This window comes from Streptomyces sp. NBC_01116 (genome assembly GCF_041435495.1).
Classification (GTDB): domain Bacteria; phylum Actinomycetota; class Actinomycetes; order Streptomycetales; family Streptomycetaceae; genus Streptomyces.
This window is the reverse complement of sequence record NZ_CP108644.1, coordinates 3376224-4298969: the sequence shown is the minus strand read 5'-3', so window position 1 is coordinate 4298969 and position 922746 is coordinate 3376224. Positions and strand designations below refer to the sequence as shown.

Sequence of the window (922746 nt, the reverse complement as noted above, 5' to 3'; positions counted from 1 at the left end):
CGGAGGACCTTGGTCCGGAGGACCGACTCGTTCAGGTTCATCTGGCGGTCGAGCTCCTTGACGACCGCAGGCTCGGCCTGCAGGTCGATGACCGAGTAGATGCCCTCGGGCTTCTTCTTGATCTCGTAGGCGAGCCGACGACGGCCCCAGGTGTCGACCTTCTCCACCTTTCCATCGCCCTCACGGACGACGGAGAGGAAGTTCTCGATCAGCGGGGAGACTGCTCGCTCCTCGAGATCGGGGTCGAGGATGACCATCACCTCGTAGTGACGCATGTGGAACCCACCTCCTTTGGACTCAGCGGCCACGGTCGTTCCGTGGCAGGAGGGTCGTGATGCGTGTTGCAACGGCGTTACCGAGGAGAACACCCAGCACTGACAACCAGCTCCCGAACGATCCCGGATACGGGGGTTCGGGGGAGGCTCGCCGTGCTGGCCTGGGCAGACACCGGTGCAGACCGTACAGACTACCCGTAGACCGGCTTCCGGTTGAAATCAGGAGCTCAGAGGGCACAATCGAGACAGATGCGGTGTGAGAGGCGCTACACCCGCCGTAGTGCGGGGCGGTGGATCCACCGCCCGTCCGTCCGGCCAGGAGGTACTCCATGGCACAGACCATCCGACCCGCCGGCTCCCGGTCCCCGACCGGCCGCCGCGCCACCGGTTCCCTCTTCGCGACGGACGGCAGGCCGCACCCCGTCCAGGACGTCCTGATGGTGGTGACCGGGGTACTGGGCATCCTCGCGTTCGTCACGGCGATGTTCCACCATCTGCACCTGATCAGCTCCTGGGCGGGGCTCATCGGGATCCTGACCGGCGCCTACGGCCAGTACATCTCGAAGACCACCTGGGAGCGGTTCGGCCTGATCATGGGCCTCGGCGCCTCCGCGGTCGGCTTCTACCTCGGCATGGCCCACGGCGGCCTCTTCGGCGGCGTGATCACCTGACCGGAGCATCGGCCGGAGCACCGGCCGGAGAACGGGCCGACGCGGGTGCCCAGGCGCCCGCGTCGGCCCGCCGTGCGTTCCGGGCCCCCGGGGCCAGGCCGGGCCCCCCTCGGTCACAGTAGGCTTCGGCGCGAGAGCCGGAGCCCCTGACCGATGGGGACACACCTGCCGAGGAGCGCCCCGCATGAGCCTGACCCTGAGGACCATCAGCCGAGAGCAGCATCTGGCGTACATCCAGAGCCTGCCCTCGGCCAGTCACTGCCAGGTCCCGGCGTGGGCTGACGTGAAGACCGAATGGCGCTCGGAGAACCTGGGCTGGTTCGACAAGAACGGCGAGATCGTCGGCGCCGGCCTCGTCCTGTACCGCCAGCTGCCCAAGATCAAGCGCTACCTGGCGTACCTCCCCGAGGGCCCGGTCATCAACTGGCACGCACCGAATCTGGACGACTGGCTCCGGCCGATGCTCACGCACCTCAAGCAGCAGGGCGCCTTCTCCGTGAAGATGGGCCCGCCGGTGGTCATCCGCCGCTGGGACTCGGCCGCCATCAAGTCCGGCATCCAGGACCCGGACGTGAAGCGCCTGCGCGACGTCGAGGCCACGCACATCGAGCCGCGCGCCTTCGAGGTCGCGGACCGGCTGCGCAAGATGGGCTGGCAGCAGGCCGAGGACGGCGGCGCCGGATTCGGTGACGTCCAGCCCCGCTACGTCTTCCAGGTGCCGCTGGCCAACCGCTCGCTCGAGGACGTCCTCAAGGGCTTCAACCAGCTGTGGCGCCGCAACATCAAGAAGGCCGACAAGGCCGGCGTCGAGGTCGTCCAGGGCGGCTACGAGGACCTGGCCGAGTGGCAGCGGCTCTACGAGATCACCGCCGAACGCGACCGCTTCCGGCCGCGCCCGCTCTCGTACTTCCAGCGCATGTGGACCGTCCTCAACTCCGAGGACCCCAACCGGATGCGTCTCTACTTCGCCCGCCACAACGGCGTGAACCTCTCCGCGGCCACGATGCTCGTCGTCGGCGGACACGTCTGGTACTCCTACGGCGCCTCCGACAACATCGGACGCGAGGTCCGGCCGTCGAACGCGATGCAGTGGCGCATGCTGCGCGACAGCTACGCGATGGGCGCGACCGTCTACGACCTGCGCGGGATCAGCGACTCGCTCGACGAGACCGACCATCTCTTCGGCCTGATCCAGTTCAAGGTCGGCACCGGCGGCGAGGCCGTCGAGTACGTCGGCGAGTGGGACTTCCCGCTCAACAAGCTGCTCCACAAGGCGCTCGACATGTATATGTCCCGCCGCTGATCCGCTTCACCGCACATCCGCGCACCACCCCGTTCGTTCCTGATTCACCGCAGCCACCAGAAAGGTTCCGGGCCGGCCATGGCGCTCTCCCTCTACGTCGACACCGCGCGCTGGCGGGCGCACCAGAAGTCCGTGATCGACCAGTTCCCCGGTCTCGTACCCGTCTGCAAGGGCAACGGCTACGGCTTTGGCCACGAGCGCCTCGCCGACGAGACGATCCGCTTCGGATCCGACACCCTCGCCGTCGGGACGACCTACGAGGCGGCCCGGATCAAGGACTGGTTCAGCGGCGACCTGCTGGTCCTGACCCCGTTCCGGCGCGGTGAGGAGCCCGTACCGCTCCCGGACCGCGTCATCCGGTCCGTCTCCTCCGTCGACGGGGTGCACGCGCTGGTGGGCGCCCGCGTCGTCATCGAGTGCATGAGCTCCATGAAGCGCCACGGCGTCAAGGAGGAGGAGCTCGGGCAGCTGCACGCGGCGATCGAGGACGTACGGCTCGAAGGCTTCGCCCTGCACCTGCCACTGGACCGCACCGACGGCTCCGACGCCGTCGAGGAGGTCATCGGCTGGATGGACCGGCTGCGCGCGGCCCGGCTGCCGCTGCACACCATGTTCGTCAGCCATCTGCGCGCCGAGGAGCTGGCCCGGCTCCAGCAGCAGTTCCCGCAGACCCGCTTCCGTGCCCGTATCGGCACCCGGCTCTGGCTCGGCGACCACGAGGCCACCGAGTACCGGGGGGCCGTCCTGGACGTCACCCCCGTGGTCAAGGGCGACCGGTTCGGCTACCGCCAGCAGAAGGCCGCCTCCGACGGCTGGCTGGTCGTCGTGGCCGGCGGTACGTCCCACGGGGTCGGCCTGGAGGCGCCCAAGGCGCTGCACGGCGTGATGCCGCGGGCCAAGGGCGTCGCCCGCGCGGGCCTGGCCACGGTCAACCGCAACCTGTCGCCGTTCGTCTGGGCGGGCAAGCAGCGGTGGTTCGCCGAACCGCCGCACATGCAGGTGTCGATCCTGTTCGTGCCCTCGGACGCCCAGGAGCCGCGGGTCGGCGACGAGCTGGTCGCCCACCTGCGCCACACCACCACGCAGTACGACCGGCTCGTCGACCGCTGAGCCGCCCCGGCGCGGCCGTGAACGGCCGCGCCGGGCCCCGGGTCAGCCGTCCCGGGTGGGCGTCCCCGTGGGCGTCCCGCCCCACTCGACCCGAGGCCCTGTGACCGTCAGGGCCTGATGCCCCGACGGCCGGGCCTCGGGCCCCAGCACGAACGCGTCCGGAGCCCCGTCGAGAACACCGCCCGACGGGTCGTCCGACCCGTCCCCGCGCACCGGGTCCTTCTCCGGCTGGAGGATGTCCCGGACGATCAGCGCGCACAGGTACAGCGTGCCCAGCAGGTGCAGGGCGATCGCGACCTGGTAGCCCTCCTGCGGCAGCCCCTGGTGCTTGTCGCCGCCGCTGGTGTACGCGAGGTAGGACCAGATCCCGAGGAAGTACATGACCTCGCAGGCCTGCCAGATGAGGAAGTCGCGCCAGGCCGGCCGGGCCAGGACCGCCAGCGGAATCAGCCAGAGCACGTACTGCGGTGAGTAGACCTTGTTCGTCAGGACGAACGCGGCCACCACCAGGAACGCCAGCTGGGCGAAGCGCGGCCGGCGGGCCGCGGAGAGCGCCAGGCCCGCGATGCCCGCGCAGAACACGACCATCAGGACGACCGATGCGGTGTTGACCGTCTCCACGTCGATGGGCTTGCCGGTGCGCTGGGTGATGATCAGCCAGAACGAACCGAAGTCGATGGGCCGCTCCTGGCTGAAGGTGTAGAACTTCCGCCACCCCTCGGGGGCGAAGACCATCACCGGCAGGTTCACCACGAGCCAGGCCGCCCCCGCGCCCAGCAGGGCCGTCCCGAACTCGCGGATCCTGCCCGCCCGCCAGCAGAGCACCAGGAGCGGGCCGAGCAGCAGAGCGGGATAGAGCTTGGCGGCCGTCGCCAGGCCGATGAGGACGCCGAACGCGAGCACCCGGCCCCGGGACCACATGAGCATCGCCGCGGCCGTCAGGGCGACGGCCAGCAGGTCCCAGTTGATCGTCGCCGTGAGGACGAACGCGGGGGCCAGCGCGACCAGGAGGCCGTCCCAGGGGCGGCGGCGGTGCGTGCGGACGGTGCACACGGCGATGACCACCGCGCAGATCATCAGCATGCCCGCGTTGACCATCCAGTACATCTGCTCGCGCTGCTGGATGGGATCGCTGTCGGGCGTCAGCGTCAGCCAGGCCGCCACCTGCATGAACACCCCGGTCAGCACGGGGTACTCCAGGTACTGCATGTCGCCGCTCAGCCGGTCGAAGTACGGCACGAGGCCGTCGGCGAAGCCGCGCCCCATGAAGAGGTGCGGAATGTCGGAGTAACAGGCGTGGGTGTACTGCGAGGTGGCCCCGCGGAACCAGGCCCATTCGTAGCAGGGGATCTTCTGCACCATGCCGAGGGCGAACATCCCGATCATGACCAGCGCGACGACGCGCACGGGCGTGAGCGGGCCGTCGCCGAGCCGAGCCCAGCGTCCCACCCGGCCGCCGAACAGCTCGCTGCCGGCCGCCGCGACCTCGTCCTGATCGGTGGGCCGCACGACGGGCCGCTCCTGGTGCACGCTCGTGTCTTCTGCGCTGGGGCTTGGCATGCCGCACATCCTGCCGTACGGGGCTGTGCCCGGGGCAAGGACCGCCCGGGGGACACGGGCACGGATCCGGGCTGCCGCGGGCCGCCGCCGGAAACGCGGCGAGGGCCGCCGTACCGGGTGGGTACGGCGGCCCTCGCCGCTGTGCCGATCGGGCCCGTGAGGGCCCGGCCGGGGCGTCCTGCTATCCGGAGTTGCCCCAGATCGAACCGGTTCCGCCCGGGTTGCCGCTGGCTCCCTCGGCTCCGCCGTTGTCGGCGCCACCGTCGGCTCCGCCGTTGTCGGCGCCACCGTCGGCTCCACCGTTGTCGGCGCCACCGTCGGCTCCGCCGTTGTCGGCGCCACCGTCGGCTCCGCCGTTCGCCCCGCCGTTGGCCTCCTGGCAGTTCGGGTCGAAGATGCCGCAGGTCTTGGTCGGCGTCGGCGTCGGCGGAGTCGGAGTGGTCTGCGTCGGCGTCGGCGTCGGCTTCGTCTCCTCCTCGGAGGGTGTCGGCGACGGGGTGGGACTGGGCGTCGGGCTGGGGCTGACCGCGCCACCGCCCCACACGACGTCGCCCAGGTCCTTCGGCTCCGGGAAGGAGATGGCCTTCTTGCCCTTCATCGCACTGGTCATGTAGTCGTGCCAGATGGAGGCCGGGAACGAGTTTCCGTGGATCTTCTCCTCACCCCCGGTGCCGAACATCTTCAGGAACTCGCGCTTCTGGTTCGTCTCGTCGTCGTCGTACCGGAACATGCTGATGGCGGTCGAGATCTGCGGGGTGTACCCGACGAACCAGGCGGACCGGTTGCCGTCCGTCGTACCGGTCTTGCCCGCGGCTTCACGGCCCTCAAGGCGGGCGGGCTCACCCGTTCCGTTCTCCACGACGTTCTTCAGCACGTCCGTCACGTTGTCGGCGATGACCGGGCTGAAGGCGCGCTTCGGCTTCTTCTCGTGCTTGAAGACGGTCACGCCCCCTTCCTTGACCTCGGTGACCGAATACGTGTCGTTCTGCTGGCCACTCGTGGCGAAGGTGGCGTAGGAGCCGGCCATGCGGATGGCGCTGGGCGAGGAGGTGCCGATGGAGAACGAGGGAACGGTGGAGTTCGCCATGAAGGTGTCGTCCTTCAGACCGGAGGCGACGGCGACGTCCTTGACCTTGTCCGTGCCGACGTCCATGCCGAGCTGTACGAACGGGGAGTTGGCCGACTTCTCCATGGCCGTCCGCAGGTCGATCTCGCCATAGTCATAGTTGCCGTCGTTGGTCTGGCGCCATTCCTTGTCGTCCTCGTTCAACCAGATCTTGCCGGTGTAGTCCCTGATCCGCAGGCCGTCATCGCCGTTGTAGATGCTCTCGGGCGAGATCTGGGTGCGCTCGGTGTTGCTCTGCTCCGGCCCGCCGGACGGGTCGCGCACGCCGTACTGCATGGCGGCGGCCAGCACGAACGGCTTCCACGTCGAACCGACCTGGGCGCCGGTGGCGTCGGCGTTGTTCGTGTAGTGCGTGGTGGCGTCCTGGCCGCCGTACGTGGCGATGATCGCGCCGGTCCTCGCGTCCACGGACGCACCGCCGAACTCGACGTGCGTGTCCGTCTTGGGGCGGTCCTTGGGCCGGATCTTGGCGTCATAGACCTTCTTCACCGCTGCCTGGAGCTCCTCCACCCTCTTCCTCTGGAAGGTGGTGTGGATCTCGAAGCCGCCCAGTTCGAGCTTCTTGGCGTCGATGTCGCGATCGTTGTTGGCGAGGAAGTACTTCTTGGCGAGCTCCACCAGGTAGCCGGTCTGACCGCCCAGCTTGGCGTCCTGCCTCTTCGGCCGCGGCATGGGGAACTTCGTGTACTTGGCGCGCTCCTCCGCCGTCATGCGCCCGTCCTTGACCTGCTCGTCAAGGATCCACTTCCAACGCTCCTTGGCCCGCTTGGTGTTCTTCTCCGCGGTTGCGTTGTTCTTGTCGATGTCGGGGGCGCCTGCGGGGTCGTAGTAGCTCGCGCCCTTGAGCAGGGTGGCCAGGAAGGCGCACTCGCTCGCGTCCAGTTCGTCGGCGTCCTTGTTGTAGTAGGTGCGGGCCGCCGCCTGCAGCCCCGAAGCCCCACGTCCGTAGTACGAGACGTTGAGGTAGCCGGCCATCACGTCTTCCTTCGACACGTCGCCGGCGACCTTGAGCGTGATGAAGAGCTCCTGGAACTTCCGCTTGAGCGTCTGGTCCTGGGTGAGCATGGAGTTCTTCACGTACTGCTGGGTGATGGTCGAGCCGCCCTGGGTCTCACCGCCCGTGGCCATGTTCAACAGCGCACGGCCGATGCCCACCGGGTCGATGCCCTTGTCCGTGTCGAAGCTCTTGTTCTCGGCCGAGATGACGGCGTTGCGCATCTCCTCCGGGATCTGCTCGTACTTGAGCTCCTGGCGGTTGACCTCACCGCCGGTCGCCACCATCTGCGTGCCGTCGGCCCAGTAGTAGACGTTGTTCTGCGCCTTGGCCGTCTCGTTGGGCTTCGGTGGGACCACCAACGCATAGGCGATGCCGCCGATGCCCATCAGCACGCCGAGGAACCCCAGGCAGAGCCCCGACATCAGCTTCCACGAGGGCACCCAGCGGCGGAACCCGTACCTGTCGTGGCGCGGGTAGTCGATGAAGCGCTTCTTGCCGGGGTCACCGTGGTCGCGCCCCCGGCCCCCCGGGCCGTCGGAGCCGCCACCACCACCGCGGCGTCGGCCACCGCCGCCCGCGCCGTGGCCCCCGCCGTCGGCGCCCCGGCGTCGGCCGCCTCGCTGGGCCGCGCGGCGGGCCTCAGCACGGCTGCCGTACGGGCGATCATCGCCGTGCGACTCGGACGGCGATTCGGAAGGTGATGCCTGCGTGGCTCTGCGTGACGGGACTGCTCGGCGTCCGGTCGACTGCTGGGCGGCTCGTCTGGCCGCGGCACGCCCGCCGCCTTGTGGCTGAGGCGTTTTGCGACGGTGCTCGCTCATGGAACGACTACTCCTCGGGCAGGCGAGAGCGCCTGGAAGCGGCAGTTGAGATCCGGTCCCCCCGAATTACGGACAAGCCACTGCGGAGGACTCATCCGCAGTACATCCGGCAGTCCGCGATGACTGACGCGCGAAAGCGCCTCGCGGTTCCCGGTGGTCTGCATGCCGCACAGACTACGCACGGTCAAAACCCGCCTAGGGCCGAACTTCACCCCAAACAACGCAAGTCGAACCCTGGGAATTACTGATGTGACGCCGTTCACGAAGGTCACCCTTGTCGAACCGCTCGGAGCGATCTATCGTGCTGATGTATCGAGTCGATACATCAGCACGGCATAAGTACACCCGCTGGTCCGGGTTGACCGTGCCGACGGAAGCAGCGGAAGAAGGAGGAGGCACCGGTGAGCAGACGCTCCGGCATCCTCGAGTTCGCTGTTCTCGGCCTGCTCCGCGAATCGCCGATGCACGGCTATGAGCTGCGCAAACGCCTCAACACCTCGCTGGGAATCTTCCGTGCGTTCAGCTACGGAACGCTCTATCCCTGCCTCAAGACGCTGGTGGCCAGCGGCTGGTTGATCGAGGAGCCCGCCGGTGATCCGGCGGACGCCGCGCCGGCCGCCGGACGCTCGGCCGCTTCCTCGTCCTCGCTGACGGGGCGCCGGGCGAAGATCGTCTACCGCTTGACGGCAGAAGGTAAGGAGCACTTCGAGGAGCTGCTCTCGCACACCGGTCCGGACGCCTGGGAGGACGAGCACTTCGCAGCACGCTTCGCCTTCTTCGGCCAGACCGAACGCGAAGTGCGGATGCGGGTGCTCGAAGGCCGGCGCAGTCGGCTGGAGGAGCGCCTGGAGAAGATGCGCGCCTCTCTCGCCCGCACCCGTGAACGACTCGACGACTACACACTTGAGCTGCAGCGGCACGGCATGGAGTCCGTGGAGCGCGAAGTGCGCTGGCTGAACGAGCTCATCGAGAGCGAGCGGTCGGGACGGGATCGGCGACGATCCTCGCCCGAGGGCTCTGCTCAGCAGGACACACCTGGAGAGACGGGCGGCCTGCCCCGGCACCGGGACAACACCCGGCCGGATCCGTCCGACGACACCGCCAAGTGAAGTCATCGCACTCCGCGGCGACTTCATCGGAAACACCGATTACACAGGGAGCAACCGGAATGGGTTCGGTTCGCGTAGCCATCGTAGGCGTGGGCAACTGCGCCGCCTCGCTGGTGCAGGGCGTCGAGTACTACAAGGACGCCGATCCGGCCGGCAAGGTGCCCGGCCTGATGCACGTCCAGTTCGGCGAGTACCACGTCAGCGACGTCGAGTTCGTCGCCGCCTTCGACGTCGACGCGAAGAAGGTCGGCCTCGACCTCGCGGACGCCATCGGAGCCAGCGAGAACAACACCATCAAGATCGCGGACGTGCCGAACACGGGCGTGACCGTCCAGCGCGGCCACACCCACGACGGCCTGGGCAAGTACTACCGCGAGACGATCGAGGAGTCCGCGGACGCCCCGGTCGACGTCGTCCAGATCCTCAAGGACAAGCAGGTCGACGTTCTCGTCTGCTACCTCCCCGTCGGTTCCGAGGTCGCTGCGAAGTTCTACGCGCAGTGCGCCATCGACGCCAAGGTCGCGTTCGTCAACGCTCTCCCGGTCTTCATCGCCGGCACCAAGGAGTGGGCGGACAAGTTCACCGAGGCCGGTGTCCCGATCGTCGGCGACGACATCAAGTCCCAGGTGGGCGCCACCATCACGCACCGCGTGATGGCGAAGCTCTTCGAGGACCGCGGTGTCATCCTGGACCGCACGATGCAGCTGAACGTCGGCGGCAACATGGACTTCAAGAACATGCTCGAGCGTGAGCGCCTGGAGTCCAAGAAGATCTCCAAGACGCAGGCCGTCACTTCGCAGATCCGTGACCGTGAGCTGGGTGCGGACAACGTCCACATCGGCCCCTCGGACTACGTGGCCTGGCTGGACGACCGCAAGTGGGCATACGTGCGCCTCGAGGGCCGCGCGTTCGGCGACGTTCCGCTGAACCTGGAGTACAAGCTCGAGGTGTGGGACTCCCCGAACTCGGCCGGTGTCATCATCGACGCCGTCCGCGCGGCGAAGATCGCCAAGGACCGCGGCATCGGTGGCCCGATCCTGTCGGCTTCGAGCTACTTCATGAAGAGCCCGCCGGTGCAGTACTTCGACGACGAGGCCCGCGAGAACGTCGAGAAGTTCATCAACGGCGACACCGAGAGCTGAACCGGCCTTCTCGGCCGACGTTCTCACCCGAGCGCTGAGCGGAGACGCTCACCTCATTCCTGCCGCACGTCGGGGGTCCCGGGCAATCCGCCCGCGGACCCCCGACGTGTGTGACGCTTACTGCCATGTCTGTCGCGCGTGATCTGCGCACCCTGCTGCGCCTGCGGAACTTCCGCCGCCTGCTGACCGTGCGGCTGCTGTCCCAGTCCGCCGACGGCGTCTACCAGGTCGCCCTCGCCGCGTACGTCGTCTTCTCCCCCGAGAAGCAGACGTCGGCCGCCGCCATCGCTTCCGCGATGGCGGTGCTCCTCCTGCCCTACTCCCTGATCGGGCCCTTCGCCGGGGTTCTGCTGGACCGCTGGCCCCGACGGCAGGTCTTCCTCTACGGGAACCTCCTGCGGGCCGCCCTGGCCTGCTCCACGGCCCTGCTGATTCTCGCCTCGGTGCCCGACTGGCTCTTCTACGCCTCGGCCCTCTGCGTCACCGCTGTCAACCGTTTCGTGCTGGCCGGTCTCTCCGCCGCCCTGCCCCGGGTGGTCGACGCCGATCGCCTCGTCGTCGCGAACTCCCTGTCCCCCACCGCCGGCACCCTGGCGGCCACCGCGGGAGGCGGCCTCGCCTTCGTCGTACGGCTGGTCGCCGACGATTCCGAAGCGGCCGTCGTGCTGCTCGGGTCGATGCTCTACCTGCTCTCCGCGCTGGCGTCCCTGAGCCTGCCCCGCACTCTGCTGGGGCCGGACGACGACGGGAGCCCTCTGAGGCTGCGGGCCGCTCTGGCCGTCACCACGCGCGGGCTCGTCGCCGGGCTGCGCCATCTGGCGCAGCGGAGGCACGCGGCCTGGGCGCTGGCCGCGATGACCGTGATCCGCTTCTGTTACGGCGCGCTCACGGTGCTGCTGCTCATGCTGTGCCGCTACGCGTGGTCCGACACCGAGTCGGACGGTCTGGCCCTTCTCGGCCTGGCGGTCGGGGCGTCCGGTGCGGGGTTCTTCGTCGCCGCCGTCCTCACCCCGTGGGCAGTGGGGCGGCTCGGCCGGTACGGATGGATCGTGGGCTGCGCCGGGGCGGCGGCGGTCCTGGTCCCCGCCCTGGGCCTCTCCTTCGCGCCCGCTCCGATGCTGATCGCCGCGTTCGTGCTCGGCCTCGTGACCCAGGGGTCGAAGATCGCGACCGACACGGTCGTACAGACCTCGGTCGACGATTCGTTCCGCGGCCGGGTCTTCTCGCTCTACGACGTGCTCTTCAACGTCGCGTTCGTCAGCGCCGCAGGGGTGGCGGCCCTGATGCTCCCGCCGGACGGCAGATCGGTCGCCGTCGTGGCGGTCGTGTCGGTGCTGTACGCGGTGGTCGCGGTGACGATGTACCGCCGACGACGCACCGACGCCTGCCGGTAACCGGACATGGGACGTGCCGAGGGGCGTTGTTTCACGTGAAACAACGCCCCTCGGCACGTCCAGCGGCTGACGTTTCACGTGAAACATCGCCCCACCTGGCTCAGTCCTGCCGCGCCCACCACTCCTTGAGCGCCGCCACGGCCGCGTCCCGCTCCATGGGCCCGTGCTCCAGGCGCAGCTCCAGCAGGAAGCCGTACGCCTTGCCGATCACCGGCCCGGGGCCGACATCGAGGATCCGCATGATCTCGTTGCCGTCCAGATCGGGGCGGATCGAGTCGAGCTCCTCCTGCTCCTGCAGCAGGGCGATGCGCTCCTCCAGCCCGTCGTAGGTACGGGAGAGCGCGTTCGCCTTGCGCTTGTTCCGAGTCGTGCAGTCCGACCGGGTCAGCTTGTGGAGGCGTTCGAGCAGCGGGCCGGCGTCGCGCACATACCGGCGCACCGCGGAGTCGGTCCACTCACCGTCGCCGTATCCGTGGAAGCGCAGGTGCAGCTCCACCAGTTTGGACACGTCCTTGACCAGCTCGTTGGAGTACTTGAGCTCGGTCATGCGCTTCTTCGTCATCTTCGCGCCCACCACCTCGTGGTGGTGGAAGGAGACTCTGCCGTCCTTCTCGAAGCGACGGGTCCTCGGCTTACCGATGTCGTGGAGCAGCGCGGCCAGACGCAGCACGAGGTCGGGCCCGTCCTCCTCCAGACCGATGGCCTGCTCCAGGACGGTCAACGAGTGCTCGTAGACGTCCTTGTGACGGTGATGCTCGTCACTCTCCAGACGCAGCGCGGGAAGCTCGGGCAGCACCTGCTCGGCCAGTCCGGTGTCGACCAGGAGCCCCAGGCCCTTGCGCGGGTGCTGGGAGAGCAGCAGCTTGTTGAGCTCGTCGCGGACCCGCTCGGCGGAGACGATGCCGATCCGCGGGGCCATCTCCGTCATGGCGGTGACCACGTCGGGGGCGACCTCGAAATCGAGCTGCGCGGCGAAGCGGGCCGCGCGCAGCATGCGCAGCGGGTCGTCGGAGAAGGACGCCTCGGGCGTGCCCGGAGTGCGCAGCACCCGCTCGGCGAGGTCCTTGAGGCCTCCGTGGGGATCGACGAACTCCTTCTGCGGCAGAGCCACGGCCATCGCGTTGACCGTGAAGTCGCGGCGCACGAGGTCGTCCTCGATGGAGTCGCCGTAGGAGACCTCCGGCTTGCGCGAGGTCCGGTCGTAGGCCTCGGACCGGTAGGTCGTGACCTCGATCTGGTAGCCGTCCTTCTGGGAGCCGACGGTGCCGAAGGCGATCCCGACCTCCCACACCGAGTCGGCCCAGGGTCGGACGATCTTGAGCACGTCCTCGGGGCGGGCATCGGTGGTGAAGTCCAGGTCGTTCCCGAGCCTGCCCAGCAGTGCGTCGCGGACCGATCCGCCGACCAGCGCCAGGCCGAATCCGGCCTCCTGGAATCGACGGGCGAGGTCGTCGGCGACCGGGGACACCCGCAGCAGCTCACTCACCGCGCGGTGCTGCACCTGGCTCAGTGCACTGGGGTTCTCTTCGTTGGCGTTCGGCACAACAGAAAAGGGTACGTGCACGGACCGGCCGCGGCGTCATCGTTTACGGGGACCCTGCGGGATGCCCGCGATCATGTGCGATGGACCCCAGCACTTCGGCCCGCCGCACCTCGTTACCATGCGTGGACGCAGGACCGAACGATCGACAGCATCTGATGACGACGAGGGACGGGTAGACGCGTGGCCGAGGCGGCAGACTTCCAGGGGACTCGTCCCTCTCCTGCCCGCCGGTGGCTCCGGCGCACGGCCTCGGCGGTGCTCGGAGCGCCGCTGCTGGCCGGTCTCCTGGCCGTTCCGGCCGCCGGTGCCGCCCCGGCCGTCGAACCCGCCAAGGCCCCCACCGGTTCCCGTACGGTCGATGTGTCCCTCAACACGCTCTCCCCGAGCGTTCCCGCGGAGGACGACACCCTGACCGTCTCCGGAACGCTCACCAACAAGGGCAAGGAGACGATCAGCAGCGCCGAGGTCGATCTCCGGGTCGGTCCCCGGCTCTCCGGCCGCGGAGAGGTCGACGACGCCGCGAAGCGCTCCGCATACCTTCCCGGCGTCGACCCGGCCACCGCCGGGGACAAGTACACGGTGAAGTTCCCCAAGCTCGCCAGGGGGATCAGCCAGGACTTCACGCTCACCATGCCCGTCGACAAGCTCGGCCTGGACGACCCGGGCGTCTACCAGCTCGGCGTCTCGGTCTCCGGCCGCACCACGACCACCCCCTACGAGCAGGTGCTGGGCATCGAACGCTCGTACCTGCCCTGGCAGCCCGAGACGAGCGACAGCAGGACGAAGCTCACCTTCCTCTGGCCGCTGATCGCATCCCCGCACGTCACGGCGGAGACCCGCTCGGACGAACAGCAGACCCCCGTGTTCACCGACGACGACCTGGCCGAGGAGCTGGCGCCCGGCGGCCGGCTGGAGCAGCTGGTGTCCCTGGGCAGTCGGCTCCCCGTGACCTGGGTCGTCGACCCGGACCTCCTGGCGAGCGTCGCCGCGATGGCCGGGAAGTACGAGGTCGAGTCGGGTGACACGACCGTCCCGGGCAAGAACCAGGCTGTCGCCAAGCAGTGGCTCACCGCGCTGGAGAAGGTGGTGGAGGACGGCAAGGTGGTCGCGCTGCCCTTCGCCGACCCCGATCTGGCCTCCATCGCACACCGCGGCAAGAACGTCTCCGGAACGCTCAGCCATCTACAGAACGCCTCCGCCGTGGCCGCGACCACGGTGGAGACCATCCTCCATGTGAAGCCGTCCACCGACTTCGCCTGGCCCGTGAACGGCGCCGTGGACTCCTCCATCGTCGATGTGGCGACCTCGGCGGGAGCCCACAACGTGATCGCCCGCAGCGACAGTTTCCGGGAGACCACGGAGCTTCCCTACACTCCGACCGCGTCGCGGCCGATCGGCGGAGGCACCACTGCGGTCGTCGCGGACGCCCGGCTGTCGACCTTGTTCGACGGCGACATGTCGAGGGCGGGCGCCTCCACCCGCGCGGTCCAGAGGTTCCTCGCCCAGACTCTCGCGCTGACCGAGCAGACGCCGGACAACGAGCGCAGCATCGTCGTGACCCCGCCGCGGATGCCCACCGCCGCACAGGCCCAGACGATGGCCCGCGCGCTGGAGGGCCTGGCGGGCAACCGCTGGACGCAGCCCCTCGACCTCGTCGCCGCCGCCGAGGTGAAGCCCGACCCGAGGGCCACCACCAAGGTTCCCCGGGCCTCCGCGTACCCGAAGAAGCTCCGAGCCCAGGAACTGCCCACGCAGGCGTTCCAGGACATCCGCACCACCCAGGGCTCGCTGGACAGCTTCGAGACGATCCTGACGCAGCCCGAGCGCGTGGTGACCCCCTTCGGCAACGCCGTCAACCGCTCGATGTCGACGTCCTGGCGCGGCCGGTCCCTGGAAGCGCAGCAGTACCGGGACTCGGTCCGCGACTATCTGCAGAGCCTCACCTCCGAGGTGCAGCTCATCGAGAAGTCCGACGTCACCCTCTCCGGGCGCAGCGCGACGATCCCGGTCACCGTGCAGAACAAGCTGGTGCAGGGCGTGGACCGGCTGGTTCTCCAACTGTCCTCGGACAACATCCGGCTCAAGTTCAACGACGACGGGAGCATGGCCGAACTGCCGGTCAGGATCGCGGGCGGCCACAGCCAGTCGGTGAAGTTCGACACGGCGACCAGCGCCAACGGCCGCGCCCAGGTGACCGCCCGGCTCTACACGGAGGACGGCACCCAGTACGGCGAGGAGATGACCTTCACCGTGAAGGTCTCCGAGGTGACGCCCACCGTGCTGCTCGTCATCGCCGGCGGCCTGCTCCTCCTGGTACTGGCGGGCATCAGGATGTACAGCCACCGCAAGCGCGCCGTGGCAGGCGACACGGCGAACGGCAACGGCGACGGACCCGAGCAGCCGAGTGACCCGACTCCGGACACCGGTCCGGAAAGCGGGGCCCCGTCGGGAACGGGTGAGAAAGTGGACCGTTGAGCGATGTCTGTCGTGGCCGGTCGGCCGGGGACGATGAGGTAGGGGTTTCGATGAACGCGCCGTACGACGGTGACCGCGGGCAGGGCGCGGGCGGAGCAGCGTCTCCGGGCGGGCCTCCGGTTCCTCCTGACGCGGGCCGGGACGGCTCCGTGCCGCCGGACCCGTACCTCCAGCACGCCTACGAGGACGACCCGTACCGGGCGCAGGACCTGGCCGCCCAGGATCCGGTGGGCGAGGCGCTCTACGACCGCGCCGCGCACCCGCCGCCGCCCCCAGGCACCTACCAGGAGCCGGGGCCGCTCTACCAGCAGCCGCCCGCCGCTCCGTACGCCCCCGACCCGCGCGTCTGGGCCCAGACTCCGCCCCCCGAGCCGGCGGGGCCCTCGCGGCACCTGCCGTACGGGGACCGCCCGGCGACCACGCAGTTCGTCGGCGTCGACGCGCTCGTCACCCAGGCGTCGGACGACCGGCAGGAGCCGGACGCCTTCGCCCACCTCTTCCGGGACCAGGAGGGATCGGGGAAGCCCCCGGTACCGCCCCAGCCCGAACCGGCTCCCGCGGCCGCGCCCGCCAAGGGCGGCGGCGGCAAGGTCTCCGGGCTCCTCAAGTCCAGCGCGGTCATGGCCGCCGGCACGCTCGTCTCCCGGCTCACGGGGTTCGTGCGCTCCCTGGTGATCACCGCCGCGCTCGGCGCCGCACTGCTCGGCGACAGCTTCACCATCGCGTACACGCTGCCGACGATGATCTACATCCTCACCGTCGGCGGCGGCCTGAACTCGGTCTTCGTCCCGCAGCTCGTCCGTGCCATGAAGGACGACGCGGACGGTGGCGAGGCCTTCGCCAACCGGCTCCTGACCCTGGTGATGGTCGCGCTCGGCGCGATCGTCGCCATCGCGGTGTTCGCCGCGCCGACGCTGATCCACATGCTGTCCCCCACGATCGCGAACAACGTCGCCGCGAACAGCGTCGCCGTCACCTTCGCCCGCTACTGCCTGCCGACCATCTTCTTCATGGGCGTGCACGTGGTGATGGGTCAGATCCTGAACGCTCGTGGCAAGTTCGGCGCGATGATGTGGACCCCGGTCCTGAACAACATCGTCATGATCATCACGTTCGGGCTGTTCATCTGGGTCTACGGCACCTCCGCCGAGTCGCAGATGGGCGTCGACACCATCCCGCCGGAGGGCGTCCGACTGCTCGGCATCGGCACCCTGCTCGGCCTCGTCGTCCAGTCCCTGGCGATGATCCCCTACCTGCGTGAGACGGGCTTCCGCTTCCGCCCCCGGTTCGACTGGAAGGGCCACGGGCTCGGCAAGACCATCAAGCTGGCCAAGTGGACCGTGCTCTTCGTGCTCGCCAACCAGGCCGGTGTGCTGGTGGTCACCCAGCTGTCCACGGCGGCCGGCGCGGCTTCGGGCCACGACGGCACCGGATTCCTGGCGTACTCCAACGCCCAGCTGATCTGGGGCATGCCGCAGGCCATCATCACCGTCTCGGTCATGGCCGCGCTGCTGCCCCGCATCTCCCGGGCCGCCCATGACAACGACCCCGGTGCGGTCCGCGACGACATCTCGCAGGGGCTGCGCAACTCGGCCGTCGCCATCGTGCCGGTGGCCTTCGCCTTCCTCGCGCTCGGCCTGCCGATGGCCACCCTGCTGTACGCCTCCAGCGGCATCGAGGCCGCCCGCTCCATGGGCTTCATCCTCATGGCCTTCGCGCTCGGCCTGATCCCGTACTCCGTGCAGTACGTCGTCCTCCGCGGGTTCTACGCCTACGAGGACACCCGCACCCCCTTCTACAACACGGTCATCGTGGCCGCCGTCAACGCCGCCGCCTCCGCACTCTGCTACATCGTCCTGCCGGCCCGCTGGGCCGTCGTCGGCATGGCCTTCTCCTACGGTCTGGCCTACGCGGTCGGCGTCGGCGTCGCCTGGCGGCGGCTGCGCAACCGGCTGGGCGGCGACCTGGACGGCGCGCACATCGTGCGTACCTATGCCCGCCTCTGCATGGCAGCGGTGCCCGCCGCCATGGTCGGCGGCGCCGCCGGATTCGGGATCCTGGAACTCGTCGGCACCGGCGCTCTCGGCTCGCTGGCCGCGTTGATCTGCGGTGGCTTCCTCCTCCTGGGCATCTTCTTCGTCGCGGCGAAGAAGATGCGCATCGAAGAGGTCAACGGCCTGGTGGGCATGGTCCGTGGACGGCTCGGACGCTGAATGAGCGCTCGTCCGCACAACCATCGCCGCACTCCGCGTGTCGTGCATAGCGCCGGAGTGTGGGCACAATTGGCGTGACTGTGCAGAGCTGGCTGGCATCGCGCAACGGATGGGGAGGCAGGAACGACGGTGGCGGAACGTAGCACGGCTGCCGTCGACGTGGCTGACAACAGCGGCGACGAGCCGCTGACCGCCAAGGCGGACGAAGCCACGACCGACGGGACGGCGCAAGCCGAGGAGACCGAGGGCGCGAGCCCCAAGGACACCGAGAAGACGGACGGTGGGCGGAAGCGTTCCGAGGCCGTTCCGGCGTCGCCCGATCTGCACAGCGGTCACAAACTCGCCGGGCGCTACCGCCTGGAGGAGTGCGTCACCCGACTGGACGGGTTCAGCAGCTGGCGTGCTGTCGACGAGAAGCTCCGCCGGGCGGTGGGGGTGCACCTGCTGCCCGCGAACCACCCGCGAGCCCGCTCGGTGCTGGCCGCGGCCCGCTCCTCGGCCCTGCTCGGCGACCCCCGCTTCGTCCAGGTCCTGGACGCCGTCGAGGAGAACGACCTCGTCTACGTGGTCCACGAATGGCTGCCGGACGCCACCGAGCTCACCGCTCTGCTGGCCACCGGGCCGATGGAGGCGCACGACGCCTACCAGCTCGTCAGCCAGCTCTCCCAGGCGATGGCCGCCGCCCACCGCGAGGGCCTCTCCCATCTGCGCCTCACCCCCGGCGCGGTCCTGCGCAGCTCCACCGGGCAGTACCGCATCCGCGGCCTCGCCGTGAACGCCGCCCTGCGCGGCATCACCGCGGAGCGGCCCCTCCGGGCGGACACCGAGGCCATCGGCGCCCTCCTGTACGCCGCACTGACCCACCGCTGGCCGTACGGGGACGACGCCCATGGGCTCGTCGGGCTCCCCAAGGGCATGGGACTCATCGCCCCGGACCAGGTACGGGCCGGCGTCCACCGCGGCCTCTCCGAGCTCGCCATGCGGGCACTCGCCAACGACGGCGCCACCGCCTCCCGGCAGGAACCGCCCTGCACGACCCCGGACGAGCTGGCCAAGGCCGTCGCGGCCATGCCGCGCGTCCTTCCTCCGGAACCCACGTTCACCGCGCCGCCCGCGTACCAGCGCACGACCTATCAGCAGGGCACGTACGGCCGCCCGTCCTCCCATCCGTCCGCCGCCACCCAGCCCGTGATGCCCGTCCCCCCGGCCCCCCTGCAGAGCCGTGCCGGCCGCGCGCTCAAGTGGACGGTCTCGGCGCTCCTCATCGCCGCACTCGGCCTCGGCAGCTGGCAGCTGGCGGAGGCGTTGCTCGACCGCACCAAGGGTTCCGACGACACCGGCGTCACCGCACCGAACGAGGACGACAAGAACCAGGACGACAAGCCCGCCCCGTCCGCCGAACCCCTGGACATCGCGGGGGCCACGGAGTTCATGCCCGACGGCTCCGGCATCCAGGAGCAGGACGTACCGAACACCGTCGACGGCGATTCCGGAACCCACTGGATCACCCCGCGCTACCAGGGCTTCGCCAACTTCGGCAACCTCCCCCAGCGCAAGCAGGGCAGTGGAATCATCGTCGACCTCGGCAAGGTGCGGGACGTCTCCGGCATCGACGTGTCCATGTACCGGCAGGGGCAGACGACGGCCGTGCGCGCTGCTTCCCCGGGCACGTCCTTCCCGTCCACGACGGCCGACTTCGACCAGCAGATCGTCAAGCGGACGGTCGCGGGAAAGACGCTCAAGGAGAAGCTCGACGAGCCCGTCCGGACGCGTTACGTCCTGATCCACATCACGGAACTCCCCTCGGACGGCACGGGCGGCTACCGCGGCGGCATCACCGACATCTCCGTCCTCGGCTGACGCACGGGCCGGTGCGGGCCCCCCGTGCCGGCCCATGATCGCCGGTTCCGCTCGCCCGTTACTGTGGGGCGGACCGCCCGCACCACCGAGCGACCGCGGCGACAAGGGTTGCGGCCGTCACACCCGTGACGGCAGGCTTCTCCCCGTCGCACCGCTTCACCGGGGTGCGACCCGCATGTGACATCGGATCCGGTTCGGAGGGGGAGCACGGTGGATTCCGTTCCACCAGAGGCACCGAGCGACTCGGACCTGCTCGCCCAGCACGTGGCGGGCGACCCCGACGCCTTCGGTGAACTCGTACGCCGCCATCGCGACCGGCTCTGGGCCGTGGCGCTGCGCACCCTGGGGGACAGGGAGGAAGCGGCCGACGCGGTCCAGGACGCCCTCGTCAAAGCCTTCCGCGCAGCCCACACCTTCCGCGGCCAGTCCGCGGTCACCACCTGGCTGCACCGGATCACCGTCAATGCCTGCCTCGACCGGGTCCGCAAGGCCGCCTCCCGCAGGACGTCCCCCGTGGACGACGCCGAACGACTCGACCAGCTCCTGGAGCCCCACGAATCGGCCGAGGCCCCCGCCGTGCGGCAGGACCTCCACCGTCAGCTCCAGAGGGCCCTGGCCACGCTGCCCGCCGAGCAGCGGGCGGCCCTCGTCCTCGTGGACATGCAGGGCTACCCCGTCGCGGAGGCGGCCAGCATCCTTGAGGTGCCGACCGGCACCGTGAAAAGCCGATGTGCCCGGGGCCGGGCGAGACTGGCCCCCCTGGTCCGACATCTGCGCGCGGAGATCGGGGGCCAGGCCCTCGACGGGGGGAGCGGTGCGGACGGAAGGAACCGGACTCCCGGAGCATCCGTCCCATCTGCGTCAGGCCCCAGAGACGCAGGATCCAGCGACCCTGCCGCTACGAAGGGAGGAGGTGGGCGCCCGTGACATCCACGGCCGACACGGCTCAGCACCCGGAGGTCTCCGAGATCTCCGATCTCACCGAGGGGCTGCTCTCCCCTTCCCGCACCGAGGAAGTCCGGCAGCACGTGACCGGGTGCGCCCTCTGCACAGAGGTCCAGGACTCCCTGGAAGAGATCCGGGAGCTGCTCGGAACGATGCCGGCACCCGAGCCGATGCCCGAGGACATCGCCGCCCGCATCGACGCGGCACTCGCGGCGGAGGCACGCCCCACCGCTCCCGCTGCGGACGAGCCCGTCGTGGTTTCACGTGAAACAACGACCGCCGAAGACGAGACCACCGAAGACACGACACCCGACCGAGCCACGAGCGAGCCCGCCCCCAGGAGTATCGGCACCTCCGCCCCGGACCGTCCTGCGGGCCGTTCCTCCGCCGCTACCGGACCGGGCCGCCGCAGCAGCCGGCGGCGGCGCGCGGTGGTCCTCGGCACCGCGTTCGGCGCCGCGGTCATCGGAATGAGCGTCTTCTTCCTCCAGTCCCTCGCCCCGTCCGGTGACTCCTCCAAGACCGCGGCCGACAGCGGAGTCAGCGCCGCGGACAGCGGCGCGCACGCCTACGCCGACGGAACGCTGGAATCGCAGGTGCAGGACCTCCTCGGCGGTGGAGCCGACCAGGAGAGCCCCGGCGCCAAGAAGGTGCCTCCGGGCGCGGACACCAAGTCGACGAGCGAGGCCATCACCCCCGACGCCGAGACCCCCAGGAGCCCTCTGAAGGCCCCTGCCGTCACCGTTCCCCCCTGTGTCCAGCAGGCCACCGGCCGCACCACGCCGGCCCTCGCCCTCGATGAGGGGACGTACCAAGGGACGGACACCTATCTCGTCGTCCTTCCGCACCCGGACGACCCCGCACGCGTACAGGCCTATCTCGTGGCCGCCTCCTGCGTGGAGACCGCCCCGGAGTCCACCGGGCAGCTGCTGCTCACCCGCGCCTACGACCGCCCCTGAACCGTCCGCGACCGCCGCGGCACGTTCGGGAATGCATCAGCCGTAGGATCCGTTGGGTGGGGTGTGAGTCGTAGAACCGACCCCGTAGGCAGTTAGGCAGTCTGCAGAAACGAGGAAGAGACCCGTGAGCGACGTCCGTAATGTGATCATCATCGGCTCCGGACCGGCTGGGTACACCGCCGCGCTGTACACCGCCCGCGCCTCGCTGAATCCGTTGGTCTTCGAGGGCGCCGTCACGGCCGGCGGTGCGTTGATGAACACCACCGACGTGGAGAACTTCCCCGGCTTCCAGGACGGCATCATGGGCCCCGAGCTCATGGACAACATGCGGGCCCAGGCCGAGCGCTTCGGTGCCGAGCTGATCCCCGACGACGTGGTCGCAGTCGACCTCACCGGTGACGTCAAGACCGTCACCGACACCGCGGGCACCGTCCACCGCGCCAAGGCCGTCATCGTCACGACCGGCTCCCAGCACCGCAAGCTCGGACTGCCCAACGAGGACGCCCTCTCCGGACGCGGCGTCTCCTGGTGCGCCACCTGCGACGGCTTCTTCTTCAAGGACCACGACATCGCCGTGATCGGCGGCGGCGACACCGCGATGGAGGAGGCGACCTTCCTCTCCCGCTTCGCCAAGTCCGTCACCATCGTCCACCGCCGTGACACCCTGCGTGCCTCCAAGGCCATGCAGGACCGCGCCTTCGCCGACCCGAAGATCAAGTTCGCCTGGGACAGCGAGGTCGCCGAGGTCAAGGGCGACCAGAAGCTCTCCGGTCTGACCCTGCGCAACACCAAGACCGGTGAGACCTCCGAGCTCCCCGTGACCGGACTGTTCATCGCCGTCGGCCACGACCCGCGCACCGAGCTCTTCAAGGGCCAGCTGGAGCTCGACGACGAGGGCTACCTGAAGGTCGAGGCACCCTCCACCCGCACCAACCTCACCGGTGTCTTCGGCGCCGGAGACGTGGTCGACCACACCTACCGTCAGGCCATCACGGCAGCGGGCACCGGCTGCTCCGCCGCCCTGGACGCCGAGCGCTTCCTCGCGGCCCTGGCCGACGCGGAGCCCGCCGAGCCGGAGAAGACCCCGGCCGTCTGAACGTCCGCACCGCATCACCACCCCGAGAGACTAAGGAGGCCGCCGTGGCCGGCGACCTGAAGCACGTTACGGATGACACTTTCGACGAGGTCGTTCTCAAGAGCGACAAGCCCGTTCTGGTGGACTTCTGGGCCGCCTGGTGCGGCCCGTGCCGCCAGATCGCGCCGTCGCTGGAGGCGATCGCGGCCGAGCACGGCGACCAGATCGAGATCGTCAAGCTCAACATCGACGAGAACCCGGCCACCGCTGCCAAGTACGGCGTGATGTCCATCCCGACCCTGAACGTGTACCAGGGCGGCGAGGTCGCCAAGACCATCGTCGGCGCCAAGCCGAAGGCCGCGATCCTCCGCGACCTCGAAGGCTTCATCAGCGCCTGATCGCGCCAGCGCAATGTTTCACGTGAAACGGGCCCACCCCTTCCAGGGGTGGGCCCGTTCCGTCTGGTGGTCGGCAGCAACGGCCCGGCCTCACAACGGCCGCAGCGCCGGTTCCTTCTGAACCGCCCCCAGAAGCCGGTCGATCGCCATCTCCACGTCTTCCTTCCAGGAGAGCGTCGTCCGCAGCTCCAGCCGCAGCCGTGGATACACGGGATGCGGCCTCACGGTCTTGAAGCCCACGGCCAGCAGATGGTCCGCGGGGAGTACGCAGGTGGCCTGCTCGGACCGCGCGTCTCCGAACGCCTCGATCGCCTTGAAACCACGGCGCAGAACGTCCTTCGCCACCGTCTGCACCATGACACGGCCCAGCCCCTGCCCCTGGTACTCGGGAATGATCAGCCCGGTGATGAGCTGAACGGCGTCGGGGGAGACGGGGCTGGTCGGGAAAGCCGTCGAGCGGGGGACGTACGCGGGCGGGGCGTAGAGCACGAAGCCCGCCGGCACGTCGTCCACATAGACCACCCGGCCGCAGGACCCCCACTCCAGGAGGACCGCGGAGATCCAGGCTTCCTTCTCCAGCTCCGGCTTGCCCGTCTTTACCGCGGCTTCCCCACTGACCGGGTCAAGCTCCCAGAAGACGCACGAGCGGCAACGCTCGGGGAGATCCGGAAGGTTGTCCAGGGTGAGTGGTGCGAGCCGACGTCCCATGACGGCGATCCCTCACTTCCTTCGCCCACCGCACCACGTGCGGCTGCCAGTGTGCTCCGTTCATGGAACAGACTGCCGACGAATCCCCCGACGGCGCCCAGACCCAGTCCGACCGTGACGAGCCGACTGCGGCTCACTCTTCGCAAGGCCTCCGCCCTCCTCTGAGGTCGATCACCGTGGATGCGCCGTCCCAGATCGCATCGTATCCACCCAGAGGTGATGCGGATACCGAGAGAGGGCAAAGGGCGGGCCGTGTTCCGGTATCCACCCGGAGCACGGCCCGCCCTTCCTCGGGTCCCGCTGCTCAGCCCTCGTCGTCCTCCTCGGACGTCTCGGCGAGCCGGCTCTCCAGCACACGGCCCTCGCCCGGGGCGAGACTGCCGAGGATCCGGTCCAGGTCCTCCATCGAGGCGAACTCGACGACGATCTTGCCCTTCTTCTGCCCCAGGTCGACCTTCACCCGAGTCTCGAAGCGGTCGGACAGACGGGTCGCCAGGTCGGTCAGAGCGGGGGACAGACGGCCACCGGCCCTCGGTCCCTTGGGCTTCGCAGAGCTCGTGGGGCGAGAGCCCATGAGCGTCACGATCTCCTCGACCGCACGCACCGAAAGCCCTTCGGCGACGATGCGGTGGGCCAGCCGGTCCTGCTCCTCGGAGTCGTCCACGGACAGCAGCGCACGGGCGTGGCCGGCCGAGAGAACGCCTGCGGCGACGCGGCGCTGCACCGGCGGCGAGAGCCGCAGAAGCCTCAGCGTGTTCGTCACCTGCGGCCGCGAACGGCCGATCCGGTCGGCCAGCTGGTCATGGGTGCACTTGAAGTCCTTGAGCAGCTGGTCGTACGCGGCAGCCTCCTCCAGCGGGTTCAGCTGGGCCCGGTGGAGGTTCTCCAGCAGCGCGTCCAACAGCAGCTTCTCGTCGTCCGTGGCGCGGACGATGGTGGGAATCCGCTCCAGGCCCGCCTCACGGCAGGCCCTCCACCGACGCTCGCCCATGATGAGCTCGTAGCTGTCCGGGCCCACCTTCCGGACGACGACCGGCTGGAGCAGGCCGACTTCCTTGATGGAGACGACCAGCTCGGCCAGCGCGTCCTCGTCGAAGACCTCACGGGGCTGGCGAGGGTTCGGGGTGATCGTCCCGATCGGCAGCTCGGCGAAGTACGCGCCGGAGGTCCCGGCATCCTGCTCGGACCGGCCCTCCGGGGTGGACGCCGGCTCCGGCACCACCGGGGCGGAAGGCAGTCCGGTCACCTTCGCAGCGGCCACTCCGCGCTCCGCCGTCAGAACCGGACCCACGCCGGACGACGCCGCACCGCCTCCGGGGGCCGACACCTGCTTCTCCTGGGGAGCGGCGGGGATCAGCGCACCGAGCCCACGCCCCAGTCCTCTACGACGCTCACTCACTGAATGCCCTCCGAAACGTTCTGCTGGCTGTTCTGACTGCTCGTGCGGGCGTGCTGAGCCTCGTAGTGGACGCCGACGCCCCGCAGGGCGATCTCCCGGGCCGCCTCAAGGTACGAGAGCGAACCGCTGGACCCCGGGTCGTAGGTCAGCACGGTCTGCCCGTAGCTCGGCGCCTCCGAGATGCGCACCGACCGCGGGATGCTCGTCCGCAGCACTTCCTTGCCGAAGTGGGTACGGACCTCCTCGGCGACCTGCGAGGCGAGCCTCGTCCGGCCGTCGTACATCGTCAACAGGATCGTCGAGACGTGCAGGTCCGGATTGAGGTGGCCCCGCACCAGGTCGACGTTCCTCAGGAGCTGACCCAGGCCTTCCAGCGCGTAGTACTCGCACTGGATGGGAATCAGCACCTCGGCCCCGGCCACCATCGCGTTCACCGTCAACAGACCCAGCGAGGGCGGGCAGTCGATGAGGATGTAGTCCAGCGGCTGCTCGTACGCCTGGATGGCCCGCTGGAGCCTGCTCTCCCGTGCCACCAGCGAGACCAGCTCGATCTCCGCACCGGCGAGATCGATGGTGGCGGGGGCACAGAAGAGACCTTCGACGTCCGGCACGGGCTGGACCACCTCGGAGAGCGGGCGGCTCTCCACCAGGACGTCGTAGATCGAGGGAACTTCGGCGTGGTGATCGATGCCCAGAGCCGTGGAGGCGTTGCCCTGCGGGTCCAGGTCGACCACCAGAACGCGGGCACCGTGCAGGGCGAGGGAAGCGGCAAGGTTGACCGTCGTGGTCGTCTTCCCGACCCCGCCCTTCTGGTTGGCCACCACCATGACGCGGGTGCGGTCAGGGCGGGGGAGCCCTTCGCCGGCGCGGCCGAGGGCCTCGACCGCCAGTTGAGCGGCTCGGCCGATGGGTGTGTCGTCCATCGGCGGCGGTGTTTCACGTGAAACACCCTCACCCACGGACTCGGTTCGGGGACCGGGGACCGGGTCGGTCATCGGTCCCGCGATGTTGGCGTCGGACCGCAAGGATTCACTCTCCTCGACTTCAGGCTCGCAATGAACAGAGCCTGCCATGCTTTCGGGGTCGTGAACCAGCGAGGCCCGCTGTTCTGTGGATGAATCCGTGCGTGTGGACAACTCGGCAACCCGTCCGGGCTTGCGGTCGCGCGGCGTGGCAGCCGCACGACCGCGGCCGATGATTCCCTGCAGCAGAGAGCGACGTTTCACGTGAAACACGATGCCCCTGCGAAGCAACTACCAGGCCACGACACTCCGCACGGAGTGCGTATCGCTACTTTCCGGTAGAACCACCGCCAAGCGGCTCAAGAACCAAGAAAACCCGCATAACGCCCGACCGGACAACGCTCCCGTCCAGTCCGCGCCGCCGCCCGGCAGGGCCTCCTCAGCGGCGCCTGCGCGTCCGCTCCGTCCGAGCGGCCTTGGCCCTCTTTGCGGCGAACCTCACACCTCCAGGGCTCTCTCCCACCACGACACGGACCACGGTGGAGAGCGGGTCGACCAGGCCTTCACCGACGTGGAGCACCTCGGTCTCCAGGACACCCAGCTTGCTGAGCGCGGCCCTGGCGCCGTTGAGCTCCTCCTCGGCGGTGTCGCCCTTGAGCGCGAGCATCTCCCCGTAGGGCTTCAGCAGGGGCACACCCCAGCCCGCCAGCCGGTCCAGCGGCGCCACCGCACGGGCGGTCACCACATGAACGGGCTGAAGCGTCCCGAGGACCTCCTCGGCCCGGCCGCGCACGACCGTCACATGGTCCAGGCCGAGCAGCTCGACGACTTCCTGGAGGAAGTTCGTCCGCCGCAGCAACGGCTCCAGCAGGGTGATCTTGAGATCGGGGCGCACCAGAGCCAGCGGGATGCCGGGCAGACCGGCGCCGGAGCCCACATCGCAGACGGTGACGCCTTCGGGCACCACCTCGGAGAGCACCGCGCAGTTCAGCAGGTGCCGCTCCCACAGCCGAGGGACCTCACGCGGCCCGATCAGACCCCGCTTGACCCCGGCATCCGCCAGAAGCTCCGCGTACCGGACAGCCTCCGGGAAGAGCTCTCCGAACACCGCCTGCGCCTCCGCAGGTGCCTGGGGGAGCTCTGCTTCCTCCGTCACGGGGACCGTCCTTCCATACCGCACTAGCGCACTGTGGGTGGCTGACTATCAGGCTGACAAAGATCGGCCCCGCCTGCGAACAGACGGGGCCGACAGTACAAGGATCCGGTCAGGCCGGGAGAACGACGACGAAGCGCTGCGGCTCCTCGCCCTCCGACTCGCTCCGGAGACCGGCCGCGGCGATCGCGTCGTGCACGACCTTGCGCTCGAACGGCGTCATCGGGTCCAGCTTCACCGGCTCGCCCGAGCTCTTGACCTCGTCCGCGGCCTTGGCACCCAGCGCCGCGAGGATCTCGCGCTTCTTGGCCCGGAAGCCACCGATGTCCAGCATCAGCCGGCTGCGGTCGCCCGTCTCCCGGTGGACGGCGAGCCGCGTCAGCTCCTGGAGCGCCTCCAGGACCTCACCGTCACGGCCCACGAGCTTCTGGAGGTCACGCGCCGATTCGCTGATGATCGACACCGCGGCCCGGTCCGCCTCGACGTCCATATCGATGTCGCCGTCGAGGTCGGCGATGTCGAGCAGCCCTTCGAGGTAGTCGGCCGCGATCTCGCCCTCCTGCTCCAGGCGGGTCAGCGTGTCGCTGCCGGCCTCAGCGGCGGCCGTGGAGGTGGTGCCTTCCGTCACGGATGGACTCCTTCTACTTCTTGGACGGGTGCTTGGGCCGCTGCGGGCCCTTGCGCTGTCCGGACTTGGCTTGGCGTGAGGAGCCGGAGGCGGGCTTGTCCGCCGACTTCGGCTTGTCGTCCTGCTTCTCGAGCGAGGTCTTGGAACCGGCTTCCGAGGACTCCGTGTCCTTGGCTCCACCGGCCGTGGCACCGGCCGTCTGGCGCTTCGCCTTGGTCTGGCGCTTGGGCTGCTGGCGCTTGTGCGCCTGGCTGCCCTCGGCGTCGGCCGCGGCGGTCTCGCTCTTCTGCACCGTGCCGTCCTCCTGGGCCGCGAGACCCAGCTTGCCGAGGCCGGTGATGAACTTGCGCTCGATGTCGTTGCGGTCGGGACCCTTGGCGACGATGGCCTTGACGGTGTTGCGCCGGGTGCGGCCGCGGACCTGCTCGTGGGCGGACACGCTCTTGAGGACCCGCTGGAGGTAGGCGTCCTGCGCCTTGCTGCCCGGCGTCGGGTTCTGGTTGATCACGTACATCTGCTGACCCATGGTCCAGACGTTCGTGGTCAGCCAGTAGACGAGGACACCGACGGGGAAGTTGATGCCCATCACGGCGAAGATGACCGGGAAGATGTACATCAGCATCTTCTGCTGCTGCATGTACGGGGTCTTCACCGTCAGGTCGACGTTCTTCGTCATCAGCTGGCGCTGGGTGAAGAACTGCGAAGCCGACATCAGCACGATCATGATCGCGGTGACGATCCGGACGTCCATCAGGGAAGCGTCGAGCGAGGTGACCTTCTCGACGCTGTCCGTGAACTTCGCGGCCAGCGGGGCGCCGAAGATGTGCGCCTGGCGCGCGCTGTCCAGCAGGTCCTGGTTGATCGCCCCGATCTTCTTGCCCGAGGCGATGGACGACAGCACGTGATACAGGGCGAAGAAGAACGGGGACTGCGCCAGGATGGGAAGGCACGAGGAGAGCGGGTTGGTGCCCGTCTCCTTGTACAGCTTCATCATCTCTTCGGACTGACGCTGCTTGTCGTTCTTGTAGCGCTCCTGGATCGCCTTCATCTTCGGCTGGAGCACCTGCATGTTGCGGGTCGACTTGATCTGCTTCACGAAGAGCGGGATCAGGCAGATCCGGATCAGCACCACCAGGGACACGATCGACAGGCCCCAGGCCCAGCCGGAGTCGTCGCCGAAGAGCGCCCCGTAGACCTTGTGGAACTGAACGATGACCCATGAGACGGGTGTGGTGATAAAGCTGAACAGACTGGCAATCGTGTCCACTAATCAGGCTCCTTGAGCATTGGGCGAGGTCTCTGCGGCCGGGCTCGGAGGTTCGGAGACCGACCCCCCGGACGGCACATCAGCGGCGGACTCCCCGCCCTTTTCGCCGCGCAGGGCATTGCGCAGCAGCTCGTGCCACCGCGGACGCTTGCGTGGCGGAACATGATCCACACCGCCGGGTGACCACGGATTGCACCGCAGGATGCGCCAGGCCGTCAGCGCTGTTCCCTTGATGGCACCGTGCCTGTCGATCGACGTATATCCATAGTGGGAACACGACGGGTAATAACGGCAGACAGGCCCGAGGAGTGGACTGATCGTCCACTGGTACAGCTTGATGAGAGCAAGCAGCGGGTACTTCATCGCGCGCCCCCTCCCAGCAGCCGCTGAAGGGCGGCGTCCAGGTCTCGGGCCAGCTGTGCATGGTCGGCGTCGCCCGAACCGGGCAGCGCCCGTACGACAACAAGGCTACCGGGGGGCAGCTGAGCCAGCCGGTCGCGGACCAGGTGGCGAAGCTTCCGCTTCACCGCGGTACGGACGACTGCGCCCCCCACGGCCTTGCTGACAACGAAACCCGCACGCGGCGGGGGAACAGTCTCCCCCGTCACGTGCGGGTCCGTGTCACCGCTGCATAGATGGACGACGAGCAGTGGACGTCCGGCTCGACGTCCTCGTCGTACCGCGGTCGCGAAGTCCTCGCGCCGCCTCAGCCGATTCTCGGTAGGCAGCACGTCATGGACCTGTTAGCGATCAGGCGGACAGGCTGCTGCGGCCCTTGCCACGGCGGTTCGCGAGAATCGCACGGCCGGCACGGGTACGCATGCGCAGCCGGAAGCCATGGGTCTTGGCGCGACGACGGTTGTTCGGCTGGAAGGTGCGCTTGCTCACTCGGGGGCTCCAGAAATGATTCGTGTGTTGGCGGGACATCGCCTGGCTGTCACCGTGCGCCCACGAGGAACTCGCGTAAACGCCTTAGTGCACCGCTTCACAATCACAGATCGTGATCTTTGCCCATCGGAGGCAGGCGGCAGCAGCCATCGACAACTCGACCTGGTCACGGTACGCGCGGCTACGCCATCCGGTCAAACCGGCTTCGCGTGACCCCTCATTGTGCACAGCCTGTGGACAACAACTTGAACCACGCGGCTCCGCCTGACTACCGTGGCTGAACTCCGGTTCTTTTCCTTCCCGACTGCCGGGCCTCACCCGACCCGACCCATCCCGTCCCGAGAACCACACATTCGTGGGACATGCGAGAGAGCGTGCCTTGTGGCTGACGTACCTGCCGATCTTGCCGCAGTGTGGCCGCGAGTGCTGGAACAACTCCTCGGGGAGGGCCAGCAGGGCATCGAGCCGAAGGACAAGCAGTGGATCGAGCGCTGCCAGCCCCTGGCACTCGTCGCCGACACCGCGCTGCTGGCCGTCCCCAATGAATGGGGCAAGCGCGTCCTGGAGGGCCGGCTCGCGCCGCTCATCAGCGAGACGCTGACCCGCGAGTGCGGCCGCCCCATCCGGATCGCGATCACCGTCGACGACTCCGCGGGCGAACCGCCCTCCCCGCCGATGCACCCGTCGCACCAGAGCCAGCAGGGCCACCGCTACCCGGCGCAGCCGCGCGACGACGGGTACGACGGATACGGCCACCGGCCCTCCGACGACGGGATGCCGACGGCCCGGCCGGCCTACCCCGACTACCAGCAGCAGCGCCCGGAGCCCGGCGCCTGGCCGCGTACCCAGGAGGACCTCTCCTGGCAGCAGCCGCGGCACGGCGGGTACCAGGACCGCGAGCAGCCCTCCGGCGAGCCGTACCGCGAGAGCGACGCGTACCGGGAGCGTGAGAACGAGCAGTACCGGGAGCAGCACGCGGAGCAGTGGCGCGAGCCGTACGGCACCGGGCGCCCCCAGCAGCCGCAGCACGACTACCGGTCGCAGCCGCCCGAGCACCAGGGGTACGAGCAGCGCCCCGACCGGCAGGACCAGCAGCAGCCGGGGCCCCGCCAGGGCGGCCACGGCCCCGGACGGACCGGCGGCTCGGTCCCCGGTCCGATGGGCGCCCAGCCGGCTCCCGCGCCGGGACCCGGCGAACCGCACGCCCGGCTGAACCCGAAGTACCTCTTCGACACCTTCGTCATCGGGGCGTCCAACAGGTTCGCGCACGCCGCGGCCGTCGCCGTCGCCGAGGCGCCCGCGAAGGCGTACAACCCCCTCTTCATCTACGGGGAGTCGGGGCTCGGCAAGACCCACCTGCTGCACGCCATCGGGCACTACGCGCGGAGCCTCTACCCGGGGACCCGGGTGCGGTACGTGAGCTCGGAGGAGTTCACCAACGAGTTCATCAACTCGATCCGCGACGGCAAGGGCGACACCTTCCGCAAGCGTTACCGCGACGTGGACATCCTGCTGGTCGACGACATCCAGTTCCTGGCGAGCAAGGAGTCGACGCAGGAGGAGTTCTTCCACACCTTCAATACGCTGCACAACGCGAACAAGCAGATCGTGCTCTCCTCGGACCGGCCGCCCAAGCAGCTGGTGACGCTGGAGGACCGGCTGCGCAACCGCTTCGAGTGGGGTCTGACGACCGACGTCCAGCCGCCCGAGCTGGAGACCCGGATCGCGATCCTCCGCAAGAAGGCGGTGCAGGAGCAGCTCAACGCCCCTCCGGAGGTCCTGGAGTTCATCGCCTCGCGGATCTCGCGCAACATCCGTGAGCTGGAGGGCGCCCTGATCCGGGTGACCGCCTTCGCCTCGCTCAACCGGCAGCCGGTGGACCTCGGGCTGACCGAGATCGTCCTGAAGGACCTGATCCCGGGCGGTGAGGAATCGGCGCCGGAGATCACCGCGCCGGCCATCATGGCGGCGACCGCGGACTACTTCGGCCTCACCGTGGACGACCTCTGCGGATCCTCGCGCAGCCGGGTCCTGGTGACGGCGCGCCAGATCGCCATGTATCTGTGCCGCGAGCTGACCGACCTCTCGCTGCCGAAGATCGGTGCGCAGTTCGGCGGCCGCGACCATACGACGGTGATGCACGCGGACCGGAAGATCCGGGCCCTGATGGCGGAGCGCCGCTCCATCTACAACCAGGTCACCGAGCTGACCAACCGCATCAAGAACGGCTGACGCCGGCTTCCCGGGCTTCTCCCGAAGCGTTTCTCAGGGGCGCCTGGCGCGGACCACCACGGTCCGCGCCAGGCGCTTTTCGCGTTCCCGGGGCCGCGCGGCGGGCTGTCCAGAGCCTCCATCGGGCTGTTCGAGGCCCGCGTCGAGCGCTCCGTCGAGCCCGCGCTGTTCGAATACGGGCTGCTCAGAGGCTCTTCTCCACAGATGGGGGAGAAATCTTCCGTCCACAGCCTGGGGACTGGGAAGTTGTCCATATTGCGTCCACAGGGCTCGCTGCCGATACTCCATCAGGCCAGGTCACCCGGCTGGGGATTTGTGGTCAACCGTCATCCACAGCCTGTGGACAGAGTTTTCGTCCACAGAGAGGTGTCGCGGTTGTCCACCGGCGACCCACAGGCTGAGCCTTGTTGTCCCCAGCTTCTTCCCGCTTCTCCACACCCCTGTCCACTGTTCGGCAACGCAACACACGCTCTCACCGCCCGGAGTGAAAGGCGTCACACCAAGGTGGCCGGTTGGGCTGTGGGGAACGTGGGTAAAGCTGGGGACAGGCCTGGGGAGAAGTGACCCCCTCCTGTGCATCGGGTGTGCAGAACTTTCGCCCGTCCACAGAAAGCCCTGGTTTTCCACGGGCGCCACCCACAGGACCGGTGGACAAAAAACAGTCGCTGACCTGCGCAAACGACGTTATCCACGGTATCCACAAGGCCTACTACTACTACCACCCAGAGTTAGCCAGGAATCAGCTTCGAAGTGGGGCCTGTGTACAACTCGACCGTCGACCGCCGCGAAGCTCTCGGCCCGACTTGACCCCGAGCAGCAACGACTGTCGGTGCCGTACGTCAGACTGGACCCCGGAGCCTCCCCAGCCCTCGGCAGGGAGCTCCGGTCCAGACGACGAAGGCCAGCAGGGCGAGCGAGCAACAGCAGGAGGCGGTTCCGGTGAAGATCCGGGTGGAGCGCGATGTACTCGCGGAGGCGGTGGCCTGGGTGGCCCGCAGCCTCCCGGCCCGTCCGCCGGCGCCCGTTCTCGCGGGCCTTCTGCTGAAGGCCGAGGACGGGGCTCTCAGCTTCTCCAGCTTCGACTACGAGGTCTCCGCCAGGGTCTCCGTGGACGCGGAGATCGACGAGGACGGCACGGTGCTCGTCTCCGGCCGGCTGCTCGCCGACATCTGCCGCGCCCTGCCCAACCGCCCGGTGGAGATCTCCACCGACGGTGTGCGGGCCACGGTCGTCTGCGGCTCCTCCCGCTTCACCCTCCACACACTGCCTGTGGAGGAGTACCCCGCGCTGCCGCAGATGCCGACCGCCACGGGCACCGTCCCCGGTGAGGTCTTCGCCTCGGCCGCCGCCCAGGTCGCCATCGCCGCCGGCCGCGACGACACCCTGCCGGTGCTCACCGGTGTGCGGATCGAGATCGAGGGCGACACGGTCACCCTCGCCTCCACCGACCGCTACCGCTTCGCGGTCCGCGAGTTCCTGTGGAAGCCGGAGAACGCCGACGCGTCCGCGGTCGCCCTGGTGCCCGCCAAGACCCTCCTGGACACCGCCAAGGCGCTCACGAGCGGCGACACGGTCACCCTGGCGCTCTCCGGCTCCGGCGCGGGCGAGGGCCTGATCGGCTTCGAGGGCGCCGGCCGCCGGACGACCACGCGGCTGCTCGAAGGCGACCTGCCGAAGTACCGCACGCTCTTCCCGACCGAGTTCAACTCCGTCGCGGTGATCGAGACGGCCCCCTTCGTCGAGGCCGTCAAGCGTGTGGCCCTGGTCGCCGAGCGCAACACCCCCGTACGGCTCAGCTTCGAGCAGGGCGTCCTCATCCTGGAAGCCGGTTCCAGTGACGACGCACAGGCTGTGGAGCGCGTCGACGCTGTGCTGGAGGGCGACGACATCTCGATCGCCTTCAACCCGACGTTCCTGCTGGACGGCCTGAGCGCGATCGACTCCCCGGTCGCCCAGCTCTCGTTCACCACGTCCACCAAGCCCGCCCTGCTCAGTGGCCGCCCGGCCCTCGACGCCGAGGCGGACGACGCGTACAAGTACCTGATCATGCCGGTCCGCCTCTCCGGCTGATCCCGGCCGGTCCTGGCCTCCCCCGGCCGACCGGGGGACGTATCCGCGGCAGTTTCCGGCGGGCCCGCTCGGCGCGGAGCGGGCCCGCCGTGCTGTCCCCCGCCGGGCGTAGGCTCGGTCCTGGGCGCACACGCCCCGACGCTTATCGCCTCGACGCTTAAGGAATCTCTGATGGAGCTCGGTCTCGTCGGCCTCGGCAAGATGGGCGGCAACATGCGCGAGCGCATCCGCCGCGCAGGTCACACCGTCATCGGTTACGACCGCAACCCGGATGTCGCCGATGTCCACAGTCTCGGAGAGCTTGTGGGCAAGCTGAAGGGCCCGCGGGTCGTCTGGGTCATGGTCCCGGCCGGTGCCGCGACCCAGTCCACGATCGACGAGCTCGCCGATCTGCTCTCGCCCGGCGACGTCGTCGTCGACGGCGGCAACTCGCGGTGGACCGACGACGAGAAGCACGCCGTCGAGCTGGGCATCAAGGACATCGGCTTCGTCGACTGCGGCGTCTCCGGCGGCGTCTGGGGCCTGGAGAACGGCTACGCCCTGATGTACGGCGGCACCGAGGAGAACGTGGCGAAGGTCCAGCCGGTCTTCGACGCGCTGAAGCCCGAGGGCGACTTCGGCTCCGTGCACGCGGGCAAGGTCGGCGCCGGCCACTTCGCGAAGATGGTCCACAACGGCATCGAGTACGCCATGATGCAGGCCTACGCCGAGGGCTGGGAGCTGCTGGAGAAGGTCGACTCCGTCACCGACGTGCGCGAGGTCTTCCGCTCCTGGCAGGAGGGCACGGTCATCCGTTCCTGGCTGCTCGACCTCGCGGTCAACGCGCTCGACGACGACGAGCACCTGGACAAGCTCCGGGGCTTCGCCGCCGACTCGGGCGAGGGCCGCTGGACGGTGGAGGCCGCGATCGACAACGCGGTGCCGCTGCCCGCGATCACGGCGTCGCTGTTCGCGCGGTTCGCCTCGCGTCAGGACGACTCGCCGCAGATGAAGATGATCGCCGCGCTGCGCAACCAGTTCGGCGGCCACGCGGTCGAGTCCAAGAACGAGAACTGATCGCGCCGCCGGCCACGCGCCGGCGCCGCGACCACCTGGAAGCACTGTCGGGAGAGGTCGGCCACCATGCACGTCACCCATCTCTCGCTGGCCGACTTCCGCTCGTACGCCCGGGTCGAGGTCCCTCTCGACCCGGGCGTCACCGCGTTCGTGGGGCCCAACGGGCAGGGCAAGACCAACCTCGTCGAGGCCGTCGGCTATCTCGCCACCCTCGGCAGCCACCGGGTCTCCTCGGACGCCCCGCTGGTGCGGATGGGCGCGGAGCGGGCGGTGATCCGTGCGGCGGTCACCCAGGGCGAGCGCTCCCAGCTGGTCGAGCTGGAGCTGAATCCGGGCCGCGCCAACCGCGCCCGTATCAACCGGTCCTCGCAGGTCAGACCGCGTGACGTGCTCGGGATCGTACGGACCGTGCTGTTCGCGCCGGAGGATCTGGCCCTGGTCAAGGGCGACCCCGGGGAGCGGCGGCGGTTCCTGGACGAGCTGATCACGGCGCGTTCGCCCCGGATGGCCGGGGTCCGCTCCGACTACGAGCGGGTGCTCAAGCAGCGCAACACCCTGCTGAAGTCCGCGGCGATGGCCCGGCGGCACGGCGGCCGCTCGATGGACCTGTCGACGCTCGACGTCTGGGACCAGCACCTGGGCCGGGTGGGCGCCGAACTGCTCGCGCAGCGCCTCGATCTGATCGCCACGCTCCAGCCGCTGGCCGACAAGGCGTACGGGGACGTCGCGCCGGGCGGCGGTCCGGTGGCGCTGGAGTACCGCAGCTCGGTCGGTGAGGACGTGGGCCCCGAGCACACCCGCGACGAGCTGTACGAGCAGCTGATCGCGGCGCTCGAAGGGGTCCGCAAGCAGGAGATCGAGCGGGGCGTGACCCTCGTCGGCCCGCACCGAGACGACCTGCTGCTCGGTCTGCGGGAGATGCCGGCGAAGGGGTACGCGAGTCACGGCGAGTCCTGGAGCTACGCGCTGGCGCTGCGGCTGGCCAGTTACGAGCTGCTGCGCTCCGAGGGCAACGAGCCGGTGCTGGTGCTGGACGACGTCTTCGCCGAGCTGGACGCCCGCCGCCGGGAGCGGCTGGCGGAGCTGGTGGCTCCGGGCGAGCAGGTGCTCGTGACGGCCGCGGTGGCGGAGGACGTCCCGGGCGTGCTGGCGGGGGCGCGGTACGCGGTGACCGCGGGCGAGGTGGAGCGCGTATGACCGGCCGGGGCGAGAGCGGTGCGGGCGCACGGGGACCGGCCTCCCGCGCGGGCGGTGCGGGAGCGGCTCGCGCGAAGGGCAAGGGCGCGGGCGCGGGCCGGGGCGGTGGGCCGGGAGACGCGTTGCCGGATCCGGCCGCTTCCGGGACGGCCGCCGGGACTTCGTCCGGGGCGTCCGAAGGAGTGCCTGAAGGAGCGCCGAAGCCGCCCGAGGTGACCGGCGTCGATCTCGCCCGGGTCGCGTTGCGGGCGGCGAAGGAGCAGGCCAGGGCGCGGGGCGCGGCGGCGCAGCAGAAGAAGCAGGCCAGGCGGGGCGGCGGGCTGCGCTCGGGCGCCCGGTCGGACGGCCGGGATCCGCAGCCGCTGGGCTCCGCGATCAACCGGCTCATCACCGAGCGGGGCTGGGAGACGCCCGCGGCGGTCGGCGGGGTGATGGGGCGGTGGCCGCAGATCGTCGGCGACGATCTGGCGAACCACTGTGTGCCCCTGCGGTACGACGACGATCCGGACGCCCGGGTGCTGACCGTGAGCTGCGACTCGACGGCGTGGGCGACGCAGCTGCGGCTGCTGGCTCCGCAGCTGGTGGCCCGGCTGAACGCGGATCTGGGGCAGGGCACCGTACGCATGATCAAGGTGGTCGGGCCGGGGGGCCCGGAGCGCCGGTTCGGTCGGCTGCGGGCGCCCGGCAGCAAGGGTCCGGGCGACACCTACGGGTGAGGGCGGGACCGCCGGGCGGAGGCGGTCCGGCCCGCGTGGGCCCGCGGTCAGGTTCTCCGCTCTCCTCGCCGCTTGGGTCCGGATCACCTCGCACCGCGCTGAGCTGCACTTTCGGCGTAAAATTGTCGTGTACCGGGCGGGCGTATGGGTGGATTCGTCGCGGTTCGCGCGAGAGGAAACCGGGCGGTACGGCCGGAGCGTCCCTCACCGTAGCGAGAGGTTGACAGGCCGAAGCGCTCAAAGCCCGTCAGGGCCTCTTGGAGCCCCTTCCTGAATATGGGGAGTCGTCAGCCGCTCATTCAGGGCGGCACATGCGTACTCAGGTACCGGCAAACCCCCATTCATGTCAGTGCTACCGGTAGACTGGTGAGTAATCCCGCCGCTGAGGCGGGAGTCGTCGATACAAGCCGAACGACGCAGCCGCTCCCGCCTGTCCGGAGAACGGCCTGTGCTGTGCCAGAAAGGGCGCTTCGTGGCCGATTCCGGCAACCCCAACGAGAACATTCCGTCCACAGCGGGCGAGAACGGCGAGGTCGCCGCCTCGTACGACGCCAGCGCGATCACCGTGCTGGAAGGGCTGGACGCGGTCCGCAAGCGGCCTGGCATGTACATCGGCTCGACCGGTGAGCGCGGCCTGCACCACCTCGTGCAGGAAGTCGTCGACAACTCGGTCGACGAGGCGATGGCGGGCCACGCGGACACCATCGACGTCACGATCCTCGCCGACGGCGGGGTGCGTGTGATCGACAACGGCCGGGGCATCCCGGTCGGCATCGTGCCGTCCGAAGGGAAGCCGGCCGTCGAGGTCGTGCTGACCGTGCTGCACGCGGGCGGCAAGTTCGGCGGCGGCGGCTACGCCGTCTCCGGCGGTCTGCACGGCGTCGGCGTCTCCGTCGTCAACGCCCTGTCCACCCGGGTCGCCGTCGAGGTCAAGACCGACGGCCACCGCTGGACCCAGGACTACAAGCTCGGTGTCCCGACCGCCCCGCTGGCCCAGCACGAGGCCACCGAGGAGACCGGTACGACGGTCACCTTCTGGGCCGACGGGGACATCTTCGAGACCACCGAGTACAGCTTCGAGACCCTCTCGCGCCGCTTCCAGGAGATGGCGTTCCTCAACAAGGGCCTCACCCTCAAGCTCACCGACGAGCGGGAGTCGGCGAAGGCGACGGCGGGCGCGGACAGCGCGGACGCGGTCGAGCCCGCCGAGGAGGAGACCGCCCGCACGGTCACGTACCACTACGAAAACGGCATCGTCGATTTCGTGAAGTACCTCAACTCCCGCAAGGGCGACGTCATTCACCAGTCGGTGATCGACATCGAGGCCGAGGACAAGGACCGCCTCCTCTCGGCCGAGATCGCCATGCAGTGGAACACGCAGTACACCGAGGGCGTCTACTCCTTCGCGAACGCGATCCACACGCACGAGGGCGGCACGCACGAGGAGGGCTTCCGCGCGGCGCTGACCTCGCTGGTCAACCGGTACGCGCGCGACAAGAAGCTGCTCCGCGAGAAGGACGACAACCTCACCGGCGAGGACGTCCGCGAGGGCCTCACCGCGATCATCTCGGTGAAGCTGGGCGAGCCGCAGTTCGAGGGCCAGACGAAGACCAAGCTGGGCAACACGGAGGCCAAGACCTTCGTGCAGAAGGTCGTCCACGAGCAGCTCACGGACTGGTTCGACCGGAACCCCAACGAGGCCGCCGACATCATCCGCAAGGGCATCGCCGCCTCGACCGCCCGGGTGGCGGCCCGCAAGGCGCGTGACCTGACCCGGCGCAAGGGGCTCCTGGAGAGCGCCTCGCTGCCGGGCAAGCTCAGCGACTGCCAGTCGAACGACCCCACCAAGTGCGAGATCTTCATCGTCGAGGGTGATTCCGCCGGCGGTTCGGCGAAGTCCGGCCGCAACCCGATGTACCAGGCGATCCTGCCCATCCGCGGCAAGATCCTGAACGTCGAGAAGGCCCGGATCGACAAGATCCTCCAGAACACCGAGGTCCAGGCGCTGATCTCGGCGTTCGGCACCGGGGTCCACGAGGACTTCGACATCGAGAAGCTCCGTTATCACAAGATCATTCTGATGGCGGACGCCGACGTCGACGGTCAGCACATCAACACCCTGCTGCTCACCTTCCTCTTCCGCTTCATGAGGCCGCTGGTGGAGGCCGGGCACGTCTACCTCTCGCGCCCGCCGCTCTACAAGATCAAGTGGGGCCGGGACGACTTCGAGTACGCGTACTCGGACCGGGAGCGCGACGCCCTGGTGGCGCTCGGCAAGCAGAACGGCAAGCGGATCAAGGAAGACTCGATCCAGCGCTTCAAGGGCCTCGGCGAGATGAACGCCGAAGAGCTGCGCGTCACGACCATGGACGTCGACCACCGGGTCCTCGGCCAGGTCACGCTGGACGACGCGGCGCAGGCCGACGACCTGTTCTCGGTGCTCATGGGTGAGGACGTCGAGGCACGGCGCTCGTTCATCCAGCGCAATGCCAAGGACGTCCGCTTCCTCGACATCTGAGTCGGCCGTACCAGCGACGCCGCAGCTCGAAAGGACTTTGACCAGCAATGGCCGACGAGAACACCCCTGTGACACCTGAACCCGTGACGCCCGAGGCGGAGATCGTGCCCGGTGTGGGCATGCGTGTCGAGCCCGTCGGGCTCGAGACGGAGATGCAGCGCTCCTACCTCGACTACGCGATGTCCGTCATCGTCTCGCGTGCGCTGCCCGACGTACGGGACGGACTCAAGCCCGTCCACCGCCGGGTGCTGTACGCGATGTACGACGGCGGGTACCGCCCCGAGAAGGGCTTCTACAAGTGCGCCCGCGTCGTCGGCGACGTCATGGGCACGTACCACCCGCACGGCGACTCCTCCATCTACGACGCCCTGGTGCGCCTCGCGCAGCACTGGTCGATGCGCATGCCGCTGGTGGACTCCAACGGCAACTTCGGTTCCCCGGGCAACGACCCGGCCGCCGCCATGCGGTACACCGAGTGCAAGATGATGCCGCTGTCCATGGAGATGGTCCGGGACATCGACGAGGAGACCGTCGACTTCCAGGACAACTACGACGGCCGCAACCAGGAGCCGACGGTCCTGCCGGCGCGCTTCCCGAACCTGCTGGTCAACGGCTCCGCGGGCATCGCGGTCGGCATGGCGACCAACATCCCGCCGCACAACCTGCGCGAGGTCGCCTCCGGCGCCCAGTGGTATCTGGAGCACCCCGAGGCCTCGCACGAGGAACTGCTGGACGCGCTGATCGAGCGCATCAAGGGCCCCGACTTCCCCACCGGCGCGCTGGTCGTGGGCCGCAAGGGCATCGAGGAGGCGTACCGCACCGGGCGCGGCTCCATCACGATGCGCGCGGTCGTCGCGGTCGAGGAGATCCAGGGCCGCCAGTGCCTGGTCGTCACGGAGCTTCCGTACCAGACCAACCCCGACAACCTCGCGCAGAAGATCGCCGACCTGGTCAAGGACGGCAAGGTCGGCGGGATCGCCGACGTCCGCGACGAGACCTCCTCGCGCACGGGCCAGCGCCTGGTCGTCGTCCTCAAGCGGGACGCGGTCGCCAAGGTCGTCCTGAACAACCTGTACAAGCACACCGACCTCCAGACGAACTTCGGCGCGAACATGCTGGCGCTCGTCGACGGGGTGCCGCGCACGCTGTCGATCGACGCGTTCATCCGCCACTGGGTGACGCACCAGATCGAGGTCATCGTCCGGCGGACGAAGTTCCGGCTGCGCAAGGCGGAGGAGCGGGCGCACATCCTGCGCGGCCTCCTGAAGGCCCTGAACGCCATCGACGAGGTCATCGCCCTCATCCGGCGCTCCAACACGGTGGAGATCGCGCGCGAGGGCCTGATGGGCCTGCTGGAGATCGACGAGCTCCAGGCCAACGCGATCCTGGAGATGCAGCTGCGCCGGCTGGCCGCGCTGGAGCACCAGAAGATCACCGCCGAGCACGACGAGCTCCAGGCGAAGATCAACGAGTACAACGGGATCCTGGCCTCGCCCGCCAAGCAGCGCACCATCGTCAGCGAGGAACTGGCGGCGATCGTCGACAAGTTCGGCGACGACCGGCGCTCCGCGCTGGTGCCCTTCGACGGTGACATGTCCATCGAGGACCTGATCGCCGAGGAGGACATCGTCGTCACGATCTCCCGCAGCGGCTATGTGAAGCGCACGAAGACGGACGACTACCGTTCGCAGAAGCGCGGCGGCAAGGGCGTGCGCGGGACGAAGCTGCGGGAAGACGACATCGTCGACCACTTCTTCGTCTCGACGACCCACCACTGGCTGCTGTTCTTCACGAACAAGGGCCGGGTCTACCGGGCCAAGGCGTACGAGCTCCCGGACGCCGGCCGGGACGCGCGCGGCCAGCACGTCGCCAACCTGCTGGCCTTCCAGCCGGACGAGAAGATCGCCCAGATCCTCGCGATCCGCGACTACGAGGCCGTGCCGTACCTGATCCTGGCGACGAAGGGCGGTCTGGTGAAGAAGACCGCGCTCAAGGACTACGACTCACCCCGCTCGGGCGGTGTCATCGCGATCAACCTGCGCGAGATGCCGGACGGCGGCGACGACGAGCTGATCGGCGCCGAGCTGGTGTCGGCCGAGGACGATCTGCTGCTCATCAGCAAGAAGGCCCAGTCGATCCGGTTCACCGCGACGGACGACGCGCTGCGCCCGATGGGCCGTGCCACCTCGGGCGTCAAGGGGATGAGTTTCCGCGAGGGCGACGAACTGCTCTCGATGAATGTCGTCCGGCCCGGTACGTTCGTCTTCACCGCTACCGACGGCGGGTACGCGAAGCGGACCCCCGTCGACGAGTACCGCGTCCAGGGCCGCGGCGGCCTCGGCATCAAGGCCGCCAAGATCGTGGAGGACCGCGGATCGCTCGTCGGTGCGCTGGTGGTCGAGGAGACCGACGAGATTCTCGCCATCACGCTCGGCGGTGGTGTGATTCGTACGCGAGTCAATGAAGTCAGGGAGACGGGCCGTGACACCATGGGCGTCCAACTGATCAATCTGGGCAAGCGCGACGCCGTCGTCGGCATCGCGCGCAATGCCGAGGCCGGTCGTGAGGCGGAAGAGGTCGATGGGGCCGATGACGTCGAGGGCGGGCCGGCCGGGGTTCACGCCGAGGGCGTGGACGAGGGCACTGTCGGGGGCACGGAGCCTTCGACCGGGGAGCACGAGGAGTAGAGCGTGAGTGGAGCCACGGGCGCCGGTTCGGCCGCTTCCGGAGCTGGAGCGAACGGTGCCCGTGGCCCTGCCACGGACTCCCAAGGGGGCACTGTGACGGACACACGAGGGCCTCAGCCCCAGTACGAGGGTTACGCGACCGGGCCCCTGCCCGGCGAGCGTGAGCCCGCACCGGGGCCGTCGGGGCCGTACCACCCGCCCCAGGCGTACCAGGCGCCCGGCGGCGGCACCCAGGGCGGCCAGCAGCGCCCCGGACAGCCGGGGGGCGACACGCTGGGCGGCGCGCAGGGCGTGGGCGGCGCCCAGGCGACGCGCAAGCCGCGCACGGGGGCGCGGACCACTCCGCGTACCCGCAAGGCACGTCTGCGGGTGGCCAAGGCCGACCCGTGGTCGGTGATGAAGGTCAGCTTCCTGCTGTCGATCGCGCTGGGCATCTGCACGGTGGTGGCGTCGGCGGTGCTGTGGATGGTCATGGACGCGATGGGCGTCTTCGAGACCGTCGGCGGCACGATCAGCGAGGCCACCGGCTCGAACGAGAGCAACGGCTTCGATCTGCAGTCGTTCCTGTCGCTGCCGCGCGTGCTCATCTTCACCTCGGTCATCGCCGTGATCGACGTGGTGCTGGCCACCGCGCTGGCGACGCTGGGCGCCTTCATCTACAACCTGTCGGCGGGCTTCGTGGGCGGCGTCGAGCTCACGCTGGCCGAGGACGAGTAGCGCGCCGGGTATCGATTTTGGGACTGGCCCCGACGTGCGCTAATCTTCAGAAGTCAGCGCAGCAGCGCGGCGGGGCTATAGCTCAGTTGGTTAGAGCGCATCCCTGATAAGGATGAGGCCACAGGTTCAAATCCTGTTAGCCCCACCAGCACGAAGGCCCCTCACCGGTAACGGTGGGGGGCCTTTGGCATCCACGGCTGACATCAGCCGATCCGGCTAGTCCTGAATCAGCAGGTCCGGATGTGTGAACACAAAGATCATGTAAGCCACCGCAGCTGCTGCCCCTACGGTCGAGAGCGCCAGTCCAAGCCGAGGCTGAGCACGGCTGGTGTCGTGACGTGAGGCAGCGCGGTATTCGATGACACCCCGGACGATGCCTGTCAGTCCCAGCGGCAGGGCCAGTAGCCAGACAAGCATCCAGAACGGACAGCAGAACCAGAGGGCGACGGAGGCCCCGCCGAAAGCGACGGCGAGACTCGTTTGTTCTGGTCTGTCGCCGGTCGAGTCATCGGTACGGGCCATGCGCTGATCAAAGCAGCATCGGAACGGGCGTTCGGTACCGCCCCTGGACAGGTCCGTCCCCTCACGTGCTCGATCCAGGGACGAACGCGGGCGGTCGACGCCGGACCGCGACGGGCGACACGGAAAGGGCCCCCGGCCGGTGTGAACCGGACCAGGGGCCCCGGAGTGCGGTGGGCGCCGGGATCAGGGGGGTGGCGCCGGGGAGTCGCCTTCCGGGGCTGTGGAGTGGGGGCCGGCCGGGCCGGTCGTGCGTGCGGTCTCCGCGGGGTCGAGCGACAGGTGACGCGTGGCCGGGGAGGAGCCGTGGGCCTCGGCGCGGATGCGCTGCTTCATCGTGGGCGGAAGCGCCCGGTCACGCGGAAGGGTCCATCGGACCGAGGGAGCGATCGGAGTTGCCGCGGTGGGGGCCGTGTGCTCCTGGGTCGTGGTGCTCGGCTGCGCCGCGGCGTTCGTGGCGTTCGCTGCGCCCGCCGTGGCGGTGGCGAGGCCCAGCGACGCCAGGAGGGCGAAGAAGGCGGTGATGAAGGCGGTCCAGAGGTTCTTGGGCTGGAAGGTGCTCATGGCCCCTCGCTTTCGTACAGTCCGGTTGCTGACTTCTCCGATCATGTGGATCCGGGCCGTGATTCCGAGGAGCGACGCCCGCTCTGCGCAGATCTTCGGATGAACACCACTCGTATGGTGCAACCGGTGTGGACAGGCCCTCGCGGGCGGTCGGAAGAGGGTGCCGGGAGGTCGTTCCGGATGCCGAAGAGGGGGCGGAGCGGGGCCCCGGGGAGGTCACCGATCGGTATCGGCCGGTGTGTATAGTCGGCGACAGAAGGCCCTTACGCCAAGGAAAGACGAGGTCGCGCGGTGAAGAAGCTTCTCCTGGTCGCACTGGCCGCCATCGGCGGGCTCCTCGTGTACCGCCAGATCCAGGCGGATCGCGCCGAGCAGGATCTGTGGACGGAGGCGACCGACTCCGTGCCCGCAGGTTCGGGTGTGTGAGACGGCACAGTCTGTTACGGGCCCCGGTCGCTGAGCGGCCGGGGCTTCGTGCTGTTCGGGGCCCGTCGCTCGGCGTGCGGACCCTTCGCCGTGCCCGTGTCCTTCGCCGGGTGCGTGTGACGCCCGTACCTCGTGGTCTTCGGCCCTCGTGAGTTCACTTGAGCACATGAGTGCATTGCTCCAGTGAACTTCGGTGAGCCTCATCCGACTCCGGTGAGGTGTCGGCGAGGGCGGCAACGCGGACAAGAAGGGGCAATGCGGCTGTGGCCGGAGACAGCGGCGGTGCGGGCGGGGCAGGATGGACCGGCATCGCGGCCGGGCGGTCGACGGCACCGGCGTGTGGGGACGACGAGGGGAAGCGCGTGAAGAGGCAGCGCAACAGGGGCCGGGTGGTGGCCGCGGTACTCGCGGCGATGTGCGCGGCGGCGGCCCTGCCGGGGCAGGCGCACGCGGCGGGCCCCGGGGTGTACGCGTTCGACCCCGACGCGAAGAACGTGCAGGGCGCGGCGACCAACGTCGAGGCGTCCACGCTGGACGAGGGCGTCCCGTACCGCAGCCTGATCGAGCCGGGCGAGAAGCTCTACTACCGGGTCACGCTGGACGACGCCTCCGCCGCCTACGTCTCGGCGGTCGCGGTGCCCGGCGACAGCGGCGAGGTCGCCTACGGCGACGGCATCAGCGTCAGCCTCCGCGAGACCGACGACACCCGGTGCAGCTCGGAGCGGGCGTACTTCGGCTCGGGTGAGTACGCGCGCCCCATCGCCGCGTACGTCTCCCGGACCATCGAGGAGGGCAGCTCCACCTGCCAGGAGAGCGGCCAGTACGACGTCCTCGTCGAGCGCGAGAGCAAGGAGACGTCCAACTCCGACGCCTGGGACCTGGAGTTGCGCTTCCTCCAGGAGCCGCGGTTGAGGAGCGGGACGTCCATGCCGACCGACGGGCCCGACAGTTGGCCCTCGGCCTCGGCGCAGCCGCTGACCGGGAAGCAGCAGAAGCGGTCCGGCGGGGCCGGGTACTCCGAGGCCACCGGCCTGGAGGCCGGCCGCTGGCAGGACACGGTCGCCCCGGGGCAGACCCGCTTCTACCGGGTGCCGGTGGACTGGGGCCAGCAGATCCACGCCACCGCCGGTCTCTCCAACAGCACGAGTGCCGCTGACGATTTCGTGGGCAACGCGCTCACCCTGTCGCTGGACAACCCCGCCCAGGGGCATGTCTCCGACGCCACGCTGTCGTACTCCGGAGGGCCCGCCTCCGCGTCCCTGAGCCCGCTGCCGCCGGTGGCCTACCGCAATCGGTTCGACTCGTCGTCCCAGGTCAGCGCCATGCGCTTCGCGGGCTGGTACTACCTGTCGGTGTCCCTCAGCCCGAAGCTCAAGGAATTCTACGGGGAGAAGCCGATCCCGTTCGAGCTGGCGGTCCAGGTGAAGAACGACGCCGAGACGTCTCCGTACGAGGGTGACGCGGGGGTCTTCGGCGTCACCGACCAGGACCGGGACGTGGCCCGGAAGGGGAAGAACGCCCGGGAGGCCGCGCAGAGCGGGCCGATGAAGGTGGTCGCCGCGGCCGGTATCGGCACGGGTTCCGTGCTGGTGCTCGGGCTGGGCGTCTGGACGCTGCTGGCCCGCCGCCGTGCCGCCGGGTCCCCTGCCTCCGGTCGGCCGGCTTCGGGTCGGCCGGCCTAGGGTCGGTCGGCCGACGGGGGCCACCGGCCGCCGCGGGGCCGGTAGCCGGTCCGGCGGCGGGACCGTCAGATCTGGGTCAGGGCCCAGATTCCGACCGCGAAGCAGATCAGCGCCACCACCAGCACCCCGGCCGCCACCTTCGGAGGCGGCCCCGGACGCGTTCCCCGTACGGGCGCGTGGGGCGCGGCGTGCTGCACCGGCGGGGACGGCACCGGTGGTTGCTGATGCTGGGCGGTGTACGTGCGGGTCGCGGCGGGATCGCGCGGTACGCCGGAGGTCGGCGCCTGGGAGAGGTCCGGCGCGCCGACGGCGTACGGGGGCGGCGCGTCCGCCGTGAGTGGTGCGGCCTGCTGCTGCTCGAACCCTGGCCGGGCGTACGGCTGTTGCTGTGCGGGCGAGGCTCCGGGCGGGGGCGCGAGGTGGAAGCTGCCCGTCTCGGACATCGAGGTCGGGGGCGGTGCGTGGGTCTGCCGGCCGGGCCCGGGAACGGTCGGCCGCGCAGGGGCGGGTGCGGCCTCCTCGGGCTGCCGGGGGGCGGTGACGGGCCCGTCGGGGCCGAACCCGGCCGGCAGGGGCCCGATCTGGTCGAACACCTCCACCGGCTCGTCGTCCGGGCCGGGTTCGGGCAGCATCTCGACCGCCGCGGTCAGGGCCTTGCGCGCGCCCGTCGCGGTCCGGAACCGGGCGTGCGGGTCCGGCTGGAGCAGACCGGCGAGAACCTGCCACAGCGGCTCGGGAATGCCGTTGGGGGCGCTCGGTGTGCCGTGCTCGGCGAAGTGCTCCACCAGGGCCTGGGAGTCGGGCTTCTGGCCCTGGATGAGGTAGAGCGCGACCAGGCCGACCGCGAAGAGGTCCGCGGGGAAGTCGGGCTCGGCGCCCATCATCTGCTCGGGCGCGAAGTAACCGGGCGTGCCGACGACGTAGTTGGTCTCGGTAAGCCGTGGTTCGCCCTTGCGCATCGAGATGCCGAAGTCGGAGAGACGCAGATGCGGGCGGCCCGTTCCGGTCGCCTCCATCAGGATGTTGGCGGGCTTGATGTCGCGGTGCACCACTCCTTCGGCGTGCACCGTGGAGAGACCGGAGAGCAGCTGGTCCAGCAGCAGACAGACGAAGCGCGGGGGCAACGGGCCGTAGTCGCCGATGACATGGGCGAGCGAGCCGCCGCTCACCAGGTCCATGGTGAACAGGACCTTGTCGTCGTCGGCGGCCCAGCTGGCCGGGGCCAGCACGTGCGGGTGCTCGATGCGCAGGGCCTGCTCGCGGACGAAGCGCAGCAGTGTGTGCGCGTCGCTCTGCTGGAGCACCTTGGCAGCGACGTACCTGCGGCGGCGGTGGTCCCAGGCGCGCCAGACGGCGCCGACCCCGCCCCGTCCGATCGGATCGATCAGCTCGTACCGACCAGCGAAGACCTCACCCATTGTGCTGTGCCCGCTCCCCGTTCCCGTGGTGCCGCGGCGTCCGCCGCGGCCCGTGTTCCGGCCCCCGTGTCCCTGCCGGCACCAGGGCGTCGCGCGGTGCGCGCGTGCCCCGGCTCCGTCGTCCGTCGTGGTCCGGAGTCGCTAGCTCTGGTGTCCCTCGTAGTGCGCGACCGCCTCCGCGGTGCGCCCCGCTCCGTACACCCTGAGGAACTCTGCCAGCTCCGGGTGGGTCGGGGCGAGGGCGTCCGCGGCTTCGATGATGTCGCCGGCCGCCGAGACCGACCGCAGCAGGGACTGGATCTCGCGCACCACACGGCGGACCGTGGGAGCGCCGCCGGTGGAGGTGGTCTGGCCGGTGGCGGTCAGGACCGATCCGCCCTGCGACTTCTTGATCTCCTCCATGCGGTCGGTCGCCTCGCCCGCGCTGACGCTGCCGTCGGCGACCTGGCTCGCCAGCTCCTGGAGGGCCTGGACGCGCTGGACCACCGCGGGGTTCCCGATCTTGGCCCGCTGGCCGCTCATCAGCTGGGAGAGCATCGGGGCGGAGAGTCCGAGGACAGCGGCCAACCGGGCCTGGTTCAGGCCGAGATCATCGATCAGCCGACGGAAGAGCGCCCCCAACGGCTCCCCGTACCAACTGCGTTGAAGCTCTCTGGCTCTTGCCGTCGCCTCTTGTTGCGCTGCGTCCATGGCGTCTCCCCATCGCTGCGGCTTCGCTGCTGCGAACCTGCGAGCATCTTACGGAGCGTGGTCGCCCGCGGGGAGTCCCTATCCTTTTGCAGGATTACGGGGGTCACCCGGTACTCTGGTCCACGACGGTAGCCCTGGCACGGACGTGCTGGGTGTTGCCCTCGTTCGTTGTGACCAGGGGCCTTAGCTCAGTTGGTAGAGCGCTGCCTTTGCAAGGCAGATGTCAGGAGTTCGAATCTCCTAGGCTCCACTCTGGTAAACCCCTCTGACCTGCGGAAACGCGGCCAGAGGGGTTTCTTTGTGTCGGCCTTCGGTGCTGACGCAGCCGGGCGGTGAGGAGGGCCCGGGGCGACCTCGGTCCCGCAGGGCGGTGGTTCCCGGGGGCGCACAGGCGCGTCGTCCTGTCGGCCTCCGGGCGCCGGTCTCGTACGATCCGGAACTGTCCCGCTGCCTCCCGAGGGCCGATCGCCGGGGACACCAGGCACACTTCCTACGTAAACAGTCGAGCCACAAAAGGACTCAGGCATGATCACGTTGACGAAGGAAGACGGCCCGGCCGACCTGGGCGGGGTGACCCATCTGTCCATCGGGGCCTCCTGGGACCCCACCGTCGGGAGCAGCGGCGGTCTGATGGGGAAGCTCCGGCAGAAGGCCGGCACGGACCTCGACCTGATCGCCATCGCGTTGCAGGGCGGGGACCCGGTGCGGTTGGCCGGTCTGGACTCCCTGGACCCGCTGGGCAACGGATCGCTGGTGCACAGCGGCGACAACCAGACCGGGCACGGAGACGGTGACGACGAGACGGTGACCGTCGAGTTCGCCAAGATTCCTTCGAACATCACGTCGATCGTCTTCATCGCCGCCGCGTACAAGAAGCGCAGCGCGTTCAGCAACGCGCGCAACATCAGCTTCAAGGTGTACGACGCGACGGGCGGCAGCACGCAGCAGGTCGCCGACATCTGGCCGAGCATGCTCACCCAGGACAACGGCGTCGCCGTGGCCAAGGCGATCCGCGAGGGCGCCGGCTGGAAGCTCCAGGTGATCAACGAGACCGGGAAGATCAAGCAGGGTGACGAGCAGGCCCTGATGCGCTTCGCCGTGAGCCGGTAGTCGCCGGTGGGCGTGGCTCCGCCGCCGTCTCGGGGCGGAGCGGGGCGGGAAGAACGGAAGCGGCTGCGGTAACCGCCAGGGCGGTTACCGCAGCCGCTTCCGTTCTGTCAGGGGGTACGCGCGGGGCGCCCCGCGCCGGCCCGGGTCAGGGACGGTCGTCGAGACCGGGGGTGTCCCCCTCGACCGACTCGGCCTCGGCCTGCTTGGCCCTGACCTCCGGGTCGAGGTCGGCCCGGTCGGTGCCGTCGGCCGAGCTGAGCGGCGAACGCTCGTCGCCCACCTCGGTGGCGACGGGCGGCTCGACCAGCCAGTCCGGGTTGGCCTGCTTGTCCCACCAGCGCCAGGCGGCGTAGGCGCCGCCTGCCAGGACGCCCAGTACCAGGAACCCCTTCGCGGCGCGGCCGGCCTTGGCCCGTCGCTGGTGCTTCCTGGCGAGCTTCTGGATCTCCTTGGCCGTCACCTGGGTGCGCAGCGCCGCCAGGGCGGCCGCGCTGCGGGCGGAAGCCTGCTCGGCGACGGGCAGGGCGACCGACCGGGCGTGCTCGATGCGGGGGGCGGTGTAGTCGGCGGCGCTCCGTGCCGCCTTGCGGGTGGAGACGGCGGCGCGGTGCGCGGCCTCGTCGACCTTGGGCGGCACATGCGTCCGGGCCTGTTCGAGGCGTGGTGCGAGATGGGACGCGTACTGGACACGGGCCTGCTTGGCGGCCTTCGTCACCTTCGGCGCGAGTTGCGTACGAGCCTCGTGCGCGTAGTGGGCGGCCTGCTTCTTGGCTGTGTCGGCGTAGGGCGCCACCACTTCCGCGGCGTGCTGCGCGCTGTCCTTCGCCGAGTCGGTTGCGGCGCGCACGCTGTCGATGCGGGTCACGAGATCCTCCTCCTTGGTGGCGGGTAGGTACTCCGCCTGTCCGCCCAGTTCGAAATCATGCCTGTTGCGTTGATGCCTGGCATGCGGGACGGGCATCCGGGTCATGACCGTGATGTGCGGTCAAAACGGTTCATGGGTGAAGTGTGCCGACGACAATGCCATGGTTCGGTGGCGAACGCGCCGTTTCGTCCGGCATCCGGCCGCACATTTACCGGTCCGTGGGAGGATCGGCGGACGTCAGCGATGGATGTGGCGTCAGGTGAAGGACGAAGGAAGGCAGACCGTGGCCGAGCAGCTCTACGCCACCTTGAAGACCAACCGGGGCGACATCGAGATTCGGCTGCTGCCGAACCACGCCCCCAAGACGGTCCGTAACTTCGTCGAGCTGGCCACCGGGCAGCGCGAGTGGGTCAACCCGGAGACCGGCGAGAAGTCCACGGACCGGCTGTACGACGGCACCGTCTTCCATCGCGTCATCAGCGGTTTCATGATCCAGGGCGGCGATCCGCTGGGCAACGGCACCGGCGGCCCCGGCTACAAGTTCGCCGACGAGTTCCACCCGGAGCTGGGCTTCACCCAGCCCTATCTGCTGGCCATGGCGAACGCGGGCCCGGGGACGAACGGCTCGCAGTTCTTCCTGACCGTGTCCCCCACCGCCTGGCTGACCGGCAAGCACACCATCTTCGGCGAGGTGTCCGGTGAGGCGGGACGCAAGGTCGTCGACGCCATCGCGGCCGCCCCGACCAATCCGCGCACCGACCGTCCGCTCCAGGACGTGGTGATCGAGTCCGTGGTGGTCGAGACCCGCTGACGTCCGCTTCCCGGGAAGTCCCGCCGCGGGACCGCGGGACTGCCGGGCCGCGGGAACCAACCGCCCCGCCCGTCCGTACTGATACATAGCGGACCGGCGGGGCGGCCTTCTTCGCGCCGCCGGGCGACGAGGACCGAGAGGCAGGCCAGGACCGATGGACCAGCAGCCGCCGGGGGACCGTGCCGCCGCGGGAAGCGGTGCGCCGACACCGACCTGCTACCGCCACCCCGACCGTGAGACCGGCATCAGCTGTACGCGCTGCGGGCGGCCCATCTGCCCCGAGTGCATGGTCAGCGCCTCGGTCGGCTTCCAGTGCCCCGACTGCGTGCGCCAGGGCTCGGGCACCGGGCACCACCCGTCCGCCGCCCGGCCGCGCACGCTGGCCGGTGGCACGGTGGCCGCCGACCCCCGCCTGGTCACCAAGATCCTGCTCGGCATCAATCTCGCCCTCTTCCTCCTGGTCAGCATCCGTCCCGCGCTGGTGAGCGATCTGACGCTGGTCGGGCTGGCGTGGGACCCGAGCCCGCCGCCGGGATCCGTCGCAGGCGTCGCCGATGGCCAGTGGTACCGCCTGGTGACCTCGATGTTCCTGCACCAGGAAGTGGTGCACATCGGGTTCAACATGCTGGGCCTGTGGTGGCTCGGCGGGCAGCTGGAGGCCGCGCTCGGCCGGAGCCGCTACCTCGCGCTCTATCTGCTGTCCGGTCTTGCGGGCGGCGCCCTGACCTATCTGCTCGCCGTGCCCGGCCAGCAGTCGCTCGGGGCGTCCGGCGCGGTCTACGGCCTGTTCGGCGCCATCGCCGTCCTGATGCGCCGGATGAACTACGACCTGCGTCCGGTGCTGGTGCTGCTGGCGCTGAACCTGGCCTTCACCTACTTCAACCGGGACGGCATCGCCTGGCAGGCGCACGTCGGCGGTCTGATCGCGGGCGTGGTCATCGCCGTCGGCATGGTCCACGCCCCGCGCGAGCGGCGTACGGCGGTGCAGGTCGGCGCCTGCGCGCTCGTCCTGCTGGCGAGCGTCGGGATCATCGTCGCCCGCACGATGTCCCTCACGTGAGCCCGATTCCGAGCGGAACGGGCCCCTCCACCCTCAGGGTGACCGAAGTTGTCCACAGTGTGCGCAGAATCTTGTGCATGGCAAGAGGAACACCCGTTCCCCTTGTCGCTGATCTGGGTTTTTCCGTCAGGACAACGGGATGCAGCCCCCCTCGTCGAGGGGGGCTGCAGTCACACCGGCGTCAACTTGAGTGGGGGTTATCCACAGATCGTCTGACCTTTTCCCCCAGCTGTGGATAACTCTGTGGGTAACTCAGGGCAAGGCTTGCGCGGAGGTGTGCCGAGCGGATACGGCAGGGGCACGGCACGAGCGGCACGGGGCGAGCGGGCACGCCACGAGAGCCGTTCGCCGCCGACGCGGCGGCGGAGGAGCGTCGGCGGAGGCGGAGCGTCAGCGGCGGAGGAGCGTCACTTCCACTGCGTCGACACGGCGAAACCGCCGGCGATGAAGCCGAAGCCGACCACGATGTTCCAGTTGCCCAGGGCGTCGACCGGCAGATCGCCCTCGGTCAGGTAGAACACCACGATCCAGGCCAGCCCGATGAGGAACAGGGCCAGCATCACCGGAGCGACCCAACTGCGGTTGGTCAGCTTGATGGTCGTTGCCTGCTTCGCCGGGGGCGGCGTGAAGTCGGCCTTCTTGCGGATACGTGACTTCGGCACGAGGGACTCTCCTGTCGATGCGCTGCGTGACCGCGCAGGGATCTGTGGCGGGCGCCGGGGGCGGGGTGCCAGGGGGCATGCTGCCTCCCCCGAGCGTCCGTTAGCGTAGTGCTTCTCTGGCGCCTGATGAGATAAGGGTACGTTGAGCAATTCCGCCGACTCCCCAGAAGGCCCGGCCCGGCGCACTTCCGTGTGGGCGGTCCGGGGGCTCACCGCTGCGGTCTTCGCCCTGGCCGGACTGATCTTCGTCACCAGTGCCAACACCGCCAAGGGCACCAATCTGCGCAGCGACTCCTCCCTGTTGAAGCTCTCCGACCTGATCAGGGAGCGCAGCGAGAACAACGGCGAGCTGAACGACGCGGTCGCCGGCGCCCGTGCGGACGTCGACGCCCTCGCCCAGCGCGACGACGGCTCCACCAAGGCCGAGGACGCCCGGCTGAAGGCCCTGGAGAAGGCGGCCGGCACCACGAAGATCAGCGGTGACTCCGTCAGTGTGACGCTCGATGACGCGCCCCCCGACGCCACCGCCAACCCCGGCTACCCCGAGCCCCAGCCCAACGACCTGGTCATCCACCAGCAGGACCTTCAGGCCGTGGTGAACGCGCTGTGGCAGGGCGGGGCGCGGGGAATCCAGGTGATGGACCAGCGGCTGATCTCCACCAGCGCCGTCCGCTGCGTGGGCAACACGCTCATCCTCCAGGGCCGCGTCTACTCCCCGCCGTACAAGGTCACCGCGGTCGGCGACCCGGGCAAGCTCAAGCAGGCGCTCAACGACTCGACCGCGATCCAGAACTACCTGCTGTACGTGAAGGCGTACGGGCTGGGCTGGAAAGTCGACGAGAACGAGGCGGTGACTCTTCCCGGGTACTCGGGCACAGTGGATCTCCACTACGCACAGCCTGTGGAGTGAGCCCGAGCTGAGCCCCGGGGAGGCCGTCCGGTGTCGGTGCGAGTCGTCGTCAGAACCTTCAGCGAACTCTGCATCACCGTGGGTGCGCTGATCATCCTCTTCGTCGTCTACTTCCTGTTCTGGACCGGTGTGAAGGCGGCCGACGCGGCCGAGGGCGAGATCGACACCCTCCAGAGCCAGTGGGCCCGGGAGCCCGTGGCGCCGGCCCCGCCGCCCGCCTCCGCCAGGACGTCCCCGGCCGAGGAACCGGTCCCGTCCCCCGACCAGGACCAGGACCAGGACCAGGACCCGGTCCCGTACCGCGCCGGAAAGCCCTTCGCGATGATGCACATCCCGCGCTTCGGCGCCGACTGGGAGTGGCCCGTCCTGGAGAACACCGCGGTCGGAACCCTGAAGAAGGGGCTCGGGCACTACAGCGGAACGGCCCGCCCCGGCGACACGGGCAACTTCGCGGTGGCCGGGCACCGGCGGACGTACGGCGATCCCTTCAAGGACTTCCCGGAGCTGCGGCCCGGGGACGCGGTCGTCGTCAACGACGGCACGACCTGGTTCACCTACCGCGTCGCGAAGAAGCCGTACCGGACCGTGCCCACCGACACCGCCGTCGTCGACCCGGTGCCCCGCGGCTCCGGATTCGAGGACGCCGGACGCTATCTGACGCTCACCACGTGCGAGCCGGAATGGGGCAGCAGCCACCGGCTGATCGCCTGGGCGCATCTGGACGCGACACGGCCGGTGAGCGAGGGAAGGCCTCCGGAGCTCTCCGGCTGATCCGGGGCTTTTCCCCAGCTGACCCCCTCCTCGGCCGCGGCCCTCTAGTCTGGTGCGGGTACCGAATGGAGGGGTCAGCATGTACGGCTGGATCTGGCGGCATCTGCCGGGCAACGCATGGGTGCGGGGCGTCATCTCGCTCGTGCTGGTTCTGGCGGTCGTCTACGCGCTGTTCCAGTACGTGTTCCCCTGGGCCGAGCCGCTGCTGCCGTTCGGTGACGTGACCGTCGACGGCGAGAGCGCCGGTGGAGCAGGAGCCGGCCAGTGAGCGCACGCGTCCTCGTCGTGGACAACTACGACAGCTTCGTCTTCAACCTCGTCCAGTACCTCTACCAGCTCGGCGCCGAGTGCGAGGTGCTGCGCAACGACGAGGTGACCCCCGCCCACGCGCAGGACGGCTTCGACGGCGTCCTGCTCTCGCCGGGTCCCGGCACGCCCGAGCAGGCCGGCGTCTGCGTGGAGATGGTGCGCCACTGCGCGGACACCGGCGTGCCGGTCTTCGGCGTCTGCCTGGGGATGCAGTCGATGGCGGTCGCGTACGGCGGCGTCGTCGACCGGGCCCCCGAGCTGCTGCACGGCAAGACCTCGCCCGTGACCCACGAGGGCCAGGGCGTCTTCGCCGGACTGCCGTCCCCCTTCACCGCCACGCGCTACCACTCGCTCGCCGCCGAACCCGGCGCGCTGCCCCCGGAGCTGGAGGTCACCGCCCGCACGGCGGACGGCATCATCATGGGGCTGCGCCACCGGGACCGGGCCGTGGAGGGCGTGCAGTTCCACCCCGAGTCGGTGCTCACCGAGCACGGCCACCTGATGCTCGCCAACTGGCTGGAACAGTGCGGAGACCGGGGGGCCGTCGCGCGGTCGGCGGGGCTCGCGCCTGTGGTGGGCAAGGCCGCCGCGTGACCGCGGGCCGCCGCGGGCCCGACGCCGGACCGGGGGGCCCTGACGCGCGACGGGCGTACGGGGCCGACGGCGCGTTCGTGGCGGCGGTGGACGGCCTCGCGGATCCGCTCAACGATCCGCTGCCCGGCGGGCACGCCTCGCCGTGGTTCCGGACGGACAACATCCCGGGCGGACCGGGAGCGGACGGGACCGGAGCGGACGGACCCGGAGCGCTTCCCGGTCCGGGGCCCGGACCGGACCCCGGAACACGGGAATCCGTACCGGAGCCCGCGCTCGGACGCGTACCGGAGCCTCGGCCCGGCCACGCACCCCACCAAGGGCCTCAGCAGCCCCAGGGAGCCCCGAACGAGTGGTACGACCCCGCCGGGTACCAACGCGACTGGTACGGGCCCCAGGAGCCGTCCGCGCGAAGAGCGCCGGCCGAGGAGCGGGTCCAGGTCCCGGCCCAGGACCTCCCCGCCGAACCGCGCACCGAAGTCCTCACCGCCGTCGTCCCGGGGCCCCCAGAGCCCCCCACCGAGGTCATCAGCCGCGTTCCGGCCGAGCCGGAGCCCGGGCCCGACCCCGCCGCCCGCCCCGGCCCGCCTCCCACCGGCGGGCGGGCCGAGCGGCGGCGGGCGGCCAAGGGGCGCGGCCGGCGGCGTCCGGAACCCGTCGTGGAGCGGGCCGCCCCGGCCGCCCCGATGTCCCGGATGGAGGCCCGGCGCGCGGCGAAGGCGGCGAAGGACAGCCCGGCGGTCGTCGCCAGCCGGGTGGTCGGCGAGGTGTTCATCTCGCTGGGCGTCCTGATGCTGCTGTTCGTCACCTACCAGCTCTGGTGGACCAACATCCGGGCCGAGCAGATCGCCGGCAAGGAGACGAACCGGATCCAGGACGAGTGGGCCAACGGCGACCGCACGCCCGGGGTGTTCGCACCCGGACAGGGCTTCGCGATCATGCACATCCCCAAGCTGGACGTCGTCGCCCCGATCGCCGAGGGCATCGACAAGGAGAAGGTGCTCGACCGGGGGATGATCGGCCACTACGGCGAGGGCAGGCTCAAGACGGCGATGCCCTCCGACAAGCAGGGCAACTTCTCGGTGGCCGGTCACCGCAACACCCACGGCGAGCCGTTCCGCTACATCAACAAGCTGAACCCGGGCGACCCGATAGTGGTCGAGACGCAGGACGCGTACTACACGTACGAGATGGCCAGCATCCTCCCGCAGACCTCGCCGTCCAACATCTCGGTGATCGAGCCCGTACCGGCGGGATCGGGGTTCGAGGGCCCGGGCCGGTACCTCACGCTGACGACCTGCACCCCGGAATTCACGAGTACCTACCGGATGATCGTCTGGGGCAAGATGGTCGACGAACGGCCGCGCAGCCAGGGAAAGCCCGACGCGCTCGTCGGCTGAACATCCTCACGACAGGGACGGTGCGGTGGCAGCGAGGACCGAGCACGACGAGCGGGCCGACACGTCCACCTCCCCGCCCCCTGCACGCCGGGGAGGCCGCCACCCCGTCGCGACGGCCGTGAGCGTCTTCGGCGAACTGCTCATCACCGCCGGCCTGGTGCTCGCGCTGTTCGTCGCGTACTCCCTGTGGTGGACCAACGTGCTCGCCGACCGCGAGGCCGACAAGCAGGGCGACACGGTCCGCAGCCGGTGGGCGGACGGGCCGGGCGCCCTGGACACCAAGGACGGCATCGGCTTCCTGCACGTGCCCGCCATGAAGAACGGCGAGGTGCTGGTCAAGAAGGGCACCGACCCCGAGACCCTGAACAACGGCATCGCGGGCTACTACACGGACCCGGTCGAGTCGGCCCTCCCCTGGGACGACGAGGGCAACTTCACGCTGGCCGCCCACCGCGACGGGCACGGCGCGAAGTTCCACAACATCCACAAGCTGAAGAACGGCGATCCGGTCGTCTTCGAGACCAAGGACACCTGGTACGTCTACAAGGTCTACAAGACGCTCCCCGAGACGTCGAAGTTCAACGTCGACGTGATCCAGCCGGTCCCGGAGGAGTCGGGTGTCGAGGAGCCGGGCCGCTACATCACGCTGACGACCTGCACCCCGGTCTACACCTCGAAGTACCGGTACATCGTGTGGGGCGAGCTGGAGCGTACGGAGAAGGTCGACAAGGACCGCACGAAGCCGGTCGAACTGCGCTGAGCCGCCGGGGGACAGCCGCTCGCGCCCGGGTAGACGGGAAGGGCCCCGGTCACCATCGTGGTGACCGGGGCCCTTCCCTTGCCGTTCCGGGTGCGCGGTGGGTCAGTCGTCGCCCAGGCCTCCGATGAAGCCTCCGCCGTTGCCGCCGTTCCCGCCGTTGCCGCCGCCCTCGATGGTCACGAGGGTGACGGTGCTGCCCTTGTCCGCCTGGGTGGTCGGCGCCGGGCTGCTGGTGATCACCGTGGCGTTCGGCTTGTCGACCGAATTCGGGGCGAGCGCGACCACGAAGCCGAGCCCTTCGAGCTGGGACTTCACGTCCTGGTACGGCCTGTTGCCGATGTCACCGGGGATCGCGACCTGCTCCGGCTTCGCCGGCCCCTTGGAGACCTTCAGGACGATCTGTGCGTCCTTGGCCTGCTTGCTCGGTCCCGCGGGGGTCTGCTCGATCACCTCTCCGGCCGGCTTCTCCGAGTCCACGTCGGCCCGTGAGACGTTGGTGAACCCGAGCTGGTTGAGCTGGGCCACGGCGGCGTCGTACTGACGGGTCCGCACGTCGGGCATCGGGTCGGTCGTCTGCACGGCCACGGTGATGGTGATCTCGGCCCCGTCCTCGGCCTTCTCGCCGCCCTTGGGGTCCTGCTCGATCACGGTGCCCTCGGTCTTCTCGGACTCCTCCGTGGTGACGTTGACCGTGAAGCCCTTCTCCTCCAGGACCTCGCGGGCGCCGTCCTCGGACTTCTCCAGGACGTTGGGGACCTCGGTCTTCGGCGCTCCGGTGGAGACGACGACCGTGACGGTGCCGTCCTTGTCCATCAGCGACTCGGCCGACGGATCCTGGGAGCAGATCTCGCCCTTCTCCTGGTCCTCGCACGGCTCCTCGGCGCCGACCTTCACGGTGACGTCGGTCCTGGCCGCGAGTTTCTCCGCGTCCTGCACCGTGGTGCCCACCAGGTTCGGGGCCTTGATCTGGCCGTCGTCGCTGGTCGGCGTGAAGATCACCCGGCCGATCAGGATCGCGCCGATCAGCACCAGGATGCCCGCGACGACCAGCAGGATCGTCGAGGTGTTGCTCTTCTTCTGCTGGCGCCGGCGGCCCGAGCGGTCGTCGTAGCCGTAGCCGCCGTCGTCCGGGTTGACCGGCGGGAGCATCGAGGTCTGCGCGTTGTTCGGGTCGGTCGGGCGCAGGGCGGTGGTGGGCTGGTCGGGGTTGTAGCCGTCGTAGCCGCCGTACCCGGCCGCGCCCATCGCCGCCGTGGCCGCGACCGGCTGGCCGTCGAGGCAGGCCTCGATGTCGGCGCGCATCTCGTCGGCGGACTGGTAGCGGTAGTCCGGGTCCTTGGTGAGAGCCTTCAACACGATCGCGTCCATCTCGGGCGTGATCTCGGGGTCGAAGTTGCTCGGCGGCTGCGGCTCCTCCCGGACGTGCTGGTAGGCCACCGCGACGGGCGAGTCCCCCACGAACGGGGGCCGGACCGCGAGCAGCTCGTACAGCAGGCAGCCGGTGGAGTAGAGGTCGGAGCGCGCGTCGACCTGCTCGCCCTTGGCCTGCTCCGGGGAGAGGTACTGGGCGGTGCCGATGACCGCGGCGGTCTGCGTCATCGTCATCCCGGAGTCGCCCATGGCACGGGCGATGCCGAAGTCCATGACCTTGACCTGGCCGGTGCGCGTCAGCATGACGTTCGCCGGTTTGATGTCGCGGTGGACGATCTGGGCGCGGTGCGAGTACTCCAGGGCCTGGAGGATGCCGACCGTCATCTCCAGCGTGCGCTCGGGGAGCAGCCTGCGACCGGAGTGCAGGAGCTCTCTCAGCGTCGACCCGTCGACGTACTCCATCACGATGTACGGGATGGAGACCCCGTCGACGTAGTCCTCGCCGGTGTCGTACACGGCGACGATCGCGGGGTGGTTGAGCGAGGCGGCCGACTGGGCCTCACGGCGGAACCGGGCCTGGAACGACGGGTCACGGGCCAGATCGGCCCGGAGCGTCTTCACAGCTACGGTGCGGCCGAGCCGGGTGTCGTGCGCGAGGTAGACCTCGGCCATGCCACCACGGCCGAGCACCGAGCCCAGCTCGTACCGGCCGCCGAGGCGACGCGGCTCTTCCATAACTGTTCCAGCCCTCTCCGTCAGTCCCGACCGCACCCGTGTGTGGTCCGCGGCGGTGCGCTGTTCGCGCATACGCTACCGGGCACGGGTGACGTGATCAGCCCGCACCCGTCAGCCGATATCCGACCGGTATCCGATGTCCGGTATGACGGGCGGCCGCCGTGACAGGTCTCACTTCTTGCTGTCGATGACCGCTTTCATCACATCGCGCGCGATGGGGGCGGCCAGCCCGCCGCCGGAGATGTCGTCCCGGTTGGCGTTGCCGTCCTCGACCACGACGGCGACGGCGACCGGAGAGCCGCTGTCGGTCTTCGCGTACGAGATGAACCAGGCGTACGGCTTCTCGCTGTTGTTCAGACCGTGCTGTGCCGTACCGGTCTTGCCACCCACGGTGACGCCGGGGATCCGCGCGTTGGTTCCCGTACCGTCCTTGACGACGGTCTCCATCATCTGCTGGACCTTCTGGGCGTTCTCACCGGAGAGCGCGCGGCTGAGCTCCTCGGGCTCGTGGGTGTAGACCGGGTCCAGGTTGGGCGCCTGCCGCTCGGCGACCATGTACGGCCGCATCAGCTTGCCGTCGTTGGCGATCGCGGAGGCCACCATGGCCATCTGGAGCGGGGTGGTCCGGTTGGACGCCTGGCCGATGCCGGCCATCGCGTTCTGCGGCCTGTTGTCCTCGGGATAGATGCTCGCGTCGGCGCGGACGGGCGTGAAGACTTCCTTGTTGAAGCCGAACTTGTCCGTCTGCTCGATCATCTTCTTGTTGCCGAGGTCGTCGCTCATCTTCCCGAAGACGGTGTTGCACGACACCCGCAGGGCCTCGCGCAGCGTGGCGTTCTCGCAGGGGATGTCGCCCTCGTTCTGGAGAGGCGTGGTGGACTGCGGCAGCGTCCAGGGCAGCGGCGACTCCGTCTTCGCGTCGATGTCGTCGTAGAGCCCGTTCTCCAGGGCGGCGGCGGCGGTGACGACCTTGAAGGTGGAGCCCGGGGGGTAGGTTTCGCGCAAGGCCCGGTTGAGCATCGGCTTGTCCTTGTCCTTCAGGAGCTTCTGCCGGTTTTCCGAGTCCTTGAGGGAGTTGCCGGCGAAGACCGAGGGGTCGTAGGACGGGGTGCTGGCGAGGGCGAGGATGGCGCCGCTCTTCGGGTCGAGGGCGACCACCGCGCCCTTCTTCTCGCCGAGCCCCTTGAAGGCGGCCCTCTGGGCGTCGCCGTTCAGCGTGGTGACGATGTTGCCGCCGCGCTTCTTCTCGCCGGTGAACATCGACAGCGTCCGGTCGAAGAACAGCTGGTCGTCGTTGCCGGTGAGGATGCCGTCCTCCAGGTTCTCCAGCTGCGAGGAGTCGAAGGCCTGTGAGGAGTAGCCGGTCACGGGGGCCCACAGGGGGCCGTTCTTCCAGACCCGCTTGTACGTGAAGTCGCTGTCCTCGGTCTCGGCGGAGCCGGTGACCGCCTTGCCGTCGACGATGATGTCGCCGCGCTCGTGGGCGTACCGCTCGATCTCGACGCGGCGGTTGTACTTGTGGCTGGTCAGCTCGTCGGCGCGGACGTACTGGAGCCAGTTGTCCCGGATGAGGAGCGAGAGGACGAGGATGCCGCAGAAGATCGCGACGCGGCGCAGCGGCTTGTTCACGGTCGGACCACCTGCGTCATCTCGGCGTCGGTGGAGGGCGCGGGAGCCGGCGCGGGACGGCGGGCGGTGTCGCTGATGCGGATCAGGATGCCGATCAGGGCCCAGTTGGCGATGACCGAGGACCCGCCGGCCGCGAGGAACGGCATCGTCATACCGGTGAGCGGGATGAGGCCCATGACACCGCCGGCGACGACGAAGACCTGGATGGCGAAGGCGCCGGAGAGCCCGATGGCCAGCAGCTTGCCGAACGGGTCGCGGGCGGCCAGCGCGGTGCGCACACCGCGCTCGACGATCAGCCCGTACAGCAGGAGGAACGCCATCACACCGGCGAGCCCGAGCTCCTCGCCCACGGTGGCGAGGATGAAGTCGGTGTTGGCGGCGAAGAGGATGAGGTCGGAGTTGCCCTGACCGAGCCCGGTCCCGAGCGTGCCGCCGGAGCCGAAGGCCATCAGCACCTGCGCCATCTGCTCACTGGCGGCATGCGTGCCCCAGCCGGCGAAGGGGTCGAGCCAGGCGGTCACACGGTCCTGCACGTGCGGCTCGAAGGAGGCCACGCCGACCGCGCCCACGGCCGACATGGTCAGACCGAAGACGATCCAGCTGGTGCGCTCGGTCGCCACGTAGAGCATGACGACGAACATGCCGAAGAAGAGGAGCGAGGTGCCGAGGTCGGTCTCGAAGACGAGGATCAGGATCGACATCGCCCAGATGGCCAGGATCGGACCGAGGTCGCGACCGCGGGGCAGGTACATGCCCATGAAGCGGCGGCTGGCCAGGGCCAGGGCGTCGCGCTTCACCATCAGATAGCCGGAGAAGAAGATCGCGATGACGATCTTCGCGAACTCACCGGGCTGGATGGAGCCGATACCGGGGATGGTGATCCAGATCTTCGCGCCGAACTGGGCCGGGAAGAACATCGGCAGGATCAGCAGGATGAGCGCCACCACCATGGAGATGTAGGTGTAGCGCTGGAGGATGCGGTGGTCCTTGAGGAGGAGCAGCACACCGATGAACAGGGCCACGCCCATCGCCGAGAAGAGCAGCTGCTTGGAGGCGGCGGGCGCGAAGCTGGGGAGCCGCGCCAGCCGCTCCGACTGGTCCAGGCGCCAGATCAGCGCGAGGCCCAGGCCGTTCAGCAGGGTGGCCAGCGGCAGCAGCAGCGGATCGGCGTACTTGGCGAATCTGCGCACCACGAGGTGGGCGACGCCGCCGAGCAGGGCGAGGCCCGCCCCGTAGCCGAGCATGCCCGCGGGCAGTTCGCCGTTGAGGGCGAGGCCCACGTTGGCGTAGGCGAACACCGAGATGGCGACGGCGAAGACGACGAGCGCCAGCTCGGTGTTACGGCGGCTCGGTGCGTCGATCGCGCCGATGGTGGTCGTGTTGGTGACAACGCTCATGGTGCTGAAGGCCCCCTACGGCTTACTGCTTACCGCACTGCGGGACCAGCTTCTTCTCTTCCTCCGAGAGGCTGGGGCCGGGAGTGGGAGCGGTGGTCGGCTTGGTCCCCTTGGCGGAGGACGTGGCGGAAGTCCTGGTGGCGGGGGCTCCGGCGGTGCCGCCGGCCTCGCCCTCGCCCGTACGGGCCCGGTTCTCGGCGTCGGCCGCGCGGCGTTGCGCGTCCTTCTTGCAGGCGGAGGCCTGGGCGGCGAGCTCGGCGACCTTCTCGCGGGCGTCGGTGATGTTGCCCTCGGCGATCGTCGCCTCGACCTGCTTGCGCTGGTACGGCGGCAGGTACTTGAGCTCGATCTCGGGGTGGTTCTTCTCGACCGTCGAGAGCGAGATCCAGGCGAGGTCCTGGCTGATGCCCTGGAAGAGCGCGACGTTCTCGTCCTGCGCGCCGACGTAGTACTGCGTCTGGGTCCAGCGGTAGCCGCCGTACAGACCGCCGCCGATCACGGCCAGCGCGAGCACGATGAAGACGGAACGCTTCAGCCAGGTGCGGCCGCCGCCCGGTTTGACGAAGTCCTCGTCCGTGTAGGCGTCGTAGGAGCCGTCCGGCATGCCCCCGTAGCCGACGTCGCCGCTGCCGGGCGGGCCGAAGCCGCCGGCGGGCGGGGGCACGGGGCGGCCGAGGCCGGCCGCGCGCCCGGCGGGCGTCTGCATGGCCCCGCCGTCGCCCAGTTGGGCCTGGTTCTCCGCGACCGCGCCGACGACGACCGGGGTGTCGTTGAGCTGCGCGGCCAGGGTGTCGTTGTTGTCGACGTCCAGGACGTCGGCCACGATGCAGGTGATGTTGTCCGGGCCGCCACCGCGCAGAGCGAGCTGGATCAGCTCCTGGATGGTCTCCTGCGGGCCCTGGTAGCTGGCGAGGGTCTCTTCCATCGTCTGGTGGGAGACAACGCCGGAGAGGCCGTCCGAGCAGATCAGATAGCGGTCGCCGGCACGGACCTCACGGATGGAGAGGTCCGGTTCGACATGGTCGCCGCTGCCCAGCGCCCGCATCAGCAGGGAGCGCTGCGGGTGGGTGGTGGCCTCTTCCTCGGTGATCCTGCCCTCGTCGACGAGGCGCTGCACCCAGGTGTGGTCCTGGGTGATCTGCGTCAGGACGCCGTCCCGCAGCAGGTACGCGCGGGAGTCGCCGACGTGCACCAGGCCGAGGCGCTGACCGGTCCAGAGCAGGGCGGTGAGCGTGGTGCCCATGCCCTCCAGCTGGGGGTCCTCCTCGACCATGACGCGCAGCTGGTCGTTGGCCTGCTGAACGGCCGTGCCGAGCGAGGTCAGGAGATCGGATCCCGGTACGTCGTCGTCGAGCGGGACGAGAGTGGAGATCACCTCGGAGCTGGCGACCTCTCCGGCCGCCTGACCGCCCATGCCGTCGGCGATGGCGAGAAGCCGGGGACCGGCATAGCCGGAGTCCTCGTTGCCCTCCCGGATCATGCCCTTGTGCGACCCGGCGGCGAAGCGCAGCGACAGACTCATGCGCACCTGCCCCGTCGAGTCCGCCTCGGGGTACAGCCTGTCTCGAGCCACACTGCCCACCCTCCGGTCGGGAACCGGGCAGCGTCCGCCGTCGGGACCGCCGCGGCTCGCTCGCTCCGCTCGCTCATTGTCGTACTACTTCCGCAGCTCGATGACGGTCTTGCCGATACGGATCGGCGCGCCCAGCGGAACTGGTGTCGGGGTGGTGAGCCGGGTCCGTTCCAGATACGTGCCGTTGGTGGACCCGAGATCCTCGACGATCCACTGGCCGTCACGGTCCGGGTAGATCCTGGCATGCCTGCTGGACGCGTAGTCGTCGTCCAGCACGATCGTTGAATCGTGGGCCCGGCCCAGGGTGATGGTCTGGCCCTGGAGCGCGACCGTCGTGCCCGTGAGCGTGCCTTCGGACACGACCAGCTTCGTGGGTGCCCCGCGGCGCTGCCGCCCGGGCTGCTGGCGCTGCTGGGGCGGCGCCGCTTGTTGTTGTTGGCGGCCCTGTTGGGGGCGCGCGTCGGCGGCAGTGCGGCGTGAGCCGCGCTGCGTGACGCGCGTTCCGAACAGGTCGCTGCGGATGACCTGAACGGCCACGATGACGAACAGCCACAGAACAGCCAGGAAACCTAGCCGCATGACCGTCAGGGTCAGCTCTGACATTGCCCCCGCTTCACCCTTCGGCTTGCCGGTAAACGATGGTGGTGCTGCCCACGACGATCCGCGAGCCGTCGCGGAGCGTAGCGCGGGTGGTGTGCTGCCCGTCTACCACGATGCCGTTGGTAGACCCGAGATCCTGGATCGTCGAGGGCGTTCCGGTCCGGATCTCACAGTGCCGGCGCGATACGCCGGGATCGTCGATCCGCACGTCGGCGTCGGTGGATCGTCCCATCACCAACGTCGGGCGGGAGATCTGATGGCGGGTGCCGTTGATCTCGATCCAGCGCCGTGTCCGGGCGTCCGGCAGGGGGCCGGGCGCGGCCGGCGGGCGCCGGTCGTTCGTGGGGGCCGAGGGCCGTCCGGCGCCGGGCGGCGGGGCCGCGGGCATCGGCGGAGCGGCGCTCGGGGGGTAGCCGTAGCCGCCGGGAGCCTGCGGGGCGGCGGGCCGCCCGGCCGCGGGCTGCTGGGGCTGGGCCGACGGGTCCTGCTGTGACGAACTCGATGCCAGCGTGCGGCTGCGGACCCGGTAGAGCCCGGTGTCGAGGTCGTCGGCCTTCTCCAGGTGGACCTTGATCGGCCCCATGAAGGTGTAGCGCTGCTGCTTGGCGTAGTCGCGCACCAGGCCGGAGAGCTCGTCGCCCAGTTGTCCGGAGTACGGGCTGAGCCGCTCGTAGTCGGGTGTGCTGAGCTCGACGATGAAGTCGTTGGGGACGACGGTCCGCTCGCGGTTCCAGATCGTCGCGTTGTTGTCGCACTCGCGCTGGAGGGCGCCGGCGATCTCGACGGGCTGCACCTCGGACTTGAAGACCTTGGCGAAGGTGCCGTTGACCAGCCCCTCGAGGCGCTGCTCGAAACGCTTCATGACCCCCATGGGGCACCTCCTCCGTTGTCATCGTCCCTGTACTGCTTACTGATCGTATCCACGCGTCGGGAAATCGGCTGGTTCCCCTTGTCTGGCCTGTGGATGAGTGTCACCCCTCACACGGATCGTAGAGGTGGCCTCCTCACAGTGTCCCGCACCCGGGAGGCACTCCGGAGGAGTGGGGGCGATGGTTCGGGGTTCCCGCTTCCCCTGCCGGAGCGGACGAAACAACGGATGTGATTCCACCCTGTTCATCGTGCTAATCTTCCGGATGTCGCCAGGCGCTCGCACCACACGGTGAGAGAGTCTGGAAACACCACTCTTGCGCGAGTGGCGGAACGGCAGACGCGCTGGCTTCAGGTGCCAGTGTCCTTAGGGACGTGGGGGTTCAAATCCCCCCTCGCGCACGACGGACATCGAAGTGGGTGTCCTGGTAGCACTGACGAAATGGTCGGCATCGTGATTACGATGTCGGCCATTTCGCTTTCCCCGCGCCGGCCCGGTTGTCCGGCTCGGTTGTCCGGCTCGGTTGTCCGACCCGGTAGGGGATCGACAGGACGGCTCGCCGGTGTCAGGGCATCGACAGGCCGGATCGGCGGTGTTGTGATGGCGCGGAATCCGGCGGGCGTCCGGACCACCGCCGGCCGTTCCCGTACCGCTGGGCTTCTCCACGTTCTCGGCGGTCCGTGTTTTCGGCGGGTGGGCGGGGTACGGACAGGCGGGGTGAGGAGGAGCGGCAGCAGGTGTCCGCGGGCGGTGATCCACCGGGTGTGGGCATGGTTTCCGGACAGACCGATGGCCGGTGCAACGGCGCACTTGCATACGCTGGCCGCAGAGGTTGGATCGACGGCGACTCGGCGGTGAAGGGCTGAGCGCACAGAACGTCCCGGAGGCAGGAAATGGCGAAGCAGGCTCGCGCAGTCCAGACGTGGCGGTCGATCGTGGATGCCGCGGCGAGTGTCTTCGACGACTACGGCTACGAGCGTGCGGCCATCTCGGAGATTCTCCGCCGCGCCAAGGTCACCAAGGGGGCCTTGTACTTCCATTTCGCCTCCAAGGAGGCCATCGCGCAGGCGATCATGGACGAGCAGACCTCCACGGTCGAGTTCGAGCAGGACGGCTCGCCGCTCCAGTCCCTGGTGGACGGTGGCCAGCAGTTCGCTTTCGCCCTGCGCCACAACTCGATGGCCCGGGCCGGTACCAGGCTCTCCATCGAGGGCGTCTTCCTCGGCGGGCCGCATCCGTGGGGCGACTGGATCGACGCGACGGCCCGGATGCTGGAGCTGGGCCAGGAGCGCGGCGAGGTGTTCCCTCAGATCGACCCGATGGTGTCAGCCAAAATCATCGTCGCTTCGTTCACCGGTATCCAGCTGGTCTCGGAGGCCGACTCGGGCCGGGCAGACCTGCGCGAGCAGGTGGCGGAGATGTGGCGCCACATCCTGCCGTCGATCGCTCATCCCGGTGTCATCGCCCACATCAAGCCGGAGGGCCGGGTGGATCTGGCGGCCCAGGCGCGCGAGAAGGCGGAGCGTGAGGAGCAGGAGGCCAGGATCGCCGCGGAGGGCAAGGGAGCGGGCGCCGATCCCGTTGTCGACGCGGGCTCCCGGTCGGGCGGGTCAGGTCTGCGGGGCGGTGGATCCGGCCGTGGTCCGCGGGCCGGCGGGGCCGGCGACGAGGGCGACGAGGAACCCGCAGGCGCGGGCGTCGCGGCCGGGGGCGTCGTCGTCTGATCCGCTCGGGGCACGCTGTCTTTCCCGGGGCGTGCTGTGTTTCACGTGAAACGTCCGATTGCTCATGATCATCATAGGGCAGGGTCGCGGTGCTCCTGGAGTCTCCGCGGCCCTGTCGGCGTTCACCGCGCGGCTACTCACTCTTAGTGAGCGGCCAACCGTGTCCCAGTAGTCTGAGGGCATGGCGGATCACGGCGAGCAGCCCTGTCGGCGGGTCGATGGGGGCATCAGTCGCGTCTTCGCGTTGTTCGGCAAGCGCTGGACCGGTCAGATCGTCTCGGTGCTGCTCCAGCGGCCGGTGCACTTCGCCGAGTTGAGACGGGCGATTCCCGGAATCAGCGAGCGCATGCTCTCGGACCGGCTGACCGAACTCGGCGCCGCGGGCCTGGTGATCCGCGAGGTCGACGAGGGACCGCCGCTGCGCGTCGCGTACCGGCTCACCGAGGCGGGCGCCGCGATGGAGCCCGCGCTCAAGGAGCTGGGCCGGTGGGCGGACACCTATCTGACGCGGGACGACACGGCCGGTTCCGGGAGGGGCTGCTGACCTCGTCCGGTCGGCCCGGGGCGCACCGCAGTCGTCCGCGGGGCCCGTTCCGGCGGCTGCCCACAGGGCCCGGCGGGTGCCGGACATCGGCGGTACCGTCGTGCTCGGTCGCTGGCGGACAGGGCCGCTGACCGGTTCGAGGGCCGGGCAGCCGGAAGCGGTACGAGGGTGGGGGAGGCGACGCTCCATGAGCGGAACCGAGGCGACGACGCCTGAGCGGCGGCCTGCGGGAACGACGGCGACGACGGGAACCGATGCGGCTGCGGGAGCTGCGGCGACCGGGGGCGAGGATCCGCGCATTCCGGTCGTGCCCGGGTTCGCCCGGCGTGGTGCCGCGAGTTCACCCAAGGCGGCGGGCAAGGCGCTCCGCGACCGGGTGCCGCGGGCCTCGCACGCCTCGCTGGTCCTGCCGCCGGGACGGCCGGACGCCGTGCGGGCGGTCGAGGAGTCGAACCGGGGCCGCGTGCCGGGACTGACGCCGATACGGGTGGGCCGGATGGCGGCGACGCCGTTCGCCTTCCTGCGGGGCGCGGCCGGGCTGATGGCCCATGACCTCACCGGCACCCCGGTCACCGGGGTGGGCGCCCAGCTCTGCGGTGACGCGCACGCGGCCAACTTCGGCCTCTACGGCGATGCCCGGGGCAGCCTGGTCATCGATCTGAACGACTTCGACGAGACCGTCTTCGGGCCGTGGGAGTGGGACCTCAAGCGGCTCGCCACCTCACTGGTGCTGGCGGGCCGGGCCGCCGGGGCCGACGAGGACACCTGCCGCCGGGGCGCGCACGACACCGTCGGCGCCTACCGGCGCACGATGCGGCTGCTGGCCCGGCTGCCCGCCCTCGACGCCTGGAACGCGATCGCGGACGAGGAGCTCGTCTCGCACACGGACGCGCGTGACCTGGTCGGCACCCTGGAGCGGGTCTCGGAGAAGGCCCGCAACAACACCAGCGCCCGTTTCGCCGCCCGCTCCACCGAGGAGTGCCCCGACGGCGGCCGGCGCTTCGTCGACGCCCGGCCGGTGCTGCGCCGGGTGCCGGACGCCGAGGCCGCGGTCGTGGCCGCCGGGCTGGCCGGCTACCTCTCCACCGTCTCCGAGGACCGGGTGCCGCTGCTGGCCCGGTACACGATCCACGACGTGGCGTTCCGGGTGGTCGGCACCGGCAGTGTGGGGACCCGGTCGTACGTGGTGCTGCTGCTCGACCACCGCGGCGAGCCGCTGGTCCTCCAGGTGAAGGAGGCGCGCCCTTCGGTGCTCGCCCCCTATCTGCCCGCGGTCGGTTTCGATGTGCCGGAGGTGGCGCACGAGGGCCGCCGGGTGGTGTTCGGGCAGAAGCGGATGCAGGTCGTCAGCGACATCCTGCTCGGCTGGGCGGACGTCGACGGCAGGCAGTTCCAGGTCCGGCAGTTCCGGAACCGCAAGGGCAGCGTGGACCCCGCCGCGCTCGCCGCCGACCAGGTGGACGACTACGGGCGGATGACCGGCGCGCTGCTCGCGCGGGCGCACGCGCACAGCGCCGACCCCCGCCTGCTGGCGGGCTACTGCGGCAAGAACGACGAGCTCGACGAGGCGGTGGCCGCCTTCGCGGTGACGTACGCCGACCGTACGGAAGCGGATCATGCCGAGCTGGTGCGGGCGGTCAAGGCGGGCAGGCTGGCCGCCGAGTTCGGCGTATGACGGGTCCCTGAGGCGGTGGGCCCGGTCGGCGAGGCGACCGGGCCCTGCTGGTGCAAGGCGCTGGGGCCCTGATCGGGACGGGGCGGGCCCCGGGCCGGGGCCACCGTGTGTGCCGCGCCGCCGGGCCGTGGCCATACGCTGGACGGGTGACCCACGAAGCCGCCGGGGTGCCGACCACCCGGAACGATGAAGACCGGCAGGACAACGACCGGCCGGACACGCCCCGATCCGTCCCCGAAGCGGGGGACGCCCCAGGGACGCAGGACGCTCCGGGGGCGCCGGGCGCACCCGGCCCCGCGGACGCCGCTGCCGGGGAGGCCACCGGCCCCGAGGAGGCCGCGCCGCGCCCCGAGGCACGGCTGGCCAGGGCGGTGCAGGTCGCCGAACAGGCGTTGATCGAGTTCGAGATCGCGGTGGAGACCTTCCGGGTGGAGGTCGAGAACTTCTCCCGGCTGCACCACCAGCGGCTCGGCCCGATGTACACCCGCCTCGACGAGCTGGACGCGCTGATCGCGGAGGCGCGGGCCGCCCGGACCGGGGACCCGGAGGACGAGCGCAAGGCGCGGGAGGCGCGGGCGGTCGTCATGCCGATGCCCGGGGTCGACGAGCTGTTCCACGACTGGATGGACACCGACGGGCTGTCCCCCGAGGCCGCGGCGATGCTCACCGAACAGCCGGTCCGGCCGCCGAAGCGGGTCAGGCCGAGCGAGGAGGCCCGCAAGCTCTACCGGGAGCTGGCCCGCAAGGCGCACCCGGACCTCGCCCAGGACGAGCCGGAACGGCAGCGCCGGGACGAGTTCATCGCCCGGGTGAACGCCGCCTACGGGCGCGGCGACGTGGAGCTCCTCAAGGAGCTCGTGGCGGAGTGGGCGGCCGGCCCGGTGAAGCCCCTGACTCCGCTGAGCGAGAGCGAGGAGCTCTACGCCCGGCTGGAGTGGCTCAGCCGGCGCAAGGAACTGCTGACGGTGCTGGCCAAGGAGCTGGAGGACGGTGCGATCGGCTCGATGCTCCGGATGGCCCCGGACGACCCGGACCAGCTGCTGGAGGACATCGCGGAGCAACTGCTGGGCGAGGTGTCCCGGCGCGAGGCCGAGCTCGCGCAGATGGTGCAGTAGCGTTCCTGGTGACTCCGCCGCGTAGGTGTGAGGCCTCTGTGCACGAGGCCCCCTGTACGAGGCCCGCGACCGCACGAGAGAAGGCATGACCCATGAACTTCGCCCCGCTGCCCTCGGTTGACGCCGCGGCGGTGCCGTCGGACGGCTTCGTCCTGGACGTCCGTGAGAACGACGAGTGGGCGGCCGGTCATGTCGAGGGTGCGCTGCACATCCCGATGAGCGACTTCGTGGGCCGGTTCGGCGAGCTGACCGAGTCCGCCGAGGACGGTCGGCGCGTGCATGTGATGTGCCGGGTCGGCGGCCGGTCGGCCCAGGTCACCCAGTACCTGGTCCAGCAGGGCATCGACGCGGTGAACATCGACGGCGGCATGCAGGCCTGGGACGGCGCCGGGCGCCCGATGGTCACGGACAACGGGACGCCCGCCTTCGTCCTCTGAGCCTCCGGCGCCACCGGGCGGGCCGGGTTCGGCACCGTCTGCAACCGCCTGTGCCGCCTGCACGGCCTGCACCGGAGGTACCGGCGGTCGGCTGTTGGTCAGCTGAGCGGGTGGGCGGCCAGCAGGTCGCCCAAGGCCTCCTCATGGGCCGCCGCCGGGCCGAGGGAGAGCTCGATCTGCTTCGCCCAGGCGTGGAAGCGGTGCAGCGGGTAGTCGGTGTCCGCGCCGAAGCCGCCGTGCAGGTGCTGCGCGGTCTGCACGACGCGGCGGACGCCGTCGGAGGCCCAGATCTTCGCCACGGCGACATCGCCCGCCGTGGGCAGCGGCCCCCCGGCGTCGGACGAGATCCGCCAGGCGGCCTGCCAGAGAGTCGCCTCCATCGCCCGCAGATCGATGTACCGGTCGGCCGCCTGGACGGCCACCGCCTGGAACGTGGCGACCGGGAACCCGAACTGCTCACGCTTGCCGGTGTATTCGGCGGTCATCGCCAGCACCCGCTCGCCCAGCCCGAGCGCGAGCGCGCAGGTTCCCGTGGTGAGCAGGGACCGCAGCCACTCCCAGCAGCCCGGCGCGTCGATCAGCTCGTGGGCCGTCACCCGCACGCCGTCCAGCCGGACCTCGGCCAGGCGTTCGCCACTGGTGGAGACCTGGTCCGCCAGGGTGACGCCGTCGCGGGCACGGGGGACGAGGGCCAGGACCGGCCGGTCCTCGGCGGTGTGTGCGGGGACGGCGATCCAGTCGGCCGCCTGGGCCCAGGGAACCGCGGACTGCACCCCGTCGAGCACCCAGCCGGAGCCCCCTGCCGACGCGCCGCTCCCCCCGCCCTCCCCGCTCTCCCCGTTCTCCTCGTACGGCACTGCGGCGACGGCGAGTTCGGCGGGATCGTGGCCGCTGCGTCCGTTGGCGCCGACGGTCAGGATCAGCTCGCCCCGGCCGGCCAGGGGAAGCAGCTCCGCCGCGAGGGCGCTCCCGCCGTACCGCTGTACCGCCATCGCGACCGCACAGCTCTCCAGCAACGGGACTCTGGCCAGCACCTTCGCCGACTCCCGCAGGACCAGGCAGAGCGCGATCGGGTCGAGGCCCGCGCCTCCGTGGTCCGGCGACAGCGTGAGACCGAGCAGGTCCGTGCGCGCCAGCTCGCTCCACAGCCGCCGGTCGATGTCCTCGGCCACGGCGCCCGGGGTCAGGGCGGGGCTGGGCGCGCTGTCGGGTGCGACGTCCGAGAAGACCGCCCTGGCCGCCTCGACGGCTGCCCGCTGTTCCTCGCTGAAGGTGAAGTCCACTGTCCCGGCCTCCCGCTAACCGCTAACCGTTCCCGTCCTGACGGGTCGTCAAGATAGAACAGGTTCTACAGGAAGGGAACAGCGCGGAGGCGCGGGGCCTGTGCCAGCACCCTTGGCTCGTTCGCGGCTGCGGCCGCCTCGGTGGCTTCGATGGCTTCGGTGGCTGCGGCGGTCTCAGCGGTCGAAGTCCAGCTCCACCTCCGGCGTGAGCGGATGCGACTGGCAGGCCAGCACGAAGCCCGCGCCGGTCTCCTCCGGTTCCAGCGCGAAGTTGCGGTCCATCCGGACCTCGCCCGAGACGAGGAACGCCCGGCAGGTCCCGCACACCCCTCCCTTGCAGGCGTACGGAGCGTCCGAGCGGCTTCGCAGCACCGTCTCCAGCAGGGATTCGGTGTCCTGCACGGGCCAGCGGCCCGAGCGGCCGTGGAGGGTGGCCGTCAGCACGGCGTCGGACGGAGCGGCGACCTTGATCACCGTCGCGTCGGTGGGGCCCTCCTCGACGTGGAAGATCTCCTGGTGAACCCGGGAGCGGTCGACGCCGAGCGTTTTCAGGGCCTTCTCCGTGCCGCGCACGAGGCCGAGCGGCCCGCACAGGAACCAGCCGTCCACATCGGCCACCGGAAGCACGGCGGGCAGCAGGCCGGTGAGCCGTTCGGCGTCCAGGCGCCCGGAGGGGAGCCCGGCCGACTGCTCCTCCCGGGAGAGCGCGGTGACCAGGTGGAAGCGGTCCGGATAACGGTCCTTGAGGTCGGCCACCTCGTCGAGGAACATCGTCGAGGCCGCCGTGCGGTCGCTGCGGATCAGGCAGAACCGGGCCGTCGGCTCCCGGTCGAGCAGGGTGGCCGCCATGGAGAGCACCGGGGTGATGCCGCTGCCGCCGACCACCGCCGCGAACAGACCGGGACGCGGCTTCAGGACGAAGCGGCCCATCGGAGGCATGGCCTCCACCAGGTCCCCGACGGCCAGCTCCTTCAGGGCGTACGTGGAGAACGCCCCGCCGTCGACCATGCGGATGCCCACCCGCAGGACCGGCTCGCCGGGCTGTTCGGTGGCCGGTGCGCAGATCGAGTACGAACGGCGGATCTCCTGGCCGTCCACGGTGTAGCGCACGTTCAGATGCTGGCCGGGGGTGTGGCGGAAGGTCTCGCGCAGCTCGGCCGGCACGGCGAGCGTCACGGCCACCGCGTCGTCCGTGATCCGTTCGATCGCGCTGACCCGGAGCGGATGGAACATCTACAACTCCTTGAAGTGGTCGAACGGTTCGCGGCAGGCGACGCAGCGGCGCAGGGCCTTGCACGCCGTGGAGGAGAACCGGCTGAGCAGCTCCGTGTCGGTGGAGCCGCAGTGCGGGCAGCGCACCGAGAGCGTCAGCGGCACGGGGCCGCCGTCGGCGCTGTGGGCGCGCGGCGGGGCGATGCCGAACTCGGCGAGCTTGCGGCGGCCTTCGGCGCTGATGTCGTCCGTCGACCAGGCCGGCGCCAGGACCGTGACCACGGAGACCTCCGGGATGCCGTGGTCGTGCAGCACCCGCTCGATGTCGGCGGACATCGCCTCGATCGCCGGGCAGCCGGTGTAGGTCGGAGTGAGCCGCACGGTCACCCGGCCCGGCCCGTCCACCCGCACGTCCCGCAGGACGCCGAGCTCCGCCAGGGACAGCACCGGCAGTTCGGGGTCGGGCACGGAGCCGGCGAGGTCGCGCAGCTCCGCCTCCAGCCGGGTGTCGGTCACCATGACGCCCCCGGGTGGCTGCGGTGCAGGTGCTGCATCTCGGCGATCATGCGGCCGAACGGCTCGGTGTGCAGGCCCTGCCGGCCTGCGCCGGCCGCCCAGCCCCCGGCCCGCGGGCCTGTCGGAAGGGTCAGCCCTGCCCGCTCGACGACGTCGGTGACGGCGGTGAGCCAACCGGCTTCCAGGGCCTGCCAGTCGACACCGGAGTCCGGGGAGTCGAGCCCTTCGACCGGCTGGAACATCTCCCCGGTGAACCGCCACAGCGCGTCCAGGCCGCTCCGCATCCGGTCGTGGCTCTCCTCGGTGCCGTCGCCGAGCCGCAGGACCCACTGCTCGGCGTGGTCGCGGTGGTAGGCCACTTCCTTGACGGCCTTCGCCGCGAGACCGGTGAACTCGCTCTCCCCGGCGGCCAGTCGCTCGTACAGCAGGTGCTGGTAGGCCGAGAAGTAGAGCTGGCGGGCGATGGTGTGGGCGAAGTCCCCGTTCGGCTGCTCGACCAGCTGGAGGTTGCGGAAGGCCCGCTCCTCGCGGAGGTAGGCGAGCTCGTCCTCGTCGCCGACGATCGAGAGCAGCACCCGGGCCTGTCCCAGCAGGTCCAGGGCGATGTTGGCGAGGGCCACCTCCTCCTCCAGGACGGGGGCGTGGCCGGCCCACTCCCCCAGCCGGTGCGAGAGCACCAGCGCGTCGTCGCCGAGGGCGAGTGCGGCGGTCACAGGTGCTTCACCCCGTCCGGGATCTCGTAGAAGGTCGGGTGGCGGTAGGGCTTGTCGCCGGCCGGCTCGAAGAAGGAGTCCTTCTCGTCGGGGGAGGAGGCGGTGATCACGGTGGACGGGACCACCCAGATCGAGACGCCCTCCGAGCGGCGGGTGTAGAGATCGCGGGCGTTGCGCAGGGCCATCTCGGCGTCCGGCGCGTGCAGGCTGCCCGCATGGGTGTGGGACAGTCCGCGGCGCGAGCGCACGAACACCTCCCACAGAGGCCAGTCGGTCGAGCTGCTCATGCCGTCTCCTCCACGTGGTGCGCGGGCGCGCTGTGCTGTGCCGGTGCCGGTGCCGGTGCCGATGCCGGTGCCGATGTCCTGGGTGATGGCTGCGCCGGGGTGTGCTTGACGGCGTACGCGGCTGCCGCGTCCCGGACCCAGGCGCCCTCCTCGTGCGCCCTGCGGCGCTGGGTGATCCGCTGCTCGTTGCAGGGGCCGTCGCCCTGGAGGACCGCCTGGAACTCCGCCCAGTCGATCGCGCCGAAGTCGTGCCGGCCGAGCTCCTCGTTCCACCGGATGTCGGGGTCGGGGAGATCCAGGCCCAGCGCTTCGGCCTGGGGCACGCAGATGTCCACGAAGCGCCGGCGCAGCTCGTCGTTGGAGTGCCGCTTGATCTTCCAGGCCATCGACTGCTCGGAGTGCGACGAGGCGTCGTCGGGCGGGCCGAACATCATCAAGGAGGGCCACCACCAGCGATTCACCGCGTCCTGGGCCATGGCGTGCTGTGCCTCGGTGCCGCGGCTGAGGGCGAGCAGCAGCTCGTACCCCTGGCGCTGGTGGAAGGACTCCTCCTTGCAGATGCGGACCATGGCACGGGCGTAGGGGCCGTAGGAGCAGCGGCAGAGCGGCACCTGGTTGGTGATCGCGGCCCCGTCCACCAGCCAGCCGATCGCGCCGACGTCGGCCCAGGTCAGCGTGGGGTAGTTGAAGATCGACGAATAGCGCTGACGACCCGCGTGGAGCTTGTCGAGCAGCTCCTCGCGGCTGGTGCCCAGGGTCTCGGCGGCGCTGTAGAGATACAGGCCGTGGCCCGCCTCGTCCTGCACCTTGGCCATGAGGATCGCCTTGCGGCGCAGCGAGGGCGCCCGGGTGATCCAGTTGGCCTCGGGCTGCATGCCGATGATCTCCGAGTGGGCGTGCTGGGCCATCTGGCGGACCAGCGTCGCCCGGTAGGCGTCGGGCATCCAGTCGCGCGGCTCGATCCGCTCGTCAGCCGCCACGGCCGCGTCGAAAGCCGCGATGCGGCCCGCGTCCGCCTCGTCCGCGGCATTCTCCGCGCCGAGCCTCTTCTGCGTCGTCTGGTCCGCAGTCACTGCCGCCATCCCGGGCTCCCTACCGACCGATCGTTCGGTTCCTTGACTTCAATGGTGAGTCGGAGGCCCGTAGGGTGTCAACCCTGTGGATAACTGAGTGGTGATCGACGGTGAGCGGGGCGGGATGGATTCGGACCACGACAGGAGCTCTGCGGGCGGGGGGAAAGGCGCCTGGCCGCAGGCGTCGAACCGGCCGGCGGAAGCGCGGGGGACCTCCGAAGCCATAGCGCCGACGCCCTCGGCGCCGGTACCGGCTCCTGTGCCGGACCCCTCGGTCACCGGCCGGGGCATAGCCGGTCTCTCTCTCCCCTACCAGGTGGTCGCGGCTCTGGCACTGTCCCTGATCGGGCTGCTCGCCTGCACACAGGTGGCCATGGTGTTCCTGCACGTCGCCCCGTCCAACACGCTGTCCAAGCAGCACGACAAGACGATCGACCGCTGGATCCTCCCGGAGTTCGAGCAGAACTGGAAGCTCTTCGCGCCCAACCCGCTCCAGCAGAACGTCGCCGTCCATGTGCGGGCCGAGGTGGTGGGAACCGACGGCCGCCGGACGACCAGGTGGATGAACCTGACGTACGAGGACACCGAAGGGATACGCGGCAACTTCTTCCCCAGCCATGTCGACCAGAACGAGCTGCGCCGGGGCTGGGACTTCTACGTCAATTCCCACGACAGCGAGAACCGCCCCATCGGTCCGCGCGGGGACCTCTCCGAGCGCTACGTGCGGCGCATCGCGATGCTGCGGCTGAGCGAGCGCGACTACGGCGGCACGATCGAGCGCATCCAGCTCCGCTCCGCCACCAGCTCCATCGCCCCGCCCCCGTGGAGCAACGAGAAGATCAGCACCCAGCCCGTCCACCGCGTACTCCCCTGGTGGACCGTGACCCCTGACGATCTTCCCGAGCGTGCCGCGGAACAGGACCGGGACACGGCGCACGGCGTGGAGGAGAACCAGTGACCATCCCCTCGCCCACCGGCCCACAGAACGCCGCCTCACAGAACGCCGCCTCACAGAACGCGGGCACGCCGCCCTCGGCACCTCGCCCGACCGCGCCCCGTCCCGGCGATTCCGGTGGTCCCGGCAGCGGCCCGGCCCGTGCCCTCCAGCGCGTCACGGCCTCGGCCCTCGGCCCGTACCAGAGCGCCGTCGTCCGCATCGGTTTCGCCGCCACCTACCTCCTCTTCCTGCTGCGCGAGCTCCCGAACCGCCATGAGCTGTACGGCCCGGACAGCCCGTGGCACTGGGACCTGGCCCGCCTGCTCACGGACGGCAACGAGGCCTTCTCCGTGCTGATGTGGACGGACAGCACGGTCTGGTTCGAGGCCGTGTACGCCCTCACGCTGCTGTCCGCCGCGGCCCTGATGCTCGGGTGGCGGACCCGGACCATGTCCGTCCTCTTCATGGTCGGCGTGCTCTCGGTGCAGAACCGCAGCATCTTCATGGGGGACGGCGGGGACAACGTCGTCCACCTCATGGCGATCTACCTGGTGCTGACGCGCTGCGCCCAGGTCTGGTCGCTCGACGCCCGGCGCGCGGCGCGGGCCGCACAGCGAGCCGCGGCGGGCCTGCCGCCCTCGCGGGACATCGTGGGCCCGGTGCTCTGGGTGGTCCTCGGCTGGGTCCTCGCGGCGGCCTTCCTGATGGGCGGGCTCGGCGGCACCTGGTGGCTGCCGACGCTGCTCTGGATCCTCTGGCTCTCCGCCGCCGCCTGGTGGGCCGTGACCCGCTACCTGCCGCACAGTGAGTCCCGCACCCTGTTCGACGTGCTGGCCAATCTCACGCACAACGCCGCGCTCGCCGTGATCATGGTCGAGGTCTGCCTGATCTACGCGACCGCCGGCTGGTACAAGATCCAGGGGTCGCGCTGGCAGGACGGCACCGCGCTCTACTACCCCCTCAATCTCGACTACTTCACCCCGTGGCCCGCCCTGTCGGACATCCTGGGCGCCAGCGGGCTGATGGTGATGGTGCTGACGTACGGCACGGTGATCGTGCAGGTCGCCTTCCCGTTCACGCTGTTCAACCGGCGGGTCAAGAACGTCCTGCTGGTCGTGATGATCTGCGAGCACGCGGGGATCGCCCTGCTGCTGGGGCTGCCGTTCTTCTCCATGGCGATGATCGCGGCCGACGCGGTGTTCCTGCCGACGGCCTTCCTGATGTGGCTGGGAGCCCGCGCCACGATCGGCAGGCGGCGGCTGCTCTCCGGGCTGCCCGGCCGGTTCCGTACACTGGGGAAGCCCGGAACGCCCGACGCCGCGCACGACCCGGCGGAGGCCAGGCCGGTGACGGACGGCCGGGGCGGTACGGAGGAGCCCCGGCTCCAGGGCGGCGGCGGGGGCCATACGCTCGTCGGGTGAGCAGTGAGACCGGCAGAACCCAGCAGACCCCGGCGGCGGACCGGCCCTCGGACCCCGCCCGGCCGACCGCCGACCCGGAGGGGCCCGTTCCGGCGGAGCCCCACCCGGCGGAGCCCCTCCAGTACGACGACGGCTACGGCCAGCCGATCGGTGTCGGGCCGCACCCGCTGCCCTGGCCCGAGGGCGAGCGCTACGACCCCGAGCTGCTGGCCCAGGGCGACCGGCGCAACGTCGGTGACGCGTACCGCTACTGGACGCGGGAGGCGATCGTCGCCGATCTCGACCTGCGGCGGCACGACTTCCACGTGGCCGTGGAGAACTGGGGCCACGACTTCAACATCGGCTCGGTGGTGCGGACCGCCAACGCCTTCCTGGCCAAGGAGATCCACATCGTGGGCCGGCGGCGCTGGAACCGGCGCGGGGCCATGGTCACCGACCGCTACCAGCATGTGCGCCACCACCCCGACACGGCGGACCTGACCGCGTGGGCGGCGGCCGAGGGGCTGCCGATCATCGGGATCGACAACCTCCCCGGAGCCGTACCGCTGGAGCGCACCGAGCTGCCGCGCCGGTGCGTCCTGCTGTTCGGGCAGGAAGGGCCGGGCCTGACCAAAGAAGCGCGCGAGCACGCCTCCATGGTGTGCTCGATCGCGCAGTTCGGCTCGACCCGGTCCATCAACGCAGGCGCCGCCGCCGCCATCGCGATGCACGCGTGGGTGCAGCGGCACGCCGACGTCCCGGACCCGCGGGAGACCCTCTAGGGCGTTTTTCGAAAGTAGCGCCGTCCGCCCGGAGTGTCGCCGAGCAGGCGGGACTTTCGGAACACGCCCTGGTCACGCCTGGCGGCGCACCTCCACCACGCGGAAGCGGTTGGCGACGAAGGCTCCGTCGCAGAGCGCCGCGTTGGCGGCGGGGTTGCCTCCGGAGCCGTGGAAGTCGGAGAAGGCCGCGGTCTGGTTGACGTAGACCCCACCGGTCAGGTTCAGCGAGAGCTGGGCCGACTCGTCCAGGCAGACGTCCTCGATGGCGCGCTCCACCTCGGGGGACGTGGTGTAGGCGCCGACCGTCATCGCCCCCTTGTCGCGGATCGTCCGGCGGAGCAGGTCCACGGCGGCGGTCGTCGAATCGACGGCGACGGCGAAGGACACCGGCCCGAAGCACTCCGAGAGGTAGGCGGCGCCGTCGTCGGTCTTGGCGCCGTCGAGCTTCACGACGACCGGCGTACGGACGACGGCGTCGGGGAATTCGGCGTTCGTGACCGTACGCGAGGGAAGGGCCACCTCGCCGAGCTCCCCGGCCGCTTCCACCCGGGCCCTGACGTCCGGGTTGACCAGCGCGCCGAGCAGGGCGGACGCGCGGGCGTCGTCGCCGAGCAGTCCGGTGACGGCGGCCGCGATGTCGGTGACCACGTCGTCGTAGGACTTGGCGCCGTCGTCGGTGGCGATGCCGTCCCGGGGAATCAGCAGGTTCTGCGGGGTGGTGCACATCTGGCCGCTGTACAGCGAGAGGGAGAACGCCAGGTTGGCGAGCATGCCCCGGTAGTCGTCGGTGGAGTCGACGACGATCGTGTTGACGCCGGCCTTCTCCGTGTAGACCTGGGCCTGGCGGGCGTTCTCCTCCAGCCAGTCGCCGAAGGCGGTGGAGCCGGTGTAGTCGATGATCCGGATCTCGGGGCGGACCGCGAGGGTCTTGGCGATGCCCTCGCCGGGCCGCTCCGCGGTCAGCGCGACCAGATTCGGGTCGAAGCCCGCCTCGCCCAGCACCTCGCGGGCGACGGACACCGTGAGGGCCAGCGGAAGCACGGCGCGCGGGTGCGGCTTGACCAGCACCGGGTTGCCGGTGGCGAGGGAGGCGAAGAGGCCGGGATAGCTGTTCCACGTGGGGAACGTGTTGCAGCCGATGAGCAGGGCGATGCCGCGACCCGACGTGATGAACGACTTGTGCAGCTTCAGCGGATCGCGCTTGCCCTGCGGCTTGGACCAGTCGGCGGTGTGCGGGGTGCGGACCTGCTCCCGGTAGGCGTACGCGACGGCCTCCAGGCCGCGGTCCTGGGCGTGCGGGCCGCCCGCCTGGAACGCCATCATGAAGGCCTGGCCGCTCGTGTGCATCACGGCGTGGGCCAGCTCGTGGGTGCGGGCGCTGATCCGCGACAGGATCTCCAGACAGACCAGGGCCCGGACCTCCGGTCCCGCCGCCCGCCACGCGCCCGTGCCGGCCTTCATCGCCGGAAGCAGGACGTCCGGGTCGGCGTGCGGATACTCGACGCCGAGCTCCGGGCCGTACGGCGAGACCTCGCCGCCGGTCCAGCCGTCGGTGCCGGGCTGCCCCAGGTCGAGACGGGTGTTCAGGACGGCGTCGAAAGCGGCCTTGCCCTCGGCCGCGCCGAGACTGCCCGGGGCGCCGCCCTCCCCGTAGGCCTTCGGGTGCTCGGGGTGCGGCGACCAGTACGCGCGGGTACTGATCACGTCGAGGGCCTGGTCGAGCGTGGGCCGGTGGGTCTCGGACAGCTGCTGGGGGGTGAGCGCGGCGGCCATGGCGGACCAACTCCTCATCGAGCCGGGCGGGGACGTACGGACGGAGTTAGAGTAACCGAACGATCGGTCGGGACAAGAGGCCCCGAGGAACCTGTGGACAACTTCGACGGTCCCCGCCTGTGCGGGGCCGATCCCTCATGGGGGAGGATCGCGGACATGACCACGGCCAAGCGGGACACGTACACACCGGAGACCCTGCTCACCGTCGCCGTCCGTGTCTTCAACGAGCGCGGCTACGACGGCACCTCCATGGAGCACCTCTCCCGGGCGGCGGGCATCTCGAAATCCTCCATCTACCACCATGTGGCGGGCAAGGAGGAGCTGCTGCGCCGGGCCGTGAGCCGGGCGCTCGACGGGCTCTTCGCCATCCTCGACGAGCCGGGGGCGCTGCGCGGGCGCGCGGTCGAGCGGGTCGAGTACGTCACGCGCCGGACCGTCGACGTGCTGATGGCCGAGGTCCCCTACGTCACCCTGCTGCTGCGCGTGCGCGGCAACACGAAGACGGAGCGCTGGGCGCTGGAGCGGCGGCGCGAGTTCGACCAGCGGGTGTCGGAACTGCTCCAGGCGGCGGTCGCCGAGGGCGACCTCCGGGCGGACGTGGACATACGCCTGGCGACCCGGCTGCTGTTCGGCATGGTGAACTCGCTGGTCGAGTGGTACCGCCCGCAGCCGGGCGGCTTCCCGGGGGAGGAGCAGCTCGCGGACACGATCGTCCGGCTGGCCTTCGAGGGCATGCGGGCGAACGGCCGCTGAGCCGGCCCGCCGCGGTCAGGCGAGCTCGGCCGGCCGGTCCGGACACGGGCCGAGGTCCGTCTCCTCGAACACCAGCAGGGTGCGTGTCGAGAGCACCTCGGGGATGGACTGGATCCGGGTGAGGACCAGCTCCCGCAGCGCCCGGTTGTCCGGCGTGTGCACCAGGAGCAGTACGTCGAAGTCACCGCTGACCAGGGCGATGTGCGTGGCCCCGGGCAGCGCCTGGAGCTGCTCGCGCACCGTGCGCCAGGAGTTCTGCACGATCTTGAGCGTGATGTACGCGGACGCCCCCTGGCCCGCCCGCTCGTGGTCGACCCGGGCGCCGAAGCCGCGGATCACGCCGTCCTCGACCAGCCGGTTGATCCGGGCGTAGGCGTTGGCGCGCGAGACGTGGACCCGTTCGGCCACGGACCGTATCGAGGCGCGCCCGTCCGTCTGGAGGATGCGGAGGATGTCGCGGTCGATGGCGTCCAGCGGCCGTGCGGACGGAATTGGAGGCTCCGCCGCCTGGACCGGGCCCGTCCCCGGGCCCGGGGACGCGGTCGACGGCGCGGACGCCGGTGCGGTCGGCGATGTGACGGCGGGCGCGGTCGGCGGTGCGGCCGCGGGTGCGGCCCGGCGCGACTCCTCGCCCCTGTCGGCCATTTGTTCAGCTGCCATCTGCCCGCGCCTCCCTGTTGTGGACGACCTGTTCCCATCCCAGGCTGTGGAGAACCGTTTGTCCACAGGCTGGCGGCACCTGTAGCCAAAATGCCCCCGCGACCGAACAATCGGTAGGTGAGGCACGCCACATCCGTGCCCCGCCCACCGCTCGACCTCTCGCTCCCTGTCGACACCCCCGATCGACCACCCCTCGATCCCCTCGATGCCAGGAGGTGCTTCCCATGACGGTCCAAGAGCTGCCCGGCGCGGCCGCCTACCGGCCCACGCCGCCCCCGGCCTGGAAGCCGATCACCGACCCCGCCCCGCTGCTCCCGGACCCGGAGCCCTACCGGGTGCTCGGTACGGACGCGGTCGCCGACGTCGACCCCGAGCTGTTGCTCCGGCTCCACGCCGAGCTGGTCCGCGGGCGCCGCTACAACGCCCAGGCGACCGCGCTGACGAAGCAGGGCCGGCTGGCGGTCTACCCGTCGAGCACCGGCCAGGAGGCGTGCGAGATTGCCGCGGCGCTGGTCCTGGAGGAGCGCGACTGGCTGTTCCCCAGCTACCGCGACACGCTGGCCGCCGTCGCGCGCGGCCTGGACCCGGTGGAGGCCCTGACCCTGCTGCGCGGTGACCGGCACACCGGCTACGACCCGCGCGAGCACCGCATCGCCCCGCTGTGCACCCCCCTGGCCACCCAGCTCCCGCACGCCGTGGGGCTGGCGCACGCCGCCCGGCTCAAGGGCGACGACGTGGTGGCGCTCGCCATGGTCGGCGACGGCGGCACCAGCGAGGGCGACTTCCACGAGGCGCTGAATTTCGCGGCCGTCTGGAAGGCCCCGGTCGTCTTCTTCGTCCAGAACAACGGCTTCGCGATCTCCGTGCCGCTCGCCAAGCAGACCGCCGCCCCGTCCCTCGCCCACAAGGCCGTCGGATACGGGATGCCGGGCCGCCTCGTCGACGGCAACGACGCCGCCGCGGTGCACCAGGTGCTGAGCGAGGCCGTGGCCCGGGCCCGGCGCGGCGAGGGCCCGACCCTGGTCGAGGCGGTCACCTACCGCATGGAAGCCCACACGAACGCCGACGACGCCACCCGCTACCGGGTCGACAGCGAGGTCGAGGCATGGAAGGCCCATGACCCGGTGCGGCTGCTGGAGCGTGAGCTGACGGGGCGCGGTCTGTTGGACGACGAGGGCCTCGAGCAGGCGAAGGAGGCCGCGGAACGCATGGCCGCCGCCCTGCGCGACCGGATGAACGCCGATCCGGAGCTGGCCCCGATGGACCTGTTCACCCATGTCTACGCCGAGCAGACCAGCCAGCTCCGGGAGCAGGCGGCCGCGCTGCGCGCCGAGCTGGACGCCGAGCAGGACCACGACGAGCAGGATGCGGAGGCGGGACGATGACGACCGCGGCAGTGACGGCCGACGGACGTCGGACGAAGGCGAAACCGGCCACGATGGCGCAGGCCCTCGGGCGCGCGCTCCGCGACTCGATGGCCGAGGACCCCACCGTGCACGTGCTCGGTGAGGACGTGGGCACGCTCGGCGGGGTCTTCCGGATCACCGACGGGCTGGCGAAGGAGTTCGGCGACGACCGCTGCACCGACACCCCGCTGGCCGAGGCGGGCATTCTCGGCGCGGCCGTCGGCATGGCGATGTACGGGCTGCGGCCCGTGGTGGAGATGCAGTTCGACGCGTTCGCCTACCCGGCGTTCGAGCAGCTGATGAGCCATGTCGCCAAGATGCGCAACCGCACCGGCGGGGCCATGCCGCTGCCGATCACCGTGCGGGTGCCGTACGGCGGCGGCATCGGCGGGGTCGAGCACCACAGCGACTCCTCCGAGGCGTACTACATGGCCACCCCCGGCCTGCACGTCGTGACGCCGGCCACGGTCGACGACGCCTACGGGCTGCTGCGGGAGTCGATCGCCTCGGACGACCCGGTGATCTTCCTGGAGCCCAAGCGGCTCTACTGGTCCAAGGCCGACTGGTCGCCCGAGGCCCCCGCCCCGGTCGAGCCGATCGGCAGGGCGGTGGTGCGCCGTTCCGGACGCAGCGCCACGCTCATCACGTACGGGCCCTCCCTGCCGGTCTGCCTGGAGGCCGCCGAGGCGGCGGTCGCCGAGGGCTGGGAACTCGAAGTGGTGGACCTGCGCTCGCTGGTGCCGTTCGACGACGAGACGGTGGTCGCCTCGGTGCGGCGCACCGGGCGGGCGGTCGTCGTCCACGAATCCCCCGGATTCGGCGGGCCCGGCGGTGAGATCGCGGCCCGGATCACCGAGCGGTGCTTCCACCATCTGGAGGCTCCGGTGCTGCGGGTGGCCGGGTTCGACATCCCCTACCCGCCGCCCATGCTGGAGCGGCACCATCTGCCGGGAGTGGACCGCGTGCTCGACGCGGTGGCCCGGTTGCAGTGGGAGGCGGACAGCTGATGCCCCGGGTGCTCGAATTCAAGCTGCCGGACCTCGGTGAGGGACTGACCGAGGCGGAGATCGTCCGCTGGCTGGTGGAGGTCGGCGAGGTCGTCGCCATCGACCAGCCCGTCGTCGAGGTCGAGACGGCCAAGGCCATGGTGGAGGTGCCCTGCCCCTACGGGGGCGTGGTGACCGCGCGGTTCGGCGAGGAGGGCACGGAACTTCCCGTCGGCGCACCGCTGCTGACGGTCGCCGTCGGGGCGCCGGAGGGGCTGGATCTCTCCGGAGCGTCCCCGTCGTCCACCGAATCCCTCACTTCCGACACCTCCGCCTCCGCTACCGCCACGGAGTCCTCGGGCGGCTCGGGGAACGTGCTCGTGGGGTACGGGACGGGCGCACCCGCCGCGCGGCGTCGTCGCATCCGGCCGGACCGGCTCGACCGGACGCTCGTCCGGACCTCGGTGCCCGACGGCCCGGCGGCGTCCGGCACGGCCCCCGCCACCGCTGCCACCTATGCCGCTCCCGCCGCTCCCGCCACCCCGGTGGCCGTGGGTGTGGTGAACGGGCAGGGGCCCGTGCCGGTGGTCTCGCCGCTGGTACGCCGGCTGGCCCGGCAGCACGACATCGACCTGCGGCGGCTCGCGGGTTCGGGGCCGGACGGGCTGATCCTTCGCGCCGACGTCGACGGCGCGATCCGGCAGGCGGAGGAGACCGCGGCGGCGAAGACGCGTACGGCCCTGGCGCCCGCCGCCCCGACCGGAGCCACCCCGGCTTCCGCTGTCGAGGCTCCCGCCGCCCCGGCTGCTCCGGCCGCCGAGCGGATTCCGCTGCGCGGGGTGCGCGGAGCGGTCGCCGACAAGCTGTCACGCAGCCGGACCGAGATCCCGGACGCCACCTGCTGGGTCGACGCCGACGCCACCGAGCTGATGGCGGTCAGGGCCGCGATGAACGCTGCCACGGGCCCGTCCGCCGGGCCCAAGGTGTCGGTCCTGGCCCTGCTGGCGAGGATCTGCACGGCGGCGCTGGCCCGGTTCCCCGAGCTCAACTCCACCGTGGACACGGAGGCCCGGGAGATCGTCCGGCTGCCCGGCGTGCACCTCGGGTTCGCGGCCCAGACCGAGCGGGGCCTCGTCGTTCCGGTCGTCCGGGACGCGCACACCCGTAACGCCGAGTCGATCGGGGCCGAGATCGCCCGGCTGACCGAGCTGGCGCGGACCGGGAAGCTGAGCCCGGCCCAGCTGACCGGGGGCACGTTCACGTTGAACAACTACGGGGTGTTCGGGGTCGACGGTTCGACGCCGATCATCAACCACCCGGAAGCGGCGATGCTCGGCGTCGGCCGGATCATGCCCAAGCCGTGGGTTCACCAGGGCGAACTGGCCGTACGTCAGGTCGTCCAGCTGTCCCTCACCTTCGACCACCGGGTGTGCGACGGCGGAACCGCGGGCGGCTTCCTCCGGTATGTGGCGGACTGCGTCGAACAGCCGGCGGTGCTGCTGCGCACCCTGTAGCCGAGGAGTCGGCGCCCTGCCGGACGCGCCCCTCCGGGACCTGGCCTTCCGGCCACCCCGGCGGGGGCGTCGCTCCGGGCCGCCGCCCATACTCGACGTATGACCGCCTACGACGTGATCGTCCTTGCCGGCGGGGCCGCGAAGCGGCTCGGCGGCGCCGACAAGCCAGGGGTCCGGGTGGGTGGCCGGGCGCTGCTCGACCGGGTGCTCGCGGCGTGCGACGGCGCGGTGCTCACCGTCGTGGTGGGCGGTCGTCGCGCCACCGTCAGGCCGGTGCTCTGGACCCGGGAAGTGCCGGAGGGCGGAGGCCCGTTGGCGGCCCTGGGGGCGGGGCTGCGGCTCACGACGGCGGAGCGTGTTCTCGTCCTCTCCGCCGACCTTCCGTTCCTCGGCCCGGGGACGGTCGACGCGCTGCTCGCCGCCGCCGGACAGCACGGCCGGGACGGGGCCCTGTGCACGGACCCGGACGGGCGTGACCAGCCGTTGGTGGCCGCCTACCGCGCCGAGCCGCTCCGCCGGGAGCTGGCCCTGATCGCCACCGAGTACGGGAGCCTCGCCGGGCTGCCGCTCCGGCTCCTGACGGCGGAGCTCGATCTCACCCGGATCGACGCGGGCCCCGACGCCGCGTTCGACTGCGACACTTGGGACGACATCGCCGCCGCCAGAGCCCGGATCAGGGAGCATGGGGCCGTGCTGGACGAATGGATCACCTCGGTCAAGAACGAACTGGGAATCGAACTCGACGTCGACACCGGTGTCCTGCTCGATCTCGCCCGTGACGCCGCGCACGGAGTCGCCCGCCCAGCCGCACCGCTCACGACCTTCCTGGTCGGGTACGCGGCGGCCAGGGCGAGCGCGGGCGCGGGTCCCGACGAGGCCGCGGCAGCGGTCGCGGAGGCCGCTCGCAAGGCCACCGCCCTGGCTCTGCGCTGGCAAGCGGAAGCGAACGCGGAGACGAACGCGGGGGCGAGCTCGGAGACGGACGCGGAGACGAAGCCCGACCCGGGGCGCGAAGGGACCGGGGCACCATGACCGGCCCCGACCCCGCCGGCCCCGGTCGCTCCCGCCGTGACCCGGACGACCTCGCACGTGCGGAGGTGGAGCGGGCCGTCGAGCAGGCGCTCGCCCTGGTCGGCGGGGCGCGATCCGGCCCGGTCCGGGGCCCCGACCGCAGGGAGGACGCCTCCGCGGCCCACCCGCGCGGTGACGCGAACGACGCCCCCACCGGAAGCCCCCACGCCATCCTGAACAGCGCCAGCAGCGCCAGAGCCAGCAGCGCCGCCCCGGATGGCGGCACCCCGACCGGTGCCTCGCACCCGTACCCGTCCTCGCCCGCGCCCCCGCCCCTCTCCTGGGACCGGGCGCGGGCGGTCGCGGCGCGGGCCGGGCGGGCCGGTCCGCCCGCGATGATCCGGTTGCCGCTCGACCGGGCGCTGGGCCATGTGCTGGCCGAGGCGCTCGGCGCGCTCACCGATCTGCCGTCCTTCGACACCTCGGCCATGGACGGCTGGGCGGTCGCCGGTCCGGGGCCCTGGGCGTTCGGGGCCGGGGCGGGCCTCCTCGCCGGACGCGGCCCGGCCACCGCACTGCCCGACGGCTCCGCCGTACGGATCGCCACCGGAGCCCGCGTCCCGCCCGACACCACGGCGGTCATCCGCAGTGAGCACGCACACGCCGACGAGGCCACGGGGCTGCTGCACGCCCGGCGGCCCGTGGTCGCCGGGCAGGACATCAGACCCCGGGGCCAGGAGTGCCGTTCGGGCGAGCAGCTCGTCCCCGCCGGGACGGTCGTGACCCCGGCCGTGCTCGGTCTCGCCGCGGCCGCCGGGTACGACGCGCTGCCCGCCGTGCCCCGTCCACGCGTCGACGTCCTCGTCCTCGGCGACGAACTGCTCGCCTCCGGCCTGCCGCACGACGGGCTCATCCGGGACGCCCTCGGCCCCATGCTCGGCCCGTGGCTGCGGGCCCTGGGCGCCGAGGTCTCCGGGCCCCGCCACCTCGGGGACGACGCGGAAGCGCTGCGCGACGCCCTCACCGGCTCCGACGCCGACCTGATCGTCACCACCGGCGGCACCGCCTCCGGCCCGGTCGACCATGTGCACCCGGTCCTCGACGCTCTCGGGGCCGAACTCCTGGTGGACGGGGTCGCCGTCCGCCCCGGCCACCCCATGCTGCTGGCCCGCCTGCCGGCTTCAGGACAGCCGCAGCGGCAGCCACAGCGGCATCCGGAGGGACATTCGGAGGGACAGCCGGAGGGGCAGTCGCAGGGACGGCCGTCGGGCCCGCCGGACGGGCCGTATCTGGTCGGGCTTCCCGGCAATCCGCTCGCGGCCGTATCGGGGCTGTTGACGCTCGCGGAGCCGCTGCTCGCGGGGATCGCGGGCCGGCCCGCCCAGGACGCGTACCGGGCTCTCGTCCACGCCGAGGTGCACGGGCATCCGCACGACACCCGCCTCGTCCCCGTGGTCCACCGCGCGGGCCGTGCGGGCGCCCGGGACCATGTCGCACCGCTGCGCTACAACGGTCCCGCGATGCTGCGAGGTATCGCCGCGGCGGACGGGCTGGCCGTAGTGCCGCCGGGCGGGGTACGGTCCGGCACCGAGGTGGAGATTCTGGATCTCCCATGGGCCCCGGCGACGCCGTGGACGGAAGGGTGTTTCACGTGAAACTTCCCGGCCACGATGCGATGGCCAGGCGAGCCGAAGAAGTGGTCGTGCCGACCCGGGTGATGCTGCCCCGCCGGGTCGTCGACGGCCCGGCCCGTCAGGTCGGCAAGCGCCTGCTGATGGCGCTGCTCGTGCTGGCCGCGACCGTGCTGATCGTCTGGCTCGACCGCGGCGGCTACAACGACAACGCCGACGGCAAGGTCGATCTGCTCGACGCGGTCTACTACGCGACGGTCACCCTCTCCACCACCGGGTACGGGGACATCACCCCGTACAGCGACGGGGCCAGGCTGATCAACGTGGTGCTCGTGACACCGCTGCGCGTGCTCTTCCTGATCATCCTGGTCGGCACCACTCTCGAAGTCCTCACGGAACGGACCCGCGAGGACTTCCGGCTGAAGCGTTGGAGATCCAACTTGCGTGACCACACCGTCGTCGTCGGCTTCGGTACGAAGGGCCGCTCGGCGATTCTCACCCTCTGCACCACCGGTCTGCGGAAGGACCAGATCGTCGTCGTCGATCCGGCGTCCAAGGTGATCGAGGCGGCCAACGCCGAGGGCTTCACCGGCGTGCTCGGCGACGCCACCCGCAGCGATGTCCTGCTGCGCGCCGAGCTCCAGAAGGCGCGTCAGATCATCATCGCCACCCAGCGCGACGACACCGCCGTCCTGGTGGCCCTGACCGCGCGTCAGCTCAACCGCGGGGCGAAGATCGTGGCGGCGGTGCGCGAGGAGGAGAACGCGCCCCTGCTGCGGCAGTCCGGCGCCGACGCCGTCATCACCAGCGCCAGTGCCGCCGGGCGGCTGCTCGGTCTCTCCGTCCTCAGCCCCAGCGCGGGCACGGTGATGGAGGACCTGATCCAGCAGGGCAGCGGCCTCGACCTGGTGGAACGGCCGGTCATAAAGGCCGAGGTGGGCAAGAACGTACGGGAGACGGACGACCTCGTCGTCAGCGTCCTGCGCGGGCACCGGCTGCTCGGCTACGACGACCCGGCGGCCAGCCCCCTCCAACTGACGGACCGGGTCATCACCATCGTGCGCAAGAGCCCCAGCTCCACCCCCCTGCAGAACAACTCGATGCCGCCGCGCCCCTGAACGAGGGCCGCGCCGGAGTAGCCTCGCGGCCATGCATGCGATCACGATTCCCGAACCCGGCGGCCCCGAGGCGCTCGTGTGGGCCGAGGTGCCCGATCCCGTACCCGGCGACGGCGAGGTCCTCGTCGAGGTCGTCGCCAGCGCTGTGAACCGTGCGGACGTGCTCCAGCGGCAGGGCTTCTACAACCCGCCGCCCGGCGCGTCCCCCTACCCCGGCCTGGAGTGCGCGGGCCGTATCCTCGCCCTCGGTCCCGGGGTGACCGGCTGGGCGGTCGGCGACGCCGTGTGCGCGCTGCTGTCGGGCGGCGGTTACGCGGAGAAGGTCGCCGTGCCGGCGGGGCAGCTCCTCCCCGTACCGGAGGGCGTGGACCTGGTGGAGGCCGCGGCGCTCCCCGAGGTCACCGCGACGGTGTGGTCCAACGTCTTCATGGTGTCCCACCTCCGCCCCGGTGAGACCTTCCTGGTGCACGGCGGCTCCAGCGGCATCGGCACGATGGCGATCCAGCTGGCGAAGGCGGTCGGCGCCCGGGTCGCGGTCACGGCGGGCAGCCCGGAGAAGCTGGCCCGGTGCGCCGAGCTGGGGGCGGAGATCCTCATCAACTACCGCGAGCAGGACTTCGTCGAGGAGCTGCGGGAGAACACCGCGGGCTCGGGGGCCGACGTCATCCTGGACCTCATCGGCGCCAAGTACCTGGACCGGAATGTCCAGGCGCTCGCCGTCAACGGCCGCCTCGCGATCATCGGACTCCAGGGCGGCGCGAAGGGCGAGCTGAACCTCGGCGCCCTGCTGACCAAGCGGGCCGCCGTCACCGCGACCTCCCTGCGGGGCCGCCCGCTCCACGAGAAGGCCGCCATCGTCGCCGCCGTACGCGAGCACGTGTGGCCGCTGATCGAGGGCGGGGTGGTCCGGCCGGTGGTGGACCGGGCGCTGCCGATGGCGGACGCCGCCGAGGCGCACCGGCTGCTGGAGTCCAGCGCGCACATCGGCAAGGTGCTGCTGGTCGCGCCGTCGGCCGGTGCCTGACCCGTACCCGGCACGCGGACGAGGCTCCGGCCGGTAGAGGGCCACGGCCCGTGGACGACGCCTGACCGGCACACGGCCACGCGGACGATGAGGGGCCCGGCACACACCGTGGTGTGTGCCGGGCCCCTGTCGATCGGTCCTCGGACTTCAGGAGGCGGATACAGGCGGTCGGACGGTCAGGCGGGCAGTCAAACAGGGGCGACAGGGGGAACAGAGGGGTTACAGATACGGGCCCGAGCGGATCGGGCCGTGCGGGTCCGCGCCGCCTTCCTCGTCCTCGTGTCCCGTGCCGGGCGGCAGGGCGCGGCGCATCTGCTCCAGCTGGGCGCGGGCCGCCATCTGCTGCGCGAACAGCGCCGTCTGGATGCCGTGGAAGAGGCCCTCCAGCCAGCCCACGAGCTGTGCCTGGGCGATCCGCAGCTCGGCCTCGGAGGGCACCGACTCCTCGGTGAACGGCAGCGAGAGCCGCTCCAGCTCCTCGACCAGCTCGGGCGCCAGACCGTCCTCCAGCTCCTTCACGGAGCTGGCGTGGATCTCCTTGAGCCTGACCCGGCTCGCCTCGTCGAGAGGAGCCGCCCTGACCTCCTCCAGAAGCTGCTTGATCATGCTGCCGATGCGCATGACCTTGGCGGGCTGTTCCACCATTTCCGTCACCGGGACCTCGCGCGACTCGTCGTCACTGGCACCGTCGCCGATAGCCATTCCGTCCTGGCCCACGACAAGGACCTGCGGGTGCTCCTGCGACCGGTCATTCCTCGGCATTTCCATGCCGCCATTGTCTCGCACACGTGCCGTACCCCATGGTGGTGCCCCCGGAAGCGGAAGATCCACCGCTTTCGGGGGCACCGGAAGCCTTCCGGGAGCGCCGGAAGGCCCCGTCATCCCGCGCGCCGGGCCAGGGTCAGCCGGGAGCTGGTGAGGCCGGCGGCCAGCAGTCCGGCGAGGACCGGGACGACCAGGGCCAGCAGCCCGATGGTCTCCCACGGCATCACGATCGGCGTGTAGGCCGACTGCATCGGGTCCTCCCGCATGTCCGCTAGCGCCGCGCGCAGGTCGGTCAGCCGCAGCGCGACCGCGGGCACGAGCCCCGCCGCCGTCCCCAGGAGCACCCCGGTCAGGGCGACGACCAGGCACTGGAACCCGGACAGCGAACGCCGTACGCCCGGGGGCGCGCCGACCGCGCTGAGCGTGGTGAGATCGGCCTCCGCGTCGGCCTTGGACAGGCCGGTCGTGATGGCCGCCGCGCCCAGGGTCACCACTCCGGCGAAGAGGGCGAGGATCAGCAGGATCGTGTCGTCGTCCGTCCGCGGCATCTCGTTCTCGGTCATCAGGTACGCGCGGTTCCCGGCCTGCTCCAGCGCCGCATGGGCCGCCTGGTTCTCGGCGTCCGTGGGATCGCGGTGGAGCGTGTAGAAGCTGCCGTAGTCCTCGACGTGCAGGCCGAGCCGCTCCGCGGTGCTCTTCGGCATGACCATCCGGATGCCGGGCGTCGCCGCGTAGCGGTCCGGTGCGACGTACACCTTCAGCTGTTCCGTGGTGGTGCGCGCCTTTCCGGGGTGCAGGGCCCGCATCTTCTTGTCGCGGTCGTTGTAGACGTGCGCGGCCTTGAGGGTGACCTCGCCGTTCTTCGCGTATGCCGGGTTCAGCAGGACCGGAACGCCCTCCGCCAGGGCCTTCGCCGCCGCCGGGTCGTCCAGCTTCACGTACGAGGCGAGCATGTCCGCGCCCCCGACGACGATCTTGTCGCTGCCGGTGCCGAACGCGGTCATGGTGTAGTTCTCGTCCATGCAGGCCGGGGAGTTCATCAGCCGCTTGTGCTCGTCCGCCGAGATCCGCAGGGCGAGCTCCTTGGCGCCCTTGCCCTTCAGCGGGCAGGAGTGTCCCTCGCCGGTGGGCTTGACGAGTTCGAGGGTGCCGCAGCCGTTTTCCTCCTCGTAGTAGACCGAGCAGTCGCTGCCGGCCCATACCCGTCCGATGTCGGCGCGGGCGCCGCTGACCGGGAGGTTCTGCTCGACTGCTGACCGCGAACGGGGCAGTTCGGCGTCGTCGCCGAGCTCGGCGGCCATCAGGGCGGCGGTGCCCGGCGTCATGTTGGGCACATGGTCGTACGCCTGCTCGGCGGCGTAGCTGCTGGTGTACGTGGCGATGGCGACGCTGCCCGCGACGGCCGCCATCACGGCGGCGACGGCGGGTGCGGTACGGCCCCGGTTGCGGGCCGCGTCGCGCAGGGCGATACGGGGCGTCAGGGGGAGCCTCCGGCCGAGCCGGCCGAGGAAGCCGACGATCACCGGGATGCAGCCGAGGACGCCCAGTTCGGCGAGGACGGATCCGCCGGCGACGAGGTTGGTGCTGCCGTTGACACCGCCGTACACCGCGACGGCGACACCGGCCGCGAGCGCGACGGCACCGACGACGGGCAGCACGCGTGAGCCGCGACGGGTGCCGCGCCGGCCGGTGAGCGACTCCAGGACGGACTGGCGGCCCGCGACGATCGCCGGGGCGAGCGCGGCGAGGACGCCGGTGACCAGGCCGAGCACGGCGATGCCGAGGATCTCCCAGGGCTGCACGGTGAGCTCGCCGAAGCGGCGGCCCGTGAAGTCCTCGATCATCGGCCGGAACAGGGCGGTCAGACCGAACCCGGTGCCGACGCCGGCCACCGCGCCGACCCCGCCGAGCACCGCGCCGCCCGCGAGCACCACGGCCCGCACCTGTCCCCGGCTGCCGCCGCACGAGCCGACCAGGCCCAGCTGGCGCCGCGAACGGCGGGCGCCCACGGCGAACGCCGGACCGGCCAGCAGCACGATCTCCAGGACGGCCATGGCGGCCACCGTGAGGGCTGCCGCGGTCAGCTCCGCGTCCCCGTCGTACGTGTTGCCCATCATGGCCGCCATCGGGACCTCGGAGTCCGGCGGCGGGTTCAGGGCGACCTGGCGCGACGTGACCACCACGCCCTTCTCGTTGGCGGCGAGGACGTCCTGCCAGGTCACACCTGCGGGCGGGCCCTCGACCAGCCAGTCCGGGTCGGTCGCCTGGGGCGGCAGGATGTCCTTGTCGCGGTCGGCGGTCTTCTGCCAGGGGGCGATGACCGCTCCGGGGAGCGCGTACAGGGCGTCGGCCCGCAGTTCGGCGGGCAGTTCGACCGTGCCGGTGAGGGTGTAGGACTGGTCGGGGCCGCGCACGGTGACGCGGTCGCCGATGGACAGCCCGGACGCCTCGACGAATTCCTCGGTCGCCGCGATCTCGTTCTCGGCCCGAGGGTAGGCCCCGTCGGTCAGCTCGATCCGGCCGCGCAGCATCGGGTCGGCGATGCGCAGTTCCGTGATCTGGGTGTCGGCGATGCCGTGGCGGGTGGTCACCGAGGCGGGCACGGTCCGCTCGGTGAGATACCGCGAGCCCTCGGGGAAGGTCGCGGTCACGTCGACCGGCTTCGCCTGCTGCTCGGGGGTCGGGTCCGGGGCGCCCTCGGGGGTGCCCCAGTTGACGCCGTCGGGCATCTGCTGCAGCTTCATCGGGCCCAGGCCCGTGGCCGAGAACCGGGCGTCGGCCGACCCCAGGTCCCCCGTCAGCTCCTCGGCCTTGGTGGGCAGCGCGCTGCGGTAGGCGAGGTCGGCGGCGGTCACGCCGAGGACCGGCAGGGCGATCATCGCGACGACCAGGGCGCTGCGGCCCTTGGCCCGTACGGCGTCGCGCCGGGCTATGCGGAAGGCGGCGCGCCAGCCGGGGAGCGGGTTCACGTGGCGGCCTCGGCGGTTCCGGCGGAGAGCAGGGAGTCGGCCCCGGTGGTCAGGGTCTGGTCGACGATCGAGCCGTCCCGGAGGAACACGACCCGGTCGGCCCAGGCCGCGTACCGGGGCTCATGGGTCACCATCACGCCGGCCGCGCCCTGGTCGCAGCGGGTGCGCAGCAGGGCGAGGACGGCCTCGCCGGTCTCGGAGTCGAGCGCTCCGGTCGGCTCGTCGGCGAGGACGAGGCGCCGGTCGCCGACGAGGGCGCGGGCGATGGCGACGCGCTGCTGCTGGCCGCCGGACATCTCGTCGGGGAAGCGGTCGGCGATCTCCTCCAGCTTCAGCTCGGCCAGCGCGGCGAGGGCCTCCTTGCGGGCCTTGCGCACGGAGACGCCGTCGAGTTCGCGGGGCAGCGCGATGTTCTCGGCGGCGGTCAGGGCGGGGATGAGGTTGTAGTCCTGGAAGACGTAGCCGACGCTGCGGCGGCGCAGGGCGGCCATGCCCTTGGGGCCGAGGGCGGCGATGTCCTGGCCCTCGATGACGACCTGGCCGCTGGTGGCGGTGTCGAGCCCGCCGGCCAGGGTCAGCAGGGTGGACTTCCCGGAGCCGGAGGGGCCCATCACGGCGACCAGTTCGCCCGGGTGCACGGCGAGGTGGATCCCGCGCAGGGCGTGCACCTCGGCGATGCCGGAGCCGTGGGTACGGGTCAGCGCCCGCAGTTCGAGTACGGGGCCGCCGCCGGGCGTCCCGGAGGACGGCGGGTGCGGGGGTGTGGCGTACGAGGGCATGGTGGGTGGTTCCCCCCTGGGAACGACGTGGGTCGGGTAGGGGCGGCGGAGCCGGCGGAGCCGGCGGGGATGCGGGCGGCGGTGCCGGGACGGGTGCCCGCCGGTGCGGCGGGCGTCGGCGTCAGCGCTTGGACCGGGTGCGGCCGGCCAGTGAGCGGGCCGGGCCGCGTGTGGCCGCGGGGCCGGGTTCGGCGGAGGGTTCGGTCGCGGCGGCCTCGGCGAGGCGGACGAGCCGGGACTCGCAGTGGTCGAGCCAGCGGGCCTCGGCCTCCGCCTGGAAGATCAGCTGCTCCACGACGAGCAGCCAGGCGACCTCGTCGCGGTTGGCCGGGACGTCGGCCAGGGCCTGGGCCTTGAGCCGGGTGTAGTCCTGCATCGCCTTGAGCGTGTGGTGCCGCTGGGACTGGATGACGTCGCGGATGTCGACGCCCGGCGCCCCGACGGCCATGGCGAGCTTGATGGCCAGTTCGTCGCGCGGCGGACTGGTGCGGTCCACCGGCGTCTCGAACCAGGTGCGCAGCTCCGTGCGGCCCTCGTCGGTGATCGCGTAGAGGTCGTGCCCGGCGTCGTCCGAGCCCTCCTGGACGATCATGCCGTCGCGCTCCAGGCGGCTGAGCGTCGTGTAGACCTGCCCGACGTTCAGGGGCCAGGTGGAGCCGGTGCGCGACTCGAACTCGGTGCGGAGCCGGGACCCGTAACGGGGACCCTGCTCCAGTAGGGCCAGCAGGCCGTGGCGAATGGACATACTGAGTATGTATACCGAGTATGTTCGTCCTGGCAAGTCTCGCCGGCGTCCCGTCGGCGCGGTTCGGGACAGCGTGACCGGGAGTCGCGACGTTCAGTTCGCCCGGCGCATACGGAACGCGAGGAAGCCGAGCCCCAGCCCGACCAGCGCGATGCCCGTCCCGAGCGAGACCTGCTGCACCCGGCGGACGGACGCGGCGTCCAGGGCCTGTCCGGACCGGGTCCCCGGATCGGTGAAGGCGCTGGGCGGCGGGGTGGAAACGGGCAGGTCAACCGGTTCTGCGAGGTCCGCGTCGGGCTCGTCCTCCGGCACCGGCTCCTCGGCCCGGGCCAGCTCCAGCGGCGTCAGCGAACGCCCGGGACGCGCCTTGCCCGCCCCGGCCTCGCGCCCGGCCAACGGGGCGGTCGAGCCCGATACGTCGGGGGAAGCGGAAGGAGAGGAGGTGGAGTCCGGCGCGTCGGCCCCGGGTCCGGCGGGGGCCTGCGCGCCGTGCCCGGTCGCTGACGGGGAGGACGGGGCCGGGCCGGTTCCCGGCGCCCCGGAGACCGGGACGCCGGACGGCTGCGGCCGGGCGGAGGGGAGCGCCGACAGGGACGCCGGGCCCGACCGTACGGGGCGTGGCGCGGTCGGGCGGGAGGGGGCCGCGGAGGTGGTGGCGGCGGGGCTCGACGTCCCGGGGGCGGGGGACGCGGCGGTGCGGGACGGGCCGTCGGGCGCCGGTGCGCCGTGGGCGGAGCCGCCCAGCGGCCCCAGCGCCGCTCCGGCCACCGCCATCAGACAGACCGCACACCTCGACGACCATGCGGCCGGAAGTCCTGGAGCCATGAGATCAGCGTCACATGGGCCCCTTCATCCGGCATCCCGGACGCGGGATCCGGAAGTACGGGCCCTGATAGTGCTCTGACAGCGGTCAGGGACGGAGATCCGTGGACCGGCAACGGTCACCTTCGGACAGCGCCCGGCCGGGCGCTGCCGACGGATGACCGGCGCATGACCGGCCGGACGACGGGGTGGATCAGGAGGGCCTGCCCGTGGACACCTGAAGCTCGAAGTGGGCGCCGCGCTCGGGGATCGCCGCGCCGGAGGACGGGAACTGCCCCACGACCTGGCCGTCGGCGTAGGTGTTGCCCTTCTCCTCGATCTCCTTGATCGTCCACCCCGCGGCGGCCGCGCACGCCTTCGCGGACCGGATGTCCTTGTAGACGAAGTTCGGCGCCTGGACCTTCGCCGGGTCGTTGGAGTCCTCGGAGGCGCTCGTGCACTCCGTGTCCTTCATCGTCCGGTTGCGCTCGGGCGGGCGGTAGCCCTCCACCTCGCTGGTGCCCGGGTCGCCGCCCTTGCCCGCCTCGTCGTCCTTGCCGCCCTGGAGGGCGATCGCGGTGATCAGGCCGCCGACGGCCAGCAGCGCGACGACGATCGACCCGACGACGACCGGCATGTTCCGCTTGGAGCCGCCGCCGGTGGTGCCCACGGCCGTCGAGTGCTGCGGCCCGACCGCGTACGGCGGCGGGGTCTGGTGGGCCAGCGGGCCCGGGGCCTGATAGCCCTGGCCCGCCTGCGGGTAGCCGTAGCTCGGCGTGGGCGCCGGGGTCGGCTGGCCGTACGGGCCCGGCTGGTGCTGGTGCTGGTGCGCCTGGGGCTGGTACGGCGTCTGGACGCTCTGGGGCGCCGGGGCGCTCTGGTCGACCGGCGGGAACACCGCCGAGCCGACGCCGGAGCCGCTGTTGGCGGGCCCGTTGCCGGCCACGATCATCGGGGAGCCGGTCTGGCCGCCGGAGGCGTTCAGCACGCGGGCGATCTCGTCGCGCATCGCGGCGGCGCTGGGGAAGCGCTCGTTCGGGTTCTTCTTGAGCGCGCGGGCGACGAGGGCGTCCATCGCCGGGGTGACCGACCGGTTGATGCTGGACGGCGCGACCGGCTCCTCCTGCACATGCGCGTACGCGATGGCCAGCGGGGAGTCGGCGTCGAACGGGATCCGGCCGGTGAGCAGCTGGAAGAGCATGATCCCGACCGAGTACAGGTCGGACCGGGCGTCGACGCCGCGGCCGAGGGCCTGCTCGGGGGAGAGGTACTGCGGGGTGCCGACGACCATGCCGGTCTGCGTCATCGAGGTGACACCGGACTGCATGGCACGGGCGATGCCGAAGTCCATGACCTTGACGGTGCCGCGCTTGGTCATCATCACGTTGCCGGGCTTGATGTCCCGGTGGACCAGGCCCATCTCGTGGCTGGTCTCCAGCGCGGCGAGCACGTCCGCCGTCACCTTGAGGGCCTTGTCGGCCGGCATCGCGCCGTGGGCGCGGATGTCGGCGGCCAGCACCGAGCCGAGCGGCTGCCCCTCGACGTACTCCATGACGATGTACGGCATCAGCGCACCGCCGAGCTCGTCCTCGCCGGTGTCGAAGACGGAGACGATGTTGGTGTGCTGGAGCTTGGCGACGGCCTGCGCCTCGCGCCGGAAGCGCTCGCGGAAGGACTGCTCGCGGCCGAGCTCGGTGTGCAGGGTCTTGATCGCGACCTGGCGGTCCAGGGCGGAGTCGTAGGCCAGGTACACGGACGCCATCCCGCCCTCGCCGAGCAGGTCGCGCAGCTGGTAGCGGCCGCCCGCGACCGCCCCGCCCGCATAGCGGCCCTGTGCGCCGTCCTGGCTCATGACTTGCATCCCCCTCGGCGGCGCGCGGTCGCACGCGGTGTATCTGTCCGACGTCGTCGTATCTGACGTCGTCGTATCTGTCCGACGTCGTTTCTGTCTGACGTGGTTGCGTGCGACGCGGTTCCGTACAACGCGATTACGCGCCAAGTCTGCCCCAGGGGTCCGACACGTCAAGCCGGGTGCCCGTTCCGTGACCCTACGCACAGGAAGCGTCTCGGAAGCGTTACAGGAAACGCATCGAATTCATGTGGAGGACGCGCCGGGCGGTCCGATGATCCTGCCTCGGCGGAACCGTGGTGTCCGGCGGAGGCTGTAGCGTGACGTGGCAATGCAGCAAGGCACCGTGAGAACCCGCGGACGCGCGGACAGATACGACGGCGAGGACTGATGGCACCCGATTCCGAAGCAAACGGCGGCGGAGTTTCGGATGGCACCGACTCCTGGGGCGTCGGCGGCGTCGTCGGTGACGGACGTTACCGGATGACCTACCGGCTCGGCCGGGGCGGCATGGCAGAGGTCTACGCGGCGGAGGACGTCCGGCTCGGACGTACGGTCGCGGTGAAGCTGCTCCGTTCCGACCTGGCCGAGGATCCGGTCTCCAAGGCGCGCTTCACCCGCGAGGCACAGTCCGTCGCGGGCCTCAACCACCACGCGATCGTCGCCGTGTACGACTCCGGCGAGGACGTCGTGGGCGGCCAGACCGTTCCGTACATCGTGATGGAGCTGGTCGAGGGCCGCACCATCCGCGATCTGCTCCTGACCGCGGAGGCCCCGCCTCCCGAGCAGGCGCTGATCATCGTCTCGGGGGTGCTCGAAGCCCTCGCGTACTCGCACCAGCACGGGATCGTGCACCGCGACATCAAGCCCGCCAACGTGATCATCACGGAGTCGGGTGCGGTGAAGGTGATGGACTTCGGCATCGCCCGCGCGCTGCACGGCGCGCAGTCGACGATGACCCAGACCGGCATGGTCATGGGCACCCCGCAGTACCTCTCCCCCGAGCAGGCGCTCGGCAAGGCCGTCGACCACCGGTCCGACCTGTACGCCACCGGCTGCCTGCTCTACGAACTGCTGGCCCTGCGGCCCCCGTTCACCGGTGAGACCCCGCTCTCGGTGGTCTACCAGCACGTCCAGGACATCCCGGTGCCGCCGTCCGAGGTCTCGGACGTGGTGCCGCCGGAGCTGGACGGGATGGCGATGCGCGCGCTGGCGAAGGACCCGGACGACCGGTTCCAGAGCGCCGAGGAGATGCGCGGGCTCGTCCAGTACAGCCTCCAGATGCTCCAGGTGCAGGGAGGCCACACGGGCACGTGGAACACCGGCCCGGTCGCGCTGCACGAGGGGGGCCAGACCCCGCCGCACGGGATGTCCGGCTCCACCCGCGCGATGGGCCACCCCATGCACGGGGACACCTCGCAGGGCCCGATCCTGCCGCCGTACAACCCGGACGACGGGGGCTACGACGGCGGCGGCCGGCGCTCCGGCGGGCGCGGCAAGATGTGGCTCTTCGTCCTGCTCGCGCTGATCGCGATCGGCGCGGGGGTCGCCTTCGCCCTCAGCGCGGCGAAGGACGACGGCGGGAAGAAGGACCCGGTCACGCCGTCCACCTCGGTCAGCCAGTCCGAGGAGGAGGAGCCCTCGGAGGAGCCGTCCGAGGAGGAGAGCGACGAGCCGGAGGACCCGGGCACCTCCTCCACCGGCGGCCAGACGCAGCCGAACCCGCCGCCGTACAACCCGGACCCGACCCCGAGCGAGCCCTCGTTCACCCCGTCCCCGACCCCGACCGGCTCGGACCCCGGGACCTCGGACGGCAACACCAACGAGGGCAGCACCGGCGAGCCCACCGGTGAGCCCACCGACCCCGCCACCGACCCCGGTACCCCGGGCGGCGCCGGCGACGACGGCGGGGCCGGCGACGACGGCGGTACGGGCACGACGCCCGGCGAGACGGCACTCGGCGCCACGACGGGATAACGCACCACCGCACCAGCCCTGAGCCCGGCGTGCGCCCTCGTGGCGCGCGCCGGGCTCACGCGGTGGTGCACCGGTTCACTCCGTGAAGGCCGTGCACACCGCCTCGTACTCCCGCGTCCACCACACCGCCAGGGCCGACACCGCGGGGAACTGCGGGTCGGCCCTGCGGTCGTCGAGGCGGTAGCGCCAGCGGAGTATCCAGAAGTCGTTGAGCCGCTCCCACCACACCCGGTGCACGGCGGCCGCCAGCTCGGCGGCGCCCGCCCCGGCGGCCCGCCGGTACGCGCGGGCGTACGCCCGTACCTTCGCGAGGTCCAGTTGCCCGGCCGGGCGGACGAAGAAGATCGCCGCCGCCCGGACCGCCTCCTCGGCGCGCGGCTGTACGTCCAGCCGGTCCCAGTCCACGATCGCGACCGGGTCGGTGCCCCGGTAGAGCAGGTTCAGCGGGTGGAAGTCCCCGTGCACCCAGCCGGTGGCGGGCCCGTCCGGGGCGGGCGGGCGGCGGTGGGCGTGCTGTTCGAGCAGGGCGCGGCGCTCCACGAGCCGGTGCACGGCGAGTTCGTCGAAGGCGTCGCGGGGGGCGTCCCGGCCGCCCTGCCCGCGCGCGGCGGCCAGCAGGTCGTCGATCAGCGCGAAGGTGTCGGCGGCGTCCGGGCTGCGGTGCCCCGGCCGGGCGGGCGGGCTCGCCGGATGCGGGCCGTCACGCGGCGCCATCACCTGTTCCAGGCCGGTGTGCACGGTCCCCAGGAGCGCGCCGAGCCGACGCGACTGGCAGAGGGTCAGCTGGGAGCCGACCCGGTGGAGGCCGTCGACCCAGGGGTGCAGGGCGTAGCACCGTTCGCCGATCACGGTGACGGTGTCGCCCCGGGTGTCCGTCAGGGGCGGGACGACGGGCACGCCGAGCGACTGCAGGCGCTGGGTGGCGCGGTGCTGGCGCACGATCGCGGCGCGTTCGCCGCTGGGGTCGCCCAGGTGCTTCTTGTCGAGATGGTGCTTGAGGAAGTAGGACCCGCTCGTGGTCGAGACGCGGTATCCGTGGTTCAGCAGGCCTTTGGTGATCGGCTCGCAGGCGAGCGGCTCGCCCACGTTCGGGTAACGGCGCAGCACCTCGCCGACCGGGGGAACAGGTGGACGGGTGACATATGAGCGCGGCACTTACCAGATGTTAGATCACTCTGCGTGTCCGCTCGGCGGAGTTGCGGTCACGCCAGGAGGTGCGCTAAGGGCGCCGTCCGACGCCTTCCGGAAGGACTGGATACCTCAGAAGTTCAGCGTGTGTTCCGTGACGAAGTGCGGATCGATCCGGAGATAGGCCGGCGCGAAGGGCCGCCCGTCGACCGAGACGGGCGCGGTCCCGAACAGCCGCTCCTGCTCGGGGCAGGGGTGCACGATCTCGGCGGGCCCGGTGAACTGCACCGACCACAGGTCGCCGCCGACGCCGGAGACCGCGTCGGCGTAGTCGCCCGCGTTGTCCGCGTTGTTCGCGTTGTAGTTGTCCGCGCCGTACGCGACGACGCTCCCGTCGCACGCCTCGTGGTGCCCGAAACCGCTGTGCATCCGCAGCAGGATGCGGCCGTCGCACACGATGTGCCGGGCCACCGTCAGGAACGGCAGGGCCCGCATGCTCGTCGCGAGGCGGCCGTACGGGACGCGGCGGAGCAGCTCGATGGGCTCGGCCCGCCCGGTCCGCCCGGCCCTCTCGATCGTGCCGGTCGGGGCCCGCCGGATCGTCCCGGTCGCGGGGAGTTCGTCGAAGGACATGGATTCCACTGTCCCCCGGCCGTAGGGGCCGCGTAAGAGTCGCCTGCCCCGGGTGGCACGGGACCAAAGTCCCCTGCGGCGGGCGGCGGCTCAGCGGCGCTCGGCCTGGAGCCGCGCGACGTACGCGGCCGCCTGCGAGCGGCGCTCCATGCCCAGTTTGGACAGCAGGCTGGAGACGTAGTTCTTGATGGTCTTCTCGGCGAGGTGCAGACGCTCGCCGATGACCCGGTTGGTCAGCCCCTCGCCGATCAGGTCCAGGATCTTGCGCTCCTGTTCGGTGAGGCCGGCGAGCTTGTCGTCCTTGCCGCCGCCGCCGTCCCGCAGCCGCTCCAGCACCCGGGCGGTGGCCACCGGGTCCAGCAGGGATTTTCCGGCCGCCACGTCCCGTACGGCATTCAGCAGTTCATTCCCGCGGATCGCCTTCAGCACATATCCCGAGGCGCCCGCCATGATCGCGTCGAAAAGCGCCTCGTCATCGGCGTACGAGGTGAGCATCAGGCATTTGATGTTCTCGTCCTGCGAACGGACCTCCCGACACACCTCCACCCCGCTGCCGTCCGGCAGCCGCACGTCGAGCACCGCCACATCGGGACGCGTCGCCGGGATCCGCACCAGGGCGTCCGCGGCCGTACCGGCTTCGCCGACCACCTCGATGTCCGCCTCGACGGAGAGCAGCTCATGGACGCCACGCCGGACGACCTCGTGATCATCGAGCAGAAATACCGTGATTTTTCCTTCTTCGCGCACGATCGCAGTCTCACACACTCGCCTCCGCTCCGCTCTTCCCTGGCGCTGATCCGCGGGATAACGTGCCGTTGTTCCGGCGGCCTGCAAGGCTGTTTCCAGTGCCCTGACCAGCAGAGCTTCGCGATTTTTTCGATTTACTTGGAAATCCAAGCAAAATCGCAGGTCAGATAGGGTTTCGCAGTTCTGCGACGCACTGGGTAACGTGCCTATGACAGGGCGCTCGCCGGGGCACCTGTCACGCCTGACTCCGGCCGACCGGCACCCACCCCGTGCACGGCTCCGGATCCAGGCGAGCCGCACTGGTTCCCGGCAGACCCCGGGAGCCGGACCGACGGAGGAGCACGCACGTGACCGTGGAGAGCACTGCCGCCGCGCGTAAACCGCGACGCGCCAGTAAGCGGACCAGCGCCGCGAAGAAGCCGCAGAGTTCCGAGCCCCAGCTCGTACAGCTGCTGACGCCCGAGGGCGAGCGCGTCGAGCACCCGGACTACAGCATCGACCTGAGCGCCGACGAGCTGCGCGGCCTGTACCGGGACATGGTCCTCACCCGCCGCTTCGACGCCGAGGCGACCGCCCTCCAGCGCCAGGGCGAGCTGGGCCTGTGGGCCTCGCTGCTCGGCCAGGAGGCCGCCCAGATCGGCAGCGGCCGGGCCCTGCGCGACGACGACTACGTCTTCCCGACCTACCGGGAGCACGGGGTCGCCTGGTGTCGCGGCGTCGACCCGACCAACCTGCTCGGCATGTTCCGCGGAGTGAACCACGGCGGCTGGGACCCGAACAGCAACAACTTCCACCTGTACACGATCGTCATCGGTTCGCAGACGCTGCACGCCACCGGCTACGCCATGGGCGTCGCCAAGGACGGCGCGGACTCGGCCGTGATCGCGTACTTCGGTGACGGGGCCTCCAGCCAGGGCGACGTCGCCGAGTCGTTCACCTTCTCCGCGGTCTACAACGCTCCGGTCGTCTTCTTCTGCCAGAACAACCAGTGGGCCATCTCCGAGCCCACCGAGCGCCAGACCCGCGTGCCGCTCTACCAGCGCGCCCAGGGCTACGGCTTCCCCGGCGTCCGCGTCGACGGCAACGACGTCCTCGCCTGCCTCGCCGTCACCCGCTCCGCGCTGGAGCGCGCGCGCCGGGGCGAGGGCCCGACCCTCGTCGAGGCGTTCACCTACCGGATGGGCGCCCACACCACCTCCGACGACCCGACGAAGTACCGGGCGGACGAGGAGCGGGCCGCGTGGGAGGCCAAGGACCCGATCCTGCGGCTGCGCGCCTACCTGGAGAAGGAGAAGCTCGCGGACGAGGCCTTCTTCACCGCCCTGGACGAGGAGAGCGAGACCCTCGGCAAGCGGGTACGGGAGGCGGTGCGCGCGATGCCCGACCCGGACCCGATGGCCCTGTTCGAGCACGGCTACGCCGACGGCAACTCCCTCGTGGACGAGGAACGCGCCCAGTTCGCCGCCTACCAGGCATCGTTCGCCGACTCTGCCGAGGAGGGCAAGTAGCCATGGCCGTGGAAAAGATGTCCATCGCGAAAGCGCTCAACGAGTCGCTCCGCCTCGCCCTCGACAACGACCCCAAGGTCCTCATCATGGGTGAGGACGTCGGCAAGCTCGGCGGCGTCTTCCGCATCACCGACGGACTCCAGAAGGACTTCGGCGAGGACCGGGTGATCGACACCCCGCTCGCCGAGTCCGGCATCGTCGGCACGGCGATCGGCCTGGCCCTGCGCGGCTACCGCCCGATCGTCGAGATCCAGTTCGACGGCTTCGTCTTCCCCGCGTACGACCAGATCGTCACGCAGCTCGCCAAGATGCACGCCCGCGCGCTCGGCAAGATCAAGCTGCCGGTCGTCGTCCGTATCCCGTACGGCGGTGGCATCGGCGCGGTCGAGCACCACAGCGAGTCCCCCGAGGCGCTCTTCGCGCACGTCGCGGGATTGAAGGTGGTCTCGCCGTCCAACGCGAGCGACGCCTACTGGATGATGCAGCAGGCCGTCCAGAGCGACGACCCGATCATCTTCTTCGAGCCCAAGCGGCGTTACTGGGACAAGGGCGAGGTCGACACCGAGTCCATCCCCGGCCCGCTGCACAAGGCCGTGACCGTCCGCGAGGGCGGCGACCTCACGCTCGTCGCGTACGGGCCGATGGTGAAGGTCTGCCTGGAGGCGGCCGCCGCCGCCCAGGAGGAGGGCAAGTCGATCGAGGTCCTGGACCTGCGCTCGATGTCCCCGATCGACTTCGACGCCATCCAGACGTCGGCACAGAAGACCGGCCGGGTCGTGGTCGTCCACGAGGCGCCCGTCTTCTACGGCTCGGGCGCGGAGATCGCCGCCCGGATCACCGAGCGCTGCTTCTACCACCTCGAAGCGCCCGTGCTGCGGGTCGGCGGCTACCACGTCCCCTACCCGCCGGCCCGGCTGGAGGACGAGTATCTGCCCGGCCTGGACCGGGTGCTCGACGCCGTCGACCGCTCGCTGGCGTTCTGAGGAGAGGGTTCGTGACGACGATGACCGAAACGTCTGCTCGTTTCCGTGAGTTCAAGATGCCCGACGTGGGCGAGGGACTGACCGAGGCCGAGATCCTCAAGTGGTTCGTCCAGCCCGGCGACACCGTCACCGACGGCCAGGTCGTGTGCGAGGTCGAGACCGCGAAGGCGGCCGTCGAGCTGCCGATCCCGTTCGACGGGGTGGTGCACGAGCTGCGCTTCCCCGAGGGCACGACCGTCGACGTCGGCCAGGTGATCATCGCGATCGACGTGGCCCCGGGCAGCGGCGACGCGCCCGCCCCGGCCACCGCTCCGGCCCAGGAGCCGGTGGAGTCCGCCGATGCGGGCGACGGCGACGCGCCGAAGGGCCGTACGCCGGTCCTGGTGGGCTACGGGGTCGCCGAGACTTCCACCAAGCGCCGCCCGCGCAAGGGGGCGGCAGCCGCTCCGGAGGCCGCCGCCGTCGCGGCGGCGGTGCAGGCCGAGCTGAACGGGCACACGGCACCCGCCGCCGCCCCCGCTCCGGCTTCTGCTCCCGCGCCTGCGGTGCCGGCTCAGGCCGGTGCGCCGGACGGAGGCCGTCCGCTCGCCAAGCCGCCGGTCCGCAAGCTCGCCAAGGACCTGGGCATCGACCTGGCGACGGTGGTGCCGACCGGCAGGGACGGCGTCATCACCCGCGAGGACGTCCACGCGGCGGCGACGCCGGCGGTCACGGCTCCGGTGGCCGCCCCGGCCCCCTCGCCGGCGGCTTCCGAGGCTCCGGCAGCCGCCGTGGCCTCCGACTCCGCCCGCGAGACCCGCATCCCGGTCAAGGGCGTCCGCAAGGCCATCGCGCAGGCGATGGTGGGCAGCGCGTTCACCGCGCCGCACGTCACCGAGTTCGTCACGGTCGACGTGACACGCACGATGAAGCTCGTGGCCGAGCTCAAGGAGGACAAGGACATGGCGGGGGTGCGGGTCAACCCGCTCCTGATCATCGCCAAGGCCCTCCTCGTCGCGATCAAGCGGAACCCCGAGGTCAACGCCGCCTGGGACGAGGCCAACCAGGAGATCGTGCAGAAGCACTACGTCAACCTGGGCATCGCGGCGGCCACCCCGCGCGGGCTGATCGTGCCGAACATCAAGGACGCGCACGACCAGACGCTGCCGCAGCTCGCGGCGTCCCTGGGCGAGCTGGTCGCCACGGCCCGGGACGGCAAGACCTCCCCGGCGGCGATGGCGGGCGGCACGGTGACCATCACCAACGTCGGCGTCTTCGGCGTCGACACCGGTACGCCGATCCTCAACCCGGGCGAGTCCGCGATCCTGGCGGTCGGCGCGATCAAGCTCCAGCCGTGGGTCCACAAGGGCAAGGTGAAGCCGCGTCAGGTCACGACGCTGGCCCTGTCGTTCGACCACCGCCTGGTCGACGGCGAGCTGGGCTCCAAGGTGCTGGCCGACGTGGCGGCGATCCTGGAGCAGCCGAAGCGCCTGATCACCTGGGCGTGACGGACGAACGGAAGAAGGGTGCGGCCACCGAGGTGGCCGCACCCTTCTTCCGCGTCCAGCCGTTGTGTTCAGCCGTTGGTGTCCGTTGCCGGATCAGTCGCGCTGTGCACCCTGGGGCAGCGTGCGCAGCTGCATGGTCGACGCGGTGGCGGAACCGAATCCGTAGTCCAGCAGCTTGGCCGCGTCGTTGTAGCGGTCGGTGCCGTTCAGGATGACGCCGACGTACGTCTTGTCGCCCCGGGTGGCGGCGAAGATGAGGCAGGGACCTGCAGCGGTGCCGGTGCCGGTCTTGATGCCGACGGCGCCGCTGTAGGAGCCGAGCAGCTGGTTGGTGTTGTACCAGGTGTACGTACGCACCGCGCCGGTGCTGGTCGGCACGGGGGCCACGTACTTGGTGGTGCTCATGATGCCGCGCAGCGTCGAGCCCCGCATCGCGTAGCTGGCGAGCTGCGCAAGATCGCGCGGGGTCGAGTAGTTGTCACCGGCCGCCGAGATGCCGTCGAACGAGTCGAACTTGGTGCTGGCCATCCCGAGCGACGCGGCCTTGTCGTTCATCTGGCCGATGAACTGCTTGGTCCGAGCAGCCCGGGTGGAACCCACGCCGAACGTGTCGGCGAGCGCGTACGCAGCGTCGCATCCGGACGGAAGCATCAGGGCGTGGAGCAGCTGACGGACCGTGGCCTTGTCACCCGTCCTCAGATCCGCCGTGCTGGCGCCCTGGGCTGTGACGTAGTCGCGGTAGGTCTGCGAAATGGTCACCTTGCGGGACAGATCGACGCCGGGGGTGTTGAGGACCACGGCGGCGGTCATCACCTTGGTGGTGCTGGCCATCTGCCGCTTGATGTCGGCGGCCTTGCCGTACTTCTTGGCGCCGGTCGTCCTGTCCTGCAGGAACGCGCCCTTGGCGCTGAGCGTCGGCAAGGCGGCAGCGGCATGGGCAGGCGACGTGAGGGGTGTGACCGCAAGCATCACGCCACCGGATACGACGGCTGCGACGACAGAGTTGCGCAGGCGCTTGCCGCGGGCCTGGTGACCGGCCTTGGGGCGGGCCTTGTGGCTCGATATCAATGAACGCTCCGAGTTCGCGAATGCATTGAGGGGCCGGGACAGGGAAGGGCCCCGATACGAGACTCATGAGCGGTCCGCAAGGATGTACACGGGCACGGCAAAGAATCCATCCGTGAGCCCGTGATGCCAGGGCCCGCGCGGCGACCGCGCGGGCCCACTGGACTTTTCGCCTGTCCGGGGACAGAAGCCCTACTTCTTGAAGCCGTAGTCCATCAGCTTCTTCGCGTCGGCGGTGCGGTTCGCCTCGGAGGACGACGTGAGCACCGTGCCGATGACCGTCTTGCCCTTGCGGGTCGCGGCGAAGACCAGGCAGTACTTGGCGGTCGGGCCGGAGCCGGTCTTGACGCCGACGGCGCCGCTGTAGCTGCTGAGCAGCTTGTTGGTGTTGCTCCACGACATGTAGCGGTAGCCACCGCTCTTCGTGGTCACCTTCTGCTTCGTCGACTTGGTCTTGACGATCGAGCGGAACGTGGAGTTCTTCATCGCCTTGCTGGCGATCTTCGTCAGGTCACGCGGGGTCGAGTAGTTGTTGCCGCCCCCTATGCCGTCGAACGAGTCGAAACGGGTGTTCTTCAGCTTGAGGCTCTTCGCCGTGGCGTTCATCTTGCCGATGAACGACTTCACGCGGGCCGCACGGGTCTTGCCGGAGCCGAACTTGTCGGCCAGGGCGTACGCGGCGTCGCAGCCGGAGGGAAGCATCAGGCCGTAGAGGAGCTGGCCCACGGTGGGCTTGTCGCCGACGATGAGCCGGGCGGACGAGGCGTTCTTCTTGACGATGTAGTCGCTGTACGCCTTCTGGACCGTGACCTTGGATTTCAGGTTCACGTTCTTCTGCGACAGGACCACCAGCGCCGTCATGATCTTGGTGGTGGAGCCCGTGGCGCGACGGGTGTCGGCGGACTTGGTGAAGAGGGTCTTTCCGGTGCCGTCGTTCATCACGAAGCCGCCCTTGGCGACGATCTTCGGAGTCGGCGGCGCGGCGGCGTGCGCCGTGGAGGCGAAGGCACTGCCCGCGAGCACCGCACCGGCGGTGAGCGTCACGGTGGCCGTGACGGTGACGCGATTGATGCGCTTGATGCCGATATTCAACTGAACGCTCCAAATGCCCCTGATATGCGGCCACATAAGGGTGCCGCTCGGAGGTGAGACTCCTGAGGAGCGGCAATGGATGTGTTACCGATCGGGTGAATTTGCGCAGGCTTGACCTTGGGCCGTCGGTGCGCAGCAACCCTTGCCCCGCCAGGCCTCGCGCCCCTCCCTGATCGCGATGACGGCGATGACGAGGGCGGCGACCGGGTCGGCCCAGGACCAGCCGAACGTCGCGTTGAGGACCAGCCCGACCAGCAGTACGGCGGAGAGGTACGTGCACAGGAGGGTCTGCCTGGAGTCCGCGACGGCGGAGGCGGACCCGATCTCCCGTCCCGCGCGCCGCTGGGCGGCCGACAGGAACGGCATGATCGCCAGCGAGAGCGCGGCGATGACGATGCCGAGGAGGGAGGGTTCGGCCTCGCCGGTCCCGGTCAGCGCGCGGACCGCGTCGACGGCGACGTACGCGGCGAGCGCGAAGAACGACACCGCGATGATCCGCAGGGCCGTTCTCTCCCGGCTCTCGCGCACCGCGTGCTCGCGGGCGGAGAACTGCCAGGCGACGGCGGCGGCGGAGGAGACCTCGATGACGGAGTCCAGGCCGAAGCCGATCAGGGCACTTGAGGAGGCGATCGTTCCGGCGGTGAGGGCGACCACCGCCTCGATGACGTTGTAGGCGATGGTGACCGCGACCAGCAGCCGTATCCGGCGGGCGAGCGCGTCCCGGCGGGCCGGGGAGGGGCCGAGGGAGAGCGTGGCCATCAGCAGCAGCCCTTCGTCGCCGCGTCCGGGCAGGTGCGGTCGGTCTCGACGGCCACCACCGCGGAGCGCAGGTCGCCCAGGGCGCTGCCGAGACGTTCGTCGGCCAGTTCGTAGCGTGTCCGCCGGCCGTTCGGCACGGTGACGACCAGTCCGCAGTCGCGCAGGCAGGCCAGGTGGTTGGAGAGCCGGGTGCGCGAGACGCCCAGGGCCTCGGCGAGGTCGGAGGGGTAGGCCGGGGCCTCGCGGAGCGCGAGCAGCAGGCGGCAGCGGATCGGGTCGGCGAGCGCGCGGCCGAACCGCGCGAGGACCTCGATGTCGGAAGCGACGGTCAGCATGGGAAGGATAGTACAGAGAACTCTGAATTCAGGGAATCCTGAACTGTTGGTTTCTTCGGTGCCCTTCCTTCGGTGGCCTTCTCGGTGGCCTTCCTTCGGTCGCCCTGTCGGAGGTCCAGAATCCGGACGGGGGCCGACATGCGTGCATGTTGTATCTATGCTGTGCGCATGCCTGCCGCACCCTCCGCCCCCGTACAGCCGCCGACCTCCTCCCTCAAGCGCCCGCCCGCCGCCGAGCGCGTCTACACGCACATCAAGGAAGCGGTCCTGGACCGCCGCTACGAGGGCGGGACCCTGCTCACCGAAGGGGACCTCGCGGACGCGGTCGGAGTCTCCCGGACGCCGGTGCGCGAGGCGCTGCTGCGGCTGGAGGTCGAGGGGCTGATCAAGCTCTACCCGAAGAAGGGCGCCCTCGTCCTCGCCGTCTCCGCGCAGGAGATCAAGGACGTGGTGGAGACCCGGCTGCTGGTCGAGGAGTTCGCCGCGCGCAAGGCGGTGCCCGCCTCCCCGCAGTTGATCGCGCGACTGGAGCAGCTCCTCGACGAGCAGCGGCAGTTGGCGGAGGACGGCGATCTGGCGGAGGTGGCCGTCAAGGACCGCTGCTTCCACGCCGAGATCGTGAAGAACGCCGGCAACGAGATCCTCTCGCGCCTCTACGACCAGCTGCGCGACCGTCAGCTGCGGATGGGCGTCGCGGTGATGGAGGCCCACCCGGGCAGGATCGAGGCCAACATCACCGAGCACGGCGAGCTGCTGGAGGCGATCCGGGCCGGCGACGCCGATGGGGCCGCCCTGGTCGTGCGCCGCCATGTCGGCCGGGTGCGGGTGCTGGTGCGGGGTGAGGACCGGTGAGCTCGGCGGCCGCGCCCACCCTCTCGCTGCCCGGTGACCCGCCCGGCGGCCGGCGTGCCGCCTGGGTCTGGGGCATCGGTGTCGCCGTCTACTTCGTCGCGATCATCTTCCGTACGAGCCTGGGCGTCGCCGGACTCGACGCCGCCGACCGGTTCGACGTCAACGCCTCGGCGCTGTCCACGTTCTCGATCCTCCAGCTGCTCGTCTACGCGGGCATGCAGATACCCGTCGGCCTGATGGTCGACCGCCTCGGCACCAAGAAGGTCCTCACCATCGGGGCCGTCCTGTTCACCGTCGGGCAGCTCGGCTTCGCGCTCTCCCCGTCGTACGGCATGGCGCTGGCGGCCCGCGCGCTGCTCGGCTGCGGCGACGCGATGACGTTCATCAGCGTGCTGCGGCTCGGCAGCCGCTGGTTCCCGGCCCGGCGAGGACCGCTGATCGGCCAGGTCGCGGCGTTGTTCGGGATGGCGGGCAACCTCGTCTCGACGCTGTTCATCGCCCGGGCGCTGCACAGCTACGGCTGGACCGCGACGTTCGTCGGCAGCTCGCTGGCCGGTGTCGTGGTGCTGGTGCCGCTCCTGCTGTTCCTCAAGGACCACCCCGAGGGTCATGCCCCGCCGCCCGCCGAGCACGCCGGGGCCGCGTACGTCCGTCGGCAGATCGCCGCCGCCTGGCAGGAGCCGGGGACCCGGCTCGGGATGTGGGTGCACTTCACCACCCAGTTCCCGGCGATGGTGTTCCTGCTGCTGTGGGGGATGCCGTTCCTGGTCGAGGCGCAGGGGCTGAGCCGGGCCACGGCGGGCACGCTGCTCACCCTGGTGGTGCTGTCCAACATGGTGGTGGGGCTCGTCTACGGGCAGATCATCGCCCGCCACCACGAGGCGCGGATCCCGATCGCGCTGGGCACGGTGGCCACGACGGCCCTGCTCTGGGCGTCCGCGATCCTCTACCCGGCCGACCACACGCCGATGTGGCTGCTGGTCGTCCTGTGCGTGGTGCTCGGCACCTGCGGACCGGCCTCGATGGTCGGCTTCGACTTCGCCCGGCCGGCCAATCCGCCCGAGCGTCAGGGCACCGCGTCCGGAATCGTCAACATGGGCGGGTTCATCGCCTCGATGACCACCCTGTTCGCGGTCGGGGTCCTGCTGGACGCCTCGGGCGACAGCTACCGCATCGCGTTCGCCTCGGTCTTCGTCCTGGAGGCGCTCGGCGTCACCCAGATCCTGCGGCTGCGCCGCCGGGCCGCGCTCAGGGAACGGGAGCACCACGTGGTGAGCCGCGTCGAGGCCGTGCACGTGCCGGCGTAGCCGTCTCCTCCGCGCTCGGCGGCGCGCGCCCGTCGCCCATGGTCCGGGACGGGCGCCGCCGGGGCGCTGGAGCGGTGTCAGGCGGTCAAGGAGGTCACTGGGTCAAGAGGGTCACGGGGTCACGGCGAAGTTGTCCAGGATCGCGGTGGCCAGCTCCTGGTCGCCCTCGACCTTGATCCGGTCGGCGACGGCCGTGTGACGGACCCGGCCGCAGGCGAGCCGGACGTACGTCTCCCAGTCCAGCGACAGCGTCACCGCGGGGCCGAGCGAGGGCGCGCCGTCCACCGAACCGCGGCCCTCCGCGTCGACCCGTACCGTCCGCAGGAACTCCACCGGCCCGTGCACGTCGAAGACGACCGCCGAGTTCGCGGGGGCGCCGGCCTTCTTGGCGACCACCTTCGGCAGCCCGGCGAGCAGCATGTCACGGGTGATCAGGGCGCCGGGGGAGTCCAGGTTGCCGGGCTGTCCGAGCGTGGCGCGCAGGTCCTGCTCGTGCACCCAGAGGTCGAAGGCCCGCAGGTTCAGCGCTGTTTCGAGGGTCTGCTCGGTGCCCAGCGGCGCGCGGACCTTGGCCTCGGGGCTGCGCGACTCGTTGCGGATCTGGCGGGCCCGGCGGATGAGGACGTACTCCAGCTCGGCGGTGATCTCCGGGGAGGTGTGGTGCCGCCGGACGTCGACCTGCATCTCCATGTAGCGGGCGAAGTCGCTCTGTACGTGGTAGAGGTCGCGCGGCAGGGTGTGGATCGGCCGGGGATCGCCGAGCATCTCGCACTCCATGCCGATGACGTGCGACACGATGTCGCGCACCGACCATCCCGGGCAGGGCGTTCTGCGGTTCCACTCGCCCTCGGCGAGGGGCTTCACCAGCTCGGCTATCGCCTCGATGGAGTGGGTCGCGGCGTCGGTGTAGGGCTGGAGGCTGGGATGGACGGTCACGGGACCCCTCGTGCGGTTCTGCGGTGCATGGGCTGGAGAGAGCAGGGAGTGCTGGCGGGTGGGCTGGCACTGACGGCGCTGTCGGCGAGCTGCGTGGGAGGTTCGACCGCCGGACCCACCGGCGGTGGGTCCAAGTTACGCTGCGAGCAGGCACCCCGGCAGTGCTTTGGTGTGACGATCGTAGGCCCGTGTTGACGGCTTGAATGCCAGGACGGTGGTAGTGTGCGCGCCTCTCTCATCCAGATCGCAGTTGACCCGGACGAATCCGTCGATGCCCGCAGGGCGCGGGCGGCTTCGCTGGTGGTCGCCCAGCGGGGCGCTGACCTGGTGGTTCTTCCAGAGCTGTGGCCGGTCGGGGCGTTCGCCTACACCGCCTTCGAGGCGGAGGCCGAGCCGCTGGAAGGACCCACGCACGAGGTGATGGCGAAGGCCGCGGCCGAGGCCGGGACCTGGCTGCACGCCGGCTCCTTCGTCGAACGGGCGGACGACGGCACCCTCTACAACACCAGCCTGGTCTTCTCACCCCGGGGTGAGCGCACGGCCGTCTACCGCAAGATCCACCGCTTCGGCTTCGACAAGGGCGAGGCGGTGATGATGGGCGCGGGCGAGGAGTTGGTGACCGTCGCCCTGCCGGACACGACCCTGGGCCTCGCCACCTGTTACGACCTGCGCTTCCCCGAGCAGTTCCGGGGACTCGTCGACGCGGGTGCCGAGACGCTGGTCGTCGCGGCGGGCTGGCCCGAGCGCCGGCGCTCCCACTGGACGCTCCTCGCGCAGGCCCGTGCCGTGGAGAACCAGGCGTACGTCCTGGCGGTCGGGACGGCGGGCACCCATGGCGACATCCAGCAGGCCGGGCACAGCATCGTCGTCGACCCGTGGGGCGAGGTGCTGGCCCAGGCGGGCGCGGACGAGGAAGTCCTGACCGTCGAGCTGGATCCGGCGAAGGTGCGGGAGACCCGGGAGCAGTTCCCGGCGCTGAAGGACCGTCGGCTGGGGCTCGCGCCGCCGCGCCTCTGAGGCTCTGGAGGCGTCTCGTCGTTTCACGTGAAACAACGAGACGCCCGCGCGCGGTGGGCCGCTCAGTCCTCGTCGTCCTTGTCCGCCAGCACGATCACGCACATCGCCACCGCGATGAGCAGCGCGGTGTCGGCGTCGTCCCGGACGACGTCGATGCCGTACGTGTCCCGGAGGGTCAGCCAGCGGCGCGAGATCTGGGCCAGCAGTTCGCCGTCGTACTCGATGGCGAACTCGCGGTCCAGGATCTTGCCGCTGACGTCCAGCTCCGTGCCGTCCACCAGCGTCACCCGGTAGTGGTTGCGGAGCATCGACAGCCGCTTGCGCTTGACCTTGGCCAGCTCCTCGCCGCCCCGCTCGATGAGCATCGTGTCGCGCAGGCTGATCAGCTTCTGCCGCAGTTCGATCACGACCCGGCCGTCGGCGTCCTTCAGCTCGAAGGTGTCGCGCAGCCGCATCGCCTTGCCGTCGACGAGGAAGACCTTGCGGCCCCCATCGTCCTCGATCCAATAGTCGTCGCCGATGGAGAACAGCCGCTCACGTACGAGAAGTCTCATGGGTCACAGGTTCCCCCGGGGTCCGGCGGAATGCGTGCAGCCGGTGACGGTGTTGACTGGTGGCATGGCATCACGTGCACGCGTCCGCGCCCCCGAACTCATCGGCAAGGGCGGCTGGCTCAATACAGGCGACCAGCAGTACACCCTCGCCGACCTGCGAGGGCGCATCGTCATCCTCGACTTCTGGACGTTCTGCTGTGTGAACTGCCTGCACGTCCTGGACGAGCTGCGCGAGCTGGAGGAGAAGCACCGCGACACCGTGGTGATCATCGGCGTCCACTCGCCGAAGTTCGTCCACGAGGCCGAGCACCAGGCCGTCGTCGACGCCGTCGAGCGGTACGAGGTCCACCACCCCGTCCTCGACGACCCCGAGCTGGCCACCTGGAAGCAGTACGCCGTACGCGCCTGGCCGACGCTCGTCGTGATCGACCCCGAGGGCTACGTCGTCGCCCAGCACGCGGGCGAGGGCCACGCGCACGCCATCGAGAGGCTCGTCGAGGAGCTGGAGGCCGAGCACGGGGCCAAGGGCACGCTCCGCCGCGGCGACGGCCCCTACGTGGCGCCCGAGCCCGTCGCCACGCATCTCCGCTTCCCCGGCAAGGCGCTGCACCTGCCGGACGGCGGCTTCCTGGTCTCCGACACCACCCGGCACCGCCTCGTCGAGCTGGACGCCGACGGCGAGACCGTGCGCCGCCACTTCGGCACGGGGGTACGCGGGTTGGGCGACGGTGGCCCGGACGAGGCCCGGTTCAGCGAACCGCAGGGGCTCGCCGTGCTCCCGGACGGCCGGATCGCCGTCGCGGACACCGTCAACCACGCCCTCCGCGCCCTGGACCTCACGACCGGCGTGACCAGCACCCTCGCCGGGACCGGCCGCCAGTGGTGGCAGGGGACCCCGACCAGCGGCCCGGCGCGCGAGGTGGACCTCTCCTCGCCGTGGGACATCGCCTGGTTCGGCGACCGGCTGTGGATCGCCATGGCGGGCGTGCACCAGCTGTGGACGTACGACCCGGAGAGCGCGACCGTACGCGTCGCCGCCGGGACCACCAACGAGGGCCTGGTCGACGGGCCGGGCGCCGAGGCCTGGTTCGCCCAGCCGTCCGGGCTCGCCGTCTCCGCCGACGGGGAGCGGCTCTGGGTCGCCGACTCGGAGACCTCCGCGCTGCGCTGGATCGACCGCGACGAGCACGTCCGCACCGCCGTCGGCACCGGCCTCTTCGACTTCGGCCACCGCGACGGGGCCGCAGGCCAGGCACTCCTCCAGCATCCGCTCGGCGTGACCGCGCTGCCCGACGGGTCCGTCGCGATCAGCGACACGTACAACCACGCCCTGCGCCGGTACGACCCGGACTCCGGCGAGGTCACCACCCTGGCCACCGACGTCCGCGAGCCCAGCGACGCGGTGCTGGTCGACGGCGATCTGGTCGTCGTCGAGTCGGCCCGCCACCGGCTGACCCGGCTCCGGCTGCCGGAGGAGGCGGTCCGGGTCGCCGACCGGGCGCACCGCACCCGGCGGGCCGCGACCGAGATCGCCCCGGGCACCCTCCGCCTCGACGTGGTCTTCCAGGCGCCCGCGGGCCAGAAGCTCGACACCCGCTACGGCCCCTCGACCCGGCTGCTGGTCTCCGCGACCCCGCCCGAACTGCTGGCGGACGGCTCCGGCGCGGGGACGGACCTCGGGCGCGACCTGGTCCTCGCGGACGGGGTCACGGAGGGCGTGCTGCACGTCTCCGCGATGGCGGCGTCCTGCGACGACGACCCGGCCAACGAGTACCCGGCCTGCCATGTGCACCAGCAGGACTGGGGCGTCCCCGTCCGCGTGACCGCGGAGGGAACGCCCCGGCTGCCGCTGGTGCTGGCAGGCATGGACGAGCAGGGCTGAGGAGGCCGGGGGCCGGAGGGGGCCGGCGGGCGGCCCACACGCCCTAGAAGTCGTCGGCGCCGTTGCGCAGCTCGGTGGTCCAGTAGCCGGTGGCCCACTTCTGCGGGTTGACGGAGAGGCCCTCGGGGGCGGGGGACCGCACGACCGCCATGCCGCCGCCGTTGGCCTTCAGCGTGACCGTGAACTCCTTCACCGTCTCGGTGCTCTCCTTCCGGCCGCCCTCGGACATGCGCACCGCTGCGTAGGCGGACTGGCCGGGCTCCAGGACCACCTGGGCCTGCGGCTTGCTCCTGGCGACGGGCGGGACGACGCCCCGGGCGTTGTCCAGGAAGTGGATGTGCGGGTACTCCTTCATCTCGCAGCCGGCACCGGAGGTGTTCTTCGCGCTCAGCGTGAGGTGGGTGTAGGGCGGGCCGTCCGGCCGCTCGGCGGTGATCGTCAGCCCCTTCGCCGTGCACAGCGGGGCGGAGGCCTTGGCGGACGTGTCGCCGGAGGTGGTGGAGCCGCCGGAGCTCTTGGTGGTGCCCGCTGCCTTCGCGGTGCCGGTGCCACTGCCGGTGGAGCCCGTGGTGCCGGTCTCCGCCGCGTCGTCGGCGGCCTGCGGGGACTCGGCGGCGACGGTCGCGGAGTCGGTCGCCGCCGGGCCCTCCGACCGGGTGCCGGTGCCGTCGTCACCGCAGGCGGTGAGTGTGAGGGCGAGGGCGGCCGTGGTCGCGGCGGCCAGGACGGTGGTGCGGTCGCGGAAGGTGCGCATGGAGATTCCCCCGAGGTGACGGTGAGGCGGACGTCCGGTCGAGACGCTCGCCCTTGAGCGGCTGACGGGAACGACTCTGCCCGCCGCCGCTCACGTATCGCTGCCGTCCCGCTGCCGTCCCGCTGACGCCGGTCTCCCCGGGGCCCTAGCTCTCCTCGGCGAGCCGTCGCAGCGCCTCGTCGTGCCGCCGCCGGAACTCCGTCCGCGCGGACACCCGCAGCAGCGCCGCCAGGGCCCGTACGGCGCCCACGTCGTAGCCGGCCCGCTCCGCCTCCTGTGCGGCCCGGTCCAGCAGCTGTACGCCGTCCTCCTCGTCGCCCAGGGCCAGCCGGGCCTCGCCGCAGACGGCCAGCAGCAGGGAGCGGCGCGCCGCCTCCTCGTGCTCGGGTCCCAGATCGAGCCCGGCCCGTGCGCAGGCGAGGGCCTCCTCGGGGCGGCGTGCGGTCAGGTGCATCCGGGCGAGGTGCTGGAGCGCGAGCATCTCCGTGTGCCGGTCGCCCTCCCGGCGCGCCAGCGTGACGGCGCGTGCGCAGTTCTCCAGACCCGTGGGGAGCGCGCCCAGCTCGGCCTGGACGATCGCCAGGTTGATCAGCGCGGTCGCCTCGCCCAGCGGATCGCCGGCCTCCCGGGCGAGCGCGGGCGAGCGCTCCAGCAGGGCGACGGCCTCGGTGGTGCGGCCCTCCTCCGTCAGCACCCAGCCCAGCAGCGCGAGCACCCGCGACTCCGCGTACGCGTCCTTCCCGGCGCGCGCCGACTCCAGGGCCAGCTCCAGCAGCGGGGACCAGCTGTCCCGGGCCCGCCACACCATCTGCGGCCACTGGAGCAGGATGATCCGCCAGGCCCGGTCGTCGAGCCCCGCCTCCCGGGCCGCGAGGGCGGCCAGCGCCAGGTCCTCGCGCTCGGTGGCCAGCCAGCGCATCGCCTCCGCGCGGTCGGCGAAGTCCTGCACGGCGCTGGGCCTGCGGTAGTCCTCCGGGAGCACGAAGCAGGGTTCGCCGCCGGGCTCCGCCGTGTCGGCGGCGGCCAGGGCGGTGGCGATGCAGTGGTCGAGCACCCCGATCAGGGCCTCGCGCGCGGACGCCGGGTCCAGGCTCCGGGCGTAGAGGCGCACCAGGTCGTGCAGGACCCAGCGCCCGGGTGCGGTCTCGGTGACGAGGTGGGCGGCGGCCAGTCGCTCCAGCGCCGCCCTGGCGGTGACCGGATCCGTTCCCGCGAGGGCGGCCGCGGCGTACGGGTCGTAGTGGCCGCCCGGATGGTGGCCGAGCCGCGCGAGCTGGTGGACGGCCCCGGGCGGCAGCTGCTGCACGGTGAGCCGCAGCGCGGCGGCGACCCCGGTGTCGTCCACGTCGAGATACGCCAGACGGCCGCGCTCGTCGGCCAGCTCCCCGGCCAGCGCGGCCAGCGTCCAGTGGGGCCGTCCGGCGAGGCGGGCGGCGGTGACGCGCAGGGCGAGGGGCAGTCCGCCGCACAGCTCGGAGAGCCGGCGGGCCGCCACCGGTTCGGCGAGGACCCGCTCCTCCCCCAGCACTCCGGTGAGCAGTGCCGTGCCGTCGTCGGTCTCCAGGGTGTCGAGCGGGACCGGCCGGGCGGCGTCCGAGGCGATGAGCCCCTCCAGCCGGTGGCGGCTGGTGACCAGGGTGACGCAGTCGGCGCCGCCCGGCAGCAGGGTCCTGACGGTGGCGGAGTCGCGGGCGTTGTCCAGGACCACCAGCAGCCCGCGCCGGGCGGTCAGCGAGCGGAACAGCGCGGCGGCGGCGGGCACGGACTCCGGGACGCGGCGCGGGGAGACGCCGAGTGCGAGCAGGAATTCCCGCAGGACGTCGATGGGCGCGGGCTCCCCGGCCGCGCTGAACCCGCGCAGATCGGCGAAGAGCCGCCCGTCCGGGAAGAGCGCGGGGTTGCGGTGCGCCCACTGGAGGGCCAGCGCGGTCTTGCCGACCCCGGCCGGACCGGTGACCAGACAGACCGGCGCCTCACCCGCCGCCGACCGGCTGAGCGCGGCCAGTTCGGCGGCGCGCCCGTGGAAGCCGCGGGGTGCGCGGGGCAGCAGGTCGACGGGGTGCGGTTGGCCGGTGTGCGACGGCGGAACGGCCGGGAGGGGCGGCCGCGGCGGGGCGGGGGCGTCTGCTTCCGGACCGTCCGCTCCCGGACCGTCTCCGGTGACACGCACCGGCGCCCCGGCACCGGGCGGCCCGGCGGCAGGTGGAGGCGGCGCGGCCTCCGGCGGGGCGGTGCCCGGGAGGGGCCCCGAGGCCCCGCGCAGGATCAGCGCGTACGCGTCGGCCAGCTCGTGCCCCGGGTCGATGCCCAACTCGTCGGCGAGGAGCCGCCGCGTACGGTGGAAGCGGTCCAGCGCCTCCGACTGACGACCCGCCCGGAACAGCGCCAGCATCAGCTCCGCGGCCAGCGACTCGCGCAGCGGATGCGCCGCCGTCTCCGCGGTCAACAGGGCGGCGGCCCGGTGGTGTTCCCCGAGCGCCCCGTAGGCGCGGGACAGCAGCTCGACCGTCGCCAGCCGTGATTCCTCCAGGGAGTGCGCGGCCACCCGGAGCGGCGGACCGGCGAACGCGCCGCTGAGCGCGGGGCCCTGCCACAGGGACAGGGCCTCCTTCAGCATCAGCACGGCATCGGCGGGGCCGCGCTGCTCGCGGGCCAGCATCAGCAGTTCCTCGAACCGCTGCGAGTCCAGCAGCGTCTCCGGGACCCGCAGCACGTACGCGTCGCCGAGGGTGGCCAGCTCCACTCCGTACGCCTCCGCGTCCGCGCCCGCCAGCAGGGCGCGCAGCCGGGAGACGTGCCCCTGGATGACGCCTCGGGCCTGGGACGGCGGCTCGTCGTCCCACAGGCATTCCGTCAACCGCCCGATGGAGACCGGCGTGTTGGCGGACAGCAGCAGAGCGGCGAGCAGACTGCGCCGCTTGGCCGGCCCCAGGGGCAGGGGCCCGGTGAGCGTTTCGACGGAGACCGTGCCGAGCAGCCGGAACTCCACGGGCGGCTCCCCTTCCGGGCCGGACGCGCCCACGGTGGGGGCGCGGGATCCGACACCAGAATATCGGGGATTCCGCAGGTCCCGCGCAGAGCCGACCGACCCGTGACGGCTTTCGGCCGTCCCCGCCGACCGGTCTTCGCGCGCCCGCTCAGCGGGAGCGAGGACCGGTCTTCGTACGGGCCGTCAGCGGTGGTGCGGGCCGGTCGTGGTGCGGGCCGTCAGTGGTAGCGGCGCTCGTCGTCCGAGACGACGGTGGTGGTGGGCGGCACGACCATACGGCGGCGCCGCGCGATGCTCATGTAGACGAAGACCCCCACGAGGCCGACGAGCATCATGATCCAGCCGACCACGTCGACATTGACGGTGTCCATCTTCCAGTCCGTGGCGAACGCCAGGATCGCGCCCCCACCGATCAGGAGAATGCATCCTCCGAGTCCCATGAATCCCGCCTCCTCGACCGCCCGGTGAGTCCGGGTCGGTGTACGAGTCGCGTACCCGGCCCGGCAACAACCATGTGTGAGAAGACGGTTGGGGTGACGGGTCAGCCCGCGAGGAACGCGGCGAGCGCGTTCGCCAGCAGGTACGGGTCGTCGGCGCCGCACAGCTCACGCGCGCTGTGCATCGAGAGGATCGCCACGCCGATGTCCACGGTCTGGATGCCGTGCCGGGCCGCGGTGATCGGTCCGATCGTGGTGCCGCAGGGCATCGCGTTGTTGGACACGAAGCTCTGCCACGGCACGCCCGCCTTCTCGCAGGCCGCGGCGAACACCGCACGGCCGCTGCCGTCGGTGGCGTACCGCATGTTGACGTTGACCTTGAGGATCGGCCCGCCGTTGGCGACCGGGTGGTGCGTCGGGTCGTGCCGCTCCGCGTAGTTGGGGTGTACGGCGTGGCCGGTGTCGGAGGAGAGGCAGACCGTGCCGGCGAAGGCGCGGGCGCGGTCCTCGTACGTGCCGCCGCGCGCGAACACCGAGCGCTCCAGCACCGAGCCCAGCAGCGGCCCGTCGGCCCCGGTGTCGGACTGGGAGCCGTTCTCCTCGTGGTCGAAGGCCGCGAGCACCGGGATGTACGGGATGTCGGCGTCGTCCTGCCCGGCGACGGCGGCCAGGGCGGCGGTCGCGGCGTGCACCGAGAGGAGGTTGTCCATCCGGGGGCCGGCCACCAGCTCCCGGTCCCGGCCCAGGTACGAGGGCGGCTCGATGGCGTGCGGCATCAGGTCCCAGCCGGTGACGTCCTCCGCGTCCACGCCCGCCTCCTCGGCGACGAAGCGGATCAGGTCGCCCTCCTCGACGTCGCCGAGCCCCCAGATCGGCTGCATGTGCTTCTGCCGGTCGAGCTTGAGCCCCTCGGTGTTGGCCGACCGGTCCAGGTGCACGGCCAGCTGCGGCACGCGCAGCAGCGCCCGGTCGATGTTGACCAGCCGGTGGGTGCCGTCCCGCAGCGAGATCCGCCCGGCCAGGCCCAGGTCCCGGTCGAGCCAGGTGTTCAGCAGGGTGCCGCCGTAGACCTCGACGGCGATCTGGCGCCAGCCGTGCGCCCCGGTGTCGGGGAGCGGCTTCACCCGCAGGTTCGGGGAGTCGGTGTGCGCCCCGGCGATCCGGAACGGGGTGTGCGCCCCGGCGCCCTCCGGGACGTACCAGGCGACGATCGCCCCGCCGCGCAGCACGTACTTCCCACCGGCCGACGCGTCCCAGGCGGCGGTCTCCTCGACCTGCCGGAAGCCGGCCTCCTCCAGGCGCGCGGCGGCGTTCGCCACGGCGTGGTACGGGGACGGGCTGGCCGCCAGGAAGGACATCAGGTCGTCGGTGTGCGCGCGGTCGAACCGGAGAGGGGAACTCATGTTCTTCACTGTAACGAGGACTCGGGGTCCGGTATCCGGTGACCGGGGAGATCGGTGCCCCTACAGCTCGTCGACCGAGGTCAGGTCGATGTCGATGTCGTACGGGGCGGAGAGCTCGAGCCGGTCGTGGTGGACGCCGGTGGAGACGTACGTCTCCACCGGGAATCGCGGGACAGCCATCACCCAGCTGATACGGCAGCGCCGCCACCCGAACGAACTCCGGGCGGCGGCGCGTGTTGACGGAACAGGCGAGCGATTCCTTAGAACGCGGCCTCGTCCAGCTCCATCAGGGAGTTGTCGATCGACTCGGCGAGCGCGCGCTCGGTCGAGACGCCCGGCAGGACGTTCGCGGCGAAGAACTTCGCGGCGGCGATCTTGCCCTGGTAGAAGGGGACGTCCTTCGCGGAGGCGGTCGGCAGCTTCTCGGCCGCCACGGCCGCGCCCTTGAGCAGCAGGTAGCCGACGACGACATCGCCGGACGCCATCAGCAGGCGGGTCGTGTTGAGGCCGACCTTGTAGATGTTCTTGACGTCCTCACCGGTCGCGGTGAGGTCGGTGATCATCGTGCCGACGATCGCCTCCAGGTCCACGGCGGCCTTGGCGAGCGAGTCCAGCGCCGGGGCCAGGTCCTCGTTGCCGTGGGCGCCCGCGAGGAACTTCTTGATCTCCTCGGAGAGCGTGTTGAGCGAGGCGCCCTGGTCGCGGACGATCTTCCGGAAGAAGAAGTCCTGGCCCTGGATCGCCGTGGTGCCCTCGTAGAGGGTGTCGATCTTGGCGTCCCGGATGTACTGCTCGACCGGGTACTCCTGGAGGTAGCCGGAGCCGCCGAACGTCTGGAGCGACTGTGCGAGCTGCTCGTAGGACTTCTCGGAGCCGTAGCCCTTCACGATCGGCAGCAGCAGGTCGTTGAGGCCGTTGAGCGCCTTGGCGTCCTCGCCCGCGGCCTCCTGCTCCTGGATCGCGTCCTGGACGGAGGCGGTGTACAGCACGAGGGAGCGCATGCCCTCGGCGTACGCCTTCTGCGTCATGAGCGAGCGGCGCACGTCGGGGTGGTGCGTGATGGTGACCTTGGGCGCCGTCTTGTCCATGAAGTTCGCCAGGTCGGGACCCTGGACGCGCTCCTTGGCGTACTCCAGGGCGTTCAGGTAGCCCGCGGAGAGGGCGGCGATGGCCTTCGTGCCGACCATCATGCGGGCGAACTCGATGATGCGGAACATCTGGCGGATGCCGTCGTGCTTGTCGCCGATCAGCCAGCCCTTGGCGGGGTGCTGGTCGCCGAAGGTCATCTCGCAGGTGTTGGAGGCCTTGAGGCCCATCTTGTGCTCGACGTTCGTCGCGTACACGCCGTTGCGCTCGCCCAGCTCGCCGGTGGTCCAGTCGAAGTGGAACTTCGGGACCATGAAGAGCGAGAGGCCCTTGGTGCCGGAGCCGGCGCCCTCGGGGCGGGCCAGCACGTAGTGGATGATGTTCTCGGACATGTCGTGCTCGCCCGAGGTGATGAAGCGCTTCACACCCTCGATGTGCCAGGAGCCGTCCTCCTGCCGCACGGCCTTCGTCCGGCCGGCGCCGACGTCGGAGCCGGCGTCCGGCTCGGTCAGCACCATCGTCGAGCCCCACTGCTTCTCGACGGCGATCTCCGCGATCTTCTTCTGCTCGTCGTTGCCCTCGTCGAAGAGGATGCCGGCGAACGCCGGGCCGGAGGAGTACATCCACACGGCCGGGTTCGCGCCGAGCAGCAGCTCCGCGTAGCCCCAGATCAGGGAGCGGGGCGACGTGGTGCCGCCGATCTCCTCGGGGAGGCCCAGGCGCCAGTACTCGGAGTCCATGAAGGCCTGGTACGACTTCTTGAAGCTCGCCGGGACCGGAGCGGTCCTGGTCTCCGGGTCGAAGACCGGCGGGTTGCGGTCGGCGTCCGCGTAGGACTCGGCGAGCTCGTTCTCCGCGAGGCGCGCGATCTCGTCCAGGATGCTCTTCGCGGTGTCGACGTCCATCTCACCGAACGGACCGGTGCCGTACACCTTGTCGCGCCCGAGGACCTCGAAGAGGTTGAACTCGATGTCGCGGAGATTCGACTTGTAGTGCCCCATGGGAAGGCTCCGTAATCAATAGCAGTGGCGCACAGCGCCCCGGGGAGTGATGCGGGTCGGGCGACAGGCAGGCGTAGGTCGATCAGCTGACCTCTACGATGATGCTACCCGTCAGTAATAAGGCGCAACCCCTCAAGCCGTAGATGTGTCCGATTACTCTTTGCAGCATGTACGGCTACGACCAGAACCCTGGTGCTCAGCAGCAGATGGGCCAGATGGGTCAGATGGGTCAGATGGGCGGCGGCTACGGGGAGCAGCCGCTGTATCCCGAACCGTCGCCGCCCTCCCTGGCCGACGCGGTACGGGCCTTCACCACCGGCTCCTTCTCCGCCGAGGACTTCCAGCAGATCTTCGCCACGTCGAAGGTCTACTGCCCGCGCGGCGACAATCCGGGCTTCCTTGCGCTGCACAACACGCAGCAGCCGGTGATCCCGATGTTCACCACGCTCAAGGAGCTGCGGCTGTACGCGGGCAAGGAGTCCAAATACTTCGTGATCACCGGGGCCGAGGTGATCGACCTGCTGCCGACGGGCTACGGCTTCGTCCTGGACATGGAGGGTGATCACCGGATGGTCTTCGACGCCAAGGCGGTCGAGCAGATGGTCGACTTCGCGATGCGTCGTATGTACGGGTAGGTGTGACGCCCCGGTGGGTCCCTGACCTGCTGGTGCGTAGTCCGGACTCGGGTCCGTGCCAGGAGTGGCGCGGGCCCTTTTCGCTGTCGGGAGCACGGGCGGTCCCATCGGTGCGGCCGCCCGGGAATGCGCGACGCCTTGCGGGATGTTCACCATTCAACTAAATTGAACGCAGAACACTCGCCCGGAGGTGGCTTCCATGCCCGCAGTGACCGTCGACAACCCGCTGACCCTGCCCAAGGTGACCGCTTCGGGTGACGCCGCGGCCCGTCCCGTGCTCGCCGTCACGACCGCGCCGAGCGGCTTCGAGGGCGAGGGCTTCCCCGTCCGCCGCGCGTTCGCGGGGATCAACTACCGGCACCTCGACCCGTTCATCATGATGGACCAGATGGGTGAGGTGGAGTACGCCGCGGGCGAGCCGAAGGGCACGCCCTGGCACCCGCACCGCGGCTTCGAGACGGTCACGTACCTCATCGACGGGACCTTCATCCACCAGGACTCCAACGGTGGCGGCGGCACCATCGAGAACGGCGACACCCAGTGGATGACCGCCGGATCCGGCCTGCTGCACATCGAGGCCCCGCCGGAGTCGCTCGTCATGTCCGGCGGGCTCTTCCACGGCCTCCAGCTCTGGGTGAACCTGCCCAAGGCCGACAAGATGATGGCCCCGCGCTACCAGGACATCCGCGGCGGCGAGGTCCAGCTGCTCGCCTCGCCCGACGGCGGTGCGCTGCTCCGGGTCATCGCCGGTGAGCTCGACGGCCACGAGGGCCCCGGCATCACCCACACCCCGATCACGATGATCCACGCCACCGTCCGGCCCGGCGCCGAGGTGACCCTGCCGTGGCGCGAGGACTTCAACGGTCTCGCCTACGTCCTGGCCGGGCGCGGCACGGCGGGCGCGGAGCGCCGCCCCGTCGCGATGGGCCAGACCGCGGTGTTCGGGACCGGCGGCTCGCTGACCGTCCGCGCGGACGAGCGCCAGGACGGCAACACCCCGGACCTGGAGGTCGTCCTCCTCGGCGGCCGCCCGATCCGGGAGCCGATGGCGCACTACGGACCGTTCGTGATGAACAGTCAGGCCGAGCTGAAGCAGGCCTTCGAGGACTTCCAGGCCGGTCGCCTGGGCACGGTCCCCGCGGTCCACGGCATGTGACGCCTCCCGCCGGCGCCTCCCGCCCTTCGCCCCTTCCCGTCAGGTGACTTCCCGTCACCCGTACGGGGGCGGTGGGCGGGCCGGCCACCACGCCCCGTGATCGGGTGGGAGGGTGCCCGCACCCCAGCCCCTCCTCCCCGAGAGCGCCCGCCGCGCGGCCGCCTGGTGCGGTGTCGTGCTGCTCGTCGTGGGCGTCGCCGCCGTCGCGATCTGGCTGGTCGTCGTCCTCAAGACCGCGGTCACCCCGGTGCTGCTCGCCCTGCTCGGCACCGCTCTGCTCGGACCCGTCCACCGGTGGCTCATCGCCCGCAGGCTCAACCGGTCGCTGGCCGCGGGGCTGACCTGCGCGGCCCTCGTCGCGGTGGTCGGGGGCGCCGGATACATCGTCGTCACCGCCCTCGTCGACTCCGGCGACCAGATCGTCGACTCGCTGAAGGACGCCGGCCAGTGGGTCGTGGACCATCTGGACATCGCGGGGGCCACGGACGTCGACGATCTGGCCGACAACGCGAAGAACCTGGTCGAGAAGTTCGGTGCGAGCGCGGCGGGCGGTCTGCTCAGCGGCATCAGCCTGGTCGGTTCGCTGGTGGCGACCAGTGTGCTGGCCCTGCTGCTGACCTTCTTCTTCCTGCGCGACTCGGACCGGGCGGTGAGCCTGGCCCACTCGGTGGCCCCGCGCGGCACGGGGGACCTGGTGGAGGCCATGGGGCGCCGGGCGTTCGAGGCCGTCGAGGGCTTCATGCGCGGCACCACGTTCATCGCCCTGATCGACGCCGTGTGCATCACGGTGGGCCTGCTGATCCTGGGCGTTCCCGGCGCGGTGGGGCTCGGCGCGCTGGTGTTCGTCGGCGCGTACATCCCTTACCTCGGGGCGTTCCTCTCCGGCGCGGTGGCGGTGCTGGTCGCGCTGGCCGACCGGGGGCTGGTGATCGCCCTGTGGGTCCTGGGGGTGGTGCTCGCGGTCCAGGTGCTGGAGGGCCATGTGCTCCAGCCGATGATCCAGAGCCGTACGGTCCAGATGCACCCCGCCATGATCATGATCGCGCTGACGGCCGGGGCGAGCGTGGCGGGCCTGCTCGGCATGCTGCTGGCCGTGCCCCTGTGCGCGGCGGCCTTCGGGGTCCTGGGCGAACTGCGCAAGGGGTACGGGGCCCGACCCGGTCCGGCCCCGGGCGGTTCCGGCCCGTCCGGCGGCGACCCGGGGCCGTTCGGCGGCGACCCCGGCCCTTCGGGCAGCCACCCCAGCCCGTCCGGCGCTTGAGGACGGAACCGGTACGGGGGTGTGCCCGAGCGCTCCGGACGCCAGGGCCGGGGGCCTGCGGGCCGGCCTCAGGAGGCCGCGGCCTCCGCCGACACCCCCGGCCCGTCCGACTCGTACAGCTCGAACCAGATCGACTTCCCCTCCCCGCGCGGGTCCACCCCCCACGCGTCCGCCAGCATCTCCATCAGCACCAGCCCCCGCCCGCTGGACGCCATCTCGCCCGGCCGCCTCTTGTGCGGCAGCTCGTCGCTGGCGTCGGCGACCTCGACGCGCAGCCGCCGCTCCCCCCGCTCGCCGGAGATCTCCGCCACCATCAGCGCGTCCCCGTCGGTGTGGACGAGCACGTTGGTGGCCATCTCGGAGACCATCAGGACCGCCGAGTCGACCTGGTCGGGATCGCTCCAGTCGTGGAGCAGTTCGCGCACGAGCTGCCGGCCGACCGAGACCCGTTCGGGCTCGGCCTGCGCGATGGTCAGGACGCTGCGGCGCGGCGGCGTCTCCCGGGCGGAGCTGCTCTCCCGCCGCAGCACCAGGACCGCGATGTCGTCCTCCCGCCGGTCCGCGAGCGGCCCCGTCGTGTAGTGCGAGGCCGGCCCGTGCACGGCCTGGACCAGGGCGTCGGCCAGCTGTTCCAGGTCCTCGACGGGCTCCTCCAGGACCGGGCGCAGCCGGTCCCAGCCGGTGGCCATGTCGTGCCCGCCCGTCTCGATGAGACCGTCCGTGCAGAGCATGATCGTCTCGCCGGGCTCCAGGACCACCCGGGTGGTGGGGTAGTCGGAGTCCGTCTCGATCCCGAGCGGCAGCCCGCCGGCCGTCTGCCGGATCACCGCGGTCCCGTCGGTGCTGACCACCACCGGGTCGGGGTGGCCGGCGCGGGCGATGTCCAGGGTCCCGGCCTCCGGGTCCACCTCCGCGTACAGACAGGTCGCGAAGCGCGGCGTCGCGGGCTCCTCGTCGCCCTCGACGCTCTCGTACGCGTCGGTGAGCCCGGACAGGAAGCGCGAGGCCCGGGAGAGCACGGCGTCCGGGCGGTGCCCCTCGGAGGCGTAGGCGCGCAGGGCGATGCGGAGCTGGCCCATCAGCCCGGCGGCCCGCACGTCATGGCCCTGGACGTCGCCGATGACCAGGGCGATGCGGCCGGTGGGCAGCGGGATCATGTCGTACCAGTCGCCGCCCACCTGGAGCCCGCCGCCGGTCGGCACGTACCGCGCGGCCACGGTCATGCCGGGGATCTGCGGGCCCAGGGTCGGCATCATCGAGCGCTGGAGCCCGAGCGACAGCTCGCGTTCCGTCTCGGCCACCCCGGCGCGGGCCAGGGCCTGGGCGAGCATGCGGGCGACCGTGGAGAGCACCGCGCGCTCGTCCGGGGAGAACGCCACCGGATGCCGGAACCCCGCCATCCAGGCGCCCATCGTGCGGCCGGAGGACACCAGGGGCAGAAAGGCCCAGGACTGCCGTTTGAAGCGCCGGGCGAGCGGCCAGGTGGCCGGGTAGCGGCGGCGGTACTCCTCGGGTGAGGGGAGGTAGATCGCCCGGCCGGTGCGGACGACCTCGGCGGCCGGGTAGTCCGTCTCCAGGGGCATGTCGGTGAAGGGCTCCTCGTCCTCCGAGTTGTGCCCGTGGTGCCCGATGATCGTCAGCCGCTCCCCGGCGGAGCCGAAGACCGCCAGGCCGTCCGGGGAGAAGCCGGGCATGGAGAGCGAACCGGCGACCCGCAGCACCTCCGCGGTGGAACGGGCCTCGGCCAGCGCCCGCCCGGCGTCCAGCAGGAACGCCTCCCGGGACCGGCGCCAGTCCCCGGTGATCGGCGTGTGGGCGGCGTCGGTGGAGCCGGGCTGCGGCTCGGCGACCTCCTGGAGCGTGCCGAAGAGAACGTAGTTCCCGGTGTCCTGGTCCGGCGGGACGACCGGCTTGGACCGGCTGCGTACGGTACGGAGGACCCGGCCGCGCTCGTCCACGATCCGCAGCCGTGCCTCGGCGAGGGTGCCCTCGGTGACCGCGAGGTTCACCACCCCGTAGATCTCGTTCCAGTCGACCGGGTGGAAACGGGAGCGCACCGCGGACTCCCGGTAGCTGCCCGGCTCGGCGGGCAGGCCGAGCAGCCGGGCCGCCTCCGCGTCGAGCGTGACCGTGCCGGCTGCGTTGTCCCAGCGCCACAGGCCCGTCGCGATCGCGGCCAGGACTTCCTCGGTGCGCATTGCCCCACTTTAGGAAGATGTGCTCGGCGGACGCCACCGAGGGGCCGCCACCTGCTGCGGGGGCGGCGGGTGCGGCGACGTAAAGGGAAATGAACCGTCCCCTCCCCGGGCGGTAGCCTGGGGAGGCTCCGACCACCCCCAAACGCGAAGACTGGATGAACGACGATGCATCGGTACAGGTCCCACACCTGCGGCGAGCTCCGCGCCTCTGACGTCGGCACCGACGTCCGGCTGAGCGGCTGGCTGCACAATCGCCGAGACCTGGGTGGCATCCTCTTCATCGATCTGCGCGACCACTACGGTCTGGTGCAGCTCGTCGCCCGCCCCGGCACCCCCGGCAACGAGGCCCTGGCGAAGCTCACCAAGGAGACCGTCGTCCGGATCGACGGCAAGGTCTCCGCGCGCGGAGCCGACAACGTCAACCCGGAGCTGCCGACCGGCGAGATCGAGATCGAGGTCACCGAGGTCGAGGTGCTCGGCGAGGCCGGCCCGCTGCCCTTCACGATCAACACCGAGGACGGCGTCAACGAGGAGCGGCGCCTGGAGTACCGCTTCCTCGACCTGCGCCGCGAGCGCATGCACCGCAACATCATGCTGCGCTCGGCCGTGATCGCCTCCATCCGCTCCAAGATGGTGGCCCTCGGCTTCAACGAGATGGCGACTCCGATCCTCACCGCGACCTCCCCCGAGGGCGCCCGTGACTTCGTCGTCCCGTCCCGGCTGAACCCCGGCAAGTTCTACGCGCTGCCGCAGGCCCCGCAGCAGTTCAAGCAGCTGCTGATGATCTCGGGCTTCGACCGCTACTTCCAGATCGCGCCCTGCTTCCGCGACGAGGACGCCCGCGCGGACCGCTCCCCGGGCGAGTTCTACCAGCTCGACGTCGAGATGTCCTTCGTCGAGCAGGAGGACGTCTTCCAGCCGATCGAGAAGCTGATGACCGAGCTCTTCACCGAGTTCGGCAACGGCCGCGAGGTCACCTCGCCGTTCCCGCGCATCCCGTTCCGCGAGTCGATGCTGAAGTACGGCAACGACAAGCCGGACCTGCGCGCCAAGCTGGAGCTCGTCGACATCTCGGACGTCTTCGCCGACTCCGGGTTCAAGGCGTTCGCCGGCAAGCACGTCCGCGCGCTGCCGGTGCCGGACACCGCGGGCCAGTCCCGCAAGTTCTTCGACGGCCTCGGTGAGTACGCCGTCGAGCACGGCGCCAAGGGCCTGGCCTGGGTGCGCGTGGGCGAGGACGGCACGCTGGCCGGACCGATCGCCAAGTTCCTCACCGAGACCGACGTCAAGACGCTCACCGAGCGCCTCTCGCTGGTCCCGGGCCACGCCGTCTTCTTCGGCGCGGGCGAGTTCGACGAGGTCTCCAAGATCATGTCGGCCGTCCGGGTCGAGGCCGCCAAGCGCGCCGGCCACTTCGAGGAGGGCGTGTTCCGGTTCTGCTGGATCGTCGACTTCCCGATGTACGAGAAGGACGAGGAGACCGGCAAGATCGACTTCTCGCACAACCCCTTCTCGATGCCCCAGGGCGGCCTCGCCGACCTGGAGGAGAAGGACCCGCTCGACATCCTCGCCTGGCAGTACGACATCGTCTGCAACGGCATCGAGCTGTCCTCGGGCGCCATCCGTAACCACGAGCCCGAGCTGATGCTCAAGGCCTTCGAGATCGCCGGTTACGACCGCGAGACCGTCGAGCACGAGTTCGCGGGCATGCTCCGCGCGTTCCGCCTCGGCGCCCCGCCGCACGGTGGCATCGCCCCGGGCGTCGACCGCATCGTGATGCTGCTCGCCGACGAGCCGAACATCCGCGAGACCATCGCCTTCCCGCTCAACGGCAACGCCCAGGACCTGATGATGGGCGCCCCGACCGAGCTGGACGAGACCCGTCTGCGCGAGCTGAACATCCAGCTGCGCAAGCCGGTCGCCGCGAAGGGCGCGGGCGCGTCGGAGAAGTCCGCGGAGAAGCCCGCGGAGAAGTAGTTCCGGAAGGGCAGCCCTCGGCCGCTCCTCCCGCTCCGCGGATGTTTCACGTGAAACAGCCCCCGATCACCCGATCGGGGGCTGCTTCGTTGCACGCGGCGGAAAACCGATGACAGCTGGGCTACGCGGTCAGGGCGACGCGGTACAGCCGGATGGCCCCGGTTCGGGTTCGGCCGGGCCGGGCCCGGCAAGGACTGGCACCGAGACACCCCTCTCACCCCCCTTGCCGCGCCGCGCCGTCCGCCGCCACCCGAGGAGCCCGCCACCGTGTCCGTCCCACGCCGCCCGCCCGCCCTGCTCGCCGCGCCACTCCTCGTCCTGGCCCTGCTGCTCACCGGCTGCTCCTCCGGCGCCGCTCCCACGGAGACTCCCGTGGGAGCTCCGGGGCTGGGCGCCGCGGGTCCGGAGTCCGACGCCGCCTCCGTACGCCGGGCATCACCCGGCCCGGAGCCCGCGCCGAGCCCCGCCGGGATCCCGGGCCTGGGACCGGAGACCCTGGCCCAGGTCCCCGCCGAGGCCCGGCAGGTGTTCGTCGTGACCGGCGAGGAGGCCGACTCCCACCAGTCCGGTGCCGTTCTGTACAGCCGCGAGGACGCGGCGAAGAGCTGGCAGCCGGTCCTGGGGCCCTGGCCGGCGCACAACGGGATGGAGGGCTGGACGGACCACCATGTGGCAGGCGACCTGAGGTCCCCCAGGGGCGTCTACCCCCTCACCGACGCGGGCGGCCGGCTCCCCGACCCGGGAGCGCTGCTGCCGTACGACGAGCACCCACGGTTCGCGGTGGACGGCGAGGGCTTCTACGGAGAGCCGCTGGAGGGCTCCTTCGACTACGTCGTCGCGATCAACTACAACCGCACGGCGGGCGTCAGCCCCCTGAACCGCACCCGCCCGCTCGGCCTCGAACGCGGCGGCGGCATCTGGATCCACGTCGACCACGGCGGCCCCACCCAGGGCTGCGTCTCCGTGCCCGAGGAACACATGGAGGAGCTCCTGCGCACCCTGGACCCGGCCATGAACCCGGTGATCGTGATGGGGGACGCGGCGACCCTCGGGCGGTGATCGGGCGGTGATCGGGCGTACGGGCGGGGGCCCTTGCCCGTACGCTGAGGATGTTCCCCGGTACAAGTGACCCGGTGGCCCGGTGCAGGAGGAGGTCGTTGTGAGCGTGGTCGAGGACCGCGTCCTGACGCAGGACGTCTTCGAAGAGCTGGCCCGTACCGCCATACGTGCGGAGGAGGCACTGCGGCTGGAGTTCGTGAACGGGAAACTGGGGGTCAAGGCTGTGCCGGACGGGGACCACGGGCGGATCATCGAGTGGCTGACGCGACTGTGCATGCAGGCGGATCCGAATCGATGGCTCTACTCCGAGCAGGGGCTGCGCGTCGAGACGTATCGCAAGGGCAATGCCCGCCCCGACGGGGCCTTCGCCCGCAGCGGTGCCTTCGTCGGCCAGGGCGAATGGGCCAGCCCCGACGACGTCCTCATGGTCGTCGAGGTCACCTCGTACGACGAGGACACCGACCGCCGCGACCGCGTCGAGAAGCCGCGCGCGTACGCCGAGACCGGTATCCCCGTCTATCTGCTGATCGACCGGGACAGCTGTGAGGTGAAGGTCCACTCGGGGCCCGACGGCGTCCGCTACGAGCAGGTCGTCACCGTGCCGTACGGCAAGACCGTCACCCTCCCCGATCCGGTCGGGATCGAGCTGGACACCGAACCGCTCACGAGCTGGGTGCGCTGACCCGAAGCCGGAACGCGATGAGCCCGGGACCGCTGTTCACGGTCCCGGGCTCATCGTGCGTACGGAGGCGTTACGCCGGCTTCTCCTCCAGGCGCGGGAACAGCACCGCGCCCTTCGTCACCGTCGCGCCCACGGGCAGTACGCCCCAGGCGCCCGCGTCCTGGACCTTCTGGTCGGCCAGTGCGCCCAGGGACTCCTCGGCGCCCAGGGACTCCCAGAGCTTCTGCGAGGTCTCCGGCATCACCGGGTTGAGCAGGACCGCGACCCCGCGCAGCGACTCGGCGGCCGTGTACAGGACGGTCGCCAGGCGGGCCTGGCCCTCCGGGCTGGTGTCCTTGGCCACCTTCCACGGCTCCTGCTCCGTGATGTAGCCGTTGACCTGCTTCACGAAGTCGAAGACCGCCAGGATGCCGGACTGGAAGTCCAGCTCCTCGCCGATCTTCCGGTCGGCGGTCGCCACGGCCTTCGCCAGGCCCTCCCGCACGGCCCGCTCGGCGTCACCGGCGGCCGTCGCCTCCGGCAGTGCGCCGCCGAAGTACTTGCCGACCATCGCCGCGACCCGCGAGGCGAGGTTGCCGTAGTCGTTGGCCAGCTCGGAGGTGTAGCGGGCGGTGAAGTCCTCCCACGAGAACGACCCGTCGCTGCCGTACGCGATGGCCCGCAGGAAGTACCAGCGGTACGCGTCCACGCCGAAGTGCGAGGTCAGGTCCTGCGGCTTGATGCCGGTCAGGTTGGACTTGGACATCTTCTCGCCGCCGACCATCAGCCAGCCGTTGGCGACGACCTTGCCCGGCAGCGGCAGACCCTGTGCCATCAGCATCGCGGGCCAGATCACCGAGTGGAAGCGGAGGATGTCCTTGCCGATCAGGTGCACGTCCGCCGGGAACGTACCGTCGAACTTCTCCTGGTTCGCGCCGTAGCCCACGGCCGTCGCGTAGTTGAGCAGCGCGTCGACCCACACGTAGATGACGTGCTTGTCGTCCCACGGCACCGGGACGCCCCAGTCGAACGTCGAGCGCGAGATCGACAGGTCCTGGAGACCCTGCTCGACGAAGTTCACGACCTCGTTGCGCGCCGACTCGGGTTGGATGAAGCCGGGGTTCGCCGCGTAGAACTCCAGCAGCTTCGGGCCGTACTCGCTCAGCTTGAAGAAGTAGTTCTCCTCCTTGAGGAGCTCCACCGGCTTCTTGTGGATCGGGCAGAGCTTCTGCCCGGCGAACTCGCCCTCGCCGTCGATCAGATCGCCGGGGAGCTTGTACTCCTCGCACCCCACGCAGTACGGGCCCTCGTACCCGCCCTTGTAGATCTCGCCCTTGTCGTACAGGTCCTGCACGAACTCCTGCACACGATCGGTGTGCCGCTTCTCCGTCGTCCGGATGAAGTCGTCGTTGGCGATGTTCAGGTGCTCCCAGAGGGGCTTCCACGCCTCCTCGACGAGCTTGTCGCACCAGGCCTGCGGCGTGACGTTGTTCGCCTCGGCCGTGCGCATGATCTTCTGACCGTGCTCGTCCGTGCCGGTGAGGTACCACACCTTCTCGCCGCGCTGGCGGTGCCAGCGCGTGAGCACGTCGCCTGCGACGGTCGTGTAGGCGTGGCCCAGGTGAGGAGCGTCGTTGACGTAGTAGATGGGGGTCGAGACGTAGTACGCCTTCGCCCCCTGCTTCTCGGATCCAGTGGCCGCCATGGTCGAAATCCTAACGGCCAGATCAAGATCCACTCACATCGATAAACCGAGGCCCCCGCGCGGGCGGAGCGGTGGCCTCCGGTGGAGAGCTTTGCGAAACATCCGTTCCCGTAATGGTTCCCGTAGGAAAGTCGCATCCTGGGAGGGAGCGGACAAGCGTGCACGAGGCAGGGGACATCACCATGCGGGTACTGGTCGCCGAGGACGAGGAGATCCTCGCGGAGCTGGTCGCCACCGGACTGCGCCGGGCCGGCTTCGCGGTCGACACGGTGTACAGCGGGGACGCGGCCCTCGCCTACCTCGGCCTGCACGACTACGACGTCGTCGTGCTCGACCGCGACCTCCCCCGGGTGCACGGCGACGACGTGGCCCGCCGCCTGGTCGCCTCCGGCTCCCGCACCCGGATCCTGATGCTCACCGCCTCCGGCACCATGGAGGACCGGGTCGCCGGGCTCGATCTGGGGGCCGACGACTACGTGGCCAAGCCGTTCGAATTCCCCGAGCTGGTCTCCCGGGTGCGCGCCCTGCGCCGGCGCAGCGCCCGGCCCGTGCCGCCCCAGCTGGAGCGGCACGGCATCCGGCTCGACACCGTACGGCGCTCCGCGCTCCGCGACGGCCGGGACCTGGACCTCTCGCCGAAGGAGTTCACCGTGCTGCAACTGCTCCTGGAGGCCGACGGCGGCACGGTCAGCGCGGAAGAGCTGCTGGAGCGGGCCTGGGACGCCAACGCCGACCCGTTCACGGGTGCCGTGCGCGTCTGTATGAGCAAGCTCCGCGCCAAACTCGGCGAGCCCGCGCTGATCCGCACCGTGCAGGGCGTCGGGTACGCCCTGTGAGGCGGCCGTCCCCGCTGCGGCGGCTGGTGGACGCCTCGAAGCTGCCGCACTCGACGATCCGGACCCGGATCGCCCTCGTGTACGGCGGTGTCTTCCTGGTGCTCGGCACCGCCCTGCTGGCCACCGTCAACCTGGCCTCCCGCGCCGGCACGGAGACCGAGGCGCGCTCCATCGCCTCGTCCGCCGCGGTCGCCCAGCCCGGCTACGCGGTGAACGGTCCGCTGATCTCCCGTCGGCACCTGGGGCCGCCCACCGTCTACGACCTCACCGACAACGTCAGCAACGCGGCGGGGCAACAGCTCCTGTACTGGTCGATCGCCGCCCTGCTCGTGATGACGGGCTGCGCGGTCGCGGTCGGCTGGTGGACCGCCGGGCGGGTGCTGCGCCCCATCCACGACATGACCGAGAAGGCCCGCCGGCTCTCCGCGCACACCCTCCACGAGCGGATGGCGCCCACCGGGCCCGACGACGAGCTGAAGGAACTGGGGGAGACGCTGGACGCGCTGCTGGCCCGGCTGGAGAAGGCGTTCGACAGCCAGCAGAGATTCATCGCCAACGCCTCGCACGAGCTGAGAACCCCGCTGGCCACCCAGCGCGCCGCGATCCAGATCGGCCTGGACGACCCGTCTCCCGAGGACCTCGTGCGCACCCGGCAGACCCTGCTGGACAACAACCGGCGCAGCGAGCGGCTCATCGAGGGGCTGCTCGTGCTGGCCCGCAGCGAACGGGGACTGGCCTCGGACGAGCGCGAGGCGGTCCGTCTTGACCACGTCGTCCGGGAGGAGGCGGCCCGCCGTCCGGCCGCACGCGGCGCGAGCGGCGGTCCGGAGGGCCGGGGGCCGGGCGGCGGACCGGCCGTGAACGTCGTGGTGGCCGCCTGTTCCGTGCGCGGCAACCGGCTGCTGCTCGCCCAGCTGGTGGCGAACCTGCTGGCCAACGCGGTCACGTACAACGTGCCGGGCGGCTCGGTGGAGGTCTCGCTGACCGGGGAGGGGGCCCTGCGGGTGCGCAACACCGGACCGGAGGTCTCGGAGGGCGATATCGCGGGGTTCTTCGAGCCGTTCCGGCGGGGCGAGGGCCGGGACCGGATGGGCCCGGGGTCGGGCCTCGGCCTGTCGATCGTCCGGTCGATCGCGGTGGCCCACGGCGGTACGGTCACGGCGATACCGGGCCCGGAGGGCGGCGGTCTCGCCGTGACCGTACGGCTGCCGGTCGATCAGGCCCCGGAGCCGGCCGCGCGCTCGGCGGCCCAGGCCGGCAGCCCGGCGAGGATCTCGCGGTAGAGCTCGGCGTCCGTGATCTCGCGGGGCGCCGGTCCGGCGTGGAAGAAGCCAATGTTCGGGACGTCGAGCTTCCGCAGGAAGTCGAAGCCCTTCGCGTCCTGCTCGCCGAAGGCGACGAACTGGAAGTACAGCGGCAGCCGTGCCGCCTCCGTGAGGGCCTGCCGGGCGGCCTGCTTGGCGTCCGGCGGGCCGTCCGTCTGGAAGATCACGAGAGCCGGACCGGTGGCACCCGACTTCTCGTAGTGCGCGACGATCTCCTCGACCGCACGGTGGTAGTGCGTCCGGCCCAGCCGGCCGAGGCCCGCGTGCAGCTCGTCGACGCGGCCCTCGTGTCCGGAGAGCTCGATGGCGCCGGTGCCGTCGATGTCCGTCGAGAAGAAGACGACCGGCACGGTGGCGTCCTCGTCCAGGTGCGCGGCGAGCGCGAGCGTCCGGTCGCCCAGGTGCTGGGCGCTGCCGTCCTTGTAGAACGGCCGCATCGAGCCGGAGCGGTCGAGCACCAGGTAGACCCGGGCGCGGAGCCCGGTCAGCCCGTGCGCCTTGAGCGCGGTCTGCGCCGCCTTGTACGGGGCGACGAGCTGCGGAGCGCGCGACTTGACCCGCGCGAGCGTGGTGGCGGGCTTGCCGGGGGCGGATTCCGGGGCGACGGGCTTGAGGGTGGCGGGCTCCGGTGCCGTGATGACCGGCTCGGGGGTGGCGGTGACCGGCTCCGGGGCGGTGACGACGGGCTCCGGGGCCGTGACGACGGGCGCCGGGGCGACCGGCTCGGGGGCGGCCGTGACCTGCTCCGGAGCGGCCGGGGTCTCTGCGACGGCCGACGTCTCCAGGGTCTCCGGCGCCTCTGCGGCTGCCGGTGCCACTGATGCCTTGGGTGCTTCGGGCGCTTCGCGTGCCTCGGGCGCTTCGGGTGCCTCGGCGGCGGCGGAGGCGGCCTGAGGTACCTCGGCTTCCGCTGTTTCGGGGGTGGTCTCCGTTGCCGTCTCCGTTGCCTCTTCGGTCGCCGCTTCCGGCTCGGCCTTCGGCTCCGGTGCGGGCTCCGGGGCCTCGTCGACGTCGAAGTCGATCGTGATCGGCTCAGGAACCGGCGTCGGCACGGGGTTCTCGGCCTTGACGGGCTCCTCGGCGGCCTCGACGGCCAGCGGTTCCTCGGCCTTGACGGTTTCCTCTACGGTCACCGGCTCCTCGGCGGTCACCGGCTTCTCTACGGTCACCGGCTCCTCGGCGGTCACCGGCTTCTCTACGGTCACCGGCTCCTCGGCGGTCACCGGCTTCTCCGCCGCGGGCTTCTCCGCCTGCGGAGCGTCTTCCGGGGCCGACTTCTGCGCGGGGACGGTCGGCGACGTCGGCGCCGCGGCCGCCTTGTCGAAGGCCTCCGCCACCAGGTCGGCGGCCAGCGAGCCGTCACGCTCCGTGGAGGACGTGGAGGACGTGGAGGACGCGGTGGAGGGGGACGAGGGCGAGGCCGGGGCCGGGATCGACACCTTCGGCTCCGTCGCGGGCTCGGCCGCCGAAGTGGTCTCCGGCTCCGTCTCCTTGGGCTGAACGCGCTCGGCCTGGGGCGGGACGGTGGCCGTGGTCGGCTCGTCCTGCTCCGTGCGGCCGAACACCTTACGCAGCAAGCTCCGAATGCCCATGGGCGAGGCCTTTCGCATGAGTTGGGTGCGGTGAATGTCCGACCTGGGTTCATTCATCCCTGGCCAGGACGGATACGTAAGGTTAGCGGCCGGATCCGGCCGTTCGCCGGTGCGGCCCACCCCTGCGTCAACCGAGCCGAAACCGTTCCCGGACCGAGTCCGCGACGGCGTCCGCCACCGGCCCGCAAGGAAACAGCGGTGGCCCGGACTTCACCCGCCGTTCACCGGGAGTCCCTCGGACCGCGTGGAGGCACACATACCGTCACGCACGACACCAGACGGAAGGAATCCACGTGCGCAATCTGCTGCCGTTCATCAGCTCGCATCCGGGTGGGCGTTCCGCGCTGACCTGCCGCTTCCGCTGTGGGGACGCCTGCTTCAAGGAGACGCCCAACAACAGCGACAACGAGTACGCCGGCGACATCATCGCCGGTGCCGTGTCGCGCCGTTCGATGATGCGCGCCGCCGCCGTGGTCACCGTCGCCACCGCCGCCGGCACCGTGGCCCTGACCGGCCCGAGCGCCCCGCAGGCCGAGGCCGCCGCGCTCGCCGGGCACGGCCACAAACCGGGCCACCCCCACAAACCGACCGCGTCCGGTGCGCGTGGCCTGCGGTTCTCGCCGGTCGCGCCCAACAAGGACGACAAGGTCACCATCCCCGACGGGTACGCCCAGAACGTGGTGATCCGTTGGGGCGAGCCGATCCTGCGCGGAGCGCCCTCCTTCGACCCGGACAAGCAGACGGCGAAGGCCCAGGCCGGCCAGTTCGGCTACAACAACGACTTCCTCTCCCTGCTCCCGCTGCGCGGCGAGCGCGGTCGGCAGGTCATGGTCGCGAACCATGAGTACACGGACGAGATCCTCATGTTCCGCGGCTACGATCCGGCCAACCCGACCCGTGAGCAGGTGGAGATCGCCTGGGCGGCGCACGGACTCTCCGTGGTCGTCGTCCAGGAGGAGCACCGCACCGGCAGGCTGGGACCGGTCAACCGGCACCCGCTGAACCGCCGTCTGACCGCGACCAGCGAGTTCCGTATGACGGGTCCGGCCGCGGGCAGCGCCCTGCTGCGCACCTCCGCCGACCGGTCCGGCCGCAAGGTGCTCGGCACCCTCAACAACTGTGCGGGCGGCACCACTCCGTGGGGCACCACGCTGCACGGCGAGGAGAACTTCAACCAGTACTTCGCCAACGGCACCACCGACATGCACAAGCGGTACGGGATCGGCACGAGTGCCACCGAGCGCAAGTGGGAGCGTTTCGACCGGCGGTTCGACCTGGCGAAGGAGCCCAACGAGGCCAACCGCTTCGGCTGGGTCGTCGAACTCGACCCGTACGACCCGGACTCCACCCCGCGCAAGCGGACCGCGCTGGGCCGGTTCAAGCACGAGGCCGCACAGCCCCGGCTCACCTCCGACGGCCGCCCGGTCGTCTACATGGGCGACGACGAGAAGTTCGACTACCTCTACAAGTTCGTCTCCAGCAAGCGGATGAAGAAGGGGAACTCGCGGGCTGCCCGCGAGCACAACCTGACGCTGCTGGACGAGGGCACGCTGTACGTCGCCAAGCTGAGCGGCGACTCGCCGGTCGCCGAGATCGACGGCACCGGAAAGCTGCCGTCCGACGGGGAGTTCGACGGCAGCGGCGTCTGGATCCCGCTGGCCACCGGCACCACCTCGCACGTGCCCGGCATGACCGCCGACGAGGTGTACGTCTACACGCGGCTCGCCGGTGACAAGGTCGGCGCGACCAAGATGGACCGCCCCGAGGACGTCGAGCCCTCGCCGCGCACCGGCCGCGTCTATGTCGCGCTCACCAACAACTCGGACCGCGGCAAGGCGGGCAAGCCCGGCGCGGACGAGGCGAACCCGCGCAACAGCAACAAGCACGGGCAGATCCTTGAGCTCGCGGAGAACTGGGACGACCCGGCGGGCGACGGCTTCGCCTGGCGGCTGTTCCTCGTGGCGGGCGACCCGGACGACCCGGCGACGTACTTCTCCGGCTTCCCCAAGGAGAACGTCAGCCCCATCTCCTGCCCGGACAACGTGGCGTTCGACGCCCACGGCAACCTGTGGATCTCCACGGACGGCAACCAGCTCGGCTCGCACGACGGGCTGTTCGGCGTGGCGACCCACGGTGACCGGCGCGGCGAGCTGAAGCAGTTCCTCACCGTTCCGGCCGGGGCCGAGACCTGCGGCCCGGTCATCCAGGACCGCCGGGTCCTGGTCGCGGTCCAGCACCCGGGCGAGATCGACGGGGCTTCCGTCGAGAAGCCGGCGAGCGTCTGGCCCGACGGTCCGGGCAAGATCGTCCGCCCCTCGGTCGTCGCCGTCTGGCGCAGGGACGGGCGCGACATCGGCGTGTGAGGTCCGGCGGGCGGGCGGCTTATTGCCGCTCGCCCACCGCCCGGTCCGCATTACAGTCGGACCCATGGTTTCCGGTGACGCGCCGCAGGCGGAGGGAAGCGTCCGGGTCGACGTGTGGATCTGGTCGGTCCGGCTGACGAAGACCCGTGCCCAGGCGGCCGCCGCCTGCCGGGCGGGACATGTGAAGGTCGGCGGCGAGCGGGCCAAGCCCGCACAGGCCGTACGCGTCGGTGACGAGGTGCGGCTCCGGCACGCGGGGCGGGACCGGGTGGTCGTCGTCTCGAAGGTCGTGAAGAAGCGGGTCGGTCCGCCGGTGGCCGTGGAGTGCTTCGTCGACAACAGTCCGCCCCCGCCGCCCCGCGAGGTCGCGATCCAGGTGCCCGTACGGGACCGGGGCACGGGCCGTCCGACCAAGCGCGACCGCAGGGAGATGGAACGTCTTCAGGGGCGCCCGCCGGAGAGCTGAGGCCGGCAGCCGGTCGGGTGTTTCACGTGAAACACCCGACCGGCTGCCCGGGCGCACTCGGGGACAGGGTCCCGGGCGCCCCTCGGGGCCCTGGTCAGCTCTGGTACCCCTCCACCTCGTCGGCGGGGCGGACCTTCGCCGTCGAGGGGTCCTCGCCGTACTCGCTGAGCGCCCGTCGTCGGCGCAGCAGGTCCCAGCACTGGTCGAGCTGGACCTCCACCGCCCGCAGCCGGGCCTTCTCGTCCGTGGACAGGCCCATCCTCGCCACGGAGCGGTCGCGCAGGTCGCGCTCCTCGGAGACCAGGTCGTCGATGTTCTCGAAGATGTCGCGGTCGGCCATGACGCCTCTCTCAGGTCGCTCGGTGGCGGTCACGGATCCCACTCTCGCCCCGGCGCAGCCTCATCGCACGTCGGCCGGGGCCCGCCTGTTCCGGTTCCGCAGGAGCACCCGGGCCACCACCGCACCCACCAGCAGGGCCGCGCCGACTGCCAGCACCACCCACACCGTGGTCCGCAGCGAGGCGGTCAGGGCGTCGACCACGGCGGCGGTCGCGTCCCGGTCGTTGTCCGGCACCTCGTCCAGCACCCGGCCGCGGCCGAGCGTGACCAGGACGTGGAGCGCGATCGCACCGAGCAGGAACCCGGCGCCCACGGTCGCGGTGGCCCACAGCCCGGCCCGCAGCCCGCGCCGTACGGTGGCGATGCCCACCACCAGGACGAGGAACACCAGCGTGGCGACGGCCGGCCAGATGCTGCAGTAGCGGAGCCAGCGGAACGAGCTCCTCAGATCGTCGGCCTGATCGGGGCCGAGCACGGTGATCTCCGTCCGCTCGACCGGGATCTGGTCGGCGAACGGCACGCCGTCACGTACCAGGTCCTGTTTGACCTGGTCGATCACCGGGGCCAGATCGATCGTCACGGCCTCCCCGCTGTCGCCGTCCAGGGCGGCCGCCACCGCTTCGTGGGCGGCCCGGTTCGCGGTGTCCCAGGCGTTCCGGAAGGGCTCGGTGGTGGTGAACGACCGGACGGTCTCGTGCAGGAACTCCCGGACCGTGTCCTGGAGCGGACCGAGGTCGATCTGCCGCATCGCCTCCTCGGTGACCAGATCCGCGACGGTGCTCTGCACCGCCGGGTCGGAGGAGAGCGGCGACACGGCGGCGACGTACCGGTCGGTGTCGTCGATCTCCAGGTCGACCCAGGCGGAGAGCGCGCTCAACGGCACGAGGACGGTGAGGAGGACGAGCAGGACCGCCGAGAAGGCCACGGTGGTCGGGGTGGTGGCGGTGGTCGCCGAGGTCGCCGAGTGGGGGGTCCGCACTCCTCCAGGGAATCCCGTACGGGGCCGGGCCGCTGCGGGGCGTACGCCATTCGAGTTGCCGGGCGGCGCGGTCGGGTGTGCTCTGGAGGGACGGGGGCGACGGAAGGAGCTGTCCGCGATGGCCACACACGCAGCCATGCCCGGCCGAAGTGGTTCCCGCGCGCATGCGCGGACCCGCCACCACACCCCGCTCGCCTGGGCGCTGCCCCTGGTACTCGGCGTGGCCTACGGGTTCTACGCGGCGTTCATCCGCCGCGACGGCGGCCCGAGCACCGGCGGGCAGGTCCTGCTCGGGCTCGTCTCCGGTGCCGCTCTGGCGGTCCTCTGCTTCGCGGTGGGCCGTATCCAGCGCTCGCTGCCGCGCGAGCTGCGGGCAGCCGTGTACGGCGCGCTGACCGCGTGCGCCATCGGCTTCCTGGTCAGCCTCACCGACACCAGCGTGCTGAGGTCGACCGCCCTGGGTCTGGCGGTCGGGGCGGGCGTCCTCGTCGTCTCGTTCTACGTCTTCTACACGCGGGAGACCTGAATCCCGTCCGCTGTCCGGGACCGGGCTCCGGGCTTCACCGACCGTGTGCGCGGCCGCCAGATTCGATCTGGCGGCCGCGCCCCCGCGTCTGGCGCCCAAGAGGTGAGGGAGCGGAACGGGCCGGGCCGGACGGGAGGCCCAGGAGATCCGGGAGGCCCGGTGGGCCCGGTGGGCGGCGGAGGTCACGGGAGGAGGAGCGCGCGATGACGGCGGACGGGAGCGACGGCGGGAGCGCGGACGAGAGCGACGGCGAGGACCGGGACGCGGGAGGCGGCCTTGCGCTGCGGGTAGCGGTGATCATCGGCAGTACCCGCGAGGGCCGCGTCGGCGATGCGGTCGGCCGCTGGTTCATGGAGCGGGCCGAGGACCGGAGCGAGCTGGACCTCGCCGTGCTGGATCTCGCCGACTACGACTTCCCCGTGCACTATCCGGTGCGGGCGACCGGGCAGATGACGGAGTTCACCGAGGAGATCGCCAGGGCCGAGGCCTTCGTCGTGGTCACCCCGGAGTACAACCGCTCGTTCCCCGCCTCCCTGAAACAGGCCATCGACTTCGCCTACGAGGAGTGGCAGACCAAGCCGGTCGCTTTCGTGAGCTACGGACACGGTTCCGCCGGGCTGTACGCGGTGGAGCAGCTGCGTTCGGTCTTCACCGAGCTGCACACGGTGACCCTGAGGAACGGGGTCGCGCTCGACCTGCTCCGGCAGCCGCTGGACGGGCACCCCGGCGACACCGGCCGGGACCGGTCCGTGGGGCTGATGCTCGACCAGCTCGGCTGGTGGGGCCGGGCCCTGCGCGAGGCGCGCGCCGTCCGCCCGTACGTCTCATGAGCTCCCGGAACCGGGCACGGATCACCGACCTCCTCCGACGACCCACACGACGACCCACACGACGACCGGCACGACGACCCACAAGGAATGGATCATGAGCACTGAACTGGCCATCGAGACCACGGGGCTGGTGAAGGTCTTCGGCGACAACCGTGCGGTGGACGGCATCGACCTCGCCGTCCCCACCGGCACCGTCTACGGCGTCCTCGGACCCAACGGCGCCGGGAAGACCACCGCCGTCCGCATGCTCGCGACCCTGCTGCGCCCCGACGGCGGCACGGCCCGGGTGTTCGGCAAGGACGTCGTGAAGGAAGCCGACGCGGTCCGCAGCCGGGTCAGCCTGACCGGGCAGTACGCCTCGGTGGACGAGGACCTGACCGGGTCGGAGAACCTCGTCCTGCTCGCCCGGCTGCTCGGCCACTCCAAGCCGGCGGCCCGCGACCGGGCGGCCCAGCTGCTCGAAGGGTTCGGGCTGAGCGAAGCGGCGGGCAAGCAGGTGAAGAACTACTCGGGAGGCATGCGGCGGCGCATCGACATCGCCGCGTCCATCCTGAACACCCCGGACGTGCTGTTCCTGGACGAGCCGACCACCGGACTCGACCCCCGCAGCCGCAACCAGGTGTGGGACATCGTGCGGGCGGTCGTCGCCCACGGCACCACGGTCCTGCTGACCACCCAGTATCTGGACGAGGCCGACCAGTTGGCGTCCCGTATCGCGGTGATCGACCACGGCAAGGTCATCGCCGAGGGAACCAAGGGCGAGCTCAAGGCCTCCGTCGGCTCCGGGACCGTCCATCTGCGGCTGCGGGACGGCGGTCAGCGGGCCGAGGCACAGCAGGTGCTGGCGCTCGCGCTGGACACGGAGGTCCAGCTGGACGCGGACCCGGTGGCGCTGACCGCGCGGGTCGACGGGCAGAGCACCGAGCAGGGGGCCGCGGAGCAGGCCGGGCGTGCCCTGGCCGAGCTGGCCCGCTGCGGCATCACGGTCGACAACTTCTCGCTGGGACAGCCCAGCCTCGACGAGGTCTTCCTCGCACTCACGGACAAGAAGGGAGTGGCGGCATGAGCACCGCGACCGCCAAGACGGAACTGGAGGGCGTCGAGCTCGCCGCGCCGGACCAGGAGCGGCTCTCGGCGCTCCTGGTGGGCCAGGAGCGCCCGCCGAGGCCCAGTGCCCTGTCGGCATCGATGACCTTCGGCTGGCGCGCCATGCTGAAGATCAAGCATGTGCCGGAACAGCTCTTCGATGTGACGGCTTTCCCGATCATGCTGGTCCTGATGTACACGTACCTCTTCGGAGGGGCGCTGGCCGGCTCCACGGAGGAGTACATCCAGTTCCTGCTGCCCGGCATCATGGTGATGAGCGTCGTGATGATCACGATGTACACGGGCATCGCGGTGAACACGGACATCGCCAAGGGCGTCTTCGACCGGTTCCGCACGCTGCCGATCTGGCGGCCCGCCCCGATGGTCGGCTATCTGCTCGGCGATGTCCTGCGCTATCTGCTGGCGTCGGTGGTGATGCTCGCCATCGGCATGATCATCGGGTTCCGCCCGGACGGCGGTGTGCTCGGTGTGCTGGCCGGTGTCGCGCTGCTGGTCGTGTTCTCGTTCGCGTTCTCCTGGATCTGGACGATGTTCGGGCTGCTGCTGCGCTCCGAGAAGTCGGTGATGGGCGTCAGCATGATGGTGATCTTCCCGCTGACGTTCCTCAGCAATGTCTTCGTCGACCCGAAGACGATGCCGGGCTGGCTCCAGGCCTTCGTGAACAACAGCCCGGTCACCCACCTGGCCACGGCGGTGCGTGAGCTGATGGAGGGCAACTGGCCGGCCTCCGACATCGCGTGGACGCTGGGCTGGGCCGGGGTGCTCCTGGTGGTCTTCGGCGCGGTGACGATGCGGCTCTACAACCGGAAGTGACCACCTGAAGTGACCGCCGGCGGCAGGGGCCGCCGGCGCGTCACGGACGTGTCCGCCGTGCATCCTTGACCTTCCCCGCGGGGGAAGCCCCAGCATCGGTGGGGCCGGGCGGAAGGCGCCCGGTACGAGGAGGTACGGGGTGGAACGCGAAGGCCGCGTGGTGGGCGCCGCGGGCGGAGAGCTGGTGACGATCGGGGAGTTCGCCCGGCTGTCCCGGCTCTCCGCCAAGGCGCTCCGGCGCTACGACGAGCTGGGGCTGCTCCGGCCCGCCCTGGTCGACCCGGTGAACGGCTACCGGTACTACGACCCGGCGCAGGCGGAGGGGGCCCGGCTCGTGGCGTGGCTGCGCAGGATCGGCATGCCCCTGAGCCGGATCGGCCGTGTCGTGGCGCTCGACGCGGGCGCCGCGGCCGTGGAGATCCGGACCTACTGGGCGCGGGTGGAGGCCGAGACGGCGGCCCGGCGCGATCTGGCGATGTACCTCGTCGACCATCTGTCAGCGGAGGGCAGGGCCATGGCACGGATACCGGGCGACACAGGCGGTTCGGGGAACACGGGCAGCACGGCCGGCACGGGCAGCACAGGGAACACGGCAGGAGCGGTCGGCGCGGCCAGTACGGGGGAGGCGGGTGGCGCGGCGTTCGAGGGGGGCCTGGGCGGGTGCGGGAGTTCGGGTCCGGGAGCGTCGGGCGGGCCGGGGGCGGTCCCGCTCGCGATCCGGTGGGCCGCGCTGACCGATGCCGGGGCGGTGCGTACGACGAACCAGGACGCGGCGTTCGCGGGGCCCGGGCTGCTGGCGGTCGCCGACGGCTTCGGGGAGGGCGGGGCCGAGGCGAGCGCCGCCGCGATCGAGGCGCTCAAGCCCTCCGCGTGGGACGCCCGGGACGGTGCGCTGTCCGCGGCGGATCTGCTGAACGCTCTGGAGGACACGGCGGATTCCGCTTCGCGGGCGGTCCGGGAGGCGGTCGCGCCCTGCGCGGCCCCGGACGGTTCGGGGACCACGCTCACCGCGGTGCTGTGGACCGGGTCGCGGCTCGGGCTCGTGCACATCGGGGACTCGCGGGCCTATCTGCTGCGGGGCGGGGAGCTGTTCCGGATCACGCATGACCACAGCCTGGTCCAGTCGATGATCGACGACGGTTCGCTGAGCCGGGAGGAGGCCGCTTCCCACCCGGGGCCCGCGCTGCTGCTGAAGGCGCTGGTCGGGGAGGCGCGGTCCGCCCCGGTGGCCGTGGCGTGCCGCCCCGACGTCCGCCTGCGGGAGGCGGTGGCCGGGGACCGCTATCTGCTCTGCTCGGACGGGCTGTCCGCGGTGGTGGACGAGGCGGAGCTGAGGGCGGCGGTCATCGCGGCGGAGGACCCGGAGGAGGCCGTACGCCGGTTGGCCGGACTGGCCCGCGCGGCGGGCGGGCCCGACAACGTGGCGTGTGTCGTCGCCGACGTCGGCGTCTCCGCCGAGGCGTAGCGGCACGGGTGGGTGCGGGGGCGGGGCCCGCCGGTCGGGCAGGCCCGGTGGTCCGGTAGGCGTGGCCGGGTCCCGGGGGCTCCGGGAGGCCGGCGGCGCGGGTCAGAGCCGCCAGTCGGGGGTGTGTTCGGGGCGGTAGGCGCAGGTGGTCCCGGTCGTGACGGAGGCCTTCAGATAGGCCGCCAGCGCGGGGTGCAGGGTGTCCAGCTTGCGCAGGGTGTCGCGGATGCGGGCGGTGACCGTCTTGCGGGCCCGCTCGGTCTGGTCGCCCAGCCGACGCGTCCGGCCGCCGAGCCCGGCCGCGGTGCGGAGCTGGTCGAGGAGGGCCTGCCGCTCCCGGTCGTACGTCTCGACCCCCCGGACGTCGTCCCGGGCGGCGGCCCGGTCTATCTCGGCGTCCAGCCGGGCCAGGTGTTCCTTGTAGCGGCGCTTGGCCTCCTCGTCGAGCACCGGATCGCCGCCGAGCCGCCCGGCGGCGACGACGAGGTCCCCGCCCTCGGGCGCGAGGAGCCGGACGGCCGGGACGTCGGCGCCGGGCAGTCCCAGCAGGCTGTGCAGGTCCCGCAGGCCCTTGGCGTCCGGTACGTGCACGGTCACCCCGTCCCAACGCAGCTGCCACACCGGTCCGTTCCGCCGGAACTCGGCGGACGGCACGGCCCGGTCCCCGGCCGATGACGACCCGGCCGCTGCCCCGGCTGCCGCTGCCTCTGCCGATGATCCGGCCGCTGCCCCGGCCGTGCTCCGGACCGGAGCCGCGGCCGGGCCCTGGGCCCACGGGACGGCGGGACCGGAGGTGGTGGGGCGAGAGGTGGTGGAGGCGTCGATCGGCGGTGCGGTAGGGGCAGTTGTGGCGGGCGGGGCCGTACGGAGGGCGGCGGCTTCGGCCACCATGTGGGCCAAGGCCAACTCGCCGGCCTCCCGCTCCACTTCGCCGAGCAGCCGACGGGCCTGCCCGGCGTCACCGGCATCAGCGCCGGCCGGCCCGGCACCGGCGGCGTCCGCAACTGCCGCCCCGGCACCGGCCGTGCCGGCGCGGGTGAGCAGGGAGCGGGCCAGGCACAGCCGGGCGCGTACGGCCCAGGGGCGGGCGCCGAGGCGGTCCGAGGAGGCGGCGGCCTCGGTGAGCGCCGCCACCGCCGCGTCCTGGTCGTCGCGCGCGGCGGCGAGCATGCCGAGCCAGAGGTCGACGGGGCCGCCGATGTCGCACCCGTACAGCGAGACGATCCACTGGCCCGTGTAGGGCGTCAGCTCGTCCTCCGCGCGGGTGATGAGCCGTGGGTCGCCCGTGATCGCGGCCGTCTGGGCCAGCAGCCGGAGCCACAGCGGCATGAACGCCCGCGGATAGGGGGCGTCGGGGTCCGCGTGTTCGGCGATCAGGCGCAGCGCGGGCGTGGCGTCGCCCTGCTCCACCGCGGTGACCGCCTCCAGCAGCCCGGGGTAGGGATACCCGGAGCCCGGGAGCTCGCCGAGGGTCTCCTCGGCCTCGGCGAAGTGCCCCCGGAGCAGATGCAGCGCCCAGTGCAGGTGATGCCCCATGAAGCCGAAGGCCGCGTGGTCGTTGTGCTCGGGGTCGAGCGCGTCGTCCTCCAGCGCGGTGGTGGCCTCGGCGAACCTCCCCTGGAGGGCGGCGATCAGGCTGGTGTCCACGGCGATTCCCAGGGCGAACCGGGGCAGCTCGGTCAGCTCGGCGAGCCGGACGAACGCCCGGAACCGGTCGAGGAAGGCGGGGTCGCCCAGCTCCAGCAGTGCCACCCAGCTCATGGACGTCGCGTGCAGCTCCATGTCCTGGTGCTGGGTGCGCCGGCCGACGACGGCCATCTCGTCGGTGAGCTCCAGCCGCTCCATCGCCGAGCCGAGGCCCCACACGGAGTCGTGGCGTGCCCAGAGCGAGAAGGCGAGCGCCTCGTCGTCCGAGCCGCTCCGGGCCAGCGCCATGATGTGGATGGCCAGCTCCTGCGCGAGCCGGTCGTCGGAGAGGCTCTCCTGGCCCTCCTTGCCGGTGATCCCGCGGTGGGCCTCGGCGAGCAGTCCCATCGTGGGCACGCCGCGGCCGCCCAGGGAACCGTCGCGGTGGAGGGTGATCGCCACCCGGGCCAGCAGCTCCGGTTCGTCCAGCTCCCGGGCCAGGGCGACCGACCGGTCCAGCAGCCGCTGCGCCTCGGCCGTCTCTCCCGCGTGCCGGAGCTGTCCGGCGAGGTCGAGACCGATCAGTGCGGCACGCCGGAGGTCCGGACCCTGACCCTCCGCGTCCGCCGTGCCCGTACCGCCCGCGGTGCCCGTCCCGCCTGCCGCGCCCGTACCGCCTGCCGCGCCCGTACCGCCTGCCGCGCCCGGCCCGCACGCCGCTGGTCCCGCTGGTCCCGCTCGGCCCTCCGGTCCCGCCGGGGCTTCTGGTTCACCCGAATCCCGCGCCTCACCGGAGGCCACCGCGAGGGCGCGCCGGTAGTGGCCGACGGCTTCCTCGTCGGCCAGGCGTCCCGAGGCGTCCCGGGCGGCCGCCAGCAGCAGTTCGATCCGGCGGTCGCGGTCCAGCGCACCGCCGGCGAGGTGGGCGTGCCGGGCGAGGGCGCCGGGCCGCACCGCGTCGCCGAGGCCGCCGTGCGCGTCCAGGGACCGTACGGCGGCGGCATGGCGTTCACGGGCCTCGGCGTCGTCCAGCGAGGCGTACAGCGTCTCGCGCAGCAGGTCGTGGGCGAAGGCGTACTGGCCGGACGGGCGGGGGACGACGACACGGGCGACGACGGCGGACTCCAGCAGCCGGTCCACGTGGGGGACCGGCGAGCCGTGCACCACGGCCAGGACCTGCCGGCGGAACTCCCGGCCGAGCAGGGCGGCGCTGGTCAGCAGGGAGACGACCGGCTCGGGCAGCAGGGCGAGCCGTCGGCGGACCGCTTCCCGCACGCCGGGCGGAATGGTGGAGACCGGGCTCCCGCTGTGCCAGAGCCTGGCGGTCTGCTCGACGAAGAAGGGGTTGCCGCCGGTGCGCCGGTGGACCTCGTCGACCAGCTGCGGGCCGGGCTCGCGGCCCGTCGTCACCGTCATCAGCGCGCCCACCTCGTCCCGGCCGAGGCCGGTCAGGGTGAGGGTCGCGGCGGCACGCGAGACCAGGGGCAGGATCAGCTGCTGGAGCGGGTGCCCGGGGGCCTCCACCTCGACGTCCCGGTAGGTGCCGATCAGCAGCAGCCGCTCGAACCAGGCGTGCTGGGCGGCGAATTCGAGCAGGCGCAGCGAGGCCGCGTCGGAGCTGTGCAGATCGTCGAGGACGACCACCAGCGGCCGGCTCTGGGAGACCGTGACGAGGGCCGTGGTCACCGCGTCGAAGAGCCCGAAGGCCTCGGCCCCCTCCGGCGAACCGCCACCCGGAAGGCGGCTCGTGCCCGCTTCCGTGCCGGACTCGCCGCGCGCCCCGCCGGAAGCCGTGCCCCCGGTGGCCCCCGGAGCCGGAAGCGTGGTGGGCCCGGGGCCGTCCGTACCGCCCATGGCGACCCTGACCGGGTCGCCCAGGAGCACGGCGAGCCGGCCGTCCGACGCCTCCTGGGCCGCTGACCACTCGGCCGCCGTGGCGGACCGGCGCAGGCCGCGCAGGATCTGGACCCAGGGCCAGTAGCCAGGGGTGTTGTCCGAGTCCCAGCAGGAACCTCCGACCACCAGCGCCCCGCGCCGCCGTGCCTCGTGCGCGGCGTCGGTGACGAGCGTGCTCTTGCCGATCCCGGCCTCGCCGGTGACCAGCACGAGACCGCCGTGGCTGTCCGTGGCCCGGGCGATCTCCGAGCGGAGGACGCCTGCGGGATGGTCGCGCCCGAAGAGAGCAGGGGTCATGACCACACGATAGGAGCACCCACTGACAACGGCCCCTCCGTCGTTGCCCACCGCGGACACGGCTCACCCGCGTGCGACGGCTGCGGCGGCTCAGTCGCGTGCGACCGCGGAGACGGCTCAGTCGCGTGTGATCGCGGAGACGGCTCAGTCGCAGACCACCGGGGGACGGCTCGGTCGCCTGCGACCGCTGGGCGTGCTCAGCCGGGTACGACGGCTGCGGCGGCTCAGTCGCGTACGACCGTCACCGGGCACGGCGCGTGCTGGGTGACGTGGAGGCTGACCGAGCCGAGCAGGGTGGCCTTCAGGCCGGTGTGGCCACGGGCTCCCACGACGAGCAGGTCGGCGCCCTGGGCGCGGTCGAGCAGGGCCTGGGCCGGATTGCCGATGACCACGACCTTGCTGACCGCGGCGGCCCCCTCGGCACCGAGGGCCTCCTCCAGGGCCTCGGTGAGGGAGACGGTGGCCAGGGCCTGCGGGTCGAAGTCCTCCGGCATGCCCGGCATCATCGACGCCCAGCTGGTGGCGGGGTACTCCCAGCTGTTCACGGCCTCCACCGTGGCGCCGGTCAGCTCGGCCTGGCGCACGGCCCAGTGCAGCGCCTTGATCGAGGAGTCGGAGCCGTCGACGCCCACAACGATCCTGCCCATATCTGCCTCCAGCTCGGTACAGCCCGATACGTCCGTACAGCGCGGTCCTGTTCTGTCCCGCTTGTACAGCGTTTGATCTCACTGTAGTCACATCGGACAAGAGGGGGCGGGGCGGTGGGAACCGCCCCCTCGGCATCAGTCCAGCCGCAGGTCCGCGAGCTGCTGCTCGAACGGGACGATCGCGTCCTCCCCGTCGTCCAGACCCGGGGTCCGGGAGGCCCCGGAGACCGTACGGCCCAGGACCGCGGAGGCCAGCTCGCCGCCGGCGCGCCGGATCCGGGACGGCAGGCCCTCGGTGTACTCGTCGCCCGAGGAGCCCCAGTCCTCCGAGGCCGCGTAGACGGAGGTGGGCACGGTGACGGCCCGCAGGTAGGCGAAGAGCGGACGCAGCGCGTGCTCCAGGACCAGCGAGTGCCGGGCCGTCCCGCCCGTCGCGGCGATCACGACGGGCTTGCCGGTCAGCGCGGTGTTGTCGACCAGGTCGAAGAACGACTTGAACAGACCGCTGTACGAGGCGGTGAAGACCGGCGTCACGGCGATCAGCCCGTCGGCCTCCGTCACCGCGTCGAGCGCTTCCCGCAGCGCGGCCGAGGGGAAGCCGCTGAGCAGGTGGTGGGCGATGTCCACGGCGAGGTCGCGGACCTCGATGACCTGGACCTCGACGTTCCGGTCCTGCTCGGCCGCGAGGCGCTCGCGGGTGGCGGCGGCCAGCCGGTCGGCCAGCAGCCGGGTGGAGGACGGCTGGCTGAGCCCGGCCGAGACGGCGACGACGCGCAGCGGGGTGGTGGCGAACATCGAGGTCAGGCCTCCTTCTGCTCGGTGGTGTCGGTGGTGTTGGCAGTGCCATTGGTGGTGCTGGTGCTGGTGCTGGTGCTGGTGCTGGTGGCGCGGGCCGCGGCGACCGCCGGGTGGACGGGAGCGGACTCCGGCACTCCGGCGGGCCGCAGGTTGGCGAACTCCTTGCGCAGCACCGGCACGACTTCCTCGCCGAGGATGTCGAGCTGCTCCAGGACCGTCTTCAGCGGGAGCCCCGCGTGGTCCATCAGGAACAGCTGGCGCTGGTAGTCGCCGACCGCGTCCCGGAAGGACAGCGTCCGCTCGATGACCTCCTGCGGGGAGCCCACGGTCAGCGGGGTCTCGCGGGTGAAGTCCTCCAGGGACGGGCCGTGGCCGTAGACCGGCGCGTTGTCGAAGTACGGGCGGAACTCCCGTACCGCGTCCTGCGAGTTCCTGCGCATGAACACCTGGCCGCCGAGTCCGACGATGGCCTGGTCGGCGGTGCCGTGCCCGTAGTGGGCGTAGCGGCGCCGGTAGAGGTCGACCATCTTCCTCGTGTGCTCCATGGGCCAGAAGATGTTGTTGTGGAAGAAGCCGTCGCCGTAGTACGCGGCCTGCTCGGCGATCTCGGGGGAGCGGATGGAGCCGTGCCAGACGAACGGCGGGACGCCGTCCAGCGGGCGCGGGGTGGCGGTGAAGGACTGGAGCGGCGTCCGGAACTTGCCCTCCCAGTCCACGACGTCCTCGCGCCACAGCTTGTGCAGCAGGGCGTAGTTCTCGATGGCCATCGGGATGCCCTGGCGGATGTCCTTGCCGAACCAGGGGTAGACCGGTCCGGTGTTGCCCCGGCCCATCATCAGGTCGACGCGGCCGTCCGCGAGGTGCTGGAGGGTGGCGAAGTCCTCGGCGATCTTCACCGGGTCGTTGGTGGTGATCAGCGTGGTGGAGGTGGAGAGGATGAGGTTCTCGGTGCGGGCGGCGATGTAACCGAGGGTCGTCGTCGGGGAGGACGGGACGAACGGCGGGTTGTGGTGCTCGCCGGTCGCGAAGACGTCCAGGCCGACCTCTTCGGCCTTCTGCGCGATGGCCAGGGTCGCCTTGATCCGCTCGTTCTCGGTGGGGGTCCGGCCGGTGGTCGGGTCGGTCGTGACGTCCCCGACGGTGAAGATCCCGAACTGCATGGCGTCCGCCTTCCTGAGTCCCGGCCGTGGGTCCGAAGCTCTGGTCCGGAGCCCCTGGCCGATTTGGTTGAACGTTGAACTACACCCTACAACGGGACCCCCCTCCTGCCTATTCCACGTCCGCTTCGGGCGCTGCCCGCCGCAGGCGGGGCCGCTACACTCGGCCCATGACCTCCGTCCTGTGCCGAAACTGGTGGCGCTCCTCCTAGGAGCGGCCACCGCATCTGCACGGAACCAGGGCCGTTCGACATGGACGGCCCTTTTCGCTGCCCTCGTACGGCGCGAACGCGGAAGACGGAGCGCGGCAGCGGCGCTCACCGGCGGGGCCGTCCCTCACGTATCACTCACGCGAGGAGAGACACCCACCATGACCACGACCGCGACCACGACCACCGCCGAGCCCCACAGCCCCGAGCCCCACAGCACCGGGCTGGAGAGCCGCATCGCCCAGGACCCCGGCAGCTTCCGGGTCCTCACCGGGGACCGCCCCACCGGCCCCCTCCACCTCGGCCACTACTTCGGCTCCCTGCTCAACCGGGTCCGCCTCCAGAACCTCGGCGTGGACGTCGTCGTCCTCATCCCCGACTACCAGGTGATCACCGACCGGGACACCGCGGAGCGGCTGGGGGAGTACACCGACGGGCTGCTCCTGGACTATCTGGCTCTCGGTATCGACCCCGCCCGGTCCACCGTCTTCTGCCACAGCGCCGTCCCCGCGCTCAACCAGCTCATGCTGCCCTTCCTCAGCCTCGTCTCCGTCGCGGAGCTGAACCGCAACCCCACGGTCAAGGACGAGATCGCGCACTCCCGGCAGTCCACGGTCAGCGGGCTGATGCTCACCTATCCGGTCCACCAGGCCGCCGACATCCTGTCCTGCAAGGGAAACCTGGTTCCGGTCGGCCGGGACCAGGCGCCCCACCTGGAGGTCACCCGGACGATCGCCCGCCGCTTCAACGAGCGGTACGGCGACGTCTTTCAGGAACCGGACATCATGCTCTCCGCCGCGCCCCTGCTGCTCGGCACGGACGGCACGAAGATGAGCAAGAGCCGGGCCAACTCCGTGCCGCTCGGCGCCACCGCCGACGAGACGGCCCGTCTCATCAAGGGTGCGACCACGGACGCCGACCGGCACATCACCTACGACCCCGACGCCCGCCCCAACGTCTCGTCGCTGGTCCTGCTGGCCGCCCTCTCCCTGGAGCGGGACCCGCACGAGGTCGCGGCGGAGATCGGCGACGGCGGAGCCGCCGCTCTCAAGCGGACGGTGACCGACGCGGTCAACGGCCACCTGGCCCCCTTCCGGGCCCGGCGGGCGGAGTACGCGAAGGACCTGACGTACGTGCGTTCGGTGCTCCGTGCGGGCAACGAGCGGGCGAACGCGCTTGCGGAGGCCACGCTGGACGAGGTGCGGCAGGCGATGGGAGCGTTCCGGTAGCCGGTAGCCGAGCGCGGCAACCCGGCAATCCGGTTGCCGGGTGTCGGCGGGCCGCTGCCGGCCCGGCGCCCCTACCGCCTCGGCACCACCGACCGCTGCCGTCGCAGCAGCTCCGCGAGGCCCCGGCGGGTGGCGGCGATCACCACCCGGTCCTGGGCGCGCAGGACGTAGCCGGGGTGCAGGTCCCAGACCAGGCCGGAGGGCGGCGGTGCAGCGTCGCCCTCCGGGGCGAACGGGGGCAGGGCCGCCAGATCCGGGTTGCGGTCGGCGGGCGGGGTGGTGTCGATGGCCAGGACCCGCCAGGCGCCCGCCCGGAACGCCTGCTCGACCGTGTGGCCCTCCAACTGCGGGTGTCCCGCGACCTCCAGGGCCGCGAACAGCATGACCTTGCGCTCGACCGGGACCGCGCCGAGGATCTGGCGCCCCATCATGGCGACCGCGAAGGAGGGCGCGGCCAGATGGGAGACCGAGCGGGAGCGGGTCAGGGCCCCGGGGTGCGCGGTGCGCAGGGTGCGGTAGACGGCGGTGGCGAACTCGTCGTCGTACAGCCGCAGCGCGACCCTGAGGTCCGGCTTCACCGACCGGGCGTACAGCGCCGCTTCGAGGTTCGTCGTGTCGATGCTGGTGAGTGCGAGGAGGGCGCGGGCGCGGTAGATCTTGGCCGCTTCGAGGACGCCCTCCTGGGTGACGTCGCCGATGACGGTCGGCACATGCAGGGAGCGGGCCAGAGGAATGCCGCGCGCCTCCGGGTCCTCCTCGACGACGACCACGGGGATGTCGAGTTCCCGCAGGCGTACGAGGACGCGCGTACCGATCTTGCCGAGCCCCAGCAGCACCACGTGCCCCCCGAGGCCGCGGGGCGGGCGGCGCAGCGAGGACGCGGTGCGCAGGGTGCCGAACGCCTCCAGGACGGCGGCGATCAGCAGCGGCAGCAGGAGCAGACCGGCGATGCCGGAGAGGATCTGGATGATCTGCCGGGCCGGTGGCGCGCCCTCCGCCGGGTCGTTCATGCCCAGCAGGTCGAGGACGGTGAGATAGGCGGAGTGGAGAGCGGTGTCCTTGGTGGTCAGCAGCGAGGCGATCACCAGCGCGGCCGCGGCGAGCACGAAGCCGAGGGCCGACCAGCGCAGCCGGCGCGAGAAGATCTGGGCGAGCGGTGCGCCCCTGCCGCCCATCCGGGTCGCGGGCCGGGCCGGGTCGGCGCGGCTGATCGCTTCGAGGACCACCGTGCCCCGGCCGGTCGCGTCGGCGACGGCGCGTTCGTCGGGCAGGAGCTGCGGGGCCTCGTCGCCACTGCTGTCCGAACCCTCGGCGCCCGCCGGGTCGTTGGTGGTGGAGGAGAGCAGGGCGAGGGTGCACAGGCCGGGTTCGGCGCGCTCGCCGGGGCGCGGCGGCGGACGCTCGGCGGCGCGCAGGAGCAGCCCCTCGGCCTGGATGATCTTGCTGCTGCCGGTCAGGGCGGTGGCGGCGAGGGACGGGGCCGCGGTGTCGGCGTCGGACAGCACCGTGGTGGAGGCGTCCAGTAACGCCGGGTCGATGCCGGGCATGGCGACGGCCGCCGCCTGGTCGAGCAGCTCCTCCAGATGCTGGCCGAGCTTGCGGTTGTAGAGCCGGATCACCAGCCGGAGACGGGGGTTGAGGCGACGGGCGGTCAGGGCGGCCCGGATGTTGCGCTCGTCGTCGTCGTAGACGAGCGCGAGGGCGGCGGCCCGGTCGATGCCCGCCTCCTCCAGGACGTCGTCGGAGGGCTCGGGCGCCTCCATGATGCGGACGGCCTCGACCCCGGCGTTGGTGTCGCCGCTGCCCCCGGCCCCGCTGACGCTGCTGCCGCCGGTGGCCCCGTTGCCGTTGCCCGCGCGGTTCATCGCCGCCGACATCCGGCCGAACAGGGCTGCTGCCCGGCCCCGTTGGGTCAGCGGGGTCTCGGGGTTGTTCGCGTCCCGGCCGGGCGGCAGGAGCAGCGTGACCCGTTCGCCGTAGATGAAGCGCAACTCCACGGCGAGCCGGCGCGCCAGGGCGTCGTCACCGCAGACGATCATGTGGCCGGAGGACGGCGGCCGTCCCGGCTGCTGAGGAAGTGGAGGCACGAAACCCGGCATGCCGTGATCCTTCCGGCTCGGTCTTCCCGATCAGGGTCGATCGGGCCCGATCAGGCCCGATCAGTGTGGAGCGTTTGTGATCTTCGCATGACGGCCGGGGGCGGGCCGGTCGTTGACCGTTCCGCCGTTCACGCTTCCCTGGGTGCCCGTCGGCGGGTGCCGGGGGTCGGCCGCCCGCCGGATCGCCGTCTCGACCGCAGCCATCCGGTCCGCGAGCAGACCGAGCGCGGCCACCGCCCGGGTCATGGGGTCGCCGTCCGGGCCGCCGAGCGCCTGCGTGCGGACGTAGGACGCGGTGATCGCCGCCCACCGCTCGGCCTGTTCGGCGGTGAGCGTGCCGCGCAGGGCGGCCAGCTTGAGGAGGTTCGCCTCGGCCCCCGTGGTGAGCGTCTGGGCCTCGCCCGCGTAGTGGTCGTCGACGACGGCGGACAGTTCGTCGTCGTTCATGACGGGCACGATCCGCTCGGCGATCTTGTTCATGTTGCGGTAGGAGCCCTGGAGCCGGAACGGCGGCTCGGTGCGTGTGGCGTCCGTCCGCGCGGCCGAGGCGATGTACGCCGCGTTCACCGCGAGCACGGTGTCCCGGGCCGTGAGCAGATGGCGCAGCACCGCCAGCACGCGGTCCAACTCGGCTGCGCTGTAAGGGTGTTCCAGGTGCACCGCCCGCGCTGCCGGGTCGCTGCCGCCCGCCAGCCGCACCAGCAGCGCCAGGTCGTCCCGGGACCGGGCGGCCAGCGGAGCGAGGACCGGATTGGCGGTCAGGGCGTTCTCCACGAAGCTCAGCGCGAAGACGTCGTCCCGGCCGCTGAGGACTTCGCCGAGGTTCCAGACGTCGGCCCGGTTGGCGAGCATGTCGGGGATGCGGAACTGCTCGCCGGACTCGGTGTACGGGTTGCCCGCCATGCAGACCGCGAACCGCTTGCCGCGCAGGTCGTAGCTGCGCGGCTCGCCGTCCCGCACGCCTTCGATCCGGCGCGTGGCGTCGCACAACGGGATGAACTTCTGGAGCAGTTCGGGCGAGGTGTGCTGGATGTCGTCGAGGTGGAGGAGCGTGTTGTTGCCCGCCTCCAGCGCGAAGTTGATCTTCTCGACCTCCTGCCGGGCGGTGGCGCTCGGGGCCCGGTCCGGGTCGAGGGAGGTCACGTCGTGGCCCAGGTTCGGCCCGCTGATCTTGACGAGCACCATGCCGAGCCGGTCCGCGACGTACTCCATCAGCGTCGTCTTGCCGTAGCCGGGCGGTGAGACGAGCAGCAGCAGCCCCTGCGAGTCGGTGCGCCGGTCGGCGTCGGCGGTGCCGAGCTGCTTGGCGAGGCTGTCGCCGATCAGCGGCAGGTACACCTCGTCGAGCAGCCGGTTGCGGACGAACGCCGACATCACGCGCGGCCGGTGGTCGTCCAGCCGCAGCCGTCCGCGTTCGGCGGTCACCAGGGAGGTGCGCAGGCGCTGGTAGGCGCGGAAGCCGGGCACGGTGCGGGCGCGGAACCCGGCCGTGCGGGGGAGGAGTTCGTCGATCCGTACGGTGAGGGCTCCGCCGCCCGCGATGCGCGGGTGGCCCCCGAGGAGGCCCTCCAGGCGCTCCGTGAGCGGCGCGTCGCACGCGTACCGCTCCAGCTCCGGGCAGAGCTCCACCGCCACGGCCTCCGCCAGGTCGCCGCCGCTGAGGCCGGCCCCGGTGGCTCCGGAGATCCCCGTGGTTACGTCGGTCCCGTCGGTCCCGTCGGTCCCGTCGGTCCCGTCGGTCCCGTCGGTTCCGGTGGTCCCGGTGGTCGCGTCGGTCCCGGTGGTCCCGGCGTACGCGGCGAGCCAGCCCTCCACGAGCTGTCGACGGGCGGCCAGGTCGTCGCCGAGCGCCGCGAGGTCCTCGGCGTACGCGTCGGGGCCGGCCGCCCGGCGGAAGGCTTCCAGGAAGGCGCGGACCGGGGCGCCCACGACGAACCCGGCGGGCCCGGTGGTCAGCTCCTCGAAGAGGTACGCGGCGACGGCGTGACCCGGCGCGGACGGGGACGGGGAGCCGATCGCCGCCGCCCACTCCTCCTGGAGCACCGCGATCGCCGGGGCCAGTCCGAAGGTGTCGCGGGCGCGCGCCAGGGAGACCGCGCGCCTGGTCCAGGACGTACGCAGCGGCTCGTCGGCGCCGTACGCCCAGAAGAGCTGGGCCGCCGCGCGGACGGCGGGCTCGTGCCGCAGCAGCCCCGCGTCCGCGTGGAGGCGCAGCAGGGCGGCCAGGATCGCGGTGGCGTCCTCGTCGTGGACGCCGCGCGTGTACCCCTCGTCGTACGCCTCGGCGGCCGACTCCCTTACGAGTGCGGTCAGTTCGGTCTCTGTGAGTGACATGAGGCGCCCGGCCCCGTGCTCGTCGAGGAGGCGGGCGGCGAGGTGCTCGGCGCGGTAGACGGCGGCGTTCTCGGAGGGGAGCAGCTGCTCCCAGTACGGCCGGGTCGCCGCGAACGCGGGGTCGGTGACCGGGGCCCGGTAGTCCGTCCCGGTCAGCGCGAACGCGAGGCCCTCCCCGGCGGGCACGAGCGTCAGGTCGAACGGCTGGGTGTTCACGGCGAACCGGTGGCGGCCCAGCCTGATCACGGACCCGCCGTCCGCGTACAGCTCGGTGCGGTCGCGCAGGGCGCGGCCCGCCTCCTGGCGGGCCGCCTTCAGCAGCCCGTCCAGCTCCTCCGCCCGTACGGGATCGCCCAGTTCGCGCAGCTCGTCGGCGGTCCGGCGGATCTTGGCGACCATCGGGTCGGAGGCGAAGTAGGTGTGGACGGCGTCGAGATCCTCCAGCGAGGCGACCCGCCGGGCGACGGTCTCCAGCACCCGGCCCGCCGACCCGGCCAGCCGCTCCGCGCGCCGCGCCCGCTCGTCCTGGAGGGTCTGCTTGCGGGCCGAGAACGCCTCGTACACCTCCGTGCGCCGCTCGGACAGCTCGGCGAGGAAGTCGTCGAACTCCGCGAACCGCGACTCCAGGTTCTCCAACTGGAGCAGCACCCGTGCCAGTTGGCCGTCGCATGTCTCCGGGGTGTCGGCGGCGGCCAGGGCGCCCGTCACCGCCTGCCCGAGCAGCGCGAACTCGGCGGCGAACTCGGCCCGCCCCTCCTTCGACAGCAGCTCCCGGCGGCGCGCGTCGAGCGTGGCGCGGGCCCGGTTCGCCCCGCCCAGCACCTCCGCGATCCGCTCCAGGATCGACGTGCGCACGGTGGCGTCGCCGATGTCGAGCCCGGCGACGACATCCGTGACCGTGGCCAGCCCCTCCGTCATCGCGGACAGCCGGTCGGTCACGGCGGACGCGTCCCGGACGGTCTCCAGCGCACCCGCGTCGGCCACGAGCCCCGCGATGTCCTCGTGATACCCGTCGAACGCGTCCTCGCGCGCCAGGAACGACACGGCCCGCTGCGCGGCGGACGCGATGTCGTGCTCCGTCCGGGCCGACAGCTCCGCGACGCGCTCGGCGTCGGCGTACCGCATGTCGCCGACCGTCGCCAAGTGGCCGTGTGCCCTGCGGAGTTCGGTCAGCCGCTCGACCCAGGCGGACGCCGACCCGGGAACCTCGCCGCGCACCCGGCGGACCAGCGCGGTGATGCGGGCGGCGGTCTCCTCCAGCGCGTCGGCGGCCCGCCGGGTCAGCTCCTGCACGGCGGTGAACTCGGCCAGCACCTGCTGCGCGGTGGCCCGCAGCTCACCCAACGGCTCGTCCAGCGCACCCAGGTCCGGATCGGACAGCCAGTGGTAGCGGTCCTGGGCGCGGGCGCAGTCGGCGGCGAGCCGCCCGTAGACGGCGGTCGTCGGCGTCATGTCCCGTACGCCGTGGGCGAGGGCGAGGCAGTCGGAGATCCCGCGCACCAGGTCGGCGTTGCCGGTCCGGGCGAGCGGGCCGGTCCCGGCGGGGCGGGCGGCGGCGTAGGTGTCGGAGACGTACGGGGTCGCCCAGCGCTGCAAGGGGTGCACGCGGGCGGGACCGTCCGGGGTGTCCCGGAGCAGGACCAGCGTCCCGTCGTCCAGCAGCGCGTGCCCGCGCCCGGTGAGCGGGGTGGCGACCTCCTGACGGATCAGGTTGTAGGGGAGCAGGAGGCTGCGCAGGCCGTCGCGGGACCGGAAGGCGTAGAGCACGTCCTCCCCGTTCGGCGAGCGGACCGCGCCCTCGAAGACCGGCTCGGTCAGCTCCTCGGCGGTGTCGAAGGTCTTCGCGGTGCCGGTGGTGAGGTAGTAGCCGCCGGGGAAGATGATCCCCTGGTCCTCGGGGAGCCGGTGGCAGGACGGGCCGATGGCGTCGAGCCGCTGGACGGTGGCGAGCAGCGAGTTGAAGACGAGGTGCCGCCAGCTCTCCTCCTTGTACGGGCGCACGCGCAGCAGCACCAGCGGCCCGACCTCCGCGTACTCGACGTCGGCGTCGGCCAGCGACTGCAACGGCTCGTCGACGGGCTCCTCGTAGATCCCGTCCGGGGACTCGGTGTCGTCGGTGACCTTGACGGTGAGGCTGCCGCCGACCGTGTCCACGAAGAGCCCGCCGCCCGTGCCGACGGCGATGTGCGGATGGCGTCCGGGGACGTGGGCCTCGCGCCCGGCGACGGTCCACGCGAAGTCGTGGGAGGGCGGGAAGGCGTGGTCGCGCTCGCCCTGCGCGTCGAGGAACGCCCCCGGCGACCCGTCCGGCCCCAGCGCCCACCGCAGCACCCGGATGTCCTCGGCCCTCTCGCCGGTCCGGAAGACGGCGAGGAGTCTGCCGTCGACGCGGCGCAGCCGCAGCAGGCGGGCGTCGCGGAAGTAGCGGTGGAGGGAGGAGAACGCGCGCCGGAAGCCGTCGTCGTCGAGGAGCGTGGCCTCCGCCGCCGGGGCGTCGTCCGCCGGGGCGTCGGACTCCGGGGCGTCGGACTCCGGCGCGGAGTCCCGTACGAGGAGTACGTCCTCGACCCCGGCCTCGCCGTGCGCGCCCGGTCCCCGCTCGAAGCCGAACAGCAACTGCCCGCCCACCGCTACGAGGTCGCGCGGCACGGAGGCCCGCTCGGTGCGCACCTGCTCGGTGGCGAGCAGCCGCAGCCCGGTCGAGCCGAACTCCTCGGTCCGCCGGGCGTTGAGCGCCTCGGCCCGCCGCACCAGCTCCCCGGCCTGCGCCGAGAGCCGCCGCCGCAGCACCTCGTAGGCGCCGGCGTCCACGTCGCCCCGCCCCGGCCGGGGCTCGGTGACGGTGGCGGTGATGTCGCTGTCCATGCGTACGGCTCCCTACGTGTCTTCGTCTCTTCCGGCCCGGGCGCCCACCCTCGTGGGCGTACACCCGGACCTTCCGCCCCCCGGGCCAACGGTTCCGGCCGAGGGACCCGGCCCGAGGCGGCGGCCCCGAGCGGCGGGCGGTCGTGGTGGTGCGGGCGGGCCTACCCCTTCGCCCCGGACCCGTTCAGCGACACCGGGGCGGGAGCGGCCTTCGTACCGGCCACCGACCCCACCGGCAGATCCGCGAGCCCCAGCTCCTTCGCCGCCGCCAGCAACTGCTCCACCTGGCCCGACGCCGCACCCGGCGACCCCATCAGCCGCATCAGCAGCGCCGACACCGTCAGGTTCTGCACATCACCCGTGGAGAACGACCCCAGCACCCGGCCGAGGTCGTCCGTGAAGGACGACGAACCGTCCAGCCACGGCCCCGCCAGCGCCTGCGCGGTCCGCGAGTTGTCGACGAACCCGTCCACCGCCTTGCCGAGCGAGACCGACGAGACGAGCCGGTCGAAGAAGACCGAGTCGCCGCCGACGATGTCGATGTCGGCGTTCTCCAGGCCCGTCGCCAGGATCGTCGCCTGCGCCTCGGCGACCTGCCGCTGTACGTCGAGACCGGCCAGCCGGATCTCCTTCTCCGCGTCGAGCCGCAGCCGGTACTCCTCGTGCCCGCGCGACGCCTCGTCCAGCGCCGCCATCGCGGCCGCCTTCTCCGTGAGCCCCGCGGCCTCCGCCTTCAGCTTCTCGCCGATGACCGCCGCGTCGGCGGTCGCCTGGGCCGCGGTGCCCTCCGCCGTGGCGAGCGCCTTGAGCCGCGAACCCTCCGCCTCGGCCTTGAGCCGGGCCGCCGTCGCCTCGGCCTCCGCGAGACCGGCCTTCTCGGTGACGTCCGCCTCCGCTTCCCGCACCTGTACGGCGGCGAGCCCCGGAGCGGCCGTCTCGGCCTGGATGCCCTCGGCGAGCCGCAGCTTGGCCTGGGCGTCGAGGTCCGCGGTCTTGAGCCGGGCCTCGGCGAGCGTGAGCTGCTCCGCCGCCAGGTGCGTGGACGCCGCCTCCGCCGCCTCGGCCGCCTTGATGTCCTTGACCAGCTTCTCCTGGGCCTCCGCCTCGGCCGCGATGATGACCGCCCTGCGGGACCGCTCGGCGTCCTCGACGGCGCGCAGGGTGAGGATCGACTCCTCCTGCTCCGCGACCGTGCGGTCCACCGCGATCCGCTCCCGGATGACGTCGGCGACCTCGCGGCGCTCGGCCTCGACCTCCTTCGTGGCGGCGATCCGGTTCAGCTCGGTCTCGCGCTCGCGACCGATGACCTCCAGCATCCGGTCCTTCTCGATGCGCTCGCTCTCGACGGCGATGACGCGCTCGCGGTTCTTCTGCGCGACGGCGATCTCCCGCGCCTGGTTCTCGCGCTGGATGCCGAGCTGCTCCTCGGTCCTGATGAACGCGGTCTGCGAACCGAGCCGCTCCTCCTCCTGCACCCGGGCGGTGGCCGCCTCCTCACGGGCCCGCAGCGTCTCGACCTCGCGGCGCTGCTTGATCTCCGCCTCGGCCTGCCGGCGCTCCAGCTCCAGGATGGTCTCGCGGGCGTCGACGTTCTGGCGGGTGATCTCCTTCTGCTCGGTGCGCTGGAACTCGTTGGTGCGCACGTGCTCGATCGCCGTCAGCTCGGTGATCTTCCGGATGCCCTGGGCGTCCAGGATGTTGGCCCCGTCGAGCTGGGCCATCGGGGTCTGCTCAAGGAAGTCGATCGCGGCGTCGTCGAGGTGGTAGCCGTTCAGGTCGGTGCCGATGACCTGGATGATCCGGTCCCGGAACTCCTCGCGCTTCGTGTACAGGTCGACGAAGTCGAGCTGCTTGCCGACGGTCTTGAGCGCCTCGGAGAACTTCGCGGCGAAGAACTCCTGGATGGCGGCCTTGTCGCTGGCCCGTGCCGTTCCGATGGACTGGGCGACCTTGATGACGTCCTCGACGGTCTTGTTGACCCGGACGAAGAACGTGATCTGGATGTCGGCGCGGATGTTGTCCTGGCAGATCAGCCCCTCGCGTCCGGCGCGGTGGATCTCGATCTTCTTCACCGAGATGTCCATCGTCTCGGCCTTGTGGAGCACGGGCAGGACGACGGCTCCGGTGAAGGTGACGTCGACCTTCTTGGTCTTGGAGATGATCAGCGCCTTGCCCTGCTCGACCTTGCGGAACAGCCGGGTGATGACGAAGGCGATGGCGATGACGATGAGCAGGACAACGGCGATGAGCACGCCGATGCCCAAGGAGATGGCATCCATTGAAGAGTCCTTGGCGGCTTGTCGGTACGGAAGGGCGCAAGCGAAGTAGGGGTGGCCGGCCGGCCCTCACGGAGACGGCCGGCCCTCACGGAGACGGGCGGCCATGACGGAGACGGGCGACCGGTGGGCGGCGGCGACGGCGGTACCCGGAGCCCTGAAATCCGGGTGCCGGGTCCCGGTGTCCCGGTGTCCCGGCCGGGTCGGCCGGTCGGGACAAGTCGGCCGGGACACCCGGATCGGCCGGGTCAGCCGGTCGCCCCGCCCGGCAGTTCGTGCGGCCGGGCGTTCGGACCTGGGTCGAGCGCCGCGTCGTAGGGCGAGACCCAGAAGAACTCGCCGTCCTCGTCGTACGCGTAGAGAAGTCCGGAACCGCCCATGACGAGCGGCGCTTCCTCCGCGGCGGGCCCGGAGTGCCGGGAGGGGGTCGGGAACGGCTCGGCCGTCCGGACCTGCACGATGGCCGTCGATCCGTCGTGGGACACGACCTCGGCCTGGCCGAACGTCGCGGTGACGGAGCCGGTGCGGATCGTGCAGACGCTCCCGACGAAGTCCAGCCGCGATGGCGGAGGTTCCGCCGGGAAGTACCGGCGGAAGCGGTGGACGAGGAGGCGGACGGCCGCCCAGGCGAGCAACAGCGACCCGGCGAGAACGGCGACGGCGAGCACGGCGCGGGTGGTGCTGCCGGTCTCGCTCCGACGCAGCAGGACCGTGCCGGTCGTGCTGCCGAACCAGGCGAAGACGACCAGCAGGGAGACCGAGACGGAGACCGGGACACCGCCGAGACCGGCCGGACCGGTGTCCAGGTCCGCGTCGAAGGAGTCGTGGCCGGCGGCCCCGGCGAGCACCAGCAGCCAGAAGCAGACGACGACCACCAGAGCGGCGCCGAAGATGACGGCGGGGAATCCGAGTGCCGCGCTCAGGAATTCGTTCATCGGTCCCACCCCCTGCGGTTCTGCGCACGGGCCTTGGGGCGGTGCGCTTCCGTGTGATCCGGTACGGGGGTGGCGCGCGGCCGGTTCGGCCGGTGGCCGGCGTGCGGCGGGCGGCTGAAGGCCCCGGCGCTGCGGCGTTGTCCGAATCTGCCGCGTCGGCCGGGTCGTTCCCCCCCCCCCTGAGACTCCGCCCGCCGGGTCCAGGACCCCGGACCGTCCCTGTCCCGGACCGTCCCGGTTCCGTTCCCGGACCGTCCCGATCCCCCGTGGACGGTCCGGGAACGGTCCGAGAGAGGATTCCGCCCCCCGTTCCCCGTACTCCCCCGTGCTTCCCCCGTGTGCTTCCCCCGTGTTGTTGCTGACCTGATCGTGTCATCCGGGGCCCGTGCAGCGCATTGCCGGAACCCGGCAATCTTTACGCCTTGCTAATGCCGGGCACCGGCACCACTCCGTGTGCGTTGGGGAAATGACAGGACTGTTGCAAGGCTGAAGGAGAGCGCGTGGCCGAGCCGAGGATTCCCGAGGAAGTACTGGGAAATTATGCCCACATTCTGGGTGAAGTCGCCCTCACCGGCCGCCGCCTGACACGTAACGAACTGGAGGCCCGCCGTGCGCTGGGCCGTGCGGCGGCGGACGCGGGTCACCAGCTGCGCGCTCTGGTGACGATGCATCTGGCACAGACCCGTGAGGCCTGGCCGCGCGCCGCTGCCGGAAACTCCCCTGCCGTGACCGACGCCGTCCTCGCCGCGGTGGAGCAGGCGGTCGACGCGTTCGCCGAGGGGTTCGAGCGTGCCCAGCGGCTCACCGTACGGCGGGAGGAGGCGGCGCGCCGGGAGTTCATCGACGACCTGCTCTACGGGCGCAGCGATCTGGTGCGGCTCGCGGAGCGGGCGACCCGCTTCGGCCTGCGGCTTTCCCGGGCGCACGCGGTGGCGGTGGCATCGGGCCCGGAGGCGTACACGGAGACGGACGCGGTGCCGCGCAGTGTGGAGGCGGCGCTGCTGACGCGGTTCAGCGGCCGCAAGATCCTGCTGACGACGAAGGACGGCCGGATCGTCTGCATCGCGCCGGGCAGTCAGCCCGACGTCCTGCGCTACTTCGCCAAGCAGGCGCACGCGGCGACGGACGGCGGCCAGGTCGCGGTCGGCCGCCCGCACAAGGGCCCCGGCGGGGTGGTCCACTCGTACGACGAGGCGCTCGAAGCCCTCGACCTGGCGGACCGGATGGGGATGGACGAGCCGGTGCTGTACGCCTCGGACCTCATGGTCTACCCGGTGCTGACCCGGGACCGCCAGGCGATGGCCGATCTGGTGCGCAGCGAGCTGGGCCCGCTCCAGAAGGCGAGAGGCGGCGCCGAACCGCTGCTGAACACGCTGGCGGTCTACTTCGACGCGGGCTGTGTCGCTGCCGAGACCGCCCGCCGACTGGCTCTGAGCGTACGGGCCTTGACGTATCGCCTGGAGCGTATCCACCAGTTGACCGGGTCGGACCCTTCGGATCCGATGCACCGCTACAGCCTCCAGACGGCGGTCATCGGGGCCCGGCTGCTGGACTGGCCGGCCAAGGAGCTGTGACGGACGGCGTGCGGCTGCGTACCGGTGGGCGGAAGGTGTGGCCGGGGGCGCTCAGAGGGGTGACGCGCCCCCGGCCTGCCGGTGGGGACGGGGGCGCGGGCCGGTGGTCGGCAGGCCCGCGCGACCGCACCGGCGGTCCGGCGGGTCCTACAGGTCGAATTCGTGCGGCGGCAGGTCGAGCGCGAAGCACGCCTCCCGCACGACGGCCTGCTCGGACGGGTCGAAGTCGCCGTCGGCGCCGCCGATGACGATGCCGATCTGGACCACGGCACGGGCCTCGGTGGGCTTCTTCTTCGCCTTGGCGATCTCCTGGAGCACGCTGACCTTGCCGAACGCGAAGTCGGCGGTGAGCTGGTCGACGTAGGCGTTGAAGCGGCGCTGCAGGTCGTCGGCGGGGAAGTTCCGCAGGACGTCGTTGGTCGAGATGAGCGTCGCGACGCGCTGGCGCTCCGACGGGTCGATGGAGCCGTCGGCGGCGGCGACGAGAGCGCACATGGCCATGCTCGCGTCCCGGAACGACCCCGACTTCAGGTCGTTCTTCTTCGCCTCCAGCTGCGTCTGCATCGATGACGCGGATTCCTTGATGCGGTCCCACAGAGCCATGACGTCTCCCTACGTTGCGGTGCGAATCCGGACCGGAAACCGGTGTAACTCTACAGTGGTGTAGAGGTGGGCGGCGGGTGTCCCCATCCCACGACGAAGCGAAGCCCCCGGACGCGCTGAAGGCGTCCGGGGGCTTCGTCGTGGGATGGGGGCGGAGGAGGCGGCTAGTCGCGCGTCTCGCCCGCCGGTTCGGGTGTGAGGTCGTCGTGCGAGGCAAGCCGGCGCTCGGGAGCGGACTTCGCGACGGGCTCGTTGTCGGCGCCACCCGTGCCCGTACCCGTACCCGTACCCGTACCCGTGTCCGTGTCCGTACCCTTGCCCGTCCCCTTTCCGTCCCCGCCGCCGCGCCGGGCCTCGATCTTCGCCGCGAGGGGCTGCGTCCACCGGGCGGTGAGCGGGCCGACGATGACGAGGATCAGGACGTACGCGGTGGCGATGGGGCCGATGCGCGGCTCGGTGGCCACGGCCAGACCGGCGATGACGATGGAGAACTCACCGCGCGCCACGAGGGTGCCGCCCGCCCGCCAGCGGCCGCGCGAGCCGACTCCGGCGCGCCGGGCCGCGTAGTAGCCGGTGGCGATCTTGGTGAAGGTGGTGATGATGGCCAGCAGGGCCGCGGGCAGCAGTACCGGCGGGATGTCGGCCGGGTTGGTGGAGAGCCCGAAGAAGACGAAGAACACGGCGGCGAACAGGTCCCGCAGCGGGGTGAGCAGCTTGCGCGCGCCCTCGGCCACCTCGCCGGAGAGCGCGATGCCGACGAGGAACGCGCCGACGGCCGCGGACACCTGGAGCTGCTGGGCGACGCCGGCCACCAGGACGGTGAGGCCGAGGACGACCAGGAGCAGCATCTCCGGGTTGTCGGAGGAGACCGCGCGGCTGATCAGGCGGCCGTGGCGGAGCGCCAGGTAGAGGACGAGTCCGACGGCCCCGAGCGCGATCACGAGCGCGAGGCTGCCGCCGGCCAGACTGACCCCGGCGAGCATGGCCGTGAGCAGCGGCAGGTAGATCGCCATCGCCAGGTCCTCCATGACGAGGACGCCGAGGATGACCGGGGTTTCGCGGTTGCCGAGCCGGCCGAGATCGGTCATGACCTTGGCGATCACGCCGGACGACGAGATCCAGGTGACTCCGGCGAGCGCGACCGCGCCGACGGGGCCCCAGCCGAGCATCAGGGCCGCGACCGCGCCGGGCGTCGCGTTGAGCACGAAGTCCACGGCGCCGGAGGGGTATTGCGTCTTGAGGCTGTGGACCAGCTCGGACGCGCTGTACTCGAGCCCCAGCAGGAGCAGCAGCAGGATGACGCCGATCTCGGCGCCCACCATCGTGAACTCTTCGCTGGCCTTGAGCGGAATCAGCCCTCCGTGCCCGAACGCCAGCCCGGCGAGGAGGTAGAGCGGGATCGGGGAGAGGCCTATCCGCCCGGCGAACCGCCCCACGAGCCCCAGCCCGAGGATGACGGCTCCCAGCTCCACCAGCAACGCAGTCGTGTCATGCACGGTCAGCCCTCCGCAATGATCTCGGAGAGCGCGTCGACGCCCTCACGCGTACCGACGGCGACGAGCGTGTCCCCGATGGCCAGTCGAAAATCCGGTTCCGGCGACGGGTGCGCGCTGTGGGTGCGCAGCACCGCCACGATGGACGCCCCGGTCCGTGTCCGTGCCCGCGTCTCCCCCAGCAGCCGCCCGCCGTACGGGGAGCGGGACCCGAGCGGGATGTGCTCGGTGACGAGGTCGATGCCATCGGTCCGTACGGCGTCGATGGGCGCCGGATCGATGAGGTGCGCGAGCGCGGTGGCCTCGGTCGTCGTCAGAGGGACGGAGAGTTGGCACGAATCAGGATCGTCCTGTTCGTAGAACCCGATGAACCGGCGACCGTCGTGGTGGACGACGACCGAAATGTGCTGGCCCGTCTCGGTGGTGAAGTCGTACTGAGCGCCCACTCCGGGCAGTGACGTGCGGCGGGTTCCCATGGCTTCCTCCCGAGATGCGCGGCGGCGCGCGCGCACTTGGCGATCTCTTTATTCGGCCATTACCTTATCGGGCAGCGAAATTTCGTCGACGGGACGCAGCCGTGGGCCGTGCAGGGGCGGTGTTGACGGGCCCACTGACTGGCCCGCGCGGACCGGCCCACTGACTGGGCCCGCGGACCGGCGCGCCGGCCGTCCACTCTGACGCCCCCCTGCCGTGGTCGGTCTCGCCGCCTCGCCGCCCTGGCCGGAAATCGCCCCCTCGACGTCCGCGCACGGGGGCGGCGGTGCTACGCGCCGACCGAGCCCGCCGCGCGCCGAGAGGCGTCCACCAGGTCCTGGAGCGCCGCGAGGTGCCGGGCCAACGCCTGTCGCCCGGCAGGAGTGAGGGACAGCCAGGTCCGGGGCCGCTTGCCGACGTGCCCCTTGCGTACGTGGAGGTAGCCCGCGGCCTCCAGTGCGGAGGCGTTCTTGCTGAGGGCCGAGTCGGAGACCTGGCACCCGTCGCGCACGGCGGCGAACTCGGCCTCGTCGCAGGCGGAGAGGAAGGCGACGAGGGCCAGCCGGGTCGGATGGTGGATGACGCCGTCCAGTGCGGGGGGCTCGTCCTGCGCGGGTCTGTCGCTCCGGCCGGCTCTGCCGCTCACGCGAGATCCCGCAGAGCACGCCGGATGGCCGCGTTACGAAGGAGGCAAGCGCCCCAGACGCCGAGCCCCCATACTCCGAACACGCCGATCTGGGTGGCGGCTTGGCTCGCCCCGGCCGCCCAGCAGGTGATTCCCGCGATTGCCCCGGCCGCGAGGACGACGGGCAGGACAACCCGGCTCCGCCGCAGTCGCGAGGACCAGGACCGCGCCACCAGGACCCCGGCCCCCCGCCGGGCGGCCCGCGCGAGCGCGACGACGACGCCGAGCCCGAGCACCGACACGAGCAGCGCGATCACCGTCGCGGCTCCACCCCGGCCGTCGCTCCAGGCCCGCACCACGCTCGGCCCCACCAGGGCGACCGCGGCGGCCGGCCCGTACCAGGCAGGCGTCATGCCCGCCCGGAGCCCGGCCCGCTGCTGCGCCAGCCGTACGTCGCTCAGCGCGCCGGCCGCGTACTCCGCCGAGGCGTCGGGGCGGCCGGTCTCGTTCTCCCGCGACGGCGAGGGGAGCGGCGAAGAGGGCATGGGCATGCGGGGGCCTTCCGGGGCGCGGGTGAGCTGCTGACTCGTCATGATGGCATGTACTTTCCCTGGAGGAAAGTACTTTCCTCCAGGGTGCAGCGCTCTCGCCGGACCCCGGCCGCAGGCGTTCAGGTCCCCGCGGAGAGTCCGGGCGCGAGCAGCTCCAGGGCGTCCTCCCACGGAAAGGGCGCCGCTGCACCGGACTTGGGTGTGTGCGGTGTACGGGTGCTGACGAGGACGCCCATGCCGCGCAGCCTCCGCAGGCTCTCGACGTACGCGGGGTGCGCGGCGAGGGCGGAGTTCACCGCCGGGAGGACGGCGGTGGGGACGCCGAGCCCGTACGCCTCGCAGAGGATGCCGAGGGCCAGGGTGTCCGAGATCCCGGCCGCCCACTTGTTGATGGTGTTGAACGTGGCGGGCGCGACGGCGATGGCATCCGGGTCGGGCAGCGGGCGCGGGTCGCCGGGGGAGCGCCAGGCGGAGCGGACCGGGTATCCGGTCCGGGCCTCGACGGCCGCCGGGTCGAGGAACCCGAGCCCCTGCGGTGTGGCGACGACGCCCACCTCCCAGCCGGCGTCCTGGGCGGCGGTGAACAGCAGGTCGACGTCGCGGGCGACCCCGGCCGCGCAGACCACGACGTACAGGAACGGCTTACGGGCCGGGCGGCCGGACTGATCGCTCACGAGGACTCCCATGGATCGCTGAGGCGCGTGCGGTGTGGTGAGGTGAGGAAGAGGAGGGGAACGGAGGGGCGGAGAGAGGTGATCTCTGCCCTCGACCGATGAGTTTTCCCTCCCCGGGGAGTCTCACCACCGTCGTTGACCGCACAGAAGCAGGAGAAGCCCGTGCCCCAGCTGCTGAGAGTCCAGAACTTCACGGTGTCGAGCGACGGTATCGCCGCCGGCGAGGAGCAGTCGCTGGAGCGGCCGTTCGGTCACGTCGACCCCGAGCGGCTCTTCTCCTGGGCCGGGGCGACGGCGAGCTGGCCGAACCGCACGGAACCGGGTGGGACCCGGGGCCTGGACGACTACCTCACGCGGGACTTCGCCCACAACATCGGCGCCGAGATCATGGGGCGCAACAAGTTCGGCCCGCAGCGCGGCCCGTGGGAGAACCACGAGTGGCAGGGCTGGTGGGGAGAGGAACCCCCCTTCCACACCCCGGTGTTCGTGATGACCCACCACAAGCGCCCGACGCTCACCCTGTCGGACACCACGTTCCACTTCGTCGACGGCGACCCGGCGACCGTCCTCGACCAGGCGCGGGAAGCGGCGGACGGCAAGGACGTGCGGCTCGGCGGCGGAGTCACCACGGTCCGTGAGTTCCTCGACGCCGGACTGGTCGACACCCTGCACGTGGCGGTCGCGCCGGTGGAGCTGGGCACGGGCCTGCGCCTGTGGGAGTCGCCCGACGAGCTGCTCGACCGGTACCACCTGGAGGTCGTTCCGAGCCCGAGCGGCATGACGCACCACCTGTTCTGGCGGAGGTGACGGCGGGGGCGGCCGAATCCTCCTGCTGCTTCTGCCTCTTCTGCGCGGGGGTCGTGGCCGGACGAGGCGGTTGATCGGGCCGCATCAACCCGCGCGGAAGACGACCGCCGTGCCGAGCGCCACCTTCGCCGGTACGAAGAAGTCGCCGGTCGGTGTTTCCCGCACCGGGATGTCGTTGCGGTGGAGCAGGTCCCGGGCCAGGGGCAGGTCGCGCACCGTCACGGTGTACGCCACCAGAGCCGGGAGCTCGGGCAGTTCCTCGCCTGGCAGGGTCGTCGGCAGGGCCGACTTCGGGATGATCTTCAGCGCCGCCCCGTCGAGATCGAAGATCAGGGCCTCGCGCTCCTGACGAGGGTGGCGTCCCAGGTAGGTCGCGTACCGGTGACGCGTGGCGGCCAGATCCTCGTCCGCCACGCACAGCGTCGCCTCGGCCAGGCCCGTCGCCCCGTTGGGATGGTCCAGGTGGCGTGCGGACTGGATGCCCGGGTCGAGATCGGCGACGATGCCCACCCTGCCCTCCGGGACGGTTCCGGCACCCGGGCCCGTGCCCGGCTCCCGCACGTCGTCGATCTCCAGGTAGCGGATGGTCTCGACCGGGGAGTCGGCTCCCGAAGGCGCCGCCCGCCGTACGGTGTTGACCCCACCGTGCCGTACGCCCACGGCCGTCAGACGCGCGGCCGCCTCGTCGATGGCGGGCGACGAGAACATGAGGATGTGCAGGCCCTGGAAACGATCGAGGTAGGCGGCCAGATGGGCGCTCGTCTCCCCGATCCGCTCCACCAGCTGCTCCAGCACCTCCGCCGGGGCCTCCAGGGGGACGAGGCGCGTATCGGCGGGCAGACGTCCGGGGCCGTCCACGCAGGTCGCGAGTTCGAGGAAGGAGTCCGGGAAGTCGGCGTGCGTATTGGCCGCCCCGAAGGGCTCGGGCGCCGCGCCTTCGCTCCGCGGCATCGTCGGACAGCTCGGCGGCGGCACGACGAAGCCGAGCCGCCCGTACAGGGCGCTCGCCTCGGCCAAGTCCCGGACGATGTGGCCCACGTGGTGGAGACGCGTCGTGTCGTGTGACATGAGGTTTACCGTAACTGGTGTGGTGACAAGCGGTGTTGTGGTGACGCGCGTCGTCGCCGATGCCCCGCTCTCACCAGCTCAGCAGCGTTCTCACCGTCTCCTCCGTCAGCCCCTGCGCCGGGTCCGTGGCGACCAGCAGCGTCGGTGCCGTACGGAGTTCGGCCCATTCCCGGGCTTCCGGGGTGTGCGCGTCGTCCACCCAGGCGGTCGGGCGGTCCCCCGCGAAGGCCGCGATCGGCGGCACCTTCTCCGCCGGAGCGAAAGGGACCGGAGGGAAGCGGACCACCGGCAGGCGGGGGAGGCCGAGGAACGGGGCCAGGTAGGTGTTCGCCTCGTCCTCCCAGCCGGTGGCCCAGGCCAGGTCGAAGCGGCCCGCGAGGAGCGCGAGCCACGGGGCGTGCGCGTCGTTCAGGCGGACCGGGGGGTCGTCGTCGGGGAAGAGGCCGTGCTCGCGGTAGCCGGGTGGGCAGGTCGGGGCGGCGAAGGGGTTCAGTACGCCGTCCACGTCCAGGAGGAGCAGGGGACGCGGGGGATACGGATGCGTCCCGGGTGTGTGGTCGTCCTCGCGCATGCGACCACGGAATCAGTAAGTCACCTGGTCGAGTGGGGTGTTCCGCATTCTGGTCCGCGCGCCTTCCCGGCTGCGGTACGGTGATCGCGTCATCACGCTCTGTGTGTACCCGCGCATGGGGCGGCCCCCGGTGGTGTATCGAGCACCGAGCCGAGGGCCTTCACCCAACTAGTGGAAACGCGAGTCCCACCGGGATGCTTTGGCATGCTATCGCGCCCTCTCGGCGCTACACGAAGGCTTCGCACGACGTCGTGCGTCATCCGCGTCTGTGCAGTGACGCGAAGGTTCTGATTCTCTACGTTCAGGGGTTGCCGGACGGCTGTACGGATCTGGCGTTGTCCGAGCATGCCAGGAAGCTGGGCATCAGGGGGCGGGCGTTCCAGCGGGCCAAGGAGCAGTTGGTCCTGTGCGGGTTCGTGCATGAGCGCCGGGTCTGCGGGGAGCGTGGGCGCTGGGCCACGCAGCAGTTGTTCGCCAACGTGCCGTTGGCCGAGGCCGAGGTCGTCGCCGTGTGGTGCGACGCGGGTGTCGGCGTGGGTGTCGCCTCGTCTCCGAGTGCGCGGTTTCCGACCGTCGGCCGGCCGGGGTCCCGGACCGTCGGTCATCAACTACCGGTAGACGAAGAACGGGCGAAGAACACTTCCCACCCACCCACCGAACCCCCGGACATCGAAGCGGTCACGGAAGCGGTCACGGAGGCAGTCGCCGACGCGGCATCGGTGTTGGGGCCGTTGACGGCTGAAGAAGCCTACGCGGAGCAGGTGTTGCTGTCGCTGCGGCACGCGAGTCACGGACTCCGCCTCGGTGTCGCCGAGGCTCGTTCGCTGGTCGCGCAGGCGGTGGAGTGGCTGCGGCGCGGAGTCTCCGGAGGTGAGCTGCGGCGGGTGCTGAGCAGCAATCTTCCGCAGGACGGGGTCCGGTGTGCCGTGGGGTTCCTGCGGCACCGGCTGGAGCAGAAGATGCCCGAAGCCGCCGCCCCCGTACTCGCTGTCGAGCCGGTGCGCCCGCCCTCGGAACCGACGCCCCCGCCCCCGCCTGCCGTTCCCCGATACGTCGCGCCCCTCGTCACCTGCGCGGGGCCCGGGACCGAGCACGTCTTCCGGGCCATGGGCGAGGAGACCGAGTGCCCGGACTGCCAGCAGGCCGCCGCCTGGGCCCGCTGGGCCGAGCGCCGGGCCGCGGACCTCGGCGTCGACCTCGCTGACGACGCGGCGGCCGCCGTGGAGGCCGGACGCGATCCGGACGGGTGGCGGGGGCGGCTGGCTGCCGCGGCGGCTGCGGGGCTGCCCGGGGAAGCCGGGGCTTCGTAGCGGGCTGCCCCGCGACCGGCAGGAACTCGTGGGCCGATCATGCGTTCGGGCCGAGTGCGGTCTTCCGAGCCCCGCGATCAACTGGTGTGTGAGGCCATCTCCTGTGTCCATGCGTAGCCGAGGGCCTGGCCCGGCGGTACGCGTGCGAGAAGGCCCAATGAGGGGCAGGCGGCCGAGCGGTCCCGGTTCAGGGGCGAGGTCAGCGGCCTGGTGGGCGGGGAACCTTCCAGTCGCGGATGTCCGCGATGAAATCCTGGTAGGAACGATTCGACCCCTTGGGCTCGGTGAGCAGCCCCTTCGCCAGAGCCGCCGATACGATCTCCGGGCCGTCGCTCTCCCTGAAGCGTGGGCTCGTGAGGAGACCTTCGAGATCTTCCTTGGGGTTCTGGCGACGCCCGCTGTCCTTGCCTTTCCACGTCGCTGGAATCTTCCAGGATGCCCGGTGGAGCGTGAACGCCTCGGGAAAGAGAAGGAGCCACGCTTCGGACTCGGCGGCGGCCAGCGCGTATACGGATGAGGAGTCGCCGGACGCCTTGCCCAGCGCGGCCGAGACAGACTTTCGCGCGGTGTCGTAAGCAGGGCCGGGGCAGGCATCCATGTCCTCGTGCACGGCGATCCCGACGAACTCGCCGGCTTTCAGACGGGCTTTCCCGCGTGCCTTGCTGACCAGGCTGTTGGCTGCCGTGACCAGTTCAGCGCCCGACTTCTTCCGAAGGCGTACCGGATCGGTGATCTCGGTGAGGGTGACGGCGGCAGCAAGGGCCGGGTGGGCGGCCTTGATGAACGCGGCCAGCATGCGACGGTCGTTCGCGCTTTCGCCCGCGAGCACGACGATGCCCCGGCCGGACGGCTTCGATATCCGCCTGCGATTCACAGCTCGTCCTCTGTCAGGTCGCCCCCCAGCACTCCGGAGAACCACAGTTCGCCGAGTGGCTGGTCGCCTGTCTCCGCAACGATCGTCTGGATCTCGGCCGTTGTCAGGGCGGGAATGATCGAGGCCCCGTCCTCGTCCCGGTCGCACACGATGAATTCGTGAGGCTCCAGTCTGTCGACGAGTGCGGGAGAGTGGGTCGCCACGATGAACTGCGTTCGCGCCGAGGCTTCCCTCATCCGTTCCACGATGAGCTCGAGAGCTTGAGGGTGCAGGCCGTGGTCGATCTCTTCGACGCACGTCAGGGCCGGGGGCTGAGGGTCGTAGAGCATGGCCAGGAGACCCAGAAGCCGTACGGTCCCGAACGAGGCGTCGGCCAGCGGCGTGGGTCGGCGCAGGCCGCGTTCGCGAAGCACCACCGCCAGGCGATCGGCGAAGCCCCCGACCTGTTCGAACTCGATGGCATCCAGCTGCGGAAGAATGCGGCGGGCATCGTGCGTCAGATGTTCCCAGCGTTCTTCGTCGGTGCTGAGCTGGATCAGGAATGCTGCGAGGTTCTTCGCGTGCGGCTCCAGTCGGCCGGCTTTGATCGAGTGCGTGCGTGTCGGCTGTCGAGCAGCCGTGACGTCCACGTCGAAGACCCTGAAGGATGACAAGCGCTCGGCGACCCTCGCCACTTCCTCCCCACCGTCCGACCGTCCCAGCCGAGGCAGGGTGGACAGGCCACTGCTCAGCCGTTGGATACCGAACTTGCCTCCGTCGGACTCACGGCCCGCCCGCTCGTTCACTACTCGGGCCTCATCGCCGGAAATCTTGATCCGGCGGCCCCGGCCCTGAGTGCGCTTGAACTGAAAGCTCTCTTGGCGTGACAAGGTGTAGGAATCGCTGCGGCCAGGCAGGGAGCGCCTGCGAATGGTCAGCGAGTACTCGTCAGGGGCTTTCGCGCTCGCATGCGTGGTCCAGTCCGCTGTGAGGCGAATCGCCAGGGACGTGGGCGGTTTCTCGCCCCCCCAGAAGGCCACTTCGTCGAATCCGCCGCACTCGTCGAGCGCCGGCTGCAGGTCAGTCCGGATGATCGCGGCAAGGAAGTCGAACACCTTGAGTACGTTCGACTTGCCCACCCCGTTGGGGCCTACCAGGACGGTGAGCGGTCCGAGAGGGATCGTCACATCACGAAGGCTGCGGAAGTTTTCGACGTGTAGTTCCAGAAGACGGCCGGACATGGGATGAACCTATCGGGTAGCAGATCGCCGGGCGGCGTAAGTGCCCTGAGGGAACAGCGTCCAGTCTGATGCGCCCAGGTCGCAACGGCTTGTGTGCAGCGTAGACCGTGCGGCTGACACACCTTCGATCGTGCGGAGCGTCGGAGCCCGTCGCTCCGCCGCCCTACCCCCGCCCCACCACCACCCCCGCCCGGTCGATGCAGATCACGTCGACCGCGACCGGCGCGCCCCGCAGCACGGCGAGGGCTTCGTCGCGGGCCCGTGACGCCACCAGGTCGCCCAGCGGGACGCCCGCCGCCTCGCACAGGCGCAGGGCCTCCAGGCCCGTGTTGGCGGTGGCGATCCGGGAAGCCAGGTCCTCGTCCGCCCCGCCCGTCCGGGCCAGGCCGGCCAGGAAGGGCTTGTCGACCTGGGAGCGGGCCGAGTGGAGGTCGAGGTGGCCCGCGGCCAGTTTGGAGAGCTTCGCGAAGCCGCCGCAGATCGTGAGGCGGGCGACGGGGTGGCGGCGTACGTATTTCAGGACCGCGCCCGCGAAGTCGCCCATGTCCAGCAGCGCGATGTCCGGCAGGCCGTACTCCGACACCACCGTCCTCTCCGACGTCGAGCCCGTGCAGCCCGCCACATGGGTCAGGCCCGCCGCCCGCGCCACGTCCACGCCCCGGCGGATCGAGTCGATCCACGCCGAGCAGGAGTACGGGACCACCACCCCCGTGGTGCCCAGGATCGACAGGCCGCCCAGGATGCCGAGCCGGCCGTTCCACGTCGAGCGGGCGATCTCCTCGCCGTGGTCGACCGAGACCGTGATCTCCACGTCCCCCGTCCCGCCGTGCTCCGCCGCCACCCGCTCCACGTGCTCGCGCATCAGCCGGCGCGGGACCGGGTTCACCGCGGGCTCGCCGACGTCCAGCGGCAGGCCGGGGAGGGTGACCGTGCCCACGCCCGGGCCCGCCCGGAACACCACACCGGAACCGGGAGGCAGTCTCCGTACGGTCGACCGGACCAGTGCCCCGTGCGTCACGTCCGGGTCGTCGCCCGCGTCCTTCACCACTCCGGCGGTCGCCACTTTCTCGTCCGGCCCGGCCGTCAGCTCCTCCACCGCCAGCGCGAACGCCGGTGTCTGGCCCTTCGGCAGGGTGATGGTCACCGGGTCCGGGAAGTCGCCGGTCAGCAGGGCCGTGTACGCGGCGGTCGTCGCCGCCGTCGCACAGGAGCCGGTCGTCCAGCCGGGGCGCAGGCCGGTGTGTTTGAGTTGGGCACTGCGACCGCCCCGCGCCTCAGCGTTCATGAGAGAGTCCGTTCCGATGCTGCCTGTTCTGCCCGTGCATGTTCTCGTTCTGGGGGGTACGACCGAGGCGCGGCGGCTGGCCGAGCACCTGGTCGCCCATCACCCGGGGGTCCGGGTCACCACCTCGCTCGCCGGGCGCGTCGCCTCGCCGAAGCTGCCGCCGGGTGACGTGCGCGTCGGCGGGTTCGGAGGGGCCGAGGGGCTCGCCGCCTGGGTCCGCGAGCACGGTGTGGACGCCGTCGTCGATGCCACCCACCCCTTCGCCGCGACCATGAGCCGGAACGCGGCCGAGGCCGCCGCACAGGCCCATGTTCCCCTCCTCGCCCTCCGCCGGCCCGGCTGGGTCGCCCTCGACGGCGACCGCTGGCACACCGCCGGAACGCTCGCCGAGGCCGCCGGACTGCTGCCCGCGCTGGGTGAGCGGGTCTTCCTCACCACCGGGCGGATGGGGCTCGCCGCCTTCGCCGGTGCGGGACTCGACGCGTTGTGGTTCCTCGTGCGGTCCGTAGACGCGCCGGAGCCGCCCTGTCCGGCCCGGATGGAGGTGCTGCTCGACCGGGGGCCGTTCGATCTCCCCGGGGAGCGCGAGCTCATCCGCCGCCATCGGATCGATGTGCTCGTCACCAAGGACAGCGGTGGGGACGCCACCGCCCCCAAGCTCACCGCCGCCCGCGAGGCCGGGATTCCCGTCGTCGTGGTCCGGCGGCCACCGGTACCGGAAGGGGTGCCGGTGGCCCGTACGCCCGATGAGGCCGCTCGGTGGGTACGCCGGCTCTAGGGTGTGTTTCGAAAGCAGCGCCGTCCGCCCGGAGGGTCGCCGAGCAGGCGGGACTTTCGAAACACGCCCTACGCCTCCGGGTAGCGGCGCGGCGTCCACACGACGGACCGGCCGGCGCCGGAACCGCCCCGCTCCACCCACCGGGTCTGCGACGAGCCCACGATCAGCAGCGTCCGCATGTCCACCTCCGCCGGGTCGACGTCGGCCAGCCGCACCGTCCGCACGCTCTCCGCCGGGCCGCCCACATCGCGCGCCAGCACCACCGGGGTGTCCGGCGACCGGTGCTCCAGGAGCAGGTCGCGGGCCTTGCCGACCTGCCACGTACGGGACCGGGAGCCCGGGTTGTACAGGGCCAGCACCAGGTCCGCCGAGGCCGCCGCGCGCAGGCGCTCCGCGATGACCTCCCACGGCTTGAGCCGGTCCGAGAGGGAGATCGTGGCGTAGTCGTGGCCCAGCGGCGCACCCGCGCGGGCCGCCGCCGCGTTGGCCGCGGTGACGCCGGGGAGGACCCGTACGGGGATGTCCGCGTACGCGTCCTGCGAGGCCACCTCCAGGACCGCCGTCGCCATCGCGAAGACCCCGGGGTCACCGCCCGAGACCACCGCGACCCGGTGACCCCGCCGCGCCAGGTCCAGCGCGAACTCGGCGCGCTCCGACTCCACCTTGTTGTCCGAGCCGTGCCGCGCCTGGCCCGGACGGACCGGCACCCGGTCCAGATAGGTCGTGTAGCCGACCACGGCGTCGGCCGAGGCGAGGGCTCCGCGGGTCTCCGGCGTCAGCCACAGCGGGCCCGCCGGGCCGGTGCCCACGACCACGACCTCGCCGTCGGCCCTTCCGGAGGGGCGCGGCGCGTCGACCCGGCTCGGCAGCACCGCGACCGAGAAGTACGGGACGGACGCCGGGTCGATGTCCGCCAGGTCGCCCGTGCGCTCCCCGGCCATCGTCGCCCGCTCCACGTACCGCGCCTCCGCGAGCCGCCCCGACGCCTCGAACGCCCCGCGCACCGCCGGGAACGTCCGCCCCAGCTTCATCACCACCGCCGTGTCCGTGGCGGCGAGACGGGCCGTCAGCTCCTCCTCCGGGAGGGTGCCGGGGAGGATCGTCAGGATCTCCTCGCCCTCGACCAGCGGGGTGCCGAGGCGGGCCGCCGCCGCGCTGACGGACGTCACGCCCGGGATGACCTCGGTGGTGTAGCGGTCGGCCAGGCGCTTGTGCATGTGCATGTACGAGCCGTAGAACATCGGGTCGCCCTCGGCGAGCACCGCGACCGTCAGGCCCGCGTCCAGATGCGCCGCGAGACGGGCCGCGGCCTTCTCGTAGAACTCCTCCAGCGCGCCCCGGTAACCGCCCGGGTGGTCCGTGGTCTCCGTCGTGACGGGGTAGACCAGGGCCTCCTCGATGTGGTCGGGCCGCAGGTGCGCCGCCGCGATGGACCGGGCGATCGAGCGGCCGTGCCGGGCGCTGTGGTAGGCGACGACGTCGGCCTCGCCGATGGCCTGGACGGCCCGCAGCGTCATCAGGTCCGGGTCGCCGGGGCCGAGCCCGACACCGTAGAGCCTGCCGGCGCCGGTGCCGCCGCCACGCGTGATCCCGCTCTTGATCCCGTTCACTGGAGTGGTCACTACTCTTCCTCGCTCGCGATGGCGTTGAGCGCCGCCGCCGCTATCGCGCTGCCGCCGCGCCGGCCCCGGACGATCAGGTGCTCCAGGCCCGACGGGTGCGCGGCCAGGGCCTCCTTGGACTCCATCGCGCCGACGAAGCCGACCGGGACGCCGATGACGGCGGCCGGGCGCGGGGCGCCCTCCTCGATCATCTCCAGCAGCCGGAACAGGGCGGTCGGGGCGTTGCCGACCGCGACCACCGCCCCCTCCATCCGGTCCCGCCACAGCTCCAGGGCCGCCGCGCTGCGCGTGGTCCCCATCTTCGCGGCCAGCTCCGGCACGGACGGGTCGGACAGCGTGCACACCACGTCGTTGTCGGCGGGCAGCCGCTTGCGGGTGACCCCGCTGGCCACCATCGCCACGTCGCAGAGGATCGGCGCACCGGACCGCAGGGCCGCGCGGGCGTCGGCCACGGCGTTCGGCGAGAAGGCGAGGTCCGATACGAGGTCGACCATGCCGCAGGCGTGGATCATCCGGACGGCGACCTGGCTCACGTCGGCGGGCAGCCCGGCCAGATCCGCCTCCGCGCGGATGGTGGCGAAGGACTGGCGGTAGATCGCCGGTCCGTCCTTCTCGTACTGGTGCACAGTGCTGTCGCTTTCTTCTGCCGGTGTAGCCGGTATGGGGGAGGGGGAAGTGTGCTCAGGCGCGGGCCGCGGCCACCGCCGCGGCGAGTGCCGCCGGGTCGTTCCGGACCGCCGCCCGGGGGGCACGGTGTTCGCCCCGCACGTGCGAGATCCGGTGTCCGTCGGGCGTGACGACCACGTCGATCCACTCCCCGTGGGGGTGGCCGCAGCGGCGTTCGCACCCGGACCAGTACACAGGGAGCCGCCCGACCGGCCCGACAGCGGCCCCCGCTTCGGCCCGGACGTCGGACAGCGACTTCGCGCAGCCGGGGTGGCCGATGCAGGCTCCGACGCCGGTCCACGGGGAGACCGGGCCGGTGATCAGCCCGGCCGCCGCCAGCGTGTCCAGCGCCTCGGCCGCGGGCCCGGACCGCCCGGAGGAGCCGGACTGGCCGAAGGGGCCGGGGACGATGATCCCGCGCCACGGGGTGAGCCGCAGCTCGTTCCCGTACCGCCGGGCCGTCCCGGTGAGCAGCCGCCACTGGGCGGGGGCGAGCCGGCCCAGCGGCACACCGACGCTGATCGCGGTCACGGTCGCGGTCACTGGTGCTGCTGCCGCTGCCGGGGACGTGGTCGCTGTCGCTGTCGTGGGCGTGCTGGTGCCCGGTGCGGTGACCGGGCCCGGGGCCGGGCCCCTCGCCGTACGCGGACGGGGGCGGTGGGCCGTCGGGCCCGCCGTCGCCCCGACGGTGCGGACCAGCGCGGCGCGTACGTCCTCGGGCAGGTCCTTCACGCGCCACGCGCCGGAGTCCCGGGCGGCGCGGAGGAACGCCTCGGCGGCCAGGAGCGCGGCGCGCGGCCCGTCCGCCGACGGCAGCCGGAACACCTCGTCGGCGGCCCCGACCCGCAGGAGGCAGTCGTCGTCCTCCACGATCAGCGTCACGTCCGCGCCCAGCGCGTCCACGTCGCCGCGGCCGGAGTCCAGGGCGAAGAGGAAACGGCCGGAGAGCGCGGCGGCGGCGGGCGACCCGCACACCAGGCCGTCCAGCTCGGACAGCCAGCCGCCGACCGAGGGCGATCCGTCGAGTCCGGCGAGCGGCGAGGCCACGATGTTGCGGGCCCGTTCGTGCGCGGCCGACGGCAGCAGCCCGGCGGCGCCGAGCAGTTCGGCCGGACCGCCGCCGCACTCCGCGTCGAGGCCGCGCAGCTGGACGTTGCCCCGCGAGGTGAGATGCAGCTCACCGTCCCCGAAGCGGCCGGCCGCCGTGAGCAGCGCGTCCGCCCGGTCCGGGCTCAGCACCCCGCCGGGGACGCGTACCCGGGCCAGCGCACCGTCGTCGGCCCGGTGCAGCCGCAGTGTCCCCGGGCAGGCGTCGCCGCCGTCGCGGGGGGATGTGCCGCCCACGGAAAGGGGCGAGGGGGCGGAATCGGGCATGGCGGCGAGCATACCGACCGGGCCGGTCCCGTCGGTGGGCTCGCTCCTGTGACCTGCGGGACAGCGGGCGGGGCCGGCCTCCGGGGCACGGGTTGCCGGCCTGCGGACACGGACACGGTGGAGCCGGCCCTCGGGGCAGGGACGGAGCCAGGCCCTCGGGACAGGGCAGGGCAGGACCTCGGGACAGGGGACAGGGCAGGCCCCCGGGACGCGGACCGGGCAGGCCCGCTGGTCAGCGGGGTGAGGGTGAGCCGTCGCGCTCCGGCCCCGTGATCATCACCGCACCCCCGCCCCCTGCCCCCGTCGCCCTCCGCCGCTTAGGATGCAGGCGGTGGTCCGTTCAGGCCGCCATCGCCAGACGGCGACAGGGGAGGAAGCCCGGTGAGATTCCGGCGCGGTCCCGCCACTGTGAGCACGGCCGCCACCACCGGCCGGGCGAGTCAGGAACTCCCTTCCCCGAGCGCCCGGTTTCCGGACCGGACGCGACGCCCGGCCCCCGAGCCGGACGTGGGGAGACCCTCCGACACCGCCCGGGGCGTGGACACCCCGAGGAAGGCCTGACGCAGCATGATCCTGCTCCTGTCGACGTCCGACACCGACCTCCTGAGCGCCCGCGCTTCCGAGGGACCCGTCAGCTACCGGTACGCCAACCCCTCCCGCGTCCCCCTCGACGGGCTGCCGGACCTCCTGGACGGCGTCGACCTCGTCGTCGTACGCCTCCTCGGCGGGGTACGGGCCTGGCAGGAGGGGCTGGACGCGGTGCTGGTCACCGGCCGCCCGGTCGTCGTGCTGACCGGTGAGCAGGCCCCCGACGCCCAGTTGATGGCCGCCTCCACCGTGCCGATCGGCATCGCCGCCGAGGCGCACGCCTACCTCGCGCACGGCGGGCCCGCCAACCTGGAGCAGCTGGCCCGGTTCCTCTCCGACACCGTGCTGCTGACCGGCCACGGCTTCGAGCCGCCCGCCCCGGCCCCCGCGTGGGGAGCGCTGGAGCGGGAGGCCCGTGAGGTGGCCGAGGGCGCGCCGACGGTCGCCGTCCTCTACTACCGCGCCCACCACATGAGCGGGAACACCGCGTTCATCGACGCGCTGTGCACCGCCGTGGAGGACGCCGGAGCCCGGCCGCTCCCGCTGTACGTCGCCTCCCTCCGTACGCCGGAGACCGAGCTGATCGACGCGCTCCGCGCCGCCGACGCCATCGTGACCACCGTCCTCGCGGCGGGTGGCACCAAGCCCGCCGAGGCGTCGGCCGGCGGCGACGACGAGTCGTGGGACGCGGGCGCGCTCACCGGGCTCGACGTACCGATCCTCCAGGCGCTCTGCCTCACCAGCCCGCGCAGCGCCTGGGAGGAGAACGACGAGGGCGTCTCCCCGCTCGACGCGGCCACCCAGATCGCGGTGCCGGAGTTCGACGGCCGGCTGATCACCGTCCCCTTCTCCTTCAAGGAGATCGACGAGGACGGGCTCCCGGCGTACGTCGCCGACGCCGAGCGCGCGGCCCGGGTCGCCGGGATCGCCGTGCGGCACGCGAAGCTGCGGAACATCCCGAACGCGGAGAAGCGCATCGCGCTCGTGCTCTCCGCCTACCCGACCAAGCACTCCCGGATCGGCAACGCGGTCGGCCTCGACACGCCCGCCAGCGCTGTGGCGCTGCTGCGGCGGCTGCGCGCCGAAGGGTACGACTTCGGCCCCGAGGCCGACATCCCGGGGCTGGTCTCCGGCGACGGCGACGAGCTGATCTACGCGCTGATCGAGGCGGGCGGCCACGACCAGGAGTGGCTGACCGACGAGCAGTTGGCGAAGAACCCGGTCCGTATCCCGGCCGCCGACTACCGCCGCTGGTTCGCCACGCTCCCCGAGGAACTGCGCACCTCCGTGGAGGAGCACTGGGGCCCGGCACCCGGCGAGATGTTCGTCGACCGGTCGGCCAACCCGGAGGGCGACATCGTCCTCGCGGCCCTGCGGCGCGGCAACCTCCTCATCCTCATCCAGCCGCCGCGCGGCTTCGGCGAGAACCCGATCGCGATCTACCACGACCCCGATCTGCCGCCCTCGCACCACTACCTGGCCGCCTACCGCTGGATCGCCGCCCGCGCCGACGACAACGGCTTCGGCGCCGACGCCATGATCCACCTGGGCAAGCACGGGAACCTGGAGTGGCTGCCCGGCAAGAACGCGGGCCTCTCCGCCGCCTGCGGCCCCGACGCCGCCCTCGGCGATCTCCCGCTGGTCTACCCGTTCCTGGTCAACGACCCGGGCGAGGGCACGCAGGCCAAGCGGCGCGTCCACGCCACGCTGATCGACCACCTGGTGCCGCCGATGGCCCGCGCCGACAGCTACGGCGACATCGCCCGGCTGGAGCAACTGCTCGACGAGCACGCCCAGATCGCCGCGATGGACCCGGCGAAGCTGCCCGCGATCCGCGCGCAGATCTGGACGCTGATCCAGGCCGCGAAGCTCGACCACGACCTCGGCCTGGAGGACCGGCCGGAGGACGAGGGCTTCGACGACTTCATCATGCATCTCGACGGCTGGCTCTGCGAGATCAAGGACGTCCAGATCCGCGACGGGCTCCATGTGCTGGGCAACCCGCCCGCCGGGAACGACCGGGTCAACCTCGTCCTCGCCGTCCTCCGCGCCCGCCAGATCTGGGGCGGCACGGCCTCGCTGCCGGGGCTGCGCGAGGCGCTCGGGCTCGACGAGTCGGCCGCCACCCGCACCGCTGCCGACGAGATCGAGGAGCAGGCCCGCGCGCTCGTCCAGGCGATGGACGACGCCGGCTGGGACCCGGCCGCCGTCGCCGGGGTCGCCGCGGGTCTGCCGGACGCGGTGGCCGACATCCTCACCTTCGCGGCCACCGAGGTCGTCCCGCGCATGGCGGCCACGACCGACGAACTCACACACGCCGTACACGCGTTGAACGGCGGCTTCGTGCCGGCGGGCCCCTCCGGCTCCCCGCTCCGCGGCCTGGTCAACGTGCTGCCCACGGGCCGCAACTTCTACTCGGTGGACCCGAAGGCGGTCCCCTCGAAGCTGGCGTGGGAGACGGGCCAGGCCCTGGCCGACTCCCTCCTCACCCGCTACCGCACCGACAACGGCGACTGGCCCACCTCGGTCGGCCTCTCCCTCTGGGGCACGAGCGCGATGCGCACGGCCGGCGACGACATCGCCGAAGCCTTCGCGCTGCTCGGCATCCGCCCCGTCTGGGACGACGCCTCGCGCCGTGTGACGGGCCTGGAGCCCATCCCGTACGAGGAGCTGGGCCGTCCCCGGATCGACGTGACGCTGCGCATCTCGGGCTTCTTCCGCGACGCGTTCCCGCACACGGTCGGGCTGCTCGACGACGCCGTGCGGCTGGCCGCCTCGCTGGACGAGCCCGCCGAGCGGAACTACGTACGGGCGCACACCCAGGCCGACCTCGCCGAGCACGGCGACGAACGCCGGGCCACCACCCGCATCTTCGGCTCCCGCCCCGGCACCTACGGCGCGGGCCTCCTCCAGCTCATCGACTCCCGCGACTGGCGCACCGACGCCGACCTCGCGGAGGTCTACACGGTCTGGGGCGGCTACGCCTACGGCCGCGAGCTGGACGGCCGCCCGGCCCGCGAGGAGATGGAGAGCGCCTACAAGCGCATCGAGGTCGCGGCGAAGAACACCGACACTCGCGAGCACGACATCGCGGACTCCGACGACTACTTCCAGTACCACGGCGGCATGGTGGCCACCGTGCGCGCGCTCAAGGGCAAGGCCCCGGAGGCGTACATCGGGGACTCCACCCGGCCCGAGACCGTCCGCACGCGAACGCTCGTCGAGGAGACGTCCCGCGTCTTCCGCGCCCGGGTCGTCAACCCGAAGTGGATCGAGGCGATGCGCCGCCACGGCTACAAGGGCGCGTTCGAGCTGGCGGCCACCGTCGACTACCTCTTCGGGTACGACGCCACGACCGGCGTCGTCGCCGACTGGATGTACGACAAGCTCACCGAGACGTACGTCCTGGACCCGGAGAACCGGCAGTTCCTCCAGGAAGCCAACCCCTGGGCGCTGCACGGCATCGCGGAGCGCCTCCTGGAGGCCGAGTCGCGCGGCATGTGGGCCAAGCCCGACCCGGCGGTGCTGGACGCGCTGCGCCAGGTGTACCTGGAGACGGAAGGGAACCTGGAGGGCGAGGACTGACCTCGTCGTATTTCTTCCGCCTTCTTCCGCCGAACCCTGCCCCTGAGGGCCCCCGACCGGCACCATCGTGGTCATGGGGACAACGGGGCAGGGACCGGTCGGGCAGCAGGGCACCACTGAGGTCAACAGGCAGGCCGTGCAAGGGCGTTCGGCCCTACGCGGGCTCCTCGCCGGGCTACGCCTGACGGTCACCTCGGGAGCGGCCGGGGCGGCGGTCGCGGCCGTCGTGGTCGGCGTCATCCTGGAACGGGTCCCGGTCCTCCTCTCCGGCGGCGGCGTCCTGCTCCTCCTCGTCCTGATCGGTGTCGTCGCCGGGCGGCGGTCCCCGGGCCCCGGCGAGCCGCCGGTCACCCGGACCGCCCTCGCCCGGATCGAGGACCTGCGGGCGACGAGCGGCGAAACGGCCGACGTACCGGTGACGTTCCGGCTGACCGTGGCGCCGGAACCGGAGGACGGCCGGCCGGCGTACCGCGTGAAGTTCAGCCAGCACATCAACCTGGTCGACCTCCCCGTCTACCGGCCGCGCTCCATCGCCGTCGTGGAGTACCGCCCGGACGAGCCCTGGGACGTGCGGATCGTCACCCGCCCGGCCCCGGAGTGGAGCCGCCGGGCCGAGGAGGCGGAGATCGACTCCGCGCCCGAGTCCACGCTGGTGGTGAACCCCGGGCCGAGCGAGGGCTCCTGGTGCGTGCTGGTGCTCGTCACGTTCCTGGCGGGCGCGGCGCTGCTGGTGCTCCTCTTCCGGGGCGAGCTGTTCACGTCCGACGACGACACGGGGCACGCGTCGAAGCAGCCCTCCGCCACGTCGTCCGCCTCCTCCTCCCGGACGTTCACCTCGTCCACCACCGTCTCCGGGCCCTCCTCCTCGCTGCTGGTCCTCGGGCGGATGCGGGAGACGGCCACGGAGCTGGGGGCCCGCGTGGGGACCTCGGAGGTCACCGCGATCATCATCGAGGAGCGCCGCATGGAGATCCGCGGCGACTCCACCCGCCCGCCCGGCGAGACGGTGCACCTCCAGACGCTCCCGTACGAACTGTTCCCCGCTCTGGTCCACGAGGCCCGCACGACCCTGGGCGTACGCGACCCGAGGAGCTGGCGCATCGACGTGACGCCGCACGCGGGCACGGGAGTGGGCCCCCGGGTCCGGGTCACCGTGACCGGCGAGGAGGGCACCGCCCGCCTGGACGCGGACGCGACGGCCCGGATCCTGGAGCGGCGGCCGGTGGGGGAGACGGCGAAAGGCCGCTGACTCCGGGCGGTCCGGCTCTCCACAGGTCGTGCGCATCCACTTGATACGTTGCCCACCCGGTGGCTGCCGAACAAGGGGGAAACGCTCGTGGCATGGGACGAATGGGAGCGCCTGAAGGAGGACGCCTCCCAGCGCCAGGACGTCGGGACGCGGCTCAACCAGCACCCGGCGGGTGACGGGCCGGGCCCGGCGACGAGCGGCGTCACCGGCGGGGTGAAGTCCACCAAGAAGGCGTGGAACGACGCCGGCGCGGGCGTCGGGTCGCTCCGGGAGGGCATCGACCAGGCCGTGGGCAGGCTGTCGGACGGGCAGAAGGGCCTCGGCGCGGGCGAGGGCTGCCTGACCGCGGGGGCGCAGACCTCCGTGCACGCCTCGTGGGACCGCTACGTCAAGGCGCTCGGCAAGCGGTGCGACAGCGTCAAGAGCGTCCTGGAGAAGACCGGGCACGACCTGCTGCTGACCGACGAGGCCGTGCAGGCGGAGCTGGACAGCATCAGGACCGCGCACGCCGACACCCCCGCCGTCGGCGGCCGGAACGCGGGGAGGTGACGGTTCGGTGAACCTCCAGACGCTCAAGGAGCTCAAGCCGTCCGAGTGGGAGGAGGCGGCCGACGGATACCGCTCCACCGGTGACATGGCGGCCAAGTCCAAGGACCACCTGGAGAACGTCGTCACCGCCGGGATCCGTAAGTCCCTGCGGGGCGAGGCCGCCGACGCCGCCATCGCGGAGCTGAAGCGGGTCGCGGCCAACTTCCACTACACCCAGGTCCAGTGCGGCCTGCTCAGCGCCGCCCTGAACGGGTTCGCGCACGACATGGACGCGGCCCGCAAGAAGCTCCTGTCGGCGCTCGACGACGCGGGGGCCCGGAAGTTCCCGGTCGGCCCCGACGGAAGCGTCAGCTACCCGGAGGCCCAGCCGAAGAACGGCGTCGAGCTGCCGCCCAAGGGCGGTTCCACGAACGGGGCGACCGACCCCACCGCGCAGGCGGTCGGCCGTCAGGCGGCGAACCTCAACCCCAACCCGCACGCCGCCGCCGCCCAGGAGATCGCCGACCGGATCGCCGGGGCGCTCAAGGAGGCCACGGAGGCGGACGCGACATGGGCGCCCAAGGTCCGCGCGCTGACGGCGGACGACGACCTCACCGTCTCGGACGCCGACTGGAAGGACACCCGGTCGGACATGGAGGGCGTGCGGGACGCGGGCAAGGCGTACCTGGACGCGATCGGCGGGCCGCCGAAGGACGGCACCCCGAAGGCGAACGCCGCGTGGTGGGCGGGCCTCACCCCACAGGAGCGGGAGTCCTACCTGTCGCTCGACCCGGCCCTGGTGGGCAGGCTCGACGGCCTGCCCTCCGACATCAGGGACGAGGCGAACCGGGTCGTGCTCGACGAGACGCAGGCCGTGGCGCAGCTCCAGCTGAACAGCATTCCGAAGCCCCCGGCCAACGAGTGGACCTGGATCACCGCGGGCCGCTACCCGGTGAAGGTCCACACCGACGAGTGGATGGCCTGGGACCGGAAGCACGGGGACCAGTACCGGCAGCTGGAGACCTCGCTCAAGGGGATGAACTCCCTGCGGACCCGGTTCGACCAGACCGGCGAACGGGGGCTGCCGGAGGCGTATCTGCTCGGGTTCAGCGCCGAGGGCAACGGCCGGGCCATCGTGGCCACCGGCAATCCGGACACGGCCGAGCACCAGGCGGTGTACGTCCCCGGCACGACGGCGAACCTCGGCAAGGTCGAGGGCGACATCGACCGGATGACGCAGCTCTGGCGCCAGACCCAGGAGGCGGCGCCGGGAGCGAACGTCTCCACGATCACCTGGCTCGGCTACGACGCACCGCAGGACGTCGTGAAGGACGCCCCCTTCGAGCACTACGCCTACGACGGGGCGCCCGCGTACCGGCAGTTCATGGACGGCCTGGAAGCCTCGCACAGCGGCCCGGGCGAACCGCACCGCACGGCCGTCGGGCACTCGTACGGCACCACCCTGATCGGGGCGGCGGCGGAGAAGGGCGACCTCAACGCCGACGACGTGATCTTCGCGGGCAGTCCGGGCGTCAAGGTCGGGTCCGCCGAGGAGATGGACGTCCCGGAGGGACACGTGTGGAACCAGGAGGCGGACGGCGACGCGGTCCCCGACATCGGCCGCTGGGGCCACGGCGGCAGCCAGTGGTCCCTGGGCGGCGGCGTCTTCCTCATCCCCAGCGACGAGCCCTTCGGCGCCAACCAGATGAACACCGACGCCGAGGGCGGCGAGGGGCCGGGCGGCACCAAGGGGGTGGAAGGGCACAGCGGCTACTGGGACGAGTCCTCCACGGCGCTGAAGAACCAGGCGCTCGTCGTCGTCGGTGAATACGGTGACGTCACGAAGCCCGAGTGACCCGAGTGACCGCTCACCGCTCCCCCCACAGCCACCGCGCACGCGTGGGCGTGCCCGCACCCGACCGAGGACCTGTGTTGTTCCGACCTCCGCGCACCACCGGACGCGCCGCCACCGGGCGCCGCGCCCCCGCGCACCGCTCCCTCCGGGGCCGTGTTCCCACCGCCCTCGTCCTGACCGCTCTTCTCCTCAGTGGATGTGGCATGAACGACTCCAGCAGCCCCAGCTCGCCCGGCGAGGGATCCGCCGGCTCCGACGACGCCTCCTCCGGCGTGCCGTACGCCGGTATCGCCACGACCGACGAGGCGGCGGACGCCCTCGAAGCCGTCTCCAGCGAGATCTACCAGTACGCCGGAGTGCCCGGTAAGGCGTCCGAGCCGGGGCCCGGGGTCAGGGAGTGCGAGGGGAAGGACCCGGAGCGGTTCTTCCGCGTGTTCCACCCGTGGAACTTCCAGCCCGGCTCCGCCGCCGACACCGACGTGGCGATGGAGAACCTCAAGAAGAAGCTGAACACCGGTGGCTGGGCGCTGAAGAGGGAGTACCGGGACAACAGCAAGAACGAGAACCTCAACCTGGTCGCGGACAACGCGGCCAAGAAGGTCAGCGTCTGGATCGTCCAGTACCGCGACCGGGCGAAGCCCAGCCTGGGGATCACGACGACGTCCGGGTGCTACGAGGTGCCCGAGGGCGCGAAGGTGGAGAAGTTCTGAAGCGGCGGCAGCGGCAGAGCTGCTGCCCGCCCTGCGGGGGGCCGTCACGGCCAAGGACCCCCCGGCGCGCGAACGGCACCTCTGCGACGCGTACGAGGCCGTGGCCGCGGTGCGGAACCGCTCGGGTCTCGCCGAGGAGGTGCACCCCGGGCGGCGGCCGCACCACGGCTGCCGGTCAGTTGAGAAGGATCAACAGGAGGAGGCCGATGACGGCCGCTCCGACGATCCCGGCGACGGTGCCCACGAACCAGTTCTGGTAGAGGAATCCCTGCTGCTGGGAGTCCCCGCCCTGCTCCGTCGACGCCGGATGTGCCGGCCGCGGCGTCTTCGGCGGGGGGACGACCGGCCGCGCCGTCGGCATCGGCGCCGGTCGCGGCGGCGGTGCGGTGGACGACGCCGGCGCGTACGACGACGGGAGGGGCACGGGCGGCGTGGCGGGAGCGGGGGTGAGGGCCGGGGACGGGGCGGCGACGGGCGGCAGGGGGGACTGCGTCCGCGCCGGCGCGGGCGCGGACGCGGGAACGGGTGCGGGCGCGGGGTGGGCGAGCAGCTCCGTCACGATCTGCTGCCACAACTGCGGTGGCAGGTCGGGGGCCCGGCCGTCCGGGGGCGTGACCAGGATGAGCCGCAGCCACTCCATGCCGGTGCCGCGACCGTCCTTGAGGACGATGTTGAACAGCGTCCGGAGATCGGGGGCCAGGAGAGGGTCCCGCACGAGCGGGGCGACGGCCCAGGAGAAGAGCTCGGCCGCACGCTCCCGCATCTCCGGGACGGACGGGCTGTCCGCCTCGGACCGGCCGGGCCGGAAGTACAGGTTGTGATCCAACACTTCGCTGCACAGTTCGTGTGCGGTCGCTTCGTCGCGGGACCGCTGCCGGTCCGCGCGGGCCAGTTCGCCCAGGACGAGATCGCGGGAGGCCCACGGCAGTCCCTCGTCGCGCAGGAGGATCAGCAGCGCGCTGTCCCGCAGGTCCCGGAGCCGGGCGGCCAGCCGGGCGGACTGGGCGGCGTCGACGCGCTGGTGGACCAGCAACTCCTCCTTTAGACGGCGGTGTTCCTGCTCGTGGCGCGACTCCGCCACGTGGTGCCCCTCCGCTGTGTGCCGCTCTTCCGGGACGCGGCGCTCTTCCCGTACGTGGCGCTCTTCCCGTACGTGGCGCTCCTCCGGGACGGGTCGTGTCTCCGGGACGGGTCGTGTCTCCGGGAGGGTGCGCGACTCGTGCTCGTACCACTCCTCCTGCTCGTACCGCTCAGGCTGCCCGTACCACTCCTCCTGCTCGTACGGCTCAGGCTGCCCGTACCGCTCCTCCTGTGCGTACCGCTCCTCCTGTACGTATCTGTCCTCCCGTTCCCGCTCCCGGCGCGGTGCCGGGGCCTTCCGGGCGTTCAGCATCCGCCGGAGCGCTTCGCGCCGCTCCGGCCGGGACATGGTGGCCCCGGACCGGAGCTCCCCGGCCAGGTGGGGCACGCCCGGAGCCGCCCCCGGGTTGCCGAGCAGGTGATCGACCATCGCGACCGCCGCGGACATCTCGACGTCCTTCTCGGCGGGCAGCCGCAGCCGGATGCGGGCCAGCGACCGGGCGTTCGCCGCCTGGGACGTCCACCCGGGCACACAGGTCAGGCGCAACGCGTGGGTGTCGGCCGTGTCGTACGTGGCGTAGCTCCACTCCGTGCCGAACCAGTCGCCGAACACCGACAGCAGCCCCAGGTAGAGCAGGGGCGCCCGGTTGAGGCGGGGCCAGTCGGGCAGGTCGTTCTCCTCGGCGAGCAGGGACAGCCGCCGGGACGGGTCGCGCAGCCATTCGGCGACCACCACCGCGAGCGCCTTCTGCACCGTCGGGAGTTCCCCCGTCATGTCGCGCAGCCGCTCGGCCGCCGTCGCCCGCAGCCGGTCCCCGTCCAGCGGCTTCAGGCCCCCGGTGGCGGTCTCGGCGACGGCCCGGCGGCTCCAGGCGTTGCCGCCGAGCCCCAGGCAGCGCAGCGGCGTCAGGGTGTCCGCGTCGCCGAACACCGCGTGGCAGGCCGTGCTGGGCCGGCCGCCCCGGTCCAGGGTGGGCCACCGCTGGAGGAGCACGGTCCCGACGGCCCGGGACGAGACCCGGACGCTGCTCGGGCGGGGCGCCGGACCGGGACCCGACACCCAGAGCAGCGGGCCCAGTTCGCGGCGGAGGGACTCCGCGCGCTCGACGGAGCAGGAGTGCGCCACGGCCGCCATCCCCGCATGGGAGCGGCCCTGGTTCCCGTCCCACCGGAACACCACCTGGTCGAGCCGGCCGCCCGGCCCGCTCTCCTCGCGCCGATCGAGGGCGTCGTTCACTGGGCTTCCCTTCCCACGCCGAATGATGCGGCGCCCCCGGGCGCCTCGATGATCCCGTGCATCGCCAGCAGCGACACCAGGGGTTCCAGCACCCGCCGGGGCCCCGCGCCCGCCGGGTAGCGGCCCTGACTCTCCTGGCCTCCGGTCGCGGACGCGATGTGCAGCGTGCAGCGGCGGAACGCGTCGAAGGGCCTCAGCCAGGCCTGTCCGGCGTGCTGCCGCAGCAGCGCGTAGACGTCCCCGCTCTCCTCCCGGAACTGGTCCGGGCCGATCGCGGCGGGCGGCGGCTCGCCCAGCCAGCGGTCGACCGGCGGCTGGAACCGGAGCAGGTCGGACTTGCCGAGCACCATCGCCGCCGGGGTCTCCAGATAGGGGCCCCGGCGCGGCAGCCGGTCGAGGACGGTGCCGAACGCGGCGTCGCCGTCCCGGTCCACCTCGGTGCCGAAGCGCTCGCGCACCCCGTCGAGCTGCGGCAGCGGCAGCGCGAGCGCCGGGTCGACGACGAAGACCAGGGCGTCGATGCCGAGCAGGAAGCGCAGCGCCCCGTCGGTGCGGACGAGGTCCTCGCCGCCGAGGTCGAAGAAGGCGACCGGGCGCACCCGCCCGCGCGCGTCGGTGAGCAGCAGCGACTCGATGAACTGGGCGAAGCCGTCCAGGCCGAACGCCCCCGTGTGGTCGAGCACCTTGCCGCTGCGCAGCGGCTGCACCCGCTCCCGGACGAAGCGGGCGTGCTGTTCCGGGTTGACGGACTGCCAGCCCACCCCGTACCGCTCCAGGCCGCCGTCGGTGATCTCGGCGATCATCTGGGTCAGCAGATGGCTCTTCCCGGTGCTGGACTGGCCGATCATGGCGACCGTCAGCGGGCGGCCGTGGGTGAGGTAGGGCACCGGGATGTGGTGCTCCGGGAAGTCCGGGTCGGCCGTGCACTGCTGGACCGCGCCCCGCATCACGTCCTCGCGCCGCACCGGGTTGCCGATACGGGAGAGGTCCAGGGGGCGGTACTGCATCTGGTCGTCCGTCACGAACAGCCTGCCCAGGTCGAGCTGGATGCCCTCCAGGCAGTACGGGCAGAGCACCTCCCCGTGGGCCCGGTCCTCGGGCGCCCCGTCCGCGTCCTCGGCGGGAGCGGGCGTCCGCCGCTTCGCGTCCAGGGCCCGGTCGAACGCCTCCTGGTGCGGGCGCGAGCCGTCCGCCTCGGTCGAGGGCCCCGGACGCCGTGCCTCCTCGGGGGCCAGCAGCTCCAACAGCGCCCGGGGGGTGGGGCGTCCGGCCGCCGCCGGGGCGAACGCGCGGGGCAGCGTCCCGGCGAGCACCCGGTGCTGGGCGAGGTCGGCGGGGGCCCGGTCGGCGGGGCCGGGGCGGCCGGTCACGAGCTGGTAGAGCAGCTGGGCTGCGCTCCACACCGCGTCCCGGGAGTCGACGAGTCCCTCGCCCCGGTGCTGTTCGGGCGAGGCGAACGGGGCCCGGCCCCACGGCGTCCGGGGCCGTCCGGCGCGGGCGGCGCTCTCCAGGCCCCAGAACTGCACCGACGTACCGTCCCAGAACACGGTCGCGGGGGAGATCCCGCGCGCCACGAGACCCTGGTCGTCCAGCAGGCAGAGGGCCAGCGTCAGATCCCGGGCGAACACCCGCTGGTCGGAGGCGGACATCACATGGGTGCGTCCGACGGGAATGCCGCGCGGCGCGGCGTACAGCAGGAACGGCTCGGCCGCGTCGAGCTCGTAGCCGATGACGGTGGGGAACAGGTAGGCGTACGGGGAGTTCTCCAGGGTCCGGTCGAGGCGCAGGGCGGTGCCCGCCTCGGTGTCCAGCAGGGCGCGGGCCGCCGGGTGGGCGGCGTCGGACGCCGACAGGAACACCTGGACGCACTGCTGGGACCGGTCGTCGAGCAGCCCGTTGCGGATGCGCTGGGGCAGCGCCGGGTCCCGCCGCGAGGCCGGGCCGAAGCGGGCCGGGGCGGTGCGCCGCCGCCCGGTGGGGTCGGCGAAGACGAGGTGGGGGCGCGGGGCCCCCGGTGACTCGGGCCGGCCCAGCGGTGTGGTGCTCACCACCGGTCGTCCTCCCTGAACTCGGCGGGGGCGGAGGGTTCGGCGTGGCCGGCGCCGGTCCGGGGGCCGTCGCCGGTGCTCTGCCGGGGCAGGACCGTGTCGACCACGCCCATCCGCAGTGGAGTGAGCCGGATCAGCCCCGCGTACCGTCCGGAGGAGGTCCACAGCGCCTCCTCGGCCGGCGGCGAACCGCTCTTGCGCCAGGCGGCCTCGATCTCGCCCTGGAGGGTGCCCGGGGCGAACCGGATCCACAGGGCCGCCTCCGGGTCGCGGCTGAGGAGGGCCCCCTGTTCCGGCGAGGACAGCTGGACGACGGACCCCCGGTCCGCCTCCCGGCCCACCAGTTCGGCGACCCGCAGCGAATCGGTGCCCAGCAGCCCGGCGGCCGTGGTGCGGGCCCGGTGGTCGGCCGGGTACGGCGGCGGGGCCAGCACCCCGTAGCGCCACAGGTGGTGGCGGGCGGCGGACAGCAGCTCGCGGACCCGCTCCTCGGTGCGCGAGAGTGCGAGCGCCCCGGCCTGACCGCGTTCGACGGCGCCCCAGTAGGGGGCCATGGCGGCCATCGCGGTGTTGCGGAGGTCTCCGGCGAGGGTGGCGACCAGATCCGGTCCGCCCTCGCCGATCTCCCGGTCGAGCCAGCGCGGAGCGCGGTCGCCCTCGCCGCTCCCCCGCGGGGCGTCGTCAGGACCGGCGGGGTACGCGGCCGGGGACGGCGTGCCGTACGGTCCGGGGCCCCCGCCGTCCGGTTCGCCGTACGGGTCGCTGCCCCGGTCGCCGTACGGATCGCCGTACGGGTCGCTGTTCCTGTCGCCCTCGTGATCGCCGTGCCGGTCCTGGCTGTCGTCCCAGGCGTAGGCGGCGGCCCAGTCGCCGTCGTCCGCGCCCCCGTCGGCCGCACCGGACTCCGTGGTCTCCAGCGCGGAGGGCGCGGAGAGCCAGTCGTCGTCCTCGTACGGACCGGAACCGCCCGGCCCGGCCGGGGCGAGGGGCTCCGGCGCCGCCTGGGCATCGGCGGCGGCCGCGGTCGCCCGCAGCATCCCGGCGACCGAACGCGCGGCGTCCGCGCAGTACAGCCGCTCCTCCGCCGCCCAGTGCTCGCGGACCAGCTCCGCCAGCAGGGCGTCGAGCCCCACGAGCGCGGTGCGCAGCGCCGTCGTGCCGCGCCCGGCGGCCCAGGAGTCGGCGGCGTCCCGCCAGAGCCTGCGGACCGCCTCGGCGGTGAGCCCGAGACCGACCAGCAGCCCGGTCCCGCCGAGCCAGAGCGGCGGCTCGGCGGCGTACGCGACCGCCGCTCCGGCCACCGCACCGGCGACGGCGGCGACCCGGGGGCCCATCGGCCACCGGGCGGCGCGCCGGCCCGTGCGCAGCCGGTTCGCGCCCAGCAGCGCGACGGCCACGAACAGCACCGGCACCAGCAGCGCCGCCAGGACGGCGGGCCACTGCCACAGGCCGCCCAGCAGCCCCGCCGCGCCCGCCATGAACAGGGCCGCGCCCGGGGTGCGGGGCGGCGCCGCGTACTCGGTGGCGGAACCGCGGGTCACCGACTCCTCGGAGTGGTCGGCGAGCCGGTGCAGCAGCGCGGTGCCCGGCACCGGCTCGACCCGGCCGGCCAGCGCGGTGAAGTGCTGGGCCACCGAACGCAGCGCGAGCCCGTCGCCCAGCAGCGTGCCCGCCAGTTCGCGGAGCCCCTCGCCGACGCGTTCCCCCGCGCTGTCGGCCGTCGGCACCCGCAGTCCGAGCGCGCCGAGCCGGGCGGTGGCCTCGGCGGTGGGCGCCGCCGCGCCGCCGCCGCCCTGGAGGGCCCGTTCCACCAGGGCGCGGAACCCGCCCAGATCCTCGCGGGCCTGGTGCAGGTCCGCCTCCAGGGCGTCGCGCCGGGCCGGGTGCAGCAGGCCGGGGAAGGACCGCAGCGCGACGAGGTCCTCGTCCGCGCGGTCCAGGGACTCCGCGCACGTGCGGTGCGCGAGGTTCACCGGACCGTCCGGCCGCCGATGGCCGTGGCCCCGGCCGTCCCGCCCCGTCACGAGTGCGCGCAGCGGTTCGGGCAGCTGGGCGTCCGGGACGACGTCGACCGGGTGGCCCGCCCCGGTGTCCTCGCCCGCGAACCGGGTCAGCGCGTCCCGCCAGGCCCGGTCCCTGACCTCCGTCGGCAGGTCCTGTTCCAGCAGCCTGACCCCGGGGGCGGCGACGGAGTCGGGCAGCTTCCGCAGGCCCTCCAGGACCCGGACGAAGACGTCCGGCACCGACAGGAGGTCCACCAGGACGGCCAGCGCCGCCGGGTCGTCCGGCTCCGGCCGGTCCAGGGCGGTACGGGCGGAACGCAGGTCACCGGCCCACACCAGGCCGGTCGTGGAGGTCCGCAGGGTCGTGGGCCGCACCAGCCGGCGGTCGGGGAGGTACGCCTCCTCCCCGCCGGCGTACGAACCGGGGGAGCTGCCCACCAGCAGCACCACGATCCGGGTCTCGCCCACCGCCCGGTAGCCGGAGAGCAGTTCGTACTGGAGCTGGTGGTCGGTCAGCCCGGCCGGAGTGTCGGTGACCAGGAACAACGGGTAGTCCGGTTCCGGCAGTCCGGCCCGGCCCAGCTGCTCGGCCACCCGGTCGCGCACGGCCTGCGAGGTGGCCAGGGCCGCGGCCCCGGCCCGCAGGTCGAGCCGGACCACGGCGGTGGTGTCCTCGGAAGTCGTCACCGCGGGCCCCCGTCCCGGAAGGAGGAGCGCCCGGCGCCGTCCTCGTCGTCCGTGCCCCAGCCGTCGCCGTCCCAGCGGCCGGAGTCCCGGGTCCCGGGGTCCCGGACCTCGGAGTCCCTGACCTCGGAGTTCCGGACCTCGGAGTCCCTGACCTCGGAGTCCCGGGCCTCGGAGTCCCGGGCCCCGACGGGCTCGTTCCCGCCGAACCGGTCGTCGTTGGTCCGGGAGTCGGTGAACCGGTCGTCGCCGGGCCGTGCGTCCGTGAACCGGTCGTCACCGGCCCGTGCGTCCGTGTACGAGTCGGCGAACCGGTCGTCCCGGGGCGGCTCGTCCACGTGTTGCCGGTTCCGGGGCCGCTCGTCGTGGGGCGGCTCGTCCGCGTACCGCTGGTTCCGGGGCTGTTCGTCCCGGGGGGCCTCGTCCGCGTACCGCCGGCTCCGGGACCGGTCGTCCCTGGGCCTCTCGTCCGCGTACCGCTCCTCACGGCGTCCTTCGGCCCGGGGCGGCCGGTCGTCGCGCGAGGAGCCCGTCCCGTACCGCTCCTCCCCGTACCAGGAGTCCGTGTGGCGAGCGCCCGCGTGCCGGGCGTCCGCGTGCCGGTCATCGTCGGCGTACCGCTCCTCGCCGGCGTACCGCTCCTCCGCGTCGTACGAGGCGGAGCGGGGCGCCGAGCGCGGAGCGGGCAGGGTGTCGTCGCGGAGCCGTTCGTCGGGGCTCGGGGCCGACGTGCCCCAGTCCTCGTCGTCCGCCACGGCGCGCCGGCGCTCCGGCGCGGGCCGGGAGGCGGGCGGCTTCGGGGCGCCTCCGCGTGCGTGTTCCAGCAGCGTGCGCAACGTGGGCTGGATCGCCTGCTTGTCGCCGAACTCCATGTCCAGCGCGGCGGGCAGCGTCTCCGCCCAGAACTCCGACAGCGGCCGGATCCAGCCGTCCACGCGTCGGCCGCCCTGCTCCCGGCGCTCCTCCAGGAGTTCCAGCTGGCGCGGGGCGATGCGCTCGACGAGCTCGACGAACAGCGGGTGCGGTGCGCTGCCGGCCCGGGCCAGCCCGAGCGGCTGGGCCCCCATCAGCTTGCGGCAGTAGTCCTCCACGGTCCGTTCGTCGTCCAGCACCGTCCAGCGTTCGTAGGAGCGCAGCAGCTCCGACCAGCTGGAGATGCCGCCGGGGAAGTCGCCGAGCCGCAGCCGTACGCCGGGGACGTTCGCCCCCTTCTCCGGGAACAGCCGCAGCCGCACCCGCGAGGGCGAGGCGGACTCACCGTCCAGGACGTCGACCTGGCCGTTCCACAGGCAGCACAGCAGGCGGTGCAGGATCGTGCGCCGGTCCTCCTCGCTGCTGACCATCCAGTCGTCCTCGAAGCCGAGGCGCTGGCGCCAGCGCAGTACGTCGTGGGCCTGCTCGTCGTCCTTGGCCCTGGCCCACTGGCGGAGCACCTTGCGGGCCTCGGGCACCTGGGTGAGGCTCATCTCGCTGCGGAAGAGGACCACGGTGATCGAGTCGCTCTCCACGCCCCGGTACTCCACGGAGTTCTTCGCGTCGGACGGCAGCCGCAGCGCCTTGGCGAGGAACTCCTGCACCTCGTCCGCCGCCTGGGTCCGCGGGTGGGTGACCAGGACCCGCAGCCGTCCGGTGCCCTCCGGGGTGAAACCGACCGGCAGCAGACCGGCGAGCTTGCGGCTGAACAGGTCGAGCGCTTCCTTGCTGACCTGGTCCGTGGACTCGGCGTCACCGGCGGCGGCCGCCAGCAGGGTGCTCATCGAGGGCAGCAGCGGCCGCTCCTCCAACTGCGCCCCGCTCTCGGCGAAGAGCCGGGTGATCCGCCCCTCCAGCCGGGTCTTGACGATGCCGACCGCCCCGTCGGGGTCGCGGCGGCTCCGCCCGTGCACCTCCTGCCAGGTGCCCCCTTCGACGAGCTTCAGCAGCAGCGACGCCTCGTCGTCGCCCTCGCGCAGATCCTCCCGACGGATCAGCCGGGCCACGACGTCCTCGTAGAAGTGGTTGAGGCTGCGCTGCGGCGGCAGGAGGTAGGAGATGCCGGTGCGCTCCGCGTACAGCTCCAGGCCCTTCTGCTCGGCCGACTTGCGCTCCTGGTCGGAGTGCTTGCGGAAGGCGTTGACCAGCCGTGTCAGGTCGCTGCCCGCGGTGTCCGCCTGCGACTGCCAGCGCTGCTGCTGCTCCCGCCAGGCCTCGTGCCAGACGGCCCGGCAGCGCCAGCGGTACCAGGTGTCCTGGGCCTGGAGGGCGGCCCGTACGTCGTCGTCGCCCCACCGGGCCGGGGACATCCCGGCGATACGGCCCTTGATCCGGGGGGTCTTCGGCGGCTGGTCGGTGACGCCCGCGGGCCGCTTCGGGGAGCGGGAGCGGGCGGTGAGCATGCCGAGGAACCCGAGCCGGGTGATCTCGTTCTCGCTGTCCGGAACGCCCCTGACGAGGCGTTCGGCGAGGAACGGGTCGACGCTCTGGAGGAGCTTCTCGATCGCCGGGCGCGGGCTGAACCGGGCCGCCATCGCGGCGGCCTGGCGGTCGGCGATGGAGTGGAGCCCGGACAGCAGGCGCTGCATGTCCCCGATCCGCTGGTTGAGCGCCTCCTCGATCGCCTTGCCGCCGCGCGGCAGCGGCTGCGGGTCCTCCACGGGCAACTGCTTGCGCTCCCACAGCTCTTCGAGCTGGGAGTCGGCGAACAGCTGCCGGACCAGCGGCACCGTGTCGTCCTTCGCCGGGTTGCGCGGCCGCTCCACCAGTTCGGTGACCGCGACCCGCAGCAGCCGCCCGGCGACCAGGTCGGCCAGCTGGTCCATGGGCGCGGTCATCGAGGCGACCAGGCTGGTGGAGACCCCCTGCCGGCCGATGCCGGTGGGGGAGAGGGCGCTGCGCTGCACGCCCCGGTTGATGAAGCTGGCGGCGAACGTCTGGAAGTCGTCGTCTCCGGCCATCGACCGGCCCTGGGAGCGGCCGTCGCCCAGCTCGGTGCCGATCAGCGACATCACCAGCGAGACGATGGAGCGGCGCAGGTCGTCCTGGCGGATGCCCGCGGTCGGGCTGAAGAGGAACGCGGTCGGCAGGATGCCGGTGCGCAGCCGGACCGGGGTGATGCCGGGGTAGCGGATGCCGAGGCCGGTCTCCTGGTCGAGGTCGCCGATCTCCGCCCCGGCGGTCGGCGCGTTCTGCCCGTCGACCAGCCGGAACAGGTCGACGAGCGAGCGGGCGGCGTTCAGTTCCGCCTCGCGCCCGCCGCCGGTGGAGGCGGGGAACGAGGACGGCATGACGACCAGCGGGTAGATCTTCACGCCGTTGAAGCGGCGCATCTTGAACGCCTGGTTGATCAGGTGCAGATAGTCCAGGAAGATCCCGGCCCCGGTGCCGCCGGCCACCGAGAAGGCGACGAAGACGTCGCAGCCGGTGACCCGGCCGCCGCCCAGCTCGCTCAGCTCGCCCGCCGACTTGGCGATGGCGTCGATGGCCTGGAGGAGGGGCTCCAGGACCGGCTGGAGGGAGTGCCGCAGCGTGGCGAAGAGCGCGGCGCGGCCCACCGTGGGGAGCTGGCCCGCGCCGTTGTGCAGCGGGGTGACGCGCGGTTCGCCCTCGCGCGGGGGCAGCCAGCCCGAGACCTCCTCGCGCAGGCTCGCCCGCAGCATCTGCGTCACCTCCGGCGAACTGTCGAAGTTCGGCAGGAGGTTGTGGGTGGCCCGCGAGGTGCGGGCGTACGCCGCGCGCAGCGAGGAGTCCACGTTGAACTGGGGCAGCCGCTGGAGGTCGGGCTCGCTGAAGTCCGCGTACACGAACTGCAGGCAGTCGGGCAGTTGGTAGGGGGCGAGGCCGCCGATGTGCTGGAGGGCGGTGCCGTCGGGGCCGCACAGGTCCACGCGCAGCTTGCGTTCCAGTTCGGCGCCGACGAGGCCGCCGGTCCCGCCCAGGCCGACGAAGAGCATCGGCTGGAAGATCTTCATGGGGTTCCTCCCGCTTCCGGCCGGGGTGGGGCCGGTTCGTCCATGGGCAGGACCGCACGGGCGAGAGTCCTCGCGGCCGTGCGGCCCGCCGGGGCCTGCGGCGCCGCCCGCCGGGTGGCGGGCGGCGCGCGCCTCACAGGTAGTCGTCGCTCCCGCCGGTCGTGCCCACCGGGTCGTGCGGCGAGGTGGCGGCGGTGGTGCGTACGGAGTCCTCGCCCAGGGCGAGGCTCAGCCGGTCGGTGAGATCGACCCGGCCGGTCGCCGTGAGCCGCTCCCGGGTGCGGCCGCCGTGTCTGCGGAGCACCGCGCCGCCCTCGGGGCTGCGCTGCACGGCGTACCGGCCGTTGGTGCGCCGTTCGACGCGCGGGTTGCTGTGCTCCTCGGCGATGTCGAACGCGTACCACTGCTTCTGGCCGTGTCCGGCCGTGTGGACGCCGAGCACGTCGCCGTTCTCGGAGAGCAGGTGGAGCGTCAGCCCGTGCGGGTCGCGGCGGCCCCGCCGCTGCCGGAGCCAGGCCAGCACCACCAGGACGCCGACGACGATCAGCGCGACGGCGCCGACCAGCACCCACCAGTACCGGTCCAGCACGCTGGGTTCGGGGGTGACCTGGACGGACAGCGGGGTGCGCACCAGGGTGCGGTCGCCGTCGCTCGCGTCCTGGACGGTGACGGTGCCGCCGATGCCGAGCGGGCCGTCGTCGAGCCGCCCTTCGAAGGACTTCTCCGGTCCGATCCCGATCTTGACCTCGTGCGTGGAGGACGCGCCGGGCTTCACCACGATCTCGCCGGGGCTCACGGTGAGGAGCCCGGCCCGGACGTCCGCGAGGGACAGCTTGAGGGTGTGCGGGGCGTCCGTGGTGTTGGTGACGGAGAGGTTCGCGGTGACCGTGTCCCCGGGGTGGCCGTCGCCGCGGACCGGGCCGAGCGCCGTGGTGACGGGCAGGGCCCCGGGGGCGACCTGGCCGCCCTCGCTGCGGGTGTCGGCGCTGAGCCCGGAGGCGGTGAGGGTGCCGCTGACCTTCAGGGCGCCGTCGGCGCTCTTCGGGACGGTGACCGTACCGCTGAAGGAGCCGTCGCTCTTCTTGGGGTCGGGGCCCTTGCCGTCGTCGGCGAGCCGCAGGGGCAGCGGGGTGAAGCCGTCGCCGGTGAGTTCGCTGCTGACCTTCAGACCGGCGTAGTCGGCCGGGTCCTTGATCTCGTAGCCCTCGCGGGTCTGGAGCCGCATGGTGACGGTCGCCTTCTCCCCGGCCTGCGGGGAGGGCGGGTCCATCGTGATGGAGCCGCGCAGCTCCCCCTGCCACAGCACGCTGACGCCGACGGGCAGCGAACGGTGGCCCTCGGGGGCCTTCACGTCGACCTTCCACCGGCCGGGCACCGGGTCGACGATCTTCAGCGCCTCCACCGTGCCGCCGCCGCCCGCGAGTTCGAAGGTGGAGTCCCGGTACGAGCCCGTGGTGGGCACCTTGTTGCCGAGCGGGTCGGTGTAGGTGACGGTCACCTCGGGGGAGCCCTTGTCGACGACGATGCTGCCCACGGTCGCCAGCGGCGAGATGGTGATGGGCAGGGTGGCGGGCGGGCGCTTGCTCGGCCCCGCCTGGTAGCGCAGGCAGTGCGCGGCGGCGAAGATCTTCTCCAGCACCGGCCCGACGTCCTTGGCCCCGGAGACCTTGCGGGCGGTGGGGCGGGCGGACGGCAGGTCCACGCAGCCCTCCTGGAAGCCGCCGGCGGCGATCCTGTCGAGCTGCGCCTTGTCCGGGTCGGGCCCGAAGCCGAGCGGCCAGATCTGTACGTTCTTGGCGGCGGCGTTCTTCAGCTCCCGCTCCAGCTGCCGCTTCCCCTCGGCCTCGCGGTGCGCCGGGTCGCCGTACTGGGGGCTGCCGGTGACGTCCATCTCCCCGTCGGTGAGCAGGAACAGCACCCGGGGGACCGACGGGTCGGTGCCCGAGCTCAGTTCGTGCACGCCCTGGCGTATCGCGCTCGGGAAGTCCGTCCCCGTGCCCTCGCTCTTCTTGCGGCTGCGCAGCTTCTCCACGCAGCCTCCGACCGACTCCCGCCCCGCGGCGTCCAGTCGGGTACGGGGGCACACGGGGTCCACCGCCCGCTGGTCGGCCGACTCGGCGGCGGCGAAGCCGAACACGCTGATGTGGGAGGTCGCCGAGACGTCGCCGAGAGCGATCCGGGCGGCGGCGGCCTTCTCCGCCTTGATGTCGGCGGGCGCGAGGCTCGCGGACTGGTCCACGGCCACCGCGTAGTTGACGGAGGCGAAGGCGGGCGCGGCGGCCGAGGCCGGCTCCGGATCGGCGGCGGCCGGTGCCGTCAGGGAGGTGAGCAGGGCCGCACCGGCCAGGACGGCGAGTGCCGCCCGCCCGGCCCGGCCGGTGCAGGCCGGGCCTCTTCTTCGGTCATTTCGCACGACCGTCCCCTTTTACTGTCGTTGCCGTGTCTGCGTGTCTGCGTGTCTGCGTGGCTGGCTGGCTGGCTGGCTGGCTGGTCTGTCTGGTCTGTCGGCGCGGCTGCTGTGGTCTCTGTGGTCTCTGCGGCCCTGTCGCCGCTGTGTCCGCGCGCCCGGTGGTGCCGTGGAGCGCCTGTCCGATGGCTCTGTGCGGTTGTCGGTGGTGCGCCCTGGACGCGGCACACCCGTGCGGGGGCGGTCAGCGCGCGGCCAGGCTCCAGGCGAGAGCCAGCGCGGCCGCCGGGGCGAGGGTGGCGACCGCCCAGCGGATCGCCCGGTACTTCGCGGAGAGGATGGCGCTGACGTCCACGGCCTGGACGAGCAGCCAGCCGACCGGGTCGCGGCCCGCCTCGTTGACGCGGGCGGTCAGCACGTCGTGGTCGAACGGGGCCAGCAGGTCCCCGAAGTAGGTCACCCCCTCCCGGTCGCGGACGGTGCCCGTACGCGGCAGGAGCGCACGGACCAGGGCGGCCACCGCGACCACCCACAGCACGCCCGCGGCGACCAGCGCCAGGTCGCCGGCGCCCCGCCAGTCGGGCGAGCCGTGCCGCCCGATGAGGAAGGCGGGCAGGGCGAGCGCCCCCGAGAGCAGCACGGCGGCCTTGGAGTCGGCCCTGCCGAGGTCCTCCCGGACGGTGACCAGGAGTCGTTCCGCGATGCGTTCCCCCGCCCTGTCCGGCCCGTGCTGACCCCCGTCCGGCACCGGCGCGGTCGGGGCGGGGGAAGTCCGTGTTGTTCCGTCGGCGCTCATCCGTCGCCCTCCGCCCAGCCCCAGCCGTCGTCGCGGTTGCGGTCGCGCGGGGCGGGCTCGGCGTCCCGGACGGGCGGGCGGGGCTGCCGTACGGGAGGCTCGTCCGCCACCCAGTCGGGGGTGAACGGCTCCTCGCGGGCGGGCGGCAGCACCGGCTGGGAGCGGCGCGCGGGCCGGGTTCCGATCGCGCCCTGGATGCCGAGGTGCTGCCTGCTGAGGTCGTCGAGCACCCGGGTCTCGATCTCGTCGGAATGGATCTGGCCGTCGGCGATCATGGAGAACAGCCGGTCGACCCGCTCCTTCTCGTCCTGCCGGCCCTCCTGGCGGATCTTCTCCAGGAAGCTGTTGGCCGCCTCGGGGTCCGCGGCCAGCATGTGGCTGAGCTGCTCCAGATCACCGCCTTGCAGCATCCGGAGGTAGTTCTCCTGCCGCATCCGCGCCAGCACGGCTTCGCTCTCGTGGCTCCGGACCTTCTCCGTGTGGCCGATCGTCCGGTCGTCCACCCGCAGCCGTACGAACAGCCGCACCCGGAGTCCGAGGGTGGTGCCGAGGTCGTTCCACCGACCGGAGACGCACGTCCGGGTGATGTCGGCGTTGGCCTGCTCCGCCTGGTGCACCGGGTACTGGGCGGAGATCTCCCGCAGCCGCTCCAGGGTCGGCGCGGTGAGGCTCTGGGCGATGTCGGTGACCACCTGCACCGCCACGAGGTGCGGGTCCTCGACGGTCCACTGGATGTCCACCTCCGCCTTGAAGAACGTCGTGCCGCCGGAGGCGGGCAGCTCCATCCGCAGGGTGGTGACGAAGGTGCCGGTGGCGATCTCGCAGATGGTGTGCGGCCGCCAGGCCAGCGGCGGCTTGTCGTAGTGCTCGATGCCGGAGATACCGGCCACGCTGTAGCCCCGCCGGTAGAACAGCACCGACGTGGTGCGGGCGCCGCCCTGCCGGAACGGGCCTGTCGGCGTGTACTCCCGGAGGAACGGGCCGACGGGCCGCGAGGGGTCCACCGCGCCGTTCTCCGCCACGCGGTTCTCCTCAACCATGACTTTCCTCCTCTTCGGACCGCCGCCGCGGCGCGGGCACGGCGAGCCTCCACAGGGCGCGCGCCCGTTCCGCCGCGAGCGGACGGTCCTGATCCCTCATCATTCGGCGCAGCAGCCAGTCCAGCCGCCGCTGGTCCGGCTCCTTGGCGATCAGGACGGGCAGCAGCGCGGCCAGTCCCTCCCGCGTCCACTCACGACCGTCCTTGCGCGCGGCGGAGCGCAACAGGGTCTCCAGGGCGTCGAGCGCCACGTCCCGGGAGCGTGCGGTGTTGAGCGCCGTCCAGAACAGGTCGGCGAGCCTCCCGGTCAGTTCGGGCCGGGTCGCGGTCAGCGCGAGCAGCAGCGGCCAGTCGCCCCGGTCGCCCAGCGGGGTGCCGGGCTCGTCGTCGAGGACCTCGTCCACATCGGTCAGCGCCAGCCGGACGATGCTCACCAGGGCGAGGTCCTGGTACTCCTCGCCGCGGTGCGCGGTCCAGTCGGCCAGCCGCCGCAGCACGGTGGCGCACTCCGGGAGCGTCAGCAGCCGTACGACGTTCAGCGAGGCCACGGCCAGCTGTTCCCCGTCGTCGCGGACCCCGATGTCGGCCAGCGTGTCCAGGGTGTCGTCCATCGAGTCGGCGGACCGGCCGTAGCCGAGCGCCATGGCCGCCGTCCAGCGCAGGGCCGGTGTGCCGTGCCGCGACCAGTTGTCGACCACCTTGCGCACCGCCCGGCGGTGCGAGGCGTGGCCGGCGGCCTGGTCCAGCGCGGTGGCGGCGAAGACCCTGCGGCGGGGCGTGGGCGCCTCGGCGAGCGGCCGGATCAGCTCCGCGTACCCGTGCTCGAAGTCGCGTACGGACAGCTCCCCGGCGGCCACCGCGGCGCGCATGGTGACCTGGGGCCTGGGGTCGTCGGCGAGCAGCCGGAGCCAGCGGACGACCGGGGCGCGGACGGGGAAGTGCCGGTCCCAGAGCTCGGCGAGCACGGCGGCGGGCAGTGCGCTCCCCCGGTAGAAGATCAGCCGCCCCGTCACCTCGCTGCCCGCCACGTCGACGATCCCGTCGGCCGGACGGGCGCGGGACAGCGCCAGGTCGGATTCCGGGTCGTCGCAGAACAGGGGGCGGGCGGGGGTGCTGTCCGGATCGCTCTGTACGGACAGTTCCCAGGTCAGCAGGTGGGCGGCGGCGGACACCGCGCTGTGCGAGGCGCCGCCGAGGACCGCGAGCGCGATCCGGAACGCCACCGGGTGGAACAGGGCGGCGGTTCCGGAGCGCACGGGGGGCGTCCGGCCGTCGCCGGGCGGCGGGGCGGCCAGGGCCCGGTCCACCCCGGCGAACCACTCGTACGCCTGGACGGCCGCGAGACCGCGGCAGCCGGACAGCAGCTCCTCACGGCTCACGGAGCCCAGGAGATGCCCGGCGAGCAGCGAGGCGAACAGCTCGGCCTCGGCGGGCCGGAGGTCGTCGAGCCCCACGGCCTCGGTGACCTCGGGATCCTCACGGAGCTCCGCCGCACGCGCCAGCAGCCGGGAGAGCGCCCCGTCGCCGTCCGGGCCGCGCCCCGGGTGCCGGCCGCTATCCCGGCTCCGGTCCCGGTCCCGGTCCCGATTTCTGTCCCGGTCCCTGCTGTCGCCGTCCGGTCCCCCGTCCCCGTTCCGGTCCCTGCTGGCGTCGGTCCGGCCTCGGTCTTCGTCCCGGTCCCGGGTGTCGCCGTCCGGGCCCCCTCCTCCATCCCCGTCGCGGTCCTGGCCCCCGGCCCGGCTGCCGCCCGCGCCTCCGCGCCCGCGCTCGTCCCGGCTGCCGCCCGGGCCTCCCTGCCCGCCCCCGTTCCGTAACAGGTCGCCGTGTTCCTCCTCCAGCCGCTCGCGCAGCCGGACGGCGACCAGTTCACGGGTGGGGGCGGGCGGGCAGATCGCCCCGTACCGCCCGGCCAGCAGCGGGTTGGCCGCCGAGCCGACGCTCACCACGACCACCGCGTACGAGCCCCGCTCGGCCAGCGCCGAGGCCAGCTGGTCCAGGTCCATCCCGTCGGGCGGCAGGGTGCCCGGCCGGTCCAGGGCGGGCTCCAGCAGATACCCGGTGCCGCGCAGGTGGCCGCCCTCCCCGGCGGCCACCTGCGCGGCCAGCTCGCGGACCCCGCGCTCCGGATCCGCGCGGCGCACCCGCTCGCTGTTCCGCGCGCCCTCGCGGGTGACCTCCTCCAGGAGCGCCAGCGCCGTACTGACCCGGCCGGTGCCGGGGGCCCCGCCGAGCACCAGCAGCCGGCGGGCCACCAGCGCCCGGCGCAGCCGTACGTACCCCTCCGGCTCGATGTGGGTCCGGCGGATCCGCAGCAACTCCTCCTCCGGGACCGGGCCGTCGCGCATGGAGAGCCCGGAACGCAGGGCGTCGAGGCGGATGTTGATGTCGCCGATGTGGAGCTGGCCGACGTCGGAGCGGTCCAGACCGATGAAGTCCCGTCCGCTGGCGAGGAGTTTCTGTCCGGACCGCCGGGCGCGGGTGGCGGCGGCGGCGTCGGTCGGCTCCTCCTCCCCCTGCTCCTCGGTGAGCGGGTCGCGGGTCCGGTCCTTGAAGCGGTCCGCGGCGCGTTCGCGCTCCTTCTCCCGCTCGGCGGCGTCGTCGGCGGAGGAGCCGGAGTCGGAGGCGTCACCGGAGCCGGGCGCGTTCGCGCCGTCCGGGGCGTCCTTGGCCTTGTCGTCCCCCCGCGCCCCACCGCGCGGCGGGGCTTCGGGGGAGCGGGCGTCCTTCGCCTTCGGGGCGGCCGGCTCGGCGGGACGCTCGGCCACTGCTTCGTCGGCCATCCTCAGTCCTTCCGGGGGCTGTCGCCGGTGACGCGGCCGATGTGCACGGGCTGCTGGTAGACGTTGTGCTGGTGGAGGGACAGGTCGCCCTGCGCGGTGTACCGGGCAGGCGCGTCCTCGTCGTCCCCGTCGTCCCGCTCGTCCCGTGCGCGTACCGGAGCGGTGGCGGCCGAAACGGTGTCCGGCCCACCGCCGGGCCCACCGCCGGGCCCGGCGCCCGGACCAGCGCCCGGACCGCCCGGCTTCTCCGGGGTGGTCGGCCCGATGCCCGGCGCGGGCCGTCCCGGCAGGTGGAACCAGGCGGTGACCTCGCCCTCCTTCAGGGCGAGCCGCGCCGGCGAGAAGCGCTTGGGCTCGATGAACTTGCCCCCGGCGGAGACCACGTCGACGTAGAGGGAATCGGAGACGACGAGCACCAGATCGGCCTGTTCACGGTCCAGCAGCTGCCGGGCGACGGACGAGTCGGCGAGCCGGCAGGTCAGGTCGACCGCACGCCCGCTGATGCCCCGGCTGTCGTGGCGTACGGGACCGACGTGCATGGCCACCCGCAGCCCGAGCGGCACGAGGAGGGAGGGGTTCACCTCGCGCAGGTTCTCGTGGACCTCCACCATCCACAGGCCGAGCAGCCGCGTCACCGCGATCCGGCCCGGGACCGACACCAGCACGCCGTCCCCGCGGTCCTCCATGTGGACGGTGTCCCGGCCCACCCCGGCCTGGGCGAACGCGTTCTCCAGGACCTGGTAGATCCGCTCCCGCATCCGCGGCTTCTCCGCGTCGCCGTACTGCCCGGAACGTCTGGCGTCCACGCTGATGACCAGCTCGTAGCGTGCCTCACCGGCATCCAACGCGTCGTGCTCCACCGCGTGCCCCCGCTCTCTTGGCGCTTGCCGTCCCGTACAGCTTCCGGCCCGGGACGAAGGCCGTCTGTAGCCGTTTACACACGGCGGGGCGTTCAGTCCCGGTGGCCCTCCGCGAGGAGGGCGAGCAGCGCGGGGTCGAGGATCTCCACCATGCGCGTACCGGTGCGCACGATCTTCTGGGTGCGCAGCAGCCGCAGCGCCTTGGCGACCGCTTCGCGGGTCGCCCCGACGGTGGCGGCCAGTTCGTCCTGGGCGAGGTGGACGACGGCGCCGGTGGACCCGGTACCGGCCCCGGAGGTGGGCGCGGACGGTGCGTACGGGCCGGTGGGGGCGGTCCGGGAGAGCTCGGTGAGCCGGCTCGCCAGGCGCTGGAGGACGGTCAGGGAGGCGAGGGCGGAGCGCTCCTGGTCGGCGCTGCGCAGCCGGAAGGTCAGCTGCCGGATCACCAGTCCGCTGACCCGGGGATGCGTGGCGAGGAACCGGCGGAACGCGTCGCCGCCGATGACGGTCGCCTCGACGGTGCCGAGGGCCCGTACGGTGGCGCTGCGCGGGTGGTTGTCCAACGCGGCCATTTCTCCAAGGAGTTCGCCGGGCCCCCGTAGCCCGAGTATGAGCCGGGTGGCGCCGCGGTCGGTGATGTGGGAGACGGTCACCCAGCCGCGCAGCACGATGACCACGTGGCCGGTCCGGTCGCCCTCGGTCAGGAGCGGGGTGTCGGGCGCGTACTCCTTGCGGTGTCCCAGGGCCATGACGCTCTCGTACTCCGGGGCGGTCAGAGCCCGCCCGAACGCCAGCTCATCGCCGAGCAGCCCCATGGCCACTCCCCCCGCGGCGGTATGTATGGCCCGATCTCGTTGGCGTAGATGTTTCCAGAACCACCCCTAGAGGGGAGTGAATTGCGCCACACATGCGCTACGCATGAGTAACCAGTGCGTTGCCTGGTGGGCGATGGTGTCCGCCGGGTGCGCCTTCGCCGCACCCGGGTGGCGGCGGGGAGTCGTGCGTGGCGGGCCGGGCGCCGTGTGTGCGCCTGGGCGCGTCCCTGACCGGCGGAGTCGTGGCGGCGCTGTGGGCGGGAGGGCGGAGCCGCGAGAGGGCGGGGCCGGGGTTACGGGTGCACGGGCGAGTTGGCGAGAACTCGGGTTTGGGCCCCGACACGCCACCGGCCCCGGGATTCTTCCCGGGGCCGGCGGAACATACGAAAGGAAACGCCTCAACGAACCTTCACAACAGGCTAGTTGGCGTTCACCAGGTCATGGGCGGGGACCTTCACGGTGCGGGCGCCCTTCTTGCCTCCGAGGACGACCTTGCGCAGCGCGCTGTTGTTCTTGTGGTTGGTCTCCTTGAGCCGGTTCTCCGGGTTGGCGAGGACCTGGATGTAGTAGGTGCCGTTCGGCAGGTTCGTGATGTCGAAGGACTGGCCGGGCAGGTCCTGGGTGTAGGTGTCACCGGAGCCGACGTCGAGCACCTCGCGGACGGAGATCGAGTTCTCCTGGCCGCACGCGGTGGACAGGTCGGTGTTGTCCGGGTGCCAGTTGGCGTTCTTCACCGTGTAGTCGACGGCGTCGGTGTTGGCCAGGCAGAACGCCTCCTTGCCGCTGCGCACCGACTCCTTCTGGTCGGCCTTCAGCAGCCGGTAGCTGGCGAAGTCCGTGAAGTGCCAGTGCTCGTGGCCGGGACGCGGGTCCCACTCCATGGTGCCGGTCGGGGTGTAGCCGACCTGCTTGCCGTTGGCGTCGTAGAAGTACTGGTAGGCGTCCATCAGCTCCTTGCCCGGGGAGCGGAAGCCGTCCACGACGAGCTTGGCCGGGCCCGCGTTCCACACGTTGGCGCTGAAGGCGAGGTAGTCCTTGCCGGGCACCTCCTCGTAGCCGTCGCTGACGGTGATGCCGTACGCGGGCAGCGAGCGCAGGTCCGGCTTCGGCACGTCGGGCACGACCGCCTTGCCGGTGGGCCGCTTGGCGTTGGGCTTGGCTCCCGGCGCCTGCCGCGACCCGTCGGTCTGCCCGGCACGGTCGCCGACCTTGGCCGCGGAGAAGGACTCCCGCTGGAGCGACTCCCTCTTCAGCGCCCAGGGCAGGGCGGCCGGGGCCGGCGGGTAGGGCCCGTGGCCGACGTTGAACGTGGGCGCGGCGCCGGTCGTCCGGGCGGCGGGGGCCTCGGCGCGGGCCGGGGCGCCGTGCGCGGCGTGGCCGGAGGGCGCGGCGGCCTTCCCGTGCCCTTCATGCCCTCCGCTCGCTCCGTGCCCTCCATGCCCTCCGTGCGCGGAGGCGGCGCTGCGGCTGCCGGCGGGAACCGGGGTCGGCTCCTCCCAACTGCGCTCGCGCACGGTGACCTTGACGGTGCGGGTCTGGTTGGCGATGCCGAAGAGGTCGCGGTACTTCTTGGTCACGCTGATCTTGGCCGTGTACGTACCCGCGGCCAGCTGGACCGGCTTGGAGTAGTAGCCGGCGTAGGTGTTGGACGCCCACCCGTTCTCCACGCCCCACACCGAGCCGAGGGTGAAGGGGTTCACCGGACAGCTCTGCGGATACTTCGAGTTGGCGGGCGCGTCGGGCCGGACCCGCCCGGAGGCGTTGTTGGGGCAGAACGCCTCGGTCTGGGTCAGCACCGTCTTGCCCGCCGCGTCGGTGAGCTTGATCTGCGCGAAGTCCGGCAGCCCGGAGAAGTCCTTCACGAGCCCGGCGGGAAGCGCCTTGGTCGTGGTCTTCTTCCCGTTCCGGAAGACCTGCGAGGCGACGACCGGGTCCTTGTAGGACTTCCGGGTCACCTTGAGCTCGAAGGCGCCGTTCTCGGAGGTGAGATACGTACCGAGATCCAGATAGACGCCGGGATCCTCCTTCCACGAGTCGAGCGTCACCGACGTGGATGCGGCGATCAGGCTGAGCTTCGGCGTCGGCTCCGCCGTCTTGGCACCGGGAGCGGCGGCGACGACGCCCGCCGTCACGGCGACGGCGGCGGCGATGGCGATGGAGGGTCGGGTCAGGCGGTTCGTGCTGCTCTGCGGGGATCTGGTCATCATTCCTCGTACTTCCGGCTTCCGGGTGCGTGACGGAACGTGGACGAGCAGCACGGCCCAACTCACCTGTGGCGACGCTGTGTCCGACCTGTGAGAAGCGGAGCGGGCCCCGCAGGTTGTCTGCACTCACCCGGACGGCCCACAGTTGTCCGAAAAGTACTGTCCGGATCTCCGTAACGGACCAGGGCGGGAAGCCTCGGCGCCACTCCTGCGCAGCACTCCTGGTCAGCGACTCCGCCAACCGGTGCCGACCGGCGCCGACGCGCGATTTTCGGCCAGGAGCGTCGGCGACGGACGGCTCGCTCCGTGCGACGCCGGTCCGTGGGCGTGAACGCGAGGGGAGGTTCGGTCACGGGACGGCCGAGGGGGCGGCGTCCGGGCCGCGGGGCCCGGAGCCGCCCCCAGGGCTCACTGCCCGTACGCGACCAGCAGGTTGGTGGCCGGGACCACCACGAGCCCGCCGCCGGCCCCGAGACCGGTCAGCGGCTGGGAGACGTTGTGCTCGTCGGGCTCGTTGATCGGCGCGCCGACATCGGTGGACCAGACGGACCGGCCCGTGGCCCCGTCGAGCGCCCACAGCTGACCGCTCAGGGAGCCGACATAGACGTAGCCGTTGACGACGATCGGCGCCGTGCTGATCCGGCCGTCTCCCTGGAACGTCCAGCGAGTGGCGAGGGTGCGGCTGTGCCGCTCCCGCAGCACGCCGTCATCGACGAAGTAGCCCTGACGTCCGTCGAAGGCGGGCGCCGGCGACCTGTCGTTGGCCGGGTAGGTGCCGCGGACCTTCCCGTCGGCGACGTTGAGCACCGAGGGCGCGCCGCCGCTGCCGTCGCGGGTCCAGACACCGCCGTCGGCGACGACCGGAGTGCGGCCGCCACCGCCGGAGCAGTCGGTCCGGCGATCCCAGACCGGACCGCCCGACGCCGGTTCGAAGGCGTAGGTCCGACTGCATGCGTACGAGACGTAGACCCCGTTCGCCGTGACGGCGGGCGAGCTCTGGTCCCCGTTCTGGACGGGACGCGTCCACCGCACCGTCCCGTCGGCGGCGTTCACCGCGTACAGGGTGCCGCCCGAACCGGCCCCTCCGGTGTACACGACACCGCCGGAGAAGGTGGGCGCGGAGGTGAAGGACCACTGGTCCGGCAGCGCGACGGTCCAGAGCACCGCCCCGGTGGCCGGATGGAAGGCCGTCAGCACACCGTCGGGGTTCTGGGCGTAGAGCCGCCCGCCCCCGTAGGCGAGCGCGGACCACCAGTAGGTGCCCCCGAGGCCGACCGGCTTCCAGGCGTTCTCACCGGTGTCCGCGTCCAGGGCGTGCAGGACGGTGCCGTACCCGTCCGGCGAGGCGACGGTCACGAAGACGCGGCCTCCGGCCACGATGGGGTAGGAGACGCTCCCGCCCAGGTCACGGGACCACTTCCGGCTGAGCGGCGGAGCACCCACGGCGGAATCGACCAGGCTTCCGTCGTGCCGTGCGTTGATCTGGTAGGCGGTCGAGGAGCCGGTCTGCGCCGACTGCGCGCCGACCGGCGTCACGAAGGCGACCACCGCCAGCACCGCACCGAACAGCACGGCAACGGTTCTTCGAGGCTTCACTCGGATGTCCCCCATCGTCCGGCACCGCCACGGGCGATGCTCACAGGGCGGGCCGGCCCCGGATCCGCCGACCCGTCTCCGGTCCCATGGTCCACGAGTGCGGAGGCAACCGCCGCTGGTTTAAGGCCAGTTGATCGCTCACGGCTCGTCCGGTCGACCGGCCGGCCGGCGACCGTCGGACCGGCGGTCACGCAGGACGGGGGTCGCCGTGGAAGACCTGGCCGGTGTGCCAGGAGCGATGGTCGGCGGCGACGGGGCGGACGCCGGGCTGAGGGCCGATCACCGGACGGCCCGCGAGCGCGACGACGTGCTCGCGGGCGGCGGCGCTGCGGCCGACGAAGCTCTGTGAGACCAGGATGCGGTGACCCTCGCCGAGGCCGAGGACACCCTTGTCGAACAGCTTGTGGTGCAGCGAGCAGAGGCACAGGCCGTTCTCGACGTCGTCCGGCCCGTCAAACGCCCACCAGCGCACATGGGCGGCCTCCAGCCCGACCGGCACCGCTCCGATCCTCCCGTCGTACCCGCAGAAGGCGCACTGGTACTCGTAGGCCGTCAGGACCAGGTCCCGCATCCGCCGGTCCCGCCGCCTGCGCGCGGCCGGGACCGTCCCGGTCTCGGCCTCCTCCAGAGCCAGGCCGACGGCTTCGCACAGTTCGCCGTGGAGGGAGGGCGGGAAATGGAGGTCGAGCAGCACCCGCGCCATGCGGCCGAGCAGGGACGGCTCCCGCCGCAGCGCCGCACGCAACTCCGGCGCGAGCCGGCCGGCGGCACCGCTCGCGCGCAGTTCCCCGACCCTGCTCCCGGGACTCCCCGGGCCGCGCTCGGTGCGCACCTCCCACACGCCGTCGCTCACCAGGTGATGAAAGGGGTAGGCGGGCGTGGTCCGATTACGCGGCCCGTACTCGGCGAGCAGCAGCCCCAGGTCCTCCTCCACCGCGCTGTACAGCAGCGCGCCGTCGGAGTCCTGCTGGAACCGGCTGAGCGCGTACAGGAGCAGCAAAGGCTTGTGCGGAGCCCGCACCCCGCTCCGTGTCCACTGCCTCAACCGCGCGGTGCGTTCGACCCAGTCCATGATCGGCGAGCGTAGCGGCGGCTCGTCGCAGCGCTTGGCCGTGGGTCATCGCGGCTGGCCGGCCGAACACCGAGCCACGATGCGGATCCCGGCTACCCGGGCATGACGCCGTGGATGCGGGAGAGGGTGAAGACCCGTTCGTCGTCCCGCAGGTGGCACCACGCGTGCAAGTAGGGCGGGTCGAGCACGAGCTCGCTGAGGGTACGTACGGTCCGGTTGCCCGAGGCGGCGACGTACTCGACCGTGACGGCTGTGCCGGCGTCGATGACATGGGCGAGCTGGCGGACATCGCTGTACGCCAGGTTCTTCGCGCATCCGGCGAGGATCTCCTCGGTGTCCGTGCCGTAGGGGACCCCGGTGCCGAACGGGTCGGGTGCCGGAAGTGTCGGCGGGGCGGCCCGCAGCCTGGCGGCCAGCGTGCTCAGGCCGACTGTCACCGGAGTCACCGTCGGCACGGACCGTCGCCGCTGGCCTGGGAGTGGGGGCGGGGGCGGGACCGGTGCGTCGGCGCGTCGGCGCCGGGTCTTTTCGACGCGTACGGTTCCGTCGGCCCTCTCGGCAACGGGGGCGTAGCCGGCGGCCCGGAGCGTGGCGAGGGTCTTGTCGAGTGGGGTCCGGCTGACCAGCACGGTCGGTGCCAGCAAGCGCAGGCCGAGGGCGGCGAGCCTTCTGTGCGTGACGAGTTCGGCGAGGAGAGCGGGTTCTTCGCCGTGGATCACACAGGCAGCGGGGGTGATGCGCACACGGCCGTGAGTGCGTGCGGAGTCGTTGATCAGGTACGACAGCGACTGGGGGAGGGCGCCGACCGCGACGGCGCTCAGGTCTGCCGTGATGGCATTCGCCGTGCGGCCCGTGTCCAGGGCACGACGAACGGTTGTGGGGCTGAACCGCCACACCGATGCCGTGCCACCGACTTCCTTGTCAGCGACGGTGTCCAGCAGTGCGGCGAGGCGGGCGGACGGTGTGCCGGTGACGACGGCGGTGAGGTCCGCGCCGAAACGGGCTGCCCTGGTGGCCGTCGGCAGCAGCCGCTCACAGGCGGCGGCCAGCGCTTCGGCGTCGTCGGTCCGCAGAGCGGCACCGATAGGGGACAGGGCGCCGCGGGCGACGACCCCGAGCAGTTCCGCTTCCCGGATCGCGGTGGCGAAAGGCATGGTGTCCTGGGGGAGCTGCTCGGCGAGCGGGCGGTGCCAGGCGATCAGCGGCCCCAGTTCCGCGGGGCTGTGCACTCCCCGGTCCGCCGGGAGCTGTGCCGCGGCGGCTAGGAGCCCCTCCCGGGCCTGTGCACAGCCGCCGCAGGGCGGTGTTCCGGCGAGCGCGGGCAGTGCCTTGCCGTCCTCGCCGCGCGCCTGGGTCGGAGTCAGCGGAAGCGTCCGCCAGGCGTGGAGAAGCGCGGCGAGCTGCTCCGCCGGTTCTCGTTCCGCCCAGGTGTCGTATCCGTCCGTGGCCGCGACCTGGTCGCCGTCCCGGGCCAGCAGCCCGGCGTCGTACGCCGTCTCCAGAACAAGGCGTACGACGATGTCGTCGCACTGTGCCGCCTTGCTGATCCGGGACAACTCACGTGCTCCGACCCCGCCGGACTTCAGCAGGACCGGCGGAGCCGCGGAGCACGTCGCCAGAACCGACGCGGCATGTGCGGCGAACGCCGTGGCGGCGGCCGCCGCCTCCCGGTCCACTTCCGCCGAGGTGACGGACACCGTCCGCACGACGGGCGGGACGGGCTTGAAGGGGGCGCGCCAGCCGGCTCCGCGCAGTGCGAGCGCCACCTCGGCGGGCATGCGTGTGGATCCGTACCCGGAGTACCGGTCCTGGACCAGCAGTCCCCGCTCCAGGGCCCAGCGCGCACCCGGCTCGGAGCCGGCCGACGGAGCCCTGAACGTGATCAACCGCGCCGGTGATTGAGCCTGTTCACCCTGGTGGGACGCTCGCCGCTCAAGCAGCTTCCGGGTGGACGCAGGTGCCGAAGTGATCACCGCGGCCACCCGCTCCGGATTGCTGTGGTGTTCCAGCAGGGCGGTCAGCCGATTCTTCTTGGTGGTGCCGGGCGACGGGATGCCCAGGGCCACCAGCATGCGGCGCAGTTCCTCGGAGGTCGTGTCCGCCAGGAGCCGGGTGAGCGGAGCGTCCAGCCCCAGCGGCGAGTTCCACGCCTGCCGCAACGGCGCCGCCATGCGCAGCAGCCCTTCGCCGTCCGGCCAGACGAGTGCGCGGTCGGCCAGCGCCTCCAAGGCCGCGCCCAGCCCGTGAGCGCTCTCCGTTCCGGTCACATCCACCAGATCGGCCAGGGCGGCACGTGGAACGGGCCCCAATGCTGCCAGTGTCTCGGCCAGCTGCAGGTGTGGCAGCGCAAGTCCGGTCAACACCGGGGCCACCGACGCCGGGCGCTGAAGGCGGTCCGCGAGTTCGCCGAACGATCGTGGTTCCGGCGGGGACACGGCATCCGGGCGAGCTGCCAGGACCCGCTCAAGCCGGTCGACGTCCAGACCACTCAGCCACGCGGCCAGAGTTGATTCACTGGGCTTGCCGATGGGGACACCTCACAAAGACGAGTACCGGTGGTCTCCGACCGGAATCGGTCCTGCACAGACCCAGAATGGCGGATCGCGGGGGACGCTTGCGTCCTGAGTCGGCAGAAACCCGCTTCTGAGTGAAGGCGATGTCCTGTGACTCGACCCGGTGGTGGCAAGTCGGCGCAATGAAATCTCTCTTATGTCGGAAATGAATGAGACCAGAACTGAGACCACCGACGCCGAAGGGCCCCACCGCAAGCGGTGGGGCCCTTCAACGTATAGCCCGGTGAGAGCGATGGCGGAGGATACGAGATTCGAACTCGTGAGGGGCTGCCCCCAACACGCTTTCCAAGTCTTCGGCCGGCCGTTCGGCAACAGGCGCGGGCGTCTGGACCTGTGGCGGAGCCGGCGGCTACAGGCTCGGTGAACTGGGGTGAACACCTGCGAATGAGACCGGAACCGAGACCAGGCGCTCGTTCATCTACCGGACACCGGGCCGTACCACTGCATGGCTTGACGGAGCAACGCAGGCGGGCTCGACCTCGGGGGAAGGCCCTGAGCGCGATCGGCCTCGCCTGGGTCAATGCGTTCCAGACGAGCTTCGTCACTGTGAGAGGGGCGGTTCGGGGCCTGGGTTGCCTGGTCCGATCCGAGCCGATCCGAGTTTTCCGGAATGCGACTGAGGGCTGCTCCGGAGGACGGTGGCCGCATGCCGTCGGGAGTGCGGGGAAGCCCGTCCGCCTCCGGGATGCGCTGGCGTCAATGGCCGAGACTCGACTGTTCATGGCCTGATCAACCGGCTGACGCATTGATTGCTTGCGAAGAGCTGGAGCCGCGTCTAGCCTCAGTTTTGGTCCAGACCAACGGGGAGTCGGCGTCCCAGCCGGGCAGGGCCGATCGGCGGGAACGCCGGTCGCACAGCATGAACCGGGGGGTAACACATGTTGGCTGGGCTTGTTCACCGTGGCACGCAGGGCGTGATCGTCCTGGATTTCGACGGCGTGCTCCTGGACACGGAGCACATCGCTGCAAGTGTGTGGCGGCGGTTGCTGCGGTCCGAGGCACCGGAGCCGCTCGACCTCCCGGTGCGTCCCGACGGAACACTCGATCGCACTGAGCTGCTGGTCGCGCTGAACGCCTCGGTGGGGCCCGATCGGGCCCGTACGCTCTGGGAGACGTTCGAGCGGCAGAACCTGGCGCACTCCTCACGGGCGGACCTGATGCCCGGGGTGCTCTCCTTTCTCCGCCACTGCCGCTCACGCGGCCACCGGACGGCCATCGCCTCGGGCAACTCCCGTGACTGGGTCGAGAGTCACCTGCGCCGACTCGGCATCCTCGACTGGTTCACCCATGTCAGCTGCGCCGACGCCGGGACGAAGGCCAAGCCCGCTCCGGATACCTATCTGCACGCGGTGAGGCACGCGGTGAGACACAGTGGCGGTTCCCCCTTCTGGAGTCTCGCCGTCGAGGACTCCTACGTCGGGCTCACCGCCGCCCATGCCGCCGGCCTGCCGGTGGTGTGGGCCACCGGAGCCGACCATGCGGCAACCCCGCCGGTCCCCGTCGCCCGACGGGTCCGGACGCTGGACGAACTGATTCCCGTGCTCTGAGGCCACCGGGGTTCCCCCGTCCTCTACCGACCGACGCCTCGCACTCCCGCCGCCGCACCCGCCGTCGGGGCACTGTGGCACGCCATCGAAGGCGATCGAGCCCGGTACCGACGAGTGAGGCGAACACGACACGCGCTCAACACGACCAGGAGGTCGCGTCCCTTGAGTCTTGCCATGCACATGCGCACCCTGGACCAGCACGTGGCCGCGCTGGATCCACTCGGCACCGCTCCCGACATCTTCCGCCTGCCCATGCTGAACCGGGGGGCAGCGACGGACGAGATCGCTCGTCTCGGCCGCCTCTGGCTGAGCAGAGTCGGCGAGGCGGTACACGACATTCCCACGGCCAGTGCGGCCCTGCGCGACCTCGGTTTCGCTCTGGCCTCGCTGGAGCGGCACGGCGTCGACTACCGGACGTTGGAAGGCGCGGAGGAGACCCTGCTCAAACTGGGCGGGATCGCTGACGAGGTCCCCCGGGACAGCGTCTACACCTACGCCCTTCGCAACCCGGAGCAGGGCACCCGGTCCTTCTCCGAGATCCCCGAGGAGGCGCTCTTCATCCGTGAGGTGCGCCGTGCGGGGATCGCGCTGCGCCCCGCGATCGACGCGCTGGTCGAGGCACTGCCGCTCGCCGCGGACGACCCGGAACTGCCTGCCCTGCTGGACACCGCCACCGAAGGCTTCGAGACCTTCGCGCATGCCCTGCTTCAGGTCAAGCGCGAAGTCACACCGGAATGCTTCTCCTACGAGCTGCGCCCCTACTTTCCCCCGATGACCGTCGGGGGCGAGGTGCTCTTCGCTCCAGGAGGCGCCCAGATGACACCGATGCTGGTCGACATCATCCTGCTCCGCCCGGAACCGGGCGAACCTCTGGAGGAGTGGTACGAGGGCTATCTCGCCGAGAACATCGGCTATCTCCCGGCGTCCTACCGAGCCATCGGTTCCGCCGCCGGCCGCCACCGTCCGTTGCTGCCCCGCCTCGTCGAGGACGCGGGGCGCGCAGGTGGCGCGGACACCCGGGTGATGAACGCCATCCGGGCACTGCGCGGGCTGATGCACGAGGTGCTGCGCTTCCGGCTGCCCCACCTGCGTCTGGCCAAGGCCAACATGAACATCCGCCCGCCCGGCTCGCTGGGCAGTGGCGGCTACACCACCGACTCCCTCGATCACCTGGCGGATCTCACCGTCAGCCGCCAGCGGCTCCTGGCCGCGGTGCCCGACGTCTCCGCACGGACCACTGCCTAGGGAGCAGCATGTTCGAACCGTTCATCCCCGGCACCGTCCATCATCCGCTGGCCGCCTCTCCCGGCGGGGCCGAGCCCCGGGACGAGACCGCCATCCGCTACCCGACCCGGCTCAACGCCATGGCGTTGCAGCCGGGGGCGATAGCCGGCGACCGCAACCTCCTCTACGACGCCGGTGAACTCGTCCTTTCCGTCGCCCGGTTCCATCACGTCCACGTCCGTCGCCTGGAGCCCGGAACCGGACTTGTCGTCGACCCGGCGGTCCGCAGACCCGAACTCGTGGAGCACGCCGCCCGCATCATGTGCTCCGCGCTGGGTGTCGACTGCGACCTGTCGATCCGGGCCGAAAGCGATCCGCTGCCCGTGCACGCCGGGTTCGGGTCGAGCAGCAGTCTGATCGCCGCTGTGGCCACGGCCGTCAACCACCTCTACGGCAACCCCGTGGACCGCGCCGACCTCCTGCCCTACCTCACCTCCAACCACGGAGAGGAACACGGCACACTCCCCGGCCTGTTGATTCCCGTGCAGTGCATCGGAGGCTCGGCCGCCTCGGGGCTGTACGACGGAGGCATCCAGATTGTCGCGGGCCGCAGCACCGTCGTCCTCACCGTGCCCGTGCCCGAGCGGCTCTCCCTGGTCATCGGCGTCCCCTCGGACTGGGACCGGCGTCCGACCGACGAGCTGATGGCCGCCGAGGCCGAGAAGTTCGACCAGTTCCGCGCGACGGGCGAGCGGTGGGCGCCCACCATCGCCTTCCGCATGCTTCACGAGGCCATGCCCGCCGCACGCCGGGGGGACCTCGGGCCCCTCGGCTCGCTCGTCTTCGACTACCGGTTCCGGATGGGCAGCATCGAGAACTGTTCCTTCACCCACCCCGGACTCACCGATCTGGCCAAGGACCTGGAACCGCTGTGGCACGAGGGAGCCGCGACCATGCTGTCCCTGTCCTCCGTCGGCCCCGCCTTCTTCGTCCTCACCGACCGCCCGGACCACTGCGCGGAGCGCTTCGCGGACCTGGGCATGGACGTCACGCACGCCCGTCCGCACAACGGCACCTACGAGGAGACGGAGCTCCCCCGATGACCCGTACCGAGGCATCTTCCGAGCTGGCCGCGGACTACTGGAACTCCCCGGAGACGGTCGCCGGGTTCAGCGCGCTCGACGCCCAGCCCTACCTGATCGAGCTGTTGCGGCAGACCCCCGTCGAAGGGGTCGCGCTCGACCTCGGCTGCGGAGGCGGCCGCAACACTCTGGCCCTCCTGCACCGGGGCTTCACCACGGTCGCCCTGGACCTGCACTCCGGCATGGTCGAGGCCACCCGCACCCGCACCGGCGAGTACGGGGAACAGGTGGCCGTCCGACAGGGAGCGGCCCACGCCATCGACGCGCCGGACGCGTCCTTCGCGCTGGTCGTCTGCTACGGAGTGCTGCACAACGCCGTGGACCACGCGCAGTGGAGCGCCGCGGTGAGCGAGATCGCCCGGGTGCTGCGTCCGGACGGACTGCTCGCGCTGAACTGCTTCACCTCGCGGGTCCTCGACCCTCAACTGCGCCAGGACGGCGCCGAGGGCCGGTATCTGCTCCCCGACGGGGTGCCGATGACGCTGCTTCCCCCGGACCGCGTACTCCGGGCGTTCGCCGACGCGGGACTGACCCCCGAGGGCGCGGTGCACGACTACGTGCGACAGCTGGACGTCGGGCCACGTGCCGTGCTCCGCTGCACGTTGCGCCGGGAGGGACACTGATGCCCGATCTTGAGGACGGGTCGACGGAGACCGACCCCTTCCCCTCCCTGCCGCTCGACGCGGGGGCCCTCCGCGACATCCTGGATGCCCGGCTGGCGGAGATTCCCGACTGGCACGGCGACGACGAACCGGTACGCCTGGGCTTCGCCATGACCGCCCCGCACCCGCTGGCCCTGCTCGGCCATGAGCAGTTCGTGGCCCGCAACGCGAACAACGTCGGTGTGCACACCCGTTTCGGCGACGGGGTCCGCGGCACGCGCCGCCTGGAGCGCGAGGCGGTGCTGGCGCTCGGCGGGCTGCTGCACGCCGACTCCGTCGACGGGTATCTGACCGGCGGTGCCAACGAGGGGACCCTCGCCGGGCTGCGCATCGGCCGGAACGCCCTCCGCGCGGGTGGAGCCACCCGGGTCGTCGTCCTCACCTCGGATCTGGCCCACCATTCGGTGGCCAAGGCGGCGGAGATCCTCGATCTGAGGATCGTGACCTGTCCCGTGGGGCCCTCCTGGGTGTGGGACGCGGAATCCGTTGCGAGCGCCCTCGACGAACTGGCCGCCCAGGACACGGCGGCGGGGGACGGGAACCACCGGACCGGCGTGATCGTGGTGACCACGGCCGGCTACTACAACACCGGTCTTGTCGACCCGATCGACGAGATCGCCGCTCTGCTCGGCCGCCGGGTCGCCGACGGGACGGGGCCGGCGTCCTTCCACCACGTGGACGCCGCCCACGGCGGCATGATCCTGCCGTTCACCGCGCCCGCGACGCCCTTCGACTTCCGCAACCCTCACGTCCACTCCGTGGTGCTCGACCCGCACAAATCCGGCCTGATGCCCTACAGCTGCGGCGTCTTCCTGTGCCGGAAAGGTCTGCTCGGCCACGGTGCCGTGGCGGCGCCGATGTCCGGATTCATCGACGAGACCATCACCGGGTCCCGCTCCGGAGCCATGGCCGCGGCGCTCTGGTCGCTGGTCTTCGGCGTCGCCGCCGAGGGTTACCGGAAGACGTTCCGCCGCTGCCTGGAGCTGCGCGACGAGCTTGCCGAGGCCATCCGCGCGGTGGACCCCGACGCACTGACGAAGCCGTCGCCGGGCAACACCGTTCTCGTCGTCGGGTTCTCCGCTGACGACGGGAAACTGCCCAGGGAGCTCACCGAGCGCTACCGCCTCGTCGGCAACAGGCTTCCCTGGCGGGCCGAGGACGGGCGGGTCGTCGACCGGCTCTTTCACCACTTCTACGCGATGCCGCACATGACGTCGGCCCACATCGAGGGGTTCGCCGGGCACCTGGCAACGACGCTGAGCCGACCCATCCCGGCGGCCCCCGCCGTCCAGCCGCGGCGCGCGACGGACGAAGAGCCGCCCCGGCCGGTCGGTGAACCCGGCGCGGCCCCGGCGGAGCTGCGCTCCCTGCGCTCCTCCAGCGCCTGCCTGCGCCACCTCGTCGTGCACCCCCCGCAGCGCCGCGACCCCGACGACTACCCGCACGCGTACTCCTTCCACACCTTCCAGTCCAGGGCCGAACTCGGCGAGCAGGTGCAGAGCCGGCCCTGGGGCGATGACGGCGCCGGGAACGACCTGCACATCTACGCTCCCGACCTCGACCGCCCCTTCGCCAACGAGCTGTTCGGAGTGGTCAGTCCCGAACAGTGGTCCCTGGAAGTGCTCGACCGCCACCAGCAGAAGCTCTCCCTGGTCGGGGCCGCCCACTTCGCCCACTTCGGCCCGGCCCGTACGCCCGACGTCCCCGTGGTCCTGGCGAACTTCCACGCCGACGGCTCGTTCCGGTCCGCCGAGTACAAGTACGGTGACCGCTGGCACAACGACGAGATCCAGGTGTTCGCCACCGGCACGGTCGTCAAGATCGGCAAGGACGCGCGCAGTGTGCGGCGGCAGGGGGACGACTACTCCTTCTCCCTGGACACCTCGCTCGAACTGCGCATCACCCTGAGAGACGACGCCGAACCGCCCCGGATCGTACGGATCGCACGGCACGCCGATCCCGCCCTGCCCCGCCGCCGCCACCTGCTGCGCGGTCAGTACCGCAGGTTCCCCAACAGGTTCTTCGACACGGTCGTCGAGCTGAGCGTCGGCGTGCACCACCGCTCCGCCGTCCCGGCGAAGCTCCTGCTGGAGAACACCGGACCGCTCCTGGCCCGCTCGGCGGAGCTCGGCCTGGTCCGCGTGGACCCGTCACTGGCCGACGGCGTCCTGCGGGTGGACCTCGTGGAGGTGGGCGGGGCGCGGACGCTCACCACCGAGATCCCACTGGCCCTGGGTGCGCGGCTGGGTGTTCTGCTGCGCGGCATTCCGGTCGGTGAGCCGGAACGCCTGGTGCCCGCCGACGTCGTGGCCTGGGCCGAGCGCCTCGGCCCACTGGTGGCGAGGCTGCGTGAGGCCGGCGCCACCCGCGACGGCCTGCGGCTCCTGACGGCCGGTGACCCCGTGGTGGGGCCCACGTGACGACGATCGCTCTGACCGTCCTGTGGGCGGTTCTCCTGTGGGGGGCTCTGCTCACCGCCCGCGCCGCGGGGACGGCGCGGGCCCTCGACCGCCGACGCCGGGCCGTACGCCCGCCGGAGGACGGCCCGGCGCCCCATGTCGTGCTCCTGGTGCCCGCCCTGCGTGAGCAGGACCTGCTGGAGGAGGTCGTGCGTGGCGCGCTCGGCCTCGACTACCCACGGCATCTGCTGCACATCGTGGTGGTCACCACCGAACGCGAGGAACGCGAAAGGGACGCCGCCCTCCGCCGTCTGCCCGCCCTGGCCACGGCCCTGGCCGAGGACGGCGCCCGAGCGGCGGCGCGGCTGAGCGGACTCGTCCCCTCCTCCAGGGCCGCGGGGGTCGCCGCGCGCGTGCGCGCGGCGGCGGACCCCGCCGCCGCCCTCCGCTCGGAGGTCGGCGCAGTCCCCACCACACGCGAGATCGCCCGGAACCTACTGCCCCTGCTGGCAGCGGAGCACCCCGGAGCGAGCCTGCACCACCTGCACCACACCGCCGAGGGAGCCAAGAGCAGCCAGCTGGTGCACGCCGTCGAACAGCTCCCGGCCCTGCTGCCCCCGGACGCCGTGCCCGCCATGACCTACGTCGGTCTGTACGACGCCGACTCCCAGCCGGACAGCACCACCCTCTGGCATGTGGCGCAGGCCGCCCGGGTGCCTTCGGGACACCCGCCGGAACTGATCCAGCAACTGCCGCTCCAGCTCCGCCGCCCGCACGCCGCCCGACGGGGGCGCCAGGACGTACTGCTGCGCGCCCATGCCCTCGCCGATCTGCGCCGCCGCGCCGGTGTCGAGGCCCACCGCATCCGGGCGTGCGCCCGGATCGCCGGGTCCGGGCTTCCCTCCGGCCTCGCGGCCGTCGCCGAACCGGTGGTGTACGGCGTGGGTGCCGGCCTCTTCGTGCGTCATGACACGCTCGTGGCGATCGGGATGTACGAGGAGCCCGTGGACGACCTCCTCATCGGCTACAAGCTCTCCTCCGCGAGGGCCGGCATGGTGGTGCTCCCGGTCTTCAATCTCGTCGACCGGTACCCGAGCGTCCGTTCCCTCGGCAGCGCCTACGCGATCGTGGCGAAGGGGAGTCTGGCGGGGCTGCGACGGCTGTTGACCGACCCCGTCCTGCGGACCCACCAACCACGGAACTCAGCGGTGTTCGTGAAGGAGCTCCTCGACACCCTCTGGTGGTTCGTCGGCCCGGTGGTGGTCCTCGCCGCGGTCACCGTCCTCGCTCGGGCCCAGGCGCACGCGCAGCTGATCGTCTGGGCCGCGGCCGCCCTCGGCTACACCGTGGTGCACACCCTGTGGTGTGTGCGCCGGGCGGAGTTCTGGCTGGCGGCCCATCAAGGCGCCCGGGAGCGGGCCGAGCTCCCGTCCCCCGGCGGACTGCGGCTGGTGCCCGCGTTCCTGGCCCAGCCCGTCCTGCACTGGCTCGGGCCCCTGCGGTACGCGACAGGACTCCTCGGCGGGCGCTCCGCGGAGTCCGGGAAGACCGAGCGGTGATACCCGCCCGCGGCCCCCCGGCCCCCCGCCCCCCGAACCGCTACCGTCCCCCGCCCCCTGTCAGACCGGAACCCCTGACCTATGACTGCCGCACCCCGCCCGATCAGCCTCTCCACCGTGATCATGGCTCACCCACGCCGCCAGGCAGCCGCAGAGCGGTTGTCCGCAGCCCACCCCGAACTGGCGGCCGTGGTCGTCACCGACCCCGAACCGGACGGCCCGTCGTCCGCCCTGCGCACAGCCCGTCTCGCCTGGCAGACGGTGGCGCCCTCGGCCACTCATCACCTGGTGATCCAGGACGACGCGATTCTCGCTCCCGGGTTCGCCGAACGGGTGGGGGCCCTCGTCGCGGCGAGGCCGGACGCCGCCATCAGCCTGTTCGCGGAGTGGGGATCACGCACCGCCAACGCCGTCCGCGCCGCGGCCCTGTTGGGCCACGACTGGGCTCCGGTGGTCGACGACTACCTGCCTTCCGTGGCGCTCGTACTGCCCGCTTCCCGGGCACGGTCCTTCGCGGAGTACGCCGCGGCGAACACCGTGGCCGACGCCACGGACGACGTCACCCTTCTCGATCACCTGACCGATATCGAGAAGCTCACCCCGGTCGTACAGCCGGTGGATCACGCCAACCCCCCCAGCCTGGTCGGCAACGACGTCATGGGGCCGCGCAACTCCGCCAACTACGGCCCCCTCGGTGCGGGGGCCTCGGTCGGGTCCGGCTCCAGCACTCTGCCGACGCCGAGCGCCGTGCCCTACTTCTGCTGGTGGGAGCAGCTGGCCGTGGTCTACACCCGCGACGACTCCGCGCCGGACGGCTGGCGCCGCGGTCCCGCCGAGGAGACCCTGCTGGAACGGGGCATCGGGAGGGAGGAGACCGTCGGACCTCTGCGCGAGGCGCTGGACGTTCTGCCCCACCGCTCCCTGGTCCACGACCGGGTCAGCGACGTCCTGCTCGCCGAGGTGTGGACCACGGCCTTCACGCTCGGAGCCGTGCTGCACGACCTGGGCGGGGCGGTGGACCCGGGCCGTCCCCCGGCGCGTTCCGCACTGGCCACCCTCGCACCGGGGGCGCTGCGCCGGGTCGTCCCCGTCCAGTGGCTCCCCGCGGTGGGCGAGCTGCTCGCGCCGCTGGTGGCCACCGCCGTGCTCAGGGGCTCCGAGGCCGCGGGCAAGGCCGCCTCATGACCGGCGTGGAGCCGGTGATCGACGTCGCCGGGGCGGGAAAGACCTTCCGGTCCTTCGACGCGGGTGACCGATGGAGTGTCCGACGGCCCCTGCGGCGGCGGAAGGCGCGACGCTCCGTCGCCCTGGCCGATGTGGATCTCCGTGTCGGCCAGGGGGAGTTCGTGGGGCTGCTCGGCCAGAACGGGGCAGGCAAGTCGACGCTCATCAAGCTGATGACGGGCCTGCTGCTGCCCGAGACCGGAACGGTCCGGGTCAGGGGCCTGGACCCGTACGCCGACCGCGAGCGCAACGCGCGCACCATGGGAGTCACCTTCGGGCAGCGCACCCAGCTCTGGTGGGACCTTCCGGCGCGGGTGTCCTTCGACATCCTGCGGGACATCCACGGACTGGCCGAGCCCGTCTACCGTTCCGCCCTGGCCGAACTCGACGGTGTCCTCTCGCTGTCGCCGTTCTGGGACACCCCGGTCCGCTTCCTCTCCCTCGGCCAACGCGTCAGGTGCGACCTGGCGGCGGCCCTGCTGCACCAGCCGCAGGTGATCTTTCTGGACGAGCCGACGGTCGGCCTCGACGTCCTGGTCAAGGACCAGGTACGGGCCCTGCTGGCCAGGCTGGCGGCCACCGGGGACCACGCGATCATTCTCACCACGCACGACATGGGGGAGGTCGAGGCGCTCTGCGAGCGGATCGTGGTCATCGACCGCGGCCGGGTGGTCCATGACGGGTCACGGGAGGGGCTCGCCGCCGTATCCGGTGACCAGCACACCTTCGTGGTGGAGTTCGAGGCGCCGCCGCCCACGCTGCGGCTGCTGACCGCCGAGGTCGTCTCCGCCGACGGGCCCACCGTGCGCGTCCGCCCGCTGCCCGGGTCCGACCGCATCGAGGTGACCGCGGAGCTGCTCGCCGCCCACCCCGTGCGTTCGGTGGTGTACGAGGGCACCAGAGTCGAGGACATGCTGCGCACGCTCTACGGCCGTTCCCACGAGGAAGCGCCGACGGCGACGGGACGGGCCGGGTGATGACGCTGCCCTCCCCGGCCCGCCCCGTGGGCCCGAGTACGGCAGCCGGCCGTCCACGCGCCTTTCGGCTCGCGTTCCTTGTCCCGCGCACCGAATGGGCCTACAAGCCGCGCATCGTCGCCACGACGTTCGTCATCGTCACCCAGGTCTTCCTGTACGTGCTGCTCTGGCGCGCGCTGTACGGGGAGGGCAGTCAGACCGTGGTCGGTCTCGACGCCTCTCAAGCCATTACCTACTCGGTGCTGGCCACCCTCATGGGGACCGGCAGGGTCGTTCTGGAGGGAGCTTCGCAGGAGACCGCGCAGAGCAAGATCCGAGACGGATCGGTCGTCTTCTGGTTCGTACGACCGCTGGCGGCCCGTCGCTACTGCGCCTGGCGTGGTGTGGGGGAGGGGCTCTACGCCACGGCCTGGCTCTGCGCCGGGCTGGCCATCGGCCTGGCCACCGGACTCGTGTCGGCTCCCCCGACCTGGACGGCCACGGCGGTGGCGGTCCTCTCGTACGCGCTCGGCCAGGTGGTCTTCTACCAGATCGGCCTGCTGGTGGACCTGACGAGTTTTTGGACGATCACCAGTTTCGGGGTGAACCGGTTGGTGGCGTTCGCCCAACTGCTGTTGTCCGGCGGCCTCGTCCCGCTGTGGTTCTTTCCCGACTGGTTCCGGATGGTCGGCGAGCATCTGCCGTTCGCGGCGACGATCCATGTGCCGGTCTCGCTCTACACCGGGCGCATCGCAGCCGCCGACGCCGGCTGGTTCCTGGCGGAACAAGCCCTCTGGGGAGTGCTGCTGACCCTGGCGGGCCGCTTCATGTGGCACCGCGCCGCCCGCCGTCTCCTCGTCCTTGGTGGCTGATCCGATGAGCACGAAAACCTCTGCCGCTCCCACCCCAGCTGTTCCGGTCGGCCGGCTGCGGCTGGCCACGGTCATCCTGCGGGCCGGACTGCGCAGCCAACTCGCCAATCGCGCGGACTTCGCGATGGCCGTGGCCAACGGTGTGACGTACCAGATCACCGTGGTCCTCTTCGCCACCGTCATCTTCAGCCGCTTTCCCGCACTGGATGGCTGGGAGCTCGGTGAGATTCTGCTCGTGAGCAGCATCCGCATGGTGGGCCACGGCCTGTACATGCTCTTCTTCGGAAATCTGGGACTGATCCCGCATCTGTTGCGCGAAGGCCGCTTCGACGCCTTCCGCACCCGCCCGGCACCGACCTTGCTCCAGGTGTTCACGTACGAGGCGCCCGTCAACGCACTGGGCGACCTGGTGGTGGCCGCGGTCTCGCTCAGCGTCTGTCTGTCCCTGCTGGACATCGAATGGTCGGTCGGGGCAGTGCTGTTCCTCATCCTGGCCATGGTGTGCGCCACGGTGATAGAGCTGGGCCTGAACCTCCACATCGCCGCGCTCGTGCTGCGGTTTCGGGGCAGCGAGTCGCTGTTCTTCTGGCTGGACAACACCGCGGGAACCTTCGGAAACTACCCGCTGTCGGTCTTCCCGACCATTCTGCAAACGGTGTTCACCTTCGGTGTCCCGATCGCTTTCGCGGGCTACTACCCGGCCGCCTGGCTGACCGGCCACACCGACACGGTCCCCTTCTCGCAGGCCCTGGTGTACGCCTTCCCGCTGGTGGCCCTGGCCGTGACGGCACTGGGACTCGCCGCCTGGCGCCGCGGACTGGCCTGGTACTCGCGCAACGGGTAGACCGAGACCGAACCACCGACGTCGTATCCCGCAGACGTGTCCAGCGTGATGGGCGAGGCCGTGGGGAGACCAGCGGCCTCACCCCACGTACCTCACATGACCGCGGTCGGGGTCCACACCCTCCTGGCCTCGCGACGCACTCTGGGGCACCGCGCCGGAGGCGGGCGAAGAGGCCGGTGAGGCCCGAACCAGGGTCCCTCAGGCCGCGACTGAGACGGAAGATCACGAGGAGCCCACCGCCCAGCGACGCGTGATCGAGACCGGTCCCACTCGGGCCAGCACGCGAAGAAGGCCCTGACCAGTCGAAACGTGTCAGGGCCTTCTTCGTATTGCCCGGTGAGAGCAATGGCGGAGGATACGAGATTCGAACTCGTGAGGGGTTGCCCCCAACACGCTTTCCAAGCGTGCGCCCTAGGCCACTAGGCGAATCCTCCGCCGCAAACAATACAAGACGTTGGAGGGTGCTCGCGAACACGTTCGCCGAAGATCGTCCGGAGGGGCCTGCCGGGCGGTTCCGCTGTCGTCCGACGGGGCGGGCGGGTGGACCGGAGGGGGTGGGGATCCGCTAAGGTGGGCGTCAGCCCCTCACGTGGCGCTATCTGACTGAACTCCCCCAGGGCCGGAAGGCAGCAAGGGTAGGTCGGCTCTGGCGGGTGCGTGGGGGGCCCTTTGCGTTCCGGGGCGTTGTCGCCGGGGCGGCACCGGGGGACCGGGCAGTCCCGGGGGTGCCGGGTGGGTGCCGTGCGGTGGTCCGGCGGGGAGGGGCTCGGGCGGCGTGGGGCCGGTTGTCGGTGGGCCCCGATAACCTCGTAGGTGTGTCGTCCCTTGCGCTGTACCGCCGCTACCGCCCCGAGTCGTTCGCCGAGGTCATCGGTCAGGAGCATGTCACTGACCCGCTCCAGCAGGCCCTGCGGAACAACCGGGTCAATCACGCGTACCTGTTCAGCGGGCCGCGCGGCTGTGGAAAGACGACCAGCGCGCGCATCCTCGCCCGCTGTCTGAACTGCGAGCAGGGGCCCACGCCGACCCCGTGCGGGGAGTGCCAGTCCTGCCAGGACCTCGCGCGCAACGGGCCGGGTTCCATCGATGTCATCGAGATCGACGCCGCCTCGCACGGTGGTGTGGACGACGCCCGTGATCTGCGCGAGAAGGCGTTCTTCGGGCCCGCCTCCAGTCGTTACAAGATCTACATCATCGACGAGGCGCACATGGTCACCCCGGCGGGCTTCAACGCCCTGCTGAAGGTGGTCGAGGAGCCGCCGGAGCACCTCAAGTTCATCTTCGCGACGACCGAGCCCGAGAAGGTCATCGGGACGATCCGGTCGCGTACGCACCACTATCCGTTCCGGCTGGTTCCCCCGGGGACCCTCCGTATCTATCTCGCCGATGTCTGCGGGCGGGAGAACAGCACCGTCGAGGACGGCGTCCTTCCGCTCGTCGTGCGCGCCGGGGCCGGCTCCGTGCGTGACTCGATGTCCGTCATGGACCAGCTGCTGGCCGGCGCGGGCGACGACGGTGTGACGTATGCCATGGCCACCTCGCTCCTCGGGTACACCGACGGCTCCCTGCTCGACTCGATCGTGGACGCCTTCGCCGCCGGCGACGGTGCCGCCGCCTTTGAGGTCGTGGAACGGGTCATCGAGGGCGGCAACGATCCCCGTCGGTTCGTGGCGGACCTCCTGGAGCGGCTGCGCGATCTGGTGATCCTCGCCGCCGTGCCCGACGCCGGCGAGAAGGGCCTCATCGACGCCCCCGCCGATGTCGTCGAGCGCATGCAGGCCCAGGCCTCCGTCTTCGGCGCCGCCGAGCTGAGCCGCGCCGCCGATCTGGTCAACGACGGGCTCACGGAGATGCGCGGGGCCACCTCGCCGCGGCTCCAGGTGGAGCTGATCTGCGCCCGGGTCCTGCTGCCCGCCGCCTACGACGACGAGCGGTCGCTGCAGGCCCGCCTCGACCGGCTGGAGCGCGGGGCCTCGGCCGCCGCCACCGCCGGGTTCGCCGCCCCGCCCGCCGCCGCGGCGCCGATGGCGTACGCACCGGGCCCCGACGTCCACGCCCCGCAGGCCCACGCCCCCCAGGGCGCGGGTCCGGACACGGCCCGGGCGGCCGTACGGGGCGAGGCGCCCGCCGCTCCCGCACCAGCGACGCCCCCCGCCTACGCACCGCCCGCCGCCCAGCAGGCTCCCGCCGAGGCCCCCCCGGCCGCCCCGCAGGCCGCCGAGCCCGCCCAGCGGCCCGGCTCCTGGCCCGCGGCGGCCGGCGGGGACCAGGCCCGGCGCCCCGGCGGCTGGCCCACCGCGTCCGCACCCGGCAGCGGACCGGCCCCCGCCGCCACCCCGCCGCCCGCCGCCGCCCGGGCCGCCTCGCCGGCCCCCGCCGCGCCGGTCGCGCCCGAGGGCGGTCAGAGCATGGCCCAGGGCGCCGCCCAGGTGCGGAACATGTGGCCGGACATCCTGGAGGCGGTCAAGAGCCGCCGGCGTTTCACCTGGATCCTGCTCAGCCAGAACGCCCAGGTCGCCGGGTTCGACGGGACGACGCTGCGGATCGGCTTCCTCAACGCGGGAGCCCGGGACAACTTCGCGAGCAGCGGCAGCGAGGAGATCCTCAAGCAGGCCCTCGTCGAACGGTTCAACGCCCAGTGGCGCATCGAGGCGGTCATCGACACCTCCGGTGGCGGCGGGATGTCCCCGGGCCCCGGCGCGGGCGCCGGACGTCCCGCCCCGCAGTACCAGCCCGCCCCGGCAGCCCCCGCAGCCCCGGTCGCGTACGAGCCCCGGCCCCAGCACTCCGCCCCGCAGCAGTCCCCGCCCCCGCCGCAGGGGCAGCACGCGCCGCCCTCCCAGCAGCAGCCGCCGGCCTCCGCGCCGCCGCAGGGCCGGGAAGCCTCACCCGCCCCCGAGTCCTCCCACAGCTCGTACGGGGCGGAGCCGCCGCGCAACGTCGCTCCCGAGGACGACATCCCGGAGGCAGACGATCCGGATCTCGTCGACTCCGCCCTCTCCGGTCACGAGCTGATCGTCCGCGAGCTGGGGGCCACGGTCGTCGAGGAGTTCACCAACGAGCAGTGACCAGCAGTGACTGGCAGTGACCAGAAGTAATCGGCAGTGACGGGCAGCGGCGCGGCGAGGCGTACGGGCGGGGTGCCGCGGTGACGGCGAGCACGCGAGGCCCTCTGTCCACGGACCGGCGGCCGTCCGGGCTCCCCGCGCCCGGCGGCTAGGCTGCACCCCGTGAAGGTCCTCGTCATCGGCGGCGGCGCCCGCGAACACGCCCTGTGCCGCTCTCTGTCCCTCGACCCCGATGTCACCGCTCTGTACTGCGCCCCCGGCAACGCCGGCATCGCAGAGGTGGCCGAACTGCACCCGGTCGACGCGCTCGACGGTGACGCCGTCGCGCGCCTCGCGGCCGAGCTGGGCGCCGGGCTGGTGGTCGTCGGCCCGGAGGCGCCGCTGGTCGCCGGGGTCGCCGACGCCGTACGCGCGGCCGGCATCCCCTGCTTCGGCCCCTCCGGCGAAGCCGCGCAGCTGGAAGGCTCCAAGGCGTTCGCCAAGGACGTCATGGCCGGCGCCGGCGTTCCCACCGCCCGCAGCTACGTGTGCACCACCCCCGCGGAGATCGACGAGGCCCTCGACGCCTTCGGCGCCCCGTACGTCGTCAAGGACGACGGCCTCGCGGCCGGCAAGGGCGTCGTCGTCACCGACGACCTGGCCGCGGCCCGGGCCCACGCGCTCTCCTGCGACCGCGTGGTCATCGAGGAGTTCCTCGACGGCCCGGAGGTCAGCCTCTTCGCGATCACCGACGGCACCACCGTGTTGCCGCTCCAGCCCGCCCAGGACTTCAAGCGCGCCCTCGACGGCGACGAGGGCCCGAACACCGGCGGCATGGGCGCCTACTCCCCGCTCCCGTGGGCGGACCCCAAGCTGGTCGACGAGGTCCTCCAGTCCGTGCTCCAGCCGACCGTCGACGAGCTGCGCCGACGCGGCACGCCCTTCTCCGGGCTGCTCTACGCGGGCCTCGCGATCACCTCGCGGGGTGTGCGGGTCATCGAGTTCAACGCCCGCTTCGGCGACCCGGAGACCCAGGTCGTGCTGGCCCGGCTGAAGACCCCGCTGGCCGGTGTCCTGCTCGCCTCCGCCAACGGCACCCTCGACACCCTCCCGCCGCTGAACTGGCGCGACGACGCCGCGGTCACCGTGGTCATCGCCTCGCACAACTACCCGGACACCCCGCGCACCGGCGACCCGATCGACGGGCTCGCGGACGTCGCGGCGCAGGATGCCCCCGACGCGTACGTCCTGCACGCCGGGACCCGCGCCGAGGGCGGCGCGGTGCTCAGCGCTGGCGGCCGGGTGCTCTCGGTGACCGCGACCGGCAAGGACCTCACGGCGGCCCGGGAGCGTGCCTACACCGCGCTCGGCCGGATCCGCCTGGACGGCTCCCAGCACCGTACGGACATCGCGCTGAAGGCCTCTCGGGGCTGACCTGCCCCGGTCGGCCCCGGTCGGACCGTTCGGCCCGGCCGGCGGGCCGGCCCAGCCCGGACGGCCCCGGTCGGCCCTGGACCTCGCGCCCCGCAGCCCCTCCGCCCGCCCCTCGTATGCCACCGGCGTACGCGGAAGGCGCGAGGGGCTGCCGCTTGTCCGGGCGCGACGGCGAGCGGTCGGCCGGGATGCTTGCCCATGGACGCGAACACGTCAGCAGCTTTGCCCAAAGCCATTCCATCGGGTGACGACTGCGCCATCCGGATGACGGCTGCCGGAGCCCCAACTAGGGTGCGGCGCAAGCGTTCGGGCACTTGGCCCACCGACATTGCGATGTCGGTGACGGGTGCCACAGTGGGGGAGTGAGCAACACCGTCGCGTGGCAGAGGGGGTGACGTCCGGCCGTGTCCGGTATCGATGTGGGTGAGGAGCTGGGGGCGCGGGCCGCACAGGCCCGAGCGCTCTCCCTGCTGCGGATCCGCAGCAGAGCACTGGCCGTGGCGATCCTGCCCGCGGCCGTCGCCGTCGTGCTCTTCGCGGCGGGCGCGCAGGGCCACCTGGCCGGTCCGGCCTGGGACACCGTGCGCTGGACGGTCCTCGGCGTCGCGGTCGTCGTGCTGCTGGTGACCGTCCTGGTCGCCGTCTCGGTGGCCCGCGCGCGGCCCGCCATGAGCCCGACCGTGCCCGTGCCGGAGGGAGGGGCCCCCGACCTCTACCGCCTGGTCCGCGACCTGGCCGACCGGCTGGACGTGCCCGCGCCCTCGGCCATAGCGCTCACCCCGGACTGCGACAGCTGGCTGGAGGACCGGACGCACCGCGCGCTCCGGAGGGGCCCGGTGGCCGCGGCGGAGGCCGGGGACACCGCCCCCGTCCTGGTCATCGGCTCGCCGTTCCTGTGGTGGATGCGGGTCGCCGAGCTCCGTGCGGTCCTCGCCCCCGTGGTGGCGGGCACCGGCCCGTCCGCGCACCCCGACATAGCCGCCGCCCGCCGCTTCGTACGCGGTCTGGACGCCTCGATCGCCGATGCCGCCGGCCCCTGCCGGGGCACGGTGCGCGGCGCTCCGCTCGCCTTCGCCGGCTGGGTCTCCCGGCTGCTGCTGCGGGCCTGCCGGGACCATGCCGCCGAGATGGAGCGCTGCGTGGCGGCCGCCGCGTCCATGCGGGCCCAGACGGTCGACCACGGGCTGCGGATCTCCGCCCAGGAACAGGTCGGCCTCGCCTACGCCGGCTGGGACCGGCTGCTGACCCGGGTGGCGCTGCCCGCCTGGCGGATGGGCCGCTGGCCCTCCCGGCTGGACGCCGGTGTCGTCTCCGCGCTCACCGAGCTGTCCCGCCGCGACCGGCTCGCCGACGGCTTCGCCCTGCGCCTCGGCGAGCGGCCCGCGTGCGACCTGCTGGAGGAGCCCGGGGTGGCCGACGAGGCGGCGTCCCTGCTCGCCGCGCGGCTCTTCCACGGCGGCCCCGCCGAGAGCGGTCCGGGCTGGGCGCCGGTGGACTGGCAGCAGTATCCCGACGAGGTCGTCGACCGGAAGTGGCGTTCGGAAGCGGCTCGGCTGCACCGGGTCCTGGACACCCTGGGCGTCCCCCGTGCCTCCGCCGCCGACCCGGCCGTGCCGACCCTGGCCCGGGTCATGGAACATCTTTCCGGTCCCGGCGGTCCCGGCGGTCCGGGCGAGGAGCTGGCGGCCGGCATCGGCGCCGCGGTCGCCCGTGAGGAGGCCGAGGCCCCGGGCCACGGCGGCCCGGGGCACAGTGGCCCGGGTCACGGTGCGGCCGACGATCCTCTCGACCTCTGGGGGCCCGGCCCACTGCCCCTCTTCCCGCTCCAGCCGCCGCGTACGGGCACCGAGCTGCTCGCCGACCACGTCGCGGCCATGGTCTGCTGCGCCGCCGTGGACACGGCGGGCGCGGCCCCCGGCCTCGACTGGCTGGACGGCCCCGCCCTGCTCGTCGGCGGCGAGCGCCGGGCGGACCTCGCGACCCCGGTCCTCAGCCTCGTCGAGGACGGCGATCCGGACCCGCTGCTGTCCTGGCTGGCCGAGGTGGGAGTGCGCTCCGACAAGCCGGTCCGGCTGGTCTGAGCGCAGGCCGGTCCGGCTGGTCCGAGCACAGGCCGGTCGGCTGGCCCGTCCGCCAGCCGGTTGGTCCGACCGCAAGCCGTTCCGACCGTTAGCCCATGCGGCTGGTCCGGCCACACGACCGACGGGTCCGACCCCTGGGCCGATTGCCCCGGCACAAGCCCGTTCGACTGGTCCGGCCACAGGGGCGACGGGTCCGACGACGAGCTCCGGCCGGTACGACGACCAGGACGACGACCGGTAGAAGGACCGGTACGACGACCGGTACGACCAGGCGGAACAGGCCCTTCGACAGGCCCTCCGACAGGCCCATCGACAAGGCCATCGACAAGGCCATCGGCAAGGCCCGAAGGCTTCCCGGCCCCGTCAATTCGCGACGAAGGGTGACGAACCGCGTGCGTTATGTGATGTGCTGGGGACCGGCGCTGACATTCGGCGCACCAGAGTTGTCCGGGGGATCCCCAGAGCAGTCCGAGGGATCCGAGGGAGGGGCGCGGCATGGGGGCGGAGCAGATTCGCCGGTGGGAGTCGGGCGCCCTCGCGCACGCGGTGAGCGATCCCTTCGGGCAGGGCCCGCTGCCGTGGTTGCGCGGCAGTGAGAATTACTTCGACGACACCGGTCAGGTGGTCCCCTGGTACGCCGATCTCGCCCGCTCCACCGGCGGCGGCACCCGTACCGCCGACGACGTGCACCGCCAGATCAAGGGCTTCGTCTCGCCCGGCGCGGCGGCCCCCGGCGAGGCCATCGACTTCCACATCACCGTGGACCCGCCCCAGCAGTTCTCCGTCGACGTCTACCGGATCGGCCACTACGGCGGCGACGGCGCGTCCAAGATCACCACGAGCCCGCGGCTCTCCGGCATCGTCCAGCCCCCGCCGCTCGCCGCCGACCGGACCGTCTCCTGCCACCACTGGTGGATGTCCTGGCGGCTCCAGATCCCGAGCTACTGGTCCGTCGGCGCGTATGTGGCCGTCCTGACCACCGCTGACGGCTACCGCTCGCACATCCCCTTCACCGTGCGCCACGACCACCCCGCCGACCTGCTGCTCCTGCTGCCCGACATCACCTGGCAGGCGTACAACCTCTACCCGGAGGACGGCCGTACCGGCGCCAGCCTCTACCACGCGTGGGACGAGCGGGGGCGGCTGCTCGGCGAGGAGGACGCCGCCGTCACGATCTCCTTCGACCGCCCGTACGCCGGGGCCGGCCTGCCGCTGCACGTGGGGCACGCGTACGACTTCATCCGCTGGGCCGAGCGGTACGGCTACGACCTCGCCTACGCCGACGCCCGCGACCTGCACGCCGGCCGCGTCGACCCCAGCCGCTACCGGGGCCTGGTCTTCCCCGGCCACGACGAGTACTGGACGCTGCCGATGCGCCGGGCCGCCGAGCGTGCCCGGGACTCCGGCACCTCGCTCGTCTTCCTCTCCGCCAACACCATGTACTGGCAGGTGGGCCTCGCCCCGTCGGCCTCCGGCGAGGCGGACCGGCTGCTGACCTGCCGCAAGCGTCGGGGGCCCGGGAAGTCCGCCCTGTGGCGCGAGGTCGACCGGCCCGAACAGCAGCTGCTGGGCATCCAGTACGCGGGCCGGGTGCCCGATCCCCGCCCGCTGGTCGTGCGCAACGCGGAGCACTGGCTCTGGGACGCCACGGGCGCGGTCGAGGGCGACGAGATCCCGGGCCTGGTCGCCGGCGAGGCCGACCGCTACTTCCCGCGCACCAGCCTGCCCGAGCACGACAACCGGATCCTGCTGGCCCATTCCCCGTACGAGGACTCCGAGGGCGCCACCCGGCACCAGGAGACCTCGCTCTACCAGTCCCCCTCCGGCGCGCTCGTCTTCGCCTCCGGCACCTTCGCCTGGTCCCCGGCCCTGGACCGCCCCGGGCACACGGACCCCCGGATCCAACGGGCCACGGCCAACCTCCTCGACCGGATCTGCAAGCGGGACTGACCGGGGTGGAGGAGCGCGGCCGACCGGGGCGGAGGACCGCGACCGACCAGCAGGCGCGAGCAACACGATCGACCGGCCCGGGGACCGCGACGGACCGGTCCCGGGGACCACGACCGACCAGTCCCGGCACCCGCCACCGACCCGGTTCATCGAAACCCGGCACCGGCCACCGGCCCCCGGGGCGAGAACCGGGCCGCGGATACGGGACAATCGGAACCGCTCCTGGATCAATCTACGCGGAGGCACCGTGTCCGGTTTTGTAGAAAAGCCCGAGCCCGTACAGGTTCCGGGCCTCACCCACCTGCACACCGGCAAGGTGCGTGACCTGTACCGGAACGAGGCGGGCGACCTCGTCATGGTCGCCAGCGACCGTATCTCCGCGTACGACTGGGTCCTGCCCACCGAGATCCCCGACAAGGGCCGCGTCCTCACCCGGCTCTCGCTCTGGTGGTTCGACCAGCTGGCCGACCTGGTCCCCAACCACGTCATCTCCACCGAGCTGCCCCCGGGCGCCCCGGCCGACTGGGCGGGCCGCACCCTCATCTGCAAGTCGCTGCGGATGGTCGAGGTCGAGTGCGTGGCCCGCGGCTATCTGACCGGCTCCGGGCTCGTCGAGTACGACGCCACCCGTACGGTCTGCAACATCGGCCTCCCCGAGGGCCTGGTCAACGGGTCCGAGCTGCCCGGCCCGATCTTCACCCCGGCCACCAAGGCGGCCGTCGGCGACCACGACGAGAACGTCAGCTACGAGGACGTCGCCCGCGAGGTCGGTGCCGAGACGGCCGCCGAGCTGCGGCGCACGACGCTCGACGTCTACCGCCGGGCCCGGGACATCGCGCACGGGCGCGGGATCATCCTGGCCGACACCAAGTTCGAGTTCGGCTTCGAGACCACCGCGGACGGGACCGAGCGGCTGATCATCGCCGACGAGGTGCTGACCCCGGACTCCTCGCGCTTCTGGCCCGCCGCCACCTGGGAGCCCGGCCGGGCGCAGCCCAGCTTCGACAAGCAGTTCGTGCGCGACTGGCTGACCTCGCCGGCCTCCGGCTGGGTCCGCGCGAGCGAGCAGCCGCCCCCGGCGCTGCCGCAGGAGATCGTGGCGGCGACCCGCGCCAAGTACATCGAGGCGTACGAGGTGCTGACCGGCACCAACTGGTCGTAACGGCAGCCGGATACGCGAGAAGCCCCGGTCCGAGAGGACCGGGGCTTCTTCACTCGGAGCGGACGACCAGGTTCGAACTGGCGACCTCAACCTTGGCAAGGTTGCGCTCTACCAACTGAGCTACGTCCGCAGTGCGCCGCAGCGCGATGCCTACTATACCCAACCCCGCTCACGTGCGAGACGCACTGCCGTGTGCCGGTTCTCCGCACCGATCTTGGTGGCGGCCGAGGAGAGGTAGTTGCGGACCGTCCCCTGGGACAGGGAGGCCCGCTCCGCGATCTCCGCGACCGGTGCCCCGTCCGCCGCCAGTTCGAGCACCTCGGCCTCCCTGGCGGTCAGCGGGGAGTCCCCGGCGGAGATGGCGTCGGCCGCCAACTCGGGATCGACGTAACGGTTTCCGGCGTGGACGGTGCGGATGATCTCCGCCAGTCGCCGGGCGCTGACCGTCTTCGGCACGAACCCCCGTACGCCGGCGGCCAGCGCCCGCTTGAGGTGCCCGGGGCGGCCGTGGCTGGTCACGATCATGGTGCGGCAGTGGGGCAGTTCGGTCCGCAGCGATGTGGCGACCTTCACACCGTCCGCGCCCGGCATCTGGAGGTCCAGGACGGCGACGTCGGGCCGGTGCGCCAGGGCCATCGCCAGGGCCTCGGGGCCGCTCGCGGCCTCCGCGACCACGACGAGGTCCTCCTCCAGGGCGAGCAGCGCGGCCAGCGCGCCCCGGATCAGGTGCTCGTCGTCGGCCAGCAGGACCCGCAGGGGCTGCGCGGTGGTCATCGTTCCTCCGGGAGAGCGGGAGAGGCAGAGGGTTCGGGGGACGGTGCGAGGTGGCCGTTCGGGTCCGGGCGGTGAGCCGTGAGCGGCACCGTCGCCGTCACCCGGAAGAGATCGTCCCCGGCGGGTCCGGCGGTGAGCGATCCGCCGAGCGCGCCGAGCCGTACCCGCAGCCCGGCCAGGCCCGAACCGCCGCCGTCGTCCTCGTCCGCGCCGCCGAGCGGGCGGGTGGCGCCGGCCCCGTCGTTCTCGACCTCCAGGACCACCGCGTCCCGTCTCCGCGCGAGCCGGATCCAGCAGTGGCGGGGGTCGCCGTGGCGCAGGACGTTCGTCGCGGTCTCGCGCACCACCCAGCCGAGCGCGGCCTGGACGGCGGCGGGGGCCCCGATGCCGGCCGGGCCGTCCGCGCCCTCGACGGTGCAGGTGATTCCGGCGGCCTGCAACACACCCCGCGCTCCCATGAGTTCAGTGGGCAGGTCGGCCTCCCGGTAGCCGCGTACGACATCGCGGACCTCCTGCTGGGAGGCGCGGGCGATCCGCTGCACCTCGACCATCTGGTCCATCGCCGCGGGGTTCCCGCGCTGGGCCAGCTCCACGGCCAGCTCGCTCTTCAGGGCGATCACCGACAGGTTCCGGCCGAGCACGTCGTGCATGTCCCGGCCGAACCGCAGCCGCTCCTCCGCCACCGCCAGCCGGGCCTGCATGTCCCGCGCCTCCTCCGCCTGCCACATCACGGACAGGCTCCAGACGCTCGGCCGGGCCGAGACGAGCACCAGCAGGGTGACGACGACCAGCGAGACGACCGCCCCCAGGAGCAGCCCGGCCGGCACCCCCACGGCCGCCAGGAGTCCCAGGACGGTCGCCGAGAAGACGGTGGCGTGGAGCAGGAACGTCCGGACCGGGACGATCAGGACGTACGGGATGAGGAACGCCACGGGCAGGTCCAGCACCAGCAGCACGAGCCCCTCGTCCTTCACGCCTCCCACCGCCGCGAGTGCCACCAGGAGGCCGGTCATCAGCACCTGGAGCGCGACGGGCAGGCGCAACCGCCCCGGAGGGAACGGCTCCGTCCTCCGGTAGTCGTCGAAGGCGGGGGTCAGATTGCGGTTGCTCAGCACGGACTGGGCGAGGTTGGCGGCGAGGAACGCCGCTCCCAGGGCCATCGCCACCGGTCCCTCGTCCAGGGTCTCGCCGAGCGGCAGCAGCCCCCAGGACACCGCGAAGAACCAGGTGATCGAGCAGAGCGTCAACCGGGTGTAGAGGTCGATGCGCTCCAGCTTGCTGCGCTCGTGCCAGTCGCGCCGCCAGCCCCGTACCCGACCGATCACATCTCTCAGCCCCTTCATGTCAGCCGCGCCGCCGTCCCCGTACGCGACCGGTCACAACACCCCTCGGCCCCTTCATGTCAGCCGCGCGGGTCCCAGCGGAACCACCGTCGCACAGCAAACACGCCGAAAGCGGTCCAGGCCAGCGCGGTCACCCCGGCCGTGAACAGGTCGCCGCTCTCCACGCCGCCGAGCCAGCCGTGCCGGACCAGGGTCATCACGCCCGTCATCGGCAGCAGCTCCAGGACGGAGGCCAGCCTGTCCGGGAACACCGCCAGCGGGACGAACAGCCCGGAGCCGAACATCGAGACGAAGAACAGTGGCAGGGTGGTGAGCTGTGAGGTCTGCACCGTCCGGGTGATCGCGGTGGTCGCCGCCGCCAGGGCGGACATCAGGACGAAGCCCAGCAGCAGTCCGGCCAGCAGGAGGTCGGGGCGGTGCGGGGCGCTCAGGTCGAAGGCGATGGCGCCGGCCACCACCAGCAGCACGCACTGGGCGAGCGCCAGCGCGACGGACGGCAGCGCGGTGCCGATCAGGATCTCGCGGTCGGAGATCTCGCCGGTGCGCAGCCGCTTCAGGACGAGTTCCTCGCGCCGGGCGACGTAGGCGGAGACGAGGTTCATGTAGACGACCTGGACGAGCACCATGCCGATGCCGCCGGTCAGGGTGGCGCCCGCGACGGTGAGCCCGGTGCCGCCGAGGTCGATCTGTTCGAGCGAGGACCGCATCGCGAAGATCATCGTGATGGGCAGCAGCAGGGCCACGACGATCGCGGTCCGGTTGCGCAGCAGGAGGATCAGCTCGGCGCGGCCGAGGGCGGTCAGCCGCCGGGCCACGGCCGCCGTGCCCGTGGGGGAGGCGGCGGACGTCCGGTCGCGGACGGGGGTCGTGGTGGTCGTCATGCCGTCACCTTCTTCGTGCTCTTCGTGCTCTTCGTGCTCTTCGCGCCGCCGGAGCGGGCGGAGCGGTCGTCGGCCCGGCGCGGGTCCTGGTCCCGGGGCGCGTGCTGGGTCTTCGCGATGTCGAGGAACGCCTCTTCCAAGGAGGCGGAGCGGGCGTCGAGGCCGTGCAGCCGTACGCCGGACTCCCGGGCCCACTCCAGGAGTTCGTGCAGCGACTCCTGGAGGGCGGGGGTGCGGATCTCGACCCGGGACCCTTCCGCCGCGGCCCGCAGCGAGAGCGGCAGGCGCGCCGCCGGCACGGCCTCGGGCAGCACGAACCGGATCCTGGCGGGCTGCTGCGCGGTCACCTCGGCGATGGTCCCGGTCGTCACGATCCTCCCCTGGTGCATGATCGCCAGCCGGTCCGCGAGCGCCTCGGCCTCCTCCAGGTAGTGCGTGGTCAGCAGCACGGTCGTGCCGTTGTCCCGCAGCGCCCGGACGAGCTCCCAGGTCTCCTGCCTGCCCTCGGCGTCCAGCCCGGTCGTCGGCTCGTCGAGGAAGAGCACCTCGGGCCGGGACGTCAGGGCCAGCGCCAGGTCGAGGCGGCGCTTCTCACCGCCGGACAGCTGCTTGACCCGTACGTTTCCCCGGCCGGTCAGGCCGACCATCTCCAGGGCCTCGCCGGCGGGGCGTGCGCCGGTGGTGCAGGCCGACCACATGCGTACGGTCTCCATGACCGTGAGGTCGGAGGGGAAGCCGCCTTCCTGGAGCATCACCCCGGTACGGGGGCGGACGGCGGCGCGTTCGCGGTACGGGTCGTGGCCGAGGACCCGTACCGTCCCGTCGGTCGGCGGCGCCAGGCCTTCGAGGAGTTCCACGGTGGAGGTCTTGCCCGCGCCGTTCGTCCCGAGCAGGGCGAACAGTTCGCCGCGGGCCACGGAGAAGGAGATCCCGGACACGGCCTCGAAGCCGCCGGCGTAACGTCGGCGGACCTCGTTCGCCTCGATCACGGGACCGTCCACGCGGTCGCTGAGAATGTCGTCGCTGGTCATGCTTCAAGGTTTCCGCCGGAACGAACCCGCGAGCAGTGCGCGCTGTCACCACTGCGCATGACAAACGTCATGCGGGGCTCCGGGCGTCATGCGGGGCTTCGGGGGAGCGCGGGGCTCCCGGGGAGTGCGGGAGCACGACAAAGGCCCTGACCGAGAAGGTCAGGGCCTTTGATGCTGAGCGGACGACCAGGTTCGAACTGGCGACCTCAACCTTGGCAAGGTTGCGCTCTACCAACTGAGCTACGTCCGCAGTGCAGCCACTCGGCTTTCACCGGTGGAGCGAGCACTACTCTACCTGATCCAACGAAGTGGTCCGAAGAGTCGTGCAGAGCGGGTGACAGGAATTGCACACTGCGCCTTCCCCCTGGAAGGGGGATGTTCTACTACTGAACTACACCCGCACGCTGCGTGGGATTCGGCTTTGCGGCCTCGCCCCTCGGCGTGCTCCAGACTCTAGCCGACCTGCAGGGGTGTCGCGCAAGTCGGCTCCCCGAGGGCCCCGCGGAACGGGCCCCCGGACCCGGCCGGCGGGGCGCCCGGGGCCGCCTGACGGAGCGTCCGGATCCCGGGCCCGCTGCCCCCGGCGGTCCGGCCGGTCCGCCCGGTCCGGAGTCGGCGCGAGGGGTCCCGCCGACACCGCGGCGGTTCGGCCGGCGGTGACCGCCGCGGCTCAACTCGCCGCGTCGAACGCCTCGTAGACCTTCTTCGGGATGCGGCCCCGGGCCGGCACCTCCATCCGGTGCGAGCGGGCCCAGGCGCGGACGGCCGCGGGGTCCGGGGCGAGGGAGGTGTGGTGGTAGGCCGTGGGCGTCCTGCCGTGCTTGCTGGCATTTGTCTGCTTTCGGCCGGCGGCCACGTAAGGAGCCAGGGCCTTCCGCAGTTTCTTCGCATTGGCGGGATTGAGATCGATCTCGTACGTCTTCCCGTCCAGGGCGAAGGTCACCGTTTCCGCCGCTGCTCCCCCGTCGATGTCGTCGGAGAGCGTCACCACTACGCGCTGAGCCACGGATATCGGTCCTTTCCTACGGCGCCCGCGCGTCCTTCGTGCGCGGATGCCTGCCTTCCGGCTGCCAGGCGGGCGGATGTGGATCGACGAGATGTCGACTGTTCCGTTGTCCCCGGGGCAATGTTGCTTTCCCCGGTAATCATTTGTACAGCGGTGGGTGCCGCATTGTGAAGCCCAGCCAATTACATCCGCGTGTCCGTGTGCAATCCGTGTGCAATCCGGGCGCGATTTTTCCAGACCTTTTCCCGCACGGTGTCGCGGCCGATATCTCGGCGTGATCCGCGCAGGGTGCCCGCCGTGTCCGTCCCGCCCGATATCTACCCGCGTAGAAATTTTGGCCAGGTACGCTGAGTGGACCCGCGGGGGTCTGGGGAACCCCCCGGAGAGACAGCCGCACCACACCACCACACCGGGAGTGCCAGTGGCACGCGTCGTAGTCGACGTCATGCTCAAGCCCGAGATCCTCGACCCGCAGGGACAGGCGGTGCAGCGTGCACTGCCCCGTCTCGGCTTCGAGGGAATCGCGGACGTTCGTCAGGGAAAGCGTTTCGAGCTGGAGGTCGAGGGGCCGGTCGACGACGCCGCCCTCGCCCGTATTAACGAGCTGGCCGAGACGTTCCTCGCCAACACCGTCATCGAGGACTTCGTCGTGAAGGTGGAGGAGGAGAAGTGACCACCCGTATCGGCGTCGTCACTTTTCCCGGCACCCTCGACGATCAGGACGCCCTGCGCGCCGTGCGGATCGCGGGCGCCGAGCCCGTATCCCTCTGGCACCGCGACAAGGACCTGCACCAGGTCGACGCGGTCGTGCTGGCGGGCGGTTTCTCCTACGGGGACTACCTCCGCGCCGGAGCGATTTCCCGCTTCTCGCCGGTCATGGAAACCCTCATCGAGCAGGCGAAGGCCGGTATGCCGGTCCTCGGCATCTGCAACGGTTTCCAGATCCTGACCGAGGCGCACCTGCTGCCCGGCGCGATGCTGCGCAACAACCACCTCCACTTCGTCTGCCGCGACCAGAGCCTGCGGGTGGAGAACGCGGAGACCGCCTGGACCTCGGACTACGCCGCCGGCCAGGAGATCAGGGTCCCGCTCAAGAACATGGACGGCCGGTACACCGCCGACGAGCACACGCTCGACGAGCTGGAGGCCGAGGGCCGCGTCGCCTTCCGCTACCTGGACGGCAACCCCAACGGCTCGCTCCGCGACATCGCGGGCATCACCAACGCCGCGGGCAACATCGTCGGCCTGATGCCGCACCCGGAGCACGCCGTGGAGCCGCTCATCGGCACCGGTCGCACCGACGGCCTCGGTTTCTTCACCTCGATCATCAAGAAGCTGGTCAACGCATGAGCCTGGATACGGTCAAGCACGCGGCCGAGACCCCGGACGCCGAGCAGCCCTGGAAGGAGCTCGGCCTCAAGGAGGACGAGTACGCCCGGATCCGCGAGATCCTGGGCCGCCGCCCCACCGGCGCCGAGCTCGCCATGTACTCCGTGATGTGGTCGGAGCACTGCTCGTACAAGAGCAGCAAGGTCCACCTCAAGCAGTTCGGCGAGAAGGTCCCCGCCAACGACGCCATGCTCGTCGGCATCGGCGAGAACGCCGGCGTCGTCGACGTCGGCCAGGGGTACGCGGTCACCTTCAAGGTCGAGTCGCACAACCACCCCTCGTACATCGAGCCCTACCAGGGCGCGGCCACCGGCATCGGCGGCATCGTCCGCGACATCCTCGCCATGGGCGCCCGCCCGATCGCGGTCGTCGACCCGCTGCGCTTCGGCGCGGCCGACCACCCCGACACCAAGCGCGTCCTGCCGGGCGTCGTCGCGGGCATCGGCGGCTACGGCAACTGCCTGGGCCTGCCCAACATCGGCGGCGAGGTCGTCTTCGACGCCTGCTACCAGGGCAACCCGCTCGTCAACGCCGGCTGCATCGGCGTGATGAAGCACGAGGACATCCACCTCGCGCAGGCGTCCGGCCCCGGCAACAAGGTCATCCTGTACGGCGCCCGCACCGGCGGCGACGGCATCGGCGGCGTCTCCGTGCTGGCGAGCGAGACCTTCGAGTCCACCGGGCCGGCCAAGCGCCCCGCCGTCCAGGTCGGCGACCCGTTCCAGGAGAAGCTCCTCATCGAGTGCACCCTGGAGATCTTCGGCGAGAAGCTCGTCGCGGGCATCCAGGACCTCGGCGGCGCCGGGCTCTCCTGCGCCACCAGCGAGCTGGCCTCCGCCGGTTCCGGCGGCATGCGCGTCGAGCTGGACACCGTGCCCCTGCGCGACTCCTCCCTCTCGCCCGAGGAAATCCTCATGAGCGAGTCGCAGGAGCGCATGTGCGCGATCGTCGAGCCGCAGCACGTGGACCGCTTCCTGGAGATCTGCGAGAAGTGGGACGTCATCGCCACCGTCATCGGTGAGGTGACCGAGGGCTCCCAGCTGGAGATCTTCTGGCACGGCGAGCAGATCGTGGACGTGCCGCCGCGCTCGGTCGCCCACGACGGCCCCGTCTACCACCGCCCGTTCGCCCGCCCGTCCTGGCAGGACGCGCTCCAGGCGGACGACGCCGGCAAGCTCGCCCGCCCGGCGGACGCGGCCGAGCTGCGCGAGCAGGTCCTGAAGCTGGTCGCCTCCCCGAACCAGGCCTCCAAGGCGTGGATCACCGACCAGTACGACCGCTTCGTGCAGGGCAACACCGTGCTGGCGATGCCGGAGGACGCGGGCATGGTCCGCATCGACGCCGAGTCGAACCTGGGCGTGGCCATGGCGACCGACGGCAACGGCCGGTACGCCAAGCTCGACCCGTACACCGGCGCGCAGCTCGCGCTGGCGGAGTCGTACCGCAACGTCGCCGCCTCCGGCGCGAAGCCGCTGGCCATCTCGGACTGCCTGAACTTCGGCTCCCCCGAGGACCCGGACGTCATGTGGCAGTTCGCCGAGGCCACCCGCGGTCTCGCGGACGGCTGCCTGGAGCTGGGCACCCCGGTCACCGGCGGCAACGTCTCGCTGTACAACCAGACCGGTGAGACGGCGATCCACCCGACACCGGTCGTGGCCGTGCTCGGCGTGATCGACGACGTCAACCGGCGTACGCCGGTCGCCTTCGCGCACGAGGGCCAGCTCCTCTACCTGCTGGGCGACACGGCCGAGGAGTTCGGCGGTTCGGCCTGGTCCGAGGTCGTCCACCAGCACCTGGGCGGCCTGCCGCCGAAGGTGGACCTCGGCCGCGAGAAGCTGCTCGCCGAGATCCTCATCTCGGCCTCCCGCGACGGCATGATCGACGCCGCCCACGACCTGAGCGACGGCGGCCTGATCCAGGCCGTCACCGAGTCCTGCCTGCGCGGCGGGAAGGGCGCCCGGCTGGTCGTGCCGGACGGTCTGGACGCGTTCACGTTCCTGTTCTCCGAGTCGGCGGGACGCGCGGTCGTCTCGATCCCGCGCAGCGAGGAGCTCCGCTTCAACGACATGTGCGGCGCGCGCGGTCTGCCCGTCACCCGCATCGGCGTCGTCGACGGCGAGGAGATCGAGATCCAGGGCGAGTTCAGCATCCCGCTGAGCGAGCTCCGTACGGCACACGAGGCGACGATCCCCGCGCTGCTCGCCTGAGCCGCGCGCCGACCGGCGTCGCCGAAGCCCCCGCCCGGGTCCTCCGGGCGGGGGCTTCGGCCGTTTCCCCCACACTCTTGTCAGAGATTACGTAATTACGTAAGGTTGGTGTCATGGAGCTGGAGCAGCGGGTCGCCGAGCTGGAGAGGCGGCTCACGGCACTGGAGCGGCGGGACTCCGAGTCCCCCCGCCTGGGCGACGGCGACTTCTGGGCGCTGGACGGGCTGAAACAGCAGCTCGCCGAGGTCGGGGAGGCCGCGGCCGACGGGGGAGTGCTCTACACGGGCTCGGTACGGCTGCCCACCGGCGAGAGCTACGAGTGGCAGTACGGCGCCCTCACCGAGGCCCTGTTCGACGGGGACTGGGCGGACGCCGCCGATTCGTTCGCCGCGCTGGGCCACCCGGTCCGGCTGCGGCTGCTCCGCGAGATCCTCGGCGGCCTGAGGACGACCGCCGAACTGGCCGCGCTCGACGAGCTGGGCACCACCGGCCAGATCTACCACCACCTGCGCCAGCTGACCGGCGCGGGCTGGCTGCACGCCGCGGGCCGCGGCCGCTACGAGGTCCCGGCGGTCCGCGTGGTGCCGCTGCTGGTGGTGCTGACGGCGGCGCGGCCCTGAAGCCAAGACCATGAAACCAGGGGGAAAGATCATGTCCGTCCGCAAAGCCATGATGCTGCTCTACCGAGTGAGCTGGCTCGTCTTTCTCGCGCTGGTGCTCACCGGAGTCCTCTCCGAACCGTTGTTGCCGGTCGGCCTCACCTTCGTGCCCATGGGCGTGGCTCTGGTCATCGGGCTCACCCTGAGCCGTAGCGGCCCGAAGGGGGAGGCGAAGCAACGCCCGGCCGTGGAGGTCGAACCGCCGGTGACCGGCCGCTGGACCGCCCTCAACAGCCCGGCGGACAAGGTGCCGAGCCACGGTACGCACGTCTACGGGCAGACGTACGCGATCGACATCGTGGCCGATCCGGAGACGGAGGAGGGCGGGGCCCCGGCCCGCCCGCCGTTCCGCCTCTTCTGGCCGGTCGTACGCCGCAACCGCGACTTCCCTGCCTTCGGCGCCCCGCTGCTCGCGGTGGCCGACGCCACGGTCGTGAAGGCGAGCGACGGCCAGCGCGACCACCTGAGCCGCAACTCGCTGCCGGCCCTCGCCTACCTGATGCTGATCGAGGGAGCTGCACGAGACCTTCTCGGCGCACGTCGGATCATCGGCAACCACGTGATCCTCGACCTCGGCGGTGGCACGTACGCCGTGTACGCCCACGTCCAGCGCGGCTCGCTCCGGGTGAAGGCCGGGGAGACCGTGCGCGCCGGCCAGTTGCTCGGGCGGGTGGGAAACTCCGGCAACACCACCGAACCGCACCTCCACTTCCATCTGATGGATAGCCCGGACCTCGACGACGCCCGGGGCGTCCCCTTCACCTGGCGGGGCGTCGGAGTGCCCGCGAACAAGGAGACGTTCACGGTCGGCGAGCAGGCCGAGGTGCGGGCCGGGACGCCGACCGGGGAGCAGGTCGCGGAGGCCTGACCCGGGCGGGCGATGTCAGTGGGGCCGGTTAGTCTCGGCCCCATGCCCCCGGCCAAGAAGCGCCGCCCGCGCGCCTACGACCACCTCAGGACCCGGACGGCGGTCCTCACCCAGTTCGCCCATGTCCGGGACGCCGTCGCCGTGTTGACGCCCGACCAGCTCGCCCGGCCGACCCGGCTCGGCGACTGGACGGTGCGCGAGCTCGTCGTGCACGTCGCGACCGGGCTGAGCAGCGTCACCCGGGCCCTGGCCCTGCCGGAGCCGCCCGGGCCGGGACCCCGGGTCGCCCTGCTGGAATGGCCGTCGACCACCGCCGCGCACGCCGCCCGGATCGCCGAGGACGTCGAGGAGGCGGCTGCCGGCCGCCCCGACCTCGGCACGTTGTTCGAAGAGGCGGAAGCGGGGTTCACCGGGGCCGTTCCGGCCACCGGCACGGGGGAGCGGCTGCTGTCCGTCCGGGTCGGCTCCATGCGGCTGACCGACTACCTGGTCACCCGGACCGTCGAGCTGGTCGTCCACACGGACGACCTGAACGAGGCGCTCGGGCTGGAGATCCCCTACGACCGCCAGGCCCTGGCCGCCTGCACCCGGCTGCTGGCCGACGCCCTCGCGGACCGGGCGCCCGGCGGTTCGGTGGAGGTGCGGGTCCCGCCGTTCGCGGTGGTCCAGTGCATCGGCGGGCCCAAGCACACCCGGGGCACCCCGCCGAATGTCATGGAGACCGGACCGCTGACCTGGATCCGGCTCGCCACCGGGCGTACGGAGTGGGCGCGGGCCCTGGAGGACGCCGAGGTCAGCGCCAGTGGGGAGCGCGCCGACCTGGCCGCGCTGCTGCCGCTGCTGGGCTGAGGCGGCCGCCGCGAAGCGGAGTGGGCGGAACCGGATCGGCCCCCCGTTCCGTCACATCGCCATGCGCACCCAACGGATGACCCTCAGCGTCAGTGTCCTGGCCCTCCTCACCCTCGCCGCCTGCGGTACGGAGTCGGGTTCCGGCTCCGGCTCCGGCGACGGCGGCGACACCGTGCGGAGCGACGTCCCCGTCACCGGGGTCGCCTGGAGCGTCGACTCGGTGACCGTCGGCGGCAAGAAGACCGAGGCCCCGGAGGGGGCCCGGATGGAGATCGACCCGAAGGGCCGGGCCACGGCCGACTTCGGCTGCAACCACATCGGCGTGGACGCCCGGGTGGAGGGTGACCGGATCACCCTGGGCAAGCCCGTCACCACGCAGATGGCGTGCGACGAGGACATCGAGAAGTTCGAGAAGGCCGCCATCGACGCGATGGGCGGCGAGCTCACCGCGAAGCTCTCCGGGGAGAAGCTGACCCTCACCAAGGAAGGCGGCCACACCATGGAGCTCAGCGAGGAGAAGCCCGCCGACCTGGTCGGCACCCGGTGGGCGGTGACCACACTCCTCAGCGGTGAGACCGCCACGACCGTACCGGCGGATCTGCCGAAGGAGCGGGCACCCCATCTGACCTTCGCCGACGACGGCACCGTACGGGGCAACTCCGGCTGCAACTCCTTCAGCGGCAAGGCCACGGTCAAGGGCTCCACGATCACGTTCGGACCGTTGGCAGGCACCCGGAAGATGTGCCCGGAGGCGGAGATGAAGACGGAGCGCGCGGTGCTCGCCGCCCTGGACGGCAAGGTCACGTACACGATCAAGGGCAAGGCCCTCACCCTCACCGCCGACGACGGCAAGGGCCTCGGCGCCACCGCCGCACGCCCGGGGGCCGAAAGCGCCTCCCAGCACGGCTGAACCCGGAAGGCGGACGTGCCCGGAGCCCGCGGCGCGCGCCGAGCGGGCGGAGGCCCGCCCCGCCCGCCCCGGCCGGGGGCCGAGCGGCCCGCCGGGGCGGGGCCGCCGGGCGCCACGGCGGCGGGGCGGGTCAGGAACGCGTCGGATAGGGGAGCAGGCCGGAGTCCGTCCTCTCCCACGACGCCCGCAGCTCGGCCAGCCGCTCCGGGGCGGCCTTCGCGCGGTCGGCCTGCTCGCGCCGGTCGTCGGCCAGGTTGAACAGCTGGTCGGTCCCGCTCCTCCCCCGGTAGTACTTCCAGTCGCCGCGCCGCAGCGCCCGCTCGCCGCGCACCCGCCAGAACAGGTCGCGTTCCTTCGGCGTCTCGCCCCGCAGCAGATATCCCGCGAGGCTGATGCCGTCCAGCGGGTGGGCGGGGTCCGGTCGTGCTCCGCCCAGCTCCAGCAGGGTGGCCGTCCAGTCGGGGGAGAACACCGGGAGGTCGCTGACCTGGCCGCCCTCGATGCGCGCGGGCCAGCGCAGCACCGAGGGGACGCGGATGCCGCCCTCCTGGAGCGAGCCCTTGCTGCCGGCGAGCGGCCAGTTGTAGGAGAACCGCTCGCCGCCGTTGTCGCTGGCGAAGAAGACCAGGGTGTCCTTCTCCTGCCCCGACCGCTTCAGCGCCTTCAGCACCTCGCCGACCGAGCGGTCCAGGTCCTCGACCATCTCCGTGTACTTCTCGATCGAGCCGCCGTCGGCGTGCCAGAGGGCGGAGCGGTCACCGGCCTTGATCCGGCGGACGATCTCGGCGCTCGCCTCCGTGTCGCCGTCGGCGATCCAGGGCCAGTGCGGAGTGGTGAAGTTCAGGTTGAGCAGCCACGGCCGGTCGTCGTGGTCACGCTGTACGTACTCGCTCGCGCGCTCCGTGAGGATCCGGGTGTAGTACCGCAGGTCCTTGTACTCGGCGTCACCCTCGTACAGGTCGTACTCGCCCCCCAGGCCGAGCTTGGAGTAGTACTCCAGGGCTCCGCCGAAGTTGCCGAAGAACTCGTCGTAGCCCGACCTGGTCGGGCTGTAGTCCGGCAGGTAGCCGCAGTGCCACTTGCCGATCAGCGCGGTCGCGTAGCCGACGCCGCGCAGCAGGGAGGCCAGTGTCGGGTGGGTGGGCTCCAGTCCCACCGACCGGTCGGCGATGGGCTCGGCGAGCCCGCCCTTCGTCCGTCCCGGATAGCGCCCCGTGTAGAGGCTGAACCGGGTGGGCGAGCAGGTCGCCGACCCCGCGTACGCGTCGGTGAAGCGCACGCCCTGCCGCGCCAGCCGGTCCAGGTGGGGTGTGCGGATGTGCGGAGACCCGTACGAGGAGAGATCCGCCCAGCCGAGGTCGTCGCCGAGGATGAAGAGGATGTTGGGACGGCGCGCGTGCCTGCCGCGGGCGGCACGGAACGGACGTTCCCGTGTCGCGTCGTCGGCGGCCGGTCCGGCGGCGGCCGCGGGAACGGCCGCCTGTATTCCGGCCGCGGTGACGGCGGTGGCGCCGACCGCGGTCGTGAAGGCGCGGCGGCTCAGCGGCGTACCGGATCGTCCGTCGGCACGTGCGTGGGCATCGCGAGAGGTCATGAGGGCTCCTGGGAGGGCCTCGGGCACCGGTCGCAGGACGCGGAGCGAGGCAGTGGGCGCGACGTCCCGGCGGGCGGGGGCCCGTGGACGGGCTCACCCGGCCGCGGGGGCGGAGGAGGGAGGAAGATGAACGCGTGCACGCATGCCGGAGCCCGGGGCGGAGGCCCTGCGGGGGTTCGGGAGGTGCGGCAGTCTCAGGCGCGGCGACAGATGGCGCTCGCTACACGTCCCAGATCGACGTGCCGGCGCTCCACGAGCGTGATCGAAAGATCACCGAGGGGCTGCATGGGGCAGGAGCCTGCCAACGAGGCATGGGCCTGTCAACGGTGGTCTCGAACTGCGGACGGCTGCCTTCACCCGCCGACGCGCCCCCACCGCGCCCCGGGGTGTGAGGCTCACCACGAAACGGGCGTTCGGCCGGCGGCCGGGACGATGATCGGGCAGGTTCACCGAGCGCCACGGCCGCCCGTACGCCCACACCGGCCCTACTCGTCGGTAACCAGCCTCCTGGCCCGGAAGTGAGCGTCGCGTCCGCCCGACAGGGTCTGCCCCGCCCACCCGGCGGTGACGCAGCGTCACCGGCCGAAGTCCCGCGAATCGCCCGCCCCGGTCGGCGGGCGGGCCCGCTCCCCATGGACCGCCGTGGGTTTGCCCACCGGTCCCCAATTCGGACCAGTGGTCGATCTCGCCTACACTCGGTGCCGTGCCCCGTGGTGATGGACGACTCAACCACGACCTGCTCCCCGGAGAGAAAGGCCCCCAGGACGCTTGTGGCGTCTTCGGTGTCTGGGCTCCGGGTGAAGAGGTCGCCAAGCTCACCTATTTCGGACTGTATGCCCTGCAGCACCGCGGACAGGAATCCGCGGGCATCGCAGTGAGCAACGGGTCCCAGATCCTGGTCTTCAAGGACATGGGACTGGTCTCGCAGGTCTTCGACGAAACGTCTCTGGGTTCCCTCCAGGGCCATATCGCGGTCGGTCATGCCCGCTACTCCACCACCGGCGCCTCGGTGTGGGAGAACGCGCAGCCGACGTTCCGTGCCACCGCGCACGGCTCGATCGCCCTCGGCCACAACGGGAACCTGGTCAACACCGCCCAGCTCGCGGAGATGGTCGCCGACCTCCCGCGCAAGGACGGCCGCGCCACCCAGGTCGCCGCGACCAACGACACCGACCTGGTGACCGCGCTGCTCGCCGGGCAGCGCGACGAGAACGACAAGCCGCTCACCATCGAGGAAGCCGCCGCCAAGGTGCTCCCCGACGTCAAGGGCGCGTTCTCCCTCGTCTTCATGGACGAGCACACGCTGTACGCCGCCCGCGACCCGCAGGGCATCCGCCCGCTGGTGCTCGGCCGGCTGGAGCGCGGCTGGGTGGTCGCCTCCGAGTCCGCCGCGCTCGACATCTGCGGCGCCAGCTACGTACGCGAGATCGAGCCGGGCGAGCTCGTCGCCATCGACGAGAACGGCCTGCGCACCTCCCGATTCGCGGAAGCGAAGCCCAAGGGCTGTGTCTTCGAGTACGTCTACCTGGCCCGTCCCGACACCGACATCGCCGGGCGCAACGTCTACCTCTCCCGGGTGGAGATGGGCCGCCGGCTGGCCGCCGAGGCCCCCGCCGAGGCGGATCTCGTCATAGCGACCCCGGAATCCGGCACCCCCGCCGCGATCGGGTACGCGGAGGCCAGCGGCATCCCGTTCGGCGCCGGACTGGTCAAGAACGCCTACGTCGGCCGGACCTTCATCCAGCCCTCGCAGACCATCCGCCAGCTCGGCATCCGGCTCAAGCTGAATCCGCTGAAGGAAGTCATCAAGGGCAAGCGCCTGGTGGTCGTCGACGACTCGATCGTCCGCGGCAACACCCAGCGGGCCCTGGTCCGGATGCTCCGCGAGGCGGGCGCCGCCGAGATCCACATCCGGATCTCCTCGCCGCCGGTGAAGTGGCCCTGCTTCTTCGGGATCGACTTCGCGACCCGCGCCGAACTGATCGCCAACGGCATGACCGTCGACGAGATCTGCACCTCCATGGGAGCCGACTCCCTCTCGTACATCTCGATCGACGCGATGATCGAGGCGACGACGATCGACAAGCCGAACCTCTGCCGCGCCTGCTTCGACGGTGAGTACCCGATGGAGCTCCCGGACCCGGAGCTGCTCGGCAAGCAGCTGCTGGAGACCGAGCTGGCGGCAGGCCCGGCGGCGACCGCCGCGGCCGACGCGCTGCGCCGTCCGTGACCCGGACGCGCCGCCGCATCCCCCACCAGCCCCGTATCTCCACACGAAAGATCCCAGGCCATGTCTGAGACAACAGGTGCTTCCTACGCGGCGGCCGGCGTCGACATCGAAGCCGGTGACCGTGCCGTCGAGCTGATGAAGGAGTGGGTGAAGAAGACCCAGCGCCCCGAGGTCGCCGGACTCGGCGGGCTCGGCGGCTTCGCCGGCCTCTTCGACGCCTCGGCGCTGAAGCGCTACGAGCGCCCGCTGCTCGCCTCCGCCACCGACGGCGTCGGCACCAAGGTGGACCTGGCGCGGCAGATGGGCGTGTACGACACCATCGGCCACGACCTCGTCGGCATGGTCGTGGACGACCTCGTCGTCTGCGGTGCCGAGCCGCTGTTCATGACCGACTACATCTGCGTCGGCAAGGTGCACCCCGAGCGTGTCGCGGCCATCGTGAAGGGCATCGCCGAAGGCTGCGTCCTGGCGGGCTGCTCCCTGGTCGGCGGCGAGACGGCCGAGCACCCGGGTCTCCTCGGCCCGGACGACTTCGACGTCGCCGGCGCCGGTACGGGCGTGGTCGAGGCCGACCGCCTGCTCGGCCCGGACCGTATCCGCAAGGGTGACGCGGTGATCGCCATGGCGTCCTCCGGTCTTCACTCCAACGGGTACTCGCTCGTCCGCCACGTGGTCTTCGACCGGGCCGGCTGGTCCCTGGACCGCGAGGTCGAGGAGTTCGGCCGCACGCTCGGCGAGGAGCTCCTGGAGCCCACCCGGATCTACTCCCTGGACTGCCTGGCCCTCACCCGGACGACCGAGGTGCACGGCTTCAGCCACGTCACCGGCGGCGGCCTGGCGAACAACCTGGCCCGGGTGATCCCGGACGGCCTGCACGCCACCGTGGACCGCTCCACGTGGACGCCCGGCGCCGTCTTCGACCTGGTCGGCAAGGCCGGTCAGGTCGAGCGGCTGGAGCTGGAGAAGACGCTCAACATGGGCGTCGGCATGATCGCGATCGTCCCGGCCGACTCGGTGGACGCCGCGCTGACGACCCTGGCCGACCGCGGGGTCGACTCCTGGGTCGCCGGCGAGATCACCGACCGCGGTGAGCACACCACGGGCGCCGAGCTGACCGGCGACTACGCCCGCTAAGGGCTGTCCCGTCATCCCTGGTGGATCAGCGTGCGGCGTCGGATGCGGTGCATCGCAAGGCGGAGGGACGTCCGCATACTGGATGTATGGGGATGTTCCGACAACGCGGCGAGGTGCCGCAGCTGTCGTCGCACGCCCGCCAGGGATCACGGGACAGCCCTTAGGCACCGTCACGCCGTGGTGCGCGGGGCGGCAGCCCGCCCGGCGCACCACGGCAGCACGACACGGGAGAAGCCGGACCGGGACACACAGAACCCGGCCCGGGGCAGGCCCGGACCGGGTTGATGTGTCAGCGCGAGGTCAAGCGCCGCGGCGCTGTGACGACGGACCGGACTGATCGTCCGGATCCTCGTCATCGTCCTGGTTGTAGCGATCCGCGTACTGTGCGTACGGGTCATCTTCCTCGTCGTCGTCCTCGAACGGCTCTGCGTTCGGTGGCTGACTCGAAGGCGATGCGCCCAGCTCATTGGCCAGACGCGACAGGTCAGTCCCGCCGCTGCTGTACTTCAGCTGGCGGGCGACCTTGGTCTGCTTGGCCTTTGCCCGGCCGCGCCCCATGGCTCGACCCCCTCGGTGACGGGGCTCGACGGCCCCAGAGTCTTGACACGCGTTCATGTTTCAGGACGGACTCTCGGCAGAGAGACCGTGCCCGTAGAGCTTTAACGGTACCTGCTTCCGTGGCCATACGGTACGCCGCCCGCATTCCGGTCCCGGCACAGGGCCAGCGAGGAGCTCCGTCCTCCCTGGTCAACTGCGATTTTAACCTCTTGTGGAGGTACGACCCGCCGACCGGCGTGAGTCTTGTCTCGCCGGTCGGCGGGCCGTAGCGGTGGCCGAGGGGCGCCCGGTCAGCGGGCGCGCGCCTCCGCCATCCGCTGTTCGGCGAGCCGGTCGGCAGCCGCGGCCGGCGGAATCCCATCCGCCTTCGCACGTGCGAATATTTCCAGCGTGGTGTCGAAGATCTTCGTCGCCTTCGCCTTGCACCGGTCGAAGTCGAACCCGTGCAGCTCGTCGGCCACCTGGATCACGCCACCGGCGTTGACCACGTAGTCGGGCGCGTAGAGAACCGACCGGTCGGCCAGGTCCTTCTCGACGCCCGGGTGCGCCAACTGGTTGTTGGCCGCGCCGCACACCACCTTCGCGGTGAGCACGGGGACGGTGTCGTCGTTCAGCGCGCCGCCGAGCGCGCATGGCGCGTAGACGTCCAGGCCCTCGGTGCGGATCAGCGCGTCGGTGTCCGCCGCCACGGTGACCTCGGGGTGCAGATCGGTGATCCGGCGCAGCGACTCCTCGCGGACGTCGGTGATCACGACCTCGGCCCCGTCGGAGAGCAGGTGCTCGACGAGGTGGTGGCCCACCTTGCCGACCCCGGCGACGCCGACCTTGCGGCCGCGCAGCGTCGGGTCGCCCCACAGGTGCTGGGCCGAGGCCCGCATGCCCTGGAAGACGCCGAACGAGGTGAGCACCGAGGAGTCGCCCGCGCCGCCGTTCTCGGGGGAGCGGCCGGTGGTCCAGCGGCACTCCCGGGCGACGACGTCCATGTCGGCGACATAGGTGCCGACGTCGCAGGCGGTCACGTACCGGCCGCCGAGCGAGGCGACGAACCGGCCGTAGGCGAGGAGGAGTTCCTCGCTCTTGATCTTCTCCGGGTCGCCGATGACGACGGCCTTGCCGCCACCGTGGTCGAGACCGGCCAGGGCGTTCTTGTACGACATGCCGCGCGACAGGTTCAGCGCGTCGGCGACGGCGTCCGCCTCGGAGGCGTACGGGTAGAAGCGGGTGCCGCCGAGGGCCGGGCCCAGGGCGGTGGAGTGGAGGGCGATGACGGCCTTGAGGCCGGTGGCACGGTCCTGGCAGAGCACGACTTGCTCGTGGCCTCCCTGATCCGAGTGGAACAGGGTGTGCAGGACGCCGTTAGTCACATCGGTCACTGTGGTGACTCCCAAGTACGAAGCGGCGGAGGCCCTCCTGGGGGTGGGGAGGACCCCGGACCGACCGGCACGGCCGGTCCGATGGGCAAGAGCGTAAGTCCTCCGGCGGCGCGGATCCGCCCCCGCGCGGGAGGATCACCCCCTGGGGCCTCCCGTTCGGATCAGGTCGGGCTCCCTGATCCGACCTGATCCGAACGAGAGGCCCGTGGGTGTACCGCCGTGACACGATGCGCTGCATGTCGGTGGTGTCTTCGGTGCTCGTCCCTTACACGTCCTACCTCCGGATCTACGAGCCGCTCGCCGCGTTCGCCGAGCCCGAGCGGAGCCACTGGGCGCGCTACGCGCGGCGCGAGGACCTGCCCACCGCCCAGGACGAACTGCGTCGCTCGCTGGCCGACCTGGCGTCGACGCCGCCGGTCGGGGTGCCCGTGCACGAGAGCGGCGACGCGTTCGTGGCGGAGCTGGACGGGGTGGTGTGCGTCTGCCCGTGGCGCACCAGGCTGCGGGGGTGGCTGGCCCTGGAGGAACTGGAGGGCATGTTTCCGGCCAACGTGCTCGACGCCGTGCTGCCCGCCGTGGTGCGCGGCCAGGCCGCGGCGGATCACGAGCGCTGGCGGCGGCTCCACCCGGACGCGAGGCCCTGGATCCGCACCACGGTGTGGCAGGTCCCGGTGCGCTGGTTCGTCCTGTTCCGCGACGAGGAGCGGGAGTACGCGGCGGCGGACGGCGAGCGGGCGGCACCCGTGCTGCGCTACCGCACCCCGATGGTCGAGGCCCGCCGCCGGCTGGCCCGGGCGCTGCGGACGCTGCGCGAGAACGTGCCCGAAGGGCCGCTGACCGAGGGCCTGGTGGACGTGGGGCGCTGGCTGGAGGAGTTCCATCCGCGCTCCCTGGTCGAGCTGGACTACGGGGGCCTCGTGCACGCGCTGCCGGCGGAGCGGCTCGCCGGGGACCGGTCCGCGGCGGATGTGGCGGAGGGGCTCGACGCGCTGCGGGACGGCGACGGCGACGGCGCGGGGGAGGCGTACGCGCGTCTCGCGGAGCGCTGGCGGGCGGTCCGGGATCTCCAGTTCACCAATTGACGTGAAAAGGCCCACAGCGGCATCAAGGTGACGGAACCGGGGCATCCTTCATCCAGGACGGCCGGGAGGCCGGCGGGCCGGCCGCGGGGCCGGGGCGTACGGAGGGAGGGGAAGCCGGGTCGCCTCGACGGAGGGCGACGGTGGGCGACGAAGACGTGCTCGACGGACAGTTGACGGGCCGTGAACCTGCGTCCTGTGTGGCGCGTGTGATGTGTGGGGCGGAAGCGTACTTCGCCGGGCCTAGGACCTACGTCCTGAACCGGGCCTTTGCCTCAAGCGTGATGGACAGCACTAACGGGGCCCTTGCGTCTATCCCTACTCCTCATGCCAAAATAGGACAAGGAGTCCGGGGAGGGCTCCTTCTGTCCAAGTAAGGGCAGGATGCTCGACATTGCACCCTATGGGGGGTCTGACGACTCCTGATCGCTCTGTGACTGATCGTTACTGGGGCGTGACTGTCCGCTATGGCATGGTCCATCGGCTTCCGTCGCTGATGAACACCTGGGAGGGCAATTCCATCGGTTTGGCCGACGTGGCTGGACGGATGGTGTAGTTGTAGTGCCGAGGACAAGCCGTTCGTCCTATAACCGACTCGGCCCGCGTCCGCCATTTCGGGCAACGCGGGTCAAGGTGCAGAATTTAGAGGAAAGAACCGAGAAGGTTCGGTTCTCCCGAGGAGGCCGCTCATGACCGCTCGCACCCCTGATGCCGAGCCGCTGCTGACCCCGGCTGAGGTTGCCACGATGTTCCGCGTGGACCCGAAGACGGTCACCCGTTGGGCCAAGGCTGGCAAGCTCACGTCCATCCGCACGCTCGGTGGACATCGCCGGTACCGCGAGGCTGAGGTCCGCGCACTGCTTGCGGGTATTCCGCAGCAGCGCAGCGAGGCCTGACACACCCCGTCTCGCAGCAATACAGCAGCACGGCAATACAGCAGCACAGCATCACCATCCGGGCAGCTGAAAGGTCCCCCAACCCCAGCCGCCCACCCTTGGCTCCACTCGACGGACGCCTGCCCCAACGGGCGTCATACCTGTGTCCTACGGGTGCCGTCGTGTCGATCGCGCTGGACTCCGCCGGGTCCAGCGCGATCTTTTTTGTGCCCGAACGGGCCTCCGCCGGCCGCTCCGGGCGCCTTTCCGGGCCCTCCCGGCCCTCTCCCGGCCCTCGGGGGCGGCCGAACCAGAACCGCGCGGTCGGTCGGCTTTCAGGCGCCGACGGGGGCGTTCGTGGGTCTGTGAGCGGGTCTGTGCGGGAGTGTGGGTGAGCGTCCCGGACGCGGTGGGACAGCCCCGGACGGATCGGTCTCCGCGAGCCGGTCACCCCCGTGCAATTGCACATATTAAATTCACCAGTTGTAGGGGAGGTGTAAAAACCCCCGGTCTGAAAACTGGTTCGGTGACTACCGTCACACCATCTGATGCTTGCCAACTTCGAGCCTGCCACTGACCGGAGGCGGAAGCATCCGGCCGATGGTCATGTCGTGGAGGGTCTTTCGGCCCCGGCCTCGCTCCCGTCGGGCCGTCCGGCGGACCGCCGGCCTTCGGAGGCGCCCTGCGGGGCCTCGGAAGGGCCCTGCTGGGCGCTGGAGGGGCCTTCGGGCGCTCCGCGCTCCGTGTCGCCCCCGGGCTCCATGGCGAGGCGCAGGAGGCGGTGGCAGACCGCGCAGTCCCGGGTGAGGTGGCGGAAGGCGGAAGCGGCCGCCAGGTGGGCGCGCAGCAGTGCGCGGATCTCGTGCCGTGCTGTGGACGCGGACATACGAGCCACCTCCTGGTGAGCCGGCCGTCCCCCGCCGTGAGCGCCGAGGAACGCCGAGGAACGCCGAGAAGCATCGGCGGCCTCTGCTTCTCCGGGGTACCGGTGGCGGTTGTCCGCGTCAAGACGCGAGAAAGCCCGGATCGAAAACGATCCGGGCTTTCTTCTACTGCGGTCCTGACGGGATTTGAACCCGCGGCCTCCACCTTGACAGGGTGGCGAGCACTCCAAACTGCTCCACAGGACCAGGTTTTCGCCGCTTGCCTTGCGGCTTGCTGCGAAACCAGACTGTACAGGAGGTGGGAGGCCCAGGTCGACTTCACTTCCGGTGGTGGTTCCGTCACTGCCCGCCGGGCCCCGCCGGTGCCTGTGCGTCAGGGTGCGAGGGCGTCGATCGCCTTCACGATCCGCTTGTCCGAGACGGGGAACGCGGTGCCCAGCGCGTGGGCGAAGTAGCTGACCCGCAGCTCCTCGATCATCCAGCGGACGTCCAGCGCCTCCTGCGGCACCGGCCGGCCCTGCGGGAACTGTTCGAGCAGCCAGGCGTACTCGTCCTGCATCTCGTGGACCTTCGCCATCCGTGTGGTGTCCCGCTGGACGGCCGTCGGCATCTGCTGGAGCCGCCGGTCGGCCGCCACGAGATAGCGCATCAGGTCCGGCAGCCGGCGCAGTCCGGTGGCCGTAACGAAACCGGGCGGTACGAGACGGGCCAGCTGATCCCGTACGTCCGTGACGTTGGCCACCAGTGTCAGGCTGTTCGTCGACTTCAGCCGGCGCTCGCAGGCCTGCCACGCGGCCAGGATCTGCTGCACCTGGTCGATCGTGCGGACGGTCAGGTCCACCAGATCGGCGCGGACCTTGTCGTACAGCGTCCGGAACGCCTTCTCGTCCCACGCGGGCCCGCCGTGCGCGGCGATCAGCCGGTCGGCCGCGGCGGTGGCGCAGTCCTCGAAGAGGGCCTGGACCGAACCGTGCGGATTACGGGACAGGGCCAGCTTCTGCTGGTTGGAGAGCCGGTCCGAGGCGAACTTCGCCGGGTGCACCGGGATGTTCAGCATGATCAGCCGCCGGGTGCCGCGCCACATCGCCTGCTGCTGCTCGGCCTCGGTGTCGAAGAGGCGCACGGCCACGGTGTCGCCCTGGTCGACGAGGGCCGGGTACGCCTTGACCGGCTGACCGGCCCGCCGGGTCTCGAAGACCTTGTTCAGCGCCCCGATCGTCCAGTCGGTGAGGCCCGACCGCTCGATGGACTCCCCGGAGGGCCCCGCGGTCGCCGCGGCGGCCTTGGAGAGCGCCTGCCGGGCCTTCGGCCGCAGCTGGAGCTTGAGCGCCTCCAGGTCCTTGTCCTCCGCGACCTTCCGCCGCCGCTCGTCGACGATCCGGAACGTGATCTTCAGATGGTCCGGCACCCGGGAGAGGTCGAAGTCGTCGGCCGTGACCGGCACGCCGACCATCCGCTGGAGCTCCCGCGCCAGGGTGAACGGCAGCGGCTCCTGGAGCGGGACCGCCCGGTCCAGGAACTTGTCGGCGTAGTTCGGCGCGGGGACGTAGTGCCGGCGGATCGGCTTCGGCAGCGAGCGGATCAGCTCGGTGACGACCTCCTCGCGGAGCCCCGGAATCTGCCAGTCGAAGCCCTCGGACGTGACCTGGTTGAGCACCTGGAGCGGTACGTGGACGGTCACGCCGTCCGCGTCCGCACCGGGCTCGAACTGGTACGTCACCTTGAACTTGAGCTTCCCCTGCCGCCAGGAGTCCGGGTAGTCGTCCTTGGTGACGGCCCCGGCCTTCTCGTTGATGAGCATGGAGCGCTCGAAGTCGAGCGCGTCCGGCTCCTCGCGCTTCTTGTTCTTCCACCAGGAGTCGAAGTGCGCCCCGGACACGACGTGCTCGGGAATCCGCTGGTCGTAGAAGTCGAACAGCGTCTCGTCGTCCACGAGGATGTCGCGGCGGCGCGCCCGGTGCTCCAACTCCTCGACCTCGCCGAGGAGTTTGCGATTGTCATGGAAGAACTGGTGGTGGGTGCGCCAGTCGCCCTCGACCAGGGCGTTGCGGATGAACAGATCCCGCGAGGCTTCCTGGTCGATACGACCGAAATTGACCTTGCGCTGAGCGACGATCGGCACCCCGTAGAGGGTGACCCGCTCGAACGCCATCACCGCGGCCTGATCCTTCTCCCAGTGCGGCTCGCTGTAGGTGCGCTTCAGCAGATGCCCGGCCAGCGGCTCGATCCACTCGGGCTCGACCTTGGCGTTGACCCGCGCCCACAGCCGGGAGGTCTCCACCAGCTCCGCCGACATCACGAACCGGGGCTGCTTCTTGAACAGCGCCGACCCGGGGAAGATCGCGAACTTGGCGCTGCGCGCGCCCAGGTACTCGTTCTTCTCGGTGTCCTTCAGCCCGATGTGCGACAGCAGCCCGGCCAGCAGCGAGGTGTGCACCGCCTGCTCGGGGATGGACGCCTCCGCCTTGGGCTCCTCGACGGTGATGCCCATCTGCTTGGCGACCGTCCGCAGTTGCGCGTAGATGTCCTGCCATTCGCGGATGCGCAGGAAGTTGAGGTACTCCTGCTTGCACATCCGGCGGAACGAGGACGAGCCGCGCTCCTTCTGCTGCTCCCGGACGTAGGCCCAGAGGTTCAGATACGCCAGGAAGTCGGACGTCTCGTCCTTGAACCGGGCGTGGTTCTGGTCGGCCTGGGTCTGCTTCTCCGAGGGCCGCTCGCGCGGGTCCTGGATGGAGAGCGCGGCGGCGATGACCATGACCTCGCGGGCGCAGCCGTTCCTGTCGGCCTCGATGACCATGCGGGCCAGGCGCGGGTCGACGGGCAGCTGGGAGAGCTTCCGGCCGAGGGGCGTCAGGCGTTTCCTCGGATCCTTCTCACCGGGATCGAGCGCCCCCAGCTCCTGGAGGAGCTGCACGCCGTCGCGGATGTTGCGGTGGTCCGGCGGGTCGATGAAGGGGAACTTCTCGATGTCGCCGAGCCCGGCGGCGGTCATCTGGAGGATGACGGAGGCCAGGTTGGTGCGCAGGATCTCCGGGTCGGTGAACTCCGGCCGGGTGACGAAGTCGTCCTCCGAGTACAGCCGGATGCAGATACCGTCCGACGTACGGCCGCAGCGGCCCTTGCGCTGGTTGGCGCTGGCCTGGGAGATCCGCTCGATCGGCAGCCGCTGGACCTTGGTGCGGTGGCTGTAACGGGAGATCCGGGCGTTGCCCGGGTCGATCACGTACTTGATGCCGGGGACGGTCAGCGAGGTCTCGGCGACGTTGGTCGCCAGCACGATGCGGCGTCCGGTGTGGCGCTGGAACACCCGGTGCTGCTCGGCGTGGGAGAGGCGCGCGTAGAGGGGGAGCACCTCGGTGTGCCGGAGGTTGCGTTTGTTCAGCGCGTCCGCCGTGTCCCGGATCTCGCGCTCGCCGGAGAGGAAGACGAGGACGTCACCGGGGGCCTCGTGGCCCAGCTCGTCCACGGCGTCGCAGATCGCGGTGATCTGGTCCCGGTCGGAGTCCTCGCTGTCCTCTTCCAGCAGCGGGCGATACCTGACCTCCACCGGATACGTCCGCCCGCTGACCTCCACGATCGGCGCCTCGCCGAAGTGGCGGGCGAACCGCTCCGGGTCGATGGTCGCCGAGGTGATGACGACCTTCAGGTCCGGGCGCTTCGGGAGCAGCCGGGCCAGATAGCCGAGCAGGAAGTCGATGTTCAGGGACCGCTCGTGGGCCTCGTCGATGATGATCGTGTCGTACGCCAGCAGCTCGCGGTCCGTCTGGATCTCGGCGAGCAGGATGCCGTCCGTCATCAGCTTCAGATACGTCGACTCCGGGTTCACCTGGTCGGTGAAGCGGACCTTCCAGCCGACCGTCTCGCCCAGCGGCGTCTTCAGCTCGTCCGCGACCCGCTCCGCGACCGTGCGGGCGGCGATCCGCCGGGGCTGGGTGTGCCCGATCATGCCCCGGACGCCGCGCCCCAGCTCCATACAGATCTTCGGGATCTGCGTGGTCTTGCCGGACCCGGTCTCCCCGGCGACGATCACGACCTGGTGGTCGCGTATCGCCTCCAGGATCTCGTCCTTCTTCTGGCTGACGGGCAGCTCTTCCGGGTACGACAGGGCCGGCAGCCGGGCCGCGCGCGCCGCGAGCCGTTCGGCCGCCTTGCCCGCCTCGGCCGCGATCTCGTCCAGCACGGACTGGCGGGCCTCGGGCTTGCGGATGCGGCGCGCTCCTTCGAGGCGCCGGCCGAGCCGGTTCGCGTCACGGAGCGAGAGCTGTCCGAGCTGGGACTGGAGATCGGCGAAGGAAGTAGACATACGGCTCCCAGGATCTCACCCGGGCCCACGGAGTGGCGACCTCATTTCGCGCGGACTGCGTCACGCGGCACGTACCATTTCGGGCAGCCGAACGCTCCGTCACCGCCGCTTCCGCGAGAAAGGCCCGGTCCCGTGTCCCGTACGCAGTGGTGGAGCCTCACCGCGCTGATCGCGGTCGTCGTGGGACTGCTGTGCGGACCGGCGGCGCTCCCGGCAGCCGCGCTCGGGGCTCCGGCGCCTTCCGCTTCGGCTCCCTCCGTACCGGCTTCCTCCGCTTCGGCGCCCTCCGCTTCGGTGGCGTCCGCGCCGGCGACGTCCGGCGTGCGGGACACGTCACCGGCCCCGGTGGCCGAAACCGCCGGCGCGGACACCCCGGTCCCCGGCTGCGGGAAGCTCCGCGACCACGACGGCGAGCCGGCCGTTCCCGCCCGCTCCCGCTCCGCGCACGACCAGGCGCCCGGCCTCGCCCCGTGGGGGCTGCCCGCGGCGACGGGCGCGCTGCCGGCCGAGCCGCCGCCGGGCACCCGGGCCCGCGCCCCGGCCCCGTACACCCCGACCCCCGTGGAACTCTCCGTGCTGCGGGTGTAGGCGGGCACCGCCCGACCCACGCCCCTTCTCCCTCACCTCCCGCACCACCAGCCCGGAGTGCCGCATGCCCACGCCCAAGAAGCCCGTCTCCACGGGCCAGAAGTCCTCCTCCCGCAAGCCTTTGGTCTACGGCGCCGTGATCGTCGCGGCCGCCGGTCTCCTCGGCTTCGCCTCCTACCGGGCCACCGCCCCCGACGACACCGCCCCGGACACCTCCTCCGCCCCGGCCGCCGAGGTCTCCGCCGACCCGAACGAGGGCGTCTACCCGGAGCTGGCGAAGCTCGCCCGCCGGGACGCGGACGACAAGCTGGCCATCGGCCGCGCGGACGCCCCGGTCGTCCTGATCGAGTACGCCGACTTCAAGTGCGGCTACTGCGGCAAGTTCGCCCGGGACACCGAGCCGGAGCTCATCGAGAAGTACGTGAAGGACGGCACGCTGCGCATCGAGTGGCGCAACTTCCCGATCTTCGGCGAGGAGTCCGAGAACGCCGCGCGCGGCGCCTGGGCCGCCGGGCAGCAGGGCCGCTTCTGGGAGTTCCACAGCGCCGCGTACGCCGAAGGGGCGAAGGAGAAGGGCTTCGGCAAGGACCGGGTCGAGGCGCTCGCCGAAGAGGCCGGGGTGAAGGACCTGAACCGCTTCAGGGAGGACCTCGACGGCAGGCCCGCCCGGGACGCCGTCGCGAAGGACCAGGAGCAGGCGTACAGCATCGGCGCGACGTCCACCCCGTCGTTCCTGATCAACGGCCGCCCGATCGCGGGAGCACAGCCGGACGAGACGTTCACGCAGGCCATCGAGGCCGCCGCCGAGCAGGCGAAGGCCACCGGCAAGGACACGGCCGAGGACACCGGCAACGCGGGCGACGAGGCCGAGGACCCCGCCAAGTGACGGCGGACATCGGCTACTTCGCGGCGTTCCTCGGCGGGCTGCTCGCCCTGGTCAGCCCGTGCAGCGCGCTGCTGCTGCCGGCCTTCTTCGCGTACTCCATCGACTCCACCTCACGACTGCTGGCCCGCACCGGCATCTTCTACGCCGGGCTCGCCACGACCCTCGTCCCGCTCGGCGCGGCCGGCAGCTACGCGGGACGGCTGTTCTACGGACACCGCGACGCCCTCGTCACGGGCGCGGGCTGGCTGATCATCGTGCTCGGCGTCGCGCAGATCGTCGGCCTGGGCTTCGCGTCCCGGCGGATCGCGGCCCTCAGCGGCCGGATCCGTCCCACCACGGCGTTCTCCGTCTACGCCTTGGGCGCGGTCTACGGCCTGGCCGGATTCTGCGCCGGTCCGATCCTCGGCAGCGTCCTGACCGTCGCGGCGGTCAGCGGCAGCCCGGTCTACGGCGGTCTGCTGCTGGCGGTCTACGCGCTCGGGATGGCCGTACCGCTCTTCCTGCTCGCCCTGCTCTGGGAACGCTTCGACCTCGGCCGCCGCGCCTGGCTGCGCGGCCGTGCCGTCCGGCTCGGCCGGTTCGAGCTGCACACCACGTCGCTGCTGTCGGGGCTGTTCTTCATCGGGCTCGGCGCGCTGTTCCTCGTGTACGACGGGACGACCGCGCTGCCCGGCCTGCTGGGGGTCGACGAATCGTTCGCGGTCGAGCAGTGGGCGCGGAACCTGGGCGAACAGGTGCCGGACGGGGTGCTGTTGGGAGCGGTGGTGCTCGTGGCACTGCTGGTCCTGGGCGCCCGGGCCCGGCGGCGGCGCGGCACCGACGTACCCACGGAAGAGGCGGGGAAGGCCGAGGCGGCGGAGAAGGTGTGACACGGCGAAGGCCCCGTCCATCGGACGGGGCCTTCGAGTGGTGGCTGGGGCCGGGATCGAACCGGCGACCTATCGCTTTTCAGGCGATCGCTCGTACCAACTGAGCTACCCAGCCACGCAGCCACAAGGGCTGCAGCGGTCCTGACGGGATTTGAACCCGCGGCCTCCACCTTGACAGGGTGGCGAGCACTCCAAACTGCTCCACAGGACCAAGCAATGCGCGAGACAAGTCTCGCACACGGTGAAACGTGCCCCCAACGGGATTCGAACCCGTGCTACCGCCTTGAAAGGGCGGCGTCCTGGGCCACTAGACGATGAGGGCTATTGGCCCGCCTGTTCGCTTTGCAGCGCGTCGGGGACGTGAGAAGCATATGGGATGAGCGGGGCTATCGCCAAAACCGTTTACGGCGAGGGAGTGGAGCGCGCCGGGGAGCGGGTGGCGGAGGACGGGGAGGACGGCGAAGGGGTGGGGGAGACCGGGGCGTCCTTCTTCAGGTTCTCCTCCGGAAGATGGCGGCTGACCTCGGCGGTCGTCAGCCCGAGACCGCCCAGCGTGATCTCGTCCCAGGCCTGGAGCCGACGGGTCGAGCGGTCCATGTAGAGCACCGAGGCGTGCACCTTCTCCGGCTTCTCGTTCTGCACGGCGCGCAGCCCGCCGCCGCCCGTGGAGCCCTCCACCTTCAGCCGTGTGCCGAGCTTCAGCTGCTCGTTGATCCGGCGGTGCAGGTGGCCCGACAGCACCAGCGGCACCGTGCCGTCGGTCTCCCGGGCGGTGTTCGGGTCGTGGGCGACGGCGATGTCGACCGGGGTGCCCGCGCGCTCCTGGTCGCGCAGCGCGGAGGCCAGCCGCATGCCCTCCAGCCGGGCGGCCTCCTTGTTGCCGCCGGGGCCGGTCCGGTCCGGGGTGAAGGAGGCGTCGCCGGTGCCCGCGATCCGCAGCCCCCCGACGTTCACCGCGCCGCCGTCGTCCAGGACGCTCACGTTCTTGAACTTCTTCAGATATGCCTGGGTGACGGGGGAGTCGTGGTTGCCGCGCACCCAGACATAGGGCGCGCCGAGGTCGCGGATCGGGTCGAGGAAGCTGTTCTCGGGGGCGGAGCCGTGGTCCATCGTGTCGCCGGAGTCGACGATGACGTCGATCTCGTACTGCTCCACGAGCGAGGCGATGATGTGCCAGGCCGCCGGGTTGAGGTGGATGTCGGAGACGTGCAGGACCCGGATGGTGCCGGGATCGGGCTGGTAGACGGGGAGCGTGGAGGTCGCGTCGTACAGCTTGGTGACGTTGGTGACCAGGCGGGCCAGTTCCTGCTGGTAGATGTCGAACTCGGTGACGATGGAGCGGGCGTCGCCGACCAGGGACGGGGCGCTGGAGAGCAGCCCGGAGAACTTCGGCTCCAGGACGGACTTCGGGTTCCAGGTGGCGTACGCGCTGACGCCGGACGCGGCCAGCAGGGTGAGGGCGAGCCCGCCGGCGGCCAGGGCGCGGCGGGGGCGGCGGTAGACGACGAGCCCGAGCGCGGTCGCTCCGGAGACGACGGCGACACAGGAGCGCACGGCCAGCTCCCGGGTGCCGGCGGCGACGTCCCGGGTGACCTCGTCCTGGAGGCTGGAGAACCGTTCCGGCTGGTCGACCAGGGCCTGGGAGCGTTCGGGGTCGAGGCGGTCCACGTCCACGTCGAGCCGGAGCGGCGCGCTGTGCGAGTCCAGCTCCAGGGCGCCGAGCGGGGACACGTTGATCTTGCTGCCGCCGGTCAGGGAGGGGCGCAGCGTCATGTTGGTGTCCATGGGGCCGACCGGCGTACGGATGGAGCCCACGGCGAGCAGTCCGAGCCAGGCCCCCAGCACGACGACGGCGAGCATGCCGAGGGCGCGGAGGTACGGGCGGCGGGCGGGGCCGGTCAGGTCGCCGGTGGCCGCCGCGCCGGCGCGGGCGGAGGTGCGGGGCCGGGTGTCGGCGGTGTCGCGGCCCCGGGACTTCGGGGCGACGAGCTGGCTGAGGCGGTGCCGGACGCGGTCGGCTGCGGCACGGAACGGGGCGCGGACCATTGGGCCCGTATGCCCCGGTACGGCCTTGGCCATGCCGGGCGGTCTCCCCGGTCATGAGTCCGGTTCGGTCGCCGGCCGCCCGTACTCCGCCCCCGTACGGGACAATGGCCGGGTGCTGGAGATGACGCGCGAACAGTTCGAGGAGCTGGTGAGCCAGGCTCTGGACCGCATTCCGCCGGAGCTGACACGGCTGATGGACAACGTGGCCGTGTTCGTCGAGGACGAACCGGAGCCCGGCGACCCCGATCTGCTCGGGCTCTACGAGGGCACCCCGCTCACCGATCGCGGTGAGTGGTACGCCGGGGTGCTGCCGGACCGGATCACCATCTACCGGGGGCCGACGCTGCGGATGTGCGAGTCGCAGGAGGACGTCGTCGCGGAGACCGAGATCACCGTGGTCCACGAGATCGCCCACCACTTCGGCATCGACGACGAGCGGCTGCACGCCCTGGGTTACGGGTGAGCGACCGGGCCCCGCGGGAGCTGCCGGAACCCGGCCCGCCCGCCGCCCCGCAGGGCCGGGTGCTCGCGGCGGTCGCGGCGGGCGGCGCGCTCGGCGCCCTCGCCCGCTACGGGGCTCTGATGCTCCGGCCCGGCGGATGCGGCTTCCCGTGGACCGTGTTCGCCGTCAATGTGAGCGGCTGCGCCCTGATCGGCGTGCTGATGGTGCTGACCGTCGAGCGGGGCCGGGTGACCCACCCCCTGGCGCGGCCCTTCCTCGGCGTCGGCGTGCTCGGCGGCTTCACGACCTTCTCGACGTACGCGGCCGGCGTCTCGGACCTGCTCGTCCGTCAGGAGGCCCTGACCGCCCTGGCCTACGCGGCGGCGACGGCGGTGGCGGCGCTCGGGGCGGTGTGGGCGGCGGCCTCGGGGACGAGGAGGTGGCTGGACCGGGGGTTCGGGGGCTCCGGCGGCTCCCGTGGTTCCCGTGGTTCTCGGGGTTCCCGCGGCGAGGGGCGGGTCGCGTGAACTGGCTGCTGGTGGCGATCGGCGGGGCGGTGGGCGCGCCGCTGCGCTACCTGACGGACCGTGCCGTGCAGGCGCACCAGGGGCCGGGCGTCCCGTACGCCTTCCCGTGGGGCACCTTCACGGCGAACACGGCGGGCAGCCTGCTGCTGGGGCTGCTGACCGGTGCCGCGGTGTCCTCCCCGGCGCACGCCCTGCTGGCGACGGGCCTGTGCGGGGCGCTGACGACGTACTCCACGTTCTCGTACGAGACCCTCCGCCTGGCCGAGACGGGCCGGGCCTTCCTGGCCGCGGCCAACGTCCTGGCATCGCTGCTGGCCGGCCTGGGCGCGGTGTTCCTGGGGGCGGAACTGACGGGCGGGTCCGGGGGGTAGCGGGCCGGCGGGGGCGGTGCCAGGTGCCGTCCGGGCGTGTGCCCGCGGGCGGTCGCGCTGAGGCGTCGGTGCGGGCGCGGGTGCCGGGCGGGGGCTTCGACGTGACGCCCGGGGCCGTTTCGGCGGGCGTCCCGCCCGGGCGGGACCGGCGGGTTCGGGGCCTGTCGCGCGGGCCGTCGCGCGGTCGGGTGGTGTTTCGGGCGTGTCTCCGGCGGGGTCGCGGGAGTTGGGCACGGTGCGACGTCGTACCGCTCGCTTCGCTCCTGCTTCCGCTCCGCCCCGGCGCCGGGCTCTCCGCTTCCGCCCATCGCCCCGCTTCCCGCTACCGGCTTCCGCCCATCGCCTCTCGCCTATCGCCCCGCTCTCCGCCCCCTCGCCCCGGAGGTGCCACTCGTGCGCCAGTTGTCCGTCCCTGCCCGCTGGGCAGCCGTCACCGCGCTGACGATCGCCGCGTCCACCGGCTGTATGAGCGTCGGCGAGGACGACGCCCGGGCGCCGGGGCCCTCACGGTCCGCCGGCCCGAAGGGCTCCGCCGCCGATCCGGCCGGGGACACGGTTCCGGGCTCCGGGCGGACCGGGAGGCGCGTCGGCGGCGTCCACCCCCAGTCGGACCGGGCCGTGCCCGGGAGCAGCCCGAGCCCGGACGCCTCCGGTGCTGTGCCGTCGGTCACGCCTGAGGACCCGGGCCGCCCCGAACCGGCCGCGCCCGGCCCCACCCGGGGCGGCCCCCCGCCCTCGCCGACGCCTTCGACACCGGGGCCGGGGGAGCCGCCGCCGACCACTCCGGAGCCGCCGGCGCCGCCGACGCCCGCCCTGGACCCGGAGCCCGATCCGGAGCCCACCGCTCCGTCGGAGCCGCCCCCCTCCGCCTCGCCCGCCGCGCAGTTGCGGGCCCATGCGATGAGCGGACCGGAGGCCGCCGGGCCGCGGCGGACTCCGGAGGCATCACCGCAGGTGGGGCCGGTCTAGCCGGAGGTCTTCGGGGGCTGGTTTGCGCAATGTGGGTGAGAGTGCGTATGGTGGTAGATCGTTTGATCCCATTGCCCGGCGCCGACACAGAAGAGCGCCGTGTGGCGCGTACTCTCCCTTGCCGTGGCTGGACCGCATTGAGGCGGTCGAAATTGCGAATCACGGAGTTATGGGCGCGTGCCGAGACTCCGGAAGGTTTCGCATTTCGCATGTCAATTTCCAGTTCTGACCACACCGTCATGCCCGAGAACGTCGACAACGCCGAGCTCGCCGAGCTCGTCGAGGCCGCTGTGACCGAGGCCCCCGCCGGCGCCACCGCCCCGGCCGCCGAGAAGACCGTCGTCGCCGAGAAGTCCGTCGCGGACTTCATCACCGACGATCAGGCCGACACGCAGGCCGACGCTCCCGCCGACGAGATCGCGGACTCCGCCGAGGAGATCGCCGACGAGGCCGACGCCGAGCCGACCATCACCTTCGGTGACCTGGGCCTGCCCGAGGGCATCGTCCGCAAGCTCGCGCAGAACGGTGTGACCGCCCCCTTCCCGATCCAGGCGGCGACCATCCCGGACGCCCTGGCCGGCAAGGACATCCTCGGCCGCGGCCGTACGGGCTCCGGCAAGACGCTCTCCTTCGGTCTGCCGCTGCTGGCCTCGCTCTCCGGTGGCACCACCGAGAAGAAGAAGCCGCGCGGCATCATCCTCACCCCGACCCGTGAGCTCGCGATGCAGGTCGCGGACGCCCTCCAGCCGTACGGCGACGTGCTCGGCCTCAAGATGAAGGTCGTCTGCGGCGGTACGTCGATGGGCAACCAGATCTACGCGCTGGAGCGCGGTGTCGACGTCCTCGTCGCCACCCCGGGCCGGCTGCGCGACATCATCAACCGCGGCGCCTGCTCCCTGGCGAGCGTCCAGGTCGCCGTCCTCGACGAGGCCGACCAGATGTCCGACCTGGGCTTCCTGCCCGAGGTCACCGAGCTGCTCGACCAGATCCCCGGTGGCGGTCAGCGGATGCTCTTCTCCGCCACCATGGAGAACGAGATCGGCACGCTGGTCAAGCGCTACCTCTCCAACCCGGTGACGCACGAGGTCGACAGCGCCCAGGGCAACGTCACGACCATGTCGCACCACGTCCTCGTCGTGAAGCCGAAGGACAAGGCGCCGGTCACGGCCGCCATCGCCGCCCGCAAGGGCCGCACGATCATCTTCGTCCGCACCCAGCTGGGCGCCGACCGCATCGCCGAGCAGCTCATCGAGTCCGGCGTGAAGGCCGACGCGCTGCACGGCGGCATGACCCAGGGCGCCCGTACGCGGGTCCTGGAGGACTTCAAGAAGGGTTACGTCAACGCGCTCGTCGCGACCGACGTCGCCGCCCGCGGTATCCACGTCGACGGCATCGACCTGGTCCTGAACGTGGACCCGGCCGGCGACCACAAGGACTACCTGCACCGCTCGGGCCGTACCGCCCGCGCCGGCAAGTCCGGTGTCGTCGTCTCGCTGGCGCTTCCGCACCAGCGCCGCCAGATCTTCCGCCTGATGGAGGACGCGGGCGTCGACGCCTCGCGCCACATCGTCCAGGGCGCGGGCGTCTTCGAGCCGGAGGTCGCCGAGATCACCGGCGCCCGCTCGCTCACCGAGGTCCAGGCCGACTCCGCGAACAACGCCGCCAAGCAGGCCGAGCGCGAGGCCGCCGACCTGACGAAGCAGCTGGAGCGCGTCCAGCGCCGCGCCGTCGAGCTGCGCGAGGAGGCCGACCGCCTGGTCGCCCGTGCCGCACGCGAGCGGGGCGACGACCCCGAGGCCGCGGTGGCCGAGGTCACCGCCGAGGCCGAGGCCGCCCTTGAGGCAGCCGTCTCCGTACCGGAGCAGCCGGCCGCCCGCGACGAGCAGCGCCGCGACGAGCGGGGCAACTACGAGCGCCGCGACAACCGCGGTGGCGACCGTGGCGGCTACCGCGGCGGCAACGACCGTCGCGATGACCGTCCGTCCGGTGGTTTCCGTTCCGGTGGCAGCGGCGACCGTCGTGATGACCGTGGTGGGCGTTCGTTCGAGCGTCGGGACAACGACCGTCCCTCGTTCAACCGCGACCGTCGCGATGACCGTCCGTCCGGTGGTTTCCGTTCCGGTGGCAGCGGCGACCGTCGTGATGACCGTGGTGGGCGTTCGTTCGAGCGTCGGGACAACGACCGTCCCTCGTTCAACCGCGACCGTCGCGATGACCGTCCGTCCGGTGGCTTCCGCTCCGGTGGCAGCGGCGACCGTCGTGATGACCGTGGTGGGCGTTCGTTCGAGCGTCGGGACAACGACCGTCCCTCGTTCAACCGCGACCGTCGTGACGACCGTCCGTCCGGTGGCTTCCGCTCCGGTGGCAGCGACCGCCCGTTCAACCGTGACCGTCGTGACGACCGGCCCTCGGGCGGCTTCCGCTCCGGCGGCAGCGACCGCCCCACCGGCCGTCGTGACGACCACCGCGGCGCCAACACCGGCACCAACACCGGTTCCTTCGGCCGCCGCGACGACAAGCCGCGCTGGAAGCGCAACGGCTGACCTCCGCCCGGCCGGCACCCGGCCGGGCAGGTCCGCCTGACAGACCGGCAGGGCCCGTACGCCACCGAACCGACTCGGTGACGTACGGGCCCTGTTGCTGTTCCCGGCCCCGGAAGCCTGCCTCCCGGGGGCCCGCGACGGGCCCGACACCGATACCGGATCGGCTGCTGGGACCGGGCGGGCTATGCTCGGGGGGTGATCCGTCGAGGGCCGTTAGCTCAATTGGTCAGAGCAGCGGACTTTTAATCCGTTGGTTGTGGGTTCGAGTCCCACACGGCCTACCTCTCGGCCCCAGGTCAGAGCACTGCTCCGGCCTGGGGCCGCTGTTTGTCCGGGTCCCTTTCGGCCAGATGCTCCCCGTGAGGCGCGCGATAGTATCCGCGCCCTGCCGTCGAGCCGAGGAGCCGGGCGCATGACGACCATCGCCGTGACCGGGCACATGGACCTGACCGACGAGACCATGCCCCGGGTACGGGCCGCGCTGCGCGAGCTGCTCGCCGGTTACAGCGACGACCTGACGGGGGTGTCCTGCATCGCCGCCGGGTCCGACAGCCTCTTCGCGGAAGTCGTCACCGCCATCGGTGGCCGCCTCGTCGTGGTGATCCCCTCCCGGGACTACCGGGAAGCGGAGGTGGAGCCCGATCACGCCGCTGTCTTCGACCACTTGGTCGAGGCCGCCGAGGAGGTGGTGACGCTGCCGCACCCGAGAGCGGACAGGGCTGCCTACGAGGCGGCCAACGCAGAGCTGCTGCGCCGTGCCGACCGCCTCGTCGCGGTCTGGGACGGCACGCCTCCGTCGGGAAAGGGCGGCGGTACCGCCGACACCGTCGAGCTGGCCCGGCGGGCGGGGCTGGCGGTCGATGTGATCTGGCCGGCCGGAGCCGCTCGGCGCGGGTGACGCCGAGCGCACGATGTGCCGGCAGACGCCCGTGGCCGGCGCGGTGTCGGCGCGGCTGCCGGCTTCGCGGCTGCCGGTGAGGGGGGCGTGGTCAGGCGGGGGCCTTCTCCGCGTCGGGTTCGATGGAGCGGCGCCTGACGAGCAGCACGATGATCAGGACGGCCTGGAGGACGATGATGAGGGCCATGCCCGCGGACGCCTGGGGCTCGTCGCCGACGAGGTTGGAGAACAGGCTGGTGTCCCACAGCCCGTGCACGAGCATCGGCAGCAGGATGACGCCGCCGACGCGGAGGCACAGGTAGAAGAAGTAGCCCGACGTGGAGACGATGAGCGCCTGGAGGATGGCCTGCGCGCCCGCCCCGATGGCGTTGCTGAGGTGGACGAGGCCGAAGACGAGCGAGGAGAAGAGGGCGACCTTGCCCTCGGTGAGCCCGGCCCGGCGGAAGACCTGCACGCCGATGCCCCGGAACATGAGCTCCTCGCCCACGCCGACGAACAGGCCCAGCAGGAGCAGGCAGGCCACCAGGGAGACGCTCTGGTCGCCGAGGTGACCGTAGTTCAGGCCGAGCAGGGCGACGGCCAGCATGGAGGCCGGGACCCAGCGCACCCAGCGGCGAACGGGCGCGCGGTCGTGCAGGACCTCGCCCCACCAGCCGAGCCGGGTCACGACGGCGGCGGCGAAGACGATCGACGCCCCGATCGGGATCAGAGCGTTGCGCACGAGGGATTCCGTGGTGGGGAACGCGCTGTCGGAGGAGCTGGTGTCCACGCCGGTCAGGAGTCCCAGGCCCTGGATGATGCCCGCGTACACGACGACGATCACCAGGAACCACGGCCACGTCAGTCGTCGCCCCGGCCGGCCGTCCCGTATCGCGCCCGTCTCGTCCCGCACCCGCGTCACCCTCTTCTCCGATGGCGCGAGCACTGCCGTCGCTCCGCCTGCCGTAGCCACACGGTCAGGTGCGGACGTTCTCAAAGATCTCATGCGGAACAGTGCAAAAGCCATGAGGTTCCCCGAGATCGACGCCCCGGGGCCCCGGCCGGGGCAGCTGATCCGTAAGTGGTCGAAGGCGCGCCGGGAATGCCGTAGAGTTGTGTTTACCGACGCGGGGTGGAGCAGCTCGGTAGCTCGCTGGGCTCATAACCCAGAGGTCGCAGGTTCAAATCCTGTCCCCGCTACTGAAGACCCGGGCCCGGCACGCACAGCGTGCCGGGCCCGGGTCGTTTCCGGCTCCGTGCTGGTTCGGCTTGACCTTGACGCAGCGTAAAGATCTAGCGTTTCCGGCATGGAGTGGTCCATTCAGGAAATCGCCCGACAGGCCGGCACCACGAGCCGCACGCTCCGGCACTACGGAGACCTCGGCCTTCTCACGCCGAGCCGGATCGGGAGCAACGGCTACCGCTACTACGGCCAGGACGCCCTCGTCCGGCTGCAGCGCATCCTGCTGCTGCGGGAGCTCGGTCTTTCGCTGCCCGCCATCAAGGACGTGCTCGTGGGGCAGCGGGACACCGCGGTGGCGCTGCGGGCGCATCTGCGGCTGCTCGAACAGGAACAGGCGCGCATCGGGCGGCAGATCGCCTCGGTGCGGACCACTCTCCACAAGACGCAGGAGGGGATGGAACTCATGGCCGATGAGGTGTTCGACGGCTTCGACCACACCGCCCACGAGCAGGAGGTCACCGAGCGCTGGGGCCGGGACGCGTACGAGGAGGGCGACCGCTGGTGGCGTTCGCTCGGGCCGGAGAGGAAGAAAGCCTTCCAGGACGAGCACGAGGCCATCGCGCGCGCCTGGGGCCGGGCCAGGGAGGCCGGCCTCGCCGCTGACGGGGCCGAGGCGCAGGACCTCGCGCGACGGCACTGCGCGTGGCTGTCCTCGGCCAAGGAGCCCAGCCGTTCGTACGTGATCGGGCTCGGCGAGATGTATGTCGCCGATCCCCGCTTCGGAAAGAACTACGATCGCTACGGGGACGGCACCGCCGCCTTCGTACGGGACGCACTGACGGTATACGCGGAACACCGGCTCTCCGACTGACCACGGAAGGCCGGACCGCCGTCCGCCTTCCCCCTATCCGGCCGATGCGGAGCAGCCGCTCGGCGCGGCTCCGGGAAGCCTGGGCGGGGCGCGGTACCGTCCGCAGCCGTGGGTGGACCGGGCAGGAGTGCACAGGTGGGGATGGCCGACGAGCGGCGCAGTGGCACGGCGGGGAGCATCGACGCCGTGGGCCGGGTGGTGTTCGGGTCCCGGGAGGGCCAGCTGACGTCCGACGGCCGGCGCACCGGGCGGTTCGTCCGGATGCTGCCCGCCCTGCTGATCCTCGGCGGGCTGGTGTTCGACTCGCTGGCACCGCCGAACTTCACCGCGGTACCCCTGTTCGTCGCGGCCCCGCTGATCGCCGCGCCGTTCTTCTCGAAGTCCCGGACCGTCCGTACGGGTATCGCCGCGGTCCTGTCCGTCATCGCGATGCGGCTCTCCGACGGGACCTCCACCCAGGTGGTCCCGGTCATCGAGATGCTCACCGTGCTCACGGCCTCGGTGCTGGCCCTCGTCATCAACGGCGTCGTGCGGCGCGGCAACGAGCAGCTGGCCTCGGCCCGGGTCATCGCGGAGACCGCCATGCGGGCCGTGCTGCCGACCCCGGCCGAGCGGATCGGCGGACTCCAGGTGGCCGCGCGGTACGAGGCGGCGCAGGCGGACGAGTTCGTGGGCGGCGACCTGTTCGCCGTCGCGGACACCCCGTACGGCGTACGTGTGGTCGTCGGCGACGTACGCGGCAAGGGGCTGGACGCCGTGGAGGCGGTGGCGGTGATCATCGGGGCGTTCCGGGAGGCCGCCGAACAGGAGCGTTCGCTGGAGGGAGTCGCGCAGCGACTGGAGCGGGCGCTGGCCCGGGAGGGGACGCGGCGGTACGGGCTGGACGCCATGGAGGGGTTCATCACCGCCGTGCTGGCCGAGATCCCGCCCGGTGCGGAGTCGTTGCGCATCGTCAACCGCGGCCACCCCGAGCCGATCCTGCTGCACGCGGACGGCGCCCTCGAGGTGCTGGCGCCCTCGGTGCCCGCCATGCCGCTGGGGATGGACCTGGGGGTGTGGCCGGACCGGTCCGACGAGTGGGCGATGCCCGCCGGGGCGACGCTCCTCGCCTTCACGGACGGCCTGTCCGAGGCCCGGGACCCGAACGGGGTCTTCTACGACCCGGCGGCCCGGCTGCGCGGCCGGATCTTCCCGGGGCCGGAGGAGCTCTTGTCGGCGCTGACGGACGACGTACGGCTGCACACCGGCGGGCGGACCACGGACGACATGGCGCTCATCGCGGTGGGCCGGCCGGCGGAGGGGCAGCCCGTGCGCCGGACGACGGTGAAGATCGTGGGCCGGGGCGACGACTCCGGGCGATGACCCCGGGCGACCTCGGACGATGACCCCGGGCGATGACCGATCGATGACACGGTGCGTAATCGAAGGGCACCGCTGCGCATAACATTTGACACACCATCAGAAAAAGGGGTGTGGCTGAGGCACGGTCAAGTCGCCCGATTGCGCCCGGTTGTCACCCGTACATCCCTGCCGTGTTCGTTAATGATCAACAGGAACAGCTTGGAATAGGGCCCGTCTGTCTATTAACGTTCGATAACGCAGCGCGGTCGTCACAGCCGTCGTCAGAGACGGCGCCGCGCGCGAGCGCCGAATTCCGCAAGGGAACCGGGGAACCACCTACATGGGGTGAATCGGACGCCTGCGTCTCGTGAGGGACGGAGGGGCCCGTAGGAGACCTTCCTGCTCCGAACCCGTCAGCTAACCCGGTAGGCGAGAAGGAAGGAAAGGAGTGCGCCCACGTGGCGTCCAACAAGCCTGCCCCTGAGGCCGTGTCACCCTTCAGTGCCGACACCTACGGTGGCGCGGAGCGGTCCACGGGGGAGTGGAATCCCACCGCGGAGTCCATCCGCCCCGTGCGCGGCAAGCACCGCGTGGCCAAGCAGCGTGGTCTGGCCCGCAGCTCCACCGTCCTCGGCGTCGGTGTCATAGCGGCCGTCGGTGCGGGCGGTATGGCCACCGCCCAGGACAAGGCGCCGGTCTCCATCTCTCTTCCCGATTCCATCGCGGACAACCTCCCCGACGCCAAGTCCCTTCCCGGCGTCGGGTCTTTGATGTCCGACGAGGCGGAGCCCGCCCCGGTCGCCGCGTCCGCGCCGCTCACCACCGCCGGCCTCACCACCGCCGAGGCGGAGCAGGGCACCGGCGCCGGCGAGGCGCTGCGTGCCCGGATCCTCCAGCAGGCCGAGCAGCAGCAGGCCAGCGCCGACGCCGAGGCCAAGGCCGCCGCCGAGAAGGCAGCGGCCGAGACCGCCGCCGCCGAGGCCAAGAAGCAGCAGGACGAGGCCGAGGCCGAGGCCGCCGCGAAGAAGAAGGCGGCGGAGGAAGCGGCGAAGAAGAAGGCGGAGGCCGAGCGCCTCGCCAAGCTGGCCGCCAGCTTCTCCCTCCCCACCTCCTCGTACACGATCAGCTCGACCTACGGTCAGTCCGGCGCGATGTGGTCCTCCGGCCAGCACACCGGCCTCGACTTCGCCGGGTCCACCGGCGCGCCGCTCAAGGCCGTGCACAGCGGCACGATCACGTCGGCCGGCTGGTCGGGCTCGTACGGCTACCGCACGGTGCTCCAGCTCGATGACGGCACGGAGATCTGGTACGCCCACCAGTCCTCGATCGACGTCTCGGTCGGCCAGAAGGTCACCACCGGCCAGACCATCGGCCGCATGGGCGCCACCGGCAACGTGACCGGCACCCACCTCCACCTGGAGGTCCGCACCGCGGGCGGTTCCGCGATGGACCCGCTGGCCTGGCTGAACAGCAAGGGCCTGAACGTCTGACCTCCCGGCCCCGCGGCTGAGGTCCCTCGTCGCCGCCGACCCCGGCAGCCCTGACGCACCCCCCCGACGTCAGGGCTGCCGGTCTGTCCGGGCACGGCATCGCCCGCCGGCCGACGGAATACCGTCCCCGCCCCGGCTCGTTGAACCTCCACATGACTTCTCCGCGCACTCTCGGCTCCTCCGACCTCCAGGTCTTCCCCCTTGCCCTCGGCGGCAACGTCTTCGGCTGGACGGCGGACGAGGACCAGTCCTTCGCCGTCCTGGACGCGTACGTCGCGGCCGGCGGCAACTTCATCGACACCGCCGACTCGTACTCCGCCTGGGCCGAGGGCAACGAAGGCGGTGAGTCGGAAGCCGTCATCGGCAAGTGGCTCGCCTCCCGCTCCCACCGGGCCGACATCGTCGTCGCCACCAAGGTCGGCGCCCACCCCGAGCACCGCGGCCTCTCCGCCGGCACCATCAAGGGCGCGGCCGAGGCCTCGCTGCGCCGCCTCGGCACCGACCACATCGACCTCTACTACACGCACTTCGACGACGAGACCGTCCCGGTCGAGGAGATCATCACCGCCCTCGACCAGCTGGTGAAGGACGGCAAGGTGCGGCACATCGCGGCCTCCAACATCAGCCCCGAGCGCCTGCGCGCCTCGCTCGACTTCTCCGAGCGCGCGGGCCTCGCCCGGTACGTCGCCCTCCAGCCGCACTACAACCTGGTCTCCCGCGACACCTACGAGGGCGGTCTCCAGGACACCGCGGCCGACGCCGGCCTCGCCGCCGTCCCGTACTTCGCGCTCGCCTCGGGCTTCCTCACCGGCAAGTACCGCCCCGGTACGACCGTGGAGAGCGCCCGCTCGGCGAAGGCGGGCAGCCACCTGGAGTCGGAGCAGGGCCGCAGGGTGCTGGCCGCCCTCGACCGGGTCGCCGGGGAACGGAACGCCGAGATCGCCACGGTCGCCCTCGCCTGGCTCGCGGCACAGCCGACCGTCGCGGCCCCGATCGCCTCCGCCCGTACGGTCGAACAGGTCCCCGCCCTTGTCGCGGTCGCCGATCTGCGGCTGACCGACGACGAACTCGCCCTGCTCACCGAGGCGTCGGCCTGACGGAGCGGGACGCCGCCATCCCCGGCGTCCGCTACGGCCGCGGCTACCGCTACGTCGGCGGGCGGCGGTGGCTGGGTGGTGTGCCGCCGTACGGCTGGGGCGGCGGGTAGGCGCCGGGGCCGTATCCGGGCGCGTGCCCGGGCCCGTACGTTTGCCCGTATCCGGGTGCGTGCCCGGGGCCGTGGGCGGTTCCGTACCCGTACCCGTGTGCGGTCGCGTACCCGGTGGCGTACCCGCCTCCGCTTCCGTACGGCGACGGCGACGGCATGGGCCGGGCGTGGTGGGCGCCGGGGCGGGCCGTCAGGAGGGCCGCGTGGGCGAGGGCCGGGGCCGCGAACTCCCGGCGCTGCCAGAGGTGGTGCAGCAGCTCCCGCTCCCGCGCGCCGAAGTCAGGGCCCACCGCGCCGTGGCGGGCCCGGCGGCGCAGCCCCGCCAGGGAGGTCGCGAACGACTCGTACTCCGCGACCGCGCGGGCCGCGGCCCGGCCCCGCGCCCGGTCCGGCTGCCAGTGGCGGGCCAGGTCGCGGGCCATGCCCCGGGCCCGCATGGAGGAGAGCGCCGACGGCTCGGCGGGGCCGAGCCAGCCGGCCGCAGCGTAGGCGGGCAGTTCGGCCGCGAGGGTGCGCAGCTCCCGCTGGCGCGACCAGATCGCCAGCCAGGTCACGAGACCGAACGCCGGGACCATGACGATCCCGTACACGGCGTAGAAGCCGTACGGGCCGAAGGACGACGAGCCGTTCCACAGGGCGTGCAGACCCATCGCCAGCAGCAGCCCGAGCAGCGGCAGGGCGATCCGGCGGACCCGGTGGCGGCGGGCGCTGACCGCCGCGAAGCCGAAGCCGAGGCCGGTCAGGACCGTGAACAGGGGGTGCGCGAACGGCGACATCACGATCCGCACGAAGAACGTCCCGGCCGTCACCGAGGCGAACCCGGAGCTGCCCAGCTGCTGGTCCTCGCCGAAGGCGTTGCCCAGATAGAGGATGTTCTCGGTGAACGCGAAGCCCGTCGCGGTGAAGCCGGCGACGACGACGCCGTCCACCACGCCGCTGAACTCCCGTCTGCGGAACAGGAAGATCAGCAGCACGGCCGCCGCCTTCGCGCTCTCCTCGACCACGGGGGCGATCACCGTCGCCCCCAGGGTGTCGGCGCTCGCCGGATCGGCCGTCGCGGTCGCTATCCAGCGCGTCGCGAACGAGTTGGCGATGATCGCGACGAGCGCGGCGGCGCACGCGCCCCAGGCGAAGGAGAACAGCAGATTCCGCCAGGGCCCCGGCTCGACCCGGTCCAGCCAGCGGAAGGCCGCCATCAGGAGCGGCACCGGAAGCACCGCCAGGCCGAGACCGACGAGGAACCCCTCCGGGCCGGTCTGCTCACGCACGAGGGCGAGGATCACCAGCCCGCACAGCACGAGCGCCACGATCACGGCCCCGGCGCGGAACACCTTGCTGCGCCACACCATGCCGACGCGGTGCGGCCGGTAACGCCCTCGGCCGCGCTCGGGCGCGGCGCCCAGGACCTCGTCGAGCCGCTGCTCGTGGAGGACCGGGACGGCTGGTCGCGCCTGCTGATGCTGCACGGAGGGGTCGGACACCACTCGACCCTAACGAGGAGCACCGACACCCGGCGACGGCGCATCCGGCCAGCCCACGGCGCATCCGGCCAGCCCACGGCCGTACGGCGTTGTGTGCGGTGGGCCGATCGCCGAGCGCCGAGCGATGCGTCAGACGCGGGCGAACAGCAGGTCGTGGACGACGTGCCCCTTGTCCAGGCCCTGCCCCTCGAACCGGGTGAGCGGGCGGAACGCGGGGCGCGGGGCGTATCCGCCGTCGGCCGCGGTGTTCTCGAAGCGGGGGTGCGCGGTGAGCACCTCCAGCATCTGCTCGGCGTACGGCTCCCAGTCGGTCGCGCAGTGGACGACCGCGCCGGGCTTCAGCACCGGGGCCACCTGGTCGAGGAACTCGGGCTGGATCAGGCGCCGCTTGTGGTGCCGGACCTTGGGCCAGGGGTCCGGGAAGTAGACCCGCAGGCCGTCGAGCGACTCGGGGGCCAGCATCTCGCGCAGCAGGATGACCGCGTCGCCGTTGGCCACCCGTACGTTGGTGGAGCCGGCCCTGTCCGCGAGGCCCAGCAGATTGCCCTGGCCGGGGGTGTGGACGTCGACCGCGAGGATGCCGGTGCCCGGGTCGTCGGCCGCCATCTGCGCGGTGGCCTCGCCCATGCCGAAGCCGATCTCCAGGACGACGGGCAGGCCGTCGAACATCTCGGCCAGGTCCAGGACGCGCTGTCCGTCGATGTCCAGGCCCCACTTCGGCCACAGCCGCTCCAGGGCCTCCTGCTGGCCGGTCGTGACCCGGCTGCGGCGCGGCTGGAAGCTGCGGATCCGGCGCTCGTGGTGCGAACCGGCGGGGTCGGCGGCGGGGCCGCCGGGGAAGCGGGGCTCCTGGCGCAGTCGGCGCGCGCGCTCGAAGGAGGCGGCCCGCAGTGCGGCGGCTTCGTCGGCGGGGGCTTCGGCGGAGGCGGGGTTCAAGGGCTGCTCAGACACAATGACCGGATTCTACGGCGGGCGGCTTCCACCCCGTCCCCTGAGCCCGGCGCAGCGCGAGCCGTGCCACCTCCCGGCCGATGGGCAGGCACGCCGTCGCCGCGGGCGACGGGGCGTTGAGCACATGCACGGTGTGCGGGGCCTCGCGGATCAGGAAGTCGTCGACCAGCGTGCCGTCCTTCAGCACCGCCTGGGCCCGGACCCCGGCGGGCGACGGGCGCAGGTCGTCCTCGGTGACGGCGGGCAGCAGCCGCTGGACGGCCCGGGTGAACGCGGACCGGGACAGCGAGCGGTGCACCTCGCCCGCCCCGTACCGCCAGTGCCTGCGGGCGATTCTCCAGGTGCCCGGCCAGCTCAGCGTGGACAGCAGTTCGGCGGGGCGGACCTGCGGCCAGGTGTATCCCTCACGGGCCAGGGCGGGGACCGCGTTCGGCCCGACGTGGACGGAGCCGTCGAAGCCCCGGGTGAGGTGGACGCCGAGGAAGGGGAACGCCGGGTCCGGCACCGGGTAGACCAGGCCGCGCACCAGCTCGGGGCGGGCCAGCGTGTAGTACTCGCCGCGGAACGGCACGATCCGCACCCCCGGGTCGTCCCCGGCGAGACGCGCCACCCGGTCGCAGTGGAGGCCCGCGCAGTTGACCAGCACCCTGGCCCGGACGACCGGGCCGTCCGCCGTGCGCACCGCCACGCCCCAGGGGCGCCGGTCTATCGCGGTGACCTCCGCGCCGTACCGCACGACGCCGCCCGCGGCGGTGATCTCGGCGGCGAAGCGCCGGGCGACGGCCGTGAAGTCGCAGACGCCCGTCGTGCCGACCCGGATCGCCGCGAGGCCCCGGACCTCCGGTTCGTACTCCGCGATCTGGGCGGGGCCCAGCTCCCGCACGGGCAGCCCGTGCTCGCGGCCGCGCTGCACCAAGCTGTGCAGCCGGGGCAGCTCGGAGCGCTCGGTGGCGACGATCAGCTTCCCGGTGGTGGCGTGGGCGATGGAGTGCTCGGCGCAGAAGTCCGCCAGCTCGGCGGAGCCGCGCAGCGCGTACCGGGCCTTGAGGGAACCGGGGCGGTAGTAGATGCCGCTGTGGATCACACCGCTGTTGCGGCCGGTCTGGTGGCGGGCGGGGCCGCCCTCCTTCTCCAGGACCGTCACCCGGGTGCCCGGCGCGGACCGCAGAAGCGCGTACGCGGTCGACAGACCGACGATCCCGCCGCCGATCACCAGCACATCGCAGTCGTACGCCGCGTGCGTCATCATCACGCCACCTCCCACCCCGATAGTGCACTGACCCACTGACAACCGGCTCAAACCCCCGCCGGGCAGGGCGTGCCGCACACTCCGCCCGGCGGGTGGCCCGCCGAGCGGCTTCCGTCACCCGGTTCGGTCTGGTTCCGTCTGGTTCGGTCTGGTTCCGCGCTGATCGTTACGGTTCGGCCTTGCCCGGTCCTGTTCAGCCCGGGGTGACCAGCAGGGGGCGGGCCCGTTCCCGCAGCTCCGCTACGCGGGGCTCGTCCCCGTACGGCTCCAGGCGGTGGAGCAGATCGCGCACGTACTCCGTGGTGCGGGCCGAGGAGATCCGGCCCGCGACCTCCACCGCCCGGGTGCCCGCCGCGCAGGCCGCGTCCAGATTGCCCGATTCCAGCTCGGCGACGGCGGAGACGACGAGCCGCAGGCCGTGGCTGCGGACGAACTCCTCGGTCGGCCGGGACAGCGCCTGCTCGGTGAAGCGCCGCACCTGGCGGGGGGCCTTCAGGTCCCGGTAGCACTCGGCGGCGTCGGCGGCGAACCGGTCGTAGCCGTAGAAGCCGAGCCAGGGCGGGTCGGAGTCGCCGGTCCGGGACCGCTCCAGCCAGCTCTCCGCGCCCTTGAGCGCGGCCCCCGCGGCCGGTGCGTCGCCCGCCTTCGCATGGGCGCGGGCCTCCACCAGCCGGAAGAAGCTCATGGTGCGGGCGGTGGCGAGGCCGCGGTTGCGCTCGACGGCCGCCTGGGCGAGGTCGACGCCCTCGTCGGCGAAGCCGCGGTAGGTCGCCTGGAGGGACATCGAGGCGAGGACATAGCCGCCGAGCGGGACGTCCGCGGCGGCCCGGGCCAGGCGCAGGGCCTGGATGTAGTAGCGCTGGGCGGCCTCCTGCTGGCCGGTGTCGAAGGCCATCCAGCCGGCCAGCCGGGTCAGCTCGGCCGACGCGCCGAACAGGGCCCGCCCGACCTCGTCGGTGTACGAGCCGAGGAGCAGTGGTGCGGCGTCGACGCGTAAGCACTCGGGAACCATGGAGGAGCGCCAGTCGCCGCCGCCGTACTTGGAGTCCCAGCGCCGGGCGTCCTGCGCCGCCTCACGCAGCTTCGACACATCGCTGTGCCCGACCCGCAGCGGTGAGGCGTCCGCCACGGCCTCCGGGCCGGGCTGGAGCGGGACGGAGCCCGCCGCGCCGGGGTGGAGGAGGTGTGCGCCCCGGGCGTCCGGAGCGGCGCCCGGTCCGCGGGCGCCGGCCCCGCCGGGGCTCTCGGATCCGCCGCCGCGCGCCCCGAGGACGGCGGCCTGCGCCGCCGTCGGGTCCCGGGCCACCGACGGATCGGCGGGGGTTATCAGCCAGCGCGAGGCGGGCGTCGCGTAGGCGCTCACGGAGAACGATCCCGCCAGGGACTGCCAGATCCCGCCGCCGCCCCGCCGCCCGGCCAGATCCAGCCGGTACAGCTCGGTCGCCGACCGGACCGCCTCGCCCACGTCCCGGGGGAAGGCGAGGCCGACCTCCGGGGCGGGGTCCGCGTCGGCGAGGCCGATCTCGTGCAGCGGGACCGGCCGGCCGAGCTTGGCCCCGATCGCCGCCGCGATGAGATGCGGCGCCGCGCCCTGCGGCACCATTCCCTTGGCGACCCACCGGGCCACCGAGGTCTTGTCGTAGCGAAGTGTCAGACCGCGCTGTGCTCCGAGGTCGTTGACCCGCCGGGCGAGCCCGGCGTTACTGATTCCCGCGAGGGCGAGAACCGTGCCGAGCTTCTCGTTCGGCCCGCGTTGCTCCCTGGACATGCGCCACCCCTCGACACACAGACAGCCGCCGCGTCACCGAGGACGGCGCGCGGCATTCGTACCGATGCCTCCCCAGGTTCGAGCCTCCGTACTCCGCCTGCACACGCATGTGGCCGAGCCCCGAGGAATATGCCCCCCTGCCGAGAACACCAGTAAACACAGCGTAGTTCTCCCTATCCCTACCGTTAAGGGGCAGACGTCCGGATGGCGGGATTGTTGTCCGTGCGGGCGGCCCGGGCCGCCCGGGCGGCGGTGCGCGGGCCGGGGTCCGGCGTGCTCCCGGTGTGTGGCCGTGCGCCTGGCCGTGCGCTCTGGCCCGGCCGTCGCTGTGACGCTTGTCTGGGACCTGCGTGGGTCGGCCCGCTGCACTGGACTCAGTGGGCTGGGGGAAACCGCCGCTCCATTCCCCGCGGGCGGTGGACCGGTCCGGGAGGTGAGGCCCACCTCCCGGACTGTGCGTGGAAGGGTCCGCCGGGGGGCGCGGCACGACATGCGCGCAGGGTGGCGCTTCGAGAGAATGGCCGAATAGCGACGGTCCGGTGAGGGTCTGGCCAACGGTCCGACTATGGCCGGATATCGGCGCTGTTTCCGGGCGGCGCCGGCCCCTCCCCTCCCACGGGGGCGGGCCGGGGCGGCGCGGAGGCCGGAAGGCCCCGCCTCCGCAACTCCCGGAACCGACCGTTCCGTTGCCGTCGCAGCGGTGAGGGCCACACCGGGCCTTTGCCAGGGGCGCATGCTCTTCCGGCGTGCGCTGCCCGTACACCCTCTCCTGCGGCATTGTCGTGGCAGCATGTCCCGCAGCGGCGTTTCGCTCGTCAAGTGCGCCGTTTGTCCACAGCCTGTGGAGGCGGCGATGCGTTGGTTGGTGGGATGGAGCAGTATCGCCGCGAGCTTCGGCACCGTCGGAGCCGTCGGAAACGGCGGAGAGGGGCGCACGGTTCACCCCGTGGGCTCCCAACTCCTGTGGGGAGATCCGGATCCGCTGTGGGCGGTCGGCGACTGGCGGCCCGACGAGATCCGCGTCATCGGCGTCGCGACCCCCGAAGGGGCGCCCACCGCCCGCCTCGCGGTCCTCGGCTGCTGCGGCGCCACCGACGAGCAACTGCGCGTCGGACTGCTCGCCGCACGCGGCGGCGCGATGCGCCATCTCACCGCCTGGCCCGGCAGTTACACCGCCGTCGTGCAGATCGGCCGCCGCATCACCGTCGCGGGCGACCTGGCCGGAGCCCGGCCCGTCTTCCACACCCCCTGGGCCAACGGCACCGCCTTCGCCACCGCCGCCCTGCCGCTCGCCGACCTCATCGAGGCCCAGCTGGACATCGGGCACCTCGCCGCCCTGCTCGCCTGCCCGGAGACCCCCGAGGCCCTCGGCGACGGCACGCCCTACGTGGGCGTGAAGCGGGTCCCGCCGGGCCACGCGCTCATCCTGCGGGAGGGCTCGCGGGAGATCACCGGATACGAGGCCGTCGCCTCGCTCGCCGTCGCCGCACCCCAGGCCGACCCGGTGCACGCCGTGGAGGGCGTACGGGACGCGCTCGTCGAAGCCGTACGCGCCCGGCTCACGGCCCCGCGCCACGCGCCGGAATCCCGGCCGCCGGACCCGGGACCGGTCCCCGGCATGGGCCCCGCCGACCGGCGTGCGGCCCGGGGCGGCCCCGTGGCGGGCATCGGCGCCGACCTCTCCGGGGGCAGTGCCTCCGCCACCCTCGCCCTGCTCGCCTCCGGGCTGCCCGGCCTCCCCGGCACCCTCCTCGGCCACGGCACCGGCGCGGGCGAACGCCTCCTCGCCGTCACCTTCAACGACCTCACCACCCGCGGCAACGAGGACGAGTTGGAGCGCGCCCGCGCCATCGCCGCCAACCCGCGCCTGCACCACGTGGTCGTCGCGGCGGGCGAAGAGGCCCTGCCGTACGCCTCGTTGGAGACCGGCCCGCTCACCGACGAACCGGCCCCCTCCCTCGTCCTCGCCGAACGCCACCGCCGCCGGCTCTCCGCGGGCAGCGCCGACCACCTCGTCGGGAGCGGGGCCCGACAGGTCCTGGACGCCCACCCGGCCCGCCTCGCCGACCTCCTGATGGACCGGCGCAGACGCCACCTGCTGCGCCCCGTCGCCGCCCTGACCAAGGCCGAAGGCCCCACGGCGCACTCCCTGTTCGTCCCGCTGACGGTCTACCGCGCCGCCCGCCGCCTGGCCCGTACGTCGTACCGCACCGGCCTGGAGTCCGCCGCCGGACTCCTCCCCGACGCCAACCGCCACGCCCCCGGCCTCGCCACCCCCGCCGACGCCTCGCTCGCCGCCCTCGCCTGGTCGCGCCCGGGACCGGCGGCGCGCTGGCTGACGGGGGAGGCACTGGCCGAAGTATCGGTTCGCCTCCAGGAGGCGGCGATCCGGCCCACCTCCGTGCAGCGCCCGGGGGAGGCCCGGGCCCGCGCGGCCCTCGCCCGGGGGGCCGCCGACCACCGGATCCTGGAACAGGCCGCGGAGATCCGCAGCCAGCGCCTGCACGCCCCGTTCCTCGACAACCAGGTCGTCCGGGCGGCCCGCGCCCTGCCCGAGTCCCTGCGCGTCCAGCCCGGCGCACGGGCCGCGATCCTGCGCCGGGTGCTCGGCGGGGCGGGCATCCACGATCTGCCGCCCGGCTGGGGCACGCCCTCCCAGGCCACCTCCACCGCCGTCACCCGCACCGGCCTGCGCATCGCGCTGCCCGACCTGATGGCCCTCTTCGACGCGCCGCTGCTGGCCGACGCGGGCCTGGTCGAGGCCCGGGTGGTCCGCAAGGCCCTGCGCGCCGCCTCCGAGGGCGAGCCGCTGCCCCTGGACGGCCTGGCGGACCTGGCCTCCACCGAACTGTGGCTGCGCCGCCTGCTGGCCCGGCGCGGCACCTGCTGGACCGGTACCGCCGCTCCGCGCCAGCGCGCGGTCGCGGGCGGTGTGACCCCCGCCCGGCGCACGCTCCAGCCCTGACCGGAAACGCTTCGGTCCTGGCCGGAAAGCGACACCGGTAAGCGCCGGGCCCGGGGGTGTGCGTACGGCTCAGGCGCAGCTGATCCGGGACTCCGCCCAGTCGGCCAGAGCCACCTCTCCGAACGGCGTCTCCGGCTCCACGACGAGACGGATCGAGGACTGGCCGGCGATGTCCACGCTCACCGGGACGGCGTGATCGCCGCCCTCCAGCACCGGGGAGCGCCACAGCCGGGCCCCGTCCCCGCCGAACACGGAGAAGCGCACGGCGCCGAGCCCCATCGTCAGATCGTCCACGCCGACCATGGCCTCGTAGCGCGCGCAGGACCGGTTCAGCTGGATGGTCACCGAGGAGCGGGCGTGCACGGTCACCCCGTGCGCGTAACGGGTGGAGGCGATGGACACGTTCGAGCGCTGCCAGACCCAGCTGCTCCGCCCCATCACGATCTCCGGCTCGCTCCTGTCGCCGAACACGGAGTACGCCAGCTCGCTGACCTGGTACACCTCCGGGGCGGGCGGGGGCGGAGTGGGCTTCGGCGGCTTCGGCGTCGGCTTCGGGGACGGCGGCGGGCTCGGAGCCGGGGGCGCGGGCTTCGGCGGCGGCTCGGGGGAGGGTGTGGGGCTCGGCGTCGGCTTCGGGGCCGGCTCGGACGGGGCCGGGGGCGGCGGCGCGGGCGGTGCGGGGGCGACCGGAGGCCTCGGGGTCGGCTTCGCGGGCGGCGGGGGAGGCGGCGTGGGCACGGCGGGCGCCACGACCGGCGGCTTCGCGACCGGCTTGGGCTCCGGCTTCGGCCGGTCGTCGCCGACGAGCGCCCACACCAGACCGGCCGCGGCGGCCACCGCCACGGCGGCGGCGATCCCCGCCTTGGCGGGTGCGCCGAGACCTTCGGAGGCGGCCGCGCCTCCGGCGGCCCCACCGGCCGAACCGGACCCGGTGGCCGCCGCGGCGGCCCCCGCCCCGGCCGCCCCGGCCGCGCCGCCGACCACGACGCCGGCGGTCTTGAGCGCATACCCGGCGGCGAACCATCCGATGACCGCGACGGGCAGCAGCGCCGGAATCCCGGCGTTCACATGGTCCAACTCGCCTGCGGCCAAACGGCACTTGGCGCATGCTTCGAGGTGCTTGCGCAGCCCGCGCTCGGCGCGGGTCCGCAGACCGCCCCGGGCGTGGGCGCCGAGCCGGTCGGCGTACTGCGCGCAGTCCCCGCCGGTGGTGAGCGCCTGGCTGACGTGGGCCTGGAGGTAGGCCTGCTTGAGCCCTTCACGGGCACGGCTGGCCAGGACGGCGGTGGCGTTGGCGGTGAGGCCGAACAGCGGGGCGATCTCGCTCGGCGACTCCTCCTCCACCGTGGTGTGCCACAGGACCGCCTGCCAGCGCTCCGGGAGGCTCCGGAACGCCTGCATCGCCATCGTCTGCTCGGCCTCGTGCATCGCGAGGACGTCGGCGCCGAGGTCGAGGGTGTCGTCGGCGGAGAGCTCGGAGGAACGGGAGGCCTGGGCGGCGAACACCGCGAAGTCGTCGACGAGATGCTCACGCTTCGCGCTCTTCGTCCAGGCGGCGGCGACATGGCGGACGGCGGTCATCAGGTAGGCCCGGACCGCTTCCGTCGGGCCTTTTCCGCCCCGCACGGCCTGGAGCGTGCGCGCGAACACCTCGGCCGTCAGGTCGTCGGCGGTGTGCGCGTCCCGGCAGCAGCTGCGGGCGTAGCGCAGGACGGCGCCCGAATGCCGCCGGAACAGCTCCTCGTAGGCCTGGTCGTCGCCGGCGCGCATGTCCTCGATCAACCGGGCGTCGGAGAGCCCGAGACCGGGGGCCCCGCCGCGGCCCGCGCGCTGCTGCGGAACCGCGTGGGCGTCGACCGCGCCGGAGGCGTCCTCCTCGACGACGGCGGGCCACGGGCCGGGCAGGACGGTGCCGCCCTCGGCCGTACCGTCCGACGGGCCGCGCACGGCCTGGGTCGGCACCTGCCCGGCGGACGGCCCGTCCGCCTTCGTGTCCTTGTCCGCCGCCGCGATCTCGCCGAGCGGCTCTTCCTGCTGCTCGTTACCGCTCATCGCGGAAGCCCCCGTAAACACCCTTGGACCCGAATACCGGCCAAGACTGCCACATGGCTCAATCGCGCTGGCGGCTCAGCCCCGCCAACCACTCATCCGGGGCGTCTTCTCGAATGCGAGTACTAGAGGCCCTGCTTTTGGGGAATGACTCTCCGCTGATTTGTCCCCCGGAGCCCGCGCAGCGTTCACCCTCCGGATCCGCCCGCACCGGCCGCCCGCACCGGCCGCCCGCACCGGCCGCCCGCACCGGCCGCCCGCACCGGCCGCCCGCACCGGCCGCCCGCACCGGCCGCCCGCACCGGCCGCCCGCACCGGCCGCGCGCACCGGCCCGTCCGCACCCGCCCGTCCGCACCCGCCCCGTCCCGCCTGGCGCTGCGGGCGGGACGGATGGATGGATGGACCGACGGATGGATGGACGGACGGACGTGGACCGTTGAGAGACCAGGACGACTGATGCGGGACGACCCGTGCGGGACGGCCGACACGGAATCGCCGGTGCGGGATCACCCATGCGGGACGGCCGCCCGATGCCAGGGCGAGTGGGGCCCGGGGCCACCGACGTCACGCCGGACGCGACCTCAGCCCCTCCAGCAGGATGTCCAGCAACCGGGCCGAGGCCGCGGCCTGCTGAGCGGCGTCCGGCAGCGAAGGAGCCGCCGTGGCGATGACCAGCAGCACATCGGCCACCGTCACGTCCCGGCGCAGCTCACCGGAGTCCCGCGCCCGGTCCACCAGCCGCCCCACGACCTCCAGCAGCTCGGCCGCCCCGGTGTCCTCACCGAGGCCGTCGAACCCGTCGGCGCCCCCGGAGCGCCGGCCGACGACGCGGACGTCGTCCTGGCCCACTCCCTGCCGCTGCTGCGGAACGCGGGTCTCGTCCACCGTGCCCGGAGCCGTCGTCGCCCCGGAAGCCGCCGGCGCACCCGGCTCCTCCCCGTCGGCCCCGACCCGCAGCACGTGCGGCGGCAGCAGCCTGCCCGCGCCCGACGCCACGGACGTACGCAGGAAGCGGGAGAGCGCCGACCAGGGCTTCTCCTCCTGCCCCAGCGCCGTACGCGCCTGCTCGGTCAGCCGGGAGGTCTCCTCCTCGGCTATCCGGCGCACCAGCACGTCCTTGCTCGGGAACCGCCGGTAGACGGTGCCCACGCCGACGCGCGCGCGCCGCGCCACGTCCTCCATCGGAGCGCCGTAACCCAGCTCCCCGAACACCTCGCGAGCCGCCCGCAGCACGTGCTCCAGATTGCGCTGTGCGTCGACGCGCAGCGGAGCCGAGCGCGGCGCGCTCGCGGTCCCCGCCACTCCCGTCGTCGCCGTTCCCGACGTCGTCGCCCCGCTCGGGGCGTGTCCGGCCGCGGCCGAACCCATCGTCGCGGCGCTCACCGCCGCCGCGGAACGCACGGCGTCCGCCGAGCTCATGACGCCGAGCGCTCCCACGGAGCCGAGGCGTCCTTGGTCCTCGGACGCGCGCGAGAGCGCAGTCTGGCCATGCTTATCCTGAATATGCATAACTTCCCCCGGTTATGACGTCTCCCCCCGGAGACTTCCCGCCGTTTCGGTCGGGGAGCGGAGCACAACGAAATCCGCACCCGACACCCCGACGGGTTACGAACATAGTTGAGCCCGCGTCAATTCAGAAGGGGGTAGTTCCGCATGGGGCGCCCCCCGATCGGACCAAGATCCGGTCGACACCGGAACATCACCCCTCCACTTACCGCGTGCGTAGCGCCTGACCTGCGCGGCTGTCGCTCCTCGCCTCCCACGCGCCCCGAGGACCGCGAGGAAACCTCCAGTCACACAATTTGCCGGGCCTGTGGACAAACCACTGACTCCGTTGCGTCATGGGGTGGTGATGGCTCCAGATTCCCGGGGGACGACCCCCGGCACCCGGCCAGGTGTGCGCATTCTCGTCGTCGGCGGCGGCTACGTCGGGATGTACACAGCGCTGCGTCTCCAACGGAAGTTGAAGGAGAGACTGAAGAGCGGCGACGCCGAGATCGTGGTCGTCACGCCCGAGCCGTACATGACGTACCAGCCCTTCCTCCCCGAAGCGGCGGCCGGCTCGATCTCGCCGCGCCACGTGGTCGTGCCGCTGCGCCGCGTCCTGAACGACTGCACGATCGTCATCGGCGAGGCCCAGCGCGTCGACCACGCCAAACGGACCGCGACCGTCACCACCCTCGCCACCGGTGAGGACGGCACCGGCGCCCTGGAGATCGCGTACGACGAGGTCGTCATCGCCCCCGGATCCGTCTCGCGCACCCTGCCCGTCCCCGGTCTCGCCGAATTCGGCATCGGTTTCAAGACCGTCGAGGAGGCCATCGGGCTGCGCAACCACGTCATCGAGCAGATGGACATCGCCTCCGCGACCCGCGACCCCGCGATCCGCGACGCCGCTCTGACCTTCGTCTTCGTCGGCGGCGGCTACGCGGGCGTGGAGGCGCTGGCCGAACTGGAGGACATGGCCCGCTACACGGCGCGGTATTACCACAACATCAAGCCGGCCGACCTGAAATGGATCCTGGTCGAGGCCTCCGGACGCATCCTCCCCGAGGTCGGCGAGGCCATGGGCACGTACGCCGTCGGGGAGCTGCGCGGCCGGAACATCGACGTACGCCTCGACACCCGTCTCGACACCTGCGAGGACCGCGTCGCCGTCCTCAGCGACGGCTCCCGCTTCCCCACCCGCACCCTCGTGTGGACCGCGGGCGTGAAACCGGCCCCGCTGCTGGCCGCCACCGATCTGCCCCTCACCGAACGGGGCCGGCTCCGTTGTACCGCCACCCTCGGCGTCGAGGGCATGCCGCACGCCTGGGCCGCCGGCGACGCCGCGGCCGTACCCGATCTGACCGCCGCCGAACCGGGCCGCGAGACCGCCCCCAACGCGCAGCACGCGGTGCGCCAGGCGAAGGTCCTCGCCGACAACGTCCTCGCCTCGGTCGACGGGCGGCCGCTCAAGGAGTACCGACACGCGTACGTCGGATCGGTCGCCTCCCTCGGCCTGCACAAGGGCGTCGCGCACGTCTACGGTCGCAAGCTCAAGGGCTACCCCGCCTGGCTGATGCACCGTGCGTACCACCTCAGCCGGGTCCCGACGTTCAACCGGAAGGCGCGCGTCCTTGCCGAATGGACCCTGTCCGGCCTCTTCAAACGCGAGATCGTCTCCCTCGGTTCGCTGGAGCACCCACGCGCCGAGTTCGAACTCGCTGCGGGCGGCGGCTCCGGGACCTCGGGGCTCCCCGGCCCCGGCCGGCCGAAAGGTCCCGGAGAACCGCCGGACGACCGCCGGACGGACAGCTGACCGACAGCTACGGACAGCTGAGCGACACCACAGGACGGACCCGACAGGACGCACCCGGCGGGACGCACCCGGCACGGCGCCCCGGCCGGGCAGTCGACAAGGGGCTCCGGCCGCACATCTCGCGCATCCGACGAAGGCCGGCAACGGACCGATCCGGGGCCGGAATCGAAGGTCGGAAAGGCGACGGGGCGGCGACTGTCAGTACGGTCGGTCACACTGGACGTGTGACCATAGGTGGGCCCACACCTGCACAGAGTGACCCGGTCGGCAGTGACCAACAGTGACCAGCAGCGACGCACCAACAGAACGACGAGGCCCGGCTGCGCCTTCCCGGGGGCATGGCCCCCGGTGCCCCCGAACACGGCAGAAGAAGCAGCCCGCCCGAGCGGACCAGACCGACACACGAGGCCAGAAATACCGTGAACTTCACGCGTTGGAGCGCCCGCCTTCCCGGAACGCAGCGTCGAGCCGCCGCCCGGGACGACCGTAGTTCCGTGCCGGCGGCCCGAGCCGAGTCCGCCCGGGCGGACAGCTCGCCCGCCCTGCCGGACGACGCCTCCCCGGCGCCCTCCGGACCCGCCTCGACGGAGGCCCTGCCCGGACCCGCCCTCGACGACCTCTCCGCCCGCGAGATCCTCGCCCGGCTCCCCGCCCCCGTCGCCCTGCTGCACGGCCCGGACCACCGTGTCGCGTACGTCAACGACGCGTACGAGGCCGCGTTCGGCCCACGCCCGTGCGGGGTTCCCGCGGCCGAGGCCATGCCCGAGCTGACCCAGCTCAGCGTGGTCCCGCTGCTCGACCAGGTGCTGCGCAGCGGCACCGCCCGGACGGTCAAGTCCCGCAGGACCGCCGAAGGCGGTTCGTACACCGTGACCTGCACCCCCGTCGCCGCCTGGGGCAACACGGCGGACGAGCGAGACGGAGCGGACCAGGGAGGTACGGCGGACAGGAGAGACGGCGAGGGAACGGACAGGGGAGCAGACAAGGAAACGGACAGGGGAGCGGACAAGGGAGGAGACGGCAGGACCGACGCCAGGAGAGAAGGCGGCGGCGTCCTCGTCTACGCCGCCGACGTCACCGACCACGCCGAAGCCGCCGAACGCCTGCGCACCAGCGAGCGCCGCCACCGCGAAACGGCCGTCACCCTCCAGCGCTCCCTGCTCCCGCAGGAGCTGGAACAGCCCGACGACCTCCGCATCGCCGCCACCTACCAGCCGGGCGGAACCGACGCCGCGGTGGGCGGCGACTGGTACGACGTCATCACCCTCGGCGCGGGCCGCACCGCCCTCGTCATCGGCGACGTGATGGGCCGCGGGGTCCGGGCCGCCGCCGTGATGGGCCAGCTCCGCACCGCCGTACGCGCCTACGCCCGGCTCGACCTCCCGCCGCACGAGGTGATCCAGCTGCTGGACGGCCTCGCCGCCGAGATCGACGCCAGCCAGATCGCGACCTGCGTCTACGCCGTCCACGATCCGAACGAGGGGCAGCTCGTCTACGCCTCCGCCGGACACCTCCCGATCCTCGTCCGCGACGAGGACGGCACCGTCCACCGCGCCGCCGACCCCACCGGCCCCCCGCTCGGCACCGGCGGCTGGGTCCACACCTCGGGCACCATCGCGCTGCCGCCCGGCTCCACCGCGGTGCTCTACACGGACGGCCTGGTCGAACGGCGCAGCGAGGACATCGACGAGGGCGTCGCCTCACTGGCCCGCGCCCTCTCGGGCGCCAAGGGATCACCGCAGGTGGTCTGCGACCGGCTGATCCGCTCCCTCGGCGTGACCGCCGAGCACGACGACGACGTGGCGGTCCTGGTGGTCCAGCACCCCGCCCGGACGGGACCGAACGCGGAGCTGTTCCACAACGCCGCGCTCGATCTCCTCGGCGGCATCGAGGCCGCCCCGCGCGCCCGCGCCTTCGCCACCGGGGTCCTGACCTCCTGGCGCTTCCCCGTCGAGCTCCGCGACCTGGGCGTCCTCGCCACCAGCGAGCTGGTCGCGAACTCCCTCCAGCACGGCACCCCGCCGATGCGCCTGGGGCTGCGCCGCACGGACCGCCGCCTGATCATCGAGGTCACCGACGGCGACGACCACCTGCCGCGCCGCCGCCAGGCCGAACCGGCGGACGAGGCGGGACGCGGCATCTCGATCATCGCCTCGATCGCCACCTCGTGGGGCAGCCGGCGCACGCCGGGCGGCGGCAAGGCGGTCTGGTGCGAGTTCGCCCTGCCACGGTGAGCAGGGCGGCCGCACCAGCAGCGCCCGCTCCGTCAGTGGGCGGCGGGAGCGGCGGCGGAGGCCGAGGGAGACCCGGACCCGGCGCCTCCGGCCTCCGCGCCCTCCCCGCCCTCGGGCAGTGACACCGCCACCACGCGCGACGGGACATGGGCGAGCGACGGCTGGTCCTGTACGGGGGTGAGCCGGCGCCCCAGCCGCAGGGCGAGCCAGGTGATGCCCAGCGAGAACAGCACGAAGGTCACGATGTACGGGCCGTGCAGCGACGCCCCCATCGGCCCGCCGACGGCCGGACCGACCGCGAGCGCGAGCTGCTTGCACAGGGCGAACGCCGAGTTGTACTGCCCGACCATCGACTCCGGCGCCAGATCGGCGACCAGCGGGGCGACGGTCGGCGACAGCATCGCCTCACCCAGCCCGAACAGCGCGTACGTCGAGATGAACGCCGCCGTCGCCATGGTCTGGCTGCCGTGGCCGAGCCCGGCGTACCCCGCCACGATCCAGGCGAACGCCCAGATCAGGCCGACAGCGGCGATGACCCGGCTGCGCCGCCGCCGCTCCACGAGCCGCAGTACGACGAACTGGGCGACGACGATGACCGCGGTGTTGGCGGCCAGCGCGAAGCCGAGGGTGGAGGGCTCGATCCCGGCGGCCTCCGTGCCGTACGCGGCCAGGCCGGACTCGAACTGCCCGTAGCAGGCGAAGAACAGCACGAACCCCAGCACACACAGCTGCACCATGGCGCGGTGCGAGAGCAGTGCACGCAGGCCCCCGCCCTTCGCGGCGGCACCGTCCGCGGGGCGGATCCCGCCGAGCGAAGCCGGACGGGGCATGCGCACGGTCGTCACGACGACGCCGAGCACCACGAACATCACGGCCTCGATCAGGAAGAGCATCGTGAAGCTCGCCGGACGGCTCACGTCCACCAGCTGCCCGCCGACGAGCCCGCCGAGGCCGAGTCCCAGGTTCTGCAGGAAGAACTGCGTGGCGAAAGCCCGCGTACGGGTCGCGGTGCTGGAACACCACACGAGCATCGTGGCGAGGGCCGGCTGCATGACGGCCGTGCCCGCGCCCAGGACCGCGGCGGACAGCACGGCGGCCGGAACGCTGCTCGCGAACCCCAGGGACGCCGCGCCCACGGAGGCCAGAACGGAGGCCACCACCAGCACGGGCAACGGGCCCCGCCGGTCGATGGCCCGCCCGGTGAACGGCAGGACGGCCAGCGCTGCCATCGCGAAGGCTGCCAGGACGACTCCCGCCGTCCCGGCGCCCAGATCCCGTACCTGCGCCACGTAGACGTACAGATACGGGACGGTGAACCCGAGCCCGAACGCGCTCAGCGCGCTGCCCAGCTGGATCCGCCGCAGCGCTGCGCCCATCTCCCTGGTCACACTCACCTACCTCAAGAAATCGAAGGCCTCGAACGCGGAGCGCCGAGACCTGACACGAAGAAATCAGACTCGAAGACTTTAGCACTAAACTTAGAAGGTGAAAACTACAGATCGAAGGACTTCAGGGGGTGGGGGCGTGCCATACTGCCCGCCATGTCTGAGAGCACCGAGGAGCCCGGCCCCAGCGAGCCGAGCCTCGACGAACAGATCGCCGCCTACCAGCGCGAGTTCCGCGACCTCGACCCACAGGTCGAGCAGGTCGTCTCCGCGCTGGGCCGCCTGAACCGCCGGATGAACGTCGCGTACGGGAGACAGGTCGCCGCGCTCGGCATCAGCAACGCCGAGTGGGAGGTCCTCAAGACCCTGGTCCTCGCCGGCGCCCCCTACCGCCTGGGCCCCGGCGAGCTGGCGAAGCGTCTCGGCCTCACCCCGGCCGCGATGACCCATCGCATCGACCGGATGGCCGGAGAGGGCCTGGTCACCCGCGACCGCGACGAGAACAACCGGGTCCGTGTCATCGTCGAGCTGACGGACGAGGGCCGTACGAAGTGGCTCGAGGCGATGCGCATGGCGAGCGACTTCGAGGAGGACCTCCTCCAGGACCTCTCCGGAGACGAGCGCGGCGTCCTCGGCGAGCTGCTGGTCCGCCTCCTGCGCCGCGTGGAACACGCCCAGCCGGACGCCGGGGGCCGGCTCACCGACCTGGACTGAAGGCGCAGGACAGAGGCCCTGCGGAGGCCACCGGGGGAGGGTTGACACACCCCTGGTGGATCCGTAAAGTTCTCCGAGTTGTCACGGAGCCGAACGGTTCCGGGGCAGCCGATCCCGCCGCGGACGCGGCACCCAAACTTCAGCACCACCTCCCACTCGGGATGATTTCGGCATGCCGGAATTCATTACGAAGGCCCGATTATGAGCCGCCGGGGGAATCCGCTAGAGTTTGAGCGTCGGAACGGCCCAACAGCCGGGAGGACAAGCCCCGCTGACTGGGAATCAGGCCCGAAAGGATCTGATAGAGTCGGACTCGCCGGAAAGGGAAAACGCGAAAGCGAGGGACCTGGAAGGCGGGATGCGAGACCCGCTTCGACCGGGAATCGGACACGAAAGAGTCTGATAGAGTCGGAAACGCAAGACAGCGAGACAAAAGAAGTAAACGAAGGGAAGCGCCCGGAGGGCCCCGGTGATACGGGACCGAAGGAAGCGTCCGTTCCTTGAGAACTCAACAGCGTGCCAAAAGTCAACGCCAGATATGTTGATACCCCGGCCTGCTTCGGCAGGTTGGTGGTTCCTTTGAAAGTCCTGCGGGTCCACTTCGGTGGCCGGCAGGCAATTACACAGCGAGGACGCTGTGAACAACGGGTCTTATTCCGACCGGTTGTTCCGCTCTCGTGATGTGTGCACCCGATTACGGGTAAACATTCACGGAGAGTTTGATCCTGGCTCAGGACGAACGCTGGCGGCGTGCTTAACACATGCAAGTCGAACGATGAAGCCTTTCGGGGTGGATTAGTGGCGAACGGGTGAGTAACACGTGGGCAATCTGCCCTTCACTCTGGGACAAGCCCTGGAAACGGGGTCTAATACCGGATAACACTCTGTCCCGCATGGGACGGGGTTAAAAGCTCCGGCGGTGAAGGATGAGCCCGCGGCCTATCAGCTTGTTGGTGGGGTAATGGCCTACCAAGGCGACGACGGGTAGCCGGCCTGAGAGGGCGACCGGCCACACTGGGACTGAGACACGGCCCAGACTCCTACGGGAGGCAGCAGTGGGGAATATTGCACAATGGGCGAAAGCCTGATGCAGCGACGCCGCGTGAGGGATGACGGCCTTCGGGTTGTAAACCTCTTTCAGCAGGGAAGAAGCGAAAGTGACGGTACCTGCAGAAGAAGCGCCGGCTAACTACGTGCCAGCAGCCGCGGTAATACGTAGGGCGCAAGCGTTGTCCGGAATTATTGGGCGTAAAGAGCTCGTAGGCGGCTTGTCACGTCGGATGTGAAAGCCCGGGGCTTAACCCCGGGTCTGCATTCGATACGGGCTAGCTAGAGTGTGGTAGGGGAGATCGGAATTCCTGGTGTAGCGGTGAAATGCGCAGATATCAGGAGGAACACCGGTGGCGAAGGCGGATCTCTGGGCCATTACTGACGCTGAGGAGCGAAAGCGTGGGGAGCGAACAGGATTAGATACCCTGGTAGTCCACGCCGTAAACGTTGGGAACTAGGTGTTGGCGACATTCCACGTCGTCGGTGCCGCAGCTAACGCATTAAGTTCCCCGCCTGGGGAGTACGGCCGCAAGGCTAAAACTCAAAGGAATTGACGGGGGCCCGCACAAGCAGCGGAGCATGTGGCTTAATTCGACGCAACGCGAAGAACCTTACCAAGGCTTGACATATACCGGAAAGCATCAGAGATGGTGCCCCCCTTGTGGTCGGTATACAGGTGGTGCATGGCTGTCGTCAGCTCGTGTCGTGAGATGTTGGGTTAAGTCCCGCAACGAGCGCAACCCTTGTTCTGTGTTGCCAGCATGCCCTTCGGGGTGATGGGGACTCACAGGAGACTGCCGGGGTCAACTCGGAGGAAGGTGGGGACGACGTCAAGTCATCATGCCCCTTATGTCTTGGGCTGCACACGTGCTACAATGGCCGGTACAATGAGCTGCGATGCCGCGAGGCGGAGCGAATCTCAAAAAGCCGGTCTCAGTTCGGATTGGGGTCTGCAACTCGACCCCATGAAGTCGGAGTTGCTAGTAATCGCAGATCAGCATTGCTGCGGTGAATACGTTCCCGGGCCTTGTACACACCGCCCGTCACGTCACGAAAGTCGGTAACACCCGAAGCCGGTGGCCCAACCCCTTGTGGGAGGGAGCTGTCGAAGGTGGGACTGGCGATTGGGACGAAGTCGTAACAAGGTAGCCGTACCGGAAGGTGCGGCTGGATCACCTCCTTTCTAAGGAGCACTTCTTACCAGGTTCGCTTGGTCAGAGGCCAGTACACCGGCGAATGTTCGGTGCTGGTTGCTCATGGGTGGAACGTTGACTATTCGGCACGATGAGCACGGTTTCGTGAGTACTGCTTCGGCGTGGAAAACGGGAACGGGTTGGTCGTGTCGGGCACGTTGTTGGGTATCTGAGGGTACGGGCTCGTTTGAGTCTGTCCTTCGGTTGCCGGCCCCAGTGAACTCGCCCTTAGGGGTGGGGTGATGGGTGGCTGGTCGTTGTTTGAGAACTGCACAGTGGACGCGAGCATCTGTGGCCAAGTTTTTAAGGGCGCACGGTGGATGCCTTGGCACCAGGAACCGATGAAGGACGTGGGAGGCCACGATAGTCCCCGGGGAGCTGTCAACCAAGCTTTGATCCGGGGGTTTCCGAATGGGGAAACCCGGCAGTCGTCATGGGCTGTCACCCGCTGCTGAACACATAGGCAGTGTGGAGGGAACGAGGGGAAGTGAAACATCTCAGTACCCTCAGGAAGAGAAAACAACCGTGATTCCGGGAGTAGTGGCGAGCGAAACTGGATGAGGCCAAACCGTATGCGTGTGATACCCGGCAGGGGTTGCGCATGCGGGGTTGTGGGATCTCTCTTTCACAGTCTGCCGGCTGTGAGACGAGTCAGAAACCGTTGATGTAGGCGAAGGACATGCGAAAGGTCCGGCGTAGAGGGTAAGACCCCCGTAGCTGAAACATCAACGGCTCGTTTGAGAGACACCCAAGTAGCACGGGGCCCGAGAAATCCCGTGTGAATCTGGCGGGACCACCCGCTAAGCCTAAATATTCCCTGGTGACCGATAGCGGATAGTACCGTGAGGGAATGGTGAAAAGTACCGCGGGAGCGGAGTGAAATAGTACCTGAAACCGTGTGCCTACAAGCCGTGGGAGCGTCGCTGTATGTGCTTGCACATGCAGTCGTGACTGCGTGCCTTTTGAAGAATGAGCCTGCGAGTTAGCGGTGTGTAGCGAGGTTAACCCGTGTGGGGAAGCCGTAGCGAAAGCGAGTCCGAACAGGGCGATTGAGTTGCACGCTCTAGACCCGAAGCGGAGTGATCTAGCCATGGGCAGGTTGAAGCGGAGGTAAGACTTCGTGGAGGACCGAACCCACCAGGGTTGAAAACCTGGGGGATGACCTGTGGTTAGGGGTGAAAGGCCAATCAAACTCCGTGATAGCTGGTTCTCCCCGAAATGCATTTAGGTGCAGCGTCGTGTGTTTCTTGCCGGAGGTAGAGCACTGGATAGGCGATGGGCCCTACCGGGTTACTGACCTTAGCCAAACTCCGAATGCCGGTAAGTGAGAGCGCGGCAGTGAGACTGTGGGGGATAAGCTCCATGGTCGAGAGGGAAACAGCCCAGAGCATCGACTAAGGCCCCTAAGCGTACGCTAAGTGGGAAAGGATGTGGAGTCGCAGAGACAACCAGGAGGTTGGCTTAGAAGCAGCCACCCTTGAAAGAGTGCGTAATAGCTCACTGGTCAAGTGATTCCGCGCCGACAATGTAGCGGGGCTCAAGCGTACCGCCGAAGTCGTGTCATTCGTACATATATCCCCAACGGGAGTACGGATGGGTAGGGGAGCGTCGTGTGCCGGGTGAAGCAGCCGCGGAAGCGAGTTGTGGACGGTTCACGAGTGAGAATGCAGGCATGAGTAGCGATACACACGTGAGAAACGTGTGCGCCGATTGACTAAGGGTTCCTGGGTCAAGCTGATCTGCCCAGGGTAAGTCGGGACCTAAGGCGAGGCCGACAGGCGTAGTCGATGGACAACCGGTTGATATTCCGGTACCCGCTTTGAAACGCCCAGTACTGAATCAGGCGATGCTAAGTCCGTGAAGCCGGCCCGATCTCTTCGGAGTTGAGGGTAGTGGTGGAGCCGATGAACCAGACTTGTAGTAGGTAAGCGATGGGGTGACGCAGGAAGGTAGTCCAGCCCGGGCGGTGGTTGTCCCGGGGTAAGGGTGTAGGACGCACGGTAGGCAAATCCGTCGTGCATGAAGTCTGAGACCTGATGCCGAGCCGATTGTGGTGAAGTGGATGATCCTATGCTGTCGAGAAAAGCCTCTAGCGAGTTTCATGGCGGCCCGTACCCTAAACCGACTCAGGTGGTCAGGTAGAGAATACCGAGGCGTTCGGGTGAACTATGGTTAAGGAACTCGGCAAAATGCCCCCGTAACTTCGGGAGAAGGGGGGCCATCACTGGTGATAGCACTTGCTGCTTGAGCTGGGGGTGGCCGCAGAGACCAGCGAGAAGCGACTGTTTACTAAAAACACAGGTCCGTGCGAAGCCGTAAGGCGATGTATACGGACTGACGCCTGCCCGGTGCTGGAACGTTAAGGGGACCGGTTAGCTGCCTTTCGGGGTGGCGAAGCTGAGAACTTAAGCGCCAGTAAACGGCGGTGGTAACTATAACCATCCTAAGGTAGCGAAATTCCTTGTCGGGTAAGTTCCGACCTGCACGAATGGCGTAACGACTTCTCGACTGTCTCAACCATAGGCCCGGTGAAATTGCACTACGAGTAAAGATGCTCGTTTCGCGCAGCAGGACGGAAAGACCCCGGGACCTTTACTATAGTTTGATATTGGTGTTCGGTTCGGCTTGTGTAGGATAGGTGGGAGACTTTGAAGCGGCCACGCCAGTGGTTGTGGAGTCGTCGTTGAAATACCACTCTGGTCGTGCTGGATGTCTAACCTGGGTCCGTGATCCGGATCAGGGACAGTGTCTGATGGGTAGTTTAACTGGGGCGGTTGCCTCCTAAAGAGTAACGGAGGCGCCCAAAGGTTCCCTCAGCCTGGTTGGCAATCAGGTGTTGAGTGTAAGTGCACAAGGGAGCTTGACTGTGAGACCGACGGGTCGAGCAGGGACGAAAGTCGGGACTAGTGATCCGGCAGTGGCTTGTGGAAGCGCTGTCGCTCAACGGATAAAAGGTACCCCGGGGATAACAGGCTGATCTTCCCCAAGAGTCCATATCGACGGGATGGTTTGGCACCTCGATGTCGGCTCGTCGCATCCTGGGGCTGGAGTCGGTCCCAAGGGTTGGGCTGTTCGCCCATTAAAGCGGTACGCGAGCTGGGTTTAGAACGTCGTGAGACAGTTCGGTCCCTATCCGCTGTGCGCGTAGGAATATTGAGAAGGGCTGTCCCTAGTACGAGAGGACCGGGACGGACGAACCTCTGGTGTGCCAGTTGTCCTGCCAAGGGCATGGCTGGTTGGCTACGTTCGGAAAGGATAACCGCTGAAAGCATCTAAGCGGGAAGCCTGCTTCGAGATGAGTATTCCCACCCTCTTGAAGGGTTAAGGCTCCCAGTAGACGACTGGGTTGATAGGCCAGATGTGGAAGCCCTGTAAGGGGTGGAGCTGACTGGTACTAATAGGCCGAGGGCTTGTCCTCAGTTGCTCGCGTCCACTGTGTTAGTTCTGAAATAACGAACGGCCGTGTTTTTCCGGTGTTGGTTAATTTCATAGTGTTTCGGTGGTCATTGCGTTAGGGAAACGCCCGGTTACATTCCGAACCCGGAAGCTAAGCCTTTCAGCGCCGATGGTACTGCAGGGGGGACCCTGTGGGAGAGTAGGACGCCGCCGAACAATTTTTCCGGGAAAGCCCCGCACCTTTTGGTGCGGGGCTTTTCTGCGTTCCGGGGCCTGTGGCCCGACTTCTCCGTGCCGTCCACGCCGCGCCTGCGTCGAACCGCCTACATCGGGGCGACCAGGCGGGTGTCGTAGGCCAGGATGACCGCCTGGACACGGTCCCTCGCGCCTGTTTTGGCGAGGATGCGGGTCACGTGCGTCTTCACCGTGGACTCGGCGAGGTGGAGGCGGGCGGCGATCTCCGTGTTGGACCAGCCCTGGCCGATCACGGTGAGGATCTCCCGTTCCCGTTCCGTCAGCGCGGTGATGCGCGGGTCGGCTGCGGCCGGTGCGCCGGGTGTGGCGGGGAGGTGGTGGACGTAGGCGTCGAGGAGGCGGCGCGTCAGGGTCGGGGCGACCACCGCGTCGCCCGCGGCCACCGCGCGGATGCCGGCGAGGAGTTCCTCGGGCAGGGCGTCCTTGACCAGGAAGCCACTGGCTCCGGCGCGCAGCCCCTCGTAGGCGTACTCGTCCAGGTCGAACGTCGTGACGATCAGAATGCGGGTCCTGGCTCCCGACGTGATGATGCGCCGGGTCGCCTCGATGCCGTCCAGGCCCGGCATGCGGATGTCCATCAGCACGACGTCCGGGTGGTGACGGGCGACCAGGCCGACGGCCTCGGTGCCATTGCCCGCCTCGCCGACGACCGTCATGTCGTCCTGGCTCTCCAGCAGCATGCGGAAGCCGAAGCGCTGCATCGGCTGGTCGTCCGCGATGAGTACGGTCGTCACGGGTGCGTGTCCTCCAGGGGAAGGCGGAGTCGTATCTGCCATCCGCCGTGGTTCGGCAGCGGGCCGGCCTCGACGGTGCCGTCGTACAGCGCGGCGCGTTCGCGCATGCCCATGATGCCCTGGGCCGGCGGTGCGGCTTTCTCCGCGTCCGCGGTCGTGCCGGTTCCGGTGCCCGTGTCGGTGACGCGGGCGTCGAGGTGGGTGCGTGAGTAGGTGAGCGTGACCGTCGCGGAGGTGGGGCGGGTGGCGTGCTTGAGGGTGTTCGTCAGGGCTTCCTGGACCACGCGGTACACGGTGAGTTGGCGGCCCGGGGTGAGCGACTGCGAGCGGGGTTCGCCGTGGAGCTCCAGGTGGACGGGCAGGCCCGCCCGGCGTACGCGGTCGATGAGGGGGGCCAGTTCGTCGAGCGTCGGCTGCGGGGCGCGTTCGGCCTCGGGGTGGTCGTCGCGCAGGACGCCCAGGAGACGGCGGAGTTCTGACAGGGCCTGTCTGCTGGTGCTGCCGATGGCTTCCAGCGCCTGGCCCGCGCGTTCCGGGTTCTTCCGGGCCGCGTACGCGCCGCCGTCGGCCAGGCCCGTGATGACGGAGAGGTTGTGGCCGATGATGTCGTGCATCTCCCGTGCGATGCGGGTGCGTTCGGCGGCGGCGGCGAGCCGGGCCTGCTGGTCGCGTTCGTGCTCCAGCCGGTGGGCGCGCTCGACCAGGGCCTCGGTGTACTCGCGACGCGTGCGTACCGCGATGCCCAGCAGGACGACGAAGACCAGGCCCCAGACGTACGAGACCACCTCCTGCCCCCATGCGGAGGGGATGCGGACGCCGACGGCCACGACCGGGGCGAGGAACAGGGCACCCGCGGCTCCGACCGTACGGAAGGAGGACCGCAGGACGATCTGGAACACGGGGATCAGCTGGAGGAGCGCGGCCTGGACCACGGCGCCCGTCCAGATGTTCACCAGGGACGCCGGGGCCATCAGCAGCAGGACGGCCATGGGATGCGTCCGGCGCCACAGCAGCGGCAGCGAGAAGCAGAGGCTCATCAGGAGCACCAGCGGTTCGGACGCCGTCACGTTGTCGCGTGCGACGTTCCGCCAGCCGCCGGAGGTGTAGTCGAGTACTGCCGCCACAGCCCAGAACGCGGTCACCGCCGCGTCCCAGACCCGTGGCCGGCGTCGGTCGAAGGCGCGGAGGCGGTCCAGGGCGTTGCGGATGACCCGGGTGAGGGGGGCCGTGCCGCCGCTGGCGGCGGGCGGAGGCAGTGCTTCGGCGTCGTCGGTCGCCGGGTGCGGGCCGGCGGCGCGGGGGCGGTCCGTCACCTGGTCGCTCCTCGTGGGTCAGACGTCGCGGCGGTTGAGCGCCAGCGCCGCCGCGGCCAGGGTCGTGCCCGCCCACAGGGACAGGGCGAACAGGGCGGGGCCGGGGGAGACGGTGCCCGGGATGGGGGTGGCGGAGCCCAGGGCGCCGCCGGCCTGGGTGGGAAAGTACATGATGGCGCGCTCTACGGCGTCGTACGGGAGCATCCCGAGGATCTCCGGCAGGATCATGACCCCGCCGATGAACGCGCCGATCGCGCCGGGCACCGAGCGCAGCAGTGCGCCGAGGCCGAGAGCGAGCAGGCCCAGCAGGGTGAGCGCCGCCGCGTTCCCTGCCAGGGCCCGCAGGATGCCCGGGTCGGTGAGTGAGGCGGCCTGGTCGGTGTCGTGGAGGAAGGCCTGCGCCACCGCGAACGTGACCAGGGCCGTCGCGAACATGACCGTGAAGACGGTGGCGGCGAACACCGCGGCCTTGGCCCACAGGACGGGAAGCCGGGTGGGTACGGCGGTGAGCGAGGAGCGGATCATGCCGGTCGCGTACTCGCCGGCGGTCATCAGGATGCCCAGGACGATCAGGCACAACTGGCCGAGCAGGCTGCCGTACAGGGTCAGGACGACCGTGTCGACGTCGGAGTCCCCGCCGCCGGAGGTGTAGGTCCCGCCCATGATCAGCCCGACGCCCAGGACCATCACGACCGCCGAGATGAGGGTGATCCAGGTGGAGCGCAGTGAGTGGAGTTTGTGCCATTCCGAGCGCAGGATCCGGGGCGCGGTGATCCGGTACTGGGGTGACGGGGGCGGGGACGGTGACTGCGACGGTGGTGATGGTGATGGTGATGGCGGTGAGGTCGGGCTTGGGCTCGGTGAAGGGAAGGTGGGCTGGGTCGTGGTCATGCCGCTGCTCCGGTGAGAGGGGAAGAGGCGGGAGCCGCCGGTGTCCGCTGCTGCGGCCGGTGGTCCACCGATCCCTGGGTGAGGTCCATGAACGCCTGCTCCAGCGACACGGTCTGCGGGGTCAGTTCGTGCAGCGTGATCGCGTGCGCGGCGGCCACGCCTCCGATGTGCGCCGCGTCCACTCCCCGGATCCGGAGTTCGTGGGCGGCAGGGGCTTCGGTGGTGGGGACGCGGGAGGCGGTGATGGTCACGCCCGGGTCCTTCAGGTGTGCGCCCAGTTCGTCCGGCTGCGGGGTGACGACCTTGACGGATGCCCCGCCCGCCGAACGGATCAGCTCGGCCACCGTGGTGTCGGCGAGGAGCCTGCCGCGGCCGATGACGATCAGGTGGTCGGCGGTGAGGGCCATCTCGCTCATCAGGTGGGAGGAGACGAGGACCGTGCGGCCCTCGGCGGCGAGGGAGGTGAGGAGGGTGCGGATCCACAGGACGCCCTCGGGGTCCAGCCCGTTGACCGGTTCGTCCAGGATGACGGTGGCGGGGTCGCCGAGGAGTGCGGCGGCGATGCCGAGCCGCTGGCCCATGCCGAGGGAGAAGCCCTTGACCCTCCGGTGGGCGGCGTCGGTCAGCCCGGCGAGGTCGATGACCTCCTCGACGCGGCGACGCGGGATGCCATGGGTGTGGGCGAGGGCCATCAGGTGGTTGAGGGCGGACCGGCCCGGGTGGACGGACCGGGCCTCCAGCAGGGCGCCGACCTGGGTGAGGGGCGCGGGGTGGGCGGCGTAGGAGCGCCCGTTGACGGTGGAACGGCCGTGGGTCGGGGCGTCGAGGCCGAGGAGCATGCGCATCGTCGTGGATTTCCCGGCGCCGTTGGGGCCGAGGAAGCCGGTGACGGTGCCGGGGCGGACGGTGAAGTCGAGGTCCCGGACGACGGTTCTGTCGCCGTACCGCTTGGTGAGTCCGTGTGCCTTGATCATGCGGTCGACGCTACGGAGCCGGCCCGGTGCGGTCGTCCGACCGGGGGCTGGACGTGGGCGTGGGGCGTAGTACCGGGGTACGACGGGTGTGGGGGGCGGGTTCGGGGTCGGTGTCGGGGTGGGTTCGGGTGGTGCGGTGGCTTTGTGGGCGGGGGCGGTCGCGCTTCTTGTGGTGGCGGTGGGGTGGTCGGTTGATCGTCGGGCGGGAGGGGGTGAGGATCGGGGGATGGACTATGTGATGCGTGCGGTGCGGGCCGATGAATGGCCGCAGGTCAGGCAGTTGCGGCTGGACGCTCTGAAGGACCCCGCCGCCCCGGTGGCGTTCCTGGAGTCGTACGAGGATGCTGCGGCGCAACCGGATGCCTTCTGGCAGGAGCGTGCCGCGGCCGCTGCCGAGGGCGGGGGCGGGCGCGATCGTGTCCGGCAGTTCGTCGCGGAGTCGCCCGAGGGGGTGTGGGTGGGTTCGGTCACCGTGCTCGTCGAGAGCCCGGCGGACGATGTGCGCTTCGGGGAGGCGCCCGCAGTGGAACAGGCGCATCTGGTCGGTGTGTTCGTCCGGCCCGAGGCGCGGGGCACCGGGGTGACGGACGCGCTGTTCCGGGAGGCCGTCGCGTGGGCCTGGTCGCTGTCCTCGCCGCGGCTGGAGCGGGTGCGCCTCTATGTGCACGAGAGGAACCCGCGGGCCGCCGCCTTCTACCGGCGGTTCGGATTCGTCCCCTCCGGTCAGCGGATTCCGGCCCCGGGCGGGCGGGGCGAGGTGGAGCTGGAGTACGTCCTCGGGCGCGAGGGGTAGCGGTGCTCCGGTGTCCTGCGTCCGGCCGGCGCTCCGAGCCTCTCGTCTAGCCGGGGCCCGGGGCGGGGGCGTGCAAATGGTCCTGCCAGCGGGCCCGTCCCTGTTCCCGGGAGCGGAGCAGCACCAGGGCGGGCATGCCCCGGTTCTGGCCGGTCGCCAGCAGCTCCGGGAGCTGGGGAAGGGGCGCAACGGCCGCGATGTCGTCGAGGACGAGCGTCATTGGTGGGTCGAGCCGACCGTCGGATGACCGTGCGGCCATGCGGCGGCCGTGCTCGACCACGTCTGCGGCGAGCGCGGTGAGGAGGGGCATCGCGCCGGGGCGGGAGCGAGGATCCTCGATGGGTTCGCCCACCAGATAGAGCGTTCCCCCTTCGTCCGCAAAAGAATCCAGCGCGAGGGAATCCGCTCGGTTCGCCGTGCAGGCCTCGCGGATGTGCACCGTGGACAGTGCGGCGAACGCCCGTACCGTCAGTTCCTGGGCCACTTCGCGGCGTTCGGGATAGGCGGTGAGGGCGGACTCCAGCAGCCCGGCGAGCCCGGACGCGGCCTTGGGGTGCGTACGGAGGAGGCGTACCGGTTCGTGGGCGCCGGAGCCCGAGGCCCAGCGGAGGACCTGGCGGAAGGGGCGGCCGTCCACCGCTGCGGCGTGCAGCCAGCACTGGAGGAGCGTCTGCGCGGTGTCGGCCACCGCCGCGTCGATCCGCGCCTGCGGGCGTACCGGGGCGAGCAGGGCGGCTGCGCGTGCGGCGGCGACGTCGGGGAGCTCGCAGCCGGCGGTGGGCGACCAGTGGAGGCGGGCCGGGGTGTCGCAGAGGTGGCCCGGGTCGTAGACGAGGACCGGGCCGAGCTTGGCGCGGGCGTCTTTCGTCTCGGCCCAGACGCTGGGGTCCGAGGTGACGACGAGTGCGGGGCCTTCGGCGTCCTGGACGGCCCGGACGACGGTGGGGCGCCGGGCGGAAGCGGCTGCGTAGACGAGGAGGGGGGTGCGGGGGGAGGGAAGGAGGTGGGCGGGGGCAGTTACTCCTGGGGGCTTCTTGGCGGTCCCGGGTGCCTCGTGTGCCTCGTGTGCCTCGTGTGCCTCGTGGATCTCGTGGGTCTCGGAGGGGGTTGGTGTCTCTGTGGCCGCGGGTGTGCTTGCGGCTGTGGTGGGGTGCGTCTTCGTCGGTGCTGGTGTAGGGGCTTGGGGCTGGTGCGGGGGTTGGCTCTGTGCGGGCGGCTGCTTCTCCTGTGCTTCGAAGGCTCGTTCCTCGCGGCGCCGTTCCCGTACGGCACGGCCACGGGCCACGACTCCGAGCGTGAACACCACGAGGACCAGCAGCACCATCAGTTCGCCGATGAACAGGCCCCAGAACAGGCCGTACCCGGAGAGCTGGGCCGGGGGTGTCCCCGGCCAGGCCGCGGCGAGGTCCTGGGGGGCGGTGGCCAGTTCGCGCAGGGCGAGCGGGGACCGGGTGAACGTCACGCCGTCGGGCCAGGCCCCGTGGGCGAAGAGCCCGGCGAGGCCGGTGGCCGTCCAGCCGACCAGGGTGGCGGCGAAGAGGAGGCCCAGGAGGCCGATCAGCAGGCCGTCCGGGATGCCCCCGCCGCTCTGGGGCCGGTCGTGTCCTTCGTGACGGGCCGGGCCCCGGCCGCGTGCTGCCTGGCGTGCCATGTCATGCCACCGTTGACTCTGACGACTCGTTGATCCGTTGCTGGTTCTCGATCCGGGCCGCCCGTTGCTCCGCCTCCAGCTCGGCGGCGCGGATGTCCTCGGGAAGCAGGTCGTCCGTCGACCCCTCGGTCATGGCCCGGTCGGTGAAGACCAGGGGGCGTTCGGCCTCGGTGATCAGGTGTTTGACGACCTGGACGTTGCCGTTGACGTCCCAGACGGCGATGCCGGGGGTGAGGGTCGGGATGATCTCGACCGCCCAGCGTGGCAGGCCGATGACCCGGCCGGTCGCTCGGGCCTCGTCCGATTTCTGGGCGTAGATCGTGCGGGTGGAGGCCATCTTGAGGATGGCCGCCGCTTCCTTCGCCGCGGCTCCGTCCACCACGTCGCTGAGGTGGTGGACGACGGCGACGAAGGAGAGGCCGAGCCGGCGTCCGAACTTCAGGAGGCGCTGGAAGAGCTGCGCGACGAAGGGGGAGTTGATGATGTGCCACGCCTCCTCGACCAGGAAGATGCGCTTCTTGCGGTCGGGCCTGATCCAGGTGTGCTCCAGCCAGACGCCGACGATCGCCATCAGGATCGGCATCGCGATCGAGTTGCGGTCGATGTGCGAGAGGTCGAAGACGATGAGGGGCGCGTCGAGGTCGATGCCGACGGTCGTGGGCCCGTCGAACATGCCGCGCAGGTCACCGTCGACCAGGCGGTCCAGGACGAGGGCGACGTCCAGGCCCCAGGCCCGTACATCGTCTATGTCGACGTTCATCGCCTCGGCGGACTCGGGCTCCGGGTGGCGCAGCTGCTCCACGATGTCCATCAGGACCGGCTGGCGGTCGGTGATGGTCGCGGTGACGTAGGCGTGGGCGACCTTCAGGGCGAAGCCGGAACGCTCGTCGAGCCCGTGGCCCATCGCGACTTCGATGATCGTACGGAGCAGGGCGAGCTGGCCGGTGGTGGTGATGGAGGGGTCGAGGGGGTTGAGCCGGATGCCGCCGTTGAGCGCTGCGGTCGGGTCCAGGCGGATGGGGGTTATGCCCAGCTCCTGGGCGATCAGGTTCCACTCGCCGACGCCGTCCTCGCCCTGGGCGTCGAGGACGACGACCTGGCGGTCGCGGAAGCGGAGCTGGCGCAGGACGTAGGTCTTCTCCAGCGCCGACTTGCCGTTGCCGGACTCGCCGAGGACGAGCCAGTGGGGGGCGGGGAGCTGTTGCCCGTACAGCTGGAAGGGGTCGTAGATGTAGCCCTTGCCGCTGTAGACCTCGCGGCCGATGATCACGCCGGAGTCGCCGAGGCCGGGGGCGGCGGTGGGGAGGTAGACGGCCTGGGCCTGGCCCGTCGACGTACGGACGGGGAGGCGGGTCGTCTCCACCTTGCCGAAGAGGAAGGCGGTGAAGGCATCCGACAATGCGGACAGGGGGTCTCGCATGGTGGGGGTGCCCTCTCTTGTTGCGGGGTGTGCGGTTCGGTGCGTTCAGTACGTGCGGTTCGGTACGTGCGGTTCGGTACGTGCGTGCGGTTCGGGGTGGGGAGGTCGTTCTCTGTCTTCGTGGCGCGGGACCGCGCGTCAGCGGTGCCGCGACGCCCGGCCCTGCGCGTCAGCGGCGGATGCCGGTGGCGAACGGGAGCGTGTTCACGAAGGCCCGGTGGTGCTCGCGGTCGCACCACTCCAGCTTGAGATACGACTTGCCGGCCGAGGCGCGGATCGTGCGCTTGTCGCGGGCGAGGGCCTCGGGTGAGCGGGACGACACCGTGATGTACCCCACGATGTTCACTCCGGCCGCACCGCTGGCGAGATCTTCACCCCGCTGGTCGAGCCGGCCGTGTGCGGCGATGTCGCGGGGGTCGACGGTGCGGTTCATCTTGGCCTGGCGGCTGGCCTCGGCGTCGTCGTTGGTCTTCTCGGTCAGCATGCGTTCGATGGCGACCTCGGTGGGTTCGAGGTCCATGCAGACGGCGACGGTGCGGATGACGTCGGGGGTGTGGACGAGGAGCGGGGCGAGGAAGTTGACGCCGACGGGGGTCATCGGCCATTCCTTCACCCAGGCCGTGGCGTGGCACCAGGGGGCGCGGGTGGTGGACTCGCGGGTCTTGGCCTGGAGGAACGTGGGCTCGACCGCGTCCAGTTCGGCGGGCCAGGCGTTGCGCTTGGTCATGGCCTGGATGTGGTCGATGGGGTGGTCGGGGTCGTACATGGAGTGCACCAGGGAGGCCAGGCGGCTCTGGCCGAGCGGCTGGCGTACCCGGATGTCGGCTTCGGCGAGGCGGGCGCAGATGTCGGTGAGCTCGCGGGCCATCACGACGGCGAGGCCGGCGTCGCGGTCGAGCTTGCGGCCGCCGTGGGGGCGGGCGGCGCGGGCCATGGCGTTGGCCTCGGCGGCCAGCTCGCGGCTGTAGTGCATGCAGGCGACGAGGTAGGCGCGGTGCTGCTCGCTGGAGGTGGAGACCATGGACTGGAGCTGGTCGTAGGACTCCTGGAGCCAGCCCGGGGACGCCTTGTCGCCGCGCTGGGCGACGTCCTTGGCGTGGGCGTCGGGGTCGGCGGGGAGGGTGCGGGCGAGCATCTGGAGGCGGGTGACGAAGCCGTCGCCGTTGGCCACGTGCTTGAGGAGGGTGCCGAAGCGGTCGACGAGGGCTTCCTGGTCCTCGCTGTCGCGGAGGCCGACGCCGGGGCCCTCGATCTCGATGGCCGCGGTGACGGTGCGGCGGTCGGCGTGGAGGAGCACGGCGATCTCGTCGGGGCCGAAGGGGGCGGCGAGCCAGCTGATCCGGCCGATGCCGGGGGGCGGGCCGATCTCGACCTCACGGCCGTCGCTGCTGACGCCCGCTTCCATGGCGGTGGAGCGGTAGGCGGTGCCGCGGCGGAGGGAGCGTCTGAAGCTGCGGTTGATCTCGAACCACTTGTAGAAGGTTCGGCCCTTGTACGGGACGTACACGATGGCGAGGGCCAGCATCGGGAAGCCCACGAGGCAGACGATGCGGAGGGAGAGGACGGGGACGAGGAGTCCGCTCATCATGCCGAGGAACGCGCCGACGATGATGAGGGCGATCTCGCCGGTCTCGCGGTTCTTGCCGACGATCGCGTTCGGCCGGGCGCGGCCGATGAGATACGTCCGGCGGGGCGTCATCGTGTGGGACTGAGTCGTCAACGCCCTCCACCTCCTGTGTTCGAGTTACCTGTGGTGCCGAAGCCGCCTCCGCCTCGGGAGGAGCGGCTGCTGTGGGGGGTCCCGGAGGTGGGTGCGGACCCGCTGCGGGGCGAGGGGGCGGCGGATCCGCCGCCCCCGCCGGTGGTGCGGGAGCTGTGGGCGGCGACGCCGCCGCTGGCCGGGTTGGCGGGGCGGGCGCCTCCGCCTCCGCCTCCGCCGCTGTTCTGGTCGTTGCGGCCGCTGTGGGTCTTGATGCCCTGGGAGACGAGGGCGGCCGGGGAGCTGATCATGGCGGCGGCCTGGGCGCCGTCGGTGGCCTGCTTGCGGTTGGTGCGGGCGCCCTGGATCTCGTCGCCGAAGCCGGGGACGAAGCGGTAGATCATGGCGGAGGCGAAGATGGCCAGCAGGATGATGGAGAGCCCGGACACGACGGCGGAGAAGGCGTCGGGGCCGTCGCCCGTGGAGAGTGCTCCGGCGAGGCCGAGGACGATGACGATGACCGGCTTGACCATGATCACCGCGATCATGATGCCGGCCCAGCGGCGGACGTGGCCCCACATGTTCTTGTCGACGAGGCCGGCGTAGACGACGATCCCGAGGAGCGCGCCGACGTAGAGCAGGGCGGCGCGGATGACGAGCTCCAGCCACAGGATGCCTGCGGCGAGGATCGAGACGAGCGAGACGACGATCAGCATGATCGGCCCGCCGCCGATGTCCTCGCCCTTCTTGAGGGCTTCGGCGAACGAGCCGAAGAAGACGTCGGTCTGGCCGCCGGTGGCGGAGGAGATGGCCTCGGTGACGCCGTCGGTGGCGGAGACGATCGTGTAGAGGATCAGTGGGGTGAAGGCCGAGGCGAGGACGGTGAGCCAGAGGAAGCCCACGGCCTCGGAGATCGCGGTGGTGAGGGGGACGCCGCGGATGGCCCGCTTGGCTACGGCGAGGAGCCAGAGGACGAGGGTGAGGATGGTGGAGGCCGCGAAGATGACGGCGTACTGCTGGAGGAACTTGGGGTTGGTGAAGTCGACGTTGGCCGTGGACTCGACGGCCTCGCTGAGCTTGCCGACGATCCAGGAGGCGGCGTCGGCGCAGCCTCGGGCTAGGGAGGAGAGGGGGTCGGTGGGATTGTCGATGTCGGTCGGGGCGCGTGACCCGCTGCGGGCGTTCTCCCCGTCCTCGCAGTAGTCCTTGGCGAGCCCGACGATGAGGTCGCAGGGGTTGTCGCTCTCAGCGGGGGCCGGCGTCGGGGTGGGTGTGGGAGCCGCGGATGCACGCGGTGTCAAGACGATCAGCATGGCAGGAACGAGACCTGCGGCGCCGACCATTGAGGAGAGGCGGAACCGGCGGCTAGCGGGCATAGGTGAAGCCTCCGTACGCATCAACCGCTTCGGCCATCTCGTCAGCCGTGGAGGCACGGTTGTCACCGTTGACCGGTGTCGGTCCCTCCGCCTGGGTCGACGAGGTGATCTTCCAGTCGCCCCCGACCCACTTGAGCTCCTGCGAGATGGTGAACCAGGTCTCGGTCACGGGCTTGGTGGAGCCTTGCCCGGCCAGCCCGACGAGGCCGGTGGACCAGACTTCCACCGTGGCGGCATCGGTCTCCATCTTGACGACCTTCGTGCCGACTGGGACGGTCCTTGATACGAAAGTCAGCCCGGTGGGCGTGCTGCCGTCGTCGTTGAGGCCGACGTTTTTGAGGAACGTCGGCGAATAGGCACTGTCGAGACTGCCCTGAAGCTCCGCAGCCACCGCCGGATCATGCGTAGCCTGAATGATGCTGCGGCGGCTTTCCTTCGTGAACATCTCCGCGGACCCCAGCGCCACCGCGTAGTTCGCCGCAGCGCTCTGCGCCCCCTGCTCGTCGTGGGCGAAGCCGGAGGCGATCGTGCCGTTCTTGCCCTGGACGGGCTTGGTGCCGGTGGCCGCGGTGGGGGCGCTTCCGGTGGTTCCGGGCTTCTCGGCGCCCGGGGCGGCGGCGTCCTCGTCGCTGCCACCGCCGCGGTTGGCGAACGCGATGGCAGCGATGAGGAGGACCACGACACCGGTGATCGTCACGAGGGAGCGGGAGTTACGGACCGGGCGGCGCGCGTGAGGGAGTCCCGCGTCGCCGTCGGGGAGGCGCGTGCGGGTCTGACGGGTGCCGCCGAGGGTGCTGTACGGGTCGTCCGGGCGGCCCCCCTGGTCCTTGCCGCGGTAGTCGTGCTCGTCGCCGGGGCTCATGCCGCGTTCGCTCCCTCGGTCGTGTGCAGATCCGCGCAGGACGACGGTAGCTCTGCTGGTTGCCGCTTGAGCGCGGTGTGGTGACTCGACATCAGGGAAACGCAACCTCAGCCGGTGGGTGCGACGGGCGGATGGTGGGGAGCGGGCTGGGACGGCCCGGAGGAGGGTGGCCGACGGTCGGTCAGACAGCCATTCCGTACACGATGGTGAACAGGGTCCCCAGGGAGCCGATGATGAAGACCCCTGTCAGTCCTGCCACGATCAGGCCCTTGCCCTGCTCCGCGCTGAACGTGTCGCGGAGTGCTGTCGCTCCGATGCGCTGCTTCGCCGCGCCCCAGATCGCGATGCCGAGGCAGAGCAGAATGGCGATCGCCATCACCACCTCGATCATGATGCGCGCCTCGTTGCCCAGCGTCCCGAACGGCCCCCAGTCCGGAGCGATTCCGCCGATGATGGTGGTGATGTCGCCCTTCTCTGCTGCCAGGATCATGTAAGTCACCGCCCCTGTTGGGTAGTTCGCTGCCCGTGCCGTACGGCCACGGGTCGCCTTCTATCTTCGCTGATGAAACCGCGCTCGCACGACGTCTTCCCGGGTCTCTTTACCCGGATCTCGCACGTTTGACCGGGGCGGCCGCCCTGACCTGCGGACCGTCCGGACTCTTCACGCATGTGCCCAGTTACTCTGTGTATCACGGGGTGTGACCAGGAGCAACGACGATGGCCATGGGCTCCTGACGCGGTTGCAGCGTTCGCGGGGCACGGCGTGTTCGTATGCGCCGTTCGAGAGCCGTCGGTGCGCCGGTCGGCCTCCTGTTCGATGCTCCGTCAGGCGTGGTTGGGAAACCGGGCGCTGGGAGTGGGCGGGACCCGGAGAGGTGTGGGTCGGGCTGACGCGACCGCAGCCGACCCGGCACGTTCGCCGTGCAGCCGTGCAGCCGTGCAGCCGTGCAGCCGTGCAGCCGTGCGGCTGAGCGACGCGAGGGGGCTGCGTTCGGCTTCCCCTTCGTTCGGGTGAACCGCGCGCCATCACGGGCAGCGGTGCCCCGCTCTGCCCGGCCGGGACCCATGGGGCCGGGGGCGTACGGAGACGGGGCCCAGCTGGTTTGCCTACGGCATGTCGCGTACCGCGGATTTGGCACAGTGCCGCTCCACGATCGAGAGGAACGGGGTGAGCGGTGTGGGCGGAGTAACCATGGTCGGCCAGCCGGACGATGGCTGGGGGAGGCCGGGGGCGACGGCCGGACCGGCGGGGGCGGCCGAGGGCGGGGATCTTCGGCACAGTGGCGGTCCGTGGCTGCGGGCCGCCGGTGCGGCCGACCAGCTGGTCACACACCTCGGCCCGGTGCAGGGCGAGCTGGAGGCGGCACACCGGGGCTTGATCGCCGGGGCCGGAGCGCTGGACGCGCTGGTCGAACTGGGTGCCGTGCGCGCCTCGTGGGAGCGCCGTATCGAGGAGGCGCGCGACGAGTGCGGGAGCCTCGCCGGGAAACTGCGGGCCGTCGTCGCGGGCCAGGCGCAAGCCAACGAGGCGGTGAAGAACGGCTTCGACGGGGTGAGGACCTCTGGTGGTGTCGGTGCGTGGTGAGCGGGCGGAGCGGAGGGACGGGTTCCGCCTTGACCTGGACCGCGTTACGTGAGGTGAAGTGCGCCGAACTGGAGGGGGCGGCGGACGGCTGGGGGCGGGTGAGCAACCGTGCTGACGCGGCCCGGGACCGCATCGAGGGCCAGCTCCTGCCCGGCCTGCACGACACGCAGAAGGGGGAGGCGGTGGACGCGGCCGTGGGGCGGTTGCGCAGGCTGGGGACGAACTTCCAGTACATCTATACCGAGTGCGGGCTGCTGCGGACCACATTGAACAGCCTGGCCCATGAGATCAAGGCCCAGCAGCGGGTGCTGCAGGGGGCGCTGGACGATGCGGCGGCGCTGCGGTTCACGGTGCACGCGGACGGTTCGGTGACGTATCCGGCGGCGGGTGAGGGCCTGGTCGACGGGAAGCCGTTGGCGGGCGGGACGGCGTCCGGGGTTCCGAACCCGGGCATGGTCACCTCTTCGGGTCTCGTGGCGCCCAACCCGAACGCCGGCAAGGCCCAGGACATCGCGGACCGGGTGGCGCAGGCCGTGCGGACGGCGGCCGACGCGGACTGGCGGTACACCAGGATCCTGCGGTCGCTGAAGGCGCAGGAGGGCCTGGGCGTCCCGGCCGCGACGTGGAAGGACGCCGCGGCCGATGCGGCGGCGGTGCGGCAGGCGGCGGGCAGCTACCTGGCGAACGCGATCCCGCACGATGCGAACCCGGCGGAGCGCAAGGCGTGGTGGGCCGGTCTGACGGACGAACAGCGCGAGGAGTACCTCGCGGTGTACCCGGACCGGATCGGCAACCTGGACGGGCTGCCGGCCCTCGTACGGGACGCGGCGAACCGGGACAACCTTCAGTTGTTGATGGGGAAGCTGGAGGGGCGGGACGACGAGGATTCGGCGACCAAGCTCGCGGCGCTGCGGGAGATCGACCGGCAACTGCGGGCGGTGCCGCGGACGGGTGAGCCGCCGATGTACCTGCTCGGGATCGGGGATCAGGGAAACGGTCGGGCGATCGTCTCGTACGGGAATCCTGATACGGCTCGGAACGTGGCTGCTTATGTTCCGGGGTTGAATACCTCGTTGGATGTGGGGTTTGCTGGCGGCGATTTGAAGCGGGCGCGTGATCTGTCCATCGCCGCGAATCAGTATGGCGCGCCTGCCGCTGCCATCACGTGGCTCGGGTATGACGCACCGCAGTCGCCGGACGGTCTCAGTACTCTTTCAGTTGCTGCGGACGGCAGAGCGGATGAGGGTGGCCAGGCCTTCCGTGAATTCATGGGCGGAATTAATGTGGCCAATGACAACGAGGATCCGCACTTGACGGCTATTGGTCACTCCTACGGTTCGCGGACCGTAGGAGCGGCTACGCAACAACACGGTGGGATTGCTGGTGTTGACGAAATTGTGTTTGTGGGGAGCCCGGGGGTGGGAGTCGACAGTGCTGATGAGCTGGGGGTGGGGCGTGACCACGTGTTCGTCGGGGCGGCTGCCAACGATGTTGTGACCAAACTTCCAACGAAGGGCGAGTTCGCAGTAGGAACGGCTGGGATGTTGGTCGGCGGACCAGTTGCAGCCCATGTCTTCGGTGGTTTAGCAGACCGAGGGGGTGATGATGTCTGGTTCGGCAAGGACCCGGCCAGCGAAGCTTTCGGAGCCCGGCGGTTCGAGGTAGGGGATGGTCCGCCGCTGGTCGGAGAAGGAAAAGTCACGATCGATGCCCACTCGGAATACTTTGACCCCGAGGTAGATAGAACGTCCGTCGAGAATATGGCACTGATCGCTGCAGGATATCCGAACAGGATTCAGAGAGAAGAGCCGCGTTGATGGATAGGGCTCGATTTTTTGTCCTGGTCATTCTCTTGGGGGTGTTGCTGTCAGGATGTTCAGAGGACCGGGGTGCAGATATGGATATGCAGGATGCGGCTGAGCGTGCTGATGAGATGCTTGACAGCGTTCTTGATGAGGTCGAGCCGAGTGTGCTTTGGGTGCACGGACCGACGACTGCGGGGAACTGCACGGTTACTCGGAGGCGGACGGTCATGACGGTTGTCTCTGCGCAGCGGAGAGGAAGCTTCCTGGGGGTGGTGGATCGGTTCTGGCGAAAGAGCGGCTATCGAGTGACATCCATCAACAGCCATGTCGACGCTCCCGCGATCTATGTGGAGACGCAGGACGGATTCCAAGTGAGTCTGACGGTTGCCGATAAGGGCCAAGTGCACTTCACCGTGGACAGCCCCTGCGTCCGCCGTTCCGAGGTCATCGATTCCACGAGCCCTGCCACCGCGTTCCTCGATCCGGAAGCGCGGCTCATCCCCCGCCCCAACATCCGCTCCGACTTCTGGTCGGCAGGTGCCCCCGAGGGGGCGGCAAGAGGGGCCTGATCGGGGCAAGCCAGCTCAACTGGGTTGGCGTGTGCGGGCTTTGAGCCCTGTATTGGGTCCTGGGGCCCATGTCGTGTCCCCAGCCCGTGTGGTCGCATACGCGGAGTGACTGATCTGTCGCCCGTTCCGCCCACTCACGAGGTAGGGGACTGCTCTTGTCCGGCATACGAAGAAGCGCGGTCCCTGTTGGCGTCGATGTAAGCGCTGCCGTAGCGGATTCCGGGCGGTTGATGCCCCGGCCGTTGCAGGCGGTGCTGATCCTTCTTCACGTTCTCTTCGTAGCCACCCTGGTGGGCGCGGTCAGGGCCCTGTCGACGGCGTCCTCGGTGGACGCGGTCGACGGGTACCTTCTCGGGCTGTTGCTGTACGCGTCGTTACCCGGCATCGGCGCCTTTGTGCTGTCGCTGTACGTCCGTAAGGGCGGCGTCCGGGTCTGGTACGGGCTCCTCGCCGTTCAGGCGTGGATCGTCCTCGGTGCGCTCGCGGAGTTGAGCGGCGGGGCGGGGGCGGGAGGTGTCGCCCGGCTGGTGATACCGGTGGCCGTCATCGTGCTGCTGTGCCGGCCGGGGAGCCGTCGATGGTTCCGGAGGGGACTGGACGAGCGGGCCGAGCAACGGCTGTTCAGCTTCGCCCGGATGATGAAGCTCCGTCGCGACGGCGGGCAGACCGCGCTGGAGTATCTGGGCCTCGTCCTCGTGGTCGTCGCGCTCGTCGGCGGGCTGATGGCCACCGGAACGGGCAGGCAGCTCACCGCGGAGATCCGTAGCGCGATCTGCGAACTCACCGGTGGCTCGTGCCCGGCGCCGGGGCATGACGTCGTGGCCGGTGGCGGAAGCACCGATGGCAGCGGTGGCGGAAGCGGCAGCGGTGGCGATACCGGCGGCGGTAGCGGCCACGGTGATTCTTCGGGCGCCGGTGCGGATGGCGGCGGCGGTGACGGGTCCAGCCTCACCGGTGGTACCGGCAGCACCGGTACCAGCGGCGACACCGGAGGGGCCGCGACCACCGGGAGCAAGGGCGGAAGCACCACCGGAAGCACCACCGGAAGCACTGACGGTGGCACCGACGGAAGCACTGCCGGCAGCAGCGGCGGCGGTCCCCAGGGCAATGCCTCGTCCCCCCAAGGCGGCGACCAGGGCGACGGCCAAGGCGGCGACCAGGGCGACGGCCAAAGCGGCGGTCAAGGCGGCGACGCCTTCCCCCCGAGCGACGTCATCGTGCCGGTCGACGCGGGTAGACCCGCGGGCCCCAACGGCGGCGGGTTCCTCGACGGGTTCCTCGGGGACGGGCTGGGCGGCGACGTCCAAGGGGTCGTCGACGCGGTCCTGCGGCCGGGCGAGAGCGGTCGGCGCATCGTCGACCAGTGGGGGCGTGACACCCAGGGCGCGGGTGACAAGTGGGACCGGGGCGACTACGTCGGCGCCGTCTGGGACTGGAACAAGGCGGTCGGCGGGGCCGGCGCCGGGCTGGCGATACCCGGCTCGGGGGCGCGGGTCGACGCCGAGGTGCGGGACGCCGAGCGCGCGCACCTGAGCGGGCGGATTCCGCAGAACGCCACGCCCGCCGGGAACAAGGCCTGGTGGGACGGGCTCTCGCCGGAGGAGCGCGAACGGTACATCGAGCTGGTCCCGGACCGGATCGGCAATCTCGACGGCATCCCGGTCCTCGCGCGCGACGCCGCCAACCGCAGGAACCTCCCCGCGCTGATCGACAAGCTGGAAGGGGTCGACACCGACAAGGCCCGCGACCAGCTGGCCGGGTTGCGGGAGATCGACCGGCAGCTGAAGGAGAACGGCAAGCCGCCCATGTATCTCATCGGGATCGGGGACGAGGGCAACGGGCGGGCCATCGTCTCGTTCGGCAACCCCGACGCCTCCCAGCACGTGTCGGCGTACGTACCGGGGCTCAACACCTCGCTCGACGAGGAGTTCGCCAAGAACGACCTCGGGCGGGCCCGGGACACCGCGATCGGGGCGCAGGGGTACGACGACTCCACGGCGTCCATCGTCTGGCTCGGGTACGACGCGCCGCAGCTGCCGGACAAGGACGGGGCGGCGGGCTACTTCGCCGTCATGGGCACGGGGCGCGCCGAGAAGGGCGGGGCGGCCTACCGCGACTTCATGGGCGGGATCTCCGTGACCAACCAGAACAAGGACCCGCACATGACGGCCATCGGGCACTCCTACGGATCCCGCACCGTGGGCGCCGCGGCGGCCCGGCCCGGCGGGATACCCGGGGTCGACGACATCATCCTGGTCGGCAGTCCGGGGGTCGGCGTCGACCACGCCGTGGACCTCGGCGTCGGCAGCGAGCACGTATTCGTGGGCGCCGCCGCCAACGACCCGGTGACCAAGCTGCCCTCGAAGACCCAGGTGGTGGTGGGCGGCATCGGGCTGGCCCTGGGCGGCCCCGGCGGGGCCTATCTGGCCGGCGATCTGGCCGATCCGGGTGACGACGACCTGTGGTTCGGGAAGGATCCGGCGAGCAAGGCGTTCGGGGCGCGGCGCTTCCCGGTGGCCGACGGTCCGCCGCTCGTCAGCGGGAGCGGCATCAGTCTGGACTCGCACTCGAACTACTTCAGCCCGGAACGCGACGCCGTGTCCGCGGACAGCATCGCCCTGATCGTGTCGGGCAACGCCGACCGGCTCAAGATGGAGGAACCGAAGTGAGTCGAGCGAAGCGGGCTCTGCCCCTCGGCGCGGTGGTCCTCGCCCTGGCGGTTGCGCTGTCCGGGTGCGGGAGTGAGGACGGAAGCGCGCGCGACGGTGGCGTGAGCGCCGGAAAGGAGCGCGGGATGGACATGCAGGAGGCTGCCGAGCAGTCCGACGCGATGCTGGACGCGGTCCTGAAGGGCATCGACCCCGATGTGCGGTGGGCGCACGGGCCGACCACCACCCGCGCCTGCGGTGTGACCCGCCGGCGGGCCGTCATGACCGTCGTCTCCCCCGAACTCCGTCAGACCTTCCTGGACCGTGCGGAGACGTTCTGGCGGAAGAACGACTACCGGATCAAGGCGGTCAACAAGGACGAGAAGTTCCCGGCGGTCTACGCGGTCACGGAGAGCGGATTCGGTGTCAGCGTCTCCTTCCGGGGGAAGGGGCAGGCCTTCCTGGAGGCCGACAGCCCGTGCGTGAAGGAGTCGAAGGTCGCCGCTCCCACCTCCGAGCCGAACGGTCCGGCGTACAAGGACGTCTATCCGCTGCCCCGCCCCAACGTCCGCTCCGACTTCTGGTCGGGGACGGGCGGCTGAGGTCGCGTCACCTCTGGTGCCGGTGAGCCGTCGACGCCCCCGTGTGCTTCGGGTGCGCCGGTGGTGTGCCGCGGATGACTCGTACACACCGTCGAAAAGGGCTCTGAAGCACGCCCCGATGGGGGATGGTTGAGGGGTGCGGAAATTCTGGGTGTTCGGTGGCATCGGCGTCGGCATGGTCATGTGCTTCCTGGCGCTGCTCGTCGTCGGTACGTACTCCGCCGCCGCCGGGCTCGCCGGGTCGGGGGGCGGCGGTGCCGTCGCGCTGGCCAAGGGGGCGGTCCCGGCGCGGTTCCAGCCGCTGGTGCAGAAGTGGGGCAACCTCTGTCCCGCCATCAACCCGGCTCTGCTCGCCGCGCAGTTGTACCAGGAGAGCGGTTGGAACCCGCAGGCGCAGAGCCACGCCGCCGCACAGGGCATCGCCCAGTTCATCCCCGGTACGTGGGCCACGCACGGGATCGACGGCAACGGCGACGGCAAGCGGGACGTGTGGGACCCCGCCGACGCGATCCCCTCGGCCGCCTCGTACGACTGCGAGCTCGCCGGGTACGTGAAGAAGGTGCCGGGCGACCCGACGAGCAACATGCTCGCCGCGTACAACGCCGGCGCCTACGCGGTGATCAAGTACGGCGGCGTCCCGCCGTACAAGGAGACACAGAACTACGTCAAGATCATCCGCTCGCTGGAGAAGAGCTTCGCCCGGCCCGTCGGCCGTGTCGCGCCCTCCCGGCAGGCCGCCGGGGCCATCTACTTCGCACAGAAGAGGCTCGGTACGCCGTATCTGTGGGGCGGCAACGGGACGCCGGAGCAGCAGGGCCGGTTCGACTGTTCGGGGCTGACCCAGGCGGCGTACCGGACCGTGGGCATCGAGCTGCCGCGCGTCGCCAACGACCAGTACAACGCGGGCCCGCATCCCTCGCGGGACGAGCTGCTCCCGGGGGATCTGGTGTTCTTCTCCGACGACCTCACCAACTCCCGTGCGATCCGGCACGTCGGCCTGTACGTCGGGGGCGGTTATATGATCAACGCGCCGTTCACCGGATCGGTCATCCGGTTCGACAAGATCGATACGCCGGACTACTTCGGTGCGACACGGGTCACCAAGGACGGCGCCGCCGCCCTTCCGACGGATCTGCCCACAGGGTGATGCATGTCTCCCGGATGTCCCTCCCGCACGTCCCTCGCGTCCCCGGTGTACCCCGGCGCTCCCGTACGGGTGTACCGTCCGGGGCTTCCGGAAGGGCCAAGGGTGCTGACGGGCAGTCGGCCGTGCCCGGAACTCTCCGTGAAGCCTGGGCCCTGAGCTGCGATGACGAGTCACTCTTCGATAACGTCATGGTGATCATTCGGTGGAGAGCGGAACGCACACGGCGGCCGGGCCGTTCCCTGGACAGGGAACGGCATGCGCACTGACCATGCGCCGCGGTGATGCAGTACAGCGATGCTGTGCAGTGCGGTAGCGGACAGCACCGGACACGGGGGTTCGACCACGGCGGCGTGCAAGGACGCGCGTCGCAGCAGAAGAAGCAGACAAGGCAAGGGGCCGCAGCAGATGGCTGGACTCGAACTCGACGGGTCGAACCCGGACGTCAGTCTGCTCTACGACATCAACGGTCTCGCGAAGGCCGCTCCGACCTGGTTCGACCGGGTCATGGAGTTCGTCGGCGAGTACGGGATCATGTTCGGCCTGGTTCTGCTGGGCCTGTGGTGCTGGTGGAGCATGCGCAAGCGCGGGACGGCCGAGGACTCGGTGACGGCTGCCGCCGCCATCGTCTGGGCGCCGCTCTCCGCCGCCATCGCGATCCTCATCAACGCCCCGATCCGCGGTTTCGTCGAACGGCCACGTCCGTTCTTCGACCACGACGGCCTTGAGGTCCTGATCCACGGCAAGACGGACTTCTCGTTCGTCAGCGACCACTCCACGCTGGCGATGGGCATCGCCGTCGGCATCTTCGTGGCGAACCGGAAGTTCGGCTTCGTCGCGATCGGCCTCGCGCTCTTCGCCGGTTTCAGCCGGGTCTACATGGGCGTCCACTACCCGACCGACGTGATCGGCGGGTTCGCCCTCGGTACGGCTGTCACCCTGCTCCTGGCGCCGCTCGCGATGGCCCTGCTGACCCCGCTGATGGGCGCGGTCGCCCGCTCGCCGCGTGTGGGCTGGTTCGTCCGGTCGAAGAGCGCGGCCGTCGCGTACGCGGACGAGCACGGCGAGGCGATGGGCATTCCCGAGCCGAGGCCCGGTTCCGGGCGGGGCGACCCGGGGGAGAAGGACCTGGCCGCCTGACGGTCTCCGTCAGGCCCGTCAGGCCCGTCAGTCTCGGTCAACGCCGGTCCTGCCTGCGTTCTCCGCTCTCCGTCCTCCCTCCCTCGTCTCCCCCTCGCCCTTCTCTTCAGCTGATCGAACGGTTCTCCCGATCCCCCCGGACGCCTCCGAGCGTCCGGGGGGATCGTGCTTCGACCAGGTTCTGCGGCGGGCGCGTCAGGGGGTGGCGAGGTGGTTCGCGGCGTCGGTACGGGCCAGGTCCCGGGACCTGCGTGCCGGTCCCGACCAGCCGCAGGTGCAGCGGGCCAGGCAGAACGAACCGCGTTCGATCGTCGTGGCGCTGTGCCCTTCCGGCGGGCCGGATGGGGGAGGAGAAGCCAGGGCGGAGGCGGGCTGCGGACCTGCGACGGTACCCGCCGGGGCCACGACGCAGGCTGCGGAGAGGGCGGGAGCCGGGGCTGCCCGGACGCGGGCTCGGAGGGCGGTGGTGCGGGCCGGGGCGGGGGGATCCTCATGCACCCGACCACGGTACTGGCCACAGCCGGCGAACGGGGGGCCGCGCCCGGGGCTTCCGCCCGCAGGGCGCCGAACCCGAGACGGAGCCCACGCTCCCCCGCCGGGCCGCAACGCGCCGGGGGCGCGTGACGGGGGGCGGCGGCCGTCGTTATGCGGGGCGGGTGAGGGCTCGGCCGGGCGGTAGTCGTTGGGGGTTGGCAGGCGATGGTGGTGCAGGAGTACAGGGACGGAGGCGGGGCCCGTGCTGTTCGCGTCCTCGCCGTGGCCGGAGTGATCGCGGTCAGCGCCGGTTGCCTCGGCGGGGACGGGGGGAGCGGTGCGAGCGACGGTTCCGGGCGGCGGTCCGTGGCCGCCGATCGTCCGCTCGATCTGCTCGGCCAGGCGGCGGACGTCCTCGTCGAGGCGGGCGGTGCGGAGACCCGTACGTCGATGGAGACGGCGGTCGGCGGGACGCGGGTGACGATCCGGGGGCAGGGCGCGTACGACTTCCGCAGGCAGCTGGGGCGGCTCAAGGTGATGCTGCCCGAGGACGCCGCGGGTGCGGACGGCCACCGGCCGATCACCGAGCTGCTGGCCCCCGGGGCGCTGTACATGAAGAACCGCGGGGCCGGGGTGCCCGACGACAAGTGGGTCAGGATCGACACGACCACGTTGAAGGACGGCAACCTCCTCACCGGTGGGGTCACCGACCCGATGGCGGCGGCCGAACTCCTGCGCGGCGCGGCCGATGTGACCTATGCGGGCACCTCCGAGCTGGCCGGGGTGACGGTGCATCACTACCGGGGGGTCGCGGATCTGGGCCGGGCGGCCCGGGCCGCGTCGCCGCAGTCGCGCGGGGCGCTGAGCGCGGCGGCGAAAGGGTTCAGCAAGGACGCCGTTCCGTTCGACGCCTACCTGGACGAGGACGGCCGGCTGCGGAAGGTCCGGCACCGGTTCACCTTCGGCGCCGAGGGCCCGGAGGTGTCGGTGGTCTCGACGCTGCTGCTGTACGGGTTCGGGATGCCGGTCACGGTCACGCTGCCGGACGAGGACGCCATCTACACCGGCGAGATCCGGCAGGGGTGAGAGCAAGACCGGCCGGCCGAACGACCCGGCCAGCCACCCGGCCACCCGGCTCGGCCCGTCCCGACCGGCCGGGACGGGCCGGGGGTGGGACCGGTTGTGAGGGGGCGCAAAATGGTCCGTCCGTGCCATGCGCGGTGCGTATCCCGTTCCCTAGGCTGGGAAGCCGGTATGCCAGGGGCCGGTGACGGCCGGGAGACGGCAGAGAGAGGTGACGCAGGTGGTGACGCTCAGCGCTCCGAACGCTCAGGACTGTGTGGCCCTCGCCGAGATCGAGCTGTGTGGCGAGCTGATGATCGCCGCGTCGGCGGCGGGCGAGGAACGCCTCAGTCCCGACCGGATCGACGAAGTGCTCGACGTGCGCGGTGCGGAGTGCTGGGCGACGGTCCCCCGGCAGGCCGCTCGCCGGGGGTGACGGCCGCTCCTCCGCACCGCCACCACGCACGGGGCCGCCACCGCCACCGCGCACGGGGTCGCGACCGCCACCGCGCACGGGGTCGCGCCTCGGGTACGGAGCGGGCGCGCCTCGGGTACGGAGCAGTCGCGCCTCAGGTACGGAGCAGTCGGGCGATGGCCTTCGTGGCCTCCTCGACCTTCGCGTCGACCTCCTCGCCGCCCTTGACGGCCGCGTCGGCGACACAGTGGCGCAGGTGCTCCTCCAGCAGCTGGAGGGCGAAGGACTGGAGCGCCTTGGTGGAAGCCGAGACCTGGGTGAGTATGTCGATGCAGTAGACGTCCTCGTCGACCATGCGCTGGAGGCCCCGGATCTGGCCCTCGATGCGGCGCAGCCGCTTGAGGTGCTCGTCCTTCTGGTGGTGGTAGCCGTGGATGCCGCGGTCGTGGTCGGTGACGATGTCCACAGGGGCGGCCGCCCCCGCGTCCGGGGCCGCCACGCCCGTCGATTCCGTCCCTGTGGTCCCGGTCGTGGTCATCTGCGTCCTCCCGTTGGTGTCCTCTAAGTGTCCCTGCCGGAACGCGGAAATGCGGAACCGCGGGTCCGCTGTTATGTCGTCGGGGCCGTGGCCGGGACGGTTCGCCGCCCTGCCCGGACCCTTGGCGCCATGCCGTCCTTATACCCCTGCCGGGTATATCGTAACGAATCCTGCCGAAACGTGACCGGGGGTCCGTGCCGATCGCCGTGTCCGATGGGCGACACTGAAGAACGCCGGTTAGCCGTGGCCGGATGATGCGCCTAGCATCAGCCTGACCGAATCCAAAGCATCCCGAGGACCCCACGTGCGCTTTCGTCTGACCCCCAGGGAGACGAGCTTCTACGACATGTTTTCCGCGTCCGCGGACAACATTGTCACGGGCTCGAAACTCCTGATGGAACTGCTCGGGGCGGATTCTGCCTCCCGAGTCGAGATCGCGGAGCGTATGCGGGCAGCGGAGCACGCGGGGGACGATGCCACCCACGCGATCTTCCACCAGCTGAACTCCTCCTTCATCACGCCGTTCGACCGTGAGGACATCTACAAGCTGGCGTCCTCGCTCGACGACATCATGGACTTCATGGAGGAGGCCGTCGACCTGGTCGTCCTCTACCAGGTCCAGGAGCTCCCCAAGGGCGTCGAGCAGCAGATCGAGGTGCTGGCCCGGGCGGCGGAGCTGACCGCCGAGGCCATGCCGGGGCTGCGGACCATGGACAACCTCACCGAGTACTGGATCGAGGTCAACCGTCTGGAGAACCAGGCCGACCAGATCCACCGCAAGCTGCTGGCCCAGCTCTTCAATGGCAAGTACGACGCCATGGAGGTGCTGAAGCTCAAGCAGATCGTGGATGTGCTGGAGGAGGCGGCTGACGCGTTCGAGCACGTCGCGAACACCGTGGAGACCATCGCGGTCAAGGAGTCCTGAACCTCGTGGACACCTTTGCGCTGATCGTGACCATCGGTGTCGCGCTCGGCTTCACGTATACGAACGGCTTCCACGACTCGGCGAACGCCATCGCCACCTCGGTCTCCACCCGGGCGCTGACCCCGCGTGCGGCTCTGGCGATGGCGGCGGTGATGAACCTCGCCGGCGCCTTCCTGGGCCAGGGGGTCGCCAAGACCGTCAGCGAGGGCCTGATCGCGACGCCCGTGGGGCAGAAGGGGATGGGGATCCTGTTCGCGGCGCTGGTCGGCGCGATCATCTGGAACCTCGTCACCTGGTACTTCGGCCTGCCCTCCTCGTCCTCGCACGCGCTGTTCGGCGGCATGGTCGGGGCGGCGCTGGCCGGCGGGACGGACGTCATCTGGTCCGGGGTGCTGGAGAAGGTCGTCATCCCGATGTTCATCTCCCCGTTCGTCGGTCTGATCGCCGGCTATCTGGTGATGGTCGGCATCATGTGGATGTTCCGGAACGCCAACCCGCACAAGGCCAAGCGCGGCTTCCGGATCGCTCAGACGGTCTCGGCGGCGGGCATGGCGCTCGGCCACGGCCTCCAGGACGCGCAGAAGACCATGGGCATCGTCGTGATGGCCCTGGTCATCGCGGACATCGAGGGCCCCAACGACGAGATCCCCGTCTGGGTCAAGATCGCCTGTGCGCTGATGCTCTCGCTGGGCACGTACGCGGGCGGCTGGCGCATCATGCGGACCCTCGGCCGCAAGATCATCGAGCTGGACCCGCCGCAGGGCTTCGCGGCGGAGACGACCGGGGCCTCGATCATGTTCGGTTCGGCGTTCCTGTTCCACGCGCCGATCTCGACGACGCACGTCATCACCTCCGCGATCATGGGCGTGGGGGCCACCAAGCGGGTGAACGCGGTGCGCTGGGGCGTCGCGAAGAACATCATCCTGGGCTGGTTCATCACCATGCCGGCCGCGGCGCTGGTCGCCGCGCTGAGCTACGGAGCGGTTCTCCTGCTGTTCGGCTGAGCCGCCGCCGCCCGGGGGTCCGACCGGGTTGGTTACACGTGTGGGTCCGCCCCCGCTCTCGTACGAGAACGGGGGCGGACCCTTTCGCCTTGTGGTGGCACCGCCATGCAGCACCGCAAGGCTGTCTGTGGGGTGGGCGACCCGGCCGAGGTGGCCCGGGTGGCTCAGCCGAAGCGGCCGGAGATGTAGTCCTCCGTGGCCTGGACCGACGGGTTGGAGAAGATCCGCTCCGTCTCGTCTATCTCGATGAGCCGGCCGGGCTTGCCGACCGCCGCGAGGTTGAAGAACGCGGTGCGGTCCGAGACACGGGCCGCCTGCTGCATGTTGTGCGTCACGATGACGATCGTGAAGCGCTCCTTCAGCTCGCCGATCAGGTCCTCGATGGCGAGCGTCGAGATCGGGTCCAGCGCCGAGCACGGCTCGTCCATCAGCAGGACCTGCGGCTCGACCGCGATGGCGCGGGCGATGCACAGGCGCTGCTGCTGGCCGCCGGAGAGTCCGGAGCCGGGCTTGTTGAGGCGGTCCTTGACCTCGTTCCAGAGGTTCGCGCCGCGCAGGGACCGCTCCACGACGTCGTTCAGCTCGCTCTTGCGGTAGCTGCCGTTCAGCCGCAGCCCCGCCGCCACGTTGTCGAAGATCGACATGGTGGGGAAGGGGTTGGGGCGCTGGAAGACCATGCCGACCGTGCGGCGCACGGTGACCGGGTCGACGCTGGCGTCGTAGAGGTTCTCGTCGTCCAGCAGCACCTTGCCCTCGACGCGGCCGCCGGGGGTCACCTCGTGCATCCGGTTCAGGGTGCGGAGGAAGGTGGACTTGCCGCAGCCGGACGGGCCGATGAAGGCGGTCACGGAGCGGGGCTCCACGGTCATCGAGATGTCCTCGATGGCCTTGTGGCTGCCGTAGAAGGCGTTGAGGCCGCTGATGTCGATGCGCTTGGCCATGGAAATCACTGCTTCTTTCGGGAGGTCGCTGTGGCCGCGTCAGCGACCGGTCTTCGGGGCCTTCCAGCGGGCTATGCCGCGGGCCACCAGATTCAGGATCATGACGAAGGCGATCAGCACCAGGGCGGCGGCCCAGGCGCGGTCGTAGGACGCGGCCTCGCCGATCCTGTACTGCTCGTAGATGTAGAAGGGCAGCGAGGACTGGGCGCCTTCGAAGGGGTTCGTGTTGATCAGCTGGCTGCCGAAGACCAGCAGGATGATCGGCGCGGTCTCACCGGCGATACGGGCGATGGCGAGCATGACGCCCGTGGTGATGCCGCCGATCGCGGTGGGCAGGACCACCTTCAGGATGGTGCGCCACTTCGGGATGCCGAGGGCGAGGGAGGCCTCGCGCAGCTCGTTGGGGACGAGCTTGAGCATCTCCTCGGTGGAGCGGACCACGACGGGGACCATCAGGATCGTCAGGGCCAGCGCGCCCATCAGGCCGGAGGGCTCCAGGTCGAACATCAGCATGATCGACAGGATGAAGAGACCGGCCACGATGGACGGGATGCCCGTCATCACGTCGACGAAGAACGTGACGGCCTTGGCCAGCGAGCCCTTGCCGTACTCGACGAGGTACACGGCGGTCAGCAGGCCGAGCGGGGCGGAGATCACCGTGGCGATGCCGACCTGCTCCAGGGTGCCGATCAGCGCGTGGTAGACGCCGCCGCTGGCCTCGGAGCCGAGGACGCCGGCCATCGAGTGGGTGAGGAAGTAGCCGTCCAGGCGCTCGGAGCCGCGGACGATCGTCGTCCACAGCAGCGAGGCGAGCGGGACGACGGCGATCAGGAAGCAGACCCACATCACGCTGGTGGCGAGGCGGTCCTTCGCCTGGCGCTGGTTCTCGACGATCGTCGTGGCGACGTAGGAGATGGCCAGGAAGAGCAGGGCCGAGATCATGCCCCACTGGATGCGGCTCTCCCAGCCGGCGGCCAGCGAGATGCCGACGCCGAGCGCGACCGAGACGACGGCGAAGCCGAGCGGTGCGAGGCGGGGCAGGGAGCGGCTGCCGAGGCTGCTCGGGGGACCGGGTGATGCGGGCGTCGGGCGCTCGATGACGCCGGTGGGTGCGTGGCTCATGCGTTGGCCCCCGAGTACTCCTTGCGGCGGGCGATGATGAGCCGGGCCGCGCCGTTGACCAGCAGGGTGAGGACGAAGAGGACGAGGCCGGAGGCGATCAGGGCGTCCCGCCCGAACGCGTCGGCCTCGCCGAACTTGGCCGCGATGTTCTGGGCGAACGTCCCGCCGCCCGGGTTGAGCACGTGCAGCGAGATGAGGAAGCTCGGGGAGAGGACCGTGGCGACGGCCATCGTCTCGCCCAGCGCGCGGCCGAGGCCGAGCATCGAGGCGGAGATGATGCCGGAGCGGCCGAAGGGCAGCACCGAGAGGCGGATGACCTCCCAGCGGGTGGCGCCGAGCGCGAGCGCGGCCTCCTCGTTCATCTTCGGGACCTGGAGGAAGACCTCGCGGCTGACGCTGGTCACGATCGGCAGGATCATGATCGCGAGCAGGATGCCGACGGTGAAGAGCGAGCGGGCGACGCCGACCTCGGTCTTCTCGAAGATGTACGTCCAGCCGAAGAACTGGTCGAGCCAGAGGTTCAGGCCCTCCAGGTACGGCACCAGGACGAGCGCGCCCCAGATGCCGTAGACGATGCTCGGCACGGCGGCCAGCAGGTCGACCACGTACGCGATGGGGGCGGCCAGCTTGCGCGGCGCGTAGTGCGAGATGAACAGGGCGATGCCGACAGCGATCGGAACCGCGATGACCATCGCGATGATCGAGCTGACGACGGTGCCGAAGAGCAGGACCGCGATGCCGAAGACCGGCGGGTCGCCGGCCGGGTTCCAGTCGAAGGTGGTGAGGAAGTTGCCCTCGTCCTTCGAGATCGCGAGCACCGAGCGGTAGGTGAGGAACACGGCGATCGACGCCATGATCACGAGCAGCAGGATGCCCGAGCCGCGGGAGAGGCCCAGGAAGATCTTGTCGCCCATGCGCCCGGTGGACCGGGGGCTGGGCCGCGGGACCGGCGGCGCCGGTGGCGTGTCTATCGGTGTGGTGGAAGCCATGGTCTTTCCGGTCTGTGTGGGGGAGCGGTTGTGCTCCCCTGGCGGCGGTGCACCGGATGGAGAGTGGGCGGGAGGCGGGCCGGTCCGGAGGGGTGCGCCGGGCCGGCCTGCCGGTGGCGTGTGGCGTCGGTGGCGCGGGGCGCCGGTGACGGTTGCGCCGGTGGGCGGCCGGGCCGGGTGGGCCCGGCCGCCCCGGGTGTTACGAGAGGGAGCCGATGGTCTCGCGGACCTTGGCGTTGATCTCGGCCGGGATCGGGGCGTAGCCGGCGTCGGTCAGGATCTTCTGGCCGTCGTCGGAGGCGGCGTAGGAGAGGAAGGACTTGACGGTGTCGAGCGTCTCGGGCTTGTTGCCGCTGTCGCAGACGACCTCGTACGTCACCAGGACCAGCGGGTAGGCGCCCTCGGCCTTGGTGGTGTAGTCGAGGTCCAGCGCCAGGTCCTTGCCGGTGCCCTTGACCTTGGCGGCGGCGATGGCCTTGGAGGCGTTCTCCGAGGTGGCCTTCACCGGCGTGGCGCCACCGGTGTTGATGTCCACGGTCGGGATGGACTGGGACTTGGCGTAGGAGAGCTCGAAGTAGCCGATCGCGCCGTCGACCTGCTTGACCTGGGCGGCGACACCGGAGGAGCCGGAGGCTGCCTGGCCACCGGGGGCCGGCCACTTCTTCTCGGCCTCGTACTTCCAGTCGTCCGGGGCCGCGGCGCCGAGGTACTTGCCGAGGTTCTGCGTGGTGCCGGAGTCCTCGGAGCGGTGGAAGGCCTGGATCGCCTTGTCCGGCAGCTTGACGCCGTCGTTCAGCTTGGCGATCGCCGGGTCGTTCCACTTCTTGATCTTGCTGTCGAAGATCTTGGCGAGCGTCGGGGCGTCGAGCGTGAGGCTGTCGACGCCGTCCAGCTTGAAGCCGATCGCGATCGGGCCGCCGACCATCGGCAGGTTGATGCCCTGGCCGGTCTTGCACATCTTCTTGGAGTCGGCGACCTCCTCGGGCTTCAGCGCCGAGTCGGAGCCGGCGAAGCCGACGGTGCCCTGGTTGAAGGCGACGATGCCCTCGCCGGAGGAGGAGGAGTTGTAGTTGATCTCCACGCCGGAACAGGCGGCCATGTAGTTCTTGACCCAGAGGTCCATGGCGTTCTTCTGGGCGCTGGAGCCGGAGGCGCGCAGCTGGCCCTTGGCCTTGCCGCAGTCGACGTTCGACGCGGCGGTCGTCTTCTCGCCCGTCCCGGCCGTACCGCCACCGGTGTTGTCGTCCGAACCGCACGCCGTGAGGACCAGGGCGCCGGAGACGGCGAGGGCACCGAGCGCGGTGGCACGAAGCCGGTTCTTGCGCTGAAGCTTCACTTTCGGGTGTTCCTTCCAGGAGCCGCCGTGGTCAGTTCGTTCTACGACGGCGTGCGATGAGGAGCGGTGCTGTGGCTTGTCGCCGCGCACCGTGTACGTCCGAAATTAGGCAGAACAGGTGAAGCCGCCGACGGGGGAGAGTGAACGGCAGGTGAACCGTGTCGGGCAGGCGGGTGCGGGGGCTGCCGGGCCGGTGGTCAGGACCTTCGGGGCACGGCCCGGTGGGGGAGCCGTCAGGGCGCGGCGAGGGTGTCCAGCAGGGCGGTCAGCTGCTGGACGTCGCGGGGCCGGGTGAGCCGGACCCGGGCGGCGTCGGGGGCCAGCCACAGGATGCGGTCCACCTCGTCGTTGGCGGTGAAGGAGCCGCCCGTCGCCTCGGCCGCCCAGTAGGCGACCTCCTTGGGCCGGCCGTCCACCAGATAGCGGGAGGTCGGCAGCCGGTCCCCGGGGGCGCAGTGGTGGCCGGTCTCCTCCAGCACCTCCCGTACGGCGGCGGCCAGCGGCTCCTCGCCGCGCTTCAGCTTGCCCTTGGGGAAGGACCAGTCGTCGTAGCGGGGCCGGTGGACCAGGCAGACCTCCACCCCGGCCCCGTCCCCGTCCTGGGCGCGGCGCCACAGCACGCAGCCCGCGGCCAGGACGGGGCCGGTGCGGTTCTTCGCGGGGCCGGTGGTCCCCGGGTCGCCGCTCATGGGGCGCTCAGGACCGCGGTGTACGGCCAGGCCTCCCGGAACACCGCCCGCGCCGCCTCCACCTCGTGGCGCTGGTCCGCGTGGAGCACGCCCAGCGCGTACGCCGTGGCCGGGGCGATCCGCGGGGTGCGGGCCGCCGCTGCCGCCGCCCCGGCCGCCTCCACGGAGTCCCGGTGGAGGTCGAGGGCGTGGCCCGCGCCGGTCAGGGCCGGGTCGGCGGCGCCGAGGACGACCTCGTGGGCGTACCGGTGCAGCCGCAGCAGCAGGCGGGCCTGGTGCCACGCCGCGTCCTGCGCCTCGTTGTACGGCTCCGTGTCCTCGGGCGGCAGGGCGGCCACGGCGGCGAGGAGGCGTTGCTCGGCGCGTTCGGCGGGCTCCAGGAGGGCCTCGGCGGTCCGGCCGGCGGGGCCGGGGGCGAGCGGGACGTCGGAGGCCAGGAGCGCCACGGCGTCGGCGACCGCGTGGAAGCGGGAGGAGCCGAGCGCCTGGAGGGCCGCGGAGTGCGACCGGGTCCGGGCGAGGGTGAGGCGGCGTTCCAGCAGCGCCCCGGCCCGCGCGGCCCCGACCCCGAGGGCGGCGCGGCCCTGGGCGTCGGAGGTGCCTTCCCCGGCGGCGCGGGCGCCCCGGGCGGCGGGGAGGGCGGGGCCGGAGAGCTGGTGCAGGGCCTCGACGAGCCGGGTGAGGCGGCCGGCGTAGGCGTGTTCGCGGGCGAGGATGCCGGAGAGCCAGGCCAGTTCGGCGCGGAGCTGATCGGCCCAGAGCGGGTCGAGCGCGGCCCGGAAGGTGTGCAGGCAGCCACTGATCCGGCGGGCGGAGCGGCGCAGTGCGCGGGTGGCGGCCGCGGCGTCGTGGCCGCCGGAGTCCGCGGGGGCGCTGTGCTCGTGGTGCAGGCGCAGGCTCCGCAGGAACTCGGCGGCCTGCCCCCGGAGGTAGGGCGCGAGGGCCGCCTCCGTGGTCAGGTCCCCGGTGGGGCGGGCCGCTCCGGTGGCGTCGGCCCGGCCCGGTGTCCTCGGTCCCGCGGCCTTGGCGGGCGGCGCGTCCGGTGCGGTTGTGAGGGCCGCTTCCGGCGTCGGCCGGGTCGTCGTCTGCTGGTCAGGGCGTCGCACGCCTGCGCCTCCGGGCTTCGATGAGCATTTCCTGGACGTGCCGCAGCGGCTGGCCGTCCGCGTCCGTGGCGTGCCGGGTCCAGTTCCCGTCGGGGCCCAGGTGCCAGGAGGCGGTGGTGTCGGCCATACCGGTCTCCAGGAGTCGGCTGAGTGCGGCGCGGTGGGCGGGGTCGGTGACCCGGACCAGTGCTTCGATCCGGCGGTCGAGGTTGCGGTGCATCATGTCGGCGCTGCCGAACCACACCTCGGGCTCGCCGCCGTTGCCGAAGGAGAAGACCCGGGAGTGTTCGAGGAAGCGGCCGAGTATGGAGCGGACCCGGATGTTCTCGGAGAGCCCGGCGACGCCGGGGCGGATCGCGCAGATCCCGCGCACCCAGACGTCGACGGGGACGCCCGCCTGGGCGGCCCGGTAGCAGGCGTCGATGATCGCTTCGTCGACCATCGAGTTGACCTTGATCCGGACGTAGGCGGGGCGGCCCGCGCGGTGGTGGGCGATCTCCTTGTTGATCCGGGCGATCAGCCCGTCGCGCAGGGACTTCGGGGCGACCAGGAGACGGCGGTAGGTCTCGCGGCGGGAGTAGCCGGAGAGCCGGTTGAACAGGTCGGAGAGGTCCGCCCCGACCTGCGGGTCGGCCGTGAGCAGGCCGAGGTCCTCGTACAGCCGGGCCGTCTTCGGGTGGTAGTTGCCGGTGCCGACGTGGGAGTAGCGGCGCAGCGTGTCGCCCTCCTGGCGGACGACGAGGGAGAGCTTGCAGTGGGTCTTCAGCCCGACGAGGCCGTAGACGACGTGGCAGCCGGACTCCTCCAGCTTGCGGGCCCACTTGATGTTGGCCTGCTCGTCGAAGCGGGCCTTGATCTCGACGAGGACGAGCACCTGCTTGCCGGACTCGGCGGCGTCGATGAGGGCGTCCACTATCGGGGAGTCGCCGGAGGTGCGGTACAGCGTCTGCTTGATGGCCAGCACGTCCGGGTCGCCCGCCGCCTGCTCCAGGAACGCCTGGACGGAGGTGGAGAACGAGTCGTACGGGTGGTGGAGCAGGACGTCGCGTTCGCGCAGGGCGGCGAAGATGTCGGGCGCGGAGGCGGACTCCACCTCGGCCAGGTCCCGGTGGGTGCCCGCGATGAACTTGGGGAACTTCAGCTCCGGCCGGTCCAGCGAGGCGATGGCGAACAGTCCGGTCAGGTCGAGCGGGCCGGGCAGCGGGTAGACCTCCGCGTCGGACACCTTCAGCTCGCGGACCAGCAGGTCCAGGACGTACGGGTCGATGGACTCCTCGACCTCCAGGCGGACCGGCGGGCCGAACCGGCGGCGCATGAGCTCCTTCTCCAGGGCCTGGAGGAGATTCTCCGCGTCGTCCTCCTCGACCTCCAGGTCCTCGTTCCTGGTGACCCGGAACATGTGGTGCGCCAGCACCTCCATGCCCGGGAACAGCTCCTCCAGGTGCGCCGCGATGACGTCCTCGATGGGGACGTACCGCTGGGGCGAGGCCTCCAGGAAGCGGGTCAGCAGCGGCGGGACCTTGACCCGGGCGAAGTGGCGGTGGCCGCTGACCGGGTTGCGGACGACGACGGCGAGGTTGAGGGAGAGCCCGGAGATGTACGGGAAGGGGTGCGCGGGGTCGACGGCCAGCGGGGTCAGGACCGGGAAGACGCGCTGCCGGAAGAAGGTGAACAGGCGGGCCTGTTCCTTCTCGGTCAGGTCCGGCCAGCGGATCAGCTGGATGCCCTCGTCGGACAGGTCCGGGGCGATGTCCTGCTGGTAGCAGGCGGCGTGCCGGGCCATGAGCTCGCGCGACCGGGTCCAGATGAGGTCCAGCACCTCGCGGGGCTGGAGGCCGGAGGCGGAACGGGTGGCGACCCCCGTGGCGATGCGGCGCTTGAGGCCGGCCACCCGGACCATGAAGAACTCGTCCAGGTTCGACGCGAAGATCGCGAGGAAGTTGGCCCGCTCCAGGATGGGCGTGGCCGGGTCCTCGGCCAGCTCCAGGACCCGTTCGTTGAACGCGAGCCAGCTGCGTTCGCGATCCAGGAAGCGGCCCTGGGGCAGCTCGTCGCCGTCCCGGTCGGGCTCGTAGGCGTCCGCGTCGGCGTCCAGATCGGGATCCAGATCGGCGGCGGTGGAGAAGCCGACCCCGTTGGACGCCGGGGTGGCGTGCGGCCGGTGCGCGGCGAGTGAACCGACGGACGGCTGGGCGGCGGGCTGGACCGGGACCTCGGAGCTGGGCTGCTGGCTCATGGACCTATTGTTCCGCGCTGAGCGCTCCTCAGGCGCGTCGGAGCCCGGAAAGATCGCGGAAGGACCGGGAAACCCCGGGTCACGGCCGGGGGAGCCTTGAGTGGCGTTTCCCCGGGCTCTCCCGTTGCGGCGGGGGGCGGGCACAGCTGGCTGCATCCCGTGAGCGTCGCAAGGGCGTCTGAATGGCCGGTAACGGCGACATGACGTACAGGAAGCGGTGTGCCTGCGGGTGGGCCTCGCCGTCACTGTACGTGTTCGGTGCGCCGGGCTGTCGAGCGGGACGGGTGTGCTTGTCCGGCGCGCCGGGCTGCCCCTCGGGGGCGGCCGTACGCGCCCGAGGGGCAGCCCGCCGTCCGGGCCCACCCCGCGTGGGGCCCGGACGGCGGGCTGGTGCCGGGCGGGCGCGGTCAGCCGTGCAGGCGGCGCAGGACCCGGAAGGCGGCGAACACGGCGAGGGCGGCGAGGGCGAGCAGGATGCCGGTCTCGACGAGCTGGAGGGGCCAGTAGTGGGAGAGCGGGTGGGTCTCGGCGAAGTGGGCGATGGCGCCCCGCTCGCGCATACAGGCGTCGACGTTCTCCGTCATGTCGGCGCTGTTGCAGTCCTCCCAGTACAGCCGCTCACCCGACGCCGTAATCATGCCCATGTCGAGATCCCAGGCGTTGGCTCCGATGTCCATGGGCTCGGGGCCGGTCCGCAGGACGGTCGGCCACAGGAGGTACCGCCACGTGGCCAGGGCGAGGCCCACCGCCCCGAGGGCGGCGACGGTGAGGGACACGGCCGCCAGGGTGCGGCGTACGAGCACCGCGCACAGTGCGCCGACGGCCACGGCCAGGAGGGCGTAGCCGAGGACGGCCGGCCCGGTTCCGGGGAAGATGCCGGAGTCGTACGGTCGGGTGAGGTACGAGTGCGGGTAGCCGCGGAACGCCCACAGGCCCCAGCGGTAGACGGCGACCAGGACCGTCAGGCCGATGACCGCCAGCGCGGCGGGCACGGCCAGCCGGGCGGCGAGCCAGTGCGCGGGGGAGACCGACTGCGACCAGGCCAGCCGGAAGGTGCCGCTCTCCAGTTCGCGGGCTATCAGCGGGCCCGCGACGAAGACGCCGATGAGCCCTGCCAGCAGGAGCAGCACCGTGCCGCCCTCGGACAGGAAGGCCTCGGTGGACGTACGGGCGTAGCTGGGCTGATAGATGGGGCCGCCGCACGGAGTGATGTCGCCGTCCGGGCACAGCTCCTTCGCGGAGGCCATCCAGACGCGGAGCACCACGACGATGCCGATGCCGATGACCAGCAGGGCGGCTCCCGCCCACAGGGCTCTGCGGTGTGCCCGCAGCAGTACCCGGACGGGGCCGCGCAGCGCTTCGGCGGCGGAAGGCACGGTTTCGGGCTTCGGTGGTGTCAGCGTGCTCATGCGGCCGCCACCTCCGCACGGGCCGCGCCCGCGGCGACGCTCGCGCTCGGCGTCAGCAGCGGCGGGGCGTCCGGGGAGCGGAGGTGGGCGAGCAGCAGCTCCTCCAGGGAGGGCTCGGTGACGGCCCAGGCGGTGGTGTCCACGGGGCCCTCCTTCCTCACGAGCGCGGTGAGTTGACGGCCCGTCGTGCGGGATTCGACGACGGTGTGCGGGGCCAGGTCGCGGGCCCGGCCGGTGAGCAGGGCGTGGGCGGAGACGATGTCCTCGGCCTCGCCGCCGAGCCGGACGCGCCCGCCGTCGACGAACAGGAGGTAGTCGCAGGCGCCCTCCAGCTCGGTGAGGATGTGCGAGGACATCACGATGCTGGTGCCGTGCTCGGCGGTCTCCGCCATCAGGACGCCCATCAGCTCGTGCCGGGCGAGCGGGTCGAGGTCGGCCATCGGCTCGTCCAGCAGCATCAGTTCGGGCCGCTTGCCGAGGGCGAGGGCCAGCGCGAGCCGGGTCCGCTGCCCGCCGGAGAGGGTGCGGACGCGGGCCTTGCGCGGCAGCGGTCCGGCGATCCGGTCGGCGGTGGCGCCGTCCCAGCGCCCGGGGTTCAGCTCGGCCCCGGCCCACAGCGTGTCGGCGACGGTGAGCTGCGGGTAGAGGGGCTTGTCCTGGGAGACGAAGGCGATGCGGTCGCGTATGTCGCCGGGGACGGTGGAGCCGAGGACGGTGAGGGACCCGGCATCGGGGCGGTCCAGCCCGGCCACCAGGTTCAGCAGGGTCGACTTGCCCGCGCCGTTGGGCCCGACGAGGGCGCAGACGCGGCCGGCGGGCAGCCGGAACGAGCAGTCGTGCAGGGCGCGGTGGCGGCCGCCCCCGCGCCCGTAGGTCCTTCCGAGGCCGTGTGCCTCGATCGCGACGCCGGTCATCGTTCCTCGTCCCCCTTGTAGGTGCTGTCCAGTACGGCGGTGAAGAGCGCGCCGACGTCGTCCTTCTCCAGGCCGGCCGCCCGCGCCCGGCGGGCCCAGTCGGCGAGTTCGGTGCGCAGTGGTGCGTCGGCGTCGGTCGCGTCGGGCGCGCCGCCCAGCGTGCCCAACGTGCCCAGCGTCCTGCGGACGAAGGTGCCGAGCCCGCGGCGGGCCTCGACGAGCCCTTCGCGCTCCAGCTCGCGATAGGCCTTGAGGACCGTGTTCGGGTTGATCGCCGTGGCTTCCACGACCTCGCGGGCGGTCGGCAGCCGGTCGCCCGGTTCGAGCACGCCCAGACGCAGGGCCTGCTTCGTCTGCTGGACGATCTGGAGGTAGGTGGCGACGCCGCTGCGCCGGTCGATGCGGAACTCGACCGCTGCGGATTCGGCTGTCATGCGCTGCACCACCCTTTCACTAATTGAGTAGTGAAAGGGTGGTGCAAAGAAGGGGCGGCGTCAAGTGACGCCGCCCCTGGTCGTCCTGGTGGAGTGTCAGGACGCGGGTATCAGGACTCCGTGCGGTACATCAGGTCCACCTCGTGCGTGGTGAAGCCGATGCGTTCGTACACCGTCACGGCCGCCGTGTTGTCCGCGTCCACGTAGAGCATCGCGGTGGGCAGCGCCTCGGCGGCCAGGTGGTGCAGCCCGATCGAGGTCAGCGCCTTGCCGAGGCCGCCGCCCTGGGCCTCGGGCAGGACGCCGACCACGTACACCTCGCCGAGCCCCTCCTCCGCGTGCACCTTCGTCCAGTGGAAGCCGACGAGCTCCCCGTCCCGCTCGGCCAGGAAGAAGCCCTTCGGGTCGAACCAGGGCTCCGCCTTGCGGTCGTCCAGGTCCTGCTGGGTCAGGGACCCCTGCTCGGGGTGGTGGGCGAACGCGGCCCGGTTCACCGCGAGCCAGGCGGCGTCGTCACGGCCCGGCTCGAAGGTCCGTACGGTGACGCCCTCGGGCAGTACCGGCTCCGCGAGGTCGAGCGGGACCAGGCTCCGCCGGAGCTGGCGCAGCTCGCGGAAGAGGGAGAGGCCGAGGACCTGGGCCAGGTGGCGGGCGGCGGAGCTGCCGCCGTGCGCCCAGACCCGCAGCCGCTTGCCGGTCGCGGCGAGGAGGGCCGCGCCGAGCGCCCGGCCGTGCCCGTGGCCGCGCCGGTCGGGGTGCACGACCAGCTCGGCGGCCGGGGCCTCGACCGGGTCGGTGTCCTCCAGCTGGGCGTACCCGGCGAGCGTGCCGTCGACGGTGAGGAGGAAGTGCCGTACGCCGTCGCGGTGTCCGCCCCGGATCCGGAGCCTGCCCTGCTCGGAGACCGCCTGCCGGCCGTCCGACCGGGCGGCCTCGGCGAGCAGCGCGAGGACGGCGTCGGCCTGCGCGGAGTCGAGTGCGTCGAGGGTGTGGACCTCGCGTCCGGGAGCGGGGAGGGGTGCGTCAGTCGTCATGCCTCCGAGCGTACGGCGACGGGCGCGCCGGGCGGGGGCGCGGCGGGGTGGCGGTGGTGCGGGGTGGCGGTGATGCGCGCCGTGAGGGTTCTGCCCTGATGTGTGAGTTATACGGGTGATATGGGAGCTTGCGGGAGCGTTCCTGACGAGCCATTTGGCCGGATGGCAACCAGTCCGTAACCCCGAACACCTGTTGCGCTACGCGCGTTGACTCTAGGCTGCGGCACGCAGGATTCCAGACGTGACGCCAGCGACACGACTGCCATCACCGACACCACCGACAGCACTGACACACAAGGGGACCGATGTCAGCGACTCCGCAGAAGAACCGCGCGACGCGGCGGGTGCTCGCCGCCGCGGCCGGTCTGGCCACCATGGGCGCGCTCGTCGCCGCGATGCCGGCCGGCGCCCAGGACCGGGGCGACGGGCACGGGCACGGCCATGGGCACAAGCCCCGTACCGTCGACGTGCAGTTGCTGTCGTTCAACGACCTGCACGGCAACCTGGAGCCGCCGGCCGGTTCCGCCGGCAACGTCTCCGAGACGCAGCCCGACGGCACGGTGAAGGCGATCCCGGCCGGAGGCGTCGAGTATCTGGCGACCTCGCTGCGCACCGCGCGCAAGGGCAACCCGTACTCCGTCACGGCGGCCGGCGGCGACATGGTCGGCGCGAGCCCGCTGCTGTCGGGCCTCTTCCACGACGAGCCGACGATCGAGGCGCTGAACGGCCTCGACCTGGACGTCTCGGCGGTGGGCAACCACGAGTTCGACGAGGGCGCGGCCGAGCTGGCCCGCCTCCAGAACGGCGGCTGTCACCCGGTCGAGGGCTGCTACGAGAAGGGCAAGAAGTTCAAGGGAGCGGACTTCCCCTACCTCGCGGCCAACGTGACCAAGGAGAAGACCGGCAGGCCGCTGCTGAAGCCGTACACCGTCTGGAAGAAGAACGGCGTCAAGATCGGCTTCATCGGCGTGACGCTGGAGGGCACCCCGGACATCGTCACGGCCAACGGCGTCAAGGGCCTCAAGTTCCACGACGAGGTCGAGACGATCAACAAGTACGCCCGCGAGCTGGACCGCAAGGGCGTCAAGTCCATCGTCGCGCTGATCCACGAGGGCGGGGCCCCGGCCTCCACCTCGTACAACTACGACTGCGACAGCCCCGGCGCGGGCGACGGCATCTCCGGCCCGATCGTCGACATCGCGAAGGGCATCACGCCGAAGGTGGACGCCCTGGTCACGGGCCACACCCACCAGGCGTACGTGTGCACCGTCCCGGACCCGGCGGGCAAGCCGCGCATGGTCACCTCGGCCTCGTCGTTCGGCAAGCTGTACACGGACACCACGCTCACGTACGACCGCCGCACCAAGGACATCGTCCGTACGTCGGTGAAGTCGGCGAACCACATCGTCACCCGTCACCCGGACCGCAGGGCCAAGGACATGACGGACCTGATCACCCGCTGGAACACCCTCGCGGCGCCCATCGCGGGCAAGCCGCAGGGCTGGATCAGCGCCGACATCAACGGCCGCGGCTCCACGGCCCCCGAGAAGCCGCTCGGCAACGTCATCGCCGACGCCCAGCTCGAAGGTCTCGCCCCCGCCGACAAGGGCGGCGCGGAGGTGGCGTTCATGAACCCGGGCGGCATCCGCGCGGACCTGGTCCACAAGGCGTCCGGCGGTGAGGGCGACGGGGTCGTCACCTACGGCGAGGCGTTCACCGTGCAGCCGTTCACCAACATGATGAACGTCGTCGACCTGACCGGCGCGCAGTTGGTCACCGCGCTCCAGCAGCAGGTCAGCGGCGCGAACGAGGCGAGCCCGAAGATCCTCCAGGTCTCCAGGGGCCTGACGTACACCCTGGACCTGACGAAGACGGGCGCGGCCCGCGTGGTCACCGACACCATCAAGCTGAACGGTGCGGCGATCGACCCGGCCAAGAGCTACCGCGTCGCGATGAACGAGTTCCTCGCGGGCGGCGGCGACGGCTTCGCGGCCCTCGGCCAGGGCACGAACAAGCTGGTCGGCGCCTCCGACCTGGACCTGTTCAACGCCTACCTGGCCGCCCACTCCACGGCCACCGCCCCGCTGGCCCCGCCGGCGACGGACCGGATCACGGTCATCCAGTAACTCCCGGTGGGCGATGGGGCGGTGGGCCTGTGGGCCCGCCGCCCCTTTTCGCGGTGCCCGAGCCCGCCGAGGAGGCGGAGCGGCTCATCGCGATCCTGGGCGGTCTCGTCCTCGACGCGGTGACACCGCACGGATCACTCGGCGACGAACGTGTCCGGAGGACGCTGCGGGCCCATCTGCGCTCGGTGCTGGTGACCGGACGCGCCGGGACGCACCGGGACGCGCCGCGACGGATGCCTGGTGAGATGACTTGACGTCACGCGCCGCCGGGCGTCGGCCGCGTACGCGATGAGGCCGGCCGTGAACGACCACCGGCGGTCCGGCACACCGGTCGGCCTTCCTGGGGGTGCCCCCGGTAGCGGGTGGTGCTGGCCCCAGCATCGATCATCCGGACAGCCGGATGGTCGGGAGAGCGCCTTGTCGGGGAACGTGGGGCTGTCACAGTAAGTCGATTACGGAGAAGGCAACATCGTGCAGATGGTCACGGCCGCCGCTGTCGCGCTGGCCCTCGCCGGTGGAGCCGCGCCGGCCGCCACCGCCCACCAGCCGACCGCCACGGCTCACCAGCCGACCGCCACCGCCCACCGGTCGGCCACCGACGGAACCTGGCGCATGGACGGCTACGGCACCGTGGTCTCCATCCGGGGCGGAACCTTCCAGGAGTACCAGACCACCGCCGTCAGCTGTATCCAGGGCGACTCCGCGCAGCGCACCGGACCCGGCGCCTACACCCTGCCCGACGGCACGGTCCTCACCGTGCGCGTCGGCGGAGGACGCGACCGCGCGTCCGTGCGGGCGGACGGCTCCGTCGGCGACCGGAAGCTGAGCCGGATCCCGGAGCTGCCAGCCGCCTGCACGCGTACGGACCCCGAGGGGCCGCTCGCCGCCTTCGACGTCTTCTGGCAGTCCTTCGAGGAGAACTACCCCTTCTTCTCCGCCAAGGGAGTCGACTGGCACGCCCAACGCGACCGGTACCGGCCCGCGGTGCACGCCGGGACGACCCGGGACGAGTTGTTCGCCGTCTTCAGCGAGATGGTCGAGCCGCTCCACGACGCCCATGTCGCCGCCCAGGACGGCGACCGGATCTTCGCCGAGCCCCGCCCCGGCACCGTCGTGCCCAACGGGAAGCTGGACGCCGACACCAAGAAGTTCATCCTGGAGCGCGACCTGGCGAAGGCCCGGAATCTTCAGGACTTCGCCGCCGGCCGGATCACCTACGCCGACCTTCCCGGCGGGCAGGGCTATCTGCGTATCTCCGGCTTCGGCGGCTACGCGGGCGCCGACACCTCCCACGCCGCCCAACTGGCCGAGCTCGACCGGGCGCTGGACGCGGCCCTCGGCCGGGAACGCCCCCGGAGCCCGAACGGCCTGATCATCGACCTGCGCATCAACGGCGGAGGCTCCGACGCCCTGGGGATCCACATCTCCGAGCGCCTCACCGACTCCCCCTACGTCGCCTACTCCAAGCGCGCCCGCAACGACCCCGCGGACCCCACCGCGCACACGCGTCCCCAGGCCGTGCACGTCACTCCCGCCCAGGGCCCCCGTCACACCGGGCCGGTCGCCGTGCTGACCGGCGGCTCGACCTTCAGCGCGGGGGAGACCTTCGTCCAGGCCCTCATGGACCGGCCCGGCAGGACGGTCCGGATCGGGCAGCCCACCCAGGGGGTCTTCTCGGACGTCATGATGCGCAAGCTGCCGGGCGGCATGACCGCCTGGCTGCCGAACGAGGAGTTCCTGACCCGTTCGGGCAGGACCTTCGACGGCACGGGCATTCCGCCGCACTTCACCGAACCGGTCTTCACGAAGGAGGAGTTCGAGAAGAAGAGGGACTCGGCCTTCGACCGGGCCGTGCACGTGCTGCGGCGCCACGGCGGTACCACTGGCTGACGGGCCACGACGGAACGACGGAACGGAGCGGCGGGCGGCGGGGCGGCGGGGCGGTGGATCGCCCGAGCGCCGGAGGTTCGGAACGGCTGAGCCTCGGGGCCGGGCCGGGCCGGGCCGGGTTCACTCCGCCGTATCGGTCCACGTGACGGCGAAGTACTTCACGCGTTCGTCCTCCCCGACCGGAAGCATTCCCGCCGCCGTCATCACGCGCTGGGACGCGACGTTGTCGTGGTCGGCGTCGCCCTTCACCGAGACGACGCCGCCCGCCCGGGCGAACGACAGCAGGGCGCGGAGGGCTTCCGAGGCGTAGCCCCTGCCCTGGGCGGACGGGACGACGCCGTAGCCGATCGTGACGTGGCCGTGTTCGTCCGGAGGGGCGTGGAAATCCACGCCGCCGATCACCCGGTGGTCCGAGCGGCGGCGGATCGCGTACGGGCCGAACGGCCGGGGATCGCCCGTGGCCGAGCAGCGCTCCAGAAAGCGCCGGGCCACGGACACATCGTCCTCGGTCGGGAATCCCGGCTCCCAGGCCGCGTCGGCGGCCGGCCCGCCCGCCACCATCCGTTCGGCCTCGGCCACGGATATCGGGTGCAGGACGAGCCGCTCCGTCACCAGGTCGGTCATGGCGTCACCAGGTCAGTCATGGCAGGGAGGTGTATCACGCGGTACGGAGCGTGCGCGCGGGGATTTCCCGGCCCGGAGCCGCCTTCTCCCCCCGCCTCCTCCCCCCGGGCCCTCTCCCCGGCTACCGCAGCGACTCCACCGTCGGGACGACCACCCCGTACAGGTCACCGATGGTGGCCAGGGCGGCGTGGTGCACCTGGCGGGCGTCGAGGTCGGTCCCGGCGACCGGCAGGGACCGGGTCGCGCAGGCGTCGGCGACGACCGTCGGGCGGTTGCCGCGCAGGAACGCGCCCTGGGCCGTGAACGCCACGCACATATGGGTCATCCACCCCGCGATGATCACGTCCCCGCCCTCCGGGACGTGCGCGCCCAGGTCGGTGCCGTGGAAGGAGTCCGGAGCCTTCTTGACGACGACGGTCTCGCCGTCGACCGGGGCGAGGGCCGGATGGATCTGCCCGATCTCGGCCCGGATGTCGTACGGAGTGCCCTCACCGCCGTCGTTGATGACGTGGACGACCCGGGTCCCCGCCTCCCGGGCCCGGTCCAGCAGGCGCGCGGCGGCGTCCAGCGCGTCCTGCCAGCCGTCGAGTTCCATCACGCCGCGGGTGTAGGTGTTCTGGTAGTCGACCAGGATCAGCGTGGAGCCGGCGAGCGCGGCCGGGGTCGCGTCGAAGCCGTTGAGTTCGCGCAGGGTGGTTCGGGACATGGGTGTACCGCCTCGGGGTGTCGTAGGTCGGGGAGGGATGCGCTCGGGTGGCGAGCCGCTTCCGACGCTAGGGTCCGGCAGGGATGTCCGCAATGACGTCTAACATGCAGATACAGACATGCGCCTCCGGGACGGCAGCCCGCCCCGGGACGTACGGCTGATCAGGGAGGCCGGGCACGGAGGCAAGGGCATGGGCGAGGGCAAGGGCAAGGGCAAGGGCAAGGGCATGGACACGGTCGGGCGCCTCGTCGTCATCGTCCTCTTCGAGGGCGTCGACCTGCTCGACGTCACCGGTCCGCCGGAGGTGTTCTCGCTCGCCCGGCGCGAAGCCGACGACGCGGACGGATACGAGGTCGTCCTGGCCGCCGAGTCCATGGACCCCGTCACCACCGGCGCCGGGGTCCGCGTCCTCCCGGACCTCACCTTCCGGGAGGCCGCCGGGCGGGGCATCGACACCCTCATCGTGCCCGGCTCGGTGGAGGTCGACAGCGAGCGGCGGGTGCACGCGCTCGTCGACCCCGTGGTGGTGGAGCGGGTCAAGGAACTCGCCGGGCGGAGCCGGCGGGTCGCCTCCGTCTGCGTCGGGGCGCATCTGCTGGCCGCCGCCGGGCTGCTCGACGGCCGGCGCGCCACCACCCACTGGTCGACCGCACGGCAACTCGCGGAGTCTCACCCGGAGATCGAGGTCGACGCCGATCCGATCTTCATCCGCGAGGGCGACACCTGGACCGGGGCCGGGATCAGCGCCTGTCTCGACCTGTCACTCGCCCTGGTCGCCGACGACCTCGGTGAGGCCGTCGCCCTGCGGGTCGCCCGCCAGCTCGTGATGTACCTGAAGCGGCCGAGCGGCCAGAGCCAGTTCAGCGTTCCGCTGGAGCAGATCTCGGCGACGCGGCGCATCGAGGACCTGCGCCACCACATCCTGCGCAACCTCGGCAGCCGGCTCACCGTCGTCGACCTCGCGGCGTACGCGCATGTCAGCGACCGCCACCTCACCCGGATCTTCAGGACCGAGCTGAACACGACTCCGTACGCCTACATCGAGTCGGTCCGGGTGGAGAAGGCGCGCAACGAACTGGAGTCCTCCGACGCCACCCTCGAACGGATCGCGTCCGTCTGCGGGTTCGGCACGGTGGACACCCTGGTACGGGCTTTCCGGCGGCGGCTGAACGCGACCCCGACGGAATACCGGCGCAGGTTCCGGACCTCCCGTACGGGCTGAGAGCGCAGCGCGAAGGGGGCGGCGGGCCGCATCGGCCCACCGCCCCCTTCGCTTACCTACGGTGCGTCACCGTCAGGCGTCGGAACCGGTCTTCCGGCGACGGACGACGAACACCGCCGCCGCGCCGAGCAGCACGGCCGCGCCGCCCGCGAGGGCGATCGAGGTGGTGGCGGAGGACGAACCCGTGGCGGCGAGGCTGCCGTTGCTCGCCGGGGTGCCCGACGTCGAGCCCTGCGGCTGGTGGCCGGAGCCGTTGCCGCCGGACCCCGTGGTCGTGGAGGGCTTGGGCTTGGGCTTGGCGTCCTCGGCCTTGCCGGGCTTGCTGCCGGCGGCCTTCACGTCGAACTCGTACATGTCCGCGCCGGGCGTCCCGCCGCAGGAGCCGTCCTCGTTGTAGAAGTCGGCCGCGATGAAGGCGACACCGTTGCCGGCCGGGGTGGCCTTGTCGAGGGTGAGACGCATCTTCAGGTCGGTCCGGGCACCGGGCTTCAGCGCGCCGACGGCGTCGATGTAGTCGTGCTCGACGTTCTTCCACTTCGGGGACGACTCGGAGGACCACTGGAGGCGGAAGAACTTGCCCGTGTCGTTGAGACCGGACTTGTCGGTCGCGTGGACTCCGGTGTAGGCGACGATCTCGTCCATCTGCCGGTCGGAGCCGTTGGTCACCCGGATGGAGAAGGCGGTGGTCGTCCCGGCGACGAGCTTGGTCGGCAGGCCGGTCACCTCGGCGGTGAGGCCCTGCTCGGGCTCGCAGTCCTCGCCCTCCTCCTCCTCCTCCGCCTCCTTCTTGGCCTGGGCCAGCGCCGCGTCGGCGGCGATCTTCGCGGCGAGCGCGTCGTCCACGGCCTTGCCGAACACGCCGTAGGCGCGGGCCGCCGCGACGCGGGCGTCGTCGCGTGCCTCATCGGCCTCGGCGGCCTTGGTGTCGGCGGCGGTCTTGGCGGTGGCAGCCGTCGCCGCGGTCGCCTCGGCCGCTGCGACCGCGGCTTCCGCGTCGGCCTTCTCCTTCTCCGTGGCTTCCTCGGTCAGGGCTTCGAGGGCGGCCTTCGCGGCGGTCACGGCCTGGTCGGCGGTGGTCTTCGCGGTGGCGGCGTCCTTGGCGGCCTGCTCGGCCGCCGCGGCGGCGACCGCCAGGGGGTGGGTGGTGTCGAGGGCGTCGAGCGTCTCCTTCAGCACCAGCAGGGCGTCCGCCTTCGCGAGGACGGCCTGGTCGTACGCCTTCTGCGCCTCGGCGGCGGCCGCCTCCAGTTCCTTGATGGTGGGCTTGCTCGACTTGTTCTCCGTCTGCGCCACCGGCTTCGTGTCGGCGAACGCGGGGGTGACGGAGAGCAGCATGACGGGGGCGGTCACGGCGGCGGCGACGGCGGTGGCGAGAGCGCGGCGAATCTTCACATGATCCCTTGGGTCGGGTCCGAACGGCGGAGAACGTTGTGGGGCGGCTGCCACGGCGGAACGATCACGCGGGCGACCTGTGCCGATCGTATGGGGATCATGTGAGGGGGGTCGGGGCATTATTCCGGGCCCGAGGGAGGGGCGGCGTCACCCGGAGCGGACAGACGTCACCAAAGCGCGCAGTTGCCCTCGGATTCCGTCTTTTCGCTGTGACGAAAGCCATGCGGCCGTGCTGTCCGTGCGGCCGCGCTCGCCACGTCAGGCGGCGGCAGTTCGTGCGTCTTCGCTTCGGTGTGTGTGCTGCGTGCGGTGTTCGCGGCAGTCGCGGCAGTGGCCGGGGGTGGGGGAGCGGAAGGCGCGGTCGCAGGCGTCGCAGGTCTGGAAGGGCGTCATGGTGATGCGGGGCCGGGTGGGGGCGGTGAGGTCCTGGGCCCCGGGGAGCGGTGGGGGCAGGAGGGCGGTGAGCCGGTGTTTGAGGAGCAGGGCGGGACGCCTGAGGGGGTGGGGCAGGTCGGTGGTGAGGGCGCGGCGGATGGCGTCGGGGTGGGCGGCCCGTTCGAGCCAGGCCGCGACGCCGGGGGCCAGGTGGCGGATGTCGGCTTCGGAGAGGGTCAACTCCGGTGCCTGGCGGCGTAGGTCGCTGAGGAGTGCGGTGGCGGCGCGGTCGAGTTCCGGGGTGGGTTCGTCCGGCTGGGGGAGAGGCGGGGGCGGTGGCTTGGGTGCGGTCGGGGGCGGGACCAGCGGTACGAAGAGTGGGGGCGGGGGCGGGGGCGTTACGGGGGAGGGCGGCGGCGGTACGGGCGGAGGTCCGGGCAGGTCCGCCTCGGGCAGGTCCGCTGCGGGCATACGCGGCCCGGGGCCCGGGGCCGGAGCGGAGGTGGACACTTCGGCCGGTGCCGGTGCCGGTGCCGGTGCCGGTCCCGGTGCCTCTGCCTCTGCCTCTGCCTCTGCCTGGAGTGTGGCTGTTACGGCGGTTGGCAGAGGGTTCGCGGTCGGGCGGGGGTGAAGCAGGGCGGTGGGCTGGTTGCAGAAGACCGTGCGGGTGATGACCCGGCCGTTGGGCAGTCGGTGCCGGAGGCGTTGCAGGTAGCCGAGGGTTTCCAGTTCGCGCAGGGCGGCGGCGATGCGTTTCTCGCCTTCCCGGCAGTGGGCGGCGAGCGCTTTGATGCTGACTTCGACGCCCTGGGGCAGTGACTGGATGCGTACGGCGATGCCGACGGCGGTGCAGCTGAGGTCGGGGTGCTGGGCGAGGTGGTTGCCGACGACGGTGAAGCGGTCGGTGTGGGGGATGACGATGTGGATCACGCCGGAGGTGGGCAGGGGGCCGGGAACCTCTGCCAGGGCGCGCTTGAGGGCAGTATTCTGCTGGGTATCCATCGGGGAAGCGGCTTTCTTCCTTGGTGGTCAGGCCCTCGGTTGGGATTGCAGTCCCGGTCGGGGGCCGACGTATGTCCGTTGGGGTGTCGTTGCTGGCGTGAGCATATGCCGGACAACCGGCCCGAAAGCGAGCTGAGTTGGAAAACCTCACCCGTGTGGGTGACGGGCCCCTGGGATGCGTCAGGTGGTCGCCGGGGGTGGGTCGGGTGGGGTTATTTCTCCCGGTTCTTTAGGTAGTTGACGTCGCGCTTCACCGGGGCGCGGTGACGAACGATCCGGTCGGGGTCCTACCGGTCCGCGCCGGGTCGCGGCAGCGCACGAGCCGGTCGGAGCAGCTCCTGCCGGAGGCGCTCGACCTCTCGGCGATGAAGGCGACGCACGTGGACCGGAGCGGGGGCGCAGGCGAAACTCACCCGCCGTTTCGGTCCTGGGCGGCCATGACCTCATCGCCGTGCTCGAAGGCCCAGGCGCCGAACGCGTCGATCGGACCGAGCAGCGTCCGTCCCAGAGCGGTGAGTTCGTACTCGACACGGGGCGGAGCTTCGGCATAGGCGTGTCGTTCCACCAGACCGTTGAACTCCAGCCGCCGCAGCGTCTCGGTCAAGACCTTGGAGCTGATGCCGCCGATGCGCTCGCGGAGTTCTCCAGGGCGCCTGGGGCCGTTCCGCAGGACCCAGATCAGCACGGGGTTCCAGGTGTTGGAGAGAAGGTCGAAGGCGAGGCGTGCGCGGCAGTCGGCGAGGTAGGCGTCGGTCGTCACGTACCGAATGGTGCCTGACCGGTTTCCTAGTGTCGCCCGGAAGTGATGGGAACGGGCGGAAGAGAGGAACGAAGCGATGAGGATCGGTGTGCTGGGAACGGGGAACATGGCTGACGCACTGGCCACGCACTGGGTGCGGGCCGGGCACGAGGTGTTCGTCGGAGGCCGGGACGAGCAGAAGGCGCGGCGGCTCGCGACGCGCCTCGGGGGCGGCGCGGGCCACGGGAGCCTGCGGCAGGCGGCGGACTTCGGTGGGGTGGTCCTGGCCGCGCTGCCCTATGGCGCGGGGGCAGCGGTCGTCGACGAACTCCGGGCGGCGCTGACCGGGAAGGTCCTGCTCGACTGTGCCAATCCGGTCGGTCCCGGCTTTCGGCTGCTCACCGAAGGCGGCTCCTCGGCGGCGGACCGACTGGCGGCGGCGGCACCGGGTGCGCAGGTCGTCAAGGCGTTCAACCTCTGCCACGAGGATGTCTGGCGGATGACACCGCCGGTCTTCGACGGTCGGCCCCTCGCGGTTCCGGTCTGCGGGGACGACGGGGCGGCACTCACGCTGGTGTACGAACTGGTGCGGGACGTGGGCTGCGAGCCGGTGGCCGGGGGCGGGCTGGAACGCGCCGGGCTGCTGGAGGCGACCGCGGCGCTGTTCATCGGACTGTGGGTGGGGGAGCAGGCGGACGTACAGGCGATCGCACCGCCACTGGCGTACGCGACGGGCCCGCAAGCCGAGCGTGCGTGAGGCGTACCGGACAGCCCTGAGGACTGATCGCTCGGCGCGACGACCTCACCTTGTCGTTTGACCGAAGGCGTTCGGAGAGGTCGAGGCAAGAGTCACCTGAGCGGTCCAGGCCCCGGGTTCCCGGGGCGGGTCCCAGGTCGCGTCGACGCGTACTCCGCGGCGGCATCCGACCTCGTCGGCTCGCGGACGGTTCGGGCGGGCGGAGCTTCAGGCGCCGCGCGAGGGCCCGGTGCCGGCCCTGTGGTGGGTGGCGGGAGGGATGAGCGCCTCGCCGGTGCCGAGGACTCCGCCCACGTCGTGTCGGGTGATGGCTCCGCCGGCCTGCTCGGTCCTGAGCCGCCTGGCTGAGCGGACGTTGATGGGAGGACCGCCCCTGGCCTAGATGGCCTCTAGGTTGCTGGCAAGAGACGCCTTCGAAGGGACCGAAATGCCTGAGCAGACCGACGCCGACGTCGCCCCGCAGGGCTACACGACCGTAGCCCCCTGGGTGGTCACCGATGACACAGGAGGATTCCTCGACTTCGTCACCCAGGTGTTCGGCGGCGAGGAACTGTCGCGGGTGGCGAACGAGGACGGCTCGATCGGGCACGCTGAGATCCGGGTCGGCGACACCGTGCTGATGGCCTTCGACCGGCATGCCGACTGGCCCGCCCTGCCGAGTCTGCTGAACGCGTTCGTCGCCGACGTGGACAAGACGTTCTCGCAGGCCCTCGAAGCCGGCGGCCGGCTTGTCACCTCCCCGGCCGATGACGCGTTCGGACAGCGAGGAGGACGCATGAAGGACCCCTTCGGCAACATCTGGTGGGTCACCAGCCTCGTGGAGGACCTCTCTGAAGGTCAGATGTGGGAGCGGTTGCAGGATCCCGTGTACGCCGAGGCCATGCGCGACGCCCAGCAGACACTGGACGCCGAGCTCAGCGGCCGACGCCATGGACGCAGCAGTGCCCCGGTGAACGACGTCGCCTGACGTCTGCGCTTTCCCACCCGGGTCGGCCTGTTCCTCATGGCCCGTGCCGAAACGCGCCTCGAACCACGGCTCTCACCTGGGTGTTCGCCGGACAGCGGGACGGCCTTCGTCCGATCATGTGCTCCGGCCAAGGTGCACCGATCACGACGAGGGCCGTCACGTGAGTCCGCTGCCCGACGCAGGTCCCGGGGGACGGTTCGCGAAGCCGTCACGCTGCTGGGATGACGTGCAGGAGTCGGTTGCTCCGATCAGCGGTCGGGAGTTCGGCGTCGAGCCGAACCGGGTGACGAAGGCGAGCGCGAAGCCGGCGAAGGGTTCGCGCACGCTGGCCCGCCCGGCGGGCAGCGCGTGGCCGGGGACGAATTCGCGGCCGGCGGCATCACCGCAGAGCCACGCCGCGGCGCTTCCCTCACGGTGGGCCCCGGCGCGAGGGCGATCCCGGCCGCGAGCACGCCGAGAACGACGGCTGCCACGGCGAAGCCCCACGGGATGACGCTCACGAGGTCGGCTCCGGCCGCCCGAGCATGAACCAGACGACCTTGCGCCCGGGGTGCCGTGGACCCCCGCCTCGCGTCCCCCAGGCCAGCGCCAGGCTCTCGACGAGCGCGAGCCCTCGCCCGTCCTCCGCCTCCGGATCCACCGGCAGTGCGTCGAGCGTGCCGGTGAGCGGGCCGCCCTCATCCGTGACGGTGACGGTGACCCGCTTCCGGTTGACGGCCGCGTGGACCCGGATCAACGGTGTACCGGTGTGGCGGTGAGCGTTGGTGACCAGCTCGGTCACGCAGATCCGGGCGTCGTCGACCAGCCCGAGGTGCCGGCTGACCTTCAGCAGCGAGGTGACGAAGTCCCGGGCGAGACGCGGTGCGCTCGCGGTGTTCGGCAGGGTGAGGCGGTAGACCTCGCCGCCGAGTGGGTTGACGCGTACGGAAGTTGAGGGTGCAGCGGTCATGTCGGTCTCCCCTGTGGTCCGGTTCGGTGAACGGGTGCGCTGCGCCCGGCCCGTGGCGATGGCCGCCGAGCCGCACGTGCCAACGCGCGGCGGGGCGGCTGCACTTCGGGACTACCGAGGTGTAGCGCGGTGCTGCGACGAACCGTAGCGCATGGTCTAACGCGTTAGACGCGATCTCGTAACTTCTTCGACGGATTGGATGCCTACAGAGTGGGGGTCCACACTGGGACCCGACGAGAGGAGGGCCGATGCCATCGAGGAAGGCGCCCACGGCGCGGCAGCGCCGTGTGGGTACCGAGCTGCGTCGGATTCGTGAGCACACAGGGCTGTCGCTCACGGGTGCGGCGGGGATGCTCGGTACGGATCGCACCACCATCAGCAACATCGAATCCGGGAGGTTCGGTGTCAGTGCCGAACGGGTTCGTGCCTGGGCCGGCCACTACGGGTGTCCCGACCGCGCCTATATCGAGGCTCTCGCGGGAATGGCAACCGAGCGCATAAGCGGCTGGTGGGAGGATTATCGAGGTCACCTCACCAGTGATGCCCTTGACCTGGCGGAGCTGGAGTATCACGCGGTCGGCATCAGGTCGGTCCAGATCATGTATATGCCCGGCTTGCTCCAGACCGAGGACTACGCACGCGCCGTCTTCGCGGAGAGCGTGCCGCCGCCCACGCCTGCCCGCCAGAGGCGTCAGTTGTCGCACCGGCTGAGGCGTCGTGATGTCCTTGACCGGGACGAGCTGGCCACCTGCACGTTCCTGATCCACGAGGCTGCGCTGCGTATGACCTATGGCGGTGCGGCGGTCGCCCGCAATCAACTCGACCACCTGCTGCGCCAGTCGGATCGGGAGAACGTCGTTATCCGTGCGATCCCCTTCGCGGCGGGCGGTTTCCCGTACGCCAGCAGTTCGGCACACTACGTCTACGGTGTCGTTCCGCAGCTCGACACCGTCCAGACGGACACCTCGACCGGGTCGGGTTTCCTGGATTCGGAGACGAGTCTGGAGAACTGGCGAGTCGCGCTGGACCGAACCGAGGAGAGATCTCTCGACCCGGAGAGCTCGCGAGACTTCATTCGTGGAATCGCTAAACAAGTATAAAGGCGTGAGAATGTTGGAAATTCAGTGGCGCAAGTCATCGAAGTCCTCGAATGCGGAGGGCTCCGACTGCCTGGAACTCGCTGAGCACGGCGGTGAGATCCTGCTACGCGAGAGCGACAACCCCGACGTGATCGTCCGCACCACGCGCGCCAAGCTCCGTGCGTTCCTGGGTGGCGCGAAGGAAGGCGAGTTCGACGATTTGGCCTGAGCTTCTGCGCTCCGGCAGCGGGCGGCCTCCACCGGCGCAGGTGGAGGCCGCCCGCGTTTTCTGTCCCGTCACACAGATGTGCACCTCACCCGTTAGGCGTCAAACACTTGAAACACATCCGCTTCACACGCTAGCTTCCGGATGTGCCACCGCGCCGAGTGGTGGCCAACTCCCCTACCGCCTGCGCCCGTTGGGGGAGTGTTGAACCGGGGCGCCCCCTTGCCGCAGCTCGTCACGCCGGCTGTGGGCGGGGGGCGTTCCTGGCGTCACATCAGGAGGCTCCGTCATGTGCGACCCCGATCCCGACCCGACGCACTCCGAGGGCTCGGAACGCCACGCCTACTGGTGCGAGCGGTCCACGTACCCCTTGTTGCGCGGCAGCGCTCCCGACGCCTTCGTGCGATACTCCGTACCCACGGCTGCCGAAGCGCTCCGCCGGTTCCGGGTGGAAGCGCGGGCTCTCGCGGAGACCATGGCCCCCGACGCGCGGCGTGAGGCGCTGGAGCGGATCGACGGCGGAGGCCGCGTGCGCACGATCGCCGCGCTGCACCGGGGGCGTACCTGCGGGTTCTCGCTCGGGCACGGCGACCGGTGGACGGAGTGGACCGTGCGCCCGTACCTCGCGTTTCCTGTGGCGGCCCGGCACCTGCTGTCCGTCCTGTCCCCGAAGTGCTGCCCGTGCGGGGCGTCACGCTAAGGGCTGTCCCGCAATTCCCGGCGGGCGCGCGACGACAGCTACGGCACCTCGCCGCGTTGTCGGAACATCCCCATACATCCAGTATGCGGACGCCCCTCCGCCTTGCGATGCACCGCATCTGACGCCGCGCGCCGATCCACCGGGAATTGCGGGACAGCCCTTAGGGCCCGGGGGGCGAACGGAAGCGGCCCGGCCGGCAGGGGCAGGGATTCATGTCGGCCTGGTGCGCAGGGCAAGTAGGCTCCCAAACTTATGAAGATATTGATCTCTGTCGACATGGAGGGCATCTCGGGGATCGTGCATCCCACCGAGACGAACCCGGATGGCTACGACTACGCGCGTGGCCGGGCGTTGATGACAGCCGAGGCGAACGCTGTGATCGCCGGTGTCCTGGACGCCGAACCCACGGCCGAGGTGCTGGTCGCCGACGCACACGGCCCGTTCCGTAACCTGCTGCCCGAAGAACTCGACCGCCGGGCGCACTTGGTCCGTGGCAAGCCGCGGCCTCTGGGCATGCTCGGCGGACTCGACGAACAGACCGACGCGGTCCTGCTCGTCGGCTACCACGCCCGCTCCGGCGGCGGACCGGCCGTACTGGCGCACACGATGAACGACGGCATCCTCGACGTGCGCGTGGCCGGACGTTCCATGGGAGAGATCGGCCTCAACGCCGCCATGGCCGGACATCTGGACGTACCTGTCGTGCTGCTCAGCGGCGACGACAGCGCCTGCGCCGAACTGCGGGATCTGCTCCCGTCCGCAGTCACCGTTGCGGTCAAGCAAGCCCTTGGCCAGGGCGCTGCCATCGCCCTGCACCCCGAAGAAGCGCGAGAGCGGCTGCGCCGTGCTGCCGCCGAAGCCATCACACGGCGCGCCCAGGTTTCACCGTTTTCCCTCGCCGGACCGCTCGACGTCGAAGTCGACCTGTACGCGCCGTTCATGGTCGATCTGGCGACACTCGCGCCGGGGGTCTCACGCGGTGAGGACGGCCGGACGGTCACCTTCACGGCGGCCGACTTCGGCGACGCCTACCGGCTGGTCCTCCTACTCGCTCAGCTCGCCACCATCAAACCTGGCTAGGGTTCAGCCGGCACGGTGATCACGCCGGATCGCCGCGTACAGCTCGACCTTGGGCATCTGCGGCATGACCAGGACCCTTCACCAGGAGCGCCCCGATGCTGCCCTGGCACGTACCCCGGTGCTGTCGGAGAACGGCGGGAGGAACGACACGCTGCGCCGCCCTCGCTCAGCCCTCTTCGGTCAGAAGCGTGGGCCGCGGAACAGGCCGCCGCTCGCGTCGACGATCTGCCGGTTGAGCGCTGTCGTGCCGGATATCTGCTCGGTGAGGCCCGGCACGTCGAAGACGGCTCCGCTGGTCGCCGTCCTGGTGGCCCCAGGAGCGACCGCGTTCACCGTTGTCCCCCGAGGATCGAGTTGGCCATCCGGACTCTCGCCGCGGGCATCGACCGTGAGGGCAACGCTTGCGAGCCTGCCGCAGGTGGTGGCAGACGAGCCTCAGGCCGCTATGTGTCGGATGAGCTCATGTGACTTCTGTTGCAGTGCGGCTGTCCACTCCTTTGCGTGGGGGTCCGAAGCCGTCTCGAGATAGCAGCGCTCGGCGCGCTCGGCAGCCTCCCATTTCACCTCGATGTTCGCTTTCTCGGCCCAGGCCAGCACAGTGGCGACGAACCCTTCGGACAGGGTGGCCATGATGGCGTGCCTGGTTTCGCCGTGCCAGGTGAGCAAGGCGTCGACGAACGCTGCGAATGCGATGGAGTCGATCTGACACTCGTCAGCTTCCATGGGGCCGATGCCGGATGGCACACCCACTTCGGCTTGATAGACGGTGACCTGGCTCATGAACAGCCGGGATGCTCCGTTGGACGGGTTCCACAGGGTTTGGTCACGCAATGTGTAGTACTGGCTCACGTCAGCCTCTCACTGCCGGTCGAGGGGGTGACGCTACGGTCGGTCGGCCCTCCACGGAAAGTGAGCCGGAACCCGGACCCGTGAACAAGTGGCGGCACTACTCGTGAGTAAAGCCGACCGCCCGGCGCGTGGTGTGCGCACACCACGCGCCGGGCCGTCTTCGTACAGCGCGGGCTCAGTGCCGGTTCGCCGCCAGGGAACCGCAGTTGGTGCCGTTCTTGCCCGCCACCTCACCGGAGATCTCGCCCCGCCACGTGACGCACAGGCCGCGTGCGTCGAGATAGACCGGTCCGGCGTACGTGGTGTAGTACCCCGTGTCCGAGACCGTCGTGGTGGGAGAGGCGAACCCGAGCGAGGCCGTCATGTGCACGGCCTTCCCGGGGGTGGTGCGGACGGTCACCACGCAGTTCTTGCCGGTGGCGGAGCTGTAGGTGAGGAATACCGTGCCCTTGGTGCCGATCTGCGCGGAGTTCACCACGGAGTAGCCCCCGCCACAGGCGCCGTTGTACTTCGCTGCCGCGGCCTTCGCCGCCGTGGCCTTCGGTGCCGCCGCGGCCCGCTGGGTCGTCGGCTCCGCCGCGGCGGCGGCCGGGGCGAGGGCGATCGCGGCGCAGGCGGTGGCGGTGACGGCGGCGCCGATGGCTGATGCACGTCGGATGATGGTCATGTCGTTCCCCGGTTTCTCGAACGGTCATGGCGGGACGCCCGGTCCGGCGCCCGGATCCCCGTGCCTCGGAGTGGCGTGGGTCACGTCCAGTTGGATAGGCCGTGACGCGGTGGAGTTGTGCTGTCGGCGCGCTGTTACGAAGTCATGACACAGTTGGACAAGATCACCTTTCTTGATCCATTTCCGGTGGGCGGGGACGCGATGAGTTTCGGCGGCGCCCGAGGTCTCATACGGCAGACGTGGTCACCGGATTCGAGTGGAGGCAGCCGTGGAGAGCGACGCGAAGCGCGAGGTCTGGCGGATGGTGCACGCGGAGCGCGCAGCCCTGGCCGACGACCTCGCCCGGCTGGACGCCGGACAGTGGGATGCGCCGTCGCTCTGCGAGGGATGGACCGTGCGCGATGTGGCGGCGCATCTGGTGGACACCGCCCGTACGACGCGGATCGGCTTCGTGGCAGGCCTCGTGCGGGCGCGGTTCGACTTCGACCGCCAGAACGCGCGCGGCGTGGAGCGCGAGCGCGGGGCCTCGCCGCAGGAGACGCTGGAGCGGCTGCGGCGGGTGGTGTCGCGGACGACGACTCCTCCGGCCCCGCTCGACACCCGGCTGGTCGAGGAGGTCGTCCATGGCGAGGACGTCCGCCGTGCGGTGGGCCTGGTCCGCTCCTACCCGCAGGAGGCCGTGGTGCGTGCGCTCCGCCTTCAGGCGCGTACACCGGCGTCCTTCGGCGGGGCGAAGGAGGCGGTGGCGTCCGTACGGCTGACGGCGACCGACGCCGACCTGTCGATCGGGGAGGGGCCGGCGGTGACGGGTCCCGCGCTGTCCCTGCTCCTGGCGGTGTCCGGGCGGCGGGTGGCCCTCGACGAGCTGGACGGGCCGGGGCTCTCCGTGCTCGCGGCGGCCGGCTGAGCGGCAGACTTCGCGGCGGCGCCGGCTGGGCGGCAGGCCTCGGGTCGGCGGGCTGGGCGGCAGACCTCGGTGGCGGGTGCGGCGGGTCGGGCGCGCGCCGCGCCCCGGCCTCCGTCCGGGTGCGGAGGGAGGCCGGGGCGCGGGCGGGCGGGATCAGCCGACGATGTTGTACAGGTCGAACTGCTCCCAGGAGCCGGTGACGTCGGCGGAGCGGGCGCGCAGCGTGTACTGGAGCGAACCCGTGTAGCTGTTCTCCATCGCGACGAAGAGGTTGTTCAGGGTGGAGCGGAGCGCGTAGAGGTTCAGGTCCTCGTTGTGGTAGACCTCGAACCGCTCCCAGCCGCCCGCGCTCGTCGAACGGGCCCGCAGGGTGTTCTGGGCCTGGCCGGTGAAGTTCTTTTCGACCGCCACGTAGCGGTTGTTCGCGAGGGACTTGATGGCGTAGGTCCCACTGGCCTCGTCCCACTCGAACGCGAAGCTCTCCCACGCGCCGCCGACCTGGGCGGAACGGGCGCGCAGCGCACCGGTGTTGGGCGCGGGGTAATTCACCTCGGTGGCCGTGAACTTTCCGTTGCGCACCGACTTGATGGCCACGGGGCCGGTCTCGTCGGCCGGGGCGGCGGCGCTTCTGCCGGAGGGGGACAGGGACTGCGGTCTGCCGGACGCGCCGGTGACGTGCGTCAGGTCGTCTCCGGCCACCCGCTCCCAGCCTGCGGGGACGCCGGCCGGGCGGGCGTCTTGCGGGGCCGCTCCGGCCGCCGGGGCGGCCAGGACGGAGGCGGTCAGCAGGGCGCTCAGGGAAAGGAGGGCGGAGGTCATGCGTCGCACAGGTCTTCCTCGCTTTTCATGGCCGGGCATTCCGGGTAACGAAATGCCCGGAGGGTGGAGAGAAAGGGTCCGGTCGTCGCTCGCTCGCACGTCCGGAACCCCGAAGTGGCCTCAGGTTAAGGGCATTTCGGGATCCCCGGCAAAGGTTTTCAGGGCGACTCGGGAATTCCGGAAAAGGTCGCGCTGAATATATTCTTCCGCTGTTCTCCGTTAAGAAAGGAGACCCGCTCCGTCTTTGTCGCGGACACTTCGCTCCCCCGGGCGCAGGGTGCCGCGGTGGGCCCGGTTGACGGCCATCAGGGCGTCCAGGGCGTCCCGGGTGGAGCAGAGGTCGTCGATGTGCGCGGAGAGCCGCTCCCGCTCCTGCTCCATCCGCTCCATCGCCGCGTCGGAGGTCTCCTCGCTGGGGGCCTCGACGCAGGGCAGCAGCTCCGTGATGGTGCGGCTGGACAGGCCGGCGGCGTAGAGCCGCTGGATGAAGCGGACCCGCTCGACCTCGGCGTGCGTGTAGTGCCGCTGGCCGCTCGGGCTGCGGCGGCTCGTCAGGAGGCGCTGCTCCTCGTAGTAGCGCAGGGACCGGACGCTGGCCCCCGTGACGGCCGCGAGTTCTCCGATGCGCATGGTGTGGCCCCTCCGCCCCCCGCCGAGAGGGTCGCCGCACGGGCTTGCCCCTCACATTGATGTCAGGTTTTAGCGTAGCGCCGTGCCCGGTTCACGGGTGCTGCGGAGCTGATGGAGTCAGGGGATCGTGCTGTGAGCCAGAACCTTTTCGACCGTTACCGCCTCGGTGATCTGCGGCTGCCCAACCGGGTGGTGATGGCGCCGATGTCCCGCGTCCGGGCGGCCTCCGGAGGGCTGGCGACACCGTCGATGGCCACCTACTACGCCCAGCGGGCCTCAGCCGGGCTCATCGTGAGCGAGGGCGTGCAGCCGAGCCTGGTCGGGCAGTCCAATCCTGGTACGCCGGGACTGCACACCGACGCACAGGTCGCCTCGTGGCGGCAGGTGACCGGCGCGGTGCACGCCAACGGCGGCCGGATCTTCGCCCAGATCATGCACGGCGGCCGGGTCTCGCACCCGGACACCACCGGGCTGCGGCCGGTCGGGCCCTCCGCCGTCGCCGCGGTCGGCGAGGTGTTCACCCCGACGGGCCCGCAGCCCGTGCCGGTGCCGCGCGCGCTGGAGACGGCCGAGGTGCCCGAGCACGCCGAGTCCTACGCGTCGGCTGCCCGCCGGGCCGTCGACGCCGGGTTCGACGGGGTGGAACTGCACGGCGCCAACGGCTACTTGATCTCCCAGTTCCTCTCCTCGAACGCCAACCTCCGCACCGACCGGTACGGCGGGTCCCTCGCCAACCGGGTGCGGTTCGCCGTGGACGCGACGGCGGCGACCGTCGACGCCGTGGGCGCGGCCAGGACCGGCATCCGGCTCTCGCCCGGCGGGACCTTCTGGGGCGTCGAGGAGCGGGACGTACCCGAGCTCTACGCCCTGCTGCTCCGGGAGTTGGCGCGGCTGGAGCCGGCCTACGTGCACCTGGAGGCGACGGCGGACGAGGACGTGCTGGTCGCCCTGCGCCGTGCGTGGCCCGGCACGCTGATCATGAACCCGGTTCTGCCGATGGGGGCCGAGCGCGCGGGGCGTGCGGACGCGGACCGCTGGCTCGGGCTGGGCGCCGATCTCATCAGCTTCGGCCGGGCCTTCATCGCCAATCCGGACCTGGTCGAGCGGATGCGCGCCGGGCTGCCGATCGCTCCGGAGGACGAGGCGACGTACTTCCAGGGGGGTGACACGGGATACGTCACCTACCCCTCGTACCAGCACGCGGGCTGAACCGGGACGTACCAGCACGCGGGCTGAACCGGGACGTACCGGCACGCGGGCTGAACCGGGACGTACCGGCACGCGGGCTGAACCGGGACGTACCGGCACGCGGGCTGAACCGGGACGTACCGGCACGCGGGCCGAACCGGGACGTACCGGCACGCGGGCCGAACCGGGGCGTATCGGCACGCGGGCCGGACCCGGATCGGGGGCGGGGGTGGCCGCCCTCTTCCAGAGGTGACGTGCGCCCGTCAGAATCCAAGGGCCAGGGGGCCAGACACCCCCTCCCCCCACGGTCCTTGGAGGCAACCCGTATGACCGGCCCCCGCCCCGCGCCCACGCCCGAGCCCCTCTCCCGGCCTTCCCGGACCTCCCTGCCGTCCGGGCTCTCCCGGCCCTCCCGCAGAGGCTTCCTGGCCGGCGCCCTCGCCGTCTCCGCCACCGCGATCGTCGGCGCGGCGCCCGCCGTCGCCGCCACGCGGGAGGGCGGCCGGGCGGTCCGGGGGACGCAGGACTGGATGGCCGCCCTGCCCGACGGCACCGCGCTCCGGCGGCTCACGATCCCCGGCACGCACGACTCGGGCGCCCGGTTCGGCGGCCCCTGGTCGGAGTGCCAGAACACCACGATCGCCCAGCAGTTGACGAGCGGCATCCGCTTCCTCGACGTACGGTGCCGGCTCATCGACGGCTCGTTCGCGATCCACCACGGGGCCTCGTTCCAGAACATGATGTTCGGCGACGTCCTCATCGCCTGCCGGGACTTCCTGGCCACCCGCCCGACCGAGACCGTGCTGATGCGGGTCAAGCAGGAGCACTCCTCCGCGAGCGACGCCGCGTTCCGGGCGGTCTTCGACGACTACCTGGACGTGCGCGGCTGGCGGTCGCTGTTCCGCCTCGACGCCACCCTCCCCGACCTCGGCGCGGCCCGGGGCAAGGTGGTGCTGCTCGCGGACAACGGAGGGCTGCCCGGGGTGCGGTACGGGGACCAGGCGCTCTTCGACATCCAGGACGACTACATGGCGGAGCCGTTCGCCAAGTACCCGAAGATCGAGGCGCAGTTCCGCAGGGCGGCCCAGCAGCCGGGCAAGTTCTTCATGAACTACGTCTCGACCGCCGCCCTGATGCCGCCCCGCTGGAACGCCGACCGCCTCAACCCGCAGGTGCACTCCTTCCTGGAGCGCGCGGAGACCGCCGGGTGGACGGGGCTCGGCATCGTCCCGCTCGACTACCCGAACCAGCGGTCCGGGCTGGTCGAGTCGCTGATCCGGCACAACCCGACGGGCTGAGGGGAGGGCGGCCCGGAATCACATCCCCGGCGGCGGCGTCGGCGCCCCCGGCAGCGTGAGCGCCGCCACGGTGCCGGGGCCGTCCGGGGCCGGGCGCAGGGCGATCGTGCCGCCCGCCTGGTGCACCGTACGGGCCACGATGGACAGGCCCAGGCCCGAGCCGGGGAGCTGGCGGGCGGTCGGGGAGCGCCAGAAGCGTTCGAAGACGTGCGGGAGATCCTCGGCGGGGATGCCGGGGCCCCGGTCCCGGACCGTCAGCTCGCCCCGGTGCAGCCGCACGTCGATCGTGCCGCGCGGCGGGCTGAACTTCACCGCGTTGTCCAGGACGTTGACGATCGCCCGCTCCAGGGCGGCCGGTTCCGCCCGTACGTACCAGGGGGCCAGGTCCTCGGTGACCGTCAGCTCCGGGCCGCGCAGCCGGGCGCGGCGCAGGGCGGTGCGGGTGATCTCGTGCAGGGCCACCACCTGGAGCGGGCCGGGCTCGGCCGCGTCGGGGCGGGCCAGTTCCTGGAGGTCGCCGATCAGCGCGGCCAGCTCCGTCATCTGGGCCTTCACCGAGGCCATCAGCGCCTTGCGGTCCTCCGGCGGGATCATCCGGCCCGTCTCGTCGCTGCGGGCCAGCAGCTCCACGTTCGTCCGGAGCGAGGTCAGCGGGGTGCGCAGCTCGTGGCCCGCGTCCGCGATCAGCTGGGCCTGGCGGTCGCGGGAGGAGGCGAGCTGGGCCGTCATCGAGTTGAACGAGCTGGACAGCCGGGCGATCTCGTCCTCGCCCGCCACCGGGATGCGCACGTTCAGGTCCTCGGTGCGCGCCACGTGCTCGACGGTCTCGGCCAGCTCGTCGACCGGCCGGAGCCCGGCCCGCGCGATCCACAGCCCGGCCGCGCCCGCGCCGAGGACGCCGATGCCGGAGACGACGAGCAGCACCCAGGCGAGCTGGTTGAGCGGGTCGGTGACCTGCTTCATGGAGACGGCGACGGAGACGGCGACGCCGGGCCGGCCCTGTCCCGCGGGCGAGGTGTAGACCCGCATCCGCGTGCCGTCCTCGGCCGTCGCGGTGTGCGTGGCGTCGTCGCGCAGCCCGGCGGCGACGGCCCGGTCGGCCGGCTCGATCGGGATGGCGGACTTGCCGGGCACCGTGCACGGCTTCTCGCCCACGGCCGGCACCAGCTGGATCGTGTACGGGCCCACGATCTGGAAGTCCCCGGCCAGCCCCCTCGTGCAGGACGTGGCCAGCAGCCCGATCGCGTCCCCGTCCGGCCGCACCTGGGACAGCGTCGTGTCGAGCTGCTCGGTCAGCCGGTCCCGGGTGGTCAGCCAGCAGGCGGCGGCCACCGCGGCGACCGCCACCGCCACCGCCGTCGCGACCAGCATCGCGAGCCGGGAGCGCAGCGGCAGCGCGCGGAAGCGGCGCACGAACCGGTTCGCGGTGGGCCCGGCCGCGCCCGCGGGGGGCCGTGCCGTGCTCACGCCTCCCCGCTCCCACCCGTGCGCAGCGCGTAGCCCACCCCGCGCACGGTGTGGACGAGGCGCGGTTCGCCGCCCGCCTCCGTCTTGCGGCGCAGATACATCACGTACACGTCCAGGGAGTTGGAGCTCGGCTCGAAGTCGAAGCCCCAGACGGCCTTGAGGATCTGCTCCCGGGTCAGCACCTGGCGCGGGTGCGACAGGAACATCTCCAGCAGCGTGAACTCGGTGCGGGTCAGCTCGACCCGCCGGCCGCCCCGGGTGACCTCACGGGTGGCCAGGTCCATCCGCAGGTCGGCGAAGGAGAGGACGTCGTCGTCGGGGGCGTCCGTGCCGGCCGCGGAGGCGTAGGAGCTGCGGCGCAGCAGGGCCCGGATGCGGGCGAACAGCTCGTCCAGCTCGAACGGCTTGACCAGGTAGTCGTCCGCCCCGGCGTCGAGGCCGGTGACCCGGTCGCCGACGGTGTCGCGGGCGGTGAGCATGAGGATGGGCGTGGTCGAGCCGGTGGCCCGGATGCGGCGGGCGGCGGTGAGGCCGTCCATCCGGGGCATCTGGATGTCCAGGACGATGAGGTCGGGGGCGTAGGCCTCGGCCACCGCCAGGGCGTCGTACCCGTCGACCGCGACCTGGGTCCCGTATCCCTCGAAGGCGAGGCTGCGCTGGAGCGCCTCGCGCACGGCCGGCTCGTCGTCGACGATCAGGATGCGCTGGGGATCGTCTTCGGCGGGGCTCATCGCTGCTGGTCCTCTTCTCGTTCCGGCCGACGGGGGCATGCTCAGCCTTGCACGGGCGGGGCGCCGCGGGGTGCTGCGGGTGCTGCGGGTGCTCGTGCGGGATCAGGAACCGTCACCCGCGCGCAGGGTGTCCAGGTCGGCCTTGAGGGTGTCCACCGGGATCGCGAAGCCGAGGCCCACGCTGCCCGCCGTCGAACCGCTGCCCCCTGCCGAGGAACTCGGCGCGTACATCGCGGAGTTGATGCCGATGATCTCGCCGTCCATGTTGATCAGCGCGCCACCGGAGTTGCCGGGGTTGAGCGACGCGTCGGTCTGGAGCGCCTTGTACGTGGTGGTCTCCTCGCCCGTGTCGCCGTTGAACTGCTGCCCCCCGAACTCGAACGGCCACTGCTGGCCGCCACCCTGGCGGCCCTGGCCCTGGCCCGAGCCGCCGGAGTCGTCCTTGGCGACGGTGACGTCCCGGTCGAGCGCGGAGACGATGCCGCTGGTGACGGTGCCGGTCAGGCCCTCGGGCGAGCCGATCGCCACGACCTGGTCACCGACCTTGACCTGCGAGGAGTCGCCGAGCGTGGCCGTCTTCAGACCGCTCGCGCCCCGGAGCTTGATGAGCGCGAGGTCCTTGTCGGGGTCGGTGCCCACGACGTCGGCCGTATAGGTCCTGCCGGTGGAGAGCGTGACCTGGATCTGCTGCGCGCCCGAGATGACGTGGTTGTTGGTGACGATCTCGCCGTCCTCGGTGATCACCACGCCCGACCCGGTGGAATTGCCCGCCGACGAGGCCGCGCCGATCTCCACGATCGCGGGCGAGACCGCCTCCGCGACGCCCGAGACGGTGCCCTTGCTGCTCTGCGAGACGGTGGTGCCGTTGACCGCGCCGCCGGAGCCGGTGGCGGCGGGGTCACCGCCGTTCAGCCGGCCGACGAGGGTGGCGGTGCCGCCGCCGACCACACCCGCGGCGAGCGCCACCGCCGCCAGCAGCGCGATGGGCCGCTTGGCCCTGCGCCTGGTGGTGGGGGCGTACGCGGGCGGCGGCGGGTAGCCGCCGGCCGCACCGGTCTGCGCCGCACCGGTCTGCGCCGCACCGGTCTGCGCCGCACCGGTCTGCGCCGCACCGGTCTGCGCCGTGCCGTAGGAGGGGGCGTACGGGTACGCGGTCGGGTCCTGGTCCGTCGAGTGCGCGCCGCTCGGGCGAAGGTTCTCCGTCATGTCCACCAGGCTGGTCAGCGAACATGAGAACGGCCTGAGTACGTCCTGAGAAGCCCGGAAGAACCGCGTATGCCCGCTGTAAAGGCCCAAAGGTCCGAAGGCCCGACGAAGGCCCGAAGGCCCGAAGGCCCGGGGCGTGGGCGGTCAGGCGGACGCGGGAGGCTCCCCGCAGCCGCACGAGCGACGGACCACCAGCGCGGAGGGGAACTGCTTCAGCCGCTCGCGCCGCGACCCCGAGACCCGCAGCGAGTCGTCCAGCACCAGGTCCACCGCCGCCCGCGCCATCGCCGGCCGGTCGGAGTGGACCGTGGTCAGCGGCGGATCGGTGAGGCCGGCCTCCTTCACGTCGTCGAAGCCCGCCACCGCCAGCTCGCCCGGCACGTCGATGCGCAGCTCACGGGCGGCCCGCAGCACGCCGAAGGCCTGGTCGTCCGTGGCGCAGAAGATCGCCGGGGGCCGGTCCGGGCCCGCCAGCAGCCCGAGGGCCACCTGATAGGCGTCGTAGCGGTTGTACGGGGCCTGGAAGAGCCGGCCCTCCGTGGAGCGGCCCGACTCGTGCATCGCCCGCCGCCAGCCCTCGACGTGGTCGGCGACCGGGTCGCCGACCGACGGGGTCTCCTCCGTGCCGCCGAGGCAGGCCACGTACGCGTTGCCGTGCTCCAGCAGATGCCGGGTGGCGAGCTGGGCGCCGCCCACGTCGTCGGTGACGACGGCGACGTCGTCGATCGCCTCGGGGCGCTCGTGCAGCAGGACGACCCGGGCGTCCCAGGCCTCGATCTCGGCGGCGGCGCGCTCGCTGGGACCCTGGCTGACCAGGATCAGCCCGGAGACGCGCATACCGAGGAAGGCCCGCAGATAGTGGACCTCGCGCTCGTCGCGGTAGTCGGAATTGCCGACGAGCACCATTTTCCCGCGCTCGGCGGCGGCCTGTTCGACCGCGTGCGCCATCTCCGCGAAGAACGGCTGCCGGGCGTCCGGGACGATCATTCCTATGAGGTCCGTGCGGCGCGAGGCCATGGCCTGGGCGACCCGGTCGGGCCGGTAGCCCAACTGCTTGATCGCGGCGAGCACCCGCTCGCGCGTGGCCGGGGCGACCGGCCGGGGTCCGTTGTTGATGACGTAGCTGACGACCGCGGTCGACGTCCCCGCCAGTCTCGCCACATCGTCCCGCGTCACCTTGGCCACGCGCCGCAGTCTACGCGGATGGACCTACCTCTTGGCAGCCTCTACCGGGGCTTCTTCCGTCACCCCGGCGGCCGGGGACTGCTCCGAACGGGTGTGGGCTCCGGTTTCCCTCGACTGGTGCTGCCGCTGGGCGGCGGCCCGGTCCTTCGCCTCCTCCGCCGCGCGCTCGACCTTCTCCGGCGTGACGAAGCGGTAGCCGACGTTGCGCACGGTGCCGATCAGCGACTCGTGCTCGGGGCCGAGCTTGGCGCGCAGCCGCCGCACGTGGACGTCGACCGTCCGCGTACCGCCGAAGTAGTCGTAGCCCCAGACCTCCTGGAGGAGCTGGGCGCGGGTGAAGACCCGGCCCGGGTGCTGGGCGAGGTACTTCAGCAGTTCGAATTCCTTGAAGGTCAGGTCCAGGACCCGCCCCTTGAGCTTCGCGCTGTACGTCGCCTCGTCGACGGAGAGATCACCGTTGCGGATCTCCATCGGGGAGTCGTCGGAGGTGATCTGCCGGCGGCCCATGGCCAGCCGCAGCCGGGCCTCGACCTCGGCCGGTCCCGCCGTGTCCAGCAGCACGTCGTCGATGCCCCAGTCGGCGGTGACGGCCGCGAGACCGCCCTCGGTGACGACGAGGATCAGCGGACAGCCCAGCCCCGTGGACCGCAGCAGCTGACAGAGCGAGCGGACCTGCGGAAGGTCGCGCCGCCCGTCGACGAGGATCACGTCGGCGCCCGGGGTGTCCACGAGGGCCGGGCCCTCGGCGGGGGCCACCCGCACGCTGTGGAGCAGAAGCCCGAGGGCGGGGAGCACCTCCGTCGACGGCTGGAGTGCGTTCGTCAGAAGCAGCAGTGAACTCATCGCCGGCCACCTGCCTGGTTCGGTCGATCGTGTTGCACGGTTCGCTCGCCCATTACGTCGGTCCTCCTCGTTCCCTGCGAGAGGGGCACTCCCGGGTCGGACCCGGGGGAGTATGCGGCACTGCTTCGTACGTCATGCGGGTTTCACGGTGCGGTCCCGCGCCCTGGGACCGCTGAGCTTGTCGAAACGTTGTCGTAACAACGCCGGTAAAGCACAAAAGGACCCGGGGGCTGCATTGCCCGGATCCTCTTCGCAGCAGAATAGCCCACATGAGTTCCGCGTCCGAGGGTCGATTCCCGAGTTCCTCTGTTCCCTTGCTCACGCGCCCCCCACGATGTGCCACGTTGCTGACGGATGACGGCGTACCGGTCGAGGCGGTGTACGAACCGTGTACGACAGGTGCCGGGACGCCGGGCGGCGAAGCGGGCGAGGGGCCCGCGGCGACCCCCGTGATCGTCGTCGCGCACGGTTTCACCGGCTCGGCCGACCGCCCCGCCGTGCGGCGCGCCGCACGGGTCTTCGCCCGGCGTGCGGCCGTGATCACGTTCTCGTTCCGGGGTCACGGACGGTCCGGCGGGCGCTCCACGGTGGGCGACCGCGAGGTGCTGGACCTGGCCGCGGCGGTGGCCTGGGCGCGGGAGCTGGGGCACTCCCGGGTGGTGACGGTCGGGTTCTCGATGGGCGGCTCGGTGGTGCTCCGGCACGGCGCCCTGTACGCGGCGGAATCCGGGGCGGTGCATACCGCCGTTCGTGTACCGGAGCGCGCGGGGCGCACGGGCGGTTCGGGGGCGCACACGGACGCGGTGGTCTCCGTCAGCGCTCCCGCTCGCTGGTACTACCGGGGGACGGCCCCGATGCGCCGGCTGCACTGGGTGGTCACCCGCCCCTCGGGCCGCCTCGTCGGGCGCTACGGGTTCCGTACCCGCATCGCGACCGGGGACTGGGACCCCGTCCCGCTCTCCCCGGTCGCCGCGGTCCCGCTCATCGCCCCGGCCCCGCTGCTGCTCGTGCACGGCGACCGGGACCCGTACTTCCCGCTGGACCACCCGAGGATGCTGGCGGAGGCCGCCGGTCCGGGCGGCGCGGAGCTGTGGCTGGAGCGGGGGATGGGCCACGCCGAGAACGCGGCGGACGACGCCCTGCTGGCCCGTATCGCCGACTGGGCGACGGCCGCGCCGCGCGCGTGACCCATCATGGAGAGCTGACGCACGAGGCGTCCGACGAACCGACCCGAAGGAGTGGCGCCATGGCAGCGGGGACGATCCGCTACTGGGCCGCGGCCAAGGCCGCGGCGGGCACCGCGGAGGAACCGTACGCGGCGGAGACCCTCGCCGAGGCGCTCGACGCCGCGCGCGAGAGGCACCCGGGCGAACTGGGCCAGGTGCTCCGGCGGTGCTCGTTCCTCATCGACGGGAACCCCGTCGGGACCCGTGGGCATGAGACCGTACGCCTTGCCGAGGGCGGCACGGTCGAGGTGCTCCCGCCGTTCGCAGGAGGGTGAACCGCAGGCCATGAGCAGCAGCGATCAGCAGTACCCGTATCCGTACGACCCCGAGCGGCAGCAGCAGCCGGCGTCACCGCACTGGCCCGACGGGACGGCCGGGCAGTCCGCCGCGCCCCAGGACCCGGCCGCCTTCGACCAGGGCGCGACGCAGACGTGGCAGGCGCCGACCTGGGACACGCAGTACCAGCCGACGATCCGCCCGGACGGCGAACAGCACCGGGCGCAGGCGCAGGCGCAGGGGTACGGGCAGCCGCCGTACGGGGCGCCGCAGCCGGATCCGTACGGCTCGCAGCAGCCCGGCCCGTACGGGGCACCGGAGCCGCACCCTCCGTACCAGCAGCAGTACCAGGAGCCGCAGCAGCAGAACCAGCACCAGCGGCATTACCAGGAACCGCAGCAGCAGTACCAGGGGCAGCAGCCGCAGCACCAGCAGCCGCAGCACCAGCACCACCAGCCGCACCACCAGCAGCCGTACCGGCCCTCCGCGGCCGACACCGCCTATCTGCCGCCTCAGGGGGCCTCGGGCTCCTTCCCGCTGCCGCCCGAGGTTCCGGCCGCGCCGGCCACGCCCGCCGCTCCCTCGGCCCCCGCCGCACCCGTGCCCGCCCCCGAGCCCGTGACCGCGCGGCCGGAGGCCGGCGACACGGGCTACAGCGCGCCGACGACGCTGGGCAACGCCCGGATCACCGACGCGCAGCGGGCCCGCGCGGAAGGCCGTTCGCCGATCATCGCGCCGGGGATGCAGCCCGCGGCGCTCACCGCCGTGCTCGGTCTGCTGCTCGCGGGGGGCGCGGCGATCGGGCCGTACGCCCTGCTCGTCCCGGTGGTGCTCCTCCAGGCGGTGACGGCCGCCGGATGGTTCCGGCTCAACGGCATGTGGCCCGCCCGCCAGGGCATCGCGCTCGCCTTCGCCGGGGGCCTGGTCGCCGACGTCGTCCTGCTCGCGGCGGGCCGGGAGCACGGCCCCGCCGCGCTGCTGGGCACCCTGGGCGTCTGGGTGCTGCTCACCGTGGTCCTCCAGCTCCGCAGCCACGCGGGGGCCGACGAGCGGATGTACGGCCTGATGGCCACGGTCGTCTCGGCGTCCCTCGCGGTGCTCGCGGGCGGACACCTCGCGGCGGTCCCGGACGCGGTGGTGGTCGGCGGGGTGGCCGTCGCGGCGGCCACACTCGTCCGGGCCCTTCCGCTGCCCGGCGCGGTCTCCCTCGCGGTGGCCCTGCTCGCGGGTGCCGGCGCGGGTCTCGTCGCCGGCAACGCGGTCGACATCGGCTCGAAGGGCGTGCTGATCGGCCTCGCGGCGGCCGGGTGCGCGCTCATCGGGCTGCGGGTGGCGAGCTACGACTACCCGTCCCGGTTCGTGCACATGACCGCCGGGGTGGCGCTGCCGCTGGCCGCGGCGGCCCCGGCCGTCTACCTGGTCGGCCGCGCCGTCCTCTGACCGTCCCGGGCCACCGCCGGCCACCGCTGCCGGCCCGCCGCCGACGGCCCCTCGGGAACCGATGGGGGGCCGCCGGTCGTCGGTCATCCAGGGCGTCCCCGTCCTGCGGCAGTAGGCTCACGGGCGCCAGGGGGACCGATCGGCTCAGGGTGGGGGAACGACACATGCGCGCGCTGCGAATACTGCTGGTCCTGGTGGTGGTGCTCGGCGGTCTCTTCCTCGCCGTCGACCGCGCGGCCGTCTGGTTCGCCGAGTCCGAGGCCGAGGACCGGGTCACGATCAGCGGGGGCGGGCCCGCCACGACGGAGATCTCGATCAAGGGCTTCCCCTTCCTCACCCAGCTCGCCGGCTCGCGGCTCGACCGGGTCGACGTCGACCTCACCGGCATGGAGGCCAGCGCCGCCGGGCGTTCGATACGGGTCAGCGAGGTCCGGGCCGAACTGCACGACGTGAAGCTCGGCTCCGGCTACCGGAGCGCCACCGCCGCCCGCGCCACCGGCACCGCGCTCGTCAGCTACGAGGACCTGACGGCGGCGGCCAGCGACGGCGTCGTCGTGGAGTACGGCGGCAAGGGCAAGGCGAAGGTCACCGGCACGGTCGAGATCCTCGGCCGGCCGATCTCGCGCAGCGTGCTGTCCACCGTGACCCGCGTCGACGGCCGGACGATCAAGGTGCGTGCGGACGAGGTGCCGGGTGAGGGGATTCCCGGCGTCGAGGAGCTGGTCCGCAAGAAGACCGACTTCGAGGGCGACATCGACGGGCTTCCGCGGGGCCTGGAGCTCCGCGAGGTCAAGGTGACCGAGAAGGGCCTGGAGATATCGGTGGCCGGCTCGGACGTCTCCCTGACCGGCTGACCGCCCCCCATACGCCCCCGTACCCTTCCTTACGCCTCAATCCCCACCACCCCGCCCCTACGCCTTCTTCCGCGCCGACCGGTGCGTTCGATGCGACCGATCCGGATAGTGAGACGCTCGCGTCCGGTCCGCAGATGCGGGGAAGGTCCGGGGGAGTGGCGCGCGGGATCCGAGGCCGGTTAACCCCCCACCCGTCTCACATCGCGGATGATCGTGTCTCATCATGCGACACGACGGTGACATCTCCGTCCGTACCTCCCTACGATCGGACCCATGAAGCGACAGGCGGATCTCACGAAGCGGCGGGCAGTAGACCTGTGCCGCGTCGCCGCCATGCTCTGTCGCACCTTCTGAGCGGGGCGTTCGCACCGTCCCGTTTCTCCCCGGCCCTTCGACCGTCGTCAGGGCCGGCCCCGTGCCCCGTACGCGCCGCGTTCCGTGCCTCCGCGCGTACACCCGCACAGCGACTCCGCATCTCGCACCACCCCGCCGCAGACTGCCCCGGAGGAGAACAACATGAGCCGCAGCGACGTCCTGGTAGACGCCGACTGGGTCGAGGCCCACATCGACGACCCGCAGGTCGCCATCGTCGAGGTGGACGAGGACACCTCGGCGTACGAGAAGAACCACATCAAGAACGCGATCCGGATCGACTGGACCAAGGACCTCCAGGACCCGGTCCGCCGGGACTTCGTCGACCAGGCCGGCTTCGAGAAGCTGCTCAGCGAGAAGGGCATCGGCAACGACACGCTGGTCGTCCTCTACGGCGGCAACAACAACTGGTTCGCCTCCTACGCCTACTGGTACTTCAAGCTGTACGGCCACGAGAACGTCAAGCTCCTCGACGGCGGCCGCAAGAAGTGGGAGCTCGACTCCCGCGACCTGACCGACGCCGTCCCGACGCGCCCGGCCACGCAGTACACGGCCAAGCCGCAGGACGAGTCGATCCGCGCCTACCGCGACGACGTCGTCAAGGCCATCGGCAACCAGAACCTGGTCGACGTGCGCTCGCCCGACGAGTTCAGCGGCAAGCTGCTCGCCCCGGCCCACCTCCCGCAGGAGCAGTCGCAGCGCCCCGGCCACGTGCCGAGCGCCCGCAACATCCCGTGGTCGAAGAACGCCAACGACGACGGCACGTTCAAGTCGGACGACGAGCTCAAGGCCCTCTACGAGGACGAGCAGGTCGACCTGGCGAAGGACACCATCGCCTACTGCCGCATCGGTGAGCGCTCCGCGCTCACCTGGTTCGTGCTCCACGAGCTGCTCGGCCAGGAGAACGTCAAGAACTACGACGGTTCCTGGACCGAGTACGGCTCCCTCGTCGGTGTGCCGATCGAGCTCGGCCCCGCCAAGTAGTCCGGACGACCGCACGACCCGACCGACCCGCACGACCCGACCAGAAGGACAGAACCATGTGTGGAGCACAGGCCGGTGGCCCCGACGCTTCGACGATCAAGCCCGGTGAGACCACCATCCAGGGCAGCGTGACCCGCGACGGCGAGCCCGTCACCGGCTACGTGCGCCTGCTGGACTCGACCGGCGAGTTCACCGCCGAGGTCCCGACCTCGGCGACCGGACAGTTCCGGTTCTACGCCGCCGAGGGCACCTGGACGCTCCGCGCCCTGGTTCCGGGCGGCAGCGCCGACCGCACGGTCGTCGCGCAGACCGGCGGGCTGTCCGAGGTCGCCATCGCCGTCTGATCCGCGACGATCCGGCGGCACGCCGTTCCGTACGGCACGCAGAACGGCCGGAGGGCCGCACCCCAGGGGGTTGGACGCCACCTGACGCGGGGTGCGGCCCTCCGTGCCGTCCGGAGCCTCCGCCGGGTGGGCGGAGGGGCCGGGGAGTCCTACGCTGGAAGCATGTACGCCCGACGCAGGCGGAAGTACTTCCTCATGATGGGCGGATGCATCGCGCTCTTCGTGTCCGCCTGGGCCGTGGTGCGCCTGTGGTCCATGCCGGTCGCCATCGGCATGTGCGTGGTCGCCATGGTGATCCCGCCCGTCGCCGCCGTGGTCGCCAACCGGCGGGGCCCGGAGGACCGCTGGTGGGACGACCCCTCGGGCGATCCGACGTCCGACGAGTGGTGGGACGAGCTCGACGGCAGGAAGCGCCGCTGAGCGGTCAGTAGACGAGCGCCTGGGCACCGTCCGCCATGGCCTCCTGCACGAAGACCTGTGCGCCCGCGATCCGTACGCCCTCCAGCACGTCCTTCTCGCCGATGCCGCGCCGGGCCGCGCACTGGGTGCACAGGGTGATCCGGCCGCCCGCCAGGATCGAGTCCAGCAGGTCGGGCAGCGGGGCGGCGTGCGGCAGTTCGAACTCGGCGGCCCGGCCGGGCAGGGCGAACCACGAGGACTCGCCGGTCAGCCAGAGCGAGACCTCCACACCGCTGGCGACGCCCACGGCCGCCACGGTGAAGGCCTGGGAGCAGCGCTCGGCGGCCTCGGGCCCGGCGGTCACCTTGATCACAAGCTTCTTCGGCATGTCCCGAACTGTAATCGGCCGGGACGCGGCCTCCCGGCTCGTCCCCGCTCCTCCCGCTCTCCCGGCTCGCCCCCGCTCCTCCCCTGCGCCTCGCGGCTCCTCCCGGCTCACCTGGACGAGAAGGCCGGGCCCCCACCCATTAGGCTGGGGACCGGCCCTGTCACCGCCGCCACCCGCTCGTCACGAGGAGCCCCCTGTGCTTGAGGCATTCTTCACCGCCCTGCTGGTCCTGGTCTGCGTGGGCGTCACCGCCTTCGCCGCGATCACCGTGAAGAAGCTGTACCAGGGCCAGCGCTGACCTCCGCCGTTCCCACGGCTCCCCGCCCACCCCTCGCACCCTCACAGATCGTCTGAGCCGCTCATGATCGAGATTCCGTCCGACCTCCACCCGGACCTCGTCCCGCTGGCCTTCCTCCTCGGCAACTGGGCGGGCGCGGGCGTGTCCGACTTCCCCGGCGCCGAGAAGTGCAACTTCGGCCAGGAAGTGACCTTCAGCCACGACGGCCGCGACTTCCTGGAGTACGTCTCCCACACCTGGGTCCTGGACGACGAGGGCAAGCAGGTCCGGCCGCTGGAGACCGAGACCGGCTACTGGCGCATCGACAAGGACCGCAAGGTCGAGGTCGTCATGGCCCGCGACCAGGGCGTCATCGAGATCTGGTACGGCGAGTTGGCCGACCAGAAGCCGCAGATCGACCTGGTCACCGACGCGGTCGCCCGTACGGCGGCCTCCGGCCCGTACAGCGGCGGCAAGCGGCTCTACGGGTACGTCAAGAGCGACCTCATGTGGGTCGGCGAGAAGGCCACCCCCGAGGTCGAGCTGCGTCCGTACATGTCGGCGCACCTGAAGAAGGTCGTCACCCCCGAGGAGGTCGCCGAGATGGCGCGGAACCTCGAAGACATGCCGGACGACGGCATCGCCTTCTTCAAGTAGGGGTTCCTCCCGCGGGAACCCCGGCAGCCACCCCGGCCGGATCCGGGGGCTGCTTCCCGGTGCTCGCCCCGCCCTACACTGGGCGTGTGGTGAGCACCGACTGGAAGACCGATCTTCGGCAGCGCGGCTACCGGCTGACGCCCCAACGTCAGCTCGTCCTGGAGGCGGTCGACGCCCTGGAGCACGCGACGCCGGACGACATCCTGTGCGAGGTGCGCAGGACCGCGTCCGGCGTGAACATCTCCACGGTGTACCGGACCCTGGAGCTCCTGGAGGAGCTCGGTCTGGTCAGCCACGCCCATCTGGGGCACGGCGCCCCGACGTACCACCTGGCCGACCGGCACCACCACATCCACCTCGTCTGCCGGGACTGCTCGGACGTCATCGAGGCGGATCTCTCCGTCGTCGCCGACTTCACCGAGAAGCTGCGCGCCGATTTCGGCTTCGAGACGGACATGAAGCACTTCGCGATCTTCGGCCGCTGCGCGGACTGCGCGGCGGCGAAAGCGGCGACGGACGGGGCCGTCGGCCGGGCCGGGGGCGGGACCGCCGGCGCGGGTGCGAACACGCCAGCGAAGGACGCGTCCGCCAAGTCGTAGGCTGGGCGCATGAAGAGCCCCTTGCTGTCCCTGCCCGGTGCCGTTCCCGCCGAAGGCCGCGACGAAGGTGTCGCCGCTCACTACGGCGACCTGTTCCGCGAGCAACGCGCGCTGGCCGACGGCAACGGCTTCGTCGACCTCTCCCACCGGGGCGTCGTCACCGTCACCGGCGACGACCGGCTGAGCTGGCTGCACCTGCTGCTCACCCAGCACGTCAGCGACCTCGCCCCGCACCAGGCCACCGAGGCGCTCATCCTGTCCGCCAACGGGCACATCGAACACGCGATGTATCTGGTGGACGACGGCGCCACGGTGTGGATGCACGTCGAGCCGGATACCCAGGGCGACCTGATCGCCTACCTGGAGTCGATGAAGTTCTTCTACCGGGTCGAGGTCGCCGACCGCACCGCCGACATCGCCGTCGTCCACCTCCCGGCCGGCTCCATCGCCGAGACGCCGGACGGGGCGGCCGTACGGGAGACCCCGCAGGGCCGGGACCTGTTCCTGCCCCGTGCCGACCTGGAGGCGTACGCCGCCGCCCACGGCCCCGCCGCCGGGATCCTGGCGTACGAGGCGCTGCGCGTGGAGGGTCACCGGCCGCGCGTCGGCTTCGAGACCGACCACCGCACCATCCCGCACGAGCTGGGCTGGATCGGCGGCGCCGTCCACCTCCAGAAGGGCTGCTACCGGGGCCAGGAGACGGTGGCCCGCGTCCACAACCTGGGGAAGCCGCCGCGCCGGCTCGTCTTCCTGCACCTGGACGGCAGCGAGGTGCACCTGCCCGGACACGGGACGCCGGTGCGGCTCGCGGCCGACGGCCAGGAGGGCCGCCAGCTCGGCTTCATCACCACCTCGGCCCGCCACCACGAGCTGGGCCCGATCGCCCTGGCCCTGGTCAAGCGGAACGTGGCCGTCGACGCGGAGCTGCTCGCCGGGGACACGGCGGCCGCCCAGGAGACGGTCGTCGAGCCCTGAGGGCCCTCCCTCGGGCACTCCGCGTACGGCTGCGCCTCGGCACTCCGCGTACGGCTACACCTCGATGATCACCGTGAACGGGCCGTGGTTCGTGAGCGAGACCCGCATGTCCGCTCCGAACCGGCCCGTCTCCACGTGCGCCCCGAGGGCCCGCAGCCGCGCCACGACCTCGTCCACCAGCGGTTCGGCCACCTCGCCGGGCGCGGCGGCGTTCCAGGTGGGCCGGCGGCCCTTCCGGGCGTCCCCGTAGAGAGTGAACTGAGAAATCACCAGGAGCGGCGCGTTCACATCCGAACAGGACTTCTCGCCCTCCAGGACGCGCACCGACCAGAGCTTGCGGGCCAGCTGCGCCGCCTTCTCCGGGGTGTCGTCATGGGTGACCCCGACCAGCACACACAGGCCCTCGCCGACGATCTCCCCGACGATCCCGGGAGCCGAGGGGTCGTCCGTCGCACCCGCGACGGAGACGCTCGCGCCGTCCACTCTCTGTACCACTGCACGCATACAGACCAACCTATCTTGGGCTGAACGGGTACAGAGCACCTGCATCGGCACCGTCCGGAGTGGCACGATGCACGATGTCGGTGTGCCGACGCACCGGTCGAGGGGACGGAACAGCATGAGTACCTATGGAGCCGGACAATCTCCCGGTGCCGTACCGGGCGCACGTCACCGCACCAGCACCCTGCGGTCACCCGTACAGCGCAGTCTGCCGGGGCAGGGTCCCGCGCTGCCACCCGCGACGCCCGCGACAGTGGCCACCGTGCCCGAGCAGACCGGCGGCGACGCGGGCTTCGGAGAGCTGCGGCTGCCGGAGCTGCGGACGCTGCGCCGGGACGCCCAGCGCGACGAGGCCGATCTCAGCTACGTACGCCGGCTGGTGCAGGGACGGATCGACATCCTGCGCGCCGAGCTGGCCCGCCGCCGGGACCCGGAGGCCCCGGTGGAGGACGCGGCGGTGGTGAGCCGGCTCTCGGAGATCCTGACCGACACCCCGTCCCGGCACCGCACCTCCGTCCGGCACGTCACGCTGACGACGCCGCGCGGCGACGAGTTCCGGCAGCTCGCCGCCGAGAACCTCGCCGAGGTCGAGCTGTCCGATCTGGACGCCCGGACGGACGAGGAACTGCACACGGCGATGGGGCGGCTCGTCCGCTACGAACAGAAGGTCTCCCGCCGCCGTCACGAGCTCCAGCGCACGGCCGACGATTCCAGCGCGGAGATCGCCCGCAGGTACCGTGACGGGGAAGCACAAGTAGACGACCTGCTCGCCTGAAGCGATCCTTCCGGGCGCGGGTCCCGCACGCCCGTCCCCGGAAGGCCACCATGACGTCCACCGACGCCCCGCCCGCAGCACCTCCCGCCCCGTCTCCCGCCCCGCCCGTCCTGGCCGAGGTCGTGCGCTCCGGGTTCACGGAGGGGCACCACCGGGGATCGCTGGTCCTGCTGGCCGCCGACGGCAGCGTGGAGCGGGCGATCGGGGACCCGGCGGCGCCGGTCTTCCCCCGGTCCTCCAACAAGCCGATGCAGGCCGCCGCGATCCTGCGGGCCGGACTCGACCTCTCGGGCGAACGGCTGGCCCTGGCCGCCGCGAGCCACTCCGGGGAGCCCTTCCACATCGACCTCGCGCGGAAGATGCTCGCCGAGCACGGGCTGAGCCCGGCCGACCTCCAGACCCCGCCCGACCTGCCACTGGACCCGGTGGAGGCGGAGGCGTACCTCGCGAGCGGGCACGTACGCGAGCGGATCACGATGAACTGCTCCGGCAAGCACGCGGCCATGCTCGCCGTCTGCGTCCGCAACGGCTGGGACACCGCGACCTACCTCGCCCCGGACCATCCGCTCCAGCAGCTCATCGGGCAGTTCGTCGCCGAGGCCGCCGGCGAGCCGGTCGCGGCGGTCGGCACGGACGGCTGCGGGGCCCCGCTGATGGCCATCGGGCTGACCGGCCTGGCCCGCGCCTTCCGGTCGTTCGTGCTCGCGGAGCCCGGGAGCGCCGGGCGGCGGGTCGCGGACGCGATGCGCGCCCACCCGGAGTACGTCGCGGGCACCCGGCGTCCGGACACCTGGCTGATGCGCGAGGTGCCGGGGACGCTCTCCAAGATGGGCGCCGAAGCGGTCCAGGCGGTGGCGCTGGCCGACGGGCGGGCCCTCGCCTTCAAGGTCGACGACGGGTCGGCCCGGGCGCTCGGCCCGGTGCTGGCCCGCGCCCTGGAGCTGCTGGGCGTGGACGCCCCGGTGGTCGCCCGGATCGGGCGGTCCCCGCTGCTGGGCGGGGCGGCGGAGGTCGGGGAAATTCGCGCGACATTCTGAGGGGCGCGTGCTTAGCGTGAGGGAATGAGCCTTGATGTCCGCACCGTCACCTCGTCCGAGACCGCCGACTGGATGAGGGCGGTGAGCAACGGTTTTCTCACCGCGGGCACACCGAGTGAGGAGCTCGTGGCGGACCGGTTCGCCGATGTCGACCTCTCCCGCACGCAGGGAGCCTTCGACGCGGGGCGCTGCGTGGCGACGTTCCGCTCGTTCGCCCAGGAGCTGACCGTCGTGGGCGGGGCCACCGTGGCGGCCGACGCGATCACCGGGGTCACGGTGGCGCCCACGCACCGTCGGCGCGGACTGCTCAGCCGGATGATGGCGACGGACCTGGCGGCGGCCAAGGAGCGCGGCGAGACGGTCGCCTCGCTGATCGCCGCCGAGTACCCGATCTACGGACGGTACGGCTTCGGCCCCGCCGCCTGGAGCTCCGTGTGGGAGGTCTCCGTGCACCGCGCGGGTCTCGACCCGCGCCGCTCGGGGCAGCCCGCGGGCGGCGGCCGGATCGAGATGGTGGACGGCGCGGACGTCCGCAAGCTCGGCCCCGAGGTGCACGCGGCGCTCGCGGCCCGGCAGCCCGGCGTGGTGACCCGCGACGAGCGCTGGTGGCGGCAGCGCACGGGGGCGGCGCCCAGTTCGGCCCACGAGACGTGGACCGAACCCTTCTACGTCGTGCACCGCGCCGGCGACGGCACGGTCGACGGCTTGATGACGTACGGCGTCGACGACACGTGGGGCGACAGCAAGCAGCCGCTGAACACCGCCTCCGTACGGGACATGATCGCGCTGAACCCGGCGGCCGAGCGGGCCCTGTGGCACTACCTCTGCTCGGTCGACTGGATCACCACGATCCGCTCGGGCTACCGCGCCCCCGACGACCTGCTCCCGCTGCTGCTGCCCGACCCGCGCGCGGCCCGGATGGTCACGAACGCGGACTGGCTGTGGCTGCGGCTGCTGGACGTGCCGCGCGCCCTGGAGGCCCGGACCTACGGCACCGAGGCGTCGCTCGTCCTGGAGGTCCGGGACGAGGCGGGGCCGGCCGGGGGCCGCTTCCTGCTGGACGCCTCGACGTCCGGCGCCCGGTGCGCCCCGACCACCCGGAGCGCCGATCTGGCCCTGGACGTGGCCGAGCTGGCGACGCTGTACCTGGGCGACGAGTCCGTACGGAGGCTGGTGGACCTGGGCCGGGCCGAGGAGTCGCGGGCGGGTGCGGCGACGACGGCGGACGCCGTGTTCCGTACGGGCCGGCGGCCGTGGTGCCCGGACGTGTTCTGAGCCCCGCCCGCCGCGGGCTCCTCCGCCCGCCGCCGGCTCCCTCGGCCCCCCGGCGGTTTCCTCGGCCGCGTTCCGGGGCGGCGGTCAGCGTGTCCGGATCCGGAACAGCGTCCCCGAGGCGCCGATCGCCACGGCGAGCATCCCGGCAGCCCAGGCGAGCGCGATCCAGGGGGTGCTGCCCACGTCCCGGCCGAGCAGCAGTCCGCGCAGGGACTCGATGGCCGGGGTGATCGGCTGGTGGTCGGCGAACCCGTGCAGCCAGTCGGGCATGTTCTCGGTCGGGACGAAGGCGCTGCTCGGGTAGGGCAGGAACGACATGAAGAACGTGAAGCCGCTCGCCGCCTCCGGGGTGCGGGCCAGCATCCCGATCGCCGCCGAGATCCAGGACAGGGCCACGATGTAGGCCACCAGGACGCCGCCCACCACGAGCCAGCCGCTCCAGGAGGCGGCGGGGCGGAATCCGATCAGCAGCGCGACGCCGAAGACCAGGGCCGTGGCGCAGAGGTTGCGGACCGTGCTGGCCGCCACATGCCCGGCCAGCACCGGCGTACCGCCCACGTCCAGGGAGCGGAACCGGTCGATGATGCCGCCCTTCATGTCCTCGCTGACGGCGGTGGCGGTGGTCGCGGCGCCGAACCCGGCGGACAGGAGCAGGACGCCCGGGACGACGTACATGACGTACGAGTCGTAGTCCGTCCCGGTGTCGATGGCGCCGCCGAAGAAGTAGACGAAGATCAGCATCAGCATGATCGGCAGCGCCAGGGACGTGATCAGCGCGTCGGTGTTGCGGCTGCTGATGCGCAGGGCGCGCGCGGTCATGACGGCGGTGTGGGTGAGCCGGCCGGGCCCGCGGCCGGGGTCCGGGCGCCGCACGGCCCCGTCGGTGTGCCGGGCCGGGTTTCCGCGCCGAACGGCGGTGTCAGACATGGGTGGATGCCTCCGGGGTCGTGGGCGCGTTCGAGGTCAGGTCCAGGAAGACGTCGTCGAGGGTCGCGCTGTGCAGGCTGAAGCGTTCGATCTCGCGGCGCGTGGGGTCGATCTCGTCGAGCAGGGCGCGCACCTGGGCCGCCGAGCCGTCGGTGGCGAGGCCGAGGGTGAGGGTCTCGGGGGAGTGCTGGACCGCCCGCCCGGCCAGCCGGAGATACGCCTCGCTGCTGGTGAGGACCAGGTCGAGCCGGTGTCCGCCGACGCGGGACTTGAGGTCGGCGGCGGTGCCCTCGGCGGCGATCCGGCCCTGGTTCAGCAGGGCGATCCGGCCGGCGAGGCGGTCGGCCTCCTCCAGGTACTGGGTGGTGAGGAGGATGGTCGCCCCGCTCGCGGCCAGCTCCCGGACGACCTCCCAGAGCTCCTGGCGGCTGCGCGGGTCGAGGCCGGTGGTCGGCTCGTCCAGGAAGAACACCCCGGGCTCCGGTGAGCCGACGAGCCCGGCGGCCAGGTCGAGGCGGCGGCGCATGCCCCCGGAGTAGGTCCGGACGGGGCGGCGGGCCGCCGCGGTGAGGTCGAAGCGCTCCAGCAGCTCCCCGGCCCGCCGCCGGGCGTGGCCCCGGGAGAGCCCGGTGAGCCGGGCCATCATCCGCAGGTTCTCCTCACCCGTCTGGGTCTCGTCGACGGCGGCGAACTGGCCGGTGAGGCTGATCGACCCGCGCACCGCGCTCCGCTCGGCGACGACGTCGTACCCCGCGACGCGGGCGGTGCCGGAATCGGCCTCGGTCAGCGTCGCGAGGATCCGCACGGTGGTGGTCTTGCCGGCCCCGTTCGGGCCGAGCAGGGCGAAGACGGTGCCGCGCCCGACCCGGAGGTCGATGCCGTCGAGGACCCGGACGGCGGGTTTTCCGTAGGACTTGACGAGGCCGTACGCCTCGATGGTGTGGGCTCCGTCGGCGTCGCCGCCGCCGTTGCCGGTGCTTCTCGTCGGGCCGGTCATGTTCGGATCTCCTTTTGCGTATGCCATACGCGTTACTGCGTAAGCATTACGCATCTCTAGGATGGGGTCAAGGCGCACGGGGGCGCGGGGCGTGACAGCGGCAAGGCCGCGGCGTGACGGCGGCGCGGTCGGGATGCCGGGCGAAGGGGATGCGGTGACGGAGAAGAGCGGCTCGGGCGGCGGCGACCTGCCGGCCAGCCTGGAGGCGGCCTGGGGGCTGCGGGACCGCCCGGCCAAGGGCCCGAAGCCCGGCCTGAGCCTGGAGCGGATCGTGGCCGCGGCGGTGCGCGTCGCGGCGGCCGACGGCCTCGCGGCCGTGTCCATGGGCCGGGTCGCCCAGGAGCTGGGCGCGTCCACGATGTCCCTCTACCGCTACGTCTCCGCCAAGGACGAGCTGTACGTCCTGATGCAGGAGGCGGCGGTCGGCCCGCCGGAACCCCTGGCCGCGCTGGAGACCGGTGCGGGCTGGCGGGCCGCGCTCACCGAATGGGCGGCAGCGCAGCGCGAGCGCTACCACGGCCACCTCTGGGCGCTCCGGATCCCCATCGGCGGCCCGCCCGCGACCCCGAACTCGGTCGCGTGGTGGGAGCAGGGGCTCCAGGCGCTGGGGGGCAGCGGTCTCGGCGAGGGCGACAAGACCTCGGTGATCCTGCTGATCTCCAACTTCGTGCGCAGCGAGGCGCTGATGACGAGCGACCTGAAGGCCGCCGCCGTCGCGCGCGGGATCACCCCCGAGGAGCTGGCGGCCTCCCACGAACGCACCCTCAAGCGGCTCGTCGACCCCGAACGCCACCCCGGGATCGCCCGGCAGCTGGAGACCGGGGTGATGAGCGCGCCGGACGAGGCGGACTACGAGTTCACCTTCGGCATGGGCGTGCTGCTGGACGGGGTGGAGGCGCTGATCCGCCGGGCGGCCGACGCCCCCGGCTCCTCCTCCGGCCCCTCCTCCAGGTCCCTCCCGGATCCCTCCCCGGGCGGTGTCAAGTCCGGTTGAGGTCAGGGGCGTACGCTTCATGGTCATGAACGGAGAGAAAGCCGGGGGCGAGCGCGGGAGCGGGGCCGAAGCGCGGGCCTCGGGCCGGGCGCCGGAGCGTCACCCGGCACCGGTCGGTCTGCGGGAGCGCAAGAAGCGGCTGACGTATCAGGCGGCCTCCGACGCGGCCATCGCGATGTTCCTGGAACGCGGCTTCGACAAGGTGTCCGTGGCGGAGGTGGCGGCCGCGGCGGGCATCTCCAAGCCGACGTTGTTCCGGTACTTCCCCGCCAAGGAGGACCTGGTGCTGCACCGGTTCGCCGACCACGAGGACGAGTCCGCCCGGGTGGTCGCCGAACGGCCCTCCGACGAGGGCCCGCTGGACGCCCTGCGCCGCCACCTCCTCGACGGCCTCGACCGGCGCGACCCGGTGACCGGACTCTGCGACGTACCCGAAGTGCTGGAGTTCCACCGTCTGTTGTACGGAACGCCCTCCCTGGTCGCCCGCATGTACGCCTACCAGGGCCGCTCCGAGGCGGCGCTCGCCCGTGCCCTGGGCGGCGGGCTGCCCGAACGGCTCGCGGCCGGGCAGATCGTCGCCGTCCTGCGCATCCTGGCCCTGGAGAACTGGCGGCGGATCGACGCGGGCGAGAGCGCGGACCGGGTCCACGCGTCCGCGGTACGGGCGGCCGAGCAGGCGTTCGTCCAGTTGCGGGCGGGGCTGGAGCCGGACTGAACGTACGAGAGCCGCTCGCGGAGCCCGGAGGCGGAGGCTCCCAGAGGTACGGGCACACCGTCGAACCCCTGCTTCCGGAGCGCCCGGAGGTGGGTGTGCAGGACGGCGGTGTGCGGGGGTGCGGGACGTTCGACGGTGTCGCCGTGGCGGAGGACGGCTCCGGCGTTGGCCAGTCCGCCGGACAGCACTTCCGGACCCGGGCCCTCGCTCAACGCGGCCGGGCGGCGGTTGTCCGCGCCCCGGCGCTCGCCGCCGCCTCCTCAGCCGCCCCCTCCGCACACGACCCCAACGCCCGTCGCAGATCGTCCGGGTCGCGGAAGAGGACGCCGGTCATGCCGAGGGCGGTCGCCGCGTCGACGTTCTCCTGCCGGTCGTCCACGAACAGGCACCGGGCCGGTGGCACACCCGCCCGTGCGGCCGCGATGCGGTAGATGGCCGGGTCGGGCTTGGCCACCTGCTCCACCGCGCTGCTCACGACCGCGTCGGCCAGGTCGGACAGGCCCAACAGGGCCAGGTCCGCGTCCAGTTGGAGAGTCGCGTTGGTGACGAGCACCACCGGGACGTGGGCCCTGGCCCGGCGCAGCAGCGACACCGCTTCCTCATCGGCCCGGAACGGCGCGTCCGCGAGTGCGCGGGCCAGTGCGCGGGCCCGGTCCCCGCCCACCCGCCGCTCCGAGAGCCCGGCGACGATGGCCTCCACCCAGGCGTCGGGGGTGATCCGGCCCAGGAGCAGCGGGAGATCGACCTCGGGCGCGTAGGCGATGTCCGTCGTGGTGCCCTCCGGCAGTCCGGCGGCCCGCTCCAGGGCGGCGAGCGGGGCGGTGTCGTAGAAGCGGACGACGTTGTCGAGATCGCAGAGCACGGCGTCGAAGGCGCGGTCGGCGCGGTCGGAGAGGTCGGAGCGGACGACGCGCGCGACGCCATCGGCAGGGACCGAAGAGGACGCAGGAGGTGTCGCCGGGGTGCCGTGGCCGCCGGCCGCGGTTCGCGTGCACATGTCTGTCCGGTTCTCCTACGGTGGCTTGCGGCGTGGTGCGCCGGGTGCGGGGGAACGTGGTCGACCATAACCGGCCGCCGGACCGTTCATGGCCGACCACTGCCGCCCTTCCGGGCGCCCCGCGAGACCTCACGCGTCACCGTGCGTCCCACACTCGGCGGCGGTCAGCCGGTCAGCGCCCGCCAGGTCACCGGGCCCGCCTCGCCGTCGGCCACCAGGCGGTTGACGCTCTGGTAGGCGCGTACGGCGCTGGAGGTGACGGAACCGAATCCGCCGTCGACCGCCAGTCGGGCGCCGCGTTTGTTCAGCGCGCTCTGCAGGGCCCGGACGTGGGACCCGCCCGCGCCCTGCCGCAGCGTGTACACGAGCACGGGCCAGGTGGCCGGTCCGACCTGGCCGTCCGCCGCCAGCCCCTTGGAGCGCTGGAACCGTTCGACCGCCTCGACGGACACGGAGCCGTAACTCCCGTCGGCGGCCAGCCCGTGGCCGCGCTGGTTCATCAGGTGCTGGATCACCACGACGGTGGCGCCGCTCGCGCCCGGGTCGATCCGCGACCAGCCGCCGGACAGGTCCACGCCCCGGGCGGCCAGGAAGGCGACCGGGTTCACCGTGGTGCCGAGGCGTCCCGAGTGGGTCTCGAAGTGCAGGTGGGGCCCGGTCACGTTGCCGGTGGCCCCCATGTCGGCGATGCGCTGCCCGGCCGAGACCTCGGCGTCGAGCCCAACCCGGTAGGCGCTGAGATGCCCGTAGTACGTGTACCGGTTGTCGCCGTGCGCGATCACCAGGGCGTTACCGGTCCGGCCCGGCAGCCCACCTCCCCACGACCGGCGGACGACCGTGCCCCCGGCCGCCGCGTGCACGGCGGTGCCCGTGGAGTTGCTGACGTCCTGGCCGGCGTGGGACGCGCCGCCCCGGGGCGCGCCGTAGTGGCCCCCGGCCGGGAACCGGCCCAGGGCAGGATTGGCCCACGCCCCGTTCTTCGCGGTCGCGGTCGCCGTAGCGCTCGCGGTCGCTGTCGACGCTGCCGCCGTGGAGACCCCGGCCGTCAGGTTCAGGCCGAGGACGCCCAGGCCCAGGCCCGCCAACAGGCCCCGACGGGACGGACCGTGGTCCGGACTCCCCCGGTCCGCCGGTGTTTCCGCCGACGCGGCGCGGGTCGCACAGGATCGGCACATCATGTCTCCCTCGAAGCGGTCGAGCACAGGGGATCGGTCGAAAACAGGGGATCGGTCGAGCACGTGTGGGACGGGTGGAGCACCTGGGACGTCCGGATGAGCGGGTTCAGCGGATACGAGGATCTACCCGCATAGACGATAGAGGCGGGAGGCCGCCCGGTCAGGGGTCCACGGGCCCAGTGGGGGGCCCAACACGCTTATGTATGAGCGGAGTTCCCCTCCGGGGAGGAGGGGCGAGGGGCCGAGGTGGCGGGGACCCGCCGGGAACGGCGGACCGCCCGCCGGACGGTCAGAGCGCCGCGAGCCCGGCGAGCAGCTCGGCGGCGGGCTTCGGATGGACGAGCCAGTGCAGATGGCTTCCGTCGAGCGTCCGGACGTCGAAGGTGTTGTCGGGTGTGAGCGCGTCGGCCTCGCGGATCATGCGGTCCTGCACGGCCGGCGGAACGCTGGCGTCGGCGGCCAGCCGGACGTAGGTCCGGGGTATCCGGCCCCAGGTCGTGGCCTGTGCCCGGTCGGCGTCCGTACCGGCGTCGAGGTTCTCGTCGCACTGGAAGGTGCTGAGGAAGATCCGGAACTCGTCGTCGGTGAGGTCGGCGGCGAAGGACTGCTTGAGCAGGGTGAGCGCAGACGGGTCGGCCGTGCGGAAGTTGAAGCGCAGCAGCCCGAGTTCGGCCGGATTCCCGACGACCACGGAGGCGAGGGCCTCCGCGTCGACGTCGGCCATCTCCGGCTGGGTGTAGTAGCCGCCCACGTCCAGGTCGACGGGGCACCAGGCGGAGACGTAGACGATCCGGTCGATCAGGTCGGGCCGGGCGTTGGCGACGGCGGTGGTCGTGATGCCGCCCCTGCTGTGGGCGACGAGGACGGTGGGCCCGTTCCGCTTGGCCCGTTCGAGGACGTCGATCACGCGGGCGGCGTTGTCCGCGAGGGTGACTCCCTTGATGCCGCCCGGCTCCGTGGCGAGGGCGACGAGATCCTGGGGAGCCTGGTAGGACGCCGGTGATGTCGCCTCGAACCCGTGCCCCGGAAGGTCGACCGCGACCGAGCGGTGCCCGAGCAGGGCGAGTTCGGCCTGGAGTGGCGCGAACGAGAACGAATTCGCGAAGGCCCCGTGGACAAGGACGAACGTCGGTTGATTCTGCATGCTTCAGCCTCCGACAGGACGATCTTCGGAACAAGGTCCAGGAGGAAGACGGTGAGGAGAACGCGGACCGAGCCCCGTGCGCCCCTCAGACCCCCGAAGCCCCGTTCACCCGCTTTCTCAACCGTCTGGTCGGCGGGCTCGGCGCCGAACGACCGGCCGGTGGGACGGCCCGCGCGGTGAGCCTCGGGCCGGTCCGGGGTGGTTCAGAGCGTGAGTACGGGCCGGGTGGAGAAGTCCTCGTAGACGCCCCCGCCGTCCGGGTCGTACGCGAACTCGGCCATGGAGGGGTTGCGGTTGGCGGTGGCCAGGGGCAGCCACGCCAGCACCCGGCCGTACCCTCCGCACACCGACTCGCCACCGTCACCGCCATGGGCCGCGGTGACGTCGCTCGTCAGCTCGGTGCTGTACTCCGCCAGGTCGTTCGCCAGAACCACTGGGACTCGCCACATCTACTGAGGACGGACACCGGTGCCGAACGTCACCGCGCCGAGCGCAGTGGCACGCGACACTTTTGCAAGCATGTGCTTGCAAAAGTTAGCGGGGGTGTTGCAGTATCGGGTCATGGCATCACTCAACGTCGGCAATCTCGGTGAGTACCTGCGGGAGCAGCGCCGTGCAGCGCAGCTCTCGCTGCGGCAGCTCGCCGACGCGACCGGGGTGTCGAACCCGTATCTCAGCCAGATCGAGCGCGGTCTGCGCAAGCCCAGCGCGGACGTGCTCCAGCAGGTCGCCAAGGCGCTGCGGATCTCGGCCGAGACCCTGTACGTCCGTGCGGGGATCCTCGACGAGCGGGAGCGGGAGGAGCTGGAGACGCGGGCGGTCATTCTGGCCGATCCGTCGATCAACGAGCGGCAGAAGAACGTGCTGCTGCAGATCTACGACTCCTTCCGCCGCGAGAACGGATTCGTCCCCGGGCCCGATGCGGACGCGGATGCGGATGCGGAAGCCGGTGCGGACGCGATACCCGGTGCGGACGCGAAAGCGGATGCGGACGCGGGCCGCGATGCCGGGCCCCGCAACGGCGACGACGCCGGTGCGGACGCCACCGAAGACCAAGACCCTCACAGCTGAACAGCTGGTTCTGATGATCCGGGAGGACCACAGTCATGGCCATCACCGATGACCTGCGCAAGACCCTCACCGACCCCACCCCCCTCTACTTCGCCGCCGGCACGGCCGACCTGGCCGTGCAGCAGGCGCGCAAGGTTCCGGCGCTGATCGAGCAGCTGCGGGCCGAGGCGCCCGAGCGGATCGACGCCGTGCGCAACACCGACCCCAAGGCCGTGCAGGAGAAGGTGACCACGCAGGCCAAGGAGGCCCAGGCCACCGTGCAGGCGAAGGTCACCGAGGTGTTCGGCTCGTTCGACGCCGCCGACCTGAAGAAGCTGGGCGAGAACGCGCAGGACCTGGCGCTCCGCAGCGTGGGAGTGGCCGCCGAATACGCCATCAAGGCCCGGGAGACGTACGAGAAGGTCGCCGAGCACGGCGAGCAGACCGTACGGACCTGGCGCGGGGAGACGGCCGAGGAGATCGTCGAGATCGCCGCCGTCGTCGAGGCCGAGCCCAAGCCCAAGGCCGCGACGAAGAGCGCGCCCGCCGCGACGAAGCCCGCTCCCGCCGCGACGAAGCCCGCTCCCGCCGCGACGAAGCCCGCTCCCGCCGCCCCGGCGAAGTCGGCGCCCGCCGCGACCAAGGCCAAGCCCGCCGCCCCGGTGAAGTCCGCCGAGGCCAAGGCCGCGCCCGCCAAGAAGACGCCCGCGCCGCGCAAGCCCGCGGCCAGGAAGACCCCGCCGCCCGCCGGCGAGTGACCCCCACGGGTCCTACCGGGACGCGGAAAGCGGTACGCGTGACCGGGGCGCGGGGCGGGCACCTTTACGGGTGGCCGGCTCGTTGTCCCGGTACCTTGGCCCTTCCGGCCGCAGGGCGCTCATCCACTCACTAGGCGGTACACACCATGTTGCTCTCAGCGTTCGGCTCGGTCCTCCAGCTGCTCTATCTGGCGATGCTGGTGCTGGCCGTGGTCGCGTTCGTCTTCGCGGCGACCGCCCGTGAGGACGCCTACCGGGCCGCCGACAAGAAGAAGAAATCCTTCTGGCTGGTGATCCTCGGTGTCGCCGTCGCCGTGAACCTGCTGATCCCCATGCTCTTCCTGCAGCTCGCGGGCGTGGTCGCGTCGATCGTGTTCATGGTCGACGTGCGTCCCGCGCTCAAGGCGGTCTCGGGCGGCGGTGGCCGCAGCGGCGGTTCCAGCAGCGACGGTCCGTACGGTCCCTACAACGGCGGGCGCTGAGCCCCCGCCGCCTTCACGGGCGGGGACGGCGGCCGGTCGACGGACACGGGGTGGGAGCGCGGTGCGCTGCCGCCCCATCGTCGTGTCCGCTCCGGATCGCGGCCCAGCAGCAGGACCGCCACGTCGTCGGTCAGCTCGCCGCCGTTCAGCTCCCGCACCTCGGCGACCGCCGCCTCCAGCAGCTCCTCGCCCGCCAGCCCCTGTTCCAGCCGGCTGTTGACCATCGCGACCATGCCGTCCTGGCCGAGCCGCTCGCTGCCTCCGGTCCCCACGCGCCCCTCGATGAGCCCGTCCGTGTACATCATCAGGCTCCAGGCGCCGCCCAGCTCGACCTGGCGACGCGGCCACCTGGCCCGCGGCAGCAGTCCCAGGGCCGGGCCGCCGTCCTCGTACGGGAGCAGCCGGGCGGGCAGGCCCTGGCGGGCGAGCAGCGGTGCGGGGTGTCCGGCCAGGCAGAGCCCGGCCCGTCGCCCGTCCGGCGCGATGTCCACGGTGCAGAGCGTCGCGAAGATCTCCTCGCTCTGCCGCTCGTGCTCCAGCACCTGCTGGAGCGTGGAGAGCAGCTCGTCCCCGCACAGCCCGGCCAGGGTCAGCGCCCGCCAGGCGATCCGCAGCTCGACGCCGAGCGCCGCCTCGTCCGGGCCGTGTCCGCAGACGTCGCCGATCATCGCGTGCACCGTGCCGTCCGGGGTGCGGACGACGTCGTAGAAGTCGCCGCCGAGGAGGGCGCGGCTGCGGCCGGGGCGGTAGCGGGCGGCGAAGCTCAGGCCGGAGCCGTCCAGCAGCGGGGTGGGGAGCAGGCCGCGCTCCAGGCGGGCGTTCTCCTGGGCGCGCAGCCGGGACTCGGTCAGCTGGTGCTGGGCGATGTCGGCGCGCTTGCGCTCCACGGCGTACCGGATGGCGCGGCTCAGGACACGTGCGTCCAGCTCGCCCCGGAAGAGGTAGTCCTGCGCCCCGACCCGGACCGCCTCGGCCGCCAGCTCCGTGTCGTCCTGAGCGGTCAGCGCGAGGACCGCGTGCAGCGGCGCGATGCGGAGTACGTGGGTGAGGGCCGTCAGCTCGTCGGCCCGCCCGGACACGGGCTCGGGCAGCGATCCGCCGCCGGAGGGCCCGCTGCCGGCCGTCCCGGCGTCCGTGGCGGGCGTGCCGGGGCCGGACCCGCCGCCCGTGACGGACAGCGCCAGGTCCAGCAGGATGCAGTCGACGTCGTCGGTGAGCAGCCGCGCGGCCTCGGTGAGGTTGCGGGCGGTACGGATACGGACCCGGGTCCCGGCCGCCGCCGAGAGTTCGGGGACGGTGATGGTGGTGCCCGCCGGGTCGTCCTCGATCACCAGCAGGGTGAGGTCGCCGTGCGAGGTCTCCGCAGCGGGAACGGATCGCTGCTGCGGTACGGGTACGGGCATCGGTTCGAGTTTCCTTCCCTCCCCCCGAGGGCGCGGCGGGTCGACGATCGACGATCCGCCAGTCGGGGACGATAGCGCTCCGCGGTGGGGGAACGGAATGGCGCACGGGGACCGGCCCCCGTCGTACGCGCCGCCATAAGCCGCGTCCCGACACGGATCCGGCGCGATGGGCCGCGATAACGGCGCAGAAGCGCGCATGACAAACATCACGCGCCCGTCAGCGGCGGCGTGGCCCCGGTCACGTGGCCCCGGTCACGGCCTCGCGAGAGTCTTGCCCCGGGCAGGCGGCGGGACTTCCCGAGGGCCTCGCCCCCGGCCGGACGCACGGCCCCCCCCGAGGGGCCTGCCTCGGGCAGGAGCACGTCCTCGCGAGGGCCGTGCCTCCTGTCCGGCCGATCCTTCCCGCCCAGCCGGTCCTGCTTGTCCGGCCGTTCCTTCTTGTCCGGCCGGTCCTGCTTATCCGGCCGGTCCCTCTTGTCCGGCCGTTCCTACTTGTCCGGGCGGACCACGCCGAGGATCTTCATCGAGCCCGCGCCCGCCAGCGTGACGTTGCGGCCGGGGCGCGGGGAGTGGACGATCGCGCCGTCGCCGACGTACATCCCGACGTGGCTGGCGTCGGCGTGGTAGATGATCAGGTCACCGGGGCGCATGTCCCGGATGTCGATACGCGGCAGCAGCCGCCACTGCTCCTGCGAGGTGCGCGGGATCGGGCGCTTCGCCGCCAGCCACGCCTGCGAGGTCAGCCCCGAGCAGTCGTACGAGCCGGGACCCTCGGCCCCCCAGACGTACGGCTTGCCTATCTGCGCCGTCGCGAAGGCCACCGCCGCCGCCCCGCCCTCGCTCGCCTCGCCGCTGACGTCCTTGACGGCGCCGGAGGAGAGCCAGGCGGTCTGCGCCTTGTCCGCGGCGGCCCGCTCCAGCTGGCGGAGCCGGTCGCGCTCCTTCTCCTCCAGCTGCGATTCGATCTTCTCTGCGGCCTTGATCTGGGCGTTGATCTTCTTCTTGGCCTTGGCCTGCTTGACCCGGGTCGTCTCCAGCTTCTCCCAGTTCGCGCTGGCGTCCTGGGTGTACGTCTCCAGGTCCTCCTGCGTCTGGTTCAGATCGGTCAGGAGCGACTTCGAGGCCTGCTGGCTCTGGCGGACCTCGTTGATCCCGTCCAGGAAGAGCTTCGGGTCGTTGCTCAGGGCCAGCTGCGCGCCGGGCGGCAGGCCGCCGTTGCGGTACTGCTCGCGGGCCTGGGCCCCGGCCCGGTCCTTCAGTGCGGCGATACGGGCCTGGCCGTCGACGATCGCCTTGGCCAGCTTCACGATCTCGCCGGACTGCTTCTTCGTCTGCTCCTCGGCGAGGTTGTACGCGTCCGTCGCCGCGGCCGCCTTCCGGTACAGCGTGTCGATCTGCTCGCGGACCTTTTCGAGGTCCGCGTTGGAGTAGCGGGGCGGCGAGCCGGCGGTGGAGGCGGACGGGGAGGTTGAGGGCTCCGGTGTCGGCGCGGCCACGGCCTGGCCCGTGGACGTCAGCAGGGCCAGTGCACAGACCAGCGTGATGGCGGCAGTGGCGCAGTGGCGTCGGTTCACGAACTCCCCCTCCAGGTTGTTGCTCCGGGTCCGTCTCCGGGCGAAGGCGACAACGTACATCTGACTTACCGTCAGTAACTTCTGGGTAACGTCGCGATCGTGCCATGTCGTCCCGTAAAGCAACAGAGGCCGACGGCACCTGACGCGTCACATACCGCCCCCGCAGGGCCACTTCGTCATGATTCCCCCGGCGCGACCCGCTACGACCTGCGCCATCTCCCCCTACGGGGACGAACGATGCCCCTGCGGCGTTCCCGGAGCGAAGGATTTCTGCCCTTCCGGGCAAGGGTCAGTGACCGTTGGGCCGCAGCGCGTCCCACGGCACGGTGATCTCGCCCTGCCGCCACCGCCGTACCCCGTCCGTCACCGGCCAGTCGGCCGACAGCGCCCGCACCGCCGCGATCCAGCGCTGCCGCGCACCGAGCGAGGCGTACGGGGAGGCCGTCGCCCAGGCCCGGTCGAAGTCCCGCAGGAACGCGTGGACCGGCTCGCCCGGCACGTTGCGGTGGATCAGTGCCTTCGGCAGGCGTTCCGCGAGGTCCGAGGGGCGGTCCAGCGAGCCGAGCCGTGTCGCGAAGGTGACCGTGCGCGGGCCCTCGGGCCCCAGCGCCACCCAGACGTGCCGGCGCCCGATCTCGTCGCACGTCCCCTCCACCAGGAGCCCGTCCGGGGCGAGGCGGGAGCACAGCCGCCCCCAGACCTCGGCGACCTGGTCCTCGTCGTACTGGCGCAGCACGTTCGCCGCCCGGATGAGCAGGGGCCGGACGTCCAGCGGGACCTCGAAGCCGCCGTGCACGAAGGTGAGGCCCTCACGGGCGTACGGCTGCGCGGCGGCGACCCGCTCCGGGTCGATCTCGATGCCCGCCACCACGGTGCGCGGCTCGGCGGTGCGCAGCCGGTCCAGCAGTTCGACCGCGGTCCAGGGGGCCGCGCCGTACCCGAGGTCGACGGCCGCCGGGGTCCCGGCGCGGCGCAGGGCGGGGCCGTGCGCGTCGGCGATCCAGCGGTCCATGCGGCGCAGCCGGTTCGGGTTCGTGGTCCCGCGGGTGGCGGTGCCGATGGGGCGCTGGCGCATGGGTCGAGCGTATGCGACGGGGCGGGGCGGGAAGGGACGGGACGGAGGCCAGGGCGTCCCGCCGTTGCCGTGCGACGCGCCGCCCGGCAGCGTAATGATTTGGCAAAGCGGAAATGAAAGACGGGATTCCACTGTTCTCGCACTTCGGAGGAGCTCCGTGCCCTCCGGCCAGCATGCCCCGATCGAGGAGGACCGACGAGGTGAGCCAGTACGTCTCCCGGCTCGGCTCCACCCGCACGGCCGCGCGTCTCAGGTTCCCCGGAGGCTTCTCCGGAGCCTCCCGCAAGCCACGCCGCATCGCGATGCTCTCCGTGCACACGTCCCCGCTCCACCAGCCCGGCACGGGCGACGCGGGCGGGATGAACGTCTACATCGTCGAACTGGCCAAGCGCCTCGCCGCGATCAACATCGAGGTCGAGATCTTCACCCGGTCCACCACCGGTTCGCTGGACCCCGCGGTCGAGCTGGCGCCCGGCGTGCTGGTCCGGCACGTCGACGCCGGGCCGTACGAGGGACTCGCCAAGGAGGAGCTGCCCGCCCAGCTCTGCGCCTTCACGCACGGCGTGATGCAGGCCTGGGCCGGCCAGCGCCCCGGCTACTACGACCTCGTGCACTCCCACTACTGGCTCTCCGGCCAGGTCGGCTGGCTCGCCGCCCAGCGCTGGGGCGTCCCGCTCGTGCACGCCATGCACACCATGGCCAAGGTCAAGAACGCCGCGCTCGCCGAGGGCGACACCCCCGAGCCGGCCGCCCGGGTCATCGGCGAGACCCAGATCGTGAACGCCTCCGACCGGCTGATCGCCAACACCGCCGAGGAGGCCGACGAGCTCGTCCGCTTCTACGACGCCGATCCCGCCGCGGTCGCCGTCGTGCACCCCGGCGTCAACCTGGACCGCTTCCGGCCCGGCGACGGCCGCGCCGCCGCGCGGGCCCGGCTCGGCCTGCCGCAGGACGCGCTGATCCCGCTCTTCGCGGGCCGCATCCAGCCGCTGAAGGCCCCCGACGTGCTGCTGCGCGCCGTGGCGGTGCTCCTGGACCGGGACCCGTCCCTGCGCTCCCGCATCGTCGTGCCGGTGGTCGGCGGCCCGAGCGGCAGCGGACTCGCCAAGCCCGAGGGGCTCCAGAAGCTGGCCGCCCGCCTCGGCATCGCCGACGTCGTACGGTTCCATCCGCCGGTGGGCCAGGACCGGCTCGCCGACTGGTTCCGCGCCGCGTCCGTGCTGGTCATGCCGTCGTACAGCGAGTCCTTCGGGCTGGTCGCCATAGAGGCGCAGGCGGCAGGCACCCCGGTGGTCGCCGCGGCCGTGGGCGGGCTGCCGGTGGCGGTGCGCGACGGGGTCGGCGGCTTCCTGGTGGAGGGGCACGACCCGGAGGCGTACGCCCGTGCGCTCGCGCGGTTCGCGGACGCGCCGGAGCTGGTCGAGCGGATGGGGGCGGCCGCCGCGGCGCACGCCCAGTCCTTCGGCTGGGACACGGCCGCCTCCGCGACCGCCGACGTGTACACGGCCGCGCTCTGCGACCACCGCCGCCGGGCCCGGGCGCACCACGGCTGACGCCCCGCGCGCGGGGGCGGACGCCGCCGGTCCCGTGCTGTGTGCGGCGGGCCCCTGTCGTACGCTCGCTGCATGGCTGACGTACCGGACGAGACAGCAGCGGCCCAGGTCATCGAGGCGACGCTGAACGACGCCGGGCTCGTATGGGAGAGCCCCGGGCGCGGCAACTACGTCGTGACGCTGCCCGGCACCCGCAAGCTGTCGACGACCTGCTCGCTGATCGTCGGCAAGCACTCCCTCTCCCTCAACGCGTTCGTCGTCCGGCACCCCGACGAGAACGACGCCGAGGTGCACCGCTGGCTCCTGGAGCGCAACCTCCGCCTCTTCGGCGTGAGTTACGCGATCGACTCGCTCGGCGACGTCTATCTGGTCGGCAAGCTGCCGCTGTCGGTGGTCACTCCCGGGGAGCTGGACCGGCTGCTCGGCGTGGTGCTCGAAGCGGCCGACGGGGCGTTCAACACCCTCCTGGAGCTCGGATTCGCGAGCTCGATCCGCAAGGAGTACGCGTGGCGGGTGTCGCGCGGCGAGTCCACCCGGAACCTGGACGCGTTCAGCCATCTGACCCGGCGTCCGTCCGACAGCTGACGCTCCTCATCGGCGACCGCCCACCCACCCACCCACCTGCCTGGGGTCGGCCCACGCCACCACGGACGCGCCGGTCAGACGCCGCCACCACGAGCCGCTTCCAGGGCGTCGACGAGATGGGGCGCGACCAACTCCCAGGTCTGCTCGGCGGCTTCGGGCCCGACCGCGCGGGGCGCCGTCTCGACCAGCATGATGAGGTAGAGGTAGCTCCGGTACAGCGCGTAGCGGGTCCGCAGCGAGTCCGTGAACTCCACCGCCCCGCCGGTGGACCGGGCGTACCCGTCGAGGAAGTCCCGGTCCCGCTCGATGTCGGAGAAGAGCGCGAGGGAGACGAAGTCGGCCACCGGGTCGCCCCAGAACATCCGCTCCCCGTCGATGATCCCTCCGATGCTGCGGGCGCCGGGGTCTCCCGTGACCAGCAGGTTTCCCGGCCACAGGTCGAAGTGGACGAGGGCGGGCCGGGTGACGTCGTCCAGTACGCGGGCCGCGTCCGCCAGCACCGTACGGATGTGGTCGACGGGATACGGCAGCCGTGCCCCGTAGGTCTCGGCGTCGGCGAGCACGGCCTTCGTCATCGCCGTGAACGCGCCCCGCCAGGTGGGGGCGAGCGGCCCGAACGGCTCGGCGGGATAGCCGAATCCGGCGGTTCCGGTCACCGTGTGCAACCGGCCGACGAGGCCGCCGAGTTCGGCGCGCAACCCGGGCTCGTCGTCGACGCCCGCGGCTCCGCCGGCCTCGTGCCAGGGGCGGCCGGGGCGGGCGGTCATGACCAGGTACGCGCCGGTCGGCGAGGCCGGGTCCGGCTCGCTGCGGACGACGCGGGGGACGGCGGGGCCACCGGCCTGTGCGGCGGCGGTGTAGAACGCGACCTCGTTGACGAGGAGGTCGCGTTCGTACCGCAGGGCGTCGGCGTGCGGCGGGGGCGTCTTGACCACCCAGTCGCGGCCGTCGGTGAGCGTGACGCGGGTGACGGTGTTGTACGTGCCGCCGGTGAGGGTGGCGTGCGAGGCGATGTCGTGTTCGCCGACCCCGAGGGCGTCGAGGATCCGGGCGAGGGGCGGGGCGGGGATGCGGCCGGACATACGGGGTGAAGCCCCTCCATGTCGCGTGGGCGGCCGCGGGGTTGTACAGCGGAGCCACACAGTGAGTTCACAGGATGATCACAGCAGAATCACGATCACCGGAGGGTGTCACCGGACCGGTCATCGCTCACAGGTTCGATCGTAAGGTGTGGATCACTGCGACGGCCCGTCCCGGACGGAGCCGAAGTGCCGTACGGGGCCAGGGCGGTTGCTTCCGAACCGGAGATTGCAGGAAGTAGAACCATGCGCCCCACTGCCGTACGCCGCACCGCCCTCGCCGCCTCCGCTGCCGCACTCACCCTGCTGGCCACCGCCTGCGGCGGAACGTCGGACGTCGACAAGAAGGACGGGAAGGACGCCGCGGGCGGCAGCGCCTCGGCGCCGAAGACCCCGGCCAAGGCGCTCACCGCCGCCGAGCTGGAGAAGGCCACCCTCGTGCAGGGCGACGTCCAGGGCCGCAAGATCACGAAGGCCGGCCCGGCCGACGAGGTCCCGGCGGACGGTGTCACGGTCGACAAGGAAGGCTGCCTGCCCGTCGCCCACGCCATGTTCGGCGTGGCGCAGAAGGGTTCGGTGGCCACCACGAAGCGCAAGGTGATCGACGAGCCGAAGACCGACGGCAAGAAGAAGTCGCTGGAGGACATGGCGGACGGCGAGGCCGAGAAGGCGTTCATGGACGCCTTCGACCTGACGTCCACCTTCGTCGCGCTGCACTCGTACGAGGGGACCGCGGGCCCGGACGCGTTCGCCGCGCTCAAGAAGGCCGCGGCGGACTGCGCGGGCGGCTTCACCGCCACGGTCGCGGGCACGCCGACGAAGGTCGCCTCGATCGCCGAGGACAAGGTCACCGGCGGCGACGAGGCCGCGGCCTGGACGGTCACCTCCGAGGACGACGGCGACACGGCTCCGTTCAAGCTGGTGGCGCTGCGCAAGGAGGGCACCGTGGCGACGTTCTTCTCCTTCAACCTGGCTGCGGCGGGCGGCGACGTGAAGCTCGAGCTGCCGGCGGAGGTCGTGGCGGCGCAGGACAAGAAGCTCGCCTGACGCGTACGGACGCCGTGCCGCGCTCCCTGCCCTTCCCTCCCGCCTCTCGGGCGGTCAGGGCAGGGGGGAGCGAGGCTTGGACGGTCAGGGCAGGGGAACGAGGCGGACGACGGTGACGGTCAGGACGGATCGGGAGACGTAGTACAGGACGATGGCCCCGGAGACGGTCGCCTCGCGCCGGTCCTGTTCGCTCTTGACGGCGGAGGACGCGTGGCCGTACGGCTCCTCACCGAGGGTGCGGGCCATCTCGTCCCGGAAGGACTCGCCGCCGCGCATCTTGGCCAGGGTGTCGTCGGCCGGCGGTGCGTAGGAGATGCGGAAGCTCAAGCGACGCTCCGCCTCTCGGCCTCGTCCTGCGCCAGCCGGTCCAGGATCTTCTCGGCCTCGGGATCGGGGACGGCCTCCAGCATCCAGTGCCGCATGACGGACTGGATCTCGTGCACCCCGGCCTCGTTGATCGCGAGATCGAACTCCTCGCGTCTCTCCTCGGGCAGCGCGGCCCGGATGTCCGGGATGCTGTTGGGCACCTCGACCTCGGCACCGCCGACGAAGGTCCTCAGAGACTCACCCATGATCGCTCTCCCCGATCTCCTTGCCCTGGAAGCACACGGACGGCATGGGCTCACCGTAGTGCGTACGAGGGGCACTTCGGCCGGTCGGGCGAGGTCACGGATCGGGCACGGGCCGCCGCCGGCCTCAGTGCCGCCGCCCGATCCTCTCCGCGACCCGGTCGCGCAGGATCGCGTACTCCTCCTGAAGCCGCCGCCACTCGCCGACCGGCGGCCTGACGATGACGTCGCCGCCCACGACGGCCTCCTCCGGCCCGAACTGCTCCCGGGTCAGGTCGACATCGACACCGGGGCCCAGGCGGTTCCACCAGTGGAAGTCGGTGCGCACACCGTCGACATGGACCTCGCCCCGGATCAGCTCTCCGCCGAGCAGGTCGTTGAGCACCATGGCGGTCACGCCGCACTGGTCCCGCGCCGGATTGTCCGGAGTCCAGCGGTCCCGGTACTCCGGGGTGCAGGTCTCGGCGCTCCAACTGTCGCGGATCGCCTGTTCGATGTCGGAGAGCAGGTAGGTCGCCATGATGACCATGGTGACAGGGAGCACTGACAACCCGTCACCCTGGAGCCGGGGGCCTGCCCGGGCGGCATCGCCGGTGTGTTCGTCATGGCGGCCGGTGATCGGCGTCCACGCCTGGAGGCGACGGCCGTGAGCACGCCGCGCGCAGCAGGGACCGACCGCGACGGCGGCCGTACGAAATCGCGTCGACAGGGCCTTGGGCCTCCGGCAGAGTGGTCGCCCGTGACGAGCAGCGAACTGTGGAGCCGAGAGACCGCCGACCGCTACGACGCCGAGGAGGCCGAGAACTCCTCCGCCACCGCCCTCGAACCGACCCTCGCCTTCCTCGCCCGGCTCGCCGGATCCGGCTGGGCGCTGGAGTTCGCCATCGGGACCGGACGCGTGGGCGTGCCGCTCCGGGAACGCGGCGTGCCGGTGGCGGGCATCGAACTGTCCGAGCCGATGGCGGCGGTGCTCCGACGCAAGGTCGACGAGGAGACCCTCCCGGTGACCATCGGGGACATGGCCACCACGGTCGTCCCCGGCGAGTTCACCCTGGTCTACCTCGTCTACAACACCATCTCGAACCTCCTCACCCAGGACGAGCAGGTCGAGTGCTTCCGCAACGCGGCCCGCCACCTCGCGCCCGGCGGCAGGTTCGTCATCGAACTGGGCGTCCCGCCCCTGCGGTTCCTGCCACCGGGCCAGGTCGCGGTGCCGTTCGACGTGTCCGACCGCCATCTCGGCTTCGACACCTTCGACCTGGTCGAGCAGATCCTCGTCTCGCACCACTTCACCCGCGACGGCGAGGACGGCCGCTACCGTCGCGCCGACTCCCGGCACCGCTACGCCTGGCCGGCGGAGCTCGACCTGATGGCCCGCATCGCCGGGCTGGAGCTGGAACAGCGCGTGGCGGACTGGCACGGAGCACCGTTCACCGACGACGCGGACCAGCACATCTCGGTCTGGCGCAAGCCGGCGGCCTGAGGCAGGGGAACCCCGTCTGAGATGATCGGGTTCACACCTGGGGGTTCTTGTGCGAAAGATATCGACCGCTGCGACAGCGGTCCTGGCGTGCCTGGTCACGGGCGTCGCGCTGACCGGCTGCACGGACGGCGGCGCCTCGGAGGAACCCTCCGCCACCCAGCTGCTCGACGACGCGAACGCCGCGATGAGCGATCTGAAGTCGGTGACCATCGAGACGGCCACCAAGGTGACCGGGGGCGAGGACCGGTCCAGCCACCTGGTCACCGACCTCAAGGCCACCTGCGCGTACAGGACGGCGTCGGCCTCGGGCGCCCGGCTCGACCAGATCCGGATCGACGGGTCGGACTACGTCCGCCCCAATCGGACCCACATGGAGGAGTCGGGCCGGAAGGTCGCGGGCAAGGGCGAGCAGAGACTGTGGATCAAGGACCATTCCAGCGAGTCGAACCCGGACGCCGGGCTGTCCGACTGCACGCACGAGTTCGCCTCGCTCGGCAAGGCCACCAAGGGCGAATCGTCGGAGATCAACGGAGTGCCGACGGTTCTGCTGAAGGTGCCCGACAAGGAGACCAAGGGCGAATTCGGCTTCCACGTGGCCACCGAGGGCAAGCCGTACATCCTCAAGGTCGTCTACAAGGACGCCACGTTCGACAACACGGTGTCGTTCAGCGCCTTCGACGAGCCGTTGGACGTCCGTCCCCCGGACAAGGACGACGTCATCGACGTGAGCGGCACCGGCTGAGCATCGGCTGAGTACCGGCTGAACGACGGCACGAACGAGCCCCCTCCTCACGGACGAAACCGTCCGTCCGCGAGGAGGGGGCTCGGTGAGCCGGAGAAGAGCGGACTACTTCTTCTTGCCCTGGTTCTTCACGGCCTCGATGGCGGCCTTCGCCGCGTCCGGGTCCAGGTACGTGCCGCCCGGCTTCAGCGGCTTGAAGTCGGCGTCGAGCTCGTAGGAGAGCGGGATGCCCGTCGGGATGTTGAGGCCCGAGATCTCCTCGTCCGAGATGCCGTCCAGGTGCTTCACCAGACCGCGGAGGCTGTTGCCGTGCGCGGCGACCAGGACCGTGCGGCCCGTGAGGAGGTCCGGGACGATGTTGTCGAACCAGTACGGGAGCATGCGGACGACGACGTCCTTCAGGCACTCCGTGTCCGGGCGCAGCTCCGGGGGGAGCGTCGCGTAGCGCGGGTCGTCGAACTGGCTGTACTCCGCGTCGCGGGCCAGCGGCGGCGGCGGGGTGTCGTACGAGCGGCGCCACAGCATGAACTGCTCCTCGCCGAACTCGGCGAGCGTCTGCGCCTTGTCCTTGCCCTGGAGCGCGCCGTAGTGGCGCTCGTTCAGGCGCCAGGAGCGGCGGACCGGGATCCAGAGGCGGTCGGCGGATTCCAGGGCCAGCTGGGCGGTCCGGATCGCGCGGCGCTGGAGGGAGGTGTGCAGGACGTCGGGGAGCAGACCGGCGTCCTTGAGCAGCTCACCGCCGCGGACCGCTTCCTTCTCGCCCTTTTCGGTGAGGTTGACGTCCACCCAACCGGTGAACAGGTTCTTCGCGTTCCATTCGCTCTCGCCGTGGCGGAGGAGGATCAGCTTGTACGGTGCGTCGGCCATGAGTCCGAGCGTAATCGAACCCGTGCGGGCTCCGCGCGCCCGCCCGTAACGCGGACAGGGCACGGGCCGGGAGGGCCGGCGGGCGGACGATTGACGGCGGGCGTCAATCCAGTGGCGGTCGGGGAGCTGGGCTTCGTAATGTCTCGGACGTTGTCGGGGGTGTTACCCGAGACCTTGTTCCGCACGTCCCGTGGGGGGAATCCTTATGTCCGTCGCCGGTCTGCGCACAGCCGCCCGCGAGACCGTCTCCGGGCTGCCCCGCGAGTTCTGGTGGCTGTGGACCAGCACCCTGGTCAACCGCCTCGGGGCGTTCGTCGCGACCTTCATGGCCCTGTATCTGACCCTGGACCGGGGCTACTCCGCTTCGTACGCCGGGCTCGTCGCCGCCCTGCACGGGCTGGGCGGGGTCGTCTCCTCGCTCGGCGCCGGCGTGATGACCGACCGGCTCGGGCGGCGGCCCACCATGCTGATCGCCCAGCTCTCGACCGCGGTGTCCGTGCTGGTGCTCGGGTTCATGGTGCACCCGTTCGCCATCGCGGCCGTGGCGTTCTTCGTCGGGATGGCGAGCAACGCCTCGCGCCCCGCCGTCCAGGCGATGATGGCCGACATCGTGCCTCCGAAGGACCGGGTCCGGGCCTTCTCGCTCAACTACTGGGCCATCAACCTCGGCTTCGCGATCTCCTCCGCCGGGGCCGGGTTCATCGCCGAGTACAGCTACCTCGCCTGCTTCATCGGCGAGGCCCTGATGACGCTCGTGTGCGCCGTCCTCGTCTTCATGAAGGTGCCGGAGTCGCGGCCCGAGGAAGCGGCCGTGAAGACCGTCGGCGGCAAGCGGTCCAAGGACGACGTGCGGTTGACCACCGTCCTGCGCGACGGGCGCTACATGGGGGTCGTGGGGCTGTCGTTCCTGGTGTCGCTGATCTTCCAGCAGGGGTACGTGGGGCTGCCGGTGGCCATGGTGAAGGACGGGCTGTCCAGCTCCGACTTCGGTACCGCCATCTTCGTCAACGGGGTGCTGATCGTGGTGCTCCAGATCCCCGTCACCCGGTTCATCCAGGACCGCGACCCGCGCCGGCTGCTGATCATCTCCTCGCTGCTCGCCGGGTACGGCTTCGGGCTCACCGCCTTCGCCGGGTCGGTCGCGGCGTACGCCCTCACCGTCTGCGTCTGGACCCTGGCCGAGATCGTGAACGCGCCCACCCAGACGGGCCTGGTCGTGCAGTTGTCGCCCGTCAGGGGCCGGGGCCGTTACCAGGGCATGTACACGATGTCCTGGTCGGTGGCCGCGCTCGTCGCGCCGCTGATGTCCGGATTCGTGATCGACCACTACGGCGCCGCCTGGCTGTGGGCCGCCTGCGCCGTGATCGGCACGGTCGCCGGAGGCGGCTACTGGCTGCTGATGCGCAACCTGCCGCGCGAGGAGCACACGGTGGCGGACGTCCTGCCCGAGCCCGCGCCCGTACCGGCCGAGGCCCGGCCGGACCTGGCCGAGCCGGAGGCCGCACCCGCCGCGGCGGTGGAGCGCGCGGGCTGACCCGGGGAGACCGGCGACGCGCACGGTGCCCGCCCGGAACGTGAGCCGGGCGGGCACCGTGCGTTCGTACGCGGCGCGGGTCAGCCGGAGCAGCCGCCGCACTGGCACGGGGCACCGGACTGGCAGCCGCACCCGCAGCCCGACCCGCAGCCGCAGGCGCCGAGCACGGCTCGGCGCACCACGTCGGTCGGGGTCTCCTGCTGGGGTTCGGTCGTGGGGGAATCGGCCATGGTTCCTCCTCAGGGCATACGGCTGGGCGGCGGACGCCGCTGCGCCGCCGCCGGGGACGTACGGCACGGTCCGTCGCTCACGGCCATGGCGTCGCCCCCGCCCCATTGCATGCCCATCCCCGCGGGCGCATCAACGGCGCACGCGTGCGGGAACATAAGTGCGACCCGCGTACGCCGTTGATACTCCGGTACGTCCATGGCCGCCACGGGCATAACGCGGCTGCCTGCCGGAGCCGCCGGAGCCGGAGCCGCGCGAACCGGTCGAGCGGCCGTTACGCGCCCTCGACCGGGGCCGCCGCCTGGATCTCGTCCGCGTGCTCGCCCGTCACCAGGTAGACCACGCGCTTGGCGACCGACACCGCGTGGTCGGCGAAGCGCTCGTAGTAGCGGCCCAGCAGCGTCACGTCGACGGCCGTCTCGATGCCGTGCTTCCAGCGGTCGTCCATCAGGTGCTGGAACAGCGTGCGGTGCAGCAGGTCCATCTCGTCGTCGTCCTGCTCCAGCTGGAGCGCCAGATCGACGTCCTTGGTGATGATGACCTCGGCCGCCTTGGCCATCAGGCGCTGGGCGAGCTGGCCCATCTCCAGAATGGTGGCGTGCAGGTCGTTCGGGACCGCCGTCTGCGGGAAGCGCAGCCGGGCCAGCTTCGCCACGTGCTGGGCGAGGTCGCCCGAGCGCTCCAGGTCGGCGCTCATCCGCAGCGAGGTCACCACGATCCGCAGGTCGGTCGCCACCGGCTGCTGGCGGGCGAGGAGCGCGATGGCGCGGGCCTCCAGGTCGTGCTGGAGGTCGTCGACCTTCTGGTCGCCGGCGATCACGGTCTCCGCCAGAGCCAGGTCGGCGTCGAGCATGGACGTGGTCGCCCGCCCGATCGCCGAGCCGACCAGCCGGGCCATCTCGACCAGGCCTTCTCCGATCGAATCGAGTTCCTCGTGGTAAGCGTCGCGCATGGGAAGTCCCTCTCCAGTTCCGAACTGAGGCCGGGGTCTCGGACCGACCCCCACGGTTACACGGTGGGGCCGGAACGCGTCCGTATCCGGCCCCCTAAGTGAACCGGCTCCTACCCCTCGGTGAACTCTGGGCGACGAGTGTTCGAGATGGCACTCGGACGGCTGGGAGGGAGTCGTCGCACCCGCATAACCTTGAAGCATGGACGTGAACGCGGCGGTCGCCGCAGCTGCAGCGATCGCCGGGCTGTTGACCGGTGTGATCGCCATGCTGGCGTTCCGCTGGAGCGAACGCGACCTGAAACGGCCCACGCGTACGTCGCTGCGGCCGGACGGCAACGCGGCCCTGCCTCCCGGGGTGGACACCGTCCTCTCCGTTCTCAGCTCCTCCGCCGTCGTCCTCGACGAGAGCGACGGCGTGGTGAAGGCCAGCTCGGCGGCGTACGCCCTGGGCCTGGTCCGAGGCGGACGGCTGGCCGTCGAACCCATGCTCAACATGGCCAGGGACACCCGGCGGGACGGAGAGATACGACAGGGCGAGCTGGACCTGCCCCGGCGCGGCACGGGCCGGGGGGACACCCTCGCGGTCTCCGCCCGGGTCGCCCCGCTGGGCTCGCGGCTGGTGCTGCTGCTGGTCGAGGACCTCACCGAGGCCCGCCGGATAGAAGCGGTACGCCGCGACTTCGTCGCCAACGTCAGCCACGAGCTGAAGACGCCGACCGGAGCGCTCTCCCTGCTCTCCGAAGCGGTCATGGACGCCTCCGACGACCCGGAGGCGGTGGAGCGGTTCGCCGGGCGGATGCAGATCGAGGCGACCCGGCTGACCAACCTCGTCCAGGAGCTCATCGACCTCTCCCGGGTGCAGAACGACGACCCGCTGGAGGACGCCGAGCCGGTCAAGGTGGAGACGCTGGTCGCCGAGGCGATCGACCGCTGCCGCCAGCAGGCCGGCTCCAAGCAGATCACCATGGCCTCCGCGGGCGCCGAGGGCCTCACGGTCTGGGGCAACCGCGGCCAGCTCGTCGGCGCGCTCGGCAATCTCGTCGAGAACGCCGTCAACTACAGCCCCGCCCACACCCGCGTCGGCATCGCCGCACGCCGCATGGCCTCACCGGGCGGGGACCTCATCGAGATAGCCGTCACCGACCAGGGGATCGGCATCTCCGAGAAGGACCGCGAGCGGGTCTTCGAGCGGTTCTACCGCGTCGACCCGGCCCGCTCACGGGCCACCGGTGGCACCGGTCTCGGCCTCGCCATCGTCAAACACGTGGCCGCCTCGCACGGCGGGGAGGTCACGGTCTGGAGCTCCGAGGGACAGGGCTCCACCTTCACCCTCCGGCTCCCCGAATCGGGCGCCGTGAGGGAGCGCACCACCGGCGGACCGCTTATCGTCAACGGCGACGACAAGGGGCCGTACGAGACCGACACCTTTGACCCCTTCCCTGCCCCGGAGGCTCTTCCGTGACCCGAGTGCTTGTCGTCGAGGATGAGGAATCCTTCAGCGACGCCCTGTCCTACATGCTGCGCAAGGAAGGTTTCGAGGTCGCCATCGCGGCGACCGGTCCCGACGGGCTGGACGAGTTCGAGCGCAACGGCGCCGACCTGGTCCTGCTCGACCTGATGCTGCCCGGCCTGCCCGGCACCGAGGTGTGCCGCCAGCTCCGCAGCCGCTCCAACGTTCCGGTGATCATGGTCACCGCCAAGGACAGCGAGATCGACAAGGTCGTCGGGCTGGAAATAGGAGCCGACGACTACGTCACCAAGCCGTTCTCCTCCCGCGAGCTCGTCGCCCGCATCCGGGCCGTCCTGCGCCGCCGCGGAGAGCCGGAGGAGGTCACCCCGGCCGCCCTGGAGGCGGGCCCGGTCCGGATGGACGTGGACCGGCACGTGGTCACCGTCTCCGGCGGCAAGGTCGACCTCCCGCTCAAGGAGTTCGACCTGCTGGAGATGCTCCTGCGCAACGCGGGCCGGGTGCTGACCCGGATGCAGCTCATCGACCGGGTCTGGGGAGCGGACTACGTCGGCGACACCAAGACCCTCGACGTCCACGTGAAGCGCCTGCGCGCCAAGATCGAGCCCGACCCGGGAGCCCCGCGCTACCTCGTCACCGTGCGGGGCCTGGGCTACAAGTTCGAGCCGTAGACCGAAGGACGCCGAGGGGGACACCGCCCGCGGTACGCCGAAGGGGCGCTTCCCGGCCGGGAAGCGCCCCTTCGGCGTTGCTGTGCGCCCGTGCCCGCGGTGCCCGCGGTCTCCGCGTTGGCGGCGTTACGGGGCGGGGTTGCGCGTCAGTCGGCCGCGGGCACCGAGGCGGCGTCGCCCGTGCCCGTCTCGCCCTGGGCGCCGGTCTCGCCCTGGGCGCCCTCGGTGCTCGCGCCGTTCTCCGGGGTGCCGGGGGTCTCCGCGTCGCCGGACGCGTCGCCGGAGGCGCTGCCCGACGGCGTCGGGCTCGGCTTCGGCGCGGGCGCCTCCGCCTTCGGGCTGGGGCCGAAGTCCTTGAAGAAGCCCTCGGCCGGGAAGACGCTGGCGCCGAGGCCGACGTCGCCGGTCCGGCTGAGCTTGAAGACGACCTGCTGGACGTCGCCGTTGCGCGCCGCCTCGCCGCTGTTCTCGATCACGGCGGCGGCGTTGCCCTTGCCGCCGATCGTGACCTGGCCGCCGGCCGGGACCACGATGGGACCGTTGCCCTTGGCCGCCTGGAGCTTCACCTCGACGTCGCTGCCGGGCAGCGTGACCGACTCCAGCACCTCGCGCTCGGTGCCTGCGTTGAACAGCGTCGCGGCGACGACGGCGGGGCCGTCCGAGCCGCCCTCGGGCTGCGTGAGCACGTTCACGTTCTGGATCTTGATGTCGCCCACCGTGGTGGCCGGGTTGTCCGGCCTGATCTTGAGCGTCTCGGCGTTGTTGCCCGCCGCGCAGGCGGACAGGGTGACGATCGAGAACACGGTGGCGGTGGCGGCGAGGGCGCCGTGTCGAAGGCTGCGGCTCACGGCGGCGGCAACTCCTTGAACGAGTCGGACTGCGGACTTCGGACGTCAGTCGTCGAGCGGTGGTGTAAAGCCGCCCTAAGGGTGTGTCAGCGGCCTTAGGCTACCGAGCCGCCGCGCCCGCCCTGCACCCGACCCGCCCCTACGCGTCTCGCTCTCATCCCGCGGGGCGGCGCGGGACGTTCCCCGGGGGCGTGCGGGACGTTTTCCGGCGGAGGTGCCGGACGTACCCGGAGGGAGGCGCGGGACCGTCCGGGCTCCTCGGAGTCAAGCCCTCGCGAAGGCGCCGCGGGGCGTTCTACCGGCGGATACGCCATCCGCTGTTCACATAATCAGCGTGATCAATTCTTCTGCCCGAGTCATGGCTTCGTCGTGTGCTTCTTCGCCATTCCCGGCTTCGCGGCGGAAAGGCGCCGGACGTCATGTGGCTTGATCAATTTCATTGCGGTCGGACGGCCGTGCCCGTACGGGCGAGCGATCATCGAACGGCGTACGGAAAGATGGTCATCTCGAACCCGACAAAACGGGACTTTCGCCCTCTTCTGTAGGGCTTCCGGGCCATGTGACGTGGGTGTTTCGCTCTGGGTGCACAGTGGCTCCGACCTGCGAATACCGTCTTCCGGAAGCCTTCCGCAGCACGTTCGTGTCGCTGTTGTCAAGCCCCGAGATATGCCCTGACCTGCGAAAACGTCATTCAGGAGATGCAGTTCTCGTGTTACTCTGGATAGCCACGGAAGGGGTACCTGTCACATGACGTTCAAGGTTGGCGACACCGTGGTCTATCCCCATCACGGGGCCGCGCTGATCGAGGCTATCGAAACTCGCCAGATCAAAGGCGTGGACAAGACCTACTTGGTCCTCAAGGTCGCCCAGGGCGACTTGACGGTTCGTGTGCCGGCGGACAATGCGGAGTTCGTGGGCGTGCGCGACGTGGTCGGGCAGGACGGGCTGGACCGGGTCTTCGAGGTGCTGCGCGCACCGTATGCCGAAGAGCCGACGAACTGGTCCCGGCGTTACAAGGCAAATCTCGAAAAGCTCGCCTCCGGCGATGTCATCAAGGTCGCCGAAGTCGTGCGTGACCTGTGGCGTCGTGAGCGCGAGCGCGGCCTCTCCGCCGGGGAGAAGCGCATGCTCGCCAAGGCCCGCCAGATCCTGGTGAGCGAGCTCGCTCTCGCGGAGAACACGAACGAGGACAAGGCCGAGGCTCTGCTCGACGAGGTCCTCGCGTCCTGAAAACTGGATTAATCCGGCCGCGCGCCGGATCACGCCGGTTGTATGAATGTGCCGCGGTGCCCGCTGACCAGTCGTCTTCACGCTGTGTCGTCGGGCGCTGCGGCATGTTCGGACCCCTGTCCGCATCCGGCGCCCGACTGCCGGTAGACGCCGTGCCCGCGGTGTGATCCCGCGTATGCGACGACCGCCGGTGAAGGGCGGCCCCCGTGCTCCGTGAGCCTTCGATGCGACCTGTGCTCGACCGGGTGTCACGGAAGGGGCCCGGTGCGAGCCCAGGGCGTCACGCCCGGCTCGCTGGGCCCCTACCCATGTCGGTCGTGGAAACAAACCTGCCGAACCTTCGGACCTTCTCGGACCTTCGGAGTGCAACCGATGTCATCGACGCCACCCCCGACCGACCGGCCGCGCCCTCCCCGTACCGCCGCGGTGATTCCCGCGGCCGGGCGGGGCGTGCGGCTCGGCCCCGGCGCGCCCAAGGCCCTTCGGGCGCTCGGCGGGACGCCCATGCTGATCCACGCCATTCGCGCCATGGCCGCGTCCCGGGCCGTCTCCCTCGTCGTGGTCGTCGCCCCGCCGGACGGCGCGCCCGAGGTGAAGCACCTCCTCGACGAGCACCCGCTGCCCGAGCGCACCGACTACCTGGTGGTGCCGGGCGGTGAGACGCGCCAGGAGTCCGTGCGCCTGGGGCTCGACGCGCTGCCCGAGGACGTCGCCGTCGTCCTCGTCCACGACGCCGCCCGCCCCCTGGTGCCGGTCGACACGGTCGACGCGGTCGCCGCGGCCGTACGGGACGGAGCGCCCGCCGTCGTTCCCGCGCTGCCCCTCGCGGACACCGTCAAGGAGGTCGAGCCCGCCCGGACGCCCGGGGAGCCGGAGCCGGTGCTCGCCACTCCCGCACGCGCCAGGCTGCGCGCGGTGCAGACGCCGCAGGGCTTCGACCGGGACACGCTGGTGCGGGCGCACGCCGAGGTGGCGGTCGACGGCGAGGGCGCCACGGACGACGCGGGCATGGTGGAGCGGCTCGGTGCGCCGGTGGTCGTCGTCCCCGGCCACGAGGAGGCGTTCAAGGTGACCCGGCCGCTCGATCTGGTGCTGGCCGAGGCGGTACTCGCCCGCAGGAGGGCCAACGATGGTTTCTGAGAACCCCGGAGCGGGCGCCCCCGCGCCCGTCGTCCCGCTCGTCGGCATCGGCACCGACATCCACGCCTTCGAGGAGGGCCGCGAGCTGTGGTGCGCTGGCCTGAAGTGGGAGGGCGAGGGCCCCGGTCTGGCCGGACACTCGGACGCCGACGTCGTCGCGCACGCCGCCTGCAACGCGCTCTTCTCCGCCGCCGGCCTCGGCGACCTCGGGCAGCACTTCGGTACCGGCCGCCCCGAGTGGTCCGGGGCCGCGGGCGTCACGCTGCTCACCGAAGCCGCCCGGATCGTCCGCGCCGGGGGCTTCGAGATCGGGAACGTCGCCGTCCAGGTCGTCGGCGCCCGCCCGAAGATCGGCAAGCGGCGCGAGGAGGCGCAGAAGGTGCTGTCCGACGCCGTGGGCGCCCCGGTCTCGCTCTCCGCCGCCACCTCCGACGGCCTCGGCTTCACCGGCCGCGGCGAGGGCATCGCCGGCATCGCGACCGCCCTCGTCTACCGGACCCCCTGACGCCGGGCGGCGCCCGGGCCCGCCCCTCCTGCACATCACTTGCACGTACGCTGAAGAGGCAAGCGATGTGCAGGAGGAGGCGGAAGTGGTACCGGTGACCAGCGCGACCACAGTGACCAGCGAGACCACGGTGACTGCGGGGGCTGCGGGGGCTGCGGGGGCGGAGGCTGACCGGACGGGCTGCCGGACCGGCGACCGGACCGCCCGCGAGGGTCATCGGACGGACGCCGGATACGTCCTGCGCACCGCCACCGCCGACGACCTCGGCGGAGCGCGGGCCGTGATGCTCGACACCGTCTACCGCGACCTGAAGTCCGGCTACGTACCCCGCTGGCACGCCGACATCATCGACCCCGCCTCCGCCTACCTGCGCCCGGAGCGCTGCACCCTGCTCGTCGTCGAGCACCGCGGCGGGATCGTCGCCACCGGAGCCGTGCGCGACCGGGGGCCGCAGGCGCCGCCCAACCCCCCGTGGGTCGCCGAGCGCTTCCCCTCCGGGACCACCGCGCAGCTCTGCCGGATCTACGTGCGCCCCGAGCACCGCAGGCACGGACTGGCCCGGCGCCTGGTGCGCGAGCTGGCGGAGTTCGCCGCCCTTGCCGGGGGCTACGAGGCGCTGTACCTGCACACCGACCCCGCCGTGCCGGGCGCCGAGCCCTTCTGGCGTTCGCTGGCCCGCGAGGTGTGCGACGAGCGGACGCTGCCCGGGGGCGGGCAGGGGATCGTCCACTTCGAGCTGCCGATGCCCGGGGCCGTCCCCGTCCCCGCCGGCGGCTCCACCCGGACCACCCCGCCCGTTAGATGACAATCGTTTTCATATAAGGTCGTCGCCATGCCCACCTCCCGCCCCCGCCCTCTCCGCCGTCGCGTCGCGCTGCCCCTGGCCGCCGCCACGCTCCTCGTGCCCGTCGCCACCGCCTGCACCTCGTCCACGGATTCCGGCGGCTCCGGCGGGGACCAGCGGCTGAAGGTGGCCATGGCCTTCCCGCCCGCCCAGGCCATGTCCCCGTACGGCGACGACGCCGTCACCCTGAGCCGGCTCGCCGTCGTCGAAGGGCTCACCCGGCTCGACCGGAACGGAGAGGCCGAGCCCGCGCTCGCCGCCTCCTGGAAGCGCGACGGCGCGGGGGCCTGGGAGTTCACGGTCCGCGAGGACGCCGTCTTCCAGGACGGCACGAAGCTCGACGCCGCGGCCGTGGTCCGCTCGCTGGCCGCCGCGCAGAAGGCGTCCCCCAAGCCCCGGGTGCTGTCCGACACCACGCTCACCGCCACGGCCGCGGGCGCGGACACCGTACGGATCACCACGAAGGACGCCGATCCGCTGCTGCCCCAGCGGCTGGCCAACCCCTCCCTGAGCATCCTGTCCGCCGCCGCGTACAAGGACGGCTCCCAGGTCGACCCCGCCGGGCACGCCACCGGCCCCTTCACCCTCGCCGAGGTGAACGGCGCGGTCAGCGCCACCCTGGAGCGCAACGACACCTACTGGGGCGGCAAGGCGAAGGCACCCGGCGTCGACGTGAAGTTCGTCGCCGACGGCACCGCCCGCGCCAACGCGCTGCGGACGAAGGACGTGGACGTCGCCGAGTACGTACCGATCTCGCAGGCCGCGCTGCTCGGCGACGGCCTGGTCCACGAATTCCCCTCCGCCCGCACCAACGGCCTCTCCCTCAACACCGAACGCGGCGTCTTCGCCGACCCGGCGATGCGCGCCGCCGCCCGCGAGGCCATCGACTCCCGGGCACTGGTCGACGGCGTCTACGAAGGGCGCGCCGACACCGCCCAGGGCCTGCTGGGCCCCGGCGTCCCGTGGGCCGCCGACCTGCGCACCGCCCCCACCGGCCGCGCGGAGGCCGCCGCCCCGGCCGAGGTGGGGAAGACCTCCGAGATCGTGCTGGCCACCTACACCAACCGGCCCGAGCTGCCCGAGGTCGCCACCGTCGTCCAGCAGCAGCTGGAGAAGCGCGGCTTCACCGTCAAGCAGGTCGTCCGCGACTACGCGCAGCTGGAGGCCGACGCGCTCGCCGGGAAGTACGACGCGTTCATCCAGGCCCGCAACACCCTCCTGGACACCGCCGACCCGGTCTCCTACCTCGCCTCCGACTTCACCTGCGACGGCAGCTTCAACATCACCCAGCTCTGCGCGAAGCCCGTCGACGCCGCCGTCGACAAGGCCGCCGCCCTCGCCGACACCGACGCCCGCCACCGGGCCGAGATGACCGCCGAGGCCGCGATCCTCGGCTCCGACGCCCTCGTCCCGCTCGTCCACGAGCGCTTCGTGCAGGGCTACGACGACACCCGCGTCCGGGGCGTCGCCCTCGACCCGATGGAGCGCACCCTCATCACCGCCGACACCCGCGTCGGGTGACCGCGTGAAGTACCTCGCCGGACGGCTCGGCGCGCTGTTCGCCGTCGTCGCGGTGATCGGGCTGCTGCCCTGGCTGACCCGGACCGATCCGGCCCGCACGATCTTGCACGCCCGGTACGCCGACCGGGCCCCGACGCCCGAGACCCTCGCCGCGATCCGCGCCGAGACCGGGCTCGACGGCGGCCCGTGGCAGGTCCTCGGCGGCTGGCTCGGCGGGCTGTTCCGGGGCGACCCGGGAGAGTCCTGGGTCTCCGGGCAGCCCGTCGGACCCGATGTGGCCGCCGCGCTGGGCAACTCCCTCACCCTGATGGGCGCCTCGCTCGCGGTCGCCGTGCTCCTCGCCCTCGCCCTGAGCGCCGCCACCCTGCGGCGCGGCGCCGCGCGCCGGATCGTCCGGGTGCGCGCCGGAGCGGGCGCTGCGGTGCTCGCCGCGCTGCCGGAGTTCCTGCTCGCCGCCGTCCTGGCCACGGTGTTCGCCGTGCACCTCGGGTGGTTCCCGGCGCTCGGCTGGGGCGCCCCCGACCAGCTGGTGCTGCCCGCGCTCGCCATGGGCGTCCCGGCGGGCGCGCTGCTCGGCCGGCTGCTGGACGACGCCCTGCCCGGCGCGTTCGCCGAACCCTGGGCGCGGGCCGCCGCCGCGAGCGGGATGCCGCCCCGGACCGTCGCCCGCCACGCCCTGCGCCGGGCGCTCCCGGGCCTGCTGCCCCAGCTCGGCCTGGTCGCCGTCGGACTGACCGGCGGGGCGGTCGCCGTCGAGACGCTGTACGCGATCCCCGGCCTCGGCGGCACGGCCCTGGCCGCCGCCCTCGCCCAGGACCTGCCCGTCCTCCAGGCGACCGTCCTCGTACTGCTGCTCCTGGGCGTCGCCGCGGGGCTGGCCTCCCGCCTCGCCGTCCGCGTGCTGCTCGGCCCCGCGCTCACCGACCGCGCGCTCCCCGCCCTCGTCGCGCCCCGGCTGCCCGGCCGCCGCGCGCTCGCCGTCGCCGCGCTCGTCCTCGGCGGCCTCCTGATCGCCGTCACCGTCGCGGGCCTCCTGCGCGACCCGCTCCACGTCGACACGGCCGCCCGCCTCGCGGGCCCCTCCGCCGCGCACCCCTTCGGCACCGACAACCTCGGCCGCGACGTCCTCGCCCGCCTCGGCCACGGCGCCGCCCGCACCGCGCTGGCCGCCGTCGCGGTGGGGGCCGCCACCCTCCTGCTCGGCCTGCTCCTCGGGGCCGTACGCGCCGGAGCGCTCACCGAGACGGCGAACGCGCTCCCCGCCGTCCTCGCCGGCCTCGTCGTCGCGGGCATCGCCGGACCCGGCCCCTGGGGCGCCGCGGCCGCGGTGGCCGCCGTCGCCTGGGCCCCGCTCGCCGCCCACACCGCCGCCCTGTACGCCCAGGAGAAGGCGGCCCCGCACCTCGCCGCCGCCGTCGCCCTCGGCGCGGACCGGGCCCACCTCCTGCGCCGCCACGTCCTGCCCGGGGTCCTGCCGCCGGTGGTGCGCCACGCCCTTCTCCGCGTACCGGCCATCGCGCTCGCCCTCGCCTCCCTCGGCTTCCTCGGCCTCGGCACGCAGGCCCCGGCGCCGGAGTGGGGCCGGATGCTGTCGGAGAACATGCCGTACGCCGAACGGGCCCCGTGGGCCGTCCTCGCCCCCGCCGCCGCGCTCGCCGTCCTCGGCGCACTGGCCGTCCTCACCTCGGCCGCGGTGCGCGGGCGCACCCCGGCGGGCCTGAAGTGAACCGGCCCGCACCCGCGCAAGCCCCCACCGGGGAAAGCCGCAGGCCCCGGCTGGCGAGCGCGCCCACCCCCTACCTCCGCCTCCTCACCGCCACCCAGTTCGCCTTCAACATCGGCTTCTACGCCGTCCTGCCCTACCTGGCCACCCACCTCGGCAGCGGCCTCGGCATGGCGGGCTGGCTCGTCGGCCTCGTCCTCGGGCTGCGCACCTTCAGCCAGCAGGGCCTGTTCGTCGTCGGCGGCGCCCTCACCGACCGCTACGGCCCGCGCCCCGTCGTGCTGGCGGGCTGCGCCCTGCGGATCGCCGGGTTCGGCTGGCTCGCCGTCGCCGGGTCCACGGCCACCGTCATCGCCGCCGTCCTCCTCATCGGCTTCGCCGCGGCCCTGTTCTCCCCGGCCGTCGAGTCCGAGGCCGCCCGCGAGGCCGTCCGGCACGAACGGGACACCGGCGCCCCGCGCGCCCACGTCCTCGCCCTGTTCTCCGCCGCCGGGCAGGCCGGAGCGTTCATCGGGCCGCTGCTCGGCTCCCTGCTCCTGCTGCTCGGCGGCGGCTTCCGGGCCGCCTGCCTCGCCGGGGCCGCCGTCTTCGTCGGCGTACTGGCCGGGCACGCCCGCCTGATGCCGCGCGCCGTCCCCGTACGGAACCGGACAGCCGCCCCCGTACGGGAACGGGACGAGGCACCGGCACCCGACGCCGCCACCCGTACGGCCCCACCTGGCCGGTCGCCGTGGCGGGCGGTGTTCACCAACCGGGCGTTCCTGCTGCTCTGCCTCGCGTACAGCAGCTACCTCGTCGCCTACAACCAGCTCTATCTCTCCCTGCCCGTCGAGGTGGAGCGGGCCACCGGATCGGAGGCCGCCCTCGGCTGGCTCTTCGCGCTGTCCTCGCTGCTGGTCGTGGCCGCCCAGCTGCCGCTGACCCGCTGGTCCGCCCACCGGATCGCCCCGCGCACCGCGCTGGTCACCGGCCTCGGCACCGTCGCCGCCGGGTTCGCCGCCGTACCGCTCACCCCGGCCGGCCCCGGCGGTCTGCTGCCCTGCGCGACGCTCGTCGTCCTGCTGACCCTGGGCCAGATGCTGCTGGTCCCCGCCGCCCGGGGCCTGGTGCCCGACCTGGTCGAGGACCGGCAGCTCGGGCTGGCCACCGGGGCGCTGTCCTCCGTGTCCGGGATCGCCGTCCTCGCGGGGAGCGCGGCGACCGGCGCACTGCTCGACGCGCCCGCGCCCGTGCGGTGGGCGGTGCTCGCGGCGGTCCCGCTGGCCGGGGCGGTGCTGGCGTTCACCCTTCCGGCGGGCCGGGGCGGGAAGGATCGGGCAACGCGCGCGGTTGCCGGGTAGGAGCAGCACTGGACGAAGGACCGACCCGCAGCGCACAGGAGGCCGTAACGATGACCGCCGCACTCTCCGCCGAGCTCAAGGACCTGCTCGACAGCCCCGTGTTCGTCAACATCGCCACCATCCAGCCCGACGGCAGCCCCCAGGTCTCCCCGGTCTGGGTCAAGCGCGACGGCGACGACCTCCTGATCTCCACCACCGTCGGCCGCCGCAAGGAGAAGAACCTCCGCCGCGACCCGCGCGTCACCGTCGTCGTCCAGCCCTTCGACAACCCGTACACCTACGCCGAGATCCGCGGCGAGGCGACCCTGACGACGGACGGCGGCCAGGAGCTGATCGACGAGCTGTCGGTGAAGTACACCGGCAAGCCGTACGCGGAGTTCAACCCGGACTCCGCGGGCGACGACCCCCGCGTCGTCGTCCGCGTCTCCCCGCGCAAGGTCGTCGGCCGCCTCTAGGCCCTGGGCCTGGGCCCCCGGAGGGCGTGAGAACGCTCTCCGGGCCCTTCCCGGGCCGTTTCGGGGTATCCCGGTACCAGAAAGTTGTCCCCGCGATCCCCAAGGGTCCCGGGGCACTGGTGCGGGCCTACTACCCTTGAGGCGTGACTATTCGCCTGCACGACACCAACGCCCGGCAGATCCGTGACTTCGTCCCGCTCACAGCGGGCTGCGTCTCGATCTACCTCTGTGGCGCCACTGTCCAGGCAGCACCGCACATCGGCCACATCCGCTCGGGCCTGAACTTCGACATCATGCGCCGCTGGTTCACGTACCGCGGCTATGACGTCACGTTCATCCGGAACGTCACCGACATCGACGACAAGATCATCGCGAAGTCCGCCGAGCAGGGCCGCCCGTGGTGGTCGATCGGCTACGAGAACGAGCGCGCGTTCAACGACGGCTACGACGCGCTGGGCTGCCTGCCGCCCACCTACGAGCCCCGCGCCACCGGCCACGTTCCCGAGATGATCGAGATGATGCGCGGCCTGATCGAGAGCGGTCACGCCTACGAGGCCGACGGCAACGTCTACTTCGACGTGCGCTCGCTGCCCAGCTATCTGGAGCTCTCCAACCAGGAGCTGGACGATCTGCGCCAGCCCGCCGGCGACGGCGAGACCGGCAAGCGCGACCAGCGTGACTTCGCCATGTGGAAGGCCACCAAGCCGGGCGAGCCCAGCTGGGAGACGCCCTGGGGCCGCGGCCGTCCCGGCTGGCACCTGGAGTGCTCCGCGATGGCCCACAAGTACCTGGGCTCCGCCTTCGACATCCACGGCGGCGGCATCGACCTGATCTTCCCGCACCACGAGAACGAGATCGCCCAGGCCAAGGCCTACGGCGACGCGTTCGCGAAGTACTGGGTGCACAACGGCTGGGTCACCCTGTCCGGCGAGAAGATGTCGAAGTCGCTGGGCAACTCCGTCCTCGTCAGCGAGATGGTCAAGCACTGGCGCCCGATCGTCCTGCGCTACTACCTCGGCACCCCGCACTACCGGTCGATGATCGAGTACAGCGAGGAGGCCCTGCGCGAGGCCGAGTCCGCGTTCGCGCGGATCGAGGGCTTCGTCCAGCGCGTCACCGAGAAGACCGGGGAGACCGTCCCGCCCGCCGCCGAGGTGCCGCCCGCCTTCGCCGAGGCGATGGACGAGGACCTGGGCGTGCCGCAGGCGCTGGCGATCATCCACACCACCGTCCGCCAGGGCAACAGCGCACTGGCCGCCGACGACAAGGAAGCCGCGGCCGCCCGTCTCGCCGAGGTCCGGGCCATGCTCGGCGTCCTCGGCCTGGACCCGCTCGACCCGCACTGGGCGGGCGAGAGCGACCGGGGCGAGGATCTGCACGGCGTCGTCGACACCCTCGTGCGCCTCGTCCTCGACCAGCGGCAGTCGGCCCGCGCCCGCAAGGACTGGGCCGCCGCCGACGCCATCCGCGACCAGCTCAACCAGTCCGGCCTCGTCATCGAGGACAGCCCCACCGGCCCCCGGTGGACGCTGGGGCCGCGCTGAGCACCCGCTCCGAGCAGTGAGATTGTGCCGCCCGGCGATCCGGGCGGCACACTTTCCTTATACGTACGTACGTCTGAAAGCAACGAAACAGGTAGATCATGGCCGGGAACAGCCAGCGCAGGAACCGCCGCACGTCCAACAAGAAGGGCATGCAGGTCGGCAGCGGTGGCCAGCGACGCCGTGGTCTCGAAGGCAAGGGACCGACGCCGCCGGCCTCCGCCCGCAAGGGGCACAAGAAGAACCGGATCGCCGGCGCCCAGGCCAAGCAGGCCGCCGCCCGCCGCCCCGCGCCCCGGCGCGGCGGTGTGAAGGGCACCTCGGAGATGGTCGTCGGCCGCAACCCGGTCTACGAGGCCCTGCGCGACGGCGTGCCCGCCGTCACCCTGTACGTCCAGCAGTACATCGACAACGACGAGCGCGTCCGCGACGCCCTCAAGCTGGCGGGCGAGCGCGGCAACATCAACCTGATGGAGGCCCCGCGCCCCGAGCTGGACCGGATGACGAACGGCCTGAACCACCAGGGCCTCGTCCTCCAGGTCCCGCCGTACGAGTACGCGCACCCGGAGGACCTCACCGCCGCCGCGTACGACAACAACGAGGACCCGCTGATCGTCGCCCTCGACGGGGTGACCGACCCGCGCAACCTCGGCGCCATCGTCCGCTCCGTCTCCGCGTTCGGCGGCCACGGCGTGGTCGTCCCCGAGCGCCGCGCGGCCGGCATGACCGCCGGTGCGTGGAAGTCCTCGGCCGGTACGGCGGCCCGCACGCCCGTCTCCCGGGTCACCAACCTCACCCGCGCGCTGGAGGGCTACCAGAAGGCGGGCCTCACGGTCGTCGGCCTGGCCGCCGACGGCGAGCACACGGTGGAGGACCTGGAGCAGCTGGCGGGCCCGGTCGTCATCGTCATCGGCAGCGAGGGCAAGGGCCTGGGCCGTCTCGTCGGCGAGACCTGCGACTACCGGGTGCGGATCTCGATGCCGGGCGGCGCGGAGTCGCTCAACGCCGGTGTCGCGGCGGGCATCGTGCTCTACGAGGTGGCGCGCCGCCGCGGATAGCCGTCCGCCGGGCCCGCGGGCGCAGCTGCGTCCGCGGGCCGACGCGCGCGGCGACCGGCCCGTCCGCCGGGCGAGTTGACGCGCGAACTCCGAACACAGTTCCAGGTTGCCCGAGTTTGGCCTGATCTTGACGGGTCTCGGACACATCCGGTGCGGTCAAGGCAGTGTCCTAACCACACGTCACTCGGTTAGATGAGTGTGGACACCAGAACGCCTCGGTTCGACGAGCAACCCGCCTCCCTGAGCATGACCAAGGTGGACAGCGACCCCGCGCAGGTCATCGTCAACCACGCCAGCTTCCGGGTGCGGCTCGCCCCGGGCCAGCGCACACGGCTGCGCGGTGCCCCCGCGGAGACGGCCCGCATCCCCGCCATGAGCGGCGCCGGCGGCGGCCGCAGGCGGGCACCGGTCGTCTGGAGCGGGAAGTCCGCTCCCGGCGACCCCGGCGCGACGGGCCTCCTCCAGGCCGTGCGCAACTCCACCGCCGGACACCTCGACGCCGGCCTCGGCGGGGCGTCCGGTGGCGGGCCCGGAGTGGGCGCGACACAGGTCGTCCCGCTCCTGGAGGAGACGCAGCCCACCCCGCTCCTGACCGCTCCTCCCCACCAGCCGGGACGCACCGGCCCGCTGCTGCCGCCCATGCGGCAGGCGGTCGGCGCGTACGACCAGGTCGACGGGCCCGACGACCCCGACGACTACGACGAGGCCGACGAATCCGAGGAGTCCCGCGCCCGGCGGGGCGCGGGCGACCCCGTCCGCCACGCCTACTACCCCGGCCACCGGATGAACCTGGGCGTCGTCCTGCTCCCCATGCGGGTGCTCCTCGGCTTCATCTCCATCTACGCCGGCATGGGCAAGCTGTGCGACCCCGTCTACTTCGACGGCGGCGAGCGCGGCTCGATGGTGAAGTGGCTGACCTCCCTGCACCCGTGGGCGATGGCCGAGCCGCTGCGCGACTTCGCGCTCTCCCACCCGGTCGGCGCCGGACTGACCGTCGCCTTCCTCCAGGTCGTGGTCGGCGTCCTCACCGTCCTCGGCCTCTGGCAGCGGGTCGCCGCCGCGTTCGGCGCGCTGCTCTCCACCGCGCTGCTGGTGACGGTGAGCTGGCGCACCGTCGCGGTGTACGACGCGCCCGACATCATCCTGCTGGCCGCCTGGAGCCCGCTGATCATCGCGGGCGCGCCGGTCTACTCCGTGGACGGCCGACTGGCCGGGGAGGCCTGGCGCAAGCTCGGCCCGCGCTCGGAGATCTGGGACCTGCGCCGCCGGGTCCTGCGCCGGGGCACCGTCGTCGCGACGGTCGTCATCGGCCTCACCCTGCTCATCGGCTCCATCCTCGGCGGCGCGGTCCGCTCCAGCGAGGTCGTCACCGTCCCCGGCCGCAACGACAACCCCACCAACCGCCTCCCCGGTATGCCGCTGCCCCAGGAGTCCACCGGCGAGCGCCAGGCCTCCCGTACGCCGGACCAGCGGCGTCAGCCGGAGCCCAGCAGCTCCGGCGCGGCCGCCACACCCGAGGGCGGCCAGGCCAGCCCCGGCGCGACCCGCGACACGGGCGGCGGCCAGAGCACCGGCTCGGGCAGCACGCAGCCCAGCCAGACCCAGGGCGCCAACCAGGCGCCCCCGCAGCAGTCCGTCCCGCAGGAGCCTCCGGCCGCCACCAGCGCCGGACCCGACTCGTCCGGCTCCACGGGCGGCGACGGCTCCTCGGGCGGCGGCGAACCGGCGCCGACGGGGGGCGCCACCTCCTCGGGCGGCGAGGGATCGACCTCGGGCGGCGGCGGCCGGAACCCGATCGGCGGCCTCCTCGGCTGACCCGCACGACCGGCACGACCGGTACGACAGCAGTGAGGGGCGGCCCCCACCCGGACGGAAGAACCGGGTGGGGGCCGCCCCTTCGTGTCGGGGTGGAGGCGGAGCCGTCAGCCCTCGTGGGAGCCGAGCTCGCGGGCCGCCTCGGTCAGGTCCTTCGCGGTGTCGATGGCCCGCCAGTACGCCCCGTTCGGCAGCGGGTAACCGGCCAGCCGGCGCTCACGGGCGAGCCTCGGGAACGTGGTCCGCTCATGGTCGCCGCGGTCCGGCAGCAGCTTCGTGAACGCGGGCGAGAACACGTACACCCCGGCGTTGATCAGATACGGCGAGGGCGGCGACTCGATGAAGTCGGTGATGTGCCCGAACGCGTCCGTCTCCACGGCCCCCCAGGGGATCCGGGGCCGGGCGAGGGCGAGGGTGGCGGTGGCGTCGCGCTCCGCGTGGAAGGCGGCCATCTCGCGCAGGGAGAAGCGGGTCCAGATGTCGCCGTTGGTGGCGTACCAGGGCTGCTCCGGATCGGGCAGCCGCTCGGCCGCGTACTTCAGGCCGCCGCCGCGTCCCAGCGGCTCGGTCTCCACGACGGTGGTGACCCGGAGCGGCAGCACGGCGGCGTTCAGCCACTCCTGGAGCACCTCGGCGAGGTGCCCGCAGGAGACCACGGCGTCGGTGACTCCCTCGGCGGCCAGCCAGGACAGCTGATGGCCGATGATCGGAGTCCCGGTCCCGGGGATCTCGACCATCGGCTTGGGGCGGTCGTCGGTGTACGGCCGCAGCCGCGACCCCTGGCCACCGGCGAGGATCACGGCCTGCGTCGGATACGTATGCATGGCAGGCACGATATGCGGTGCCGCCCATCGGAGGGCGACGCTCCGCGCGACCGCCTCCTCGGCCGGGAGGCCTCAGCTGAACTGCGCGACGCCGGAGGCGAACGAGGTGTCGCAGACGGGCCGGGAGAAGCGGTGCGCACGGGTCGGGCCGTACTGCTCGACGGCCGCCTTGCCGAGGGCCTTCGCGATCGACATGCAGTGGCGGGCGAGCGAGGGACGCTGCTCGACGGCGCGCTGGAGGCCCGTGAGCGCGGTGCCCGGGTCCTTCTCCTGCAGCTCCACGAGCAGCTTCTCGCGCAGGACGTCCTGCGGGGCGTGCGGCTTCGCGGGCTTGGACACGGTCTCCGAGGAGGCGGCCAGCAGCTGGGAGTCGGCGTCCGACTCCGCCCACTGAACGCTGGTGACCGCGAGGGTCCCGGACAGAACCATGACGACGGGCAGGACGAGAGCGAGGGATCGGCCGATGCGGCGCGCGGTGTGGGTCACGCAGCGAGCGTAGCGGCCAGTGATGGTCTGGCGACAATTCGTCACCCTTGCGGGGGATGGTTCGACGCGCCCTTTCGAATACGAGCGTGACGAACCAGGGTCAAATGCCCGCGAAGTGCCCTGTGTGCCGGGGCATTTGCTGCCGCCCGGCACCGAAACCCGAACCCGCCGGGACCACGCAAACGGCCCCGCACCCCCGTGCGGGGAGTGCGGGGCCGGGCGTACGGCGGGTGGGGCGTCAGTTGGTGAGACGCTCGCCGGTGGAGGTCGCGAAGACGTGCAGCTCGTCCGGGCGCGGGACGACGTGCAGCTCGGTGCCCTTCTCCGGGACGGCACGGCCGCCGACGCGGACGACCAGGTCCTTGTGCTCGCCGGCGACCTGCGCGCCACCGTAGACGAAGCCGTCGGCGCCGAGCTCCTCGACGACGTTGACGGAGACGGCGAGACCGGCCGGCGCGTCCGAGGAGTCCTTGGTCAGCGACTTCGCGGCGGCGCCGCCGTGCTCGACGATGTCGAAGTGCTCGGGGCGGATGCCGACCGTGACGGTGGTGTCACCGCGGTCCGCGGCGGCGGTGAGCGCCTCGCGGGAGACGGGCACGACGCTGTTGCCGAACTTCACGCCGCCGTCGGTGATCGGGACCTCGACGAGGTTCATCGCGGGGGAGCCGATGAAGCCGGCGACGAAGAGGTTGGCGGGGCGGTCGTACATGTTGCGCGGCGAGTCGACCTGCTGGAGCAGCCCGTCCTTCAGCACCGCGACCCGGTCGCCCATGGTGAGGGCCTCGACCTGGTCGTGGGTGACGTACACGGTGGTGATGCCGAGGCGGCGCTGCAGCGAGGCGATCTGCGTACGGGTGGAGACACGGAGCTTGGCGTCGAGGTTCGACAGCGGCTCGTCCATGAGGAAGACCTGCGGCTCACGCACGATGGCGCGGCCCATCGCCACACGCTGACGCTGACCACCGGAGAGCGCCTTCGGCTTGCGGTCCAGGTAGTCGGTGAGGTCCAGCATCTTGGCGGCCTCTTCGACCTTCGCCCGGATCTCGGTCTTGTTGATACCGGCGATCTTCAGCGCGAAGCCCATGTTGTCCGCGACGGACATGTGCGGGTAGAGCGCGTAGTTCTGGAACACCATGGCGATGTCCCGGTCCTTCGGCGGCAGGTGCGTGACGTCGCGGTCACCGATGCGGATCGCGCCGCCGTTGACGTCCTCAAGACCCGCGAGCATGCGCAGGGAGGTCGACTTGCCACAGCCGGAGGGACCGACGAGGACGAGGAACTCGCCGTCCGCGATGTCGATCTCGAGCTGGTCCACGGCCGGCTTCGTGGAGCCGGGGTAGACGCGGGACGCCTTGTCAAACGTGACACTGGCCATGCTGAATCTTCTCCTCAACCGGCAGGAACGTGCCGGACGATCCGAGTAGGGAGTGGTCTGGTCCACAGACGCGGACCTGCCGTGACGCTACCTGGCGTTTCTCGATCTGTCAGTAGTCCGGAGCACAGGGAAATCGCGGACGTGCGGGGCGCGGGGTTGGTTAGACTGCTCCGGCATGCCTCCTTAGCTCAGCTGGCCAGAGCAACGCACTTGTAATGCGTAGGTCGTCGGTTCGAATCCGACAGGGGGCTCAGTGGGAAGTCCGGGCCGGATCTCGTCTGGCCCGGACTTCTTTCGTCTCCGGGTGTCGCCCCGCCGATCCGGGGTTGCCGCCCGTGCTCTGGTACTCGCTGCTGCACGAGCCCTCGGCCCGCCCCTTGCGGGGCGAGGGCCCCGAGCGTTCGCTGGCCGATCTGCCCGGGCGGGCCCCGGCGAGCGCGCTGCGGGCGGCGGCTTTCGGCGCCACCGCGGGGGAGATCGCCCGTGCAGCCGGCCGCGGTGGTGTGGGCCGCGGTGGTGCTGCTTGGTGCCGCATGGTGTGTCGTGTGGTGCCAGGTGGTGTTGCTTTGGTGCCATCCCTGGTTACTTCGGGTGCTTCTTCGGTGCCATCTCGGCTGCGCTGTTTGTGATGTCGCAGGTCAGCGGCGTTTTTCTGACGAGTGCGCCAATGTGGCTCGACGTGGTGCCATGTGTGTGCCATGATGGCGTCATGGACCTCACCCCCTACGTCGACACCATCCGGCGGGAACTCGCCGTCGCCGCGGATGCCAGCGGCGACGAAGCCCGCGCCCTGGCCGAGCGGCTCAGCGCTCCTCTGGAGTCCGCCGTCCGGCTGACCCTGCTCAACGTGCTCTCCGCGGCCATGGGCGACGTCACCCGTGAGCTGGCTCCCGGTTCGGTCGACGTACGGCTGCGCGGGCTCGACCCCGAGTTCGTGGTGACGCCGCCCCCCGCGCCCGAGCCGGTGCGGATGGAGCCGGAGGCGGTCGTGGCCCCCGTCGTGGCCGCGCCCTCGGCCGCGGAGGCCGATGACGGCACCATGGTGCGGATCAACCTCCGGCTCCCCGCCCACCTCAAGGGCCGCGCCGAGAGCGCGGCGGCGGCGGAGGGGCTGTCGGTCAACGCCTGGCTCGTGCGGGCCGTGTCCGTTTCCCTCGACGGCGGAGGGCGGGCGGGCGCGCCGGGCCGGGTCAAGGACTCGGGCGGTCGCGGCTTCACCGGCTGGGTCCGCTAGGTCCGGCGCCCCGCCCCGCCCCGATCGGTTCGCGGGCCGCACCACTTCACCGGCGGATCGTCGATCCGGCCGACGTCTCCGATCACCCATCACTCATCACCCACCGAGCCAAGAGGACGGAACCGTCATGCCTTCTTTCGATACTCCCGAGCCGATCTCCGCCGTCATCGAGCTGGACGCCGGCACGGCCCGCATCACCGCCGGCAAGCGCACCGACACCGTCGTCGAGGTGCTGCCGGGCAACGGATCCGACGAGGACGACGTACGCGCCGTGCAGCAGACCCAGGTCTCCTGCTCGGGCGGTCGGCTCACGGTCAAGACCCCCAAGAAGCGGTCCCTGTTCGGCAAGCCGGGCGCCGTCGTGGTGAGCATCGAACTGCCCGCGGGGTCCGATGTGCGCGGCAGCTCCGCGCTGGGCGGCTTCTTCTGCGAAGGGCCTCTCGGTGAGGTGAAGCTCACGACCTCCCTCGGTGACATCCAGGTGCACGAGGCGGCCCGTGCCGAGATCAGGACCGACCACGGCGACCTCCGGCTGGTCCGCTCCACCGGGGACGCCGAGGTCATCGGCTCGGGCCGGGTCGAGGTCGGCGCCGTCGCCGGGGCCGCGGTCGTCAAGAACGGCAACGGCGCGACCGGTATCGACGAGGTCGGCGGTGAGCTGAAGGTCAACGCGGCCAACGGCGACGTCTCCGTGGGCGTCGCGCACGGCAGCGTCGTCGCCAAGTCCGCCAACGGGCGGATCGAGATCGGGGTCGCCCACGCCGGGGTCGACGCGACCTCCTCCAACGGCCGCGTCCGCGTCGGAGACGTGACCCGCGGCCGCGTCACTCTGCGCACCTCCGTCGGCGACCTCGAAGTGGGCATCCACGAGGGCACCGCCGCCTGGCTCGACCTGAACCCCAAGTTCGGCACCGTACGCAACTCGCTCGGCGCCACCGCCGGGCCCGAGGACTCCGACGAGACCGTCGAGGTGCACGCCCGGAGCGGGGCCGGCGACATCATCGTCCGCCGCGCCTGACTCCGGTACGCCTGACTCCGGTACGCCTGACTCCGCCGCGCCTGACTCCCTCCGTCTGACTTCGTCGCGCCTGACTCCGCCGCGCCCGGCTTCCTCCTGACCCACTCCACGGCGACCGGCTCCGCCGTGCCCGACTTCGCCATGCCCGCTTCCGGCTTCTCTTCCCGCTTCTCGTCCCGCCCCCTCCCGACTCACCGCTCGCGAAAGGGAACCCGCATGACTGTCACCCGGTCCGCCGCGCCGCTCGCCGCCCAGGCCGCGACGCAGGCGATCACCGCCACCGGCCTGCGCAAGTCCTACGGCGACAAGGTCGTGCTCGACGGCATCGACCTGTCCGTGCCCCAGGGCACCGTCTTCGCCCTGCTCGGCCCCAACGGCGCGGGCAAGACCACCGCCGTGAAGATCCTCTCCACCCTCATCACCGCCGACGCCGGCGTACTGGGCGTCGGCGGCCACGATCCGGCCGTCGACGCGCAGGCCGTGCGCGCCTCGATCGGTGTCACCGGCCAGTTCTCCGCCGTCGACGGGCTGATCACCGGCGAGGAGAACATGCTGCTGATGGCGGACCTGCACCACCTGTCCCGGCGCGAGGGGCGGCGCGTCGCCGCCGAACTCCTGGAGCGGTTCGACCTGGTGGAGGCGGCGAAGAAGCCCGCAGCGGGCTACTCCGGCGGCATGAAGCGCCGCCTCGACATCGCCATGACCCTGGTCGGCTCGCCCCGGATCATCTTCCTCGACGAACCGACCACCGGCCTCGACCCGCGCTCCCGCCACACCATGTGGGGCATCATCCGCGAGCTGGTCTCCGGCGGCGTCACCGTCTTCCTCACCACGCAGTACCTGGAGGAGGCCGACGAACTCGCCGACCGCATCGCCGTCCTCAACGACGGGAAGATCGCCGCCGAGGGCACCGCCGAGCAGCTCAAACGGCTCGTCCCCGGTGGCCACGTCAAGCTCCGCTTCACCGACCCGGACGCCTACCGGTCCGCCGCCTCCGCCCTGACCGGGGCCGCCCCCGACGACGAGTCCCTGTCGCTGTCCATCCCCAGCGACGGCAGCCAGCGCGAGCTGCGCTCCATCCTCGACTGGCTGGACTCGGCCGGGATCGAGGCGGACGAGCTGACCGTGCACACCCCCGACCTCGACGACGTGTTCTTCGCCCTTACCGGCTCCGGCGTGCCCGCCCGGAGCAACCAGCCGAAGGAGGCTGTCCGATGAGCTCCCTCTCCCTCGCCGTACGCGACTCGTCCACGATGCTGCGCCGCAACCTCCTGCACGCCCGGCGCTACCCGTCCCTCACCCTGAACCTGCTCCTCACTCCTGTCATGCTCCTGCTGCTTTTCGTCTACATCTTCGGCGACGTGATGAGCGCGGGCATCGGTGGCGGAGGGGGCGGCCGCTCCGCGTACATCGCCTACATCGTCCCGGGCATCCTGCTGCTGACCGTCGGCTCCACCGTGGTCGGGACGGCGGTGTCCGTCTCCACGGACATGTCCGAGGGCATCATCGCCCGCTTCCGCACCATGGCGATCCACCGCGGCTCCGTGCTCATCGGGCACGTCGTCGGCAGTGTGCTGCAGAGCGTGCTGAGCGTGATCCTGGTGGGCGCGGTCGCCGTGGCCATCGGCTTCCGCTCCACGGACGCCACGCCCGTGGAGTGGCTGGCCGCGTTCGGACTGCTCGTGATCTTCTCCGCCGCCCTCACCTGGGTCGCCGTGGGCATGGGCCTCATCAGCCCGAACGTCGAGGCGGCCAGCAACAACGCCCTGCCGATGGTGCTGCTCCCGATGCTGTCCAGTGCCTTCATCCCGGTGGAGACGATGCCGGGATGGTTCCAGCCGATCGCCGAGTACCAGCCCTTCACCCCCGTCATCGAGACCCTGCGCGGCCTGCTGCTGGGCACCGGGATCGGCCACAACGGCTGGCTTGCACTCGGCTGGAGCCTCGGCCTCGTGGTGCTCGGCTACCTGTGGTCGGCCTCGAAGTTCGGCCAGGACCCCCGGTGAGCCCCTCCCCGATGACTCCCTCCACAGCTCCTTCCCCGATGACTCCCTCCCTGATGGCTTCGTCCCCGGTGACCTCGTCCCCGGCGCCGTGATCCCGCGAACAGAGGAGAACCCGATGGCGTACGAACCGACCGCCGGCTCCGCGACCGCCGACTCCGCGATCCCCGACGAGGCGCCCGTCCCGCCCGTCCTGCCCACCGACCGGCACACCGGCTGCCCCTTCGACCCGCCCGCCGCGCTCACCGCGCTGAGCGACCGCCCGGTCCGCCCCCTGCGCTACGCCGACGGGCACGTGGGCCGGCTGGTCACCGGGCACGCGGCGGCCCGCGCGGTGCTGGCCGATCCGCGCTTCAGCTCCCGCTACGAACTCCTGCACCTGCCGATGGCGATGGAAGGCGCACCGGGAGAGCTGCCGCCGGCGCCCATCGGGGACATCACCGGCTTGGACGCCCCGGAGCACACCCGCTACCGCCGACTGCTCGCCGGCCGGTTCACCGTACGCCGGATGCGCCAACTGGCCAGCCGCATCGAAGAGTTCACCGCCGACTGCCTGGACGCCATGGAACAGGCCGGGCCCACCGCCGACCTGGTGGAGGCCTTCGCGCGGCCCGTGCCCACGCTGGTGATCTGCGAGCTGCTCGGCGTGCCCTACGCCGACCGGGGGCGTTTTCTGGGGCTGGTCGAGGTCATCTTCGACCAGGCCGCCGACGCCGGGGCCAGGGACGAGGCCTACGCGGGACTGCTCCGGTACGTCGGTGAACTCGTCCTCGCCAAGCGGGCCGAGCCCACCGACGACCTGCTCAGCGACCTCGCCGCACCCGTGCCGGGCCCCGGGTCCGGCGACCCGGCCGTCCCCGGGCCCGCGGCCTCCGGCCTCAGTGACGAGGAACTGGCCGGGATCGGCGGGCTCCTCCTCGCCGCCGGGCTCGACACCACCGCGAACATGCTCGGCCTCGGTGTCTTCGCCCTGCTCAGCCACCCCGGCCAGCTGGAGGCCCTGCGCGCCGACCCGGATCTCGCCGGGCCGGCCGCGGAGGAGCTGCTGCGCTGTCTCAGCGTGGCCGACCCGCTGCTGCGGTCCGCGCTGGAGGACGTCGAGGTGGCGGGCGAGCTGATCAGGGCGGGGGAGACGGTGACCGTCTCCGTGCAGGCCGCCAACCGGGACCCGGGCAGATTCCCCGAGCCCGACCGGCTCGACATCCGCCGCCGGGCCACCGGGCATCTCTCCTTCGGCCACGGCCCCCACCAGTGCCTCGGCCAGCAGCTCGCCCGGGTCGAGATGACCGTCGCGCTCCCGGCGCTCTTCGCCCGCTTCCCCGCCCTGCGCCTCGCGGTCCCGCCGGAGGAAGTGCCGCTGCGCGAACGCTCCAGCATCTACGGAGTGGTCTCCCTGCCGGTCGCCTGGGAGGAGGAATAGCGCCGAACCGCCCCCGGGGCAAGGAGATGCGGTGAGCGTCCGTACCGATTTCTACCGAGGGGTAGGCGACCCGGGATCCTTGTTATACCTTGCGTCTAACAAGGATCCCGGGTCGGCCGGTGTCCGGTCCGGCGCGGGCCGTCGCCCCCGGCCCCGGTGATCCCGTACAGCGCACAGCACACAGCACGACCCGACCCCGTACATCGCGAGCCGAGTCCGTACAGCGCGAGCCGGCTCCGTACGCGGCGGTCGGCCGACGTACGCACCTCACCACGATCGAGGATCACCGCACGCGACCCAAGGAGCCGCAGCATGGCCGGCAGCACCGTTCCGTCGAAGGTCCAGGAGAGTCCCGAGGGCGACGACGTCGCGCGCCGGCTGCTCGACTCGGCCGCGCAGCTGGCGTACGACCCGGCCACCGAGGTGGACTGGGAGACGCCGCTGGACAAGGAGTTCCACGGCGCGAGCCCGGAGTGGTGCAGCCTCTACGGGACCGCGTACTGGGGCGAGTTGACCGAGGGGCAGCGCAAGGAGCTGACCCGGCAGGAGGCCGCCTCGGTCGCCAGCACCGGGATCTGGTTCGAGATGATCCTCCAGCAGATGGTGCTGCGCGACATCTACATGAAGAACCCGGCGGGCGCGGAGTTCCAGTGGGCGCTCACCGAGATAGCCGAGGAGTGCCGTCACTCGATCATGTTCGCGCGAGGTGCGCAGAAGCTCGGCGCGCCCCACTACCGGCCCCGCCGCGCGGTGATGGAGCTGGGCCGGGCGTTCAAGACGCTGGCGTTCGGCGAGGCGGCGTACGCGGCGATCCTGGTCGCCGAGGAAGTGCTCGACGTGATGCAGCGGGACTGGATGCGCGACGAGCGGGTCGTGCCGTTCGTCCGCACCATCAACAACATCCATGTGGTGGAGGAGTCCCGGCACATGAAGTTCGCCCGGGACGAGACCCTCAAGCGCCTGGAGGGCGCCGGGTGGGCGCGGCGCCAGCTCAACGCGTTCGTCGTCGCCGTCGCCTCGTACTTCATCGTGACCAGCATGGTGAACCCGGAGGTCTACCGGAAGGCCGGACTGGACAAGCAGCGGGCGCTGGCCGCCGCCAGGGGCAACGAGCACCACAAGTCCATGATGCGGTCCAGCTGTTCGGGGCTGATGGACTTCCTGGCCTCCGCCCGCCTGCTCACCAGGCCCGCCCTCGCGTTCTACAAGCGCGCCAACCTGATCTGAGCCGGGGCCATGACCTACGCCATCACCCAGACCTGCTGCAACGACGCCACCTGCGTGGCGGTCTGTCCGGTCAACTGCATCCACCCGACGCCCGAGGAACGCGCCTTCGGCAGTACGGAGATGCTCCACATCGATCCCCGGGCGTGCATCGACTGCGGGGCCTGCGCGGACGCCTGCCCGGTGGACGCGATCTTTCCGGTGGACTCGCTGTCCGCCGGGCAGCGGGAGTACGCGGACATCAACGCGGCTTACTACGCGGGTGCCGAGCCGTCCGCCGGGGTGGTCGACGGGCCCAACTTCCACGCCTGGGGCGAGCCGGTCTTCGGGCGCAGTCTGCCGTCCGACTTCGGGCCGCTGCGGGTGGCCGTCGTCGGCACCGGGCCCGCCGGGATGTACGCGGCGCAGGACCTGCTGCTGCACACCGCCGCCGAGGTGACCCTGATCGACCGGCTGCCGGTGGCCGGCGGGCTCGTCCGGTACGGCGTGGCCCCCGACCACCCCGCGACGAAGAAGGTCGGCGACACCTTCTCCCGCTTCCACTCCCACCCCCGGGTCCGGATGCACCTGGGCATCGAGGTGGGCCGGGACGTCACGGCGGAGGAGCTGGCCGCCCACCACGACGCGGTGATCTACGCGGTCGGCGCCTCCACGGACCGGCGGCTCGGCATCCCCGGCGAGGAGGGCCCCGGGTGCCTGTCGGCGACCTCGTTCGTCGCCTGGTACAACGCCCACCCCGAGGCCGTCGCGCAGGACGTCGACCTGTCCGCCGAGCGGGTCGTCGTGGTGGGCAACGGCAACGTGGCCCTCGACGTCGCCCGGATCCTGGTCGCCGACCCCGAGGCGCTAGCGGGCACCGACATCGCCGCCCACGCGCTGGAGGCGCTGCGGGCCAGCCGGGTCCGCGAGGTGGTGGTGCTGGGGCGGCGGGGGCCCGAGGACGCCGCGTACACCCGCTCCGAACTCCTCGCGCTGAAGCACCTGCCGGGTGTGGAGCTGGTCGTGGACGACCACGATCCGCGTACGGCGGCGGCGATCGGGGCGGCCGGGGCGGGCGACCGCGCCGGGCTGCTGCGGGGGCTCGCCCGGGTGCGGACGGACGCGGCGTCCCCCGGGCCCGGCAGAGGGGCGGACCGGCGCATCGTGCTCCGCTTCCACTCCGAGCCTGTGGAGGTCCTGGGCGAAGGGGCCGCGCGCACCGTACGGGTCACCGACGGCGGCGGGGGTGCGGCGGACCTGGCCGCCGGAATGCTGCTGCGGGCCATCGGATACCGGGGGCTGCCGGTCCCCGGGCTGCCGTTCGACGAGGCCTCGGGCACCGTCCCGCACGAGGGCGGCCGGGTCGCCGGGCTGCCCGGCGGCTATGTGGTCGGCTGGATCAAGCGCGGGCCCTCCGGCGGGATCGGCGCCAACCGCACCTGTGCGGCCGAGACGGTCGGCACGCTCCTGGCCGACGCGGTCGCCGGGACGCTGCCCGCCCCGACGGGCGACGCCCGGGCGTTCCGGCGCCTGGCCCGGCGGCGCAACCGCCGGGTCGTGGACGCCCGGGGCCTGGCCGCGATCGACCGCGCCGAACGGGACCGGGGGCGGCGCGACGGGCGGCCCCGGGTGAAGCTCGCCACCGTCGAGGAGCTGGTCGCGACGGCGAGAGCGGGGCGGGTGCTGCGGCTGACGCGCTGACCGCCGGTATCGGCGCCGTACGAAGTCCGGCCCGGGGCCCGGCGGTTCAAGCCGCCGGGCCCCGGGCCGGACTTCGTACGGGCGAGGTCAGGCCGTGGACTCCGAGGCCTCCGGCAGCCCGGCGGGGGCGTTCGAAGCGGCCGGCCGCAGGGTCGCGTTCGCCGGGCGTACGGGGATGAGGGCGGCGACGACCGCCGCCGCGAGGCCCACTCCGCAGCCGATGAGCATCGCGACGCGGAAGCCGTTCTGGGAGGCCAGCGGGAAGCCGCCGAAGTCCGTGGTCATCCGGGCCAGGACCACGCCGATCACCGCTGCCGCGAAGGACGTGCCGATGGAGCGCATCAGGGCGTTGAAGCTGTTCGCCGACGCGGTCTCGGACCGGGGCACGGCGCTCATGATGAGCGCGGGCATCGCCCCGTACGCGAAGCCGACGCCCGAGTTGCAGACGAGGGTGACGATCAGGAGGCTCCACGGGGAGTCCGCGCCGATCAGCGGTACGGAGAGGCCGTAGCCGGCGGCGATGAGGAGGCTGCCGACGGCCAGGGTGACCTTCGGGCCCTTGGCGGCGGACAGCTTCGCGCCGACCGGGGACATCGCCATCATCATCAGGCCCGCCGGGGCCATCCACAGGCCCATCGCCAGCATCGACTGGCCCAGGCCGTACCCGGTGGCCTCGGGCAGCTGGAGCAGCTGGGGCACGACGAGGGACTGCGCGTACATCGCGAAGCCGACCAGGACCGAGGCGGTGTTCGTCATCAGGACCTGGGGGCGGGCGGTGACGCGGAGGTCGACCAGCGGTTCGCTGAGGCGCAGTTCCCACCAGCCCCAGGCGGGCAGCAGCACCAGCACGGCGGCGAAGAGGGTGAGCGTGGTGGCGCTGCCCCAGCCCCAGTCGGCGCCCTTGGAGACGGCGAGCAGCAGGCAGATCAGGGCGGCGCCGAGGCCGACGGCCCCGAGCAGGTCGAAGCTCGTGGACCGGGTGGCCGGGCGGTCGCCCGGGACCAGGGCCAGGATCAGCGCGCCGACCGCGAGGGCCAGCACGGCGACCACCCAGAACAGCACCCGCCAGCTGGTGTTCTCCGCGATGGCGGCGGCGAACGGCAGGCCCAGCGCGCCGCCCACGCCCATCGAGGCGCTCATGATCGCGATGGACGGGCCGAGCTTCTCGGCCGGCACCACGTCGCGCAGCAGGCTGATGCCGAGCGGGACCACGCCCATGCCCAGGCCCTGGAGCCCGCGCCCGGCGATCATCGGGACCACCGACGAGGACAGCGCGCAGACCACCGAGCCGAGGACCAGCGGGACGAGCGAGACGAGCAGCATGCGCCGCTTGCCGTACATGTCGCCGAGCCGGCCGGCGACGGGCGTGGCCACGGCGGCGGCCAGCAGGGTGGCGGTGATCACCCAGGAGGCGTTCGACGCGGAGGTGTCGAACATCTTCGGCAGCTCCGCGATCAGCGGCACCACCAGGGTCTGGGTGAGCGCCGCCACGATGCCGGCGAAGGCCAGGATGCCGACCACGCCTCCCGGGCGGGCTGCGGGGGGTGAACTCTCCACGGGTGCTGCGCTCCCTCTTGCCCTTGCGGGCCTGTCGGTCGTTTGAGTCGTGCGGATCGTGCGGGTCGTGCGGGTTGTGTGGGTCGCGCGGTCGTTCGGATCGTTCGATCTGGCGTACGCGCTTTCGACGTCCGACTATGCAAGGTACATGAATTGTGCATCATGCATAACATGTGCACCATGCACATCTATCGTGATAGTCCTGGTCAACGAAGGAAGCAGCGCGTGGACAAGCCCATCGACCGGATCGAACGCGAGACGATGCTGCTCGGCCGGTACATGCACATGGTCACGCCGCGCGTGGACTGGCAGCTCGACCGGTCCGCCTACATCCTGCTCAGCCGGATCCAGGTGGAGGGGCCCATGTCCATCGGCCAGCTCGGCGACGCCTTCCGGCTGGACGCGTCGACGCTCAACCGGCAGACCGCCGCGATGCTGCGGGCCGGGGTCGTCGAGCGGATCCCGGACCCCGACGGCGGGATCGCCCGCAAGTTCGCCATCACGGAGGAGGGCGGCCGCCGCCTGGACAGCGACCGGGCGAGGAACATGGCCGGTCTGGCGAAGGTCCTCACGGACTGGACCCCCGAGGAGGCCCAGCAGCTCGCCGACTCCCTCGGCCGCCTGAACCTCTCCATCGAGCGCCTCGACGGACGGCCCTGGCCGCGCGACTGAAGCGCGGCCGGGGACACGGCCGGGGACGCGGCGCCGTGGCTCAGTGGCGTCCCGCGATGCGGTCCGCCACCTTGGCGACCGGGTCCGTGCCGGGGCGGGGCGAGGTGCTCTCGCGGCGGTCGGCGGCGCGGTAGGCCGCGTACATGCCGTGGACGCCGAGCCAGCGGAAGGGCTCCGGCTCCCAGCGGCGGACCTTGTGGTTCACCCACGGCAGGGTGGTCAGATCCGTCGGGCCCGCCTGCCCGGAGTCCTGCTGGATCAGGTCGCGCAGGGTGCGGGCGGCGAGGTTGGCGGTGGCGACGCCGGAACCGACGTAACCGCCCGCCCAGCCCAGGCCCGTGGAACGGTCCAGGGTGACCGTGGCGCACCAGTCGCGCGGGACCCCGAGGACGCCGGACCAGGCGTGGTCGACGTGGACGCCCGCCGTGGTGGGGAAGAGCCGGACCATCAGGTCGCGCAGGGCGGCCACGGTGGCGGGCCGGGTGCGGCCGTCGTTGTCGGTGGCCGAGCCGAAGCGGTACGGGTAGCCGCGGCCGCCGAGCGCGATGCGGTCGTCGGCGGTGCGCTGGGCGTAGAAGTAGGCGTGGGCCATGTCGCCGAGGGTCTCGCGGCCCTCCCACCCGATCGTGTCCCAGATCCTGGCGGGCAGCGGCTCGGTGACGATCATCGAGGAGTTCATCGGGAGCCAGGTGCGCTTCTGCCCCTTGAGGCTCGCGGTGAAGCCCTCGGTGCAGCGCAGGACATACGGGGCGCGGACCGTGCCGTACGGCGTCACGGCGTGCTTGGGCTTGATCTCGGTGACCGGCGTCGACTCGTGGATGGTCACGCCGAGCGCCTCCACCACGTCCGCGAGGCCCTTCACCAGCTTGGCCGGGTGCAGCCGGGCGCCGTGCGGGGTCCAGGTCGAGCCGACCGCCCCGGTCACATGGACGCGCTCGGCGGTCTCGCGGGCGCCGCGCAGGACCCGGTCGCTCTCCCCGAAGGCGATCTCGACGCTGTGGAAGTCCCTGAGCCGGGCGAGCTGGGAGGGGGTGTGGGCCACCTCCAGGACGCCGCCCTGGTGGATGTCGGCGTCGATCTTCTCCTCGGCGGCGGTCCGCACGACCTCGCCGACGGTGTCGTTCATCGCCTTCTGGAGCCGTACGGCGGCGTCGTGGCCGTGCAGCTTCGCGTACCGGTCGCGGCCGGCGATGCCGTTGTACAGCCAGCCGCCGTTACGGCCGGAGGCCCCGTAGCCGCAGAACCTGGCTTCCAGGACGGTGATGTTGAGGAAGGGGACGGCCTTCTTCAGGTAGTACGCCGTCCAGAGCCCGGTGTAGCCGCCGCCGACGATGCAGACGTCGACGCTCGTGTCGCCGGGGAGGGGTTCGCGCGGGGCGGGGGTGCCCTCCTGCGCGTACCAGAACGATATGCCGCCGACGACGGTACTGACGGTGCTCATGATGCCCCTGGTGTCCCTGTCCGGTGAGATGCCGAGCGTACGTGTGGCGGGACGTTACTGCGCGCGGGGCCGTTCCGTCATGGCCCGGTCGGCGCGGATCCCTAGGATCGGTGAGGTGATCGACATTCCTGAAGAGCTGATCGCCACGCAGTCCCGGTACAACGGAGCGGCCGGCCGGGCCTTCGTCGCCGCCCTGCCCGGCCTCGCCGAGCGGTTCCTGGAGCGGTGGGGGCTGCGGCGGGACGGTCCCTCGATGTACGGGATGTGCGCGCTGGTCCTGCCGGTGGTGCGGGAGGCGGACGGGCGGCCAGCCGCGCTGAAGCTCCAGTCGGCGGACGAGGAGACGGCGGGCGAACCGGTCGCGCTGCGGGCGTGGACCGACGCGGGGGCCGGGGCGGTGGAGCTGCTCGACCACGACCCGGAGACCGGTGCGATGCTGCTGGAACGGCTCGACGAGCGGCGGCCGTTGTCCGGCGAGGCCGACGTGCGGCAGGCGGTGACGGTGCTCGGCGCGGTGCTGGCCCGGCTGGTGGCGGTGCCCGCGCCGGAGGGGCTGCGCACGTTGGGCGGGGTGGTGGAGCGGATGCTCGCGGCGGTGCCGGAGCGGGTGGGCCTGCTGGCCGACGCCGAGGACCGGCGGCTGATCGCGGACTGCGCGGCGGCGGTGCGGGAGGTCGCGGGGGAGCCGGGGGACCGGCTGCTGCACTGGGACCTGCACTACGACAACGTCCTGGCCGGGCGCGCGGACGCGGGGCGGGCCGGGGAGTGGGTGGCGCTCGATCCGAAGCCGCTCGCGGGGGACCCGGGCTTCGAGCTGTTCCCGGCGCTGGACAACCTCTTCGACGCCGACGAGGTGGTGTGGCGGTTCGACGCGTTGACGGAGGCGCTGGGCCTGGAGCGGGACCGGGAGAGGGCGCGGGCGTGGACGCTGGGGAGGGTGCTCCAGAACGGTCTGTGGGCGGCCGAGGACGGGGAGGGCCGGGTCTCCCCCGACCACGCGGAGATCGCCCGGCGGCTGCTGGGGCGGTGAGGGGGCCGTCCCGGGAGGCCGTCCGGTGAGGGGCCCGACCTCTGCTCGGTGCGGGGCCACGTACAGGGGCCGCGGCTGAGGCAGCGTCCGGGTCCGGGGCGATGTAGGGGGCCGGCGGTCGGAAAACCATGGTGTGGTCCGGGCAGCGGGTTGCTTACGCTGCGCCCATGATTCGTACCGCCACACCTGAAGACGTCCCCGTCCTGCACGCCCTGGTGCGGGATCTCGCCGCGTACGAGAAGGCCCTCGACGAGGTCGTCGTCACCGAGGAGCAGCTGACCGAGGCGCTGTTCGGCGACCGTCCCGCCGCCTACGCGCACGTGGCGACGGCCGACGACGACGGAGACGGCGGCGAGGTGATCGGCTTCGCCCTGTGGTTCCTGAACTTCTCGACCTGGCGCGGCGTGCACGGCATCTACCTGGAGGACCTGTACGTCCGCCCCGACCGGCGCGGCGGCGGCCACGGCAGGGCGCTGCTGACGGAGCTGGCGCGGATCTGCGGTGAGCGCGGCTACCAGCGGCTGGAGTGGTCCGTCCTCGACTGGAACGCCCCGTCCATCGCGTTCTACGAGTCGCTCGGCGCGCGCCCGCAGGACGAGTGGACGGTGTACCGGCTGACGGACGGGGCCCTGGCCCGGCTGGGGGCGGACGGTCGCGGGGCCTGACTACGGCTCCAGGACCACCTTGCCGATCGTGCCCCGGGTCTCCAGCGCGCGGTGCGCTGCGGCGGCCTCGGCGAGCGGGAAGCGCTGTACGGCGGGCCGCAGCCGGCCGGCCGCCGCCTCGGCGAGGGCTCGGGTCTCCAGCGCGCGCAGACCGCCGCCCCTCTCGATCATCGCCGGCCCGAGGACGGACCCGGACGTGATGGCGCGTCCGGCCAGTTCCTCGTCGGTGAAGGTGAGCGGCCCCCCGTCGAGGAGCCCCGCGCCCGACCAGCCGTAGACCACGTGCTGCCCGCCGGGGCCGAGCAGGTCCACGGCGGCGCGGGCGGTGGTCCCGCCGACGGCGTCGTAGACGACGGTGGCCCGCAGCCCCGCCGCTTCGAGGTGCTCGCGGGCCCTGCGCGGCCAGTCGGGCCGGGTGTAGTCGAGGGCGAGGCCGGCGCCTTCGGCCTCCGCCCGGGCCGCCTTCGCCGGGCCCCCGGCCAGCGCGATGACGGTGGCCCCGGCGTTCTTCGCGTGCTGGACGACGAGGGTGCCGATCCCGCCCGCCGCCGCGGTGACGACGACCACCGAATCCGGGCCGAGCGGGGTGAACCCGAGGATGCCGAGGGCGGTGCGGCCGGTGCCGATCATGGCGACGGCCCCGGCGGCGTCGAGCCCCTCGGGGATCTCGTGGAGCCGGTCGGCCTCGGTGACGGTGAGTTCGGCGTACCCGCCCGGCGCCATGCCGATGTGGGCGACGACGCGCTTGCCGAGCCAGGCCGCGTCGGTGCCCTCTCCCACCGACTCGACGGTTCCGGCGATCTCGCGGCCGGGGACGGTGGGGAGGCGGGCGGGCTCCGGGTAGGGGCCGCGCTCCCCTTCCCGCAGAACGGTGTCCAGGACGTGCACCCCGGCCGCGGCCACGGCGATACGGACCTGTCCGGGGCCGGGGACGGGGTCCTCGGCCTCCTCGTACACGAGGTTCTCGGCGGGGCCGAAGGCGTGAAGGCGTACGGCGTGCATGACGGGCTCCCTGGGGTCGCGGTGCGGGCTGTGCCCCGCTGCGGGCTGTGCCGGTCGCGGGCCGCGCCGGCTGTGTGCCGTGCCCGCTGTGGACTGTGCCCCCCACCCTCGTACCTCAAGTCCTGTTGAGGTCAACCCCGGTCCCGGGCTCCCGTCCCGGAGCGCTTGCCGGTGGCCTCCCCGGTGGCCGTCCCGGCCGCCTTCACGGCGAGCAGGGCGGCTTCGAGGCCGCTGGTGAAGGAGACCTCGCTGAGGAGTCCGGGGGCGGCGACCTGGTCGCCCGCCAGGAAGATGCCGTTGCCCCGGACGACGGAGGGCCGGTCCCGCCAGGTGGTTCCCGGGCGGTCGACGGCTCCGGTGCGGCCGTCGGCGAGGGCCTCGACGCGCCAGGTGGTGCGCTCCCGCCAGCCGGGGAAGCCGAGGTTGAGGAGTTCCTCGGCCCGCGCGGTCCCTTCCGCCCGGCGGGCGTCGGGGCCGATCGGGAACTGGCCCTGGAGCAGTTGTTCGCCGGCCGGGGCGAGGCCGGGGTCCTGGGCGGTGAACCGCTCCAGCCAGCCCGGCGCGTCCAGGTCCGACACGACGAACGCGTCGCCGCGCCGGGTGCGCAGCGCCAGGTCCAGCAGGACGGTGCGGCCGCTCTCCCAGGTGAGGGACGGGTCGTCGAGGAGGAGGCGGGCGGAGTCGAGGGAGGCGGCGACGACGACCGGTCCGGTCCGGGACAGCTCGCCGAGGGTCCGGGTGTCGACGCGGGCGGCGGTCTCGATGCCGACGCCGAGGCCCCGGGCGTGGCCGGCCATCCGCTCGACGAGCGGCGCCCAGCCGCCGACCGGGTAGTGGGCCTCGGGCGGGAACGAGGCCAGGCGGTGCAGGCGCTCCTGGACGAACCGGGCGGAGAGCGACCCGGGGTCGTGGTGGAACAGCGCGGTGGCGGCGAAGTTCGCGGCGGCGCGGGCGCCCTCCTCGCCGACCTGCCCGGTGGCCCACTCCAGGAAGGCGTCGTCCACCGGGGCCGTGCCGGGGGCCCGGCGGGCGAGTCGCAGCAGCGCCACGGGCGGGGTCCGGCGGGCGGCTCCCGCGCGGCGGAAACGGAACCGGAGGCCCTCGCGGGGCGGTACGGAGACGACGGCGCCGAGAAGACCGCGCCGGGCCAGCCAGGTCCAGTGCGGCCCGCGCCGGTACAGGGCGTGCGGGCCCTCGTTGGCGCGGTACGGCCCGTCCGCGGTCCTGGCCCGGCCGCCGAGCGTCCGGTGGCCCTCGTACAGGGTGACCCGCGCACCGGACTCGGCCGCGGTGATGGCGGCGGTGAGGCCGGCGAGGCCGCCGCCGATGACGTGGATGTGTTCCATGGCTGGATCTCCTTCGCGTCTTTGATGATGCGACGGATCGGGGGCGGCGGCTCGTGACACGGTCGCCGGGGCGTTGTCAGTGGGGTGCGTCACGATGGGGGCATGGCAGCGAGCGAGGGCAGGACGACCAGGACGACCGGGGCGACCAGGGGAGCCAGGGGGAGCAGGGCGGTCAAGGGCAGGAAGGACACCGTCGCGGCGGCGCGGCGTCCGGAGGTGCGGCTGCCTCCGCTCGTCCCCTACGAGGGCGAGGGCCTGGAGCCGGACGGGGACTACGACGGGATGCGGTTCGACGGAGTGGACCTGGCGGACGCGTCGGGCCGGGGCGCCCGGTTCATGGACTGCGCGCTGGACGGCTGCGCCCTGGACCGCGCGGAGCTGACGCGGGCCCGCTTCATCGACACGGTGCTGACGGGCGTACGGGGTGTGGGCACCGATCTCGCGGAGGCGTCGCTGCGGGACGTGGAGGTGGTGGACGCGCGCCTGGGCGGGGTGCAGCTGCACGGTGCGGTGCTGGAGCGGGTGGTGGTGCGCGGCGGCAAGATCGACTACCTGAATCTGCGCAGGACCCGGCTCAAGGACGTCGTCTTCGAGGGCTGCGTGCTCTCCGAGCCGGACTTCGGGGACGCGCACCTGGTCCGCGTCGAGTTCCGGGACTGCGTGCTGAAGCGGGCGGACTTCAGCGGGGTCCGGATGGAGTCGGTGGACCTGCGCGCGGTGGCCGAGCTGGACATCGCGCGGGGCGTGGACCGGCTGGCGGGCGCGGTGATCAGCCCGTCGCAGCTGATGGAGCTGGCTCCGGCGTTCGCGGCGCAGATCGGGGTGCGGGTGGAGGCGTGAGCACCCCGGGCGGCGTCGCGGGCCTCACATGCGGGGGAAGCGGGCCTGGAGGTCCCAGATCACGGGGTTGTCGGCGAGGCCCTCGTGCATGTCGGCCAGGTCGGCGATCAGGTCGTGCAGGAAGTCGCGGGCCTCGCGGCGCAGGAGGGAGTGGCTGAAGGTGAGCGGGGGCTCGTCGCCGGGCATCCAGTCCGCCTCGACGTCGACCCAGCCGAAGCGCCGCTCGAACATCATCCGGTCCGGGGACTCGGTGAAGTCCAGCTCAGCGTACTGCTGCCGGTGCGAGCGGTTGCCGCGCGGGTCCTGGTCGATCTGCTCGACGATGTCGCACAGCGCCCACGCGAAGTCGAGCACCGGCACCCATCCCCAGGCCGTGGACACCTCGCGGTCCGCCTTGGTGTCCGCGAGGTAGACGTCGCCGGAGAACAGATCGTGCCGCAGCGCGCGGACGTCCGCGCGGCGGTAGTCGGTCTGCGGGGGGTCGGGGAAGCGGCGGGAGAGGGAGTAGCCGATGTCGAGCACGGATCGATGGTGTCATGCCCGTCCGGGGCTGAGACGCCCAGCACCGCATGGGCGGCCAGGGGCGGCAGGCACACCTCGACGCACTCGACGTGCTCGCCCCGGACCCGGGCCGGGCGACAACGCTCCTCAGCGGCCGGCGCGCCGTGGCGCTCTCCACCGTGAGGGGGGCTTCCCCGAGCCCGATGACGACGACCACGACGGGCTGGGGGAGCACCTGCATGTCCAGCCCGACCGACGCGCGGTCACGGAAGCCGGCCATCCGGACACCGTCGAGCGCCGTGCCGCCGAGCAGATGGGCGACCTTCCAGCCGTGCTCGGAATCGTGCTCCCGAGGCGCGGGGCCCACATGATTTCTGCGCATGCCCCTACGGGCGCCGACTCCAACGCGCCTGTCTTGGACGAAAGTTCCGGAGTCACCCGGTCCAGCTGCGCCGCGACACCGGCCGGCGCGTCACGCGGGCTCCGCGCCGCGCCCCGGCTCACGGCAGCAGGCGCTGCTCCTTCGCCACCGACACCGCGCCCGCACGGGTGTCGACGCCGAGCTTGTCGTAGATCCGGCCCAGGTGGGTCTTGACCGTGGCCTCGCTGATGAACAGGGCGCGGGCGATGTCGCGGTTGCCGAGGCCCTGGGAGAGCTGGGCCAGGATGTCGCGTTCGCGGTCGGTGAGGCTGGGGCGGGGGCTGCGCATCCGGGCCATGACCCGGCTGGCGACGGGGGCCGAGAGCGTGGTGCGGCCCTGGGCGGCGGACCGGATCGCGGCGAACAGCTCCTCCGGGCGCTCCGCCTTCAGCAGATAGCCGGTCGCCCCCGCCTCGATGGCCCGGGTGATGTCGGCGTCGGTGTCGTACGTGGTCAGCACCAGGACGTGGACCGTGCCGTCGGCCGCGATGCGGCGGGTCGCCTCGACGCCGTCGATGCCCTCGCCGAGCTGGAGGTCCATGAGGACGACGTCCGGGGTGAGCCGGGCGGCGAGCACCACGGCCTCCTCGCCGCTGCCCGCCTCGCCGACGACCTCGATGTCCGGTTCGCTGCCGAGGAGGGCGAGCAGGCCGGCCCGGACGACCACGTGGTCGTCGCAGAGCAGGATGCGTACGGGGGGCGTCTGCGGGCCTCGGCCGGTCATGCGGGGTCCTCCGGGACGGTGAGGGGGGCGGGCGCGAGCGGGATGGCGGCCGAGAGCACGGTGCCCTCGCCCGGGGCCGACTCGACGGTGAGCGTCCCGCCGAGCTGGTGCACGCGGGCCCGGATGGCGGGGAGCCCGTGGCCGCGCACGGTCTCGGGGCTGCGGACGCCCGCGGGCTCCACGGTGAAGCCGCGGCCGTTGTCGCCGATGTCGAGGACCACCCGGTCGTCGAGGTGGGTCAGGGTCAGCCCGGCGGCGGTGGCCCCGGAGTGCTCCCGCACATTGGCCAGGGCCCCCTGGGCGATGCGCAGCAGGGCGGACTGCACGCGGTCCGGCAGCGGGGCGCCGGGGGTGCCCTCCACATGGCAGTGGACGGTGAGCGCGCCCTCCGCCTGGGCGCTCTCCCGGGCCGCCAGCGTACGCAGGGCCGCTTCCAGGCCGCCGCCCTGCGCCAGGTCGGCGGGGGCCAGGTCGTGGACGAAGCGGCGGGCCTCGGCGAGGTTGCGTTCCGCGATGCCGGTGGCCGTACGGACATGGCGGCGGGCCGCGTCGGGGTCGGCGCTCCAGGTGCGGTCGGCCGCCTGGAGCAGCATCTGCTGGCTGGACAGGCCCTGGGCCAGGGTGTCGTGGATCTCCATGGAGAGCCGCTGGCGCTCGGCGAGGGTCCCCTCGCGCCGCTCGGTGGCGGCCAGTTCGCGCCGGGTGCGCAGCAGGTCGTCGATCAGCTCGCGCTGGCGTCCGGCCAACTCCCGCTGGCGTACCGCCTGGCGCCGCATATGGACGAAGACGGCGGTCGCCACGGCGGCGACCGCGGGCGGGGCGAGGACCAGATTCGGGTCGAACCCTTCGGCCAGGCGCAGTTGCGCGGCCACGACGAACGCGGTGAGCAGGGCGACCAGCGCGAGGGCCGCGCGCGGCGGCAGGATGCGCAGCCCGGTGTAGAACAACGGCACCGCGCACCACGCGAAGCTCGGCGCGAGGACGACCAGCACCATCCAGACCAGGACGAGCACGCCGAGCCAGGCGAGCCGGCGCGGGGTGGGGCGCGAACCGAGGACGGGTCCCAGGAGGTACAGCACCGCCAGGGTGATCGACAGGGCGATGATCCACGGGGTGCGGGCCTCGCCGGGGTGCCGCATCAGGAACCGGGTCAGCGAGGCGCCGAGCAGCAGGAAGAACGCGGCGTGCATGAGGAGCGCGAGCCAGCGGGCGTCGGGGTCGGCGCCGGGACCCGCGGCAGGATCGGCGTCCCGCCCCGACCCGGGACCGGCCTCCTCCGGGGCTCGCGGATCGCTCCGGTCGTCCACCTCGTACCTCGTGTTCCGTCTCGTCCGTCCCGCCCGATCCCACTGAGACCCTGCTGCCCTGTTGACCTGCTGACCTGCGCGGATCTTCCATCGTGACCCGATCCGGCCACCCCCGCATCAACCGATCGGCCGATGGGGGCGTCGGCCGACCCGCGCGCCGCTTCCAGCCGGTACGTCGACCGTACGGGGCCGGATCCGCCGGGAGGATCGATACCGGAGCGAAACGCCCGGACCACTTCCGGGCCGCCCGGCACACCGAACGAGCGGGCCGCCCGGCACACCGAACGAGCGGGCCGCCCGGCACACCGAACGAGCGGGCCGCCCGGCACACCGAACGAGCGGGCCGCCCCCGGATCACCAAGGAGCCACCATGAAGAAGCTGTCGCCGCGCACCCGTGTCGCCACCGGCGCCGTCGTCGTCGCCGCCCTCGGAGCCGGCACGTTCGGCGCGATGTCCGCGAACGCCTCCTCCCCGGCCGCCGCCCCCGCCGCCGCGGTCGAGGCCGACACGGGCAACCGGAACCTCCAGCAGACCACCCACCTCACGGTGGCCGCCGCCACCAAGGCCGCGCAGGCCACGCTGGACGCGGCGAAGAAGGAGAACCAGCGGATCTCCGTCGCGGTCGTCGACCGCAACGGCAACACCATCGTCACCCTGCGCGGCGACGGCGCGGGCCCGCAGTCCCCCGAGTCCGCGGTGAAGAAGGCGTACACCGCCGTCTCCTGGAACGCCCCCACCTCCGAGCTGGTCAAGCGCCTGGAGCAGGCCCCGAACCTGAAGGACATCCCTGGCACCCTGTTCCTGGGTGGCGGTGCTCCGGTGCAGGTCAAGGGCGCCCCGGTGGCGGGCATCGGTGTGGCCGGCGCGCCCAGCGGCGACCTCGACGAGAAGTTCGCCAAGGCGGGCGTCGCGGCCCTCGCCCGGTAGCGCCATCCGCACGGGCCACAGCCCGGACATCCGCACACGCCCGGACGGGAACGGAGTACCCATGAACGCCCTCGATCACGACCTGCTCACCGCCGCACGCACCGGCGACACCGAAGGTGTGCGCACCGCGATCGAGGGCGGCGCCCGGGTCGACGTCCGCGACGAGGAGTCGCGCACCCCGCTCCTCCTCGCCGTCCACGGCGACCACGTCGAGGCGGCCCGGCTGCTCGTGGCCGCCGGGGCGGACCCGGACGCCCAGGACCGGCGCGAGGAGAGCCCGTGGCTGGCCACCGGTGTCACCGGCAGCGTCGCGATGCTGCGTGTGCTGCTGCCGGCCGGCCCGGACCTGACCCTGCGCAACCGGTTCGGCGGCGTCTCCCTCATCCCGGCGAGCGAGCGGGGCCACGTCGGTTACGTACGGGAGGTGCTGCGGGTCACCGACATCGACGTCGACCACGTCAACCGGCTCGGCTGGACCGCCCTGCTGGAGGCGGTGATCCTCGGCGAGGGCGGGCTCGCGCACCAGCAGGTCGTGGAGCTGCTGCTCGCCGCCGGGGCCACGCGGGACCTGCCCGACGGCGACGGGGTGACGCCCCTGGCCCACGCCGAGCGGCGCGGCTTCGCCGAGCTGGCCGCCCTGCTGCGGGACGCCGCGTGACCGCGGAACGCGGCCCTCGCGCCCGTCGTCTCGCCCTCGGGATCGTCGCCGCCGCCCTGCTCGCCGGTTGCTCGGCCGGCACGACGGAAGCGACTCCGGGCACCGCCCCGGACCCCGCGGGCCCGTCCGCCGCGGCGACCCCCGACCCCTCCCGCACCCCGGCCGGCCGCACCCCCGACGGCACCCTCCTCGTCGCCGACTTCGGCAGCGACACCGTGACCTTCGTGGACCCCGGGAAGGACGGTTCGGGCAGGAACGGGGCCCCCATCGCCTCCGTCGAGGTCGGCACCGCGCCCTACGGCCTCGTCGTCGGCGAGGACGGGCGGGCCTGGGTCGCCACCGCCGAGGGCGTCGCGGTCGTCGACACCCGGGAGCGGACCCGGCTCGCGCTCGTCCCCTACGAGACGGAGTCCGGCCCGGTCACCACCGGCGAGTACCGGGGCGGCGGCATGGGCATCGCCCTGGCCCCGGACGGGAAGCACGTCTACGTCGGGGTCAACGTGCCCGGCGGCGACGGCGCGGTCGAGGTCATCGACACCGCGACCCGCGAGGTCACCGGCACCGCGCCCGTCGGCATGCGCCCGTTCGACGTGGACGTGTCCCCGGACGGCCGCGAGGTGTACGCCACCGACCACGACTCCTTCGACGTGACGGCGGTGGACGCCGACTCGCTGGAGACCCGGCGCATGGAGGTCGCCCCGTACGGCACGGAGGGCGGGCTCGGCTCCTGGCTGAAGCCGCACTACGCCGTCGTGCGCCCCGGGGACGGCAAGCTGCTGCTGCCGTTCGAGGGGGAGCGGCTCGCGGTCCTGGACCCGCGCACGGGAGAGGTGACGATCGAGCCGATGACCGCGAACACCCACCAGCACGGCGCGGCCCTCGCCCCCGACGGCACCCTCCTCGTGGTGGGCACCGGCCCGATCGGATCGGACGACGAGGACCCCTCTCTCACCGTCCGGTCCCCCGAGGGCGAGGAGCGGGTCGTCCCGCTGGACGGGCCGCACGAGGACGTGGCGGTGTCGGAGGACGGCCGCACGGCGTACGTCACCGGCGGCTTCACGCGCGACGGGTACGCGAACGGCATCACGGTCGTCGACCTGGACGACGAGAAGAACGAGCCGGTCCGCCTGGAGGCAGGCAACCGGCCACTCGGAATCGCCATCCTCTGAGCTGGAGCCGCCCGTCCTTCCCCCGAGACGGGCGGCTCCTTCCACCCCGAAGCACCGGGGAAGCACCCGGGGACCGCCAGGGGACCGCCCGGGAAGCCCCCAGGAATCGCCCGCGGACCTTCCGGGAACCGCCAACCGCCCGGCGGCCGCCCGGGAACCGGTCCTCCCGAGTCCTAGGATCGGTCGGGTGAACCACGCTCACCCGCCCCGGCGGCGCACCGCCCGCACCTCTCTGCTGCTCGCCCTCGCCCTGGCTCTTCTCGGCGGGGGCTGTACGGGCGGGGTGCGGGGAACCCCGGGCGCGGCCGGACTGCGCGACCCCTACTTCCCGGGGCTCGGCAACGGCGGTTACGACGTCACCCACTACGGCCTGGAGCTCGACGTCGACCCGGCCGGGGACCGGCTGCGCGGCACGGCCACGATCACCGCCCGCGCCACCCAGGACCTGAGCGCCTTCCACCTCGACCTCGCCGGGCTCGACGTGGACGGCGCCACGGTCGAGGGCCGCCCGGCCGCCGTGAACCGGGCGGGCAAGGAGCTGACGCTGCGTCCGGCGGCCGACGTCGAGGAGCGGCTGAGCGCGGGGCGTACGTTCACCGCCGTCGTGCGCTACTCCGGCTCCCCGGAGACGATCACCGACCCTGACGGGTCGAAGGAGGGCTGGCTGCGGACGGCCGACGGCGCGGTCGCCCTCGGCGAACCGGCCGGGTCCATGGCCTGGTTCCCCGGCAACCACCACCCGAGCGACAAGGCCGCGTACGACCTCGCGATCACCGTGCCCGAGGGGCTCGCCGGGATCTCCAACGGGGAGCTGGTGTCCCGGCGTACGGCGAACGGGCGCACCGCCTACCGCTGGCGGACCGCCGAACCGATGGCGAGCTATCTGGCGACCGTCGCCGTCGGGCGGTTCACCACCGAGGAGTCGGTGACCCCCGACGGCATCCGGGTGTTCACCGCCGTGGACCCGGAGTCGGCGGCGGCGAGCGCGGACGTGCTGGCGCGGATTCCGGCGGTGCTGACGTGGTCGGCGGGGAAGTTCGGCCCGTATCCCTTCTCGTCCGCCGGGGCGATCGTCGAGCGGACGGGCGACTCGGCCTACGCCCTGGAGACCCAGAACCGGCCCGTCTACCCCGGCCCGCCGGACACCGCGCTCCTCGTCCACGAACTGGCCCACCAGTGGTTCGGGAACTCCGTCACCCCCGCGACCTGGCGGGACATGTGGCTCAACGAGGGCTTCGCGACCTACGCGGAGTGGCTCTGGGCCGCCGACCACGAGGACGTACCGGTCGAGGAGAGCTTTCAGGAGGCGTACGAGTCCGACGAGAACTGGGCGTTCCCGCCCGCCGATCCGCCGTCCGCCGCCGAGCTGTCCGAGCCGCCGGTCTACGGGCGGGGGGCGATGGCCGTGCACCGCGTCCGGCTCGCCCTGGACGACCGGGCGTTCTTCGCCCTGGTCCAGGGGTGGACGAAGACCCACCGGCACGCCAACGCCTCGACCGACGACTTCACCGCGTACGTGGAGGAGGAGACGGGGCGGGACCTCTCCGAGCTGTGGGACGCCTGGCTGTACGGCAGGAGCCGGCCGCCCGTGGAGGGCTGACCGGCTCCCGTACTCACCCAGGTGACGCGTTACTTGACGTTGACCCCGGTCCAGGTGGCCGAGACCGCCTTCAGCTCCTCGCTGTCCGCGCCGAACAGGTCGGTCGCCGCCTTCTCGGTCGCGACGCGCGCGCCCGCGTAGTCGGTGGTGGAGGTCATGTAGACGGTGAGGGCCTTGTACCAGATCTGGTAGGCCTTCTCCCGGCCGATGCCCGTCAGCGTCGAGCCGTCGGAGGTCGCGGAGTCGTAGTCGACGCCGTTGACCGTCTTCTTTCCGCTGCCCTCGGCGAGCAGGTAGAAGAAGTGGTTGGCGACGCCGGAGGAGTAGTGGACGTCGATGCCGCCGAGGTTCTCGTCCCAGAAGTCGGCGGAGTTGCCGTCCTTGCTGGGCTTGTCCATGTAGCGCAGCGGGGTGCCGTCGCCGTTGATGTCGATCTTCTCGCCGATGAGGTAGTCCCCGGCGTCCGAGGCGTTGTCGGCGAAGAACTCCACCGAGACGCCGAGGATGTCGCTGGTCGCCTCGTTGAGGCCGCCGGACTCGCCCGCGTAGTCCAGGTTCGCGGTGGCGGAGGTGAGGCCGTGGGTCATCTCGTGGGCCGCGACGTCGATGGAGGTGAGGGCGCTCTTGTTGCCCTCGCCGTCGCCGTACGTCATGCAGAAGCAGCTGTCGTCCCAGAAGGCGTTGACGTAGTTCTCGCCGTAGTGGACCCGGGAGTAGGCGGCCTTGCCGTCGCCCGCGATGCCGTCGCGGCCGAGCGCGGTCTTGTAGAAGTCCCAGGTCTTCGCGGCGCCGTAGTGGGCGTCGACGGCGGCGGTCTGCCGGTCCGCGCCGGTGCCGTCGCCCCAGACGTCGTCGTCGTCCGTGACGAGTTCGCCGGTGCCGGAGGAGCCCTGGCCGAGGTCGTACGTCCGGTGGCCGCCGCGCTCGCCGTCGGTCAGTTCGAAGCCCGCGTCGGTCTTCGTGGTGGTGAGCTCCACCTCGCCGCTGTACTGGCTGGTGCCGGTGCCGGTCTCGATCGCCTCGTAGCTGTGCAGCTTCTTTCCGGTGGTCGCGTCGGTGAGGGTGTGGACGCGGCTGGGCGTGCCGTCCTTCTGGACGCCCTTCTTGACGGTCTCCCAGGCGAGGACGGGCGCTCCGCCGTGGCCCGCCCAGATCACCTTGCGGGCGCTCGCCGCCGCCTTCAGCTTCGGCGTCGTCGACGCCACGGCTATCTTCGCGTCGGTCGCCCTGTCCACGCCCGTGAGCCTGCCGGCGGCGGTGGTGTGGGTGACGAGGTCGCCGCCGAGGACGGGCAGGCCGTCGTAGGTGCGCTCGTAGCGGGTGTGGACGGTGCCCTCGGCGTCCTTGACGACGTCGCGGGCGATCAGCTTCTCCCGGTCGCCGAGCTTCAGGGCCTTCGCCGCCGAGGAGGTGTCCGCCTGGGCCGACTTGATGGCCGTGGCGCGCTGCGCCGAGGGGTTCACGCCGAGTGCGGCGGCCGTGGAGGGCGTCGCCGCGGCGGTACGGGCGTCGCCGTCGCCGGGCGTGGCGACGGCGGATCCGGCCTGGACACCGGCGACGACCATCGCGGCGACCGCCGCGAGTGCCGCGAGCCGACGGGTGCCACGGTGGGCGCGGGAGGTGTGGGGGGTGGTGTGGAGGTTCATGTAGGTCTTCTCCGTTGGTCGTCCTGTGGGGGGACTACGAGCGGAGAGCGTGCCACCTCATGAGCGAAGTTGACGGTGTGCCGACAATTGCCTCACAACTTTTTGACCAGTTCTTGTACGAATGGGGAGTCGTCCCGTCCGGTATTCGGTGAAGTGGTGGACTTTCCGCCGTACGGAGCGGGTGGCGTGGTGACGGACCCTCACACGCGCGGGAGCCCCCGGCCGCGAAGGCGGCCGGGGGCTCCCGTGAGGCGGGTGGAGCGGTGGTGCGCTCGGGTCAGAGGTTGACGCCGAAGTCCTGGGCGATGCCGCGCAGGCCGGAGGCGTACCCCTGGCCGACCGCGCGGAACTTCCACTCGGCGCCGTTGCGGTACAGCTCGCCGAAGACCATGGCGGTCTCGGTGGCGGCGTCCTCGCTCAGGTCGTAGCGGGCGATCTCGGCGCCGCCGGCCTGGTTGAGGATGCGGATGAACGCGTTCCGGACCTGGCCGAAGTTCTGGCTGCGGTTCTCGGCGTCGTAGATGGAGACCGGGAAGACGATCTTGTCCACGTCGGCCGGCAGGCCCGCCAGGTTGACGTTGATCTGCTCGTCGTCGCCCTCGCCCTCACCCGTGACGTTGTCACCGGTGTGCACGATGGTCTGGTCCGGCGTCGACTTGTTGTTGAAGAAGACGAAGTGGCCGTCCGAGACGACCTTCCCCGTCGGGTTGACCGCGATCGCCGAGGCGTCGAGGTCGAAGTCGGTGCCGGTGGTGGTACGGACGTCCCAGCCGAGGCCGACCGTGACGGCGGTAAGGCCCGGTGCCTCCTTGGTGAGCGAGACGTTGCCGCCCTTGGACAGGCTTACTGCCATGGGAAGTCCCTTTCCTCGTCGTGTGCGGGCTTCGTGCCATCACGAAAGCTACCGTCACCCGTCATAACGCAAGCAGCAGACCACGAGGTTCCTGGTCGCTTTACTTTCTTTGCCGAACTTCGTCCCGAAGTGGAGCCGGTCAGAGGGACCCGCCGCGGACCCGTACGCGATCCCGTGCGGAAACCCGTGGGCGATCCCGCGCGGAAACCCGTACGCGATCCCGTGGGCAAAAGAAGGTGACGAACAGGGTGCGGGGAAGGGACCATGGGTGTCATGTCCGGGCCCCATGTCATCCGCGGCTCGGTCTCCCTCCCGGAGGCCGAGCTCATGTGGCGTTTCTCGCGGTCCTCCGGGCCCGGCGGCCAGCACGTCAACACCAGCGACTCCCAGGTCGAGCTGCGCTTCGACCTGGCGGCGACCGACGCGCTCCCCGAGGTGTGGAAGGCGCGGGCGCTGGAGCGGCTCGCGAGCAGGCTGGTGGGCGGGGTGATCTCCGTACGGGCCTCCGAGCACCGCTCCCAGTGGCGCAACCGCGAGACGGCCGCGGTGCGGCTCGCCGCACTCCTGGCCGAGGCCACGGCGCCGCCGCCCAAGCCCCGGATCAAGCGGAAGATCCCGCGCGGGATCAACGAGCGCAGGCTGCGGGAGAAGAAGCAGCGCGGCGACACCAAGCGCGGACGCTCGGGCCGCGACTGGTGACGTTCGGACGGCGACGGGTGAGGCTCGGCCGCTACCGGTGACGCTCAGGTCACGACCGGTGAGGCTCCGGCCGCGTCCGGTGGCTCGGGAGGCGCTGCGCCGTCAGTCCAGCCGGCGGTAGCGGCCCTTGAAGTAGGCCAGCGGGTCGCCCTCCGCGCTCGGCAGCTCCGCCGTGAGCACCCGCCCGATCACCAGGGTGTGGTCCCCGGCCACCACGCGCTGCTCGGTGCGGCACTCCAGCGTCGCGAGCGCCCCGCCGATCAGCGGAGCCTGCGTCACCTCGCCCCGTGCGTACGGGATGTCCTCGAACAGCAGCCGGTCGCTGATCCGGCCCTTCATGGCGAACCGCCCCGCGATGTGCCGCTGGCTCGCGGCCAGGACGGAGACCGCCCACAGCGGCTGCTCGTCCAGCAGGTCGTCCATCCGGGAGCCGTTGCGCAGGCTCACCGTCACCAGGGGCGGATCCAGGGACACGGACATGAAGGCGGTCGCCGTCATGCCCACGTCCTCCCCCCGGCCGTCCTCGTCGAGGGGCGGCTCCTGGGCGGTGACCAGCACCACCCCGGCGGCCAGCCGCGCGAGGGCGGCACGGAACTCGTCGTTGCTCACTCCCTCAGCATGGGGGACGGTCTCGGGGCGCGGGGTGGGGGGCTTCGTCTGGAGCACACACAGACGCTAACCGCAGGGGCCGCGCGGTCGCATCGGGCCAGGGGACCAGGCCGGTCCTAGGACTCCCCGAAGGACCGTGTGCGCGGGCGTGCGAGCGGTGCGACGAGCGGGCGCACAAGGGGAATCAGACCTTCCGTGCACGCACCGAACGAGGGTCGTCGCCCTGAGTCACCGGCAGCGTCTGGGTATCTGTTGTGACTTGGGTCACAGAGTCCATTTTCTGCTGACCCTGTGTACCGGGTGCACAGCTCACTGTGATTCAGTGGCCGTGACACTGCAACAAGTACGTCGATATGAAACCTGGAGTTGCTGTCGAGGTCTCGGGGAGTGCGAGCGATGGAGGCCGAGTCGGAACCGTACGTCCGCCTTGCGACCATGCGGCAGCTGCATCAGGCCGTCGCTGATCTCAATACGGCACGGAGTCTGGCGGACACGCTGCAGACCGTGGCCGACGGGATCGTCGCGGGCCTCGGCTACGAGCTGGGCTGCGTGAACCTGGTCCGCCCGGACGGCGACCTCGTCATCGCTGCCTTCGCGGGCAACGCCGCGGCCGAGGCCCTGATCACCGGCCGCGTCGGCTCCCGCGCCTCCTGGGAGCGCCGGCTCTCCATGGGCGAGGCCTGGGACGACCTCCGCTTCATCCCGCACACCGAGGGCTGGGTCCTCCTCGACGACGACGTACCCCAGTGGCACACCGAGGGACCCGAACCCCGGTTCGAGGACGAGTGGCATCCGCTGGACCGGCTCTACGCCCCGATGTACGCCTCCGGCAGCGGCCGGGACCTCCTCGGCGTCATATCCGTCGACCGGCCGCGCAACGGGCGCCGCCCCGGAGCGTGGGGGCGCGAGGCGCTCCAGATGTACGCCTCCCAGGCCGCCATCGCGATCAGCAACGCCCGGCTGCGGGCCAACATGCAGCGCGCCCTCGTCCGCCTGGAGCGGGAGCAGCAGGCGCTGCGGGCCAGCGAGGAGTCCTTCCGCCAGGCCTTCGAGTACGCGCCCAGCGGCATGGCCATCGCCGAGATGGGCGGCGACCAGCACGGCCGGCTGCTGCGCACCAACGACGCCCTGTGCCGGCTGCTCGGCCGCCCCGCCTCGGTGCTCCGCCGCTACTCCTTCGCCGATCTGGTGCACCCCGAGGACATCGGCACCCTGCTGCGGACCTCCGCCGAGGGCGGCCGGGCCGAGCTGCGCCTCAGCCGCCGGGACGGCACGTACCTGTGGGTGTCCCTGCGCAACTCGGTCGTGGCCGACACCGCCGACGGGCCGCGCTTCCTGCTCACCCATGTCGAGGACATAGAGGAGCGCAAACGGCACGAGCTGAACCTCGCCCACCGCGCCTCGCACGACGCGCTGACCGGGCTGCCCAACAGCGCCGAGCTGAAGTCACGGCTCAGCGCCCGGATCTGCGAGCGGCCGAACTCCCCGGCCGCGACCGCGATCGAGGCGCTGGACGCGGCGTACGGGGACGTCGAGTCGTCCCTGACCCACGGCTACCAGGCCGACGGCTACGAGGGCGAGGCGATCCCCGGCGGCGGGCCCTTCGACCACCATGTGCACGCGGTCGCCCCGGACCCGGAGCACGACGACGGGACGAAGGGGCTCGCGGTCCTCTTCTGCGACCTCGACGGCTTCAAGTCCATCAACGACCGCTTCGGGCACCACACCGGCGACGCCGTGCTCATCGAGGTCTCCCGGCGGCTGAGCACCTGTGTGCGGGACGGTGACACCGTCGCCCGGCTCGGGGGTGACGAATTCGTCGTTCTCGCCGACGGCCTCGGGGCTGCGGACGCCGCTGACCTGGCCGTTCGCCTGAGAAATGCCATCATTCCGCCCATAAGGGTAGATGGTCGCGCGGTCCGCGTCGGGGCGAGTTTCGGCATCGGCTGGGCCGAGTGCGGAATGACCGTCGAAGAGGTCCTGCGCTCCGCCGACCAGCGGATGTACGTGGAGAAGCGGTCCCGGTCGAAGGTTCACCGCCGGGCCGGATGACGTTCACGGCCCGTTCCTCCCCCTACCCCGTACCCGTTCCCCGGCGGACGTCCGGGTCACCGAGCGCAATTCGGGGCCTGCTTCGTTCGAGGTAGGCTCGGCCGGTCGGCGACGGCTGGCGACATGGTGAGGAGTGACCCAGGGATGACGGCCGGAAACAACGGCGCGAGCAAGCCCGAGGACGACGATCCGTTCGGCTATCTGTACGCGGACGGACAGGCGGCAGGCGCCCAGCCGCCCGGCCAGGGCGGCTACGGCTACCCGGGGCCGGCCGCGCAGCCGGGCGTGCCCAGAACGTCCTACAACCAGGTGCGGGCCGTCGGCGAGCGCCAGTACGGGCAGCAGCAGGTGCCGCAGCAGCAGGGCGGGTACGGCTACCCGCCCCAGCAGCAGTACGGCCAGCCCGCGCAGCAGTACAACCGGCCGAACCCGCAGTACGCGGCCCCCGAGACCTACCCGGGCGGCGGGTCCGACGGACAGCCTCCGGCACAGGGCGGCCACGGCGGCGGTCCGGGCCGGGGCGGCCCGAACACCAAGGCGCTCCTGATCGCGGCGGTCGCCGTGGTCGCGGTCGTCCTCATCGGCATCGGCGCCGCCCTGATCACGGGCGACGACGCCGACAAGGACGACAAGCAGGACGAGGCGTCCAGCTCGCAGGGCCCCGCCGGCGAGGTCGAGGAGTCGAAGAAGCCGGAGAAGAAGCCCAAGGAGACCCCGAAGCCGGTCGAGCTGCCGAAGCAGGACGCGGCGACGCTGACGCTGGGCGGCACGGCGGCCCTGGACTCCACGGTCGAGGGCGCCAAGGGCGCGAACGGCAACTACATCAACCTGAACGAGGTCGGCCGGTCGGCCACCTGGACGGTCGAGGTTCCCGAGGCCGGCGCGTACACCCTGTACGTGACCTACGGCGTGCCCGGCAAGGACGCGAAGACGACGCTGACGGTGAACGCGCAGGAGCCGCGCTCCATCAACATGAAGAACTTCGCGCAGGCCGCCGAGGGCGACCTGGAGAAGGGCTGGACGAACACGTACGCGTACGTCCAGCTCGACAAGGGCTCCAACACCCTCAAGCTGTCGTGCGAGACGGGCGACCAGTGCGACGCCAATCTCGACCAGCTGGAGCTGAAGTCCGGCCACATCAAGAGCTAGACCGTGTCCGCGCCCGACGCCCTGACCGCCCCCGAGGTGGTCAGGGCGTCGGCGTGTGCGGTGCCACGACGACGCGCGGCAGCAGCTCCGCGTAGGCCGCCGCGTCGAACTCACCGGCCGTCGGGGCCAGCACCGTCGCCGTCGACAGGGCCACCGCGCGGGCGAGGCGCTCCGGCCAGTCGAGCCCCTCGGCCAGGGCGGACAGCAGTCCGGCGACCGCCGAGTCGCCCGCGCCGGTCGGGTTGCCGCGCACGGGGGCGGGCGGGGCGGCCCGCCAGACGCCGTCCGGGGTGAGCGCGAGCACGCCCTCGGGGCCCAGGGACGCGATCACGGCGTGGGCCCCGCGGCGGCGGGCGTCGTGGGCGGCGCGCAGCGGTTCGCGGGAGCCGGTCAGCCGGGCCAGCTCCTCGGCGTTCGGCTTGACCAGGTCGGGGCGGGCGGCGATGCCCCGGCGCAGCGGTTCGCCGCTGGTGTCCAGGAGGACGGGCACGGCGGCGGCGCGGGCGATCCGGACCAGTTCCGCGTACGCCCCGACGTGGATGCCGGGCGGCAGGCTGCCGCAGAGCGCGACGGCGTCCGCCCCGGCGAGCAGCTCCTCGTACGTCCGCAGGAAGGCGGCCCATTCGGCGGGGCTCACCTGCGGTCCGGGTTCGTTGAGCTGGGTGGTGTCGCCGGTCGAGCGGTCGGTGATCGCGAGCGTGCGACGGGTGTTCCCGGCGACGGGCACGAGGGCGTCGCGCGGCGGGAGCGGGGCGAGGAGGTCGCGCAGGACGCCTCCGGTGGCCCCGCCGACGAAGCCGGTCACCACGCTTTCGTGGCCCAGCGCGCCGAGGACCCGGGCGACGTTGAGGCCCTTGCCGCCGGGGCGTTCGGTGACCTCGCCGACCCGGTGGCTGCGGTGCGGGACGAGCGCGTCGACGGTGTACGTCACGTCGAGCGCGGTGTTCAGAGTGACGGTCAGGATCATCTCCGGCGGTCCCTCCCTCGGAGCGTGGCTCAGGCGGTGCTCAGGCGGTGCGCGCGCCCGTCCACGGGGCGCTCATCGGATGATCATGTCAAAGCGATGGCGGTCGGCCCAGTCCCGCGGGCCGACCGCCATCGCTTCGTTACGTGCTCACCGGCCTGTCGGCCGCCTGTCTAGGCGGTCTTCGGCTCGATGATCCACTCGCCCCGGCGCATGACGCCCTTGAGGACGAAGTCCTCGTCGAGGACGACCAGGTCGGCGTCCTTGCCAGGCTCCAGCGAGCCGACCCGGTCGTGGACGCCGAGCAGCCGGGCGGGGTTGGCGGAGATGGACCGGACGACGTCCTCGACGGGGATGTCGTCGAGGGTGACGGCCCGCCGGAACGCGGTGTCCAGGGTGAGCGTGGAGCCGGCGATCGAGCCGCCCTCCACCAGCCGGGCCACCCCGTCGGTGACCTCGACCGCGAGCGGTCCCAGCTCGTACTTCCCGTCGCCGAAGCCGGCCGCGTCCATCGCGTCGGTGATCAGCGCGACGCGGGCCGCGCCCTTGTGGCGGTAGGCCAGCTCCAGGACCGCCGGGTGCAGGTGCGTGCCGTCGTTGATCAGCTCGACGGTGATCCGGTCGTCCTCCAGGAGGGCGGCGATCGGGCCGGGGTCGCGGTGGGCGAGCGGCGGCATCGCGTTGAACAGGTGCGTGGCGACGGTCGCGCCCGCGTCGATGGCCTCGACGGTCTGCTCGTACGTCGCGTCCGTGTGGCCGATCGCGGCGATGACCCCGTGTTCGGCGAGCAGCCGTACGGAGTCGATGCCGCCGGGCAGCTCGGTGGCGAGGGTGAACATCCGGGCGGTGCCGCGCGCGGCGTCCAGCAGCTTGCGGACGTCGGCCGGGTCCGGGTCGCGGAGCAGCTCCTCGCTGTGGGCGCCCTTGCGGCACGGCGAGATGAAGGGGCCCTCGAAGTGGATCCCGGCCAGGTCGCCCTGCTCGACCAGCTCGGACAGCACGCCCGCGCGCCGGGCGAGGAAGTCCATCTCACCGGTGACCGTGGAGGCGACCATGGTGGTGGTGCCGTGCTCGCGGTGCGTACGGATGCCGGTGAGGACCTCGTCGACGGTGCCGGAGGTGAAGGAGGCCCCGCCGCCGCCGTGGTTGTGCATGTCCACGAAGCCGGGGACCACCCAGTGGCCGCTGAGGTCGACGGTCCGGGCGCCCTCCGGTGCGGAACCGGAGATCCGGGTGCCCTCGACGGTCACCCGGCCGTCCTCGACGGTGCCGGTGGGGAGCACCACCCGGGCGCCGGCGAGAACGGTGCTGTCTGCTGCGCGTCCGGCCATCAGGCGGAAACCTCCGTGGAGAGTAGATCCCAGGCGAGCAGCCCCGCGCCCAGGCATCCGGCGGTGTCCCCGAGGGCCGCCGGGACGATGTGGGGCAGCTTCTGGAACGTGACGCGTTCCTCGACGGCCGCACGCAGTGGTGTGAACAAGGTTTCCCCGGCTTCGGCGAGACCGCCACCGATGATGAGCGTGCCCGGGTCGAGGAGGGTCAGCGCGGTGACGAGGCCGGCGGCGAGCGCGTCGATCGCGTCCTGCCAGACCCGGACCGCCGCCGGGTCGCCGGACTCGACGGCCTTCGCGCAGTCCGCGGCGTCCGCCCCGGGGTCCCCGGAGGCGGCGGCCCAGGCCCGGGTCACCGCGGCGGCCGAGGCCAGCGTCTCCAGACAGCCGCGCTGGCCGCAGCTGCAGTCGGGGCCGTCCGGGCGGACCACGATGTGGCCGATCTCGCCCGCGTCCCCGTGGGCGCCCGCCTCGATGGCGCCGGCGATGCCGATGGCCCCGGCGATGCCGGTGCCCAGCGGGACGAACAGGAAGCGGTCCGCGCCCCGCCCGGCCCCGATCCGGCCCTCGGCGAGCCCGCCGGTGCGGACGTCGTGGCCGAGGGCCACGGGGACGCCCAGACGGGTCTCCAGGAGGGCGCGCAGCGGTACGTCGCGCCAGCCCAGGTTCGCGGCGTACACCGCGATGCCCTTCTCGGCGTCGACGATGCCGGGCACGGCGACCCCGGCGGCGACAGCGCTCTCGCCGAGGTGCTCCTCGCCGTGGGCCCGCAGATCCGCCGCGAACGCGAGGATGGTCTCGACGACCGCGTCGGCGCCGCGTTCCCGGCCGGTGGCCCGCCGCGCCTCGTGGAGGAGGGTGCCGTCGGTCCCGACCAGTGCGGCCTTCATTCCGGTGCCGCCCACATCGAGGGCGATGACATGTCTCACGGGAGACAGTTTCGCCCGCCGACCCCCAAAAGGTCTAGTCCACTAGCGTGGTTTGTTGCGCACCCATACAAAATGATGAACGAGTGAAGGCCGGTCTATTTCTGCCGGAATGTCACTAATGGGGAGCGCGGACCTGGGGGAAACCGGACTAAAGGTCTGGACCAAGATACGGGGAGAGGTCCCCGACTGCCAGTACGCGTACGCCAGTTGTGGCCTCCGGGGGCCGTATACGTTGCCGAAGCGATACTCCGGTGGTGTAGACCTCCGCGTCGGCGGTGAGGGAAAATCGCAGTTCATCCGGATGGTGTCCAGGACAGGGCGACACTGCCGCGGCCGGTCAGCGGCCGGAGGCCGACGCCGTGCACCGTCCGTGAGCAGGCGATCGACGAGGATGGGCGAGGCTGTGCAGCGGCGCTTTTTGGGTCTGACCGCGGTGGCGGCCGCACTGGGAATGACAGCGACCTTGTCGGGCTGCGGCGGTGAGGCCGCAGCGGACGACGTCACGCTCAAGCTGGTCGCCGCCGACTACGGCACCGGTCCGGAGAACAGCTCCGACAAGTACTGGAGCGGGGTCGCCGCGGGCTTCGAGAAGGAGCACCCCGGTATCACGGTCGATGTCACCGTCCTCCACTGGAAGGACGTCGACCGCGAGGTCGGGGAGATGGTCAAGGCGGGCAACGCCCCGGACATCGCCCAGATCGGCGCGTACGCGGACTACGCCAAGGCGGGCAAGCTCTACACCGCCGACGAGACGCTCGCGATCCGCACCACCGCGAACTTCCTCCCGTCGCTCGCCGACGCGGGCAAGATCAACGGCACGCAGTACGGCCTGCCCTTCGTCGCCAGCACCCGGCTGCTCTTCTACAACGAGAAGCTCTTCGACCAGGCGGGCCTGGACGCCCCCGAGACCTGGGACGACATCCGCAGCGACGCCGCCGCGCTCAAGGCGAAGGGCGTCGACTACCCCTTCGCCCTGCCGCTCGGCCAGGAGGAGGCCCAGGCCGAGACCCTGATGTGGCTCCTCAGCGGTGGCGGCGGCTACACGGACGACGTCGGCGCGTACGACATCGACTCGGCGGAGAACGTCACCACGTTCCGCTGGGTGCGGGACAACCTCGTCGGCGCGGGCCTCACCGGCCCGGTCGCGCCGGGCAAGCTGGACCGGGCGAAGGCGTTCAAGGCATTCGCCGCCGGCAAGGTCGGCATGCTCAACGGCCACCCCACACTGATGGACGAGGCCGAGGCCGAGGGCGTCAAGGTCGGCATGGTGCCGCTGCCCGGCTCCGACGGCCCGACCAAGGGCTCCATGGGCGTCGCCGACTGGATGATGGGCTTCAAGAAGAACGGCCACCGCGAGGAGATAGGCAAGTTCTTCGACTACGCCTACTCCGACGAGAACGTGCTGGAGTTCGCCGACCAGTACGACCTGCTCCCGGTGACCGGCAGCGCCTCCGCCGCGATGGAGACCGACACCAAGCACAGGAAGCTGCGTCCGTTCCTGGCGGCCCTGCCGAACTCGACGCTCATCCCCTACGGCAAGACGTCCTGGGCCACGGTCAGCGACGCGATCAAGAAGAAGATCGGCAGCGCGGTCGCGCCGGGCAGCAACCCCGAGGGCATCCTCGGCGAGGTGGCCGCCGAGGCGACACGGGCGGAGGCCGCCGAGTAGCGGTCGCGGTCCCGGTGTCGGGGGTGGGCATTAGGTTGGTTGATATGACCGCCCCCGACCACGAGCGCCACACCCCCCGGACCGAGCCCGCCCCCCCCGCCGAAGACCTGTCCGTACGGGACCGGGCGCTGCTGGCCCTGGAGCGGCGCTCCCATGCGGGGCCCGGGGCGAAGGAGCGGGCGATCCGCGAGGAGCTCGGGATCTCGCCGGTCCGCTACTACCAGCTGCTGAACGCGCTGATCGACGACGAGCGGGCGCTGCGCGAGGACCCGGTCACGGTGAACCGGCTGCGGCGCGTGCGCGACGCGAAGCGCGGACGGCGCTGAGCGCCGCCTCCCGGGGGCGCCGCCGGGGCCCCCGCTCCTCGGCCGCCGGAGAGGCGTGAGGAGACCGGAAGCGCCCGGACCTCACGGGGCGCAGCCCAGCACCAGGTCCACCGCCCGGTCCAGGCGGCCCCGTTCGGCACCGGTCAGATACGGGTTCGCCCGCTGGCGGTCGCGGGCGAGGGCCAGGTCGGCGGCCGACGCACCGCCGTCGTCGGAGAGTTCCGCCAGGAGCGCCGCCAGCAGGGGCCGGACGTCCGCCCCGGCCGGGAACTCCGGGTCGAGCGCGATCCGGGCCAGCGTCAGCGCCGACATCGCCCGGTCGAGACCGGGCGGGCCCTCCGCCGCGCTGGACCAGTCGATCACCACCGCGCCCTCCTCCGTCAGCATCACGTTCTCCGGATGCAGGTCCAGATGGAGCACGCAGTCCTCCGGGTTCGTCGAGACCCGGGGCGGTATCGCGTGGAGCTCGCGCAGCAGCCGGGCCAGCAGCGCGCCCGCCTCGGCCGCCCCCAGCCGCCCCGCGAGCAGGGACTCGGCCAGGGTCGGGCCGGTCAGCCGCTGGAGCACCAGGTCCGTGGCGCGGGCCCCTTCGGCGGGCGGGCCGATGCGCGGCACCGGGAAGCCGAAGGCGCCGACGTAACTCATGACGGCCAGCTCCTGCGTGGTGTCGGTGCGGTCCCGGTAACGGCGAAGGACCCAGGAGCCGTCGAGTGCGTACACGTCGGCGGTGCGTCCCGAGCCCAGAAGTTGCCCTGTGTGCATGGGGCCGAACCTACCCGGGCGCCCCGCCGAAAGGGAGTCGCGTTCCGGCTTCGCCCGGCCGGGCCCGCGAAACGGCTTCGCACCCGGCCCGCGGGGTGGGCCGAAGTACCCGCCGCGCGGCCCCATAACGCGGAGGGAGGGGGGTGAACGGGATCTCCTGCGCCGGGTGTCGCCGCCGCTACGGTTTCGGCAATTCCCTGGTCCGGACCAACCCCACCTCCGGACCTGGACACCCCCAGAACCAAGGAGAGTGACGTGGAGAGAACCACGCTCCGCAGACGCGCCCTCGCCGCCGGCACCGCCACGGTGGCCGTGGGTGCGCTCGCCCTCGCCGGGCTGACCGGCGTGGCGTCCGCCGACCCAGCGGCCACCACCGCCCCGCCGGTCTCCGCAGACAGCCTGTCGCCCGGGATGCTGGCCGCTCTCGAGCGCGACCTCGGCCTGGACGCGGACGACGCCCGCAGCCGGATAGCCAACGAGTACCGGGCCGCCGCCGTCGCCGCGGGGTTGGAGAAGTCCCTCGGCGCCAGCTTCGCCGGAGCGCGGGTCAGCGGGGCGAAGGCGACCCTGACCGTCGCCACCACGGACGCCTCCGAGGCCGCCCGGATCACCGAGGCCGGAGCGCGCGCCGAGGTCGTCGGCAACAGCCTGGACCGGCTCGAAGGCGTCAAGAGGACGCTCGACAGGGCCGCGCTGAACAAGGCGCCCAAGAACGTGCCCGTCTACTACGTCGACGTCGCGGCCAACAAGGTCGTCGTGAACGCCGCGAGCACCGCCGCCGGACAGGCGTTCCTGAAGTCGGCCGGGGTCGACGGCGGCCTCGTCACCGTCGCCAGGTCCGCCGAGCGGCCCCGCGCCCTCGCCGACATCCGCGGTGGCGACGCGTACTACATGAACGGCTCCGGCCGCTGTTCCGTCGGCTTCTCGGTGACGCGCGGCACCCAGGGCGGCTTCGCCACCGCGGGCCACTGCGGCCGCGTCGGCACCACCACCAACGGGGTCAACCAGCAGGCCCAGGGCACCTTCCAGGGCTCGACCTTCCCGGGCCGGGACATCGCCTGGGTCGCCACCAACACCAACTGGACCCCGCGTCCGCTGGTGAACGGCTACGGACGGGGCGACGTCACCGTCGCCGGCTCCACCGCCTCCGTCGTCGGCGCCTCGGTCTGCCGTTCCGGCTCCACCACGGGCTGGCACTGCGGCACCATCCAGCAGCTGAACACCAGCGTCACCTACCCGGAGGGCACCATCTCCGGGGTGACCCGCACCAGCGTCTGCGCCGAACCGGGCGACTCCGGCGGCTCCTACATCTCCGGCAGCCAGGCGCAGGGCGTCACCTCCGGCGGCTCGGGCAACTGCTCCTCCGGCGGTACGACGTACTTCCAGCCCATCAACCCGCTGCTCCAGACGTACGGGCTGACCCTGGTCACCAGCGGCGGCGGTACGCCGACGGACCCGCCCACCACCCCGCCGACCGACCCGCCCGGCGGCACCTGGGCGGCCGGCACCGCGTACGCCGCCGGCGCCACGGTGACGTACGGCGGAGCCACCTACCGCTGCCTCCAGGCGCACACAGCCCAGCCCGGCTGGAACCCCGCCGACGTGCCCGCGCTCTGGCAGCGGGTCTGACCGCTCCGGTCCCGGGGCCGACCGCCCCGGGACCGGTCCCGCACCACCGAACCTCCTGAACCTCCCGCCTCCCGCCTCCCCGCGTCGAGGACCCCCGAGGACTCCGAGGAAACAGTCATGACCCCACAAATGGACAACACAACCCCCCACGACCCCAACGCGTCCGACGAGGCGTCGGGAGACCGGCGGCGGATCAGCCGCAAGGGTCTCCTGAAGGCCGCACTCGTCGCGAGCGCCGCGCCTCTGCTCGCCGGAGGGGGCGTCGCGCTCGCCCGGGACGCCGCCTCCACCGGGAACGGGCCGCTGGCCCCGACCCCGGAGTGCGACGACGGCGACGACACGACGCCGCCGCAGATGGAGGGGCCGTACTTCAAGCCCAACTCCCCGCGCCGCACCAGCCTGGTGACCCCGAGCACCCCCGGCGTACCGCTCACCGTGAGCGGCTACGTCTTCGGCCGGGCCTGCCGGCCCATCTCCGGGGCCCTGCTCGACTTCTGGCAGGCCGACACCAACGGGTCGTACGACATGGCCCAGTTCGCCTTCCGGGGGCACCAGTTCACCGGCACGGACGGGTCGTTCAGCCTCACCACCATCGTGCCGGGCCTCTACCCGGGCCGTACGCGGCACATCCACGTGAAGGCGCAGGCGCCCGGCGGGCGCATCCTCACCACCCAGCTGTACTTCCCGAACGAGCCGCGCAACAACACCGACGCGCTGTTCGACCCCGAGTTGCTGATGAACGTCCGCAACGTCGGGAACGGGCGCCAGGGCACCTTCGACTTCGTGCTGGACGTCGCCCAGACGCCCAAGCCGACCGATCCGCCCACCGAGCCGGGGTCCACCACCTGGGCCGCCGGCACCTCCTACCGCGCGGGTGACCGCGTGACGTACGGCGGGGTCGCCTACCGCTGTCTGCAGGGGCACCAGGCCGTGTCGGGCTGGGAGCCGCCGAACGTCCCCGCGTTGTGGGAACGCGGGTAGACGAGGACACAGCGAGCGCACCACCGCCCGCGCCCCGTTCACGCCGTCCGGCGCGTGAACGGGGCGCTTCCCGCGTTCCCCCGCGCTGTCCGCCCCCTGGCCCGCTGGCCCCCAAAGTTCTCGCGGATCGTCCGAAACATGTGCCCGCTCCCGCCGCGTCGTACAGGGGGAGGGCGGAACGGACGGGCGGACGGGGGAGAGCATGAGGGCGTCGCGGACCGAGGGGTTCACGGTGTTCGCGGCCGGCCGGGCCGGCCGTCTGTTCCGCTCGGCGTGCCTGCTGACCAGCGGCGATGTACACCTCGCCGAGGACCTGGTGCAGGAGACGCTGAGCCGGATGTACGTGCTGTGGGGCCGCGCCCGCCGGATCGACAACCCGGCGGCGTACGCGCAGACGGCCGACACGATGCGGCCGGACGGCATGCGCGTCGTCGTCTCCGCCTTCAACTCCGGCGATCAGTCGAGCCCCGCCACCCGGCCCGCGCCCGCGGTCACGATGGACCGGCTGACCGCCCTGGCCACCAGCCCGGAATGGCCGAAGCTCCAGCAGCGCTGAGGGCTGTCCCGGGGCGTCACTTGGCGTCCGCGTACCGCTCCACCACCGCGATCGTGAAGGGGAACCGCACCGGCGTCCGTCCGAAGGCGGTCCGCCCGGCCAGCTCGCCCGCCGCGCGGATCGCCTCGGCGACGGTCCCGGCCTCCCCGGCCGGGCAGTGCACGATCACCTCGTCGTGCTGGAAGAACACCAACTGGGCCCGCAGCCCCTGCTCATGGAGCGTCCGGCGCAGCGCGGCCAGCAGCAGCAGCGCCCAGTCGGCCGCGCTGCCCTGCACCACGAAGTTACGGGTGAAGCGCCCCCGGGCCCGCGCCGGACCGCCGTCGGACGGGGCCCCGGAGCCCTCGGGACCCTCCTGGGGAAGGCCCGCCTCCTCGTCCTGGCCCGCCAGCGCGACCGGCGGGCTGGTCCGGCCCAGCCAGGTCCGCACCACCCGTCCCTCCTCGCCCGCCCGCGCCGCGTCGTCGACATAGGCGACGGCGAGCGGGAAGCGGCGGCGCAGAGCGGCCAGGTTCTTCAGGCCGTCCCCGGACGTCTGGCCGTAGACCGCGCCGAGGAGCGCCAGCTTCGCGTGCTCGCGGTCACCCCGGAACGCCCGGTCGGACAGCGCCTTGTAGAGGTCGCCGTCATGACCGGCCACCTCCATCAGGCCCCGGTCGCGGGAGATCGCCGCCAGCACCCGGGGCTCCATCTGGTCGGCGTCCGCGACGACCAGGCGCCACCCCTCGTCGGCGACGACGGCCTGCCGGATCACCTTGGGGATCTGGAGGGCCCCGCCGCCGTTGGTCGTCCAGCGGCCGCTGACCGTGCCGCCCGGCTGGTACTCCGGGCGGAAGCGGCCCTCGCGCACCCAGTCCTGGAGCCAGGACCAGCCGTGCGCCGTCCAGATCCGGTACAGCTTCTTGTACGCGATGAGCGGCTCGACCGCCGGATGGTCCACCTCCTCCAGCTCCCACCGCCGGGTCGACTTCACCGGTATCCCCGCCTGCGCGAACGCCTTCACCACATCGGCGGGCAGGTCGGGGCGGACCCGCCGGCCGAACGCCGCCGACACCTCGTCCGCCAGCTCGGCGAGCCTGCGGGGCTCGCCGCCGCCCGCGTACCGCTCGCCCAGCAGTCCGTTCAGCAGCTCCCGGTGGACGTCGGCGCGCCAGGGCAGCCCGGCCCGGTGCATCTCGGCGGCCACGAGCATCCCCGCCGACTCCGACGCGGTCAGCAGCCGCATCCGGTCCGGGTGCTCCGCCGCGTCGTGCCGGCGCATCTGGTCCGCGTAGACCCGCAGGAGCCCCTCGAACGGCACCCCGGGACCGGACGGCGGCTCGAAGAGGGAGGACTGCGCGCCCGGTTCGGCGGACCGGGCGGGCGGGTCCGGCGGCACCGGCGCGTTGTCCAGCCGGGCCAGCGCGGCGGCGGCGGAACGGGGCTCGCCGAGCCGCCCGGCGTGCCCGAGCAGCAGCAGCTCGGCGCACTCGATGTCGTAGCACCGCTCCACCCGGACCCCGGCGGCCAGCAGCCGGGGGTGGATCTCGGCGGTCGACCGCCACACCCAGCGGACCACGTCGGGCCGGGAGCGGACCGCCTCGACGAGGTCGGGCTCGGCGAGGACCGGCCCGGCGGGCGTGCCGTCGCGGGCCAGCGGCGCGAGCAGCGCCCCGCCCCCGTCCGCAGCCGCCACCGCCCACCGTTCGGTCATGGGTGCGAGTCTGGCACCCGCCACTGACAGTGCCCCGGAGGCGGTCCCCGACTGGCCGCCCGCCGCCGCAGCCGTGAGGATCGCCCCATGGAAGCGATCGTGTACGAGGAGTTCGGCGGCCCCGGCGTCCTGCACCTGGAGCGTCGCGATCCGCCGCGTCCCGGCCCCGGCCAGGTCCGGGTCGCCGTGCGCGCGGCCGGCGTGAACCCGCTCGACCACAAGATCCGGAACGGCTGGATGGAGGACGCGTTCCCCACCCCGCTGCCCGCCACGCCCGGAGCCGAGTTCGCCGGGGTGGTCCTGGAGGCGGGGGAGGGCGTCACGGATCTCGCCCCCGGTGACGAGGTCCTCGGCTGGAGCGCCACCGGCTCCTACGCCACCGAGGCGCTGGCCGAGGCCGCCTCCCTCGCGCGCAAGCCGGACGGGCTGTCCTGGGAGGAGGCCGCCGCGCTGCCCGTCGCGACCGACACCGCCTCCCGGGTGCTGGACGAACTGGCGCTGGCCGAGGGCGAGACGCTGCTCCTGCACGGGGCGGGCGGCGGCGTCGGCTCCGTCGCCGTACAGCTCGCGGCGGCCCGCGGCGCGACCGTCATCGGCACCGCGTCCCCGGCCAACCACGACTATCTGCGGGTGCTGGGCGCGGTCCCGGTGGCGTACGGGGACGGGCTGGTCGAGCGGGTGCGCGAGCTGGCCCCGGAGGGCGTGGACGCGGTGTTCGACGCGTCGGGGCGCGGCGCGCTGCCCGCCTCCATCGAACTGCGCGGCGGCACCACGGACCGGATCGTCACCATCGCGGACGGGGACGCCGCCGAACTGGGCGTCGCCTTCTCCTCCGGCGGCGGCGGACCCTCGGCCGCCCGCCTCGGGGAGAACGCCCGGCGGGCGGAGGCCGGCGAGCTGCGCGTGGAGATCGCCCAGGTCTTCCCGCTCGCCGACGCCGCGAGCGCCCACGCCCTGAGCGAGGGCGGCCACGTCCGCGGCAAGCTGGTGCTGCTGCCGTAGACGGCCGTGCGGGCGGGTCTTGCGCGGTGGTCGCGGGCCGTGCGGGCGGTGCGGGCGGTGCGGGCCGTGCGCGCGGCGGTGCGGGCCCGTGCGTACGGGTGCGGGCCGTGCGAGCGGTGCGCCTACCCTTGGCCGGATGGAATCGGTGATCGACCGGGCGTGCGCGGCGGCCCTCTACGCGGAGGGCGACGCCGCCCTGGACACCGGGGCCTCCCTGCTCGCCGCCGCCCCGGAGGCGGACGCGGAGGCGCACCGGCGCGGCGAGGAGTTCGTGCGCCGGGCATGGGACCGGGGCTGGCACCCGGCCGACCTGGTCCGGTTCGTCCGCCACGAGCTGGACGAGCGCCGGGCGGCGCTGGCCGCGACCCTGATCGCCGCCGAGACCGCCCGGTACGCGGAGCTGCCGCCCCGCTGGCGCCGGCAGCTCGCCGAGCTGCCCGCACCCGTGCCGCGCAACCTCCCCGACCGGTTCCGCTACGCCGGTGACCTGCTGGAGCTGTACCGGCTGCTGCTGCGGCTGCCCGCCATCGAGCCCGCCGGCCCCCCGCCCGGCGCCGCCGCCGACCACCTGCACCGGCCGCCCGCCGCCGACGAGCCCCGGATGCTCACCCGGATCCGGGCGCTGCTGGCGAAGGCGGAGGCGACCGGCTTCCCGGAGGAGGCGGAGGCGCTGACCACCAAGGCGCAGGAGCTGATGGCCCGGCACAGCGTCGACGAGGCCCTCCTCGCCGCCCGGACCCACAGCCGCGAGACGCCGGGCGCCTGCCGGATCGGGGTGGAGCCCCCGTACGAGAGCGCCAAGGCGATCCTGCTCGACGCCGTCGCCTCCGCGAACCGCTGCCGGGCCGTGTGGAACGACGATCTCGGCTTCACCACGGTCGTCGGCTTCGAGCCGGACCTGGAGGCCGTCGAGCTGATGTTCACCTCCCTGCTCGTCCAGGGGGCGGCCGCGATGACCCGTGCGGAGGCCGGACAGCGCGCCGGGGGACGCAAGCGGACCAAGACCTTCCGGCAGGCGTTCTGGATGGGGTACGCCCAGCGGCTCGGCCGCCGGCTCGCCGACGGCGCCGAACGGGCCACGGCGGCGGACGGCGCCGACGCGGCCCCGGCCGGCGAGCTGCTGCCGGTGCTGGCCGCCCGGGACGTCGCGGTCTCCGACGCCGCCGGGCGGATGTTCCCGAGGACCACGACCACCCGGGTCCGCGGCGTCACCGACCTGGACGGCTGGACGCACGGCACCGAGGCCGCCGACCGGGCCCGCACGGGCAGCGGGGGCGGCTCGCGCCGGGGACCCGACGGCGAAATCATGGCGTAAGTCAGGCTTGTCGCACTTTGCGGTTAGGCTCGGCCCATGAGCTGGCTCCGGGCGCTGAAGGAGACCGCCCGCTCGGGGCTGGAGATCGAGCGGCAGAGACTGGAACCCCTCATCGCCTTCCGCGGTGCGGCCGGCCTCGCCGTCGTCGTCGGGGTCAGCCTCGTGCTGTTCGGGCCGGAGATCGCGGCCAGCTCCGCGTTCGGCGCTTTCCAGGCCGCCATCGCCACCTTCCAGCGCAGCTGGCGGCCCCGCCCCGTCCTCGCCCTCGTCTCCGGGGTGAGCCTCGCCGTCTCGACGTTCGTCGGATACGTCAGCGGCGCGCACGTCGTGCTCTTCCTCTGCCTCCTCGGCGCCTGGACCTTCCTGGCCGGACTCGCCTGGGCGGCGGGCCCCACGGGCGGCATCATCGCCGCGTCGAACGTCGCGATCATGCTGGTGACGATCACCCTGCCCACCTCGGTCGTGGACGCCGCCGCCCACGCGGGGATGATCGCCGTCGGCGGCTTCGTCCAGGCGGCGCTCATCGTCCTCTTCCCGGTCCGCAGATGGGGCGCCCAGCGCGACGCGCTCGCCGACGCCCTGGCCGCCGAGGCCGACTACGCCCGGCGGCTGCGTCACGACCCGGTCGCCCCCTTCGACCCGCTGCCCCTGATGACCGCCCGCAGCGCCGCCGCCGTCACCCCGCGCCAGGCCCGCCGCCGCCCCGCCGAACTGCACGGGGCCCGGGGGGTCGCCGAGCGGCTGCGCCCGGTGCTCGCCTCGCTCGCGGACCCGGCGATGGGGGTGCCGGGCGACGGCCTCGAGCGGCTCTGGGTGAACGAGCTGCTGGGCGCGGCCGGATCGGTCCTGGACGCCGCCGCGCGGGCCGTCCGGCACGGCGAACCCGTCCATCTCTCCGCCACCGACCTGGGCGTCCTGAAGACCCCCGACAACGACGTGATCCTCGTCGGCCCCGCCCGCCGCGCCGCCGACCGGCTCGCGGCCCTGCTCGACGACGTCCTGGAGATCGCGGAGGGCACCGGGACCGACAGCGGCATCCCCACCGACCTGGCCCCGGACACCCGGCACCGGCCCACGCTGCTGAAGCTGGTCCCGGTGGTGCTGGCCTCGATGCGCCGCGAGCTGCACCACGGCTCGCCGATCCTGCGTCACGCCGTCCGGGTCTCGGTGGTCGCCGTCTCCGGGTACTTCGTCGGCGAGGCCGTGCCGCTCGGCCACGGCTACTGGGCCCCGATGACCGCCGTCATGGTGATGCGGCCCGAGTTCTCGCAGACGTACGCCCGCGCGGCGGGACGCTTCGGCGGCACCCTGGTCGGCGTCGGGCTGGCCACCGCCGTCGTGCAGACCACCACCCCCGACGCCCGGCTCTCGGCGCTCCTCGCGGTGGTCTGCGCCTGGCTGATGTACCTGCTGATGCGCACCGGCTACGCGGTCGGCCAGGTCTGCGTCGCCGCGTACGTCGTCTTCCTGCTCGGCATGGCCGGCGACGACTGGTCCCAGACCGTCACCGAGCGCATCGTGCTGACGCTCGTCGGCGGACTCCTCGCGATGATCTCCTACGCCGTCTACCCGGCCTGGGAGACCCCGCGGCTGCGCAACCGGCTGGCCGAGTGGCTGGTGGCGGACGGGCGGTACGCGGCCACGGTCGTCGACCGGTACGCGGACCCCGCCGACCGGGACGCCGAGGACGTCCGGGAGGCCCTGATCGCCACCCGGGAGGCCCGTGTGGCGTGGCAGGAGGCGCTGGCGACCGCCCAGCACGAACCCGTACGCCACCGGGGCATCTCCCGGGCCGCCGCGACCGACGCCCAGCACGCGCTGGCCCAGCTGGGCCGGTCGGCGATGGTCCTGGAGGCCCATCTGCCGGCCCGGTCGGCCGACCCGGTGCCCGGCGCCGCCCAACTGGCCGAGGCCTTGCGCCGGGCCACCGAGAAGGGCGCCAGGGCCGTACGGGAGCGGCGGCTGCCCGACTGGCAGCCGGTCGTGGACGCGGTGGCCCACTGGGACATGCCCACCCCGACGGACGACGGCACGACGCCGATCGGCGACCCGGTCGTGCGCCGGGGCGCGGCGCTGCTCCTGGACGCGCTGGAGGAGTTCACCCGCGCCCTGGACGAGCGGGGCGGCTCCACCCGGGTCAGCAGCACGCTGGCCGAGGGCTGAGCGGCCCGGGCGTCAGGCCCTCGAGGGCGTCACGGCGCGGGCACCTCGGGCAGGTCCCCGAGGTCCGGCAGCGAGGGCATGCCGCTCGGCAGCTTGCCGGGTTCGGCCTTGGTGAGGGTGTCCTTGGCGCCGCCGTCCCACGACAGGACCAGCTTCGAGCCGTCCACGGAGTCGATCGCGCCCATCGTGCGGTCGGTGGAGCCGCCGGTGCACTTCAGCGCCAGCATCGGTTCGCCGCCCATGTCCTTCACATCGCCCTGGCACACGGACTGGTCGGCCACCAGCGCGACCTTGCGGGCGCTGACGGACACGGTGACGTTCTTCCCGTCCGTCAGTCCCACCCAGGTGCCCTCCAGCGCGGCGGCGTCCACGGCGCCGCCTGCGGGCTCCCCGGAACCGTTGCCGCCGCCGCTCCCGGGCGTCGCGCTCGCCGCGGAGTCCGCGCCGGAGTCCTTGCCCGCGTCGTCGCCACCGCATGCGGTCAGCGCCAGTGAGGCGGCGAGAGCGGCGACCGCGACGGCACCGGTGCGTAGAGACCTGATCACGTGGAGTTCCCCCTTGCTGTTTTCCGGTCGAAGGACCGCGCCACGTTACCAAGGTCCGTATCGATCAACTCCCTTGAACGGGAGCGAAATAGGCGTGCCGTTCGTCTCTCTTCCCGGAGGGTGCGACCGGGGCGCAAAAGCCTGTAATCAAAGGAACACCCCGCGTGCACGTGCATCTGCTCATGCATTGGCATATGAACAGAGCTATGATCCGAGCTAGTTGACACCTGCACCTTGCAACTCGGGGAGCGTCCTGTGCACGACGTGTACAACGGCATGGCGGCCACAGAGCTTCGCGGAGTCGTCTGGCAGAAGAGCAGGCACAGCAACTCCCAGGGATCCTGTGTGGAGTTCGCGCGGCTGCCCGGAGGGAATGTGGCGATGCGGAACTCCCGCCACCCCGACGGGCCCGCCCTCGTCTATACGCCTGCGGAGATAGAGGCGCTGCTGCTCGGCGTCAAGGACGGCGAGTTCGACCACCTCGCCGCCGGCGCCTGACGCGGGGTCCGGCCCGTGACGGGCCGGACCGGGGTACTCACGAACCCGTCTTCGGGTTCTCCTGGAGCCGGAAAAGGGCCCAGACGACCTTGCCGTACAGCGGCCCGGAAGGCAGTTCTCCGAGCGGTACGGGAGAGGGGTGCCAGCCCCAGCTGTCACTGACGCATTCCACCAGGAACAGCCCGCGGCCTGATTCGGCGGAATCCGCCGCCTCGCCCGCCACCGGGCTCTCCCGGCTGGGGTCGCGCACGGCGCACACCAGTCGCGAGGTCCAGCGCATCAGGTGCAGTCGCACCGGCGGGTCCGTCAATTCCCGGGGCGGATCCTCGGGCAGCGCGTGGCGCAGGGCGTTGGTGACGAGTTCGGACACCACCAGGGCGACATCGTCGAAACGGTCGCCCAGTTCCCACCGCTCCAGCGTCGACCGGGTGAATTTCCTTGCTCCGCCGACCGCTTCGTAGCGTGCGGGCAGAGCGCAGGACGCCGATCCGGCAACCCCTGAGGGGTCGGTGGGGGGAAGCCCCTGCCGTAACGGCTCGAGCATCGTCGATCCATTCGTCCCCATACGAGGCACTCCCGGGATTCGCGGCTGTAGCGGCACTGCCTGTAGCGGTACTGCGGGGGGTACAGCGGCACAACACGAGCACGCAGGTGCGCGAGGACCATGGTTCCGAATGCGCAGGGCAGATGCAAGGGCAGATGCACGTGCACGCGCCGGACCTGCCCGATAGCGTGGTGGTTCTGGGGTATTTCTTCCCGAGGTCAGTTTCGGAGGTTTCCGGACGTCTTCCCGTTTCCGTAATCGAATGAGTACGGGCTGAAGCGTTTTGGTGGCAGAATCCGGCACTCGGGGTTGGGGGGCTCCGGATGCCAGGTAGGCGATGGGGAGGGTCGGACCAGTGTCGGCAGGCGAGTCGAGTGGATCGGTGGTGCGGCGCATCCTCCTGGGCTCTCAGCTCAGGAGATTGCGGGAGTCGCGCGGAATCACCCGTGAGGCGGCCGGCTACTCGATCCGGGCCTCCGAATCGAAGATCAGCCGCATGGAGTTGGGACGGGTGAGCTTCAAGGCCAGGGACGTCGAGGATCTGCTCACGCTCTACGGAGTCGCGGACGAGGCGGAGCGGGACTCCCTCCTCGGCCTGGCCCGTGAGGCCAACGTGGCGGGCTGGTGGCACAGTTACGGCGATGTGCTGCCCGGCTGGTTCCAGACGTACATCGGCCTGGAAGGTGCCGCCTCCCTCATCCGTATCTATGAAGTGCAGTTCGTGCACGGGCTGTTGCAGACCGAGGCATACGCCCACGCCGTCGTCTCGCGCGGGATGCGCGGTGCCTCGCCCGCCGAGATCGACCGCCGGGTGGCCCTGCGCCTGGAACGGCAGAAGGCCCTCGTCTCGGAGCGCGCCCCGGCGTTCCACGCCGTTCTCGACGAGGCGGCGCTGCGTCGCCCGTACGGCGAACGCGACGTCATGCGTGCCCAATTGCGGCATCTGATCGATATGTCGGAGCAGCCGAACATCACGCTTCAGGTCATGCCCTTCAGTCACGGCGGTCATGCCGGTGAGAGCGGATCGTTCACGATGCTGCGTTTCCCGGAATCCGACCTGTCGGACATTGTCTATTTGGAGCAGCTGACGAGTGCGCTCTATCTGGACAAGCCCGAGGAAGTCGCGCAGTACGAAAAGGCCATGGCGGGTCTCGCCCAGGACAGCCCCACGCCGGAAGACAGTCGGGATCTTCTGCGCGGTCTACTCCAACTGGCGTAATTTCTCAGTACGATGACGTCGCATCAGGAGTCTGCGAACGCCTGCAGTAAGGGATTGCATGTCCTACTTCCATGAACTGGCCCACCAGTACATCGACGGCGAGTGGCTGATCGGCAGCGGCTCGTGGGACATCATCGATTTCAATCCCTACAACGGTGAGAAACTCGCCGCCGTCACCGTGGCCACCGCGCTGGAGGTCGACCGGGCCTACCGGGCCGCCGAGCGGGCCCAGCGGGAATGGGCCGCCGTCAATCCGTACGAGCGCCGCGCCGTCCTCGAACGCGCGCTGCGCGCCACCCATGAGCGCACGGAACAGATCGTCGAGGCGATCATCGACGAACTGGGCGGCACCCGGCTGCGGGCCCAGTACGAGGTCCGCGGTGCCACCGAGTTCCTGCGCGAGGCGATCCGCCAGGCGCTGCGGCCCACCGGGCGGCTGCTGCCCGCCGTGGGGGACGGCCGGGAGAACCGGCTCTACCGGCTGCCCGTCGGCGTCGTGGGCGTCATCAGCGCCTTCAACTTCCCCTTCCTGGTGACGATGAAGTCCGTCGCGCCCGCGCTGGCGCTCGGCAACGCGGTCGTCGTGAAGCCCCACCAGAACGCGCCCGTCGTGGGCGGCGGTCTGATCGCGAGGATCTTCGAGGACGCCGGACTGCCGGCCGGGCTGCTCAACGTGGTGATCACCGACAGCGCCGAGATCGGCGACGCGTTCATCGAGCACCCCGTGCCCAAGGTGATCTCGTTCACCGGCTCCGACCGCGTCGGCCGGCACGTCGCCGCCACCGCGGCGGGCGCCTTCAAGCGGACCATCCTCGAACTGAGCGGGAACAGCGCCCTGGTGGTGCTGGAGGACGCCGACGTCGACTACGCGGTCCGGGCGGCCGTCTTCAGCCGCTTCCTGCACCAGGGGCAGGTCAGCATGGCGGCCAACCGCATCCTGGTGGACCGGTCGGTGGCGGCGGAGTTCACCGAGCGGTTCACCGCCGAGGTGGCCGCGCTGAAGACCGGGGACCCGAGGGACCCGGAGACCCGGATCGGACCGGTCATCAACGCCTTCCAGGCCGACGCGCTGGACGCTCTGGTGGACCGGGCGGTCGCGGACGGCGCGACGGCACTCGTGCGCGGCCGGACCGTCGGCAACGTCGTCGGTCCGACCGTCCTGACCGACCTCGCGGAGGACTCCCCGCTGCTTCACCAGGAGATCCTCGGCCCGGTGGCCCTGCTGATGACGTTCGACGGCGAGGAGGAGGCCGTGCGGATGGTCAACGAGAGCCCGTACGGACTCAGCGGCGCGGTGCACACCCGGGACGCGGAGCGCGGTGTGAAGTTCGCGCAGCGCATCGTCAGCGGGATGTTCCACGTCAACGACTCCACCGTGCAGGACGACCCGCTGGTCGCGTTCGGCGGCGAGAAGACGTCCGGGGTGGGGCGGCTGAACGGCGAGGCCGTCGTCGAGGCGTTCACCACCCAGCGGTGGATGTCGATCCAGCACGGCCGCTCGGCCTTCCCGTTCTGACGGGGGCTTCCGCCTTCCTCGGCTCTCCTCGGTCCGCCGGCCCCCGGAACGTGGTGCGGTAGGCGCTGGGCGAGACGCCGAGCGCCGCGTGGAAGTGCCGGCGCAGATTGGCCGCCGTGCCGAGCCCGGCGCGCGCGGCCACCTGCTCGACGGGTACGTCCGACTCCTCCAGCAACTCCCGTGCCAGTTCGATGCGTTGGTGGATCAGCCAGTTCATCGGCGTCAGGCCCACCTCGTCCCGGAACCGCCGGGTGAAGTGCCGCACGCTCATCGACTCCCTGGCCGCCAACTGTCCCAGCGTGATCGGGTCCTGGAGCCGCCGCAGCGCCCACGCGCGGGCGGCCGATGTCCCCGGGGCCGACCGTTCGGGCACCGGCCGGCGGATGTACTGGACCTGCCCGCCCTCGCGGTGGGGCGGCACGACCGTGCGCCGGGCCACGTCGTTCGCGACGGCGCTCCCGTGGTCGCGGCGGATCATGTGCAGGCAGAGGTCGATCCCCGAGGCGCAGCCCGCCGAGGTCAGCACGGTCTCGCCGTCGGTGTAGAGCACGTCCGGGTCCAGCTCGACCCGCGGGAAGAGCCGCGCGAACAGCTCCGTGTACCGCCAGTGGGTCGTCGCCCGGTGCCCGTCGAGCAGCCCCGCCGAGGCCAGCACGAACGCCCCGGTGCAGATCGAGGCCACCCGGACGCCGGGCCGGATCAGCGCGAGGGCCTCCGCCAGCGGGGCCGGGAGCGCCGGCGTCTCCTGGACGTAGTCCTCGTACGAGGACAGGACGACCACCGTGTCGGCCTCGGCCAGCGCCTCCGGGCCGTGCGGGACGGCCACGGTGAAGTCGCCGTCCGTGCGCACGTCCCCGGGCGACAGGGAGCAGGTGGCGACCTCGTACAGCGGCTCGCCGTCCGCCGAGGCCCCGTGCCGGGCCTGGCCGAAGAGCTGGTGCACGATGCCCAGCTCGATGGGGAGCAGGACCTCGCGGGCGAGCACGGCGACGCGGTGCCGCCCGGGGCGGGTGAAGACCGTCATGGCCATATCCTTGCGCACCTGGTCCATCCGGACACTCGTGGGGCCGGGCCCCGGTCGCGACGCTGATGCCATGGCCTCCTCGACCTCGATGCCCCCGCACACACCGCCCTCCCGCCGGCCCTTCCTCCTCCACCGCGCCTGGCTGATGGCCGCCGTCGCGGGCGCGGCCATCGTCACGGCCGGGGCGTTCACCACCGTGCCGGGCCTGCTGGTGACGCCCCTGCACGAGGAGTACGCCTGGGAGCGCGGGCAGGTCGCGCTCGCCGCCTCGGTGAACATGGTGCTGTTCGGCCTCACCGCCCCGTTCGCGGCGGCGCTGATGGACCGGGTCGGGGCCCGCCGCGTCGTGATGGGCGCGCTGCTCCTGGTCTCGGCGGGGGCGCTGCTCACCGGCGTCATGACGCGGCCGTGGCAGCTGGTCGCGTACTGGGGGGTGCTGATCGGCCTCGGCAGCGGCTGCCTGACCATGACGTTCGCCGCCGGGATCACCGCCCGCTGGTTCGACCGGCGGCGCGGCCTGGTGACCGGTGCGCTCAGCTCCTCCAGCCACCTGGGCCAGTTGCTCTTCCTGCCCCTGCTGGCCTGGTCCGTGGGCCGCTTCGGCTGGCGTCCGCCGGTGGTGACGCTGGCGCTGGTGGCCCTGGCGGTCGCCGCCCTGGTGTTCCTGCTGCTGCGCGACCACCCGGCGGACGCGGGCGTGAAGCCGTACGGGGCCGAGGAGTTCGTCCCGAGGCCGCCCCCGGTCCCCGGGGCGGACGTCCGGGCGCTGAGGGTGCTGCTGCGTGCGGCGCGCACCGGTCCGTTCTGGTTGCTGGCCGGGATGTTCGCCCTCTGCGGGGCCTCCACCAACGGCATCATGTGGTCCAACTGGGCGCCCGCCGCGCACGATCACGGCATGCGGGCCACGGCGGCGGCCTCGCTTCTGTCGCTCGTCGGGATCTTCTCCGCCCTCGGCGCGCTGCTGGCCGGGTGGCTGACCGACCGGATCGATCCGCGCCGTCTGCTGACCGTCTGCTTCGCCGTCCGCGCGCTCACCCTGCTCGCCCTGCCCCTGGTGTTCACCTCCACGGTCACGGCCCCGATGCTGCTGTTCACGGTGGTCTACGGACTCGTCGACGTCGCGACCGTGCCGCCCGTCATCGAGCTGGCCCGCCGCGTGTACGGGGACGACGGCCCCGTGGTCTTCGGCTGGACGAACGCGGCCCACCAGCTGGGGGCGGGCGCCTCGGCGTATCTCGGGGCCACCGCGCGGGACGCCCTCGGCACGTACGACGCGGTGTGGGCCGCGCTGGCGGCCGGCTGCCTCGTCGCCGCGGTTCTGGCCCCGGCCGTACGCGTGAGGGCACACCGACCGGTCGAACGCAAGGCGGCGGGCTACCCTAGTCAAAGTTGAATAGGAAGATGGGTGTTGGGTGTCATGTCCGCGATCCGACTGCTGGTCCTCGGCGCCGTGCGCATGCACGGCCGCGCGCACGGCTACCAGGTCCGCAACGACCTGGAGTACTGGGGCGCGCACGAGTGGTCCAACGCCAAGCCCGGGTCGATCTACCACGCCCTGAAGCAGATGGCGAAGCAGGGGCTGCTGCTCGCGCACGAGACGGCCCCCTCCACGGTGGGCGGCCCGCCGCGCACCGAGTACGAGGTCACGGACGAGGGGCTGGCGGAGTACCGCACCCTGCTGCGCGAGGCCATCCGCGCCTACGACCAGAACATGGACGTCCTCTCGGCCGCGATCGGGTTCATCGTCGATCTGCCCCGCGCGGAGGCGGTCGAGCTGCTCAAGGAGCGGATCGAGGCCATCGAGGGGTGGCGGAAGTCGGTCACCGAGTACTACACGCCGGAGGACGGCCCCGAATCCCTCGGCCACATCGGCGAGATCATGAACCTGTGGGTGCACTCGGCCGACTCCGGCGCGGAGTGGACCCGGGGCCTGATCGCCCGTATCGAGGGCGGCGCGTACACCTTCGCGGGCGAGGGCGACCCGTTCGTCGGCGTGCTCGCCGACGGCGAGGAGAACCCCTACGCCACCGGTGTCCCCGACCCGGGGGACCGCGACTAATCAAGTTTGACGAATGGTCGATCCGGGTTTACCTTCGACCTTCTAGTCAAGTTTGACTACAGGAGGGTGCGGGAAACGTGACCGAAGCGATCGTCATGGACGGCGTGCACAAGCGGTACGGGGAGAAGCGCGCCCTGGACGGACTGGACCTGGTCGTCGGCAGCGGCACCGTGCACGGAGTGCTCGGCCCCAACGGGGCGGGCAAGACCACCGCCGTACGGATCATGTCGACGCTGCTGCGCCACGACGCGGGCCGGGTGACCGTGGCCGGCCTCGACGTCCGCGAGCGGGCGGGCGAGGTGCGGCGCAGGATCGGGCTCCTCGGCCAGCACGCGGCGGTGGACGAGCAGCTCGGCGGGCGGCAGAACCTGGAGATGTTCGGGCGGCTGTACCACCTGGGCGCACGCCGGGCGGGCAGCCGGGCGGACGAGCTGCTGGAGCGGTTCGGCCTCGCGGACACCGGGCGCAAGGCCGTCAAGCAGTACAGCGGCGGCATGCGCAGACGCCTCGACCTGGCCGCGTCGCTGATCACCGACCCGGACGTGCTGTTCCTGGACGAGCCGACGACCGGCCTCGACCCGCGCGGCCGGACCGAGGTGTGGGACGCGGTGCGGTCCCTGGTCGGCGGCGGCACCACGGTGCTGCTGACCACGCAGTATCTGGAGGAGGCGGACCAGCTGGCCGACCGGATCTCCCTCATCGACCACGGCCGGGCCGTTGCTGAGGGCACCCCCGACGAGCTGAAGGCCCTCGTCGGCGGCGACCGGATCGACATCGTCCTGCGCGACGCGTCCCGGCTGGTGGAGGCGGGCGCCCTGCTCGGCGGCGCGGACCTGGTGCTGGACGCCGACCGGCGGCGGATCGGCGCGCCCGCCCCGGACCGGATGGCGGCCCTGACGCGGACGGTGCGGGTGCTGGAGGAGGCGGGCATCGAGGCGGAGGACATCGCGGTGCGCCGCCCCACCCTGGACGAGGTGTTCCTGTCGCTGACCGGTCAGCCCGCCGGCGCACGGGGTACGGCGAAGTCGGGGAAGACGCCGAAGGCGGGAAAGACGGAGGTGGCGGCATGAGCGCGGCGACGACGACGGCGACCGGACCGGGCGGGGCGTCCTCCCGGCTCGGCTGGGCCCTGGCGGACTCCTGGACGATGACCCGCCGCGAACTGGCGCACTGGGCCCGGCAGCCCGTCGCGGTCCTGGTCAACCTGGTCTTCCCGGTGATGCTGCTGCTGATGTTCACCTATCTGGTCGGCGGCGGCCGGGGCGTGGACGGCGACCCCACGGAGTTCCTGGTCCCCGGGATGCTCGCGCTGACCATGGCCTTCGGCCTGGAGAGCACGATGCTCGCGGTCACCCAGGACCTCGGCAAGGGCGTCATCGACCGCTTCCGCTCGATGCCGATGGCCCCCGGCGCCGTCCTGGTCGGCCGCAGCGTCGCGGACATGCTCCAGTCGACGGCCGCGCTCGCGGTGATGACCGGGGTCGGGTACGCGGTCGGCTGGCGCTGGCACCACGGGGCCGCCGCCGCGCTGGGGGCGTTCGGGCTGCTGCTCCTGCTGCGGTTCGCGATGCTCTGGGTCGGCATCCTGCTGGCCATGGTGGCGGGGCGGCCGGAGATGGTCGCGGCGGTCCAGATCCTGGTCTGGCCGGTCGGCTTCCTCTCCAACGCCTTCGCCACCCCCGCGTCGATGCCGGGCTGGCTGGGCGCGGTGGTCGAGTGGAACCCGATGTCCGCCACGGCCACCGCCGTACGGGAGCTGTTCGGCAATCCGGGCGGCGCGACCGGCTCCTGGGCGGCCGAGCACGCCGAACTCCTCGCGGTGCTCTGGCCGGTGGCCATCATCGCGGTGTTCTTCCCGCTGGCGGTGGCCAAGTTCGCGCGCCTCAACCGGTAGCCGTGCTCGTGATGGCGCGGCGAGCCGCTCCGGGTGGCCCCGCGGGCCGTGCTCAGTGGTGGAAGGCCGTCGGGGCCGCCCGATCGTGGCTCAACGGGTGCTTCTGAGCCCGGAGTTCGGGAAGCAGCAGCTTCAGGTCCTCGATCAGCAGCTCGGCCAGGTCCGAGGAGAACCCGTTGCGGCACACCACGCGCAGCACCGCGAGGTCCTGCCGGTTGGCGGGGAAGGTGTAGGCGGGCACCAGCCAGCCGCGCTCCCGCAGCCGGCGGGACACGTCGAAGACGTCGTACGCGTGCACGTCCGCGTTGGTCGTGAAGGCGAACACCGGCAGCTCGTCGCCCCGGGTGAGCAGCCGGAAGTCGCCCAGCTCCTCGATCGCGCGGGCCAGGCCGCAGGCCACGTCCCGGGATGCCTGCTGGACCGCGCGGTAGCCCTCGTGCCCGAGGCGCAGGAAGGTGTAGTACTGCGCGACCACCTGCGCCCCGGGCCGGGAGAAGTTCAGCGCGAACGTCGGCATGTCGCCGCCCAGGTAGTTGACCCGGAAGACCAGCTCCTCGGGCAGCGCGTCCGCCGTCCGCCACAGCGCCCAGCCGACCCCCGGGTAGACGAGGCCGTACTTGTGCCCCGAGGTGTTGATCGACGCCACCCGCGGCAGCCGGAAGTCCCACACCAGGTCCGGGTCGAGGAAGGGCGCCACCATCGCGCCCGACGCCCCGTCCACATGGACCGGGACGTCGAGGCCGGTCCGCTCCTGGAGCGCGTCCAGGGCCGCGCACAGCTCGGCGATCGGCTCGTAGGACCCGTCGAAGGTGGAGCCGAGGATGCCGACGACCCCGATGGTGTTCTCGTCGCACAGCTCGGCGGCGGCCGCCGGGTCGAGGTGGAACCGCTCGCCCTCCATGGGCACGAGCCGGGCCTCCACCTCCCAGAAGTCGCAGAACTTCTCCCAGCAGATCTGCACATTGACGCCCATCACCAGATTGGGCCGGGCCGTCGCGGGATAGCGGTCCGCGTTCCGCTTCGCCCAGCGCCGCTTCAGGGCGAGCCCCGCGAGCATGCACGCCTCGCTCGACCCGGTGGTCGAACACCCCACGGTCGCCGTCGGATCGGGCGCGTTCCACAGGTCGGCGAGCATCGCCACACAGCGCCGCTCCAGCTCGGCGGTGCGCGGGTACTCATCCTTGTCGATCATGTTCTTGTCCCGGCACTCACCCATCAGGACGCCTGCCTGCGGCTCCATCCACGTGGTGACGAAGGTGGCCAGGTTGAGCCGCGCGTTCCCGTCGAGCATCAGCTCGTCGTGGACCAGCCGGTACGCCGTCAGCGGCGGCAGCGGCCCGTCGGGCAGCCGGTGCCGGGGCGGCGCGGTGTTCATCGCGGCCGTCGGGTCCGCCTCGCCGAAGAACGGGTTCAGGGCGAGCCTGCGCCGCTCCTCGGAGGGTTCGTCCTGTTCCGGGTGGGCACCGCGGTGGAGCGGCATGGTGGGGCCCTTCTCTCGGCCGAAGCGGTCGGGGTGCGGGGTCGGTTCCGGGTGCGGGGTCAGCTCTCGGCGGCCAGGCCCGCCTTGATCGCCCGGGTGAACTTCACGACCCGCTCGGCCTGCACCCGGGCCGCCGTCAGGGTCTGCTCGCCGACCGGGATGTCGCCCTGCCCGGCGACGTGGGAGGTGCCGTACGGGTTGCCGTCCACGAACTTCGTGGGGTCGGTGTACCCGGGGGTGACGAGGATGCCGCCGAAGTGGTGGATCGTGTTGTAGAGCGCGAGCAGCGTGGACTCCTGGCCGCCGTGGGCGGTGGCGCTGGAGGTGAAGCCGCTGTAGACCTTGTCGGCGAGCTGCCCCGCCTGCCACATCCCGCCGAGCGTGTCGATGAACTGCTTCAGCTGGGCGGTGACGTTCCCGTACCGGGTCGGCGAGCCGAAGATCACCGCGTCCGCCCACGCCATGTCGTCCTGCGAGACCTCGGGGACGTCCGCGGTCGCGTGGACGTTCTCGGCCCACGCCGGGTTGGAGTCGATGGCCGCCTGCGGGGCGAGCTCCGCCGCCCGGCGCAGCCGCACCCGCGCCCCGGCCCGCTCGGCGTCCTCGGCCATCGCCCTCGCGATCGTGGCGACGGTGCCGGTGGAGGAGTAGTAGATGACGGCGACGTTGACGGGCGTGGGCATGCGGGGGACCTCCGTCGGAGCGGGACCGATACAGGGCGGCGCAAAAGCGCACGAATCAGACGATACGGAGATTCCGTGTGTCCGGCGCGGCGGACGGGGCCTTCTCCGTGACCGCGGGCGCCGCCCCTCTCAGCGCAGCGACCTCCCGTCCCCGTCCAACTGCATCTGGGCCCGCCCCGTGACCAGCAGCCAGGCGGGCAGGGTGGCGGCGCACAGCAGCGGCAGCACGGACGTGTCGCTCACCAGCACCGCCGCGGTGAACAGGCTCACCCAGCCCTGCCGGGTGACGGCCAGCAGCACGCCCAGCACCGCGCAGGACACCGCGAGCGACGGCGGGACCGCGTCGACCAGCGCGTGGGCGCAGAGCCCGAGCGACACCCCCGCGAAGACCGCCGGGAAGATCCGACCGCCCCGGAAGCCGCACGCCGCCGCGATCACCAGGGCGGCCGTCTTCACCACCGCCATCCCCGCGAACTCCCCGGCCGACCAGCCGTCCGGGTCCCCGGCGAGCGTCTTCACCTCGTCGAGCCCCTTGAAGAGGGTGAGGTGGCCGCCCAGCGCGCCGAGCAGCCCCAGCGCCAGCCCGCCCAGCGTCAGGGCGAGCACCGGACGCCGCAGCGCCGTGAAGGCCCGGTGGGCCACCGGGAACGCGTACACCGCGAGCAGGCCGAGGAGCGCGCCCGCCGAGGCGATCAGCAGGGCGGAGAGCAGATCGCCCCAGTGCGGACCGGCGTACGCCGGGAGGGACAGGTCGAAGCTGGGGTGCGCGATCAGCGACATGGTCAGCGCGCCCGCCGTGCCGGCCGCGAGCGGGGCGAACAGCCGGTCCCAGAACGCCCCGGGGCCCGGCTGCGAGGCCAGCGTCTCGGAGAGGATCAGCGCGGCGGCGACCGGAGTCCCGAAGAGGGCCCCGATGGTCCCGGCCGCGGCGAGCGCCACCCACAGCTCGCCCGGCGCACCGGGCGCGAACCGCCGGCCGAGCCAGAAGGCCAGCGCGATGTTGGCCGCCGTGATCGGGTTCTCCGGCCCCAGACTCACCCCGCCCGCCAGCGCCAGGGTGGTCACCAGGAGCAGCCCGGGCACGATGCCGGGCCTCATCGGCGCGTCCACCAGCCCGGTGGTGGCCGGATCGGGCCCGCCGTGACCGGGTACGGCCTTCAGGACGAGCCCCACCGCGAGACCGGTCGCGGTGAGCATCACGATCATCCACAGAGAGGAGAACCGCCCCACCCCGAGCGCGTCGGGCAGCGTCTCCCAGAGCACGTCCTGGAGCCGCTCCGCCAGCAGGCTCACCCCGAGCAGGATCAGCGCGCAGGCGACGCCGACGGCGATCGCGGGCAGCACGAGCGGCAGCAGCCGCCGGGCCGGGGCGGCCGGAGGACGCGGGGGGCTCGGGGGAGCCGGCGGAGGTACGGGGGATTCGGGGGCCACCGGCTCACCCTAGGGTGATGAAGCAGACAAAACGCCCCAATGGTGGCCCCGCCGGCCCCGCGTCACACCTTGCTGATCACCGCCGCCGTCCCGTACGCGCAGACCTCCGTGCCCACGTCCGCCGCCTCCGTGACGTCGAAGCGCATCATCAGGACCGCGTTCGCGCCACGGGCCCTGGCCTGTTCCACGAGCCGTTCCATCGCCTGGTTGCGGGTCTCGACCAGCGTCTTCGTCAGCCCCTTCAGCTCACCGCCGATCATCGACTTCAGCCCGGCGCCGATCTGGCTGCCGAGATGACGGATGGGGCCTCCTCTGGTCGAGCGCAGCCGAGAGCTTGGGGAAGTACGGTCAGTCCGAAGACCTCGCCGAAGACCTCGCCGATGACCTGCGTCACCTGATGGCCGGGTACGTCGTTCGTGGTGACGACCAGCACGTCCGCCTGGGCGGCCTGACCGCCGCCGAAATCCTCAATGCCCATGTTTGTGGCACCTCCTGTGATCACCTTCGGATCGCTCCACGGGATGCGCATTCCCGCTGTGCGCCACTGGAACCAAGGGCACCGGCCGGGCGTTGATAGCTTGGGGCAGCCACAGAGCCGCCATCGCACACCATCCTGGAGCCCGGACCCTTGAATACGCTTGCGCTCGGACCGAGCTGGCTGGACCCGGACTATCTGCTCAACACGTTCGGACTTCCCGGCCTCCTCCTCATCGTCTTCGCCGAGTCCGGCCTCCTGATCGGGTTCTTCCTGCCCGGCGACTCGCTGCTGTTCACCACGGGGCTGCTGGTGACCACGGGCCAGCTGAAGTACCCGCTCTGGCTGGTCTGCACGCTGGTCGCCGTCGCCGCGATCGTCGGCGACCAGGTGGGCTATCTCTTCGGCCGCAAGGTCGGCCCGGCCCTCTTCAAGCGCCCCGACTCCCGCCTCTTCAAGCAGGAGAACGTGGAGAAGGCCCACGAGTTCTTCGAGAAGCACGGCCCGAAGTCCCTGGTCCTGGCGCGCTTCGTGCCCATCGTGCGCACCTTCACGCCGATCATCGCGGGCGTCAGCCGGATGAACTACCGCTCCTTCATCACGTACAACATCGTCGGCGCGATCCTCTGGGGCGTCGGCGTCACCGTGCTCGGCGCGATGCTCGGCAAGATCGACTTCGTGCACGAGCACATCGAGATGATCCTCATCCTGATCGTGCTCATCTCCGTGGTGCCGATCGTGGTCGAGGTGCTCCGGGCCCGCAGCCAGGGCAAGAAGGCCGCCGCGGCCGAGGCACTGGAGGGCGGCGGCTCCGGCCGCCCCCCGGCGCGCGGCAACGGCCCCTCCACCGGCCAGCGCGGCCGGCACGCCAAGCGCTGACCCCGCGCCGCGTACGTACGCACCGAAGGCGCCCCTCCCCGCTGACCGGGGGAGGGGCGCCTTCGCCGTACGGGGTGCGGGTAGCCCGGCCGCGCGGAGTCCGTACGGCCCCGGCGGCCGCGGGCGCTCAGAACCCCCTGGTCCGCTTCGCCGCCCGGCGGCTCGCCCCGCCGACCGAGCCCGGCACCCCCATGAACAGCCGCGAGATCTCACTCCCCAGGTTCACCCCGATGGCGATGGCCAGCGCCGTCGCGACCGCCGTCGACAGCGAGGCCAGCCCCGTGTCCAGCTCGTTCTGCGCCACGCCCAGCAGACCGAAGTACGTCGCCGAACCGGGCAGCAGCGGCCCGATCGCCGCCGTGATGTAGGGCAGCGAGGAAGTGAACCGGTAGCGCGAGAACAACTGGCCGAACAGCCCCACCAGACCGGCCGCCACCGCCGTCGCCGCGACCGGCGAGATCCCTCCGGTGCGGGCCAAAGCCCCGAAGATGATCCAGGCCACGCCGCCGTTCAGGGTGACCGCCAGCACGGTCGAGCGCTCCTGCTGGAGCAGCACCGCGAACGCCAGGCTCAGCCCCATCGACGCCAGGATCTGGATCGCCGGCTCGTTGTACGGCGTGAACCGCGCCTCCGGATTGAGCTGGGCCCCCAGTTGCAGCCCCAGATACAGGACGATCAGCACACCCGCGACGATCCCGATGAAGAAGTACATGACCTCCAGCAGGCGGGCCGAGGCGGTGATGTAGTAGCCGGTCAGCCCGTCCTGCACCCCCGCCACCAGCGCCCGCCCCGGCAGCAGCGCGAACAGCCCACCGGTGATCACCGCGGACGGCCGGATGTCCGTCGAATGGGTCAGCGTCAGCGCCACCCCCATCGCGGCGGGCGGCATCGCGGCCACCGTGAACTGGTAGAACTCCGGCAGCCCGCGCCCGGCGCACAGCCACGCGAGGCGGTCGCCGAGCATCGCGCCCGCCGCCGCCACGACGAACACCAGGAACCCGCCGCCGACCAGCACGGAGGCCGAACCGGCCAGCAGCCCGGCGGCCGCCGTCAGCACCCAGCCCGGATACGGGTGGCGATTACGACGGATCTCCGCGAGCCGCCGGTAGGCCTCCTCCAGCGAGATCTCGGTGTCCGCGCTGGTGATGTCGTCGACCAGCCGGAACACGGCCGCCAGACGGGTGTAGTCGGTGCCCCGGCGGCGTACCGTACGGCTCGCCGTCACCGGGTCGTCGACCAGCGACGGCTGGTGCGAGATGGACAGCAGCGTGAACGTGACCGTCGGCTCGCTGCGGTCGAGACCGTAGGACCGCGTCACCGCGAACATCGCCGCCTCGACGTCCTCGGCGCCCTCGCCGCCCGCCAGCAGCAGCTCCCCGATACGCAGCGTCAGGTCGAGCACGCGCGGCACGGCGGGACCCGTCTCGTCGTCGGTCCGCTGGATCGCCTCCGTGGCCGGACGCTCGGTCACCGGCATCCGCAGCATCGTGCGCATCCGGTCCTGCCAGGGCGCCTCCTTGGTCAGCCTGACCATCGGAATGCCCTGCGCCGGGGTGAACGCGGGCGGCGCCTGCTGGGCGTTGTACGTGCTCGGCGGGGTGAAAGCGGAACTCAGCGTGTCGGAGTTCGAACCGCCCCCGGGGCCGCCGCCAGAACCGGCCGGACCGGCCTGCTCCTGGTGCACACCGGTCGGCAACGCGAACTCCGACGTCGGATGGTCCTCCTCGGGCGGCGATGCCGGCTGACTCGTCCCCGCGGGTGGAGCGAACGCGCTCCGCGCCTCGTCGGACTGGGGCTTCTGGTCCTCAGGACCGCCCGATTCCGCCACCACTCGACCTCGTTCCTCCTCGACCGCACCACCCTGGGTGTCTGTCCCGTCGCACGTCTGCCCAGTATGGCCACGCGCATGGGCCCCGCACGCGCGGAAGTGCGGACAGCGAAACGGGCGGCACACCCGCGAAGGTGTACCGCCCGTTCCCCTACGGCCGTCCGGCTCACAAACGGAACCGGAAGAAGGACGTCAGTGCGCGCCGCCCTGCGCCTCAAGACGCTTGTACGAGGCCTCGATCTCGGCCTCCGCCTCGGTACGGCCGACCCAGTCGGCGCCCTCGACGGACTTGCCCGGCTCCAGGTCCTTGTAGACCTCGAAGAAGTGCTGGATCTCCAGGCGGTCGAACTCCGACACGTGGTGGATGTCGCGCAGGTGCTCCACCCGCGGGTCGGACGCCGGGACGCAGAGCAGCTTGTCGTCGCCGCCCGCCTCGTCGGTCATCCGGAACATCCCGATGGCACGGCACTTGATGAGGCAACCGGGGAAGGTCGGCTCGTCCAGGATGACCAGCGCGTCCAGCGGGTCGCCGTCCTCGCCGAGGGTGTTCTCGACGAAGCCGTAGTCGGCCGGGTAGCTGGTCGAGGTGAAGAGTCGACGGTCCAGGCGGATCCGACCGGTCTCGTGGTCCACCTCGTACTTGTTCCGCGAACCCTTCGGGATCTCGATGGTGACGTCGAACTCCACGGGTGGCTCCTCCATGATCAACACATACGACTGGTGATTAAGTGTCCCCCACGCAGAAGAGTGCTCGCGAAAGGGGCTGGTCAACGGTGGCCGAGCCGGTGGAAAGACCGTCGATGCGCCCGTCGGACCCGTGGGGCAGGCTGAAGGTCCTGAAGAACAGACACAACGGGTCGTACACCTGGCAGGTCATCGCAGGCTCCGCCACGCTCGGCCTGGTCGTCGCTGCCGGCGCCGTCCTCGCCGCCGGCCCCTGGGACAACGGTCAGCGTAAGGCCGAGCGGGCACTGGCAGTCGCCGCGGACCGAACAGGTGGCGCACATCACGGCCGCCCGACGCCCGACGGCCCCCGCCCGGCCCCCAGCGCCCCGGCCGTCCTCCCGGCCCTCGGCACCACCGCCCGCGACGCCCCGAGGGACGCCGCGGCGCTCCGCGACACCCTCGCCCCGCTCATCGGCGCGCCCGGACTCGGCGACACGGTCGCCGCGTCCGTCATCGACACCGCCACCGGCGAGCAGCTGTACGGAACCGGCGCCACCACCCCGATGACGCCCGCCTCCACCATCAAGATCGCCACCACCACCGCCGCGCTCTCCGTCCTGGGCCCCGACCACCGCATCGCCACCACCGTCGCGCTGTCCCCCGACGCCCGCACCCTCACCCTCGTCGGCGGCGGCGACCCCACGCTGAGCAGGGCGGCCCTGCGCTCGATGGCCGCCGACGCCGCGAAGGCCCTGCGCGAGGACGGCGAGGACGGCGAGGACGGTCCCGTACGCCTCGCGTACGACACCTCCCGCTACACCGGCCCCGTGCTCCACCCGATCAGCCCCAACGAGAACATCGCCCCCGTCACCGCCCTGATGGTCGACGAGGGCCGTCTGAACGACACCGACCGCGGCCCCGCCAAACGCACCGACGACCCCGCCGGCGACGCCGCCCGCGCCTTCGCCGCACAGCTCAAGAAGGCCGGCGTCGAGGTCACCGGCACGCCCCGCGAGGCCCGGCCGGCGGACGAGTCCCGCACCGTCGCCACCCACCGCTCGGCCCCGCTCGCCGCCCTCGTCGAGCGCACCCTCACCAACAGCGACAACGACATCGCCGAGGCCCTCGCCCGGCAGACCGCCATCGCCAAGGGCGAGAGCGCCGACTTCGCCGGAGCCCGCCGCGCCGTCACCAACGAACTGAAGAAGCTGAGGATCCCGGTGACCGGGGCCCACCTCGCCGACGGCAGCGGCCTGGACCGGGAGGACCGGGTCACCCCCGCCCTCCTCACCGCCCTCCTCGCCCGCGCCGCCGACCCCGACCGCCCCGGACTCCGCCCGGTCCTCACCGGCCTCCCGATCGCCGGATTCAGCGGCACCCTCGGCGACCGCTACCAGGACGGCTCCGAAGGCACCGGCCTGATCCGCGCCAAGACCGGCACCCTCAACGGCGTCAACTCCCTCGCCGGAACCGTCGTCGACCCCCGCGGCCGCCTGCTCGCCTTCGCCTTCCTCGCCTCCGGCAGCCTCTCCGCGACCGAGGCCGAACCCGCCCTCGACGCCCTGGCCACCGCACTCGCCCGCCCCACGGCCGAGTAGCCCCCCCGACAGACCCCCGACAGACCCCCGACAGACCCTCAAGACCCCACCACCGAGCGACGGGCTCACGTACGGTTGACGCATGACGAGCATCGGTGGTGCCCAGATGGTCGACTGGAATCTCGCGGTCGCGACCGCGACCCGACTGGTCCGGCCCGGCCCCGACATCAGCCGCGAGGAGGCCCGCGCCGTCGTCGCGGAGCTGCGTCGGCACGCCAGGGCCTCGGAGGAACACGTCCGGCTCTTCACCCGGATGATCCCCGAAGGGACCGAGCCCGAGGACACCCCCGTCCTCGTCGTCGACCGGGCCGGCTGGATCAAGGCCAACGTCGCCGGCTTCCGCGAACTGCTGCGCCCCCTGCTCGCCAAGATGGAGAGCCGCCGCTCCGGCGGACCCGGCGGCGCCGTCCTCGGCGCGGTCGGCGGCAAGGTCACCGGCGTCGAACTGGGCATGCTGCTCTCGTTCCTCGCCTCCCGGGTGCTCGGCCAGTACGAGACGTTCGCCCCGGCCACCCGGGACCTGCCCTCCGCCGCCGACGGCGGCGGCCGGCTGCTCCTCGTCGCCCCCAACATCGTCCACGTCGAACGCGAGCTGGACGTCGACCCGCACGACTTCCGGCTCTGGGTCGCCCTCCACGAGGAGACCCACCGCACCCAGTTCACCGGCGTGCCCTGGCTCCGCGACCACCTCCAGGGCGAGATCCAGACGTTCCTCGACGAGACCGACGTCGACCCGATGACCTTCCTGGAACGCCTCCGCGAGGCCGCCCAGTCCCTCTCCGGCGCCGGACGGCCCGAGGGCGAACAGGGCGAGAGCGACAGCCGGAGCCTCGTCGACATCGTCCAGACCCCCGCCCAGCGCGAAGTGCTCGGCCGCCTCACCGCCGTCATGTCCCTCCTCGAAGGACACGCGGACTTCGTGATGGACGGAGTGGGCCCCGAGGTCGTCGGCTCCGTCGCCGAGATCCGCGAGAAGTTCCAGCAGCGCCGGGCCCAGGGCGCCGGCCGTCTCGACCAGGCCCTGCGCAAGCTCCTCGGCCTGGACGCCAAGCTCCGGCAGTACAAGGACGGCGAGAAGTTCGTACGATCGGTCGTCGAAGAGGTCGGCATGGACGGCTTCAACCGCGTCTGGACCTCACCGAACACCCTCCCGACCAAGGCCGAGATCGCCAAGCCCGCCGACTGGGTCGCGCGGGTGCACCGCAAGGCCGAATCCTGACCGCCGGACCGTCCGGATACTCCCGGGGGACCGATATTGGCCCTCCAATCACCCATCCGAGGGACCGTAGGGGCACGGGAAGGCGTGCAATGCTCGATGAACAGCTTGCCTCTGTCACCATCGACGCACTCTGAGTGACGGGACTCACCCGTTCCGGCGCTCGACGCTCCTCCCGAACTCCACGAAGGGCACCGGACATGGGTCCCCATCCTGCGGTCGCGGCGATACGCCTGGCGGTCCGCCGCGTACTCCACGACGTACTCACCGAATTCCACCGGCACGCCGACCACGACCGGCCCGCCGAGGCGGCGAGGCGCCCCGCGCACGCCGCCCGCCCCCGCTACGCCGAGGCCGGCGCCGCGGGCAGGGCCGCTCTCCCCGAGCGACCCGCACTCCCCGAACGGCCCGACACCCCGCTCGTCCTCGTCGCCTGCTCCGGCGGCGCCGACTCCATGGCGCTCGCCTCCGCGCTCGCGTTCGAGGCCCGCAAACTCTCCGTCCGGGCCGGCGGCATCACCGTCGACCACAACCTCCAGCCGGGATCCGGTCTCCGCGCCGCCGAGGTCGTCACCCGGCTCACCGCCATGGACCTCGACCCCGTCGAGGCCGTCGCCGTGCACGTCGGACGCGAGGGCGGCCCCGAGGCCGCCGCCCGCGACGCCCGCTACGCCGCGCTGGACGCCGCCGCCGAACGCCACGGTGCCGCCGCCGTCCTGCTCGGCCACACCCGCGACGACCAGGCCGAGACGGTCCTCCTCGGCCTCGCCCGCGGCTCCGGCATCCGCTCGCTCTCCGGCATGGCCGCCGCCTCCGGGCCGGCCGGCCGCTACCGCCGCCCCTTCCTCCAGCTCGACCGGCAGGCCGTCCGCAAGGCCTGCCTGGTCCAGTCCCTGCCCGTCTGGGACGACCCGCACAACATCGACCCCGCCTACACCCGCTCCCGGCTCCGCCACGAAGGCCTGCCCGCCCTGGAGAAGGCGCTCGGCAAAGGCGTCGTCGAGGCCCTCGCCCGCACCGCCCAGCTCTCCCGCGACGACGCCGACGCCCTGGACACCTGGGCCGCCGAGGCCGAGCTGTCCGTACGCGACGACACCGGCCGCCTGGAGTGCGCCAAGCTCTACGTCCTGCCGCCCGCGGTACGCCGCCGGGTGCTGCGCCGCGCACTGATCGAGGCCGGGGCGCCCGCGGGCTCCCTCTTCGCCCGGCACCTCGAAGAAGTCGACCGTCTCATCACCGGCTGGCGCGGCCAGCGGGCCATCAACCTGCCCGGCCGCGTCGAGGCGATGCGACAGGGTGGCAGACTGGTCATTCGGCAGAGCTGACGCGCAAGCGGCTGAAGTGCAGGCGAACAGCCGGCCCGGCCCGGGGCGCTTTCCCGGGCCGGCAGGCAGAGAAAGAGACGTGGGTGAACGAGAAGGACATGGGTACCGACCTTCAGTCGGTGCTCCTCACCAAGGAAGAGATCGACGCGAAGCTCGTCGAGCTGGCCGCGAAGATCGACGCGGAGTACGCGGGCAGGGACCTGCTGATCGTCGGCGTCCTCAAGGGCGCGGTGATGGTCATGGCGGACCTGGCGCGCGCGCTGTCCACCCCCGTCACGATGGACTGGATGGCCGTCTCCTCGTACGGGGCCGGCACCCAGTCCTCCGGCGTCGTCCGGATCCTCAAGGACCTCGACACCGACATCAAGGGCAAGCACGTCCTGATCGTCGAGGACATCATCGACTCCGGCCTGACGCTGTCCTGGCTGCTGTCCAACCTGGGCTCCCGCGAGCCGGCCTCGCTGGAGGTCTGCACCCTGCTGCGCAAGCCGGATGCCGCAAAGGTCGCGATCGATGTGAAGTGGATCGGTTTCGACATCCCCAACGAGTTCGTCGTCGGCTATGGGCTGGACTACGCCGAGAAGTACCGCAACCTGCCCTTCGTCGGCACGCTCGCCCCGCACGTCTACGGCGGCTGACCCCGGCCGGACCGCCGGGGAACCCTCACCGCACCCGGGCCGTTGAAGCTTCGAAAGCAGGTTTCTCCGCCGTACCCGGCAGTCGCGGGTGACGATGCTGGGGTACCGTCCGAAGAACAGTCTTTTCAAACAGCAGCATTTACCTACGGGCAGGAGGGACGGGGCGTCTTCGCTCCGTATGGATGGACGTGAAGCGATACTTCCGTGGGCCCGTCATGTGGATCGTGCTGGCCGTCCTCGCCGTGGTCGTGTTGATGCAGGTCGTCGGCTCGTCGGGTGGCCACAAGACCGTGGACACCGGCAAGGTGATCCAGGCGATCAGCAAGGACCAGGTGGAGCAGGCCAAGCTGACCACCGGTGACGAACAAATCCTCAAGATCGAGCTGAAGAAGGGCCAGAAGCTCGAAGGCGAGTCCGGCAGCAAGTTCCAGGCGAGCTACATCGGCAACCAGGGCGTCGAGCTCGCCGACACGTTGCAGCAGAAGTTCGAGAACGGCGACATCGAGAAGGGTTACACCGTCTCGCCGTCGAAGCAGTCCCCGTTCGTCTCGATCCTCCTCTCGCTGCTGCCCTTCGTCCTCATCGTGGTCGTCTTCCTGTTTCTGATGAACCAGATGCAGGGCGGCGGATCCAAGGTCATGCAGTTCGGCAAGTCCAAGGCCAAGCTGATCACCAAGGACACCCCCAAGACGACCTTCGCCGATGTGGCGGGATCCGACGAGGCGGTCGAGGAGCTCCACGAGATCAAGGAGTTCCTCCAGGAGCCGGCGAAGTTCCAGGCCGTCGGCGCCAAGATCCCCAAGGGCGTCCTGCTCTACGGGCCGCCCGGTACGGGCAAGACGCTGCTCGCACGCGCCGTCGCCGGCGAAGCGGGCGTGCCGTTCTACTCGATCTCCGGCTCCGACTTCGTCGAGATGTTCGTCGGCGTCGGCGCCTCCCGGGTGCGCGACCTCTTCGAGCAGGCCAAGGCGAACGCCCCGGCGATCGTCTTCGTCGACGAGATCGACGCCGTCGGCCGCCACCGCGGTGCCGGCATGGGCGGCGGTCACGACGAGCGTGAGCAGACGCTCAACCAGCTGCTCGTCGAGATGGACGGGTTCGACGTGAAGGGCGGCGTCATCCTGATCGCCGCCACGAACCGCCCGGACATCCTCGACCCGGCGCTGCTGCGCCCGGGACGCTTCGACCGGCAGATCGCGGTCGACCGCCCGGACATGCAGGGCCGCCTGGAGATCCTCAAGGTGCACCAGAAGGGCAAGCCCGTGGCGGAGGGCGTCGACCTCGGCGCCGTCGCCCGACGCACGCCCGGCTTCACCGGCGCCGACCTGTCGAACGTGCTCAACGAGGCCGCGCTCCTGACGGCGCGCAGCAACAAGAAGCTCATCGACAACGAGAGCCTCGACGAGGCCATCGACCGCGTCGTGGCGGGCCCGCAGAAGCGGACCCGGATCATGTCCGAGAAGGAGAAGAAGATCACCGCGTACCACGAGGGCGGACACGCCCTGGTCGCGGCGGCCTCCCCCCAGTCGGACCCGGTCCACAAGATCACGATCCTCTCCCGCGGCCGCGCTCTCGGTTACACGATGGTGCTCCCGGAGGAGGACAAGTACTCCACGACCCGCAACGAGATGCTCGACCAGCTGGCGTACATGATGGGCGGGCGTGCGGCCGAGGAACTGGTCTTCCACGACCCGACCACCGGCGCTTCGAACGACATCGAGAAGGCCACGGCGACGGCCCGCGCGATGGTCACGCAGTACGGCATGACGGAGCGCCTCGGCGCGATCAAGTTCGGCAGTGACAACTCGGAGCCCTTCCTGGGCCGCGAGATGGGTCACCAGCGCGACTACTCGGAAGAGGTCGCCGCACTGGTCGACGAGGAGGTCAAGAAGCTCATCGAGACCGCCCACAACGACGCGTGGGAGATCCTCGTCGAGAACCGCGACATCCTCGACGCCCTGGTGCTCGAACTGCTGGAGAAGGAGACGCTGGGCAAGGACGAGATCGCGGAGATCTTCGCCCCGCTCGTCCGGCGCCCCGCCCGACCGGCATGGACCGGATCCGCCCGACGCACCCCGTCGACGCGGCCCCCCGTGCTCTCTCCCAAGGAGCTGGCCCTCACCAACGGCGCATCGGTCGCCAACGGTTCCGCCACCCCGCCGGAGATCGCCCCGGCGGACCTGACGAAGGACATCGCCCCGTCCCCCGAGGCGAGCCCCGAGGAGCGTCCCGAGAGCTAGTCCCGGACCGACTCCGGTGAGACCCCCGTCACGGGGGCCGAACCGGTTCCGGAATGGATGCCGCGCCCCCCAGGTTTTAGCCTGTGGGGGCGCGGCTTTTCCGTATGCCTGCGACGTCCGATCGCGAACCCGCGCACGGGACAGCACAGAGGAACGAGGCACAGATGACCGACCCGGTGACGCTGGACGGCCAGGGTTCGATCGGCGAATTCGACGAGAAGCGGGCCGAGGCGGCCGTACGCGAACTGCTGATCGCCGTCGGGGAGGACCCGGACCGCGAGGGCCTGCGGGAGACGCCGGGGCGGGTGGCGCGGGCGTACAAGGAGATCCTCGCGGGTCTGCGGCAGGAACCCGAGGACGTGCTCACCACGACGTTCGATCTAGGGCACGACGAGATGGTCCTGGTAAAGGACATCGAGATCATGTCGCTCTGCGAACACCACCTCCTGCCCTTCCACGGCGTCGCGCACGTCGGCTACATACCGGCCGACTCCGGCAAGATCACCGGCCTGTCGAAGCTGGCCCGCCTGGTGGACGTCTTCGCGCGCAGGCCCCAGGTGCAGGAACGCCTCACCACGCAGGTGGCGGACTCGCTCATGAGGATCCTGGAAGCGCGGGGAGCGATCGTGGTGATCGAGGCCGAGCACATGTGCATGTCGGTGCGCGGCATCCGCAAGCCCGGGGCGAAGACCACGACGTCGGCCGTACGCGGCCAGCTCCGCGATGCCTCGACCCGCGCCGAGGCGATGAGCCTCATATTGGCGCGCTAAGGGCTGTCCCGCACTTCCCGGCGGGCGCGCGACGACAGCTACGGCACCTCGCCGCGTTGTCGGAACGTCCCCATACATCCAGTATGCGGACGTCCCTCCGCCTTGCGATGCACCGCATCTGACGCCGCGCGCCGATCCACCGGGAATTGTGGGACAGCCCTTTGCCGGCTTTGTCAGTGGTGCCCGATACGCTCCTCGGCCTGTCATGGTGAACAGGCCGAGGAGCGCCGTATGAGTGGGCTACCGAGCAAGCAGACCGTGAACGCGGTCGGAGGACGTCTCCGGGCCCGGGAGGTCGCCGTCGGCACCAGGCTGTGGACGCTGGACGGGTCCCGTGCGGAACAGACGACGGTCACGGACGTGACGGCCGTCAAGGCGAGAGCAGCCGCGGAGGTCGTCACGAGCCATGCGGCTTTCACGCTCGCCGGGGGCCTCCTGCTGGCCACACCGAGCGGCTGGATCCGTGCCGAGGATGCCGCGGGCAGAACCGTCGCGTGGACCCACGCGCGCAAGCTCTGCCGCGAACGGTTCACGTTCCGCATGGGATACGCCTTCGGCTACTTCGTGGGGGCCACCTGTGCGGACGGCACGGTGGGCAGGAACTACGTGTCGCTTGTCGTGAACGACGAGGCGTTCGCCGGCCGGTACGCGCGCAGCCTCACCGAGGCGACGGGCCTGGCAGCCCGGCTCCAGCCCGTGACTCGGCCCTCCGGCTACCTGGGCCGGGAGATTCCGGGCTTCCGTGTCCGGGTGGTGTCCTCCTACCTCGCCGACGCCCTGCGCCACTACGCCGGCGGCGACGCGCACCACATGAGGCAGGAGTTTCCCCGGGTCGTGCTGCGGGACCGTGAGATCTTCGACGGGTTCCTCGACGGATACGCGGACGGTGACGGCTGCCGCGCCAAGCACTGGGCCGGCCGGACCCTGGTCAGCGCCAATGTGCCTTTCCTCGTCGACCTGGCCGAGGTCATCGGCGCGCGGTTCGCCCCCAGCAGGAAGGGTCTCGCGTCGCACCTGACGCTGGTGGACCGCTGGGCGGCCCGCGGCACATTCCGACCCGAGCATCACGACGCCCGGCCCGTGGAATCCGGCTGGGTGACCGTCGAGTCCGTGCGGCCCCGCCCCGCGCCCGGCAAACCGTTCACCGTCTACGGATACCGGCTTCGCCCGCATCCCGCGTTCCTGGTCAACGGGCATCTGGTCCGCGCGGCGGCGTGACCCGGGCGGCGACGCATGGGCCGGGCGCTTGTCGTGCCCTACGCGGCCGCCGCCCCCGTGCCGTCGTGGTCGTTGCCCTTCTCCGGGAGGCGGCAGACGCGTTCCAGGAAGAGGGCGGCGGCGATGACCGCGATGCCCGCCACCATCGCCGCGCCCGCGTAGATGGCCTGGTCGCGGCGGGGCGGGATGTCGAGGTAGCTCAGGAGGAAGACGCCGGTGCCGCCGTACATCCCGGCGACCAGGGCGGCCACCAGGGCGCTCGCCTGGCCGAAGACGACCGCCCGGGCCGCGAACAGGGGCTCGACGCCCTTGGCGCCGGGGCGGCGTTCGCGCTGGGCGCGGAGGCGGGTGCGGGTGGAGAGGGCGGTCGCGAGGAGGATCGCCGCGATCACGGCGAGCACGATCGACGCGGCCAGCGGGACGCTCGGCAGGGTGCCGAGGGAGTCCCAGAGGCGGGCCCCGCCCCAGGAGAGGACACCGGCGGCGGCGAAGAGGCCCGCCAGTACCCCGAGCCGTAGTTGCTTCACCGAGTGAGCCGCCCTTCGCGCCGCCTGTGCCCGGTCCGGCCGTGCGCCGGACCACCGTCCGTCGAGCCTAACGATTACTCCGGCAGGCGCAGTTCCAGGTCGGCGCGGGGCAGGACGCTGTCGCGGCCGACCTCGGCGAGGAGCTGGGCCACCGGGCCCGCGCCGGGCAGCTGGGCCTCGGGGTCGATGTCGTGCCAGGGGGCGAGGACGAAGGCCCGCTCGTGGGCGCGCGGGTGGGGGAGCGTGAGCACCGGGTCGTCGGAGAGGACGTCGGCGTACGCCACGATGTCGACGTCGATGGTGCGCGGGCCCCAGCGCTCCTCGCGGACCCGGTCGAAGGCCTCCTCGACGGCCTGGCCGCGCTCCAGCAGGGAGGCGGGAGGCAGCGTGGTCTTCACGAGGATGACGGCGTTGAAGTACGCGGGCTGGGAGTCCGCCTCGACGCCCCAGGGCTCCGTCTCGTAGACCGGGGAGACGGCCTTGACCCGGAGGCCCGGGGTGTCCTCCAGGGCGTCGACGGCCCCCTGGAGGGTCTCCAGCCGGTTGCCCAGGTTGGAGCCGAGGGAGATCACGGCCATCTTGGGGTTGGAGAGCGTGACGTCGGCGGCGTCCACCTGCCGTACGACGGCGGTCGGAACCGGCTGTACGGTCGGGTCGCTCTGCCCTTCGGTGGAAAATGCAGTCATGCTCGGCTCCGGGTGATGGTGATGGTCACGTCGTCGAAGGGGACGGTGATCGGTGCGTCCGGCTTGTGCACCACGACCTCGACCTCCTGGACGCCTTCGTGCTTGAGGCACTGCTGGGCGATGCGCTCGGCGAGCGTCTCGATCAGATCGACCGGTTCGCCGGTCACCACGTCGACGACCTCCTCGGCCACCACGCCGTAGTGCACGGTGCGGGCCAGGTCGTCGGTGGCTGCCGCGGGGCGGGTGTCGAGGCCGAGCACCAGGTCGACGATGAAGGTCTGGCCCTCTTCCCGCTCCCGGGGGAAGACACCGTGGTGCCCACGGGCCTTGAGGCCGCGCAGCGCGACACGATCCACGCGAATCACTCCTGCTGTCGTTGGTCGAGAGGCACCCGGCCGCGTGCGGGCGGCGAGGTGCCTTCTTTCGAATCTACCTGCGAGCACCGACGGTGCTCGCCCGTGGGGGCCATGGACAGCGCCTTCCCGCGGCTGGTAGCCGCCTATACCCGGTGGTCATCGGTTCCAATCCCCACTGGTCCCGTACCCACTCGTGAGGGTGTTTCCTCCTCAGGAGGGCGTTTCCTCGTCGTCGTCCTCGTCGGAGTCCGCCAGGACGGGAGATCCGTGGTGGGACCAGAGCCTCCAGCCGTCGGGGGTGCGCCGGAACACGTTCGTGGCGACGACCAGCTGGCCCACGAGCGGGCCCAGTGCGTCGCCGTCCTCGGCGGGGCCGCCGCTGAGGATGTTCTCGGTGCAGGTGACCAGCGCGGTGTCGCCGGTCATCGCGATGGTGACGTCGGTGAGGAAGAACTGGATGTACTCGGTGTTCGCCATGATCAGGGCGTAGCTGCGCAGTACGTCGCCGCGGCCCGTGAGCACCGGCCAGCCGGGGTGGACGCAGGAGACGGTGAGGTCCTCGCCCGGCAGCCACCGGCCGGAGAGATCGTCGTAGTCGCCGCGTTCCAGCGCCTCGTAGAAGGCGGTGTTGGCCGCCTCGACCTCCGCGATGTCGGCGGCGGCCTGTGCGTGGTCCTCGTTCACGCGGCTCCCTCGACCGCGCGGGCGACGCGGACGGCGTCGGCGGTGGCCCGTACCTCGTGGACCCGGACCGCCCAGGCTCCGGCCGAGGCGGACAGCGCGGAGACCGCCGCGGTCGCCGCGTCGCGTTCGCGGGCGGGCGGCGGGGCCGAGCCGGGCCCGGCCAGGACGTGCCCGAGGAAGCGTTTGCGGGAGGCGGCCACCAGCAGGGGGCGGCCCAGGGTGTGCAGGCCGGCCAGGTGCGCGATGAGCGACAGGTCGTGGGCGGCGTCCTTCGCGAAGCCGAGGCCGGGGTCGATCACGACGCGTTCGGGGTCGACGCCGCCGGCGACCACCGCGTCCATCCGCTGCCGCAGCTCGTCGAGGACCTCGGCGACCACGTCCCCGTACACCGCGCGGCTGTTCATCGACTCGCTGAAGCCGCGCCAGTGCATCACGACGAACGGGACCTCGGCGGCGGCGACGGCCGGGATCATGTCCGGGTCGGCGAGGCCGCCGCTGACGTCGTTGACCAGGGCGGCCCCGGCGGCGACGGCCTGCTCGGCGACGCGGGCGCGCATGGTGTCCACGGAGACGGTGACGCCCTCGGAGGCCAGCCCCCGCACGACCGGGACGACCCGGCGCAGCTCCTCGGCCTCGTCCACGCGGCTGGCGCCGGGGCGGGTCGACTCACCGCCCACGTCCACCAGGTCCGCGCCCTCGGACACCAGGTGCAGGCCGTGCTTGACCGCGGCCGTGGTGTCGAACCAGCGGCCGCCGTCGGAGAAGGAGTCGGGCGTCACGTTGACGACGCCCATGACCGCGCAGCGGTCCCACTCCGGCAGTCCTCGGACCGTGCCCCGCGTGCGTGTCGTACTCATACGACCAGACTAGGACCTGTCGTACACCGCGTCCGACGCCGTCACGTCCCGTAGGCCGCCGTCACGCCGCGCGTACCTCGTGCTCCTGGGGGCTGTGGAGCGTGTGGCCGCACGGGCGCGGGCGGCGGGGGCGGAACGGGCGGGGCAGCGAGAGGTTCACGAAGCCCTCGGCCCGCATCGCCGCGATTCCGATGCGGGGCAGGTCACGGCTGGTGCGGAAGACCACGAAGCGGGGCTCCCAGCGGGGCTTGAACTTGGCGTTGAACTTGTACAGCGACTCGATCTGGAACCAGCGGGAGAGGAAGATCAGCAGTCCGCGCCAGCAGCGCAGCACCGGTCCCGCGCCCAGCCGCTCGCCGCGGGCCAGCGCGGAGCGGAACATCGCGAAGTTCAGCGAGACCCGGGAGACGCCGAGCTTCCCGGCGGCCTGGAGGGAGGCGACGATCAGGAGCTCGTTCATGCCGGGGTCGGCCGAGCGGTCGCGGCGCATCAGCTCCAGGGACATGCCGTCGCGTCCCCAGGGGACGAAGTGGAGGACCGCCTTGAGGTCACCGTGCGGGGAGTCCTCCGAGCCGGGCAGGTGGGCGGTGGCGATCACGCAGTCGCCGTCGGCCGGGTCGCCGATGCGGCCCAGCGCCATGGAGAAGCCGCGCTCGGTGTCGGTGCCGCGCCAGTCGGCGGCGGCGCGGCGGATCCGGTCCAGCTCGGTGTCGCCGATGTCACGTGCCCGCCGGACCCGGGTCTCGTAGCCGTTCCGTTCGATGCGCTTGACCATCTGGCGCACGTTCCGCATGGCCCGTCCGGCGAGGGAGAAATCCGCCGCGTCCACCACCGCCTCGTCGCCCAGTTCCAGGGCGGTGAGGCCGGTCTCGCGGGTCCAGACCTGGCCGCCGGTCTCGCTGCAGCCCATCACGGCGGGGGTCCAGGAGTGCGCCTGCGCCTCGTCCATGAAGCGTTCGATGGCGCCCGGCCAGGCCTCCACGTCGCCGATGGGGTCGCCGCCGGCCAGCATCACCCCGGAGACGACCCGGTAGCAGACGGCGGCCTTGCCGCTGGGGGAGAAGACGACGCCCTTGTCGCGGCGGAGCGCGAAGTGACCGAGCGAGTCCCGGCCGCCGTGCCGCTCCAGGAGGGCCCGCAGCCGGAGCTCGTCGTCCTCGGTGAGGCGGGCGGCCGGGTGTTCGGGGCGGAAGGCGAGGTAGATGGTGGTGACGGCGGTGAGCAGGCCGAGCGCGCCCAGCGAGTAGGCCACGGTCCAGCCGGTGCGCCCGGCGTAGCCGACGGGCCCCTCGACGCCGAACAGGCCGTACAGCACGTGCTGGAGGCGGTCGGCGATGGACGGGTCGCCGACGACCCGGCCGGGGTGGACGCTCACGATGATCAGCCCGAGCCCCAGCGAACCGGCCCCGAGCAGGACGAAGTTGGCGAGCGCGCGCCAGCGGCTGCGCGGGTCGGGCAGTGCCCGGAACTGGTCCCGGTGGCGCACCAGCAGCCAGCAGAGCGCCAGGGAGACGAGCACCCCGACGATCGAGTGGCGGTACGCGAACTGGGCCACGGCCCCCGCGGGCAGCAGGATCACCGCCGCGCGCCAGGCCCGCCGCTTGTGCCGCTTCAGCCCGTGGGCGAGCAGGAGCAGCAGCATGCCCGCGCTGAGCGAGAGCGCGGCGGCGAACGGGCCGAGCGCTCCGGGGAGCACCTCGGCGAGGGTGTGCATCCGGCTGTGCCGGAAGCGGGGGAAGACCCCGGCGGCGACGTCGATCAGCCCGACGACGGTGCAGGCGCTGCCGACGAGCGCCGGTACGGATTCGGGGCGCGGCCCGCGGATCAAGCGGCGCACGCGCTGCGGAACCGACACCGAATTATCCCCATCTAGCGTGACAGACATCGCTTCCCGTGGCTTCGCGAGAGATTCCTTGAGTCCGCCGGCTGGAGCCCCACGGACGATGTGCGCCCTCTAGGACGTGGGTTGTGGAGCGCGGGTTCACCCACATTCCGGAAATTTCCCGTATCCGGCCCGCGTAAGGAAGCACGGAGAAAGCACGCTCATGGGTCTCACCAGCTCAGCAGTTCTGGCGGTCGTGGCGGCGGTCGCCGTCGCGCTGTTCGCCGCCACGGTCGGGCTCTGGCCGCGGCTGGCCCGGCCCGGGGCCGCGGCGGTGTCGGGCCGGGTCGGGCTGTTGCTGGCGACGCAGTTGACGCTGTTCGCGGCTGTGGGGCTGGCCGCCAACAACGCCTTCCTCTTCTACGGGTCGTGGGCCGACCTCTTCGGCCGGCAGCAGGAGCTCGGTGTGGTCACCGACCACGCGGGGAACGGGTCCGCGTCGCGGCACATGACGCGGATCGGCACCCAGCACCCGGACGTGCCGGGCGGCCGGGTGCCCTCGGCCGGCGGGCGGATCGACCGGGTGGTCGTCTCCGGGCGGACCTCGGGCATCGAGTCCCCGGCGTACGTCTATCTGCCGCCGGAGTACTTCCGGGCGGCGTACGCCGGGCGGACGTTCCCGGCGGCCGTGGTCCTCACGGGCTACCCGGGCACGGCGGAGAACCTGCTGAAGGGGCTGCGCTACCCGCAGACGGCGCAGGACCTGGTGAAGGCGGGGAAGGCCCGGCCGATGATCCTGGTGATGCTGCGGCCGACGGTCGCGCCGCCCCGGGACACCGAGTGCGTGGACGTGCCCGGGGGACCGCGGACCGAGACGTTCTTCGCGAAGGACCTCCCGGAGGCGGTCGCGGGGGCCTACCGGGTCGGGGAGAAGGCCCGTAACTGGGGCGTCATCGGCAACTCCACCGGCGGCTACTGCGCGCTGAAGATCGGGCTGCACCACCCGGAGCGGTACGCGGCGAGCGCCGGGCTCTCCGCGTACTACCGGGCGGCCGAGGACCCGACGACGGGCGACCTGTTCCACGGGAAGCAGGAGTTGCGCGACCGGGCCGACCTGATGTGGACCCTGGAGAACCGGCCGCCGTCCGGCGGTTCGTTCCTCGTGACGACGTCCCGGGAGGGCGAGGACAACCTCGGGAGCACGATGGAGTTCATCGGGAAGGTGAAGGCGCCCGCGAAGGTGTCCTCCATCGTGCTCGACAGCGGCGGGCACAACTTCACGACCTGGCGGCGGGAGATCCCGCCGGCCCTGGAGTGGCTGAGCGCCCGGCTCAGCGAGAACTGAGCCGGGCGGGCGCCGCCCCCGGCCGGCCGGCCCGCGGTCAGCCGGCCCGGGAGACCGTCGCGACCGTCTCCACGGCGACCTCGGCGCGCGGTACGTCCTGGGCGTCCGCGTCGATGGAGCGGCGCAGGGCCTCGTGCAGGCGGGCGGGGGTCAGTACGCCGAGGAAGCGGCCCTCGCTCTCCTTGTCGATGACGGCGATCCAGCCCGCGTCGTGCTGGAGCATGGTGGCGAAGGCATGTTTGAGCGGCGCCCCGAGCGGGAGCCAGGCCTCCATCCGGCGGGCGTGTTCGCGGACCGTGCCCTCGGTGGTGGCCGGTGCGCCGCCGGCCGCCGGGCCGGCCGTGGCGTCGGCGGGGATCCAGCCGTGGAGGTTGTTCCGGCCGTCCAGGACGACGGCCCAGCGTGCGCCCTGGGACCTGAGCCGTTCGGTGGCCGCGGTCAGCGGGTCGTCGAGGTGGACGACCGGCGGCTGGTCGAGGTCGCTCTCCTCGATGGGGGTCACCGAGAGCCGCTTGAGCCCGCGGTCCGCGCCGACGAAGTCGGCCACGTACGGGGTCGCGGGGGCGCCGAGCACGGTGGCGGGGGAGTCGAACTGCTCGATGCGGCCCTGGCCGTAGACGGCGATCCGGTCGCCCAGGCGGACGGCCTCCTCGATGTCGTGGGTGACGAACAGCACGGTCTTGCGCACCTGGGCCTGGAGTTTCAGGAATTCGTTCTGGAGGCGTTCGCGGACGACCGGATCGACCGCCCCGAAAGGCTCGTCCATCAGGAGGACGGGCGGATCGGCGGCCAATGCGCGGGCCACGCCCACGCGTTGGCGCTGGCCTCCGGAAAGCTGTTCCGGATAGCGGTCGCCATAAACGGAAGGGTCGAGTCCGACGAGGTCGAGGAGTTCGGCGGCGCGTTCGCGTCCCTTTCCGCGCTTCCAGCCCAGCAGATGGGGAACGGTCGCGGTGTTCTCCAGCACCGTTTTGTGCGGGAAGAGCCCCACCTGTTGGATCACGTAGCCGATTCGGCGGCGCAGTTGGACGGGATCGATGGTGGATATGTCGTCCCCGTCGAGGAATATCCCGCCCTCGGTCGGTTCGATCAGCCGGTTCACCATCTTCATGGTGGTCGTCTTGCCGCAGCCGGAAGGTCCGACGAGCGTGACCAGTTCACCCTCGGCGACCTCGAAGGAAAGGTCGTCGACGGCGGTGGTGCCGTCGGCGTACCGCTTGGTGACGTGCTCGAAACGGATCATGGTTCCCCATTGTGGAGGGCGTTCCGTGAAGGGCATGTTGCCGGAATGCGACAGCCTCCGCGATTGTCAGTGGTCGAGGATAGGCTCGCCAGTCGTCCGTTCGATCCGGTGGCGATCCGGGGCGACGGGATCCGGAACCACGGGATCCAGGACGGCGGAATCCGGGACGACGAGCGAAAGCAGGAGGTGGGGGCGGATGGCCGAGCAGAACTGCCTGGTGACGAACGACTGGATCTGCGGGGAGTATCTGCGCTCCCGCAGCCAGGAGCTGACCGACGCGACCGTGCAGCACATCGGGATCACGGTGGTGTCGGTGCTGATCGGGCTCGCGGTCGCCTTTCCGCTGGCGCTGCTCGCCCGCCGGGGCCGGCGGTTCGCCGGGCCGGTGCTCGGGCTGACGACCGTGCTCTACACCGTGCCCTCGCTGGCGATGTTCTCGCTGCTGCTGCCCGTGTTCGGGCTGTCGGCCGCGCTCGTCGTCACCGGCCTGGTGCTCTATTCGCTGACCATTCTCGTACGCAACATCCTGGCCGGGCTCGAAGCGGTGCCCGAGGAGGCCCGGGACGCGGCCCGGGGCATGGGCTACGGCCCGGGGCGGCTGCTGTGGGAGGTGGAGCTCCCGCTGGCGCTGCCCGCGGTGATGGCGGGGCTGCGGATAGCCACCGTGTCGACGGTCGCGCTGACCACGGTCGGCTCGCTCGTCGGCAAGGGGGGCCTCGGCAATCTCATCGAGGACGCGCTGCCCAGCTTCTTCAAGGCCCAGGTGCTCGCCGCCTCGGTCCTGTGCGTGCTGCTCGCGGTGACGGCCGACCTGCTGCTGCTCGGCCTCCAGCGGCTGCTGACGCCCTGGACCCGGATATCCGGCACGCCCCGGACGCCCGGGACGGCCGGAACGGACAGGCGCACCGACCCGGACGGACCGGGCGGACCGGCGGGCCTGCCCGCCCCGGCGAAGGTGGAGGCGGGCTGACCCGTGGGAGTCATCGGCGATGCCTGGACCTGGCTGACGACCGGGGCCAACTGGTCGGGCGACGGCGGGGCCGCGCACCGGCTCGGCGAGCATCTGTACGTGAGCGGGGTCGCGCTCGCGGTGGCCTGCGCGATAGCCCTGCCGCTCGCCCTGTATCTGGGGCACATCGGCAGGGGCGGTGCGCTCGCGGTGAACGTCTCCAACGTGGGGCGGGCCGTCCCGGTCTTCGCGGTGCTCGCCCTGTTCATGGTCTCGCCCCTGCGCAACTCGGGGTACTGGCCCACCGTCATCGCGCTGGTGCTGTTCGCGGTGCCGCCGCTGCTGACCAACGCCTACGTCGGGATGCGGGAGGTGGACCGGGCCGTGGTGGAGGCCGCGCGCGGCATGGGGATGTCGGGCGGGCAGCTCTTCGTCCGGGTCGAGCTGCCCCTCGCCTACCCGATGATCATGACCGGGCTGCGCTCCGCCGCCGTCCAGGTCGTGGCCACCGCGTCGATCGCCGCGATGGTGGGCCTCGGCGGTCTCGGCCGGATCATCACCGCCGGGTTCAACACCTATGACACCGCCCAGGTCTTCGCGGGCGCCGTCCTGGTCGCCGGACTCGCCCTGCTGGTGGAAGGGGTGCTCGTGGGCCTGGACCGGCTGCTGTCGCCACTGCGCCGCCGGCGGCCCGCGTGAGCCCGCACCCCCTTCGGGCGCATCTTCTTACCCATGGTCACTTTTCTTCTGTTCGGACGGAGAACAACGCATATGAGCAGGACCTCGCGCATAGCTGGAGCGGTCGTCGGCATGGTGGCGCTGGCCGGGTCGCTCGCGGCCTGCGGCGGCGACAGCCTGGAGAAGGAGAAGGGCGGCTCGGGCTCCTCGGCCGGCGACGGCAAGAAGGGCTCCCTGGTCGTCGGCTCGGCCTCGTTCACCGAGTCCAAGGTGCTCGCCGAGCTGTACGCGCAGATCCTGGGCGACGCCGGATACAGCACCTCGGTCACCACGGTGAAGAACCGTGAGCTGTACGAGCCCTCGCTGGAGAAGGGCGAGATCGACGTCGTACCGGAGTACGCCGCCACCATCGCCGAATTCCTCAACGCCAAGGTCAACGGTGCCAAGAAGGCCCAGGCCGAGCCGGTGGCCTCCCCGGACGCCGCCGCCACGGTGGCCGCCCTGGAGAAGCTCGCCGGGCCGCTCGGTCTCAAGGTCCTCCCGGCGGGGAAGGCCGTCGACCAGAACGCCTTCGCGGTCTCGGAGGAATTCGCCGAGAAGAACAACCTCACGACGCTTTCCGATCTGGGGAAGTCGAAGATCAAGGTCAAGATCGCGGCGGGTGACGAGTGCGAGGTGCGGCCGTTCTGCGCACCCGGTCTGAAGAAGACGTACGGCATCGACGTCACCGGTATCGACCCCAAGGGCGTCGGCACCCCGCAGTCCAAGCAGGCCGTCCGCGACGGCAAGGTCGAGCTGGTCCTGACGACCACCACGGACGCGGTGCTGGACGGGCTGGTGTTCCTGGAGGACGACAAGAAGCTCCAGAACGCGGACAACGTCCTTCCCGTTCTGAATGCCGCCGACGCGGGTGCGCCGGAGATCGCCGACGCCCTCGGCAAGCTCACTTCCGCGCTCACCACGGAAGATCTCGCCGAGCTGAACCGGAAGGTCGACGCCGAGCGGGCCAAGCCGGCCGATGTGGCCAAGGAATACCTGGAGTCGAAGGACCTGATCAAGAAGTAGGGACCGGCCCCGGGGCAGGAGCCGCCCGGCCACGGCAGTAGCGCTCGATCACGGAATAAGGGGCGGGAAAGGGCCGGGTGGAGGGCCTTCGGGGGGCCGCGAGGTAACCGGCGGGGAACAGATTGCCGGGCGGCCCCCCAAGTGGCCCGTACACACGGTAAATTTCAGGCCATGCCACGTGGACGCCACCGTCATTCGCCGCCCCTCCACAGAATCCTGCCCCCCTCCGTGGTGGCGGGAGTGTCGGTCGTCGGTGCCGCCGGCGCCTGGCTCCTGGCCGAACCCCTGGTCCTGCGCGGCCTGGTGGCCGCCGTGGCGGCCGCCGCCGTCACCGGCGCGTATCTGATGCGCAGCTGGGACCGGGCGGCGGGGCTGCGGGTCGCCGAGCTGACCCGGGCCCGCGCCGGTGACGAATGGCGGGCCGAGGAGCGGATAGCCGAGCTGGAGCAGGATCTGGAGGAGTCGCGCGAGCTGCGCACCCGTCTGGAGACCAAGCTCCGCCGCAAGCGCGTCGAGCTCGCGGGGCTGCGCGGGGAGCACGCCGGACTGCTGCGCCGCTACGCCAACGCCGAGACCGAGCGGGCCAGCGCGCTGGAGGGCCGCAGGCAGCTCGCCATCGAGGCCGCGGCCCCCAGGGAGCTGATGCCCGCGCGGTCCACGCCGACCCCCGAGTCGTACCGGCGCGCGGACGAGGCCCTGATGAACCTCACGCGGAACGCGGTGCTCCAGGAGACCCGCCGGACGGTGGAGGCGGTCCGGCGGCGGCAGGCGGCCGTCGACGACCGGCACCGGGACACCGGGGCGGAGACGGAGGGCCCGCGGGGGAAGCACGCGGCGGCCACCGGGGCGGGCGAGCACCGGGACCAGCACCGCCGCCCCTCGACCACGCTGCCCGCCCCGGCCCCGAGCGCACCGCAGGCCCCGCACGCGAACAACCCGGCCCCGGGCGCACCGCACGCTCCGCACGCGAACAGCCCGGCCCCCGCGACGGCCCCCGGGTCCTCGGTGCTCCCGAGCGAGAAGGCCCCGGCCTCCATCGCGCCGCTGCCCGTGCCGCGCGCGATCCCGGCCGCCTCGGCCGTCGTCCCGTACGCCGCCCGCCGCAACCTGGTCCCCCAGGGCAACTTCGACTTCTTCGGCGCCCAGCACGCCCAGAGCACCGAGAAGGCGAACGCCGCGATCGAGTCCGTGCAGAACGAGGACCTCGCGGACGTCGTCGGCGAGGAGGCGCTCGCCGCCCACCGCACGGGAGCCGTGGACAACCGGGCCGTCGGCAAGGTCATCGACCTCACCGCGCACGACGAGACCGAGCAGATCGAGGTGGCGGAGCTGCGCGGCGCGGTCTCCTGAGAGACGGCCCCCCGGGTCGGGCTCCGCGCCTCGGCGATGACGTGTCGGCTACTTGTCGATGTCGCCGACGACGAAGAACAGCGAGCCCAGGATCGCCACCATGTCGGCGACCAGGGTGCCCGGCAGCAGTTCGGTGAGCGCCTGGATGTTGTTGAACGAGGCGGAGCGCAGCTTCAGCCGGTAGGGCGTCTTCTCGCCCTTGGAGACCAGGTAGTAGCCGTTGACGCCGAGCGGGTTCTCCGTCCAGGCGTAGGTGTGGCCCTCGGGCGCCTTGAGCACCTTGGGCAGCCGCTGGTTGATCGGCCCCGGCGCCAGGTGGGCCATCCGGTCCAGGCAGGCGTCCGCCAGGTCGAGTGAGACCAGGGTCTGCTCCAGCAGGCACTCGAAGCGGGCCAGGCAGTCGCCCTCGGTCCGGGTGACGACCTTCAGGGTGTCCCGGAGCTCCCCGTACGCGAGATACGGCTCGTCGCGCCGCAGGTCGAAGTCGACGCCGGAGGCGCGGGCGATCGGCCCCGACACCCCGTACGCGTGCACCGCGGCGGCGGACAGCACGCCCACGTCGCGCGTGCGGCCCCGGAAGATCTCGTTGCCGAGGACGAGGTCCTCGTAGACGTCCATGCGGGAGCGGACGGAGGCGACGGCGTCGCGGACCCGGCCGGCCCAGCCCGCCGGGACGTCCTCCTTGAGTCCGCCGACCCGGTTGAACATGTAGTGCATCCGCCCGCCGGAGACCTCCTCCATCACCGCCTGGAGCTCCTCGCGCTCCCGGAAGGCGTGGAAGACCGGGGTGATGCCGCCGAGTTCGAGGGGGTAGGAGCCGAGGAACATCAGGTGGTTGAGGACCCGGTTCAGCTCGGCGAGCAGCGTCCGCGTCCACACGGCGCGCTCGGGCACCTCCATGCCGAGCATCCGCTCGACGGCCATCACCACACCCAGCTCGTTCGAGAACGCGGAGAGCCAGTCGTGGCGGTTGGCGAGCATGATGATCTGCCGGTAGTCGCGTGCCTCGAAGAGCTTCTCCGCGCCCCGGTGCATATAGCCGATGACCGGCTCAGCGTGCTGCACGCGCTCGCCGTCCAGCACGATCCGCAGCCGGAGGACGCCGTGCGTGGAGGGGTGCTGGGGACCGATGTTCAGCACCATGTCGGTGCTCTCCGCCGCTCCGCCGATGCCGATCGTCGTCTCCGTCATGCGGGACAGTATTCCCTGACGCCGGACCGCCACGGGGGTCACCCGCGATCCGGCGGCACCGGCCCCACCCGGTGCAGCAGCCAGCCGAAGTCGCCGAGGCCGCCGCGGGCCGTCAGCTCCGCCGCCCCGCCCGCCGCCGCCAGCGCGGTGACGTAGCCCGCCGGATCGGTCGCGGCCAGGCCCAGCGGCGGCCGGCCGCCGACGACGCCCAGCCGGTGCAGCGCCGTCCGCTGGTCGGTCAGCTCCGCGCTCGTGTCCGGAACCGCCGACGCCACCGCCGCCGCGCAGGCGTCCAGCGCCACATGTGCGGTCAGGTCGCAGGAACCGTCCGGCACCGGACGCACCTCGCGCCCGCCCCGGAAGCCGGTCAGCGTCCCGAAGGGCGGCCGGGCGCTCCGTACATGCGCGTAGTCCACCGCCACCGCGAGACCGGCGGAGAGGGAGCCGACCGCTCCCGCCCAGGCCGCGTCCCGGGTCCGGCCGATCTCCGCCCGCTCGCCCGGCGCGGTCAGCGGCCACCAGCGCTCCAGCCACGCGGCGTCCGCCCCGCCCACCGCATCCCCGAGGCGCTCCGCGCCGTCCGAGGTCCGCACCTGGACGTACCGGGGGACGCCCTCCGCGTCCGCCTCCGCCACCTCGGCCGGAACGTTGTCCAGCCACTCGTTGGCGAACAGCAGCCCGGTGACCCCCGCGGGCGGCTCCGCGCACCACTCGATCCGGGGGTCCAGGCCCGGCGGCCGGGCTGCGACCTCGACGGCGTACGCGGTCACCTCCGGCCCTCCGGGCAGCGCGGCCAGCGCCGCCAGGACCCCGGTCAGCAGCTCGCCGCGCCCCGCCCCGACATCGACCAGCGCGACCGCTCCGGTGTCCAGCTCCCGGGCGACTCCGGTCAGCAGCCGGGCCACCGCCGCCGCGAACAGGGGCGAGGCGTGGACCGACGTACGGAAGTGGCCCGCCGGCCCCTCCGGACTCCGCAACGGGCTGCGGTAGAAGCCCTCGTATCCGTACAGAGCGGCCCGAGCCGCCTCCCGCCACCCACGCCACTCGTCCGTCACGTAGGCAAGTCTCCACCTTGGGGAGTACGGTCCCAGGACCCGGATCGGCCCTCCGGTTGACCCGGGCACCGATCAGCTGTCCCTACGCTGGGTCACGTGCAGCGCCTCTACGATTTCATCCGCAGGCACCCGACGGGCGTCGACGTCTTCTGGGCCGTCTTCCTCCTCGGGCTCTCCGGCATGTCGATGGTGTCGGGCACGTACGACGCGGGGCGTGAGGAGATCGTCGCCGTACCGGTGGTGCTGGGGCTCTCCACGGTGGTGGCGCTGCGCCGCAAGGCCCCGGAGAAGATGCTGCTGCTCGCCATCCTGGTGGGCGTCGCGCAGTTGGTGTTCAACGTCCGGCCGGGCATCGGGAACTTCGCCATGCTGGTGATCACGTACACCGTGGCCACGGTCGGCGAGCGCTGGGCGTCCCGGCTCGCCCTGGTGTGCAGCCTGAGCGCGGCGGCCCTGTCCCAGCTGCGGTGGGAGGCCGAGCCCGGGGGTTCCTGGGCCCAGGTGGTCTTCGTGACGATCATCATGACCGTGCCGTTCGTGCTGGCCTGGGTGCTCGGGGACTCGCTGCGGACCCGGCGGGCCTACTTCGACCAGCTGGAGGAGCGTGCCGCCCGCCTGGAGCGGGAACGCGAGGCGCAGTCCAAGGTCGCGGTCGCCGCCGAGCGGGCCCGGATCGCCCGTGAGCTGCACGACGTCGTCGCGCACAACGTGTCCGTGATGGTCGTCCAGGCCGACGGCGCCGCCTATGTCATGGACGCCGCCCCCGACCAGGCCAAGCAGGCCCTGGAGACCATTTCCAGCACCGGCCGCCAGGCGCTCGCGGAGATGCGGAGGCTGCTCGGGGTGCTGCGCACCGGTGACGCCCCGGAGAGCGGGGAGTACGTCCCCCAGCCCGATGTGGAGCAGATCGAGGACCTGGTCGCGCAGGTGCGGCAGACCGGCCTGGCCGTCGACTTCAAGGTGGAGGGCACGCCCCGCCCGCTGCCCAGCGGCGTGGAGCTGACCGCGTACCGCGTCGTGCAGGAGGCCCTGACCAACACCCGCAAGCACGGCGGACCCGACGCCGGGGCCAGCGTCCGGCTGGTCTACTTCGACGACGGCCTCGGGCTGCTGATCGAGGACGACGGGCGGGGCGCGGCGCATGAGCTGTACGAGGACGGCGGCGCGGACGGCGCCGGGCACGGGATGATCGGGATGAGGGAGCGGGTCGGGATGGTCGGCGGCACCCTGGACGCGGGGCCCCGGCCCGGCGGCGGGTTCCGGATCAGCGCCCTGCTGCCGCTCAAGCCCCCGGGCTGACCCGGCCGCCGGGCCCCTCCACGACCACCGAGACCGACCCTCAGCCTCCCAGATCCCCAGATCCTCAGATCCCCAGACCTCCAGCCCCCCAGACCTCCAGGACAGGACACGATTCCCATGACCACGGCCATCCGCGTGATGCTCGTCGACGACCAGGTGCTGCTGCGGACCGGTTTCCGGATGGTGCTCGCCGCCCAGCCCGACATGGAGGTCGTGGCGGAGGCCGGGGACGGTGCGGAGGCGATCGAGATCCTGCGGTCCACCGCCGTCGACGTGGTGCTGATGGACGTCCGCATGCCCCGGCTGGACGGCGTCGAGGCGACCCGCCGCATCTGCGCGCAGCAGGACCCGCCGAAGGTGCTCATCCTGACCACCTTCGACCTCGACGAGTACGCCTTCTCCGGGCTGAAGGCGGGGGCCAGCGGCTTCATGCTCAAGGACGTGCCGCCGGCCGAGCTGCTCGCCGCGATCCGTTCGGTGCACAGCGGAGACGCGGTCGTCGCCCCGTCGACCACCCGTCGGCTGCTCGACCGCTTCTCGCCGATGCTGCCCAGCGGTGAGAAGGAGCCGAAGAACAAGCACGTCGGCAAGCTCACCGAGCGGGAGCGCGAGGTCATGCTCCTGGTCGCCCAGGGCCTGTCGAACGGGGAGATCGCGGCCCGGCTCGTGCTCTCCGAGGCCACGGTCAAGACGCACGTCGGCCGCATCCTCACCAAGCTGAACCTCCGCGACCGGGTCCAGGTCGTCGTCCTCGCCTACGAGACCGGCCTGGTCCGGGCCGGCGGCGGCGCGGGCTGAGAGGCCGAGCCGCCGAGAGCCTGACGGGCTCAGCGCAGGACGCCCTCCAGGAAGTCGCTGCCGAGCCGGGCGACGACCGTCAGGTCCAGCTGGTGCAGGACGTAGCGGCCGCGGCGGCGCGTCGTGACCAGGCCCGCCTTCTTGAGCATGGAGAGGTGGCGGGAGACCTCGGGCGAGGTGATGCCGTGGGAGTCGGCCAGCTCGCCCGTGGTGTACGGGGAGCGGGCCAGGTTGCGGCAGAGCCGCATCCGCATCGGGTGGGCCAGCGCCTCCAGGCGCAGCCGGAGCAGTTCCACGGAGGCGGGCGCCGGCAGGTCGGGCAGGTGGACCGGGTAGTGGATCACCGGCCGCCAGCCCGGGGCGTGCAGCACCATCAGATGCGGCCAGCCGAAGCTGGTCGGGATGAGCGTGAGGCCCCGGCCGACGCCCGGGTCGACGGCGGTGGTCCGGCCCTCGGACAGCTTGTCGACGTTGATCCGGCCCGCGCCCTCCTCCAGCGTCACGGCGGCCGACACCGCCCCGACCGCGTCGGCCAGCCCCTTGCGCCGCAGCAGCTCCGTCTTGTGCCGGGCGTCCGCGACCAGCTGGACGGAGACCCGGCGCCAGGTGTCGGCGAAGAACGCCTGGTCGCAGTCCTCGAAGAGCCGCCGGACCCAGCCGCGTACGGAGGCGGGGTCGGCCAGCAGCCGCCGGGTGAAGTCGATCTGCTGCGGGCCGCGCGCCGCCGCCAGGTCCAGGGCGCGGCCCCGCATCCCCGCGTCGTTCAGCGGTGACGGCGACCCGGCCCCGTAGTGGCTGGCGCAGGTGAACTCCAGGGCCGCGGCGACGAACCGCTCGTCGTCCAGTCTGTCCAGCAGGTCCAGGTCCTCGGCGAGCGTCGCCCCGGTCCTGCCGTCGCCGCCCCGGATCCCGGCGAACGCCATGAACACGTCGGAGAAGGTGTTCCGCCAGAGGAACTCCGCCTCCAGCAGCCGGTCCGCGAGGTCGGGCTCCAGGGCCGTCGCGGTCGCGGTGGCCCAGCCGTGCAGCCCAGGATGGTGTCCGGGCTCGGAGAGCGCGTGCAGGGCGAGGCCCAGCTCGGCCAGGGGAGAGGTCGCGAAAACGACGCGGTCGGCGGGCAGGCCCGCGATGTCTATGTGCACGCTCACCCCTCCATAGTGGGGGTACGCGCACGGGGCGTCGTTCCGATTGACGGGGGCCGTCAATCAGCGCGCGGCGCCGCTGTGACCTGCCCAGGCTTGGTGCGTATGGACGCCGTTCAGCAGCACATGCTCGATTCCTACCGCGCGGCCCGGCTGTCGCGGCCCGCACCTCCGCCGCCGGGCCGGCACGACCGCTCCGTCCTGCGCGACCTGTACCGGCGCCTTCGGCGGAACCGGCAGCCCGGCCGACCCGGCGGGCCCGGCACGCCCAGCCCGTCCGGCGTTTGAGGACGGCACCCCGAGGCGGGAGACCTCGCACCCGGCAGGGCCCCGCCCCGGGAGGCGCCCCTACGCGAGATCCCGCACGTAGCCCACGAACCCCCGCACCGCATCCCGCACGTCCCGGGCCGACCACTCCAGCCCCTCCCCGGCCACCGTGACCTCGGTGACGGAGACCCCGGGCGGCGCCCCCGCACCCGCGAACCAGCGCCGGAACAGCGTCACGCCCGTCTCCTCGGCCTGCCGCACCGACGCCTCGTCCAGCACCTCGGCCCCGTACGGCAGCCAGACCTGGAACTGATGCGTGTGCGGCGGCTCCGGACGCACCCGGAACCACGGCGCCTCCGACGCCGCGAACCCCTCCGCCAGCGCCCCGGCCACCACCTTCGCGTGCGCCACGTAGTCCGGCAGCCTCGGCAGCTCCCGCTCCAGGCCCAGCAGGGCGGAGAGCGCCGCCGGGTACTGCTGGAAGAGCCGGCCCCCGTACCGGTGGCACCAGACCCGGGCCTCCTCCACCAGCGTCGAGGGGCCCGCCAGCACCGCGCCCGACAGCCCGTCCAGGGACTTGTAGAACGACACGTACACACTGTCCGCGAGGGCGGCGATCTCCGGCAGCTCCCGCCCGAAGTGCGGGCCGCACTCCCACAGCCGCGCCCCGTCCAAGTGCACCACCGCGTCCCGCTCCCGGGCCGCCGCCACCACCGCCGTCAGCTCCTCCCAGGACGGCAGCACGAACCCGGCGTCCCGCAGCGGCAGTTCCAGCATCAGCGTCCCGAACGGCTCGGGGTACTCCCGGACCTCCTCGGCGCTCGGCAGCCTCGGCTCCGACGTCGGATGCACCGTGCGCAGCCCGCTCACCGCGCCCAGCGCCCCGCCCTCGTGCAGCTCCGGGTGGGACAGGGGGTGCAGCGCCACGGTCGCGTCGCCCGTACGCCCCGCCCAGCACCGCAGCGCGACCTGCTGGGCCATCGTCCCGGTCGGGAAGAACGCCGCCGCCTCCATCCCCAGCAGCCCGGCCACCCGCCGCTCCAGATCGGCGACGACCCCGCCCCCGTACACATCGGTCCAGTCCTCCGGATCGTGTACGGAAGCGGCCCCGGCGGCCAGCGCCGCCAGCCGCTCGCCCAGGGTGCCGTCCGCGCCCACCCGGGCCAGCGTCCGCCGCGACGCCCGCCACGCGGTCAGCCTGCGCCGACGCCGCTCCTGCTCATCCATGGTCACCATGGGACGATCATCACCCGGGCCGTCGACCGCGCGCCCGCCGATTTCCGCCCGCCCGGAGACCTGCTCGGAGCCGGGTCCGGGGCTGGGTCCGAAGGCGGCTTCCGCAGGGGCCTTCGTGTGGGGTCCGGAAAGTTATCCACAGGCTGTGGGTGACCGGAGGGCTTCGCCGAAACGCTGGCGTAGCATGCAGAGGAATCGTCCGGTACCCCCCGCGGACTGGAACGGAAGGCCATCGCCGCGTGAACGCACCAGTTTCGAAGGAACCCCTCGACGCGAGGGACCGCCCCGCCCGACTCACGGTCGGCGTCGTCGGCGCGGGCCGGGTCGGACCCGCCCTCGCCGCCTCCCTCCAGCTCGCCGGGCACCGCCCGGTCGCCGTGTCCGGTGTCTCCGACGCCTCCCGGCGCCGCGCCGCGGAGCTGCTGCCCGACGTGCCCCTGGTGGAGCCCGCCGAGGTGCTGGCCCGCTCCGAGCTGGTGCTGCTGACCGTCCCCGACGACGTGCTGCCCACGCTGGTCGAGGGCCTCGCCGAGACCGGCGCCGTACGGCCGGGCCAACTGCTCGTCCACACCTCCGGGCGGTACGGGGCGAGGGTGCTGGACCCCGCGCTGCGGGCCGGGGCCCTGCCGCTCGCGCTGCACCCCGCGATGACGTTCACCGGCACGGCCGTCGACGTCCAGCGGCTCGCGGGCTGCTCGTTCGGCGTCACCGCCCCCGAGGAGCTGCGGCTCGCCGCCGAGGCCCTGGTCATCGAGATGGGCGGCGAGCCGGAGTGGATCGCCGAGGAGTCCCGCCCGCTCTACCACACGGCCCTCGCGCTCGGCGCGAACCACCTGGTCACGCTGGTCGCCCAGTCGATGGAGCTGCTGGCCAGGGCGGGGGTCGCCGCCCCGGACCGGATGCTCGGCCCGCTCCTCGGCGCGGCCCTGGACAACGCCCTGCGCTCCGGCGACGCCGCGCTGACCGGCCCGGTCGCCCGGGGTGACGCGGGCACGGTCGCCGCCCACATCGGCGAGCTGCGCGAGCACGCCCCGCAGGCGGTGGCCGGATACCTCGCGATGGCCCGCGCCACGGCCGACCGGGCGCTCGCCCACGGCCTGCTCAAGGCCGAGCTGGCCGAGGACCTCCTCGGCGTCCTGGCCGACCAGGAGCGCCGCCGCCCCGGCGGCCCCGGAGCGGGGGAGACCCGATGACGCGCACGGTCCGGCCCGCCCTCCTGCGCACCGCCGCCGAGCTGGACGCGCTGTCCCGCCCCGCCGGGGCCGAGCGGGCCGTCGTCATGACGATGGGCGCGCTCCACGAGGGCCACGCCGCCCTGATCCGGGCCGCCCGCGCGGCGGCCGGGGCGGACGGCCAGGTCGTGGTCACCGTCTTCGTGAACCCGCTCCAGTTCGGCGAGGCCGCCGACCTGGACCGCTATCCGCGCACCCTGGACGCCGACCTGGAGACCGTCGCGGCGGCGGGGGCCGACGCGGTCTTCGCCCCCGGCGTGGAGGAGGTCTACCCCGGCGGAGAGCCCCAGGTCCGCATCGCCGCGGGCCCCATGGGCGAGCGCCTCGAAGGCGCGGCCCGCCCGGGGCACTTCGACGGGATGCTCACCGTCGTCGCCAAGCTCCTCCACCTCACCCGCCCCGACGAGGCGTTCTACGGCCAGAAGGACGCCCAGCAGCTCGCCCTGATCCGCCGCATGGTCCGCGACCTGAACTTCGGCGTCCGGATCACCGGCGTGCCCACCGTCCGGGACCCGGACGGCCTCGCGCTCTCCAGCCGCAACCGCTTCCTCACCGCCACGGAGCGGCACACCGCGCTGGCCCTGTCCCGCGCCCTGTTCGCGGCCCGTGACCGGCTCGCCGCCCAGCAGGCACTGCACGAGCGGGCCCGGGCCACCGCGCCCGGCGGCGACCGGGCCGCCGGCCTCAACCGGCTCGGTGAGGCCCGCGCCGCCGCCGACGCGCAGGCCGTGGCGCTGGCCCGGCCCCACGGGGCGCCCGCCGCCGTCCGGGCCACCGCGCGGACGATCCTGGAGGAGGCCGCCGCCCGGGACAGGGCGCCGCTCGCCCTCGACTACCTGGCGCTGGTGGACCCGGCGGACTTCACCGAGATCCCGGACGACCGCGAGAGCGGGGAGGCGATCCTCGCCGTCGCGGCCCGGGTCGGGGACACCCGCCTCATCGACAACATCCCCCTCACCTTCGGAGCCCTGACGTGACCGGAATACGGCTGACCGCCCCCGCCCCCGGCTGGGCCATCGACGCGGACGTCGTCGTGGTCGGCTCCGGCGTCGCCGGGCTCACCACGGCGCTGCGCTGCGCCGCCGCCGGCCTGGACACCGTCGTCGTCACCAAGGCCCGCCTCGACGACGGCTCGACCCGCTGGGCCCAGGGCGGCATCGCCGCTGCGCTCGGCGAGGGCGACACCCCCGAGCAGCACCTCGACGACACCCTCGTCGCGGGCGCGGGCCTCTGCGACGAGGAGGCCGTGCGCACCCTGGTCACCGAGGGCCCCGACGCCGTACGCCGGCTGATCACCACCGGCGCGCACTTCGACACCACCGACAGCGGCGACATCGCGCTCACCCGCGAGGGCGGCCACCACCGCCGCCGCATCGCCCACGCGGGCGGCGACGCGACCGGCGCGGAGATCTCCCGCGCCCTGGTCGGCGCGGTCCGCGAGGCCGCCCTGCACACCATCGAGAACGCCCTGGTCCTGGATCTGCTCACGGACGCCGAAGGCCGTACGGCGGGCGTCTCGCTGCACGTCATGGGCGAGGGCCAGCACGACGGCGTCGGCGCGGTCCGGGCCCCCTCGGTCGTCCTGGCCACCGGCGGCATGGGCCAGGTCTTCTCCGCCACCACCAACCCTCCCGTCTCCACCGGCGACGGGGTGGCGCTCGCGCTGCGGGCCGGGGCGGAGGTCTCCGACCTGGAGTTCGTCCAGTTCCACCCGACCGTCCTGTTCCTCGGCGCGGACTCCGAGGGCCAGCAGCCGCTGGTCTCCGAAGCCGTCCGCGGCGAGGGCGCGCACCTCGTCGACGGCGACGGCGTCCGCTTCATGCTCGGACAGCACGAGCTGGCCGAGCTGGCCCCCCGCGACATCGTCGCCAAGGCCATCACCCGCCGGATGATCGAACACGGCGCCGAGCACATGTATCTCGACGCCCGGCACTTCGGGGCGCGGATGTGGGAGCAGCGCTTCCCCACCATCCTGGCCGCCTGCCGGTCCCACGGCATCGACCCGGTGACCGAGCCGGTCCCGGTCGCCCCGGCCGCGCACTACGCCTCCGGCGGCGTCCGCACCGACCTGCGGGGCCGCACCACCGTCCCCGGCCTGTACGCCTGCGGCGAGGTCGCCTGCACCGGTGTGCACGGCGCCAACCGCCTCGCGTCCAACTCCCTCCTGGAGGGCCTGGTCTTCGCCGAGCGCATCGCCGCCGACATCGCCGGGGCCCGCCCGCCCCGCACCGAACCGGCCGGGAGCCCGGACGCGGGCGGCCCCGCCCCGCTGCTGGCCCCCGAGGCCCGTACGGCGATCCAGCGCGCCATGACCCGGGGCGCCGGAGTCCTGCGCTCCGCCGACAGCCTGGCCGCCGCCGCCGAGGAGCTGGAGGCCCTGCACCGCGACGCCGCCGCCGAGGCGGAGGGGCCGGGCGGCGCCAAGGCGGTCGTCCCCGGGGTCGACGCCTGGGAGGTCACCAACCTGCTCCTGGTCTCCCGGGTCCTGGTCGCCGCCGCCCGGGAGCGCGAGGAGACCCGCGGCTGCCACTGGCGCGAGGACCGTCCCGACCGCGACGACGCCCACGGCCGCCGCCACCTGGTCGTCCGCATCGCCGCGGACCGCACCCCGGTCGTCCACCGCACGGAGACCGCGGCGTTCCCGCCCGTACGCCCGTCGGATTGAGCAGACTGCTGGGAGCAGCCGCACCGCCGGACACCGCAGACTGCTGGAGACACCCGCGGCGCCGGACACCACAGCGCGGCACCGGCAGCACAAGAGCATCACCCGCCCTACCCGCACCACCCGCCACGCCCCCGAGGAGCCGTCACCGTGAGCACGCCCGAAGAGAATCCGCGCCCCACACCCGTGGACGTACCGCTGATCAGCGTCGGCGCGCCCGCATCCTCCGCACCGGCCGAAGGCGGCTGCGGCGATGCCTGCGGCTGCGGCGGCGACGACGGGTTCGACCCCGAAGCCCTGGAGTGCGGCCTGGACCCCGCGCTCGCCCTGCTGCTGGCCCGGGCGGGGCTCGACCCCGTCCAGGTCGAGGACGTCGCCCATGTGGCGATCGAGGAGGACCTCGACGGCGGGGTGGACGTCACGACCGTGGCGACCGTCCCCGAGGACGCCGTGATCACCGGTGACTTCACCGCCCGCGAGGCGGGCACGGTCGCCGGGCTCCGGGTCGCCGAGGCGGTCCTGTCGATCGTCTGCACCGAGGAGTTCGAGGTCGAGCGGCACGTCGAGGACGGCGACCGGATCGTCCCCGGCCAGAAGCTGCTGACCGTCACCACGCGCACCCGCGACCTGCTGACCGGCGAGCGCAGCGCGCTCAACCTGCTCTGCCGCCTCTCGGGCATCGCGACCGCCACCCGCGCGTGGGCGGACGTGCTGGAGGGCAGCAAGGCCGAGGTCCGCGACACCCGCAAGACGACGGCGGGCCTGCGCGCGCTGGAGAAGTACGCGGTGCGCTGCGGCGGCGGCGTCAACCACCGGATGTCGCTCTCCGACGCGGCCCTGGTCAAGGACAACCACGTGATCGCCGCGGGCGGCGTCGCCGAGGCCTTCAAGCGGGTCCGCGCCGAGTTCCCCGAGCTGCCCATCGAGGTCGAGGTCGACACGATGGACCAGGTCCGCGAGGTGCTGGACGCGGGCGTCGACCTGATCCTGCTGGACAACTTCACCCCGGCCGAGACCGCCGAGGCCGTCGCCCTGGTCGCCGGGCGGGCGGTGCTGGAGTCCTCCGGCCGCCTGACCCTCGACTCGGCCCGCGCCTACGCCGACGCGGGCGTCGACTACCTCGCGGTCGGGGCGCTCACCCACTCCTCGCCGATCCTCGACATCGGCCTGGACTTCCGCGACGCCGACGCCGACGCCTCCGCCACCGACGGGGCCGACGTCTGATGCTGCTCACCATCGACGTCGGCAACACGCACACGGTCCTCGGCCTCTTCGACGGCGAGGAGATCGTCGAGCACTGGCGGATCTCCACGGACGCCCGCCGCACCGCCGACGAACTGGCCGTCCTGCTCCAGGGCCTGATGGGCATGCACCCGCTGCTCGGCATGGAGCTGGGCGACGGCATCGAGGGCATCGCGATCTGCGCCACCGTCCCCTCGGTCCTGCACGAACTGCGCGAGGTCACCCGCCGCTACTACGGCGACGTCCCCGCCGTCCTGGTGGAGCCCGGCGTCAAGACGGGCGTGCCGATCCTGATGGACAACCCCAAGGAGGTCGGCGCGGACCGCATCATCAACGCGGTCGCCGCCGTCGAGCTGTACGGGGGCCCGGCGATCGTCGTCGACTTCGGCACCGCCACCACCTTCGACGCGGTCTCCCCGCGCGGCGAGTACACCGGCGGGGTGATCGCCCCCGGCATCGAGATCTCGGTCGAGGCCCTCGGCGTCAAGGGCGCCCAGCTCCGCAAGATCGAGCTGGCCCGGCCGCGCAGCGTGATCGGCAAGAACACCGTCGAGGCCATGCAGTCCGGCATCGTCTACGGCTTCGCGGGCCAGGTCGACGGGGTGGTGGCCCGGATGAAGAAGGAGCTGGCCGCCGACCCGGACGACGTCACCGTCATCGCGACGGGCGGCCTTGCTCCGATGGTGTTGGGGGAGTCCTCGGTCATCGACGAGCACGAGCCGTGGCTGACGCTCATCGGGCTGCGCCTGGTGTACGAGCGGAACGTCTCCCGGTCGTAGGGCCCCTTCCGCCGGAGCCTGCCGGAACCCGCCGGTACCTGCGGGAACGGCCGGGGGCGGGGCCGGGGCGGAGGGACGGGCACGCCGCGCCACCGACGACCAGTTAAACGGATTTTGTCCATTTAGCACGTATTGTCGCGTTATGCCCACGCCCTACGGTTCACGAGGCGGCATGGCGTTCAGCGCGGACGAGCTGCGGGTGCTCCGACGTGCCCTTGCCATCGCCCTCCACCCCATGCCCCTGTCCGACGAGGACGTCCAGGACTGCCTGCGGCTCGCCGGCTCCGTGGACGAGGCGGCCGGTGAGGCGGGTCGGCTGCGAGCGTTCCTCCTCGCCGACCTCGCCCGCTACCGCAACGCCCTCCCCGGCTCCGCCGCCGGCTACCTGGAGCTGCTCCAGGACGCCCTGGCGGCCGGCTACGACCCCCGCCCGGACGATCTGGCCGCGCTGCGGGCCCTGCGCGGCGGGCGGCTCGCGGCGGCCCTCCTGGAGCGCTGCCAGGTGCTCGCCGAACGTTCCGTACGGGCCCGGCTCGCCGGCCGCTCCGCCGGGCTCGCGGCCCCCGGGCCCCGCAGCAGGCTGCTCGCCCTGCCCGGCGGCCGCGCCGCCGGGCAGGAGCCGGACCGGCCCAGGACCCCGGCGGCCCCGGACCGCCCGCAGAAGCCCGGCGACCGCCCGATGCCCAAGCCCTCCGAGGTCTTCCCGCCGCGTCGCCGGCCCGCGCCGCCGCCGTCCGAGGAGCGGGCGGCCGGCTGACCTCCCGCGCGGCGTCCGACGCGGCGGCCTCCCACCGGGAGGTCGCCGCGTCGGGCCGTTCCGGGCTCGCTACTCTGGACGGCATGGACTACGTATCCGCGCTCGTGCCCCCCGTGGTGATGGCCGTCTTCTTCATCGCCCTGATCGTGATCATCGTCAAGAGCCAGGGTGGTCCGAACAAGACCAAGGAGGACGCCGTGGTGGACGCGGCGCTCGCCCGCGCGGAATCCGTAAAGCAGACCGCTCATCCGGAGAATGCCTGATCACGGCAGCGGTCCGCCCGCCCCGTATCTTCCCGAAGCGCGCGTCCCCGGAGCGCACGACTCATCCGAGCCGTGCGCTCTTTTGCTGTGTAAATACCAGAACATTCAGGACATCTAGCACTAAAATGATCTCGTGCCCCGCCAATTGGGAGACCTCGAAGACGCCGTGATGACGCGTGTCTGGCAATGGAACCGACCGGTAACGGTGCGGGAAGTCCTTGAGGACCTTCAGCAGGAACGGTCCATCGCCTACACGACCGTGATGACGGTAATGGACAATCTCCATCAGAAGGGCTGGGTGCGCAGGGAAGTCGACGGCCGGGCCTATCGATATACGGCCGTCTCCACGAGGGCCGCCTACTCGGCCGCACTGATGAACGAAGCCTGGTCGCGCAGTGACAACCCCGCCGCGGCACTTGTCGCGTTCTTCGGCATGATGTCCGCCGAACAGCGCGAAGCGCTCCAGGACGCCGTTCGCATGGTTTCCCCCAACCTCGCCGAAACCTCCGGCGACCCCGCGGAACCGACCGCCGCCGCCACCGGAGATGACGCCCCGGCCGATGACGTGCCGCCGGAGGGCGGGCGATAGCGTCGGGACATGTCCTCAGACCAGTCGCAATGCGATCCGGATACCGAACTCCATACCGACCCGTCGGTAAATAAGCCCGCCATCACCGTCCGGCGGGCCAGGACGAGTGATGTCGCGTCCGTACGACGACTCCTCGACGGGTACGTGTCGGGAGGCATCCTGCTCGACAAAGCGACCGTCACCCTTTACGAGGACATCCAGGAGTTCTGGGTCGCGGAACGCGACGAGGACGCGGCGGTCATCGGCTGCGGCGCACTTCATGTCATGTGGGAAGACCTGGCGGAAGTGCGGACCCTTGCCGTCGACCCCCGCATCAAGGGCGCGGGAGTCGGGCATCACGTACTGGACAAGCTCTTGCAGACCGCGCGATGGCTCGGTGTCCGCAGGGTTTTCTGTCTCACCTTCGAAGTGGACTTCTTCGCGAAGCACGGCTTCGTCGAGATCGGAGAGACGCCCGTCGACACCGATGTCTACAGTGAGCTGCTGCGTTCCTACGACGAGGGTGTCGCGGAGTTCCTCGGTCTCGAACGAGTGAAGCCGAACACCTTGGGCAACAGCCGGATGCTTCTGCACCTGTGATCTGCAGAAGGACCTGCAACCCTATGTCCGAATCGCGCACGTTTCCCGTCCTCTCGGGCTGCTGAACCTCTCCAGGGGGTTTGTGTTTTCGGGGGAAAAGCGGTTTCCTTTCCGCGTACTCCATTTTCGATGAAAGGAAATCCCGTGGCACAGAAGGTTCAGGTCCTTCTTGTCGATGACCTCGACGGCGTCGAGGCCGATGAGACCGTCACGTTCGCCCTTGACGGCAAGACGTACGAGATCGACCTCACCACGGCCAACGCGGACAAGCTTCGCGGCCTTCTCGAGCCCTACACCAAGGGTGGACGTCGCACCGGCGGCCGTGCGGCCACGGGCCGCGGCAAGGGCCGTGCCGTGGCGGGCGGTAACAAGGACACCGCGGAAATCCGCCGGTGGGCGCGGGAGAACGGCCACAATGTGAATGACCGCGGCCGCGTTCCCGCCGAGATCCGCGAGGCTTACGAGAAGGCCAACGGCTGATCCGCTCCACCCCTTGTCGGCGCCCCCGAACGGGCGCGTGACAGCCGGACCCGATGGCATTCGGTTGCCGCGGCGTCCACCAGGCGTACGAGATCGGGGGCATCCCCACCGCTGCTCCCGAAGCCCGTGAGGGCCGGCAGTCGCGGCTCGGGCGCACGCCTCGGCTCTGGGGGCCGCAGCCACACGGCGGCCCCCGGCGAGTCCCCCGGGGCACCCGGGAGAGGCGGGGCCGTGACACGGCCCCCCGCACCCACGGCGGTCAGGTCCAGCGCGACCGGGCCCCACTCCAGCCAGTCGAGCAGCCCCGGCAGCTCATCGGCGCCGCCCGCGGCGACCAGCAGACCCATCCGCGTGCCGGACAGCAGTACGGGGCCGGTGCGCACACCGCGCCGCAGCACGGCGTGACCGGCCTCGGCGGGCAGCTCCAGCACATCGAAGAGCGCCCCGGTGAGCAGCCGCAGCGGATCCCTTCCCGCGGTGGCCCAGCCCAGCTCCCCCGCGTACCGCCGGGCGAGTGCGGCATCGGCCGATCCCGGAGCGGCATCGGGTGACGATCGGGGCTGGGGGACGGTGGGAGGCATGTCCGATGAACCGTCGAACCGCCTCCGGGGTTACGCAGGGTTCCTGGAGTATCACGTTCAGTCCTGGCGATGGGGGCGCGCGAGAGCGTTCAGCAGCGCAGGGATGTTCGCCCGTAGCGGAGGGAACGGGGGCGCGCCGCATGGACTGTCGGTGATTGCGGGTAAGACTTTCCTAGTGGGAAGGGGCGACACGCTGGCCGAGACGTCTCACGTTCGCCATCGGCGTACTGGCGAAAGGGGTATCTGCCTGGCCTGCGGGAACATCGTCTCGCACCATCGGGTTGGAGCAGTTGTCAGCTGTTCGGCAGTAAGAATCCCCGCCCGGCGCGGGGTGATCCGGACGGATGTCGGCAGTTGGAATGAGCTGTCCCGTCCTGCGGGACTAGCATGCGGAAGGACTGGGAGGGGACCGACCCCTCACTGACCGACCGCTCTGAGGAGCGATTAACGATGTTCGAGAGGTTCACCGACCGCGCGCGGCGGGTTGTCGTCCTGGCTCAGGAAGAAGCCCGGATGCTCAACCACAACTACATCGGCACCGAGCACATCCTCCTGGGCCTGATCCACGAGGGTGAGGGTGTCGCCGCTAAGGCCCTGGAGAGCCTCGGGATTTCGCTCGAGGCGGTCCGCCAGCAGGTGGAGGAGATCATCGGGCAGGGGCAGCAGGCTCCTTCCGGGCACATCCCCTTCACCCCGCGAGCCAAGAAGGTCCTGGAGCTGTCGCTCCGCGAGGCTCTTCAGCTGGGCCACAACTACATCGGCACCGAGCACATCCTGCTCGGCCTGATCCGCGAGGGCGAGGGCGTCGCCGCCCAGGTCCTCGTGAAGCTGGGCGCCGACCTGAACCGGGTCCGGCAGCAGGTCATCCAGCTGCTTTCCGGGTACTCGGGCGGCAAGGAGGCGGCCACCGCAGGCGGTCCCGCCGAGGGCACGCCCTCCACGTCCCTGGTGCTCGACCAGTTCGGCCGGAATCTCACCCAGGCCGCTCGTGAGTCCAAGCTCGACCCGGTCATCGGGCGCGAGAAGGAGATCGAGCGGGTCATGCAGGTGCTGTCCCGCCGGACCAAGAACAACCCGGTCCTCATCGGCGAGCCCGGCGTCGGCAAGACGGCGGTCGTCGAGGGCCTGGCCCAGGCGATCGTCAAGGGCGAGGTGCCCGAGACCCTCAAGGACAAGCACCTCTACACCCTGGACCTCGGCGCCCTGGTCGCCGGCTCCCGGTACCGGGGTGACTTCGAGGAGCGCCTGAAGAAGGTCCTCAAGGAGATCCGCACCCGCGGCGACATCATCCTGTTCATCGACGAGCTCCACACGCTGGTCGGTGCGGGTGCCGCGGAAGGCGCCATCGACGCGGCTTCGATCCTGAAGCCCATGCTGGCGCGCGGTGAGCTCCAGACCATCGGCGCCACCACGCTCGACGAGTACCGCAAGCACCTGGAGAAGGACGCCGCTCTCGAGCGCCGCTTCCAGCCCATCCAGGTCGCGGAGCCGTCGCTGCCGCACACCATCGAGATCCTCAAGGGCCTGCGCGACCGTTACGAGGCCCACCACCGGGTCTCCATCACGGACGAGGCGCTGGTCCAGGCCGCGACCCTGGCCGACCGGTACATCTCGGACCGCTTCCTGCCGGACAAGGCGATCGACCTGATCGACGAGGCCGGGTCCCGCATGCGCATCCGTCGGATGACCGCGCCGCCGGACCTCCGCGAGTTCGACGAGAAGATCGCGGGCGTCCGCCGCGACAAGGAGTCGGCCATCGACTCCCAGGACTTCGAGAAGGCGGCTTCCCTCCGCGACAAGGAGAAGCAGCTGCTGGCGGCGAAGGCCAAGCGCGAGAAGGAGTGGAAGGCCGGCGACATGGACGTCGTCGCCGAGGTCGACGGCGAGCTCATCGCCGAAGTCCTGGCCACGGCCACCGGAATCCCGGTCTTCAAGCTGACGGAGGAGGAGTCCTCCCGTCTGCTGCGCATGGAGGACGAGCTCCACAAGCGCGTCATCGGGCAGAAGGACGCCATCAAGGCCCTTTCGCAGGCGATCCGCCGTACGCGAGCCGGCCTGAAGGACCCGAAGCGCCCCGGTGGCTCGTTCATCTTCGCCGGCCCGTCCGGTGTCGGTAAGACGGAGCTCTCCAAGACGCTCGCCGAATTCCTCTTCGGCGACGAGGACGCGCTGATCTCCCTCGACATGTCGGAGTTCAGCGAGAAGCACACGGTTTCCCGCCTCTTCGGTTCGCCCCCCGGCTACGTGGGCTACGAGGAGGGCGGCCAGCTCACCGAGAAGGTGCGCCGCAAGCCGTTCTCCGTCGTCCTCTTCGACGAGGTCGAGAAGGCCCACCCCGATATCTTCAATTCCCTGCTCCAGATTCTGGAGGACGGTCGCCTGACCGACTCCCAGGGTCGGGTCGTGGACTTCAAGAACACGGTCATCATCATGACGACCAACCTCGGGACCCGGGACATCTCGAAGGGCTTCAACCTGGGCTTCGCCGCCCAGGGCGACGTCAAGACGAACTACGAGCGGATGAAGACCAAGGTCAACGAAGAGCTCAAGCAGCACTTCCGGCCGGAATTCCTCAACCGTGTCGACGACACGGTCGTCTTCCACCAGCTGACCGAGGAAGACATCATCCAGATCGTCGACCTCATGCTCGCCAAGGTCGACGAGCGGCTCCGGGACCGGGACATGGGCATCGAGCTCAGCTCCGAGGCCAAGTCGCTCCTGGCGAAGAAGGGCTACGACCCCGTGATGGGCGCCCGGCCGCTGCGCCGGACGATCCAGCGGCAGATCGAGGACATCCTCTCCGAGAAGATCCTCTTCGGTGAGCTGCGTCCCGGTCACATCGTGGTCGTGGGCACCGAGGGCGAGGGTGACGACAAGACGTTCACCTTCCGCGGCGAGGAGAAGTCGGCTCTGCCCGACGTCCCGCCGATCGAGCAGGCGGCAGGCGGCGCCGGCCCGAACCTCACGAAGGACGCGTGACGCGTGCGTAGGGCGTGAGCCCGAGCGTGTGTGAAGGGGCTGCCCCGGCACCGGTTCTCCACCGGTCCGGGGCAGCCCCTTCGCGTCAGATGTGGACGTGAAGCCGCTCTCCCAGTGCGTCGCCGCCCACCAGGGCCGTGCCGACGCCTCCGTAGACGGTCACCTGGAGACCGGTCCAGGAGAGCAGCGGTGTGAGGTCCAGCTCCGCTGTGTCCGTCGGAACGTTCAGCGTCAGCGCGGTGAGCCCGGGAAAGAGCCGGCGCAGCAGGTCCGCCTGACCGGCGTCCTGGAACGCGTCGACCTCAAGATCCTCGACCGAGGGGACCGGTTCGAGGGCGTCCGTCGCCGTGAAGGGGAACGACTCCAGCTCGAACAGGGTGATGCGGGGGTTCGCACGGAGTTCGGCCAGCACGTCGCCGAGCGAGGCGACCTCCGAGACACGCAGCCCGGTGAGCGACTCCCAGGCCCCGAGCCCCCGCACGGACAGGGGCTGGTCACCGCTGACGCAGAGCTGCGCCAGGCCCGGGAGGACCGGCAGTTCGTCCCACGCGGCCGGGTCCAGTCCGCGGACGTTCAGGTAGATGAGGTCGGACATGCCCGCCACGGGGGCGAGGAGACCGGCCGAGCGCTGTCCCAGGTCCACCGAGAGGTCGGTGAGCGAGGGCAGCGCGCCGAGCGGCGTCAGGTCCTCGATCGCGGGACATTGGACGAGGCCGAGGTGACGGAGCGTGTCCGCCTGGGAGCCCAGCAGGGAGACGTCCGCGAACAGGGTGTTCGCGTGGAGGCGCAGATGGCTCAGACGGGTCTCGGCCAGGGCGGTGCGCAGCTCGCCGTCGGTCAGGTCGCCGAACAGGATGAGTCGTCCCAGGGACGGCAGGTGGCGCAGGGCGCCGAGCCGGCCCCGGTCGACGAGGACGTAGCGCTGCGAGAGGTCGTGGTGGGCGAGGACCTCACGGGCGTAGGGCTCCGGTGGAAAGACGCTCCACAGGGTGGTGAAGTCGCTGAACAGCGCGGGATGCGCGGCGAGCCACGCGCGGACGTGCCGGATGGCCTCGGCGCCGCCGACGTTGAGGAGCAGGCGGGACACGTGATGGGCGGCCGGGCTGCCCGCCGGCACGCTCTCCGGTTCCGGCAGGTGGTCCAGCGCCGCCGCCCCGAGCCGGGACAGGACGGCTGCCTGGTCCGCGTCGGCGGGCGGGAACAGGGACGCCGTGCTGTGGCGGACCCGGTCCCGTACCGCGCCGTCCAGCCAGGTCGCGTGCTGCTCGCACAGCGCCGCGAGGACGTGCAGGGTGCTCCGCTCGGCGGAGCCCTCCGGGTGCTTCAGCCCCGCGTCCAGCAACCCGTCCACCAGCACCGCGAGTTCGCGCCTGCCGCAGTGCCCCGCCGCCAGCAGGATCACGTCCTGCCAGTACTCCTCGTCCGCGTGCCGCAGCAGCTCGTTGAGGTGCTCGTCCTCGATCAGCTCCTTCGCGGCCAGGTAGTCCTGGAAGGTCCGGTGGATGAACTGGTAGGTGTCGTCCCTGCGCTCCTGGAGCAGCCCGCTCCGGTTGAGCAGATGGGTCAGGATCCTCTCCGGCGGGCCCTGCGAGCTCACCCGCTCCATCCCCGCCAGCGCCCGGCCGAGCTGGCGCAGCGCCTGACCCCGGGTGAACTCCGACTGGCCCTCCCGGACCAGCCACACCGCGATGCGCTGGAGCAGCTGGGTGTGTTCCTCCACCTCCAGCTCGATGCCCTCGGGTCCCCCGATCCGGCGGCGGCGGTCGCGGTGGCCCAGCAGCATGTCCAGGGCCGAGCTGTACAGCTTCCAGCGGGTCTCCGGGAGGAATCCGTCGCGGCGGCGGTGGAGGGCGCAGATCACCGCGCAGAGCAGCGGCGTACGGGCCAGGTCACGGAGGGTGGCGTTCTGGTCGAACTGGCGGGACAGGTCGTGCTCCAGTTCGTCCAGCCGGTCGTGGCCGTCCAGCTCGGACAGCAGGGCCGCCCGGTGCCAGGAGGCGACGAACGCCTGGATGTCCTCGTTCCGCATGGGCAGGAGCCGTAGCTCCGCGAAGCCTTCCGAGCGCAGCCAGTCCGGCTCGACGGCGAGCGGCCGGACGGTCGCGACGCACCGGGTGTCCGGGTAGCGGGCCAGCAGCTGCGTGAGCCAGGTGTGCGCCTGCTCGCGGTCCTCCGGCGGCACCTCGTCCAGGCCGTCCACCAGGAGCAGCGCCCGACCCGACTCCAGGACCCGGCCCGCCCAGCCCTCCGGCGCCGTGTCGACCACCAGCCCCGCCGCACCCGACAGCTCGGCCGGGCCCGGGAACGTCGCCCCGCGGCCCCGCAGGGTGCGCAGGGGCACCACGAAGGGGACCAGGCCGTTGAGCGGGGCCAGGTCGTCGTCGAGGGTGCGGGCCGAGGCGTGGGCGGCCAGCCACCACAGCAGCGTCGTCTTGCCCGCGCCCGCCTCGCCGCGCAGCAGGACCCGGGGCCGGTCGGCGAGGAGGGTGTGGACGCGCTGGGGGAGGGGCGGGGCGTGGGTGGCGACGGGTCCGGAGGCGGCCCGGTCCTGTGCCTGGGCCTCCAGGCTGAGGTAGGCGGTGTCGAGGTCCCATTCGGCGTCGTGCCGGCTCAGCTCGTCCAGGCCGAAGATCTTCGTGCGGCGGTAGGCGACGCCGAGCGCCCGGGCGTACTCCGCCTCGTACCGCAGGTCTCTCGGGAAGCTGCCGTGGACGCGTTCCTCGCGCAGGTCGACCCCGGTCCGCCGGTAGACGAGGCGGAAGGGCTTCGCGGCCAGGACCGGGGCGAGCGGGACGCACTCGACCCGGCGGCCGTCGCGCTGCCGCGGGACCTGCCGGGCGACGCCCAGGAGCACGTCCCCCATGAAGACCGGGCCGCCGGAGAGCCCGGACAGCGCGGCCGGCTCGTCGTCCGGGCGTGCCGCGGGCGGGCCGTCGAGGTCGCAGACCAGCAGGTCGCGGACGAGCCCCGCCATGGGCAGCACCGTCGCCGTGTACTGGTCCGCCTCCAGGTGCTGGTCGCGGCCGTAGCGCTGGACGCGCGGGAAGCCGGTGATCTCGCACTCGGGTATCGCCTGGCGGGTGTCGACCACGCCGAGCCGTACGGGAGGGACCGGCCGCACCGGTTCGACGGCCTCCAGCAGGGCCACGTCCAGGCGGTAGTCGATCCAGGCGACGGTGGCCCGTACGCGGTCGGAGACGGCGGGGTGGGCGATCAGGACGGACCCGGACTTGACCACATGGGCGCAGGTCAGGACCAGCCGGTCGGTGAGGAGGACGCCGCTGCCCTGCTGGATCGCGGAGACGACCACCGTGCGGTCGGCCGGCGGCACCGTGCTCACGGCCTCGCCGCCCCGTCCCCGAACCCTGCCGTGGGCCCGTCGTCCCGCGCTGTGCTGCTGCCGAATCCCGCGGTGGACCCGTCGTCCTCCGTTCCGATCTCCCAGGCCTCGCCCGTGGCGGCGTTGCGCGGGGTCAGGGTGAAGGCGACCTTGTGCGTGCGGCCCGTGGTGCGGGCGGCGTCCGCACCCGCCTCGACCACCCAGGCCTTCACCTTGCCGCCCGCCTTGGCCTCGCGGCGCAGTTCGAGGGTGAACTCCATCTGGATGTCGCCGACCGCGAAGGAGACCGGGTGGTCCGTGGCCCGGGTCGCCGCGTCGATGAGCTGGTTGCGGATGGACGCCACGGCGTCGGCGAGCTCGATGCCGTCCAGCGCGTGGGCTTTCGGTGCCTGGGCGTCCGGTACGTGGGCGTCCGGTGCCTGGGCGTTCGGTACATGGGTGTTCTCGGCCGTCATGGAGTCCCCCGGGGTGTGGTGCCGCTTTCCCGTCAGCGTAGTGAAGTAGCGGGCCGAAGGTCCCGAATCGGAAGGACCTAGGTCCCACCGGCGGTGACAAGGCGCACAGCCCGAAACAGGCCTACTACCCGGGCTAGGAGAAGGGCATGTGATCGGCCGAGGGACCTTCGGCCCGGCGGCGGTGGGCCCTTCCGAGGTTCTGGGCGATACGGCCCTTTCGCGGTGGCATGTCCGGAAAAAGGCTCACGGAACAGGCGTTAAACGTCTTCCGCGCGCAGGATTTCGTGGCCCGTGCCGACTCCTCACGGAGGGACAAGTGCGGCGAATTCCCCCGGCCCCCTCTACGGCTTTTCTTCGTAGATGGGGTGTTTGAGCACCGGCGGGGGTGCGGGTTACCAAGGTGGAGCAAGCCCGGACAGCACGCCGGGTCCACTCACCTTCGGAGGACTTCCTCGTATGAAGCGCGCAACGAACCAGCACACCATCCGCCCGTCCGCCTTCCGCGTCCGTGGCGCCGTCCTGGCCGCCGGCCTGGGAGCGTCCGTGGTGCTGGGTGCCGGATCGGCGTTCGCGTCCAGCGGCGGTGAAGCCGCTGCCGCTCCCCTCGCCGCCGCCACGGCCGCCGACTCGGTCGCCCAGCAGGCGACCGCGCAGGGCAAGGCCGCCGAGGCCGCGAAGAAGGCCTCCGCGAAGAAGGCCTCCGACGCGAAGAAGAAGGCCGAGGACAAGAAGAAGGCCGCGAAGAAGAACGCCGCCTCCTGGAAGTCCCCGGTCAAGAAGTACACGCTGAGCGCCAGCTACGGCACCGGTGGCGCCCGCTGGGCCGCCAAGCACTCCGGCCAGGACTTCGCCGTGCCGGTCGGCACCGACGTCGTGGCCGCCCACAAGGGCACCGTCGTGAAGGCAGGCCCGAACGGCGCCGGCGACGGCCCCGCGTACGGCAACGCCGTCGTGATCAAGCACTCCAACGGCAAGTACTCGCAGTACGCGCACCTGTCGAAGGTCAACGTGAAGATCGGCCAGACCGTGAAGACCGGCCAGAAGATCGCGCTGTCCGGCAACACCGGAAACTCCAGCGGCCCGCACCTGCACTTCGAGATCCGCACGTCCCCGAACTACGGCTCGGCGCTGAACCCGGCGGCGTTCCTCCGCTCGGTGCACGTCTCCATCTGATCCGGCCGGCGTAACCGCGCGACCCCGGACCGGCCCCCGAAGCGCCCGGCCGGGCGCGCAGCACAACCGAACAGAGTCAGTGGACCCGTTACACCCCGGTACCCGGGGCGTGCGCCCGGGTCACCCGTCCGACGGCGACGTCGAGGACAGCCTCACGGCTCACTCCTCGGGGTCGCCGTCGTCGTTCCACCACACCGTCCACCGGGCGGTGCGGCTCAGTCCGACGCCTGCCGCTGGTCCGCCATCCGCAGCACCGGGAAGCTCCCGGTCACCGTCGGCGCGTGCTCCGGCAGCCACAGCACCGCGATCGCCCCGCCCGTGCCCTCCGCCGCGCCCGAGGGCGCCGCGTTGCGGAAGGTCAGCCGGGCCCCCAGCACCCTCGCCTGGCCCGCCGCGATCGTCAGGCCGAGACCGTGACCGTGCCCGGCCCGGTCCATGCTTCCGGTACGGAAGCGGCTCGGCCCGTCCCGCAGCAGCTCCTCCGGGAATCCCGGACCGTGGTCGCGGACCCGCACCACCCGGCCCTCGACCGTGACCTCCACCGGGGTCGAGCCGTGCTTCGCGGCGTTCCCGAGCAGATTGCCGAGGATGCGCTCCAGCCGGCGCGGATCGGTGGAGACCCACGACTCGTGCACCACCCGCACGGTCACCTCCGGGTTCAGCAGCCCGATCCGGCGGCTGACGAACTCGCCGAGCGGCAGCATCTGGAGCTCCGCCCGCTCCGAGGCGCTGTCCAGCCGGGCCACCTCCAGCACGTCCTCGACCAGCGTGCGCATCGCCTGCGCCCGGTCCCGCACCAGCTCGGTGGGGCGGCCCGGCGGCAGCAGCTCGGCCGCCGTGAGCAGCCCGGTCACCGGGGTACGCAGCTCATGGGCGATGTCCGCGGTGACCCGGCGCTCCGCCTCGATCCGCTCGTTCAGCGCGTCGGTCAGCGCGTCGACCGCCCGCGCCAGCTCGTCGGTCTCGTCGCGGACGACCCCGCCGACGGCCTCCCTGACCCGTACGTCCGTCTGCCCCTGGGCGACCCGGCCCGCCGCGGCCGCCGCCTTGCGCAGCCGGCGCGAGAGCTGGCCGCCGATGAGGACCCCGAGCGCGCAGCCGCCGAAGACCACCGAGACCGAGCCGATGAGCAGGGCCCGGTCCAGGTCGTCCATGATCGTGGCGGAGCGGTCCGCGAACCGGGAGTGCAGCGAGAGCACGTCCCCGCCCGCCAGCGGAACCGCCGCCCAGACCTCGGGGACCCCGTCGGGGCCCTGCGTCACATGGGTGGCCCGGCGGTTCTTGCGGACCTCGTCGCGCAGGCTCGGCGGGATCGTCGGGTCGTTGAGCTTCGCCCCGAACTTCGGACCGCCCTTCTGCATGCTCGTCGCCTCGTAGAAGCGCTGCGCGCCCAGCAGCCGCTCCAGCTGCACCTCGCGGGCGTTCTCGATCATCGAGACGCGGGCCGCGTTGTGCACCACGAGGCTCAGCGCCACCGCGACGAGCGCGCCGACCGCCGCGATGGCGATGCTGATCTTCCAGCGGACTCCGGTCCGCAGGGCCAGTCGCTTCATCCGCGCAGCTTGTAGCCGAAGCCGCGGACCGTGTCGATCCGGTCCTGGCCGATCTTGGTGCGCAGCCGCTGGACGTGGACGTCCACGACCCGGGTGTCACCGCCCCAGCCGTAGTCCCAGACCCGCTCCAGGAGCTTGTCGCGGGACAGGACGGTGCCCGGTGCGGACGAGAACTCCAGCAGCAGCCGCATCTCGGTGGGCGTCAGCGCCACCTGCTCACCGGCCCGCCGCACCTCCATGCCGTCCGTGTCGACCTCCAGATCGCCGAAGACCAGCACCCCGCCGAACGCCCCGGCCTCCCCCTCCGCACCGCCCTGACCCGGACCGTCCGGCCCGGCCGCGTGGCCGAAGCGGCGCAGCACCGCCCGGATGCGGGCGACCAGGACCGCGCCGTCGAAGGGCTTGGTGACGTAGTCGTCGGCTCCGGCCTCCAGGCCCAGCACCACGTCGATCGAGTCGGCCCGCGCGGAGAGCATGATCACCGGCACGGTCGACTCGTCCCGGATGCGGCGGCACAGGCTCACCCCGTCCAGGCCCGGCACCATCACGTCGAGCAGGGCGATGTCCGGCCGGTCGGCGCGGAACGCCTCCAGACCGGAGAGCCCGTCGGGCATCGCGGTGACCGTGAAGCCGACCCGTTCCAGGGCGAGCTGGGTGGCCTCGCGGATGACGTCGTCGTCCTCGACGAAGAGGACGTGGGTCTCGGCCATGGGGCTGCTTCTCGCTTTCCGTTCCCGCTCGGTTCCACCGGCACGGCCTCGTGCCCGCCCGGTCTCAATTCCTGCCCTGCTCCACCGGCGCCTCGGACGGAACCGGCTCCACCGGTTCCACCGGCTCCGACTGCACCGGCAGCTCGCCGTCCGTGCCCTCGACGGCACGGCTGAAGTCGTTGTGCACCCGGTCGTGCTCGGTGAAGCGGTCGCTCGCCCAACGGTAGGTGACCACCTCCGAGCCGGACGGGTACGCCAGCGGGTCCTTCGATCCGTAGACCTGGGTCGTCACCACCAGGTCGCCCCGGTCGATCGTTCCGTAGACGGCGGGCACCTCGGCCGTGAAGACGTTCTTGTACGAGCCGTCGCCGTCCGCCCGGTACACATACGTTCCGACGCCCACCGAATCGGCGCAGCTCATCACGTTGACCACCACGTCGGCGGCCCGGCCGCCCGTCATCGACCCGTAGGAGGTGTCGATCGGATAGGCCCTGCCCGCGCAGGGCCTGAGCCCGTCCCTGACCTGCTCGCCCACCTTGGGGTCGCCCTTCAGGAGCCGCACGGCGTCGACCCGCCTGACGGGCGGGGTCGTGCCGGAGGGGCCGGACTGGGGGGTGACCTTGGCGACCGGCTGGCTGCCGGCGGGGCCCTCGTCCCGGGTGCCGGTGCCGCCCGTGGAGCAGCCGACGCCGAACAGCCCGAAGGCGACGAGTCCGGCCAAGGCCGTGCCACTCGCCGCCATACCGCTCCGGAGTCCCCGGCTCCGGCCCGATCTCCCCGGACCGTCGCCGTCGTCCGGGCCCCCGGACCCGTTCGAGGAGGAATCACTCGAGGCAGGGCCCCTTCCGGAAGGGCCTCTCCCGGAAGGCCCGCCCGAGGAACCGCCCCCGAAGCCGCCCCCGCCGCCGCTGCTGCCGCTCAGGCCGCGCACCGCTCCATCCCCCGCTCGTCGTGACGCCCGTTCCGCTGCGCCGGTGTGTGTGCCCTCGCCCCCGGCACCGTCGTCACGGGCGACCGCCGGGCGGGGACACGGGCGGAGGTGACCGGCGCCGCGCTCCGGTGGCCCCCGGTCTCCCGGGCGACCGCCTCGCGGCTGACCAGCTCGCGGCTCTCCAGCTCCTGGCGCAGTCGTGCCAGGGCCCGGTGCAGCGTGCTCTTGACCGTACCGGCCGACATGCCGAGTGCCGCGGCCGTCTCCTCCGTGCTCATCTGCTCCCAGTGTCGCAGCACGACGACGCTGCGCTGCTTGGGAGCCAGGATGCCGAGGATGTCCATCAGCAGGGCGCGGTCGGCGCGCTGGTCGCTGCCGTCATCGACGCTCGCGTCGGGCAGCTGCTCGGTCGGGACCTCTTCGAGCTTGCGCGCCCGCCACCACTCCGTACGGGTGTTGATCATGACGCGGCGCAGATAGGCGTCGGCCAGGGACTTGTCGGCGATGCCGTCCCAGCGGCCGTAGGTGCGCACCAGGGCGGTCTGCAGCAGGTCCTGGGCATCCACGGGATCGGGAACCAGGCGGCGCGCGCTGCGCAGCAGCGCCTCCTGCCGTGTGCGTACGTAGTCCTCGAACGCGAGCACCTCGCCCTGCGCCATGACAACCGCCTCCGTCCCCGAACATCCCCGTGCCGCAGGCGGCACCGCGGGTGTTCCGCGGTCCGGCCGTCCTGCTGTCGCAGACGCTACGGAGGCGTTGTCACGGCGATGTGCGGAGCAGCCGTAGGCCGGTGCACGGCTGCCCATCGGTTGTGTAACAGTGCGGGAGAAGCCGTTTCCCGGGGCGGGCGAAGAGGGGGCCGCGGACCCGGCCCGGGATCAGGTCAGCGGCAGTCGGTACCGGCCGTCCGCCAGCGGCTCGACCAGCCCGTCGGCCACCAGCCCGTCCAGTGCGCGGGCCCGCTGCACCGGCTCCTCCCACACCGCGTCCAGCGCGGCCTGCGCCACGGGGCCCACGGAGTCCCGCAACACCGCCAGCAGCCGCCCGCGCACCTGGCGGTCGGTCCCGGCGTACGTCTGGCCCTTGCGCGGCGGCCCCTGGTGCGCGGGCTTCCCCGCCAGCCGCCAGGCACACCGGGAGGCGATCGGGCACCGGTCGCAGTCCTCGTTGCGCGCGGTGCACACGAGGGCGCCCAGCTCCATCGTGGCCGCCGCCCAGCGCGCCGCCCGCTCGTCCTCCTCGGGCAGCAGCGCCCGCGCGAGCTTGCGCTCGGCGGCCGTGGTCGCGTTCGGCGGGTACTGGACCCCGGACGCGGCGCGGGCGAACACCCGGCGGACGTTCGTGTCGAGCACCGCGTGCCGCTGTCCGTACGCGAACGAGGCCACGGCCGCCGCCGTGTACTCGCCGATCCCGGGCAGCGCCAGCAGCTGGGCGTGCTCGCTCGGCACATCGCCGCCGTGCCGTTCCGTTATCGCCTGCGCGGCCCCGTGCAGGCGCAGCGCACGGCGCGGGTAGCCGAGCCGGCCCCAGGCGCGGACCGCCTCCCCGGGCGCCTCGGCGGCCAGGTCGGCGGGGCGGGGCCAGCGGGCGAGCCACTGTTCGTACACCGGGAGGACCCGGCTCACCGGGGTCTGCTGGAGCATGAACTCGCTGACCATCACACCCCAGGCGCCCGCTTCGGGGCGGCGCCAGGGCAGATCGCGGGCATGCTGCTCGAACCACCCGATGACGGGGGTGTGGAGGGAGGAGGCGGGGGGCGTCTGTGTCGAAGTCATGGCAGTCATCGCACGGACGATCCTGGCACGGAAGAGGGAGTGGCGGTCACGGGCGCGGGAGTGTCGGCCCATGCGGCGGTCCACGGGGTGACAACGCCACCCGTTCTGTCCCCTGTGACCGGATCCCCGTGATGATGATCGGCAAAACTTGCCGCCGGAGCGGCGGGTGGGGCCTGAGTCGGCCCGGATCTCTCGTAGAGTTCGGACCGTGGGATCTATGCGCAATCCGGTCGGTCCGCTTCCCTCCAGCATCTACTGGCGACGAAGGGCGGTAGCGGGACTTCTCGTTGCGCTGCTCGCCGTGTTGATCGCCTGGGGCGTGACGTCCGGAGGCGGTGGGGGGAGCCGGAGCGACGGCAAGTCCGGCGGCTCCGACCCGGTCGAGTCGATCACTCCCGGGCCCTCGGGCTCCGGCCCCGCGATCAGCCAACAGCCGGGCGGCCGGGACGAGTCGGGCGAGAACGGCGGCTCCGGAGGCTCCGGCGGCTCCGACGGCGGCGCGGGTGGGTCCTCCGGTGGTGCGGGCGAGGGCGCCTCGTCCGACGGGGCGTCAACGGGCGGTGCGGGAACGGCCGATTCGGGTGCGGGCGGCGGCGGCACGGCGGGCCAACAGGTCCCGGCCGGCTCCCCGCTTCCCGAGTGCAAGCCCTCCGCGGTGCGGTTGAGCCTGCGGACGAAGGTCAGTTACGGCCCCGACGACAAGCCGAAGTTCGAACTGATCGCGAAGAACACCTCGTCGGCGGCGTGCAAGGCCGACCTCGGGCCGAAGAGCGCGGTGCTCACGGTCACCGAGGCCGGTGGCGAGGACGACGATCCGGTCTGGTCCTCGAAGGACTGCCCCGCCGCGGCCGGTCCGCTGTTCCTGAAGGTTCCGGCGGGCGCGACGGTGATCCACACGGTCGACTGGAACCGCACGCTGTCCGTGCCCGGCTGTGCGACGCCTCCGGCGGGCAAGGCGGGCCCGGGAACGTACCTCCTGGAGGCGAAGGCCCCGGGCGCCCCCGTCCAGCGGGCCTCGTTCGTCCTCGCGAAGGACTGACCGGCCTCTGCGGACCGGCGAACCCAGCCCGTCCGGCGTTCGAGGACGGGACCGTCCACGTGGACGAGCGATGCGCCAAGAGGTCCGGGCCAGTCCGTAGGGCACCGCCCACCGGGCAGCAGGGTTCCGTCCTCAAGCGGCGGACGGGCTGATGGTGGTGGCCGGGGTTCCGTCCCGAAGCGTGCCGGACGGGCTGATGGTGGCCCAGGGTTCCGTGGCTCGGGCCGGTGTCAGACGTACCGTTCCAGGATCGACGACTCCGCCAGCCGCGACAGACCCTCCCGCACGCTGCGCGCCCGCGCCTCGCCGACGCCGTCCACCGTCTGGAGGTCGTCCACGCTCGCCGCCAGCAGCTTCTGCAGACCGCCGAAGTGCTCCACCAGCCGCTCGATGATCGCCCCGGGCAGCCGCGGCACCTTCGCCAGCAGCCGGAAGCCCCGCGGGGACACCGCCGAGTCCAGCGTCTCGGGCGAGCCGCTGTAGCCCAGCGCCCGCGCCACCACCGCCAGCTCCAGCAGCTCCGTGTGGCTCAGCGCGTCCAGCTCGGTCAGCGCCTCCGCCACCGTGCGCGACCGTTTCGCCGTCGGTTCGGGGACGTAGTCCCGGACGACCAGCTCCCGCTCCGGCTCCACCCCGGCGATCAGCTCGTCCAGCTGGAGGGAGAGCAGACGTCCGTCGGTGCCGAGCTCGACCACGTACTCCGCGATCTCCGTGGCGATCCGCCGCACCATCTCCAGCCGCTGCGCCACCGCCGTCACGTCCCGGACGGTGACCAGGTCCTCGATCTCCAGCGCGGACAGCGTGCCCGCCACCTCGTCGAGGCGCAGTTTGTACCGCTCCAGCGTGGCGAGCGCCTGGTTGGCCCGGGACAGGATCGCGGAGGACTCCTCCAGGACCCGCCGCTCCCCGTCCACGTACAGCGCGATGAGGCGCATCGACTGGGAGACCGAGACGACGGGGAAGCCGCACGCCTTGGAGACCCGGTCCGCCGTGCGGTGACGGGTGCCCGTCTCCTCCGTGTGGATCGAGGCGTCCGGGACCAGCTGCACGCCGGCCCGCAGGATCTTGGTCATGTCCTTGTCGAGGATCAGCGCCCCGTCGAGCTTGCACAGCTCGCGCAGGCGCGTCGCCGTGAACTCCACGTCCAGCACGAATCCGCCGGTGCACATCGACTCGACGGTCTTGTCCATGCCCAGCACGATCAGGCCACCGGTATTGCCGCGGAGAATGCGCTCCAGGCCGTCCCGCAGGGCCATTCCGGGCGCGACCGCGCTCAACGAGGCGCGCATCAGCGCCTCGTTACCGGTGCCTTGGCCGGACTTTCCGGGCGTCGTCGCCCGGTCGTTGGCTGCCACTGCACTCCTCCGGTCACAGGTTGCGGTGCCCTCGCGTCCCCCATGCCGTGTCCACGGGCGGGCGAGACCAGGGCAAAGTCTACCGGCGCGCGTTGTCTTCCTGACGAGGCTGCGGCGCCTCTTGACGAGACCGGCGCGGGAGGACCCGCAGAGCGTCGCCCATGTCGGCGACTTCCGTGACCTTCATACCGGCCGGGACCTTCCCCGGATCCGTCGGAACGAGCGCGTGCGTGAAGCCCAGACGGTGTGCCTCGGCCAGCCGCCGCTGCACCCCGGTGACCCTCCTGACCTCGCCCGCGAGCCCCACCTCGCCGATCGCGACCAGGTTCTTCGGGAGCGGGGTGTCGCTGGCCGCGCTGGCCAGGGCGAGCGCGATCGCCAGGTCGGCGGCGGGTTCGGTGAGCTTCACGCCGCCCACCGTCGCGCTGTAGATGTCCCGCTTGCCGAGTGCGCTGATCCGGCCGCGCTGCTCCAGCACGGCGAGCATCATCGAGACCCGGGAGGTCTCCAGACCCGAGGTCGTGCGCCGGGGCGAGGGGATCTGGGAGTCGACGGTGAGCGCCTGCACCTCGGCGACCAGGGGCCGCTTGCCCTCCAGGGTCACCGTCAGGCAGGTGCCCGGCACCGCCACGTCGCGGCGGGTCAGGAAGAGGCCCGAGGGGTCGGCGAGCCCGGTGATGCCCTCGTCGTGCAGCTCGAAGCAGCCGACCTCGTCGGTCGCCCCGTAACGGTTCTTGACGCCGCGCACCAGCCGCAGCCGGGCGTGCCGGTCGCCCTCGAAGGACAGCACCACGTCCACCAGGTGCTCCAGCAGCCGGGGCCCGGCGATCGCGCCGTCCTTGGTGACGTGACCGACGAGCAGCGTGGCCATCCCGCGCTCCTTGGAGGCCCGGATCAGCGCCCCGGCGACCTCCCGGACCTGGGCCATCCCGCCGGGCGCGCCGTCGATCTCGGGCGAGGCGACGGTCTGCACCGAGTCCAGGACGAGCAGCGAGGGCTTCACCGCGTCCAGGTGGCCGAGCACCGCCGAGAGGTCGGTCTCCGCCGCGAGGTAGAGGTGGTCGTTGATCGCCCGGATCCGGTCGGCCCGCAGCCGGACCTGGCTCGCGGACTCCTCGGCGGTGACATAGAGCGTGCGGTGGTCGTCGCTCGCCGCCTTGGCCGCCACGTCCAGCAGCAGCGTCGACTTGCCGACGCCCGGCTCGCCCGCCAGCAGCACGACCGCGCCCGGCACCAGCCCGCCGCCGAGCACGCGGTCCAGCTCGCCGACGCCGGTCGAGCGGGCGGTGGCCGTCCGGCTGTCGACCTGGCCGATCGGCACGGCCGCCGTGGAGACCCGGCCGGCCGCGGTGGTGCGCACGGCGGGGGCGCCGCCGAACTCCTCGACCGTCCCCCACGCCTGGCACTCGGGGCAACGGCCGAGCCACTTGGCGGTGGTCCAGCCGCATTCGGTACAGCGGTAGGACGGCCGGTCCTTCGCGGATTTCGTACGGGCAGCCATGGCGCCACCGTATAGGTGAGGTACGACAACCCCTCCCGGGCGGCGGCGTGCGGGGCCCCGCCGCACGCAGGGCGCACGGAAGCGCACCGGAGCACTACGGGTGGAATCCGTGATTCCTGTCCTCTTTCACAACTCTTTCGAGGGATACGTTCACCCGTAAGGATTAAATGTGCTCAAGGGGCACTTGGGGCATACGCTCCTTTGCCTACGGTCGCCGGGTGATGAGCAGCAGGCTGGAGACCCCGACGCACACCACCGGCGCACACCGGGCGCACCGCCGAGCACCTCACCCCCCGGCACAGCGGCCGCCCGTACGGTACGAGCCGTATCTCGACGGACTCTTCACCTACTGCCTCTCCGTGCTCTGCGACCACGACGCGGCCGCCGAAGCGCTCGGCGCCGTGCTGTCGGTCGCGGACCGGCAGGACGCCCGGGGCCCCACGGCCGAGGAGGAACGTCAATCCTGGCTGTACGCGCTGGCCCGCTGGACCTGCCTGCGCACCCTCACCGAGCGCGGGCGCGGCCGCCAGGCCCATCGCCGTCCCCCCGGGGCGCACACCGCCCAGCGCACGCCGGAGCACACCTCGCCCGCCACCCCCGAGGACGCCGCCGTGCCCGCCCCTTCCGAGTCGCCGGCCGCCGAGGCCCGCCGCCGGGAGCTCGCCACGCTCGCCTGGCCCGAGGCCGCGGGCACCACCCCGGAGCAGCGCGAGGCGCTCGAACTGGCCGTGCGTCACGGGCTCGCCCCGCGCGCCGTCGCCGCCGTGCTCGGTCTGGAGCCCGCCACCGCCCGGGAGCTGCTGGCCGGCGCGGCCTGCGAGGTGGAGCGCACCCGCGCGGCCCTCGCCGTCGTCCGGACCGGCCACTGCCCCACCGTCGCCCGGATCACCGGGGACCACCAGGTGCTGCTCTCCGCCACCCTGCGCCGGGAGCTCGTCCGGCACGTCGACGACTGCCCCCGCTGCCGTCGTGCCGCCGAGCGGGCCGATGCCGCGGGGCCCTGGCCCGGAGCGGCCCTGGCCCCGGTCGCCGCCCTGCCCGTCGTCGAGGCCCCCCGCCCCTCCGTGTACGTCGCGATGGCCCAGGCCCAGCGCTCCCGCGCCGCCGGCCCGCGCTTCGACCGGGCCGGGTATCCGCTCGACCCCAAGGACCAGGCCGCCCGCCGGGAGCGGCTGCGTGCCCGGCTCGTGACGACCACGGTCGTCGCGACGGTGGTCGCCGCCCCCGTGATCGCCCTGTGGGCCGCCTACCGGGGAGCGCCCCAGACCGGTGAGGGCCACGACGGGGCCTCGGTCGCCGCCACAGAGGTCGACGGCGCCGGAGGTATGGGCGGCTCCCCCAACGACGACGACGGCGGCGACGGCGGCGACGGTCGTCCCGGCAACCGCTTCGGCGTCCGCGTCCCGGACGTCACCGCCGAGGTCGTCAGCACCGGCGGCGCGCCGCACGGCGACGCCCGGCTCGCGGTGTCGGCCCGGACCTCCGGGGCCGTCACGACGCTCACGCTGACCGCCTCCGGCCGGGGACCGGTCAGCTGGTCGGCGGCCACGGACGCCGCGTGGCTGCGGCTCAGCCGTACGTCGGGCACGCTCGCGGCCGGGCAGAGCACGACGGTCGCGGTCGCGGTGATCCGGCACGCGCAGCCGGGCGGAGCGTGGCGGGCCCGGATCTCGCTGACGCCCTCGGGCTCCGCCGTGCTCATCGACGGCTACGGGGGCACGGCCCCGACGACGGGCGGTCCGCGCCCCACGCGTCCGGGAACGGGCTCCCCCCGGCCCACGGACCCGGGCCCCACGGACCCCGGGCCCACCGATCCGGGTCCGACCGACCCAGGTCCGACCGACCCAGGTCCGACCGATCCGGGTCCGACCGACCCCGGCCCGACCGACCCCGGCCCGGGCCCGACCGATCCCACCGATCCGCCGGACCCCACCGGTCCGCCCGAACCGACACCGGACCCGACCGACCCGGGCCCCACGGACCCGGCCCCGACCGGCCCCGGCCCCTCCGCCCCGGACCCGACGGGCTGAGCAGCCCCGGACCCGACGGGCTGAGCAGCCCAGGACCCGATGGGCCGAGCGGCCCCGGACCCGGCGGGCCGAGGGCCCGTCGGCCGGTCCGGTCCGGTGTGCCTCAGCCCTTCTTCGGCGCGGGGGGCGGGTCCGCCGGGTGCGGGGCCATCGGCAGCAGCGAGGACAGCCGCTCCTCGCACAGCTCGACCAGCCGGTCGTAGCCCTCCTTGCCCATCAGCTCGATCAGCTCCGGGCGGTAGGACACGTACACCGGATCACCGGCCCCGTGCGCCGAGGTGGCCGAGGTGCACCACCAGTGCAGGTCGTGACCGCCCGGACCCCAGCCCCGGCGGTCGTACTCACCGATCGTCACCTGGAGCACCCGGGTGTCGTCGGGCCGGTCGATCCAGTCGTACGTCCGCCGCACCGGCAGCTGCCAGCACACGTCCGGCTTGGTCTCCAGCGGCTCCTTGCCCTCCCGCAGCGCCAGGATGTGCAGCGAGCAGCCCGCCCCGGCGGGGAAGCCGGGCCGGTTCTGGAAGATGCAGGAGCCCTCCCAGCGGCGCGTCTGGCGTTCGCCGTCCTCGTCGACGCCGACCCAGCCCGTCCCGGTGCCGACGTTGTGGAACTGCCACAGCTCGGGAGTGAGCCGGGCCACATGCCCCGCGACCCGCTTCTCGTCGTCCTCGTCGGAGAAGTGCGCGCCCAGCGTGCAGCAGCCGTCGTCCGCCCGGCCCGCCTGGATGCCCTGGCAGCCGCTGCCGAAGATGCACGTCCACCGGGAGGTCAGCCACGTCAGATCGCAGCGGAAGACCTGTTCGTCGTCGGCCGGGTCGGGGAACTCCACCCAGGCCCGGGCGAAGTCGATGCCCTTCTCGTCGGACGGGTCCGGTCCGCCCGCCTCCGGCCGCGCTGCCCGCGTGTTCGACTTCTGCTTCTTCGTGGCTTTGTCCTGCTTAGCCTTTTTCGTCTTTGGCACGCGGACAGCGTAAGTCCCCTGGCGCAGTAGCGTTCCCCCATGAGACTCGGAGTCCTCGACGTGGGATCGAACACGGTTCACCTGCTGGTGGTCGACGCCCACCCCGGCGCCCGCCCGCTGCCCGCGCACTCGCACAAGGCGGAGCTCAGGCTCGCCGAACTCCTCGACGAGGGCGGCGCCATCGGCCCCCTCGGCGTGGACCGGCTGGTGGCGACGATCGCCGGTGCCGTGCAGGCCGCCGAGGACAAGGGGTGCGAGGACGTGCTCGCCTTCGCCACCTCCGCCGTGCGCGAGGCGACCAACGCGGACCTGGTCCTGGAGCGCGTACGGGTCGAGACCGGGGTCGACCTCGCGGTCCTCAGCGGCGAGGAGGAGGCCCGGCTGACCTTCCTGGCCGCCCGCCGCTGGTTCGGCTGGTCGGCGGGGAAGCTGCTCGTCCTCGACATCGGCGGCGGCTCCCTGGAGATCGCCTTCGGCATCGACGAGGAGCCGGACACCGCCGTCTCCCTGCCGCTCGGCGCGGGCCGCCTCACCAGCGCCTGGCTGCCCGACGACCCGGCCGGCCCCGAGCAGGTCAGGGCGTTGCGCCGGCACGTCCGGGCCAGCATCGCGCGGACGGTGGGCGAGTTCAGCCGGGCCGGCCGCCCCGACCACGTGGTCGCCACCTCCAAGACCTTCAAGCAGCTCGCCCGGATCGCCGGCGCCGCCCGCTCCACCGAGGGCCTGTACGTCCAGCGCTCGCTGAGCCGCAAGGCGCTGGAGGACTGGGTGCCCAAGCTGGCCGGGATGACGGTCGAGGAGCGCGGCCGGCTCCCCGGAGTCTCCGAGGGCCGGGCCGCCCAGCTGCTCGCCGGGGCCCTGGTGGCCGAGGGGACGATGGACCTGTTCGGCGTCGAGGAGCTGGAGGTCTGTCCCTGGGCCCTGCGCGAGGGCGTCATCCTGCGCCGCCTGGACCACCTCCCCGCGGAACGGGCCGCGCTGCCGGGGTGACGCGGCGTACGGCGGCGCACTCCGGGCCGTGCCGCTCGGGCGGCGTACGGCGGAACGAGCCGCACCGCTCCGGTGACGTACGGTGACGGCCTCATGGCCCTGATCACTTTCCGCCAGGAGCCCTCGGCGCGGCGCACCCGTGCCCGTACGCTGTCCAGGTGGCAGAACCCGTGGTGCGCATCCCCGATGCGAAGGTCGCCCTGTCAACGGCCTCGGTCTACCCCGAGTCCACCGCGACGGCCTTCGAGATCGCCGCGCGCCTGGGATACGACGGCGTAGAGGTCATGGTCTGGACCGACCCCGTCAGCCAGGACATCGAGGCCCTGCGCCGGCTCTCCGACTACCACCGGGTCCCGATCCTCGCGGTGCACGCCCCCTGCCTCCTCATCACCCAGCGCGTCTGGTCCACCGACCCCTGGGTCAAGCTCCAGCGGGCCAGGGCCGCCGCCGAGAGGCTCGGCGCCTCCACCGTCGTGGTGCACCCGCCGTTCCGGTGGCAGCGCAACTACGCCAAGGACTTCGTGACCGGGATCTGGCGGATGGCCCAGGAGACGGACGTCCGGTTCGCCGTCGAGAACATGTACCCCTGGCGCTACCGGGACCGCGAGATGCTCGCGTACGCGCCCGACTGGGACGTCACCAACGACGACTACCGGCACTTCACGGTCGACCTCTCGCACACCGCGACCGCCCGCACCGAGGCGCTCGCCATGGTGGACCGGATGGGCGACCGGCTCGCGCACGTCCACCTCGCCGACGGCAAGGGCTCGGCCAAGGACGAGCACCTGGTGCCCGGCCGGGGCGACCAGCCGTGCGCGGAGCTGCTGGAACGCCTGGCCCGTACGGGCTTCGACGGCCACGTCGTCATCGAGGTCAACACCCGCCGCGCGATGTCCTCCGCCGAACGCGAGGCCGACCTCGCGGAGGCGCTGGCCTTCACCCGCCTCCACCTGGCGACCGCGACCGTCGCCGACGACCCGTCCGCGAAGATCCGCCGCCCGTGACCGGGGAGCCCGGCCGCCCGCCCGTGACCGAGGACGCTTCCGCCCCGCGCCGCCGGGGCCGCCCCTCCCGCAAGGCCGCGGCCGAGGGCCCCGACGCCCGTACGCGCATCCTGGAGGCGGCCCGTACGGAGTTCGCCGAACGCGGCTACGACAGGACGTCGATCCGGGGCATCGCCAGGGCCGCCGGGGTCGACGCGGCCCTCGTGCACCACTACTTCGGCACCAAGGACGAGGTCTTCGCCGCCGCCGTCGAGGTCACCTTCGAACCGGCCCTGGTCGTCCACACCGTGCTCGGCGGCCCGCCGGAGGGGCTGGGGGAGCGGCTGGCGCGCTTCTTCCTCTCGGTGTGGGAGGACCCGGCCACCCGCTCCCCCCTGCTGGCGATCCTGCGCTCCGCGCTGACCCACGAGGCGGCGGCGAAGGTGCTGCGCGAGTTCGTCCTGCGGCGGCTGCTGGAGCGGATCGCGGCGGAACTGGACGTTCCGGACGCGACGTTCCGCGCCGAGCTGGCCGCCTCGCACATGATCGGCATCGCGACGCTCCGGTACATGATCCGCGCCGAGCCGCTCGCCTCCGCCGACCCGGAGGACATCGTGGCGATGGTCGCCCCCACGCTCCAGCGATACTTGGGCGAGCGCTGAACCCCGGCGGGGGCCGACCACCCACCGGTCGTCGCGTCCCGCATTCCGGACGGGCTGTCCAGATCTTGGATCCGGGGCGTACGCTCGAAGGCAGTCTTCTCTTCAACTGTCGTAGGCAGTCCCCCTGCCGAAGGAGCGAGCGACAATGCCGCAGCTGAGGTCCCGCACGGTCACCCACGGACGCAACATGGCGGGCGCGCGCGCCCTTATGCGCGCGTCGGGCGTAGCGAGCGCGGACATCGGCAAGCCGATCATCGCGGTCGCCAACTCGTTCACCGAGTTCGTCCCCGGCCACACCCACCTCGCCCCGGTCGGCCGGATCGTCTCCGAGGCGATCCTGGCGGCGGGCGCGGTCCCGCGCGAGTTCAACACCATCGCCGTGGACGACGGCATCGCGATGGGCCACGGCGGCATGCTCTACAGCCTGCCCTCCCGCGACCTGATCGCCGACTCCGTGGAGTACATGGTCGAGGCGCACTGCGCGGACGCGCTGATCTGCATCTCCAACTGCGACAAGATCACCCCGGGCATGCTGATGGCCGCCATGCGCCTCAACATCCCGACCGTCTTCGTCTCCGGCGGCCCGATGGAGGCCGGCAAGGCCACCCTCGTCGACGGCACGGTCCGAAAACTCGACCTGGTCAACGCGATCAGCGACGCGGTCGACGAGTCCGTCTCCGACGAGGACATGCTCCGCATCGAGGAGAACGCCTGCCCCACCTGCGGCAGCTGTTCCGGCATGTTCACCGCCAACTCGATGAACTGCCTGACCGAGGTCCTCGGCCTCTCCCTCCCGGGCAACGGCTCCGTCCTCGCCACGCACACCGCCCGCCGGGCGCTGTACGAGGACGCCGGCCGCACGGTCGTCGAGATCACCAAGCGCTACTACGAGCAGGACGACGAGACCGTCCTGCCGCGCGCCATCGGCACCCGCGCCGCGTTCGACAACGCGATGGCGCTGGACATCGCCATGGGCGGCTCGACCAACACGATCCTGCACCTGCTGGCCGCCGCCGAGGAAGCGGAGCTGGCGTACGGCCTCGACGACATCAACGAGGTCTCGCGCCGGGTCCCCTGCCTCTCCAAGGTCGCCCCGAACGTCGCCCCCGGCGGCACGTACTACATGGAGGACGTCCACCGGGCCGGCGGCATCCCCGCCCTCATCGGCGAGCTGCACCGCGGCGGTCTGCTCAACGAGGACGTGCACGCGGTGCACTCCGACACCCTGGCCGAGTGGCTGAAGAACTGGGACGTCCGCGGCGGCTCCCCGTCCCCCGAGGCCGTCGAGCTGTGGCACGCCGCCCCCGGCTGCGTCCGCTCCGCGACCGCCTTCTCGCAGTCCGAGCGGTGGGACACCCTCGACCTGGACGCGGCGGGCGGCTGCATCCGCGACGTCGAGCACGCCTACTCCAAGGACGGCGGCCTCGCCGTCCTCAAGGGCAACCTTGCCGTGGACGGGTGCGTCGTGAAGACCGCCGGCGTCGACGAGTCGATCTGGACCTTCGAGGGCCCGGCCGTCGTCTGCGAGTCGCAGGACGAGGCCGTCGACAAGATCCTCCGCAAGGAGATCGAGCCGGGCGACGTCGTCGTCATCCGTTACGAGGGCCCGCGCGGCGGCCCCGGCATGCAGGAGATGCTCTACCCCACCTCCTTCCTCAAGGGCCGGGGCCTGGGCAAGGTCTGCGCGCTGGTCACCGACGGCCGCTTCTCCGGCGGCACGTCGGGCCTCTCCATCGGCCACGCCTCGCCCGAGGCGGCCTCCGGCGGCACCATCGCGCTCGTCGAGGACGGTGACCGGATCCGGATCGACATCCCGAACCGCTCCATCGAACTGCTCGTCGACGACGCCGAGCTGGCCACCCGCCGCGAGGCGCTCAACGGCGTGTACGCGCCGAAGAACCGCGACCGCAAGGTCTCGGCCGCACTGCGCGCCTACGCGGCGATGGCGACGAGCGCGGACCGCGGCGCGGTCCGGGACGTCTCGAAGCTGGGCTGACGCCGGTATCCGGGGGCGGAGCCCCGGGCCCTCACCAGGCGCCCGGGTCCGCCCCGTCCACCGCGAAGACCGACCCGTCCGGCGCCGTCCCCACGACCGTCCGCCCCGCCGTGACCGGGGCGGGCAGGTCGGAGGCGTAGGCGAGCTTCCCGCCGCTCATCCGGGTCCGGGTCTGCCCCACCAGCGCACCCCGGTCCGTGTCGACGGCCAGCAGCCGCCCGTCCGCGGCGGAGAAGTACAGGTGCCCGCCCTCCCCGAGCACCGGGGCGGAGGCCCGCCCGACCCCGGTCTCCAGCCGCCACAGCTCGGCCTCGGCACCGCCCGCCGCGGTGTCGAACGCGAGCAGCGACCCGCCCCGCGCCAGCAGGTACGCGACGTCCCCGGCCATGGCCACCTGCGGCCCGTCCAGGGCGAAGGGCAGCGGGACCCGGGCCGACCGGCCGGTCCCGGGCGCGTACCGGACCAGCTCGGTGACGTCCGAGTTCCCGTTCATCGCCGTCAGCACCAGCTCCCCGGCCCCCGCCGTGCCGACCGGGGTGAGGGCCCCGTCCAGCCTCCGCTGCCAGGAGGTCCGGCCGCTCGCGGCGTCCACCGCCGTGACCAGCGTCGACGCGCCGGAGGACGTCTGCTCGAAGGCGTAGGCGAGCCCGGAAGCCCCGTCGTACAGGGCGAAGTCGGGCCGGGTGTGGCCCGCCGGCGACCCCGCCCAGCGGGTCGTCCCGCTCGCCCCGTCCAGCGCCGTCACCGTGCCGTCGTCCGCCACGGTCAGCAGGGTGTCGCCCGCCGGGAACGCGCCGCCGGGGCTCGCGGACAGCGCGGTGTCCCGGACGGCGGTGCCCTTCACCGGGTCGAACGCGCGCAGCTCCCCGTCCGGGCCCGCGGACAGCACGACCCCGCCCGAGACGATCGGGGCGTGGGCGGTGGTCCGCGAGGAGGAGGTCCGGGCCGACCACAGCACGCTCCCGTCCGCCGGATCGATCCTGGCCGTACCGGCCCCGGCCGCCGAGCAGTACAGCGCCCCTCCCGACCCGGCGGTGGAACAGACGGGCGTGGAGCTGCCGGGGGCCCGCAACGCCGTACGCCACGGGGTGACGGCGTCGTCGCCCCCACCGCCCCCGGCGCCCGCGCGTTCCGGCTCCGGGCGGCTCGGGTCCGTAACCCCGCCGCCCCACACGGCGTACGCCCCGGCGCCCGCCCCCGTCACCAGCAGGAGCAGCGCCGCCGCCACGACCAGCCGGACGCGCGGCAGCCGTCGGCGCCGGGCCACGGGCGCGGCGCCCACATGCGTGTCCGCCTCCGAACCGTCCCGCTCCTTCGGCGACGGCACCGCCGCCGCGACCACCGCCCGGCGCCGCTGCGCCGGTATGAACGCGTCGGCCTCGTACGACGGGGGCAGCAGCGCCTCCATCACCTCGCCCGGGGTGGGCCGCTCGGCCGGGTCCTTCGCCAGGCACCGGGCGACCAGGGGCGCGAGCTCCTCCGGCACCCCGCCGAGGTCCGGCTGGTCGTGCACCACCTGGTACGCCACGATGTACGGGCTGTCCGAGTCGAACGGCCCCCGGCCCGTCGCCGCGTGGACGATCACGGCCCCCAGCGCGAACACGTCGGCAGGCGGCCCGACCTCGCGCGGCCGCTGGAACTGCTCGGGCGCCATGTAGGGCGGCGAGCCGATCAGCTTGCCCGTCTCGGTGCGCAGATCGCTGTCGTACGGCCGGGAGATCCCGAAGTCGATGACCTTGGGGCCACCGTCGGTCAGCAGCACGTTGCTCGGCTTCAGATCGCGGTGGATCACGCCCGCCCGGTGGATGTCCCGCAGCGCCTCGGCGAGCCCCGCGGTCAGCCTGCGCAGCTCGGCGGGGGCCATCGGGCCGCTCCGCCTCACCTGCTCGGCGAGCGTGGGCCCGGGAACGTAGAGGGTGGCCATCCAGGGCCGGCCGGCCTCCGGATCGGCGTCGACGACGGGCGCGGTGAAGGCCCCGCTCACCCGCCGCGCGGCCGCCACCTCCTGCCGGAACCGCGCCCGGAACTCGGGATCCGCCGCGTACGGCGCGTGCACCACCTTCACCGCGAGCTGCATCCCCGAGGCCGAGCGCGCCAGATGCACGACACCCATGCCGCCCGAGCCGAGACGGGCTTCGAGGCGGTAGGCGCCGGCGTAACGCGGGAACTCCGCTTCCGGATGTGCTCCGGGCTCTCGCAGCGGCGGCATCGCCCACCCCCGTGTGTTCGTGCGCATGCGACGCACGGAGCCTAGTCGATGGTGCGTGCGCGAGGCACGGAGCTTGCTAGCCTGCGCGTCGTACGCGCCTCGCGTACGCGATTCTCAACGGGGGAGACCCACATGGGTGTTGAAGAGCAGACCGCAGAGCCCACACGCGACGAGGCGGACGGGGCGGCAGGGGCGACGGCCGCGGCGGAGACCGGGCTGAAGGTGGAGACCACCGCCTCCGGCACCCGCTACCCGATCGCCCCGGGCTACCGGGTCAACGTCCGCACCGGACCCGGCACCAGCTACCGCATCGTCCGGACCATGCCGCTCGGACAGAAGATCCCGATCTACTGCCAGAAGCCGGGGGAGACGGTCACCGGCCCCTACGGCACGTCGAACCTCTGGGACAACATCGCCAACGGCCAGTTCGTCGCGGACGTCTACGTCTACACGGGGCGTGACGGCTACATCGCACCGCGCTGCGACTGACGGCATCGCCCGGGCACCCGGGGGCAGCGGGGATAATCGACCTCGTGAGCGAGAACAGCGCAGCCCCCGGCACCCCGCCCGCCACGGCCCCGGGCCCGCGGCCCGAGCCCATCCGCTTCTTCGGCACGACCTGGGTCGACCACGACGGCGGTTACGGCCTCCGGCGCGTCGGCGTCGCCGTCGGATCGCTGGCCGCGGCCGTGGCCGCCTGCTTCCTCCTGCGCTTCGCCTACGAGGGGCTGGAGATCGCGGAGGTCGGCGGTCTCGTCGGGATGCTGGTGATCGGCATGTTCTCCATCTGCAGCGCCATCGCGTTCCGGAAGACCTGGGAGGGCTTCGGCGCCCGCCCGAAGGACCCGGCCCGCGAGGAATCCCTGCGCGGACTGAAGTCGATCGGCTTCATCGGCTCGCTCCTCGCCTACTTCGTCCGCTCGCTCACCGAGGCCCCGGGCGAGAAGCTGCGCCGCACCGAGTACGAGACGGCCCGTGCCCAGTTCGAGAAGCGCCGCTCGACCCGCACCGGCAACCCGGCGGCCCGCAGGGCCTCCGGCCGCAAGCGGCAGAAGCGGGGCTGAGGTCCGGTCCAGGGACGGGGGAGGCCCTGGACCGGGGTTCTTGGGTCAGCGGCCCTGGCCGCCCTGTGCCGCGTCCTCGCGCTCCTGCGCCTCGATGCGCCGCTTGGCGTCCTCCCAGGTGATCGGCAGCTGGGACACCGGCACCTCCCAGAAGGTGAACGTCGACGCGCCCATCACGGAGCGCAGTCCGGTCATGACGCTCTTGTGGGGCTCCGTCCGCGCGTAGGTGTAGAGCGCGTCCTTGTCCTCCCAGGCGGAGAGCGTGTAGAAGACGCCCTTCAGCAGCTGGGCCTCCAGGGAGGCTCCGAGGGCTCCCGGCGCCTTGCGCACCTGGCCCCAGGCGGAGAGCGACTTCAGGAAGAACCGCGGGGTGTGCTTGCCGGACTTCACCTCCAGGCGTGAAGCCATCACGAAGGCGGTGGTGTCGGGCCGGGCCGGGTTCGGCGTCGTCCAGGGAAGAGTCGGCACGGTATCCTCGCATCACAGTTGGTGAGTGGCAGTATCTATATTAGACAGTGGCACTGCCTAATCGCCAGTGGGAGCTGAGTCCGCGTGAGAATTTCTGAGCTGAGCCGCCGCAGCGGTGTGGCCACCGCGACGATCAAGTACTACCTGCGGGAAGGGCTCCTGCCGCCGGGGCGCGCCACAGCCGCGACCCAGGCGGAGTACGGCGAGGTCCATGTGCGCCGGCTGCGGCTGATCCGGGCTCTCACAGGCGTGCGGGGGCTGACCGTGAGCGCGGCCAAGGACGTCCTCGACGTCGTCAACGAGGGCGAGGCCGACACGCACGAGCTGCTGGGCCTGGTCTTCGGCATCCGGCCGCCCGCCGAGGAGGGCGCGGCGGACGGGGCGGCCGATGGCGCGGCGGGCGACGCGACGGACGGTGGCGTCCGCGAGGTCGACGCGCTGATCGCGGAGATGGGATGGACCGTCTCCGAGCACAACCCCGCCCGGGAGACCATCACCCAGACCCTGCATACGCTCAACTCCCTCGGTATGGACTACGGCTGGCGCGCGCTGCTGCCCTACGCGGCCCTGGCCGAGCAGACGGCGACGCTCGACCTGGACCAGCTCCAGGGGCCGGACGACCCGCTGGAGAAGGCGGAGCGCGCCGTGCTGCTGACCGTTCTGCTGGAGCCCGCGCTGTTGGCCCTGCGCCGGCTCGCGCAGGAGGCCGAGTCGACGGTCCGCCACCGCAGCTGACGCCCCGGCGGTGGGCTCCGGGCAGCCGTGCGGCGTCCGGCCCTCCATGGCAGCACGGCGGCGGAGCCCGGCGCCTGAGTGGCCGGTACTCACCTCCCCTCCGCGATCCCCTCCGCTTTCCGGGGAACGGGTCGCGCGGGCCCGGGACGAAGTGAGTGGTCATCCCTCACGTCTCCCTGTGCGCGGAAATGGTCTTCTCGCGTGTGAATGCACACGGCGGACATCATTCACCGCATGTGGGGAGGCATGGGTATGCAGTTCAGGATTCTGGGCCCGCCCGATCTTTTCGATGAGGAGCGCCGCCTTCGGACACCGCTGACCAGCCCCAAACAGAAAAGGCTGCTCGGAGCGCTGATCGCACGGCCGAATTCCTTCGTCCCGAGGGAGGAGCTGATGCGCGAGGTGTGGGCCGGACGCCCGCCGAGACAGGCGCGCAGCGCCCTCAGCACCCATGCCTCGGGGCTGCGGAAGACCCTGGCGGGCGCGGAGGGGGCGAGGGGCGGCCGGGCGCGCCTGGTCACCGGGACCGACGGACTCATGCTGCGGGTCTCCGCGACCGAGACCGACAGCGGGCGGTTCTGCCTCGCCGTCACCCGGGCCCGGGGCCGGTGCCGGACGGCTCCCGAGGAGGCGTACGCGATCCTGCGCGAGGCCCTCGCGCTGTGGCGCGGGCCCGTCCTGGACGGCGGAGGCCCGCACGGGCCCCTCGGCGCGACCCTGGCCGAACGGCTCCAGGACGTGCGACGGCAGGCGCTGGAGCTCCTCTTCGACGCGGCCCTGCGCTCCGGGCGGCACCCGGACGTCCTGTCCGAGCTGCGGGAAGCCACCGTCGCCCACCCGCTGTGCGAGCGCTTCCACGACCAGCTGATGCTGGCCCTGTGCCGCTCGGGCCGGGGCGGGGAGGCCATCGGCGTCTACACCGAGGCCCGGCAGCGGCTCACCGCGGCCCACGGGCACACCCCGCTGCTGCGGGCCCGCCTCGAACAGATCGGCACGCAGTCCCCCGAGCTGTCCGCCGCGGGCGCGGGGGCGCGGGCACCGGTCGCGTTCCCGCCGCCCCGGTCGCCGGCCGGCCGTGACGGGGCCCGGCCCCACCGGTTCGTGGTCCGGCACGTCGAGCGGCCGGACGGGCCCGCGGAACGCTCGGCCCTCGGGTTCCTGACCGACCTCCTCAGCGGCCGGGAGCTGCACACCGGCGGAGTGTGAGGGCAGGAGCACGGAAAAGCGTCCCGGAGAATCCTTGGAGGATTCTCCGGGACGCTTTTCCGTGCGACCGGCCGGATTGCGCCGGACGGTCAGAGTTCGCCGATGATCCGGGCCGCGACGTCCATTCCGGAGGAGTATCCGGCCTCGTGCGAACCTATCTGGTCCACGCCGTGGCGCTTGGCGTGGAAATAGGAACCGCACAGCTTCACGCGGGTTCCGTCATTGACGTCGTAGATGTCCTTCTGGAGGTCGCGGACCGCCACGTCGATGATGGGGTGGGTGTAGGGGAATTCGGCGATGACGGTCGCCGGGTCCACCTCGCCCGGGTAGTCGAGGGTGACGAAGTAGTCCTTCTCGGCGGTGAACCCGTGCAGCTTGTTCATGTAGTAGGCCACATAGGTCCTCGGCTCTCCGTCGACCTCGACCTTGCCGTAGTTCCACGCCTCCCAGCGCTCCCGGTCGGCCGGCACCACGGACGGGTCGGTGTGCAGGATGACCGACGAGCCGTTGTACGCCACCGTGGAGAGCACCGCGGTCTGCCGCTCGGTGGGGTTGTCCAGCAGCGCGAGGGCCTCGTCGGCGTGCGCGCCGACGACCACGTAGTCGAACCGATCGGACCCGTTCGCGGTGGTCACGGTGGCTCCGTCACCGTCCTGGTGGATCGCGGTCACCGGCTCCCCGGACCGGATCTCCGGGCCGATCGCGGCCAGCGCCTTGCGCACGTAGGAGATGGAACCGCCCCCGACCGTCCGCCAGTCCACCTCGCGTCCGCCGAGCCCGCCCTCGTCGTGCCCCATGAAGAACGCGATGGCGGTGCTGGCGGGCATCTGCCAGATCAGCTCGGCGGGGATCGACCAGACCGCCGAGCACAGCAGGATCACGTACGAGTGGCGGAACGCCTGGCTGTAGCCGCCCCGGTCCAGGTACTCGCCGAGGGGGATGTCGGCCTTCTTGCGGACGAAGTCCTTGCGCCCCTCGGTGTGGAAGCGCCGCGCCTCCCGCCAGATCGTCAGGAACTCCTCGGAGTAGCGGGCGGACACCTCCTCCTCGCTCATGTCCAGCTCCTTGGTCCCGTACTCCAGGCCGCTGTCCAGGTCGAAGAAGTTGAAGGCGCCGCGGTGCTCGACCGTGTCGACGCCCAGCTCCTCGAAGAACTCGCAGAGGTTGGTGTAGGCGGGGCGGTTGAACACGACGAAGGCGGTGTCGATGCCGAGGGTGCGGCCGTTCTCCTCGACCTCGACCGTGTTGGCGTGACCGCCCAGGCGGTCCTCCCGCTCGAAGATCGTGATCCGGGCGCGGTCGCGCAGGTGGTACGCGGCCGAGAGTCCGGCGACACCGGCTCCGACGATGGCCACGCGGGGGCGGGTGGGCTGTGACATGGAAGTGTCCTTCGTGGTCGGTCTCAGACGGACGAGAGGTCCGCGTGCGAGAGGTCCAGGGGCGAGGGGCCCGCGTGCGGGAGGTCCAGGGGTCGGAGGGGGGCCAGGTCGATACGGCGGAGGTCCCGCGGGCGGCCGTCCTCGGCGGCCACGGCCACGAGGTGGCCGGGTGCGGGGCGGAGCAGGTCGAACCACCAGCGGGACGCGGTGTCGCGCGGCCGGCCCCGGTCGTAGCCGTGGTCGGGGCCGAGGCCGAGGCCGAGGTCGTGGTCATGGTCGTGGTCAAGGCCGTGCTCGTGGTCGTGCACGCGGATCGGGCCGCCTCCGCGCGGGCCGAACGCGAAACCGCCCAGGTCCCGGGTCAGCCCGGTGCCCAGGGCCTTCAGGTACGCCTCCTTGAGCACCCACAGCTCCCCGGCGACGGTGTTCCGCGTGCCGGGGGACGAAGCGGCCAGCTCGGCCCGCTCGGCGGGGGCGAGCCGGGGCTCCAGCCACGACACCAGCCCGGCGGGCGCGGGATCGGGGCCCGCGTCGACCCCGCACCCCCGCCCCCGGGTGACGACGCAGGCGATCAGCCCCTCGGTGTGCGAGAGGTTGAACCGCAGCCCCTCACCGTCCGCGAGGAGCTCCGGCCGCCCGTACGCGCCGGTCGTGAAGCGCCAGTGCTCCAGGGGCCGGGGCACCCGCGCGCTGAGGGCGTAACGGCACAGCAGCCGCGCCCCCAGATAGCGTCGCGCGGCTCCCGGGGTCAGCCGTCGGCCGAGAGCCGCCCGCTCCCGCGCGGTGAGCAGCCGGGTACCGCCGAGCGCGGCGGCGAAGCGGTCCACCGCGTGCTCGGGCAGCAGCCACAGGAAGGTCGGGTCGGACGGCATGGGCCGTGCCCTCTCGGATACTCAGCGGCGGGCGGCGGCGGGGACGCCGGACCGCTTGGCGAGGGCGAACTGCCAGTGCGAGAAGAGCCTGTCCTCCTGGTGCAGCCCGCGCAGCACCGCCATCACCTCGTCGATGTCGGACTGATCGGTGATCTGCTCGACCGGGTGGACGTGGCGGCGCAGCCGCTCCAGCATCAGCAGCAGCAGCGCGCCGCTCGGCAGCGGGGCCTCGGACACCCCGTGCGCGTGGACGAAGGTGAGGACGCAGGCCGCGGCCGCGTGCAACAGGCAGTACTCCTTGGACAGTTCGAACAGCTCCGCCGAGTGCCCGTAGGCCCGCCCGAGCCGCGTCTTGAGCGCGGCGGCCCGGTCGGACAGCGCCGCCGTCCGGCCCAGCAGTTCCTCGGCCGCGTCGGCCGCCCGCTCCAGCCGCTCCCGTTCGGCGTCCCCGGCCGCCGCGGCGATCTCCCGCAGCCGGCGCACGCCGTCGGGCCCGGCCAGCAGCGCGTCGTCCGCGCCCCGGCTGAACAGCTCCTGCTTCCACGGCTCGTAACGGGGAAGCTCCCGGTCCATGCCGAAGAGCACGGCGGCGCGTTCGGAGGCCGCCGCGCGGGCCTCGGCCGAGGCGTCGCGGACGTTGTTCAGCAGCCCGTCGAGCTGCTGGCCGAGGTTGCGGAGGTTCACCACGGTGTTGCCGTCGGCGATGTTGGCGACCAGCAGGTCGCGCAGCATCTTCTGGTACGGGCCGTAGTGCGGGTGGTCGCGGAGGAAGAACCGTGCCCCGAGGACCGTGTTCAGCTGGGACATGCTCTTCTCCAGCAGGGTCGGCACGAGGTACTTCACCGCCGACGACCACACGCTGATCTGCTCCGGCGCCGCCTGGAGGCAGCGCACCGCCCCCAGGCTCATGGCGTCGGCGATCATCAGGTCGGCGAACACCTCGGTCAGCTGCCGGCGGCTGTAGGGCACGTCGCTGACCGTGGTGCCGAAGATCACCCGCCCCTCGGTGAAGTCCAGGGTCAGCCGCAGTCCGGTGTCGACCGCCGAGAGCGGCAGGCTGCCGATCACGCTGCGCGCCACCTGCGTGGCCTTGAGCGCGATCTCCAGCCCCTGGCCCTCGGCCCCGAGCAGCGCGCTGTCCGGGACGAAGGCGCGGTCCAGGCGCAGCCCGCCGAGGTCGAGGGCCCGCAGCCCGTGCAGCTTCTCGCTCGGCAGTTCCTCGACGGTCCCGGCCGCCAGCCGCCACTTGTCGACGATGAAGATGGAGTACGCGCCGGGCCCGTTGCGGCTGCCGGTCCGGGCGTACACGAGCATCGTGTCGGCGACCGTGGCGTTGCCGATCAGCCACTTCTCGCCGGTCAGCTCGTAGCCGCCCTCGACCTTGACGGCGGCCATCTCGTTGGCGATCAGATCGCTGCCGTGGTCGCGCTCGGACAGCCCCCAGGACAGGCCGCCGCCCCGCTTCATCGCGGCGATGGCGGAACTCTTCTGCTCCTCGGTGCCCGCGATCCACAGCGGCATGAAGCTGAGGTTGGTGATCACCAGGCAGGTGGCGGTCGTGCAGTCCCGGCGGGCGACCAGGCGCATCAGGTTGAAGCCGGTCTCCACATTGCCCGCCCGGCCGCCCTGTTCCGCGGGCAGGGAGTGCTCGTGCGCGCCCCAGCGGCGCAACTGGCCGACGAAGCCGAAGGGATACTCCTCGTGCTCGTCGTGGTCCAGGATCCGGCGGAAGGACATCCGGCTGCCGTCGTCGGACGGGTCGCCGAGATACTCCTCCAACTCCGCCGCCAGTGCGGTGAGATCAGCCTTGGACATGGGGCTCCTGTCGGGTCGGCGCCAGCGTGACGGGCAGGGCGGAGAAGAGCTGTCCGGACTCCCGCAGCGCCGCGACGGCGTCCAGGGCGGGGAGCAGGGCGGCGCCGTGACGCCGGGGGTCCACGCCGTCGGCGCGGGCGAGCAGATAGCCGAGCACGGCGCCCAGCCAGCCCGTGGAACCGGGCTTCGTGCCGTACAGCGAGCGGTCCTGGTTGGCGTGCCACAGGTGGACGCAGACGGCGGCGGCGTGCAGCCACGCGTACCGTTCGGCCGCGTCCACCAGGGCGTTGGGGTCGGCGCCCGGCCGCTGGGCGGCGCGCGTCAGCTCCCCGAGCCCTTCGGCGGCGGTGGCCAGGCCGCGCAGCAGCCCACCCGTCACCTCGTCCTCCTCGGCGACGCTCCCGGTCACCTCCGCGAGCACGGCCCGGAGCCGGGCGAGGACCGGGTCGGAGCCCCGGGCGAACATGTCGAGCCGGGACGGCTCGTACGCCGGAAGGTCCGTGCCGAGCCCGAAGACCGTGGCCAGCGCCCGGTCGTCCGACGGGGAGCCGGCCGCCGTCAGGGTCGGCAGCTGGCCCGCGTACGAACGCAGGTTGGCCAGGGTGCTGGAGTCGATGACCCGGACCACCCCCGAGTCCCGCTGGAGCTTCTGGAAGAGCCCGGCACCGCGCTCCCCCTCCCGCAGCACCGAGCGGGTCGCGAGGACCGTGCCGCAGCGGCGGATCAGCTCGTCGCAGGACTCCGCCACCACGTGCTTGGCGACCGGGGCCCAGACGCTGAACACCTCGGGCAGCACATGGACCCCGCGGGCCGCGCCCGTCGCCACCGCGTCCGCCGCCAGCAGGGCCGCCGAGGCGACCGCCAGCTCGCGCCGGGGGTGGGGGGAATCGGCGACCAGGGTGCGGCCGACCCTGCGGGCGGAGGCGAAGTCCAGGGCGAGGCGCACCGCGCTGTCGGCGATGCCGAGGCTGCCGGCCATGCTCATCAGCCGCACCGCCTGCTGCGCCTTCACCGCCGCCTCAAGACCCTCGCCGGCCTTCCCGACGAGCGCGTCCTCGGGCACCCGCAGCCCGGTGAAGCGCATCCGGGCCAGATCGATGCCGCGCATCCCGCCGGTGCGCACGGCCGGAACCCGCTCCAACTGCCCGGGCTCCACCGACGCCAGGTCCAGCAGCACCGCCGAGAAGGCGGCCGGTCCCCGGCCTCCGGTGCGGGCGACCACGTAGACCGCCTCGCAGCGCATCCCGAGGCCGACCATCCACTTCTCGCCGTCCAGCACCCCGTCGGACAGCCGCACCTCGCCCGCCAGCAGGTCGCTGCCGTGCTCCGCCTCGGTGAGCGCGAAGGCCACCGCGCCGCCGCCGCGCAGGATCTGTGCCGCCCGCTCCCGCTGGGCGGGCGAGCCGTGCAGCTGGAGGCAGGTCGCGGCGATGATGCTGAACATCGTGCCCGGCATGATGTTGACGTCCCGGCGGGCCGCGCACCGCACCAGGGTGAGGCTGCGGTCGAACGACCGGAACGTGCCGCCCCACTCCGGGGGCAGGTAGGCCAGGTGGAACCCGGCGCCGACGAGCGCCTCGCACAGCTCGGTGGGGAACGCGTCCCGCTCGTCGCGGGCGACCGCCGCGGCGAACCCGTACGGCCCGGTGTCGTCGCCGGGGTCGCCGAGCAGTTCCTCCAGCCGCTCCGGAGTCAGCGCCGCGCTCATCGCAGACCCGCCGGGGTGCCGTCGGCCGGAGCCTCCAGCGGCACGGGACGGTAGTCGCCGACGCCCGCCGGAATCCGCACGCCGGCGCTGCGCAGCTGGGCGAGCCGGGTGTGGAAGGCCGCGCCCAGCATCAGGTGGTGGGCCACGTCGGCGACGCGCCGGTTGCCCGGCGTCTTCAGATAGCTGCCGGTCACCCAGTCGTTGAAGCTGCCCATCGCCGGGCCGCACCAGACCTGGTAGTCCATCGTCCGGTCGGCGTCGCCGGTGACCGCCCAGCGCGAGGACATCCCCAGGTACCACCGGAAGACGAGCGCCATCCGCCGCTTGGGGTTGCCCGCCGCGCGGGCGAGCTGCTCCGGGTCGCGCCGCTCGAAGTAGCCCACGCACTCCTGCCAGACGTCCTCCAGCGGACGCCGGAACACCTGCTGCTCCAGCTTGGCGCGTTCGGCGGCCGGGATCGCCTCGATGCTGTCGTGGGCCTGGTAGAGCTGGTAGAGCTTCTTGGCCCGCATCGGGAAGAGCGTGCCCTTCTTCAGGACCTGGAGCTCCACCCCCATCTCGAACATGTCGGCCGCGGGGGCCATGTCGCAGTCGGCGATCCCCGCCTCCGCGAGCATCGCCTTGGAGGCCGTGGACGCGCCCGACTCCAGGCACGACTGGTTCACCGAACCGGTCACCACGTACGCCGCCCCCATGGCGAAGGCGGCGGAGACCGCGACGGGGGTGCCGAGCCCGCCGCCCGCGCCCACCCGGATCGGCACGGTGTAGCGGTGCTCCCGCTGCACCGTGTCGCGCAGCCGCAGGATCGTCGGCAGCAGCGCGGGCAGCGGCCGGCGGTCGGTGTGCCCGCCGGAGTCGGCCTCGACGGTGATGTCGTCGGCCAGCGGTACGTGGTGGGCGAGCGCGGCCTGCTCCTGGGTGATCAGCCCCTGCTCCAGCAGCGAGGTCACCAGGGTCGCGGGCGCGGGCCGCATGAACCGTTCCGCGGTCTCGGTCCGGGAGATCTTGGCGATCAGCCGGTTGTCGGCCACGACGGAGCCGTCCGGCCCCCGGCGGAGTCCGGCCAGCCGGTAGCGGACCACGTGCGGGGTGAGGTTGAGATAGGCGGACGCCTCGACGCAGCGCACGCCGTGGCGCAGGAAGAGCTCCACGGCCTCCCGCTCCAGCCGGTCCTCACTGGGGCTGTGGATGAGGTTGACCGCGTACGGCAGACCGGGGATCTCGACGGCGAACCTGCCGAGCGCCTTCTCGATCGTCCCGGGCAGCAGCCCGGCCGCGCCGTAGGAGGCGAGGAACCCCTCCCGGGCGAGGGCGACGACCAGGTCGGCCGAGGCGATGCCGCCCGCCATGGCGCCGGCCATGTACGGGCTGCGCACCCCGTGGGCCGCGAGGAAGGCGGCCGACCCCAGCCGGTGCGGCGGCAGCGGCTGGGCGGCGGCGAGCAGCGGCCATCCGGTGGTGTCGGAGCCGGAGACCGCCGAGCCGCCGGAGACGGCTCCGATCCCCTGCGGGGTGACGACGATGAAACAGGGCTGGTCGAGGTCGGCGAGGGCGTGGTAGATCCCCGCCGCGTCCGTGCTGGGGTACCGCTCTCCGGACCACCGGAGAGGCGTGTCGTGAAGGGGCATGGGTACGAAGCTCCTAGGGCTGAGCGCTGGTCGGGCCGTCAGGCGTCGGCGGAACGGACCTCGATGGCCACGTCGGTCAGTTCGTAGATGCGCAGGCCCGGCTTCGACAGGTCGGCGTCGGCGATGAGGAGCAGCCGGCCCTCCTCGCGGCGGATCTCCTTGATGTGCACGTCGAACCGGAGTTCGCGGTCGTCGCGCAGGATCTGGCCGCGGTACTTCCAGGCCGTCTCGACCTCGGTGGCCATCGCGAAGCGGGGCCGCTCGATGCCCTCGGCGAGCTTCTCCTCCAGGACGAAGAGCCTCATCGCCTGGAGGATCGCCTCGACGCCGAGCGATCCGGGCATCACCGGGTCGCGGTGGAAGTGGCAGTCGAAGTACCACTCGTCCGGCCGGATGGCGCGGTGGCCGTGCAGATAGCCCCGGCCGTGCCGGCCGCCGTCGGCGACCAGGTCGACCCGGTCCACCAGGGCGAACCGGCCGCCCGCCAGGCGCAGATGGCCGCCGGCCGGGTCGGTGTGGGCGGGCGCGTCCGGGCCGAGCTCGATGCGGCGGACGCGGTCGGCGGACGGCTTCTCCGTCTCGATCCAGGGAGCGACGTACTTCCCGGCGTCCAGGCCCACCTGGTTGGCCAGGGCCGCGTCGCTGAAGTAGCCGAAGAGCGACTCCCCGGTGTAGAACACCTCGCCGTCCGCGGAGAGTTCGTAGCTGAAGTTCTGGAGCACCGCGCCGGAGACCGCGCTCGTCATGAGGAGCTTGGAGTGGTGGCGGATGGTCTTGCCGCGCAGGTCGACGTCCTTGACCAGGGTCGCCCGGCCGTCGAGGTTGCGGATCGCGTACTGCTCCTTCGGCGACTCCAGCGTCGCGCCGAGGTAGTAGCCGAGGAAGATCGCGGCCTGGAGCGAACTCTCCATGTAGACCGCGTTCGGCATGTGCGGGTGGGCGTTCTCCTCGTAGTACCAGGCGTCCGCCGGCGAGTCGTACTCGGTGACCATCTCCGAGCCGGGACTGCGCAGATCGCCCCGGGTGCCCTTGAGCGACATCACCCGGTCGACGAACTGGAAGTCGCCGTTCGGGATGTACGGGGCGCGGCTGTCGCGGTAGATCTCGAACTCCGGGCCCATCGCGACGTCCAGCAGCCCCTTGGCCGCGTGGGCCAGGTGCATCTCGTTGATCATCGCGGCCTCGCCGTCGCGGTTGCGGCGGCCGAGGAACCGCGGGATGCCGCCGGCCTCGGGACGGAAGGGCGTGCCCTCCTTCTCCCGGACCTGGAGACCGAGTCCCTTCATCCGGATGACCGGCAGGTCGCCCAGGTAGATGAGCACGTCGGCGATGACCGTGGCCCGGGGCAGGAGCGAGAGCTCCATGACCTCGACCTCGTACCGGATCTCCCGGTGCGCCTGGGTGATCTGGCCGCGGACCTGGACCTCGATCGGTACGTCGGTGACGCACTGGAACCGCGCGTCCGGCAGCGTGAGGTGCATGCCCTGGTGCATCAGGTAGATCTGGAGCAGCTGCACCGCGCCCTCGGCCACCAGCGAGCCGGCGAGCACGTGGTCGTCCGGGAAGTGGCAGGTGAAGTACCAGGCGTCCGGCTCCAGGCGCTTGACGGCGCTGAGGGTGCCGAGGCCGCGCGGGCCGCCCTTGCGGTCGATGACCACCTCGTCGATCATCCGCAGTCTGGCGTCGGGCAGCCGGATCGCCGGGTTGACGCCCGGATCCTGGGCGTGGTCCGGGCCGAAGACGTCACCGGGCCGGCCCTGGGACAGGACCTCCAGGTCGTCGAGGGTGAGGTGGTTCTTCTCGGTGTACGCGAGCGGCTTGAAGTACCCCTTGGGCAGGGCCGCGCGGGCCGCCTTCTCCTTGTCGGTCATCACGACGCCGAGCGGGGTGGCGAGCTCCTCCTTGCTGAAGAACCCGGCGCAGGCGTCGTGCAGTTCGAGGATCAGCTCGCCGTCGGCGTAGCACCGGTAGCTGAAGAAGAAGAGCGTGGTGTCGCCCTGGTGCACGAAGCGGTCGATGGAGATGTCGTACCGCAGGGTCTGACCGGTCCGGGGCAGGTTCCCGCGGAAGATCAGGGTGCTGTCCAGGAGGCGGTAGACCCGCTCGCCCTTGTTGCGGAAGTCGATGCCCAGATAGCTGACGAGCAGCAGGTCGCACTGGCCCGCCTCGACGGTGACGGCCGGCGGCACGCCGCCGTCCACGGCGTACCAGGCGTCCTCGGGGACGTCGTACTCGGTGGTGATCGTGGCGGGCTCGAACACACCGGTGGTGCCGTCGAGCGCGGTGACGCGGGAGACGAAGTGGTAGGGCGGCGCGGGCAGCCGCACCCGCTTGCCGTACCCGTCGATGACGCCGAACTCGGGCCCGAAGACCTTGGCCACGGAGCCGACCGCGAACTCCAGCAGATCGGCCTCGTCCCAGATCACGCCCTCCTTGACCTCGCGCTGCCCGGCCGGGGGCTCCGGAGGGCCGGCGGGAGCGGGGGCGGGGGCGGCCGGGGGCAGCGCGGCCGCGGGGGCCGGCGCCGGGAGGGGCGCCGGAGGGGCCGGGGCCGCGGGCGGGGCGGCGGAGGCCGCGGCGTCGCCGCCCAGCAGCGCCTCGATCCGGGAGAGCGTCGCGCCCTGGAGGATGCGCTGGGTCTCCATCACGACGGAGTGGGTGGTGACCATCTGACGGCGGATGTCCCGCACCAGGTCGGCGGCGGGCGTGGGCGAGCCGTCGGACCCGGTGGCCGGGCCGGCCGCCGCGGGGCGTGCCGGGGCGGGCGCGGGAGGCGGGGCGTCGGACCGGGCGGGGACCGGCGGGGCGGTGTCCCCGTGCGGTGCGGGCGCCCAGGGGAGGAAGGAGATCGGGTCGCCGTCGAAGGTGATGACCTCCGCGTCGGCGAGTGTCGGATCGGCAGGCATGGCGGAGTCCTCCGGCGGTACGGACGGTACGGGGGCGGACGGGGCGGCGGGGCGGGGCGTGCCGGGGCCCGCGGTGGCTCGACCGCCGGGCCCTCCCCCCGCGGCGGCGGCGCCGGGGGCGGCCGGGCCGGAGGCGGCGGGCGCGGCGGACGCTCCCGAGGCGGCGAGCGCGGCGGCGGGGACGGTCGGGACGGCGTCCGCGGCCGCACCCGCGGACGCCGTCGCGGCGATGCTCCGGGCCACGCGTGCCGGGACCGGATCACCGCCGCCCACACGGAAGCGATGGGCGCGGGAGGTCCGCGCCGCGGTCGACGGCGATTCCAGGAGCGCCGACAGGTCCAGGTCCAGGCCGTTGCCGACCAGCCGGGCCACCAGCCGGGCGACCGACCTGGCGGTGGAGACGCCGCGCCGGTCCACGGGAACCGCGGCGTGCGGGGCGTCCCCCAGCGTGTCGTGGATCCAGCGCGAGCAGGTCGCGCCGGGTCCGACCTCGATGAAGTAGCGGAAGCCCCGGTCGTGGGCGTCCCGCACCAGTCGGGCGAAGTCGATCGTCGAACGCAGGGTCCAGGCGATGCGGCGGGCCGTCTCGCCCCGCTCCAGGACCGGCAGCGCCTCGTAGTCGTACGCGCTGAACAGCTCCAGGTCGCCGAACGAGCCCGTGGGGTAGTCGTTCAACCCCGCGAGGCCGTCCAGTTCGGCGTCCACGACCGGGCAGTGCATGACGACGTTGACGGGCGAGCGCGCCGCCGGGCAGCCCAGCTCCTTCACGAGCGCGCGGCACTGCTCCGGGTCACCCGCGACGACCAGTTCGGCCGGGGTGTTGATGTGGGTGAGGTGGACCCGGTCGTAGCGGGGCAGCGCCGCGCGCACCGAGTCGGCGTCGGTGAGCAGCACATGGCTGGCCCACAGGGAGGCGTCGGGGACGGAGTCCGGCAGCTTCCACAGCTCGCGCACGGTGCGGCGGGGCCCGCACAGCCGGTCCTTGAAGATCGGGGTGTCGCTGATCAGGTCGTCGCGGCGACCGCCGGTCTGCCAGCCGCCGGTCGCGAAGAGCATGCTCGACTCGCCGAGGCTGTAGCCGAACGCGCCGTGCGGCCGGACGCCGAGCACCTCGCGCACCAGATCCGTGTACAGGATGGCGAAGTTGGTGCCGGTGGCGAGCATGAAGGGCACGTCGTCGCCGAGACCGGCCTCCAGCCCCATCAGTTCGCGGCGGCCCAGCGCGACCTGGCTGCGCGGATAGAGCGAGGTGGCGCGCAGCTGGCGTTCGGGCTGGGTCGCGTCCTCCTCGAACCGGTCCAGCAGGCCGGGGAAGACCCGGAAGAAGTCCTGGCCCAGACCCGGGTAGGAGTTGAACGCGCCCGGGTAGACCAGCGCGACCTTGCCGTCCGGGCCGATGGGCCGTGCGGTGAAGTAGCTGCCCGCCGGCGTGGCCCACTCGCCGCCGTCTCCGTGCACACCGGGGAGATCGCGTGCGGCCAGGTCGAGCTGGGCCAGCAGCTCGTCGCGGTCCTGGCCGACGAGCACCACCCGCGGACCGACGTCCGTCAGCTCACGGGCCGCCTGCCGGGCGAGGTCGTACGGGTCGGCCCCGGCCACCAGCGCCCTGTGCCGCTCGACCACGTCGAGCAGCGCCTCGAACGAGTGCGCCGACAGCGGCAGCACGACCGGCCCGTCGGCCCGCCGCCAGTCGGCCCGGGCGACCCGGCCCCGGGTGGCGTCGGCGGAGAGCACGAGGTGCCCGTGCGCACCGGACGCGCCGAGGAAGTCGACGGCGGCGTACCTGCGCGCCCCCTTGTTCCGGCGCAGCCACGGCTGCGACCGGGTCGGGACGAACAGCGCGGAGGCGCCGAAGTCCTCGGCGAGTCCGTCGGCGGGACGGGTCCAGCCGCCGGTGCCGGGGAGATACCCGTGGTGCAGGCACAGGACGGACCGGATGAGCCCGGCCATGGTCGCCGCGCACCCGGCGTCGCCGACGAGGGCCTTGGCGCTGCCGAGGGCCACCCCGTCGCCGCCGGCCGGGTAGACGCGGGCCAGGGCGGCGATCTCGGCCCGGTCCTGGGCTTCGGTGCCGCCCGCGTGCGCCTCCAGGTAGCCGATGTCGGCCGCGGTGACGCCCGCGGTGGCGAGTGCCTCCTCGGCGGCCGCGACGAGCGTCGCCGCGTCGGCCTCCGGCACCACGCCGTCCACCGGGGCGGCATGGCGGATGGCGACGGCGTCGAGCCGGGCGTAGGCGGGGCGCTCCCGCTCGTCCGGCCGGGTGACGACGACCGCGCCCGCGCCCTCGCCGATCCGCCGGCCACGGGCGCCTTCGCCGAAGGTCAGTCCGGCCTCGCCCACCACGTCCGGGCGGAGCAGCAGGTTCTCCGCCGAGCCGGCCAGGTCGACCGCTCCGACGAGGACCGCCTCGATGCTGGGGTCGAGCAGCAGCAGCCGGGCGACCTCCAGGGCCTCGGCGGTGCCCGAGCCGTCGGAGGAGACGGTGAAGGAGGGGCCGGTGAGGTTCCAGAGGGAGGAGATGCGGCTGGCCATGATGTTGCCGATGAAGCTCAGCACCTCGTTGGCGACGATGGGGTCCACGACCGCGTCCCGGCCGGCCGCGCTCACGGCGGCGAGCCGCTCCTCGTCCACCGCGACCCCGGCCCGCGCGAACTCCTCGCGGACGAAGGCGCCCAGGCCGCGGCGGGTGAGCCGCAGATGGGTCATCGGCTCGATCTCCATCCCGATCACCACCGCGATGCGCCGGGGGTCGGGCGCGCTCCGGCCCTCGGCCGTGGCCCGGCTGAACCCCGCGTCCCGCAGGGCCTCGTCGGCGACCTTCGTGACCAGGGCGTGCTGGAGGTTGTACGTACGCAGGTCGGCCGGCGGGATCTTGAGGTCGACGGGGTCGATGCCGAGGCCGTCGACGAACGCGCCGTTCGGCACCGTGCCGGGCGCGACGCCGGTGGCGGCCTCCAGGGAGCCCCCGCGGGTCTGGTCCAGGCCGCGCCAGCGGCGCTCGGGCAGCGGGACGAGGGCTCCGGCGCCCTGGTGGACGGCCTCCTCGAAGGCGTCGAGGGAGTCGAGCGGGCCGAAGTGGGCGCCGAGGCCGACGATGTCGAGCGCGGGCACCTCGGCCGGGGCCGTCTCCTCGGGCGTTCCGTCGGCGGCGGTGGCCGCCGAGAGCACCACGTGGGCGTTGGTCCCGCCGAAGCCGAACGCGGACACCGCCGCCCGGCGGGGGCCCTCGCCCTCTGGCCAGGCGCGGCCGGTGCGGACGAGCGACTCCTCGCCGACCCGCCCGTCCTTCGAGGTGACGGGACGGGTCACGCCGATGGTCGGCGGGATGTACCCGTCGCCCATGGACAGCACGACCTTGAGGAGGCTGCTGAGCCCCGCCACGGTGAGCAGGTGGCCGATGTTGCCCTTCACCGAGCCGATCAGCGGCACCCGGTCGGCCCCGCCGAAGAACTCGGCGACGGAGTCCACCTCGGTGGCGTCCCCGATGGGGGTCCCGGTCGCGTGGCACTCCAGGTAGTCCACGGTGGCCGGGTCGACACCGGCGTCGGCGTAGGCCCGCTGGTACGACTGGAGCTGCCCGCCGCCCTGCGGGACGAGCAGATGGCGGCCGCTGCCGTCGTTCGTCAGCCCGATGCCGTCCACGACGGCGTGGATGCGGTCCCCGTCGCGTACCGCGTCGGCCAGCCGCTTCACCGCGACCATCCCGGCGCCCTGACCGGTGAGGATGCCTCCGGACCGGCTGTCGAAGGGCTGGCTGAAGCCGTCGCGGGGGTAGGCCTGGAGGTCGGAGAACGACAGGTGGATCAGGGTCGGGTCGGGCGCGCAGACGCCGCCCGCCAGCACCAGGTCGGCCTGGCCGGCGGCGAGGTGGTCGCACGCCAGCTTGAGCGCGTACAGCGCGGAGGAGCAGGCGGCGTCCAGGGCGTAGCGGGGGCCGCCGAGCCCGAGCGCGCTCGCGGCGACCGAGGCCGGCGAGCCGCTGACCCGCAGGTTCTCGGGGTGCAGCCGCGAGGGGTCGATCCGCCGGCTCTCGTCGGCCAGCGCGCCGAGCGCCGGGTGCCCGGCCCGCCGCAGCCCTTCGAGGACCGACTCCTGGACCAGGGGGACGCTGACGGCCGCGGACGCCGGGGTGGGGAAGGAGTAGTTGCCCAGGATCAGGCCGGTGCGGTCCAGGACGCCGGGGCGGTCCAGCTGCCCGCTGTCGCGCAGCGCCTCCCGGGCCACGTGCAGGGACCAGTGGAAGATCCGGTCGAGCCCGGAGAGGTGGCCGGGGTCCAGGAGGTAGCCCTCCGGGTCGAAGTCGAATCCGGTGACGAAGCCGCCGCGTGTGCAGTAGACGGCGTGCTGCGGATCCGCGTCCCTGGCGTCGATGCCGGGACCGAAGATCTGCTCGCCCCCTTCCCCGCGGTTGTCCGTCCCGGCACGGAGGTTCTGCCAGAACTCGGCAGGGGACTCCGCGCCCGGGAACAGGCAGGAGAGGCCAACGATGGCGTACTTGCTCATGAGAGCTTTACGGTCCCTTCTGAGGGGCGGGGCCGGCCCGGACGGCGCGGGAGGCGCCGTCCGGGCCGACCCGATCGCTTGCGTCGGGTACGAAGGGGAGTCAGCCGCTGATGAACTTGGCCGCCAACTGCGGTGCGGAGACCACGGACACGTCCTCGAACCGGGTGATCACCTCTCCGCCCGGGGTGCACGCGGTGATGGTGAGCGAGGCGCCGGAGCCCTGCGGGGCGGAGCCGGGCTCGACCACGACCAGGAAGGGCTCGCCGTCGGGCAGCGCGCGGTGCAGATCGGCGCGGCCCACCGACAGGGGCAGACCGGCGGTGCCGCGGAAGAGCCGGACCCAGACCAGGCCCGCCTGGAGCAGCAGGTCCGCCGTGCCGGGCGCGAACCGGCTGCCCGCGAACGCCCCTCCCGCCGTGCGGTGTTCGGACAGCTCGCACTCCAGGACCAGCCGCTGGGCGCCCTCGTCCTCGGTGAGCACCCGGCGCACTCCGCGCAGCGAGGGCCCGTGGAAGAGGGTGCCGTCGCCGTAGAGCGCGTCGGCCGGCCGGCCGCCGCCGAGCGCCGGCAGGGTGCCGGGGAAGACCGGGGCGAGCGTGGCCCGGAAGTCGAGCACCGCTCCGTAGTGCGGACGGACGGCGCCCTGCGCGTCCACGGACCGGACGGCCCCGCGCACCACGTCGTCGTCGGCGGCCAGTTCGAGGCCGAGCGCCTCGGGCTGGGAGCCGTCGAAGACGATGCCCTTGTGTACGGAGAAGTCCCGCACCTGGCGGATCTCGGCGCCGTGCACCCGCTCCGCCGCACCGATCATCCAGCCGAGGGCGACGACGGCCGGGAGCACCGGCGCGTCCCCGATGACGTGGTCGGCGACGATCGGCTCGCCCTCCAGAGCGGCCAGCGGCCGCTCCACGCGGGTGACGGCGGCGACGGTCCGCTCGGGGGTGGAGAGGGGGGACGTCGGGCCGAGGACCGTGACCACGTCACCGGACCGGTCGGCGGCGAACTGCTCGGCGAACAGCCGGGCGCCGGTGTCCAGCGGGATCAGGGTGATGCCCCGCTCCCGGAAGACCGCCTTGACCTCCGGGGAGACCATGCCGCTGTCCCAGGCGCCCCAGTTGATGGACGTGACGTGGGCCGAGGGGTGGCGCTGCTTCCAGGAGGAGGCCCAGGCGTTGAGCACCTCGTTGGCCATGGCGTAGTCCGACTGGCCCCGGTTGCCGAAGAACCCGGCGACCGAGGAGAACAGCACGAGGTGGCGCAGCGCGGCGGAGTCCAGCGCGGCGGTGACCGCGCGCAGCCCGGCGAGCTTCGGGGCGAAGACCCGCTCGACCTCGGACGCCTTCTTGTTGGCGATCAGCTGGTCGGCGAGGACACCCGCGCCGTGCACCAGACCGGTGACGCGGTCCCGGTGCGGGGCGAGGGCGGCGGCGGTGGCCGCCGGGTCGGTGATGTCGACGGCCAGGTACTCCACCCGGCTGCCCGCGGCGCTCACCTCGGCGAGGGTGGCGCGGATCTCCCGGGCGCCGACGACGTCCCGGTAGAGCTGCTCGACGCGCTTGGGGGTGGGCTTCTCCCCCGTGGTCTTCAGCCGGGCGGCCGCGGCGGCCTTGAGCGCCGGGGTGTCCACGCCCCGCGCCCAGTCCGGCTCGTCCTCCAGCGGGGTGCGGCCCAGGAGCAGCAGGCCCGGCCGGTAGCGCCGGGCCAGCTCGACCACGCACGCGGCGGTGATGCCGCGTCCGCCGCCGGTCACGACGAGGAGGTCGTCGCCGCCGAGGACGGGTGCGGTCGCCGGGTCGGAGGTGGTCAGCGGCTCCTCGCCGAGCGTCAGTCCGATACGACGGCTGCCGTCGAGTCCCACCTGGACCGTCTCCGCGACCGCGTCGCTCAGCTCCGGGAGGAGGAGGTCGGCTCCGGCCTCCGGGCTGAGGGCCGGGGCCAGGTCGACCGCCCGGCAGAACAGCTCGGGGGCCTCGACGGCCAGGGTCTTGACGAGTCCGCCGGGGCCGCCGGCGGGGACCAGCTCCTCGGACACCCCGCCGAGCCCGAAGGCGCCGTCGAGCCGGGTGACCGTGACGAAGGCGGCGCGGCCGGAGGCGGCGGCGGCCGTCAGCGGCGCGACGGCGTGCTTGGCGACCAGCAGGGTGTGCGTGAGCCGCCGGACCCCGTCGGACCACTCGCCCGCACGGGCGGCGGTCAGATCGAGGACGACGCTGACCCGGTCGGCGAGGATGAGCTCCATCCGCTCGGCCAGCTCGGTCACGCCCCAGCCGGACAGCGCGTGGTCCTTGACCCCGGTGACGCGCTGGGCCACTCCGGGCAGCCGCAGGACGTGCACATGGCGTCCGGACGCGATCAGGCGCTGGGCGAGCGCCGGCGCGAGGTCGGAGCCGTCGTCGACGACGAGCGCGCCCGAACCCTCGGCGAAGCAGCCGACCAGCTGGTCGGGGGTGGGCAGCGCGACGAGCGCGGCCTGGGCCCGGCCGATCCCGCCGCCGGTCGGTGCGTCGGCGTCGGAGTCCTGGCCGGCCGGGGCGGGCGCGGGGGCGTCCGCGGCGGAGGTGTCGGCCGTGGCGGTCGGCGCGGCCCCGCTGGTGAATTCGACGATCTGTCGGAGGGTGCGGAGTTCTGCGAGTTGTTCGGGGCCCGCGGTGATGGCTCCGGCGAAGCGTTCTTGGAGGATGCCCATGATTTCGACGCGTTTGATGGAGTCGATGCCGAGGTCGGCTTCGATGTCCATGTCGAGTTCGAGCATGTCGGCGGGGTAGCCGGTCTTGAGTGCGACGACGTCGAGGAGTGCGGTCTGTACGGTCGCGGCGTCCAGGCCCGCGGGTGCGGGGGCTGCGGGGGCCGTGGTCGGGGCGGTGGTGGCGGTGGTGCTGGTGAATTCGACGATCTGTCGGAGGGTGCGGAGTTCTGCGAGTTGTTCGGGGCCCGCGGTGATGGCTCCGGCGAAGCGTTCTTGGAGGATGCCCATGATTTCGACGCGTTTGATGGAGTCGATGCCGAGGTCGGCTTCGATGTCCATGTCGAGTTCGAGCATGTCGGCGGGGTAGCCGGTCTTGAGTGCGACGACGTCGAGGAGTGCGGTCTGTACGGTCGCGGCGTCCAGGCCCGCGGGTGCGGGGGCTGCGGGGGCCGTGGTCGGGGCGGTGGTGGCGGTGGTGCTGGTGAATTCGACGATCTGTCGGAGGGTGCGGAGTTCTGCGAGTTGTTCGGGGCCCGCGGTGATGGCTCCGGCGAAGCGTTCTTGGAGGATGCCCATGATTTCGACGCGTTTGATGGAGTCGATGCCGAGGTCGGCTTCGATGTCCATGTCGAGTTCGAGCATGTCGGCGGGGTAGCCGGTCTTGAGTGCGACGACGTCGAGGAGTGCGGTCTGTACGGTCGCGGCGTCCAGGCCCGCGGGTGCGGGGGCTGCGGGGGCCGTGGTCGGGGCGGTGGTGGCGGTGGTGCTGGTGAATTCGACGATCTGTCGGAGGGTGCGGAGTTCTGCGAGTTGTTCGGGGCCCGCGGTGATGGCTCCGGCGAAGCGTTCTTGGAGGATGCCCATGATTTCGACGCGTTTGATGGAGTCGATGCCGAGGTCGGCTTCGATGTCCATGTCGAGTTCGAGCATGTCGGCGGGGTAGCCGGTCTTGAGTGCGACGACGTCGAGGAGTGCGGTCTGTACGGTCGCGGCGTCCAGGCCCGCGGGTGCGGGCGCCGCGGGGGCCGCGGCCGGGGCGGCGGCCACCGGGGGCGCGAGGGGCTCCGGTGCGGGGGCCGCCGGAGCGGTCGGGGCCGGCGGCAGGGGCTGCGGCGCGGCGGCCGGAGCCGGGGCGATCTGCGCGGGGGCCGAGGCCCGCGGGGCGGGCAGGGGCGACGGGGCCCGCAGGGCCTGCGGCACGGCCGGACGGGTTCCGGCGGCGGGGGTGGCCCCGAACTCCAGGCCTGCCAGGTCGCGCAGGATCTCGTTGGCCCGCAGGTGGCTGCGGCCGATGTCCAGGCCGTGCTCCTTGACGGCGTTCACACCGGCCAGCACCTGATCGACCTGGCCCTGGACGGCGGCCCGCTCCAGCAGCCCGGCCAACCGCTCCGCGCTCTGCAACTGGCCGTTGAGGTAGTCGTCGTGCAGGGCGAGGTGGTCGGCCACCAGACCGGCCAGGCGATCACTGTCCACGTGAGGTGTCTCCAAGGCGGTGGGTACGGGCACGGGAGCGGGCAGGGCCGGAGCCGCGACCGCCGCGGGGCGCAGGGCCGTGGCCGTGGCGGCCGGGGCGACGGGGGCCGGGACGGCGGCGGCCGGGGCGGGCAGGACGGCGGGGCGGGGAGCCGGAGCCGAGGGCCGGGCCGGTGCCGGCGCCGGGGGGTTCGCCGGGGCGGGAGCCACCGACGGCACGACCGGCGAGGCGATCCGGTAGCCGTTGTCGATCGCCTCGCGGTACGCGGCCCGGCGCTCGGGCGAGACGTAGTTGATGCCGTTCAGCAGGATGGACATGCCCTTGACGGGCTCGGCCACCGGCGGTGCGGCGACGTAGCGGTCACTCGTCTCCAACGGCACGCCCAGCACCGCGAGTTGCGCGACGGCCTGCTTGAGCGCGACGTCCGCGTCGCGGCCCGGACCGGCGTCCAGAGCGACCGCCCAGTGCTCCCGGTCGCCGAGGATGCGGCGTACCAGCTGGGTGAGGATGCTCTTGGGCCCGAACTCCACGAAGACGCGGAACCCGGCGGCGTACATCTCCTCCACGCGGGCGGCGAAGTCGACCGGGCGGACGAGCTGTCCGGCCAGGACCTCGCGGTTGGCCGCGACGTCCCCGCCGTAGCTCGCGCCCTGGGTGTTGGCGAAGACGGTGCCGTTCGGACGGCCGATCTCGACGTGTTCGACGTCGGCGCGGAACGCCTTGAGCGCATGGCCGACGAACGGAGTGTGGAAGGCCGCGGAGACCGGCAGCCGGCTCGCCCGCAGGCCCGCCTCCTTCGCGGCGGCGACCAGGCGGTCGACCTCGTCCGTGGGGCCGCCGACGACGATCTGGTCGAGGGCGTTGCGGTTGCAGACGATCACGTCGGTGCGGTCGGCGAGCAGTTCCGCGACCCGCTCCTCCGGGGCGGAGACCGCGGCCATCGCCCCGGCGTCGAACCCGGGGTCCGACGGCGGCGCCATGGCCCTGCCCCGGGCCCGGGCGAGCGTGAAGAAGGCGTCGTCGTCGAGTGCGCCCGAGGCCCACAGCGCGGTCAGTTCGCCGAAGCTGTGGCCGAGGAAGCCCTCGGGGGCGAGGCCCAGTTCGCCCAGGTAGCGGAACTGGCCGGCGGACAGGGCCCCGATGGCCGGCTGCGCGTACGCGGTCGCCCGGAGCGCGGTCTCCTGCGCGGCACGGACGTCGGCCCCGAACAGCGGCGGCGGGAAGGCGACCCGGGACAGCGGTGCCTCGCCGGGGACCAGGACGTTGGCCCGGTCGAAGGCGGCCCGCAGCGGGGGCACCGCCAGGACGGCGGTGCTGCCGAGGTTCGTGTACTGGCTGCCCTGACCCGCGAAGAGTGCGCCGACCTTGCCGGTCCGTGCGGCGCGGCGCCGGTAGTGCAGGCCCTTGGGGTGCGACCAGGCGTCCGCGTCGCCCCGGGTCCGCAGTTCGCCGAGGGCCAGCTCCCGCAGGGCGGCCAGCTCCTCCGGCGTACGGGCGACGAGCGCGATCCGGGCGTGGCCCTCGGGAGCCGGTCCGCCGGTCGCGGGCGCGCCCGCGGCGAGCAGTCCGGTGAGCGCGGCCGTGTCCGGCGCGTGCCACAGGTGGACCGCGGCCACGGGGAAGGAGACCTTCAGGTCGTCGCCGTCGCCGTGCTCCTCCAGGACCATGTGGAAGTTGGTGCCGCCGAAGCCGAACGAGGAGATCGCGGCCCGGCGCTTGGGGCGTTCCGGGTCGCGGATCCACGGGCGGGCCTCGGTGTTGACGTAGAACGGCCCGGAGGTGAAGTCGATGGCGGGGTTGGGCTCGGAGACGTTGATGGTGGGGGGCAGGACCTTGTGGTGCAGCGAGAGCGCCAGCTTGATCAGGCCCGCCGCCCCGGCGGCCGCCTTGGTGTGCCCGATCTGGGACTTGACGCTGCCCACGGCCGCGTACTGCCGGTGGTCGTTGCCCTCGGAGACGACCGCGGACAGCGCGCTCAGCTCGGTGGCGTCCCCGACGGCGGTGCCGGTGCCGTGCGCCTCGAACAGCTCGATGCTGGAGGGGGAGCAGTCGGCGTCCTCGTACGCGCGGCGCAGCGCGACGATCTGGCCCTCCTTGCGGGGGGCGTAGATGGACTTGAAGCGGCCGTCGCTGGAGGTGCCCATGCCGCGCAGCACCGCGTAGATCCGGTTGCCGTCGCGCTCGGCGTCGGAGAGCCGGCGCAGCGCGAGCATCCCGATGCCCTCGCCGATCAGGGTGCCGTCGGCGTCCTTGTCGAACGGGCGGATCTGCCCGGACTTCGACAGGGCGGGCGTCTTGCTGAAGCAGAGGTACATGAAGATGGTGTTCTCGGCGTCGCAGCCGCCCACCAGCATGGTGTCGGAGCGGCCTTCGAGCAGCTCGCTGACGGCGGTGCGGACCGCGCCGAGGGAGCTGGCGCAGGCGGCGTCGATCGTCATGTTGATGCCGCCGAGGTCGAGCCGGTTGGCGACCCGGCCCGCCACCACGTTCCCCAGCATGCCCGGGAACGAGTTCTCCTCCCAAGGGGCGTACGCCAGACGGAACTTGGCGACGATCTCCTCGGCGTCCCGGTCGGACAGGCCGCAGCTGCGGACGACCTCCTTGAGCACGGGGCTCTGGAGGCGGGCGGTCAGCGGCTGGGTGAGCTGGTTGGCGCCGGTGATGCCGAGGACGACGCCGGTGCGGGACGCGTCGTACCAGGGCTGCTCGGCGCCGGCGTCCTTGAGCAGGTCGCGGGCGACCACCAGGCTGAGCAGCTGGAGGACGTCGGTCACCTCCAGCGTGTTCGGCGGGAGGCCGAACTCCAGCGGGTTGAAGGGGACGTCGGGGATGAAGCCACCGCGCTTGGAGTACGTCTTGTCCGGCACCGTGGGGTCGGGGTCGTAGTGCTCGTCCACGTCCCAGTGGCCCGCGGGCACGTCGTCGATGCAGTCGGCGGCCGATACGACGTTCGCCCAGAAGTCCCGCACGTTGCTGGACTTGGGGTAGAGCGCGGAGAGGCCGACGATGGCGATGGGGTCCCGGGCGAGCCGACGGTCGAGGTCGGATTCCTGCGAAGAGTTCACGGCAAGTCTCTCTGGATCTGGGCGAACAGGGACTTCGGGGCGCGGCGCCCCGGCCGCCGGCGCGAGGGCGAGGGGGGTCCGGAAGGCGGGGCGGGGCGCGGCCCTCGGAAGACGGACGGACCGGCTGCTCTCGCGTGGCGGGCAGCGGCCGTCGGCAGGGCGGGCCGGTTCGGTGCGGGTGCGGTGGCCGCGGTCGGCGGGGCAGCCGGACCGGTCGTGCGGTCCGGGCCTCGCGCCTCGTGGGCCCTGCCCGGGATCGGGCGGGCGGCGGCCGGCGCGTCGGGCGGCCGGGGGCGCTCCCGCCGGGAGCCGCGCGAGCGGCCTCAGGCGGCGGCGGTGTGCTTCTGGCTCTCCTCGGCGATGTGGGCGGCGAGGGCCTCGATGGTGGGGTGGTACCAGAGGGCGGTGGTGCCGAGCTCGAACCCGAGCCAGGACTCCATCTCACCGGCGATGATCAGCGCCTGGGTGCTGTCGAGGTCGAGCTCGTCGAAGTACTGGTCGGCCGGGACGTCGGACGGTGCCACGCCGACCCGCTGGGCGATCTCCTCGATCAGCCACTTCTGGGCTTCCTCGGCCGATATGTTCTTCGCCATTTCCCATCCTCTCCAAGCGGTTTATTGCCCACACCGGGGGCCTCGGTGAATTCCCCGCGGGACGCCTCACGAGTGGAGGCTTCAAGGGCGGCAGGTGGAGCCCGGAACGGTGCCGGCCGGAATCGTCCTGCGATCCGTGACCCTAGGCGGGCACCCGTTCCGGAGCAACCGAACTCCGCTTGCATAAAGGCCGGGCAATGCCTCTTACGGAGGAACTCCCCGCGGTCCGAGCCGCAATGGACACGCTGAGCTGCGGTGATGGCCGGCCGGGAGGGGCGGCGAAAAGTGCTGTCAGCCTGCCGTAAGGCTGTCAGCGGTCATGTCAGGCTCCGTTTCCGGAGGTCCTCGGCATTGTCCTGACGGCCGCCCGACGAGGGCTCCCGGGACTGGAACGGGTAGAGGTTGCCCGGCTCCCGCATTCCCTTCCGGTGTTCGGCGACGAACGCGGAGATCGACCCGTCCGGTGTCGCGGCGAGGCGGGTGAGGGACCTGCGCAGGTCGAGCGGCAGATGGCCGCAGGCGGCCGCCAGTTCTTCGGCGGCGCCCGGTTCGGCGGCCGTACGCTCGGCGCCCAGGTGCGTCACGACGAGCTCGTGCGCCTCTTCCGCGGTCAGCGCGCCCAGGGACAGGGCGAGCGCGCCCTCCCGTGTGGTCAGGTCGGTCAGGGGGGAGCGGCTGGTGACGAGCACCGCGTTGCCCGGTGTGCCCGGCAGGAGGCAGCGCACCTGGGACGCGTCCGCGATGTCGTCCAGCACCACCAGGAAGCGGCGGCCGGCCAGCAGGCTCCGGAAGAGGGCGGTCGCCTCTTCCGTGGTGTCGGGCATCCAGCCGCTGCGCACGCCGAGGGAGCGGATGAAACCGGTCAGCACCGTGGCCGGGGTCGCCGTCCGCTGCGCCGGGTCGATGCTGCCCTGGAGGCTGGCGTAGAGCTGCCCGTCGGGGAACGAGGCGAGCCTGCGGTGCGCCCAGTGCACGGCCAGCGCGCTCTTGCCGATGTCCGGGGGACCGTGCACGACCGCGATGCCCAGCGAGCCGCCCTTGCGCCGCGACTGCTCCAGCAGGCGGTCCAGAGCGGCCACTTGCCGTGTCCTGCCGGTGAAGGGCGCGAGCACCGGGGGGAGCTGGGCCGGCGCGCCCATGGCGGGGGAGCCGTCGAAGGCGCTCGCGGTCCGCCGGACCGGAAGGTCCGCGGTGGCGAGCAGCCGGATTCCGGCGGGACGGGCGGCGCCCTCCAGGGGAGAGGCCCGCTCGACGGCCCCGCTCTGCCGCAGGACGGCCTGGTGCGCCTGTCTGATGTCGTCGCTCGGCTCGACGCCCAGCTCGTCCTTGAGCCGTGTCTGCAGCTCGGCGAAGAGCTGGAGCGCGGCGGCCCGGCGCCCGGAGGCGGCGAGCGCCAGCATGATGTAGGCCTGGAGCGGCTCGTGGAGCGGTTCCTCGTACGAGGCGATCCTGAGGTGCTCCACGGCGAAGGCGGGCCGCTTCAGCCGCAGGGCCAGGTCGGCCAGTTCGATGGCCACGTCGATGTGGCGCTGGGCGACGCGCACCACCGCGGGATGGTGCCAGAGCTCGGGGAGGTCGTGCACCAGACGGCCGTGCCAGCAGCCGAGGGCCTGCCCGTAGAGGTCGAGCGCGACCCGCGGGTCGTGCGTCGTGGTCCTGCGGGCCAGGGCCGCCCGGTCCTCGAACTGGCAGAGATCCACCCGCACGCCCGCGCTGTTGAAGACGTATCCACCGCGGACGGTGCGGATTCTCCGGTCGGTGGAGCCGTGTCCGGGGGGCGGATCGACGAACCGGCGCAACCGGGCCATGTGGGTGTGGACCAGTTGCGGATAGGCGGGCGGCGTCTCGCCGTTCCACAGCGCGTCCGCCATCTCCTCGTGGCTGACCGTACGGTCCGGCTGTACGGCGAGAAGTCCGAGCAGGACGCGCTGTTTGCGCGGCAGCGGTATGGACCGGTCGCCGAACAGGGCCGAGAGGGGACCGAGCAGCCGGATCTCCTGGGCGTAGGGCCGGGAAGCCGGGGCGTCGGAGGCGTCCGGTTCCTCGGTGGCCCGCCAGCCGACGACTTCGGCGATCCGTGCCAGCGTCTCGTGCCGGGGCGTGACGTGGCCGTGCTCGATATGGCGTATGGTCCGCACGCTCACCGATGCCCTGCGTGCCACCTGGTCCTGAGTCAGACCGGCCTTTGTCCGTGCGGTGCGCAGTTCGGAACCTCGTATAGTTCTCAACTATGTCCCCACCGTGAGCCGATTGGCGAAGTCGAAAGTGAACTCGCTGCTAGGTTTCCGCTCCCCGTCACTGTATTGCGCATGGTTAATGGAAGCGATCATTCCAGGGAGGGATTAGCGCGGAATAGATGTCCAATCCGCGACTACTTTCCTGTTCCGGAGCCGGCGAACGCGCCTCAGGCGACCGGTTCCGGGCTTTCCGCCGAGCGCTGCGGGCCGATCCCCCGACCGGTCTCCGCGACGTCCGACGGGACGGGTGACCTGCGCACGAGGATCAGCACGAGGACACCTGCCAGCACCGCCGCGACCCCGCTCACCAGGAAGGCCCGGTCGAGCCCGGCGGAGTAGGCCTGCTCGATCGCCCGCTCGCCCGCCTCCCGTGCTCCGGACGGCAGTTCGGCGACCAGGCGCGCCGACTGGCCGCCCGTGACCAGCTCCGCGGCCGAGCCGGAGTCGGAGAACACGCCGCTGTCGGACAGCTTCCGCCCGATCGCGCCGGTCAGGATGGCGCCCACCACGGGGATGCCGATGGCGAAGCCGAGCTGCCGGAAGGTGTTCGCCGCGCCGCCCGCCATGCCCGCCCGGTTCGCCGGGGCCGCCGCCAGGGCGGCCGAGGCGAGGATGGGTGACGCGATTCCGACCCCGATACCGGTCAGCAGCATGCCGGGGAGCAGCGCCGTCCAGCCGGACGTCGCGGTCAGCCTCATCTCCAGCAGGGTGCCGAGGCCGATCAGGAGCAGCCCGCCGCCGATCGGCCACTGCGGGGCGGCCGACGAGAGGAACCGGCCCGCCAGTCCGGCGGCCACGAAGGACATGCCGCTCAGCGGCATCAGGATGAGACCCGCCTCGACCGGGCTGAGGTCGAGCACGGACTGGGCCCAGACGGAGACGAACACGAGGTTGGCGAAGGCGGCGGCGCTGAAGACCACCGCACCGGCCAGGAGCCCGCCGAACGAGGGCGACCGCAGCAGCCCCAGGTCCAGCATCGGGTCCTGCCTGCCCTTCTCGACCAGGAAGAAGACGGCCAGTGCGACCGCGCTCCCGGCGAAGAGGGCGAGGGTGGTGGTCGAGCCCCAGCCGTCCTCGCCCGCGTGGATCAGGGCGAAGATCAGCAGCGTCGCGGCGGCCGTGAAGCCGACCGTGCCCGGTACGTCGATCCGCCGTCCGGTTCCGGACGGGGAGCCCTTGAGGTGCCGGTGGCCGATGTACAGGGCGAGGGCCGCGACGGGCAGGTTGACGAAGAAGATCCAGCGCCAGTTGACGTGTTCGGTGAGCAGTCCGCCGAGGATCGGCCCGGCGGCGGCCGCCGCGCCGTTGACCGCGCCCCACATGCCGAACGCGATGCCGCGGTCCCTGCCCTGGTAATTGGCGGCGAGCAACGCGGTGTTGGTGGCGAACATCGCCGCGGCGCCCAGGCCCTGCACCCCTCGGGCGACGATCAGCTGGGCGCTGCTGTCGGCCAGGCCGCAGGCGAGCGAGGCGGCGGCGAAGACGGCCAGGCCGATCAGGTAGACGCGGCGGGAGCCGACGTGGTCGGAGAGGGAGCCGAGGGCCATCAACAGGGCCGCGAGGACCAGGACATAGATGTCGACCACCCATTGCAGGGCGGTGAAGGAGGCGTCGAGCGAGTCCGTCATCCGGGGGAGGGCGACGCTGACGATCGTCACGTCGATCAACAGCATGAACGTGCCCAGACAGACCGCCAGCAGCGGCATCCATTTACGCATGGCGCGGTGCCTCTCAGGAGAAGGAGGAACGAGGGAGGGGCGGGCCCCACGGGCTCTTCTGCTCGTCGGGTCCGCGGGCGCGCGGTGTGCTTCGCGGTCCGCGCAGGGCAGGGCGACGCCGTCGTCCCTGACCGTACAAGTCGGTGTTAGACAGTGGCTAATAGGTTAGGCTGACTCTACGCCCTGCGGGTCGCCGGGCAAGGGCCTCTTGTGCCGGACTCCCTGGAAGCTCGCCCGACCGCAGGCGTCTCCCGTCCGGATCGGGCCGGATCGGGCCGGGTCGGGGAGCGGGGGCCGGTGCGTGCGGCTGCGGCTGCAAGGCGGAGGGGGAGTCGCTGCGGATCATCGGCGACCGACGACAACGCCGCGGGTGCGCGTGCCGGGGACCGCGAGCCCGACATGATCCAGACGAGAGGCGCTAGGTTTCAGCCATGCCCGATTCATCTCCGCGTGTGCCCGCATCCGCTCCGCGCCGCCGTTCACGCGCCTCGGCAGGACTGCCGCCGATCACCGCGGACAAGATCGTCGACGCGGCGGTCGACCTGACGGCGGAACACGGCCTCGACGGCTGGTCGATCCGGCAGATCGCGACCCGGCTCGATGTCTGGCCCGGCGTCGTGGCCCACCATGTGGGGGACCGCGACGCCGTGGTGATGGCGGTGACGGACCGGATCGTCGGCCGGATTCCCGTACCCGGCGCGGACGTGTCCTGGCGGGACTGGTTCCGTCAGCTGATGTTCGAGGGCCGTGAGGTCCTGAAGCAGTACCCGGGCGTCGCCCGCCGCCTGGTGGTGGTGGGCCCGAACGTGCCGTCCGCGCTGGCGACGATCGACGCCGGCATCAAGGTCCTCCAGGGGGCGGGCTTCGGGAGCCAGGCCACCGAGATCTACCGGTACCTCCTCAACAGCGCGTTCATGCTGGTGGCGGTGGAGGACGACCGGGGGAACTTCTTCCCGAGCGCGCGGGCGGACATGGGCCGCACGATGGCGGCCTTCGCGCAGGACAAGGAGCGGCCGGGCCTCGCGGCGGCGGGCGCGCAGGCACTGTCCAGGAGCCAGGACGTGGCCGAGCAGGACCTGGCGTTCTTCCGCCTGACGGTGGAGCGTTCGCTGGACGGCGCGGAGGCGCTCCTCAAGGACTGAGTGGCCGGCCGCCGGGGCTGAGTGCCCTGTCGCTCCACGAAGGGCCGTGCCCCGGACGAGGTGTCCGGGGCACGGCCCTTCGTGGAGGTGCGGCGGTTCAGCCCTGCCGCGCCCCGGCGGCCGACTCGTCCGGCGCCCGGGTCGCCAGCACGCCCGCGAGGAAGCCGGCGATCTCGCTCACCGTCGGGTAGTTCCACAGCAGCGTGGCCGGCAGGGCGACCCCGAGGTCACGCTCCAGCGCCACCCGTACCGCCGCCGCCAGCAGGGAGTCCACGCCCGCCTCCGTCAGCGGCCGGTGCACCCCGATCCCGTCCGGCCGCAGACCGAGGACCGAGGCCACCCGGCCGCGTACGTCGTCGAGCAGATACGCCGCCAGCTCGTCGCCCGACAGGCCCACCCAGTCCGGCACTTCGGCCGGCCGGACCGCGTCGTCCTGCGTCAGCTCCGCCAGCAGCGCCGGGCGGGGCCCCCGGTGGTCGCGGAGCAGCCCGAGCACCGTGACCAGCGGTCCCGGGGCACCGGCCGCGATCTGGTCGAAGGCGCGCAGCGCCCGGTCCGGGGCCATGTCGGCCGCGCCCCGGGCGGCGAGTTCGACGTCGGTCGCCTCCGCCGCGGTGGCCATGCCCATCCCGCGCCAGCTGGTCCACGCGATCGACACGGACTCCCGGGCGCCGCCGGATCGCCGGTGGGCGGCGAGAGCGTCCAGATAGGCGTTGGCCGCGGCGTACGCTCCCTGGCCCGGCAGGCCCAGCAGCGGGCCAGCCGAGGAGAAGAGGACGAAGAAGTCCGTGGCACCGGGCGGGAAGAGCTCGTGCAGCACCCGGGCCCCCTCGACCTTGGGGCGCATGACCTCCCGCAGCGCGTCGGCCTCCAGACGGTGCAGCATCGCGCTGTGGACGGTGCCCGCCGCGTGCACCACGCCCCGGACCGGCGGCAGGTCGAGCCGCTCCAGCGCCCGCCGGGTCGCCTCCCGGTCGGTGATGTCCACGGCGAGCGTGACCACCGTGACGCCCGCCGACTCCAGCCGCCGCACCGCGGTGACCCGGCGGTCCTCGTCGGACCACTGCGGGCGCGGTGGCAGCGGGGTGCGGCCCAGCAGCACGATCCGGCGGGCCCCTCGCTGGGCGAGGTGCTCGGCCAGTTCGAGGCCCAGCACCCCGAGTCCGCCCGTGATCAGGTACGTTCCGTCGGCCCGGCAGCCGAACGGCTCCTCGTCCGCCGCCGGGGCCGAGGGGACCAGGCGGGGCACCTGGACGGTGCCGTCGGCCAGCGAGAGCACCGGCTCCTGGGGGCGCAGGGGAAGCAGGTCCAGCAGCAGGGTGGCGGACTCCTCGCCGAGCGGGCCCGCCGGGACGTCCACGACGCCGCCCCAGAACTCGGGGTGCTCGCTCGCCGCGACCCGGCCCATGCCCCACAGCGGCGAGCCGCCCAGCCGGTCCACCGAGGCCGCCTCGCGCACCCCGGACGTCAGGCACCACAGCCGGGGCTTGCGGTCGGGCAGCGCCGCGACCTCGGCGACGAGCCGTGCGAACGCGACCGCCGTGGCCTCCGGATCCCGGTCCGCCGGCGCGTAGAGCACATGGTCGGCGTCCGCGAGCGCGGTCGCGTCCACGCTCACGGTGGCGCCCTGCCCCGCGCAGGCGGGCACCAGGGAGCGGGCGAGCTGTTCCGGGCCCAGCACGAGGACCGTCCGGCCGGGCAGCGCGGTACGCGATCCGGCGTTCACCGGGAAGGGCTGCCACTCCAGGTCGAAGCGGCCGCTGGTGCTCCGCTCCTCGCCGGAGAGGCTGCCGTCCAGCTCGCCGTAGCGCAGTCCGCGCAGCGTGAGGGCCGACTCGGCGCCGTCCCCGCCCTCCGCGACCCCGCGGATGTCCACGTGGACGGTGGTGGGGCGTTCGGCGTCGACCTTCACGGTGATGGCCGCTCTGCGGGGCGGCGGGCCGGACCGGTTCACCGAGTCGATGTGGGCGGGCATGCGCAGCACACCCGGGCCGGTGAAGACGACCGAGGCCATCGAGAGGGCGGCGTCCAGCACGGCCGCCCAGCTGCGGTCGAGCTCCGCGGTGGCCACGGCGGTCAGAACGCCCTCGCCGCGGCGCAGTTCCTCGATCCGCCACGGGTAGCCCATGTCGGCGACACCGAGCTCGGCCAGCCGCTCGATCACATGGCCCGGGTCCACCCGCTCCGGCGCGCTCACGTCGCCCAGCGGCTCGACGGACCGTTCGCCGCCGACCTCCGCCAGGGTGTGCGTGGACCAGGCGTTGTCCGGCGCGCCCCGCTTGCGGGAGACGAGCCGCAGCCCGGCGCCGTCCAGGACCGTCTGGACCTCCCGGGTCTCCTCCTGCGGCACCACCACCGGCTGACGCAGCCGCAGATCGCTGAGCACGTCCGTGCGGCCGGCGGTGAGGAAGGTGTTCACCAGCACGGCGGCCGGGATGATCTCGGTGCCCTGGACGGGGTGGCGGCGCGGGTAGGGGCGGGTCCGCAGGTCGAGCGTCGTCGGCCAGACCCGCACCCGGGAGGCGTGCACCGCCGTCGGAGCGCCGAGCAGGGTGTCGACGGGCGGCTCGGCCGTCTCCCGGGCGTCGACCCAGTGCCGCTCGTGCTGCCAGGCGGTGGCGGGGAGTTCGGCGCGCCGGCCCGCGGGGTGGAGCACCGACCAGTCGACCGGCACGCCGGCGCAGTGCAGCCGGGCCAGCGCGGTGAGCAGTGTGGCGCGCTCGGGCTTGTCGCGCCGGAGTGTCGGGACGACCAGGGCGCCCGGGGCGCCGGCCGTGGTCTCGGTGATCGAGTGGCTGACGACGGGGTGCGCGGATATCTCCAGGAAGGTCCGGTGCCCGTCCTCGACGGCGGCCCGTACCGCGTCCGCGAACCGCACCGGGTTGCGCAGGTTCGCCGCCCAGTAGGAGGCGTCCTGCCGGCGCGCGGAGCGCGGGTCCTCGACGGCGGTGAGATAGAGCGGCACCCGGGCGGCGCGCGGCTCCAGATCCGCGACGGCCAGGGCCAGTTCACCACTGATCTCCGTCATGTGCGCGCTGTGGAAGGCGACGTCGGAGTCCACCCGGCGGACGGTCCGGCCCAGCGCGGTCCACCGCTCGGCGGCCGCGTCGACGGCGGGGATGTCACCGGCGACCACGGTCGAGGACGGCGCGGCGGCGATGGCGGCGCACAGGGCGTCGGTGTCGCCGAGGTCGGCGGCCACCTCGTCGAACGGCCGGTCCACCATGACCATGGCGCCCATCCCGGCGACCTTGCGCAGCAGCGCGGAGCGGCGGCAGACGAGCCGGGCCCCCTCCGTCTCGGACAGCACCCCGGCCGCCACGGCGGCGGCGATCTCCCCCACGGAGTGGCCGATGATCGCGGCGGGGGCGACGCCGTAGTGCCGCCAGAGGGCGGTCAGGCCGATCTGCATCGCGAAGAGCATCGACTGGACGGTGTCGACCGAGCCGAGGTCGCCGTCGGTGAGCACCTCGCGCGGAGTGAGCCCGAGCTCCTCGGTGAAGACGGGGCCGAGCCGGTCGATGGCGGCGGCGAACACCGGCTCGTCCCGCAGGAGTTCGCGGCCCATGCCGGACCACTGCGCGCCGTGTCCCGAGAACACCCAGACCGGGGCGCGCCCCGGGCCGGAGGCGTCGCCGGTGACCAGGGCGGGGTGGGCCTCGCCGGCGGCCAGCGCCGTGAGGGCGGCGGTGAGTTCGTCCCGGTCGCCGGTGACGACCGCCGCCCGCTCGGCGAGGTGGGCGCGGTTGTGGGCGAGGGTGTGGCCGACGTCCCCGAGCGGGTGCGCGCCGACGGCCCCGGCCAGCCGGGCGGCCTGGGCGGCGAGGCCGGCGCCGTTGGCGGAGGAGACGGGGTGGAGGGTGAGCGGCGGTGCGGCGTCCGGCCGCCCGCCGGCCGCCTCGGTGTCCCGCCCGGCGTCCGGGCCGGATCCGGGCGTCGCGGCCGGGGCCTGTTCCAGGACGGCGTGGGCGATCGTCCCGCCGTAGCCGTAACTGGCGACACCGGCGAGCCGGGGCCGTCCGGTCGTGGGCCAGGGCGTCGCCTCGGCCACCAGGCGCAGGCCTGAGGTGGCCCACGGGATGTCCTGGCGGGGCCCGTCGACGGAGAGGGTCGCCGGAATGAGGCCGTGCTGCATGGCGAGCGCGGTCTTGATCAGCCCGGCGACCCCGGCGGCGGACTCGCAGTGGCCGATGTTGGTCTTCACGGACCCGATCAGGCACGGGCCGCGGCCCGCGGCCCGGTCGCCGACGACCTCGGCCAGCGCGGCGGCCTCGATCGGGTCGCCGACCTTGGTGCCGGTGCCGTGCGCCTCGACGTAGTCGACCTCGCCGGGCGCGACGCCCGCCGCCGCGTACGCCTTGCGCAGCACGTGGGCCTGCGCGGTCGCCCGGGGCGCCATGATGCCGTCGGTGCGGCCGTCCTGCTGGACCGCGGTGCCGCGGACGAGCGTGATGACGCGGTCGCCGTCGCGACGGGCGTCGCTCAGGCGCTTGAGGACGAGGACACCGCAGCCCTCGCCGCGGCCGTAGCCGTCGGCGGCCTCGTCGAAAGCCTTGGAGCGGCCGTCCGGGGAGATGGCCCCGGCGATGTCGAGGACCGTGGTCAGGCCGGGGCCGGCCATCAGCATGACCCCGCCCGCGAGTGCCAGGGGCACCTCTCCGGCGCGCAGGGCGGCGCACGCCTGGTGCAGGGCGACGAGGGACGAGGAGCAGGCGGTGTCCACGGCGAGGCTGGGGCCGCGCAGGTCGAGGGTGTAGGAGATCCGGTTGGGCACCCCGCAGAGCGAGGAGCCGATCCCGGTCCAGGCCTCCACCCCGGGCAGGTCCTCCAGGAGCCTGCGGCCGTAGTCGTCGGTGCCCACGCCGATGAAGACGCCGGCGTCGGTGCCGGCGAGGCTCGTCGGGGGGATGCCGGCGTGCTCCAGGGACTCCCAGGCCACCTCCAGCGCCATCCGCTGCTGCGGGTCGAGCTGGCGGGCCTCGGTGGCGGACATGCCGAAGAAGGCGGCGTCGAAGCCGCTGATGTCCTCCAGGAAGGCGCCGTTGGAGATCACGCGCGACAGCACGGCCGCGTTCTCCCGCGACCGGGCGCGCTGCGGGGCCCAGCGGTCCTCGGGCACCGGCCCGGACGCGTCGACCTCGTTCATCAACAACGTCCAGAAGTCCTGCGGGGAGTTGATGCCGCCGGGGAAGCGGCAGCCGATACCGACGACGGCGATCGGCTCGTCGGGGGACGGCGGCAGAGAGGACAGATCACTCACCATGGGTCACCGCTCACGGGTCGGGGCGTCGTCCGCTGCGGACGACGGAGGACGACGGGGGACGAGGGACGACGGGGGACGAGGGGGGACGACGGGGGGCGAGGGGAGTCCGGCCGGGCCGGTGGGGCGGGCGCGGACCGGGGCCGGGGCCGGGCGGGGCTCGGGGGTCATGCGTACATGACCGCCTTGTCCCAGTCCTCGCCCTCGCCGAAGAGGTAGCGGGCCTTGAGGATGTCGCGCTGGGCGGTGAGCGCCGAGGTGGGGACCAGCGTGCCGAGCGGGAGTCCGGCGATGTCGTGCGGTACGCCGAGCTCGCGGTCGATCAGCCGGGCCAGCTCCTTGACGGCCCGTTCGCGTACGGCGTCCGGCGCCTCGAACTCGACGCGCAGCAGGTCCGGTTCGGCCCTGGCCCGCCAGAACATCACCTCGTACGCGATGGGCAGGCCGAACACCAGCTCCTCCAGGCGCTGCTGGGTGACCGTGCCGGAACCGACGGGATACCCCGCGCCGGCCCGGCCCAGCACCCGGACCGTGGGCAGGACCCAGTCGCAGGCGCAGCCGCCGTCGGCGACCTCGACGTCGTCGGCGAGGTTGTAGCGCAGCAGGGGCATGGCCTCGCGGTACAGCGGGGTCACCACCAGCTGGCCGCGGCCGGTGGCGGAGAGCGTCCCGGTGTGCGGGTCCCACACCTCGAAGACCGCGCGGTCCGCCCACAGGTGCAGGGACCCGCGCGGGCACTGGCCGGCGATGGTGCCCGTTTCGGTGGAGCCGTACTCCTCGACGATCGGGATGCCGCCCCAGATCTCGCTGATCCGCTGCCGCCGCACCTCGGTGAGGGGTTCGGCGGCGGTGAACATCGCCCGCAGGGCGGGGAAGTCCTTCTCCGGGCGGAGCCCGGCGGCCTTCGCGGTGGCCGCGAGCATCATGATCTCGGTGGGGTTGCACCAGGTGAGGGTGACGTCCAGGGCGCGCATCACCCGCACCATCCGGGGCAGCGGCGTGGCCAGCGAACGGGCGTCGCCCGGCACGATGGTGGCCCCGCGCAGCCGACCGGCCGCCTGGGCGAGGTGAGCGGTGATGACCAGGCCGTAGGGGGTGCGGACGAGGAAGGTGTCCGCGGGGGTGATGCCGACCCACTTGCGGGCGTAGCGCTCGGCCAGGTCGGTCCAGTCCTCGTCGGTGTAGTACGAGGCCGTCGGCTCGCCGGACGTGCCGCTGGACTCGTGGTACGTGGCGAGCTTCTCGCGGTCGACGGCGAGCATCCCGAACGGGTACTGGTCACGCAGGTCCTGCTTGGTGGTCAGCTCGATCCCGGCGAAGTCCGCCGCCCCGGACGGTGCCGCACGGCCCGCGTAGCGGGAGGCGTAGAAGGGCGAACGCATCGCCTGGGCGATCACCCTGGGCAGCTCGGCCGCCTGGAGGCGCGCGAGTTCGGCGGGGTTGGACCAGTCGCCCGGTTCCGGACGCGGCAACGACATCGGATCTCCCTCGTCTGTGCCCAGGGCCGCGAGCTGCGGCGCGCGGCGGTTACGCGCACAGCACAGCACCGGGGTACGGGGCGCGCCCGAGTAGTCGCTACTCAAGTCGCCCGCGGGTGTGCGCCGGGCGCGCGGCATCGGTGCTGCCCAGCACCCATACGCCTTTAGACGTCGTCTAACGCACAGGGCGTCCCGTGGGCGCCGTCCGGGAGCGGTGTTGAGTACCGCCTACTCATGAGGGTCCGGCGCCCCAGCTGTTGTGCTTGCGGCCAAGGCCACCCACCACGAAGGAGTCGGCGCGATGAGGACCGAGAACCTGTATCTCGCCGGGATCGGCAGCCACCTGCCGCCCCTGTACCCGGCCGAACGCGCGGTAGCCGAGGGGCTGTACGAGGAGGCGGCGAGGGAGTCCTCGGGCATGCTCTCCGCCGCCGTCAGCGAGTCGACGCCCGCCCCCGACATGGCCGTCGACGCGGCCCGTGCCGCCCTGGCCGGATCCGGCCACACGCCGGACGACTTCGGCATCCTGCTGCACAGCTACACCTACCACCAGGGCCCCGACGGCTGGTCGGCCGGGCACTACGTCCTCAGGAACACCCTCGACCGCCCGATCCCCGCGGTGGAGATCAAGCAGGGCTGCCTCGGCATGCTCGCCTCGGTGGAGGCCGCGGCGAACCGGCTCATCGCCAACCCCACGCACGAGGCCGCGCTCATCACGACCGGCGACAACTACTCCACGCCGGGCGTGCGGCGCTGGCAGGCCTCCGGGCTCTTCGTGCTCGCCGACGCCGGATCGGCCGTGGTGCTCTCCCGCCGCTCCGGTTTCGCGCGGCTCCTCGCCGTCGGCTCGCTGTCCGACCCCTCGATGGAGATCCTGCACCGGGCGGGCGAGGACCTCTTCCCGCCGGGCGTCACCCGGGGGAGGGGCCTGAACTTCTCCGAGCGGGCCGAGAAGGTCCGTGAGCAGTGGGCCGCCGGCCAGGCCCCGCCGATCAAGAACTTCGGCGACCGGGTCGCCGAGATCGCCGAGCGCACCCTGAAAGAGGCCGGCCTCACCCTCGACCAGGTCAGCCGCGTCTGCCACGTCGGCTTCGCGCGGCCGGCACTGGAGGCGATGTTCCTGCTGCCGCTGGACGTCCCCGAGGAGAAGAACGACTGGGAGCACGTCCGCACCATCGGGCACACCGGGGCCGCCGACCTGTTCCTCGGCCTCGAACACCTCTGGCGCGGCGGCGAGGTCGGCCCCGGCGACAACGTCCTGCTGATCGGCGCCAGTACCGGCATGGAGGCCGGCGCCGCCGTCGTACGCATCACCGAGTCCGCGCCCGAAGCCGAGTGAGGAGGGCCCCCATGCTCGCCGGATGCACCCCCTGGCCGCCCGACGTGGCGCGGCACTACCGCGAACAGGGCCTCTGGCGCGGTGAGACGCTCGGCACGGTGCTGCGCGACACCGCCCGCCGGTACGGCTCCGACACCGCGCTGATCCACGGCGACCGGCACATCAGCTACACCGAACTCGACGCCTGGGCCGACCGGCTGGCCGCCGGCTTCCTGGCGCACGGCGTCCGGGCGGACGACCGCATCGTGGTCCAACTGCCCAACGTGCCGGAGTTCGTGGCGATCTCCTTCGCGCTGATGCGGATCGGCGCCAAGCTCGTCTTCGCCCTCCCCGCGCACCGCGAGACCGAGATCAGCCACCTCGTGGAGCTCAGCGGCGCCACCGGCTACGTCCTGCCCGAGGAGCACCGCGGCTTCGACCACCGGGAGACGGCCCGCACGGTCCTCCACGGCTGCGACACGCTCCGCTCGCTCTTCGTCCTCGGGGCGAAGGAGGAGGGCTTCGTCACCGTGGCCGAGCTGGAGGCCGCCGTCGCCGACCCCCGGCCCCTGCCCGAACCCGACCCGTCCGACGTCGCGTTCTTCCTGCTCTCCGGCGGCACGACGGCCCTGCCCAAGCTGATCCCGCGCACGCACGACGACTACGTCTACCAGGCCGGACGGGCCGCCGACGTGTGCGAGCTGACGGCCGCCGACACCTACCTCGCGGTGCTCCCCGTCGCGTTCAACTTCGCCTACGGGTGCCCCGGCGTGATCGGCACGCTGATGACCGGGGGCACCGCCGTGCTGGCCGACACCCCCAACCCGCTGGACTGCTTCCCCCTGATCGAGCGCCACGGGGTCACCGTCACCGCGATGGTGCCCTCCATCGTGCAGCTGTGGCTGGAGGCCGCCGAGTGGAGCGAGGACGACCTCGGCAGCCTGCGGCTGCTCCAGGTCGGCGGAGCCCGCATGCTGCGCGACTTCACGGCACGCATCGCCCCCACCCTGGGCTGCTCGCTCCAGCAGGTGTTCGGGATGGCCGAAGGACTGCTGACCTTCAGCCGGCCCGACGACCCGGCCGAGTCGGTGCTGACCACCCAGGGCAGGCCGATCTCGGACGCCGACGAGCTGCGGATCGTCGACGTGAACGGCGCCGCGCTCCCCGTTGGAGAGGTGGGCGAGCTGATCACCCGGGGCCCGTACACCCTGCGCGGCTACTACGGCGTGCCCGAGTACAACCGGCGTGCCTTCACCGACGACGGCTTCTACCGGACCGGCGACCTGGCCCGGCTCACGGAGCGCGGCGAGCTGGTCATCGAAGGCCGGATCAAGGAAATGATCATCCGGGGCGGCGACAAGGTCTCCGCCGGCGAGGTGGAGGACCACCTCCTGGCGCTCGACGGCATCGCCTCGGCCGCGGTGATCGGGGTCGCCGACCCGTTCCTCGGCGAGCGGATCAGCGCGTACCTCGTCGCCGACGGCCCCCGGCGGTCGCTGTCCGACCTCAAACAGGCCGTGCACGCGCGCGGAGTCGCGGACTACAAACTGCCCGACGCCGTGCGCTACGTGCCCGAGCTGCCCCTCACCCCTCTCGGCAAGGTCGACAAGAAGGCGCTGGCGGCATCCGCCGCGTCCGAGCAGGAAGGCTGACGTGGACAAGTCCCCGAACCCGACGGAGCAGGACCTGCGCGAGACCCTCGCGCCGCTGCTGGGCATCGACCCGGCGGCGATCGAGCCCGACGCCAACCTCGTGGTCCTCGGCCTGAGTTCGCTGGAGATCATGCGGCTCATCAGCCACTGGCGCAAGAGCGGGGTCCCGGCCCAGTTCGACGCCCTCGTCGCGGCGCCGACGCTGAACGGCTGGATCGCCCACTTCGCCGCCGTGACGGACGCCCCGGCGGCCGGTTCGGGGGCGGGCCGGTGAGCGCCGAGCTGATCACGGGCGGCACCGTCTACACCGCGGACGACCGGGAGAGCGTGCACCCCGGCGGAGCCGTCCTGGTGGTGGACGGCGTGATCGCGGCCGTCGGCCCCGCCGCCGACGTCGAGCGGGCCGTCGCCGCGCTCACCCCGGAGCAGCGGGCGGGCCTGGCCCGCCGCGACGCCCGCGGCATGATGGTGCTGCCCGGCTTCGTCAACGCGCACTGGCACGAGATGTTCGCCATGCGCCTCCCCATGCGCGGCGCCCTGCGCCCGGCGTCCGACCGCGAGGACCAGGTCGCGTTCATGGGCGGCGGCGGCGACATGCACCAGATCTCCGCCACCTTCGACCGGTTCGACGGCCTCATCGACGCGATGACCCCCGACGAGGCGCAGGCCATCGCCGCGTACTCGATGTGGACCCAGCTGCGCGGCGGCGTCACCACCCTCGGCGACATGGGCTCGCTCAACCGCCCGCACTCCATGGTCGCCGCCGCGCAGGCCCTGGGCATCCGCTTCTCCGCGAGCACCTGGGCGAGCGACGCGATCTGTCCGCCCGACGGGAGCCGCTTCGTCCGCACCCGGGACACGGACGGGGTCCTCGCCCAGGCCGAGGACCTGCTGGAGCTGACGGCCCGGGACACCTCCGGCCGCATCCGGTTCCGTCCCAGCGTCGCCTACGTCACCAACATGACCGACGAACTGGCCCGCGGTATGGCGGACCTCGTGGCCCGGCACGACCTGGGCTTCGCCACCCATGTGGGCGCGCTCCGCAACGAGGTCGAGCTGATGCGTACGTACTACGGGCAGACCGGTGTCCGCCGGCTCGCCGAACACGGCCTGGTCGACGAGCGGTTGATGGCGGGCCACTGCGCCTTCCTCGACGAGGACGAGCAGAAGCTGATGATCGCGGGCCGCGCCCACATCAGCCATTCGCCCGGGAAGTACGGCCCCTCCGGCGAGTCCTCGCTCACCGAGACGGGCGTCGTGCCCGCGCTGCGCAGGCAGGGCCTGGACGTGTCGCTGTCCACGGACGGCTCCTCCATGCCGAGCGCCGGGATCGCGGAGACGATGCGCGCCGCCTGGCAGATGTACAACGAGATGAGTGCCGACCAGACCGAGGTGCTGCCCACCGACGCGCTGGCGATGGGCACCAGGATCGCGGCCAAGGGGCTGCGGTGGGACGACGCCGTGGGCAGCCTGGAAGCCGGGAAGCAGGCCGACCTGGTCCTGGTGCGGGCGGACGACTGGCGCTACCTGCTCAACCCCCGGCCGCTGGAGGGATTCCTCTGGCTGGCCGGCTCGGCCGACGTGGACACCGTGATCGTGGGCGGCCGCACCCTGCTGTCCGGGGGGCGGAGCGTCGGGGTCGACGAGGGCGTCCTCCAGGAGCGCTATCTGGACGCGCTCGCCTCGTTCTCCACCCGGGCGCTCGGCATCCCCGGCGAGGTCGTCGGACGGGTCGTCGGGGGGTGGACCCGATGAGCGCCCCGCTCTCCGGCGTCGCCCTGGTCACCGGGGCCGCCGGCGGCATCGGCACCGAGGTCGTCCGCGCCCTGACGGCCGCCGGGCTGCCGGTCGGGCTCGTCGACCGTGACGTCCCGGCCCTGTGGGAGCTGGCCGCCGAACTCGCCGCGGCCGGGGCCCGGGTGCTCGCGGTCCCCGCGGACGTGACCGTCAGCAAGGACGTCGACACGGCGGTCGCCAAGGTGGAGGCCGGGCTCGGCCCGATCGAGAACCTGGTCAACGCCGCCGGAGTGCTCCGCAGCGGGCCGGCGGCCGAACTCAGCGACGCGGACTGGGACACCACCTTCGCCGTCAACGCGGGCGGCGTCTTCCACACCAGCCGGGCGGTGGCCGGGGTCATGGTGCCGCGCCGGCGCGGCGCGATCGTGACGATCGCCTCCAACGCGGCTGCCACGCCCCGTATGTCCATGGCCGCCTACGCGGCCTCCAAGGCGGCCTCGGCCATGTTCACCAAATGCCTGGGCCTGGAACTCGCCCCCCACGGCATCCGCTGCAACGTCGTCGCACCCGGCTCCACCCGTACGCCGATGCTCACCGCCCTCCAAGGCGACGCCGCCGAACGGGCCTCCGTGGACGGGGTGCCCGACGCCTACCGGCTCGGCATCCCGCTGGGCCGGATAGCCGAGCCCGGCCACATCGCCGACGCCGTGCTGTTCCTGCTCTCCGAGCGGGCCGCGCACATCACCATGCACGACCTGACCGTAGACGGCGGAGCCACGCTCGGCGTCTGACCGCTCCCGTGAGAAGAGGACACGTTCCGTGGCGATTGCGCCGATCGACCCCTACCCCCTACCGCGGGCCGCCGATCTGCCGGCCAACACCGTGGCCTGGACCGTCGACCCCCGCCGGGCCGTGCTGCTGGTGCACGACATGCAGCACTACTTCCTCGCCCCCTTCCCCGAGAACGCCGAACCGCGCACCGGACTCCTCGAAGGCGTCGCCGCGCTGCGCGAGAGCTGCACCCGGGCCGGCGTCCCCGTCGTCTACTCCGCCCAGCCCGGCGACATGACCCCGAAGGAGCGCGGGCTGCTCCAGGACTTCTGGGGCCCCGGCATGTCCGCCTCCCCCGAGGACCGCGGCATCCCGGACGCCATCGCGCCCGGCGAGGACGACACCGTCCTCACCAAGTGGCGGGCCAGCGCCTTCCACCGGACCGGCCTGCTGGACCTCCTGACCGCCCAGGGGCGTGACCAGCTGATCATCTGCGGTGTCTACGCCCACGTGGGCATCCTGCTCACCGCCTGCGACGCCTTCGCCCACGGCATCCAGCCCTTCCTGGTCGCCGACGCGATGGCCGACTTCACCCCCGACTACCACCGGACGGCGCTGGAGTACGCCTCGGCCCGCTGCGGCGTGTCCGTCACCACGGCGACGGTCTGCGACGCCCTGACGAGCGCGTCCGCGACGCCGGCCGGGAGAGCGTCGTGACCACACTCGACGAACTCGCCGAAGGAGGGCGCCCGTTCGCCCTCCTGCACCGGCCCGAGAGCGACCACCCCGACACCGTCGACCTGCTGCTCGGCGACTTCTCCGAAGTGGCCACCACGGCCGGCCTGCCGGAGGTGAACGGCGGCGTCGACCGCCACGAGACCCTCGTCCTGCTGCCCTACCGGGTGATCGGCGAACGGGGCTACGACCACCACGACGACGGCGAGCCGCTGCTGGTCATGACGGTCCGGAACCAGTCGCGACTGCCGGTGGCCGACGCACTCGGCCAGGTGCTGGCCTGGCCGGTCGAACTGGACGGAGCCACCGGCGACTTCGACCTGGCGGACGAGGCGTACGGCGACCTGGTCCGGCGGGTGCTCGCCGAGGAGATCGGCCACGGATCGGGCGCCAACTTCGTCATCAAGCGCACCTTCGTCACCGAGATCCCGCACTGGTCGGTGCGGACCGCGCTGGCCTTCTGGGGGCGGCTGCTCCGCGGGGAGCCGGGAGCGTACTGGATCTTCATCGTCCACACCGGCGAGCGGACCTTCATCGGCGCGAGCCCCGAGCGGCATGTCAGCCTCGACGGCGGCGTGGCGGTGATGAACCCGATCAGCGGGACCTACCGCTACCCCGCCGACGGACCGGACACCGCCGGCCTGCTGGAGTTCCTCGCCGACGGCAAGGAGACCAACGAGCTGTACATGGTGCTCGACGAGGAACTCAAGATGATGAGCCGGGTCTGCGACGACGCCCGGGTGGTCGGCCCGGGGCTCAAGGAGATGGCCCACCTCGCCCACACCGAGTACCGCATCGTCGGCCGCAGCACCCGCGACGTGCGCGAGATCCTGCACGAGACGCTCCTCGCCCCGACCGTCACCGGCAGCCCGGTGGAGAGCGCCTGCCAGGTGATCGCCAAGTTCGAACCGCAGGGCCGCGGTTACTACGCGGGCATCGCCGCGCTGATCGGCCGGGACGCGCACGGCGAGCGGCGCATGGACTCCGCCATCCTGATCCGCACGGCGGACGTCGACGCCCGGGGCCGGATGCGGATCGCGGTCGGCTCGACGCTGGTACGGGACTCCGAGCCCGCCGGTGAGAGCGCCGAGACCCGGGCCAAGGCGGCCGGACTCCTCGCCGCCCTCGACCGCGCGCCCGGCCCCCGGCGCCCGGCCGCCCATCACGACCACCCGCAGATCAGAGCCGCCCTCCTGGAGCGCAACCGGCCGCTGTCGGACTTCTGGACCACCCCCGCCGCGCAGCGCCGCACCGGGCGGGAACGCCTGCTGGTCCTCGACGCCGAGGACACCTTCACCGCGATGGGGGCCCAGCAGCTGCGGTCGCTGGGCTTCGACGTCACCGTGCGCCGGTTCGACGAGCCGCACCGCTTCACCGGCTACGACCTCGTGATCCTCGGACCCGGCCCCGGCGACCCCCGGGAGGAGAGCCACCGCAAGATCGCCTACCTGCGCGCCGTCACCGCCAGCCTGATCAACCTGCGGGTGCCGTTCGTCTCGGTCTGCCTGAGCCACCAGATCCTGTGCCGGCTGCTCGGCCTCCCGCTGCGCGCACTGGACTTCCCCAACCAGGGCGTACGCCGGACGGTCGACCTCTTCGGCACCGCCCAGCAGGTCGCCTACTACAACAGCTTCGTCGCGCACTCCTCGGCCGACCGGCTGTACAGCCCGCTGGTCGCCCACGACGTGGAGGTCGCCCGGGACCCGGAGACCGGCGAGGTGCACGCCCTGCGCGGCCCCGGCTTCGCCTCGGTGCAGTTCCATCCCGAGTCGGTCATGACACGGCACGGCGCGGCCATCCTGGACGGCCTGGTCACCGGCGCGCTCGCGCCGGTGCCTCACGGAGTGGAGCTCACGGCGTGACCGGTTCCCTGCTCGGCGCCCCTCCCGTGCCGCCCGCGGCCGGCCCGCCGCACCCGCCCGCCCGGCAGCAGCCGCACTGGCCCGAGGGACCCGCGCTGCGCTCCAGCCTGGCGGCCCTCGGACGGAGCCTCCCGCTGGTACTCCCGGACGAGTGCGCCCGCCTCAGGAGCCGGCTGGCGGCGGTCGCCCGGGGCGAGGCGTTCCTCGTCCAGGGCGGAGACTGCGCGGAGTCCCTCGACGCGCTGGACGCCGGTTCGATCCGGCGGACCGTCGCCACCCTGGGCGGCGTGGCCGACGTGCTGGGCCGGGCCCTGGAGCTGCCGACCGTCACGGTCGGACGGCTGGCGGGCCAGTACGCGAAGCCCCGCTCGGCGGAGACCGAGATCCGCGACGGCGTCGAACTGCCCGTCTACCGGGGCGACGCGGTCAACGGCCACGCCTTCACCGCCGCGGACCGCACCCCCGATCCGGGCCGCCTCGTCCGCGTACGCGACGCATCCGCCGCCACGCTCAACCTGGTCAGAGCACTCACCGCGAACGAGGACGGCACGGCACCGGAAGGACTGCCGCGGGAGCTGTACACCTCGCACGAGGGGCTCGTCCTGGACTACGAACGGGCCCTGACCCGGGACGATCCGGCCGGCGGCGGACGGTACGCGTCCTCCGGCCACCTGCTGTGGATCGGGGAGCGCACCCGGCAGCTGGACGGTGCGCACGTCGCGTACTTCGCCGGCATCGGCAACCCGATCGCGGTCAAGGTCGGACCGACCGCCGGCACCGACGAGCTGATCCGGCTGGTCGACCGGCTGGACCCCGACCGCGACCCCGGGCGGCTCACCCTGATCGTGCGGATGGGCGCCGGCCGCATCCGCGACGTGCTGCCCGACCTGATCAGCAAGACGGTCGCCGAGGGCATGACGGTCGGCTGGGTGTCCGACCCCATGCACGGGAACACGGTCGGAGCCCCCTGCGGGCGCAAGACCCGCCGGTTCGACGACATCCTCGACGAGACGGCCGGCTTCTTCGAGGTGACCCGCGGCCTGGGAGTGCACCCCGGCGGCATCCACCTGGAGCTGACCGGCGACGACGTGGCCGAGTGCGTCGGCGGCACCGGCGGCGGGGTCGGCTACGACGAACTGCCCGGCGGCTACCGGTCCGTGTGCGACCCCCGGCTCAACCGGCGGCAGTCGCTCGACCTCGCGCGGCGGCTCGCCGCCCTCGTCGCCCGCCCTCCCTCCCCGGCGGACGCCGGCGGGCGGCCGACCGGCCGGGACACCGCGTCATGAGGGCCGCCGCGGTCATCGGCGGTGCCCCCGTCACCGACACCGCCGACCTCTGGCTGCTCCCGGAGCACGCCGTCGACGCGTTCGCCGCGGAGTGCGGCGGCGTGGACCTGCTGAGCGAGGACGAACGTACGCGGATGGCACGGCTGTTGAGGCCGGCCGACCGGAAGCGGTTCCTGGCCCGGCGGATGCTGTGCCGTCACGCGCTGAGCGCCCGCACCGGCCGCCCGCTCGGGGAGTGGCGCTTCACGACCGGCCCGCACGGCCGGCCCGAGCCCGAACCCGGCACGGGCGGCCTGCGGTTCAGCCTCGCCGACACCGAGGGCCTCGTGGTCTGCGCCGTCACCGAGGGCCGGATGTGCGGGGTCGACGTGGAGCAGACCTCCGTCTCCGCCGATTCGGCCCACCACATCAGCAGGTTCTTCGCCTCCGAGGAACTCCTGGAGCTCTCCGCACTGGAGCCGGCCGCACTGGTCGCGCGGGTCGCCGAGCTCTGGGTGCTCAAGGAGGCCTACCTCAAGGCCCAGGGGACGGGACTGCACCGGAGCCTCGCCGAATTCTCCTTCGCCGCGCGAGGCCCGACGGCACCCGGGCGGATCACCGTACGCGACTCCGTACGCCCCGGCGCCTGGGCCTTCGAGCTTCTCCGCCCGGGCCCCCACCACCTGGTCGCCCTCGCCGTCGAGGGCGACGACCGAGCCGCAGTGCGGCAGACCTGGCTGACCGGATCCGGGAAGCCGACCGACCCACGATGAGGGGATGGCCCATGAGCCGAGAACTGGATACGACCGTCGCGCTCTTTCCCGGACAGGGCGCCTACCGCGCCGGCGCGTTGAAGGGGTACTGGGAGAGCGGGGACCGGACGGTGCGGACCACCTTCGAGGAGGTGGACGCGGTCGCCAAGGAGATGATCGGCCGCGCGGTCTCCCCGACCGTCTTCCAGCCCTCGCCGCCCAGCCCCGCCGCCCTCCTGGAGTCCGCCCCGGACGTCCTCCAACTGGCCGTCTTCACGACGGCGGTCGCCACCCACCGGCTGCTCGCCGAACGAGGGGCCGCCCCCGCGGTGCACCTCGGCCACTCCCTCGGCGAGCTCGCGGCGCTGACCTGCGCGGGGGCCTGGGACCTGACCGACGCGGCGGAGATCCTCTGCGAGCGGATCTCCGTCCTGCGCGAGCACGACGACAGCGGCGGCGTGATGCTCGCCCTGGGCTGCGACGCCGAGCGCGCCGGACGGATCGTCGGCCTGATCGGCGACCCCGGCCTCGTGCTCGCCGTCGACAACGGGTCCCAGTCCGTCCTCTCCGGCCGCGCCGGGCCGATCGCCACGGCCGAGGCCCTCGCCGGCCAGCTCGGCATCACCCGCACCCGGCTGCGCTCCCCGCACCCCTTCCACCACCCGCTGCTGGAGAAGGCACGCGGTGTGCTGGCCGAGCGGCTCGCCGCCTTCCCCTCCCGGCCGCTCGACGTGCCCGTCTACTCGCCGATCCTGGGGAGGTTCTACCGGAACGGCGACGACCTGGCCCGGCTGCTCGCCCTCCACCTGGTCACCCCGGTCGAGTTCGGACCTGCGGTCTCGGCCCTGCACGCCGCGGGGGCGCGGGTGTTCGTCGAGACCGGGGCCGGCCGGGTGCTCGGCGCCCTGGTGGAGCAGGCCCGGCCGGGCGCGTACGTGGTCGCGCCGCTGGCCGGCCGGGACGAGGAGGCGGGGCTCGCCGCGGCGGCCGCCGCCCTGCGGTCCCCGCTGGCCCGCGGCACCGCACCGGCGTCGACGGTCGCGTCTCCCGTGGCTCCCGCGGCTCCGGTGGTTCCCGTCGTGCCTGCGGCTCCCGTGGCTCCCGTGGCCGTGACGCCCGCACCCGACCGCGACGAACTCAGCGGCCGGGTGCGGGCCCTGTACGCGGAGGCGATGGAGTACCCGGAGGAGGTGTTCACGGACGACGTGCAGCTGGAGGCGGACCTCGGGGTCGACTCGGTCAAGCAGACCGAGCTGCTCAGCAGGCTGGGGGACCGCTTCGGCCTCGGGCTGCCGCCCACCGGGCTGCGCGTCGCCGACTACGACACCTTCGGCAAGGTCGTCGACTTCGTGGCAGCCGGTGTCACCGACGGCGCGGACGCCGGAAGCGCGGCCGGCCGATGACGCATCCCGTCCTCCGCGCCGACGCGGAGTTCGCCGGACGCGTCGCCCTGGTCACCGGCGGCGCGGGCAGCGTCGGCCGGGTCGTCGTCGAACGGCTCGCGGAGCGCGGCGCGACCGTCCTGCTGAACTGCTTCCACTCCTACGACGCCGCCAAGCAGCAGGTGCGGGCGCTCGTCGACCGGGGGCTGGACGTACGGCTGATCCGCGGGTCGGTGGCCCGGCGGGCCCAGGTCGAGCGCATGTTCGCGGAGATCGCCGAGGAACACGGGCGGCTCGACATCCTGGTGAACAACGCCGCCGCCGGCTCCTTCGTGCCCTTCGAGGAGATCACGGAGGACCTGCTCGACCGGACGTACGCCACCAACGTCAAGGGCCCGCTGTGGTGCGCCCAGTACGCCCGGCCGCTGCTGGCGGCGTCCGGCGGGCGGGGCGGCGCCATCGTCAACGTCTCCTCCCTCGGGGCCGCGACGACGCCGGCCAACTACCTCCCGACCGGCGTCTCGAAGGCGGCGCTGGAGTCGCTGACGCGCTATCTGGCCGCTGAGCTGGCCCAGGACCGGATCCGGGTCAACGCGGCCTCGTGCGGTCTCATCGACAACCCGGTGGGCCGGCTGTTCCCGGACTTCGACGACGTACGGGCGAACACCGTGGCGGCGACCCCGCTGGCCCGGCTGGGCCGCCCGGAGGACCTGGCGGAGGTCGTCCTGTTCCTCAGCTCGGAACGCTCGGGCTGGGTGACGGGACAGACGGTCCTGGCGGACGGCGGTCTGACGCTGCTGCGGTCCGCGATGTCGCCGACGCCGGAGCCGGTGCCGGAGCCGGTGCTGCTGCCGGAGCCGGTGGAGGAGCCGGAGACGGTGACCGGGACGGAGCCGGTGGCGGAGCGCGAGCCCGCCACGCGGCCGGCACCGGAGCCCGTGGCGCGGTCGGTGCAGCAGGCCGAGCGGGAGCCGGCACCGCTCCCGTCGGCGGCAGCACCGACGCGGGAGACGCCGGAGACGCCGGAGGCTCCACCGGCTCCGGAGACTCGGGAGACGCCGGAGACTCCGGACGACGACGACCCCATCGCCGTGGTCGGCATGGGGCTGGCCATCCCGGGAGCCTCCTCGCCGGAGGAGTTCTGGCGGCTCCTCACCGACGGCGCGGAACTCTTCGTGGACGCTCCCGGCGACCGGTGGGACATCTCGCGCTTCCACGCCGAGGACCGCCGGGCGCCCGACAAGACCTACCAACGGCGCTCCGGCTTCATCACCGGCTTCCGCCCCCACGAGAAGCTGCGGGCGGAAGGGCTCGCCGACGCCGGACTCGACCACACCGCGCTCTGGCTGCGGCACAGCCTCCACCAGGCGCTCGAAGGCGTGGGCCGCGCGGACGGCGACCGCTTCTCCTTCTGCGTCGGCTACACCCCCGACGGCAGCCAGCACCTCGAAGAGTCCTACGTGCTCGGCCACGCCCTGGAGACCCTCGCCGAGGACGGCGACGACGCGGTGCGCGGCCCGGTCGGGGATGCCCTGCGCCGGAGGTTCGGCCGGGGCGGCGAGCCCGGCGAGGCCCGCCATCCGCACCGCGTCGGCCAGGTCGCGATGGACGGCATCCTGCCGGACGGCACCCGGCTGCACATGGTGGACACCGCCTGCTCCTCCTCGCTGTACGCGATGGACCTCGGGGTGCGCGACCTGCTGTCCGGCCGCAGCGACGTCGCGGTGTGCGGGGGCTCCTTCGCCCTCGCCCCCAGCGGCTCGATCCTGTTCGCCAAGCTGAACGGCCTGTCCACGGGCGGGGCCGTCCGCGCCCTGGACGAGGGCGCGGACGGAGCCCTGTTCTCCGACGGCGCCGGACTCGTCGTGCTCAAGCGGCTCTCGCGGGCCCGCGCGGACGGCGACCGGGTCCTGGGCGTCATCTCGGCGATCGGCCTCTCGGCCGACGGCCGGGGCAAGGCCATCTACGCTCCGGCCCCCGCGGGTCAGGAACTCGCCGTGGAGCGGGCGTTCGAGCGCAGCGGCCTCGGCCCGGACGACATCGACTGGATCGTCGCCCACGCCACCGGCACACCCGCGGGCGACGAGGCCGAGTTCACCAGCCTCGCCCAGCGCTACTCGGGCGACCGCGTCCAGCAGGTCACCTCCAACAAGTCCCTGGTCGGGCACTGCGGTTGGGCGGCCGGAGTGGTCTCGGTCATCCACACCCTGCTGGCGCTGCGCCACGACACGATCCCGGCGCAGTACCGGTTCACCCGGCTGCCCGACACCCTGGCCGAGCGCGCGACCGGTCTCACCGTGCCGCGTCAGCCGGTGCCCTGGCCCGTCGACGGCGACCGGCCGCGCCGCGCGGCGGTCTCCGGCTTCGGGTTCGGCGGCACCAACGCCCACGTGATCATCTCCGAGGACCACCGCGCGGTCCGGACCGGACATCCGGCGGCCCTGCCCGCTCCGCTCGACGAGGACCTCGTCCTGGTCGGCTGGTCCTCCCAGCTGCCCGGCAGCCCTTCGTCCGAGGAGGTCGCGGCCTGGGCGGCGGGGGAGACCGACGAGGACTTCGCGCCGTCGTTCGGCCCGGCCTACCCCGTACCGCCGTTCCAGGAACTGCGGATGCCGCCGCCCACCGCCCGTACCACCGACCGCACCCAACTCGCCATGATCCGCTGCATGCAGGCCCTGGACGAGCCGGTACGGGAGCTGTGCCTGACCCACCACCGGACCACCGGGGTCGTGGTCGGCCACACCGGGGCCACCCGCAACGCCCTGCTCTACAAGTCCCGGGCCTACCTCGACGAGATCCGCCACGTGGTGGCGGGAGCGGGCGGGCCCGCCACGGAGAAGTTCGTGACCCGGTTGGAGGAACGGGCCACCGGTCTCATCGCCGCGCCCACCGAGGACTCCTTCCCCGGCGCGATGCCCAACGTCATCGCGGCGCGGCTCTCCAACTACTTCGACCTGCGCGGTCTCAACATCACGGTCGAGGCCGGAGAGGCGTCCCTGCTGGAGGCGTTCGACGTGGCGGGTTCCTACCTGGACTTCCGGGAGATCGACGTCGCGCTGGTCGCGGGCGTCAACGGCACGGCCCTGCCCGGGTGGAACGACGAGGAGGGCCGCCGGCCCGTCGAAGGGGCCTTCCTGTTCGTCATGGTCCGGAGGTCGCTCGCCGAGGAGGCCGGCCTCCCCGTGCTGGCCGTAGTGGAAAGGAGCGTGGCGGCGTGAGCCCCTCGCGTCAGGGAGCCACCACCCTGCTGGGCGCCGAGGGCGCCCGGGAACTGATCGCCTTCCTCGCGGGTTCCGGGCCCGGCCGGACGGAGCCGGGCCCCGCCACCGCGGTGATCGAGCGGGCCCCGGAACCGGGCGGGCCCGCCCGCCGCCTCCGGCTGCGCCGCCCCGCCGCCGTGCCGGAGCCCGCCGGGCCCCGGCGCCCCGCCGCCGTGCCGGAGCCCGCCGGGCCCCGGCGCCCCGCCGCCGTGGAGGAGCCCGCCGGGCCCCGGCCCTCCGCCGCCGTGCCGGAGCCCGCCGAGCCTCCACCCCCCGCCCCCGTGGCGGAGCCCGCCGAGCCCCGGCTCCTGGACCGGCACGTCCTGGGGCTCGCCCCGGCGCCGCGCCGGGATCCCGGCCCGCCGCCACCGCTCTTCCCGCCGTCCACCGCCCTGCTGACGCACGGCCTGGCGGCGCTCGGGGCGTACGACCTGCCGGTGGACACGGAGCTGCTGCCGCTGTCGCAGGAGGACGCGCTGGAGGAGGCGGTCCGGCGCGCCGCCCCGCGCCATGTGCGGATCGTGGTCGACCTGACCCGGGAGGACAGGCTCCGGGGTCCCTCCGAGCGGCTGCTGCGGCTGCACGACGCCCTCTTCCGTACCGCGAAGGCCTGCGCCGGGCTCCCCGAACTGCCCGCGTCGTTCGTGCTGATCGTCCTCGGCGGCATCGACGCCGACCGGGTGCAGCACCCGTGCGCCGGGCTGTTCTCCGGGTTCGCCAAGAGCCTGGCGCTGGAGTGGCCCGGCTCCTCGGTGGTCGCCGTCGTCCACGAGGCCACCGCGCTGGAGGACGCCGAGGCCGACGCGGCGGCGGAGTCCCTGGCCCCGCAGCTCCTGCCCGTCGTCGCGTTCGCGGGCGGGGTCCGCCTCCTGCTCCGGGCCGTGCGGGACCGGGGGGCCACCGCGGCCGCCCCGCGACCGCTCCGCACCGTCGTCGCGGCCGGCGGCGGCCGGGGCATCGGGGCGACGCTCCTCACGGCGCTGGCCCGCCGGGACCGGCCCCGCTTCCACATCATCGGCTCCACCCCGCTCGGCGCCGGAACACCCGAGGAGGCCCCCGGACGCCAGGAGTTCATCCGGGCGCACAGCACCGGGCCGGACCGGCTCTCCGTACGGGAGGCCAACGCGGCCTACGACCGGCTGGCCGCCGCCGCCGAGGTGCGCGCCACCGTGCGCACGCTGAAGGAGATATGCGGTGCGGACCGGGTGACCTACCACGCCTGTGATCTCCGCGATCCGCACGCCGTACGGGAGGTCGTCGCGCGGATCGAGTCGGCGGAGCGGGACGGCGTCGACCTGCTGCTCAACGTCGCGGGCACCAACCGGGCCGCCTCGGTGGCCAAGAAGAGCCTCGCCGACTTCCGCGCCGTGCGGGACCTGAAGGTACGCACCCACACCAACCTCAGGGCCGCGTTCGGCGACCGGCAGCCCCGCCGCTGGTGCAACTTCGGTTCCTTCGTCGGCTTCACCGGACAGAACGGCGAGACCGACTACGGAGCGGCGAACGACTACCTCAACACCGCTGCCGCCGCCGGCGCGGCCCGGGGCTCGGGCGAGTTCACCATCGGCTGGACGCTGTGGCGCGACGTCGGCCTCGGGGCGACCCCGATCATGCGGAGGTTCCTGGCCAAGAGCGCGCAGTTCACCGCCATGCCCACGCAGGAGGGCGTCGACCACTTCCTCCACGAGATCGACCAGGCCGAACCGACCCCGCTCACCGTGCTGTTCGGCGACGCGGAACGGGCCACCATGGAACGGGCCGCACCCGGCTACCTGGACTTCTGCCGCGCCCCGGCCCCGGACCCGCTCGCCCCGGCCCCGGACCACCTCGCCCAGGCCCCGGCCCCCGAGGCCGCTCCCGCCCCGGCCGTGGCGGCGCCCGCCCCAGGCCCCGCGCGCCCGGCGCTCCCCGGCTTCTTCGTCGACGACATCGTCGACCGCGGCGCCGACCGGCTCACCGTGGTGCGCACCTTCACCCTGGAACGGGACGCCTATCTGCGCGAGCACGTCGTCAACGGATACCCGACCCTGCCCGGCACCTTCGTCCCCGAACTCGCCGCGCAGGCCGCCATGCACCTGGTGCCCGGCCGGGTCCCGGCCGTGCTGGAGGACATCCGGCTCGACGCGTTCCTGCGCGTCTACCGGCCCGGCCGCGGCGAGACCAAGAAGATCACCGCGCGCCTGGTGGAGAGCGGACGGCACGAGTCCGTCGTCGACGTCGAGGTGACGGGCGACGTGCTGGCCCCCGGCGGGCAACTGCTCGTCAAGGACCGCCGGCACTTCTCCGCCCGCGTACGGCTGCGGGACGAACCGGTCGCCGCGCCGCGCTGGGAGCACTGGGACGACCAGGGCACCGAACCGGTGGCCGACCCGTACCACCTGCCCAATCCCGCCGTCCTGCTGAGCGGCGTCTTCGTCTCCACCGGGGACACCCGGGCCCACCCGCACGGACGGCGCGCCCGCTACGTCCCGGACCGGCCGGGCATCGAGCGCTGGTTCTCCGGCCTCGTCGTGCCGTCCGTACTGCTCGACGGCCTGGCCAGGACCTCGGTCCTGAACCGGAGCGACGGCGACTGGATCCCGCTCGCCGTACCGCGGACCATCCGCCGCATCGACCTGTACGACGGCCACACCGACGCCTCACTGGCCGCCGCCGGCACCCGGGTCGAGCTCTACTCCCTGCCCGCGCGCCTGGATCTGGAGAGCGCCGAGGAGAACCGGTCGGTCGCGGTCACCGCGGCCGGGGACGTCGTCCTGCAGATCAAGGACATGACCGGAGCCGTGCTCGGCCATGTGAACCAGACCACCGGCGAGTACCGCGGACGCCCCAGCCCTGCCGAGGAGACCACACCATGACCGACACGTCCGACGCCGCCACCACCTCCCCCGCGGGCCCGGAAGCCGGCGTCTGCCCGGTGACCGGCGCCCGGGCGAAACCGGTCGGGGGACCGACGAAGTTCCCGCGCTCCTCCCCGATCGTCTCCACGATCGCGTACGCCGCGGACCCGCCCGGCTACTCGCTCCGCGCCCAGCGCGACCACGGCACCGTCGTGAGACTGCCGATCCTGCCGCACAACCCGACCGTCCAGATATCCGCGCCCGAGGGCATCCGCCGGGTGCTCCAGGGCAACGCCGACAACTACGCGCGCGGCGCCTACTACGAGGCGTTCGAACTGTTCATGGGCCGCGGGCTGCTGACCCTGGACGACGGGGACTGGCGCGTCCACCGCAAGACCGTCAACTCGGCGTTCACCCCGAACGCCATCGCCGCCCGGGGCGTGCACAGCGACTCGGCGGTCGCCGCGCTGCTCGACCGGTTCGCCGAACACGCCCGCACCGGAGAGCCGTTCGACCTCTTCCAGGAAGCGATGAGGCTGACCTCGCGGGTGATGGGGATCGCCCTGGTGGGCAAGGACCTCTCGCAGGACGGCGGCGAGTTCGCGGAGGCGGTCACGGTCGCCCTCGAAGCGATCTTCAAGAACGTCGGCTCGCTGGACAAGGCCATCCCGTCGTTCCTCCCGACCCCCTACCGCCGCCGCGTCGCGCGGGCCCGGCGGACCCTGGAACGGGTCGTCGCCGAGGCGGCCCGGGACGTGGACCTCGGCGTCGGCGGCGAGGTCGCCACGCTCATCCGCGAGTCGGACCTCCCGGAGGACGCCCTCTGGGCCGACCTGGTCACCCTCTTCCTGGCGGGAGTCGAGACGACGGCGCTGACGCTGACCTGGACGCTCTACGAGGTCGCCCGCCACCCCGAGGTGCGCGAGCGGATGCGGGAGGAGACCGACCGGGTGCTGGGCGACCGCCCGCCGGCCGCCGCCGAGCTGGACGACCTCACCTACACCGCGATGGCGGTCGACGAGAGCCTCCGGATGCACCCGCCGGTGTGGCAGTTCACCCGCGAGGCGATCGAGGACGACGTCCTGGCCGGCCACAGCATCCCCGCGGGCACCCCGCTGCTCGTCTCCGTGTACGGGGCGCACTACAACCCCGAGCAGTGGAAGGACCCCGAGCGGTTCGACCCCGAACGCTTCCGGCCGGGCGCCCAGGCCGATCGGGACCGTTCGGCCTACCTGCCGTTCGGCGGCGGCCGGCGCCAGTGCATCGGCAAGCGCATGGGACTCGCACTCCTCCAGCAGACGGTCGCGGCGGTCTTCGGCCGCTACGAGGTAGCGGTGGAGCGGGAAGCGGTCCGCGGCGGCGCGTTCATCACGCTGTTCCCCAAGGGCGGCATGCGCGTGCAGGTCCGGGAGCGCACCCGATGACGACGTCCGCCGCGGCCGCGGAGGCGGCCGGTCCGCCGGCGCTCCGACCGCACCTCTCCTCCTTCGACCCGGACGCGTTCGTCCGCCCGGTGGGCCGGTTCGTCTGGGAACCCGTCCCCGTCCCGCACCCCGGCACGCCCACCGACCGCCCGCTGGCGGGGCGGCGCGTCCTGCTGGTCGGCGAGTCGGCCGGGCTGGTCGCCGCCGTCGCCGGGGAGCTGGGGGAGCGGGGCGCGCTGGTCGTGCGCTCGGACCCCGGCACTCCGCTGGTCGCCGAGGGCTGGGACGGCATCGTCGACCTCAATGTGACGGGCCGGACCTACGAACTGGGCGACACCGACTGGCGGCCGGCGCTCGCGCGCACCACCGAGGCGATCCGGGCCGCCTACGGGCGCTGGAGCGAGGAGGCGCGCTTCGGCCGCCATGTGTATCTGGCCGTGACGCACCTCGGCGGTCTCTCCGGCCACGGACCGGGCCACGTGCCGCAGCCGCTGGGCGGCATCTGGGCCGGACTCGCCAAGTGCCTGCCGCGGGAACTCCCCGCGGCAGGCGTGGTGGTGGTCGACCTGGACCGGGCCGACGCGACGGCGATCGCGGAGGCGGTCGAGCGGGAGTTCGCGGCGCCCGCCCACTTCGAGGTCGGCTACCGCGACGGTGTACGCCATGTGCTCGCCGGGCGGCCGGCGCCCGACTGCCCGCCGGGGCCCCGGCCGCCCGGGCCGGAGGACACGGTGCTGATCACCGGCGGCGCGCGCGGGGTCGGGTTCGCCGCCGCCCGCTCGTTCGCCGAGACCTTCGGCTGCCGGGTGGTCGTCACCGGCCGCGGCGAGCTGCCGGAGGAGGGGGAGACCACCTTCCTGGACGACGCGGCGTTCGCGCTGTGGCGCCGCCGCCGGATGGCGCGGGCGCGCACCCCGGGCGATCTGGCGGAGCTGCGCCGGGAGATCACCCGGGCCGACGAGGCCCGTACGGTCCTCGGCAATCTGCGGCGGGCGGCCGAGGACGGCCTGCGCATCACGTATCTGCGCTGCGACTGCACGGACGCCGAGCAGGTGGAGAGCGTCTTCGCCGCGCTCGGCGACGGCCCGCAGTACGTCGTGCACAACGCGGGCATCGACGAGCCCGCCCGCTTCGACCGCAAGTCCGCCGCAGCCGTGATCCGTACGGTCGACGTCAAGGTGACGGGCTTCGCCCGGCTGGTCCGCGCGATCCTCGCCCGGCCGGAGCGGCGGGCCGCGCTGCGGCTGCTGAGCAACGTCGGATCGCTGGCCGGCCGGATGGGCGGGATGGTCGGCCAGATCGACTACGCGGCGGGCAACGAGGCGCTGGCCCGGCTCGGGTTCTGGGCCCGCGACGACCTCGGCCTGCCGGTGCAGACCCTCTGCTGGCCGACCTGGGAACGCCTCGGCGTCATCGCCAACTACTCCGCGGCCGTCCGGTACGTCTCCACGCTCGACCCGGCCGAGGGCGCCCGGCGCTGGGCGGAGGAGATCGCGTCCGGACACACCGCCGAGGCGGTCTTCCTGGGCCGGATCGGGGCCGTCCTGGCGCCGGGACAGCTGCGGGGGTTCGGCATGCTGACCGGCCACCCGGACCTGCCGCGGCTCCACGCGCTCGACCACCACCTCGGCGAGGTCGAGGAGTACGCCCTGTTCCGCTCCCTGCGCACGCGGTGGACGCTGGAGGCCGGCGCGCATCCCTGCCTGACCGATCTGCGGATCGACGGCCTGCCGGCCGTCCCCGTGGGCGTCGTCCTGGAGCACCTGGTGGCCGCGGGCGACTGGGTGGTGCCGGAGGGCTGGCCGCTGCTGCACCTGCGGGAGGTGCACCGGTTCACGGTGCGCCTGGCCGGGCTCCGGATCTCCGGCGGACGCATGGTCCTGCACCGGGAGGCCGTGGGCGTGCGGCGGGACGGCGTGTGGCAGGTGGACGTCACCGTGCGCGATGCGGCCGGTGAGCCGGTGGCGGCCGCCACCCTGGTGTACGGGCCCGAGCCCGCCTCGCTCCCCGCTCCGCCGCCCGTCACCGCTCCGGAGCCGGCGGGCCCGGCCGGGCCGGACGCCGGGTGGCTGGACTGGGCGGGGGTGGTGTTCCGGGAGGAGCGTCCGGCGCCCGGCGACGCGGGAGCGTTCGCCCTCCGCCCGGTGGCGCCGGCCGACCTGTGGACGACGTCCTTCCCGCCCGCGCACACCCTGTCGCCCGCCGCGATCGAGACGATCGTGCGGGAGGTGGACCGCTCCCGCGTTCGGGACGGCGCGGGCACGTTCACCGTCGAGCGGCTGGTGCTGAGCCCGGGGGCGCAGCAGACCGACCTGGTGCGCAGGGGCGCGGTGTCCGGTGAGTGGCGGGGAGAGAGTGCCGGGCGCGAGGTGCTCCTGGCGGAGGGCGTCGCCCTCGGGCACTGAGGCCCGTCGAAGGGCATCGAGTCCGCGGCGCGGGCCCTACGGGGTCCGCGCCGCGGACTCCTCGCCGCGGGCCCGCCAGCCGCTGACCACGGCGTACAGGGTCTCCTCGTAGGCGGCCCCGATGTCGAGTCCCGGCGGGGCGTTGCCGGACAGTTCCAGGGAGACCAGGCCGTGGGCCGCGCCCCAGCAGGACAGGGCGATGACCTCGGCCGTTCCCTCCTTGAACTGTCCGGCGGCCTGTCCGCGCACCACCGCGTCCACCAGCGGCTGGATGGTCGAGCCGGCCTCGCTGCGGCGCTCGGGCGTCGGTTCGTAGTCGCCGCGGTCGGCGAAGACGATCCCGTACAGATGCGGGTTGGCGAGGGCGTACTCCCGGTAGGCGACACCGAGCCGCACCACGTCGGCCGAGGGGTCGTCGGAGGAGTCGACGGTGTCCAGGCGGGCGATGAACAGCCGGACCGCCTCCTCGTACAGGCTGTCGAGCAGTCCGGCCTTGTTCCCGAACAGCGAGTAGACCGCCGTCGTGGATGTCTTCACGTCGGCGGCCAGCTTGCGCAGGCTCAGCGCGCCGGTGCCGCGGTCGAAGACCGTGGCGGCGGCGCGGTTGATGAGCTTGAGGCGGAGAGCGTCGTCATGTGTCTTGAGCCTGGCCATGACCCCAATGTAGCGCAACGGTGTTTTGAATGGCTTGCGACGGCCGCTGTCACCGAGGAGCTGACACGGGGCTGACATCGGACAAAAATTCTTGCACAGTGTCTAACTCGGGCGAACTCCCAGCTCAGAGCATGTTTGCCCCCGCTCGCCAGGTCCGCTGGCCGGCCTGATCCGCCATGCCGAGTATTGATAACACTGTTACTGTCGTCGTAGCTTGGGGATTGTGACACGACGAACTGGCAAGGCGATCTAGGGAGTTCGGATGTTCGAGACGTTGGGGCGCTTCATCCATCGGGGGCGCAAACCGCTGCTGATCCTCACACTGGTGTTCGCTGTCTTCTCGGGGGTGTACGGCCTCGGCGTCTTCGGTGACATGAAGCCCGGCGGCTTCGAGGACCCGAACTCCGAGAGCCGCAAGGCGGCGCTCCTGGCAGAGAAGGCGTTCCCGCAGCGGGCGCCCGACGCGGTCGTGGTCTACCGGAGCAAGGACAGGACGGTCGACGACCCCGCCTTCCAGAAGGCGGTCGTCGGCAAGATCTCCTCGCTGCCCGAGTCCTCGGTGACCGGCGCGGCGCACTACTGGATGACCAAGATGCCCGCCCAGGTCAGCCGGGACCGGCACGCCACCTACGTGGCGATGAACCTGAAGGGCAGCGACGACAACTCCAAGGAGGCGTCGTACAAGAAGGTCAAGGACCAGCTGGAGGTCGAGGGGTACGAGACCTTCCGCGGCGGCCCCGTCCCCACCGGCTTCCAGGCCGGTGAGCAGATCGGCGAGGACCTCGCCGTGGCCGAGGGCTTCTCCTTCCCCATCCTGTTCCTGCTGCTGGTCGTGGTCTTCGGCGGACTCGCGGCGGCCAGCCTCCCGCTGTTCGTGGGAGGGCTCTCGATCATCGGCTCCATGGCGGTGCTGAGGGTCATCGCCCAGTTCACCGACGTGTCGGTGTTCGCCATGAGCCTGGTCACGATCCTGGGCCTGGCCGTGGCCATCGACTACGGCCTGCTGATCGTCAGCCGCTACCGCGAGGAGCTGGCCGCCGGGCACACCGGCGAGGAGGCCCTCTCGCGTACGGTCGCCACCGCCGGCCGGACCGTCATGGTCTCCGGCATCACCGTGGCGGTCGCCCTGTTCGGCATGACCTTCTTCCCCTTCGCCTTCCTCAAGTCCATGGCGTACGGCGGCGTCGCCGCGGTCGTCCTCTCCGTCTTCTTCTCGATCATCGCGCTCCCCGCCGCGCTCGCGGTGATGGGCCCGAAGGTCAACGCGCTCTCCCTGCGCCGCAAGAAGGGCGCCACGGCTCCCGAGGCCAAGGACGAGGGCCCCTGGTTCCGGCTGGCGCACGGCCTGATGCGCCGCCCCGTCGCCGTCGCCGTGGTCGCCCTCGCGGTGATGCTGGCGCTCGCGGTGCCGTTCCTGCGGATCGACTTCGGCGCCAACGACGCGCGGCAGCTGCCCGACAGCGCGGAGGGCCGCCAGGTCCACAACATCATGGAGCGGGACTTCGAGGGCGACGGCGTCAAGTCCATCGACGCCCTGCTGAAGCTCTCCGGCGACGCGAAGTCCCCGGAGCAGGGCGCGGCGCTCCAGGCGTACGCCGAGCGGCTCGCGAAGGTGCCCGGAGCGAAGGACGCCCAGATCAGCGGGGTGGAAGGCACCTCGGGCCGGGTCTCCGTCAGCTTCGACGGGGTGGCGGTCTCCTCCGAGGCGCGCGACCTGGTGAACGACCTGCGCGAGGTGGAGCGGCCGGCGGGCTCCACGGTGTACTTCGGCGGTGAGACCGCGGTCTTCGACGACACGCTGGACGCGCTCGCCGACGTGCTGCCGTGGATGCTCCTGTACATCGCCATCGCGACGTACATCCTGCTCTTCCTGGCCTTCGGCTCGGTGCTGCTGCCGCTCAAGGCCATCGCGATGAACCTGCTGTCGCTGTCGGCCACCTTCGGCATCCTGGTCTGGATCTTCCAGGACGGGCACCTGGCCGACGTGATCGGGTTCGACCCGACCGGCAACATCGAGCCCAACATGCCGATCATGCTGTTCGCGCTGATCTTCGGCCTCTCCATGGACTACGAGGTCTTCCTCGTGTCCCGGATCCGGGAGCAGTACGACCAGCTCGGCGACCCGACCGCCGCCGTGGCGACGGGCCTCCAGAGCATCGGCAAGCTGATCGTCAGCGCCGCCCTGCTGATGTGCGTGCCGCTCGCGGCGATGGCGACCAGCGGTGTGCTCACCATGACGCTGTTCGGCGTCGGCATGGTGATCGCCATCCTGCTGGACGTGGCGGTGGTCCGCATCCTGCTGGTGCCGGCCGTCATGAAGCTGATGGGACGCGCCAGTTGGTGGGCCCCGGGCCCGCTCCAGAAGGTGTACGCGCGCTTCGGCATCAAGGAGGGCGACGCGGCCCTCGCGGAGAAGAGGCCCGCCGAGGAGCGCGTCCCCGTGGGCCGCTGAGCCGGCCTGCCCGCCGGGTGAAGTGCCCTGCTCAGCGGCGGCACTTCACCCGGCCGGGCCGGAATCCGCCCGTACCCGACCGACCGACTCGGATGTCGGGTACATTCGTCACATCCATTAGACAGTGTCTAACTGAGGTCATGGAGGACCGGATGGCCACGGAAGAGGCCGTACTGGGCGAGATCCTTCGCCCGATCAAAGGAAAGCTACGGCTGGCCGTGGCCGCTCAGGCGGTCTCGGCGATCGCGGGGGTCGTCCCCTTCATCGCCATCGCCGAACTCGGTCGGGTGCTGCTGAGCGACCACGCCGACCGCTCGGACCGGGCGTGGACCATCACGGCCGTCGCCGTCGGCGCCCTGCTCGTCAGGCTCGCCTTCATGCTGGCGGCGGGGGCCCTGTCGCACTTCGCCGACAACCAGCTGCAGTCGCACATCCGCCGGAGCCTGGTGGCCCGGCTGGCCCGGGTGCCGCTGGGCTGGTTCTCCGAGCGCAACTCCGGCACCGTGAAGAAGGCCGTGCAGGACGACGTGGACGCGATGCACCACATGATCGCCCACTCCGTCCTGGAGATGACGTCGGCGACCGTCGTCCCGGCGGTCTCGCTGGTCTACCTCTTCTGGGTCGACTGGCAGATGACGCTCGTGACGATCGCCCCGCTCGTCGTCGGGCTCGGCCTGTACAGCATCACCATGGCCCAGATGGCCAAGCACCTGCCGGACTACGACCGGGCCATGGGTGAGATCAACGGCAGCGCCGTCGAGTTCGTCCAGGGTGTCGCGGTGGTCAAGACGTTCGGCCAGACCCACCGGGCGCACCAGAAGTTCCGGGACGCGGCCGACGACTTCGCCGCCTTCTTCCTCTCCTGGGTCCGCTCCACCGTCCACTCCAAGGCGGTCGCGGAGATGGTCCTCTCGCCCATCGCCGTTCTGCTGGCGGTCGTCACCGGAGGCGCCTTCCTCGTCACGGGCGGCGGGCTCGCCGGCGTGGACATGCTGCCGTTCGCCCTGCTGGGCGTCGGCCTCACCGCGCCGGTGCTCGCGCTCTTCTACGCCAGCTACGAACTGCGGTTCGCCAAGGCGGCCGCGGCGCGGGTCGGCGACGTCCTGCACGCCGAGGAACTGCCCGTGGCCCAGGAGCCGATCAGCCCCGCGGGCGACCATGTCAGCTATCAGGGCGTGCGGTTCAGCTACGACGGGGAGAAGGAAGCCCTCTCGGGGATCGACCTCGACCTCGCCCCCGGCACGGTCACCGCGCTGGTCGGCCCCTCCGGCTCCGGCAAGAGCACCCTGGCCACCCTGCTGCCGAGGTTCGGCGACGTGACCGGCGGCAGCATCACCATCGGCGGCGTCGACATCCGGGACATCGCCCTGGACGACCTGTACCGCAGGGTCGCCTTCGTCTTCCAGGACGTCCGGCTCACCCAGACCTCGGTGGCCGACAACATCCGCATGGCCCGGCCCGACGCGAGCCGCCAGGACGTGATCGCCGCGGCCCGTGCCGCCTGCGTCCACGACGTGATCGAGGCGCTGCCCCGCGGGTACGACTCCGTGGTCGGCGAGGACGCCCGCTTCTCCGGCGGGCAGGCCCAGCGGGTCTCCATCGCCCGCGCGGTGCTCGCGGACACCCCGATCATCGTCCTGGACGAGGCGGCCGCCTACGCGGACCCGCAGTCCGAGGCGGAGGTGCAGGAAGCCCTGTCCGAGCTGACCCGGGGAAAGATCGTCCTGATGATCGCCCACCGGCTCTCCACCGTCGTCGAGGCGGACCGGATCGTGGTCCTGGAGAACGGGGAGCTCATCGAGTCGGGCACCCACGACGAACTCGTGGCCCGCGACGGCCGGTACGCCCGGATGTGGCACGCGCACGAACGCAGCACCAGCTGGCAGCCGCGCGGGAACGAGCCCGACCCGGCCGCCGCTCGAACGGGAGGAACCGGCCGATGATCAGCCAACTGCTCAAGCTGGTGGGACCGGAGCACAACCGGCCCATCCGCAGGATGATCACCGCGCTGGTCGTCTGCGCGGTCCTCCAGGGCGTCGCCTTCGCCCTGCTCGTCCCCATCCTCGAAGCCCTGCTCGGCCCGGACCCCGACTCCGTCTGGCCGTGGCTGTGGACGCTGCTCGGGGTGTCCGCGCTCTACTGCGCCGCCTACTACGACTCCCTGCGCACCGGCTTCGACGCCGGCGCCACCCTGTCCCGGATGCTGCACAACCGCATCGGCGACCAGGTGGCCTCGCTGCCGCTCGGCTGGTTCGGGCCCGAGCGGGTGGGCCGGCTCGGACAGCTCGCCACCAAGAGCGTCATGGACGTGATGGGCGTACCGGCCCATCTGCTGAGGCCGCTGGTCACCAGCTTCGTCACCCCCGCCACCGTCGTCGTCATCATGTACTTCTTCGACTGGCGGCTCGCCCTCGCGGCGACGCTCACGGTGCCGCTGATCGTCCTGGTCTACCGCTGGAGCGCGGGGCTCACCCGCTCCGCGGACGAGGCGCGCAGCGCCGCCCAGGCGGTGACCGGTGGGAAGGTCGTCGAGTTCGCCCAGCTCCAGCCGGTGCTGCGGGTGTTCGGGCGCAACGCGGAGGGCTCCGGCGGCAAGGGGCTGGACGCCGCGCTGGAGACGCAGGCCGAGGCGTCCCGGCGGGTGCTGATGACCGGGGTCCCCGGGCTGGTCAGCTTCGCCCTGGTGGTCCAGGCCGCGTTCACGGTGGTCCTGGTGACCGGCGTCTACCTGGCGCTGGAGGGCGGTCTGGACGTCGCCGCGCTGCTGGCGATCCTGGTGCTCGCGGCGCGCTTCACCGAGCCGATCGCCGAGGCCGCGGTCCTGGGATCCACCCTGCGCACCGCGCGGGCGGCCCTCGACCGGATCGCCGAGCTGCTGGCCGAGCCCCGGCTGCCGCAGACCGCCCACCCGCTCACGCCGCGGGGCCACGACATCGAGTTCGAGAACGTGGACTTCGGCTACGACGGCTCCCAGGTGCTGTCGGGGGTGTCGCTGAAGCTCGCGGAGGGCACGATGACGGCCCTGGTCGGGCCGTCCGGCTCCGGCAAGACCACGGTCAGCAAGCTGATCCCCCGGTTCTGGGACGTGGACGGCGGCGTCGTGCGGATGGGCGGGGTGGACGTCCGGGAGATCGACCCGGAGGTGCTGATGTCGAAGATCTCCGTGGTCTTCCAGGACGTCTACCTCTTCGAGGGCACGATCCTGGAGAACATCCGGCTGGGCCGCCCCGGAGCCGGCGACGAGGAGGTCCGCGAGGCGGGCCGGCTCGCCCGGGTCGAGGAGATCGCGCTCCGGCTGCCGATGGGCTGGGACACCAAGGTCGGCGAGGGCGGCGCGCTGCTCTCCGGCGGTGAGCGCCAGCGGGTCTCCATCGCGCGGGCGATCCTGAAGAACGCGCCGGTCGTGCTGCTGGACGAGGCGACCGCGTCGCTCGACCCGGAGAACGAGCGGGCGGTGCAGGAGGCGCTGGGTCACCTGACGGAGGGGCGGACGCTCCTGGTCATCGCGCACCGGCTGCAGACCGTGGCGGCGGCCGACCAGATCCTGCTGCTGGACGACGGGCGGATCGTGGAACAGGGCGCCCACGACGACCTCATGGCACGCGAAGGCCGGTACGCGTTCTTCTGGGCGCAGCGCAGCCGTGCCCGGCGCTGGCGGCTGGCCGCCCGGCCGGCCTGACCGGCCCCGCCCGGCCACCCCGACGTACCGTCCCGCCCCCCTGAACCACTCGTCCCCGGCAACCCCCGCGCCGGGGGCGAGTGCTCCACGATCCGGACCGACTGCCGCTCTGACATATGACAAAGGGTGATAAGAGAAAGTTAATTTCCGGTAGCAACCCATCGGGGCGAAGTAAGGATTGCCGGTCGGTATTGCCTGTCCGCGTTACTTCCGAGGGCCGGCAAGCTGTTTATCAGGCAACTTGAGCTTTCGTGGTCCCGTCAGGTCGCTGTCAGCTTCACTTTCCAGCTGCCGGTCTATACTTGACCGAAACCGATAGTTCCCATGGTCAGGCATTGACGAAAAGTGAGCTGTCTTGAAAGATACGGACAGGTCTTTTCGGCCATGTCCGAGTCACGTGTAACGAAGCGTTCATACAGCTGACACGTAGGGGCAAGCCAAGGGGCTGGGCGTTTATCTGAGAGTGCTGACATTCTTCCTGCGGGGGCATGAGATTCAGATGTCAACAGAGGTTCTCTTTCATTGGCCGATAACGGGTAGACAGGCCGAGCTCAAGGATGTGGAGCGCGCTCTCGGGCGCGGCGGCGGAGCGCTTCTGGTGGGCGGAACAGGAGTGGGTAAAAGCCTTCTTCTCGCCACCGCCCTGGAACGCGCCTCCGACGCGGGCCGCACCGTCCTTTCCGTCGGCGGCGCGAGCTGGAGCAGCGGCGCCCGCGCGAAGGGATACGGGTCGCTCGGCGAATGTCTGGACTCGATCGAACCCGCGGACCTGAGCGGCTCGGCCACCGAACGCCCGCTCGTCGGCGTCGACGACGCCCACCTCGTCGACGACGCCTCGGGCCACCGGCTCCACCGGCTCGTCGCGGCGGGCTCCATCAGCGTGCTCGCCGCCAGCCGCAAGGACGCCCACACGCCCGCCGGAATCGACAAACTCTGGGTGGACCGGCTCATCGACCACGTCGACGTGGCCCCGTTCGACCGCGCGCAGCTCCGGGACGTCCTGCACGCCCGGCTCGGCGGCCACACGGACGCGGCCACCCTGGAGCGCCTGTGGTCCGCCACGCACGGCAACGCGCTGGTACTGCGGGAACTGGTCGACCACGCCGTCGAGCAGAAGTCGCTCCGCCGCGTCGACGGCGTCTGGTGGTGGGAGGGGCTCACCCACCCTCCCAGCCGCCGGCTCTCCGAACTCATCCGCCTCGGACTGCGCGACCTCAGCCTCGACGAGCAGGAACTGGTCAACACCCTGGCCGTCGCCGAGCCGCTGGAGATGGACATCGCCGCCGCGTCCGGACTCGCGCACGCGGCCGAGTCCCTGGACCTCCGGGGCATCGTGGCCGTCCGCTACAACGGTACGCGCGTAGAACTGCGGCTGGCCGTCCCGCTCAGCCGGATGGTGGTCGTCTCCCGGATGTCCGACCTCACCGCGCAGCGGCTGCGCCGGCAGGTGGCGGACGCGATGGAACGCCGGGGGGCACGGCTCCCCGAGGACGCCCTGCGCGTCGTCTCGCTGCGCATCGAGGCCGGGCTGCTGCCGGAGCGCGAGCAACTGCTCGTCGCCGCGCGCACCGCGGTCCGGCGGCGGATGCACGAACTCGCCGAGCGGCTCTGCCTGCTGGCCCTGCGCGCCACCGACCCGGGAAAGCCGCTGCTGCACGGCGCCTCCGTGTCCGACTTCGGCGAGGGCCCGGAGGCCGTGTGCCGCATGGTGGCGCACGCGGTCCAGCGCTCGGACGCTCCCAGGGAATCCCTCCGGGCCGCCCTGCTCCTCGGCGAGGTCCTCATCGGCAAGGGCCGGCACGAGGAGGCCGAAGCGGTCTTCGACACGGCCCTGAGCGCCGCGGTGGACATCCCCCAGACGGAGTACGTCGCCGCCGTGCACGCCCGCGTGGTCAACCTGGCCTGGCGGCTGCGGCGGGTCAAGGACGCCGGTGCGGTGCTGGACCGCGCCGTCGCCGCCGTCGGACAGGGACAGGCGGGAGTGCTGCACGGCAGCCGCGCCCTGATCGCCATGATGTCCGACCGGCTGCGCGACGCCGTCGACATCGGTGAAGCCGTTCTGCGGACGGGGGACGCCCCGCAGGCCGTCACCCAGGCCCTGGTCCCGGTGATGGTGCTCGCCCGCTCCGAGCTCGGCGACGCGGCGGGCGCGCTGGAGTTACTCGGCCGCTACCGGGAGCCCTCCTTCGACTGGGACGGTGAAGCGGCTGCCCTCCTGGTGGCCCTGTCCGCCCGGTGCCTGTGGCACACGGGCAACCTCAGGGAGGCCGAGGACGCGCTGGTCACCACGCGCCGCTACGACGACGCCGACCGCTGGCCCGCGCTGCTCCGGACCGTCCTGGCCGGCGCCCGGCTGCTGCGGCTCCGCGGCGAACCCCAGCGGGCGGTGGCCCAGCTGCGGCAGGCGGTCGCCCTGGACACCTGCCACGAATGGCCGGTCACCCGCGCGTGGACGCTCGCCCAGCTGGGCGGCGCGCTGGCCGAGTCGGGGCAGCACGCGGAGGCGCTCCGCACCCTGGTCGAGGCCCGTACCGTGCAGCGCGAAGCCGTCTCCCACCCGATCGCCGACGACGAGATCGCCTACGACCGGGCCCTGGTCCTCGCCCACACCGGCGACTACTCCGGAGCCGCCTCCGCCGCCCTCGATCTCGCCGACCGCGCGGAGGCCGGAGGACGTACGCCCACCGCCCTGGCGGCCCTGCACCTGATCGCCCGGATCAAGGAGAACGCCTCCTACCGCTTCCGGTCCCGGGCCCGGCAGTTCGCCGCCAGGTGCGGCGGCACCACCGCCCGGGTGATGTCCGATCACATCCAGGCGCTGGCGGAGGCCGACGGGAACGCGCTCACCAAGGTCTCCCGGCAGTTCGGCGAGATGGGCGCACTGCCGCTCGCCGCCGAGGCGGCGGCCCAGGCCGCCCGCGCCCACCGGGCCGCCGGACAGCGCCGCAAGGGCCGGGAGGCCTGGGCCACCTGCGAGGACCTGATCCGCGGCGGCACCTTCGCGCTGCCGCCCTGGATCGTGAACGAGAACCGCGGCGACATGGCCCCGCTCACCCCGCGCGAACGCGAGGTGGCCGCGCTCGCCGCCACCGGGATGTCCAACCGCGACATAGCGCTCCGGCTCGTGGTGTCGGTTCGCACGGTCGAGAACCACCTGCACCGCATCTACCACAAGCTGGGCATCACGGAGCGGCAGGCGCTGCACCGCTCCCAGGGACAGGAGACACCGGTCCTCGGGGTCAGGCTGTCGGCCGGCTGACCGGTCCTCGGGGCCGCGCGGCCCCGAGGACCGGCGGGCGGAGGGCGGTGGCCGACGGGAGTCCTCGTCGGCCACCGCCCTCCGGCCCGTCCCGGCCCGGGGCCGCCCGTCAGCTCACCCCCGCGGTGGCCGCCACCGGTTCGGGCAGCGTGCCCTGGCGGACGAAGTAGGAGACGTAGGTGGCGAACAGCGCCTCGTCGATCTCCGGGCGGACGACCCCCGAGTCGCTCAGGAACGCCCGCGTGGCCTCGTCGGAGAACTCCGCCGCCTCGAACCTCTCCAGGTCCACGATCAGCCGCATGAGGGGGAACATCGAGTTCTGCACATCGGCCGACACCGCCTTCATCCACTTCAGGATGCTGACTTCCCGGATCTCGTACCCGGTGCCGCGGACGAGTTCGAGGATCCGGTCCGAATCCAGCGAGCCCGCGCTCACCTGGTGGAACACCTGCCCGGTCGACCGGGCGTCACGGGAGGCGGCGACCAGCGCGGCGCTCACGTAGTCGACCGGCACCATGTTCATGTCCAGCCCGAACCGCCGCGGATACACGCCCGCCTGGATCGACCCCTTGATGAACCGCCACACGAAGTCGTTCGGCTGGCAGGCCCCGGTGGTCGAGTCGCCCCACACCTGCCCCGGCCGGTGGACGGTCACCGGCACCCCGCGCCGGTGGGCCTCCAGCACCAACTGCTCGGCCACCCACTTGCTCTTGGTGTATCCGAGGGACAGCGACTCGGGCGGCCCGGTCGGGTCCGACTCCTTCCGCGGGGTCTCGTGCTCCTTGGGCTCGAAGATGCCGGTCGTCGAGACGTGGTGCAGCGTGGCGCCGGACGCGCACGCCAGCCGCAGGACCTCGTGGGTGGCGTCCACCGTCGGCTTGCGCAGCCACTTGTAGAGGGTGAGGAAGTTGACCTTGGCCGCGGAGTGGTAGACCGCGCCGATGCGCGCGGCCAGCTCCGCGTACACGTCCTCCTCCATGCCGAGCCGGGGACGCGTGACGTCCCCGGTCACGACCCGGACGCGGGAGAGGTCCACCTGGTCCAGCACCTCGTAGGAGCCGAGCGTCTTGCGCAGCCGCGCGAGACCCGCCTCGGCGTCGGCGGCCCGTACCAGGCAGTGCACGGTCAGGCCGTGCGCCAACAGGTCCTTCAGCAGGAAGCTCCCGAGGAACCCGGTCGCGCCGGTGAGCAGCACCTCGGAGACCGTGCTCGGGTCCTTCGCGTCGAAACCGGTGATGTCGTCGGCGAGCACGACATCCTCCGCGAACTCCTCGGCGATTCCCGCATACGTGGGCGGAGTCATCAGTCTTCTTCGTTCCTTTCCCGGGACACGGTCCCCGGATCCGTGACGCATCAAAGCGGCGGACTCAGCCGCCGGCGGCCTGGGCTATCGCCCCGCCGAGCAGCGACAGGGCCTCCTTCACGTCTTCGTCCGACGCGATGATCGGGGGCAGCAGCCGCAGCGTCGTCGGACGGCTGATGCAGGGGGAGATGACGAGACCGCTGCCGGCCAGGGCCGCCAGCACGTTGCCGGAGACCTCGGCCGTGGTGAAGTCGATGCCCCACAGCAGACCCCGGCCCCGCGTCCCGGCCACCACGTCGCCGTGGCGGTCCTCGATCTCGGCCAGACCGGCGGACAGCGCCGCGGCGATCCGCTCACCGTCCTCGACGTGCTCCTCGATGGCGGCCAGCGCCGTGGGGATCACGCCCGTACCCAGGGGGTGGCCGCTGAACGTCGCGGTGTGCAGCATCGGGTCGGCCAGCAGCGGCGCGAACAGCCGGTCGTTGCCGACAGCCGCCGACACCGGCACCACTCCGCCGCCGAGCGGCTTGCCGAGCAGCACGGCGTCCACCGGCAGACCGGCCTCCAGCGCCAACGACCGCGCGCCGCACCGCCGCAGCCCCACCTGGATCTCGTCCGAGACGACGAACGCGCCGTGCTCCCGCGCGTCCTGGCACCAGCGGGACAGGACGGCTTCGTCCAGGATCCGCACGCCGTTCTCGGCCTGCACCGGTTCGAAGAAGACGGCGGCGACGTCCCGCTCGGCGATGACCCGCGCCACCGCCTCCGGGTCGTCGGGGGCGATGTGCACGACGTCCCGCAGCAACGGCTCCAGTCCGGCGCGGAACCTGTCGTTGTGGGTCAGCGACAGCGCCCCGAGGGTCTTCCCGTGGAACGCGCCCTCGACGGCCACGACCGTGGTCCGGCCGGTCGCCAGCCGCGCGAGCTTCAACGCGACCTCCACGGCGTCGGCGCCGCCGCACCCGAAGTAGACCCGGTTCAGCGTTCCGCCCAGGTACTCGGTCAGCTTCTCCGCGGCCAGCGGGGCCGCCGGGTTCTGGACCGTCCGGGTGGAGGTGGGCAGGACGTCCAACTGCGCCCGGACCGCGTCGACCACGGCCGGGTTGCGGTGCCCGAGCAGAGCCACGGCGTACGAGCCGAAGTCCAGCACGGAACGGCCGTCCGACAAGGTCACCCGGCAGCCTTCGGAGGAAGACTCCACAGCGCCCTGCCCACTGAACTTCCCGGCCACCGAAAGAGCGGGGGAGAAGTGCTTCTTCACCCGTCGGAAGGTCGCCTTGGCATCGTCCGCACGAAGTTCACTCATGGTTTTCCCCCTAGACGCTCTGGCCGACGATGTCCCGCTGGTAGCCCTCAAGCGCCTTGGCCACAGCGGGGTGAATCATCTCGGCGACCATCGGCAGGCCGATATCGAATTCCACCTTCAGCTCCAGGCCGGTCCCCTCCGCGTCCTCCACGACCTGCCAGTACCCCTCGTAGAGCGCGAGATCGCCCTCCACCTGCCGAAACGCGACCCGGCGCCGCTCGGCGTCGATGACGTCCTCCTGCTCCCACTCCATCTCCGACCCCTTGAGCTCGACCACCCAGCTGCTTTCGCGGAGGCCGTCCTTCTCGCCGGTTATCTCGACCTCGTTGACGCCGCCCATGTACGAAGGGAACGCCTCGATGTCCAGCAGTGCCTTCCACAGCTGATCAGGACTTCCGGCGCCCCGGTGAATTTCATGCAGTACGGCCACGGGAATTTCCTCTCCTCGCTATTCAGGGGATTCTTCGGCGATCCGCATTTTAGGAGCGCCGACCGTCCGATCAGCCGGTCGCGAGGGCATACCTGACACGTCATTGACAGCCTGACGGGGCGCCCGCGGACCGGACGCCGCGGCGGGCGCGGACGCCCGCGCCCCTCAGGCGGAGTCCCGCCGCTGCGCCGTACCGCCCCGCTCCACCAGGGCCGTCAGCCGGTCCAGCTCGGCCCGCATCGAACGCTGCTCGCTGGACAGCTGGTCCACCCGGCGGCGCAGCCGCACCACCTCCAGGTCGTCGCCCTCCTCGTGCGGGTGCGCCTGGTCCCCGACGCCCTCCTCACCGTCGTGCTCCAGCGCCCAGAGGCCGCCCCGGCCATGACCGGCCTCGTGTATCTGCCGTACGGCGGAACCGTGCCCGCCCCGGTCGTCCTCGGGAGCGCGCAGCCTCCGCACCGTCGACGCGCCGCTCCGCTGGAGCGCGAGCGCCAACTGCTCGCGGAACCGCTCCCGCTGAGGGTGTACGGAGACCAGCTCCTCCAGCCGGCCGATCACCTGGCGGTGCCGGCCGAGCCGGAGGGATGCCTCGCACAGGTCCTCCACGGCCGACAGGCGTTCCTCCTCCAGCCGGGCCGCGACCCCCGCGCACAGCGGACCGTGCGAAGCGCCGTCCAGCGCCGGTCCGCGCCACAGCCCGAGCGCCCTGCGCAGCAGGGCGGCGGCGGCCTCCGGGTCCGTCGCCAGCTGCCGTCGCGCCCGCGCCGTCCGTAACCGGAACTGCACGCTGTCGAGCTCCTCCGGCCCGGCCTGGAGCAGATAGCCGGAACCGCGCGCGATGAGACGGGGGGTGTTCGCCCGCGGCGGCTCCGCCTCGATCAGCTGCTGGCGCAGCCGTGAGACGTGCGCCTGCAGCGCGTTGATCGCCTTGTCGGGGGCGTTGCGCCCCCACAGCTCGTTGATCAGGGTGTCCGTGGGAACCACGGAGTCCAGGCGCACCAGGAGTACGCCGAGCAGCACACGCTGCTTGGGGCTGTTCAACGGAATGCTCCGCCGCCTGACATCGTCGTAGATCTCAGGGGCACCCAGTACACGGAACTGCATCACAGCCTCCACCGGTCCGCGCGGCCTGCACGGTGCCGCGTCACCGAGGCCATCACGTCCCCGTGGTCCGCATCGTGAGTACCCAGGTACTCAAACCCCGGCCTTCTCCGCGCGCCGTGCCGCTCCTCGCCCGCGCCCGCGCGATGTCTCCGGGGGCTCCGGGCGGCGGGGAAGCGGGTTCCGGAAGCTGAGTACCGGTTACTCAGGCCCCGCACGCCGAAACCGTGATGGCCTGCTTCCCATGCACCGACAGCAAGGACAGGAGCGCATGACATGACCCGGTGGGATGCGGAGGCGGCCGTCGTCGGACTCGGTTCGTGGGGGGCCTCGGCCCTGTGGCGCCTGGCCGCCCGGGGCGTCGACGTCCTGGGCTTCGACCAGTCCGCCGTGGGCCGGGACGCCGACTCGCGGCAGCCGGGCTCCACCATGTTCCGGCTCAGCCGCTCCGAGCACCCGGGACTCGTCGCGCTGGCCCGCCGGTCACGGGAGCTGTGGGCGGAGCTGGAGGACGCCGCGCGCACGCGGCTGTTCGTCCCCTCCGGCGGACTCGTGGTCGGCCCGCAGGACGGTCCGACGGCCGGGGGCGCCCTGCGGACGGCACGCGACCACGACATCGACGTCCGCACCTTCTCCGCCCGCGCGCTCCGCTTCCAGTACCCGCGCCACACCGGGGTCCCCGACCACCACATCGGCGTGTGGGAGCCGTCCGCCGGGCTGCTCCGCCCGGAGGCCGCCCTCCACGCCGCCGTCGGTGCCGCCCGGACCGCCGGAGCCCGGGTCTTCGAGTACACCCGGATCACCGCGATCGACCTCGTCCCGGGCGGCGTCGTGCTGCGCTCGGCCCAGCGGGACGTCCGGGTACGCCGGGTCGCGGTGACGGCCGGCCCCTGGCTGTCGAGGCTGGTCCCCGAGGTCCCGCTGGAGACGTACCGCGCGCCGGTCACCTGGTTCCGCCCGCTCGAAGCGGACGCGGGCTTCGCTCCGGAGGAGTTCCCCGTCTTCGTGCGCGAGTTCGACGACGGCCGGGTCCTGCACGGCAGCGGGGCCGAGGGCGACCAGGACATCAGACTGAGCCTGGAGGACCGGGGGGTGGCCAAGCCGACGGACCCCGACGACGTGGACCCGGCCGTGCTGTACGAGGACTGGTCCGGTCTCGCGAAGCTGCTGCCCGCGAAGGTGCCGGGCCTGCACCCGCTGCCCGCCAGGACCGCGGCGTCCCGGACGACCCGCACCCCGGGCGCGCCCTTCGTCCTCGACAGCCCGGCCGGCGACCCCCGCCTGGTGGTCGCGGGCGGCAGCGGCACCCGGGGGCTCCAGCACTCCACCGGCATCGGCGACGCCCTCGCGGACCTCCTCCTCGGAGCCGGGACCGGAGCCGGGGCCGTCCCGGACGCCGCCGCGATCGGCGGCCTTCGCTGAGCTGAGCGCCCGGCACGCGGCTGAACCCCGCGCCACGAGGACGCCTCCACCGCGCGGGGGACCGGTGCGCCCGCACTCCTTGACGGGCGGCACGGCCGGGCGAAGAATTCACCATATGATGAATAGCGAACCCGGGGCACCCCCGGCCGAGACCCCGACACACCCGCCACCCCCGGCGATCGCAGCCCGCGGCCTCACCGTCGTGCGCGGCGACCGCACCGTTCTGCGCGCCCTCGACTTCACCGTCCGCCCCGGCAGCATCACCGGCCTCCTCGGCCCCTCGGGCTGCGGCAAGACCACGCTCATGCGCACCGTGGTCGGCACCCAGGCCCGGGCCACCGGCACCCTCGACGTCCTCGGCCGCCCCGCGGGCGACCCGGCGCTGCGCAGCCGCATCGGTTACGTCACCCAGGCGCCCTCCGTCTACACCGACCTCACCGTCCGGCAGAACCTCGACTACTTCGCCGCCGTCCTGCACCCCGGCCGCGCCCACCGGGCCGCCCGCCGCGACGCCGTCACCCGCGCCATCGGTGACGTCGACCTCACCAGCCACTCCGGCGACCTCGCCGGGGCGCTCTCCGGCGGCCAGCGCAGCCGCGTCTCCCTGGCCGTCGCCCTCCTCGGCACCCCGGAGCTGCTGGTCCTGGACGAACCGACCGTCGGGCTCGACCCCGTACTCCGCCGGGACCTCTGGGACCTCTTCCACCGCCTGGCCGCCGACCGCGGCACCGCACTCCTCGTCTCCTCGCACGTCATGGACGAGGCCGAGCGCTGCCACCGCCTCCTCCTGATGCGGGACGGCCTGATCCTCGCCGAGGACACCCCCGACGCACTGCGCCGCCGCACCGGCACGGAGACCGTCGAGGACGCGTTCCTCCGCCTGGTCGACGAAGCCGCGCCCGCCACCCGGGAGGACTCCCGATGAAGGCCACCGCCCCGCCCGCGCCCGAGGGCGCACCCGCCCGCACGCTCACCCCGTCCCGCACGACCGCCACCGCCGCCCGCGTCCTGCGCCAGCTGACCCACGACCCCCGCACGATCGCGCTCCTCGTGATCGTCCCGGTCCTGCTGATCACGCTGCTCCGTTACGTCTTCGACGGCGCGGCCGGGACCTTCGACGCGACCGGAGCCTCCCTCCTCGGCATCTTCCCGCTGATCACGATGTTCCTGGTCACCTCGATCGCCACCCTGCGCGAACGCACCTCGGGCACCCTGGAGCGCCTCCTCGCCCTCCCGCTCGGCAAGGCCGACCTGATCGCGGGCTACGCCCTCGCGTTCGGCGCGGTCGCGGTCCTCCAGTCGGCGCTCGCCACGGCCGTCTCCCTCTGGCTGCTCGGCCTGGACGTCGTCGGCTCGCCGTGGCTGCTGCTCCTGGTCGCCCTGCTCGACGCCCTGCTCGGCACCGCGCTCGGCCTGTTCGTCTCGGCGTTCGCCGCGTCCGAGTTCCAGGCGGTCCAGTTCATGCCGGCGGTGATCTTCCCGCAGCTCCTGCTGTGCGGCCTGTTCACCCCGCGCGAGGCGATGCACCCGGTCCTGGAGGCGATCTCCAACGTCCTGCCCATGTCCTACGCGGTCGACGGCATGAACCAGGTCCTCCACCACCCCGACATCACCGGCGACTTCGTCCGCGACATCGCCGTCGTCACGGGAAGCGCCCTCCTGGTCCTCTGCCTCGGCGCGATCACCCTCCGCCGCCGTACGCCGTGAGAACCCCGGTGCGAGGATGACGGGGAAGACGGCGGGACAGCCGAACCAGACGCTCGACAGCAGAGCACAGCCCAGCACCGCCCGGAGGGTGAACGCATGACCCAGACAGTCGCAGTCCTCGGCACCGGCAAGATCGGCGAGGCCCTGCTCAGCGGGATGATCCGGGCGGGCTGGCGACCGGCCGACCTCCTGGTGACCACCCGTCGCGGCGACCGGGCCCGGGAACTCCACACGCGGTACGGGGTCGAGTCCGTCACCAACGCGGAGGCGGCGAAGAACGCCGACGTCCTCATCCTCGCGGTCAAGCCGCAGGACATGGGCAAGCTCCTGGACGAGCTGGCCCCGCACGTCACCGCCGACCGCCTGGTCATCAGCGCCGCGGCCGGCATCACCACCGCGTTCATCGAGGACCGGCTCACCCCGGACACCCCGGTCGTCCGGGTCATGCCCAACACCCCGGTCCTCGTGGACGAGGGCATGTCCGTCATCTCGGCCGGCAGCCACGCCACCGGCGCGCACCTCGCCACCGCCGAGGAGATCTTCGGCGGCGTCGGCAAGACCCTGCGCGTCCCGGAGTCCCAGCAGGACGCGGCGACCGCCCTCTCGGGCTCCGGCCCCGCCTACTTCTACTTCCTGGTCGAGGCCATGACCGACGCGGGCATCCTGCTCGGCCTGCCCCGCGCCCAGGCCCACGACCTCATCGTCCAGGCCGCGATCGGCGCCGCCGTCATGCTCCGGGACAGCGGCGAACACCCGGTCAAGCTCCGCGAAGCCGTGACCAGCCCGGCCGGCACCACCATCAGCGCCATCCGCGAGCTGGAGAACCACGGAGTGCGCGCGGCCCTCATCGCCGCCCTGGAGGCGGCCCGCGACCGCAGCCGCGAACTGGCCTCCGGCAACGGCTGACGCCCAGCTCAGCCCCACCGTCCGCCCCCGGCCACCGGCACCACCGGCCGGGGGTTGACACACTCCGGACACATCCGTAGTGTGCTCCGAGTTGTCCGACGTGAGCGCCGACCCCGGTCGGTCCCCGGACAGCCATTCCGCAGTGACCACGACAGAACACGCGACCTCGTGTCGCATGCTTTTTCGTGTGCCTGCGCGAAATGAGGAATCCGCGTTCGAGAGAACGCACCCCGATTAGCGTCGGGGCGCAGGATTCCGCTAAAGTCTCACTCGTCGGAACGGCCCAACGGCCGTGAAGGCAGCCCCCGCTGACTGGGAATCAGGCCCGAAAGGATCTGATAGAGTCGGACTCGCCGGAAAGGGAAAACGCGAAAGCGAAGGACCTGGAAGGCGGGATGCGAGACCCGCTTCGACCGGGAATCGGACACGAAAGAGTCTGATAGAGTCGGAAACGCAAGACAGCGAGACAAAAGAAGTAAACGAAGGGAAGCGCCCGGAGGGCCCCGGTGATACGGGACCGAAGGAAGCGTCCGTTCCTTGAGAACTCAACAGCGTGCCAAAAGTCAACGCCAGATATGTTGATACCCCGGCCTGCTTCGGCAGGTTGGTGGTTCCTTTGAAAGTCCTGCGGGTCCACTTCGGTGGCTTAGGCAGGCAATTACACAGCGAGGACGCTGTGAACAACGGGTCTTATTCCGACCGGTTGTTCCGCTCTCGTGATGTGTGCACCCGATTACGGGTAAACATTCACGGAGAGTTTGATCCTGGCTCAGGACGAACGCTGGCGGCGTGCTTAACACATGCAAGTCGAACGATGAAGCCTTTCGGGGTGGATTAGTGGCGAACGGGTGAGTAACACGTGGGCAATCTGCCCTTCACTCTGGGACAAGCCCTGGAAACGGGGTCTAATACCGGATAACACTCTGTCCCGCATGGGACGGGGTTAAAAGCTCCGGCGGTGAAGGATGAGCCCGCGGCCTATCAGCTTGTTGGTGGGGTAATGGCCTACCAAGGCGACGACGGGTAGCCGGCCTGAGAGGGCGACCGGCCACACTGGGACTGAGACACGGCCCAGACTCCTACGGGAGGCAGCAGTGGGGAATATTGCACAATGGGCGAAAGCCTGATGCAGCGACGCCGCGTGAGGGATGACGGCCTTCGGGTTGTAAACCTCTTTCAGCAGGGAAGAAGCGAAAGTGACGGTACCTGCAGAAGAAGCGCCGGCTAACTACGTGCCAGCAGCCGCGGTAATACGTAGGGCGCAAGCGTTGTCCGGAATTATTGGGCGTAAAGAGCTCGTAGGCGGCTTGTCACGTCGGATGTGAAAGCCCGGGGCTTAACCCCGGGTCTGCATTCGATACGGGCTAGCTAGAGTGTGGTAGGGGAGATCGGAATTCCTGGTGTAGCGGTGAAATGCGCAGATATCAGGAGGAACACCGGTGGCGAAGGCGGATCTCTGGGCCATTACTGACGCTGAGGAGCGAAAGCGTGGGGAGCGAACAGGATTAGATACCCTGGTAGTCCACGCCGTAAACGTTGGGAACTAGGTGTTGGCGACATTCCACGTCGTCGGTGCCGCAGCTAACGCATTAAGTTCCCCGCCTGGGGAGTACGGCCGCAAGGCTAAAACTCAAAGGAATTGACGGGGGCCCGCACAAGCAGCGGAGCATGTGGCTTAATTCGACGCAACGCGAAGAACCTTACCAAGGCTTGACATATACCGGAAAGCATCAGAGATGGTGCCCCCCTTGTGGTCGGTATACAGGTGGTGCATGGCTGTCGTCAGCTCGTGTCGTGAGATGTTGGGTTAAGTCCCGCAACGAGCGCAACCCTTGTTCTGTGTTGCCAGCATGCCCTTCGGGGTGATGGGGACTCACAGGAGACTGCCGGGGTCAACTCGGAGGAAGGTGGGGACGACGTCAAGTCATCATGCCCCTTATGTCTTGGGCTGCACACGTGCTACAATGGCCGGTACAATGAGCTGCGATGCCGCGAGGCGGAGCGAATCTCAAAAAGCCGGTCTCAGTTCGGATTGGGGTCTGCAACTCGACCCCATGAAGTCGGAGTTGCTAGTAATCGCAGATCAGCATTGCTGCGGTGAATACGTTCCCGGGCCTTGTACACACCGCCCGTCACGTCACGAAAGTCGGTAACACCCGAAGCCGGTGGCCCAACCCCTTGTGGGAGGGAGCTGTCGAAGGTGGGACTGGCGATTGGGACGAAGTCGTAACAAGGTAGCCGTACCGGAAGGTGCGGCTGGATCACCTCCTTTCTAAGGAGCACTTCTTACCAGGTTCGCTTGGTCAGAGGCCAGTACACCGGCGAATGTTCGGTGCTGGTTGCTCATGGGTGGAACGTTGACTATTCGGCACGATGAGCACGGTTTCGTGAGTACTGCTTCGGCGTGGAAAACGGGAACGGGTTGGTCGTGTCGGGCACGTTGTTGGGTATCTGAGGGTACGGGCTCGTTTGAGTCTGTCCTTCGGTTGCCGGCCCCAGTGAACTCGCCCTTAGGGGTGGGGTGATGGGTGGCTGGTCGTTGTTTGAGAACTGCACAGTGGACGCGAGCATCTGTGGCCAAGTTTTTAAGGGCGCACGGTGGATGCCTTGGCACCAGGAACCGATGAAGGACGTGGGAGGCCACGATAGTCCCCGGGGAGCTGTCAACCAAGCTTTGATCCGGGGGTTTCCGAATGGGGAAACCCGGCAGTCGTCATGGGCTGTCACCCGCTGCTGAACACATAGGCAGTGTGGAGGGAACGAGGGGAAGTGAAACATCTCAGTACCCTCAGGAAGAGAAAACAACCGTGATTCCGGGAGTAGTGGCGAGCGAAACTGGATGAGGCCAAACCGTATGCGTGTGATACCCGGCAGGGGTTGCGCATGCGGGGTTGTGGGATCTCTCTTTCACAGTCTGCCGGCTGTGGGACGAGTCAGAAACCGTTGATGTAGGCGAAGGACATGCGAAAGGTCCGGCGTAGAGGGTAAGACCCCCGTAGCTGAAACATCAACGGCTCGTTTGAGAGACACCCAAGTAGCACGGGGCCCGAGAAATCCCGTGTGAATCTGGCGGGACCACCCGCTAAGCCTAAATATTCCCTGGTGACCGATAGCGGATAGTACCGTGAGGGAATGGTGAAAAGTACCGCGGGAGCGGAGTGAAATAGTACCTGAAACCGTGTGCCTACAAGCCGTGGGAGCGTCGCTGTATGTGCTTGCACATGCAGTCGTGACTGCGTGCCTTTTGAAGAATGAGCCTGCGAGTTAGCGGTGTGTAGCGAGGTTAACCCGTGTGGGGAAGCCGTAGCGAAAGCGAGTCCGAACAGGGCGATTGAGTTGCACGCTCTAGACCCGAAGCGGAGTGATCTAGCCATGGGCAGGTTGAAGCGGAGGTAAGACTTCGTGGAGGACCGAACCCACCAGGGTTGAAAACCTGGGGGATGACCTGTGGTTAGGGGTGAAAGGCCAATCAAACTCCGTGATAGCTGGTTCTCCCCGAAATGCATTTAGGTGCAGCGTCGTGTGTTTCTTGCCGGAGGTAGAGCACTGGATAGGCGATGGGCCCTACCGGGTTACTGACCTTAGCCAAACTCCGAATGCCGGTAAGTGAGAGCGCGGCAGTGAGACTGTGGGGGATAAGCTCCATGGTCGAGAGGGAAACAGCCCAGAGCATCGACTAAGGCCCCTAAGCGTACGCTAAGTGGGAAAGGATGTGGAGTCGCAGAGACAACCAGGAGGTTGGCTTAGAAGCAGCCACCCTTGAAAGAGTGCGTAATAGCTCACTGGTCAAGTGATTCCGCGCCGACAATGTAGCGGGGCTCAAGCGTACCGCCGAAGTCGTGTCATTCGTACATATATCCCCAACGGGAGTACGGATGGGTAGGGGAGCGTCGTGTGCCGGGTGAAGCAGCCGCGGAAGCGAGTTGTGGACGGTTCACGAGTGAGAATGCAGGCATGAGTAGCGATACACACGTGAGAAACGTGTGCGCCGATTGACTAAGGGTTCCTGGGTCAAGCTGATCTGCCCAGGGTAAGTCGGGACCTAAGGCGAGGCCGACAGGCGTAGTCGATGGACAACCGGTTGATATTCCGGTACCCGCTTTGAAACGCCCAGTACTGAATCAGGCGATGCTAAGTCCGTGAAGCCGGCCCGATCTCTTCGGAGTTGAGGGTAGTGGTGGAGCCGATGAACCAGACTTGTAGTAGGTAAGCGATGGGGTGACGCAGGAAGGTAGTCCAGCCCGGGCGGTGGTTGTCCCGGGGTAAGGGTGTAGCCCGTGTGGTAGGCAAATCCGTCACACGTTAAGGGTGAGACCTGATGCCGAGCCGATTGTGGTGAAGTGGATGATCCTATGCTGTCGAGAAAAGCCTCTAGCGAGTTTCATGGCGGCCCGTACCCTAAACCGACTCAGGTGGTCAGGTAGAGAATACCGAGGCGTTCGGGTGAACTATGGTTAAGGAACTCGGCAAAATGCCCCCGTAACTTCGGGAGAAGGGGGGCCATCACTGGTGATAGCACTTGCTGCTTGAGCTGGGGGTGGCCGCAGAGACCAGCGAGAAGCGACTGTTTACTAAAAACACAGGTCCGTGCGAAGCCGTAAGGCGATGTATACGGACTGACGCCTGCCCGGTGCTGGAACGTTAAGGGGACCGGTTAGCTGCCTTTCGGGGTGGCGAAGCTGAGAACTTAAGCGCCAGTAAACGGCGGTGGTAACTATAACCATCCTAAGGTAGCGAAATTCCTTGTCGGGTAAGTTCCGACCTGCACGAATGGCGTAACGACTTCTCGACTGTCTCAACCATAGGCCCGGTGAAATTGCACTACGAGTAAAGATGCTCGTTTCGCGCAGCAGGACGGAAAGACCCCGGGACCTTTACTATAGTTTGATATTGGTGTTCGGTTCGGCTTGTGTAGGATAGGTGGGAGACTTTGAAGCGGCCACGCCAGTGGTTGTGGAGTCGTCGTTGAAATACCACTCTGGTCGTGCTGGATGTCTAACCTGGGTCCGTGATCCGGATCAGGGACAGTGTCTGATGGGTAGTTTAACTGGGGCGGTTGCCTCCTAAAGAGTAACGGAGGCGCCCAAAGGTTCCCTCAGCCTGGTTGGCAATCAGGTGTTGAGTGTAAGTGCACAAGGGAGCTTGACTGTGAGACCGACGGGTCGAGCAGGGACGAAAGTCGGGACTAGTGATCCGGCAGTGGCTTGTGGAAGCGCTGTCGCTCAACGGATAAAAGGTACCCCGGGGATAACAGGCTGATCTTCCCCAAGAGTCCATATCGACGGGATGGTTTGGCACCTCGATGTCGGCTCGTCGCATCCTGGGGCTGGAGTCGGTCCCAAGGGTTGGGCTGTTCGCCCATTAAAGCGGTACGCGAGCTGGGTTTAGAACGTCGTGAGACAGTTCGGTCCCTATCCGCTGTGCGCGTAGGAATATTGAGAAGGGCTGTCCCTAGTACGAGAGGACCGGGACGGACGAACCTCTGGTGTGCCAGTTGTCCTGCCAAGGGCATGGCTGGTTGGCTACGTTCGGAAAGGATAACCGCTGAAAGCATCTAAGCGGGAAGCCTGCTTCGAGATGAGTATTCCCACCCTCTTGAAGGGTTAAGGCTCCCAGTAGACGACTGGGTTGATAGGCCAGATGTGGAAGCCCTGTAAGGGGTGGAGCTGACTGGTACTAATAGGCCGAGGGCTTGTCCTCAGTTGCTCGCGTCCACTGTGTTAGTTCTGAAATAACGAACGGCCGTGTTTTTCCGGTGTTGGTTAATTTCATAGTGTTTCGGTGGTCATTGCGTTAGGGAAACGCCCGGTTACATTCCGAACCCGGAAGCTAAGCCTTTCAGCGCCGATGGTACTGCAGGGGGGACCCTGTGGGAGAGTAGGACGCCGCCGAACAATTTTTCCGGGAAAGCCCCGTGCCTTGTGGCACGGGGCTTTTCTGCGTTCCGAACGTCTAGGGTCGAACCATGCGCTACGAACTGGTCATCTTCGACAACGATGGTGTGCTCGTCGACAGTGAGCCGCTCGCCAACACCGTCCTCTCCGGCTACCTCACCGAGCTGGGTCACCCCACCTCGTACGACGAGTCGCTCCGTGACTACATGGGGTCCGCCGTGCACCGGGTCCACGATCTCGTCGAGGAGCGGACCGGGCAGAAGCTGCCCGAGGACTTCGACTCCACGCTCAACGCCCGCACGTTCGCCGCCTTCCAGCGGGAGCTGGTGGGGGTGCAGGGAGCCGAGGAGCTGCTCGGCAAGCTCGTCGCGGACGGGGTGGACTACTGCGTCGCCTCCTCCGGGAGCCACGAGCGGATCCGGGTCGGACACCGCAAGACGGGGATCGACCAGTGGTTCGAGGAGGAGTGGATCTTCAGCTCGGAGGATGTCGGACGGGGCAAGCCGGCGCCGGACCTGTTCCTCTACGCCGCCGAGCGGATGGGCGTCGCTCCGGAGAAGTGCGTCGTCATCGAGGACAGCCCGCTCGGGGTCGAGGCGGCCCGTGCCGCGGGGATGGACGTGTACGGGTTCACGTCGATGATGCCCGCCGACCGGCTCACCGGAGTGACCGGGCACTTCTCCGACATGGCCCAGCTTCCCGAACTGCTCGCCTGATCCATCTACCCCTGGGTAGAGCCTGGCTCTACGCTCGCGGCCATGACTGATGCGGGCTTGCGGCACGGCAGGGCCTCCCTGGGGTTGAGCTTCGGCGTTCAAGGGGTGGCCTTCGCCCTTCTGGTGACGCGTATCCCCGCCATTCAGGACCAGTACGGGATATCCGACGGGCTGCTGCCCGTCTTCCTCGCCGCTGTCCCGATCCTGGCGGGGGCCGGCAGCGTGGCCACCGAGAAGGTGGTCGCGCGGGTGCGGCCCGGTGTCGTCCTGCGGTGGTCCCAGCCCCTGGTCCTGCTCGCCCTCCTCGGGGTGGGCGCGGGGCGGGAGGTGTGGCACGTCGCCGTCGCGCTCGGCGTCTTCGGGCTGGCCGTCGGGGCGCTGGACGCCTCGATGAACATGCTGGGCGTCAGCCTCCAGCGGGCGTACGGGCGCAGCATCATGCTCGGCTTCCACGCCGCCTACAGCCTCGGCGGGATCGCGGGGGCGTCTCTGGCGTGGGCCGGGGCGCGGTGGGACCTGTCGTTGCTCGTGTCCTACCTGCCCGTCGTGGCGGTGCTGTTGCCCGCGGCGCTGGTCGGGAGCCGGTGGTACACGGAGGGCGAGGGGCCGGGGGCGAAGGAGTCCGGCCCGGCGGGCGCCGGCGGGGCCGTGTCGTTCCGGCTGCTGCTGCCGCTGTGCCTCGTCATGAGCTTCGCGTACATCGGGGACTCGACGGTCTCCAACTGGAGTGCCAAGTACCTCCAGGACGTGCTCGGCAGTTCGGAGCAGCTCGCGACCGTCCCGTACAACGTCTACATGGTGACGACCCTGCTGGGGCGGGCCGTGGGGGACCTCGGGGTGCGGCGGTTCGGGGCGGTCGCCGTGGTGCGGGGCGGGAGTCTGCTGGCGGCCGGCGGTTTCGCCGTCGTGGCGGTGGCGCCCGGGGCCTGGGCGGGGATGCTCGGGTTCACGATGCTCGGGTTCGGGCTCTGCGTGATCGTGCCGCAGACCTTCGCGGCGGCCGGGCGGATGTTCCCGGGGAACAGCGACGCGGCCGTGGCCCGGTTGAACATCTTCAACTATGTGGGGTTTCTGGTCGGTTCGCCGCTCGTGGGCGCTCTGGGGGATGCGTGGAGTTACCGCGGCGCCATGCTCGTGCCGATGGTCCTGGTGCTGGCGACGCTCGTGTATGCCCGCGCGTTCGGGCCGGAGCCCGCCCGATACGGTGGCGGGCATGAGCGGCCGCACACAGCTGATGTGGGATGACGCAGTTACGGGATACGACTTCGGGGAGACGCACCCCATGGACCCGGTCCGGCTGGCCCTGACGATGGGGCTGGTGCGGGCGTTCGGGCTCGACGGGGCGGTGGATCTGCGGTCCGCGAAGCCCGTGGGGGACTCCACCCTGCGGCTCGTGCACCGAGAGGACTATGTGGCGGCGGTCCGGGCCGCCTCCGCGGATCCGCGGGAGGCCGACCAGGACTACGGGCTCGGCACCGTGGACGATCCGGCGTTCGCCGGGATGCACGAGGCGTCCGCGCTGATCGCGGGACTCTCGGTGGGTGCGGCCGAGGCCGTGTGGCGGGGTGAGTGCGAGCACGCGGTGAACTTCACCGGGGGGCTGCATCACGCCATGCCCGGTTCGGCCGCCGGGTTCTGCGTCTACAACGACCCCGCGCTCGCCATCGCCCGGCTGCTGGAGCTGGGCGCGGAGCGGATCGCGTACGTCGATGTGGACGTCCACCACGGGGACGGGGTGCAGGCCGCGTTCTGGGAGGACCCGCGCGTGCTGACGATCTCGCTGCACGAGCACCCGAGGACCCTCTTCCCGCAGACCGGGTGGCCGGAGGAGACCGGGTCCGGGGCGGGGGAGGGCTCCGCGGTGAACGTGGCGCTGCCGGCCGGGACCGGGGACGCGGGGTGGCTGCGGGCGTTCCACGCGGTGGTGCCCGAGCTGCTCGCCGACTTCCGGCCCCAGGTGCTCGTCACCCAGCACGGGGCGGACACGCACTTCGAGGACCCGCTCGCCCATCTCGCGGTCTCCCTGGACGCGCAGCGGTCGGTCATGGAGTCCTGCCACGAGCTGGCCCACCGGTACGTGGACGGCGGGCGCTGGGTGTCGCTGGGCGGCGGCGGTTACGCGGTGGTGGACGTGGTGCCCCGGTCGTGGACGCATCTCGTCGGGATCGCGGCGCACGCTCCCGTCGATCCGGAGTCGGTGGTGCCGCCGTCCTGGCGGGATCTCGTCTACGCCCGTACGCGGCAGCTGGGGCCGGGCCGGATGACCGACGGGCGTACGCCGTCCTGGAAGGCCTGGGAGGACGGGTACGACCCGGCGGACCGGCTGGACCAGGCGGTGCTGGCGTCCCGGAAGGCGGCGTTCCCGCCGCGGGGGCTGCTTACCTGAGGTCCGGGCGGTGCGGGGGCATTGTGCCGTGCGTTACGCCAACGGTGGGGCGTAACGGGATTCCCGCCCGCCGGGCTCCGCGGTACGGCAGCATCCCTGGGGTGTTGAGCACCGGGGCGCTGCGCGCCCATCTGCTGGCGGCCCGGCTGGCCGGGCCCGTGGCCACGTCGCGCGAGACCAGTCTGCGGAGCTACCGGCTGTTCGCCGCGCGGGATCCGCGGGTGATGCTGGGGCTCGCGCCCGAGCGGGCCTGGGGCGAGGGCGAGCTGTTGCGGCTGATGGCGGACCGGTGCGGGGTGTCGGCCGATCCCCTGCACGTCTCCGGGCCGGACGCGATCGATCCGGAGCGGACGGTGGCCGCGCTGGACGCGTTCGCCGAGCGGTTGGCGCTGGTGGCGGAGCGTCGGGCTCCGGTGCTGCTGGGGACCGGCCATCCGGACCGGTTGCTCGGTTTCTACGCCGGGCTGGCAGACGCTCTGTCGGCGGCGGGCTGTCCTGTTCTCACCCCCGCGCAGGGGAGATGTGTCGACATAACGACCCGGTTTGGCGTACGTACGTACCGTCTCGACTACGTACGGGGGGTCGCCCTGGTGCGCGAACCGGGAGGGCGGCCCACGGGGGGCGAGACCGGCGCGCACACGCATTCGCCGCTTCCGGTGCGGCTCGCGCTCCAGGACGCGGCGGAGCGGCTCGGGGTGCTGCCGGAGTTGGTGATCGGGGATCACGGCTGGGTCTGCGGCGCAGGTCAGCTGGGGATCGAGGCGATCGGGCCGGCGGACACGGATGATCCGGCGCTGTTCGTGGGCGAGGCCGAGGGGCGGGTGTCCGTCGTCGTTCCGCTCGACGACGGCGTACGGGCGCCGTTTTACCGGCCGTTGACGCGCTATGTGCTCAATCGGGCCCGTCTGTCACCGTAGGCCGCCGGCCGCCCCTCCTCTTCCCCACTCGCACCACGCGCCCCTAATCTGTGGAGTGAGCGCACAGCGACGAAGAGTCACCGGAGGGGAAGCCGGTGCGCGTCCGGTGCGGAAGGTACAGGTGGGTCATGGCTGCTGGCAGCGAGAGGCCTCTCAACGAGGTCAAGTTTCTGACCGTGGCGGAAGTCGCCTCGGTCATGCGAGTGTCGAAGATGACCGTGTACCGCTTGGTGCACAGCGGTCATCTGCCGGCGATCCGGGTGGGAAGGTCCTTCCGGGTACCGGAGCAAGCGGTTCACGCGTATCTCCGTGACTCCTTCGTGGGGGTGGAATCAGCCTGAGCTCAGCCCGCGGTTGCCTGCGGATTACGTCCCTCGGACAGTGGCGGGTAGGCTAGGCCGACGTAGGTCGTGTGGGCCCAGACGCCCCGCACCAGTGAAAATGAAGTGAGCGAGGGTAGTCGTGGGCTCTGTTATCAAGAAGCGGCGCAAGCGGATGGCCAAGAAGAAGCACCGCAAGCTGCTCAAGCGCACGCGCGTTCAGCGTCGCAACAAGAAGTAAGCGAACGCGGTTCGTGAGATCCGCGGCCCCTCCACCGTTCCGGTGGAGGGGCCGCGGTGCGTTTCGGGGCACGGGGTCGTCACAGGGCGGCGTCCACCCGCTACGGTGACGGCCAGGGAAGTTACCGCGGGAAGCAGGGGAGCCGGGTCTTGGGAAAGGTCGTGCTCGTCACAGGAGCGGCCCGGCAGCTGGGGGGCCGCTTCGTCCGGCGCGTCCAGCGCGAGCCCGGCGTGGACCGGGTGATCGCCGTCGACGCGGTCGCGCCCGCGCACGAGCTGGGCGACGCGCGGTTCGTGCGCGCGGACATCCGGCAGTCCGCCCTGGCGCGGATCCTGGCCGAGCACGCCGTCGACACGGTCGTGCACCTGGACGTCTCCGGCAAGGCGCTCGGCGCCGGCGGCCGGACGGCGATCAAGGAGACGAACGTCATCGGCACCATGCAGCTGCTCGGCGCCTGCCAGAAGTCCCCGACGGTGCGCCGGCTCGTGGTGAAGTCCAGTACGAGCGTGTACGGGTCGGCGCCCCGCGATCCCGCCGTGTTCACCGAGACCACTCCGCCCAAGTCGCTGCCCAGCGGCGGCTTCGCGAAGGACGCGGTGGAGGTCGAGGGGTACGTACGCGGCTTCGCCCGCCGGCGGCCGGACGTGGCGGTGTGCGTGCTGCGGTTCGCCAACATCCTGGGGCCCCGCCCGGACTCGCCGCTCGCGGACTATCTGTCGCTGCCCGTCCTGCCGACCGTCTTCGGCTACGACCCCCGGCTCCAGTTCGTGCACGAGGACGATGTGATCGACGTCCTGGGGATCGCGGCGGGCGAGCCGCGGCGCGGGACGCTGAACAGCGGCACGTTCAACATCGCCGGCGACGGGGTGCTGCTGCTGTCGCAGTGCTCGCGGCGGCTGGGGAAGCCGACCGTGCCGGTGCTGCTGCCCGCCGTCACCTGGGTCGGCTCGGCGCTCCGTACGATCGGCATGACCGACTTCTCGCCGGAACAGATCCGGCTGCTGACCCATGGCAGGGTGGTCTCGACGGTGCAGATGCGCGAGACCCTCGGTTTCCGGCCGAAGTTCACCACGGCGGAGACGTTCGCGGAGTTCGCGCGGAGCCGGGGGCCGGGGCTGCTGCCGCCGGAGACGGTGGGCAGGGCGGTGGACCGGCTGGCGGCGTTGCCGCTGCCGGGAGGCGCCGGGCCGCGGGAGCGCGGGTCCGGTGCGGTACAGACGAATCACGGCGCCAGGTAGAGGAGCGCACCGACGATGGCGGACGCCAAGGTCATTCCGTTCGACGACGACCGTTCGCGGTCCGGTGGCGCGTCGCGTCCGGCGCGGCGCCGGACCGGGGCGGGCGGCCCCGGCGGCGGTCGGGGCGACGGCTCCGCGGCTCCGGTGAGCGCGCTGCCGGGGGCGCAGGTCCCCGAGCCCTCCGGGCTGTCCCCCGAGGCGGGGGAGGGGGGCCGGGAGGCCCGTCGGGGCGCGGTGGACGCGGGCGGTTCCTCCGGCGGCTGGGAGCGGCGGATCGCGGGCGGGCTCGCGTTCCTGCGGCGACGGGTCACCGGTGACTACGACGTCGACGAGTTCGGTTACGACGAGGAGCTCACCGACCAGGTCCTGATGTCGGTGCTGCGTCCGCTGGCCGACACGTACTTCCGGGTCGAGGTGAAGGGCATCGAGAACATCCCGTCGGACGGCGGGGCGCTCATCGTGGCCAACCACTCCGGGACGCTGCCGCTGGACGGTCTGATGCTTCAGGTCGCGGTGCACGACAACCATCCGGCGGACCGTCATCTGCGGCTGCTCGCGGCCGATCTGGTCTTCCATCTGCCGGTCGTCAACGAGCTGGCGCGCAAGGCGGGGCACACGCTGGCGTGTGCGGAGGACGCGCAGCGGCTGCTGGAGATGGGCGAGATCGTCGGGGTGATGCCCGAGGGGTTCAAGGGCATCGGCAAGCCGTTCGGCGAGCGCTACAAGCTTCAGCGCTTCGGCCGGGGCGGGTTCGTGTCGACGGCGTTGCGGGCGGGTGCGCCGATCGTGCCGTGTTCGATCGTGGGCGCGGAGGAGATCTACCCGATGATCGGGAACGCGAAGACGCTGGCCCGGCTGCTGGGCTTCCCGTACTTCCCGATCACACCGACGTTCCCGTGGCTGGGGCCGCTGGGCGCGCTGCCGCTGCCGACGAAGTGGACGATCCAGTTCGGTGAGCCGATCCCGACGGACGGGTATCCGCCGGAGGCGGCGGAGGACCCGATGCTGATGTTCAACCTGACGGACCAGGTGCGTGAGCAGATCCAGCACACGCTGTACAAGCTGCTGGTGCAGCGGCGGTCGGTGTTCTTCTGACCTGCCCGGCTGCGACGAAGGAAGGGGGCCGGTACGCGGATCGCGTACCGGCCCCCTTCCTTTGACGTGGCCGCTCGTCTACGGCTTGAGGTTCTCGCCGTCGATGCCGAGGCCGGGGAGGAGCCCCGGGAGGAGCGGGGGCAGGGTGACGTCCGGGGCGGCGGGTGCGTTGGGCCGGTCCTCCGGGGAGGGCGGGGCGAGGCCGTCCGTCGGGAGGTCGTCCAGCAGGCCGTCCGTGCCGCCGCCCAGCAGACCGTCCTCCGGGGTGGCGTCGGCGGAGCCCGACGAGCCGGAGGGCTCGGGGGTGGCGCCGTCGTCGGTGCGGCCTCCGGGCTTCTCGGGGGAGGCCGGAGGCGCGGGGGCATCGGTTCGGGACGAGCCGGCGCCCGGGGCGGTGGGGGTGTCGGCTCGTCCGGAGCCCTTCTCCTCGCCCGGGGGGCGGGGGAGGAGGGACTGGAGCGGGGCGACTTCGTCCTCTATGGCGTCGAAGACGGAGCTGACCTCGTCGCGGACGTCGGTGAGCTGGACGGGCAGCCGGTCGCGGAGGCTGCTCCAGGCGTCGCGGTGCGAGCGGGAGAAGGTGTCCAGGGTCTGGATGGGGCCGATCGCTCCGTCGCGCTGGTAGGCGGAGTGGAGCAGTCGGTGGCCCTCGGAGGCGTCGTGGGACATGCCGTTGAGCGCGCGTCTGACGGCGCCGAGGGATTCGTGGTCGAGTGCGCCGGAACGGCCGCGCTCCATGAGTCTGCGGGCCTCGCTGAGCCGGGTGGAGGCCTGGTCGAGATAGACCTCGCCGCGGTCGGCGTCGCCCTTGGCCATGCCGAGGCTGATGTCCTCCATCCCGCGCTTCAGTCCGTAGAGCGAATCACCGGGGAGGGCGTCGGAGCTGGCGGCCGCCACGCCGCCGAAGGCTCCCGCGGCCACGCCGACGGTGAGCCCGCCGGCGGTGAGGCCCTTCGCCCAGCGTGAGCGGGGTCGCAGTTTCCGCAGTGGTGAGGCCCGGTGGGCCCCCTTGCCCCGTTGTACGGGCACCGTAGGGCCCGTGGACGCGCCGCCCTCGGCGAACATGGTCTCCATGGCCGCGACGAGCTGGGCTCGCTGCACCATTTTGACCTCGGGGTCCAACTGCGGCTTCGGTAGCTCACCGAGGCCGTTCGCCAGGGCCAACAGCGGTCCGCGGTCGGCCTGGTCGGCCGGCTCCGCGGGCTGTACGGCCGCCGCACCCTGGGGGGTCTGCTCTTCCAGGGCCTGGGCGAAGGCGTTCGCCCGCCGGTGTGCCGAAACGTTTGCGATCACTGGCGGCACCTCCTCTCGTCATGACGGTCGACTCCCCTGACGGTCCGGAAGGTTGCACACCTTGAGCGCTTCCACTCGATGGAGTGAGTGGCTACGGACAGGGGGTGACGGCAGGGGGCCTGCAACCGGCACAACGAGGCGTTCGGCACTTGGGTTACGCGCGAAAGATGATCGGACCAGTGCGTGACGGGACGGTCACGCAGAGGTCGGATCAGCGGGCGTCGTCCGGCAGGAGTCGGGCGAGCGTCCGTACGGCTCGGTACTGGAGGGTCTTGATCGCGCCCTCGTTCTTGCCCATCACCCGGGCGGTCTCCGCGACCGAGAGGCCTTGGAGGAACCGCAGGGTCACGCACTCCTGCTGCTGGGGGTTGAGTCGCCGCACGGCCTGGAGCAGTGCGGCGTTGGAGAGGGACTCCAGGACGGAGTCCTCGGGGCTGCGCGCCACCTCGTTGGCGTCGAGCATTTCGCCGGTGGTCACTTCCAGGCGGAAGCGACTGGACTTGAAGTGGTCGGCGACCAGGTTGCGGGCGATCGTGACCAGCCAGGCGCCGAAGTCCCGGCCCTGCCAGGTGAACGTGGAGATACGGCGCAGCGCGCGGAGGAAGGTCTCGCTGGTGAGGTCCTCCGCGGTCGCCTTGCCGCCCACGCGGTAGTAGATGTACCGGTACACGGTGTCGCTGTACTGGTCGTACAGGCGGCCGAAGGCATCCGCCTCACCGGCCTGTGCGCGCTCGACGAGATCCATCATGCGCGCGCTGTCGCTGTCGGCGGTGGGACGGCGGACGGTCGACGTGGTCGAGGCGGCGCGGGTGCCGCGTCTTCCGACCGCCGCACTGCGTTCGGCCAGGGCGTAGCAAGGGCCGGCAGGTGCAGGGGTGGCAAATGCGGGGACGGCGTACGCGGTGGGGACGAAGCCGCGCAAGCGGTCAATGACCGATGCACGCAGCGTAGCCAGGCCCGAGGCGTCAACCCCGACGTGTGGGTACACGGGACTCCCAGAGGCAGAGCTTCCATCACGAGCAGTTCGAAAAACGTCACCCGTGGTAGCGAGTGGCGGTCTCCGTGATGCGTCTGAGGAGAATAACGCTTCGTGCAGGCAGCACTACACCCAGTTGTCTAAATCACCGGTTCCGTCTTTTCTGTTATCGCTAAGTGACGCATCAAGTAGCACATGGTGACCGTTTATTGATCGGATTACTTCGTGATCTGTCTGCGGGGGCGACGGGTTGTGGCCGGGCGCCGACGATCCGGCAGGCCGGAGGGGGCGTCGCCCGGCTGGGCGGAAGGGCTCGCGATAGGGCGTCCGGCTCCGGGCGTGGCTGCGCCCCGTGACCGTTCGCGGTGGGCGGGCACGGGGCGCGGAGGGTGCGGAGGGGTGCGGGCGCGGGTCAGCGGCGGCGGCGGTGCAGGGCGACGGCGGCGGCGGTGCCGCCCGCGAGCGCGCCGACCCCGGCGGCGGCCGGGATGCCGACCTTGGCGGCCTTGCGGCCGGTGCGGTAGTCGCGCAGCCGCCAGTCGCGGGCGCGGGCGTACTTGCGGAGCTTGGTGTCCGGGTTGATCGCGTAGGGGTGGCCGACCAGCGAGAGCATCGGGATGTCGTTGTGCGAGTCGCTGTAGGCGGCGCAGCGCTCCAGGTCCAGGCCCTCGGCGGCGGCCAGCGCGCGGACGGCCTCGGCCTTGGCGGGGCCGTGCAGGGGTTCGCCGACCAGGCGGCCGGTGTAGACGCCGTCGACCGATTCGGCGACGGTGCCCAGCGCGCCGGTCAGGCCGAGGCGGCGGGCGATGATGGTGGCGGTCTCCACGGGGGCGGCGGTGACCAGCCAGACCTTCTGCCCGGCGTCGAGGTGGGCCTGGGCCAGGGCGCGGGTGCCGGGCCAGATGCGGTCGGCCATGTACTCGTCGTAGATCTCCTCGCCGATGGACATCAGCTCGGAGACGCGGTGGCCCTTGACGATGGACAGGGCGCTGTCGCGGGCGTCCTGCATGTGTTCGGGGTCCTCGACGCCGGCCAGTCGGAACCACGCCTGCTGCCAGGCGAACCGGGTGAGCTCGCGGCGCTCGAAGAACTTGCGCTTGTAGAGGCCGCGGCCGAAGTGGAAGATCGCGGCGCCCTGCATGACGGTGTTGTCGAGGTCGAAGAAGGCGGCGGCGCGGTCGTCCCCGGCGACGGGGAACACGGGCTCCCCGGGGGGCGCCGCGCCCGCGCCTTCCGGGGCCTTGGTCAGGAGGGCGGACTCGTCGTCGGCGGCCGAGGTCTTGCGCGCGGCCTCGGCGGCGGCCTCGCCTGCCAGGACGCTCCGTGCGGTAGCGGAACGCCTACGGGGTGTGAGCCATCCAAGAGCGGCCATGCGGTGAGCATAGCCAGTCCGTCCGGACCTGCCCGACCTGCCGCGATGCGTGGGCGTGAACGCTGCGGGTCGGAATGGTGAATCGGTCGATTCCGGGCGGCCCGGGGTGGCGGCCGGCGGGCGCGGGAAGGGGACGTCGCGGGCTCGGGAAGTGAGCGTGGCGGGCGCAGAATGAAGGCATGAGTGCTCTGCTGCGACGTAAGAGGAAGAAGCCCGCCGAGCGGGTGGTCACGCTGATGGGGAAGCCCGGGTGCCATCTGTGCGAGGACGCGCGGGCGGTGGTGGCCGCGGTCTGCGAGGAGACCGGTGCGTCGTGGGTGGAGAAGGACATCACCGAGGACGAGGAGCTGTACAAGGAGTACTGGGAGCAGATTCCGGTGGTGCTGATCGATGACGAACAGCACACGTTCTGGCGCGTGGACCCGGCGAGACTGCGCAAGGCGCTGGGTGCGGACGCGAAACCCGGTTAACATTGCGGGCGTTTTGAGTGGCCTCGGGGGCTTAGTTGTGAGGAGTGTGTACTGCTTTGCCCCCTTCGAGGCTGCAACGGGCCGATCCGGTCCCCGGTTCCGGGATCGTGCGGGGAATGTGCGTGACCCCGGTCACTTTGACCGGACAAAACGGACACCATCTTTGTGCACGCGTTCACAAAGACATAGCCTGCATTCGACGGGGCGGTCCTGGGACATACGGCCGCCTGCAGCCCCGCTCATCCCGCAGGAGCACCGTGGCAACTGGCCGAACTCACCGACCGGCGACCCGTAGCCGAGGAATTCCCGAGGCCACCGTCGCCCGACTTCCGTTGTATCTGCGCGCCCTGACCGCGCTCTCCGAGCGATCGGTGCCCACGGTCTCCTCCGAGGAGCTGGCCACGGCCGCCGGGGTCAACTCGGCGAAGCTGCGCAAGGACTTCAGCTACCTGGGGTCCTACGGCACCCGCGGTGTCGGGTACGACGTCGAGTATCTCGTCTACCAGATCTCGCGCGAGCTCGGGCTCACCCAGGACTGGCCGGTCGCCATCGTCGGCATCGGTAACCTCGGCGCGGCCCTCGCCAACTACGGCGGCTTCGCCTCGCGCGGCTTCCGGGTCGCGGCGCTGATCGACGCGGACCCCGCCATGGCCGGTACGCCGGTGGCCGGGATCGCCGTCCAGCACACGGACGACCTGGACCGCATCATCAGCGACAACGGTGTGTCCATCGGCGTGATCACCACCCCGCCCGGCGCGGCCCAGCAGGTCTGCGACCGGCTCGTCGCCGCCGGTGTGACCTCCATCCTGAACTTCGCGCCGACCGTGCTGTCGGTGCCCGAGGGCGTCGACGTGCGCAAGGTCGACCTCTCCATCGAGCTCCAGATCCTCGCGTTCCACGAGCAGCGCAAGGCCGGCGAGGACTCCTCCGCCGAGGACGCGGACGCGCCCCCGATGCGCGCCACGCCCGCGAGCCGGAAGGGACCTGACGGGGACATGCCCGCCGTGATGCCGGCATGAGCCTCCTCGTCGTCGGACTGAGCCACCGCAGCGCCCCCGTCTCCGTACTGGAACGGGCCTCCCTCGCTGTCGAGACCCAGGCCAAGCTGCTCCAGGACACCCTCGCCGCGGAACCCGCGACCGAGGCCGCCGTGCTGGCCACCTGCAACCGCATCGAGCTCTACGCCGACGTGGACAAGTTCCACGCGGGCGTCGCCGAGCTGTCCACCCTGCTCGCCCAGCACAGCGGCGTCGGTCTCGAAGAGCTGACTCCGTATCTCTACGTGCACTACGAGGACCGGGCCGTCCACCACCTCTTCTCGGTGGCCTGCGGTCTCGACTCGATGGTCGTCGGCGAGGGGCAGATCCTCGGGCAGATCAAGGACGCGCTCGCGCGCGGCCAGGAGCTGCACACCGCCGGACGGCTGCTCAACGACCTCTTCCAGCAGGCCCTGCGGGTCGGCAAGCGCGCCCACAGCGAGACCGGCATCGACCGGGCCGGGCAGTCGCTCGTCACCTTCGGGCTCCAGCAGCTCGCCGCCGGGGCCGACCCCGGGCGCTGGGCCGCGGGCAAGCGCGCCCTGGTCATCGGCGCCGGATCGATGTCCTCGCTGGCCGCCGCGACCCTCGCCCGCACCGGCGTCGCCGACATCGTCGTCGCCAACCGGACCCGCTCCCGCGCGGACCGCCTGGTCGAGATCCTCCAGCAGGGCGACGACACGGCGGTGCGCGCCCGGGCCGTCGAGATGTCCGCGGTCGGTGACGAACTGACACGTGCCGACATCGTCGTCTCCTGCACCGGTTCCACCGGCCTCGTGCTCACCGCCGACGCCATCGCCGACGCGCTGGGCGTGACCCCGCACGCCGCGCCCGAGCGGCCGACGGTCACCGTCACCCCGGCCCCGGCCGACGTCGACCAGCACGCCGCCTGGGTGGAGAACGGCTCCGCCGCCTCCGCCGCGGTGGCCGGCCCGGCGACCGCGCTGCGCCGGGTCACCGTGCCCGCGCAGTCGACCGGCCCGGTCCGGCTCGCCCTGCTCGACCTCGCCATGCCGCGGGACATCGACAGCGCCGCCCACCGCGTCGACGGTGTGCGCCTCGTCGACATCGAGTCGCTCGCCGAGGCGTCCGCCGACGCCCCGATGGCCGCCGATGTGGACCGGGTCCGCACCATCGTCTCCGACGAGGTGGCCGCCTTCGGCGCCGCCCAGCGCGCCGCGCACGTCGCCCCGACCGTGGTCGCCCTGCGCACCATGGCCGCCGGCGTGGTCGCCGGCGAGATCGCCCGGCTGGACGGCCGCCTCCCCGACCTGGACGAGAAGCAGCGCGCCGAGATCACCCAGACCGTGCGCCGCGTCGTCGACAAACTCCTGCACGCGCCCACCGTGCGGGTCAAGCAGCTCGCCAGCGAGCCCGGCGGCGCCGGGTACGCGGACGCGCTGCGAGAACTCTTCGACCTCGACCCGCAGACGGTGGCCGCCGTCTCCCGGGCAGACCTGAACGACCCGAATAGAGGGCGGTCATGACCGACAACTCATCCCCGGGCGCGCGGAACCCCGCGCCGCTCCGGCTGGGCACCCGGCGCAGCAAGCTCGCCATGGCCCAGTCCGGACTCGTCGCCGAGGCGGTTCGCGAGGTGACCGGGCGCGCCGTCGAGCTCGTCGAGATCACCACGTACGGGGACACCTCCCGCGAGCACCTGGCGCAGATCGGCGGCACCGGCGTGTTCGTCGCGGCCCTGCGCGAGGCGCTGCTGCGGGGCGAGGTGGACTTCGCCGTCCACTCGCTCAAGGACCTGCCGACCAGCCAGCCCGACGACCTCGTGCTGGCGGCGGTGCCGCAGCGCGAGGACCCGCGCGACGCGATGGTCGCCCGGGACGGGCTGACCTTCGCGCAGCTGCCCGACGGCGCCCGCGTCGGCACCGGTTCGCCGCGCCGCATGGCGCAGCTCAACGCGTACGCCCGTTCCCACGGACTGCGGATCGAGACCGTCCCCATCCGGGGCAACGTCGACACGCGGATCGGGTTCGTGCGTGACGGGGAGCTCGACGCGGTGGTTCTCGCCGCCGCCGGGCTCAGCCGTCTCGGCCGGAGCGGTGAGGTGACCGAGTTCCTGCCGGTCGACACCGTCCTGCCCGCCCCCGGCCAGGGAGCACTGGCGATCGAGTGCGCCGCGTCCAGCGCCGACCTCGCCGCCGCGCTCGCCGAGCTCGACGACCCGTACACCCGGGTCGCCGTGACCGCCGAGCGTGCCCTGCTCGCCGCCCTGGAGGCCGGCTGCTCCGCACCTGTGGGTGCGCTGGCCGACCTCCTGGTCGACGGACAGGTTGTCAACGAACTGCGCCTGCGCGGAGTCGTCGGTACCACCGACGGTTCCTCGCTCGTACAGCTGTCCACCACCGGTCCCGTCCCCACGTCGCACGACGACGCGGCGGCCCTCGGTCGCGAACTCGCCGCCGAGATGCTCGCCAAGGGTGCGGCCGGTCTTATGGGGGAGCGAGCACTTTGAGCCCCACCGGCCCCGCCGCATCCGACTTTCCGGCCCTGTCCGCCCAAGGGCAGGTCACCTTCCTCGGCGCCGGTCCCGGCGACCCGGGACTGCTGACCCTGCGCGCCGTCGAGGCGCTCGCGAGCGCGGACGTCCTTGTCGCCGAGCCCGAGGTGCTCGACGTCGTTCGCAGCCATGCGCGGGCAGGCGTGAGCACCCCTGAGCTGACCGTCGTTGACACCTCGTCAACAACCGTCGGTGTACCCGTTCTCAGGGATGCGGCCAATCTTGTCATGGAGGCCGCCAAGGGCGGCAGGCGGGTGGTCCGTGCTGTCGCGGGCGACCCGGGCCTGGACGGGAACGCGGGGGCGGAAATGCTCGCCTGCGCCGCCGCCGGGGTGCCCTTCGAGGTCGTCCCGGGCGTGGCGAACGCCGTCGGCGTCTCCGCGTACGCCGGGGTGCCGCTGCGCGACGCGCAGGGCGCGGACGTCCGCTTCGTCGACGCCCGTACCGCCTCCGACCGCTGCTGGAGCGAGGTCGGCGCGAGCGACGCGACCGCCGTCGTCTCCACCACGCTGGACTCGGTGTCCGCCGCCGCCGGCGAGCTGGTCTCCGCGGGCCGCAAGCCCGACACCCCGCTCACCGTGACGATCGCGGGCACCACCACCCGGCAGCGCACCTGGACGGCGACCCTCGGGACGATCGCCCAGGTCCTCAAGCAGGCCAAGGTGCTGCCCTCGCCCGAGGGCCACCGGCCGGTCATAGCCGTGGTCGGAGAGCGCAGCTCCGCCGCCCAGCGCGACCAGCTCGCGTGGTTCGAGTCCAAGCCGATGTTCGGCTGGAAGGTGCTCGTCCCGCGCACGAAGGAGCAGGCCGCGTCGCTCTCCGACCAGCTGCGTTCCTACGGTGCGGTGCCGCACGAGGTCCCGACGATCGCCGTCGAGCCGCCGCGTACGCCCCAGCAGATGGAGCGCGCGGTCAAGGGCCTGGTCACCGGGCGCTACGAGTGGATCGCCTTCACCAGCGTGAACGCCGTCAAGGCGGTCCGGGAGAAGTTCGAGGAGTACGGGCTCGACGCCCGTGCCTTCGCCGGCATCAAGGTCGCCGCCGTCGGCGAGCAGACCGCCGCGGCCCTGATCGACTTCGGTGTGAAGCCGGACCTGGTGCCGTCCGGTGAGCAGTCCGCCGCCGGGCTGCTGGAGGACTGGCCGCCCTACGACCCGGTCTTCGACCCGATCGACCGGGTGTTCCTGCCGCGTGCCGACATCGCCACCGAGACCCTGGTGGCCGGGCTCATCGAGCTGGGCTGGGAGGTCGACGACGTCACCGCGTACCGCACGGTCCGCGCCTCGCCGCCGCCGGCCGACACCCGTGAGGCGATCAAGGGCGGCGGCTTCGACGCGGTCCTGTTCACCTCGTCCTCGACGGTGCGCAACCTGGTCGGGATCGCGGGCAAGCCGCACAACGTGACGGTGATCGCGTGTATCGGCCCGGCCACCGCGAAGACCGCCGAGGAGCACGGCCTGCGGGTCGACGTGCTGTCCCCGGAGCCGTCGGTGCACAAGCTCGCCGAGGCGCTCGCCGCCTTCGGCGCGCAGCGCCGGGACGCGGCGAAGGAGGCCGGTGACCCGGTGACCCGGCCGAGCGAGCGGCGCCCGGGTGCGCGCAGGCGTCGGACGACGACCTAGCGGCAGTACGAGGATGTGTGGGCCCGGTCGCTTCGGCGGCCGGGCCCACCGCCGTTTCCGACGCCTGTTCGCGGGTCTTTCCCGGCGCGGGTGTCGGTAAGACCTGACTGCGTACGGGTCTATCGTCGAAGGATGACTGCGTACGGAAACTTCCCCGGCTCCCGCCCCCGGCGGCTGCGGACGACCCCGGCGATGCGGCGGATGGTCGCCGAGACACGGCTCGACCCCGCGAACCTGATCCTGCCCGCGTTCGTGCGGGAGGGCATCGACGCCCCGGTCGCCATCTCGTCGATGCCCGGCGTGCACCAGCACACCCTGGACACCCTGCGGAAGGCGGCCGTCGAGGCGGTCTCGGCCGGAGTCTCGGGGATCATGCTCTTCGGTGTGCCGGAGGACGCGAAGAAGGACGGCCGGGGCACGGCGGGCACGGACCCGGACGGCATCCTCCAGGCCGGCCTGCGCGCGGTCCGCGAGGAGGTCGGCGACGACCTGGTCGTGATGTCGGACCTGTGCCTGGACGAGTACACCGACCACGGCCACTGCGGGGTCCTCGACGGCGACGGCCGGGTGGACAACGACGCGACGCTGGAGCGGTACGCGGAGATGGCCCAGGTCCAGGCGGACGCCGGGGCCCATGTGGTGGGCCCCAGCGGGATGATGGACGGCCAGGTCGGCGTGGTCCGCGACGCCCTGGACCAGACCGGTCACGAGGACGTGTCGATCCTCGCCTACACCGTGAAGTACAGCTCGGCCTTCTACGGCCCCTTCCGCGAGGCCGTCGGCTCCTCGCTGACCGGCGACCGCAAGACCTACCAGCAGGACCCGGCCAACGCCCGAGAGTCGCTGCGGGAGCTGGCGCTGGACCTGGAGGAGGGCGCGGACATGGTCATGGTGAAGCCCGCCGGACCGTATCTGGACGTCCTCGCCAAGGTCGCGGAGTCGGTGGACGTGCCGGTCGCGGCGTACCAGATCAGCGGCGAGTACGCGATGATCGAGGCCGCCGCCGAGCGGGGCTGGATCGACCGGGACAAGGCGATCCTGGAGAGCCTGACCGGGATCCGGCGGGCCGGGGCGCAGATGATCCTGACGTACTGGGCGACCGAGGCCGCCCAGTGGCTCGGGCGGGACGCGCGGCGCTGAGCCGCTCCCGCTCACGGCCCGTCGTGGCTCACGGCCCACCCGCTCCGGTCTCCTGGAGCCGGTGGGCCTCGTCGATGGCGAAGCGGGCGCTGTCCCGTACGAGCGGGTCCTCGTCGGCGCGTGCGGTGGTGTCCAGGACCGTGGCGACGACGGGGTCGGCCGTGTAGGGCGCCAGCGACATCGCCGCGTACTGCCGGACCAGGTCTTCCTCCGGGTCCCGCAGGGCCGTGAGGAGGGCGCGGCCCGCTTCGTGGCGGAGAGCGGGGTCGGCCGGGGGCCACAGGCGCAGGACGGTGGCGCTCTCGACGCGGGCGAGGTCGTATTCGCCGGGGTCGGCGACGACCGAGACGAGGAACGGCAGCGCCTGGGCGTTGGCGTCCAGCTCGGTGATGATCTCGCGCTTGCGGTCGCTGTCGGCGGGCAGGGCGCGGAACTCGGCTATCAGGCGTTCCGCGGCTGCCGTCGCCGCTGCCTCTGCTGTCGCTGCTGTCGCCGCTGCCGTCGCCTCTGTGGTCGTGAGGTTCGTGTCGTTCATGGGGGTGGACACTTTCTGTCAGGGCCAGTCGACCAGTGCCATGAATGCTACGAAAGCGACCCCGACGACGGTGGGGGCGGCGAGCGCCAGGCCCACGCGCCGGGCGGCGTAGCGGAGCTGGTGGGGGATGGCCCAGGTGGCGATCAGCACGATCAGGGCGAGGACCAGGCCGATGCACAGGACGGTCCACGCGGTCATGAAGCTGTCGTGGAAGCCGTCGGCCACCGCGCCGTCGCAGGAGTCGCACGCCATCGGGCTGAGGCCGCCGAAGAACAGCGCCACGAGGCCCGTCGGCAGCGTCACGAGCGTGGAGAACAGCGGGGCGACCCACGCGCGCGGATCGCGGGTGCGCGCGGGGTCGGTCACGGCCGTGCTGTCGTCGATGTGGCGGTTCTCGCTCATGTGTCCGAGTCAACCTCCGGGGTCCGCCGTCCGCATGAGTACGAGGGCTCAGTCCGCGGCGGTCCGGTCGGCACGGGCCTCCGCCCAGGCGTGTGCCGCCGCCAACTGCCCGTCCGTGAGGACCGGGCTGACCTGGTCCGGGTAGCGGAACGCGTAGTGCTCGCGGGCGGTCCTCAGCCCGATCGCGCGGGCCGCTTCGGTGAGGCGGGGGTCGTCGGCGACCTCCTGGGCGCGCCGCAGCCAGCTGTGGCTGCGCGGGTCGACGGCGTAGTGCCAGAGCGGCTGGGCGGGGTCGGCCACCCCGATCAGGACCCGGTGCAGGACGTACTCGCGGATGCCGCGCTGCCCGATCAGCCGCTCGGCGACGAGCAGGGGGTGGGTGCCGTCGAGCCGGGCGCGGAGCAGCACCCAGGTCATCAGGTGCCCGGTGTCGTGGGCGCCGGAGACCACGAAGTCCCACAGCTCGGCGGCCTTCGTCTCGTCCGGTGCGCCGAGGTGGATCAGCAGCCGGACCGGGGTCTTCCAGAGCGGCTTGGGCTTCGCCCACCAGGCGGTGAGGGCGGCGGCGGCCGGGTGGTCCAGGTCGAGGGCGAGGCAGGTCAGGGTGACCAGGGGGTGGCGCCACTCGGTGTACGTGGTGCGGTACTTCTTGGTCAGCTCCTTCTTCCAGCGCGGCAGGAGCGCTTCCAGCTCGGCCTCGCCCGCCTCGCCGCGGGCGTGGAGCAGTTCGAGGCAGAACGCGATGCCCTGGACGCCGGTGGACGGGTCGGCCACCCGGTCGCGCAGCCACCGGACGTCGGCGGGGGCCGGGGTGCGGTAGCGGTGGTAGAGGTCGCCGAGCCCGCCCTCGTAGCCGGTGAGGTCGGGGCCGGTGCCCGCGAGCAGGTCGTCGCGGGCGGCGTCGTAGCGGTCGGCGGCGGCGAGCACCTCGGTCTCGGTGACGCCGGGATACCGGGCCGCCTGCTCCCGTACGTGGGCGACCCGGTCGTACGCCCGGTGCGCGGCGGCCACGCGCAGGGGGCGAGGCAGGTCGTCGTCGGTGGCGAGGCGGACGGCGGTGAGGGCCGCGAACGCCTGGGCGGCCGTGTGGTCCGCCGTCGGCCGGGCGGCGCGCCAGTCGTGCGTCAGGGTGGCGTCGAGCGCGGTGAACAGTTCGCCGAGCGAGGTCTCGGGGGCGTCGTGTGCGGTCAGTTCGGCGGCGAGCACGCCGGCGGACCGCACCGCGTCGGGCCCGTGGAGCGCCCGGTGCACGGCGAGCCAGGCGCGGATCGCCTGGGGCCGACCGAAGAGCGACCACGCGCGCAGGACGTCCAGGGCCCGGGGCGAGGGGGCGGTGCCGAGGGCGTCGGACGCCCGGGGGCCGAGGCACGCCACCGTGTCCCAGACCTCCTCGTGGCCGTGGCGCAGCAGCGCGTCCAGCAGGGCCTCCCAGGCGGGCCACTCGGTGAGCCGCCCCGCGTACTCCTCCCGCCAGGCCGCCAGCAGCCGTGCCGTCTCCTCGGAGGTCAGCGCCCGCCGCGACTCCAGTGCCGTGACGAATCCCGCGGCCCCGGACAGCTCCACCGGATCGCGCAGCCGGTCGTGCAGCCAGCGCTCCTCGGCGGCGGTCAGCGGGGCGTCCTGGTGGCGGGGTTCGCCGGGCCGTCTCGCGTGGTGGCTGCGGAGCCTGTCCAGGAACTGGCGTACTCCGGCGGGGTCCTCGGGGTCGGGGAGTCCGTCGTCGTCCCTCTCCGTGACCTTGTCGAGCTGGAACGCGCCCTGGGGTCCGCCGCTGACGATCCGGTAGCCGGGCGGACCGTCGCCGAGGCCCGCGGCGACGGTGGCGTGGTCGCCGCCCCAGTGCACGTACAGCTCGCGCTTCAGGCCGCCGGAGCGGTCGAAGGCGGAGTGCGACTGCCAGTGCCAGTAGGCGAAGGAGGTGTCGGTGGAGAGGGACCGGGTCGCGAACAGCTCGGCCGCGTCCTCGTGGCCGTCGGATTGCGTGTACCGGCTCCGGGTCGGCGGCGGGAGGACGGCGAAGCGGTCGCCGCCGAGCGTGCGCCACCACTTCTTGATGCTGCTGAGGTCCGAACGCCGCCCGGCCGGACGGAGCTTGCCCGTTCCCGGTCGCTCTTCCGCTCCCCGTTCCGTCGTGTCTAGTCCCACCAGAACGACCACGCTTCCTGGTTGAGCACGGACTTCTCGGCGTAGGCGTCGAGGTCGTACGGCGGGGACTGGTCGATGTTGTCCGGGCAGAACGCGTAGTGCTCGGCGGCCAGGGCGCGGGCCTCCTCGATCGTGGCGGGCGGGCGGCCCACCGAGACGATCATCGTGTCGAAGCCGAGCAGCACGACCCGGGCGTCGTACCGGTCCTCCCAGGAGCGGAGCACCGCGCAGAGCCGGGCCACGTCGTTCTCGTGGTTCATCGGGCCCGACCAGCCGATCGCCGCCGGTATGTCGGCGCTGCGGCGGGCCGGGACGAGGGCCATGCGGGCCCCGCCGTGCCACGTGTCCGCGTCGGCGGCGATCACGCCCGCGAGCCCCGCGGCCACCGTGTCCGGGTCCTCGGCCGCCTCCCGGGCGGGGGCGGGCGCGAGGCCGGGCCAGGAGCCGGGGCCCTCGGAGCCGTCCGTACCCGGTCCGGCGTTCTCCCCGGCCGCTGTGCCGGCGCCCACCTCGTCGTCCGCGTACTCCGTCCAGTAGCCCGCGAGGACCTCGTCGGCGTCGTGGTCGCCGGGATACGACGTGCCCTCCGGGTGGAGGTCCCACTCCTCGGGCCACTGGCCGCGCCGGCCACCCGTGACCAGCACGGGCAGCAGCCCGAGCCGCCGCCCGGCCGCTCGCAGCCTCGACCAGCCGCGCAGGTCGGCCGGTGGGCCGTCCGCGTACCAGAGCAGTGGCTCGTGCCAGGTGCCGTCCAGCGTGGCGTCCACCAGGGAGCCGGGCGGGAGGTCCAGGCCGGAAGTGGCCAGGGAGGGGAGTGGATTGGGGAGCGTCGCCATGGTGGGGAGCCTAGAGCTCGGCACTGACACCGCCCCCGGCAGCGCCCCTCCCGCCGCTGCGGGCATGCCGGTGCGGGTATGCCGGTGCGGAAACGACATCGACCTCGAACGGCCCTACGCGGCACGCCTCTTGAGCGACGCGACCGGCCCGGGGGCCGAAAGCCGGTGCAGGGCGGGGGTGGCTGGATAATGATGTCGGTCATGAGTTTGTTCGTCGATGATCCCACCCGTCTCGGAACCACCCGCCTCGCCGACGGGAGGGTGCTCGGCTGGGCCGAGTGGGGGCCGCGGGACGGGCTGCCCGTCCTGCTCTCGCCCGGCGCCGCGACCAGCCGCTGGCTCGGGATCGGGGCGGGGGCCGTCGAGACGGAGGGCGTGCGGCTGGTCTCGGTGGACCGCCCCGGGCTCGGGGTCTCCACGCCCGCGCCCGACCGGACCTTCGCCGACTTCGTCGACGACGTGTCGGAGTTGACCGGGCTGCTCGGACTGGGCCCGCTTCCGGCCATGCTCGGGAACTCCCAGGGCGCGCCCTTCGCCCTCGCCTGCGCGGCGGCGGGCGTCGTCTCCGCGCTCGCGCTCGTCTCGCCCGCCGACGAGGTCGCGGACCCCGAGGTCTCCGCCGCGCTGCCGGACGATCTGCGGGGCCTGGTCGCGCGGGTGGCGGAGGACCCGGTCGGGGCGGAGAAGATGTTCGCCGGGTTCGACGCGGACGCGATGCGGCGGATGGTTCTGGCCGGAAGCCCGGCGTGCGACCTGGTCGTCTACGAGGACCCCGGTTTCGCCGCCGCCTACGGTCGGGCGCTCGACGAGGCGTTCTCCCAGGGTGCGGCGGCCGGGTACGCCCGGGACACCGTGCTCGCCATGGGGCGTTGGCCCATCGACCTCGGCGCGATCACCGTCCCGGTCGAGGTCTGGTACGGCGAGGAGGACGTCTCGCACTCGCCCGACCTCGGCCGCCGGCTCGTCTCCCGTATCCCCGGGGCGCGGCGCACGGTCGTGCCGGGGGTCGGCGGCGCCCTGCTCTGGGCCACCGCCGAGCCGATCCTCGCGTCGCTGGCCGAGACCGTGCGGCCGGACGAGCCGCCCGAGCGGGACTGGCGGGAGGAGCTGGACCGGAGGGCCGTACGGGGGAGACGGCCGGGGGTCGTGCGGCGGGGCGGGCGCGGCTAGGTCCTGTCGTCGAACTGCCGTCGTCGCCCGGAGGGCGGCCCTGCGGGGTCGGGTGCGTGCTCTCGGTGTGCCGGGTGCGGGTCCTCGTACTGGACGTACTTGGGCCTGTGCCCGGTGCGGCGAGAGCGCGTGCATGGCGCCGCGGGGCAGGCGGCAGTTTGACGACAGGGCCTAGGGCACCGCGGGGGACCGTACGGGGGAGACGGCCGGTGACCGCACGGGGGAGCGGGCGCGGCTGGGCCCGGCTGTCAGTGCCCAGGCTTATCGTCGAAGCCCGTTGCGTGCCGCCCGGACGTCGTTGCCGTCGGCCGGGCCGATCCGGCAGGAGCCGCCGTGAACAGGATCATCACGTCCATCTCCCTCTCCCTCGACGGATTCTTCGAAGGTCCCGACCAGGACATCGACTGGCACACCGTCGACGAGGAGCTGCACCAGCACTTCAACGACTACTTCCGGACGATGGGCGGCTTCGTCGAGGGGCGTGTCACCTACGAGCTGATGGAGGAGTTCTGGCCGACCGCCGATCAGGACCCGGCCAACGAGGGCCCGATGGCCGAGTTCGCGGGGATCTGGCGGGACGTGCCGAAGTTCGTCTTCTCGCGGACGCTGGAGAGCGTGGGGCCGAACGCGACCCTGCTGCACGAGGTCGACCCCGAGCAGGTGCGCGGTCTGCGGGACGCCGCGTCGGGGGACCTGGCGGTGGGCGGGGCGGATCTGCTGGAGTCGTTCCGGCAGGCCGATCTGATCGACGAGTACCGGATCTACGTCCACCCGGTCATCCTCGGCCGGGGCCGCCGCTTCTTCCAGGACGCGGAGGAGCGGCAGATGCTCCGGCTGGTGGAGACCCGGACCTTCGGGAACGGGGTCGCGATGCTCCGTTACGAGACGGTCCGGGCATGAGCCGTGCGGCGGTGCGAGGTCAGGCGGTGGCCGCGTAGGCGGCGAACGCCGACCAGGCGGCGGGCGCGACGGTGAGGGCCGGGCCCTCGATGTCCTTGGAGTCACGGACGTGGACGGCGGCGGGGTGGGCGGCGATCTCGACGCAGGCCCCGCCTTCGTCGCCGCTGTAGCTCGACTTCCGCCAGTCGTAGGCGACTTCGAGGCACGCGCCGCCTTCGCTGCCGCTGTAGCTCGACTTGAACCAGTTCAGTGCGGTGCTCATGTCTCTCCCAGTAAGCGGGCCAGCAGGCGCAGGGTCTCCACGGGGCTGAGCGCCTGGGCTCGCAGCATCGCATATTTCTGGGCGAGGATGCTGACCTCGTTCCGGTCCGAGATCAGCTGGCTGCCGCGCTGGGTCTCGGTGTACGCGACGTGCTGGTGGTCCGGTGTCTCCAGGAGGATGAAGGGGCCGTCGATGCCCGCGTGGACCCTGCTGTCGAGCGGGAGCACCTGAAGGCAGACGCCCGGGAGTTGGGCCATCGCGTAGAGGTGACGGAGCTGCTCCCGGTGGTCCTCGTCCGAGGTCAGTTTCATCATCAGAACCGGTTCCCAGATGACGATGCTGGTGGTCGGCGGCTTCCTCCGGTCCAGGATCTGCTGGCGTTGCAGCCGTGTCGCCGTCTGCGTCTCGATCTCCTCCGGGCTGTAGACCGGGACCTTGTTGCCGAACACCGCCTGCGCGTACGCCTTCGTCTGGAGCAGGCCCGGGATGACCTGGTTGTCGTACCAGGAGAGCGCCAGCGCGTCCTGCTCCATGTCGATGTAGTCCTCGGCCCAGAGCGGGATCAGGTCGACTTCCGGCATGTTGTCGACCGCCGTCGCCAGCGCGCCCTTGGTGTCCAGCAGATCGTCGATCGTCTCCGCCAGATCCGGCACGAGTGACCGTCTGCCCTGCTCGACGGAGGCGATCGTGTCCTCCTGTACGCCCGAGGCCTGGGCCAGTTCGACCTGGGTCATGCCCGCCTCGGTGCGGAACCGGGCCAGGAGCTTGCCCACGAGTTTCATCGTCGACGCGTTCTTACGCTGTCGCTTTCTGGGGTGCATACGGTTCCCCCTCCCACCCCGGGACCCGCTTCACGCATGCGCGACCCGTACAAGAAATATGTACGGGTCGCGCACAGTCACCGCACGTCAGGCACTGGCCCGGGGTGGCTCGCGAGGCTCAGAACATCAGGGCGTTCTCGACGTCCGACTGCCAGTAGGTGACGAAGCCCAGGCCGTCCGTGGCGGTGTCCGCCGGGAGCTTCAGCGTGGTCTCGCCCTTGGACTTGTTGTTCTTGTCGACCATGATCACGCCGAGGTTGTCGCTCGGGACCGGCTCGTTCTGTCCGGGCTCCCCGAGGAGACCGATGCCCGCGTACGCCTCCTCGCCGGGGGCGAGCGTGACGACCGCCTGCGGCTTGCTGTCGTCGAGGATCGGGTACACCGCCTGCGCGCCGTCGAAGCGGAGGAACGGCGCGTAGTAGGCGGCGCAGTTGGTGGAGCCGGTGTTGGTCACCGTCAGCAGCAGGTGGTTGATCGGGCGGCTCACCGAGGAGACCTTGACCTTGGAGTTCGTGGGCGTGCAGGCCGGGATCGACGCCGTGGCCTTCTTGTTCGGCCCGGTCTCCGGCTTCTTGCCGTTGTTGTCGCCGTTGCCGTTTCCGCCGGCGTGCTTGCCCTCGGCGGGGACGGTCTGCGTCTCGGGCTTTCCGGCCTCCGGCGCGTCCGACTCCGACTGCGCCTTGTCGTCGGTGCCCGTCGCCGCGGGGGCCGCCGTCTCGGCGGCGCCGGCCGGCTTGGTCCCCATGGCCTTGTCCTCGCCGCCGCCGCAGGCGGTGAGCGAGAGGGCGGCCGCGAGGGCGGTGGCGGCGAGGGCGGTGGTGCGGATGCGGTTGGTGCGCATGGCGGTGGTACTCCCCGTACTCGGTGATCAGCGGTGCCGCTGTGGTCTGGTCCGAGCTTGTGGGACGGCGGATTCCGGCCGCAACGCCTGCCGAACCATTGGGGATGCTGGAACGTCTACGCATACGGTGACCTGCGGGAATTCCGCGTCCCTGGAACGCCGTTCCGGGACGCACGAGGAAGGGGAACGCCGTCGTGGCGACGCCGGAGGCCGTGGAGTTCGCGGCTCTGCTCAAGAATCTGAAGGACCGTTCGGGGCGCAGCTACGGGGTGCTGGCGGGGAAGCTGCACGTCAGCACGTCGACCCTCCACCGGTACTGCAACGGGGACGCCGTGCCGAACGAGTTCGCCCCCGTGGAGCGGTTCGCGCGGGTGTGCGGGGCGTCGGGGGACGAGCTGGTGGAGGTGCACCGGCGGTGGATCGTGGCGGACGCGGCGCGGCGGCGTCCTCCCGCGGGGGCGGGGACGGGGGCGGCTGCTGTATCCGTTCCCGTTCCCGTTCCCGCTCCTACTCCTGCTCCTGTCTCCGCTTCAGCCGGTGTTCCTGCGACCGGTGTTGATCCCGAGGCGGTGGAAGCCGGTGAAGTCGCTGAAGTCGTCGAGCCGTCGGTGGTGTCAGGTGGTGCCAGCGGTGGCGCCCGGCCTGGGGCGGGCTCCCGGTGGGCCCGGCTCTCCCGGCGTACGCGGGTGCTCATCGCCACTGCCGGGGTCGCCGCGCTCCTCGTGCCCACCACCGTCGTCGCCGCCGATCTCGTCGGGTCGGGGAAGAAGGACGGCGGGAGCGCCGCGGACCGGGTGGAGGACGCGGGCGGAGACCCCGGGCCGACGCCGGAAGCCGCCGCCTCGGCCACGCCCCGGCCCTCCGCGAGCCCGAGTTCGGCCGACCCTTCGGCGAGCGCCTCCGCGTCCCCCTCGGGACCGCCGTCCGTGAAGCCCTCGGCGGGCTCCGGCCCGGGGCAGCCGCAGGGCGGTGGAGCCGGTGGCGGCAGCGGTAGCGGTACGGGCCTCGGTGCTCCGCCGGCCGTCAGCATCTCCTCGTACAACTGGGACGAACCCTGCGGCCAGCACTACCTGGTGGACCGGGGGCCCGACGAGCTCGACCCGCCGCCCGCGCCGCAGGACCGGCGCGGCTGGGCGGAGTCGTACGGCGGGGTCGACGCTGGGAACATGCTGCTCCAGCTCACCGTGCAGGGGACCTCGCGCGAGGCGGTGGTCCTCAAGGGCATGAACGTCCGGGTGACCTCGCGGAAGGCCCCGCTGCCCTGGTCGGCGTATCTGATGGGCAACGGCTGCGGCAGCGGGATCACGCCCCAGACGTTCGCCTCCCACCTCGACGCCGGGCACCCCACCCTCCGGCCGGTGCCGGGGACGCAGGGGGACATCGAGGTCCCGGCCGTGGACTTCCCGTACCGGGTGTCGTCCGAGGACGTGGAGGTCTTCAACCTCGACATGAAGGCCGTCGCCTACGACGTCACCTGGTACCTGGAGCTGGAGTGGAGCAGCGGTGGCAAGGAGGGCGTGGTGCGGATCGACGACCACGGGAAGCCCTTCCGCCTCAGCGGGATGAAGGGGCGGCCGGAGTACGTGTACGGCAACGAGGAGATCGGGTGGGAGCCCGCGACCTGAGGCGAGGCCCGGCACCGTTCCCGCCCACCGGCAGAAGGGCGCGTACCCGCCCCTCGGGCCGGAAGGCGATTCCGTCCGGATTCGCACAGGAGTACAGTCGCCGGGTCCTCGCGGTCCGTCCGGTTCCGACCGGACGGCCGCCCAGCCCGCCTCCCCACCAGGTGACCCATGTCCGCGACCGCCGAAGCTTCCGAAGCCTCCGAAACCTCCGACCCCATCGCCCTGGACACCCGCACCTGCGAGGAGCGGTCCCTGCGGCTCAGACGCAGACTGGAGCGACTGATCGGGATCGCCGCCACCGAGGGGAACGCCCTCCTCCCGCTCCGTAACGGTGACGAGATCTTCGGCGCGATGCTGGACGCCATCCGGGGCGCCGAGCACACCATCGACCTGATGACCTTCGTCTACTGGCGCGGTGACATCGCCCACGATTTCGCCGAGGCGCTGGCCGACCGGGCCCGCGCCGGGGTCCGGGTGCGGCTCATGCTCGACGGGTTCGGTTCACGGCTCATCGAGAAGGACCAGCTGGCCCTGATGGACGAGGCCGGGGTCACCGTCACCTGGTTCCGCAAGCCCCTCTACCTCTCGCCGCTCAAGCAGAACCACCGCTGCCACCGCAAGGTCCTCGTCGTCGACGAGCGCACCGCGTTCACCGGCGGTGTCGGGATAGCCGAGGAATGGTGCGGTGACGCCCGCAACGAACGCGAGTGGCGCGACACCCACGTGAAGGTCACCGGGCCCGCCGTCGACGGGCTGGCCGCCGCGTTCGCCCAGAACTGGGCCGAGTGCCACGACGAACTCTTCGACGAGCACGACCGGTTCGTCACGGAGGAGCACGACGGCGACGCCGTCGTCCAGGTGGTGCGCGGCTCCGCCTCCTTCGGCTGGCAGGACATGCAGACCCTGATCCGGGTCGTCCTGGAGTCCGCCGAGGAGCGCATCCGCCTCACCACCGCCTACTTCGCTCCCGACGCCTACTTCACCGGGCTCCTCTGCGCCGCCGCCCGGCGCGGGGTGGAGGTCGAGATCCTGCTGCCCGGCCCGCACACCGACAAGCGGGTCTGCCAGCTCGCCGGGCAGCGCTTCTACGAGGAGCTGACCGCCTGCGGCGTGAAGATCTACCAGTACCAGCCGACGATGATGCACACGAAGTCCCTCACCATCGACCGGGTCGCCTCGCTCATCGGCTCCACCAACTTCAACCGGCGCTCGCTCGACCACGACGAGGAGGTCATGCTCGCCGTCCTCGACCGGGACTTCACCGCGACCCTCGACGGCCACTTCGAGGAGGACCGGGAGAAGAGCGTGCTGATCGAGCGCGGGCGGTGGAAGCGCCGCGACCTCCTCCAGCGGGCCCGGGAAGCGGCCGTCGTCCCCATCCGCCGCTTCCTCTGAGGACCGCCCCGCCGTTCCCGGGGGCGTGTTCCCGCGCTCGCGGGGCAGATGGGGAGCACGACCGTCGTCCGCCATGTGAAGGGAAGGGCCCATGAGCGCCACCGCCGACACCTCACCGGCACCGTCCGCCGCGGTGATCACCGAACCCCTGCCCGACCTTCAGCTCCAGCTGCTCATCCAGCTCCTCGACGAGGACCCGCGCTCCAGCCTGCCCCTCACGCTCACGCACCCCGGCGGCGTCCTGCACGGGGACGTCATCGGCCACGAGCAGTGGAAGGCCGAGTGGGCCAGGAGCCTGCGCCAGGTCGAGGGCGAGGGGGCCAACCTGCTCGCCGAGTTCCCCGAGACGGTCGACCAGGGCGTACGGGAACTGCGCGCCGACGAGGACGCGGGGACGGCCCGCCTGCCCCGCTGGATCCATCTGCGGGACGTCACGCTCGTCGTCGGGGCGATGAGCCCGGTCTCCCTGCCGCTGTGGCGCGGACGCCTCTCCGACGTGTCGGGGTGGGCGCTGGGCCGCCCGCAGTAGGCGGCCGGCCGGTTTCTGGAGTTGCGGCATGACCACAGAGAACGGCTTAGCCGCCGGCACACCGGGATCGCCCGTCACCTTCATCAACGTCTTCGAGATAGCCGCCGACGAACTCGACGCGTTCGTCGGGAAGTGGGAGGAGCGGGCCCGCCTCATGCGGGACAAGCCCGGCTTCATCGACTCCCGGATGCACCGGGCCCGCTCCTCCGGTTCCCGCTTCCAGCTCGTGAACGTCTCCCACTGGGAGAGCCAGGAGGCGTGGGAGGCCGCCACCGCCGACCCCGAGTTCTCCGCCCGGACCCGGGCCGCGCGCGAGGAGGCGAAGCAACCGGTGACCCCGAACCCGGCCGTCTACGACGTCGTCGTGGAACTCACCGCGCCCTAGGGGGCCCGACGCGGAAAGTCCCAGGTCGGAGGCCTGGGTCTTTCCGGTGTGTGCAGTGCCGTGGCCCTCACAGGGCCGCAGGTCGGCACCGGAGCGGCTGCGTGGTGGGGCCCGAGGCTCATGAGCACAACTCGCCACCTCCACTCGGCAAGGGACAGCATCGAGGCGACCAAGGTCTCCGTGCCGTTCGCACGTGACAGTCAGACGCTGAGGGCAGCGGGAGCGGGTCTGCCGCGCAGAGACCGGGAGGCGTGTCCATCTCGGCCGAGGTCGTGCGGGCACACCCCTGGTGTATACGTACTTGCTCGATCCTGCGGCGAGGACGTACCGCGAAGGGGAGGTGTTCGCCAGCACCCTGAAGATCACTGTCCGGTCCACCGAGAGCCAGACGATCGCTTCAATACAACGGATAAGCGCCGTATGTCACCTTTTCTGCATAAATTGGCTGGACAGGTCGGCCAAGAGGCAGCCAGCGCCGAACACCGTCAGGATGATGACCTGCTGTAAGTCCGCTCTCGTGGGGCGATTCCTTCGCTATGCTCACACTCACGGTTCAGGGCTTGAACAGTGATACAGGAGCTTGCATGGCTTTCAGTGCCTCAGTTCGGCGCCTCCTTATCTCCTCTCCCGGTGACGTGCCACGTGAAGATTTGCTGATCGTTCAGCAATCGATCAACCGCTGGAACGGCGTCTATGGCGAGCAGTTCGGGTCAATCATCATGCCTATCTCGTGGGGGACCCACGCGGCAGCAGAATTCGGTCAGCCACCTCAGAAAATCCTGAACCGGCAACTTGTGGATAAATGTGATGCATGCATTGCAATCTTCGCCAACCGGCTGGGTACTCCCACGGATCTCCACGAGTCGGGTACCGCAGAGGAGATCTCTCGGCTCAGCGAGAGCGGAAAGCATGTGAGTGTTCTCAGGTGTCGCCGTCCCGTGGATGTAGGCGGGATTGACCTGATTCAAGCGACACGGCTGGATGAGTACATCACAAAGATCGAATCCTCAGCCTTGATTCTTGACTACTCGACTGACGCTGAATTGGCTCGTCATGCCGAAACCATCCTCGTTGCAGCAGTTTCACGAGAAGAAGCTAAGAACGACTTCCAGCTGGAACATCTCTCAGGGAGAGAACCTGTTGCAGAGGTGTGGCCACGCGTTGATGCTGTCGATCGCTCAGGGAAACGGAATTGGCACCTCGTGCTGAGTAACACGGGAGAAGGGGCAGCCCGGGATCTACGCGTCGAAACAAAGACCGACTCGCCTCATGGTAATTCCTGGGACATCATTACCGAACGAGAAGGGGCTGGCCCGGATCTTCCGGTTCTGGCGCCGCGCAGTGAGGTTCGGTTCCATATTGCCGCCAGTCTTGTGAGCGCCCCTCAAGTAAGTTGCAAGGTTTCGTGGACCGACCCCCGGGGAGAGCAGGAGAACGTCGCCAGTCTTCGGTTAGCGTAAGGACTCTTTACAGGAGAGGCGTTACTGGGAGGTGACCCTGCATGCGAGAAACTGGCTGGTTTCACATAGATGAAAATTTCCTGCAGCGAACTTCCGTCAATCGTTCCGAAAAGGAAATTCTATCTTACTTCGACGGGCGTCCACCCTCCTGGGGCGACATCTTGAGTGGCAATATTCCACAACGCGATGTGGCGCAAGCTCTAGCGGCGGAGCTCAAGGGGCACTCCCCGGAATCTCCGGTAGGACGGCTTCGATTGATTTACGGAGCGAGCGGTGAGGGGAAGACGACAGTCGCCATGCAGTGTGCAGTCGATATCGCTCGTTCTGCACCCGACTCTGTGGTGTTGTGGAGATCTCCGAGCGCAACCCTTGAGACCTCACTCGTGCAGTCACTGCCCACGGGTAAGCACTACATTCTCTTCAGTGACGACGCAGAGGAAATAGCCAACGATCTATTCCAGGTCGTGAACCGGGTGAAACGGTCGGATATTTCCTATGTCGCAGTGTCTCGTTCGATCGATTGGGGTAATGTCCAAGGTGATGGATATCCCTGGGCGACGCATATTGGATACAGGAAGGTCTACCTGAGAGGGTTGGGCGAGGCTGATGCAGGGCTAGTGATGGCTGCATGGAGTCAGTATGGCGAAAAGGGACTCGGTCGCCTGACTCATTGGGATAATGAGGGTTTGCGCGTAGCGGAACTTCTGAGGGCAGTTCGCGAAGAGGCGGCTGAAGAGGACGGTGCACTGCTTGGCGGAATGATTCGTGTGCGTTATGGCGATTATTTTACTGATCGCGTGCGAGATTTGATGAGGTCTCTTACCACCCGGAGGACCTGCTCGGGAGTTACGCTGTCCAGCGCTTTCCTGTACATTGCAGCTGCGCATTCGGAGCGCCTGCACCTCGCGCCAAGTGTTCTCGCGGAGGCGCTCGGCGTATCGGCTTCCAGCGTGATAAGCGAGATCGTGGTTCCGCTGCGGGACGAGGCCGCAGTCACCATGGCAGGAGGTGGTGTAGTGACCCGTCATAGACTCGTCGCTGACGCTTGTCTCAGGGTCGCGGAACAATTCAATGTAGATCTTTCAGAAACGTACGCCAATCTGGTCCGGTCTGCCATTCGAGCTGGACGTCATCATTTTATTCGCGATTACGAAAAATACCCTAACCTGTGTCGCTCTCTTGTGAGGTCACGGCCGGATGTCGCCCTGGCCACTGCCAGGGCGGCGGTCGCCGAGGAGCCGAACGACCTGGGTTATATTCATAATCTTACACATATCCTGCGCAAAGTGGATCAAGCTGATGAAGCGGCGTTCATCTCGGAAAAGGCTTCCAAAAGGCTTTCTTCAATGCGAGATCGGACCCTTGCCGACAAGGAAAGAGTTTTCTATCTCGAATGGGCGAGTGCCGAGGGTATGCTAGGAAATCGTGGCATGGATGTCTGGCTCGCGGCAATCTCACTATCGGACTTGCAGGGAATCAGGTCTCCAGGGCCTCGCCACCTCGAGATCGCGCTCGCTGCCGTGGGATGGGCTATGGCATCTATGCACCAGGCAGTCCCCATGGAAGAGCTTGCCACGGGGGTGCGGGTCGCAGAGACGCTCAGCCGTCGTCTGGATCTTAGCGAAACTGCGAAATCCTACTTCTCGCGCCAGCGGCGACTGGTTGATGACTGGGGCGTCCCCAAGATCGATCTCAACGACTGCAAGGCAGCACTGGCAAAGGGGATTACAACGGCCTGGGCCCATCGCGAGCGAGAAGCGCCGCAACTGACCGCGGGGCCAAAACTGTCGTTCGTAGGCATGTATAAAGATCTGGCCATTCCGTGACTCCGGTCTCTGCATGGCGAGCTACTCGGGAGGGGGCACGGGAACACCAGGAGTGAGAAGGGAGGGGGCGATGCCCGCCGCCATCCACGCCGGCCCTGATCGCGTTGACGGACAGCACCCACGCGGTCGGTGGGCGGGCGCGGAGGGCTCGGGGTCGAGCCAGTACGCGAACGGCCCCGGCACCCGCGAACGGGTGCCGGGGCCGACGTACGCGCAGCCGGTGCGGGATCAGAGCCGCTCGGGCGTCCGGATGCCCAGCAGCGCCATCCCCTGGTGCAGGGTCCGGGCGGTCAGCCCGACCAGGAAGAGCCGGTTCTCGACGACCTCCGGGGCGTTGTCCGGGCTGAGCACCTGGCACTGGTCGTAGAACGTGGTCAGGTGCGAGGCCAGCTGGTAGAGATACGCGGCCAGCTTGTGCGGCTCGTAGCCCGCGCCGACCTCGGCGATGACCTCGCCGAACTGGTCCAGGTGCAGACCGAGCGCCCGCTCCGCCGGGGCCAGCTCCAGCTCCGGGTGGGCGGCCGGGACCGCGTCCCCCGCCTTGCGCAGGATCGACTGGATGCGGGCGTAGGCGTACTGGAGGTACACCGAGGTGTCGCCGTGCAGCGCCACCATCTGGTCCAGGTCGAACTTGTAGTCCCGGACGGCGGAGGTCGACAGGTCCGCGTACTTCACGGCGCCGATGCCGACGTACCGGCCGTTCTCGACGATCTCCTCCTCGGACAGACCCACCTTGTCGGCCTTGTCCCGGACGACCGCCGTGGCCCGTGCGACCGCCTCGTCGAGGAGGTCCTCCAGCCGCACCGTCTCGCCCTCACGGGTCTTGAACGGCTTGCCGTCCTTGCCGAGGACCGTGCCGAACGCGAGCTGCACGGCCTTGACGTCGTCGTTCAGCCAGCCCGCCCGGCGGGCCGTCTCGAAGACCATCTTGAAGTGCAGCGACTGCCGTGCGTCCACCACGTACAGCAGGGTGTCCGCCTTGAGGTCCTGCACCCGGTTCCGGATCGCGGAGAGGTCGGTCGCCGCGTAGCCGTAGCCGCCGTTCGTCTTCTTCACGATGAGCGGGACCTTGTTGCCGTCCGGGCCCTTCACATCGTCGAAGAACACGCACAGCGCACCCTCGGAGCGGACGGCGACGCCCGTCTCCTCCAGGATCCGGCAGGTCTCCTCCAGCATGTCGTTGTAGCCGGACTCACCGACGATGTCCGGGTCGTCGATCACCATGTCGAGCTTGTCGAACACCGAGTGGAAGTAGATCTTCGACTCGTCGACGAAGCGGTGCCACAGCTCCAGCGTCTCGGGGTCCCCGGCCTGGAGGGCCACCACCCGGTCCCGGGACCGGGCCTTGAACTCCTCGTCGGAGTCGAACAGGGCCCGCGACTCCTTGTAGACCCGGTTCAGCGTCGACATCGCCGCTTCGCCGTCGCTCGCGCCGTCGCCCGCACCGCCCTCGTGCTTCAGCGCGCCCGGGTGCTCGATCAGATACTGGATGAGCATGCCGAACTGGGTGCCCCAGTCGCCGATGTGGTGCCGCCGGACGACGTTCTCGCCGGTGAACTCCAGGATCCTGACCACGGCGTCGCCGATGACCGCCGACCGCAGATGGCCGACGTGCATCTCCTTGGCCACGTTCGGCTGGGCGTAGTCGATGACCGTCGTGCCGGCGGCGTCCTTCAGCGGCACGCCGAGCCGGCCCTCGCCGTCCGCCGCGCGGGCGGCCAGCGTCTCGACGATCGCCCGGTCGGTGAGCGTGATGTTGAGGAAGCCGGGCCCGGACACCTCGATGTCCTTGATCGGCCCGCCCGCCGGGAGGGCGGCGGTGACCTGGGCGGCCAGCTCACGCGGATTGCCCTTGAGCTTCTTGGCGAGCGCCAGGATGCCGTTGGCCTGGAAGTCGGCCCGGTCGCTACGTCGCAGCAGCGGGTCCGCGGCGCCGGCATCCGGCAGGGCTGCCGTCAGGGCGTCCGCCAGCTGCTGCTGGAGCGTGGAAGCGAGGGAAGGGACCGAGGCCATGGTCTGGCTGCCGTTTCCGTAGGGGGACGAGGGATCCCCTGGGTGTCCAAGGGTTCCTCCGAGTATCCCACGGGGCGTAAAGCCGTTTTCGCGCTGCGGGGAGGAGCTGGGAGAATGGTCCCGACCCCATCGGGAAACGACAGACGAGAGAAGGACGTGCCGACCGTGGCCGAGAGTCAGACCAGCACCGAGACCGACTGGGTCTCCCGCTTCGCGGACGATGTCATCGCCGAATCGGAGCGTCGTGCGCCTGGCAAACCGGTCGTCGTCGCCTCCGGCCTGTCCCCGTCGGGCCCGATCCACCTCGGCAACCTCCGCGAGGTCATGACCCCGCACCTGGTCGCCGACGAGATCCGCCGCCGCGGGCACACCGTGCGCCACCTGATCTCCTGGGACGACTACGACCGCTACCGCAAGGTCCCGGAGGGCATCCCGGGGGTCGACAAGGCGACCTGGACCGAGCACATCGGCAAGCCGCTGACCTCGGTGCCCGCCCCGCCCGGCTCCGCCCACCCGAACTGGGCCGAGCACTTCAAGGCCGCCATGACGGCGGCCCTGGACGAGCTGGGCGTCGAGTACGACGGCATCAGCCAGACGGAGCAGTACACCGCCGGGACCTACCGCGAGCAGATCCTGCACGCGATGAAGCACCGCGGCGACATCGACGCCGTCCTGGACCGCTACCGGACGAAGAAGGACCCGGCCGGCGGCCCGCAGGGCAAGGGCGGCAAGAAGCCGCAGCAGCAGAAGAAGGTCGACGAGGCCGAGCTGGAGGCCGCCGAGGGCTCCGGCGCCGCCGACGAGGACGACGGCAGCGGCAACACCGCCGGCTACTTCCCGTACAAGCCCTACTGCGGCAACTGCGAGAAGGACCTCACCGTCGTCACCTCCTACGACGACGACACCACCGAGCTGAACTACACCTGCTCGGCCTGCGGCTTCGCCGAGACCGTCCGGCTCGGCGAGTTCAACCGCGGCAAGCTCGTCTGGAAGGTCGACTGGCCGATGCGCTGGGCCTACGAGGGCGTGATCTTCGAGCCCAGCGGCGTCGACCACTCCTCGCCCGGCTCCTCCTTCGTCGTCGGCGGCCAGATCGTCCGCGAGGTCTTCGACGGCGTCCAGCCCATCGGGCCCATGTACGCCTTCGTCGGCATCTCCGGCATGGCCAAGATGTCCTCCAGCAAGGGCGGGGTGCCCACCCCGGCCGACGCCCTGGAGATCATGGAGGCGCCGCTGCTGCGCTGGCTCTACGCCCGCCGCAAGCCCAACCAGTCGTTCAAGATCGCCTTCGACCAGGAGATCCAGCGGCTGTACGACGAGTGGGACTCGCTGGGCCGCAAGGTCGCCGACGGCACGGTGCTGCCCGCCGACGCCGCCGCGTACTCCCGTGCCGTCCGCACGGCGGCCGGGGAGCTCCCGAGCACCCCGCACCCGCTGCCGTACCGGACGCTCGCCTCGGTCGCCGACATCACCGCCGGCGCCGAGGACCAGACGCTGCGCATCCTCAGCGAGCTGGACCCGGCCAACCCGCTGACCTCGCTGGACGAGGCCCGCCCGCGCCTCGACCGCGCCGAGAACTGGATCACCACCCAGGTCCCGGCCGAGGCCCGCACCATCGTCCGCGACGAGCCCGACAAGGAACTGCTCGGCTCGCTCGACGACCAGGGCCGCGAGTCGCTGCGCCTCCTCCTGGAGGGGCTGGACTCGCACTGGTCGCTGGACGGGCTCACCACGCTCGTCTACGGCGTGCCGAAGGTGCTGGCGGGCCTGGAACCGGACGCCAAGCCGACGCCCGAGCTGAAGGCCGCCCAGCGGTCCTTCTTCGCCTTGCTCTACCGGCTGCTCGTCAGCCGCGACACGGGACCCCGCCTGCCCACGCTGCTGCTCGCGGTGGGGGAGGACCGGGTGCGCAGGCTGCTGGGCGCGTAGCGGTGCGCATACGCGGGCGCTTGGCGTCCCGCGCGCCGGAGCGCCGTCACCCGGAGTACTCCCGGGTGGCGGCGCTCCGGCGTGCCGTGGGGGCCTGCCTGCACCGGCGAGCCCGAGCGGTCCCCGGCCCCGGGGGCCGGGGGACGGGTTCGCCGCCTCACGGGGGCCGGGAGGCGGGGCCGCTGCCCGAATGCGGCCGGGAGGCGGGGCCGCCGCCGGGGCCCTCCGGGCGGGGGCTGATCGGACGCACCGTCGCCACCGCCCTGCCGCTGTACCTGACCATGCTCGCCTCCACAGCGGGCGGCCTGGTCGACACCGCCCTGCTCGGCCGGCACGCCACCGCCTCCCTGGCCGCGTTCGCCCTCACGATGGCCGTGTACACCCCGGCCACCGCGACCGTCGCCGGCGCCCTGCGCGGCGTGATGCCCTTCGTGTCCGCGCACGACGACGACCCCGACGCCCTGCTGCCGGTGGTGCGCGACGGCCTGTGGCTCGCCATCGCCACCGGACTGCTGGGCGCCCTGGCCGTCGCCGGGGTGCCGCTCATCGGCCTCGCCTCCGGCGTACCGCGCCAGACCTTGTCGGAACTGGGCGCGTTCCCCAGCCTGATGGCGGCGAGCGTCCTGGTGGCCGCGGTCGGCAACGCCGCCACCTCCACCCTGGTCGGCCTCGGCCGCTCCCGGCTCGTGATGCGCGCCGGGATGACCGGAACCGCCACGGCCGTGGTGCTCTCCCTGATCCTCGTGAACGGCGTCGGCCCGCTCGCCGGGCTCGGGCTGCCCGGCGCGGGGATCGCCATGCTCGCGGCCGCCACGGTCAGCGCCACCGTGGCGCACGGGGGACTGCGCCGGTGCGCCGTCCTGGCCGGCCGGCCGCTGGGCCCCGGCCGTCCGCAGGTCCGCGCGGTGATCAGGCTGGCCGGGGTCGGCCTACCGCTCGCCGGCACCGTCCTCATCAAGTTCGCCGTGCTCGGCGTGCTGGCCGTCGCCGCCGCACGCATCGACCCCGTGGACGCGGCCGCCCACAGCATCTCCGTCTCCCTGGTCGGCCTCATGTTCGCCGCGGCCGTCGCCGTCGGCCAGGCCACGATCCCCCTGCTGGCACCCCAGGTGAAGGCCAAGGACGTCAGGGGGGTGCGCGCCGGCGTACGCGCCGGAGTCGTGACGGCCCTCGGCGCGGTGCTCCTCATCGGCGGTGCCCTGGCGGTACTCCACGTCCCGGTGCTGTCCCTCTTCACCCACGACCTCGCGGCCCGGGAACAGGTACGGGCCCTGCTGCCCCTCGTGCTCCTGGTGGTCGTCACCGACGCGCTCCAGGCCGTCTTCGGCTTCGGGCTCGTCGCGATCAGGGACACCGTGCCCAGCCTGCTCGCCTTCGCCGTCTGCTACGGCCTGCTGGCGCTGGCCGCCGTCCCGCTGTCGGCCCGGGGCGGACTCACCGCCCTGTGGCTCGCCCTGCTCGGCGCCAACACCCTGCTGGTCGTGGGGCAGGCGGCCTTCTTCCACCTGCGCAGCGGCCGGCTCAGGCGGTCTGGTCGACCGTCGACCGCGCCGGGACGTACGCCTGCTTGAACTCCGGCCACAGGCGCTGGAGCAGCTGACGGGAACGGGGGTGGCGGACGTTGCGGGCGTCGGCGAGGTGGATCTCCAGGGCCTCGGCGCTCGGGTAGTGGCCCTGCTCGTCCGTGTACGCGCTGAACACCTCGAAGGCCATGTTCGCGAACTCGGCGTCCTCCTGGGACCACTCCTCCAACTGCGGTGCGTCCTCGGGCGCTTCCGCGGAGGTGTCCTCGGGGGCGTCCTCGGGGACCTCGGCAGGCGCCTCGACGCGGGCCTCGTCAGGGGCCTCGTCGGGGGCTTCCTCGCGGCGGGGGTGCGGGACCGCGCCGATGGTGCCCACGTCTCCCAGCGGGCGCGTCCGGCCGGGCCCCGAGGGGATCTGGACCGGGGCGTGCTCCAGGCCCTCGCCCTGCTGCGGGTCGTACGCGCTGTGGTGCGAGGTGCCGTCGGGCAGCTTCTGCGCCGCGAACCAGGGGCTGTCGTGCGTGGGCGGGACGGCGGGTTCCTGCTGCTGGGGCAAGGGGGGCTGCTGGCCCTGCTGGCCCTGCTGGCCCTGCTGGCCCTGCTGGGGTTGCTGGTCCTGGGGGGCCTGCTGTTCCTGCTGTTCCTGCTGGTCCTGCGGGAAGGGGTGCTGCCGGGGGTGCCGTTCGTCGTGCCCGGGGCCGTCCTCGTACCCCTGCTCGCGGCCGTGCTCCTGTTCGCCGTTCCGGTCCCGCTGGGGCTCGTACGGCAGCTCCGCCTTCGGGCGGGATCCCTCGACCGGCGGCAGCAGGGCCGGCTCGATGCCGGCGGCGGCGAGCCCGGCCGGGGCGGTGTCGGCGAGCGGCACGCCGTACTTCGCGAGACGCAGCGGCATCATCGCCTCGATCGGGGCCTTGCGCCGCCAGTTGCGGCCGAAACGGGCCTGGAGCCGGGCCTGGTAGATCAGCCGGTCCTGTTCGAGCTTGATGACCTGCTCGTAACTGCGCAGCTCCCACAGCTTCATCCGCCGCCACAGCTTGAACGTGGGCACGGGGGAGAGCAGCCAGCGGGTGAGGCGGACACCCTCCATGTGCTTGTCGGCCGTGATGTCCGCGATCCGGCCCACCGCGTGCCGGGCGGCCTCGACGGAGACGACGAACAGCACCGGGATCACCGCGTGCATCGCGGTGCCCAGCGGGTCGGGCCAGGAGGCGGCCCCGTTGAACGCGATCGTCGCGGCGGTCAGCAGCCACGCCGTCTGGCGCAGCAGCGGGAACGGGATCCGCATCCAGGTGAGCAGGAGGTCCAGGGCGAGCAGGACGCAGATGCCCGCGTCGATGCCGATGGGGAAGACCAGGGAGAACGTCCCGAATCCCTTGTCCTCCGCGAGCTCGCGCACGGCGGCGTAGGAACCCGCGAAACCGATCGCGGCGATGAGCACCGCACCGGCGATGACGACCCCGATGAGTATGCGGTGCGTGCGTGTCAGCTGCATCGCGGCCACGCGCGATCCCCTCTCCGACCTCTGTACCCGAACCCGGCTTCAGCGCCTGGCGATGGCACAGCCTGGCACATGTGTGCGAGTTGTGTTGCGCGGGGAGGGGGAAAGCCCGGCCTCCGAGGAGGCCGGGCTTTCCAACGTGCTTGCTGTACGCGTGTATTGGCGGCGCCGTGGGACCGCCGTCAGGTCCCGTCGTCGGGCCCTGTCGTCAGGCCCCGCCGTGGGCGCGGACGCGCGGAAGGTCCGTCAGCTCGACTTCGACTCGACTTCAGCTCGACTTCGCCTTCGGCTTCGTCGACTTGGGGCTGTCGCTGTCGCCGCCCTTGGCCGAGGCCTTCGCGCCGTCCTTCTCGCCGCCCTTCCCGCTGTCCTCCGAGCCGCCCTTCGCCGGAGGGGTGACCTTGGCGTCGGCGGTGTCGGCGACAGCGGCGACCGCTTCCTTCGCCGCCTTCTCGGCGCCCTTGACGATGCTCGTGGACGAGGGCGTCTTCGCGCCCGCGTAACCCGCGCCGTTGTAGGTCAGGGTGACGACGACGTTGCCCGTGCGCGCCACGACGGTGGCGTACGCGAAGTCCTCGTCCGTCTTGCTGAGGCCGTAGGTGATGGTGGTGGCCTCCTCGCCGATGCCCGCGGTGGGCTCGGCGGCGACCTTCTCGGCGCCCTCGGAGGCCTTGGCCTTGGTGACCTGCTTCGTGTACTCGGCGGTGGCGCGCTTGGCGCCGCTGCCCAGCGACTGGTCCGAGTCGAAGCGGGTGAAGCCGACGTCCAGCCAGCGGTACTGCGAGCCGTCGACGCCCTTGTCGTCCAGGCCGTTCCAGGAGCAACTGCTGCGGACCGAGAGGTCGTTGGAACGGCCGGCGGTGCCGTTCTCCTTCTTGGCCCCGGGCACCAAGTCCTTGATCGTCTTCTTCGTGACCGAGGTGCACGGGTCGGGAAGATCGTCGAACTTCGCCGCTTCGACGGCGGGCTCCGTGGGCTTGGCGCTGGGGGTGCCGGACGACGAGGAGCCCGCGTTCTTCTTGCTGTCGGAGTCGGAGTCCGACGAGCAGCCGACGGCTACGAGCATCACCGGAACGGCGGCGCAGGCGAGGATGCGGGACAGGCGCGGGGCTGATCGGTGCATGGTTCCTTCACTCGGATGGCACGGAGCTCTCGGTGCTGGAGGTCTCGGTTCGTGCGGTGTACGGGTGGGCTCGGTAGCGGGTCGGTACGTCTTCCGGAGAGCCACGTTACGACGACCGGCGGTCGTCCCGCGCCGCCGCCGAGGGCCCCGGAGACCGGATTCCGGCCGGTCGGGGGCCCGTGGGGCGGGGTCTATTCGCTGAGCGTCTCGGCCAGCTTCCGGGCCAGTGCCTGGGCCTTCTCCTGGAGTTCCCCGCTGTCGGGCACCTGGGTGATGAGGGCCGGCTGCTCGGCGTACCGGACGGTCACGACCACGTTCGATGTGCGGAATACCACGCTCACCGTGCGGTGCTGTGCGGTGGAACCTGCCCGAGTGGGCGCATCGTGCAGAAATGCGGCATCTCCGAGGTTGTCGAGGACGCGCGAGGGGAGGACGTCCTCCGGGTCGGTGCTGCCGCCTTCGCCTCCGCCGGTCGCTTCGGAGGTGCCGTCGGTGCTGTCTCCGGAAGCCTTTCCGGAGGGCGAGGAGGAGGACGAGGGGTCCGCCGATCCGTCCGACGAAGCCGTGGCGTCCCCGGCCGCGCCCTTGGCCGTGTCCTCGTCGGCGCCCTTCCCCTTCCCCTTCTCCTTCTCGTCCGGCGCCCCGGAGTCCTTCTCCGCGTCCGGCCCGGGGGTCGTCGACGACGCCAGGCCGGCGGCCTTCTCCTTCTTCGCGTACACCGTGTCGGCGCGGTCGTCGTCGCTGACCGAGGGGTCGTAGGAGACGACCCGCTCGAAGTCGATGGAGAGGCTCCGGGTGGAGTCCGGCGCGTCGGACTTCCAGTTGCAGCCGACCTTGCGGTCGGTGTCGTAGGTGACGGACGCGGACCCCCGGAACACCTTCTCCTGCTGGTCCCCGGGCAGTTCCGCGGCGCCGGGCAGCAGGTCCTTGAGCATGCCGCGCGGCACGGCACGGCAGGGTGCGGGCAGGGTCTCGTACTTGCCCGGGGGCGCGGGGGTGACCGTCGGGCTGCCCGCCTTGCTGTCGGCGCCGTTCGCGTTGCTGTCGGAGCCGGCGCTGCAGCCGACGACGAGCGCTGCCAGAAGCGCGACGCCGGGTACGTACGCCATGTCTCGCACCGTCCCAGGCTCCCTTCGGTACGGAAAACGGGTTGCCGCTCGAAGGCGGCCGATGGACACAATGTGTATCGCACGCGCCGCTGTGAATGCCGGTCGGCCGACAGGTTTGCCGATCTTGGCACCGGTTTTGCGCTTTCAGTCTTTTCGGGGGAATCGAGGAGTTATGTCGTACGTAGAGGTGCCGGGAGCGCAGGTTCCCATCCGGATGTGGGCGGACCCCGCGTCGGTCGAGGACGTGGCGATGCAGCAGCTGCGCAACGTCTCCACGCTGCCGTGGATCAAGGGTCTCGCCGTCATGCCGGACGTCCACTTCGGCAAGGGGGCGACGGTCGGATCGGTGATCGCGATGCAGGGCGCGGTCTGCCCGGCCGCGGTCGGGGTGGACATCGGCTGCGGGATGTCCGCCGTCAAGACGTCCCTCACCGCGAACGATCTTCCCGGCGACCTGTCACGGCTGCGCTCCAGGATCGAGCAGGTCATTCCGGTCGGCCGGGGGATGCACGGCGAAGCGGTGGACCCGGGGAAGCTGCACGGCTTCCCGACAGCGGGATGGGACGACTTCTGGGGGCGGTTCGGGGGGATCGCCGATTCGGTCAAATTCCGCCAGGAGCGTGCTACGAAGCAGATGGGAACGCTCGGATCGGGTAATCACTTCATCGAGTTCTGCCTCGATGAGACCGGTTCCGTTTGGTTGATGCTGCATTCCGGTTCGCGGAACATCGGCAAGGAGCTGGCCGACTTCCACATCGGCCAGGCGCAGAAGCTGCCGCACAACCAGGGCCTGGTCGATCGCGACCTGGCGGTTTTCATCGCGGACACCCCGCAGATGGCCGCGTACCGCAACGACCTCTTCTGGGCGCAGGAGTACGCGAAGTTCAACCGGGCGATCATGATGGGGCTCTTCCAGGACGTGGTCCGCAAGGAGTTCAAGAAGGCCCGGGTGACCTTCGATCCGGTCATCTCCTGCCACCACAACTACGTGGCGGAGGAGCGGTACGAGGGCATGGACCTCCTGGTCACCCGCAAGGGCGCGATCCGGGCGGGGTCCGGCGACTACGGGATCATCCCGGGGTCCATGGGCACCGGCTCGTACATCGTGAAGGGCCTCGGCAACGAGAAGTCGTTCAACTCGGCGTCGCACGGCGCGGGCCGCCGGATGAGCCGGAACGCGGCGAAGAAGCGCTTCTCGACGAAGGACCTGGAGGAGCAGACGCAGGGCGTGGAGTGCCGTAAGGACTCCGGTGTCGTGGACGAGATCCCGGGCGCGTACAAGCCGATCGAGCAGGTCATCGACCAGCAGCGGGATCTGGTCCAGGTCGTCGCGAAGCTCAAGCAGGTGGTGTGCGTGAAGGGCTGAGCCCTTACGCCCCGCCCCCGTACGTGGCGTAGTCAGGCGGTCCCGTCGACGTGAAGACGTGTACGGAGACCCCGGCCGGGGTCGTCCGGTGGCTGAGGAGCCGCAGGCCGGCCGGGGCGCCGCCGTCCGGGAACAGGCGGCGGCCCTCGCCCACCACGACCGGGGCGATGGCCAGGCGGAGTTCGTCGACCAGGCCCGCGGCCAGCAGCGACTGGGCCAGGCGGGCGCTGCCGTGGACCTGGAGGTCCCGGCCGGGCCGCCGCTTCAGCTCGGCCACCTGGGCGGGGACGTCGCCGGAGAGGATGGTGGTGGGGTCCCACACGGCCTCGGCCAGGGTGTTCGACGCCACGTACTTCGGCAGGCCGTTCAGGATGCCGGAGAAGGGGTGGTCGGTCATCCTCGGCCAGTCCCGGGCGAAGTTCTCGTAGGTGCGGCGGCCGAACAGGAAGGCGTCCGCCTCGCCGAGCCACTCGCCCGCCTGCCGCTCGAACTCCTCGTCCAGGTGCGGTACGAACCAGCCGCCCCGGGTGAACCCGTCGCTGGTGTCCTCGTCCGGGGCCCCCGGGCCCTGGGAGACGCCGTCGAGCGTCAGGAACTCCTGCACCACCAGCTTCATCGCGCACCACTCCCTCGTGAGCTGTCCGGCCGGTAGGGCGGTCGGGGCGGTTCCTTCCTAACACGACGCGGCCGGGGGCGCCCGACGCCCTCGGACCGGCTCCCTCGTGCCGACTCCGCAGGATGGCGAGGAGTGGCTGCCCGGCGGGGGAGGCGACCGTGCCGGCGCCCGGAGCGCGCTGCACGGGTCGCCGGGCAGGCGGCAGTTCGACGACAGGGCCTGAGGGGCGAGCCGGGTTCACCCGGTGCGGTGGACCTTCGTGTTGGAGGCCTGGGCGCGGGGGCGGACCACCAGGAGGTCGATGTTGACGTGGCTGGGGCGGGTGACGGCCCAGCCGATGGTGTCGGCCACGTCCTCGGCGGTCAGCGGGGCGTCGACGCCCGCGTAGACCTTGGCGGCCTTCTCCGTGTCGCCGCGGAAGCGGGTGGTGGCGAACTCCTCGGTCCTGACCATGCCGGGGGCCACCTCGATGACGCGGACCGGTGTGCCGACGATCTCCAGCCGCAGGGTCTCGGCCAGGACGTGCTCGCCGTGCTTGGCCGCCACGTAGCCGCCGCCGCCCTCGTACGCGGACAGTGCCGCGGTGGAGGAGAGGATCACGACCGTGCCGTCGCCGCTCGCGGTGAGGGCGGGCAGCAGGGCCTGGGTGACGTTGAGGGTGCCGATGACATTGGTCTCGTACATCTGCCGCCAGTCGGCGGGGTCGCCGGTCGCGACGGGGTCGGCCCCGAGCGCCCCGCCCGCGTTGTTGACGAGGACGGCGAGGGAGCGGAACGCGGTGGCGAACTCGTCGACGGCCGCGCGGTCGGTGACGTCCAGGGGGTAGGCCGTCGCCTGGTGACCGGCCTCGGTGAGCTCGGCGGCCAGCGCCTCGATGCGGTCCTTGCGGCGGGCGGTCAGCACGACCCGGAAGCCGGCGGCGGCCAGCGTACGGGCGGTCGCGGCGCCGATGCCGCTGCTCGCGCCGGTGATGACGGCGATGGGGGTGCCGGCCATGGCGATCTCCTCGGACTGCTGATCGGGTACGGGGAGAAAAGGATAGGCAGGCGGTGCGGGGCGCCCCGTGAGCGGGAGGCCCCGGCCCGCGCCAGTGCTGGACCCGCGGCCCGTGAGCCCTGCCTGTCGTCGCGCGCCCACCAGGGATGACGGGACAGACAGCCCTCAGGCGGGCGCGCCCCCGAACTCGGCCATCGCCTCGGACACGATCGTCTCCAGGTGGCCGTGATGGGCGCCGCGCCAGTACACCCGGGAGCACTCCGTGCACTGGGCGAACACGTCGTACGCCTCCTGGGTGCCGTGTTCGAGCAGCCCGCTCACGGAGTCCTTCGCGGCCCCGGCCAGCGTGCCGTTGCAGGCGGTGCAGCGGGTCCACGGGGCCAGGGCCGGGGCGAAGCGGCCGAGGACGTCGCGGAGCTGCTCCGCGGGGCGGTCGCTGTAGACGTACGCCCCCGCCCAGATCTCGCGGCGGCGCAGCAGCCCGCGGTCCCGGGAGAGCAGGACGCGCCGCTCCCGTGCGGAGAGGGTGGCCAGGGCGGGGTCGCCGATGTCCTCGCTCTCGTAGGCCGCGTCGACGCCCAGGAGCCGCAACCGGCGGGCCAGCGTGCCGAGATGGACGTCGAGGAGGAATCGCAGGGGTGCGCCGGGGACCTGCTGGGGGCGTTCCACGGCGCGTACGTCGACGTGCTCGCCGGGGCCCGGCACGTGCGAGCGGGCCACCGGGTCGCCGTTCACCAGCAGTGTTCCGGCCTCGGTGAGCGGGACGCCGAGGGACTCGATGACGTGTCCGAGGGTCGAGGAGCCGTCCGTGATGAGGGGCGTGGGCCCGCCGCGACGGTCGTGCGGGACGAAGAGTCGCAGCTCAGGGGCTACTTCGAGGGTGATCTCGGGTCCGTTCACCCGGTCAGGATGCCACCGGGACGCGACGGGCGGCCAGGGATTCGGCGGGGAACGGGAGGGCGTACGGGTGTGTGCCCGGCCGCCGTCAACGCGGGGCGAACGCCGTCGGGGGCACGCCCACCGTCGCGGTGAAGTCCCGCACCAGGTGGGCCTGGTCGCTGTAGCCCAGGTCCGCCGCGAGCCGCGCCCAGTCGACGGCCGCGTCGGATCCGGCGCGTTCCAGCGCCTCGTGGATGCGGTAGCGGAGGATGACCCACTTGGGGCCGACACCGACGTACGCGGAGAAGAGCCGTTGCAGGGAGCGGGCGGAGAGCCCGGCGTCCTGGGCGAGCCGGTCGACGCGGAGCACGGTGCGGTCCGTGCGCACCCGGTCGGCGACGGCCATCGCCAGCGTCGCCCGAGGGTCGGGGCGGGGCTCCAGCGCGAGCAGGAAGGCGTCCAGCGCCGCGACCCGCGCGTCCTCGTCGTCCGGGTCCAGGACGGCCCCGACGGGCGGCGGCAGCCGCAGCGCCCCGGCGGCGTCGGCCCGCAGGCCGGTCCACGCGGACACCGGGCGCCCGGGGGCGAACGGGCGGAACCCGCCGGGCCGGAACTGCACCCCGCAGACCCGGCCGCGCCCGGCCAGCTTCCGGGCGAAGAGCCCGGGGTCGACGCCCGCGACCTCGGCGTACCCGGAGCGCTCCCGGGGACCGTCCCCGGCCTCGTACCGCTGGAAGACCAGGTTCACCGACGGGTGCGGGACCACATGGGCGGCGTACGGCTCGGTGAGGTCCCAGTCGATCAGCCAGTAGTGCTCCAGATACGGGCGCAGCCCCGCGGCGGGCTCCCGGCGGCGGAAGCGCACATGCGCGAACAGGTCCGGGGCGTCCACGATGCCCCGGGTGTCGCGGCGGGGTCCTGCGGTCATGGCCTGATTTTAGTCCCGCGCCCTCGGCCCGCCTGTCGTGTTTCTTCAAGACGCCGGGCGGTCCGCCGGCGCAGGGTGGGAGGCATGACACAGACGATCGGTGAACTGCTGGAAGCCGCCGCGGACCGGGCCCTGCCCGTGGTGCGGGGGATCGACGACGGGCAGCTGGGCGGCGGTACGCCGTGTGCCGCGTACGACGTACGGGCGCTGGTGAACCACCTGTTCCTGGTGGTCGTGAACTTCCAGGCGCTCGCGGCCCGCGAGGAGGTGGATTTCAGCCAGGAGCCGGAGTTCGTGACGGGCGACTGGCGGGGCAGGTTCGGCGACGAGACGGCCCGGCTGGTGGAGGCGTGGAGCGTGCCGGGCGTCGAGGAGGGCACGACCGGGCGGATGGGGCTGCCGGCCCGGACGGTCGGGCTCATGGTGCTCGGCGATCTGACGGTGCACGCCTGGGACCTGGCACGGGCGACGGGCGCGGACTTCGTGCCGGCGGAGAGCGTCCTCGACGAACTGGGCCCGGGGCTCGCGGCGATGGCTCCGCAGGCCCGGGAGATGAAGATGTTCGGTGAGCCGTTCCCGGTGGGGGAGGAGGCCGACGCGCTCGACCGGCTGCTGGCCGTGACGGGGCGCGATCCGGGGTGGCGTCCGGGCGGGACCGCCGGGGCTCCTGGGGTCGCCGGGACCTCTGGGGCTGCCAGGACCTCTGCGACGACCGGGGTGACCGGGACGCGTCAGGCTTGAGCTGGGCGGGCGGTCCGATGGGTGTACGGGGGCGTCGGATGCCTGCGACGCAACCAGCAGTCGCAGGTCACGTGGTTGCTGATTCCGGCCGCTGTCAAGCGGCACTCCCCTACACCCCCACCCAGCACAGACATTTTGCCGATTCGAGGCAAACATGGAGACGCGAGTGAGAGACAGCGTCAGGAACTGCGGCGCGTGTGGCAGTCGCTGAGTCCTGAAAGTCGTGCTTCCCTATGGGCCGACAACAGGAACGGCCTCCTTGCGGCAGGTCTGCTCACACCGCAAGTGAAGCGGACCTCGGCAGACGCAGGGGCCGGGCCCTTCGACGTGCGGTCGCCCGGGGCAGGCGACTACTGGGCTCAGGCCCAGGCGAACGGCATGTCCAACGTGGGGGATTTCTCGGGCAAGCCAGACGCTGCCCGGCATATGGACCACTATCTGAGGGGCATCGGCAGCACTCTCGATCTCGACGTCGACCGAATGTTGACCGACGACCAGAACCTCCGGGATGTCACGTCGGGGGTTCGAACCCAGGAGCAGGAGGAGTGGCGCCGTCAGGCGATCAAGGCGTTCGAGGAATCGGGCGGTAAGCCGGTTGCCATCCCGATCGAGACCAAGGGGCAGGGCTACACCCATGTCGATGGCGGGGACCGCAATTGGTACCTCGCGGTGGGCAGCGCCATGACCAACACGACCGGGGTGGTAACCGCTGTACCAGGCGCGGACGGAAAGCCCCAGGTGAGCATCGATTACCAGGTGAACGTATGGGATCGCTACAACTGGGATCCGGGCAAGGCCACCCCGATCGGCCCCACCACGGTGACCGACGCGGACATGGCTCGCCTCCACACGACGGGTCTGGCCAGGGAGTTCGACATGCGAGGCAGTAGCTCGGTGCAGCGGCACGACCTGGATTCGGGGGGTGACTGGCCTGAACCTGCGGATCCGGGACGGGACGGCACGCGGACCGACATCGGACGCAACGGGGACGCCCGGTGAGCGGGGTGCGGCCGGGAGCCCGGGTGCTCGTATGGGGGGCTTGTCTCGTGGTGTTCGGTGCTGGGTGCGCCGATGGGAGTGGGCAGGACGGTGGTGTGGGGGACAGGCGCGGGGTGTCCTCCTGGGAGGAGGGGGTGAGTGCCCCGGCCATCGCCCGCAGGCTGGGTGTGCGGGTGCCCGAGACGGCGACGGATGTGCGGGCCGGGCACCGGAAGGGCCAGGACGACGGACTGCTGCTTGCGTTCGTCGTGCCGTCCGGAGACGTGGACGGTCTTCTCGCCGGGCTGGATCCGGAGGAGCCGGTGGAGGCGCGGTCCGTGCCGTTCGCGGGGGAGAGCGTGCCTGCCGCGCCCTTCGCCCATCTCGGCCTGCCCGAACCGGTAGGCCTGCCCGGTGTCCGAACGGCGCAGGTGTGCGCTCCCTGCGACGGCGACCTCAACGCTCTTCACGTCGCCGTCGCGGCGGTCGACGGTGGGCACAGCCGTGTCTATCTCAAGGGCGTCGACTGAGCGGCAGCACGTCGCCGCGCGCGAGCGGCACCGGAGCATGGCGGCCGGCCGCAGGACCTCCGCTCGATCCTGGATCAGCGCCGGACCGGGATCTCCGCCCGGCCTCGGTCAGGGCCACACCAGGCAGTACGCCTGATGCCCCGCGTCGTGCAGCCGGTGCGAGAAGTCCTGCCACTCGTGGAGCAGCTGGTAGACGTTGTAGGCGTCGCGCGGGCCGCCGCGGTCGGGGACCGTCGACCAGATGAAGGCCGCCGCGCCGACCGACTCCTCGCCGACACCGCGCAGCGGGTCGACGACGGTCATCGGGAGCTTGACCACCGCGTAGTCGGGGTGGAGGACGACCAGTTCGAGCGGGGGGACCTTGTTCAGGGGTATGCCCTGGATTCCGGTCAGGACCATGGCGGCCACGGTCTCGGGCTTGATCTTGGTGAACATGCCGCCCATGCCCAGCTCGTCACCGCCGAGCTCCTCCGGGCGCATCGAGATGGGCACACGTGCCGCGGTGGCCCCGTCCGGGGCGCCGAAGTACTTGTACGTCACCCCCATCCCGCCCCCGCTCCTGGTCCCGGGAGGCGGCGTGTTGTCCGCGCCCCTGCTCTGGGCCCGCTCGGCCCTGCGCCGGTGCCGCCCTCGCCGGGCAGGCTCGGGCCCCAGGTCGTCGGTCCCTTCGCCCACTCCGCCACCGCGATGCATATCTCATCCACCCGACTACTTCTTAGGAGACACAGCCCCCGCCGCGCAACCCGATCATCGTGTCAGTGACCTCCCCCGCGGGCGTGCGGTGAAACACCTGCCCGCAAGACCGTGCGTGCCTCTGACACCATGGCATGTGTGAGCTTTCCCTATGAGGCCCCAGTTTCGCAGACGCGAGAGGGCTGACGCTCTTTCGTGATACGAGGGGAGCGCGCTCCCTGCTCACCGGTGGCCGAGATTGTCAGTGATTTCCCGGCCCGGCCTCCCGATACCCGAATCGCAGATCAGGACCAAAGTGGCGTATTCATACGAAGCCCCAGTTTCGCAGTCGCTGTTCGACCGGGCGTCCGTCGTGACGCCCGGCGGCGTGAACTCTCCCGTGCGTGCCTTCCGGGCCGTGGGCGGTACGCCCCGGTTCATGGTGTCCGGCACCGGTCCGTACCTCACCGACGCCGACGGCCGCGAGTACGTCGACCTCGTGTGCTCCTGGGGACCGATGATTCTCGGCCACTCTCACCCCGAGGTCATCGCCGCCGTCCAGGAGGCGGTCTCCCGGGGCACCTCCTTCGGTACGCCGGGTGAGGGCGAGGTCGCGCTCGCCGAGGAGATCGTGGCGCGGATCGAACCCGTCGAGCAGGTGCGCCTGGTCTCCTCCGGCACCGAGGCGACCATGTCGGCGATCCGGCTGGCCCGCGGTTTCACCGGCCGGGCCAAGGTCGTGAAGTTCGCCGGCTGCTACCACGGGCACGTGGACGCGCTGCTCGCCGCCGCCGGGTCGGGCGTGGCCACCTTCGGGCTGCCCGACACCCCGGGAGTCACGGGCGCCACGGCCGGGGACACCGTCGTGCTGCCGTACAACGACCTGGACGCGGTGCGCGCCGCCTTCGCCGCGCATCCGGGCGAGATCGCCTGCGTGATCACCGAGGCCTCGCCCGGCAACATGGGCGTCGTCCCGCCGGCGGACGGCTTCAACGCCGGGCTCAAGGAGCTGTGCGCCGCGAACGGCGCGCTGTACATCTCCGACGAGGTCATGACGGGCTTCCGTACGTCGAAGGCCGGCTGGTACGGCGTCGACGGCGTCCGGCCCGACCTGATGACCTTCGGCAAGGTGATGGGAGGCGGCTTCCCCGCGGCGGCCTTCGGCGGTCGCGGCGACGTGATGGCGCACCTGGCCCCGGCCGGCCCGGTCTACCAGGCGGGCACCCTCTCCGGGAACCCGGTCGCCACCGCCGCCGGGCTCGCCCAGCTGCGGCTGCTGGACGACGCGGCGTACGCGAAGATCGACGCGGTCTCCGCCGAGCTGCGTTCCCTGGTGGGCGTCGCGCTCACCAAGGAGGGCGTCGCGCACACCGTGTCCGCCGCGAGCAACATGTTCTCCGTGTTCTTCACCGACGAGCCCGTCCGCGACTACGAGGACGCCAAGAAGCAGGACGTCTTCCGCTTCACCGCGTTCTTCCACGCGATGCTGGAGCAGGGCGTCTACCTGCCGCCCTCGGCGTTCGAGTCCTGGTTCGTCTCCACGGCCCACGACGAGCGGGCGGTCGAGCGCATCGCCGCCGCCCTGCCCGCCGCCGCCCGTGCCGCAGCGGAGGCCACGGCATGAGCGGGAGCGCGAGCGGCGCGAGCGGGAGTGCGGAGGACCGGAGCGCGGAAGACCGGAGCGCGGAAGACCGGAGCGTCAGCCGCGACGAGCAGTTGACCGTGGTGCACGTGGTCCGGCACGGCGAGGTGCACAACCCGGACGGCGTGCTCTACGGGCGCCGCCCCGGCTACCACCTCTCCGACCTGGGCCGGCAGATGGCCGACCGGGTCGCCGAGCACCTGGGGAAGCGCGACATCACCCATGTCGTCGCCTCCCCGCTGGAGCGCGCCCAGGAGACGGCCGCCCCCGTCGCCAAGGCGCACGGCCTGGACCTCGCCACCGACGCCCGGCTGATCGAGGCCGCCAACGTCTTCGAGGGCAAGACCTTCGGCGTCGGCGACGGCGCGCTGCGCAAGCCGGACAACTGGAAGCACCTCACCAATCCGTTCAGGCCGTCCTGGGGCGAGCCGTACATCGAGCAGGTCGTCCGGATGATGGGCGCGCTCGACGCCGCCCGGGACGCGGCGCGCGGGCACGAGGCGGTCTGCGTCAGCCATCAGCTGCCGATCTGGATCCTGCGCTCCTTCGTCGAGCGCCGCCGCCTGTGGCACGACCCGCGCAAGCGGCAGTGCACGCTGGCCTCGCTGACGAGCTTCACCTACCGGGGCGACCGGATCGTCTCGGTCGGCTACTCGGAGCCGGCCCGGGACCTGGTGCCCGCGCACCTGCTGGCCGGGGCCAAGCCGGTGAAGGGGAAGGCCGCCAAGGGGCAGTCCAAGGCGTTCGGCGCGTAGTCCGACGCCACGGGACGGGACGTACGGGACCGGCTGCCGCGCATCGCGGCGGGCGGTCCCGTCCCTTTTTCCGCGCCACCTAACAATAAGTTAGCTTAGGCTAAGCTAACTTGACCTCAGGTGGACGGGCCTACGACCCGTCGGGCCCTGCTGGTTCCCGTGGGGCTCGTCGTGGTCACGGACGCCTGCGACGGAACGGTGGAACGATGATCCGCACTGCCCCCACGACCACGACCACGACCACGACCACGGCCACGATCACGGTTATGGCCGCGACCACGCCCGGCCGGAGACCGGCCGGGCGGGCCCACCCCGGTGAGGCCGGTCGATGAGTGACGCGGCCCGTGCGGCGGACGCCGCCCCCCGGCCGGTCACCGGCCCCCGGATAGCCCGGCTCGCCCGGCAGCTCGAAGCGGCCCGGGACGCCGACGCCCGGGACGCCCTGACCGAGGCGTTCTGGGACGGGGCGACCCGTACCGGCACCCCGCTCGTCGAAGCGCTCGACGACGCCCCCGGCCATCGCGCCGTCACCTTCCTCTGGCGCGGCCACCGCGCGACCCGCCAGGTCCTCCTGATGGCGACCGGCATCGGCGACCGCGACCGCCCGGCCGAAACACTCCTCCATCACCTCCCGGGCACCGACGTCTGGTACCTCGGCTACCGGCTGCGCGCCGACCACCGGGGGTCCTACCGGCTGGTCGCCGACATCTCCCCGGGCCCCGCGCCCGCCGATCCCGTCCTGCTCCAGCGGCGGTTGGCGGCGCTCATGGCCCACGGCGCGGCCGACCCGCTCAACCCCCGCCGCCTGCCGGTCCGCCGGCGTGCCGTGGAGAGTTCGGTGTTCGCCCTGCCCCAGGCCCCGCCCCAGCCCTGGGCCGGCCGGCGGGCCGACGTCCGGCGCGGCACCGTCGAGCGGCATACCGTCGAGCGGCGCACCGGCACCGGCCACGCCCCGGGAGAGGAGCGCGCGGTCTGGACGTACCTTCCGCCGGAGAGGGCGGCCCGGCCCGAGGGCGGGTCTCCGGGGCCGGGGCCGGGGCCGGCGCCCGGACCGCTGCCGGTGCTCGTGCTCTGCGACGGGGACATGTGGTTCGGGCGGCTCGGTTTCCAGGACACGCTCGACGCGCTGATCGCCGACGGGGTCCTGCCGCCGCTCGTCGTCCTCTCCCCGGACGCCGGCGACGCCGCGACCCGGCGCCGCGACCTGGGCGGGCGGGAGGCGTACGCCGCGTTCCTCGCCGACGACCTGCTGCCCTGGGCGCGCGCCCGGTGGCCGCTGACCGCCGACGCGGACCGGACCGCCGTCTCCGGACAGGGGCTCGGCGGGACGGCGGCGCTGTACGCCGGCCTCACCCGGCCCGAACGCTTCGGCCGGGTGCTCGTCCAGTCGCCCTCGCCGGGCCCGACGCCCGGCGGCGGAGACCGGGCTTCCCTGCCCGTCGTCCACCTCGCCCTCGGCCTGCACGACGGGGCGGCCCGGGCCGAGCACGGCGAGACCCTCGTCCCGGCGCTGCGCGCCCGGGGGCACCGGGTCGTCCGCACCGTCTACAACGGCGGGCGCGACCACGCCTGCTGGCAGGGGCTCCTGGCCGACGCCCTGGTGGAGACCTTCCAGCAGGAGGACGGCTGACGGCCGGTCCGATGCGCGGCGGTCCGATAGGGGCGGCGGTCCGATGTGCGGCAGTCCGATAGGGGCGGCGGTCCGATGGGGACGGCAGTCCGTTGGGCGGCTCCGTCAAGCGGTTTCCGTGCCCGCGCATGAGTTCGATGATTCAGGGAAGCCGACCCGTCGGCGCCGACAGGTGGCCCGTACACGCGACCAGTGACCCCCGGAAGCCGGCCGGTGATCCGGCGGTCGACGGCAGAACTGCGGAGGGCCGCTCCCGCGTCCCCCACGGGGGCGGCCCGCAAGCGCGTGCGAGCACCGTACGGACATCGCGCCTTGATGAGGCGGACGGTCGGTCGGACTGCAAGGTAAAGCGTAAAGAAAGTCCCCAAATGCACGGAACCGACGTGTTACGCGCCCCATCTAACCCTTCAGCAGTTTGTATGAGCTTGAGATAAAACGACCGCAGATGGGGACGGTATGCGCGACATCAATCGAAGGGGCCTGCTCGGGGCGGGGCTCGGGACCGCAGCCGCGATCGGCCTCGCCGGCTGTGGCGCCTCGGGTTCCTCCAGCGACGGAGGGTCCGGCCGGGGCGGCAAGGGAGACACCGGGAACGGCGGCAACGCCAGCGGAAACGGTGCGTCGAAGAACAAGGTCCGGCTGATCGGTGACGGCTCGACCGCCGACACCGGAAAGCAGCCCCACCAGCCGCAGGCGCCCGTTCCGCTCGAACCCGGCCAGAAGCCGCCGCAGTTCGTGATCTTTTCCTGGGACGGCGCGGGCGAGGTCGGCAACGGACTCTTCCCGCGCTTTCTCGAACTGGCCAAGGAACACGACGCGGCCATGACGTTCTTCCTCTCCGGCATCTATCTGCTGCCCGAGTCGAAGAAATCCCTCTACCGTCCGCCGAACAACCCTCGCGGCGCCTCCGACATCGGTTATCTCACCGACGATCACGTCAAGGACACACTGAAGTACGTGCGCCGGGCGTGGCTGGACGGCCACGAGATCGGCACCCACTTCAACGGGCACTTCTGCGGTGGTTCCGGATCGGTGGAGCGCTGGACGCCCGCCCAGTGGCACAGCGAGATCAATCAGGCTGTGTCGTTCGTCACGGAATGGCGGACGAACACCGGCTGGGAGAACGAGGATCCGCTTCCGTTCGACTATCGCAAGGAACTGATCGGCGGCCGCACCCCGTGCCTGCTCGGCCAGGACAATCTCCTGCCGACCGCGAGCAAGCTGGGCTGGCGCTACGACGCCAGCTCGCCCGGCGGCCGTCAGACCTGGCCCGTGAAGCGCGGCGGCGTCTGGGATCTGCCGCTGCAGGCGATGCCGTTCCCCGGGCACTCCTTCGAGGTGCTCTCGATGGACTACAACATCCTCGCCAACCAGTCGCAGAATTCGACGAAGGGCATGCCCTCGCGTTATCCGGGCTGGCGCACCCAGGCGACCGGGGCGTATCTCGCCGGTTTCCAGCGGGCGTACGAGTCGAATCGCGCGCCGTTCTACATCGGGAACCACTTCGAGGAGTGGAACGGCGGCATTTATATGGACGCCGTGGAAGAAGTGATCAAGAAGGTGGCGGACAAGGACGACGTGCGTCTCGTCTCGTTCCGGCAGTACGTGGACTGGCTCGACGCGCAGGATCCCGCCGTGCTCGCCAAGCTCCGGACGCTGGACGTCGGACAGGCGCCCGCCGGCGGCTGGAACTCCTTCTTTAAACAGGCCTGACAAGGGGCTTTACGGGCACCGAGGGGGGCGCGAGGAAGCCCGGAATCCGCCATGCGAAACTTTTCACATGAGCTTTGGCCGCGCGTCCCGACGCCGCTTCACCCTGCTCGCCGCCACCGCTGTGGCCGGTGCCCTGACGCTGTCCGCGTGCGGCGGGGGCAACAAGGCCGGAGGCGGCGGCAACACCAACTTCATCACCGGCAGCGGGGGCATCTCCACCGTAGCCAAGGGCGACCGGGTGGCGGCGCCGAAGCTCGACGGCGAGGGTCTGGACGGCAAGCCGCTCGACCTCGCCGACCACAAGGGCAAGGTCGTCGTGCTCAACGTCTGGGGCTCCTGGTGCGGCCCCTGCCGGCTGGAGGCGAAGTACTTCGCGCAGGTCTCCGAGGAGACGGCGGACCAGGGCGTCCAGTTCGTCGGGATAAACACCCGCGACCCCGAGCGGGACAAGGCGATCAACTTCGAGAAGGACTACGGGGTCGAGTACCCGAGCTTCTACGACCCGATCGGCAAGCTCATCCTCCGCTTCCCCAAGGGCACCCTGAACCCGCAGGCCATCCCGTCCACCGTGGTCATCGACCGGGACGGGAAGATCGCGGCCCGCACGCTCCAGGCGCTCGACGCGGACGAGCTGCGCAAGATGATCGACCCGATCATCGCGGAGAAGTGATCCGGTGATCGCGCTCGCCGCCCACCACGGGACCGTCACGCTGGCCGCGTACAACGAGACCGTCATGAGCGGGACCCTCCTGGTGTCCCTGCCGATCGCCCTGCTGGCCGGTCTCATCTCGTTCTTCTCCCCGTGCGTGCTGCCCCTCGTGCCCGGCTATCTGAGCTACGTCACCGGGGTCAGCGGCACCGACCTCGCCGAGGCGCGCCGGGGCCGCGTCGTGACGGGCGCCGTCCTCTTCGTGCTCGGCTTCACCGCCGTCTTCGTCTCGGGCGGGGCCCTCTTCGGCTACTTCGGCCGGGAGCTCCAAGTGCACGCCGAGCTGTTCAACAGGATCCTCGGCGTCCTGATGATCCTCATGGGCGTCTTCTTCATGGGGCTCCTGCCGGGGGTCACGCAGCGCGAGTTCCGGTTCCACAAGCGGCCGGTGACCGGACTGGCCGGCGCACCGCTGCTGGGCGCGCTCTTCGGGATCGGCTGGACCCCCTGCATCGGTCCGACCTTCGCCGCCGTGAGCACGCTCGCGTTCACCGAGGGCACCGCCGGACGCGGCGCGATGCTGACCGTCGCGTACTGTCTCGGTCTCGGTGTCCCGTTCGTCCTCGCCGCGGTCGCCTTCCGCAAGGCGCTCGGCGCGTTCGGCTGGGTCAAGCGCCACTACGCATGGGTGATGCGGATCGGCGGCGGCATGATGATCGTGACCGGAATCCTGCTGCTGACCGGTGTGTGGGCCACGCTCATGCAGCACATGCAGAGCTGGTCCAGCGGCTTCGTTGTAGGGATCTGAGTTCATGAGCAAGGCGAACGGCACGCGGACGCGGCAGCGCGAGGACGAGCGCGACCAGGGCTCCGCCCACGGCGCGGCGGGCGAACAGCTCTCCACCGCCCCCCGCGAGGAGCGCCCCGACACCGGGGCGGGCGTACCCGCGATGAGCGTGATCGGCTGGGCGCGCTGGTTCTGGCGCCAGCTCACCTCGATGCGGGTGGCGCTGATCCTGCTCTTCCTGCTCTCCCTCGGCGCGATCCCGGGGTCGCTGATCCCGCAGACCAGCGTCGACGACATGAAGGTGCAGGCCTTCAAGGACCAGCACACCACCCTCACCCCGATCTACGAGAAGCTCCAGCTCTTCGACGTCTACAGCTCGGTGTGGTTCTCCGCCATCTACATCCTGCTGTTCGTCTCGCTCATCGGCTGCATCGTGCCGCGCACCGGCCAGTTCGTCGGCCAGCTGCGCAGCCGCCCGCCGGGCGCGCCGAAGCGGCTGACCCGGCTGCCCGCGTACACCACCTGGCGTACGGAGGCGGAGCCCGAGGAGGTCCGTGAGGCGGCCCTCGCGGTCCTGCGGAAGCGGCGCTTCCGGGCGCACGAGGTGGGCGACGCGGTCGCCGCCGAGAAGGGCTTCCTCCGCGAGGCCGGGAACCTGGTCTTCCACATCGCCCTGATCGTGATGCTGGTGGCCTTCGCCTCCGGGCAGCTCTTCAAGTCCGAGGGCGGCAAGCTGATCGTCGAGGGCGACGGCTTCTCCAACACGCTCACCCAGTACGACGACTTCAAGTCGGGTTCGCTCTACGACTCCGACTCGCTGGCCCCGTTCAGCTTCGTGCTCGACGAGTTCGTCGGTACGTACGAGAAGAGCGGGCCCCAGCGCGGCACCCCGCGCACCTTCGAGGCCCGGGTGACGTACACCGAGGGGGCCGAGGGCGCGGAGCGCAAGGACGTCATCAAGGTCAACGAACCGCTCGTCGTGGACGGCACCAAGGTCTATCTGATCGCCCACGGCTACGCGCCCGTCGTCACCGTCCGGGACGGCAAGGGGAACGTCGTCTCGCGGTCCGCCGTCCCGCTGCTGCCGATCGACAACAACATCACCTCGTCCGGTGCCATCAAGGTGATGGACGGCTACAAGGACAAGAACGGCAAGAAGACCCAGCTGGGCTTCAAGGCGTTCTTCGTGCCGACCTTCGCCGGCGAGGGCAAGGGCCAGATGTTCTCGCAGTTCCCCGCCCTGGACTTCCCCGTGCTGGCGCTCAGCGCCTACCACGGCTCCCTCGGCGTCGACTCGGGGCTCGCGCAGAACGTCTACCAGCTCGACACGTCCAAGATGAAGGAGTTCAAGGGCGAGGACGGCGAGCTGCTCAAGAAGATGATGATGCCCGGCGAGAAGCTGGACCTGCCCGACGGCGCCGGATCCATCACCTTCGAGGGCGTCGAGGAGTGGGCCAGCTTCCAGATCTCGCAGCAGCCGGGCAACGGCTGGGCGCTCGGCGGATCCGTCGCCGCCATCGCCGGCCTCGCCGGCTCGCTGTTCATCCAGCGCCGCCGGGTCTGGGTGCGGGCGGTCCGGGGCGCCGACGGCGTCACGGTCGTGGAGATGGCGGGCCTGGGCCGCAGCGAGTCCGCGAAGCTCCCCGAGGAACTGGGCGACCTGTCGGCCGCCCTGGTCACCACGGCGCCCGTGGCCCCCGCCGCCGCGGAGGCACCGGACACGCCGGAGGCCCCGGACACTCCGGAGAAACCGGATGCACCCGCCTCCCCGGACGGGCCCGGCACGACCGGCGCCACGCCCGAAGCCACCAACGAGGCCGGGAGCCGGCCCGTACATCCTGCCGAAGCACCTGCCGAAGGGGCTGAGAAGTGAATCTCGCCGCCGCAACCAACGAGAGCCTGGCGAACACCAGCAATGTGCTGATCTATTCGTCGATGGCCGTCTACACCCTGGCCTTCTTCGCGCACATCGCGGAGTGGGTCCTCGGCAGCCGCAGCAAGGTCGGCCGCACGGCCGCCGCGCTGTCCGCCCCCGGAGCGGGCGCCTCCGCCAAGGCCACCGCCACCGCGGCGAAGACGCAGGCCGGTGGCACGGCCGTGCTGGACCGGCCCGAGGTCATCACCCGTTCCGCCACCGGCACGCGTGACGTGCCCGACGGCCCGGGTGCGGCCGGCGGCACGTTCAAGGGCGACCTGTGGGGCCGGATCGCGGTCTCGCTGACCGTGGTGGCGTTCCTCGTCGAGGCGAGCGGCGTCGCCACCCGCGCCCTGTCGGTGCAGCGGGCCCCCTGGGCCAACATGTACGAGTTCTCCATCACCTTCTCCACGGTGGCGGTCGGCTCCTACCTCGTGCTGCTCGCACTGAAGAAGAACGTCCGGTGGATCGGCCTCCCGCTGGTCACCACCGTCCTGCTGGACCTCGGCATCGCGGTCACGACGCTCTACACCGACAGCGACCAGCTGGTGCCCGCACTGCACTCGTACTGGCTGTGGATCCACGTCTCGACCGCGATCATCTGCGGCGCCGTCTTCTACCTCGGCGCGGTCGGCACGGTCCTCTACCTCTTCCGCGACAGCTACGAGAGCAAGCTCGCCTCCGGCGGCACGCCCGGGAAGTTCGCCTCCTCCGTCATGGAGCGGCTGCCCTCGGCGTCCTCGCTGGACAAGTTCTCGTACCGGATCAACGCGGCGGTCTTCCCGCTGTGGACGTTCACGATCATCGCCGGCGCGATCTGGGCGGGCGACGCCTGGGGCCGGTACTGGGGCTGGGACCCCAAGGAGGTCTGGTCCTTCATCACCTGGGTCGCCTACGCCGCCTACCTGCACGCCCGCGCCACCGCCGGCTGGAAGGGCCGCAAGGCCGCCTACCTGGCGCTCGTCGCCTTCGCCTGCTGGCTGTTCAACTACTACGGCGTGAACATCTTCGTCTCCGGCCTGCACTCCTACGCGGGGGTCTGAGAAACCCGCGGTCCGGGAAACCCGCGGTCCGAGAAACCCGCGCACGACGTACGACGGCTCCCCGGGCGGATTCTCGTCCGGGGAGCCGTCGCGTCGTGGGTCGGTGCCGTGGGTCGGTGGTGCGCCGTCAGGAGGCCGGCGGGGTCTTGTCGTCGGGGCCGGTACCGCCGTCGCGGCGGCCCCGCTCCTCCTCGGCCTCGGCGTCCTTGTCGTCCTTGAGGGACTTGAGGAAGTCCGGGTTGTCGTCCGGGGCCACCCACTGCTGGCGCCCGCGCCGCTGCCAGGAGGCGGGCCCGGCGCCCCCGGCCCTGGTGCGGCGGTTCTTGCCGGCGGCGAGCCACACGACCGGGCCGACGATCCAGAACAGCAGGATGATGAAGACCCAGGCGATCTTCGGCAGATGCTTGGTGTCCTCCTCCGTGGTGTTCAGGCAGTCGATGAACGCGTAGATCGTCAGAGCCAGCGGGACGATGAACATCAGGGCTCTCATGGTGCGTCCCCCAGGAAGCGGTGGCGGGCGGGATGCCGCCCGGTGGTGTCGCGGCCAGGGTACCGGCTCGGGATGTAGGAACCGGGGCCCGAGCCGGACCCGCGGGGCGCGTGCGCGGACGGCCCGCGGACTTGGCGCGCGGCGCGGGGGGAGCCCCGGCGGGGCCGCGGGGGCGGGGATGACAAACTGGACCGCATGGCTTACGACGATCTTCGCTCCCTGCTCCGGGCTCTTGAGCGCGATGGTGATCTCAAGCGCGTCAAGGTCGAGGTCGACCCCCACCTGGAGGTCGGCGAGATCGTCGACCGGGTCAACAAGGCGGGCGGGCCCGCCCTGCTGTTCGAGAACGTCAAGGGGTCCTCGATGCCTCTGGCCATGAACGTCTTCGGTACCGACCGGCGCCTCCTGAAGGCCCTCGGGCTGAAGTCGTACAGCGACATCAGCGACAAGATCGGCGGACTCCTCAAGCCGGAGCTGCCGCAGGGCTTCGTCGGGGTGCGGGAGGCCTTCGGGAAGCTCGGCTCGATGGTGCACGTGCCGCCGAAGAAGGTGAAGTCCGGCGACGCGCCCGTCCAGGAAACGGTGCTGACCGGCGACGACGTCGACCTGGACCAGCTGCCCGCGCTGTTCACCTGGCCCGAGGACGGCGGCTCGTTCTTCAACCTGGGCCTCACCCACACCAAGCACCCCGAGAACGGCGTCCGGAACCTGGGCCTCTACCGGCTCCAGCGGCACGACAGGCGCACCATCGGGATGCACTGGCAGATCCACAAGGACAGCGCCAACCACTACCAGGTCGCCGCCCGGCGCGGTGAGCGGCTGCCCGTCGCCATCGCCTTCGGCTGCCCGCCCGCCGTGACGTACGCCTCCACCGCGCCGCTGCCCGGGGACATCGACGAGTACCTCTTCGCCGGGTTCATCCAGGGCAAGCGGATCGAGATGGTCGACTGCAAGACCGTGCCGCTCCAGGTCCCCGCGCAGGCGGAGGTCGTCATCGAGGGCTGGCTGGAGCCGGGCGAGATGCTCCCCGAGGGCCCGTTCGGGGACCACACCGGCTTCTACACCCCGCAGGAACCGTTCCCCGCGCTGACCATCGACTGCGTCACCATGCGCAAGCGGCCGCTGCTCCAGTCCATCGTGGTGGGCCGCCCGCCGACCGAGGACGGGCCGCTGGGCCGGGCCACGGAACGTTTCTTCCTGCCGCTGCTGAAGATCATCGTGCCGGACATCGTGGACTACCACCTCCCCGAGGCGGGCGGCTTCCACAACTGCGCGATCGTCTCGATCGACAAGAAGTACCCGAAGCACGCCCAGAAGGTCATGAGCGCGATCTGGGGCGCGCACATGATGTCGCTGACCAAGCTGATCGTGGTGGTCGACTCCGACTGCGACGTCCACGATCTCCACGAGGTCGCCTGGCGGGCGCTCGGCAACACCGACTACGCCCGGGACCTCACGGTCGCCGAAGGGCCGGTCGACCACCTGGACCACGCCTCGTACCAGCAGTTCTGGGGCGGCAAGGCGGGCATCGACGCCACGAAGAAGCTGCCCACCGAGGGGTACACCCGGGACGGCGGCTGGCCGGAGATGGTCGTCTCCGACCCGGAGACGGCGGCGAAGGTCGACCGTCGCTGGAAGGAATACGGACTGTGAGCAGTACGGCGGAAGCGGCGTCCGTTCCCGGGCCCGCGCCCTCGGACAGCAAGGTGAAGGCGTTCCTGCGGCTCGTGATGATCGAGCACTCGATCTTCGCGCTGCCCTTCGCGTACATCGCCGCGCTGACCGCGATGTTCCTGCTGGACGGCAGCATCCACTGGGGCACGCTGCTGCTGGTCACGCTGGCGATGGTGGGGCTGCGGACGTTCGCGATGGCCGCCAACCGGATCATCGACCGGGAGATCGACGCCCGGAACCCGCGGACCGCGGGCCGTGAGCTGGTGACCGGCGCGGTGTCGGTGAAGTCCGCGTGGACCGGTGCGCTCGTCGCGCTGGCCGTCTTCCTGGGCGCGGCGGCCCTGCTCAACCCGCTGTGCCTGGTGCTCGCGCCGCTGGCCGTCGTGCCGATGGTGGTCTATCCGTACGGCAAGCGGTTCACGAACTTCCCGCACGCCATCCTGGGCCTCGCGCAGGCCATCGGGCCGGTCGGCGCCTGGCTCGCGGTGACCGGCAGCTGGTCGTGGGACGCGGTGATCCTCGGGCTCGCCGTGGGGATCTGGATCGGCGGCTTCGACCTGATCTTCGCCTGTCAGGACGTGGCTGCGGACCGGGCGCACGGGGTGCTGTCCTTCCCGGCGCGGTTCGGGATTCCGGCCGCGCTGTGGGGCGCGCGGGTGTGCCACGTGGTCACGACCGGGCTGCTGGTGTGGTTCGGTCTCGCCACCCACGCCGAGGTCTTCTACTGGATCGGCATGGCGATCGTGGCGGTGGCGTTCGTCTACGAGCACCGGGTGGTGCGGCCGCACGACCTGTCCCGGCTGAACCGGGCGTTCTTCTCGGTGAACGGCTTCATCGGCATCGCGCTGTTCGCCTGCGCGCTGCTGGACCTGCTGGTGCGCGGCCTGACGCCCTGAGTCCCCTCGGACCGTGACCAGGAGTCGCCTCGGGCCGTGACGAGGAGTCGTCTCAGACCGTGACGAGGTTGTCCGGTGCGCGGCGCGGGCGGCGGAAGAGGAAGGCCGCGGCCACCCCGCCGGCCAGCCCGAACAGGTGGCCCTGCCAGCTGACGCCCGAGTCGGTCGGCAGGACGCCCCACAGCAGCGAGCCGTAGACCACGGCGACGCCGACGCCTATGAGGACGTCCCAGGGGCGGCGGTCCACGAAGCCGCGGACCAGCAGATAGCCGAGCAGCCCGAAGACCACGCCGGACGCGCCGAGCGTGATCGTGTTCGCCGGGGCGGTCAGCCAGACGCCGAGGCCGCTGACCAGGATGATCGTCACGACGACGGCGGCGAACCGGCGCAGCCCCGCGAGGGCCGCGATGAAGCCGAGGACCAGCAGCGGGACGCTGTTGGAGGCCAGGTGTTCCCAGCCGCTGTGCAGGAACGCGGCGGGCACCACGTCGCGCAGCTCCGCCGCCTCGCGCGGGCTGATGCCGTAGGTGTCCAGGGCGTTGCCCGTGGCCGTGTCGATCCCTTCGAGGATCCAGAGCAGGGCCACCCAGCCCGCCATCAGGAGCCCGGCGGTCAGGGCCCGCGCGCCGCCGGTGGTGCCGTTGCGCGTGGTGCGGTCGGTGGTCCAGTAGTCGCCCATGGTCTGCCCCTGCCCCCGGTTGCCCGTCACCTGGTGAACGTCTGCGGCGCCCGCCCGGTTCCGGGTGCCGGGCGCGAGGGCGTGCCGGATAGGCTCGCAGGTGTGGAATCCAGGACTTCAGTGACTCATCAGCAGCGGCGGCCTTGGATTGTCGGGGTGTCCGGCGCTTCGGGTACCCCGTTCGCGGCAGCCGTTCTGCGCGGGCTGCTGGCGGCGGGCGAGAGTGTGGACCTGGTGGTGAGCCGGGCCTCGCGGCTGACGCTGCTGGACGAGACCGGCATCGCGTTCCGGGACGGGCACTGGCGGGAGGATCTGCGGACCTGGCTGGAGCGGGGGGCCGACGGGAAGCCGGACGCGTTCGCGGTCGGGGACGCGGAGCTGGAGCGCGTACGCCACTGGCCCGCCGGTGATCTGGCGGCCGGGCCGTCGTCCGGGTCGTACCCGGCGAAGGGGATGCTCATCGTGCCGGCTTCGACGGCCTGTGTGGCCGGAGTGGCGCTCGGTCTGTCGAAGGATCTGCTCCAGCGGGCCGCGAGCGTGACGCTCAAGGAGCGCCGCCCGCTCGTCGTCGCGGTGCGCGAGACTCCGCTGAGCGGCCAGACGCTGAAGCAGATGGTGGCCCTGGACGAGGCGGGCGCGATCGTGCTGCCCGCCTCTCCGGCGTTCTACGCGGGTGCGACGCACATCCAGGATCTCGTGGACTTCGTCGCGGGCCGGGTGCTGGACGCGGGAGGCGTGCCGCACCGGCTGTACCGCCGTTGGGAAGGAGAGCTCGGTGGCGGTTCCCGAGACCCTCAGGACCGGTAGGTCCGGGTCAGCGCTTCTTGTGCGCGCGCGGGGTGCGGGTCTTGTCGACGCGGTGCGCGGCGGCGGGCTGGTGGGCACGCGAGCGGTTGGCCAGGTCCTGCAGCTCGCGCATCCGGGCGTAGGCCATCTCGATCGTGTACACGGTGAAGTTCACTCCTGAAGATTCGAAAGCGTTTCTTGGATGTTCTAGAAGATTTGCAGGGCGTCAGCCTTACATGCCTTAGATTCTACACGTAAACTCGCGGTACTGCTGAACAATGGAAGGCTTCAGTCATATGGACGCGGTGGACAGGCAGCTCATCCAGGCCCTCAGGGAGAACGGCAGGGCCTCGTATGCCGAGCTGGGACGGCTCGTGGGGCTCTCCGGGCCCAGCGTCACCGACCGCATCAACCGGCTGGAATCCGCCGGGGTCATCACCGGTTACCGCGCCACCGTCGACTCCGCGTCGCTGGGGCTCGGCGTGACCGCGCTGATCGGGATCTCGCTCTCGGACGCGGCCGACCACGAGGACGTGGCGCGCCGGCTGAAGGACCTCGCGGAGATCGAGGACGCCTGGTTCATCGCGGGCGACGACTCGTACATGCTGAAGGTCCGGGTCGGTGACGTGGACGGGCTGGAGAAGACGATCCGCCGCCTCAGCGGTACGAAGGGCGTCTCCCGGACGCGTACGACGATCGTGCTCTCCACCAAGTGGGAGAACCGGGTCGGGGAACTGCCCGAGGAGGCGTAGGCGTACGGTTGGTCGGAGTCTGATACACGGAGATATGGGAGGCGCCCTAGTGGACGCGGGACTCAAGCGCGAGCTGGAGGAGAAGGTCCGGGCCGGCGAGCGGCTGACCCGCGAGGACGGGGTCGCCCTCTACGCGTCCGACGACCTGGCGTGGCTGGGCGGTCTTGCGCACGAGGTGCGCACGCGCAAGAACGGCGACGTGGTGCACTTCAACGTCAACCGGCACCTCAACATGACCAACGTGTGCACCGCCTCGTGCGCGTACTGCTCGTTCCAGCGCAAGCCGGGCGAGAAGGACGCGTACACGATGCGCATCGAGGAGGCCGTCCGTCTCGCCAAGGCGATGGAGGGCGAGAACCTCACCGAGCTGCACATCGTCAACGGACTCCACCCGACGCTGCCGTGGCGCTACTACCCGCGCTCGCTCAGCGCGTTGAAGGAAGCCCTCCCCGACGTCGCGCTGAAGGCGTTCACGGCGACGGAGATCCACCACTTCGAGACGATCTCCGGCCTCTCGGCCTCCGAGATCCTCGACGAGCTGATCGAGGCCGGTCTCGAATCGCTGACCGGCGGCGGCGCGGAGATCTTCGACTGGGAGGTCCGCCAGCACATCGTCGACCACCGCACCCACTGGGAGGACTGGTCGCGCATCCACCGCCTCGCGCACGAGAAGGGGCTCAAGACCCCCGCGACGATGCTGTACGGGCACATCGAGGAGCCCCGTCACCGCGTCGACCACGTGCTGCGGCTGCGGGAGATGCAGGACGAGACCGGCGGCTTCCAGGTCTTCATCCCGCTGCGCTACCAGCACGACTTCGTGGACATGAAGGACGGCAAGGTCCGCAACAAGCTCCAGGCCCGCACCACGATGGCGACCGGCGCCGAGGCGCTGAAGACCTTCGCCGTCTCCCGGCTGCTCTTCGACAACGTGCCGCACGTCAAGGTGTTCTGGGTGATGCACGGGGTGCAGACCGCCCAGCTCGCGCTCCAGCACGGTGCGGACGACATGGACGGCTCGGTCGTCGAGTACAAGATCACGCATGACGCCGACGACTTCGGCACGCCGAACAAGCTCGGCCGCGAGGACCTGCTCGACCTGATCCGCGACGCCGGTTTCCGGCCGGTCGAGCGGAACACCCGGTACGAGATCCTGCGCGAGTACCCGGGTCCGGAGGCGGGCCGGCGCGAGTCGCCGCAGCCGATGCGCGTCTGACGCCCACCCCGCCCGACCCCGCAGTGGGCGAAAGCCCTGCCTCACCTCGCAGCGGGCGCAAGCCCCGGCCGCCGTCCCGGCCGGGGCTTTCCCGCGTTTCGGACAACCTTGAGCCGCGCTGGCTGTAATGGTTAGTCTGCCTCTATGGCACTTACTTTCGCGTTGGATCCCTCGTTCACGCCCGCCCTGCGCGACGGCGTCACCGCCCTCTGGGCCGATGTCACCGACGCGGGCGGAGCCGTCGGCTTCGTACCGCCCGTCACGGCCGAGGAGATCCGGCCCGAACTGCTCAAGCACCTCGTGGCCATCGAGCAGGGCCGGGCCCGGCTGCTCGTCGGCCACGACGAGGAGGGCGCCGTCGCCGCCACCGCATTCCTCACCCTCAACGACCACCGGCTGATGAAGCACTGGCTGTGGCTCTACACCGTCATGGTCCACCCCCGCCACCAGGGCAAGGGGTACGGCCGCGACCTCATGGCCGCCGCCGCCGACGCGGCCCGCTCCGTCGAGGGCATCGAGGCGATCCGCCTCACCTGCCGGGGCGGCACCGGCGCCGACCGCTTCTACGCCGCCTGCGGATACAAGGAGGTCGGCCGGGTTCCGGACGCGATCCGGGTCGCCCCCGGCGACGACCGGGACGACATCGTCATGCTGCTGCCGCTGGGCCCGGAGGTCTCGTGAGCCGGGGGCCCACGGCGGGCCCGGCAACCCCCTGAACCGAGAGAATTCGGGCCATGCTTCACTGGACGGGCAGAAGCGTGTCGAGAGTCCATGGGAAGAGAGAGGGCCAGCCGTGTCCGCTGCCAAGCCGAGCGCGTTGATCCGTTACACGGCGTTGCGCCTGCTGATCTTCACCGGCTGCTTCCTCGCCGCCGGTGTCGCCGTCCACTTCGGGCTGGTGCCCGCAGGGCTCGGGGGCTCCAACATCGTCTGGGTGATCCTCCTCGGCCTCCTCCTCTCCGCCCCGCTCAGCTACGTGCTGCTGCGCAGGCAGCGCGACGAGATGTCCGAGCAGATCGTCTCCACCGTCGACCGCACCAAGGCGCGCCTCGACGCCAACCGCACCCGCGAGGACGCGGTCCAGTAGCGCCTGTAGGCGCCACGTAAGCTTCCTCACACACGCGCGCCGCGCGCACCCTTCTCCGCCGGACCCCGGGCGGGAGCCGACCGGCTCCAGCACCGGGGTCCGCGGCGTTCTCCGCTGTTCTCCAGCATCTTTTTCGGCCTTTCTGCCCTGCGGAGCCATGCCTGGCAGCCAAAGAAAGGCTTTGAGGTTCCCAAAGTTCAAGTGTTAACGTATTCGACATGAAGACAGCTGTGCGCCTCCGTCATGCCGTGAGCATCCCGCTCGTGGCGCGCCTGCATGTCGATCTCTGCCGCTGTATGTCCGCGGTCTGTTGCCGCGAGGTCTGATACGGCATCATGCAGCGGCGCCGCCCCTCGACGCGGGCGCCGCGACCCCGTCCCCGTTCCACCGCACGACCGCACGGACTGCCTCCGTGCGTCCCGCTGCGTCCCCAGTTGGAGTGTGTCCGTGTCCGCGAACCCCGCGTCCGCCGCCCCCGAGGCCGAGGAGCCCACCGGCTCCGGGTCTCGCCCCCGTATATCCAGGTTCCCGTTCTGGGCCCAGATCGTCATCGGTCTGGTGCTCGGCGTGCTGCTCGGCTGGCTGGCCCGCAGCCAGGACATCGGCTGGCTCGTCACCACCCTCGACGAGATCGGCTCGCTCTTCGTCCAGCTGCTGAAGCTGGCCGTCGCCCCGCTGGTCTTCTTCGCGATCCTCGTGTCGATCACCAACCTGCGCCAGGTCAACAACGCCGCCCGGCTCGCGACCCGCACCCTGCTCTGGTTCATGATCACCTCGCTGATCGCGGTCGCCATCGGCCTCGCGATCGGTCTGATCACCAACCCGGGCTCCGGCACCGGCCTCACGCCGAAGGACGGCGAGCTCTCCGAGACCAAGGGCAGCTGGATCGACTTCCTGACCGGCATCGTCCCGGACAACGTGATCACGCCGTTCACCGAGCTGAACGTGCTCCAGATCGTGTTCATGGCCGCCGTCGCCGGTATCGCCGCCCTCAAGCTCGGCGAGAAGGCCAAGCCGATCCTCACCCTCAGCCAGTCGATCCTGGAGCTGCTCCAGAAGGCCCTGTGGTGGGTCATCCGCCTCGCCCCGATCGGCACCGTCGGTCTCATCGGCTACGCGATCGCCGACTACGGCTGGGACCTCATCGGCAAGTACGCGACGTTCACCGCCGACGTCTACATCGGCTGCGCCCTGGTGATGTTCGGCGTCTACCCGCTGCTCCTGGCCACCGTCGCCAAGGTCAGCCCGCTCCAGTTCTTCAAGGGCGCCTGGCCCGCGATCCAGCTCGCCTTCGTCTCCCGCTCCTCGGTCGGCACCATGCCGGTCACCCAGCGGGTCACCGAGCGCCTCGGCGTTCCGAAGGAGTACGCCTCCTTCGCCGTCCCGTTCGGCGCGACCACGAAGATGGACGGCTGCGCCGCGATCTACCCGGCGCTGGCGGCGATCTTCATCGCGCAGATCTTCGACGTGCAGCTGGGCATCGGCGACTACCTCCTGATCGCCTTCGTCTCGGTGATCGGCTCGGCGGCCACCGCCGGTCTCACCGGCGCCACGGTCATGCTGACCCTCACCCTGTCCACGCTGGGCCTCCCGCTGGAGGGCGTCGGCCTGCTCATGGCGATCGACCCGATCCTGGACATGATGCGCACCGCCACCAACGTCGCCGGCCAGGCGCTGGTCCCGGTGATCGTCTCGGCCCGGGAGAAGATCCTCGACCACGACGCGTACAACTCCGCCTCGTCCTCCCCGATCGACTCCTTCGGCCAGGACGACGTCCGCGACGCCGAGCAGAAGGTGACCCTGCCGGCCCCCGCGTGACCTCGCGGGCGACGCCCGCCCCGCACCACGACCGCGCCCCCGGCCCACGTTTCCGTACGTGGGACGGGGGCGCGGTCGTGGTGCGGGGCGGGCGGCCGTTCGAGGACAGGGCCTGGCGCGCGGTCAGGGGCGCTGGAAGAGGACCTCGGGGTTGGCCGGGGTGGGGCCGCTCAGCAGCCGGGCCGGCCGGCCGCGCAGGCTCCGGTCGAAGAAGGCCGTCACATAGCTCCTGGTGATCGTGGTCGAGCGGGCGGCGGAGAGCGGCGCGTCCGGGTCCTCGATGCCGAGCTGCTCACCGATCTCGGGGAGGTCGGTGAAGGTGAAGTGCCCGGAGTCCCGCACCGTCAGCCACCGCTTGAAGCCGTCCAGCCGGTCCCAGGCGTCGTCCCAGGACGTGTCGCCGCCGCCGGGGCCGTGCCCGGGGTCGGTGCCCAGCATCAGGAACGGCCGCCCGTCCAGTCCCCGCACGGGGGCCGGGTCGAAGAACGTGCCGTCCATATTGACCCCCGCGTCCACCCGGTGGTCGACGGCCATCGTGGAGGCGGCCGCGTTGCCCCCGATGGAGTGGCCCGCCATGCCCACCCGGCGCGGGTCGATCGTCCGGGCGTGCCGCCACGCCGGGTCCGGGCCGGTCAGCCGGTCCAGCAGGAACGAGAAGTCGTCGGCCCGGCCGGCGGAGACGTCGGCCAGGACCTTCCGCCGCGCGGCGTCGTCGGGTTGCGCGGCCACCTTGTCGCAGGCCGCACAGGTGAGGACCCGCCCGTCGGGCAGTTGCGTACCGGTCGACTCGTACGGATGGTCCGCCGTCGCCACGACGTAGCCCCGGCTCGCCAGTTCCTCCGCGAGCCCGGTCAGCGTGGCCCCGGGCGTGCCGAAGCCGGGGGAGAGCAGGACCAGCGGGAAGCGTCCCGGGGCCGGGCGGGCCCCCGTACGGGCATGGGCGCCGATGCCGCTGACCAGCTCGGGCGGCACGACGTCCTCAAGTCCGCGCTGCGCGAGCATCAGCCGCGCCTCTTCCCGCGCCATGTACGGGGCCGGCTCGCCGCCGGTGCCGGGGCGGGCCGGGTAGTTCAGCGACACCAGCAGCCGGCGCGGCCCGGCGGCCGGGACCCACGGGTCGGCGCGGTCGTGGTCGGTCAGGAACAGGGTGTCGCGGCCGGTGGCGTACCGGCCGGTGGGCCGGGGAAGGGTGGGCGCCGTCGGCTCGGCCAGGTCGCCGCGGGCGGCGGAGGCGGGGGGTAAGGAGGTGGACCGCGCCGGGCCGGACGCCGAGGCGGGCGCGGCCAGGGCGGCCAGAGCGGTCAGGGCGAGCGCCGCGGCGGTCGCGGCGACGCCGGCCGGTCTGTTGCGGAGGGAGATCGTCATGTCCGCAACGCTAGGCAGGCGACCGGGCGGGCACATCGGACGCCGGGTGGACCCGCTGTCGGACCACGGGATGACCCCGCTCCTCCGCCGGTCGCACCGGGCCGGCCCCGCGCCGCGGGTGATCGTTCTCCGCCACGCCGGGCCGCGCACCGCCGTACCCTGGGACGGGAGCAGGGCAGTGGGGGCGGGGAGGACCGACATGGGTGCAGTGAAGAGCAAACGGATGCCGCGCGCCGTGCGCGAGCAGCAGATGATGGACGCCGCGGTGCGGACCTTCGGGCAGCGCGGCTACCGGGCCGCCTCGATGGACGAGATCGCGGAGCTGGCGGGCGTGTCCAAGCCGTTGGTCTACCTGTACCTGAATTCCAAGGAGGAGCTGTTCTCCGCCTGCATCCGCCGCGAGGCGAACGCCCTGCTGGAAGCGGTGCGGGCCGGAGTGGAGCCGGGGCTGCCCGCCGACGGCCAACTGTGGGCGGGGCTGCGGGCGTTCTTCCTCCACACCGCCGAGAACCCGGACGGCTGGTCGGTCCTGCACCGCCAGGCGCGTTCGCACGGGGAGCCGTTCGTCAGTGAGCTCGGGGGCATGCGGGACGAGATCGTCGCGTTCGTGACGGGTCTGATCGGCGCCGCCGCCCGCGAGGCGCACAGCGACCCGGCCCTCGCGGACCGGGACGTGGCGGGGCTCGCGCAGGCGCTGGTGGGGGCCGCGGAGTCGCTGGCGGGCTGGGCCAACGACACCCCGGACGTCTCGGCGAAGGAGGCCGCGGCGACCCTCATGAACTTCGCCTGGGCGGGCCTGGAGAACCTGATGCACGCCCGGCCCTGGCAGCCCCGGGACAGCCCTTAGGCCCGACAGGGCCCGGGCCCTGTCGGTCTCCCCTCCGGATCGTGCCGGGCCCGCGGGACCCGGCGCACACTCCCAGTACCTCTCCCCGCCCTCTCCCCGACCGCACGCCCCGTCGACGGCGGGAGCGGCCCGGCCGGCCGGCAGGTACTTCCCCGATCTCCGGCGGTGTCCGCCCCACGTCGGTAGCCTGCGCAGACAGCCGTGCACCTGAGGAGGGGCAGTGAGCGAAGACCAGGGAGCCGCGGGCGGCGTCAACTACTACGGCACACACGGCGATCGGATCGTGGGCCTGGGGCCACAGGGAGAAGCCAGGACGCTGTTCGGCAGGCCCCTCGGCGAGGGACGGGGGCCGTCCGACGCCGAGGACGAGTACCGCGCCTGGCTCGACGACGCCGCGCCGTGGAAGCCCTTCCGGGTCGGTGACGTGCTTCGGCACTCCGTGCGCGCGGAGTCGGTCGAACAGTACGAGGCGTTCGACGGCACAGTCCTGGACCTGCTGGTGGACAGGATGGACCTGCGGGGGGCCCTCGCCGACATCGTGTACATCGCCGCGGGTGAGATGATCGGCCCGGTGGATCCGCTGGAGGCGTATCGGCGGACGCGGCCGTGGAACATCGAGGACCGGTCGCGGCAGGCGGACGGGGACGCGCGGCCCTGGAGCGCCCTGGACCGGTTCCTCACCGTCCTGCTGCCCGAAGGCGAGCCGCTGGTCGTCCTGGGGCAGCGGGGCGCCGGCTACACGCAGTACTACCCGGCGGCGGTCTACCTCGTCGGTGGCGCGGCCGACGATCTGGAGAGGGACGCCGTTCCCATGACCGCGAGCCTCGTGCACGAGTACACCCATCTGGCACTCGGGCGCATCTACGCCAACGCCAGCCTGCCGTGGCCGGACAGCCGACGCTTCGACCCGGACCGCACCTACGCCCTGCGCACGGCTTTCGCCGCCGCGGCGAAGGCGGGGAAAACGGCGCTGGGGAGTGGGCTGACCGGTATCACGAGCCCGGGCCTACGAGGGATTCTCCAGCACATCGCGGGGACCCTGGCCGACATGTCCGCGGTCGACCTGGACCGGGAGGCCATCCCCTATCTGATCGAGGCGGAGGCCGCGGCAGCCTGTCACGATGAGCCGGATGCCGTGTCCGCGGTGTTCGGCACCGCCCTGCCCGCCGCGTTCGGCACGTACGTCGCGCCGGAACTCCGAGCCGCGGCAGAGGCCATCAACGGTGCGGGCCTGCTCCGTTGGTAGCCCGCTGCCCCCGGTGATCGGCCGACCATCCCCTAGGCGTGGCGGCCCACCGACCCCACGAGGTGCACGCGCCCGCCGGGGCCGCGCAGTTCGAAGGCGTTCCCGGCGGCGTCGGCCGCGTACGTCACGGTGGCGGGCAGCAGGACCGGGGCCTTGAACTCGGTCCGTACGGAACGGATTCCGGCCGGGTCGCCGGCCTCGGCCAGGCAGCGGGCCACCGTCCACATGCCGTGCGCGATGGCCCGGGGGAAGCCGAACAGCCGGGCGGTCAGCGGGTGCAGGTGGATCGGGTTGCGGTCCCCGGAGGCGGCTCCGTACCGCCGCCCCAGATCGCCGGGCAACCGCCACTCGGCGCGGGCGGGCAGGTCCTCGGCGGCCGGGGCGGCGGTGGGGCTCCCGGGAGGCGCTGTTGTCTCCGGGTTCCGTGTTCCGTGGCGGGACAGATAGCCGCTGCGCGACTCCCACACCAGCTCCCCGCCCACTCGCGCCTCGGTCGCCATCGTGACCTCGGTGCCGCGTCGGTGGGGCGTCAACTCCGCTGCGTACGCCGTAAGTTCGAGTGGTTCGGTGGGCCCTGCGGGCCGGTGCGGGGTGATCTCGATCCAGGTGTGGACGAGCCCGAGCACGGGCAGCGGGAAGGCGCGCCCGGACATCAGTCGCATGGTCAGCGGGAAGGCCAGCACATGCGGATACGTGAGGGGCAGATCCCCGGATTCCGGGAACCCGCAGATCCTCCCGTACGCGGCGAGGGGGCCGGGCGCGGCGGGCGCGGCCGGGCGGGTGAGGCGGCCGGCGGGCAGGGTGGCGTCCGGCCGTCCGGCGCGCTTGAACGGCGAGGTGAGGGCCCCGCGCGCGAGCGAGGCGCCGAGTGAGGTCATCGGGCTCACGCCCCCAGCAGGCTCTGGCCGCAGACACGCAGCACCTGGCCGTTGACGGCGCCGGAGTCGGGCTGGGCGAACCAGGCGACCGCCTCGGCGACATCGGCCGGAAGTCCGCCCTGGGAGAGGGAGTTCATCCGGCGGCCCGCCTCGCGGATGAGGAAGGGCACGGCGGCGGTCATCCGCGTCTCGATGAAGCCGGGGGCCACCGCGTTGACGGTGACGCCGTGCTCGGCTGCGGCGCGCGGGCCGAGCGAGCGGACGAGGCCGATGACGCCCGCCTTGCTGGCCGCGTAGTTGGTCTGGCCGTCGTTGCCCGCGATGCCCGCGATGGAGGCGGTGGCGACGATCCGGCCGCCCCGGTTCAGGGCGCCCGCGGACAACAGCTCGTCGGTGGTGCGGAGCACGCTGTCGAGGTTGACCTCGATGACCTGGGCCCAGCGTTCGGCGGGCATGTTGGCGAGGCGGCGGTCGCGGGTGATGCCCGCGTTGTGGACGAGGACGTCGAGCCCGTCCGGTGCGGCGGCGGCGATGCGGGCCGCGGCGTCGGGTGCGGTGATGTCCAGCGGCAGTGCGGTGGCCCCGAGCCGGTCGGCGGTGCGGACCAGGTCGTCCCGGGCCCCGGGGACGTCCAGCACGATCACCCGCGCCCCGTCGCGGGCGAGCACCGAGGCGACGGACGCGCCGATGCCCCGGGCCGCGCCGGTGACCAGGGCGGTGCGGCCCGTCAGCGGGGCGGACCGGTCGGGCACGGTGTCGGGTGCGGCGGCGGTCAGCTCGATCACCTGGCCGCTGACGTACGCGGAGCGGGGGGAGAGGAGGAAGCGGAGGGTGGACCCGGCGGCCTCCGGCGTCCCGTCGGCCGGCAGCCGCACGAGCTGGACCGTGGCGCCCCGCCCGACCTCCTTGCCCAGCGACCGGACGAAACCCTCCAACGCCTGCTGGGCAGCGGCCTGATGGTGGTCCTCGGAGGACGGCGGCGTGCCGAGGACGACGATCCGGCCACCGGGAGCCGGCGACCGTACGACGGGATGGAGGGCGGCGTGCACCTCGGCGAGGCCCCGGGCGGAAGTGACCCCCGTGGCGTCCAGGACGATCCCGGCGGGCCGCGCCGCCCGCTCCCCGACGGTGAGCCCGGTCGTGGCCAGCACCTTCGCCAGCCCGTCCCGGATCGCCGGGGTCCCGGCGGTCAGGTGCAGCAGCGGCCCGTCCAGCCGCGGGGTCTCGAGGGTCCAGCGGCGCAGCGGGGCGGGCTGCGGCAGGCCGAGCCGCCGGGTGAGGAAGCGGCCGGGTGCTGTGCCGGTGAGGTGCAGATAGCGATCGGCCATTGTCCTGACTCCCTGGTCGGTCGTAGATTTACTCTTGAGTAAGGTTACTTAAGAGTCAGGAGCTGGTCGAGATGCACAATCCCGGACCGACCGAGACGAGATGGTCACGGTGACGAGCCCGCGCCCATCGATTCCCCTCGCCCTGCCCCGGCCGCGCCGCGTCGCGGTGATCGGCGGCAGCCGCACCCCCTTCGCCCGCTCCGACGGCCCGTACGCCACCGCCTCCAACCAGGACCTGCTGACGGCCGCGCTCGACGGGCTCGTGGAGCGTCACGGCCTGGCCGGGGACCGGGTCGGGGCGTTCGTCGCGGGCGCGGTCCTCAAGCACAGCCGCGACTTCAACCTGGCGAGGGAGACGGTCCTCGGCTCCGCGCTCGACCCGCGCACCCCGGCCTACGACATCCAGCAGGCCTGCGGCACGGGCCTCCAGGCCGTGATCGCCGCCGCGAACACGATCGCGCTCGGATCCGTCGACTCGGCGATCGCGGGCGGCTCCGACACCACCAGCGACGCCCCGCTCGGCGTCAACGACGAACTGCGCCGCATCCTGCTCGCCGCCCGCCGGGCGAGGACGACGCCCGCCCGCCTCAAGGCCCTCGCCGCCGTCCGCCCCCGCCACCTCGTCCCGGACATCCCGCGCAACGCCGAACCGCGCACCGGACGGTCGATGGGCGAGCACGCCGCCGTCACCGCGCGCCGCTGGGCGGTGAGCCGCCAGGACCAGGACCTGCTGGCCGCCACCAGTCACCAGCGCCTGGCGGCAGCCTATGAACGGGGCTTCCTGGACGACCTGGTGGTCCCGTACCGGGGGCTGGACCGCGACCAGAACCTCCGCCCGGGTTCGACGGTCGAGAAACTGGCGGGGCTGAAGCCGGTGTTCGGGACATCCGGCCCCAACCCCACCATGACGGCGGGCAATTCGACGCCGCTGACGGACGGGGCGGCGACGGTCCTGCTGGCGACGGAGGAGTGGGCGCGGGAGCGGGGTCTTGAGCCCCTCGCCCTTCTCTCCCTGTACGAGACGGCGGCCGTGGACTACGTGGACGGCGACGACGGCCTCCTCATGGCCCCGGCGTACGCGGTGCCGCGCCTGTTGGAGCGGGCCGGGCTGGGCATCGAGGACTTCGACCTGTACGAGATCCACGAGGCGTTCGCCTCCCAGGTGCTGGCCACCCTCGCGTCCTGGGAGGGGCAGGGCCTGGCCCCGGTGGACCGGACCCGCCTCAACGTGGCCGGGTCCTCCCTGGCCACCGGTCATCCCTTCGCCGCGACGGGCGCCCGGATCGTCGCCACCCTGGCGAAGCTCCTCGCGGAACGGGACGCGCCGGGCCGGGGCCTGATCTCGATCTGCGCGGCGGGCGGCCAGGGGGTGACGGCCATCCTCGAACGCCCCTGATCTGTTGGCCTCCTGGCCTCCTGGCCCGTGGGCTCGTTGGCCCGTGGGCCCGTTCGCCCCCTGGCCGGTGGGCCTGTTGCCCCTCTGGCCCCTTGACCCTCTGCCCCTCTGACCCGCCGCCCCTGACCTGCCAGCCTCTCCCCCGAGACCTCAGCCGGACGGACGACCCGGCGAACCGACCCGCCCGACCCCCGAACCGAGGAGCCGCACGTGTCAACGCCGCCTTCCGCCGCCGCAACCGCCGCCGCAACCGCCCCCGCAGCCGCGCCCGTTCTGGTCGAGCCGACGAAGAAGCGAGGCCCCGACGGGAGCGTCCGGGAGGTCTCCGTGCCGAAGTTCGCGCCGACCGTGACGCGCGGCTCGCTCGCCGAGATCCCGTTCGACAACGCCCGGGAGGCCCCGTCCGACCCGGTGCTCAGCCGCAAGGACGCCGGGGGCGCGTGGCGGGACGTGAGCGCCGCCGAGTTCGCCGCCGAGGTGCTGGCAGTGGCCAAGGGCCTGATGGCGGAGGGGCTGCGGGCGGGGGACCGGGTCGCGATCATGGCCCGGACGACGTACGAGTGGACGCTGCTGGACTTCGCGTCCTGGGCGGCCGGCCTGGTGACGGTCCCCGTCTACCCGACCTCCTCCGCCTTCCAGGCCCGCTGGATCCTCCAGAACTCGGGCGCGGTGGCCTGCGCGGTGGAGACGAAGGAGCAGGGCCGCCTGATCAGCCAGGAGCGCAAGCAGCTCGGCGACCTGGCGCACCTGTGGCAGTTCGACACGGGGGCGATCGGCCGGCTCAAGTCCCTCGGCAAGGACATCCCGGACGAGGCGGTGACGGCCCGCCGGGCCGCCCTGGAACCGGACACCCCCGCCACCCTGATCTACACCTCGGGCACCACGGGACGCCCGAAGGGCTGCGTCCTGACCCACGGCAACTTCTTCGCCGAGGTCGACAACGCGATCGAACTCCTCCACCCGGTCTTCAAGTCGGTCTCGAAGGACCCGGCCTCCACCCTCCTCTTCCTGCCCCTCTCGCACGTCTTCGGCCGCATGGTGGCGATCGGCTGCATGCGGGCGCGGGTGCGCCTGGGCCACGCCCCGTCCATCGGGACCGAGGACCTCCTCGCCGACCTGGCGGGCTTTCGTCCGACCTTTCTGCTCGCCATCCCGTACGTCCTGGAGAAGGTCTTCAACACGGGCCGGGCGACGGCCGAGAAGATGGGCCGGGCCTCCTCGTTCGACCGGGCGGCCCGCATCGCCCAGCGCTACGGCAAGGCGGTCGAGGCCGCCGAACACGGCACGGGCCCCGGTCCCGGCCTCGGCCTGCGCGCCGCCCGCGCCCTGTACGACCCGCTGGTCTACCGCCGTATCCGGGCGGCGCTCGGCGGCCGGGTCCGGTACGTCATCTGCGGCGGCTCCCCGCTCGGCCGGCGGCTCGCCGCGTTCTACGAGGGCGCGGGCATCGGCATCTTCGAGGGCTACGGACTCACGGAGACCACGGCCGCCCACACGGTGACTCCGCCCCTCAAACCCCGCCTGGGCACGGTCGGTTGGCCGCTGCCCGGGACGTCGGTGCGCATCGCGGAGGACGGTGAGGTGCTGCTGCGGGGCAGCCAGGTCTTCCGGGGCTACTGGGACGGCGAACGGGCGGAGGTGACCCCGGCGCTCCTGCCGGACGACTGGTTCCCCACGGGCGACCTGGGCGCACTGGACGAGGACGGCTATCTGACGATCACGGGCCGCAAGAAGGACATCATCATCACGTCGGGCGGCAAGAACGTGACCCCGGCCCCGCTGGAGGACTGGCTGCGCGCCCACCCCCTGGTCAGCCAGTGCATGGTCGTCGGCGACAACCGCTCGTTCGTCACCGCCCTGATCACCCTGGAGCCGGACGGCCTCCAGCACTGGCGCCGGATGACGAAGAAGCAGGACATCCCGATGCGGGACCTGGTCCACGACGAGGACCTGCGCACGTCGCTCCAGAAGGCGGTCGACGAGGCGAACCGCCTGGTCTCCCGCGCGGAGTCGATCCGTAAGTTCACGGTCCTGCCGGTGGACTTCACGGAGGAGAAGGGCCACCTGACGCCGTCGCTGAAGCTGAAGCGGGACGCGATCGCACGGGACTTCGCGGGGGAGATCGAGGCGTTGTACCGGAAGTGAGGGCGCGGGGCCCGTGCCCGGCCTGGACGGGATGGTCAGGCTGGGCACGGCCCCTGGTGGTCAGGCCGGGCACGGGATGGTCAGGCCGCCCGGAGGACGTCACAGGAGCAGTGGCGGAATTCCAGTCCGAGCTCCCGGTCCACGGCCGCGCTCGAAGGCGTGGCGGCTTCGGAGACCTTCTCCCAGGTGCCGTACGGGCATCCCCCGGATCGCCGCGAGTTCGGCCATCAGAACCCGGACGTTCGAGCTCGCCGAACACCGGATCAACGGCCGGCGGATGGAGATGGACCGTATCGACGTCGCGGTGCGCAAGGACACCGCCGAGATCTGGGAGGTCCGGAGCGGCGACGGCACCCTGCACAGCTTCCCTGTGCACGACGTGCAGTTCCAGGTCCTGTCGGTCGACGGGAAGGAGCCGCCCCCGGCCCTGTCCGGGAAAGGACACGGCCCTGCTGCCTCCCCGCACCGTGATGTGCCTCATCATGCGGCTCACCGACTACGCGGACCCCGGCCTCCCCTACATGTTCCACTGCCACATGCTGTACCACGAAGACCGGGAAATGATGGGCCAGTTCGTGGTCCTGGGCCCGGGCAGCGCGCCGGTCGGCCGCCACGGTCTTCCGCGGACGGAGAGCATGCGCACCACGGCTGAGGCCCGCCGTCGCCCGGGGCCAGGTCACCGAGGTGCGTACTCCTCGCCCCGACGGGTTGCGCCGGCCCGAACCCCGGGCGGCGCAACCCGTCGGGGCACGGCTCACCCGGCCGGTTCCCGCGGGTCGGCCCCGGCCGCCGGAGCGGGCGCGGCGGCGGGCGCGGGCATCCGCCAGGCCACGACCGCACCCGTCGCGAGCCCCACGCCCGCGAGGAGCGTGGCCACCACGAACGGATCGAAGGAGTGCAGGGTGGGCGCGAAGCCGACCCCGACGCAGACCGCCACCCCGGCCGCGCCGCCCAGCTGGTCGGCGGCGCGCTGGACGCCCGAGGCGATTCCGGCGTCGTCCTCGGTGACACCGGTGACCGCGACGTACTGGAGTCCGACGAGGCCGAATCCCATGCCGGCCGCGATCAGCAGCATGGCCGGGACCAGCGCCGCCCCGCCCGCGGACGAGGCGGAGACGAGCGCGATCGCGGCCATCGCCGCCGCGGTGAACCCGATGCCGGCGAGCACGCACGCGCGGGCCCCCCAACGGCCCAGCAGCCGGGGCACCAGCAGGGAGAACACGATCAGCGAGACCGCGAGGGGCAGCATCGTCAGCCCCGCGCCCAGCGGGCCCAGCCCCAGCCGGTCCTGGAGGTAGAACGTGAACAGCAGGAACGACGTCGACAGGGCCCCGCTCAGGAGCACCGTGGCCAGGTTGGCCGCGACCCGGGCGCGGTGGGCGAAGAAGCGCGGCGGCACCAGCGGATTGCGCGACCGCGCCTCGACCCGTACGAACCCGATCCCGGCCGCCACCGCCCCGGCCAGCGCCGCCGGGACCACCCACGGGGACGTTCCGGGCTCACCGGCCTCGACCACGCCGAACGTGAACAGCAGCGGGCAGGCGGTCAGCAGCACCGCGCCGGGAAGGTCCAGCGCCCGCCGCCGGTCCTCGGCCACGGGCCGGTCGCCGTCGACCAGGAAGACGGCCGCCAGCAGGACGACCAGGATGAACGGGACCGAGATCAGGAAGATCCACCGCCACCCCAGGTGAGCGGTGATGACGCCGGACAGCACGAACCCGAGCACGAGGCCGCAGCTGGCCACCGCCGCCCACACGCCGAGGGCCCGCGACCGGCGCGGCCCCTCGGGGAACATCAGGATGACGGTGGCCATCGCGGCGGGCAGCGCGACGGCCTCCCCGGCGCCCTGCAACAGGCGCATGACCACCAGCAGGCCGAACGTGGGGGCCAGGCCCGCCAGCAGCGACGCGACGCCGAACAGGCCGGTGCCCAGCACCAGCACGCGCCGCCGCCCGAGCAGGTCGCCCAGCCGGCCGCCGAGCATCAGCATTCCGCCGCCGGTGACGGTGTAGCCGACCACGACCCAGGTGAGGGAGTGCCCGCCGACGCCGAAGTCGGCGCCGATCGAGGGCAGGGCGATGTTGACCACGGTCACGTCGACCGCGATGAAGAACTGCAGCAGGGACATCGCGCACAGCACCAGCCATGCGCGTACGGGGGACGGGCTGTGCCCGCGCGAAGACCTGCGTGAAGACCCGCGCGAAGATCCGCGTGAAGAGAGGATGCCTGAGAACATCAGGTGCTCCGTAGCTCAGAGGTGGCTCCGAGCAGCACGAGGAGGCCGCTCGGATCTGATCACGAAGCGGCTGGACGCCCTGAAGATGTGTGAGGAGAACGCCCCGCCGCTAGCGGAGGGTCCTGGTCACCGCGGCGCAAGCGGCCGCGCACGAAGCTGCAGACATGTGATCGACGGTACCAGGGCGGCCGGGGCGGGCCACTGCGGGCGGGCTCCCGGGAGTCCGCGGGACCCCGGAAGTGCCCCGCGAGGGCTGTCCCTCCGCCGGAAGTTGCGGCACCCTGGTCACCGTTCAACTCGCGTAGGCAGAGGCCCACTTCGCACCCCGTGCTCCGCACCTCGCACCCCACTGCCCGGTTGTCGACCCGGAGGTTCCCCCGCCCATGCGCTCGACCCGTACCAGTCTGCTGGCCCTGCTGGCGCTCCTCGGAGGCCTGCTCACCGTCACCGCCGCCGCGAGCCCCGCCGCGGCGGCCCCCAACTTCAAGGCGCCCTACGGCTGCGGCCAGCAATGGACGTACAGCCATCACTCCGCCGAGGTCAGACAGGCTCTCGACTTCGTCCGCACGGACGGCGGGGCCACCGCGGGCTCTCCGGTCCTCGCCTCGGCCGCCGGAACCGCCTACCGCTACTCCCAGCCGAGCGGCGCGGGCAACTACATCGCGGTCGAGCACGGCGGCGGCTGGAAGACGTACTACTTCCACCTCGCCGCCTTCTCCGTCGCCAACGGGGCCCAGGTCGCCCAGGGCCAGCAGATCGGCACCACCGGCTCGACCGGGAACAGCTCCGGCGCCCACATCCACTACGAGCAGCTGTACAACGGCGTCGGCCAGAACATCGTGATCAACGGCCAGTCACTCGCCCCGTATCCCGGCTCGTACTACAACAAGAACCTGACCAGCGACAACGGTTGCGGTGGCAGCGGCGGCAAGCACTGGGTCGACACCTTCGCCAACGCCACCGGCTACGCCGCCGCCAACACGGCCGACGCCCAGGGCGTCCTGAACGCCGGTACGAACTACGTCTACTGCAAGGTGTGGGGCGCGCGGGTCGGCACGGCCACCCAGTTCAACCACTGGTGGCTGCGCACCGACCTGGACACGGTGTACGCGGGCAAGAACGGCCGCAACGCGTACGTCTCCGCCTACTACCTCTCCCGCTGGGGCAACGACGAGGCCCGTGACAACAACGGGGCGGTGATCCCGGACTGCTGAGCCCGGGGCGGGCCCGGCAGCGCGTCCCCGGCGCGGTTTGGCGCAAAAGCCGTCGAGCAAGATCCGCCGGCCTGGCACTCTGGCTGTACGGGCCCGACGGCGGAAGTTCCGGGGGCAGGGGACCTCACAGAGGAGCGGGCCGCATGGCGACCGTCGTCGATCTGTTCACCTACCCCGTCAAGGGGTGTGCGGGAACAGCCGTGGACAGTGCGTACCTCACGCCGGCGGGTCTCGCACACGACCGCAGCTTCATGGTCGTCAGCGCCGACGGGGTCTACCGCACCCAGCGCCGTGAGGGGTGGAGCGCCTCCGCCAGCAGCTCCTCGTTGGCCCCGTTCCCGTACATGTGGGCCGTGTCGATCAGCGTGATGCCCAGCTCGACGGCCCGGCGGGCCACGGCGGTGGCCGCCTCGCGGTCCTCGGGCCGTTCGGTGGGCAGGTGCATCGCACCGAACCCCAGCCGCCCCACGGTCAGGTCTCCGCCGATACGGAAGGTCGTCGTCGACGGCGTGGTCGGCGTGTTCGGCGTGGTCGGCATGTTCGCTGGAGTCCCCTTGCTCGGACGGCTTCGCCAACGTAGCCGTCCGAGCCGTGCGGAGGAGGGGATTCAGGGTGTTCCCGGGCCCTGGAGGAGCTGGAGGTAGTTGCCCACCGGGTCCACGATCGTGGAGAAGAACCAGCCGCCCCCGGTGTCCTCGACCGGCCGTACCCAGGTCACCCCGAGCGTGTTGAGGTGTTTCTCCGCCGCCCGGATGTCGCGCACGGTGAGGTTGATCAGCTGTCGCCCCGGTTCGGCGGCCTGGTCCGCCACGTCGTCCCGCTCGTCGAATCCGATGATCGCCCCGGGGCCGACGATCAGGAGGTGCTCCGCCCAGCGGGCGCCCAGGGGCTCCAGTGCGGCGCGGTACCAGGCGATCAGGGCGGCGGAGTCGGTGCTGCCGATGATGACGCCGAGGCCCGTGATGCCCTCGGTGCCGGTGGTGTCGCTGCTGTCGTCGGTGGAAGCCGTCATGGTGGTTCTCCTCGCTCTGCCGATCGTGCGTGCCAAGGGCCGTTGGCCGTGGGCTGTCGTGAGCCGTCGTGATCCGTGGGTCGGCCGGGCCGGCCGCGGTCGGTCGACCCGTTCTGCCTACCACTCCTGACCGCCGGCGGCCGTGAAACTCATCGGTCCCCGCCGCCGGTCCACCCCGATGCGCCCCGCCCCTTGTCTGATGGTCCGTCAGGTATGACGATGGCGGCCGTCACCCGGGGCGGACCGCCCCGGGCCGGAGGGGAAGGAGGCCGCCGTGCCGATACTGCCCAGCGGGCCGCTGTCGTACGGGATGCAGCTGCCGGTCCAGTCGCAGAGCGTCATCTACGCGGAACCCTGGGAGGCGGCGGCGACCCCCGCCGATCTCGTCCGCATAGCCCGCGCCGCCGACCGCGGCGGTTTCGCCTACATCGCCGGCTGCGATCACGTCGCCATCCCGAGGCGGCTTGCGGACGGCATGAGCACCGTCTGGTACGACCCCGTCGCCACGCTCGCCTTTCTCGCCGGGGTCACCGAGCGCGTCCTCCTGATGAGCCATGTCGCCGTCGTCGGACTGCGCCACCCGCTCGTCACCGCCAAGCAGTACGCCACCCTCGACCACCTCAGCGGCGGCCGGCTGATCCTCGGTGTCGGGGCCGGGCACGTACGCGAGGAGTTCGAGGCGGTCGGGGCGGACTTCGACGGGCGCGGGGGTGTGCTCGACGAGTCGATCGACGCGCTGCGGGCCGCGCTGGGGCCCGAGGAGTACCCGGAGTTCGCGGGCCGGCGGTTCTCGTTCAGCGGGCTCGGGCAGCGGCCCCGGCCGGTTCAGGAACGGGTGCCGATCTGGGTGGGCGGCTCCTCGCCCGCCGCCACCCGCCGGGCCGCCGTGCGCGGGGACGGGTGGCTGCCGCAGGGCGATCCCCGGGACCGGCTGCCCGAGCGGATCGCCCGGGTGCACGCCCTGCGGGCGGAGGCGGGCGTCGGGGCGCCGATCGTCATCGGCGCGATCACCGAACCGCTGTACGTCGGTGAGCCCGGGTGGTCCGTGGGGCGGCGGACGCTCACGGGCGGGCCGGAGGCCCTCGCGGAGTCGCTGCGGGAGTACGCGGCGATCGGCGTGCACCAGATCCAGGTGCGCTTCCGGAGCCGGAGCGTGGACGAACTGACCGATCAGATGGCGGCGTTCGGTGCGGACGTGGCCCCCCACCTCGGTACGTGAAGGAGACGGACATGGGCAAGCTGGACGGGCGGGTCGTCCTGGTCACCGGGGCGGCGCGCGGGCAGGGCGAGCACGAGGCGCGGCTCTTCGCGGCCGAGGGCGCGCGGGTCGTCGTCGCCGATGTGCTGGTCGAGCAGGGGGAGGCGCTGGTACAGGAGTTGGGGGAGGAGTACGGCAAGGGCGCCGCCCGGTTCGTACGGCTGGACGTCGGGAGCGAGGAGGACTGGGCCGCCGCCGTCGCCGTGGCCAAGGACGCCTTCGGGAAGATCGACGGGCTCGTCAACAACGCGGGCATCCTGCGCTTCAACGAGCTGGTCAACACCCCGCTGGCCGAGTTCGAGCAGGTGGTGCGGGTCAATATGACGGGTGCGTTCCTCGGGATGCGCGCCGTCGCGCCCGAGATCGAGGCCGCGGGCGGCGGGACGATCGTCAACACGTCCTCGTACACCGGTCTCACCGGCATGCCGCTGGTCGGCGCGTATGCCGCGACCAAGCACGCGGTGGTGGGGCTCACCAGGGTCGCCGCCATGGAGCTGGCGGGGAAGGGCATCCGGGTCAACGCCGTCTGCCCGGGGGCCGTCGACACCGCGATGACCAACCCGGCCCTGCTGGACCCGGACGCCGAACTGTCGACGTCCGGCGCGGCCCTGGACGCGTACTACCGCAAGCTCGTGCCGATGGGTCGGATCGGCAGGCCCGAGGAGGTCGCCGCGCTGGTCCTGTTCCTGTCCGGCCCTGACTCCTCGTACATCACCGGGCAGCCGTTCGTCGTGGACGGGGGATGGCTGGCGGGGGTCAGCCCGTTCTGACGGCCGTCCTGACGAGGCGTCAGGTATTGACGGGTCGCGGTGGCGGTGGAACAGTCGGCAGCATCACAATCTGACGGTGCGTCAGAAAAACTTGAGGACGGTGAACCTCCGTGGAATTCGGGCTCTTTGTTCAGGGGTACGTGCCCGCCGCGCGTGCCAAGGCGGACCCCGAGGCAGAGCACAAGGCGCTGATCGAGGAGACCGAGTACGTCATCCAGGCGGACAAGTCCGGCTTCAAGTACGCCTGGGCCTCCGAGCACCACTTCCTGGAGGAGTACTCGCACCTCTCCGCCAACGACGTCTACCTCGGCTATCTCGCGCACGCCACCGAGCGCATCCACCTCGGCTCCGGCATCTTCAACCCGCTCGCGCCCGTCAACCACCCGGTGAAGGTCGCCGAGAAGGTCGCGATGCTCGACCACCTCTCCGAGGGGCGCTTCGAGTTCGGCACCGGGCGCGGGGCCGGCAGCCACGAGATCCTCGGGTTCATGCCGGGCATCACCGACATGAACCACACGAAGGAGCTGTGGGAGGAGACGATCGCCGAGTTCCCCAAGATGTGGCTCCAGGACGAGTACGTCGGCTTCCAGGGCAAGCACTGGTCCCTGCCGCCGCGCAAGATCCTGCCCAAGCCGTACGGGAAGTCCCACCCGGCCATGTGGTACGCGGCCGGGTCGCCGTCCTCGTACGCCATGGCGGGGAAGAAGGGGCTCGGGGTGCTGGGCTTCAGCGTGCAGAAGGTCTCCGACATGGAGTGGGTCGTCGAGTCCTACAAGAACGCGGTCAAGGACGCCGAGCCGGTGGGCGCGTTCGTCAACGACAACGTGATGGTGACGTCCACCGCGATCTGCGCCGAGACGCATGCCAAGGCCGTGGAGATCGCGGTCGGCGGCGGGCTCAACTACCTCCAGTCGCTGCTGTTCCGCTACCACGACACGTTCCCCCGGCCGGAGGGGATCCCGGAGTGGCCGCAGCTGCTGCCGGAGTACACCGAGGAGATTGTCGAGCTGCTCATCGCGGAGGAGCTGATGATCTGCGGGGATCCCGACGAGGTGCTGAAGCAGTGCCGGCGGTGGGATCGGGCGGGGGCGGACCAGTTGAGCTTCGGGCTGCCGGTCGGGATCAGTCCCGAGGACACGATGAACACGATCCGGTTGATCGGGGAGCACGTGATCCCGCAGATCGACACGGATCCCGTGCATCGGACCTCGCGGTTCCGGGCCGCGGGCTGACCCTCTCGGGGCGCCGCCCCGGACCCCGCGCCTCAAACGCCGGCGGGGCTGGAAGGACTCGCCCGAGGAGCGGGGGTGTGGGGCGGAGCCCCCGCGGAAAAGCCGGGCGGCGTCTTCCCGGACCGTCGCCCTGATGAGCCGGGGTGCGTACCGCGGCCAGAAGCGTGCGCGCCCCGGCTGTCCCACCGAGCCGGAGAAGGAACCCCGAGAAGGGAACCGTCATGCTCGACCACCTCATCCGCCGCGCGACCGTCGTGGACGGCACCGGCGGCCCCGCCCGTACCGCCGACGTCGGCATCCGCGACGGCCGGATCGCCGTCGTCGCCGAGCCGGGGACGATCACCGAAGAGGCCGTCACCAGCGAGGACGCCGACGGGCTCGTCCTCGCCCCCGGTTTCGTCGACCCGCACACCCACTACGACGCCCAGCTCTTCTGGGACCCCTACGCCACCCCCTCCATGAACCACGGCGTCACCACCGTCGCGGGCGGCAACTGCGGGTTCACCCTCGCCCCGCTCCACCCCGACCGGCCCGAGGACGCCGACTACACCCGGCGGATGATGTCGCGGGTGGAGGGCATGGCGCTCGCCGCGCTGGAGGAAGGCGTCGACTGGAGCTGGTCCACCTTCCGCGAGTACCTCGACGCCCTGGAAGGCCGCATCGCCGTCAACGCCGGGTTCATGGTCGGGCACTGCGCCCTGCGCCGGCACGTCATGGGCGCGGACGCGGTCGGCGGGCAGCCCACCCCCGCGCAGCTGGACGCCATGCTCGCCCTCTTCCACGACGCGATGGACGCCGGGGCCTGGGGACTCTCCACCACCCAGTCCTCCACCCACTCCGACGGTGACGGCGAGCCCGTCGCCTCCCGGCACGCCCGGCCCGAGGAGCTGCTCGCCCTGTCCCGCGCGGTCGGCGAGCACGAGGGGACGCAGCTGGAGGCGATCGTCGCCGGGTGTCTGGACCAGTTCTCCGACGAGGAGATCGACCTCCTCGTCGACATGACCGCCGCCGCCGGACGGCCGCTCAACTGGAACGTCCTCACCATCGACGCCGCCGTCCCCGAGCGCGTACCGCGCCAGTTGATCCCGAGCGAGCGGGCCCGCCGCGCCGGCGGGCGGATCGTGGCCCTCACCATGCCGATCCTGACGCCCATGAACATGTCGCTCGGCACGTTCTGCGCCCTCAACCTCATCCCCGGCTGGGGTGAGATCCTCGCGCTTCCCGTCCCCGAGCGCATCGAACGCCTTCGGGACGCCGGCACCCGCGCCGAGATGCTGCGCCGCGCTGACAGCAAGGAGGCCGGGGTCTTCCGGCGGCTCGCGAACTTCGGCCGGTACGTCATCGGGGACACCTACAGCGCCGCGAACGAGGGGCTCGGCGGGCGGGTCGTGGACGACATCGCCGCCGAGCGCGGCCAGGACGCCTTCCACTGCCTGGTCGAGATCTGCGCCGCCGACGACCTGCGTACGGTCCTGTGGCCGATGCCCGCCGACAACGACCCGGACTCCTGGGCGCTGCGGCAGCGGACCTGGGAGCACGAGGACGTCATGCTCGGCGGCTCCGACGCGGGCGCCCACCTGGACCGGATGTGCGGGGCCCCGTACACCACGCGCTTCCTCGGCGACTGTCTGCGCGGGCGCAGGCTCGTCCCGCTGACCGCCGCCGTCAAGATGCTCACCGACGACCCGGCCCGCCTCTTCGGGCTGCGCGAACGCGGGCGGATCGAGGAGGGCTTCCACGCCGACCTGGTCCTCTTCGACCCCGAGCGGATCGACGCCGGTCCCGCCACCCTCGTCCACGACCTGCCCGGGGACAGCCCGCGCCTGGACTCCAAGGCCATCGGGATCGTCTCCGTACGCGTCAACGGGGTCGAGACCCTGCGCGACGACAAGGTGACGGGCGCGGTGCCGGGGACGGTGCTGCGCTCGGGCCGCGACACCCGGACGGTGAGTACGGCGTGAGCGACAGCAGCCCCGGCAGGCTCTTCATCGACGGCGAGTGGACCGAGCCCGACGGCGGGCACTACGAGGTGGTCGACCCCGCCACCGAGGAGGTCGTCGGCCTCGCCCCCGAGGCGACCCGCGCCCAGGTGCACGAGGCGGCCGCGGCGGCCAAGGCGGCCTTCCCGGCCTGGTCGCGGACCCGGCCCGAGGAGCGTGCCGCGATCCTCGACCGGGCCGCCGACATCGTGCGGCGGGACTTCCTCGCCCACGCCGAGGTCGCGCGGGCGGAGAGCGGCGCCACCGCCGCCACCGCCCGGTCCATGCAGGTGGGGGTGGGCATCGCGCGCTTCCGGCGGTACGCGCGCGGGGCCCTGGAGCCCGTCGAGGAGGCCGTCGCACCCCAGATCAACGAGGCCGGGCCGATGGGGCGGGCCGGGGTCTTCGGGGCGCTGGCCGTCCGCCAGCCGGTCGGCGTGGTCACCTGCATCACCTCGTACAACAACCCCTGGGCCAACCCGGCGGGCAAGATCGCACCGGCGCTCGCCATGGGCAACACGGTCGTGGTGAAGCCCGCCCCGCAGGACCCGCTCTCCGTCTACCGGATGGCCGCCGCCCTCGCGGAGGCGGGCGTTCCGCCGGGGGTGGTGAACGTCGTCACCGGCTCGGGCGCGGAGGCGGGGGAGGCCTCCGTCGACTCACCCGACGTCGACATGGTCAGCTTCACCGGGTCCACCGCCGTGGGGCAGCGCATCGCGGAGGTGTGCGGGCGCGGGATGAAGCGGCAGCTGATGGAGCTGGGCGGCAAGGGGGCGGCGCTCGTCCTCGACGACGCCGATCTGGACTCCGCGGTCGCGGGCATCGGCACGACGTTCTCCTTCTACAGCGGACAGATCTGTACGGCTCCGACCCGCGTCCTGGTCCACCGGTCCCGGCAGGACGAGCTGATCGCCGCGCTCACCGCGTACGCGAACGGGCTCACCGTCGGCGACCCCCGCGACCGGGCCACCGTCGTCGGCCCGGTCATCTCCGCGGCCCACCGCGACCGCGTCGAGGCGTACGTGGAGCTGGGCCGGAAGGAGGGCGCGCGGGTCGTCACGGGCGGCGTCCGGCCGGGCCACCCGGGCCGGGGCTTCTACGTGGCGCCCACGCTGCTGGCCGACTGCACCCCGGACATGCGGGTGGTCCGCGAGGAGATCTTCGGGCCGGTCGTCGTGGTCGTCCCCGTCGACGACGAGGAGGAGGCCGTCGCGCTGGCCAACGACAGCGACTACGGCCTCATCGACTACGTGTGGTCCGGCGACGTGGCCCGCGCCTTCAGGATCGCCCGCCGGCTCCGCGCGGGCGGGGTCGGCGTCAACACGGTCGGGCGGAACATGGAGGCCCCGTTCGGGGGGTTCAAGAGGAGCGGGGTGGGGCGGGACGTGGGCTCGTACGCCCTGCACGCCTACAGCGAGACGCAGGCGATCGTCTGGCCCGGCTGAGGGCGTCTCCACGGGGTGCGGGAAAATTTTGAATCAGCACAAAACGGACAGTGCTGCGATTACCGTACGTCGCCACGCTCGGCCGAGTGGCATGCATTGCAAGGCTTCACGCGAATGTGACCTTGAATTGATGAGGCGTTCCTGGGGAGTTGGTTGATGTATCCAAGGGTGAGACGTGGGAGTCTCACCCTCCGGATGTGGATATCGCAGCGCATAGCGTCCTCTTCATGAGTCAGCTGGACGCGCGGCCACGGGCCGGAGACACGGTACGGGGAAGCGCCCCGGCCGACGGTGGTGACGGCCGCGGTGGCGTACGGGGCAAGGGGCTCGGCGGAAACTCCGTCGGCCTCCTGGGCAGCGCCGTCATCGGCGTCTCGACCGTCGCCCCCGTCTACTGCCTGACCTCCACCCTCGGCTCCACCGCCGGAGAGGTCGGCGTGCAGATGCCCGCCGTCTTCCTGGCCGGGTTCCTGCCGATGCTGCTCGTGGCCTTCGCCTACCGCGAACTGAACCGGGCGATGCCGGACTGCGGCACCTCCTTCACCTGGACGGTGAAGGCGTTCGGCCCGCGCGTCGGCTGGATGTGCGGCTGGGGCCTGGTGATCGCGACGATCATCGTGCTGTCGAACCTGGCGGGCGTCGCCACCTCGTACTTCTGGCTGCTCGCGGGGGAGATCACCGGCAGCGCGTCGGTCGCCGCCCTGGACGACAGCAAGCCGGTCCACATCCTCACCTGCCTGGTCCTCATCGCCGTCGCCACCGCCATCAGCTACCGGGGCATGACCGCCACCAAGGGCATCCAGTACGCCCTGGTCGGGCTCCAGTTGGTCGTCCTCGCGGTGTTCGTGACGATGGCCCTGAGCAAGGCGGGCGGCGGCGGACCGGAGTTCGCCTCCTCGCTCGACTTCTCCTGGTCCTGGCTGAACCCCTTCGCCGTCCAGTCCTTCGCGGCCTTCACCGCCGGGCTGTCCCTCTCGATCTTCATGTTCTGGGGCTGGGACGCCTGCCTGACCGCCAACGAGGAGACCACCGGCAGCGAGAAGACCCCCGGCCGCGCGGCCCTCATCGCGATGGTCGTCCTGGTCGGCTCCTACCTCGCCACCGGCATCGCCGCGCAGATGGCGGTCGGCTCCGGCACCTCCGGCCTCGGCCTCGCCAACCCGGACACCTCCGACAACGTCTTCGCCGCCCTCGCCGGACCGGTGATGGGCCCCGGCCTCGGCGTCCTGCTCTTCCTCGTGGTCCTCGCCTCGGCCGCCGCCAGCCTCCAGACCACGTTCATCCCGGTCGCCCGCACGGTCCTCGCGATGTCCGCGTACGAGGCGATGCCGGCCTCGTACGCCAAGGTCCACCCCCGGTTCAAGACCCCCGGCCGGGCGACGGTCACGGCGGGCATCGGCACCGGCGTCTTCTACACCGTGATGACCCTGGTCAGCGAGCACGTCCTGGTCGACACCATCTACGCGCTCGGCCTCATGATCTGCTTCTACTACGCGCTGACCGCCTTCGCCTGCGCCTGGTACTTCCGCGCCGAACTGACCCGCTCCGCCCGGGACCTGGTCTTCAAGGGCCTCTTCCCGCTGCTCGGCGGCACCCTGCTCGCCGCCGTCTTCGCCAAGACCCTCTACGACATGTGGGACCCGGCGTACGGCTCCGGGTCCTCGGTGTTCGGCGTCGGATCGGTGTTCGTCATCGGGGTGGGGCTGCTGCTCCTCGGCGTGGTGCTGATGGTCGCGATGGAGCGCCGCAGCCCGGCGTTCTTCCGGGGCGAGATCCTGACGAAGGAGACCCCGGCCCTGGTGGTCCAGGACTGAGGTCTCCGGGGGGCCGTCGCCGGCCCCTACGGCCGCCAGTAACCCAGCGCGTTCACCCGGTCCTTGGGCAGGCCCAGCTCCTTGCGGAGGTACGCCGACAGGGTCCGGGTGGTCGCCGTGTCGCAGGCCACCCAGACGTACGCGTCCGTGCGGTCCTCGCCGAGCAGCTCCGGCAGGGCCGCCTTCACCTCGGAGACCAGATGCCCGCCCCCCTCGCGGCGCTCCACGTGGTGCAGGGTGTGGTGGGCCGCGTCGAGGCGGAACGGCAGTTTCCGGTCCTCCTCGTGCGCGGTCTCGAACCAGATCGTCGCCGGGGTCGACGGGACCGCGTCCAGCAGGGAGTTGATCGCGGGCAGCGCCGCCGCGTCACCGATCACGAAGAGCCGTGAGGGCGTCGGGTCGGGCAGCGTGAAGCCGGTGCCCTGGAGTGTCGCGTCGATCGTTTCGCCGATCCTGACGGTCCTCGCCCACTCGCAGGCGGGACCCTCGTGCAGGGCGAATTCCAGACCGAACGTGCCCGCCTCCGGGTCGGGGTCCACCAGGGTGTAGGCGCGCTGGTGCGGTTTGCCGTCCTTCTCGAACCACAGCCGCACCCACATCGTCGGGTGCGCCCCACCGGTCGCGGCGAGCAGCCCGCCGTCGGTCACGTACACCCGGCGGAAGCGGTCGGTGACCTGTTCCGTTCCGGTCACCGTGAACGTGAAGTCACGCCCCCGGAACAGTTTGAGAACGACGCCTTCCCAGCCATGCCCCACGGTGTCTCCTGCCTCGCCCCGGTGCCCCGGCCCACTGCCCAAAAGGTCACTTTAGGTTAGGCTAACCTAAATTCCGGGGGCTGGGGAGTGGCTGAAAACCACCGGATGCAGGGGATGGGCGAAACGATGACGACCGGCGTCGACAGCGAGAGACCGGGCGCGGACGCGCACGGCGGTTCCGCGGCGTCCCGGGGCGACGCGCGAGCGTCCCGCGAGGACTTCGAGATCTACCGCGACGACTGGGGGATACCGCACCTGCGGGCCCCCGACGCCCTCGCGCTGGCCCGCGCCCAGGGATACGCCACCGCCCTCGACCGGGCCTGGCAACTGGAGACCGAACGGCACCGGTCGCTCGGCACCAGCGCCTCCGCTCTCGGTGCGGAAGCCGTCGACTGGGACCGGTTCGTCCGGCGGGCCCGGCTCGCCGACACCGCCCGCCGCTGCTTCGGCCGCCTCGCGCCGGAGACCGCCGCCTGGGTGACGGCGTACGTCGACGGCGTCAACGACGGCCTCGCCGAAGGGGCGTCCCACGCGCCCGAGTTCGCCGCGGTGGGCCGGGCCCCCGGCCACTGGGAGCCCTGGATCCCGCTCGGTGTCTGGCTCTCCACGCACATCCTGTTCGCCGGCTTCCCGACCAAACTCTGGCGCGAAGAGGTCGCCCGCCGGCTCGGCGACCACCGGACGACCCTCTTCGCGACCGACGGCCCCGGCACCGCCGGCAGCAACGGCTGGCTGCTCACCGGCGCCCGCACCGCCACCGGCGCCCCGCTGATCGCGGGCGACCCGCACCGCTTCATCGAAGCCCCCGGTGTCTACCAGCAGATCCGGCTCGCCTGCCCCGAGTTCGACGTCATCGGCCTCGCGGTCCCCGGCGTCCCCGGCATCGCCCACTTCGGGCACGGCGGGGGTGTCGCCTGGGCGATCACCAACGCCATGGCCGACTACCAGGACCTCTACCGCGAGCGCCTGCGCCGCACCCCGGACGGCGGGGTGGAGGCGCTCGGCCCGGACGGCTGGTACCGGGCCCACGCCCACACCGAGACGATCGAGGTGGCGGGGGCGGACCCGGAGACGGTCGAGGTGATCGAGACGGACCGGGGGCCGGTGATCATCGGCGGCCCGGACGGCGAGCCGGGCGGCGAGCCGGGCGGGGGCCCGGGCGGTGAGCCGGGCGGTGGCCTGGACTGGAGTCCCGGCGGTGACCAGGGAGAGGGCCCGGGCGCCGACGCCTCCGCAGAGGGCCCCCGTGCCGTCAGCCTGCGCCACCCGCCCCGCGTCACCGGCGAGTTGGGGTTCGACGTGCTGCCCGCACTGCTCCGGGCCCGTACGGTCGCCGACCTCGACACCGCCCTCGACCGCTGGGTCGAACCCGTCAACGTGGTCCTGGCCGCCGACACCGCCGGGGGCGTCCTGCACCGGGTCGCCGGACACGTCCCGGTGCGCCCGCACGTCAACCGGCTGCGGGCCGTCCCCGCCGAGGACCCCGCGTACGCCTGGCGCGAGGGCGAGGCCGCACCCCTGCCCCGTACCGGGGCGGCCGGACCCGGCGGGATCGCCGTGATGGCCAACGAGCGCGGCCTCGCCGCCCCGCTCGGCGTGGAGTTCGCGCCCCCGCACCGGGCCCGCCGCATCCGGGAGCTGCTCGGCGCGCGCACCGACTGGTCGCCCGCCGCCCTGGCCGCCGTCCACACCGACACCCGCCTCGCCTCCGCCCGCCCCCTGCTGTCCCTGCTGGCCTGGGCCCCCGGTCTCGGCCCCGCCGCGGAACGCCTCCGGGACCGGCTGCTGCGCTGGGACCGCCACATGGACGCGGACAGCACCGACGCGACCCTCTACGCCCGCCTCCGCACCGACGTCGTCCACCGGCTGGCCGGCCACCCCGCCCTGAAGGGCGTCACGGGCGCGGACGACCCGTGGCGCTCGGCCGCCCACCCGGCGCTCTTCCGCCCCTGGCTCGCCGCCGTTCCCCGGATCGGCTACGCCCTGGAGAGCCTGCTCACCGTCGGACTCCTGCCGTACGAGGAGCGGCTGGCGATGGTCGCGGCCTCGGCCGAGGCCGTCGCCGCGGCGGCCGAGGAGACTCCGCCCGGCCCGTGGGGCGAGCTGCACCGGCTGTCCCCCTGGCAGGCCCTGCCGGACCTCACGCCCGATGACGAGGAGGCCCGGCCGGGGCTCGCGGGCGACCACGACTGCGTGCTGTCCACCTCCGCCGTCCCCGGCGTCACCGACCTGTTCGCCCGGGGCCCGGCCGCCCGTTACGTCTGGGACCTGGCCCGCCGCGAGGACAGCCGGTGGGCCGTCCCGTTCGGCGCGTCCGGAGTCCCCGGATCAGCCCACCACCGCGACCAGACGCCCCTGTGGGCGCGGGGCGCGCTCATCCCGGTCGTCACGGACTGGGACCTGCTGCACCCGACGACCCGCCACCCGGAGGAGACCCGCGCCATGACCGCCACCGCCGACCCCACCGCCGCCACCACCGACCCCGCCCCTCCCGCTCTCCGCGCGGCCGTCCACGAGCAGAAGGTCGAGGGCTTCGGGACGGTGCGCCTGGTCCCCGTCGACCCAGCGGCCGACGCTGACCTGCTGCACGGCTGGGTCACCGAGGAGCGGGCCCGGTTCTGGGGCATGGGCGACCACACGCGCGAACAGGTCCGGGAGATCTACGAGTTCGTCGGCTCGCTGCCCACGCACCACGCCTACCTCGCCCTGCGCGACGGGGTCCCGGCCGCGCTCTTCCAGACGTACGAGCCGGACGCCGACCCGGTCGGCGAGTGCTACGACGTACGGCCCGGCGACTTCGGCATCCACCTGCTGATCGCGCCCGCCGAGGGCGCGGAAGCGGTACGGGGGCACACGGACGCCCTCCTCACCGCGTTCATCGGCTTCGTCTTCGGCGACCCGGCCCGCCTGCGGGTCGTCGTCGAGCCCGACGCCCGCAACGAGAAGGCCCTCGCCCGGATGGTCCGGATCGGCTTCGAGCTGGGCCCGGAGATCGTGAAGCCGGAGAAGACGGCCCGGCTCGCGTTCCTGACGAGGGAGGCCGCGCTGCGACTCGCGTAGCGCGGCGGGGCCTACGGCGCCGGGTCCGCCCCGTCCGGGTGCAGTGCGCCGCCCGGCCGGAACAGCCGCCTGGCCACCACGTGCCCGGCCTCCGCCGCCATCCGGAACCACGGCTCCGCCGCCGCCAGCCCCTCGCGCCGCTCGACCAGGCGGCCCAGCTCCCACATCGACTCCACGTCGCCGGCCCGCACCGCCTGCCGCAGCAGCCGCTCGGCCGTGTCGGGACGCCCCTCGGCCCGCGCGGTCAGGGCGAGCGCCCGCAGCCCCCGCACGGCCCGGGCGTCCCCGGCGGCGGCCGCCGCCGCGAGCTCGCGCGGATCGACGGGGCGGCGGGTGCGGCTCCGGAACAGCAGCAGGATCCCGAGCACCCACATGATCCAGCTCAGGCTGATCAGCGTGCCGTTGCCGGTGACGACCCCGGTCAGGCTCAGCGCGCCGCCCGCCGGCAACAGGAAGTACCCCAGCCCCGGTCCCAGCCCCGGTCCACGTCCCAGCCCCGGTCCTCGCCCCGGTCTCGCTCCCGGCCCCATCGCAACTCCTCTCCGCCCGCTCCCGCCGCACCCGGGCGACGGTCTCGGATTTCCCTGTCCTACGGAATACCTTGGCCCTTCGCACGCATGACGCGCTGACGGACGACGGAGGTGTTCTCGATGCGGATCTCCACGACGATCTTCCTCACCGACGAGACGGTGACCCCGGTCAGACTCGCCCGCGAGCTGGAGCAGCGGGGGTTCGGGGGGCTGTATCTGCCCGAGCACACGCACATTCCGGTGATCCGCAGCACGCCGTACCCGATGGGCGGTGAGCTGCCCAGGGAGTACGGCCGCACCCTGGACCCGTTCGTCGCCCTCGGCCAGGCCGCCGCCGTCACCGAGCGCCTCGCCCTGGGCACCGGCATCACCCTGGTCGCCCAGCACGACCCGATCGACCTGGCCAAGCAGGCGGCCACCCTGGACCACCTCTCCGGCGGCCGGTTCACCCTGGGCGTCGGCTACGGCTGGAACGTCGAGGAGGCCGCCGACCACGGGGTGGAGTGGTCGACGCGCCGGGACCTGGGGCGGGACCGGATGGCCCTGATGCGGGCCCTGTGGGCGGACGAGCCGACCGGGTACGAGGGTGCGTTCGGCTCCGTACAGGCGAGCGAGGCGCACCCCAAGCCGGTCCAGCGGCCGCGCGGCCCGGTCAACGGCCCGCGCACCCTGATCGGCGGCGGGGCGGGCCCGAAGCTGTTCGCGCACATCGCGGAGTACGCGGACGGCTGGCTGCCCATCGGCGGAGGCGGCCTCACCGAGTCCCTGCCGAAGCTGCGGACGGCCTGGGCGGAGGCCGGGCGCGACCCGGAGGACCTCCAGGTGGTGCCGTACGCGGTCCTGCCCAGCCCGGGGAAGCTCGCCCACTACGCGGATCTGGGCATCGAGGAGGTCGTGCTCCAGCTGCCCCCGGCGGACGCACCGGAGGTCCTGCGGACGCTGGACGACTACGCGGCGTACCTCTGACCCGCACCCCGCGTGGCTCCGACACGGTGAGGCGTACCTCCGGGGAGGGGCGCCCGGGGCCGCCGGTGCAACCGAGCACGCCCACAAGGCATCCTTGTTCACCGGGGAACGCATACGCGGGCCCGGTCGGCGGATGTTCCGCCGTGCTGATCGGAGCCCGCCCGGGTGGGGAGTGGAATGAACAGGCCGTTGCGGCACATAGCCATCTTCTGCGGGCTGCTGGTGCTGGCCCTGCTGCTGCGGGCGAACTGGCTCCAGCACGTCGACCGCCAGGAGCTGTCCCAGCACGAGAACAACGCCCGGGTGCGGTTCGAACGGTTCGCCACCCCCCGCGGCGACATCATCGTCGGCGGCAAGGCGATCACCGGATCGAAGGAGACCGACAGCCGGGACTACGCGTTCCTCCGGACCAACAAGGACGGCGCGATGTACGCGCCCGTCACCGGATACGCCTCCCAGTCCCGGGGCACCTCGCTGCTGGAGCGGACCTACGACAGCGTCCTGAGCGGCCAGGACGACCGGTTCGCCTTCCGGCACGCCAAGGACGTCCTGACGGGGCAGCCCCGGCGCGGCGGCGACGTGATCACCACGATCGACGCCAAGGCGCAGAAGGCGGCCTACAAGGGCCTGACGGACCTGGGCGCCCGGGGCGCGGTGGTCGCCCTGGACCCGCGCACCGGCAAGGTGCTGTCCCTGGTCTCCACGCCCTCGTACGACCCCGAGACCTTCGCCGGCATCTCGTACAAGGAGAGCGACCGCTTCACGGCGCTGGAGAAGAAGAAGGGCAAGCCGCTGGCCAACCGCCCGCTGCGCGAGACCTACCCGCCCGGCTCCACCTTCAAGATCCTCACGGCCGCGGCGGCGCTGGAGCACGGCGTGGTCACGGACGTGGACGCCAGGACGGACGCGGTGTCGCCGTACCCCCTGCCGCTCTCCACCAACAAGATCGGCAGCGAGGCGGGCGACGCGGTCTGCAACAAGGCGTCGATGAAGACCGCCATGCAGTACTCCTGCAACAACGTCTTCCTCGACGCGGCGTCCGAGCTGGGCGAGGACCGGATGCGGGAGACGGCGGAGAAGTTCGGCTTCAACGAGGACGTGTACGCGGAGGAGTTCGGCGACATGCTCGCCACGAAGAGCCTCTACCCGCCGAAGCTCGACAAGCCCGGCACGGCGCTGACCGGCATGGGCCAGGGCAGCCTCACCAGCACCCCGATGCAGATGGCGATGGTCACGGCGGCCCTCGCCAACGACGGCAAGCTGATGCAGCCCTTCATCGTCGACGAGCTGCGCGGCCCGGACCTCTCCACGCTGGAGAAGAACGAGCCGATGGAGATGAGCCAGGCCGTATCGCCCGAGACGGCGAAGAAGGTCCAGGAGATGATGGAGCACACCGCGAAGGAGGGCAGCGCCCAGCGCGCCCTGATCGACGGTGTGACGGTCGGCGGCAAGACGGGCACCGCCCAGCGCGGCGTGAACGTCCGCGACGAGGTCCCGTACGGCTGGTTCGTCAGCTACGGCAAGAAGGACGACGGCCGTTCGGTCGCGGTCGCCGTGTTCATCGACCCGACGGACATGGACATCTCCCGCTCCGACATCTCGGGCGGCCGGCTCGGCGCCCCGATCGCGAAGAGCGTGATGCAGGCGGTGCTGGGGGACTAGGCCCTGTCGTCACACTGCCGCCTGCCCCGCGGCGCCATGGACGCGCTCTCGCCGCACCGGGCACAGGACCTGGGCGGAGTGACCCGCGGGGTTGTCCACGCGGCCGAGGACGGTCATCGCACCGATCTCAGCCCGCCCCGCCGCACCACCTTCGACTCCCCGCCCGGAGCCCCGCCCGGAGCCGCGTCCGACGCGTCCGACGCGCCTCCGGACGGGGGCGGCGGGGCCGACCCGGCCGGCCCCGTCAGCCCCACCAGCTCCGTCAGCGCGTCGATGCGGAAGTCCGCCGTCTCCACCACGTCCGGATGCTCCGCCCACCAGTGCCCGTACGGCCCTCGCCGCAGATGCGCCGTCCGCATCCCCGCCGCCGCGGCCGGGAACAGGTCCTCGGCCGGGTGGTCGCCCACGTACAGCGTCGCCTCCGGGGCCGCGCCCGCCACCTCGGCCACCCGTGCGAAGAACTCCGGGTCGGGCTTCCGGGCGCCCCACTCGTCCGAGGTGACCACCAGGTCGGCGGGCAGGTCCAGACCCCGCAGCAGCTCCCCGGCCCGAACGCTGCCGTTCCCCGCCACCACGACCCGGACGCCCGCGGCCCGCAGCTCGCCCAGCGCGGGCCGCACGTCCTGGTAGAGGTCCGATTCGTCGAGGTGTTCGCCGCGCCCGGCGGCGGCCCGCGCGCGGTAGGCCTCCTCGACGTCCATATCGGGCCGGAGGACGCGCAGCGCGTCCGTGGCCTCGCGGCCCTGGGCGACGGCCGCGCCCACCAGCGCACTGAGCGTGTGCGGCGGTACGCCGAGCCAGTTGGCCCAGGACGACCAGTGCCGGTCGTCGCGTACGAGGGTTTCGCCGATGTCGAGGACGATCGTTTCCATCACCGTTCCGACACTAAGCGTGAGGAGACCGTCGGAGAGGTCTCATCCGGGTGAGTCGGCCCGCACGAGTGACCCCAGGCATGACCACGGGCAACCACGGGCAGGACGAGAGGCCCAGGCACGGCCCGGCCCAGGCGCGGGTGTGATCATGACCATGCCCGCGACCATGTGCACGCCCACGCCCACGACCGTGTGCACGACCGCGACCACGACCGTGTGCACGACCGCGACCGCGACCGTGTGCACGACCACGACCGTCTGCACGTCGTGACCGGCGATTCCTCGACCATCGACCCCCGAGGCCCTGGTCCGGTGCGCGCACCTCGCTCGTATGCTCGGTTCATGACCGATGCTCAGAGCGGACGCCCCACCACCAACGCCATGCGGCGCGCCCTCAAACGCGCCCGCGACGGTGTCGCCCTCGACGTGACCGAGGCCGCCGTCCTGCTCCAGGCGCGCGGCGACGATCTGACGGATCTGGCGGCGTCGGCCGCCCGCGTCCGGGACGCGGGCCTGGAGGCGGCGGGCCGGCCGGGCGTGATCACGTACTCGCGCAAGGTCTTCATCCCGCTCACCCGCCTCTGCCGTGACAAGTGCCACTACTGCACCTTCGTCACCGTCCCCGGCAAGCTCCGCCGGGCCGGCCACGGCATGTTCCTGTCGCCCGACGAGGTGCTGGCCATCGCCCGCGAGGGCGCGGCGATGGGCTGCAAGGAAGCGCTGTTCACGCTCGGGGACCGCCCCGAGGACCGGTGGCCCGAGGCACGGGAGTGGCTGGAGGCGGAGGGGTACGACGACACGCTCGCGTACGTGCGGGCGATGGCGATCCGGGTCCTGGAGGAGACGGGTCTGCTGCCCCACCTCAACCCGGGCGTGATGACCTGGACCGACCTCCAGCGCCTGAAGCCCGTGGCCCCCTCGATGGGGATGATGCTGGAGACGACGGCGACCCGCCTGTGGTCCGAGCCGGGCGGCCCGCACCACGGCTCCCCGGACAAGGAGCCGGCCGTACGGCTGCGCGTGCTGGAGGACGCGGGGCGCTCCAACGTCCCCTTCACCACGGGCATCCTGATCGGGATCGGCGAGTCCTACGAGGAGCGCGCCGACTCCCTCTTCGAGCTGCGGAAGACGGCCCGCGCCTACCACGGCATCCAGGAAGTCATCGTGCAGAACTTCCGCGCCAAGCCGGACACCGCGATGCGCGGGATGCCCGACGCGGAGCTGGAGGAACTGGCCGCCGCCATCGCGGTGGCCCGGCACATCCTCGGCCCGTCCGCCCGGATCCAGGCCCCGCCGAATCTGGTGGACGCCGAGTACGCGCTCCTCATCGGCGCGGGCATCGACGACTGGGGCGGGGTCTCGCCGCTGACGCCCGACCATGTGAACCCCGAGCGCCCCTGGCCGCACATCGACGAACTGGCCGCGAGGACGGCGGAATCCGGCTTCACCCTCCGCGAACGCCTCACCATCTACCCGGAGTTCATCCAGCGCGGCGAGCCCTGGCTCGACCCCCGCCTCCTCCCGCACGTCCGGGCCCTGGCCGACCCGGAGACGGGCCTGGCCCGCGAGGACGCGATCCCCGTCGGCCTGCCCTGGCAGGAACCGGACGAGGGCTTCAGCTCCTTCGGCCGCACCGACCTCCACACCACCATCGACACCGAGGGCCGCACGGGCGACCGCCGTGACGACTTCGACGAGGTGTACGGGGACTGGGAGGCGCTCCGCGAGGCGGCGGCCCCCGGCATGGTCCCCTCCCGTATCGACGCCGACGTACGCCAGGCGCTGAGCCGGGCCGCCGACGACCCGACGAAGCTCACCGACGACCAGGCGCTCGCCCTGCTCCACGCGGACGGCCCGGCGCTGGACGAGCTGTGCCGGATCGCGGACGCGCTGCGCAAGGACGTGGTCGGCGACGACGTCACGTACGTCGTCACGCGGAACATCAACTTCACCAACGTCTGCTACACCGGCTGCCGCTTCTGCGCCTTCGCCCAGCGCCGCACGGACGCCGACGCGTACACGCTCTCCCTGGACCAGGTCGCGGACCGGGCGGCGCAGGCGTGGGACGTCGGCGCGGTCGAGGTCTGCATGCAGGGCGGCATCCACCCGGACCTGCCCGGGACGGCGTACTTCGACATCGCGCGCGCGGTGAAGGAGCGCGTCCCCGGCATGCACGTGCACGCGTTCTCGCCCATGGAGGTCGTCAACGGGGCGACCCGCACCGGCATGTCGATCCGCGACTGGCTGACCGCCGCCAAGGAGGCCGGGCTCGACTCGATCCCCGGCACGGCGGCGGAGATCCTGGACGACGAGGTCCGCTGGGTCCTCACCAAGGGCAAACTGCCCACGGCCACCTGGCTGGAGGTCATCAGGACCGCCCACGAGGTGGGTCTGCGCTCGTCCTCCACGATGATGTACGGGCATGTGGACCAGCCCCGCCACTGGCTCGGCCACTTCCGCACCCTCGCCCGGCTCCAGCAGGAGACCGGCGGCCTGACGGAGTTCGTGACGCTCCCCTTCATCCACACCAACGCCCCGGTCTACCTGGCCGGCATCGCCCGCCCCGGCCCGACCGACCGTGACAACCGCGCGGTCACCGCCATGGCGCGGCTGCTGCTCCACCCGCACATCACCAACATCCAGACGAGCTGGGTGAAGCTCGGCACGGAGGGCGCGGCGGAGATGCTCCGGTCGGGCGCGAACGACCTGGGCGGCACGCTCATGGAGGAAACCATCTCCCGTATGGCCGGGTCGAGTTACGGCTCGTACCGCTCGATCCAGGGCCTGGAGGCCATCGCCCAACTCGCGGGCCGCCCGTCCCGCCCCCGTACCACGCTGTACGGGGAGGTCCCGGCCGAACGCGTCGCGGCGGCCACGGCCTCGGACGGGCACCTGCCGGAACTGCTGCCGGTGCTGCCGAGCTGAGGGCGGGGCGGGGCGGGAGGGGCGCGGCCCCGGCCCCTCCCTCCCGCCGCCCCCGCGCTCAGCAGCCCAGGGCGGCGAGACCGGTCGGCAGGTACGACCTGACGAAGCGCTCGAGGTCCTCGCCGCGGTCCTTCCCGGTGTCCGGCAGGTCCAGGTCGAGGACGTAGTTCTTCCCGGCCTTCGGGCAGGGAGCCATCACCACGGTCCGGGTGCGGGACGCCACGGCGTTGTCGCTGACGTCCGAGGCCCTGAGCCGCTCGAACCCTCCGAGCCTGCCCTCCTTCGCGTACGTCAGCACGTCGAACTCCCGCTGCCCGAAACGCTCGGTGAGGACGAACCGCATGACGTCGAGCTGGGCCGCGATCGGGGGGTTGCCCCAGACGGATGCCGGGTTGAACCGACTTCCCTTGGACTGCTCGAACGTGCGGACCGCACTGCCGTAGTCGTCCAGGAAGCCGCTGACGAACGTGCCCTTGACCATGAGGTTGCTCATGATCTGGATGATCTGTCGGAGGGTGATCCACACGACTCGGTCACACGCGTAGGCGGCCGGCCCGCCTGCGTCCGGCCCGTGGGCGTCCGGCCCGGGAGCGGCATAGCCTCGCGGGATGCTGGAATTCCCGTACCTGGAGCAGATCCGGCGGTCGTACGACGCCGTCGCCGCCGACTACGCCCGGTCCGTGAAGGACCCGGCCGAGCTGGATGCGCTGTCGCGCGCCGTGCTGGGCGCCTTCGCCGAGCTCGTCACGTCGTCCGGCCTCGGGCCGACGGCGGACGTGGGCTGCGGGCCGGGCAAGGTGACCGCGTACCTGGCCGGGCTGGGGGTCTCCGCCTTCGGGGTCGACCTGTCGCCGAGGATGATCGAACTGGCCCGCGCGGCCCACCCGGAACTGTGCTTCGAGGTCGGCTCGATGACCGGGCTGGAGCGCGGCGACGGCGAACTGGGCGGCATTCTCGCGTTCTACTCCACGCATCATCTGCCGTCGGAGTCGCTGCCCGGCGCGTTCGCCGAGTTCCATCGAGCGCTGGCGCCCGGTGGGCACCTGCTGGTCGTCACCCGGGTCGGCGACGACGGACACCAGCGTCTGACACACGGCTACGGGGGGCCTTCCGCCACCTTCGACTGCTATCGGCTGCCCGCCGACCGGATCGCCGAACTGCTGGAGCGGGCGGGGTTCGTCATCACGGGCCGGACGTTGCAGGAGCCCGGGGAAGGCGCGAAGCGGCCGGTCGCCGGCTTCATCGCCCACAAGCCGGAAGCCGCCCCGCAAGGGTGACCCGCCCCCTTCCCTGCCGCCGTGTCGTCACCGCCTTGTCGCCACCGCGTCAGGAAATGTTGTGACCGTGTACGGACAATTGCCGGGGTCTTCCATCAGACTGCGGCAAGTGCCCGTACGACGGAGGCGGATCGCCCGCCTCCGCCGTGCGGCGGCACACGGCGACATCCGGCAAGGAGAGAGAGGCAGCATGCGTAAGCCGCCCCCACCCGTCCCCGCCGCCCCCGGGCCGGCCGGCCGCGCCAGGGCCCTGTTCACCCGCGCCGGCGCGGTCCTCGCCGCCGCGGCCCTGTTCGTCCTGATTCCCGCCTCCACCGCCCACGCCGACCCGCCGGGCAACCTGCCCCAGAACGCGGGCGGTTACGAGCAGACGTTCTCGCCCGCCTACGACTACGACGGCGACGGCTGCTACGCCACCCCCGCCATCGGCCCGGACGGCACCCTCGCGCCCGGACTGAGGACGACCGGCGCGATCAACGGCAGTTGCCGGGACCGGGCGGACCTGGACAACTCGCAGACGTACGCCCGCTCCACGTGCAACAACGGCTGGTGCGGCATCGTCTACGCGAGCTACTTCGAGAAGGACCAGGCCGTCCACGGGAGCGGACTCGGTGGACACCGGCACGACTTCGAGCACGTGATCTCCTGGGTCAACCAGGGCTTCGGCCAGGTCGATTACGTCTCGACGACGCAGCACAGCACCGTGAAGACCTACCCGCGCTCGCAGGTGCGGTTCGACGGCTCGCACCCCAAGGTCGTCTATCACAAGGACGGCCCGAGCACGCACTTCTTCCGCCTCGCCAACGGCGGCGACGAGCCGCCCGAGAACCACTACGGCACCTGGCGCTACCCTCCGGTCGTCGACTGGAACGGCTTCCCCGGCACGGAGTTGCGCGACAAGCTCATGAACGCCGACTTCGGGGCCGCGACCATCAAGGTCACCGACAAGGACGACCGCTTCCGTACTCTGCTCAACAACTCCAAGCCCGCCGGGATCCCCTTCGACCCCTGGGCCTGAAGCCGCCCCCGGCCATCGGTCCGTCGGTTCCGGCTTTCGGCCCGTCGATCCCTGCCGTCGGTCCGGCGGCCAGAAATACTGCTCCATCAGGTCGTCCAGTTGGCCCAGGTCCCCCGGTCGTACGGACTCCCGGGGCATCGGCACGGTGCTCGTCGGCATCGCGACCGCCGTCGTGAACGTGCTGATCCCGGTGTTCGTGCGCAGCCGGTTCGCTCCGCGCCGGGCCGGGGTGATGACAGGCGTCTACGCACTGTCGATGGGGGCCGGGTCCGCGCTGGTCGCCGCGTCGATGGTCCTCGTCTGGGAGTCCTCCGGCCATTCCTGGCGTACGGCTGTCGCCCTGGCCATCGTCCCGGCAGCGCTCGCGGCGGCAGGTATCGCCCCTCAACTGCGGTACGCGGGTGGGGAGGTGGGTCCCGAGCCGGTGCGGTTCCGTGTCCTCGGTGGCCGTGACAAGGGCCTCGCCTGGAGCCTGATCGGCTACTTCGGCCTCCAGACGCTGCTCTTCTACACGACGTTCGCCTGGCTGCCCGTGATCCTCGTCGAGGCGGGGGTGTCCGAAGCGACGGCCGGGGCCATGCAGTCCCTGTCCATCCTCGGCGTCGCGGCCGGAGGCTTCCTCGCGCCGGTCCTGGCCGCCGCCCGCACCGACCAGCGCCCCCACCTGCTCGCCGTCCTCCTGCTCTGCGGTCTCGGGTACGCCGGGCTCCTCGCGGCCCCCGCGACGCTCCCCGCCGTCCGGGTGCTCGTCCTCGGAGCGGGCCTCGGCGGCGGGCAGGCGGTCGTCGGCGTCCTGTACGTGAAGCGCGGCCGGGACCAGGACCATGTCGCCGCCCTGTCCACGGTGGCGCAGACGGGCGGCTATCTGATCGCCGCCACCGGACCCGTCGCCGCCTCCGTCCTGCGCACCGTGACCGGGACCTGGGCCGCGCCTCTGCTCGTCTTCCTGGGGGTGCTGCTGCTCAGCGGGGCGGCGAGCCTGCGCGCCGGGCGCGGATGAGCCGGGCCGGAGGGCTCATGAGGGCGGTGGACGCGGGGGCCGCGGGGGAGGTCACGGGTGCGGGCGGTGCTCCTCGTCGTGCCGGGGCAGGCCGCGCAGCAGCGTACCGAGGTAGAGGGCGAACGGCGGCTCCTCCGGGGCGTTGCCCGCTGCCGCCAGCCAACGGACCACGCCGAGTCCGAAGACGGCCCAGTTCTGCCCGGCCTGGCGGGTGTCCGCGCCGCCCGCCAGGAACGCGGCGACGGCCCCGTCGCGCAGCTTCTCGAAGGACGCGAGGTGGTGGCGGTGCGGGCGGGCCACATGCGCGGCGTAGCCGGGTACCGCAAGGAACTCGTCGTGCATCGCCCACGCCAGCCGCTCCAGCCAGTCGAGCCAGTTCCCGGCGTCGGGCTCGTCCTCGGGGAGCACCCGGTCGACCATGACCTCGCTGACGAGGTCCAGCACGCCGTCGCGATCGGGCACCCACCGGTACAGGGACGAGTGGGAGACCCCGAGCCTCGTCGCGAGCTGACGCATGGTGAGCGTCGCCATGTCCCCCTGGAGCGCGGCATCGGCGATCCGCTCCCGGCTCAGCCGCGGCGGCCGCCCGGGCCCGGTCCTTCCGGTGCTGTTCATCGGGGCAAGCGTACGCAGGGGAGAGCGAGCCTTTATTAGCGACCATTGGTCGCTAATGCTGTTAGGGTCGGCTGATGGACCCACAGGGAGCGGTACGGCAGCCACGGGAGATCGACGCCTCCGGCCTGCCGATGGACCAGGCCCAGGCGCTCGTCCTCGACGAACTGCGCGCTCTCACGGAGCGGGCCGAGCCCTTCGCGGCGGTCCTCCTGATGCCCGCACCGCCGCAGGGACGTACTCCTGCGGCAACGGCAACGGCACCAGGAACGGCAACGGCATCAGGAACGGCATCGGCACCGGCGACGGGAGGGGGCGCGGCATCCGGTACCTCCACCGCCGACCGCGTCCGAACCCTCAAGTCGATCCGGCCCGGCCTCACGGCGTACTGCCGCGGCCTCGCCTTCGTGGCGCCGTCGGACATCCCGGCGGAGCACGCGGAGGCGATCCACAGCGGCGAGCGGCTCTGGGGCTGCCCGACGACGGCCACGCAGGACGTGACGGCCGCCCGTGCCTGGGCCGGGGCGCGGGTCAGGTCCTGACGAGGGCGGCTTGAGCCGGGGCGGTCCGGAGGCTCGGCCCATGCCGACGTGTCTGCCGCGGTCGCTTCCGTGTCCACGCGCGCCACGCTGGACAGCGACCGGGGCGCGATCATGAGCGCCGGTGCTCAAGGAGTGGGTGAGTGGGCGGGAGCGGCCTCACCGGCACGCGGACGGAGGGGCGGCGGGCCGCCCCGGGGTCAGCCGGTGTGGACCCGCGTCATGTTCTGCTCCGCGAGCGGCGCGTAGTACTCGGTGAACAGCCTGCCCACCAGTTCGCCGCGGCTGGAGACCCCGACCTTCTCGAAGACCGCCTTGATGTGGTCCCGGACCGTGTGCGGGGAGAGGTGCAGCCGGGCGGCGATCTCGCCGGTCGGGAGGCCGCGTGCGATGTACTGGGTCACCTCGGTCTCCCGGTCGGTGAGTTGGTACGCGTCCACGATCAGAGGGACGATCTCCGAGGCCTTCGCGGGCTCGATGACCACCGCGGACGCGCCGAGCCCGCCGTCCGCCTCCCGCAGGCAGGAGGCGTGGCAGACCAGCCAGCGGCCGGCCCGGTTCCGTACGCGGGCACGCGCCTGGCCGCGGTCCCGCTCCTGGGCGACGGCGCGGGCCTTCATCGCCGTCGCCTGGATCCAGGCCGGCACGCGGATGCCCTGGGGCGAGGGCACGGCGGGGCCCTCGGGGAGGGTGTCGAGATGGATGAGGGCGTCGTCGTTGACCGACAGCAGCCTGCCGCTCGGGTCGAACAGGAGGAGTCCGGGGCCGTACGGAGCGTCCGGCAGCGGCTGCGGGGCGGGCTCGGCGAACGAGCGCAGCTGCTTGGCGAGCGGAGTGACGACGGAGGCGATCAGCCGGGTCTCGGCGTCGTCGAAGGCCGGGCGGCCCTGGGCCCGGAACAGGCTGATGTGACCCTGGGGACGGCCCCCCACGCGCAGGACCGCGCGCAGTTCGTCCTGGAATCCGCGGGGCCGCATGAAGGTCTGGTAGAGCGTGCTGCGCGCGGGCAGGTCACCGGTGGTCCGCCGGAGCCCGGCGACCGGGACGGAGGCCCGCGTGAGATCGCGGAACAGGTTGACGTTCTCGGTGAACAGCTCGGACTCCCAGTAGACGGCGCAGCCGCCCTCGTCCAGGTTCTCCGCGCGGATCGGCGCGGTCATCATGCCGGTCACCGGGTCGGTGACCCGCCATACCGCCGCGTCGTACGGCAGGAGGCGACGCAGGTGGGCCGACGCCTCGGCGAACATGCCGAGCGCGTCGGTGGCCTTCGCGGACCGGGAGAGCAGTTCCGCCCGGCCTGCCGAGGTGCGCGAGATCGTCGAACCGGTCATCTCACGACTGTGTCAGCCCTGCTGCCCGGCTCCAACCCCCCTTCTGAGGGGGGTAGTTCTTTCACGCCGTTTCTCCGGGGCGCTCCGTTGTTCCTCCGGGGTGCTCGGCCCCCTCGACCAAGGGGCCGGCCCTCTCCCGTTCCCCCTGAGCAGGGGATGGGAGAGGGCCCGCCGGACGAGAACACTGCTCCTCATCGCCGCCGCGCCGTGCGGGACCGCGGCGCGGCACGGGAGGAAGGACGTGATCGTGGCAGGACGGACCGGAGACGGAGGGCAGACCGGAGACGGGCGGACCGGAGACGGAGGGCGGACCGGAGGCACGGGCATCGCCGGGAGAGCCAGGGACGGGCTCGCCGCACGGCTCGAGGGTGAGGTCTTCACTCCGCTGGACGCGGGGTACGAGAGGGAGCTCGCCGGGTTCAACCGGATCGGGCAGCACCGGCCCGACGTGATCGTCGCCGCCCGGTCGGCCGGGGACGTGTCCGCCGCGGTGTCCTTCGCCGCCGGGCAGGCGCTCCCGATCGCCGTTCAGGCGACCGGCCACGGCATCGCGGCGCCCGCGCGCGGCGGTGTCCTCGTCGCCACCCGCCGGATGAACGCGGTCGCCGTCGACCCGCTCACCCGTACGGCGTACGTGGAGGCCGGAGCCCAGTGGCACCAGGTGATCGCGGCCGGCGGGCCGCACGGCCTGGCGCCGCTCAACGGGTCGTCGCCGCTGGTCGGCGTCGTGGGCTACACGCTGGGAGGCGGGCTCGGTCCGCTGGGCCGCCAGTACGGTTTCGCCGCGGACCACGTGACCTGTATCGAGATCGTCACCGCTGACGGAAGCGTCCGGCAGGTCACCCGCGACCAGCATCCGGACCTGTTCTGGGCGCTGCGCGGCGGCAAGGGGAACTTCGGCATCGTCACCGGGCTCTGGTTCGGCCTGATGCCGGTGCGCCGGCTCTACGGCGGTGGGATCTACTTCCCCGGTGAGCAGGCGGCGCAGGTTCTCCACACCTGGCGGCAGTGGACCGCGACCGTGCCCGAGGAGATGACCTCCTCCGTGTCGCTGCTCCGGCTGCCGGACGTGCCGGACGTGCCGGAGTTCCTCCGCGGCACGTTCGCGGCGCATGTGCGGATCGCGTTCACCGGCCGGGCCGAGGAGGGGGAGCGGCTCGTCCGTCCGCTGCGCGCGAGCGGTACGCCGCTGACGGACGGGGTCGGCGAGATGCCGTACACCTCGGTGGCCGACATCCACAAGGACCCGGTGCATCCGCTCGCGTACCACGAACGCAACATCGTGCTGCGGGAGTTGGGGGCGGATGCCATGGAGGCGTTGCTGCGGGCGGCCGGGTCCGGTTCGCCCTGCGGGGATCTGATGGTCGAGGTGCGTCACCTCGGCGGCGCGCTCGCGCGGCCCGCCGAGGTGCCCAACGCGGTCGGTGTCCGCGAGGGCGCGTTCACGCTCACGACGCTCTCGCCCCCGGGCTCGCCGGACGCGGTCCTCGGGCCGATGGAGCCGTGGAGCACGGGCCGCCGTTACCTGAACTTCCTCGCGGGCGCGGACACGGCCGGCTCGGCGGCGGAGTGCTTCGACCCGGAGACCCTGGGCCGGCTGGCGCGCGTGAAGGCCGAGGTCGACCCCGGCAACCTCTTCCGGCTCAACCACACCATCGCGCCGCGCCCGTGAACGAGTCGGCCGTCTTCCTCAGGAGTCCATCATGACCACGCACGAGGCCGCGTCGACCGCGGCCGCCGGCACCGTCCCCCCGCCGGGAGCCCGCTCGGACGGGCTGCGCTACGGCGCCCTGTTCGGCCCGGTCGTCTTCGGCGTCACCGCCGCCGGCGTCGCCCTGCCCGACGTGGCGTCCTCGCTCGACGCCTCGGCCACCGCGACGGCCTGGGTCCTGACGGCCCACGCGCTCGCCCTCGGCGTCGGCACCGCGCTGTTCGGCCGCCTCGCCGACACCCGCGGCGTACGCGCCGCCCTGCTGCTCGGCTCGCCGGCCCTCGCGGTCGGCGCGGTCGTCTGCCTCGTCGCGCCCAGCCTCGGCGTCCTGGTGGCCGGGCGCTTCGTGCAGGCCGCCGGTTCCGGTGCCATGGCGGCCGGTGCCATGGCGCTCACCGCCTCGGTGCCGCCGGACCGGCGGCCGCGGGTCTTCGCCGGATTCGGGGCGACGATGGCGATCTTCTCGGCCGGCGCCACCCTGGCGGGCGGCGTCCTCACCGAGTGGGTGACCTGGCGCATCGCCCTGGTCCTGCCCGCGCTCTCCCTGATCGTCGTCCCCATGTGCCTGTCCGGGGCGCCTGCGCGCAGGAGCTCCGGCCGCTCGATGGACCTGCCGGGCGCGGCTCTGCTGACGCTCACCGCCATGTCGTTCCTCGTGCTGATCCAGTCCTCCGCGCTCGCGCTGGGCACCCTGCCGGTGATCGCGACCGCCGTCGTACTGGTCCTGTCGGCCGCCGGACTCACCTGGCGCACCCGCGACGGCGACACCTCCTTCGTGCCACGCGCGCTCGTCACCGACCGCGTGTTCCTGAAGGCCGCCGTCATCGGCATCGGCGTGTACGGCGGCCTGTTCGCCGCGATGTACGCCGTACCGCAGCTCCTCGTCCGCGACCACGGCTTGAGCGTCCTGTCCGTCGGCGTCCTGCTGCTGCCCGGCGCGGTCGTCGGCGCGGTGCTCTCCAGACTGGCCGGCCGGCTCACCGCGGGCGACCACGGCAACCGGCTCCTCGCCGCGGTCTCGCTCGCCTTCGCCGCGGCCCTCGCCGGCGCGCCGACCGGCTCCGGCGTGCTGCTGCTGGTCCTCGGCGCCTCGCTCGGCTTCTCCGCGTTCTCCGTCACGCAGGTCTTCACCACCGCGCTGATGTCGGGACACGTCGAACCGGCCCGTCGCGGCGGCGCGATGGGTCTGCTCAACCTCACGTTCTTCGTCGGTGGCGGCGTCGGCAGCGCCACCGCGGGCGCGCTGGCGAGGTCGATGCCGCTCTCCACGGCGCTCGGCGTGGTGGCGCTCTTCCCGCTGGGCGCCGCCCTGGTCGCCTTCACCCTGGGCCGGCGCACGCCCTGACCACGGCACGAGCCCTCGCCCGCCCGCCCGTCCACCGACCCTTCCGCCCGTGGCGGGGCGCTCAGGCGCGTCGGCCGCCGGTGATCGCCTCGCCCGCGTGGATGATCGAGCCGAGCATGGTGTGAGCGGCCTGGAGCTGTTCGATGGAGCGGCCCATGCGCTCGCGTTCGTGCTGGAGGTCCCGGGCCATCTCCTCGCAGGTCGGCGCCAGGATGGTGCCCTCCTCGGCCATGCAGGGCAGCACTTCGCGGATCAGGTCGGTGTTCAGTCCGGCCGCGAGCAGAATGCGGATCCGGCGTACGGCGGCGACGTCGGGCTCGCTGAACTCGCGGTAGCCGCTGGCTCGCCGCCGCGGTCGCAGCAACCCCTGCTGCTCGTAGTACCGCAGGCTCCTGGTGCTGATACCGGTGCGCTTCGACAGCTCGCCGATGAACATGTGACTCCCGGCACGGAAGATTGACTCTGACGTCAATGTCAAGGTCTAGCTTCACCGGCATGACAACCGACCGCAAGCCCCAGCACCGTTCCGCCATCGACCCGCAGGCCCTGGCCGGCCGGAAGGCGGTCGTCACCGGCGGCACCATCGGCATGGGCCGGGCCATCGTCCGGGCGCTGACCGACCGGGGCGCCGAAGTGCTGTACACGGGCCGCGACGACCAGCGTCTCGCCGAGGCCCAGGCGGCGCTCGGCACCCCGCTGGCGCACCCGGTGCGCTCCGACGCCGCCGACGCCTACGCCATCGACGCCCTCCGCGACCAGGTCGCCGACCGCCTCGGCGGCATCGACCACCTGTTCGTGAATCAGGGCATCGCCGAGTTCCAGACGCTCGAAGAGGTCACGGAGGAGTCGTGGGACCGCATCTTCGACGTGAACGCCAAGGGAGCCTTCTTCACCGTCCAGCGGCTGGCGCCGCTGATGGCCGAGGGCGGTTCGATCGTGTTCACCACCGTCTCCAACGACCAGATCTTCCCCGGTCTCAGCGCCTACTCCGCGGCGAAGGAAGCCGTCGCCGCGTTCTCGAAGGTGCTCGCCGCCGAGCTGCTCCCCCGGGGGATCCGCGTCAACGCGATCGCCCCCGGCTTCATCCTCACCCCGACGATGGGCGTCGCCGGACTCACCGAGGAGCAGCGCGCCGAGTTCGTCGAACAGGGCAACGCCTCCACGCCGATGGGCCGGGGCGGCACGGTGGAGGAGGTCGCCGCCGCCGCGCTGTACCTGGCGGTCGAAGCCACCTTCACGACCGGAGTGGAACTGACCGTGGACGGCGGATTCGGCCAGGGCCTCGGCGCCTGACGGATGCCTAGGAGTCTGACGGACGCCTAGGCGTCCGACGGGCCACAGGGTCGGGTGCTGCCCTGGTCCCGGTCCCGGGCGCTGTCCGGTCCCGGGCGCAGCCCCGGTCCCGGGCAGCAGGTTGCCGGGCGGCAGGGGCCGGGGCGGAGCCCGGGACAGGGGCGGCGCCCGGAGCCAAGGCGGCAAGGTTCCGGCCGCCCGGGCCCGCCCGCTGACAGACTGGCCCCATGCATCCGCCGAGCCCCCGCCGCCTCTCCCTCCAGCAGATCGTCGAAGGGCAGCGACGCGCCGCCTTCGTCGGGCGGGAGGCCGAACTGGGCCTGTACCGGGCCAACTTCGCGCGACCGCCGGAGGACCCCCGGCACCGGTTCGTCTTCCACGTGCGGGGGAACGCCGGGGTCGGCAAGACCTCGCTCGTACGGGAATGGCGGGAGGTGGCGGGGGAGTTCGGGGCGCTGACCGCGTCGGTCGACGAGAGCGCCGACTCCGTACCGGACGTACTCGCCGACTTCGCCGCGCAGTTCGCCGAGCAGGGACACCCGCTCAAGGCGCTGGACCGGCTGCTCACCACCTACCGGCGCGCGCGCCACGACGCGGCCGGCCGGCTCGCGGCGGACAGCGGGACGCCGGGCGGGGCCCCTTCGCCCGGGGCGCTCGCCGCCGCGCAGGCCGGGCTGATCGCGGCCGGGGCGATACCCGTCGTCGGGGCGCTCGCCGGAGGCATCGACCCGGCGGTCGTGGCGCGGGGCGCGGGCGGCCTGCGGGCCGTGTTCGGGGGGCGGGCCCGGCAGCAGGAGGAGGCCCTGCTGCTGGCGGAACCGGTGCGGGTCCTCACCCCGGTCTTCGTCGCCGAGCTGGACCGGGTCGCGGACACCGTGCCCTGGATCGCCCTCTTCCTGGACACCTACGAGCGCACCGCACCCCAACTGGACCGGTGGCTGGCGGACCTGCTGACCCCCGGCCGGTACGGCGACCTGCCCGCCAACCTCGTCCTCACCCTGGCCGGTCAGCGCCGCCTCGACCCCGTCCACTGGGGCGACCGGAGCCGGCTGGTCGCCGACGTACCGCTCGGGCCGTTCACGGAGGCCGAGTCGCGCCAACTCCTGCACGGACGGGGGGTGGTGACCGAGTCCGTCGTACGGGAGGTGCTGCGGCTCTCCGGCGGTCTGCCCGTCCTGGTCTCCACGCTCGCCGCCAACCCCGGGGCGGCCGGGGAGGCGAACGCCACCGCCGTCGAACGCTTCCTGGCCGGGGAGAGCGACCCGGCCCGCCGAGCGGCCGCGCTCGCCTGCGCGCTGCCGCGCCGCTTCGACGAGGACCTGGTGGCCGTCGCCGTGGCCGCACCGCGGAACGGGCCGCACGCCGTGCCGGATCTCTACGACTGGCTGCACGAGCTGCCGTTCGTCGCCGAGCGGCACTCCGGCCACTCCCGCTACCACGCCGTCGTCCGCGCCCCGATGCTCCGCCTCCAGCGCACCGGGTCGCCGCGACGGTGGAAGGCGGCGCACGACCGGCTGGCCGACGCCTTCGCCGCCCGGCGGGACGCGGCGGCCGAGGGCATCGACCCGGAACGCCTCTGGGCCGAACAGCCCTGGCGCCGGGCCGCCCTGGACGTGCTCTACCACCGGCTCTGCGCCCGCCCCCGCACCGCGCTGCCCGAGGCCCTGCGCGCCGGGATCGAGCTGTGCGGGCAGGCGCCGTCCCGCGCCCGGCACTGGGCTCGGACCCTCGCGGAGGCGGGCGAGGACGCCGACAACGCCGTACTGCGCGACTGGGGCCGGGACCTGCTGGCCGCCATAACGGACCACGGGCCCCGGCCCACCGCCGCCCTCGGGCTCCTGCTGACCCGGGCCGAGCTGACCGACACGGACCGGGCCGCCGCCCTCGTGGTGCGCGCCTGGGACCGCTTCCGCGCCGGGGAGCTGGAGGCCGCGCTGTCCGACCACGGGCGGGCGATCGCGGTGGACCCGCGCAGCGAACGCGCCCACCAGGGCCGGGCGGTGATCCTGCGCTCGCTCGGCCGCTACGAGGAGGCCCTCGCCGACCTGGACCGGGCCGAGGAGATCGCGCCCGCCTGGGCCTGGGCGGTGCGGGAGCGGGGGGAGACCTACCGGCGGATGGGCCGCCCGGAGGAGGCCCTGACCGTCCTGGACCGGGCGCACGCCCTGGACCCGTCCGACGCCGTGCCGCTGGGCAGCCGGGGCCTGGTCCGCCATGTGCTGGGCCGGCACGAGGAGGCGCTCGACGACTTCGACCGGGCGATCGCGCTGTGGCCGGAGTACGCCTGGGCGCTGGTGAGGCGGTCCCGGGTCCGCACCGTCCTGGGCGACCCGGTGGGCGCCCTCGCCGATCTGGACCGGGCCGAGGAGCTGTCCCCCGGCCAGGCCGGTACGGAGGGGGAGCGGGGCGAGGTGTACCGGGCGACGGGCCGGCCCGAGGAGGCCGTCGCCTGCTACGGCCGGGCCCTGGCCCTGGACCCGGACTACGCCTGGGCGCACGGCAGCAGGGCCCTCGCGCTGGAGGCGCTCGGCCGGATCCCGGAAGCGCTGGCGGACCTCGACCGGGCGCTGGTCCTGGACCCGGACTACGCGTGGGCGCGGGCGCAACGGCAGCGGCTGGCGGCCCGGACGGGGTCGTAGGGTCGGGGGATGCGCGAAGTGCGGGTGGTGCTGATCGGCGGGACCTCGAACACCGGGAAGTCGACGGTCGCCGAGGCGGTGGCAGGGCGGCTCGGCTTCGAGCACCGCTCCACGGACGGCCTGGCCCGGCACCCGGGACGGCCCTGGCGGACCCCGGAGCACGAGGTGCCGCCGCATGTCGCCGAGCACTACGGGACGTCGACCACCGACGAACTCCTCGCCTCGGTCCTCGACCACTACGAACGGCTCTGGCCGCGCATCGAGGAGCTGATCACCGACCGCGCGGGATCCGGGGCTCCGGGCCTGGTCCTGGAGGGCTCGGCGCTCTGGCCCGCCCGCGTCGCCCGCCTGACGGTTCCCCGTACGGCCGCCGTGTGGCTCACCGCCGACGACACGGTCGTACGCGACCGGGTGCGGGCGGCGGGCCGCTACGAGGAGGCGACGGACGCGGAACGGCACCTCATGGACCGGTTCCTGGCCCGCACCGGCCGCTTTCAGAAGCTGATGCTGGAGGCCGTGGACGCGCTGGACCTGGACCGGGTCGACACCGGCGGCGGACGTACGGTCGCGGAGGTGGCCGACGCGGTGCTCACCGCCGCGGCGGCCCAGGCGCGTCCCGGACGCCGACTCCCGCACCGGTCAAACGCGACCTGAAGGACGTCCGTCGACATACCCGTACGTACCCAGGTCGCCCCCTCTACGGCCCGTTCCCGTTCGATTACAGTGCTTGCGCGGTCGCCCGCAGAGGCCCGCGCGGACGAGCATGTCGTGACGGGGAGGACCGGGGTGAGCACAGGGACCACGGCGGTCTGGGGCCGGGCCGAGCAGCAGGATTTCCGCAGCCGGGTCCGTGGGGCACTGCTCGGCGGGGCCGTCGGGGACGCGCTCGGGGCGGGGGTCAGCGAGCTCGTGCTGGAGGAGATCCGCGCCGCCCACGGTGCCGAGGGGGTCACCGACTACGTCCCCGCGCACGGCAGACGCGGCGCCGTCACCGCCCTCACCCAGCTCACCCTGTTCACCGTCGACGGGCTGATCCGCGCCCAGGTCCGCCGTGACACCGGGGCATGGCACCCGCCCACCGATGTGCACCGGGCCCATCTGCGCTGGGCCGCCACCCAGCACGACTGGGGGCCCGACGAGCGGCGCGAGGACAACGGCTGGCTGGCCGCCGAGGAGTGGCTCTACGCCCGCCGCGAGCCGGCCCGGGAATGCCTGGGCGGGTTCGGGGACTCCGTCATGGGCACCCTCGACCGGCCGAAGAACCCCACCGCCCGCGACGCGGGCGCCCTCACCCGGTCCGCGCCGTTCGGGCTCCTGGTGGGCTGGGAGCCGGGACTCGTGCTCCAGCTGGCCGTCGAGTGCGCGGCCCAGTCCCACGGTCACCCCGCCGCCCAGCTGTCCGCCGGGGCCTTCGCCGTACTCGTGCACGGTCTCGCACGCGGCGAGAGCCTGGACGGGGCCGTGCGACACGTCCTGGCGCTGCTCGCCGAACGCCCCGGCCACGAGCCGGTGACCGGGGCCCTGCGACAGGCCCTCGGCTCGGTGCGGCAGGGCATCCCGGGCCCGGCGCTGATCGAGGCCCTGGGCGCGAGCGACGCCGCCGAGGAGGTCCTCGCCGCCGCCGTGTACTGCGCGCTGGTCAGCGAGGACATCCGGCACGGGCTGAGGCTCGCCGTCAACCACAGCGGCCCCTCCCGCGCCACGGGGTCGGTCTGCGGGGCGCTGCTCGGGGCGCTGCACGGCGAGACCGCGCTGCCGCCGGCCTGGCTCGCGGAGCTGGAGGGACGGGCCACGCTCCTCGAACTGGCCGACGACTTCGCGATGGAGATGACCCAGGGCCCCGCCCTGCACAGCCCGGCGGCCGTCGCCCCGGGCTGGCTGGCCCGCTACCCGCGCGGCTGAGGCCGGCCGGATCGCCACCCGCGCGGCCGAGGGGCGGGGCAGGCCGACTACCCGCGCGGCCGGGGGGCGGGGGCCGGGCCTCCGTCCTGGGCGGGGATCGTGGCGGCCGTCGCCGTGCCGTCCCCGTCGTCGTCACCGTCGCCCTCGTTGATCCGGGTCAGGAGCGCGTCGCGCTCCGGGGTGTCCTCCGGCTTCACGTAGCCGATCAGGATGTAGAGGACGAGCGAGACGGCGAGCGGCACGGACACCTGGTACTGGAGTGGCACCCCGCCCTCGACCGCCCAGTGGATCGGGTAGTTGACCAGCCAGAAGGCGAACAGGCCGGAGGCCCAGCTGACCAGCGCCGCCGTCGGCCCGGACTTCCGGAACGGGCGCAGCAGACCCAGCATGAAGGGGATCGCGATCGGGCCCATCAGCCCGGCGACCCACTTGATCACCACGGTGATGATGTCCTTGAACGCGGGCGAGTTGATCTGTGTCGCGATGGCCATCGACAGCGCCAGGAAGGCCACGGTGGTCCAGCGCGCCGCGATCAGCCCGGCACGCTCGTTCCAGCCGCGCGCCGCCTTCGAGAGCGTCGGGGCGATGTCCCGGGTGAAGACGGCCGCGATGGCGTTGGCGTCCGAGGAGCACATGGCCATCGTGTGGGAGAAGAAGCCGACGATGACCAGGCCCAACAGGCCGTGCGGCAGCAGCTGTTCGGTCATCAGGGCGTAGCTGTCGGAGGCGTCGGGCTTCTGCGCGTCGACCAGGAGCGGCGCGCACCACATCGGGAAGAACAGCACCAGCGGCCAGACGAACCACAGGATCGCCGAGAGCCGGGCGGACCGGGTGGCGGAGGCGGCCGAGTCGGTGGCCATGTACCGCTGGGCCTGGTTCCACATGCCGCCGTTGTACTCGAAGGTCTTGATGAACAGGAAGGCCATCAGGAAGGTCACCGTGTACGGGCCCGCGGTCGGGTCCGCGTGCCCTTCCGGCAGCTTGTCCCAGACGGTCCACAGCGTGGAGAAGCCGTCGAGCTCGCTCATCACGGCGAGCAGCATCGCCAGCCCGGCGAACAACTGGATGATGAACTGGCCCAGTTCGGTGAGGGCGTCCGCCCACAGCCCGCCGACGGTGCAGTAGATGCCGGTGACGACCCCGGTGATCAGGATGCCCTGGGTGATCGAGAGGCCGGTGAAGACGGACAACAGGGTCGCGATGGCCGCCCACTTGGCGCCGACGTCCACGATCTTCAGCAGCAGCCCCGACCAGGCGAGCGCCTGCTGGGTCCGGAGGTTGTAGCGGTTCTTGAGGTACTCCAGCGGCGAGGCGACGTGGAGCCGTGAGCGCAGCCGGTTCAGCCGGGGCGCGAAGAGCTTCGCTCCGATGAAGATGCCGATGGCGATGGGCAGTGACCAGGTCACGAAGGACGTGACCCCGTACTGGTACGCGATGCCGGCGTAACCGGTGAACATCACCGCGCTGTAGCCGGACATGTGGTGCGAGATGCCCGACAGCCACCACGGCATCCTGCCGCCGGCCGTGAAGAAGTCGCTGACGTTGTCCACGCGCTTGTGCGACCAGAGTCCGATCGCCACCATCACGCCGAAGTAGCCGATGAGTACAGCCCAGTCGAGACTGTTCATGTCCCCCTCCAGGGGTCCGCCTTGTGAACGGGTACGCACTTCGTCGGTACGGCCGTTCAGCGGCGTCCCCTTGCGGGAGCGGGGACTTCGGGGATTGAACCCTCTCTCGGTGCCCTCGGTCAAGGCTGCCTGCCGGTCATAGATGTGAACGAGGGTCAGCAAGGCGAACGATTTTACTCGTTCTTGACCTTGTGGGGCGTTGTCGTGCACGTGACCGCGGCCACACGATGGGCGGGCACTTCGTCAGGCTGTGCAGAGAAGTCCAGGGAGTGCGCGGCAACGCGCGAAGGCCGCACGGGATGCGGGTCCCGTGCGGCCGGGAAGTCGAGAGGGAGGGCGCCTCGTGCGCGAGTGAGCGGGAGTGGTGCGAGGGAGCGAGGAGGAGCCGCCCGGGGCGCTTGTCCGAGCCCGGTGGGGTGCCTGTGCGGGCCTGGTGGCGCGTGCGTCAGCGCATCAGCTCGCCCGCGTTGACCAGCAGCGACTGGCCCGTGATCGCCCGTGCCCGGTCGGAGGCCAGGAAGGCGACGGCCTCCGCCACGTCCCCGTCCGTGGCCAGCTCCGGCAGCGCCATCCGTTCGGTGAGCCGGGCCAGCACCTCGGGCTCCGGTACGCCCTCGGAGTGCGCGGTGAACCGGACGTACGCCTGCACCGGCGGCCCCCACATCCAGCCCGGCAGCACCGTGTTGACCCGGATCCGGTCCGGGCCCAGCTCCCGGGCGAGCGAGTACATGGCCGAGGTGAGCGCCCCCTTCGACGCCGCGTACGCCGCCTGCCACACCTGGGAGGGGGCGGCCACCGCGGACTGCGTGCCGATCACCACCACCGAACCGCCCCGCTCCTTGAGGGCGGGCAGGCAGGCCCGGGTCATCCGCAGGGTGCCCAGGAGGTTCACGTCGATGACCGACTGCCAGGTGGTGAAGTCCGCGTCCTGGAGTCCGCCGAAGTAGCTGTCCCAGGCCGCGACATGGACCACCGCGTCGATCCCCCCGAACCGCTCCACCGCGAGCGCCGCCAGCGCCTCGCACTGCGCCTCGTCCGTGATGTCGGTGGAGAGGTGGGCGGTGTGCCGGCCGCCCGGATCGATCTCCGCCGCGGACTTGGCCAGGTTCGCCGCCGTACGCGCGCCGAGCACCGCGCGTCCGCCGTCCCGGACGACGGTCCCGGCGACCCGGTGCCCGAGCCCCGGCCCTACGCCCGACACGATGACGGTCTTCCCCGTGAGCAACATCGACGCCTCCCGGCCCTGGAAGTTAATCTGACGGACCGTCAGAGTAGGGGGATGCGGGAGCCGATGGAAGAGGACGGGAGGGATGCGGACGGCAAGGGGTGGCAGGGGACGGTAGGGGATGGACGAGGGCCGAAGAGGAAGGCGGGCAGGGCGATGGCCGATGGTGCCGGCACGGGGAGCAGGGGCACGGACAGCGGCGGCGGGACGGGGAGCGAGCGGTACGCGGAGCTGGCGGGGGCGGGGCCGTACGGGGTGCGCCCGGGGCACGCGCTGATCACCATGGTCGAACCGCATCCCGGCCATGAGTACGCGTACAACCGCTGGTACGAGGACGACCACTACTACGCGGGTGCGACGGCCATGCCGTGGATGTTCGCCGGACGCCGCTGGGTGGCCACCAAGGACCTCCAGGAGCTGCGGTACCCGGAGACGTCGGCGGTCGCTCAGCCGGTCGGCGCGGGCTGCTACCTGTCGACCTACTGGGTGACGGAGGGGCGCTACGACGACCACATGAAGTGGACCGTCGCCATCAACAAGCGGCTGAACCGGGACGGCCGCGTCTACCAGGACCGTACCCATGTGTTCACGGCCTTCCAGGACCACGAGGCCACCGTCTACCGCGACGGGGCCGCCGGCCCCCGGGACTTCCACGCGCTCGACCACCCGTACGCGGGCCTCGTCCTCCAGGTCGTCGACGCCGAGGGGCCCGAGCAGCGGGCGGAGCTGCTGGAGTGGCTGCGCTCGCGCCATCTCCCGAAGCGGCTGAAGGGGTCGCCCGCGGCCATGGTCACGGTGTTCCGGCCGACGCCCCTGCCCGGCGACCGGATGACGTACGTGAAGCAGGTCGAGGGGGTCGACACCCGGCTGACGCTGCTGTGGTTCCTCCAGGAGGATCCGCGGAGCTGCTGGGAGGAGCGTTTCACCGGCCTGGACGCGGCGGTCGCGGAGACCGGCCTCGGGCGGGTCGAGCTGGTCGCGCCGTTCGTGCCGACCGTGCCGGGGACGGACCGGTACGTCGACCGGCTGCGGTGACGCCGCGGAACGGCGCCAGATCGTGCGCGGCCGGATCATACGGCGCCGGATCGTACGGGGCTGGATCTGCGGCGCCGATCGTGCGGCGCCGGATCGTGCCGAGCCCCCTCGGCCAGGACGGCGAACCGGTCGAGAGGGCTCCATCAAGTGGTGCGGTGACGCGGTGGTCAGGCGTTGATCGTGTCCGTGGCGACATCGCGCACGAACGCGTTCCACGCACCGGGGACGAAGGTGATCGAGGGGCCCTCGGGGGCCTTCGAGTCACGGACGGCGATGGAGAGGGCGACCGGGGACTTGACCTCGACGCACGCGCCGTTGCCCCCGGAGTACGACGACTTCGTCCACTTGTCCGTTGCACCCTGAAGAATTGCCATGTTCACTCCGGTTCAGAGAGTTGGGTGAGTCGCACCAACCTGATTCCGATTGGCGTGATCGACGCTACTCGCCAAGCCCCGCCCATGAGATGGCCGTTCACTCGACCGGATGGTCTTTCTCCGTTGAGCCTTCCGTGACGAGCGGGCGGCGGTGTACTATCCCGCCGCCGCTCCCTCAACGCTCCTCGGATTCCGTCGCCGACGCCGGGGCGGATGTCCTGATTCCGCTGGTGGGGTCCGGTGTGGCCGGGGGTTGCCCGGTGCGATCCGGTGCCGCGGGGTCGTCAGCTCGTGTACGACTTCGCGATCTTGCTGATGAACTCCCGGGTCTGCTCCACGTTCAGCGCCTGGGCCCGCAGGTGTTCGTACATCACGCTGTAGCGCTGCACGTCGTTGGCCTTCTCCAGGTAGAGATCGCTCGTGACGCCCTCGATGTAGACGACGCTGGAGTCCGCGGTGTCCGGGAACTCCAGGATCGCGTACTGGCCGTTGATACCCGGGTGCGCACCCATGTCGAACGGCAGGACCTGCACGGTGACGTGCGGCAGGTGGGACTGCTCGACGAGGTGTTCCAGCTGGTCGAGCATCACCTGCTTGTCGCCGACCACCCGGCGCAGCGCCGACTCGTCGATCACGGCCCACAGCCGCAGCGGGTTCTCCGGCGCGTTGACCCGGTCCTGCCTCCGCGACCGTACGTTGACCCGCTTCTCGATGTCCGACGAGGGGGCCTCGGGGAGCGCGCCGCTGATCAACGCCTCGGCGTACGCCCGGGTCTGGAGCAGGCCCGGGATCATCTGGGGCTCGTACACCCGCAGCGACTCCGCGTCGGTCTCCAGACCGATGTAGACGCTGTACGGGATGTCGCCGAAGGCGTGCCACCAGCCCTGCTGGCGGGAGTCCTTCGCCATCTGCATCAGCGAGTCGACGATGCGGACGTCCTCGACCTCGTACACCCCGCAGAGGTCGCGCACATCGCGCTGGCTGATGGACCGCCGGCCGTTCTCCAGGCGGCTGATCTTCGACTGCGAGACCAGCAGTCGCTCCGCCACTTCCTCGGCCGTCATGCCTTTGAGTTCGCGCAGGCGGCGCAATTCCTGGCCCAACCTGCGTCGCCTGACAGTGGGATTGACGTTGGACGGCACGGAAACGGCACCTCCGGCTATGTAGCTGTGCGTATCTACTGCTCAGCAGATTGCCACCCCTTGCCCCGGCCGCGCTGGGAAACGGCCACACGCGGGGCGCGGGGGCGTACGCACCGGTGTGCGGAAGGGCGCGCAAGCGCACGGGGCAGCCGGTGGTGGTGACTACCGGCTGCCCCGTGCGTGGTGCGGCTCCCGGACCGGGTCGGTGAAGACTGACGGCGGTGCGGCGTTGTGCTGTTCTCAGGTCCGTGCGGTCAGCTCGCGGCGGTGTGCGCCATGCTGCCGCGACGGGCCTGTGCTTGCGGCTGCAACGGAACGCCCGCTGCCTGCTGCGTACGGCGTGGCTGGACGGCCACTCCGTTCTGGACGTCCATCACGGCGTGTGCCACGAGTCCGCCCATGGGGTCATGCCTGATCAGGTCCCGGAGCCGGGAGCGCGACGAGCGCCCCTCGTTCCCGGGGTACAGATGCTTGCCGAGTCCGACCGCGTGGGCCAGTGCGGCGAGCGCCGCGGTCCGCGGGTCCGGCGGAACGCCGGTGCGGATCGCGCTGTCCAGCCGGTTCCTGATGTCCCGGCTGATCGCCGTCTCCGTCGCTTGGTAGCGAGTCGTCGGCAGCACTCCGCACATCTGGCCCGCCACGGCATGAACCATGCCGCACCGCTCCAGATGAGCGAGATAGATCTGGCGCAGCCCCAGGCGGGGCCCGCCGATCCAGTGGACCGCCCGGACCGGGCTGCCACGACGGCGCAGCAGCTCCAGTGCGGAGTCCAGAGTCGGATCTCCTGTCGGCCGTGGCATCACCACGGCGATACGATCCCCGTCAGGGGCTATCCGTCCTGCCAGAGCCAGCTCCACTAGCTGTGCCCCGGCCAGGCCGAGGTCGAGCGACTGCGGCTGCGCTGTGGTACCCGTGGTCGGGTCCAGAGCGAGCAGCAAAAGCTCCTCCGGGATTGTTCTGCGGCTCCTGCCCATCCATGCCTCCCCGCGTGGATGTCTGACAGGGTGACCCCTCTCACATTGGTCTGTCGAGAGCGCCTGCCTGCTTTGTAGGGGAACCAGTAGGTATGTCGTTCTCGTCTAGCAGCTCGGCCAGGGGTTCACACAGGACACTGGTAGATGGTTCGGACAGCGCGGGGTGGCCCCGCAGCGCAAGAGGAGGCATCGGTGGCGGGCGAGTCCCCCGACAAAACGGAGCAGCAGAAGTCGTCGGGGACGGCTGCGGAGGAACGCGACCCGCGCTTCGCCGTGTTCCGTGACCCTGGCGCGGACACGGACGGGACCGCGGACGCGGACGGGAGCGCGGTCACCGGCGCGAGCGCTGATGCGGGCGCGGATTCGGGAGCCACGTCCGACACGGCGACCGCTGTGTTCCGTCCCCGGCTTCCGGCGGACGCCGCCGGGCGTGAGCCCGAGGCGGAATCCACCGCTCCGGCGGATGGGCCGGAGACCGAGCCGGGGGAGACCTCCTCCGAGCCGGAGGCCGGGCCCGCCGCCGAGACCGGGGCGGAGACCGCCTCCGAGCCGCGGAGTGAGCCTGTGGCGGCCTCTAAGGCCTCCACGGCCTCTGGGGAGGCTGCCGCGCCTCCGGAGGGCACGGGAGCCGCCGAGGGTCGTACGGGCCCGGACGCGGGCGCGGAGGCGTCCGACGCGGTGACGGCGGACGCCGAGAAGGCCGACGCCTCCGCGTCGGCTGCCGCGCAGGATCCGGAGGCCGGGCCCGGGACCGGGGACGGCCGGCTGCGTGACGCGGTGGCCGCGTGGGTCGACGGCGCGGCCGAGGACGAGCCGGCTGCGGGCACCGAGGCGAGCGCGGACTCCGGTGCGGAGTCCGGGGCCGACGCCAAGGACCGGTCCTCCGCGACGGCCGAGGCGAAGTCGGAGCCGAAGCCGGAGCCGGAGCCGGAGCCCGACAAGGACGAGGCGGACGCGGCGAAGGCGGCGGACGCGGCGGACGCGGAGCCGGAGTCGAAGGGCGAGCCCGACGACAAGGCGAAAGCCGGCCCCGGCCCCACGTCCACCGCCGCGGCCGAACCGAAGGCCGACGGTGCCGAGCCGGACACCGACGACCACTCCGACCAGCGAGAAGTCGACCAGCCCACCGCCATCTTCAAGGCGGTCAAGCCGGTCGGGGCCTTCGACCGGGTCGACCAGGCGACGACCGCGCTGAAGCTCCCACCGCGCGAGGGCAAGCCCGGAGACGAGTCCGAGAGCAAGTCCGGGGACAAGCCGGGGAGCAAGCCCGGGGACAAGAGCGGGACCAGGCCCGAGAGCGACGCCGAGCGCACGAGCACGTTCGTGCCGCTCCGCTCCGACGCCGTACGGTCCGCCCCCGCGCCCCGCAAGCCGGAGCCCGCCGGGGCCGGGGCCGGGGCCGGGGACGGGGCGCCCGCGCGCACCCCGGAGTCCGGGGAAGCCGCCTCTCCGGCCTCCTCGGCGCCCGCCGCCCCGTCCTGGGCGGCGGCCGAGCGGACCCGGCAGCAGCCGCTGCCGCCGAGGCCCCCGCTCGATCTGCTCGCCGAGCTGACGAACACCCCGCCGCCCCCGGAGACCCCGGTCCGGACCGCCGTCCGACGGGTCAAGATCTGGACCCCGCTGGTGCTCCTCCTGCTGATCGTCTTTGCGATCGTGCAGGTGATGCGCCCGCTTCCGGAGCCCTCGCTGGAGCTCACGGCGAAGCCGACGTACACCTTCGAGGGCGGAGAGACGAAGCTGTCCTGGCCCGGCCAGGGCCAGTCGGCCGTGATGGTCGACGGCGTGGGGTCGCTCGGTTCCGAGGGCGCGCAGAAGTCGGCCCCGATCGCCAGCGTCGCGAAGGTCATGACCGCCCACGTGATCCTTCAGGAGCACCCCCTCAAGGGTGACGAGGAGGGCGAGACGATCACCGTCGACCAGAAGGCCGAGGACGAGTCCAAGCGGCCCGACGAGTCGACGGCGCCGCTGACCAAGGGGCAGAAGCTCACGCAGCGGCAGATGCTCCAGCTGCTGATGATCCCCTCGGGCAACAACGCGGCTCGGCTGCTCGCCCGCTGGGACGCGGGTTCCGAGGACGCGTTCATCGACAAGATGAACGACGCGGCCAAGGAGCTCGGCATGACCGGGTCGACGTACACCGACCCGAGCGGGCTGGAGAAGACCACGGTCTCCACCGCCACCGACCAGCTGAAGCTGGCGCAGGCGGTCATGCGCAACGAGGTCTTCAGGAAGATCGTGGACATGCCCGAGACCGAGATCGAGGGCATAGACGGCAAGATCTACAACAACAACAACCTCCTGCTGCAGCCGGGCGTGAGCGGTATCAAGACCGGGTCCTCCACCCCGGCGGGCGGCAACCTGCTCTGGTCCGCGAACACCAAGGTCGACGGCAAGCTGCTGTGGATCTACGGAGCGGTCATGGGCCAGCAGGCCGGCACCGGCCGGGTCTACGACAGCCTGGAGCTGTCCCTCCAGAACAGCCTGAAGCTGATCAAGGACGCGCAGGAGGCCGCCACCTCGGCGACGGTGGTGAAGAAGGGCGATGTCGTCGGGTACGTGGACAACGGGTTCGGCGGACAGACCCCGGTGATCGCCACGAAGAACCTCAAGGCGGTCGGCTGGTCCGGCCTGGAGGTCGAGCTGAGGGTCACGGACAACGGCAAGGGCATCGACCACGCCGCCAAGGCCGGGAGCGAGGTCGGCATGGTGACCGTGGGCACCGGCACCGGGAAGGTCACGGCGCCGGTGGTGCTGCAGAGCGATCTGACGGAGCCGGCCTTCGGCGACAAGCTGGCCAGGATCGGCTGAGACACCGGAGCGGGGAGGGGCGGGCGACGCCGTCGGCCCCTCCCCGCCGTTTATGACAGAGATACGTGCCGGGGGTACGTGTTAGCGTCCCCGGACAACTCAGGGACGCTGGGACGCGTCCTTGAAGAGGTACGGGGCCGGCGGAGGACGGGGAGAACCGTAGTGACCACCGCGGAGCCGAAGCCCGGCCGCGAGGCGGACGAAACCACAGGGACCGGGGGCGAGGCCCTGCACGTCCGCGTGCCGTCCCCCCGTGCCCCGGAGTCTCCGGACACCCCGGACACCCAGGAACCCGCCGACACCGCAGCATCACGGGAAGCCGTCGATTCACCAAGTCCACCCGTTCCACCTGGTTCCCCTGGTTCCCTCGATTCCCCGGGCCCCGCGGGACCCTCCGCAGTCCCTGCCGCGGGTCCCGCCGCTTCCGAGTCGTCGTCCGTCAGGACCCGGAGGCTGTTGCGGCACCCCGTCACCATCGCGACGGCGGCCGCCGCCGTCGGCCACGTCCTCTGGTTCTTCTTCTTCGCCAACACGGGCGGCGACATCGCCGCGCAGGACGCCTGGGCCGAGTTCGTGGGCCGGCACCCCGGCACGGCGTACAACCTGGCCTGGTACGGGGGCATGCACCCCGTCTCGTACAGCGTGGTCTCGCCCTACCTGATGTCGCTGCTCGGCGTCCGTACGACGATGATGATCGTCGGCACGGTCTCCTCCGCGCTGACCGCGCTGATCCTCGTGCGGGTCCCGGCCGTCCGCAATCCGCTGGCCTGCTCGCTCGCCGGGGTCTTCGCGTTCCTGTGCAACGCGCTGTCGGGCCGGGTGACGTTCGGGCTGGGCATGATGTTCGCCGTCGGCGCGGTGGCCGCGGTGTTCTGCTGGCCCTACCGGTGGCGGTACAAGCGCTGGGCCAAGGCCGCCGTCGCCGCCCCGCTCGCCGCGCTCGCCACCGCGTCCAGCCCCGTCGCCGGGCTCTTCCTGGGCGTCGTCGCGGCGGCGCTGTTCCTCCACAAACGACGCCCCGGCGCGTACGCGATCGGGCTCGCCCCGGTGGCCGTGGTGGGGCTGTCCGCCTGGCTGTTCCCGTTCTCGGGTACGCAGCCGATGTCGCTCGGGACGCTGTCGCTGCCGTTCCTCTTCGCGGCCCTCGTGTACGTCCTCGTACCGCGCGACTGGAGCACGGTCCGCACCGCCGCCGCCGTCTACGGGATCGGCACGCTGCTCACGTACGTCATCGACTCGCAGATCGGGTCGAACATCACGCGCATGGCGATGCTGTTCGCCGGCGTCGTGCTGCTCGCGGGCCTGCCCTTCGCGGTGCCGCGCAGCCGCCGCTGGTACGCCCTGGTCATCGCGTTCGTCGGGCTCAACTTCTGGATCGGTTTCAAGAGCGTCGACGACATCGTCCGCACCGCCCCCGCAGCGTCCTGGAACCGCGAACTGGCCCCGCTCATCAACCAGCTCCAGCAGGTGGAGGCAGAACGCGGCCGGGTCGAGGTCGTGCCCGTGAGCAGCCACCGCGAGTCCTCGGCGCTCGCCCCCTACGTCAACCTGGCGCGCGGCTGGAACCGTCAGGCCGACATGAAGCGCAACCCGCTCTTCTACGACGACACGCTGGACCCGGTGAACTACCGGGAGTGGCTGGACCGCTGGGCCGTGCACTACGTGGTGCTGCCCAAGGACCGGCCGGACAACGGGGCGGTCCAGGAGGCGGAGCTGGTCGAGCAGGGGCAGCCCTACCTGCGCGAGATCTGGGGCGACGCGAACTGGAAGCTCTTCCGGGTCCTGGACCCGGTGCCGCTCGCCGACCCGCCCGCGACGGTGGAGCGGGCCGGCGCGGACGGGCTGACGATCACCGTGAAGTCGGCGGGCCGGGTGCTGATCCGGATCCCGTACACGCGCTGGCTCGCCCTCGTCGACGAGGACGGCAAGACCGTGGAACGCCCGCAGGAGACCGAGGAGTCGAAGGAACGGTCGCAGGAGAACGAGACCGCGCCGAAGACCTATCTCAACACGAACGGCTGCCTGAACAAGGTCGAGGAGGGCCCGTACGGCGACGAGTGGACCGAACTGCTCGCTCCGCGCCCGGGCGTGTACCGGTTGACGGCTCCCTACCAGCTCCAGCCGGGCACGCCCTGCCCCGAAGAGCTGAGCTGAGCCCCTTGGCTGTTCCGTACGGTGTCCCGGGCACGGGCCATCGCGTACGCGGCTACCGCACGAAGGCGCGGTCGTGCGGCGACAGGTCGGTGGCGGGTCCGGCGGCGCGGAGGACCGTGTCGAGGGCCCGGTCCGGGTCCGCCGAGTAACACCCGCTGGCCCAGGCGGCGTTGGCCTCGATCACGGCCCACCGGCCCTCGTCGTCCCGGCCGACGTCGACGACGATCGCGGACGGCAGCGTCTTCCCGGCTGCCGCGAGGACATCCCGCCCGAAGGCGAGCGCGTCGCCGTCCGGCGGCCCGAGCCGGAGCCGGCCGGCCTCGGCGTACTGACCGGACGCGTGCACGGCGCCGTCGAGCAGATGGAGCCGGTGCTCGACGGCGAACGTCAGCACGTCGCTCACCAGCACCACGGTCGCCGGGTCCACGGCATCCGGTCCGGGAAGCCGGGACCCGTCCGCGTACACGAGCGCCGAAACGCTCTTGTCGTTGGGCGACTTGACGAAGGCGGGGCGTCGCAGCCGGTACGCCTCGCCGATGGGCATCGCCCGGACCTCCCGCCGGGTGAGCGCCCGCGGAAGGCGGGCGAGCCAGTCGGCGGGGGCCTCCAGGAGGGCGATTCCGAGCGCGGGGGCCACGACGTCGGCGAAGGAGGGCCCGGCGTGCAGATGCACGGAGTGGCCTTCGTCCCGGGTGCTCGCGGTCCCTCGGGTGCCCGCGGTTCCTCGGGGGCCTGTGGGCTCTCCGGCGCTCGCGGTGGGCGATGGTGGCCCCGTGCCCTCCGCGGTCCCCGCAGCCCACGCGGCCTCCGCCCACCCCGGGCCACCCAGCCCTTCCGGTACGGCGGAGGCCGTCGCCTCCACGATGCGCAGCCCGCGCCGCAGCGCGGCGGCACGCAACGTCCGGGCGGAGGCGGTGAGCCGGGGCGGGAGGACGAGGGTGCGCGGCGGGCGGGTCATGGCCGCAGATCCTCCCGTACGGGGGCGCCGCGCCGCACCGGCTTTTCCGGGACGCCGGGGGCGGGACGGGACCGGCGGGAGGAAGGCGCGCGAAGGCCGGCGGTGCGGCGGGCCTTGGCACGTCGCGGGAACGTCGCGCGCACGTCGCGGGCCGTCGCGCGCACATTGTGCGCGCCCGGGACCACCTGGTTCGATCGTGGCATGATCATCGAACCGTCCGTCGTACACGGCCTGATCGCCGCCCAGTTCCCGCACTGGTCCGACCTGCCGGTGGAGGCGGTCGGCGCGAGCGGGACCGCCAACGCGATCTTCCGCCTGGGCGCCGACAAGGCCGTACGGCTGCCCCGCACCGAGGGCAGTGCGGCGGATGTGGCGACCGAGCACCGCTGGCTGCCCCTGCTGGCATCGAGGCTGCCCTTCCCCGTACCCCTCCCGCTGGCCCAGGGCGTTCCGGACAGGGCCTTTCCCCGGTCCTGGTCGGTCTGCACCTGGCTGGACGGGACGAACCCGAGGCCCGGCGACGGCTCTTCGGCCTCCGAACTGCTCGCGGCCGATCTGGCGGAGTTCGTGCTGGCGCTGCGCCGGATCGACCCGGCGGACGCCCCGGCCGCCTACCGCAGCGAGTCTCTGGCCTCCCGCGATACGGAGACGAGTGAGGCGCTCGCGACCCTGGACGAGTCCTTGGACGGGGCGCTGGACGGGTCCCGGGGCGGAGCCCTGGACCGGGTCCTGGACCGGGCGAGCGCCACCGCCGTCTGGCACGAGGCTGTGAGCGCCGAGCCCTTCACCGGCCGGCCCGTCTGGGTGCACGGAGACCTCCAGCCGGGCAACGTCCTGGTCGCGGACGGCCGGCTCACCGCGGTCATCGACTTCGGCTGCACCGGTCTCGCCGATCCGGCCGTCGACCTGATCGCGGCCTGGTACCTGCTGACGGCGGGGGCCAGGGAGACGTTCCGTACGGCGGTCGAGGCCGACCACGCCACCTGGACGCGGGGGCGGGGCTGGGCGCTGTCCATCGCGCTGATGGAGCTGGCGCACTACCGGGACACGAACCCGGTGATGGCGAGGACCGCGGCGCATGTGATCGCCGAGATCCTCACCGAGGAGCCGGGGAAGCTCCTCGGCTGAAGGAAGGCCCCGGGGCCAGTGAGGGTCACGGGGCCGACTGAATGCTCGGAGGTAGCTGGCGAGAGACGGCGGCCGGGGCGGGGCGGTTCGAACCACCTTCGCCGTGCACACGAGGAGCTTCGCGACTCTCTTCTTGTCAGATCGACAGAAACTCAAGTACGGTAACTCGCATGGCACCTGATGCATGGTCACCAGTCTCCGTACTGCTGACGGTCGATCTCGTGATCCTGACGCTGCGGGAGGAGCGCCTGTGCGTCCTGCTTGTGGAGCGAGGTGAGGATCCTTTTCAGGGCATGCGGGCCCTGCCCGGCGGATTCCTCAATCACGCCGGTGAGCAGATCCTGGACGCCGCTCATCGTGAGTTGAGCGAGGAGACCGCTCTGGTTGCAGGGTCGGTCCACCTCGAACAGTTGGCCACCTATGGGGACGCGGGCCGGGATCCACGGGGGCGCGTCGTTTCGGTGGCCCATCTGGCGATCGCCCCGGGACTGCCCGATCCGGTCGCTGGAACGGATGCCAGGGACGCCGCATGGGTACCTGCGGATGCCGTGCTGTCCGGAGAGGTGCGACTGGCCTTCGATCACCGCCGGATCGTGGCGGACGGAATCGAATGCGCGCGTCGGAAGCTCGAATTCTCCTCGCTGGCCACGGCGTTCTGTAGGGAATCCTTCACCATAGCCGAGTTGCAGCAGGTTTATGAGGCTGTTTGGGGCGCGGATATCGACACCCGCAATTTCTACCGGAAAGTCCAGGCCGTGAAGGGATTCATCGTCCCCGCGGGATCGGGGCGCAGGGCCACGGGAGGGCGCCCCGCGCGGCTCTACCGGGCCGGTCCGCAGGCGGTGTTGTCTCCACCGCTGACCCGCCCCGCGCTGTCCTTGGCGGAAGAGGAATTAGGAAAGGGAGGGGAATAGATGTCGAAAGACATGGTGGTGATTCTCACCGCCCTCAATCTCGAATACCAGGCCGTACGAGCGAAACTGGCCAGCCCGCAGGGGCATCTTCACGAGCGTGGAACGCGGTTCGAGGTCGGAACCGTGCTGGGCACCTCATGCCGTGTAGCGCTCGGGTTGACGAACAAGGGGAATCACTCCGCCGCGGTGATCGCCGAGCGTGCGATCCAGGAGTTCTCGCCGGCGGCCGTCCTGTTCGTCGGCGTCGCCGGTGCCCTGTGGGACACCGCCAGGCTCGGCGACGTGGTCGTGGCAACTCATGTGTACGCCTACCACGGCGGGACGAGCGAGGACGACGGACTCAAGGCCCGTCCTCGGGTGTGGGAGGCAGCGCACGGCATCAGCCAGCTCGGCTCGCACCTGGCTCGGGTGAACGACTGGGCCGACGAGACGCCTGTCCGTGGGCGTGCCCCGCAGGTTCGCTTCGGCGCGATCGCCGCGGGGGAAGTCGTACAGAACTCGAAGATCTCGGCCCAGGCGCGGTGGATCCGGCAGCACTACAACGATGCGCTCGCCATCGAGATGGAGGCCGCGGGTGTGGCCCAGGCCGGCCATCTCAACGGGGCGCCAGTGGCCATCATCCGGGGAATCAGTGACCGGGCGGACGGCACGAAGAGCAGTGCGAAGGACCGTAGTTGGCAGCCGCGCGCCGCGGCCAACGCAGCAGCGTTCGCAACACGGTTGGCCGTGGAACTGGTGAGGGAACAGGAGCATTCGCCAATGTCACAGGCAGGCCGGGCCCTCGCGTCCGACGGGCGCACAGCGGGTGTCACGAACATGGCTCACAACAGCACCGTGGGCATCATGGCCGGGGTGGTCAAGGAGAGCAGCGTCCATGTACAGGGGGGCCCGGGGGCGGCCGGCCCGGCGGATCTGGTCGCTGAACTGGACGATTTACGTCGGCACCTGACATTCCATCACGCCGAGGGCGCCCTTGACGACGACACCCACCGTGAGGCGCTGGCCGAACTGGAAACGGCCCGCAGGGCGGCACGGGAGAACAACTCCGAGTCGTCCAGGAAGGCGACGATGGCACTCAAGAGGTTACGCGGTCTCGTCGCGGAGGTTCCCGAGCTGGTGGCCCGGTTGAGGCCCCTGGTCGTTGCCGCAGGTGACTTGTCATGAGCGACGGCAGCAGCCCGACGTACAACTCGGCCGCCGACGGTTCCACCGTGGGAATCCAGGCCGAGACCGTGCACAACTCCAATGTCTACTTCGTCCATCCGGACGCATCGCCCCTGGAGAAGTACGAGGTCGGCGTGCGGTTTCTGGAGGACGGAGTTCCCAGCCGCGCCCGCGACATGATCAGTGACGCGATCGCCCACGGGCACGAAAGTGCAGAGGTCCGTTTCCACTGGGTGCTCGCCATGCTCAGCGCCCGCGCCTACCACGACCTCAGTACCGAGGAACTGCAGCGGCTGCACCATGCCTCCGGGCTCGTACGAAACTATGCCGAGGACGAGTGGAGAGACGCTCTGCGGGTCGCTTTCGAACTGCTGGCCATGTTCAGCACCGCGGACGGTGAAACGGAACGCGTCCGGGACCGGCTGCGAGCCCTGTCGCCGCGCCCGCGCGCCGGAATCGTGCGCCACTTCGATCTCGTGCTCACCGGAGGGCTGAAGGACGCCCTGTGGGCCGAGCATCGCGAGCGGGCAGAGGCGGCCCGCCTCGGCGACGGCCGCGTCAAACGTGTCTGGGCCTATTTCGAGCCCGACCCCATTGGTCCGCGGGCCATGCCGCCTCGCCCGAGCACTGCTGCGTCCGCACAGGCAGCCCTGCCTCTCCGAGCAGGGATGTTCGTCGTCGGTGCGGCACTCCTCTGGGTCCTCGCGCTTCTCGCGGATCCAGTCTCGGCGGTTCTTCAGCTACTGATGGCACTCGGGGCCGGCCTGACCGCGGCCCACTTCGGCCGCAGCTGGTGGTACGAGGAACATGAGTTGAAGGGCAGGAACGGTGAGCCCACCATCCCGCACGCGCGCGAACCCGACTCGACGGGGGACGGGTTCACCCACCGCGTCCGCCATGCCTTCGAAACCTGCTTCAGCAGCCGTGCGCCCTGCGGACTCACCTCGCAGGAGTGGCTCGGACACACCATCCAGATCCGCAGCGGCCTCGCCGCCGAGATCGCGGCCCTCTACCGTGAGAGCCGCGTCAGCGTGGACCGGATCGACTGGCTGATCCGCCACCTCGCCGAGGACGCCCGCGACCGACACGACAGTGGCGCCCTGTTCGATCACGGCTATCGGAACCTGACCTCGGTGATGACGAAGGCGCTGTGTGTGATCGCCCTCATTGTTCTCGGCATCACGACTCTTGCCCTGCTGGGAACGGTGGCGGCAAGTGCCGGAGGGGCGCACCTGCCGATGGCCGCCCTGGCAGTAGCCGGTGCGTTCTGGTCCGGACGCGGGGCTGCGTGCCTGTGGCTGGAGGTCCGAGGTGAAGAGCGCCGGCTGGCGGAGGAGACCCAGGAGTATCAGGAGCGGCTGGCTGCGCGGCAGAACGCGTACCAGAAATGGAAGTCGTTGCTGGACGCCGCACGGCCGAGCGAGACGGAGATGGAAACCTGGCTCACCTGCGACAAGTCGCTGTTCGTCGACGAGGCACTCCGGCACTACCAGCTCACCTGGCGTGACCTGATCACTCACACCATTCTGGTGACACCCGCACGCCCCTACAAGCGAGGGCGGGTGAAGGGCGGTCCCTGGCGGTACTCGCGCTACAGCTTCCGTCTCTTCCTGGTCACCCAGGACGGCGTTCGCGAGATCAGCACGGAGTTCAATTTCGCCGATGCCAAACGTGCGGGCGAACAGCGAAGCAACTACCGGTTCGACGCGTTGTCCTCCGTGCAGGTCACGGAGCGGGAACGTGTCGGCTACGACCTGGAGCTCGTCCTCACCAACGGGCCGGCCAGGAACATCCGCGTCAAGGACGCCGAAACCCACCAACTGGCACCGGACGACGACGTCCGGGAGATCGCCGAGATCAACCTCAACGCGGCTGGTTTCATCCACACTTTCCGTCTTCTGGAAGGAATCGCGGCGGACGGGAAGGGCTGGATCGAACGGAACAACCCCAACAACCTGCCGTCGTTCCACTCTGCCGACTGAGTTCTCCGTGCCTGCGGCGGGCAGGGCCGGAGCCCCGCCCGCCCGCTCATCAGAAAATCCGGTACCCGAGCTGAGGAATAGCCGTGGCCACCACAGAAGACATCACCGAGAGCAGACTGCTGCTGGCCGAGTACGACCGCATAAAGGAGGAGCAGAAGACCCGCATAGGCTTCCGTGACAACCTGCTCTACTTCACCCTCGCCGCATCCACCACGATCCTCACGATCAGTGTGCAGAGCCGCCAGGTCCAGTTGCTTCTCACCGTCCCCGTGATCTGCTTGGTACTGGGCTGGACCTATCTGGTCAACGACGAGAAGATCTCGGCGGTCGGCTCCTACGTCCGCGACCGGCTGGGACCACGGATGGCTGAGTTGACAGGCGCCCGCGGTGCGGTGTTCGGATGGGAGGCCTACCACCGCGACGACAGGAACCGAGCGACGCGCAAACGGTTGCAGGCCACCGTGGACCTGTTCACGTACGTGGCCCTGCCGGTGATCTGCATGGCCGCGTTCTGGTGCTCTCCCGCCGTCAGGCCCTTGCTCCTGATCGTCTCCCTGGTACAGGCGCTCGCCCTGGCGGTACTGGGGTGGCAGTTCCTTCGCTATGCGGAGCGCTAGCGGCCATCCGCAGCCCTGTCCGCTTCGACGCGACGTCAGCGCCCCGGCTGGGTGCCCATCTCTCGTGCCCGTACCAGGTCTGCTTGCCTTCCGCGGCCTCTCGTACCGTTGCTCCGGGCTGGGGAAGACATGTGCGCCGCGAACGTGAAGGCCCTTCCGTCTGATCGACGGAAGGGCCTCTGACTTGGTCTTTCTCTGTGCCCCCGGCAGGATTCGAACCTGCGACACCCGCTTTAGGAGAGCGGTTGTTGAACCATTCATCTGCCCTGATCAGGTGTGGTGCCCGTCCCCCGATGAAGATCGAATGGGGAGAATCTGGGGAGCGAGGTCAGCGATCCGGCTTCCGGAGGTCGACCCGACCCCACATGGTCCGGAGTCCGACGTTCGCCATCGCCTTCCAGAATACTTCTTCGAGCCCCGCGAGGCGCTCGGCGCGCATGTCCGGGGTGGGCCGCTGGTAGTGCCGCTTGATCCCCGGCCGCCGGTGCCCGGCCGCCTCGAAGGCCAACGGCTCCTTCACCCCGATCTGCGCCTGGAGCGTGTCGTGCAGCGCGCGCAGTGCCCGCATGTCCAGGCCGGGCAGGATCGGCTCCCACTCCGCCCGGTAGGAGACGCCCTGCCGCTTCGCTCGCTCGTCGCGTCCGTCGCACGCCGGCCGGAAGTCGCGTGACCAGTTGCCCCGGCGCCACGGCTTCCCCGACGTCGTGCTGAAGGGGCGCTCGTGCGGCCAGTCGTCGAGGTGGTGGCGGAGCAGGCGGGCGAGGAACCGCGGCACGTCGATGTCGCGCGTCGACCCGTCGTTCTTCGTCGGCTCCAGCTGGAGCAGGTACCCGTTCTTCGTGCCGTCGGGGTCGCGCTCCTGGTACTCCGCGTACTCCTCGACCACCCGCAGGACCGGGCACACGAACTCCGCGTCACCCCACGGCTGTCGGCGCTCCAGCAGTGCGCGGTCCCGGTGCAGTCCGAGGCCCTCGCCCCAGCGCAGCCCAGTGAACGCGGTCGTCAGCACGTGGATACCGCGCGCTGGCCCGAGCCGTTCCGCCAGCAGTAGCGCGTCTTCGGGCCGCGGGTCGCGGCTGACCTTCGGCGCCTTCGGTACGGCGGCGTCACCGGCGGTGTCGCGCGTGCGGCGGCGGCCGAACAGGGGGTTCACGGTGATGTGCTGGGCGTCGACCGCGGCCGTCATGATGGTGGACATCAAGCTGACGCAGTGCCCGCGCGACACGTCCGCAATCGTGAGGCTCTGCTGCCACGCGTCAACCTCGTACCAGGTGATGCTGCCCAAGGCGGTGTCCTGCCACCTCGGCAGGATGTGGCTGTCGAGCTTCTCCCACCGGGTGCCCACGGTTCGGCCGCGCTTCCGGCGGGACGTCATGAACGACTTCGTGAACTCGCCGAACGTCGTGGCCCGGAGGTCCGGGTCGACCCATCGGCCGGCCCGGATCGCCGCCTCCTGCTCCCGACCCCACCCGAGTGCGGTCTTCTTGGTGGGGAACCCCGACTCGGAACCGACCGAGCCGTCGGGCTTGTTGTAGCGCGCTCGCCACGTGGACCCGCGCTTCTCTGCTGACGCCATGACGCCCCCTTAGGTGAGCCTCCAGCGGGGCGTGATGGAGAGCGGCTCAGATCCGGGAATGACCCCTCCGAGCTGGCTCAGTACCTCTTCGGCGATGTACAGGATCCACTCGCCGCCCCGCTTCAACAGCCACGCGCAGACCCCATACGGCATGGACTCCACGCACCTGATCTGAACCCGCATCGGACCCCCAAAATTGTCCCGAGCGGCGGCACCCTCACAGGTTGACCATGCAACCACACCTCATGGCATATGCGGAGCCCCTTACATAACTTTCCGCACAGATCCGGTCACTCCTTACCGGAGCGTCTGATCTGTGCTTCGGCCTTCTCCCACTGGAGCAGTGCCTTTCGGATCTGCTCTGGTGTGGCGTCGCCCGCGCGGCCCTTCACGACGATGACCATCTGGGCCTCCGAGTCCTCGCCGTCCTCGCCCGGCAGGTTGATGACGGCCGTGTCGAGGACGGGGCCGCCGCCGGCGAGTGCGGCCTGAATCCGCAGGGGGAGTTCCTCCGGGGCCTCGACGGTGACGGTTGCCGGTTCGTCGGGGGGCACGGCTTCACGGGTCGGCTCGCCGCCGCTGAGCACGGCGTCGATGCTGGCGTCGGTCCACCCGACGATGCGGGCGTACTCGCGGACGGTGGGGGTGACTCGGCTGATCTCGCCACGCTCTACGTTCCGGAGCGCGCCACGCTTCACGCCGATGCGTTCGGCGACGTGCAGCTGCCCCAGCCCGAGATCATCGCGTGCTGCCCGGAGGGCTGATCCCAGCCGTGCCCAGTCTCGATCCATGAGGCACATCATGCCGCATTGCAATGCAACCCAATAGTGCGGGTCTCGGTCTCTGAGCAGCAGTTACTAAGCGTTGGAGGGGCGTACGGGTTGCAGATTGCGCGCCGCGTGCGCGCCCCGGCACTCAGTGCAACTCCGTCGCATGTTCAGAAACAGAGCATTGAGCGGGGCAAAGTGCTTGCTCCGCGGGAGTCTGCGTGTCATTCTCTGAGCGTGACACCGAACGGCGACGCAATCAAAGCCATCCGTACGGCTCAGAGAATGAGTATCCGAGTTCTCTCTCTGCGCACTGGGCTGAACCGCGGCTATCTCTCCCGCCTCGAACGGGGCCTCATTGCCCACCCGGGGGAGGGGAAGGTCGCGCTGATCGCAGCGGCGATGCAGGTGTCTACCTCAGCCATCACTCACAAGGAGACACCGACGTGACGACCACGACGGCCAAGAAGCAGGTGCGCCCCACCGCCCAGGCCGGCGGCGCCACGGACCTGAGCGAACTCGTGCACTACACGCCAGAGCAGATCGAGGCCGAGCGGTGGCTGCCGTATTCGGCCCGCACTCTGCGTGACAAGGCGTCAGCTCGGGTCTTCCCCCATAGCCGGGCGGGTGGCCGGATCACGTTCCTGCTGCGCCACATCCGGGAGATCGCGGCGATGCACGAGGTCCGTCCGGCGGGCGAGCGCAAGCGCCCCACGGCCGCCTGATCCACCTCATGAAGACGGGGCCGCCGGACGGCTATCCGGTCGACCCCGACGACACCCTCACCACTCAGAGAGACGAGGACATCGTGTCCCATCAGAGTATCCCGATCCCGCAGTTGGGTGCCGCGACGGCGCTGGTGCAGCTGCTCAGTGAGAACCCGGGGCTGCCCGTGGCGTCGTGGTCCGTTGGGGAGTTCGCGCTCCACGGTCACCTGCACGATGGCGGGTTCGGTGCGTTGGGCCGGTACGCCGGTGTGTTGGGCGGGTCGATCCGGCCGCTCGGCAACGACTACCCGTCTGGTGGGCGGGTAGTGCGGGCGCATCGGCTGGTGGCGATGTGGCGGGACATCCCGGTGCACGTGGACGTGGTTCTGCCGGTGGCGGCGGATGCGGCGGTGGCGGCATGAGCGCCCTGGGGATGCACGCCGACTCGAAGGCGTGCGGTACGTGCAGGGCCCTCGTCCGGGACGGCAAGCCGATCGAGCACGAGCAGTGCGCCGCCCGCGCGGTGCTGCTCTTGCCGCCGGATCAGCCGATGTACGAGGACCTCGTCGATCTGACCGACGAGCAGCGCAAGGCGCTCCCTGCCCGGTTCCACACTCCGGTGTTCGACGGCCTTGGTCAGCCGAACGCGTGGCTGTGCCAGGTGTGCTGGGGCGACGGTTGGGTTTCGCAGTGGCCGTGCGGTCCGGCGCAGGAGAAGGGCGCCATGGTCTTCGTGTCGGAGGGGGCGGCCGAGGACACGGCTGCCGAGCTGGTCCGGCTGCGGGCTCGGGTCGCCGAGCTGGAGGCGTCCTCCCCGTGGGAGCGGGCGGTGGCCGGGCTGAACGCCCTGGTCGACGCGGACGTGATCTTCCACGTGGAGCCGGACGGGCACATCTCCGCCCCGTTCAGCGACGAGCACATCGAGTGGGACCTGAAGGCGAAGCGCTGGGTCCTCACCCGGGACACGTGCCGGTGCGACGAGCCGGGCGCGGACCCGTACGAGTGCGAGGCCGACGACTGCGCGTTCCCCTTCTCCGAGCTGAACCCGTTCGGTGCGGGTGCCCGCCCGGTCAACGAGCGCAGTGCCGAGGTGTCCCGCCGGTGCGGTACGTGCGGCTGGACGACGTCGGTGTGGCACGTGGACGACGGGTCGGCCGATCAGGAACTGCACGAGCACATCGCCCGTACCCACCCGAAGGCGGTGTCCCTGTGAGCGCGCACCGTGAGCCGGTCCCGGGCCGCTACTACCCCGGAAACACCCCGGGGTGGGTGACGCTCGACGTCACCCCGCTGGTCGACAACAACGTCCACGACCTGCTGGACCTCCTCGGCAGCGACAAGTTCTTCGAGCGGTTCATCGAGCTGAACTCCGCCCCGATCGACGGGGAGCAGGACGCGGACCGCCTCGACTTCGAGCAGTTCAAGGACGAGCTGGTCGAGCGTCTGGCAACCCGTGTGCGGATGACGGGCCAGCAGGCCCGCCGTGTGGGCGCCCGGGTGTACCGGCTGGGTGTGCAGGTGTCCGCCGAGACGGACGCCGCGACCGGGCCGGACGTCCCGGCCGTGTCGCTGGGCAAGACCCCCCGCCAGCAGGACCGGAGGGCGTCGTGATCCCCACCTGCCCCACCTGCCGCCTGATCTTCGAAGCCTGCACCTGCACCGGAGGCACCCGATGACCAGCGATCCGACCACCAACCTCATGTACGACGCCGTCGAGTACGCCCTGTGGGCCGACCTCGCCGCCGCGCTGATGCGGCTGGAGGAGTACGGCCTGAACCCGATCGCCGCCCTGTGCGAGCAGCTCGGCGGCCGACCGGTCACCGTCCTCGACGCGGGCAACGTGATCCACGGGGGCGGGGTTCGGCCGCCGGGTGGCTACCTGCTCCGTATCGGCGAGGCCAGCGACTGGGTGGTCGCGGACCGCGCGAAGGAGGCTCCCCGTGGCTGACACGTTCGGCGGCCCCCACCGCCGCCCCGACCACACCGGCATCGGCCACACCCAGCGCGAGTTGTGCGACCGCGCGTACTACGACCAGGCCCCCCGCGCCGGTGTCGGCTGCGCCATCGCCCTCCCCATCAGCGGCCTCATGTGGTGGGGCCTCTACGAAGCCGGACACGCCCTGATCGGAGCCATCGCATGACCACCACCGACATCGCCCAGGCCGGAGGCTCCCTCGCCATCCGCGCCGACCAGACCGGATGGACCGACGACCAGGCAGCCGTCCTCCGCCAGACCGGCATCGACAACGACGTCACCAACGCCGAACTGGCCAGCTTCCTCCACCTCTGCCAGCGCACCCAGCTCGACCCGTTCAGCCGGCAGATCTACCTCATCGGCCGGTGGGACAACCGGCAGAAGCGGAAGGTCTTCACCCCTCAGACCGGCATCGACGGCTACCGGGTCATCGCCCATCGCGTCATCGCCGAAACCCGGCACACCTTCGGCTACGAGGACACCCTGTGGTGCGACTCGAACGGCCAGTGGCGGGACGTGTGGCTGTCCCCGTCGGCGCCGGCCGCCGCGAAGGTCACGGTCCTCCGGAACGGACAGCGGTTCTCTGCCGTGGCCCTGTACCGCGAGTACGTCCAGACCGACCGCAACGACAACCCCACCCGCATGTGGGCCAACATGGGCGCCAACCAGATCGCGAAGTGCGCGGAGGCGCTCGCCCTGCGGAAGGCGTTCCCGCACGACTTGGCCGGGGTGTACACGGCCGAGGAGATGGCGCAGGCGGACAACCCGTCGGCTGACGAGCGGCACCTGCGGAAGGTGCAGCCGGGGCAGGGCGACCCGTGGGCCACGGACCCGGAGCCGCAGGCCCCCCGGGCCGTCAACGGCCGCTCCCAGGAAGCGCAGGACTTCGCGACCACAGCCGCCGACGCCGCCAACAAGGCCGCGCTCCAGAAGGTGTACCGGGAGGCGCACGCCGCCGGGCTCCTCGGGGAGACGGTGAAGTCGCCGGACCGGGAGTTGCTGGAGCTGGGGGCGTTCCTGATTCAGCGCGGCAACGAGCTGGCCGAGCCCGCGCCTGCTGGTCCGGCGCCGCACTCGGTGTCCGACGCGGTCGCCGCCGAGGGCGCGATGGACGGCACCGCCGACGACGGCGTCGTGGACGCCGAGGTGCTGAGCCCCGAGGACGACTACGCCGACGCCGTCGCCCAACTCCGCGCCGCCGCCGAAGCCGCGCACCTGGAGGACTTCGACAACGGCGTCGCAGGCGCCCTCGGCATGCCCCTCAACGAGGCGCCCGTCGAAGCGATCCGCGCGCTCACCGCCCAGATCCGCCCCGCCGCCTGACCCAGCACAACGGGGCCGCCCGCGGGATAGGCGGGCGGCCCCACCAAGGAGCATCCCATGAACATGCAGGAACTGGCGCTTGAGGAAGCGGCGCTGAAGACGTTGGCCGACACCGTCATGGACCGGCTGAAGGCCGTGAAGGCCGAGATGCAGACCGCGCTCACCGAGGGCGGTGTGGGCAAGGTCGACGCCACCCTCCCCGACGGGACGAAGGTCGCCGTCATCAGCCGCACCGACAGCAAGCCGGCCGCCGTCGTCACCGACCCGGAGACGTTCCTCGCCTGGGTCCGGGCCAACCGGCCCACCGAGGTCACCACCCGGCTCGTCACCGAGGTCCGCCCCGCCTACACCACCGCGCTCCTCGCGGAGATGACCGCCGCCGGGACCGCCGAGGTGTCCGACCGGGAGACCGGTGTGGTCGACGCGGTGCCGGGGGTGGAGATCCGGGCGACCCGGTCGACGACGCACTCGGTGCGGCCGACGAAGGACGGCCGGGACCGGATCGCCGAGGCGTGGCGCACCGGGGCCCTCGGCCACCTCAACCTCCCCCAGCTCACCGCCGCACCCCAGGAGGCCTGAGCGATGTTCGTCTCCCGCAGGAAGTACAACGCCCTCGCCGCCGACTACGAGCGGATCCGCGAGCAGCGCGACGAAGCCCAGCGCGCCGTCCGCGCCATGCAGACCGCGACCCGCACGGCGGCCGGCCAGTTCACCGCCGCCGACGACACCCTCAACCGTGTCCGCCTCGCCCGCCTGGCCGACGCGATCCGGTACACGGGTCGCATCGCCCGCCTGGTCCGCATCGTCGCCCGGCTCCGGGGCGAGGTGGGCGCCGCCGAGCGCCGCGCCTACCGCCTCCAGGCCGCGTATGACAGCGCGGTCGGCCTCGATGACCCGCTGCTGGACCTCGGCGCGCACTGGCAGACCCGCCGCAGCGACAAGCCCCGCACGGAGGTGGCCTCATGAAGCTCCGGGCCGACGTCGCCGACATGCTCCGCGAAGGCATCGCGCAGCGGGACATCATGCGCACGCTCCACGTCAGCTACAAGACCGTCACCAGCCACCGCATCGCGCTCAGCCTGCCTGCCCCGAAGCGCGGCGGACACCCCCTCCGGCCCATCGAAACCGAGTTCCACGCCCGCACCGAGCCCGTCGACGGCGGGCACCTCCGCTGGACCGGGCACCACGCCCACGGGGTGCCGCGGCTCGGCCGGCAGGGCAAGCACCCGTCCGCGTACCGGGTTGCCTTCCGGCTGCATCACGGGCGCGAGCCGATCGGCCACGCGAAGCCGGGCTGCGGCTACGCGCAGTGTGTCGCTCCGGCGCACCTGGAGGACCGGCCGATGCGTGAGCAGCTCCGGTCCCAGATGGCCGGGATCTTCGGAGGTGCCCGGTGAGCGCGCCCCTGTTCAAGGTCACCTCGTCCAAGCTCGCCCCCGACACCGGTCACCGTGCTGCGGACTGGCGTGACGCCGCCCTCTGCCGGGACCCGCAGTACGACCCGGAGATGTGGTTCCCGAAGGGCACCGACGCCGCATCCATGGCCGACGAGGCCGAGGCCAAGGCCACCTGCCGCCGCTGCCCCGTCATGGAGACCTGCGGCCAGTGGGCGCTGGAGACCCGGCAGGACTCCGGCGTCTGGGGTGCCCTCTCCGAGCGCGACCGGACCAGCATCCGCCGGTACGGGCGCGTCCCGAAGAAGCGCGTTCCCGTCCAGGCGTTCGCGTCGATCGACGACGCGTATCGGTCGCTCACGCAGGAGGTCAGCGGCCACGTCCTGTGGTGCGGCGGCCAGGAGGTCGTCATCGGCTCGGTCCGGATGTCGCCGAACCAGGTCGCATGGCGGGCCACCCGCAAGGACGCGCCGATCGGGCGGGTGCACAAGGGGTGCGAGGTCGGCACGTGCGTCCGCCATCTGACCGACCAGGCCATGCGCGACGCCGCGCGCCACACCACCACCGAACGGAGCGCCGCCTGATGGACACCACCCCGATCGAGGCCCGCTGCGACCACTGCACGCAGACCCGGCCCCTGTTCCTCTACGAGCCGGACCACGACTTCCACCTCACCGGCATCACCTGCGAGTGGTGCCGCCGGGAGAAGCAGCCGCTGCTCTGCGTCCGCTGCTTCAGCGCCGAGACGCTGCGCGAGGAAGCCGACCCCGGCAGCCCGGAGGACAACGCGCTGGCCGCCGAGCTGATCCGGATCACGGAGACCAACGCCCGGGTGATCGCCCGGCAGGAGGCCGACAAGGCGGTCTGCGACGGCATCGCGCAGGCCACCGAGAACACCGACGCCTGACCCCTCGGCCCGGGGCCGCCGCGCCCCGGGCCACCACCCGCACCACCGCACCGTACGGAAGAGGACCGCGTGACCATCGACGCCATGCACTGGGTGTGGACCCACTCCCGCGCCAAGGGGAACGCCCGGCTCGTGCTGCTCGCGGTCGCCGACAAGGCACCCGGCCCCGACGCCACGGTCCGCATGGGCACGACGGAGCTCGTCGGCCGACTGAACGCGGCCCGGTCCTCGGTCGTCAAGGCGGTCGACGCGGCCCTCGCATCGGGCGAGCTGGTCATTGCCGAGCCCGCCATCGGTAGCCGGGCCGCGACCTATCAACTGCCGTACGCCGTCGGGTATGTGCGCCCCGCGCCGAATGCTAGGGGTCCGGAATCCGGACCGGTAAGCCAGAGCTACCGGTCCGAGAACGAGACCCCTAACCCTGAGCAGGAGTCCGGAATCCGGACCGGTAGCGAAACGGCTAGGGGTCCGGAATCCGGACCGGGGGGGTCCGAAAACGAGACCCCTAGGGGTCCGGAATCCGGACCCCTCTACCAGACCACTCCTACCAGGAGTGGAAGCAAGCAAGCCGGAGAGCCCGCGCCGCCCGTTCTCGGACCCGAGATCCCCACCAACTGCCGACCGCTCGTCGACACGATCACCGCCGCCGGGATCCTCGTCCGCTGGAACCTCAGCGTCGCCGAATGGTTCACCGTCGAAGCGCTCATCAAGCGCACCGGCGTCGCCGCCCTTGCCGCCTTCGCCCAGAAGCAGGCAAACACCCGGGACGTGTCGTACGCCCGGTACTTCCTCCCCGGCTGGCGCGACCTGCCCCCGCTGCCCGAGCCCGGTACCGCGCGCCCGCCGCTCCGTGCCGTGTCCGGCGGCTGGCAGCCCTACAGCAACCCGACCGACGTCTCCGCGTACTCGAACGGATTCTGACCATGGAACCCACCAACATCGGCAGCCTCGGCCCGTCCGCGTTCGCCAACGTCATGAACGGCATCCGCCAGAAGCAGGAGCAGGGCGTGACCCCTGGCCCGATCGACGACCAGCCCACCCCCGACGAGCCCGGCCACCCCGAATACCACCGCCGCCGCCGCGCCGAATGGGCCCTGAAGCGCTGGGAGACCGCCACCCCCCGCCGCTACCGGCACGCCGACGCCGACCACCCCGACGTCCAGGCCTGGGCCGACGACGTCGCCGCGGCCCCCGACACCGCGGGCAGCCTGCTCCTCACCGGCACCACCGGCACCGGCAAAACCCACCAGGCCTACGGCGCCCTCCGCCGCATCGCCGCCGCCGGCCCCCGCGTCTACGAGATCCGCGCCACGACCGCCGCCGACATGTACGGGCTGCTCCGCCCCAAGGGCTCCGACCGGGGCACAGAGGAAGAGCTGCGCCGCCTGGTGCGGGTGCCGCTCCTCGTCCTCGACGACCTCGGCTCCGCCAAGGCGTCCGAGTGGACGGAGGAGGTGACGTACCGGCTGATCAACGAGCGGTACAACGCCTGTCGGCCGACGCTCTACACCTCGAACCTCCCCGCCCGCGCCGAAGGAGCGCCCGACCTCACCAGCGCGCTGGGCGAGCGGATCGTGTCCCGGCTGTCCGAGGACACCCGCGTCGTCGCCATGACCGGCACCGACCGCCGCCGCCGAGGTGCCGCGTGAGCGCGCAGACGTGGCGCCCGGACGGCCCCGGCAGCTTCCTCTCCCCCAAGGGCGTCACCGCCGTACAAGACCGCACCGGCCGCATCTGGACCCGCCGCACCACCCGATGGACCGCGACCGGCAGCCACTGGATCAGGTGGCGGACCCTCGTCGCCGACCACGGACCCCTCACCGACGCCACGAAGAGGAAGGCCACCACATGACCGGCCTGGACGCGGTCATCAACGCCGCCATCGACGACTACCGGTGCGAGGTCCAGCCCGAGCAGCAGACCCCCGCCGGGCTCACCGACCGCATCACCGAATACCTCGCCAGCAGCGGCTACGACCTGCACCCCACGGTCACCGTCCCCGCCGACCCGAGGACCACCCCGTGACCACCGCACTCGACCGGGCCCGCGCCCTCCTCGACACCCCGCCACCACAACCCGTCCCCGGGCAACTCGACCTCCGGAGCACCCACATGGACACCGACCTCATCGTTGAGGGCTTCCACGGCCCCGGCGGCTGGGCCGAAGGCCGACGCATCCTCGGCCTCACCACCCGCGCGGTGGGCATGGAGTGGGACGCCGCTGCCTGCGCCACCGCGGTCGCCGCCGGGCACACCGTGGTCCGGTGCGATGTCGCGACCATGCCCACCGCGCCCTTCCGGGGCCGGGTCAAGGGCAAGGTCGACAGTGCCCCCTGCCAGCCCTGGACGAAGGGCGGCCATCGGCTCGGTCTCCTGGACCAGCCGTTGGTGCACCAGGCCGTAGAGGACTTGGCGCGCGGCCGCGACACCCGGGCCAAGCTCCTCACCGCGTGCAAGGACGCCCGCAGCCTGCTCGCCGCCGAGCCGATGCGCTGGCACCACGACCTCCGGCCTGAGTTGATCGCCATGGAGGAGGTCCCCGCGGTCCTGCCCCTGTTCCGGCAGTACGCCGCGATCCTCCGCGCCTGGGGGTACAGCACGTGGTGCGGCATCCTCAACGCCGCGGACTACGGTCTTGGCCAGACCCGACGGCGGGCCATCCTCATCGCCTCCCGCGTCCGGGACGTCACCGCCCCCGCACCCACCCACGCTGAGCACCCCGCCGACGACCTGTTCGGCGACCGGCTACGCCCCTGGGTCACCATGGCCGACGCCCTCGGCTGGGGCTACACCCAGCGCCCCGCCCCCACCATCACCGGCGGCGGCACGGACACCGGCGGCGCCGAACCCTGGTCGTCCACCAGCCGCAGGGCCATGCGCGCCGCGATGGACAACCCCGGGCACTGGGCGCACCACAAGCCCGCACCCACGGTCACCGGGACCGTCGGGCACGTCGGGGGGAAGCAGGCCGGCGGGCACCTCAGCCTCACCGTCGAGGAAGGCGCCGTCCTCCAAGGCTTCCGCGCCACCTACCCCTTCCAGGGCAACAAGGGGCAGCGGTCCCTCCAGGTCGGCAACGCCATCCCTCCGCTGCTCGCCGCGCACGTCCTGTCCGCCGCGACCGGGGTCCCGATGCCGGCCGCCGCCGAACTGGCTGCCGCGTGACCAGCAGTGCGCCCGCCCCGGCCGTTACCCGGGGCGGGCGCCCCACCACCGTACCCACCACCTGGAGCCGTTGATGCCCACCTCACCCACCCCCGCTGACCGCCCCGCCGACCAGCTGCGCGACCGCATGGCCGAGACGCTCCGCCGTGCGGCCTGCACGGGCGGCTGCGACAGCACCGAGACCGAGTGCGCAGCCAGCCGCATGCAGCCCGTCGTCTACACACACGGCGTCCTGACCGAGGTCTGGGGTACGCCCGAGGTGATTGCCGACGCGGTCCTGACCGTGCTGCCCGCGCCCGCCCTGGCGGTGGCCCGGCAGCTCCTCGGCACCACCGAGACCGAGGGCACGGCCGCCGAGGAGGCCGACGAGGAGCGGGAGCCGGTCCAGCTGCGGTGGGGCCTCGACGACGTCATGCACGGCGACGACGACACCACCACGATCCTCCTGTCCGGGCCCGGCCGTGAGCCGTACTGGGTGGAGCTGGACCCGGAGCGCACGGCCGCGCTCAGGGACGCCCTCGCGGGACCGGCCGCCCCGCCCGCGCCTGCCGACCGGGCCGCCGTACTGCGGGAAGCCGCCGCGCTCCTGGTAGACCACGCAACCACCTTGGAGGCGCTCTCTACCTCCGACTACGACAACGAGGCGTTCGCGGCCAACCACCTGCGCACCAAGGCCGTCGACCTCCACCGCCTGGCCGTCCTCGCCGCCAGGGTGCAGCAGACCACCGAGAGCGAGGCGGAGCTCGCGACCCAGTGCGTGCACTGCTGGCAGGAAATCGAGGACCGGGGCGACCCCCGGTTCGGCACGTACACGCCCCGCTGGGTCCACATCCCCGGCGGCTACCAGACCTGCAACCCGCAGCAGCCCAACAGCCCCCTCGCCACCCCGCCCGCCACCCCGCCCGCTGCCCCTGCCGCGCCCGAGGAGCGCCCGTGACCGCCCGCATCTGCCGCCACTCGCTGCGGATCGTCCCCCACGCCCCCGGCTGGCTCGCCTGCGACACCTGCGCCGCCGACTTTCCCCACCGCCAGAACTGCACCCAGCCCGGCGACCCCGAGTGCATTACCGCCTGCATGAGCAGCACCCCCGAACTCCACCGGGCGCAGCAGGAGATCTACCTCCTCGAAGCGCTCTACGAACTGCCCGCCCGCACCCGAGCGCCCGAGGAGCCCACACGATGACCCAGCTCTGCGAGACGTGCGGCGGCCACGGCCAGCTCATCACCGGACAGACCGAGATCCCGTTCGCCGAGCTGAGCCCCCGCCGCCAGGAGGGCTACCTCACCGGCCACCGCTTTCACCGCCCGATCACGGCGCCGTGCCCCGACTGCGACGGACAGGACCGCACCCCCTCCGAGCCGCCGCACATCGCCGCCTGACCCCCGCCCCTGCTGCCGGGTGATCCCGGCCCACCGAGGAGACACCACATGACCGAGCGCCCGCACGAGCACGGCACCTACTACTGGGAGGCAGGGGCCGACGACTGCCCCCACGGCCCCCGCCCCGACCCGGACGCCGACGGAGACGCCTACGACGTCTGGTCCGACCAGCACCCGCCCAGCGACGACGTCCGCATCTGCCTCGACGCCCCCGCCGGGAAGGCCTGCCTCGACTGCTCCGCCGAGGACGGCGAGTACGTCCCCTGGGGTGCCTGCCGCACCCGCGAGCACACCCGCCCGAAGAACGGCATCGTCCCCAACCCGGACACCGAGCACCAGCAGGTGACCGTCTGGGTCGGCCCCCGCGACTGCCTGGAGCGGGACTGCGAGGACTACTTCACCGACGACGGCGACGAGATCCCCGGCAAGGACCGCTGCTCCCACATCCGCGAAGAGCACGCCTGCTCCTGCCAGCGCGACGAGGACGGCGAGTACAGCGCCGCCCCGTGCCCCGTCGCCCTGACCCCCGCCGTCTGACGCCCCTGCCCCTGTGGGTGGCCGCCCCACCCGGCGGCCACCCCAAACCCGGAAGGACCACCCCGTGCGCCACTACCGATCGATGGGCGAAGCAGTCGGGGCCGCGATGGCCCACAACGCCCGCATGGCCGCCACCCTCAACGAGGCCACCTGCGGCAAGACCACCGCGACCTGCGGCACCGAGTACCCGCCCTGCGCCCGCCCCGCCGGGCACCCCGAGGCGTACTGCCGGGCCGCCGACCACCAGGCGTACTTCATCGCCGCCGAGGGGGCCCGGTGACCACCCAGCCCCGCATCCCGCTCGACGACCTCACCAGCGACGCCCTCGACGCCCTGTACGAGCAGCTGGAGCAGGCCGACCTTGACGCCGAGCAGCAGGCCCGCCACTTCCGCACCATCTGCGGCGAGCGCGAGAGCTACCGGCAGGCCTGGAAGCACGAGCAGAAGCACCGTGCCACCGCCGAGGCCCGTGTCCGCGAGCTGGAGGCCGACGTGGCCCGCCTGACCGCCGGGCAGTGCATCGACTCCCGCGCCATGTGCGAACAACACCACGCCCCGCCGGTGGCCGGCTGCCCGTACCCCCGATGCCGGGCCGCCACCGGGCGCGCAGCCACCGCCTGACCCCGACCCACCGCACCCGTACGACCGCCCACCCCGCACGAGGAGCCTGCCGTGACCACCTGCACCCACTGCCACGCACCCGACCCCACCGGCAGCACCCTCTGCGTGCACTGCACCACCACCCTCACCCGGCAGCTCCAGCAGCTGCCCCGCATGTACGCCGGGCTCGGGCTCCTCCTCGCGCCGAGCATGGCCACCGGGCAGGGACGCGGCGGCAAGGGCGGGCCCGCCCCTCTGCCGATCGACGGCGACACCTTCGACCTCCGCCGCGAGTTCGACACCGTGTACGCCTGGCTGAGCGCCGTACACGACGCCCGACGCATGCGGACCCCCCGACTGGCCGGAGACACGCTCACACGGCTGCACACGGCCGTTGCGGGACTCCTCGCCCACATGCCGTGGATCGTCGCCACCTGGCCCGGGGCAGGCGACCTCGCGGGCGAGATCGGCGAGCTGCACCGCAACGCCTCCTCCGTCGTTGACCCCGACCCGCGCCCCCGCGGCCGGCGCATCGGCCACTGTCCCGCCGCCCACACCGACGGCAGCCTCTGCGGGGCCGTGCTCACCCTCCAGCCCGGCGAGACGGTCGTGAGCTGCCCGTGGTGCTCGGCGTCGTACCCGCCCGCGCTGTGGGCCGGGCTGAAGCAGCTCATCGACGCCGACACGGCCGCCTGACGGCTTGACCGTCTAAGCCAGGGTTAGATACAGTCTCCACGTGAACACGATCCCCTGGCGGGAACGGGTCCGCGGAGAAGACGAGCTGCTGGAACAGCTCCAACTCCTCGTATCCGAGTCCGCCAAACGGAGAGCGCTCGCCCTGCTCGACGGCGTTGCCGAACTCGGAACCGTGGCCGACGTGGCCAGGGAAGTCGGAAAGAGCTGGAACGCCATCGACGCGGCGATCAAGAAGAACGGGCCCAAGGCCCCGACATAGAGCGAGGCCGGACGACAGCTCTCAGGCGCTGGAACGCCTGAGGCGCGCGCGTCGCCCGACCTCCGACCGAACACCATCCTGACTAGACCAGGAGGCATCGGCCATGGCCGATCATTTCACGCGCACCCTCACGCCCAACAACACCCCCGCAGCCCCGGTCGACGTCGCGCAGACGCTCACCACCCTGGCCACCCTGCTCCTCGCCACCCCCGAGGAGCCCCTCGGCCCCCTCACCGTCACCCGCGCCGGCCGTAGGCCGGTGGCAGCGCGATGAGCTTCCCCAAGGGCCTGTCGCCCCTCATCGCCCCCGCCGTGATCCTCTCCGGCGCATCCCTCGCCTGGACCACCTGGTCGCTCGTCGACCTCCTCGGCACCGGCGAGATCGGCCTCACCGTCGCCGCCGGCGCGGACATCGTCTGGGCCGCGGTCATCGCCGCCGAAGCCCGCAGCCTCCGCATCCCCGTCAAACGCTTCAACCTCGTCCCCGCGATCGGGTGGGCCGCGCTCCTCGCCGTCGCCGGACTCCTCGTCTGGCACGGCATCCGCGCCGACAGCATCCCCATGGCCGTCGCCGGACCCCTCCTGCCCCTCGGCGCCAAGGTCGTCTGGCTGCTCGCGCTCACCGACATGCGCGACCCCGCCGCCCTCACCGAGAAGGAACGCGCCGTCCTCGCGAGCATGGAGCGCGGCCTCACCTTCGAGGAAGAGCAGCACCGCATCGAGATGCGCCGCCGGGCCATGATCGCCGAGCTCTACCTCTCCGAGGTCGACGTCGACTTCCGGATCGAGCGCAGCCGCCAGGACAAGGCACGCGAACTCCAGCGCGGCCGCAGCCCCCTGGAGCTCACCGCGTACGACCCGGCTGAGCCCCCGGCTCAGCGCGCTGAGCCCCCCGCTGAGCCCCAGCACCTCCTGCACTCATCCACGCAGGTCGCCACCCCTGAGCCCCGGGCTCGGGCGCACGAGCCCGAGGACGCCTCGTTCGGGTTCTCCGCCCACCTCAACGCCCAGTCGGCTCAGCGGGCTCAGGCCGTTGAGCGGGTCGCTGAGCTCCTGGCTCAGGACCCCGGGCTCACCTCGGCTCAGGTCGCTGAGCGGCTCAGCGTCAGCGCCGCCACGGCGAAGCGGTACCTCCGCGAGGCACGGCAGACATGACTGCGATCCGGCTGCTCTTCCCGCTCGCCACCATCTGCGCCGGCGCGGCACTCGCCGCACTCGCCACCCGCGACACCCCCCGCATCACCGGGACCGTCGCCCTCGTGCTCACCATCGCCGCCCTCGCCGCGGCCATCCTCCACTGAGGACACACCATGCCTGAGCCCATCACCCCGACGCGGATCATCCCCGGGGGAGTACCGCTCCCGCCCGGCCCGCCGACGCCCGGCGCGGTCCCCCCGTGGCGCGCCCCGGCCCCGGCCGCGGCTGCACCGCCGCCACCGCCGCCGCCCGCACCCCCGGCCGTCGCCGTACCAGCCCCCGCACCCCCGCCGCTCCCCGTCCCGCAGGTTCACGTCCACGTCGTCCTGCCGTACGAACCGGAACCCGAACCCACCCGATGGCAACGCCTCTGGCGGTGGCTCACCAGCATCGGCCGGCCCTGGCAGATCTGCGGAGCCCTCGCCCTTGCACTCCTCCCGATCCCCGGCGTCGGCTATTCCGTCGCCACGACCTGGGCGTCCCTCGTCACCGAAGCGCGCGCCGAGTACGGGCAGGCCAACGCCTACGCGCTTGCCCTCACCCCGCTCGCGATCGCCGTGATGCGGATCGTGCGCGGTGGCGGCACCCTCCGCCGCCTCCTGCTCCTCGCCGTGTCCCTCGTCGGCCTCATGGGCGCCATCGACCTCTACGACCCCGTCACCTGGATCACCGGAGTGCAGCCGTCATGACCATTGCTACTGCTGGCGCGTCCCTCGCCGCCTGCGCCATCGCCATCACGTTCATGGCCATGTACCTGCGTAAATGGTGGGTCGGCGGACGCGCCCTGAAAGACCTCGCGCCCATGATCCAAGGCTTCGTCTGCGGAGGACTGGCCACCATCTGCTTCGGCGGCCTCGCCGGATGGCTCGCTGGATGCGGCCGCCAAGCCGTCGGCAGCATCGGCGGCAAGGCCATCACCGGCACCACCGGCACAGCTTCCGGGGACACCCTCGCCCCCGGCTCCCTCGGCCGCCTCAGCGAAGAGGGCGGCGTGGTCGTCTTCTTCCTCTTCGTGCTCCTCGTCGTCATCTACAAGGCCGCCTCGAAGGACGACAAGGGCCGCTTGATCAGCTTCTTCCTCGCCGGGACGATCCTCTGCGTCACGGCCGGAGTCGCCGGGATGCTCGATGGGCTGCCCGACCTCATCAACTCGCTGGGCCTGTCCGGACGGAACGCCCTGGAGAGGAACGTCTGATGACGAAGACCACCGCCATGCAGCACCGCGCCCGGACCCTCACCCACGGCCAGCGCCTCCTCCTTCGCCGCCTCACCGCACGGGCCGCCGCCTGGGTGCGCGCCGGCCGCCGGGACGACCTCGACGGCGTCGCCGCGGTCCTCGGGTGCATCGTGCGCCTGGCCGTCCTCGCCGCCGGGGCGTACGGGGCGTGGCTCCTGATCCGCCGGTGGCCCGCTGTGCTCTGGTTCGCGGTGCCCGTGTGGTGCTGGGCCGCGATCCGCGCCATCCCCACGGAGGCCGAGCAGCCGAGCCAGGGCAAGGAGGGCGACGCCGAGCCCGCCCCGGCCGCCGAGGAGGCCCCCGCGCTCCCCACCCTCCAGGACGTCCGCGAGGCCGTCTCCCGGGTCGGCACACCGCACGCCCATCTCGCCGTCCTCGCCGAGGCCCTGGGCACCACCACCGACCGGGTCCGGGGGGTGCTCGCCGAGCACCACATCCCGGTGGAGCCGGTGAGGATGCGCGGGCGGGGCACCTCGACCGGGATCAAGGCCGACCACTTCCCCGCCCCTGCCGCCGAGCTGGAGACCGTTGTTGCCGCAGGTCAGCCCACCAACAACAACACCAACAACACCACGACGGTCCATCACGCGGGAGGGGCGCACATCACCGTCACCCCCGCCCGACAGGAGGCCCGCTGATGGTCTGGACCCTGCTCCGCAACACGTACTGCGCCGTCTGCGGGTGGTGGACCACCGGCTGCGGCCACTGACTGTCACACCCCCGCAGTAGCCTGACCCTGCACGCCGGAGAGCTCCCGGCCAGACGCCCCCGCCGACCCGTACCGGCGGGGGCGTCGCCACGAGAGGATGACCCCATGGACGACCTCGTGCAGTTCCTCCGCAACCGCCTCGACGAAGACGAGCAGGCGGCCCGAGCGGCCACGTGGGACGAGTGGGACAGCGCCCACTGGACCGCGCGCCCGCCCCAGGGCTCCTACGAGCGGTACATCGTGGCGGACCACCTCGACGACGGCGTCGTAGTCGTCACCCCGGAGAACGCCGACGCCGACGGTGTAGGGCAGCACATCGCCCGCCACGACCCGGCCCGCGTCCTCCGCGACGTCGAGGCCAAGCGGATGATCGTGGACGCGCACGGGCGAGGCCACGAGTGCATCAGCCTCAGCGGCAGCGGCGACAAGTCCGTAGTCGATGGGAAGCCCTGGGCGCACTGGGAGCCGGAGCACACCGCAGACGCTGAGCGCCCGTGCTTCGTCCTCCGGGCTCATGCCTTGTCGCACGCCGACCACCCCAACTACAAGGACGAGTGGCGGCCGTAGCCCACACTGGGCCCATGACCCTCGTCGACCTCTACGCCGCCCACGCAGCCACCGGCATCCGCCCCGGCACCCTCCGCGTCTGGCTCCACCGAGGCAAGATCACCCACCACGGCCACGACCGCGCCGGGCGCGCCCTCATCAACCTCGACGAACTCCCCACCCCGGCGCCGGTCAAGGCAGCTTGACCAGCCATCACGCAGGGTGTAACACTCGGGGCACGTCCAGCGTGTCCGGACACCCTCAAGCCCCCGCAGCGGCCACCGGCCCCGGGGGCTTCGCCGTACCCGGGGAGGCGTGATGTTTCGCCGCTGCCCCTTCCATGACGTGGCCTCACCTCGACGCATCGCTGAGCTGGAAGCCGAGCTGGGTATCGACCCCGACGCAGTCACCAAGCTCCAGGCCGACCCCAACGTCAGCTTCACCGACACATACGCCGACCCGGACCTGATCGACTGCGGCAACAAGCGCTGCCACGACCGGCGGAGGTGACCATGGCCCTCCCCGACGGTGTCGAACGCATCACCATCACCGACAGCCGCACCCACCCCGACGGCGGCCCCATGCGCGGCCGCGTCACCCTCCGCCCCGCACCCACCCTCGTCACCAACCCGGCCACCGGCCACATCGCCCAAGGCGACGCCGAAGCCCGCTGGATCGACGGGGAACTGACGATCACCGTCCTCGTCGCCGACGCGGCAGGCTACGACCCCACCGGCTACACACACCTCGTCCAGGAACGCCCAGACGACGCACCCGGACGCGACTACCCCGTCCTCCTCACCACCGCCCTCGGGCCCACCGTCGACCTCGCCGCACTCGCCCCCACCGAGCCCTACACCGGCGACTACGTCCTCACCCCCGGGCCCACAGGACCACAAGGCCCCACCGGAGCCCCCGGGGCGACAGGAGCCCAAGGGCCAGCAGGGGCCACCGGAGCCACCGGCCCCGCAGGCGTACCCCCCACCGGCGACCAGGTCGGCGTCACCCGCCATGTAGACAAGCCGGTCGACGAGCCCCTCCCCGCATCCACCGTCCTCCAGGACGACGACCACCTGAGCGTGAGCGTCACCGCAGGCGGCCGGTACGCGGTCGACGCCATGCTCGCCGTCGACGGAGACCCCGCCGCCGACCTCCTACTCACCATCGCCGCCCCACCCGGCTCCACCGGCTACTGGACCCCCGGAGCCGTGACCCTCGGAGTCAGCGACGGCACCGGGTCGATCCGCCTCACCCGGTACGCGCCCGGTGCCTCCATCGGCGTCGGCATCACCGCGGCCGGCCTCATCGTCGCCCCACTCGGCACCATCACCGCCGGGACCACCGGCGTGATCGCGGTGCAGTGGGCGCAGAACGTCGCCAGCGCCACCCCCACCATCCTCCGCACAGGGTCCTGGCTCCGCGTCACCCGAACCGCCTGACACCCGGCCCACGGTGCCCGATGATGTCCCCCACACCACGCACATCCCTGGGGGGACCATGCGCACCCGAACCGCCCTCACCACCACCGCAGTCGTCCTGCTCGCCCTCACCGGGTGCAGCAGCGACCCGAAGCCCGACACCGCCGCGTGCAAGACCGCCATGGCCAAGCAGCTCGGCCAGGCCATGGCCGACGGCGACGAGGCCGCGGAGGGCGACCGGCCCACAGAATGCGACGGAGTCGACGACGAGACGCTCCAGCGCATCGCCGGTGAGCTCACCGGCGACCAGATCGGCAGGACGGTCGACGACACTCTCAACGACACCGCCGGCCAACCCTCGGCCGAGTGCCGGGCCTGGATCGAGACCGAACTCCTCAGCTCCGAGGACATCGACGCGGCCAGCGGCGTAGACGTCTGCGGCGACCTCAGCGACGAAGAACTCGACCAGGCCATTGAGGACGTCACCAACGACCTCACGAACGAAGGCGCCACCCCGGCGCCCTGACTCGAAGGATGTCGCCGTGCCGCTGCCTGAGAACCGCCTCCTCATCGTGGAGCCCGGCGACATCCTCGTCATCGGCCACGCGCCCACGCTCAGCGCCCAGCAGGCCGACGCGCTCAAGCAGATGCTCAGCCTCAAGGCCGTCATCGCCGTGCCCGGGGAGGTCGACCTGGCCACCATCCGCACAGACGAGCAGGAGGTGCAGGTGGTCGTCTCCGTCCCGCCCGAGTCAGCTGTCTCCGTCGGGGAGCAGATCCAGCGCGCCATGCGGACGCAGCGCGGTGGCCGGTAACCCGCGTAACGGGCGCCCCTACCGCCGCCTCGTCGCCGCCCTGAAAGCCCAGGGTGACCCGTGCGCCCGCTGCGGCCACAACATCGACCCCGGCCTCAACGCCCGGCACCCGCTGTCCTTCACCCTCGACCACGTGGTGCCCCTCTCGCGCGGCGGGAACCTCCTCGACCCGGCCAACGCACGGGCCATGCACCGCCGCTGTAACTCCCAGCGCGGGAACAGGATCGGCCCCCAGCCCCTCAAGACCACACGGAGATGGTGACCATGGACCCGAACACCTTCGCCCTCGGATTCATCGTCGGCATCGTGTGCACGCTCGTACTCATCGCCATGGCCTCCCGACTGGACCGCCGATACCGCCAGAGGTGATGCCGTGCTGTACGTCGTCACCGGACCGCCCGGCGCAGGGAAGTCCAGCTGGATCCAGGGCCACGCCAAGGCCGCCGACATCGTCATCGACATGGACCTCATGGCCCTCGCGATGGCCGGCCCCGGTGCTGACCACCACGACCACCCCGACGTCCTGCTCAAGGTCGTGCACCGCGCCCGCTTCGCCGCGATCCGCGAGGCCACGCAGCACCTCGACACCACCGACGTCTACCTCATCCAGACCCTCCCCTCCGCACGGCAGCGCGCCGAGTACAAGCGGCTCAAGGCCAAGGTCATAGTGGTCGATCCCGGGCGGGACATCGTCATGCAGCGCATCGCCGACATGCGCCAGCCCGGCATGAAGGCCGTCGCCACCAAGTGGTACCGAGCCCACCGAGGCCAGTCACGCAGCGCGATGCCCCAGGCCACCCGACGGTGGTAACCCCACGTCACCACGGGTGAGTAGCAGGGTGTGACCGCCCGCCGCGAGCCGCTCCGGCCGGGCCGATCATGAGCCCGATCAAGATCGAAGAGGGCGAGCACGGCCATTCTTTGAGGTCAGAGGCGGGCGACCACAAAGCCCTTGTCGCCCGGTTTTTTGCGCGGCCATTTTTCGGGCCGCTAATCACCCGGAATCCGAAACCGAGTAATTAGTGGACGGTCACTCTCTGCTACGTGACGCTGGGTGATGGGGGCCGTTCATGATCGCGGACGAAGTTCGTGCGGAGCTTGACAACCTGGCCGTGACCAGCATCTCTCCCGGCATGGCGGCCGTCGCGGTGAAGCTCGCCGAGACGCTCGACGCGCTCGAATCTGGTGACTCTCCGACATCACAGGCGGTCGTCGCGGACAAGCTCGCAACGATCATGGCCCGGCTGCGCGTGCTCGCGCCCGTCAAATCGGAGGGGGACAGCGTCGATGACATCGCTCGCCAGCGAGACAAGCGCCGAGCCGAAGCCCAGAGCCGAGCCACCGGCAGCGACTGACGGTCCGCTCTTCGGCAGCCAGCGGCCTCGTCTGCTCACCCTGCCCGGCGTCACCCTGTCCTCCGCCGGGCAGGAGGCCGTCGACCTGGCGGCGCGGGCCGGACTGAAGCTGGATTCGTGGCAGCGGTTCGTCCTCGACAAGGGCATGAGTGAACGGGCAGACGGCAACTGGGCCGCGCCCGAGGTGTGCGTGAACGTGCCGAGGCAGAACGGCAAGGGTGCGGTGATCGAAGCCCGGGTTCTGTGGGGCCTGTTCATCGGCGGCGAGAAGCAAATCCTGCTGTCCGCTCACGAGTTCAAGACGACGCACAACACGATGAAGCGCATCGAGCGCCTCATCGAGGGGTGCCCTGACCTGCTGAAACGCGTCAAGCAGTTCCACAAGACGGTGGGGCGCGAGGGTATCGAGCTGCACGACGGCCGGGAGCTGAAGTACATCGCCCGCTCTCGGGGCTCCGGGCGAGGCTTCACGGCCGACTGCGTGATCTTCGACGAGTGCATGATCCTCGGCGACGACGCCATGTCCGCGCTGGCGCCGACTGCGGACGCGGTCGAGAACAGCCAGCTCTGGTACCTGGGAAGCGCTGGCATCGGCCACCTCTCCCAGCAGATGGCCCGGCTGCGCAAGCGGTGCCTGACCTCCCTGGAGAGCGGAGTGCCCGACCCGGTGCTCGCCTACATGGAGTGGTCCATCAACCAGCACCGGGCCGAGTGCATGTCCGGGTGCACGGAGCACGACGACATCGACTCGGTGCAGTCGCTGCTGCGCGCGAACCCGGGGGTCGGCTACCGGCTCCAGGTCGAGAAGAGCATGCAGCGGAGGCTGACGATGGGCGACCACCTGTACGCCCGTGAGCGCCTCGGCGTGGGCGAGTATCCGTCCGATGAGGCCGACACCTGGCAGGTCATCGGGGAGGACGCGTGGCGGTCTCTGGCGGCGGCTGAGTCGGCGCCGGAGGGCGAGGTCGTGTTCGCGATCGACGCGACGCCCGAACAGTCGCACGCTGCTATCGCGGTGGCCGGGCGGTGGCGGGGCGGTACGCACATCGAGATCGCTCACCACCAGCCCGGCATGAGCTGGGTGGTGGCGAAGGCGAAGCGGATGCAGGAGGAGCACAAGCCGCGGTGCTGGGTGGTCGACGCCGGGGGCCCGGCGGGGGCGCTCATCAAGGAGCTGGAGGAGGAGCTGGGGATCACGGTCGTGTCGCCGAAGATGCGTGAGATCGCCCAGGCGGCCGGCCAGTTCTTCAACGCGGTCGCTGACCAGAGCCTGTCGCACATTGATCAGCCGCTCCTCGCAACGGCCCTGGCGGGCGCGCAGAAACGCCCGTTGGGCGAGGCGTGGGCGTGGGCCCGGCGCGGCGTCGGCGTCGACATCAGCCCGCTGGTGGCGGCGACGAACGCCCGCTGGGGCCTCGGTGTCGAGGTCGAGTCCGGTGACGTAGTGGACAACGTGTGGTGAAGGGGTTCCGATGAGCTGGTGGTGGCCCTTCCGCCGCGCGGCGGCGCGAGCGATTACGTACCAGGACGTGTGGGGATCCGGCGGGGACGCTCTGCAGTTGGCGGGCCGGGGGCAGGAGCGGGCGTTGCGCCTGGCCCCGGTGTACGCGGCTACGCGACTGCTGTCGGACTCGGTGGCGTCGATGCCGCTGAAGTCGTATATCGGGGAGGGCACGGCCCGGCGGCCGATGGTGTCCCCGCCGGTCTTCACCCGGCCTGCAGCGGTCGGCACGCGGTACGACTGGCTGCATCGGTGCATGACGTCGCTGACGCTGCGGGGCAACGCCTACGGGTTCGTCGTGGCGCACGACGCGGCCGGCTGGCCGTCTCAGGTGGAGTGGTTGCACCCGGATGACGTGCACCTGGAGGACAACCTGGCTGCGACGCCGGTGTGGTTCTACAAGGGCCGGCGGATGGAACCGGGCCAGATGTTCCACATCCCGGCGTACACCCTGCCTGGTCAGATTCTGGGGTTGTCGCCGATCGCGTACTTCGCGACGACGACGGACACGGGGCTGCTGGCTCAGGAGTTCGGGCGGGACTGGTTCGCGAACGGGTCGACCCCGGCGGCTGTCCTGGAGACCGACAAGGAGGTCTCGAAGGAGAACGCGGGGATCTTGAAGGCCCGGTTCAAGGAGGCCGCGCAGGGGCGCGACATCGTCGCCTTGGGGCTCGGCACGAAGTACCGGCCGATCAGCGTCCCGGCGAACGAGTCGCAGTTCCTGGAGACCATCAAGGCGTCGGCCAATCAGATCGCGGCGATCTACGGGGTTCCGCCGGAGAAGGTTGGCGGCGAGACCGGGAGCAGCCTCACCTACGCCACGGTCGAGCAGAACAGCATCGACCTGCTGACGTGGACGCTGCGTCCGTGGCTGGCCCGCTTGGAAGAGGCGCTGTCGCTGCTGCGGCCTCCGGCGGAGGACGTGCGGTTCAACGTGGACGCGATGCTCCGCACGGACACGCTGACCCGGTACCAGACGCACCGGATTGCCCGCGTGATCGGGCTGAACAGCATCGACGAGCTGCGGCTCCTCGAAGAGCTGGAGCCCTTGCCGAACGGCCTGGGCGCTGACTACGCGCCGCTCACCGGGGTGGCGTCCAACGAGAGCGAGAAGAAGTGAACGAGGCCGAGCGCCGGTTCACCCGAGGCCTCGTTGAGGTCCGGGCTGCCGGGGAGACAAGGACGATCGGCGGGTACGCGGCGAAGTTCAACGCGCTGTCGCGGAACCTGGGCGGGTTCGTGGAGCGGATCGACCCGGGGTTCTTCGCCAAGTCGCAGGGCGACGGGTGGCCGCGGGTGATGGCCCGCTACAACCACGACAACAACATGCTGCTGGGCACGTCCCGGTCAGGGACGCTGCGGCTGTCCACGGACGGCACGGGCCTCGACTATGCGGTCGACGTGCCGGCCGCGCGGGCGGACGTGTACGAGCTGGTGCAGCGCGGTGACGTCGCAGAGTCGTCGTTCGCGTTCCGGACGCTGGATGACGACTGGGCGATGACCGAGGACGGGTTCCCCGTGCGGACGCTCCTCGTCGGCCAGCTGGTCGACGTGGCCCCGGTCAACGACCCCGCCTACCTCGACACTTCCACGGGCCTGCGGTCGCTTGCCGAGAAGGCGGGTGCCGGGCTGGACGAGGTGCGGGCCGCGGCCGAGGCGGGCGACCTGAAGACGTTCCTGGTGCCGAAGCGCACCCACATCGATCTTGCGCCGGAGGGCGGGCAGGGCGACACCCACCCGCCGCTGGCGTTGCGGCAGCGGCGCGCCGAGCTGTACCGGCGCCGCACTTTCTGAGGCAGGGCGACACCCACCTCACCACCCATCGCCCCGGCCGTCCGGCCGCAGGGCGTCGTCGTCATGCCCAAGGAGGGCACATGTCCCAGTTCATCAAGCAGATTCACGAGCGCCGCAACGCCCTGTGGGAGCAGGCGAAGGAGCTGCTCGACGCAGCCGAAGCCCGGAAGGAGGACCTCGCGGGCGAAGAGGAGCAGACGTGGCAGCGGCTCAACAACGAGATCGACCAGATCGACCTCCGGGTCAAGTCGCTTCTGGACGCCGAGCAGCGGACCAAGGACGCCGACGAGGCGTTCCGGTCGCTCCTCGCGAAGCCGGAGACCCAGGAGCGCAAAAGCGCCGAGGGAGACTCGGAGTTGCGCCGGTGGGCCCGCGGCGAGATGCGCGGCTTCGACGTGGCCGCGCCCGAGGGGGTCGCGTTCCGTGACCTGACCAAGGGCACGGCGACTGCCGGTGGCAACACGGTTCCGACCACGTTCTACGGGCAGCTGATGGCGCACCTCATCGAGGTGTCCGGCATCATGTCGGCCGGCCCGACGGTCCTGAACACGGCATCGGGCGAGACGATCGAGATGCCCGTCACCACCGCGTTCTCCAGCGCGGCGCTGACGGCTGAGGCGACTGCCCTGACGGAGTCTGACCCGGCGTTCGCAAAGCGGTCCCTGGGCGCGTACAAGTACGGCGTACTGCTCCAGATCAGCAGCGAGCTGCTGGCCGACACCGGCGTCGACCTCCAGGGGTTCCTGTCCATGCAGTCCGGGCGGGCGCTCGGCAACGCGTTCGGCACGCACGCCATCACCGGCGACGGATCGAGCAAGCCGACCGGCGTCATGGTGACCGCGACGACCGGCAAGACCGGCGCCACCAGCGTCGCGGGCGCGTTCACGGCGGACGACCTCATCGACCTGTACTACTCGGTGATCTCCCCGTACCGGAACAGCTCCAGCTGCGGCTGGCTGATGCGCGACGCCACCCTCGGGGCGGCCCGGAAGCTCAAGGACCAGCAGGGCCAGTACCTGTGGCAGCCGTCCATCCAGGTCGGCACCCCGGACCAGCTGCTGGGCAAGCCGGTCCACACCGACCCGAACGTCGCCGCGGTCGGCCTGTCCGCCAAGTCGGTCGGGTTCGGTGACTTCTCCCAGTACTACGTCCGCATGGCGGGCGGGGTCCGGTTCGAGCGGTCCGACGACTACGCGTTCAACACCGACCTCGTCACCTACCGGGCGATCATCCGGGCCGACGGCCTGCTGGTCGACCAGACCGGTGCGGTCAAGGTCTTCGCGGGTGGCGCGAGCTGACCCGCCGGCGGGGCGGCAACCCGCCGCCCCGCCTCCGTTCTGTGAAGGGAGGCACCCATGCGGGTGCGCATGAAGGTGACCGTGTCCGGGACCCGCAACGGCGAGCCGTGGCCGGAGAAGGGCGGGACCGTGAACCTGCCCGACGACGAGGCGAAGCAGCTCATCGCCGCAGGCCTCGCCGGGGAACCGGACGACGAGCCGGAGGTCGAAGAGGCCACGGCCCCGCCGGCCGAGACGTCGACCCCGTCCGGCCGGAAGCCCGCGGCGAAGCCGACGAAGTAGAGGGGTGGGTGTGGCACTGCTGACGCTGGCTGAGGCCAAGGCCCAGTTGGACATCGAGACGACCACGGACGACCAGGAGCTTCAGCGGTTCATCGACGGGATCACGGCGCCGATCGAGCGGTATGTGGGGCCGGTGGTGACGCGGGAGGTGTCCGAGAACATCGAGGGCCGCGGCGACAGCATGTGCCTCACCCACATTCCCGCGGTCGCGCTGGTGTCCATCGCGCCGCTACTGGGCGGCCCGGCCCTCGACATCAGCACGCTGGTGCTGGACGGACCGGCGGGCATGGTGTGGCGCAAGGGCGGCACGTTCGCCAGGACCCGGTGGACGGTGACGTACACGGCGGGCCGCGGTACTGAGGTTCCGCCCACCATCCGGCTGGCTGCACTGCTGCTGCTCCAACACCTGTGGCGCACGCAGTACGGGGCCGCGCGGGGCGGTGGCGGGGCCGACGACTACAGCGTGACGGAGCCCATCCCGGGCTTCGGGTACGCCATCCCCAACCGGGTGCTGGAGCTGCTGGAGCCGTACAAGCTGCCGCCGGGGGTGGCGTGATGGCGACGTCAGCGGCACCGGCCGCGATCGACGCGCTGCTAAACATCCTCGGCGCGGCCCCCGGGCTGGCCGAGGCCCGGGTCATCGACGGGCCACCGGGCGTGAACTTCACCGAGCGGCTCCGCATCTACATCGGCTACTCGCCGGGCTCCGACCAGGCGGCCGAGCTTCAGCAGGCCTTCGCCAACGCGGGCGCGCGGCGGCGCGACGAAGACGCGGTGATCTCCTGCTACGCCGAGGCCCGTGGCGGCGACAAGGACATGCGGCTCCGCCGCAACCAGGTCTTCGGGCTGCTGGCCGAGGTCGAGAACGCGCTGCGCGGTTCCGACGCTGCCCCTGAGGCCCCGACGCTCAACGGGACGGTGCTGTGGTCCGAGGTGACCGGCGGGTCCCTGGTCGAGGCGCAGACCGAAAACGGGGCCTACGCCGGGCTCGGCTTCACCGTGGCGTACCGCGCCCGCATCTGATCATCACCAACCAGGAGGACAGCCATGGCGCGAGTGCGCTACATCGGCGCCGAGCCGGTCACCGTGCCGGAGCTCGGCAGCCGCGAGGTACAGCCCGACGAGATCGTCGAGGTGCCCGACCAGCGGTTTGAGGGCTACGTGTGCCAGCCCGCGACGTGGGAGGGCATCGAGGAGCCGAGGGACGAGACGGCCTTGGCCCCGCTGAAGAAGTCCACCCCTGCGGTCAAGGCCGCGTCCGGCTCGAAGGAGGGCTGACCCATGGCGATCGGTTCAGGGCTCGGCGGCCAGATCGGTATCGCGGCCGAGAGCAGCTACGGCACGTTCGTCGCGCCGGCGAAGTTCATCGAGCCGACGAAGGAGAGCCTTCAGCTCAAGAAGACGACGGCCCAGTCGGCGGGCATTGCGTCGGGCCGCCTGGTGGCGCTGTCGTCCCGTCGGGTGGTGACGCAGCGGCAGGCGTCCGGCAGCCTGGAGATGGAGGTCACCAACAAGGCCATGGGGACCTTGCTGCAAACGCTGATGGGTACGACGGTGACCCCGGTGCAGCAGGCGGCCACGGCGGCATATCTCCAGACGCACATCCTCGCGGACACCGCAGGGAAGTCGTTGACGATCCAGAAGGGCGTGCCGCTGACCACGGGCACGGTCACCGACAAGACGTTCCTCGGGTGCAAGGTCATCAGCGCTGAGTTCTCGTGCGAGGTCGGCGGGATGCTGCTGGCGACGTTCGAGATCGACGCGAAGGACTGCGACGAGACGCAGACCCTGGCGGTCGCGACGTACCCGGCCATGAGCCCGTTCAACTTCACGCAGATGTCGGTGAAGACCGGGACCTACTCGTCCGAGACGGCGCTCGACGGCATCCGCAAGATGTCCGTGAAGATCGAGCGGCCGATGGCCGTCGAGCGCTTCTACGCCGGGCAGAGCGGTCTCAAGAAGGAGCCCATCTCGAACGACCAGGTGAAGATCACCGGGAGCATCGAGACGGACTACGTCGCCACCACTCTCGACGACCTGCACACCAGCGACGCCGCGACCAGTCTCGTCTGGGACTTCACTGGCCCGCTGATCGCGGCAACGCACTACGAGCGGTTCACGGTCAAGGTCCCCGCGATCCGGATCGATGACGCGCCGCCGGTCATCGACGGCTTCGACGTCATCAAGCCGACCTATGCCTTCACCGGCCTGTACGACGGCACCAACCCGACGTCCATCGAGTACATGTCCACGGACACCGCGCTGTAGGAGGTGGCCTGATGGCTATTTCCTCGGTACAGATCACGGGCACCGGGCAACTGCTGGACCTCTCTCGTCGGCTTCGCGCGGTGTCCGGTGCCCCGATCCAGCGGAACATGGCCCGGCGTGTACGGCGGGCTGCTGAGCCGCTGCACCGCGATATGCAGGACGTCATCCGCAACCTGCGCCTGGCCGCGGATGGCCGGCGCGCGGGGAGCCGAGGCGGCCCGTCGCCGACGTCCCGCCCGTTCCGGGCCACGCTCGCCGAGGCGGTCCGGATCAGCGTCCGCACCGGCAGTAACCCCGGGGCCCGGATCTACGTCGACAAGGGCCGTCTGCCCCGGGACATCTCCGTCGGCGTGCTCTACCAGCTGAACGACGGCCGCTTGAGGCACCCGGTGTTCGGCAACCGCAGCCGGTGGACGAACCAGCGCACCCCGGCCCTGTGGTGGGACCGCACGGTCCGTCAGCACACCCCCCGCATGCAGTCCGAGGTAGCGCGCGTCCTCGAGGACGTGCGCCACCAACTCGAATAGGAGACCCCGTTGATCATCATCCACACCCCGGACGGCGGCGAGCCCGAGCGCCTCGACGCGGGGCGCCTGCGCGCGAGCGAGATCCAGATCGCCGAGTCGAACTCGGACCGCCCCTGGGCGCTGCTCAAGGGCGGCCTGGTCGACGGGGACATCACCGCCATCCGCGTACTGGCCTGGGTCATCAAGAAGCGGCAGAACCCCACCCTGCGGCTCAGCGCCTTCGACCCGTTCGAGGACGAGGTGCAGGTGAAGCTCGACGCGAAGGAGACCCACCGCTACGCCGCAGAGATGTTCACGCGGTACGGCCAGGACCCGGCCGAGCTGGCTGGCGCGTGGGAGGAGCTGCGCGAGGCAGCCGACGACCCGGCCATCGCCGACGCGGCGATCAAGGAGCAGACCGAGGCGCAGGCGCCCGGCCCAAAAGAGCAGAGCCTCAGTGGTTCCGAGACACCCGGGATGAGTATCTCGGACTCTTCGCCCACCACTTCGGCTACACCCCCGACGACGTCGACCGGCTGACGATTGACGACTTCCACCTGCTCACCGGCTGGATCGACCGGCACCAGGCCGCCATCGCCGCGGCGCAGACCCACGGAGGTGAGTAGTGGCCAGCACCCGCCTGAACTTCGTCCTCGACGGCCGTGACGGGCTGTCCCGCGTCCTGGACCGGGTCGGGGACAACGCGAACCGGCTGCACCGCCGGGTGTCCGCGGCGACGACGAACATGTCGACAAGCTTCACCCGCCTCACCCAGTCCGCGACCGCCGACGGGAACGCGTTGTCCCGTCTGCTCCAGCGGAACGGGACGGCGGTCACCCAGTACACGACCGACGCGAACGGCCGGCTGCGGGACCTGAACGGGCGCTTCGTGTCGACGGGGGCAGCAACGGGCGGTCTGACTGGCGCTCTGCGGCGCCTGGTTCCGTCGCTGAGTGATGCATCAGGCGGGGCCGAGGATCTCGCCAAGTCCGGCAGCAAGCTCGGCCCGGTGATGGGCGGGGTCGGTGCGGCGCTGGGCCTGTCGCTTCTCCCTGCGCTGGGCGCGGTGGTGCCGATGGCGGCCGGGGCCGGGCTCGCCCTGGGCACCCTGACGCTGGGGTTCGCGGGTGTCGGTGAGGCGGCGGCCCTGGCCGGGGAGGACAAGGAGAAGTACGCCAAAGCGCTGAAGAAGCTGTCCCCCGAGGCCCGGACCTTCACCAAGGAACTGGTGTCGGTAAAGGGCGAGTTCTCCGACTTCGGCAAGCAGATCCAGAAGGCGATGCTGCCCGGGTTCACGAAGGCCCTGAAGGAAGCGCGGCCCGTCATCGACATCGTCGGCAAGGGCATGACCGGCCTCGGCAAGGGCTTCGGTGACGCCGCGGCCGGCGCGGGCAGACTGTTCAGGTCGGGCGGGTTCCAGCGGGACTTGAAGACCAACCTCGACCTGGGCCGTAGCTTTGTCGGGGAGATGACCGGCGGGCTCGGCTCGCTGGGTCGGAGCCTCCTCGACTTCGGGGCGAAGTCCGGGCCGACCCTTCGCAGCTTCGGCACCGGCCTCTCCGGTCTGCTCGGCAAGGGCGGCGGCGGGCTGGCCGGGATGTTCAAGGGGCTGGAGCCCGGGATCGGCGGGAGCGCGAAGCTCCTCGACGGGCTGTTCGGCGCGGTCAACAGGCTCCTGCCAGCACTCGGCCGGCTCGGCGGCGAGGCGGGCCGGGCGTTCGGCCCGCTGTTCGGTGAGCTGCTCCAGTTCAGCGGCAAGGCGACGTCGGCCCTGATGGACGGGCTCGGGTTCGCGATCAAGTGGCTGTCCCCGGTCTTCAAAGATCTCTCGTTCGGCGTGAAGTCCGTGACGAGCATCCTGTCGATCCTGGCACCCACGGTCCGCGACACCGCGTCAGCGATCTTCGGCAGCTTCATGCCCGCGTTCGGCGAGGTCGACAAGGCGGTCGGCCCGCTTCAGCGCCTGTCGAACACGATCAGGGACAACAAGGGGGCCATCCAGGAGTTCGCCCGGCAGGCCGGGACCGCCATGATCACGGTCGCGGGTGCGGTCATCGAGCACATGCCTGCCGCGCTGGGCATCTTCCGGATGGTCACCGGCGGCATGGTCACCGCCATGGGCGGGGTGCTGCACGGGGCAGCCAAGACGTTCGGCTGGATCCCCGGCATCGGCGACAAGCTGAAGAAGGCGGACCGGTCGTTCTCCAGCTTCAAGGACTCGTACATCAGCGGGTTGAAGTCCGCTGAGGCGAAGACCCGCGAGTTCGCTGCGGGCGCCCTGCCGAAGCTGGAGCAGGGCAAGCTGAAGATGAACATCAGCAACTGGACGTCGCAGATTGAGACGGCCAAGGCCAAGCTGAAGTCCCTCCCGCCGGACAAGCAGGCCAAGGTGAGGGCGGAGATCTCCGACCTCCAGCGGAAGATCGCGTCTGCTCGGGCGACGCTGTCGTCGCTGCATGACAAGACGGTCACGGTGACCACCCGCCATGTGGTGGTGGGCGGCCAGGCCCGCACGTCCGGGTCGCACGGCTCACAGCTAAAGTACGCGGGCGGCGGGCCGATCAAGGGGCCAGGCACCAGCACGTCGGACAGCATCGACATCAAGGCCAGCAACGGCGAGTTCATGATGCAGGCCAAGTCCGTGGACAAGTACGGCCTGTCCTTCATGCGGGCGGTCAACGACGGCACGCTGAACCTGCGGGCCGCATCGTCGGGCATCTCCAGCGGGGGGAGCGGAGGGCTGGCGGGCGCGGGTGCTGAGGCGGGCCGCGGTCTGTCGGCGGGGCTGCGCGGGGCGGCGGCCGAGGTCGACGGGTCGGCGCGGGTGATGGCGGCGGCGGTGACGTCCGGTGTGCGTGCTGAGCTGGAGATCGCGTCGCCGTCGAAGAAGATGCGCGCCCTGATGAAGGACGTCGGGCGCGGCCTGATCCTCGGGCTGACCGGCGAGAAGGCCAAGATCAAGGCGACCGCGCAGGATCTGGTCCGGGATATCTGGGCGGCGTGGAAGGGCACGAAGTCCACGAAGGACTCCAGGCTCGTCGCGATGGTCACTCGGGACACGAAGAAGCTCCAGGCGCTGGCGAGCCAGCGGGATGCGCTCGCGGCCCGGATCAAGGCGGCGAAGGACTTCGCGAAGGGCATCACGTCTGGGGCCCGTCAGGATGCGTCGCTGGGGCAGCTCGGGATCGAGCAGGAGGACGTGTCGGCGGGGACGATCAAGGCGGGGCTTCAGGCCAAGCTGGCGAAGATGAAGACCTTCACCAGCTACATCAAGACCCTGGCGAAGCGTGGGCTCAACAAGAGCCTTCTGCGGCAGGTGTTGGAGATGGGTCCGGACCAGGGCTACGCCTATGCGTCCGCGCTGGCGGGGTCGGATGCCGGGACTCTGAAGGCGATCAACAGCGCCCAGACGCAGATCAACAAGGAGGCCGAGAAGCTCGGGCTGACCGGGGCCGACGTGATGTACGACTCCGGGAAGAACGCCGGGAAGGGCTACCTGAAGGGGCTCGACAGCCAGCAGAAGGCAATCGAGGCCCAGATGCTGTCCATCGCCAAAGCGATGGACAAGGCGATCCGTAAAGCGCTCGGGATCAAGTCGCCGTCGACCGTCATGGCGCAGCTCGGCCGGTACACCACCGAGGGCCTGGCGGTGGGGATGCGGGACCGGATGCCGGTCCTGGACCAGGCGGTCGCTGCAGTCACGGACCGGGTGGGTGCGGCGCGGCCGGTCATCGGCCGGCCCGCGTTCGCCGGGGTTGGGGCGGGGGGTGGCGTCATCAACTTGAACGTGACGTTCTCCGGGCTGGTGACGGATCCGCTCGCTACGGCGAAGCAGATTCAGAAGGTTCTGGCCGACTACGCCATGGCCACCGGGCAGCCCGTGAGACTGGGGGTGAGCGCATGACACGCGTTGTCGTGGAAGTCGCGTTCGGCGACACGCTGGCGGACGCCGTCTTCAGCGGGGGGTCCTGGACCGACATCACCCAGTACACGGAGATCCAGACCCGGAAGATCACCATCACCCGTGGTGCGCAGAGCCAGCTCTCCCAGACCCAGGCGGGCACCCTGTCTCTTGCGCTCGACAACCTGGACGGCCGGTTCACTCCGGAGAACACGGGCTCGCCGTACTATCCGAACGTCATCGACGGTGTCCCGATCCGGGTGAGTATCGCGACGTACACCACCAATCTGGTACTCACCCCGAGCTTCGAGGGGACACCGGACGGGTCGCTCGACGGGTGGGTGTGGTCGCAGGCAACCCCGCTGATCGTCGGTACCCCGGTCCAGTCCGGGACGAAGGCCGCCCGGGTCAACTGGGACACAGGCGCGGCCGGCGCGTACTTCCAGACCATGGTGTACGGGCTGACCGTGGGTGGCCGGTACACGGCCAGCGTGTACGTGCGGGTGCCCGCCGGAGATGTTCCGGCGCGCATCCGGATGGGCGGGGTGACGTCGGCGGCGTCGGCCGTCACCGACGCCTACACCCGGCTGACCTGCACGTTCACGGCGACGTCGGTCGTGATGCCGCTCCAGGTGATTCCCTCGACGGCCCCGGCCGCCGGGGACTTCGTCTACGTGGATGCCGTGCAGGTTGAGGCTGGCTCGACGGCCACCGCGTTCTCGGCTGCGGGCGCCCAGCTTCACCCACGGTTCTGGGGGCTGGTCACCCAGTGGCCGGTCCAGTGGGAGGGACTGCTGGCCGTATCGACGGTGACGGCGACCGACATCTTCTCCGTGCTGTCGCGGTCCGAGGACCAGATGCGGCCCATGCTCGTGCAGGAGTCCCTGCTCTGGGAGCCCAAGGCCCTGTGGGCGCTCGACGAGCCCAGCGGGGCGATGTCGGCCGGCGACGAGGCGGCGGCAGGAGCCGGGACCCTGGCGGTCACTCAGGCCGGGGCAGGCGGGGCGCTCGACTTCGGTGCGGGTGCGGCGCCGCTCGGCATCAGCGGCGCCCCCCAGTTCTCCCCAGCGTCCGCGTCCGCCGGCCGCTTCCTGCGCGGTTCGGCCGGCAGCGCCTTCCAGGCCGGGGTGACCGGCCCGTGGCTCGCCGAGGGCTGGTTCTCCACCACCACGGCGGGCCGGTCATTCCTGTCCCTGGCCTCGGCCGACTTGGACTCAGCGCTGGTCTTCTACCTGGCGGCCGGGACCGGTTACCTGACGGTCGAGTCACGGCAGGGCGGTACGACCGTCACCACGACGGTGGGCGCCACGTCGCTCGCAAACGGGGTGCTGCACCACGTGGTCTACAGCAGCGCCGCGCAGGAGCTGTATGTCGACGGTGTCAGCGTCGGCGCGTTCGGCGCGATCCAGATGGTGAGCGACCTGACAACCGTCACCGTCGGCGCTAACCACCTCGGGGGCGGCCTCTGGGCTGGCACGGTTTCGGCGGTTGCCCTGTACGCCGATCCGGACACCACTCCCGGCGCGCTGGCCGCCCACTACGCCTGCGGAACGACCGGGTTCGCCGAGGAGACCGCCGACGCGCGTGTTCAGCGGCTCGTGTCCTACACGGGCCTCGGGTTCCGGAGCACCGGAATCTTCTCCACCGGGATCGCGGAGCAGGCCGCGCTCGGCTCGACCACCCTGGACCACCTCCGTGACGTGGAGTCCACCGAGGGAGGGATCCTCCTTGCCGACCGGGATGGGCCGTCCGTCTGGGTGCAGGGCCGCAGCGTCCGCTACAACCCGGCGCCTGCGCTCTCGATCACGTGGGGAGACCTTGAGCCCGGAGACGTCGAGCTGGCCTACGACCTCCAGTCCGTCGTCAACTCGGTCGTGGTGACCCGGCCGGGCGGGGCGACACAGCGTCTCGTCAACGAGACGTCCCGGACGGCCCGGGGGCCGATCGGCCGGACCGTAGAAACGCTGGCGACGTCCGACCTGGTGACCGCCGACATCGCGAACTGGATGCTCCAGCGGCACGCCGCGCCCCGCCCCGAACTCCGGGCGCTGACGGTGGAGGTCTACACCCTCGGCACCACCGCATACCGGCAGTGGCTCGCTGTGGATGTCAGCACCCCACTGACGGTGGCGTCCCTGCCTGCGCAGGCGCCTGCATCGTCGCTGCTGGTCACGGCCGAGGGCTACACCGAGACCATCAGCGAGGCCCAGCACGTCCTCGCGTTCCACACGTCTCGGTCGGAGACCGCCACGGTATGGGTCCTGGACGACGCCACGTATTCCGTACTCGGGTCCTCGACCCGCCTCGCCTACTAGGAGCGCCTGTGCCACCTGTGATCAAGGTCGTCCGCGCGGAGGCGTTCTATCTGCCGCCGCCGACCGAGCCCGCGAATCTGTGGGCCGATGTGCCTGCTGCTGAGAGGGCGTTCCGGTGGATCGAGTACCGGATGGGGCGCCGCATCACCCCGCCGGTTGAGCCGGTGGAGGAGACCTACTTCGCGCAGGTCAACCAGAACCGGTGGGTCACGAGCTGCGTATGCGGGTCGGCGGCGATTGTGTCCCCGGCGGACCCGCGGTACGGGTGCACGGAGTGCGGCTACGGGTGGGCGTCGCTGGTCTTCCCCGATGACGTGGAGGCGGTGGAGGCGCAGATGCTGCTGGAGCCGCGCCCGCACCTGCGGAACTGGTTCCACGACGCAGACCCGGACAACCCGAACCCGCCGGTGACGGAACCTCCGCCGCCGGTCGACATGGACCCGAGGAGCACCCCGTGACGTTCGCTCCCCGGCTGTGGGTTGTCGGCGAGGTGGTGTCTGCCGCGATCATGAATCAGGAGGTCCGCGATCAGTGGAATAGCGTGCTGGACGCGTGGACCTCGTACACCCCGACGTGGACGTCGTCCGGCACCAACCCGGCGCTCGGGAACGGGACGATCACCGGCCGTTACATGAAGGTCGGCCGGACCTGCACCGTCTCCTTTCTCCTCACCACCGGGTCCACCACCACCTACGGCACCGGCACGTACCTCATCGGGCTCCCCTTCCCTGCGGCTGCCACCGTTGTGTCGTACCTCGGCTCGGCCCGCCTCTCCGGCACGGACACCTGGATCGGCCACATGCTCCTCGGCTCCGGCTCGTCGTCCGCGAACGTCACCTTCAGCGCGTCCGCCACCAACACCCGTGGCGCGAACATGTCCGGCACCGTCCCGGAAACCCTCGCGGCCGGTGTGCAGCTCCGAGCCACGATCACCTACCAGACCGCCACCTGACCCACCCCACCCTCCCTGCCCCGTGCCACCCGGCCCGGGGCTTCGTCATGTCTGGAGAACCACATGGCCGATCCGCTGTCCGCCGCCGCGTTCCTTGCGGCCCTGCGCGCCGAGGGCGTGAAGGTCGTTGAGACAACCGGCTGGCGCACCCACAACCGCAACTCGAAGGGCAAGTGGGGCCCCGTCCACGGGGTGATGATCCACCACACCGTGACCGAGGGCACCGCGTCCACCGTCGCCCTGTGCCGCAACGGGCACTCCGCCCTGCCGGGCCCGCTGTGCCACGGCGTCATCGCGAAGGACGGGACGGTGCACCTCGTCGGGTACGGGCGGGCGAACCACGCGGGCCTGGGCGACGACGACGTGCTGAAGGCCGTCGTTGCGGAGAAGGCGCTGCCCACCGACAACGAGGCGAACACCGACGGCAACGCCCGCTTCTACGGGTTCGAGTGCGAGAACCTCGGCGACGGCAAGGACCCCTGGCCCGCAGTCCAGCGTGAGGCGATCATCCGGGCGTCCGCGGCGCTGCTGCGGGCGCACGGCTGGGGCAAGGCCGGGTCCACCTCGGTGATCGGCCACGCGGAGTGGCAGCCGGGGAAGATCGACCCGCGCGGCATCAGCGGCGGGATGGACGGGATCCGGAAGAACGTGGCCGAGCGGCTGAAGCACGCCGCGTCGTGGTCCCCGCCGAGCGCCCCGAAGCCGCCGGCCCCGCCGAAGCCGCCCACGGACACGGAGCGGATCACCGCTCTGGAGAAGCGCGTCACCGCGCTGGAGAAGGAGAAGTAGCCATGGCTGCACCTGTGGAGAAGAAGGTCACCGCCGCGTCGGTCGCCGCGTACCTCGCGTCGACCGGGCTCCTCGCGATCCTCACGGTCGCGCAGGGTGATGCCCGCCTGGTGGAGTGGATGCCGGACGGGCTCGCCCCGTTCGTTCTGGCGCTGATTCCGACGGCGGTCACGTTCGTCGGCGGCTGGGCCGCCCGGCACACCCCGCGCGGCGCGGCCGGATGACGCGGGCCGCGTCCGCCCTGTGGGCGCATCTGGGCTGGCGCGGCCTCGCACTCGCCGGGCCCGGCGCCGGGTGGATCGTCGTCGGCCTCGGCCTGATCCTCACCGACCGGCCCGCCGTCCGCCAGGGTGCCGGGCCGCTGATCGACCTGTGGTGCATTGAGGCGTGGGGCGGGGTGTGGATCGGCTGCGGTGTCCTCGGCCTGATTGCCGGGGTGATGCGTCCCGGGCGGGACATGTGGGGGTTCGCGGCGGTCGCGGGCCCGCCTGCGTGGTGGGCGCTGTCCTTCGGGGTGGCGGCTGTGGTCGGCCGGTACTCCCCGGGGTGGGCGACGGTCCCGGTGTACGCGGTCATCATCCTGGAACTGGTCATCATCGCTGCGCTGACGGGGGGTCGCAGGCGTATCTGTACGTGCGAGAGAGGGGGCCACAGTGGGCGGTGACGGCACGGTGCTCGGTGTGGTGATCGCGGTGGTGGGCGGTATCTGCTCGGTGCTGGTGGCGAGGGTCAGCACCCCGCGCGAGCGCCCGGCCGTTGAGCGGCTCCCGATGGCGGATGGCGACGACGATGCTGGCGGGGAGCTGAAGGTGTCGCCGGAAATCTGGCGCCGGTTCGAGGTGCTGGAGCAGAAGGTCGACCATCTGACCGCTGTGGTCGAGACGAAGAAGATCGAGGTCACCACCCTGGAGCGGCTGTTGCGGCAGGCTATGCGGATCATCCGCCGTGCGAACCGCCGTCTCGTCGCCGCGCACGAGGTTCCCGAGGAGGTCCCCCGGGAACTGATCCCCTACAGCATCGAGTGATCCGGCCCCCACTGCTTCGGCGGTGGGGGCCTTTCACCGTGCCCTGACCTGCGGGTTCATCACTTTCGAGGCTCCGCGAAAGTGATCACCCCTCCGGGTGCCGTACGGCCTTCTTCGTCGCCATCTCCAGGGCCAGCCGCGACACCCCGTCGGTGACCGCCGCGTGCTCCCGGTACGCCGCCTGCACCGCAGCCGCGGACTTCAGCGTCAGGGCGCCCGCCTGCTGCTCCGCCCACGCGGCGGTCTCCAGGTCGATGAGGTGCTGAGGGATGTCGATATCGGCCATGGCCGGATCGTACGTCCGTGCGTACTCCCGCCGGCCACCGGCCCGCCGTACTCTGGCGGCCACGGCACCAGCCAGACGGAGGGGCACCACGATGGACGCAGACCTCACCACCGGCGAGCGGATCCGCGCCCTGCGCGAGAGCCGCGGCATGTCCCGCCCGGTCCTCGCCGAGCTGTGCGGGCGCGGCCCGGACTGGCTGAAGAAGATCGAAACCGGCGAGCGGGACCTCACCTCGCACCCGCTGCTGCTTCGGCTCGCCGCGGCCCTCCAGGTCGCCGACCTGTCCGTCATCACCGGCACCGACACCCCGGCCGCCGCGGCAACGGCGGTCCCGCTCGGCCGTCTCTCGCACCCGGGGATGCCGGACATCTGGTCTGCGGTCATGGCCCGCTCGCTCACCCCGGCGGCGGCTGGCCCGGTGGACCCGGCTGCGCTCCAGGGGCGGGTGGATCAGACGTGGCGGCTGTGGCACACCTCGGCCCGGAATCGGACCGAGGTGGGGGCGCTCTTGCCCGACTTGATCCGGGACGGCGAGCACGCCGTGCGGACTCTGGACGGGGAGCAGCGGCGCCGGGCGCAGGTCGCTCTGTCGGACGTCTACCGGCTGACCGGGCAGGCCACCGCGTACGTGGCGCCGGCCGAGCTGGCGTGGGTGGTAGCGGACCGGGCGCTCTCAGCGGCTCAGGCGGCGGACCAGCCTGCGGCCATAGCGGCAGCCAGCTGGAACCTCGGCAACATCTTGAGGGAGACGTCCTACCCGGAGGAGGCGCTGCGTGTCGTCGAGGAGGCCGCAGATCTGATCCGTCCGCACCTCGACGGGGCGCCGGAGGACTGGCGCGGGATCTACGGTGCGCTCCAGCTCCACGCCGCGGTCACCGTCGCCCGGGAGGGGAAGGAGGGCGACGCGTGGCGGTACTGGGAGAAGGGTGACCAGGTCGCGAAGAGTCTGCCGGCCGCGTACGTCCACCCGAGCACGGTGTTCGGCCGGGCCAATGTCGACTTCCACGCGGTCAGCGTGGAAGTCGACCTGAAGAAGTCACAGAAGGCGATCGGCTTGGCCGACGACATCGACCCGGACACGATGCCGTCTGTGGAGCGCCGGGCCCGCCTGTGGGTGGAGGTCGCGCGCGGGCATCTCCAGCGCGGCGACCGGACGGCGGCGCTGCACGTGATGCAGATGGCACACCGCATCGGCGCCGAGACTGTGGCGTACACCCCGTCAGCTCGGACGGTGGCCGCGGACCTGTGGCGGTCGGCGCCGCGGGCACTGCGCCCCGAAGCGTCGCGCCTGGCCGTGGACGTGGGGATCGTCACCGCGTAAGGGGGACAGTCTGGGACAGGGGGACAATCTGTCCCCCTTCTCTGCCGTCCGGCCCCTTACGGTGACGTCTCGTCATCCACGTAGGGGGCCTCATGTCCGCCATGACCTGGCACGCCTCACCGCAGCGCGCCGCATTACCGACCGGCGACCCGACCACCGGAGAAGTCCGTGTCCCGGTGGCCCTGTACGACCTCGACCGCCTCCAGGCCGAGGTGCCGCTCGTGCTGTCCCGGACAGAAGCCGAGGACCTGCGCGACCGCCTCGACCTGCTCCTCGCCGGGACGCTCGTGCCCGTGCCTAGCGGAGGCCTGCGGTGACCGGGCAGGTGCAGGCGCGGCTCGACGCCGGAGAGCGGGCCGTGCAGACCGCATACGCGGCGTTCATCGAGCACACCCAGCTCTGCGAGCCGTGCCGGAAGGACGGCGCCGACTGCCCGGACGCAGCCCTACTGCGACAGGCGTGGCGGGACGCGAAGACGGCGGTGGCCGTATGAGGTGCGACCGCTGCGACCAGCCGATCCCCCCGGGCCGCGAAGAGAGGTTGCCGGTGTTCAGCGGGTCCGGGGCGGGCGGCACGGTGGTGCTGCACCGCGGCGGCTGCCAGGTGTCCCGCGCGCACCCGGTGTCGTACCCGGTCGGCCGCCGCTGATCTCCCGCGCGCACCCGGGGCCGGCGGCGGTCAGGGTGCGGGCGGGCCGGGCGGCCCCTGCCTCTCGCGCGGCGGGGGCCGCTCCTCACGCACGAGGTCGGACAGCGGAACGCCGAGGGCGTCGGCGATGACGAGCAGGTGGTCAAGCAGCGGGGAAGTGATGCCCTGCTCCAGCCGGTTGACTGTCTTGCGGTCGAGTCCGGCGCGGCCGGCCAGCCCTTCCTGAGTGAGTCCGGCTGCGGTGCGGGCGGCGCGCACGGTGTCCCCGATGGCCCGGCGGCGGACGGGTACCCAGTCGGGCAGGGGGTCGGTGGGCACTCGTCAACGCTCTGGCCTGCCCTGATGTATGTCAGTACCATCCCTGGTACAGAGTTGATCAGTTGTTGTTATCACTCCTTCGAGGGATTGCGCTAAAAATCGAACGCGTGTTCCGATGGATGTGCGCGCCACGGAACTGCGCCTCAAGCGTGCCGGGTGAAGCGAGGGCGGCACCCTCCTGCCCGGCACACGGCGGCCCCTCGCTTCGGCGGGGGGCCGCTTCTGTCGTACGCCTAGTGCGACCTGCGGCTACGGCGGGGTCGTGTGGGGAGATTTTGGGGAGCGAGGTCCCGTGCTCAGTGCGTGACAGTACGTCTGAGAGCGTGGAGAGAGCGGGAGTCCACGAAGAAGGGCCAGGCGGGGCATGTGCCCTGACCTGGCCCTTCTTGGTGTTCGTGCTGGTGAAGAGTGTGCCCCCGGCAGGATTCGAACCTGCGACACCCGCTTTAGGAGAGCGGTGCTCTATCCCCTGAGCTACGAAGGCCGGGGACTGGTCCGTGAGTGGTTGAGCACGGCACAAATTGTTGCGCCTTCAACCACCTGGTCAGTCCCTGTGCTGTCTGGGAGGACAGCCGTGAAGCAGCTTACCGGTTCTGTCGCCGCGAGGTGGAGCCGGTGGTGAGGGCAGTGGCGAGGGTGGTGGTGGGCCGGGTGTCGGGGTGGGGTCCTGGGGCGGTGGCGCCGGTGGAGGGTCGGACGGGTTTCCGGAGGGCGCGGAGGCGGTCGTTCTGCGTGCCGCTCCGGTCTCCGGGGCGCCGTGCGGTACGGCCTCGGCCCGGCGGAGGAAGGGAAGGGAGGGCGAGGCGGTTGGTGGCGGCCGGATTTCGGTCACTGACTGTCCGTCACCGTCCGTTATCTGGTAGTTGTTTCGGTGGGGCACGGGCACATGCCCGTGGCGGTGTCCCTCGGGGTGCCGCAGGGAGGACGTACATGAGCACCAGCATCCGGGACGACGACGAGATCCTCGCCGGCGAACAGCGGGCAGTGGACCACGCGTACGACTGCTATGCCACGAAACTGGCCGAGTTGGGTGGTACATCCGCCGCTACCGCTTCGGCGAGCGGGAAGGACGGGATCGCCAACCGGGCCGCGGCGGAGGCCCGGGCCGAAGCCTACGGAGGGCTCGGCGACGAAGCTCTGGTCTTCTCCCGCGTCGACGCGCCGGAGGACCCGGGAGGAGAGCCCCGCCCCTGGTACATCGGGCGGCGTGGCGTGAGCGACGCCACGCGTGAACCGGTGGTCCTGCTGTGGACCAGCCCCCTGGCGAAGAAGTGGATCGAGACCCGGCCCGAGGCCCCGGGCGAGGTGGTCCTGCGGCGGCAGCTGCGCTGCGTGCGGCGGGCCGTCCAGAGCTACTTCGACGAGATCTCCACGGCACCCGTGCCCGGGTCTGTGCCGGTCCCGGTTCCGGCTCCCGTGCCGGCTTCGGCTCCGGAAACCGTCCCGTCCGCGTCCCCGTCCACCTCGACACCGGACCCCGAGCCCCCGGACGCCTCCGGGGCCGACGTCCTGCCGGAGCCCGCCGTGCCGGAGCCCCGTCGGGCCGCCGACGACGGCGTGGGGGAGGAGCCGGACGCGTCCTCCGTACCGGACCGTGTGCCGGCCCCCGCCCCCGGCGAAGTCGTACGACGGCAGCGGCGCAAGGCCCTCCAGCCCGACGACTTCCTGCTGCGGGAGCTCCAGCGGTCGCGCGGCGGGCGGATGCGGGACATCGTCGAGACCATCCGCCGCGACCAGATGGAGCTGGTCACCGGTTCGCCTTCGGACATCCTCGTCGTCCAGGGCGGCCCCGGTACCGGCAAGTCGGCGGTCGGTCTCCACCGGGTGACCTGGCTCGTCAACAACGAGCACTTCAAGGCCCAGGACATTCTCGTCATCGGCCCCCACCAGCGGTTCCTCGACTACGTCGGACAGGTCCTGCCCACCCTCGGCACCCGGGACGTCAACGCCGTACAACTGGACCGCCTGTGGGAGGGCGGCATCCTCGGCGCCGACTCGCCGAAGGCGAGCCTCGTGAAGTCGGACGAGCGCATGGCTGCCGTGCTGCGGCGCCGCGTCGAGAGCGACTTCCGCCCCGATGCCCTCGACCCTCTCACGGCCGTTCCCTCGTTCAAGGGCGACGAACCCGGGATCGTCGTCACCGCCGGCAGTACGACACTCCGTGTGCCGAAGTCCGAGGTCCTCGCCCTGCTCGAACAGGCCCATGCCGACGACGGGCCCTTCCGGGAGCGACGCGAACGCTTCCGCGGCCTCTTCGTCGACCGACTCCTGAGAGAGCTCGCCGACATCGCGCCGCGCCGGGGACAGGCCGGGACGATCCGCCGCGACCTGGAGCGCAACCGCCGGGTCGAGCGCCTCGTCGAACGCGTCTGGCCGGCCCCCGGCCCCCGGGAGGCGCTGCGCAGCCTCTACGACTCGGCCGACCTTCTGCGGGAGTGCGCCGACGGCATCCTCGACGCGGACGAACAGGCGGCCCTCCTGCGGCCCCGCGCCGCCACGGCCGATGCCGATCCGTGGTCCCTCGCCGACCAGGTCTGCCTCGAAGAGCTCCGCGTGCTGATCAGCGGGGACACCCCGCCGAGGTACGGCCACATCGTGATCGACGAGGCGCAGGACCTCACGCCCATGCAGGCGCGTTCCCTGCGGCGGCGCAGTGCCGCCGGCGGCTCCATGACCGTCCTGGGCGACCTCGCGCAGGCGACGGGCGTCCACATCCCGACGAGCTGGGACCTGCTCGGCGCGCTCCTCTCCGACCAGGGCGACTGGAGCGTGGCCCAGCTGACCACCAGCTACCGCGTTCCCGCCGAGATCATGGAGTTCGTCGCCCCGCTCGCCCGGACGGTCGCACCGGGCCTCCCGTACCCGAGGGCGGTCCGGGCGGCGGGAGCGGCTGCCGTGCGGACCGTGGCGAGCGAGTCGGAGAGGCTGCTCGACGACACCGTCGCGCACGTGGCCCGGCTCATGGGCACCAGCGACGGCAGCACCCCCCGCTCCGTGGCCGTCATCGTTCCGGACGACACGGACTGGGCGGAGGTCATCAGCCGCAGGATCGACGACGACGGCGACCTCGGCGGAGTGACCCGCGAGGCCGTCTCCGTACTGGCCGTGTCGCAGGTCAAGGGCATGGAGTACGACCACGTCCTGGTCGTCGAGCCCGCCGCCATCGCCGATCGCGGTCCCGCCGGGCTGCGCCAGCTGTACGTGGCACTCACCCGCAGCACCCAGAGCCTGACCGTCCTGCACACTGCCCCGCTGCCGCAGGTGCTGACCGGTTCCGGGGACGCCCAGGCTCCGGACACGGACACGGACACCGTCGCGGACGTCGGTACGGATGCGGACACGGTGGCGGAGGCGGAGGTGTCAGCGGTAGCGGATGTGGAGGCTGAGGCGGCGGGCGTCGACCGGCCGGAGGGCGGCGGGTCCGAGCGGCACCCCCGGATCGGTACCGATGTCCGGGTCGAGGTCGTGGGCCGGGCCCCGGGGGGCCGCTACAAGGTCAAGCCGTTGGCGCCGATGATCGGCCGGCCGCTCGTCCTCACCGTCCGGCACGGATCGGTTCCGCCGGTGATGGGCGAGAGGCTGGACTGCTGGGTGTTCGCGAACGACACGAGTCAGACGGTGCTCACCGCCGATCAGCGTGGCCGGTCGCCCGTCTCGGAGCGCATGGCGGGGCGCTATCTCGCGGCGCTCGACGTGCTGGAGGAGCTGACCGGCGGCGACGGCGATGTTCCCGATGCCCGCAGCCGCCTCTCCGAGCTCCAGGGCATGGCCAACCGCATTCTCCGCCGGGACCAGGCGGACTGGGTCGCCGTACTCCACCTGTTCGGCGATCCGGACCGCGAGCTGCTCGGCGTTCTCCGCGACCTCGCCGCGACGACCAACCGTGCGCTCAAGGAGGGCATCTTCGACGCGGGGCGGCTCGCGCAGGGGCTGGACGCCTCCGGCTGGGCAGGTCCCCTCGCCGAGGCACGGCGAGCGCTTCAGGAGTGCTTCGGCGCTGCGACGGAGGCGGACGTGGAGCCGAACGGGAAGGCGGACGCGGAGGCGGACGTGGAGCCGAACGGGAAGGCGGACGTCGAGGCGGACGTGGTGCCCGGCGTGGAGCCGGACGCGGAGAGGAACCTGGCGCCGAACTCCGACAGCACGCTCCCCGTCGCCCCGGCGCAACCCGATCAGAAGGAAGAAGAGGAAGAAGAGGGACAGATGACCACCGCGGACACGATCGCCGCCACCCCGGCCGCGACCACGAAGGACGGTTTCCTCCGCGCGCTGGAAGCGGCTGCCGGGGCCGACCGCATCTGCAAGAAGCACGAGGCGCTCCGCCATGCGCTGAAGGCGGCACTCCTCTGGGCGGACCTCCAGCCGTCCGACTCCTCGGTCGTCGACGTCAGCTGCGTCACCCCGCACGGTCTCTTCCTCTACGAGGTCCTGGGCGCGGGCCGCTCCAGCTATGCGGACCTGCGATCGGGCGCGACCCGCCTGCTGGAGATCAACCACACGCTGCCCGCGGCGGCCGACGATCTCTACCTGGTCCTCTCCGAACCGCCGGCCGAGGGCTGGTCCGTGGACACGATTCGCGATGTCTTCCGCGTCAATGTCATCTGGCACAGCCCGTCCGGCTGGAGCGGCGAGAAGGCGGCCCTCCTTTTCGGGGTTTCTGGATGAGCTCCCGGCCGGGCGGCCGGGGACACGGCCTTGGCGCTGCGCCGCCGCCCGCATAGCGTCTCGCGTAGCAGCCAGCGTCAGCGCGAGAGAGGCCGTCCGTGCCGCACACCCACCCGTCCCCGTCCCCGGCGTCCGACGACGCCGCAGCCCGAGCGGAACGCGTCCGGCGCGCCGCGCGCATCGAGGCCTCCCTCACCGGGCCCGGCGCGCCCTTCGCCGTGGTCGTCGGAGAGCAGGGGACGCCGGAGTACGCCGACGGGCCGCGCACACTGCGGGAGTTCGTGGAGACCACCTGGGCCTACCGGGACACGCCGTTCCTCATCGCCGGCGAACAGCGTTACTCCTACGCCGAGTTCTTCGCCGCCGCCTCCGCGCTCGCCGTACGCCTGCGGGAGCGGTACGGGCTCCGTTCCGGCGACCGGGCCGTGATCGCGATGCGGAACCATCCCGAGTGGCAGATCGCCTTCTGGGCGGCCCAGTTGGCCGGTATCGTCGCCGTACCGCTCAACGCCTGGTGGACCGAGGACGAGTTCGTCCACGCCCTGGAGGACTGCGAGCCCGGGGTGCTCCTGGTGGACGGGGAGCGGCTGGGGCGGGTCTCCGGCTGGGCCCGGCGGACCGGGGCGCGCGTCGTCCTCTTCCACGGGGACCACGCCGAGGTGGACGAATCCGGACTGCGCGTCGAGCGGTACGAGGAGTTCCCCGCCCCCGACCCGCTGGCCGCGCCGCCCGACGTGGAGCCCCGGCCCGAGGACGACGCCACGATCCTCTACACCTCCGGCACCACCGGTCGCCCCAAGGGCGCGGTGGCCACCCATCTCGCCCAGGCCGGGGCCGCGCTCAACCCCCGCTACCACGCGGCGGCCTCCGCGCTGGCGCGCGGCGTCATCCCGGGGCAGGGGCCCGCGCCCGTGTCCCTGATGACGTTCCCGTTCTTCCACGTCGCCGCGTTCACCGGCTTCTACGGGGCGATGGCGGCCGGCGGCACCCTCGTCCTGATGCACAGGTGGGACGCGGACGAGGCGCTGCGGCTGATCCGGGCGCACCGCGTCACGCACTTCGCCGGGGTCCCCACCACCGGGCTCCAGCTGCTGGAGGCCGCGGAGCGGAGCGGGGACGGGCTGGAGGGCCTCACGCTGTTCAGCACCGGGGGAGCCCCCGCCCCGCCCGCCCTGGTCGCCCGCCTCACCGCCCGGTACGGCGAACGCGTCGAGCCCCGCAACGGCTACGGCCTCACCGAGACCAGCGGCGGCGTCCTCGCGCACTTCGGGGACGAGTACCGGGCGGAGCCGGGCGGCGCGGGACGGCCCACCCCGGTCACCGAGGTGAGGATCGCCGGGCCGTCGGGCGAGGAGCTGCCAGACGGGGCGGCGGGGGAGCTGTGGCTGCGCGGACAGTCGCTGTTCCGCGGCTACTGGCGCGACGCGGCGGCGACGGAGGAGGCCTTCGGCGACGGCGGCTGGTTCCGTACGGGGGACCTCGCCGTACGCCGTGAGGGGCGGGTCTCCATCGTGGACCGGCTCAAGGACGTGGTGATCCGGGGCGGCGAGAACGTGTACTGCGTCGAGGTCGAGGGCGTCCTGCACGACCACCCGGATGTGGCCGACGCCGCCGTCCTCGGCATCCCGCACCCGGTGCTGGGGGAGGAGGTGGCGGCCGTCGTCCGGCCGCGCCCCGGGGCCGGGGTCACCGCCGGGGGCCTGCGCGAGCACGTGGGCGCGAGGCTCGCCGCCTTCAAGGTGCCCGCCCGGGTGCTGTTCACCGACGAGGAGCTTCCGCGCAACGCCACCGGGAAGCTCCTCAAGCACCGCCTCCGCGCCTTCGCGGAGGGCGCCGAGGAAGGCGCCGGATAGGGCCACGGGCAGGGCCCCGGGAGGGCCTCGGGGAGGGCCCCGGGAAGGGCGCCGCGGAGTGCGGGCCCGGGCGGGCGGCGTGCGTTCCTGGGGCCGTGCGGGTCGGCGTGCGCTGTGGACGCCGGGCCGCTCACGGGCGGGTGACCCGCACCCGGTAGTTGCCGTCGTCGTCCTCGTCCAGCACGGATATCCGTACGCCGTTGGCCCGGTCGGTGAAGGTCTGGCCGGGGCGGAACGGGGCGTCGGACAGCTCCGCGTGCACGTTGGGGCGCCGGGTGCAGCCGCCGCTGTCCTCGGTGGCGTCGGCGACGGAGACCGGGCCCTGGCCGGTGTCCACGTCGGAGCTGACCTTGTAGATCAACACCCCGGGCCGGCAGACCGCCTCGTCGTTGCCCGCCGCCGTACGGACCTCCACGGCGTAGCCGGACTGCGCGCTCAGCGGGACGAAGGCGAGCTTGGTGCCGCCCTCGGTGGCCAGCGGGCCGAGGGTGTGCTCGCTCACGCCGGCCTGCGACGCGCAGCTGATCTGCTCGTTGTCGAGCCAGCCGAGCTTCCACTTGTGCCAGGCCAGGAAGTCGTTGTTGGCACCCCAGTCCTCGGACATGATGTCCCAGTGCCCGACCGAGCCGCCGCCCTCCATCGTGTAGAGGTCGGGCAGCCCGAAGACATGGCCGTTCTCGTGCGGCAGGACCCGGTAGCCGGTCTCGGTGTACGACCCCGATCCGTCGTCCTGGCGGCTGTAGACGAACGACGTGTTGGCCAGCGGGACGCCGTCCGCCGTCGGGGCCTCGTCGTTGCCGGAGAAGGTCACCGAGAGCACGGTGTCCAGTGCGGAGGGGCCGGCGTTCGGGCTGACCAGGACGTTGACCAGGTCGTACGCGGAGAAGTCGACCCTGGGGTCGGCGGCCGCGACGATGTCCTTCACCAGTTGGCGGTAGCCCGGCTCGAAGGGTGAGCCGCGCTCTATCCCGTACTCCGTGAAGGGCATCGGCATCCGCAGCCAGTCCTTGACGGGGGCCTCGGGCCGGTAGACGAGCCGGCCGTAGGAGCTGGCCCTGAACCACTCGGACGTCTGCGGGAAGAACTCCGCGTACCGGTCCGTCGCGGATTCCGTCCCCTCCGCGTCCGGGAAGTCGATCATCAGGTTGAGCGCCTTGATCTCGCCGGTCGACCGGGCGTAGCCGGGCGGGGTCGGCAGACCCTCGGACATCTGCACGCCCAGGGTGGCGGAGATCCGGCAGGGGGCGAGCGCGGAGTCCTGGCTGGTGGCCGCCGGGCCCGCCGAGGCGCGTCCGGCGGTCGGAAGGGTGGTGCTCGCCGAGGCCACCGCCGCTATGACCAGCGCGGTCGCTCCGGCCAGGGCGATCGGGCGGCGGTGTCTGCGTATCCGGTGGCGGTGCTGCTGCATAGAGGCGCCTTCGGGGTCCGCGGCAGTCGGCCGACCCCTGACTGCGCTCTGGCGATCAGCCTGTGCCGGGTGGTCCGGGGCCGCTCGCTGGGTGCGCCGATCGGAGGGTTTTCTCCCTGAAGTGATGTGACTCAGGTCACGTGGGGGTGGGAAATAAGCGGGGAGCCTCTCCCCGTTTGGATACATGTCCCCGCTAAACGGGGAAGCGGTCCCCGGTTACTGGTGGGGGTCGACCGGCTACACAGGGAAGGGGAGCGTCGTCGTGGAGACCGTCGCCGAGACCGCGGGAACCGCCGCGAAGCGCACCGGACCGGCAGCCGGAAGCGCGGCACCGGAAGTCGGGAGCACGGCATCGGCGGCCGGGAGCACGGCAGCCGGGAGTGCCGAAGCCGCACCGCCGTGCCGGGCGCCCCGCCCGCGGGCCGACGCGCTGCGCAACCGTGAGCGGATCGTCGCGGCCGCGCGCGAGCTGTTCGTCGAGTTCGGGCCGGATGTGGCACTGGACGACGTCGCACGGCGAGCGGGCGTCGGCAACGCCACGCTCTACCGGAACTTCCCCGACCGCGCCGCCCTCACCCACGAGGTCGTCCTCGCGGTCACCTCCCGCACCACCCTCCGGGCCGAAGAGGCCGCCGCCGCGGAGTCCGACCCGTTCGCCGCGCTCAGCCGCTTCGTGCACGCGGCCGCCGACGAGCGGATCGGCGCCCTGTGCCCGATGCTCTCCGGCGTCTTCGACAAGGACCATCCCGACCTGCTCGCCGAGCGCCGGCGCCTCGAAGAGGCCGTCGAGGGGCTCGTGGCGCGCGCCATGTCCGCGGGGCGGCTGCGTACCGACATCGCCGTCGGTGACGTACTCGTCGCCCTCTCCCAGCTCACCCGGCCGCTCCCCGGCATCGCCTGCCGGGGCATCGACCGGTTCACCCACCGTCACCTGCAGTTGTTCCTGGACGGACTGGAGACCCCGGCCCGCTCCGAACTGCCCGGATCGGCGGCGACCTTGGAGGACCTGCGGCGCCCCTAGGACCTGTCGTCGAACTGCCCCGGCCCGCACCGGCCTGAACCTTCCGGCCGTGTCCTGAGGGGCCGGGCCCGGCCCACTGCCTCACCTCACCTCACGTCTCTTCATCTCGCCGCGCCTCACCCCGTCGCGCGTACACGAGTACGTACCGCCGACGCCCACTTCACGACGCCTCCGCGTCCTCGCTTGTCCTTAGGTGGCTACACCCATGTCAAAAACGGCTGACACAGCCCTTCCCGATCCGAGTCGCTGGAAGGCCCTGGCCTTCATCGCGCTCGCCCAGCTGATGGTCGTCCTCGACGCGACCATCGTGAACATCGCGCTGCCCTCCGCCCAGACCGACCTCGGCATATCCGACGGCAACAAGCAGTGGGTCATCACCGCCTACGCCCTCGCCTTCGGCGGGCTTCTCCTCTTCGGCGGCCGGATCTCCGACCTCTGGGGGCGCAAGCGCACCTTCGTCGTCGGTCTGATCGGCTTCGCGCTGGCCTCCGCGCTCGGCGGGGCGGCCGTGAACGAGGCGATGATGTTCGGCTCCCGGGCCCTCCAGGGTGTCTTCGGCGCCCTGCTCGCCCCGGCCGCCCTCTCCCTGCTCGCCGTGATGTTCACCGATGCCAAGGAGCGCGCCAAGGCGTTCGGCATCTACGGGGCCATCGCCGGCGGCGGTGGCGCCGTCGGGCTGATCCTCGGCGGCTTCCTCACCGAGTACCTGAACTGGCGCTGGACGTTCTTCGTCAACATCCCGTTCGCCATCGTCGCCGCCGCGGGCGCCTACTTCGTGATCCGTGAGCCGTCCGGCACCCGCAACCGCGCACCGCTGGACATCCCCGGCGTGGTGCTCTCCACGCTCGGCCTGGTCGCCCTGGTGTACGGCTTCACCCGCGCCGAGTCCGCCGGCTGGTCGGACGCGGTGACCGTCTCCATGTTCGTCGCCGCCGCCGTGCTGCTGATCGCCTTCGTCGTGACCGAGGCGCGCGTGAAGTCGCCGCTGCTGCCGCTGCGCGTCCTCACCGAGCGCAACCGGGGCGGGGTCTACCTCTCGCTGGGGCTCGCCATCATCGCGATGTTCGGGCTGTTCCTCTTCCTGACCTACTACCTCCAGGTCGTGAAGGGCTACTCCCCGGTCAAGACCGGCTTCGCGTTCATGCCCATGATCGTCGGCATGATCACCGGCTCCACCCAGATCGGCACCCGTCTGATGACCCGGGTCCCGCCGCGCCTGCTGATGGGCCCCGGCTTCCTGGTCGCCGCGGTCGGCATGCTGCTTCTGACCCAGCTGGACCTGAACACCAGCTACGCGGCCGTCATCCTGCCCGGCATGCTGCTCCTCGGCCTCGGCATGGGTACGGCGTTCATGCCGGCGATGTCCCTGGCCACGCACGGCATCGAGCCGCGTGACGCGGGAGTGGCCTCCGCGATGGTCAACACCTCCCAGCAGGTCGGCGGGGCCATCGGCACCGCCCTGCTGAACACCATCGCCGCGAGCGCCACCACCGCGTACGTCGCCGATCACGCGGCCCGCGCCACGGACCCGCAGATCCTGCAGCTCCAGGCCATGGTCAGCGGTTTCGCCGCCGCGATCTGGTGGGCTGTCGGCATCCTCGTCGCCGCCGCCGTCATCGCGATCGCCCTCATCAACACGGGGCGACCGGGAACGGGTTCGGGTGTGACGGACGGCGCGTCGGACGCGGGCGCCGAGGAGGAGTTCAAGATCCCGGTCGTCGCCCACTGACGACGGCCACGACGACGGCCACGACGACGGCCACGACGACGCCCACTGACGACGGCCACTGACCACGGGCCTGCCCCTGCTCGTCCTCGTGGCTCGCGCCCCCTGCCCTGGTTCCGCTCAGCGACCGCTCAGCGGAGCCAGGGCAGATCCGCGTCCGTGCCCTCCGGCTCCAGGCCGGTCGCGAGCACCCGCATGATCTCCCCGAGGCTGCTCACCTGTTCGGGCGTGAGCCGGTCGAACATCGCCTGCCGTACGGCCTCGACGTGGCCGGGCGCCGAGCGGCGGAGCATCTCGTAGCCGTCGTCGGTGAGCACCGCGTTCTGGCCGCGCTTGTCGGAGGGGCAGTCCTCACGGCGCACCCAGCCGTTCTTCTCCAGCCGGGCGATGGCGTGCGAGAGCCGGGAGCGGGTGATCTTCGCGTTCCGGGCCAGCTCCGTCATCCGCATCTGCCGGCGGGGGGCCTGTGACAGCTGGACGAGCAGCCCGTAATAGATGTGCGGCATGCCGGCATCGCGCTGCAACTGGCGATCCAGGTGATCCTCCAGCAGCGTGGTGGCATGCAGATAAGCGCGCCAGGCGTGCTGCTCCTCGTCGGTGAGCCAGCGCGGCGCGCTGGTGGATGCCGTGGTCATGTACTCCACTGTACGACCTTTTCTTGAAAGTTTAACTAGATAGGGCTAAGGTCTCCGGAGGTAGGAACTTGAAGTTTCAAGAAGCCTGCCCCGAGAGATCCCCGCAGGGGATCCGAAGGAGTTTCGCAGGGCCCCTGAACAACGATCCCCCGGATGACCTCGGGGAACTCCTGCTCGGACGAGTTCGTGACCGGATCCAGTGCCCCGAGCGCCCAGCGCGGCGCCCATCGCCCTGGGGCCGTGTCCAGTGGATGGGAGCGCCATGACAGCCACCGCGGAGCGGATGCCCGCCCTCTACCTCTCGCACGGCGCACCGCCGCTGGCCGACGATCCCGTCTGGCCCGGCGAACTCGCCGCCTGGTCCGCCGGGCTGCCCCGCCCCCGCGCGATCCTGATGGTCTCCGCCCACTGGGAGGAGGCCCCGCTCGCGCTGGGCGCCACCGAGACCGTGCCGCTCGTGTACGACTTCTGGGGCTTTCCCGAGCACTATTACGGGGTGCGTTACGGAGCCCCGGGCGCGCCCGAGCTGGCCGACAGCGTCCGCAAGCTGCTGCGCGGCGCCGGTACGCCGGTCCAGGACATCCCGGACCGGGGCCTCGACCACGGGGCGTACGTTCCGCTGGTGGAGATGTTCCCGGACGCCGACGTCCCCGTACTCCAGATCTCCCTGCCGACCCTCGACCCGCAGAAGCTGATGGAGGTCGGACGCAGACTCGCCCCTCTGCGCGACGAGGGCGTGCTCATCGTCGGCAGCGGCTTCTTCACCCACAACCTGGCCGCTCTGCGCCACCAGGGCGGCGGCGTTCCCGGCTGGTCGGCGGAGTTCGACGACTGGGGCGACCGCGCGCTGCGGGCCCAGGACATCGACGCGCTGATCGACTTCGAGCACACGTCCCCGGCCGGGAGGCTGGCCCACCCGCGCACCGAGCACTTCGCGCCGCTCTTCGTGACGCTGGGCGCGGCCGAGGACGAGCTGGACCGGGGGCGGAGCGTCATCGACGGCTTCTGGATGGGGCTGGCGAAGCGCTCGGTGCAGTTCGGCTGAGCGCTCCGGGCGCTCGGAACGGTCTATCCGGAACGGTTTGTCCGGCGCGGTCTATCAGGTGCGGTCTGTCGGAACGGTCTAGAAGACCGGTGGGTTCAGCTCGATCGCGCGCCGGGCGGCGGAGAACGCGAGCGCGTCGCCCACGTCCAGCGCCGTGTCGGTGAACTTGATGGTGTGGTCGTCGCCGTGCGCCGCCGCCCGGGCGAACAGCTCCCCGGCGTCCGCGACGCCGTACGTGGGAACCGGGGCCGCCTCGCGGGGCGCGTAGGCGGCGGTGACCGCGGCGCTCGCCGCCCAGGCGGCCCGCAGACTCGGTGCCCACAGCTCGCCGGGCAGGGCGGGCAGGGTGCGCAGGACCGCGTTGGGCGCGGTCGCCGCGTGGACCAGCATGATCGGATCGCCGTGCGCGTGGGTCGCGTACCGGTGCGTCGAGGCCCGTACCAGCTCCCGGAGCGCGGACCGGGCCGTCTCGGGGTCGGTGGGACCGGGCCCCGGGCCGGTGTCCTGTTCCGTCGGCGGCCAGTCCGGGAACCCGGTCAGCTGCGCGAACCGGTCCCGGATGCCGCCGTTCCGCCCGGGCACCAGCGGGACCCGGTCCAGTGCCGCCGCCGCACTCGGGGCCGGACCGAGCGGCGTCAGGGCGGGCAGGGCCTGGTGCCGGGCGGCCCAGTAGCCGAGGGCGTGGGCCGGCTCCCGGACGCGCGGGGCGCTCTCCTCGCCCGTCAGCAGGGTCCGTACGGAGTGGCCCACCCGGATCGCCGGATGCGTGGCGCCCGCGGCGATGCCCGGCAGCAGTCGCGGCCACCACTCGGTGAGCACGTCGCGCCAGGGGGTATCGGCCGTCTCCCGCTCGAAGTACGCCGTCCAGTCGGCGATGCGGCGCGGGTCGCCCAGCGCCTCGTGCCAGTTCCGCGCGGTGACCGGGGAGCCGGCGGCCGGCATCTCGTCCAGCTTCGGGCCGTACCGGTCCAGCCAGCGGTGCACGGCCGACTCCTGGCCGTGCCGCACGAGGGCCTCCACGGCCATCGGCGCGTGATTGCTGAGCCAGCCGTCGCGCTCCGGCCCCGAGACATGGATGCGCTCCAGCGCCTCGTCGAGGGTGCCTGTGGTGTCGTCCATGCCGAGCAGGCTAAGGGCTGTCCCGTAGTCCCTGGCGGGCGCGCGACGACAGCTACGGCACCTCGCCGCGTTGTCGGAACGTCCACATACATCCAGTATGCGGACGCCCCTCCGCCTTGCGATGCACCGCATCTGACGCCGCACGCTGATCCACCAGGGATTACGGGACAGCCCTCAGGCACGCGCGGGCCACAGCGGATCGGGCCGCGGTCCCGGTCGGCCTCGGACCGGAGACGCAAGCACTCGGGGCCCCGGTTACCCGCAGGATCGGTCGGCGGTCGTACGTCTCGGGGCCCGGGGCCGGGGCCGGGCCCGCCGGGCCGGCCGGGCCGGCGCGGACACCCTGAGCAACCCGAACGCCGCCCGATCCGTCCTTCGGGGTGGGAGCACGGCTCTCCGGGCGCCGGGGCGAGGGCCCGACGGCGGCCTGACGGCGGCCGGGCGGGGGGAAGTGGGGCGTGCGTGTGGGTGCGGTCTCATGCACGGGCCGATTCCGGGTACCCGGTCGGAGAGCCGCAACGGGGCCGGTCCGGCCCCGCCACCGGCTCTGACCTGCGCGTCCGGCGGAATCCAGAAGCGGAATCCAGCGGTCGGAGCCGGACAGGGTACTGCATGATCGCGAAAGTGAATGTGTGGCATGGGAATTCTGTCCGGATTCCAGTCGTTGTTTCCATCGGATGCAGGGCACTCGAAAGGGTGTCGCGACCTACTCAGCAAGGGAGCACGCATGGCAACCCGTGCCGTCGCCCGTCGTACGTCCACCACCTCCGGTGGGACCGGCCGGGCAGGCAGTGTTCGCGCCGTGGGCGGGGAAATCGCCGATCGCGACCTGGTCGGCATGTACCTGGACGAGATCGCCCGCACACCGCTGCTCGACGCGGCCAAGGAAGTCGACCTCTCCCAGACCATCGAGGCGGGCGTCTTCGCCCAGCAGATCCTCGACGGCGAGGTGGAGAGCGCCGGCGGTGACGCGAAGCGTGAGGAGCTTCAGGCGCTGGTCGCCGAGGGCGAGCGCGCCAAGGACATATTCATCCGTTCCAACCTCCGCCTCGTCGTCGCCGTGGCCCGCCGCTACCCGCGCGCGGGGCTCCCTCTGCTCGACCTGATCCAGGAGGGCAACGCGGGCCTGGTGCGCGCGGTCGAGAAGTTCGACTACGCCAAGGGCTTCAAGTTCTCCACGTACGCCACCTGGTGGATCCGGCAGGCCATCACCCGGTCCATCGCCGACCAGTCCCGCACGATCCGGCTCCCCGTCCACCTGGTGGAGGAGCTCGGCCGGATCCGCCGGGTCCAGCGCGAGTTCAACCGCGAGCACGGGCGCGACCCGGAGCACGCGGAGATCGCCGCCGAACTCGACTCCAACGCCGAGCGCGTCGGCAACGTCCTGGACTGGGCCCGCGACCCGGTCAGCCTCAACATGTCCGTGGACGACGACGGCGACACCCAGTTCGGGGACCTGCTGGAGGACACCTCCGCCGTCTCGCCCGAGCAGTCCGTGATGACTCTGCTCCGCAGTGAGGAGCTGGAGGACCTGATCGGCAAGCTCGACAACAGGACGGCCTCGATCATCAAGATGCGGTACGGCATCGAGGACGGCCGGGAGCGGACGCTGACCGAAGTGGGCAAGCAGCACGGCCTCACGCGGGAGCGGATCCGCCAGATAGAGAAGCACGCACTGCTCGAATTGAAGCGAATGGCTCACGACACGGGCTTTGACGCTGCGGCGTGAGCCAATAACCCGTAATCTCCCCATCAAGCCGGTTCGCACCGGCTGACCGACCGGGTCATTCCGGTCACCGACCGGTTTTCGCCGGTCCCTGAGCTGAGCCCCGGCGCCCACCCCCCCCGGCGTCGGGGCTCATCCCTGTTCCGGTCCCTGTTCCGGTCCCTCCGGTCCTTGCTCCTGCTCCTGCTCCAGGTCGGCCGGGGGCCGGTTCCGGGCGGCGCGGGTCAGCCGGGCGCCGAGGCCCTCCAGGTACTCCACCAGCTCCGGCGGCCCCTGCACGGAGAACTCGCAGTCCACCAACGCCAGCCGCAGCGCCACCCACTCCAGCGAATCGGCGTACGAGGTCCGCAGGCGGCAACCGCCGTGCCCGTCCGGCTCCGGCGCTCCGAGATGCGCGGGCAGCCGCGCCGCCACGAACTCCGCCGGCGCTCCGAACCACACATCGAGACACAGCTCCGGCTTCATCCGCCGCATCGACCGGGCCAGGAACTTCGCCGCGTCCTCACTCCCCGCGTCGCTTCCCGCGCCCTCGACGGGCAGCGGCCTCGGCGCGAACCGGGCCCCCGTCGCGTACGGCTCGCCGACCCGGTCCACCCGGAACGTACGCCAGTCCGCCCGGTCGATGTCGTACGCCACCAGGTACCAGCGCTGCCCGGTGCTCACCAGCCGGTACGGCTCGACCTGCCGCTTCGTCCGGGTGCCGTCGCCGCTGCGGTACGCGAACCTCAGCCGTTCCCGCCCGGTGGCCGCCGAGGCCAGCGTCGTCAGGGTCCGTGGGTCGATGGTGGCGCCGTCGCCCCGGGTCAGCGGCACCGTGGCGTTCTGGAGCACGGAGACCCGGTGCCGCAGCCGGGCGGGGAGCACCTGTTCCAGCTTCGCCAGCGCCCGTACGGAGGCCTCGTCGACGCCCTCGATGGCGTGCCCCGCCCCGGCCCGCAGGCCCACCGCGATGGCCACCGCCTCCTCGTCGTCCAGCAGCAGGGGCGGCATGGCGGCGCCCGCCACCAGGCGATAGCCGCCGACGGAGCCGCGCGAGGCCTCGACCGGGTAGCCCAGGTCGCGCAGCCGGTCGATGTCGCGGCGGATCGTGCGCGGACTGACGTCGAGCCGCTCGGCCAGCTCGCCGCCCGGCCACTCGCGCGGGGTCTGGAGGAGCGACAGCAGCTTCAGCAGTCGTGCGGGGGTGTCGGACATGGCCTCAGGATGCCGGACCATCAGGCCATGATCTGACCTAATGGCTGCATAGGTTCCTCCCATGCCTTCTTCCGCACCCCCGTCACTGCCGTCGCCCACGGCGTCGCACGTCGCAGCGCCCGCACGGCCCACACCTCCCGCACCGGTGAAGACGCCGGTCGCACCCACGCCCGCCCCGGCCGGCCGGCGGCGCTGGTTCGCGCTGGCCATCGTGATGACCGCCGCCTTCATGGACCTGGTCGACGTCACGATCGTCAACATCGCGATCCCCAGCATCCAGCGGGAGACCGGGGCCTCGGTCTCCGCGATCCAGTGGATCACCGCCGGCTACGCCCTCGCGTTCGCGGCCGGGCTGATCACGGGCGGCCGGCTCGGCGACATCTACGGGCGCAAGCGGCTCTTCCTCATCGGCATCGGCGGATTCACGCTCGCCTCCGCCCTGTGCGGCTTCGCGGGCAGCCCCGAGATCCTGGTCGCGGCCCGGATCCTCCAGGGCGCGACGGCGGCCCTGATGGTGCCCCAGGTCCTCTCGATCGTGCACGCCACCTTCCCGGCCCACGAGCGCGGCAAGGTCTTCGGGCTCTTCGGTGCGGTCGTCGGACTCGGCGCGGTCTCCGGTCCGCTGCTGGGCGCGCTGCTCACCGAGTGGGACCTCTTCGGGCTCGGCTGGCGGCCGATCTTCCTGATCAACCTGCCCGTCGGCATCGCCGGGCTGCTCCTCGGCGCGAAGTTCATCACCGAGTCGAAGGCCCCGAAGGCGGTCCGCCTCGACCTGCCCGGCGTCGCACTGATCACCCTGGCGATGCTGATGCTCATCTACCCGCTCACCCGGGGACACGAGCTGGGCTGGCCGCTGTGGGGCCATCTGTCGATGGTGGGCAGCCTGTTCGTCTTCGGGGCGCTGGTCGCCTACCAGCGGCAGAAGGCGCTGAGCGACGGCTCGCCGCTGATCGAACTGTCCCTGTTCCGGGTCAAGAGCTTCGCCGCCGGCATCGCCGTGCAACTGACCTTCGGCGTCGGCCTCGGCATCTTCTTCCTGGTCTGGACGATGTACATGCAGATGGGGCTCGGCTGGAGCGTGCTGCGCGCCGGCACGACGGGCATCCCGTTCTCCGTCGCCGTCTCGGTGGCCGCCGGGATCTCCGTGCAGAAGCTGGTGCCCCGCTTCGGCCGCAAGGTCCTCCAGGCCGGTGCGCTCCTCATGATCGCCGGGCTGCTGATCTACCTCTGGGAGAGCGAGTACTACGGCATGGGCATCACGTCCTGGCAGATGGCCGTCCCGCTGGTGGTCATGGGCGTGGGGATGGGGCTGATCGTGGCTCCGCTGACCGACGCCGTGCTCTCCGAAGTGCCCAAGGAGCACGCCGGTTCGGCGTCCGGGCTGATCAACACCGTGCAGCAGATGGGGACGGCGCTCGGTCTCGGTCTGGTGTCCGTCGTCTTCTTCGGGGCGATCGGAGACCGGCCGGCCCCCGAGGAGGCCGGTCCGGCGTTCGTCGACGCGTTCCAGCAGTCGCTGTGGTGGGTGGCCGGGGTGCTCTCGGTGATCTTCCTGGTGATGTTCGCGCTGCCCGCCCGGCCGCGCGCCCACGTCGAGGGTGACGCCCACGCGGAGGGTGACGCGAACATGACGGGCGTAGCGAGCTGATCCGTGTGGCCGGTGTGACCGGCCGACGGTGCTCGGCTGACTGCGATCGGCCGTCCGTGACCGGCCCGGCGGCGAATCCGCCCGGGCCGGTCACGGTCGTGTCCGGGTCAGCAGATCCGGGTGCGGCTCTCCATCGCCGCACGGGCGGTGTGCTCGTCCTCGTACACCTCGCACATGTGGCGGCCGTCCGGCGTCGCCGTGTGCTCGACCTCCCACAGGCTCGTCTCGCTGCCGTCCAGCAGCAGGAACGCGTGCTCGTAGAGCGTGAACCCGGCCGAGCGGCCGTCGACGCGGCACTGGCGCCCGAAGACCTGGGTGATGTGGTGGGCGAACGCCGACCGGAGCAGCCGCGCCTTCTGCTCGCCCGGCCGATCGGCGTTCTCCGCGCGGCGCAGCACCCGGCGGGCGTGGTCCGCGGAGTTGTCGGGGGCGTACGTCCGGGGGAGCGGGGCCGGCGGGGCGGACATCAGGAGCGTCAGCATCTCCAGATCACCCTGGGCCTCCTGCGGCCCCTCGTCGCCGAAGGCCGGGGAGTCGGAGAGGCTTCCGGCGAGCCGGGACGCGGCGATGCGGGCGTCCCCCTCGTCGTCGTACAGCTCGTGCCGGCGCGGTATCCGCATATCCCGGCCTCCGCTGTGCACCAGCTCCCACAGGGTGAGGGCGGAGCCGTCGGCGAGGAGATACGTGTGACGGTAGGTCTCGCGGTGCAGTACGGAACTGTGGTGCGACGAGTGCAGCGAACTGCTGTGGGCGAGCGCGGTCCCGAGGCGGTCGACCGTGCTGTCGGGAAGGTCGAAGGAGTTGAGGGCGCGTCGCAGGAGTCGGTCGAGGTGGTGCTCGGTTGTCTCGTACGGATCGCTCAAGGTGGTGTCTCCAGGCCGTCGCCGCGTGTTACTTGGTGCGTGCTTAACGTAGTCCCTGGGTCCGACATCGTGACCGGGGTTGGTAAAAACGTAGGGCGCACGCAGAAAGTTCCCCGCGTGTTCCCGGTGCATTTCGGGCGGTTGGGGTGAACTCCCTTGCGCAGGAGGCGAGTCGGGCGCGCGCACGCCCCTCGCTCGCGCCGCGCGCCCCCTGAGTCTGCCGCCCGGGCCGGCCCCGGCCGCCGCGCGACTCCGCCGACGACGGCGGTTTGGCGACAGGACCTAGCCGCCGTACAGCTCCGTGTACGAGAGGAGCCCGCCGCCCGGCCCCTCGGTGCTCCGGGCCGCGCGCACGGCCTTCACGACGGCCCGCGCCAGGACGTCGGCGCCCGCCGCCAGGATCTCGTTGACGGGGGCCGGGTCCCCGGACGGCACCCGCGCCTGCCCGGTGGCCAGCGTGAACACGGTGTCCCCGTCGGTCAGCAGATGGACGGGGCGTACCGCGCGGGCCAGTCCGTCGTGTGCGGTGCCCGCCAGCTTCTGGGCCTGCGCCCGGGTCAGGTCCGCGTCCGTGGCGACGACCGCGATCGTCGTGTTGAACGGCGGGGCCCCGCCTCCGGCCGCCTCCGCCGCCTCCCGCTCCCGCGCGAGACGCCGCTCCGCCGCCGCGTGGACCTCGGCCGGAGGGCGGGTGGGCGGGTCCCCGGCTCCGTACTCCCCGAACAGCACCCCGGTGCGGGGATCGACCACCGAGCCCGCCGCGTTCACCGCGACGAGGGCGGCCACCGTGACCCCGGAGGCGAGGCGGGTGCTCGCCGTGCCGATGCCGCCCTTGAGCTGCCCGGCCACCGCGCCGGCGCCCGCGCCCACGCCGCCCTCGGCCACGGGCTCCCCGGGCCCGGTGGCCGCCGCGGCCTCCACCGCCGCGCGGCCGGTCGACGCGTCGGGGCGGGCCCGCCAGTCGCCGCCCCGGCCGAGATCGAAGAGGGCGGCGGCCGGAACGACCGGCACCACCTGGGTCGGCCCGGCGCCGACCCGGACGCCCCGACCCTGCTCCTCCAGCCAGGCCACCACCCCGGACGCGGCGTCCAGCCCGAACGCGCTGCCGCCCGTGAGGACGACGGCGTCGACCCGCTGCACCAGATTGCGCGGGTCCAGCGCGTCCGTCTCCCGCGTGCCCGGACCGCCGCCCCGTACATCCACGGCGGCCACGGCCCCGCCCTCGGGCGCCAGGACGACGGTCGTGCCGCTCAACGCGCCCGCACCGGCGACCTCGGCGTGCCCGACACGCACCCCGGCCACATCGGTCAGCGCGTCCAGCAAGGGCGCTGGCTCCGGGGCTCCGGCCTCGGGGGCGACGAGGTTCACGGAGTCCGTGGGGTCCGCAGGGTCTATGGGGATCATCGTGCGGTTCCTCCGGTCGGGTCGGGTTCGAGGTCGGCTCGGGTTCGAGGTCGGTTCGGGGTTCGGAATTCGAGGGCGCGGGCGGGTCGGGGCCGGTCCATCGGGGAGCGCGATCCCCTGCGTGGTGAACGTACCGCTCAGCGGGCGCGGGAGCCGGGCACGGTGAGCCCGAAGCGCTCCGCCCGGGCAAGGCGACCCTTGCGACTGTCCGGGCGACCCTCTCACCCCCTCACCCCCTAAAACGGGTTCAATCAACCCAAACAGTCCTACGGTGGCCGGGTGACCGAGCCCTCAGAAGCCAACGCAGCAGCCGAGCCCCACGACCCCGGCGACCTCGCGGCCACGCCTCCCGCCGCTACCGGCCCCCGGTCCGTCACCACCCGGGCCACGCTCGCCGGAGCGGTCGTCTCCGCCCTGCTGATCCTCGCGATCGTGCTCGGCAGCCGTATGCTCCGCAACTTCGACTCGGCCCTCCTCCCCTACGCCGTGGCCACGGTCTTCCTCGCCTTCGGCGTCGCCTACCGGTACACCGTCTGGATCTCCGCCCCCGGCGCCCGACGCCTCTTCAGACAGGGCTGGCGCAGCCTCTTCTCCCTGGACAACTTCCGCAGCGCACCCACCGCCCTGCCGAAGATGATCGCCACCTATCTGGGCTTCCAGAAGTTCCTCGGCGCCCGCAGCCACGCCCGCTGGGCCGCCCACCAGCTGATCTTCTGGGGCTGCATCCTCGCGGCCCTGATCACCTTCCCGCTCACCTGGGGCTGGTTCACCTTCACCTCCGGCAGCGGATCGGGACCCGGCTACGAGATGCGGATCTGGGGCTTCAAGATCCTCGGATTCGACTCGCTCAACGTGCTCGGCTGGCTGATGTTCCACGGCCTGGACATCGCCGCCGTCCTCGTCATCCCCGGCGCCTCGTACTTCCTGTGGCGCCGCATGAAGGACCGCGGCGCCGCCACCGGACAGCGCTTCGCCTACGACCTGGTGCCGCTGATCGCGCTCATCGTCATCTCCGTCACGGGGCTGCTGCTCACCTTCTCCTCGATCTTCCTGAACGGTGGCGGCTACCAGTTCCTCGCGATCCTGCACATGGCGTCGGTGGTGTTCACGCTCATCTACATCCCGTTCGGCAAGTTCTTCCACATCGTCCAGCGACCGGCCGCGGTCGGCATGCAGCTGTTCAAATACACCGGCCGCAAGGACGACGAGGTGTTCGTCTGCCGCCGCTGCGAGGAACCCATCGACACCGGCCCCTACGTCGAGAACCTGCGCGGCACCATGCGCGACCTCCGGCTCGACTTCGACTCCTGGGCCGAATACTGCCCGCGCTGCAAGCGGGTGCTGCGCGGCAGCGCCTACCTCTCCCATGTGAAGAAGGGCTTCAAGTGACCGCGGATCCGCGAGCTGCTGCCGACCGCCGCACGTTCATCCCCCTGGACCCCTCCCTCGCACCTCCCGGAACCCGAGCCTTCCGGGACGCGGGCGGCATCCCGGCCGACCAGTGGCACGCCGACCAGAACGGCGAGACGCTCGTGCCGACCCACTGCTGCTTCTGCGGCGTCCAGTGCGGGATGTATCTGCGCGTGGACCGCGGCGGCAAGGTCTTCGGTGTCGAACCCCGCAACCACGACATCAACCGGATGCGGCTCTGCCCCAAGGGCATCAACGCCTACCAGCAGGTCAACCACCCCGACCGGCTGACCGCCCCGCTCATGCGCCGCTCCCGCGACGAGGAGTTCCGCGAGGTCTCCTGGGAGGAGGCGCTCGACTTCACCGTCTCCGAGATCAAGCGCATCCAGCAGACCCACGGCAACGACGCCTTCGGGCTCCTCGGCGGGGCCAGTCTGTTCTCCGAGAAGACCTATCTGGTGGGCAAGTTCGCCCGGGTCGCGCTCAAGACCCGGCACGTCGACTACAACGGCCGCCTCTGCATGGTCAGCGCGGCGGGCGCCAACAAGCTGGCCTTCGGCATCGACCGGGCCGGCAACCCCTTCTCCGACATCCTGCTCACCGACTGCCTGCTCATCGCGGGCTCCAACGTCGGCGAGTGCTTCCCCGTGATGACCCAGTACGTCTGGGGCGCCCGCGACCGGGGGGCCAGCCTCATCGTCATCGACCCGCGCGAGACCGCCATCGCCCGGACCGCCGACATCCACGTCGCCCTCAAGCCCGGCACCGACTCCGCGTTCTTCACCTCCGTCCTGCACGTCGTCATCGAGGAAGGGCTCACCGACGAGAACTACCTCGCCGCCCACGCCACCGGCTGGGAGGAGGTCAAGGCCAAGGCCGCCGAATACCCGCCCTCCCGCGCCGCCGCGATCTGCGGCATCCCCGCCGAGCAGATCGTCCAGGTCGCCCGGACCTTCGCCCGCGCGCCCAGGGCCATGGCCTGGCACGCCCGGGGCATCGAGCACCACTCGCAGGGCGTCGAGAACTGCCTCACCGTGATCAACCTCTGCACCGCCACCGGCCACATCGGCAAACCCGGCGCCGGCTACGGCACCATCACCGGCCAGGGCAACGGGCAGGGCGGCCGCGAGCACGGCCAGAAGTCCGACCTCCTCCCCGGCGGACGCTCCATCATGAACGAGGAGCACCGCCGCCAGATCTGCGAGATCTGGGGCATCGAGGAGTCCGAACTCCCGGCCGCCGGGACCTCCATGATGGAAATGGTCTGGCAGATGCAGCGCCGCGAGATCCGCGGCCTGATCGGCATCTGCAACAACCCCTTCGTCTCCCTGCCCAACTACCAGGTGGTCAAGGAGGGGTACGACACCACCGAGTTCCACGCGCAATTCGACTTCTTCCTCTCCGAGACCGCCGCCAACGCCCATGTCGTCTTCCCCGTCACCACCTGGGCCGAGGACGAGGGAGTGATGGCCAACGCGGAAGCCCGCGTGGTCAAGCACAACAAGGCCCAGGACCCGCCGCCCGGCGTCCGCACCGACACCTGGGCGATGTGCGAACTCGCCCGACGGCTCGGCGCCGGCGACAAATTCGACTTCCCCGACTCCCGGTCGGTCTTCGACGAGCTGCGCGTCGCCTCCGCCGGCACCGTCAACGACTACTACGGCATCACCTACGAACGCCTGGAGGAGACCGGCGGCATCGCCTGGCCCTGCCCCACCACCGATCACCCCGGCACCCCCCGCCTCTTCGAGGACGGGAAGACCTACCACCCCGACGGCAAGATCCACCTCCAGGTCGTCGAATGGCACCCGCCGATGGACCCGTACGACGACGAGCACCCCATGTCGCTCACCACCGGCCGCACCGTCGCCCACTTCCTCTCCGGCAACCAGACCCGCAGGCTCGGCGCCCTCGTCGAACAGACCCCGCGCCCCTGGGCCGAGGTCCACCCCTCGCACGGCTTCCGCAACGGCGAGCCCGTCCGCGTCGTCACCCGGCGCGGCAGCGAGGTCTTCCCCGCCCTGGTCACCGAGGCGATCCGTCCCGACACCGTGTTCATCCCGTACCACTGGCCGGTGCCCACCGCGGCCAACGCCCTCACCATCGACGCCCTCGACCCCCGGTCCAAGATCCCCGAGTACAAGGTGTGCGCCTGCCGCATCGAGCACGCCGAGCGGATCGACGAGGTCCCCGCCCCGCCGGTCGCTCCCGGCCATGTCGCCTACCCGGAGACCCAGGTCTCCCGTACCGACCCGCTGCCTCCCACGGCCCCCCAGGGCCGTGGCACCTCGGAGAGGAGCTGAGTCCCCATGATGGGCAGAACGATCTTCATCGACCCGGGGCGCTGCATCGGCTGCCAGGCCTGTGTCTCCGCCTGCCGCGAATGCGACTCCCACCGCGGCAAATCGATGATCCACCTCGACTACACCGACGAGGGCCACTCCGTCGCCTCCCTCCCCACCGTCTGCATGCACTGCGAGGACCCGGTCGCCCCGTGCGCCGAGGTCTGTCCCGCCGACGCGATCCTGGTGACCGCGGACGGCGTGGTGCAGCAGGCCGACACCACCCGCTGCATCGGCTGCTCCAACTGCGTCAACGCCTGCCCCTTCGGCGTACCGAAGATCGACCTCCAGGCGAAACTGCAGATGAAGTGCAACCTCTGCTACGACCGCACCGCCTACGGGCTCGCCCCCATGTGCGCCACGGTCTGCCCGACCGGAGCCCTCTTCTACGGAACCGTCGAGGAGCTCCAGGCGGAGCGCCCCGGCGTCCAGGTCGCCGACACCTTCGTCTTCGGCGAGACCGAGGTCCGCACCGGCGTGGCGATGGTCGTCCCCGCCGAACGGGTCCAGTGGCCGGTCCCCGGCGGGCTTCCCGTCGTCGAGATCAACGGGAAGGACGTCCGTCGATGAGCGTCACCGAACAGCAGCCGGGTGCCGAGCACCCCGCCGGGGGAGACCCGCGCGAGGCGCTCCAGGACCGGATCGCCGCCGACTCCCTGACCACCCGGCGCGACTACCTCCGGATCGTCACCACCGTCTCCGGCGGTCTCGCCGTCGGCGGCATCGGGGTGGCCGCGGGCATGCTCCACCGCCACGGCGACGGCGAGGAGGGCAGGGCCCCCGAGGCGAAGCGCGTCGCCGGGGGACTCCAGCCCGGCGAGTCGATCGCCTTCCGCTACCCGGGCGAGGAGGACCGGGCCGTCGCCGTCCGCCTCGACGACGGCACTCTCGTCGGCTACTCCGCCGTCTGCACCCACCTCGCCTGCGCCGTGCTCTGGCGCAAGGACCGGGGAACGGAGGGCGAGCTGTACTGCCCCTGCCACGAAGGAGTCTTCGACGCCCGGTCCGGCGAGGTCACGGCGGGGCCGCCGCCGCGCGGGCTGCCCAAGGTCGTGGTCATCGAGCAGGACGACGGCAGTATCTGGGCCGTGGGGACCACCCGCTCCGGCGAGAGCATCGAGGCGGGCCTCTGCCGCCAGCTCGGCGGCGACCGCCCCGACCTCGCGTCCCGCATCGGCTGCCCCGACATCGGCAACGGAGCCGAAGCCCCGCCCCGGGCCGCCGGCGAGACCTCCGCCACCGCAAAGAACCCGGGCAGGCGGGCATGAGCGACACCCCGCACCCCGAGCAGCCCCTGCCGCCCCCCGGCAGCCACTACCCGACGTACCACCCCGGCAGCGCCGACCCCGAGCTGAACCGGCCCGTCCACGAGCGGTATCCGCAGATCCGCCCCACCAGCGGATACGGGGACCCGCGCGTCCGGCACACCGGCCCCGGGCCCGGAGCGGGCACCGACCAGGACCCCGTGCGCTCCTCGAAGCTGACCGCCCGGCTCACCCTGGCCATGACCGTCGTCATCGGCCAGCTCTGGGGACTGACGGTCCTGATCGACGAGTGGATGGAGGGCAACACCGGCACCGCCTGGTGGGGGGCCGGCTTCCTCTGTCTGTCGTTCCTCGTCGTGCTGGGCCTGTGGCTCATCGACCCGAAGGACCGCTGACGCCCGCCGCCCGGCTCCACGGCGGCTCACACCGCGTGGTGAGCCGCCGTACCCTGGAGACATGAGCGCCGCCCCCACCCCCAGCCCGCGCGATGCGAAGCAGCAGCAGCCACAGGAGCAGCCGCACGAGGAACCGAAGCCCAAGCCGGTTCTGGACTTCGACGATCCGCTGGACCGGCAGTCCGCGGACGATACGGACCAGGGGTGGGGCGAGCGGCCTCTCTCCGGCGGCAGTGCCGCGGACCTCGCGCGTTTCCTGGACGAGAAGCCGCCCCACCACATCTGAGCGAGGGCCCGGAGGGCTACCGGTCCTCGCGCGGGCCGGCAGTCGCCCCGCCCGCCCCGCCCGTTCCCCCGCGGCCCTCGCCCGAGACCGGCCGGGAGTCGGGCGTGCCACCGGAGCGCTGCGCCACGAGGGCGTCGCGGATCTCCTTCAGCACCTCCAGCTCGCTCACCTCCAGCGTCTCCTGCACGCCTTCCTTGGCGGCCTGCGCCGCCGCCCGCCTCGCCAGGTACTTGGCCATGGGCAGCACCATCAGGAAGTACACGACAGCAGCGGTGATCAGGAAACTGAGGGCGGCGCTGAGCACCGAGCCCCACAGGATCTCGATGCCGTCCGTCTTCCCGGTCCTCGGGTCCGTGGTGCAGGGGCCCCGGAGGCAGGAGCGGTAGCCGTCCAGGTCCTGGGTGCCGAACGCACCGACCAGGGGGTTGATGACGCCCTTGACGACAGCGTTCACGATGTTGGTGAACGCGGCGCCGATGACGACAGCCACCGCGAGGTCGATCACATTGCCGCGCGTCAGGAAGACCTTGAAGCCCTCCAGCAGACTGACCTTCTTCTCGCTCACGGGTGAGCCTTCTTTCGCATGGGCGGTGAGGGGAGCGAACTGCTCCGCCAGCTAAGGCGGGAGAAGGCACCACTGTCCAACCCGCGAGCGTCCCCGGGTGATGTGAGAAGACGTCAGTTCGCATCGGACACCGCCACGGCCAGCCGTCCCGAAGCACCCGCGCCCAGCAGCGCCGCGGCCGTCGACCGCTCCACGGACAACACCACCAGCGCCCCGGCCCCGGCGACCCCCGCTCCTCCGATGCCATCGGCCCCTCCCGTACGGTCCGCCCTCTCCACGCCGCCCGCCCCGGCGCCGGACACGTCCGCCGCTCGACCGCCGGGTCCTGTGCCCGCGTACGGCACCTTCGCCACGCGCACCCCTCGTGCCACCACGCGCGCCGCGCCGCCGGTGTCACCGACCGCGATCACATCGACCCGGTCCCCGGGGCGCAGCAGCCGTACCGTCTCGGGATCCGCGATCCTGACCGGCGCGGAGACCAGTCGTACGGACGACCGGTCGGCCCTCGGCGGAACGTCCGGCGCGCCGGCCTCTCCGTCGGCGCTGCTCAGGCCCGTGGTGGCCAGCGCGGCCCCCGCCAGCGCGAGCCCCGCGGCCGCCGCACGCCGCTGTCGGCGCAGCATCCGGCGCAGCCGGTCCGCGCCACCGCCCCGCACGCGCAGGGGCCCGAACGGCCCCACCCCGCACGGCGCGGGCACCGGCGCCGGAGGCGGAGGCAGAGACGGAGGCGGAGACGGGGACCGGGACGGTGAAGGGGGTGAAGGGGATCGGGACGGGAAAGGAGGCGTGGACATGGCACCACCTGGACTCGGGCGGACGAGGGCAAGGGAGAGGGGAGTCCGGGCCGGTTGATGCGGCCGGACTCCCCTCACTTTCCACCGTTCCCGCAGATCCCGCCGAGGCCTGTGGACAGCCCTCGCGCTGGGGACAACTCCGTCACCCGTTCCGGCGACGACCACCGTGCCCGAGCAGCGGAGAGCCCTGTTACGGCAGGGCGATCCCCGTGTCGATCCCGTCCAGGGCGTGGGCGCACGTGCAGTTGCGGTTCTCGGTCCTCGGCAGCCCGGCCACCGCGTCGAACAGCACCGAGCGCAGCCGGTCCACGTTGGCCGCGAACACCTGGAGGACCTCCTCGTGCGAGACGCCCTCGCCCGCCTCGGCCCCCGCGTCCAGGTCGGTCACCAGGGTCATCGTGGTGTAGCAGAGCCCCAGCTCACGGGCGAGGACGGCTTCGGGGTGTCCGGTCATGCCCACGACGGACCAGCCCATCGCCGCGTGCCAGCGCGATTCCGCACGGGTCGAGAAGCGGGGGCCCTCGACCACCACCAGGGTTCCGCCGTCCACCGGCTCCCAGCCGCGGCCGTGAGCCGCGGCGAGCGCGGCCTTGCGCCCCTCGGGGCAGTACGGGTCGGCGAAGCCCAGATGGACGACGTTCGGCACGGTCCCGTCGGCCCGGGTCTCACCGTCGTAGAAGGTCTGCACACGGGCCTTGGTGCGGTCCACCAGCTGGTCGGGGACGAGCAGGGTGCCCGGCCCGTACTCCGGGCGCAGTCCGCCCACCGCGCACGGGCCGAGCACCTGCCGGACCCCGACGGAGCGCAGTGCCCACAGGTTGGCCCGGTAGTTGATGCGGTGCGGCGGCAGGTGGTGGCCGCGTCCGTGGCGGGGCAGGAAGGCCACCCGCCGGCCGCCGAGCTCGCCGAGGAAGACCGAGTCGCTCGGCTTCCCGTAAGGGGTGTCCACCGCGACCTCGGTGACGTCCTCCAGGAAGGAGTAGAAGCCCGAGCCGCCGATGACCCCGATCTCCGCGGAACCCGCCATACCCGTACCGGTGCCCGTTTCGTCAAGTGCGTTCGCCATGCGGTCACCGTATCGGGAGCCGTGTTCGCCGGCACGAACGCCCGGACCCCGCCGAGTGGCCTCGGCGGGGTCCGGTGAAAAGCAGGTGGGGCGTACGCGGGCTCAGGCGGCCGACGTACCGCTCGACGAGGCCGGCGCGGAGGCCGACGACGACGAGGAGGAGGCGGACGAAGAGGACGACGACGAAGCGCTCGCCTTCGTGTCCGAACCCGACGACGAGGACGACGCGGAGTCGGACGACTTCGCCCCCGTCGACGCAGCCGTGCTGCTCGACGAGGAGCCGCGGCTGTCGTTCCGGTAGAAACCGGAACCCTTGAAGACGATGCCGACCGCGGAGAACACCTTCTTGAGGCGTCCGTCGCAGCTCGGGCACACGGTCAGGGCATCATCGGTGAACTTCTGCACCGCCTCGAGGCCCTCGCCGCACTCGGTGCACTGGTACTGATAGGTCGGCACTTGCTCCTCCTGGCACTCTCACTCAGTGAGTGCTAACGACGGTCCATACTGACGTATTCCGTTGAATCAGTCCACCGTGACCGGCTCGCGGTGACCGATCCCACGTGCCACGGTGCGTCCCGGGGACTTCGGCGTCAGCCGCGAACGCAGGGCCAGCAGGGTCATCAGGGCCAGCGTCGTTCCGGCCAGGGGAACCAGGAAACCGGTGCTCGCGCCATGGGCGTCGGCGAGTTGCCCCGCCACGGTCACGGCCGCCGCCTGTCCGAGTGCCACGGCGCCCGTCAGCCAGGTGAAGGCCTCGGTGCGGGCGGTGGCGGGCACCAGCGCGTCGACCAGGGTGTAGCCGCTGATCAGCGCCGGAGCGATGCAGAGGCCGACCAGCAGACCGAGCCCGGCCAGCAGCGGCACCGAGTGCACGGCCCACAGGCCGGACGCGGTCAGGGTCAGCGCCACGTACCCGACGATCAGCCGGCGGCGCGGGCTGCTCTTCCAGGCGATGGCGCCGCAGGCGATGCCGGCCAGCATGTTGCCCGCCGCGAAGATCCCGTAGAGGACACCGTTCACCCCGGGGTGGCCGATCTCCTCGGAGAACGCGGTCAGCGAGACCTGCATGCCGCCGAAGACCGCGCCGATGCCCAGGAAGGTGACGGCCAGGACGCGCACACCCGGCACGGAGAGCGCCGAGGCGTGCGGTTCGGCCGCGGTGGCCGCGTCGCGCGGGGCGGGCTGGGTGGCGCGCTGCGCGGCGAAGAACAGGCCGCCGACCAGGGTCAGGGCGGCTTCCGTGATCAGTCCGGCCGCCGGGTGCACGCCGGTGCACAGCGCGGTGGCGATCACCGGGCCGAGCACGAAAGTGAACTCGTCCGTCACCGACTCGAACGCGGCCGCGGTGGACATCAGCGGAGAGGCGGGCCGGTCGCGGGTCGCCCCCAGCATCGCCGCCCAGCGGGCCCGCACCATGGGGCCGATCTGCGGGATCGAGGCGCCGGTCGGCACGGCGGCGACGAACAGTGCCCACAGGGGCGCGTCCGCCAGCGCCAGCACGGTCAGCGCGCTCACGGAGACGGCGTGGAGAAGGACCCCGGGGAGCAGGACCGCGCGCTGGCCGAAACGGTCGGCGAGCTTGCCGCTCTGCGGGGCGAACAGCGCCATGGCGACGCCGGAGACCGCCGCGACGGCGCCCGCGCTGCCGTACGAGCCGGTCGTGTGCTGCACGAGGAGGACGATGCCGATGGTGAGCATCGCGAAGGGCTGCCGTGCGGCGAAGCCCGGGAGGAGGAAGGTCCACGCACCGGGGGTGCGCAGCAGTTGCCCGTATCCGGGGCGGTCGGAGACCGTGGGTGCCACGGTCCTTGCCTTTCTGCCGCCTGGTGGCCCTGCTTCCCGGCGCCCTTGTGGGGCGGGCCGGACGGAAGCGGCCGAGAGCTGTCCTCTTCGCGCGGAACTGCGGTAGATGCCGGGCGACTCGCTGCAATCGGCGAGGAAACGCCGGGCGAAGAGACACCACGACCGCCATACGGTCGCGCCAGCTCTGCTTCAGACAGAGTTGGTCGATCAGGTTTGCCTTCATGATACAGGCGGGGAGCCCTGTAAGCCTGTGATTGCGCACAGGGCTCCCCGTATCAGCCTGTGATCTGTGACGCTTCCGCTGCGCACCGCCCGGGTCGTCGCCTCTGAGGAGTGCCGGGAAGCCTCGCGTGGTTCCGGTGCGTCTCGGGGATTCTCAGGTGCTGGTCCTCGTGCCGCTGCCGCCGGTGCTCCCGTTCGCGCTTCCGCGTCCGCGTCCACTTCCCTTTCCAGGTCCACGTCCACTTCCGTTGGCGCCTGTACCGGCACTGGCGGCGGCACCGCCGAGCTTCTTGGCCAGCTTCATCGACTGCGGGATGGCGGAAGCGCCGTGGGGTCCCGCCATGCCGGGTGCGCCGGAGGCGGGGGACCTGTCCGTGCCCAGCCAGCCGGCCAGCTTGCCGCCCTCGCCGACCGCCCGCAGCCGTTCCTCCGCCCGGTCGCGTACCGGATCGGTGGCCACCACCAGCAGTTCGTCCCCGCGCCGCAGCACGGTCGCCGGGGACGGCACGAAGCTCTTGTCCTCGCGGACCACCAGCGTGACCGCGGCACCGGCCGGGAGCCGGAGTTCGCCGACCTCGACGCCGTGCATCTTGGACTTCGTGGGGATGGCGACCGACAGCAGGTGGCCGCGCAGCCGCTCCAGCGGGGCCGACTCGATGCCCAGGTCGGCGGCCTCGGCCGGATCGTCGGCGATGTTCAGCTTGTTCGCGACCCACGGCAGCGTCGGGCCCTGGATCAGGGTGTAGACGATGACCAGGACGAACACGATGTTGAAGATTCTCGTACTGCCCTCCACCCCGGACACCATCGGAATGGTCGCCAGGACGATGGGCACCGCTCCGCGCAGCCCGGCCCACGACATCAGGACCTTCTCGCGGGCCGGCAGCCGGAACGGCGCGAGGCTCAGGAAGACCGACAGCGGCCGCGCCACCATCGTCAGCACCAGGCCCACGACGATGGCGGGCCAGAAGTCGTCGACCAGGTCGTGCGGGGTGACCAGCAGGCCGAGCAGCACGAACATCCCGATCTGGGCCAGCCAGCCGAGCCCGTCGGCGAAGCCCCGGGTGGCGGGCCAGTGCGGCAGCTTGGAGTTGCCGAGGATCATCGCGGCCAGGTAGACGGCGAGGAACCCGCTGCCGTGGGCCATGGCGCCCGCCGCGTACGCGGAGACGGCGATGGCCATCACGGCGATCGGGTAGAGGCCGGAGGCGGGCAGCGCCACGTGCCGCAGCCCCAGGGAGCCCAGCCAGCCCACCGCGATGCCGATCGCGGCGCCGATGACCAGCTCCATGGCGATCTCCGCGACCAGGACGTACCAGTGCTCGACCGGGCCGACCGCGGAGAACGCGACGACCATGATGACGACCGGGGCGTCGTTGAAGCCCGACTCGGCCTCCAGGACCCCGGTGATCCGGGGCGGCAGAGGCACTCTGCGCAGCACGGAGAAGACGGCGGCCGCGTCGGTCGAGGAGACGACCGCGCCGATGATGAGGGCCTGGCGCCAGTCCAGGCCGACCAGGTAGTGCGCGGCGGCCGCGGTGATGCCCACGCTGATGGCGACGCCGACGGTCGAGATCACCGCGGCCGCGGGCAGGACGGGTTTGACCTCTTTCCACTTCGCTCCGAGCCCGCCCTCGGCCAGGATGACGACCAGGGCGGCATAGCCGAACACCTGCGTCAGCTCGGCGTTGTCGAACTTGACGTCGAAGATGCCGTCCTGCCCCAGGGCGATCCCGATGCCGAGATACAGGAGCAGGCTGGGGAGCCCGCTGCGCGAGGAGATCCGTACCGCCGCCACGGCGACGAGCAGGACGAGCGAGCAGACGAGCAGGAGTTCGTTGAGCGCGTGGACAGTCAGGGTCCGTTCCTTCCCTGCGTGCGCCTGCCGGATCGTCCTCCGGCAGCCAGTTACTTCGTTACCTTACCTAATCTTTAACGATTTCTTGACGGGTTCGAGTGTTCGTACGAGGAAGACGCAAATGGATGCATCCCTATACCGCGTCCGAGTGGCTTCTCCGCTGCGCCTATGGTTGCTCCTGCACTCCCAGGACCACCCTGCCCCTCGAAGGACAGCGATGCCCGCCAACACAACCGCCTCTTCCGGCCCTTCCGACGCGAAGAAGCCCGGCAGGAAGAAGGGGCGACGCGCCCGCCTGCTCGTGCTCGTCCTGGTGCTGGCGCTCGTCGCGGGTGTCGGATACGGGGCGTACTGGTCCGTGTCCACCGTGCGGGCCTCGTACCCGCAGACCACCGGGTCGATGACTCTCGACGGCCTCACCGGCGACGTCGAGGTCAAACGTGACTCCTACGGAATCCCGCAGATCTACGCGGACTCCGACGCCGACCTCTTCCGCGCCCAGGGCTTCGTCCAGGCCCAGGACCGCTTCTGGGAGATGGACGTCCGGCGGCACATGACGTCCGGCCGGCTCTCCGAGATGTTCGGTTCCGGACAGGTGGAGACCGATTCCTTCCTGCGGACGCTCGGCTGGCGGAAGGTGGCGCAGAAGGAGTACGACGAGGTCCTGGACGAGGGCACCAAGAAGAACCTCCAGTCGTACGCGGAGGGCGTCAACGCGTATCTGAAGGGCAAGGAAGGCCGGGACATCTCGGTCGAGTACGCGGCTCTGGGGCTGACCAACGACTACAAGCCCGGCGAGTGGACCCCGGTCGACTCGGTGGCCTGGCTGAAGGCGATGGCCTGGGACCTGCGCGGCAACATGCAGGACGAGATCGACCGTTCGCTGCTGACCAGCCGCCTCGACAAGGACCAGATCGAGGACCTGTACCCCGGCTATCCGTACAAGCAGAACAAGCCGATCGTCGAGAACGGTGCGATCTCCCCGGTCACCGGGAAGTTCGACCCCGAGGCGATCCCGTCGGACACCATCGGCTCCGCGACCCCCGAGGGCGCCACCGAGGGCCTCAACACCCAGATGGCCGCCCTCTCGGACACCCTCGACGAGATCCCGGCGCTGCTCGGCCCCAACGGCAACGGCATCGGCTCGAACTCCTGGGTCGTCGACGGCAAGCACACGACGTCCGGCAAGGCGCTGCTCGCGAACGACCCGCACCTCGCGCCGATGCTGCCCTCCCTCTGGTACCAGATGGGCCTGCACTGCCGGGAGCTCTCCACGACCTGCCAGTACGACACGGCCGGCTACACGTTCTCCGGCATGCCCGGTGTGATCATCGGTCACAACCAGGACATCGCCTGGGGCCTGACCAACCTGGGCGCCGACGTCACCGACCTCTTCCTGGAGAAGGTCTCCGGCGACGGCTATCTGTACGACGGCCGGACCAAGTCGTTCAAGACCCGCGAGGAGACCATCAAGGTCGCCGGCGGCAGGGACCGGAAGATCACCGTCCGTGAGACGAACAACGGGCCCCTGGTCTCCGACCGCAGCAAGGAACTGGACAAGGTCGGCCAGAAGGCTCCCGTCGGCGCCTCGGCGCCCGACCGGGCCGACGGCTACGCGGTGGCGCTGAAGTGGACCGCGCTGGAGCCCGGCAAGTCCATGGACGCCGTGTTCGCGCTCAACCGGGCCAAGGACTTCACCACCTTCCGGAAGGCCGCCGAGAACTTCGAGGTCCCCTCGCAGAACCTCATCTACGCCGACACCGACGGCAACATCGGCTATCAGGCCCCCGGCAAGATCCCGGTCCGGTCCGAGGGCTACGACGGCACGGCGCCGGCCCCGGGCTGGGACCCGAAGTACGCGTGGAAGGACTACATCCCCTTCGACGAGCTGCCCTACGAGTACAACCCGGACCGCGGCTTCATCGTCACCGCCAACCAGGCGGTCATCGACGAGGAGAAGTACCCCCACCTCCTGACCAAGGACTGGGGCTACGGCGCACGCAGTCAGCGGCTCAACGACCTCCTGACCCAGAAGATCAAGGGCGGCGAGAAGGTCTCGACCGATGACATGCAGAAGATGCAGATGGACAACTTCAGCGAGATCGCCGCGCTGCTGGTGCCCGAGCTGAAGAAGATCAACATCTCCGACCCGAGCGTCCGCGAGGCCCAGAAGCTGCTGGAGGGCTGGGACTACATCCAGGAGCCCGACTCGGCCGCCGCCGCGTACTTCAACGGCGTCTGGCGCAACATCCTGAAGCTCGCCTTCGGCAACAAACTGCCCAAGGAGATGCGGGTCGAGGGCGACTGCATCAACGTGCCGCCGGTCAAGAACAGCGGCCCGGCCGACCAGCAGAGGAAGCTCGTCCGCGAGTGCGGCCAGCGCGACGGCGACACCGCGCAGCCGGACGGCGGCGACCGCTGGTTCCAGGTGGTCCGCGACATCGTGGACGACCAGGACAACGAGTGGTGGAAGGCGCCCGCCCGGGGCCGCGAGGCCGCCCTGGAGAGCCGGGACGACCTGTTCGCCCGGGCGATGGAGGACGCCCGCTGGGAGCTGACCTCCAAGCTCGGCAAGAACATCTCCACCTGGAGCTGGGGCCGCCTGCACCGGCTGACGCTGAAGAACCAGACGCTCGGCACCGAGGGCCCCGGCCTGCTCCAGCGGGCGCTCAACCGCGGCCCCTGGAACCTCGGCGGCGGCGAGGCGGCGGTCAACGCCACCGGCTGGAACGCGGCGAGCGGCTACGAGGTCGTCTGGGTGCCGTCGATGCGGATGGTCGTCAACGTGGGGGACTGGGACAAGTCCCGCTGGATCAACCTCAGCGGTGCCTCCGGGCACGCGTTCAACGCGCACTACACCGACCAGACCGACAAGTGGGTCGACGGTGAACTGCTCGACTGGTCCTTCGGGAAGGACGCGGTCGACGCGTCCACCGTCGACACGCTGACGCTGAAACCGTAGGGCTATCGAGGGTTCACGAAGCGCCGCGCTCCGGCCGGCGTGACCACGGCGTCCACGGGGTGGTCGTGCGGTTCCGAGGGGACCCGCGCGACCACCTCGTCGTCGTACAGGAGCACGACGAGCGAAGGGCGCGCCCCGGCGGCCGTCAGCCGGGCGAGCACCCGGTCGTAGCTGCCTCCGCCGCGCCCCAGCCGCATCCCGGCCCCGTCCACCGCGAGGCCGGGCAGCAGCACCGCCTCGGCTTCCAGGACGGCGGCGGGGCCCAGGCGTGCGCCGTTCGGCTCAAGGAGCCCCCGACCGGCGGGCAGCAGGTGCTCCGGGCCCTCGTAGGCCGCCCAGTCCAGGTCGTTGTCGGCCAGGAGGACCGGCAGCAGGACCCGGACGCCGCGCCCGCGCAGCGCCTCCAGGAGGGCGCGGGTGCCCGGTTCGCGCCCCACGGAGACGTACGCGGCGACCGTACGGGCGTCGGCCAGTTCGGGCAGGCGCAGGGCCGCCTCGGCAAGAACCGCGGCGCTCCGGGCGGCGTCCTCCTTCGTCAGGAGGGCCCGTGCGGCGAGAAGTTCACGCCGCAGTGAGACCTTCGCGGACGTCTTTCCGGACTTGTCGGTGTTCAATGGTGACTCGCACGATTCTCTTATGGGCATATTTAAGGACGAAGTTAACCGGAATATCAGCTTCCGGCCGTGTTCAGCCGTTAAGGTCTGCACATGACTCAGTCGCACCCCAGGATCAGCAAGGCCGTCATTCCGGCAGCAGGTCTCGGCACCCGGTTCCTGCCCGCCACGAAGGCCACTCCCAAAGAGATGCTGCCTGTCGTCGACAAGCCCGCCATCCAGTATGTCGTCGAAGAAGCCGTCGCAGCGGGCCTCTCCGACGTGCTGATGATCACCGGTCGCAACAAGCGTCCCCTCGAGGACCACTTCGACCGCAACTACGAGCTGGAGTCCGCGCTCACCCGCAAGGGCGACGCCGAACGCCTCGCCAAGGTCCAGGAGTCCAGCGACCTGGCCACCATGCACTACGTGCGACAGGGCGACCCGCGCGGCCTCGGCCACGCCGTGCTGTGCGCCGCCCCGCACGTGGGCGACCAGCCCTTCGCGGTCCTCCTCGGCGACGACCTGATCGACCCTCGCGACGCGCTGCTGGCCAGGATGGTCGAGGTCCAGGAGCGTGAGGGCGGCAGCGTCATCGCGCTGATGGAGGTCGACCCCTCGCAGGTCCACCTCTACGGCTGCGCCGCCGCGGACGCCACCGTCGACGGCGACGTCGTCCGCATCACCGACCTGGTCGAGAAGCCGGACCCGGCCGACGCCCCCAGCAACCTCGCCATCATCGGCCGGTACGTCCTGGACCCCGCGGTCTTCGACATACTGCGACACACCGAGCCGGGCCGCGGCGGCGAGATCCAGCTCACCGACGCGCTCCAGCTGCTCGCCGCGGACGAGAAGATCGGCGGCCCCGTGCACGGCGTCGTCTTCAAGGGCCGCCGCTACGACACCGGCGACCGCAGCGACTATCTGCGTGCCATTGTCAGACTGGCGTGCGAACGTGAGGACCTGGGGCCGGACTTCCGGACCTGGCTGCGCAAGTACGTCGCTGAGGAGATGTAACCCCGTGAGCAGCACGATCTGGTCGGTGGACGAGCACCTGGACGACATCCTCGCCGCGGTGAGGCCGCTGGAGCCCATCGAGCTGCAGCTGCCGGACGCCCAGGGCTGTGTCCTCGTCCAGGACGTCGTCGTGGAGGTGGCCCTGCCGCCGTTCGACAACAGTTCCATGGACGGTTACGCGGTCCGGATCGCCGATGTCGAGGGCGCCAGCGAGGAGTTCCCCGCGGTCCTCACCGTCATCGGCGACGTCGCCGCGGGCAGTGCCGGGCTCGCCGACGACCAGGTCGTCGGACCGGGGCAGGCCGCCCGCATCATGACGGGCGCGCCGCTGCCGGCCGGTGCGGAGGCCGTGGTCCCGGTCGAGTGGACCGACGGCGGTACGGGCGAGGGCCCGGCCGCCGCCATGCGCGCCCACAGCGACGCGCCCGAGGACGCCGCCGGCGAGGTCAGGGTGCACCGGCCCGTCGTGGCCGGCGCCCATGTGCGCGAGCGCGGCAGCGACGTCGAGCCGGGCGACCTGGCCCTGGCCGCCGGGTCCGTCGTCGGCCCGCCGCAGATCGGGCTGCTCGCGGCGATCGGCCGCGCCACCGTGGTCGTGCGGCCCCGCCCCCGCGTGGTCGTCCTGTCCACCGGCAGCGAACTGGTCCAGCCCGGCGAGCAGCTGACCGGCGGCCAGATCTACGACTCCAACAGCTTCGCGCTGACGGCCGCCGCCCGGGACGCCGGAGCCATCGCCTACCGGGTCGGCGCGGTGACCGACGACGCCGAGACGCTGCGCGCCACGATCGAGGACCAGCTGATCCGCGCGGACATCGTCGTCACCACGGGTGGTGTCAGCGTCGGCGCCTACGACGTGGTCAAGGAGGCGCTGTCCTCCGTCGGGGACGAGGACGAGCCCGGCAGCGGGGTCGAGTTCCGCAAGCTCGCCATGCAGCCCGGCAAGCCGCAGGGCTTCGGCTCGATCGGCCCGGACCACACCCCGCTGCTGGCCCTGCCGGGCAATCCGGTCTCCGCCTACGTCTCCTTCGAGTTGTTCGTCCGGCCCGCCATCCGTGCCCTGATGGGCCTCACCGACGTGCACCGCCCGACGGCGCGCGCCCGGTTGAGCGCCGACAAGGCGCTCACGTCGCCGGACGGCCGCCGCCAGTTCCTGCGCGGCCGGTACGACGCGGAGGCGGGCACGGTCACCCCGGTCGGCGGTTCCGGATCGCATCTGATCGCCGCCCTCGCGCAGGCGGACGCGCTGATCGTGGTGGACGAGGACGTCACCTCGGTCGAGCCCGGCGCGGAGACGGACGTGATCCTGCTCGGCTGACCGCCGCCCGGTGGCGGTACGGTATCTGCCGCCGTGCCTTCCGGGGGTCCCCCTCCGGTTCCCCGAGGTCCACCGGCGCCCCTACCGCTAGGCGGAGTGAGTTGAGTACGCAGAACAGGCTGACGCACATCGACGAGGCGGGCGCGGCCCGCATGGTCGACGTGTCGGAGAAGGACGTCACCACCCGGGTCGCCCGCGCCGCCGGCCGGGTGCTCGTCTCGCCGCGCGTGATCGAGCTGCTGCGCGGCGAGGGCGTCCCCAAGGGCGACGCCCTCGCCACCGCCCGGATCGCCGGGATCATGGGGGCCAAGCGCACCCCGGACCTGATCCCGCTCTGCCATCCGCTGGCCGTCTCCGGCGTGCGGGTCGACCTGAGCGTGGCCGACGACGCGGTGGAGATCACGGCCACCGTGAAGACGACGGACCGCACGGGCGTCGAGATGGAGGCCCTGACCGCGGTCTCGGTCGCGGCGCTCACGGTGATCGACATGGTCAAGGCCGTCGACAAGAGCGCGGTCATCACCGACGTACGGGTCGAGGCGAAGTCGGGCGGCAAGTCCGGCGACTACCGGCGCACCGCGCCGGAGGGAACGGACACGTGACGCCGCCCGGGCCCGGAGCCCCCGGCCACGAACAGACGGCGGCCGAGCCCTCCCCGTACACCGCGCTCGTCGTCACCGCCTCCAACCGGGCCTCCGCCGGGGTGTACGCGGACAGGGGCGGCCCGCTGATCGCCGAAGCGCTGCGCGGCCTCGGCTTCACGGTCGACGGCCCGCAGGTCGTTCCGGACGGCGACCCGGTCGAGGCGGCCCTGCGCGCGGGCGTCGCCGCCGCGTACGACGTGATCGTCACCACCGGCGGTACGGGCATCTCGCCCACCGACGCCACACCCGAGGCCACCCGTCGCGTCCTCGACCACGAGATCCCCGGCATCCCGGAGGCGATCCGGGCCGAGGGCCGGGCCAAGGTCCCGACCGCCGCCCTCTCCCGGGGCCTCGCGGGCGTCGCCTCCCGCACCCTGATCGTCAACCTCCCCGGCTCCACCGGCGGGGTGAAGGACGGGCTCGCGGTCCTCGGCCGGCTCCTGGTGCACGCCGTCGACCAGCTCCGCGGCGGCGACCACCCACGACCGGGGAGCCCGAGCTGAACGTCGCGACCTGGCCGGTGACGCTGACCGACGGCGAGATCGTTCTGCGCCCGATAAAGATGCGTGACCAGCGGATGTGGCGCGAGGTCAACCGGCGGAACCGTGACTGGCTGCGCCCCTGGGAGGCGACCGTCCCGCCACCCGCCCCGGGCGGTCCGATGGCGCAGCGGCCCACGTACCGGCAGATGGTCCGCCATCTGCGCGCCGAGGCGAACGCGGGGCGGATGCTGCCGTTCGCCATCGAGTACGAGGGCCGGCTGGTCGGTCAGCTCACGGTCGCGGGGATCACCTGGGGCTCGATGTGCTCCGGTCACATCGGTTACTGGGTCGACCGGAGCGTCGCCGGGCGCGGGGTCATGCCGACGTCCGTGGCGCTCGCCGTGGACCACTGCTTCCGCGCCGTGGGCCTGCACCGCATCGAGGTCTGCATTCGCCCCGAGAACGGGCCCAGCCGCAGAGTGGTGGAGAAACTCGGATTCCGCTCGGAGGGCGTGCGCCCGCGCTATCTCCACATCGACGGGGCCTGGCGCGACCATCTGATCTTCGCCCTCACCGCCGAGGAAGTACCCGAGGGGATGCTCCGGCGGTGGCGCCGGTCGCGCCCCGTGCCGCCGCGGGGCCCCGAGCCGTCCGGTGAAATGGAATAGGTGTTCGAATTAGATCGCCGAAAGACCGCATGAGGTCGGGCTATCGGCGGCCGTTGATTCGAACAATCACAAAAAAAGTCCGTGATATCAGCCGGATCGTGCGACACACCGGGCCAATTGGCGGATCCTTCCGTGCAAACCCCTCTACGGTGTGAGCGTGAGCAGCAGCGGCCTCATCTACGCAGTCATCGTCGGGGCCTGGGCCGCCTACTTGGTGCCGATGTGGCTCCGCAGGCAGGACGAGCTCAACGAAGCCCGTCCTACGGAACGCTTCAGCACCGCCATCCGGCTGCTGTCCGGACGGGCGGCGATGGAGCGCCGGTACGCCAAGGAGCTGCGGGAGCGCACCGCCGAGGAGGCGACGCCCGACGTCGACCCGGACCGGGAAACGGACCGTATGGAATCCGTGGACGTCCGGGCCTTCGCCGCGCCTCCGGCGCACACCGAAGCCAGGCTGACCGACCCGGCGCACGCGGCCGAGCGTGCCCCGGACCCCCAGGCCCCCGACCGCCCGGCGCACGACCGGGAGTCGCACGACCGGCGGGCGGGGCATCAGCCCCCGGACCGTCGGGCGCACGAACGCCGGTCCGGCGAGCGTCCCGCGGAGCACGTCCCGCCCGCCCGCCGCCGTCCCGGCTCCGGTGCGGCCGACGCCGAGCGGGCCCGGCGCGCCCAGCGCTCCCAGGTTCTGGCGCGGCGCAGGCGGACCACCGTCGTCCTCTTCCTGGCCTTCACGCTCGGAGCGGTCGTCGCGGCGGTCGGCGGCCTCGGCTTCCTGTGGGCGCCCGCGGTCCCTGCCGTGCTGCTGAGCACGTACATCGTGCATCTGCGCGCCCAGGAACGCCGGCGGTTCGCCTTCACCATGGACCGCCGCCGGGCCGAGGACGCGGCGCAGCGGCTGCGCGAGAACCGCCCCCGCAGGCACCAGCCCACGGCCCCCGCACCCGCCGAGCCCGACGACGACTCCGAAGCGCACCACCCGGAGCCGGAGCCCACGCCCACCGTCTCCCCCCAGGAGGCCGGCCGCCGCGCCCTCGTCGAGCAGACGGACCACGCGGAGTGGGTGGACCAGCAGCGCGAGCGCGGTCGCGTCCAGGGCGACAGCTGGGAGCCCGTTCCCGTACCGCTGCCCACCTACGTCACCGCGCCCGTCGCCCCCCGGGCCACGGGCGGCGTGGAGGTCGGCGACCCGGAGACCTGGAGCGCGGCCCGCTCCAGCACGGCCGAGCCCACCCAGACGGGCACCTCGCACCCCACGGCCCCGGCGGTCGACCCGGCTCCGCGTCAGCGCACGAACCAGTCACGCCGTCACCGCGACCGGGGCCGGACCCCGCTCTTCGACCAGTACGACGACGAGGACCGGCCGCGTGCCGCCAACGAGTGAGGCGGCGGGTGGCGCTCGGAAATCCCGGCACCGCTGACCAGCGGAGGAACGGATTTCCAAGCACCCCTGTAGGGGTGCTAGAGTTTCACACGTCGCAAGGGCCTGTGGCGCAGTCTGGTAGCGCACCTCGTTCGCATCGAGGGGGTCTGGGGTTCAAATCCCCACAGGTCCACAAGACGACAGTTCTTGGGTAGCTCTCAGGGACGTTGACGAGATCCCGTTCCGCCGCAAGGCGGGGCGGGATCTCGTCGTTCACGAGGTGTGTTGGAGGCCACGTCCGGACGTGGGCGGTCCCGCAGCGCCCCGTGACTACCGTCATGGCCGTGACCGAACCCTTGTCGAACGAGGCCCTGAGGGATTTCCTGAACACCGTGCGAGCCGGCGAGGTTCGTACCGGCCGAGTCGTCCGCGTCGACGACCGGGAGGCGCTCGTCGAACTGGACGGGTTCTCCGGTCCGGGGCAGGCGCTGGGACGTATCCCTAGCGGCGATCTGACCCGTAAGGCCGTGGGGCACCCGTCCGAAGCCGTGAGCATCGGGCAGCGGCTCACCTTCGAAGTGACAGCCGTCGACGGGGAGCAGCAGTACGTCTGGGCGTCGGCCTCGGCGTGTGAGGACCCGGCCCTGCGAGCATTCCTTCTCGGCCTGCGGCGTGGTGCGACCCATCGGGGCCGGGTGCAGAGCGTCCACGGCTTCGGCGTGTTCGTGAACCTCGACGGCGAACCGGACCATGAGGGCACCACCGGGTTCATCAGAGGCCCCGAACTGAGTTGGCGGCGGGTCGACCATCCCGCCGACGCCGTCACGGTCGGCCAGCAGGTCATCGGCGAGATCATCGGCGTGGACACCCGGCGTGGACAGGTTCAGTTGTCGCTGAAGGCCCTCCAGGAGGACCCGCTCGTTCCCTTCGCGGACCGGGCGGGCACGGTCATGGCCGGGCAGGTCACCAAGCTGGTTCCGTTCGGAGCCTTCGTCCGCATCGCCGACGGTGTCGAGGGCCTCGTGCACACCACCGAATTCGTCGAAGAGCCCGTCGAGGACCCCGGCCGGATCGTCAGCGAGGGCGACGAGATCACCGTACGGATCGTCGAGGTCGACCTGGTGCGCCGCCGCGTCACCCTGTCCGCCAGGAATCTGCCGTAGAAGGGGAAACGATCTCTCCTGTGACGGCCTGCTCGGGATCCAACCCGGTGATCATCGATCGGAAGCGGTTCACGGAATCCCGTCCGGGCGAACCGTCCGGACGGGATCTCGTGGGTTCGGGGCTCGGCGTTCCGGCGAAGCGCGCTGCCGGCCGGCCCTCAGGGCGTCACTGCGCGTGGATGGCCCACCTGCTGCCGTCGACGGACGTCGTTCCGGGCAGCGCGATGAGTTCGGGCTTGAACAGCGGAGGCGCGCCCATCGCGGGCTCCCAGGTCGCCAACGACTCGTCCTGCGGGACCTCGACGAGCCGGCCCTTGGCCAGGTCGGTGACCACCCTCAGCAGCAACCGCACGCCGAGCGGGGCCAGATGATCGCGCCACAGGCTCTGCGCGGTCGAGCCCGGAGGGACGAACAGGTGCTCCTGAGCGGCGAGCGGGCCGCCGTCGGTGCGCTCGGTGAGGTGGTAGACGCTGCCGCCCGTGACCTTGTCACCGTCGCGGATCGTCCATCGGATCGCGTCCCGCCCGCGGTGCAGGGGCAGCAGGCTGGGGTGGTAGCCGATGGTGGCGACGGCGGCCCTGGCCCGCGTCCGACGGCCTATGAAGGCGTGGGAGTGCGCGGCGACGATGACATCGACCCCGTCGGGGACATGGGTCGCGCGCAGCTCCTCCGAGTCCGTCCAGGGGATGCTCCTGGGGTAGGCCCAGGAGCGCAGGCGGTCCCAGGACAACGTGTTGTCCTCGTCGGAATGCCCCTGGCGGAGCCGCGGGGCGGCCACGCCGGTGATCTGGTGCCCCTCCTCCAGCAGGGCGTCCGCGACCTGCACCGCGAATGCCCCTCGTCCTGAGATGTAGATGTTCACTCGCGCTCCAAGCGGTCGCTGGTCGGGGAGGGGCTGCCGTTCATCGGCCGGCGTCCTTCAGTCCGGAGTGGTCGGGACGAAACCGCACCGGCATCGTGGAGAACCCGGTCAGGAAGTTGGACCGGATGCGCTGCGGCTCGCCGGTCAGCTCGAAACCGTCGGTGAAGTCCCGCAGGGCCAGGAGAAGTTCGGAGATCTCCACCTTGGCCAGGTACGAGCCGATACAGAAGTGCGGGCCGTAGCCGAAGGCCAGGTGCTTGTTGGGGGCACGGCCGAGGTCGAACTCGCCGGGCCGGTCGAAGACCCGTTCGTCCCGGTTGCCGGAGGCGTGCCAGAGCGTGACGATGTCGCCCGGGCGCAGCCTTACCCCGTGCAGCTCCGTCTCCCTGACGGCGCTGCGCCCGAAGTGCATCGTGGGGGAGGCCCAGCGCAGCACCTCGTCCACGGCGGTGTCGATCGCGACCTCGCCGTGCTTGAGGCGCCGCCACTGCTCGGGGTGGCCCGCGAGGGTGTGGACGCAGTCGATCATCGTGAGGCGGCTGGTCTCGTCGCCGCCGATGATCAGGCTGTAGCAGTTGAGCACGATGTCCTCGTCGGACAGCGGCACCCCGTCGATGGAGCTGGCGATCAGCATGCTGATCACGTCGTCGCCCGGCGCCTCCCGCCGCTCCTCGACGATGTCCATGAAGTACATGAGGATCTCGTTGCGGGCCATCTCGGAGTCGACCTCGTCGACGCCCTCGGCATCGGTCGACAGCGCGGTCTTCGTCAGGGAGAGGAGGAAGTCCCGGTCCTGTTCGGGAACGCCGAGCAGGCTGGAGATCGTGGTCATCGGGATCCGGCCGGCGATCTCCTCGGCGAACTCGCAGCCGCCGGACTCGACCGCCTCGCGGATCCACTGCCGGGTGTTGGCCCGCACGGTCCGTGCGACCTCGTCGAGCACCCTCGGGGAGAGCACCCGTTGAAGGATCTTGCGCAGCTCGTGGTGGCGGCGGCCGTCGGTGACGGCCAGCATCCGGCCGGCGCCGGCGTCACCGCCCTCCAGCAGCGTGACGAGCACGTTGCCGCGCTCGGACGTGAAGTTCACGTCGTCCCGGTAGGTGGCCATGATGTCGGCGTAGCGGGAGAGCACCCAGAACCCCCGGCGACCGTCGGCCGGAGGGTTCCAGTACACCGGGGCGTCGTCGCGCAGGGTGCGCCAGAACGCGTCGAGGTCGTGGTCCGCGAAGGTGTTCGGATCGCCCAGGTCCAGGGTGTCCAGTGCCGGTGTACCCACGGGTCACCAGTCCGTGCGCCAGAACCGGCGCGGCTGGAACGGGTACGTGGGCAGGGGCACGCGGTGGCTGGTCTCGCCGACGTGCAGGGAGCCGAAGTCCACCCGATGGCCGTTCACCCAGGCGGCGGCCAGATCGGACAGCGCCCGTACGTCCGTCCCGGACCGGACGATCCCGTTGTCGCCCCGCGAGAGGGAGTCCGCGTTCACCTGCGGCGCGCCGCCGGTCGTGACGGCCGGACCGCTGGGGGCGTCGGAGGACAGGACCTCGATCAGCTCCTCACGGCTGCGGACCACAGCGGCCCACCGGCGCTCCATCACCTTGCGGCCCACGTTGAGGCTGAAGCAGATGTCGTCCAGACGCAGGTCGGGGTCGGCGATCAGCCAGTCCCTCAGCTTCGTGCGCTGACGGGCCAGCGCGGCGTCGTCCAGGGCGGACAGTGTGGCCAGGCGCGGCCTGCCGGCGGCCTCGGGGGCGCGCTCGGTGACGGTCGGCGGCTCCTCCAGCACCATGTGCGCGTTGTAGCCGCCGCCGCCGATCGACGTGATGCCCGCGCGGCGGACGCCGGCCTCGGGCTCCCAGTCCGCCGACTCCACCTGCGGCACGAACGGGGTGCTGGGGAGGTCGAGGTCCTCGTTGACCTCCGTCAGGTTGATCGTCGCCGCGAGCTTCTTGTGGTAGAGCGACATGACGGCCTTCATCGCGCCGAAGCCGCCCGACACCACGCCGCCGTGGCCCACGTTGCCCTTGACCCCGCCGATCGAGGTGGTGCCGGTCTGCTTGCCGAACGCCATGCTCGCCGCGTGGACTTCGAGTTCGTCGGTCATCACCATGCCGAGGCCGTTGGCCTCGTACAGGGAGACGCTGTCCGGGGAGACGCCGCCGACCTCCATCGCGTTGGCGATGCAGGCGCTCAGCCGCTCGGGCTGCGCCAGGCCGTAGGCCATCGCGCTGACGCCGTTGTTGTTGATGGCCGTGCCCTTGACCACGGCGTAGATGTGGTCGCGGTCGGTGACGGCCCGGTCCAGCGGCTTGAGCAGCAGCGTGACGACACCGCTGGACAGCGAGGTGCCGGTCCCCTTGGCGTCGAACGGGCGGCAGTGGCCGTCCTTCGACAGGACGCGGTTCTCCTCCCACAGGTGACCGCGGGGGTGCGGCAGACGGACCATCGCGCCGCCGGCGATCGCCATGTCGGTCTGGCCGAGCAGCAGCGACTGGCAGGCCAGGTGCACCGCGTAGTGGAAGCCGGCGCAGACGGCGGCGACGGTGACGGCCTCGCCGGTGAGCCCCAGGTAGTACAGCGCGTTGGACGTCATGGTGTCCGGCGACCAGGCCAGACTCGCCTCGATCGCCTCGGGCCCGACCGACACCCGGTCCGGCGGAGAGCTGTAGAGCGCCGCGGTCTGCGGGTTGTTGGCGCCGTACATGCCTATCTCGGCGTCGACCCGTTCCGGGTCGTAGCCGCCGTCCTCCAGCGACTCCCACGCGCTCTCCAGGAAGAGGCGGTTCTCCGGGGTCATCGCCTTCGCCATCCGGTCGCTGATGCCGAACACCGACGGGTCGAACTGGTCGTACCCTTCGAGCACACCGCAGGCCCGTACGTAGAACGGGCTGTGGATCAAGGTCTCGTCGACCAGGATCTCGTCCTTGGTCAGGAACGAGATGGACTCCCTGCCGTGCACGAGGTTGTCCCAGAACTGCTGCTTGTCACGGGCGCCGGGCGCCCGGAGGGACATGCCGATGATGGCGACGTCGCCCGGGTCGTACTCCTGCTGGGGGGTTTCGGTCATGGGAAGGCTCCTGCTTCGGGTCGGGTGGCTGTGGCTCAGCTGCCGTTGGAGGTGGAGCGGCCGCGCAGGGCGGCGCGGCGGGTGCCGGCGCGGAGGCGGGCCGACCGGACGATCTCGGGGGTCTCGCCGCTGTCGTCGTCGAGCCAGCGGGCGAGGGAGGAGATGTCACGGAAGCTGAACAGGTCGGGCACGCGGACGCGCCGGTCGAACCGCCGGGTCATCAGCCGGGCCAGCCGGACCAGCAGCAGCGAGTCGCCGCCGAGGTCGTAGAAGGCTGCCTGTACGTCGATGGTCGCCGGGTCGAGGCCGAGCAGCTGGCCCCAGATCTCCGCCAGCGCCACCTCGGTCGGCGTACCGGCGACGGAGGAGGGCCGGCCGGGCTCGTCGGCGGGCGGCTCGGGCAGCGCGGCGCGGTCGAGCTTCCCGCCGGGCGCCAGCGGGAGCGCGTCCAGGAAGACGACCGTCGCCGGCACCATGTACTCGGGCAGCTCGCCGGAGAGCCGGCCGGTGACGGCGGTGCGGAGATCGGTGTCCAGCCAGACGCCGTCCCGCGAGGCGCCCTCGGGCACGACGTAACCGATGAGCCGGTTGTCCCGTACGACGGCGGCGGCTTCCCGGACCTCGGGGCAGCCGGTCAGCCGGGCCTCGACCTCCTCCAGCTCGATGCGGAAGCCGCGCAGCTTGACCTGGTGGTCGGTGCGGCCGCCGAACTGGAGCTCGCCGTCCTCGGTGAACGTGACGATGTCACCCGTGCGGTACATGAGTTCGCCGTCCACGAACGGGTCCCGCACGAACCGTTCGGCCGTGGCCTCCGGCCGGTTGACATAGCCGTGGGCCAGGCCGGCGCCGCCGATGAAGAGCTCGCCGGACACGCCGGCGGGCACCTTGTTCAGGTCCTCGTCGAGCACGTAGGCGCGGGCGCTGACCGACGGCGTGCCGATCGTGGGCTCACCGGTCTCGTCCTCGCGCACCCACTTGTGCGAGCAGAAGACGGTGCCTTCGGTGGGTCCGTAGGCGTTGTACACCCGGTCGGCGGTGGTCTCCCGGTACGCCCGGTCCACCAGCTTGCGCCGCAGGGGTTCGCCGCCGAACACGACCGTGCGGACGTTCGGCGGCAGGGCTCCGGCGTCCAGCAGGCCGTTCATCACCGACGGGACGACGTTGAGGTGCGTGATCCGGTCGGCGTACGGGCTGTCCGGCAGGTGTACGGCGCTCTCCACCAGGATGACGGCGCCGCCGCGGCACAACGCGGCGAAGATCTCCATCACCGACATGTCGAAGCAGACCGAGCTCGCCGCCGAGACGCCGCTCAGGTCGCGGCCCTCGAAGATCCGGTCCATCTCCGACAGCATGGCGAGGCAGCCGCTGTGGTGGATGGCCACGCCCTTCGGCCGGCCGGTGGACCCCGAGGTGTAGATGATGTACGCGGTGTCGCCGGGCACGACCGGCACGGGCCGCTCGCCCGGCTCGGTGCGCACGGTCGCGTCGAGCACGACCACCGTCGGGCCGGCCGGGCAGTTGGCCCGGGAGGCGGGTGTCGTCAGCAGCAGCCGGGTGCCGCTGTCCTGGACCATGAAGTCCAGCCGCTCGGCCGGGTAGTTCGGGTCCAGCGGCAGGTAGCAGGAGCCGGCGCGCAGGATGGCCAGGATGCCGATGAGCAGGTCGGGTGTCCGCTCGACGCAGATGCCGACCGGGACACCGGGGCCCGCGCCCTCGGCGACGAGCCGTTCGGCCAGCGCCCGGGACCGCTCGTCCAGTTCGCCGTACGACACGACGCCGGCCTCGGAGTAGACCGCGGTGGCCCCGGGGTTCTTGACCGCTTGCTCGATGAACTCGTCGTGCAGACCCTCGGTCACCGGCCCGTCCCCTCGGCGCCGGCGCCCGGAGCGATGTCCGCGAGCGGCAGGTCGGGTCGGGCGATCGAATCGAAAAGCACAGTGCGGTAGAGCGCGAGCAGTGCCGTCACGGTCTGCCTCTCCAGGTAGCTTGGTTTGTACTGGATGTGGCCGACGACCTCGCCGTCGATGTCGGCCATCGAGATCTCCAGGTCGAATTTGGCGAGGTGCCTGCGTACCTGGAGCGGTTCGAGCGGTAGGGCGCTGTCGGGGGCGATGGTCTCGCCGAGGCCGTGGAAGAGCTTGACCGACCGGGGGAACGCGTCCGAGGACAGCCAGTTCACCACCACGTCGAACCACGGGGAGCGGCCCTCGGCCCTGGTCGGCTTCAGCGTCGAGGCCAACAGGTCGAGCGGGTAGTTCATGTGCTCCAGCAGGCCGAGCGAGAAGGCGTGGACCTCGCCCAGCAGGTCGCGGAAGCTGCGCTCACCGGTGGGGCGCGCCCGTACCAGCACGGTGTTCAGGTAGTAGCCGATGGCGGACTCCCAGCCCGGTTCCCCGCGTTGGGCGATCGCGGTGGCCAGCACCGAGTCCTCGACCCCGGCCGTACGGTTCAGCGTGGCGAAGAATCCGGCCAGCACGACGGTGCTGATCGACACGCCCTCGCGTACCGCGAACTCCCTCAGCAGCCGCGTCTCCTCGGCGCTCCAGCGCAGGTACAGGTCGCGGCCTTCGTAGGTGACGCCGGGCGGGCGCTCCTTGGTGGACAGGTCGAGATGGGCGGGCGGGTCGGCCAGCTCGCGCGACCACCAGTCCAGCGCCGCCTCGGCGGCCGGGCCGGACAGCCACTGCCGCTCCCATTCCACGAACTCCGTGTAGGGCGCGACCGGTTCGCGGCCGGCGAGGTCGACGCCCTCGTAGTGCTCCTGGAGTTCACGGATCATGACGTCGGCCGAGGCCGCGTCCGACGCGATGTGGTGCACGAGCACCAGCAGGTAGTGGTCCGCCGGCCCCCGCGTCATCAGCACCACCCGGACCAGCGGGCCGTTGTCCAGGTCCAGTGGCAGGTGCCCGTACTCGGCCAGCTCCTCACGGGCCTGTTCGTCGTCCAGGTCCGTGCTGTCCACGACGAGGAACTCGTACACCGGCTCGTCCAGGATGACTTGGTGAGGTCTGCCGCCGGCCTCGACGAAGAGGGTGCGCAGCGCGGGGTGCCGCTCCATCACGGCCCGCACGGCGGCGTCGAGCCTCTGCTCGTCGACGGCGGTCCTGATCCGGGCGGCCACCATGAAGTTGTAGGGCACGGCGTCGGGTGAGATCTGCTGCATGAACCACAGCGAGGCCTGGCCGTGCGACGTCGGCGCCACGTGGAGGCCGAGGCCGTCGCCGCGCAGCTGTTCCGACGCCGGTGCGTCGGTGGTCTCCAGGAAGCCGCGCGCGGCCAGCTCCTCGACCAGCTCCTCGGTGTCCAGCTCGGACAGGTCGTCGAGGTAGGCCCGGGTCTGATCGGTCCCGGACGGCTGCGCGGGTGCGGTTTCCGGTAGCGGCGCCGGTACGGCTTCGGGCGCCGGGGCCGCCGGGGCCGCGGCGGTCGTGGCCGACCCGCCGACGGTCTCGGTGAAGTGGCCGACGACCTCGGACAGGGGCCGGCCGTCCAGGAAGACGACGGGCGACACCCGGTGGCCGAACAGCGACTGGAGCCGGTTGACCAGCCGGATCGCCAGCATCGAGTCGAGGCCGAAGTCGCGCAGGCTCGCGTTGCTGTCGAACTTGCTCGCCGGTACGCCCAGCGCGTCGGCGATCTCACCGAGGACGACGTCCTCCAGCGACCTGCTCTCCACGGGAGGGGCCACGGCCACGGCCTCGGCCACGACGACGGGGGCCGGTGCGGCGACCGTCGCCGCGACGGTCCGGGGGCTGGGCGCGGTGTCCAGCCAGTAGCGTTCCTTCTGCCACTGCACGAGCGGGGTCTCCACGACCTCGACGTCGTCGGTGAACAACGAGTCGTAGGTCAGCGGGAGGCCCCTGACGAACAGCGACGCGGCCGCACCCAGCAGGCAGCGGACGTCACTCCCGTCGCGGCGCAGGGAGTTGACCGCGTGCACCTGGGCGCCACGTGTCAGCGCGATCTCCTCGACCGAGCCGCGCAGCGTCTCGTGCGGGCCGATCTCGATGAAGGTGCCGACGCCCTCGTCGACCAGCGCACCGATCGTCTCGGCGAACCGGACCTGGTTGCGCAGGTTGTGCACCCAGTAGTCGACGTCGGCGACCGGGTCCACGGCGCCGGCCAGTGCCGTGGAGCGGAACTCGATGGTGTTCGCCAGCGGGGTGATGCCGTCGATGAGCTCGCGCAGGGGTTCGAGCAGGGGGTCCATGCCCGGGCTGTGCACCGGCCGTTCGACCCGGATCCTCCGGGTCGGTATCCCCGCCCGCTCGAGGTCGGACTCCAGGGCGTCGATCGCCTCGGGTGAGCCGGACACCGCAGCGCTGGTGGGGCTGTTCACCACGGCGACGGCCGCGTGCTCGGCGTACGGGGCGAGCCTCGGCAGCAGCTCCCGCTCCGGGAGATCGACCGAGATCATGGCGCCGGATGCCGCCTTGCGCTCCAGCAGGTGCGACCGGGCGACCACGACGCGGGCGGCGTCGTCCAGCGACAGCGAGCCGGCGACACACGCGGCAGCGACCTCGCCGAGGCTGTGCCCGACGACGGCGGTCGGCCGGATGCCGAGTTCCAGCCAGACCTTCGCCAGCGACACCTGGAGCGCGAACAGGACCGGCTGCTGGAAGTCCATCTCCTCGTACCGGGACTCCTCGGCCGGGGCCGCGAGCTCGTCGAGGACCGAGCTGCCGCCGGCCGCGCGTACGGCGGCGTCGCAGGCCCGCATCCAACGGCGGAATCCGGCGTGTGAGCCGAGGAGTTCCCGGCCCATGCCGACCCACTGGGTGCCGCCGCCGGAGAACACCAGCGCCACCCGGCGGTCGACGCTGCCCGTGACCGTGCCCGTGAGGACGTCCGGGTGCGGATCACCGGCGGCCACCCGGGCGAGTCCGTCCAGGAGCTCCCGGCGGTTGCGGGCGAACAGGGCTATCCGGTGGTTGTGGTGCGCGCGTCTGGTCGTGAGCGTGTAGGCCAGGTCGGAGACCCGTAGCCCCGGGTCCCGCTCGACATGGCTGGACAGCTCACGGCAGGTGTCGGCCAGCGCGGCGGCCGTGCGTGCCGTGACCGGCACGAGCTGGGCCCGTTCGTCGGCCGCGATGTGGCCCTGGGCGGGCGTGACGTGGCGTCCGCGGTCGCCCGCGAGGAACGGGCCGGGCAGGACGGGGTGGCCGGCGGTGTACAGCGCGCCGAGCGAGCCGAGCAGCGTCCAGGCCTCGTCGGTGCCGCGCCGCAGCGAGGGCAGGGTGGTCGCCGTCAGGATCTCCGACACCGACCTGAGCAGGACAGGATGCGGGCTGATCTCGATCACCGCGTCGATGTCGTGGTCGCCCAGGGCCTTCAGGGCGTCGACCAGCCGGATCTCCTGGCGCAGGTTCTCCGCCCAGTAGTCCGGTCCGAGCTCCGCACCGTCGACGAGTTCACCGGTGACCGTCGAGATCATCGGGATGCGCGTGGCGCGCGGCGTGATGCCGTCCAGCTCGGCCTTCAGCGGGGCGAGGACGTGGTCGACCAGCGGCGAGTGCGGCGCGTGCCCCATCCGCACCTGGTGGCTCGTGATGCCGTCCTCGGTCAGCCGCTGGACCAGTCCCTCGATCTCCTGCGGTGTGCCGGTGACCAGGGTGGACCGCAGGCCGTTGTGGCCGGCGACGGTGAGCTGACCGGTCAGGTACCGCGCGGAGACCTCCGCGTCGGCCATCACCACGATGCCGTCGCCGCGTCCGACGGCGAGCTGCTGGAGGAGCCGGCCGTGGTGGGCGGCCAGCCGGGAGGCGTCCTCGAAGTCGAGCGCCCCGGCGATGTGGGAGGCCGCGAACTCACCGACGCTCTGTCCCGTGACGACGTCCGGCTCCACCCCCAACGACCGCCAGGTGTCGGCGAGGGCGACCTGGAGGGAGAACAGCAGCGGCTGGAAGACGTCCATGTCGTCGATCCGGCCGTCGGACGACAGCATCTGGTCGACGAGCGAGAAGCCCAGGAGCTCCCGCATCCGCTTGTCCGAGCGCATCATCGACCGCCGGAACACGGCGTTGCCGGCGAGCAGTTGCCGGCCCATGCCGACCCACTGCGAACCGTTGCCCGAGAACAGGAACGCCACCCGCGGCCTGCGGGCGGCCGGCCCTCCGACAGTCAGCCCGGCCGTGGGCGCTCCGGTGGCGAGGGAGTCCAGCTGCGCCCTGAGCTCGGTCATGTCGCGGGCGGCGGCGGCGAGCCGGAACGCGCCGTCGCCGGGGCTCTGCCGGCACACGGTCCGCAGGTCGGTCTCGGCGCGCAGCGCCGCGGCCCGCTCGGCCAGCGCCTCCTCGGAGTCGGCGGCGAGCAGGAGGAGGGAGCCCTCGGGACGCGGCAGCTCCTCGACGACGACGTGACTGATCGCGCCGCCGAAGCCGAACGAGCTGACGCCTCCGCGGCGGGCGTCGGACCGGCGGGGCCAGTCCGTCAACCGGTCCTGGACGGTGAGGTTGTACTCGTCGAACATGATCTGCGGGTTGGGAGTGGCGTAGTGCAGGCTCGGCGGCAGCACGCCGTTGCGGATCGACAGCGCGAGCTTGACCAGGCCGACGATGCCGGCCGCCGCTTCCAGGTGCCCGACGTTGGACTTGACGGAACCGAGCCGCAGCGGCGTCGCGCGGTCACCGCCCAGCACCGCGCCGATGGCGTTGGCCTCGATCGGGTCGCCCAGGGGCGTCGCCGAGCCATGGGCCTCGATGTAGTCGACCTGGGACGGTGCGATGCCGGCCCGGCGGTAGGCGTTGCGGAGCATCAGCTCCTGCGCCTGGGGGTTCGGCGCGGTCATGCCGTTGCTCAGGCCGTCGTTCTGCGAGGAGCTGCCCTTGATCACGCAGTACACGGGCAGCTCGCGTTCGAGGGCCACGCTCAGCGGGGCGAGCACGACGACCCCGGCGCCCTCGCCGCGTACGTAGCCGTTGGCCCGGGCGTCGAACGACTTGCAGCGGCCGTCCGGGGCGAGCGCGCCCATCGCGTCCATGGCGGTGTAGTAGTCGGAGACGAAGCTCAGGTTCACCCCGCCGGCCAGCACCAGCTCGCTCTCGCCCATCCAGATGGACTGGCATCCCGCGTGCACCGAGACCAGCGATCCGGCGCAGGCGGCGTCGATCGCCATGCTGGGGCCCTGAAGGCCGAGGACGTAGGAGACGCGGTTGGCGATGATGCCGTCGTGCATGCCCGTCGCGGTGTGCGGGGTGATCTGGGCGTCGGGGCCGCGATAGTGCGCCAGGGCCGCGTAGTCGCCCCAGCAGGAGGCCATGAACACGCCGGTCTCGGTGCCGACGAGGCTGTCGGGCGCGACCCCCGCGTCCTCCAGGGCCTCCCAGGCCAGCTCCAGGATCAGCCGCTGCTGCGGGTCCATCTGGACCGCTTCGCGGGGGGAGATGTTGAAGAACAGCGGATCGAACTGGTCGATGCCGTCGATGAACCCGCCCCATCGCGCGCTGTCGCCCAGGAGTTCGCGCCGCTCCGCCGGCACCGCGCCGACGGCGTCGCGGCCCTCGGACAGCAGCTGCCAGAACGCGGTCGGATCCGGTCCGCCGGGGAACCGGCAGCCGATGCCGACGATCGCGACGGGCTCGTGCACGGCCGTACGGCGATCGCCGGCCGACGAGGTCTCCGCGGCGCGTGGACCGTCGAGCAGGGCCCGGGACAGCTCGTCGATGGTCGGGTACTGCCACATCCAGGTGGGCGGAACGCGCCGGCCGAGGAATTCGGACAGCGAGGTGGCAACGGCCGTCAGCTTCAGCGAGTCCAGGCCGTACTGGTGCATCGGAACATAGCGATCCACCGCATCCTTGGATACGCCCATCAGCTCGACAATGCGAGAAACAATGAAATCTGTTATGGCGCGTTGATCTCGCGCTCCGAGCTCCTGGGGCATTTCGGCTCCTCGGCAGGGAAGTTTATGGGGTGCGGCCAGAGCTCGCGGCCGATGGTCAAAGGGCGCGAAAACTCCGTCAACTGTGCGACAGAGAAGAGGTCGAAACGATGACGGCACTCAGGTGACCGAGCCGGTGCGCCGGCTCGGTCGGCTGTGCGTGTGGTGTGAACGGGAGTATTCGCTACGCCATGTCGAGTGCAGCGCGGAGCCAGGAGGTAGATTTCGCAGGGGAAAGGAACCCGTGTCCTGCCGGGTGGTCCTTCCCCTCCCGGACAGGAAGGCATGACTGCCAAACCGTCACTAAGCGCACTGAGACTCAACCCCCGTTAAGCCGTCCTGGCTGAACCCGATCGGCATCGGGTTCACGATCACTCCCCGGCAGTCCGGCTGCCGGGGTAAGTCATCCATCTCCTGGCCGAGCTGATCCGTGACCGCGTTGTCTCCGGAACAGGGCGGGCAGGGATCTCCGTGCCCGTCAGCCGAAACCGTGAACTGCGCGGACCGGTATGGGCGGGTCGAGAGTGGCTCGCTCACCCGCCGGGCTCAGAGTGCCATTCCGCGAATGGCGAGACAAGTGTGATTCGTGAGTAAGAAGGTGCGCTGGCCGAATCCAGCCCCCCGGGTGACTGGTTTTCGCTCCCCTCCTCCGGCCATGGGACGGTTCGGACGGCAAGGGCATCGGAGGCCGACTTCGTTCAACGCGAGACAACTCTGACGCGTACCGGGTCCGTACCGGAAAGTCCCCCGGATCGCAGGGGAAATCCGGGATTCACGCGGTTCTGAACAGCGAGGTCGCGGGGGAGTATCGACGCAATTCCGGCGAGCTCTGGACAGCGGGCGACCGGCATTGCAAGCTGCTCGGCATGAAATCCGTGAACCACGAACCGGTGTCGGCTGAATCTGCCGTCATGCTGGCGAAAACCGGACAGATGGAACTCGCCACCGCGCGGCGGGTCTTCGCCGTCGGTGGGACGTTATTCGGACGTCCGCGCCAGCATTTCCCGGCCGTGGCGCCCGGAGTACGGACCGAGGCCGCCGGTATAGCCGTCGGCGCGTTCCCGGGCCGGCCCGTATGACCGGTACCGAGGTGAAGCCGCAGCACCGCCCCGGCCTGGCGCTCGGCGTGCTGGCGGGGGCACTCGCCCTGGACGTGAGCGGTCTCGGGGTGCTCAACGCCGCCCTGCCGTCCATCGGAACGCGCTTCGACCTGGCCGACACCACGCTCCAGTGGGTCATGATCGCCTACGCGTTGACGTTCGCCGGCTTCCTGCTGGTGGGTGGCCGCCTCGCCGACGTGTTCGGCCGGCGGCGGGTGTTCGCCGCCGGTGTCGCCCTGTTCACCGTGGCCGCGCTGGCCGGAGCTCTCGCGCCGGACATCGCGGTGCTGCTCGGTGCGCGGGCGGTGCAGGGCATCGGCGCGGCCCTGTCGGGTCCGGCCGCGCTGGCCATGCTGACCGAGGTGTTCCCGGCGGGTCCGGCGCGGAACCGGGCGCTCAGCGTGTACGCCGCGGTGGGCGCGGCCAGCTTCAGCGGCGGGGTGCTGCTGGGGGGCGTGCTGACCCAGCTCCTCGGCTGGCGGTCGGTGCTGTGGTTCTCGGTCCTGCTGGGTGCGGCCGTGCTGGCCGTGACCCGGGCCGGCCTTCCCCGGGGCGTCGGGCGTGGCGGCAGGCTGGACCTGCCCGGTGCGATATCCGGGACGCTCGGCCTCACCCTGCTGGTCGTCGGCGTGAGCAGCAGCGGCACGTTGGCGTGGATCGCGGTCTGCGCCGCCGTGGCCGCGTTGACGGTCTTCGTCGTGTGCGAGCACCGCACCGCCGACCCGGTGCTTCCTCTCGGCCTCTTCCGGATCTCATCGGTGCGGGCGGCGAGCCTGGCGGCGTTCCTCCAGTACATGGGCTCGGTCGGCATGCTGTTCTTCGCGCCGCTGTATCTGCAGGGGATGCTGGACTACTCTCCGCTCGAGTCCGGTCTCGCCATGGTGCCGATGTCGCTGGCTGTGTTCCTCACCGCCAACTACGCAACCGGACGTCTGCTGGCCCGGTACGCTCCGCCCACCCTGATGGTCGTCGGGCTCCTCCTGATCGGCGGCGGAACGGCGCTGTGGATGAGCACGCCCCAGGACGGCGACTATCTGCTGCACGTGCTGCCCGGCCTGGTGGTCAGCGGCATCGGCCAGGGGCTGAACTTCCCCTCGATGACGTCCGCCGCGCTGTCCGGCGTCCCGCCGCACCAGCACGCGGTCGCCGGGGCGGTGAACGTCGTGGCCCAGCAGATCGGCGCCAGCGTCGGAGTGGCGGTCATGGTCCTGGTCGCGGCGACCAGCACGGACGACCTCACCGGCTACCACCTCGCCTATCTCGCCGCCGGCATCGCCTGCGCGTTCGGGGCGGCGACCATCGCTTTCACGCGGCGGGCCTGACAGCAGGTCATCCGATTCGAGGAGGAAACCGTGCACGCTGCGTCTTCAGGAACCCGGGTCACCGGCCCCGGGCTCGATCTGGATCACATAGGTCTTCTGTGTTCCACCTGGGCGGAGTGGCTGCTGGACCGGTCGGAGGAACTGATCGGCGTGCTGACGGGCATGGCCACCAGGGACAGTGCTGTCGCCGAACTCGACTCCGCCGTCCACGTGCTGCGCGGCGGCCGGGAGGAGGCGGCGCGCTTCGCCGGCCGGGCGGGGGGCCGCGTCTGCACCTTCCTGCCGTCGAACAACGTGCTCTACTCGTACGTTCTCTTCGGCCTGATGCCCGGGCTGTGGAGCGACGAGGTGCTGCTCAGGCCGTCGGCGCGAACCCGGGACGTGGTGCTTCCCCTCCAGGAGCTGCTGCGGGACCTGCCCCACAGCCCGGTCGCCCTGATGGACGTCTCCCAGCGGAACTTCGTGGAGCTGTGCCGCACCGCGGAGATGGTGGTCTTCACCGGGCGCTACGAGAACCTGCTCCGCATCAGGGAGTCGATACCCGCCGGCATCCCCGTACTCGGCTTCGGATCCGGCCCCAACCCCGTGGTGGCCGGGCCGCGTGCGGACGTCCCGGAAGTGGTCCGTGCGACGGTCGAGGCCCGTCTCTTCAACGGCGGCCAGGACTGTCTCTGCCCCGACCTGCTGATCGCCCACACCTCGGTGTACCAGGAGATCGCGGAAGGGCTGTCCGCCGCCTTCGGCCGGGTCCCCCGTGCTCCCCGGGAGCAGCCGGGCCTCGTCTCTCCCGCGCTCTTCTACGCCGACGCCTTCGACGCGGCGGCCGAGTTCGTCGAGAGCCACCGGGCCAAGGTCCGCAGCGGTGGACAGGTCGACCCGCACAGCCGCTGGTTGGAGCCCACCGTCCTGGAGTTCCCGCGTCTGGCGGAGATCCATCCGCCGGAACTCTTCTCCCCGGTCCTGTGCCTGGCGGGCTACTCGGAACCGTCCGAAGTCCGTGCCTGGCTGGAGAGCGGGACGGAGAGGGCGCGCGGCATGTACGTCAGCGTGTACGGGGAGCCCGCGCTGTCCGACCCGGTCCTCGGGACGTCCGTGAACTGCGGTGCGCACACGGCCCTCGACGCCGAGGACGGCAACCAGCCGTTCGGGGGCTACGGCGAACGGGCCAGCGCACGCTGGCAGAACGGAGAAGTGGTGGCGCGTCCCCTTCTCCTGTCCAGGGAGGCGGGACGGCGTCCGGCGGAGGAGCCCTCCCGTACATCCGTCGCCGTCCGATGACCGGCGCCGTCTGATTCACGCCGCGCGACTTCTCTTGAATCGAGAGAATGGACTGGCGGGATTTCGCCCCCGGAGCGCTCGGTTCGCGCTCGCGTGGCGCAGCTTGGTCAGGGAGGCCCGGATGCGTTCCGGGTCTCCCTCGGGCACGGATGTGGACATAACGAGCCCTGAATCACTAATGCTTGATGGGTGTTCACCTCTGTGTGTAAGTTCAGTAAAAGTTCGGCTACATGGTCGTGAGTGCTCAAGGGGGAAAACAATCATGGGAGAACAGGGGGGTGGGACGGATGAACTGGCTCGAATGCTGTACTGGACAGCGAGCAAGCGACAGGACTGGGATGCCACCGCGGTGGGTCCCGAGGTTGGGGCTGAGCCGTGGCGGGTCGAGCAGGCGGTCTGCAGGCTCGCCGATCTGGGGCTGCTCGTACCCGCTCCGGGCGCGCCGTCGGGATATGCCGTCTCACGGCCCGAGCAGGCGCTGACGCGACTGCTCGCGCTCGAGGAGCAGATCCTCGAGGAAAGCAGGAACCGCCTCGCCGGCAGCCGGGACATGATCCGGGTTCTGATGCGCAATTTCCCGGTGCGGAGTCAGGCCGACAAGGGAGCCCATGTCGAGCTGCTGCTGTCCGGCGGGGAGGTCAACTCCTTCATCGAGGAGCGGATGGACGGCATCGAACGCCGCCAGCTGGCCATGCACCCGGGCGGGGCACCGCCGCAGAATCTCGCGGACGAGATGATTCTCCGCGATGCCGAGGTGATTTCCCGCGGTGTGGAAGTCAGGGCGCTGTATCCGCACCACATCGCGAACACCGACTATGTCAGGGACTATCTGGCGGAAGCCGTGCACCACGGCGCCGGCATCAGGCTGGCGCCCTATCTGCCGATCCGGATGATCCTGATGGACGAGCACCTCGCGGTACTCCCGATCGACCCCAAGGATTCGTCGAGAGGCGCCTTCGCGATCCAGAGCAGCGAGATGGTGCGTTGCCTCACGGAAATCTTCGAGTTCCACTGGCACTCCGCGTCCCCTTTTCAGGAGCGGTGCGAGGACGAGTCCGCCGATCGGCTGTCGCTGACCTCGCAGGAGCAGGCGATCGTCCGCATGCTTGCCATGGGGGCGAAGGACGAGGCGATCGCTCGGCAGTTGAGTATTTCTCCGCGCACGCTCAGCCGGACGATCTCGGCCATGCTCGACCGGATCGGCGTGCAGAGCCGATTCCAGGTCGCTGTTCAGCTCGCCAAGGCCGGGCTGCTGGACACCCGGGACGATTGACGGAAGAGGGCCTTCCGGGTCGGCGTGAACACCTGCGTGTTGCACGGGTGCCTACTTCGGTGACGAAGCCCCCGTAAACCGCCGACCCGGCCCGTGTGCGATGCGGAATTCCTTCTACCACCAGCCGTTGATCATGGTGCTGCTTTCCCCCTCGCCCCGTTCGAAGTGCGCCAATCCGTCGAAGTTCTGCGTCCTGGAATTATCTTCCAATGCGGCGAGGTATTCCATGCTTTCCGCGAACCGGGGAACGTCGTGGCGTGCATACGACAGGAACGGGTGGCGTCTCGCACAGTGAGACGCGGGCTTGACGGCCGTCGGCCGGCTCAGTCGACGGGTTCGACCTCGACCGTCAGCTCACGGCCCACCCGGGCGACGAGCGCGTCGAACTCCTCGGCCGTGTCGGTGCCCAGGATCACGAAGACGCACCACTCGGACGGATGGGAGAAGTCCACCACCGATCCGACGCGGGCCACTCGCTGTGCCTGCTGTACGCCCTCGATCGCGAGCATCTCCTCCTCGGAGGGCAGGGAGGTGATGCGTCCGGGACGGGCGGGGCGCAGATGCACCGCGCCCACGTACCGGTGCTTGCCGCTGGTCTCCCGCAGGGAGCCGAGGAACAGGCCCTCGCCGACCACCTGGAAGATGTCCCGGCCGAGGACCTCGGTCAGCATCGAGCCGACGTAGGCGCCGCCCAGCCGGGTGGCGATCTCGGAGAAGACCAGCCGGCCGTCCGGCTTCTCGAACAGCTCCAGGTGGGTGACCGCCCGGTCGATGCCGAGCGCCCGGTTCACGTCGCGGTGCACGTCGAGCACCTGCTGGTAGAGGTCCGGGGCGTCCTCGCGGCTGATCACGTAGCTGCCGTCGAGCGGTGTGCCGGTCCCGGCCTTCGAGTCCTTCAGTCCTTCGAGGACCGAGAGCACATTGACGAAGTAGGCGCTCACCACCAGGAAGAGGGGTTCGTCCCCGTCCCAGAGGGCGTCCACATGGAGCTCGCGTCCGACCACGAACTCCTCGGCGATGAGCTGACGGGACTTGAAGAACGGAATCGGGTCGAGCGCCGAGAGGCGCGGCGCCAGCTCCTCGGCGGAGCGGACGGTGAACGTGCCGATGGTGCCGGCGCCGGCCACCGGCTTGACCACCACGGGGAACTCCAGCCGTCCGGTCACCGCGGCCAGGTCGCGCTCGTCCGAACGGTCCGGCAGGCCGACCCAGTCGGCCACGGCGATGCCGGCCGCGGCAACGCGCTGCTTCATCAGCCTCTTGTCACGGAAGGCCACATGGCGCAGCGGGTCGGCGCTGTCCCCCAGCAGGGTGGACAGGTAGCCGGCACCGTACTGGCTGAACTCCGTGAAGCTCACGACCCGATCGCCGGACACCCCCCGCAGGGCCAGATCGGCCGCCACGGACGCGACCTCCTCCAGGGAGTCGAACTCGCCGACCCGGTAGACCTTCGCCGCACCCTTCAGGAGCTCCCAGTCGGGGCCCATGTGCTCCACGTCGAAGTCGTCCAGGATGACGTAGACCTCGGGCGTGTGCTCCAGCAGCGTGGCGATCAGGTCGCGGTTCCACTTGCAGACGATGACCTGGTCCGCTGTGCTGTTCATTCTTCTGTGGATCCTTTCTGGTTCAGGGGCGTCCGTGCCGGCAGGCCGATCGGGGCCGGCGCGCGGAGCAGGGGGCCGACCGGGTCAGGCAACGGACACCGCGTCGTTCGGCTCCGGCGCGTCCTCCTCGACGGAGGGCGCCGCGCCACGCCGGGCGAGGAACACCCAGTACACGCTCAGCAGCAGGATGGCGACCGCGCCGATCACGAAGACGGGACGCACGCCGATGAGTTCCGAGGCCACGCCGCCGGTGAGGGCGGCCACCACCGCCGCTCCGTAGAGGAAGCTGCCGGTCGTGGCGTGGACACGGCCCTGGAGGTGGTTGGGGGTGACGCGCTGCTGGTACGAGGCGATGGCGATGTCCCAGACGAAGTACGAGGCGCCGCCGGTGAAGAACGTGGCGATCGCCAGCCAGGGATCCGAGGTGAGCCCCAGGGCCAGGCGGCTGGCCCCGGTCACGATCAGGGCGAGCGCCATGGTCCACCGGACCCCGAGCCGGCGTACCAGCGGCGGGAGGATCAGGCCGCCGAGCACACTGCCCACGGCCGCGACGGTGAACATGAGGGCGAACTGGGTGTCGGTGACGCCCAGTTCCCCCTTGGCGTACACCACCATCAAGGCGGTGGAGATGAGCATCCAGAAGTTCAGCAGCGCGTCGCTCAGCAGGATGGTGGTGAGCATCGGAGTCCGCCGGATGATCCGGATGCCTTCGCGCATCTGCTCCGTCATCGGGACCCGGGCCGCCTCGGCGTCCTCCCGCCCCTCCGCGTCCGCCTGCGGAAGCCGCCGCTTGCCCGCCGGGATGAACAGCGTGACGACGGCGGCGATGAGGAACAGCCCGCCCTCGGCGAGGAAGGGCGCACTCATCGCGATGCCGAAGAGCACGCCCGCCAACGGCGAACCGATGACCTGCTGGGTCAGCATCCGAGCGGAGAACAGACGGGAGTTGGCCTTCTCCAGCCGGTCGACCGGCACGGAGGCCGAGACCATCGTGAAGGTGGCGGACTCCGCGAAGAGCTCGGCGATCGAGAGCGCCGCGGTCATCGCGTACACCTGCCACATCTCGGCGGCGTCGGCCACGATCACGGCCGCGAAGACCAGGACGAGCACGGCACGCACGAGATTCGCGGCGATCAGGATCCCGCGCCGGTCGAACCGGTCGACCAGGACCCCGACCAGCGGTCCGAGCACGAGCCCCGGCAGCGCGGCGATCACCATGATGAAGGAGATGTCGACGGCGTTGCCGGTCAGCGAGTAGGCCAGCAGCGGCATGGCGATGAGGCGTATGCCGTCACCGAGGCTGGATACCGTCACGGAAGCGAGCAGCATCCAGTAGCCCATGCCGAACTTCTGCTTCACGGAGCCTCCGCCCCGTCGCCGGAGGACTTCCCGGCCCCCTCCGCAGGGGACGGTGGGGGATCGTCCTGGAACCGGCCGCGCAGCACCACGTCGAAGCGGTCCGACAGCTTGCCGGCGACCTCCCTGAGCAGGGCCTGGAGCTCGGCGGGGGCCAGTTGGCTACGGGAGGTCAGGGTGAGGCCGAGCGTCACCGACCGGCGCCCGGCCGGGAGCGAGGGGCCCTCCCAGGTGTCGGTCACCCGGGCCTCCAGAGCCAGCAGTTCGGGACGGGACTCCTCCTCGATCGCACCGCAGAGCACCTCGGGCTCCAGCGCGGTGTCGCAGAAGAAGGACAGGTCGACCGAGCGGGTGACGACGGCCTCGTGCCGCAGCTGCTCCAGGTGGTCGCGGAACTGGCCCTCCACCTCCGTGCCGGGCGCTTCGATCGCCGCGACCGCGGTCAGCCTCTCGATGAGCACCTCGTCCTCCACGCCGAGCTGGCCCGCGAGCCGCTCCACGTACACCAGCGCCTTGCGCATGATGTAGCCCTGGGCCCGGTTGGAGACGACGATCCCGGCCCGGTACAGCTGGACGAGCAGACCCGTGAGGTCCGCGAGTTTGGCCTCCTGCGACGTCTTCGCGTGGTGGATCCGGCCTTCCGCGGTGGAGTCGATGACCCAGCGCTCGGCCGTGAGCCCGGCCGCCAGGGTCTCCACACCGATGCCGAAGCCGTAGGCGACCGTCTCGCCGTTCCACTCGAAGGCGATCAGATTGCCGAGGTCCCGCCAGTGTCCGTCGGGCTGCACCAGGCAGAACGTGGCCCCCCGGCCGGTCATCCCGTCGTCGCCGAAGGTCCAGTTGTAGAAGCCGTCGGCTTCCCCGTCGTAGCCGACGGGCCCGCCCCACGCCTCCTTCCACGCGCCGCTCAGATCGTGGTGGCGCGAGTGCACCTTGAAGGCCACCCCGTCGCCCTCCAGACCGAGGTGCGTTCCGAAGTAGCCCGCGATCGCCTCGGTGAAGGAGGCCAGCTGGTCGGCGGGAGCCATCGCCCCGAGCATCTCGAAGTGCAGGACGAACTCGGTGTGGAAGTCGGAGACGAAGGTGGCCCGCAGGTTCTGGCTGCGGATACAGGGCTGCCGTACCGCCACCCACCGGTCTCCGAGCGGGGTGTCGCCGCGGATGAACGGCTTGAACGGGACCACCGCCGAGTTGGTGAACAGGATCGTCCGGTCCGTCGTCGGGACGGGCGGCTCCGGGACGAGCCGTTCCGCACCGGCCGCGTCGAACCAGTCGGCGAAGCCGCTCGCCCACGTGTTCAGCCGCTCCCGGGCCTGCCGGGCCGCTTCCGGTCCGTACGTCGTGAGGCCTTCCTGCCGCATGGTCAGACTCCCTTGGAGGTGGCGGTGAGGCCGGGGCGTGCGGCCCCGGTCGCCCCGGTCAGTGCGTGACCCAGTCGGCGGATCATGGCGGAGGTGGAGTTGTCGCCGTCCAGCGGGAGGACGAAGAGGGCCGGGTGCAACCACCACAGGTGCCAGAAGGAGATGCCCAGATAGCGGCGGGTGAGCAGATGGAACCCGACAGCCGCCACGCCCAACAGCCGCCGGTCGCCCCAGCGGGCGATCAGCAGGGGCAGCATCGCGGTCTCCCCGAGGACCGTGGCCACCGCGACCAGGCGCATCAGCCGGTCGTTCCGGCTCACCTCGACACCCGCCGGGGTGCCGAGCAGGACGAGAGAGCCCCGCACCGTGTCGCCCGACGTGATCCACTCCTTGCCTCCGTGCAGGAGCTTCGACAGGCCGGCCTGGCTGTAGATGGTGGCCGCGCCCAGCTGCATCGAGGCGATGGCCACGGACTGGAGCTGCTCCACCGCCTCCGACCGGTGCCCGTCCGCGGGTTCGCGGACATCGGCCGCCGCCGCCGCGAGGACGAAGAGGCTCAGGTGGCTGTTGTAGTTCCAGAACCGCGGGTGGAAGTGCGCGACGTAGGCGCTGGAGCCGATGAAGCCGGTCGCGGCGACCGCGCGGACGGCCGGGTGGCGTACGCCTGCGGCCCACAGGGCCATCCCCGCCAGGGCGGAACCGCGCAGCACGTCGTACTGCCGCCGGCTGAGCCGGAACGTGCGCTTGCCCCGGACCTGCTCGGACATCACGGTGTCGCGGTGCTCGTCCAGGAAGGCCCCGTCCGGCATGTGCCACAAGGTCCTCAGCGCGACGGCGCCCAGCGCGGTCGTGGTCAGCCGCAGCCGGGCAGGAGCGTCGGCCTGCCGGAACAGGATGTCGGTGATCCTGCGCAGCATCAGGGGGCCTCCCAGCGGTGAAGTACGTCGATGTCGTGGAGCGGTGAGTCGGTGGCCCGGCAGTAGTCGGCGAGGTCCACCGTGACCACCAGCAGTTCGAGGCCGGTGAATCCGCGGGGGTCGCTGGCCCGCTCCGACGCGCTGATCTCGTCGAAGCCCCTCCACGGCCGTGTGTTCAGCCGCTCGACGACCCGGCGGCAGAACCGGTCCCGCACCTCCGGGTCCTCGTTGTCGACGAGTACGGCGTCGCAGATGTCGACCACGCGGAAGAACTCCAGGGGCAGCAGCCCGTAGACCGACCGCGGCTCGGTCCAGCGCGTCCCGTCCTTGAGCCGCACCCGCAGCTGCTCCACGCGCTGGGGCAGCGGACGGTTGAACATGTTGTTGGAGCAGATCGGCCAGCGGTTGCGGTCCCGCACCGTGTGGACGAACTGGGTCGCGGTCAGCCCGGCCAGAACGGCGCCCGTCAGCAGGGCGAGGGGGTGCACAGAGGACCCCCGGGGTCCGGTCATGCCGTCACCGCGCTGTCCAGAACGGTGAACTCGCACGCGGTGTCCACCGCCGCGAGCGTGGCCCGGGCGCCGAACGGGATGCACAGCATCGGGTCCGTGTGGCCGATGGGAAGACCGGTGACCAGCGGCCCGCCGAAGCCGGCCGTCTCCTGGGCGATCAGCTCGGCGAGGTCGTCCGAGCGGTCGAAGTCCGGGGCGGCGAACCGCCCGAGGCCGAGGCCCGCGAGGCGGTTCAGCACGCCCATCTGACGGAGCTGGGTGAGGCGGGCGGTGAGCGGGGCCAGGTCGGTGGTCGTGCTCTCCAGGAGGAGGATCGCTCCGTCCAGGTCGGGCCAGTACGGGGTCCCGGCCAGCGAGAGGAGGGTCTCCAGGTTGGCCGCCACGAGATGACCGGTGGCGCGGCCCTGGACGTGGACGCGGGGCGCGTCGGCCACGAGCCTCTCGCGCGGCCGGTCGTCGGCCTCGTCCCAGGGCAGGAACTCGATCACACGCTCGGTCGGGAAGGTCATCCGGCCGATCGGCTTCTCGTCCCCGAGGGTCTGCCGGAAGGACCGCAGCGTGTCCGGGTGGCATCCGCCGTACTCGCCCCACTGCGGCAGCAGTTGGGGCCCCTGGACGACACCGGCCCGGGTGCGCTGCCAGATGGCCAGCAGCAGGGCGGAGGTGTCGCTGTAGCCGACCAGCGGCTTCGGGTGGGCCCGGATGAGGTCGTAGTCCAGCAGGTCGAGCAGCTGGTTGGCGTTGTGGCCGCCGATCGAGGTCATGATGACGCGGACCTCGGGGTCCACGTACAACTCGTGCAGGTCCGCCGCCCGTTCCGCGGCAGTGCCGGCCGTGTGCCCGGTGTCCCGCAGCCAGTTGCTGCTGCCGCGCACCTGGTAGCCGAGCTCCCGCAGGTGCGCCAGCGCCCGCTCCCTGCGACGTGGGTAGCGCGCGGCGTGGGCCATGGACGGCGCGCAGATTCCGATCGTGTCCCCGGGCCGCAGCGGTGCGGAGGGGATCAGCTGGGCGGGCCTCGTGTGGGGTTCTGACATGCGACTGCCTCGGTCGATGCCCGGGCCGGGTCCGGCCCGGGCTAACGGGTGGAAAAGGGCGGCGGCCTCGGGTGGTCAGACCCCGCGCTTGGCGACGAAGAGGAGGTTGTTGCCCCGCTCCGCCATTCCCGTCTCGCCGAGCAGCCGCAGCTCCATCGAGCGGATGCGCGCGTAGTGCTCGGGGTCGGACAGGGTGCGCATCACGCCGGTGCTCGATCCGTCCAGCTGCGTCTCCTGGTAGCCCGGGTAGACGAGGACGGGGAAACCGGTGCGGACGGTGGTGTGCAGACCCACGCCCGCCAGGTCGCCCTGCAGCTCGGTGGGGGTGAACAGGTGCATGGGCGGCATGTCCGGCGTGAAGCGGCCGGACCGCTGGGTGACCGCGGACTCCGCCTCTTCGAGGTTGCCGACCATGACGTTGAAGAAGGCGGCGTGATAGCGGTTCGGCAGGACCAGGCTCATCTGGCTGCCCGGCTTCATGAGCGTGCTCAGCTGGCGCAGCACCTCGCGCGGGTCCGCGACGAATCCGAGCACGTTGTGGAAGCTGATGACCAGGTCGAAGGTCTGCCCGGCCAGGTCCTCGGCGACGTTCATCAGGTCGCCGTTGACGACGGTGAGGCGGTCCTCGTAACCGTTCTGCCCGGCCTTCGCCAGCGCGTGCTTGGACATGTCGGGGCTCAGGTCGTAGAGCACCCCGGTGAGGTCAGGGCGCGCGGTGAGGAGCCGGTCGGTCCACCGGCCCGTGCCGCCGCCCGCGTCCAGCAGCCGGCCTCCCTGGGGAACGCCGGGAAGCACGTAGCGCTCGATGGCCTCCCACAGCAGCTCGTCGGAGAGACGCCAGTACACCTGCTCGTCGACCCGGTCGTAGCCGTCGGCCTTGTTGCGGAAGTAGTCGAGCAGCTCGGCGTTGTCCGTGCCTGCGGTGGCGGTGGCGGTGGTGTCGTTCATGGGTGGGGCAGTCCTCTCGGGGCGTGCTGGTGAACGGGGATCCGTGGTGGCCTCCCGTGATCAGGGAAGGATCGTGCTGCCGTTGAATCGCAGCAGCAGGGCGAGGTCGCGGATGTCGTCGTGGCGGGTCGCCCAGAGGAGGAAGCGCTCGACGCCGAGGCCGAAGCCGGCGGTCCGCAGCGGGTGGCGCTCCTTCATGACCGTGTACCACTCGTAGCTCTCGGCGGACACCTCGTGCAGGTCCAGGGCCTGAGCGAGGGTCGTGCCGTCCGCGTGGCGCTCGCCCGCGCCGACGGTCTCGCCGATACCGAAGAGCAGGTCCGCGCTGAGGGCCTTGGTCGCGTCCTCCGGCGCGAACGCCTGGTAGAACGGCACGCTGAGGTGGTCCGGGTGGGTCACCCACACGTAGCCGCCGAACTGGTCCATCAGCTTGCGCTCGCCCGCCCTGGTGAGGCTGCGGCAGCCGGGCTCCAGCTCCTTCACGTAGGCGGGGTCGGAGTCGAGACGGGCCGCGGCCTCGTCGAAGGTGATCCGCGGGAGCGCCTTGGCGCCGGCGAGTTCTTCCAGGTGGGTGACGTCGCCCGCCATCTGGCGAATGGCGTCCGCGCCGTGTTCGAGGAGACCGGCCGCGAGGTCGGACAGGTAGTCCTCGACCGCTTCCATGACGTCGTCGAGACCGCCGACGATCTCGGCCTCGCTGTGGAAGAACTGGCAGAGGTGCGTCTGGTCGGCCGGCTCACCGCGGAAGGAGGGCATCAGGTAGTACGAGCCCTCGGGGGCGAGCCGGCAGCCGAACTCCAGCATGAACTGCATGGAATCGGCGAGATAGGTCGGACTTCCCTCCAGCTCGACCTTGACCGGGCTGCTGTCGCTGCCCCGCCCCATGGGGCTGGAAATCGATCCGGTCGTGATGGGGAGGTGCAGATAGCGGGCCTTGCGGGCAGTCCAGAAAGACGTGGTGCGGTGCGCGATGACGTCCTGGAGAAGGGTCAGATTCGCGTACCAGGGATTCTCGAGAACGGTGAGGTAGTGCTCGTCGGGCTTCTTCCACGAACCGGGTGCGAATACCGTCTGCTCAGACATGGGAGTCCTTTGTCGACTGCTACACGAATGGCTTCCGACCGATTCCTGGGGCCCCCTGGTTACGGTCGTTCACCATCCTGGCCAGCCCCACAGCCGCCGGTCCATAGCTGGCCGCTGCGCCCGCTGGCCATGGCGGATCGCCGCCATGCGGGGGCGGCTGTTCACATCCCGGACACCTGCTCGCATGCCTGGTCTTACATGGCGGGACGGCTCGGCCGCGTGCGAGGGCTCGCCATGACGTTCAGCCGCCAGGGTGAGTGCTGGCCTCCCCGTGTCGGCGAATGCCATGCTGAAGACGCAGCCATGAACGCGGTCGACCGCCGACGCTGCTTGCCGATCCCCCTTCCGTGGAGTCGTGATCCGTGTCGCAGCCGACCCTCTCCGCCGCGGTCGCCGGTACGTGGTCCACGCTCTCCGAAACGGCGCACATGGTCGAGGCGAGCAGTGCGTTCGGCCTGGCCGACGTCGTCGATCTGGAGCGGAGCGGCGACCGGGCGTGGCAGGGCCTGGTGGCGTCGCCCGGGGTCGATCTGGTGGTGCTGGACGCGGCGGGCGACGACCGGCCGGAGCTGGTCCGCCAGTTGCACGAGGCCGGCAAGGCCGTACTGCTGACCGAGCCCTTCCCGATGGCCGCCGGAGAGCTGGAGGAGCTGATCCGGCTCCAGGCCGCAGGAGGGCGGCCGATCGGCGTCCTGGCCCCTCACCGCGCCCTGTTGCACGGGGCGGAGACGGCTTCCCCCGCGACCCCGTTCGCGTACGGCGTCCTGGAGGTCTCGGACTGCCGGCCCGTGGAGGCGCACCGCTGGGCCCGCTGGGCGCCGCTGACCAGCAATCCGGAGACCCAGGCGGCTCTGCGGGCGGTGGCCTTCCATCTCGACCTGGCCTGTCAGCTGCTCGGGGCGCCCGAGACGGTGTGCGTCTCGGGTTTCGACGACGGCACGGGGGTCGGAATCGTCAATTTCGCCCGGGGATGCCGGTTCGTGTTCGCGGTGACGTCCCGGTCGGCGAACCACGTCGAACGGCTCGACCTCCTGGGGGCCGGCAGCCGGATACGGGTCGCGGACGGAAGGGTCTCCCTGGAACAGGATTTCGTGGTGCGAACCGCTGAACTCCCTTCCTTGATCTCGGCCCGCGAACTGCTGCTTCACGAGATGGCCGACGCGATCAGGACCGTTGGTAGGCTGCGCTACGGCAGCCTGGCCGCAGGTCGAGGCTTGGCGAAGATCCTGGGGGAGTTGGGCAAATGACGGTTTGTCGATTCCGCTCCCCGTCGTGCCGTGGGCTGCACAGAGAACTACGGAGTGGGTGAGTTGACCGACATCGAGAGTTTGCGGCAATCCTTCCTGGAGGAATTGTCCAAAGCATCGCAAAAGTCCGAGATCGAGACTTTGCGGGCCTCCTTTCTGGGCCGCCGCAGTCTGATCAAGGAAGAGTTTCGTCGCCTGCCGGGGCTTCCCGAAGAGGAGCGTCGCGCGTACGCCGCCCGGCTGAACGAGCTCTCGCAGCAGATGCAGGGCGAGATCGACGCCCGGGTGAACGCCGCCCGCAAGGCCGAGACGGCCAAGCAGCTGGAAGCGGAGTGGCTGGATGTCACCCTGCCCGGCCAGGCCGGCCGCGTGGGGTCCTGGCACCCTCTCACCGAGGTGGAGCAGCGCTGCCTGACCGTCCTGCGCAAGCTCGGCTTCGAACGCGCCGAGGGTCCCGAAGTCGAGGACGCCTACCACAACTTCGACGCCCTCAACATTCCGCAGCACCACCCGGCCCGCGACATGCAGGACACCTTCTGGCTGGACGCGGGGAAGCTGCTGCGCTCCCACACCACGACCGTGCAGGCGCGGGTCCTCGGCGAGGGGCGCGACGTCCCGATCAAGGTCGCGGCCGCCGGCCGGGTCTACCGCAACGAGGCCGTGGACGCCACCCACCTGGCCATGTTCCACCAGCTGGAGGGCTTCTGGCTGGAGCCGGGCCTGAACGTCGGACACCTCAAGAGCCTGCTCGGCTTCGTGGCGAAAGAGCTGTACGGCGAGGACGTCAAGCTCCGCTTCAAGCCGAAGTACTACCCCTACACCGAACCGTCCCTCGGCCTGGACATCGCCTGCACCAACTGCGGCGGCGACGGCTGCGAGGCATGCCACCACATCGGCTGGGTCACCATCATCGGCGCCGGCATGGTCCACCCCGCGGTCCTGCGCGAGTTCGGCTACGACCGCGACGGCATCACGGGCATCGCTTTCGGCTGGGGCACCACCCGCATGACCTCGCAGTGGCTGGGCGTCACCAAGGTGCGCCCGCTCTACGGGTCGGACCAACGTCTGCTGAACTACCTTCACCGAGGCCACGAGTGAAACTGACTACCGCAGGTCTCCGTACCTTCCTCCCCGCTCTGCAGGACGACCCCACCGCCTTCCGCAACGCCCTGGACGAGTCGGGCCTGGAGGTGAAGTCCATCGACACCGACGGTCCGAGCACCGCCGTGACCCTGGAATTCCTCGCCAACCGGGGAGACCACCGGAGCTACTTCGGCGTCGCGCTCGAACTCGCCGCGCGGCTCGGCCTCGCCCTCTCCGACGTCGCCGTGGAACCGCTGGTGGTGGGCCCGGACGGCCCGTCGGTCTCGGTCACCACGACGCACTGCCTCGCGTACACGCTGACCCCGCTGGAGGTGCTCGACGCGACCGCCGAGCTGCCCGCGGACAGCGTGGAGCGGCTCACGACGTCGGGGTTGCGCAGCGGGCACGCCGTCGTGGACGCTGCCGAGGCGGCCAACCTGGAGCTCGGCCAGCCTCTCCAGACGTACGACGCGGACAAGGTCCTCGGCATGGTCGAGGTCCGCGCGAGCCGTCCGGGCGAGACCTTCACCCCCGTCGGGGAGGAGGAGCCCCGTGAACTGGCGGAGGGCACTCCCGTGGTGGCCGACGAGGAGAAGATCCTCTCGGTGGCCGGAGTGACCGGCGGCGAGCACTCCCGGGTGACGGCGGGGAGCCGCCGCGTACTCCTGGAGTCCGCCGCGTTCGACCCCGTGGCGGTCCGGCTCGCCGCCACCGCGCTGGGCCTCTCCACGCCCGCCTCGCAGCGCTTCGAGCGGGGCGCGGACCCGACGGCCGTCCACCGGGGGGCGGGCCGCGCGCTCAGCCTGCTCGGCGAGTCCAAGGCCGCCGTCCGCAGCGGTTCCACCGCCGAACCCCAGCCGTGGAACGGCACTCTGCCGGTCCTGCCGGTGGACGCGGCGAGCGCCTCGGCGTTCCTCGGCACCGCGCTCGACCGGGCCGAGGTGACCGAGCGCCTGGCGGCGTACGGCTTCCGGGAGGCGGGTGAGGGCCGGTACGAGGTCCCGGGCACCCGCATCTGGGACGTCAAGGAGACGGAGGACCTGTACGAGGAGCTCGCGCGGCACATCGGGTTCGACGTCCTGCCCGCCGGACCCCTTCCCGCGAGCCACGGAGCATCCCTCACGCCCCGGGAGACGCTCGTCCAGGTGATCGGCGACACCTTCGTCGGCTTCGGGTTCATGGAGACCTTCACCGACGGCTTCTACTCCAAGGAGACGCTGAAGATCCTCTCCCCGGCGGCGGGCCACCCCCTCGCGGCGCACGTGGGCATCGCCAACGCCGAGGACCGCCGGTACTCGATGCTCAAGAACAACTGCCTGGCACAGGCCGTCTCCGCGGTGGGCGCCAACCTGCGCTTCAAGCAGGAACGCATCCGTCTCTTCGAGGTGACCCGGACCTTCCTGAGCGACCCCACCGCCGCGAACGGGCTCTGCGAGGAGCGCCCCGTGCTCTGGGCGATCGCCTCCGGCGAGCGCGAGGAAGGCCTGTGGACGGGCAAGTCCGGCCCCGTGGACTTCTTCTTCCTGCGCGGTGTCGTGGAGGAGGCCGCGCTGCGCTGCGGCGTGGACCTCACCGTCGAGCGGCTCCCGGGGACCCACCCCCTGGCCGACTCCCTCCATCCGCACCGCAGCGCGCTGCTCCTGGTCGACGGGGCGCCGGCCGGTGTCTGCGGCGAGGTGCACCCCGACGTCCGGCACCGCGCCGGTCTCGGGGGGAAGCGTCCGGTCTATGTGGAGCTCGACTTCGACGTGTGGTCCGTGCGCACCGGGCGGCTGGCGGCCGCGCCCTTCCGCGAGGACCCGGCGGTCGAGCGGATGCTGGACTTCGTCATGCCCCGCACCGTCGCGAACGACCAGGTACGGGAGACCCTCCGCACGGCCGCACCGGAGTGGGTGCGTTCCATCGACGTGGCCGACGTCTTCCTCCCGGACCGCGGCGACCCGGGCCGGCGCTCGGTGACCTACCTGCTCCGCTTCGACAGCGAACCGGCCCGTCCTGCCGAGGAGTTCAACGCCGTGCTGGACCACCTGGTCCGGACGGTGACGGACCGCTTCGGCGCCGAGGGCGTCCACCTGCGGGTGTAGCGGAGTACCGTCCGGCGACCGAGGTCCGGCCCCATCGCGAGCGAGGGGCCGGACCTCGGGCATGAGTACCGCGCATCGAGGCAACCGAGCGACGGGGAACCGTGAAGGAGCCCGACATGACAGCGACCCTGTTCTGCGTTCCGCACGCCGGCGGCACCGCCGGCGTCTTCCAGGATCTGACCCGGCACCTCGCGGGGGCCTTCCAGGTGCGTCCGCTGGAGCTCCCCGGACGCGGCGCCCGGGCCAGGGAGCGGCCGTGCGCCGACTTCGCCGAGGCGATACGCGACCTGGCCCGGCAGATACGCGAGGCGGCTCCGCCGGGCGGATGGGCGCTCCTCGGCCACAGCATGGGTGGCCTGCTGGCCTACGAAGTGGCGCGGGATCACCGCGCGTTGGGACTGACCCGCCCCGAACGGCTGCTGCTCTCCGCCTGTCCGGGGCCCCGGTGGCACGCCGCCGCCGCCGAGCCCGAGGCCGGCTGGGGCTCCGACCGGGACATCGCCGAACGGCTGGTGGCGCTGGGCGGCTTACCCCGGGAGGTCGCCGTGGACGCGGACGCGGCCGCCTACTTCACCGGCCTCGTCCGGCAGGACGCGCGGCTGCTCACCGGATACCGGTACGACCCGGCCGGGGAGCCGCTCGGCTTCCCGCTGGCGCTGTTCCTCGGCTCCGCCGACCCGCTGACCGACGCGGGGACCGCCGCGGAGTGGCAGGAGGCCGCGGGCCGGCCGCCGCGGGTACGGCGCATCGCCGACGCGGGGCACTCCCTGGTCACGGAGCGCCCCGAGGAGATGGCACGCATGCTGAGCGAGGAACTGAGCGGGGGACAGGTGGACATGGGCCCGGACGCGAATCGTGAGCGGTACCTGGACCTGATGAAGAAGGTCCTGACCAACGTCGTGTACGAGGACGCCCCGCTGCCCAGCGAGTGGTCCCCGGACGCCGTCTTCGACCCCGTCAGCCGCAGCACCGGCCTCGACTGGCCGAGCCAGGCGCACACCATGGTGGGCGCGCGGCGCCTCGACAACGTGCAGTCCTGTGTGGAGCAGGTGCTGCGCGACGGCGTCCCGGGCGACTTCATCGAGACCGGGGTGTGGCGCGGCGGGACCTCGATCTTCATGCGGGCGGTGCTCCAGGCGTGGGGGGTCACCGACCGGACCGTCTGGGCCGCGGACTCCTTCCGGGGCATGCCGGAGGTCGCCGACGGCGCCCACCCCGGAGACGTGGCCCTGGGCACCCACCGCTTCAACGACGTCATGGGCGTCTCGCTGGACACCGTACGGCGCAACTTCCGCACCTACGGTCTGCTGGACGACCAAGTGCGTTTCCTGCCGGGCTGGTTCAAGGACACCCTGCCCTCGGTCCCGGTCCGTGATCTCGCGCTGATCCGGCTGGACGGCGATCTGTACGAGTCGACCATGGTCGCCCTGGACCACCTGTACGCGAAGCTCTCGCCCGGCGGATTCGTCATCGTCGACGACTACATCATCGACGTCTGCCGGCAGGCCGTGCACGACTTCCGGGACCGGCACGGCATCACCGAACCCCTGCACGACATCGACGGCGTCGGCGCCTACTGGCGCCGGACCCGGTGAGTCCCATGAGGGAGACGGACGACATGGCCCCGCGGGAGACGCCCGGCCCGGCCGACCGCACGCCGCCGCCCGCCCTGTGCAGCGGTCCCGCGCTCACCCGGGACCACCCGGTGCCCGCCGACGTCGGCCTGCTGCTGGCCGAAGCCGCGTCGAGGGCCCCGGACCGGGGCGTGCTGACGGTGGACGAGGACGGCCGGGCGGTGCTGGCCCCCTATCCGGAGCTGCTGGAGCGGTCCCGCGCCCTGCTCGCCGTCCTGCGCGAGCACGGCTGTGTGCCGGGCGACACGGTGGTCCTCCACGGCCTGGCCCTGCCGGACTTCTTCCCCTTCCTGTGGGCGTGCCTCGGCGGCGGGCTGGTGCCGCTGACGGTCGAGGCCGGCGCCGACGAGACGGCCCGGCTCCGGACGGCCGAGCGAACCGTCGAGGCCTGTGCGCTGCTCGACGGCCCCCGGCTGGTGACCGACGCGGCAGGCGCGGCGCGGCTCCGGGCCGCGGGGCTCGACGCCCGCGTCCGGCTGCTCGACGCCGACCGGTGCCGCCAGGAGGCGGAAGCCGTTCCCCGGCCGGTCGCCCGTGCCGGGCGCGCCCCCGCCGATCCGGCGTCGACGGCGCTGCTCATGCTCTCCTCGGGCAGCACCGGGCGCGCCAAGGTCATTCCGCTGACCCACGCCGGGCTGCTCGACTTCGTCCAGGGCTCGCGCGAGGCCCTGGGCTGGCGGACCGGCGAGACCACGCTCAACTGGCTGCCGGTGGACCACAGCGCCAGCCTGCTGCTCTACCACCTGCTGCCCGTGCACACCCGCAGCACCAACGTGCACGTCCCGCCGTCCCTGGTGCTCGGGGCCCCGCTGTCCTGGCTGGACCTGTGCGCGGAGCACCGGGTACGGCACACCTGGGCGCCCACCTTCGGCTACCAGCTGCTCCGAGGAGCCCTGGCCGAACAGCCCGGCCGCGACTGGGACCTGTCGGCCATCCGCACCCTCGTCAGCGGCGGGGAACAGATCCTGCCGGAGGTGGTGGACGCTCTGCTGGCCGCCACCGCGCCCTTCGGCGTGCCCGGCGACTGCTTCGTGGCGGGCTGGGGCATGTCCGAGACCTGCACCGGAATCACCTGGGGCAGATACGGGGAACCCGGAAGCGTCCAGCGCGTGGCGCTCGGGCCGGACGGGCGGGTCCGGCACCTGGACGCCCCGGCGCCGGAGGCTCTGCACCTGGTCGGCGTGGGACGCCCGGCACCGGGCGCCGACGTACGCGTCGTGGACGGCCGCGGGCAGGTGCTGCCGGAGGAGACCGTGGGCCGGCTCCAGGTGAGATCGGTGCGGATCACCCCCGGCTACCTGGGCGACGACGAGGCCAACTCCCTGGCCTTCCCCGGCGGGACCGCGCCGGGGGCCTGGTTCGACAGCGGTGACCTGGCCTACGTCAGCGGGGGCCGGGTCGTCATGACCGGGCGCCGGAAGGACATCGTCGTCCTCAACGGCGAGAACCACTACTGCCACGCGATCGAGGCCGTGGTGGCCACCGTGCCCGGGGTGTCCGGCACCGCCGTCGCGGTGTGCGGCGTCCCCGACCCGGCGTCGGGCAGTGAGGCGCTGGCGGTGTTCCTGGCCGGCGCGGACGGCGGGACCCCGGCGCCGGAAGCGATCACGGCGGTCCGCGCCGAGCTCGCCCGACGGCTGAGCCTGGTCGCGCGTCACGTCGTCGGGCTCACCGCCGCCGAGCTGCCGCGCACCTCCAGCGGCAAGATACGCCGGGCCGCCCTCGCCGCGCTGCTCCCCGCACGCGGCGGGGAGCCGGAGCGCCGGAGCGCCGCCGGAGCGGAGGCGGCGGCCGGCCCCGGCACGGTCGAGCGGGTACGGCGGGCGGTCCGCGAGGTGCTCGACGACGGGGCCGCCCTGGACGCCGCGCACGACCGTGTCCCGCTGCGCGAGCTGGGTGTCACCTCGGTGATGCTGGGACGGCTGAGCCGGCTCCTGCAACGGGAGTTCGCCCGTGAGCTGCCGATGTCCGCCCTGTTCGAGCATCACACCGTCGCGCGCCTGGCGGCCCACCTGGGCCCGGACCCGTCCGCACCGGCCCCCGCAGCACCGGCCCCTGACCCCGCCGGATCGTCGGCGCCCGGCACCCGGCGGCCCCCGCCCGCGACGGACGCCGGGGAGCCGGTCGCCGTCATCGGCATGGCGCTGCGCTTCCCCGGCGCCAGTGACCCGGACGGCTTCTGGGACAACCTGCGGCACGGCCGCAACCGTCTGACCACCTTCACCCCGGACCAGCAACGCGCCGCCGGACTCTCCCGCGCGGCGGTCACCGATCCCGCGCGACGGCCGGTGGCGGGCGCCCTGGACGGTGTCCACGCCTTCGACCCCCCGTTCTTCGGCATGAGCCCGTCGGAGGCCGCGCTCACCCACCCCGGCCACCGGCTGTTCCTGGAGTGCGCCTACGAGGCCCTGGAATCCGCCGGTCACGCCGAACCGCGTGACGGCGTCCGCATCGGTGTCTACGCCGGCTCCGGAATGAACCTGGTCGACTACCAGAGCGGGCACGAGCCTCCCGCGGAACGGGACCTCACCACGTCGATGCGGGCCGCGATCGGCGGTACGCCGGACTTCCTGGCGACGCGCGCGGCCTACCGGCTGGGCCTCACCGGCCCCGCCCTGTCGGTGCAGACGGCCTGTTCCACCTCGCTGGTCGCCGTGCACCTCGCCGTGCAGGCGCTGCGCAGCGGCGACGCGGACATGGCCCTCGCCGGAGCGGCGGCCGTCCACCTGCCGCAGGAGTCGGGGTACGTGTCCCACCCGGACGCGGTGCTGTCGCCGACCGGCGTCTGCAGCCCCTTCGACGCCGACGCGGACGGCACCGTGGGCGGCAACGGCGTCGCCGCCGTCCTGCTCAAGCCCCTGTCGGCGGCACTGGCCGACGGCGACCCCGTCCTGGGCCTGATCACCGGTACGGCCGTGAACAACGACGGCACCCGGAAGATCGGCTTCACCGCGCCCAGCGTCGACGGCCAGGTCGACGTCGTACGCACGGCGCTGCGGCGGGCCGGGATCACCGGCGACGACCTCGGATACATCGAGGCGCACGGCACCGGCACCCCGGTCGGCGACCCCGTCGAGTTCGCGGCGCTCTCCCGGGCACTGGCCGCCACCTCGACCAGGACCGGCCACTGCGCCGTGGGCTCGGTCAAGGGGGACATCGGGCACCTCGACACCTGCGCGGGCATGGCGGGGCTGATCAAGGTGCTGCTGATGCTCCGGCACGAGGTGGTCGTCCCCTCGGGGAACCTCCGCACCCCGAACCCGGCGCTCGGCCTCTCCGGCAGCCCGCTCCGCCTGGCCACCGCGTACGAGCCGCTGCCCCCGGCCCGCCCCGGCGCACCGCTGCGGGCCGGCGTGAACGCCCTGGGCGTCGGCGGGACCAACGCGTTCGTCGTCGTGGAGTCCGCACCCGCGGCGGCGGCGTCCGGCCGGAGCGCCGACCGCGGGAGCCGCCCCGTCGTCGTGCCGCTGACCGCCCCGACCGAGCAGGCGCTGTGCCGGCTCGCCGCCGAGGTCGGCGACTGGCTGCGGGCCCGTCCGGGCACCGGAGCCGCGGCCGTCGCGGCGAGTCTCGCGGCCCGGCCGGCGCGGTCCGTCCGGGCCGTGGCCGTCGTGGCGTCCGGCACCCAGTTGCTGGAGGCACTCGACGGGCTGGCCGCGGGGCCGCCGCGTGAGCGGGGTCCGCTCCACCGGACGGGACGACCGGGCCCGCCGGCCGGCACGGGTGTCGTGCTGGCGTACTCCGGGCAGGGGACCGCCGCGTACGGCATGGCCAGGGAGCTCTACGAGGCGATTCCCGAGGTGCGGGACGTCCTGGACCTCTGCGACCGGGTCCACGCCGACGAGCACGGCCCCGGGCTGCTGGAGGCACTGCTCCGGGGGGCCGCGGGCACCCCGCTGCCCGCCCGGCTCGCCCAACCCGCCCTGTTCGCCCTTCAGGCGGCGCTCACCGCGTACTGGCGGGCGCTCGGCGTCGTACCGGGACACGTGCTGGGCCACAGCCTCGGCGAGATCGCGGCACTGCACGCCGCGGGCGGCCTCTCCCTCGACGACGGGGTCCGGCTGACCGCCGCGCGGGGACGGCTGATGGCGGAGGGCACGGCGGAGGGCGCGATGCTGGCCGCGCGGCTCGGTGAGGCCGAGGCGCGGCGCGTCGCCCGAACCTGTGGGCTCGACATCGGCGCCCGCAACGGAGCCGACTCCGTGGTGCTGAGCGGAACCCCGGACGCGGTCGCGCACGCGGAGCGGCTGCTGCGGAGCGAGGACGTCCCCGCGCGCCGGCTGGCCGTGGACCGCGCCTTCCACTCGGCGCTCATCGACCCGGTCCTCGACCCGTACGCCCGGTCCGTCCGGGCGTGTGCGCTCGGCCGCCTGGAGGTCGCCCTGATCGACGGTACCGACGGCACCGTCCATCCGGCCGGTTCGACGATCACCCCCCGGCACCTGGTGGACCAGGCCCGCCGAACCGCACGGTTCGACCTCCAGCTCCGGTCGCTGTCCGGCACGGGCGCGCCGACCGTCGTCGAGGTCGGTCCGCGCGACGAGCTGACGGTCCTCGGCCGGAGGACCCTGCCCCACCTGCGGTGGATTCCCACCGTGGACCGCTCCGGCGACCCGGTGCGCTCGGCGCTCCTGGCGGCCGGTGAACTGTACTGCCAGGGCCATCCGGTGGACCTCGGCGTCAGCCGGACCTCCGTGCGCCGTGTGCCGCTGCCCACGACCCCCTTCCAGCGCCGTGACTTCCGGGACACCGACCTGCCCCGGGCGCCGCGCGAACGTCTCGAACAGCAAAGGGACACCGACATGCCCGACGAGTTCCTCACCTCCGTGACCACCCTGGCGGCGCGACACCTCGGACTGAGCCCGGACGACGTGGCGGCCGACACCGAGTTCATCGCGCTGGGCGGGGACTCGCTGACGCTGGTCGCTCTGGCGCGCGACGTGGAACGCGAGCACGGACTGCGCGTGCCGGTAAGGGAGTTGTTCGACACCTGGACGACCCCCCGCGCGCTGGCACAGGCCGTGGCCTCCTCGCGCTCCGACGCCGGGGCGGTACGGGACGGCGGCCCGCGATCCGAGGCTCGGGAACCTGAGGTCCGGATACCCGCCGTCCAGGAACCGCTGGTCCGGATACCCGCGGTCCAGGAACCTGCGGTCCGGATACCGGCGGTCCAGGAACCGCTGGTTCAGGATCCGCCGGTCCCGGAACAGGTGCTCCAGGGCGGCCCGGCCGTGCCGGAGCTGTCGGCGGCGGCCGGCACGGATGGCGTCGGCTCCCTCCTCCGTACGCAGTTGGAGGTGGTCGACAACATGGTCCGGCAGGTCACCGGCCTCCTGGAGCGCCAACTGGACGTGCTGCCCACGACCCTGCCCGTCCCTCCCGCCGCGCCGGCCCGACCGGCGGCCCTGGCGAAGAAGGCCGCAGCGCCGACGGCCGTAGCGCCGATGGCCGTAGCACCGACGGCCGTAGCACCGACGGCCGCAGCGGCCGGGGTCCCGACGGCCGGGGTCCCGGCGGTCAGGGTCCCCGCGCCCGGGGTTCCGGCGCCCGGGAAAGCTCCCGCGGCCCCGCCCCGGCGGCCGGCGGCCCGTGCCGGGGCCCCGAGGGCGGCCCTCGACTTCAGCCTCTACTTCTTCGGCGACTACCCGCACCACCAGGGCGCGGGCGGCTACGAGAACCTCCTGAACGCGGCGGAGTTCGCCGACCGCAACGGTTTCCACACCGTGTGGCTGCCCGAGCGGCACTTCCACTCCTTCGGCGGCCTCTTCCCCAACCCCTCGGTCCTCGCGGCGGCGCTCGCCACGCGCACCTCACGCGTCCGGCTGCACGCGGGGTCGGTGGTCCTCCCCCTGCACCACCCCATCCGGGTCGCGGAGGAGTGGGCCATGGTGGACAACCTCTCCGACGGCCGTGCGGGCGTGTGCGTCGCCTCCGGGTGGCACGCGCGGGACTTCGTCCTGGCGCCGGGCAACTTCGGCCGCCACCGGGAGCTGATGTACGAGCAGCTGGAGGACGTCCGTACCCTCTGGTCCGGCGGCCGGCTGTCCGCGGTCTCGGGAACGGGCGAGCCCACCGAGGTCACGCTGTACCCGCGTCCGGTGCAGGACGACATCCCCCTGTTCGCCGCGGTGGTCGACAACCCCGAGAGCTACCGTCGCGCCGCGCTCCAGGGCCTGGGCATCGTCACCAACCTGATGTCCCAGAGCGTGGCGGAGCTGGCGGGCAACATCGCCCTCTACCGGCGCACGCGGGAGGAAGGCGGCCTTGATCCCGCCGGCGGCCGGGTGGTGGTGCTGCTGCACACCTACCTGGGAGAGGACCTCGCCGAGGCGCGCGAGGAGGCCGCCGCTCCCTTCGTCTCCTATCTGCGGTCGTCGCTGTCGCTGTTCGACCGGATGGCCAACAGCCTCGGGCTGGACGCCGATCTGGAACGTACGGCGCCGGAGGACGTCGACTTCCTGCTGCGGCGCGCGTACGAACGCTACTGCGAGAGCCGGGCGTTGATCGGCACGGTCGGGAGCAGCGCGCCGATCGTGGAGGCCGTGCGCGACGCGGGGGCCGACGAGATCGCGTGCTTCGTCGACTTCGGCATGGCGCCGGAGCTGATGGCGGCGGGCCTGCCGCTGATCCGCGAGCTGAACGAGCGGCAGGCTGCCGGGGGCGCCGGAACCCCCGCCGTGCCCTCCACGGTGACGCCGGCCGTCCGGCCCGCCGTCCCTGTCCCTTCCTCTGCTCCTCGACCCGCCACCGCTTCCGGGGCCGTACGCGCCGCGGGCGTGCCGGTCCCCGCGGCGCAGCGCCGCCTGTGGCTGCTGGAACAGATGTACCCGGGGAGCAACGACTACCACGAGCCGAAGGGCATACTCCTGACCGGGCGCCTGAACCACGGTGCGCTGCGGGACTCCCTCGACCGGGTCGTCGCCCGCCATCCGCAACTGCGGGCCGTCTTCCGCGAGAGCGACGGCGAGGTACGCCGCTTCGACCGGCCCGCCGCCCCGGTGCCCTGTCCGGTCATCGACCGGGAGGGCGTCCCGGTGGAGGAGGCGCTCGCCGAGGCGGTGCGGGCGGAACGGCACACCGTGTTCGACCTGGCCCACGGCCCGCTCCTGCTCGCGCGCCTGATCCGGCTCTCCGACGAACAGCACCTGCTGTACCTCCACGCGCACCACATCGTCTTCGACTCGTTCTCGACGCGGGTGTTCGTCCGGGACCTGGGCGCCTGCTACCGGGCCTGGCCCGGACTGCCCACCGGTCTTCCTCCGGTGCCGGTCGGCGGCGTGCGGTCGCCGGGGGCCGACGGCCGGGAGGACGGGCTCGCCTTCTGGGTGGAGGAGCTGCGCGGCGCGCCTCCGCTCGAACTGCCCACCGACCGCCCGCGCTCCGCGCAGGCGGCGGGTCGGGGCGCCCATCTCGTCCACGAGTTCGGCCGGGACCTGGCCGACCGGCTCTCGGCGTTCGCCCGCGATCAGGGAGCCACGCCGTTCATGGTGCTCGTGGCGGCCGTGGGCGCGGTCCTGGGCAGGATGAGCGGGCAGGAGGACGTGCTGCTCGGGACGGCGGTGACCAACCGGCCCGCGGGGACGGAGGACGCGGTCGGTCTCTTCGTGGACACCGTGGTGCTGCGGGTCGATCTCTCCGGCGAGCCGGGCTTCGGCGGTCTGGTCCGCAGGGTGCGGGAGCGCAGCACCCGTGCGTACGAGCACCAGGACGTCTCGTTCGACGACCTGGTGACCGCGCTCAACCCGCCCCGGGTGGCCGGGGCGAACCCGCTGTTCCAGGTGATGGTGGAGTACGAGAAGCACTCGGGCACGGAGTTCGCGGAGCCGGCGGTCCGGGCCGAGATCCTCGACGTGCCCAGCGACCGGGCGCCGTTCGACCTGACCCTGTACCTCGCCCGGCACGACGACGGGCTGCGCTGCACCGTGGAGTACCGCGCGGACCTCTACGAGGAGGCCACCGTGCGGCGGATGCTCGACTACGTCGCGCGGGCCCTGGAGCGCGGCTGCGCGGATCCCGGTGTCCGGCCGGCCGGCCTGACGGCCCTCACCGAGGCGGACCGGGATCTGCTCGCCGGCTGGCAGGGCGCGGCGGCCGCGGAGGCGCCGGCCACGCTGCACGGACTCGTCCGGGACCAGGCACGCGCCACACCGCACGAGCCCGCGGTCATCGACGGCGACGCGGTCCTCACGTACGCGGAGCTGGACGCCGCCGCCGACAGGCTGGCGCGCGTGCTCGCCGGCCGGGGGGTCGGCCGGGGCGACATCGTCGCCGTCGGGATGGCGCGCGGAGCGGGTCTCGTCGTCGCCCTGCTGTCCGTGCTCAGGGCGGGAGCGGCCTACCTCCCTCTGGACCTGGCCGTGCCGACGGCCCGGCTGGAGCACTTCGTCGCCGACAGCGAGGCCGTGCTGGTCGTCAGCGACGCCGACTTCCGCGAGGCGCATCCGGGGCTGGAGGGCCTGACGGAGCACCTGCACGCCGACGACGCCGCGCTCACCCTCGACGGGACCCCCGCGAGCGCTTCCACGAATCCCACCGATGCCACCAAGTCCACCGACGCCACCGACGCCGCCGGCCCCGCCGGGTGGCCCGGCGCCCAGGACGACATCGCCTACCTCATCTACACCTCGGGCTCGACCGGCCGTCCCAAGGCCGTGCGGGTTCCGCACCGCGGGCCGGTCAACCTGGTGCGCTGGCACCTGCGCGAGAACGAGCCGTTGCGTACCGCGCAGTGGACGTCGGCGGGGTTCGACGTCAGCGTCCAGGAGATCTTCACGACGCTGGCCTCCGGCGCCGCGCTCGTCACCGTGCCGGACGAGGCGCGACAGGACCCCGCCGTCCTGGAGAAGCTCCTCGACCGGCACCGGGTCGAACGGCTCCACCTCCCCTCCACGCCTCTGAAGTACGTGACCGGGTACGGGCTGCGCGTGCCCTCCCTGAAGGAGGTGTGCGCGGCCGGTGAGCCCCTCCAGGTCACGCCCGGGCTGCGCGCCTTCCTGGACGCCCACCCGGGGCTGCGGCTCTTCAACCAGTACGGTCCGACCGAGGCGTCGGTCATCGTCACGTCGCACGAGGTGACGGAGCGGGACGGGGAGCCCGTGCCGATCGGGCGGCCCATATCCGGGGTCACGACCCATGTGCTCGACGCGGCGGGGGGCCACCTTCCGGTGGGAGCCGTCGGTGAGCTCCACATCGGGGGCGAGGCGCCCGCCGCGGGATATCTCGGCGACCCGGCGCTCACGGCCGAGCGGTTCGTCACCCACCCGCTGCTGCCGGGCGAGCGGCTGTTCCGGACCGGGGACCTCGTGCGCCGACGCGGCGACGGGGTGCTGGAGTTCGTCGGGCGGCTCGACGACCAGGTGAAGGTGCGCGGCCACCGGGTGGAGCCCGGCGAGGCCCGGGCCGCGCTGTGCCGCCTGGACGGCGTGCGGGACGCCGCCGTGACGGTGCGGACCGACGAGAGGGGGGAGAACACCCTGGTGGCCCATGTGGTCCTCACCGGTGAACCGGCCGGAGGGACCGACTGGGCCGACCCCCTGCGCGCCGCGCTCAGAGCGGTGCTGCCGGACTACCTCGTACCGGAGCGGTGGGTGCGGGTGCCCAGGCTGCCGGTGGGGCCGAGCGGCAAGATGGCCGTCGACCGGCTGCCGGAACCCGCGCCGCCCGTCCCCGGTGCCGACGCGCCCGACGGGACCGAGCAGGTGCTGCACGACCTGTGGTGCGACGAACTGGGCGTCGCGTCCCTGCCCGGCGACCGGTCCTTCTTCGACCTCGGCGGCAACTCGCTGCGGGCCGTGCGGGTTCTCACGCGGGTCCGCGACGCGTTCGGCGTCCAGTACCCGATGGCCGACTTCGTACGGGAACCGACCCTGCGGGCGATGGCGCGCGGGCTGTCCCGGCTCACGAAGGGCCCCGGGAGCCGATGACGGTGACCACAGGGCCGCGCCCCGGGTCACCGGGTGTCCGCGGGCGCGCCCTCGTCCCGGCCCTCGCGTCGTGCGGCACCTCGGTCTCCCTCATGAACACCCTGCCCGTGCCGATGCTCCCCCGGCTCTCCGAGGTCCTCCACACCTCGCCGTCGAACGCCTCCTGGGCCGTCACCGCGACCCTGCTCGCCGCCGCTGTCTGTACGCCGATCAGCGGGCGGCTGGGGGACATGTACGGCAAGCGGAGGGTCATGCTGTGGTGCCTGTCCCTGATGGTCGCCGGCTCGCTGCTGTGCGCCCTGGCCGACTCGGTCCTCGTGCTCGTCGTCGGCCGGGCCCTCCAGGGCACCGGGGCGGGCATCCTGCCGCTCGGCCTGAGCGTCATGCGGGACGAGGTCGCCCCGGAGCGGCTGGGCCGCGCCCTGGCCCTGATGAGTTCGTCGGTCGGGCTCGGCGGCGCCCTGGGGTTTCCGCTGGCCGCCTTCATGGCGCAGTACGTCGACTGGCACGCCGTCTACTGGCTGGCGACCGTGACGAGTGTGGCCAACCTCCTGCTGGTCCGCTGGTGCGTGCCCGCCTCCCCCCGCGCGACGGGCGGCAGGTTCGACCACGTGGGCGCGTTCGGTCTCACCGTCGTGCTGACCCTGCTCCTGCTGGGGATCTCACGGGGGACCGAGTGGGGCTGGACCGGTCCGTACACGCTCGGCGCGTTCGGCGGTGCCGCGGTGATCGGCTGGGTGTGGGTGCACCACCAACTCCGGCGCCCGGAGCCTCTGGTCGATCTGCGCGCGTCCGTGGGGACGTCCCTGCTCGCCACCCATGTCGCCGCGCTGCTCGTCGGCTTCTCCATGTTCGCGCTGTCGATGATCCTTCCTCAGATCCTCCAGCTCTCCCGCGCGACGGGGTACGGCTCCGGACTCTCCATGGTGAGCGCCGGATTCTGCCTGGCGCCCGCGGGCGTGGTGATGATGCTGCTCTCGCCCCGGGCGGCGGGGGCCTGCGCGCGGTGGGGGGCCCGGTCCACGCTGGGCTGCGGCGCCGCGGTCATGGGGCTCGGCTACGCGGCCGGAATCCCGCTGTGGGGCGGGGTCTGGGGGGTGGTCGCCGTATCGGTCGTCGTCGGGGCGGGACTCGCCTTCGCCTTCGCCGCGATGCCGGCCCTGATCGTGGCCGACGTCCGGCCCGAGCAGACGGCGGCGGCCAACGGCCTCAACACGCTCATGCGCTCCATCGGCATGACGGTGTCCAGTGCCGTCATGACCGAGATCCTGTCCCGCGACTGGGACGCCGCGTCGGTCGCCGGGGCGGCGTCGCTCGTACCGTCCGCGGCCGGCTTCCGGACGGCCTTCGCCACGGCGGCCCTGGCAGCGGTGGCAGCGGCCGCGCTGACGCCGGCGCTCCGGAGGCGACGGGGTGCCGGCGGCTCTCCGGCGCGGTGAACCCTCACCGGCCGCTGCCGCCGTTCCACCACGTCTCCGCCGGGTTTCTCTACAGTTCTCGGCCAGTTCTGTAGAAAAGAGCCCCACCGCCACTTCTTGTCGCGGCAGTTACGGCTGCGCCAGAGTTCGAGGCGCGGCGACAGGAACATGTCATCGCCGCCGGGCAGTGTCCATGGAACACGTCGCGCTTCCCCAGGCGCGGTGTGGCCACCCCCCCCCATTGTCTGGACGCTTGCCTGCGTAGCGGAAGGAATCGCGTGAAGCACAGCAGGAAGAAGAACGCGCGCAGATCCGTCGTGGCCGCCTCGATCGGCGTCCTCCTGTCGGCCGGAGTCGCCACGGGAGCCTATGCCGGTACGACGTCGGAGCCCTCGGCCCCCTCGGCTCCGGTGTACCAGCCGGAGATGGTGAAGGCGCTCGCCACCACCCTGGGCGTCAGCGAGAAGGCCGCGGTGCGGCGGCTGGACCGCGAGGCCGACCAGCAGGACCGGTTCGCGGAGCTGCGGAAGGACCGGGTCGACACGCTCGGGGCCTTCTTCGCCGAGGACGGTTCGCTGGTCGTCAACGCCGCCGACGCCGAAGCGGCGAAGGACGTCCGGGCGGCGGGGCTCAAGGTCCGCGTCCCCGAGCGCGGCGAGAGCGAGCTGGACCGGATCAAGGCGCGGCTCGACGCCGAGGCGCTCGGGAGCGCCCCGGCCGGGGTGTCCGCGTGGTCGGTCGACCTCGCGTCGGACACCGTGACCGTCGAGGTCAACGGCGACTCCGACGCCGCGACCCGCAGCTTCCTCAAGGCGGCGAGGAGCAACGGCGACGCCGTACGCGTCGTGAAGGGCCAGGAGAAGCTGGAGACCCAGGCCGTCGTCCCGCCCGGCAGCCGGATGACCTTCAACGGCTATCTCTGCTCCGTCGGTTACGGCGCCAAGGACCGCGGCGGCAAGCAGGTGCTCGTGACCGCCGGGCACTGCATCGAGGACCTGCCCGCGCTGGCCTACAACGGCACCCGGTTCGCCAAGGGCACCCACACCCGGTTCGCGCTGGGCACCCGCAGCGTCGACATGGGCATCGCCTCCGTCGACGCGGGCCACTCGATCGGCCTCGACGTCACCACGTACGGCAGGGCCGGCACCGTCCCGGTCAGGGGCAGCAAGCGGGCCCCGTCCGGCGCGGCGCTCTGCAAGTCCGGCCAGACCACCAACTGGACCTGCGGCAAGGTCGGCTCGTACAACGTCAGCGTCACCTACACCGACCAGAACGGCGGCCCGGACACCGTCGTGACCGGCCTGGCGAGCTCCAGCGTCTGCACCCAGGGAGGGGACAGCGGAGGCGCGTACATCTCCGGTGACCAGGCCCAGGGCATGACGTCCGGCGGTCCCAGCAACCAGCGCTGCAACGGCCAGGTCAACTCGCCCGGCTCCTCCTACTTCCAGCCGCTCGACGACGCCCTCGCGTACTACGGGCTGACGCTCAACACCAAGTAGCCGGACGACGGATCCGGACCGGCCGAAGGCCACCCCCCACGCGGGAGGCCGTCCACTCATCCTGGGCGGTCTCCCGTTCCACCTGTTCCCGTCCCGTAGTCCCACGCCACCCCGTGGACGCCGGGCTTGCACCGGGAGGTGAGCACGTGGACGTCGTGCGCATCGCTCAACGGGATGCGCCGCCGGGCGCGGGGCGGGTCGCCGACCTTCTCCCGGACGTAGCGGTGGCAGTCCGACGGCAGGGCGCCGGGATGGAAGAAGACCTGCTGGAGGTATTCGTGGAGATTGGTCCGCGACCAGCGCTCGTAGTGGGTGGCAGGCATCTCGGACGGGCTCACCTCGACCGCGTAACTCACCACCGTCGTGTCCAGTTTGGCCAGCTCCCGGCCGAAGTGGATCTCCAGCACCAGGGACTTGAGCCCCTTCAGGTAGGTGGCCTCGGCGAGGCGTCCGCAGCTGACCCTGATGTCGACCGGTTCGGCCGCCTCGTCGTCGAAACTGAGCACGAAGATCGCCCGGTCGGCCCCCGCCCGGCTGGCCCGCAGCACGTTCGTGGTGGAGATCGCGCTCAGGGTGCCGCTCTCTCCCATCCTCACGATGTCGTGGACCATCAGGGAGCTGGTCTCCTGGTTGAAGTGGCGGAAGCGCGCGCCGAGCGCCTTCTCCACCACGGAGTCCTCGCCGAGGATCTGGAGCGCCGCGCCCTCCGCGCCGGGCGGCGTGATCCGGCCGCGCGGGCGGCGCGGTCCGAGCAGCGAGCGCAGGGCTCCGGCGGGCAGTTCCAGGATCTCCTCCAGCACGTCCACCGCCCGCAGGGACCGGGCCCGTTCGGGCTGGCTGCGGCCGCGCTGCCAACTGCTGAGGGTGGCCTGGCTGATGGCGATGCCCCGCACCCTGAGCCGTTCGCTCACCCGTTCCAGGGAGAGCCCGCGGCGGTTCAGAGCCTCCCGCAGGACCCCGGGGAAGGTGTCGGCGCCGGTCGCCGCCGCGTGCAGGGCCGAGGCGGTGATGGCCTCGCCCGTCCGCGCCGCGGTGGCGTGGGCCTCGGTGACCTGCGCCTCGGTGTCCGTATCGCTCGACATGTCCCTCCCGTTCCCGGCACTCTCTCGGCGGGACGGCCTACGGGCCCCCGCATACTGGTTGACCACCGGACGGGGGACGGATAACAAAACCCTCAGGGGTGACCTGTCCCACATCCCGGTGCGGACCGAACGAAGGGCGTGAACGACGTGGACAGCATCGCTCTGGTCATCGCGGCGCGGGAGGGCGACCGGGCCGCCGGGGACCGGCTGGCCGCCCAGTACCTCCCCCTGGTCTACAACGTCGTCGGGCGCGCCCTCAACGGCCATCCGGACGTGGACGACGTGGTGCAGGAGACCATGCTCCGGGCGCTGTCCGGGCTGCCCTCGCTGCGCGATCCGTCCCGTTTCCGGTCCTGGCTCGTCGCCATCGCCATGAACCAGGTCCGCAGCCGCTGGTCCGGTCTCGGCCATCGCCCCGCCCCGCTGGAGGCGGCCGAGGAGCCCGCCGACCCCGCCGCCGACTTCGTCGACCTGACGATCCTGCGCCTCGAACTCTCCGGCCAGCGGCGCGAGACGGCCGAGGCCACCCGCTGGCTGGACGACTCCGAGCGCGACGTGCTGTCCCTGTGGTGGCTGGAGACGACCGGCGACCTCACCCGGCCCGAACTCGCCGAGGCGCTCGGCCTCTCCCCGCAGCACGCCGCCGTACGCGTCCAGCGGGTGAAGAACCAGCTCGACGTCGGCCGCGCGGTCGTCCGGGCCCTGGCGTCCGACCCGCGCTGCCCGGCCCTCCAGGACCTGCTGGGCGACTGGGACGGTACGCCGACGCCGCTGTGGCGCAAGCGGATCGCCCGCCATGTACGGGGCTGCGCCTCCTGCTCCGACGGCAGTGCGGGGCTGGTTCCGCCGGAGGGGCTGCTCTCCGGGCTCGCCCTGGTGGTGCCGCTCTACGACAGCGGGCAGCAGGCGGCGGTGGCCTTCGCCTCGTCGGCGGCCCCGGCCGCCGCGTCCGCGACCGCCTCCGCGCCGCTCGCCTCCGGCCCTGCCGCCTCCGGCCCCTCCGCCGCCTTCTCGGCCGGGAAGGCGGCGGGGCTCATAGCCGGCGCGGCCGCCGTGACGGCCCTGGCCGTACTGATCTGGCCCTCCGCCCCCGCTCCGCCCGAAGCCCGGGGCGGGGGAGGAGTCACGCGCAGCCCCTCGGCCCCGCCGCCCGCGGCCGCCCCCGCCGAGCCGCTCCCCACGCCCACCACGGCCCCGCCCTCGCCGACGCCGAGCCGCACCGCCGCCACCCGGCCGCCCAGCGCCGCCCCGTCGCCCTCCGCTCCGCCCGAGCCCGCCGAGCCGCGCCCCCGCCCGGAAGCGGGCGTGGTCACCCGGGTCAACAGCCTGCGCGCCGCGAACGGCTGCCCGGAGCTGGAGACGGACCCCCGGCTGACCGAGGTGGCCCAGCGGCACTCCGAGGACATGGCCGCGCACGGCTACTTCGACCACACCGACTCCTCGGGCCGGGGCGCGGGCGACCGGGTCGACGCCACGGGCTACGACTGGTCGGCCGTCGGGGAGACCATCGCGACCGGCACGAGCGATCCGGCCGCGGTCGTCGAGGAGTGGCGCGACAGCCCGGGCCGCGACGACGACATCTTCAACTGCGACTTCGTCCATGTGGGCGTGGGCATCGCCGACTCCCCGCGCGGCCCCTACTGGACCCAGGTGCTGGCCACCCCGCGCTGAGCGGCCGGGCCGACTGTCAGTGGCGGGTGCCAGACTCGGTCGGCATGGAGAGCAGCGTGCATCTCAGGGATGTCGAACCAGCGGACCTGGAGTTCTTCCTCGCGTACGAGCACGACCCGGAGGCGGTCCGGAGATCGCGCTTCCCGCCCCGGGAGCGGGAGGCGTTCATGGCGCACTGGACGTCGAAGGTGCTGGGGGACCCCGCCAACCTCGTGCAGACGGTCGTCGTGGACGGCGCCACGGCGGGGAACATCGTGGCCTGGTGGGACGGCGAGCGGCGCACAATCGGCTACTGGCTCGGCCGTCCGTACTGGGGCCGGGGCATCGGCACCCGTGCGCTGACCGCGTTCCTGGAGCGGGAGACGGCACGCCCGTTGTACGCGGACCCCGTCGCCGGGAACACCGGCTCGGTACGCCTGCTGGAGAAGTGCGGGTTCACGGCGACCGGCACCGAGCGGCACGGCGAGAACGAGCACGTGGTCCTGGTGCTCGGCGGGAGCGCCTGAGCGACCGCCCCGCCGGACGGGCCGGCTCCCCGGGACCCGGGGAGCCGGATCAGGCGCCGGGCCGCTGGAGCGGCTTGGCCATGCAGATGCTGCTCTCGTACTCCCGGTAGTGGCCGAACTTCTCGCACACCGTGTAGCCGCTCGACGCGTACAGCGCGATGGCCTCGGGCTGCTGGTCGCCGGTCTCCAGGACCATCCGGACGCGGCCCGCGTTGCGCGCGTCCTCCTCCAGGGCGGCCAGCATCCGCCGGGCCAGGCCCCTGCCGCGCCCTTCGGGTATCACGAACATCCGCTTGATCTCGGCGTCGCCGTCCCAGTAACCCTCGGCGTTGCGGTCCTGGGTCCGCCAGCCACCGGTCGCCACGGGTCGGTCCTGCTCGTCGTAGGCGAGCAGGTACAGGCCGCGCGGCGGAAGGAACATCGAGGGGTCGAGCGGTGTGAGATCGCCCCCATCGCCGTAGCGCTCGTCGTATTCGAGCTGCACCTGGTCGTTGAGTTTGACGGCGTCGGGGTGGTCGAACGGACGTGTCTGAATAATCATGCTAAATATCGTACATCTATGCGTAGGGGTGGAGTGGGTACTGTTCCTGGATGCTCACCGTTACCAGCGTGAATGTTAATGGGCTCCGCGCCGCCGCCAAGAAGGGCTTCGCCGAGTGGCTGGCGGGGACCGACGCCGATGTGGTCTGCCTCCAGGAAGTGCGGGCCGAGCTCGCCCAGCTGCCCGAAGGTGTGGGCACCCCTGAAGGGTGGCACACCGTCCACGCGCCCGCCGCCGCCAAGGGCCGCGCCGGCGTCTCGCTCTACGCGCGGCAGGCCCCCGAGCGGGTCCAGATCGGCTTCGGCGGCTTCGGGGTCGCCGGGGCGGAGGAGTTCGACACGAGCGGCCGGTATGCGGAGATCGACCTCCCCGGTGTCACCGTCGCGAGCCTGTATCTGCCCTCCGGCGAGGTCGGCACCGAGCGCCAGGACGAGAAGGAGCGCTTCATGGCCGCCTTCCTGCCCTACCTCCAGGGGCTGAAGGCGCGGGCCGCGGCGGACGGCCGTGAGGTCGTGGTGTGCGGCGACTGGAACATCGCCCACCAGGAGGCGGACCTGAAGAACTGGAAGGCCAACCGCAAGAGCTCCGGCTTCCTCCCCGAGGAGCGCGCCTGGCTGACCCGGGTCCTGGAGGAGGCCGCGTACGTGGACGTCGTGCGGGCGCTGCACCCGGACGTCGAGGGGCCGTACAGCTGGTGGTCGTACCGGGGGCGGGCCTTCGACAACGACAGCGGCTGGCGCATCGACTACCAGATGGCGACCCCGGGGCTGGCCGGGCGCGCGGTGAAGGCGTGGGTGGAGCGGGCGGCCACGCACGGCGAGCGCTGGAGCGACCACGCCCCGGTGACGGTCGTCTACGAGCGGTAGTCCCCCGGGGCTCCGGGGTCCCGGAGTCCGGAGCCCCGTGGCTTCGGAGCCCCGCACGGCGTGTGCGTCAGTCGGACTTCGGGGGCTGGGTGCCGTCCTCGCGGCGCAGCCTCCGGTCGAGGGCCATGGACAGCTCGGCGTCCACCACCGCGCGGGCCAGTGGCCGGAGTTGGGCCGGTTCGGCTTCCTTGGTGTGGGCATGCAGCACGCGTACGAAGATCTCGGCGAGCGCGTCCGCGTGCTCGCGTACGCGGCGGCCCGAGGAGAGCACCGTGGACAGCGGCACCCCTTCCCGTACGAGCTCGGCCGACACCTCCAGGAGGCGGCGGCTGATGTGCACGATCTCGTCCCCGTCGGTGGCGAGATAGCCCAGGTCCAGTGCGGTGGCGAGGTTCTCCGGCGTGACCTCGCCCTCGAAGTAGTCCGCGAGCTGCTCCGGGGTGAGGCGGACCGGGGTCTCCTCGGTCGGTTCGCCCAGGCCCAGCACCTCGGCGACGTCCCGGCCGCTCTCGAAGGTGGCGGCCAGGTCGGCGATGCCGTTGAGGGTGTGGCCGCGCTCCAGCAGGCCCGCGATGGTCCGCAGCCGGGCCAGGTGGTGGTCGTCGTACCAGGCGATACGGCCCTCGCGGCGAGGCGGTGGGATCAGCCCGCGCTCCCGGTAGAAGCGCAGGGTCCGCACGGTGATGCCGGCCTCCTCGGCCAGCTCCTCCATGCGGTATTCGCGGTGCTCGCGTCCTTCGGCCACAGGGGCACCCTATGTTGTACCGCCGGTAACTTTCCTCGGTCCGCCCCCTACCCATCAGTACGGACCTCCTCTACTCTCCGAACAATGCCAGTGATTGCTGGCAGAGTCGTGTGACGTACCGCGGGAGGCGGCAGCATGGCCCAGCAGGAGCATGTACGTGTGGCGGTGATCGGAACCGGATTCGGGGGCCTGGGGGCCGCCGTACGGCTGCGCCGCGAAGGCATCACCGATTTCGTCGTCCTGGAGCGGGCCGGCTCGGTGGGCGGCACCTGGCGCGACAACAGCTATCCCGGCTGCGCCTGCGACGTGCCGTCCCACCTCTATTCGTTCTCGTTCGCCCCCAACCCCGACTGGCCGCGCACCTTCTCCGGGCAGCAGCACATCCGGGCCTACCTGGAGCGCGTCGCCGACACCTTCGGGCTCCGCCCGCACATCAGGCTGAACCACGAGGTGAAGCTGATGACCTGGGACAAGGAGAACCTGTACTGGGTGATCGAGTCCGTCGACGGGGCCGTGCTCCACGCGGACGTCGTCGTCTCCGCCACCGGGCCGCTCTCCGACCCGAAGACGCCCGACATACCCGGGCTCGACTCCTTCCCCGGCAAGGTCTTCCACTCCGCGCGCTGGGACCACGACTACGACCTCGCGGGCAAGCGCGTCGCGATGGTCGGCACGGGCGCGTCGGCGATCCAGATCGTCCCGGCGATACAGCCGAGGACCGCGAAGCTCACGCTCTTCCAGCGCACCCCGCCCTGGGTCATGCCGCGCATGGACCGCGTCATCAGCAAGGCCGAGCGGGCACTGCACCGGGCCGTCCCCGTCACCGGCACGGCGCGCCGCGGACTGCTGTGGGGCATCAGGGAGTTGCAGGTCAGCGCCTTCACCAAGCACCCCGACCAGCTGGGCCTGGTCGAGAGGATCGCCAAGTCCAACATGGCGCGGGCCGTCAAGGACCCGGCCCTGCGGGCCAAGCTGACCCCCGGCTACCGCATCGGCTGCAAGCGGATCCTGCTCTCCAGCACCTACTATCCGGCCCTCGCCCAGCCGAACGTGGACGTCGTCGCCTCCGGGCTCAGCGAGATACGCGGCTCCACGGTGGTCGCCGCCGACGGGAGCGAGGCGGAGGTCGACGCGATCATCTTCGGCACCGGCTTCCACGTGACGGACATGCCGATCGCGGAGCGGGTCGTCGGCGAGGAGGGCATCACGCTCGCCGAGTCGTGGAAGGACGGGATGAACTCGCTGCGCGGTGCGACCGCGGCCGGGTTCCCCAACTGGATGACGATCATCGGCCCCAACACCGGGCTCGGCAACTCCTCCATGATCCTGATGATCGAGTCCCAGCTGAACTACATGGCCGACTATCTGCGGCAGTTGAACGTGCTGGGCGGACGCGCCGCGCTCGGCGCCCGCTCCGCCGCCGTCACCGCGTGGAACGACCGGGTCCAGCAGCGGATGAAGCGCACGGTGTGGAACACCGGTGGCTGCACCAGCTGGTATCTGGACGAGGCGGGCCGCAACACCACCGTCTGGCCCGGCACCACGGGTGAGTTCCGGCGGCAGACGCGTTCGGTGGACCTCGCGGAGTACGACGTCGTCCGGGCCGGTGCGGCGGGCGGGACGGGACGGGCCGCCGGGAGCGGGCGCGTCCCCGAACAGCCCGGCCGCGCCGACCGCGAGACCGTGACCGCCACGTCCGGCACGGCTTCCGGCGCCGGTTCCGTCGCCGAGGAGGCCGCGCGATGAGCCGCCTCCTGCACCGCGACTCCGTACCGCCGGTGCCCTCGGCCGAGCTGACCGCGCGCTCCGCCGACGGCTCGCGGCTCCACGTCGAACTCCACGGCCCCGAGGACGCCCCGGCGGTCGTCCTGGCCCACGGCTGGACCTGCAACACCCGTTTCTGGGACGCCCAGATACGCGACCTGGCCGCCGACCACCGGGTCATCGCCTACGACCAGCGCGGCCACGGGCTCACCCCCGAACCCGGCCCCGGCGGCTACAGCACGCACGCGCTGGCCGACGACCTCGAAGCGGTCCTCGCCGCGACGCTCGCCCCGGGCCGCCGGGCGGTGCTCGCCGGGCACTCCATGGGCGCGATGACGATGATGGCCGCCGCCGCGCGCCCCGGACTGCGCGAGCACGCCGCCGCCGTGCTGCTCTGCTCCACCGGCAGTGCGCTGCTGGCCGCCGAGGCGCGCGTCCTGCCGCTGCGCGCGGGTGCGCTGCGGACCCGGCTCACCACCGCCGTACTGGGCGCGAGGGCACCGCTCGGGCCGGTCACCCCGGTCTCCAGGAAGGTCCTCAAGTACGCCACGATGGGAGCCGGTTCGGCGCCCGGCCGGGTCGACGCGTGCGCCCGCATCGTGCACGCCTGCCCGCGCCGCGCGAGGGTGGAGTGGGGCCATGTGCTCGCCGGCCTCGACCTCACGGCGGGCGTGCGGGAGCTGCGGGTGCCGACCGCGGTGATCGCCGGCACGGACGACCGGCTGACCCCGCCGGTCCACGCGCGGGCCATCGCGGCCGCGCTGCCCCTCGGGCTCGGGCTGACCGAGCTGGCGGGCATGGGGCACATGACGCCGGTGGAGGCCCCGGAGGCCGTCACGGCGAGGATCAGGGAGCTGGTCACCCGGTACGTCTCCACGGGGACGGCCGCCCAGGGGAAAGCCGCCACGGCGGAGAAGGAGGATGTCGCATGAGCGGCAAGCGGAGTCTGGAGGGACAGGTCGTCGTCGTCACCGGCGCGGCCCGGGGCGTGGGCGAGCTGCTGGCCCGCAAGCTGTCGGCGCGCGGTGCGACGCTGGCCCTCGTCGGCCTGGAGCCGGACGAGCTGAAGCACGTCTCCGAGCGGCTGCACGGCGAGAGCGACCACTGGTTCGCCGACGTCACCGACCACGAGGCGATGGCCCGGGTGGCGGGCGAGGTCAAGGAGCGCTTCGGCAAGGTCGACGTCGTCGTCGCCAACGCGGGCGTCGCCGCGGGCGGCCCGTTCGTCGACTCCGACCCGGACGCCTGGCGGCGGGTCATCGAGGTCAACCTCATCGGGGGCGCGGTCACCGGGCGGGCCTTCCTGCCGGTGCTGATGGAGAGCCGCGGCTACTTCCTCCAGATAGCGTCGCTGGCCACGATGACCCCGGCCCCGATGATGACCGCGTACTGCGCGTCCAAGTCGGGCGTCGAGGCCTTCGCGCACTGCCTGCGTGCCGAGGTCGGCTACAAGGGCGTCAAGGTCGGCGTCGGCTACCTCTCCTGGACCGACACCGACATGGTGCGCGGCGCGGACCAGGACGACGTGATGCGCGAGCTGCGGCAGCGGCTGCCGTGGCCGCTGAACCGTACGTACCCGCTCGGCCCGGCCGTCGACCGGATCGTGGACGGGATCGCGCGGCGCTCCCCGCACGTGTACGCCCAGTGGTGGCTGCGCGGGATGCAGTCGGTCCGCGGCTATCTCCCGTCCGTCACCGCGATCGGCGGGCAGCGCGAGATGCGGCGGTTCGAGTCACGGCTGCACACGGTGCCGAAGGGGCTGGTGGGGGCCGGGGGAGCGGCGGACCAGGACGCCCGCGCGGAGCGTGCTGACCGTACGTAGCGGTACGAAATGCGTGGGATGTCGGGCCGTGCAACGCTGGGCGAGGCCCCGCGGGGGGCCGTCCCCCACGTACCTCACGCATCCCACAGGAGTGAACGGCATGGGTATCGCAGACCAGTTCAAGGACAAGGCGCAGGAGCTCGCCGACCAGGCCAAGCAGAAGGCCGGTCAGGGCGGGGACCAGGCCCAGGACCGGGCCTCCCAGGGCCGTGACCAGGAGTCGGATTCCTCCTCGGGCGTGAAGGACCGTGCCCGGGACGCGAAGGACCAGGCGCGCGAGCGTTTTGACCGTTGACGGTCATCGAGGTGTGACGCGTGCGTGCTGCGGTTCGCGCGTGCGTACGCGTCGCTCCAGGAGGCGCACCCGGGCGACCGGGTGCGCCTCCTCCGTGTGCGCCACCTCTCGGCGTGACCCCGGGGGCCCCGCCCCGGGTCACCGCGGCGGCAGCGGCGGACGCCGCAGGTCCGGCGCCGTGTCGTAGGACGGCGGCGTCGCCGCCGGGTGCGCGGCCAGCAGCTCCAGGGCCAGGCGGACCGCGTCGTCCAGGACCGCGTACCGGCCCTCCGCCCAGTCCAGCGGGGTGCGCAGGGCCTCCACGTCCGGTTCCACGCCGTGGTTCTCCACCGACCAGCCGTACGTGTCGAACCAGGCCGCGTTCATCGGGACCGTGATCGACGTGCCGTCGCCCAGGCGGTGGCGGCCGGTCATGCCGACCACACCGCCCCAGGTGCGCTGGCCCACCACCGGGCCCAGCTTCAGCAGCCGGAACGCGGCGGTGATCATGTCGCCGTCGGAGGAGGTCGCCTCGTCGGCCAGGGCGACCACCGGGCCGCGCGGCGCGTTGGAGGCGTAACTCACCGCCTGGGCGTTGCGGGTCAGGTCCCAGCCGAGGATCCTGCGGGTGAGCTTCTCCACGACCAACTCGCTGATGTGGCCGCCCGCGTTGCCCCGTACGTCCACGATCAGGGCGGGGCGGGACACCTCCAGGCGCAGGTCGCGGTTGAACTGGGCCCAGCCGGAGCCGCCCAGGTCGGGGATGTGCAGGTAGCCGCACTTGCCGCCGCTCAACTCCCGTACGACCTCGCGGCGTTTGGCCACCCAGTCCTGGTAGCGCAGCGGGCGTTCGTCGACCAGGGGCATGATCGCCACCCGGCGCGACGGGCCCCCGCCCGCCGGGGAGAAGGTCAGCTCCACCGTCGTGCCGCCCGCCGCCGTCAGCAGCGGGTACGGGCCCGCCACCGGGTCCACCGGGCGGCCGTCGACATGGGTGAGGACCGCGCCCTCCCTGATCCCCGTACCCGCCAGCGGCGAACGGGCCTTGGAGTCCGAGGAGTCGCCGGGCAGGATGCGCTGGAGGGTCCACGCCCCGTCCCGGCAGACCAGGTTGGCGCCCAGCAGGCCGATCGCGCGCTGGTAGTGCGGCGGGCCCTCGTTGCGGCGGGCCGGGGAGACGTACGCGTGCGAGGTGCCCAGCTCGCCCAGCACCTCGCGCAGCAGATCCGCGAACTCGTCGGGTGACGCGACCCGTTCGACCAGGGGGCGGTACTGGTCCAGCACCTCGCGCCAGTCGATGCCGCACATGTCCGGCTCCCAGAAGTAGGAGCGGATGATCCTCCCCGCCTCGCCGTACGCCTGCCGCCACTCCGCGCCCGGATCGACCTCGTGCAGGATGCGGCGCAGGTCCAGATAGACCGTGGAGTCGCTGTCGCCCGGTTCGGTCGCGGGCACGGCGCGCAGTTCGCCGTCGTCCATCACGACGAGCCGGGACGCGTCGCCGCTGACCGCGAACCAGTCGAGGTGGTCGACCAGTTCGGTCCTGCGGGCCTTCGCGATGGTGAAGTGCTCCAGCGTCGGACGCCCCGACATGTCGGCCGGGTTCGCGAACGTCTCGCCCAGCGCCCCCGAGATCGGCCAGCGCAGCCAGACGAGACCGCCGCCGCTCACCGGGGCCAGCGCCGAGTACTTGGAGGCGGAGACCGGGAACGGTGTCACCCGGCTCTCCAGCCCCTCGAACTCGACCATGACCGTGGACCCCTCCGTCGTACCGCCCTCCGGCACGTCCACCGGGTCCAGGCCGCCCGCCGCCGGACGTCCGTCCGGGGAGAGCGCGAAGGGGGAGGGCGTCGCCGAGGAGAGCGGGACCAGGTACGGGCGGCAGCCGAGCGGGAAGGACAGGTCGCCGGTGTGGACGTCGTACACCGGGTCGAAGCCGCGCCAGGAGAGGAAGGCGAGGTAGCGGCCGTCCTCCGTGAAGACCGGGTTCTCGTCCTCGAAGCGGCCGTTGGTGACGTCGACGATCACCGGGGCGCCGGGCCCGGAGATCCGGGCCAGCTTGATCTGCCGCAGCGAGCGGCCGATGCCCGGGTGCGACCAGGTCAGCCAGTCGCCGTCGGGGGAGAAGGCGAGGTCGCGCACGGGCCCGTTGACCGAGCGGATCAGCTCGGTGAGGCCGGGGTGCTCGTCGATCGGCGTGGCACTGCCCGGGGCCGCCGCGCCCGTGGCCGCGTGCAGGTCGGCGCGGGTCGAGCCGCTGGGGGCCTGCTCCGCGGCTTCCGGAGCTTCTGCCGCCGGTTCCAGGGGCTCCCGTTCCAGGGGCTCCGGTTCCAGGGGCTCCGCCTCCCCTTCCTCCGTGTCCAGGAGCAGCAGGCGGCCGTCGTTCGACGCGAGGGCGAGGCGCTCGCCGTCCGGGTCGGAGACCATCTCCTGGACCCGGCCCAGCAGCCCGGAGGCCAGCCTGCGCGGGGGCCGGTCGCCGCTGGCGCGCGGCAGGTAGGCGATCTCGACCGCGTCGGGGCCGTCCGCGTCGGTGACGTACGCGACCCGGCCGCCGCTGCCGAGCATCTCCGGCAGCCGCACCCGGACGCCGGGGGTGTCGGCGATGGTGCGGGCGGGGCCGTCGCGGTGGGTGAGCCAGTAGAGGCTGCCGCGTACGGTGACGGCGCTGGCCCGGCCCGTCTCGTCGACGGAGAGCGAGTCGACGTTGCTGGCGGCGGGCACCTGGTGGACGCGCCGGCCGGTGCGCGGGCCCCCGAGGCGTACCTCCAGCTTGCGCGGGGTGGCGTCGGGCGACTCCAGGTCCTCGACCAGCCACAGCTCGCCCGCGCACTGGTAGATCACCCGGTGGCCGTCGCTGGAGGCGTTCCGGGCGTAGAAGGCGTCGTGGTCGGTGTGCCGGCGCAGGTCGGTGCCGTCCATCAGGCAGGAGTAGAGGTTGCCGACGCCCTCGTGGTCGGAGAGGAACGCGATGCGGCGGCCGACGAACATCGGGTTGGCGAGGTGGCCGCCGATGTCCGGGAGCAGGCGTTCGCCGTGCAGCCACAGGCGGCCCATGGCCCCGCCCCGGTAGCGCTTCCAGGCGGCCGGTTCGTGCGGGGGCGTGCCGGTGAGCAGCAGGGTGCGGCGCTCGCCGTCGATGTCGGCGACCGCGATGTCGGAGACCGGGCCCCAGGGGAGCCTGCCGCCGGGGCCGCCGTCGGTGGGGACGCTGTAGGCCCAGGAGAAGTACGAGAACGGCTGGTTGTGCGAGGACACGGCGAGGATCTGGCAGGCGTCGCCCGGATCGGGGCTCCAGCCGCAGACCCGGGCGTCGGTCGAGCCCCAGTGGGTGAGCCGGCGGGCCGGGCCGCCGTCCACCGGGGCGAGGTGGATCTCGGGGTCCAGGGTGCGCCAGGTCGTGTAGGCGAGGGAGGAGCCGTCGGGCGAGAAGCGCGGATGGCTGACCCGGGTCCGGTCCACGGTCACCCGCCAGGCCCGTCCGGGGCGGTGCCCGGCGGGAGCGAGGGGCGCGACCCAGAGGTCGTCCTCGGCCGCGAAGCACAGCAAGTCCTGGTGAAGGTGCGGGAAACGGAGATACGCGACGTCGTCACTCACCCCCCAATGTTTTCGGTGCGCGGGGCCCGGGGCAACTTGTGGTGCAGGACACAAGCGAAACGATTTCGTTTCGCTGGACCGTACGGGTACGGTTCAGGTGTACGAAACGGTTTCGTTCGATGGCGAGCGGGGCTGAGCGATAAGGAGCGGGACACCGGACAGATGAAGCGAAGGAGGTCGGCACATGGCACGCACCAGGCTGACCCCCGAGCGTGAGGGCGAGCTGTACGAGGCCGTCCTCGACCTGCTCCGCGAGGTCGGCTACGACGCCCTGACCATGGACGCCGTCGCCGCCCGTACCCGGTCGAGCAAGGCCACCCTCTACCGCCAGTGGGGCTCCAAGCCCGAGCTGGTCGCGAAGGCGCTGCGGCACAACAAGCCGGGGAACCTCGCGGACATCGACACCGGTTCGCTGCGCGGGGACTTCCATACCGCGCTGAGCCGGACCGACGACTGCCAGATGGAGAAGGACGCCGCGCTGATGCGGGGTCTGAGCCATGCCGTCCATGAGTACCCCGAGCTGCTCCAGGCCCTGCGCGAGCTGCTGATCGAGCCGGAGATGACCGGCTTCGACCAGATGCTGCAACGGGCGATGGACCGGGGTGAGCTGCGACCGGACAATCCGGCGCTGAAGTACATCCCGCACATGCTGGTCGGCGCGCTGGCCGCCCGGCAGCTGATCGAGGACCGTCCTGTCGACCAGGAGTTCCTCATCGATTACGTGGATTCCGTGGTTCTCCCCGCCCTCGGTGTCTGACGTCCCCGTCCCACCCGTACGGCCCTCTCCCCGACGCTCCACCTGACACGCCGCTCTCGTCGTCGGGCTGGTTCCTCACGCCCAATTCCACTCACACGACCTGACCGGGAGTACGCCCCCGTGGCCACTTTCCTCTACAAGCTCGGACGGCTCACCTTCCGCCGCCGCCGCTTCGTCGCCCTGATCTGGGTGGCGTTGCTGGCGGTCGCCGGAATCGGTGCGGCCACCGCGCCCGCCGCCACCTCCAGCTCCTTCTCCATTCCTGGTACGGAGGCGCAGCGCGCCTTCGACCTGTTGGATCAGCGCAACCCCGGCACCAGCGCCGACGGTGCCACCGCCCGTGTCGTCTTCAAGGCGGCCGGGGACGAGAAGGTCACCGATCCCGCCAACAAGAGCGAGATCACCGGCATCGTCAAGGAGCTTCAGTCCGGCTCGGAGCAGATCGCCTCGGTCGCCGACCCGTTCGAGCAGCAGGCCGTGAGCCAGAACGGTTCGACGGCGTACATCTCGGTCTCCTACAAGGTCAGCTCCATGGAGCTGACCGACGCGACCCGGGACTCCCTGGAGGACGCGGGCAAGGACGCGCAGAAGAGCGGGATGAAGGTGGAGATCGGCGGTGACGCCCTCCAGGTCATGCCGCACACCGGGACCGCCGAGATCATCGGTGTCGTCATCGCCGCCATCGTCCTGGTCATCACCTTCGGCTCGCTGGTCGCCGCCGGACTTCCGCTGGTGACCGCGCTCGTCGGGGTCGGTATCGGGGTCTCCACGATCACCGCGCTGGCCAGTGTGCTGGACCTGGGCTCCACCACCTCGATCCTCGCCATGATGATCGGGCTCGCCGTCGGCATCGACTACGCCCTCTTCATCGTCTCCCGCTACCGCGCCGAACTGGCCGAGGGCCGGGAGCACGAGGAAGCCGCCGGGCGGGCCGTCGGCACGGCCGGGTCCGCGGTCGTCTTCGCCGGTCTGACCGTGGTGATCGCCCTGGTGGGCCTGGCCGTCGTCAACATCCCGATGCTGACGAAGATGGGCTTCGCCGCCGCCGGAACGGTGGCCATCGCCGTCCTCATCGCGCTCACCCTCGTGCCTGCCGCCCTCGGCTTCGCGGGCAAGCGGGTCATGGGCCGCAAGGCGCGCAAGGCCGCCGAGGCGGAGAAGAGCTCCGAGGCCAAGCCGAACATGGGCACCCGCTGGGCGCGGTTCGTGCTGCGCAAGCCGGTCTGGGTGATGCTCGTCGGCGTGCTCGGCCTCGGCATCATCGCCGTACCGGCGGCCTCGCTGGAGATGGGCCTGCCCGACGACGGCGCCCAGCCGAAGTCGACCACGCAGCGTCAGGCGTACGACATGCTCTCGGACGGCTTCGGCCCCGGGTTCAACGGTCCGCTGTTGGTCGTCGTCGACACGAAGAACAGCTCCGACGGCAAGGCCGCCGCCGATCGGGTCTCCGAGGAGATCGAGTCCATCGGCGTCAGCGCCGTCATCCCGCCCGCCTTCAACAAGGCCGGCGACACCGCGACGATCACGGTCATTCCGAAGGACCGCCCGTCCTCCCACGACACGGAGGAGGTCGTCCACTCCATCCGTGACGCGGGTGCGGACGTGAAGTCGGACACCGGCGCCGAGGTGCTGGTCACCGGCGCGACCGCGATGAACATCGACTTCTCGCAGAAGATGAACGACGCGCTGCTGCCCTACCTGGCACTTGTCGTCGGCCTCGCGTTCCTGCTGCTGATGCTGGTCTTCCGGTCCATCCTCGTCCCGCTGAAGGCGGCCCTGGGCTTCCTGCTCTCGGTGGTCGCGGCCCTCGGCGCGGTCGTCGCGGTCTTCCAGTGGGGCTGGCTCGGCTCGCTCTTCGGCGTCGAGCAGACCGGTCCGATCATGAGCATGATGCCGATCTTCATGGTCGGTGTGGTCTTCGGTCTCGCGATGGACTACGAGGTCTTCCTCGTCACCCGGATGCGCGAGGCGTACGTCCACGGCGAGAGCCCCGGGCAGGCCATCGTGACCGGCTTCAAGCACGGCGCACGGGTGGTCACGGCCGCGGCGGTGATCATGATGGCGGTCTTCTCCGGCTTCATCGGCTCCAGCGAGCAGATGATCAAGATGATCGGCTTCTCGCTCGCCATCGCCGTCTTCTTCGACGCCTTCGTGGTGCGGATGGCGATCGTGCCCGCCGTCCTTGCCCTGCTCGGCAAGCGGGCCTGGTGGCTGCCGCGCTGGCTGGACCGGGCGCTGCCCAACGTGGACGTGGAGGGCGAGAAGCTGCGGAAGCAGCTGACCGACGAGCCCGGTTCCGAACAGGGGCCCGGGGACGGCGGCGGCGAGGGTGAGCGCGAGCTCGTCCGCGTCTGACCCGTCCGTCCCGGCGGTGTCCTCCCAGCTCCGGGGCCGCGTCCGAGCGGAGCGTGGCCCCGGAAGCGCCGGTTACCTGTGGGGACGGGGACCGGCACAGCGAAAGCCCCCGTGCGAACTGCACGGGGGCTTTCCTCTTGCGGTGTTCCTCTTGTCGAGGGCGGGCGAGGCGCGGGCGGGGCGCCGCACGCGGTCAGCGCGCCGCCGGGTCGCGGAGGAACAGCGACTTCGACCACAGGTAGCCGAGCACCACCAGGCCGAGGCTCCAGCCGAGGGCCAGCCAGCCGTTGTGGCCGATCCCGGTGCCCAGCAGCAGGCCGCGCAGGGTCTCGATGACGGGGGTGAAGGGCTGGTACTCGGCGATCGGCTGGAACCAGCCGGGCATGGTGTCGGCCGGGATGAAGGCGCTGGAGATGAGCGGGAGGAGGATCAGCGGCTGTGCGCTGTTGGCGGCGGCCTCCGCGTTCGGGCTGGCCATGCCCATGCCGACCGCGATCCAGGTGAGCGCCAGGGCGAAGAGCGTGACCAGTCCGAAGGCGGCCAGCCACTCCAGGGCGGTGGCGTCGACGGAGCGGAAACCGATGGCCACGGCCACGGCTCCGACCAGGACCAGACTGGCGAGGATCTGCAGCACGCTGCCGACGACGTGCCCGGTGATCACGGAGCTCCGGTGGATCGCCATGGTGCGGAAGCGGGCGATGATGCCCTCGGACATGTCGGTGGAGACGGACACCGCGGCCCCGATCACGGTGGAGCCGATGGTCATCATCAGGATGCCCGGGACGATGTAGGCGATGTAGTCGGAGCGGTCCTCGCCGCCGATGCCCGCGCTCATCACGTCGCCGAAGATGTAGACGAAAAGCAGCAGGAGCATGACAGGAGTGAGGAGCAGGTTCAGGGTGAGGGACGGGTAGCGCCGGGCGTGCAGGAGGTTGCGGCGCAGCATGGTGGTGGTGTCGCGGACGGCGAGGGCGAGGGTGCTCATCGGAGGTTCTCCTTCGGCCGGTCGGCCTGTGCGGGCACGGTGGTGGTGGCGGTGAGGGCGAAGAACACGTCGTCGAGGTCGGGGGTGTGGACGGTGAGTTCGTCGGCCTCGATCCCGGCGGCGTCCAAGTGGTCGAGGATGGAGCGCAGTTCGCGCTGGGTGCCGTCGCTGGGGATGGAGAGCGACAGGGACTCGTCGTCGGGGGCGGCCCCGGTCAGGGCGGAGGCGGCGGACCGGTAGGCGTCCGGGTCGGTGAAGCGGAGCTTGACGTGGCCGCCGGGGACGATGCGCTTGAGCTGCTCGGCGGTGCCCTCGGCGGCGATCTTCCCGTTGTTCAGGACGGCGATGCGGTCGGCGAGTTCGTCGGCCTCCTCCAGGTACTGCGTGGTGAGGAAGACGGTGACGCCGCCGGAGACCAGGCCGCGGATGGTGCCCCACATGGTGTGGCGGGAGCGCGGGTCGAGGCCGGTGGTCGGTTCGTCGAGGAAGATGATCCGGGGCGAGCCGACCAGGGTCATGGCGATGTCGAGGCGGCGCTTCATGCCGCCGGAGTAGGTGGAGGCGGGCTTCTTCGCCGCCTCCACCAGGTCGAACCGCTCCAGGAGTTCGGCGGCGATCCGTCGTCCTTCGCGCTTGGGCAGGTGGTGCAGGTCCGCCATGAGGAGCATGTTCTCCTCGCCGGTGATCAGCCCGTCGACGGCGGAGAACTGGCCGGTGACACCGATCGAGGCGCGGATCGCCTGGGCGTCGGTGGCGAGGTCGTGTCCGCCGACGCGGATCTCGCCGGAGCCGGCGCCGGGGGTGATGAGGGTGGAGAGGATCTTGACCGCGGTGGTCTTGCCGGCGCCGTTGGGGCCGAGCAGGGCGAAGACCGTGCCTGCGGGGACGGTCAGGTCGATGCCGTCCAGGACGGCCTTGTCGCCGTACGACTTCCGCAGCCCGCTCGCCGCGATGGCCGGATGGGTCATGGTCGTTGCTCCTCGAAGAATGGGTACGGGGGGCTGTTCGGAGGGGGCGGCCGCAGGGGGCGGCCGGGGTGCGGGGGGTCAGAGACCGCGGGCGGCGATGTCCCCGTGGGAGGTGGTGGCGCGGATGTCGAGTTCGGCGGTGCCGTCGCTCTTGAGGGCGTTGCTGATGCGGCCGCGGTCGGTGCCGGCGTCCAGGGCGGCCGAGACGCCGGCGGCGGCGGTGACCGAGATGTCCCCGGCCTGGGTGCGGAGCACGACCGCGCCGCGCGTGGCTTCGGCGATCCTGATGTCGCCCCGTGTGGTGCTGATCTCCGCGGGGCCGCCCAGCCGGCCGACCTCGACGTCGCCCTCGATCGCGGTGAGGCGGAGGCTCGCCGCCTCGTCGATCTTGATCCGGCGGTAGGCACCGTCGAAGGCGACATCGCCGAGGCGTCCGACGCCGCGGAGTTCGGCGGCGCCCGAGTGCGCCTCGACGTGGGACCCGGCGGGCAGTTGGACGGTCACCTCGACGGAGCCCGAGTCGCCGAGGACCCGGCTTCCGGTCGACGGGACCGCGATGCGCAGGACGCCGTCGCCGTAGGTGACCTCGACGCGGTCCGCCGCCTTCACGTCCCGGCTCCTGGAGGCGTCGGCGGGCCGGACCTCGACGGTGGCGTCGGCCCGGTCGGCGGCGATGAACTGGACGCGTCCGGCGGGGAGGTCGAGGACGGCGGTGACCGGGGTGGTGGTGGCGAACTTCTGCATCGTGCTCTCCTTGCGCTCGTCGTTTCCGATAAAGGAAAAGCTACGTTGCATTTACGGATCGCTCAACGAGTTCGTTGCAGGCAATCGTTGTATTCGCAGGTGGGAGCGGTTGAATCGTTGCAACGTGCTTGGTGTTAACGCAACGTCAGATGGTGTAGCGTTGCAATGAATTGAAGGTGAACGCTATAGTGGGGACTCCGTGGACCACGAAGGAGAACCGCGATGCCGGGAGGCAGGCTCACTCAGCAGGAACGCCGGCAGATCGCCCTGGGGCTGGCCGACGGCCTCGCCTACGCGGAGATCGCCAGGCACCTGGACCGTCCGACCTCGACCATCACGCGTGAGGTGATGCGCAACGGCGGCCCCACCGCCTACCGCGCCGACCTGGCTCACCGCGCCACCGAACACCGTGCGCACCGTCGGAAGCAGGCGGCCCCCCGGGATCCGCGGGCGTCGGCACAGCCCTACGGGCGCGATGCCGAGGCCGTGCGCGCGTACGAGGAGGAGTTCGCCACCGTCATCATGACGTCGGGCATGCCGCTGATGATGTCCCGGGTGCTGGCCTGCCTCACCCTCACCGACTCGGGCAGTCTCACCGCACCCGAGCTGGCGCAGCGCCTCCAGGTCAGCCCGGCGTCCATCTCCAAGGCGATCGCGTTCCTCGACAGCCAGGGCATGGTCCGCCGGGAACGCGACGAGCGCCGCCGGGAGCGCTACATCGTCGACGACGACATCTGGTACCAGTCGATGATGGTCAGCGCCCGGGCCACCGCACAGCTGGTCGACACCGCGCGGCAGGGGGTGGGCGTCCTCGGCCCCGGCACGCCGGCCGCCGTCCGCATGGAGAACGTCGCCCGTTTCCTCGACTTCGTCTCCGAGGGCATAGCCCGCGCCGCCGAGCAGGCCCGCGCCATTCTCCACACGGCGCCGACGCCGGGTGCGGAACCGGAGGCGGTGGCGCCGGACGCGTCGGCGGGTGCGGCGTCGGCCGCGGTGCCTGGCGCGACGTCGGACGGCCCTGCCGGGCAGGGTTCAGGGCGCGGCTGAACGACTCTCCCGGCCCTCTTGGCGCTCCTTCTGGCGCTCGGCCCCCGCGGCCCTTCCGTGGCGCTCAGCCGCGGGCGGGCTGTGCGCCCCGTTCCGTCTGCGTACCCCGTTCCGCCTGCGTGCCCCGCTCCGGGCGGGTGGTGCGGGACGGCGGCTGCGGTTCCCGGCCGGCGTCCGGAGGGGCGGCCGGCGGCGTCTGCGCGCGGGTGCGGGCGAGGAAGCGGATCAGCGTCCGGATCTCGAACTGGAACACCTCGACCCCGTCCGTCG

General features: G+C 71.8%; 777 protein-coding genes, 17 tRNA genes, 6 rRNA genes, 1 other RNA gene, 8 pseudogenes and 2 riboswitches (2 of these 811 running past the window's edge). Of the genes and pseudogenes, 480 read left to right on the top strand and 329 right to left on the bottom strand.

The window, feature by feature from the left end; genetic code table 11:
• Positions 1 to 275, bottom strand: the 5' portion of a protein-coding gene (rpsF, locus tag OG245_RS18700; RefSeq protein ID WP_018957345.1) for a 30S ribosomal protein S6. The gene continues 16 nt to the left of window position 1, outside the view; only the first 275 of its 291 coding nucleotides appear in the window; the start codon lies at positions 273 to 275; the stop codon falls past the left edge of the window.
• Positions 276 to 604: 329 nt separating this feature from the next.
• Here rpsF and OG245_RS18695 point away from each other — a divergent pair, with 329 nt between their 5' ends.
• From OG245_RS18695 to OG245_RS18685, 3 genes are all read left to right on the top strand, one after another.
• Positions 605 to 946, top strand: coding sequence for a hypothetical protein (locus tag OG245_RS18695; RefSeq protein WP_069752208.1), 342 nt, complete (start codon positions 605 to 607; stop codon positions 944 to 946).
• 184 nt (positions 947 to 1130) lie between these two features.
• The gene (locus OG245_RS18690) at positions 1131 to 2249 is read left to right on the top strand and encodes a lipid II:glycine glycyltransferase FemX (RefSeq protein WP_371624642.1); all 1119 of its coding nucleotides are present in this window, start codon (positions 1131 to 1133) and stop codon (positions 2247 to 2249) included.
• A 78-nt stretch (positions 2250 to 2327) separates the two neighbouring features.
• Positions 2328 to 3359 (top strand): alanine racemase, encoded by a 1032-nt coding sequence (locus OG245_RS18685; RefSeq protein WP_003967862.1) that lies wholly within the window; start codon positions 2328 to 2330, stop codon positions 3357 to 3359.
• A gap of 42 nt (positions 3360 to 3401) precedes the next feature.
• Here the strand turns inward: OG245_RS18685 and OG245_RS18680 are convergent, their stop codons facing one another.
• Both OG245_RS18680 and OG245_RS18675 read right to left on the bottom strand, forming a co-directional pair.
• Positions 3402 to 4928 (bottom strand): glycosyltransferase family 87 protein, encoded by a 1527-nt coding sequence (locus tag OG245_RS18680; protein ID WP_371624641.1) that lies wholly within the window; start codon positions 4926 to 4928, stop codon positions 3402 to 3404.
• Between the two features lie 172 nt (positions 4929 to 5100).
• A complete protein-coding gene (locus tag OG245_RS18675; RefSeq protein ID WP_371627917.1) occupies positions 5101 to 7464 on the bottom strand; it encodes a transglycosylase domain-containing protein in 2364 nt (787 codons plus the stop codon).
• A 42-nt stretch (positions 7465 to 7506) separates the two neighbouring features.
• Between OG245_RS18675 and OG245_RS18670 the strand changes: the two genes are divergently transcribed.
• From OG245_RS18670 to OG245_RS18655, 4 genes are all read left to right on the top strand, one after another.
• Positions 7507 to 7743, top strand: coding sequence for a hypothetical protein (locus tag OG245_RS18670; protein ID WP_371624640.1), 237 nt, complete (start codon positions 7507 to 7509; stop codon positions 7741 to 7743).
• A 521-nt stretch (positions 7744 to 8264) separates the two neighbouring features.
• Positions 8265 to 8972, top strand: coding sequence for a helix-turn-helix transcriptional regulator (locus tag OG245_RS18665; protein ID WP_371624639.1), 708 nt, complete (start codon positions 8265 to 8267; stop codon positions 8970 to 8972).
• Positions 8973 to 9031: 59 nt separating this feature from the next.
• Complete coding sequence (locus OG245_RS18660) at positions 9032 to 10114, top strand: inositol-3-phosphate synthase (protein ID WP_069752210.1); 1083 nt, start codon at positions 9032 to 9034, stop codon at positions 10112 to 10114.
• A gap of 125 nt (positions 10115 to 10239) precedes the next feature.
• Positions 10240 to 11508: an MFS transporter gene (locus OG245_RS18655; protein ID WP_371624638.1), complete on the top strand. Its 1269-nt coding sequence runs from the start codon at positions 10240 to 10242 to the stop codon at positions 11506 to 11508.
• Between the two features lie 100 nt (positions 11509 to 11608).
• Here OG245_RS18655 and OG245_RS18650 read toward each other — a convergent pair whose 3' ends face one another.
• On the bottom strand, positions 11609 to 13051 hold the full coding sequence (locus OG245_RS18650; protein WP_371624637.1) for a CCA tRNA nucleotidyltransferase: 1443 nt from the start codon (positions 13049 to 13051) through the stop codon (positions 11609 to 11611).
• A 180-nt stretch (positions 13052 to 13231) separates the two neighbouring features.
• Here OG245_RS18650 and OG245_RS18645 point away from each other — a divergent pair, with 180 nt between their 5' ends.
• The 7 genes from OG245_RS18645 to trxA all read left to right on the top strand — a co-directional run bounded on the left by OG245_RS18645 (position 13232) and on the right by trxA (position 22976).
• The gene (locus tag OG245_RS18645) at positions 13232 to 15526 is read left to right on the top strand and encodes a DUF6049 family protein (RefSeq protein WP_371624636.1); all 2295 of its coding nucleotides are present in this window, start codon (positions 13232 to 13234) and stop codon (positions 15524 to 15526) included.
• A 50-nt stretch (positions 15527 to 15576) separates the two neighbouring features.
• Positions 15577 to 17739 carry a murein biosynthesis integral membrane protein MurJ gene (murJ, locus tag OG245_RS18640; RefSeq protein ID WP_371624635.1) on the top strand — a complete coding sequence of 721 codons (2163 nt, stop codon included), beginning with the start codon at positions 15577 to 15579 and terminating at the stop codon, positions 17737 to 17739.
• Positions 17740 to 17868: 129 nt separating this feature from the next.
• Positions 17869 to 19599 carry a serine/threonine protein kinase gene (locus tag OG245_RS18635; RefSeq protein WP_371624634.1) on the top strand — a complete coding sequence of 577 codons (1731 nt, stop codon included), beginning with the start codon at positions 17869 to 17871 and terminating at the stop codon, positions 19597 to 19599.
• Positions 19600 to 19809: 210 nt separating this feature from the next.
• Positions 19810 to 20526 carry an RNA polymerase sigma factor SigM gene (gene sigM, locus OG245_RS18630; protein ID WP_371624633.1) on the top strand — a complete coding sequence of 239 codons (717 nt, stop codon included), beginning with the start codon at positions 19810 to 19812 and terminating at the stop codon, positions 20524 to 20526.
• A complete protein-coding gene (locus OG245_RS18625; protein WP_371624632.1) occupies positions 20523 to 21503 on the top strand; it encodes a hypothetical protein in 981 nt (326 codons plus the stop codon). Before sigM ends, OG245_RS18625 begins: the two co-directional genes overlap by 4 nt.
• A 124-nt stretch (positions 21504 to 21627) precedes the next feature.
• Positions 21628 to 22599, top strand: a complete 972-nt coding sequence (gene trxB, locus OG245_RS18620; protein WP_032790329.1) for a thioredoxin-disulfide reductase — start codon at positions 21628 to 21630, stop codon at positions 22597 to 22599.
• 44 nt (positions 22600 to 22643) lie between these two features.
• On the top strand, positions 22644 to 22976 hold the full coding sequence (gene trxA / locus OG245_RS18615; protein ID WP_018957328.1) for a thioredoxin: 333 nt from the start codon (positions 22644 to 22646) through the stop codon (positions 22974 to 22976).
• 90 nt (positions 22977 to 23066) lie between these two features.
• Here the strand turns inward: trxA and OG245_RS18610 are convergent, their stop codons facing one another.
• The 9 genes from OG245_RS18610 to rpmH form a co-directional block, all read right to left on the bottom strand.
• Entirely contained in the window at positions 23067 to 23684 is a 618-nt protein-coding gene (locus OG245_RS18610; protein ID WP_371624631.1) for a GNAT family N-acetyltransferase, read from the bottom strand.
• A gap of 304 nt (positions 23685 to 23988) precedes the next feature.
• The gene (locus OG245_RS18605; RefSeq protein ID WP_371624630.1) at positions 23989 to 25083 is read right to left on the bottom strand and encodes a ParB/RepB/Spo0J family partition protein; all 1095 of its coding nucleotides are present in this window, start codon (positions 25081 to 25083) and stop codon (positions 23989 to 23991) included.
• Positions 25080 to 26156: a ParA family protein gene (locus OG245_RS18600; protein WP_371624629.1), complete on the bottom strand. Its 1077-nt coding sequence runs from the start codon at positions 26154 to 26156 to the stop codon at positions 25080 to 25082. The genes OG245_RS18605 and OG245_RS18600 overlap by 4 nt, the downstream gene beginning before the upstream one ends.
• Positions 26157 to 26484: 328 nt before the next feature.
• Positions 26485 to 27201: a 16S rRNA (guanine(527)-N(7))-methyltransferase RsmG gene (rsmG, locus tag OG245_RS18595; protein ID WP_371624628.1), complete on the bottom strand. Its 717-nt coding sequence runs from the start codon at positions 27199 to 27201 to the stop codon at positions 26485 to 26487.
• Between the two features lie 109 nt (positions 27202 to 27310).
• The gene (locus tag OG245_RS18590; RefSeq protein WP_097865601.1) at positions 27311 to 27826 is read right to left on the bottom strand and encodes a R3H domain-containing nucleic acid-binding protein; all 516 of its coding nucleotides are present in this window, start codon (positions 27824 to 27826) and stop codon (positions 27311 to 27313) included.
• A 13-nt stretch (positions 27827 to 27839) separates the two neighbouring features.
• On the bottom strand, positions 27840 to 29093 hold the full coding sequence (yidC, locus tag OG245_RS18585; protein WP_371624627.1) for a membrane protein insertase YidC: 1254 nt from the start codon (positions 29091 to 29093) through the stop codon (positions 27840 to 27842).
• Between the two features lie 3 nt (positions 29094 to 29096).
• Entirely contained in the window at positions 29097 to 29456 is a 360-nt protein-coding gene (gene yidD, locus OG245_RS18580; RefSeq protein WP_006125986.1) for a membrane protein insertion efficiency factor YidD, read from the bottom strand.
• Complete coding sequence (gene rnpA / locus OG245_RS18575) at positions 29453 to 29824, bottom strand: ribonuclease P protein component (protein WP_371624626.1); 372 nt, start codon at positions 29822 to 29824, stop codon at positions 29453 to 29455. Before rnpA ends, yidD begins: the two co-directional genes overlap by 4 nt.
• Positions 29825 to 29843: 19 nt before the next feature.
• Entirely contained in the window at positions 29844 to 29981 is a 138-nt protein-coding gene (gene rpmH / locus OG245_RS18570; protein ID WP_003967884.1) for a 50S ribosomal protein L34, read from the bottom strand.
• 381 nt (positions 29982 to 30362) lie between these two features.
• Here rpmH and dnaA point away from each other — a divergent pair, with 381 nt between their 5' ends.
• From dnaA to OG245_RS18525, 9 genes are all read left to right on the top strand, one after another.
• Positions 30363 to 32213 carry a chromosomal replication initiator protein DnaA gene (gene dnaA / locus OG245_RS18565; RefSeq protein ID WP_371624625.1) on the top strand — a complete coding sequence of 617 codons (1851 nt, stop codon included), beginning with the start codon at positions 30363 to 30365 and terminating at the stop codon, positions 32211 to 32213.
• 939 nt (positions 32214 to 33152) lie between these two features.
• Positions 33153 to 34283, top strand: a complete 1131-nt coding sequence (dnaN, locus tag OG245_RS18560; RefSeq protein ID WP_073799901.1) for a DNA polymerase III subunit beta — start codon at positions 33153 to 33155, stop codon at positions 34281 to 34283.
• A gap of 171 nt (positions 34284 to 34454) precedes the next feature.
• Complete coding sequence (gene gnd / locus OG245_RS18555; RefSeq protein ID WP_371624624.1) at positions 34455 to 35339, top strand: phosphogluconate dehydrogenase (NAD(+)-dependent, decarboxylating); 885 nt, start codon at positions 34455 to 34457, stop codon at positions 35337 to 35339.
• A 66-nt stretch (positions 35340 to 35405) separates the two neighbouring features.
• A complete protein-coding gene (gene recF / locus OG245_RS18550; protein WP_371624623.1) occupies positions 35406 to 36536 on the top strand; it encodes a DNA replication/repair protein RecF in 1131 nt (376 codons plus the stop codon).
• Positions 36537 to 36748: 212 nt separating this feature from the next.
• Positions 36749 to 37252 (top strand): DUF721 domain-containing protein, encoded by a 504-nt coding sequence (locus OG245_RS18545; RefSeq protein WP_371627916.1) that lies wholly within the window; start codon positions 36749 to 36751, stop codon positions 37250 to 37252.
• A gap of 448 nt (positions 37253 to 37700) precedes the next feature.
• On the top strand, positions 37701 to 39770 hold the full coding sequence (gene gyrB / locus OG245_RS18540) for a DNA topoisomerase (ATP-hydrolyzing) subunit B (RefSeq protein WP_371624622.1): 2070 nt from the start codon (positions 37701 to 37703) through the stop codon (positions 39768 to 39770).
• Between the two features lie 47 nt (positions 39771 to 39817).
• Positions 39818 to 42457 carry a DNA gyrase subunit A gene (gene gyrA / locus OG245_RS18535; RefSeq protein ID WP_371624621.1) on the top strand — a complete coding sequence of 880 codons (2640 nt, stop codon included), beginning with the start codon at positions 39818 to 39820 and terminating at the stop codon, positions 42455 to 42457.
• Between the two features lie 93 nt (positions 42458 to 42550).
• On the top strand, positions 42551 to 43174 hold the full coding sequence (locus OG245_RS18530) for a DUF3566 domain-containing protein (protein WP_371624620.1): 624 nt from the start codon (positions 42551 to 42553) through the stop codon (positions 43172 to 43174).
• Between the two features lie 71 nt (positions 43175 to 43245).
• Positions 43246 to 43322, top strand: a tRNA-Ile gene (locus OG245_RS18525).
• A 68-nt stretch (positions 43323 to 43390) separates the two neighbouring features.
• Here OG245_RS18525 and OG245_RS18520 read toward each other — a convergent pair.
• Both OG245_RS18520 and OG245_RS18515 read right to left on the bottom strand, forming a co-directional pair.
• Positions 43391 to 43696 carry a hypothetical protein gene (locus OG245_RS18520; protein ID WP_371624619.1) on the bottom strand — a complete coding sequence of 102 codons (306 nt, stop codon included), beginning with the start codon at positions 43694 to 43696 and terminating at the stop codon, positions 43391 to 43393.
• Between the two features lie 183 nt (positions 43697 to 43879).
• The gene (locus OG245_RS18515; RefSeq protein ID WP_371624618.1) at positions 43880 to 44257 is read right to left on the bottom strand and encodes a DUF6344 domain-containing protein; all 378 of its coding nucleotides are present in this window, start codon (positions 44255 to 44257) and stop codon (positions 43880 to 43882) included.
• 291 nt (positions 44258 to 44548) lie between these two features.
• Between OG245_RS18515 and OG245_RS18510 the strand changes: the two genes are divergently transcribed.
• Positions 44549 to 44683: a DLW-39 family protein gene (locus OG245_RS18510; RefSeq protein WP_003958712.1), complete on the top strand. Its 135-nt coding sequence runs from the start codon at positions 44549 to 44551 to the stop codon at positions 44681 to 44683.
• A gap of 362 nt (positions 44684 to 45045) precedes the next feature.
• Positions 45046 to 46365 (top strand): hypothetical protein, encoded by a 1320-nt coding sequence (locus OG245_RS18505; protein WP_371624617.1) that lies wholly within the window; start codon positions 45046 to 45048, stop codon positions 46363 to 46365.
• A gap of 65 nt (positions 46366 to 46430) precedes the next feature.
• On the opposite strand, the gene OG245_RS18500 is transcribed toward OG245_RS18505, so the two are convergent.
• On the bottom strand, positions 46431 to 47783 hold the full coding sequence (locus tag OG245_RS18500) for a serine/threonine protein kinase (protein WP_371624616.1): 1353 nt from the start codon (positions 47781 to 47783) through the stop codon (positions 46431 to 46433).
• 141 nt (positions 47784 to 47924) lie between these two features.
• A complete protein-coding gene (locus tag OG245_RS18495) occupies positions 47925 to 48473 on the bottom strand; it encodes a helix-turn-helix domain-containing protein (protein ID WP_371624615.1) in 549 nt (182 codons plus the stop codon).
• Positions 48474 to 48650: 177 nt separating this feature from the next.
• Between OG245_RS18495 and OG245_RS18490 the strand changes: the two genes are divergently transcribed.
• Positions 48651 to 48723, top strand: a tRNA-Ala gene (locus OG245_RS18490).
• 275 nt (positions 48724 to 48998) lie between these two features.
• Complete coding sequence (locus OG245_RS18485) at positions 48999 to 49583, top strand: TerD family protein (RefSeq protein WP_007447254.1); 585 nt, start codon at positions 48999 to 49001, stop codon at positions 49581 to 49583.
• A 145-nt stretch (positions 49584 to 49728) separates the two neighbouring features.
• Here OG245_RS18485 and OG245_RS18480 read toward each other — a convergent pair whose 3' ends face one another.
• Positions 49729 to 50448, bottom strand: a complete 720-nt coding sequence (locus OG245_RS18480) for a DUF5324 family protein (RefSeq protein WP_371624614.1) — start codon at positions 50446 to 50448, stop codon at positions 49729 to 49731.
• A gap of 283 nt (positions 50449 to 50731) precedes the next feature.
• Between OG245_RS18480 and OG245_RS18475 the strand changes: the two genes are divergently transcribed.
• Together OG245_RS18475 and OG245_RS18470 are read left to right on the top strand one after the other, a co-directional pair.
• The gene (locus tag OG245_RS18475; protein ID WP_371624613.1) at positions 50732 to 51259 is read left to right on the top strand and encodes a peptidylprolyl isomerase; all 528 of its coding nucleotides are present in this window, start codon (positions 50732 to 50734) and stop codon (positions 51257 to 51259) included.
• 154 nt (positions 51260 to 51413) lie between these two features.
• Positions 51414 to 52319, top strand: a complete 906-nt coding sequence (locus OG245_RS18470; RefSeq protein WP_371624612.1) for a rhomboid family intramembrane serine protease — start codon at positions 51414 to 51416, stop codon at positions 52317 to 52319.
• Between the two features lie 407 nt (positions 52320 to 52726).
• On the opposite strand, the gene crgA is transcribed toward OG245_RS18470, so the two are convergent.
• Positions 52727 to 52981 carry a cell division protein CrgA gene (gene crgA, locus OG245_RS18465; protein ID WP_371624611.1) on the bottom strand — a complete coding sequence of 85 codons (255 nt, stop codon included), beginning with the start codon at positions 52979 to 52981 and terminating at the stop codon, positions 52727 to 52729.
• Positions 52982 to 53123: 142 nt separating this feature from the next.
• On the opposite strand from crgA, the gene OG245_RS18460 reads away from it, so the two are divergent.
• From OG245_RS18460 to OG245_RS18435, 6 genes are all read left to right on the top strand, one after another.
• Entirely contained in the window at positions 53124 to 53891 is a 768-nt protein-coding gene (locus OG245_RS18460; RefSeq protein WP_371624610.1) for a DUF881 domain-containing protein, read from the top strand.
• Positions 53892 to 53921: 30 nt separating this feature from the next.
• Positions 53922 to 54662, top strand: coding sequence for a class E sortase (locus OG245_RS18455; protein WP_371624609.1), 741 nt, complete (start codon positions 53922 to 53924; stop codon positions 54660 to 54662).
• A 79-nt stretch (positions 54663 to 54741) separates the two neighbouring features.
• Complete coding sequence (locus tag OG245_RS18450) at positions 54742 to 54930, top strand: hypothetical protein (RefSeq protein WP_371624608.1); 189 nt, start codon at positions 54742 to 54744, stop codon at positions 54928 to 54930.
• Positions 54927 to 55565 (top strand): aminodeoxychorismate/anthranilate synthase component II, encoded by a 639-nt coding sequence (locus tag OG245_RS18445; RefSeq protein ID WP_371624607.1) that lies wholly within the window; start codon positions 54927 to 54929, stop codon positions 55563 to 55565. The genes OG245_RS18450 and OG245_RS18445 overlap by 4 nt, the downstream gene beginning before the upstream one ends.
• Positions 55562 to 56962 (top strand): class E sortase, encoded by a 1401-nt coding sequence (locus tag OG245_RS18440; protein ID WP_371624606.1) that lies wholly within the window; start codon positions 55562 to 55564, stop codon positions 56960 to 56962. Before OG245_RS18445 ends, OG245_RS18440 begins: the two co-directional genes overlap by 4 nt.
• A gap of 25 nt (positions 56963 to 56987) precedes the next feature.
• The gene (locus OG245_RS18435; protein WP_371624605.1) at positions 56988 to 57722 is read left to right on the top strand and encodes a class E sortase; all 735 of its coding nucleotides are present in this window, start codon (positions 56988 to 56990) and stop codon (positions 57720 to 57722) included.
• 102 nt (positions 57723 to 57824) lie between these two features.
• Here the strand turns inward: OG245_RS18435 and pknB are convergent, their stop codons facing one another.
• The 6 genes from pknB to OG245_RS18405 all read right to left on the bottom strand — a co-directional run bounded on the left by pknB (position 57825) and on the right by OG245_RS18405 (position 65898).
• Positions 57825 to 59828, bottom strand: a complete 2004-nt coding sequence (pknB, locus tag OG245_RS18430) for a Stk1 family PASTA domain-containing Ser/Thr kinase (protein WP_371624604.1) — start codon at positions 59826 to 59828, stop codon at positions 57825 to 57827.
• Positions 59829 to 59999: 171 nt separating this feature from the next.
• A complete protein-coding gene (locus OG245_RS18425) occupies positions 60000 to 61457 on the bottom strand; it encodes a peptidoglycan D,D-transpeptidase FtsI family protein (RefSeq protein WP_371624603.1) in 1458 nt (485 codons plus the stop codon).
• Positions 61454 to 62854, bottom strand: a complete 1401-nt coding sequence (locus OG245_RS18420) for an FtsW/RodA/SpoVE family cell cycle protein (RefSeq protein ID WP_073799918.1) — start codon at positions 62852 to 62854, stop codon at positions 61454 to 61456. Before OG245_RS18420 ends, OG245_RS18425 begins: the two co-directional genes overlap by 4 nt.
• A 22-nt stretch (positions 62855 to 62876) precedes the next feature.
• Positions 62877 to 64376: a PP2C family serine/threonine-protein phosphatase gene (locus OG245_RS18415; RefSeq protein WP_371627915.1), complete on the bottom strand. Its 1500-nt coding sequence runs from the start codon at positions 64374 to 64376 to the stop codon at positions 62877 to 62879.
• Positions 64377 to 64511: 135 nt separating this feature from the next.
• Entirely contained in the window at positions 64512 to 65030 is a 519-nt protein-coding gene (locus tag OG245_RS18410) for an FHA domain-containing protein (protein ID WP_003967913.1), read from the bottom strand.
• Positions 65031 to 65040: 10 nt separating this feature from the next.
• Positions 65041 to 65898 (bottom strand): DUF3662 and FHA domain-containing protein, encoded by an 858-nt coding sequence (locus tag OG245_RS18405; protein ID WP_073867179.1) that lies wholly within the window; start codon positions 65896 to 65898, stop codon positions 65041 to 65043.
• A 315-nt stretch (positions 65899 to 66213) separates the two neighbouring features.
• Here OG245_RS18405 and OG245_RS18400 point away from each other — a divergent pair.
• The 6 genes from OG245_RS18400 (at position 66214) to OG245_RS18375 (ending at position 71390) form a co-directional block, all read left to right on the top strand.
• Positions 66214 to 66296, top strand: a tRNA-Leu gene (locus OG245_RS18400).
• 492 nt (positions 66297 to 66788) lie between these two features.
• Positions 66789 to 67619, top strand: a complete 831-nt coding sequence (locus OG245_RS18395) for a ScbR family autoregulator-binding transcription factor (RefSeq protein ID WP_371624602.1) — start codon at positions 66789 to 66791, stop codon at positions 67617 to 67619.
• A gap of 181 nt (positions 67620 to 67800) precedes the next feature.
• A complete protein-coding gene (locus OG245_RS18390; RefSeq protein ID WP_371624601.1) occupies positions 67801 to 68163 on the top strand; it encodes a winged helix-turn-helix transcriptional regulator in 363 nt (120 codons plus the stop codon).
• A gap of 187 nt (positions 68164 to 68350) precedes the next feature.
• Entirely contained in the window at positions 68351 to 69838 is a 1488-nt protein-coding gene (locus OG245_RS18385) for a DUF2252 domain-containing protein (protein ID WP_371624600.1), read from the top strand.
• Positions 69839 to 69984: 146 nt separating this feature from the next.
• Positions 69985 to 70953, top strand: coding sequence for a J domain-containing protein (locus tag OG245_RS18380; protein WP_371624599.1), 969 nt, complete (start codon positions 69985 to 69987; stop codon positions 70951 to 70953).
• A 92-nt stretch (positions 70954 to 71045) separates the two neighbouring features.
• Complete coding sequence (locus tag OG245_RS18375) at positions 71046 to 71390, top strand: rhodanese-like domain-containing protein (RefSeq protein WP_215105740.1); 345 nt, start codon at positions 71046 to 71048, stop codon at positions 71388 to 71390.
• Between the two features lie 98 nt (positions 71391 to 71488).
• Here OG245_RS18375 and OG245_RS18370 read toward each other — a convergent pair whose 3' ends face one another.
• The 6 genes from OG245_RS18370 to paaA form a co-directional block, all read right to left on the bottom strand.
• The gene (locus OG245_RS18370) at positions 71489 to 72673 is read right to left on the bottom strand and encodes an acyl-CoA dehydrogenase family protein (RefSeq protein WP_371624598.1); all 1185 of its coding nucleotides are present in this window, start codon (positions 72671 to 72673) and stop codon (positions 71489 to 71491) included.
• Between the two features lie 174 nt (positions 72674 to 72847).
• Entirely contained in the window at positions 72848 to 73906 is a 1059-nt protein-coding gene (locus tag OG245_RS18365; RefSeq protein WP_371624597.1) for a 2Fe-2S iron-sulfur cluster-binding protein, read from the bottom strand.
• Complete coding sequence (gene paaD, locus OG245_RS18360; RefSeq protein ID WP_371624596.1) at positions 73907 to 74404, bottom strand: 1,2-phenylacetyl-CoA epoxidase subunit PaaD; 498 nt, start codon at positions 74402 to 74404, stop codon at positions 73907 to 73909.
• Positions 74398 to 75114: a 1,2-phenylacetyl-CoA epoxidase subunit PaaC gene (paaC, locus tag OG245_RS18355; protein WP_371624595.1), complete on the bottom strand. Its 717-nt coding sequence runs from the start codon at positions 75112 to 75114 to the stop codon at positions 74398 to 74400. Before paaC ends, paaD begins: the two co-directional genes overlap by 7 nt.
• Positions 75111 to 75401, bottom strand: a complete 291-nt coding sequence (paaB, locus tag OG245_RS18350) for a 1,2-phenylacetyl-CoA epoxidase subunit PaaB (protein WP_329356851.1) — start codon at positions 75399 to 75401, stop codon at positions 75111 to 75113. The genes paaC and paaB overlap by 4 nt, the downstream gene beginning before the upstream one ends.
• Entirely contained in the window at positions 75398 to 76483 is a 1086-nt protein-coding gene (paaA, locus tag OG245_RS18345; protein WP_371624594.1) for a 1,2-phenylacetyl-CoA epoxidase subunit PaaA, read from the bottom strand. The genes paaB and paaA overlap by 4 nt, the downstream gene beginning before the upstream one ends.
• 88 nt (positions 76484 to 76571) lie before the next feature.
• Here paaA and OG245_RS18340 point away from each other — a divergent pair, with 88 nt between their 5' ends.
• The 3 genes from OG245_RS18340 to OG245_RS18330 are packed head-to-tail and all read left to right on the top strand — an operon-like array spanning position 76572 to position 79593.
• Complete coding sequence (locus OG245_RS18340; RefSeq protein WP_371624593.1) at positions 76572 to 77432, top strand: DUF5819 family protein; 861 nt, start codon at positions 76572 to 76574, stop codon at positions 77430 to 77432.
• Positions 77429 to 78832 (top strand): HTTM domain-containing protein, encoded by a 1404-nt coding sequence (locus OG245_RS18335; protein WP_371624592.1) that lies wholly within the window; start codon positions 77429 to 77431, stop codon positions 78830 to 78832. The genes OG245_RS18340 and OG245_RS18335 overlap by 4 nt, the downstream gene beginning before the upstream one ends.
• Complete coding sequence (locus tag OG245_RS18330; RefSeq protein WP_371624591.1) at positions 78829 to 79593, top strand: TrmH family RNA methyltransferase; 765 nt, start codon at positions 78829 to 78831, stop codon at positions 79591 to 79593. The genes OG245_RS18335 and OG245_RS18330 overlap by 4 nt, the downstream gene beginning before the upstream one ends.
• A gap of 72 nt (positions 79594 to 79665) precedes the next feature.
• On the opposite strand, the gene paaN is transcribed toward OG245_RS18330, so the two are convergent.
• Positions 79666 to 81366, bottom strand: a complete 1701-nt coding sequence (gene paaN / locus OG245_RS18325; RefSeq protein WP_371624590.1) for a phenylacetic acid degradation protein PaaN — start codon at positions 81364 to 81366, stop codon at positions 79666 to 79668.
• A 156-nt stretch (positions 81367 to 81522) separates the two neighbouring features.
• Here paaN and OG245_RS18320 point away from each other — a divergent pair, with 156 nt between their 5' ends.
• Complete coding sequence (locus tag OG245_RS18320) at positions 81523 to 82119, top strand: TetR/AcrR family transcriptional regulator (protein ID WP_371624589.1); 597 nt, start codon at positions 81523 to 81525, stop codon at positions 82117 to 82119.
• A 15-nt stretch (positions 82120 to 82134) separates the two neighbouring features.
• Here the strand turns inward: OG245_RS18320 and OG245_RS18315 are convergent, their stop codons facing one another.
• The gene (locus OG245_RS18315) at positions 82135 to 82764 is read right to left on the bottom strand and encodes an Lrp/AsnC family transcriptional regulator (protein ID WP_371627914.1); all 630 of its coding nucleotides are present in this window, start codon (positions 82762 to 82764) and stop codon (positions 82135 to 82137) included.
• Positions 82765 to 83003: 239 nt separating this feature from the next.
• Here OG245_RS18315 and pdhA (OG245_RS18310) point away from each other — a divergent pair, with 239 nt between their 5' ends.
• The 7 genes from pdhA (OG245_RS18310) (at position 83004) to OG245_RS18280 (ending at position 91469) form a co-directional block, all read left to right on the top strand.
• Positions 83004 to 84164 carry a pyruvate dehydrogenase (acetyl-transferring) E1 component subunit alpha gene (pdhA, locus tag OG245_RS18310; RefSeq protein ID WP_371624588.1) on the top strand — a complete coding sequence of 387 codons (1161 nt, stop codon included), beginning with the start codon at positions 83004 to 83006 and terminating at the stop codon, positions 84162 to 84164.
• Complete coding sequence (locus OG245_RS18305) at positions 84161 to 85192, top strand: alpha-ketoacid dehydrogenase subunit beta (protein WP_371624587.1); 1032 nt, start codon at positions 84161 to 84163, stop codon at positions 85190 to 85192. The genes pdhA (OG245_RS18310) and OG245_RS18305 overlap by 4 nt, the downstream gene beginning before the upstream one ends.
• Complete coding sequence (locus OG245_RS18300) at positions 85192 to 86685, top strand: dihydrolipoamide acetyltransferase family protein (protein ID WP_371624586.1); 1494 nt, start codon at positions 85192 to 85194, stop codon at positions 86683 to 86685. Before OG245_RS18305 ends, OG245_RS18300 begins: the two co-directional genes overlap by 1 nt.
• A 99-nt stretch (positions 86686 to 86784) precedes the next feature.
• Entirely contained in the window at positions 86785 to 87717 is a 933-nt protein-coding gene (locus tag OG245_RS18295) for an NTP transferase domain-containing protein (protein ID WP_371624585.1), read from the top strand.
• Entirely contained in the window at positions 87714 to 89351 is a 1638-nt protein-coding gene (locus OG245_RS18290) for a molybdopterin molybdotransferase MoeA (RefSeq protein WP_371624584.1), read from the top strand. The genes OG245_RS18295 and OG245_RS18290 overlap by 4 nt, the downstream gene beginning before the upstream one ends.
• Positions 89309 to 90445, top strand: a complete 1137-nt coding sequence (locus tag OG245_RS18285; protein ID WP_215110711.1) for a TrkA family potassium uptake protein — start codon at positions 89309 to 89311, stop codon at positions 90443 to 90445. The genes OG245_RS18290 and OG245_RS18285 overlap by 43 nt, the downstream gene beginning before the upstream one ends.
• A gap of 31 nt (positions 90446 to 90476) precedes the next feature.
• Positions 90477 to 91469 carry an NAD(P)H-quinone oxidoreductase gene (locus OG245_RS18280; RefSeq protein WP_371624583.1) on the top strand — a complete coding sequence of 331 codons (993 nt, stop codon included), beginning with the start codon at positions 90477 to 90479 and terminating at the stop codon, positions 91467 to 91469.
• Between the two features lie 219 nt (positions 91470 to 91688).
• Here the strand turns inward: OG245_RS18280 and OG245_RS18275 are convergent, their stop codons facing one another.
• The 6 genes from OG245_RS18275 to OG245_RS18250 all read right to left on the bottom strand — a co-directional run bounded on the left by OG245_RS18275 (position 91689) and on the right by OG245_RS18250 (position 99380).
• Positions 91689 to 92237 carry a bacterial proteasome activator family protein gene (locus OG245_RS18275; protein ID WP_371624582.1) on the bottom strand — a complete coding sequence of 183 codons (549 nt, stop codon included), beginning with the start codon at positions 92235 to 92237 and terminating at the stop codon, positions 91689 to 91691.
• Positions 92238 to 92347: 110 nt separating this feature from the next.
• A complete protein-coding gene (locus OG245_RS18270; RefSeq protein ID WP_371624581.1) occupies positions 92348 to 95203 on the bottom strand; it encodes an FtsX-like permease family protein in 2856 nt (951 codons plus the stop codon).
• Positions 95200 to 95982 carry an ABC transporter ATP-binding protein gene (locus OG245_RS18265; RefSeq protein WP_371624580.1) on the bottom strand — a complete coding sequence of 261 codons (783 nt, stop codon included), beginning with the start codon at positions 95980 to 95982 and terminating at the stop codon, positions 95200 to 95202. Before OG245_RS18265 ends, OG245_RS18270 begins: the two co-directional genes overlap by 4 nt.
• Positions 95983 to 96103: 121 nt before the next feature.
• Positions 96104 to 96727, bottom strand: a complete 624-nt coding sequence (locus OG245_RS18260; RefSeq protein ID WP_371624579.1) for a PadR family transcriptional regulator — start codon at positions 96725 to 96727, stop codon at positions 96104 to 96106.
• A 93-nt stretch (positions 96728 to 96820) separates the two neighbouring features.
• Complete coding sequence (locus OG245_RS18255; protein WP_371624578.1) at positions 96821 to 97552, bottom strand: hypothetical protein; 732 nt, start codon at positions 97550 to 97552, stop codon at positions 96821 to 96823.
• Between the two features lie 190 nt (positions 97553 to 97742).
• On the bottom strand, positions 97743 to 99380 hold the full coding sequence (locus OG245_RS18250; protein ID WP_371624577.1) for a protein kinase: 1638 nt from the start codon (positions 99378 to 99380) through the stop codon (positions 97743 to 97745).
• Positions 99381 to 99767: 387 nt separating this feature from the next.
• On the opposite strand from OG245_RS18250, the gene OG245_RS18245 reads away from it, so the two are divergent.
• A complete protein-coding gene (locus OG245_RS18245) occupies positions 99768 to 101354 on the top strand; it encodes a protein kinase (protein WP_371624576.1) in 1587 nt (528 codons plus the stop codon).
• 75 nt (positions 101355 to 101429) lie between these two features.
• Here the strand turns inward: OG245_RS18245 and OG245_RS18240 are convergent, their stop codons facing one another.
• The 3 genes from OG245_RS18240 to OG245_RS18230 all read right to left on the bottom strand — a co-directional run bounded on the left by OG245_RS18240 (position 101430) and on the right by OG245_RS18230 (position 103862).
• Positions 101430 to 102461 (bottom strand): phosphotransferase, encoded by a 1032-nt coding sequence (locus OG245_RS18240; protein ID WP_371627913.1) that lies wholly within the window; start codon positions 102459 to 102461, stop codon positions 101430 to 101432.
• Between the two features lie 153 nt (positions 102462 to 102614).
• The gene (locus OG245_RS18235; protein ID WP_371624575.1) at positions 102615 to 103115 is read right to left on the bottom strand and encodes a pyridoxamine 5'-phosphate oxidase family protein; all 501 of its coding nucleotides are present in this window, start codon (positions 103113 to 103115) and stop codon (positions 102615 to 102617) included.
• Between the two features lie 90 nt (positions 103116 to 103205).
• Positions 103206 to 103862, bottom strand: a complete 657-nt coding sequence (locus OG245_RS18230) for a response regulator (RefSeq protein WP_371624574.1) — start codon at positions 103860 to 103862, stop codon at positions 103206 to 103208.
• Positions 103863 to 104209: 347 nt separating this feature from the next.
• On the opposite strand from OG245_RS18230, the gene pdhA (OG245_RS18225) reads away from it, so the two are divergent.
• From pdhA (OG245_RS18225) to OG245_RS18215, 3 genes are read left to right on the top strand one after another with little or no spacing between them, the layout of a single operon-like run.
• Entirely contained in the window at positions 104210 to 105370 is a 1161-nt protein-coding gene (pdhA, locus tag OG245_RS18225) for a pyruvate dehydrogenase (acetyl-transferring) E1 component subunit alpha (protein ID WP_371624573.1), read from the top strand.
• A 2-nt stretch (positions 105371 to 105372) separates the two neighbouring features.
• On the top strand, positions 105373 to 106353 hold the full coding sequence (locus OG245_RS18220; RefSeq protein WP_371624572.1) for an alpha-ketoacid dehydrogenase subunit beta: 981 nt from the start codon (positions 105373 to 105375) through the stop codon (positions 106351 to 106353).
• 11 nt (positions 106354 to 106364) lie between these two features.
• Complete coding sequence (locus OG245_RS18215) at positions 106365 to 107840, top strand: dihydrolipoamide acetyltransferase family protein (protein WP_371624571.1); 1476 nt, start codon at positions 106365 to 106367, stop codon at positions 107838 to 107840.
• Positions 107841 to 107933: 93 nt separating this feature from the next.
• On the opposite strand, the gene OG245_RS18210 is transcribed toward OG245_RS18215, so the two are convergent.
• The 4 genes from OG245_RS18210 to OG245_RS18195 form a co-directional block, all read right to left on the bottom strand.
• Positions 107934 to 108809, bottom strand: coding sequence for a D-alanyl-D-alanine carboxypeptidase family protein (locus OG245_RS18210; RefSeq protein WP_371624570.1), 876 nt, complete (start codon positions 108807 to 108809; stop codon positions 107934 to 107936).
• A gap of 288 nt (positions 108810 to 109097) precedes the next feature.
• Positions 109098 to 109997, bottom strand: coding sequence for a D-alanyl-D-alanine carboxypeptidase family protein (locus tag OG245_RS18205; RefSeq protein ID WP_371624569.1), 900 nt, complete (start codon positions 109995 to 109997; stop codon positions 109098 to 109100).
• Between the two features lie 84 nt (positions 109998 to 110081).
• Positions 110082 to 110756 (bottom strand): cation diffusion facilitator family transporter, encoded by a 675-nt coding sequence (locus OG245_RS18200; protein ID WP_371624568.1) that lies wholly within the window; start codon positions 110754 to 110756, stop codon positions 110082 to 110084.
• Entirely contained in the window at positions 110756 to 111091 is a 336-nt protein-coding gene (locus tag OG245_RS18195) for an ArsR/SmtB family transcription factor (RefSeq protein WP_371624567.1), read from the bottom strand. The genes OG245_RS18200 and OG245_RS18195 overlap by 1 nt, the downstream gene beginning before the upstream one ends.
• Before the next feature lie 168 nt (positions 111092 to 111259).
• Between OG245_RS18195 and OG245_RS18190 the strand changes: the two genes are divergently transcribed.
• Both OG245_RS18190 and OG245_RS18185 read left to right on the top strand, forming a co-directional pair.
• Complete coding sequence (locus OG245_RS18190; protein WP_371624566.1) at positions 111260 to 111943, top strand: GntR family transcriptional regulator; 684 nt, start codon at positions 111260 to 111262, stop codon at positions 111941 to 111943.
• On the top strand, positions 111940 to 113250 hold the full coding sequence (locus OG245_RS18185; protein WP_371624565.1) for a nitrate/nitrite transporter: 1311 nt from the start codon (positions 111940 to 111942) through the stop codon (positions 113248 to 113250). The genes OG245_RS18190 and OG245_RS18185 overlap by 4 nt, the downstream gene beginning before the upstream one ends.
• Positions 113251 to 113361: 111 nt before the next feature.
• On the opposite strand, the gene OG245_RS18180 is transcribed toward OG245_RS18185, so the two are convergent.
• On the bottom strand, positions 113362 to 114186 hold the full coding sequence (locus OG245_RS18180; RefSeq protein ID WP_371624564.1) for a maleylpyruvate isomerase family mycothiol-dependent enzyme: 825 nt from the start codon (positions 114184 to 114186) through the stop codon (positions 113362 to 113364).
• Between the two features lie 222 nt (positions 114187 to 114408).
• On the opposite strand from OG245_RS18180, the gene OG245_RS18175 reads away from it, so the two are divergent.
• Positions 114409 to 115203, top strand: coding sequence for a carbon-nitrogen family hydrolase (locus tag OG245_RS18175; protein WP_371624563.1), 795 nt, complete (start codon positions 114409 to 114411; stop codon positions 115201 to 115203).
• 62 nt (positions 115204 to 115265) lie between these two features.
• Here OG245_RS18175 and OG245_RS18170 read toward each other — a convergent pair whose 3' ends face one another.
• Positions 115266 to 115757, bottom strand: coding sequence for an LURP-one-related/scramblase family protein (locus tag OG245_RS18170; RefSeq protein WP_371624562.1), 492 nt, complete (start codon positions 115755 to 115757; stop codon positions 115266 to 115268).
• A gap of 64 nt (positions 115758 to 115821) precedes the next feature.
• Here OG245_RS18170 and OG245_RS18165 point away from each other — a divergent pair, with 64 nt between their 5' ends.
• Positions 115822 to 117639 carry a thioredoxin-like domain-containing protein gene (locus tag OG245_RS18165; protein ID WP_371624561.1) on the top strand — a complete coding sequence of 606 codons (1818 nt, stop codon included), beginning with the start codon at positions 115822 to 115824 and terminating at the stop codon, positions 117637 to 117639.
• A gap of 43 nt (positions 117640 to 117682) precedes the next feature.
• On the opposite strand, the gene OG245_RS18160 is transcribed toward OG245_RS18165, so the two are convergent.
• The 5 genes from OG245_RS18160 to OG245_RS18140 form a co-directional block, all read right to left on the bottom strand.
• On the bottom strand, positions 117683 to 118393 hold the full coding sequence (locus OG245_RS18160; RefSeq protein ID WP_371624560.1) for a DUF4232 domain-containing protein: 711 nt from the start codon (positions 118391 to 118393) through the stop codon (positions 117683 to 117685).
• Between the two features lie 145 nt (positions 118394 to 118538).
• On the bottom strand, positions 118539 to 121382 hold the full coding sequence (locus OG245_RS18155; protein ID WP_371624559.1) for a BTAD domain-containing putative transcriptional regulator: 2844 nt from the start codon (positions 121380 to 121382) through the stop codon (positions 118539 to 118541).
• A gap of 218 nt (positions 121383 to 121600) precedes the next feature.
• On the bottom strand, positions 121601 to 121822 hold the full coding sequence (locus tag OG245_RS18150; protein WP_371624558.1) for a DUF6458 family protein: 222 nt from the start codon (positions 121820 to 121822) through the stop codon (positions 121601 to 121603).
• Between the two features lie 101 nt (positions 121823 to 121923).
• Positions 121924 to 123222: a M18 family aminopeptidase gene (locus OG245_RS18145; RefSeq protein ID WP_371624557.1), complete on the bottom strand. Its 1299-nt coding sequence runs from the start codon at positions 123220 to 123222 to the stop codon at positions 121924 to 121926.
• 260 nt (positions 123223 to 123482) lie between these two features.
• A complete protein-coding gene (locus tag OG245_RS18140) occupies positions 123483 to 125309 on the bottom strand; it encodes an acyl-CoA dehydrogenase (RefSeq protein WP_371624556.1) in 1827 nt (608 codons plus the stop codon).
• A gap of 167 nt (positions 125310 to 125476) precedes the next feature.
• Here OG245_RS18140 and OG245_RS18135 point away from each other — a divergent pair, with 167 nt between their 5' ends.
• From OG245_RS18135 to OG245_RS18125, 3 genes are all read left to right on the top strand, one after another.
• Positions 125477 to 125944 carry an SseB family protein gene (locus OG245_RS18135; RefSeq protein WP_371624555.1) on the top strand — a complete coding sequence of 156 codons (468 nt, stop codon included), beginning with the start codon at positions 125477 to 125479 and terminating at the stop codon, positions 125942 to 125944.
• Positions 125945 to 126143: 199 nt separating this feature from the next.
• Complete coding sequence (locus tag OG245_RS18130; protein ID WP_371624554.1) at positions 126144 to 127100, top strand: pirin family protein; 957 nt, start codon at positions 126144 to 126146, stop codon at positions 127098 to 127100.
• A gap of 112 nt (positions 127101 to 127212) precedes the next feature.
• Positions 127213 to 128361: an AI-2E family transporter gene (locus OG245_RS18125; RefSeq protein WP_371624553.1), complete on the top strand. Its 1149-nt coding sequence runs from the start codon at positions 127213 to 127215 to the stop codon at positions 128359 to 128361.
• A 68-nt stretch (positions 128362 to 128429) separates the two neighbouring features.
• Here the strand turns inward: OG245_RS18125 and OG245_RS18120 are convergent, their stop codons facing one another.
• Positions 128430 to 130559 carry a SpoIIE family protein phosphatase gene (locus tag OG245_RS18120; RefSeq protein WP_371624552.1) on the bottom strand — a complete coding sequence of 710 codons (2130 nt, stop codon included), beginning with the start codon at positions 130557 to 130559 and terminating at the stop codon, positions 128430 to 128432.
• Between the two features lie 165 nt (positions 130560 to 130724).
• Between OG245_RS18120 and aspS the strand changes: the two genes are divergently transcribed.
• The 3 genes from aspS (at position 130725) to OG245_RS18105 (ending at position 134277) form a co-directional block, all read left to right on the top strand.
• Positions 130725 to 132536 carry an aspartate--tRNA ligase gene (aspS, locus tag OG245_RS18115; protein ID WP_371624551.1) on the top strand — a complete coding sequence of 604 codons (1812 nt, stop codon included), beginning with the start codon at positions 130725 to 130727 and terminating at the stop codon, positions 132534 to 132536.
• A gap of 267 nt (positions 132537 to 132803) precedes the next feature.
• Positions 132804 to 133595 (top strand): L,D-transpeptidase family protein, encoded by a 792-nt coding sequence (locus tag OG245_RS18110; RefSeq protein WP_371624550.1) that lies wholly within the window; start codon positions 132804 to 132806, stop codon positions 133593 to 133595.
• 100 nt (positions 133596 to 133695) lie between these two features.
• Entirely contained in the window at positions 133696 to 134277 is a 582-nt protein-coding gene (locus OG245_RS18105) for a Uma2 family endonuclease (protein WP_371624549.1), read from the top strand.
• A gap of 70 nt (positions 134278 to 134347) precedes the next feature.
• Here the strand turns inward: OG245_RS18105 and metG are convergent, their stop codons facing one another.
• Positions 134348 to 135961: a methionine--tRNA ligase gene (gene metG, locus OG245_RS18100; RefSeq protein ID WP_371624548.1), complete on the bottom strand. Its 1614-nt coding sequence runs from the start codon at positions 135959 to 135961 to the stop codon at positions 134348 to 134350.
• 182 nt (positions 135962 to 136143) lie between these two features.
• On the opposite strand from metG, the gene OG245_RS18095 reads away from it, so the two are divergent.
• A complete protein-coding gene (locus OG245_RS18095) occupies positions 136144 to 136797 on the top strand; it encodes a response regulator transcription factor (RefSeq protein WP_032752670.1) in 654 nt (217 codons plus the stop codon).
• Positions 136794 to 138080, top strand: coding sequence for a sensor histidine kinase (locus OG245_RS18090; RefSeq protein ID WP_371624547.1), 1287 nt, complete (start codon positions 136794 to 136796; stop codon positions 138078 to 138080). The genes OG245_RS18095 and OG245_RS18090 overlap by 4 nt, the downstream gene beginning before the upstream one ends.
• On the opposite strand, the gene OG245_RS18085 is transcribed toward OG245_RS18090, so the two are convergent.
• The gene (locus OG245_RS18085; RefSeq protein ID WP_371624546.1) at positions 138014 to 139714 is read right to left on the bottom strand and encodes a VWA domain-containing protein; all 1701 of its coding nucleotides are present in this window, start codon (positions 139712 to 139714) and stop codon (positions 138014 to 138016) included. The genes OG245_RS18090 and OG245_RS18085 overlap by 67 nt on opposite strands.
• A gap of 293 nt (positions 139715 to 140007) precedes the next feature.
• On the opposite strand from OG245_RS18085, the gene OG245_RS18080 reads away from it, so the two are divergent.
• Positions 140008 to 142077 (top strand): PhoX family phosphatase, encoded by a 2070-nt coding sequence (locus tag OG245_RS18080; RefSeq protein ID WP_371624545.1) that lies wholly within the window; start codon positions 140008 to 140010, stop codon positions 142075 to 142077.
• A 64-nt stretch (positions 142078 to 142141) separates the two neighbouring features.
• On the top strand, positions 142142 to 142543 hold the full coding sequence (locus OG245_RS18075; RefSeq protein WP_371624544.1) for an RNA-binding S4 domain-containing protein: 402 nt from the start codon (positions 142142 to 142144) through the stop codon (positions 142541 to 142543).
• Positions 142544 to 142637: 94 nt separating this feature from the next.
• On the opposite strand, the gene OG245_RS18070 is transcribed toward OG245_RS18075, so the two are convergent.
• Entirely contained in the window at positions 142638 to 142883 is a 246-nt protein-coding gene (locus OG245_RS18070; protein ID WP_371624543.1) for a DUF2630 family protein, read from the bottom strand.
• Between the two features lie 60 nt (positions 142884 to 142943).
• The gene (locus OG245_RS18065) at positions 142944 to 143861 is read right to left on the bottom strand and encodes a hypothetical protein (protein ID WP_371624542.1); all 918 of its coding nucleotides are present in this window, start codon (positions 143859 to 143861) and stop codon (positions 142944 to 142946) included.
• Positions 143862 to 143979: 118 nt separating this feature from the next.
• Between OG245_RS18065 and OG245_RS18060 the strand changes: the two genes are divergently transcribed.
• The 5 genes from OG245_RS18060 (at position 143980) to OG245_RS18040 (ending at position 148602) form a co-directional block, all read left to right on the top strand.
• Complete coding sequence (locus OG245_RS18060; RefSeq protein WP_371624541.1) at positions 143980 to 144387, top strand: hypothetical protein; 408 nt, start codon at positions 143980 to 143982, stop codon at positions 144385 to 144387.
• Positions 144388 to 144590: 203 nt separating this feature from the next.
• Positions 144591 to 145217, top strand: coding sequence for an NADPH-dependent FMN reductase (locus OG245_RS18055; protein WP_371624540.1), 627 nt, complete (start codon positions 144591 to 144593; stop codon positions 145215 to 145217).
• A gap of 94 nt (positions 145218 to 145311) precedes the next feature.
• On the top strand, positions 145312 to 146283 hold the full coding sequence (locus tag OG245_RS18050; RefSeq protein WP_371624539.1) for an ATP-binding cassette domain-containing protein: 972 nt from the start codon (positions 145312 to 145314) through the stop codon (positions 146281 to 146283).
• Complete coding sequence (locus tag OG245_RS18045; RefSeq protein WP_371624538.1) at positions 146280 to 147137, top strand: ABC transporter permease; 858 nt, start codon at positions 146280 to 146282, stop codon at positions 147135 to 147137. Before OG245_RS18050 ends, OG245_RS18045 begins: the two co-directional genes overlap by 4 nt.
• Before the next feature lie 139 nt (positions 147138 to 147276).
• Positions 147277 to 148602, top strand: a complete 1326-nt coding sequence (locus tag OG245_RS18040; protein ID WP_371624537.1) for a MerR family DNA-binding transcriptional regulator — start codon at positions 147277 to 147279, stop codon at positions 148600 to 148602.
• Positions 148603 to 148704: 102 nt separating this feature from the next.
• On the opposite strand, the gene OG245_RS18035 is transcribed toward OG245_RS18040, so the two are convergent.
• The 4 genes from OG245_RS18035 to OG245_RS18020 form a co-directional block, all read right to left on the bottom strand.
• The gene (locus OG245_RS18035; RefSeq protein WP_371624536.1) at positions 148705 to 152421 is read right to left on the bottom strand and encodes an AAA family ATPase; all 3717 of its coding nucleotides are present in this window, start codon (positions 152419 to 152421) and stop codon (positions 148705 to 148707) included.
• A gap of 224 nt (positions 152422 to 152645) precedes the next feature.
• On the bottom strand, positions 152646 to 153068 hold the full coding sequence (locus OG245_RS18030; protein ID WP_371624535.1) for a universal stress protein: 423 nt from the start codon (positions 153066 to 153068) through the stop codon (positions 152646 to 152648).
• 135 nt (positions 153069 to 153203) lie between these two features.
• Positions 153204 to 153863: an FMN reductase gene (locus OG245_RS18025; RefSeq protein WP_371624534.1), complete on the bottom strand. Its 660-nt coding sequence runs from the start codon at positions 153861 to 153863 to the stop codon at positions 153204 to 153206.
• A gap of 5 nt (positions 153864 to 153868) precedes the next feature.
• Entirely contained in the window at positions 153869 to 155026 is a 1158-nt protein-coding gene (locus tag OG245_RS18020; protein ID WP_371624533.1) for an LLM class flavin-dependent oxidoreductase, read from the bottom strand.
• A 367-nt stretch (positions 155027 to 155393) separates the two neighbouring features.
• Here OG245_RS18020 and trpS point away from each other — a divergent pair, with 367 nt between their 5' ends.
• Complete coding sequence (gene trpS / locus OG245_RS18015) at positions 155394 to 156461, top strand: tryptophan--tRNA ligase (protein ID WP_371624532.1); 1068 nt, start codon at positions 155394 to 155396, stop codon at positions 156459 to 156461.
• Positions 156462 to 156532: 71 nt separating this feature from the next.
• On the opposite strand, the gene OG245_RS18010 is transcribed toward trpS, so the two are convergent.
• The 4 genes from OG245_RS18010 to OG245_RS17995 all read right to left on the bottom strand — a co-directional run bounded on the left by OG245_RS18010 (position 156533) and on the right by OG245_RS17995 (position 166970).
• Positions 156533 to 158560 (bottom strand): NAD-binding protein, encoded by a 2028-nt coding sequence (locus OG245_RS18010; protein WP_371624531.1) that lies wholly within the window; start codon positions 158558 to 158560, stop codon positions 156533 to 156535.
• Between the two features lie 60 nt (positions 158561 to 158620).
• A complete protein-coding gene (locus OG245_RS18005; protein WP_371624530.1) occupies positions 158621 to 163759 on the bottom strand; it encodes a DNA repair ATPase in 5139 nt (1712 codons plus the stop codon).
• Between the two features lie 161 nt (positions 163760 to 163920).
• Positions 163921 to 166038, bottom strand: coding sequence for a flotillin family protein (locus tag OG245_RS18000; protein ID WP_371624529.1), 2118 nt, complete (start codon positions 166036 to 166038; stop codon positions 163921 to 163923).
• Between the two features lie 245 nt (positions 166039 to 166283).
• On the bottom strand, positions 166284 to 166970 hold the full coding sequence (locus OG245_RS17995) for a hypothetical protein (RefSeq protein WP_371624528.1): 687 nt from the start codon (positions 166968 to 166970) through the stop codon (positions 166284 to 166286).
• A gap of 500 nt (positions 166971 to 167470) precedes the next feature.
• Here OG245_RS17995 and OG245_RS17990 point away from each other — a divergent pair, with 500 nt between their 5' ends.
• Positions 167471 to 168544 carry a PucR family transcriptional regulator gene (locus OG245_RS17990; protein ID WP_371624527.1) on the top strand — a complete coding sequence of 358 codons (1074 nt, stop codon included), beginning with the start codon at positions 167471 to 167473 and terminating at the stop codon, positions 168542 to 168544.
• A gap of 147 nt (positions 168545 to 168691) precedes the next feature.
• On the opposite strand, the gene OG245_RS17985 is transcribed toward OG245_RS17990, so the two are convergent.
• The 6 genes from OG245_RS17985 to OG245_RS17960 all read right to left on the bottom strand — a co-directional run bounded on the left by OG245_RS17985 (position 168692) and on the right by OG245_RS17960 (position 172976).
• Complete coding sequence (locus OG245_RS17985) at positions 168692 to 169147, bottom strand: tellurite resistance TerB family protein (protein ID WP_215110340.1); 456 nt, start codon at positions 169145 to 169147, stop codon at positions 168692 to 168694.
• Between the two features lie 164 nt (positions 169148 to 169311).
• Complete coding sequence (locus OG245_RS17980; RefSeq protein WP_371624526.1) at positions 169312 to 170643, bottom strand: cation:proton antiporter; 1332 nt, start codon at positions 170641 to 170643, stop codon at positions 169312 to 169314.
• A 2-nt stretch (positions 170644 to 170645) separates the two neighbouring features.
• Entirely contained in the window at positions 170646 to 171116 is a 471-nt protein-coding gene (locus OG245_RS17975; RefSeq protein WP_371624525.1) for a cation:proton antiporter regulatory subunit, read from the bottom strand.
• Between the two features lie 287 nt (positions 171117 to 171403).
• Positions 171404 to 171760: a winged helix-turn-helix domain-containing protein gene (locus OG245_RS17970; RefSeq protein ID WP_371624524.1), complete on the bottom strand. Its 357-nt coding sequence runs from the start codon at positions 171758 to 171760 to the stop codon at positions 171404 to 171406.
• Positions 171757 to 172332: a hypothetical protein gene (locus OG245_RS17965; RefSeq protein ID WP_371624523.1), complete on the bottom strand. Its 576-nt coding sequence runs from the start codon at positions 172330 to 172332 to the stop codon at positions 171757 to 171759. Before OG245_RS17965 ends, OG245_RS17970 begins: the two co-directional genes overlap by 4 nt.
• 77 nt (positions 172333 to 172409) lie before the next feature.
• Positions 172410 to 172976 carry a flavoprotein gene (locus OG245_RS17960; RefSeq protein WP_371624522.1) on the bottom strand — a complete coding sequence of 189 codons (567 nt, stop codon included), beginning with the start codon at positions 172974 to 172976 and terminating at the stop codon, positions 172410 to 172412.
• A 150-nt stretch (positions 172977 to 173126) separates the two neighbouring features.
• Between OG245_RS17960 and OG245_RS17955 the strand changes: the two genes are divergently transcribed.
• Positions 173127 to 173771 carry a dihydrofolate reductase family protein gene (locus tag OG245_RS17955; protein ID WP_371624521.1) on the top strand — a complete coding sequence of 215 codons (645 nt, stop codon included), beginning with the start codon at positions 173127 to 173129 and terminating at the stop codon, positions 173769 to 173771.
• 84 nt (positions 173772 to 173855) lie between these two features.
• On the opposite strand, the gene OG245_RS17950 is transcribed toward OG245_RS17955, so the two are convergent.
• A complete protein-coding gene (locus tag OG245_RS17950) occupies positions 173856 to 174839 on the bottom strand; it encodes a VOC family protein (RefSeq protein ID WP_371624520.1) in 984 nt (327 codons plus the stop codon).
• 70 nt (positions 174840 to 174909) lie between these two features.
• On the bottom strand, positions 174910 to 175410 hold the full coding sequence (locus tag OG245_RS17945) for an HAD domain-containing protein (protein ID WP_371624519.1): 501 nt from the start codon (positions 175408 to 175410) through the stop codon (positions 174910 to 174912).
• A 194-nt stretch (positions 175411 to 175604) separates the two neighbouring features.
• Between OG245_RS17945 and OG245_RS17940 the strand changes: the two genes are divergently transcribed.
• Entirely contained in the window at positions 175605 to 176720 is a 1116-nt protein-coding gene (locus OG245_RS17940) for a hypothetical protein (protein WP_371624518.1), read from the top strand.
• A 199-nt stretch (positions 176721 to 176919) separates the two neighbouring features.
• Here OG245_RS17940 and OG245_RS17935 read toward each other — a convergent pair whose 3' ends face one another.
• From OG245_RS17935 to OG245_RS17925, 3 genes are all read right to left on the bottom strand, one after another.
• On the bottom strand, positions 176920 to 177594 hold the full coding sequence (locus tag OG245_RS17935) for a hypothetical protein (protein ID WP_371624517.1): 675 nt from the start codon (positions 177592 to 177594) through the stop codon (positions 176920 to 176922).
• Positions 177591 to 178814, bottom strand: a complete 1224-nt coding sequence (locus OG245_RS17930) for an AAA family ATPase (RefSeq protein WP_371624516.1) — start codon at positions 178812 to 178814, stop codon at positions 177591 to 177593. The genes OG245_RS17935 and OG245_RS17930 overlap by 4 nt, the downstream gene beginning before the upstream one ends.
• A gap of 163 nt (positions 178815 to 178977) precedes the next feature.
• Positions 178978 to 180099: a cobalt-precorrin-5B (C(1))-methyltransferase gene (locus tag OG245_RS17925; RefSeq protein ID WP_371624515.1), complete on the bottom strand. Its 1122-nt coding sequence runs from the start codon at positions 180097 to 180099 to the stop codon at positions 178978 to 178980.
• Positions 180100 to 180115: 16 nt separating this feature from the next.
• On the opposite strand from OG245_RS17925, the gene OG245_RS17920 reads away from it, so the two are divergent.
• Entirely contained in the window at positions 180116 to 180877 is a 762-nt protein-coding gene (locus OG245_RS17920) for a cobalt-precorrin-6A reductase (RefSeq protein WP_371624514.1), read from the top strand.
• A gap of 68 nt (positions 180878 to 180945) precedes the next feature.
• On the opposite strand, the gene OG245_RS17915 is transcribed toward OG245_RS17920, so the two are convergent.
• Genes OG245_RS17915 through OG245_RS17905 form a run of 3 tightly spaced genes read right to left on the bottom strand, consistent with a single transcriptional unit; the run spans position 180946 to position 184551 of the window.
• Positions 180946 to 182499, bottom strand: a complete 1554-nt coding sequence (locus OG245_RS17915) for a precorrin-2 C(20)-methyltransferase (RefSeq protein WP_371624513.1) — start codon at positions 182497 to 182499, stop codon at positions 180946 to 180948.
• Complete coding sequence (locus tag OG245_RS17910) at positions 182499 to 183125, bottom strand: precorrin-8X methylmutase (RefSeq protein ID WP_371624512.1); 627 nt, start codon at positions 183123 to 183125, stop codon at positions 182499 to 182501. The genes OG245_RS17915 and OG245_RS17910 overlap by 1 nt, the downstream gene beginning before the upstream one ends.
• Positions 183126 to 183180: 55 nt before the next feature.
• Positions 183181 to 184551, bottom strand: a complete 1371-nt coding sequence (locus OG245_RS17905) for a cobalamin biosynthesis protein CobG (RefSeq protein WP_371624511.1) — start codon at positions 184549 to 184551, stop codon at positions 183181 to 183183.
• Between the two features lie 358 nt (positions 184552 to 184909).
• A riboswitch (cobalamin riboswitch) is annotated at positions 184910 to 184989 on the top strand.
• A 117-nt stretch (positions 184990 to 185106) separates the two neighbouring features.
• Between OG245_RS17905 and cobN the strand changes: the two genes are divergently transcribed.
• The 5 genes from cobN to OG245_RS17880 all read left to right on the top strand — a co-directional run bounded on the left by cobN (position 185107) and on the right by OG245_RS17880 (position 193054).
• Positions 185107 to 188712, top strand: coding sequence for a cobaltochelatase subunit CobN (cobN, locus tag OG245_RS17900; protein WP_371624510.1), 3606 nt, complete (start codon positions 185107 to 185109; stop codon positions 188710 to 188712).
• A gap of 73 nt (positions 188713 to 188785) precedes the next feature.
• Positions 188786 to 189961 (top strand): hypothetical protein, encoded by a 1176-nt coding sequence (locus tag OG245_RS17895; RefSeq protein ID WP_371624509.1) that lies wholly within the window; start codon positions 188786 to 188788, stop codon positions 189959 to 189961.
• A gap of 87 nt (positions 189962 to 190048) precedes the next feature.
• Positions 190049 to 190510, top strand: coding sequence for a hypothetical protein (locus OG245_RS17890; protein WP_371624508.1), 462 nt, complete (start codon positions 190049 to 190051; stop codon positions 190508 to 190510).
• A gap of 7 nt (positions 190511 to 190517) precedes the next feature.
• Positions 190518 to 192344, top strand: coding sequence for an alpha/beta hydrolase (locus OG245_RS17885; RefSeq protein ID WP_371624507.1), 1827 nt, complete (start codon positions 190518 to 190520; stop codon positions 192342 to 192344).
• 203 nt (positions 192345 to 192547) lie between these two features.
• A complete protein-coding gene (locus tag OG245_RS17880) occupies positions 192548 to 193054 on the top strand; it encodes a hypothetical protein (protein WP_371624506.1) in 507 nt (168 codons plus the stop codon).
• Between the two features lie 175 nt (positions 193055 to 193229).
• On the opposite strand, the gene OG245_RS17875 is transcribed toward OG245_RS17880, so the two are convergent.
• The 14 genes from OG245_RS17875 to OG245_RS17810 form a co-directional block, all read right to left on the bottom strand.
• Entirely contained in the window at positions 193230 to 195371 is a 2142-nt protein-coding gene (locus OG245_RS17875; protein WP_371624505.1) for a hypothetical protein, read from the bottom strand.
• Complete coding sequence (locus OG245_RS17870; RefSeq protein WP_371624504.1) at positions 195368 to 197419, bottom strand: hypothetical protein; 2052 nt, start codon at positions 197417 to 197419, stop codon at positions 195368 to 195370. Before OG245_RS17870 ends, OG245_RS17875 begins: the two co-directional genes overlap by 4 nt.
• Entirely contained in the window at positions 197416 to 200109 is a 2694-nt protein-coding gene (locus OG245_RS17865; RefSeq protein ID WP_371624503.1) for a hypothetical protein, read from the bottom strand. Before OG245_RS17865 ends, OG245_RS17870 begins: the two co-directional genes overlap by 4 nt.
• A complete protein-coding gene (locus tag OG245_RS17860) occupies positions 200106 to 204053 on the bottom strand; it encodes a tubulin-like doman-containing protein (protein ID WP_371624502.1) in 3948 nt (1315 codons plus the stop codon). The genes OG245_RS17865 and OG245_RS17860 overlap by 4 nt, the downstream gene beginning before the upstream one ends.
• 133 nt (positions 204054 to 204186) lie before the next feature.
• Positions 204187 to 206466, bottom strand: coding sequence for a VWA domain-containing protein (locus tag OG245_RS17855; RefSeq protein WP_371624501.1), 2280 nt, complete (start codon positions 206464 to 206466; stop codon positions 204187 to 204189).
• Between the two features lie 238 nt (positions 206467 to 206704).
• Positions 206705 to 207256, bottom strand: coding sequence for a Pycsar system effector family protein (locus tag OG245_RS17850; RefSeq protein ID WP_371624500.1), 552 nt, complete (start codon positions 207254 to 207256; stop codon positions 206705 to 206707).
• Complete coding sequence (locus OG245_RS17845) at positions 207253 to 208296, bottom strand: hypothetical protein (RefSeq protein ID WP_371624499.1); 1044 nt, start codon at positions 208294 to 208296, stop codon at positions 207253 to 207255. Before OG245_RS17845 ends, OG245_RS17850 begins: the two co-directional genes overlap by 4 nt.
• Positions 208289 to 211075 carry a hypothetical protein gene (locus OG245_RS17840; protein WP_371624498.1) on the bottom strand — a complete coding sequence of 929 codons (2787 nt, stop codon included), beginning with the start codon at positions 211073 to 211075 and terminating at the stop codon, positions 208289 to 208291. The genes OG245_RS17845 and OG245_RS17840 overlap by 8 nt, the downstream gene beginning before the upstream one ends.
• Before the next feature lie 2 nt (positions 211076 to 211077).
• Entirely contained in the window at positions 211078 to 211935 is an 858-nt protein-coding gene (locus OG245_RS17835) for a hypothetical protein (protein WP_371624497.1), read from the bottom strand.
• A gap of 92 nt (positions 211936 to 212027) precedes the next feature.
• A complete protein-coding gene (locus OG245_RS17830) occupies positions 212028 to 212750 on the bottom strand; it encodes a Crp/Fnr family transcriptional regulator (RefSeq protein ID WP_371624496.1) in 723 nt (240 codons plus the stop codon).
• Positions 212751 to 213169: 419 nt separating this feature from the next.
• Positions 213170 to 214957, bottom strand: a complete 1788-nt coding sequence (locus tag OG245_RS17825; protein ID WP_371624495.1) for a lysyl oxidase family protein — start codon at positions 214955 to 214957, stop codon at positions 213170 to 213172.
• Positions 214958 to 215362: 405 nt separating this feature from the next.
• Positions 215363 to 216550: a PQQ-binding-like beta-propeller repeat protein gene (locus OG245_RS17820; protein WP_371624494.1), complete on the bottom strand. Its 1188-nt coding sequence runs from the start codon at positions 216548 to 216550 to the stop codon at positions 215363 to 215365.
• A 187-nt stretch (positions 216551 to 216737) separates the two neighbouring features.
• A complete protein-coding gene (locus OG245_RS17815) occupies positions 216738 to 217622 on the bottom strand; it encodes a phosphorothioated DNA-binding restriction endonuclease (protein ID WP_371624493.1) in 885 nt (294 codons plus the stop codon).
• A gap of 92 nt (positions 217623 to 217714) precedes the next feature.
• On the bottom strand, positions 217715 to 220150 hold the full coding sequence (locus OG245_RS17810) for a helicase-associated domain-containing protein (protein WP_371627912.1): 2436 nt from the start codon (positions 220148 to 220150) through the stop codon (positions 217715 to 217717).
• A gap of 959 nt (positions 220151 to 221109) precedes the next feature.
• Here OG245_RS17810 and OG245_RS17805 point away from each other — a divergent pair.
• The 10 genes from OG245_RS17805 (at position 221110) to OG245_RS17760 (ending at position 232624) form a co-directional block, all read left to right on the top strand.
• Complete coding sequence (locus OG245_RS17805) at positions 221110 to 221742, top strand: HAD family hydrolase (protein WP_371624492.1); 633 nt, start codon at positions 221110 to 221112, stop codon at positions 221740 to 221742.
• A 162-nt stretch (positions 221743 to 221904) separates the two neighbouring features.
• A complete protein-coding gene (locus OG245_RS17800) occupies positions 221905 to 222987 on the top strand; it encodes a monodechloroaminopyrrolnitrin synthase PrnB family protein (protein ID WP_371624491.1) in 1083 nt (360 codons plus the stop codon).
• Positions 222988 to 222995: 8 nt separating this feature from the next.
• Positions 222996 to 224069 (top strand): hypothetical protein, encoded by a 1074-nt coding sequence (locus OG245_RS17795; protein WP_371624490.1) that lies wholly within the window; start codon positions 222996 to 222998, stop codon positions 224067 to 224069.
• Entirely contained in the window at positions 224066 to 224731 is a 666-nt protein-coding gene (locus tag OG245_RS17790; RefSeq protein WP_371624489.1) for a class I SAM-dependent methyltransferase, read from the top strand. The genes OG245_RS17795 and OG245_RS17790 overlap by 4 nt, the downstream gene beginning before the upstream one ends.
• Positions 224731 to 227190, top strand: a complete 2460-nt coding sequence (locus OG245_RS17785) for a pyridoxal-dependent decarboxylase (protein WP_371624488.1) — start codon at positions 224731 to 224733, stop codon at positions 227188 to 227190. The genes OG245_RS17790 and OG245_RS17785 overlap by 1 nt, the downstream gene beginning before the upstream one ends.
• Positions 227187 to 228728 carry a hypothetical protein gene (locus OG245_RS17780; protein ID WP_371624487.1) on the top strand — a complete coding sequence of 514 codons (1542 nt, stop codon included), beginning with the start codon at positions 227187 to 227189 and terminating at the stop codon, positions 228726 to 228728. Before OG245_RS17785 ends, OG245_RS17780 begins: the two co-directional genes overlap by 4 nt.
• An 81-nt stretch (positions 228729 to 228809) precedes the next feature.
• A complete protein-coding gene (locus tag OG245_RS17775) occupies positions 228810 to 229913 on the top strand; it encodes a hypothetical protein (protein ID WP_371624486.1) in 1104 nt (367 codons plus the stop codon).
• A complete protein-coding gene (locus OG245_RS17770) occupies positions 229910 to 230929 on the top strand; it encodes an ATP-binding cassette domain-containing protein (RefSeq protein ID WP_371624485.1) in 1020 nt (339 codons plus the stop codon). Before OG245_RS17775 ends, OG245_RS17770 begins: the two co-directional genes overlap by 4 nt.
• Complete coding sequence (locus OG245_RS17765) at positions 230929 to 231780, top strand: ABC transporter permease (RefSeq protein WP_371624484.1); 852 nt, start codon at positions 230929 to 230931, stop codon at positions 231778 to 231780. Before OG245_RS17770 ends, OG245_RS17765 begins: the two co-directional genes overlap by 1 nt.
• Before the next feature lie 4 nt (positions 231781 to 231784).
• Positions 231785 to 232624, top strand: a complete 840-nt coding sequence (locus OG245_RS17760; RefSeq protein WP_371624483.1) for an ABC transporter permease — start codon at positions 231785 to 231787, stop codon at positions 232622 to 232624.
• A gap of 346 nt (positions 232625 to 232970) precedes the next feature.
• Here OG245_RS17760 and OG245_RS17755 read toward each other — a convergent pair.
• Positions 232971 to 233058: transfer RNA gene (locus OG245_RS17755), tRNA-Ser, on the bottom strand.
• A 143-nt stretch (positions 233059 to 233201) separates the two neighbouring features.
• Here OG245_RS17755 and ffs point away from each other — a divergent pair.
• The 6 genes from ffs to OG245_RS17725 all read left to right on the top strand — a co-directional run bounded on the left by ffs (position 233202) and on the right by OG245_RS17725 (position 242298).
• An RNA gene (gene ffs, locus OG245_RS17750) (signal recognition particle sRNA small type) lies at positions 233202 to 233296 on the top strand.
• Between the two features lie 143 nt (positions 233297 to 233439).
• Positions 233440 to 235692, top strand: coding sequence for a DNA polymerase III subunit gamma and tau (locus tag OG245_RS17745; RefSeq protein WP_371624482.1), 2253 nt, complete (start codon positions 233440 to 233442; stop codon positions 235690 to 235692).
• Between the two features lie 162 nt (positions 235693 to 235854).
• Positions 235855 to 237105, top strand: coding sequence for a phosphoribosylamine--glycine ligase (gene purD, locus OG245_RS17740; RefSeq protein ID WP_371624481.1), 1251 nt, complete (start codon positions 235855 to 235857; stop codon positions 237103 to 237105).
• Between the two features lie 404 nt (positions 237106 to 237509).
• Positions 237510 to 239186, top strand: coding sequence for a hypothetical protein (locus tag OG245_RS17735; RefSeq protein WP_371624480.1), 1677 nt, complete (start codon positions 237510 to 237512; stop codon positions 239184 to 239186).
• Positions 239187 to 239681: 495 nt separating this feature from the next.
• The gene (locus tag OG245_RS17730) at positions 239682 to 241136 is read left to right on the top strand and encodes a N,N-dimethylformamidase beta subunit family domain-containing protein (protein ID WP_371624479.1); all 1455 of its coding nucleotides are present in this window, start codon (positions 239682 to 239684) and stop codon (positions 241134 to 241136) included.
• A 247-nt stretch (positions 241137 to 241383) separates the two neighbouring features.
• Positions 241384 to 242298 (top strand): phosphoribosylaminoimidazolesuccinocarboxamide synthase, encoded by a 915-nt coding sequence (locus OG245_RS17725; RefSeq protein ID WP_371624478.1) that lies wholly within the window; start codon positions 241384 to 241386, stop codon positions 242296 to 242298.
• Positions 242299 to 242355: 57 nt separating this feature from the next.
• Here OG245_RS17725 and OG245_RS17720 read toward each other — a convergent pair.
• The 8 genes from OG245_RS17720 to OG245_RS17685 all read right to left on the bottom strand — a co-directional run bounded on the left by OG245_RS17720 (position 242356) and on the right by OG245_RS17685 (position 247333).
• Positions 242356 to 242428: transfer RNA gene (locus tag OG245_RS17720), tRNA-Gly, on the bottom strand.
• Between the two features lie 23 nt (positions 242429 to 242451).
• On the bottom strand, positions 242452 to 243072 hold the full coding sequence (locus OG245_RS17715; RefSeq protein WP_003968028.1) for a response regulator transcription factor: 621 nt from the start codon (positions 243070 to 243072) through the stop codon (positions 242452 to 242454).
• Positions 243069 to 244415 (bottom strand): sensor histidine kinase, encoded by a 1347-nt coding sequence (locus OG245_RS17710; protein ID WP_371624477.1) that lies wholly within the window; start codon positions 244413 to 244415, stop codon positions 243069 to 243071. Before OG245_RS17710 ends, OG245_RS17715 begins: the two co-directional genes overlap by 4 nt.
• A 59-nt stretch (positions 244416 to 244474) precedes the next feature.
• Positions 244475 to 245296, bottom strand: a complete 822-nt coding sequence (locus OG245_RS17705) for an ABC transporter permease (protein WP_371624476.1) — start codon at positions 245294 to 245296, stop codon at positions 244475 to 244477.
• Positions 245293 to 246327, bottom strand: coding sequence for an ABC transporter ATP-binding protein (locus tag OG245_RS17700; RefSeq protein ID WP_371624475.1), 1035 nt, complete (start codon positions 246325 to 246327; stop codon positions 245293 to 245295). Before OG245_RS17700 ends, OG245_RS17705 begins: the two co-directional genes overlap by 4 nt.
• 177 nt (positions 246328 to 246504) lie before the next feature.
• Positions 246505 to 246577: transfer RNA gene (locus OG245_RS17695), tRNA-Gly, on the bottom strand.
• Between the two features lie 79 nt (positions 246578 to 246656).
• A tRNA-Gly gene (locus OG245_RS17690) sits at positions 246657 to 246728 on the bottom strand.
• 269 nt (positions 246729 to 246997) lie between these two features.
• Entirely contained in the window at positions 246998 to 247333 is a 336-nt protein-coding gene (locus tag OG245_RS17685) for an Lsr2 family protein (protein ID WP_215110039.1), read from the bottom strand.
• A 421-nt stretch (positions 247334 to 247754) separates the two neighbouring features.
• Here OG245_RS17685 and purS point away from each other — a divergent pair, with 421 nt between their 5' ends.
• The 7 genes from purS (at position 247755) to OG245_RS17650 (ending at position 254215) form a co-directional block, all read left to right on the top strand.
• Complete coding sequence (gene purS / locus OG245_RS17680) at positions 247755 to 248006, top strand: phosphoribosylformylglycinamidine synthase subunit PurS (RefSeq protein WP_003968034.1); 252 nt, start codon at positions 247755 to 247757, stop codon at positions 248004 to 248006.
• Positions 248003 to 248683 carry a phosphoribosylformylglycinamidine synthase subunit PurQ gene (purQ, locus tag OG245_RS17675; protein ID WP_371624474.1) on the top strand — a complete coding sequence of 227 codons (681 nt, stop codon included), beginning with the start codon at positions 248003 to 248005 and terminating at the stop codon, positions 248681 to 248683. Before purS ends, purQ begins: the two co-directional genes overlap by 4 nt.
• A complete protein-coding gene (purL, locus tag OG245_RS17670; protein ID WP_371624473.1) occupies positions 248680 to 250929 on the top strand; it encodes a phosphoribosylformylglycinamidine synthase subunit PurL in 2250 nt (749 codons plus the stop codon). The genes purQ and purL overlap by 4 nt, the downstream gene beginning before the upstream one ends.
• A gap of 113 nt (positions 250930 to 251042) precedes the next feature.
• Complete coding sequence (locus OG245_RS17665; protein ID WP_371624472.1) at positions 251043 to 251549, top strand: ArsR/SmtB family transcription factor; 507 nt, start codon at positions 251043 to 251045, stop codon at positions 251547 to 251549.
• Between the two features lie 31 nt (positions 251550 to 251580).
• Positions 251581 to 252456 carry a M23 family metallopeptidase gene (locus OG245_RS17660; protein ID WP_371624471.1) on the top strand — a complete coding sequence of 292 codons (876 nt, stop codon included), beginning with the start codon at positions 251581 to 251583 and terminating at the stop codon, positions 252454 to 252456.
• Between the two features lie 42 nt (positions 252457 to 252498).
• Positions 252499 to 253305 (top strand): sterol carrier family protein, encoded by an 807-nt coding sequence (locus tag OG245_RS17655; RefSeq protein ID WP_371624470.1) that lies wholly within the window; start codon positions 252499 to 252501, stop codon positions 253303 to 253305.
• 61 nt (positions 253306 to 253366) lie between these two features.
• Positions 253367 to 254215 carry an META domain-containing protein gene (locus OG245_RS17650; protein WP_371624469.1) on the top strand — a complete coding sequence of 283 codons (849 nt, stop codon included), beginning with the start codon at positions 253367 to 253369 and terminating at the stop codon, positions 254213 to 254215.
• Positions 254216 to 254345: 130 nt separating this feature from the next.
• Here OG245_RS17650 and OG245_RS17645 read toward each other — a convergent pair whose 3' ends face one another.
• On the bottom strand, positions 254346 to 255809 hold the full coding sequence (locus OG245_RS17645; protein ID WP_371624468.1) for a sulfatase-like hydrolase/transferase: 1464 nt from the start codon (positions 255807 to 255809) through the stop codon (positions 254346 to 254348).
• 194 nt (positions 255810 to 256003) lie between these two features.
• Positions 256004 to 256096, bottom strand: a complete 93-nt coding sequence (locus OG245_RS17640; protein WP_350827157.1) for a putative leader peptide — start codon at positions 256094 to 256096, stop codon at positions 256004 to 256006.
• A gap of 416 nt (positions 256097 to 256512) precedes the next feature.
• Between OG245_RS17640 and purF the strand changes: the two genes are divergently transcribed.
• Together purF and purM are read left to right on the top strand one after the other, a co-directional pair.
• Entirely contained in the window at positions 256513 to 258039 is a 1527-nt protein-coding gene (gene purF / locus OG245_RS17635; protein WP_015610115.1) for an amidophosphoribosyltransferase, read from the top strand.
• 60 nt (positions 258040 to 258099) lie between these two features.
• A complete protein-coding gene (gene purM, locus OG245_RS17630) occupies positions 258100 to 259173 on the top strand; it encodes a phosphoribosylformylglycinamidine cyclo-ligase (protein WP_073799725.1) in 1074 nt (357 codons plus the stop codon).
• A 300-nt stretch (positions 259174 to 259473) separates the two neighbouring features.
• Here purM and OG245_RS17625 read toward each other — a convergent pair whose 3' ends face one another.
• Complete coding sequence (locus OG245_RS17625; RefSeq protein ID WP_371624467.1) at positions 259474 to 259731, bottom strand: DUF3073 domain-containing protein; 258 nt, start codon at positions 259729 to 259731, stop codon at positions 259474 to 259476.
• Positions 259732 to 260021: 290 nt separating this feature from the next.
• Entirely contained in the window at positions 260022 to 261104 is a 1083-nt protein-coding gene (locus OG245_RS17620) for a Leu/Phe/Val dehydrogenase (RefSeq protein ID WP_371624466.1), read from the bottom strand.
• A 236-nt stretch (positions 261105 to 261340) separates the two neighbouring features.
• Between OG245_RS17620 and OG245_RS17615 the strand changes: the two genes are divergently transcribed.
• Entirely contained in the window at positions 261341 to 262186 is an 846-nt protein-coding gene (locus tag OG245_RS17615; RefSeq protein WP_371624465.1) for a hypothetical protein, read from the top strand.
• A 686-nt stretch (positions 262187 to 262872) separates the two neighbouring features.
• Positions 262873 to 263079, top strand: coding sequence for a developmental transcriptional regulator BldC (gene bldC, locus OG245_RS17610; protein WP_003949541.1), 207 nt, complete (start codon positions 262873 to 262875; stop codon positions 263077 to 263079).
• Between the two features lie 583 nt (positions 263080 to 263662).
• On the opposite strand, the gene OG245_RS17605 is transcribed toward bldC, so the two are convergent.
• From OG245_RS17605 to hrpA, 3 genes are all read right to left on the bottom strand, one after another.
• Entirely contained in the window at positions 263663 to 263944 is a 282-nt protein-coding gene (locus OG245_RS17605) for a DUF6274 family protein (protein ID WP_371624464.1), read from the bottom strand.
• A 169-nt stretch (positions 263945 to 264113) separates the two neighbouring features.
• Positions 264114 to 264188, bottom strand: a tRNA-Asp gene (locus tag OG245_RS17600).
• 127 nt (positions 264189 to 264315) lie between these two features.
• Positions 264316 to 268248 (bottom strand): ATP-dependent RNA helicase HrpA, encoded by a 3933-nt coding sequence (hrpA, locus tag OG245_RS17595; protein ID WP_371624463.1) that lies wholly within the window; start codon positions 268246 to 268248, stop codon positions 264316 to 264318.
• Between the two features lie 132 nt (positions 268249 to 268380).
• On the opposite strand from hrpA, the gene OG245_RS17590 reads away from it, so the two are divergent.
• The 3 genes from OG245_RS17590 (at position 268381) to OG245_RS17580 (ending at position 270591) form a co-directional block, all read left to right on the top strand.
• Positions 268381 to 268836, top strand: a complete 456-nt coding sequence (locus tag OG245_RS17590; protein WP_371624462.1) for a hypothetical protein — start codon at positions 268381 to 268383, stop codon at positions 268834 to 268836.
• Positions 268837 to 268900: 64 nt separating this feature from the next.
• The gene (locus OG245_RS17585; RefSeq protein ID WP_371624461.1) at positions 268901 to 269722 is read left to right on the top strand and encodes a DsbA family protein; all 822 of its coding nucleotides are present in this window, start codon (positions 268901 to 268903) and stop codon (positions 269720 to 269722) included.
• Positions 269719 to 270591, top strand: a complete 873-nt coding sequence (locus tag OG245_RS17580; RefSeq protein ID WP_371624460.1) for a cytochrome c biogenesis CcdA family protein — start codon at positions 269719 to 269721, stop codon at positions 270589 to 270591. The genes OG245_RS17585 and OG245_RS17580 overlap by 4 nt, the downstream gene beginning before the upstream one ends.
• A 38-nt stretch (positions 270592 to 270629) precedes the next feature.
• Here OG245_RS17580 and OG245_RS17575 read toward each other — a convergent pair.
• The 4 genes from OG245_RS17575 to OG245_RS17560 all read right to left on the bottom strand — a co-directional run bounded on the left by OG245_RS17575 (position 270630) and on the right by OG245_RS17560 (position 272637).
• Positions 270630 to 270706: transfer RNA gene (locus OG245_RS17575), tRNA-Phe, on the bottom strand.
• A 21-nt stretch (positions 270707 to 270727) separates the two neighbouring features.
• Positions 270728 to 270802, bottom strand: a tRNA-Asp gene (locus tag OG245_RS17570).
• A gap of 38 nt (positions 270803 to 270840) precedes the next feature.
• A tRNA-Glu gene (locus OG245_RS17565) sits at positions 270841 to 270913 on the bottom strand.
• A gap of 80 nt (positions 270914 to 270993) precedes the next feature.
• Entirely contained in the window at positions 270994 to 272637 is a 1644-nt protein-coding gene (locus OG245_RS17560; protein ID WP_371627911.1) for a metallophosphoesterase, read from the bottom strand.
• A gap of 112 nt (positions 272638 to 272749) precedes the next feature.
• Here OG245_RS17560 and OG245_RS17555 point away from each other — a divergent pair, with 112 nt between their 5' ends.
• The 7 genes from OG245_RS17555 to OG245_RS17525 all read left to right on the top strand — a co-directional run bounded on the left by OG245_RS17555 (position 272750) and on the right by OG245_RS17525 (position 278387).
• Positions 272750 to 273100 (top strand): metallopeptidase family protein, encoded by a 351-nt coding sequence (locus tag OG245_RS17555; RefSeq protein WP_032790371.1) that lies wholly within the window; start codon positions 272750 to 272752, stop codon positions 273098 to 273100.
• A complete protein-coding gene (locus OG245_RS17550) occupies positions 273097 to 273606 on the top strand; it encodes a CrcB family protein (protein WP_371624459.1) in 510 nt (169 codons plus the stop codon). Before OG245_RS17555 ends, OG245_RS17550 begins: the two co-directional genes overlap by 4 nt.
• Positions 273603 to 273977: a fluoride efflux transporter CrcB gene (crcB, locus tag OG245_RS17545; RefSeq protein ID WP_371624458.1), complete on the top strand. Its 375-nt coding sequence runs from the start codon at positions 273603 to 273605 to the stop codon at positions 273975 to 273977. The genes OG245_RS17550 and crcB overlap by 4 nt, the downstream gene beginning before the upstream one ends.
• Positions 273978 to 274370: 393 nt before the next feature.
• The gene (locus tag OG245_RS17540) at positions 274371 to 274946 is read left to right on the top strand and encodes a hypothetical protein (RefSeq protein ID WP_371624457.1); all 576 of its coding nucleotides are present in this window, start codon (positions 274371 to 274373) and stop codon (positions 274944 to 274946) included.
• Between the two features lie 239 nt (positions 274947 to 275185).
• The gene (locus tag OG245_RS17535; protein WP_371624456.1) at positions 275186 to 277489 is read left to right on the top strand and encodes a DEAD/DEAH box helicase; all 2304 of its coding nucleotides are present in this window, start codon (positions 275186 to 275188) and stop codon (positions 277487 to 277489) included.
• 207 nt (positions 277490 to 277696) lie between these two features.
• Positions 277697 to 277770: transfer RNA gene (locus tag OG245_RS17530), tRNA-Lys, on the top strand.
• A gap of 131 nt (positions 277771 to 277901) precedes the next feature.
• A complete protein-coding gene (locus OG245_RS17525; RefSeq protein ID WP_371624455.1) occupies positions 277902 to 278387 on the top strand; it encodes a hypothetical protein in 486 nt (161 codons plus the stop codon).
• Between the two features lie 91 nt (positions 278388 to 278478).
• Here OG245_RS17525 and OG245_RS17520 read toward each other — a convergent pair whose 3' ends face one another.
• Positions 278479 to 279279 (bottom strand): lysostaphin resistance A-like protein, encoded by an 801-nt coding sequence (locus OG245_RS17520; protein WP_371624454.1) that lies wholly within the window; start codon positions 279277 to 279279, stop codon positions 278479 to 278481.
• 213 nt (positions 279280 to 279492) lie between these two features.
• On the opposite strand from OG245_RS17520, the gene OG245_RS17515 reads away from it, so the two are divergent.
• The 5 genes from OG245_RS17515 to OG245_RS17495 all read left to right on the top strand — a co-directional run bounded on the left by OG245_RS17515 (position 279493) and on the right by OG245_RS17495 (position 284348).
• Positions 279493 to 279566 (top strand) — tRNA-Met (locus OG245_RS17515).
• Between the two features lie 107 nt (positions 279567 to 279673).
• Positions 279674 to 280420 carry a MerR family transcriptional regulator gene (locus OG245_RS17510; protein ID WP_371624453.1) on the top strand — a complete coding sequence of 249 codons (747 nt, stop codon included), beginning with the start codon at positions 279674 to 279676 and terminating at the stop codon, positions 280418 to 280420.
• A gap of 141 nt (positions 280421 to 280561) precedes the next feature.
• Entirely contained in the window at positions 280562 to 281782 is a 1221-nt protein-coding gene (locus OG245_RS17505) for a PP2C family protein-serine/threonine phosphatase (RefSeq protein WP_371627910.1), read from the top strand.
• 273 nt (positions 281783 to 282055) lie between these two features.
• Positions 282056 to 282208: riboswitch (cyclic di-AMP (ydaO/yuaA leader) on the top strand.
• A gap of 11 nt (positions 282209 to 282219) precedes the next feature.
• Entirely contained in the window at positions 282220 to 283251 is a 1032-nt protein-coding gene (locus OG245_RS17500; RefSeq protein WP_371624452.1) for a M23 family metallopeptidase, read from the top strand.
• Positions 283252 to 283403: 152 nt separating this feature from the next.
• Entirely contained in the window at positions 283404 to 284348 is a 945-nt protein-coding gene (locus OG245_RS17495) for an aldo/keto reductase (RefSeq protein ID WP_371624451.1), read from the top strand.
• A 49-nt stretch (positions 284349 to 284397) separates the two neighbouring features.
• Here the strand turns inward: OG245_RS17495 and OG245_RS17490 are convergent, their stop codons facing one another.
• The 4 genes from OG245_RS17490 to OG245_RS17475 form a co-directional block, all read right to left on the bottom strand.
• Positions 284398 to 285939 (bottom strand): PrsW family glutamic-type intramembrane protease, encoded by a 1542-nt coding sequence (locus OG245_RS17490; RefSeq protein ID WP_371624450.1) that lies wholly within the window; start codon positions 285937 to 285939, stop codon positions 284398 to 284400.
• Positions 285940 to 286068: 129 nt separating this feature from the next.
• Positions 286069 to 286890 carry a tRNA (guanosine(46)-N7)-methyltransferase TrmB gene (gene trmB, locus OG245_RS17485; protein WP_371624449.1) on the bottom strand — a complete coding sequence of 274 codons (822 nt, stop codon included), beginning with the start codon at positions 286888 to 286890 and terminating at the stop codon, positions 286069 to 286071.
• On the bottom strand, positions 286883 to 288139 hold the full coding sequence (gene lhgO / locus OG245_RS17480) for an L-2-hydroxyglutarate oxidase (protein WP_371624448.1): 1257 nt from the start codon (positions 288137 to 288139) through the stop codon (positions 286883 to 286885). The genes trmB and lhgO overlap by 8 nt, the downstream gene beginning before the upstream one ends.
• Before the next feature lie 193 nt (positions 288140 to 288332).
• Complete coding sequence (locus OG245_RS17475; protein ID WP_371624447.1) at positions 288333 to 289907, bottom strand: sporulation protein; 1575 nt, start codon at positions 289905 to 289907, stop codon at positions 288333 to 288335.
• Between the two features lie 853 nt (positions 289908 to 290760).
• Here OG245_RS17475 and OG245_RS17470 point away from each other — a divergent pair.
• Positions 290761 to 292872: an asparagine synthase-related protein gene (locus tag OG245_RS17470; protein ID WP_371624446.1), complete on the top strand. Its 2112-nt coding sequence runs from the start codon at positions 290761 to 290763 to the stop codon at positions 292870 to 292872.
• Positions 292873 to 292941: 69 nt separating this feature from the next.
• On the opposite strand, the gene OG245_RS17465 is transcribed toward OG245_RS17470, so the two are convergent.
• Both OG245_RS17465 and OG245_RS17460 read right to left on the bottom strand, forming a co-directional pair.
• Positions 292942 to 294924: a sigma-70 family RNA polymerase sigma factor gene (locus OG245_RS17465; protein WP_371624445.1), complete on the bottom strand. Its 1983-nt coding sequence runs from the start codon at positions 294922 to 294924 to the stop codon at positions 292942 to 292944.
• Positions 294925 to 295486: 562 nt separating this feature from the next.
• Positions 295487 to 296431, bottom strand: a complete 945-nt coding sequence (locus OG245_RS17460) for a TetR/AcrR family transcriptional regulator (protein WP_371624444.1) — start codon at positions 296429 to 296431, stop codon at positions 295487 to 295489.
• A 343-nt stretch (positions 296432 to 296774) separates the two neighbouring features.
• Between OG245_RS17460 and OG245_RS17455 the strand changes: the two genes are divergently transcribed.
• Positions 296775 to 298223 (top strand): NAD(P)/FAD-dependent oxidoreductase, encoded by a 1449-nt coding sequence (locus tag OG245_RS17455; RefSeq protein ID WP_371624443.1) that lies wholly within the window; start codon positions 296775 to 296777, stop codon positions 298221 to 298223.
• A 419-nt stretch (positions 298224 to 298642) separates the two neighbouring features.
• Positions 298643 to 300457 (top strand): SpoIIE family protein phosphatase, encoded by a 1815-nt coding sequence (locus OG245_RS17450; protein WP_371624442.1) that lies wholly within the window; start codon positions 298643 to 298645, stop codon positions 300455 to 300457.
• 32 nt (positions 300458 to 300489) lie between these two features.
• On the opposite strand, the gene OG245_RS17445 is transcribed toward OG245_RS17450, so the two are convergent.
• Positions 300490 to 301833: an MFS transporter gene (locus OG245_RS17445; protein ID WP_371627909.1), complete on the bottom strand. Its 1344-nt coding sequence runs from the start codon at positions 301831 to 301833 to the stop codon at positions 300490 to 300492.
• Between the two features lie 165 nt (positions 301834 to 301998).
• On the opposite strand from OG245_RS17445, the gene OG245_RS17440 reads away from it, so the two are divergent.
• The 4 genes from OG245_RS17440 to rrf (OG245_RS17425) all read left to right on the top strand — a co-directional run bounded on the left by OG245_RS17440 (position 301999) and on the right by rrf (OG245_RS17425) (position 308411).
• Complete coding sequence (locus OG245_RS17440) at positions 301999 to 302556, top strand: MarR family winged helix-turn-helix transcriptional regulator (RefSeq protein ID WP_007456156.1); 558 nt, start codon at positions 301999 to 302001, stop codon at positions 302554 to 302556.
• A gap of 707 nt (positions 302557 to 303263) precedes the next feature.
• Positions 303264 to 304789 (top strand): 16S ribosomal RNA (locus OG245_RS17435).
• A gap of 303 nt (positions 304790 to 305092) precedes the next feature.
• A 23S ribosomal RNA gene (locus OG245_RS17430) occupies positions 305093 to 308217 on the top strand.
• Positions 308218 to 308294: 77 nt separating this feature from the next.
• Positions 308295 to 308411: ribosomal RNA gene (rrf, locus tag OG245_RS17425) — 5S ribosomal RNA — on the top strand.
• Together the 16S, 23S and 5S rRNA genes form the textbook arrangement of a ribosomal RNA operon.
• A 107-nt stretch (positions 308412 to 308518) precedes the next feature.
• Here the strand turns inward: rrf (OG245_RS17425) and OG245_RS17420 are convergent.
• Genes OG245_RS17420 through OG245_RS17405 form a run of 4 tightly spaced genes read right to left on the bottom strand, consistent with a single transcriptional unit; the run spans position 308519 to position 312362 of the window.
• Positions 308519 to 309184, bottom strand: coding sequence for a response regulator (locus tag OG245_RS17420; protein WP_371624441.1), 666 nt, complete (start codon positions 309182 to 309184; stop codon positions 308519 to 308521).
• On the bottom strand, positions 309181 to 310497 hold the full coding sequence (locus OG245_RS17415; RefSeq protein WP_371624440.1) for a sensor histidine kinase: 1317 nt from the start codon (positions 310495 to 310497) through the stop codon (positions 309181 to 309183). Before OG245_RS17415 ends, OG245_RS17420 begins: the two co-directional genes overlap by 4 nt.
• Positions 310498 to 310515: 18 nt before the next feature.
• Positions 310516 to 311388 (bottom strand): ABC transporter permease, encoded by an 873-nt coding sequence (locus OG245_RS17410; RefSeq protein WP_371624439.1) that lies wholly within the window; start codon positions 311386 to 311388, stop codon positions 310516 to 310518.
• Positions 311385 to 312362 carry an ABC transporter ATP-binding protein gene (locus tag OG245_RS17405; RefSeq protein WP_371624438.1) on the bottom strand — a complete coding sequence of 326 codons (978 nt, stop codon included), beginning with the start codon at positions 312360 to 312362 and terminating at the stop codon, positions 311385 to 311387. The genes OG245_RS17410 and OG245_RS17405 overlap by 4 nt, the downstream gene beginning before the upstream one ends.
• 226 nt (positions 312363 to 312588) lie before the next feature.
• Here OG245_RS17405 and OG245_RS17400 point away from each other — a divergent pair, with 226 nt between their 5' ends.
• Positions 312589 to 313155, top strand: a complete 567-nt coding sequence (locus OG245_RS17400) for a GNAT family N-acetyltransferase (protein WP_371624437.1) — start codon at positions 312589 to 312591, stop codon at positions 313153 to 313155.
• Positions 313156 to 313201: 46 nt separating this feature from the next.
• Here OG245_RS17400 and OG245_RS17395 read toward each other — a convergent pair whose 3' ends face one another.
• The 6 genes from OG245_RS17395 to OG245_RS17370 all read right to left on the bottom strand — a co-directional run bounded on the left by OG245_RS17395 (position 313202) and on the right by OG245_RS17370 (position 320653).
• Positions 313202 to 314806, bottom strand: coding sequence for a TraM recognition domain-containing protein (locus tag OG245_RS17395; protein WP_371624436.1), 1605 nt, complete (start codon positions 314804 to 314806; stop codon positions 313202 to 313204).
• Position 314807: 1 nt separating this feature from the next.
• Positions 314808 to 316226, bottom strand: coding sequence for an ATP-binding protein (locus OG245_RS17390; protein ID WP_371624435.1), 1419 nt, complete (start codon positions 316224 to 316226; stop codon positions 314808 to 314810).
• 169 nt (positions 316227 to 316395) lie between these two features.
• Positions 316396 to 317946 carry an SCO6880 family protein gene (locus OG245_RS17385; protein ID WP_371624434.1) on the bottom strand — a complete coding sequence of 517 codons (1551 nt, stop codon included), beginning with the start codon at positions 317944 to 317946 and terminating at the stop codon, positions 316396 to 316398.
• Complete coding sequence (locus OG245_RS17380; RefSeq protein WP_371624433.1) at positions 317943 to 319301, bottom strand: hypothetical protein; 1359 nt, start codon at positions 319299 to 319301, stop codon at positions 317943 to 317945. Before OG245_RS17380 ends, OG245_RS17385 begins: the two co-directional genes overlap by 4 nt.
• Entirely contained in the window at positions 319291 to 320163 is an 873-nt protein-coding gene (locus OG245_RS17375; RefSeq protein ID WP_371624432.1) for a hypothetical protein, read from the bottom strand. The genes OG245_RS17380 and OG245_RS17375 overlap by 11 nt, the downstream gene beginning before the upstream one ends.
• A 181-nt stretch (positions 320164 to 320344) precedes the next feature.
• Positions 320345 to 320653 carry a hypothetical protein gene (locus OG245_RS17370; RefSeq protein WP_003968086.1) on the bottom strand — a complete coding sequence of 103 codons (309 nt, stop codon included), beginning with the start codon at positions 320651 to 320653 and terminating at the stop codon, positions 320345 to 320347.
• A 702-nt stretch (positions 320654 to 321355) separates the two neighbouring features.
• Here OG245_RS17370 and OG245_RS17365 point away from each other — a divergent pair.
• The 7 genes from OG245_RS17365 to OG245_RS17335 all read left to right on the top strand — a co-directional run bounded on the left by OG245_RS17365 (position 321356) and on the right by OG245_RS17335 (position 329656).
• Positions 321356 to 321748: a hypothetical protein gene (locus tag OG245_RS17365; protein WP_371624431.1), complete on the top strand. Its 393-nt coding sequence runs from the start codon at positions 321356 to 321358 to the stop codon at positions 321746 to 321748.
• The gene (locus OG245_RS17360; RefSeq protein WP_371624430.1) at positions 321745 to 323565 is read left to right on the top strand and encodes an alpha/beta hydrolase; all 1821 of its coding nucleotides are present in this window, start codon (positions 321745 to 321747) and stop codon (positions 323563 to 323565) included. Before OG245_RS17365 ends, OG245_RS17360 begins: the two co-directional genes overlap by 4 nt.
• 80 nt (positions 323566 to 323645) lie before the next feature.
• Positions 323646 to 324122: a hypothetical protein gene (locus tag OG245_RS17355; protein ID WP_371624429.1), complete on the top strand. Its 477-nt coding sequence runs from the start codon at positions 323646 to 323648 to the stop codon at positions 324120 to 324122.
• A 230-nt stretch (positions 324123 to 324352) separates the two neighbouring features.
• Positions 324353 to 326791 (top strand): alpha/beta hydrolase, encoded by a 2439-nt coding sequence (locus tag OG245_RS17350; protein WP_371624428.1) that lies wholly within the window; start codon positions 324353 to 324355, stop codon positions 326789 to 326791.
• A complete protein-coding gene (locus OG245_RS17345) occupies positions 326788 to 327372 on the top strand; it encodes a hypothetical protein (protein WP_371624427.1) in 585 nt (194 codons plus the stop codon). The genes OG245_RS17350 and OG245_RS17345 overlap by 4 nt, the downstream gene beginning before the upstream one ends.
• Positions 327373 to 327523: 151 nt before the next feature.
• Positions 327524 to 328519, top strand: a complete 996-nt coding sequence (locus OG245_RS17340) for an NlpC/P60 family protein (RefSeq protein WP_371627908.1) — start codon at positions 327524 to 327526, stop codon at positions 328517 to 328519.
• Between the two features lie 405 nt (positions 328520 to 328924).
• Positions 328925 to 329656, top strand: coding sequence for a phosphatase PAP2 family protein (locus OG245_RS17335; RefSeq protein ID WP_371624426.1), 732 nt, complete (start codon positions 328925 to 328927; stop codon positions 329654 to 329656).
• Positions 329657 to 329851: 195 nt separating this feature from the next.
• On the opposite strand, the gene OG245_RS17330 is transcribed toward OG245_RS17335, so the two are convergent.
• Positions 329852 to 330154 (bottom strand): hypothetical protein, encoded by a 303-nt coding sequence (locus OG245_RS17330; protein ID WP_371624425.1) that lies wholly within the window; start codon positions 330152 to 330154, stop codon positions 329852 to 329854.
• 201 nt (positions 330155 to 330355) lie between these two features.
• On the opposite strand from OG245_RS17330, the gene OG245_RS17325 reads away from it, so the two are divergent.
• Together OG245_RS17325 and OG245_RS17320 are read left to right on the top strand one after the other, a co-directional pair.
• Positions 330356 to 331216 (top strand): hypothetical protein, encoded by an 861-nt coding sequence (locus OG245_RS17325; protein WP_371624424.1) that lies wholly within the window; start codon positions 330356 to 330358, stop codon positions 331214 to 331216.
• Positions 331217 to 331424: 208 nt separating this feature from the next.
• Positions 331425 to 331628, top strand: coding sequence for a hypothetical protein (locus tag OG245_RS17320; RefSeq protein ID WP_371624423.1), 204 nt, complete (start codon positions 331425 to 331427; stop codon positions 331626 to 331628).
• 133 nt (positions 331629 to 331761) lie between these two features.
• Here OG245_RS17320 and OG245_RS17315 read toward each other — a convergent pair whose 3' ends face one another.
• Positions 331762 to 332145 carry a metal-sensitive transcriptional regulator gene (locus tag OG245_RS17315; RefSeq protein ID WP_274344578.1) on the bottom strand — a complete coding sequence of 128 codons (384 nt, stop codon included), beginning with the start codon at positions 332143 to 332145 and terminating at the stop codon, positions 331762 to 331764.
• A 304-nt stretch (positions 332146 to 332449) separates the two neighbouring features.
• Between OG245_RS17315 and OG245_RS17310 the strand changes: the two genes are divergently transcribed.
• Entirely contained in the window at positions 332450 to 333070 is a 621-nt protein-coding gene (locus OG245_RS17310) for a DUF47 domain-containing protein (protein WP_007449359.1), read from the top strand.
• Positions 333071 to 333075: 5 nt separating this feature from the next.
• Positions 333076 to 334074 carry an anion permease gene (locus OG245_RS17305; protein ID WP_327219546.1) on the top strand — a complete coding sequence of 333 codons (999 nt, stop codon included), beginning with the start codon at positions 333076 to 333078 and terminating at the stop codon, positions 334072 to 334074.
• 164 nt (positions 334075 to 334238) lie between these two features.
• Here the strand turns inward: OG245_RS17305 and pstB are convergent, their stop codons facing one another.
• The 11 genes from pstB to mshD form a co-directional block, all read right to left on the bottom strand.
• Entirely contained in the window at positions 334239 to 335015 is a 777-nt protein-coding gene (gene pstB, locus OG245_RS17300; protein WP_217222193.1) for a phosphate ABC transporter ATP-binding protein PstB, read from the bottom strand.
• Positions 335016 to 335054: 39 nt separating this feature from the next.
• On the bottom strand, positions 335055 to 336137 hold the full coding sequence (pstA, locus tag OG245_RS17295; RefSeq protein ID WP_371624422.1) for a phosphate ABC transporter permease PstA: 1083 nt from the start codon (positions 336135 to 336137) through the stop codon (positions 335055 to 335057).
• On the bottom strand, positions 336134 to 337126 hold the full coding sequence (pstC, locus tag OG245_RS17290; protein ID WP_097967555.1) for a phosphate ABC transporter permease subunit PstC: 993 nt from the start codon (positions 337124 to 337126) through the stop codon (positions 336134 to 336136). The genes pstA and pstC overlap by 4 nt, the downstream gene beginning before the upstream one ends.
• Before the next feature lie 199 nt (positions 337127 to 337325).
• A complete protein-coding gene (gene pstS / locus OG245_RS17285; protein ID WP_371624421.1) occupies positions 337326 to 338462 on the bottom strand; it encodes a phosphate ABC transporter substrate-binding protein PstS in 1137 nt (378 codons plus the stop codon).
• Between the two features lie 233 nt (positions 338463 to 338695).
• Positions 338696 to 339151 carry an NUDIX hydrolase gene (locus OG245_RS17280; protein WP_371624420.1) on the bottom strand — a complete coding sequence of 152 codons (456 nt, stop codon included), beginning with the start codon at positions 339149 to 339151 and terminating at the stop codon, positions 338696 to 338698.
• A complete protein-coding gene (locus tag OG245_RS17275; RefSeq protein WP_371624419.1) occupies positions 339148 to 340257 on the bottom strand; it encodes a CHAD domain-containing protein in 1110 nt (369 codons plus the stop codon). The genes OG245_RS17280 and OG245_RS17275 overlap by 4 nt, the downstream gene beginning before the upstream one ends.
• A complete protein-coding gene (locus OG245_RS17270; protein WP_371624418.1) occupies positions 340244 to 342493 on the bottom strand; it encodes an RNA degradosome polyphosphate kinase in 2250 nt (749 codons plus the stop codon). Before OG245_RS17270 ends, OG245_RS17275 begins: the two co-directional genes overlap by 14 nt.
• Positions 342494 to 342900: 407 nt before the next feature.
• Positions 342901 to 343902 (bottom strand): ABC transporter permease, encoded by a 1002-nt coding sequence (locus tag OG245_RS17265; RefSeq protein WP_371624417.1) that lies wholly within the window; start codon positions 343900 to 343902, stop codon positions 342901 to 342903.
• The gene (locus OG245_RS17260) at positions 343899 to 344816 is read right to left on the bottom strand and encodes an ABC transporter ATP-binding protein (RefSeq protein WP_371624416.1); all 918 of its coding nucleotides are present in this window, start codon (positions 344814 to 344816) and stop codon (positions 343899 to 343901) included. The genes OG245_RS17265 and OG245_RS17260 overlap by 4 nt, the downstream gene beginning before the upstream one ends.
• A complete protein-coding gene (locus tag OG245_RS17255) occupies positions 344813 to 345250 on the bottom strand; it encodes a GntR family transcriptional regulator (RefSeq protein ID WP_371624415.1) in 438 nt (145 codons plus the stop codon). Before OG245_RS17255 ends, OG245_RS17260 begins: the two co-directional genes overlap by 4 nt.
• A 110-nt stretch (positions 345251 to 345360) precedes the next feature.
• The gene (gene mshD, locus OG245_RS17250) at positions 345361 to 346284 is read right to left on the bottom strand and encodes a mycothiol synthase (protein ID WP_371624414.1); all 924 of its coding nucleotides are present in this window, start codon (positions 346282 to 346284) and stop codon (positions 345361 to 345363) included.
• Positions 346285 to 346589: 305 nt separating this feature from the next.
• Here mshD and OG245_RS17245 point away from each other — a divergent pair, with 305 nt between their 5' ends.
• The 3 genes from OG245_RS17245 (at position 346590) to OG245_RS17235 (ending at position 350300) form a co-directional block, all read left to right on the top strand.
• A complete protein-coding gene (locus OG245_RS17245; RefSeq protein ID WP_371624413.1) occupies positions 346590 to 348410 on the top strand; it encodes a bifunctional UDP-sugar hydrolase/5'-nucleotidase in 1821 nt (606 codons plus the stop codon).
• Positions 348411 to 348463: 53 nt separating this feature from the next.
• Positions 348464 to 348664, top strand: coding sequence for a TetR family transcriptional regulator C-terminal domain-containing protein (locus tag OG245_RS17240; RefSeq protein WP_371624412.1), 201 nt, complete (start codon positions 348464 to 348466; stop codon positions 348662 to 348664).
• Between the two features lie 217 nt (positions 348665 to 348881).
• Positions 348882 to 350300, top strand: coding sequence for a S41 family peptidase (locus OG245_RS17235; protein WP_371624411.1), 1419 nt, complete (start codon positions 348882 to 348884; stop codon positions 350298 to 350300).
• Positions 350301 to 350420: 120 nt separating this feature from the next.
• Here OG245_RS17235 and OG245_RS17230 read toward each other — a convergent pair whose 3' ends face one another.
• Positions 350421 to 350924, bottom strand: a complete 504-nt coding sequence (locus tag OG245_RS17230; RefSeq protein WP_371624410.1) for a GNAT family N-acetyltransferase — start codon at positions 350922 to 350924, stop codon at positions 350421 to 350423.
• 121 nt (positions 350925 to 351045) lie between these two features.
• Positions 351046 to 351630, bottom strand: coding sequence for a cysteine hydrolase family protein (locus OG245_RS17225; RefSeq protein WP_371624409.1), 585 nt, complete (start codon positions 351628 to 351630; stop codon positions 351046 to 351048).
• 226 nt (positions 351631 to 351856) lie between these two features.
• Between OG245_RS17225 and OG245_RS17220 the strand changes: the two genes are divergently transcribed.
• Entirely contained in the window at positions 351857 to 352852 is a 996-nt protein-coding gene (locus OG245_RS17220) for a GlxA family transcriptional regulator (RefSeq protein ID WP_371627907.1), read from the top strand.
• 72 nt (positions 352853 to 352924) lie between these two features.
• On the opposite strand, the gene OG245_RS17215 is transcribed toward OG245_RS17220, so the two are convergent.
• The 3 genes from OG245_RS17215 to OG245_RS17205 all read right to left on the bottom strand — a co-directional run bounded on the left by OG245_RS17215 (position 352925) and on the right by OG245_RS17205 (position 356381).
• Complete coding sequence (locus tag OG245_RS17215) at positions 352925 to 354244, bottom strand: LAETG motif-containing sortase-dependent surface protein (RefSeq protein ID WP_371624408.1); 1320 nt, start codon at positions 354242 to 354244, stop codon at positions 352925 to 352927.
• Between the two features lie 258 nt (positions 354245 to 354502).
• On the bottom strand, positions 354503 to 355621 hold the full coding sequence (locus OG245_RS17210) for a hypothetical protein (RefSeq protein WP_371624407.1): 1119 nt from the start codon (positions 355619 to 355621) through the stop codon (positions 354503 to 354505).
• A gap of 409 nt (positions 355622 to 356030) precedes the next feature.
• Positions 356031 to 356381 carry a winged helix-turn-helix transcriptional regulator gene (locus tag OG245_RS17205; protein ID WP_371624406.1) on the bottom strand — a complete coding sequence of 117 codons (351 nt, stop codon included), beginning with the start codon at positions 356379 to 356381 and terminating at the stop codon, positions 356031 to 356033.
• Positions 356382 to 356457: 76 nt separating this feature from the next.
• On the opposite strand from OG245_RS17205, the gene OG245_RS17200 reads away from it, so the two are divergent.
• Together OG245_RS17200 and OG245_RS17195 are read left to right on the top strand one after the other, a co-directional pair.
• On the top strand, positions 356458 to 357117 hold the full coding sequence (locus tag OG245_RS17200) for an NADPH-dependent F420 reductase (RefSeq protein WP_371624405.1): 660 nt from the start codon (positions 356458 to 356460) through the stop codon (positions 357115 to 357117).
• A 427-nt stretch (positions 357118 to 357544) separates the two neighbouring features.
• Positions 357545 to 358084 carry a VOC family protein gene (locus tag OG245_RS17195; protein ID WP_371624404.1) on the top strand — a complete coding sequence of 180 codons (540 nt, stop codon included), beginning with the start codon at positions 357545 to 357547 and terminating at the stop codon, positions 358082 to 358084.
• Positions 358085 to 358580: 496 nt separating this feature from the next.
• Here the strand turns inward: OG245_RS17195 and OG245_RS17190 are convergent, their stop codons facing one another.
• On the bottom strand, positions 358581 to 359033 hold the full coding sequence (locus OG245_RS17190) for an ATP-binding protein (RefSeq protein ID WP_371624403.1): 453 nt from the start codon (positions 359031 to 359033) through the stop codon (positions 358581 to 358583).
• Positions 359034 to 359281: 248 nt separating this feature from the next.
• On the opposite strand from OG245_RS17190, the gene OG245_RS17185 reads away from it, so the two are divergent.
• The 4 genes from OG245_RS17185 (at position 359282) to OG245_RS17170 (ending at position 362118) form a co-directional block, all read left to right on the top strand.
• On the top strand, positions 359282 to 360133 hold the full coding sequence (locus OG245_RS17185; RefSeq protein ID WP_371624402.1) for a Scr1 family TA system antitoxin-like transcriptional regulator: 852 nt from the start codon (positions 359282 to 359284) through the stop codon (positions 360131 to 360133).
• 10 nt (positions 360134 to 360143) lie between these two features.
• Positions 360144 to 360341, top strand: a complete 198-nt coding sequence (locus OG245_RS17180; RefSeq protein ID WP_030590605.1) for a DUF397 domain-containing protein — start codon at positions 360144 to 360146, stop codon at positions 360339 to 360341.
• A 286-nt stretch (positions 360342 to 360627) separates the two neighbouring features.
• Positions 360628 to 361038 (top strand): hypothetical protein, encoded by a 411-nt coding sequence (locus OG245_RS17175; protein WP_371624401.1) that lies wholly within the window; start codon positions 360628 to 360630, stop codon positions 361036 to 361038.
• 252 nt (positions 361039 to 361290) lie between these two features.
• The gene (locus OG245_RS17170) at positions 361291 to 362118 is read left to right on the top strand and encodes a M55 family metallopeptidase (protein WP_371624400.1); all 828 of its coding nucleotides are present in this window, start codon (positions 361291 to 361293) and stop codon (positions 362116 to 362118) included.
• Between the two features lie 180 nt (positions 362119 to 362298).
• On the opposite strand, the gene OG245_RS17165 is transcribed toward OG245_RS17170, so the two are convergent.
• From OG245_RS17165 to OG245_RS17155, 3 genes are all read right to left on the bottom strand, one after another.
• Positions 362299 to 362451, bottom strand: a complete 153-nt coding sequence (locus OG245_RS17165) for a hypothetical protein (RefSeq protein ID WP_371624399.1) — start codon at positions 362449 to 362451, stop codon at positions 362299 to 362301.
• Positions 362452 to 362553: 102 nt separating this feature from the next.
• Positions 362554 to 362967 (bottom strand): DUF6086 family protein, encoded by a 414-nt coding sequence (locus OG245_RS17160; protein ID WP_371624398.1) that lies wholly within the window; start codon positions 362965 to 362967, stop codon positions 362554 to 362556.
• Between the two features lie 175 nt (positions 362968 to 363142).
• On the bottom strand, positions 363143 to 363634 hold the full coding sequence (locus tag OG245_RS17155) for a spore-associated protein A (RefSeq protein ID WP_371624397.1): 492 nt from the start codon (positions 363632 to 363634) through the stop codon (positions 363143 to 363145).
• Positions 363635 to 363902: 268 nt separating this feature from the next.
• Here OG245_RS17155 and OG245_RS17150 point away from each other — a divergent pair, with 268 nt between their 5' ends.
• The gene (locus tag OG245_RS17150) at positions 363903 to 364541 is read left to right on the top strand and encodes a maleylpyruvate isomerase family mycothiol-dependent enzyme (protein ID WP_371624396.1); all 639 of its coding nucleotides are present in this window, start codon (positions 363903 to 363905) and stop codon (positions 364539 to 364541) included.
• A 153-nt stretch (positions 364542 to 364694) separates the two neighbouring features.
• Here the strand turns inward: OG245_RS17150 and OG245_RS17145 are convergent, their stop codons facing one another.
• Together OG245_RS17145 and OG245_RS17140 are read right to left on the bottom strand one after the other, a co-directional pair.
• A complete protein-coding gene (locus OG245_RS17145; RefSeq protein ID WP_371624395.1) occupies positions 364695 to 365360 on the bottom strand; it encodes a hypothetical protein in 666 nt (221 codons plus the stop codon).
• Between the two features lie 219 nt (positions 365361 to 365579).
• Positions 365580 to 365990, bottom strand: a complete 411-nt coding sequence (locus OG245_RS17140) for a MerR family transcriptional regulator (RefSeq protein ID WP_371624394.1) — start codon at positions 365988 to 365990, stop codon at positions 365580 to 365582.
• Between the two features lie 132 nt (positions 365991 to 366122).
• Here OG245_RS17140 and OG245_RS17135 point away from each other — a divergent pair, with 132 nt between their 5' ends.
• Together OG245_RS17135 and OG245_RS17130 are read left to right on the top strand one after the other, a co-directional pair.
• A complete protein-coding gene (locus tag OG245_RS17135) occupies positions 366123 to 367199 on the top strand; it encodes an alkene reductase (RefSeq protein ID WP_371624393.1) in 1077 nt (358 codons plus the stop codon).
• A gap of 305 nt (positions 367200 to 367504) precedes the next feature.
• Entirely contained in the window at positions 367505 to 368476 is a 972-nt protein-coding gene (locus OG245_RS17130; protein WP_371624392.1) for a phosphatidylinositol-specific phospholipase C domain-containing protein, read from the top strand.
• Positions 368477 to 368494: 18 nt separating this feature from the next.
• Here OG245_RS17130 and OG245_RS17125 read toward each other — a convergent pair whose 3' ends face one another.
• From OG245_RS17125 to OG245_RS17105, 5 genes are all read right to left on the bottom strand, one after another.
• A complete protein-coding gene (locus OG245_RS17125) occupies positions 368495 to 369943 on the bottom strand; it encodes an ATP-binding protein (RefSeq protein WP_371624391.1) in 1449 nt (482 codons plus the stop codon).
• Positions 369940 to 370674: a response regulator transcription factor gene (locus OG245_RS17120; RefSeq protein ID WP_371624390.1), complete on the bottom strand. Its 735-nt coding sequence runs from the start codon at positions 370672 to 370674 to the stop codon at positions 369940 to 369942. The genes OG245_RS17125 and OG245_RS17120 overlap by 4 nt, the downstream gene beginning before the upstream one ends.
• A 102-nt stretch (positions 370675 to 370776) precedes the next feature.
• On the bottom strand, positions 370777 to 371880 hold the full coding sequence (locus OG245_RS17115; RefSeq protein ID WP_371624389.1) for a S1C family serine protease: 1104 nt from the start codon (positions 371878 to 371880) through the stop codon (positions 370777 to 370779).
• Between the two features lie 144 nt (positions 371881 to 372024).
• The gene (locus OG245_RS17110) at positions 372025 to 373065 is read right to left on the bottom strand and encodes a LacI family DNA-binding transcriptional regulator (protein WP_371624388.1); all 1041 of its coding nucleotides are present in this window, start codon (positions 373063 to 373065) and stop codon (positions 372025 to 372027) included.
• Between the two features lie 24 nt (positions 373066 to 373089).
• Complete coding sequence (locus OG245_RS17105) at positions 373090 to 373908, bottom strand: winged helix-turn-helix domain-containing protein (protein WP_371624387.1); 819 nt, start codon at positions 373906 to 373908, stop codon at positions 373090 to 373092.
• Positions 373909 to 374252: 344 nt separating this feature from the next.
• On the opposite strand from OG245_RS17105, the gene OG245_RS17100 reads away from it, so the two are divergent.
• From OG245_RS17100 to OG245_RS17065, 8 genes are all read left to right on the top strand, one after another.
• Positions 374253 to 375095 carry an alpha/beta hydrolase gene (locus tag OG245_RS17100; protein WP_371624386.1) on the top strand — a complete coding sequence of 281 codons (843 nt, stop codon included), beginning with the start codon at positions 374253 to 374255 and terminating at the stop codon, positions 375093 to 375095.
• Positions 375096 to 375154: 59 nt separating this feature from the next.
• Positions 375155 to 375409, top strand: a complete 255-nt coding sequence (locus tag OG245_RS17095; RefSeq protein ID WP_371624385.1) for a MoaD/ThiS family protein — start codon at positions 375155 to 375157, stop codon at positions 375407 to 375409.
• Between the two features lie 10 nt (positions 375410 to 375419).
• Positions 375420 to 376850: a hypothetical protein gene (locus OG245_RS17090; RefSeq protein ID WP_371624384.1), complete on the top strand. Its 1431-nt coding sequence runs from the start codon at positions 375420 to 375422 to the stop codon at positions 376848 to 376850.
• Between the two features lie 164 nt (positions 376851 to 377014).
• On the top strand, positions 377015 to 377704 hold the full coding sequence (locus tag OG245_RS17085; RefSeq protein WP_371624383.1) for a DUF2993 domain-containing protein: 690 nt from the start codon (positions 377015 to 377017) through the stop codon (positions 377702 to 377704).
• Between the two features lie 273 nt (positions 377705 to 377977).
• Positions 377978 to 378058 (top strand): putative leader peptide, encoded by an 81-nt coding sequence (locus OG245_RS17080; protein ID WP_350310325.1) that lies wholly within the window; start codon positions 377978 to 377980, stop codon positions 378056 to 378058.
• A 162-nt stretch (positions 378059 to 378220) separates the two neighbouring features.
• On the top strand, positions 378221 to 379060 hold the full coding sequence (locus tag OG245_RS17075) for a sulfurtransferase (protein WP_371624382.1): 840 nt from the start codon (positions 378221 to 378223) through the stop codon (positions 379058 to 379060).
• A gap of 56 nt (positions 379061 to 379116) precedes the next feature.
• Positions 379117 to 379404: a DUF1416 domain-containing protein gene (locus OG245_RS17070; protein WP_003968135.1), complete on the top strand. Its 288-nt coding sequence runs from the start codon at positions 379117 to 379119 to the stop codon at positions 379402 to 379404.
• A 162-nt stretch (positions 379405 to 379566) separates the two neighbouring features.
• Positions 379567 to 379824, top strand: a complete 258-nt coding sequence (locus OG245_RS17065; protein ID WP_371624381.1) for a DUF3099 domain-containing protein — start codon at positions 379567 to 379569, stop codon at positions 379822 to 379824.
• A 4-nt stretch (positions 379825 to 379828) separates the two neighbouring features.
• On the opposite strand, the gene OG245_RS17060 is transcribed toward OG245_RS17065, so the two are convergent.
• Positions 379829 to 380191 (bottom strand): DsrE family protein, encoded by a 363-nt coding sequence (locus OG245_RS17060; RefSeq protein ID WP_371624380.1) that lies wholly within the window; start codon positions 380189 to 380191, stop codon positions 379829 to 379831.
• A 361-nt stretch (positions 380192 to 380552) separates the two neighbouring features.
• On the opposite strand from OG245_RS17060, the gene OG245_RS17055 reads away from it, so the two are divergent.
• The 3 genes from OG245_RS17055 to OG245_RS17045 all read left to right on the top strand — a co-directional run bounded on the left by OG245_RS17055 (position 380553) and on the right by OG245_RS17045 (position 382699).
• Positions 380553 to 381125, top strand: coding sequence for an FABP family protein (locus tag OG245_RS17055; RefSeq protein WP_047177390.1), 573 nt, complete (start codon positions 380553 to 380555; stop codon positions 381123 to 381125).
• Positions 381126 to 381211: 86 nt separating this feature from the next.
• Positions 381212 to 381724, top strand: a complete 513-nt coding sequence (locus OG245_RS17050) for a Fur family transcriptional regulator (RefSeq protein WP_371624379.1) — start codon at positions 381212 to 381214, stop codon at positions 381722 to 381724.
• Between the two features lie 9 nt (positions 381725 to 381733).
• Positions 381734 to 382699, top strand: coding sequence for a folate-binding protein YgfZ (locus tag OG245_RS17045; RefSeq protein WP_371624378.1), 966 nt, complete (start codon positions 381734 to 381736; stop codon positions 382697 to 382699).
• A 54-nt stretch (positions 382700 to 382753) separates the two neighbouring features.
• On the opposite strand, the gene dtd is transcribed toward OG245_RS17045, so the two are convergent.
• On the bottom strand, positions 382754 to 383203 hold the full coding sequence (dtd, locus tag OG245_RS17040; protein ID WP_371624377.1) for a D-aminoacyl-tRNA deacylase: 450 nt from the start codon (positions 383201 to 383203) through the stop codon (positions 382754 to 382756).
• Positions 383204 to 383318: 115 nt separating this feature from the next.
• On the opposite strand from dtd, the gene OG245_RS17035 reads away from it, so the two are divergent.
• The 3 genes from OG245_RS17035 to OG245_RS17025 are packed head-to-tail and all read left to right on the top strand — an operon-like array spanning position 383319 to position 386287.
• Positions 383319 to 383975 carry an ABC transporter substrate-binding protein gene (locus OG245_RS17035; protein WP_371624376.1) on the top strand — a complete coding sequence of 219 codons (657 nt, stop codon included), beginning with the start codon at positions 383319 to 383321 and terminating at the stop codon, positions 383973 to 383975.
• Between the two features lie 50 nt (positions 383976 to 384025).
• On the top strand, positions 384026 to 385012 hold the full coding sequence (locus tag OG245_RS17030; RefSeq protein WP_371624375.1) for an asparaginase: 987 nt from the start codon (positions 384026 to 384028) through the stop codon (positions 385010 to 385012).
• Positions 385013 to 385036: 24 nt separating this feature from the next.
• Complete coding sequence (locus OG245_RS17025; protein ID WP_371624374.1) at positions 385037 to 386287, top strand: GNAT family N-acetyltransferase; 1251 nt, start codon at positions 385037 to 385039, stop codon at positions 386285 to 386287.
• 84 nt (positions 386288 to 386371) lie between these two features.
• On the opposite strand, the gene OG245_RS17020 is transcribed toward OG245_RS17025, so the two are convergent.
• Both OG245_RS17020 and OG245_RS17015 read right to left on the bottom strand, forming a co-directional pair.
• Positions 386372 to 387214 carry an ABC transporter permease gene (locus OG245_RS17020; protein WP_371624373.1) on the bottom strand — a complete coding sequence of 281 codons (843 nt, stop codon included), beginning with the start codon at positions 387212 to 387214 and terminating at the stop codon, positions 386372 to 386374.
• Entirely contained in the window at positions 387207 to 388211 is a 1005-nt protein-coding gene (locus tag OG245_RS17015) for an ATP-binding cassette domain-containing protein (RefSeq protein WP_371624372.1), read from the bottom strand. Before OG245_RS17015 ends, OG245_RS17020 begins: the two co-directional genes overlap by 8 nt.
• Positions 388212 to 388365: 154 nt before the next feature.
• Here OG245_RS17015 and OG245_RS17010 point away from each other — a divergent pair, with 154 nt between their 5' ends.
• Positions 388366 to 389205, top strand: coding sequence for a TetR/AcrR family transcriptional regulator (locus tag OG245_RS17010; RefSeq protein WP_371624371.1), 840 nt, complete (start codon positions 388366 to 388368; stop codon positions 389203 to 389205).
• 19 nt (positions 389206 to 389224) lie between these two features.
• Complete coding sequence (locus OG245_RS17005; RefSeq protein WP_371624370.1) at positions 389225 to 389920, top strand: TetR family transcriptional regulator; 696 nt, start codon at positions 389225 to 389227, stop codon at positions 389918 to 389920.
• A 208-nt stretch (positions 389921 to 390128) separates the two neighbouring features.
• Here OG245_RS17005 and OG245_RS17000 read toward each other — a convergent pair whose 3' ends face one another.
• From OG245_RS17000 to OG245_RS16985, 4 genes and pseudogenes are all read right to left on the bottom strand, one after another.
• Entirely contained in the window at positions 390129 to 390782 is a 654-nt protein-coding gene (locus OG245_RS17000; protein ID WP_371627906.1) for an HAD-IA family hydrolase, read from the bottom strand.
• A 299-nt stretch (positions 390783 to 391081) separates the two neighbouring features.
• A complete protein-coding gene (locus tag OG245_RS16995) occupies positions 391082 to 392092 on the bottom strand; it encodes a peptidoglycan-binding protein (RefSeq protein ID WP_371624369.1) in 1011 nt (336 codons plus the stop codon).
• A gap of 289 nt (positions 392093 to 392381) precedes the next feature.
• Complete coding sequence (locus tag OG245_RS16990; protein ID WP_371624368.1) at positions 392382 to 393236, bottom strand: alpha/beta hydrolase; 855 nt, start codon at positions 393234 to 393236, stop codon at positions 392382 to 392384.
• A gap of 203 nt (positions 393237 to 393439) precedes the next feature.
• Positions 393440 to 393643 (bottom strand): annotated as a pseudogene (locus OG245_RS16985) (hypothetical protein); the annotation flags it as partial.
• 154 nt (positions 393644 to 393797) lie between these two features.
• On the opposite strand from OG245_RS16985, the gene OG245_RS16980 reads away from it, so the two are divergent.
• From OG245_RS16980 to OG245_RS16970, 3 genes are all read left to right on the top strand, one after another.
• Positions 393798 to 394307, top strand: coding sequence for a helix-turn-helix domain-containing protein (locus tag OG245_RS16980; protein ID WP_371624367.1), 510 nt, complete (start codon positions 393798 to 393800; stop codon positions 394305 to 394307).
• Positions 394308 to 394342: 35 nt separating this feature from the next.
• On the top strand, positions 394343 to 395044 hold the full coding sequence (locus tag OG245_RS16975; protein WP_371624366.1) for a hypothetical protein: 702 nt from the start codon (positions 394343 to 394345) through the stop codon (positions 395042 to 395044).
• A 146-nt stretch (positions 395045 to 395190) separates the two neighbouring features.
• Positions 395191 to 395526 (top strand): DUF2516 family protein, encoded by a 336-nt coding sequence (locus tag OG245_RS16970; protein WP_286022883.1) that lies wholly within the window; start codon positions 395191 to 395193, stop codon positions 395524 to 395526.
• Here OG245_RS16970 and OG245_RS16965 read toward each other — a convergent pair.
• The 3 genes from OG245_RS16965 to OG245_RS16955 form a co-directional block, all read right to left on the bottom strand.
• Positions 395508 to 396929 carry a PP2C family protein-serine/threonine phosphatase gene (locus OG245_RS16965; RefSeq protein WP_371624365.1) on the bottom strand — a complete coding sequence of 474 codons (1422 nt, stop codon included), beginning with the start codon at positions 396927 to 396929 and terminating at the stop codon, positions 395508 to 395510. The genes OG245_RS16970 and OG245_RS16965 overlap by 19 nt on opposite strands.
• A gap of 488 nt (positions 396930 to 397417) precedes the next feature.
• On the bottom strand, positions 397418 to 398503 hold the full coding sequence (locus tag OG245_RS16960; protein ID WP_371627905.1) for an NlpC/P60 family protein: 1086 nt from the start codon (positions 398501 to 398503) through the stop codon (positions 397418 to 397420).
• A gap of 289 nt (positions 398504 to 398792) precedes the next feature.
• The gene (locus tag OG245_RS16955) at positions 398793 to 399578 is read right to left on the bottom strand and encodes a class I SAM-dependent methyltransferase (RefSeq protein ID WP_371624364.1); all 786 of its coding nucleotides are present in this window, start codon (positions 399576 to 399578) and stop codon (positions 398793 to 398795) included.
• A 200-nt stretch (positions 399579 to 399778) separates the two neighbouring features.
• Here OG245_RS16955 and mshA point away from each other — a divergent pair, with 200 nt between their 5' ends.
• The gene (mshA, locus tag OG245_RS16950) at positions 399779 to 401131 is read left to right on the top strand and encodes a D-inositol-3-phosphate glycosyltransferase (RefSeq protein WP_371624363.1); all 1353 of its coding nucleotides are present in this window, start codon (positions 399779 to 399781) and stop codon (positions 401129 to 401131) included.
• Between the two features lie 72 nt (positions 401132 to 401203).
• Positions 401204 to 401716 carry a YbjN domain-containing protein gene (locus OG245_RS16945; RefSeq protein WP_371624362.1) on the top strand — a complete coding sequence of 171 codons (513 nt, stop codon included), beginning with the start codon at positions 401204 to 401206 and terminating at the stop codon, positions 401714 to 401716.
• 74 nt (positions 401717 to 401790) lie between these two features.
• Here OG245_RS16945 and OG245_RS16940 read toward each other — a convergent pair whose 3' ends face one another.
• A complete protein-coding gene (locus OG245_RS16940; RefSeq protein WP_371624361.1) occupies positions 401791 to 402798 on the bottom strand; it encodes a phosphotransferase family protein in 1008 nt (335 codons plus the stop codon).
• A gap of 243 nt (positions 402799 to 403041) precedes the next feature.
• On the opposite strand from OG245_RS16940, the gene OG245_RS16935 reads away from it, so the two are divergent.
• Positions 403042 to 403842, top strand: a complete 801-nt coding sequence (locus OG245_RS16935) for a hypothetical protein (protein ID WP_371624360.1) — start codon at positions 403042 to 403044, stop codon at positions 403840 to 403842.
• Positions 403843 to 403926: 84 nt separating this feature from the next.
• On the opposite strand, the gene OG245_RS16930 is transcribed toward OG245_RS16935, so the two are convergent.
• The 3 genes from OG245_RS16930 to OG245_RS16920 all read right to left on the bottom strand — a co-directional run bounded on the left by OG245_RS16930 (position 403927) and on the right by OG245_RS16920 (position 404931).
• A complete protein-coding gene (locus OG245_RS16930; protein WP_073806117.1) occupies positions 403927 to 404169 on the bottom strand; it encodes a hypothetical protein in 243 nt (80 codons plus the stop codon).
• Entirely contained in the window at positions 404166 to 404414 is a 249-nt protein-coding gene (locus tag OG245_RS16925; protein WP_371624359.1) for a hypothetical protein, read from the bottom strand. The genes OG245_RS16930 and OG245_RS16925 overlap by 4 nt, the downstream gene beginning before the upstream one ends.
• Positions 404415 to 404538: 124 nt before the next feature.
• Positions 404539 to 404931 carry a hypothetical protein gene (locus OG245_RS16920; RefSeq protein WP_371624358.1) on the bottom strand — a complete coding sequence of 131 codons (393 nt, stop codon included), beginning with the start codon at positions 404929 to 404931 and terminating at the stop codon, positions 404539 to 404541.
• Positions 404932 to 405150: 219 nt separating this feature from the next.
• Between OG245_RS16920 and OG245_RS16915 the strand changes: the two genes are divergently transcribed.
• Positions 405151 to 405894, top strand: a complete 744-nt coding sequence (locus OG245_RS16915) for a class I SAM-dependent methyltransferase (RefSeq protein WP_371624357.1) — start codon at positions 405151 to 405153, stop codon at positions 405892 to 405894.
• A gap of 49 nt (positions 405895 to 405943) precedes the next feature.
• Positions 405944 to 406636 (top strand): hypothetical protein, encoded by a 693-nt coding sequence (locus OG245_RS16910; protein ID WP_371624356.1) that lies wholly within the window; start codon positions 405944 to 405946, stop codon positions 406634 to 406636.
• A gap of 105 nt (positions 406637 to 406741) precedes the next feature.
• Here the strand turns inward: OG245_RS16910 and OG245_RS16905 are convergent, their stop codons facing one another.
• Positions 406742 to 407503, bottom strand: a complete 762-nt coding sequence (locus OG245_RS16905) for a phosphoglyceromutase (protein ID WP_371624355.1) — start codon at positions 407501 to 407503, stop codon at positions 406742 to 406744.
• Positions 407504 to 407708: 205 nt separating this feature from the next.
• Between OG245_RS16905 and OG245_RS16900 the strand changes: the two genes are divergently transcribed.
• The gene (locus OG245_RS16900) at positions 407709 to 409037 is read left to right on the top strand and encodes an MDR family MFS transporter (protein WP_371624354.1); all 1329 of its coding nucleotides are present in this window, start codon (positions 407709 to 407711) and stop codon (positions 409035 to 409037) included.
• An 80-nt stretch (positions 409038 to 409117) separates the two neighbouring features.
• Here the strand turns inward: OG245_RS16900 and OG245_RS16895 are convergent, their stop codons facing one another.
• Both OG245_RS16895 and phoU read right to left on the bottom strand, forming a co-directional pair.
• Positions 409118 to 409267 carry a hypothetical protein gene (locus tag OG245_RS16895; protein ID WP_371624353.1) on the bottom strand — a complete coding sequence of 50 codons (150 nt, stop codon included), beginning with the start codon at positions 409265 to 409267 and terminating at the stop codon, positions 409118 to 409120.
• Between the two features lie 272 nt (positions 409268 to 409539).
• On the bottom strand, positions 409540 to 410217 hold the full coding sequence (gene phoU, locus OG245_RS16890; protein WP_215108035.1) for a phosphate signaling complex protein PhoU: 678 nt from the start codon (positions 410215 to 410217) through the stop codon (positions 409540 to 409542).
• A gap of 199 nt (positions 410218 to 410416) precedes the next feature.
• On the opposite strand from phoU, the gene OG245_RS16885 reads away from it, so the two are divergent.
• Together OG245_RS16885 and OG245_RS16880 are read left to right on the top strand one after the other, a co-directional pair.
• On the top strand, positions 410417 to 411679 hold the full coding sequence (locus OG245_RS16885) for a sensor histidine kinase (RefSeq protein ID WP_371624352.1): 1263 nt from the start codon (positions 410417 to 410419) through the stop codon (positions 411677 to 411679).
• On the top strand, positions 411676 to 412356 hold the full coding sequence (locus tag OG245_RS16880; protein ID WP_003968183.1) for a response regulator transcription factor: 681 nt from the start codon (positions 411676 to 411678) through the stop codon (positions 412354 to 412356). Before OG245_RS16885 ends, OG245_RS16880 begins: the two co-directional genes overlap by 4 nt.
• 146 nt (positions 412357 to 412502) lie before the next feature.
• On the opposite strand, the gene OG245_RS16875 is transcribed toward OG245_RS16880, so the two are convergent.
• Positions 412503 to 413204 (bottom strand): DUF461 domain-containing protein, encoded by a 702-nt coding sequence (locus OG245_RS16875; protein WP_371624351.1) that lies wholly within the window; start codon positions 413202 to 413204, stop codon positions 412503 to 412505.
• 747 nt (positions 413205 to 413951) lie between these two features.
• On the opposite strand from OG245_RS16875, the gene OG245_RS16870 reads away from it, so the two are divergent.
• The 11 genes from OG245_RS16870 (at position 413952) to OG245_RS16820 (ending at position 426376) form a co-directional block, all read left to right on the top strand.
• The gene (locus OG245_RS16870; protein WP_003953493.1) at positions 413952 to 414434 is read left to right on the top strand and encodes a CarD family transcriptional regulator; all 483 of its coding nucleotides are present in this window, start codon (positions 413952 to 413954) and stop codon (positions 414432 to 414434) included.
• A gap of 372 nt (positions 414435 to 414806) precedes the next feature.
• A complete protein-coding gene (gene ispD / locus OG245_RS16865) occupies positions 414807 to 415574 on the top strand; it encodes a 2-C-methyl-D-erythritol 4-phosphate cytidylyltransferase (RefSeq protein WP_371624350.1) in 768 nt (255 codons plus the stop codon).
• Positions 415564 to 416079: a 2-C-methyl-D-erythritol 2,4-cyclodiphosphate synthase gene (ispF, locus tag OG245_RS16860; RefSeq protein ID WP_371624349.1), complete on the top strand. Its 516-nt coding sequence runs from the start codon at positions 415564 to 415566 to the stop codon at positions 416077 to 416079. The genes ispD and ispF overlap by 11 nt, the downstream gene beginning before the upstream one ends.
• Positions 416080 to 416164: 85 nt before the next feature.
• Positions 416165 to 416884 carry a GNAT family N-acetyltransferase gene (locus tag OG245_RS16855; protein ID WP_371624348.1) on the top strand — a complete coding sequence of 240 codons (720 nt, stop codon included), beginning with the start codon at positions 416165 to 416167 and terminating at the stop codon, positions 416882 to 416884.
• Between the two features lie 27 nt (positions 416885 to 416911).
• Positions 416912 to 418444: an ABC transporter substrate-binding protein gene (locus OG245_RS16850; protein ID WP_371624347.1), complete on the top strand. Its 1533-nt coding sequence runs from the start codon at positions 416912 to 416914 to the stop codon at positions 418442 to 418444.
• 4 nt (positions 418445 to 418448) lie between these two features.
• Positions 418449 to 420170, top strand: a complete 1722-nt coding sequence (locus OG245_RS16845; protein WP_371624346.1) for an ABC transporter permease subunit — start codon at positions 418449 to 418451, stop codon at positions 420168 to 420170.
• Between the two features lie 50 nt (positions 420171 to 420220).
• Positions 420221 to 421507 (top strand): MFS transporter, encoded by a 1287-nt coding sequence (locus OG245_RS16840; RefSeq protein WP_371627904.1) that lies wholly within the window; start codon positions 420221 to 420223, stop codon positions 421505 to 421507.
• Between the two features lie 50 nt (positions 421508 to 421557).
• Entirely contained in the window at positions 421558 to 421962 is a 405-nt protein-coding gene (locus OG245_RS16835) for a PPOX class F420-dependent oxidoreductase (RefSeq protein WP_371624345.1), read from the top strand.
• Between the two features lie 143 nt (positions 421963 to 422105).
• Positions 422106 to 423506: a cysteine--tRNA ligase gene (gene cysS, locus OG245_RS16830; RefSeq protein ID WP_371624344.1), complete on the top strand. Its 1401-nt coding sequence runs from the start codon at positions 422106 to 422108 to the stop codon at positions 423504 to 423506.
• A 98-nt stretch (positions 423507 to 423604) separates the two neighbouring features.
• The gene (gene rlmB / locus OG245_RS16825; RefSeq protein ID WP_007446476.1) at positions 423605 to 424561 is read left to right on the top strand and encodes a 23S rRNA (guanosine(2251)-2'-O)-methyltransferase RlmB; all 957 of its coding nucleotides are present in this window, start codon (positions 423605 to 423607) and stop codon (positions 424559 to 424561) included.
• Between the two features lie 246 nt (positions 424562 to 424807).
• A complete protein-coding gene (locus tag OG245_RS16820) occupies positions 424808 to 426376 on the top strand; it encodes a DoxX family membrane protein (RefSeq protein WP_371624343.1) in 1569 nt (522 codons plus the stop codon).
• 107 nt (positions 426377 to 426483) lie between these two features.
• Here OG245_RS16820 and OG245_RS16815 read toward each other — a convergent pair whose 3' ends face one another.
• The 3 genes from OG245_RS16815 to OG245_RS16805 form a co-directional block, all read right to left on the bottom strand.
• Positions 426484 to 427200: an NDP-sugar synthase gene (locus OG245_RS16815; protein ID WP_371624342.1), complete on the bottom strand. Its 717-nt coding sequence runs from the start codon at positions 427198 to 427200 to the stop codon at positions 426484 to 426486.
• A gap of 72 nt (positions 427201 to 427272) precedes the next feature.
• A complete protein-coding gene (locus OG245_RS16810) occupies positions 427273 to 427686 on the bottom strand; it encodes a hypothetical protein (RefSeq protein WP_371624341.1) in 414 nt (137 codons plus the stop codon).
• A gap of 238 nt (positions 427687 to 427924) precedes the next feature.
• Entirely contained in the window at positions 427925 to 429061 is a 1137-nt protein-coding gene (locus OG245_RS16805; protein ID WP_018959798.1) for an ABC transporter ATP-binding protein, read from the bottom strand.
• Between the two features lie 177 nt (positions 429062 to 429238).
• Here OG245_RS16805 and OG245_RS16800 point away from each other — a divergent pair.
• The 8 genes from OG245_RS16800 to OG245_RS16765 all read left to right on the top strand — a co-directional run bounded on the left by OG245_RS16800 (position 429239) and on the right by OG245_RS16765 (position 437640).
• Positions 429239 to 429312, top strand: a tRNA-Thr gene (locus OG245_RS16800).
• Positions 429313 to 429770: 458 nt separating this feature from the next.
• Positions 429771 to 430295 carry a toxin-antitoxin system HicB family antitoxin gene (locus OG245_RS16795; protein ID WP_371624340.1) on the top strand — a complete coding sequence of 175 codons (525 nt, stop codon included), beginning with the start codon at positions 429771 to 429773 and terminating at the stop codon, positions 430293 to 430295.
• A 127-nt stretch (positions 430296 to 430422) separates the two neighbouring features.
• Positions 430423 to 431313: a DUF4097 domain-containing protein gene (locus OG245_RS16790; protein ID WP_371624339.1), complete on the top strand. Its 891-nt coding sequence runs from the start codon at positions 430423 to 430425 to the stop codon at positions 431311 to 431313.
• A 216-nt stretch (positions 431314 to 431529) separates the two neighbouring features.
• Positions 431530 to 432531: an ATP-binding cassette domain-containing protein gene (locus OG245_RS16785; protein WP_371624338.1), complete on the top strand. Its 1002-nt coding sequence runs from the start codon at positions 431530 to 431532 to the stop codon at positions 432529 to 432531.
• Positions 432528 to 433319 carry an ABC transporter permease gene (locus tag OG245_RS16780; RefSeq protein WP_351049652.1) on the top strand — a complete coding sequence of 264 codons (792 nt, stop codon included), beginning with the start codon at positions 432528 to 432530 and terminating at the stop codon, positions 433317 to 433319. Before OG245_RS16785 ends, OG245_RS16780 begins: the two co-directional genes overlap by 4 nt.
• 115 nt (positions 433320 to 433434) lie before the next feature.
• Positions 433435 to 434736 carry a cytochrome P450 gene (locus tag OG245_RS16775; protein ID WP_371624337.1) on the top strand — a complete coding sequence of 434 codons (1302 nt, stop codon included), beginning with the start codon at positions 433435 to 433437 and terminating at the stop codon, positions 434734 to 434736.
• A gap of 312 nt (positions 434737 to 435048) precedes the next feature.
• Positions 435049 to 435963: a diiron oxygenase gene (locus tag OG245_RS16770; RefSeq protein WP_371624336.1), complete on the top strand. Its 915-nt coding sequence runs from the start codon at positions 435049 to 435051 to the stop codon at positions 435961 to 435963.
• Positions 435964 to 435972: 9 nt separating this feature from the next.
• Positions 435973 to 437640, top strand: coding sequence for an FAD-dependent oxidoreductase (locus tag OG245_RS16765; RefSeq protein WP_371624335.1), 1668 nt, complete (start codon positions 435973 to 435975; stop codon positions 437638 to 437640).
• An 87-nt stretch (positions 437641 to 437727) separates the two neighbouring features.
• Here the strand turns inward: OG245_RS16765 and OG245_RS16760 are convergent, their stop codons facing one another.
• Entirely contained in the window at positions 437728 to 439197 is a 1470-nt protein-coding gene (locus OG245_RS16760; RefSeq protein WP_371624334.1) for an MFS transporter, read from the bottom strand.
• Between the two features lie 225 nt (positions 439198 to 439422).
• Here OG245_RS16760 and OG245_RS16755 point away from each other — a divergent pair, with 225 nt between their 5' ends.
• Positions 439423 to 439869: a MarR family winged helix-turn-helix transcriptional regulator gene (locus tag OG245_RS16755; RefSeq protein ID WP_371624333.1), complete on the top strand. Its 447-nt coding sequence runs from the start codon at positions 439423 to 439425 to the stop codon at positions 439867 to 439869.
• Positions 439870 to 439909: 40 nt separating this feature from the next.
• Here the strand turns inward: OG245_RS16755 and OG245_RS16750 are convergent, their stop codons facing one another.
• Positions 439910 to 441310, bottom strand: coding sequence for an NAD(P)/FAD-dependent oxidoreductase (locus tag OG245_RS16750; RefSeq protein WP_371624332.1), 1401 nt, complete (start codon positions 441308 to 441310; stop codon positions 439910 to 439912).
• Positions 441311 to 441389: 79 nt separating this feature from the next.
• On the opposite strand from OG245_RS16750, the gene OG245_RS16745 reads away from it, so the two are divergent.
• Both OG245_RS16745 and OG245_RS16740 read left to right on the top strand, forming a co-directional pair.
• On the top strand, positions 441390 to 442340 hold the full coding sequence (locus OG245_RS16745; protein ID WP_371627903.1) for an aminoglycoside phosphotransferase family protein: 951 nt from the start codon (positions 441390 to 441392) through the stop codon (positions 442338 to 442340).
• A 167-nt stretch (positions 442341 to 442507) separates the two neighbouring features.
• Positions 442508 to 443005 (top strand): N-acetyltransferase family protein, encoded by a 498-nt coding sequence (locus tag OG245_RS16740; protein ID WP_371624331.1) that lies wholly within the window; start codon positions 442508 to 442510, stop codon positions 443003 to 443005.
• Here the strand turns inward: OG245_RS16740 and OG245_RS16735 are convergent, their stop codons facing one another.
• Together OG245_RS16735 and OG245_RS16730 are read right to left on the bottom strand one after the other, a co-directional pair.
• Positions 443006 to 444007, bottom strand: a complete 1002-nt coding sequence (locus OG245_RS16735; RefSeq protein WP_371624330.1) for a zinc-binding dehydrogenase — start codon at positions 444005 to 444007, stop codon at positions 443006 to 443008.
• A gap of 131 nt (positions 444008 to 444138) precedes the next feature.
• Entirely contained in the window at positions 444139 to 445353 is a 1215-nt protein-coding gene (locus OG245_RS16730) for an NAD(P)-binding protein (RefSeq protein ID WP_371624329.1), read from the bottom strand.
• 102 nt (positions 445354 to 445455) lie between these two features.
• Between OG245_RS16730 and OG245_RS16725 the strand changes: the two genes are divergently transcribed.
• On the top strand, positions 445456 to 446193 hold the full coding sequence (locus OG245_RS16725; RefSeq protein ID WP_371624328.1) for a pentapeptide repeat-containing protein: 738 nt from the start codon (positions 445456 to 445458) through the stop codon (positions 446191 to 446193).
• A gap of 24 nt (positions 446194 to 446217) precedes the next feature.
• Here OG245_RS16725 and OG245_RS16720 read toward each other — a convergent pair whose 3' ends face one another.
• The 3 genes from OG245_RS16720 to OG245_RS16710 form a co-directional block, all read right to left on the bottom strand.
• Entirely contained in the window at positions 446218 to 446715 is a 498-nt protein-coding gene (locus tag OG245_RS16720) for a hypothetical protein (RefSeq protein ID WP_371624327.1), read from the bottom strand.
• Positions 446716 to 447194: 479 nt separating this feature from the next.
• A complete protein-coding gene (locus tag OG245_RS16715) occupies positions 447195 to 447839 on the bottom strand; it encodes a response regulator transcription factor (RefSeq protein WP_359622020.1) in 645 nt (214 codons plus the stop codon).
• A complete protein-coding gene (locus OG245_RS16710) occupies positions 447836 to 449146 on the bottom strand; it encodes a sensor histidine kinase (RefSeq protein ID WP_371624326.1) in 1311 nt (436 codons plus the stop codon). Before OG245_RS16710 ends, OG245_RS16715 begins: the two co-directional genes overlap by 4 nt.
• Before the next feature lie 370 nt (positions 449147 to 449516).
• Here OG245_RS16710 and OG245_RS16705 point away from each other — a divergent pair, with 370 nt between their 5' ends.
• The 4 genes from OG245_RS16705 (at position 449517) to OG245_RS16690 (ending at position 453501) form a co-directional block, all read left to right on the top strand.
• Positions 449517 to 450074: a heme-binding protein gene (locus OG245_RS16705; RefSeq protein ID WP_371624325.1), complete on the top strand. Its 558-nt coding sequence runs from the start codon at positions 449517 to 449519 to the stop codon at positions 450072 to 450074.
• A gap of 61 nt (positions 450075 to 450135) precedes the next feature.
• On the top strand, positions 450136 to 450732 hold the full coding sequence (locus OG245_RS16700) for an ankyrin repeat domain-containing protein (protein WP_371624324.1): 597 nt from the start codon (positions 450136 to 450138) through the stop codon (positions 450730 to 450732).
• The gene (locus OG245_RS16695) at positions 450729 to 451901 is read left to right on the top strand and encodes a YncE family protein (protein ID WP_371624323.1); all 1173 of its coding nucleotides are present in this window, start codon (positions 450729 to 450731) and stop codon (positions 451899 to 451901) included. The genes OG245_RS16700 and OG245_RS16695 overlap by 4 nt, the downstream gene beginning before the upstream one ends.
• Positions 451902 to 452088: 187 nt before the next feature.
• Positions 452089 to 453501 carry a M1 family metallopeptidase gene (locus OG245_RS16690; protein ID WP_371624322.1) on the top strand — a complete coding sequence of 471 codons (1413 nt, stop codon included), beginning with the start codon at positions 452089 to 452091 and terminating at the stop codon, positions 453499 to 453501.
• Positions 453502 to 453530: 29 nt separating this feature from the next.
• On the opposite strand, the gene OG245_RS16685 is transcribed toward OG245_RS16690, so the two are convergent.
• Both OG245_RS16685 and OG245_RS16680 read right to left on the bottom strand, forming a co-directional pair.
• Positions 453531 to 455147 (bottom strand): M4 family metallopeptidase, encoded by a 1617-nt coding sequence (locus OG245_RS16685; protein WP_371624321.1) that lies wholly within the window; start codon positions 455145 to 455147, stop codon positions 453531 to 453533.
• 277 nt (positions 455148 to 455424) lie between these two features.
• Complete coding sequence (locus OG245_RS16680; RefSeq protein ID WP_371624320.1) at positions 455425 to 456000, bottom strand: TerD family protein; 576 nt, start codon at positions 455998 to 456000, stop codon at positions 455425 to 455427.
• Between the two features lie 273 nt (positions 456001 to 456273).
• Here OG245_RS16680 and arfB point away from each other — a divergent pair, with 273 nt between their 5' ends.
• A complete protein-coding gene (gene arfB / locus OG245_RS16675; RefSeq protein ID WP_371624319.1) occupies positions 456274 to 456699 on the top strand; it encodes an alternative ribosome rescue aminoacyl-tRNA hydrolase ArfB in 426 nt (141 codons plus the stop codon).
• Positions 456700 to 456801: 102 nt separating this feature from the next.
• Here the strand turns inward: arfB and OG245_RS16670 are convergent, their stop codons facing one another.
• Positions 456802 to 457308, bottom strand: a complete 507-nt coding sequence (locus OG245_RS16670; protein ID WP_371624318.1) for a flavin reductase family protein — start codon at positions 457306 to 457308, stop codon at positions 456802 to 456804.
• Between the two features lie 396 nt (positions 457309 to 457704).
• Between OG245_RS16670 and cdgB the strand changes: the two genes are divergently transcribed.
• Both cdgB and OG245_RS16660 read left to right on the top strand, forming a co-directional pair.
• The gene (cdgB, locus tag OG245_RS16665; protein ID WP_371624317.1) at positions 457705 to 459360 is read left to right on the top strand and encodes a diguanylate cyclase CdgB; all 1656 of its coding nucleotides are present in this window, start codon (positions 457705 to 457707) and stop codon (positions 459358 to 459360) included.
• A 144-nt stretch (positions 459361 to 459504) separates the two neighbouring features.
• Positions 459505 to 460509: a carbohydrate-binding protein gene (locus OG245_RS16660; RefSeq protein ID WP_371624316.1), complete on the top strand. Its 1005-nt coding sequence runs from the start codon at positions 459505 to 459507 to the stop codon at positions 460507 to 460509.
• 40 nt (positions 460510 to 460549) lie between these two features.
• Here OG245_RS16660 and OG245_RS16655 read toward each other — a convergent pair whose 3' ends face one another.
• The 3 genes from OG245_RS16655 to OG245_RS16645 form a co-directional block, all read right to left on the bottom strand.
• Positions 460550 to 461476, bottom strand: coding sequence for a 1-phosphofructokinase family hexose kinase (locus OG245_RS16655; protein WP_371624315.1), 927 nt, complete (start codon positions 461474 to 461476; stop codon positions 460550 to 460552).
• Between the two features lie 170 nt (positions 461477 to 461646).
• Complete coding sequence (gene nagA / locus OG245_RS16650; protein WP_371624314.1) at positions 461647 to 462804, bottom strand: N-acetylglucosamine-6-phosphate deacetylase; 1158 nt, start codon at positions 462802 to 462804, stop codon at positions 461647 to 461649.
• Complete coding sequence (locus OG245_RS16645; protein ID WP_371627902.1) at positions 462804 to 463694, bottom strand: ROK family protein; 891 nt, start codon at positions 463692 to 463694, stop codon at positions 462804 to 462806. Before OG245_RS16645 ends, nagA begins: the two co-directional genes overlap by 1 nt.
• 430 nt (positions 463695 to 464124) lie before the next feature.
• Here OG245_RS16645 and OG245_RS16640 point away from each other — a divergent pair, with 430 nt between their 5' ends.
• Both OG245_RS16640 and OG245_RS16635 read left to right on the top strand, forming a co-directional pair.
• Positions 464125 to 465402: an ABC transporter substrate-binding protein gene (locus OG245_RS16640; RefSeq protein ID WP_371624313.1), complete on the top strand. Its 1278-nt coding sequence runs from the start codon at positions 464125 to 464127 to the stop codon at positions 465400 to 465402.
• Between the two features lie 44 nt (positions 465403 to 465446).
• A complete protein-coding gene (locus tag OG245_RS16635; protein WP_371624312.1) occupies positions 465447 to 465728 on the top strand; it encodes a DUF3263 domain-containing protein in 282 nt (93 codons plus the stop codon).
• Between the two features lie 81 nt (positions 465729 to 465809).
• Here the strand turns inward: OG245_RS16635 and OG245_RS16630 are convergent, their stop codons facing one another.
• Positions 465810 to 466490, bottom strand: a complete 681-nt coding sequence (locus tag OG245_RS16630) for a phosphotransferase (RefSeq protein ID WP_371624311.1) — start codon at positions 466488 to 466490, stop codon at positions 465810 to 465812.
• 255 nt (positions 466491 to 466745) lie between these two features.
• Between OG245_RS16630 and OG245_RS16625 the strand changes: the two genes are divergently transcribed.
• The 3 genes and pseudogenes from OG245_RS16625 to OG245_RS16615 form a co-directional block, all read left to right on the top strand.
• Positions 466746 to 468119 (top strand): carbohydrate-binding protein, encoded by a 1374-nt coding sequence (locus OG245_RS16625; protein ID WP_371624310.1) that lies wholly within the window; start codon positions 466746 to 466748, stop codon positions 468117 to 468119.
• A gap of 129 nt (positions 468120 to 468248) precedes the next feature.
• Complete coding sequence (locus tag OG245_RS16620) at positions 468249 to 469100, top strand: carbohydrate-binding protein (RefSeq protein WP_371624309.1); 852 nt, start codon at positions 468249 to 468251, stop codon at positions 469098 to 469100.
• Between the two features lie 202 nt (positions 469101 to 469302).
• Positions 469303 to 469497, top strand: a pseudogene (locus OG245_RS16615) (sigma factor); the annotation flags it as partial.
• Between the two features lie 175 nt (positions 469498 to 469672).
• Here the strand turns inward: OG245_RS16615 and OG245_RS16610 are convergent.
• Positions 469673 to 471349: a bifunctional 3'-5' exonuclease/DNA polymerase gene (locus tag OG245_RS16610; protein ID WP_371624308.1), complete on the bottom strand. Its 1677-nt coding sequence runs from the start codon at positions 471347 to 471349 to the stop codon at positions 469673 to 469675.
• An 87-nt stretch (positions 471350 to 471436) separates the two neighbouring features.
• On the opposite strand from OG245_RS16610, the gene OG245_RS16605 reads away from it, so the two are divergent.
• The 3 genes from OG245_RS16605 to OG245_RS16595 all read left to right on the top strand — a co-directional run bounded on the left by OG245_RS16605 (position 471437) and on the right by OG245_RS16595 (position 475829).
• On the top strand, positions 471437 to 472351 hold the full coding sequence (locus tag OG245_RS16605; protein WP_371624307.1) for an NADP-dependent oxidoreductase: 915 nt from the start codon (positions 471437 to 471439) through the stop codon (positions 472349 to 472351).
• A 136-nt stretch (positions 472352 to 472487) separates the two neighbouring features.
• Positions 472488 to 473666 carry a DUF2786 domain-containing protein gene (locus tag OG245_RS16600; protein WP_371624306.1) on the top strand — a complete coding sequence of 393 codons (1179 nt, stop codon included), beginning with the start codon at positions 472488 to 472490 and terminating at the stop codon, positions 473664 to 473666.
• A 36-nt stretch (positions 473667 to 473702) separates the two neighbouring features.
• Positions 473703 to 475829: an FUSC family protein gene (locus OG245_RS16595; protein WP_371624305.1), complete on the top strand. Its 2127-nt coding sequence runs from the start codon at positions 473703 to 473705 to the stop codon at positions 475827 to 475829.
• 29 nt (positions 475830 to 475858) lie between these two features.
• Here the strand turns inward: OG245_RS16595 and OG245_RS16590 are convergent, their stop codons facing one another.
• The gene (locus OG245_RS16590; RefSeq protein ID WP_371624304.1) at positions 475859 to 476374 is read right to left on the bottom strand and encodes a hypothetical protein; all 516 of its coding nucleotides are present in this window, start codon (positions 476372 to 476374) and stop codon (positions 475859 to 475861) included.
• A gap of 255 nt (positions 476375 to 476629) precedes the next feature.
• On the opposite strand from OG245_RS16590, the gene OG245_RS16585 reads away from it, so the two are divergent.
• Positions 476630 to 476872, top strand: coding sequence for a DUF397 domain-containing protein (locus OG245_RS16585; protein ID WP_032789017.1), 243 nt, complete (start codon positions 476630 to 476632; stop codon positions 476870 to 476872).
• 37 nt (positions 476873 to 476909) lie between these two features.
• On the opposite strand, the gene OG245_RS16580 is transcribed toward OG245_RS16585, so the two are convergent.
• On the bottom strand, positions 476910 to 477416 hold the full coding sequence (locus tag OG245_RS16580; protein ID WP_371624303.1) for an ATP-binding protein: 507 nt from the start codon (positions 477414 to 477416) through the stop codon (positions 476910 to 476912).
• 355 nt (positions 477417 to 477771) lie between these two features.
• Between OG245_RS16580 and OG245_RS16575 the strand changes: the two genes are divergently transcribed.
• On the top strand, positions 477772 to 478635 hold the full coding sequence (locus OG245_RS16575) for a helix-turn-helix domain-containing protein (RefSeq protein WP_371624302.1): 864 nt from the start codon (positions 477772 to 477774) through the stop codon (positions 478633 to 478635).
• Between the two features lie 58 nt (positions 478636 to 478693).
• Positions 478694 to 480151, top strand: coding sequence for an aldehyde dehydrogenase family protein (locus OG245_RS16570; protein WP_371624301.1), 1458 nt, complete (start codon positions 478694 to 478696; stop codon positions 480149 to 480151).
• Here the strand turns inward: OG245_RS16570 and OG245_RS16565 are convergent.
• Positions 480096 to 481181, bottom strand: a complete 1086-nt coding sequence (locus tag OG245_RS16565; RefSeq protein ID WP_371624300.1) for a GlxA family transcriptional regulator — start codon at positions 481179 to 481181, stop codon at positions 480096 to 480098. The two genes, OG245_RS16570 and OG245_RS16565, sit on opposite strands and share 56 nt — an antisense overlap.
• 64 nt (positions 481182 to 481245) lie before the next feature.
• On the opposite strand from OG245_RS16565, the gene OG245_RS16560 reads away from it, so the two are divergent.
• From OG245_RS16560 to OG245_RS16545, 4 genes are all read left to right on the top strand, one after another.
• Complete coding sequence (locus OG245_RS16560) at positions 481246 to 482568, top strand: MFS transporter (protein ID WP_371624299.1); 1323 nt, start codon at positions 481246 to 481248, stop codon at positions 482566 to 482568.
• Between the two features lie 24 nt (positions 482569 to 482592).
• Positions 482593 to 483234, top strand: a complete 642-nt coding sequence (locus OG245_RS16555; RefSeq protein WP_371624298.1) for a PadR family transcriptional regulator — start codon at positions 482593 to 482595, stop codon at positions 483232 to 483234.
• Between the two features lie 77 nt (positions 483235 to 483311).
• Positions 483312 to 484304, top strand: coding sequence for an ATP-binding cassette domain-containing protein (locus OG245_RS16550; RefSeq protein WP_371624297.1), 993 nt, complete (start codon positions 483312 to 483314; stop codon positions 484302 to 484304).
• Positions 484301 to 485128, top strand: coding sequence for an ABC transporter permease (locus OG245_RS16545; protein ID WP_371624296.1), 828 nt, complete (start codon positions 484301 to 484303; stop codon positions 485126 to 485128). The genes OG245_RS16550 and OG245_RS16545 overlap by 4 nt, the downstream gene beginning before the upstream one ends.
• Positions 485129 to 485180: 52 nt before the next feature.
• Here OG245_RS16545 and OG245_RS16540 read toward each other — a convergent pair whose 3' ends face one another.
• The 4 genes and pseudogenes from OG245_RS16540 to OG245_RS16525 all read right to left on the bottom strand — a co-directional run bounded on the left by OG245_RS16540 (position 485181) and on the right by OG245_RS16525 (position 489200).
• Positions 485181 to 486608, bottom strand: a complete 1428-nt coding sequence (locus tag OG245_RS16540) for a glutamate decarboxylase (protein ID WP_371624295.1) — start codon at positions 486606 to 486608, stop codon at positions 485181 to 485183.
• A gap of 59 nt (positions 486609 to 486667) precedes the next feature.
• On the bottom strand, positions 486668 to 487291 hold the full coding sequence (wrbA, locus tag OG245_RS16535) for an NAD(P)H:quinone oxidoreductase (protein WP_371624294.1): 624 nt from the start codon (positions 487289 to 487291) through the stop codon (positions 486668 to 486670).
• Between the two features lie 129 nt (positions 487292 to 487420).
• The gene (locus OG245_RS16530) at positions 487421 to 488722 is read right to left on the bottom strand and encodes an ion channel protein (RefSeq protein ID WP_371624293.1); all 1302 of its coding nucleotides are present in this window, start codon (positions 488720 to 488722) and stop codon (positions 487421 to 487423) included.
• Between the two features lie 62 nt (positions 488723 to 488784).
• Positions 488785 to 489200 (bottom strand): annotated as a pseudogene (locus tag OG245_RS16525) (YbjQ family protein).
• A 150-nt stretch (positions 489201 to 489350) separates the two neighbouring features.
• On the opposite strand from OG245_RS16525, the gene OG245_RS16520 reads away from it, so the two are divergent.
• Positions 489351 to 490076 (top strand): DedA family protein, encoded by a 726-nt coding sequence (locus OG245_RS16520; protein ID WP_371624292.1) that lies wholly within the window; start codon positions 489351 to 489353, stop codon positions 490074 to 490076.
• 127 nt (positions 490077 to 490203) lie between these two features.
• Here OG245_RS16520 and OG245_RS16515 read toward each other — a convergent pair whose 3' ends face one another.
• Entirely contained in the window at positions 490204 to 491907 is a 1704-nt protein-coding gene (locus OG245_RS16515) for a threonine/serine exporter ThrE family protein (RefSeq protein WP_371624291.1), read from the bottom strand.
• Between the two features lie 189 nt (positions 491908 to 492096).
• The gene (locus tag OG245_RS16510) at positions 492097 to 492591 is read right to left on the bottom strand and encodes an inorganic diphosphatase (RefSeq protein ID WP_018959738.1); all 495 of its coding nucleotides are present in this window, start codon (positions 492589 to 492591) and stop codon (positions 492097 to 492099) included.
• 113 nt (positions 492592 to 492704) lie between these two features.
• Here OG245_RS16510 and dacB point away from each other — a divergent pair, with 113 nt between their 5' ends.
• The 7 genes from dacB (at position 492705) to OG245_RS16475 (ending at position 501575) form a co-directional block, all read left to right on the top strand.
• Positions 492705 to 494168, top strand: coding sequence for a D-alanyl-D-alanine carboxypeptidase/D-alanyl-D-alanine-endopeptidase (dacB, locus tag OG245_RS16505; protein WP_371624290.1), 1464 nt, complete (start codon positions 492705 to 492707; stop codon positions 494166 to 494168).
• Between the two features lie 82 nt (positions 494169 to 494250).
• A complete protein-coding gene (locus OG245_RS16500) occupies positions 494251 to 495387 on the top strand; it encodes a zinc-dependent metalloprotease (RefSeq protein ID WP_371624289.1) in 1137 nt (378 codons plus the stop codon).
• A 197-nt stretch (positions 495388 to 495584) separates the two neighbouring features.
• Complete coding sequence (gene tilS, locus OG245_RS16495) at positions 495585 to 496709, top strand: tRNA lysidine(34) synthetase TilS (RefSeq protein ID WP_371624288.1); 1125 nt, start codon at positions 495585 to 495587, stop codon at positions 496707 to 496709.
• Positions 496710 to 496807: 98 nt separating this feature from the next.
• Positions 496808 to 497347 (top strand): hypoxanthine phosphoribosyltransferase, encoded by a 540-nt coding sequence (hpt, locus tag OG245_RS16490; RefSeq protein ID WP_069756216.1) that lies wholly within the window; start codon positions 496808 to 496810, stop codon positions 497345 to 497347.
• Between the two features lie 182 nt (positions 497348 to 497529).
• Entirely contained in the window at positions 497530 to 499587 is a 2058-nt protein-coding gene (ftsH, locus tag OG245_RS16485) for an ATP-dependent zinc metalloprotease FtsH (RefSeq protein WP_371624287.1), read from the top strand.
• Between the two features lie 164 nt (positions 499588 to 499751).
• Complete coding sequence (folE, locus tag OG245_RS16480; protein WP_007456833.1) at positions 499752 to 500357, top strand: GTP cyclohydrolase I FolE; 606 nt, start codon at positions 499752 to 499754, stop codon at positions 500355 to 500357.
• 231 nt (positions 500358 to 500588) lie between these two features.
• Positions 500589 to 501575: a hypothetical protein gene (locus OG245_RS16475; protein WP_371624286.1), complete on the top strand. Its 987-nt coding sequence runs from the start codon at positions 500589 to 500591 to the stop codon at positions 501573 to 501575.
• 38 nt (positions 501576 to 501613) lie between these two features.
• Here OG245_RS16475 and OG245_RS16470 read toward each other — a convergent pair whose 3' ends face one another.
• From OG245_RS16470 to OG245_RS16445, 6 genes are all read right to left on the bottom strand, one after another.
• On the bottom strand, positions 501614 to 502102 hold the full coding sequence (locus OG245_RS16470) for a DUF3180 domain-containing protein (RefSeq protein ID WP_371624285.1): 489 nt from the start codon (positions 502100 to 502102) through the stop codon (positions 501614 to 501616).
• 74 nt (positions 502103 to 502176) lie between these two features.
• Complete coding sequence (gene folK / locus OG245_RS16465) at positions 502177 to 502788, bottom strand: 2-amino-4-hydroxy-6-hydroxymethyldihydropteridine diphosphokinase (protein WP_371624284.1); 612 nt, start codon at positions 502786 to 502788, stop codon at positions 502177 to 502179.
• Positions 502785 to 503144: a dihydroneopterin aldolase gene (gene folB / locus OG245_RS16460; protein WP_003968268.1), complete on the bottom strand. Its 360-nt coding sequence runs from the start codon at positions 503142 to 503144 to the stop codon at positions 502785 to 502787. The genes folK and folB overlap by 4 nt, the downstream gene beginning before the upstream one ends.
• Positions 503145 to 503354: 210 nt before the next feature.
• Entirely contained in the window at positions 503355 to 503828 is a 474-nt protein-coding gene (locus OG245_RS16455) for a nuclear transport factor 2 family protein (protein ID WP_371624283.1), read from the bottom strand.
• Entirely contained in the window at positions 503825 to 504622 is a 798-nt protein-coding gene (folP, locus tag OG245_RS16450) for a dihydropteroate synthase (protein WP_371627901.1), read from the bottom strand. The genes OG245_RS16455 and folP overlap by 4 nt, the downstream gene beginning before the upstream one ends.
• Before the next feature lie 124 nt (positions 504623 to 504746).
• Positions 504747 to 506570: a phosphatidylglycerol lysyltransferase domain-containing protein gene (locus OG245_RS16445; protein WP_371624282.1), complete on the bottom strand. Its 1824-nt coding sequence runs from the start codon at positions 506568 to 506570 to the stop codon at positions 504747 to 504749.
• A gap of 160 nt (positions 506571 to 506730) precedes the next feature.
• On the opposite strand from OG245_RS16445, the gene OG245_RS16440 reads away from it, so the two are divergent.
• On the top strand, positions 506731 to 507852 hold the full coding sequence (locus tag OG245_RS16440) for an alpha/beta hydrolase (protein WP_371624281.1): 1122 nt from the start codon (positions 506731 to 506733) through the stop codon (positions 507850 to 507852).
• A 37-nt stretch (positions 507853 to 507889) separates the two neighbouring features.
• On the opposite strand, the gene OG245_RS16435 is transcribed toward OG245_RS16440, so the two are convergent.
• The gene (locus OG245_RS16435) at positions 507890 to 509095 is read right to left on the bottom strand and encodes an ABC transporter ATP-binding protein (protein ID WP_371624280.1); all 1206 of its coding nucleotides are present in this window, start codon (positions 509093 to 509095) and stop codon (positions 507890 to 507892) included.
• A gap of 196 nt (positions 509096 to 509291) precedes the next feature.
• Between OG245_RS16435 and OG245_RS16430 the strand changes: the two genes are divergently transcribed.
• The 4 genes from OG245_RS16430 to OG245_RS16415 all read left to right on the top strand — a co-directional run bounded on the left by OG245_RS16430 (position 509292) and on the right by OG245_RS16415 (position 513137).
• Entirely contained in the window at positions 509292 to 510065 is a 774-nt protein-coding gene (locus OG245_RS16430) for an ABC transporter permease (protein WP_371624279.1), read from the top strand.
• A 3-nt stretch (positions 510066 to 510068) separates the two neighbouring features.
• Entirely contained in the window at positions 510069 to 510743 is a 675-nt protein-coding gene (locus OG245_RS16425) for an ABC transporter permease (RefSeq protein ID WP_371624278.1), read from the top strand.
• A 72-nt stretch (positions 510744 to 510815) separates the two neighbouring features.
• A complete protein-coding gene (locus OG245_RS16420; protein ID WP_371624277.1) occupies positions 510816 to 511787 on the top strand; it encodes an ABC transporter substrate-binding protein in 972 nt (323 codons plus the stop codon).
• Positions 511788 to 511958: 171 nt separating this feature from the next.
• Entirely contained in the window at positions 511959 to 513137 is a 1179-nt protein-coding gene (locus OG245_RS16415; RefSeq protein ID WP_371624276.1) for a hypothetical protein, read from the top strand.
• Between the two features lie 48 nt (positions 513138 to 513185).
• On the opposite strand, the gene OG245_RS16410 is transcribed toward OG245_RS16415, so the two are convergent.
• Together OG245_RS16410 and OG245_RS16405 are read right to left on the bottom strand one after the other, a co-directional pair.
• Complete coding sequence (locus OG245_RS16410; RefSeq protein ID WP_371624275.1) at positions 513186 to 514328, bottom strand: NADH-quinone oxidoreductase subunit D; 1143 nt, start codon at positions 514326 to 514328, stop codon at positions 513186 to 513188.
• A 38-nt stretch (positions 514329 to 514366) separates the two neighbouring features.
• Positions 514367 to 515383 carry an SAM-dependent methyltransferase gene (locus OG245_RS16405; RefSeq protein WP_371624274.1) on the bottom strand — a complete coding sequence of 339 codons (1017 nt, stop codon included), beginning with the start codon at positions 515381 to 515383 and terminating at the stop codon, positions 514367 to 514369.
• Between the two features lie 96 nt (positions 515384 to 515479).
• On the opposite strand from OG245_RS16405, the gene OG245_RS16400 reads away from it, so the two are divergent.
• Both OG245_RS16400 and OG245_RS16395 read left to right on the top strand, forming a co-directional pair.
• Positions 515480 to 516682, top strand: coding sequence for a sensor histidine kinase (locus tag OG245_RS16400; RefSeq protein WP_371624273.1), 1203 nt, complete (start codon positions 515480 to 515482; stop codon positions 516680 to 516682).
• 117 nt (positions 516683 to 516799) lie between these two features.
• Positions 516800 to 517480, top strand: coding sequence for a response regulator (locus OG245_RS16395; RefSeq protein ID WP_371624272.1), 681 nt, complete (start codon positions 516800 to 516802; stop codon positions 517478 to 517480).
• A 29-nt stretch (positions 517481 to 517509) separates the two neighbouring features.
• Here OG245_RS16395 and OG245_RS16390 read toward each other — a convergent pair whose 3' ends face one another.
• Together OG245_RS16390 and OG245_RS16385 are read right to left on the bottom strand one after the other, a co-directional pair.
• Positions 517510 to 518622 (bottom strand): DUF5937 family protein, encoded by a 1113-nt coding sequence (locus OG245_RS16390; RefSeq protein WP_371627900.1) that lies wholly within the window; start codon positions 518620 to 518622, stop codon positions 517510 to 517512.
• A gap of 348 nt (positions 518623 to 518970) precedes the next feature.
• Positions 518971 to 520125: a low specificity L-threonine aldolase gene (locus OG245_RS16385; protein ID WP_371624271.1), complete on the bottom strand. Its 1155-nt coding sequence runs from the start codon at positions 520123 to 520125 to the stop codon at positions 518971 to 518973.
• A 239-nt stretch (positions 520126 to 520364) separates the two neighbouring features.
• Between OG245_RS16385 and OG245_RS16380 the strand changes: the two genes are divergently transcribed.
• The 10 genes from OG245_RS16380 to OG245_RS16335 all read left to right on the top strand — a co-directional run bounded on the left by OG245_RS16380 (position 520365) and on the right by OG245_RS16335 (position 528708).
• Entirely contained in the window at positions 520365 to 521318 is a 954-nt protein-coding gene (locus OG245_RS16380) for a Rossmann-like and DUF2520 domain-containing protein (RefSeq protein WP_371624270.1), read from the top strand.
• Complete coding sequence (gene panC / locus OG245_RS16375; RefSeq protein WP_371624269.1) at positions 521315 to 522334, top strand: pantoate--beta-alanine ligase; 1020 nt, start codon at positions 521315 to 521317, stop codon at positions 522332 to 522334. Before OG245_RS16380 ends, panC begins: the two co-directional genes overlap by 4 nt.
• Positions 522331 to 524022, top strand: a complete 1692-nt coding sequence (locus tag OG245_RS16370; RefSeq protein ID WP_371624268.1) for an L-aspartate oxidase — start codon at positions 522331 to 522333, stop codon at positions 524020 to 524022. The genes panC and OG245_RS16370 overlap by 4 nt, the downstream gene beginning before the upstream one ends.
• Positions 524023 to 524169: 147 nt before the next feature.
• Positions 524170 to 525243, top strand: coding sequence for a carboxylating nicotinate-nucleotide diphosphorylase (gene nadC / locus OG245_RS16365; RefSeq protein ID WP_371624267.1), 1074 nt, complete (start codon positions 524170 to 524172; stop codon positions 525241 to 525243).
• Complete coding sequence (locus tag OG245_RS16360; RefSeq protein ID WP_097915092.1) at positions 525243 to 526040, top strand: type III pantothenate kinase; 798 nt, start codon at positions 525243 to 525245, stop codon at positions 526038 to 526040. The genes nadC and OG245_RS16360 overlap by 1 nt, the downstream gene beginning before the upstream one ends.
• 172 nt (positions 526041 to 526212) lie before the next feature.
• Complete coding sequence (locus OG245_RS16355) at positions 526213 to 526797, top strand: hypothetical protein (RefSeq protein WP_371627899.1); 585 nt, start codon at positions 526213 to 526215, stop codon at positions 526795 to 526797.
• Between the two features lie 83 nt (positions 526798 to 526880).
• The gene (locus OG245_RS16350; RefSeq protein ID WP_371624266.1) at positions 526881 to 527060 is read left to right on the top strand and encodes a hypothetical protein; all 180 of its coding nucleotides are present in this window, start codon (positions 526881 to 526883) and stop codon (positions 527058 to 527060) included.
• A 133-nt stretch (positions 527061 to 527193) separates the two neighbouring features.
• Complete coding sequence (locus OG245_RS16345) at positions 527194 to 527649, top strand: BlaI/MecI/CopY family transcriptional regulator (RefSeq protein ID WP_371624265.1); 456 nt, start codon at positions 527194 to 527196, stop codon at positions 527647 to 527649.
• 9 nt (positions 527650 to 527658) lie between these two features.
• The gene (locus tag OG245_RS16340) at positions 527659 to 528228 is read left to right on the top strand and encodes an amino-acid N-acetyltransferase (RefSeq protein ID WP_371624264.1); all 570 of its coding nucleotides are present in this window, start codon (positions 527659 to 527661) and stop codon (positions 528226 to 528228) included.
• A gap of 144 nt (positions 528229 to 528372) precedes the next feature.
• Positions 528373 to 528708, top strand: a complete 336-nt coding sequence (locus tag OG245_RS16335; protein ID WP_003968298.1) for an Lsr2 family protein — start codon at positions 528373 to 528375, stop codon at positions 528706 to 528708.
• Here OG245_RS16335 and OG245_RS16330 read toward each other — a convergent pair.
• On the bottom strand, positions 528687 to 529289 hold the full coding sequence (locus tag OG245_RS16330; RefSeq protein WP_371624263.1) for an SCO3374 family protein: 603 nt from the start codon (positions 529287 to 529289) through the stop codon (positions 528687 to 528689). The two genes, OG245_RS16335 and OG245_RS16330, sit on opposite strands and share 22 nt — an antisense overlap.
• Before the next feature lie 450 nt (positions 529290 to 529739).
• Here OG245_RS16330 and OG245_RS16325 point away from each other — a divergent pair, with 450 nt between their 5' ends.
• Positions 529740 to 532268, top strand: a complete 2529-nt coding sequence (locus OG245_RS16325; RefSeq protein ID WP_371624262.1) for an ATP-dependent Clp protease ATP-binding subunit — start codon at positions 529740 to 529742, stop codon at positions 532266 to 532268.
• A gap of 85 nt (positions 532269 to 532353) precedes the next feature.
• Here OG245_RS16325 and OG245_RS16320 read toward each other — a convergent pair whose 3' ends face one another.
• Both OG245_RS16320 and OG245_RS16315 read right to left on the bottom strand, forming a co-directional pair.
• Entirely contained in the window at positions 532354 to 535608 is a 3255-nt protein-coding gene (locus OG245_RS16320; RefSeq protein ID WP_371624261.1) for an NACHT domain-containing protein, read from the bottom strand.
• Positions 535605 to 536063, bottom strand: coding sequence for a trypco2 family protein (locus OG245_RS16315; RefSeq protein ID WP_371624260.1), 459 nt, complete (start codon positions 536061 to 536063; stop codon positions 535605 to 535607). The genes OG245_RS16320 and OG245_RS16315 overlap by 4 nt, the downstream gene beginning before the upstream one ends.
• A 456-nt stretch (positions 536064 to 536519) precedes the next feature.
• Between OG245_RS16315 and OG245_RS16310 the strand changes: the two genes are divergently transcribed.
• Positions 536520 to 537236: a M23 family metallopeptidase gene (locus tag OG245_RS16310; protein WP_371624259.1), complete on the top strand. Its 717-nt coding sequence runs from the start codon at positions 536520 to 536522 to the stop codon at positions 537234 to 537236.
• A 215-nt stretch (positions 537237 to 537451) separates the two neighbouring features.
• Here the strand turns inward: OG245_RS16310 and cseC are convergent, their stop codons facing one another.
• The 5 genes from cseC to OG245_RS16285 form a co-directional block, all read right to left on the bottom strand.
• Positions 537452 to 538789 carry a two-component system sensor histidine kinase CseC gene (gene cseC, locus OG245_RS16305; RefSeq protein WP_371624258.1) on the bottom strand — a complete coding sequence of 446 codons (1338 nt, stop codon included), beginning with the start codon at positions 538787 to 538789 and terminating at the stop codon, positions 537452 to 537454.
• Positions 538786 to 539499 (bottom strand): two-component system response regulator CseB, encoded by a 714-nt coding sequence (gene cseB / locus OG245_RS16300; RefSeq protein ID WP_371624257.1) that lies wholly within the window; start codon positions 539497 to 539499, stop codon positions 538786 to 538788. The genes cseC and cseB overlap by 4 nt, the downstream gene beginning before the upstream one ends.
• A 64-nt stretch (positions 539500 to 539563) precedes the next feature.
• Complete coding sequence (locus OG245_RS16295; RefSeq protein ID WP_371624256.1) at positions 539564 to 540241, bottom strand: hypothetical protein; 678 nt, start codon at positions 540239 to 540241, stop codon at positions 539564 to 539566.
• Positions 540242 to 540417: 176 nt separating this feature from the next.
• On the bottom strand, positions 540418 to 541089 hold the full coding sequence (locus OG245_RS16290; protein WP_371624255.1) for a SigE family RNA polymerase sigma factor: 672 nt from the start codon (positions 541087 to 541089) through the stop codon (positions 540418 to 540420).
• Positions 541090 to 541308: 219 nt separating this feature from the next.
• Positions 541309 to 542214, bottom strand: coding sequence for an A/G-specific adenine glycosylase (locus OG245_RS16285; protein WP_371624254.1), 906 nt, complete (start codon positions 542212 to 542214; stop codon positions 541309 to 541311).
• Positions 542215 to 542506: 292 nt separating this feature from the next.
• On the opposite strand from OG245_RS16285, the gene OG245_RS16280 reads away from it, so the two are divergent.
• Complete coding sequence (locus OG245_RS16280) at positions 542507 to 543244, top strand: hypothetical protein (RefSeq protein WP_371624253.1); 738 nt, start codon at positions 542507 to 542509, stop codon at positions 543242 to 543244.
• Positions 543245 to 543474: 230 nt separating this feature from the next.
• Here OG245_RS16280 and disA read toward each other — a convergent pair whose 3' ends face one another.
• Together disA and radA are read right to left on the bottom strand one after the other, a co-directional pair.
• Positions 543475 to 544599, bottom strand: coding sequence for a DNA integrity scanning diadenylate cyclase DisA (disA, locus tag OG245_RS16275; protein ID WP_007456913.1), 1125 nt, complete (start codon positions 544597 to 544599; stop codon positions 543475 to 543477).
• Between the two features lie 79 nt (positions 544600 to 544678).
• Positions 544679 to 546100 (bottom strand): DNA repair protein RadA, encoded by a 1422-nt coding sequence (radA, locus tag OG245_RS16270; RefSeq protein ID WP_371624252.1) that lies wholly within the window; start codon positions 546098 to 546100, stop codon positions 544679 to 544681.
• 221 nt (positions 546101 to 546321) lie between these two features.
• Here radA and OG245_RS16265 point away from each other — a divergent pair, with 221 nt between their 5' ends.
• A complete protein-coding gene (locus OG245_RS16265; protein ID WP_371624251.1) occupies positions 546322 to 548130 on the top strand; it encodes a hypothetical protein in 1809 nt (602 codons plus the stop codon).
• Positions 548131 to 548233: 103 nt separating this feature from the next.
• Here the strand turns inward: OG245_RS16265 and OG245_RS16260 are convergent, their stop codons facing one another.
• Positions 548234 to 549091: a hypothetical protein gene (locus OG245_RS16260; RefSeq protein ID WP_371624250.1), complete on the bottom strand. Its 858-nt coding sequence runs from the start codon at positions 549089 to 549091 to the stop codon at positions 548234 to 548236.
• A 39-nt stretch (positions 549092 to 549130) separates the two neighbouring features.
• Here OG245_RS16260 and OG245_RS16255 point away from each other — a divergent pair, with 39 nt between their 5' ends.
• The 4 genes from OG245_RS16255 to ilvD all read left to right on the top strand — a co-directional run bounded on the left by OG245_RS16255 (position 549131) and on the right by ilvD (position 553722).
• Positions 549131 to 550081 (top strand): Ppx/GppA family phosphatase, encoded by a 951-nt coding sequence (locus OG245_RS16255; protein ID WP_371624249.1) that lies wholly within the window; start codon positions 549131 to 549133, stop codon positions 550079 to 550081.
• Between the two features lie 170 nt (positions 550082 to 550251).
• Positions 550252 to 551085 carry a sugar phosphate isomerase/epimerase family protein gene (locus tag OG245_RS16250; protein ID WP_371627898.1) on the top strand — a complete coding sequence of 278 codons (834 nt, stop codon included), beginning with the start codon at positions 550252 to 550254 and terminating at the stop codon, positions 551083 to 551085.
• Positions 551086 to 551108: 23 nt separating this feature from the next.
• Positions 551109 to 551726, top strand: a complete 618-nt coding sequence (locus OG245_RS16245; RefSeq protein ID WP_371627897.1) for a TetR family transcriptional regulator — start codon at positions 551109 to 551111, stop codon at positions 551724 to 551726.
• 145 nt (positions 551727 to 551871) lie between these two features.
• Entirely contained in the window at positions 551872 to 553722 is a 1851-nt protein-coding gene (gene ilvD, locus OG245_RS16240) for a dihydroxy-acid dehydratase (RefSeq protein ID WP_056700346.1), read from the top strand.
• Positions 553723 to 553753: 31 nt separating this feature from the next.
• Here the strand turns inward: ilvD and OG245_RS16235 are convergent, their stop codons facing one another.
• Entirely contained in the window at positions 553754 to 555931 is a 2178-nt protein-coding gene (locus OG245_RS16235) for a protein kinase (protein WP_371627896.1), read from the bottom strand.
• 132 nt (positions 555932 to 556063) lie between these two features.
• Here OG245_RS16235 and OG245_RS16230 point away from each other — a divergent pair, with 132 nt between their 5' ends.
• Positions 556064 to 556420 carry an SH3 domain-containing protein gene (locus tag OG245_RS16230; protein ID WP_371624248.1) on the top strand — a complete coding sequence of 119 codons (357 nt, stop codon included), beginning with the start codon at positions 556064 to 556066 and terminating at the stop codon, positions 556418 to 556420.
• Positions 556421 to 556464: 44 nt separating this feature from the next.
• Positions 556465 to 556995, top strand: a complete 531-nt coding sequence (locus OG245_RS16225) for a hypothetical protein (RefSeq protein WP_371624247.1) — start codon at positions 556465 to 556467, stop codon at positions 556993 to 556995.
• Between the two features lie 45 nt (positions 556996 to 557040).
• Here OG245_RS16225 and OG245_RS16220 read toward each other — a convergent pair whose 3' ends face one another.
• A complete protein-coding gene (locus OG245_RS16220) occupies positions 557041 to 557463 on the bottom strand; it encodes a DUF3291 domain-containing protein (RefSeq protein WP_371624246.1) in 423 nt (140 codons plus the stop codon).
• 84 nt (positions 557464 to 557547) lie between these two features.
• Between OG245_RS16220 and OG245_RS16215 the strand changes: the two genes are divergently transcribed.
• Together OG245_RS16215 and OG245_RS16210 are read left to right on the top strand one after the other, a co-directional pair.
• On the top strand, positions 557548 to 558198 hold the full coding sequence (locus OG245_RS16215) for a MerR family transcriptional regulator (RefSeq protein ID WP_371624245.1): 651 nt from the start codon (positions 557548 to 557550) through the stop codon (positions 558196 to 558198).
• Positions 558199 to 558450: 252 nt separating this feature from the next.
• Positions 558451 to 559404, top strand: a complete 954-nt coding sequence (locus OG245_RS16210; protein ID WP_371624244.1) for a BTAD domain-containing putative transcriptional regulator — start codon at positions 558451 to 558453, stop codon at positions 559402 to 559404.
• 89 nt (positions 559405 to 559493) lie between these two features.
• Here the strand turns inward: OG245_RS16210 and OG245_RS16205 are convergent, their stop codons facing one another.
• From OG245_RS16205 to OG245_RS16160, 10 genes are all read right to left on the bottom strand, one after another.
• Entirely contained in the window at positions 559494 to 560783 is a 1290-nt protein-coding gene (locus OG245_RS16205) for an NAD(P)/FAD-dependent oxidoreductase (protein WP_371624243.1), read from the bottom strand.
• A gap of 23 nt (positions 560784 to 560806) precedes the next feature.
• Positions 560807 to 561655: a 4'-phosphopantetheinyl transferase superfamily protein gene (locus tag OG245_RS16200; RefSeq protein WP_371624242.1), complete on the bottom strand. Its 849-nt coding sequence runs from the start codon at positions 561653 to 561655 to the stop codon at positions 560807 to 560809.
• Between the two features lie 21 nt (positions 561656 to 561676).
• The gene (locus OG245_RS16195; RefSeq protein WP_371624241.1) at positions 561677 to 563470 is read right to left on the bottom strand and encodes an acyl-CoA dehydrogenase family protein; all 1794 of its coding nucleotides are present in this window, start codon (positions 563468 to 563470) and stop codon (positions 561677 to 561679) included.
• Positions 563457 to 565178 carry an acyl-CoA dehydrogenase family protein gene (locus OG245_RS16190; RefSeq protein WP_371624240.1) on the bottom strand — a complete coding sequence of 574 codons (1722 nt, stop codon included), beginning with the start codon at positions 565176 to 565178 and terminating at the stop codon, positions 563457 to 563459. Before OG245_RS16190 ends, OG245_RS16195 begins: the two co-directional genes overlap by 14 nt.
• Positions 565175 to 566806, bottom strand: a complete 1632-nt coding sequence (locus tag OG245_RS16185) for a PfaD family polyunsaturated fatty acid/polyketide biosynthesis protein (RefSeq protein ID WP_371624239.1) — start codon at positions 566804 to 566806, stop codon at positions 565175 to 565177. The genes OG245_RS16190 and OG245_RS16185 overlap by 4 nt, the downstream gene beginning before the upstream one ends.
• A 38-nt stretch (positions 566807 to 566844) precedes the next feature.
• Entirely contained in the window at positions 566845 to 574215 is a 7371-nt protein-coding gene (locus OG245_RS16180; RefSeq protein ID WP_371624238.1) for a beta-ketoacyl synthase N-terminal-like domain-containing protein, read from the bottom strand.
• Positions 574216 to 574315: 100 nt separating this feature from the next.
• Complete coding sequence (locus OG245_RS16175) at positions 574316 to 581440, bottom strand: SDR family NAD(P)-dependent oxidoreductase (protein ID WP_371624237.1); 7125 nt, start codon at positions 581438 to 581440, stop codon at positions 574316 to 574318.
• A 323-nt stretch (positions 581441 to 581763) separates the two neighbouring features.
• The gene (locus tag OG245_RS16170) at positions 581764 to 582033 is read right to left on the bottom strand and encodes an acyl carrier protein (protein ID WP_371624236.1); all 270 of its coding nucleotides are present in this window, start codon (positions 582031 to 582033) and stop codon (positions 581764 to 581766) included.
• Positions 582034 to 582350: 317 nt separating this feature from the next.
• Positions 582351 to 584261, bottom strand: a complete 1911-nt coding sequence (locus OG245_RS16165) for a BTAD domain-containing putative transcriptional regulator (protein WP_371624235.1) — start codon at positions 584259 to 584261, stop codon at positions 582351 to 582353.
• Between the two features lie 176 nt (positions 584262 to 584437).
• Positions 584438 to 585988: an MFS transporter gene (locus OG245_RS16160; protein ID WP_371624234.1), complete on the bottom strand. Its 1551-nt coding sequence runs from the start codon at positions 585986 to 585988 to the stop codon at positions 584438 to 584440.
• A gap of 431 nt (positions 585989 to 586419) precedes the next feature.
• Here OG245_RS16160 and OG245_RS16155 point away from each other — a divergent pair, with 431 nt between their 5' ends.
• Entirely contained in the window at positions 586420 to 587130 is a 711-nt protein-coding gene (locus OG245_RS16155) for a TetR/AcrR family transcriptional regulator (RefSeq protein ID WP_371624233.1), read from the top strand.
• A 97-nt stretch (positions 587131 to 587227) separates the two neighbouring features.
• Here the strand turns inward: OG245_RS16155 and OG245_RS16150 are convergent, their stop codons facing one another.
• Positions 587228 to 592393: an SDR family NAD(P)-dependent oxidoreductase gene (locus OG245_RS16150; RefSeq protein ID WP_371624232.1), complete on the bottom strand. Its 5166-nt coding sequence runs from the start codon at positions 592391 to 592393 to the stop codon at positions 587228 to 587230.
• A 164-nt stretch (positions 592394 to 592557) separates the two neighbouring features.
• Entirely contained in the window at positions 592558 to 593868 is a 1311-nt protein-coding gene (locus tag OG245_RS16145) for a phenylacetate--CoA ligase family protein (protein ID WP_371624231.1), read from the bottom strand.
• A 301-nt stretch (positions 593869 to 594169) separates the two neighbouring features.
• Between OG245_RS16145 and OG245_RS16140 the strand changes: the two genes are divergently transcribed.
• From OG245_RS16140 to OG245_RS16075, 14 genes are read left to right on the top strand one after another with little or no spacing between them, the layout of a single operon-like run.
• Complete coding sequence (locus tag OG245_RS16140) at positions 594170 to 595207, top strand: ketoacyl-ACP synthase III family protein (protein ID WP_371624230.1); 1038 nt, start codon at positions 594170 to 594172, stop codon at positions 595205 to 595207.
• Positions 595208 to 595218: 11 nt separating this feature from the next.
• Positions 595219 to 596838, top strand: a complete 1620-nt coding sequence (locus tag OG245_RS16135; protein ID WP_371624229.1) for a (2,3-dihydroxybenzoyl)adenylate synthase — start codon at positions 595219 to 595221, stop codon at positions 596836 to 596838.
• A gap of 1 nt (position 596839) precedes the next feature.
• Positions 596840 to 597112 (top strand): phosphopantetheine-binding protein, encoded by a 273-nt coding sequence (locus OG245_RS16130; protein ID WP_371624228.1) that lies wholly within the window; start codon positions 596840 to 596842, stop codon positions 597110 to 597112.
• Positions 597109 to 598593, top strand: a complete 1485-nt coding sequence (locus OG245_RS16125; protein ID WP_371624227.1) for an amidohydrolase family protein — start codon at positions 597109 to 597111, stop codon at positions 598591 to 598593. Before OG245_RS16130 ends, OG245_RS16125 begins: the two co-directional genes overlap by 4 nt.
• Entirely contained in the window at positions 598590 to 599366 is a 777-nt protein-coding gene (locus tag OG245_RS16120) for a 2,3-dihydro-2,3-dihydroxybenzoate dehydrogenase (protein ID WP_371624226.1), read from the top strand. The genes OG245_RS16125 and OG245_RS16120 overlap by 4 nt, the downstream gene beginning before the upstream one ends.
• A gap of 28 nt (positions 599367 to 599394) precedes the next feature.
• Positions 599395 to 600063, top strand: a complete 669-nt coding sequence (locus OG245_RS16115) for an isochorismatase family protein (RefSeq protein WP_371624225.1) — start codon at positions 599395 to 599397, stop codon at positions 600061 to 600063.
• Positions 600060 to 601943, top strand: coding sequence for an anthranilate synthase family protein (locus OG245_RS16110; protein WP_371624224.1), 1884 nt, complete (start codon positions 600060 to 600062; stop codon positions 601941 to 601943). The genes OG245_RS16115 and OG245_RS16110 overlap by 4 nt, the downstream gene beginning before the upstream one ends.
• Complete coding sequence (locus OG245_RS16105; protein WP_371624223.1) at positions 601940 to 603229, top strand: 3-deoxy-7-phosphoheptulonate synthase; 1290 nt, start codon at positions 601940 to 601942, stop codon at positions 603227 to 603229. The genes OG245_RS16110 and OG245_RS16105 overlap by 4 nt, the downstream gene beginning before the upstream one ends.
• A complete protein-coding gene (locus tag OG245_RS16100) occupies positions 603226 to 603981 on the top strand; it encodes a 4'-phosphopantetheinyl transferase superfamily protein (RefSeq protein ID WP_371624222.1) in 756 nt (251 codons plus the stop codon). The genes OG245_RS16105 and OG245_RS16100 overlap by 4 nt, the downstream gene beginning before the upstream one ends.
• 11 nt (positions 603982 to 603992) lie before the next feature.
• Positions 603993 to 605363 (top strand): acyltransferase domain-containing protein, encoded by a 1371-nt coding sequence (locus tag OG245_RS16095; RefSeq protein ID WP_371624221.1) that lies wholly within the window; start codon positions 603993 to 603995, stop codon positions 605361 to 605363.
• Positions 605360 to 608560 carry an SDR family oxidoreductase gene (locus OG245_RS16090; RefSeq protein WP_371624220.1) on the top strand — a complete coding sequence of 1067 codons (3201 nt, stop codon included), beginning with the start codon at positions 605360 to 605362 and terminating at the stop codon, positions 608558 to 608560. Before OG245_RS16095 ends, OG245_RS16090 begins: the two co-directional genes overlap by 4 nt.
• Complete coding sequence (locus OG245_RS16085; RefSeq protein WP_371624219.1) at positions 608557 to 611457, top strand: SDR family NAD(P)-dependent oxidoreductase; 2901 nt, start codon at positions 608557 to 608559, stop codon at positions 611455 to 611457. The genes OG245_RS16090 and OG245_RS16085 overlap by 4 nt, the downstream gene beginning before the upstream one ends.
• Entirely contained in the window at positions 611454 to 612863 is a 1410-nt protein-coding gene (locus OG245_RS16080) for a cytochrome P450 (RefSeq protein ID WP_371624218.1), read from the top strand. Before OG245_RS16085 ends, OG245_RS16080 begins: the two co-directional genes overlap by 4 nt.
• The gene (locus OG245_RS16075; protein ID WP_371624217.1) at positions 612860 to 615268 is read left to right on the top strand and encodes an SDR family NAD(P)-dependent oxidoreductase; all 2409 of its coding nucleotides are present in this window, start codon (positions 612860 to 612862) and stop codon (positions 615266 to 615268) included. The genes OG245_RS16080 and OG245_RS16075 overlap by 4 nt, the downstream gene beginning before the upstream one ends.
• A 36-nt stretch (positions 615269 to 615304) precedes the next feature.
• Here the strand turns inward: OG245_RS16075 and OG245_RS16070 are convergent, their stop codons facing one another.
• Positions 615305 to 615922, bottom strand: a complete 618-nt coding sequence (locus OG245_RS16070) for a TetR/AcrR family transcriptional regulator (protein WP_371624216.1) — start codon at positions 615920 to 615922, stop codon at positions 615305 to 615307.
• Positions 615923 to 616184: 262 nt separating this feature from the next.
• Here OG245_RS16070 and OG245_RS16065 point away from each other — a divergent pair, with 262 nt between their 5' ends.
• The 4 genes from OG245_RS16065 to OG245_RS16050 all read left to right on the top strand — a co-directional run bounded on the left by OG245_RS16065 (position 616185) and on the right by OG245_RS16050 (position 625312).
• Entirely contained in the window at positions 616185 to 618374 is a 2190-nt protein-coding gene (locus OG245_RS16065) for an MMPL family transporter (protein WP_371624215.1), read from the top strand.
• A gap of 152 nt (positions 618375 to 618526) precedes the next feature.
• The gene (locus OG245_RS16060) at positions 618527 to 620317 is read left to right on the top strand and encodes an ABC transporter ATP-binding protein (protein WP_371624214.1); all 1791 of its coding nucleotides are present in this window, start codon (positions 618527 to 618529) and stop codon (positions 620315 to 620317) included.
• Entirely contained in the window at positions 620314 to 622053 is a 1740-nt protein-coding gene (locus OG245_RS16055; RefSeq protein WP_371624213.1) for an ABC transporter ATP-binding protein, read from the top strand. The genes OG245_RS16060 and OG245_RS16055 overlap by 4 nt, the downstream gene beginning before the upstream one ends.
• 613 nt (positions 622054 to 622666) lie before the next feature.
• Entirely contained in the window at positions 622667 to 625312 is a 2646-nt protein-coding gene (locus tag OG245_RS16050; protein ID WP_371624212.1) for a LuxR C-terminal-related transcriptional regulator, read from the top strand.
• Positions 625313 to 625421: 109 nt separating this feature from the next.
• On the opposite strand, the gene OG245_RS16045 is transcribed toward OG245_RS16050, so the two are convergent.
• From OG245_RS16045 to OG245_RS16030, 4 genes are all read right to left on the bottom strand, one after another.
• On the bottom strand, positions 625422 to 626615 hold the full coding sequence (locus tag OG245_RS16045) for a thioester reductase domain-containing protein (protein WP_371624211.1): 1194 nt from the start codon (positions 626613 to 626615) through the stop codon (positions 625422 to 625424).
• 64 nt (positions 626616 to 626679) lie between these two features.
• Positions 626680 to 627921, bottom strand: a complete 1242-nt coding sequence (locus OG245_RS16040; RefSeq protein ID WP_371624210.1) for an aspartate aminotransferase family protein — start codon at positions 627919 to 627921, stop codon at positions 626680 to 626682.
• A gap of 10 nt (positions 627922 to 627931) precedes the next feature.
• On the bottom strand, positions 627932 to 628351 hold the full coding sequence (locus tag OG245_RS16035; RefSeq protein ID WP_371624209.1) for a type II toxin-antitoxin system RatA family toxin: 420 nt from the start codon (positions 628349 to 628351) through the stop codon (positions 627932 to 627934).
• Positions 628352 to 628516: 165 nt separating this feature from the next.
• The gene (locus OG245_RS16030; protein WP_371624208.1) at positions 628517 to 629455 is read right to left on the bottom strand and encodes a BTAD domain-containing putative transcriptional regulator; all 939 of its coding nucleotides are present in this window, start codon (positions 629453 to 629455) and stop codon (positions 628517 to 628519) included.
• A 273-nt stretch (positions 629456 to 629728) separates the two neighbouring features.
• Between OG245_RS16030 and OG245_RS16025 the strand changes: the two genes are divergently transcribed.
• The 15 genes from OG245_RS16025 (at position 629729) to OG245_RS15955 (ending at position 646294) form a co-directional block, all read left to right on the top strand.
• A complete protein-coding gene (locus OG245_RS16025; protein ID WP_371624207.1) occupies positions 629729 to 630874 on the top strand; it encodes an FAD-dependent oxidoreductase in 1146 nt (381 codons plus the stop codon).
• Positions 630875 to 630989: 115 nt separating this feature from the next.
• On the top strand, positions 630990 to 631799 hold the full coding sequence (locus tag OG245_RS16020; RefSeq protein ID WP_371624206.1) for an ABC transporter ATP-binding protein: 810 nt from the start codon (positions 630990 to 630992) through the stop codon (positions 631797 to 631799).
• Positions 631796 to 632581 (top strand): ABC transporter permease, encoded by a 786-nt coding sequence (locus OG245_RS16015; RefSeq protein WP_371624205.1) that lies wholly within the window; start codon positions 631796 to 631798, stop codon positions 632579 to 632581. Before OG245_RS16020 ends, OG245_RS16015 begins: the two co-directional genes overlap by 4 nt.
• A 96-nt stretch (positions 632582 to 632677) precedes the next feature.
• On the top strand, positions 632678 to 633487 hold the full coding sequence (gene proC, locus OG245_RS16010) for a pyrroline-5-carboxylate reductase (RefSeq protein ID WP_371624204.1): 810 nt from the start codon (positions 632678 to 632680) through the stop codon (positions 633485 to 633487).
• A 746-nt stretch (positions 633488 to 634233) separates the two neighbouring features.
• A 16S ribosomal RNA gene (locus OG245_RS16005) occupies positions 634234 to 635759 on the top strand.
• Positions 635760 to 636062: 303 nt separating this feature from the next.
• Positions 636063 to 639187: ribosomal RNA gene (locus tag OG245_RS16000) — 23S ribosomal RNA — on the top strand.
• A 77-nt stretch (positions 639188 to 639264) separates the two neighbouring features.
• Positions 639265 to 639381: ribosomal RNA gene (gene rrf / locus OG245_RS15995) — 5S ribosomal RNA — on the top strand.
• A 71-nt stretch (positions 639382 to 639452) separates the two neighbouring features.
• Positions 639453 to 640097, top strand: a complete 645-nt coding sequence (locus tag OG245_RS15990) for an HAD family hydrolase (RefSeq protein WP_371624203.1) — start codon at positions 639453 to 639455, stop codon at positions 640095 to 640097.
• Positions 640098 to 640139: 42 nt separating this feature from the next.
• The gene (locus tag OG245_RS15985; protein WP_371624202.1) at positions 640140 to 641342 is read left to right on the top strand and encodes an MFS transporter; all 1203 of its coding nucleotides are present in this window, start codon (positions 640140 to 640142) and stop codon (positions 641340 to 641342) included.
• Positions 641311 to 642483 (top strand): acetoin utilization protein AcuC, encoded by a 1173-nt coding sequence (locus OG245_RS15980; protein ID WP_371624201.1) that lies wholly within the window; start codon positions 641311 to 641313, stop codon positions 642481 to 642483. The genes OG245_RS15985 and OG245_RS15980 overlap by 32 nt, the downstream gene beginning before the upstream one ends.
• A gap of 101 nt (positions 642484 to 642584) precedes the next feature.
• Entirely contained in the window at positions 642585 to 643400 is an 816-nt protein-coding gene (locus tag OG245_RS15975) for a phosphatase (protein ID WP_371624200.1), read from the top strand.
• 128 nt (positions 643401 to 643528) lie between these two features.
• Entirely contained in the window at positions 643529 to 643741 is a 213-nt protein-coding gene (locus OG245_RS15970) for a helix-turn-helix domain-containing protein (RefSeq protein WP_158072177.1), read from the top strand.
• 121 nt (positions 643742 to 643862) lie between these two features.
• A complete protein-coding gene (locus OG245_RS15965) occupies positions 643863 to 643961 on the top strand; it encodes a 30S ribosomal protein bS22 (protein WP_003948845.1) in 99 nt (32 codons plus the stop codon).
• Between the two features lie 149 nt (positions 643962 to 644110).
• Positions 644111 to 645199 carry an NAD-dependent epimerase/dehydratase family protein gene (locus OG245_RS15960; RefSeq protein WP_371624199.1) on the top strand — a complete coding sequence of 363 codons (1089 nt, stop codon included), beginning with the start codon at positions 644111 to 644113 and terminating at the stop codon, positions 645197 to 645199.
• Positions 645200 to 645214: 15 nt separating this feature from the next.
• Complete coding sequence (locus tag OG245_RS15955; protein ID WP_371624198.1) at positions 645215 to 646294, top strand: lysophospholipid acyltransferase family protein; 1080 nt, start codon at positions 645215 to 645217, stop codon at positions 646292 to 646294.
• 78 nt (positions 646295 to 646372) lie between these two features.
• Here the strand turns inward: OG245_RS15955 and OG245_RS15950 are convergent, their stop codons facing one another.
• The 3 genes from OG245_RS15950 to OG245_RS15940 all read right to left on the bottom strand — a co-directional run bounded on the left by OG245_RS15950 (position 646373) and on the right by OG245_RS15940 (position 649935).
• Complete coding sequence (locus OG245_RS15950; protein ID WP_371624197.1) at positions 646373 to 647587, bottom strand: DUF5667 domain-containing protein; 1215 nt, start codon at positions 647585 to 647587, stop codon at positions 646373 to 646375.
• A gap of 211 nt (positions 647588 to 647798) precedes the next feature.
• Positions 647799 to 648575, bottom strand: a complete 777-nt coding sequence (locus tag OG245_RS15945; RefSeq protein WP_003968333.1) for an ECF subfamily RNA polymerase sigma factor, BldN family — start codon at positions 648573 to 648575, stop codon at positions 647799 to 647801.
• 400 nt (positions 648576 to 648975) lie between these two features.
• A complete protein-coding gene (locus OG245_RS15940) occupies positions 648976 to 649935 on the bottom strand; it encodes an HAD family hydrolase (RefSeq protein WP_371624196.1) in 960 nt (319 codons plus the stop codon).
• Between the two features lie 179 nt (positions 649936 to 650114).
• Between OG245_RS15940 and OG245_RS15935 the strand changes: the two genes are divergently transcribed.
• The 6 genes from OG245_RS15935 (at position 650115) to hemB (ending at position 656719) form a co-directional block, all read left to right on the top strand.
• Entirely contained in the window at positions 650115 to 650405 is a 291-nt protein-coding gene (locus OG245_RS15935; protein ID WP_371624195.1) for a glutaredoxin family protein, read from the top strand.
• Between the two features lie 257 nt (positions 650406 to 650662).
• Positions 650663 to 651424: a redox-sensing transcriptional repressor Rex gene (locus OG245_RS15930; RefSeq protein WP_371624194.1), complete on the top strand. Its 762-nt coding sequence runs from the start codon at positions 650663 to 650665 to the stop codon at positions 651422 to 651424.
• Positions 651421 to 652929 carry a glutamyl-tRNA reductase gene (locus OG245_RS15925; protein ID WP_371624193.1) on the top strand — a complete coding sequence of 503 codons (1509 nt, stop codon included), beginning with the start codon at positions 651421 to 651423 and terminating at the stop codon, positions 652927 to 652929. Before OG245_RS15930 ends, OG245_RS15925 begins: the two co-directional genes overlap by 4 nt.
• On the top strand, positions 652926 to 653912 hold the full coding sequence (gene hemC / locus OG245_RS15920; RefSeq protein ID WP_371624192.1) for a hydroxymethylbilane synthase: 987 nt from the start codon (positions 652926 to 652928) through the stop codon (positions 653910 to 653912). Before OG245_RS15925 ends, hemC begins: the two co-directional genes overlap by 4 nt.
• Entirely contained in the window at positions 653909 to 655579 is a 1671-nt protein-coding gene (locus OG245_RS15915) for a uroporphyrinogen-III synthase (RefSeq protein ID WP_371624191.1), read from the top strand. The genes hemC and OG245_RS15915 overlap by 4 nt, the downstream gene beginning before the upstream one ends.
• A 132-nt stretch (positions 655580 to 655711) precedes the next feature.
• A complete protein-coding gene (gene hemB / locus OG245_RS15910) occupies positions 655712 to 656719 on the top strand; it encodes a porphobilinogen synthase (RefSeq protein ID WP_057663709.1) in 1008 nt (335 codons plus the stop codon).
• Between the two features lie 28 nt (positions 656720 to 656747).
• Here hemB and OG245_RS15905 read toward each other — a convergent pair whose 3' ends face one another.
• Genes OG245_RS15905 through OG245_RS15890 form a run of 4 tightly spaced genes read right to left on the bottom strand, consistent with a single transcriptional unit; the run spans position 656748 to position 660637 of the window.
• Positions 656748 to 657254, bottom strand: coding sequence for a hypothetical protein (locus tag OG245_RS15905; protein WP_371624190.1), 507 nt, complete (start codon positions 657252 to 657254; stop codon positions 656748 to 656750).
• 18 nt (positions 657255 to 657272) lie between these two features.
• A complete protein-coding gene (locus OG245_RS15900; RefSeq protein WP_371624189.1) occupies positions 657273 to 657656 on the bottom strand; it encodes a hypothetical protein in 384 nt (127 codons plus the stop codon).
• Positions 657657 to 657704: 48 nt separating this feature from the next.
• Positions 657705 to 659813, bottom strand: a complete 2109-nt coding sequence (locus tag OG245_RS15895) for a hypothetical protein (RefSeq protein WP_371624188.1) — start codon at positions 659811 to 659813, stop codon at positions 657705 to 657707.
• Positions 659792 to 660637, bottom strand: a complete 846-nt coding sequence (locus OG245_RS15890; protein WP_371624187.1) for a DUF4253 domain-containing protein — start codon at positions 660635 to 660637, stop codon at positions 659792 to 659794. Before OG245_RS15890 ends, OG245_RS15895 begins: the two co-directional genes overlap by 22 nt.
• A gap of 201 nt (positions 660638 to 660838) precedes the next feature.
• Between OG245_RS15890 and OG245_RS15885 the strand changes: the two genes are divergently transcribed.
• A complete protein-coding gene (locus tag OG245_RS15885) occupies positions 660839 to 661807 on the top strand; it encodes an alpha/beta fold hydrolase (RefSeq protein WP_371624186.1) in 969 nt (322 codons plus the stop codon).
• Positions 661808 to 662140: 333 nt separating this feature from the next.
• The gene (locus OG245_RS15880; RefSeq protein WP_371624185.1) at positions 662141 to 662707 is read left to right on the top strand and encodes a dihydrofolate reductase family protein; all 567 of its coding nucleotides are present in this window, start codon (positions 662141 to 662143) and stop codon (positions 662705 to 662707) included.
• Between the two features lie 19 nt (positions 662708 to 662726).
• Here the strand turns inward: OG245_RS15880 and OG245_RS15875 are convergent, their stop codons facing one another.
• From OG245_RS15875 to OG245_RS15865, 3 genes are all read right to left on the bottom strand, one after another.
• Positions 662727 to 662969, bottom strand: a complete 243-nt coding sequence (locus tag OG245_RS15875; protein WP_371624184.1) for a DUF397 domain-containing protein — start codon at positions 662967 to 662969, stop codon at positions 662727 to 662729.
• Positions 662966 to 663751, bottom strand: a complete 786-nt coding sequence (locus tag OG245_RS15870) for a Scr1 family TA system antitoxin-like transcriptional regulator (protein WP_371624183.1) — start codon at positions 663749 to 663751, stop codon at positions 662966 to 662968. The genes OG245_RS15875 and OG245_RS15870 overlap by 4 nt, the downstream gene beginning before the upstream one ends.
• A gap of 157 nt (positions 663752 to 663908) precedes the next feature.
• Complete coding sequence (locus OG245_RS15865; protein ID WP_371624182.1) at positions 663909 to 664631, bottom strand: DUF4232 domain-containing protein; 723 nt, start codon at positions 664629 to 664631, stop codon at positions 663909 to 663911.
• A 194-nt stretch (positions 664632 to 664825) separates the two neighbouring features.
• Here OG245_RS15865 and OG245_RS15860 point away from each other — a divergent pair, with 194 nt between their 5' ends.
• The 6 genes from OG245_RS15860 (at position 664826) to OG245_RS15835 (ending at position 671851) form a co-directional block, all read left to right on the top strand.
• Positions 664826 to 666256 (top strand): helix-turn-helix domain-containing protein, encoded by a 1431-nt coding sequence (locus tag OG245_RS15860; RefSeq protein WP_371624181.1) that lies wholly within the window; start codon positions 664826 to 664828, stop codon positions 666254 to 666256.
• Between the two features lie 168 nt (positions 666257 to 666424).
• The gene (locus tag OG245_RS15855; RefSeq protein WP_371624180.1) at positions 666425 to 667651 is read left to right on the top strand and encodes a phosphatidylserine/phosphatidylglycerophosphate/cardiolipin synthase family protein; all 1227 of its coding nucleotides are present in this window, start codon (positions 666425 to 666427) and stop codon (positions 667649 to 667651) included.
• Between the two features lie 91 nt (positions 667652 to 667742).
• Positions 667743 to 668180 (top strand): hypothetical protein, encoded by a 438-nt coding sequence (locus OG245_RS15850; RefSeq protein ID WP_371624179.1) that lies wholly within the window; start codon positions 667743 to 667745, stop codon positions 668178 to 668180.
• 28 nt (positions 668181 to 668208) lie between these two features.
• The gene (locus OG245_RS15845) at positions 668209 to 668565 is read left to right on the top strand and encodes an antibiotic biosynthesis monooxygenase (protein WP_371624178.1); all 357 of its coding nucleotides are present in this window, start codon (positions 668209 to 668211) and stop codon (positions 668563 to 668565) included.
• A gap of 584 nt (positions 668566 to 669149) precedes the next feature.
• Positions 669150 to 670025 carry a hypothetical protein gene (locus OG245_RS15840; RefSeq protein WP_371624177.1) on the top strand — a complete coding sequence of 292 codons (876 nt, stop codon included), beginning with the start codon at positions 669150 to 669152 and terminating at the stop codon, positions 670023 to 670025.
• Positions 670026 to 670066: 41 nt separating this feature from the next.
• Positions 670067 to 671851 (top strand): hypothetical protein, encoded by a 1785-nt coding sequence (locus OG245_RS15835; protein ID WP_371624176.1) that lies wholly within the window; start codon positions 670067 to 670069, stop codon positions 671849 to 671851.
• A 228-nt stretch (positions 671852 to 672079) separates the two neighbouring features.
• On the opposite strand, the gene argS is transcribed toward OG245_RS15835, so the two are convergent.
• Positions 672080 to 673864 (bottom strand): arginine--tRNA ligase, encoded by a 1785-nt coding sequence (gene argS / locus OG245_RS15830; protein WP_371624175.1) that lies wholly within the window; start codon positions 673862 to 673864, stop codon positions 672080 to 672082.
• Between the two features lie 156 nt (positions 673865 to 674020).
• Between argS and lysS the strand changes: the two genes are divergently transcribed.
• On the top strand, positions 674021 to 675793 hold the full coding sequence (gene lysS, locus OG245_RS15825; protein WP_371624174.1) for a lysine--tRNA ligase: 1773 nt from the start codon (positions 674021 to 674023) through the stop codon (positions 675791 to 675793).
• Between the two features lie 20 nt (positions 675794 to 675813).
• The gene (locus tag OG245_RS15820) at positions 675814 to 677364 is read left to right on the top strand and encodes an MATE family efflux transporter (RefSeq protein WP_371624173.1); all 1551 of its coding nucleotides are present in this window, start codon (positions 675814 to 675816) and stop codon (positions 677362 to 677364) included.
• On the opposite strand, the gene OG245_RS15815 is transcribed toward OG245_RS15820, so the two are convergent.
• The 3 genes from OG245_RS15815 to OG245_RS15805 all read right to left on the bottom strand — a co-directional run bounded on the left by OG245_RS15815 (position 677315) and on the right by OG245_RS15805 (position 681046).
• Positions 677315 to 678817 carry a DUF2637 domain-containing protein gene (locus OG245_RS15815; protein WP_371624172.1) on the bottom strand — a complete coding sequence of 501 codons (1503 nt, stop codon included), beginning with the start codon at positions 678815 to 678817 and terminating at the stop codon, positions 677315 to 677317. The two genes, OG245_RS15820 and OG245_RS15815, sit on opposite strands and share 50 nt — an antisense overlap.
• A gap of 265 nt (positions 678818 to 679082) precedes the next feature.
• Entirely contained in the window at positions 679083 to 679937 is an 855-nt protein-coding gene (locus tag OG245_RS15810; protein WP_371624171.1) for a DUF3558 domain-containing protein, read from the bottom strand.
• Between the two features lie 191 nt (positions 679938 to 680128).
• Positions 680129 to 681046 carry a DUF3558 domain-containing protein gene (locus OG245_RS15805; RefSeq protein ID WP_371624170.1) on the bottom strand — a complete coding sequence of 306 codons (918 nt, stop codon included), beginning with the start codon at positions 681044 to 681046 and terminating at the stop codon, positions 680129 to 680131.
• Between the two features lie 172 nt (positions 681047 to 681218).
• Between OG245_RS15805 and OG245_RS15800 the strand changes: the two genes are divergently transcribed.
• The gene (locus tag OG245_RS15800; RefSeq protein WP_371624169.1) at positions 681219 to 682412 is read left to right on the top strand and encodes an RtcB family protein; all 1194 of its coding nucleotides are present in this window, start codon (positions 681219 to 681221) and stop codon (positions 682410 to 682412) included.
• 4 nt (positions 682413 to 682416) lie between these two features.
• Here the strand turns inward: OG245_RS15800 and OG245_RS15795 are convergent, their stop codons facing one another.
• The 4 genes from OG245_RS15795 to OG245_RS15780 form a co-directional block, all read right to left on the bottom strand.
• Positions 682417 to 683028: a dihydrofolate reductase family protein gene (locus OG245_RS15795; protein WP_371624168.1), complete on the bottom strand. Its 612-nt coding sequence runs from the start codon at positions 683026 to 683028 to the stop codon at positions 682417 to 682419.
• 237 nt (positions 683029 to 683265) lie between these two features.
• Positions 683266 to 684024 carry an SDR family NAD(P)-dependent oxidoreductase gene (locus OG245_RS15790; RefSeq protein ID WP_371624167.1) on the bottom strand — a complete coding sequence of 253 codons (759 nt, stop codon included), beginning with the start codon at positions 684022 to 684024 and terminating at the stop codon, positions 683266 to 683268.
• Between the two features lie 165 nt (positions 684025 to 684189).
• On the bottom strand, positions 684190 to 684924 hold the full coding sequence (locus OG245_RS15785; RefSeq protein WP_371624166.1) for a Mut7-C RNAse domain-containing protein: 735 nt from the start codon (positions 684922 to 684924) through the stop codon (positions 684190 to 684192).
• A gap of 85 nt (positions 684925 to 685009) precedes the next feature.
• Positions 685010 to 685831 carry a DUF6597 domain-containing transcriptional factor gene (locus tag OG245_RS15780; RefSeq protein WP_371624165.1) on the bottom strand — a complete coding sequence of 274 codons (822 nt, stop codon included), beginning with the start codon at positions 685829 to 685831 and terminating at the stop codon, positions 685010 to 685012.
• A gap of 84 nt (positions 685832 to 685915) precedes the next feature.
• On the opposite strand from OG245_RS15780, the gene OG245_RS15775 reads away from it, so the two are divergent.
• The 3 genes from OG245_RS15775 to OG245_RS15765 all read left to right on the top strand — a co-directional run bounded on the left by OG245_RS15775 (position 685916) and on the right by OG245_RS15765 (position 688080).
• Positions 685916 to 686572, top strand: coding sequence for a TIGR03086 family metal-binding protein (locus OG245_RS15775; protein WP_371624164.1), 657 nt, complete (start codon positions 685916 to 685918; stop codon positions 686570 to 686572).
• 195 nt (positions 686573 to 686767) lie between these two features.
• Positions 686768 to 687571, top strand: a complete 804-nt coding sequence (locus tag OG245_RS15770) for a hypothetical protein (protein WP_371624163.1) — start codon at positions 686768 to 686770, stop codon at positions 687569 to 687571.
• Between the two features lie 134 nt (positions 687572 to 687705).
• On the top strand, positions 687706 to 688080 hold the full coding sequence (locus OG245_RS15765) for a hypothetical protein (protein ID WP_371624162.1): 375 nt from the start codon (positions 687706 to 687708) through the stop codon (positions 688078 to 688080).
• Between the two features lie 108 nt (positions 688081 to 688188).
• Here the strand turns inward: OG245_RS15765 and OG245_RS15760 are convergent, their stop codons facing one another.
• On the bottom strand, positions 688189 to 688773 hold the full coding sequence (locus tag OG245_RS15760; RefSeq protein ID WP_371624161.1) for a hypothetical protein: 585 nt from the start codon (positions 688771 to 688773) through the stop codon (positions 688189 to 688191).
• 295 nt (positions 688774 to 689068) lie between these two features.
• Between OG245_RS15760 and hemL the strand changes: the two genes are divergently transcribed.
• From hemL to ccsB, 8 genes are all read left to right on the top strand, one after another.
• On the top strand, positions 689069 to 690376 hold the full coding sequence (hemL, locus tag OG245_RS15755) for a glutamate-1-semialdehyde 2,1-aminomutase (protein WP_371624160.1): 1308 nt from the start codon (positions 689069 to 689071) through the stop codon (positions 690374 to 690376).
• Entirely contained in the window at positions 690373 to 691149 is a 777-nt protein-coding gene (locus tag OG245_RS15750) for a histidine phosphatase family protein (protein WP_371624159.1), read from the top strand. The genes hemL and OG245_RS15750 overlap by 4 nt, the downstream gene beginning before the upstream one ends.
• Before the next feature lie 328 nt (positions 691150 to 691477).
• Positions 691478 to 692779 carry an enterochelin esterase domain-containing protein gene (locus OG245_RS15745; RefSeq protein ID WP_371624158.1) on the top strand — a complete coding sequence of 434 codons (1302 nt, stop codon included), beginning with the start codon at positions 691478 to 691480 and terminating at the stop codon, positions 692777 to 692779.
• Between the two features lie 456 nt (positions 692780 to 693235).
• The gene (locus tag OG245_RS15740; RefSeq protein WP_371624157.1) at positions 693236 to 694492 is read left to right on the top strand and encodes a hypothetical protein; all 1257 of its coding nucleotides are present in this window, start codon (positions 693236 to 693238) and stop codon (positions 694490 to 694492) included.
• Positions 694493 to 694559: 67 nt separating this feature from the next.
• Positions 694560 to 695162: a TlpA family protein disulfide reductase gene (locus tag OG245_RS15735; RefSeq protein WP_371624156.1), complete on the top strand. Its 603-nt coding sequence runs from the start codon at positions 694560 to 694562 to the stop codon at positions 695160 to 695162.
• A gap of 4 nt (positions 695163 to 695166) precedes the next feature.
• Complete coding sequence (locus OG245_RS15730; protein WP_371624155.1) at positions 695167 to 695949, top strand: cytochrome c biogenesis CcdA family protein; 783 nt, start codon at positions 695167 to 695169, stop codon at positions 695947 to 695949.
• 4 nt (positions 695950 to 695953) lie between these two features.
• Positions 695954 to 697801, top strand: coding sequence for a cytochrome c biogenesis protein ResB (locus OG245_RS15725; protein ID WP_371624154.1), 1848 nt, complete (start codon positions 695954 to 695956; stop codon positions 697799 to 697801).
• Positions 697798 to 698886: a c-type cytochrome biogenesis protein CcsB gene (gene ccsB / locus OG245_RS15720; protein WP_371624153.1), complete on the top strand. Its 1089-nt coding sequence runs from the start codon at positions 697798 to 697800 to the stop codon at positions 698884 to 698886. Before OG245_RS15725 ends, ccsB begins: the two co-directional genes overlap by 4 nt.
• Positions 698887 to 699013: 127 nt before the next feature.
• Here the strand turns inward: ccsB and OG245_RS15715 are convergent, their stop codons facing one another.
• A complete protein-coding gene (locus tag OG245_RS15715) occupies positions 699014 to 699364 on the bottom strand; it encodes a PLD nuclease N-terminal domain-containing protein (protein WP_371627895.1) in 351 nt (116 codons plus the stop codon).
• Between the two features lie 207 nt (positions 699365 to 699571).
• Between OG245_RS15715 and OG245_RS15710 the strand changes: the two genes are divergently transcribed.
• Positions 699572 to 701029 (top strand): menaquinone biosynthesis decarboxylase, encoded by a 1458-nt coding sequence (locus tag OG245_RS15710; protein WP_371624152.1) that lies wholly within the window; start codon positions 699572 to 699574, stop codon positions 701027 to 701029.
• Positions 701026 to 701946, top strand: coding sequence for a menaquinone biosynthesis prenyltransferase MqnP (gene mqnP / locus OG245_RS15705; RefSeq protein WP_371624151.1), 921 nt, complete (start codon positions 701026 to 701028; stop codon positions 701944 to 701946). Before OG245_RS15710 ends, mqnP begins: the two co-directional genes overlap by 4 nt.
• Positions 701947 to 701998: 52 nt before the next feature.
• Here mqnP and OG245_RS15700 read toward each other — a convergent pair whose 3' ends face one another.
• A complete protein-coding gene (locus OG245_RS15700; RefSeq protein ID WP_371627894.1) occupies positions 701999 to 702625 on the bottom strand; it encodes a rhomboid family intramembrane serine protease in 627 nt (208 codons plus the stop codon).
• Positions 702626 to 702745: 120 nt separating this feature from the next.
• Between OG245_RS15700 and OG245_RS15695 the strand changes: the two genes are divergently transcribed.
• Complete coding sequence (locus OG245_RS15695) at positions 702746 to 703432, top strand: UbiX family flavin prenyltransferase (RefSeq protein ID WP_371624150.1); 687 nt, start codon at positions 702746 to 702748, stop codon at positions 703430 to 703432.
• Positions 703433 to 703439: 7 nt separating this feature from the next.
• Here the strand turns inward: OG245_RS15695 and OG245_RS15690 are convergent, their stop codons facing one another.
• Positions 703440 to 703586, bottom strand: coding sequence for a hypothetical protein (locus OG245_RS15690; protein WP_007460445.1), 147 nt, complete (start codon positions 703584 to 703586; stop codon positions 703440 to 703442).
• A 121-nt stretch (positions 703587 to 703707) separates the two neighbouring features.
• Between OG245_RS15690 and OG245_RS15685 the strand changes: the two genes are divergently transcribed.
• The 5 genes from OG245_RS15685 (at position 703708) to OG245_RS15665 (ending at position 708281) form a co-directional block, all read left to right on the top strand.
• Positions 703708 to 704163 (top strand): Lrp/AsnC family transcriptional regulator, encoded by a 456-nt coding sequence (locus tag OG245_RS15685; RefSeq protein WP_371624149.1) that lies wholly within the window; start codon positions 703708 to 703710, stop codon positions 704161 to 704163.
• A gap of 49 nt (positions 704164 to 704212) precedes the next feature.
• Positions 704213 to 705376: an aminofutalosine synthase MqnE gene (gene mqnE / locus OG245_RS15680; RefSeq protein WP_371627893.1), complete on the top strand. Its 1164-nt coding sequence runs from the start codon at positions 704213 to 704215 to the stop codon at positions 705374 to 705376.
• A gap of 144 nt (positions 705377 to 705520) precedes the next feature.
• Positions 705521 to 706057, top strand: a complete 537-nt coding sequence (locus OG245_RS15675; protein WP_371624148.1) for an N-acetyltransferase family protein — start codon at positions 705521 to 705523, stop codon at positions 706055 to 706057.
• Between the two features lie 112 nt (positions 706058 to 706169).
• A complete protein-coding gene (locus tag OG245_RS15670; RefSeq protein WP_371624147.1) occupies positions 706170 to 706463 on the top strand; it encodes a DUF4229 domain-containing protein in 294 nt (97 codons plus the stop codon).
• Between the two features lie 447 nt (positions 706464 to 706910).
• The gene (locus OG245_RS15665; RefSeq protein WP_371624146.1) at positions 706911 to 708281 is read left to right on the top strand and encodes a dicarboxylate/amino acid:cation symporter; all 1371 of its coding nucleotides are present in this window, start codon (positions 706911 to 706913) and stop codon (positions 708279 to 708281) included.
• Between the two features lie 123 nt (positions 708282 to 708404).
• On the opposite strand, the gene OG245_RS15660 is transcribed toward OG245_RS15665, so the two are convergent.
• Positions 708405 to 709646 (bottom strand): alpha/beta hydrolase family protein, encoded by a 1242-nt coding sequence (locus tag OG245_RS15660; RefSeq protein WP_371624145.1) that lies wholly within the window; start codon positions 709644 to 709646, stop codon positions 708405 to 708407.
• Positions 709647 to 709845: 199 nt separating this feature from the next.
• On the opposite strand from OG245_RS15660, the gene OG245_RS15655 reads away from it, so the two are divergent.
• Complete coding sequence (locus tag OG245_RS15655; protein WP_371624144.1) at positions 709846 to 710493, top strand: TetR/AcrR family transcriptional regulator; 648 nt, start codon at positions 709846 to 709848, stop codon at positions 710491 to 710493.
• 220 nt (positions 710494 to 710713) lie between these two features.
• Positions 710714 to 711739, top strand: a complete 1026-nt coding sequence (locus OG245_RS15650; protein WP_371624143.1) for a hypothetical protein — start codon at positions 710714 to 710716, stop codon at positions 711737 to 711739.
• Positions 711740 to 711771: 32 nt separating this feature from the next.
• Here the strand turns inward: OG245_RS15650 and OG245_RS15645 are convergent, their stop codons facing one another.
• Positions 711772 to 712617, bottom strand: coding sequence for a MaoC/PaaZ C-terminal domain-containing protein (locus tag OG245_RS15645; protein WP_371624142.1), 846 nt, complete (start codon positions 712615 to 712617; stop codon positions 711772 to 711774).
• A gap of 5 nt (positions 712618 to 712622) precedes the next feature.
• Positions 712623 to 713945, bottom strand: coding sequence for a 3-oxoacyl-ACP reductase (locus OG245_RS15640; RefSeq protein ID WP_371624141.1), 1323 nt, complete (start codon positions 713943 to 713945; stop codon positions 712623 to 712625).
• Positions 713946 to 714045: 100 nt separating this feature from the next.
• On the opposite strand from OG245_RS15640, the gene OG245_RS15635 reads away from it, so the two are divergent.
• From OG245_RS15635 to OG245_RS15620, 4 genes and pseudogenes are all read left to right on the top strand, one after another.
• Positions 714046 to 715341 carry an acetyl-CoA C-acetyltransferase gene (locus OG245_RS15635; protein ID WP_371624140.1) on the top strand — a complete coding sequence of 432 codons (1296 nt, stop codon included), beginning with the start codon at positions 714046 to 714048 and terminating at the stop codon, positions 715339 to 715341.
• Positions 715342 to 715551: 210 nt separating this feature from the next.
• On the top strand, positions 715552 to 717486 hold the full coding sequence (locus OG245_RS15630; protein ID WP_371624139.1) for a long-chain fatty acid--CoA ligase: 1935 nt from the start codon (positions 715552 to 715554) through the stop codon (positions 717484 to 717486).
• A 31-nt stretch (positions 717487 to 717517) separates the two neighbouring features.
• Positions 717518 to 717907: pseudogene (locus OG245_RS15625) on the top strand (multicopper oxidase domain-containing protein); the annotation flags it as partial.
• Between the two features lie 49 nt (positions 717908 to 717956).
• Positions 717957 to 718007: pseudogene (locus tag OG245_RS15620) on the top strand (hypothetical protein); the annotation flags it as partial.
• A 233-nt stretch (positions 718008 to 718240) separates the two neighbouring features.
• Here the strand turns inward: OG245_RS15620 and OG245_RS15615 are convergent.
• Complete coding sequence (locus tag OG245_RS15615; protein WP_371624138.1) at positions 718241 to 719614, bottom strand: MFS transporter; 1374 nt, start codon at positions 719612 to 719614, stop codon at positions 718241 to 718243.
• A gap of 491 nt (positions 719615 to 720105) precedes the next feature.
• On the opposite strand from OG245_RS15615, the gene OG245_RS15610 reads away from it, so the two are divergent.
• Together OG245_RS15610 and OG245_RS15605 are read left to right on the top strand one after the other, a co-directional pair.
• Positions 720106 to 720936, top strand: a complete 831-nt coding sequence (locus tag OG245_RS15610) for a M23 family metallopeptidase (protein ID WP_371624137.1) — start codon at positions 720106 to 720108, stop codon at positions 720934 to 720936.
• Between the two features lie 143 nt (positions 720937 to 721079).
• A pseudogene (locus OG245_RS15605) lies at positions 721080 to 721232 on the top strand (MOSC N-terminal beta barrel domain-containing protein); the annotation flags it as partial.
• Here OG245_RS15605 and OG245_RS15600 read toward each other — a convergent pair.
• A pseudogene (locus OG245_RS15600) lies at positions 721232 to 721474 on the bottom strand (aldo/keto reductase); the annotation flags it as partial. The pseudogenes OG245_RS15605 and OG245_RS15600 sit on opposite strands and share 1 nt — an antisense overlap.
• A gap of 69 nt (positions 721475 to 721543) precedes the next feature.
• Positions 721544 to 721948 carry a VOC family protein gene (locus OG245_RS15595; protein ID WP_371624136.1) on the bottom strand — a complete coding sequence of 135 codons (405 nt, stop codon included), beginning with the start codon at positions 721946 to 721948 and terminating at the stop codon, positions 721544 to 721546.
• Between the two features lie 274 nt (positions 721949 to 722222).
• Between OG245_RS15595 and OG245_RS15590 the strand changes: the two genes are divergently transcribed.
• The 6 genes from OG245_RS15590 to OG245_RS15565 all read left to right on the top strand — a co-directional run bounded on the left by OG245_RS15590 (position 722223) and on the right by OG245_RS15565 (position 730446).
• Positions 722223 to 723167, top strand: a complete 945-nt coding sequence (locus OG245_RS15590; RefSeq protein ID WP_371624135.1) for an LLM class F420-dependent oxidoreductase — start codon at positions 722223 to 722225, stop codon at positions 723165 to 723167.
• Between the two features lie 11 nt (positions 723168 to 723178).
• Positions 723179 to 723976 carry an SDR family NAD(P)-dependent oxidoreductase gene (locus OG245_RS15585; RefSeq protein ID WP_371624134.1) on the top strand — a complete coding sequence of 266 codons (798 nt, stop codon included), beginning with the start codon at positions 723179 to 723181 and terminating at the stop codon, positions 723974 to 723976.
• A 110-nt stretch (positions 723977 to 724086) separates the two neighbouring features.
• Positions 724087 to 725208, top strand: a complete 1122-nt coding sequence (locus OG245_RS15580) for an LLM class flavin-dependent oxidoreductase (protein WP_371624133.1) — start codon at positions 724087 to 724089, stop codon at positions 725206 to 725208.
• A 221-nt stretch (positions 725209 to 725429) separates the two neighbouring features.
• The gene (locus OG245_RS15575) at positions 725430 to 727169 is read left to right on the top strand and encodes an amidohydrolase family protein (RefSeq protein WP_371624132.1); all 1740 of its coding nucleotides are present in this window, start codon (positions 725430 to 725432) and stop codon (positions 727167 to 727169) included.
• The gene (locus OG245_RS15570; protein WP_371624131.1) at positions 727166 to 728632 is read left to right on the top strand and encodes an aldehyde dehydrogenase family protein; all 1467 of its coding nucleotides are present in this window, start codon (positions 727166 to 727168) and stop codon (positions 728630 to 728632) included. Before OG245_RS15575 ends, OG245_RS15570 begins: the two co-directional genes overlap by 4 nt.
• A 227-nt stretch (positions 728633 to 728859) precedes the next feature.
• Positions 728860 to 730446, top strand: a complete 1587-nt coding sequence (locus OG245_RS15565) for an APC family permease (protein WP_371624130.1) — start codon at positions 728860 to 728862, stop codon at positions 730444 to 730446.
• A 26-nt stretch (positions 730447 to 730472) separates the two neighbouring features.
• On the opposite strand, the gene OG245_RS15560 is transcribed toward OG245_RS15565, so the two are convergent.
• Positions 730473 to 731201, bottom strand: a complete 729-nt coding sequence (locus tag OG245_RS15560; RefSeq protein ID WP_371624129.1) for a siderophore-interacting protein — start codon at positions 731199 to 731201, stop codon at positions 730473 to 730475.
• 114 nt (positions 731202 to 731315) lie between these two features.
• Between OG245_RS15560 and OG245_RS15555 the strand changes: the two genes are divergently transcribed.
• Entirely contained in the window at positions 731316 to 734261 is a 2946-nt protein-coding gene (locus tag OG245_RS15555; protein WP_371624128.1) for a GNAT family N-acetyltransferase, read from the top strand.
• Between the two features lie 11 nt (positions 734262 to 734272).
• Here OG245_RS15555 and OG245_RS15550 read toward each other — a convergent pair whose 3' ends face one another.
• Complete coding sequence (locus OG245_RS15550; RefSeq protein ID WP_371624127.1) at positions 734273 to 734791, bottom strand: sel1 repeat family protein; 519 nt, start codon at positions 734789 to 734791, stop codon at positions 734273 to 734275.
• A gap of 120 nt (positions 734792 to 734911) precedes the next feature.
• Here OG245_RS15550 and OG245_RS15545 point away from each other — a divergent pair, with 120 nt between their 5' ends.
• Together OG245_RS15545 and OG245_RS15540 are read left to right on the top strand one after the other, a co-directional pair.
• Positions 734912 to 735757, top strand: a complete 846-nt coding sequence (locus tag OG245_RS15545) for an LLM class F420-dependent oxidoreductase (protein ID WP_371624126.1) — start codon at positions 734912 to 734914, stop codon at positions 735755 to 735757.
• Positions 735758 to 735934: 177 nt separating this feature from the next.
• On the top strand, positions 735935 to 737419 hold the full coding sequence (locus OG245_RS15540; protein ID WP_371624125.1) for a peptidoglycan D,D-transpeptidase FtsI family protein: 1485 nt from the start codon (positions 735935 to 735937) through the stop codon (positions 737417 to 737419).
• Positions 737420 to 737532: 113 nt separating this feature from the next.
• Here OG245_RS15540 and OG245_RS15535 read toward each other — a convergent pair whose 3' ends face one another.
• Entirely contained in the window at positions 737533 to 738291 is a 759-nt protein-coding gene (locus OG245_RS15535; RefSeq protein ID WP_371627892.1) for an HAD family hydrolase, read from the bottom strand.
• A gap of 342 nt (positions 738292 to 738633) precedes the next feature.
• Between OG245_RS15535 and OG245_RS15530 the strand changes: the two genes are divergently transcribed.
• Positions 738634 to 741216, top strand: a complete 2583-nt coding sequence (locus OG245_RS15530; protein WP_371624124.1) for a bifunctional FO biosynthesis protein CofGH — start codon at positions 738634 to 738636, stop codon at positions 741214 to 741216.
• A 58-nt stretch (positions 741217 to 741274) separates the two neighbouring features.
• On the opposite strand, the gene OG245_RS15525 is transcribed toward OG245_RS15530, so the two are convergent.
• Positions 741275 to 741709 carry a hypothetical protein gene (locus tag OG245_RS15525; protein WP_371624123.1) on the bottom strand — a complete coding sequence of 145 codons (435 nt, stop codon included), beginning with the start codon at positions 741707 to 741709 and terminating at the stop codon, positions 741275 to 741277.
• Between the two features lie 115 nt (positions 741710 to 741824).
• On the opposite strand from OG245_RS15525, the gene OG245_RS15520 reads away from it, so the two are divergent.
• From OG245_RS15520 to OG245_RS15510, 3 genes are all read left to right on the top strand, one after another.
• Entirely contained in the window at positions 741825 to 742493 is a 669-nt protein-coding gene (locus tag OG245_RS15520; RefSeq protein ID WP_371624122.1) for a class I SAM-dependent methyltransferase, read from the top strand.
• A gap of 190 nt (positions 742494 to 742683) precedes the next feature.
• On the top strand, positions 742684 to 743511 hold the full coding sequence (locus OG245_RS15515; protein ID WP_371624121.1) for an NPP1 family protein: 828 nt from the start codon (positions 742684 to 742686) through the stop codon (positions 743509 to 743511).
• A gap of 145 nt (positions 743512 to 743656) precedes the next feature.
• Entirely contained in the window at positions 743657 to 744511 is an 855-nt protein-coding gene (locus OG245_RS15510) for an MFS transporter (RefSeq protein WP_371624120.1), read from the top strand.
• Between the two features lie 51 nt (positions 744512 to 744562).
• On the opposite strand, the gene OG245_RS15505 is transcribed toward OG245_RS15510, so the two are convergent.
• A complete protein-coding gene (locus tag OG245_RS15505) occupies positions 744563 to 745126 on the bottom strand; it encodes a TetR/AcrR family transcriptional regulator (protein WP_371624119.1) in 564 nt (187 codons plus the stop codon).
• A 74-nt stretch (positions 745127 to 745200) separates the two neighbouring features.
• Here OG245_RS15505 and OG245_RS15500 point away from each other — a divergent pair, with 74 nt between their 5' ends.
• On the top strand, positions 745201 to 745665 hold the full coding sequence (locus OG245_RS15500) for a hypothetical protein (protein WP_371624118.1): 465 nt from the start codon (positions 745201 to 745203) through the stop codon (positions 745663 to 745665).
• Between the two features lie 197 nt (positions 745666 to 745862).
• Here OG245_RS15500 and OG245_RS15495 read toward each other — a convergent pair whose 3' ends face one another.
• Entirely contained in the window at positions 745863 to 746993 is a 1131-nt protein-coding gene (locus OG245_RS15495) for a LuxR C-terminal-related transcriptional regulator (RefSeq protein WP_371624117.1), read from the bottom strand.
• Positions 746994 to 747240: 247 nt separating this feature from the next.
• On the opposite strand from OG245_RS15495, the gene OG245_RS15490 reads away from it, so the two are divergent.
• Together OG245_RS15490 and OG245_RS15485 are read left to right on the top strand one after the other, a co-directional pair.
• Positions 747241 to 748665 carry an FAD-binding oxidoreductase gene (locus OG245_RS15490; protein ID WP_371624116.1) on the top strand — a complete coding sequence of 475 codons (1425 nt, stop codon included), beginning with the start codon at positions 747241 to 747243 and terminating at the stop codon, positions 748663 to 748665.
• 31 nt (positions 748666 to 748696) lie between these two features.
• On the top strand, positions 748697 to 750049 hold the full coding sequence (locus OG245_RS15485; RefSeq protein ID WP_371624115.1) for an MFS transporter: 1353 nt from the start codon (positions 748697 to 748699) through the stop codon (positions 750047 to 750049).
• A gap of 61 nt (positions 750050 to 750110) precedes the next feature.
• On the opposite strand, the gene OG245_RS15480 is transcribed toward OG245_RS15485, so the two are convergent.
• On the bottom strand, positions 750111 to 750485 hold the full coding sequence (locus OG245_RS15480) for a MerR family transcriptional regulator (protein WP_371624114.1): 375 nt from the start codon (positions 750483 to 750485) through the stop codon (positions 750111 to 750113).
• A gap of 59 nt (positions 750486 to 750544) precedes the next feature.
• On the opposite strand from OG245_RS15480, the gene OG245_RS15475 reads away from it, so the two are divergent.
• The 4 genes from OG245_RS15475 (at position 750545) to OG245_RS15460 (ending at position 755883) form a co-directional block, all read left to right on the top strand.
• Positions 750545 to 751342, top strand: a complete 798-nt coding sequence (locus tag OG245_RS15475; protein ID WP_371624113.1) for an SDR family oxidoreductase — start codon at positions 750545 to 750547, stop codon at positions 751340 to 751342.
• Positions 751343 to 751569: 227 nt separating this feature from the next.
• Complete coding sequence (locus OG245_RS15470; protein WP_371624112.1) at positions 751570 to 753981, top strand: tetratricopeptide repeat protein; 2412 nt, start codon at positions 751570 to 751572, stop codon at positions 753979 to 753981.
• 9 nt (positions 753982 to 753990) lie between these two features.
• The gene (locus OG245_RS15465) at positions 753991 to 754635 is read left to right on the top strand and encodes a hypothetical protein (protein WP_371624111.1); all 645 of its coding nucleotides are present in this window, start codon (positions 753991 to 753993) and stop codon (positions 754633 to 754635) included.
• A gap of 132 nt (positions 754636 to 754767) precedes the next feature.
• Positions 754768 to 755883: an ADP-ribosylglycohydrolase family protein gene (locus OG245_RS15460; protein WP_371624110.1), complete on the top strand. Its 1116-nt coding sequence runs from the start codon at positions 754768 to 754770 to the stop codon at positions 755881 to 755883.
• 47 nt (positions 755884 to 755930) lie between these two features.
• On the opposite strand, the gene OG245_RS15455 is transcribed toward OG245_RS15460, so the two are convergent.
• Both OG245_RS15455 and OG245_RS15450 read right to left on the bottom strand, forming a co-directional pair.
• Positions 755931 to 757511, bottom strand: coding sequence for a sodium:solute symporter family protein (locus tag OG245_RS15455; protein ID WP_371624109.1), 1581 nt, complete (start codon positions 757509 to 757511; stop codon positions 755931 to 755933).
• 445 nt (positions 757512 to 757956) lie between these two features.
• Positions 757957 to 758739 (bottom strand): SDR family oxidoreductase, encoded by a 783-nt coding sequence (locus OG245_RS15450; protein ID WP_371624108.1) that lies wholly within the window; start codon positions 758737 to 758739, stop codon positions 757957 to 757959.
• A 153-nt stretch (positions 758740 to 758892) separates the two neighbouring features.
• Between OG245_RS15450 and OG245_RS15445 the strand changes: the two genes are divergently transcribed.
• The gene (locus tag OG245_RS15445) at positions 758893 to 759771 is read left to right on the top strand and encodes a hypothetical protein (RefSeq protein ID WP_371624107.1); all 879 of its coding nucleotides are present in this window, start codon (positions 758893 to 758895) and stop codon (positions 759769 to 759771) included.
• A 167-nt stretch (positions 759772 to 759938) separates the two neighbouring features.
• On the opposite strand, the gene OG245_RS15440 is transcribed toward OG245_RS15445, so the two are convergent.
• The 3 genes from OG245_RS15440 to OG245_RS15430 form a co-directional block, all read right to left on the bottom strand.
• Positions 759939 to 760145 carry a DUF397 domain-containing protein gene (locus OG245_RS15440; RefSeq protein WP_371624106.1) on the bottom strand — a complete coding sequence of 69 codons (207 nt, stop codon included), beginning with the start codon at positions 760143 to 760145 and terminating at the stop codon, positions 759939 to 759941.
• 284 nt (positions 760146 to 760429) lie between these two features.
• Complete coding sequence (locus tag OG245_RS15435; RefSeq protein ID WP_371624105.1) at positions 760430 to 761287, bottom strand: helix-turn-helix domain-containing protein; 858 nt, start codon at positions 761285 to 761287, stop codon at positions 760430 to 760432.
• 254 nt (positions 761288 to 761541) lie between these two features.
• Positions 761542 to 762261: a GPP34 family phosphoprotein gene (locus OG245_RS15430; protein ID WP_003968450.1), complete on the bottom strand. Its 720-nt coding sequence runs from the start codon at positions 762259 to 762261 to the stop codon at positions 761542 to 761544.
• A 192-nt stretch (positions 762262 to 762453) separates the two neighbouring features.
• On the opposite strand from OG245_RS15430, the gene OG245_RS15425 reads away from it, so the two are divergent.
• Both OG245_RS15425 and OG245_RS15420 read left to right on the top strand, forming a co-directional pair.
• On the top strand, positions 762454 to 765069 hold the full coding sequence (locus tag OG245_RS15425) for a serine hydrolase (protein ID WP_371624104.1): 2616 nt from the start codon (positions 762454 to 762456) through the stop codon (positions 765067 to 765069).
• A 162-nt stretch (positions 765070 to 765231) separates the two neighbouring features.
• Positions 765232 to 767223, top strand: coding sequence for an MFS transporter (locus OG245_RS15420; RefSeq protein ID WP_371624103.1), 1992 nt, complete (start codon positions 765232 to 765234; stop codon positions 767221 to 767223).
• Between the two features lie 52 nt (positions 767224 to 767275).
• Here the strand turns inward: OG245_RS15420 and OG245_RS15415 are convergent, their stop codons facing one another.
• Positions 767276 to 768181: an ATP-grasp domain-containing protein gene (locus OG245_RS15415; RefSeq protein WP_371624102.1), complete on the bottom strand. Its 906-nt coding sequence runs from the start codon at positions 768179 to 768181 to the stop codon at positions 767276 to 767278.
• Positions 768182 to 768382: 201 nt separating this feature from the next.
• Here OG245_RS15415 and OG245_RS15410 point away from each other — a divergent pair, with 201 nt between their 5' ends.
• The 5 genes from OG245_RS15410 (at position 768383) to OG245_RS15390 (ending at position 773986) form a co-directional block, all read left to right on the top strand.
• Positions 768383 to 769309, top strand: a complete 927-nt coding sequence (locus tag OG245_RS15410) for an aminoglycoside phosphotransferase family protein (RefSeq protein ID WP_371624101.1) — start codon at positions 768383 to 768385, stop codon at positions 769307 to 769309.
• A 170-nt stretch (positions 769310 to 769479) separates the two neighbouring features.
• The gene (locus OG245_RS15405) at positions 769480 to 770223 is read left to right on the top strand and encodes an NUDIX domain-containing protein (protein WP_371624100.1); all 744 of its coding nucleotides are present in this window, start codon (positions 769480 to 769482) and stop codon (positions 770221 to 770223) included.
• Positions 770224 to 771387 (top strand): purine phosphorylase, encoded by a 1164-nt coding sequence (locus OG245_RS15400; protein WP_371624099.1) that lies wholly within the window; start codon positions 770224 to 770226, stop codon positions 771385 to 771387.
• Positions 771384 to 773369 carry a hypothetical protein gene (locus OG245_RS15395; RefSeq protein ID WP_371624098.1) on the top strand — a complete coding sequence of 662 codons (1986 nt, stop codon included), beginning with the start codon at positions 771384 to 771386 and terminating at the stop codon, positions 773367 to 773369. Before OG245_RS15400 ends, OG245_RS15395 begins: the two co-directional genes overlap by 4 nt.
• 83 nt (positions 773370 to 773452) lie before the next feature.
• Positions 773453 to 773986 (top strand): hypothetical protein, encoded by a 534-nt coding sequence (locus OG245_RS15390; RefSeq protein WP_371624097.1) that lies wholly within the window; start codon positions 773453 to 773455, stop codon positions 773984 to 773986.
• Between the two features lie 201 nt (positions 773987 to 774187).
• Here the strand turns inward: OG245_RS15390 and OG245_RS15385 are convergent.
• The 3 genes from OG245_RS15385 to OG245_RS15375 all read right to left on the bottom strand — a co-directional run bounded on the left by OG245_RS15385 (position 774188) and on the right by OG245_RS15375 (position 776353).
• A tRNA-OTHER gene (locus tag OG245_RS15385) sits at positions 774188 to 774249 on the bottom strand.
• Positions 774250 to 774314: 65 nt separating this feature from the next.
• Positions 774315 to 775562, bottom strand: coding sequence for a hypothetical protein (locus tag OG245_RS15380; protein WP_371624096.1), 1248 nt, complete (start codon positions 775560 to 775562; stop codon positions 774315 to 774317).
• Positions 775563 to 775852: 290 nt separating this feature from the next.
• Positions 775853 to 776353 (bottom strand): helix-turn-helix domain-containing protein, encoded by a 501-nt coding sequence (locus OG245_RS15375; RefSeq protein ID WP_371624095.1) that lies wholly within the window; start codon positions 776351 to 776353, stop codon positions 775853 to 775855.
• Positions 776354 to 776389: 36 nt separating this feature from the next.
• Here OG245_RS15375 and OG245_RS15370 point away from each other — a divergent pair, with 36 nt between their 5' ends.
• From OG245_RS15370 to OG245_RS15075, 60 genes and pseudogenes are all read left to right on the top strand, one after another.
• Positions 776390 to 776779 carry a helix-turn-helix domain-containing protein gene (locus OG245_RS15370; protein ID WP_371624094.1) on the top strand — a complete coding sequence of 130 codons (390 nt, stop codon included), beginning with the start codon at positions 776390 to 776392 and terminating at the stop codon, positions 776777 to 776779.
• The gene (locus OG245_RS15365; RefSeq protein WP_371624093.1) at positions 776776 to 777054 is read left to right on the top strand and encodes a hypothetical protein; all 279 of its coding nucleotides are present in this window, start codon (positions 776776 to 776778) and stop codon (positions 777052 to 777054) included. The genes OG245_RS15370 and OG245_RS15365 overlap by 4 nt, the downstream gene beginning before the upstream one ends.
• Positions 777055 to 777062: 8 nt before the next feature.
• Entirely contained in the window at positions 777063 to 777458 is a 396-nt protein-coding gene (locus tag OG245_RS15360; protein ID WP_371624092.1) for a hypothetical protein, read from the top strand.
• Positions 777455 to 778249: a hypothetical protein gene (locus OG245_RS15355; RefSeq protein WP_371624091.1), complete on the top strand. Its 795-nt coding sequence runs from the start codon at positions 777455 to 777457 to the stop codon at positions 778247 to 778249. The genes OG245_RS15360 and OG245_RS15355 overlap by 4 nt, the downstream gene beginning before the upstream one ends.
• Positions 778246 to 778647, top strand: a complete 402-nt coding sequence (locus tag OG245_RS15350; protein WP_371624090.1) for a hypothetical protein — start codon at positions 778246 to 778248, stop codon at positions 778645 to 778647. Before OG245_RS15355 ends, OG245_RS15350 begins: the two co-directional genes overlap by 4 nt.
• 61 nt (positions 778648 to 778708) lie before the next feature.
• Complete coding sequence (locus tag OG245_RS15345; protein ID WP_371624089.1) at positions 778709 to 778984, top strand: hypothetical protein; 276 nt, start codon at positions 778709 to 778711, stop codon at positions 778982 to 778984.
• Positions 778977 to 779177 carry a hypothetical protein gene (locus OG245_RS15340; protein WP_371624088.1) on the top strand — a complete coding sequence of 67 codons (201 nt, stop codon included), beginning with the start codon at positions 778977 to 778979 and terminating at the stop codon, positions 779175 to 779177. Before OG245_RS15345 ends, OG245_RS15340 begins: the two co-directional genes overlap by 8 nt.
• Positions 779174 to 780334 (top strand): phage recombination protein Bet, encoded by a 1161-nt coding sequence (gene bet / locus OG245_RS15335; RefSeq protein ID WP_371624087.1) that lies wholly within the window; start codon positions 779174 to 779176, stop codon positions 780332 to 780334. Before OG245_RS15340 ends, bet begins: the two co-directional genes overlap by 4 nt.
• 57 nt (positions 780335 to 780391) lie before the next feature.
• Positions 780392 to 780913 (top strand): hypothetical protein, encoded by a 522-nt coding sequence (locus tag OG245_RS15330; protein ID WP_371624086.1) that lies wholly within the window; start codon positions 780392 to 780394, stop codon positions 780911 to 780913.
• 3 nt (positions 780914 to 780916) lie between these two features.
• Positions 780917 to 781300: a hypothetical protein gene (locus OG245_RS15325; RefSeq protein WP_371624085.1), complete on the top strand. Its 384-nt coding sequence runs from the start codon at positions 780917 to 780919 to the stop codon at positions 781298 to 781300.
• Entirely contained in the window at positions 781297 to 781731 is a 435-nt protein-coding gene (locus tag OG245_RS15320; protein ID WP_371624084.1) for a hypothetical protein, read from the top strand. Before OG245_RS15325 ends, OG245_RS15320 begins: the two co-directional genes overlap by 4 nt.
• A 110-nt stretch (positions 781732 to 781841) precedes the next feature.
• A pseudogene (locus OG245_RS15315) lies at positions 781842 to 782015 on the top strand (WhiB family transcriptional regulator); the annotation flags it as partial.
• A 296-nt stretch (positions 782016 to 782311) separates the two neighbouring features.
• The gene (locus OG245_RS15310; protein ID WP_371624083.1) at positions 782312 to 782635 is read left to right on the top strand and encodes a hypothetical protein; all 324 of its coding nucleotides are present in this window, start codon (positions 782312 to 782314) and stop codon (positions 782633 to 782635) included.
• 69 nt (positions 782636 to 782704) lie between these two features.
• Entirely contained in the window at positions 782705 to 783556 is an 852-nt protein-coding gene (locus tag OG245_RS15305) for a hypothetical protein (protein WP_371624082.1), read from the top strand.
• A gap of 2 nt (positions 783557 to 783558) precedes the next feature.
• Entirely contained in the window at positions 783559 to 784284 is a 726-nt protein-coding gene (locus OG245_RS15300) for an ATP-binding protein (RefSeq protein WP_371624081.1), read from the top strand.
• Complete coding sequence (locus tag OG245_RS15295; protein WP_371624080.1) at positions 784281 to 784487, top strand: hypothetical protein; 207 nt, start codon at positions 784281 to 784283, stop codon at positions 784485 to 784487. Before OG245_RS15300 ends, OG245_RS15295 begins: the two co-directional genes overlap by 4 nt.
• Positions 784484 to 784660 carry a hypothetical protein gene (locus OG245_RS15290; RefSeq protein ID WP_371624079.1) on the top strand — a complete coding sequence of 59 codons (177 nt, stop codon included), beginning with the start codon at positions 784484 to 784486 and terminating at the stop codon, positions 784658 to 784660. Before OG245_RS15295 ends, OG245_RS15290 begins: the two co-directional genes overlap by 4 nt.
• Positions 784657 to 785799: a DNA cytosine methyltransferase gene (locus OG245_RS15285; RefSeq protein ID WP_371624078.1), complete on the top strand. Its 1143-nt coding sequence runs from the start codon at positions 784657 to 784659 to the stop codon at positions 785797 to 785799. Before OG245_RS15290 ends, OG245_RS15285 begins: the two co-directional genes overlap by 4 nt.
• Positions 785800 to 785872: 73 nt before the next feature.
• On the top strand, positions 785873 to 786736 hold the full coding sequence (locus OG245_RS15280) for a hypothetical protein (RefSeq protein ID WP_371624077.1): 864 nt from the start codon (positions 785873 to 785875) through the stop codon (positions 786734 to 786736).
• Positions 786733 to 786981 carry a hypothetical protein gene (locus OG245_RS15275; RefSeq protein WP_371624076.1) on the top strand — a complete coding sequence of 83 codons (249 nt, stop codon included), beginning with the start codon at positions 786733 to 786735 and terminating at the stop codon, positions 786979 to 786981. The genes OG245_RS15280 and OG245_RS15275 overlap by 4 nt, the downstream gene beginning before the upstream one ends.
• Entirely contained in the window at positions 786978 to 787178 is a 201-nt protein-coding gene (locus OG245_RS15270; RefSeq protein ID WP_371624075.1) for a hypothetical protein, read from the top strand. The genes OG245_RS15275 and OG245_RS15270 overlap by 4 nt, the downstream gene beginning before the upstream one ends.
• Positions 787179 to 787226: 48 nt before the next feature.
• Entirely contained in the window at positions 787227 to 787715 is a 489-nt protein-coding gene (locus OG245_RS15265) for a hypothetical protein (RefSeq protein WP_371624074.1), read from the top strand.
• 64 nt (positions 787716 to 787779) lie between these two features.
• On the top strand, positions 787780 to 787995 hold the full coding sequence (locus tag OG245_RS15260; RefSeq protein WP_371624073.1) for a hypothetical protein: 216 nt from the start codon (positions 787780 to 787782) through the stop codon (positions 787993 to 787995).
• A complete protein-coding gene (locus tag OG245_RS15255; protein ID WP_371624072.1) occupies positions 787992 to 788336 on the top strand; it encodes a hypothetical protein in 345 nt (114 codons plus the stop codon). Before OG245_RS15260 ends, OG245_RS15255 begins: the two co-directional genes overlap by 4 nt.
• A gap of 51 nt (positions 788337 to 788387) precedes the next feature.
• Entirely contained in the window at positions 788388 to 789011 is a 624-nt protein-coding gene (locus OG245_RS15250; protein ID WP_371624071.1) for a hypothetical protein, read from the top strand.
• Between the two features lie 40 nt (positions 789012 to 789051).
• Positions 789052 to 789270 carry a hypothetical protein gene (locus OG245_RS15245; RefSeq protein ID WP_371624070.1) on the top strand — a complete coding sequence of 73 codons (219 nt, stop codon included), beginning with the start codon at positions 789052 to 789054 and terminating at the stop codon, positions 789268 to 789270.
• A gap of 103 nt (positions 789271 to 789373) precedes the next feature.
• Entirely contained in the window at positions 789374 to 789544 is a 171-nt protein-coding gene (locus tag OG245_RS15240) for a hypothetical protein (RefSeq protein ID WP_371624069.1), read from the top strand.
• The gene (locus tag OG245_RS15235) at positions 789541 to 790425 is read left to right on the top strand and encodes a winged helix-turn-helix domain-containing protein (RefSeq protein ID WP_371624068.1); all 885 of its coding nucleotides are present in this window, start codon (positions 789541 to 789543) and stop codon (positions 790423 to 790425) included. Before OG245_RS15240 ends, OG245_RS15235 begins: the two co-directional genes overlap by 4 nt.
• On the top strand, positions 790422 to 790571 hold the full coding sequence (locus tag OG245_RS15230) for a hypothetical protein (protein WP_371624067.1): 150 nt from the start codon (positions 790422 to 790424) through the stop codon (positions 790569 to 790571). The genes OG245_RS15235 and OG245_RS15230 overlap by 4 nt, the downstream gene beginning before the upstream one ends.
• Positions 790572 to 790580: 9 nt before the next feature.
• On the top strand, positions 790581 to 791156 hold the full coding sequence (locus tag OG245_RS15225; protein ID WP_371624066.1) for a hypothetical protein: 576 nt from the start codon (positions 790581 to 790583) through the stop codon (positions 791154 to 791156).
• Positions 791153 to 791662: a hypothetical protein gene (locus OG245_RS15220; protein ID WP_371624065.1), complete on the top strand. Its 510-nt coding sequence runs from the start codon at positions 791153 to 791155 to the stop codon at positions 791660 to 791662. Before OG245_RS15225 ends, OG245_RS15220 begins: the two co-directional genes overlap by 4 nt.
• On the top strand, positions 791662 to 792342 hold the full coding sequence (locus OG245_RS15215; protein WP_371624064.1) for a hypothetical protein: 681 nt from the start codon (positions 791662 to 791664) through the stop codon (positions 792340 to 792342). The genes OG245_RS15220 and OG245_RS15215 overlap by 1 nt, the downstream gene beginning before the upstream one ends.
• Positions 792343 to 792518: 176 nt before the next feature.
• Complete coding sequence (locus OG245_RS15210; RefSeq protein ID WP_371624063.1) at positions 792519 to 792980, top strand: DUF6221 family protein; 462 nt, start codon at positions 792519 to 792521, stop codon at positions 792978 to 792980.
• Positions 792981 to 792994: 14 nt separating this feature from the next.
• Complete coding sequence (locus tag OG245_RS15205; protein ID WP_371624062.1) at positions 792995 to 793165, top strand: hypothetical protein; 171 nt, start codon at positions 792995 to 792997, stop codon at positions 793163 to 793165.
• A gap of 139 nt (positions 793166 to 793304) precedes the next feature.
• Entirely contained in the window at positions 793305 to 793469 is a 165-nt protein-coding gene (locus OG245_RS15200) for a hypothetical protein (protein WP_371624061.1), read from the top strand.
• 2 nt (positions 793470 to 793471) lie between these two features.
• Positions 793472 to 794398: a collagen-like protein gene (locus OG245_RS15195; protein ID WP_371624060.1), complete on the top strand. Its 927-nt coding sequence runs from the start codon at positions 793472 to 793474 to the stop codon at positions 794396 to 794398.
• 58 nt (positions 794399 to 794456) lie between these two features.
• Positions 794457 to 794903 (top strand): hypothetical protein, encoded by a 447-nt coding sequence (locus tag OG245_RS15190; protein WP_371624059.1) that lies wholly within the window; start codon positions 794457 to 794459, stop codon positions 794901 to 794903.
• Between the two features lie 16 nt (positions 794904 to 794919).
• Entirely contained in the window at positions 794920 to 795192 is a 273-nt protein-coding gene (locus tag OG245_RS15185; RefSeq protein WP_371624058.1) for a hypothetical protein, read from the top strand.
• The gene (locus OG245_RS15180; protein WP_371624057.1) at positions 795182 to 795454 is read left to right on the top strand and encodes an HNH endonuclease; all 273 of its coding nucleotides are present in this window, start codon (positions 795182 to 795184) and stop codon (positions 795452 to 795454) included. Before OG245_RS15185 ends, OG245_RS15180 begins: the two co-directional genes overlap by 11 nt.
• Before the next feature lie 111 nt (positions 795455 to 795565).
• Positions 795566 to 796003, top strand: coding sequence for an AAA family ATPase (locus OG245_RS15175; RefSeq protein ID WP_371624056.1), 438 nt, complete (start codon positions 795566 to 795568; stop codon positions 796001 to 796003).
• Positions 796004 to 796262: 259 nt separating this feature from the next.
• Positions 796263 to 796547: a hypothetical protein gene (locus OG245_RS15170; protein WP_371624055.1), complete on the top strand. Its 285-nt coding sequence runs from the start codon at positions 796263 to 796265 to the stop codon at positions 796545 to 796547.
• Positions 796480 to 798009, top strand: coding sequence for a terminase (locus tag OG245_RS15165; RefSeq protein ID WP_371624054.1), 1530 nt, complete (start codon positions 796480 to 796482; stop codon positions 798007 to 798009). The genes OG245_RS15170 and OG245_RS15165 overlap by 68 nt, the downstream gene beginning before the upstream one ends.
• A gap of 10 nt (positions 798010 to 798019) precedes the next feature.
• Positions 798020 to 799168, top strand: a complete 1149-nt coding sequence (locus OG245_RS15160) for a phage portal protein (protein ID WP_371624053.1) — start codon at positions 798020 to 798022, stop codon at positions 799166 to 799168.
• Positions 799165 to 799842 carry an HK97 family phage prohead protease gene (locus tag OG245_RS15155; protein ID WP_371624052.1) on the top strand — a complete coding sequence of 226 codons (678 nt, stop codon included), beginning with the start codon at positions 799165 to 799167 and terminating at the stop codon, positions 799840 to 799842. Before OG245_RS15160 ends, OG245_RS15155 begins: the two co-directional genes overlap by 4 nt.
• Before the next feature lie 80 nt (positions 799843 to 799922).
• A complete protein-coding gene (locus OG245_RS15150) occupies positions 799923 to 801140 on the top strand; it encodes a phage major capsid protein (RefSeq protein ID WP_371624051.1) in 1218 nt (405 codons plus the stop codon).
• 57 nt (positions 801141 to 801197) lie between these two features.
• Positions 801198 to 801422 (top strand): hypothetical protein, encoded by a 225-nt coding sequence (locus OG245_RS15145; protein ID WP_371624050.1) that lies wholly within the window; start codon positions 801198 to 801200, stop codon positions 801420 to 801422.
• 10 nt (positions 801423 to 801432) lie between these two features.
• A complete protein-coding gene (locus OG245_RS15140; RefSeq protein ID WP_371624049.1) occupies positions 801433 to 801978 on the top strand; it encodes a head-tail connector protein in 546 nt (181 codons plus the stop codon).
• Positions 801978 to 802445 (top strand): hypothetical protein, encoded by a 468-nt coding sequence (locus OG245_RS15135; protein WP_371624048.1) that lies wholly within the window; start codon positions 801978 to 801980, stop codon positions 802443 to 802445. The genes OG245_RS15140 and OG245_RS15135 overlap by 1 nt, the downstream gene beginning before the upstream one ends.
• Before the next feature lie 24 nt (positions 802446 to 802469).
• A complete protein-coding gene (locus OG245_RS15130; protein ID WP_371624047.1) occupies positions 802470 to 802700 on the top strand; it encodes a hypothetical protein in 231 nt (76 codons plus the stop codon).
• A 3-nt stretch (positions 802701 to 802703) separates the two neighbouring features.
• Positions 802704 to 803690: a phage tail tube protein gene (locus OG245_RS15125; RefSeq protein WP_371624046.1), complete on the top strand. Its 987-nt coding sequence runs from the start codon at positions 802704 to 802706 to the stop codon at positions 803688 to 803690.
• Positions 803691 to 803701: 11 nt separating this feature from the next.
• Positions 803702 to 804217: a hypothetical protein gene (locus tag OG245_RS15120; protein WP_371624045.1), complete on the top strand. Its 516-nt coding sequence runs from the start codon at positions 803702 to 803704 to the stop codon at positions 804215 to 804217.
• 9 nt (positions 804218 to 804226) lie between these two features.
• The gene (locus OG245_RS15115) at positions 804227 to 804736 is read left to right on the top strand and encodes a hypothetical protein (protein WP_371624044.1); all 510 of its coding nucleotides are present in this window, start codon (positions 804227 to 804229) and stop codon (positions 804734 to 804736) included.
• An 85-nt stretch (positions 804737 to 804821) separates the two neighbouring features.
• Complete coding sequence (locus OG245_RS15110) at positions 804822 to 808100, top strand: hypothetical protein (RefSeq protein WP_371624043.1); 3279 nt, start codon at positions 804822 to 804824, stop codon at positions 808098 to 808100.
• Positions 808097 to 810412, top strand: coding sequence for a hypothetical protein (locus OG245_RS15105; protein WP_371624042.1), 2316 nt, complete (start codon positions 808097 to 808099; stop codon positions 810410 to 810412). The genes OG245_RS15110 and OG245_RS15105 overlap by 4 nt, the downstream gene beginning before the upstream one ends.
• 8 nt (positions 810413 to 810420) lie before the next feature.
• Positions 810421 to 810870 carry a hypothetical protein gene (locus tag OG245_RS15100; protein ID WP_371624041.1) on the top strand — a complete coding sequence of 150 codons (450 nt, stop codon included), beginning with the start codon at positions 810421 to 810423 and terminating at the stop codon, positions 810868 to 810870.
• Positions 810867 to 811364 carry a hypothetical protein gene (locus OG245_RS15095; RefSeq protein WP_371624040.1) on the top strand — a complete coding sequence of 166 codons (498 nt, stop codon included), beginning with the start codon at positions 810867 to 810869 and terminating at the stop codon, positions 811362 to 811364. Before OG245_RS15100 ends, OG245_RS15095 begins: the two co-directional genes overlap by 4 nt.
• A 63-nt stretch (positions 811365 to 811427) precedes the next feature.
• The gene (locus OG245_RS15090; protein WP_371624039.1) at positions 811428 to 812153 is read left to right on the top strand and encodes an N-acetylmuramoyl-L-alanine amidase; all 726 of its coding nucleotides are present in this window, start codon (positions 811428 to 811430) and stop codon (positions 812151 to 812153) included.
• Positions 812154 to 812155: 2 nt separating this feature from the next.
• Entirely contained in the window at positions 812156 to 812377 is a 222-nt protein-coding gene (locus OG245_RS15085) for a holin (protein ID WP_371624038.1), read from the top strand.
• Complete coding sequence (locus OG245_RS15080) at positions 812374 to 812817, top strand: hypothetical protein (protein WP_371624037.1); 444 nt, start codon at positions 812374 to 812376, stop codon at positions 812815 to 812817. Before OG245_RS15085 ends, OG245_RS15080 begins: the two co-directional genes overlap by 4 nt.
• Entirely contained in the window at positions 812807 to 813178 is a 372-nt protein-coding gene (locus tag OG245_RS15075) for a hypothetical protein (RefSeq protein ID WP_371624036.1), read from the top strand. The genes OG245_RS15080 and OG245_RS15075 overlap by 11 nt, the downstream gene beginning before the upstream one ends.
• Positions 813179 to 813263: 85 nt before the next feature.
• Here the strand turns inward: OG245_RS15075 and OG245_RS15070 are convergent, their stop codons facing one another.
• The gene (locus OG245_RS15070; protein WP_371624035.1) at positions 813264 to 813464 is read right to left on the bottom strand and encodes a hypothetical protein; all 201 of its coding nucleotides are present in this window, start codon (positions 813462 to 813464) and stop codon (positions 813264 to 813266) included.
• A gap of 91 nt (positions 813465 to 813555) precedes the next feature.
• Between OG245_RS15070 and OG245_RS15065 the strand changes: the two genes are divergently transcribed.
• The 3 genes from OG245_RS15065 (at position 813556) to OG245_RS15055 (ending at position 815278) form a co-directional block, all read left to right on the top strand.
• Positions 813556 to 814785 (top strand): multiprotein-bridging factor 1 family protein, encoded by a 1230-nt coding sequence (locus tag OG245_RS15065; protein ID WP_371624034.1) that lies wholly within the window; start codon positions 813556 to 813558, stop codon positions 814783 to 814785.
• 92 nt (positions 814786 to 814877) lie between these two features.
• Positions 814878 to 815102, top strand: coding sequence for a hypothetical protein (locus OG245_RS15060; protein WP_371624033.1), 225 nt, complete (start codon positions 814878 to 814880; stop codon positions 815100 to 815102).
• The gene (locus OG245_RS15055) at positions 815099 to 815278 is read left to right on the top strand and encodes a hypothetical protein (RefSeq protein WP_371624032.1); all 180 of its coding nucleotides are present in this window, start codon (positions 815099 to 815101) and stop codon (positions 815276 to 815278) included. Before OG245_RS15060 ends, OG245_RS15055 begins: the two co-directional genes overlap by 4 nt.
• Positions 815279 to 815463: 185 nt before the next feature.
• Here OG245_RS15055 and OG245_RS15050 read toward each other — a convergent pair whose 3' ends face one another.
• Positions 815464 to 815751, bottom strand: a complete 288-nt coding sequence (locus OG245_RS15050; protein WP_371624031.1) for a helix-turn-helix domain-containing protein — start codon at positions 815749 to 815751, stop codon at positions 815464 to 815466.
• A 411-nt stretch (positions 815752 to 816162) separates the two neighbouring features.
• Positions 816163 to 816235: transfer RNA gene (locus OG245_RS15045), tRNA-Arg, on the bottom strand.
• A 446-nt stretch (positions 816236 to 816681) separates the two neighbouring features.
• Between OG245_RS15045 and OG245_RS15040 the strand changes: the two genes are divergently transcribed.
• The gene (locus OG245_RS15040; protein WP_371624030.1) at positions 816682 to 820416 is read left to right on the top strand and encodes an ATP-binding domain-containing protein; all 3735 of its coding nucleotides are present in this window, start codon (positions 816682 to 816684) and stop codon (positions 820414 to 820416) included.
• A gap of 98 nt (positions 820417 to 820514) precedes the next feature.
• On the top strand, positions 820515 to 822269 hold the full coding sequence (locus tag OG245_RS15035) for a class I adenylate-forming enzyme family protein (RefSeq protein WP_371624029.1): 1755 nt from the start codon (positions 820515 to 820517) through the stop codon (positions 822267 to 822269).
• A gap of 130 nt (positions 822270 to 822399) precedes the next feature.
• Here the strand turns inward: OG245_RS15035 and OG245_RS15030 are convergent, their stop codons facing one another.
• On the bottom strand, positions 822400 to 823677 hold the full coding sequence (locus OG245_RS15030) for a M6 family metalloprotease domain-containing protein (RefSeq protein ID WP_371624028.1): 1278 nt from the start codon (positions 823675 to 823677) through the stop codon (positions 822400 to 822402).
• A 262-nt stretch (positions 823678 to 823939) separates the two neighbouring features.
• Between OG245_RS15030 and OG245_RS15025 the strand changes: the two genes are divergently transcribed.
• Together OG245_RS15025 and OG245_RS15020 are read left to right on the top strand one after the other, a co-directional pair.
• The gene (locus tag OG245_RS15025) at positions 823940 to 824698 is read left to right on the top strand and encodes a TetR/AcrR family transcriptional regulator (protein ID WP_371627891.1); all 759 of its coding nucleotides are present in this window, start codon (positions 823940 to 823942) and stop codon (positions 824696 to 824698) included.
• Positions 824699 to 824903: 205 nt separating this feature from the next.
• Entirely contained in the window at positions 824904 to 826427 is a 1524-nt protein-coding gene (locus OG245_RS15020; RefSeq protein WP_371624027.1) for an MFS transporter, read from the top strand.
• Positions 826428 to 826555: 128 nt separating this feature from the next.
• Here OG245_RS15020 and OG245_RS15015 read toward each other — a convergent pair whose 3' ends face one another.
• Positions 826556 to 827068: a MarR family winged helix-turn-helix transcriptional regulator gene (locus tag OG245_RS15015; RefSeq protein WP_371624026.1), complete on the bottom strand. Its 513-nt coding sequence runs from the start codon at positions 827066 to 827068 to the stop codon at positions 826556 to 826558.
• A 253-nt stretch (positions 827069 to 827321) separates the two neighbouring features.
• Here OG245_RS15015 and OG245_RS15010 point away from each other — a divergent pair, with 253 nt between their 5' ends.
• Positions 827322 to 828104 carry a dioxygenase gene (locus OG245_RS15010; RefSeq protein ID WP_371624025.1) on the top strand — a complete coding sequence of 261 codons (783 nt, stop codon included), beginning with the start codon at positions 827322 to 827324 and terminating at the stop codon, positions 828102 to 828104.
• 78 nt (positions 828105 to 828182) lie between these two features.
• Here the strand turns inward: OG245_RS15010 and OG245_RS15005 are convergent, their stop codons facing one another.
• Positions 828183 to 829223 carry a questin oxidase family protein gene (locus OG245_RS15005; RefSeq protein ID WP_371624024.1) on the bottom strand — a complete coding sequence of 347 codons (1041 nt, stop codon included), beginning with the start codon at positions 829221 to 829223 and terminating at the stop codon, positions 828183 to 828185.
• A gap of 727 nt (positions 829224 to 829950) precedes the next feature.
• Here OG245_RS15005 and OG245_RS15000 point away from each other — a divergent pair.
• A complete protein-coding gene (locus OG245_RS15000) occupies positions 829951 to 830952 on the top strand; it encodes an RNA polymerase sigma factor RpoD/SigA (RefSeq protein ID WP_371624023.1) in 1002 nt (333 codons plus the stop codon).
• 129 nt (positions 830953 to 831081) lie between these two features.
• On the opposite strand, the gene OG245_RS14995 is transcribed toward OG245_RS15000, so the two are convergent.
• Complete coding sequence (locus tag OG245_RS14995) at positions 831082 to 832143, bottom strand: helix-turn-helix transcriptional regulator (protein WP_371624022.1); 1062 nt, start codon at positions 832141 to 832143, stop codon at positions 831082 to 831084.
• Positions 832144 to 832204: 61 nt separating this feature from the next.
• Here OG245_RS14995 and OG245_RS14990 point away from each other — a divergent pair, with 61 nt between their 5' ends.
• On the top strand, positions 832205 to 833791 hold the full coding sequence (locus OG245_RS14990; protein WP_371624021.1) for an MFS transporter: 1587 nt from the start codon (positions 832205 to 832207) through the stop codon (positions 833789 to 833791).
• Positions 833792 to 833898: 107 nt separating this feature from the next.
• Here OG245_RS14990 and OG245_RS14985 read toward each other — a convergent pair whose 3' ends face one another.
• Together OG245_RS14985 and OG245_RS14980 are read right to left on the bottom strand one after the other, a co-directional pair.
• The gene (locus OG245_RS14985) at positions 833899 to 834654 is read right to left on the bottom strand and encodes a DUF6227 family protein (RefSeq protein WP_371624020.1); all 756 of its coding nucleotides are present in this window, start codon (positions 834652 to 834654) and stop codon (positions 833899 to 833901) included.
• A gap of 282 nt (positions 834655 to 834936) precedes the next feature.
• Positions 834937 to 836058 carry a P1 family peptidase gene (locus OG245_RS14980; protein WP_371624019.1) on the bottom strand — a complete coding sequence of 374 codons (1122 nt, stop codon included), beginning with the start codon at positions 836056 to 836058 and terminating at the stop codon, positions 834937 to 834939.
• A gap of 279 nt (positions 836059 to 836337) precedes the next feature.
• On the opposite strand from OG245_RS14980, the gene OG245_RS14975 reads away from it, so the two are divergent.
• From OG245_RS14975 to OG245_RS14950, 6 genes are all read left to right on the top strand, one after another.
• Positions 836338 to 837447 carry an MFS transporter gene (locus tag OG245_RS14975; RefSeq protein ID WP_371624018.1) on the top strand — a complete coding sequence of 370 codons (1110 nt, stop codon included), beginning with the start codon at positions 836338 to 836340 and terminating at the stop codon, positions 837445 to 837447.
• Positions 837444 to 839771: a molybdopterin oxidoreductase family protein gene (locus OG245_RS14970; protein WP_371624017.1), complete on the top strand. Its 2328-nt coding sequence runs from the start codon at positions 837444 to 837446 to the stop codon at positions 839769 to 839771. The genes OG245_RS14975 and OG245_RS14970 overlap by 4 nt, the downstream gene beginning before the upstream one ends.
• A gap of 6 nt (positions 839772 to 839777) precedes the next feature.
• Complete coding sequence (locus OG245_RS14965) at positions 839778 to 840380, top strand: 4Fe-4S dicluster domain-containing protein (protein WP_007452552.1); 603 nt, start codon at positions 839778 to 839780, stop codon at positions 840378 to 840380.
• Positions 840377 to 841078, top strand: a complete 702-nt coding sequence (locus tag OG245_RS14960; protein WP_371624016.1) for a ubiquinol-cytochrome c reductase iron-sulfur subunit — start codon at positions 840377 to 840379, stop codon at positions 841076 to 841078. Before OG245_RS14965 ends, OG245_RS14960 begins: the two co-directional genes overlap by 4 nt.
• Positions 841075 to 841470, top strand: a complete 396-nt coding sequence (locus OG245_RS14955; protein ID WP_371624015.1) for a hypothetical protein — start codon at positions 841075 to 841077, stop codon at positions 841468 to 841470. The genes OG245_RS14960 and OG245_RS14955 overlap by 4 nt, the downstream gene beginning before the upstream one ends.
• Before the next feature lie 61 nt (positions 841471 to 841531).
• A complete protein-coding gene (locus OG245_RS14950; RefSeq protein WP_371624014.1) occupies positions 841532 to 841756 on the top strand; it encodes a hypothetical protein in 225 nt (74 codons plus the stop codon).
• A 16-nt stretch (positions 841757 to 841772) separates the two neighbouring features.
• On the opposite strand, the gene OG245_RS14945 is transcribed toward OG245_RS14950, so the two are convergent.
• From OG245_RS14945 to OG245_RS14920, 6 genes are all read right to left on the bottom strand, one after another.
• A complete protein-coding gene (locus tag OG245_RS14945) occupies positions 841773 to 842321 on the bottom strand; it encodes an MscL family protein (protein WP_371624013.1) in 549 nt (182 codons plus the stop codon).
• Positions 842322 to 842434: 113 nt separating this feature from the next.
• On the bottom strand, positions 842435 to 843115 hold the full coding sequence (locus tag OG245_RS14940; RefSeq protein WP_371624012.1) for a hypothetical protein: 681 nt from the start codon (positions 843113 to 843115) through the stop codon (positions 842435 to 842437).
• Positions 843116 to 843305: 190 nt separating this feature from the next.
• A complete protein-coding gene (locus OG245_RS14935; RefSeq protein WP_371624011.1) occupies positions 843306 to 844181 on the bottom strand; it encodes an S-methyl-5'-thioadenosine phosphorylase in 876 nt (291 codons plus the stop codon).
• A 102-nt stretch (positions 844182 to 844283) separates the two neighbouring features.
• Positions 844284 to 844637 (bottom strand): FmdB family zinc ribbon protein, encoded by a 354-nt coding sequence (locus tag OG245_RS14930; protein WP_371624010.1) that lies wholly within the window; start codon positions 844635 to 844637, stop codon positions 844284 to 844286.
• A gap of 66 nt (positions 844638 to 844703) precedes the next feature.
• Positions 844704 to 845984, bottom strand: a complete 1281-nt coding sequence (locus OG245_RS14925; RefSeq protein WP_371624009.1) for an MFS transporter — start codon at positions 845982 to 845984, stop codon at positions 844704 to 844706.
• Positions 845985 to 846360: 376 nt separating this feature from the next.
• On the bottom strand, positions 846361 to 848004 hold the full coding sequence (locus tag OG245_RS14920; RefSeq protein ID WP_371624008.1) for a potassium/proton antiporter: 1644 nt from the start codon (positions 848002 to 848004) through the stop codon (positions 846361 to 846363).
• Positions 848005 to 848281: 277 nt separating this feature from the next.
• Here OG245_RS14920 and OG245_RS14915 point away from each other — a divergent pair, with 277 nt between their 5' ends.
• Positions 848282 to 851026: a penicillin acylase family protein gene (locus OG245_RS14915; protein ID WP_371624007.1), complete on the top strand. Its 2745-nt coding sequence runs from the start codon at positions 848282 to 848284 to the stop codon at positions 851024 to 851026.
• A gap of 2 nt (positions 851027 to 851028) precedes the next feature.
• Here the strand turns inward: OG245_RS14915 and OG245_RS14910 are convergent, their stop codons facing one another.
• Entirely contained in the window at positions 851029 to 851640 is a 612-nt protein-coding gene (locus tag OG245_RS14910) for a 5-formyltetrahydrofolate cyclo-ligase (RefSeq protein WP_371624006.1), read from the bottom strand.
• A 93-nt stretch (positions 851641 to 851733) separates the two neighbouring features.
• Between OG245_RS14910 and galU the strand changes: the two genes are divergently transcribed.
• The 8 genes from galU to OG245_RS14870 all read left to right on the top strand — a co-directional run bounded on the left by galU (position 851734) and on the right by OG245_RS14870 (position 858271).
• Entirely contained in the window at positions 851734 to 852636 is a 903-nt protein-coding gene (gene galU, locus OG245_RS14905) for a UTP--glucose-1-phosphate uridylyltransferase GalU (protein ID WP_371624005.1), read from the top strand.
• Between the two features lie 4 nt (positions 852637 to 852640).
• Entirely contained in the window at positions 852641 to 853951 is a 1311-nt protein-coding gene (gene glp / locus OG245_RS14900; RefSeq protein WP_371624004.1) for a gephyrin-like molybdotransferase Glp, read from the top strand.
• Between the two features lie 101 nt (positions 853952 to 854052).
• Positions 854053 to 854553 (top strand): cyclic pyranopterin monophosphate synthase MoaC, encoded by a 501-nt coding sequence (gene moaC, locus OG245_RS14895; protein WP_371624003.1) that lies wholly within the window; start codon positions 854053 to 854055, stop codon positions 854551 to 854553.
• Positions 854550 to 855098: a molybdenum cofactor biosynthesis protein B gene (locus OG245_RS14890; RefSeq protein ID WP_371624002.1), complete on the top strand. Its 549-nt coding sequence runs from the start codon at positions 854550 to 854552 to the stop codon at positions 855096 to 855098. Before moaC ends, OG245_RS14890 begins: the two co-directional genes overlap by 4 nt.
• Before the next feature lie 17 nt (positions 855099 to 855115).
• Entirely contained in the window at positions 855116 to 855745 is a 630-nt protein-coding gene (locus OG245_RS14885; RefSeq protein ID WP_371624001.1) for a GNAT family N-acetyltransferase, read from the top strand.
• A 157-nt stretch (positions 855746 to 855902) separates the two neighbouring features.
• On the top strand, positions 855903 to 857129 hold the full coding sequence (glpR, locus tag OG245_RS14880) for a gephyrin-like molybdotransferase receptor GlpR (protein WP_371624000.1): 1227 nt from the start codon (positions 855903 to 855905) through the stop codon (positions 857127 to 857129).
• Between the two features lie 98 nt (positions 857130 to 857227).
• Positions 857228 to 857301 (top strand) — tRNA-Ala (locus OG245_RS14875).
• Positions 857302 to 857446: 145 nt separating this feature from the next.
• Positions 857447 to 858271 carry a S1 RNA-binding domain-containing protein gene (locus OG245_RS14870; protein ID WP_371623999.1) on the top strand — a complete coding sequence of 275 codons (825 nt, stop codon included), beginning with the start codon at positions 857447 to 857449 and terminating at the stop codon, positions 858269 to 858271.
• A gap of 166 nt (positions 858272 to 858437) precedes the next feature.
• Here the strand turns inward: OG245_RS14870 and OG245_RS14865 are convergent, their stop codons facing one another.
• Genes OG245_RS14865 through OG245_RS14845 form a run of 5 tightly spaced genes read right to left on the bottom strand, consistent with a single transcriptional unit; the run spans position 858438 to position 870079 of the window.
• Positions 858438 to 859133 (bottom strand): formyltransferase family protein, encoded by a 696-nt coding sequence (locus tag OG245_RS14865; RefSeq protein WP_371623998.1) that lies wholly within the window; start codon positions 859131 to 859133, stop codon positions 858438 to 858440.
• 40 nt (positions 859134 to 859173) lie between these two features.
• The gene (locus OG245_RS14860; RefSeq protein WP_371623997.1) at positions 859174 to 860409 is read right to left on the bottom strand and encodes a cytochrome P450; all 1236 of its coding nucleotides are present in this window, start codon (positions 860407 to 860409) and stop codon (positions 859174 to 859176) included.
• Positions 860410 to 860412: 3 nt separating this feature from the next.
• Positions 860413 to 862197 carry a beta-ketoacyl synthase N-terminal-like domain-containing protein gene (locus OG245_RS14855; RefSeq protein WP_371623996.1) on the bottom strand — a complete coding sequence of 595 codons (1785 nt, stop codon included), beginning with the start codon at positions 862195 to 862197 and terminating at the stop codon, positions 860413 to 860415.
• 35 nt (positions 862198 to 862232) lie between these two features.
• Positions 862233 to 864053, bottom strand: coding sequence for an amino acid adenylation domain-containing protein (locus tag OG245_RS14850; RefSeq protein ID WP_371623995.1), 1821 nt, complete (start codon positions 864051 to 864053; stop codon positions 862233 to 862235).
• On the bottom strand, positions 864050 to 870079 hold the full coding sequence (locus OG245_RS14845) for an acyltransferase domain-containing protein (protein ID WP_371623994.1): 6030 nt from the start codon (positions 870077 to 870079) through the stop codon (positions 864050 to 864052). Before OG245_RS14845 ends, OG245_RS14850 begins: the two co-directional genes overlap by 4 nt.
• Before the next feature lie 863 nt (positions 870080 to 870942).
• Between OG245_RS14845 and OG245_RS14840 the strand changes: the two genes are divergently transcribed.
• The 4 genes from OG245_RS14840 (at position 870943) to OG245_RS14825 (ending at position 875049) form a co-directional block, all read left to right on the top strand.
• Positions 870943 to 871155: a hypothetical protein gene (locus OG245_RS14840; RefSeq protein ID WP_371623993.1), complete on the top strand. Its 213-nt coding sequence runs from the start codon at positions 870943 to 870945 to the stop codon at positions 871153 to 871155.
• A complete protein-coding gene (locus tag OG245_RS14835) occupies positions 871152 to 872498 on the top strand; it encodes an MFS transporter (RefSeq protein ID WP_371623992.1) in 1347 nt (448 codons plus the stop codon). Before OG245_RS14840 ends, OG245_RS14835 begins: the two co-directional genes overlap by 4 nt.
• Positions 872499 to 872528: 30 nt before the next feature.
• Positions 872529 to 873776 (top strand): aldehyde dehydrogenase family protein, encoded by a 1248-nt coding sequence (locus OG245_RS14830; protein WP_371623991.1) that lies wholly within the window; start codon positions 872529 to 872531, stop codon positions 873774 to 873776.
• A 301-nt stretch (positions 873777 to 874077) separates the two neighbouring features.
• Entirely contained in the window at positions 874078 to 875049 is a 972-nt protein-coding gene (locus tag OG245_RS14825; RefSeq protein WP_371623990.1) for a LuxR C-terminal-related transcriptional regulator, read from the top strand.
• A gap of 323 nt (positions 875050 to 875372) precedes the next feature.
• Here the strand turns inward: OG245_RS14825 and OG245_RS14820 are convergent, their stop codons facing one another.
• The 8 genes from OG245_RS14820 to OG245_RS14785 form a co-directional block, all read right to left on the bottom strand.
• Complete coding sequence (locus OG245_RS14820) at positions 875373 to 876653, bottom strand: ATP-grasp domain-containing protein (protein ID WP_371623989.1); 1281 nt, start codon at positions 876651 to 876653, stop codon at positions 875373 to 875375.
• Positions 876654 to 876737: 84 nt separating this feature from the next.
• Positions 876738 to 878012, bottom strand: a complete 1275-nt coding sequence (locus OG245_RS14815; RefSeq protein WP_371623988.1) for an MFS transporter — start codon at positions 878010 to 878012, stop codon at positions 876738 to 876740.
• Positions 878009 to 879370 carry an alanine--tRNA ligase-related protein gene (locus OG245_RS14810; protein ID WP_371623987.1) on the bottom strand — a complete coding sequence of 454 codons (1362 nt, stop codon included), beginning with the start codon at positions 879368 to 879370 and terminating at the stop codon, positions 878009 to 878011. Before OG245_RS14810 ends, OG245_RS14815 begins: the two co-directional genes overlap by 4 nt.
• A 2-nt stretch (positions 879371 to 879372) precedes the next feature.
• The gene (locus OG245_RS14805) at positions 879373 to 880287 is read right to left on the bottom strand and encodes a hypothetical protein (protein ID WP_371623986.1); all 915 of its coding nucleotides are present in this window, start codon (positions 880285 to 880287) and stop codon (positions 879373 to 879375) included.
• A complete protein-coding gene (locus tag OG245_RS14800) occupies positions 880287 to 880799 on the bottom strand; it encodes a hypothetical protein (RefSeq protein ID WP_371623985.1) in 513 nt (170 codons plus the stop codon). The genes OG245_RS14805 and OG245_RS14800 overlap by 1 nt, the downstream gene beginning before the upstream one ends.
• The gene (locus OG245_RS14795; RefSeq protein ID WP_371623984.1) at positions 880796 to 881833 is read right to left on the bottom strand and encodes an LD-carboxypeptidase; all 1038 of its coding nucleotides are present in this window, start codon (positions 881831 to 881833) and stop codon (positions 880796 to 880798) included. The genes OG245_RS14800 and OG245_RS14795 overlap by 4 nt, the downstream gene beginning before the upstream one ends.
• A 75-nt stretch (positions 881834 to 881908) precedes the next feature.
• The gene (locus OG245_RS14790; RefSeq protein WP_371623983.1) at positions 881909 to 882781 is read right to left on the bottom strand and encodes a class I SAM-dependent methyltransferase; all 873 of its coding nucleotides are present in this window, start codon (positions 882779 to 882781) and stop codon (positions 881909 to 881911) included.
• Between the two features lie 60 nt (positions 882782 to 882841).
• Positions 882842 to 883864, bottom strand: a complete 1023-nt coding sequence (locus tag OG245_RS14785; protein ID WP_371623982.1) for an amino acid--tRNA ligase-related protein — start codon at positions 883862 to 883864, stop codon at positions 882842 to 882844.
• A 362-nt stretch (positions 883865 to 884226) separates the two neighbouring features.
• Here OG245_RS14785 and OG245_RS14780 point away from each other — a divergent pair, with 362 nt between their 5' ends.
• The 7 genes from OG245_RS14780 to OG245_RS14750 all read left to right on the top strand — a co-directional run bounded on the left by OG245_RS14780 (position 884227) and on the right by OG245_RS14750 (position 902752).
• Positions 884227 to 885111: a hypothetical protein gene (locus OG245_RS14780; protein ID WP_371623981.1), complete on the top strand. Its 885-nt coding sequence runs from the start codon at positions 884227 to 884229 to the stop codon at positions 885109 to 885111.
• Between the two features lie 63 nt (positions 885112 to 885174).
• Positions 885175 to 886209, top strand: coding sequence for a phenylalanine--tRNA ligase subunit alpha (pheS, locus tag OG245_RS14775; RefSeq protein ID WP_371623980.1), 1035 nt, complete (start codon positions 885175 to 885177; stop codon positions 886207 to 886209).
• Positions 886206 to 888278: a phenylalanine--tRNA ligase subunit beta gene (locus OG245_RS14770; RefSeq protein WP_371623979.1), complete on the top strand. Its 2073-nt coding sequence runs from the start codon at positions 886206 to 886208 to the stop codon at positions 888276 to 888278. Before pheS ends, OG245_RS14770 begins: the two co-directional genes overlap by 4 nt.
• 116 nt (positions 888279 to 888394) lie before the next feature.
• Entirely contained in the window at positions 888395 to 889873 is a 1479-nt protein-coding gene (locus tag OG245_RS14765; RefSeq protein WP_371623978.1) for an alpha/beta fold hydrolase, read from the top strand.
• A gap of 5 nt (positions 889874 to 889878) precedes the next feature.
• Positions 889879 to 899835, top strand: coding sequence for an amino acid adenylation domain-containing protein (locus OG245_RS14760; protein ID WP_371623977.1), 9957 nt, complete (start codon positions 889879 to 889881; stop codon positions 899833 to 899835).
• Positions 899832 to 901274: an MFS transporter gene (locus OG245_RS14755; protein WP_371623976.1), complete on the top strand. Its 1443-nt coding sequence runs from the start codon at positions 899832 to 899834 to the stop codon at positions 901272 to 901274. The genes OG245_RS14760 and OG245_RS14755 overlap by 4 nt, the downstream gene beginning before the upstream one ends.
• A 257-nt stretch (positions 901275 to 901531) precedes the next feature.
• Positions 901532 to 902752 carry a S1 family peptidase gene (locus OG245_RS14750; RefSeq protein WP_371623975.1) on the top strand — a complete coding sequence of 407 codons (1221 nt, stop codon included), beginning with the start codon at positions 901532 to 901534 and terminating at the stop codon, positions 902750 to 902752.
• A gap of 56 nt (positions 902753 to 902808) precedes the next feature.
• Here OG245_RS14750 and OG245_RS14745 read toward each other — a convergent pair whose 3' ends face one another.
• On the bottom strand, positions 902809 to 903834 hold the full coding sequence (locus OG245_RS14745) for a multiprotein-bridging factor 1 family protein (RefSeq protein WP_371623974.1): 1026 nt from the start codon (positions 903832 to 903834) through the stop codon (positions 902809 to 902811).
• 138 nt (positions 903835 to 903972) lie between these two features.
• Between OG245_RS14745 and OG245_RS14740 the strand changes: the two genes are divergently transcribed.
• Together OG245_RS14740 and OG245_RS14735 are read left to right on the top strand one after the other, a co-directional pair.
• Complete coding sequence (locus tag OG245_RS14740) at positions 903973 to 905505, top strand: sigma-70 family RNA polymerase sigma factor (RefSeq protein WP_371623973.1); 1533 nt, start codon at positions 903973 to 903975, stop codon at positions 905503 to 905505.
• Between the two features lie 44 nt (positions 905506 to 905549).
• Complete coding sequence (locus tag OG245_RS14735; protein ID WP_371623972.1) at positions 905550 to 906011, top strand: GNAT family N-acetyltransferase; 462 nt, start codon at positions 905550 to 905552, stop codon at positions 906009 to 906011.
• A 49-nt stretch (positions 906012 to 906060) separates the two neighbouring features.
• On the opposite strand, the gene OG245_RS14730 is transcribed toward OG245_RS14735, so the two are convergent.
• A complete protein-coding gene (locus tag OG245_RS14730) occupies positions 906061 to 906552 on the bottom strand; it encodes a GNAT family N-acetyltransferase (RefSeq protein WP_371623971.1) in 492 nt (163 codons plus the stop codon).
• 50 nt (positions 906553 to 906602) lie between these two features.
• Here OG245_RS14730 and OG245_RS14725 point away from each other — a divergent pair, with 50 nt between their 5' ends.
• On the top strand, positions 906603 to 907418 hold the full coding sequence (locus OG245_RS14725; protein WP_371623970.1) for an exodeoxyribonuclease III: 816 nt from the start codon (positions 906603 to 906605) through the stop codon (positions 907416 to 907418).
• 67 nt (positions 907419 to 907485) lie between these two features.
• On the opposite strand, the gene OG245_RS14720 is transcribed toward OG245_RS14725, so the two are convergent.
• Entirely contained in the window at positions 907486 to 908130 is a 645-nt protein-coding gene (locus OG245_RS14720) for a MerR family transcriptional regulator (RefSeq protein WP_371627890.1), read from the bottom strand.
• Positions 908131 to 908298: 168 nt separating this feature from the next.
• On the opposite strand from OG245_RS14720, the gene OG245_RS14715 reads away from it, so the two are divergent.
• The 4 genes from OG245_RS14715 to OG245_RS14700 all read left to right on the top strand — a co-directional run bounded on the left by OG245_RS14715 (position 908299) and on the right by OG245_RS14700 (position 912044).
• On the top strand, positions 908299 to 909909 hold the full coding sequence (locus tag OG245_RS14715; RefSeq protein WP_371623969.1) for a flavin-containing monooxygenase: 1611 nt from the start codon (positions 908299 to 908301) through the stop codon (positions 909907 to 909909).
• Positions 909906 to 910859 (top strand): alpha/beta fold hydrolase, encoded by a 954-nt coding sequence (locus OG245_RS14710; protein ID WP_371623968.1) that lies wholly within the window; start codon positions 909906 to 909908, stop codon positions 910857 to 910859. Before OG245_RS14715 ends, OG245_RS14710 begins: the two co-directional genes overlap by 4 nt.
• A complete protein-coding gene (locus OG245_RS14705) occupies positions 910856 to 911749 on the top strand; it encodes an SDR family oxidoreductase (RefSeq protein ID WP_371623967.1) in 894 nt (297 codons plus the stop codon). The genes OG245_RS14710 and OG245_RS14705 overlap by 4 nt, the downstream gene beginning before the upstream one ends.
• A 100-nt stretch (positions 911750 to 911849) precedes the next feature.
• Positions 911850 to 912044 (top strand): hypothetical protein, encoded by a 195-nt coding sequence (locus OG245_RS14700; protein ID WP_371623966.1) that lies wholly within the window; start codon positions 911850 to 911852, stop codon positions 912042 to 912044.
• 138 nt (positions 912045 to 912182) lie between these two features.
• Here the strand turns inward: OG245_RS14700 and OG245_RS14695 are convergent, their stop codons facing one another.
• On the bottom strand, positions 912183 to 915620 hold the full coding sequence (locus tag OG245_RS14695; protein ID WP_371623965.1) for a S41 family peptidase: 3438 nt from the start codon (positions 915618 to 915620) through the stop codon (positions 912183 to 912185).
• Between the two features lie 184 nt (positions 915621 to 915804).
• Here OG245_RS14695 and OG245_RS14690 point away from each other — a divergent pair, with 184 nt between their 5' ends.
• Both OG245_RS14690 and OG245_RS14685 read left to right on the top strand, forming a co-directional pair.
• On the top strand, positions 915805 to 916377 hold the full coding sequence (locus OG245_RS14690; protein WP_215106662.1) for a TetR/AcrR family transcriptional regulator: 573 nt from the start codon (positions 915805 to 915807) through the stop codon (positions 916375 to 916377).
• 120 nt (positions 916378 to 916497) lie between these two features.
• The gene (locus tag OG245_RS14685) at positions 916498 to 918732 is read left to right on the top strand and encodes an MMPL family transporter (protein WP_371623964.1); all 2235 of its coding nucleotides are present in this window, start codon (positions 916498 to 916500) and stop codon (positions 918730 to 918732) included.
• A gap of 193 nt (positions 918733 to 918925) precedes the next feature.
• Here the strand turns inward: OG245_RS14685 and OG245_RS14680 are convergent, their stop codons facing one another.
• The 3 genes from OG245_RS14680 to OG245_RS14670 all read right to left on the bottom strand — a co-directional run bounded on the left by OG245_RS14680 (position 918926) and on the right by OG245_RS14670 (position 921429).
• Positions 918926 to 919717, bottom strand: a complete 792-nt coding sequence (locus OG245_RS14680) for an ABC transporter permease (RefSeq protein WP_371623963.1) — start codon at positions 919715 to 919717, stop codon at positions 918926 to 918928.
• Positions 919714 to 920685: an ATP-binding cassette domain-containing protein gene (locus tag OG245_RS14675; RefSeq protein WP_371623962.1), complete on the bottom strand. Its 972-nt coding sequence runs from the start codon at positions 920683 to 920685 to the stop codon at positions 919714 to 919716. The genes OG245_RS14680 and OG245_RS14675 overlap by 4 nt, the downstream gene beginning before the upstream one ends.
• A 78-nt stretch (positions 920686 to 920763) precedes the next feature.
• Positions 920764 to 921429: a DUF4097 family beta strand repeat-containing protein gene (locus OG245_RS14670; protein ID WP_371623961.1), complete on the bottom strand. Its 666-nt coding sequence runs from the start codon at positions 921427 to 921429 to the stop codon at positions 920764 to 920766.
• Between the two features lie 222 nt (positions 921430 to 921651).
• Between OG245_RS14670 and OG245_RS14665 the strand changes: the two genes are divergently transcribed.
• Complete coding sequence (locus OG245_RS14665; protein WP_371623960.1) at positions 921652 to 922476, top strand: helix-turn-helix domain-containing protein; 825 nt, start codon at positions 921652 to 921654, stop codon at positions 922474 to 922476.
• 64 nt (positions 922477 to 922540) lie between these two features.
• Here the strand turns inward: OG245_RS14665 and OG245_RS14660 are convergent, their stop codons facing one another.
• Positions 922541 to 922746 carry the final stretch of an SsgA family sporulation/cell division regulator gene (locus OG245_RS14660; protein WP_371623959.1) on the bottom strand. Its footprint extends 250 nt past the window's final position, so only the last 206 of its 456 coding nucleotides appear in the window; its start codon lies off the right edge, out of view — the gene reads right to left on this strand; it ends in the stop codon at positions 922541 to 922543.

Bases quoted from the DNA above. Each gene is read 5' to 3' on its own strand.
- OG245_RS18695 (WP_069752208.1), top strand. From the start codon at position 605: ATGGCACAGACCATCCGACCCGCCGGCTCCCGGTCCCCGACCGGCCGC.
- OG245_RS18690 (WP_371624642.1), top strand. From the start codon at position 1,131: ATGAGCCTGACCCTGAGGACCATCAGCCGAGAGCAGCATCTGGCGTAC.
- OG245_RS18685 (WP_003967862.1), top strand. From the start codon at position 2,328: ATGGCGCTCTCCCTCTACGTCGACACCGCGCGCTGGCGGGCGCACCAG.
- OG245_RS18680 (WP_371624641.1), bottom strand. From the start codon at position 4,928: ATGTGCGGCATGCCAAGCCCCAGCGCAGAAGACACGAGCGTGCACCAG.
- OG245_RS18675 (WP_371627917.1), bottom strand. From the start codon at position 7,464: ATGTCGGGGCTCTGCCTGGGGTTCCTCGGCGTGCTGATGGGCATCGGC.
- OG245_RS18660 (WP_069752210.1), top strand. From the start codon at position 9,032: ATGGGTTCGGTTCGCGTAGCCATCGTAGGCGTGGGCAACTGCGCCGCC.
- OG245_RS18655 (WP_371624638.1), top strand. From the start codon at position 10,240: ATGTCTGTCGCGCGTGATCTGCGCACCCTGCTGCGCCTGCGGAACTTC.
- murJ (WP_371624635.1), top strand. From the start codon at position 15,577: ATGAACGCGCCGTACGACGGTGACCGCGGGCAGGGCGCGGGCGGAGCA.
- OG245_RS18610 (WP_371624631.1), bottom strand. From the start codon at position 23,684: ATGGGACGTCGGCTCGCACCACTCACCCTGGACAACCTTCCGGATCTC.
- OG245_RS18600 (WP_371624629.1), bottom strand. From the start codon at position 26,156: ATGGCAGGCTCTGTTCATTGCGAGCCTGAAGTCGAGGAGAGTGAATCC.
- yidD (WP_006125986.1), bottom strand. From the start codon at position 29,456: ATGAAGTACCCGCTGCTTGCTCTCATCAAGCTGTACCAGTGGACGATC.
- gnd (WP_371624624.1), top strand. From the start codon at position 34,455: ATGGAGCTCGGTCTCGTCGGCCTCGGCAAGATGGGCGGCAACATGCGC.
- recF (WP_371624623.1), top strand. From the start codon at position 35,406: ATGCACGTCACCCATCTCTCGCTGGCCGACTTCCGCTCGTACGCCCGG.
- gyrA (WP_371624621.1), top strand. From the start codon at position 39,818: ATGGCCGACGAGAACACCCCTGTGACACCTGAACCCGTGACGCCCGAG.
- OG245_RS18520 (WP_371624619.1), bottom strand. From the start codon at position 43,696: ATGGCCCGTACCGATGACTCGACCGGCGACAGACCAGAACAAACGAGT.
- OG245_RS18515 (WP_371624618.1), bottom strand. From the start codon at position 44,257: ATGAGCACCTTCCAGCCCAAGAACCTCTGGACCGCCTTCATCACCGCC.
- OG245_RS18500 (WP_371624616.1), bottom strand. From the start codon at position 47,783: ATGGGTGAGGTCTTCGCTGGTCGGTACGAGCTGATCGATCCGATCGGA.
- OG245_RS18495 (WP_371624615.1), bottom strand. From the start codon at position 48,473: ATGGACGCAGCGCAACAAGAGGCGACGGCAAGAGCCAGAGAGCTTCAA.
- OG245_RS18485 (WP_007447254.1), top strand. From the start codon at position 48,999: ATGATCACGTTGACGAAGGAAGACGGCCCGGCCGACCTGGGCGGGGTG.
- OG245_RS18470 (WP_371624612.1), top strand. From the start codon at position 51,414: ATGGACCAGCAGCCGCCGGGGGACCGTGCCGCCGCGGGAAGCGGTGCG.
- OG245_RS18450 (WP_371624608.1), top strand. From the start codon at position 54,742: ATGTACGGCTGGATCTGGCGGCATCTGCCGGGCAACGCATGGGTGCGG.
- pknB (WP_371624604.1), bottom strand. From the start codon at position 59,828: ATGGAAGAGCCGCGTCGCCTCGGCGGCCGGTACGAGCTGGGCTCGGTG.
- OG245_RS18420 (WP_073799918.1), bottom strand. From the start codon at position 62,854: ATGAGCGTTGTCACCAACACGACCACCATCGGCGCGATCGACGCACCG.
- OG245_RS18415 (WP_371627915.1), bottom strand. From the start codon at position 64,376: ATGAGTCTGTCGCTGCGCTTCGCCGCCGGGTCGCACAAGGGCATGATC.
- OG245_RS18410 (WP_003967913.1), bottom strand. From the start codon at position 65,030: ATGTCAGAGCTGACCCTGACGGTCATGCGGCTAGGTTTCCTGGCTGTT.
- OG245_RS18405 (WP_073867179.1), bottom strand. From the start codon at position 65,898: ATGGGGGTCATGAAGCGTTTCGAGCAGCGCCTCGAGGGGCTGGTCAAC.
- OG245_RS18395 (WP_371624602.1), top strand. From the start codon at position 66,789: ATGGCGAAGCAGGCTCGCGCAGTCCAGACGTGGCGGTCGATCGTGGAT.
- OG245_RS18390 (WP_371624601.1), top strand. From the start codon at position 67,801: ATGGCGGATCACGGCGAGCAGCCCTGTCGGCGGGTCGATGGGGGCATC.
- OG245_RS18385 (WP_371624600.1), top strand. From the start codon at position 68,351: ATGAGCGGAACCGAGGCGACGACGCCTGAGCGGCGGCCTGCGGGAACG.
- OG245_RS18375 (WP_215105740.1), top strand. From the start codon at position 71,046: ATGAACTTCGCCCCGCTGCCCTCGGTTGACGCCGCGGCGGTGCCGTCG.
- OG245_RS18365 (WP_371624597.1), bottom strand. From the start codon at position 73,906: ATGTTCCATCCGCTCCGGGTCAGCGCGATCGAACGGATCACGGACGAC.
- paaD (WP_371624596.1), bottom strand. From the start codon at position 74,404: ATGGTGACCGACACCCGGCTGGAGGCGGAGCTGCGCGACCTCGCCGGC.
- paaB (WP_329356851.1), bottom strand. From the start codon at position 75,401: ATGAGCAGCTCGACCGACTGGCCTCTGTGGGAGGTGTTCGTGCGCTCG.
- paaA (WP_371624594.1), bottom strand. From the start codon at position 76,483: ATGGCGGCAGTGACTGCGGACCAGACGACGCAGAAGAGGCTCGGCGCG.
- paaN (WP_371624590.1), bottom strand. From the start codon at position 81,366: ATGGCCGCCGCGCTCACCCCCCAGCAGCTGTCCGAGACCCACCGGCCC.
- OG245_RS18320 (WP_371624589.1), top strand. From the start codon at position 81,523: ATGACCACGGCCAAGCGGGACACGTACACACCGGAGACCCTGCTCACC.
- OG245_RS18315 (WP_371627914.1), bottom strand. From the start codon at position 82,764: ATGGCCGACAGGGGCGAGGAGTCGCGCCGGGCCGCACCCGCGGCCGCA.
- pdhA (WP_371624588.1), top strand. From the start codon at position 83,004: ATGACGGTCCAAGAGCTGCCCGGCGCGGCCGCCTACCGGCCCACGCCG.
- OG245_RS18305 (WP_371624587.1), top strand. From the start codon at position 84,161: ATGACGACCGCGGCAGTGACGGCCGACGGACGTCGGACGAAGGCGAAA.
- OG245_RS18300 (WP_371624586.1), top strand. From the start codon at position 85,192: ATGCCCCGGGTGCTCGAATTCAAGCTGCCGGACCTCGGTGAGGGACTG.
- OG245_RS18295 (WP_371624585.1), top strand. From the start codon at position 86,785: ATGACCGCCTACGACGTGATCGTCCTTGCCGGCGGGGCCGCGAAGCGG.
- OG245_RS18290 (WP_371624584.1), top strand. From the start codon at position 87,714: ATGACCGGCCCCGACCCCGCCGGCCCCGGTCGCTCCCGCCGTGACCCG.
- OG245_RS18285 (WP_215110711.1), top strand. From the start codon at position 89,309: ATGGGCCCCGGCGACGCCGTGGACGGAAGGGTGTTTCACGTGAAACTT.
- OG245_RS18280 (WP_371624583.1), top strand. From the start codon at position 90,477: ATGCATGCGATCACGATTCCCGAACCCGGCGGCCCCGAGGCGCTCGTG.
- OG245_RS18275 (WP_371624582.1), bottom strand. From the start codon at position 92,237: ATGGAAATGCCGAGGAATGACCGGTCGCAGGAGCACCCGCAGGTCCTT.
- OG245_RS18265 (WP_371624580.1), bottom strand. From the start codon at position 95,982: ATGCCCTCGTACGCCACACCCCCGCACCCGCCGTCCTCCGGGACGCCC.
- OG245_RS18260 (WP_371624579.1), bottom strand. From the start codon at position 96,727: ATGTCCATTCGCCACGGCCTGCTGGCCCTACTGGAGCAGGGTCCCCGT.
- OG245_RS18255 (WP_371624578.1), bottom strand. From the start codon at position 97,552: ATGGCTCCAGGACTTCCGGCCGCATGGTCGTCGAGGTGTGCGGTCTGT.
- OG245_RS18250 (WP_371624577.1), bottom strand. From the start codon at position 99,380: ATGAGCCAGGACGGCGCACAGGGCCGCTATGCGGGCGGGGCGGTCGCG.
- OG245_RS18245 (WP_371624576.1), top strand. From the start codon at position 99,768: ATGGCACCCGATTCCGAAGCAAACGGCGGCGGAGTTTCGGATGGCACC.
- OG245_RS18235 (WP_371624575.1), bottom strand. From the start codon at position 103,115: ATGTCCTTCGACGAACTCCCCGCGACCGGGACGATCCGGCGGGCCCCG.
- OG245_RS18220 (WP_371624572.1), top strand. From the start codon at position 105,373: ATGGCCGTGGAAAAGATGTCCATCGCGAAAGCGCTCAACGAGTCGCTC.
- OG245_RS18210 (WP_371624570.1), bottom strand. From the start codon at position 108,809: ATGCTTGCGGTCACACCCCTCACGTCGCCTGCCCATGCCGCTGCCGCC.
- OG245_RS18200 (WP_371624568.1), bottom strand. From the start codon at position 110,756: ATGGCCACGCTCTCCCTCGGCCCCTCCCCGGCCCGCCGGGACGCGCTC.
- OG245_RS18195 (WP_371624567.1), bottom strand. From the start codon at position 111,091: ATGCTGACCGTCGCTTCCGACATCGAGGTCCTCGCGCGGTTCGGCCGC.
- OG245_RS18190 (WP_371624566.1), top strand. From the start codon at position 111,260: ATGCCTGCCGCACCCTCCGCCCCCGTACAGCCGCCGACCTCCTCCCTC.
- OG245_RS18170 (WP_371624562.1), bottom strand. From the start codon at position 115,757: ATGAGACTTCTCGTACGTGAGCGGCTGTTCTCCATCGGCGACGACTAT.
- OG245_RS18165 (WP_371624561.1), top strand. From the start codon at position 115,822: ATGGCATCACGTGCACGCGTCCGCGCCCCCGAACTCATCGGCAAGGGC.
- OG245_RS18160 (WP_371624560.1), bottom strand. From the start codon at position 118,393: ATGCGCACCTTCCGCGACCGCACCACCGTCCTGGCCGCCGCGACCACG.
- OG245_RS18150 (WP_371624558.1), bottom strand. From the start codon at position 121,822: ATGGGACTCGGAGGATGCATTCTCCTGATCGGTGGGGGCGCGATCCTG.
- OG245_RS18145 (WP_371624557.1), bottom strand. From the start codon at position 123,222: ATGAGTTCCCCTCTCCGGTTCGACCGCGCGCACACCGACGACCTGATG.
- OG245_RS18140 (WP_371624556.1), bottom strand. From the start codon at position 125,309: ATGGGGCACTACAAGTCGAATCTCCGCGACATCGAGTTCAACCTCTTC.
- OG245_RS18135 (WP_371624555.1), top strand. From the start codon at position 125,477: ATGTACGGCTACGACCAGAACCCTGGTGCTCAGCAGCAGATGGGCCAG.
- OG245_RS18130 (WP_371624554.1), top strand. From the start codon at position 126,144: ATGCCCGCAGTGACCGTCGACAACCCGCTGACCCTGCCCAAGGTGACC.
- OG245_RS18120 (WP_371624552.1), bottom strand. From the start codon at position 130,559: ATGCGCACCGAGGAAGTCCTGGCCGCGATCGCGACGGGCCTGTGGCGC.
- aspS (WP_371624551.1), top strand. From the start codon at position 130,725: ATGCATCGGTACAGGTCCCACACCTGCGGCGAGCTCCGCGCCTCTGAC.
- metG (WP_371624548.1), bottom strand. From the start codon at position 135,961: ATGGCGGCCACTGGATCCGAGAAGCAGGGGGCGAAGGCGTACTACGTC.
- OG245_RS18095 (WP_032752670.1), top strand. From the start codon at position 136,144: ATGCGGGTACTGGTCGCCGAGGACGAGGAGATCCTCGCGGAGCTGGTC.
- OG245_RS18085 (WP_371624546.1), bottom strand. From the start codon at position 139,714: ATGGGCATTCGGAGCTTGCTGCGTAAGGTGTTCGGCCGCACGGAGCAG.
- OG245_RS18075 (WP_371624544.1), top strand. From the start codon at position 142,142: ATGGTTTCCGGTGACGCGCCGCAGGCGGAGGGAAGCGTCCGGGTCGAC.
- OG245_RS18070 (WP_371624543.1), bottom strand. From the start codon at position 142,883: ATGGCCGACCGCGACATCTTCGAGAACATCGACGACCTGGTCTCCGAG.
- OG245_RS18060 (WP_371624541.1), top strand. From the start codon at position 143,980: ATGGCCACACACGCAGCCATGCCCGGCCGAAGTGGTTCCCGCGCGCAT.
- OG245_RS18055 (WP_371624540.1), top strand. From the start codon at position 144,591: ATGACGGCGGACGGGAGCGACGGCGGGAGCGCGGACGAGAGCGACGGC.
- OG245_RS18050 (WP_371624539.1), top strand. From the start codon at position 145,312: ATGAGCACTGAACTGGCCATCGAGACCACGGGGCTGGTGAAGGTCTTC.
- OG245_RS18045 (WP_371624538.1), top strand. From the start codon at position 146,280: ATGAGCACCGCGACCGCCAAGACGGAACTGGAGGGCGTCGAGCTCGCC.
- OG245_RS18035 (WP_371624536.1), bottom strand. From the start codon at position 152,421: ATGACCCCTGCTCTCTTCGGGCGCGACCATCCCGCAGGCGTCCTCCGC.
- OG245_RS18030 (WP_371624535.1), bottom strand. From the start codon at position 153,068: ATGGGCAGGATCGTTGTGGGCGTCGACGGCTCCGACTCCTCGATCAAG.
- OG245_RS18025 (WP_371624534.1), bottom strand. From the start codon at position 153,863: ATGTTCGCCACCACCCCGCTGCGCGTCGTCGCCGTCTCGGCCGGGCTC.
- OG245_RS18020 (WP_371624533.1), bottom strand. From the start codon at position 155,026: ATGCAGTTCGGGATCTTCACCGTCGGGGACGTCACGACCGACCCGACC.
- trpS (WP_371624532.1), top strand. From the start codon at position 155,394: ATGACCACGACCGCGACCACGACCACCGCCGAGCCCCACAGCCCCGAG.
- OG245_RS18010 (WP_371624531.1), bottom strand. From the start codon at position 158,560: ATGCCGGGTTTCGTGCCTCCACTTCCTCAGCAGCCGGGACGGCCGCCG.
- OG245_RS18005 (WP_371624530.1), bottom strand. From the start codon at position 163,759: ATGGACAGCGACATCACCGCCACCGTCACCGAGCCCCGGCCGGGGCGG.
- OG245_RS18000 (WP_371624529.1), bottom strand. From the start codon at position 166,038: ATGGATGCCATCTCCTTGGGCATCGGCGTGCTCATCGCCGTTGTCCTG.
- OG245_RS17995 (WP_371624528.1), bottom strand. From the start codon at position 166,970: ATGAACGAATTCCTGAGCGCGGCACTCGGATTCCCCGCCGTCATCTTC.
- OG245_RS17985 (WP_215110340.1), bottom strand. From the start codon at position 169,147: ATGGCTCTGTGGGACCGCATCAAGGAATCCGCGTCATCGATGCAGACG.
- OG245_RS17975 (WP_371624525.1), bottom strand. From the start codon at position 171,116: ATGGGAACCCGCCGCACGTCACTGCCCGGAGTGGGCGCTCAGTACGAC.
- OG245_RS17965 (WP_371624523.1), bottom strand. From the start codon at position 172,332: ATGACGAGTCAGCAGCTCACCCGCGCCCCGGAAGGCCCCCGCATGCCC.
- OG245_RS17960 (WP_371624522.1), bottom strand. From the start codon at position 172,976: ATGGGAGTCCTCGTGAGCGATCAGTCCGGCCGCCCGGCCCGTAAGCCG.
- OG245_RS17950 (WP_371624520.1), bottom strand. From the start codon at position 174,839: ATGTCACACGACACGACGCGTCTCCACCACGTGGGCCACATCGTCCGG.
- OG245_RS17945 (WP_371624519.1), bottom strand. From the start codon at position 175,410: ATGCGCGAGGACGACCACACACCCGGGACGCATCCGTATCCCCCGCGT.
- OG245_RS17940 (WP_371624518.1), top strand. From the start codon at position 175,605: ATGCTTTGGCATGCTATCGCGCCCTCTCGGCGCTACACGAAGGCTTCG.
- OG245_RS17930 (WP_371624516.1), bottom strand. From the start codon at position 178,814: ATGTCCGGCCGTCTTCTGGAACTACACGTCGAAAACTTCCGCAGCCTT.
- OG245_RS17925 (WP_371624515.1), bottom strand. From the start codon at position 180,099: ATGAACGCTGAGGCGCGGGGCGGTCGCAGTGCCCAACTCAAACACACC.
- OG245_RS17920 (WP_371624514.1), top strand. From the start codon at position 180,116: ATGCTGCCTGTTCTGCCCGTGCATGTTCTCGTTCTGGGGGGTACGACC.
- OG245_RS17905 (WP_371624511.1), bottom strand. From the start codon at position 184,551: ATGCTCGCCGCCATGCCCGATTCCGCCCCCTCGCCCCTTTCCGTGGGC.
- cobN (WP_371624510.1), top strand. From the start codon at position 185,107: ATGATCCTGCTCCTGTCGACGTCCGACACCGACCTCCTGAGCGCCCGC.
- OG245_RS17895 (WP_371624509.1), top strand. From the start codon at position 188,786: ATGGGGACAACGGGGCAGGGACCGGTCGGGCAGCAGGGCACCACTGAG.
- OG245_RS17880 (WP_371624506.1), top strand. From the start codon at position 192,548: ATGAACGACTCCAGCAGCCCCAGCTCGCCCGGCGAGGGATCCGCCGGC.
- OG245_RS17860 (WP_371624502.1), bottom strand. From the start codon at position 204,053: ATGAAGATCTTCCAGCCGATGCTCTTCGTCGGCCTGGGCGGGACCGGC.
- OG245_RS17850 (WP_371624500.1), bottom strand. From the start codon at position 207,256: ATGAGCGCCGACGGAACAACACGGACTTCCCCCGCCCCGACCGCGCCG.
- OG245_RS17845 (WP_371624499.1), bottom strand. From the start codon at position 208,296: ATGGTTGAGGAGAACCGCGTGGCGGAGAACGGCGCGGTGGACCCCTCG.
- OG245_RS17840 (WP_371624498.1), bottom strand. From the start codon at position 211,075: ATGGCCGACGAAGCAGTGGCCGAGCGTCCCGCCGAGCCGGCCGCCCCG.
- OG245_RS17830 (WP_371624496.1), bottom strand. From the start codon at position 212,750: ATGGGGCTGCTCGGCGATGAGCTGGCGTTCGGGCGGGCTCTGACCGCC.
- OG245_RS17825 (WP_371624495.1), bottom strand. From the start codon at position 214,957: ATGATGACCAGATCCCCGCAGAGCAGCACGAACCGCCTGACCCGACCC.
- OG245_RS17815 (WP_371624493.1), bottom strand. From the start codon at position 217,622: ATGGACTGGGTCGAACGCACCGCGCGGTTGAGGCAGTGGACACGGAGC.
- OG245_RS17795 (WP_371624490.1), top strand. From the start codon at position 222,996: ATGTTCGAACCGTTCATCCCCGGCACCGTCCATCATCCGCTGGCCGCC.
- OG245_RS17790 (WP_371624489.1), top strand. From the start codon at position 224,066: ATGACCCGTACCGAGGCATCTTCCGAGCTGGCCGCGGACTACTGGAAC.
- OG245_RS17785 (WP_371624488.1), top strand. From the start codon at position 224,731: ATGCCCGATCTTGAGGACGGGTCGACGGAGACCGACCCCTTCCCCTCC.
- OG245_RS17775 (WP_371624486.1), top strand. From the start codon at position 228,810: ATGACTGCCGCACCCCGCCCGATCAGCCTCTCCACCGTGATCATGGCT.
- OG245_RS17770 (WP_371624485.1), top strand. From the start codon at position 229,910: ATGACCGGCGTGGAGCCGGTGATCGACGTCGCCGGGGCGGGAAAGACC.
- OG245_RS17765 (WP_371624484.1), top strand. From the start codon at position 230,929: ATGACGCTGCCCTCCCCGGCCCGCCCCGTGGGCCCGAGTACGGCAGCC.
- OG245_RS17760 (WP_371624483.1), top strand. From the start codon at position 231,785: ATGAGCACGAAAACCTCTGCCGCTCCCACCCCAGCTGTTCCGGTCGGC.
- OG245_RS17730 (WP_371624479.1), top strand. From the start codon at position 239,682: ATGGGGGCGGAGCAGATTCGCCGGTGGGAGTCGGGCGCCCTCGCGCAC.
- OG245_RS17715 (WP_003968028.1), bottom strand. From the start codon at position 243,072: ATGACCACCGCGCAGCCCCTGCGGGTCCTGCTGGCCGACGACGAGCAC.
- OG245_RS17710 (WP_371624477.1), bottom strand. From the start codon at position 244,415: ATGAAGGGGCTGAGAGATGTGATCGGTCGGGTACGGGGCTGGCGGCGC.
- OG245_RS17705 (WP_371624476.1), bottom strand. From the start codon at position 245,296: ATGACGACCACCACGACCCCCGTCCGCGACCGGACGTCCGCCGCCTCC.
- OG245_RS17700 (WP_371624475.1), bottom strand. From the start codon at position 246,327: ATGACCAGCGACGACATTCTCAGCGACCGCGTGGACGGTCCCGTGATC.
- purL (WP_371624473.1), top strand. From the start codon at position 248,680: ATGAGCCTGGATACGGTCAAGCACGCGGCCGAGACCCCGGACGCCGAG.
- OG245_RS17665 (WP_371624472.1), top strand. From the start codon at position 251,043: ATGGAGCTGGAGCAGCGGGTCGCCGAGCTGGAGAGGCGGCTCACGGCA.
- OG245_RS17660 (WP_371624471.1), top strand. From the start codon at position 251,581: ATGTCCGTCCGCAAAGCCATGATGCTGCTCTACCGAGTGAGCTGGCTC.
- OG245_RS17655 (WP_371624470.1), top strand. From the start codon at position 252,499: ATGCCCCCGGCCAAGAAGCGCCGCCCGCGCGCCTACGACCACCTCAGG.
- OG245_RS17650 (WP_371624469.1), top strand. From the start codon at position 253,367: ATGCGCACCCAACGGATGACCCTCAGCGTCAGTGTCCTGGCCCTCCTC.
- OG245_RS17645 (WP_371624468.1), bottom strand. From the start codon at position 255,809: ATGACCTCTCGCGATGCCCACGCACGTGCCGACGGACGATCCGGTACG.
- OG245_RS17640 (WP_350827157.1), bottom strand. From the start codon at position 256,096: ATGCAGCCCCTCGGTGATCTTTCGATCACGCTCGTGGAGCGCCGGCAC.
- purM (WP_073799725.1), top strand. From the start codon at position 258,100: ATGTCTGAGACAACAGGTGCTTCCTACGCGGCGGCCGGCGTCGACATC.
- OG245_RS17625 (WP_371624467.1), bottom strand. From the start codon at position 259,731: ATGGGGCGCGGCCGGGCAAAGGCCAAGCAGACCAAGGTCGCCCGCCAG.
- OG245_RS17615 (WP_371624465.1), top strand. From the start codon at position 261,341: ATGTCGGTGGTGTCTTCGGTGCTCGTCCCTTACACGTCCTACCTCCGG.
- bldC (WP_003949541.1), top strand. From the start codon at position 262,873: ATGACCGCTCGCACCCCTGATGCCGAGCCGCTGCTGACCCCGGCTGAG.
- OG245_RS17605 (WP_371624464.1), bottom strand. From the start codon at position 263,944: ATGTCCGCGTCCACAGCACGGCACGAGATCCGCGCACTGCTGCGCGCC.
- hrpA (WP_371624463.1), bottom strand. From the start codon at position 268,248: ATGTCTACTTCCTTCGCCGATCTCCAGTCCCAGCTCGGACAGCTCTCG.
- OG245_RS17585 (WP_371624461.1), top strand. From the start codon at position 268,901: ATGCCCACGCCCAAGAAGCCCGTCTCCACGGGCCAGAAGTCCTCCTCC.
- OG245_RS17560 (WP_371627911.1), bottom strand. From the start codon at position 272,637: ATGGTCCGCGCCCCGTTCCGTGCCGCAGCCGACCGCGTCCGGCACCGC.
- OG245_RS17535 (WP_371624456.1), top strand. From the start codon at position 275,186: ATGCCCGAGAACGTCGACAACGCCGAGCTCGCCGAGCTCGTCGAGGCC.
- OG245_RS17525 (WP_371624455.1), top strand. From the start codon at position 277,902: ATGACGACCATCGCCGTGACCGGGCACATGGACCTGACCGACGAGACC.
- OG245_RS17510 (WP_371624453.1), top strand. From the start codon at position 279,674: ATGGAGTGGTCCATTCAGGAAATCGCCCGACAGGCCGGCACCACGAGC.
- OG245_RS17505 (WP_371627910.1), top strand. From the start codon at position 280,562: ATGGCCGACGAGCGGCGCAGTGGCACGGCGGGGAGCATCGACGCCGTG.
- OG245_RS17495 (WP_371624451.1), top strand. From the start codon at position 283,404: ATGACTTCTCCGCGCACTCTCGGCTCCTCCGACCTCCAGGTCTTCCCC.
- lhgO (WP_371624448.1), bottom strand. From the start codon at position 288,139: ATGATGACGCACGCGGCGTACGACTGCGATGTGCTGGTGATCGGCGGC.
- OG245_RS17475 (WP_371624447.1), bottom strand. From the start codon at position 289,907: ATGTCCAGGGAGCAACGCGGGCCGAACGAGAAGCTCGGCACGGTTCTC.
- OG245_RS17470 (WP_371624446.1), top strand. From the start codon at position 290,761: ATGCGTTGGTTGGTGGGATGGAGCAGTATCGCCGCGAGCTTCGGCACC.
- OG245_RS17465 (WP_371624445.1), bottom strand. From the start codon at position 294,924: ATGAGCGGTAACGAGCAGCAGGAAGAGCCGCTCGGCGAGATCGCGGCG.
- OG245_RS17460 (WP_371624444.1), bottom strand. From the start codon at position 296,431: ATGCATATTCAGGATAAGCATGGCCAGACTGCGCTCTCGCGCGCGTCC.
- OG245_RS17455 (WP_371624443.1), top strand. From the start codon at position 296,775: ATGGCTCCAGATTCCCGGGGGACGACCCCCGGCACCCGGCCAGGTGTG.
- OG245_RS17445 (WP_371627909.1), bottom strand. From the start codon at position 301,833: ATGGGCGCAGCGCTGCGGCGGATCCAGCTGGGCAGCGCGCTGAGCGCG.
- OG245_RS17440 (WP_007456156.1), top strand. From the start codon at position 301,999: ATGTCTGAGAGCACCGAGGAGCCCGGCCCCAGCGAGCCGAGCCTCGAC.
- OG245_RS17410 (WP_371624439.1), bottom strand. From the start codon at position 311,388: ATGACCACGACCCAGCCCACCTTCCCTTCACCGAGCCCAAGCCCGACC.
- OG245_RS17405 (WP_371624438.1), bottom strand. From the start codon at position 312,362: ATGATCAAGGCACACGGACTCACCAAGCGGTACGGCGACAGAACCGTC.
- OG245_RS17400 (WP_371624437.1), top strand. From the start codon at position 312,589: ATGGACTATGTGATGCGTGCGGTGCGGGCCGATGAATGGCCGCAGGTC.
- OG245_RS17395 (WP_371624436.1), bottom strand. From the start codon at position 314,806: ATGGCACGCCAGGCAGCACGCGGCCGGGGCCCGGCCCGTCACGAAGGA.
- OG245_RS17390 (WP_371624435.1), bottom strand. From the start codon at position 316,226: ATGCGAGACCCCCTGTCCGCATTGTCGGATGCCTTCACCGCCTTCCTC.
- OG245_RS17380 (WP_371624433.1), bottom strand. From the start codon at position 319,301: ATGCCCGCTAGCCGCCGGTTCCGCCTCTCCTCAATGGTCGGCGCCGCA.
- OG245_RS17375 (WP_371624432.1), bottom strand. From the start codon at position 320,163: ATGAGCCCCGGCGACGAGCACGACTACCGCGGCAAGGACCAGGGGGGC.
- OG245_RS17370 (WP_003968086.1), bottom strand. From the start codon at position 320,653: ATGATCCTGGCAGCAGAGAAGGGCGACATCACCACCATCATCGGCGGA.
- OG245_RS17365 (WP_371624431.1), top strand. From the start codon at position 321,356: ATGGTCGGCCAGCCGGACGATGGCTGGGGGAGGCCGGGGGCGACGGCC.
- OG245_RS17355 (WP_371624429.1), top strand. From the start codon at position 323,646: ATGGATATGCAGGATGCGGCTGAGCGTGCTGATGAGATGCTTGACAGC.
- OG245_RS17350 (WP_371624428.1), top strand. From the start codon at position 324,353: ATGCCCCGGCCGTTGCAGGCGGTGCTGATCCTTCTTCACGTTCTCTTC.
- OG245_RS17335 (WP_371624426.1), top strand. From the start codon at position 328,925: ATGGCTGGACTCGAACTCGACGGGTCGAACCCGGACGTCAGTCTGCTC.
- OG245_RS17325 (WP_371624424.1), top strand. From the start codon at position 330,356: ATGGTGGTGCAGGAGTACAGGGACGGAGGCGGGGCCCGTGCTGTTCGC.
- OG245_RS17315 (WP_274344578.1), bottom strand. From the start codon at position 332,145: ATGACCACGACCGGGACCACAGGGACGGAATCGACGGGCGTGGCGGCC.
- pstB (WP_217222193.1), bottom strand. From the start codon at position 335,015: ATGGCCAAGCGCATCGACATCAGCGGCCTCAACGCCTTCTACGGCAGC.
- pstA (WP_371624422.1), bottom strand. From the start codon at position 336,137: ATGAGCCACGCACCCACCGGCGTCATCGAGCGCCCGACGCCCGCATCA.
- pstC (WP_097967555.1), bottom strand. From the start codon at position 337,126: ATGGCTTCCACCACACCGATAGACACGCCACCGGCGCCGCCGGTCCCG.
- OG245_RS17280 (WP_371624420.1), bottom strand. From the start codon at position 339,151: ATGAGCGGCGACCCGGGGACCACCGGCCCCGCGAAGAACCGCACCGGC.
- OG245_RS17270 (WP_371624418.1), bottom strand. From the start codon at position 342,493: ATGAGCCAGCAGCCCAGCTCCGAGGTCCCGGTCCAGCCCGCCGCCCAG.
- OG245_RS17265 (WP_371624417.1), bottom strand. From the start codon at position 343,902: ATGAGCACGCTGACACCACCGAAGCCCGAAACCGTGCCTTCCGCCGCC.
- OG245_RS17260 (WP_371624416.1), bottom strand. From the start codon at position 344,816: ATGACCGGCGTCGCGATCGAGGCACACGGCCTCGGAAGGACCTACGGG.
- OG245_RS17255 (WP_371624415.1), bottom strand. From the start codon at position 345,250: ATGACAGCCGAATCCGCAGCGGTCGAGTTCCGCATCGACCGGCGCAGC.
- mshD (WP_371624414.1), bottom strand. From the start codon at position 346,284: ATGACGACTGACGCACCCCTCCCCGCTCCCGGACGCGAGGTCCACACC.
- OG245_RS17245 (WP_371624413.1), top strand. From the start codon at position 346,590: ATGTCAGCGACTCCGCAGAAGAACCGCGCGACGCGGCGGGTGCTCGCC.
- OG245_RS17230 (WP_371624410.1), bottom strand. From the start codon at position 350,924: ATGACCGACCTGGTGACGGAGCGGCTCGTCCTGCACCCGATATCCGTG.
- OG245_RS17225 (WP_371624409.1), bottom strand. From the start codon at position 351,630: ATGTCCCGAACCACCCTGCGCGAACTCAACGGCTTCGACGCGACCCCG.
- OG245_RS17220 (WP_371627907.1), top strand. From the start codon at position 351,857: ATGGACACGGTCGGGCGCCTCGTCGTCATCGTCCTCTTCGAGGGCGTC.
- OG245_RS17210 (WP_371624407.1), bottom strand. From the start codon at position 355,621: ATGGATACCCAGCAGAATACTGCCCTCAAGCGCGCCCTGGCAGAGGTT.
- OG245_RS17200 (WP_371624405.1), top strand. From the start codon at position 356,458: ATGAGGATCGGTGTGCTGGGAACGGGGAACATGGCTGACGCACTGGCC.
- OG245_RS17195 (WP_371624404.1), top strand. From the start codon at position 357,545: ATGCCTGAGCAGACCGACGCCGACGTCGCCCCGCAGGGCTACACGACC.
- OG245_RS17190 (WP_371624403.1), bottom strand. From the start codon at position 359,033: ATGACCGCTGCACCCTCAACTTCCGTACGCGTCAACCCACTCGGCGGC.
- OG245_RS17185 (WP_371624402.1), top strand. From the start codon at position 359,282: ATGCCATCGAGGAAGGCGCCCACGGCGCGGCAGCGCCGTGTGGGTACC.
- OG245_RS17180 (WP_030590605.1), top strand. From the start codon at position 360,144: ATGTTGGAAATTCAGTGGCGCAAGTCATCGAAGTCCTCGAATGCGGAG.
- OG245_RS17175 (WP_371624401.1), top strand. From the start codon at position 360,628: ATGTGCGACCCCGATCCCGACCCGACGCACTCCGAGGGCTCGGAACGC.
- OG245_RS17170 (WP_371624400.1), top strand. From the start codon at position 361,291: ATGAAGATATTGATCTCTGTCGACATGGAGGGCATCTCGGGGATCGTG.
- OG245_RS17155 (WP_371624397.1), bottom strand. From the start codon at position 363,634: ATGACCATCATCCGACGTGCATCAGCCATCGGCGCCGCCGTCACCGCC.
- OG245_RS17145 (WP_371624395.1), bottom strand. From the start codon at position 365,360: ATGACCTCCGCCCTCCTTTCCCTGAGCGCCCTGCTGACCGCCTCCGTC.
- OG245_RS17140 (WP_371624394.1), bottom strand. From the start codon at position 365,990: ATGCGCATCGGAGAACTCGCGGCCGTCACGGGGGCCAGCGTCCGGTCC.
- OG245_RS17130 (WP_371624392.1), top strand. From the start codon at position 367,505: ATGACCGGCCCCCGCCCCGCGCCCACGCCCGAGCCCCTCTCCCGGCCT.
- OG245_RS17120 (WP_371624390.1), bottom strand. From the start codon at position 370,674: ATGAGCCCCGCCGAAGACGATCCCCAGCGCATCCTGATCGTCGACGAC.
- OG245_RS17115 (WP_371624389.1), bottom strand. From the start codon at position 371,880: ATGACGGAGAACCTTCGCCCGAGCGGCGCGCACTCGACGGACCAGGAC.
- OG245_RS17105 (WP_371624387.1), bottom strand. From the start codon at position 373,908: ATGAGTTCACTGCTGCTTCTGACGAACGCACTCCAGCCGTCGACGGAG.
- OG245_RS17095 (WP_371624385.1), top strand. From the start codon at position 375,155: ATGGCAGCGGGGACGATCCGCTACTGGGCCGCGGCCAAGGCCGCGGCG.
- OG245_RS17090 (WP_371624384.1), top strand. From the start codon at position 375,420: ATGAGCAGCAGCGATCAGCAGTACCCGTATCCGTACGACCCCGAGCGG.
- OG245_RS17085 (WP_371624383.1), top strand. From the start codon at position 377,015: ATGCGCGCGCTGCGAATACTGCTGGTCCTGGTGGTGGTGCTCGGCGGT.
- OG245_RS17080 (WP_350310325.1), top strand. From the start codon at position 377,978: ATGAAGCGACAGGCGGATCTCACGAAGCGGCGGGCAGTAGACCTGTGC.
- OG245_RS17075 (WP_371624382.1), top strand. From the start codon at position 378,221: ATGAGCCGCAGCGACGTCCTGGTAGACGCCGACTGGGTCGAGGCCCAC.
- OG245_RS17070 (WP_003968135.1), top strand. From the start codon at position 379,117: ATGTGTGGAGCACAGGCCGGTGGCCCCGACGCTTCGACGATCAAGCCC.
- OG245_RS17065 (WP_371624381.1), top strand. From the start codon at position 379,567: ATGTACGCCCGACGCAGGCGGAAGTACTTCCTCATGATGGGCGGATGC.
- OG245_RS17060 (WP_371624380.1), bottom strand. From the start codon at position 380,191: ATGCCGAAGAAGCTTGTGATCAAGGTGACCGCCGGGCCCGAGGCCGCC.
- OG245_RS17055 (WP_047177390.1), top strand. From the start codon at position 380,553: ATGATCGAGATTCCGTCCGACCTCCACCCGGACCTCGTCCCGCTGGCC.
- OG245_RS17045 (WP_371624378.1), top strand. From the start codon at position 381,734: ATGAAGAGCCCCTTGCTGTCCCTGCCCGGTGCCGTTCCCGCCGAAGGC.
- dtd (WP_371624377.1), bottom strand. From the start codon at position 383,203: ATGCGTGCAGTGGTACAGAGAGTGGACGGCGCGAGCGTCTCCGTCGCG.
- OG245_RS17035 (WP_371624376.1), top strand. From the start codon at position 383,319: ATGAGTACCTATGGAGCCGGACAATCTCCCGGTGCCGTACCGGGCGCA.
- OG245_RS17030 (WP_371624375.1), top strand. From the start codon at position 384,026: ATGACGTCCACCGACGCCCCGCCCGCAGCACCTCCCGCCCCGTCTCCC.
- OG245_RS17025 (WP_371624374.1), top strand. From the start codon at position 385,037: ATGAGCCTTGATGTCCGCACCGTCACCTCGTCCGAGACCGCCGACTGG.
- OG245_RS17020 (WP_371624373.1), bottom strand. From the start codon at position 387,214: ATGTCTGACACCGCCGTTCGGCGCGGAAACCCGGCCCGGCACACCGAC.
- OG245_RS17015 (WP_371624372.1), bottom strand. From the start codon at position 388,211: ATGACCGGCCCGACGAGAAGCACCGGCAACGGCGGCGGCGACGCCGAC.
- OG245_RS17005 (WP_371624370.1), top strand. From the start codon at position 389,225: ATGGTCATGAACGGAGAGAAAGCCGGGGGCGAGCGCGGGAGCGGGGCC.
- OG245_RS16995 (WP_371624369.1), bottom strand. From the start codon at position 392,092: ATGTGCCGATCCTGTGCGACCCGCGCCGCGTCGGCGGAAACACCGGCG.
- OG245_RS16990 (WP_371624368.1), bottom strand. From the start codon at position 393,236: ATGCAGAATCAACCGACGTTCGTCCTTGTCCACGGGGCCTTCGCGAAT.
- OG245_RS16980 (WP_371624367.1), top strand. From the start codon at position 393,798: ATGGCATCACTCAACGTCGGCAATCTCGGTGAGTACCTGCGGGAGCAG.
- OG245_RS16975 (WP_371624366.1), top strand. From the start codon at position 394,343: ATGGCCATCACCGATGACCTGCGCAAGACCCTCACCGACCCCACCCCC.
- OG245_RS16970 (WP_286022883.1), top strand. From the start codon at position 395,191: ATGTTGCTCTCAGCGTTCGGCTCGGTCCTCCAGCTGCTCTATCTGGCG.
- OG245_RS16965 (WP_371624365.1), bottom strand. From the start codon at position 396,929: ATGCCCGTACCCGTACCGCAGCAGCGATCCGTTCCCGCTGCGGAGACC.
- OG245_RS16955 (WP_371624364.1), bottom strand. From the start codon at position 399,578: ATGCGCCAGCGCCCCATCGGCACCGCCACCCGCGGGACCACGAACCCG.
- OG245_RS16945 (WP_371624362.1), top strand. From the start codon at position 401,204: ATGGCTGACGTACCGGACGAGACAGCAGCGGCCCAGGTCATCGAGGCG.
- OG245_RS16940 (WP_371624361.1), bottom strand. From the start codon at position 402,798: ATGTCCGGCCGCATCCCCGCCCCGCCCCTCGCCCGGATCCTCGACGCC.
- OG245_RS16935 (WP_371624360.1), top strand. From the start codon at position 403,042: ATGCGCCCCACTGCCGTACGCCGCACCGCCCTCGCCGCCTCCGCTGCC.
- OG245_RS16925 (WP_371624359.1), bottom strand. From the start codon at position 404,414: ATGGGTGAGTCTCTGAGGACCTTCGTCGGCGGTGCCGAGGTCGAGGTG.
- OG245_RS16920 (WP_371624358.1), bottom strand. From the start codon at position 404,931: ATGGCGACCTACCTGCTCTCCGACATCGAACAGGCGATCCGCGACAGT.
- OG245_RS16905 (WP_371624355.1), bottom strand. From the start codon at position 407,503: ATGGCCGACGCACCGTACAAGCTGATCCTCCTCCGCCACGGCGAGAGC.
- OG245_RS16900 (WP_371624354.1), top strand. From the start codon at position 407,709: ATGTCCGTCGCCGGTCTGCGCACAGCCGCCCGCGAGACCGTCTCCGGG.
- OG245_RS16895 (WP_371624353.1), bottom strand. From the start codon at position 409,267: ATGGCCGATTCCCCCACGACCGAACCCCAGCAGGAGACCCCGACCGAC.
- phoU (WP_215108035.1), bottom strand. From the start codon at position 410,217: ATGCGCGACGCTTACCACGAGGAACTCGATTCGATCGGAGAAGGCCTG.
- OG245_RS16885 (WP_371624352.1), top strand. From the start codon at position 410,417: ATGGACGTGAACGCGGCGGTCGCCGCAGCTGCAGCGATCGCCGGGCTG.
- OG245_RS16870 (WP_003953493.1), top strand. From the start codon at position 413,952: ATGACGTTCAAGGTTGGCGACACCGTGGTCTATCCCCATCACGGGGCC.
- ispD (WP_371624350.1), top strand. From the start codon at position 414,807: ATGTCATCGACGCCACCCCCGACCGACCGGCCGCGCCCTCCCCGTACC.
- ispF (WP_371624349.1), top strand. From the start codon at position 415,564: ATGGTTTCTGAGAACCCCGGAGCGGGCGCCCCCGCGCCCGTCGTCCCG.
- OG245_RS16850 (WP_371624347.1), top strand. From the start codon at position 416,912: ATGCCCACCTCCCGCCCCCGCCCTCTCCGCCGTCGCGTCGCGCTGCCC.
- OG245_RS16835 (WP_371624345.1), top strand. From the start codon at position 421,558: ATGACCGCCGCACTCTCCGCCGAGCTCAAGGACCTGCTCGACAGCCCC.
- rlmB (WP_007446476.1), top strand. From the start codon at position 423,605: ATGGCCGGGAACAGCCAGCGCAGGAACCGCCGCACGTCCAACAAGAAG.
- OG245_RS16820 (WP_371624343.1), top strand. From the start codon at position 424,808: ATGACCAAGGTGGACAGCGACCCCGCGCAGGTCATCGTCAACCACGCC.
- OG245_RS16815 (WP_371624342.1), bottom strand. From the start codon at position 427,200: ATGCATACGTATCCGACGCAGGCCGTGATCCTCGCCGGTGGCCAGGGG.
- OG245_RS16805 (WP_018959798.1), bottom strand. From the start codon at position 429,061: ATGGCCAGTGTCACGTTTGACAAGGCGTCCCGCGTCTACCCCGGCTCC.
- OG245_RS16795 (WP_371624340.1), top strand. From the start codon at position 429,771: ATGGACCTCACCCCCTACGTCGACACCATCCGGCGGGAACTCGCCGTC.
- OG245_RS16790 (WP_371624339.1), top strand. From the start codon at position 430,423: ATGCCTTCTTTCGATACTCCCGAGCCGATCTCCGCCGTCATCGAGCTG.
- OG245_RS16785 (WP_371624338.1), top strand. From the start codon at position 431,530: ATGACTGTCACCCGGTCCGCCGCGCCGCTCGCCGCCCAGGCCGCGACG.
- OG245_RS16780 (WP_351049652.1), top strand. From the start codon at position 432,528: ATGAGCTCCCTCTCCCTCGCCGTACGCGACTCGTCCACGATGCTGCGC.
- OG245_RS16775 (WP_371624337.1), top strand. From the start codon at position 433,435: ATGGCGTACGAACCGACCGCCGGCTCCGCGACCGCCGACTCCGCGATC.
- OG245_RS16770 (WP_371624336.1), top strand. From the start codon at position 435,049: ATGGCCGGCAGCACCGTTCCGTCGAAGGTCCAGGAGAGTCCCGAGGGC.
- OG245_RS16765 (WP_371624335.1), top strand. From the start codon at position 435,973: ATGACCTACGCCATCACCCAGACCTGCTGCAACGACGCCACCTGCGTG.
- OG245_RS16750 (WP_371624332.1), bottom strand. From the start codon at position 441,310: ATGAGCACCGTCAGTACCGTCGTCGGCGGCATATCGTTCTGGTACGCG.
- OG245_RS16745 (WP_371627903.1), top strand. From the start codon at position 441,390: ATGGCCCGGTCGGCGCGGATCCCTAGGATCGGTGAGGTGATCGACATT.
- OG245_RS16740 (WP_371624331.1), top strand. From the start codon at position 442,508: ATGATTCGTACCGCCACACCTGAAGACGTCCCCGTCCTGCACGCCCTG.
- OG245_RS16735 (WP_371624330.1), bottom strand. From the start codon at position 444,007: ATGCACGCCGTACGCCTTCACGCCTTCGGCCCCGCCGAGAACCTCGTG.
- OG245_RS16730 (WP_371624329.1), bottom strand. From the start codon at position 445,353: ATGGAACACATCCACGTCATCGGCGGCGGCCTCGCCGGCCTCACCGCC.
- OG245_RS16725 (WP_371624328.1), top strand. From the start codon at position 445,456: ATGGCAGCGAGCGAGGGCAGGACGACCAGGACGACCGGGGCGACCAGG.
- OG245_RS16715 (WP_359622020.1), bottom strand. From the start codon at position 447,839: ATGACCGGCCGAGGCCCGCAGACGCCCCCCGTACGCATCCTGCTCTGC.
- OG245_RS16705 (WP_371624325.1), top strand. From the start codon at position 449,517: ATGAAGAAGCTGTCGCCGCGCACCCGTGTCGCCACCGGCGCCGTCGTC.
- OG245_RS16700 (WP_371624324.1), top strand. From the start codon at position 450,136: ATGAACGCCCTCGATCACGACCTGCTCACCGCCGCACGCACCGGCGAC.
- OG245_RS16685 (WP_371624321.1), bottom strand. From the start codon at position 455,147: ATGAACCTCCACACCACCCCCCACACCTCCCGCGCCCACCGTGGCACC.
- OG245_RS16680 (WP_371624320.1), bottom strand. From the start codon at position 456,000: ATGGCAGTAAGCCTGTCCAAGGGCGGCAACGTCTCGCTCACCAAGGAG.
- arfB (WP_371624319.1), top strand. From the start codon at position 456,274: ATGTCCGGGCCCCATGTCATCCGCGGCTCGGTCTCCCTCCCGGAGGCC.
- cdgB (WP_371624317.1), top strand. From the start codon at position 457,705: ATGGAGGCCGAGTCGGAACCGTACGTCCGCCTTGCGACCATGCGGCAG.
- OG245_RS16660 (WP_371624316.1), top strand. From the start codon at position 459,505: ATGACGGCCGGAAACAACGGCGCGAGCAAGCCCGAGGACGACGATCCG.
- OG245_RS16655 (WP_371624315.1), bottom strand. From the start codon at position 461,476: ATGATCCTGACCGTCACTCTGAACACCGCGCTCGACGTGACGTACACC.
- nagA (WP_371624314.1), bottom strand. From the start codon at position 462,804: ATGGCCGGACGCGCAGCAGACAGCACCGTTCTCGCCGGCGCCCGGGTG.
- OG245_RS16645 (WP_371627902.1), bottom strand. From the start codon at position 463,694: ATGAAGGCCGCACTGGTCGGGACCGACGGCACCCTCCTCCACGAGGCG.
- OG245_RS16640 (WP_371624313.1), top strand. From the start codon at position 464,125: ATGGGCGAGGCTGTGCAGCGGCGCTTTTTGGGTCTGACCGCGGTGGCG.
- OG245_RS16635 (WP_371624312.1), top strand. From the start codon at position 465,447: ATGACCGCCCCCGACCACGAGCGCCACACCCCCCGGACCGAGCCCGCC.
- OG245_RS16630 (WP_371624311.1), bottom strand. From the start codon at position 466,490: ATGCACACAGGGCAACTTCTGGGCTCGGGACGCACCGCCGACGTGTAC.
- OG245_RS16620 (WP_371624309.1), top strand. From the start codon at position 468,249: ATGGACAACACAACCCCCCACGACCCCAACGCGTCCGACGAGGCGTCG.
- OG245_RS16610 (WP_371624308.1), bottom strand. From the start codon at position 471,349: ATGACCGAACGGTGGGCGGTGGCGGCTGCGGACGGGGGCGGGGCGCTG.
- OG245_RS16605 (WP_371624307.1), top strand. From the start codon at position 471,437: ATGGAAGCGATCGTGTACGAGGAGTTCGGCGGCCCCGGCGTCCTGCAC.
- OG245_RS16600 (WP_371624306.1), top strand. From the start codon at position 472,488: ATGGAATCGGTGATCGACCGGGCGTGCGCGGCGGCCCTCTACGCGGAG.
- OG245_RS16595 (WP_371624305.1), top strand. From the start codon at position 473,703: ATGAGCTGGCTCCGGGCGCTGAAGGAGACCGCCCGCTCGGGGCTGGAG.
- OG245_RS16580 (WP_371624303.1), bottom strand. From the start codon at position 477,416: ATGCTCGAGCCGTTACGGCAGGGGCTTCCCCCCACCGACCCCTCAGGG.
- OG245_RS16570 (WP_371624301.1), top strand. From the start codon at position 478,694: ATGTCCTACTTCCATGAACTGGCCCACCAGTACATCGACGGCGAGTGG.
- OG245_RS16565 (WP_371624300.1), bottom strand. From the start codon at position 481,181: ATGGCCATGACGGTCTTCACCCGCCCCGGGCGGCACCGCGTCGCCGTG.
- OG245_RS16560 (WP_371624299.1), top strand. From the start codon at position 481,246: ATGGCCTCCTCGACCTCGATGCCCCCGCACACACCGCCCTCCCGCCGG.
- OG245_RS16555 (WP_371624298.1), top strand. From the start codon at position 482,593: ATGTCCGCGATCCGACTGCTGGTCCTCGGCGCCGTGCGCATGCACGGC.
- OG245_RS16545 (WP_371624296.1), top strand. From the start codon at position 484,301: ATGAGCGCGGCGACGACGACGGCGACCGGACCGGGCGGGGCGTCCTCC.
- OG245_RS16540 (WP_371624295.1), bottom strand. From the start codon at position 486,608: ATGCCGCTCCACCGCGGTGCCCACCCGGAACAGGACGAACCCTCCGAG.
- wrbA (WP_371624294.1), bottom strand. From the start codon at position 487,291: ATGCCCACGCCCGTCAACGTCGCCGTCATCTACTACTCCTCCACCGGC.
- dacB (WP_371624290.1), top strand. From the start codon at position 492,705: ATGCGCCCGTCGGACCCGTGGGGCAGGCTGAAGGTCCTGAAGAACAGA.
- OG245_RS16500 (WP_371624289.1), top strand. From the start codon at position 494,251: ATGACGAGCATCGGTGGTGCCCAGATGGTCGACTGGAATCTCGCGGTC.
- tilS (WP_371624288.1), top strand. From the start codon at position 495,585: ATGGGTCCCCATCCTGCGGTCGCGGCGATACGCCTGGCGGTCCGCCGC.
- hpt (WP_069756216.1), top strand. From the start codon at position 496,808: ATGGGTACCGACCTTCAGTCGGTGCTCCTCACCAAGGAAGAGATCGAC.
- ftsH (WP_371624287.1), top strand. From the start codon at position 497,530: ATGGACGTGAAGCGATACTTCCGTGGGCCCGTCATGTGGATCGTGCTG.
- folE (WP_007456833.1), top strand. From the start codon at position 499,752: ATGACCGACCCGGTGACGCTGGACGGCCAGGGTTCGATCGGCGAATTC.
- OG245_RS16475 (WP_371624286.1), top strand. From the start codon at position 500,589: ATGAGTGGGCTACCGAGCAAGCAGACCGTGAACGCGGTCGGAGGACGT.
- folK (WP_371624284.1), bottom strand. From the start codon at position 502,788: ATGACTGCATTTTCCACCGAAGGGCAGAGCGACCCGACCGTACAGCCG.
- folP (WP_371627901.1), bottom strand. From the start codon at position 504,622: ATGGGCGTCGTCAACGTGACGCCCGACTCCTTCTCCGACGGCGGCCGC.
- OG245_RS16445 (WP_371624282.1), bottom strand. From the start codon at position 506,570: ATGTCTGTCACGCTAGATGGGGATAATTCGGTGTCGGTTCCGCAGCGC.
- OG245_RS16440 (WP_371624281.1), top strand. From the start codon at position 506,731: ATGGGTCTCACCAGCTCAGCAGTTCTGGCGGTCGTGGCGGCGGTCGCC.
- OG245_RS16435 (WP_371624280.1), bottom strand. From the start codon at position 509,095: ATGATCCGTTTCGAGCACGTCACCAAGCGGTACGCCGACGGCACCACC.
- OG245_RS16430 (WP_371624279.1), top strand. From the start codon at position 509,292: ATGGCCGAGCAGAACTGCCTGGTGACGAACGACTGGATCTGCGGGGAG.
- OG245_RS16420 (WP_371624277.1), top strand. From the start codon at position 510,816: ATGAGCAGGACCTCGCGCATAGCTGGAGCGGTCGTCGGCATGGTGGCG.
- OG245_RS16415 (WP_371624276.1), top strand. From the start codon at position 511,959: ATGCCACGTGGACGCCACCGTCATTCGCCGCCCCTCCACAGAATCCTG.
- OG245_RS16410 (WP_371624275.1), bottom strand. From the start codon at position 514,328: ATGACGGAGACGACGATCGGCATCGGCGGAGCGGCGGAGAGCACCGAC.
- OG245_RS16395 (WP_371624272.1), top strand. From the start codon at position 516,800: ATGACCACGGCCATCCGCGTGATGCTCGTCGACGACCAGGTGCTGCTG.
- OG245_RS16385 (WP_371624271.1), bottom strand. From the start codon at position 520,125: ATGGTGACCATGGATGAGCAGGAGCGGCGTCGGCGCAGGCTGACCGCG.
- panC (WP_371624269.1), top strand. From the start codon at position 521,315: ATGACGCGCACGGTCCGGCCCGCCCTCCTGCGCACCGCCGCCGAGCTG.
- OG245_RS16360 (WP_097915092.1), top strand. From the start codon at position 525,243: ATGCTGCTCACCATCGACGTCGGCAACACGCACACGGTCCTCGGCCTC.
- OG245_RS16355 (WP_371627899.1), top strand. From the start codon at position 526,213: ATGGCGTTCAGCGCGGACGAGCTGCGGGTGCTCCGACGTGCCCTTGCC.
- OG245_RS16350 (WP_371624266.1), top strand. From the start codon at position 526,881: ATGGACTACGTATCCGCGCTCGTGCCCCCCGTGGTGATGGCCGTCTTC.
- OG245_RS16340 (WP_371624264.1), top strand. From the start codon at position 527,659: ATGTCCTCAGACCAGTCGCAATGCGATCCGGATACCGAACTCCATACC.
- OG245_RS16330 (WP_371624263.1), bottom strand. From the start codon at position 529,289: ATGCCTCCCACCGTCCCCCAGCCCCGATCGTCACCCGATGCCGCTCCG.
- OG245_RS16325 (WP_371624262.1), top strand. From the start codon at position 529,740: ATGTTCGAGAGGTTCACCGACCGCGCGCGGCGGGTTGTCGTCCTGGCT.
- OG245_RS16315 (WP_371624260.1), bottom strand. From the start codon at position 536,063: ATGACGGCCGAGAACACCCATGTACCGAACGCCCAGGCACCGGACGCC.
- OG245_RS16310 (WP_371624259.1), top strand. From the start codon at position 536,520: ATGAAGCGCGCAACGAACCAGCACACCATCCGCCCGTCCGCCTTCCGC.
- cseC (WP_371624258.1), bottom strand. From the start codon at position 538,789: ATGAAGCGACTGGCCCTGCGGACCGGAGTCCGCTGGAAGATCAGCATC.
- cseB (WP_371624257.1), bottom strand. From the start codon at position 539,499: ATGGCCGAGACCCACGTCCTCTTCGTCGAGGACGACGACGTCATCCGC.
- OG245_RS16295 (WP_371624256.1), bottom strand. From the start codon at position 540,241: ATGGCGGCGAGTGGCACGGCCTTGGCCGGACTCGTCGCCTTCGGGCTG.
- OG245_RS16290 (WP_371624255.1), bottom strand. From the start codon at position 541,089: ATGGCGCAGGGCGAGGTGCTCGCGTTCGAGGACTACGTACGCACACGG.
- OG245_RS16285 (WP_371624254.1), bottom strand. From the start codon at position 542,214: ATGACTGCCATGACTTCGACACAGACGCCCCCCGCCTCCTCCCTCCAC.
- radA (WP_371624252.1), bottom strand. From the start codon at position 546,100: ATGGCTGCCCGTACGAAATCCGCGAAGGACCGGCCGTCCTACCGCTGT.
- OG245_RS16265 (WP_371624251.1), top strand. From the start codon at position 546,322: ATGAGCAGCAGGCTGGAGACCCCGACGCACACCACCGGCGCACACCGG.
- OG245_RS16255 (WP_371624249.1), top strand. From the start codon at position 549,131: ATGAGACTCGGAGTCCTCGACGTGGGATCGAACACGGTTCACCTGCTG.
- ilvD (WP_056700346.1), top strand. From the start codon at position 551,872: ATGCCGCAGCTGAGGTCCCGCACGGTCACCCACGGACGCAACATGGCG.
- OG245_RS16235 (WP_371627896.1), bottom strand. From the start codon at position 555,931: ATGCCGCCGCTGCGAGAGCCCGGAGCACATCCGGAAGCGGAGTTCCCG.
- OG245_RS16230 (WP_371624248.1), top strand. From the start codon at position 556,064: ATGGGTGTTGAAGAGCAGACCGCAGAGCCCACACGCGACGAGGCGGAC.
- OG245_RS16210 (WP_371624244.1), top strand. From the start codon at position 558,451: ATGCAGTTCAGGATTCTGGGCCCGCCCGATCTTTTCGATGAGGAGCGC.
- OG245_RS16205 (WP_371624243.1), bottom strand. From the start codon at position 560,783: ATGTCACAGCCCACCCGCCCCCGCGTGGCCATCGTCGGAGCCGGTGTC.
- OG245_RS16200 (WP_371624242.1), bottom strand. From the start codon at position 561,655: ATGCCGTCCGACCCGACCTTCCTGTGGCTGCTGCCCGAGCACGCGGTG.
- OG245_RS16195 (WP_371624241.1), bottom strand. From the start codon at position 563,470: ATGTCCAAGGCTGATCTCACCGCACTGGCGGCGGAGTTGGAGGAGTAT.
- OG245_RS16190 (WP_371624240.1), bottom strand. From the start codon at position 565,178: ATGAGCGCGGCGCTGACTCCGGAGCGGCTGGAGGAACTGCTCGGCGAC.
- OG245_RS16185 (WP_371624239.1), bottom strand. From the start codon at position 566,806: ATGCCCCTTCACGACACGCCTCTCCGGTGGTCCGGAGAGCGGTACCCC.
- OG245_RS16180 (WP_371624238.1), bottom strand. From the start codon at position 574,215: ATGAGCAAGTACGCCATCGTTGGCCTCTCCTGCCTGTTCCCGGGCGCG.
- OG245_RS16170 (WP_371624236.1), bottom strand. From the start codon at position 582,033: ATGGCGAAGAACATATCGGCCGAGGAAGCCCAGAAGTGGCTGATCGAG.
- OG245_RS16160 (WP_371624234.1), bottom strand. From the start codon at position 585,988: ATGCGTAAATGGATGCCGCTGCTGGCGGTCTGTCTGGGCACGTTCATG.
- OG245_RS16155 (WP_371624233.1), top strand. From the start codon at position 586,420: ATGCCCGATTCATCTCCGCGTGTGCCCGCATCCGCTCCGCGCCGCCGT.
- OG245_RS16150 (WP_371624232.1), bottom strand. From the start codon at position 592,393: ATGGTGAGTGATCTGTCCTCTCTGCCGCCGTCCCCCGACGAGCCGATC.
- OG245_RS16145 (WP_371624231.1), bottom strand. From the start codon at position 593,868: ATGTCGTTGCCGCGTCCGGAACCGGGCGACTGGTCCAACCCCGCCGAA.
- OG245_RS16140 (WP_371624230.1), top strand. From the start codon at position 594,170: ATGAGGACCGAGAACCTGTATCTCGCCGGGATCGGCAGCCACCTGCCG.
- OG245_RS16135 (WP_371624229.1), top strand. From the start codon at position 595,219: ATGCTCGCCGGATGCACCCCCTGGCCGCCCGACGTGGCGCGGCACTAC.
- OG245_RS16120 (WP_371624226.1), top strand. From the start codon at position 598,590: ATGAGCGCCCCGCTCTCCGGCGTCGCCCTGGTCACCGGGGCCGCCGGC.
- OG245_RS16100 (WP_371624222.1), top strand. From the start codon at position 603,226: ATGAGGGCCGCCGCGGTCATCGGCGGTGCCCCCGTCACCGACACCGCC.
- OG245_RS16095 (WP_371624221.1), top strand. From the start codon at position 603,993: ATGAGCCGAGAACTGGATACGACCGTCGCGCTCTTTCCCGGACAGGGC.
- OG245_RS16090 (WP_371624220.1), top strand. From the start codon at position 605,360: ATGACGCATCCCGTCCTCCGCGCCGACGCGGAGTTCGCCGGACGCGTC.
- OG245_RS16080 (WP_371624218.1), top strand. From the start codon at position 611,454: ATGACCGACACGTCCGACGCCGCCACCACCTCCCCCGCGGGCCCGGAA.
- OG245_RS16075 (WP_371624217.1), top strand. From the start codon at position 612,860: ATGACGACGTCCGCCGCGGCCGCGGAGGCGGCCGGTCCGCCGGCGCTC.
- OG245_RS16070 (WP_371624216.1), bottom strand. From the start codon at position 615,922: ATGGCCAGGCTCAAGACACATGACGACGCTCTCCGCCTCAAGCTCATC.
- OG245_RS16065 (WP_371624215.1), top strand. From the start codon at position 616,185: ATGTTCGAGACGTTGGGGCGCTTCATCCATCGGGGGCGCAAACCGCTG.
- OG245_RS16060 (WP_371624214.1), top strand. From the start codon at position 618,527: ATGGCCACGGAAGAGGCCGTACTGGGCGAGATCCTTCGCCCGATCAAA.
- OG245_RS16055 (WP_371624213.1), top strand. From the start codon at position 620,314: ATGATCAGCCAACTGCTCAAGCTGGTGGGACCGGAGCACAACCGGCCC.
- OG245_RS16045 (WP_371624211.1), bottom strand. From the start codon at position 626,615: ATGACTCCGCCCACGTATGCGGGAATCGCCGAGGAGTTCGCGGAGGAT.
- OG245_RS16040 (WP_371624210.1), bottom strand. From the start codon at position 627,921: ATGAGTGAACTTCGTGCGGACGATGCCAAGGCGACCTTCCGACGGGTG.
- OG245_RS16030 (WP_371624208.1), bottom strand. From the start codon at position 629,455: ATGCAGTTCCGTGTACTGGGTGCCCCTGAGATCTACGACGATGTCAGG.
- OG245_RS16025 (WP_371624207.1), top strand. From the start codon at position 629,729: ATGACCCGGTGGGATGCGGAGGCGGCCGTCGTCGGACTCGGTTCGTGG.
- OG245_RS16020 (WP_371624206.1), top strand. From the start codon at position 630,990: ATGATGAATAGCGAACCCGGGGCACCCCCGGCCGAGACCCCGACACAC.
- OG245_RS16015 (WP_371624205.1), top strand. From the start codon at position 631,796: ATGAAGGCCACCGCCCCGCCCGCGCCCGAGGGCGCACCCGCCCGCACG.
- proC (WP_371624204.1), top strand. From the start codon at position 632,678: ATGACCCAGACAGTCGCAGTCCTCGGCACCGGCAAGATCGGCGAGGCC.
- OG245_RS15990 (WP_371624203.1), top strand. From the start codon at position 639,453: ATGCGCTACGAACTGGTCATCTTCGACAACGATGGTGTGCTCGTCGAC.
- OG245_RS15985 (WP_371624202.1), top strand. From the start codon at position 640,140: ATGACTGATGCGGGCTTGCGGCACGGCAGGGCCTCCCTGGGGTTGAGC.
- OG245_RS15980 (WP_371624201.1), top strand. From the start codon at position 641,311: ATGAGCGGCCGCACACAGCTGATGTGGGATGACGCAGTTACGGGATAC.
- OG245_RS15970 (WP_158072177.1), top strand. From the start codon at position 643,529: ATGGCTGCTGGCAGCGAGAGGCCTCTCAACGAGGTCAAGTTTCTGACC.
- OG245_RS15955 (WP_371624198.1), top strand. From the start codon at position 645,215: ATGGCGGACGCCAAGGTCATTCCGTTCGACGACGACCGTTCGCGGTCC.
- OG245_RS15940 (WP_371624196.1), bottom strand. From the start codon at position 649,935: ATGGCCGCTCTTGGATGGCTCACACCCCGTAGGCGTTCCGCTACCGCA.
- OG245_RS15935 (WP_371624195.1), top strand. From the start codon at position 650,115: ATGAGTGCTCTGCTGCGACGTAAGAGGAAGAAGCCCGCCGAGCGGGTG.
- OG245_RS15925 (WP_371624193.1), top strand. From the start codon at position 651,421: ATGAGCCTCCTCGTCGTCGGACTGAGCCACCGCAGCGCCCCCGTCTCC.
- hemC (WP_371624192.1), top strand. From the start codon at position 652,926: ATGACCGACAACTCATCCCCGGGCGCGCGGAACCCCGCGCCGCTCCGG.
- hemB (WP_057663709.1), top strand. From the start codon at position 655,712: ATGACTGCGTACGGAAACTTCCCCGGCTCCCGCCCCCGGCGGCTGCGG.
- OG245_RS15905 (WP_371624190.1), bottom strand. From the start codon at position 657,254: ATGAACGACACGAACCTCACGACCACAGAGGCGACGGCAGCGGCGACA.
- OG245_RS15900 (WP_371624189.1), bottom strand. From the start codon at position 657,656: ATGAGCGAGAACCGCCACATCGACGACAGCACGGCCGTGACCGACCCC.
- OG245_RS15890 (WP_371624187.1), bottom strand. From the start codon at position 660,637: ATGGCGACGCTCCCCAATCCACTCCCCTCCCTGGCCACTTCCGGCCTG.
- OG245_RS15885 (WP_371624186.1), top strand. From the start codon at position 660,839: ATGAGTTTGTTCGTCGATGATCCCACCCGTCTCGGAACCACCCGCCTC.
- OG245_RS15875 (WP_371624184.1), bottom strand. From the start codon at position 662,969: ATGAGCACCGCACTGAACTGGTTCAAGTCGAGCTACAGCGGCAGCGAA.
- OG245_RS15870 (WP_371624183.1), bottom strand. From the start codon at position 663,751: ATGAAACTCGTGGGCAAGCTCCTGGCCCGGTTCCGCACCGAGGCGGGC.
- OG245_RS15865 (WP_371624182.1), bottom strand. From the start codon at position 664,631: ATGCGCACCAACCGCATCCGCACCACCGCCCTCGCCGCCACCGCCCTC.
- OG245_RS15855 (WP_371624180.1), top strand. From the start codon at position 666,425: ATGTCCGCGACCGCCGAAGCTTCCGAAGCCTCCGAAACCTCCGACCCC.
- OG245_RS15850 (WP_371624179.1), top strand. From the start codon at position 667,743: ATGAGCGCCACCGCCGACACCTCACCGGCACCGTCCGCCGCGGTGATC.
- OG245_RS15845 (WP_371624178.1), top strand. From the start codon at position 668,209: ATGACCACAGAGAACGGCTTAGCCGCCGGCACACCGGGATCGCCCGTC.
- OG245_RS15840 (WP_371624177.1), top strand. From the start codon at position 669,150: ATGGCTTTCAGTGCCTCAGTTCGGCGCCTCCTTATCTCCTCTCCCGGT.
- OG245_RS15835 (WP_371624176.1), top strand. From the start codon at position 670,067: ATGCGAGAAACTGGCTGGTTTCACATAGATGAAAATTTCCTGCAGCGA.
- argS (WP_371624175.1), bottom strand. From the start codon at position 673,864: ATGGCCTCGGTCCCTTCCCTCGCTTCCACGCTCCAGCAGCAGCTGGCG.
- OG245_RS15810 (WP_371624171.1), bottom strand. From the start codon at position 679,937: ATGCACCGATCAGCCCCGCGCCTGTCCCGCATCCTCGCCTGCGCCGCC.
- OG245_RS15805 (WP_371624170.1), bottom strand. From the start codon at position 681,046: ATGGCGTACGTACCCGGCGTCGCGCTTCTGGCAGCGCTCGTCGTCGGC.
- OG245_RS15800 (WP_371624169.1), top strand. From the start codon at position 681,219: ATGTCGTACGTAGAGGTGCCGGGAGCGCAGGTTCCCATCCGGATGTGG.
- OG245_RS15795 (WP_371624168.1), bottom strand. From the start codon at position 683,028: ATGAAGCTGGTGGTGCAGGAGTTCCTGACGCTCGACGGCGTCTCCCAG.
- OG245_RS15790 (WP_371624167.1), bottom strand. From the start codon at position 684,024: ATGGCCGGCACCCCCATCGCCGTCATCACCGGCGCGAGCAGCGGCATC.
- OG245_RS15780 (WP_371624165.1), bottom strand. From the start codon at position 685,831: ATGACCGCAGGACCCCGCCGCGACACCCGGGGCATCGTGGACGCCCCG.
- OG245_RS15775 (WP_371624164.1), top strand. From the start codon at position 685,916: ATGACACAGACGATCGGTGAACTGCTGGAAGCCGCCGCGGACCGGGCC.
- OG245_RS15760 (WP_371624161.1), bottom strand. From the start codon at position 688,773: ATGCATCGCGGTGGCGGAGTGGGCGAAGGGACCGACGACCTGGGGCCC.
- OG245_RS15750 (WP_371624159.1), top strand. From the start codon at position 690,373: ATGAGCGGGAGCGCGAGCGGCGCGAGCGGGAGTGCGGAGGACCGGAGC.
- OG245_RS15745 (WP_371624158.1), top strand. From the start codon at position 691,478: ATGAGTGACGCGGCCCGTGCGGCGGACGCCGCCCCCCGGCCGGTCACC.
- OG245_RS15740 (WP_371624157.1), top strand. From the start codon at position 693,236: ATGCGCGACATCAATCGAAGGGGCCTGCTCGGGGCGGGGCTCGGGACC.
- OG245_RS15735 (WP_371624156.1), top strand. From the start codon at position 694,560: ATGAGCTTTGGCCGCGCGTCCCGACGCCGCTTCACCCTGCTCGCCGCC.
- OG245_RS15725 (WP_371624154.1), top strand. From the start codon at position 695,954: ATGAGCAAGGCGAACGGCACGCGGACGCGGCAGCGCGAGGACGAGCGC.
- OG245_RS15715 (WP_371627895.1), bottom strand. From the start codon at position 699,364: ATGTTCATCGTCCCGCTGGCTCTGACGATCTACGCGTTCATCGACTGC.
- OG245_RS15710 (WP_371624152.1), top strand. From the start codon at position 699,572: ATGGCTTACGACGATCTTCGCTCCCTGCTCCGGGCTCTTGAGCGCGAT.
- OG245_RS15700 (WP_371627894.1), bottom strand. From the start codon at position 702,625: ATGGGCGACTACTGGACCACCGACCGCACCACGCGCAACGGCACCACC.
- OG245_RS15685 (WP_371624149.1), top strand. From the start codon at position 703,708: ATGGACGCGGTGGACAGGCAGCTCATCCAGGCCCTCAGGGAGAACGGC.
- OG245_RS15675 (WP_371624148.1), top strand. From the start codon at position 705,521: ATGGCACTTACTTTCGCGTTGGATCCCTCGTTCACGCCCGCCCTGCGC.
- OG245_RS15660 (WP_371624145.1), bottom strand. From the start codon at position 709,646: ATGACGATCTCCCTCCGCAACAGACCGGCCGGCGTCGCCGCGACCGCC.
- OG245_RS15655 (WP_371624144.1), top strand. From the start codon at position 709,846: ATGGGTGCAGTGAAGAGCAAACGGATGCCGCGCGCCGTGCGCGAGCAG.
- OG245_RS15645 (WP_371624142.1), bottom strand. From the start codon at position 712,617: ATGACCTCACTCGGCGCCTCGCTCGCGCGCGGGGCCCTCACCTCGCCG.
- OG245_RS15640 (WP_371624141.1), bottom strand. From the start codon at position 713,945: ATGGCCGATCGCTATCTGCACCTCACCGGCACAGCACCCGGCCGCTTC.
- OG245_RS15635 (WP_371624140.1), top strand. From the start codon at position 714,046: ATGGTCACGGTGACGAGCCCGCGCCCATCGATTCCCCTCGCCCTGCCC.
- OG245_RS15615 (WP_371624138.1), bottom strand. From the start codon at position 719,614: ATGTCCCTGCTGCAGTTCTTCATCGCGGTCGACGTGACCGTGGTCAAC.
- OG245_RS15610 (WP_371624137.1), top strand. From the start codon at position 720,106: ATGCGCTCGACCCGTACCAGTCTGCTGGCCCTGCTGGCGCTCCTCGGA.
- OG245_RS15595 (WP_371624136.1), bottom strand. From the start codon at position 721,948: ATGACGGCTTCCACCGACGACAGCAGCGACACCACCGGCACCGAGGGC.
- OG245_RS15585 (WP_371624134.1), top strand. From the start codon at position 723,179: ATGGGCAAGCTGGACGGGCGGGTCGTCCTGGTCACCGGGGCGGCGCGC.
- OG245_RS15575 (WP_371624132.1), top strand. From the start codon at position 725,430: ATGCTCGACCACCTCATCCGCCGCGCGACCGTCGTGGACGGCACCGGC.
- OG245_RS15565 (WP_371624130.1), top strand. From the start codon at position 728,860: ATGAGTCAGCTGGACGCGCGGCCACGGGCCGGAGACACGGTACGGGGA.
- OG245_RS15555 (WP_371624128.1), top strand. From the start codon at position 731,316: ATGGGCGAAACGATGACGACCGGCGTCGACAGCGAGAGACCGGGCGCG.
- OG245_RS15550 (WP_371624127.1), bottom strand. From the start codon at position 734,791: ATGGGGCCGGGAGCGAGACCGGGGCGAGGACCGGGGCTGGGACGTGGA.
- OG245_RS15545 (WP_371624126.1), top strand. From the start codon at position 734,912: ATGCGGATCTCCACGACGATCTTCCTCACCGACGAGACGGTGACCCCG.
- OG245_RS15540 (WP_371624125.1), top strand. From the start codon at position 735,935: ATGAACAGGCCGTTGCGGCACATAGCCATCTTCTGCGGGCTGCTGGTG.
- OG245_RS15535 (WP_371627892.1), bottom strand. From the start codon at position 738,291: ATGGAAACGATCGTCCTCGACATCGGCGAAACCCTCGTACGCGACGAC.
- OG245_RS15530 (WP_371624124.1), top strand. From the start codon at position 738,634: ATGACCGATGCTCAGAGCGGACGCCCCACCACCAACGCCATGCGGCGC.
- OG245_RS15525 (WP_371624123.1), bottom strand. From the start codon at position 741,709: ATGAGCAACCTCATGGTCAAGGGCACGTTCGTCAGCGGCTTCCTGGAC.
- OG245_RS15520 (WP_371624122.1), top strand. From the start codon at position 741,825: ATGCTGGAATTCCCGTACCTGGAGCAGATCCGGCGGTCGTACGACGCC.
- OG245_RS15515 (WP_371624121.1), top strand. From the start codon at position 742,684: ATGCGTAAGCCGCCCCCACCCGTCCCCGCCGCCCCCGGGCCGGCCGGC.
- OG245_RS15505 (WP_371624119.1), bottom strand. From the start codon at position 745,126: ATGAACAGCACCGGAAGGACCGGGCCCGGGCGGCCGCCGCGGCTGAGC.
- OG245_RS15500 (WP_371624118.1), top strand. From the start codon at position 745,201: ATGGACCCACAGGGAGCGGTACGGCAGCCACGGGAGATCGACGCCTCC.
- OG245_RS15495 (WP_371624117.1), bottom strand. From the start codon at position 746,993: ATGACCGGTTCGACGATCTCGCGCACCTCGGCAGGCCGGGCGGAACTG.
- OG245_RS15485 (WP_371624115.1), top strand. From the start codon at position 748,697: ATGACCACGCACGAGGCCGCGTCGACCGCGGCCGCCGGCACCGTCCCC.
- OG245_RS15480 (WP_371624114.1), bottom strand. From the start codon at position 750,485: ATGTTCATCGGCGAGCTGTCGAAGCGCACCGGTATCAGCACCAGGAGC.
- OG245_RS15475 (WP_371624113.1), top strand. From the start codon at position 750,545: ATGACAACCGACCGCAAGCCCCAGCACCGTTCCGCCATCGACCCGCAG.
- OG245_RS15470 (WP_371624112.1), top strand. From the start codon at position 751,570: ATGCATCCGCCGAGCCCCCGCCGCCTCTCCCTCCAGCAGATCGTCGAA.
- OG245_RS15465 (WP_371624111.1), top strand. From the start codon at position 753,991: ATGCGCGAAGTGCGGGTGGTGCTGATCGGCGGGACCTCGAACACCGGG.
- OG245_RS15455 (WP_371624109.1), bottom strand. From the start codon at position 757,511: ATGAACAGTCTCGACTGGGCTGTACTCATCGGCTACTTCGGCGTGATG.
- OG245_RS15450 (WP_371624108.1), bottom strand. From the start codon at position 758,739: ATGTTGCTCACGGGGAAGACCGTCATCGTGTCGGGCGTAGGGCCGGGG.
- OG245_RS15445 (WP_371624107.1), top strand. From the start codon at position 758,893: ATGGCCGATGGTGCCGGCACGGGGAGCAGGGGCACGGACAGCGGCGGC.
- OG245_RS15440 (WP_371624106.1), bottom strand. From the start codon at position 760,145: ATGGCAATTCTTCAGGGTGCAACGGACAAGTGGACGAAGTCGTCGTAC.
- OG245_RS15430 (WP_003968450.1), bottom strand. From the start codon at position 762,261: ATGGGCAGGAGCCGCAGAACAATCCCGGAGGAGCTTTTGCTGCTCGCT.
- OG245_RS15415 (WP_371624102.1), bottom strand. From the start codon at position 768,181: ATGACCCGCCCGCCGCGCACCCTCGTCCTCCCGCCCCGGCTCACCGCC.
- OG245_RS15410 (WP_371624101.1), top strand. From the start codon at position 768,383: ATGATCATCGAACCGTCCGTCGTACACGGCCTGATCGCCGCCCAGTTC.
- OG245_RS15405 (WP_371624100.1), top strand. From the start codon at position 769,480: ATGGCACCTGATGCATGGTCACCAGTCTCCGTACTGCTGACGGTCGAT.
- OG245_RS15400 (WP_371624099.1), top strand. From the start codon at position 770,224: ATGTCGAAAGACATGGTGGTGATTCTCACCGCCCTCAATCTCGAATAC.
- OG245_RS15395 (WP_371624098.1), top strand. From the start codon at position 771,384: ATGAGCGACGGCAGCAGCCCGACGTACAACTCGGCCGCCGACGGTTCC.
- OG245_RS15380 (WP_371624096.1), bottom strand. From the start codon at position 775,562: ATGGCGTCAGCAGAGAAGCGCGGGTCCACGTGGCGAGCGCGCTACAAC.
- OG245_RS15375 (WP_371624095.1), bottom strand. From the start codon at position 776,353: ATGGATCGAGACTGGGCACGGCTGGGATCAGCCCTCCGGGCAGCACGC.
- OG245_RS15360 (WP_371624092.1), top strand. From the start codon at position 777,063: ATGAAGACGGGGCCGCCGGACGGCTATCCGGTCGACCCCGACGACACC.
- OG245_RS15355 (WP_371624091.1), top strand. From the start codon at position 777,455: ATGAGCGCCCTGGGGATGCACGCCGACTCGAAGGCGTGCGGTACGTGC.
- OG245_RS15345 (WP_371624089.1), top strand. From the start codon at position 778,709: ATGACCAGCGATCCGACCACCAACCTCATGTACGACGCCGTCGAGTAC.
- bet (WP_371624087.1), top strand. From the start codon at position 779,174: ATGACCACCACCGACATCGCCCAGGCCGGAGGCTCCCTCGCCATCCGC.
- OG245_RS15330 (WP_371624086.1), top strand. From the start codon at position 780,392: ATGAACATGCAGGAACTGGCGCTTGAGGAAGCGGCGCTGAAGACGTTG.
- OG245_RS15325 (WP_371624085.1), top strand. From the start codon at position 780,917: ATGTTCGTCTCCCGCAGGAAGTACAACGCCCTCGCCGCCGACTACGAG.
- OG245_RS15320 (WP_371624084.1), top strand. From the start codon at position 781,297: ATGAAGCTCCGGGCCGACGTCGCCGACATGCTCCGCGAAGGCATCGCG.
- OG245_RS15310 (WP_371624083.1), top strand. From the start codon at position 782,312: ATGGACACCACCCCGATCGAGGCCCGCTGCGACCACTGCACGCAGACC.
- OG245_RS15300 (WP_371624081.1), top strand. From the start codon at position 783,559: ATGGAACCCACCAACATCGGCAGCCTCGGCCCGTCCGCGTTCGCCAAC.
- OG245_RS15290 (WP_371624079.1), top strand. From the start codon at position 784,484: ATGACCGGCCTGGACGCGGTCATCAACGCCGCCATCGACGACTACCGG.
- OG245_RS15280 (WP_371624077.1), top strand. From the start codon at position 785,873: ATGCCCACCTCACCCACCCCCGCTGACCGCCCCGCCGACCAGCTGCGC.
- OG245_RS15270 (WP_371624075.1), top strand. From the start codon at position 786,978: ATGACCCAGCTCTGCGAGACGTGCGGCGGCCACGGCCAGCTCATCACC.
- OG245_RS15265 (WP_371624074.1), top strand. From the start codon at position 787,227: ATGACCGAGCGCCCGCACGAGCACGGCACCTACTACTGGGAGGCAGGG.
- OG245_RS15240 (WP_371624069.1), top strand. From the start codon at position 789,374: ATGGCCGATCATTTCACGCGCACCCTCACGCCCAACAACACCCCCGCA.
- OG245_RS15235 (WP_371624068.1), top strand. From the start codon at position 789,541: ATGAGCTTCCCCAAGGGCCTGTCGCCCCTCATCGCCCCCGCCGTGATC.
- OG245_RS15230 (WP_371624067.1), top strand. From the start codon at position 790,422: ATGACTGCGATCCGGCTGCTCTTCCCGCTCGCCACCATCTGCGCCGGC.
- OG245_RS15225 (WP_371624066.1), top strand. From the start codon at position 790,581: ATGCCTGAGCCCATCACCCCGACGCGGATCATCCCCGGGGGAGTACCG.
- OG245_RS15220 (WP_371624065.1), top strand. From the start codon at position 791,153: ATGACCATTGCTACTGCTGGCGCGTCCCTCGCCGCCTGCGCCATCGCC.
- OG245_RS15215 (WP_371624064.1), top strand. From the start codon at position 791,662: ATGACGAAGACCACCGCCATGCAGCACCGCGCCCGGACCCTCACCCAC.
- OG245_RS15210 (WP_371624063.1), top strand. From the start codon at position 792,519: ATGGACGACCTCGTGCAGTTCCTCCGCAACCGCCTCGACGAAGACGAG.
- OG245_RS15205 (WP_371624062.1), top strand. From the start codon at position 792,995: ATGACCCTCGTCGACCTCTACGCCGCCCACGCAGCCACCGGCATCCGC.
- OG245_RS15195 (WP_371624060.1), top strand. From the start codon at position 793,472: ATGGCCCTCCCCGACGGTGTCGAACGCATCACCATCACCGACAGCCGC.
- OG245_RS15190 (WP_371624059.1), top strand. From the start codon at position 794,457: ATGCGCACCCGAACCGCCCTCACCACCACCGCAGTCGTCCTGCTCGCC.
- OG245_RS15170 (WP_371624055.1), top strand. From the start codon at position 796,263: ATGATCGCGGACGAAGTTCGTGCGGAGCTTGACAACCTGGCCGTGACC.
- OG245_RS15165 (WP_371624054.1), top strand. From the start codon at position 796,480: ATGACATCGCTCGCCAGCGAGACAAGCGCCGAGCCGAAGCCCAGAGCC.
- OG245_RS15160 (WP_371624053.1), top strand. From the start codon at position 798,020: ATGAGCTGGTGGTGGCCCTTCCGCCGCGCGGCGGCGCGAGCGATTACG.
- OG245_RS15150 (WP_371624051.1), top strand. From the start codon at position 799,923: ATGTCCCAGTTCATCAAGCAGATTCACGAGCGCCGCAACGCCCTGTGG.
- OG245_RS15145 (WP_371624050.1), top strand. From the start codon at position 801,198: ATGCGGGTGCGCATGAAGGTGACCGTGTCCGGGACCCGCAACGGCGAG.
- OG245_RS15135 (WP_371624048.1), top strand. From the start codon at position 801,978: ATGGCGACGTCAGCGGCACCGGCCGCGATCGACGCGCTGCTAAACATC.
- OG245_RS15130 (WP_371624047.1), top strand. From the start codon at position 802,470: ATGGCGCGAGTGCGCTACATCGGCGCCGAGCCGGTCACCGTGCCGGAG.
- OG245_RS15125 (WP_371624046.1), top strand. From the start codon at position 802,704: ATGGCGATCGGTTCAGGGCTCGGCGGCCAGATCGGTATCGCGGCCGAG.
- OG245_RS15120 (WP_371624045.1), top strand. From the start codon at position 803,702: ATGGCTATTTCCTCGGTACAGATCACGGGCACCGGGCAACTGCTGGAC.
- OG245_RS15105 (WP_371624042.1), top strand. From the start codon at position 808,097: ATGACACGCGTTGTCGTGGAAGTCGCGTTCGGCGACACGCTGGCGGAC.
- OG245_RS15090 (WP_371624039.1), top strand. From the start codon at position 811,428: ATGGCCGATCCGCTGTCCGCCGCCGCGTTCCTTGCGGCCCTGCGCGCC.
- OG245_RS15085 (WP_371624038.1), top strand. From the start codon at position 812,156: ATGGCTGCACCTGTGGAGAAGAAGGTCACCGCCGCGTCGGTCGCCGCG.
- OG245_RS15080 (WP_371624037.1), top strand. From the start codon at position 812,374: ATGACGCGGGCCGCGTCCGCCCTGTGGGCGCATCTGGGCTGGCGCGGC.
- OG245_RS15070 (WP_371624035.1), bottom strand. From the start codon at position 813,464: ATGGCCGATATCGACATCCCTCAGCACCTCATCGACCTGGAGACCGCC.
- OG245_RS15065 (WP_371624034.1), top strand. From the start codon at position 813,556: ATGGACGCAGACCTCACCACCGGCGAGCGGATCCGCGCCCTGCGCGAG.
- OG245_RS15060 (WP_371624033.1), top strand. From the start codon at position 814,878: ATGTCCGCCATGACCTGGCACGCCTCACCGCAGCGCGCCGCATTACCG.
- OG245_RS15040 (WP_371624030.1), top strand. From the start codon at position 816,682: ATGAGCACCAGCATCCGGGACGACGACGAGATCCTCGCCGGCGAACAG.
- OG245_RS15030 (WP_371624028.1), bottom strand. From the start codon at position 823,677: ATGCAGCAGCACCGCCACCGGATACGCAGACACCGCCGCCCGATCGCC.
- OG245_RS15020 (WP_371624027.1), top strand. From the start codon at position 824,904: ATGTCAAAAACGGCTGACACAGCCCTTCCCGATCCGAGTCGCTGGAAG.
- OG245_RS15010 (WP_371624025.1), top strand. From the start codon at position 827,322: ATGACAGCCACCGCGGAGCGGATGCCCGCCCTCTACCTCTCGCACGGC.
- OG245_RS15005 (WP_371624024.1), bottom strand. From the start codon at position 829,223: ATGGACGACACCACAGGCACCCTCGACGAGGCGCTGGAGCGCATCCAT.
- OG245_RS15000 (WP_371624023.1), top strand. From the start codon at position 829,951: ATGGCAACCCGTGCCGTCGCCCGTCGTACGTCCACCACCTCCGGTGGG.
- OG245_RS14995 (WP_371624022.1), bottom strand. From the start codon at position 832,143: ATGTCCGACACCCCCGCACGACTGCTGAAGCTGCTGTCGCTCCTCCAG.
- OG245_RS14990 (WP_371624021.1), top strand. From the start codon at position 832,205: ATGCCTTCTTCCGCACCCCCGTCACTGCCGTCGCCCACGGCGTCGCAC.
- OG245_RS14980 (WP_371624019.1), bottom strand. From the start codon at position 836,058: ATGATCCCCATAGACCCTGCGGACCCCACGGACTCCGTGAACCTCGTC.
- OG245_RS14965 (WP_007452552.1), top strand. From the start codon at position 839,778: ATGATGGGCAGAACGATCTTCATCGACCCGGGGCGCTGCATCGGCTGC.
- OG245_RS14960 (WP_371624016.1), top strand. From the start codon at position 840,377: ATGAGCGTCACCGAACAGCAGCCGGGTGCCGAGCACCCCGCCGGGGGA.
- OG245_RS14955 (WP_371624015.1), top strand. From the start codon at position 841,075: ATGAGCGACACCCCGCACCCCGAGCAGCCCCTGCCGCCCCCCGGCAGC.
- OG245_RS14950 (WP_371624014.1), top strand. From the start codon at position 841,532: ATGAGCGCCGCCCCCACCCCCAGCCCGCGCGATGCGAAGCAGCAGCAG.
- OG245_RS14940 (WP_371624012.1), bottom strand. From the start codon at position 843,115: ATGTCCACGCCTCCTTTCCCGTCCCGATCCCCTTCACCCCCTTCACCG.
- OG245_RS14935 (WP_371624011.1), bottom strand. From the start codon at position 844,181: ATGGCGAACGCACTTGACGAAACGGGCACCGGTACGGGTATGGCGGGT.
- OG245_RS14915 (WP_371624007.1), top strand. From the start codon at position 848,282: ATGCCCGCCAACACAACCGCCTCTTCCGGCCCTTCCGACGCGAAGAAG.
- galU (WP_371624005.1), top strand. From the start codon at position 851,734: ATGACTCAGTCGCACCCCAGGATCAGCAAGGCCGTCATTCCGGCAGCA.
- OG245_RS14870 (WP_371623999.1), top strand. From the start codon at position 857,447: ATGGCCGTGACCGAACCCTTGTCGAACGAGGCCCTGAGGGATTTCCTG.
- OG245_RS14855 (WP_371623996.1), bottom strand. From the start codon at position 862,197: ATGACCGAAACCCCCCAGCAGGAGTACGACCCGGGCGACGTCGCCATC.
- OG245_RS14845 (WP_371623994.1), bottom strand. From the start codon at position 870,079: ATGCCCCAGGAGCTCGGAGCGCGAGATCAACGCGCCATAACAGATTTC.
- OG245_RS14840 (WP_371623993.1), top strand. From the start codon at position 870,943: ATGAAATCCGTGAACCACGAACCGGTGTCGGCTGAATCTGCCGTCATG.
- OG245_RS14835 (WP_371623992.1), top strand. From the start codon at position 871,152: ATGACCGGTACCGAGGTGAAGCCGCAGCACCGCCCCGGCCTGGCGCTC.
- OG245_RS14825 (WP_371623990.1), top strand. From the start codon at position 874,078: ATGCTGTACTGGACAGCGAGCAAGCGACAGGACTGGGATGCCACCGCG.
- OG245_RS14820 (WP_371623989.1), bottom strand. From the start codon at position 876,653: ATGAACAGCACAGCGGACCAGGTCATCGTCTGCAAGTGGAACCGCGAC.
- OG245_RS14810 (WP_371623987.1), bottom strand. From the start codon at position 879,370: ATGCGGCAGGAAGGCCTCACGACGTACGGACCGGAAGCGGCCCGGCAG.
- OG245_RS14805 (WP_371623986.1), bottom strand. From the start codon at position 880,287: ATGCTGCGCAGGATCACCGACATCCTGTTCCGGCAGGCCGACGCTCCT.
- OG245_RS14800 (WP_371623985.1), bottom strand. From the start codon at position 880,799: ATGACCGGACCCCGGGGGTCCTCTGTGCACCCCCTCGCCCTGCTGACG.
- OG245_RS14795 (WP_371623984.1), bottom strand. From the start codon at position 881,833: ATGTCAGAACCCCACACGAGGCCCGCCCAGCTGATCCCCTCCGCACCG.
- OG245_RS14790 (WP_371623983.1), bottom strand. From the start codon at position 882,781: ATGAACGACACCACCGCCACCGCCACCGCAGGCACGGACAACGCCGAG.
- OG245_RS14785 (WP_371623982.1), bottom strand. From the start codon at position 883,864: ATGTCTGAGCAGACGGTATTCGCACCCGGTTCGTGGAAGAAGCCCGAC.
- OG245_RS14765 (WP_371623978.1), top strand. From the start codon at position 888,395: ATGACAGCGACCCTGTTCTGCGTTCCGCACGCCGGCGGCACCGCCGGC.
- OG245_RS14760 (WP_371623977.1), top strand. From the start codon at position 889,879: ATGAGGGAGACGGACGACATGGCCCCGCGGGAGACGCCCGGCCCGGCC.
- OG245_RS14755 (WP_371623976.1), top strand. From the start codon at position 899,832: ATGACGGTGACCACAGGGCCGCGCCCCGGGTCACCGGGTGTCCGCGGG.
- OG245_RS14745 (WP_371623974.1), bottom strand. From the start codon at position 903,834: ATGTCGAGCGATACGGACACCGAGGCGCAGGTCACCGAGGCCCACGCC.
- OG245_RS14735 (WP_371623972.1), top strand. From the start codon at position 905,550: ATGGAGAGCAGCGTGCATCTCAGGGATGTCGAACCAGCGGACCTGGAG.
- OG245_RS14730 (WP_371623971.1), bottom strand. From the start codon at position 906,552: ATGATTATTCAGACACGTCCGTTCGACCACCCCGACGCCGTCAAACTC.
- OG245_RS14725 (WP_371623970.1), top strand. From the start codon at position 906,603: ATGCTCACCGTTACCAGCGTGAATGTTAATGGGCTCCGCGCCGCCGCC.
- OG245_RS14720 (WP_371627890.1), bottom strand. From the start codon at position 908,130: ATGGAGGAGCTGGCCGAGGAGGCCGGCATCACCGTGCGGACCCTGCGC.
- OG245_RS14715 (WP_371623969.1), top strand. From the start codon at position 908,299: ATGGCCCAGCAGGAGCATGTACGTGTGGCGGTGATCGGAACCGGATTC.
- OG245_RS14710 (WP_371623968.1), top strand. From the start codon at position 909,906: ATGAGCCGCCTCCTGCACCGCGACTCCGTACCGCCGGTGCCCTCGGCC.
- OG245_RS14705 (WP_371623967.1), top strand. From the start codon at position 910,856: ATGAGCGGCAAGCGGAGTCTGGAGGGACAGGTCGTCGTCGTCACCGGC.
- OG245_RS14700 (WP_371623966.1), top strand. From the start codon at position 911,850: ATGGGTATCGCAGACCAGTTCAAGGACAAGGCGCAGGAGCTCGCCGAC.
- OG245_RS14690 (WP_215106662.1), top strand. From the start codon at position 915,805: ATGGCACGCACCAGGCTGACCCCCGAGCGTGAGGGCGAGCTGTACGAG.
- OG245_RS14680 (WP_371623963.1), bottom strand. From the start codon at position 919,717: ATGAGCACCCTCGCCCTCGCCGTCCGCGACACCACCACCATGCTGCGC.
- OG245_RS14675 (WP_371623962.1), bottom strand. From the start codon at position 920,685: ATGACCCATCCGGCCATCGCGGCGAGCGGGCTGCGGAAGTCGTACGGC.
- OG245_RS14670 (WP_371623961.1), bottom strand. From the start codon at position 921,429: ATGCAGAAGTTCGCCACCACCACCCCGGTCACCGCCGTCCTCGACCTC.
- OG245_RS14665 (WP_371623960.1), top strand. From the start codon at position 921,652: ATGCCGGGAGGCAGGCTCACTCAGCAGGAACGCCGGCAGATCGCCCTG.